Below are 912,491 nucleotides of genomic sequence, written 5' to 3' on the forward strand. Positions count from 1 at the left end.
CCTGGTTGCACGGGAGCGGAACATCCGTCCGCACCGTTACCGTGCCGTCACCACCAAGGCCGAGCACACCGCCGAACTGATGCATGAGGTTCTCGGCTCGGTGAGCGACCGTGAAGCCGTGCTGGCCAGGTTCATCGGCTCCGTATCAGTGACGGAAGCCGAGACGCTCCGGCGGCTCCTCGGCGGCGCCTGATCCGGTAGCCCCGCCTACTTTTCCGCCGCGGTGTTCTGGGCCTCATATTGCCTAGCCGCGCTGGCCCTCGTGCTGGCGTGGCCGGTGCCCATTGCCCTCTCCCGGGCCAAATGGCCGGCGCGGTCCCCCTTCACCGCCATGGTGCTGTGGCAGGCGATCGCCCTCGCCGGTGGCCTGTCCATGATCGGGTCCATGCTGACCTGGGGCCTTGAGCCCATTGGGAACAATCTCGTCTCGGCGCTGCACGGGTTATGGAACATCCTGCTGGACCGGGCACCGGCCACAACCTTGGGACTGGTGCATGTCTTCGCCCTCAGCGCCGCCCTGCTGCTGACCGTCCATCTGGTCTTCACTCTGCTGCTGACGTACTACCGCATCCGCCGCGGCCGACGCCGACACCGTGGCATGCTGACCCTGCTGAGCTCCCCCTCAGCCACCCGGCCCGCCACGGTGGTTATTAACCACCCGACGCCGGTGGCCTACTGCCTGCCCGGCGGGGCGCGTTCGGTCACCGTCCTGTCGGACGGACTGCTGGAGATGCTGTCGGATGAGGAACTCTCCGCGGTTCTCATCCACGAAAAAGCCCATTTGTCCCAGCGGCACCATCTACTGCTGTGGGCCTTTGCCGCGTGGCGGGCGGCCCTGCCCTGGCTGCCGACCTCACAATTGGCCCAGCAGTCAGTGAATGAGCTCATTGAGATGCTGGCCGACGACGAGGCCCTGCGCGCCGTGGATCCAGAGACCCTGATTCGGGCCGTGGCGATTGTGGGAACCGGCGCGCAGCCTGCCGAAGGAGGCCTTCAGGGCGCCGCCGCAAAGGCCCAGGGCGCGTCCCTGCTGGCCAGCCCCGACGAGCAGGAACAGCTGGGCACCGTGCGTCGCCTGAGCCGGCTGCTGACGCCCCTGCCACCGCTGCCGGGCTGGCAGCGGTGGGCGGTGCTGGTGGTCTCCGTGCTCCTGCTGGCCGTCCCCACCGCCCTGCTGATTGCGCCGGGGATGCTGTAGCCGCGTTAGTCCCTGTTGCCGCTGCTCCGGCCACTCTTGCCGCTCAGGCGCTCCGGCCGACTGCTCCCGGCGCTCTGGCCGCTTGAGCTAGGCGTCGATGCGGTCCCGGTCCAGCATGGCCGCACCGGCCACGATGAAGTCCTTGCGCGGGGCCACGTCGCTGCCCATCAGCAGCTCGAAGGCACGCTCGGCGTCGGCCGCCTGGTCGATGCGCACGCGGCGCAGCGTGCGGTGGCGGGGATCCATGGTGGTTTCCGCCAGCTGATCCGCGTCCATTTCACCCAGGCCCTTGTACCGCTGGATGGGTTCCTTGTAGTTCTTCCCGTCCTTCTGCAGCTTGGCCAGCAGGACGTGCAGCTCCTTCTCGCTGTACGTGTAGATCATCTCGTTGGCCTTGGAGCCGTGGTTGATGACCTCCACCCGGTGCAGCGGCGGAACGGCCGCATACACCCGTCCGGCCTCGACCAGGGGGCGCATGTAGCGGAAGAACAGCGTCAGCAGCAGCGTGCGGATGTGCGCGCCGTCGACGTCGGCGTCCGTCATGAAGATGACTTTGCCGTAGCGCGCGGCGTCGAGCTGGAAACTGCGTCCGGACCCGGCGCCCACCACCTGGATCAGGGCCGCGCACTCGGCGTTGGAGAGCATGTCCGCCACCGAGGCCTTCTGTACGTTCAGGATCTTGCCGCGGATCGGCAGCAGTGCCTGGTAGTCGGAGGAGCGGGCCAGCTTGGCGGTGCCGAGCGCGCTGTCACCCTCGACAATGAAGAGTTCGGAACGTTCGCTGTCATCGATCCGGCAGTCCGCCAGCTTGGCGGGCATGGACGATGTTTCCAGGGCGTTTTTGCGGCGCTGGGTTTCCTTGTGCTGGCGGGCGGAGATGCGGGATTTCATCTCCGAGACAACCTTTTCCAGCAGCAGCGCCGACTGGGCCTTGTCGGCGCGCGCGCTCGAGTTCAGCTTGGCGGTGATCTCCTTGTCCACCACCTTGGCCACGATCGCCCGGACAGCCGACGTGCCGAGGATTTCCTTGGTCTGGCCCTCGAACTGGGGTTCGGCAAGCCGGACGGTCAGGACTGCCGTAAGTCCGGCGAAGACATCGTCCTTTTCGATCTTGTCGCTGCCGGCCTTCAGTTTCCGGGCGTTGGCCTCGATCACCTTGCGGAAGGTCTTGAGCAGTGCCTGTTCAAATCCGGCCTGGTGCGTGCCGCCCTTGGGGGTGGAAATGATGTTGACGAAGCTGCGGATGTTCGTTTCGTAGCCAATGCCCCAGCGCAGTGCAATGTCCACCTCGCACTCGCGCTCAACTTCGGCGATCTTGCTGTGCCCGGAGTCATCAAGGACGGGAACGGATTCCTTGAACTTTCCGCTGCCCTGCAGCCGCCAGATATCCGTGACCGGAGCGTCGGCGGCCAGGAAATCGACGAATTCGGTGATGCCCCCGTCATGCTGGAAGACTTCCTCGATCGGTCCGGCCTCGCCGGGGGTGCCCGGCAGCCGCCGCTCGTCGCGCAGGGTGATCCGCAGGCCCGGAACCAGGAATGATGTCTGGCGGGCACGTGCCTGCAGCTCCGTGTAGGAGAACTTCGCATCGGGTGTGAAGATCTGCCGGTCCGCCCAGTACCGGATCCTGGTGCCGGTCACGCCACGCTTGGCCTTGCCGACAACTTCCAGCTTCGAGCTTTCCAGGAAGGGGGAGAACTTGGCGTCAGGGCTCGGCGACTTGCCGGTATCGGCAAAGTGGCCGGGTTCGCCGCGCCGGAAGTTCATCTGGTAGGTCTTGCCGGCCCGGTCCACCTGCACATCCAGGCGTGAGGACAGGGCGTTGACCACGGAGGCGCCGACGCCGTGCAGGCCGCCGGAAGCGGCGTAGGAGCCGCCGCCGAACTTGCCGCCGGCATGGAGCTTGGTGAAGACCACTTCCACGCCCGAGAGCCCCGTTTTCGGCTCGATGTCCACGGGGATGCCGCGGCCGTCGTCGTGGATTTCAACTGACCCGTCCGGATGCAGGATGATCTTGATGCTTTGGCCGTATCCGGCCAGGGCTTCGTCCACGGAGTTGTCGATGATTTCCCACAGGCAGTGCATGAGTCCACGGGAGTCCGTGGATCCGATGTACATGCCCGGACGCTTACGGACGGCTTCTAGCCCTTCCAGGACGGAAAGGTGGCGGGCGTTGTACTCAGTGTTCGGGGGCGCCACGTGTTTGAAACTCCTCAGGCCTTGGGACCGTTAGTCGGCAGCTCCGGTCGGCGGATCGCGGACCGGCTGCAGCCCGGAGACACCCGGACTACTTCCAAGGTTAATGCCCACCGGTGACACTGCCCGCCAGCGACTCAGTCCCAGTGAATTACCTCACGGCCGAACGCCCGTTTGGTACGCGTAGAGCGAAAGGGGCGCCCGGGTGCGAAGACTGGGTCCGCAAAGATGGTTATATAAAGTATCAACACCCTTAGGAGGCTTTCATGACAGCAGCAGTAGCTACTCGTGAACTGAATACGCTGGACCGCTGCGACCGCTGCGGCGCCCAGGCGTACGTACGTGCGGTACTGGAATCCTCGGGTGGGGAGCTGCTCTTCTGCGGCCACCATGCACGGGCGGTGGAGGCCAACCTCCGCCCCCTGACTTCGGAATGGCAGGACGAGACTTCCCGCCTGACGACGAAGGTTGCAGCAGTCCCCGCAGACTAGCGCCGCGTCAGCGGCCAGCCCGAACATCCCGGGCAATTCCTACGCTTGAAAAGGCTCCTCCCACAGCGGGAGGAGCCTTTTTCATGCCTGCCTCTTTTTCAGGGCCGGCTGGTTTTTATGCCTCCGTGGTTGGGGATGCACCCGGATCCAAAGCACGCATAACGCAAAACGCCCCCGACCCGCGGCAGCGGGATCGGAGGCGTCAAGCAGACTCCTGCTGCGGCTTGCGGGCCGCTCAGTGTTAGTCCAGGTAGTCGCGCAGAACCTGTGAGCGTGACGGGTGGCGCAGCTTGGACATGGTCTTGGATTCGATCTGGCGGATCCGCTCACGGGTAACCCCGTAAACCTTTCCGATCTCGTCCAAGGTCTTGGGCTGGCCGTCCGTCAGGCCGAAGCGCATGGCGACGACGCCGGCTTCGCGCTCGGAGAGCGTGTCCAGCACCGAGTGCAACTGCTCCTGCAGCAGGGTGAAGCTCACGGCGTCAGCCGGAACAACAGCCTCTGAGTCTTCGATGAGGTCACCGAACTCGGAATCGCCGTCTTCACCCAGCGGGGTGTGCAGGGAGATCGGCTCGCGGCCGTACTTCTGCACCTCCACGACCTTCTCAGGGGTCATGTCGAGTTCCAGTGCCAGCTCTTCGGGCGCAGGCTCGCGGCCCAGGTCCTGAAGCATCTGGCGCTGGACGCGGGCCAGCTTGTTGATGACCTCGACCATGTGCACCGGGATACGGATGGTGCGGGCCTGGTCGGCCATGGCGCGGGTGATGGCCTGGCGGATCCACCAGGTTGCGTAGGTGGAGAACTTGAAGCCCTTCGTGTAGTCGAACTTCTCGACTGCACGGATCAGGCCCAGGTTTCCTTCCTGGATGAGGTCCAGGAACAGCATGCCGCGGCCGGTGTAACGCTTGGCCAGCGAGACCACGAGCCGGAGGTTGGCCTCCAGCAGGTGGTTCTTGGCACGCTTGCCGTCGTGGACGATGAACTCCAGCTCGCGCTTGAGCTTGGGGTCCATGTCCGGATCGGCTGCAAGCTTCTCCTCGGCGAAGAGGCCTGCTTCGATGCGCAGGGCAAGATCAACTTCCTGCTCTGCGTTCAGCAGGGCAACCTTGCCGATCTGCTTCAGGTAATCCTTGACCGGGTCCGCGGTGGCACCGGCGGAAACGACCTGCTGGGCAGGGGCGTCGTCGTCGTCGGCATCCGAGTACACAAACCCTGAACCGGTCGGCGCTGCTTCAGGTGCGTCGGTGGCATCAAGGTCCGGCTCAGCGGGCTCGGAATCGGTCTGCTGCTCATCCTCTTCCGCAGCTGCAGGGGCCTTGGCCGACTTGGCTGTCTTGGCGGCGGTTTTGCGGCCGGCTGCAGTGGTGCCTGCCTTAGCGGCGGCAGGCTTCCGCACTGCAGGCTTGCGGACTGTCTTCACCGCGGTCTTTTCGCCGGCAGCGGGTTCCATCGGAGCCAAAGCTTCGTCTGCGGCAGTGCGCTTGCTTGCAGTGTCAGTCTCTTCGACTGCAGTTGTCTTTCTCGGCGACACAGAAAACCTTTCATACGGCGGGCTGTGGAATCGCCATTGGGGGCAACACCACTATGACCCTGTCAAGTCCGTGCTTGAATTCAAGCGATCCCTCCACTGCGGTGTCCCTAAGTGGAACACACGCGCGGCGGTTTCTGTTCCCTCTGCGTTAACCGCAAAAGGCCCAAAAGCGATACTTGATACACGAACCCGACCGGGTCTCGGTTCCCATTGTCTCACGATTTAGTGCAGCAGACAGCACTGCCGAGACCATTACCGGGCAGGAAGCAGTCGAGGGCACCGTTTCCGGGAACCTTTTCCCCGGGAGGGTGGATCCGGCGGCCTGTGCCTAGGTGCCGGCATCCACCGCATGCTTAGGAGCGGGCTCCGCCTTGATGCCGCTCCGGCGCCGCTCTCCACGCGGTTCCGGCAGTCCGTGCCCATACCGGGAACATGCCGGTGGCCAGGAGGTCCTCCAGCAGTTCAGCCAGCCGGTACCCCGGATATGCCTCCAAGCAGCGGCCCAGATAAACCTGCGCCCTGGATCCTCTTCCCCTGGCCCATTCAATCCAGGCCAGCAGGCTGAGCAGTGCCGCAGCCGCTTCGATGTCGACTTCCGCCCCGTTGTCGTCGTCTGCGGTTCCGGCTGCCCCAGTGGTTCCAGTGGTTCCGGCGGTTCCAGTGGTTCCAGCGGTTCCAGCAGCTGCAAGCAGTTCAGCGAACACGGCAAAGGCCGCATCCATACGGGACCAATCCGGCACGCCGGCATACTGGCCGATCAGCACCTCACGAAAGCACTGTTCCGGGTCTGGCACCTTCGGCCGGGAACGGCCGGAGGTCCCCCTGACGCGAACCGGGAGTGGGCTTGGGCCGCGCGGCGGGGCTGCATTCGGGCTGTGCAGCGGGGCTGCGCCCGTGCCTCGCCACGGAGCCGTGGCCGGGACCACGCCCGGCGGCAGCAGAGGCGCCCCTTCATCCCCCGAGAGAAGACCGCAGGCTTCTGCCCCGTCCAGGGCTCTTGCGCTGCCCAGAGCAGCCGCCACCAATAGGGTGTCGCGCACCGGACGGGCATGCAGGCTGGCCAGCAGGAAACCCGCCGCATCGGGATCCGTTCGCAGCAGCGGGCATCCCCTCCCCCGAGGCAACAGGTCAGACCGCTCAGGCCCGGCAGACCCATCGGATCGATCAGCTGGATCAGTCCCGTGTGACCCATCGAACCCGTCAGACCCGTCAAGAAGGAGCCCATCAGACCCGTCAGGCCCGTCAGGAAGAAGCTCGTTAGACCATTGCCCGTTGACCTCCGCTGCCGCACTGTTCAAAAACTCGTCCCAGACCGCCAGCGTGCCCGCAAACTGGGCACGCCGACACCACTTGCCCTTGAGCCGGCGGGTATAACGCGCTCGGTGCATCATCTGTTTACCGTCGCCCTCCCACACCGGCGGCAGATCCTGTGTCACCGCCTCCTCCAATGAAGAGGCGTAAGCACTGCCCCGGAAAACCATCTCCGCACTGAGGGTACTGTCCCCAATTTGGCTCAGGGGACGGCCCGGCCAAGGGCAGCAGCTGCTGTCCGAGCAGAAGTACTCCCGCCAGGCACTCTCCGAGACGAGCCAGCCGTCGCGGAGGGGCAGGCCTGCATCAGCAAGCTGCCGTCCAAGTTGGTCAACCAACTTGCGGTAGGGCGGAACGCCCGGCTTTGGCCACTTCCGGTCCGTGTACATCGCCATGAGCACTCCGTTTGCGGCCCGGTCCGAGCGCAGCAGTTCAGTGACCCGGGCAGCAAACTCCGAGTAGTCGAGCGCGGCTGCTGGCAAATCCAGCCGGAGAGTGGCGCCGAGGCGGGAGGAATCCATGGTCATGAGCACCAGTGACTCCTGTGGCACAAAGCCCAAACTGTGGGGAATGAAAGCCAGGATGTCCACTGGCCCGCTCACGGGAAACGGATCGTGGGCATGTTGGCCGTTGGGAGAGTTCGTCATGGATCGAGCTTCGGGCCCGCATGCCCACTCGCTCATCCGGCACCGGGAATCTGTGGACACTTGAGGGCTGCCCGCCCTCCGCTGAACGCCGTGGAGGACGGGTCAAATCATCTTCACGAGGGATCGGCCCGATGGCGTGAAGCCCGGTTATCTGCACGAAGGATGACCTTTACGGGGCAAGTGGCCCGCAAACGGCTTCTATCGGACAGATCAAGGGCTTTGAGAATCTATCGTGCAGATCAGGGGCCTTCCGGGAATCCTTCGTGCAGAAAAGGGGCTCAAAAGAGCGATTCCGGGGCTCATGGTCCCGTTATCTGCACGATAGAAAGTTTGAAGCCCCGTTATCTGCACGAAGGATGGGTTCGACGGCGTGAAGCCCCGTTATCTGCACGAAGGATCGGCCCGACAGCGCGAATACCCCTTCATCCGCAGAATTTCATTGGCAGAAATGTGGCACAGGCACTACCTTCTGCCCTCCAAGTGGAACCGCTAATTCGGTTCGCGGCCCGCGCCGCTCCCGGCGTCGTCACCGCCGTCATTTCCGGAGCCACGAACGGCCTGCCGGGACCGGCGCGCAGCCTGCTTCGCCTGGCGTTCACGGGCAATAGCTTCCCGCAGCGGCGGCAGCCGGACGCCGTCGTCGGCCATGCGCGCGCGAACCCTGCCCCTGGTGCGGAGGATTCCGGCAACACCCAGGGCCATGACAGCAAACTGCACCGCAAACGCAATACGGAACGAATCCAGCGCATACAGGTCTCCCCCGGAGAATCCGGTGGAGTTCAGCGCATCCAGCACCACTCCAATCAGGTACATGGAGACCAGGGAAGCGATGAAGCCGCCGATATTCACAATGCCCGTGGCGGTGCCCAAACGGTGCCCGGGGTTGTAGGTCCGGGCAAAATCAAAGCCGATCATCGACCCCGGACCGCCAACGGCCAGCACCGCCACCAGCAGAGCGAGCAGCCACAGCGGAGCCGGACCGGGATACAGCAGCACCGCCAGCCAGGCGCCGGCCATGGCAGCGGCAATCAGCAGCACCATGGTGGACCGGCGCAGCGGGTGGCGCCCCACCCAGGAGCCCAGCCACGGACCGCAGACGACGGCCACCAGGACAAACAGCGTCATCAGGGCCGAGGCCCGGGATGATTCAACCCCTTCGGCGCTGACCAGGTACGGGAAGCCCCACATCATGACAAAAACCGTGCCGGGGAACTGGATCGTGAAGTGGGTCCACATCCCCAACCTCGTTCCGGGCTGGCGCCATGCCTCGGCCAACGACGTGGCGGTTTGGCGCAGGGGAAGCAGCGGCGGCGCCTGCGAACCGGGCGGGCGGTTGCGCACCACCAGAAGGGTGAGCACAAGGACAAGCACGGACAGGGACGCCGCGGAAACAAAGGCGGTGTTCCAGCCGTATTTGTGCAGGACAAAGGCAAACGGAACGGCACTGACAATCTGCCCCAGCTGGCCCACAATTCCGGTCCACTGGGTCAGGACGGGGATCTGCCGGCCGCTGAACCAGGCCGGCAGCAGCCGCAGGACACTGATAAACGTCAGGGCATCGCCGGCACCCACCAGAGAACGGCCAAGGATGCCGCCGCCCACCGATTCAGCGGTGGCCAGTTGAAGCTGTCCGGCGATCATCAGGGCGGCACCGCCGGCAATCAGCAGCCGCGGACCGAACCGGTCCACGAGCACGCCGACGGGAATCTGCAGCCCGGCGTACACCAGCAGCTGCACCACCGTAAACACGGAAAGGATGGAGGCCGTGGCGTCAAAGCGGGCAGTCGCCTCCAGCCCGGCAACACCAAAAGTGGTGCGCTGGGTTACCGCGGCGAGATAGGCGAGGACACTGATCCCCCAGACAAGCCAGGCGCGGGAAGCCTTCACCGGCGCGCCTCCGGAGACTTACTCCCGGGGGTAGTCCCGCGGCCCTGTCCCGGACTCCCGGCCGGCCTGTCCCGTCGTGTCAGCGTTCCCACCAGTTTCTGTTTCCTCCGTTGTGCTTTCATGATCGGCCGGATGGTTCTCCGGCCACAGCGCCTCGGATTCCTCTTCCGCCTGCGGGCTGGCCAGATACGCTTCGACAGCTGCACCCAGCTCCTCGGCATTGGCAAGCTCGTCATTGTCCTTCACCAGCAATGAGCGGCGCACGTTGCTGTCCGTGTACTCGTCATAGCGCTTTTCCAGCGTCGCCACCACGCCCTTGACTTCGGCGGATGCCTCCACCTGCTCGGCGATCTGGCGTTCGACGTCGCGGCCGGCTTCGCGGAGCCGGTCCGTGGGCAGCACCAGCGAAGCTGCGGCTCCCAGATACTCCAGACCCGCCACTGCGGCGGGAGGGAATTCGGCTTCGGCCAGGTAATGGGGCACGTGCATGGCATGCCCGACGACGTCGATTCCGGCCTGGGTGAGCCGCAGTTCCAGAATATGGCCGACGGCGGCCTGGATTTGCGCGCTCGGCCGCCAGGAGCTGATCCCGGCCATGAGGTCAGGCCGGTTGCCGTGGACCGTCACGCCCACGGGGCGGGTGTGCGGCACGGGCATGGGAATCGAATGGATCCAGCTCACCTGCTGCACGTCAAACGTCTTGGCCAGATGCACGACGGCGGCGGCAAACCGTTCCCACTGCACGTCCGGTTCAAAACCGGTCAGGAACAGGAAGGGCTCTCCCAATCCGTCGTAAAGCCGGTACAGGTTGAGCAGCGGCGGCTCGTAGTCCGTTAAATGGTCTTCCACGAAGAAGATCTGGGGGCGGCGTGCCCGGTAGTCGATGAGCTGGTCGGCGTCGAAAGTCGCCACGAGGTCATGGTCAAGCGTTTCCAGCAGCTCGTCGCGGATCTGGGACACAACGTGTCCCGCCTCAGCAAAGCCGGTGAAGCCCACCAGAAGCTGCAATCCGTTCAGGCCGGCGTCGCCGGCGACTTCCGGATTCAAGTTAAACAGGGTCAGCGGATCAAGCATGTCTTCCCCTTCTGTGCTTCCATGTGCTTCGGTCTCCCGAGGTATGCGGAGTGTCCCCGCTTCGGTCTGCGGAGAAATCTCCGCCGGACGGCCGGGGCGGCGCAGGTGCGCGCTGTTTACTCAAGGGTAAACGCCGCCTGCCCCGCGTTTCATTCCCGTCCGCCGAGGGCGCACTCCCGCTTCGCAAACCTCGGCAGCGGCGGCAAGAGACTACGATCTGTACAGAGGCGCCGCTCCGCACTATGCGGGACGCGGGGGAAACGCGGCACCAGCCAACCAATTCATGCAATAGGTAAGGATGAAACTTCGTGGTCAAAACGAACGAGCCAAATCTGTCGGTGGTCTCCCGGGACGTGCAGAAAGTACCGGCCCAGGCACTGGTGGTAGGGATTGGCCAGACTTCCGGCGGCCCCGTTCTGGTTGAGAGTCCGCTGAGCCCCAAGGCGGCTTCCGCCCTCGCCGCGTCACTGCCCCTGCTCGGCGTCACCGGTGCCGCCGACGAGGTGCACCGCCTGCCCGGGCTTCCCGAACTGGAAGCCCAGATGCTGGTCCTGGCCGGAGTCGGCAAGGTCACCGCCGGTGTTCCGCTCAGCGAAGAGGCACTGCGCCGCGCCGCGGGCTCGGCCGTACGGCAGCTCGCCGGCACCGAGTCCGTGGCCCTGGCCCTGCCGGCCGCGACCGTAGCCGACGCCGCCGCCGTCGCCGAGGGCGCCCTGTTCGGCGCCTACAGCTACTCCGAGCACCGCACCGACAAGGGCACCGCGCCCAAGGAGCCCGTCAGCAGCATCATCATTGTCACTCCCGCCGCCGACGAGAAGGCGCTCAAGCCGGCACTGGAACGCGCCCGCATCCTGGGCCGCGCGGTAAATGCAACCCGGACGCTGGTCAACCAGCCCCCGAGCCACCTGTACCCGGAAACCTTCGCCGCCGCCGCCAAGGACCTGGCCAAGCCCCTCTCGTCCAAGGTCAAGGTGACCGTCATGGACGAAAAGAAGCTGGAGCGTGACGGCTTCGGCGGACTGATGGGCGTGGGCAAGGGTTCATCCCGCCCGCCGCGCATGGTCAAGGTGGAATACGCGCCGCAGCGCGCCAAGGCCAAGCTGGCCCTGGTGGGCAAGGGCATCACCTTTGATTCCGGCGGACTCTCGCTGAAGCCTGCCGCGGGCATGCAGACCATGAAGTGCGACATGGGCGGAGCCGCCGTCGTCCTGAACGCACTGCTCGCCATCGCCGATCTGGGCCTGCCCGTGAAGGTCACGGCCTGGCTGTGCCTCGCCGAGAACATGCCCTCGGGCACCGCCCAGCGCCCGGGCGACGTCATGACGACCTACGGCGGCCGGACCGTCGAGGTGCTCAACACCGACGCCGAGGGACGCCTGGTCATGGCCGACGGCCTCGTCGCCGCATCCGAGGAAGCCCCCGACGTGCTGATCGACGTCGCCACCCTCACAGGCGCCCAGATGATCGCCCTGGGCAACCGGGTATCGGCTGTCATGGGCGAGGAGGGCGTGCGCGACGCCGTCAAGGCGGCCGCGGACCGCGCCGGAGAACTCTTCTGGCCGATGCCCATTCCGGAGGAACTGCGCGCCAGCCTGGATTCGCAGGTCGCTGACATCGCCAACCACGGCGAACGGTTTGGCGGCATGATGACGGCCGCGACGTTCCTGCGCGAGTTTGTCGGCGAAGTTGACGGCGTCAAGATCCCCTGGGCCCACCTGGACATTGCCGGCCCCGCCTTCAACGAAGGCTCGCCGTACGGCTACACGCCCAAGGAGGGCACCGGCGTCGCCGTCCGCACGCTGGTGGCCTACGCGGAAGACGTCGTCTCCCGCTCCGCCTAAGCCCGGCCTATAGCACCGGCCCCGTTCAGGGGCCACCGGTAACGACCGTTGTGACTGGTGTTTCTCGTTACACTTCCCGCCGGCGGGCCTTCATCGAGTGGATGGAGTCCTGCCGGCGGGATAGTGTGAGAGACAATCACGACCGCCCAAATCACTAAAACGACGCGCCCATGTGCGTCACCGATTACGCGAGGGAGCGTCCAAGTGGCCGAAAAGGCAACTGCGCAAGAATTCGACATCCTGATCCTCGGAGGAGGAAGCGGCGGTTATGCCGCTGCCCTTCGCTCCGTGGAGCTGGGTTTCTCCGTAGGACTTATCGAAAAGGGAAAGCTCGGCGGCACCTGCCTCCACAACGGCTGCATTCCCACCAAGGCCCTGCTGCACTCGGCCGAAATCGCTGAGAACGCCAAGTCCGCTTCGAAGTACGGCATCAAGGCCACCTTCGATTCCGTGGACATGGTGGCGGTGAACTCCTACAAGGACAACATCATTGCGGGCAAGTTCCGCGGCCTCCAGGGCCTGATCAAGTCCAAGGGCATCACCGTTATCGAGGGTGAAGGCAAGCTCACCAGCGAAAAGACCATCGAGGTCAACGGCGAAACCTACACGGGCGCCAACATCATCCTGGCCACCGGCTCCTACTCCCGTTCACTGCCGGGCCTGGAAATCGGCGGCAAGGTCATCACCTCCGACCAGGCGCTGAAGATGGACACCGTTCCCAAGAGCGCCATCATCCTCGGCGGCGGCGTCATCGGCGTGGAGTTCGCCTCGGTGTGGAACTCCTTCGGCGTGGACGTCACCATCATTGAAGGCCTGCCGTCGCTGGTCCCCAATGAAGACGCAGCGATCGTCAAGCAGCTCGAACGCGCGTACAAGAAGCGCGGCATCAAGTTCAGCACGGGCATCTTCTTCGACAACGTGAAGCAGAACGACGACGGCGTCGTCGTCACGCTCGCGGACGGCAAGACCTACGAAGCGGACCTGATGCTCGTGGCCGTGGGCCGCGGCCCGGTCACCGCCAACCTGGGCTACGAAGAAGCGGGCCTGACCATGGACCGCGGCTTTGTCATCACCAACGAGCGCCTGCACACCGGCGTGGGCAACGTGTACGCCGTTGGCGACATTGTTCCCGGCCTGCAGCTGGCCCACCGCGGCTTCCAGCAGGGCATTTTTGTGGCCGAGGAGATCGCCGGGCTTAAGCCGGTCATCGTCGAAGACGTCAACATCCCCAAGGTCACCTACTGCGAGCCGGAAATCGCTTCGGTGGGCCTGACTGAAAAGGCCGCCAAGGCCAAGCTGGGCGACGAGAACGTCCAGGTCCAGGAGTACAACCTGGCCGGCAACGGCAAGACCTCCATCCTGGGCTCCTCCGGCCTGATCAAGATGGTCCGCGAAAAGGACGGCCCCATTGTGGGTGTCCACATGATCGGCGGACGCATCGGTGAGCAGATCGGTGAGGCACAGCTGATCGTGAACTGGGAAGCATACCCGGAAGACCTGGCGAGCCTGCTGCACGCACACCCGACGCAGAACGAAGCCCTCGGCGAGGCTGCCATGGCCCTCGCCGGCAAGCCCCTGCACGGCTAGACCAAGAACCACCTGCTTAGTGCACCCGGCAGCCAACCCTCCGGGTGCACTAGGCTTCACACCACCAGCACCAGCGGTACGGCTGGTCAACAGATTCTAATAAGGAGAAACGGGGACAATATGTCTGAAACCGTGAACTTACCCGCCCTTGGTGAAAGCGTCACCGAAGGCACCGTTACCCGCTGGCTCAAGGCCGTGGGCGACAGCGTCGAGGTAGACGAGCCGCTGCTGGAAGTATCCACCGACAAGGTTGATACCGAGATCCCCTCCCCCGTTGCCGGCGTCATCGAGGAAATCCTCGTGGCCGAAGACGAAACAGCTGAAGTTGGCCAGGCGCTGGTGCGCATTGGCGATGGCTCCGGCTCCGCTGATGCGGCCCCCGCCGAGGAAGCCCCCGCCGAAGAGGCACCGGCTGAGGAAGCTCCGGCCGAAGAGGCTCCGGCAGCGCAGGAAGCTCCGGCACAGGAAGCTCCCGCTGCCGAGTCGTCCGACTCTGCTGAGGGCACTGAAGTGACCCTGCCCGCCCTGGGCGAGTCCGTCACCGAAGGCACCGTTACCCGCTGGCTGAAGGCCGTGGGCGACGACGTCGAGGTTGACGAGCCCCTGCTCGAGGTATCCACCGACAAGGTTGACACCGAGATCCCCTCCCCCGTTGCCGGCAAGCTGCTGGAAATCCGCGTCAATGAGGACGACACCGCCGAGGTTGGCGCTGTTCTGGCCGTCATCGGTTCCGGTGCCGCCGCTCCCGCGAAGGCCGAGCCGAAGGAAGCCGAGCCCGTAGCGGCAGCCTCCAACGACGAGCGCGAAGCTCCGGCAGCGGAGCCGAAGAAGGAAGAAGCGCCTGCCCCCAAGCAGGAGGAGAAGAAGCCTGAGCCCAAGGCCGAGGCTCCGAAGCAGGAAGCCCCGAAGCAGGAAGCTCCCGCGGCCTCCGAGTCTGAAGGCACCTATGTCACTCCGCTGGTGCGCAAGCTTGCCAACCAGCACGGCGTGGACCTGTCCACGGTGAAGGGTTCCGGCGTCGCCGGCCGCATCCGCAAGCAGGATGTCCTTGAGGCTGCCGAAGCCAAGAAGGCTGCTGAGTCCAAGCCCGCCGCCGCACCGGCCGCTTCCCCGGCTTCCTCGTCCTCCGACAAGGCAGCTCCGGCACAGATCAGCGAAGCAAGCGCCAAGCTGCGCGGCACCACGGTGAAGGCACCGCGGATCCGCCAGACGATCGCCCGCCGCATGGTCGAGTCGCTGCAGGTCTCGGCTCAGCTGACCCAGGTCCAGGAAGTGGACATGACGCGCATCGCCAAGCTGCGCACCTCCGCCAAGGAGTCCTTCGCCGCCCAGAACGGCGCGAAGCTAACCTTCCTGCCGTTCATCGCCAAGGCCGTGACCGAAGCGCTGAAGCAGCACCCCAAGCTGAACGCTTCCTACGATTCGGACGCCCAGCAGATCACGTACCACGACGCCGAGCACCTGGCGATCGCCGTGGACACTGAAAAGGGCCTACTGGTACCGGTCATCAACGACGCCGGCGACCTGAACATCGCGGGCCTGGCCAAGCGCATCGGCGACGTCGGTTCGCGGACCAAGAACGGCAAGATCGGACCCGACGAGCTGTCCGGCGGAACCTTCACGATCACCAACATTGGTTCCGTTGGCGCACTCTTCGACACCCCGATCATCAACCAGCCGCAGGTGGGCATCCTGGGAACCGGTGCGATCGTCAAGCGTCCCGTCGTCCTGACCGACGCCGAGGGCAACGACACCATTGCCATCCGCTCCATGATGTACCTGTCCCTGTCCTACGACCACCGTCTCGTGGACGGCGCCGATGCGGGACGCTTCCTGCAGACGCTGAAGGCACGGCTTGAAGAAGGCAACTTCTCGGCGGACCTGGGCCTGTAACTTCAGGATCCGGTAGCCGTTTCGCCGCAGAGGGCGCTTTCCTTCGGGGAGGCGCCCTTTGTGCTGCCTGGACCACCCTTTTCTACCTGTTGTAGAATAGTTACCTTTTGCCCCGCCCCTCCGGCACAGAATGCTGACGGGGTGTCGGTAAGCTGGAATTATGGACTTCCTACAGAGCTTCCTTGTCTTCCTGCACATCCTTGGCGCAGCCATCATCGTTGGCATCTGGTTCGCGAGAATCAAGAACCCCACGGTGATGCCCGGCCAGTTCCACGCCGCACTGCTGCAGCTGGTCACCGGATTGCTGCTCGTTGGCCTGGCCGAAATGGATGACTACGACGTCAACCACATCAAGATCGCGGTCAAGCTGACTGTTGCCCTGGTCATTGCCGTGCTCGCCTTCATTGGCCAGCGCCGGTACAAGAAGGATCAGCCGGTCAGCGGACTGCTGGCCAACGGCGTCGGCATCCTGACGGTGCTGAACATCGCCCTCGCCACCATGTGGTAACAACCGCGTGAGAGCCGCTCCCGCGGACTGGCTCAGCGGAGCAGCCGCTCCGGCCGCTGCGGTAGATCCTGCCGCGCGACTCTGAATAGGATGGGATGAAGTGCCGGCAACTGCCGGCCTTCATCCCATCCGCTTTTTAAGGAGCCCCCCATGGCTACAGTCCGCTCAGCCCACACCGTATGGAACGGCGATCTCTTCAACGGCAAGGGCGAGGTCACCCTCGACAGCTCCGGCCTGGGAACCTACGACGTCACGTGGAAGGCCCGCGCCGAGGAAGCCAACGGCAAGACCAGCCCCGAGGAGCTCATTGCCGCGGCCCACTCCGCCTGCTTCTCCATGGCTTTCAGCAACGGCCTGGCCGAAGCCGGCAAGACCGCCGAGCGGATTGAAACGTCAGCTGACGTTACCTTCGTTCCCGGCACCGGCATCACCGAAAGCCTGCTCAAGGTGACCGCTGTTGTCCCGGGCCTCACCGCCGAGGAGTTCGAGGACATCGCCGAAGCCGCCAAGAGCGGCTGCCCGGTTTCCCAGGCCCTCGCCGGCATCAAGATCTCGCTGGAGGCGACGCTGGAATCCTAGGCACCAGTTTGCCGTAGCAAAACGGCCCCTGTCCCGTCCGGGGCAGGGGCCGAATTTGCATTTCGCTTTCCAAGGATCGGCATGGGATCCGGAGGTTGACCGAAATAGTCTCCGCTTCCGGTCCACCCGCCGAAGTTTATAGTGCCGCTCCCACCCCCAGGCCGATGAGGGCGGCCGCCACTGAGAGCACAAGCATCACAACGCCGCTGATGAACGACGCGCCAAAGCGGCCCTGCTTAATGAGCTGCACCGTCTCGTAACTTGCAGTACTGAAGGTTGTATAACCGCTCAGGAACCCGGCGCCTATGATGACGGAGAGGTCCGTCGGCTCCAGGCGCATGAATGTGAGTCCGGTGAGCAGTCCGAGCACAAGGGATCCGGAGACGTTGATGATTGTCGTTGCCCACGGGAACGTGGTCTTTAGTCGCGATCGGACAAGCCCGTCAATCACGAACCTCGCGACGGCGCCCAGCCCGCCGGCCAGCATCAGCACCAGAAAAATCAAGGGGGTCATGAAGAGGCCCCACGCCGGCTGTCATTCCGTCCACCCGGGCCACGGGTGCTGATTCTGCTCGCCACGGCAATGCCCGCCCAGGTGCTGCAGGCACCTGCAAGCACAGTTCCGAGTGCGTAGATCAGAGCTGCCCAGGGCAGAGAGTCGCGGAGGTACAGGGCAGTGTCGGTGGCCAGCGAACTATAGGTGGTGAACCCGCCGCAGAAGCCCGTCCCGAGCAGCAGCTTCAGCTTCCCGCCGGTCGGCGTGCTGCCCGTGCGGGTGATGGCCTCGTAGAGGCAGCCAAGCAGAAAGGCCCCAACCGCGTTAATGACCGGGATGGCCACGGAGATGTCACCCAAGTTCGGGATGACCAGTGCGAGGCCTTCTCGTCCGGCTACACCGGCGGCACCGCCAACGAAAACGAGCGCCATCGGTACCCAGCGCACGTGTGCTGCGTGGCTGTTGGCGCTCATACAGCGCTCCGGGGAAGGCCAGAGTTCGTACGGACCACATGGGCCGGCATCAGGACGACCGGACGCAGCCGAAACCCGGCGGGGATGCCGGCGACCCACAGCTGACCAGCCCGGCACCGCGAGAACGGAGCCGGGCGGTCATCGTGTGCCCTAATGCCGGCTGTCCCGGTTTCCGGTTTCACCGGTTCCCGCGCGTACTGGTCCGGGCAGGATTGCTGCCTTCTCCCCCGCTCCCTCCGGCGGCTTCCCTTCCGGGTTTGATGTCTGCGGCCGCGCCGGCAGGGGCGCCGGCTGCAGCGACGGGTACCCGGCCAGAGCCGGCGGCTCGTCCGTCGGCAGCTCCGACAGCATTTCCTTCAGGATGCCCACGCCGTGCTCCAGCTGGGGGTCCTCGCCGGCAGCATAAGCGTGCGGTGGGAAGGGCACTTCGATGTCCGGGTCGACGCCGTAGTTTTCCACCGTCCAGCCGATGCCGCCGGTGACCCAGAAACCGTAACGGGGCTGGTTCACTCCGGTGCCGTCCACCAGCTTGAACCGGCCGTCAATGCCCACCACGCCGCCCCAGGTCCGCATGCCCACCACGGGGCCGATGCCGCGCAGCTTGGCCACCTGGGTGATGATGTCGCCGTCGGATCCGGCAAATTCATCGGTCAGGATCACCACGGGTCCGCGCGGAGCGTGCGCCGGGTAGGTGCTGGGCTGCTCGCCGCGTGCCAGTGTCCAGGCGGTGACCTTGCGGCCAATCAGTTCCGCCACCAGCTGGGAGGTGTGGCCGCCGCGGTTGCGCCGCACATCCACAATCAGTGCGTTGCGGGACGATTCCTGGTCCAGGTCGCGGTGCAGCTGTGACCAGCCGCTGGCCACCATGTCCGGAATGTGCAGATACCCGAAACCGCCGTTGGACGCTTCCCGGACTATCCTGCGGTTCGCCGCGACCCAGTTCTGGTAGCGCAGGCGTTCCTCACTGCGCAGGGGCACGACGGCGATGCGGCGCTGGCTCGGCGCGCCGGCGCCGTCCCGCGGTGAACGGACAATGGTCAGTTCCACGGTTCGCCCGGCCGCGTTGGAAAGCAGCGGGGCTGGCCCCTGGTCCACGGACACGGGCCGGCCGTCGACGGCGGCAATGACGTCACCGGGGTGCACGTCCGCCCCGGGAGCTGCCAGCGGCGAAACAGCCTGCGGATCGGACGACTCGGAGGACAGGATCCGCACGACTTCCCATCCGCCGGCACCGGGACGCAGGTCCGCGCCCAGGAATCCCTGGGCGCCGGCACCGGGTTCTGCCGCAGGTTTGGGCATGACGTATGCGTGGGAGGTGCCCAGCTCGCCGTGCATCTCCCACAGCAGGTCCACCAGGTCATCATGCGAACCCAGGTTCTCCACCAGGGGACGGTACCGGGCGTGGATGCCCTCCCAGTCCAGTCCGCCCATGTCGGGCGCCCAGAAGAAGTCCCGCTGCAGCCGCCAGGCCTCATCAAATTCCTGGCCCCAGACCTTCACCGGTTCCAGCAGGACACGGATCCGGCTGAGGTCCACGGTGACGTGCTCGGGTGAGTCGTTGTCGGCGCGGGACGACGACGGGACGGCATGCACCTGCTGTTCGTGGACGTAGACAACCTTCCGGCCGTCGCCGCTGATCTCGTAATCATCCAGCGCCGGCACCAGGACCGAAACGTCCTTTTTCTCCAGGTCAAAGCGTTCCAGCCGGCTTGCGGGCTGGCGGTCTCCGGCCGAAGCCCGGCCGTCCCCCGTGACGCCATAGCTGTCCGAGGCGAGCCACAGCAGGGCGCCGTCCGCGGCGGTGAGCTTTTCATAGCGGCCCTGGGGCACGGGCACCGCAATGATTCGGTCGGAGATTCCCGCCTCGTCAACCACGGAGCGGGGACCGGTTGCCGCCGGTTCCGCCGCATCATCCGAGGCCACCGGCTGCTTTTCAGCCCGCGGGACGGGAAGCCCGTGGACGGAGGGACCGAAGGGGGATGGGGTGTCCGCGGCCAGGGCCACGAGGAAGGGCTTGGTCGATGACGGGAAGCTCAGGTCGAAGCGGTGGGTGTCGTAAACGGGGTCGAAACTGCGCTCGGACAGGAACGCCAGGTAACGTCCATCCACTGTGAAGGCCGGGGCATGGTCGCGGAACCGGCCGTCGGTCACATCGATGATGGCCGCTGCGGGGTCGTCGACACGAACCAGCCGGATCCGGGCGCGGGCGCCTTCTCCGGTGACGGGCTCCGCCCAGGTAAGCCACTGCGAGTCGGGTGAGAACGCAAGCTGGTCAACGGCTCCGTGGCCGGTGGTGGCAACACGCCGAAGGCTGCCCGTCTCCGGGTCCAGGAGGAAAACTTCTCCGTATTCGGTGGACACGGCCACGGCTGTTCCGTCGCTGGCTGCGGCGATCTGGGCCACGCGCGTCGGCTTGTCAAAGGGGATGCGCAGCGTCCGGGCGGACTTTTCGTCCCCGGCTGCGGGCGCTGCTTCTTCCTGTTTCCGCTGCTCCGCCTGCTCGCCGGCCGGCTCTGGAGCCTTCGCCGCTTCCGCCGGAACCGGCGCGGTAACGGCAGAAGCCGGAACCGGAGTGCCGGTAGCTGCGGAGACCGGGCGGGGCAGGTCCGGCTCGGGCTCTGCCGCTTTGGGTGCCGCAGCGGCCGCCGGCCGGGGAGCCTCCGCCACCGAGGAGGCGGGGACGGGGGCTGCGGGCAGATCCAGGTCGGCAAAGACGCTGCGGACATAAAGGGATTCCTCGCCGCCCTGGTCCGCCACATACACGGCCCGTCCGCCGGTCAGCGGCCGGCCCAGGCGGGCGCGGACGGCGGAGTCAGCCTCGATGACGCGGGACGGACCGTCGCGGTGCGTCAGCCAGTGCAGCGTGCCGTGGGTTTCCACCACTGACGCTGTTCCTTCGGTGTCCGGCAGGACCGAAGCCAGATGGGCTCCGGCGTTCAGCTGCCGCGGACGGCGGCCGGTGCCCGCCGATCCCAGCGTGATGTCCAGGGGCCGGGCCTCGCCGTCCAGGGAGGGGAGCAGCCACAGGGTACCGGCGGATTCGAAGACGATCCGCTGGCCGTCCGTCGATGCATGGCGGACGTAATACTCGCCAAAGTCCGTGTGCCGGCGCAGGTCGGTCCCCTGCGGCGTCACTGAATACAGGTTGCCGTAGCCCTCATGGTCGCTGAGGAAGACAACCCGGCCGTCGATCCACATCGGATCCGTCAGGTTCCCGTCCAGCTCCGGCACGAGACGTTCAAATTCACCGTTGCCGTCGGCGTCGATCCACAGTTTGCCGGCGGTGCCGCCGCGGTAACGCTTCCACCAGGCCGGTTCGCGGGTCATCACGGAGCCGACGACGACGGGGCGTTCGTCGCCCACTGCGGGACCCTCGGCTACCGCATCAACCGGCCCGTAAGGCAGGGCCCGGGGAGCGGTTCCGTCCAGCGGCACTTCATAGGCCCAGCGCAGCCGGAAATCCTCGTGTTCGAAAGGGCTGATGGCAATCACGTTGCCGGAGGCGCTGAAGCCCCGGACCCGGGTGCCCTGGTTGCCCCAGTACGTCAGCTGGCGGAAGTCTCCGCCCTCGGTATCCGCAGCCACCACCTCGGGGGCGCTGCCCTGCACCACGCTCCAGGCAATGGTGGAACCGTCAGGTGAAAACCGGGGATTTCGCGCCGGAAGCTGCATAGACGAGATCCGCCAGGCACGGCCGCCCGTCAGCGAGGCCACCCAGACGTCATCTTCCGCCACAAAGGTAACGAGGTCGTCGTGCAGATCGGGAAACCGAAGATAGGGAGTTGAACTCATTCCCCGATCCTATCTTTCGGGCGGCCCCGGACGCCTCAGGGCGGGCCGGGACGGCGCGTGCAGGTCCCGCCTCTGCGGCTCACGCCGGAGCCGGGAGGATGTCCTCGATGCGCCATCCAGCCGGCGTGCGCACCATGATCAGGACGATGTCCTGGTGCGACAGGGCTGCCGTATTGCGCACCGTGCCTCCCCCGGCATCGCGCTCCGCGTACGCCGAGGTGGATACGGCTGCCGGCAGGCTGACCCGTCCGGCTTCCCCCGGCAGCACCGGTCCGGCGGAGAGAATCTCCACGGACAGACCGGAGAGGAATGTTCCGGCTGCCGCCAGTTTGGCGATCTCCGCACGGTCCGTAATCATGGCGGAAGAGCCGGGAATGTTGACCCCGTCCAGAAGTTCCGCGTTGGCCGTGCTGAATGCACGGGCCCGCAGTTCTGCGAGCGCACCGGCTGCGGCCACCGGGTCCTCTCCCCTCACCAGCGCTTGGAGTTTCGGTTCCGGTGTTTCCGTCAGCGGCCCCCGCGCCCCGGCGGTTTCCGCTCCCGCATCCGGTGGCGGATTCGCTGTTTGTTCACGTCCCCGGTCATGTTCCTGCGGTCCGGGAGTTCCGGGTGCCTTTTCGTTCTCCGGCTGGCCTCCTTCACCCAATGCGCCTTCCCCCTGCTTCGGATCCCCCTCCGTTGTCCCGCCTTCTTCCGCTGCAGCATCCGGACCGGAGGATTCAGTGCCGCCTTTCCCCGGCAGCAGCTCGGGAGCCGCAACGGCCACGGCGCCCACCCCCATCGTGGCCGCCACCAGCAGTGCAGCCACGCTCAGCGGCACCCGGTTGCCGCGCCGCATCCCGCCGGAGATCCCGGGCCCGCTTCCCCCGGCTCCGCCCCGGCTTCTTCCCTCTGTAAGCGTTGACCACCGCCCCCTGTGCAGCCCGCGCACGGCCCTTCCCCGCTCGGTCCGGGCGCGGCGGCTGTCTGCTTCCGGCCCTGCACTGGGAACCGGCATGGCCAGATCCAGCGGTTCGGCAACCGCGGAGGCGAACACGAGCCGGACAAATTCCGCAGCGTCGGGACGGCGGTCCTGATCGTCGGCCAAACCTGCCTCAATAGCCTCAGCCAGAAGCGGCGGAACGGCTGGAAGCAGGGCCGACAGCCGCGGGCGGTGCGTCCGAGGCGGCAGGGGATGCCCGGTCAGTGCCAGCCATCCCAAGGCCGCCAGAGCGTGCACGTCTCCTGCCGGGCCGGCGAAAGACTGGCCGGTCGCCGCTTCCGGGCCGGTCCGGTCTGCAGCTCCGTGCCCGCCCGGCATACCCGTTGCAGAGCCGGTACCGAACAGCTGCGCGGTGCCGAGATCACCGAGCAGCGGTTTCCCCTGCGCCGAAAAGAGGATGTTGCCGGGGGTTATCTGCCCGTGGGAAACCCCCTGCCCGTGCAGGTATGCCAGCGCCGAGCCGATGCCCACCAGGACGGTAACGGCCTCGCCGGCCGTCAACGGCCCACGCGCGGCAGCGATCCGGACCAAAGAGCCACCCTCGGCATATTCGCTCAGCAGCCCGGGCCCGTGGCTCGTCTCGAGCACCGTGAACAGCTGCAGCAGGTTTTCATGTTCAAACCGGGAGAGGATGTTCAGCTCGCGCCGCGTTTCAAAAGTTCCCGCCGGACCGTCCCCGGCCGCTGCCGGCGTCTTGAGGGCAAAGTGGGCGCCGTCGTGTCCGCGCACCGCCAGCCACACCCTGCCGGCCCGGCCCGAGCCCAGCAGCCGGCCGGCCCGGTACCCGGACTCGACCTCGGGTGGACGCTCGGCGGCGGGCACCGCTCCGGCCGCTCCATAGGATTCCATGCATCTGTTCTAGACCGGATTCCGGCGTCGTGCAGAAGTTATCCACAGCCCGCTTCCAGCGGTTCAGTGAATGTGAGGTATCCCATAGTCGGAAGTTGGGTGCGGGCGGTCTAGGCTAGCCCCATGGCTTTGGAGTTCCTGCGCGTCGGTTTCGCCCCGCACTACGTAAATTACCTGGATGGCTGGGACCGGCAGCGTTCCCTCCATGCTGAGGTGCTGGCCGGAACTGCACCGGATACCGTGCTGCTCCTTGAGCACTCCCCCGTGTACACCGCGGGCAAGCGCACCGAGGACCATGAGCGCCCCTTCGACGGAACCCCGGTCATTCCGGTGGACCGCGGCGGCAAGCTCACCTGGCATGGCCCGGGCCAGTTGGTGGGCTACCCCATCCTCCGGCTCCCCGACCCCACAAAAGTTGCCGAATATGTCGAGATTCTCGAGGACGCGCTTATCAGCGTTTTGGATGACTACGGCATTAGTGGTGAACGCGTGGCCGGACGGTCCGGAGTCTGGGTCCGCAGTGGCGGCAGCGACCGCAAGATTGCCGCCATTGGCATCCGGGTCCACCACGGAGTCACCATGCACGGTTTTGCCCTGAACTGCAGCAACGACCTTGCGCCGTACAGCCAAATCATTGCGTGTGGAATCGCCGACGCCGGAACCACCACCATCTCGGCCGAAACCGGCCGCAGCGTAACACCGAACGATCTGGTGGCCCGGGTGGAAGAAGAACTCTTCCGCCGCAGGGAACACCTTGTCCGCGAACACCCAGTTCCCACGGACACCGCCACTCCGGAACCAGGCGAAGCCGCCGGCCGGTCGAAAGGAGCCCTCCTATGACTCTTGCACCCGAAGGCCGCCGCCTGCTGCGCATCGAACAGCGCAACGTGGCCGTCCCCGTGGAACGCAAGCCCGAGTGGATCAAGGCGAAGGTCTCCATCGGCCCCGAGTACGTCCAGCTCAAGAGCCAGGTGCAGAAAGAGGGCCTTCACACCGTCTGTGAAGAGGCCGGCTGCCCCAACATCTTTGAATGCTGGGAGGACAAGGAGGCCACCTTCCTCATCGGCGGCTCTGAATGCACCCGCCGCTGCGACTTCTGCCAGATTGACACCGGCAAGCCTTCCGCCGTCGACATTTTCGAACCGACCAAGGTGGCCAGGTCGGTGCAGAAGATGAACCTTCGCTACGCGACCGTCACCGGCGTCGCCCGCGATGATCTGGAGGACGAAGGGGTTTGGCTCTATGCCGAGACCATCCGCAAAATCCACGAGCTGAACCCGGGAACCGGCGTCGAAATCCTGATCCCCGATTTTTCCGGCAAGCCCGAGCACATTGAGGCCATCTGCGATGCGCGCCCCGAGGTCTTTGCGCACAACGTGGAGACCGTTCCGCGGCTGTTCAAGCGCATCCGTCCGGCCTTCCGGTACGAAAGATCGCTGGACGTCATCACGCAGGGACAGAAACTGGGGATGGTCACCAAGTCCAACCTGATCCTGGGGATGGGCGAAACCCGTGAGGAGATCTCCGGCGCACTGCGGGATCTGCGCGGCGCCGGCTGCGACCTGCTCACGATCACCCAGTACCTGCGGCCCAGCGAGCGGCATCTGCCGGTGGACCGGTGGGTCAAGCCGCAGGAATTTGTGGAGCTCAGCGAGGAGGCCACTGAACTGGGTTTCCTTGGGGTAATGAGCGGCCCCCTGGTGCGTTCCTCGTACCGGGCCGGCCGGCTTTGGGCGGGTGCCATGCGCAAAAAGGGCCTGGAGCTCCCGCCGCAGCTGGCACACATCGAGGATTCCGGCACCACCCTGCAGGAGGCATCCTCCATCCTCGCCCGCCGCTGACCACCACTGAAAGCACCATCCACCCCTGCCGGCCAACGGCCTCTGTCCACTCTGGCCGTTCCGGTGGGGGCGCCGGCGTACGCCCACCGCGAACCCGGACCGCGGAATGCCCCGGCCTTGGGCTTCGTCCGCGCCGGGCCGCACGGACCGGACGCTTGAATCACGTAGAATTGAACCACTATGGCCAACAGCACAGATTCCGACGCACCCAAGAGCGCCCGCCGCGGCCTCTTCTCCCGCAAGCCCAAAGCGGAGAAGAAGAAAAAAGGCCCGGGCCGCATGAAGCAGATTGCCGACGTCTTCAAGATGACGCGGCGCAACGACCCCAACCTGGTGTGGGTGATGCTGGGCGCGTTCCTGGGCATCATCGCCGTCGGGCTGATCATCGGTCTGCTGATCGACAACTGGATCACGATGCTCATCATCGCGGTTCCGCTGGCCCTGTTGGCCGCCGTGTTTATCCTGTCCCGCCGTGCCGAGCGGGCCGCCTTCACACAGATTGAGGGCCAGGCCGGCGCTTCCGGCGCCGCACTGAGCATCCTCCGCCGCGGCTGGATCCTGGAAGAGCAGCCGGTGGCCATCAACCCCCGCAGCCAGGAAGCCGTCTTCCGTGCCATCGGCCGCCCGGGCATCGTCCTGGTGACCGAGGGCGCCCCGGGCCGTGCCAAGGCCCTGGCCGACGGCGAACGCCGGCGAATGAACCGCATCGCCCCGAACGTTCCGGTCCACGTCATCCAGACCGGCAACGGCGACAACCTGACTCCCCTTTCCCAGGTGGCCAAGAAGGCCAAGAAGCTGCCTAAGGCCCTGACCAAGCAGGAGGTCCAGGCGGTCAACAAGCGTCTGGCCGCACTGGGCACGCGCCTGCCCATCCCCAAGGGAATCGACCCGTACAAGGCACGCCCGGACCGCAAGGCTTCCCGCGGACGCTAACCTCTGAGCCGGCGCAGTGCCGGCTGAAGCATCAAAAAAGGACCCTTCCCGAACGTTGCCGCTTCGGAAAGGGTCCTTTTTTGATTGCTGTTTCCCGGGCCCGCTGCCCCGGCCCTGAAAGAGCGGCGGCGCCCGGCCGCCGCCGTCGTCGTGCTTAGCGTTTGTGCTGGACCTTGACCAGGACGGTGCCCATGGCGCGGTCATGAAGGCCGCGCTGGTCGGTGTCGAAGACGACGGCGGGAATCACCAGGCACAGCAGCAGGCTCCGCACGAGGGCCGGGAGGAACCCGGCTGCCGTGCCGTCGAGGCGCTGTACCTGGAGGCTGAACACGCGGTGGCCAATGCTGTAACCGAGCAGGCCCACAAGCACTATCTGTTCGATCGCAAAGATCACCAGGGTGGCCGTGGACGACCACCCGAAGAAGGCGTAGGAAATCACCGAGGCGATAGCCCAGTCGATAAGAATCGCGCCCAGCCGCGGACCAACCCGGCCGATGCTGCCGGGGCCGGTCTTGGGCCGGCCGAGGCGCTTGCCGGGCCATGAGTTTTCGTCGGACGGAGGGCCTTCCAGCCACGAGCCTAAGCTTCTTCTATCAACCACGGTTTAAGACTACCCGCCGTCAATGAAGCCGCGCTCCGCCCCTAAATGCTTCCACAGAGCCGTTAAGGCTAGGGTAGAGGAGAGACTTCGGTCGCGTAACTTGCCTGAAACACCGCCGACACGGTCGAGAAATTTGCTCCCCCTACAGTTCTAAGGAGTTGACAGGGAAGCCGTTTCCGTCCATGGGCAGGTCAGGCCGGGACACCCGGAGTCATCCACCCAAATTGTGTAAAAGGAGCAAAGTACCGATGTTCAAAACTGCGGACGAAGTCCTCAAGTTCATCGCTGACGAAGATGTTAAGTTCGTCGACATCCGATTCACCGACCTCCCCGGAGTGCAGCAGCACTTCAACGTACCGGCGAAGTCCGTAGATGCCGACTTCTTCATCAACGGCCAGCTTTTCGACGGCTCTTCCATCCGCGGATTCCAGGGCATCGCAGAATCCGACATGCAGCTGATCCCGGACGTCACCACCGCGTTCCTGGATCCGTTCCGCATCGAGAAGACCCTGGCGCTGAACTTCTCCATCGTCAACCCCCGCACGGGCGAGCCGTACCACCGCGACCCGCGCGGCGTTGCCGAGCGCGCCGAAGCGTACCTGGCTTCCACCGGTATCGCCGACACCGCGTACTTTGCCCCCGAGGCCGAGTTCTTCGTGTTCGACAACGTGCAGTACGAGTCCTCCCCGCAGGGCAGCTTCTACAAGGTGGACTCCATTGAGGCACCGTGGAACAGCGGCCGCGAGGAAGAGGGCGGAAACCTCGGCAACAAGACCCCGTTCAAGGGCGGCTACTTCCCCGTGGCTCCCGTGGACAAGCAGGCGGACCTGCGCGACGCGATCTGCGTGGAGCTGGACAACGCCGGCCTCGAAGTTGAGCGCGCCCACCATGAGGTTGGCGGCGCCGGCCAGGCTGAGATCAACTACAAGTTCACCACCATGACGCACGCGGCCGATGACCTGCTGAAGTTCAAGTACATCGTCAAGAACGTCTCGGACGCCTGGGGTAAGTCGGCCACCTTCATGCCGAAGCCCGTCTTCGGCGACAACGGCTCGGGCATGCACTGCCACCAGTCGCTGTGGAACGGCGCCACTCCCCTGTTCTACGACGAGAAGGGTTACGCCGGCCTGTCCGACGTTGCCCGCTGGTACATTGGCGGCCTCCTGAAGCACGCTTCCGCCGTCATGGCCTTCACCAACCCGACGGTCAACTCCTACCGCCGCCTGGTCAAGGGCTTCGAAGCTCCGGTCAACATGGTGTACTCGCAGGGCAACCGCTCTGCCGGTATCCGTATCCCGATCACGGGCTCCAACCCCAAGGCCAAGCGCATCGAGTTCCGCGCTCCGGATGCTTCCTCGAACCCGTACCTGGCGTTCGCAGCCCAGCTGATGGCCGGCCTGGACGGGATCAAGAACCGCATCGAGCCCGCCGATCCGATCGACAAGGACCTCTACGAGCTTCCCCCGGAAGAGGCCCTCGGCATCCAGCTGGCCCCCGGCTCCCTCGAAGAGGCCCTGGACGCCCTGGAGAACGACAACGAGTTCCTCCAGGCCGGCGGCGTCTTCACCCAGGACCTGATCGACACCTGGATTGAGTACAAGCGCGAATACGAAATCAAGCCGCTGATGCTGCGCCCGAACCCGTACGAGTTCGAGCTGTACTACGGCTGCTAAGCCCTCAAAGGCAAGACAGCGGGTCCGCCCGCTGACGAGCCCCGCACCGTTCGCCGAATTCCGGCGGATGGTGCGGGGCTCTTCTCTTTTGCCCGTTGCCGAGATGCCAGAAACGGCTGTTCCCAGCGTCCAGAAGGGCACCTTCTGCCATTTCGCGGCGGGTTAGGCGACCGTGCGCCGATACTTGGCGGCCGCAAGGAAATATCCCAGCAGCAGGATCGCGAGCAGCCAGGCGAGGGCCACCCAGATTCCGCTGCCGACTGGTTGCTGTTGGAACAGCGCCCGGACTGTGTCCACGATGGATGTTACGGGTTGGTTCTGCGCGAACCAGGCCACCGGGCCCGGCATCGAATCCGTGGGCACAAACGCCGAACTGATGAACGGGAGAAAGATCAACGGGTAACTGAATGCACTGGCGCCGTCGATGGTCTTTGCCGAGAGCCCCGCGAGGACAGCGATCCAAGTCAGGGCCAGTGTAAACAGGACCAGGATTCCGATCACCGCAAGCCATGCGGTGACGGACGCGCCCGTACGGAAGCCCATGATCAGCGCCACTGCCAGAACGACGGCGACGGCGGCCAGGTTCGCCGCCAGCGATGTGAACACATGTGCCCACAGCACGCTGGACCTGGCTATCGGCATGGAGGAGAAGCGTTCGAAAATGCCGCCCTGCAGATCCATGAACAGCCGGAAGGAGGTATAGGCGACACCGGAGGCGATGGTGATCAGCAGGATGCCGGGCAGCATGTAGTCCAGATACGGCCCGCCGGATCCCGTGTTGATCGCACCGCCCAGGACATACACAAAGAGCAGCATGAGAGCCACGGGCGTGACTGCCGTGGTGATGATCGTGTCCGGGCTGCGCACGATGTGGCGCAGCGAACGCCCGGTCAGCACCCGCGTGTTACTGAAGACATGGGAGGTCATTGCAGGTCCTTTCCGCGGGGCGATGTTCGGCCGGGACCGTTGCCGCCGGCGTCGTCGTCACCCACGAGCGCAAGGAAGACGTCCTCAAGGGATGGCTGCTTCTCGATGTACTCGACCTTGGCCGCCGGCAGGAGCTGCCTCAGCTCGGAAAGCGTGCCGTTCTGGATGATGGTGCCCCGGTGGAGGACCGCAATCCGGTCGGCGAGGTGCTCAGCCTCCTCGAGGTGCTGGGTTGTGAGCAGCACGGTGGTGCCGCTTCCCGCGAGCTCGCGAATGGTTCGCCACACCTCGTTGCGTGCCTGGGGGTCAAGCCCGGTGGTTGGCTCGTCCAGGAAGATGACCGGTGGATTACCGGTGAGGCTCATCGCGATGTCGAGCCGCCGGCGCATCCCGCCCGAATAAGTGCCTGCCCTGCGGCCGCCCGCATCAGAGAGCGAAAAGCGGGCCAGCAGGCGGTCGGCCGTCCCGCCGGGGTCTTTGAGCTGCCGAAGTTTGGCCATGAGGACAAGATTCTCCCTGCCGGTCAGCACCTCGTCGATTGCGGCAAATTGTCCGGTCAGGCTGATGGATTCGCGGACCCGCCCAGGTTCGCTGCCGACGTCGAAGCCGCAGACAGCTGCGGTGCCGGCGTCCGCCCGCAGGGTAGTTGCCAGGATGCGCACCAGCGTGGTCTTGCCGGCGCCGTTGGAGCCCAGCAGCGCAAAAATGCTCCCCGCCGCCACCTCAAAATCCACGCCCCGCAGCACGTGAACGTTCTTGAACGATTTTTCGATGCCCTGGACCCGTACTGTGGGGGCCGTGGCTTGGTGACGCGTCATGTCCCGGCCTTCCGCCGTGGTTACGCTTCCTCTGCGGCTTGGTCAATGGTTTCGTTCAGGCGCGTGCGCTCCTTGTTAATCCACTGGCCGTCCGTGTAGTTCCGAAGAAAGTCCTCGGCGAACTCGACCGGATCCTCTCCCACAATGCCGCGGATCGGAGTTCCGTCAGCAGCTGCTCCCTCGAACAAATCGGCCAGATCCTCGACCATCTGCAGGAAGACATCACCCTTGGCGATCGTTCCGGCGTACGTAATGTAGCGCTCGAGGCCGTCAATCGCCGTGCGGTAGCCCTGAGGCAACTGCTCTTTGCGGGCTTTGTACTGCCGCCAGCGCTTTTTGTCTTCGCTCGAGCCGATAACCTGCTCGATCCATTTTGCGGTCATGGTGACGTTCCTTCTTCCTCCGTGTTTTCCGCCAGCCGGCGGAGCTCCCTGATCCGTCCAGCCAGGAAGTCCCAGGATCCCCAGAAATCTTCGAGGTATGCCCCGCCCGCGGCATTCAGCGAGTAAACCTTGCGGGGCGGCCCCTTTTCCGACGGGACCTTTTCCACGTCCACAAGGCCGCGCTTCTCGATCCGGACCAGCAGCGCGTACACGGTGCCCTCCACGATGTCCGAGAACCCCTGGTCGCGCAGCCGGGCGGTGATTTCGTAGCCGTACGCCGGCTGGACGGCCAGCAGTGCAAGGACGATGCCCTCGAGCGTTCCCTTGAGCATCTCGGTCATTTGCTTACCCATGAACCAACCCTGCTACTCGGTGTTACTTAGTACTAGTAGATAGTAACACTGAATAGCGGTGCGGCAAGAGCCCCTGGGAGTGGGCTGGACGGGCTTCCCTTCACGGAACCGGCGACCCGCCGGCAGGGCAGAGAGCAGCTGACAGGTCCCCTTACGGACGCTACTGTGATTCCCGCCGGCCAGCGGTGCAGCCAGGAGGTGCGTGCGTGGCTCAGTGAGAGGATCGGACCGGACTTCCATTTCGACGCCGCGATGCGGGAATTTTTCGCCGGAGCCGACGGCACGCAAACCCTGTCGGGGGCAGTCGAACACTGGCACCGCACCCGGGATTCCATTCAGAAGGCCATTGGCAGCCAGTTCGAATACAACCGGTTTACCCGGGCCTGGCACACGGCCAATCCCCGGGGATCCAGGGATGACCTGCTGGCCGCGTGGCGCCTGTACCGCAGCCGTCCGGTTGACAAACGGGACCGGGCCTAAAAAAGCTTCGTATGCTCCCGGACCAGCTCGGCATGCTCCGGAGCAATCTGCGGCCCTGCCGGCCCCAACAGCATGACCAGCGGTTCGAACCACTTCAGCACGCACAGGGAATTCAGCCGTCCGAAGGCGAAAAGATCCTCGGAGGACAGCGGTTCGCCTTTAATCAGTCGTGTCAGTGCCTCCCCCGAATCGGAGCCCTGGATGGTCAGGTCCAAATCGCCGGCGGCCGTTATGGCGTCCCACTCCCGCAGCGGTTCACCGGGGCGGTGGTTGGACGTTTCGCCGTGAAATCCTTCGCCCGCATCATGTTCCGGGGAAGCCAGCAGCTCGTCCAGCCGGTCGTACAGTTCCCCCGCCATATCCGGTTCAGCACCGCCGGCATCATGGTCCTCGACGGAGGCGAAGGCTGAAAGGACCTCCAGCCGACTGCGTCCCTCGGCGATGTCGGTGAACTTGAGGACCTCCAGACGTGGGCGGCCGGGGTGGTCCCCGGATTCAACCGTCCGCACAATCCGCGCGGCATGGCCAGGGCCGGGCGAGTGGGTGACCTCGTGGAATGATCCGAACAGCTCCACTTCCCGGCCCTGCCATGCGATCGAATAATTCCAGATCCCGCCGGTGCGTGGCACAAAATCACGGATCCGCAGCTCGCTCCCCCGCGGCCCCACCCACCGGCTCAGCAGCCGGGAGTTGATGTGGGCGCCGAAGACGCTGGCGGCAGGCGCGTCAAATTCCCGGCTCAGCGCCTGGTTCCGGCCTCCCGCTGGATCAGTCACGGTGCGCTCCTTTCCTGGAGGCTAGTAAGAGTACGGATCGGAGAAAATGAGGGCCAGGATCAGGACCGACAGCAGCGTAAAGATGACACCCAGGATCAGGCCGATGATGCCGAACACCTTGTAGACGGGAGCACGGTCGCTCTGGTTTGACAGCCCGATGGCTGAGAAGGCGCCGGCGGCAAGGGAAATCACCGAGCCAACGATCGGGATAAAGAACATGAAGAAGGAGACGATCCCCAGGATGAACCCGGTCAGGGCCAGCGGGTTGGAGCGCAGGGGCTTTTGTCCGTATCCGGGATAGCCCTGGTATCCGGGGTAGCCCGGATAAGCCGCAGGCTGCCCCGCATACCCCTGCGGGTAGCCCTGGTACCCCTGATGCTCCGGGTAGTCCTGCTGCCCGTCTGCAGCGGCCGCTACGGCGTAGCTTTGCGGCTGGGCCGGAGGCTGGAATGTCGGGTACGCCTGTTGCTGGCCTCCCGGGTAGCCCTGGTTGCCGGGATAGGACGGAAGATCTTGGGCTGCGCCGCCGGCGTCGCCAAACGCCGGAGCCTGCGGGACCGCTGCAGTTTCCGGGCCCGGCTGATTCTCTGACGGATCCCCGGCTGTCGGCGCACCGGAGCCGGAAGGCTCAGCCGGAGCCAGCGGCATGGTGTGCATGCTCCAGTTCTGGCCGTCCCACCATTTCTGTTGGTCCGGGTTCGTTGGATCCTGGTACCAGCCTGGCAATGGCGAGCTCATGTGGTGTTCTCCTGGGATGGCCGGCGGAGCCGGGGGCGTCATGGGTTGTAGTCCATACGGTAGCCGATCCGGGCCGGAATGCGCTCAGCGGCGGACACCAAGCCGCGTGCAGGTCAGGGCACGATCTGCGTGCTCACCGATGTGTCGGGCTGGGAATTGTTGAGCATGTTGATCTCAACGGCTGAGACGCCTCCGGCCACGAGGGCGCAGCCGGCAATGATTGCGGCGATCTGGGCTTTGGTGGACCGTTGGGTGCGTTGTCGTGTTTTTGCGGCATGATTGAGCATGGATACCTCCATTGGGTTGCTGATAGTGTCCGGCGCGGCGCAGTGCCGTCTGAACCGGAGGGAATGGGGAGTTCAGGACGGCGCAGGGGGCGCATCCACTCCGGGGCAGTGTCTGGCGTGCGGCTTATTTGCGCCGCTTCACCAACAGATAGCTGCCCACCATTAAGTCTAGGAGGCCCCTTTCCAGCAATTCAACGTGGGTCTCATCACCCTCCGGGCGGCTCCGCAGGCCTTAACGACGACGGCGGCCGCCCCCGAAGGGAACGGCCGCCGTCGTGGCGCCAGAGGTGCAGCGTGAGGTAATCCGGGCTAAAGCACCTTCGCCAGGAAATCCTGCAGGCGCGGCTGCGCGGGCCGGGAGAACAGTTCCTCCGGAACGCCTTCCTCGACGATGTGCCCGTCGGCCATGAAGATCACGCGGTCAGCCACTTCACGGGCGAAGCCCATCTCATGGGTCACCACCACCATGGTCATGCCGGCCTTGGCGAGGTCGCGGATAACTTGGAGCACTTCGCCCACCATTTCGGGGTCCAGTGCTGATGTGGCTTCGTCGAAGAGCATGATGTCCGGAGCCATCGCCAGCGCACGGGCAATCGCGACGCGCTGCTTCTGGCCGCCCGACAGCTGTGCGGGGCGGGCATCGGCCTTGTCCGCCAGGCCCACCTGGTCCAGGAGCCGCAGGGCGTTGGCGCGGACCTCGGCCTTGGAGCCCTTTTTCAGTTCCAGCGGAGCGAGCATGACGTTCTGCAGCACGCTCATGTGCGGGAAGAGGTTGAAGTGCTGGAAGACCATGCCGATGTTCTGGCGCACCTTGTTCAGGTCCACCTTCGGATCGGTCAGGCTGTAGCCGTTGACCTCCACCTCGCCCGCCGTGATGTCTTCGAGCTTGTTCAGGCAGCGCAGGAACGTGGACTTGCCGGAGCCGGAGGGGCCGATGACGCACACGACTTCGCCCTCGGCGACGGTGACGTCCAGGCCCTTGAGGACCTCGTTGGTGCCGTAGGACTTACGCAGTCCGCGGGTTTCGATTTTGCTCACTTGTTGAACCTCTTATCCAGGACGTCCGCCAGCTTGGTCAGCAGCGTGATGACGATGAAGTACAGGGCCGCAACGATCAGCAGCACCTCGGCGGTGCGGAAGTTCACGGCGTAGATCTGCTGTGCCTGGTAGGTGAGCTCGGCGAAGCCGATCACGGCCAGCAGCGATGTGTCCTTCAGGGTAATGACGAACTGGTTGATGAATGACGGCGTCATGATCTTCACTGCCTGCGGAATGATGACCTTCTGCATGGTCTTGCCGTAGCCCAAACCGAGGCTGCGCGATGCTTCCATCTGGCCCGGGTCCACGGACTGGATGCCGCCGCGGACAATCTCAGTCATGTAGGCGCCGGCGTTCAGCGACAGGGTCAGGACGCCTGCGGTGAGCACGTCAACCGGCTGGCCGATCAGCTGCGGCAGGCCGAAGTAGAAGAAGAACGCCTGCACCAGGACGGGGGTGCCGCGGAAGATGGCCACGTACGTGGTGGCGATGCCGCGCAGGATGACGTTGCTGCCCACCTTGAAGAAGCCGAAGAGAACACCCAGCACCAGGGCGAAGACCAGCGACAGTGCGGTGGCCAGCAGGGTCAGGCCCATGCCCTTGGCGAACGCCGGGGCGTTCTCGGTCAGCAGCGACCAGAAACTGGAATCCTTGGCTCCGGCTTCGAGATAGCGGTCCAGGATCTCGTCGTACTCGCCGCTGGCCTTCAGCTCGGCCAGGCCGGCATTGAAGGCTTCCAGGAGCTCGGGGTTGGTGCCCTTGTTGACGGCGAAGCCGTAGGAGGAACCGGCTTCCTTCTCCGTGACGGTCTTGAGCCCGTTGCCGGATGCCACGCCGTAGGCGAGCACCGGGTAGTCATCGAAGACTGCCACGGAGCCGCCGGACTTCACGTCGTCGTACATCTGCGCCGACTGGGCGAAGGCAACTACGGTGAAGCCGTACTGGTCCTTGATGGAGTCCGCGAAGGTCTGGCCCTCGGTGCCGGTCTTGACCGCCACGCGTTTGCCGGCCAGGTCCTCATAACCGGAGACGTCGTTGTTGGTCTCGGCGACAGCCATCTGGATGCCGGACTCAAAGTACGGGTCCGAGAAGTCGAAGACCTTTTGGCGTTCCTCGGTGATGGACATGCCGGCGATGACGCCGTCCACCTGGTTGGACTGCAGCGACTGCAGTGCCGCATCAAAGCCGAGGGAGCGGATGTCTACGCTGAAGCCCTCCTCCTCGGCGATGGCGTTGATCAAGTCCATGTCTATGCCCACGAGCTCGCCGTCCTGGCGGAACTCGAAGGGTGCGAAGGTGGTGTCAGTGCCGACGGCGAAGCTTTTGCCCTCGACGGCGCTGGTGGTGTCTGCCGCGAAGGCCCCGGTTGCGGGGACGCCAAGGAGCAGTGCGAGGGCCGCGGTCACCGCGACGAAGGGCGCGGCGAACCTAGCCCGGCCCCGGAGGGCCCGTTTGCCAGTGTGCAAGGTGAAAACGTCTCCTAGATGTTCCGGAACGGCACAGAAATGCCGATAATGCCTCATAGAGCCTACCGAGCACGGAGCGCAGGAACTAACCGGGAGGCTCCCGGTCCGGGATCAGGAGTCGTTGTAGCCGTAGAACCAGCCCTCGAAAACGGCGCGGGACCGGCGGGTGATCCGCAGGTAATCCTCTTCCAAAACGCCGCCCTGGCCCGGTCCGTAACCGCACCAGCGGGCCACCGCCTCCAGCTCGCGGCGTGAGGAAGGTAACACGTCAGGGTTCCGTCCGCCACGGATGACATTGGCGCACCGGATCCGGCTGGCCAGCAGCCATGCTTCCCGCAGGATGGCCGCATCAGCAGCCGGCAGCAGCCCCGCGTCAGTGATCGCATCCAGCGCCGGAAGGGTTGCGGTGGTCCGCAGCGCCGGGTGGGTGCCGGCATGCTCGAGCTGCAGCAGCTGCACCAGCCATTCGACGTCGCTGAGGGCGCCGCGGCCCAGCTTGAGCTGCCGCGAGGAATCGGCTCCGCGGGGCAGCCGCTCGTTCTCCACCCGCGCCTTGATCCGGCGGATCTCGCGGATGTCCTGTTCGCTGACTTCGGCTGAATAGCGGATCGGATCGATCAGGTCCACGAAGTCTTCCGCCAGCTCGTCGCTGCCCGCCATCGGGCGGGCTCGCAGCAGCGCCTGTGCCTCCCAGATCAGCGACCAGCGGCTGTAGTACTCGCGGTAGGAGCCCAGACTGCGGACCAGCGGACCGTTGCGCCCTTCCGGGCGCAGTCCGGCGTCCAGGACCAGCACCTTTTCGGCCAGGATCGCCGGAGTGCAGGGCTGCTGCAGCAGCGCGGAGAGCTGACCGACAATCCGTTCGGCCTGGGATTGGGCGGCACCGGGGTCGGCTCCGGGCAGGGCACGGTGGACGTACAGCACGTCGGCGTCGGAGCCGTAACCGATTTCCCGTCCCCCCTGCCGGCCCATGGCGACCACCAGCATGTCGGTGAGTTTGTCCTCACCGGACAACACGTCGGCCTCCGCCACGTGCAGCGCGCCCAGCACTGCGGCGCGGTCCGCGTCGGCGAGCGCCCGGCCCACTTCCTCCTGGGTCAGCAGCCCGGCACTGTCCGCCAGGGCGATCCGCAGCATTTCGCGGCGCCGGATCAGGCGGATCAGGCGCATGGCCTCCCGGGGATTGGGGTGGCGGGACATTTTGGACCGGATTTCCTGCCACTGGGCCTCGAAGGACATCGGCACCAGGTCCTTGTCCGTGTCCAGCCATGCCGTGGCTTCCGGGGAAACCTCCAGCAGGTCGGTAATGAACCGGCTGGAGGACAGGATTGAGCACAGCCGCTCCCCCGCGGCCGAGGAATCCCGCAGCATGCCCAGGTACCAGTGGGTTTCCCCCAGGGACTCGCTCAGCCGGCGGAAACCCAGCAACCCGGCGTCGGGGTCCACGCCGTCGGCCAGCCATCCCAGCAGCACCGGCAGCAGCTGGCGCTGCAGGGCGGCGCGGCGGCTGATTCCGGCGGTCAGGGCCTCAATGTGCCGCATGGCCCCCTGGGGATCCACATATCCCAGCGCGGCGAGCCGTGCCTGCGCTGCCGCCGGTGAGAGCTTGACTTCGTCGACGCTGAGGTTTGAGGCGGTGTTCAGCAGTGGACGGTAGAAAATGCTCTCGTGCAGCCGGCGGACCAGGCGCTTGGTGCGCTGCCAGGTGTCGGTGAGCCGCTCGGCGGTGGGGCGGCCGACGGCGAGTGCACCGCTGGCTGCCTTGGCCAGGGCACGCAGGGCCGGTTCGGTGTCCGGCATCAGGTGGGTGCGCCGCATGTGCACCAGCTGGATGCGGTGTTCCAGGACGCGGAGGTAGCGGTAGGCCGCGTCGAGGTCCACGGCGTCGGTGCGTCCGATGTAGCCGCCCTCGCTGAGGGCGGCAATGGCTGACGTCGTGGAGCGCACCCGCAGGGTTTCATCGGTCCGCCCGTGCACCAGCTGCAGCAGCTGCACGGTGAATTCCACGTCGCGCAGGCCCCCGCTGCCCAGTTTCAGCTGCCGGGCCTCCTCCGAGGCGGGAATGTTGTCGGTGACCCGGCGGCGCATGGCCTGGACCGACTCCACAAAACCCTCGCGTTCGGTGCTGGACCAGATCAGCGGAGCCACAGCTTCCTCGTAGCGCCGGCCGAGGTCCGGATCCCCGGCCGCGGCCCGCGCTTTGAGCAGTGCCTGGAACTCCCAGGTGTGGGCCCACCGGGTGTAATAGCTCAGGTGTGAGTCGAGGGTGCGGACCAGTGGACCGTCCTTGCCCTCGGGACGCAGGTTTGTGTCCACTTCCCAGAGGCCGGGTTCGGGGGCAGAGGCGTTGATGGCCCGGGAGATGCCGGCGGCAAGAGCCGTGCCGATCTTCCCGGCAAGGGCATCGTCCAGCCCGCTGGAGTCCATCACGTAGATGACGTCGACGTCGGAAATGTAGTTCAGTTCCCGTGCTCCGCACTTGCCCATGGCAATCACGGCCAGCCGCACCCGGGAGATGTCTTCGGCCGGGTAGCTCGCCGCGAGTTCCGCGCGGCTTACCGCCAGCGCGGCTTCCAGGGCGGCACCGGCCAGATCCGCGAGCTCGCGGCCGACGGCGGGAAGCACGTCGGTGGGCGATGCGGCTCCCAGGTCACGGACGGCCAGGTCGAGCAGGTGCCTGCGGTAGCGGGCACGCAGCGCCACGTAGGCTTCGGTGCCGGTGAGCCCGGCCACGGGGGCGTCGCCGGTGCCGGCCTTGACTGATTCCAGCAGCGAAGCGCGCAGGGTATCGGCGGCAACTTCCGCCGGTTCCGCGCGCAGCGGCGCCCGCAGGCTCTCGGCGGCTTCCGGATGGCGCATCAGGAACTCGGCCAGCGCCTCGGAAGCGCCGAGCAGCCGGAACAGGGCCTCGCTTTCCTCTTCGCCGCCCTCGACCAGTTCGCGCAGCTCAGGCACCCGGTCCAGCAGGCGGACCAGCGACTGCAGGGCAAGGTCCGGGTCCGCGGCCTGCAGGAACCCGGTAAACAGCGCCGTTTCGTCCAGCCCGTCAAGCTCCGGGGCCTGGAGGAAACGGCTGCTTTTTTCCAGGTCCGTGAAACCTGCGGCAATTAGCCGGCGGGTGAGACTCATCGGAGGTCCTCCATATCGCTCATCCAAACCATCCAGGCCAACGTGCCGGCACGGGCCGGCAGGGGGCTAGAGAATGCCCAGGTTTTTCCGCAGCTCGAACTGTGTGACGTGCTGGCGGTATTCGTTCCATTCGGCGCGCTTGTTCCGCAGGAAGTTCTCGAACACCTGCTCGCCGAGGATATCGGCCACCAGTTCCGACTCCTCCATGGCCCGCACGGCGTCATGCAGTGAGGCCGGCAGCGGATCCAGGCCCATGGCGCGCCGTTCGGCCGCCGAGAGGCTCTCGACGTCGTCCTCAGCCCCGGCGGGAAGCTCATAGCCCTCTTCAATGCCCTTGAGCCCGGCGCCGAGCAGCACCGCGTAGGAGAGGTAGGGGTTGGCGGCGGAGTCAATGCCCCGGTACTCGATGCGCGCGGACTGGCCCTTGCCGGGCTTGTACAGCGGAACCCGGACCAGCGCTGAGCGGTTATTGTGGCCCCAGGACACGTAGCTGGGCGCCTCGCCGCCGCCCCAGAGCCGCTTGTAGGAGTTCACGAACTGGTTGGTCACCGCGGTGAATTCCGGAGCGTGGCGGAGCACGCCGGCGATGAACTGGCGTGCCGTCTTGGACAGCTGGAATTCCGCGCCGGCCTCGAAGAACGCGTTGGTGTCACCCTCGAACAGCGAGAGGTGCGTGTGCATGCCGGAGCCGGGGTGGTCGGAGAAGGGCTTTGGCATGAACGTGGCGTAGCAGTTGGTGGTCAGTGCCACTTCCTTGACCACGGTGCGGAACGTCATGATGTTGTCCGCCGTCTGCAGCGCATCCGCGTACCGGAGGTCAATTTCGTTCTGACCGGGGCCGGCCTCGTGGTGGCTGAACTCCACCGAGATGCCCACGGCTTCAAGCATGGACACCGCGGTGCGGCGGAAGTCCTGGGCCACGCCGCCGGGGACGTGGTCGAAGTAGCCGGCCCGGTCCACCGGGACGGGCTCGCCGTCGGGGCCCAGCTCATCGGACTTCAGCAGGTAGAACTCGATCTCGGGGTGGGTGTAGCAGGTAAAGCCCATGTCAGCGGCCTTGGCCAGCTGGCGCTTGAGCACGTTGCGCGGGTCCGCGGCGGAGGGCTGGCCGTCCGGGGTGAGGACGTCGCAGAACATGCGTGATGTCTGCTCGGAGTCCCCGCGCCACGGCAGGATCTGGAAGGTGGAGGGGTCCGGCTGGGCCAGCATGTCCGATTCGAAGACACGGGCCAAGCCCTCGATCGAGGAACCGTCAAAGCCCAGGCCTTCCTCGAAGGCGCCTTCAACCTCGGCCGGAGCCAGGGCCACGGATTTCAGGGTGCCGACAACATCGGTAAACCACAACCGCACAAACCGGACGTCTCGCTCTTCGATGGTGCGCAAAACGAATTCCTGCTGGCGGTTCATCCCTACCCTCTTTCTGGACGGTGGGACTGCCCGGTTTCCCCGGTGCGGTCCCTGTGCTTCAAGCCTTCCTTCACTCTACCCATCCCGCGGCTGATTTCCGCCGCGGCTGCCCCCGCGGTCCCCGCGTTACGGCGAGCGTTACGGGAGACGCGGCACCATGCCGCCTTCCTGCGCCGATTGGGCCGCCCGGCTTAGGGGAACTGTGCCGCAGCACCCTTCGCTTTTAGTAGGCTCGGCTCATGAGTGACGCCGAGCACCCCGCCCCCTACGCCGCCGGACCTGGCTCTTCCGAAAGCACCAAACCCGCCGGTCCGCGCCGCATCCGCATCCCGCACCTGCAGCAGATGAAGGACTCCGGGCAGCATTTCGCGATGCTCACCGCCTATGACCAGTACACGGCCGGCATCTTCGACGAGGCGGGCATCGAGGTGCTGCTGGTGGGTGACTCAGCGGCCAACAACGTGATGGGGCACGCCACCACCCTGCCGATCACGCTGGACGAGATGATTGTGTTTGCCCGGTCGGTGACCGCCGGTGCCAGCAGGTCGCTGGTGGTCTGCGATCTGCCCTTCGGTTCCTACGAAGTGTCACCGGAGCAGGCCGTTCAGTCCTCCATCCGGCTGCTCAAGGAAGGGCTGGTGCACGCGGTGAAGATGGAAGGCGGCGCCTTCTACGCACCGCACGTGCGCGCCCTCACTGCAGCGGGAATCCCCGTGATGGCGCATGTGGGGTTCACCCCGCAGAGCGAGCACGCCCTGGGCGGCTACCGGGTCCAGGGCCGCGGCGATGCACGCCGCGCGGTGCTCGACGACGCCGCCGCACTGGCGGAGGCGGGTGCCTTCTGCGTCCTCATGGAAATGGTGCCGGCCGACGTCGCCGCCGAGGTGGATGCCGCCGTCGCCGTCCCCACCATCGGCATCGGAGCCGGCAACGCCACCACCGGCCAGGTGCTGGTCTGGCAGGACATGGCCGGGATGCGCGGCGGCACCATGCCAAGGTTCGTCAAACAGTTCGCCGACGTCCGGTCAGTGCTCTCCCAAGCGGCCAGGACGTACGCGGACGAGGTTCGCGGCGGCACCTTTCCCGGGCCCGAGCACAGCTTCTGAGCGCGCTCCCGCTGCCGGACAGGGTCACCGGGTAGGCTCGCCGGGTGGAAAAGAGCACCAGTGAAAAAGTCGTCTGTTATGTGGTGCAGGGTGAGCACCTCCTGGTGTTCACCCACCTGGACGTTCCCCTCGACGTCACCGGGGTCCAGGTTCCAGCGGGCACCGTCCGCCTGGGCGAAGACCCCGCCGCTGCGGCGGTACGCGAAGTGCTGGAGGAGACCGGCCTCAGGGCAGTGGTGGTGCGCCGGCTCGGAACCGCCGCCTATGACTACTCCCCCGCACGGTTCGAGACAGCCACTCGGCACTTCTTCCTCCTGAGCCCCGCCACGCCTGCTGCCACCGCGCAACGGTGGGAAGCCGGCGAGTCCGATCCGGAACACGGCAGCGGGACCAAGCGCTGGGAGTGCCGGTGGATGCCGCTGACGCAGGCTCATGTACTGTCCGCCGGCCTGGGGGCCATGGTGGGATCCCTTTACGACTAGGAACCCACGGAGCCGGTTACCAGTTGCGGTTTTCTTCGTCTTCCTTGTCCCAGGCCTCGTTGCGCTGCTGGACCTTCTGCAGCGCAAGCTCTGCTTCCTCAGGGGTGGGATACGGGCCCAGCAGCTTGGTCCAGTCAGACTGCGGGCCCTTTTCGACCTCGTGGGTGACAACGTTGAACCAGTACTCAGCCATGATGTGCGCTCCTTGAAAAGGCTTCCGGCCCCCCGGCTGGGGCGCCCCGGTGCCGCGGCATAAGCCGTCCGGCGATAAGATCGATGGTATGCCCCACACTCTTGCCACCGCACCCCTCGGCCACCTCACTCCGGGAACTGTGAGCCCCCGCCTGCCGGTTCCCGCGTCCATCGCGCGGCCGGAATATGTGGGCAAGGAAGCTCCCGTCCCGTTCACCGGTTCCGAGGTCAAGTCAGCCGAGACCATCGAGAAGATCCGCATCGCCAGCAAAATCGCAGCCCAGGCGATCGTGGAGGTGGGCAAGCACATCGTCCCCGGCGTCACCACCGACGAGCTCGACCGGGTTGGCCACGAATTCCTCCTGGACCACAAGGCCTACCCGTCAACCCTGGGATACCGGGGTTTCCCGAAGTCCCTGTGCTCCTCGGTCAATGAGGTCATCTGCCACGGCATTCCGGACACCACGGTGCTTGAAGACGGCGACATCATCAACATCGATATCACCGCTTACATCAACGGCGTGCATGGCGACACGAACTGGACGTTCCTGGTGGGCGACGTGGATGAAGAGTCCCGCCTGCTGGTGGAGCGCACCTCCGAATCCCTCCGGCGGGCCATCAAGGCGGTCATGCCGGGCCGGGAAATCAACGTTATTGGCCGCACCATCGAGTCCTACGCCAAGCGCTTCGGCTATGGCGTGGTCCGCGATTTCACGGGCCACGGAGTGGGCGAAGCGTTCCACACCGGCCTGATCATTCCCCACTACGACGCCGCGCCGGCCTACAGCCGTCTGATCGAACCGGGAATGGTGTTTACCATTGAGCCTATGCTCACACTTGGCACCATCGAGTGGGACATGTGGGATGACGATTGGACCGTCCTCACCAAGGACCGCAAACGAACCGCCCAATTTGAGCACACCCTGCTGGTCACGGATACCGGCGCTGAAGTTTTGACCCTCCCCTGAGCAGCGTTCGCGCCGCCGAGACAGACCTACATCTGGAGAACCATGGCCAAGAAACATAAGAGCAAGCACGGCGACGGCAACGCGGTCATCGGCATTGATATCGGCGGCACCGGCATCAAGGGCGGCATTGTCGACCTGACCAAGGGCAAGCTGATCGGTGAGCGGTTCCGCATTCCCACGCCGCAGCCTGCCACCCCCGAGGCCGTGGCCGGCGTGGTGGGACAGATCGTCGCCGAGCTGTCCTCGCGTCCGGAGGGGCCGGGCCCCGATGTTCCTGTCGGAGTCACTTTCCCGGCCATCATCCAGCACGGTGTGGCACGCTCCGCGGCGAACGTGGACAAGAGCTGGGTGGACACCGATGTGGACGCGCTGCTCACCAATGCGCTGAACCGCGAGGTCCAGGTCATGAATGATGCTGATGCCGCCGGGCTGGCCGAAGCACGCTACGGCGCCGGCCGCGGCATCGACGGCACCGTTCTGGTGATCACCCTGGGCACCGGAATCGGCTCCGCCCTGATCCACCAGGGCGTTCTGATTCCCAATGCGGAACTGGGACACCTGGAAATTGACGGGTACGACGCCGAAAGCCGGGCTTCCGCCTCAGCCCGCGAACGCGATGACATCAGCTGGGAAGAGTACGCCAAGCGCCTGCAGCGCTACTTCTCCCACGTGGAGTTCCTGTTCTCCCCGGACCTGTTTGTGGTTGGCGGCGGCATCTCCAAGCGCAGCGAGGATTTCCTGCCGCTGCTGGACCTGCGCACGCCGCTGGTGACCGCCAACCTCAAGAACAATGCGGGCATCGTGGGTGCTGCCCTTCAGGCGGCAATGCACTTCAAGTACATCAAGTAGAACCCGGCGAAGGCTCGGCGGCATTGACGATCCGCTGGGCAGGTTAAGCCCGGAAAGCGGCGGCAGGATTTCCCTGCCGCCGCTTTCCGCGTCACAAGAGCTTGTCAGCGGGCGCTGAGCGGCCGCTGGGATCCGGCCGGAACGGCGCCCTGACGCGCGGATTCCCCGCGGAGTTCAGCTATCGCTGCTTCGAAGTCTTCCAGCGATTCGAAAGCCTGATACACGCTCGCGAACCGCAGATAGGCCACCTGGTCCAGCTTCTGCAGCGGCTTGAGGATGGCCAGTCCCACCTCATGCGCATCAATTTCAGCCACACCGCTGGCACGGATCGATTCCTCGACCTCCTGCGCCAGCATGGCCAGGTCATCCTCGCTCACGGGCCGCCCCTGGCATGCCTTGCGCACACCATTGATGACCTTGCCGCGGCTGAAGGGCTCGCCGACACCGGAACGCTTAATGACGCTCAGGCTGGTGGTCTCCACCGTGCTGAACCTGCGCCCGCATTCGGGACACTGGCGGCGGCGTCGGATGGCGGATCCGTCGTCGGCCAGGCGGCTGTCGACGACGCGGGAATCAGCGTTGCGGCAGAACGGACAGTACATCCGGTGTCCTTTCGCTGGAGGTCAATGGCCGGCAGGCACCCACGCCTGCTGCGTCACGCACCAGGCCCGGTACAGCAAAAGCTGCACTGCGCACTCATTCTAGAGCCGCAGCACTGACATCACCAACTACCCGTCACCTTATGTAGTAGGACCAGCCACTACATATGGTGGTCCACCCTGCCGGCTGTGCACCGTCGGGCGGCATTCAGTTACGGCATGGTTCAGGATTCGAACCGAATGGACACCGCGTCTCCGTGGGCAGGGAGATCCTCCGCCCGGGACAGCGCCACAACGTGGCCGGTGACTTCCTGCAGGGCAGCACGGTCATAGTTGATGACCTGGATGGCGTGCATGAAGGTGGTGACGTTCAGTCCGGAGGAGAAGGCAGCGGTTCCCGCGGTGGGAAGGACGTGGTTTGACCCGGAGCAGTAGTCGCCGAGGCTGACCGGGCTGTAGTTTCCGACAAAGACCGCCCCGGCACTGGTGATCCGGGCAGCATCAGCCGCCGCACCGGCCGTTTGGATTTCCAGGTGCTCCGCACCGTAGGCGTTGCAGACGGCAATCCCCTGGTCCAGGTCATCCACGAGGATGGTTCCGGACTGGGCGCCGGAAAGCGCGGTTTCCACGCGGGCGCTGTGCCGGGTGGCCGGAACCTGCAGGCCCAGTTCCTCCCGGACGCGTTCGGCCAGTTCCGGGGAATCGGTGACAAGGACGGACGCGGCGTTGGGGTCATGCTCAGCCTGGCTGATGAGATCGGCGGCGATGAGGCGCGGATTTGCCCCGCCGTCGGCCAGGATGGCGATCTCGGTGGGGCCGGCTTCGGCATCGATTCCCACAACACCCTTCACCAGGCGCTTGGCCGTGGCGACGTACACGTTGCCCGGTCCGGTGACAACGTCCACCGGAGCCAGCTCGGGGTTGGAACCGGCGGCCGGAATGCCGTAGGCAAAGGCCGCGATAGCCTGGGCGCCGCCCATCGCGTACACCTCTTCGATGCCCAGCAGTTCCGCCGCGGCCAGGATGGTCGGGTGGGGCAGGCCGCTGAATTCCTTTTGCGGCGGTGATGCCACTGCCAGCGAGCGGACGCCGGCTGCCTGCGCCGGAACCACGTTCATGACCACGGAAGACGGATATACGGCCAGGCCGCCTGGAACGTACAGGCCCACGCGGCCCACCGGAAGCCAGTTCTGCGAAACGTTGGCGCCGGGGCCAATCCGCAGCTCGGTGTTCTGCGGGCGCTGGGCCTCAGCAAAGAGCCGCGCCCGGCGGATGGATTCTTCCAGGGCTTCCCGGATGGCAGGATCAAGCTGCGCCAGCGCCGCCTTCATGGCTTCCCGCGGCACCAGGGGGTGGTCCTGTTCCACGCCGTCGAACCGGGCTGCCAGCTCGCTAAGGGCGTCGAAGCCGCGGGCGCGGACATCGGCAATGATGCCGGCGACGGCGTCGGAGGCCACCTCGGTGGTGGTTTCCGCGCGCGGCATCGCGTTCTTCAGGCCGGCCGGGGTCAGATGCTGCCCGCGCAGGTCGATGGTTCGGAAAGATTCGAAGGCGAGGACTGAACTGGAGGAAGTCACGTCTTCCATTCTACCCAAGCGCCTGTTCAGCCGTTCGACGACGGTGCCAGCGTTACGCCGCGAGGCCGGGTTGGGGCGGATTCGGGGCGGTCAGGTCTGCCGGGTGGTGGCAGCGGAGTTCTACTGGGCGAAACGTTATGGGTTCTGCGGATCCCTGTAGGCATCTTTCGGGCAGATAAACGGTTCAGAGGCCCCTTGACCGGATCCATAGTGCAGATAACGGGACAACGGAGAATCCATTGTGCAGATAACGGGCCCAAAACCCGGTTTTCGGGCACTTTAGGCCCCTGATCTGCGCAATAGATCTCCCGAAAGCCCCTGATCTGCGCAATGGATCCGGGCATCCAGCCCGCCTTTTATCCGGGCGCCCTCCAGGACGTTTTCCCGGGCAACCTGCCCCGCCTATATCCAGGCGTCCTCCCGTGAGCCTTCCCAGGGATACGGGCAACCCGCCCGGCCTTTATCCCCCGTGTCTTCCCCGGCGTCTTCCCCGTGCCTTCCCCCTGCCTTCCCCCGTACCTTCCCACGCATCTTCCCCCTGCCTTCCCCCGTACCTTCCCACGCATCTTCCCCGTGTCTTCCCCTGTGTCTTCCCCCGTGTCTTCCCCCGTGCCCGGCGCCGGCCGTAGGGTCGGGGCATGACAACGGATCTGGACAGCCTGCCCCGGATCGGAGCGCCGGCAACGCGGGGGCTCAACGCTGCCGGCTATACGTCCCTGAAGGAGTTGGCGGACGCCGACCACGCCGAGCTGTCAAAGCTGCACGGCGTCGGCCCCAAGGCACTGCGCATCATCGAAGAAGCCCTCCAGGACCACGGCCTCGCCCTGCGGTAGCGCCGAGCTACGCAGCCCTGCCCCGGTAGTTACGGTTGCAGGGCTGCGTCGCACCCCGTTAGGCGTCCAGGCAGGCCGGTCCGAGGAGCACCTTCAGGTCACCGAACAACGACGGCGTGGGATTCACCCGCATGTCGACACCCAGTTTCATGACCTCCACGCTGCGGGACCCATTCAAACGAATCTGCACCTCGGACGTGCCCGGATGGGTGCGGAGCACGTCGCCGAGCTGCGTCACCACCGTTTCCGTGGCCTTGTAGGTGGCCATCGAAATCACCACGGGGCCGGAGTGGCCCTCGCTGAGGTCCGGCACCGTCAGTTCCTGCGCGTTCAGGGTCACGGCGCCGTCGTCGCGGCGCTGCAGCCGGCCGCGGACCACCACAATCAGGTCCTCGGCTAGCACGGCCGCGATCGGTCCATAGACCTGCCCGAAGAACATGACCTCCATGGATCCGGCCAGGTCCTCGATCTCACAGCGGGCATAGGCGTTGCCGCTGTTCTTGGCGATCCGGCGCTGCAGCGACGTGATCATGCCCGCAATGGTGACAATGGCGCCGTCGGGCGGGCCTTCCTCGCCCACGATGTTGGTGATGGAGGAATCCGCGTGCTGGCTCAGGATGCCCTCGAGTCCCTGCAGCGGATGATCGGAGACGTACAGGCCGAGCATGTCGCGCTCGAAGGACAGCTTGTCCTTCTTCTCCCACTCCGGCAGGTCCGGGATCTCGATGCTGATCGAGTCCTCAGGCTCCACATCCGCGATGGCGGCGAAGAGGTCGAACTGCCCCACCGCCTCGTTGCGTTTGAGGACGACGACGGAATCGATTGCCTCTTCATGGATCATGGCCAGCGGACGCCGGGCATGGCCCATCGAGTCAAAGGCGCCGGCCTTGATCAGCGATTCGATGGTGCGCTTGTTGCACACCACCGCAGGGACCTTCATCAGGAAGTCCTTGAAGTTGGTGAACGCACCCTTTTCCTCACGGGCGGAGACCATGGACTGCACCACGTTGGCACCCACGTTGCGGATGGCGCCCATGCCGAAGCGGATGTCGGTGCCGACCGGGGTGAAGTTCACGCTGGATTCGTTGACGTCCGGCGGCAGCACGGTGATGCCCATCTTGCGGCACTCGTTCAGGTACATGGCCAGCTTGTCCTTGTCATCACCCACGGAGGTGAGCAGGGCGGCCATGTATTCGGCCGGGTACACGGCCTTCAGGTACGCGGTCCAGTAGGAAACCACGCCGTAGGCGGCCGAGTGCGCTTTGTTGAAGGCGTAGTCGGAGAAGGGCAGCAGGATGTCCCAGAGCGCCTTGATGGCGGCCTCCGAGTAGCCGCGGTCAATCATGCCCTGGTGGAAACCGGCGTACTGCTTATCCAGCTCCGATTTCTTCTTCTTACCCATGGCACGGCGCAGGATGTCGGCCTGGCCAAGGCTGAAGCCTGCCACCTTCTGGGCAATGGCCATCACCTGCTCCTGATACACGATCAGGCCGTAGGTCGTGCCCAGGATCTCCGCCAGCGGTTCCTCGAGCTCAGGGTGGATCGGAGTGATCTCCTGCTGCCCGGTTTTACGCAGCGCGTAGTTGGTGTGCGAGTTCGCACCCATGGGGCCGGGCCGGTACAGGGCGATGACGGCGGAGATATCTTCGAAGTTATCCGGGCGCATGCTCTTGAGCAGCGACCGCATGGGCCCGCCGTCGAGCTGGAACACGCCAAGGGTGTCACCGCTGGCCAGCAGGTCGTAGGCGGGTTTGAGGTCCAGCGGCAGGTCCTCTAGGACCAGGTCCTCGCCGCGGTTGTTCTTGATGTTCTCCACGGCGTCGGAAACGATCGTCAGGTTCCGCAGGCCGAGGAAGTCCATCTTGATCAGCCCCAGGCCTTCGCAGGTGGGGTAGTCGAACTGCGTGATGACCTGCCCGTCCTGGTCACGGCGCATGATCGGGATGATATCGATCAGCGGATCCGAGGACATGATGACGCCGGCGGCGTGCACGCCCCACTGGCGCTTTAGGCCTTCGAGCCCGAGGGCGGTGTCAAAAACGCGCTGGGAGTCGGGGTCGGTGCGCAGCAGTTCGCGCAGTTCCTCGGCCTCGCCGTACCGCTTGGCTTCCTTGTTATGGACGTCGGCCAGGGACAGCCCCTTGCCCATGACGTCCGGCGGCATGGCCTTGGTCAGGCGCTCCCCCACGGAGAACGGGTACCCCATGACGCGGGAGGAGTCCTTCAGGGCCTGCTTGGCCTTGATGGTGCCGTAGGTGACAATCATGGCCACGCGCTCGTCGCCGTACTTCTCGGTGACGTAATGGATCACCTCGGAGCGGCGCCGATCATCGAAGTCGACGTCGAAGTCAGGCATGGAGACGCGGTCCGGGTTCAGGAACCGCTCAAAGATCAGGCCGTGCTGCAGCGGGTCCAGGTCGGTGATGCCCATGGCGTAGGCGGCCATGGAACCGGCACCGGAGCCTCGGCCCGGACCCACGCGGATTCCGTTGGCCTTGGCCCAGTTGATGAAGTCGGCCACCACGAGGAAGTAGCCCGGGAAGCCCATCTGGGCAATGATGCCCACTTCGTAATCCGCGCGCTTGCGCACGGCGTCAGTGATCCCGTTCGGGTAGCGGCGGTGCAGGCCGGCTTCGACTTCCTTGACGAACCACGATTCCTCGTTCTCCCCCTCCGGGCAGGGGAAACGCGGCATGTAGTTGGCGTTGGTGTTGAATTCGACGTCGCAGCGCTCGGCAATGAGCAGCGTGTTGTCGCAGGCCTCGGGGTAATCGCGGAAGATGGCCCGCATTTCCGCCGGGGACTTCAGGTAGAACTCGTCGGCGTCGAATTTGAAGCGCTTCGGGTCCGCCAGCGAGGACCCGGACTGCACGCAGAGCAGGGCGGCGTGCGCTGAGGCGTCTTCGGCGTGGGTGTAGTGCAGGTCATTGGTGGCCACCAGCGGCAGCTGCAGCTCCTTGGCGAGCTTGAACAGGTCCGCCTGCACGTTGCGCTCGATGTCCAGGCCGTGGTCCATGATTTCGCAAAAGAAGTTATCCGCGCCGAAGATGTCACGGAAGTCCGACGCCGCCTGGACGGCTTCGCGGTACTGGCCCAGCCGCAGCTTGGTCTGGACTTCACCGGACGGGCAACCGGTGGTGGCGATCAGGCCCTTGCCGTAGGTCTGCAGCAGGTCCCGGTCCATGCGCGGCTTGTAGAGGAAACCCTCCAGGGACGCCAGGGAGGACATCCGGAAGAGGTTGTGCATGCCCTCGGTGGTTTCGGCCCACATGGTCATGTGCGTGTAGGCGCCGGCACCGGAAACGTCGTTGCGGCCGCCGTCGCCCCACTTCACGCGGGTCTTGTCCGCGCGGGCCGTGCCCGGGGTGAGGTAGGCCTCGACGCCGATGATCGGCTTGATCCCGGCGTTGCGGGCCTTATTCCAAAAGTCGAACGCACCAAACACGAACCCGTGGTCAGTGGTCGCCACGGCATTCATGCCCAGCTCGTCAGCGTGGCTGAAGAGGTCCGTCAGGCGTGCCGCACCGTCCAGCATGGAGTACTCGGTGTGGTTGTGAAGATGGACAAACGATTTCGAAGAACTAGTTGCTGAAGCCACCGAACCATTCTAGGCCCCGGCCGCCCCCGGCTCCGGACGGGCACGCCGCGTGCGGAGACCGCTCGGCGTGCCGCGTCGGCGTGTTGCTTAAACGTCCCCGCGCTGCAGGGCGTCCAGGGCGTACTGCAGGTCCTGGGGATAGTCGCTGACAACTTCCACGTGTTCGCCGGTTTCCGGATGGGCGAAGCCCAGTTTCCGGGCGTGCAGCCACTGCCGGGTCAGGCCCAGCTCGGCGGCAAGTTTCGCCTCGGCGCCGTAGGTGAGATCTCCGGCACAGGGGTGCTTGAGGGCGGAGAAATGGACGCGGATCTGATGGGTCCGGCCGGTTTCCAGGTGCACTTCCACGAGGGAGGCCTTGCCGAAGGCTTCGAGCACCTCGTAGCGGGTCACTGACGGGCGTCCACCCTCCAGCACGGCGAAACGCCAGTCGTAGGAGGGGTGGCGGCCGATCGGCGCATCGATGGTGCCCCGCAGCGGATCCGGAAGGCCCTGGACCACCGCGTGGTACATCTTGTCCACGGTGCGGTCCTTGAAGGCCTGCTTCAGCACGTTGTAGGCGTGCTCGGTCTTCGCCACGACCATGGCCCCGGAGGTACCGACATCCAGCCGGTGCACAATGCCCTGCCGCTCCGGAGCTCCGGAGGTGGAGATGCGGTAGCCGGCTGCGGCCAGGCCGCCGACGACGGTAGGTCCCACCCAGCCGGGGGAAGGGTGCGCGGCAACGCCCACAGGCTTGTCGATGACGACGAAGTGCTCGTCGTCGGCCAGGATCTTCAGGCCTTCAACGGGTTCGACGACGACGGCCAGCGGATCGCGCTGTTCCGGAATGTCGACGGTGACCTTGTCGCCGGCGGACAGCCGGTCCGACTTGGCCAGCGGACGGCCGCCCATGCTGAAGTAGCCGTCGGTAAACCAGGTGGCGGCGGTGGAACGCGAAACGTCCAGGAGCTTGGCCATGACGGCATCGGCGCGCCCGCCGTCGGCCTCCTCCGGGATCTGCAGGACGGTATGGATCTCATTCATTGTTTGTCTTCGCCGTTCTTCGAATCTTGCGCTCCGGTTTCCCGGGCATCGTTTCCTCCGGCGCCGCCGCCGTTCGCCGCGCCGTCATTTACGCCGCCGTTCACCTCGCTGTCGCTGCCGGCACCGTGCGGCGCGTCCCGCTTCCCGTCCATGCCCGTGCCGCGCAGGGTCAGCAGGCACACCAGGATCACACCGCTGACCACGCAGGAGTCGGCAATGTTGAAGATGGCGAAGTTTGGCAGGGCGATGAAGTCCACCACGTGACCCTGCCCGAAGGAGGGAGCGCGGAACAGCCGGTCTGTCAGGTTGCCGAGGGCTCCGCCGAGGACCAGGCCCAGCGCGATGGCCCAGGACAGGGAGCGCACCTTGAGCATCAGGTACACCAGGAAGCCGCTCACGGCCACCATGATGATGGTGAATACCCAGGTGTAGTCGGTGCCGATGGAGAACGCCGCGCCCGGGTTGAGGATGTAGTGCCAGCGCAGCACGGGCGGCAGCACGTCGGTAATCTGGCCAAGGGTCATGGTGCTTTCCACCCACCACTTGGTCAGCTGGTCCAGGCCAAGCGCCAGGACGGCGCAGGCCAGCATGATCAGGGCGTAACCGGACCACGCCGGACGCACGTGTGCGCCTGCCCCCGATCGGGCAGCGGGACTGGCGGCCCCGGATTCCTCAGATGATTTGGTCATGTAGCTTTCTTCGTCCCGGTGCTGTGGTTCATGGCGCGACGCAGGAGACGCCGGCCGTCAGGAGGCCGGGCAGACCACAGGCCGGCCCACCCAAAACAACGGGCCGGCCGGCCGGGGCGTCCCGGCCAGCCGGCCCATGCTTTATTACAGTTTAGTCCACCCGCGGGTGAGCGGGTGTTGCCGCGTTACGCGTCAGCGGTCTCCGAAGCAACCGATCCGCGGGCGTCGAGGTCCCGCAGCTGGCCTTCGATGTAAGCCTTCAGGCGTGAACGGTAGTCGCGCTCGAAACCGCGCAGCTGCTCGACCTTGCGCTCCAGGACAGCCTTCTGCTGTTCCAGGTTGCTGAGGATCTTGCGGCTCTTGTCCTGTGCTTCGCTGACAAGGCCGCTGGCTTCGATCTGTGCCTCGGCAATGATCTTGTCGCGCTGCTCAACACCGGCACCGACGTAGTCGTCGTGCATCTTCTGGGCCATGGCCAGGATGCCGGCGGCCGTCTCGGTGTTGCTGACTGCCGCGGCAGGCGCAGCAGCAGCGGCGGGAGCGGCAGCGGCAGGAGCCGGCGCCTCAACCTTGGGCTCTTCAGCCTTGGCGGCGGGAGCCTTGGGCTCTTCGGCCTTGACCGGCTCGGGCTTCTTTTCGTCCTTCACCGGCTGCGTGACCTGGTCGGTCTTGGCAGCGGCGGAGACCGGGGCCGGAACGGAGCTTTCGCTGCTGTTTCCGGCAACGCAATCTGCAAGCTGCCGGCGCAGGTCTTCGTTCTCCGCGGTCAGGCGGCGAAGCTCAACAACGATCTCATCAAGGAAATCGTCAACCTCGTCCTGGTCGTAGCCCTCACGGAACTTGGTCGGCTGGAACCGCTTATTGACAACATCTTCTGGCGTCAGAGCCATCTGGTCACCTCACACTGGTTATAAGATTCGCCTGCGAGTCAAGCAGACGGTTCTACGTACAGAATAACGAACATACAAAATCTAAGGAGTCTTATTCTTTTTCACAGTATATCTTTCAGGTGCGGAAAACTAACCGGACCCGTTGCAGCCACTGTGGCTAGAGGATGAGGCCGCCAACGATTGCCCTGGCAATGGCCACAAGGATGAACAGCACTATGAAGGCGAGATCCAGCGAGATGCCGCCAAGCCGCAGTGGAGGAATGAACCTCCGCAGGAGCCGGATGGGCGGATCGGTTGCGCCGTAGATCACAGAGGCAAGCACCAGGGCGGGCCCCTTCGGGCGCCATTGGCGGGCAAATATCTGGACTGCGTCATAAACAATCCGCAGGAGCAGGGCAAAATAAAAGAGCACCAGCAGCAGATACAGCAGGGAAAAAATAATACTCACGCGTGTGGTTTCGTTTCCGGGGAAGCCTCAGCAGCCCGCAGTGACCCCGCCGCGGCGGGGATGCGGTCAGCTCTGGTTGAAGAATGCCGACTGGGACTCGCTGACCTTTTTGTCATCCCCCAGCACCTCCACGTAGGAAGGCGACAGCAGGAATACCTTGTTGGTCACGCGTTCAATGCTACCGCGCAGCCCGAACACGAGGCCAGCGGAGAAATCCACGAGGCGCTTGGCGTCGGCTTCGCCCATGTCGGTGACGTTCATTATCACGGGAATGCCGTCGCGGAAACTCTCGCCAATGATCTTGGCGTCGTTGTAAGAACGGGGGTGGACGGTGGTGATCTGGCGCAAGCCAGCCACTTCCTCTCGGGATGACGGAGCTCGTTTAATCGGCGTTACCGGCGCCCGGTATTCTTCAACAGCGGTGCGGGTAACCGGGGCCGGACCCGGGCCTGGCTCGGCATCGCGCTCGGGACGTTCCGTGCGCTCAAACTCGGGTGTGTATTCCTCGCTGCGCGCCGGGGCATCCCGCTGGCTCTTCGGCTCAGGCTCGTAGTTCTCGTCACCGTCGGCGAGCCCAAGGTAAATCATTGTCCTGCGCATTGCGCCAGCCATGGTTGCTCCTTCTAGAACTTCAGCGCCGTAGCACCCGTCCCTCGCCATATGAGGAACTTTCCTCCATTAGACGCTACCGTACCGGGGGCCGCGGCCCGAGAATATCCGAGCCGATCCGCAGGTGTGTCGCCCCGCAGGCCAACGCCGCTTCAAGGTCCCCGCTCATGCCCGCGGACACCGCGTCCGCTTCGGGGTACTTTTCCCGCAGCTGCAGGGACAGGTTGTGAAGCCGGCCAAAGGCATCCAGCGGATCCTCATCCAGCGGTGCCACGGCCATCAGCCCCGCCAGACGAAGCCCGGGAGCAGCCGCTGCGGCATCGGCCAGCGCCGGCAGCTCCGCGGGCAGCACTCCCCCGCGGGCCGGACCGCCCGGGGCGCCCTGCCCCGGCGTCCCGGCTGATGTTCCAGCCGGCGCCCCGGCTGCGCTTCCGCCAGCGGCGGCGCTTGGGTTAGCGGCTGAGGGATTTCGCAGGTCAACCTGGAGAAAGCACTCCAGATCCTTCCGCGGTTCAAGACCCGCCCCGGCCCGCCGCTGCTGCTCCCCGGCCATGGCCTTGGCCAGCGCGGTAACGAGCGAGGGCCGGTCAACGGAGTGGACGGCCTGTGCATAACGGACCACGGACTTGGCCTTGTTGCTCTGGAGCTGGCCAATGAAGTGCCATGACAGCCCCAGGGACGCAGTGTCCGCGGCTTTGCCGGCGGCCTCCTGGTCCTTGTTCTCGCCAACATCGGTGACGCCCAAGCGTGCCAGCAGTTCGACGTCGGCGGCCGGGAAGTATTTTGTGACCACTATCAGTGTGGGATCCGCCCCTGAAGGCGCCGCTGCGCGGATGCGGTCACGGACCCGCTCAAGCCGCTCCGCGAGCTCGGCGGCCCGGTCAGGGCTGGAAGTAGTCGAAGTCATGTCTGGTTCCTTGGATCGTTCGTAAGCCATGCCCACCCCAAGGGCAGGCACAAAGTGTTTCAGCTGCGCCAGACGAGGCCCGCGAACCGTCCGGAGCTGCTGGAGCGCCGATGCGAGTAGAGGTCCCCGGACTCCAGCGTGCAGCCACCGACGCGCACCACATCCACGTCCAGCGCGGCAAGCTGTGCAGCCGCGCCGGCGGGAAGGTCCAGCGCAGGGGTGCCCCGGCGGGTACGGGAGCGCACCTGGGGCATCAGGGCGGCCGCTTCCTCCAGCATGGCGCCGGGGACTTCGTAGCACTCCCCGCACACGGCCGGACCGATCCATGCCCTGATATCCGCGGCTCCGGCTGCCCGCATCCGGTCCACCGTGTTGACCAGGACGCCGCCCAGCAGCCCTTTGCGGCCGGCATGTGCCGCGGCGGTCACCACGCCGCCGCCGGGCGTTCCGCCAATCAGGACAACGGGCACACAGTCGGCCACCATAACCGCCAGGGGCGCGCTTCCGTCGGTGCTGACAAGGGAATCGGCAGTCGGTGCGGCCGCAGAGGGGTCCCCGGATCCGGTCAGCGCAACGTCCGCGGAGTGCACCTGGTTCATAAACTTCAGCGCCTTGTCAGGGACGCCCATGACCTTTTCCAGGGCCGCCCGGCGCTGCAGCACCTGCACGGGGTCATCCCCGACATGCAAAGCGAGGTTGCCCGCCTCCGTATTGGTGAATGCGACCCTCAGGCCGTCACCGGCCTGCGTCTGCCACCAAAACATCGTCGAACAACCTCGCTGCTGCCGGGCGTTCCGGGCTTCTGCCCGGACCGGGTTTCACTTCAGATAGTGCTGTTACTTCAGGAAATCAGGAACGTCCAGGTCATCGTTGCGGCCCGTGGACAGGTCCGATTCCACGACGGCCGGCAGGTCGACGTCGAAACCGGCGTCGGCCGGAACGTCACTGTGCTGGTTGGAGCGCTGCGACCATGCGGACAGGCCCGCGGAAGCGGGGGCTGCGCCTGCGTAGCCGCCCGCTGCCGGTGCGCTGACCGGCGGGGTTGCCGGCTCGGCCGGCTTGTGGGAAACCGGCTGGGAGGTGACATCCACCTGGTCGAAACCGGCGGCAATAACCGTGACGCGTGCTTCGTCACCCAGGGCGTCGTCAATGACGGCACCGAAGATGATGTTGGCTTCGGGGTGGGCCACTTCCTGGACCAGGCGTGCGGCTTCGTTGATCTCGAAAAGGCCGAGATCGGAACCGCCCTGGATCGAGAGCAGGACACCGTGGGCGCCGTCGATGGAGGCTTCCAGCAGAGGAGAAGCTATTGCCAGCTCGGCGGCCTTGACGGCCCGGTCCTCCCCTCGGGCTGAACCGATGCCCATGAGCGCCGAACCGGCACCCTGCATGACGGACTTGACGTCGGCGAAGTCAAGGTTGATCAGGCCGGGGGTGGTGATCAGGTCGGTGATGCCCTGGACACCGGAAAGCAGCACCTGGTCAGCTGAACGGAAGGCATCCAGCATGGACACGTTGCGGTCGCTGATGGACAGCAGGCGGTCGTTCGGGATCACGATGAGGGTGTCGACTTCGTCGCGCAGGGTGTCGATGCCCGACTCAGCCTGGTTGGAACGCCGGCGGCCCTCGAAGGTGAAGGGGCGGGTGACCACACCAATGGTCAGCGCACCCAGCGAACGGGCAATGCGGGCAACGACGGGAGCGCCGCCGGTGCCGGTGCCGCCACCCTCGCCTGCGGTGACGAAGACCATGTCAGCCCCGCGAAGGACTTCCTCGATCTCCTCGGCGTGGTCCTCGGCGGCCTTGCGGCCAACCTCCGGATCCGCACCGGCGCCCAGGCCGCGGGTCAGCTCACGGCCGACGTCGAGCTTCACGTCGGCGTCGCTCATCAGCAGTGCCTGTGCATCGGTGTTGATCGCGATGAACTCCACTCCACGGAGTCCCACGTCAATCATCCGGTTTACGGCGTTCACGCCACCGCCGCCGATGCCGACGACCTTGATGACGGCCAAGTAATTCTGCGGTGCTGCCACGTCCTGTGTCCCTTGTTCGAATCTGTGCAACTGATCATTGGGTGGCCGGAAATCCCGGCCGAAAAACCTTGAACCTAATGTCCAACCTTCAACCCCAGACCCTAAGGCTCTAGTTGAAGGTTATAGTTATGTCAAGTAATCCTCTACCTGTGACGCTATGGGGCGGAAACTCGTTCTGCAATTACCTCTGCCGCGTGTCGGATTTTTCTTTCCCGCAGGAGGCAAATATCACCGCGTTACGGGCGCCGTGGGGGTGCTGACGTCAAACACCTTGATCGGCGGATCGTTGGGCGGCATCTGCAGCAGCGCTTCCAGGGCGCGCGCCTTGGCCACACTGGATTCGGCGCTCCCCCAGAATACCTGCTGCCCGTTGAGCAGCTGCAGCTGAACCGAATCCACCGAGGATGCCGAGGCATGGTCCAGCTGCGTCAGCACACCCTCCGGCAGGACCGACAAAACGGAGGTGACAGTGCTGAAGACAGCGCTGTTCACCGCTTCAGTGCCTCCGTCGATGAGGGGCAGGCGGGCCTCGGCCCGGTTGGCGGCGGTTCCGATCTCCCGGCCCTCATCATCAATCAGCAGGAACGCGTCGCCGCTCTGCAGCACGGCCACCGGTACCCGCTCGGCAATGGTCACCACGATTTCCGAGGGAGGCTCGGCCACTACGTCCACGCCCGCAACTTCGGGCCTGTCCGCCAGCAGCGCCGCGACGTCGTCCTCGGAAATTGTGGTCAGCGGCTTGCCCATCAGCGGCTGCAGGGCCCGGTGCACCTCATCGGTGGTGAGCAGGGAATTACCCTGCACCGTGACCGTCTTCAGCGCCAGGGCCGGCGAGAAAAACAGGAAGGCGAAAAACGCGCCAAGGATCACCACTGCGGAAATAACCGTGGTCAGCACCCACCGCCGGCGCCGCCGGACGGGCGGCTCCGGAAAAGCCAGGACCGTGGCCGTGACCGCGTCGCTGCCGCCATCACCGCCGGTGCCCGCGCCCGAACGGGGAGCTGCACCGGTTGCGCCGTGGAAGGAGGACCGCTCGGCGCCGCGGTGCGGGCCGCCGGGCCGGCGAACGGAATCACTGCCGTGGCCGCCGGCCCGGCGGACGTTGTCCGCGCTGCGCGCTGACGGTCCGGTCCGTCCGGTATCCACTGCCGGCCTGCGGGGTTTCCTGCTACCCACGGGATTCATTCCGGGCCGCGGCAGGGGCCGCGGCGGCAGGTTCGGAGGCGGATTCGCCTGCGGCAGCATCGAAGGCATTCCCGGCGGCTTCCCCGGTGCGGGCCAGTTCCTGCACCAGCACTGCGCCGTACTGGGTCACGTCACCCGCCCCCACCGTCAGAATGATGTCCCCGGCTTCGGCGCGGCGGCAGATGTCCCGCACCGCAGCGGATGCGTCGGGGGCGTAGCCGCCGGGCCGGTTGACCCGGGAGGTGATCAGCTCGCTGGTCACCCCCGGCACGGGGTCCTCGCGGGCGGCGTAAATATCCAGCACCGTGGCGCTGTCGGCCAGTTCCAGGGCGGCGGCAAATTCATGGGCAAAGGCCAGGGTGCGGCTGAAGAGATGGGGCTGGAACAATACGTGCACACGATGCTCTCCGGCAACGGTGCGCGCTGCCTGGAGGGCGGCCACGAGTTCGGTCGGGTGGTGGGCGTAGTCGTCAAAAACCCGAACGCCGCGCACGGCGCCCTTGGCCTCGAACCGGCGGGCGGCACCGGAAAACACTGACAGCCCAGCGGCGGCCCGTGCCGGATCCACGCCCAGGCCAAGGCCCACGGTGAAGGCGGCGGCTGCATTACGGATGTTATGCGCCCCCGGCACCATCAGCCGCAGCTCCTGCTCGCATTCCAGGCCGTCTAGGCTGAAGCGCAGCAGGGAAACGGACCCGCTGGCCACCGGCCGGGTGTCAGTGATGCGGATGTCGGCATTCTCGCTGTACCCGTAAGTGCGCACCCGTGCGGCGCCGGAGCGGGCCACGACGTCGGCGGCGCCGGGATCATCGGCGCAGGCCACCAGCAGCCCGTCCGCCGGCAGCAGCCGGACAAAGCGGTCGAAGGAGGCAAAAACCGCTTCCTCGGTGCCGTAATGGTCCAGGTGGTCCGCCTCCACGTTGGTGATGACAGTGATCCGGGGAAGATAGTTCAGGAACGATCCGTCCGATTCATCAGCCTCGGCCACGAACACGTTTCCACTGCCGTGCGCCGCATTGACACCCAGGGCGGCAACGTCGCCGCCGATGGCGAAGGACGGATCCATTCCGGCTTCCCGCAGCAGGACGGTCACCATGGCCGTGGTGGTGGTTTTTCCGTGCGTTCCGGCAACGGCGACCACATCCTGGGTGCCCATGGCCGCAGCCAGGGCCACGGAACGGTGAATGACCCGCAGCCCCCGGGAGCGTGCCGCGGAGAGTTCCGGGTTGCCGGGCCGGATGGCAGTGGAAATCACCACTGTGTCCGCCTGCTCCACGTTCGCGGCCTCCTGGCCGACAAATACGGTGGCGCCGAGGGCTTCGAGGGCACGGAGACCGGGTGAATCGCGCGAGTCCGAACCGGATACTGTGACGCCCTGTCCGATCATCACGCGGGCCACGGCTGACATGCCCGCTCCCCCGAGTCCAATGAAGTGCACCCGTCCCAGGTCCGGCAGTTTCAGCGTGCTCATGCGCGTGACCTCACGTTAGCTTCGAGAATGAATTCGGCCATCTGCCGGTCCGCGTCCCTGATGCCGCGGGCCGCGGAGGCCGCCGACATCGCCTCCAAAGCGGCAGGATCCGCCAGCAAAGGTATCAGCTTGTCGGAAATCCACTGTGCTGTGAAGAGTGCGTCCGAAACGAGCAGCGCTCCCCCCGCTGCGGCGAGTCCGGCACCGTTCAGTGCCTGTTCCCCGTTGCCGTGCGGCAGCGGCACCAGAACCGCGGGCAGGCCGACGGCGCTGATCTCGCAGACCGTCCCGGCTCCGGAGCGCGCCACCAGCAGGTCAGCGGCGGCATACGCCTGCTCCATGCCGTCCACGTATTCCACCTGGTGGTAGCCCTCCGCGGCGAGCAGTGCCCCCTCGGCGGTGTGCAGCTGCTTCCCGCGTCCGGTGATGTGCAGTGTCTGGATTCCCGCTGCGGCCAAGACGGGCAGGGCCTCTTCCACGGCCCGGTTGATGGATGCCGCGCCGGAGGAACCGCCGGTCACCACCAGGGTGGGCAGATCCGGATCCAGTCCCAGGGCGGCGCGGGCGCCGGGCCGGGCCTCGTGGCGGTTCAGTCCGGAGATTTCCCGGCGCATGGGCATCCCCACCTGGCGCGCGCCCGGGAGGTTGGTGTCGGGGAACGCCGTGGCGACGACGTCGGCAAAGCGGGCGCCCACGCGGTTGGCCAGTCCCGGGCGTGCGTTGGCCTCGTGCACGATGATCGGCAGCTTCCTCCGGCGTGCAGCCAGGTAGACCGGGGTGGAAACGTAACCGCCCACGCCCACGACGACGTCGGCCTCCGCCTCGTCGAGAATGTCCCCGGCCTGGGATACGGCGCGCTTGAGGCGGCCCGGCAGACGGAACAGGTCCGGTCCCGGCTTCCGCGGCATGGGCACCCGGTCAATGACCGCGAGCTCGAAGCCTGCTGCGGGAACCAGCCGCGTTTCCATTCCGGCGGCGGTGCCCACAACCTTGATGCGGGACTCGGGCGCGGAGTCCCGCACGGCACCGGCCACCGCAAGGAGCGGGCTGATGTGCCCGGCGGTGCCGCCTCCGGCGAGGACGAGGGACAGGGGACGTTGCGTCATGGAGCTGATGGTTCACTTTCGTCAAAGATTGGTTTCGGGGACTTTGCGGGCAAAGGACAGCAGGACGCCGATGGCCGCCAAGGTGAAGGTCAGCGACGACCCGCCGTAGGAAATGAAAGGCAGCGGGACGCCGATCACGGGAAGCAGGCCCGTCACCATGGCGATGTTGACGAAGGCCTGCCCAATGATCCAGACCAGGATGGAGCCGCAGACAATGCGGATAAACGGATCGGTGTGGCGCATGGTCATGCGGATGGTGGCCACCGCCAGGACACCGAAGAGCAGCACAATCAGCAGCGTGCCCAGCAGGCCGAACTCCTCGCCGATGATGGCGAAGATGAAGTCATTGTGGGCTTCGGGAATCCAGCTCCACTTTTGGCGGCTCTGGCCGATCCCCACGCCGAACCAGCCGCCGGACGCCAGCGCGTACATGCCCGCGTTGGCCTGGTCGCAGACGCCTCCCCCGCAGTCAAGCTTCAGCCACGCGCTGATCCGGCTGGATCTGTTGCTGCTGACCAGCGACATCAGCACCGCCGCACCGGCTCCGAGACCCACCAGTGCAGTGAGGAAGCGCAGCGGGGCGCCGGCAAAGAAGAGCGCCGCGATCATGATCATGCCCATAATGATCACCGTGCCCAGGTCCTTGCCGAGCATGACCAGCCCAATCAGCAGCAGCCCGCCGGGGAACACCACGGGAACCAGGGCATGCTTCCACTGGGTGATCAGCTTCTGTTTCAGGGAGAGCACGGAGGCGAACCATACGGCCATGGCCAGCTTGGCGGCTTCGGAGGGCTGCCCGCCGAGGCCGCCAATATCGATCCAGTTCCGGTTGCCGTTGACCTCCCTGCCGATGCCGGGAATGAAGACCAGCAGGAGCAGCACGACAGCCAGTGCCAGCAGCACCCAGGCCATCTTCTTGTATGCCGCGGGACCGAGCCTGGACAGGCCCAGCATTGCCGCTACGCCAAGCCCGGCAAACATGGCCTGCTTGAGGAAGAAGTTGAAGGTGTTGCCGGCGGATTCTCCGGCCGAGGCCGCGATGGATTCCACCGACGACGCCGACAGCACCATCATCAGCCCAATGGCCGTCAGCGCCAGCGAGGCGCCCAGGATGGTGTAGTAGGCCGAACCGGTGGCTTTGCGGCGGCTGCCTTCGAGCAGGACGATGCCGCGCTCGAACACCGAGGGCTTTTTGTCCGGATCGGCCGGCTTGCGGGGAGGGCGGTTGGAGCCCCCGGAACCGCTCGTTTCCACGGGGGGTGCATCCGCCCGTGGAGGTGCGGACGGTCCGGTTCCGGCGGACGGCGCTGCCGGGCGGCTGGAGCGAAGGACAGGCTTACGGGGCTTCCCTGAGGACGTCGTGACCATCTAGGGCTCCTTAGAAGTCTGCGCCTGTCCTTCCACGTACCCGCGGACGGCCTCGATGAAAGCGTCGCCGCGGTGCGCGTAGGACGCGAACTGGTCCATGGACGCCGCTGCCGGCGCCATGAGCACGGTGTCTCCCGGCCTGGCCTGTGCGGCGGCGGCTGCGACGGCCAAAGCCATCACTTCCTCACCGCTGGCTGTGGGCCTGGAGGCGTGCCTTCCACCAGTGTGGGGCGGGACGGCCTCAATCACCGGAACCTGCGGCGCGTGTCGTGCCAGCGCATCACGAAGGGCCGAGGAATCGGCTCCGATCAGGACGACGGAGCGGAGGCGGGCGGCGTGGGCCCGGACGAGGTCATCGTATTCGACGCCCTTGGGCAGTCCGCCGGCAATCCACACCACCGGATCGAACGCCGACAGCGAGGCAGCGGCGGCGTGCGGGTTGGTGGCCTTGGAATCGTTGACCCACAGGATGTCATTGAGGCGGGCCACCGGCTGGATGCGGTGCTCTCCGGGCGCGTAGGCCCGCAGTCCGTCCCGCACGGCAACGGGTTCGACGCCGTAGGCGCGCACCAGGGCAGCGGCGGCCAGCGCGTTGGCCACCAGGTGCCGCGGGGCGTGTTCGCCCAGATCCGCCAGCGAAGCGAGTTCGGCGGCGGAGTCCTTGCGCTGTTCAATAAAGGCCCGGTCCACCAGGAGGTTCTCCACCATGCCCACCATGGAAACGGCCGGCATCCCGGTGGTGAAGCCAACGGCCCGGCAGCCTTCAATGACGTCCGCTTCTTCGACCATGTGTTCGGTCTCGGACTGCTCGGCGTTGTAGATGCAGGCAACCCGCGTATTTTCGTAGATCTTTGCCTTATCGGCCAGGTACGCGTCGTAGGACCCGTGCCAGTCCACATGGTCCTCGGCGACGTTGAGGCACACGCTGGCCAGGGGCGAGAGCGAGGAGGACCAGTGCAGTTGGAAACTGGACAGCTCAACGGCAATGACATCGTAGCCCTGCGGGTCGCGGATGGCGTCCAGGATGGGCGTGCCCACGTTGCCGGCGGCGATGGCCCGCAGGCCGGCCGCGAGGAGCATGCTTTCGGTCATCGACACGGTGGTGGTCTTGCCGTTAGTGCCGGTGATGGTGAGCCATTCGGCCGTCTTCCGGCCTTCGCGGATGCGGACCCGCCAGGCCAGTTCCACATCGCCCCAGACCGGAACTCCGGCGTCGGAGGCGGAAACCATCAGCGGATGGAACGGGCTGAAGCCGGGAGAGGTAACCACCAGCTCAGCGGGTTCGCCCTCGACCAGCGGCAGCGACTCCGCGTGGGCGGCGCCCAGCAGGACGTCGGCGGCACCCACGATGCGCAGGGTATCGGCCTTGGCCCGGTTCTCTTCGGTGTCCTTTGCGTCCACAACCACCACGCGGGCGCCGAGTTCGATCAGGGTGTCGGCGGCCGAGAATCCGGACAGGCCAATCCCCGTGACAACCACGCGCAGGCCGCGCCACGGCGCGTCCCAGGTGGTCAGTTCATCCAGCCGAGCATTTTTCCCGCTCAATTTCCCACAACCCATTCCGCGTAGAAGAGGCCAAGGGCCACGGCCACGCACAGTCCGGCAACAATCCAGAACCGGACCACCACCGTGACTTCAGCCCAGCCCTTGAGCTCGAAGTGATGCTGCAGCGGGGCCATCTTGAAGACGCGTTTGCCGCCGCTGAGCTTGAAGTACCCCACCTGGATGATCACGGACAGCGTGATGATGACAAAGAGCCCGGCGAGGATGACCAGCAGCAGCTCGGTGCGGGACAGGATGGCGAAGGCCGCAATGGCCCCGCCGATGGCCAGGGATCCGGTGTCGCCCATGAAGATCTTGGCCGGCGACGTGTTCCACCAGAGGAAGCCCACCAGTGCACCTGCCATCGCTCCGGCCAGCAGGGCCAGGTCCATGGGGTCGCGGACTTCGTAGCAGACGCTTCCGGAGCCGGGCGCGCCGCAGCTTTGGTTGGACTGCCAGATGCCAATCAGGAAGTAGGCGCCGAAAACGAGGATGGAGGCGCCGGCGGCAAGGCCGTCCAGCCCGTCGGCCAGGTTCACGCCGTTGGTGGTGCCGGTGATGATCAGGTTGGCCCACAGGATGAAGAGAATGGCGCCAATCAGGGTTCCGGCGAAGGCCAGGTCCAGGCCGGTGTCCCGGATGAAGGAAATTTCCGTGGAGGCCGGTGTCCGGCCCTGCCCGTTCGGGAAGTTCAGGGCCAGGATGGCAAACGTGACCCCAACAAGCGTCTGCAGGATGATCTTGGCCTTGGCGTTCAGTCCCAGGCTGCGCTGGCGCGAAATCTTGGTGTAGTCGTCAATGAAGCCCACCATGCCCATGCCCACCATCAGGAACAGGACCAGCAGCCCCGAGACTGACGGACCGAAGCTGCTGGGGTTGATGGCAAAACTGATCAGGTGGGTAATGAAGTAGGACGCCACCACGGATGCCACGATGACGGCGCCGCCCATGGTGGGTGTGCCGCGCTTGGTGTGGTGGGACGTCGGTCCGTCGTCGCGGACAAACTGTCCGTAACTCTTGCGGACGAGGAACCGGATGAACAGCGGCGTGCCGATGAAGGCAAAAACCAGGGCCAGGGATGAGCCAATAAGCAGGGAAACCACTACTGCACGCCTCCGGCTTCCCCGGAAAGATCCGGGCTAATGTGCTGCTGCCGGGATTCCGGCGGCATGGCGGAGGTTGAAGATGGGGCGTTCAAAGCTATCCGATCACCGAGGTAGCGCAGTGCAGCGCCGTTGGAGGATTTAAAGAGAACCAGGTCACCGGGTTCCAGCGATTCGGCCAGGATGCGTTCGGCGTCCTCTGCCGTTTCCACGAAAACGGATTCGTCTCCCCAGGAGCCCTCCATGACTGCGCCGGTGTGCATGGCGCGGGCACCGGTGCCGACGACGATGAGCTGGGAGATGTTCAGGCGGACCACGTAACGGCCAATGGCGTCGTGCTCGGTGACCGAGGTGTCGCCAAGCTCGAGCATTTCGCCGAGCACGGCCCAGGTGCGCCGGCCGCGGCCCAGTTCCGCCAGGGTGCGCAGGGCGGCCCGCATGGATTCGGGGTTCGCGTTGTAGGCGTCATTGATGATCGTGACCCCGTCCGGCCGGTCGGTGCGTTCCATCCGCCACCGGCTGGCGGCCTTCTGCCCGGACAGTCCGGCTGCTATCCGTTCGGCCGGAACTCCGGCGGCATACGCGGCCGAGGCGGCGGCCAGGAGGTTGGCGGTGTGATGGGCGCCGATCAGCCCGGATTCCACCGGGTGTTCGCTGCCGTCCGGGAACCGGAGGGTAAATACGGGCCGGCCGAGGGCATCCGTCCGGGCGTCCACGGCCCGGAGGGCCGATTTCGCTCCGTGCGCTTCTTCCGGAGATGAGGTGAAGTACAGGATCCCGACGCCGGAGCCGGCGCGCTGGGCCATGGCCGCCACGCGGATGTCGTCAGCGTTCAGGACGGCGGTGCCGCCCGGAGCGAGTGCTTCAACAAGTTCGCCCTTGGCCTTGGCAATGTTCTCCACGCCGCCAAACTCCCCGGCGTGGGCGGATCCGACACAGAGCACGACGCCGATGTCCGGCTTAACCATGGAGGCCAGGTATTCGATGTGGCCCACTCCCGTGGCGCCCATCTCCACGATGAGGTAGCGCGTGCCGAAGCCCGCGCCGAAAATGGTCAGCGGTACGCCAACCTCCCCGTTGTAGGAGCCCACGGGGGCCACGGTTTCGCCTTCGCCCCGCAGAATCCCGGCCAGCAGGTCCTTGGTGGTCGTTTTGCCGGCGGAGCCGGTGATGCCAATGACGGTCAGCGGCGCATTGGCCCGCAGCCGGCGGACAATTTCGGCGGCCACCGCGCCCATGGCCAGGACGGCGTCGGGCACCAGGACGGCCGGGTACACGGATCCGGAGGGATCCGTCACCGGGCGTTCCACGATGGCCAGGACGGCGCCGCGGGCAAAGGCCGCTTCAACGAAGAGGTGTCCGTCGGATGCTTCGCCGGGTTTGGCAATAAAGAGGGATCCCGGGGAGGACTCCCGGGAGTCGGTTGTGGCCGAGTTCACGATCGTGTCCGGCGCCTGTGCGGCGCCGCCGATCAGGGTGCCGCCCGTAATAACCGCTAAGTCTGCTGCGCTAAGTTCAATCATGACGAATTAGGACTCTACCCCGTCGCCGGACAGCACAGGGAATCCGTACCTTGTCAAAGCCTGCCTCAGTTCCACGCGGTCGTCGAGGGCCACATTCACTCCTTTAACTTCTTGGAATACTTCGTGTCCACGGCCGGCCACCAGCACCGTATCCTGCGGGCGCGCCAGTTCAACGGCGCGGTCTATCGCTGCGGCACGGGGTGCCAGCTCAAGGATTTCACACCCCAGGGATTCCTGGTCGCGGGCGGCGCGGGCTCCGGCCAGGACACCGGCGCGGATGGCTGCTTCGTCCTCGTCATGGGGGTCGTCGTCGGTGATTATCACCACGTCCGCCAGCCGGGCAGCGATGGCCCCCATCAGCGGACGCTTGGTCTGGTCACGCTCTCCGGTGGCCCCGAACACCACAATGACGCGCGGCCGCTGCGCCGCCGTGGCTCCGGCCGCTTCGGTGTCCCCGGGGGTGCCGGAAGCCTCCCGGCGGACCGACTGCAGGGTGCGGGCCAGCGCGTCAGGGTTGTGCGCAAAGTCCACGATCGCGGCGGGCGCCTGGCCTACAAGCTGCATCCGGCCCGGAACTTCCACGGTAAAGGGGTCGCTGCGGTCCAGGGCGGCCTGCAGCTGGTCCTGTTCGATTCCCGAGGCCAGCACCATGAGCAGGGCCAGCGCCGCGTTGGAGACGTTGAAGGTGCCCGGCAGGCCCGTTCCAGTGTTCAGGACGGCACCGCCGGGTCCGCGCAGCGTGAAGCGGTGCCCCAGCCCGGCGCGGACGACGTCGGTGACCCGCCAGTCAGCGTCTCCTGCGGTGTCCCGGGTGGCCAGGGTCCACACCGGGACGGGGGCTTGTGCCGCCATTTTGACCCCCCACTCGTCGTCGACGGTAATGACGGCGCGCTTGGCGCGCTGGGGCGTGAAGAGGGCTGCTTTGGCCGCAAAGTACTCGTCCATGGAGCCGTGCAGATCCAGGTGGTCCTGGGTCAGGTTGGTGAAGCCGGCGACGTCAAAAACGACGCCGTCAACCCGCCGGTAGGAAATGGCGTGGGATGAAACCTCCATGGCTGCCGCATCCAGGCCCTTTTCCCGCATCAGGGCCAGCAGGCCGTGGACCTGGGGCGACTCCGGAGTGGTCAGGGTGCTGGCGATGGGTTCCCCGCCGGCCAGGATTTCAATCGTGCCGATGAGTCCGGTTCTCATGCCGAGCGCGCCGAGCAGCGAATTGATGAAGTATGTGGTGGTGGTCTTGCCGTTGGTGCCGGTGACGCCGAACAGTGCCGGTGCGCTGCCGTCCTGCGGCCGGCTGCGGAACACCGCCGCCGCCAGTGGGCCCACCAAGCGGCGGGGGTCGTCCGTCACGTACACCGGGACCGGCAGCTGGCCCAGCCCGGCGGCGCCGTCCGGATCCGTCAGCACTGCCGCGGCACCGGCGGACGCTGCGGCTTCGGCAAACCGGGCACCGTGGTGGCGGGCGCCGGGCAGGGCGACATACAGGTCGCCCGGCAGGACCTCGCGGGAGTTGATCGTGAGGCCGGTCAGCAGCACATCGCGCTCCCCGTCCGATTCCCGGGCAGGCTTGATCCCCGGCAGCCCGTCTGCTGCCAGGGCATCCGTTGCCTCCCTGAGGGAAACCGGCTCCTGCGCGGAGGGCCGCATTCCGCTTCCCGGACGGGGCGGCTGACGCTGATCACTTATAGGCACTGCATTGCTCCAGAAAATTGACGTGTTGCTCGAAGAAGGATGAACCCGGCAGCCTCAGCGGCCGGTGTGCCCGGCCCATGGCGGGAATCAGTACTCCACGGGGTACAGCTCCGGTTCCGACGTGGACGGAGCGACGTTACGCGTGGTCAAGACCTGTTCCATGACCTTCTTAAAGGTTCTTCCCGGATCGAGGACCTGCAGTGACCCCTGGGGCCGCTGCAGCGTCACGACTGCCACGTACTGGGGATCATCCATTGGTGCAATACCAGCATAAGAGAGTGTGTAGCCGTCATAACCACCGTTGGGGGCGGGTGCCTCGGCCGTGCCGGTCTTGGAACCCACACGGTACTGCTCCAGCCTGCCGCCGGCCCCCGAACCCTCGGCCGTAACGGTTTCCAGCATGTGCTGGACTTCACTCGCTGTTTGTTCGGACACCACGCGGGTGGGCTCGGCCTTTTCGGCGGGGGTCTCGGTCCCGTCCGCAGCGACATAGCTGTCGATGATGCTGGGTGCCATGCGCACGCCGTCGTTCGCGATGGTCTGGTAAACCATCGCCGTGTGCAGCGCCGTCTGGGCCAGCCCCTGGCCAAAGAGCACGGTGTACTGCTGCCTGGTGTCCCACTCTTCGGGCTCGGCCAGGATGCCGGAGGTTTCCCCGTTGAGCCCCACGTTCAGAGGCTCCCCGATGCCAAACTTGCGCAGCCAGTCGTACCGTTCCTGCGGAGTGAGCTGCTGCCCGATCATGACTGTTCCCGTGTTCATGGACTTCGTCAGGATGCCCGCCGCCGTCATGTGCACGGTTCCGTGGTCGAAGGCGTCCTTGAAGGTTTGCCCGTCCACGGTATAGGTGGACGGAATTTCGAACTGGGTCAGCGGGTCAATGATGCCCTGTTCCAGGGCAGCCGCCATGGTGATGACCTTGGTGGTGGATCCGGGTTCGAAGGGAACTGTCACGGACAGTGGCTGCCGCGACTCGGCCGGGGTGAGACCGGGATTATTGGGGTCCACCGTGGTCGATTCGGCCATGGCAATAATGCGGCCGGTCTTGACCTCGACCACAACCACATTGCCCCAGTCGGCGTTGTATTCCTCCACCTGGCTGGCAATGGACTGCATCGCGAACCACTGCAGGTCCTGGTCGATGCTGAGCTTGACCGACTCGCCGTCAACCACCGGGGAGTCCTCGTTGGTGGCGTACGGAATACGGATGCCGTCGCCGCCGATCTCGTAGGTCTTGCTTCCGGCTTCGCCGGCCAGGATGTCATCCTGGGTCAGCTCCAGGCCTTCCTGCGGCCCGTCGGTTCCGAGGAAACCAACAATTGATCCGGCAACGGAACCGGAAGGGTACGTGCGCAGCGTGGTGCGGTCCGCATAGATCCCGGGGAACTTGACGGCCAGGACCTTGTCCTTGATTTCCGGGGTGACGGTTTTGGCCACAAAGTTGAAGGTGTTGTCACCGAGCACCGAATTCCGCAGGGTTTCCGGATCCTGTCCGAGGATGCCGGACAGCTCGTCGAAGGCCTGATCGAAGCTGATGTCCTCGAGCGTTCCCTCCGCCGTGCGGCGGGGAAACTCCTGCTCTTCGGTGTAGTCATGGGACAGCGTCTGGTCCACCACAATGTCGAAGCGCTCGACGCTGCGGGCCAGATAGTTGCCCTCCGAGTCGAGGATGCTGCCGCGCAGCGGCGGGATCGACTGGGTGGTCAGCCGCTTGGCGACGGCGGCTTCTGCCATACCTTCGGGATCAACCGCCTGGACCTGGAAAAGCCGCACGCCCAAGACGGTCAGCATCACCAGGGCCAGGATCAAACCGGTCCGGAGCCTGCCGGTAACGATGGCTACCCTGTGGTTGTCCCTGCCGGAACCCCGCTCTTTTGCCACAACGTATCCTCGTCACTGCTCGATAGAGATTAGTATCCGCTTCTCTGGACCGGAGCCGGGATGGTTCCGCCGTTCAGATTTGCTTCCTGTTCCGCCGGGGCCGTTTCCGCCCCGGCGGGTTCACCGGCTGCCGCTGCGGCGGCTTGAGCCGCCTCGGCTTCCCGTGCTTCCGCTGCCCGGACTGATTCTTCGGCGGCCGGCGCGGGAGCCGCGGCGGCCGGTGCTATCGGTTGGGTCAGCACATTGGGTGCATCAATCAGGACAAGAGGAGCGGTGCCTTCCTCGGCCGGCACGGGGTTGCCCGTTACCGAGAGGGTCTGCAGGTCGATGCTTCCGAAAGTGGAGGACGTGACCATGCCGAGGTCCGCGGCCGCCGAGGCCAGGACCTGGGGTGCCTGATGGTTTTCCAGCTGCTGGGTCAGTGCTTCGTTGCGCTGGGCCAGTTCGGTCCGCTCGTTCTGCAGCTGGACCAGCTGGTACTGGCCGCTGGACACGGAGATGTTGAGCAGGAGGACGGCGCTCAGCCCCAGGATCAAAGCGAAAAAGCAAAAGATGAAGAGCGGGGCACGGCGGCGGGTTTTCGAAGCGGGAACCACCGACAGGGGCGTGCGGCGGCGCGGCGCGGCGGGTGCCGTTGCCGGTGCGGTCCGGGGCGTCCAGTCCAGGGCCCGGGCGGTGTTGCCGTGGGTTGCGCGGCGGACGGCACCGGTGTGTGCATGCGGCCGCGTCTGTACCTGCGTCATGATCCTGCCCTGTCAGTCGGGATGCGGATACGTTCCACGGCCCGCAGCTTGGCTGAGGCGGCGCGGGGATTTTCGGCAATTTCAGCGTCGGTGGGAACTTCGGTGCCCTTGGTCAGCCGCTGCAGCTGAGCCTTGTGCTGGTCAAGCTCCACCGGGAAGCCCTTGGGCGCCGAGGAACGGGCTCCGGCGGTAAAGACACCCTTGACGATTTTGTCCTCCAGCGAGTGGTAGGACATGACCACAACCCGGCCACCGAGGTTCAGGACGGACAGCGATGCGGGGATGGCCCGCTCCAGCACGTCCAGTTCCTCGTTGACTTCAATCCGCAGCGCCTGGAAGGTCCGCTTTGCCGGGTGTCCCCCGGTGCGCGCGGCACCGGCGGGGACCACCGTGCGGATGGCGTCCACCAGCTCGCCCGTGGTGGTGAAGGGCTTGGCGGCCCGTGTGGAGACGATGGCTGAGGCGATCCGGCCCGCGAACTTCTCTTCTCCCCATTTGCGGATGATGGCCACGAGGTCCGATTCGCTGTACGTATTGACGATGTCGGCCGCCGTGCGTCCGCGGCTGGTGTCCATCCGCATGTCCAGCGGAGCGTCATAGGAGTAGGCGAACCCGCGGTCCCGCTCGTCGAGCTGGAGGGACGAGACGCCCAGGTCGAAGAGCGCGCCGTCGATGCCGTCGAAGCCCAGGTCGGTGACGACGTCGGCAATCTCGTCATACACGGCATGCACCAGATCGATGCGGTCCTTGAACGGGGAAAGCCGCTCACCGGCCAGTGCCAGCGCCTGCCGGTCACGGTCTATGCCGATCACGTGCAGCTGCGGGAACCGCGTCAGCATGGCCTCCGTGTGACCGCCCATGCCGAGGGTGGCATCCACCACGACGGCGGAACCATGCTCGGATACCGCTTTTTCAATTGCCGGAGCCAGCAGATTAATGCAGCGGTCACGCAGCACCGGAACATGCCGTTCTTCGGTTGGGCGTTCTTCGCTCATCTGCTGTCCTTCCGCGTCCTGGGACGGCGGCGTAGTTCTTATATCAGGCCCCCATCCGCGCCTCGCACTGCCTGCGCCTGGCTCCGGGGAAGTGAGTCAGGTGCCGGCCCTGCGGGGCGGCTGGAGATCTCATGCAAGAAACCGCTGCTGTCCGGTCTCTGTCTGGTGGGTGTTCGGTAATGCTGTTGTTGCCGCCGTGCTGGTTAGAAGAGGCCGGGCATGGTGTCCTCGTCGGTTTCCGAGAACGCCGTTTCCTGCTCTTCGAGGTAGGTCTGCCATGCTGCCGCGTCCCAGATCTCAGCCCTGGTCCCCGCACCGATCACGGCCAGTTCACGGCCAAGTCCGGCGTAGGCCCGCAAGGCCGGCGGAATGGTGACCCGGCCCTGCTTGTCCGGAACTTCGTCGGACGCTCCCGACAAAAAGACTCGAATGTAATCCCGTGCCTGACGCGAGGAAAGCGGGGCTTCCCGCATCTGCTCGTGGACCCGTTCGAATTCCTTTTGGCTGAACACGTAGATGCATCGTTCCTGGCCCCTTGTCAGCACCAGTCCCTCAGCCAGTTCCTCACGGAACTTGGCCGGCAGGATGAGCCGCCCCTTTTCGTCAAGGCGAGGTGAATGTGTCCCGAGGAACATCAGTCACCACCCGTCTGATTGGAAGAAGTTCCTCCTGCGCTGCCCCTACCCTCTTATAGCCTCCACTTTACTCCACTTCCCTCCACAGTCAACGCTAAAGGCGGCCGTTTTCCGGCGCGCCGCGCCTTTTCTTCCGCGTCATGGCGCGGAGGGAGGGCTGTGGAGGGTGATCAATGCAAAAAGCCTGTGCGGAGTGTCTCCGGAGCGGCTCTTTAACGACAAAAAGACCCGCCGCAGCGGGTCTTTTCCCGAATCTATGAACCGGTGGAGGAATGTGGAGCGCCAGGCTTACTGGTCGCGCTTGCGCTCATCCCACTTGTTTTCCAGATTGCTCATGAAGTTCTTCGAGGAACTCGCTTCGCGTTCTTTCCTGCGCGCCGGAGAACTCGCCTGTGCTCCGCGCCTGCCGCGGGTGGTCGCGTAGTACACGCCAGATCCCATGACCAGGAATCCAAGAACTCCCAGAATGAGGCTCACCGGCATTTCCAGGGACACCCCCCGGAGGAGCAGAGCTATGCCCGCCACCGCGACAAGGGCCCCGATCACTATCCGCCGGGTAGAGATACCGGCGCCGGACGGCGTCGCCATCGAATTCGCAAACTTGGGATCCTCGGCGTGTAATTGCTGCTCCAACTGGTCCAGCAAGCGCTGCTCGTGTTCCGAGAGTGCCATTACTGCCTCCTTGCGGTCCGAAATTCTCTGTAACCCAACCAACGATCCCGGTACCGGGGCGGTTCCCGCCGCCGAACCCCGGAGTAACTGCGGAGGGCCCCCAGGAAAACTGGGGATCCGCCAGGACCCATAACCCGGACAGAACGCGTGTTGTGCTTACGTCTTAGGATAGGTGCCATTCTGATCAGGGGAAAGCGGTGGCGGCGCTGCGGGCATACCTTTCCGCCTAGGGCTTAGTCCGCGGACTGTTCAGGCGGCGCAGGGTGTCCGGTTCCCCGGCCGGAGCGGCCCCTGCGGGACGGATCCAGCAGGCGTGCCGGCATCACGCCGAGCTCGCCGAAACGGGCATTGATCTTGTCCAGGGCGTCTTCGGCGGACCGCCAGTTATCGTCCCGGCCGTCCAGGGTCAGCTGGACCGCCGCCCCCTCCGCCGGCTCCAGCCGCTCGGTCCGCAGCCCGATCAGGCGCACGCTCATCCGGCGCGGCCCCAGCGCCGTGAGCAGCGCGCGGGTTTCCTCGTAAATGAGCTGGGCACTGTCCACCGGTTCACGCAGCGTGCGGGTGCGGGTGAGAGTGGAGAAGTCCGCGTAGCGCAGTTTCAGGGAGACCGCGCGGCACTGCATCCCCGCCGCCCGCAGCCGGGCGGCTGTCTTGTGCGCCAGGCGCAGCAGCTCCGTGTGCAGCGTCTCGTCGTCGGAAACATCCCGGGCAAACGTCTCCTCCGCTCCGATGCTCTTTTCCCGGCGCACCGGAGTAACACTGCGCGGGTCCCTCCCCCAGGCAAGCTCATACACGTGTTCACCGGTGGCGCCGAGCAGGCGCTTGAGGACGGAGACCGGGGTGCGGGCAACGTCCTCCACCGTGGAAATACCGACCCGGGCCAGGGTTTCCCGCGTTTTGGCGCCGACGCCCCAGAGCGCCGAAACGTCCAGGGTATGGAGATAGGCAACGGTTTCACTGCGCGGAATCAGCAGCAGCCCGTTCGGTTTGGACCGCGTGGAAGCAATCTTGGCCACAAACTTGGTAGCCGCAATGCCCACGCTGGCGGTAATCCCCAGCTCTGCCGCGACCCTTGCGCGGATCAGCTCGCCGATGGCGCGCGGCGGGCCGAGCAGGCGCATGGCACCGGCAATGTCCAGGAAGGCTTCGTCCACGCTGAGCGGTTCCACCAGCGGCGTGATGGATTCAAAGATGGCCATGAGCCGCCCGGACACTTCGCGGTAGTCCTCCTGGTGCGGCTCCAGGATGACCGCCTGGGGGCACTGCCGGTATGCAACGGACATGGGCATGGCGGAGTGCACGCCAAAACGCCTGGCCTCGTAGGAGGCCGACAGGACAACGCTTCTGCCGCCGAGGCCGCCCACGATGATGGGACGGCCTGCCAGCTCGGGGCGCTTGAGCAATTCCACCGAGACGTAGAAGGCGTCCATGTCCACGTGCATGATGGTGCAGTCGCGGTTTTCGCTGGGGCCGTTGGTCACTCCTTCATGGTAGACAACGGGTCCGACGTTTTCGTTTCGCCTAGACTGGGGACCAGATCCTGACCCCCACAAGATGCGGACACCCATGAAGAAGCCCCTGATCGCTCTGACTGCCGCAGCCCTGCTGCTGGCTGCCTCCGGGTGCACCCCGGACACCGAATCCAACGACGCCGCCGGCACTGAATCCTCCTCCGCGGCCGCATCCCCTTCGCCATCCGCTGCTTCCCCCTCGGCCTCCCCCACAGCTTCCGGATCGGCGTCTCCCAGCACGGCGGCCTCCCCCGGGAGTTCGGCCAGCCCCTCGGAAACAGCCGGCAGCTCCGCCGTCGCCGAAGGATTCCCCACTGACGTCATTTCGGTCATGCCGGGGTCAAACCCCCTGTCCACGAGCTTTGAGGAAACGTCCGACCTCTACACCGCGTCCCTGACGGCTTCGACAAGCGCGTCCGCCGAGGAAATCCTGGCGTACTACGCCGCGAAGTTCGAGGGCCAGGGTTTCGCTTCCTCCGGTAAGCCGGAGAAACAGGGAGCCGCAACCCTGCAGCAGTTTGTCCGGGCCGGCGGCAATGACACAGCCAACGTGACGGTGGTTCCCGGTGACGGCGGCAGGACGTTCACCGCCAGCGTTAATACCCTCCCAGAGTCAGCCAAGTAGCGCGGGATGGAATCCCTTCACACGCCCCAGGCGGCCGCCGTTGAAGAGCAGGCCCGGTACAGGAAGCTCCTGGGCAGCGAAATGGACGCGTTCCTGAATGAGCAGCAGGCCGTGCTCCAAGACGTTTCAATGGAAGCGCTCCCGCTGCTGGACGCCGTCTCATCCCTGGCCCAGGGCGGCAAGAGGCTGCGGGCGCTGCTCAGTTACTGGGGCTGGCGCGGCGCCGGCGGCCCGGAGCTGGGCCAGACGGCGGTGCGGGCAGGAGTTGCCCTGGAGCTGTTCCAGAGCGCGGCGCTGATCCATGACGACATCATCGACCGGTCCGACACGCGCCGGGGCGGACCCAGCGTCCACCGCCGCTTCAGCACGGCTCACAGCGAGGCCGCCTGGCACCTGGACGGGATCCACTTCGGTTCCTCCGCAGCCATCCTGGCCGGAGACCTGTGCCTGTCACTAAGTGAAGAAATGTTCGCCGCCGTCGGCGCCCAGGCGGCGCACGGGACCCCGGCCCGCCGCATCTTCAACCGGATGCGGACTGAGGTGATGGCCGGCCAGTACCTTGACATCCTTGAAGAGGTGGTTGGGCCGACGTACGAACCCGAACGGGCAGTGGTGCGGGCACGCAACATCCTGCGCTTCAAGTCGGCGAAGTACACCACGGAGCACCCGCTGACCCTGGGCGGAGCACTGGCCGGCGCGTCCGACGAACTGCTGGACTGGTACTCGCGGTTTGCCCTCCCCCTCGGGGAGGCTTTCCAACTGCGCGACGATGTCCTGGGAGTGTTCGGCGACCCGGCGCAGACCGGCAAGCCTGCAGGCGATGATCTGCGCGAGGGCAAACGCACCGTACTGGTTGCCTATGCGCTGGCGCTGGGCGGACCCTCAGCCCGGGAAATGATCGGAGCAGCGCTGGGCCGCGAGGATTTGGACGACGACGGCGTGGCCAAACTCCGCGGCCTGATCGAGGAATCCGGGGCTCTCACCGCCACGGAAGCGCTCATTGAGGGCCATACCCGGGCAGCATTCGATGCACTGCACCAGATGCCCGTGGATGACGTTGCCCGTGCAGCCCTGGACTCACTGGCTCATGCCGCAGTAACCCGCACCGCTTGAGCAACCGGCTTTAACGCATACAGCAGCGGCCCCCATTGGACGGAGGCCGCTGCTGTATTAACGCGAATGATTAATGCGGGTGCCGCAGTGTTTTATCCGGTGTTAAAGACGTTGTCGCGCCACCAGTGGTGCGCTACCAGCCCAGGGCCTGCGCGCGCCTCCGGATTTCCGTTTTCCGGCCCTCGCGCAGCGCGTCCACGGGACGCCCCGGCAGTGAGTCATCCGCCGTAAAGAGCCAGCGGATCATTTCCTCGTCGTTGTAGCCGGCGTCAATCAGCACTGAGATCGTGCCCTTCAGGCTGTCCAGGACAGCTCCGTCGGAGACAAAGGCGGCCGGGATGCTGCGGATTTTCCGCTCGCCGAGCCGCACGGCCACCAGTGCACGCTCTTCGAGCATGCTGTGCACCTTGGTAATGGAAACATTCAGTTGTTCAGCCACATCGGGCAGGGTCAGCCAGTCGGAAACAAGTTCCTCAAGTTCAGTCACACCCCTAGGTTCCCATGAGAACCCCGTTCGAGGCCACTTTCGACTCGTTGCAGAACCGGAATCGTTCTCCCTTATGTACTCAGGTATGGCCCAATACCCTCTGTAGTGTAAATTCGCTTAGGTCACAGAAATCACTTCTGTCACGCTCGCACCACTACTTGCTACTGGTTAAACGAGTTGCGGTAAAGGCCGCGCCGTCTACAGATGAGGAAACAACCCTTTATGACTGCTCAGTCGATTCAGGGGAGCAATTCCCCGCGTTCCAGCTCAAAGGGAATGCCCCGCAAACTGAGTGTTGCGGTCACCACCGCAGCGATCCCTGCCGTCATGATGTCAGCACTCGCTCTTGCCGAGCCTGCACAGGCTGCTCCGGTGGGGCCGAACGCGACGCTCTTCCCGCAGCTGCCGCTTCAGGCCATCAAGAACATGACCGCCGGAACCGCCAATGTTGTTGCCCCGTCACAGCTTGCCACTCTGATGCCCGTCACCATTGCCGCTGAGTCCAGCGCACCCTCCGTCCACCGCATCGAAGCGGGAGACACCGTCAGTTCCATCGCTGCGCGCTACGGCCTGTCCCTGGACGAGGTGCTCCGCGTGAACAACCTGCAGAGCAGCTCGCTCATCTTCGCCGGCGAAGAACTGCGCCTGCCCACCGCGGGTTCATCCGCTCCCGAGGCTGCTCCCTCCGCACCCTCCGGCACTTACACGGTGCAGGCCGGTGACACCCTCAGCGGCATTGCGGCGTCGCACGGAGTCAGCCTGGACAGCGTGCTGGCGGCAAACAGCCTGACCCTTACCTCGATCATCCGCCCGGGCCAGGACATCGTCTTCTCCGGCGGCGCGGTCTCCGCTGCACCGGACTCAGCGGCACCTGCCTCCGCCGCGCCCGCCGCGGCCGGCCACACTGTGGCTGCAGGCGACACCCTCACGGGCATTGCCGCCCGCCATGGTGTCAGCCTCGCCGACCTGATGTCAGCAAACGGCATGGATGACAGCTCCGTCCTGTACCCGGGCGACGTCGTTGCCCTTCCCGGTGCCGGCGTGACCACCCTCGCCACGGCGCCGGTGGAGCCGGCTCCGGCTGAATCCGCTCCGGCCGATGTGGTGCCCAATACGTTCCTGCACTACACCTATCCGGACCAGGTGGTGGCTGACGCCAACGTCAACAAGCATGCGCTGAACGCTTCACCCGTGCCCAGCCGCGCGGACATGCAGCAGATTGTTGCGCAGACGGCGGCCGAGATGGGTGTTGATCCCGCCCTGGCCATGGCCTTCTCCTTCCAGGAGTCAGGCTTCGACCAGCGGGCCGTATCTCCCGCGAACGCCATCGGCGCCATGCAGGTCATCCCCAGCTCCGGCGACTGGGCCTCGGACCTGGTCGGGCGCCAGCTGAACCTGCTGGATCCCTATGACAATGCCACTGCCGGCGTTGCCATCATCCGCTCGCTCATCCGCACCAGCGACAGCCTGGAGACCGCCGTCGCCTCCTACTACCAGGGCCAGTACTCCGTGACGACCCAGGGCATGTACGAGGACACCCGCGGCTACGTGGCATCGGTTCTGGCGCACCGCCAGTCCTTCTCCTAACGGGACGCACAGCCCATTGGCAAGGGAGGGCAGGGTCCGGATCGGGTGTCGATCCGGGCCCTGCCCTTCTGCGCACGTAGGATCGTAGAGTGCAAGAATCCGGAAATGACCCCCTAGTTGGCACCGTAGTGGACGAGCGCTACCGCGTGCTCTCCCGCATTGCCCGCGGAGGAATGTCCACCGTCTACCTGGCCACCGACCTGCGCCTGGACCGCGACGTCGCGCTAAAGGTCCTGTATCCGCACCTGGCCGCGGACCGCGGATTCCTCGACCGGTTCGAGCGGGAGGCGAAATCCGCCGCGCGCCTGTCCCACCCGCACGTCGTCGGCGTCCTGGACCAGGGCTTCGCTGACAATCTCGCGTATCTGGTGATGGAATACGTTCCGGGCAAGACGCTCCGCGAGCTGCTGGAGGCCCGCACCCGGCTGACGCCGCGGCTGGCCCTGGCCCTGCTGGATGCGGTGGTGGAAGGCCTGGCGGAAGCCCATGACGCCGGAATGATCCACCGTGATGTCAAGCCGGAAAACGTGCTGCTGGCGGACAACGGCAGCATCAAGATTGCCGACTTCGGCCTCGCACGCGCGGTGTCCACCAGCACCAACACCGGCACGCTGGTGGGAACTGTTGCCTATCTCGCCCCCGAACTGGTCACCGGCACCGGTGCCGATGAACGCAGCGACGTCTATTCGGCCGGCATTATGCTCTACGAAATGCTTACCGGCAGCCAGCCCTTCACGGGAACGGCTCCCATTCAGATCGCCTTCCAGCACGTCCATTCCACTGTTCCCGCACCGTCCGCGGCGTGCCCGGGGCTGGCGGCGGACCTTGATGAACTGGTCCGCTGGTGCACTGATCCTGATCCGGACAACCGCCCGGTCGACGGTAAGGCCCTGCTCGGCGAACTCCGCCACATCCGCACATCGCTGTCCGATGAACAACTCGATTTCCACTGCCCCGAACCGGCGGACCAGCAGCAGTCCCCCGCATCCGGGGCCACCGGGGCCACTGAGGCCATCGATCCCCACGCCACCACGGCACTCCCCCGGCCTCCGGCCGGAGCCACGGAAGTGATCTCAGCGGCCGGAGCTGCGGGCGGGGCCGGCGCATATCCCACCGAAGTGATTCGGCGCGCGGACAACGCCACATCCGTTTTTCCCGCCGGTGCGCGCGGACCCGGGAACGGGCAGTTCCAGTCGGACGCAACCGAATACGCCGGCGGTGACAGCGCTGAGGACTCCGCCGCGGAGCAGAACGGGTCCCGCGCCGAACGGCGGCAGGCCCGCCGCGAGGCCAAGGCCGCTGACCGGCAGTCCAGCCGCGACGCGCACCGCCCCGAGGTGTCGCTGCGCCGGGGACGGCCCCGGCGCCGCGGAGCCCTGCTGCTCGTGCTCGCCGTGCTGCTCGTTGCCGCTGCTCTCTTTACCGGCTGGTTCTTCGGCCGCGGGCCCGGCGCCGTTGTTGCCGTCCCCGACGTCGCCAACGTTTCACAGGAGGCGGCATCCGCAATGCTGCGCGGGGAGGGCCTGAAGTACTCCACCAGCGAGATCCACGACGAAATTGTTGCCGCCGGGCTGGCCGTGGGAACCGACCCGGACGCACCGGCGGAGATCCGCCGCTTCCAGCCGGTAACACTGCTCATCAGCAAAGGACCGGAGCTGTTCGATGTCCCCAACGTGGTGCAGCGGACTCTCGAGGCAGCAACCGGCAACATCACCGATGCCGGACTCACCGTGGGTGCCGTCACCGAGGAATACAGCGAAACCGTCGACGCCGGGAAAGTCATCAGCCAGTTTCCCGCACCTGACACGCAGCTGCGGCGGGACGCAGCGGTAAACCTCGTGGTCTCCCTGGGCCCGGCGCCCGTGGACGTGCCGGCAGTGGTCGGAAAGTCGGAGGACGAGGCGGTGGAGCTCCTCAAAAACGCCGGGCTGACGGCCCAGGTCTCCCCTGAGCAGGTCAACAGCCGGGACATTCCGGCCGGTTCCGTAGCCGTGCAAACACCGGCATCGGGGCAGGTGGAGCGCGGTTCGGAGGTAACGCTGACCATCTCGAAGGGACCGGTCATGGTGCAGGTGCCGAATGTGGTCCGCCGGTCCCCGGATGAGGCACGTGCTCAGCTGGAAGGCCTGGGCTTCCAAGTGCAGATCAGCGAACTGCTGGGCGGACTCCTGGGCATTGTCCAGTCACAGGATCCCAGCGGAGGCTCCATGGCACCCGAGGGATCCGTCATCACCCTCAGGGTTGTCTAGCCTCCCTCTCCCCGAGACATGGCAGAAGGTGCGTTTCCCAGCCTCGGGAAGCGCACCTTCTGCTATTTTTTGGGGGGCTGGGCTAGCCCTGGCGGGACAGCGCCCCGGCCACGAGGAACGCCATTTCCAGTGACTGCATGTGGTTCAGGCGCGGATCGCAGACGGATTCATAACCTTCCACAAACGCTTCCTGGTCGATCGGATCGGCACCGCCCAGGCACTCGGCGACGTCATCGCCGGTCATTTCCACGTGCAGGCCGCCCGGGAAGGTGCCGAGGGAATTGTGCACCTCGAAGAAGCCCCGGACCTCGTCCATGACGTCGTCGAAGTTGCGGGTCTTGTAGCCGTTGGGTGACGTGACCGTGTTGCCGTGCATCGGATCGGTGACCCACAGGACCTGTGCACCGGAAGCCGTAACGCGTTCCACCAGGGGAGGCAGTTTTTCCCGGATGTTCTTGGCGCCCATGCGTGTGATGAAGGTCAGGCGGCCCGGCTCGCGTTCCGGATCCAGCTTGTCGATCAGGGCAAGGGCGTCCTCGGGCTTGGTGTTGGGGCCCAGCTTCACGCCGATCGGATTGCGGACCTTGGACAGGAATTCCACGTGGGCGGAGTCCAGGTCACGGGTGCGTTCGCCAATCCACAGGAAGTGCGCCGAGGTGTCATACGGCTTTCCCGTGCGGGAATCGATGCGGGTCAGCGCACGCTCATAGTCCAGGAGCAAGGCTTCGTGGCTGGCGAAGAACTCCACGCGCTTGAGCGCCTCGAAGTCCGCGCCGCAGGCGTCCATGAACCGCACGGCCCGGTCAATCTCCCGGGCCAGCGATTCGTAGCGCGAGTGTGCGGGGTTGGCGGTGAAGCCCTTGTTCCAGTGGTGCACCAGGCGGAGGTCTGCAAAGCCTCCCTGAGTGAACGCCCGAATGAGGTTCAGCGTGGAAGCCGACGTATGGTACGCGCGGACCATCCGTGCCGGATTGTGCTCACGGGACTCCGGCGTGAAGTCGTATCCGTTGACCATGTCCCCGCGGTACGCCGGGAGCGTCACGCCCGCGCGCGTCTCGTCGTTCGATGACCGCGGCTTGGCGAACTGCCCGGCCATGCGGCCCATCTTGATGACCGGCAGCGAGGCACCGTAGGTCAGGACAACGGCCATCTGAAGGATGGTCTTCACCCGGGCACTGATCTTATCCGCCGTCGCGCCGTCAAAGGTCTCAGCGCAGTCCCCGCCCTGGAGCAGGAAGGCCTTGCCCTGGGCTGCCGCGGCCAGCCGGTCCCGGAGAATATCGACTTCTCCCGCGAAGACCAGCGGAGGAACCATCGACAGTTCCGCCACAGCAGCCGGATACCCCGGGTGGTCGTTCCATGACGGCTGCTGGAGAGCCGGCAGGGACCGCCAGTCATCGAGGCCGGGATAGTCCGCCGCGCCCGGCTTGGGGGCAGTGGAAAAATCTGACACGTTGTCTACAGGAGTGTAAGTCACGCCTTTAAGCCTACTGGCTGCGGGCCCCGGGGACCGAAGCCGGATACCGCCGGACGTAACCTGGGTCCCCGGGTGCGCAACACTGCCGCCGGGTTATCGCCCGGGATCATGCCGGACGGCAGGGCAGCCTAGGCGCTGTGGGGTTCCGTGTCCTCAGGCTCAACGCCTCCGGCTGCCGGGCGGGAAGCGGGTGAATCCTTTTTCCTGCGGCCAATAATCGTGACGGTGCCGGGCTTCCGCACCGGCTTTCGGGTTGCACGGTCCGCTGCCGGCTCCGGCGAAGTTTCCGGTTCCGACGCCGGAAGAGTTGCCGATGCGCCGTCGTCAGCGTCCTTGTCACCGGCCACGGTGCTGCCGGTCTTGTCACCGGCGGGTGTCTGGGTCCGGCCGCCGGGCTCCGCGGGCCGGGCACCCACGGCCCGGGGTATGCCGGGCGCCTGGGCTGCCCCGGCTGCATCCGAAGCGCTGCCGTGCTCGGGAAGACGCACCGCGGCGCTGCGGGCTTCGGCCTGCTTGGAGATCTTGCGGGCGGCCGCCTGCTTTTCCTTCATGGTGCTCGCGTAGACGTCCACGTACTCCTGGCCGGACAGGCGCATCAGTTCGTACATGATTTCGTCGGTCACCGAGCGCTGGATGAACCGGTCATTCTCCATGCCGGCGTACCGGGAGAAGTCCAGCGGCTCGCCAACGATGATTCCGATGCGGCGGATGTTGGGTATTTTCCGGCCAATGGGCTGGACCTTGTCAGTGCCGATCATGGCCACCGGGATGACCGGGACGCCCGTTTTCAGCACCAGCTTGGCCACGCCGGTCTTGCCGCGGTAGAGGCGTCCGTCCGGGCTGCGGGTCCCCTCGGGGTAAATTCCCAGCAGGCCCCCGTTTTCCAGGACGTCCACGCCTGCGCTCAGGGAGCTGGCCGATGCCGCACCACCGGAACGGTCCATCGGCAGCTGATTAGTGAGCCGGAAGAAGGCGGCGGTGAGCTTTCCTTTGAGGCCCTTGCCGGTGAAGTACTCGGACTTGGCCAAAAAACTCACAGGCCGCGGCACGGCCAGCGGCAGGAAGATCGAGTCGGAGAAGGACAAGTGGTTGCTCACCAGTACAGCCGGACCGGTTTCGGGCACGTTGTTCATGCCTTTGACCCAGGGCCTGAAGAGCAGATTGACCACCGGCCCGATGAAAATGGTCTTCATCACCCAATAGAACACGTAAGCCAGCTCTCCCGTCCGGACATCACAAAACAGGGACTCCGTTTTGAATCCCTGCTCCTACTCTATGCGCCCGCCCGGCCGCGTTGAATTTTCCGACGTCGCGGGTCCCGCAACTTTGGGCGCTGCAGGGGTGGAAAACGGGCTGCCGAATGCAACCATAGTGTTATGACTTCCCCACCGGGCCCAGGCGCCTTTTCCAGCGAAGGCCACGGCGCCAACGCCGCAACCGGAGTGCTCCTGAGCCATGGCTTCACCGGCTCCCCGGTGAGCCTTGCCGGATGGGCCCGGCATCTTCAGGCGCAGGGGTATGCGGTGAGCCTGCCTCTGCTTCCCGGGCACGGCACCACATGGCAGGAGCTGGCAAGGACCCCCTGGGAGCTTTGGTATGACTCCTATGACCGGGCATACCAGCAGCTGCAGGAGCGCACCGACCGGGTGGTTGCCGCCGGGCTGTCCATGGGCGGAACGCTGGCGCTCCGCCTGGCCGCCCACCGGCCGGTGGCGGGGGTGGCCGTGGTGAATCCCGGGCTCACGATCGATGACCCGCGCGCACGGTACTCGGGACTGCTGAAGTACGTCATGCGCTCGGTGCCGGCCATTGCCAACAGCATCAAGCTGGAGGGCCAGGACGAAGGGGCATACCTGCGTACCCCGGTGGGCGGCGTGCATCAGCTAATGCGGCTGTTCAGGGACACGACGGCGGTGCTTCCGCGGATCACGGCGCCAGTCATCGCCTTCCGTTCCACTGTGGATCCGGTGGTTCCGGAGTCCAGCATGGATGTCCTGCGCAGGTACCTGGGCAGTGAACTGGAGGTGGTTTCGTTGGAAAACAGCTACCATGTGGCCACTATGGACCACGACGCACCCTTGATTTTTGACCGTTCCCATCAGTTCATCCAGAGGATCAGCGCAGGTGCTGCAGCATGAAAGAACGCGAACCGGAACGCAACGAATCCACCGATGATTCAGTGTGGCAGGATTTGGTCGCACGGCTGGAGAACATGCCGGCCGATGAGACGCACGGCGGCCGGGACGTCCCCGGCGGAAAGAGCGGGGGCAGCGGCGACGGCTCCCGGCCCGCATCCGCAGATTCGGGAACGGTCCCAGACCCTTCCTCCGGTTCCCCGGTCCCCGCCGCGGACGGCAAGGGAGAGCAGAGCCATCCGGCAGGGCCCGGGGCGGGACCCCGGGAGGGTTCCGGAACGGACATTCCGCCGCGTGATCCGGCAGGGCGCTCCGCAGCGGAACGCACCCGCGCCATCTTCGACAACCAGCCGTTCCGGGCGGCCCCGCCGCGGGGTCCCCGCGACTATGACGAGCCGGAGGAGCTCGAGTCGGAGGGAGAGTTTGTGCCGCCGGAACCGCCGCCGTTCAGCACCGGGGAGCCGCTGGTGGTCCTCGCCTGGATCGGCGCCCTTGGCGGGCCTCTCCTGCTGCTGCTGTTTGCCATGTTCTGGCGCGGTGCTCCGGTGGCGGTCATCCTGGGCGTTATAGCCCTCTTTGGGGCGGCAGCCGCTTATTTGCTCTTCCGGTTGCCGCAGCACCGCGATGACGACGGCGCCGCCGTGTAGGGCAGCACCGTTCGTCCTTCCGGTGGCGGGCAGCCGCCCACACGGCGGGTCAGCGCCGGGCAGCTATCCGCGACAGGTCCGCGGCACCAATCATTCCGGCTCCCGGCCCCAGGGCGGCAAGTTCAAGGCGTGCCGCCGGCCGGAAGCCGCGGCCGGTCAGGTTCCGGGCGAAAGACCTGCGCGCAGGTTCCAGCAGCAGGTCTCCGGCGGCGCTCAAGCCGCCGCCGACAACAAACATTCCCGGATCCAGGGCGGCCGCCAGGTTGGCCAGCCCAAGTCCCAGCCACTGCCCCACTTCGTCCAGCAGCTCCACGGACGCCTGATCGCCTTCCAGCGCCATCCGGGTCACCACTGCACCGGTAATGGCGCTGATGTCGCCGTCCACGGCCCGCAGCAGTTCCTGTGCCACCGGGGAGTTGGCGGCGGCAAGCTCCCGGGCTTCCCGGCCCAGGGCGTTGCCGGACGCGTACTGCTCCCAGCAGCCGCGGTTGCCGCATTCGCAGCGCTGGCCGGAGGGCATGATGATCTGGTGGCCAAACTCCCCCGCCACGCCGAACCTTCCCCGCTCCAGCCGGCCGTCCATGATCATGGCACCGCCAATTCCCGTGCCCAGGGTCACGCACACCATGCGGCTCTGGCCGAGGCCGGCACCAAAACGCCACTCGGCCCAGGCGGCGCCGTCGGCGTCGTTGACCAGATAGACGCGGCGGCGCAGCAGCCGCTCGAGGTTCTCGCGCAGGGGCTCGTTCCGCCAGGCCAGATGGGGGCTGAACAGCACGGTGCTGCCCGCGAGGTCCATCCAACCGGCGGCGCCGATGCCCACGGACCAGACATGGTGGTTGGCGGAAAGCTCGCGCACGAGATCCACAATGACCGATTCCACTTCGCGCGGATCCTGGCCGGGGGTGGAGCGGCGGGCCTCGGCGATCACCCGGCCGTCGCCGTCGACCAGCCCGGCCGCCACCTTGGTGCCGCCAATGTCGATGCCGATGGCCAATCCGCGCCGGCGCATCCGGTTCGGCAGCCTGATGGGCCGGCGGGCGGGAAAAGGCTCCATGGCGCGGCGCTGCCAAAGGATGGGAGAGGAACGGGGAACAGGCGCTGGGTTAACGGGACGCATCAACAACCAAGTGTATTCACCGGCCGGGCCTGCCGCGAAAGCGTTATTGGTTCGAGAAGTTACCCACCGGTATTTTTATGTGATCCACGTTATAGGCTTGACGTTAATGTCTGCGCAATCGTCTGCCGGCCAGTCGGATATCAAAGGAGCTATCGTGCGTGAATACAGTGTCCCCCCTCTGGTGGAATCACCGTTGGAGACCAACATCACCGATCTACTGCTGGAGCAGGCGGCCAAGCCCTCCAACCCGGCACTGTTCTCCGTTCGGGGAGCGGACGGTGCATGGGCACCCATTACGGCCACTGAGTTCCTCAAGGATGTCCGGCTGATCGCCAAGGGCTTCACCGCCGCAGGCGTCCAGCCCGGGGACCGGGTGGGGATCATGGCCCGCACCCGGTACGAGTGGACCCTGGTCGATTTTGCCCTGTGGTTCGCCGGTGCGGTCTCCGTCCCGATTTATGAAACATCCTCGCCGTCCCAGGTTGCATGGATCCTCAGCGATTCCGGCGCCGTGGGCGTGGTTGTGGAAGCTGCCCGCCACGAGAACGTGGTCCGGCAGGCAGCGGTGGAGGAGGACCTGGGTGCCGTCGCCAATGTGTGGCAGATCGACGGCCAAGGCCTCGATGAGCTCCGCACCGCCGGCGCGTCCGTGCCCGACACGGAACTTGATGCACGCCGCGCCAGGGCCACGCTGGAGGACACCGCCACCATCATTTACACCTCGGGAACCACCGGCCGGCCCAAGGGCTGCGAGCTGACCCACGGAAATTTTGTGAACCTGTCCCGCAATGCCGCAGCCGCCCAGCCCGAGGTGTGCCGCGAGGGTGCGCAGACCATCATGTTCCTGCCGCTGGCCCACGTGTTCGCACGGTTCATTTCGGTGCTGTGTGTTACCTCCGGCGCCACCGTGGCGCACACCCCCGACGTCAAGAACCTGCTTCCGGACCTGCAGAGCTTCAAACCGGACTTCCTGCTGGTGGTCCCCCGGGTCTTCGAAAAGGTCTACAACTCCTCCATGCTGAAGGCGGAGGACGGCGGCAAGGGCAAGATCTTCCATGCCGGCGCCAAAACGGCCATTGAATGGTCCAAGGCGCAGGAAACCGGCAAGGTGCCGCTGAGCCTGAAGGTCAAGCACGCCGTTTTCGACCGTCTCCTCTACGGCAAGATCCGCACCGCCATGGGCGGGCAGGTCAAGTACGCGATTTCGGGAGGCGCCCCGCTGGGCGACCGCCTGGGCCATTTTTTCCACGGCATTGGCGTCACGGTCCTGGAAGGCTACGGCCTGACCGAGACAACGGCGCCGGTCACCGTGAACACCCCCAAGCTGACCAAGATCGGCACGGTGGGCGCGCCGCTGCCGGGCAACGCAGTGAAAATAGCCGACGACGGCGAGATCCTCGCCAAGGGCGTCAGCGTCATGAAGGGCTACTACAACCGCCCGGACCTCACCGCGGACAACTTCACGGACGGCTGGTTCCGCACCGGGGACATTGGCCAGCTGGACAATGATGGCTTCCTGAAGATCACCGGCCGCAAGAAGGAAATCATCGTTACCGCCAGCGGCAAGAACGTCATTCCGGCGGTGCTGGAGGACAGCATCCGCGCCGATGCGATTGTGTCCCAGTGCGTTGTGGTGGGCGACCAGCGGCCGTTTATCTCAGCCCTGATCACGCTGGACGAGGAAGCGCTTCCGGGGTGGCTCGAGCGGCACAAGCTGCCGGCCGGCACCACGGTGGCCGAAGCCGGGCAGACGGAGCAGCTGCAGCAGGAAATCCAGGCGCTCGTGGAATCCGCGAATAAGACCGTGTCCCAGGCCGAGGCCATCAAGGTCTTCCGCGTGGTTCCCTCGGACTTCACCGAAGCCAGCGGACACCTGACGCCGTCCCTGAAGATCAAGCGCGCACAGGTCCTGAAGGACTTCTCCGCCGTGGTGGAGGATATCTACAGCGGCCAGAAGGTCTAGCCGGCGCCACCGGGGTTCAACCGGCTGCGCAGGGGTTGAACCAGCTGCGCAGGGCACAACAAAAGGGCGGGTCCGGATCACCGGGCCCGCCCTTTCCGCTGCCGTTAGCGGTTATCCTGCGGCGCCGGCAGTCCCGGTGCGCAGCGACAACAGCGCGTTTTCCACCACTTCGGTCAGGGCCGGATGGATCCAGTACTGCCCCGATGCCATGGTTGCCGCGTCCAGCCCGAAGGACATGGCCTGGATCAGGGGCTGAATCAGCATGGACGCCTCATGCCCCATGATGTGTGCGCCTAGCAGCTTGCCGGTGTCCTTCTCGGCCAGCAGCTTCACGAATCCCGTGGTGTCTTCCATGGCCCAGCCGTACGCGGTGGACCCATATTCCTGGACAGCCACAGCGAGCTCCACGCCGCGGGCTTCGGTGTCCCGGCATGCCTCTTCCTCGGTCATGCCCACGGAGGCAATCTGCGGGCTGCTGAAGACGGCTGACGGAACAAACCGGTGGTCGCTGGCGCGGAGGTCCCCCGGGTGCACCAGGTTATGCGAAACGGTCCGCGCCTCGTGGTTGGCCACGTGCTTGAGCTGGAAGTCGCTGCTGACGTCGCCGAGGCCCCACACGCCGTCGACCGGTTTGCCGTCCTTCAGCACGCGCTGGAAGTCATCAACAGCCAGCCGGCCATCCGGACGCAGGTCGAACCCTGCCGCGTCGACGCCGAGCCGGTCCGTGTTGGGAACACGCCCGGTGGCCACCAGCACCAGATCGATGTCTAGTCCGGACTCGCCGTCGGGTCCAACAAGCTGCGCACGCACGGAACCGTCCGGGTTTTCGACCAGGGCTGTGACCCGGGTGTCCAGCCGCACGTCCCACTGCTGTGAAGCAGCCTCGGTGAAGCGCTCGGATACGGTGTCATCCATGGCACGCAGCAGCGGTCCCGAGCGGGCAGCCATGGTCACCTTGGCGCCGAACGCCGAAAAGACGAAGCCAAACTCCGCTGCGATGTACCCGCCGCCGATGATCAGGATGCGCTCCGGGAGATCCGGAATGCGCATGACGGTGTCAGAGGTGTGCACCTGCGGCAGGTCCATGCCGGGGATGTCCGGCAGCACCGGCCGGGAACCAGCGGCCACCACGATCTGGTCGGCGGTAATCCGCTGCCCGTCATCCGTTTCCAGGGCGTGCTCACTGACAAAATGGACGTGGTTTTCATAGAGCGTGACGTTGTCCAGTTCCTCGGCGCGATAACGGCGTCCGCCGGCGGAGATGGAATCGATGCGGGTGAAGATCCGGTCGCGGATATCCCGCCAGTGCACTTTCTCGAGGGTCTGGTCCACGCCCAGGCGTGCGGCGTCCTCGCCTGCTGCCGCGAGCTGGGCCGGATAGACAAACATCTTCGTGGGGATGCAGCCGACGTTCAGGCAGGTCCCCCCGAAGGTGCCGCCGTCAATAACGGCAACCTTCCTGCCGTCCCAATCGGGAGTGATCAGGGAGTTGCCGGAGCCCGAGCCAATGATGGCCAAATCAAAATGAGTCACCCTCCCAGTCTAGAGCCGAGGAAAGCCCCGGTATCCGTTGCCGGATTCCGGGGCCTTCCTCAGCCTTGATCCACCCATGGGCGGTGGACGAAACTAGCTGTCCGTGGGGTCGATCGCCACCAGCAGGTCTCCGCCCTGCACCTGCTCGACGGCGGCAATCGCCACCCGCGACACCTTGCCGGCCACGGGTGCCGTGATGGACGCTTCCATCTTCATGGCCTCAATGGTGGCAACGGTTTCACCGGCGGCCACTTCATCGCCTTCCCTGACCGTGATGGTTACCGCGCCGGCGAACGGTGCCGCGACGTGGCCCGGGTTGCCGGGGTCGGCCTGCTCGGCGACCTTCACCTGGGACTGCACGCTGCGGTCACGGACCATGACCGGGCGCATCTGCCCGTTGAGGGTGGTCATGACCTGCCGCATGCCCTTTTCATCGGGCTCCCCCACCGCTTCGAGCGTGGCGATCAGGCGCACGCCCTTTTCGAGTTCCACCACATGCTCGCCACCGCGCTGCAGACCGTACAGGTAGTCGCGGGTGTCCAGGACTGACACATCGCCATAGGTCTCACGGACCGTGGCAAACTCCTTGGCCGGACCGGGGAAGAGGAGGCGGTTCAGCGTTTCCCTCCGGGTGGCCGAGTCGCCGGCCAGGCCGGCGCGGTCCACCTCGGTGAGTTCGGCGTCGCGCACCTTTACTTTGCGGCCCTGCAGGGCCTTGGTCCGGAAAGGCTCGGGCCAGCCGCCGGGCGGGTTGCCCAGCTCACCGCTGAGGAACCCAATGACGGAATCCGGGATGTCATGGTTCTGCGGGTTTTCCTCGAAGTCCTCCGGCGATACGTTGCTGCCGACCAGCTGCAGGGCCAGGTCACCGACAACCTTGGACGACGGCGTAACCTTGACCAGCCGGCCCAGGATACGGTCCGCGGCGGTGTACATGTCCTCGATGGCTTCGAACCGCTCCCCCAGGCCCAGGGCAATGGCCTGCTGGCGCAGGTTCGACAGCTGGCCGCCGGGAATTTCGTGCTGGTAAACCCGGCCCGTGGGGCCGGCGAGGCCGGACTCGAACGGAGCGTATACGCGGCGCACTGCTTCCCAGTACGGCTCCATCGCACTGACGGCATCCAGGTCCAGGCCGGTGTCCCGCTCGGTGTGTGCCAGCGAGGCCACCAGCGATGAGGCCGACGGCTGGCTGGTGGTGCCGGCCAGCGAAGCGCTGGCCACGTCCACGGCGTCCACTCCGGCCTCGGCCGCGGCAAGCAGCGTTGCGAGCTGTCCGCCGGCGGTGTCGTGGGTGTGCAGGTGCACGGGAAGGTCAAAGCGGTCCCGCAGCGCGGCAACAAGCTTGGCGGCGGCGGCGGGGCGCAGCAGACCCGCCATGTCCTTGATCGCCAGGATGTGCGCCCCGGCGTCGACCATCTTCTGGGCCAGGTCCAGGTAGTAGTCCAGCGTGTACAGCGTCTCCTTCGGATCCATCATGTCCGCCGTGTAGCACAGGGCCACCTCGGCGACGGCGGTGCCGGTGGCGCGCACTGCCCGGATGGCCGGTTCCATCTGCTCCACGTCGTTCAGCGCGTCGAAGATGCGGAAGATGTCCACGCCGGACTCCGCCGCTTCCTGGATGAAGGCCTCGGCCACCTCGGTGGGGTACGGGGTGTAGCCCACGGTGTTGCGGCCGCGCAGGAGCATCTGGATGCAGATGTTCGGCATCGCCTTGCGCAGTGAAACGAGCCGTTCCCAGGGGTCTTCGCCCAGGAAGCGCAGCGCAACGTCGTAGGTGGCGCCGCCCCAGGCTTCGACTGAGAGCAGCTGCGGCGTCAGCGCGGCCACCGCCGGTGCTGCCAGCAGCAGGTCCCGGGTGCGGACCCGGGTGGCCAGCAGCGACTGGTGGGCGTCACGGAAGGTGGTGTCGGTGACGGCCAGCGCCTGCTGGGCGCGGAGCTCCGCGGCAAACCGTTCCGGGCCCAGCTCCTGCAGCCGCTGGCGGGATCCGGGGCGGATCTCGGGCAGCTCGGCGGGAAGCTTGTCGGCCGGGTTCACGTGGACGGTCAGCTCGCCGTGCGGCTTATTGACGGTGGTGTCGGCCAGCCAGTTCAGCAGCCGGGAACCGCGGTCCGCGGAACCGCGGGCGTTGAGCAGTTCGGGGCGCTCCTCGATGAAGGACGTTGCGACGTCGCCGGCAATAAAATCCGGGTCATCAAGGACGGCCTGCAGGAAGGAAATGTTCGAGGATACGCCGCGGATGCGGAACTCGGCCAGGGCGCGGCGGGCACGGTTGACGGCTGCGGGGTAGGTGCGGCCGCGGCAGGTCAGCTTCACCAGCATGGAGTCAAAGTGGGGGCTGATGTCGGCACCGGCATACACGGTTCCGCCGTCGAGCCGCACGCCGGCGCCGCCGGCGGAGCGGTAGCCGCTGATCTTGCCAACATCGGGGCGGAAGCCGTTGGCCGGGTCCTCGGTGGTAATCCGGCACTGCAGCGCCGCGCCGCGGACCTGCAGTTCTTCCTGGCGAAGCCCCAGGTCCTCCAGGGTCTCGCCGGCTGCGATCCGCAGCTGGGACTGGACGAGGTCCACGTCGGTGATTTCCTCGGTGACGGTGTGCTCCACCTGGATGCGCGGATTCATCTCAATGAAAACGTGCTGTCCGGCGCGTTCTCCGACGGTATCCACCAGGAACTCCACGGTGCCGGCGTTCTCGTACTTCAGCGCCTTGGCGAACTTCACCGCGTCCCGGTACAGAGCCTGCCGGATTTCTTCGTCCAGGTTCGGTGCCGGGGCAATTTCGATGACCTTCTGGTGGCGGCGCTGCAGCGAGCAGTCGCGCTCGAAGAGGTGGATCACGTTGCCTTCGCCGTCGGCCAGGATCTGGACCTCGATGTGACGGGGACGCAGCACCGCCTGCTCAAGGAAAACGGTGGAATCGCCAAAGGCCGTGTCAGCCTCACGCATGGCGGCATTCAGCGCCTCGGGCAGGTCCTTTGCATTGTCGACCCGGCGCATGCCGCGCCCGCCGCCGCCGGCAACAGCCTTGACGAAGATGGGAAACCCAATGTCCTCGGCTTCGGACAGCAGCTTTTCGGGGTCAGAACTCGGCTGGGTGGAGCGCAGGACCGGGATCCCGGCCTCCCGTGCGGCATTGAGGGCATGGACCTTATGGCCGGCCAGCTCCAGGATGTCCGCGGCGGGCCCAACAAACGTAATGCCGGCCTCGCGGGCCGCCCGGGCCAGCTGCGGGTTCTCGGACAGGAAGCCATAGCCCGGATAGATGGCGTCGCACCCGGATTCCTTGGCAACACGGATAATCTCGTCCACGTCCAGGTACGCCCGGACGGGGTGCCCTTCCTCTCCGATCAGGTAGGCCTCGTCGGCCTTCTGGCGGTGGATGGAGTTGCGGTCCTCGTAGGGGAACACCGCAACGGTTTTCACACCCAGCTCATAGGCGGCTCTGAAGGCACGGATGGCGATTTCTCCGCGGTTGGCTACCAATATCTTCGAGAACATTGCTCTCCTGCATCGTTGCGGGGCTGAGGACAGCCGGGGTACCGCCATCCTCAACGGATTCTAGTCCAGACTATTTCACGCGGCGGATCCATACCGCTCCGGACGTCACGTTCCTTATAGTTCCTCCTGCGCGCCACCCCTGCAAACTCCGTGCTGCAGGAGTTACCACCGGGCGTCACATAGAATGAAGCTGCAGCCTCACAAGGGCCCCGCTCGTGATCCCTAGACACGTTAGGTTTTGGTTCAACAAGTGCAAGTAGTGAGCATCAGCAGTCTTAAGGGCGGCGTGGGCAAGACTTCCGTGACGCTTGGACTGGCATCGGCTGCACTGGCAGCAGGAATTCCCACCCTCGTTGTGGATTTGGATCCGCATGCGGACGCCACCACGGGACTGGGCGTCACCGCTGCCGACAAACCCGGTATCGGCGAAATGCTCAAGAATTCCCGCCGCGCCCAGCTGGCCGAGAATGTGGTGGCCAGCGGCTGGGTCGCCAATGACCGCCGCGCACGAACTCCCGACCCCAAGCGCCAGCCCGTTCTCGACGTCGCCATGGGCTCTGCGTTTTCGGGCATCTATGACCGCCCGGATCTTGGGAAGCGGGACCTCAAACGGCTGTCCACCCTGCTAGGCCGCGTCAGCGGGTATGGGCTGGTCCTGATCGACTGCCCGCCGTCGCTCAACGGCTTGACCCGCATCGCCTGGACCGCCAGCAACCGTGTGCTGCTCGTCGCCGAACCTGGACTTTTTTCAGTGGCTGGGACCGAACGGACAATGCGCGCCCTGGAACTGTTCCGCAAGGAATTCGCTCCCAATCTCGCTCCGGCGGGAATCATCGCAAACCGGGTCCGTTCCGGGTCGAATGAGCACACGTTCCGGCTGGCGGAAATGAAGCAGATGTTCGGGGACCTGCTCCTGAGCCCCACCATCGCCGAGCAGGCCAACTGGCAGCAGATCCAGGGTGCCGCCCACTCGGTGCATCACTGGCCCGGTGAATCGGCCAAGCAGGCTGCGTCAACGTTTGATGCGCTGCTGAAGAACCTCGTGGAGACCGGCAGCGTCCGCAACCGGGTTATCCGCCGCGCAGGATAGCCCGCTCCCAGAGACCAAAAAACTGCAGGCAACGGGACTCCCGTTGCCTGCAGTTTTATATGTGTTGGGGTTTTTGCCGGTGATCAGCTGATTTTGCGGGCGATCCGCCGCTGGCTCAGCTCATCGCCGGGAAACGTGTGTTCTCCCACGCGTTCGCTGGGCAGCTGGGCAAGGCTTCCTTCGACTTCGCGCCAGACACGTCCGACGGCGATTCCAAAGACACCCTGTCCGCCCTGGACCAGGTCAATGACCTCATCCGCGGAAGTGCATTCGTACACGCTGGCGCCGTCGCTCATGAGGGTGATCTGGGCCAGATCTTCGACACCCCGTTCCCGCAGGTGCTCCACGGCTGTGCGGATCTGCTGCAGGGAAACCCCGGTGTCCAGCAGGCGCTTGACGACTTTGAGGACCAGGATGTCCCGGAAGCTGTAGAGCCGCTGCGTTCCGGAACCGGATGCCCCGCGGACCGCCGGTTCCACCAGGCCGGTGCGGGCCCAGTAATCCAGCTGGCGGTAGGTGATTCCCGCGGCTTTGCAGGCTGTTGGACCTCGGTAGCCGGCGTCCTCATCGAGAACGGGCAGATCCTCAGTGAACAGCAAGCCCTGGGCTCCGGGAACCTTACCCGGCGCAGCGGCGTGGATGTGCTCGCCGGCATCGCCTTTGGGACTCACTTGTGCCTCCTAGTAGCGGTTCCCTGGGGGGGGTGCGCGCGGGATCAGGATGTCAGGAACGACTTCCTTCAGTGTGCCCCGCGGAACCTCTCAGGGGAAGAACCCCGGAAAGGGTAAATCCTGAACAGGAACAGCGGAGAACCGTGCAGCGGGAACTCTATGCTTCGACGTTAGATCTGACCAGGTCCAAGGTCAAAGATGCAGGCCCTTTTTCTCCAGGCGTGTCGAATCAGCGCTCAAAATCTTCGGGTTCAACGTCAGCCAGGAACTCACGGAACTGACGCAGCTCGCGTTCGGCGTTCTCCTGGTCTTCCTCGTCTTCGTCTTCCTCGTCGGCTTCGGCGATCCGGACGCCGGCCTCGTCGAGGACTGCGTCGGCGCACAGGATGGGACAGGGCGCCCTCAGTGCCACCGCGATGGCGTCCGACGCGCGGGAACTTACCGTGACGCCATTGTCGAAAACGAGCTCGGCGTAGAAGACGGTGTCCTCGACGGACACCAGACGCACCTCGCTGACGCTGCGTCCGAGCGCAGTGACAACGGAGGCGAGCAGGTCATGCGTCATGGGCCGGGGCGGAACGATCCCCTGCTGGACAAAAGCGATGGCGCTGGCTTCGGGAGCGCCGATCCAGATGGGCAGATGACGCTCGCCGTTGATTTCCTTGAGCAGTACCAGCGGCTGATTTGACGGCAGCTCGATGCGGACACCGACCACTTCAACTTCACGCATGCTCCTCAGCCTTCCATTCGTGCGATATGCCCGTTGACCAGGGCACTGTGCAGGTTCAGGCAGAGATCACTGATCTCCCGTGCCGTCTCGGCAGCCCTTGCCTTGGACGCGACGTCCCGCCGTGATGCCAGGGGTGCCACAACGCTTTCCACCAGGCCCAGCTCCCGGTCCGCCGCGGCGCGGAACGGGCGCAGGTGGCGCGGTTCGATTCCATGGGCCTGAAGTTTGGCACACGCCTTCGCAACCCTCAGCGCATGTTCATCAAAAACGCCGTGCTCGGCACCGTTGTCGGTGGAAGCGATGAGGCCGTAACCGGCCAGGTTCCGCACCAGATCGGCGGTGGCCCCGGATTCCCGGACCAGTTCATTAAAAGTCAGGGCGCGGGCAAACGTCCGGGCGGAGAGCTCTCCGGCCAGCTGCTCGGATACCGCCCGCGGCGTCAGCGACATCCCGCCGGGCAGCGATTCGGGACGCTCCCCGCGGTCAATCGCGTCCAGGTAGTCCTTGATGATCTTCAGCGGAAGGTACTGGTCCCGCTGCAGCGCCAGCACAAACCGCAGCCGCTCGACGTCGGCGGATGTGTACTTCCGGTAGCCGGCGGCCGTCCGCTGCGGAGTGACCAGGCCCTTTTCCTCCAGGAACCGGATCTTGGAAGCGCTGATACCGGGAAAGTCGGCGCTGAGTTCACCCAGGACTTCCCCGATATTGAGCACACGGCCGCGCAGGCGCTCGTTCCCCGTTCCCAGGGTCCGCCTGACGGGCTGTGATGCTGCCATACCTAGTACCTATTCCCTCAGTGATCCCGTGGACGTCCGGCAGGAACGTCCTGCGTCTGTTTTACTATGCGCGTGCGGCTGTCGGCCGGGCAGCGTAGAAGGTCAGACGGAACTTGCCAATCTGGACTTCATTGCCCGTGCGCAGCAGCAAAGTGTCCACGCGGTCGTTGTTCACATACGTGCCGTTCAGGCTCATGGAATCAACCACGCGGAAACCCTCCGCTGTCCGGCGGAACTCCACATGCTTGCGGGAGACGGTCACGTCATCAAGGAACACGTCAGCATTTGGGTGACGGCCCGCAGTGGTCACGTCCTGATCCAAAAGGAACCGGGCTCCGCTGTTGGGTCCCGAGTGGGCGATCAGCAGAGCCGACCCTGCGGGCAGCGCCGCCACGGCAGCCCTCTCATCAGCACTGAGCTTGGGCTCCACCGACGTCGCTTCGCTCTGAGGCGGCAGACTGATCGATGTGGTGTCCTCCGCGCCCATCTCACGCCGATGCTCGGCCTGTCCGGCGTTGTAGTCCTCGCGCGCCATGGTGTTACATCCTCCCCAAAAGATGCGGCCAACCAATCGACATTCTGGCTGGCCGCACAATTCCTGCTGACAAATCTTGCCTACCGGCTGTCCTAGCCTACCTGTTGGCGGGCCTTCCCGGCACTGAGCGTACTACGGGCCTTTGCCGGCCCTGCGGTTGGCAGGAGCAAGGTGGCCCGCCCGCAGATGTCTCATGCCTCCCCGGGGTGCTGCGGAGAGCGTGGTGCCGCCAGGTCTGAGGAGACAGCGGCTCCGAACCACTGGGCAAGCACAGCGGACAGCTCATCCTGGTCATTTCCAACCCACGCCACGTGACCGTCCGGACGCAGCAGGACAGCGGCCGGGTCCTGCCCGCCGGTGTCCGTTCCGTCCACCCCGCCGAGGCCACCGCCGTCGTCCACCCCGCCATGTTCCGCCATGGCGTCGGCCACATAGTCCACCCGGTCCGTCCACCCAGCGGCCGACAGTTCTCCCGTTCGGTCCAGCAGGAGCCCGCGGCCGCTTCGCATCAGCTCGTAGAGACGCACCTCTCCCAGCGCCACATCGGGCATCCGCCGGCCAAGCAGACCGTGTCCGTCCCCGAAGTCGTAACGAATTCCGGTGGCGGTGATCTTCTCGATCAGGAAGCGGTTCACTTCGGCGAATTCCATCAGGTCCGCAACCAGCCGCCGGACGGCCTGGGGGCCCGGTTCCGGAGACGTCAGCACGGCCTGTGCCCGGGTGTTCTCCAGAACGGCGGCAGCCACCGGCCGGCGTTCTGCCTGATAACTGTCCAGCAGTCCGTCCGGCGCCCAGCCCCTGGCAGCAGCAGCAAGCTTCCACCCGAGGTTAAACGCATCCTGCAGGCCGAGGTTCAGCCCCTGCCCGCCGAACGGCGGATGGATATGCGCCGCATCGCCGGCCAGCAGCACCCGCCCGTCCCGGTAGCTCTCGGCCAACCGGGTGGCGTCGCCAAATCGGGACAACCAGCGCGGAGAGTGCGCCTCGAAGCCGGTGCCGGCGACCCTGCGCAGCTGCAGCACCAGCTCCTCCAGGGTGGGCGGAGCGGTGCGGTCTTCAGCGACTTCATCAGCCGGGACAACCACCCGGTACAGTCCGCCGCCCAACGGCACCGCACCAAAGTCCTTGTGGATTCCGCGCACCCGGGTGACCACTTCCATGACCTGTTCCTCCGGTGTCCCCAGCTCGAGCTCTCCCAGCAGCCACTCCTGCCGGCTGGGTTCACCGGGAAATCCGATGCCGAGGATTTTGCGCACGGTGCTGCGTCCTCCGTCGCAGCCCACCACGTACCGCGAGCGCAACGGGCCGCCGCTGTCCAGCTCAACCGTTACGCCGTCGTCGTCCTGGGTTAGCCCGGCCAGCCCGCTGCCCCGCCGGATCAGCACGCCCAGTTCCAGCGCGTGATCGGTGAGCAGCCTTTCGGTGACCGTCTGCGGAATGGCCAGCACATACGGGTGGGAAGTGTCCAGGCCTTCCGGCTGGTCCTTGGTAATCCCGGCAAAGAACCCGGCGAGCGGGTATTTTTTCCCCAGGGACAGGAAGGGCTCCAGCAGGCCGCGCTGGTCCATGATTTCGATGCTGCGCGCATGCAGGCCGCCGGACCGGTCTATGTTTGTTGGTTCCCGGTCCTTCTCCAGCACGAGCACGTCCAGCCCCTGCATCCGCAGTTCAGCGGCCAGCATGATGCCGGTGGGTCCCCCGCCGGCGACGATGACGTCGATCATGTTGGCTCCGATGCCGTGGCGGAATTATCCGTGAGGTTTTGAAACGGCGGCTCGTCAGCGAGCTTGAGCGCGATGCGGGCCCGCCAACCCCCGGGGTCCTGGACGTCCGCCGGATCCACGAGGTATTCCTCCAACCGGCATGTCCACCCGTCCGGATCGGACGCCGGACGGTCAAAAACCAGGCCCTGGAACTGCGCCCAGTCCACAAGGCGGCCTGTAACCGCCGCTACTCCCCCTGGATCGCCCTGGTTAAGCCAGCAGGCGTAACTGCCGGCCGGCAGCCATCCCATGGTCCCGATCAACGAGAGGAGCTTGTCCTCGACAGCCGGCAGGCCCCGTGCCAAGGAACCCATGGCGGTGACGACCGGCAGCGCAAGATAGCGGGCCTCCTTCCGGTCCTCGATCCATGGCTTCCCCGCAGTCTCCATGCTTCCTCCTTTGCCGGATCAGCCGCCGTCGTCCAGGCGCAGAATCCGGTCATCGTCTTGTCCGGGCCGGCCCCGGCCATCCGTGTTGTTGGTCAGCACCCACACTGAGCCGTCAGGGGCGGTGACGGCGTCGCGCAGCCGCCCGTACTCACCGGTCAGGGCTTCGGTGGAGGTCCGAAGATCAGCCAGCGGCACCGTGCGCAGCCGCTCCCCGCGAAGATTGGCAATGTAAACGAAGCCTCCCGCCACGGTTATGCCGCTGGGGCTCGCCTCCGCAGGCTCCCACTGCTGAACCGGATCAATAAAGCCGTCCGTGCCGGCGATGCCCTCCACTTCGGGCCAGCCGTAGTTACCGCCGGGTTCAATCACGTTGAGTTCGTCCCAGGTGTTCTGCCCAAATTCACTCGAATAGAGGGTTCCCGCCTCGTCCCAGGCGATGCCCTGCGGATTGCGGTGTCCATAGCTGTAGACAAGCGAGCCGGGAAACGGGTTGTCCTCCGGGGCGCCGCCGTCCGGGGTCATCCGCAGGATCTTTCCGGAGAGGGATTCGGTGTCCTGGGCGCTGTCGCGGTTTCCGGCGTCACCGGTGGTGGCATAGAGCATTCCGTCCGGCCCGAACGCGAGGCGTCCGCCGTTGTGGATTGGGCCTGCCTCTATCCCCGCCACAATGGTCTCGGAGGCACCCAGTCCCAGGGACCCGGCGCTGCCCGTCAGCTCCCGACGCTCGATGCGGTTCTCGCCGCCGGCGGTGGAATAGGTGTAGAGGAACCCGTCCCGCACGGTGATGCCCAGCAGGCCGCCCTCTCCCCTGTCCCCTCCCCCGTCGGCTGCTCCGTTGATGCCGCCGACGGCGCGTGCGTTTCCTTCAGCGTCCAGTTCAAGGATCCGGGCGGAGTCGCGTTCGCTGACCAGCGGTGTGCCGCCGTGGAAGGTTATCGACCACGGTGCTTCGAGACCGGTTGTCAGGGTTTGCGTGGCAACGGTTTCAGAGGCACTGGTGCCATCACCGGCGGGCGGCGGGCTAGGGCCGGTGGGTGGAGAACTGCATGCGCTCACCATGGCCAGGCCCAGGGCAGCGGCGGCACAGGCGGTTACGGCTCCGGCCGTCCGGCGTCGTTGTCGTTCCATGGCGGGTCCGCGTTTCATTCGACGGGCTTCCTGGCGTGGCGGGCTTTCCTGGGGTGAGGGGCGTTACCTAGGGTAAGGGGCCGTGCGGTCCGGGGCGAGACCCTGCCGCGCAGTTGTTCCGGCCGCTCCGTAACTCCGGCTGGCAGTAATTCCGGCCGGCAGTCCAGCCGGCGCACATATACCCCGCCCAGAACAGGTGACCGGACTCTGTCAGCTTCGGCGCAGCAAAACCCCTGTTCCCCGTTTTTCCCGCAGCGTCCGCGCATCCCGAAAGCCGCGGTGCAGCGCCTGATCCGCTATGACTCCCTCGTGGTCAGCCGCGTTTGGATGATGGCCGGGATCCGGGCCGAAGAGGATGGCGAGCCGCCCGTCCGGGCGCAGGGACCGGAACAAGACGTCCAGTTCCGGTCCCTGCGGATCCGTCCAGAACACGTTGACGTTGAGGGAGAAGGCCACGTCGAACAGGCCGGCGCTGTCCGGCAGCTGGGCCAGGGACGCTTCCAGAACCTTCAGCCGTCCGGCCGCCACGTGGGATGCGTTACGGGAACGGGTCCGCGCGGCGGCCCTCCCCGAGCGGTCCACGGCGAGCAAAAAACCGGAGTCCAGCTGCGGGCAGATCAGCTCGGCCGCCGCGCCCGGCCCGCAGCCGATCTCCAACACCCGGTCTGCGGCCGAGAGGTCCAGCAGTCCCACAGCCCATCGGACCCGGTCCGGAATACTTGATGCCGGCATCATTCAGGCCTTTCGTTTCCCGTCCTCCCGATGCACAGCAGGCTTTCAGAGCGAAGGCAGGCGGTGCAACCAAAAACCGTCCCGGGGCCACGGCCGGGTTATGCTCGGCGGCGTAGCAGTTCTGTGCCTTGAGACAAGGAGCTTGCATGATCGAGGTCCTTCCGGCCACGGCCGACCGCTTCGATGATGTCTCTGCGGTCCTTGCCCCCGCAAAACCCGGTTCCGCCGCCTGCTGGTGCCTCAGCTACCGGATCCCCGGCGGTGAGTTCAATGCGCTGGCCGGCGAGGAACGCCCCGCCCGGCTGCGCCGCTTCGCAGAGGAAGGCACGCCCCCGGGAGTCATTGCCTACGTGGACGGCGAACCCGCCGGCTGGTGTTCGGTCAGCCCGCGGGCATCCCATCACCGGCTGACACGGTCCCGCACCATCCCCACGGTGGATGCCGCACCCGTTTGGAGCATTGTTTGCTTCGTCATTCGTCCGCCGTTCCGCCGGCAGGGTCTGGCCGCCCGTCTGCTCGACGGCGCCGTCGACTATGCGCGGGCCTCCGGCGCTCCGGCGTTGGAGGCCTACCCGGTGGACCCCGGCGGTGGACGCATCAGCTCCGCGCTGGCGTACGTGGGAACCACGGGGCTCTTTGAGTCCGCCGGTTTTGAACGTGTGGCGGAGACAGCATCGAAATCCAGCGGGCTGGCCCGGTGGCTCATGCGCAGAGATCTGGCCGCCGCATGAGCCGGCTGTCCCGCCCCGGGGCGTGGTACCTCTTCGACTACGGCATGGTGATCTCCACGGAACCCACGCCTGCGGACTGGCGGGCTCTCCATCGGGTCACCGGACTGGATCTCCAGCCGCCCGGAAGTTCGTACTGGGCACGCCGCAGGGACTTCGACGCCGGAACAGTGGACCCGGAGCAGTACTGGTCCGGGGTCCTGGGTCGGGCCCCGGACCAGAAAGAGCTGCGGAAGTTGGAAGCCCTCGACGCGGCCCAGTGGTCCCACCTCAATCCAAACACCCTGGCGGTGCTGGACACGCTCAGACAAGAGGGTGCTTCCCTGGCCCTGCTGTCGAACATGCCCGCGGCGATGTCACGCCGCTACACCGCCGAGGCTGCGTGGCCCCGGTATTTTGCGCGTCTGTACTTCAGCGGGCAGCTGGGGATGATCAAACCCGATCCCCGGATCTTCGGTCATGTGGCCACAGACCTGAAAGCGCGGCCGGCGGACATTGTCTTCATTGATGACAACGCCCTGAATATAGCCACCGCGAAGGAACAGGGGTTTCAAACGGTGCTGCACACCGGCACCATTGATTTGCGGGCGGAACTGGCCCGGCTCGCCCGGTAACAAGCGGCCCTGAAGCAACGGGCGTCGCAGCCGGCAGGAAGGAGAACCCATGGACATCCTCTTTGTTCACGGGGCCCGAGGCTGGACGGATGACCAGCCGATGGCCGCCGAGCTGCGCGGCATCCCGGGAGCCGAAGTGCTGGCGCCCCATTTTTCCGATGAGGACATGTCGGCCGCAGGCTGGCGGCGTGAGCTGAACCGGCAGCTCCGGACCCTCGGCCCGCAACCGGTCGTCGTCGCCCATTCCTTCGGCGCATCCATGGTCCTCCTGCACTACGCGGATGACCCCGTGGAACCCCTGCCCCGCGGGCTGGTCCTGTTGGCGATGCCGTTCTGGGGCTCTGAAGGCTGGCAGGCGGAGTACTCCCTGCCCATGGATGCCGAACTGCCGGCGGATCTGCCGCTGTTCCTCCACCAGTGCATGGACGACGACGTCGTGCCGGCTGATCATGTGGACCGCCACGCGTCCCGGCTTTCGCAGGCCATCATCCGCCGCCATGACAGCGGCGGACACCAGTTTCAGGGGCGGATGGGCGAAGTCCTCCAAGATGTCAGGATGCTGGGACACTGAGCTCTCCGGGCGTCAACCGCTCAGCAGGAATGCCCCGCTTTCCACGGCTTCCCGGACTCTTGCCAGTGTCACCTCCGGGGTATCGGCGGAGGTGTCGATCGCATGCCGGTCCAGGGCTCCCAGATCCGCGAACTGATCCCACATCGCGGTGACGGGCCCTTCTTCGACGAGTGCCCCGGGCAATGTCCTGGCCAGCGCCCGCCGCAGGGCCTCCTCCCGGCTCGGGCGCAGCACTATCCAGTGCACCCTGGGTGTACCGGCGCCTGACCCGGCGCCTGCCCCGGCGGCAGTCCAGCGGAAGTGGGCCAGCATCCAGGGGCCGATGATGCCGTCGACAACAGTCACGAAGCCGCCCCCGGCATACGTCCTGGCGGCTCCCTGGATGACGCTCATCACCGTTTGATTCTGGGCATCCGACGCGGACAGGTACGGCGGGATGTGTCCGGCTGCTATGTAATGCCAGAAATCGTCAGTCTGCAGGTGCACAGCCTTGGGATAGGTCCGGGCGAGACGTCCGGCGGTTGTGCTCTTTCCGACCCCCGGAGGCCCGGTCAGGAGGATGACGTCCGCTGCCATGGCGTTCACAGTACCGCTTCGGTTTGAGGGACGGGGTTTCAGGGAAGCGGCAGCTCCCGGAGTTGCCGGCGCGAATTGATGCCCAGCTTGCGGAAGATGCTGCGCAGGTGGGCGTCAATCGTTCGCGGGCTGAGGAAGAGCTGTGTGGCAACTTCGCGGGATGTGGCACCGGTGGCCACCTGCCGGGCAATGTGCAGCTCGTGGGCGGTCAGGGAATCGGTCGGTTGTTCACTCCGCTTGCGGGGGTGCTCCCCGGTGGCCCGCAGCTCGCGGGCCGCTCGGTTCGCGAACCCGTCCGCACCCATGTCCAGCAGCAGCCCGTGCGCGGTACGGAGCTGTTCACGGGCGTCATGGCGGCGCCCTTCGCGGCGCAGCCACTCGCCGTAGACGAGGTGGGTGCGGGCGAGGTAGCTGGCGATCCGACACTGCCCGAGCTGGCTGATGGCTTCACGGTACTGTCCCTCCGCCTCCGGCCCGGTGCTGGTCAGGGCGCGTGAGCGCGCCGCCAGTCCAAACCCCCATGGGGTTCCGCTGGCCAGAGCCCGGGCGGTTAACTCCTCCACCGCATGGGCTGCACCCTCCGGCTGGCCGGAACGGCATGCCGCTTCAATGAGTTCGGTGTGGGCCAAGTTGTGGTATCTCAGCGCTTCGGACTCATAGGCAAGGGTCGCCGCAGTAAAGGCCGCGTCGTAGTTGCCCAGTCCGTTGTGCAGCACCGCCATGGCGTACTGGGACAGGGAATCCTCGGTGCCGTGGGCATCTCCGGGTGCCCGGTGAAGGATGGCAGCGTGGATTTCGGCGGTCTCGTCCGGACGGCCCCGCCAGGCGCAGTTAACGAGCTGTGCGTGGAGCACGGGGACTGCTTTGGAAGGCGCCGCGATCGCGGTCAGCTCGGCGCTGCGGGCGAGCTCACCCGATAGCACCAGCATGGTGGACCTGCCGAGAAGAGCGAGAGGGAGCGTGGCCAGAGCGCCGGCCTCACGGGTTTGCTTTATATGGCGGACGGTTAGGGTATGGAACAACTCGTCGTCGAAGAGCGCCATTGCGGATCTGCTGGCCAGCCACCCCCAGCGGCATCTGCCGGTGGTGTCCATGGGGTCAGCGGCTGCCCCATCGTCAGCGAACGCCTCCAACGCACGCCGCAGGCCGGGCGCACCGGCCGCGTACCCGAGTGTGAACAGGGAGACCAGCCCGTCGAGCAACAGATCCGACGGCCTCGGAGATCCGACCGGGGCCGGCGCGGCGCGGGCAGCTTCAGTCACTGCCTGCACATCGCTGCCGCTGCGGAAGCTGCCGGTGACCATCGCGGCTTCGAGGGCACGGAGGTAGGTTTCCCGTGACAGCGCCGGATCCAGCGGGGCGAGGCTCCTGGCGGCGGCCAGCAGCATCACCTGTCCTTCACCGCCGCGTGCCAGGTGGAACGTGATCTGGGCGCGCAGCAGTTGGAGACGGGCGCGCTGCAGGTCATCCAACGGCCCGGCCGCTGCAACGGTCAGCAGCTCCAATGCGGCAGCGGATCCGCCGGCCTCATGCTTGGCATGGGCGGCTTCGAGGGCACGGCCCGCGCGGGCAGCGGGATCGGGGCTCACCTTGGCCGCCTGCTCCATGAACACCGCGGCGGCGGCCAGCCCGCCGCGGGATCGTGCCCGCTCAGCCGAGCGCATCAACTCCTCGGCGGCGTCCTCGTCGGTTCCCAGCACGGACTGCCCCAGGTGCCAGGCACGCCGGTCGGGGTCGGCCTCCAGATTGGTAGCGGCTGCCAGCGCCCCGTGCACTCGGCGGCGGTCCAACGGAGCAGCGGCCCGAAGAACCGCCGAACGCACCAGTGGATGGCGGAACTGCACCCGGCCGTCAATCTCCAAAAGCCCGGCTGCTTCGGCGGGCGCTGCCGCCTCGTAGGCGATCCCCAGGTGCGCGGCCGCGCGCCAAAGCAGCGTCACATCACCGGTAGGATCGACAGCCGCGGTCAGCAGCAGCAGTTGAGTCGGCGCCGGCAGGCTGTCTGCACGGCGCCTGAACGTATCCTCGATCCGGTGGGTGGTGTCCCGCACATCGGCCAGCTCGAAACCGCCCGTCCAGGCCACTGATATGTTTCCGGCCAGTTCCAGCAGCGCAAGAGGATTCCCGCGTGCTTCAGTCAAAAGGCGGTCCCGCATGTCCTCGTCCAGCGGGGCATGTGCTGACCCTGCCAGCAGAAGCCGGGCGTCGGCTTCGTCCAGTCCGCCCAGGCACATGACGGGCAAGCCGTCGAACGGGAGAAGGTTGCGGTCGGTGGGGTCGCGCACCGCGAACACCAGCACAATGCGCTCAGCCGCTATCCGCCGCGCCACGAACGTGAGGACCTGCGCGGATGCCTCATCCAGCCATTGTGCATCGTCTACGATGCACAAAAGCGGCCCTCCCTCGGCCGCCTCCGCCAACAGGTTGAGCGCCGCCAGCCCCACGAGGAACCGGTCCGGCGCCGATCCGCCTTGCTGCCCCAGCGCCACGCCGAGGGCGGCCTGCTGCGGCTCGGGCAGGGCAGCCGCGTGGTCAAGCAATGGCGAACATAACTGGTGCAACGCCGCGTAGGCGAACTGTGTTTCAGACTCCACGCCAACAGCTGACACCACCTGAAACCCCAAGGATTGCGCCTCACGGCGCGCGTACTCGAGCAGTTCGGTCTTTCCGATACCTGCTTCCCCGCGCACCACTGTTGTTCCACTCAGCCCCGTTTGAGCTTGGAAAAGGAGGCTGTCTATCGTGGCGCGTTCAGCACGTCGACCCAGGAAATCCACAGTGGCTCCCTTCAGAGCTTCCCAGCACCCTAGTAGGCAATTGTTACCTACGCAAACGAAACCGGTCCGGCCCAAGGGCAGATACGGGACGGGGTCATGCAGTGCCCCCTGCCGACGCGAAGGATCCGGCGCGGGTGCGAGCCTGAAGTACCAGCAGGAAAATGATTCACCACAACCCGCACCGGAAGAGGTCAGCACCGTGAACCCTATTCAGGAACTCATCGTCAATTTCCAGGAACTCGCAGCCCAGGTACCCGAGATCATCCGTCCGTTCATCGTGATGCTTGCCGGGGCCATTCCATTCATCGAGGGCGAGGTCGCCTCCCTCATCGGCATAGTGGGCGGCCTGAACCCCATCGTTGCAGGCCTTGCCGCCGCCACCGGAAACTTCCTGTGCGTCCTCGTCGTCGTGCTCGTCACGTCGCGTGCACGCACGGCCGTGGTGAAGCACAACCGGGACCGGGCTGAGGCCACCCGGAACGCCGCACTGGTCCCGGCAGGCCCGGGATACCAGGGATCAGCAGCCCTGGAAGGATCCGCGTCGGATAAACCCCAGTCCAAAGGCCGTCAGCGCTTTGCGAAGTGGCTCGTCCGGTTCGGCGTCCCCGGGGCCAGCATCCTCGGCCCGCTCGCGATCCCGACCCAATTCACCTCAGCGATCCTCATCGCCAGCGGAACACCACGCGGCTGGGTGCTGCTGTGGCAGGGCGTGGCGATCGTTCTCTGGACGACCGTCGCCACGGTGTCGCTCTGGGCCGCCCTCACCTTCGTCGTAGGGGTCTAGGCCGTATGCGGGAAAAACCGGCATGGGAATAACTATCGACGGTCTTCAGGGCAGCGCCGTCGAACCGGCGGCGCTGCCCTGAAGAAGCGACAGCGGAAGAACCGACAGCGGGAGGAAAAATGCAATCCAAGCAAGCGGTGAAGCCCGGAGACGGCCATCTGCTGCCTCAATATCACTGGTGGCAGGGACTTTCACGGTCCCTGTTCCACCTGCACATCATCGGCCAGGGAGGCGAACCGGAGACCTGGTCCATCGACATCCGGCTCGGGGGTGATGTCGACGGTGAGGTGCGCGCCAGGCTGTACCGCAACGGTGTCAACAAAGCCGTTTCAATGGTCCCGGCAGCATTCGCGGTGCCGGGCGGAACCATCGAGGTTGAGGTCAGCGGCTTCGGACTGAAGCGCTGCCACTATGTCAGGCACGACGGTTCCGAGCAGCAGCTCGTGCCTGATCCGGTCTCCGCCGAGGGACGGCGGGCGCGTCTGGAGGCGAGCAACCCGGCGCTGAGCCGCACCCTTGGCTTCATATCGTTAAGCATCCTGGCGGTCGCCGCGGTACTCGGCGTTCCGCAAATCGTCGAGCAGATCATGCTGCTCCCGCCTATCGCGGACAGCATCGGCACGCTGTCCAGTCCGTTCCATCTTCCGGCGGCGGCCAACGCGGCACTTTTTGTAACAACGGTGGCCGCGAGCACCGAGCGTGCGCTCCGGCTGCGCTACAACTGGATCCTTGACGGGAGCGCGTTCGGCGGCGGCGCGCTCGACGGGAACTGACGGGCACCGGCGCATAAGCCGGCAGTTAACAGCCAAGGCGCTTAAACGACAAAAAGGCCGCTTAAACGACAAAAGGCCCGAGGGAACTCTCGTTCCGTCAGGCCCAGTTGTCGGGTTGACAGGATTTGAACCTGCGACCCCCTGACCCCCAGTCAGGTGCGCTACCAAGCTGCGCCACAACCCGCTGTTCTACCGGTTTGATTCCGGCCGAAGCAACTCGAATACTCTACCCCATGATTGGTGAATTTCCCGAATCGGGAAACCCCGGAGGCCTCAGCAGCCTCCGGGGCACCACAGCGTCTAGCGGTTCTTGCCGCGCTTTTCGCGCACGCGCATGTTGACCTCGATGGGCGTGCCCTCGAAACCGAACGTCTCACGCAGGCGGCGCGTGATGAAGCGGCGGTAGCCCGGATCCAGGAATCCGGTGGTGAAGAGCACAAACTTCGGCGGGCGGGACGAGGCCTGCGTGCCGAAGAGGATGCGGGGCTGCTTGCCGCCGCGCACCGGGTGCGGGTGCGCCGCGACGAGCTCGCCCAGGAAGGCATTGAGCTTGCCGGTGGGGATGCGCTTGTCCCAGCTCTCCAGAGCCGTGTCCAGGGCGGGTACAAGCTTGTCCTTGTGCCAGCCCGTCTTGGCCGAGATGTTCACGCTCGGAGCCCACTCCACATGGGCAAGGTCGCGCTCAATTTCGATCTGCAGGTAGCGGCGGCGTTCGTCGTCGAGCAGGTCCCACTTGTTGAAGGCCAGCACCAGGGCGCGGCCGGACTCGATGGCGAGCTGCAGGATGCGGACATCCTGCTCGCTGAGGACTTCGTCCACGGCCAGAAGCACGACGGCGACCTCGGCCTTTTCCAGGGCGGACTGGGTACGCAGCGAGGCGTAGAAGTCGGCACCCTGGGCCATGTGCTGGCGGCGGCGGATACCGGCGGTGTCCACGAAGCGCCAGGTGCGCCCGCCGAGTTCGATGAGCTCATCAACCGGGTCGCGGGTGGTGCCGGCGGTGTCGTCAACAACCACGCGCTCGGTGCCGGCCAGCTTGTTCAGCAGCGAGGACTTGCCCACGTTCGGGCGTCCAATCAGGGCGATGCGGCGCGGTCCGCCGGACTTGTCCAGTCCGCCGTAGGCAGAGTACTCGGGCAGCACCTCCATGACGGCGTCGAGCATGTCGGCGGTGCCGCGGCCGTGCAGAGCAGAGACCGGGTAAGGCTCACCGAAGCCGAGGCCCCAGAGCTGGGAAGCGTCGGCTTCGTTCTGGATGTCGTCCACCTTGTTGGCGACGACGATGACCGGCTTCTTCTTGCCGCGGAGCATCCGCACCACGGCTTCATCCGTGGCGGTGATGCCAACGGTGGCGTCAACCACGAGCATGACGGCGTCGGCGTGATCCACGGCCACCTCGGCCTGGCCTGCCACGCGGGCATGGATGCCGCGGGCGTCGTGCTCCCAGCCGCCGGTGTCAACGAGCGTGAAGTTAACGCCGTTCCAGGTGGCGGGGTAGGAAACGCGGTCACGGGTGACACCGGGGGTGTCCTCGACAACGGCTTCGCGGCGGCCGAGGATACGGTTCACCAGGGTGGACTTGCCGACGTTCGGCCGTCCCACGATGGCGACGACGGGATCCTGCAGCAGCGGCGCGTCTTCGTCGTACTCTTCGAAGCCGCCGGCCAGCAGGGCTGCGTCTTCTTCGTCAAGTTCGTAGTCGTCCAGACCGGCGCGCAGCGTATCCGCGCGCAGCTCGGTCTCGGCGTCGTCCATGTTGGCCAGGCGTTCGTTAACCTGGTCCTCTCCGGCCGGGATGTACTCTTCCTGGCCCGTCTCGTCGCCGGCGGTGCCGGAATATGAGGAGTTCGTCATTTTTGCTTTCTTTCCGTTGAGGTCTGCAGCACTGCAAGCAGGCCGTCTCCGGACAGTTCAGCCCGGTAAGTATTGTGAGGGGTTCCGCGGGTGATGACACCGCAGTTCCACCTGTCCATTGAAACACGTGCGGCACCGGCAGGGCATTTGACCCTACCGGTGCACGTCAGCGCTGTTAACCTCCGAAGAGGCCTAGTGTGTGCTGGAATACACCACGTCCAGCACGGCCTGGACGGTTTCTTCAAAGTCCAGGTCCGAGGAATCGATCGTGACCACGCCGTCGGCCGCCTGCTGGAAATTCATTACGGTGGAATCCTTGGCATCACGGGTGAGCACCTGCTCCTTGAGCGCCGCGGCACTCTGCGTGCCGCCGAGCTGGACGCCGCGGCGCCGCATCCTGGCTTCCTCGGAAGCGGTGAGCAGGATACGCACCTCGGCCCGCGGTGCGACGACGGTGGTGATGTCCCGGCCTTCAGCCACGATGCGCAGGCCGGAGTCCGCGATCATCTGCTGCTGGCGGCGGACCAGTTCGGCGCGGGCGCCCAGCGTGGTCGCCACGGCGCTCACGGAGGAGGACACCGAAGGCTCGCGGATGGCGTCCGTCACGTCGCGGCCACTGACGCGGACCCACTCGGCGTCCGGAGAAGTGCTGAGCTCAATGTCGGCGCTGCGCGTCGCGGCTTCCACGGCCACTGCGTCGCTCAGGTCAATGCCGGCTTCCATGCAGTAGAGCGTGACCGCCCGGTACATGGCGCCGGTGTCCAGGTACGCCGCACGGAGCCGGCGCGCGGCCTCCCGGCTGATGCTGGACTTGCCGGACCCCGAAGGGCCGTCAATGGCCACCACGAGGGGCTTTCCCAGCCGAAACAGGGCCGGATTACGTTCTTCAGTCACTCCACTACCTTCCACCCGCGGGCGCTTAATTCATGTACGAGGTTGTGCACGCGGCTGGGCAGGACGGAAATCTCCGCCCGTCCCACCTGCTGGCCGGAGGAATGCTCCAGCCGAAGATCTTCAAGGTTCACGCCAATCTCGCCGATCTCGGTGAGCAGCCGGGCGATCTGGCCCGGGGTGTCATCCACCAGGACCGTGAAGCTGACGAACGACTGCGGCGGCGCGCCGTGCTTGCCCGGAATCCGGGCCTGTCCCGTGTTGCCCTCGGAAATCAGCTGCGCCATGTCCAGGCGCGCGCCGTCGGCCACGGGATCCTCGAGCGTGCCGATAAGACGGTTCAGGTCCTCACGCACGCCGTAGAGGATTTCCACCAGCCGGGGAGCGTTCCCGGAAAGGATCTGCACCCACAGCTTGGGATCACTGGCGGCTATCCGCGTCACGTCCCGCAGGCCGTTGCCGGCCAGGGCCATGGCCTGCGCAGGGGTTTCCTGCAGCCGGCTGGCCACCAGCGAGGACATCACCTGCGGCAGGTGCGAGACCAAAGCCACAGACTGGTCATGATCCTCGGCGCTCATGCGCGACACCACGGCCCCCAGGTCGATGGCCAGCGCTTCAGCGGCCTTGACGGCCTGCGGCGAACTTTCGGCGCTGGCGCAGATGACCCACGGCATGGACGTGAACAGCTCACCCAGCGCGGCAACCGGACCGGATTTCTCCCGCCCGGCCATGGGATGGGTGCCCACGTAGCGGCTGAGATCGGCGCCGGATGCACGCAGGTCCGAAAGGACGGCGCCCTTGACGCTCGCAATGTCCACCACGACGGCGTCGGGCCAGTCCTTCAGCGCCTGCGCAGCCAGGGACGCGGTGACGTCAGGAGGCGCGGCAACCACCACCAGTTCGGGCGTGAAACCCTCCTCCACCGTGTCCAGCAGGCGTCCGGCACCGATGTCCCGGGCCACCGCCGCCGTCGACGGCGAGATGTCCGACAAAACAACGTCCACGCCCTGCCGGCGCAGCCCCAGCCCAATGCTGGTGCCGAGCAGGCCGGTCCCGATCACAAGAACAGGACCGGTCAGGTGCGTGGCGGAACCCTGTGCCGCGCCCACTGCTTAGAGGCCTACGGAGGCCAGGAGGTGACCGACTTCGGTGCGGCCGAGCACGCGGATGCTGCCCTGGCGCTGGTCGTTCACCCGGATCGGACCCACCTGGGTGCGGACCAGGCGCTCCACCGGGTGACCGACGGCGTCGAACAGGCGGCGGACAATGCGGTTGCGGCCCGAGTGCAGGACAACCTCCACCAGGAGGTGGCCCGGCGTGGAGTCGACCAGCTTGAAGGAGTCAACGCTGGCAAAGCCGTCCTCAAGTTCCATGCCTTCGCGCATCTGGGCGCCGACACCCTGGGCCATGGGTCCGCGGACCTGGACGAGGTAAGTCTTGGGCACCTCGTAGGATGGGTGGGTCAGGCGGTTGGCCAGCTCGCCGTCATTGGTCAGCAGCAGCAGGCCCTCAGTGTTGGTGTCCAGACGGCCAACGTGGAAAAGGCGCTCGTGCTTGTTGGTGCTCTTCAGGAAGTCGCTGATGCACGGGCGGCCTTCCGGGTCATCCATGGTGCAGACAACGCCGCTGGGCTTGTTGAAGACGTAGTACTTCAGGTTCTCGTCCAGCTGCAGGCGCATGCCGTCCACGTGGACGGTGACGTTCTGGGGATCAACGCGGACGCCAACCTCGGTGACGACTTCGCCGTCGACCTCCACGCGTCCCTCACGGATCATGTCCTCGCAGACGCGGCGCGATGCCACGCCCGCCTGGGCCATGACCTTCTGCAGGCGGATGCCCTCGGGGTCGTGGTGCTCGGAGATGGTGGGCTTGGCCGGACGGCGGGTGTTGGTGCGCTTGACGGCACCCAGGTTCTGGCCGAAGCGCTCGTTGCGGAACGCGCGGTCCCCGCTCTTGCGCTGACCGGACTGGGGTCCGCCGGTGCGGGAGGCGCCGCCGCCCTTGGTGCCGTACGGCTTGGCGGACTGGCCCGGCTTGTAGCCCTCGGGCTTGAACTGGCCGGCGCCCGGCTTGGAGGCAGCGGAGCCCTTGGACGCGCCGGAACCTTTGCCGTCAAAGGCGCGGGAAGCAGCGGAGCGGAATTTCGCGGGACGGTTCTCGGCGCTTTCGTCGCGCGGCTTGTAACCGTTGGCGCGGAACTCGCCGGCAGTCATCTCGGAATCGCGGGGTCCGCCGGAGCGGCCGCCGGAGCGCGGAGCGCCGGTGCGGGAACCGGCAGGCTTGGAGCCCTTACCGAAGGACCTGCCGCCGGCTGCTCCCCCGCTGCTGCGCGGGTTGTTGCGGCCTGATCCGGATCCGGAGCGGGGTGCCTGTGTCATGAAAAATCCTTCGGGTGTAGCGGTTAGTAAGTAGTGTCTTCAAATTCAGCCAGGTTTTCCAGCCCGGGCAGGTGCGGTGCAAGCCGCGGAAGTTCGTTGAGGTCGCCCAGTCCGAGCCGTTCCAGGAAGTACGGGGTGGTCCGGTACATCATTGAACCTGTCTCGGCTTCCACACCGGCTTCGCTGATGAGCCCGCGCTGGACCAGGGTCCGGACGACGGAGTCAACATTGACGCCCCGGATGGCTGATACCCGCGCCCTGGAGACAGGTTGCCGGTAGGCAATCACTGCCAGGGTTTCCAGGGCCGCCTGAGTCAAACGTGAACTCTGGCCGCCCAGGACGAACTTCGAGACCACGGGTGCAAACTCGGCGCGGGAGTAGATCCGCCAGCCGCCGGCCACATCCCGCAGTTCAAAACCTCTTATTGAAGTAAAACTACGTACTGTGCCACCGGGTCCTCCCCCAGTATAGCCGTCATACTCCCGCTGCAGTTCCGAGAGGATGCCCTGGACCTGCTCCGCGGGAACTTCCAGGACGGCGGCGAGCTCCGCCGCGGTGACGGGTTCATCAGCCACCATCAGCACGGCCTCGACGGCGGCACGGATATCCGGAGGGGTATCGCCGGGCAGCCCGGGCTCCCCGGCTTGCTCCGGCTTATCGAACGGGTTCTGCTGCATGTTCCTCCAGTGTGGTGGGGTTCCCGGCTACTTCCGGGGTGCCATCCTCTCCGCGGCGGACCGCCGGCAGCGGCCAGCCGCCCGGCGCGGCCGCCCAGCTGATGAGCAGCTGCCCCAGCGGATCAGGCTGGTCAAAGGCCACGGCTCCGTCACGGAACAGCTCCAGCAGCGCCAGGAAGCGGGCCACCGCAACCGGTCCGCCGGCGTCGTGCACCAGTGCGGTAAAGGTGAGTTGTCCGGCAGCCATCAGGCGGCCGGCGACGATATCCGTCTGCTCGCGCACGCTCACCTTGGGTGCGTGCAGGTGCGCCAGCCCCACCGTGGTGGGGGCCGCTTCCCGGGGCGTCAGCGCCTTGGCCGCCAGAGCCGCGAAATCCTGCGGGCCGGTGCGCCAAATGAGATCGGGGAGCATGGCCGCGAACTGAGGTTCGAGAGTGACCTGCCGGGGGAAGCGTTCGGCTTCCTCCTGCAGGCGCGTGTCGAGAATGGCCGCGATCTGCTTGAACGCCCGGTACTGGAGGAGCCGCGCAAACAGGAGGTCGCGTGCTTCCAGCAGGGCCACGTCCTCGGGATCCTCGACGTCGCCGGCCGGGAGCAGCCGGGCGGCCTTCAGATCCAGCAGGGTGGCGGCTATCACCAGGAATTCACTGGCCTCATCCAGTGCCCACGCCTGGCCGTCGGCGCCGAGGTCCCGGATATAGCCGATGAAATCGTCGGTGACGGCGGCCAGGGCAATTTCCGTGATGTCCAGTTCATGCTTGGAGATCAGCCCCAGCAGGACGTCAAACGGTCCGGTGAAGTTCTGCAGCCGGACCCGGAAGCCGCGGACGGCCGATTCCTGCCCGCCGGATTCCTGCGGGCCGGGCTCCGGCTGACCGGTTATTGAGGTGCCGGATTCCTGCTGACCGGTCTCCACGGTCTTTAGGGTGCGCCGCCGCGGGAAATCAGTTCCTTGGCCAGGCGGCGGTAGGAATCGGCGCCCGGGTGGTTGCCCGCGTAGGTGGTGATCGGCTCGGCTGCCACGGTGGCATCGGCAAATTTGATGGTGCGCTTGATGACGGTTTCGAAGACCTTGTCGCCGAAGGCCTCGACAAGGCGGGAGATGACTTCCCGGCTGTGGAGGGTCCGCGCGTCGTACATGGTGGCCAGCACGCCGTCGATCTGCAGTCCCGGGTTCAGCCGGTCCTGGACCTTCTCGATGGTCTCCACCAGCAGTGCCACAGCGCGCAGGGCAAAGAACTCGCAGATCAGCGGGATGATAACGCCGTGTGCGGCGGTCAGCGCATTGACGGTCAGCAGTCCCAGGGACGGCTGGCAGTCGATGAGGATGACGTCGTAGTCATCCGACACTTTTCGCAGCGCGCGCTCCAGGACCTGCTCGCGGGCAACCTCATTGACCAGCTGCACCTCGGCGGCGGACAGGTCAATGTTGGCGGGCAGGAGATCGATGTTTTCGATGCCCGTTTCGTGGATGGCCTCACGGATATCCACCTTGCGGTCCATCAGTACGTTGTAGACGGTGAGGTCCAGCTCGTGCGGATTGGTGCCCAGGCCGGCGGAGAGAGCTCCCTGCGGATCAAAGTCCACCAGGAGGACCTTGCGGCCGGCTTCAGCCAGCGCGGCGCCGAGGTTGATGGTGGACGTCGTTTTACCCACGCCGCCCTTCTGGTTCACCATGGCGATAATGCGCGCGGGACCGTGGGAACTGAGTACCGGAGGTTCGGGGAATTCCGTCAGCGGGCGTCCGGTCGGCCCCATCACGGAATCGGCTGCGTCCTGTGTTGCGTCCTGCAGAGTTGTTGAACTCTGATCGCTGCTCACGTAATAATCCACGCTTCCGTCTCTAGCTGTCCTGCGGGCTGTCCCTGTCAAGATTACAGCCGTGCAACACCTATACCGCGAATCGGTGCCGCGGAGCGCCGCGAGCCTTGACTCTCAGCTAGAGGTCGAACCTTTCCGCGGCGCGCATCCGGCACCACCTCGCGCAGACCGTCCCCCGATGCTCCGTGGCCAGGATCTGCCGCGGGTTTTTGCTGCGGGTTTTGTGCCGCGGGTTTTTGCTGCCACTTTGGGTTTCTGCTGCCACTGCGCAATGGCAGGGAAATCCCAAAACGGTCGGTTTAACCCAAAACGGGGGATTTTCCGCAGAGCTGCAGCCCCGCGAAACGCCGAAGGGCACCCCCGCAACGGTATGCGGGGGCGCCCTTCGGCATCAAACGGCCCTATCCCGGAACTCGAAGCAGCAGCTCCGGCTCCGGCCCATGGCGGAACCCTAGCGGGCGGCCGTGGCCGTCAGCTCGGGCTCGGAGGCAGGAGCTTCCGGCTCGGCATGGCCGTCATCCATCGTGGATTCATCGAACGGGCGTTCGCGGTTCAGCACGGCGTTGACCTGGCCCTTGTCGATTTCCTTGGTCCAGGTACCGATCAGGACGGTGGCGACGGCGTTGCCGGTGAAGTTGGTCAGCGCGCGGGCTTCGGACATGAAGCGGTCGATGCCTACGATCAGGCCAACACCCTCCACCAGGTCCGGGCGGTGCGACTGCAGTCCGCCGGCAAGCGTTGCCAGTCCGGCACCGGTGACGCCGGCGGCGCCCTTGGAGGCAATGATCATGAAGACCAGCAGCGAGATCTGCTCGCCCAGCTCCAGCGGCATGTTCATGGCGGAGGCCACAAACAGGGCCGACATCGTGAGGTAGATGGCGGTGCCGTCAAGGTTGAACGAATAACCCGTGGGTACGGTTACGCCAACCACGGGCTTGGAGACGCCCAGGTGCTCCATCTTCGCGATCAGGCGCGGCAGGGCAACCTCGGAGGATGAGGTGGAGAAGATGAGCAGGTATTCCCGGCCCAGGTAACGCATGAGCTTGAAAATGTTCACTCCCGTGCACAGCTTGAGCACCCCGCCCAGGACCACGACGATGAACAGGGCGCAGGTGATGTAGAAAGCGATCATCAGCACGGCCATGCTCTTGATGGCGTCCACGCCGGTTTCACCGACGACGGCGGCAATGGCACCGAAGGCGCCGATGGGCGCCAGCCACATGATCATGCCCAGGATGCGGAAGACCAGCTTCTGGATCTGTCCGATCAGGGTGAGGATCGGGGCTCCGGTGGAGCCCATCTTCTGCAGTGCGAAACCGACCAGCAGAGCCACGAAGAGGGTCTGCAGGATGCTCTCGCCGGTCAGCGATGCCAGCAGCGTGGTGGGAATGATGCTGAGGAGGAAGCCGGCCATTCCCTCAGCGTCCTCGGCTACCTTCGGGGCATCCGAGGCGCCGGCGGCAATGTTCAATCCTTCGCCCGGGTGGATCAGGTTTCCGACGACGAGGCCGATGGCCAGGGCGAAGGTGGACATGACGATGAAGTAGCCCAGGGCAAGGCCGCCAACCTTGCCAACGGTGGCTGCTTTGGCGATCGAGCCGATGCCAAGGACAATTGTGCAGAAGATGACCGGTGCGATCATCATCTTGATCAGACCGATGAAGGCCGTGCCGATGGGCTTGAGCCCTTTGGCGAATTCCGGCTGAACGAGGCCCAGAGTGGCACCGAGCACCACCGCGAGAATAACTGCGATGTAGAGAAAATGTGTTCTGTCCTTCTTGCGCGGGCTCTTCGGTGAGCTTGCGCCTTTGGGAATAGTGGCAGATGCCATTTGTGCTGCTCCTAGGCTGTGGTTGCTGATCTGTCCCTCTGCGGCACCGAGACTGCGGTTCTCCGCCGGTGCGGAGCCGTACGGGATTCGCCGGAAACATAAGTCATTCATATCTATCGTCATCCGCTGCTGTGACGACTGTCACGATTGTGGTCATACTGTTCTCAATTGCTTTGAGCAAAAGGAAAAACTAAGTGCGGAAATGGAGTCTGGCCAGTCGGCTGCTGATGGGGCAACTGGCTTTTCTCGTATGCCTGTCCCTCGGGCTCTCGCTGGCGCTCTATCACCAGGCCGAACGGAACACTTATGAGGACACCGCGGAGCGGATGCTGTCCGTGGCGGGAACCGTTGCTGCGGATCCCTTTGTGCTCGAATCGGCGGCAGCCGTGGATCCGAGTGCTGGACTGCAGCCGTTCGCACGGGCCGTCATGGAGGCCGCGCAGATCGATTTCCTGACCATCATGGCTCCCGACCGGACGCGGTTCACGCACCGCAGCGATGACGAGATCGGCAAGGCCTACATCGGCTCCGTGGACCAGGCGCTGGCCGGGCAGTCCTTCACTGAAACCTACGCCGGCACGCTGGGCCCCTCGGTCCGGGCCATCGTCCCCGTCTTCGGAGCGGACGGGGAGGTCACTGCGCTCGTCGCCGCCGGCATCACCGTGGACCGCGTGGCCATCGCCCGCAACGCCGACCTGCCGGCGGTGTTCCTTACAGCGCTGGGAGCACTGGCCTGTGGAACGCTGGCCTCCTACGCGCTCAGCCGCTATCTGCGGCGCACCACCCGGGACCGCCGGCCCGATGAGCTGCTGAGCATGTTCACGTTCTACGACTCCGCCCTGCATTCGCTGCGCGAAGGCCTGCTGCTGCTGAATAACGACGGCGAGCTTGTCCTGTACAACGATCAGGCGGCAGCCCTGCTGGACCTGGCTCCCGGCCACAGCGGACAACCCCGGGATGCCCGGTCCCTGGGACTGCCGGGTCCCCTGGCCGACCTGCTGCACGGGGGCAGGAGCGCCGAGGACGAGTTCCACTTCGCGCGGGACCGCATCCTGGTGGTCAACCAGTCCCCCGCCGTCGCCCCTCCGGCGCGCGACGGCGTCGCCCGGCTTCTCCCGGGCAACCGCGGCGGCAAACGGAGCGCTGTACCCAAACGCTTCGGCACCGTGACCACTCTGCGCGACCACACCGATATTGAAGCCCTGACCGGAGAACTGCAGTCCATGCGCACCCTGACCGACGCCCTTCAGGCCCAGGCCCACGAACATGCCAACCGGCTTCACACTCTTGTTTCGCTCATTGAGCTGAACCGCCACGGCGACGCGCTGGAGTTCGCCACGCGTGATTTGGAACAGTCGCAGAAACTGGCCGACGACGTCGTCGCCTCCGTGGGCGATCCCGCCCTGGCCGCGCTGCTCACCGGGAAGTCGGCGCAGGCCCGCGAGCGCGCCATCCGCCTGGATGTTGACCTGGACTCCGCCGGATCCGATGTTCCCCTGGAGGTGGACCCCGGCGAGCTCGTGACCATCGTGGGCAACCTCCTGGATAACGCCTTTGACGCCGTTCAGGGAACTCAGGACCCCACAGTTCACGCGCTGTTTGCCCGGATTGACGACGACGGCGGCCCCTGGTTCCGAATCACGGTGCAGGACAACGGTCCGGGCATTCCGGAACTCGATGCCGGGCAGGTGTTTGACCAGGGATTCAGCACCAAGGATCCAAAGGTGCTCCTGCCCTCCGGGACCGGCGCCACCGGCCGGGGCATCGGGCTGCCGCTGGTGCGCCAGGCCGTGCTGCGGCTGGGCGGATCGCTGCAGCTGGATCCAGGGGGCTCCCCCGGGTGCGGCGCGCGGTTCACGGTGCTGCTGCCGCTGCACCGTGGCAACGCGTCCGCCGCGCTGTCCGCGGCCGGGACGGAGCAGCCGTGAACGCCGAACGCAACATCACCGTCCTGGTCGTTGAGGACGATCCCCTTGTCGCTGAAGCCCATGCTGAATACGTGCGGCGCAGCAGCGGTTACGCGCTGGCCGGCGTCGTGCATTCCGGCACCGACGCGATCACCTTCCTCAACGCATCCGCCACGGGACGCAGCGGTACCCCGCCGGAGGACGGCGCCGCCGTCGACCTTGTCCTGCTGGACATGAACCTGCCGGATCTGCACGGGCTCGACGTGCTGCGGCGCATCCGGGGCGCCGGTGTCCCCGCGGATGTCATTGCCATTACGGCGGTGCGGGATCTCGCCGTCGTCCGCAGCGCCATGTCCGCTGGCATTGCGCAGTACCTGATCAAGCCGTTCACCTTTTCGGCTTTCAGCGCCAAGCTCGCCGCCTACCGTGAGTACCACCTGAACCTGGCCGGCCAGGGGATCTCCGCAACGCAGTCGGAAGTGGACCGTGCCCTGGCGGCGCTGCGCCCCAACGTGCCGGCGGTGCTGCCCAAGGGCCTGTCCCCCGACACGCTGAAGGCCGTTTCGGAGCTGCTGAAGTCCGTCTCAGCACCGATGTCCGCCAGTGAGGTTTCGGCGGCGCTGACCATGTCCCGCATTACCGTCCGGCGGTATCTGGAGCACCTGGGCGACCAGCGCGCGGTGCTGCGTACTCCCCGCTACGGAACACGCGGTCGGCCTGAGCTGGAATACAGCTGGCGGCGGTGACTGCGGGTTTGGGCACGCTGTTCGGCTGCCCCGGGCCTGAGGTTCCACCCCCGGGGCCCCGGGCAGCCATGGAATCAGGCGACCGGCTGGAACGCCGCCCGTCCCTGCATGGCCGAGGTGCCCAGATCGCTCTGCGGCAGTGCCGTGCCGTTTTCCACGGCCTCCAGCCACTCCCGCGTCGTGGCCACAGCGGCAAAATTGGACTGCAGCAGCACCATGAGCGCCTCATGCATCTGCCGGGCGCTGACCTGCCCCGCCTCGTTGGCCAGGTGGATGGCGCCGCTCGCGTCCGAGAGCACTTCCACCGTGAAGCCCAGCGGCTCGGCGGCAGCGGCCGTGGCGAGGTCGCAGTTATTGGTCATGTAGCCGGCCAGGGTGATGGTGTCGACCCCGTTCTCCCGCAGCCAGGACTCGAAATCGGTGCCGGCAAAAACGCTCGCATAGCTCTTGCCGATCCGCTTCCAGGAATCCCTGCGGCGGGCGGCAACGTCCGGGTGCAGGTCCCAGCCCTGCGAACCTTCCGCGAAGACCGGTGACCCGGCCGGCGCTTCGTGCTGTACGACGACGACGGGCAGCCCCTGTGCCTGGGCCGCGTCGATGATCGTGGTGATGTTGGCCAGGGACTCTCCGCGGTCCGGATACTGAATTTCCAGCGGTCCGCCGAAGTATTCATTCTGCACGTCAACGAGGACGAGTGCGCGCTGTGGTTGTGCCATGGTGTGGGCTCCCTTTGAGGTGGCTTAGGTGGTGTTGCTTCCAGCATGGCAGCGGAGGGGCCCGTGCAGTGAGTGGCATATATGCATACTTCCGATGAGAATAGGCCAAATGAAGATTGCCATCCACGCCTTTGACGGAATCACCCTCTTCCATCTGGCCACACCTCTGCTGGTGTTCGGCGAAGTGGCGCGTTTGGGACTGGCCAAAACCTGGGAGACCGGCGTTTTCACCGAGACGGGCGCGCCGGTGCGCAGCGCTGAAGGATATCTGGTGGACGGGGTTGCCGGCCCGGACTTTGCACAGGCAGCGGACCTTGTGGTCTTCCCGTCCTGGCTGCCTGACCTTTCTCAGCCAACCGATGATCTGCTGAGCCTGATCCGCACGTCCCACGCGCGCGGGGCAGGCCTTGCCGGACTCTGCCTGGGTGCCTATCCGGTGGCACGGAGCGGCGTGCTGGACGGACGCAGCGCCGTCACGCACTGGGAGTCAGCCAAGGACATGGCCGCCGCACAGCCCGCTGTCAGCTTCGATGACTCCGCGCTCTACATTGATCACGGAGACGTGTTGACCTCAGCGGGGACGGCCTCCGCCCTGGATGCCTGCCTGCACATTGTGCGGACGCACCTGGGTTCCGCGGCCGCGGCGGACGTGGCCCGACACATAGTTGTTGCTCCGCACCGCGAGGGCGACCAGGCCCAGTACATCGCCCGGCCGGTTTCGCATTCCGAACTGGGCGGACCGCTTGGCAGGACCATCGACTGGGCACTGGCCAACCTGGACCGGGACCTGAGCGTGGAAGTGCTGGCCGCCCACACCGTCATGAGCAAACGCAATTTCACCCGCAGGTTTCGGGAAACCACGGGACTGCCGCCGGCCCGCTGGGTGCTCGGCAGGCGGCTCGACGAAGCACGTCTGCTGCTGGAGACCACAACCTGGAGCATGGCGCGAATTGCCGAAGCCTGCGGCTTTGGCAGCCCGGTGACGTTCCGGCAGAACTTCATCGGCGCGTACTCGACCACGCCAACGTCCTACCGCATGCGCTTCACCAACAGCTGAGCGCCTAATCCATCCGGGCCTTTTCCAGCTTCCGGGCGTAGGACCGGTTGGCGCGCTGCCGGGCGCCGCACCGCTCGGAGCACCACTGCCGGCGCGCATGCGTGCGGATCAGAAACCGGTCACACGGTGCCGCGGCACAGGATGCAAGACGGCCGGCATCGGGGCCCGTCAGCAGTTCCGCGGCATCTTCGGCAATCTGCGCCATGGCGTGGGCAACAATCTGGCTCAGCGGATGGGTGTGGCCCCGCACCAGTCCCGCTTCCGGGGAATAGTGCAGCGGTGCCGCGCTGGGCACGGCGGTCAGGGCGCGGTTCAGGCCTTCCAAGGCCGCCGGGGCGGGCGCGGTGCCTCCGGCGTGGGCCCCGAGCACCTGCCGGAGGTCCCCTCTCAGGCCCTCGAGCTGCAGCTGGCAGTAGGAGAGCAGGCCGGTTCCTTCCGGAGCCAGGTCCTGGGCAATCAGCCAGGCTGTGGCATTTTCCGGACTGTCCAATTCGTCAACCCGCAGGCCCCCCGGAAGCGTTACGACGCTGTTGGCCAGTGCCAGGCTGAGGTGCCCGGCAGTGCCCGGTGCCGGAGGGAGTGGGACATTTGTCATAACCCTCACGGTATCAGTTGTGCTTTTCCGTGAGAAACCCCTAGGGTTGTTATCACGCGAAAAATACAGTTATACCGTGATAAGTGAGGCGTTTCATGAACCATTCCACCCCTGCCGGCACCGCACCGTTCGTGCTTTCGGTCCTTGACAACGCTTTCACCGGCGTCGGACACCAAGTCACCGAAACGTACGGGGAGATCATCTCCCTGGCCAAGCTGGCGGACCGCCGCGGCTTCCAGCGTTTCTGGATGTCGGAACACCATGCCATGCCCGGAGCCGCCATTCCGTCGCCGCTGCTGATGGCGGCCCGGCTCACCGGCGAAACCGAACGTATCCGGCTGGGGGCCGGTGGAATCATGCTGCCCAACCATGTGCCGCTGGTCGTCGCCGAGCAGGTGGGCATGCTGGACGCGCTGGCTCCCGGACGCATCGACCTGGGCCTGGGCCGGGCCCCGGGGACCGACGGCGCCACCGCAGCAGCATTGCGGCGCCATGCCTCCGCCAACGACGAATTCCCCGAACAGATTGCCGAGCTGGTCGGCTTCCTGGAGAACGACTTCCCGGAGGGACACCCCTATGCCGGCGTACCGGCCGTACCGGGTCCGTGGCAGGCTGACGAGAACCGGGTGCCGCGGCCCGAGACGGCGGCGGACGTCTGGATCCTCGGGTCTTCGGTGTACTCCGCGCAGGTGGCGGCGCGACTTGGCCGCCCGTACGCGTTTGCCCTGCAGTTCGGCAGCGCCGACATCCTCAACGCCATGCGGATCTACCGCGAAAATTTCCGTCCGTCGGTCTACTTGGACAAGCCCTACAGCCTGGTCAGCATTGGAGCCATTGCCGATGAGGATCCCGCAGAGACACGCCGCCAGGCCACCTCCACCGCCATGGCAATGCTGCGGATGTTCACCCGCAAGCCCTTTGCGCTGCTGCCCCCGGAGGAAGTGGCGGCCTACCGCCCCAGCCTCCAGGAACGGCAGATCCTTGAGGAATACACCGACCGGACCATCCATGGCACCCCCCAAGAGGTGGCAGCCACTTTGGAGGATCTGCAGCGCCGGACCGGCGTTGATGAAGTGATGCTCGTGACCGGCGGATACCTGCGCAGCACCCAGGCGCAAACCCTGGAACTGCTCGCGGATCATTACGGGATGTCGGCGGCCTAGCCGAATCAGGCGTCGGCAGGGGCGCGCACAACCAGGGGTATAAGGCGGACAAACACCACCATGCCGATCAGTTCAACGAGGGTCTGTGCAACGACGACGACGGGAACCAGCGCCAGCGGTGCCGGCAGGGCAAGCGCCAGGGGCAGCACCACCAGGGAGTTCCGGGTGGCGCCGCTGAAGATGACCGCGCGGGTGCCGGCCACGTCCAGCCCGGCGGCCCGTGCCGTCAGCAGCCCCACCGGAACCATGATGGTCAGGAATGCGGCGTACAGCGGAACAACAGCGGCCAGCAATGGCAGCTGCCCGCCGACGCCGCTGATCTGCGACCCGACCACCACGGCCAGCGTGAGCATCATGAGCGGCACCATCAGTCCCTGCACCACCCGCATCAGCCCGGCGGCAACGGCAAATCGCCCTGCCGCCGCCTGCGTCAGCGCCGCCAGGCCCATCGGCACCAGAATGAGGAACACCAGGGCCTCGGCAAAAGGGCCGGGTTCAATGGCGGCAACAACGCCGGGGCCGGCAAACAGCAGCAGGTATCCGGGCAGCAACAGCATTTGCAGCAGCATCAGGATCGGAGCAGCCGCGAGCAGCCGCTCGCTTGCCCCGCCGGCCAGCCCGGAAAAGACGATCACGTAGTCAATGCACGGGGTCAGCAGCACCATCACCACACCCACCAGGAGCGCCTGCTCTCCTGCCACGAAGCGTGACAGCACAAAGACCACAACCGGAACCAGCACAAAATTCAGGACCAGGACGGCCGCCATGAATCTGCCGTCCTTCAGCGCCCGGAGCAGACGGCCGAACGGAATGCCCAGGAACGTGGCGAACAGCAGCGCACCGAGGACAGGATTGATGGCGGCCTCCATCGGTGGTCCGGCCCCGGGAACCAGCCATCCGAGCACTCCCCCGGCCAGCAGCGCCGCGAGGTACAGCACAATCTGGTGGCGTTCCAGGCGGACGACGGCGGCGGTTGGGGTCACTCCCCCATCCTATGAACCCGATGCCTCCGCCCGGGCTTCGGCAGCCAGGGCAGCCGCCGCGGCTACTGTGTCACGAGCTGAAGCACCGACGCCGATAAGGGTGGCCGACGCCGGGCCGCACCAGTCCCCGTAGCCCAGGAAGAACAGACCAGGGCTGTCTGCCGAACGCGTTGCCGGGTGGGGTTCCGTTGCCGGAGCTCCCCTTTCGGGCTGCAGCGACAGGGGCTGCAAATGTGCCAGAGCGGGCCGGAACCCGGTGCACCACAGCACAATGTCGGCTGCCGCGTGCTCGCCGTTCGGCCACCGGACTCCGCCCGGGACGAAGCGGGAGAACAGAGGCCTGGCCTCCAACAGGCCGGCGTCGCGCGCCCTCCGTACCGCCGGTACCGCCGGTACCGCCACGATGTCACCGAGGGAACCAGCGGTCCCGGGGCTTGGCTCGCCGGCTGCCAGAGCGCGGACATGGCGGGTGGCAATCCGGAACAGCTCCGTCCCGTCCACGTCATCCGGCAGGTAGCGCGGGGGCTTCCGGGTCACCCAGGTGACCGATGCCCCCGGCATAAGGTCCGCCGCAATCTGGGCGCCCGAGTTGCCGCCGCCCACAACAATCACGTTCAAGCCGGCGTAGGCTCCCGGCCCCTGGTAATCAGCGGTGTGCAATTGCCGGCCTTGGAACAACTCTGCGCCGGGCAACTGCGGAAGGTACGGAGCGTTCCACGTCCCGGTCGCGTTAATAACAACCCGGCTGGTCCACTGTCCCCGGCTGGTGTCCGTAATGTAGCCGCCGTCCGCGGCCCGGCGCACGGCCATGGCCCGGACCGGCCGGTGGATGGAAAGGTCATACCGGGACTCATAGCTGCTCAGGTAGTCCCGCACATGACATGCCGTCGGGTTGCCGTTCCCCGGCCAGGCCGGCATCTGGTACCCGGGCAGGGAGCTGTACGCGGCCGGGGAAAACAGCACCAGGCTGGGCCAGTAGTGCTGCCAGGCACCGCCCGGCTCGGAATTGGCGTCGAGGATGGCGAAGGTCGGGGCAGGGCCGGACCTCCCGGCGGCCTCGTCCCGCCGCAGACGGTTCAGGTAATACCCGGCAGCGAGGCCGGCCTGTCCGCCGCCAATGACCAGGACGTCGACGTCGCCGCCCGAGTCCCCGAACGTTGCTTCCGCAGCTGTATCCGTTCCCTGCATGGTTCCTTCCCGGCGCGGGCCTAGTTCTCCCGCTCCGCGGACCGCCCGTGGACCAGGCCCGTGGGAATGCCGAGGAACGCCGGTTCGGGTGCTGAACAGCATGAGGATCCCGCAGCTTCGGCCGCGGCCGGAGCCACCACAGGTTCCGGCGCGCAGCAGGAGGACCCGCCCTGGCCGGCCGCGGAGGCCTCCGTGTCACAGCTGCCACCCAGGTCGGTGGAGCACACCCCGGTTTCGGGCAGGACCAGCTGAACGTCGTCGGCCGCTTCCTGGTCGCCGGCAAGGGCCGCGGCGATGGAGCGGACCTGTTCGTAACCGGTGGCCATCAGGAAGGTGGGCGCACGGCCGTAGGACTTCATCCCGGTGAGGTAGAAGTCCTTTTCCGGGTGGGACAGCAGCCTGGCCCCGTGCGGCTCCACGGTTCCGCAGCTGTGGAATTCCGGGTCGATGAGCGGGCCCAGGGCCCTCGGAGCCTCCACGGCGGGGTCAAGATCAAGGCGGATTTCCCGGAGCATGTCCAGATTCGGCCGGAACCCGGTGGCCGGGACCAGCAGATCCACCTCCAGCTGCCTTTCGCCGGCCGGAGTGGCCCCGAGCACGGCCAGGGTCTGCGCACTCTTGAAGCCGGTGATGGTGAAGGAGGTGTGCAGGTCGATCCGGCCTTCCTCGACCAGAGTGCGCAGCCGGCTGCCGAGGGCGCCGCGGGCGGGCAGCCCGTCGAGGTCCCCTCCGCCGTACACTCCGGCAGCCGATGAGGTGCGGATGGCCCAGCTGATGCGGATTTCCGGCTCCTGTTCCGCCAGCTCGGCCAACGCCAGCAGGGTGTTGGCCGCGGAGTGTCCGGCGCCGACCACCAGGACGTGTTTGCCGGCAAACCGGGCACGGTCGCGCTCGGTGACGTCGGGCAGCGGCGCGGTAATGAGGCCGGAGGCGCAGGCCTCGGCTTCGCCAGGCGCCGCGAGGCCGGCCTGTCCGAGCGGATTCGGGGTGCTCCACGTCCCGGAGGCGTCAATGACGGCGCGGGCGCGGTGGTCGGTAACCGTCCCTTTGCCGTCCCGGACCCGGACCAGGAACGGGACCTTGTCCCGTGCGCCGGTGCGGGTCTTGTCCAGGCCCTCGCGGCTGACGGCGAGGACTTCGCTGGAGGTGTGCAGGGCGGAGCTGATGGCCGGAACCGCGGCCAGCGGCCGGAGGTACTGCTCAACCAGCTCGGCGCCGGTGGGCAGCCCGTCGGCCTCCGGTTCCTGCCAGCCGGTGCCGGCAAGCAGGCGGCGGGCGGCGGCGTCGACGTCGTACCGCCACGGTGAGAACAACCGGGTGTGTCCCCAGGCGCTGACCGCGGCGGCCGGAGCGTCACCGGCCTCGAAGATCAGGGGCGTCAGGCCGCGTTCGAGCAGGTGCGCGGCCGCCGCCAGCCCGACGGGGCCGGCGCCGATGACGGCGACGGGAAGGGTGGACAGTCCGGTTTCAGTGTTCTCAGGCATGTGGATCTCTTTCAACAAGGGGGGCGTTACTTGGCCGGCAGCAGGTCGGCGATCAGCGCGAGAATCCGGGCCTTGATATCATCTCGGATGGGGCGGACGGCGTCCACGCCGCGGCCGGCCGGGTCATCAAGTTTCCAGTCCTCATAGCGTTTGCCGGGGAAGATCGGGCATGCGTCGCCGCATCCCATGGTGATCACGACGTCGGATTCCCTCACCGCCTCGGTGGTCAGGACCTTGGGCTGCTCGGCGGACATGTCGATGCCGTCCTCGGCCATGGCTTCGACGGCGGCGGGGTTGACGGAGCCGGCGGGAGCGGATCCGGCGGACCGCACCTCGATCCGGCCTGCGCCAAGGGTTCGCAGGTACGCGGCAGCCATCTGCGAGCGTCCGGCATTGTGGACGCAGACAAACAGGACGGATGGCTTCACTGTGGCTTCCGGGGTGGTCATCGGTTCGTCTCTTCTCTGGAGGTGGCAGTGGCGGCAGCGGTGGCGGGCCAGTATTTCCTCTGCGCCCACAGCGCGGCGTAGACCAGGGCGACGAGCACCGGCACCTCGATCAGCGGGCCGACGACGCCGGCGAGCGCCTGCCCGGAGGTCACGCCGTAGGTGCCGATCGCCACGGCAATGGCCAGTTCAAAGTTGTTGCCCGCGGCGGTGAAGGCCAGGGTGGTGGTGCGCGGATACCCCAGGTTCAGCACTCTTCCCAGCACCATCCCGGCGCCGAACACCACGATGAAGTAAACCAGCAGCGGCAGGGCGATCCGTGCCACGTCCGACGGGTTCGAGGTGATCTCGTCTCCCTGCAGGGCGAAGAGCAGGACAATGGTGAACAGCAGGCCGTACAGCGCCCAGGGGCCAAGCCTTGGCAGGAACGTTTCCTCATACCAATCCCGGCCGCGGGCCCTTTCGCCGAGGACGCGGGTCAGGAAGCCTGCCAGCAGCGGAATGCCGAGGAAAACCAGGACGCTGGCGGTGATCGACCAGAAGGAGAACTGCGCACTGGTCGTTTCCAAGCCGAGCCAGCCCGGCAGGACCTGCAGGTAGAACCACCCCAGTGCGCCGAAGGCAAGAACCTGGAACACGGAGTTGATGGCCACCAGCACGGCGGCGGCCTCGCGGTCTCCGCAGGCCAGGTCATTCCAGATCATGACCATGGCGATGCAGCGGGCCAAACCGACAATGATCAGTCCGGTCCGGTATTCAGGCAGATCCGGCAGGAAAATCCAGGCCAGGGCAAACATGAACGCCGGGGCGGCCACCCAGTTCAGCACCAGTGACGTGATCATGAGCTTCCGGTCCGCCACCACTGCGCGGGTCTCGTTGTAGCGGACCTTGGCCAGCACCGGGTACATCATCACCAGCAGGCCGACGGCGATGGGCAGCGACACGTTCGAAACCTGAACCGAATCCAGCGCCGGGCCGATGCCGGGCACCAGCCGGCCCAGCAGCAGCCCCGCGGCCATCGCAGCGATAATCCACACGGGCAGGAAGCGGTCAAGGGTGGAGAGCCGGGCGGTGACCTGTCCGGTTTGGGGTGGTGCGGTGGACGTGCTCACAGGGCTCCTTGGCGCGGGGACATCAACGGGGGGCGGCTCACATCGGGATCGACAATGATCGATGTATGCCGGTGTCGAGTATCCCCGCATATATCGACGGATGTCAATTGATGTGGATAATAGTGGAGTGAACACCGCTCAGACTGCTTTCGCCCCGGCCACCGATGCCTGCTGCGCTCCGCTGACGTCCGAAGCCCTCAGCCTCGAAGACGCCCAGCGGTTCGCCCAGCTGCTCAAGGCCGTGGCCGAACCGACGCGGCTGCGCCTGGTGTCCCTGATCGCAGCCCAGGAGAACAAGGAAGCCTGTGTCTGTGACCTGACCGAGCCTGTCGGCCTGGGCCAGCCGACGGTTTCCCACCACCTGAAAATTCTGGTGGACGCCGGCATCCTGCACCGCGAAAAGCGCGGCGTGTGGGCTTACTACTCCATCGTCCCGGGTGCGCTGGAACGGGCAGCCGCCGTCCTGTCGCCCCGGTGAACAGCATCGCTGGTCCGACGAGCGGCGGGACGCCCCTCATCCGCCCCCTGCAGGCGGTGGACTGGCCGGCGGTGAAGGCCATTTATGCGGCAGGGATCGCCACCGGCCAGGCAACCTTCGAAAGCCGGACGCCCGATTGGGAAACCTTCAATGCACGACATTTGCCCGGACTGCGGCTGGTTGCTGAATCCGACGGCGGGATCCTGGGCTGGGCCGCGGCTTCCTCCGTTTCCGCCCGCGATGTTTACCGGGGTGTAGCCGAGCACTCCGTGTACGTGGATCCGGCGGCATGGGGCCGCGGGATGGGACAAACCCTGCTTCGGGCCATCGTGTCCGCCGCCGAGGACTCGGGCATCTGGACCCTCCAATGCAGCATCTTCCCCGAGAACACCGCCAGCCTAACCCTGCACCGGGCGGCGGGCTTCCGGGTGGTCGGCATCCGTGAGCGCGTGGCACAAATGACGTACGGGCCGCAGGCCGGCGAGTGGCGGGACACCGTATTCCTGGAGCGGCGCAGCAGCACCGTCGGGACGGACTAGCTCCCTCCCCCGGGACCGCGGTGCGGCTGCCACACCGTTGCGCCAACACCCGCCGGGTGCTTGGCTGACGCCATGACATCCGCAGCAGGCACCCAGCTCGACACGCCGTTCGAGGGGCTTCTGGCCGCTCCGCCCTCCCGGCTCCCCTACCAGCACAACGTGCTGCTGCGCTCCTACCTCCTGGAGCGCCCGGAGGGAAACATCGTCATCTACAACTCCCCCGGCGTGAGCGAAGCGGCGGATTCGATCCGGACGCTCGGCGCACCGGTCCGCCTGCTGGTCAATCACAGCCACGAGGCAATGTACGGACAGCCCAACTTGGACGTGCCGGTCTGGATCCACCGCAGAGACCACGCGGAAGCCGCGGCGTCGCTTGCTCCGGCGGGAGTGTTCGACCAGCGGGAAATGATTGGCGACGATCTTGAAGTGATCCCCACCCCCGGCCATACGGCCGGGACTACGTCGTACCTGTGGAACAACGGCACCCACCGTTTTCTCTTCACCGGCGATTTCATCTGGATTGAGGACGGCGAATGGAAGGCTGTTGTCCTGGATGCCGGGCTGCGCAGTGATTATCTCGACAGCCTCGCACTGGTCCGTGGACTCGACTTCGACGTCCTGGTGCCCTGGGGCACCACGGAGGGAAGCCCGCCCTGCGCACGGGTCGCAGGGCCTGCGGAGACGCACCACCGCATCGACGCAATCATCGCCCGGGTGCAGGCCGGCGGAAGCCGCTAGTTTCAGCCTCCCGGACGCAGCAGTGGCACCAGTGCGTCAATCACGGCCGGATCCTCGATGGTCGACGGCACACTGTAAGCATCGCCGTCGGCAATCTGGCGCATGGTCTTGCGCAGGATCTTGCCTGAGCGGGTCTTGGGCAGCGCCTCCACGACCTGCACGTCCTTGAAATCCGCCACCGGTCCGATGGATTCACGCACCAGCTTCACCAGGTCCGCCCGCAGCTCCTCCACGCCCAGCTCCGACCCGGACTTGAGCACCACGTAACCGCACGGGCGCTGCCCCTTTAACGAGTCCGCCACTCCAATCACCGCGCACTCGGCCACCGCGGGATGGGTTGCCACAATCTGCTCCATGGCCCCGGTGGACAGCCGGTGCCCGGAGACGTTGATGACGTCGTCGGTGCGGCCCATGATGAACACATAACCGTCCTCATCCACGTAGCCGGAGTCCCCGGTGGTGTAGCAGCCCTCGAAAATCTCCAGATACGAGGAGCGGAACCGGTCATCGCTGCCCCAGAGCGTGGTGAGCGTGCCCGGCGGCAGCGGCAGCCGCAGCACAATGTTCCCCTCCTCGCCGGCGGCAACGTCAGCACCCCCGCCGTCGACAACCGCCAGCGAGAAACCCGGCACCGGAACGGTGGCGGAGCCGGCCTTGATGGGCAGCTGTTCCAGGCCCAGCGGATTGGCGCAGATCGCCCAGCCCGTTTCGGTCTGCCACCAGTGATCCACCACCGGAATCTCCAGCGCCCGGCCCGCCCAGGAGAAGGTTTCCGGATCCAGCCGCTCTCCGGCCACAAAGAGCGTCCGCAGCCGCGAGAGGTCATAGTCCGCCATCAGCTCGGCCTCCGGATCCGCCTTGCGGATGGCGCGCAGTGCCGTGGGCGCGGTGAAGAGGACATCCACGGCATGCTGGCCCGCCACGCGCCAGAACGCCCCGGCGTCGGGCGTGCCCACCGGCTTGCCCTCGTACAGCACGGTCGTTGCGCCGGCGAGCAGCGGCGCATACACAATGTAGGAGTGTCCCACCACCCAGCCAACGTCTGAGGCGGTCCACATCACTTGGCCGGGTCCAATGTCATAGACGTTGCGCATGGACCAGGCCAGCGCGACGGCGTGGCCGCCGTTGTCCCGGACCACTCCTTTGGGCGCTCCGGTGGTACCGGAGGTGTACAGGATGTACAGCGGATCGGTGGCAGCAACGGACACCGGACCGGCGGGTTCGGCAGCGGCCGCGAGCGTATCCCAGTCATGCCATGCGGTGCCGCCCGCGCCGTCGTATTCACTCAAGGAGTGCTCAAAACCGTCCCGGGCGGCAACCACCACGTGGTTCACCGTATGGGTGGCGGCGGCGAGCGCGTCAGCCACGTTGGGCAGATACTCCACGGCACGTTTGGGCTCCAGCCCGCCGCTGGCGGTGACGACGACGGCGGGGCGCGCGTCGTCGATCCGCGCCGCCAGCTCCTTCGGGGCGAAGCCGCCGAAAACCACTGAGTGCACGGCGCCGAGCCTGGCCGCTGCGAGCATGGCAATCACGGCCTGCGGGATCATCGGCAGGTAAATGATGACCCGGTCCCCCGCTTCCACACCCAGCCCGCGGAGCACTCCGGCGAAGGTCTCCACTTCGGCGAGCAGTTCGCTGTAGGTGTAGGTGCGCGTGGTGCCGAGCATGGCGGAGTCATAAATCAGGGCCCGCGAGTCGCCGCGCCCTGCGGCGACGTGCCGGTCCAGGGCGTTGTAGCTGGTGTTCAGCATTCCGTCGGGGAACCAGCGGTACAGCGGAGCAGCGGAGTCATCCAGCGCCTGCCGCGGCGGTGTGTCCCAGTCCACCAGCGCGGCCGCCTCGAGCCAGAAGCCTTCCGGATCCTCGACGCTGCGGGCATAAGCCTGCGCGTATCCTCCGGCGGCGCTCCCGGGAGCGTTCCCTGCCACGGCTGCAGCCGCGCCTGCTGCCGCGTCTGCCGCGGGAACGGCCGCCGCCTGCGTTGCCTTGTTTCCTGCACCCAGGCCAGAGCTCATGAATCCTCCTCGATTCGGATGTGATAGCCATCACCCTAGGCCAGCGGGAGTGCAGGCCACAACACCACTGTGTATACATGACCTCCCGCGTTGCTCAGTATTTTCCGGCAGGAGTTTCCACAAAGCGTGGCTGTGTATACACTGATGAGGCACATCACACTTGGGATGGACCGCACCACCGGCCCGCCCGCAGCGGAAAGGAGCGTCCCTTGAGGGCAAGCGACCGCGCTTACCGGGCGCTCCGCGAGGACATCGTGACCGGCCGCCTGCTGCCGGGGACGGTGCTTGCCGAGGTGGAACAGTCCCAGCGCCTCGGAATTTCCCGCACCCCGCTGCGCGAGGCCATCAGCAGGCTCACCGCCGACGGACTGGCCGCACCGCACAACGGCCGCGGCGTCGTCGTCACCTCCATCTCTCCGCAGACCGTCAGCGACCTGTTTGAGCTCCGCCAGGCGCTGGAGTGCAAGGCGGCGTCACTGGCAGCGCAGCGGGGAGACCCGGACGTCTTCACCGGCCTCCGCCGGGAGTTCGAAAACGCCGCCAGCCTGATCGTGCAGGACGAGGCAGCGGCTGATCCGTCCCGCTCCGGCTACTACACCTTGGTGGCCCGGCTGGATGAAGCCATTGATGCGGCCGCGGCCAACACCTACCTCACCCAGGCACTGGCGAACGTGCGGCTGCACCTGGCGCGGGTCCGCCGCCTGGCCAAGGACAACCCCGACCGGCTGCTGGCCACCGCCGGTGAGCACGCCACCATTGCCGGAGCCATCGCAGCCCGCGATCCGGCGCTGGCCGCCGCCGCCACCTCGGTTCACCTGCACAAGAGCCTGGAACACTTCCTGGCTGCCACCGGTCCCCCGGGCTGAGAATTCCTCCCCCCGAAACCTTGATTGCCGGGCCCTAGAACTTTCTTCTGCAACCACTGACCGTCCCGAAAGGACACAACATGAATCTCCACAAGGTGCGGGTCCACCGCAGCGACGAGAACCTGGCCCGCGAAGACCAGCTGGCCTACAAGATTGCGGAGGTCGCTGCCGACCCCGTCGCCGTGACCGACGAGGTCACGGACATGGTCATCAACCGCATCATCGACAACGCGTCGGTGGCCATCGCTTCCCTGAACCGGGCACCCATTGTCGCCGCCCGCGCCCAGGCCCTGTCCTTCTCGCCCTCAGCCCATGGCAAGGGCGCCGCCGTGTTCGGCGTCGAGAACAGGACCTCTCCGGAATGGGCCGCCTGGGCCAACGGCGTGGCGGTGCGCGAGCTGGATTACCATGACACCTTCCTCGCCGCCGAATACTCCCACCCCGGCGACAACATTCCGCCGCTGCTGGCCGTCGCACAGCACACCGGCGCCTCCGGCGCTGACCTGATCCGCGGCATTGCCACCGGCTACGAGATCCAGGTGGACCTGGTGAAGGCCATCTGCCTGCACAAGCACAAGATCGACCACGTGGCCCACCTCGGCCCGTCCGCCGCCGCCGGCATCGGCACCCTGCTGGGCCTCGACGTCAACACCATCTTCCAGGCCGTTGGCCAGGCCCTGCACACCACCACCGCCACCCGCCAGTCCCGCAAGGGCGAGATCTCCACCTGGAAGGCACACGCCCCCGCGTTCGCCGGCAAGATGGCCGTGGAAGCCGTGGACCGCGCGATGCGCGGACAGACCTCCCCCACCCCCATCTACGAGGGTGAGGACGGCGTCATCGCCTGGATGCTGGACGGCCCCGACGCCGCCTACGAAGTCCCGCTGCCCGAGGCCGGCGAAGCCAAGCGCGCCATCCTGGACACCTACACCAAGGAACACTCCGCCGAGTACCAGGCCCAGGCCTGGATCGACCTGGCCCGCAAAATCCACCGCGAACACCCGGAGGCTGCCGACGCCTCCAAGGTGGCCAGCGTGCTCATCGCCACCTCGCACCACACCCACTACGTGATTGGCTCCGGTGCCAACGATCCGCAGAAGTACGACCCGACCGCCTCGCGCGAGACGCTGGACCACTCCATCCCGTACATCTTCACCGTCGCCCTGCAGGACGGCGCCTGGCACCACGTGGATTCCTACGCCCCCGAGCGCGCCGGCCGTCCGGACACCGTGGAGCTGTGGCACAAGGTCACCACCGTGGAGGATCCGGAATGGACCCGCCGCTACCACTCGCTGGACATCAACGAGAAGGCCTTCGGCGGCCGGGTGACCATCATCCTCACCGACGGCACCGAGATCACTGACGAAATCGCCGTCGCCGACGCCCATCCGCTCGGCGCCAAGCCGTTTGCCCGCGAGCAGTACATCAACAAGTTCCGCACCCTGGCCGCCGGCCTGGTTTCCGAAGCGGAAATCGAGCGGTTTCTGGCCACCGTCCAGCGCCTGCCCGAACTGGCCGCCGGCGAGCTGGATGCCCTGAACATCACCGCAGCCGACGGCGTCATTGACCCGGCCAACGCCCCGAAGGGACTCTTCTAACATGCTGTACTCCTCCGTAACCCCCGAAGCCAAGCGGATCGCCTTCCGCGAAGGACTGGCCTCCGGCACCCTGCAGCAGTTCCCGGGTGCCTTCAACCCACTCTCGGCCCGCCTGATCGAGGAAAAAGGGTTCGACGGCGTTTACATCTCCGGCGCGGTCCTCGCCAATGACCTGGGCCTGCCGGACATCGGCCTGACCACCCTCACCGAGGTTGCCACCCGCGCCGGACAGATTGCCCGGATGACGGACCTGCCCGCCATCGTGGACGCCGACACCGGCTTCGGCGAGCCGATGAACGTGGCCCGTTCCATCCAGGAACTGGAAAACGCCGGCCTGGCCGGCTGCCACATCGAGGACCAGTTCAATCCCAAGCGCTGCGGCCACCTGGACGGCAAGAACGTCGTGGACCTGGACACCGCCACCAAGCGCATCCGCGCAGCAGCCGATGCCCGCCGGGACCCGAACTTCCTCATCATGGCCCGCACCGACATCCGCGCCGTGGACGGCCTCGAGGCCGCCCAGGACCGGGCACGCGCCCTGGTGGACGCCGGAGCGGACGCCATCTTCCCCGAGGCGATGAAGTCGCTGGAGGAGTTCGCCGCCATGCGCTCCGCCGTCGACGTGCCGATCCTGGCCAACATGACCGAGTTCGGCAAGAGCGACCTGTTTACCTATGAGGAACTGGCCTCGGTGGGCGTGAACATGGTCATCTACCCGGTCACCCTGCTGCGCAGTGCCATGGGCGCCGCTGAGCGGACCCTGGACACCATTAAGGCCAAGGGCACCCAGCAGGAAGATGTGCCGAACATGCTGACGCGTGCACGTTTGTACGATCTGGTGGATTATGAAGCCTATAACCGCTTCGACACTTCCGTCTTCAACTTTCAGGTCCCGGGCCAGCACTGAAGCAGCCGCTGAAAGCACCGCAACCCAACCACCTGACAAAGGAGTCTTTCAATGACAGATGAAAAGATCCACAAGGGACTGGCCGGTGTCCTCGTTGACACGACCAAGATCTCCAAGGTCAACCCGGAAACCAATTCGCTGCTGTACCGGGGCTACCCGGTTCAGGAGCTGGCCGCACACTGCAGCTTCGAAGAGGTTGCCTACCTGCTGTGGAACGGCGAGCTGCCCTCCACGGAGGAGCTCGCCGAGTTCACCGAGGGCGAGCGGAGCCAGCGCGCCCTCTCCCCCGAGCTGAAGGCAGTCATTGATGCCCTGCCGCTGACCTGCCATCCCATGGATGTCTGCCGCACGGCAGCATCCGTGCTTGGCGCACAGCATGGGAAAGCCGACGATTCCTCGCTGCAGGCCAACATGGAAAAGTCGGTCAGCCTGTTTGCTGCGATGCCCGCCGTCGTTGCGTACGATCAGCGCCGCCGCCGCGGCGAAGACCTGGTGGAGCCCCGCGATGACCTGGACTACTCCGCGAACTTCCTGTGGATGACGTTCGGCGAAGAGGCAGCTCCCGAGGTGGTGGAGGCATTCAACGTCTCGATGATCCTGTACGCGGAGCACTCCTTCAACGCCTCCACGTTCACCGGGCGCGTCATCACGTCCACGCTCTCTGACCTGCACTCAGCGGTCACCGGAGCCATCGGCGCCCTCAAGGGTCCGCTGCACGGCGGCGCCAACGAGGCCGTGATGCACACGTTCGAGGAGATCACCGCCAGCGCCGGCGAGGGCGACGTCGCCGAGCACGCAGCCGGATGGCTGGACGCCGCACTGGCGGACAAGAAGAAGATCATGGGCTTCGGCCACCGCGTCTACAAGAACGGCGACTCGCGGGTGCCCACCATGAAGGCTTCACTGGACAAGATGGTCAAGCACTATGACCGTCCGGACCTTGGCGAGCTGTACAACGCGCTGGAGTCGGCCATGGGCGAGCGGAAGAACATCCTGCCCAACCTGGACTATCCCGCTGGCCCGGTGTACCACCTGATGGGCTTTGACACGCCCACCTTCACCCCGCTGTTCGTGGCCGCCCGGATCACCGGCTGGACCGCGCACATCATGGAACAGCTGGAAGCCAACTCCCTGATCCGTCCCCTCAGCGCCTACGACGGCCCCGAGGAACGGCACGTGGGCTAAGCTCCGGCCGATTGAACCCAACGCCCGCCGCAGGAGGTACCGCGGCGGGCGTTGTGCTGCCGGACGGACCCCGCGGGCCGGTTGGGCGCTGCGCGGGCCCCGGAACGGCGGCAACGAAATTTCCGTGCTCGCAGAGCTCGCAGGGAATATTAAAGCCGCCTACTCCGGGGTCCGCTCTGCATCCAGGTCCAGTGGCGAGGTCCACTCTGCGTTCGGCTCCGGTACGGTCCCCTTGGCGTACGAGTCCGGTTCGGACAGCGGCTCCGCGTCCGAGTCCGGTTCGGACGGCAGCTTGGCGTCCGGGTCCGGTTCGGACGCCGGTTGCGCCGGAGCGGGAACGGCCGCAAAAATCCGGTTCGACGCGTCCTGGTGCGCCAGCCGGCGCAGCGCCAGCAGCAGCGGTTCAATCAGGACCGTTCCCAGCACGACGTACCGCAGGGCATCGGCAGGCGTGTCGAAGGGCACCCGCTCCAGTTCCCGTGACGCCACGTCCCGCATGGCAGCCGCATACATGTCCAGAAATTCGGAGGGTGGTTCAAACCCGGCGTCCTCCAGCCCGCGCAGTGCGAGCTCCAGCCGCGACCGGGCGTCGTTGTCCTCGGGATCAATCTGCCATCCCCAGGCTTCCAGAAGTGCGTCGGCCCGCGGATGGCCTCCGTCCATGTCGGGAAAGGAACCCACGGCGTGGTGCGCCGCTCCCAGCAGGTTGTGGGCCGATTCCGGCGGGTTGTCCAGCTGCTCCAGCACCTTTCCGGCGGCGGCAATTGACAGATCACCCGGTCCCAGCAGCGCCCGGATCAGCCGCAGCCGCGAGACATGCGCGGCGTCGTATTCGGCCTGCCGTGGCGCCGTCAAACGCCCGTCGTGCAGCAGGCCGGACCGCAGGTAGTACTTGATGGTGGCTACGGGGATATCCGTCTCAGCCGCCAGCTCCGAAATTCTCATCACCAACCCCCTTGTGCTGGATAGTGTAACTCTCTACCGTGGATAGCATTACTATCCAATTCGGAAGGAGCCGTTATGGCTCGCATCTTTCCGCACCGAATGACCCATGTGCACAGCGGGCCGCTCGTGGTCTTCCTGATCGGCATGCGGATCAACCGACCCTGGCGGCCGGATCTGTGGCTGCCGGCTTTCAACGCCATGCCGCGGATGCTCGCAGAGCTCTCCGAAGATCCGGACTCGGGCCTGCTGGGATACCGGCTCACCCTCGGTGCGGGAGGCCCGCTGGTGATCCAGCATTGGAAGAGCACCGAGCAGCTGTATGCCTATGCCAGCCAGACCGACGCCGCACACCGTCCGGCCTGGGCCGCCTTCAACCGGGCTGCCCGCAAATCTCCGGGCGGCGTGGGTATCTGGCATGAGACCTATGTGGTGGACCGGGCCGAGTCCATGTACGTTGGCATGCCCGCCGTGGGACTTGCCAAGGCAACAACATCCGTGCCGGTGACAGCCGAGAGCCGCGCCGCGGACCGTCTGGGTCCGGCCCGGGGCTAGCTGCACAGGCTCCCAGTCTCTGTTGCCTGCCGGTGCTGGTGCGACCCCATCCGCCCCACCAGCAACGGAGAGTGGGAACCCGCGCAAGCGTCAGGAGAAGACGATGCCGGCGACACTCTCGTTGTCATCGGCCAGGGTAACGACGGCGTTGAAACCGCGTCCGGCGAGGACCTCGGGCATCCAGAGGGCCGAGTCAGGCCACATCTGCGGGTACGGCACGCCGTCCACCGGATACCAGGCCGGAACGATTTCCGCCGACGGCGCCGGGTCGCCGACCCAGGCCCGCGACCGGAACACCACGGTGGACATGTCCCACTCCGGGCGGCCCGGGAAAACAAACTCGATAGTGCCGGCGTGCTCAAGGTCCGCTTCAGCCACGATAACTCCGGACTCCTCAAAGACTTCACGCACGGCCGCCTGCGCGGCGCTCTCCCCCGGTTCCACATGGCCGCCCAGGGTGACGATCCGTCCGGCGCCGAAGCCGGTTTGCTTCAGGCCCATCAGGACTTCGGTGCCGCACTCCGGGGTCTCCCGCATCAGGAAGCACAGGACCACGGGAACAGCCCGGGTCAGCACCGGTTCACGTGCATCCCCGGCGGACCCGCCGGTTTCGGGACTCACAGCGCGCGTGGATGCGCGGCAGCGTAGACCTCGCGCAGGGTTTCGGCGGTAACCAGCGTGTAGACCTGAGTGGTGGTCACCGAGGCGTGGCCCAGCAGCTCCTGGACCACGCGGACATCCGCCCCACCCTCGAGCAGGTGAGTGGCGAACGAGTGCCGCAGCGTATGCGGGGATACATCCCGCCCAATCTGCGCCTTTTCCGCGGCATTCTTCAGGATGGTCCACGCACTCTGGCGGCTCAGCCGTCCGCCGCGGGCGTTCAGGAACAGGGCGGGAGTTCCCTTGCCCTTCGCCGAGGCGGCCGGCCGGCCCCGCACCAGGTATTCGTCAAGAGCCCGGGCGGCGTAGGAACCCAGCGGCACCAGGCGCTCCTTGGAGCCTTTACCGAAGAGCCGCACCACGTCCGGGCCGTTGGCCGGAATGCGCTCCAGGGACAGGTCGTCAATATCCAGCCCCACGGCCTCACTGATCCGGGCTCCGGTGGAGTACAGGAACTCCAGGAGCGCGCGGTCCCGCAGGCCGGTGGGCGTCTCCGTGGATACCGCTTCCAGGATCCGCGTCACTTCGCTGACACTGATCGCTTTGGGCAGGCGCTTGCCGGGCAAGGGCGGATGGACATCAGCGGCGGGGTCAGTGGTGGTCAGGCCCTCCAGGGCCCAGAACTTGTGCAGGCCCCGCACAGCGACGACGGTCCGCGCGGCTGAACGCATGCTCAGGGCTGAGGCGCCGTCGGAGCCTTCCACGATGGACTGCGCAAAGGCGGTCACGTCGTGGCGGGAGATGCGGGCAACGTCCTCGACGCCTCGCGCCGCAAGGAAGCGGGCATACCGCAGCAGGTCGCGCCGGTAAGCATCAAGCGTGTTCACTGCCAGTCCCCGCTCCACTGCCATGTGCTGCAGGTAGCCGCCGATGGCGCGGCCGACGGCGGTGGCCCGCAGCTCGTCGGAGGCGGACGGGCCCTTGGGTGCGGGCGCTTTTTTGGGAGCCGGAGTCTTCGGCGCCGGATTCGTCTTCGGTTCCGGGTCCATCTTCAGCGCCGGATCCATCTTGGGTGCCGTGGCGGGCTTGGAAGCCACCGGGGATGTCACGGTGCCGGCGCCCTGGCCTGCGGCCTTATCCTCGGCGAGGGCTGCACGCAGCAGCTCGGCCGGGGAATCGAGCCGGAGCGTCTTGTTCAGGGACGAGAAGTCGAAGACCACCGTGTCGTTGAAGGGCGCGGCGTCGTTGAAGGCCACCGCCTTGTTGAAAGGCGCAGTGTCTTTAGAAGGCGCAGTGGACGGAAGCTGCGGCGCGGAAGGCGCCGGCCCGGCCGGAGACGCCGGAGCAGGAGAGTGTCCGCCGGCAGGTAGATCGGAGGCGGCCATAGCGGTCTTCAGTCCTAAAGAACGGGGCCCTGCGGCCAGGTGGAGTGCTGGGAGTGATGTTCGGGCCAGGGCGCGTTGCCCGGCCGCAGGTTAGCGTAACCGGACGGCCGGGCCGCTGCTGCGGCCAGGATTCCGGCCACTGCCGACGGGCTGTGGAGCCGGCCCTGCAGTGCCGCTTCAACGGCGTCGTCCAGGTCCACCCACATGGTGCGGATTTCCGCTTCCTCGTGGGTGCGCTCGTGCAGGTCGGCCTCGGGCACCTCGGAAATGCCGCGGGCAAGGTAAATGCGCAGCGCTTCACGGGAGGAGCCGGGCGAGAGGAACAGGTCGGTCAGGACATTCCACTCGCTGGCCTGGATATCGGCCTCTTCGGCCAGTTCCCGGGCGGCTCCGACCTGGAAGTCCTCGCCCTCGATGTCCAGGAGTCCCGCGGGAATCTCCCACAGGGTCATCCGCACCGGGTGCCGGTACTGGTTGATCAGCAGTACCTGGCCGGCGTCGTTCAGTGCCAGGATGGCCACCGCGCCGGGGTGGCGGATGTAGTCGCGGACCAGGGGTTCGCCGCCGTCGGTCAGCTGGAACTTCTCGCTGACCACATCCCAGACCCGCCCGGTGTATTCCACGGAGGAATCCAGCAGGCGGCGGGGACTCTGCTCGTCGGCGAACCCTCTGGTCTCGCTCATGGGTGTTAGCCCTTGCCGTTCTGGCGCGCCAGGGCAGCCTTCACCAAACCGGCGAAGAGCGGGTGCGGGCGCGTGGGGCGGGAGCTGAGCTCCGGGTGCGCCTGCGTGGAAACGTAGTACGGGTGCACGTCGGCCGGAAGTTCAACGAATTCCACCAGTCCGCCGTCAACCGTGGTGCCGGAGAAGGACAGGCCTGCCTCGGCAATCTGGTCGCGGTACTGGTTGTTGACCTCGTAGCGGTGGCGGTGGCGCTCAGCCACTGCCGTCTTGCCGTACGTCTTGGCAACTACGGAGCCCTCTTCGAGCTTTGCGTCCCACAGGCCCAGGCGCATGGTGCCGCCCATATCGCCCTCGCCGGAGACAATCTGCTTCTGCTCCGCCATGGTGGCGATGACCGGGTACTTGGTGTCCGGCTCGAACTCCGAGGAGGACGCGCCTTCCAGGCCAACAACGTTGCGGGCGTACTCGATGACCATGCACTGCAGTCCGAGGCACAGGCCCAGTGTGGGCACCATGTTTTCCCGGGCGTAGGTCAGGGCGCCGAGCTTGCCTTCAAGGCCGCGGATGCCGAAGCCGCCGGGAACGCAGATGGCGTCCGCACCGGCGAGGGCCTGGGCGGCGCCTTCCGGAGTTGCGCACTCGTCCGAGGGCACCCAGCGGATGTTGACCTTGGTCTTGTTGGCAAAGCCGCCGGCACGCAGTGCTTCGGTGACGGAGAGGTAGGCGTCGGGCAAGTCCACGTACTTGCCCACGAGGGCAACGTCAACGTGGTGCTTGGGGTTGTGGACAACCTCGAGGAGCTTGTCCCACTTGGTCCAGTTGACGTCCTTGAACTTCAGGTCCAGGTGCTGGACGATGTACGCGTCCAGGCCCTGGGAGTGAAGCGTCTTGGGGATGTCGTAGATGCTCGGGGCATCCGGGCAGCCAACGACGGCGTCCACGTCAACGTCGCACATGCGGCCGATCTTGGCGCGCATGGCGTCCGGCACCGGGCGGTCCGAACGGATGACAATGGCGTCCGGCTGGATACCGATGGACCGCAGGGCAGCCACGGAGTGCTGGGTCGGCTTAGTCTTCAGTTCCTGGGACGGGCCGATGTACGGAACCAGCGAAACGTGCAGGAAGAAGACGTTGTTGCGGCCGATGTCCTGGCGCACCTGGCGTGCGGCTTCCAGGAAGGGCTGGGACTCGATGTCGCCAACCGTGCCGCCGATTTCGGTAATGATGACGTCGGGGGTCTTCTTCGCCTCGGAGGGCAGGCGCATCCGGCGCTTGATCTCGTCCGTGATGTGCGGAATGACCTGGACGGTGTCACCGAGGTACTCGCCGCGGCGTTCCTTGGCGATGACCGTCGAGTAGACCTGGCCGGTGGTTACGTTGGCGGAGCCGTCGAGGCTCTCGTCAAGGAAACGCTCGTAGTGGCCAATGTCGAGGTCAGTCTCGGCGCCGTCGTCGGTCACGAAGACTTCGCCGTGCTGGAAGGGGTTCATTGTGCCCGGATCCACGTTGAGATAGGGATCGAGCTTCTGCATGGTCACCGCTATGCCGCGCGACCTCAACAGATGGCCGAGACTTGACGCTGTCAGTCCCTTACCGAGTGAGGACGCCACGCCACCGGTGACGAAGATGTGTTTTGTCGTAGAAGACGACTTGGGAAACCTGGAATTTGATCGCTGCACCACGGAGTTCGAGCCTATCACCTTTTGTAGAAGCACTTGGAATTTATCGGGTTATTCATGCGGCGGATGTCCTGCCGCGGCCAGGAGTTCGACGGCGTGGGCCCGGGCGGACTCGGAGTCCTCCTGGCCTGCGAGCATCCTGGCAAGTTCCTTGATCCGCTCGGCATCATCCAGAACGGTGACGTCGCTGGCGGTGACGCCGCTTCCATCATCCCCCGTCGCTGACATCTTGATGACCCTGATGTGATGATCGGCAAACGCCGCCACCTGCGGAAGGTGTGTGACCACAATGACCTGGACGTGCTGTGCCAGCATGGCCAGGCGGCGGCCGATTTCGACGGCGGCCTTGCCGCCCACACCGGAGTCGACCTCGTCGAAAATGAAGGTTGGCACCGGATCAACAGCGGCCAGGACCACCTCAATGGCCAGCATGACCCGGGACAGCTCACCGCCGGACGCGCCCTTGCCCAGCGGACGGGCCGGCGCGCCGGGATGCGGCTGGAGGAGGAACGTGATGGCGTCCGCCCCGTGCACGCTGAGCTCCTCGACGGGAGTGACCTCGATGAGGAGGTTGGCGTCGGCCATCGCCAGGGCGGACAGCTCGTCGCTGACCCGCCGGGCAAGGTCTGCCGCCGCTTCGGTGCGCAGTTTGGTCAGTTCCGCCGCGTCTGCCGTGAGAGTTGCCTGCAGTTCGGTGATCTCGGCTTCCAGCGCCTCGATGCGGGTGCTGTCGTCCCCCAGTTCCGCCAAGCGGATGCGGCTGGCGTCCGCCCACGCCAGGACTTCGTCCACGGAGGGGGCGAACTTGCGGATCAGGGCCGAGATGTCCGCCCGCCGGGATTCCACCTCAGCCAGCCGTTCCGGGCCGTCTCCCTCGAGGGATGCGCTGTAGCTGGCCAGTTCGGTGGCGATGTCCGCCAGGATGTAGCCCACTTCGGCGAGCCGCTTGGCGGAGTCGGCCAGCGCCGGATCGTGCTCTCCGGCGAGTTCCAGCTGCCGTTTGGCGCTGTCCACCAGTGAGGTGGCGTCGGAGCCGTCGGAAAAGTCACCGGCAATCAAGGCCGAGTGCGCGCCAACGGCTGCGGTGCGCAGTTCCTCGAAGTTGTTCAGCCGGGTGGCTTCGGTCTTGAGGGTTTCGTCTTCGCCCGGCAACAGCTCCAGGGCATCGATTTCCTCCAGCGACGCCGCGAGGTATTCCGCTTCCCGGAGGCGTTCCCGGGCCTGGTCGCGCAGCGTGGACAGCTCGGTCACGGCGGCCCGCCAGCGGGTATAGCCGGCTTTGTAGGAGGACAGTGCTGAGGCCAGGGGCGGCCCGGCGTACTTGTCCAGTGCCTCCCGCTGAGCCGCTGCGCTCTTGAGCCGAAGCTGATCCGACTGCCCGTGCACTGCCACCAAATGCTGGCCCACTTCGGCGAGCACTCCCACCGGAGCAGAGCGTCCACCCACGTGCGCCCGGCTTCGGCCGGCGGCGTTAACGGTGCGGGCCAGCATCAGCTCGGTGACGCCGTCATACGTTTCCAGCTCGGCGCCTGCGTCTTCGGCCCGGGACACCGCCGCGTTCTCCGGAGGCAGGCGCACCAGTGCCTCGGCCAGTGCGGCTTTGGCTCCGGTGCGAACCGCTCCGGCGTCGGTCCGGGCGCCCAGGAGCATGCCGAGTGCGGTGATGACCATGGTCTTTCCGGCGCCGGTCTCACCGGTGACCACGGTGAAACCGGGTCCCAGCTCCAGTGTGGCGTCGGTGATGACGCCGAGGTCGCGGATACGGATTTCTTCGATCATGTGGCCATGCCTCCACTGTCGGCCGTGCGGCGGGTCAGTTCCACGCTTTCCGAGTGGTCCCCGGGCGCTGAGGCGGGTCCCCGCCAGCCCTGGGTGGGCAGCTGGAACTTGCGGACCAGGCGTTCGGAGAAGGGCGTGGCGTGGGTGCGGGCCAGGCGGACGGGAGTGTCCGAGCGGGTCACTTCCACGCGGGCTCCCGGCGGCAGGTCGACATTGCGCCTTCCGTCGCACCAGAGCACTCCGGCGGCGTCGGTCCGGGTCAGGATTTCCACGGCCAGGATTGAGGTGGGCGCGACGACGAGGGGCCGGGCGAACAGGGCGTGTGCGCTGATCGGCGTGATTAGGAGGGCTTCAACTTCCGGCCAGACCACCGGACCGCCGGCGGAGAAGGAGTACGCAGTGGAGCCGGTGGGAGTGGCCAGGACAACTCCGTCGCAGCCGAAGGAGCTGATCGGCCGGGCATCGACTTCAACCACCACTTCGAGCATGCGCTGGCGGTCTGCCTTCTCGATCGCTGCTTCGTTCAGAGCCCAGGTGTGCGCGATCATCCGGTCCTCGAACCACACGACGACGTCGATGGTCATGCGCTCTTCGACCGTGTAGGCGCGTTCCACCACCCAGTGCACCGTCTGTGCCAGGTCGGCGCGTTCGCTCTCGGCCAGGAATCCCACGTGGCCCAGGTTTACGCCCAGCAGCGGGACGCTGGTGCCGCGGACCAGCTCGGCTGCGCGCAGGATGGTGCCGTCTCCCCCGAGCACCATGCCCAGATCCACATCGTCGAGGGCGACATCTTCACCCAGAATTTCGGTTGGTGCGGTCAGCACGCCGTAAACGGCCTGGATGTCCTCCAGGTCCCGCCGGCGCATGACCGGTGTCAGGCCGGAGGCGTGCAGCTGTGTGCAGGCTTCCTGGGCGGCAGTCATGGCAGCCTGCCGGCCGGTGTGGGCCAGCACAAGTATCCGTCTGCTCATGTCTGTAACATCCTGTTCCGCCCCCGGAGGAGCTGATGGGGACTCCGTCGTCAGTTGTCTGCCGTCAGTTTCTGCGGTCACTCCCCGTGGGGTTAACCTCGCCTGCAAGCTGTTCCGGTGCCGGGTCTGTTCCGGCTCCATCAAACCCGTCAAAGGCCGATTCCACCAAACGGTGCAGCTCGGCCTGTGCATCGTCCGCGGCCGCCGGCGCCTGTTGGTGCGGTTCCGGTACCCGCAGCCAGAGGAAAAACTCAACGTTGCCGTTCTGTCCCGGCAGCGGGCTGCGGGCCAGACCCGCAATGCCGAGGTTCTCCGCAGCCGCAGCGGACACAACGCGCATCACCGCCATCCGGTGCTTCTGGGGATCCGTGACAACGCCGGCTTTCTCCAGCTTCTCACGGCCAACCTCAAACTGAGGTTTGACCATCAGCAGCAGGCTGCCGCCGGGGCGCGTGGCTGCTGCGAGCGGACCGATCACCATGGTGAGCGAAATGAAGGACAGATCGGCGACGGTGAGGTCCACCGGACCGCCGATGTCCGTGGGGTCAAGGTACCGGACGTTCAGCCCTTCATGGACATCGACCCGGGGATCTTCGCGCAGCGCGTCCACCAGCTGGCCGTGTCCGACGTCGACGGCCACCACCCGCTCGGCGCCGCGCCGGAGCAGGACGTCGGTGAACCCGCCGGTGGAAGCTCCGGCGTCCAGGCAGCGCATCCCCGCAGGCTGAACCTGGGGAAACGCGTCAAGGGCACCGGCCAGCTTGTGGCCGGCGCGGCTGACGTAGTCGGGGACGCCGTCGTCGAGCACTGACAGCGGGTCTTCCCCACTGACCGTGGCCGAAGCCTTGCCCAGCGGCACGCCGGCCCGGGCCACCCGGCCCGCCGCGATCAGCTTGGCCGCATGGGTCCGGGAGCGGGCCAGCCCTCTGGTCACCAGCTCCTGGTCCAGTCTTGCCACTTTTTCAGCGCTCCTCTGACGGGTCGGTGTTCAATTCAGCCAGCAGGGCATCATGCAGCGCCGTATAGACGCCCTGATGGTTGGAGACGGGTATTCCGGCAAGTGTGCCGAGCTGCTCCAGGACGGAATTCACGGCAGGATCCGCGGTGTGAATATGCTCCTGCGGCCACGGATTTTCGGCCGGGGACGCTTGGCTGGTCTTCTCCATCATGCGGCTGTCCCCTCCTTGGTTGACGATTGACACCCAGCTTATCCGCCGGGGGTGACAGTCCAGCTGAGCACGGGCGCGGTGGCATTTTGCTCGTCCGGGCGCGCGCTCCACCATGCGGCACAGGCGGCGCGCCAGCTGTCCAGATTGCTGCTGTCGCCGGAGATCTCCAGGGTGTCCCCGGATACCCGGGCCGTGGCGCTGCCGCAGGCATACCCGCCGTCGCTGGCCTCAATGACCGGGTACGGCGCGTACAAGGCGTCCAGGTCGGCCAGCAGATAGGTGGGGCGCTCCGCTGTGCGGGCGGCCAGCGCGGTCTGCGGCGTGTCGACGCCGGTGAGGACCATCGCGGTCGCAAAGCCTGCGTTGTTGCCGCCGAGGATATCGGTGTCCAGGCGGTCGCCCACCACGAGCGGCGTTTGGGCGCCGAGATGGCGCGCAGCCGTCAGGAACAGCGGAGCTTCCGGCTTGCCAGCCACCATCGGTGTCCTGCCGGTGGCTGCCGCGACGGCGGCCACCAGCGTTCCGTTTCCGGGAGCGATCCCCCGGGCCTGGGGAATGGACATGTCGGTGTTGGTGGCAACCCACACGGCGCCGCGTGCCACCGCGAACGCTGCCTCGGCCAGGTCCTTCCAGCCGAGCCCGGGGTCAAAACCCTGGATGACGGCGTCGGGGTGGTCATCGGCGGAGTGGACCGGAACCAAACCCTGTTCACGGACCTGCTCGGTCAGCCAGACGCTTCCGGTCACGAGGACCGTGGCGCCGGCCGGCACCTGGCCGGCCAGCAGCTCGGCCCCGGCCTGAGCCGAGCCGAACACGGTTTCCGCTGTTGCCGGGGCGCCCAGCTCGCGCAGGTGCGCTGCCACCGTTTCGGAGGAGCGCGACGCGTTGTTGGTGACGTAAGCCAGCTGCACTCCCGCGCCCTCAAGGCGCTGCAGGGCCTCAACGGCTCCCGGGATGGCGTGCGGGCCGGCGTACACGACGCCGTCCAGATCGGAAAGGACGGCGTCGTACCCGGCAATCAGCGATGTGTCCGCCATGGTGCTACGCGCGTTCCTCGTCAGCGTCGCCGGTCGGCGCGTCGGCGGAGAACTCGTCGTTGTCGTTGCCGTCATCGTTTAGTTCGGCGGTGTTGTCGTCTTCTTCCTCGGTTTCGAGGACTCCGATCACGCCTTCCTGCTCATCCGAGGGCAGGACGTCGACGTCGTCGCTCAGGTCCATGTCGTTGACAACTGTGACGGTCTCGGCAGGAGCGGCGAACGGCGTCTCGGACCGCTCTTCACCCGAACGCTCGTCGCGGTCTTCGCGGCCATGGCGGGCCCGGGCCGGCTTCTCCTCGTCGTCGCCAACCAGGTCGAAGATGTCCGGCTCGGCGAACTCGCCAACCCCGAGGGCCTTCTCGGCCAGCAGGGCTCGGTTGCGCCACTGCTCGGCTTCGGCGTTCCGGTCCGCCAGCTCCAGGGCGTCAGCGTAGGCGCGGAACAGGCGCGGGCTGAAGGAGAACGCGCGGTTCTTGTCCAGCTGCGGGATTTCCAGGGCGGTCACGGCGGCGTCGTACTGCTCCATGTCCATGCGGGCACCCGAGGCAACGATGGCCATGTCGACCTGGCCGGCAATGTCCAGTTCCTTGGCTTCGTCCGAGCGGGCGATGTCCAGGGCACGGTCCGGGCGGCCGAGGCCGCGTTCGCAGTCAGCCATCATGGCCAGGTAGGCGTTGGAGCCGCTGATCCGGCGGTAAGTGCGGAACTCGCGCAGGGCTTCACCGAAGTGTTCGGAGGCGTAGGCGGTCAGGGCCACTGCTTCGCGGACTGCTGCCATGCGTCCGCCGCGGCGGCTGGCTGCCAGGGCGTGCTGGAAGGCCAGCTCCGGCTCGTCGTCAATCAGGCGGCCGGCCATGACCAGGTGCTTGGAGACCCACTCACCGCTGACTTCCTCCAGGACGCGCAGCTGGGCGCGGGTTACCTTGTCCAGCTCCTGGCCTGTGACGTCCTCATCAATTTCGGGCGAACGCTCGCGGTCCGGGCGGTTTGCGCTGCGCAGGTCGCGGGCGTTGTGCTTGCGCTCGACAACGGGTGCATCCTCGCCGCGGGCCGGGCGGTCCTTCGAGAAGGACGGCTTGCGATCCCCGAACGAAGGCTTGCGGTCTCCGCGGTCGCCGAAGGACTTGCGCTCCCCGTCCCGGGCCGGACGGTCGCCGAAGGACGGCTTGCGGTCGTCGCGTGCCGGACGGCGGTCATCGCCACCACGGGACGGACGGTCACCGAAGGACGGCTTGCGGTCACCGCGGTCACCGAAGGACTTACGCTCACCATCACGGGGAGGACGACGATCATCGCCGCCAAAGGAGGGCTTACGATCCCCGAACGAAGGCTTGCGGTCGCCACGATCACCAAAGGACTTACGCTCACCATCACGAGCCGGACGGTCACCGAAGGACGGCTTACGATCCCCGCGATCACCAAAGGACTTACGCTCACCATCACGAGCCGGACGGTCACCGAAGGACGGCTTACGATCCCCGCGATCACCAAAGGACTTACGCTCACCATCACGGGGAGGACGACGATCATCGCCACCAAACGAAGGCTTGCGGTCTCCACGATCGCCGAACGACTTACGCTCACCATCACGGGGAGGACGACGATCATCACCACCAAACGAAGGCTTACGATCCCCGCGGTCGCCAAAGGACTTACGCTCTCCGTCCCGGGCCGGACGGTCACCGAAGGACGGCTTACGGTCTCCACGATCACCGAACGACTTACGCTCACCATCACGGGGAGGACGACGATCATCGCCACCAAACGAAGGCTTACGATCCCCGCGGTCGCCAAAGGACTTACGCTCACCATCACGAGCCGGACGGTCACCGAAGGACGGCTTACGATCCCCACGGTCGCCAAAGGGCTTGCGCTCTCCGTCCCGGGCCGGACGACGGTCGTCATCGCTGCGTGCCGGACGGTCGTTAAAGGAGGGTTTCCCGTCCTTGGAGAAGGGCTTACGCTGCGAAGAAGCTCCACGATCGCCGAAGGACTTACGCTCACCATCACGAGCCGGACGGCCTCCGAAGGAGGGCTTGCGGTCCTCAAAACGCTTGGGGGCGTTTCGGTCATTTGTGGGCGGGCGGTTTGACGAGCTGCTTCCGGCTGCGTTGTTTCCTTCACTACCGCGCTGATCCCTGTTATTTTGCTCTGACATGCTGGTGAGTTCCTCTCGTCGTGAGCCGACCAACGGAATTTACTGCAGTCGCTCGTCACTATGGATATATAAAGTTGATTCAAAAGTTTGTGGGGCCCAAACCGGGCACAAGCCAATTCTAGTGCAGGCTAGTCCGATCATCGTCGCCCCATGCCTAGATGCGTATCTTGATTAGGTGAGACTGCCCACCTGGGAAGGATCCGAAGAGCTGAATCCAGCCGTCCAGAGAAGCCGCACGGCTTGGGGCGCCATCGAATGAGGAGTCGCACCACTCAGTGCCGTTCCTGTAAGCAATCTCTCCCCTCCCTCCCTTGGCGAGGAAAAACCAGGGGACTTAGGGACCTGGCGAGTGCGATGCCGGCCCGCCCGCGCCGCGCGGCTCTCCGCCGAGATGGCAGCCAGCACTGCACCCAGCCCCGGGACACGCAGTTCGGCCATCCCGCGTTCGGCTATCCCGCGGAAAAGAAAATGACGGCCATCCCGTGGGAAAGAAAGCCCTGGTTAAACAAGTAAGGCCCGCACCATCACTGGTACGGGCCTTACTCTCTGAACAACCGGTCAAAACTTCAACCGTAAATATTGTCCGGCGGTGACCTACTCTCCCACATCCTCCCGGATGCAGTACCATCGGCGCTGTGGGTCTTAGCTTCCGGGTTCGGAATGGGACCGGGCGTTTCCCCCACGCTATGACCGCCGTAACCCTTCCACCCACACCACCCCAACAAACAAACCTCAGGGTGAGGGGAAAACAATGGTCACAACAAAACACACAAAACCAATAACGACATTGAGTGTTTCAAAGCGAAGTTATAACTGTAATTATACGGCACACCAGAACCCGCAAGGGTGTGGTGGTGCCGGTTCCAGGAGTGACAAACCACACGGGTTTGTTATCCGGGAACCACATAGTGGACGCAAGCAGCACATGATCTAACACAACCCTTATTTGGCGGGAACGTTTGAAGTCGTTTCCTGCCCAGATTGTGGTGTGGTGTAAGTTATCGGCCTATTAGTACCGGTCAGCTTCACGGGTCTTTAGTCCCCGCTTCCACATCCGGCCTATCAACCCAGTGGTCTGGCTGGGGGCCTCTCACACACAAGGTGTATGGAAATCTCATCTCGAAGCGGGCTTCCCGCTTAGATGCTTTCAGCGGTTATCCCATCCGAACGTAGCTAATCAGCGGTGCACTTGGCAGTACAACTGACACACCAGAGGTTCGTCCGTCCCGGTCCTCTCGTACTAAGGACAGCCCTTCTCAAATTTCCTGCGCGCGCAGCGGATAGGGACCGAACTGTCTCACGACGTTCTAAACCCAGCTCGCGTACCGCTTTAATGGGCGAACAGCCCAACCCTTGGGACCTACTCCAGCCCCAGGATGCGACGAGCCGACATCGAGGTGCCAAACCATGCCGTCGATATGGACTCTTGGGCAAGATCAGCCTGTTATCCCCGAGGTACCTTTTATCCGTTGAGCGACGGCCATTCCACAATGTACCGCCGGATCACTAGTCCCGACTTTCGTCCCTGCTCGAGATGTCTCTCTCACAGTCAAGCTCCCTTGTGCACTTACACTCGCCACCTGATTGCCAACCAGGCTGAGGGAACCTTTGGGCGCCTCCGTTACTCTTTAGGAGGCAACCGCCCCAGTTAAACTACCCATCAGGCACTGTCCCTGACCCGGATTACGGGCCGAAGTTAGATATCCAGTATGACCAGAGTGGTATTTCAACGATGACTCCACCCGAACTGGCGTCCGGGTCTCACAGTCTCCCACCTATCCTACACAAGCCACACCGAATATCAATACCAAACTATAGTAAAGGTCTCGGGGTCTTTCCGTCCTGCTGCGCGTAACGAGCATCTTTACTCGTACTGCAATTTCGCCGAGTTTATGGTTGAGACAGCGGGGAAGTCGTTACTCCATTCGTGCAGGTCGGAACTTACCCGACAAGGAATTTCGCTACCTTAGGATGGTTATAGTTACCACCGCCGTTTACTGGGGCTTAAATTCCCAGCTTCGCCCCAAAGGGCTAACCGGTCCTCTTAACCTTCCAGCACCGGGCAGGAGTCAGTCCGTATACATCGTCTTGCGACTTCGCACGGACCTGTGTTTTTAGTAAACAGTCGCTTCCCCCTGGTCTCTGCGGCCCCGATCCCCTCCGGACAGCAAGTGTCCATCAAGGTTGGGGCCCCCCTTCTCCCGAAGTTACGGGGGCATTTTGCCGAGTTCCTTAACCATAATTCTCTCGATCGCCTTAGTATTCTCTACCTGATCACCTGTGTCGGTTTGGGGTACGGGCGGCTAAAACCTCGCGCCGATGCTTTTCTAGGCAGCATAGGATCACCGGATTCCCACCAAAGTGGGTCCCGTCAGATCTCAGGATCGTCATCAAAGACACAGCAACGGATTTACCTATCGCTGACCCTACATCCTTAGACCAGGACAACCATCGCCCGGCCCGGCTACCTTCCTGCGTCACACCTGTTAATACGCTTACCTCCCGGGATCAGGTCCCGCGCTCCACCAAAAACCGGGTCACCACAAGGGCGGCCGGTCAGGTATTGGGCGGTTAGTGTCCCCCGATCAGTATTGGCGGTTTTTCGCCGGTACGGGAATATCAACCCGTTGTCCATCGACTACGCCTGTCGGCCTCGCCTTAGGTCCCGACTTACCCAGGGCAGATTAGCTTGACCCTGGAACCCTTGATCATTCGGCGGACGGGTTTCTCACCCGTCTTTCGCTACTCATGCCTGCATTCTCACTCGTGTAGGCTCCACCGCTGGTTTACACCGCGACTTCACTGCCCACACGACGCTCCCCTACCCATCCAAACGCTTGAACGAAAATGGATAAACCATCCGCTTGGCTAATATTTGAATGCCACAACTTCGGCGGTGTACTTGAGCCCCGCTACATTGTCGGCGCGGAATCACTTGACCAGTGAGCTATTACGCACTCTTTCAAGGATGGCTGCTTCTAAGCCAACCTCCTGGTTGTCTTCGCAACTCCACATCCTTTCCCACTTAGCACACGCTTAGGGGCCTTAGTTGGTGGTCTGGGCTGTTTCCCTCTCGACTATGAAGCTTATCCCCCACAGTCTCACTGCTGCGCTCTCACTTACCGGCATTCGGAGTTTGGCTGACGTCAGTAACCTTGTAGGGCCCATTAGCCATCCAGTAGCTCTACCTCCGGTAAGAAACACGCAACGCTGCACCTAAATGCATTTCGGGGAGAACCAGCTATCACGGAGTTTGATTGGCCTTTCACCCCTACCCACAGCTCATCCCCTCCATTTTCAACTGAAGTGGGTTCGGTCCTCCACGCGCTCTTACACGCGCTTCAACCTGGCCATGGGTAGATCACTCCGCTTCGGGTCTAGATCACGCCACTGCATCGCCCTGTTCAGACTCGCTTTCGCTACGGCTTCCCCTCACGGGTTAACCTCGCGACGTAACACTAACTCGCAGGCTCATTCTTCAAAAGGCACGCTGTCACAAGCACAACACCACAAGTGGCATCGCCCTGCTCCAACGGATTGTAGGCACACGGTTTCAGGTACTGTTTCACTCCCCTCCCGGGGTACTTTTCACCTTTCCCTCACGGTACTTGTCCGCTATCGGTCATCAGGGAGTATTTAGGCTTACCAGGTGGTCCTGGCAGATTCGCACGGGATTTCTCGGGCCCCGTGCTACTTGGGATCCTCTCCAAGCGGCAGCATACATTCCGGTTACGGGGCTAACACCCTCTACGGCCCGGCTTTCAAACCGGTTCACCTATGCACCTGCACTCACTTCACCAATCCGGCAGAACTGGTACGGAAAGTCCCGCAACCCCAGTGATGCAACGCCCGCCGGCTATCACACACCACTGGTTTAGCCTCTTCCGCGTTCGCTCGCCACTACTAACGGAATCACTGTTGTTTTCTCTTCCTGTGGGTACTGAGATGTTTCACTTCCCCACGTTCCCTCCACGCACCCTATGTGTTCAGATGCGGGTCACCCGGTCACTCGCGCGCCGGGCGGGGTTTCCCCATTCGGACATCCTGGGATCAACGCTCGGTTATCAACTCCCCCAGGCTTATCGCAGATTCCTACGTCCTTCTTCGGCTCCTGATGCCAAGGCATCCACCGTGTGCCCTTAAAAACTTGACCACAAAGATCAATAAATATTATCGCTCTCGAGAAAACCATGACAACACCGGAAACACACCCATCAAGGGCACATCCCCGGATCACCAGGTTTATCTGAAATTGCACTTAATAATTTTAAGATGCTCGCGTCCACTATGTAGTTCTCAAACAACAACCCCGTCACACCCCGCCACCACCACGTATTCACCGTGGAAGTCTTAGGTCTGCGCAGGAACAATCAGAAACAACACGGTACCCGTGCCACCTCCAACCAAACGGCTGTCAGTTCATACGGTCCTGTTGTCTCAGGACCCAACAGTGTGCCAAACGGTAAAACCCGGTACTCGAGGCACCGGCAGCTCTTTCCAACCACAACCATCCCCACAAGTGGGAACGTACACGGCGTACTCATGCTGCCAGGCTCAACGCCGGGCACCTGCTCATTGATATTCCACCCTTGAGCACCCACCGAAGAACAAATGTCTTACGATATGGGCATCTCCTGCAAAGACCGCATCCAACACTGTGGAAGGACACAAAATCTTTGAGGTGCTCCTTAGAAAGGAGGTGATCCAGCCGCACCTTCCGGTACGGCTACCTTGTTACGACTTAGTCCCAATCGCCGGTCCCACCTTCGACGGCTCCCTCCCACAAGGGGTTAGGCCACCGGCTTCGGGTGTTACCAACTTTCGTGACTTGACGGGCGGTGTGTACAAGGCCCGGGAACGTATTCACCGCAGCGTTGCTGATCTGCGATTACTAGCGACTCCAACTTCATGAGGTCGAGTTGCAGACCTCAATCCGAACTGAGACCGGCTTTTTGGGATTAGCTCCACCTCACAGTATCGCAACCCTTTGTACCGGCCATTGTAGCATGCGTGAAGCCCAAGACATAAGGGGCATGATGATTTGACGTCGTCCCCACCTTCCTCCGAGTTGACCCCGGCAGTCTCCTATGAGTCCCCGCCATCACGCGCTGGCAACATAGAACGAGGGTTGCGCTCGTTGCGGGACTTAACCCAACATCTCACGACACGAGCTGACGACAACCATGCACCACCTGTAAACCGGCCACAAGTGGGGGACCTGTTTCCAGGCCTTTCCGGTTCATGTCAAGCCTTGGTAAGGTTCTTCGCGTTGCATCGAATTAATCCGCATGCTCCGCCGCTTGTGCGGGCCCCCGTCAATTCCTTTGAGTTTTAGCCTTGCGGCCGTACTCCCCAGGCGGGGCACTTAATGCGTTAGCTACGGCGCGGAAAACGTGGAATGTCCCCCACACCTAGTGCCCAACGTTTACGGCATGGACTACCAGGGTATCTAATCCTGTTCGCTCCCCATGCTTTCGCTCCTCAGCGTCAGTTACAGCCCAGAGACCTGCCTTCGCCATCGGTGTTCCTCCTGATATCTGCGCATTTCACCGCTACACCAGGAATTCCAGTCTCCCCTACTGCACTCTAGTCTGCCCGTACCCACTGCAGACCCGGGGTTGAGCCCCGGGCTTTCACAGCAGACGCGACAAACCGCCTACGAGCTCTTTACGCCCAATAATTCCGGATAACGCTTGCGCCCTACGTATTACCGCGGCTGCTGGCACGTAGTTAGCCGGCGCTTCTTCTGCAGGTACCGTCACTTTCGCTTCTTCCCTGCTGAAAGAGGTTTACAACCCGAAGGCCTTCGTCCCTCACGCGGCGTCGCTGCATCAGGCTTTCGCCCATTGTGCAATATTCCCCACTGCTGCCTCCCGTAGGAGTCTGGGCCGTGTCTCAGTCCCAGTGTGGCCGGTCACCCTCTCAGGCCGGCTACCCGTCGTCGCCTTGGTGGGCCATTACCCCAACCAACTAGCTGATAGGCCGCGAGTCCATCCAAAACCGCATCAAGCTTTCCACGGACCGCCATGCGGTGGTCCGTCGTATCCGGTATTAGACCCGGTTTCCCAGGCTTATCCCGAAGTTAAGGGCAGGTTACTCACGTGTTACTCACCCGTTCGCCACTAATCATTTTGTGCAAGCACAAAAGTCATCGTTCGACTTGCATGTGTTAAGCACGCCGCCAGCGTTCATCCTGAGCCAGGATCAAACTCTCCGTAAATGTGTTACAGACACAAGACCGGAGCCAAGGAAAATTGGCTGCACGGTCCTGCACTAAATTCGAAACCAGCTAAAAAAGCCGTCCCATACCCACGGGGTGGGCGGTAACAGCCAGTTCAACCAATTAAAATAATTGGTATCAATAAACTTGGCACACTATTGAGTTCTCAAACAACAGATGCATCCGAAATACTCGGAAAAACAATGTAATGTTTTTCTTTTCTCTTCGCTGCAGTGTTTCTTTATTCTATTTCATCCGGCCGGTTTTAGCAATTCGGGATAATTCCCGGTATTTACTTCATTTCGTCCGGCTGAACCCGCCACGAAGCTTCCGGATATTCTCCGTTGCTGTGTGTTGGGGTTTTGCCGCCGTTTCCGGGAGTCTCACTTGCAGATACACCTTGCAGTGTCTGTCAGGCGCTCACCGGGGCAACTCACTCAACTTTACACAGCCCCGGCGGTCCGCGCAAACCGCAGGAGTGTGACCTCCTGCACTTCACGCCAAATCCGTGCCGCTCGTCCCCCGCCCCTCCTAAGAGAGTGCTGTAGGAAACGAAGAAAGCCGGCCTCCAGACGCCCGGCAGCTCCGGAAATCCGGAGCCGGCGAGAGCTGGAAGCCAGCCTTCATCAGGGCCGTTAAAACTATACGGTTGCCACTTCGACCGTTGCAAGGGTCCGCTTGCCGCGGCGCAGCAGCAGGTACTTGCCATGCAGCAGTTCGCTGGCGGCAACCACGGTGTCGGCGTCGGTGACCTTGTGGTTGTTCACGTACGCGCCGCCTTCGGCCACGGTCCGGCGTGCGGCCGAGTTGCTGCCCGAGAGTCCGGATGCCACGAGCAGGTCAATGATGCCCAGGCTCCCGGCGTCGACAACCACACGCGGAAGCTCCGCGGTTGCCGCCGTCAGCGTTGCCTCGTCCAGCTCAGAGATCTCGCCCTGGCCGAACAGCGCTGCGGAGGCGGCAATGACCTTGTCCGTTGCTTCCGTCCCGTGGATCAGGGATGTCACGTCGTAGGCAAGGCGGCGTTGGGCGGCGCGCTTGTGCGGCTCCTCTGCAACGGAGCGTGCCAGTTCTTCAATTTCCGCCTTGGGGAGGAAGGTGAAGACCTTGAGCCGGTCCACGACGTCGGCGTCCGGGGTGTTCAGCCAGAACTGGTACATCGCGTACGGGCTGGTCATGGCGCCGTCCAGCCAAATGGCGTTGCCCTCGCTCTTGCCGAACTTGGTGCCGTCGGAGTTGGTGATCAGCGGGGTGCCCATGGCGTGGACATTTTTGCCCTCAACCTTGCGCACCAGTTCGGTGCCGGCCGTCAGGTTGCCCCACTGGTCCGAGCCGCCGGTTTCCAGCACGCAGTTGTAGTTGCGGAAGAGCTCGAGGTAGTCCATGCCCTGGAGCACCTGGTAGCTGAACTCGGCGTAGGAAATGCCCTCGTCGGAGTTCAGCCGGGAGGAGACAATCTCCTTCTTGATCATGGTGCCGACCCGGAAGTGCTTGCCGACGTCCCGCAGGAAGTCGAGAACACTCATGGGAGCGGTCCAGTCCAGGTTGTTGACCATCTGCGCGGCGTTCTCGCCCTCAAAGCTGAGGAAACGCTGAACCTGTCCCTGCAGGTAACCGACCCATTCCGAAACGGTTTCCTTGGTGTTCATGGTGCGCTCGGCCGTCGGGCGCGGATCCCCCACCAGTCCGGTGGAGCCGCCCACCAGAGCCAGCGGGCGGTGCCCGGCCAGTTGCAGCCGGCGCATGGTCAGCAGCTGCACCAGGTTGCCCAGGTGCAGGCTCGGCGCCGTCGGATCAAAACCGCAATAGTAGGTGATCGAATCCCCGGCGAGCAGTTTCTCCAGTTCGGCCTCGTCAGTGGAGACATGGACGAGTCCACGCCACTTCAGTTCCTGCCAAACGTTGTCGAAAGTCGGATCATTCTTCTGGGCGCTCAGGCCCGCTGGGGTTTGCGTAGTCACGTTTTCCAAAATATCAGTCTTCTTCTTCCACAATGCCAGCGGGAATCGGCCCCGCGGCAATAAGACGCAGCCGCTGGGTGGGACGGGTCATCGCCACGTACAGGTCCCCGACCTTTCCGGCCGCTGCGGTCAACAGCTCTTCCGGCTCCAGGATGACGACGCCGTCGAACTCCAGTCCCTTGGCTTCCCGCGGCGAGGTCACCACGATGTCCTGCTCGATCCCGCCGGCACCGGTGCCGAGGCGACGGCCGTACACGGCACCGACTTCGCGGCGCACGGCGTCGAGGTGGTGTTCCTCGGCGATGATGGCCAGCAGCCCGCCTTCGAGGGAATCCAGGTCCTCCGGGAGGGTCTCCATCAGGCGGGGAATTAGTCCGCCTTCGGGCACCCGGTCAATGAACGGCGCCCAGCGGCCCTCGCGGACAGCCTTCGGCGCTGACACCACAAGACCGGCGGCATTGGCCATGCGTACCGCAGCTTCGGCGATCTGTGCCGGGGTCCGGTAGTTCACGGTCAGTTCCTCAAGCGTCCAGCGGTCCCCCACGAACGGCGTCAGGGCCTGCTGCCAGGAGGTTGCTCCGGCTGCGGAGCTGGTCTGGGCAATGTCGCCCACAACGGTGAAGGACTTCAGCGGGCACCGGCGCATGAGCAAACGCCACTGCATGGCGGACAGCTCCTGCGCCTCGTCCACCACAATGTGGCCGAAGGCCCAGGTGCGGTCGACGGCGGCGCGGTCTGCCGCGGTAAGGCGGGCCTCCCCCACCATGTTGTGGTCCGCCAGGTCCTCGGCCGTCAGGATGCCGTGGGCGCCGGAATCCTCCAGGAAGCCCTCGGTGTTCTCGATGGCGCGTTCGGCGTTGGCCAAATCCCGCTTGCGCTGTTCCTCGCGCAGGGCGTGGTCGCGTCCGGCCGAGGCATCCAGCTCTCCCAGCAGCTCCGCCGCCTCGTCCAGCAGCGGAATGTCCGATTCGGTCCACGGCGCATCCGGGCTGCGGCGCAGCAGGCGCAGTTCCTCAGGGCTCAGATCAGGTGCAGCCGCCTCCAGGTGGCCCGGCTTGCTGAAGAGTTCGGAAAGAAGCTTCTCCGGCGTCATCGGCATCCAGCACAGGTTCAGGGCAACGCGCACATCACGGGAGCTCCGCACATCCTCGGCCAGGTAGGCACGGTCGGTGCTGTTGCCGGCGCCGGCCGATTCCTCGAGCTGGTCCGTCAGCTGCTCGGTGAGCTCACGCAGCAGGATCTTGACGAACGTCACCCGCGCTTCATTGTGCGGCTTGCCGGTGGCGCGGGCCTTGTCGCGTGCCCGCTGCACCATTTTCGGCGTCAGGCTGAGGATGGTGCCCTCAACGTTCAACCGCCGCGGTTCCAGGACCAGGCGCTGACGGTTGGCGACGGCGTTAGCCACCACCTGCGCCATGCCGATCCGACCCTTGATCTCGGCGACGTGGGCATTCTCTTCCTGCACCGCGTTGATGCCCGGCATCAGCTGGCCGAGGCTGGACATGACGACGCCGGTTTCACCCAGGGAGGGCAGCACCCGTTCGATGTAGCGGATGAAGGCGTTGGACGGGCCAACCAGCAGGACACCGGCGGACTTGAGCCGTTCGCGGTGCGTGTACAGCAGGTAGGCTGCGCGGTGGAGCGCGACGGCGGTTTTGCCGGTGCCCGGTCCGCCCTGCACCACCAGGGTGCCGGCCAGCGGTGCACGGATAATGCGGTCCTGTTCAGCCTGGATGGTGCCGACAATGTCGGACATCTGCCCGGTGCGCTTGGAGTTCAGGGCCGCCAGCAGCGCGCCCTCACCCTGCAGCGCAGCCTCCTCCTCAAGCATGGTGTAGTCCAGGACATCGTCTTCGATGGCCTGCACGTTCCGGCCCTTGAGGATCAGGTGGCGCCGCCGCCGGACGCCCTGGCGCTCAAACGCGGTGGCCTGGTAAAAAGTGCCCGCTTCCGGGGCACGCCAGTCGACCATCAGCCGCTGGAGGTCCTCGGTGGAGAGCCCGATGCGGCCAATGTAACGTTCCTCGCCGTCGTCGAGGTCAAGCCGGCCAAAAACCAGCCGGTCATCCACGGCATTCAGCTGTGCCAGGCGGTCCTCATACATGGTGGCAAAGGCGTCGCGCTCGGAGCGGTTCTGGTGTGAACCGGCCGAGTGGCTGCGCCGTACCTGGGCCAGCTGTTCGCGCTTTTCCTCGCGGAGTTCATCGAGTCGCTGGTACAAACCGGCGACATAGTGTCGCTCATGTTCCAGCTCGTGGTGGGCAGAAGACGTTTCAGGCATGTTCGCGTTCCCTCTCGCAAAGGCAGACCGTCAAGTTTAGCGCGCATTTGGACTTTTTCCATGCATTGAGCTAACCGGGTGAGACCGGCCCTTGCCGGGATGATCGTGGTGCGCCATAAGGGGCGCGATGACCGGGCGCCTCAGCGGCCGCCCGGTCATGACATGGAGCGTCTAGTAAGCGGTCAGGGCGTGGACGGGATAATCGTGAAGCGCGGTGCGCCCGCCGAGGTCACGCAGTTCGAGCACGACGCCGAAACCGGCAACAACTCCGCCGGCCTTCTCGATCAGGCGGGCCGTGGCGCCGAGCGTTCCGCCGGTGGCCAGCACGTCGTCGAGGATCAGGATCCGCGAACCGGCCGGAAAATCGTCCTGATGGACCTCAAGCGTGTTCTCGCTGTATTCCATGGAGTAGCTTTCCGAGTACACCTCGCGCGGCAGCTTGCCGGGCTTGCGGACGGTCAGTACGCCCTTGCCGGCGGCATACGCGGCGGCTGCGGCCAGGAGGAACCCGCGGGCCTCGATTCCGGCCACGTAATCAAAGCGGCCCTCGTACTGGGCCAGCAGGGAATCCACGACGGCGCGGAAGGCCTCTCCGTCGGCGAAAACGGGGGTCAGATCGCGGAAGACCACGCCCGGCTTGGGGTAGTCCGGCACCACTGCGCCCAGGCGGTCGATGGTGTCGGCTATGGATTCAGTGTTCTGCGCGGCGTACGCGGGCGTTTCTTTCACCCATCCACCTTACCGGCTGGCGCGCTGAACGGCCTGACCCGTTTGGACAGCTGTGGCACTTGTCTCGCCGCTCCCACCATCAAGCGTCCCTGGGACAGCGGGAGCACCCGCCCACGGGAGCGCTCCGGGCCTTGGCTGATGGCTAAGCGGAGTAATCGGCTAGGAATAAAGGGGCAACAGGAGCGGGTTGGAATGGTGCACGCCCTTTGCACAGGGCACTGAATTAACCGCACCAACAGTCAAGGATTGCAATACATATGGCTAACCTGCACAAAGTGCTTCAGAACAAGATCGGATTCGGCACGGCCCCGCTGGGAAACATGTTCCGGAACATTCCGCAGGAGGAGGCGCTGGCAACGGTGGAAGCCGCGTGGAACGAAGGCATCCGCTACTTCGACACCGCCCCCTTCTACGGAGCAGGCCTGGCGGAATCGCGCCTGGGCGAGGTCCTCTCTCAGCACAACCGCGATGAGTATGCGCTGAGCACCAAAGTGGGACGGCTGATCCTGGACGAGGAGGAGGAAAAAGGCTCCGGCCTCTTCACGCACGGACGTTCGAACAAAATCGCCACTGACTACACGGCCGACGCGACCCTGCGGTCCATTGACGAGAGCCTGAAGCGGCTGAAGACGGACCGGCTGGACTTCGTATTCATTCATGACACGTCGCGTGACTTCCTCGGTGACGAATGGGTCACGAAGTTCGACGAGGCGAGGACGGGCGCGTTCCGGGTGCTCTCCAGGCTCCAGGACGAAGGCGTGATCAACGGCTGGGGCCTGGGCGTCAACACCACCGAGCCCATTGAGCTGGCCATGGACATGGATGAAGCGGCTCCCACAATGAGCCTCTCCGCCACCCAGTACACCCTGCTGCAGCACGAACGTGCCCTGCAGCGCATGATGCCGGTGGCGCAGGAGAAAGGCGTCGGCATCGTCGTCGGCGGGCCGTTCAACTCCGGCGCCCTGCTGGGCGGCGACTACTTCGATTACGCCGAGATTCCCCCGCAGGTCAAGGAGCGGATCTCCGCCCTGACGGAGATCGGCCGGCGGCATGGTGTAAGCCTGAAGGCCGCTGCGCTGCAGTTCTCCACGGCCCACCCCGCCGTCGCTGCGGTCATCCCGGGCTCCAGCCGGCCGGAACGGATCAAGGAAGACGTTGCCGCGATGAAGGCTGAGATTCCCGGCGCCTTCTGGGACGAACTGCTGGAAAAGAAGCTCATTTCAGCACAGGCTCCGCTTCCGCGTTCCTAGCAGCTGCTTCACGGGACGGCGTTCGGGATGGCACTCATCCCGAACGCCGTTCTGCGTTTCACGGGCGCAGGGCCGTCGCTCCTGCGGCCGTCCGGTTCCTCGCGACGGCGGGGCGGTATTTGGAGACCGTGGGATCGCCGGTGAGCCAGAACCGCCAGGGATATTCGGTGCTGCCGCCGGGTCCGCTGACGCCCACCCGCGGGCCGGTGGAGACCAGGTGCTCCGCCACCGGATCGGTGGGCAGGTCCAACCGCAGCGGGGCCGAAAAGACGTCGGCACCGTCCAGGGCACGGTTGATGCCCAGGGCCTGCGCCAGCCGCGCGGGTCCGCGCGCCAGGTCAAGGTCGGTGCGCGGGTTGTTACGGCGTTCCCGGGCGGTTTCGAGCCCGTCGATAATCTCGCCCGCCCGCAGCAGCAGTCCCGTGGCCTGCCCTTCCTCGCCGCAGACCACGTTGGCGCAGTAGTGCATGCCATAGGTGAAGTACACATAGAGGTGGCCCGCGGGACCAAACATGGTGTTGTTCCGGGCGGTGCGTCCACGGAAGGCATGCGACCCGGGGTCCACGTCCCCCATGTAGGCCTCCACCTCCGTAACGCGGACACTTACCGGCTCCCCGCCGTCGTCGTGCGTCAGGATTGAACCGAGCAGGAGGCGGGCCGCATCAGTGGCCGGCACCGCAAGCCGTGTACGTGCGCTTGTCTCTTCCATGCCTTCGACCGTAGCAAGGTGCGGCGTGTGGAACGGAATTTCACCGGCGGCAGCCGGGGCCCCGTCCCGCTTTAGATCATGGAGCGGTAGAACCGCTGCAGCGCTGCGAGCCGGTGGGAGTTGGGGTGAGTGGTGCCGCCGTCGAGCTGATCGCGCACTGCATCGAGCGCGGCGTGCCAGTTGGCAAGAAGCGCTGCGGTTTGGTCCTGGCTTCCCGTAACGGGCTGGCGGATGACAATGCGGGTTTCCTCGCCGTCGTCGGCCGCCTCCAGCTGCGCCTGCCCGCCCATTCCCATCCTTCGCCCGACGGCGTCGACTGCGGCTTCCACGTCTTCCGCGGGTGCGCGGTACCAGCGTTCAAAGACCAGCTCCGCATCGGATCCCGTGCCCGAGACCTGTCCCATGCTCGGGGAAACGTCAAAGTCCCTGGCATAGGCGTCCCGCAGGGCCAGCCATTCCCCGGTGCTGTCCGGATCCGGGTCCCGGCCCGCGGCAACGCTGGCAAACGAGTTAAGAATGCCCTGCCAGCCGGCGCTGCCTTCAGCCAGGAAATCGGGACTGTCAGTGCGGGATCTAAAACACAGCAGCGCTCCCCCGTCACTTTCCAGCACCTGCCACTCCAGGACGGATTCCAGCCCCAGCTCGTCCTCCCAGGTGATCTGCAGGCTGGAACGCGGTTCAAGCTGCAGCACGGTCCCGGAGTTGCTGGCCCCCTGCATGTCCAGCGTGTATTCCTTGCCCAGCTGCCACCCGGGAGTCACCTGCCCCAGCCAGCGGGACACCTTGGCGGGATTGGTCAGGATGTCCCAAATGTGCGCCGTCGGATAGTCAAACTGGCGGTCGAACGCGACCGCGTATCCGTCAGTGAGTTTCTCGATGCGGCCTTCGGGGACCGGTGCAGAGCTGAGGCGTTCCGCCATGGGTTGTCCTCCTGTCCGGGAGCTGCCGGGATGGACTGGTCCCAGCGTAGCGTCCGGGGCAGAGGGTCCGTAAGCCTTGTCCCGCATGCGCGGGCCCGGAGTGCCGCACCCATCTTCCGGGTCCGCCGACGGACTCTAGTTGGCGGGGATCCCCGAGGGCCAGGGCAGGAGTTTCGGCAACTCCACGCCGTCGGCTGCGGCTTCTGCCCGGAGGCTGCCCAGGTTAGGCGTGCGGCCGGCAAGCCATGCTGCGATGTCGGTTGCCATACCGTTCACGGCGATGGTGCTGGACGCGGTTTCTCCCGGGGCGGAGCTGCCCAGCAGCCGGGAGGGCAGGGCGAGCGGCTGCAGCCGGAGACGGATTCCGGCAGGGACGCGTGCTGCGAGGAAGCTGAACAGGTGTTCGCAAAACTGGGGTGACCAGGTGTCCGCTTCCTCTCCCAGGCCCAGGCCCAGGTCCGTCAAGTGAATGACCAACTCCCTCCACAGGGCAAGCCCGCCGTCCCGGACAACACCGTTGCGGTAGGAGATCGGGGCGTTCCACCCGGACTCCTGAAGTCCGTGGAAAGCCTGGAGTGCGCCGTCCAGGGATTCGCTGAGTGCTTCCCGGTGGCGGTCGGCACTGCGGACGGCAGCTTCTTCGATGGCACGGTTCCTGCCGTCGGCACCGCCGTCGTACAGCTCAATCGTTTCGCCGCGGGATGCGTACTCGAGTTGGCGCGCCATGCCGTCGGCGACACCTGCCACGTGGGCCAGCACATGCCCGCGGGACCAGCCCGGAAGGCGCGAGGGGGCACGGACGTCGTCGTCCGTCAGTGACGTGATGCGCTCCTGCAGGGCGGCAGCCGCGGCATCAAGATTCGCCAGCAGCTGCGACGGAGTGGGGCGGGGCGCCGGTTTGGGCACCGAGGGGGAATCAGCGGATTCAGGGAGACCAGTCATGGACCCACCCTAGGGGCACGACTGCGAAATCCGGGGCAGCCGGGATACCGGCGGTGTCGGGGTGTCCGCCGCTGGCCGTCACAGGTCATAGCGGTGGCGGATGTGCCGCCGCGCCGGATCGGCCTGCCAGAACTCGATTTCTCTTGGTTGCAGTGCGTACAGCTGCCATTCGGGGTTGGTGCCGCCGTCGGCGCTGGGCCGTTCCGCCCAGTCCCGCGCGGAGGCTGACTCGGAGAGCAGGACCACGGTGCCGGCCAGGCGGACCTGCCGGCCCATCTCAGACCAGTAAAAGTTCATGGCCGCACGCGGATTCTCCGATAGTTCCCTGCCCTTGCGGGAGGTGCGGGCTGTGGCGAAGTGCCAGCCGTCGTCGTCGAGGTCTTTCAGGATGAGCATCCGCGAAGACAGATTCCCGGCGGCGTCCGCAGTGGCCAGCGAGAAGGCATGCGGCTGGCGGACCCCGGCGGCGAGGGCCTCGTCGAGCCAGGACCGGAACAGGTCGGAGGGATCCGCCGGAGCCGTAGCGGGATCGAAAGCGGGGAGGTTGTCGGGGAAATCGGGCAGGGCGCGCAGCATCCGCCGGAAGGAGTCGCTCATGGCCCCAGCGTAGCCGCGGGGATCGCCGTGAGGTATGAGGATCCAGCAGCTGTTGGGGCAAGTCCTAGGTGCCGGGCCGAGGCGGCCGCTGGGCACGTCAGGGCGTTCGGGGCATTTCATCGTGCAGATAAGGGGCTTTCAAAGGATCCTTCGTGCAGATAACGGGCCTTCAAAGAATCCTTCGTGCAGATAACGGGCCTTCAAAGAATCCCTCGTGCAGATAACGGGCCATCAAACAATCCTTCGCGCAGATAACGGGCCCAAAAGCCTCTTTTTGCCCCGGGAAAGCCCTTGATCTGCACTATGGATTGTTTGAAGCCCCTTGATCTGCACGAGAGATGCGAGGAAAGGCTCCCCCACGCACCGGTGGCACTGAAACGCACTAAAACTACTGAATTAATCGCCGCACGGGACCACGGAACTCACGGACCCCCACGGAGTCGCTTTTCCCCTGGACAAAACCCGTCCGAACGCAGCAGTGCCCCCGCGAAGAATCTCCGCAGGGGCACCGAGCGGCGCGCTAGTCAGGGGTTCGGGAACCGGCCGGACCTGAACCGGTTGGGCTAGTCGACTTTCAGCTAACCGGTTTCAGCTAGGCGACGTAGCTCCGGACAGTATCGAGCTGGTTTTTCAGCGCGGCCAGCTGCTGCTCCACGGCCGAGCGCGCGGTGCCGCCCTGCGCGCTGCGGCTGTCCAGCGATCCTTCGGTACTCAGCACCGTCCGGACCTCCGGGGTGAGGTGCTCCGAGATTCCGGCGTAATCCTCATCCGTCAAGTCCCACAGCTCGACGCCGCGGCCCTCCGCCAGCTGCACGGCGGAACCGGACAGCTCGTGGGCTTCACGGAACGGAACGCCCTGGCGCACCAGCCACTCGGCAATGTCGGTGGCAAGGGCAAAGCCCTGCGGCGCGAGGGCCTGCATGCGTTCGGTGTTGAACGTCAGCGTGGCGATCATGCCCGAGACCGCCGGAAGCAGGACCTCCAGGGTGTCCGCGGCATCGAAAACCGGTTCCTTGTCCTCCTGCAGGTCGCGGTTGTACGCCAGCGGCAGGCCCTTGAGCGTGGCCAGCAGGCCGGTCAGGTCACCGATCAGGCGGCCGGCCTTGCCGCGGGCCAGCTCGGCCACATCGGGGTTCTTCTTCTGCGGCATGATGGACGATCCGGTGGAGAAGGCATCATGGAGGGTCACGAAGGAGAATTCCTTGGTGGCCCAGATGATGATCTCCTCGCTGATCCGGGACAGGTCCACACCGATCATGGCCGCCACCCAGGAGAACTCGGCGTAGACGTCGCGGGATGCGGTGCCGTCAATGGAATTCCATACGGCGGAATCGAAACCGAGTTCAGCGGCGACGGCGTTGGGGTCCAGGCCCAGTGAGGAACCGGCCAGCGCGCCGGAGCCGTACGGGGACACCGCAGCCCGCTTGTCCCAGTCCATCAGGCGCTGCACATCGCGCAGCAGGGCCCAGGCGTGGGCCAGCAGGTGGTGGCTGAGCAGCACCGGCTGGGCGTGCTGCAGGTGGGTGCGGCCGGGCATGGCCACACCCAGATGCTTCTCCGACTGCTCCACCAGGGCATCAACGGTCGCCAGCACACCGGCGGCGATGATGCGGGCGTGGTCGCGCAGGTACATCCGTCCCAGGGTCGCGATCTGGTCGTTGCGGGACCGGCCGGCGCGGAGCTTGCCGCCCAGCGCCGGTCCGGCACGCTCGATCAGGCCGCGTTCCAGGGATCCGTGCACGTCCTCATCGGACTCCGCCGGCGTGTAGGCACCCGAGCGGACGTCGGCGTCGAGCTGGTCCAGGGCGGCGAGCATGCCCTCGAGCTCGGCGTCGTCGAGCAGGCCGGCGGAGTGGAGCACGCGGGCATGTGCCCGGGAGCCGGCAATATCGTAGCCGGCAAGCCGCCAGTCGAAGTGGGTGGACTTGCTCAGCGCCGCGAGGGCGTCGGCGGGACCGCCGGCAAAGCGGCCGCCCCACAATGCGCCCTGGACTGTGGAACCCGCAGCAGGGGTTCCGGCCGGATCAACCGGCGGCTTGCCGTGATTCATTTCTTACTTACCTTCTGCCAAACGCTGGTCGCGGCCGGAGGCCACCTTGGAGGACATGCCGAACAGCTCGATGAAGCCGCGCGCCATGGACTGGTCGAAGCTGTCACCGGTGTCGTAGGTGGCCAGGTTGAAGTCATACAGCGAGGAATCGGAGCGGCGTCCGGTCACCACGGCACGGCCGCTTTCCAGCGTCATGCGGATGTCGCCGGAGACGTACTTCTGGGTGTCATCGATGAAGGCGTCCAGGGACTTCTTCAGCGGGGAGAACCACTGGCCGTCGTAGACCAGTTCGGTCCAGCGCTGGCCGACGGTCTTCTTGAAGCGGGCCTGCTCGCGTTCCACCGTGACGTTTTCGAGCTCGCGGTGGGCGGCCATCAGGGCCATGGCACCGGGGGCTTCGTAGATTTCGCGGCTCTTGATGCCCACGAGGCGGTCTTCGACGATGTCGATGCGGCCAATGCCCTGGGCACCGGCGCGGCGGTTCATTTCCTCGATGGCCTGCAGCGGAGTGACGGGCTTGCCGTCAATGGCAACCGGCACGCCTTCCTTGAAGGTGATGACCACTTCGTCGGCGGGCAGGCCGGCGGCGGGATCGGAGGTGTACTCGTACACGTCCGGGGTGGGTCCGTTCCAGATGTCTTCCAGGAAGCCGGTCTCCACGGCGCGTCCCCAGACGTTGGCGTCAATGGAGAACGGGTTCTTCTTGGTGGTGACGATCGGCAGGTTCTTTTCCTCGGCAAAGGCAATGGCCTTGTCGCGGGTCAGGGCCAGGTCGCGGACCGGAGCGATGCACTTCAGGTCCGGGCCCAGTGTCTGGATGCCGACTTCGAAGCGGACCTGGTCGTTGCCCTTGCCGGTGCAGCCGTGGGACACGGTGGTGGCACCGAACTGGCGGGCGGCGGCAACCAGGTGCTTGACGATCACCGGACGCGACAGTGCCGAAACCAGCGGGTAGGAATCCATGTACAGGCCGTTGGCCTTCAGGGCCGGCATGCAGTACTCCGAGGCGAATTCGTCCCGGGCATCAGCAACGTAGGCCTCGACGGCGCCGCAGGAAAGGGCGCGCTGGCGGATGGTTTCCAGGGATTCGCCGCCCTGTCCGACGTCGACCGCAACGGCGATCACTTCGGCACCGGTTGCCTCGGCGATCCAGCCGATGGCCACCGATGTATCAAGGCCACCGGAGTAGGCCAGAACAATGCGTTCGCTCACGAAATTCGCTCCTCTTGCTTGGTGCAGCCCCTGCGGGCTGCTTGTTGATGAAGGTAGATGGAAAGTTTGGGGGCAGCTACAGGATGCGGCTGTCCGGCGCCTGGCCGTTGGCCGTGGCTTCATCCGCGATGCGCAGGAACCGGGCCGCGACGTCGGCGCCGCCGTCGGGATCGCGGGTCACCATGAGCACGGTGTCATCACCGGCGATGGTGCCCAAAATCGTTGGCATCACCGAGTGGTCGATGGCCAGGGCCAGGAAGTTTGCCGCGCCCGGAGGGGTGCGCAGCACCACGATGTTGCCGGAAGCCTCCGCGGTGACCAGCAGTTCCCCGCAGAGCCGGGCCAGCCGGGCGTCCAGGACTTCCTGGGTGACTCCGGATTTGGGTGCCCGCTCGCCGCCTTCGGAGGGCACCGCGTACACCAGCACCCCTTCCTTGCCGCGCATCCGCACCGCGCCCAGTTCCACCAGGTCCCGGGACAGGGTGGCCTGGGTGACCTGGACGCCGTCGTCCGCGAGCAGGGCGGCAAGTTCAGCCTGGGACCGGACCGAGGATCCGGTCAGGAGGGCCCGGATGCGGGCCTGGCGTGCGGTTTTTGTGGCCGGCATGCTCATGATTTACCCTCCGGAACACCGGTCAGGCCTGAACGGGCCATGAGCCACACCATCAGGGCTTTCTGCGCGTGCAGCCGGTTTTCCGCCTCGTCCCAAACCACTGACTGCGGACCGTCAATGACGTCGGCCGAGATTTCGTAGCCACGGTAGGCCGGCAGGCAGTGGAGCACGACGGCGTCATCCGCGGCGTGTGCCATCGCTGCGGTGTCCACGGCGTAGTCGCGGAAGAGCTCGGAGCGGGCGGCCTTTTCATCCTCCTGGCCCATGGAGACCCAGGTGTCGGTGGCCACGACGTCGGCTCCGGCCAGCGCCTCTGCCGGATCGGTGGTGATCATCACCGAACCGCCGGTTTCCTCGGCGCGGGCCGCGGCGGCGTCGACAATCAGCGGATCCGGCAGGTACCCCACCGGCCCGGCCACCCGGACGTGCATGCCGGCGGTGACCCCGGCCAGCAGGTAGGAGTTGGCCATGTTGTTGGCGCAGTCGCCCAGGTAAGTCAGGGTCAGGCCGGCCAGGGTGCCCTTGTGCTCACGGATGGTCATGAGGTCCGCCAGCAGCTGGCACGGGTGATAGTCATCGGAGAGCGCGTTGATCACCGGAACAGCGGAATTCGCCGCCATTTCCTCCAGGCCGGACTGAGCGTAGGTGCGCCAGACGATGGTCGAGACCATCCGTTCCAGCACCTTGGTGGTGTCAGCCACGCTCTCCTTGTGTCCAAGCTGGGACTCCCCCGCGCCGATGATCAGCGGCACGCCGCCCAGATCGGCGACGCCGGCGGCAAAGGAGACCCGGGTGCGGGTGGAGGTCTTGTCGAAGATGACCGCGACCGTCTTGCGGCCGGTGGATTCACCGGCAAACGGCTGGTACTTGTAGCGGTCCCGCTTCAGCGCGTCGGCAAGGTCCAGCACTTCGGTCTGCTCGGCCTGGGTCAGGTCGGTGTCGACCAGGAAATGGCGGGTCATGATTTTCCTTCTGTCGTGCCGGCGGACCGGGCGGTGGCCAGGATCCCCGGCAGGGCGTTCACAAATGAATCGGCCTGGGCGCGGGTGAGGATTAGCGGCGGTGCCAACCGCAGGGTGCGCGGACCGGTGGAATTGATGATGAATCCGGCGTCCAGAGCTGCGGAAACCGCGGCGGGAGCACTATCTTCAGCCAGGTCGAAGCCGATGAGCAGCCCCTCTCCCCGGACTTCGGCGACGCCGGGAACCGCGGCCAGCGCGGCGCGCAGGTGGGCCCCGGTGTCCCGGACCTGCTCCAGCAGTCCGGTGGATTCAATGACATGCAGGGTCGCCAGTGACGCGGCGGTCGCCACCGGGTTCCCGCCGAAGGTGGTGCCGTGCTGGCCCGCGGAGAGCAGCGACGACGCGGTGTCGCCGAAGGTGATCAGCGCACCCACCGGGAAGCCGCCGCCCAGGCCCTTGGCCAGGGTCATGGCGTCGGGCAGCACGCCCTCGGAGGCAAACCACGCTCCGGTGCGGCCGATGCCGGTCTGGACTTCGTCCACGATCAGCAGCGCACCGGCGGCGGCCGTGATGTCCCGTGCCGCCTGCAGGTATCCCACAGGAAGCGGACGGACTCCGGCTTCACCCTGGATGGGTTCCACGAAGACAGCGGCAACGGTGTCATCCACTGCGGCCCGCAGTGCCTCCACATCTCCGAACGGAACGTGCTCGACTCCCCCGGGCAGCGGCTCAAACGGCTGGCGGTAGGCCTTTTTGGCGGTCAGCGCCAGCGCCCCAAGGGTCCGGCCATGGAAGGCTCCGTCCAGCGCAATGATCCGGGTGCGCTGCACGGCACCCTCGGGGCTGACGGAGCCGGTGTTGCGGCGGGCCAGCTTGAACGCTGCCTCATTGGCTTCCGTGCCGGAGTTGGCGAAGAAGACCTTCGACCCCTCCGGCGCGCCGGCAAGCTGCAGCAGCTTCTCCGCCAGGGCCACCTGCGTGGGGCTGGTGAAGAAGTTGGACACATGGCCCAGGGTGGCCAGCTGGCTGCTGATTACCGAGGTCAGGAAGGGGTGTGCGTGGCCCAGAGCGTTGACGGCGATGCCGCCGAGCAGGTCCAGGTATTCCCTGCCGTCTGCGTCCCAGACGGTGCAGCCGCTGCCGCGGACCAGGACGCGCTGAGGCGTTCCGAACACTCCCATCAGGGAGGATCCGTAGCGGCGCAGCCAGTCCGAGGAGGATCCGGTCAGTTCCGCCAGGGCAGTCTCGGCTTCGATGTTCTTGCTCGTAACACTGCTCACTGCTTCTCCTCCGGAATAACCTGGGTGCCGATGCCGGCGGTGGTGAAGACCTCCAGCAGCATGGAGTGGGCCATCCGGCCGTCCACGACGGCGGCGCGGTCCACTCCGCCGTCAACCGCTGCCAGGCAGGCGCGCATCTTGGGAATCATGCCTGCTTCCAGCGACGGCAGCATCTCGCGCAGTTCCCCGGCGGTGAGCGAGGAAATCAGGGAGGACTTGTCCGCCCAGTCCGCGTACAGGCCCTCCACGTCGGTGAGCACCACCAGCCGGGATGCGCCCAGGGCGACGGCGAGGGCTGCCGCTGCGGTGTCCGCGTTGACGTTGAGCACCTGGCCGGTGGGGGCGCCGTCGTCGTCCACTTCCGGAGCCACTGTGGAGATGACCGGAATCCGGCCGGCCTCGAGGAGGTCCACGATGGCGCCGGGGTTCACGCCGGTGACTTCGCCGACCAGCCCGAGGTCGACTTCTTCGCCGTCCACCACCGCGCCGATGCGTTCGGCCCGCAGCAGCGCGCCGTCTTCCCCGGAGAGTCCGACGGCGTAGGGGCCGTGGGCGTTGATCATGCCGACCAGTTCGCGGCCCACTTGGCCGGTGAGGACCATGCGGACGGCGTCCATGGCCTCGGGCGTGGTGACGCGCAGGCCGCCCTTGAACTCGGACTTGATGCCCAGCCGGTCAAGCAGGGCACTGATCTGCGGGCCCCCGCCGTGCACCACCACGGGATGGACGCCCACGTGGTGCAGGAAGACGATGTCCTCGGCGAAGGCCTGGCGCAGTTCGTCGTTGACCATGGCGTTGCCGCCGTACTTGATGACCATGATGGAACCGGCGAACCGCTGGATCCACGGCAGCGCCTCGATGAGGGTGGCGGCCTTGTCCTGGGCGGCCAGCTGTTCCTTGGCTTCTGTGGGTGTGCTCATGATGTCCCCGGTTAGCTGCTGTACGCAGAGTTTTCGTGGACGTAGTCCGTGGTCAGGTCATTGGTCCAGATGGTGGCGCTTTCAGTGCCGGCGTTCAGGTCAATTTCCACCGTAACCCTGCGGCCGGTGAGGTCCACCAGGTCGCGGGAATCACCGATGCCGCCGTTGCGGCACACCTGCACGCCGTTGATGGTGACGTGCAGCTGGTCCGGCTCAAAGGCGGCGTCGGTGGTGCCGACGGCCGACAGCACCCGGCCCCAGTTGGGATCGTTGCCGAAGATGGCGGTCTTGAACAGGTTGGAGCGGGTGACGGCGCGGGATGCGGTTTCGGCGTCGGCCACCGTGGCGGCATTCACCGTGGTGACGGCGATGTCGTGGCTCGCGCCCTCGGCGTCGGTGATCAGCTGCTGGGCCAGCGAGTGGCAGACCTCGGTGAGGCCGGCGGTGAATTCGTCCGGCTCCGGAACGGTTTCGGACGCGCCGGAGGCCAGAAGGACCACGGTGTCGTTGGTGGACATGCAGCCGTCCGAGTCGGTGCGGTCAAAGGTGACGGCGGTGGCGGCGCGCAGGGCGGCATCCAGCTCCGCGGCGGGCAGCTGCGCATCGGTGGTCAGGACCACGAGCATCGTGGCCAGGCCGGGTGCCAGCATGCCGGCGCCTTTGGCCATCCCGCCGATGGTGTAACCGCTGCCGGTGAAGACTGCCTGCTTGGATACGGTGTCCGTGGTCATGATGGCCTCGGCCGCGGAGGCGCCGCCGTCGGCCGCCAGCGCCTGCGCCGCAGCTGCGACGCCGGGGAGGATCTTGTCCATGGGCAGCTGCTCGCCGATCAGTCCGGTGGAGCAGACCACGACGTCGGAGGCCGAGAGGCCCAGGACCTCAGCGGTTTTTTCGGCGGTGGCGTGCGTGTTCTGGAAGCCCTGCGGTCCGGTGCAGGCGTTGGCGCCGCCGGAGTTGAGGATCACGGCATCGGCGCGTCCGTCGGAGATGACCTGGCGGGACCAGTGAACGGGTGCGGCGGCAACCCGGTTGCGGGTGAAGACGGCGGCGGCGGCCTTGGACGGTCCGTCGTTGACCACCAGCGCCATGTCGCGTCCGCCGGAGAGCTTCAGGCCGGCGGTGATGCCTGCGGCGCGGAATCCGGCCGGGGCGGTGATGCCGGTGCCGGTTGACGTGTTTGCCGGTGCCGTGCTGTTTTCGGTGGTGCTCATTACGGGGCAACTCCCTGCGTTGTCAGTCCGGCGGTTTCTTCCAGGCCGAGGGCGATGTTCATGGACTGCACCGCGCCGCCGGCGGTGCCTTTGTTGAGGTTGTCGATGACGCAGGTGACGATCACGCGGTTGGCGTGCGCGTCGTACGCCAGCTGCAGTGCTGCGTAGTTGGACCCCACCACCATCTTGGTGGCCGGCCACTGGCCCTCGGGAAGGAGCCGGACAAAGTGCTCGCTGCCGTAGGCCTCTTCCCACGCGGAGCGCAGCTGTTCCGGGCTGACGCCGGGGCGGACCTTGGCGGTGGCGGTGGTGAGGATGCCGCGGGACATGGGCGCCAGGGTGGGAGTGAAGGACACTGCGACATTTTCGCCGGCTGCCGCCGAGAGGCCCTGTTCAATTTCGGGGGTGTGCCGGTGTCCGCCGCCGACTCCGTAGGGGCTCATGCCGCCCATGACCTCGGAGCCGAGCAGGTGCGGCTTGGCTGCCTTGCCCGCGCCGGAGGTGCCTGAGGCGGCCACGATGACGACGTCGTCGGGCTCCAGCAGACCCGCGGCAAAGCCGGGGGTCAGCGCCAGCAGGCAGGACGTGGGATAGCAGCCGGGAACGGCAATGCGGGTGGCGCCCTTGAGCCGGTCGCGGTGACCGGGCAGTTCGGGCAGGCCATAGGGCCAGGATCCGGCGTGCGGTGAGCCGTAGAACTTTTCCCACGCCAGCGGATCCTCGAGCCGGTGGTCCGCACCGGCGTCGATCACCAGGACGGAGGGGTCAAGCTCCGCGGCTATGGCGGCGCTCGCGCCGTGCGGCAGGGCGAGGAAGACGACGTCGTGTCCGGCCAGGTTTTCCACGGTGGTGTCCACGAGGACCCGGTCTGCGAGCGCGTGCAGATGAGGCTGCAGCTCCCCCAGGCGGGAACCGGCGTTGCTGTGCGCAGTAATGGCGCCAACAGTGACGGAAGGGTGCCCGGACAGCAGGCGCAGCACCTCGCCGCCGGCATATCCGGAGGCTCCTGAAACAGCAACTGAAATCGTCATGGCTTCACCCTACAGCAGTTTTATGCATGGACCTTCATAATTATGCATAGATGACGCGGGCCCGTTTTTGGCGGCGGCGGGGCACCGGACGGTGAAGCCCGTGCACCCGGGCGCGTGCTGCCCTACGATGGCAGCGACACCGATGCCTGCAACAGAAGAGACAGTCCATGCATAAAGCTATTGTGGTCCCCGCATCCGGCGGGCCGGAAATCCTGCGCTACGAAGACGTCAGCCTGCCCGAGCCCGGGCCCAAGGAACTGCTGGTGCGGGTGGCGGCGGCCGGGGTGAACTTCATCGACACCTATAAGCGCAGCGGGGTCTACCCCATGCAGTATCCGTTCATTCCCGGCGCTGAAGCGGCGGGAACCGTGGTGGCTGCGGGCCGTGATGTGGCAACCTTCCGTGAGGGCGCACGCGTGGCCACCGCCGAGGGCGGCGGCACGTACTCGGAGTACACCATCATGGAGGCGGACAAGGCGCTGCCCATTCCCGACGGCGTCAGCGACGAAGTGGCCGCCGCGCTGCCCATGCAGGGTTTGACGGCACATTACCTGTGCAACTCCACCTTTCCCGTGGAAGAGGGCCAAACGGTCCTGACCCATGCCGGCGCCGGCGGCGTCGGGCTGCTGCTGATCCAGCTGCTGAAGGCCAAGGGCGCCCGGGTCATTACCACCGCGTCCACCGACGCGAAGCGGGACCTGGCGCGCTCCGCCGGCGCGGACCATGCCCTGGCGTACGACGGCTTTGCCGAGGAGGTCCGCCACCTGACCGATGGAAAGGGCGTTGACGTGGTGTACGACGGCGTGGGGAAGGCGACGTTCGACGGTTCCCTGGCCAGCCTGCGCAGGCGGGGCATGCTGGTGCTCTTCGGGGGCGCCTCCGGACAGGTCCCTCCGTTCGACATTCAGCGGCTGAACTCCTCCGGCTCCCTTTACCTGACCCGGCCCACTATTGCCGATTACCTGCAGACTCCCGAGGAACGCCAGTGGCGCGCGCACGAGCTGTTCGAGATGGTGCGGGACGGAACCTTGGACGTACGCATCGGCGCCACCTACCCGCTGGCCGAGGCCACCCGTGCCCAGCAGGATCTTGAGGGACGCAAGACCACCGGAAAGGTGCTGCTAATCCCCTCATAAGCACGGCTGTCAATAGGTAAGCGGCATTCCGCATGCGTATTGGCCGCGTAGTTGCTACCTACGAACTATCTGGCCGCAACCTGTCTACTGGTCCCGATTCCCGTCGGTCCGTTAGAAGGTCTCGAAATGCCCGCCTGCCCCCGCTCAGCCCCGCGTTCGCTCCCCCATTCACTGCTGCCCCATGCCCTGCCGCCCCGCTCACTGCCGGGAGGTAGTGCAGGACCCCACCCTGCCCGCCATCGGGCGGACCCTCATCGGGTGCGGGTGGCCCTGATTACCGAGGGAACCTACCCCATCGTCACCGGAGGGGTCAGCACCTGGTGCGACCAGCTGCTGAACGGCCTGCCCGACCACACCTTTGATGTTGTGGCATTGACCGGAAGCGGGGTCGGCAAGGCGGTCTGGGATATGCCTCCGAATGTCCGCGCTGTCCGCATGATCCCGGTATGGGGACCCGTTGCGTCTCCGCTCCGTCCCGGGCCGCGGCGCCGTGCGTGGATTGACTCCACACAGGACGCCCTCGCTGAACTTTGGGATGCCGCACTGGGTCCTGATGATGCGCGTCCCGTGGAACGGACCACCGGCGCCCTGAAGCAGCTCACCGGCATCAGCGACCGGATCGGACTTGCCCACTCACTGGCGGCCCGGGGATCCGTTGCCCCAATCCTCAGCGCGTGGGCACGCCACTGCCTGGCCCCGGGTGAGGCCCCTATGTCCGTCGCTGACGCCGTCATGGCGGCCGGAATTGTGGACCGCGCCCTGGCCCTCATCGATCATCAGCTGGGCGAGGTGGATGTCATCCATGCCTCGAGCAACGGCCCCTCCTCCCTGCTGGCGCTCGCGCATTCATGGCGGAACGGCACCCCGATCCTGCTGACGGAGCACGGGGTGTACCTCCGCGAGCGCTATCTCGCCCTGCACGGCGCAAATCTCTCCTGGCCGGTGCGGCGCACCGTGACCGCCTTCCTGCGCAGACTCTGCCAGGTTGTTCATGTGCATGCCCATCTGGTTCTCCCCGTGAATCAGTTCAATGCGCGGTGGGAACGCAGGCTGGGGGCCCTTCCGGTCAGGATCCAGACCATTTCCAACGGTGTTGATCCCGCAAAGTTTCCGCCCGTCACCAGCGAACCCGCGGTTCCGACCATCAGTTTTGTGGGACGGATTGATCCGCTCAAGGATCTGGAGACTCTTCTCTCTGCCTTCGCCCTGGTTCGGGAGCGGGTGCCGGCCGCCCAGTTGCGCATCTTTGGTCCCACTCCGGTGGAGAACGAGGGATATAAGGCCATGCTGGTGGCTCTTGCCCGGACGCTTGGCATCACTGATGCAGTGTTTTGGGAGGGCCCCAGCAAGGGCAGCCGTCCTGCCATCGAGGCCGGACATGTGGTGGCCCTGTCCAGCGTTTCGGAGGGACTGCCCTTCACCGTGATTGAAGCCATGATGTGCGGCCGGGCCACGGTCAACACCGACGTCGGAGGTGTCTCGGAATGCCTCGACGAGCACCAGACAACGGGGCTCCTGGTCGCCGCCCGGGATCACGTGGCTTTTGCTGACGCCTGTGTCACGCTGTTGTGCAACGATGAGCTGCGGGCCTCCATGGGCGCCGCTGCAAGACGGCGGGCGCTGGCCGAATTCACCCTGGAGCGGTGCCTTGCCCAGTACCGGGAGGCATACGCCGCAGCCTATTCCCGTCGGCCCTTCGAGCCGGTGCCACGCCATGCCGCCCGTCTGACCGAAGCAGCATCCGCGGGTGCCGGCACCTCCGGGCTGGAGCTGTCAGCATGAGCGCCGACAGCGTCATAATGCCCGCCTCCGGAGAATCGGCACCGGTGTTCGCCAATGAACGCCTCGCAGTGGGCGCCGTCGACGCACTTGAGATCACGGCGCGGCTGGAAGCCTCCGGCATCAGCGACCGCACGGTGCGCCGGCACCACGGGGCCATCGATGTCTTCGAATACGCACAGTCGCTGGTCCAGGTGCGCGATTCTGCGCAGGCTGCCCGGATACCGGAGGGATGGCTTGGCCGGGACCCGCTGCTGGACGCGGTTCGCCGTGCAGCAGTCCTCATCCTCGGCGCGGTCCTGGGCGGCCTCACCGCAACCGTGATGGCAGCCAACACCCGTGAAGTCCTCGTTGCCGGGATCAGCGCCTGGGTGGCGGGACAGTCGATCTCCGGGATTGTCTGGGCGCACGCCGGCGCAGGCCAGCTGAACCGCGGCATCGCCCGAGGGACAGGCGCCGCCCTGCTCGTCATGCTGGGGCTGACCGGCCTGCTGGCGGTCCTGCTGCTAATGCCGCGCCACGACGTCACCATGGCCGGCCTCATCATGGCCTGGTGCTGGTACTCCTGCGCGGTGTCGATGCTGGTCATCCTGGGCCGCTCACGGTATCTGCTCACCGTCCTCGGCAGCGCCGTCGCCGCAGTGCTCCTGGCGCTGGCGCTGGCCCATCAGGCCGCGCCGGCCATTGTCCTGGCTGTGGCCATCCTCGCCATAGCAGCAGTCACCTGGGCCTTGATCAAACATCTGCGCACCGTCAGCGAACCCCGCACCCTGGACCGGAATGACTGGCGGGCCGCCCTTCCCCCTGCGGCCCAGGCCGGGTTCCTGGCTGCTGCCTTGACCCTCGCGCTGACCCGGCTGCCGGCCTGGGAAGGAACGGCCCTGGTTGTGGCGACCGTCATCGCCGCCGCCGCCACGGACCCGGCCCTGGTCCTGATGCGCCAACGGCTGGTGTGGTCCTCCAACCGGACACCCCTGCTCCGGCACGCCGCCCGGCACGCACGTGCCCTCACCGTCGTGATGTCCGCCGCCATCGTGGTCATCTCGGCATCGGTCTCCATCCTCGTTGTCATTTTTCTGGTCGAGGACAACAGGGCCGCCGTCACCGTGATTGTCGCCGCGGCCTTCAGCGCGCTGGCCACGACGGCCACCACACTGGCAGCCTTCGGACTGCCCCGGGGCGGAGTGGTTTTCGCTGGGGCGGCCTTCATGGCCGCAGCGGCCTGGGTGGCAGTCGGAAACATGGCCGGCATGCTCGTGGCCATGGTCTTCCTCATCGCCGGCATTGCAGTGCTGCTGGCGCGGGTTTCGGACCCCAGGGCCTACGCATGACCGTGAGCCGGCTCGCGCTTCCCTGGTATGTGCATCCCGCCGCAGCTCCGCAGGATTGGGCCTGGCTCGCCACCCGGCACCGGGACGTCTCCTTCGCAGTGGTAAACGTCCACAATGGTCCGGGCAGCGAAGACGATGCGTATTATCCGCAGGCCATGGCCTGGCTTGCCGGCCTCCGGACGCTAGGCTATGTCGCGGTGGACTACGGCAACCGGCCCGTTGCCGATGTGGCCCGCGAAATAGCCCTGTGGCAAAGGCTCTACCCGATCGGCGGAATCATGCTTGATGAGCTTCCCACCTCTGCACTGAGTCTTGGCCGGTGCGCCGAATACGCGGCGGTTGCCCGAGCTGCGGGCATCACGTTCCTGGCCGCCAACCCGGGAGTGTTCCCGTCTCCCGCCCATCTGGAGCTGTTCGACGTGACCGCCGTCTTCGAGGGAACCGCCCAGGATTACGCAGGTTTCGAACATCCCGGCTGGGCACGGGAGGTCCCACCGTCCCGGCTCTGGCATCTCGTGTACAACTGCGCGCCCGAAGGTACTGAGGAGGTCCGCCGCACGGCGGCCCGCCGCGGCGCCGGGCATGTTTTCGCCACTGACCGTTCCTTGCCCAATCCCTGGCTGGGACCCCCGACAGCGGTTTCGGACCGGCTCCTGGCCGGCCTTTCCCGGGACGGCACGTGAAGGCTCGCTGGCCGGGTCTTGCCGCCGGGCTTCTCGCGCTGGCGCTTGTCTCCTGCGCCCAGGGTCCTCTCCCCACGGCTCATGGTTCCGTACCTGCCGGTCCCCCGGCACCGGCGGATGAGCAGCCCGGCACGCCCTACTGGCAGCCTGATCCGGGTGCCGGCTGGCAGTGGCAGCTCAGCGGCGTCCTGGACCTGACCGTTGATGCCGAGATTTTTGACGTTGACTACGAAACAGCCACGGGAACCGAAGTCGCCACCCTGCGCCAGCGGGGACGGCGCACCATCTGCTACCTGTCCGCCGGGTCCTGGGAGGATTTCCGCAGTGACGCCGGTGATTTCCCGTCGTCCGTCCGCGGCGATGTCATGGACGGCTGGCCGGACGAACGGTGGCTCGACATCCGGCGCACTGACATTCTGCTGCCCCTCGTGGCGGAGCGCATGGACATCTGCGCCGCCAAGGGCTTTGACGCCGTGGAACCCGACAACCTTGACGGCTACCTCAACGACACGGGGTTTCCCCTTTCCGCGCAGGACCAGCTCACCTACAACCGGGCAGTGGCTGAGCTGGCGCATGCCCGCGGCATGTCCGTTGCGCTCAAGAATGATGTGGCCCAGATTCCGGAGCTGGTGAAGGACTTCGACTTCGCCGTCAACGAGGAATGCGTCCGCTACGACGAATGCGCCCTGTACAAGCCCTTTACGGACGCCGGCAAAGCCGTGCTGCACGTCGAGTACGAGGGGGAACTGGACTTTTGCGCCGACTCCAGGCGGTGGGGTTTCTCCTCGCTGCTCAAGCCCCTGGATCTGGGGGCGGCCAGGACTTCCTGCTGAACCGGAAAACAGGGTTGAATCCCGGAGCGGCCAACTGGTCCAGCCCCTCACTCCCCTCCGCGAAGCAACCGCCTGAATTAGTCTGCGCCAAGCCGGTACACCGTTACGTGGCTGCGCGACTGGTCAGTGAACGGACTGCGGTCCCAGTCCGCCCACCTGGATTCCCGCACGAACCCGGCCAACCGCGCCATCAGGTCCAGTTCAGCCGGCCACACGTAGCGGTGCGGTGTGCGGCCGATCCGCGCTGCCCCGCCGTCGGAAAGCTCCGGGCCAAATCGCACGTGGTGCGAGATGACGTGCTGCTGCACCACGTCATAGGTGTCAATGAGAAGGTACCCGGGTTCGCTGATCTCCACCGTGGCACCGTGCCCGGGTGGAAGCGAGCGCAGTTGCGGGACCCAAAGCTCGACGACGAAGCGCCCGCCGGGTGCGAGGTGGCGGGCCGCATTCTGGAAACAGCGGACTTGATCATCCTGCGTCAACAGGTTGGCGATCGTGTTGAACGCCAGGAATGCCAAAGAAAAGCCGGTTCCCGCCAGAGCCTCGGCCATGTCGCCCTGCACCACGGGAATCCGGCCCTCCTCCACCTTCTCGCGCAGCCGGGCAATCATGGCGTGGGAGAGTTCGATCCCGCTGACGGCAACGCCGGCGTCGGCGAGAGGAATGGCGATCCTCCCCGTGCCAATGGCAAACTCCACGGCCGGACCACCGGCAGCCAGCTGGGTCAGCACCTCCACTGTTGGACCTATGACTCCGGGAGAAAACATCCCCTCCCCCGGGGTGTCGTAACTTTGGGCGGCTTCCCTGTCCCACAGCTCCCGCTGATTGCTCATGGCCCACTATTACCTCATGCGGCCACGCTTGCGCAGCAGGCCCGCGGCGGGACGGCGCGGGCTTTGCGACGCGATCTAGAGCAAATGTTTCGATCGCAAATAAAACGATACGAATTTCGTCCGGTGTGGTTAGACTCATTTTCACCGGATAAGCCTCATGGATGACGCCGGCCCCGCCTCACCCGCATTTTGCGAAGGAAGCCAACCCGATAGGAGAGTTATGTCCGTAGTAGAGAAACTGACGATGGCACTTGGGGAAAAGTCGGTGGAAGTCCTGGACCTGACGACACCGCTGAGCAGGGACACCCCCATCCTCAATCTCCCGGAACCTTTCGCCAACACCGTGGGACTGAGTCTCTCCGCAGTGAGCAGCTTCGACGACGCCGGACCCGCCTGGGCTTGGAATGACCTGACCATGGGAGAGCACGCCGGCACCCATCTGGATGCTCCGGTGCACTGGATCTCCGGCCGTGACGGCAAATCGGTGGACCAGATTGAACCGGCACGCCTCATTGGACCCGCCGTCGTCATCGACAAAACCGCTGACGTTGCCGCCAACCCGGATTTCCTCCTCGAGCCTGAGCACTTTGAGCAGTGGGAGGAAGAGAACGGCCCGCTCCCGGAGAACTGCTGGGTCATCTTCCGCACGGGCTGGTCGGCGCGGGGCGGTAATCCCGCCGACTTCGTTAACGCCGACGACGCCGGGCCCCACACGCCGGGGGTCTCACCGGCGGGTGCACGCTGGATTGCGGCGAACGGGCGCATCAGCGGTTTCGGGGTGGAAACCGTGGGCATTGACGCGGGTCAGGCAGCAGGCTTCGATCCCATGTTCCCCGTCCACTCGTTCCTGCTGGGAGCGGACAAGTACGGGATTACGTCCCTCCGCCAGGTCGACAAGCTGCCGGTGACCGGGGCCACCCTGATTGTTGCGCCGCTGCCGATTGTCGGCGGCACCGGAAGCCCGGCCCGGGTCTTCGCCCTCGTGGAGGCCCGATGAGCGAAACAATGCCCGTGTCCGCCCTCGTCGGGCAGACCCTGGCCGAACTCGGCGTCGGACATGTTTTTGGAGTAGTGGGCAGCGGGAACTTCGAGGTCGTCAATGCGCTGCGCGCCGCCGGGATACCGTTCACCGCCGCCCGCCACGAAGGCGGTGCCGCAACCATGGCGGACGCCTACGCACGGATGTCCAACAAGGTTGGAGTGGTCAGCACGCACCAGGGCTGCGGGCTCACCAATGCCGTGACCGGAATTGGAGAGGCGGCCAAGAGCCGGACGCCGCTGATCGTTCTGACGGCCGACACCCAGGGCGCGGCGGTGCGCTCGAACTTCAAGATAGACCAGGATGCGCTGGCCCGCAGCGTCGGCGCCGTCGCGGAGCGGATCCACTCGGCTGAATCCGCTGTCGCTGACACCGTGCGGGCCTTCCGCACCGCCCTCAACGAACGCCGGACGGTTGTCCTGAGCCTGCCGCTGGACGTGCAGAAGACGCAGGCGCCGACCCCCGTCGAAAAAATCCAGCTGCAGGCGCCCGCCCGTCTGCGTCCGGATCCCGACGGCGTTCACCAGCTCGTCCGCCTGCTGCGGGACGCGAAGCGCCCGGTCTTTGTTGCCGGACGCGGCGGACGGGGAGCCCGGGAGGAGATTCTCGCCCTAGCCGGGCACTGTGGGGCCCTCGTGGCCACCTCCGCTGTGGCTAACGGGCTGTTCAACGGCGAAACCTTCAATCTGGGCATCTCCGGTGGCTTCTCCTCTCCGGCGACAGCCGAACTCATCTCCGGCGCCGATCTCATCATTGGCTGGGGATGCACCCTGAATATGTGGACCATGCGGCACGGCAGGCTCATCTCTGCCGAGGCCAAAGTGGTCCAAAACGACGTCGAGGACGCATCCCTCGGGGCCAACCGGCCGGTTTCCCTGGGCGTGCTCGGCGATGCGGCGCTGACAGCCGAAGACGCCCTGCAGCTGCTGCAGCAGGAGCAGCCGGCGCCCGCACAGAAGTACCGCACGCCGGAAAACGCGCAGCTCATCGAACAGACCTCCCGGTGGCGGGACGTGGAAACACCCGACCTCTCCACGTCCTCGCTGATCGATCCCCGGGTCCTGAGCCGCGAGCTCGATACCCTGCTTCCGGCCGAGCGCATCGTGTCGGTGGACTCCGGAAACTTCATGGGTTACCCGAGTCAGTATCTGGCGGTGCCGGACGAGTTCGGTTTCTGCTTCACGCAGGCCTTTCAGGCCGTCGGCCTCGGGCTTTACACGGCTATTGGAGCGGCTCTGGCGCAGCCTGACCGGCTGCCGGTCCTGGGGGCCGGCGACGGCGGATTCCTGATGGGAATCAGTGAGCTGGAGACAGCTGTCCGTCTCCGCCTGCCCCTGGTCTGCATCGTGTACAACGACGCAGCCTACGGCGCCGAAGTACACCACTTTGGCCACGGCAGCGAGAACGTTGACCTTGGCAGTGTCACCTTTCCGGAGACGGATATTGCCGCCGTTGCCCGGGGGTTCGGTGCTGAAGCGGTCACGGTGCGCACGGTGGATGACCTGGACGCCGTCAAGGCATGGATCGCAGCTTACGAGGATGGTCATCAGGACCATCCGCTGGTGATCGATGCGAAAATCGCGTCCGACGGCGGATCCTGGTGGCTCGCCGAGGCGTTCCAGGGACACTGACCTCCGTGAGGGCATGCTTTCCCGGCTAAGCAGCCGTCTACCCTTTGGACCCGGTGCGGATGAGTATTCTCGGCACCCGGCGGACGAGGCCTGTCCGCCGGGTGCCTGTCCAGCGCCGGGATCCACAGGAGTAGCCATGTCCGACAATCTGCTGCCGTCAGCCCCGCCTGTGCCGCAGGAGTATTTCCGCGTCCTGACCGCCGGGCTGAAGGCCTTCGGCGACGTCCAGGCACTCCGCGGACTTCTCTCGGACCGGCTCGATTTCACCGGGTCCATAGCCGGCCACGTCCCTGACGCCAAGGAGGGATTTCTCCAGGGGGTCATCGGCCTCATCGGAACCGTACGCGGCATCGATATCATCCGGGACGTTCATGACGATGCGGGTTCGGCCGTCCTGTACGAGGCCGAGATGCCCGGCGGGACGGTTCGCTTTGCGGAGTTCTTCACCTTTGGCGACGGCGTCATCAACACGCTGAACGTGCACTACGACGGAGCGGACTACACGGCCAAGGGCGGCCGCTGACCGCCGCTGCGCGGCCATCCTCATGCACTCACCGTTCTGAGGGTGGGCTGTTCCCCGCCAACCTGTTACTGCTGCCCGGGATTCTTGGCTTCGGAACGCACCCTTTGGATCGTCGCAGACGGTGATTCCTGGTACTTCCGCGTGTAATAGGCGGAAAATCTTCCAAGATGGGAAAACCCAGCGTCATGGGCCGCGGCCGCCACGGAGATCCTCGTGGAAGCCGGCGCCTCCAGCTGCCGCCGCGCCCGCGCCAGTCTCATGTCGCGGAGAACCTGCGCCGGGGTCTGTCCCAGATGGTGCCGGAAGGCCGCATGCAGCTGCCGCGTGCTGATGCCGACGGCGGCGGCCACGACATCCAGGGAGACAGCTCCACTAAGATTCCGTTCAAAATACCGGCACGCCAGCTCAACGTAGGGCGGGATTCCATGTTCCGGCAGCGGTGCGAAGGATGGCTCCAGGAAGGGCGCCAAGCCGGCCGCCATGGTGGCCAGCAGTACGTTTTCGATCCATCCCGGGCCCTGAGGCGCCGTGTCCCGGTCCAGCTCAGCGCACGCGTCAAGCCAGGTGTGCGTGACCATCGATGAGCGGACAAGCTGGAGCGGAACGCTGCTGGACAGGGATATGGGCCTTACCAGGAGCCGTTGCGAGAATGCAGACAGATGGCGTTCCAGAACAGCGGTGTCCACGGCCCCTATGACCGCGCCGCGGCCGGGGTCCGGGACCATCTTGGTCTGGTGGTGCGAGCTCAGGGCAAAGGGAGTGGTGGCAACCCATTTGTTGCCGCCTGACTGCACGAGCATGGGACCCCGTGGAATAACAAGCACCGCCCGCTGGCCCGAGGGAGGGCTCACGATCGTCACGCCGGTGCCGTAAGCCACGTAGACCATGCTTACGGCACCGACCCGGAGCCCGTTGACTGTTCCGTCGATGCTCCGTCCCTGGTGCGGGACCAGCAGGTGCTGCTCAGCGGTCAGGCTGTTGACCGCTTCCCGTACAACGGCTGCCGATGTGCTGCGTGCCAGCGGGTGCGCAGCCAGGGGTTCCGGCCCCGCCCCGCTGCGCACGTCAGTGCCGACTGCTCCCATCCACATGCCCTCTCTTAGGCTTTAGACCTGAGTCTAGGCCAGCCAGGGAACTTGTGTATAGATTATTCAACGGTCGAAATATTTCCTCTATAGACGGCTATCCCGCCATGCTTTCAACCGGCTGCCGCACGCCGAGGCGTTCCAGCCGCGGAAGCACTTCCTGTGCGAAATACTCCAGCTCGCCGGCGTAATCAACAAAGGCCAGGCTCATGCCGTCGAAGCCTGCCTTGGCGAAGCGTGCGATTTCCACAGCAACGTCGTCAGGGGTTCCCACGAGCGGGCAGGATCCGTGGCCTGAGGCAAAACGTGCCCTCATGGTCGTCAGCATCTCCTTGGTGAAAGATTCCGCATGCAGCCCCTGAAGGTTCATGAGGTAATCCACCGCGCCCCAGTCGGCGTTCTCCTCGGCATAGTAGTGCAGGTAGTCTTCGGCCTCCCGGCGGGTGGGACGGCACACCGCGTGGCTGAGCGTCAGCACCCCGACGTCGCGCTGGTGGTCCTCCAGCGCCTTTGCCTTGACGGACCGGACAATTCCTTCTCCGTCTTCGGGCCCGGTGACGATGGTGAAGACAAAATCGGAATTCCGGCCGGCGAAGTTCCGGCCCTGGGACGAGGATCCGGCGTTCAGGATGGGAACCCTGCCGCCCGCCGGCTTGGGCAGCGCTTCAACGTGCTTGAGGTTGAAAAATTTGCCTTCGAAATCAAAAATCTCGTCTCTTTCCCATGCTTCCCGCACGACGTCCCACCATTCCTGGGCAAATCCGTACCGGTCATCATGGGCGTCGGCCATATCCACGCCCATGGTTTCGTATTCCGGCTGGTTCCAGCCCGCCACGATGTTCAATCCTGCGCGGCCGCCGCCAATGGCATCCAGGGTCGCAATCTGCTTGGCCGTCACCAGGGGGTGGTTGAACGCCGTGTGCACCGTGGAGAAGACGGAGATCCGCTCGGTGGATGCCAGCAGTGCCGCAGCCCACGGAATAGGCTCCAGTACGGACCCGTGGAAGTTCGTTTCGCCCTTGTATCCGATCCATCGTGCAATAGGCAGCAGGAAGTCGATTCCCGCTTTATCGGCAATCTGAGCCATGCGGAGGTTCTCCTCCCAAGTGGCGCCCCAACGCTCCTCTATCTTGGTGGCGGCCAGTCCGCCTGAGCAGTTTGAGGAGAACAGGCCTAGCTTGAAGTGGTCTTTCCGGTTCATGGGGTGCATGAGATCTCTTTCTGGGTTTGTGGACGCGGCTTGGGCAGGCAACAGCGAAAATACTTAGGAGTCCCCCGGACCCTCAAAGTGCAGGGAGGGGTCTGGCTGGGCTATGTGGTGGACGGCGCCCACCATGATGATGTGGTCTCCGCCCTCGTACCGGTCCCATATCCGGCAATCGAGGCGGAGCGGCACATCCGTCAGTGCGGGAGAACCGGTGGTACCGGCCGAGAGGTCGAGTCCGGCAAATTTATCCACCCCCCGTTGAACAAACCTCGGAATGTGGTGGGCTGTTGTGGGGCCCAAAAGATGGACTGAGAAATTCTCTGTCTCCATCCAGACGGCAAAGCTTGTGGATGCTTTGTCCACGCACCAGGAAACCAACGCAGGTTCCAGGGAAACGGAGGTGAAACTGTTCACCACCAGGCCCGCCCGCTTCCCGCGCGCCGCGGTCGTCACCACACAGGTTCCCGTTTCCCAATGCCGCATAAACGAGCGGAGACCCGAAGCCTCCCTGCCTCCGGGCTGGCCCGGGGATGCGGCCGGCCGATCGGTCTTGCTCTCAACCAACATTCGTCCACCTCAGGTCAGTGTTTTTGGTTCCTTCCACTGTGGAGGCGCCGGCTGCCCAGAACTATCCGATTTCAGCGGACCTTCAGCCAATAACTGCTGTTGGGGAAGAGACGGAAAAGCAGCAGGACCCGTCCGGAATCCGGACGGGTCCTGCTGCTGGTGAAGCGGGGTTAGCGCTGGACGGCGCCAAACCGTTCGGCGGCCAGCGCGACGGCGGCGGCCCGGGACTCCGAGGCCTCATCGGCGGTCAGGGTCCGGTCCGGCGCGCGGAAGCGCAGGGCAAAGGCCAGGGACTTGTGCCCCTCCTCAATCCCCTTGCCGGCGTAGACATCAAACAGCGAGATGTCTTCGAGCAGCTCCCCGGCGCCTTCGCGCAGGGTTTCCAACACGGTCTCGGCCGGAATGCCGGCTTCCACCACCAGCGCCACGTCCTGCGTGGTGGCCGGGAACGAGGAAATCTCGCGGGCCACAATCACTTCGGGGGCGGCGTCGAACAGCGCGTCGGCGTCCAGTTCCAAAGCCACGGTGCGTGCCGGCAGGTCCCGGGCCGCGAGCAGCTTCGGATGAAGTTCACCGGCGTAGCCCACGGTCTCGCCGCTGCGCAGCGACAGCTTGGCGGTGCGGCCCGGATGGAAGGCCTGGTGCTCGCCCTGGCTCACCACCAGTTCCACGCCCAGCACATCTCCCATCAGGCGGGCGGTGTCGACGGCGTCGGCCCAATCCCAGGCGCGCGGCACAAAACCGGCGCCGGGCTGCGACTCGTGGCCGGTGAACAGCACGCCAATATGCAGCGGCTGGTCCGGAACTCCCTCGTACAGCGAGTCAAGGACGTCCTCGGACGGCTTCACCCCCAGCGGGGGAATCGACTCGGTGCCCAGCTGGTTCCCAGGCAGGAAGACCGCTCCGGCTTCGAACAGCGCCAGGTCGCGGAAGCCGCGCGAGAGATTCCGCTGGGCCACCTCGAACAGCCCCGGCAGCACCGAGGTGCGCAGGTAGCCGAATTCGGCGCTGAGCGGGTTCGCCAGCTTGAGCGCGGCAGGCGAGGTGCCGGCGTCGGGCGTTCCGAAGGTGTTGTTGTCCTCTTCCGTCACAAACGGGTAGGACAGCACCTCGGTCAGCCCGGCGGCGGCGAGCGACTGCTGCAGGCGGCGGCGCTGCTGCTGCGTCCGGGTCAGGCCGCGGCCGGGAGGAGCCGTGGGCAGGGTGGACGGAATGTGCTCGTAGCCCACCAGGCGGATGATTTCCTCGGTGAGGTCCTCGCGCGTTTCCAGGTCCGAACGCCAGCTCGGCGGGGTCACGGAGTAACCGGCAGCCGTCCGGGTCACCTCGGCACCCAGCGCGGTGAGGGTGCCGGTGATCTGGTCCTCGCTGAACTCGTAGCCGATCAGCTTCGAGGCGAAGTCCGCCGGCAGGTCGATGGCCTTGGCCTCGGGCTTGGTGCCGACGTCGGTCACTGACGCGTCGGCGGTGCCGCCGGCCAGCTCGGTCAGCAGGTCCACGGCACGCTGCGCGGCGACGTCGGCGATGTTCCAGTCCACGCCGCGCTCAAAGCGCTTGGACGCTTCGGAAGGCAGCTTGTGCCGGCGGCGGGAGCGGCCGATGCTGACTTCCTCGAAGTGCGCCGCCTCGATCAGGATGTTGCTCGTGGTGTCCGAAACTTCAGTGGCGGCGCCGCCCATCACGCCGGCAATGCCGATGGCACCGGAGTCGTCGGTGATGAGCAGGTCCTCGGGATCAAGGGTGCGGACCTTCTCGTCCAGCGTCTTCAGGGTCTCCCCCGCAGCGGCACGGCGCACCACAATGTCACCGGAGAGCTTGTCCAAGTCATAGAAGTGCAGCGGCTGGCCCAGCTCGAGCATCACGTAGTTGGAAATGTCCACGATCAGCGAGATCGAGCGCATTCCGGCCAGGCGCAGCCGCGAAGCCATCCACGGCGGCGTCGGGCGGGTGGGATCCACGCCGCGGACGGTGCGGGCCACAAAGCGGTCGCAGCCGGCCTTGCCGTAAATCGGTGCGCTGTCCTCCAGGCGCACGCCGTAACCCTTGCCGTCGACAGCGGGCACGACGACGGCGTCAGCCGGGTCGGTGAACGCCGTTCCGGTGGCGTGGGCGTACTCGCGGGCGGCACCGCGGATGGAGAACACGTAGCCGCGGTCCGGGGTGACGTTGATTTCCGCTGCCTGGTCATACAGACCGAGCAGGTCCATGGCGTCTGTTCCAACCTCGGGATCCAGACCGAGGCGGGAGAGGACCAGGATGCCGTCGTGGTCGTCGCCGATGCCCAGTTCCCGCACCGAGGCGATCATCCCGGCCGAAACATGGCCGTAGGTCTTGCGCGGGCTGATCCGGAAGTCTCCGGGCAGCACGGCGCCAGGCAGGGTGACAACAACCTTGTCCCCCACCGTGAAGTTGTGCGCGCCGCAGACGATGCCCTGGACGCCGGAGGGGTCAATGCCGTCGCCGGTAAGGGTCTGCTCGGTGCCCTCGGGCACCACGCGGACGGTGCACCAGTTGATGGTCTTGCCGTTCTTCTGCGGCTCGGGCTCCATGGAGAGCACTTCGCCCACCACAATGGGGCCGAACAGCTCGTCGGTGGGACGGTGGACGTCCTCTTCCTCCAGGCCTACCTTGACCAGTTCCGCCATGACGTCTTCGGCGGTTGCATCCGCCGGCACCTGGGCATACTCGCGCAGCCAGGAAAGTGGGATTCTCACTTAGATCTCCATCCCGAAGTGTTCGCTGAAACGTACATCGCCCTCGATCATGTCGCGCATGTCCCCCACTTCGTTGCGGAACATCAGTGCGCGCTCAATACCCATGCCGAAGGCAAAACCTGAATAAACCTCGGGATCAATGCCGGCCGCGCGGAGCACATTCGGATTGACCATGCCGCAGCCGCCCCATTCGATCCAGCGCGGGCCACCCTTGGCACCGGGGTGCCAGATGTCCAGCTCCGCGCTGGGCTCGGTGAACGGGAAGTAGTTTGGGCGCAGGCGTACCTTGGCTTCATCACCGAAGAGCACGCGGGTGAAGTGCTCCAGCGTGCCAACCAGGTCGGCCATGGTCAGGCCCTTGTCAATGGCCAGGCCCTCGAACTGGTGGAACACCGGAGTGTGGGTGGCGTCGAGCTCATCGGTGCGGAACACCTTGCCCGGGCACAGCACGTAGATCGGCAGGTCGCGCTCGAGCATGGAGCGCACCTGGACCGGCGAGGTGTGCGTGCGCATCACCAGGTGGGCCTCGGGCGGCTCGACGAAGAAGGTGTCCTGCATTTCGCGGGCCGGATGGTCCGGCTTGAAGTTCAGTGCGTCGAAGTTGAACCACTCGGATTCCACCTCGGGGCCTTCGGCGATTTCCCAGCCCATGCCCACGAAGATGTCGCTGACGCGGTCCTGCAGGGTGGACAGGGGGTGGCGGCCGCCCATGCGGCGGCGGCGCGGCGCCGCGGTGACATCCACGGCTTCCTCGACGAGGATCCGCGCGTCGCGCTCGGCTTCCAGTTCCACGGTGCGGGCGGCGAGCGCGGCATTGATGCGGCCGCGGGCCGGTCCGACAAGCTTGCCCGCGGCGGACTTCTGGTCCTTGGGAAGGGAACCGATGGTGCGGTTGGCCAGGCTCAGCGGCGATTTGTCACCGGCGACGGCGATGCGGACGTCCTTGAGGGCGTCCAGGTCAGCGGCGGCGGTGATGGCGGCGAGCGCGGCGTCGACGGCGGCGGTTATCGCCGCTTCATCCAGCGGGTTGGGCGGCTCGGGGACGGTGTCTGGGGACGGTGTCCCCGGTATGGAGTTCGACATGTACAGTTCTTTACCTATTTCCGGCCCTGTTGATGGACGTTTTGATGGGCGTTGATCGTGGAAAAACGAGGGAAAATGCCCGTAGCTTCCAGTCTAACCAACCCGGACTGTGACATGGGCATGACGACGGCGGGGATGACCGGGAATCATCCGCACGTGACGCACACCGCCCGCGTCCCTACACTGACAGCGTGAACTTCCGCCGCTCAACTGCTCCAACCGCTGCCGCTGCTCCACCCGTTGCCCCAAGGCCGTTCGTCCGGATCCGCAGCGTCCTGAACGTCATCAATCTGAGCACCCCTGCCGGGCTTGCCCTGGCCCTGGCCGGCAAATGCCGGATCTCCCGGGGGCCGGACGGGCTGCTGCTGGCCGGCGGCTGGGCCTGGCCGCTGCCCCGCGCAGCCGCCTTCACTGTCGGCAACGTGATCTTGTACCGCTCCCGGGTCGCTTCCTCCTTCCAGCCCCGCGCCGGGATATCCCCGCCCGGCGGTGTTGCCCGGAGCCGTTTGCTGCAGCACGAGTCCCGGCACAGCAGCCAGTACGCAGCACTCGGCCCGGCGTTCCTGCCGCTCTATTTCCTCGCTGCCGGAATCTCCACGCTCCGCACCGGAGATCCGGCGTCGGGCAATGTCTTTGAGCGTTTAGCGGGCCTGGACGACGGCGGCTACCGCCGCCCCGCCTAAACCCGCCCGAACCCGCCCGCGAGATGGCAGAAGGTGTCGGTTTTGACGCCCGGGAAGAGCACTTTCCACCATTTCGCGGGTGGAGGAGGGGCCAGCAGGACTGTCAGATCATTAGTACATGTGTTCTAATGGACGGCATGAGATGGGAAGCGCAGGAACCGAAGGCGGTCGGGACGCAGGATGCGCTTCTGGCCCTGCAGGGCGTGGTGCGCAGCGTGAAAACACCGGAGTTCGCCGGCATTACTTTTCATGAGGTGATCTCGAAGTCGGCCCTGAACAAAGTGGGGAAAACATCCGGCATGCCGTTCGGCTGGACCATCAATCCCTACCGCGGGTGCAGCCATGCCTGTGTCTACTGCTTCGCCCGCAAGACCCACACGTATCTGGACCTGGATGCGGGTTTGGACTTCGACAGCCAGCTCATCGTCAAGACCAACGTGGCCGAGGTCCTGACGCGCGAGCTGGCCCGCCCGTCCTGGCAGCATGAACACGTGGCGATGGGCACCAACACTGATCCCTACCAGCGTGCCGAGGGCCGGTACAAACTGATGCCGGACATCATCCGGGCCCTCGCCGGTTCCGGGACGCCGTTCTCCATCCTGACCAAGGGAACGCTGCTGGCACGGGACATCCCGCTGCTCAAAAGCGCCGGGCAGGATGCTGAGATCGGGATGGGCATTTCCCTGGCACTGCTGGACCCCGACTTGGCGCACCGGGTGGAACCGGGAACGCCCACGCCCAAGGCGCGGCTGGAACTCATCAGCCGGCTGCGGGACGCCGGCCTGCCCTGCTCGGTGATGGCCATGCCCATCCTGCCGTGGCTCACTGACGGGGATGAGTCACTGGACGCACTTTTTTCGGCCCTTGCCGCGGCGGGCGCCACCGGAGTTACTGCCGGCGCGCTGCACCTGCGCCCGGGGGCACGGGAATGGTATCTGGCCTTTATCGCCCGTGACTATCCCCACTTGTCCGGGAAGTACGCCCGGCTGTACGGCGGCGGTACCTACGCTTCCAAGGAGTACCGCCAGTGGCTGGCGGGCCGGGTGAACTTCTTCAAGAAAAAGCACGGGTTCACCTCCGGGGCGGAGTTCATGCCGCTGCGGCGGACCGGAACCGGAACGACCAACAGTGGTGTGGTGGCGCAGGCCCCGGCACAAACAGCGGCGGCAGCAGACAGCGCATCCGTCATGTCAGGCGCGGAACCCCTCTTTTAGCCGGGCCCTTCGCCGGCAGCGGCGCCGCCGGAAGTCACGGTGATTCCGGCCCGCGGAGCTAGGAGACGCCTGCGGAGCTAGGAGACGCCTGCGGTCTCGAGCATGGCTGTCACAATGGGCAGATCAGCCGGGATCCAGGCCAGGGCGGCCAGCTCGAGGGGATCGAGGGCCACCCAGCGGAGCTCGTCGTGGTCTTCGAGCGGAGCGGGAACGCCCTCGGTAACCTCCGCCAGCCATACCCGCATTGCGGCCCTGTCATTGAGCGGCCAGCCCTGGGGGCCGGGGCCGGAGATTTCCGCGCCAAGCAGCACTTCGACTCCGAGCTCCTCGCGCAGTTCCCGGTGCAGCCCCTCTTCGCAGCTTTCGCCGGCTTCCACTTTTCCGCCGGGGAACTCCCACATGCCCGCGAACTGCTCCGGCGCAGTGCGGCGGGCGGCGAGCATTTTGCTGGGTGCGGCGAGGCTGTCCACCAGGGCGGCGCCCACAACTTGTTTCAGATCAGGATTAGACACGAATCGAGTCTACGGGCCGCCCTGGCCTAAACTGGATTCACAGCGCTGTTGCGGTTATCCGCACCCCCGGCGGGGATCCCCGCCGCGGATTGCGCCCTTTCCCGTTTCAGAGCCCGTTCAGCTCACCCAGCCCGAGTCTCCGGGCCCGCCGCCGGCCCCGGCCCTACGCGCGCTTCCTCAGCATCGCCAGTTCTGTACCGCGCAGTTCTGTACCGCACAGTTCTGTACCGTGCAGCCTACGCGCGTCCCACACGGGCCTGCCTGTGCCTGGTGCGCTCCGCGGCGATCATGACCGTTGTCCCGCAACCGGGCTGCCCGCCCGGCGCTGTGACCCGATATCCGCAGTGACCCGATATACGTTCTGAAAGAGTTACATGTCTTTACCTCCCGCACTTCAGGCCAAGCGGACATCGCTTGCCATCTTCGCCCTTGCTGTTGGCGGATTTGCCATCGGCACCACGGAGTTCGCCATCATGGGCCTGCTTCAGGAGATGGTCACGGACCTGAACATTTCCGTTCCGGCCGGCGGCCATGTCATCTCGGCGTACGCGCTCGGCGTGGTGGTCGGAGCGCCGGTCTTCGCCGCCCTGGGCGCCCGCATACCCCACAAGAACATGGCCGTGGGACTCATGATGCTCTTTACCGTGGGCAATCTGTCATCGTTCTTTGCCCCGGATTACCAGTGGCTGCTGGTCACCCGGTTCCTGTCCGGCCTGCCGCACGGCGCGTTTTTCGGTGTGGCTGCCGTGATCGCAGCGTCCCTGGTGGCTCCCACCCGACGGGCCCGGGCCATCTCCATGGTGATGCTCGGCCTCAGCATCGCCAATGTTGTTGGTGTCCCCTTTGCCACTTGGCTGGGACAACAGGCAGGGTGGCGGTGGATGTTCGTCATGGTGGGGACGATCGGCCTGCTCACGGTTGCCCTCACCGCCCGGTACGTGCCGTTCAAGGCCGTCCACCCCGAGGCCAGCATCCGCCGGGAGCTTGGAGCGCTGCGCCGGATCCAGGTATGGCTGGCCCTGCTGGTGGGCACGGTGGGCTTCGGCGGGTTCTTCGCCGTCTACGCGTACATCTCCCCCACCATGACCAATCTGTCCGGCTTCGACCCCTCGGTGCTCCCCCTGATTGTCGGCCTGTACGGCTTGGGCAACGTCTTTGGAAACATCGCCGGAGGCCGGCTGGCGGACCGCAGCGTCATGGGCAGCATCTACGCCATCCTGCTGGGCACGGTGCTCATTCTGGCCGGCTACGCCTGGCTGGTGCAGTACAAGGCGGGTGCGCTGGTGCTGGTCTTCCTGGTCGGAACCATCGGCTCCATGCTGATTCCGCCGCTCCAGACAAGGCTCCTGGACGCATCCCCCGGAGCCCAGTCCCTGGCCTCGTCGCTGAACCATTCAGCACTTAACATGGCCAACGCCCTCGGCGCACTGCTGGGCGGGCTGGTCATCGCATGGGGCTGGGGCTACCGGGCTCCCGCCGTCGTCGGCGCCGTCTTGGCCCTGCTCGGGCTGGGCATTGCACTGCTGAGCGGATGGTTGGACCGGCGGGGCCCGAAGTCGACCGCGGGGCGCACACCTTCCGTTCCGGATAAATCACCGGTGCGGTAGGAACCACTGCCGGGCACCCGCAGACGGGACTGAGGAACCGTTAGGCGGGTGGCCGCCGGCCTAACGGTTTTGGGCCCGCGCCGAAGCGTAGAGGCATACGGTGGCGGCGGTGCCCACGTTCAGGCTTTCGGCGCGGCCGTAGACCGGGACCGCAACCCGGTGGTCGGCGTCGGCCAGTTCAGCGTCGCTGAGGCCCTGGGCTTCATTGCCGAAGAGCCATGCAGTGGGGTTTTCCAGCCGCGGCTGGGAGGCTTCCGCGGCGGCCGCCCGGTCTCCGGATGCACCGTCGCCAGCCGCGTCGGCGGAATCAGGCAGCGCCGGCACGAGACGGCGGACGGCGCTTTCGTCCTGGAGCTGGTCCAGGTCAACATCGCCGTAGCCGTCGGCGGCCAGGACGGTCAGGCCATGGGCCCGCAGCGCGGCCATGACGAAGTCAAAACTGAGACCCGTGATGACCGGAAGATGGAAGATTGATCCCGCGGTTGAGCGAACCGCTTTGGGATTGTGGATGTCCACACTGGCGGACGTGAGGATCACGGCGTCGGCGCCCGCGGAATCCGCAGCGCGCAGGATGGTTCCGGCGTTGCCCGGGTCGCGGACCTCGCACAGCACCGCGACCAGCTGCGCACCGGAAGCCAGCACATCATCGAGGGCGTAGTCGGTGATGCGGCATACTGCAACGATGCCCTGCGGAGAAATAGTGGTGGCCATTGCGGCAATGACTTCGTCAGTGGCCAGGCGCAGCGGCAGGTCTGCGGCCAGCTCCGCCAGCTCCGGCAGGCGCTCGAGGCACGCTTCGGTGGCGAAGACCTCCAGCACCAGGCCCGATCCTCCGGCGGAGACATCCGCCCGGTGGCTCAGCAGCGCTTCACGGACGGCCTGCGGCCCCTCGGCCACAAATCGGCCGGTCTTTAAACGCGTCGGGCGCCCGGCCAGCTTCGCCACGTCCCTTACCCGATCTGCTCGGGGATTGGACATAAGCGGAGCCGACGGGCGCCCAACAGTGTTCATGATCGGTTAATAACCGATTTCTAGCCCTGGAACTTCTGGCGGGATTCTCCGCCAGCCGGCTCCAGGCCGGCAGCCTTGGCGGCTTCGACGGAGTTGAACCAGTACTCAGCTACGGTCTGCTCGTACCAGGTGGAACCCGGAACGTGGTACTTGCCGGAGCCCAGGTTGCCCTTGATGACAAAGCCCTCGGGGGCGTCGCCCTCGGAAGCCTTGAAGCCACCCTTGGCGTCAGCGACAGCAGCAGCCGGCTTGGAGGCGGCCGGAGCAGCCTTTGCAGCGGGAGCAGCGGCAACGGCCGGAGCCGAGGTGTCGGACGGCAGGGCGTTCTTGGCGATCTGCACCAGCGTGGCGAACGCGGCGGCGTCGTTGACGGCCAGTTCGGCGAGCATGCGGCGGTCAACCTGGATCTCGGCAGCCTTCAGGCCCTGGATCAGGCGGTTGTAGGTCAGGCCGTTGGCGCGGGATGCAGCGTTGATGCGCTGGATCCACAGGCGACGGAAGTCACCCTTGCGCTTGCGGCGGTCGCCGTAGCTGTACACAAACGAGTGCAGCAGCTGCTCTTTGGCCTTGCGGACCAGGCGTGAACGCTGTCCGCGGTAACCCTTGGCGCGCTCGAGAATAACCCGACGCTTCTTGTGGGCGTTTACCGCCCGCTTCACACGTGCCACGTGCGTACTCCTTCAGATAAATCTCCCGTGCACCTGCTGATGAGGTGCCTGGCCTGCTAATCAGGCCCGGGAAAGCTTGGTGATGTGACGGTGGCCCGGACGGGCCGCCTGTCAAAGGGGGGAAAAGACTAGATGCCCAGCATCTTCTTGATGACCTTGGCGTCTGCCGGGGCAACAAGCTTGTCACTGGCGAGGCGGCGCGTCAGCGTGGACGGCTTGTGCTCGAGGTAGTGGCGGCGGTTTGCCTGCTGGCGCTTGAGCTTGCCGGTTCCGGTCAGCTTGAAGCGCTTCTTGGCGCCACTGTGGGTCTTCATCTTCGGCATGACTACCGATCTCCTTTAGGTTTCCGCAGGCTTAGAGCCCGCGGGGCTTTGGGCACATTGCAGTGCCGGGGATTTACTGGACGCCGGGACGTCCTGCGGGGAAAAGCTGAGTTTTACTCCGCAGTTCCGGGCTTGTTCTGGCTTGCTGCGCCCCGTGAAGGAGCAGCCTTGCCAGCAGGTTTGGTTGCTGCGGCCGGCTTGGGCCGGGCAGCGGGCTTCGGTGCCGGCTTCATGGCCGTGGGCTTGGGCACTGCGGCCGGCTTGGGGGCCGGTGCGGGCTTCGACTCGGCGGCGGGTGCCGGAGCGGCGGCGGGAGCCTCCGCAACGGGTGCCGGAGCCGGAGCCTTGGCGGCCTCAGCCGCACGGCGTGCATCGGCTGCTGCCTTCTCGGTTGCAGCCTGTGCCCGCTTTTCGGCCATTTCCTTGTCAGCCTTTTCCTTCTCTGCACGGGCCTTGTCGGCCTCTGCAGCGGAGGAACCAAGCCGCAGGCCGTCCGGCAGAAGATCTGCCAGGCTCTGCGTCAGGGGTGCCTTGTTCTCAGCGGAGGTATCCACGCGGGCCGGGGCCTCACCGTTCTTGACCGCTTCATTGGCTGCCTTGGCATCCGCACGCTGCGACGCGCGCCGCGCTTCCGCCTTGGCTTCAGCCTTGTTCTTCAGCGGTCCAATGACCATGACCATGTTGCGGCCGTCGATGCGGGGAGTGGATTCCACCACGCCAACCTCGGCGACGTCGGCTGCGAACTTGTTCAGCAGCTTCATGCCCATTTCCGGACGCTGCTGTTCGCGGCCGCGGAACTGGATCATGGCCTTGACCTTGTCACCGGCTGCCAGGAAGCGCATGGCATGCCCGCGCTTGGTTTCGTAGTCGTGAGTGTCAATCTTCAGACGGAAACGGATTTCCTTCAGAACGGTGTTCGTCTGGTTCTTGCGTGCCTCACGGGCCTTGACGGCGGCTTCGTACTTGTACTTGCCGAAGTCCATTAGTTTGCACACCGGAGGCTTAGCCTGCGGTGCCACCTCAACAAGATCCAGGTCGGATTCGGCTGCCAGACGCAGGGCGTCTTCGATACGGACAACCCCAACTTGCTCTCCAGCCGGTCCTACCAGCCGCACCTCAGGGACGCGGATTCGATCATTGATTCTTGGCTCGCTAATGTTGCAGCTCCTGATTTCTTCAAAACGGCTACCGCCTGCAATTGAAGAAGGCCCCCAATTGCACGCGCAATCGGAGGCCTCGAGGGGTCGGCGGGAACTGCGTGAGCAGCTACCTCCCGGCGGGACTGGCCCAGGCTACACCTGGACCCGACACCGGGGGCCGACCGTACCCGGCAACTCTGACTTCCGCACATGCCCTGGGGCACATGGTCTGAAGATTCAGGCTGACGCGGGTGGGAGGATTCTCCGCTTGCATACTGGCTGATGTGAGACACTCAACAGCCCCTCGCTGAGGGGCACTGAAAGTAACGACAACCAGTTGGTCTGTGACAAGCTTACCAGTATGAGTACCCCACAGAGCAACCCGGCGGGCGAGCACGCCCGCCATACCTTCCCAGGCACCACGGAAGAGGTGCACGCCCCTTCCCCTGAAGAGCAGGAAGTGGCGGCCCAGATGCGTGACATCGCCGAGGTCCCCGCCATCGAAGTCATTACCACCGCCGCGGTGCACCTGATGAGTGCCGCTGCCGTCAAGTGCGGCCTCGCCGAGGGCGACGACGCCGAGGAGTTGAAGGACCTGGATGAGGCCCGGAAGCTGATCACAGCGCTGGCCGGCTTTGTCACCGCTGCCGCGCCGGAGATTGGCAGCCAGCACGCCCGTCCCCTGCGGGACGGACTGCGCTCCCTGCAGCTGGCCTTCCGTGAAGCCTCGGAAATCCAGGACGCCCCGGGCAAGGGTCCGGGCGAGAAGTTCACCGGCCCCGTCAACTAGCGCCACGCACCCGGTTCCACCGCACCCCGGCCCGGAAGACCTGCCAGCCGGCAGGCCTTCCGGGCTTTTTTCTGCCCGCACGGATGCGTAACCTGTACGGGACGTTGCAGGAAAGGCGGTGAAACGGGATGGGGAGCAGAGGTTCCGAGGCTTATAAAAAGCGGCTCGAGCAGGCGGCGCGGCTGAAGGCCGCGGGAACTCCGGAAATCGCAGGCTACAAACTGCCCGAGGGCCTGGGCGGAGCCGAAGAGGACGAGCTGGAGGCGAAACGCCGGAAAATCAGCGCAGCGGACAAGGCCAACTACCTGATCCGCGATGCCATGAACCGCGGAGAATTCGACAACCTGCACTATGCCGGCAAACCGATCCCCGGCCTGGATGACCCGGACCCGGATTGGTGGATCAAACGTCTGATCAAACGGGAGAACATCTCCGGCCTTGGCCCGCCGGCACTGCTGCTGCGGGTGGAGGACGAGGATTTCGACGCGCGGCTGGACAGGCTGCCCTCCGAGTCCCAGGTGCGCGACGCCGTCGCCGACTTCAACTCGCGGGTCATCGAGGCGCGGCGGCAGCTGCTGGGCGGACCCCCTGTGGTTACGAAGCTCCGCGACGCCGACGCCGAGGTGCGCGCCTGGCGCGAACGCCGCGGCCTGCCACCGGAGCCGCCGGTGTCCGGCACCGCTCCGGCGCCGGACGCCGAACCGCCGGGTGACGCTCCCGGATCCGGCCTGCGCGGCCTGCTGCACCGTTTACGCAGGCTGTTTGCTGCCCTACCGGGCCGCCAGCCGACCGCCGCGCCGGCTGAACTTCCGGACGCTGAGCGTCACCACAACCAGCAGTGAGGCCGATGCTCCGGCAAAGATGAAACCGGCCCACGGGCCAATAAGGTCAATGGCCGCACCGGCCAGCGGGGCACCGAGTGCCGTGCCGGAGGTCAGGGCCGAACCGTACCAGCCCATCGCCTCGCCCCGCCGTTCCTCGGACACCAGGTCCGCGACGCGCTCCGAGGCGGAGGACAATACGGGAGCGCACAGCAGGCCGGCCGGAATGGAGAGCAGCGCCAGGCTGACGGTGTCGGTCGCCAGTGCCATCGGCAGCGTCAGGACGGCCATCGCCAGCAACAGCAGCATCGGAGAGATTCGCCGCTGCATCGCTCCGTACACAAGTCCGCCCACCACTGACGCCGCGCACCAGACCGCGAACACGAGCCCCACCTGCTGGGGCTTGCCCGTGTGTTCCACCAAGGCCACGATGCCGACGTCGGAGCTGGAAAGCAGCAGTCCGGCGCCTACAGCCACGGCGAAGACCACGGCCACGCTGAGCGTGAACCAGGAGAAACCGGAGCGAAGACGGGCTCCGCGGCTCAGCGCCGCCAGCGGCTGCAGCTCCGCCGATGCTTCGGACAGATGCGCGGGGGCAGCCGCCACCACCGCGGCGTTGGCGGCCTCACGTTCCTGGACCGGGGTTGCGGCGTCGCGCGGGTTCTCGGACCGGGTGGGCGGGTTGAACCAAATCAGCAGCAGTCCGGCCAGTGACGTGGTGATGCCCACCATCGTCAGTCCAACCACGGAGGACAGCTGGGTGGCCAGGACCGCACCGAGTGCGGGTCCGCCCATGAACACGACTTCAGTGGCGATGGAGTCCAGCGCGAAGGCCGTCCGCCGCTGGTCGCCAGTGGCCAGCACGCCGAGGGACTGCCGGACCACGCTGAAGACCGGCAGGGTGAAAACTCCGCCAATCAGTGCCAGGACCAGCAGCCATTCGTAGCTGGCGTGCGGGGCTATGGACCAGATCACGGCCTCGGAGATCACCGAGGGAATCAGGGCCCGGCGCAGGCCAACGTTGTCCACGCGGCGGCCGCGCCAGGGGGCGCCGAAGGCTATGCCGATGGTGACGACGGCAGCCACGGCGCCAGCCTTGGCATAGCCCATGTCCATGGTCATGACCACGTGCAGGGTCAGCAGCACCCCGGCTGCGGAATGCGGGAAGCGGGCGATCATGCCCACCAGCAGCAGCCGGCGGATCGGGACGACGCGGAGCAGCTCCCCGTAAGCGGAAAAATTCACGGCACTTCACTTTCGGCGGTCCCCCGCCCAGCAGGGTCAGCGCGTGATTTTGAGTTCCAGGGAATCCACGCGCTCAACGAATAACGGATCGGCAGCGAGCCGTTGCTGCAGCATTCCGGCGATGCCCTGCACCGCCTGCGCATCCAGTCCCGGTGCCAGGTGAAGAACCATTCTAAGCTCAGGTCCGGCGCCTCCCCCGGCCACCACCGTCCCGCGGGCCGATTGTGTCACCGTTCCCGGTCCGGGAGCCAGCTGCACCCCGGTCACTGCCGGTTCGACGTCGACGGCTGCGGACACCGCGCGGGCCACTTCTTCGTCGGCGTAGGACGGCGTCCAGGTTCGTTGCTGGGCCAGTGCCCACATGGCCGGGCGGCGTACGACAAAAGTGACGTCCGCCCCCGGGTCCACCACCAGCAGCTGCGCTTCCTCGGAGACGGCGGAGAGGGAGGCACGGGCGGCGTAGACAGCCACCGGGCGGGCCTTCGGGTGCCACTGCTGCAGGGCCGGCACCGAGGTAAAGACCGGCAGCGCCTTCCGGCCGTCCGGAGCCGTCAGGGTGACCAACGCCATGTCGGCTTCCTTGTCCGCGGTGAGTCCGTGCTCGGACTGTTCCTCGGCGCCCAGGGTGGCCACAATGGGCACAAACACGCGTGCGGTCGCCAGCGATGCCACCACCTCTGCTTCCGAGCCGGTCCCCGCTTCCAGCGCCGCCAGGGCGGCGAGGTAGCCGGCGTCGGGTCCGCCGTCGTCGGCGTCGAAATTATGCAGCGGGTTGCCCTCGCCGGACAGATCCCGGCCGGACCAGGACTGCCCCGCTGAATCAGCGGGGCCGCCGGCCCCGGCGAGGGCGGCCGCGATGTGGCCTGGGAGGTTGCGCTCAGCCATGGGCCCTAGCGCTCCGGGTGCCCGGCGATGTCGAAGGCCTGCGGCAGGGTGAAGGCTCCGGCGTAAAGTGCCTTGCCCACGATCGTGCCTTCCAGGCCGAGCGGCACGAGTTCGCGCAGGGCGGCCAGGTCATCCAGGGAGGAGATGCCGCCGGAGGCCACTACGGGCCGGTTGGTCCGGGTCAGGACCTCCCGCAGCAGTTCCAGGTTGGGGCCGCGCAGGGTTCCGTCCTTGGTGACGTCGGTGACCACGTAGCGCGGGCAGCCGGCATCTTCCAGGCGTGCCAGGACCTCCCAGAGGTCTCCGCCCTCCTTGGTCCAGCCGCGCGCTGCCAGGGTGGTGCCGCGTACGTCCAGCCCGACGGCGATGGCCTCGCCGTAGCGGGCAATGGCGCTGGCGGTCCATTCCGGATTTTCCAGGGCTGCAGTGCCCAGGTTCACCCGGCTGGCCCCCAGTTCCAGAGCCATGTCCAGGGAAGCGTCGTCGCGGATTCCGCCGGACAGCTCCACCTTGATGTCCAGCTGGTCCACCACGCGCTTGAGCAGCGGAAGGTTGGATCCGCGGCCAAAGGCTGCGTCCAGGTCCACCAGGTGAACCCAGGCGGCGCCGTCGTTCTGCCAGGCCATGGCGGCGTCGAGCGGGTCGCCGTAGCTGGTTTCGCTGCCGGCCTCACCCTGGACCAGGCGGACCGCCTGGCCGTCCGCGACGTCCACGGCGGGCAGCAGTTCAAGGATGGGCGTTTCTACAAGTGACATGGTTCTGCTTTCGGTGGTGTTCAGTCCGGAGATGGCGCACAGCGCCGGGGAAGGTGGCTAGGCGGAGGTATCGATCAGCAGGTACGCGCCGACCAGCGCCATGCCTGCCAGGATCCAGAAGCTGACCGTGATGATTTTGGACATGCCCTGGCTTCGGAAGGAGATGGCACCGCCGATCAGCAGTCCCGCCAGGCCCATGAGAAGAAGGCTCCACATGGCCCTAGCCCAGCGTCTTCAGCCAGTTTTCCAGCAGCGCCGCGCCGGCGTCACCGGACTTTTCCGGATGGAACTGGGTGGCCGTCAGCGGCCCGTTTTCCACCGCGGCCACAAACCGGCCGCCGTGTTCGGCCCAGGTGACCTGGGGAGCGCGCATGGCGGGCTGGGTGACGTCGAAGTCCCACTTCTGCACGCCATAGCTGTGCACAAAATAGAACCGTTCCTCCTCGATGCCGGCAAACAGCGCCGAGCCCTCCGGGGGCTGGACTGTGTTCCACCCCATGTGCGGCACAACCTCAGCCTGAAGCCGTTCGACAACGCCGGGCCACTCCCCCATGCCGGGGGTGCGGACCCCGTGCTCCACGCCCTCATCGAAGAGGACCTGCAGTCCCACGCAGATGCCCATTACCGGGCGCCCGCCCGCCACGCGGCGGCCGATCATCCGCAGGGCGTCCACGTCTTTGAGCCCCTGCATCACTGCGGCGAAGGCCCCCACCCCGGGCACCAGCAGACCGTCAGCGTTCAGCACGTCCTCGGACTTGGAGCTCAGGGTGACGTTGGCGCCCACGTGTTCCAGGGCACGCACGGCGGAGCGGATGTTGCCCGAGCCGTAGTCCAGGACGGTGACGTTGCGTGAACTCACAGCGCTCCCTTCGTGGAAGGGATGCCCTCAACCCGCGGATCCGGCTCGACGGCAGCGCGCAGCGCCCGGGCAAAGGCCTTGAACTGTGCCTCCACGATGTGGTGCGGGTCGCGGCCTTCGAGCACCCTCATGTGCAGGCAGATCTGGGCGTGGAGCGTGATGGCCTCGAACACGTGCCGGGTCAGGGAACCGGTGAAGTGTCCGCCGATCAGGTGGTATTCCTGGCCGGCCGGTTCACCGGAGTGCACCAGGTAGGGGCGTCCGGAGATGTCGACGACGGCGTTGGCCAGCGCCTCGTCCAGCGGAACCGTGGCCTCGCCGAACCGGCGGATGCCTGCCTTGTTTCCCAGCGCGGTCTTCAATGCTTCGCCGATGCTGATGGCGATGTCCTCCACAGTGTGGTGGACATCGATGTGGGTGTCCCCGGTGGCCTGGACGGTGAGGTCGATCAGGGAGTGCTTGGCCAGCGCCGTCAGCATGTGGTCGTAGAACGGCACCGAAGTGCTGATATTGGACTGGCCGGTGCCGTCCAGGTCCAGTTCCACAACCACTGACGATTCGCTGGTAGCCCGTTCCAGACGTGCAGTGCGGCCGGTGGTGGTCTCCACGGTCATGGTGTTCCTTTGAAAGAAGGTGGTCTCTGCTAACAGTTTAGTGGCTGCAGGGGGAGCTTTAGCGGATGCCCGCGGCCAGCAGCTCGCGCAGCCGGGTCAGGAAGGCACTGGTTTCGGGCTCCGTGCCGGCCGTGACTCTCAAATGGCCGCTGATGCCGACGTCGCGCACAAGCACTCCGGCTTCCAGAAGCCCCTCCCAGACGGCACGGGGATTCTCGAGTCCGCCGAAGAAGACAAAGTTGGCGTCCGACGGCGCAGGCGTCAGGCCCAGGGTGAGCAGTTCCGCAACGATGCGGTCCCGCTGGACCTTGATGGCTTCGACGTTGGCGAGCAATGCATCCGCGTGTTCCAGGGCAGCGTTGGCGGTGGCCTGCGTAATGGCGGACAGGTGGTACGGCAGCCGCACAAGCCGCAGGGCGTCCGTCACTTCGGGGGCTGCCGCCAGGTAGCCGACGCGGGCACCGGCCAGCGCGAAGGCCTTGCTCATGGTCCGCGAGACGATCAGGCGTTCCCGTCCGGGCAGCAGCTGCAGTGCGCTGGGGGTTCCGGCGTGGAAGAACTCGGCGTAGGCCTCGTCAACGATCACGATCGCCTGCGAGGCAGCCCCGGCTTCGTAGACCGCCTCCACCACATCCAGTCCCAGGGCCGTGCCGGTGGGGTTGTTGGGTGTGCAGAGGAAAATGATGTTCGGTGCCTGCTGCCGGACCTGTTCCGCTGCGGATTCGGCCGTGAGGGTGAAGTCGTCGCTGCGCACCCCGGTCACATAGCGGGTGCCGGTGCCGCTGGCCAGCAGCGGGTACATGGAATAGGTGGGCGGGAAGCTCATCGCCGTCCGGCCCGGGCCGCCGAAGGCCTGGAGGATTTGCTGGAGAACTTCGTTGGATCCGTTCCCTGCCCAGATATTGTCAGTTCCCAGTCCGTGGCCGAGGTAGGCGGCGAGGCGCTCACGCAGTTCGGTGAATTCGCGGTCCGGGTAGCGGTTCAAGCCGGTCACTGCGCGGTCAACCGATGCGACGATGGCCTTCCGCACCTTCTCGGGCAGGCCATGGGTGTTCTCGTTGACGTTGAGCAGGATGGGCACGTCAAGCTGCGGGGCGCCGTAAGGCGTCAGGCCGCGGAGATCATCGCGCAGGGGAAGTCGGTTCAGTCTTTCCAGCTGTTCAGTCACCAGTACAGCTTAAGACTCGATGGCGGGGCGGGAAGAATCCCCCGTGCCGCAGTGGCGCGTTGTTACGTCCCGAGTTGTGTTTCCTGGTGGCGCCGGGCCATGGGCACCGGGTGTGCTTGGAGGCTGTGCTTCAGGACTGGACCGGAATAAAAAGCTGCACACCGGCCGGAACGCGTTCGTCGTCGAGATTGTTCAGCTCGATAATGTCCGCCACGACGTCCCGGGGATCGCGCTCCGGAGCGAATTCCTCGGCGAGGCCCCAGAGGGATTCACCGGGGCTGACGCTGACCTGGAGGGTCCGGGTGACATCCGGTCCGCCGCTTGATGCCATGGCGGGAGCTGTGAAGAATCCCAGGACGGTGAGGGCGGCAGCCGCGGTGAGCATCAGCGGAACGCCGATGAACACCAGCCGGCCCCGCCGCGTCAGGCGAAGCCGGGCGCCCGGCGCTTGGCCGCCCGCGGTTGCTGCGGCGCCGCTGAACGGCGCAGGGGCTGCAGCTTCGGCAGCGGGCGTGAGGGGAGAAACTGGGCGGGACAAAGTTTGGGCTGGCATGGAGATACCTTTCCGGTTCGATGGCAGCATCGGTTTATCCGAAGCTTTATTCGAAGGAGCAAAAGCGGTGCGGTGGTGAAGTTTCGAAACTGTGTTCGAACGTTGTGATGTCATTTCTAGCACCTATCTACTAACAAAGTCGAGACTCGCTCGAACAAATGTTTGAAAAGCCTGCTCCGCTCGCCTAGCGTTGAGTCCAGAGGGAGAGGTTTCCCGGTTCACATCGGGCCTTTTGAGGAGCACGGGCTTCTCAGTGGCTCACAGGGACCACTGAATCAGCTGCCTCTGACATTTCCGCCGGCACGGCTTGCGCAGCGTTACGGCCCCAGACATCCGCCCGAACAGCTCCGGCACCGCCGGACCAGCTGACCCGAAGGGAACCCCACGTGGCCCGCAGGACTGCTTCCGAAGACAGCACCAATCAGCCAGCTGCATCCGGCACCCGTGCGCGCAAAGGCCTCACTCCGCGGCAGAAGACCGTCCTGGAGATGATCCAGCGGTCCGTGAGCACCAACGGGTACCCGCCCACCATGCGGGAAATCGGGGACACCGTGGGATTGGCAAGTTTGTCCAGCGTGACGCATCAGCTGATGCAGCTGGAAAAGCTTGGCTACATCCGCCGGGATCCCAAACGGCCCCGGGCCATGGAAATCCTGATCCCCCTGATGCTGCGCGACGGACAGGGCGCCGAGCCGGCCACGGCCCCCGGCCCGGAAGCCCCGCTGCAGGCGTCAGCGCCGGCCCCGGCCGCCAACCTGTCCGGCAGCGGAGACAATGGCCACCGCCCGGACTCCACCGCCGGCCTGGCCACCGTCACCGAGCTGTCCACCTCGGTGGATACCGCCATGGTGCCCCTGGTGGGCCGGATCGCCGCCGGCGGGCCGATACTCGCCGAGCAGGTGGTTGAAGACATCATGCCGCTGCCGCGCCAGTTGGTGGGGCACGGCGATCTGTTCATGCTCCGGGTCTCGGGCGACTCCATGGTGGATGCCGCCATCTGTGACGGTGACTGGGTTGTGGTCCGCAGGCAGCCCACGGCCGAGAACGGCGACATCGTGGCTGCCCTGCTGGATGACGAAGCGACAGTCAAGACCTTCCGCCAGCGCAACGGCCACACGTGGCTGCTGCCGCAGAACACCCGCTACGAGCCCATCGTGGGCGACCACGCCGTCATCATGGGCAAGGTTGTCTCGGTGATGCGTTCCCTCTAGCCCCACACACCTTAGGCAACACGCAAAAAGGCGCCCGGATTGTTTCCGGGCGCCTTTTTGGTGTCTTTCCGTCCTACTTCCGGGCTCCGGAAGCTTTCTCCTCCGCTTCGGACTGCTCGGCCAGGCGGCCCAGGACCGAAAGGACCACTGAACGGTCCGTCGTGGACCAGAACGGCGGCAGTGCGGCCCGCAGGAAGCCGCCGTAGCGTGCGGTGGCCATCCGGGAGTCCAGGATCGCCACCACGCCACGGTCGCCGGCTGCGCGGATCAAGCGCCCAGCCCCCTGGGCCAGCCGGACGGCGGCGTGGGTCGCGGCGACCGACATGAACCCGTTGCCCCCGGCTTTGGCCACCGCGCGGGTCCTGGCGGTCATCAGCGGATCATCGGGCCGCGGAAACGGGATCCGGTCGATCAGGACCAGCCGGCAGGCGGCGCCGGGAACGTCAACACCCTGCCACAGGGACATGGTGCCGAACAGGCAGGTGTCCGGTTCCTCGGAAAACTGCTTCACGAGCGATGACATCGAAGACTCGCCCTGGCACAGGATCGGAAAATCCACCCGGGTCCGCATGGCATCGGCCGCGTCTTCTGCTGCCCGGCGCGAGGAGAACAGCCCGAGCGCTCCCCCGTTGGAGGCGTTCAGGAGCGCCTCGATTTCGTCCAGCTGCGCCGGGGAGGTGCCACGTTCCGGTTTGGGCAGGTCCTTCGCCACGTACAGCACACCCTGCCGCGGATAGTCGAAGGGGCTGCCGACGTCGGTTCCCGTCCAGGACGGCGCGCCGGGGCCCAGCAGGCCCAGCGCGCCGGCAACCGGCCCGAATTCGGAACCGATGGCAAGGGTCGCCGACGTCAGCACCACGGTGTGACCGTCAAACAGACCCTCGCGCAGCCTGCCGGCCACGGACAGCGGTGCGACGCTGAGGGTGGCGGGTGCGGTCTCGTCCGGCGGCGAATAACCGCCCGACGGCGAGAAGGAGCTGGGCCGTGAAGCCCAGATCACCTCGCCGGCCGACGGGGCGGAGACCAGCCGCTCGCAGATTTCCAGCACGGCCATGAGCCGTGAGCGTGCGGTTTGGCGCCCGCCGTCGGCGGACTCTCCGGGCTCGGGCTTGGAATCGGACAGGGCCACCCGGCAGGCCTCGCGGACGCGGCCCACCGCCTGTTCCTGTTCTTCGTTCAGTCCGCTGGCCAGCAGCCCGGACGGTATGCCTTCCAGGGACTTGTCGAAGGCCCTCCCGGCCTGTGCCAGTTCCTCGACGCTGGCCGAGGTGTGCTTTCGTGCCGCAGTAACGGCGGCGGAAATCACCGTTCCGGAGAGCTGGCCGGTGACGGCGCCGGTGACGCGGTCCTGCAGCTCGTGGGCCTCGTCAATGACCACCACGTCATAGTCCGGCAGCACGGCCAGGCCCTCGAACGCGGCGATGGCCAGCATCGCGTGGTTGGTGATAACGACGTCGGCTACGGCAGCCTGGGCACGTGCCCGTTCGCTGAAGCACTCAGCGGCCACCGGACATTTCTGCGCCCCCAGGCACTCCATGGAGGTCACGGAGACCTGGCGCCATGCTTTGTCGCTGACTCCCGGCACGAGGTCATCGCGGTCGCCGGTGTCGGTCTCCTCAGCCCAGTCGCGCAGGCGCACCACTTCCCGCCCCATGGCTGAGGTGGGGGCCGGTGCGGGGTGGCCCACGGCCCGGTCCTCGCCCAGTGTGAACAGGGCACCGGCGGGATCCTCCTCTTCAGGAAATCCCCCGCCGGTCTTGTGCAGGCACACGTAGTTGCTGCGGCCCTTGAGCAGCGCAACATCAACCTCGCGCGGCAGCTTGGGCTTAAGCGTCTTGAGCAGTCGCGGCAGATCCCGGCCCACGATTTGGGACTGCAGGGCCAGTGTGGCGGTGGAGACCAGAGTTGGCTTGGTGCTGTCCAGTGCGTGATGGATTAACGGCACCAGGTATGCCAGTGACTTTCCGGTGCCGGTGCCCGCCTGCACCAGCAGGTGCTGGCCCTCGTCGATGGCCTGCGTGACCTGGCGGGCCATTTCATGCTGGCCCGGGCGGTTTTGGCCGCCCATGCCAGCTACGGCGGTGTCCAGCAGATCCAGGACTTCGCCGGTGGTGTCTTTACTCATGGGTGACGAAGGGCTCCAGTTCAGCTGCCAGGCCCTCACGGACCATCACGTGCAGCCGGGTTCCTGCCTCGGCGTGTTCCACGGAAAGGATTTCCGTGTCCGAGCTGTGCAGCCGGGAGACAATGTCACCGCGGTCGTACGGCACCAGCAGGTGCAGGTCAACGCCGGGCCGGGGAATGCCTTCGGAGATGGCCTGCAGCAGCTCGTCGATGCCCTGGCCGGTCCGGGCGGACACCACAACGTGGCGCCGCTCCTTCTGGCGCAGCCGTTCCAGGACAAACGGATCAGCAGCGTCTGCCTTGTTCAGGACGATGATCTCCGGGATTTCGCGGGCGTCCACATCCGTCAGGACGGTACGGACGGCAGCGATCTGGCCCTCGGGATCCGGATGCGAGGCGTCCACCACGTGCAGGATCAAATCCGCGTCGGCGACTTCCTCCAGCGTTGACCGGAAGGCCTCCACCAGCTGGGTGGGAAGCGACCGGACAAAACCGACGGTGTCCGCCAGCGTGTAGCCGATGCCGTCTTCGGTCTGGGCTTTGCGGATGGTGGGGTCCAGGGTGGCGAACAGTGCGTTCTCCACCAGGACGCCGGCGTCCGTCAACCGGTTCAGCAGCGAGGACTTGCCGGCATTGGTGTAGCCGGCAATGGCCACCGAGGGCACTTCATTGCGGTGCCGGTTGGCGCGCTTCGTTTCCCGGGCGGGCTTCATTCCCGCGATTTCACGGCGCAGCTTTGCCATCCGGGTGCGGATTTTCCGGCGGTCCAGTTCGATCTTGGTTTCACCGGGGCCGCGCGAGCCCATGCCGGCGCTGGCGCTGCCGACCTGGCCGCCGGCCTGGCGGGACATGGATTCACCCCAGCCGCGCAGGCGCGGAAGCAGGTATTCGAGCTGTGCCAGCTCCACCTGGGCCTTGCCCTCGCGGGACTTGGCGTGCTGGGCAAAGATGTCCAGGATCAGGGCGGTCCGGTCGATGACCTTGACCTTGACGATGTCTTCGAGGCCGCGGCGCTGCGACGGCGCCAGTTCGCTGTCCACAATCACCGTGTCGGCGCCGGTGGCCATCACGATGTCTTTGAGTTCCTGGGCCTTGCCCGAACCCAGGAAGGTTCCCGGGTCCGGCTTCAGGCGCCGCTGGATGATGCCGTCGAGCACCTCCGAGCCCGCCGTTTCGGCCAGGGCAGCGAGTTCCTGCAGGGAGTTCTCGGCGTCGGCCGCCGTTCCTTCGCTCCACAGGCCCGCCAGCACCACGCGCTCCAGGCGCAGCTGCCGGTATTCAACCTCGGTCACGTCTTCGAGTTCGGTCGAGAGACCGGCTACGCGCCGCAGTGCGTGCCGGTCGGCCAGGTCTTCCTGGTCGCCGTCGTGCGATGAGTGCCCGACGTCGTCCGACAGGGCCTGCGCCCTGCCCCGCGGGGCGTTGCCGCTGGGCGCTTTGGCCTCCGCGGCGCTCTCCTTGGCGAGGATCCTGTCAATGACCCCCTGGATGTCCTCCGGGCTCAGCTCCGTGTTGGGCTGGGCGGAACCGGACGTGCCAGGACGGGAATTGTTGATCGTCATATTCTCCTTATAAGCCGTGTTCTCCATGGTAAGTCAGTGCACGGACATTTGGGGGCGCGATCTTCCCGCCGTTCCATCCGGTTTCTGCCGCCTGCCACAGACCCACTATTCTGGTTTGTTATGGGTTCAGACCATTACTTCAGTTCACAGCCCTCGGGCCCCGAGGTCCGCCGGCCGCTTCGAGTCACTCTCGACGGCCAGGAGCGCGCCCTCGTCACCTCCGGCGGGATTTTCAGTCCCGACGCCATCGACAAGGGAACCGTGGTCCTGCTGGACGAGGTTCCCGCTCCGTCCCCCGCCGGCAACCTGCTCGACGTCGGCTGCGGCTGGGGTCCGGTCGCCCTGACCATGGCGCTCAAGTCCCCGGACGCCCGGGTGTATGCCGTGGATGTCAACGAGCGGAGCCTGGGCCTCACCCGTGACAATGCCGCCGCCCTGGGCCTGGATAACGTCATCACGTCCCGGCCCGAAGAGGTGGATCCCGAGCTGCGCTTTGACACCATCTGGTCCAACCCGCCCATCCGCATCGGCAAGGACGAACTGCATGCCCTGCTGCTGCTGTGGCTGCCGCGGCTGGCTCCCGAAGGAACCGCGTGGCTGGTGGTACAGAAAAACCTGGGGGCCGACTCGCTGCAGAAGTGGATGGCCGAGCAGCTGGGCGGCGGCTTCTCCGTGTCCCGCCACAGCACTTCAAAGTCCTTCCGGATCCTCAAGGTGGAGCGCAAACCCGGCGACAGCTAGCCCGCTGGAACTTTCAGCAACTTCTTTCCATGCTTGATCCAACCGCCTTCCCGGGCTGATTATTCCGCGCCGGGAAGGCGGTCTTTTTGATCCGGCCCGGACCTCCGGCCGTGTGCGGTGCTGAAGCCTAGAGCAGCGTGCCGCGCGCCACGAGGGCTGCCGGCCCGCTGAGTTCCACGTGTTCGCGGCCGTCCTCGGCGGTGAGGAAACGGACGCCGAGGACACCTCCGGGCACCGTGACCGCCCATTCGTTCGGTGCATCGCGGCCGGCCCAGAACCGGGTTGCGACGGCGGCGGCGCAGGCGCCTGTGCCGCAGGAAAGGGTCTCCCCCACCCCCCGTTCGTGCACGCGCATTGTCAGCAGGCCCACTCCGTCCACGACCAGCGGATCGGCGGGCACCACGAACTCCACGTTGGTGCCGTTTTCCGGTTCGGGCTGCACGGAGGGCGCGGTGAAGAGATTCGTGGCCGCAAGTTCGGACAGTTCCGCCAGGGCAACCACCGTGTGCGGGTTGCCCATGCTGACGGACAGGCCGGGGCGTGGAACCTCCAGCCCGTCGGCGTTGACCACGGCGTCCATGGCCTTCGCTGCGGCGTGGTCGGGGTGGATGAATTCCCACGGCCCCATGTCCACGGCGTAACCCTTGTCCGCGACGGTCACGGTCTTGATCCCGGCGCGCGTGCCGATGATCAGGGTTTCGCCTTCCTCAAGCCGGGCCAGGCCCTCGGCGAGCAGGAAGTGGACAAATACCCGGACACCGTTGCCGCACATCTCCGAAAGACTGCCGTCCGAGTTGTAGTAGTCCATGAACCACTCGGCGCCGGGTTCGCTCTGCAGCAGGGCGCGGCCCTCGGGCAGGCGTTCGGACCGCACGGCGCGGATGAGGCCGTCGGCGCCGATGCCGCGGTGCCGGTCGCACAGGGCGGCAACTTCAGCCGCGGTGACCACGCGCTCCCCGTCGGGATCGGCAATCAGCACGAAGTCATTGCCGGTGCCGTGGCCTTTCGCGAAGGCAAGGCCGGCCAGGGACGCGGGCAGCCCGGAGGCGGAGAACCCGGAATCGGACAGGGGGTCGGAGAGTGTTGTGTTCACTGTTCAAGGATAGCGGCGGCGGCGCGGGCGGTCAGTTCCGGGTCATCCCAGTCAAGCCACGTGATCCGCGGGTCCGCCCGGAACCAAGTCAGCTGCCGCCGGGCAAACTGCCGGGTGGCCACCACTGTCTGCTCCACGGCTTCCGGGACGGTGGACTCGCCGTCGAGCACCCGCAGGAACTGTGCGTAGCCCAGGGCGCGTCCGGCCGTGCGCCCCTCGCGCAGGCCGCGTCCGGCAAGCTCCTGGACTTCGGCCAGCAGGCCCTGGTCCACCATTTTTTCCACCCGCGCCGCCAGCCTCTCGTGCAGCAGGGTGCGCTCCACGCGCAGGCCGAGCTGGATGGCGGGCTGGAAGTACTCGCGGGTGGGCATGAAGGAGCTGAACGGGCGCCCGGTCAGCCGGTGGACTTCCAGTGCCCGCACCACGCGGCGTCCGTCGCCGAGCCGGTCCGCTGACACCGGATCCACCTCGCGCAGCCGCAGGCGCAGTGTCTCCAGGCCCGCCGTTTCGAGGTCACGTTCAAGCTCGGCCCGCAGGACCGGATCCGTTCCGGGGAATTCCAGGACGTCCAGGGCTGCCCGGACGTACAGTCCCGATCCGCCCACGAGGATGGGGTACCGCCCGCGCGACTGGATATCGGCGATCAGTTCGCGCGCCTGTTCCTGGAACCGGGAAACGCTGGCCTCCTCGGTGACATCCATGATGTCCAGCAGGTAGTGCGGAACGCCGCGGCGCTCCGCATCGCTGATCTTGGCCGTGCCGATGTCCATCCCGCGGTAGAACTGCATGGCGTCGGCGTTGATCACCTCGCCGCCCAGTTCCAGGGCCAGTGCCACGCCCAGATCGGATTTGCCGGAGCCGGTGGGACCGACGACGGCGACTACGGGGCGGGCTGCGGGGACGTCATGGACCGAACCGCCGCCGGGCGCGGAGCTGCCGGGAAGAACGGGAGTCACCGCGGGTCAGGCGCGCGGCGGCAGCGTCGGCATGCCCAGCGACACGCCGGGTTTTCCGCCGGCCGGGGCGGGCGCGGGGACGCCGCACGAGTCGGCCTGGGAACGGTCCCAGGCGTCGCCGGCGCGTGAGCGGCGCAAGCTGTAGTCAGCGGCCGTCGCCGGGTCCGAGACCAGGTGGAACGCGGCCGCGGAGGTCACCGGCACGGTAACCAGATCGCCGGGGCGCGGGACCGGGCAGCCATCGGGAACGGAGAAGTGCACCAGGCGCTGGTCCCTGGCGCGTCCGGACAGCCGCCCGGTTTCCTCAGATTTGCGGCCTGATCCGGCGGTGACCATTACTTCCACCGTGGTGCCCACCTGCTTGGCGTTCTCCTCGGCGGCGATGCGGTCCTGGAGTGCGGTCAGCCGTTCGAAGCGTTCCTGGACCACTTCCTTGGGCAGCTGGTCCGGCAGGTCGGCAGCCGGAGTGCCCGGACGCTTGGAGTACTGGAAGGTGAAGGCGGTGGCGAAGCGGGACTTCTCCACGACGTCGAGCGTTGCGGCGAAGTCCTCCTCGGTTTCCCCGGGGAAGCCGACAATGATGTCGGTGGAAATGGCAGCCTGCGGCATGGCCTCCCGCACGCTGTCCAGAATGCCCAGGAACTTCTTGGAGCGGTAGGAGCGGCGCATGTCCCTGAGGACCTTGTCCGAGCCGGACTGCAGCGGCATGTGCAGCTGGGGCATGACATTGGGCGTCTCCGCCATGGCGTCGATGACGTCCTGGGTGAAGGCGGCCGGGTGCGGGCTGGTGAACCGGACCCGCTCCAGGCCCTCAATGTCCCCGCACGCACGCAGCAGCTTGGCGAACGCGCCGCGGTCGCCGAATTCCACCCCGTAGGAGTTCACGTTCTGTCCCAGCAGCGTGACCTCGATGGCGCCGTCGTCCACCAGCGCCTGGATTTCGGCCAGGATGTCACCGGGCCGGCGGTCGCGCTCCTTGCCGCGCAGGGAGGGAACGATGCAGAACGTGCAGGTGTTGTTGCACCCCACCGAGATGGAAACCCAGCCCGCGTAGACGGAGTCGCGGCGGGTGGGCAGCGTGGAGGGGAACACGTCCAGGGATTCCAGGATTTCCAGCTGCGCCTCGTCGTTGTGGCGCGCCCGCTCCAGCAGCGCCGGCAGCGAGCCGATGTTGTGGGTGCCGAAGACAGCGTCCACCCAGGGAGCCTTGCGCTGGATGGTGTCGCGGTCCTTCTGGGCCAGGCAGCCGCCCACGGCAATCTGCATGCCGGGCCGCGTTTCCTTCACGTGGGCCAGCATGCCCAGGTTGCCGTACAGCTTGTTGTCAGCGTTCTCACGCACCGCGCAGGTGTTGAAGACAACGACATCGGCGGCGTCGCCGTCGGCCGGCACGTAACCCGCGTTTTCCAGCAGGCCGGAGATCCGCTCGGAATCATGGACGTTCATCTGGCAGCCAAAGGTCCGGACCTGGTAGGTGCGCGGGTGCTGCAGGTGCTCAGCGGGGGCAGGGGTGGATACAGTCAAACTCACATTAACAGGGTACCTGCCGCGGGGCGGGGCCGGTGGTCCTCCGGCGTCCGCCCCGCTCCCCTAGCGGGACGATGGCTGCAGTGCAGCAGCCGGCCGGGCGGATCTCCAGGCCTTGCGGAATCCGTCGGCGATGTCCCACAGGCTGATGATCAGCACCGCAGCCGCGGTTGCCCCTCCGATCCACGCTGCGGTGTCCGTGCCCCATCCGACGTTGGACAGGAACGACCAGTCAAAAACCCGGCCGTTGGCCAGCAGCCACAAAACCGGCACCATGAACAACAGGGCCAGCGCCGCGTTCACGGCGGCAAGGGCATAGGTCCAGCGTCCGGCCACATAGAGGACGACGGCGAACACTGCTTCCAAGGCCAGCAGCACAATGATGTACGGCAGCCAGAAATCCCACAGCTGTTCCTGCAGGACCAGCACCGGCTCGCCCTCCAGGTAGAGCAGGGAGCCCACCCGCTGCCACAGCAGGAGGCCGATAAAGAAGGCAAGAACAATTACTGAAGCGATGGTGTCGCTCAGTGAGATCCCGCTGCTTCGGTGGATCTGCGGCAGCATCTCCGGCCTCCACTGCTGCAGTCCGGGGTGTCTGCGGCGGGCGCCCGTGCGCTCCAGGATCGCGAACACGAGCGTCACCCAGAAGGTGACGTGCACCAGTGATCCGAGGGAACCGCTGATCGCGGCGGCGAAGGCGGCAACCGGGTTGGCCGGGTCGGCAGCCATTTGGACAAGGATGGTGGCCACGAACGCCAGCGGGACAACGATCAGGAGCAGGATTTTGAGCACCCGCCACCAGTCCAGGTAGAGATCGGGGCCGATCAGGTACAGCGGGCGGTCGGCGTAGCCCGCGGCCAGCCGCTGCGGATCTCCGAACTCCGTCAGCACTGCGTTTTCGGCGTCGGCGGGGGCTTGGCCGGCCTCAATCCGGGCGTCCACGGCGTCGCTGATGGAGGCGCGCAGCTCCCTGTCGATGTCTCCGCGCTGCTGCTCGGGAAGGGATTTCAGGGCGGCGGCAACGTAGCGGTCAGTGAGCGTGTTCATGAACCTGTTCCTTCGTTGAGCTGGCGGATGGAGGTATGGAGGCCGTCCCAGTCACGGAGCAGAAGGGACAGCAGTTCCGTGCCATGCCGGCTGGTGGTGTAGAACTTCCGCGGGCGCGCCTCCTCGGTGTTCCAGGAGCTGGTCAGCAGGCCCTGTTTTTCCAAACGGCGCAGGAGCGGATAAAGGGTGTTGGCTTCGACGGCGAACCCGGCCCGGTTCAGGGCCTCCAGGAGTCCGTAGCCGTAGCCCGGGTGTTTGAGGATGGACAGGCAGGCCAGCACCACGGTTCCGCGGCGCAGTTCCTGCAGATGTCCACCCAACAGCTCTTCGTCCATGCGTAACACTATGGTGTGTCTCACACACTAATGCAATAGACAAAGTCAGACAGTCCATTAACGCATCGCAGGGTGGAGGCCAGCCGGATGGTTCCGGCTGGCCCCCACCCTGCGATGGAGGTTTAGCTGTGGGCCCAGCCCGATCGAAGATCTCGGCGGCCCCTGATTTCTCTGCCCGGTGGTTTAGTACCAGTTATTGGCGTAGTGGAAATTGAGTGCACCGCAGGGGCTCCCGTAGCGGGATTCGATGTAGCCCAGGCCCCAGTTGATCTGAGTCTTGTAGCTGGTCAGATAGTCCGGGCCGGAGGATGCCATTTTCTCGGCCGGAAGGGACTGCACAATTCCGTAGGCGCCGCTGCTGGCATTCGTGGCGCTGGTCATCCAGTTGGACTCCTTCTCCCACAGCGTGTTCAGGCACGTCATTTCCGAAGCGGCCCAGCCATGGCCGGCAAGGGCGGATGCGGCGTAGGCCTTGGCTCCGGCGGGATCATCCACGGGCACCGAGGCAGCGGCAGCCTCGGCGGCGGCAGCTTCCTCAGCGGCACGCGCAGCTTCAGCCGCGTCTGCTGCAGCACGTGCCGCAGCTTCCTGCTCGGCTGCCATTCGCGCCTGCTCTTCAGCGGCTTTGGCTTTCGCGGCTTCTTCCGCGGTTCGTGCTTCTTCAGCCGATGCCGCCTCAGCGGCCCGGGCTTCTTCAGCCATCCGCTGTTCATCCACCGCGCGGCTCTCCTCGGAGGCCTTGGCCTCTGCGGCCTCGTCCGGACCGGTTGTGCTTTCCGGAGCGGCCGTCTCAGTCACGGCGGGGGCAGAGGTGTCCCCGGAGTTACCGTCGGATTGTGCGCCGGATATGGGTGATGTCAGGCTTACGAGGCCAGCGCGCAGCTGGTCGTTCTGCACTGAGGCTCCGGCAACGCCGAAGAAGGCCAGAGCTCCGGCAACAGCCACGGCCCCGACGCGGAGCTTGCGGGTACGGCGGAAGCGCCGTCGTTCCTGGGTAATTTCGCGTCGCCCGGGGGCGTTCTTGTGGGAGGAAGTCATAGGACCGAGACCCTACCGGCTCATTCTTGACCCCAGTCTCAGCTTCATAACGATCTGGTTGACAGTCGTGTCGTGCCGGGCTTTAATGCCCCGCCACTGCTAGTACCAGTTCTTATCTTCGGAGTGTTGCCACGCAGCGCAGGGGCTTCCGTAACGCGCCGCAATGTACCCCAGCCCCCACTCAATCTGCGTCCGGTAGTTGGTCCGCCAATCGGCGCCGGCCGTGGCCATCTTGTCTCCGGGAAGGGACTGCGGGATGCCATAGGCGCCGCTGTAGGGGTTGTGGGCACTGGTCCGCCAGCCCGACTCGCGCTGCCACAGATTGACCAGGCAGCGGTGCTGTTCCGGCCCCCACCCAAAGGCCGCCAACCGGCCGGCCGCATAAGCCTGCGCAGCGGCTGGATCATCAACCGGACCGGGGGCCGGCGGCGCCGGGGGCTTGGGGGCGGCCGGGGGTGAAGGCTTTGGGGCGGGTGGTGCGGGAGGGGCTGGAGGGACCACAGGTGCCGGTTTGGGCTGTGGGACTTCAGGAGCCGGTGTGGGAATAATCACCGGCGGGGGCGTCAAACTGGGGCGGTCCCCGGCATCCTGCTCCTTCTGCCGGTCCGCTTCCCTGGCGGCCTCCTCAGCCTCCCGCGCTTCCTGCTGTGCGCGGTAGTCAGCCTCAGCCTGAAGCCCCCGCAGCCTTTCCTCCTCCAACTGGACGCTGCTGCCACGGAGGAGGGCCAGCTGGGCCAAAAGGACCGCACTGTGTTCCTGCTGTTCCCGGACCGCGGCGTCAGCGGCGGCTGCAGCTGACTCGGCGTCACGGGCCAGCTGCAGCGATCTGGCCGCGGCTTCCTCCCGCACTTCCGCCGCCGCAGCCTCCCTGTCCTCAAGGCTGCGCAGCACGTTTGCTGCCGCCGAGGCTTCATTTTGAAGGTTGCCCGTGCGTCCGCTGAGACCTTGAAGCGTGGTGAGCCGGTCCATGGCACCGACTGCCGCATCGGCGTCCAGGAGCATCAGAAGGCTGGAATCCAATCCGCCGGTCTTGTAGGTCTGGGCGGCCAGCGCGCCCATCTGTTCCGACAGCTCCGCGGCGGCCTCCGCCGCTTCGGCCCGCTGAACTGCCAGGAAATCGAGGGCACGCCGGGCGGATTCCGCTTCTGCCGCAGCCCGTTCGTGTTCCGCCGACGCCGCGACCGCAGTGTTTCCCAGCCGGCCGGCGTCGGCGGACAGTTCGCCCAGGAGCACCTCGATTTCGGCGGCCTGCCCTTCCTTGGCGTGGACGCTTTGTTTGGCCTGCTCCACCTCTTCCCAGGAAGGAAACCCAGTGGCGGCGGCGGGCGCGGATGTGAGGACCGCGGCGGCAAGCACCCCGGTCAACACCGCGGATCCAAGGGCGAGACTTAACTTCTTCCCCGGCAGCAACTTTGTCAACATCGGGGTTCAGCCTACGGCACGCGCCGGAATAACCCTATGGTTCCGCCCAGGCGTCTTCGGGTTGTTGGTCGAGGCTGTCACCAATAACCTCGTTGACCACGCGGTAGCCCACCGAGGGCGAGTAGCCCTTGCGGGCCAGCATGGAAACCAGCCGCCGGACCTGCTTGTCCCGGGCGGAACGGTCCGTCAGGTCAACCGAGGGCTGCAGTTTCCGCTGCGCCAGGGCCCGCGCCGCCGCCAGTTCATCCTCGTCGGTGACCTGCTCGAGCGCCTCTTCGGCCAGTTCTCCCGCAATCCCCTTGTCGGCCAGTTCACGCCTCAGCGCGCCGCGGGCAAGGCCTTTGGACTGGGACCGGCTGGCCACCCACCTGTGGGCGAAGTCGGCGTCGTCCACTAACTGCACTTCTTCGAAGCGGTCCAGGACAGCCTGCACAACCTCGTCAGGAATGTCCTTTTCCGCCAGTTTCACCGCCAGCTGGCGCCGGCTCTTGGGTGAGTTGGTGAGCTGCCGAAGCACGATGTTCCGTGCTGTTGCATAGGGATCCGCCTCGCGGGTCCGTGCAGCGGCGGGTTTCCCGGACGATGCCTCCGGTCCGGAAAACCCGTCACTCTGCGTATCCATGGTGCCTAGGAGTCCTTCGGAACGGCCTTCAGCTTCGGCTCAGCCGGAGCTTCTTCCTTGGGACCGTCGATGCCGAGCTTCTCCCGGAGCCGGCGTTCCAGTTCATCCGTCAGCTCGGGGTTATCCCGCAGGAACTTGCGGGCATTTTCCTTGCCCTGGCCCAGCTGGTCACCGTCATAGGTGAACCAGGCACCGGACTTCTTGACGAAACCATGCTCCACGCCCATGTCAATCAGCCCGCCCTCGCGGGAGATGCCGGTGCCGTAGATGATGTCAAACTCGGCCTGCTTGAAGGGCGGGGCCATTTTGTTCTTGACGATCTTGGCGCGGGTCCGGTTGCCCACCGGAACCGTGCCTTCCTTGAGCGTTTCGATGCGGCGGACATCGATGCGGACGGAGGCGTAGAACTTCAACGCCTTGCCGCCCGTGGTGGTCTCCGGGCTTCCGAACATCACACCGATCTTCTCGCGAAGCTGGTTGATGAAGATGGCGGTGGTGTTGGTGTGGCTCAGGCGTCCGGCAATCTTCCGGAGCGCCTGGCTCATGAGCCGCGCCTGCAGGCCCACGTGGCTGTCGCCCATGTCGCCTTCAATTTCGGCGCGGGGTACCAGCGCTGCCACGGAGTCGATGACCACCACGTCAACGGATCCCGAACCAATCAGCATGTCCATGATTTCCAGCGCCTGCTCACCGGTGTCCGGCTGTGACACCAGCAGCGAGTCCGTGTCCACGCCCAGGCGTGCGGCGTAGATCGGATCCAGGGCGTGCTCGGCGTCGATGAAGGCCGCGATGCCGCCGTTCTTCTGCGCGTTGGCAACCACGTGCAGCGCCAGTGTGGTCTTACCCGAGGATTCGGGTCCATAGATCTCCACCACGCGGCCGCGGGGAAGCCCTCCTATGCCCAGTGCAAGGTCAAGGGCGATGGAACTGGTGGAGATGGTCTCCGCCGGAGCGCGAACCTCGTCTCCGAGCCGCATAATCGAGCCCTTGCCGTACTGCTTATCGATCTGGGCCAGCGCTGCTTCAAGAGCCTTTGCGCGGTCGACTGCTGCTGCCATTCTTCACCTCGGTTGTTGGAGTTTTACGTGGCCCGAAGGCCGGGTGTCCTGCTCACCTACGACCATATGCGGCGGCACTGACAAAACAGCGGAGCGGGCTGCCGTGGGGATATCCATGGGCGATTCGCGGTCGTTTCGCCCTTGTGTAGGAGCATATCCGCACCCGAACAGATATTCGAATTAGCGCTTCGGCGTGTCCGCGGTTCACATTATGCGAAGCACCTATTTTTTGGGTGCGATATCGCGTCCCAGGCGGCGCTCGGGCGGTACATCCTGAACGTCGCACACCGCCAGCCACACGGCCTTGGGCTCGGTTCCGCCGCTGAGCGCCTCGGCCGCCGTCTTGCCGCCGAGGGACCCCAGCACCAGATCGGATGCCAGGACCCGGGAATATGCCGGACCGAATTCATCGTCCATGAGCCGCCAGAAATCACTAAGTCGCATCGCTTAATCTTCTCACGGACGCACCGGCCGCAAAGGTGCCGTTTCCCCGGCGGCGGCGTCAACGCCGGGCCATGGAACGGAACGCCATAGAATGGACCCATGACCGAGCAGGCATCCTCCCCACCCCGGCCGCATGAAGCGGCAATCGAGACGCTGGAACACGAGCTGTCCGTGCTGTGGCGCCGTGCGCGGTCCAACTCGCACAAGGTGGCCCGCGAGGTGCACCCGGACATGGAACCGGCCGCTTACGGGCTCCTGCTGCTCCTGCAGCAGCAGGAGTCGATGCGCCTGACCGATATTGCCGCGAGCATCGGCATCGGCAAGCCATCAGTCAGCCGCCAGGTGGTCATGCTCGAGAACCTCGGGCTTGTCCAGAAGCACGCCGATCCCCGGGACGGCCGCGCGCAGACCATTTCCCTGACCCCGGCCGGAGCCCTGGCCCTTGCCCGCACCCAGGCCGCCCGCAAGGACCTCTTCCGCACGCTGCTCCAGGACTGGAAGGACGATGACCTGGTGCAGCTCGGTTCCCTGTTGATCAAACTGAATGCGTCCTACGCACGGGAACGCTGATTGCACCTTGACGGGCATTTGACCTCTCTTCTCCCCTGGCTGGACCATCCTTCGTGCAGATCACGCGCCATCGAAGTATCCCCGTGCAGATAGCGGGACCAAGAGCACTCAAAGCATCGTTTTGAGCCCCTGATCTGCACTCCCAAGACAAGAAAAAAGACCCCGCCGTGAGGCGGGGTCTTTTTCATCGTGCGGGGGGCCAGCCACCCTTGGAGCGGCGGCATAACCGATGTAGGTCTACGGTGTGCGGGCCAGATCCCGGGCCATATCCTCCGGAAATTCGCGGGCAAACTCGCGCGAGAATTCCGAGGGAACTGTGTCGGGTATGGCGATGCCTTCTGCACTCGCCACCCGGTCGCTGACCTCACGAAGCATCAGAGACAGGGGCACGTCCAGCGCGGTGCAGATCGAGGAAAGAAGTTCAGACGAGGCTTCCTTCTGACCCCGTTCGACCTCGCTGAGGTAGCCAAGCGAAACGCGTGCGCTGTGCGAGACCTCGCGCAGGGTACGACCCTGACGCTGACGGACATCGCGCAGTACGTCGCCAATTTCATGACGAAGAACAACCATTTTGCGCTCCTTTGGCTCCCGGCGTGCATCTTCCGCCAACCCTACATCCCGCCAGCGAATAACGCCGTTCACGGATACGGGTTGCTTAACCATCTGTATCGTCCTGCTCCTTATGTGGTCCGGCTGCGGCTTCACCGCAGCTATCTAAAGATCGTAGTTCGGAAACCTTGGCGGTTCCTGATACTAACAACTGAGCGTTGCCGGGTTTTGTTCCCGGCGCCTCCCGTGCTCTCCCGATGCCCGGTTAGGGGCGGTCCGCAAGGACCCGGGCCAGCAGTATCAGTGCTTCGTCGCAGGCCTGCCCGCGGATGGCTGCCCGGTCCCCCGAAAACGAAAATTCCCGAACCAGGGTGTGGTCCGGGGCCGCCACGGCGATAAAGACGCAGCCCACAGGCTTGCCGTCGTGGGGTTCGGGGCCGGCCGCGCCCGTGGTCGCAACCCCGATATCCGCTCCCAGCACCCGCCGCGCTCCGGCGGCCATCTGCCGTGCCACCTCGGCGTCGACCGATCCCGCAGTAGCCAGCAGACCGCCGTCGACCCCTAAGACATTTTTCTTCACAATGTTGGCGTATGCAATCACGCCGCCCAGCAACACCGCGGAAGCGCCGGGAACCGCACCAAGCCCGGCAGCCACGAGCCCGGCCGTCAGCGACTCCGCGGTTGCCAGCGTCATTCCGGCGGCGGCTGCTGCGGACACCACGGCCGGTGCATCGGCGGTGCCGGACAGACTCACCGGTTGCCCGGGTTCTGCAGGGCCCGCCGGCGCAGCTTGACCGCCTGGATGATGTAGTCCACCCCGGTCACCACCGTGATGACGAGGGCGGCGGCCATGACGACGGCCCCGATCCACCACGCCCAGGCGCCCAGCCAGGTGGTCAGCGGCAGGAGCAGAAGGAAGATGGCCAGGGTTTGGACGACGGTCTTGAGCTTGCCGCCGCGCGATGCCGCCATCACGCCGTAGCGGATCACGACGAACCGGAGCACGGTAATGCCGATTTCGCGGACCAGGATCACGATGGTCACCCACCACCACAGCTCACCCAGCGCGGAGAGCATCACCAAGGCCGAACCGATCAACAGCTTGTCCGCAATCGGATCGGCGATCTTGCCGAAGTCGGTGATGAGGCCGCGGCTGCGGGCCAGGTCGCCGTCGAGCTTGTCCGTGTAAATGGCCACCGCGAAGGTTGCCACCGCAAGCCAGCGGTACAGTCCGTCCCGCCCGTCATCGGACAGGAGCAGCCAGATAAACAGGGGAACCATCAGGATCCTGATGACCGTCAGCACGTTGGCGATGTTCAGGACGGGGACATTCCCGGAAGTAGAGTTGCTCACTGTTCCAGCCTAGCTGGATTCAGCGTCCGGTTAGATTCCAGGCGTCCTCGGAACCGTCTTCATCACCCTCGGCATCGCCGTCGTAATACTCGGTGGCCTGCTTGCGGCTCTCCAGGTCCTGCGCCACGAGGTCCACCGGGCCCTCCGGCTCAAACCCGTGGTTGACGTTGGCGTTCTCCGCCAGCGCCGCCGTCTCAGCGGCACCGGGACCGTTGGCTGCTTCTCCCCCGCTGATCGCGGCCAGCGTGGCGGCCAGATCGTCAGGCTTTACCATCACGTCGCGGGCCTTGGAGCCTTCGGACGGCCCGACGACGCCGCGGGATTCCAGCAGGTCCATCAGGCGGCCCGCCTTGGCGAAGCCGACGCGCAGCTTGCGCTGGAGCATGGACGTGGAACCGAACTGCGTGGTGACCACGAGTTCGGTGGCCTGCAGCAGCAGGTCCATGTCGTCGCCAATGTCGTCTTCGATCTGCTTTTTGGGTGCGGTGACCGTCACGTCGTCGCGGTACACGGCTCCGAGCTGGCCCTTGACGTGCTCCACCACGCGGTGGATTTCGGACTCGGTGACCCAGGCGCCCTGGACGCGGATGGGTTTGTTGGCGCCCATCGGCAGGAACAGGGCGTCACCCTGGCCGAGCAGCTTTTCGGCGCCTGGCTGGTCCAGGACCACGCGTGAGTCGGTGACCGAGGAGGTTGCGAAGGCCATGCGCGAGGGCACGTTGGCCTTGATCAGGCCGGTGACCACGTCAACGGAGGGCCGCTGGGTGGCCAGGACCAGGTGGATGCCGGCGGCGCGTGCCAGCTGGGTGATGCGCACGATGGAGTCTTCGACGTCGCGCGGGGCGACCATCATGAGGTCGGCGAGCTCGTCCACGATCACCAGCAGGTACGGGTAGGCGCGGACAACGCGCTTGGAGCCGGCCGGCGGGATGACCTTGCCGAGCTTGACGGCCTTGTTGAAGTCATCGATGTGCTTGAACCCGAAGTTGGCCAGGTCGTCGTAGCGGGTGTCCATCTCCCGGACCACCCACTGCAGCGCTTCGGCGGCCTTTTTCGGGTTGGTGATGATCGGGGTGATCAGGTGCGGGACGCCCTCATAGGCGGTCAGTTCCACGCGCTTGGGGTCCACCATGACCATCCGCACCTCGTCCGGCGTGGACCGCATCAGGATGGAGGTGATCATGGAGTTCACGAAGGAGGACTTACCCGCGCCGGTGGCGCCGGCCACCAAGAGGTGGGGCATCTTGGCCAGGTTGGCCACCACGAAGCCGCCCTCGACGTCCTTGCCCACGCCCATAACCATGGGGTGTTCAGTCTTGCGGGCGGCGTTGGAGCGCAGGACATCGCCCAGGGCAACAACTTCCTTGTCCGCGTTCGGGATTTCGATGCCGATGGCGCTCTTGCCCGGGATCGGCGAAAGGATGCGCACGTCAGAGGACGCAACAGCGTAGGAAATGTTCTTGGACAGGGCGGTGACGCGCTCCACCTTGGTGCCCGGGGACAGCTCAATCTCGTAACGCGTGACCGTGGGGCCGCGGCTGAAACCGGTGACGTGCGCTTCAACCTTGAACTGGTCCAGCGTGTTGGTCAGGGCGTCGACGACGGCGTCGTTGGCTTCGGAGCGCTCCTTGGCCGGCGGACCGGCGGGCAGGAACTCGGACGGCGGCAGCGTGTACGTGACGTCGCCGGACAGCTGCAGCTGCTCCGTGCGCTGCGGAATGGGCGTGGCCGGGGTGAGGTTCCGGACCGTGCGTGCGGGAACCGGCGGCACCGCGGGTACTGCGGGCAGTCCGGCGGGCGGTGTTGCATCCGACACCGACAGGCCGGCTTCCGGAACCATGCTGATGGCCTCGGTGGGCGGCTCGGCGCCGTCGAATCCCCCGGCCGGAAGGCCCTGGGCGCGCCGGATCTTCTGGGTGGCCAGTTCGGACCGGGTGGGCCGGCGCACGCCCGGCGGGATGGCCGGTTCGGCCGCCGCCGCGGCAACGGCCTCTTCGTCTTCATCGGCCAGGACGGCGCGTTCAAAGGCTTCGTCACCGGCGAACCCCTCGGCCGCGGGATCTTCTTCGGCGTCGGTGTTGCGGCCGAACATCCGCGACTTCTTCTTCGGCGCTTTCGGTGCTTTTGCCGGCCGCATGTCGCGCTCGTACAGGTAGCTTTGGTCGTGCGCCTCGGGGTCGTCCGGAGCGAGGTCCTGGCCCATGAGGTGCTCATAGAGGCCGCGCAGGCGCAGCGGGATGTGCCGGAACGGAGTGGCCGTAATGATCAGCAGGCCCAGGAAGATCAGGAATCCCAGCAGGATGGCCACGGGCCAGGTGGTCAGCGCTGCGGACAGCGGACCGGCCACCAGGAAGCCCACGATCCCGCCGGAGGCCCACAGCCGGTCAAATCCGTCCGACAGGGCCGGGGAACCGCCCACAATATGGGTGATGCCCGAACCGGCGAACAGCACCAACACCAGGCCAATGCTGATGCGGCTGTTGGCGTGGTGGCGTTCGGGGTAGCGGAAGAGGCGAACCGAGCCGGTGAGGAGCATGAACGGCACGACGACGGCCATCCAGCCGAAGGTGCCCGCCGCGCCCGCATGGATGATGTCGGCCACCGGTCCCCGCAGCGCCCACCACTCGACCGTGGCCACGGCCAGTGCGGTGAGAATGAGGAAAAACCCGGTTCCGTCGCGGCGGACGTCACGGTCGGGAACGACGTCGGCGCCGAGTTTCCGGACGCCGGCACCGGCAAGCCTGGCCATCCCCATCCATGCACCCTGGATCGCCCGCAGCGGCAGCGGCACCTGCTCGGCGTCGGCCTGGGCCTTGGCGGCGGCACCCGTGCGGCCGGTCGCTTTGCCCCGCGGCTGGGTTTTTCCGGAGGATTTTCCTGAGGTGCCCCCGGTGTTCCGGCTGGTGCTCCGGCCGGAAGCAGCGCCGCGTGCGGCAGGGGAAGTACGAGTGGCCATAGGCTCCACGGTACCCGATGGGGCCGGCCAAGCCGCGGATTTACGCGTCTGCCCGGCCCCGGGATACCTGTGCTGTTGTCACCGCACGGTGCTGGCGTGGGCGCAGCGGTCCGGAGTGCGGGCCTAGGCTTCCAGGACCACCGGTACGATCATCGGCCGGCGGCGCAGGCGGCGGTTGACCCAGGTGCCCACCACCCGGCGTACCACCTGCTGCAGCTGGTACGTGGTGTGGTCCTTGTTGGAGGTGACCGCTTCTTCCAGGGCCTTGCTGATCTTGGGCTTGATCTCGTCAAAAACGGCGTCGTCCTCGGCAAAGCCGCGGGCATGGATTTCCGGGCCGGAGACGATCGTTCCGGTGCTGCGGTTGACCACGGTGATGACCGAGATGAAGCCTTCCTCGCCGAGGATGACACGGTCCTTGAGGTCGGTGTCGGTGATCTCTCCGACGCTGGATCCGTCAACGTAGACGAAGCCGCATTCCACGGCGCCCACCACCCGGGCCTTGCCGTCGCGCAGGTCCACCACAGTGCCGTCGTCGGCCAGGATGATGTTCTGCGCGGGGACGCCGGTGGCCTCGGCGAGCTTGCCGTTGGCGATGAGGTGGCGGGTTTCACCGTGCACCGGCATCGCGTTTTTGGGCTGCAGGATGTTGTAGGTGTACAGCAGTTCCCCGGCCGAGGCGTGGCCCGAGACGTGGATCTTGGCGTTGCCCTTGTGGACCACGTCCGCGCCGAGCTTCATCAGCCCGTTGATCACCCGGAAGACGGCGTTTTCGTTGCCGGGAATCAGCGATGACGCCAGGATCACCGTGTCACCGCGCCCGATGCGGATCCGGTGGTCGCCGTTGGCCATGCGCGAGAGTGCGGCCATCGGCTCGCCCTGGGACCCGGTGGACATCAGCACCAGCTGGTCATCGGGCATGTCGTCCACGTTTTTCAGGTCCACGAGGATTCCGGCGGGGACATTCAGGTAGCCCAGCTTCTCGGCAATGGCCATGTTGCGCACCATCGACCGGCCCACAAAGCACACCTTGCGGTTGTGTGCCGCCGCGGCGTCGAGCACCTGCTGCACGCGGTGGATGTGGGAGGAGAAGGAAGCCACGATGATGCGCTTGCGCACCTTGCCGAACAGGGCCTCCAGCACCGGGCCGATTTCCCGCTCAGCCGTGGTGAAACCCGGGACGTCGGCGTTGGTGGAGTCAGCCATGTACAGGTCCACGCCCTCTTCGCCCAGCCGGGCGAAGGCGCGCAGGTCAGTGATGCGCCCGTCCAGGGGCAGCTGGTCCATCTTGAAGTCGCCGGTGTGGAGCACGGTGCCGCCGGCGGTCCGGATGAACACGGCCAGGGCATCCGGAATGGAGTGGTTCACGGCCACGAACTCGCACTCGAACGGACCGAACTGTTCGATCTGGCCTTCGGTCACCGTGAGTGTGAAGGGCTTGATCCGGTGTTCCTGGAGCTTGGCCTCGATCAGGGCCAGCGTGAGCTGGGAACCGATCAGCGGGATGTCGTGCTTCAGGCGCAGCAGGTACGGGACGGCACCAATGTGGTCCTCGTGGCCGTGTGTGAGCACCACGCCCACGACGTCGTCGAGCCGGTCTTCAATGTAGGAGAAGTCGGGCAGGATCAGGTCCACACCCGGCTGGGTCTCCTCCGGGAACAGGACACCGCAGTCCACGATCAGCAGCTTGCCGTTGATTTCGAACACGGCCATGTTCCGGCCGATCTCGCCGAGGCCGCCGAGGGGAACGATCCTCAGCGTGCCCTCTTCCAGGGCCGGCGGTGTGCTGATTCTCGTCACTGCGGTTTCAGTCATCGTGCGTTACGCCTTGCCTTCCGAAAAGTCCCGGGAAAAGTCCCATCCCGCCTCGGCCAGGTCCGTCAGCACGGTTTCCATTTCGACGGCGTCGGGCGCCACCAGCGGCAGCCGGACACCGGCGTTGGGGATGGTGCCCTGCAGCTTCAGGATCTGCTTGGCGGAGACGGCTCCGGGGATGTGCGTCATGACGGCCCGCACCACGGGATCGAGTTCAAAGTGGATCCGCCGGGCGGTGGCGAAGTCCCCCGCGGCTGCGGCGTCCACCAGGGCGCGGAACTGCGCCGTGGCCACGTGGGCCGAAACGCTGACGACGCCAACTGCTCCGGCTGCCATCCACGGCAGGGTCAGGCCGTCGTCGCCGGCGTAAACGTCAAGGGTGGTGTTGGCAATAACCCGGGTCACGGCGGCGAAGTCGGCTTTGGCGTCCTTCAGGGCCATGACGGCCGGAATGTTGGCCAGGCGGACCATTGTGTCGGTGGAGATGGCAATGCCGGCGCGGCCGGGGATGTCATAGATCATGATTGGCAGGTCGGTGGCGGCGGCCACGGCTTCGAAGTGCGCGACGACGCCGGCCTGCGTGGGCTTGTTGTAATACGGCGTCACGACCAGCTGCGCATCGGCACCGGCGCGCAGTGCACGGCGGGCCATTTCCACCGAATGGGAGGTGTGGTTGGTGCCGGTGCCGGCAATGACCTTGGCGCGGCCGCCGACGGTTTCAGCGACAACGCGGAACAGGTCTTCCTTTTCGCTGTCCTCCAGGGTGGAGGTTTCTCCCGTGGTTCCGGACACCACCAGCCCGTCGCAGCCGTCTTCGACGAGCTTGTTGGCGAGTTTTGCCGTGGCGTCAAAGTCCACGGCTCCGTCCTCGGTGAACGGTGTCACCATGGCGGTGACGAGGGTTCCAAACGGAAGTGCACGAATATCAGAGTCAGCCATGGATAAAACGTTACCCGCTCAGCGTGCCGTTGGGACAACAGGGCGGCTTCACCGGGTGCACGGAAAGGCGCGAAGCACCTGCGGCGTGTGCTGTGAGACGATCGGTTCATGATCGGACGGCGGCTTACGGGCATCGATGCGGCCCGGGGCATAGCCCTTCTGGGCATGATGGCAACCCACATCTTTCCCCTGTATGACGAGCAGACCGGAGACGCCACCTGGACGGGGCTGGTGTTTTCGGGGCGTTCCTCTGCCCTTTTCGCTGTGGTGGCGGGAATCGGCCTGGCGCTGCTCACCGGCGGCAGCCAGCCCCGGACCGGACGGGCACTGTCCGCGGACCGGCGCGGAATCGCCGTGCGGGCCCTGATTATCGCCCTGGTCGGTTTGACGCTGGGCGGACTGGATACGTCCATCGCCATCATCCTGTTCCACTACGGCATCCTGTTCCTGCTGGCCCTGCCCTTTGTCGGCATGGGCCTGCCCCGGCTCGCCGTCTGGGCCGGCGCCTGGCTGCTGCTCTCCCCCGTCCTGGCCTATCTGATCCGCCCGTGGCTGGCGGCCGCCGTCGAACCCTCGACCCTTGACTCGAACGTCAGCTGGGAGTCCTTCCTGGAACCGGGGACTTTGTTCGCGGATGTCCTGTTCACCGGTTTTTATCCGGCGGTGCAGTGGCTGAGCTACCTGTTGATCGGGCTGGTGATTGGACGGCTCCGGCTTGCCGAGCTGCCGGTGCAGGTGGGGCTCGTTGCCGCCGGGATTGTGGCCGCCGCCGGAGCCAAATTCCTGAGCTACTACCTGCTGGTGGACCGGGGCGGTTTTGAGGCCCTGCTGGAAACCAACTCCGGGCGCATCTGGCCCCTGGCCCGGATGATGGAGGTCAACCTTGCCGGCGTGGAGCAGACGGGCTCCTGGTGGTGGCTGGCCGTCAGCGGACCGCACTCAGGGACCCCGCTGGATCTGCTGCACACCGCCGGCACCGCGGCCGCCGTCGTCGGCGTTTGCCTGCTGCTCACGAGGGCCCAGCCAAACCTGCTGCTTCCACTCTCGGCCGCCGGAGCCATGACCCTGACCCTGTACAGCGTCCATGTGTGGGTCATGTCCGTCACGGATGCCCAGCCGGTGCCGCCGGAGCCGGTGTGGCTGTTTTGGATCTCGGCGGTGGTGGCCGCCGGCATCGGGATTGCCTTCACCCGGCTCGGCTCGCGCGGCCCGCTGGAGATGGTCACGCACGGTGCATCACAGCTGGCCCGGCACGGGTCCCTCAGCGGCAAGTAGGCGCGCAGGAGTGGTGCCGGCCCCGCGAAATGCCTGCCGGGCCGGGCCGTTTGCTGCTCGAAATCCTTAGTGCTCAAAACCGTCTGTCCGCGATCCTTCGTGCAGATAACGGGCCTTCAAAAGATCTCTCGTGCAGATAACGGGACCAAACCGGCCGGATTCGGCGTTTTGAGCCCCTGATCTGCACGAAGGAATTCCGGAAAGCCCCACATCTGCACGAAGGATCCGTCACGGCCGGCGCCGCGGCACAGGCCCCAGCCCGCGCCGGTGTTTGCCTGCGTTGTGGGATTCTGTGGCTCCGGGCCCAGGGTTCCGCGGCCGGGGCTCCGGGTTGGCTCGTGGGCTAGGGGGTGAAGAGCTTGCCCGCGCGGCGCATGGCGGAGCGGGCACGCTTGCGGTCCCCGGCGGCGTCGTACGCACAGGACAGCCGGAACCAGGCCCGCCAGGACTGGGGTTCAGCCTCAACCTCCGCCTGGTACTGGGGGAATTCGGCGTCGGCCGCTTCCCGGATAATCCGTCCGGCGGGAGTGCGCGGCAGGTTGTCCACCGGCAGGCCGCCCTCGTCGGCGAGGATGTGCGCCATCTTCTCGGTCCGTCCGCCGAACTGCAGCTCCCGGACCAGTGCCCAGGCGCCCACGATCGGCAGCACCAGATACGCCGCACCGAGGCCGAGGGTCGTGGCACTGAGCTCGCCGGCGCTCAGCAGCGTCAAGCCGCGAAGAACGACCACCACCATGTAGAACACCAGCAGCAGAGTGATCAGCAGGACGCCGATCTTGGCCTTGTTACGGAAAAGCCCGGTAAAAAAAGACAACGTGTTCCTTAGGCGTTCAGGTTGAGGTAGCCGTCGAGTCCGACGGTCAGGCCCGGATGGGCGGCGGCTTCGCGCAGGCCCAGCAGGACGCCGGGCATGAAGGATGCCCGGTCAAACGAATCGTGGCGGATGGTCAGCTGCTCGCCGGCACCGCCGAACAACACTTCCTGATGCGCCACCAGTCCGCGCAGGCGCACGGAGTGGACGCGGACGCCGTCAATGTCGGCGCCGCGGGCCCCGGGAACTTCCTTGGTGGTGGCATCCGGGGAGGGTGCAACGCCGGCTTCCGCACGGGCATCGGCAATCAGCTGGGCGGTGCGCACGGCAGTTCCCGAAGGGGCGTCGATCTTGTCCGGATGGTGCAGCTCAATGACCTCCACCGATTCGAAGTACCGGGCAGCCTTCGCGGCAAACGCCGAGGCCAGCACGGAACCGAGCGCGAAGTTCGGCGCAATCAGCACGGCGGTCCCGGGATGCTCTTCGAGCAGGGCGCCGAGGCGTTCCAGCCGCTCCGCGTCCCAGCCGGTGGTGCCGACGACGGCGTGCATCCCGTGCTCGACGGCGAACCGGACGTTGGCTTCGGTGCTGTCCGGAACGGTCAGGTCCACCACGTACTGCGCACCGGCGGAAACGAGCGTTTCCAGCGAATCCCCGCGGCCCAGGGCAGCCACCAGTTTCAGGTCCGGTGCCGCTTCCACGGCTTTAACGGCTTCGGATCCCATGCGGCCGCCGGCCCCGAGGACCGCCACGGCGAGTTGCTCAGTCATACCCCCAGATTACCGGTCACTGCGGGGCGTCGCTGACACCCACCCACTCGGACGTGCCGTCGTTGAAGCCCTGTTCCTTCCAGATGGGCACCCGTGCCTTGACGGTGTCCACCAGTTCGGAGCAGGCGGCAAAGGCGACGCCGCGGTGCGCGGCACCCACGGCCGCCACCAGGGCGGCGTCCCCGATCTCCAGCGGCCCGGTGCGGTGCCCCACCCAGATCCGCACGCCGTCGTGTGCCGCGGCAATATCCGCCGCCACCTCGGCGATGACCTGCTCAGCTGAGGGGTGTGCGCTGTAGGAAAGGCTCGCAACGCCGCGGCCGCCGTCGTGGTTGCGGACGATTCCGCTGAAACCCACCACCGCCCCGCACTCCGGCGACCATGCGGCGTCGTGCGCGTGCTCGGCGTTCAGCGGCAGATCCGAGACCGTCGCATTGACGACTTCGGAGGCCGCGGCGCCTCCGGGCGCGCTCTGCTCAATGTCCATGGTGTCCCTCCAGTTGTCCGCAGATGTGCCCGATGATTGGTTCCAGCACCGCAAGCCCGTCAGCCACGGCACCGGGTGATCCGGGAAGGTTCACGATAAAGGTGCGCCCGACCGTGCCGGCGTAGCCGCGGCTGATGGCGGCCATCGGCGTTTTGGTCCGGCCGTCGGCCCGCAGCGCCTCCATGATGCCCGGAACCTCGCGCTCCAGCAGCGGAAGTGTCTGCTCGGGGGTGTGGTCATCCGGGCTCAGGCCCGTGCCGCCACTGGTGAGGATGACCGCCGGTTCAAGCGCAAGCATGCGGCGCAGCGACTCCCCCACGCCGTCGCCGTCGGGCACCACCTCGGCCAGCACGACGTCGAAGCCCAGGGCATAGAGCCAGTCCGACGCCAGCGGACCGCACTCGTCCTCGTATTCACCGCGCGCGGCACGTGTGGAGGCGATCAGGACGCCCGCCGTGCGGCGTGGCGGCTGCTGCGGCGCTGCGGGTCCGGCCGTCACAGGGACCAGTCTCCGCTTTTTCCGCCGGACTTGGCGAGCACCCGGATGTCCGTGATGGACGCGTGCTTGTCCACTGCCTTGATCATGTCGTACAGCGTCAGTGCCGCCACGGACGCCGCAGTCAGGGCTTCCATCTCCACGCCGGTCAGGGCCTTGGTTTTTGCGGTGGCCAGGATGACGACGTCGGTCTCCCCCGGTTCAAAGTCCACGGTCACCTTGGTCAACGGCAGCGGATGGCACAGCGGAATCAGGGTGGACGTCTGCTTGGCGCCCATGATGCCGGCAACGCGGGATACCGCCAGCGCGTCACCCTTGGGCAGGCCGCCCTCGGAGACCAGCTTCACGACTTCGGCAGTGGTCCGCAGCCGGGCCGTGGCTGTGGCGATGCGGGTGGTTTCGGTCTTGGCGGAAACATCCACCATGTGGGCGGAGCCGTCTTCGCGGACGTGGGTGAGCCCGGGCTGCTGCCCGTCGGTGCCGGTCATGAAAAGACTCCTTGCGAGAATGCGGTTAGTTCAAAAGCCATACTGTCACTTCCGCGCCGGCCGGCAGCGTCTGCACTCCGGCGGGAATGTGGACCAGGGCGTTGGAGGACGCCAATGCGTGGACCAGATGCGAGCTTGGACCACCGACCAGCTCCACTCGGCCCGCCGTCCCCGGCTCGGTGGGGGCCGTGTAGCGGCCCCGCCGCACCTGGTGCTTGGCGGCAGGGCTCTGTGCTTCAGCGGTCAGCACTGCCGCCAGCTCCGGGCGCGGTGCAGGCAGGCCGGTCACGGCGCCGAGGGCCGGGCGCAGGAACACCTCGAAGGAGACCACTGAGCTCACCGGATTACCCGGAAAGCCAAGGAAGGGAATACCGTCAACGGACCCGATCGCCTGGGGGCCTCCGGGCTGCATGGCAACGGGGAGGAACTGCACGCCCTCCCCCGTCAGGGCCAGCCGGACCACCTCGTAGGCGCCCATGCTGATGCCGCCGGAGGTGAGGACCAGATCAACGGGATGGCGTGCCAGGTCCTCACGGAGCTGGGCCAGGAAACGGTCCGGGGAATCCGCCAGGATGCGGGTCCGCACCACTTCGGCGCCGGCTTCGTGCAGGCTGACGGCCAGCAGCGTGGAGTTGGCATCATGGATCTGTCCCGGCGCCAGCGCATGCCCCGGTTCCACCACCTCGTCACCGGTGCTGAGCAGCAATACCCGGAACAGAGCACGGACCTGCACGGCCGGGATGCCCAGCGCGGCCAGCAGGCCCAGCTGCAGTGCGCCCAGCCGCGTTCCGGCCGGCAGGGCCACCGATCCGGCGCGGATATCGCTGCCGGCGGCCCGAATGTAGTCTCCGGGCAGCGTGCCGGAGGGGAGGCTGACCGTGGCCCCGGGCCGGTCCCGGTCCGCGAAGAACGTATCCGGGACCGCACGTTCAATGGGTACGACGGCGTCGGCACCGGCCGGCAGCATGGCGCCGGTCATGATCGGAGCGGCGGTTCCCGGAGCCAGGGCAGGAGCCGCTATGCCGGCGGGAATCGGTTCGCTGATCGCCAGCGGAACGGTCTGCCCCGTGGCGGAGGCCAGGTCAGCCGTCCGGACGGCATACCCGTCCATCTGGGAATTATCGAAGGGCGGAAGGCTGCCGGGTGCCCGGACATCAGCGGCCAGGATCCGCCCTGCCGCCGACACGAGGTCCACAGTGTCCGTGCCTTGCGGGGCGGCGGCCAGGCGGCCTTCCAGCAGCCGAAGCACTGCGCCGCGGTGTTCTTCGACCGTCCGGGTCGCTGCCCTGCGGATCACTGCTGCCCCCGTAGCCGCCGGCGCAGCATCGCCAGCTCAGCTTCCGTCAGACCGCTTGAGAGGAGGTAGCCGGCAGCGTCCCCATGGTGTTCGTGGATCCACTCAAGCGCCCGGTTGATGGCCGCTTCGGGGGCACCGGTCACCAAAGCCACCACATCATCCGTCAGGGGAACGCCCAGATCCTTGATCATGCCGAGCATCCGGTCGGCCCATTCCCCGGACAGGTTGGCCTCGCTTTTCCGGTAGTCCGCCGTTACGGCGTCCGCTTCCACGCCGGCGGCGCTGAGGATCAGTGCCACCGCCACTCCGGTCCGATCCTTGCCCGCGGTGCAGTGCACCAGGACCGCCGAACCTTCATCGGTGCCGGCGACGGCACGGGCGGTTTCAGCAAACACCGTGCTGCCGTCCTGCAGCATTTCGGTGTAGATACCGCCCAGCGTTGGCAGCTGGGCCACAGCGGCCTCCACCGCGCGGGCTGCCGCGCCGGCGTTGCCGGACTGCCGGGCGCGCTGCATCTCTTCCTGGGCTGCTCCGGTGAAGGCACCTTCAAACAGCGGCAGGTTCAACCGGGTGAAGGAGCGTGCCGCGGGCAGCCGGTCCGGTGCCATGCGCTGCTCGGCGGGGGTCCGCAGATCTACGATCACGTCGATCCCCGACTCAGCCAGGCTTGCCAGCCCGCGGGGAGTCAGCGCGCTGATGGCATCTGACCGGTAGAGGACTCCGGGGGCGCTGCGGCCTCCCCCGGCCAGCGGCAGCCCGCCGGTGTCCCGGAAATTTACTGTGCCTTCCAGCGTGGTGATTCTCACAAACCGAGCCTAGCGCGCATTCATCTGAACCGTGTGCAGGCCGGTGGCGCCGTCGGGGACCACCGGGCGCTCGCGTTCGTCCTGCGCCGCTCCCGTCGCATCGATGGCGCGGACGGTGACCTCGTGGTCCCCGGCGCCCAGGTCCAGGACCGCGGACCACTGCACCCAGGTGTCCGCCGAGATTCCGGTGGCCAGGTCCGCGTCCTGCCAGCGGCCGCCGTCGACCCTTACCTGTACGCCGCGGATGCCGGTGTGCTGCGCCCAGGCCATTCCGGCCACGGTCACGGCTCCGGCCTCTACTGACGCGCGGTTGGAGGGTGTGTCGATGCGGGAGGAGAGTTTGATGGGACCGCGTTCAGTCCAGCCCCGTTCGGTCCAGTAGGCCGTCTCATCGCTGAACCGGGTGACCTTCAGTTCGGTGACCCATTTGGTGGCCGAAACATAGCCATACAGGCCCGGCACCACCAGCCGGACCGGAAATCCGTGCTCCAGCGGCAGCGGCTCGCCGTTCATGCCCACCGCCAGCAGCGCATCACGGGAGTCGGTCAGTGCTTCGAGCGGGGTTGATGCCGTCCAGCCGTCGCGGCTGGTGGACAGCACCATGTCGGCGCCGTCCTGGACACCGGCGGCTGCCAGCAGGTCCCGGACCGGCCAGCCCAGCCACTTGGCGTTGCCGATCAGGCTGCCGCCCACTTCATTGGAGACGCAGGCCAGCGTCACATAACTCTCCTGCAGGGGCTTGGCCAGCAGTTCGGCGAAGCTGATCTCAACCTCGCGGTCCACCATGCCCGTCACCTTGAGGCTCCACTGCTCCGAGTTGACCAGCGGAACGCTCAGCGCGGTGTCGATCCGGTAGAAATCGGCAGCCGGTGTCAGCACCGGGTCCAGGCCGCTGATGCCCAGTTCAGCTCCGGCCGGGATGGGCTGTGCAGGGGTTACCGCGGCGGGCAGGACAATGCCGTCCCGCAGTCCCACAGTGGTGATCTGCCCCGCTCGGGAGGTGCCGGCTAGGGCACCCGCCGCCACAGCGACGCCGGCGCCGCCGCCCACCCCCAGCAGCACGTCCCGCCGCCGGGCGCCCATGTCCGCCGGAGCTGCGTCGCCCCACTTGCGGATGCGGTCCACAAAGGCCCGCAGCACCGCTAAGCCCACGGCGGCCGCCACCAGCGGCGGCACCAGGGACAGCAAACTCATCTGTGACCGGGTCAGCACGGCAACCAGTCCGGCCGCCCCGAACAGGGCAACGACGACGGCGCCTGCCGGCGGCCGGCGCAGCTCCAGGATCCCGGCGGCTGCTGCAAGGACAGCGATCACGGCCGCCATGGCGACGAGGAACGCGGCCTTGTCGGCGGTGCCGAACAGGCCGATGGCCCAGTCCTTGACCGGTCCCGGCATGGCGTCGATGACCACCGATCCCACTGCGCTCACCGGCGACAGGGACGGGCTCAGCAGCGCCGCGGAAAGTTCTCCGGCGGCTACGGCCAGTCCCACCGCCACGATTCCCGCCGCGGACGCCCAGAGGGTAAGGAACCGGTTGGTGCCGTTCATGATGCTCGTTTCTGTTGGTGCTGCATGACGTGTTGCTGGTGCGCCTCAGTCAGCGCGGCACCAGCAGCCCCACCCCAAGCCGGGCAAGCGCCAGCAGCACCAGGTACAACGAAATAAGGATCAGGCAGATTCCCAGCGCAATTTCGGGCTGGTTGGAGTTCAGGCTGAGTTCGATCTGCAGGGGCAGGGTCCGGGTGCGTCCTTCGATGCTGCCGGCGAAGGTGATGGTGGCGCCGTACTCCCCCAGGGACCGGGCGAAGGCCAGCAGGGCCCCCACGATGATTCCCGGCAGGGCCAGCGGAATGGTGATGTGGCGCAGGATCGCCGTTGGGCCCGCACCGGAGGTGGCGGCGGCCATTTCCAGGTCATGGTCCACGGCGCGCAGGCTGCTCAGCGACGCCACCACGAAGAAGGGCAGGGAAACAAACACCTGGACTATCAGCACGGCTGCGGGCGAATAGCCCACCCCCAGCCCGGCCGGTTCCAGGAACCGCCCGGCCAGCCCCTGCCGTCCCCAGAAGTACAGCAGCGCAATGCCCGAAACAACCGGAGAAAGCACCAGGGGTATGAGCAGGATGCCGCGCAGCACCTGCATCCAGGGCCCGGCCAGCTTGCTGAACAGCACGGCCAGGGGCAGCCCCAGCACCACGCAGATCAGTGTTGACCCCACGGAGGTTGTCACCGACAGAAGCAGCGCCGTGCGTGCTTCCGGTGCGGTCAGCAGCGCTCCCAGGGAAGCGAAGGGGACGTTCAGCAGCAGGGCCGCCACCGGTCCGGCGCAGAACAGCAGCGCCAGCGATGCCGGGATCCACAGCCAGGCCGGGGTGGTGGCCCGTGCGCCGCGTGTCATGCCCACGGCACGCCCGGCCGCTGACCCGTGGTCCCGCCTCTGCGTTCCCCGCCGCCGGTTCCGCTCCGGCTCATGTTCCCGGTGGCCGGAAGCCCGCGTCACGGAGGATGCCGGCGGCTTCCTCCCCTGCAAGCCACTCGTAGAATCGGACAGCTGCCTCATGCTCTGCTCCCTCCGCGGTCAGGGCCGCGGGGTACTGGTTGGGTTCGGGATCGCTCACTTCAAGATACGTCACCCCTTGCTTCGCAGCCGAGAGCGCATCGGTTTGGTACACCAGCCCGGCGTCCGCCTGCCCGGTCACCACTTTGGTCAGCACCGACCGCACGCTGTCCTCGCGGCTTTCGCCGGAGAGCGCCACACCGGCGGCGTCGAGCACACGCTCCGCCGCGCGTCCGCAGGGTACCGACGGCGCACAGACCGCCGCGCGCGCCGCACCGCCGCCCAGATCAGCCAGCGACGTGATTCCGGCCGGGTTGCCCGGCGCCAGCGCCAGGACCGTGGTGTTCCCGGCCACGACCTGCTCCCGGGAGACCAGCCCCTCCGCCCGCACCGCATCGAGCGCTTCCATGTCGGCGGCGATCACGACGTCGGCCGGCGCGCCGGACAGAAGCTGGCCCGACAACTGGGCGCTGGAGCCCAGATTGGTGCGCAGGTGCCCGCCGCCGTCGTAGGCTTGACTTATGGCTGCCATCACATCCGTGAGGGACGCGGCTGCGAATACCGTAATAACGGGGCTTTCCGAAGCCGCGGAATCACCGTCGGCATCCGGGCCTGAACAGCCGGCAGCCGCAACGAGCAGCAAGATGGACACGGCGGCGGCGGACAGGGCGACAAGGCGCTGACGCCGGCGGATAAAACGCATTGATAGAGCCTAACCGCGAAAGGGCGTAGCCTCGACCCATGGGAATCCAGCTGGGAATGCCGTCCATTGGCGCGCCGCTGATCGGCGGTCCGTCCACGGCGACCGATTCAACCGCCCCTGCGGCCGGCTGCACGCCCGTCGAAACTCCCGCAGCGGAGCCGCCGGCAACGGCCGGAGCGGCTGCGGCTGCCGGGGTGCGGGCCGCCGACGGACTGCTGGACCGCTACGGGCGGCGTGCCACCGATATGCGGCTCTCGCTCACTGACAAGTGCAACCTGCGCTGCACCTACTGCATGCCGGCGGAAGGGCTGGACTGGCTGGCCAAGGACAAGGTGCTGACGGCCGCCGAGATCATCCGGCTCGTGGGAATCGGAGTGAACACCCTCGGCGTGCGCGAACTGCGGCTCACCGGCGGTGAGCCGCTGGTACGGGCGGATCTGGTGGACATCATTGCCGGCATCCGCGCCAACCACCCGGAGCTCCCCATTTCGCTGACCACCAACGCGCTGGGCCTGGATAAAAAGGCCCAAGCGTTGAAGGACGCCGGGCTGAGCCGAATCAACGTCTCGCTGGACTCCCTCCATCCGGACACCTTTGCGCAGCTGACACGGCGCCCGTTCCTTCCCCGCGTGCTGGCCGGGGTTGAGGAAGCCGCCCGGGTGGGCCTGGGGCTGATCAAGATCAACGCCGTCCTGATGCGTGGAATTAACGACGTCGAGTCTCCGGACCTGCTGGAGTGGGCGGTCAGCCACGGCTTTGAACTGCGCTTCATTGAACAGATGCCGCTGGACGCCGACCACGGCTGGACCCGGGACGGCATGATCACCGCTGCGGAAATCCGCAGCAGGCTGGAGCGGGACTTTATCCTCACCCCCGACCCACGGCAGCGCGACGGCGCCCCCGCCGAGCGCTGGGAGGTCCGGCGCCGCTCCGCTCCCGGGATCGTGGCCGGAACCGTGGGGATCATTGCCTCGGTCACCGAACCGTTCTGCACCGACTGCCGGCGCACCCGGATTACAGCGGAGGGAAAAGTGCGCAGCTGCCTCTTTTCCCACGAGGAAACCGATTTGCTGGAGCTGCTCCGCACCCCGGACGCCGGCGACGACGACGTGGCGGCACGCTGGCAGGACGCCATGTGGGGCAAGCCCAAGGCCCACGGAATGGACCATACGGGTCTGGGCGATGCCGACTATGTGCAGCCGGACCGAACCATGAGCGCGATAGGCGGCTAAATGCTGATTCGATATTTTGGCGCCGCGAAGGCTGCCTCGGGTGTGGAGGAAGAGACCTTTTCCGCTGACGGTCCCGATGGCCTTTCCGCCGGTGCGTCCCTGGACGACCTGCTGGAATTCCTGGGTGCCCGCCACTCGGAAGCCCCTGCGGGCACTCCCCCGCTGAAGAGCGTCATCTCCCGCAGCACGTTTCTGGTGAACGGGTACGCGGCGCGCGACCGGTCCCTCACGCTGGATTTCGGGGACGCAGTGGACATCCTGCCGCCCTTCGCCGGCGGCTGAATCGCCCGACCTTTAAAGATCCCGAGATGGCAGAAAGTGCGCCTCCCAAGGCTGGGAAGCGCACTTTCTGTTTCTAGCGCGTCAGTGGTGTCCCGCAGGACGGTGAGAGGGGAAGGAAGGCTAGAAGCCCAGCTCCTCCGCGGACTTGAACGGTCCCACAATCGTGATGGTGCGCGGGGCGGCAGCCAGTTCGGCGGCCAGCGCCTGCACTTCCGCGGCCGTTACGGCACCGATGCGGGCCAGGGACTCATCAATGTCGATGAACTCCCCGCTGACCAGTTCGGCGCGGCCCAGGCGGGACATGCGCGAGCTGGAGTCCTCCAGCGCCATGACCATGCCGCCGGCAATCTGGCCGCGGGCCTTCTTCAGTTCCGCTTCATCCACGCCGTCAGCCGCGAGGCGCTCCAGCTCCGAGCCCATCAGGTCGATGACCTGCCGGGTTTTGGCCGGGGAGCAGCCTGCGTACATGCCGAAGTAGCCGGCATCAGCGTAGGACGCGGAGAAGGAATACGTGGAGTACACCAGGCCGCGTTTTTCGCGGATTTCCTGGAACAGGCGCGAGGACATGCCGCCGCCCAGGATGGTGTTCAGGACGCTCATGGCGAACCGGCGGTCATCGGTGGCCGTCAATGACGGGCAGCCCATGACCACGTTGGCCTGCTCCACCGGCCGGTTGATGACCTGCACACCGGCGGTGCCGGTGATCACTGCGGGTTCGGTGTTGCGGCGCGGGGCCGGTGATGCGTCCTCGGAAAGGTCCCAGCCGGCCTTTTTCAGGGCGTCGAGCACCAGGGCGCAGACCTCGTCGTGCTCCAGGCCGCCGGCAGCGGTGACCACCAGTTCGGTGGGCCGGTAGTAGCGGTGGTAGTGCTCCAGCACGGCTTCGCGCGGAACGCTCATGATGGCTTCGGGAGTGCCGCCGATGGGCCGGCCCAGGGCGTGGTCGCCCAGGACAGCCTCGGCAAACTTCTCGTGGCACAGGTCCGCGGGATCGTCGGCATCCATGGCAATTTCTTCCAGGATGACGTCGCGTTCCTGCTCCAGCTCCTCCGGGTCCAGGACCGCGGAGGTGATCATGTCGGTGATGACGTCAATGGCCATCGGCAGATCGGTGTCCAGCACCCGTGCGTAGTAACAGGTGCTTTCCTTGGCCGTCGCGGCGTTGGACTCGCCGCCAACCTCGTCAAAGGCCAGCGCAATGTCCAGCGCCGTGCGCCGGGTGGTGCCCTTGAACAGCAGGTGCTCAAGGAAGTGGGTGGAGCCGTGCCGGCCCGCGGCTTCATCCCGCGAGCCGACACCAACCCAGAAGCCGATGGTCGCACTCCGCTGGCCGGGCATGGCTTCGGTCAGTACGCGCACTCCGCCGGGAAGGACGGAACGGCGTACGACGGCGCCTCCGGGCGTTCCCATCACGAGGGAGGGATCACCGGGAAGAATGGTCAGCGGAAGGCGGACAACCGTCCCGGATGCCGGAGCATGTCCGGCATCGGGACGGTTTCCATCAGCAATATGTGACATTTACTCTGCGGACTCGGTTTCTGCCGCTTCTTCGCCTTCGGCGTCTTCAGCAACAACCGGAGACAGGGACAGCTTGCCGCGGTCATCGATCTTGGTGATTTCCACCTGGATCTTCTGGCCGACGGAAACTACCTCGTCAACGTTGTCCACGCGCTTGCCACCGGCGAGCTTGCGCAGCTCGGAGATGTGCAGCAGTCCGTCCTTGCCCGGGGTCAGGGAAACGAAGGCACCGAACGTGGTGGTCTTCACAACCGTACCGAGGTAACGCTCGCCGATCTCGGGGACCTGCGGGTTGGCGATCGCGTTGACCGCCGCACGGGCAGCCTCGGCGGAGGTGCCGTCGGTTGCGCCGATGAGGACGGTGCCGTCATCTTCGATGGAGATGTCAGCGCCGGTGTCCTCCTGGATCTGATTGATCATCTTGCCCTTCGGGCCGATGACCTCGCCGATCTTGTCCACGGGGATCTTCACCGAGATGATGCGCGGGGCGAACTCGGAGAGCTCGTCCGGGGTATCGATCGCAGCGTCCATGACACCGAGGATGTGGAGGCGTGCTTCGCGGGCCTGCTTCAGGGCTGCTGCCAGCACCGAAGCGGGGATGCCGTCGAGCTTCGTGTCCAGCTGGATGGCCGTAACGAACTCGGAGGTACCGGCAACCTTGAAGTCCATGTCACCGAAGGCATCTTCGGCGCCGAGGATATCGGTCAGGGCGGCGTAGCGGGTCTCGCCGTCAACCTGGTCGGAGACCAGGCCCATGGCAATACCGGCAACCGGAGCGCGCAGCGGAACACCGGCGTTGAGCATGGACAGCGTCGAGGCGCAGACCGAACCCATCGAGGTGGAACCGTTGGAGCTCAGGGCTTCGGAGACCTGGCGGATGGCGTACGGGAATTCCTCACGCGTCGGCAGCACCGGCATGAGCGCGCGCTCTGCCAGGGCACCGTGACCGATTTCGCGGCGCTTGGGCGAACCCACGCGGCCGGTTTCACCGGTGGAGTACGGCGGGAAGTTGTAGTTGTGCATGTAGCGCTTGCGCGTTACCGGAGACAGCGAGTCAATCTGCTGTTCCATCTTCAGCATGTTCAGCGTGGTGACGCCCAGGATCTGGGTTTCGCCGCGCTCAAAGATGGCCGAACCGTGCACGCGGGGCAGAACCTCAACCTCGGCGGTCAGCTGGCGGATGTCCGTCAGGCCGCGGCCGTCGATGCGGATCTGGTCCTTCAGGATGCGCTGGCGCACAACCTGCTTGGTGACCGAACGGAATGCTGCGGAGATTTCCTTCTCGCGGCCTTCGAACTTCTCGGACAGCGAAGCAACAACTTCGTCCTTGAGCTCGTCGGCTGCAATGTCGCGTTCCTGCTTGTCCGCGATCGAGAAGACCTTGGCCAGCTTGTCAGCGGCTGCGGCTTCCACGGCTTCGTAGACGTCGTCCTGGTAATCCAGGAAGATCGGGAACTCGACGGTCGGCTTGGCGGCGCGTGCTGCCAGGTCGGCCTGAGCCTCGCACAGGGCCTTGATGAACGGCTTGGCCGCTTCGAGGCCTTCTGCAACAACCTCTTCGGTCGGGGCGGTGGCGCCCTCTTCCTTGATGAGGTTCCAGGCGGCGTCGGTGGCTTCGGCTTCCACCATCATGATGGCGACGTCGTCACCGGCAATGCGGCCGGCAACCACCATGGAGAACACGGCGCGCTCCAGCTCGGAGTGCTTCGGGAAGGCAACCCACTGGTCGTCGATCAGGGCAACGCGGACGCCGCCGATCGGACCGGAGAACGGCAGGCCGCTCAGCTGGGTGGACATGGAGGAAGCGTTGATCGCAACGACGTCGTACAGCACGTCGGGGTTGATCGCCAGGACGGTGACCACGATCTGGACCTCGTTGCGCAGGCCCTTGACGAAGGCGGGGCGCAGCGGGCGGTCCATCAGGCGGCAGGCCAGGATGGCTTCGGTGGACGGGCGTCCTTCGCGGCGGAAGAACGAGCCCGGGATGCGGCCAGCGGCGTACATGCGCTCTTCGACGTCGACGGTCAGCGGGAAGAAGTCAAAGCCTTCGCGCGGGGACTTGCCGGCGGACGTTGCCGACAGCAGGACGGTGTCATCGTCGATGTAGACAGTGGCGGCGCCTGCAGCCTGCTGGGCCAGACGGCCGGTTTCAAAGCGGATGACGCGCTGTCCATACTTGCCGTTGTCAATGACGGCTTCTGCGAACTGAATTTCGGGACCCTCCATAGAGAGTCACCTCCGTTTCTTCGTTGGCGGAGGCATCCAGCATCGTCCCAATAAACGCGTGTACCGCTGCAAGGCGGTTCGGTTCAACACCCGGTCTTCGATCGAGGTCCACGGGCACAAACTCCCGGAGACCACTACCGAGGACCGCGAATGCTGCGATGCTGGCTGACTCCTGTTGATGTTTTGCTGTACTGCTGGGTACTGCGGTGCTGCTGGTTACTGCAAAGGCGGGTGCGCTTCCGGTCAGAGCCGGTGTCCATGCCTGCCTGAAAAAGGGCGGCTCCCGCGAAAACGCAGGGGCCACCCTTTCCAAAGACTACTTGCGCAGGCCGAGGCGCTCGATGAGCGCACGGTAGCGGGTGATGTCCGTATCCTTGAGGTACGAAAGCATACGACGACGGCGACCAACCATGGCCATCAGGCCGCGGCGGGTGTGGTGGTCGTGCTTGTGCGTCTTCAGGTGTTCAGTCAAGTCGAGGATGCGGCGCGACAGCACTGCAACCTGAACCTCGGGCGAACCGGTGTCGCCTTCGGCCCGAGCGTATTCCTTGATGATTTCCTGCTTGACTACGGGATCAAGTGCCAATGTAACTCTCCTAGAGTTGTGCCGTGAGGCCCGAGTCAGCACTGCGCTGCCGGGGATCTTGGCGCCGCGGGAACGAATCCCCCAAACGCAAAGAAATTCAGCCGCCACGGACCGCAGCCGAATTTGAATCCAGTTTACCCGTCCGCGCCGCGATCTGTCGAAAGGACGTCCCGGGTGCGCGCCACGTCCAGGCACATCTGCTCGATCAGCGCTTCGGGGCCGGTGTAGGCCACCATGCCGCGGAGCCGTTCCACGAACTCCACGATGATGTGCTGGCCGTAGAGGTTGAAGGCGGTGACCTCCTCGTCCGGGCGGTCGATCACGTGGGCTTCGACCTGCCGGCTGACGCCGTCGAAGGTGGGATTGGAGCCCACCGAGATGGCTGCCGGCCAGCGCGTACCGGCTTCGTCAACGAGCCATCCGGCGTAAATGCCGTCAGCGGGGATCAGGCCCGTGGATTCAGGGGCCAAATTGGCGGTGGGGAATCCCAGTTCACGGCCGCGCGCGGCGCCGTGCACCACTTCGCCGCGCATGCGGTGGGTGCGGCCGAGCAGGCGTGCCGCGGTGCGCACGTCGCCGCTGCGCAGCGCTTCCCGGATCCAGGTCGAGGAACACCGCCGGCCTTCCGGTGCGGACGGCCCGTCGGGCAGTGCGCCGAAGTCCTCCACCGCCTGGACCTCGAAGCCAAGCCGGTTGCCGAGTTCGCGCATGGTCTCCAGGTCACCGGCATTGCCGCGGCCAAACCGCACGTCGTGGCCAATGACGACGGCGCACACCCGCAGTCCCTCCACAAAAACCTTTTGGACAAACTCCTCGGCGGTCATGGAGGCCAGCTGCAGGTCATAGTGCATCATGAGCAACCCGTCCAGACCGGTGGCGGCCAGCGCCTCGCGGCGGTCCAGCGGACCCATGATGAGCTCGGGCGCGGCCTCGGGACGGTGCACCTGGGCCGGATGCGGATCAAAGGAAATGGCCACCGCTGCGGCATCCTTCTCACGGGCCACCTTTACGAGGCGGTCCAGCACGTGCTGGTGCCCCAGGTGCACGCCGTCGAAATTTCCGATTGTCACTACTGTCGGACCAATGCCGGCAGGAACCTCCGCCAGGTCATTCCAGTAGTACACACAGGCTCCTTCAGAAAGGCGGTTCGGTCGCGGCGGTGCCGCGGCTGTTGGTGGGCCGGAACAACGGGGGGCTGAAACCGGACCTAACCATTATTGCCGAAAATGCCGCCGGAAAAGACTCAGCCCTGTGCGCCTGCCGCCGCGGCCCCGTCTGCACGGCCGGCGGAACCCTCGCTGAATTCACGCTTCAGCTCGCTGGTCTTGGCAATAAAGCGGTGCCACACCAGCAGGGCCGGCGGGAAGGCCAGCTCCAGGATCATCAGGATGATCATGGTGTAGTGCGGTGTTCCGCTGAACGCCCAGGAGAGCACGCGGCCGATCCCGCCGAGGAAAACCATCAGGCAGACCAGCCACAGCATGTTGGCCCATTGGAACTTCACCGCAATGGCAATGAACGCCGCACCAACGCCCACCATCATGGCCGAGAAGAAGCGGAACTGGGACTCCAGCGACGGGTTGACCTCTCCCCCGCCGGTGTCCGCAACCCCTGCCGTGCCGGTGGTCAGGTAGTAGATGCCGACGCCGGCAACCAGGATCCCCACCCCGATAACGACCGCGCGGAAAACTCCCCAGTCGTCGCTGCTCTTATACGGCTTGTTCTTAGGCTTGGCCGGCTGACGGCCGCCCTGCCCCTCACCGCTGCCGGCACCGGTGCGCTTTCCGGACTGCGGAACCTGCAGTTTCTCGGTGGGCCTGACGCTCTGGCCGGCAGCGGGAACGGCCGGCTTCCGTCCGGATGTTCCGGCGGCGGGTGCTGAGGCGGGAGAGCCGGCGGCCGGCTGGGACGGCTGTCCGGTGGGGGGCTGCGCGGGTTGCTGCGGACCCGATCCGCCGTGGCGATCGCTGGGTGTTGCTGCCGGGTTGCTCATTTTTCCCCCTGAGGAGTGGAAAACCTGCCGTGTGATGCATTCTCCTGCCATCGTCTCACGCAGCACAACGTCACGGCGCCACACGCTGCCGGCGGGTTTTCTCCGCCGCCCCGGTGGATCAGGAGCGGACTGCCCCGTTGCGGTGGCGGTACAGCCACACCAGCCCCAGAACCGGCAGCAGCAGGGGAACATAACCGTAGCCGGCCCCAAAGCCGGACCACACGGTGTCATCCGGCAGCGCTGCCGGATCCACCAGTCCAAAGATGCCCACGGCCAGCACACCAACCATTTCGATGCCCACCGCAATCACGGAAACCCGGTAGGACCTCGGGCCGGACCGGGCCAGCCCCACCGTTGCCACGATGTAAACCACGGCCGCAAAGGCGGACAGCAGGTAAGCCACCGGCGCCTCGTCAAACTTGGTGGCGATCTGGAACAGGGCGCGTGCAGTGGAGGACAGCGCAAAGACGGCGTAGACGGCTACCAGCAGCCGGCCCGGTCCGGCGTTGCGGCCCGCGGGTCCAGCTTTGTCCGGTCCGTCCGACGGGCGCGGTGCCTCTGGGCGGTTGGACGCGGAATTGTTCATTTTCATGCGAGGGGTGCTCCGTCCCAGATTTGTTCCATTCGGAACAACATGACAAATACGGTGATGCCCACGGCACCAAGGACCAGGTTGCTCCAGCGGCTGCGGTCCATCAACGACCACCAAATGGCGCCCACCGGAATCAGCAGGGCCGTGAAGAGGTAGCCCCAGAACTCCCACGCCTCCCCGGCCACTCCTTCTCCACCCATCTGGCGGATGACGCCGAAGACGGCGTAGACCAGCAGGAACAGCTCCACGGCCGCCACGGACAGGATGGTGAGGTCATTGGGGCCCTGCTTCAGTATGGCGGCCCCGAAGCACAGCACCAGCGACACCAGGCACACGATGGTGCCCACGATAAACATCGGATCTACAACCACCTACGCCTCGTTTCCGGGCGCAAAGACCAGCAGGGCCTTGGCATAGGCCGCGGGGAACTCCGCGCCTACGGGACCACGGTTTTCCAGCAGGGCCACCAGGGTCCCGCCGGGGGCGAAGGCAGCGACGGGGGCACCGCCGCCGGCTCCTTCTTCGGCTCCCGGGACAGCGGCCGACGGCGGCACGCGCCGGCCGTGGGAAAGGTCGGTTGCTTCCGCGGCGGTGAGCTCACGGACCGGGAACAGGGCCCGGGCGGCGTCGTCGAGCTCCAGGACCGCAAGGTTCCCGGCCAGCTGCTCGAGGGTGGACGCCTGTTCCACGCTGTACGGGCCCACGCAGGTGCGCCGCAGCGCCGTCAGGTGCCCGCCCACGCCCAGTGCGGAGCCCAGGTCCCGGGCCAGCGCCCGGATGTAGGTGCCGGAGGAGCATTCAACGGTCACATCGACGTCGCGCAGCTTGCCGCCGGCTTCCCGGCGGATTCCGTGGACCTCAAAGCGGGAGACGGTGACGGGGCGGGCGGGGAGGTTGACCTCTCCCCCGGCGCGCACCCGCGCATAGGACCGTTCACCATTGACCTTGATGGCGCTGACGCTGCTGGGCACCTGCTGGATATCGCCGGTCAGGTCCGCCACGGCGGCCATGATCTCTTCGTCCGTCACAGCGGCGGCGATGGTCTCCGCGGTGATTTCGCCCTCGGCGTCGTCGGTCACGGTTGACTGGCCGAGCCGGATGGTTGCTTCATAAGTCTTGGAGGTGCCCACAATGTAGGTCAGGAGCCGGGTGGCTTTGTTGATGCCAACCACCAGCACTCCCGTGGCCATCGGGTCCAGTGTTCCCGCATGCCCCACTTTTCGGGTTCCCGCTAGTTTCCGCAGACGGCCAACCACATCGTGGCTGGTCCATCCCTGCGGCTTGTCAACAATAATCAGCCCTGAACGGACCTGCCCGGAATTCACGCCTTTCAGTATATGCGGCGACGGCCTGCGGTTCCTGACGCGGACCGGCGCAGGCGTCCTCGCACGGTGCGCGCCGGCAGCGATAGCATGCGGGTATGCCTGAACTCTCGCCCCATGTCCGGAACGCCGCCGCCAACCAGATCCGCGAGATCACCCAGGCGGCGTGGGCGCAGCCGAACTCCATTGTCCTCAGCATCGGCGAGCCGGGCTTTCCCACTCCGCCGCACATCCTGGAAGCGGCGCAGGCCACCTTGGGCCGGGATGAAACGGGCTACACGCCCAACGCGGGCATCACCCCGCTGCGTGCCGCGTTTGCTGACCGCGTCAGCGTCCAGAACGGACTGGAGGTGTCCCCGGGCCGGGCGTTTGTCACCGCCGGCGCCCAGCAGGGGCTGCATCTGGCCATGAGCATGCTGCTGGACGCCGGAGACGAAATACTCATTCCCAATCCCGGCTATCCCACGTTCGCCATGACCGCGCGGCTGCTCCACGCCGAGCCCATGGAATATCCGCTGTACCCCGAACACGATTTCCAGCCGCGGATCGCGGACATTGAGGCGCTGATCACCGACCGGACCCGTGTGCTGCTGCTGAACTCACCCTCCAATCCCCTCGGCGCCGTTTTCAGCCCCGGGCTGGTGCGGGACCTGGTGGAGCTGGCCCGCCGGCGGGACCTGTGGATCATTTCGGACGAGTGCTACGAAGCGTTCACCTACGATGTCCCGCACGTGAGTCCGCTGGCGTACGACGGCGGTTCCGGCGGGGAGCGCGTCATCGTCTCGGTGACGCTGTCCAAGACGTACGGCCTCACCGGGCTTCGGATCGGAGCCCTGATCACTCCCGCCGGCCTGGAGACCCGGATGAGCACCGTCATGGAGTCGATCGTCTCCTGCGTTGCGTCGCCCTCGCAGTACGCCGCGCTGGCTGCCCTGACCGGCCCCCAGGACTACGTCAGCAACGCCGCCGCCCATTACCGGACCAACCGGGACGCGGCGTCGGCCGTGCTTGACGCCAAGGGCATTCCCTACCTCAAGGCCCAGGGGGCGTTCTACCTCTGGGCCGACATGTCCCATGCCACGGAGGGCAACGTCCGGGCCTGGACGCAGAAGTTCCTGGCCGGGCAGGGTGTGGCGGTGGCGCCCGGGACCGCTTTCGGATCCATCGGCGAAGGGTGGATCCGGGTTGCACTGTGCGGCGGCACTGAAGACCTGGTCACCGGGCTGGAGCGGCTTCCGGCACGGCCGGCGGACGCGTCTGAACCGCCGTCCGGGCCGAACAGCTAGCATGCCGCAGAGGCGGCCGGCGGTGTGCCGCGAGGAACACCGCCGCCGCACAAACCAGGTGAAACGAGTCTCGGATGAGCAAGGCAACCCGCACGCTCCCGGCCGCGGTCCTGGGGATCACCGCCGTCCTGGGATCCGGCGCCGGGCATACGCGGTCAGCGAGCCCTACACCGCCCCGGACGGATCCCCGTCCCTCACCGCTGCCGGGGAAGGATCCCAGGCTCCGGCGTCCGCACAGGAACAGGCAGCCGTGCAGGCAGCCGTGCAGGACGGAGGCGGCAACATCCCGGCCATCGCAGGTGTCCTGCTCACGGGTGCCCTGACCGCGTATCTGGTGGCACGCCGGAAGAATCAAACCTGCAGCACAGACGGCGTCGTCTAACCCGGCGCGGAGCAGTCGACCGCATTACTTGCCCGACACTTGCCCGACGCTCTCGTCGGCTACCCGGTTCAGACCCGCTTACTCACTACGTGGAAGGTTGCTGTGAGTGGTGCATGTGCGCAGCAGTACGCGATATTTACCTGCCGGCAGCCCGAGCCTAGGCTTTGACTGCTTCCTCCGGGGGCGTGGCTGGGAACCGCGGATTGTGGAAGCGAGTCTCGCATTGTTTCCACCAATGCTGAGGAGTTTCCGTGAAAAAATCATCCCGCACCTTTGCCGCACTGACCGCCGCCGCCGCCCTTGGACTGGGCGCTTCCCCGGCTTCCGCCGGAGGCTGGCACCCCGATCCGCCGGATCCGCCCGCGGTGCCGGCGCCCGGGGAGGTCACCACCGTAGCCGACGGCCTGGTGTCTCCCCTGAGTTTCGCAGTGGGGCGTGGCCCAACCTTTGACGTAGCCCAGGCAGTTGCCGGGTTGCTCACCAGAACCGAAGACGGTGAGACGGAGGTTTTGGACGCCGGCCCTGAGGGGTACGAGTCCTCAGCCGTCTCGCGCTCCAGGGGGACCACCTACTACACCTTCACCACCGGGGCCATGACCCATGACCCGGCCCTGAACACCTCGCTGCTCAAGTCGATTGACAGGGACGGAACGATCGAGACCATCACGGACATTGCTGAGTTTGAGTACAGCGAAAACCCGGACAGCGTGAACACCTACGGCTTCCAGGACCTGGATCCTGCCTGTGCCGCCCAGATCCCGCCTGAGGTCCCTGCGAGTTACACCGGCCTCCCTGACTCCAATCCCTACGCCACGCTGCCGACCGGCGATGACAGCGTCTTGGTGGCCGACGCGGGAATGAACGCCATCGTGGAGGTGGACCTCTCCGACGGCAGCGTTTCCACAGTGGCAGTCCTTCCGCCCGTCCCGGCCACGATCACCGCCGAGGCAGCCGCTGCGGTTCCGCTGCCGCCCTGCACCGTTGGTGCAACCTACAATCTGGAACCGGTCCCCACCGACATCGAATGGGGACCCGACGGGGAGCTCTATGTAACGTCGCTCCCGGGCGGCCCTCCAGAGGCTGGCCTGGCTCCGGGGTCCGTCTACCGGGTCAACACCGACGACGGCAGTTCCGAGCTGATAGCCACCGGCTTTGCCGCGGCCACCGGCCTTGCCGTGAACGACAACGGCGACATCTTCGTGGCCGAGCTGTTCGGCAACAGGATCTCGGTGGTGCCGGCGGGTTCCGATACTCCGGAGCTGTTCTACGAAGTCAACCAGCCCGCCGCCGTCGAGCTGCGCGGGGACGTCCTCTACGTCTCCGTGGACGCGCTGCCTCCCGGTGGGCCGGAGGAACCGGGTGCGGAGCAACCTCCCGTGGAGCCACCCGTTGACCCGGCACCTGCTGCCGGCCGGATCATCAGCATTGAGCTCGATTACGGGGACGACGACTGCTACGGAGGAGGCCACTGGCGCCATGGCGGCACCAGCCACGTTCACGGCGGCGTTCACGGGGACGAAGATTAGGAGCCCCGCGCCAGCCAACAAGGCCCAGAGCCCATAAGGCCCCGGAGCGCATAAGAGAGGGGACGGTTCCCGTTGGAACCCTCCCCTCTCTTGGCCTGGCTACCGCCGCGTTCTGACGAAAGGCGGAGCCGGTGGCTTATTTGCTGTCGGAACCGGCGGGAGCCTCCCCGCCGTCCTCGTCGTCTTCGTCTTCGTCGAAGTCCTCATCCTTGCGGTACGGATCGGCGTCGCCGGCGTACGTGGCGCCTTCCTTGAGGGCCTCAAGTTCCGCGTCGCGCTTCTTGGCGGCCCGGATGAGTTCCTCCAGGTGGCTGGCGTTCACGGGAATCTCGTCAGGAACGAATTCGAGCGTGGGCGTCAGGCGCACCGTGATGTTCTTGCCCACCTCGGCGCGCAGGACTCCGCGTGCGGACTCCAGGGCAGCCTTGGTGTCAGCCTGCTGGGCCTCGTCGCCGAAGACCGTGTAGTACACCGTGGCGTGCTGCAGGTCGTTGGTGACGCGGGCATCGGTGAGGGTCACAAACCCCAGCCGGGGATCCTTGATCCGCCGTTCCAGCGCCTGGGCAACTACAACCTTGATTCGGTCAGCGAGCTTCGCAGCGCGTGCTGGATCTGCCATTACCTCTCCTTAACTAAGATTCTTCGGATCGTACAACGACGGCGGCAGGAGCCGGCACATCGCGTACGTCATATGTTCTTGCGCGGCCTAACGGCGGCGCGGAAGCGAAAGGGCCAGCCGCCGTCCGGCGTTGGCCCTCCCGCTGGGGACGGGGCCGCCGGAAACCGGCAGCCCCGTCTCAGGTACTGCTAGGCGCGCGGCTTCTCCCGCATTTCGAAGGTCTCGATGATGTCGCCTTCGTTGACGTCGTTGAACGAGCCCAGACCGATACCACACTCGAAGTCCGTGCGGACCTCGGTGGCGTCGTCCTTGAACCGCTTGAGCGACTCAACGGTGAGGTTGTCACCGATGACCTTGCCGTCACGGGTAACCCGTGCCTTGGTGTTGCGCCGGATGACACCGGAGCGGACGATCGAGCCGGCGATGTTTCCGAACTTGGAGGAACGGAAGACTTCGCGGACCTCGGCGGTGCCGAGCTGGACCTCTTCGTACTCGGGCTTGAGCATGCCCTTGAGTGCAAGCTCAATGTCATCGATTGCTGCGTAGATGACGGAGTAGAAGCGCATGTCCACGCCTTCACGCTCTGCCAGGTCGGCAACGCGCTCGGCCGGCTTGACGTTGAAGCCAATGATGACGGCGTTGTCCACCGTCGCCAGGTTGACGTCGTTCTGCGTGATGGCACCAACGCCGCGGTGGATGACGCGCAGCTGCACGCCTTCGCCAACGTCGATCTTGAGCAGCGAGTCTTCCAGGGCTTCCACGGCACCGGAAACGTCACCCTTGAGGATGAGGTTAAGGGTGTCAACCTTGCCGTCAGCAACGGCCTGGTCGAAGTCCTCGAGGCTGATGCGCTTGCGGCGCTTGGCCAGGGCGGCGTTGCGGTCCGCAGCTTCACGCTTCTCAGCGATCTGGCGGGCGGTGCGCTCGTCGTCGGTCACGAAGAAGGTGTCACCGGCGCGGGGAACGTTGGACAGACCCAGCACCTGGACCGGACGGGAAGGTCCAGCCTCGGAGACGGTCTCGCCGTTCTCGTTGAACATTGCACGGACGCGGCCATGAGCCGTTCCGGCAACGATCGTGTCGCCAACCTTCAGCGTTCCTGACTGGACCAGAACGGTTGCTACTGCACCGCGGCCCTTGTCCAGGTTCGCTTCAATGGCGATACCGCGGGCGTCCTTGTTCGGGTTGGCGCGCATGTCCAGGGCAGCGTCTGCGGTGAGCAGCACGGCCTCGAGCAGGGCGTCGATGTTGAGGTTCTGGCGGGCAGAGACCTCCACGAACATGGTGTCGCCACCGTATTCCTCGGGAACCAGGCCGTATTCGGTCAGCTGACCGCGGACCTTCTCCGGGTTGGCGCCTTCCTTGTCGATCTTGTTCACTGCGACCACGATCGGCACATTGGCTGCCTGGGCGTGGTTCAGTGCTTCGATCGTCTGCGGCATGACGCCGTCATCCGCAGCGACCACCAGGACGGCGATGTCGGTCACCTTGGCACCACGTGCACGCATGGCGGTGAACGCCTCGTGGCCCGGGGTGTCAATGAAGGTGATCGGACGCGTTGCGCCCTCGTGGTCGAACTGGATCTGGTAAGCACCGATGTGCTGGGTAATGCCGCCGGCTTCACCCTCAACAACCTTGGTGTTGCGGATGGCATCCAGCAGGCGGGTCTTACCGTGGTCAACGTGACCCATGATCGTGACTACCGGAGGACGTGCCTCGAGGTCGTCGTCGCCTTCGGCCTCAAGCTCGGCATCGAAGTCGATGTCGAACGTGCTCAGCAGTTCGCGCTCTTCGTCTTCCGGCGAGACAACCTGGATCTTGTAGCCCAGTTCCGAACCCAGGACGCCGAATGTCTCTTCGTCCAGGGACTGCGTGGCCGTTGCCATTTCACCGAGGTGGAACAGTACGGTCACGAGTGCTGCCGGGTTGGCCTCAATCTTGTCGGCGAAGTCCGTGATGGACGCGCCGCGGCGCAGACGGACAACAGTGTTGCCGTCGCCGCGGGGCACCGAAACGCCACCCAGCGACGGAGCTGACATCTGCTCCAGTTCCTGCCGCTTTGCCCGCTTCGACTTGCGCTGCTTGCCGCGTCCTGCGCCGCCCTTGCCGAAAGCACCGGCAGTGCCGCCGCGTCCGCGGCCGCCCTTGCCGAAGCCGCCGCCAACGGGTGCGCCGCCGCCTGCACCGGGAGCTCCACCGGGTGCGCCGCCCGGACCCCTGCGGGGTCCGCCGCCGGCACCGCCGCGTGCCGGGGCTGCCGGACGCTCGGTGCGGTTGGGCATCATGCCCGGAGTCGGACGGGGACCGCCGGGTCCGGCGGGACGTGCCGATGCCGGACGCGGTGCGCCCGGACGGGGTGCGCCCGGACGCGGTGCGCCGGGACGGGGACCGCCGGAGCCTGCTGCCGGACGGGGACCGCCGGCGCCTGCTGCTGCGGGACGCTCAGTATTCTCGTCACGGCGGCCCGGACGGGGCATGCCCTGCGAGGGAGCAAACGGGTTGTTGCCCGGACGCGGTGCGCCCGAACCCCGCTCGTTTTCGCCGCGGCCACGGGGGCGCGGCATGCCCTGGGACGGGGCAAACGGGTTGTTACCCGGACGCGGTGCGCCCGGACGGGGTGCGCCGCTGCGGGCGCCGCCGTCAGCAGGCTTTTCAGCCTCAGGAGCCTTCGGGCCCGGACGTGCGCCGGGCTTGACGGCCGAGGACGGTGATGCAGCCGGCTTGTCAGCGGCCGGTGCCTTTTGGGCAGCGGGTGCTGCCGGAGCCGGTGTTGCCGGCTTCTCGGCGGCGGGAGCTGCGGGGGCCGGAGCCGCGGGAGCCGGAGCTGCCGCAGCGGCTGCCGGAGCCGGGGTCGGTGCCGACGGCGCCGGTGCAGCGGGTGCCGCAGCCGGGCGCGGGCCGGGGGTGCCGGCCTGTGCAGCGGGCTTGGAGTCGGCCTGCGCGGCCGGCTTGGAATCGGCCTGTGCGGCCGGCTTGGAATCGGACGCCGGGAAGGCGCCGCGAAGCTTCTTGACTACGGGTGCCTCAATCGTTGATGAGGCGGAACGGACGAATTCGCCCAGTTCCTGCAGTTTTGCAACTGCGTCCTTCGAGGTGATGCCGAGCTCTTTGGCGAGCTCGTGTACGCGGACCTTGGCCACATTTCTCCTGTCTCGGTCCGCACCGAGCCAGGTACGAACCGTCTATTTCCTGCGGGCTTCCACTGCAGTCACAGCAAAGCCCATAGCAGAGCACAACAAAGCACTCATCGCTGGGTACTCATCGGGTTTCCATCAGATTTCTGACCCGCTTTCAGGTTGGACGGTTTCGAGCCCGCTCCCGGTCGGAGCTGACTCAAGAGCCTTGAACCAAGCTTCCGCATCCGCGGTGTCCACCTGGCCCCGAAAGGCCCGGTTGAACGCGCGTCGCCGAAGCGCTGCTGCAAAGCATGCTGATCCGCGGTGCACCCAGGCCCCGCGGCCAGACATGCGGCGGTGTTCGTCGACCTGGACGGCAATCCTGCCGTCCATGTCCACACCTACCAGCCGCATCAGAACAGCCTGGTCATCCGTTTTCCTGCACCCAATGCATGTCCTCTGCGGAACATGAACTGCAGCGCCTGAGGCTGCAGGGGACAAAAGGAAAGCGGACGGCGACCCGGCCTCATACATTCTAACGCGTTTCTCTCGCTGTGCCGCATCCACCCCGGGACCTGTCTGCTTAAGCGGTCTTGGCGTCGGAAACGATATCAATCCGCCAACCGGTCAGCTTCGCTGCCAGCCGGGCGTTCTGCCCCTCCTTGCCGATCGCCAGCGACAGCTGGTAATCGGGGACGACAACGCGTGCCGAGCGGGTGTCTTCGTCGGTGATCGTCACCGAGTTAACGCGCGACGGCGACAGCGAGTTGGCGATGAACGTTGCGGGATCCTCGCTGAAGTCCACAATGTCGATCTTCTCGTCATGCAGCTCGGTCATGACAGCGCGGACGCGGGAACCCATCTCGCCGATGCAGGCGCCCTTGGCGTTGATGCCCGAGACGTTGCCCTTCACGGCGATCTTGGTCCGGTGTCCGGCTTCGCGTGCCAGCGCCACGATTTCAACGCTGCCGTCGGCAATTTCGGGTACTTCCAGTTCAAAGAGCTTCCGCACCAGGCCCGGATGGGACCGGGACAGGGTAATGGAGGGGCCCTTGAAACCGCGGCGCACATCGACAACGAAGGCGCGCAGCCGGGAACCGTGGGTGTACTTCTCGCCGGGGACCTGCTCCGTGGGAGGCAGCAGTGCCTCCACGGCACCCAGGTTCACCTGGATCATGTGCGGGTTGTTGCCCTGCTGGATCTGTCCGGAGACAATCTCGCCCTCGCGGCCCTTGAACTCACCCACAATGGCGTCGTCTTCGACGTCGCGCAGCCGCTGCAGGATGATCTGCCGGGCGGTGCTGGCGGCGATGCGGCCAAAACCGGTGGGGGTGTCGTCAAACTCGCCCACGGCCTCGCCGTCGTCGTCAACCTCGGTGGCCCAGATGGTCACGTGGCCGTTCTTGCGGTCCACCTCGGCGCGTGCTCTATCCTGCGCGCCGGCGGTCTTGTGGTACGCCACCAAAAGCGCCTGCTCAATGGTCGGAACCAGCAGATCCAGGGGGATCTCCCGTTCGCGTTCCAGCAGCCTCAGCGCACTCATATCAATATCCATCTAGGCCTCCTCAGCTGTGGTTTCTTCATCACTGCCGGCGATGCCGTCCAGCGGTACGTCTTCAATATGCGCGAATTCAACTTCAACGCGTCCCTTGCGGATGTTGCCGAAGGGGAGGGACATCTGCTCGCCCTGCTTCGGCTTCATGCCTTTTTTGACCGGCAGTTCCGGTATCAGCGTGATGCCGTCCGCTTCAACGGACACCAGGCGGCCCTTGACGTCGTCGCCGGTCATGACGTTCACGTTGACCATGCGCCCGACGTTGCGGCGCCAGTGGCGCGGCTCGGTGAGCGGGCGCGAAACACCAGGAGAGGAAACCTCCAGGCTGTAGGGACGTCCGTCGTCGTGCGGATCTGCATCCATGGCTTCGGAAAGCGCATGTGCGACGTCGGAGATGCGGTCGAGGCTGACGCCTCCGGCTTCCCCTTCGGGAAGGTCCACGATGACGTGCACGGTGCGGCTGGCACCGGCCATCTTGATCTCGATGTCCTCAAGGAAAAGCTGCTGCTGTTCAACCGTGGGAGCGAGGAAGTTCTTGAGCCGCTGCGTTTCAGCGGCAATTTCTGCGTGCATGGCCTTCTTGCGGTAATCCGATGACGTGTCTTTTTTGGGGCTGGGCCGAACCGCCATAGGTGCCTCCCACTAGATGATGTTGTACCTACTAGCGTACCGACTTTCCTGAGTCCCATCGGCATCGCAGCAGATGAGGGCCCGTTCATGGCATCATCGGATGTAGTGAAAAAGCCCCCGTCCCGCAGAACGCCCGCGGCCGGCCGCGCCGGACGGGCGATGGCCGTCCTGGGCGGCGTGAGGCGTACCACTGTGTTGCTGGTCCTGGCCGCCGTGGTATTGAGCCTGGGAATGGTCGCCGGAAACGGGTCCGGTGAGGGCCGCGCCGCCAGCTTCTCCGAAATCGCGCAGACCGATGCGCGGGCCTCAGCCCTCGAACTCTCACGGCAGGCCGGCGAACTTGCCGAGGCCGCCCGGTCCACAACGCTGACGGCGGAGCTTGCCCGCCAGGCCGAAGTCCTCAACGAGCAGGCCGCAGTCCTTACCCGGGCCGGCAGTTTCCGCCGCGGCGTTCCGCCCTTCCCAGTTGCCGCGTCCGGAGCTGTCGCGTCCAACACCGGCTCGACTCACGCCGCCGATTCCGATGCCGCAGCGGACTACGTCCGGCTGCTGACCATTTCCGCCCGGTCCAGCCTGGACGGCGCCATCCGTGCGGATGCCGGCACCGCCCGGCTGCTGGCGTCCACCGGGGCCGCCCAGCAGGTGCTGGCCCTCCGGACCGCCGAAGCCGCCGGGCTGGATGCCCCGGAGCCGTGGAAGCCCGTCACGCCGTCCAGCGGAAGCGGCAGGTGCGCTTCCGAGGGAACAGGCGGCGCCAGCCCCTTCGCCTCACCCGGCGTCGCACCCGGTACCTCGTCCGGGACCGTACCCGAGGCCGCCACCTCCGAAACCGGACCGGACGCCGCCCCGGATGCGGCGGCCGCCCTGCAGGCCGCTGTCCATGCCGAGTACGGCGCCGCGTATGCCTACGAAGTCGGTATGGCCCGCACCTCCGGCACCGCCACCCGCGCGGAACTGGACGGGCGCAGGGAAGAACATCTCGCCGCCGGAGCCGAGGCAGTGCTGCTGCTGCCCGAGGTTTGCCTGCCCGCGCTGACCCGGGCACCGGCGTACTCGCTGCCGCCGTCGTTCACTGCGGACCCGGAGTCAGCCCTGGAGGAGCTGGAGGACTCCCTGCCGGCCGTGTATGCCGATCTCGCGGCTCTGGGAAGCGGGACCGTACGTGCCTGGGCGGTGGAGCGCCTGGCGGAGTTGAGCACCGCACTCTATGCGGATGAGGGCTCCGTTCCGGCAGCACCGGGACTGGACCTGGACGCGGCGGGACTGCCGCAGGTCCCCGGCACCCCCTAGCCTGTACTCATGCACTCGTGCCAACACCCCGCCCATCAATCCCGCCCCCTCCCCGGGAAGCGCCGGGCCATGCCCTGCGGCACCCCAGCGGGAAGCCGGACCCGGTTTTGGGCGCCGGAATGACGGTACCCGTGTCCATTCCCGGTCCCCTGCACCGGCAGTACGCCCAAACCCGTGCGGGCCGGGACTGGCTCACATCCCTTCCCTCGCTTGTCGACGCCGCCCGGCAGCGCTGGGGCCTCACCCTTGACCTGCAGGGACGGGAACCATGGCACGGCAACGGGGCCATGGTCCTCCCGGTTGCCTCGCCGTACGGCCCGGCGGTCCTGAAGGTGGCGTATCCGCATGACGAGGCCCTCACCGAACCGGCAGCGCTGGGCCTGTGGTCCGGATTCGGAGCAGTAAGGCTGTACGCAAGCCATGCCGACAGCGGAACGCTGCTGCTCGAACGCCTGGATGACGCCCGGACCCTGTCCGACGCCGCCATGGACACCGCCGTGGAGGTATGGGGCGGGCTGGTGCGGAAGCTGTCACTGCCGGCGGCGGACTCCCCCGGCTGGGCCGGGATCCCGTCGCTGGCCGAACGGACGGAGCAGCTCTCGGACGAGCTGCCCGCCGCCTGGGAAGACCTGGGGCGGCCCATCGAACGGCGCCTGCTGGAAGCGGCGCTGGAGGTCTGCCAGACCCGCGGCGCGGTGGGCCGGCGCAGCAGCAACGACGTACTGGTCCACACGGACCTGCATTTTGAGAACATCCTGTACCGCCGCCCGGGGGCCGACGGGCACGGGTTCGTGGCCATCGACCCCCAGGCGATGGTGGGGGAACCTGAATTTGCCGCCGCCCCCATGCTGTGGAACCGGATCGATGAGCTGGATCAGGCCCGGCCGGAGGCAGCCCTGCGCGGGCGGCTGCTCCGGCTCTGCGCGGCCGGCGGGCTGGATCCGGAAACGGCACGGCAGTGGAGCGTGCTGCGCGAGGTGGACAACTGCTTGGACTACAACCGTGACGGGAAGCGGAAGGACGCGGAACGCTCCGCCTGGGTGGCCGCCACCCTCGCGAACTAAGCTCTGCGCGAGCTGACCCCTGTGCGAACGGACACCTGCAGCCTCAGCCGCGGATGTTCTCCACCCACACGTCGTAGCCGAGCTTGCAGATCAGCGCGCCGACCACCACGAGGAACACCACGCGGATAAACTTGCTGCCCTGCGTGACGGCCATCCGCGCCCCGATGTAGCCGCCCACCATGTTGGCCAGGCCCAGGATCAGGCCAATCCCCCACAGCAGTGCGCCGTTGGGCAGGAAGAACGCCAGGGCGCCGAGGTTGGTGGCCATGTTCACGATCTTGGCCTTGGCGCTGGCGGCCAGGAAGTTGTAGCCAAGGAACGTGACCATGGAAATGATCAGGAAGGACCCGGTCCCCGGTCCGATCAGTCCGTCATAGAATCCAATCGCCAGGCCGATGGCACCGGCGGTTCCATAGTGCCGGCGGCCCTGGTGGCGCAGCTTGGTCAGCTCGCCGACTGTTGGTTTGGTGGCTGTGAAGATCGCCACCGCAATCAGGGCCACCACGATGATCGGTTTGAACACCGAGGACGGCAGCGACAGAGCGAGCACGGCGCCGCCGAAGCTGCCCACCAGGGCAACGCCGGCCATGGGCAGGGCCGTGCGCAGGTCAGGATGGGCACGGCGGTAGTACGTGATGGCGCTGGTGGTGGTGCCGAAGATGGAACCCATCTTGTTCGTAGCCAGCGCCTGCACCGGAGTAATCCCCGGAATCAGCAGCAGTGCGGGCAACTGCAGCAGTCCCCCGCCGCCCACCACAGCATCAACCCAGCCGGCGGCCAGGCCCGCCACCACCACAAGCAGGATGGTGGCGAGCTGGATCTCCTCGAGACCGGAGACCACCGGGTGCTACTGCGCTGAAGCGCGGCGCACGTACTCCACCGCTTCAGCCACCGGAACGTTTTCGGCAACGCCGGTGGCGCGGTCCTTGATCTCAACGACGCCGTCGGCCAGGCCGCGGCCAACCACCAGGATGGTGGGCACGCCGATGAGCTCGGCGTCGCCGAACTTCACGCCCGGGGAGACCTTGGGCCGGTCATCGTAGATAACTTCCAGTCCCGCGGCTTCCAGTTCCTCGGACAGGGCAGCAGCCGCTGCGAAGATTTCCTCGCCGCGGCCGGTGGCCACCACGTGGACGTCGGCCGGAGCGACGGAGCGCGGCCAGACAATACCCTTATCGTCATGGTTGGATTCGGCCAGGGCGGCCACCGCACGGGTCACGCCCACGCCGTAGGAGCCCATGGTCACGGTGACCAGCTTGCCGTTCTTGTCCAGGACCTTCACGCCCAGCGCTTCGGCGTACTTGCGGCCGAGCTGGAAGATGTGGCCCATTTCGATGCCGCGGGCTGCTTCGAGCGGACCGGATCCGTCCGGAGCCTCGTCGCCCTCGCTGACCTCGACGGCCTCGATGACGCCGTCCCAGGTGAAGTCGCGTCCTGCTACAAGGCCGATGACGTGCTTGCCGGCCTCGTTGGCGCCGGTGATCCAGCTGGTGCCGGAAACGACGCGCGGGTCCACCAGGTACAGCAGGCCGGTGGCGGATTCGGTGCCGAGGACCGGCGCGTCCACGGACAGGCCCGGGCCGATGTAGCCCTTGACCAGGCCGGGGTGCTTCTTGATGTCCTCATCGGTGGCGGCGTCGACTTCCAGCTCGCCGCCGATCTCCACGTGCGCGGCGATGTTCGCTTCGATGCGCTTGAGGTCCACGGCACGGTCCCCGGGGACGCCGACGACGACGATCCGGCGTTCGCCGGTGGGCAGCGTCACGGCCAGCACAACGTTCTTCAGGGTGTCCGCCGCTGTCCACTCGCCGGATTCCCGGGCGAAGCGTGCGTTGACGTCGGCCACCAGGGTGTCGATGGTCGGGGTGTTGGGGGTCTCCACGACCTTCGCCGCGGGGGCGCCGGTGAAGTCGATCTCGGCCGGAGGGACGGTGGTGACGGCTTCGACGTTGGCGGCGTACCCGCCCGCTGAGCGGACGTAGGTGTCCTCGCCAACCGGCGTCGGGTGCAGGAATTCCTCGGACTTGGAGCCGCCCATGGCGCCGGAGACCGCCGACACGACAACGATTTCCAGGCCGAGGCGTTCGAAGATGCGCAGGTAGGCGCCGCGGTGCGCCTGGTAGCTGGCCTCCAAGCCGTCGTCGTCAATGTCGAAGGAGTAGGAATCCTTCATGATGAACTCGCGCCCGCGCAGCAGGCCGGCGCGCGGACGGGCTTCGTCGCGGTACTTGTTCTGGATCTGGAACAGCGAGACCGGCAGGTCCTTGTACGAGTTGTACAGGTCTTTGACCAGCAGCGCGAACATTTCCTCATGCGTGGGAGCCAGCAGGTAGTCGTTGCCCTTGCGGTCCTGCAGTCGGAAGAGGTTGTCGCCGTACTCAGTCCAGCGGTTGGTGGCTTCGTACGGTTCACGCGGCAGCAGGGCCGGGAAGTGGACTTCCTGGGCGCCGATGGCCGCCATTTCCTCACGGATGATGGTTTCCACCTTGCCGAGCACCCGCAGTCCCAGCGGCAGCCAGGAGTAAATGCCGGGAGCGGCGCGGCGGATGTAGCCGGCACGCACCAGCAGGCGGTGGCTGGCGACGTCGGCGTCGGAAGGGTCTTCGCGCAGGGTGCGCAGGAAAAGGGTGGAAAGTCGAAGGACCACGCTGGGTATCCGTTTCTGCAGCCCGTGGCTGCATTCAAGCTGGGACAGTATTCAAGCTGGGAGAAAAAGGAAAATAACGCTCCCCTCTAATCTAGCGTGTGCCGCCGCCCCTGCCGGACATGCGGTACGACGACGGCGGGGCCGGACCTGGGGTGCAGGTCCGGCCCCGGCGCGTACGCGTGAGGTGTGCTGCTACTTCTTTTCGAGCTCGCTGAGGGCGGCGTTAATGGATTTCTCGGCCTCAGCCACCGCACCTTCTGCGTCTGCGGGGTCAAACAGAGTGACGCTGAGATTCAGGGTGCCCGAGAGTCCGCTGACCTGGATGGTTGAGGCTTCGCCCCCGTCTGCCCGGGTAATGACGCTCCGGTAGGCCTGGGTGGACGGGGCATCGGTGGAAGCCTCAAGGCTCTCCACCGAGCCGTTGATGACTCTCCCGTCAGCCTCCATCTGGAACTCGGCGCAGTCCTTGACCAGCTGTGCGCTGCTCTCGGCCTGCTTTTCCAGGACGGACGCGTCCTTGTAGCTGATCAGCATCAGCGTGTCGCTGTCATTGATCCCCACGGTGCCAAGGTTTCCCTCGCCGATCTTTTCGTCGAAGAAGGAAGAGACGAGGATGTTGCACTGCTCGGGCGTCGCCGTGATACCCGAGAGGGTGGCCTCCTCCATCTGCGGACGCAGTGTGGCGTCATTTTCCACGTCACCGGTCAGGCCCTGGGCCGTCTTGACCGCGGTCAGTGCGGCTTCAAGCTCGTCCGCCGAGTACTGATCCTGCCCTACGGCCAGGGTGGGTGTGGGTGACGGCGAGTCTGCGGCAGGGGAATCCGCCGCGGCGGAGTCATCGGAGCTGCCGCAGCCCGAGAGTGCAAAGATGCCGGCTACCAAGAGTGCGCTGGCTTTCATGGACTTGTTCATTACTTCTCCAGTTCGGCGAGCACGGCGTTGATCAGTTCCTCAGCCGCGCCCTGGGCACCCGCAGCGTCAGCGGGGTCGCTCATGCTGACGGTGATGTTGGTGGTGCCCGAGAAGCCGCTGATCTGAAGGGTTGTTGTTGCCTGGCCCTCGACATTGATGGCGACACTGTAGGCCTGGGTGGTGACTGCATCGGTGGAGGAAGGGACCTCTTCGGCGCTGGCGGTCAGCACCTGTCCGCCCGTTTCCATGGTGAATTCCGCGCAGTCGACCATCTGCTGGTCGTTGTTCTTGACCTGGCTGTCCAGGAGCGATGCATCTTCGTAGCTGATGACCGTCAGCGAATCCGTTTCGCTGAGCTGCATGATGGCCACCGTGGAGCTCTCGATCTTTTCCGAGAGGTTGGCCGTCGCCAGGGCGCTGCACTCTTCGGGCGTGATTTTGATGTCCGCGAAGGCGTCTTCAACCCCGGCCAGTTCGGGGCGCACGGCCGCATCATTGGCGATCTGTCCGGTCAGCCCCTGATCTTCCTTCACGGCCGTGAGGGCCGCTTCCAGTTCGTCTGCGGTGTACTGCTTCTCGCCAGCTGCCGGAGTGGGCGTGGGTGTGGGTGTCGGTGATGCTGATTCGGCCGGGGCCGAGGCTGAAGAGTCTGGCGCAGCGTCCGCCGACGAGGCGGAATCATCCGAGCTGCCGCAGCCCGACAGCGCAAAAATACCGGCGACAAGGAGCGCGCCGGCTTTCATGGACTTGTTCATTATGTGGTTCCCCCAGTTTGGTTCCCGCGGCCGGATGGACCCGGCAGCGGAGTTGGTGCTCTCAGCGCTTCCGTTTCATTGGAAGCACACTGAGCATCCTACTGAGGTGGCCGCTCTCACATGAAATCAGAAGAGGATGGTGGCGAAGGTGCCCACCTGCTCGAATCCCACGGTTTCGTAGGTGGCGCGGGCCGGGGCGTTATAGGAATTGACGTACAGGCTGACCACGGGCGCCACCTGCCGGGCCGCCTCCACCACCGCGGACATGTAGGGCGCGCTGAGGCCCCGTCCACGGTAGGCAGGGTTCATCCACACGCCCTGGATTTGGACGGCGCCGCTGGACACGGTGCCGAGTTCGGCCTTGAAGACCACCTGGCCGGACGGGTCGAAGTCCACCAGCGACTGCTGCCGCGCGATCAGCGACTTGACCCGCTGCCGGTAATGGTGGCTGCCCCCGGCGACGGGCGAGTACCCGACCTCTTCCTCGAACATGGCAGCGCAGGCGGGCAGCAGGACGTCAAGCTCCGATGGCTGGGCGTACCGCAGCCCCGGAGCCGGCTGCACCTGGGAGACTCCGGTCATTTGCAGCAGCGGCTGGTCGGGGCGCACGTCAAAGGGCTGCGGGCTGGAATGCTGCAGCTGGGACCAGAGCGAAAGCACTGCCTCGGCTGGCCCGAAAATGGACGAGTACCGCCGGCCGGACCGGGCCAGGTAGGCGCCAAGCTCGGGGCCGGTGTCGGCGGTTACTCCAACGGGCACCACGTTCACGCCTACCCAGCAGGCTGCGGTGAGCTCATCGTCGTCGAAAACGCCGACGACCCGCCCGCCCGCCGTGGTGGGGGCGGCGGTGCGGGTCGTTTCAAGGTGGGACAGCAGGAAGATGTTCGCCACCGGGTCGGTTTCCGCCAGGGCCCAGAGGGCAGCGGTGTCTGCGTCCTCCAGGATGCGCAGCGTCCCGGAGGCGCCGCCGCGGATTTCCTGCCCGCTGCGGCCGTTAACGCCGGTCTTAGCCGACAGTAACCATGGGGCCACCCGTGCCAGCATTTTCGCCATCGGATTCCCCCATGCTCTCTGCGATCTTCATAGCCTCTTCAATGAGGGTCTCAACGATCTGGTCTTCGGGAACAGTCTTGATGACTTCTCCCTTCACAAAGATCTGGCCCTTGCCGTTGCCGGAGGCCACTCCGAGGTCAGCTTCGCGGGCTTCGCCCGGTCCGTTGACAACGCAGCCCATGACCGCGACGCGGAGCGGAACCTCCATGCCTTCCAGCCCGGCGGTCACCTGCTCTGCGAGAGTGTACACGTCCACCTGGGCGCGGCCGCAGGACGGGCAGGACACAATTTCCAGCTTGCGCGGGCGCAGGTTCAGCGACTGCAGAATCTGGTTGCCCACCTTGATTTCCTCCACCGGAGGAGCGGACAGCGACACGCGGATGGTGTCGCCGATGCCCTTCGACAGGAGTGCGCCGAAAGCGGTGGCGGACTTGATGGTTCCCTGGAACGCCGGCCCGGCTTCGGTGACACCGAGGTGCAGCGGCCAGTCGCCGCGTTCCGCGAGGAGCTCATAGGCGCGGACCATGACCACGGGGTCATTGTGCTTGACGGAAATCTTGAAGTCGTGGAAGTCGTGTTCCTCGAACAGGGACGCTTCCCAGACTGCGGATTCCACGAGGGCCTCGGGGGTTGCCTTGCCGTATTTGGCGAGCAGCCGCGGATCCAGCGAACCGGCGTTGACGCCGATGCGGATGGAGGTGCCGTGATCCTTGGCGACCTGGGCGATTTCCCGAACCTGGTCGTCAAACTTGCGGATGTTGCCCGGGTTGACGCGTACCGCGGCGCAACCGGCTTCAATGGCCGCAAACACGTACTTGGGCTGGAAGTGGATGTCGGCGATCACGGGGATCTGCGACTTTTTCGCAATGATCGGCAGTGCCGCTGCGTCGTCGGCGCTGGGGCAGGCAACCCGGACAATGTCACACCCGGAGGCCGTCAGCTCTGCGATCTGCTGCAGGGTGGCGTTGATGTCCGTGGTGGGCGTGGTTGTCATGGACTGAACGCTGATGGGCGAATCTGATCCAACCCCCACCGATCCCACTTTGATTTGGCGGGTCTTGCGCCGCGGCGCGAGAGTGGGCGGCGGTGCTGCTGGCATTCCAAGGTTGACCGAGGTCAAAACGTCCTCCATGTGCCTCATCGGCAGTTATTCGGCTAAAGCGCACTGCGGATGCGCTAATCCATTATCCACCCGCACCGATGCGTGATGTGCGGATATCGTTCAGGGCTTAGACAAGATCGGCAAAAGCGCCGATAACCGGCTTCCACTGCGTGGTTTTCATTCCCGAGATGGCGCCGACGGCGGCAAAGGGGTCCTGCATCAGCAGGTTGGAGAGATCGACGTCGTCCTGCGCAGTGAAGATCAGCAAGGCGCCGGCGCCGTCCGTGAACGGACCCGAGGCCAGCAAGCGTCCCTGCTCCGCCAAACCGGCCAGCCACTCACGGTGGGTGGGGCGGTGCTCATCACGGATGGCGGCGGAATCGGCGTCGTACACGTATTCAACTGCAAAAATGCTCATGGGCTCAAGCCTACGGGATCGCTGGCTCAGAGCAGGAAGGCGCGGGCGGCGGCAGCAACGCCAACAGCCCACAGCATGGAGGTCAGCGTCCCGATAATAAAGCGCTCGGCTGCTGCGGGTGTGTCTTTAAGCTCTGCATACCGGCCCAGGCCCTTGATGGCCACGACGTAGGCAATCGCCACCGGTTCGGAAGCCAGCACCGAGGCTGCCACCGCAAGCCGTTCGAGGACTCCAATCACCAGCCCGCCGCGCAGCACGGATCCCGGCACCGGGGCGCTGCGCGCGGTCCTTCCTGGTGTGTGGCCGGCGATTCTGTCTGCGGACCGCGGCGGAGTTTGCGCCGGGGAGCCTGCCGGCGCCGGCTGCCCGCCCAGCGGCTGGCCGGCGGAGACCCTGGTTCCGGCACTGAGCTCGGCGTCCAGGTCCTGGTCCGCGGCGGGGTCCGTGTCGGAGAACGGCGGCCCCGAGTTTTCCACCGCCCGGGCCAGCCGCAGCACCGCGGCAGTCACCGGCCAGCCCAGGAGGCCCGCAGCGGCCAGGGTCAGGACAATCCAGACAAACTCCATCAGCTTCTTCCCTCTCCCCCGCCGGATTGCCCGTCGGACTGCCCGTTTGGGCGACCGTCGGACTGCCCGTTTGGGCGCCCGTCGGACTGCCCGTTTGGGCGCCCGTCGGACTGCCCGTTTGGGCGCCCGGACTGCCCGTTGGCCAGGGCAAGGAGGACGGCTGCAGCGGGACGGGCCGCCCACTCCTCCTGCCACCCGGCGCGGGCTATGGTCTTGCCCACTGACTGTGGACTGATGCCGAGCTTACGGGCCGCGGCGCTCTGGGCGCCCCAGGTTCCGGGTTCAACGTGCTCCAGTATCCGCCACTGTTCCGCGGTCCGGTCCCGGATGAGTCGCCCAAGCAGCACCAGCACGGCTTCGGCTTCGGCCGCACCGGCGGGACCGGTCACCGCCACGGGCGGTCGGTCACCCGTTTTCTTGGCCCGCTCCACGGCGTCCCGGGCTGCGACAAACGCGGGTCCGGAAGCTTCCCGCGTGCTGGCCGGCAGTGGCGTTTCCACCTCCCCAATCCCGATGCCCACGGACCAGTGGCCGTCCCGCAGGGCCCGCAGCGCTGCCTCCACAACTGCGCCGGCGTCGGCCGAAAGTCCCTGGACCTCGTCCCCCACCGACCGTTCAAAGGGCAGCTCCATGGGGAGGCCGCCCAGCAGCGACAGCAGGTCCGGAACCCGGTCCCGGCCGCTGCGGCTGCCCTTTTGGTCAATGGTCAGGACGAACATGGGCGCACAGACCTGCGGTTGAAAATCATATTGAAACCGTATCCGGTTGTAATTGGAATCACAACCGTATTTGGCTTCAAGTTGCTGCGCTGTTCCCGCTCGCCGCTGGTTCGTTGCTGCGCTTCGCCGCTGCGCGGCTGGTGCCCCGGCTTAGTTGAACAGGCTGACCGGCTTCACGATGTCCGCGTAGATCAGCAGAGCGGTCATCCCCATGAACAGGATGGCCACGACATACGTCACCGGCAGCATCTTGGCCAGGTCAAAGTGTCCCGGGTCCGGGCGCTTGAAGAGCTTGGCAACACGCCGGCGCAGCCCCTCCCAAAGGGCGCCGGCCACGTGGCCGCCATCAAGCGGCAGCAGCGGAATCAGGTTGAAGACGAAAAGCGCCAGGTTGACGCTGGCCACCAGTCCCAGCAGGGAAGCCACGCGGCTTTCCACCGGTACGTCTTCCAGGGAGGAGATCTCGCCGGCAATCCGGCCCACGCCGACAACGCTGATGGGTCCGTTGGGATCCCGCTCTTCCGACGAGAACGCTGCCTGGGCCACGTCGACAACGCGCTGCGGCAGGTTGATGACCACGCCGGCGATGTTCTGCAGGTTCTCCCCGACGGCGGGCAGCACCTCAGAGCCGGGTTGGCGGACCAGCTCGGTGGAGGCGGCAACACCGATGAAGCCAACCTCCCGGGTCACGGGGTTGCCGGCGTCATCCACCACGGGGGCGCCGTCGTCGTCAGCTACGGGACGTTCGGTCAGCAGCGGGGTGATCACGGTGTCCCGCTCGACGCCGTCGCGCTCGTAAGTGATGGGAACGGAGCGGCCGGCCGCTTCGCGGATGCGTGCGGAGAGGTCATCCCAGGACGTGACGGGGCTGCCGTTGAAGGCGATGATTGTGTCCCCGGGCAGCAGTCCAGCCTCGTAGGCCGGAGCCGCCGGATCCGCCTCGGTGCATTCCGTCTGCCCCTGCTCGGCCTTATCCGAGGTGATCACGCACTGGTTGACCTCGGCCAGCGTGGTGGTGCTTTGCGCGGTTCCAAAGCCCATCAGCAGTACGGCAAACAGCACGACGCCGATCACCAGGTTCATGAACGGCCCGCCGAGCATCACGATGATGCGCTTCCAAATCGGCAGGTTGTAAAACACCCGGTTTTCGTCTCCGGGCTGAAGCTGCTCGGCGGCCACGGCGCGGGCATCGGTGGCCAGCTGCTGGAACATGCCGGTGCTGGAGCTGCGGACCGTTCCATCGGCGTCGTTGGTCGTATTCGGGGGGTACATCCCGACCATCGAAACGTAGCCGCCCAGGGGCAGCGCCTTGACGCCGTATTCGGTCTCACCGCGGCGGCGCGAAAAAACGGTGGGCCCGAACCCGATCATGTACTGGGTCACCCGGACCTTGAAGGCCTTGGCCGGAACCAGGTGGCCCACTTCATGCAGCGCAATGGACACGGCGATGCCCACCGCCACGAACAGGACGCCCAGGATGAAGAGGAGAACGGTCAACGAATTTCCTTTGGATCAATCGGGTCAAGCGGTTGAAGGGCCGGCACGGTCAGCGCCCGCAGCGCCTGCGTGCTGCGGCCCTGGCCCACGATTCCGCCGCCAGCACCGATTCCAGCGTCAGCGGCGCAGTGTCGGTGTGTTCGGCCAGTACGGCGGCGATCGTATCAACGATGTCTGTGAATCCGATGAGTCCGTCGTGGAACGCGTCCACGGCTTCCTCGTTGGCGGCGTTGTAGACGGCCATGCCGGTTCCGCCGGCCGCGGCGGTGCGCTTGGCCAGCGCGACGGCGGGAAAGGCCTCCTCGTCCAGCGGTTCAAAGGTCCATGAGGTCGCCTTGGACCAGTCGCAGGGTGAGGCCGCACCGGGCACCCGGTGCGGCCAGCCCATGCCCAGCGCGATCGGCAGCCGCATGTCCGGCGGGGAGGCCTGGGCAATGGTGGAGCCGTCCACGAACTGGACCATGGAGTGCACCACGGACTGCGGATGAACGACGACGTCGATCCGCTCCAGGGGCACGTCGAAGAGCAGGTGGGCTTCGATGACTTCGAGGGCCTTGTTGACCATGGACGCCGAGTTGGTGGTGACCATCCGGCCCATCTTCCAGGTGGGGTGTGCCAGTGCCTGGTCCGGTGTGACGTTGGCCAGTTCGCTGCGGGTCTTGCCGCGGAACGGGCCGCCGGAGGCAGTGACAATGAGGCGGTCCACTTCCTGCGCCGTGCCCGAGCGCAGTGCCTGCGCCAGCGCGGAGTGTTCGGAGTCCACGGGGACCAGCTGTCCGGGAGCGGCGGCGCGCTTCACGAGTTCACCGCCGACAATCAGGGATTCCTTGTTGGCCAGGGCCAGCAGGTGTCCGGCTGCCAGCGCAGCGAGCGTGGGCTCCAAGCCGATGGACCCGGTGATCCCGTTCAGGACCACTTCGGCTTCGGGCCAGGCGGCAATGGCCGTTGCGGCATCCTGGCCGGTGAAGAGTTCCGGATCGTAATCGGAAACCCCGGCGGCAGCGGCGGCCTCCTGCACCGCCCGGCGCAGGGTGGCGGTGTCCACGACGGCGGCACCGACGGCGGCTGCGCGCGTGTGGACCGCCTGCCGGGCGAGCAGGTCCAGGTTGGACCCGCCGGCGGCCAGGGCCACAATGGTGAACCGTTCCGGAGCGCCGTCGGCCACATCGATGGCCTGCGTGCCGATCGAGCCGGTGGAGCCCAGGAGCACCACGCGGCGCGGCACGCCCTCGGTGCTGCCAAAGGGCCGTGTAGCTGCTGCTGCGGACGGGGTGCCGGAAGACGCTGAAAGCTGCATGGTTCCAGTATCGCGCACCGACGCTGCCCGGGGTGTCCGGAACTGCACCGGCGCCGGCGGCGCGGGACCTCAAGCGTGCGCAGCTAAAGGCCACGGGACCTAAAGCGTAATGGGAAGCGCCGCCACGGCATCCGGGATGCTCGTGGAACCGGAGACAACCGACAGCGTCTGCCGGCTGCCGCGTCCGGTGTTGATCAGCTCGGCGAGGACGGCGGCAACATCATGCCGGGGAACGCTGCCCTGTTCCTCCGCCGGCCCCAGCTCCACCAGCCCCTCGGCCGCGTCATTGGTCAGGTGCCCCGGGCGCAGGATGGTCCAGTCCAGGTCGCGGGTCTTGAGGTCCTCTTCGGCCGCCAGTTTGGCCACGAGGTAGGCGTAGTAAACATCATCAATGCCCTCCGGCCGGGCATCGTCCCGGACGGAATCCAGCCCCGCCGCGGAAATCTGCACAAAGCGTGACACGCCCGCCTGCTCGGCCCCGTCCGCGAGCAGCACGGCGGCGCCGCGGTCCACGCTGTCCTTGCGGGCCGCACCGCTGCCCGGCCCGGCACCGGCGGCAAACACAGCCGCATCGGCTCCGGTCAGGACCTGGATCACGTCGTCGCTGGTGCTGTTTTCCAGGTCGATGACAACCGGGGCCGCTCCGTCAGCCTCGACGTCGTCCGCCTGGTCCGGATTGCGGATCAGTCCGGCGACATCGTGGCCGTGGGCGGCCAGCAGCCGGCCCAGTTCGCGGGCAATCTGTCCATGGGCTCCTGCTATGACTATGCGCATCTTACGAAGGTAGCGCAGCACCCCGGCAGCTGTCCGGAGTCAGGCAGGAAATGGAGTATTTCCTCAGCGTCCGGCGCGGCTCAGCGTCTGCTGGGCCTGCTTCAGCAGCGGACCATCAATCATTTCGCCGCGAAAGTTGAACACGCCGCCGTGGTTGGCCGCTTCGGCGATGACCTCAGTTGCGTAGGCAACTTCGTCGTCGGACGGCGCGTACGCGGCGCGCACCGCCGCCACCTGCCCGGGATGGATGCAGGCCTTGGCGGCGAAACCCGACGCCGCGGCGTCGCGTGCTTCAATCTCCAGCCCGTCCGTATCCTTGATGTTGCCGTAAATCGAGTCCACGGCCCCCTTGCCAAACGCTCCGGCCACCAGCAGCACAGTGGCTCTGGCGTGCTGCGCAACCCCGCGGTAGCTGCCGTCCGGGCTTCGGCTGGACTCGCCGCCGAGCGAAGCCACCAGGTCCTCAGCACCCCACATCAGGGCTTTCACGCACGGGACCTGCGCGATTTCCGCAGCGCGGACAACACCCAGCGCCGTTTCCACGAGCGCGACCACGGCGAAGTCCGCGAGCGCGGCGCCGATGGCCGGGGCGTCTTCGGCCTTGGCCAGCATCAGGGTCCGGTACTCAGTCTGGCGCACCGCAGCCAGGTCCTTCTCGAAGTCCCCGGTCCCCAGGGGGTTCACCCGCACGATGGTGGTGGCGGGATCCAAATCCGAAGCGGCCAGGTTTCGCCGTGCAGCCTCCTTATCGGCGGGGGCGACGGCGTCCTCCAGGTCCAGGATCACTGCGTCGGCGCGGTCGGCGGCCTTGGCAAACCGTTCGGGGCGGTCCGCCGGGCAGAACAGCAGGGCAGGTCCCATGGGGAATGTTGTCACGCGGGTATCTCCTTCACGTCCGGGGTTTGGGTCCAATCTATCTGCCGGCCCATCTGTCGGCGCAGGCGCGGCTCACGGCAGCTGCTGCTCGCCCGCTGCCCGCGTCCAGACCAGTGCGGTCCGCGTGCAGCGCCCCACCACGTCACCGTTTTGGTTCCTGCCCGTGTGCGCCAGCGTGATAATTCCCTGCCCGGGCCGGGAGGAGGACAGCCGCTTCTGGATCACCTCGGTGTCCGTATACAGGGTGTCCCCGTGGAAGAGGGGGTGCGGGAAGCTGATCTCTCCGAGGCCCAGCTGCGCCACCAGGGTGCCCTGCGTCAGCTGCCCCACGGACTGGCCCACCATGGTGGCCAGGGTGAACATGGAGTTCACCAGCCGCTGCCCAAACGGCTGCCCGGCGCTGTACGCGGCGTCCAGATGCAGGCCCTGGGTGTTCATGGTCAGGGTGGTGAACAGGACGTTGTCCGCTTCGGTCACGGTGCGTCCGGGACGGTGCCGGTAGACGGCCTCCGGCTCGAACTCCTCGAACCACAGCCCGCGCTGTTCGATGATCCGCGGCGCCATTGCCAGCTCCTCGGTCCCGGCGTCGGGCTCCTCATACGTCAAGGGAAACCTCCAGGGGTGCTCCGGTGGCCGCCACCACTTCCTCCACGCTGACGCCGGGCGCCGTTTCGCGCAGGATCAGTCCCTCGGGGCCCACCTCGATGACGGCGAGGTCGGTGACAATCAGGTCCACGCAGGCGCGCCCGGTCAGCGGGAGGGAACACTCGGCCACGATCTTCGGATTGCCGCTGCGGTCCGTGTGGTCCATCATCACGATCAGCCGCTTGGCCCCGAACACAAGGTCCATGGCTCCGCCCATGCCCTTGACCATTTTCCCGGGGATCATCCAGTTGGCCAGGTCCCCGTTGGCCGCCACTTCCATGGCTCCGAGCACGGCCACGTCCACGTGCCCGCCGCGCACCATGCCAAAGGACGCCGCGGAGTCGAAGAACGATGCGCCGGAGTTCACCGTGACGGTTTCCTTCCCGGCGTTGATCAGGTCCGGATCCAACTGGTCCTCAGTGGGATAGGGGCCGACGCCGAGCACCCCGTTTTCGGAATGCAGCACCACTTCCACGCCCTCGGGGATGTAGTTGGGAATCAGCGTGGGCATGCCGATGCCGAGGTTGACGTACTGTCCGTTTTCCAGCTCGCGGGCCACGCGGGCGGCGAGTTCATAGCGGGTCAGTGCCATGTCAGGAGTCCTTTCCGGCGGGCGTGACGGTGCGCTTTTCGATGCGTTTCTCTCCCGGGCCGGCATGCACCACCCGCTGGACAAAGATCCCGGGTACGTGCACGGACGCAGGATCAAGCTCGCCCGGTTCCACCAGCTCCTCCACCTCGGCGATGGTGATGCGTCCGGCCATGGCGCAGAGCGGGTTGAAGTTCATGGCGCTGGCATGGAACACCAGGTTGCCGTGCCGGTCCCCCTTCCAGGCGTGGACCAGCGCGAAGTCCGGCGTCAGGGACTCCTCGAGCACATACTCCGCGCCGCCGAACGTGCGCACTTCCTTGGGCTCCGAAGCCTGCAGGACCCCGCCCTCGCCGTCGTACTTCTGCGGCAGCCCGCCCTCGCTGACCTGGGTGCCAACCCCGGCGGTGGTGTAGAAGGCGGGAATGCCCGCACCGCCCGCGCGCAGCTTTTCCGCCAGGGTGCCCTGCGGGGTCAGGATGACCTCCAGCTCCCCGGCCAGGAACTGGCGGGCGAACTCCTTGTTCTCGCCCACGTAGGAGCTGACGGTTCGGCGGATGCGGTGATCCGCCAGCAGCCGGCCGAGTCCCCAGTCATCCACGCCGCAGTTGTTGCTGACGGTTTCCAGGTCCCCCGCGCCCTGGTCATGCAGGGCGTCGATCAGTGTCACCGGGATGCCGCACAGTCCAAAGCCGCCCACGGCCAGGGACGCCCCGTGCGGAATGTCGGCCACCGCAGCGGCTGCCGTGGGTATCACTTTGTCTATCATCGATCCATCCGTTCGTTCGTCTCCGTTGACCAACCTGCCGCCGCCGTCACCGGCAGCGGACACCGGCACCCGGTGCCCGGTCCGCCTATCCTAGAGCCCCAGTTCGCGGGCAATGAGCATCAGCTGGACTTCGGTGGTGCCCTCGCCCACTTCGAGGATCTTGGAGTCGCGGTAGTGGCGGGCCACCCGGAACTCGTTGATGAAGCCGTAACCGCCGAAAATCTGTGTCGCGTCGCGGGCGTTGTCCATCGCCGCCTCGCCAGCCACCAGCTTGGCCATGGCGGCCTGCGTCTTGAACGGCTTGCCGGCCAGCATCCGGGCCGCTGCGTCATAATAGGCCAGCCGGGCGGTGTGGGCCCGGGTCTGCATGCGGGCGATCTTGAAGGAAATGGCCTGGTTGGTGCCGATGGCCGCGCCGAAGGCCTGCCGCTCCTTGGCGTAGCGCAGCGCCTCCTCCACGCATCCCTGCGCGGCGCCCGTGGCCAGCGCGGCAATCGCGATGCGCCCCTCGTCCAGGATCTGCAGGAAGTTGGCAAACCCGCGGCCCTCGGCGCCGAGCAGGTTCGCCTCCGGTACCCGGACGTTGTCCAAGGTCAGCGGATGCGTGTCCGAGGCGTTCCAGCCCACCTTGTTGTAGGCCTTTTCGGCGGTGAAGCCCGCCGTGTCGGTGGGCACCAGGATGGTGGAGATCTGCTTCTTGACCTTGGTGCCGCCGCTGCCGTCCGGAATTTCGGTGCTGCCGGTGACCGCCGTGACGGTGACCAGGCGGGTGATGTCGGTGCCGGAATTGGTGATGAATTCCTTGGTCCCGTTGATGACCCACTCCCCGTTGTCCCGGTGGGCGTTGGTGCGGGTGCCGCCGGCGTCGGATCCGGCCTCGCTTTCGGTCAGGCCGAAGCCGGCGAGCGCCTCACCGGAGGCGAGCATCGGCAGCCACTGCTGCTTCTGTTCCTCGGTGCCGAACCGGTACAGCGGCATGGCCCCGAGCGAGACCCCGGCCTCCAGGGTGATCGCCACGGACTGGTCCACCCGGGCAAGCTGTTCCAGGGCCAGCGCCAGGGCGAAGTAGTCTCCGCCCATGCCGCCGTATTCCTCCGGGAAGGGCAGCCCGAACAGCCCCATCTCCCCCATCTGTGCCACCACCTTGTAGGGGAAGCTGTGCTCCTCGTCGTGCTGCGCTGAGACCGGGGCAACCACGGTGTCCGCGAAGTCACGGACCGTATCCACCAGGTCCTGGTAGTCCTCGCTGAGTTCAAAGTCCGGCATGTCCTGCTCCTTTGGGAAGGCGTTGTTCAGGTTTACTGAGTGATCGGTCCGGTGCTGCTAACTGCTGCAGTGACGGGTTCAGCGTCCGTGGTGCCCCGTTCCGTGTCGGGGGTGACCACGGCCAGCACCTGCTCGGCCTTGACCAGGTCACCGGGCCTCAGGTTCATTGACACCGTGCCGCTGACGGGAGCGGTGAGCTGGTGTTCCATCTTCATGGCCTCCACGCTCAGCAGCGGCTGGCCCGCGGTGACCCGCTCGCCGTCGGCCACTGCCACGGCGGTCACGGTACCGGGCATCGGCGAGCGCAGCACCGGGTCCGCGGCGCCGGCAGCCCGCCCGGCCGCGGCGCGTTCCGCGGCCAGCAGCTCGGCCCGGGTCCGCAGCCGCAGCTCCGCGGCATATCCTCCATCGGCAACCCACACCGTGCCGCCGGCCGCCCCGGCGGTGTCCCCCGTTGGCCCGGGCGCCACCGCCAGGGTGACCGGATGCATCACGCCGTCGAGCGTCACCAGGGCGCGGTCCCCGTCCCGCCGCAGTGATGCGCGGCGCTGCGGCCCTCCATTGATGCTGAGAAGGGTGTCGGACGCGGTTCCGCTCAGGGTGGCGACGTCGTCGTCGGCCCCCGGGGAGGCAGCGGCAAAGGTAAGGGTGAGCGGCTGCCGGGCACCCATCCGCCAGCCGTCAGCGCGCCGCCAGGGCGAGCGCTCCGCGGTCCGGGACGTGCCAGGCGCAGCCAAGGCCGCCGCCTGCACCAGCGCCGCAGCCGCCAGTTCCGGTTCCGAGGGGCTGCGGAACTGAAGCCCGGGCAGCTTGCGCTCAATCATGGTGGTGTCCAGCCGCCCGGCCCTCACGTCCGGATCGTTGATCAGCAGGCGCAGGTACTCGGTGTTGGTTCCAATGCCCAGGATCAGGGTCTGCGCCAGGGCAGCGTCCAGCCGGTCCAGTGCCGTTTCCCGGTCCGGGCCCCAGGCGATGACCTTGGCCAGCATCGGATCGTAGCTCGAGGACACCGTCAAACCCTCCAGCAGGGAAGAATCCACGCGGATCCCCTCCCCCGCTGGCTCACGCAGTGAATGGACCCGGCCGGAGGTGGGCAGGAAGTCCCGTGCCGGGTTCTCGGCATACACGCGGGCCTCCACGGCGTGACCGGTCAGCCGGACATCGGCCTGGGCCAGCTGCAGCTTTTCTCCGGCCGCGATGCGGATCTGTTCCTCCACCAGGTCCAGCCCGGTGACCATTTCCGTTACCGGATGCTCCACCTGCAGCCGGGTGTTCATTTCCATGAAGAAGAACTCGCCGGGCGAGGCGTCGGAGACGAGGAACTCCACCGTTCCGGCGCCCGTGTAGTCCACCGACCGGGCCGCTTCGCAGGCAGCTTCGCCGATCCGGGCCCGGGTGGTCCCGTCCAGCAGCATGGACGGTGCCTCCTCGATGACCTTCTGGTGGCGGCGCTGCAGGGAACACTCGCGCTCCCCCAGGTGGATCACGTTGCCGTGCGTATCGGCCAGGATCTGCACCTCAATGTGCCGGGGCACGCTGATCAGCCGTTCCAGGAACAGGGTGTCATCACCGAAAGCTGACGCGGCAACCCGGCGGGCTGTCGGCAGCACGGCCGGCAGGTCCTCTGCCCTCTCCACCGCATGCATGCCCTTTCCGCCGCCGCCGGCCGATGGCTTGATCAACAGCGGAAACCCGATATCCGCGGCCGCCGCTATCAGCTGCCCGTCGCTCAGGCCTGGCTCGGCAATGCCGGGCACCACGGGCACTCCGTGGGATGAGACGTGGTTCTTGGAGCGGATCTTGTCCCCCATCACGTCGAGGGCATTCACCCCGGGGCCAATGAAGACAATCCCGGCGGCTTCCAGCGCCCGGGCGAAATCGGCGCTTTCGCTGAGGAACCCGTAGCCGGGATGCACAGCCTGGGCTCCGGTGGCCCGGCAGGCGGCCAGGACGGCCTCCACGTTGAGGTAGCTTTCCCGCGGGGCGGCCGGACCGAGCCGGACGGCAACGTCGGCCTCGCGCACGTGCCGGGCGCCGGCGTCGTCGTCGCTGTAGACGGCCGCGGAGCGGATGCCCAGCCGGCGCAGGGTGGCAATGATCCGGCAGGCAATTTCGCCGCGGTTGGCCACGAGGACGGTGTCAAAAAGTGCGTTGGTCATGTCCGCTCACATCCGGAACAGGCCGAAGGAGGTCTCCGGCAGCGGGGCGTTGGCGCACACGTCCAGGGCCAGGCCCAGGACGGTGCGGGTGTCCGCCGGGTCAATGACGCCGTCATCCCACAGCCGGGCCGTGGAATAGTACGGGCTGCCCTGGGTCTCATACGTCTCGCGGATGGGTGCCTTGAAGGTCTCTTCGTCTTCGGCGCCCCACTGCTCACCGCGAGCTTCGAGCTGGTCCCGCTTCACCGTGGCCAGGACCGAGGAGGCCTGGGCACCGCCCATAACGGAAATTCTCGCCGCCGGCCACATCCAGAGGAACCGCGGACTGTAAGCGCGGCCGCACATGGAGTAGTTGCCGGCCCCGAAGGATCCGCCCACCACCACTGTCAGCTTCGGAACCCGGGCGGTGGCGACGGCGGTGACCATCTTGGCGCCGTTCTTGGCGATGCCGCCGGCCTCGTAGTCCCGGCCGACCATGAAGCCGGAGATGTTCTGCAGGAAAATCAGCGGGATGCCGCGCTGGTCGCACAGCTGGATGAAGTGCGCGCCCTTGAGCGCGGACTCGCTGAACAGGACGCCGTTGTTCGCCACGATCCCCACCCGGTGCCCGTGCAGCCGGGCGAAGCCGGTCACCAGGGTGGCGCCGTATTCCTTCTTGAACTCGGAGAATTCACTGCCGTCCACCAGCCGGGCGATCAGTTCGCGCACGTCATACGGTGTCTGCAGGTCAGCGGGCACGGCGCCGTAAATTTCATCCCCGGAGTACGACGGCGGCCGGCCGGGCAGCACTTCCCAGGCCGGGTCCTGCCCGGGGAAGGTCTCCACGATGCTGCGCACAATTTCCAGGGCGTGGGCGTCGTTGTCGGCCAGGTGGTCGGTGACGCCGCTGATGCGCGAATGCAGGTCCCCGCCGCCGAGTTCCTCAGCGGTGACAATTTCGCCAATGGCAGCCTTCACCAGCGGCGGGCCGCCCAGGAAGATGGTGCCCTGGTTGCGCACAATGACGGTTTCATCGCTCATGGCCGGCACGTAGGCACCGCCGGCGGTGCAGGACCCGAGCACGGCGGCGATCTGCGGAATCTTCCGCGCTGACATCTGCGCCTGGTTGAAAAAGATGCGGCCAAAATGCTCGCGGTCCGGAAACACGTCGTCCTGCCGGGGCAGGAACGCGCCGCCGGAATCCACCAGGTAGATGCAAGGCAACCGGTTTTCCAGCGCGATTTCTTGTGCCCTCAGGTGCTTCTTGACGGTCATCGGATAGTAGGTGCCGCCCTTGACGGTGGCGTCATTGGACAGCACCATCACCTGCCGGCCCTGGACCAAGCCGATCCCCGCGATCAGGCCGGCTCCGGGGCACTCGTCGTCGTACATGCCGTTGGCGGCAAGCGGCGATATCTCCAGGAAGGGGCTGCCTTCGTCCAGCAGCCGGTCCACGCGGTCGCGCGGCAGCAGCTTTCCCCGGGCGGTGTGCCGCTCCCTGGACCGTTCGGGTCCGCCCAGCGCGGCGTCGGCCAGGCGCTTGCGCAGGTCCGCCGCCAATTGCTGCTGGGCTGCGGCGTTGCTGGCAAACTCCGGGGAAGCTGGGTCCAGCCGGGTTACAAGGGTCTCCATTGACGTCTCTCTCTCAGCGGGCTGCCTCAGGTTCCGGAGGACCGGCTCTCAGTTAATAACCGCTAACTCAAAACAGGTTATTGGTTATTAACTCAGCTGTCCACCACAATGGAAGCTGCTCGTGAATTAAAAACTGCCGGAAAGGTTGGCATGGACGCAGCGAAAGAGGAAGCACCAGCAGCCCCGCTCAAAAGGCCCGCGCCGCCCGCACACGCCACCGGCCGCAGCCTGGCCAAGGCATCCCGGCGCGCCGCCATGCTCGACGCCGCCGCCGCCCTTTTCGCCGAACGCGGGTACAACGGGGTCTCCATTGAAGAGCTCGGTGCGGCTTCGGGTGTCAGCGGACCTGCCGTGTACCGGCACTTCAGCGGCAAGCCGGCCGTATTATCAGCCCTCCTGGTCGGCGTGAGCGAGGACCTCCTTGCCGGCGGTAACGCCGTGGTCGCCGAGTCGGCAACTGCTGACGCCGCCCTCCGCGGACTCGTGGAGTTCCATGTGGACTTCGCCCTGCGCCAGGCCAACGTCATCCGGGTCCAGGACCGGGACTTCAGCAGCCTCCCGCCCGATGACGAACACAAGGTCCGGACTCTGCAGCGCCAGTACGTGGAGGTGTGGGTTGACGCCCTTTCCGCCCTGCACCCGGACTGCGGGCTGCCGCTGCTGCGGCACCGGGCGCAGGCCGTCTTTGGGCTCATCAACTCCACGTCCCATACGCTGCACGGAAAAATGAAGGCCAGGGAGACGGCACGGCTGCGGTCGCTCCTCGAGACAATGGCTTGGGCCGCCCTGAATGCCTAGTAGTCTGAATCAAACCCCTCGAGCAGAAAGACCTGCTGTGATTGAGCTTCGTGCCGTAGTTCCCGCCGATCTGGATGAATTCTTTTCCCATCAGCTGGATCCAAGCGCCAACCATATGGCTGGCTTTGCCGCCAAAAACCCCTCTGACCGCGGTGTGTTTGATCACCACTGGCAGAACATCCTCAATGACCCCACCATCACGGTGCGCACCATCGTGGCCGACGGTGACGTGGTGGGCAGCATCATGGCTTACCGCGAAGGCGGGGTCCCGGAGATCAGCTACTGGGTGGACACCGCCCGCTGGGGCCGGGGCATCACCACGGCCGCCGTGGGACAGTTCCTGCAGGAATTCTCCGAGCGCCCCATCCGGGCACGGGCCGTGGCCGATAACGCCAGCTCCATTGCCATCCTGGAGAAATATGGTTTCACCGTGATCGGCGAGACGCAGGGCTTCGCCAATGCCCGCGGAGCCGTTGTGCGTGAACTCGAGCTCGAGCTGGCCTAGCAAGCACTACATCCGGCGGGCCGGACCCGCGAAATGGCAGAAGGTGCGCTTCCCAGAGCTGGGAAGCGCACCTTCTGCCATTTCGCGCCGACACTAGGTCTGCGGGGCAGGGGTTACATCAGGGTCAGCGCCATTGCCGGTTCTGCCAGGACTGCCCCAACGTCGCTGAGGAACCGGGCGCCCTGCTCGCCGTCCACCAGCCGGTGGTCGAAGGACAGGCTCAGCGTCATGACCTTTCGCAGCGCAACAGCACCCTCAAAGGCCCAGGGCTGTTCCCGGACGGCGCCCAGCGCGAGGATTGCCGCTTCACCGGGATTCAGGATGGGCGTACCGGCATCAACACCGAAAACGCCCACGTTCGAAATCGAGAAGGTCCCGCCCGCCAGGTCCGCCGGAGTGGTCTTGCCGGCCCTTGCGGTTTGCGTCAGGGTTCCCAGCGCAGCGGCCAAATCCCGAAGCCCCAGAGTGTTGGCGTCCTTGATATTGGGAACCATCAACCCCCGCGGAGTGGCCGCGGCAATGCCAAGGTTCACGTAGCGGTACTGGATGATCTCCCGTGCGGCCTCATCCCAGCGCGAATTCAGCGTCGGATGCTTCCCCAGAGCCAGGCACGCGGCCTTGGCGGCGAGCGTCAGCGGCGTGAGCTTCACGCCCTCAAACTCCGGCTTCTGCCGCAGGCGCAACAGCAATTCGGTGGAGGCGGTGACGTCCACGGTCAGGAACACCGTCACATGCGGCGCGGTAAACGCGCTGGCTACCATGGCGGCGGCCGTGTGCTTGCGCATTCCGGCGATCGGAATCCGCTCCTCGCGGACACTCTGTCCGCCTGCCGCAGGCGAAGGCACCGCCGGTGGTGGCACCGGGAACGTACCCGACGGCGGCGGCGACTGTTCCAGGGCCGAAACCTGCCCTGCCGCTTCCGCGGCTGCGGTGACGTCGGACCGGACGATCAGCCCGTCGGGGCCGGATCCCTGAACGTGCTCCAGCTGGATTCCGAGGTCCCTGGCCAGTTTCCGGACCGGCGGCGTGGACCGCGGGCGTTCCTGCGGACGGCTTCCGGCCGGGGCATCCTGCGGTCCGGCCGAAGCGGGCGGAACAGGTGGAGCGGGAGCGACCGGGGCAGGCACGGGAGCCGGAGCAACCGGCGCCGGAGCCGGTGTGGGAGCCGGTGCGGGGGCTGGAGCAGGTGCTGGAGCCGGCGGAGCAGCGGCATCCGGCGCAGGCGGCTGGTCCCCGGTGAGCCAGCGGCGCCGGGCCGGGCGCCCGGTTTTCTCCGGAACCGCCCCATAGCCCACCAGGTTGGGTGTGCGCTTAAGGGGTTCGCCGGCGGGCCGGGCGGGAGCAAGGCCTGCCGCGGTACCGCCCGTTGCCGTTTGACCCGGCGCCGGGGCAGCCGGACCCGGGCCGCCGCCCACGTCAAAGGACACGATGGGCGCGCCGACTTCCACCACGGTGCCGGCCACTTCGTGGAGCGCGGACACGATTCCCTCATACGGCGACGGCAGTTCCACCACCGCTTTGGCGGTTTCCACCTCGGCGATGACCTGGTTCAGGGTGACCTTGTCCCCCACCGCCACATGCCAGCTGACAATCTCGGACTCGGTCAGGCCCTCACCAAGGTCCGGAAGGCGGAATTCGCGGATCATAGAGCCGCTCCTTCCAGGGCGGCAGCGCCGTGCGCAACCGGTGAGCTGCTGAGGGAGTTGGGCCGGCGCAGGGCGCGGTCCACGCCGTCGAGCATCCGGTCCAGGTCCGGAAGGTGATGATGTTCGAGTTTGGAGGACGGATACGGAACGTCAAAACCGGTGACGCGCACTGGGGCGTGCTCCAGATAGTCAAAGCAGCGTTCCGTGATGGATGCTGAAATTTCGGCGCCCACACCGCCGGATTTGCCGGCTTCGTGCGTGATGACCAGGCGCCCGGTCTTGCGCACCGACGCTTCCACGGTGGCAAAGTCCACCGGCGACAGCGAGCGCAGGTCGATCACTTCAACGGACACGCCCTCATCCGACGCGGCAATCGCGGCGTCGACGGCGGTCATGACCAGCGGCCCGTACGTCACGAGGGTGACGTCGGTTCCTTCGGTGACCACGCGCGCCTGCCCCAGCGGCAGTGCGCCGTCCAGTGCCTCCTGCACCTCGCCCTTGACGTGGTAGCGCCGCTTGGGTTCGAAGTACAGGACGGGGTCATTGCTGGCGATGGCCTGCTGGATCATCGTGTACGCGTCCTGGGGGTTGGACACGCTCACCACGCGCAGCCCCGAGGTGTGCGTGAAGTACGCCTCCGGTGACTCCGAGTGGTGTTCCGGCGATCCGATGCCGCCGCCGAAGGGCACCCGGATGGTCAGCGGCATGTTGACCGCGCCGCGGGTGCGGTAGTGCATCTTGGCAACCTGGCACACAATCTGGTCAAAGGCGGGATAAATGAACCCGTCAAACTGGATCTCCACCACCGGCCGGTACCCGCGGAAGGCCAGCCCGACGGCGGTGCCCATGATTCCTGATTCGGCCAGCGGGGTATCAATCACGCGGGAGGCGCCGAAATCCTTTTTCAGCCCATCGGTGATGCGGAAGACTCCGCCGAGAGTTCCAATGTCCTCACCCATCAGGACAACCTTGGGGTCCGCGTCCATGGCGGCGCGGAGTCCGGCGTTGATGGCGCGGCCAAACGTCATGGTGCTCATGGGGTGTTTCCCTCTTCTTCGGAGCCCACGGGATCGGTTCCGTGCACATGGACCGGGTGTGGCTCGTCCTCTTCGGTGCCGTACACGGCCAGGTACCGGGAGTATTCGTCGCGCTGGTTCTCCAGCCAGGAGTTCGGCTCGGCGTACACGTGGGCAAAAACGTCCAGCGCGGCCGGCGGTTCCATGCCGATGCAGGAGGCACGCAGTTCCGCGGCAACGGCATTGGCACGGGCGGTGACGGCTTCGGCAAACTCGTCGGTGAACAGGCCCTCGGCGCGCAGCAGGGCTTCCACCCGGCTGATCGGGTCCTTGGCGCGCCACTCCTCCAGTTCGGCGGCGTCGCGGTAGCGGGTGGGATCATCCGCGGTGGTGTGCGGCCCCATGCGGTAGGTCACTGCTTCGATGAAGCTCGGGCCTCCCCCGCTGCGGGCCCGGTCCAAGGCTTCACGGGTCACCGCCATCACGGCGAGGACGTCATTGCCGTCCACCCGCACCGAGGGGATGCCGAAGCCCGGTGCGCGGTTGGCAATGGGCACCTGCGCCTGCAGGCCCACGGGCTCGGAGATGGCCCACTGGTTGTTGGAGCAGAAGAAAATGACGGGCGTGTGGAAGCTGGCGGCGAAGACCATGGCCTCATTCACGTCGCCCTGGCTGGTGGCGCCGTCGCCAAAGTAGGTGATGACGGCGTCGTCGGTTCCGTCAGCGACCACACCCATGCCGTAGCCGGCGGCGTGCAGTGCCTGGGCGCCGATGATGACCTGGGTGGGAGCCATATTAACGGTGAAGGGGTCCCAGCCGGCCGCCGCGTTGCCGCGCCAGACCCGCATCAGGGACTCGGGATCGACGCCGCGGCACCAGGCCACGCCGTTTTCCCGGTAGCTGCCGAAGACAAAGTCGCTGGGCCGCAGGGTGCGGGCGGAGCCGATCTGCGCGGCTTCCTGGCCCAGCAGCGGCGGCCACAGGCCGAGCTGTCCCTGGCGCTGCAGCGCGGTGGCCTCGGTGTCGATCCGGCGGATCACCACCATGTCCTCGTAGAGGCTGCGCAATTGGTCCGGGTCGACGTCGTCCACCCAGTGGTCGTAGGAGGATGCCACGCGGGAACCGTCGGGACGGACCAGCTGGACGTAGGGGCCGGCAGCGGTGGCGCCGGCGTCGTGAGGGGGTCGAACAGGAGTATGCAGAGACACGTCGGTACGCATCCTTCCGTGTTGGGCCCCAGGGATGGCGGGACCGAACCGATGCCCGAGCGCCGTTGCCCGGATACCTGTGACCCTACTCACACTCAGCAGGCGGCACAACCACAGCGGAGATCATTGAGCATTGTGCCCTGCAATCGAAGATCAGGCCGTGCTAATCTTTCGCACTATGCCTCTCCTGGACAGCACCGACACCCGGCTTCTGCTTGCCCTCGCGAAGGATCCGCGGCGCACCGTGGTGGCGCTGGCCGCTGTTCTGGGCATTTCGCGCAACACGGTGCAGGCCAGGCTCGCGCAGCTGGAAAAGAAGTCGGTGTTCCTGTCCTTCGAGCGCAGGATCAGCCCGGCGGCCCTGGGATATCCGCTGATGGCTTTTGTGCACGTCCACGTCCAGCAGCAGCAGCTGGCCGAGATTACCGCGCAGCTGGCACAGGTCCCCGAGGTGGTGGAGGCCCACGGGCTGACCGGCACCGCGGACATCCTGCTGCGCGTGGTCGCCGCCGACGCAGAGGACCTCTTCCGGATCAACAAGACCATCCTGGCAATCCCCGGCGTCGAACGCTGCGACACCAACCTGGCCATGGGTGAACTCATCCCCTTCCGGGTGGCGCCGCTGCTCGAGCGGGAGAATCCCGGAAACGGCCCCGCGGACCGCGCCGGAAGCTGACACACTCCCCCGCGGCCCGGACACAGTCCTTGCATCCGGAACGTTCCCCGCAACGCAGGCAGGGCCCCGCACCGAGGTGCGGGGCCCTGCCTGTCCGGCCCAAGTGAGGACCGGTGGTGCGGTGAAGCTAGTGGTCCACTGCCTTCTCGGCGCCGACGCCGGTCAGTGAACGGACTTCCATCTCCGCCTGCTTCTGCGGGGATTCGTCGTCCTTGCCGACCACGGTTCCCAGCCAGCCCAGGAAGAACGCCAGCGGGATGGAGACCAGGCCCGGGTTGTTCAGCGGGAAGATGGAGATGTCGATGCCGGACACCATGGACGTCTCGGCCCCGGAGAAGACCGGGGACAGGATGATCAGCAGGATGGCCGAACCGAGGCCGCCGTACATGCTCCAGATGGCGCCCTGGGTGTTGAAGCGGCGCCAGTACAGCGAGTACAGGATGGTGGGCAGGTTGGCGCTGGCTGCAACGGCGAAGGCCAGTGCCACCAGGAACGCCACGTTCTGGCCCTGCGCGCCGATGCCGCCGAGGATGGACACGATACCGATCACGATGACGGTGCGTCGGGCCACCTTGACCTCGCCGTCGGCGTCCACCTTGCCCTTGCGGATCACGTTCGCGTAGATGTCATGGGCGAACGATGCGGCGGCAGTGATGGTCAGTCCGGCCACCACGGCCAGGATGGTCGCGAATGCCACGGCCGCGATCAGTCCCAGCAGGACCGGCCCGCCGAGGGCGAAGGCCAGCAGCGGAGCCGCGGAGTTCACGCCGCCCGGAGCTGAGGCGATCGTTTCCGCCGGAATCAGTGCAGCGGCGCCGTAACCCAGGACCAGGGTGAAGAGGTAGAACAGGCCGATCAGCCAAATGGCCCAGACCACGGAACGGCGGGCTTCCTTGGCGGTGGGCACGGTGTAGAAGCGCATCAGCACGTGCGGCAGTGCCGCGGTGCCCAGCACCAGCGCCATGCCCAGGGACACGAAGTCCAGACGGGTGGTGCCGCTCTTGCCGTACTGCAGGCCCGGATTCAGGAGCTCGGGGTTGCCCGACGTTTCAACGGCTGCACCCAGCAGCTCCGACAGGTTGAAGTCGTGCAGGGCAAGGACCCAGACCGTCATGATGGCCGCGCCGGCGATGAGCAGGCAGGCCTTGATGATCTGCACCCAGGTGGTGCCCTTCATGCCGCCGATGAGTACGTAGATGATCATCAGGCCGCCGACGACGGTGATGACCAGTGACTGGCCAATCTTGGAATCGATGCCCATCAGCAGGGAAACCAGTCCGCCGGCACCGGCCATCTGGGCCAGCAGGTAGAAGAAACAAACGGCCAGCGTGGTAATCGCCGCGGCGATCCGCACCGGGCGCTGCTTGAGCCGGAAGGAGAGGACATCGGCCATGGTGAACTTGCCGGTGTTGCGCAGCATTTCCGCCACCAGCAGCAGTGCCACGAGCCAGGCCACCAGGAAGCCGATGGAGTAGAGGAAGCCGTCGTAGCCGTTGATGGCGATGGCACCGACGATGCCCAGGAAGGATGCCGCCGACAGGTAGTCGCCGGCGATGGCCGTTCCGTTCTGCGGTCCGGTGAAGGACCGGCCTGCGGCGTAGTAGTCAGCCGCGGTTTTGTTGTTGCGGCTGGCCCGCAGAACGACCACCAGGGTCACCGCCACGAACAGGCCGAAGATGAGCATGTTCAGCCAGCCGGTTTCCTTGACGGCGTCGGCACTGATGGTCTGGGCCGCAATGTTCAGCGTGTTCATTTGGTCTCCTCCGGACGGCTGACGCCCTTGGCCTCAAGTTTTTCGCGCAGGCCTGCCGCGATGGGATCCATCCGGCGGTTGGCGTAGCTGACATACCACATGGTGATGCCGAAGGTGCTGACAAACTGGAGTAGGCCCAGGATCAACCCGACGTTGATGTTCCCCCAGACCGGGGTGGACATGAAGTCGTGCGCATAATCCGCCAGCAGGACGTAGGCGAAGTACCACAGCAGGAAGACCACTGCCATGGGAAAGATGAAGCTCCGCTGGCGCTTGCGCAGCTCCTGCAGTTCGGGTGATTTTTGGACTTCCGTGAAGTCGACCGGCGCGGCGTGGGCGCCGGATCCTCGGGGATGATTTTTAGCCATCGCTCCTCCTTGAGTTGGGGCATGTCCGCACGGCGCTGCCTGCCGTTTGCCGGATTAGCCGGATTCGGGCACCACACACGCACAAACTGTGATCCCCATCACCTTGCTACGGGCGCCGCCTGCGGCACCAGTTTCAGCGGCCGCGCCTCGCCAAACGGTCATTCCCCTGCGGTGAACGGTTCCGGCAGCACCGATGGCGGGCGCTGAGGGGCCGGCGTCGTCCGCTGCCGCTAGGGTGGGGGAATGTTCAGCCCTGCCGTCGACATAGCCGTGGTCTGCGCCGTCGCGGTCCTCACCGTGGCCCTGGTGGCGGCCCTTGGCCACCGCCTGATCCGGTCACAGCGGGATCTGGGATCGGACCGGGAGCGGGCCGTGTACTCGGCCCTCCACACAGCCAGCCTTGCATCCCGCCACCTCCGCGCGGGTCTCACCCCCTCCGGCGCCGCCAAGGCGGGGCGCCACCTGCGCGCCCTGCTCGGCTGCGACACCCTGGTCCTGGCCGACGCCGCCGCCGTGCTCGCCTGGGAAGGTTCCCTGCCGGACACTCCCGAAGCACGCGCCCGGCTGCTCGAGGCATCCCGGACGGTGCTGGACAGCGGGCGGACCAAGGTTTTCCGTGGTGCCTCCCTGCGTTCGCTGGGGATCGACGACGGCGGCCGGCAGCTGCTGGTGTGCCCGCTGCAGGTGAACCGCCAGACGGTGGGCACGCTCGCCGTATTCACTCCCTCGGTCAGCGCCGGGCTGGTCCGTGCGGCCAATGACGTTGCCGCCTGGGTGGCCGCCCAAGTGGAACTGGCCGAGCTGGACACCTCCCGGACCATGCTGATGGAGGCCGAGGTCCGGGCCCTGCGGGCGCAGATCAGCCCGCACTTCATCTACAACTCGCTCAACGCGATTGCCTCCTACATCACCACCGATCCGGTGCGGGCACGGGAGCTGGTGGTCGAGTTCGCGGACTTCACCCGCTACACCTTCCGCCGCAGCGGCAACTTCACCACGGTGGCCGAGGAACTGCAGGCCATCGACCGGTACCTGCTGCTGGAGCGGGCGCGTTTCGGGGACCGCCTGAAGATCAGCCTGCAGATCGGCCCGGAAGTCCTGGGCACCGTGATTCCATTTCTTTCGCTGCAGCCGCTGGTGGAGAACTCGGTCCGGCACGGACTGGAGGCCACCGACGGCGAGGGCCACCTCACCATCACCGCCTCCGACGCCGGAGCGCAGGCGGTGATCACCGTCGAAGACAATGGCTCGGGCATGGACCCGGAATATCTGCGGGCCGTGCTGGCCGGCCATGCCGACGGTGACCACGTCGGCCTGCGGAACGTGGATGTCAGGCTGCGCCAGGTGTACGGCGATGACTTCGGCCTGGTCATTGACACGGCGCCGGGCGCCGGCACCCTCATCACCCTGCGCATACCCAAGTCGCAACCGGATCACCGCCTCTGAGTCTTGTAACCTGTTTCACATGTCCGCACCAGCTAAAGCGCCTTCCCGGCAGATCTCAGTGCTTGTTGTCGACGACGAGCTGCCGGCGGTTAACGAACTGGCGTTCCTGCTGGGCCGGGACTCCCGGGTAGGGGACGTGCACCGCGCCTCCAGCGGCGTGCAGGCACTGAACGCCATCGAAAACAACGCGGTGGACGCGGTGTTCCTGGACATCCACATGCCGGCACTGTCCGGCCTGGACATAGCCCGCGTCCTGTCCGGGAGGGAGCGTCCGCCCGCCGTGGTGTTCGTGACCGCCGACGAAGAACAGGCGCTGGCGGCGTTCGACCTCGCCGCCGTGGACTATCTGCTCAAGCCCGTCCGTCCGGAGCGGCTGGCCGAATCGGTCCGGCGCATCTGCGACATCGCCGCCGAAGCGGCCGGTGACGGCGACGTCGTCAGCGTGGCCCAGGGCGGGACCACCCTGCTGATCCGCCGCGACGATATCCGCTATGTGCAGGCCCAGGGCGACTACGCCCGGCTGCACACCGCCGAGTCCTCCTACCTGATCCGGGTTCCGCTTGCGGACCTGGAGGAGCAGTGGGCGGAGGCCGGTTTTGTCCGTATCCACCGCTCATACCTGGTGTCCCGCACGCACATCCGGCAGGTTCGGGTGTCCGGAGGCCACGCCAGCATCACTGTGGGCTCGGCGGAGCTGCCGGTGAGCCGGCGGCACCTGCCCGGGGTCCGGAGCACGCTCTCCGCCAGCCGGGTCCGGCCCCGCGCATGAGTGCGGAGACGGAACCTCCGCACCCTCCGCCCATCGCTCCCGTGCAGCGGCAGCGGGTCCGGGTCACCGCACCGCGTTCCTCACCGGCGTCGGCGGATTCCAACACGGTGTCACGGGAGCTGGATGAGCAGACCGAAGTCGGCGAGCTGTTCATTGGCTCCCTGATCCGTTCGCAGCTGCGCCTGGCCCTGGTGGTCGCCGGCGGATTCCTGCTGATCCTGCTGGGGGTGCCGGTGCTCCTGGCCTTCCTGCCGGTGATTGCCGACCTCACCGTCTTCACCGTCCCGGCGCCTTGGATCCTGCTCGGGGCAGGTGTGTATCCGCTCGTCATCATCTGCGGCGTCCTGTACGTGCGCAGCGCCGCCCGCAACGAACAGCGTTTCCTGGATCTGATGGACGATGCCTAGGCACCAAGGAGTTCCGGCATGAACCCGGTGACCGGTTACGCCGCCCTGGCCGCGGTCACCGCAGCAACGCTGCTCATCGGCGTCTACGGTCTGCGTATTTCCCGCACCACCGGGGACTTTTACGTGGCGTCCCGGACCGTGCGTCCGTGGTGGAATGCCTCGGCCATCGGCGGCGAATACCTGTCCGCAGCCAGCTTCCTGGGTGTTGCCGGACTGATCCTGGTGTCCGGCGTGGACGCGCTCTGGTTTCCCATCGGCTACACGGCCGGCTATCTCATGCTGCTGCTCTTTGTCGCGGCACCGCTGCGCCGGTCAGGCGCCTACACCATTCCAGACTTTGCGCAGGCCCGGCTGGGATCGCTGGCCGCCCGGCGGATCACCAGCCTGCTGGTGATCGCCGTCGGCTGGCTGTACATCGTTCCGCAGCTGCACGGGGCGGCGCTGACCATCCGCATCACCACCGGGCTCCCGGGCTGGGTGGGGTCGGTGGCCGTGGTGGTGGTGGTGTGCCTGAGCGTGGTCACGGGTGGCATGAGGTCCATTACGTTCGTGCAGGCCTTCCAGTACTGGCTGAAGCTGGTGGCCATTGCCGTGCCGGTGCTTTTTGTCCTCTTTCGGCTGTCCTCCGACGGCCTGCCGTGGACCGACGGCGGCGCCGTTTTTGCGGCCGCCCTGAATCCGGAGACCAACGCCTCGCTGTACCGGAACATCTCGCTGAGCATTGCGCTGCTGTGCGGAACCCTCGGCCTGCCGCACGTACTGGTGCGCTTCTACACAAACCCGGATGGGCCGTCGGCGCGGCGAACCACCCTGATCGTGCTGGGGCTGCTGTCGCTGTTCTACATCTTTCCGATCATCTACGGCGTCCTGGGCCGGATCTACACGCCTGAACTGGCCGCGGGAGGCGCGGATTCAACGGTGCTGCTGCTTCCCGGCCGGGTCTTTGACGGAGCGCTGGGCGACCTGCTCTCAGCCCTGGTGACGGCCGGGGCGTTCGCAGCATTCCTGTCTACGACCAGCGGGCTGGTGGTTTCCCTCGCCGGGGTGGTCAGCCAGCAGTTCTTCCGCGGCAGTGTGGGCGGGTTCCGGCTATCGGCCGTCCTGGCCGCCGTCGTGCCCCTGGGCCTGGCGCTGCTGACCAGCTCCCAGGCGCTGGCCGGCAGCGTGGGCATGGTGTTCGCGTTCACCGCGTCCACTCTGTGCCCGCTGCTGGTGCTCGGCATCTGGTGGCGCGGTCTCACCTCCCCCGGCGCGGTTTCCGGCATGCTCACGGGGGCGATGCTGTGCGGCGGCGCCATGGTGGCCGGCGGCGCGCTGGCCACCATGGGAAGAAGTGTTCCGGTATGGCTGGAACAGCCGGCCGCATGGACCGTTCCCGCGGCGTTCGCTGTCACGGTTGCCGTATCCAAGCTGCGGCCGGACCTGGCTCCGGCCGGTGCGGCTAAAATCCTGGCCCGGCTCCATACCCCGGAACGACGGCGAACCAACTAGTCGATAGAGGCCATAAGCTCGACCACGCGGTCCAGGAAGGCATCCACCTGGGTTTCTTCATATCCGTCGGCGCCCTTGGCTTCGCGGAAGACCGCCCGGCGGACAACATCCACGCTCAGCGGCTTGTCGTTTTCGAAGTAGCCCAGCAGCTCGTTGCACAGCGCGTCCACGTCCTCAACGTTGTAGCTGGGCACCTTGCGCTTGCTGGGCCTGCGGAACCGTTCTCCGGGCTTGCGGTGCAACCGTGCGCGCAGAACGGCCGAGGTGCGGCCGATCTGCAGCAGCCAAGCTTCTTCGCCCTTGTCCTGGATCAGCTGATCCCGTTCACGCTGTGCAAACACATCTTCAAGCCGGTCCAGTGCGGCGTCCACGGCTTGAGGCTCATACCCGGCCTTTGCCGGATCGAACGCCATGGACCGGACGCTGCGGCTGGTGATGGCCTTCGCGGACGGGCTTTCGGCGTTGTAGTAGCTCCGAGCCTTGGCCAGGAACTCATCAACCTGGCGCGTGTTGTAGCCGTATTCCCGACGCCCCACACGCTCGAAAGGGGCGCTGGCCTGCCGCGCTTCGTCCATGTTTTAACTGTTCCTCTGTGGTGTCGTACCGCTTGTGCCGAGACTGTTTGGAAAACCTGTAATTATCGTACGTTGCCGCTTGTTGGGCCTGCGGCAAGCCGCTGCCGGAGCATCCCCCCGCCCGGCGGGACCTGCTAGGCCCCCGCCAGCAGGACGGAAAGCGTGAACACCACCGGCGACGCAAAGACCACTGAGTCCAGCCGGTCCATGATGCCGCCGTGGCCCGGCAGCAGATTGGACATGTCCTTCACGCCCAGCTCCCGTTTGATCATGGACTCCGAGAAATCGCCGGCTGTTGCTGCGGCAACCGTGGCAACCGCAAGCACAAGGCCAAACCACCACGGCTGGTCCAGGAAGAAGAGCGCCGCCACGATGCCCACCACGGTGGCGCCGGCCGCCGAACCGGCGAACCCCTCCCAGGACTTTTTCGGGCTGATCTTGGGTGCCATGGGATGTTTCCCGAAGATGGCACCCACCAGGTATCCGAAGGTGTCATTGGCCACCACCAGCAGCAGCAGCACCGCAACGCCGATGCTTCCGTTGGGTTCACCCAGCAGCAGCAGCGCGAAGCTCAACAGGAAGGGAACCCACAGCACCACAAAAATACCGGCAAAGATGCTACGGACCGCGTCCTCGGCAGTGTCGATGGCCCGCCACAGCAGAATGGCCACCACCGTTGCCACAAGGGCAAACGCCAGCGTTTCGCTGCCGCCAAAGTACGCGGCAAAGGGCAGGGCAACGGTGCCGACAAGAACCGGCACCAGGGGAACCTTGATGCCGCGCACTTCCAGGGCACGGCTGACTTCCCACACGCCAACAGCGGCAAACACCGTGGCGATGGCCACGATGGCAAAGGGGAAGAACAGCAGTCCCGCAAGCAGGCCACCCAGCAGGATCACGCCGACGGCGGTGGCCGCGGGAAGATTCCGCCCCGCCTTTGACGGCTTGGCCGGAGCCTTGGGCTGCTTGGCTGCCTTGGGTTGCTTGGGTTGCTTGGGCTGCTTGGGCGCCTTGCCGGCACGGATCACCTTGCCTGCTCCGGGTGCCTTCGCAGCGGGAGTCTCCTGCCCTGCGTCAGGCTCCTTGACCGCGGAGGTCTCCGTTCCCACGTTGGGTTCCTTAGCGGCATTGGATCCCTCAGCAGCGTCCGAGCCTTTAGCAGCGCCGGAGTCCGAAGCATCGTCGAAGCCCTTAGCAGCGCTGTTGTCCGTGACAGCGGCAGTCTCCTGGCTGGCTGGAGTCTCCCGGCCGGCGTCGGACTCCTTCCCAGCGGGGGTCTCCCCCGAGGCCGCGGGCGCGCTGGAATCGCCGGGAGGCGTTGCGCCCTTTCGGCCGGGCACGGCTCCGTCGCTAGCATTCATGTCCGTGGCCTTCGCTGCCGGATCAGTCTCAAGGGACGCACCGCCAGCCTTGCTGGGAGGCAGGTCGTTCCTCATCAGACCTCGAGCAGCTCGGCTTCCTTGCGCTTGAGCAGATCGTCAATGGCGTCAGTGTGAGCCTTGGTCTGCGCGTCCAGGTCCTTTTCGGCCCGGGCTCCGTCGTCTTCGCCGATCTCGCCGTCCTTGACCAGCCGGTCCAGCGCATCCTTGGCCTTGCGGCGGATGTTGCGGACCGAGATCTTGGCATCCTCGCCCTTAGTCTTGACGATCTTGACGTATTCCTTGCGGCGGTCCTGCGTCAGTTCGGGCATGATGACGCGGATAACCTTGCCGTCATTCGAAGGGTTCGCACCAACCTCGGAGTCGCTCAGGGCACGCTCAATAGCCCGCAGGGCCGAAACGTCGTAGGGCGTGATCAGCAGAGTGCGTGCGTCCGGGGTTCCAAAGGAAGCCAGCTGCTGAAGCTGCGTGGGAGAGCCGTAGTAGTCCACGAGGACTTTGGAGAAGAGGGCCGGGGTGGCACGGCCGGTGCGGATGGTGGCGAAGTCCTCTTTGGCTACTTCCACCGCCTTGTCCATTTTGTCGGTGGCCTCGGCCAGGGTTTCTTCGATCATGGTGTCTCCTAACACGCAAAAAATGTCCACGCAGGCGTGGCTGGGCTCTCTTATTCATCCTAAGCCAAAAGGGTCAGGGTTCCCTGCACCGAGCTTGCGAGGTGGAGGGAACCCTCTTGGCGCAAAAGGGTCTTCGGTTCCCTGCACCGAGCTTGCGAGGTGGAGGTCTCCGGGACCTGGATCGGCGGCAACGATATTCCCTCGGCCGCGGACGGCCTCCGGAATAATAAAGCCGCCTTCCTCCAGGTCCCTGCGCACGGGGCTCCTCAGGCTGATCGCAGTCGGAGGAGTCCGCCGACCGCTGTAAGAATCACCGCTACGGAACCGAACAGCACAAGCAGCGCAGCGATCCAGGCAGCTTGGTTCTGGGAACCGGTTGCTGACGCGGCGCCGACGACGATGCCAACGCAGCACCAGCCCATCAGGTGGATGCCGAGCCCCATGGCCGCCCAGTACCCGGGCAGGCCGCGAGTCGCTGCCCAGCGCTGCCCGACCCGGTGGCCAAGAAGAAGCAGGCAGCCGCTAAAAGCGGCTAGAACCGCCGCGTACAGGAGTTGGACGGCACCGCCGGTCCCTGGGTCCGCGAAGACCCGTTCATCCGTAAACACGCCGCTGATCCGTAGAACGACAAAGAGAACGACGGCTACCGCCGCCCCCAGCCATGCTCTCCTGAGGCCCGAACCTGAAGCAATCGCCATGGGAGGTGCACCTTTTCACCAGTGGGAGGGAAATCCCCTGCCCATGGTGGCACATTGTTGCCGCAGGGACCTGGAGGAAGGCGGCTTTAAATCCCGGAGGCCGTCCACGGCCGAGGGGATTTCGTTGCCGCCGTTCCAGGTCCCGCAGGCACCGCAGCCACCGAGTCCGGCAGGCACCAGGGCGGTACGCCTAGTTCGAGACGATGGTGCCGATCTTCTCGCCGCGGATGGCGCGGGTGACGTTTCCTTCGCCTTCCATGCCGAAGACCACCATGTTCAGGTCATTGTCCTTGCACATGGTCATGGCCGTCTGGTCCATGACGCGGATGTCCTGGCGCAGGGCGTCGTCGTACGTGAGGGTTTCCAGGCGCACGGCGCTGGAGTCCTTGTTGGGGTCGGCGGTGTAGACACCGTCAACTCCGCTCTTCGCCATCAGCACCTCGTCGGCGTGGACCTCGAGGGCGCGCTGGGCAGCCACGGTGTCGGTGGAGAAGTACGGCAGGCCGGCGCCGGCGCCGAAGATGACCACGCGGCCCTTTTCCAAGTGGCGGATGGCGCGCCGGGGAATGTAGGCCTCGGCCACCTGGCCCATGGTGATGGCGCTCTGGACGCGGGTCTCAACGCCCGCCTGTTCCAGGAAGTCCTGCAGCGCAAGGCAGTTCATGACCGTGCCGAGCATGCCCATGTAGTCCGCCCGGGAGCGGTCCATGCCGCTCTGGGAAAGCTCGGCACCGCGGAAGAAGTTTCCGCCGCCCACCACAATGGCAACCTCCACCTCGCCAACGGTCGCAGCAATCTGCTTGGCCACTGCGCGCACCGTGTCCGGGTCCACTCCGAGCTTCCCGCCGCCGAAGACTTCACCGGAGAGCTTGAGCAGTACGCGTCGACGCGCCAGATCGGATTCTTTCAGGACGTGGGCCATTGTGCCTCCCGGGGCATAGTACGTGCTTGGTTTAAAGGGTATAGATCTGTTTTGGGCAGACAAAAGGGGTGGCCACCTCGGTGACCACCCCAAATGTTCATGATGACGTATCCGTCAGGTCCAGTGCCTTGTGGGCTAGGCGCCTACGCGGAAACGGGCGAAGCCGGACGGCGTGGTGCCGGCCTCTTCGAGCACCTTTGCCACGGTCTTCTTGGCGTCCTTGGCGAACGGCTGGTCCAGCAGGACGATTTCCTTGAAGAAACCGGTCAGGCGGCCTTCAACGATCTTGGTCAGCGCGGCTTCGGGCTTGCCCTCGGCACGTGCGGTCTCGTCAGCAATGCGGCGTTCGTTCTCAACCGTCTCGGCCGGAACTTCGTCCCGGGTGAGGTAGGTGGGAGCGTAAGCAGCGGTGTGCACGGCGATGTCGTGCGCAGCGGTCTTGGCTTCGTCGCTGTCACCGTCAACGGCAAACAGAACGCCAACCTGGGCCGGAAGGTCCTTGGAGGTCTTGTGCAGGTACGCGTCGACGGTCTTGCCCTCGATGCGTGCAACCCGGCGGACAACAACCTTCTCGCCCAGGATTGCGCCTTCTTCGATGACAACCTCGGACAGCGGCTTGCCGTCAACGTTGTAGGCCAGCAGCGTCTCGGCGTCGGCGGCAGCCGACTCCACAGCAGCAGCCAGGACCTTGTCAGCCAGTTCGATGAACTTGGCGGACTTGGCAACGAAGTCGGTCTCGCAGTTGAGTTCAACCATGACGCCGACGGTGCCGTCGATGACCTTGGCGGCAACCAGGCCTTCAGCCGTGGAACGGCCTTCGCGCTTGGTGGCACCCTTCAGGCCCTTGATGCGGATGAGCTCCATGGCCTTTTCGGCGTCGCCGTTGGCCTCGTCGAGAGCCTTCTTCACATCCATCATGCCGGCGCCTGTGCGCTCGCGCAGAGCCTTGATATCAGCAGCGGTGTAGTTCGCCATTTGGACTCCAGTCCTCCCGTTATAAGTTTTGGTGAGATTCCGCCAGAGCGGCTGGCCGGAATACTCCGGCCAGCCGCGCCAGCAGATACCCCGAAATCACCACAGCGTGGCTGCGGTGATTCGGGAACTTCTATTTACTTCTCTGTTGCGTCCGCGGCGGGTGCCTCGGCAGCAGCTTCGGCCGGAGCCTCGGCTGCAGCTTCAGCGTCTGCAGCCGGAGCTGCTTCTTCTGCCGGAGCGGCTTCAGCGGCGGGGGCAGCTGCGCCTTCGAGGAGTTCGCGCTCCCACTCAGCAAGCGGCTCAGCCGGTGCTTCCGTGTTGCCGGACTTGTTGTGGCGGACGATCAGGCCCTCAGCAACGGCGTCGGCGATAACGCGGGTCAGCAGGTTGACGGAGCGGATGGCGTCGTCGTTGCCCGGGATCGGGAAGTCGACGTCATCGGGATCGCAGTTGCTGTCCAGGATGGCGACAACCGGGATGTTCAGCTTCTTGGCCTCGTCAATGGCGAGGTGTTCCTTCTGGGTGTCCACGATCCAGACCACGGACGGAGCCTTGGTCAGGTTGCGGATGCCGCCGAGGTTGGTCTGCAGCTTGGTGAGCTCGCGCTTCAGCAGCAGCAGTTCCTTCTTGGTGTGGCCGGAACCGGCAACATCGTCGAAGTCGATTTCTTCGAGTTCCTTCAGACGCTGGATGCGCTTGGCAACGGTCTGGAAGTTGGTGAGCATACCGCCGAGCCAACGCTGGTTCACGTAGGGCTGGCCAACACGGGTGGCCTGCTCGGCGATGGCTTCCTGAGCCTGCTTCTTGGTACCGACGAACAGTACGGTTCCGCCGTGGGCAACGGTGGCCTTGACGAACTCGTAGGCGCGGTCGATGTAGGACAGCGACTGCTGCAGGTCGATGATGTAGATGCCGTTGCGCTCGGTGAAGATGAAACGCTTCATCTTCGGGTTCCAGCGACGGGTCTGGTGTCCAAAGTGGACGCCGCTGTCGAGCAGCTGGCGCATTGTAACGACGGGCATGTCGTCACTCCTTCCGGCAGCAGTAGGCGTGCCGAAGCACAGTGACTCTGCTGCCAATTGACGGTTTTTAGCTGTACGCCCGGGCGGGCGAAGCTCCTGGTGCCCATCAGCTGAAACTTCAGCATGCCTCCCCTGCCGGCTTACCGGACCGATGGAAAGGCACCCGCGGCAATTCCGAGGAATCGCCGGGATAATTGGGGCACGCGTAGTCAGCATCCTGTGCCGGAAGCCGCTCGGATTTCGGTGAAACCAAGGCGGTATCCTCCCTGCGGGCAGGGAACATGGCACAGCAAACTGCTTCGTCAACTATACACCAGCGCTACGGTGCTTTTGTCCTCCCCAGCCCCGCCGGCGGCATCCGCGGGCTCGGACTGTCCACAGCCCGGCTTGGGGACAGATCCGCATGGAAGAACAGGGACAGACTGCGGGCATGGACCTCCCTCTTCACCGCAGACTCCGGCGCATGAAGCCGACGACGCCGCGCCCGCCCAGGGCGCGCCGTCACCGACTGCTTCCGCTGGGCTGGGCGGGACTATTGGCAGCCATGTTCCTCGGCGTGACCGTTCCCGCCGTTGGCTGGAATGAAGGCACCGGTGCGAATGCAGCACCCGGGGCAGGGACGGCGTCCGCCGGCAGCTACGAACCGGAGTGGAGCTGGCCGCTCTCCCCCGAGCCGGTGGTGCTCCGCACCTTTGAGGCACCCCCGCAGCGGTGGCTCGCCGGACACCGGGGCGTGGACCTGGCGGCAGCACCCGGAACACCTGTGCTCAGCCCGGCTGCCGGAACCGTGTCCTTCACGGGGTGGGTGGTGAACCGTCCGGTGCTGACCGTGGATCTTGGCGATGGACTGCTGGCCAGTTTTGAACCGGTGCTTGCGGAGAAATCCACCGGGGACGCGGTGGCCGAAGGTGAGGTGCTGGGACGGCTGGCCGGACCGGAGACCGCGGTCCCCGGCCACTGCGCCGCTTCCTGTTTGCACTGGGGGGTTCGCTTGAACCGGGACTATGTGAATCCCCTGAACTACGTCACGGACCGGAGGCCGTCGGTGTTGTTGCCGCTGCGCTGAGGACGTGCCGTGGACGAGCAATCCCGCAGGCATCGTGAACGTCGCCCCAACAGAAAAGGTGGCCGGCCCCGGTCGGGACTGGCCACCTTCTCACCTTGAGCTGTTCCTAGACGAACGCAGCCACGCCGGTGATGGCACGGCCGGTGACGAGGGTATTGATCTCGTAAGTGCCCTCGTAGGAGTAGATCGCTTCGGCGTCGGCAAAGATCTTGGCCATGCCGTAGTCGGTGACGATTCCGTTGCCGCCGAGGATGCTGCGGCCCATGGCCACTGATTCGCGCATGCGGGCCGTGGTGAAGGCCTTGGCCAGGGCCGACTGTTCATCCTTGGCCTGGCCGAGGTCTTCGAGCTGGGCCAGGCGGACCATCATGCCCATGGAGGCGACGGTGTTGCCCAGGATCTGGACAAGCTGGTCCTGCACCAGCTGGAAGGAAGCCAGCGGCTTGCCGAACTGGTGGCGCTCCACTGCATACTTGCGGGCCACATCAAAGGCGGCCATCTGCTGGCCCACTGCCTGCCAGGCGACGGACAGGCGGGTGACCTTGAGGACCTTGTTGGTGTCCTTGAAGCTGTTGGCGCCCTTGAGGTGGAAGTCGTCGCTGACCACCACGTTGTCCAGGAGGATGTCAGCATTCTGCACGGTGCGCAGGGCGATCTTGTTCTCGATCTTGGTGGCGCTGTAGCCCTTGGTCTTGGTGTCCACCAGGAAGCCCTTGACCTGATTGTCGGCCACGTCGCGGGCGTAAATGACCACCCAGTCGGAGAAGGTGGCGTTGCCGATCCAACGCTTTTCGCCGTTGAGGATCCAGTTGTCGCCGTCGCGGCGGGCGGTGGTGCGGGTTCCGCCGGCCACGTCGGATCCGCCCAGCGGTTCCGTCAGGCCGAAGGCGCCGATCTTCTTCATGGAGTAGATGTCCGGCAGCCAGGCAGCTTTCTGCTCTTCGGACGCCAGTGCTTCGATGGAACCGGTGAACAGTCCGTCATGGACACCCAGGAACGTGGCGAAGGAGGTGTCGGCGCGGGTGAACTCGGCGTGGCACAGGCCGGCAAAGAGGTTGGAGTGACCCTGGCGGTAGACCGGGCTCATGACGTCCAGTTCGGCAATCTTGGGGATCATGTGGTGCGGGAACTCACCGGCGTTCCACCAGTCCGCGGCGAACGGGGTGACCTCGGTCTTCAACCATGCCCGGACCTCGTGGAGGCGGTCCCGCTCTTTGTCCGAGAGCAGGTCCTCGAATGCGTAGAAGTCGCCGTCCGCGTACGGAAGATTGTCGACGTCGATAGTTGCCATGGAGATATCCTTCGTTGCTGATCATCGATGATCCGGGACTGTGAATCCGGTCTCACCTATGTTACCCACCAGTAATATGATCCACAACACGAGCTTGGACATGCGCCGCCGTGGGAAGCACGGATTTCCCGGGCTCCCAGGCAAAAGAAAACACCCCGGTCCGAAGACCGGGGTGTTACCTATGCCGCGACTCATCACACTGTAGGGCTGGTGGGGCTTGAACCCACGACCCACGGATTATGAGTCCGCTGCTCTGACCAGCTGAGCTACAGCCCCCAGCACCCCTGAGGGGCTGGTTGCCCGCGAGGGCAATAGGAACATCCTAGTGGCAGCCGCGCCGGTCCTGCCAATTGGCGGCGGGACAGGAGGAAGCGCTAGATGCTTCCCTGCGTCACCGGGCGCCCGTAGTACAGGTCCTCGAACGTTGACAGGGTCGCATCCAGGCTGTGCCGCTCGACCATGGACCGGCTGTGGGCGCCCATTTTCTCGCGGTCATCCGGGTCCAGTTCCAGAATGGAGGTGAGCCGTTCGCAAAGCTCGTCGCTGTTGCCCGGGGTGAACAGGTAACCGTTCCGGCCCGGCTCCACCAGATGCGGCAGGGCCATGGCGTCCGCCAGGAGCACCGGAGTTGATGCGGACATGGCTTCCAGCGTCACCAGGGACTGCAGCTCGGCGGTCCCCGGCATCACAAACACATCGGCCCGCTGGTAGGCGCGCCGCAGTTCCTCATCGGACACCAGACCGCGGAACACCACGCGGTCATCCAGCCCCAGCCGCTTCACCTGCGCCTGCAGGGCAGCCTTGACCTCGCCTCCGCCGACAATTTCGGCATGAACATTCAGGTGCGCGGGGGTCTTTGCCACGGCGTCGATCATGACGTCCACGTGCTTTTCCTCGGCCAGCCGTCCGACAAACAGGACCGTCGGATGCTCGTTCCGCTCAACGGGCTCGCCCGGCTTCAGTTCGTAGACCGAGGCGTCAATGCCGTTGGAAAGGGGCAGGACGTCGTGCAGGAAGGCGTGGGCATGCATGGCCTTCGCCGCGAGCGGGGTGGGCGTGGTGACCACCGCGGCGCGGCCCATCACCTTGCCCATGTCCTTCCAGGAGTTCTTGGCAACAATGTCCTTGAACCACCGGGGGAAGGGCAGGAAGGGATCAAGGTTCGCGGGCATGAAGTGGTTCGTGGCGATAACCCGGATCCCGCGCTTTTCCGCCTCGTAGAGGGTGTACTCCCCCACCATGTAGTGGCACTGGATATGCACGACGTCGGGCTTCACCCGGTCGAAAAGCAGGCTGATTTCCTTCTTGATCTGCCACGGCAGGCAGATGCGCCAGTAGTCGTGCGTGGGCACCCCGTGGGAGCGCAGGCGGTGGACCGGCCATTCTCCGTCGAGGTCGGAGCGGCTGCCGCCGTCGACGTCGTTGGGCGCCAGCACGTGCACGTCATGGCCACGTCCATTAAGGCCCTTGGCGAGCCGGTATCCGAACTGTGCCGCACCGTTCAGGTGCGGTGGATAGGTGTCGCAAGCAATGAGGATCGTCAGCGGTTTTTCGGCCGGTGCGTCGGTCAAAGGGAGCCCCTCTTTTGGTCTTTTCCATTTTTCGCGGCTGCCTGCTTTTGCCGGTGCCTTGCCTCTGCCCGCCGCTGGATCACGTCCGGGTGATAGCGGGAGAGCGCGAACACCCCAACGATAGCAACCAATGCTGCCACTCCCATGGCAACCGCGGCCACTGCGGGCACATTGGGCTGCAGTTCATGCAGGACTCCGATGCCAATCGCAATGCCCACCATCGGATCGATCACGGTCAGCCCGGCAATCACCAGATCCGGCGGGCCGCTGGAGTACGCGCTTTGCACAAACCACGCCCCCAAGCCGCCCGCCACCGCAATGCCGACAACCGTGTACCAAGGGACGTTGAGCAGGAAACGGCCGTTCGGGTTGAGCAGGTCCGCAGCGATCACCTTGGTCAGCACGGCTACGAAACCGAAGAGGACCCCCGCACCCACAATGAATCCGATGGCCCCAATTTTGCGGCCAAACAGGGCATTGAGTGTGCCGAAGAACACCACAACAACCGCCAGGATCAGGACGATGACCAACTCCTGGGCGGGCTGGACCTCGCCGGGGTCACGGGTGACGCCGACGGCGAGGGAGACAAACAGGGCGCTGCCCAGGACGCAGGCCACGATGGAGACGATGGTGACGCGGTTCATCCTCAGCCCCTGGTCCCGGGAATTGACCACCGTCGTGATCACCAGGGCAATGGAGCCGATGGGCTGCACCACCGTCAGCGGTGCCAGGGTGAGTGCCGTGACGTTAAGGGCCATACCCACTCCCAGCAAAAAAAGTCCCAGCAGCCAGCGGGGATTGCGGAGCAGGCGGACCAGTTGGGAAGAGCGCAGTTCCAAGCCGCCGGTGTCAGCGCTGACGGCGCTTCCCTGGCGCTGGGCACCGAAGGCCAAAAACACCGCGCTGGCCAAGGCGCAGGCAATAGCTACACCAACCATCAGCCGTTCCCGGCCGCACTGCGTTCCCGGGCGTGCTTAGCCCACGAGGCCCGCAGATATCCGACCGCTGCAATGAGATGGCCGACGCAGCCCAGGAACAGCACGGCATTTCCCGTGGTGGACAGCCAGCCGTAATCGAATCCCGGCACCCGCTGCAGCAGCAGGAGCGGGGCCCCCAGCAGCAGCAGCGCCGTCCGTATTTTTCCGACGTTGCTGACCGGCAGGTTGGGGCTTCCGTGGAAGAGCACCAGGGCATTGACTATCAGGATGGCGTCGGGAATCACGATGGCCAGAACCAGCCAGGCGGGCGCGATGCCCTGCACCACAAAGGTCACCGCCACCACGATCAGGGCCAGGCGGTCCGCCACGGGATCAAGCCACTGGCCAACCCGGGACACTTGGTTCAGCCTGCGGGCCAGGTAACCGTCCACCCAGTCAGTGGAACCGACAACCACAAGGGTGATGAAGGCCGCCCCGTAGTCTTCGCCCACAATAAAGGCAACAAAAAGAGGTACCCCCAGAAAGCGAAGGACCGTGATCACGTTGGGAACGGTCCAGAAAGTGTCCATGACCGTTAGCGTGCGGCCTGGACGAGTTCCTGCACCGATCAACCTGATCACGGTCCACTCCCCCTATCAGCGATGGCGGGACCTACTTGGCGGAGAGCCTGCGGATCATGATGGCCATGGCCAGCAGTGATGCGGCCAGCACCGTCAGAGGCTGCCACCGTTCCTTGATCATGGCCATAATGTCGTCGGCCGATGATGTTGTGTTGCCCTGGTCCGGGGTTCCTGAGTTGCGCTGCCCAGCGGAGCGGCGGGCCTTGAGCTCACGGATCTGCGCCTTGACGTCCACCTTCTCGCCGAGCCCGTCCCGGACAGCTGCCATGTGCTCGCGGCGCTGGCGCGCGCGGGTACGCAGCTCTTCCGGAGTAGCCTGGGCGGGTCCGTCCTCAGCCTGCTCCTTCTTCTTCTTTTCCTTGTCTTTGTCCTTGGGTTCCTTCGGCTTCTTCTCCAGCGTGGCCGGGTCGAAGCTGCGGCCTTCCTTCAGGACGCCGAGGTCATAGCGCAGGCCGTAAATGGCCTCCTCGGGCAGCAGCGGAAGCGTCTTCTTGAACCGGTTGACACCGATCAGCGCTCCCACGCCGGCGATGATCAGGAACAGCAGCGCCACCAGCAGAGCGGCAAGCCAGTCCGGCATGATTGTGCCCAGTCCGAGGATCGCGGCAACTATCAGCGCGATCGCAAGGGCGGCGGCGAACAGCAGTGCCACGACCAGGAACGCCGCTGCCACACCGGCTTTGACGCCCTTTTGCTTCATCTCGGCGGTGGCGAGGGCGAATTCGTCATTGAGTTGCCGGGGGGTCAGGCGGGCCATCACCTTCGCCAGGCCCACCAATGACGAACTCCCTGCAGTCCTTCGTGTGCTAGCGGAGCGATTCATGCGCCCTGCCTCCGTCCCCTGATTAATCTTCGCCGTTGCCATTACCCAAAATTACCATTCTCCTCACGTTTCACATTTTGAACAGCTGTTTGCGCGCCCTAGGGAGTTCCCAGCCCCTCCCGGTCTTCGAGCGCGCGTCCGGAGAATTCAGGGAGTTTGGTCTTGACGAACCAGAAGGAAATGACCGAGAAGATCGTAAAGATCGCGTACATGATCCAGACTCCGAAGTTATCGCTCACCCATGGGAACGACAGAGTGACGATGAAGTTGAAAATCCAGTTGACCATGGCGCCCAAACCAAGGGCCAGCGAACGGATGTTGTTCGGGAACACCTCGCCCAGGGTGACCCACATGACCGGCCCCCAGGTGGCTGCGAAGAAGATCACAAACAGGTTGGCACCCACCAGGGCCACCGGGCCCCAGATACCGGGGAGCGAAACGTCGTCGCCCATGCCCTCGGCCTGTGAGAACGAGAGCGTCGCCAGCAGCAGGCCGACAAACATTCCGGCGGAACCAATCATCAGCAGCTTCCGGCGGCCGATCCGGTCCACAAAGGCAATGGCCACGATGGTCATGACCACGTTGATGATCGAGGTAATGACCGACGTCGTGAAGGAGTCGCTTTCGCTGAAGCCCACCGACTGCCAGAGCGTGGTGGAGTAGTAGAAAATTGCGTTGATACCGACCAGCTGCTGGAACGCGGCGATGGCCATACCGACCCAGAGGATGGGCTGCAGGCCGAACTTCGGCCCGCGCAGGTCCTTGAAGGTGGGCTGCTTGCTGTTGAAGCTCTCGCGGATCTGGCGGATCTTCAGGTCGGTGTCGGTGACGCCCGAGACGTCGCGCAGGACCTTGGCCGCGTCTTCGTCACGGTCCTTGCGCACCAGGTACTGCGGAGACTCCGGAATGGTCAATGCCAGGACGCCGTAGACAATCGCCGGCAGGACGCCCACCAGAAGCATCCAGCGCCAGGCGGCCAGTCCCCACCACAGCTCTCCCAGGGCGCTGCCCGCCGAATTCGCCAGGAACGCGTCGGAGAGCAGGGCCGCGAAAATGCCCAGCGTGATCGCCAGCTGCTGGACCGAGCCCAGCGCTCCGCGCCACTTGTTGGGTGCGACTTCGGCAATGTAGCCCGGGGCAATCACGGAGGCCGTACCGATGGCGAGGCCGCCGATCAGGCGCCACCACATCAGATCCCATTCGCTGAACGCGTACGCGGAACCCACGGAGTTGGCGGCGAACAGGATGGCTGCGGCAACCATGACCTTTTTGCGGCCCAACCGGTCCGCCAGCTGCCCGGCGAACCAGGCGCCCACGGCACATCCGAGCAGCGTAATGGCAACAGTGAAGCCCAGCACCCCTGGGGTGAGCGTGAATTCTTCGCCAATGGCATCCACAGCGCCATTGATAACTGCGGTGTCGAAGCCGAACAGCAGACCGCCCACCGCCGCCGCCACAGTGACGGCAATCACCTTGAATGGATGGGCCACCTTCTCTGATTCACCCGGATTAGGCCTTGGCTGGCTCGCGCCCATGGAAGGTCCCTCTAGTCTCTCGTCGCTTATTGTGAAAGTTCCGCCTCAAACCTAGTAATCCTACGCATAACCCTAGGCATGACGCGCGGCGGTGGGAACACGTAGGGGGCATTTCGCCTCGTCAGTGGGGCGGCAGGCTGGAGACGCCAACCGCTGTTTCCGGTAAAAGCGGCGACTGGGCAGCAGCAATGAAAAGGGCCAAAACGGCCAGACCGAAGAGCCACCCGGGCAGATCCGGCCACGGGGAGGGTCCATCAAATAAAAATGAGGCCCTGACCGGCATATTGCCACGTCAGAGCCTCATTATTTGCTCCTCCGACTGGACTTGAACCAGTAACCCTTCGATTAACAGTCGAATGCTCTGCCAATTGAGCTACGGAGGAAAGCGCGAGTTCTACTATACAGGGTTTTTGGAGTGCCTGTGCGCCGTTTTGGTGTGTTCCAAATCTCACCCCCGGGGAGGTCCGCCGCGCCCTGCCAGCCCTGGGCATGACACGCATGCGGAGCTCCCGCATTCCGTCTCTTGATCCCAGCGCGTCACGGGCCATCCACCGCTTTGGCGGCCTCAAACCCCCTGTCCAAACCGCGGGCCGGCCATAAACAATGAGGCCCTGACCGGCATACCCGGTCAGGGCCTCATTTTCCTGCTCCTCCGACTGGACTTGAACCAGTAACCCTTCGATTAACAGTCGAATGCTCTGCCAATTGAGCTACGGAGGAAAGCGCGTGTCCTACTCTACAGAGGTTTCCCGGGGAAGCGAAATCGGCGCCCTGGCACCAAATTTTCGCTCCCCCGCGGCACCGTCTACTGATCCCCGCGAAGAGCCCGCCGCTGCATTTCCAGCTCCATCAGGTCGCGGTTCAGCTGCTGGAACAGCGCCGGATCGGCAGTGGGATCCAAACGCTGCAGCTGCCCGAGCTTCTCGGCCTTCAGATGCGTCACCTGCAGTTCGAAGAGCCGGTTCAGGATGTCCCGGCAGTAGCGCTGCAGGGCGTCGTCGTCGCGGGCGTGCAGCGGAGTCACCGCCAGTTCACTGACAAAGTCCCGCAGCGTGTCGGGCAGCTCCTGGCGGACCTGCTCCACCCACTGGGCCGGGGCGGTGCCGGCGTGGCCGGCGGCGATAATGGCATTGTGGACGGCCAGGTACGCCGGAACGGAGAAGCGCGCAGCCTTGAACCGCTCCCATTGCCCCTCGTCCAGCATGCCCGGCTGCTGCAGCGCCACCTCCAGCGCCTGCCGCTCCATGCGGGCGGCCGGGTCCCGGGGATCGGGCCGCGAGAACGCCGGCGGCTCCAGGGTGGGTTCGGGAACCTGCTGCTGGTATCCGCCCTGCTGAACCGGCTGGGCAGCGCGCCCGCCCTGCATCTGGTTTCCCCGCTGGTCCTGCTGACCCCTGCCGTCGCGCTGGGAGCCGCGGCCGTCGTCGTGCGCCGCCATCCCCTGCGAGCCCTTGCCCTGCTGCGATTTACCCGCCGACGTACCCTCGCGCAGGCGCTTGGCGGCGCCCGCGACAGCACGGGTGACGTCGTCGACGTCGGTTCCCAGCCAGCCGGCGAGCTCGCGGGCGTAGGCCGGGCGCATGGCGGGGTCGCGGATCTCGGCCACCACCGGTGCCGCCGCGCGGAGCGCCTGCACCCGCCCCTCAACGGTGTTGAGGTCAAACTTGCGCAGGGTGGAGCGGATCGAGAATTCGAACAGGGGACGGCGGGAGCGGATCAGCTCGGCCACCGCGGTGTCGCCGTGCTTCTGCCGAATGTCGCAGGGGTCCATGCCCTCGGGGTCGACGGCGACGTAGGTCTGCGCCGTGAAGCGCTGATCAAGGTCAAACGCCCGCAGGGCGGCCTTCTGGCCTGCGGCGTCGCCGTCGAAGGTGAAGATGACCTCTCCCCCGCTGCCGTCGTCGGACAGCAGGCGGCGGGCGATCTTGATGTGATCCTCACCGAAGGCGGTGCCGCAGGTCGCGACGGCGGTGGTGATCCCGGCCAGGTGGCAGGCCATCACGTCCGTGTAGCCTTCGACGACGACGATCTGCCGGTCCTTGGCGATCGAGCGCTTGGCCAGATCGATGCCGTAGAGCACCTGGGACTTCTTGTAGAGCGCGGTCTCCGGGGTGTTCAGGTATTTGGGGCCCTGGTCATCCTCGTACAGCTTGCGCGCCCCGAAGCCGATCACGGCGCCGGTGAGGTCGCGGATGGGCCAGATCAGGCGGCCGCGGAAGCGGTCATAGAAACGGGAGGCGTCGGAGCCGGTGGAGAACATGCCGGTGCCGGCCAGCTCGTCGCGGGTGAACCCCTTGTCCGTGAGGTGCTTGAGCAGTGAGTCCCAGCCCTGCGGGGCGTAGCCGACGCCGAAGTGGGCCGCGGCGGCCGGATCGAAGCCGCGTTCCTGCAGGAAATCCCGGGCTGCCTGCGCGCCCGGGGTGTGCAACTGGGCTGCGAAGAATTCAGCGGCGATCTTATGGGCATCCAGGAGCCGCTGGCGCTTGCCCACGTCCTCGCGGCGCGGGCCGGTGCCGCCGTCCTCGTAGTGCAGTTCGTAGCCGAGCCGGGCCGCAAGCTTCTCCACGGTTTCGGAGAAGGTGCCGTGGTCCATTTTCTGGACGAAGGAGATGACGTCGCCGCTCTCGCCGCAGCCGAAGCAGTGGTAGGACCCCACCTGGGGCCGGACGTGGAAGGACGGGGAGCGCTCATCGTGGAAGGGGCACAGGCCCTTGTAGGAGCCGATGCCGGCGGACTTCAGCGTCACGTAGCCGTCAATCACGGCCTTGATGTCGGTGCGGGAGCGTACTTCGTCAATATCTTCGCGTTTAATCAGACCGGCCATACAACCAAGTCTATTCTTCCCGTCCTAAACGTCCGGTTTCGTGCGTACTGACGGACGGATCAGGAAGTTAGTTCGCCTACCAGAGCGCCGGAACCGGGCCGACCAGGCGTTCGTGCAGGGCCAGAGCCGATCCGTCAGTGAGGGACGCCACCTGGTCCACCACCACGCGCAGGCGCGCGCCGTCGTCGTTCGCCTCGCGCCAGTCGGCGGCGAACATCGGCTCCAGGTGCCGGTCCCCCGTGGCCGAGAGCTGCGCCACCAGGGCGGTGAGGATTTCGCGCTGCCGTTCATAGAGGGGCTGGCGCTGATCGGTGGTCATCACGAACGTGGTGGCCAGGCCCTTCATGACCGCGATTTCAAGCTTGGTTTCCTCGGGGATCACCATCTCGGCGTAGCGCGTGAGGGGATCGGTGCCGTAGATGCCGCGGGTGGCCTCCAGCGCGCTGTTGCAGAACCGGCCGATCAGCTGGCTGGTCATGTCCTTCAGCGCGGCCATCGCCTTGCGGCTGCCGTCGGATTCGCGGACCCACACCGGATCGGACTCAAGCCGCTTCAGTGCATCCTCAATGGCCGCGCCGTCGGTGCCGGGCAGGTACCACTGCTGCGTGTAGCCAACCACGCGGGCACGCTGGTCCGGGTTGTCCAGCCACTTGAGCTGCACGTGCCCGGCAACGATGGCGTCCTCGACGTCGTGGACCGAGTAGGAAATGTCGTCGGCGAGGTCCATGACTTGGGCCTCGAGGCAGGAGCGGCCGGCGGGGGCGCCGTCGCGCAGCCAGGTGAACACCGGCAGGTCATCCTCGTACACGCCGAACTTGGTGGTGCGGTGGCCATTGACCAGCGGCGCGTCCGCGATGGGCCAGGGGTACTTGGTGGCGGCGTCGAGTGAGGCGCGGGTCAGGTTCAGGCCGGCGGGGCCGCCGTCGGGCGCAATGATCTTGGGCTCAAGGCGGGTCAGCAGCCGCAGGGTCTGGGCGTTGCCCTCAAAACCGCCGATGGCGTGGGCGATGTCGTTCAGCGCGGTCTCGCCGTTGTGCCCGAAGGGCGGGTGTCCCAGGTCGTGCGAGAGGCAGGCGGCGTCGACGACATCGGGATCGCAGCCCAGCGCGTTGCCCAGCTCGCGCCCCACCTGGGCCACTTCCAGGGAGTGCGTCAGGCGGGTCCGGACAAAGTCATCGGTGTCCGGAGCCACGACCTGCGTCTTGGCGCCCAGCCGGCGCAGGGCCGAGGAGTGCAGCACGCGGGCCCGGTCCCGGCCGAACTGGGTGCGGTTGGTGTTCTTGGCAGGCTCGGTGACCCATCGTGCAAGGTCAACATCGGTATAGCCTGCGGTTTGGAAAGCCTGCGGAAAGGTCATGGGTGTCTAGCCACCTGAAATGTTGAGTTCGGCTGCGGAAATGACTGACTTCTGCGCGGCGTTGAGCTCCCGCGATTCCAGCCAGTTTTCCGGCAGTGCGGTCTTCTTGGGGGATCCGGCGCGCCCGCGGGGGCCTTCGGCGTCGGCACCGGGGTACGGCGCCTCGGGATCCAGCTGGTCCAGCAGTTCGCGCAGGACTTCAAGCGTGGGCACGGTGGCCAGCTGGGCCCGCAGGTCTCCGCCCACCACGTAGCCCTTGAAGTACCAGGCCATGTGCTTGCGGATGTCGCGCAGGGCCATCATTTCGCCGCCGAAGGTTTCCACCAGCAGTTCGGCGTGGCGGTACACACTGTCAGACACTTCCTTCAGGCCCGGGCGGTGCCGCAGGTCGCTGCCTTCGAAGGCGGCCTGCAGGTCCCCGAAGAGCCAGGGCCGGCCCTGGCAGCCGCGGCCGATGACGACGCCGTCGACGCCGGTTTCGCGCACCATGGCGATGGCGTCCTCGGCGGACCAGATGTCGCCGTTGCCCAGGACCGGGATGTCCGGCAGCGCTTCGCGCAGTTCGGCGATGGCGGACCAGTCGGCTTTGCCGGAGTAGAACTGGGAGGCGGTGCGGCCGTGCAGGGCGACGGCGGCGACGCCCGAGTCGCGGGCGATCCGGCCGGCGTCCAGGAAGGTCAGGTGGTCCTCGTCGATGCCCTTGCGCATCTTGATGGTCAGCGGGATGTTGCCCTTGGAGGCTTCCTTCACCGCGGTCTGCACGATGGCCTTGAACAGGTCCAGCTTCCAGGGCAGGGCCGAGCCGCCGCCCTTGCGGGTGACCTTCGGAACGGGGCAGCCGAAGTTCAGGTCAATGTGGTCGGCGCGGTCTTCCTCCACAAGGATGCGGATGGCTGCACCGACGGTCACCGGGTCCACGCCGTACAGCTGGACGGAGCGGACCTTCTCGTCGTCGTCGTGCTCGATGATGCGCAGCGATTCCGGCGAGCGCTCCACGAGGGCGCGGGAGGTGACCATTTCCGTCACGTACAGGCCGCCGCCGTATTCGCGGCACAGGCGGCGGAAGGCCTTGTTGGTAATGCCGGCCATGGGAGCCAGGATTACCGGCGTGTCCACGGTGATGGGACCCAGCTGCAGCGGGGGCAGCTCGAGCTTGAGTTCTGGGGATGAAACAGTCACACCCCCATTCTCTCAAGCCGGTGCAAATCCTGCTGCGGTTGTGGGTTCCGCGTCCACGGGCCGTTTTGGTTTGGCCTTATGAGTGTCCTTGGCCTCACCGTTGGAGCTGCTTTGAGGGCTTCCCGGGGAGCTTCCTTGGGGATAATGCCGCACGGGATGCCGCTGGCGGGGAAGGTTGCGTGGGTTTCACATCCGGACAGCCTTCTCTCGTGCAGATAGCGGCCCTTCAGGCTTCCAGATCCGATCCATCGTGCAGATAACGGGACTACGGAGAATCCTTCGTGCAGATAACGGGCTCAAAAGCCGGTTTTCGGGCAGTTTGAGCCCCTGATCTGCACTATAGATTTCCGGAAGGCCCCTGATCTGCACGAAGGATGCTGAGTATCCCCCTGATCTGCACGAAGGATGCCGGGTATCCCCCGATCTGCACGAACGATTCCGGGAAGCCCCGTTATCTGCACTAGAGATTCCAGGGAAACCCTCTGATCTGCCTGAAGGATGCCCGGAGGAACCGGCACGGCATAGCCGCAGCCTCGCCGCAAACTCCCTCCCCCGTCCCAACCCCTTCCCGTCCCGGCGGCGAAGCCGGATCGACAGCCGGCTCATGATCGCCAGCGACAGTGTTAGACTGACTGGTCAGATTAAACTGACTGGTCAGTACAAATAGCTCCTGACCGGTCCTCACCGGGATTCTCCCGGATTCCCTGAAAGGCACCTGTGCAACCGGTTATTACAGCGGAAGGCCTCAGCCTGACCGCCGCCCGGGGTCCCGTCTACGGCCCGCTGAGCTTCGACGTCGACGGCCCCCTCAATGTCCTTTACGGCCCGGCGGGAAGCGGCCGCACCAGCCTGCTCCTTACACTGGCGGGCCGGATGAAGGCTGAAAACGGCGACCTTGAGGTCCTGGGCCATGCCCTCCCCCGGAACGCCCGGGAGGTCCAGAAGCGTACGGCCATCGCCGGCTTCACGGACATCGACAGCCTCGAGCCGAGCGTCACCGTTGGGCAGGCGGTCCGGGAACGCCTCGCCTGGCTGGCTCCCTGGTTCTCCTTCCTCGGCAAGCCCACCGACCGGCAGGTCACCCGCGCCTGCGCACCGGTCTTTGGCGACGCCGAAGTTCCCGCCGCGTCCACCGTGATCTGGAACCTCGGCGAGGCTGAGCACTTCCTCCTGCGCCTGTCCCTGGCCATGCTCAGCGAACCGAACATCCTCTTTGTTGATGACATCGAACAGGTGCACAGCGCGGACGCCCGCCGTCTGGTCTGGGAGCGCCTCGCTGCAATTGCAGCCTCCGGCACCACCGTCGTCGTCGGTGCCGCTTCCCTTGAAACCGGCCTGTGGGAGGGCCTTGACCCCCAGCCATCCGCGCTGCTGCTCGCACAGGAGACCAACTGATGTTTGCTCTGTTTTCACCCGGCACCGAGCTGGCGCGGTTCCGCCGTGGCACGCTGCCGAAGATCGCCGTCGTGGTGATGCTCTTCATTCCCCTGATCTACGGTGCGCTGTACCTGTGGGCCTTCGACTCCCCGGACAAGCACGTGGACGGACTCTCCGTGGCCCTGGTCAACGAAGACGCCGGCACCACAAAGGACGGCGAACCTCTCAACGCGGGCGATGAGCTGGTGGACAAGCTACTGGACGGAGCGGACCTCGACTGGCACGCCACTGACGCCGACGATGCGGCGCAGGGTGTTGAGGACGGCACCTACTACCTCTCCCTCACCATCCCTGAGGACTTCTCTGCCAACGCCGTGTCCGTCGGCACGGACAACCCCGTCCCGGCCCGGCTGAACGCGACGTACAACGACTCCAACAACTTCCTGGCCGGTGTCCTCGGCAAGCAGGCCATGGCCCAGGTACAGGCGGCGGTCTCCTCGGAGCTCGGCGGGCAGGTGGCCTCCACCCTGCTGGTCGGCCTGAACGACGCCGGCAGCGGGCTCCGCGACGCCGCCGACGGCGCGACCAAACTGAGCACGGGCATTGACTCGGCGGTGGACGGTGCCGGTCAGCTTGTAACCGGCCTGGACAGCCTCGCCTCCGGAACCGTTACCCTCCAGGACGGAGCACTCAAGCTCTCCTCCGGCGCCGGCGAGCTGGCCTCCGGACTCTCCACACTGTCCGCAGGAACGTCTTCACTGGCGGCGGGCAGCAATGACCTGTCCACCGGAGCGGGCTCACTCGCCGCCGGAACCGCCACCCTGTCCGAGGGCGCCGGCAGCGTCGCCTCCGGTGCGGCCACACTGAACACCAACCTCGGAACGCTCTCAGAGAAACTCACTGCAGCTGTTCCCCAGGCCGAGACCCTGACCGCCGGTGCATCGCAGGTTTCCACCGGACTGGACCAGGTGGTTGCCGGTCTCCAGGCCGCCGATCCGCAGAACCCCCTCCTCGCCCAGCTCCAGCCGCTGGCCGCAGGTGCCCAGCAGGTGTCTGCGGGGAACGCCGCGCTCCAGTCGGGCATCTCCGATGCCGCAGCGGGAACCGGGCAGCTCGCAGCGGGCAGCTCCACGCTCGCCGCCGGAGCCGGTGAAGTAGCCACCGGAGCACAGTCCGCCGCAGCCGGTGCAGCCCAGCTTTCCGCCGGTGCAGCAGACCTCGCCTCCGGTGCCGCCCAAGTCGATGCCGGCGCGCACAGCGCCGAAGCCGGGGCCGGAGAACTTGCCGCCGGTGCCAACACGCTCAGCGGCGGCACGAATGACCTCGCCGCCGGCGCGGGAGAACTGCGCGACGGCGGCACCACGCTTTCCGCAGGGGCAGAAGAACTCTCCGCGGGCAGCCATACGCTGGCCGACGCCCTGACCGAAGGCAGCGCCGCGCTGCCGCAGGATTCCGGCGACCTGATCGATACCAAAGCCTCAGTCGCCGCCAATCCGGTGGAGCTGGACGCCGAGTACTCCACGGAGGCAGCCAGCTTCGGTGAAGGGTTTGCTCCCTTCTTCCTGGCCCTGGCCACCTTTGTGGGCGCACTGATCACGTGGCTGCTGCTGCGTGCCCTGCCGACACGTGCCCTGGCCGCCGGTGTTTCCGGATTCCGCGCCCTGGCCACCGGACTCGTGCCGGCACTGGCCATCGGGCTCGGCCAGGTGATCATCATGATGGCCGTCCTCGTCTGGGGTCTGGACATCCATCCCGCCTACCTCATCGGCACCGGTGCGTTCCTGTACCTGACCACTATCGCCTTCCTGGCCCTGCAGCAGATGCTGATCATCGTGCTCGGCACGGCGGCCGGCCGGGTTGCCTCACTGGTCCTGCTGATGCTCCAGCTCAGCTCCTCCGGCGGAACCTACCCCGTGGAAACCACCCCGGGCTTCTTCCAGGCACTGCATCCGTTCATGCCCGCCACGTACGTGGTCAACGGCCTCCGCGCCCTGATCACCGGAGGGGTGGACGCGAGGATGTGGATCGCCGTCGCCTTCCTGGGCATCCTGGCCCTGGCCTGCATCGTGATCAGCTCCGTGACAGCCGGCCGGCAGCGCATGTGGACGATCAAGCGGCTGCATCCGGAGCTGCACCTCTAAGATCAAAGGGAACCAACGCTCAACAAAGGACAACATTCGATGCCACGCGTATCAGGCACCAAGCGGTCAATCCTCGATGCCGCCTTGGAGCTGGCGTCCCTGAACGGGATCACCGGCACCACCATGGAGGACGTGGCCGTACGTGCCGGCGTTGCCAAGGGCAGCGTATATTACAACTTCTCCTCCAAGGACAAGTTGTTTGAACAGCTGCTGCTTGACGGCGTTGGTTCCCTTGCCGAAACGCTGCGCTCGGCCCGTGATGACAAGACCGGTGCCGCAGCGCTTAGTGCCATGGTGAACGCCATGTTGGAGGCCATTTCCGGCAACCAGCCGCTGGCCAAACTGATTGCCGCGGAGATTTTCCGGACCGACAGGTCCTGGCAGACCCCGCTGCAGCTGGTGCGCCGCGAGGCATTGGCGGAGCTGGTGGAAGTGATCCGGCAGGCGCATCCCGAGCGCAGGGATGCCGAGCTGGTGGCCGGCACCATCTTCGGCGCGGTCCTGGTGGGCGGCATTGAGTGGCTGGTCTTCAGCCCCGACCGTTCACTGGCGGAAGTTGCCGATTCGGTGATGTTCACGCTTTCCGGCCAGCTGACTGGCTAGGGCTGCCCGCCTGAGCGTGCGGACAACTATGGCGCCGGTCCCCTTCCCGGGGCCCGGCGCCGTCGTCGTTAAGCCGCCGTGGTCAAGCCGAAACGGTGCCCGGGCCAACGCTCCTATGGCCGGTTCCGCAGTGAGCGGCGGGTCGGCAGGCCGGAGGCGGCGATACCGCTGTCGGACGGTTGTCCGGCGGAACCCGCAGTGGCGGGCTCGGCGCCGGAGACAGCATCGGCTCCGGCAGTGGCGGGCTCGGCGCCGGTGGCAGGAACTGCGCTGCCGGCCGCTCCGGCCTCATTGCCAGCTTCGACGAGCCGGCTTTCCCGGGTGTCCGGAAGTCCCGGCGCACCCGGAGCCGCCTTGATCCCGACGGCTTTGACCACCAGCACGGCAATGGCCGTGGTTACCGGGATGGCGAGCACCAACCCCACGGAGCCAACCAGCGTGCGGATGACTTCCTCGGCCAGCTCCCCGCCGGTGAGGCTGTCCAGCAGGGGCCTGTCGTAGAGCGAGACCAGGATGAGCACCGGCAGGGCCGCCCCGGCGTAGGCGAAGGCAATGGTGTAGACGGTGGAGGCAATGTGGTCCCGGCCCACCCGCATCGCGCCGGAAAAGAGCCGCTTCGCGCTGGCGCCGGGAGCCAGTTCGTACATTTCCCAGACGGCGGAGGACTGGGTGATGGTGACGTCATTGAGCACACCCAGGCCGGAGATGATCAACCCGCAGAGGATGATGCCCGAGACCGATATGCTCTCGGACGAGTTGATGAGCGTGTACGCATTTTCGTCGTCGACCCCCACCAGGTGCGCGGCGTCGGTGGCCCACGCCGCCAGGCACGCGGTGATCGACAGCCCGAACAGTGTCCCCAGCAGTGCTGTGGAGGTCCGGGCCGTGAAGCCGTGGGCAAAGTACAGCACCCCGAACATGATCACGCTGGACCCCACCAGTCCGAGCAGCAGCGGCGGCTGCCCCTCCACCAGCCCGGGCAGGATGAAGCCGGCCAGCACCGCGTAGGCTCCGGCCAGCCCCACCAGTGCGCGCAGTCCGCGCCAGCGTGCGACGGCGATGACCACTCCCGCATACAGCACGGTCAGCGCCGCCATCGGCACGGACCGGACGAAGTCCACGAAGACATAGGGCGGGGCTCCCCCGCCGTCCTGCATCACGGCTTCCAGGTTCAGGTAGCGGATGCTGTCTCCGGCCTCGATGGCATCACCCTTGGCCACCTCCGGCGGAACTTCCACTTGGATGGTGGGTCCCCCAGCGTTGGGAACCGTGTAGGCAACCAGGCACTGCTGGGCCGTTCCCCCCGCTTCGACAAGCGCGGCCGAGGACGGGCAGTCCTCCTGGCTGACCCGCTGGACCTTGCCGGTGTCGAAGGTAACTCCGTCGGCAGTGGCGTAGGGATCGGCAACGGTGACACTGGAGCGGTCCCCGGAGGGCCACATCAACAGCATTGCCACCACGGCCAGCAGACCCAGTGGCACCAGGATGGCGGTCAGCAGCAGGTTGGCGCGACGTCGGGCGGCCAGGGCAACCAGAGACGGCGGCTCATCGGAGTGCGGGGAATGGCTGTGTCCCATGGGGTCCTTTGGCGGTGGCAGGGCGCTGCAGCCCGGATAATACGGATGCAGGAAACACGGTCGGCATCATTGTCCCAAGCCCGGCGCCAATGTCCCAAAAACTGTGCGGCCGGCCGGGCTGTCAGGCCTGTCAGGCCGGGAAGTCAGGGGCCGGGAAGTCAGGGGCCGGGCCTTATTTACGTCCGACCGCCGGGTTCTCCACCGATCCATCGTGCAGATAACGGGGCATCCCGGCATCTCTCGTGCAGATAACGGGGTATCCCGGCATCTCTCGTACAGATAGCGGGGTATCCCGGCATCTCTCGTGCAGATAGCGGGCTCAAAACCTCGAAATTCGGGGTTTTGGTCCCCTGATCTGCACAAAGGATTCTTTGATTGCCCGTGATCTGTGCGAGAGATCCGCCAGCAGTGCCGGCAGCAGGAGCCGGACGGATGAAACGCCCGCATAAACGCCGACGACGGCGGGCGCTGAATCCCCCAAAGGAACCCGCACCCGCCGCCGTCGCAAATCACGCAGCCGCAGCTGTCCGTCATCCACAGCCTTAAGAGCCAGGCGACCGAAGGACCTACGTGCTGACGATCTCCGTGGCCGGCCCAACTTCGCGGGCGGCACCCTTTTCCAGCAGGGCCTGGATGATCCGGGCCACCGGTTTCATGGATTCGTCCACCTCCAGCTGGATCGGATACTGATAGGTCAGCAGGGCCAGCAGCGATTCGAGCGCCGCCTCCTGTTCCGACTGTTCCAGCGAAGGATCATAGCCAAGGAACACGTCGGCCGGCTCATCCGTGCGGTTCTGCGTATAGCTCACGGCGAAGGCAGCGATCTTGCCGCCCTGTGACTTGGGCGCATCGCGCAGGACCACCGCTCCGGCGGCGCCGGTGGCGTCGTTGAGCAGCATCTGCTGCGCCCGTCCGAGCGTCATCTCCGACCGGTCCCAGCCGTGCACGGCGTTGTAGAACTCCACCACGGCCTGGGTCAGTTCCACCGAGCCGGTGGCGGCCTCGTCCAGCTGCGGTCCGGCGTCGTCCTGGAAGACCGGAAGGGTGATCCGCCCGGGCTCCACCACAACCACGCGGGACCGCTGGATCCGGGAGAAACCGGCAGCCTCGGCGAAGGCAGCACCGGAGGTTCCCGGCTCCACCTTCGCGCGCATGGCGGTAACGCCCGACGGCGCCGCTTCGGCTTCCCTCCGCAGCATCGCCAGCAGCGTGGATCCGAGGCCGGCGCGCCGGTTTTCCCGGGCCACTTCCACGTAAACCCACAGCCGGTCCGGGTGCAGCGATGTCTCGTAAACGACGCCGGCAGCTACCGGAATACCGTCGTCTTCGGCCACGATGCAGCGGCTCCACGGCTCGTTGGACGAGGGCCGCAGGACTGCCCGGAACTGGCCGGACTGCACCGTTTCCGGATCGCCCCACAGCTGGTTCAGGGCCAGGTCGTCATCTTCGCGCCATTCGCGGAACGTCAAGGCCATTACGCGCCGATCAGCCTTTCGGCGAGGTAGCCCTCAACCTTGTCCAGGCTCACCCGCTCCTGGGCCATCGAGTCACGCTCGCGCACGGTGACCGCCTGGTCTTCGAGGGTGTCGAAGTCCACGGTGATGCAGAACGGGGTGCCGATTTCGTCCTGGCGGCGGTATCGGCGGCCAATGGCGCCGGCGTCGTCGAAGTCGATGTTCCAACTGCGGCGCAGCTGTGCCGCCAGGTCCTTGGCCTTCGGGGACAGGTCCTCGTTGCGGCTCAGCGGCAGCACGGCGGCCTTGACCGGGGCCAGGCGCGGATCCAGCTTCAGGACGGTGCGCTTGTCGACGCCGCCCTTGGCGTTGGGGGCCTCGTCCTCGGTGTAGGAGTCCACCAGGAACGCCATGAAGGAACGGGTCAGGCCGGCGGCGGGCTCAATCACGTACGGGGTGAAGCGCTCGTTGGTGGCCTGGTTGAAGTAGCTCAGGTCGGTGCCGGAGTGCTTGGAGTGCGTGCCCAGGTCAAAGTCGGTGCGGTTGGCAATGCCTTCCAGCTCGCCCCACTCGGAGCCGGCGAAACCGAAGCGGTATTCGACGTCGGTGGTGCCCTTGGAGTAGTGGCTCAGCTTTTCCTTCGGGTGTTCAAACAGGCGCAGGTTCTCTGGATCGATGCCCAGCTGGGTGTACCAGTTGAACCGGTTTTCGATCCAGTACTTGTGCCATTCCTCATCGGTGCCCGGCTCGACGAAGAATTCCATTTCCATCTGCTCGAACTCGCGGGTGCGGAAGATGAAGTTACCCGGCGTGATTTCGTTGCGGAAGCTCTTGCCGATCTGGCCGATGCCGAACGGCGGCTTCTTGCGGGAGGTGGTCAGCACGTTGTTGAAGTTCACGAAGATACCCTGCGCGGTTTCCGGGCGCAGGTAGTGCATGCCCTCTTCATTGGCGACCGGACCCAGGAAGGTCTTGAGCAGGCCGGAGAATTCCTGCGGCTCGGTCCACTGGCCCTTGGTGCCGCAGTTGACGCAGGCAATGTCGGCCAGGCCGTTTTCGGGTGCGTGGCCCTTCTTTTCCTCGTAGGCCTCTTCGAGGTGGTCGGCGCGGTAACGCTTGTGGCAGCTCAGGCACTCCACCAGCGGATCGGAGAAGACCTCAACGTGGCCGGAGGCCTCCCACACCTGGCGAGGCAGGATGACGGCGGAATCCAGCCCGACGACGTCGTCGCGCCCGCGGACCATGTGCTGCCACCACTGCTTCTTGATGTTTTCCTTGAGCTCGACGCCAAGGGGGCCGTAATCCCATGCGGACCGGGAGCCGCCGTAAATCTCGCCCGACTGGAAGACGAACCCCCGGCGCTTGGCGAGGGAGATGATCGGATCCAGCTTGGATTTGGTCGAAGCCATGGAATGGTACCGCCGTTCTTTCGTGTTTACAGGGCCGCTGGGTGCGGTCCGCTCATGGTCCCGTCCGCAGTTTGCGCCGGCGGGTTGCGCGGCGAGGGACTGACGGAGGGCAAAAGCTACAACTACCAGCTTAAGGCGAGGGAGCCCAAACGCCGCTACCGGCCCGGCTGTGGTGCGCCGCTGCGGTAGTCGGGGCGTCTTAGCGGCGCCGGAACGGCTAAGCGGCGGCGGAACGGCTCAGCGGCGGCGGAGCAGCCCGGGCATGTTCCACGGCAGCGTGGCCACCACGATGGCCACCAGGGTCAGCAGGGTCCCCAGCACGGTGGCCGCTACAACCACGCTGCCCGGCGCGGGAAGAAAGATGTCCAGCAGCAGGGAACCAATAAGCTGGCCCCCGATCAGGCCCAGACTGGTCAGCAGCACGCCCAGGCTGCGCACCAGGAGCGCGCTCAGCCCGATGAAGATGCAGCCCATCGGCCCGCCCAGATACAGGTACCACTCCCCCGGAAGCGGCTGGCCAACGCCGGAGACCGCCACCTTGACCAGCCACATCAGGCCCAGCACGCTGGTGCCGATAATGAAGTTGACCAGCGTTGCGGTGATCGGGGTTCCGTAGTGCATGCCGGTGGTTCCGTTCATGGCCTGCTGGAAGCTCATCAGCATGCCCGCCGTCAGGGGCAGCAGCACCGGGAGCAGCAGGTCGGCAGCCGCGGACGTGCCCGCAAGCTTCGGGCTCACGGCCCAGGCGACGGCGGCGATCGTCAGCACGGCGCCCACCACGCGCATCACGGTGAGTGCTTTTTTCCCGGCCGGACCAATGCCCAGCCGGTCCACCACCAGGCCGGTCAGCGTTTGGCCGGCCACTGCGGCCACCGTGAAGACGGCGACCCCGAGCACGGCGACGGTCAGGGTTTGGGAGAGCACAAAGTAGCCGCCGATGGCTCCGGCCAGCACGTAGTAGCGCGGGAACCGGCGTTCGCGCAGCGCCGGCAACAGCTGGGCGGCACCGGCACGGCCGCGCGGCAGAACGGCCGAAATGAGGATCATGACCACGAGCCCCACCGAGAAGCTGACCAGCGCTGCGGCCAGCCCGTCCTCCAATTTGGCCCCGAGGGCACCGTTGACCCGGGACTGCACGGGCATCGCTGCTCCGGCAACAATGGCAAGGGGAAGACCGATCAGGGGATTGAATCGCACAGCGTTTGGCACGGACCAACCCTACGGCAGAGCTTCGCTTCTTCCGGCATTGATGGCGGACAATTTCGGGCAGAATGGAGGTATGAGTTCCACTGACCCCCAAGACCTTCCCATCCGCGATGACATGATCCGTCTGGGGCAGCTGCTGAAGCTTGCCAGCCTCGCCGAGGACGGCATCCAGGCTAAACAGCTGATCGAAGACGGCCTGGTGAAAGTCAACGACGCGATCGAAGAGCGCCGCGGCCGCCAGCTGCACCCGGGCGACGTCGTTTCCGTTAACGGTGAAGCGATCCGCATCGTTCAAGAGGGCTAGTCCCTCCGCCAAAGAGGACCAGCTCCACCGGGAGCTGGTCCTCCTTGATGTCCGCCTCAGGCCTTGAGCACCAAGTGGGTGAGAAACTCCTTCACGTGTCCGAGTTCCTGCATGTTGATTCCGTGTCCCATGTTGGAGTAGAGAATCTTTGTCAGCGCGGTGTGCTCATTGAGCCAGGCGTGCGTGAACTCGATCCGCGGCGCATCAATCACCGGATCGGCCTGGTCCCGGCCCCAGAAAAACGGCACCTGACCGGCGGTCAGTTCCTCGTCCTTGAAGAACGGGTTGCCGTCCGAAGGCACCACAAAACCGGAGAGCCCGACGACGGCGGCGAAGTCCGCGGGCCGGTGGCGCAGCAGGGTGCTCGCCACGGCCATGCCCATCGAGAAGCCCAGCAGCGACACACTGCTGTGCGCGCCCTTGATGCCGTCCAGCCAGTCCGAGACATCGCTCACAGCATCCACGACGCGCTGCACGGAAAAATCCGGTTCATTCATCAGCGGGAACCAGGTGTAGCCCGGACCCTGCGCCTGGGGTGCGCGCACCGAGGCAATGGTGAACTCGGAGGGCAGATAATCCGCCAGGCCCATCAGGTCTTCCTCGTTGGCGAGGTAGCCGTGAAAGAGCACCAGCAGCGGCGTTCCTTCACGCTCGGCTTCCGGTTTGGACCAAAGGACGGTGGGGTTCCAGGGAGCTGTTGTAGGCATGATATTCATTTTGGCACGGCCGGTTCCCGAACCTACGGTCGCGTAGCCGTCCCCCTCCTTGGCAGGATGGAGCGGTGACTTCTCCTTCGATGCCCCCGGACAGCTCTTCCCCCTCCCCGGCGTCCCCCGACGCCGTGCCCGCAGCCGACGAGCATCCGGTGCAGCCCTGGACCCGTTATGTTGCCATCGGCGATTCCTTCACCGAAGGGATCGGCGACCCCAATCCGGACAGCCCGGGCGGGCACCGCGGCTGGGCGGACCGTGTCGCTGAGGAACTGGCGCGCGACACTGACAACTTTGCCTACGCCAACCTTGCAATCCGGGGCCGGCTGCTGGACCAGATCATTGGTGAGCAGCTGCAGCCCGCGTTGGACCTGAAACCTGACCTTGTCACCATCTGCGCCGGTGGAAATGACGTCATCCGCCCCGGGGGCGATCCGGATAAGCTGGCCGAAAAAATGGACGCGGCCATCGCACGCCTGAGCGGCAGCGGCGCAACCGTGGTGCTCTTTACCGGCCCGGATCTGGGCACCACCCCCGTGCTGGGCAGCGTTCGGGGACGGGTGGCCGTGTACAACGAAAACCTGCGGACCATTGCCGCGCGCCGCGACGTCATCATCGCTGACATGTGGGCGCTGCGCGAGCTGAGAGCCCGTGACATGTGGGCGCCGGACCGGCTGCACTTTTCGCCCCTGGGCCACCACACCATCGCCGCCATGGTGCTGGACACCCTGGCCGTGCCCCACACCCTGGAACCGCTGGATCCCAAGCCGCTGCCGGCCAAGAGCTGGCGGACGGCCCGCACGGAGGACCTGACCTGGGCGCGGGAGTACTTCATGCCGTGGGTGGTGCGCCGGGTGCGGCACCGGTCCTCCGGGGACGGCATTGCCGCCAAGCGTCCCTTGGCCGGTCCCATCTTTGGCGGTTCGGGCATGCCGCCGGGTTCGGCGGACTAGGAGCGCCTGCCGCGCGGCCTGCGGCGGTTTCCGGCCTGCAGTCCGCCCCAGAAGGCAAACAGCACGGCTCCCGCCAGCACCAGCAGCGCACCCGCCCGCATTCCGCGGCTGAACAGCATCACGCCGTCGGGCAGCCCTTCCTCCGGCAGCGGGGTATAGGCAACCCAGCTGATCTCCGTGGGTCCCGGCCCCTGGGCCAGGAGCAGGACACCGGACAGGACCAGCAGGAGCGCCGCAGCCGGCATCCACATCAGCAGGAACAGGTTCCGGGCGCGGCCAGCGGCGGAACCCGTGCTCCGGCGGGCACCCGAAACCCTCTTGTCCTGGCCGTCGCCCCTCTGATCCGTCATGCCGGAAAGGCTAGCACCGCGCCCGCCCCGGCAGCGTCAGGCGGGGGACCCTTTCTCGGCCAGTCGAATGAGGGTGGCCAGATGATCGCTCCAGTCCCCGGTATGGGTCCGGGCCACCTCAGCTCCGTCGGTGAGGCTCCCCAGTCCGCTCTCAGTCACGACGACGTCGGTGTAATCCGCTTCCGCATCAGGCCCAGCCCCGGCATCCAGCGTGAAACTCACAATCGTATGGCTGTTCCAGCCGGGCATCGTCCAGCGGAAAGACAGCAGCCGCTCCCGGGCCACGGCCAGCACCGTTCCCGTGGCACGGGTTCCGGAGCCGCTGCGGCCGTCACTGTCGCCGCCGTCGCCGCCGTCGCCGCTTCCGGAGCCGCCTTCGCCGCTGCCGCCGTCGCCTCCGCCTCCGCCGTCGCTGCCGTCGCTGTCTTGCGCGCTAAACCGCTCCGTCAGCGGAGCGCCGGGACTGGCGGTAAAGTCCATCTCCGGCCACCACGCCGCCCGGTGATCCACCAACGCCTGCCACAGCTGTTCCGGCGAGCACCGCGCCTGTGCCGCAACCCGAATTTGATCGCCCATGGTTTTGTTCTTCCATGTCCGCGGCTTCTTGGCAAGGGAAACCGTGTACTGACGGCGGCCTGCACCGCGTCATGAGCAGGAGCCTGCCCCGGCCGTGCCCTACGTTGGTGAAGAGAGCAGGCACCGTCGGCACCAGATCAGCTGCCGACGCCGCCATCCAGCGAAGGAGATCCCTTGACCACCACCCTGATCCGCGCCGTCCGCCCGTGGGGCCGCGCCCTCAGCGACGTCACACTGACGGACGGCACCATCACCGCCGTTGCGCCGCATCAGCCCGCCGCCGGCGCCGGCACCGCAGGTTCGTCCGGCGCCGGCTCCCCCGCGTTGCCTGAAACGGGCGCCACCGTGGTGGAGGGCCGCGGACGCCTGCTGCTGCCCGCCTTCACCGACGCGCACGTACATCTGGACTCGACCCGGATTGGCCTGCCCTTCCGCGAACACACCGGCGGCCCCGGCGTGTGGGAAATGATGCTGAACGACCGCCGCAACTGGCGCACCGCGGAGGTGTCCCTGCAGGAGCGGGTCAACGAGACGCTGGGGCGGATGATCGCCCGGGGCACCACCCGGGTGCGCTCGTTTGCCCAGGTCGATGTGGACTGCCGGCTGGAACGCTTCGAGGCCGTGGCCGCTGCCCGGGAAACCTTCAGGGACCGGGCCGCCGTTCAGATCGTGGCGTTTCCGCAGGCCGGGCTGCTCCGGGAAAAAGGGTCGGTGGAGCTGCTGGAGGAGGCGCTGAAAGCCGGCGCCGACGTCGTCGGCGGCATTGATCCCTGCAGCCTGGACCGCGATCCGGCCCGGCACCTGGATCTCGTTTTCGGTCTTGCGGAAAAGTACCAGGTGCCCCTCGACATCCACCTGCACGAGCCCGGGGACCTCGGTGTGTTCAGCGCGGATCTGGTGCTGGAGCGAACCCGTGCCCTGGGGATGCAGGGCAGGGTCACACTGTCCCACGCCTACCAGCTGGGCAGCGTCAACGAAGCAACCACCAGCCGGCTCATGGAGGCCTTTGGCGAGCTGGATGTCTCCCTGACCTCCGTGGCTCCGGCAGTGTCAGGCCAGCTGCCGCTAACCCGACTGGCCGAAGGCGGCGTCCGTTTCGGGCTGGGCGAGGACGGCCAGCGCGATTACTGGTCCCCGTACGGAAACGCGGACATGCTGGACCGGACCTGGCAGCTGGCCTTCACTCAGGGCTTCCGGCAGGACGAACTGATCGGGCACTGCCTGGCCATCGCCACGGTGGGCGGGGCAAGCATCCTGGATCCGTCCGCCGTCCGGCTCAAGGACACCGCCCACCGCCCCGGCCTTGATGCCGGCGATCCTGCGGATCTGCTGCTTGTCGACGGCGAAACGCTCACCTCTGCGGTGATGGACCGCGGCACCGACCGCACGGTGCTCCGCGCAGGACGGGTAGTGGCGGACCAGCTGGCGCTCATTTCCTAGCTGAAGAAAAGTTTCCGCAGCGGCCGTCCGAGCTGCTCAACATCGGTCAGGAATCCGTCGTGGCCGATGGGTGCGCTGATGGTGTGCACCCGGACGCCGCCGGGAAGCGCCGCAGCCAGGACCTCGGACTGCTGCGGGAAGTAGAGCCGGTCCGAATCGACGGCGGCAATGAAGAACTCGGCCGTAACTCCGGACAGGGCTTCCTGCAGCGATCCCCGGCTGCGCGTGACGTCGTGGCTCATCAGGGCTTCGGTCAGCACCAGGTAGCTGTTTGCGTCAAAACGCTGCACCAGTTTCCGGGCCTGATGATCCAGATAGCTCTCCACCGCGTAACGGCCGCGCTCCGCCGACAGGGCCGATCCCAGCGGATCCTCCTGCTGCTGGGGTGCGTTCCCAAACCGGTATTCCAGTTCCGCCTCGGAGCGGTAGGTGATGTGCGCAATCCTCCGCGCCAGCCCCAGACCGGCGGTCGGAGCGGTTCCGTTGTAGTAGTCCCCGCCGTTGAAGTGCGGATCCAGCCGGATGGCCTCAAGCTGCGCCTGGCCAAAGGCGATCTGCTCGGCCGAACTGGCTGCGGTGCAGGCGATCACGGCGCAGCGCTGCACCCGGCCGGGTTCCGTGACCGCCCATTCCAGGGCCCGCGCTCCGCCGAGCGATCCGCCCAGCACCGTGTGCCAGGCCCGGATCCCCAGCAGATCCGCCAGCCGGGCCTCAGCGCGGACCGAGTCCCGGATCGTGACAAACGGGAAGCGCGAGCCCCAGGGCAGTCCTTCGGGATCATTCGAGGACGGTCCGGTGGAGCCATAGCAGCCGCCGAGCATGTTGATCGAGACAACGAAGAACCGGTTGGTGTCCACGGTTTTCCCGGGACCCACGAGGGCGTCCCACCATCCGTCCTCGTCGCTGCTGCCCCGGGCAACATGGGTGCTGCCAGTGAGGGCATGGGCCACCAGGACCGCGTTGGAGCCGTCCTCGTTAAGGGTCCCCCACGTTTCATAGGCGAGGGACACCTGCGGCAGGCGGCCGCCGGTTTCAAGTTCGAGGCTGCCGATTTGGGCATGCCGCAGCACCCCGTCCCAGGCGGGGGCGGGGTGCTGCGGCACCGTGGACGGCAGGCTCACGCGAATCCCTACGCTCCCTTGGCGGCGCGGAAACCGGCGTCGAGGTCGGCAATGATGTCGTCAATGTGCTCGATGCCCACGGACAGCCGGACCAGCCCCGGGCTGACCCCCGCTGCAAGCTGGGCTTCGGCGCCGAGCTGGCTGTGCGTGGTCGACGCCGGGTGGATCACCAGGGACCGGACGTCGCCCACGTTTGCCACATGGGAATGCAGTTCCAGGGCATCCACAAAGCGTTTCCCCGCCTCGATGCCGCCGGTGATGTCGAAGGAGACAATGGCGCCGGTGCCGCGGGGACCATACTTGCGGCCGCGCTCAAACCACGGACTGGATTCCAGGCCCGCGTAGGCGACGGAGATGACGTCGTCGTGCGCTTCGAGCCAGTTGGCGACGGCGACGGCGTTGGCCACATGGCGCTCCACCCGCAGGCTCAGCGTCTCCAGCCCCTGGGCAATGAGGAACGCGTTGAACGGCGACACCGCGGAGCCCAGGTCGCGGAGCAGCTGCACCCGGGCCTTGAGGATGTAGGCGAGGTTGGCGCCCAGGACGCCGTTGGCGCCGAGGTCGCGGGCGTACACCAGTCCGTTGTAGCTCTCATCCGGAGTGTTGAAGCCCGGGAACTTCTCCGGATCAGCACCGAAGTCGAAGTTGCCCGAATCGACAATGGCGCCGGCGATGGAGGTGCCGTGGCCGCCCAGGTACTTCGTGGCCGAATGCACCACGATGTCCGCTCCCCACTCAATGGGCCGGATCAGGTACGGGGTGGACAGGGTGTTGTCCACGATCAGCGGCACCCCGGCCTCATGTGCGACGGCGCTGATGCCCTCGATGTCCAGGACGTCCTGGCGCGGGTTGGAGACCACTTCACCGAAGAAGGCCTTGGTGTTTGGCTGCACGGCGCTGCGCCACTGGTCGAGGTTGTCCGGGTCCTGCACAAAGGTGGTCTCGATGCCGAACTTCTTCAGCGTGTGCTTGAAGAGGTTGTAGGTGCCGCCGTAGAGGCTGGGGCTGGCCACGATGTGGTCTCCGGCCTCCGCGACGTTGAGGATTGCGAAGGTTTCAGCCGCCTGCCCCGACGCGAGCAGCAGCGCACCGAGACCGCCTTCGAGGGAGGCGATCCGGTTTTCTACGGCTTCCTGGGTGGGATTGCCGATGCGCGTGTAAATCGGCGCCAGTTCGGCCAGCGCAAACCGGTTGGCCGCCGCCTCGGCGCTGGGGAACACGAATGACGTTGTTTGGTAGATCGGCAGGGCACGGGCGCCGGTGACGGCGTCGGGCTCCTGTCCCACATGGATCTGCCGGGTTTCGAACGACCAGTTTCCTGACATGGAGTGCTCCCTTGTAACCAGGGGCCGCACCGAGACTTCTAGCCGGAAAAGAGCCGGCAGCCACGTGTGACCCGCGCTTGCCGCACGTCCTTTTGACGTGCAGCCAGGTCTTCACCCGGGGCACCCCACCGCGGTTGGAGGGTTGCCGGCCAGCAAGCCGGGGCTATCTGCTGGCACTCATGACCTATCCCCCTATGAAAACGGATAACCCCGGAGCCCGCAACCTCTGTGACGGTTCATTTCCCTGCGTTTCATCGGTGTGGAGCGTCAGCTCCTGCGGCCTCCGCCGGAAGGAGATTGTCCAGTTCCGCGGCTCAAAATCGACCAAAAGCCGCAGTTAGGGTTACCTTGGTCGAGAGGTCGGTCACAACGTGCAATTATGGGCCGCATGCGCTTGGACCATGTATCTTATGCCTGTGAATCCGACGGTCTCTTGGCCACGACTGAGAGGATCGCCTCCGCTCTGGGAGCCGACTTCGTCAAGGGCGGCGTACATCCGCGTTTCGGCACCCGCAACATGATTCTGCCCCTGGCCAACCACCAATACGTCGAGGTGGTCGAGGCACTGAACCATCCGGCGTCGGACAAGGCTCCGTTCGGCCAGGCCGTGCGCCAGCGCTCCGAGTGCGGCGGCGGCTGGATGGGCTGGTGTGTTGCCGTGGATGACCTGTCGCCGTTCGAGGAGCGCCTGGGCCGCGAGTCGGTTCCGGGTAACCGCAAGTTCCCGGACGGCCAGGAACTGACCTGGCGCCAGATCGGCATCAACGGTCTCATCGCCGACCCCCAGGTTCCGTACATGCTGCGGTGGGACGACGGCACCGAACCGCTGCACCCCTCCGCCGCCCTGCCGGGAATGCCCGGAGCCGTGAACCTGAATTCGCTGACCATTGCCGGATCCGCGGCGCGGGTGGCCGAATGGCTGGGCACCCCCGTGGAGGAGCCGCTGGAGAACGTCGGCGTCACTTGGATTTCGCCCAAGGGAACGCCCGGCATCATGTCGGTCACGTTCAACACGGCGAACGGCCTCGTCGAGATCTAGTTCTGCCGATTCCGTCCGGGCCGGGTTTCTGCTGCCACTTTGGGTTTCTGCTGCCATTGCGCAGTGGCAGCAGAAACCCAAAACAGTCGATTGTGCCCAAAACGGAAGGTTTTCCACAGATTTCCGGCTGCTCTCCTCCGATATGAATCACTCCCTCACTCTGGGCGGATGGATCCGGAGTTCCTTTTTGCGGCCGATGCCGAGCGTGCCGGCGTAAACAGGCGTCAAATAGCCCTGCGGTGCGCATCTGGAGAACTCGTCCGGGTCCGGCCAGGCGTATACGTTCGGTCCGAATTCTGGCGCGAGTTGCCCAAGTGGGACCGGGACCACGTGCGGATTCAGGCCGCCGTCGAACAGGGCAGAAGTCCCCGGATTCTCGTTCAGCAGTCGGCCGCGGTTATCTGGGGCATCCCCGCTATCGGAGGCTCATCGGAAATATTGCTGCTGGCCTCTGATTCTTCACACGGCCGACGCCGCGGCGAGCTCCGCTGGACGACACGGCGGTTACTGGAGCCTGTCACGTCCCGAAACGGCCTACAGCTTACTTCACGTGCCCAGACGGTCCTGGATATGGCGGCCTACTTGCCGTTTGAACGCGCCGTGCCCGCCATGGACCATGTATTGCGGCCTGACCCGGTCCGGCGCCATCCGCCGTTAAACAAGGATGCCTTGCGGGAGCTGTCGCTGCTGCTGCCTGACCAAGCCAAACGTGCCAGGGCTTTGCGCGTCATCGACTTCGCGGACAGCAACTCGCATTCCCCCGGCGAGTCCTATTCCCGTGCAAAACTGCATCGGTTTGGATTCCCGCCGCCGGAGCTGCAGCACGAGGTCATCACGCCCGCAGGCCGGTTCAGGACTGATTTCTATTGGAAAAAGCACAGTCTGGTGGGCGAGTTTGACGGTGCCGTGAAGTACGGGGCAAACGGATCCATGCTGGCTCCTACGTGGGAGACGCTCACGAACGAGAAGCGAAGGGAAGACGCCATCCGGGCCACGGGGGCCGCCTTCGTCCGCTGGTCGTGGGTCAACATCACCAAATCGCCGCAGGACCCCGATGGACTGGTGCAGCGGCTGGTCCGGGCGGGTCTTCCGCGGTCACGGCGCAGCTAAGCACCCCTCCCCCGATTCTGCTGCCAATTTGGGTTTCTGCTGCCATTGCGCAGTGGCAGCAGAAACCCAAAACGGTCGATTTTGCCCAAACCGGTCGAATTCCTTAGCCCACGGCGCCCCCAGCGGCCCGAATCAGCCCGGCATTGAGCTCCCGCACCGTTCCGGCATCGATCTTCACCACCCGCCGGTCGTACGTGAGCAGCCCGTTCACCTCGTCCTCCACATCGGTCAGCTGGGTGTAGACCGTGGCCGCAAGCCCCTGTGCCACAGCGGGTTCGATCTGCCGCCGGTGCAGCTTCTCATACGCCTGCCGCAGGGCATCCCGGGTCTTGAACCGCCGGTACCCGAACTCCTTCTCGTTGAAGGTGTGGCCCGGCACGCGCAGGCTGTACCCGCCGTACTCGGAAAGCACGACGGCGCGGCCGTCCCGCAGCCAGCCCTTCCGCAGCTTGAACGGCACAAAGTAGACGTGCACGCTCTTGAGGTCTCCCCCGCCCTGGTCATGCCACCCGCTGGCGTGGTCGATGCTGCGGGTGGGATCCAGCCCGCGCAGCAGCTCCGTCGCGGCGTTTGCGTCAAACTGTCCCCATCCCTCGTTGAACGGCACCCATACCGCAATCGAGGTGCAGCTGCGCAGCAGTTCAACGGTGGCGCGCAGCTCGTCGAGGAACTCGGCCCGGCCCTGCTCATCCGTCCGCCCGAAGGCCGCGTAGTCGCCGTCGTTGCGGTGCGGCAGCCCCACGGCCGGCGCAGTCACCACAGCATGCCGGTAGGACCGGCCGCCGTTGACCAGGTCCTGCCACACCAGCATGCCGAGACGGTCGGCGTGGTAGTACCAGCGCAGCGGCTCAATCTTGATGTGCTTGCGCAGCATCGTAAAGCCCAGGTCTTTGGCGGCCTGGATGTCATAGGCCAGGGCATCGTCCGACGGCGCGGTGTACAGTCCGTCCGGCCAGTACCCCTGATCGAGCAGCCCGGCGTGGAAGTACGGGCGGCCGTTGAGCAGCAGCCGGGTATGGCCGGCACTGTCCGGCCCGACCCCGAAGGTGCGCAGCCCGGTGTAGCTGCGAATGCTGTCGACCTCCGCGCCGGCGCTGAGCAGCGTCACTGACACGTCGTAGAGGAAAGGATCCTCCGGTGTCCACAGGTGCGGATCAGGCACCGGGATGCGGGTGGGCACGCCGGGCACGACGACGGCGTCCGCCACAGTGCGGCCGGCAGCGGACACGGTGATTGCCGCCTGCAGATCCGAATCCGCGGATTCCCCTGCCAACCCGGCGTCCCCGTGCAGGCCGCCCTCGAGGTGGACTGTCACGGAGACGGATTCGAGGTCCGGCACCAGATGCAGCCGTGAAATGCTGATCCGCGGAACCGCTTCCAGCCACACCGTCTGCCAAATGCCCGATTGTGCCGTGTACCAGATGCCTCCGCGGTCCAGCGTCTGTTTTCCCCGGCTGGCGTAGCCGGTGTCGCTGATGTCGCGGACCCGGACGATGATCTCGTGCTCGGCTTCGGCGGCTGCAGATCCGGGCTCTGCGGCATCGGGGCCGGCGTCACTGGGGCCGGCGGCAGATGCGGCGGTGGAGGCGGATCCGGCCGCTGCGGAATCGGCGGCACCCGCGGCGTCCCGTGCACCGGCTGCCAGCGCCTCGGTGACGTCCAGCGCGAACGGGAGGTAGCCGCCGTCGTGCCCTCCCACCTCGATCCCGTTGACGGTGACCGTGCAGCTCTGGTCCACCGCGCCGAAGTGCAGCAGCACCCGTTCGCCTGCGAAGCCCTCGGGCAGGCGGAGGGTGCGCCGGTACCAGAGGAACTGCTGCGGCTGGAGCTGGCGGTTGACGCCGGAGAGCGGAGCCTCGGGGGAAAACGGCACCAGGATCTGTCCGTCCCAGTCGCCGGCGGTCGGCGGAGCATCCCGGCGCACGGAGGTGAACGCATACTGCCAGTAGCCGTTGAGATTCAGGTAGCTGTCGCGGACCAGCTGCGGGCGCGGATAGTCCTGCAGGACGGCTTCCGGATCCAGGTCCGTTCCCCAGAGTGTCGTCAATGTCACGGGGCGGTGCTCCTTGTGGTTTGGGCGGCGTCCATCCCGAAATCCTAGCGCGGCGTGCAGCCGCACCTGCCCCGCATCACGGCGTCAGTCGCCAATGCCGATCGCCGAACCGAACAGCGCAAACCCGACAAACCCCGCAATGTCCACAAGGGCGTGCGCGATCACCAGCGGCATGACCCGCTTGGTCTTGGTGTACGCATACCCGAAAAGCAGGCCCATCAGGAAGTTCCCGATGCCGGGCCCAATGCCCTGGTACAGGTGATAACTGGAGCGGATGAGGGCGCTGGTGATGATGATCGCCGGAGTGCTCCAGCCCAGCTGCCGCAGCCGGATAAAGAGGTACCCCACCACAATGACCTCCTCCAGCACGGCGTGCCGCAGGGCCGACAGGATGAGCACCGGAAGCGTCCACCAGTAGGTGTCCAGGGCGGCCGGCACCAGCGCGGTGGTGATGCCCAGCGCACGCCCCGCGGCATACACGCCCAGGGTGCCGACGCTGATGACCGTTGCCAGCCCGAAACCCAGCGCAAAGTCGCGCACCGGTTTGGCGAAGGTGAAGCCGAGGCGTCGGAACGCACTCTTGCCCGGTCCGGTCAGCAGGAACAGCACCAGTGCCACGGGCAGCAGCGAAAAGAAGATCCCCAGCAGCTGGTACACCAGATCGAACACCGGGTTCTCGTCCAGGACCGGGTTCAGCGTGGTTGTCTGCCCGGCGAGCGGACCCTCTGCCGCCTTTTCCAGGAGCTCGACGACGGCGTACACGCCTGATCTGCCCAGCGACAATCCCAGCACAATCAGGATTTCGAAGACCAGCATCTTCCGGGCCCGCGGATCCAGGGCTTCGGCGGGGGCAGAGGGGAAGGCGGCACGCATGCTCCCATTGTGCCGGATGCCACAGGGTATTCCGGCTGCGGCGGGCGGCTTCAGGGGCTCCGGGCCTCAGGTTATTCCGGCTTGTCGGGAGCGGGAGACGCAGGCGCGGTCGCTAGGGGGACCGGACCGTTTCATACGTCAGTTTCACCATGCCGGTTGTGTCGAAGCGTTGTTCGCGAAGAAGCCGCAGGCTGAGCCTGAGCCCGTCGGGAAACACCCGGGTTCCTTCGCCCAGCGTCACGGGGTAAACCATCAGCGACACCACATCCACCAGGTCCAGCCGGAAGGCCGCTTCGGTCACTGTGGGACCTTCAATAAGGAGGTCTCCCGTGGTTTCAGCCTTTGCCCGGGCAAAGGCTTCAGCGGTGAACTCCCGTTCCAGCCGGGTCCTTTGCGTCCAGGTGTGCTCCAGCGTCCGGGAAAAGACCACCTTGTGGGCCCGGTTCCACGTTTCGGCAAAGGCTGCCGCTGCCGGTGAGCCTTCGGCGAGGGAGGGATCGGTTTCCCAGACGGCCATGGCTTCGTACATCCGACGCCCGTACAGGTGTGTGCCCACGGTGGCCAGGTCCGCGGTGACTTGCTCCACCATGGCGTCATCCGGGGCCGCCCAGGAAAAGTCGCCCGAGGCATCAGCGATGTAGCCGTCCAGCGTGCAGGAGAGCATGTAGATGAGTTTTCCCATGGCACATCCCAACCCGCCAAACGCTCAGAAGGCAAGGGTGCCGGGGTGGGAATTCGACACATCACCGGAGTGAAGCGGTGACAGAAGGCCACGGGTTCAGAAGGCCAGGGGTTCGGGGGGAGGTTCAGGGGTTCGGGGGGTCACGGGCTCAGCGGCCGCGGATTCAGCGCACCCGCACACCGGCACGCCACACGGTACCGGTCAACGGCATGCCCGGCCGGTAGGCCAGATGCGCGGCCGAGGGGGCGTTGAGCAGCTGCAGATCCGCCCGGTGCCCGACGGCGAGCGACCCCACGGCGCGCTGTCCGTCCCGGTCAGTGCCGCGGTTCACCCGCAGGGCGAGCGCACCGCCGTACGTTGCGGCACGGACGGCTTCCTGCACGGTCAGCCTCATCTGCAGCACGGCGGTCGCGACGCAGAAGTTCATTGAACTCGTGTATGACGTCCCCGGGTTGCAGTTCGAGGCCAGCGCCACCGGCACACCGGCATCCAGCAGCCGGCGGGCATCGGCCAGCGGTGCCCGGGTGGACAGATCGCAGGCGGGCAGGCAGGTTGCCACTGTGCCAGGACCGCCGACACCGGCAGCGGCGCCCGCACCGACACCGGCGCCTTCGGCTCCGGCCCCGGTGCCCCCGCTCCACCCGGACCAGGTCCCGGCGAGCGCGTCGACGTCGCCGTCGGACAGGTAGTTCACGTGATCCACGCTGGCGGCCCCGAATTCCACGGCCAGCTGGACGCCGGCACCGTGGCCCAGCTGGTTTCCGTGCGCCCGCAGCCCGAGCCCGGCATCCCGGCATGCTGCCAGCACGCGCCGCGACTGCTCCTCGGTGAAGGCGCCCTTCTCGCAGAACACGTCAGCCCACTGCACGTACGGGCGCACGGCGGCGAGCATGTCGGTGCAGACCAGCTCGGTGTACTCGTCCGGATCGGCACCGTGGGGCACCAGATGGGCGCCGAGAAAGGTGACGGTGTCCGCGACGGTGGAGGCGATGCGCGCGTGCCGCCGCTCCTCCTCCACGCTGAGCCCGTAACCGGTCTTGGTTTCCAGGTAGGTGGTTCCGCCCGCGGCGGCCTCCGCCACCCGGGCCAGCAGCAGCCGGGTCAGGTCATAGTCCGAGGCCTCACGCGTGGCTGCGGTGGTCACGGCAATGCCGCCGGCGGCGTAGGATTCTCCAGCCATCCTTGCCTCGAATTCGGCGCTGCGGTCCCCGGCGAACACCAGGTGCGTGTGCGAATCCACCCAACCGGGCAGCCCGGCCCGTCCCCCGGCGTCCACCGCCGAGTCGGCGGCCGGAGCGTGGGCGGCGGCACCGATCCAGCTGATCCGCTCCCCCTCGAAGACCACCGCCGCGTCCTTCAGCACGGCGGCCGGGGCACCGTCGGCGTAGTCCTGCGTGGAGAGTTCGCCGATGTTGGTGATCAGGGTCGAAGCGGTGCTCTGGGGTGTAACCGTGCTCATGGGCGCGGGGTTCCTTCCAACGTAGAGGTGCGGGCGGCGTCCACGGCCGCGATGGCCGTGCCCAGCAGGGCGGCTGGATTCCCCAGCGTGGTGTGCCGTCCGCTGCGGGCGCGGATACGGCCGCCGACGACGACGGTGTGCACATCCGCGGCAGTGGCCGTGAGTGACAGCTGCCCGGGACGGGAGCCGGCGGTCCGGATGCTCGCCGGGTCCACGCACATCAGATCGCAGACCTTCCCGGCCTCCAACCCCGGCTCCGGCCGGTCTTGGGCGCGCGCCCCGGCGCCCGACACGGCCGCGTGCAGGTCGGCCGGCGTAAAACGGCCGCGTTCCCCCGAGGACAGCCGCTCCCCGTGTTCCAGGGCGCGCATCTCGAGGAAGGGATCGACGACGGCGTGCTGGTCGGTGCCCAGCGCGATCCGGGCGCCGGCGGCACGCAGCGCGGCGGCCGGACCAATTCCGTCCGCCAGGTCAGCTTCGGTGGTGGGACACATGACCACGGTGGCGCCGGCATCCCCCAGGACGGAAATGTCCTCTTCGCTGAGGTGGGTGGCGTGCACGGCGGACAGCCGCGAACTGATCAGTCCGTGCTTGTCCAGGAGCATTGTGGGGGTCAGGCCGGTGGCCTGCACACAGGCCTCGTTCTCGGCGGGCTGCTCCGAGAGGTGGATGTGCAGGGGAATCCCGTCCGGGAGGCCGGCCGCAATGGTGGGCAGGGCAGCTTCCGGCACGCCGCGCACCGAGTGCAGCGCGGCCCCCACGCTGACGAGTGCCGGATCGAACTCCGCGGTTACGGCCGTTCGCAGCGACGCGAGGCGGTGCAGCCAGCCCTGCGCATCGCGGTCCCCGAAACGCTGCTGCCGCCCGTTCAGCGGAACCCCGAATCCACCGGCCAGGTAACAGGTGTCCAGCAGGGTCAGCCGGATGCCGGCGGCGACGGCGGCGCGGGCCAGGGCTCGTTCCATGGCGTGGTCGCCGGTCTCTGACCCGCCGTACGTGCTGCCGTCCGGGCGGTGGTGGACATAGTGGAACTCCGCCACGGAGGTGAACCCGGTGACCACCATTTCGGCGAACACGGCGGTGGCCAGCTGCTCGTACAGCTCCGGGGTCAGGGCACCGGCCGCCTCGTACATCTGCTCGCGCCAGGTCCAGAAGCTGCCGGAACCGCCGGCGTGTGTGCGTCCGCGCAGGACCCGGTGGAAGGCATGGGAATGAGCGTTCGACGCCGCCGGGAAGCTGACGCCGGGCAGCCGACAGTCACCCTCCCGGGCGGGCACCCAGGTTTCGGATCCGGTGACCATCCCGGCGCTGTCGACCTCCAGCCGGACGCCCGGCACCACGGCGCCGTCCACCCAGCCCTGCTCACACCAGAAGAAGCGGACCCCTTCGGCGGCGGCCCCGGCGGATGTCCCGGTGGCCGGACCACCGGCGGTCCCCTTGGCGGCCGGACTGCTCACAGCAGGTCCTGCAGCACGTCGGCCAGGGCCTGCACGCCGAGCTCGGCGTCGCCGTCCTCCACGTACTCCTCGGGCGAATGGCTGATGCCGGAGGGGTTCCGGACAAACAGCATGCCGGTGGGCACGCGGGCCGCGAGCACCCCGGCGTCGTGTCCGGCGCCGGTGGCCAGGACCGGGGCGCCGGGGACCGTGCGGGCCACCGACTGCGCCAAGGCGCGCTGCAGGGCGGGATCGAAGTGGACCGTGCCGGAGAACGATTCCTCGGTCAGCTGCACGCTGCAGCCTTCAAACGCGGCAATCTTCTGGGCCTGGCCGTGGATTTTCTCCACCAGAGCGGCGGTCACGGCGTCGTCGGGGTGGCGGACGTCCAGCCAAAGGTCCACCCGGGATGCAATGACGTTGGTTCCGCCCGGGACCGGTTCCAGCCGGCCCACGGTGGCGCGGGCACCGGACTGGGAGGCTGCGGTCTGGCGCACGGCCACAATCAGCTGCGCTGCCGCGACCATGGGATCAGACCGGTCCGCCATCAGCGTGGTTCCGGCGTGGTTGCCCTGCCCGGTGATGGAGAACCGCCACCGGCCGTGGCCCAGGATGGAGCCGGCCACCGCAACGGCGGGTCCGCGGCCGGCGGCATCGGTGAACTCTTCGGTGTTCAGGCCCTTGCCCTGCTCCACGTGCAGTTCCACGAAGTCGCCAATGAGGCTCAGCGTGGCGTCGTCCCGGCCCATGCGGTCCGGATCCAGGCCGTTGGCGCGGGAGACATCGGCGAAGGTGTTGCCGTCAGCATCGCGCAGGGCCAGCGCCTTGCGCGGCTCGATGGCGCCGGCCAGCAGCCGGGAACCGAGGCAGGCCACGCCAAAGCGCGAGCCTTCCTCCTCCGGGAACACCGCGACGGCGAGCGCCCGGTTCCGCTGCAGGCTGCCGGTGTTTTCCCGGTCCTGCAGGATGTCCACGGCGGCGAGGGCGCTGGCCACACCCAGCGGCCCGTCGAAGGCGCCGCCCCCGGGAACGGAGTCCAAGTGGGAGCCTGTAACCAGGGCGCCCCGGCGTTCCGGAGCTGAATCGGTGCCGGACCCGGGAACGGGCGCGCCGCCGGATCCCTTGGATCCGCCGCCGGGCAGATCCCACCAGGCCCAGAGGATGCCGTTCCGGTCCGTCTCCACCGACAGCCCCCGGCGGGAAGCCTCCGCGGTGAACCACGCGCGCAGGTCTCCTTCCGCCGTTGAGTAGACTGGCCGGCTGTAGCCGCCGCGGCGTCCGTCGCGGCCGGTGTCTTCGATGGCTCTCAGCAGGGTGTTGACGCTTGTTGTGTTCACCATGTCTATGTTCCCACCAGCAGGAACGCCACCGGCGTCGTGATGATCAGGCTCAGTGCCACCCGCTCGGCCCAGATGACCACCAGCTGCCACACCTTGAGGGGAATCCTGGTGGCCAGGATGCACGGCACCAGTGCGGAGAAGAAGATGATCGCTGAGACACAGACGACGGCGATGACCAGCCGCAGGACCTCGGACTCGTGCCCGGCCACCACCGTGGCGGGCAGGAACATCTCGGCGATGCCGACGGCGGACGCCTTGGCGGCGAGCATTGGATCCGGCAGCTGGAGCACCAGGGTGAGCGGATAAAAGAGGTAGCCGAGCCAGTCGAACACGGGGGTGAAACGGGCCAGCAGCAGGCCGATCAGACCCACGGACATGATGGAGGGCAGGATGGCCATGGACATGAGCACGCCGTCGCGGATGTTGTCCAGGACGTTCCGACCCAGCCGCGGAGCGGTTTTCAGGGCGGTCAGGGCCTCATTCCAGGCCGCGGCTCCCCGGTTGCCGGTGACCTTCGCTTCCGGCTGGGGCGTTGAACCCGGAAAATAGTCATCCGGGATGCGGCTCAGCGGCGGAATCCGCACCGTGATGGCCGTGACCGCGAAGGTGACGGCAAAGGTGAGGAAAAAGTACGGCAGCCACAGGTGCATGATGTCCAGGGTTTTCGCGACGATCAGCATGAAGGTCACCGACACCGTGGAGAAACCCGTGGCGATGATTGACGCCTCGCGCGCCGTGTAGCGTCCGCTCTGGTACACCCGGTCGGTGATCAGCAGTCCCAGCGAATAGCTGCCCACAAAGGAGGCGACGGCGTCGACCGCCGAGCGTCCCGGCGTCCGCCATACGGGGCGCATGACCCGCTGCACCATGACGCCGGTGAATTCCATCAGTCCGTAGCCCACCAGCAGGGCCAGGAAGATGGCTCCTATGGGGACAATGAAGCCCACCGGAATGACCAGCTTGTCGAACAGGAACGGTCCCAGGTCCGGGTCGAAGAACCACTGCGGACCGAAACCGAAAACCAGCATGGTCCCGGTGATGAGTCCAATGATGTTCAGCAGCGCGAAGGTCCGCTTCAGCGGGGATTCCCGCCACCGACCGCTGGCGAACGGATACACGGTGCCGGCCAGGATCAGGGCCAGGGCGATGTACCGGGTCAGTTCGCCCAGCCCTCCGGTGATCCAGGTGACCAGGTGGTCCAGCGGAATGGTGTTCTTGCCCCCGAGGGTGATCGGGATGAAGAACATGAAGATGCCGATGCCGCTGTAGACAAAGAACCGCCACATACCGGTCCGCGCCGCGGGTGCGTCCGCCGGTGATGGGCTTGCTGCTGCACTGTCGGGCCTGTTGCTGGAGGCTTCCACGGGGTCCCCTTACTCTTCCATCGGAATGCGGATGCCGCGCTCGGCGGCAACTTCGGACGCGCGGTCATAACCGGCGTCGGCATGGCGGACGACGCCGGTGCCCGGATCGTTGGTCAGCAGCCGTTCCAGCTTGCGCGCCGCCAGGTCGGTGCCGTCGGCCACTGACACCTGTCCGGCGTGGATGGACCGGCCAATGCCAACGCCGCCGCCGTGGTGGATCGACACCCAGGTGGCCCCGGAGGCGGTGTTCAGCATCGCGTTGAGCAGCGGCCAGTCGGCGACGGCGTCGGAGCCGTCCGCCATGGCTTCGGTTTCCCGGTACGGCGAGGCTACGGAACCGGAGTCCAGGTGGTCACGGCCGATCACGATCGGAGCGCTGACCTTGCCCTCGGCCACCAGCTGGTTGAACAGCAGGCCCGCCTTGGCCCGGTCGCCGTACCCCAACCAACAAATCCGTGCCGGCAGCCCTTCAAACTCGACATGCTCCGCGGCGGCGTCCAGCCAGCGGTGCAGGCGGGTGTTCTCCGGAAACAGCTCCTTCATGGCGGCGTCGGTGACGGCGATGTCCGCCGGGTCACCGGAGAGCGCCACCCAGCGGAACGGGCCCATCCCCTCGCAGAACAGCGGGCGGATATAGGCAGGAACAAACCCGGGAAACTCAAAGGCCCGCTCGAACCCGCCTTGGCGCGCCTCGTCGCGGATTGAGTTGCCGTAGTCGAACACCTCGGCGCCGGCGTCCTGGAAGCCCACCATGGCCGCCACTTGGCGGGCCATCGACTCGCGGGCCTTCTTGGTGAACCCTTCGGGATCAGCGGCGGCTTCCGCTTTCCATTCCTCCACCGGGATACCCACGGGCAGGTAGCTCAGCGGATCGTGGGCCGAGGTCTGGTCGGTCACGATGTCCACGGTGATGGTCCCTGCTTCGTGCCGGCGCAGCAGTTCCTCGAACACCTCGGCGGCGTTGCCCACCAGGCCCACCGACAGCGCCCGCTTTTCCGCCTTCGCGGCCATGACCTTGGCGACGGCGGTGTCCAGGTCGGTTTCCACCTCGTGCAGGTAGCGCTTGCCGGCGCGGCGGCGCAACCGGGTCTCGTCGACGTCGACAATCAGGACCGCTCCCCCATTGAGGGTGACGGCCAGCGGCTGTGCCCCGCCCATGCCGCCGCAGCCGCCGGTGAGGGTCAGGGTTCCGGCCAGGGTGGCGTTCTCATCGGCGAACAGTTTCCGGGCGACGGCGCCGAAGGTTTCGTAGGTGCCCTGCAGGATGCCCTGCGTGCCGATGTAGATCCAGGAGCCGGCGGTCATCTGCCCGTACATCATCAGGCCTTCGGCCTCGAGCCGGCGGAACTCGGGCCAGGTGGCCCAGTCCCCCACCAGGTTGGAGTTGGCCAGCAGGACCCGCGGTGCCCACTCGTTGGTGCGGAACACGCCCACGGGCTTGCCGGACTGGACCAGCAGGGTTTCGTCATCCTCCAGGGTGGCCAGGGTGCGGGTGATCGCGTCGTAGGCCTCCCAGCTCCGTGCTGCCCGTCCGGTGCCGCCGTAGACCACCAGGTCCTCGGGGCGTTCAGCGACCTCCGGGTCCAGGTTGTTCATGAGCATGCGCAGCGGGGCTTCGGTCTGCCAGCTCTTGGCGGTCAGGGAGGTGCCGCGGGCGGCGCGGATGCTGCGGGAGGGATCAGAAGTAGTAGCCATGTTCCGACCGTAACCGCGCAGTGTTTCCCGGAAGTGAACACCGTCACACTGTCTGGTATCCCAGACGGGGACTGTCTGAGCAGTCCCGTGATCCGGGTATTCCGGCCTGCCCTCCGGGGATGACCGGACGACGCCGGGCCGGGTCTATCCGGATTTATGACGCGTTGTCTGCGCGTCCCGCCCCGGACTGAACGCCCAGCCGGCGGGAGATTTCCGCCGCGCACCTGACCAAAGCCGAAAGCCACTGGTCTGCAAAGTCGCCGATCTTCCGTCCCGCCGGTCCCGCTGCGGAACCGGCCACCAGGTCATTCGGCGCCGTCAGGGTCACACTGGCAACGGCCCGTCCGGACCGGTCCAGCACCGGAACCGAAAGCGAGGAAAAGCCGTCGGTTACTTCATTTTCCTCCCACGCATAACCGACCTCCCGCACCTGTTCCAGCAGGGTGCCCAAAGGCGGACCGGTCCGGCCTGACCTCATCGACGCCGGATCCGGATACAGCGCATGCAGCTGTGCGTCGGTCATCTGTGCCAGCATGGCCCGTCCGCTGGCTGTCCGGTGTGCCGGGAGCCGGATGCCGGCGTCGGTCACCAGCGGCAGCTGGTGGGGAGCACGTTCCTCAATCACGTAGATCACGTCGGTTCCCTGCAGCACGGCCAGGTGTGCGGTCAGCCGGGTGCGGGCCACCAGATTCCGCAGCGGAAAGCGTCCAATGCGCTGCAGGGGTGCCTGCCGGGCATACCCGGTGCCGAGCTCATGCGCCGTTGCCCCCAGGGCGTATTTGCGTTCCTCCGGCAAATGCACGGCAAAGCCGTCCGCGACGAGGGCGGCGAGCAGGTGATAGGTGGTGGAGCGCGGCAGGGCCAAATCCCGCGCAATGGCGGTGGCACTCACTGGTCCGGCCTGCTTCCCCAGGTGGCGCAGGATCGAGAGGACCTGGGCGGCGGCGGGAACCTGCACCCGGGAATAGCTTTCTGGCATGCCCAGATCCTAGGGCACTGTCTGGGATCCCAGAAACAGAATCCGGTGCCGGCATAGGCCGCGCCCGCAACTGATGCTTCGATAGGAGGTGCAGCATCAGAATCGGAGACGCATCTCCGCAAAGACGGGGAGAGATGGAAACGACAAAGAGCACCACCACATTCGTAGAGCTGGGCACCGGCCCCCTGGCCGCCGGGGAGATTGTTGCGGTGGCCCGGCATGGAGCGGCGGTGGCGCTGACCGATGAGGCACTGGCCGCCATGGAATCCTCCCGTGCAGTGATCGAGGAGCTCGCCGCCGACGAGAAGCCGCACTACGGAGTGTCCACCGGTTTCGGTGCGCTCGCCGTCAAGCAGATTGTTCCGGAACAGCGCCGGCAGCTGCAGCGCTCCCTCATCCGCAGCCACGCGGCGTCGTCGGGCGCCGAGGTGGACCGTGAGGTGATCCGCGCCCTTATGCTGAACCGGCTCGCCACCCTGGCCACCGGCCGCACCGGCGTCCGCCCCGCCATCGCCCGCGCCTATGCCGGGCTCCTCAATGCGGGGATCACGCCCGTGGTCGGCGAGTACGGATCCCTGGGCTGCTCGGGCGATTTGGCTCCCCTCTCGCACTGCGCCCTGGCCCTTATGGGCGAGGGGAACGTGCGCACGGCCGACGGCGAACTGGTCCCCGCCGCCGCGGCGCTTGCCGCCGCCGGACTGGAGCCGGTGGAGCTGCAGGAGAAGGAGGGCCTGGCCCTGATCAACGGCACGGACGGGATGCTGGGCATGCTCACGCTCGCCGTCGCCGACCTGGGCCTGCTGCTGAGCACGGCTGATCTTGCCGCTGCCATGAGCGTGGAGGGGCTGCTGGGCAGCGACGCCGTTTTTGCCGCCGATCTGCAGGCCCTGCGCCCGCAGCCCGGGCAGGGCGAATCCGCGGCGAACATCCGCTCGCTCCTGAACGGCTCAGCCCTGATCGAGGAGCAGAAAACGGGGACGTTCACCCGGGTCCAGGATGCCTACTCGCTGCGGTGCGCGCCCCAGGTTCACGGCGCCGCCCGGTCAACACTGATGCACGCGGCGAATGTTGCGGAGTGCGAGCGCGCATCGGCCATCGACAATCCGGTGGTGACTCTCGACGGCCGGCTGGAGTCCAACGGCAATTTCCACGGCGCACCAGTGGGATATGTGCTGGATTTCCTGGCCATCGCCGTCGCCGACGTCGCATCCATGAGCGAGCGGCGCACCGACCGCTTCCTGGACCGCAACCGCAGCCACGGGCTCAACGCCTTCCTGGCCTTCGATCCGGGTGTGGACTCGGGCCACATGATCGCCCAGTACACGCAGGCCGGGATTGTGTCCGAGCTCAAGCGGCTGGCTGTGCCGGCGTCGGTGGATTCGATTCCGTCCTCGGCCATGCAGGAGGACCACGTGTCGATGGGCTGGGCAGCGGGCCTCAAGCTGCGCCGGGCGATCGACGGCCTGACCCGGGTGCTGGCGATCGAACTGCTGACGTCCGCGCGTGCCCTGGACATGCGCGACGGCGGAGTGGACACCTCCCGCAGCGCCCCCGCGGTCACGGCGGTGCGGACAGTGATGCGGACGGTGGTTCCGGGACCGGGACCGGACCGGTACCTGGCACCGGAGATCGAGGCCGCACGGCTGCTGGTGGCCGACGGTTCCCTGCTGGCTGCTGCTGACGCCGCGCTGGGCAGGCCGTTACTCTAGGCCCATGACGCCTTCGGATTCAGGTTCGCCCCGGGCCCGCCGCATGACCGCCCGAATCACCGGTGAAGTGCAGGCGGTGGGGTTCCGCTACCGGACCCTGCAGCAGGCCATGCGGCTTGGCCTCACGGGGGTGGCGTCCAACAGCCCGGACGGTTCAGTGCAGGTGGTGGCTGAAGGACCGCAGCCGGCTGTCGACGCACTGCTGGAATGGCTCGGGTCCCCCGCCGCACCCGGAACCGTCCGCGGAATTGAGGAGTCCTTCTCCGACGCCACCGGTGAGTTTCCGGATTTCACCACGGGCTAGCCACGCGTTTTGCGGCGGTCGGGGTGCGAGGATTCAGGGTGTGGACACAGAGCGTGAATTTCTCAGGTACCAGGCACAGCATCCGAACCGGCGCGGGGCCAAGGCCGGAATCTTCGGCCTGGCCAACGGGCTGGCCCGGGAGGGGCTGCTGACTGACGGGGACTATCAGTGGTGGGTCAGCTCCAACGCCTGGTACGACGCCGCGTACCCCGATCCGAACACCGTTGATCCCGCGGTTTATGACCGCGGGATCAACCCGTATGCCCAGGCCTGGTTCAAGACAACGGCAGGACACCTGCTGGCCCGGATTCCCGGATACCTCGATCTCCTGACCCGCTACGGAATCCGCTGGGAGGAAGTGCGGTCAACCGACCCGGGGAAGGTCCTCTATGAAGACGATGTCCAAGTGGTGGTAAACCCCCACTAGTGAGGCTGCAGCGCCGGATTCGCCGCGTTTACGGCGCCTCGTCCACCACCGAGGTGGTGATTGCCGTCCACGAGACGACCGTTCCGGCCGGAACCCCGTCCCGCGCTGCGAGCAGGACTTCCCGCTCACCAATCACGAGACCGCTTTGCGGATCAATGATGATCTCGGTGCGGGAACCGGAGAACCGGGTGTCCATACCCAGGGAGATCCCCACCCGGCCGTCCATCATGGCTTGAGGATCAATAACGGAGACACCGGGCACCAGGGCTGCTGCTCCATACAGGGCCGCCCGAAGGTCGGCGGGAATGACCCCTGACCTCAGCGTGTCTGCAATGGCGTTGAACGCTGCCTCGTCCGTTGTTGGGCCGCTGCCATAGGTTTGCTCGTAGATCAGGTCCAGCAGTTCCCGGGGATCACGCGGGGCGCTGCCGAGCGCTTCTTCGAGCGGGATGTTTCCCAAGATGCTTGGCCCAGAACCATAGAAGTTACCTGCCGGACCGCGCAGCAGTTCACCGGCGTCCAAACCATCGCGCAGCTGCGATTCGGCCAGCTGCCGTGATTGCTCGTCAAAAAACTGGACCGGACGTTGGGGTTCCCGGTTCCACACCCATTCAGCGGATAGATCCGCGGGCACGTACACCTGGCCGTCCTGGCTCTCCAGCCAGACATACTCTCCGGTCTCGTTGCTGGTGTACGCCCCGTAAACGGCCGTGGTGTCCACCAGCAGGTACTGCCCCGGACCAACCACCGGGTCCGACGTCGCGATGGTAGCCGTCGCCGCGTCGCCGAGGACTTCCGCTGCCTCCGCGCTCGCTCCCGGATGGTCTCCTGCGCCAACGACGTCGGCCACGACGAAGGAAGCTGCGATGACCGCCGCAGCGGCCGTGGCCATGGCAGCACGCCGCCACGGCCGCCGCACCGGCAGGGTGCGGACATTGTGCTGTTTGCCGGCCGCGGCTTCGGCTTCGGCACGGTTCATGAGGCGGTCCCGGCCGCGGGCCAGGACGGCGGGCGGCACGGTGCCGACGTCGTTACGCGTTTCGCGGAGCAGCTGCAGGTCGTCCATAGGTGCTTTCCTTACCGGTGAGAAGAGTGGGGCCCAAGTCGGCGCGGAGTTTTCCCCGGGCACGGTTGATGCGGGACCGGACAGTGCCAAGGGGCACTCCGGTTGCGGCGGCGATGCCCTCATAGGACAGTCCCGCCCAGACATGCAGCAGGATGGCCTCGCGGTCAATCGGTTTTAGTGCCCGCAGCGCGCGGCCGATATGAGCGCGGTTACCGGCGGCATCGAGCTGTGTTTCCACGGCTTCCATGCCGTCAAACGTGTCCCCGGGACCGCTTCGTGCCAGGGCACGCAGCATCCGTGCTTCAGCACGGTGGTGCCGGCGCAGCAGGTTCGTGGCTATGCCGAACAGCCATGGCCTCACCGCTTCGGCAGGGCCGCGGAAGGTGCTGCGGCTTTCAAAGGCGGCCAGGAAGGTTTCCGCCATCACATCCTCGGCGGCGAAGTCACCGGCGCGGCGTGCTGCATAGCGGTAGATATCCGGACCGTGCCGGTCATACAGTTCCCCGAAGGCTGCCGGGCCGAAGCGCGACTGCTCGATTATCTCTGCGTCTGTGTTCACACCTGGTAATGCCCGTTCACCGGAAAAAGTTCACGGGTTCCCCCACATTTCTTAAAAATCTTTTCGGTGCTTCTCTTCACCGGTTGGGGTTTGGCGGCTTACTGCGTGCCGTCTCCCATCTAACGCTGTTCAGACTAGCCCGGCCTGGCCGGCCCGGCCGTTTATCCGGGCAAAGAAAAACGCCGGCAGACTATGGGTTGGTTGGGGGAACAAACCTAGTCTGCCGGCGCCGGATAGGTCACTACGCTATCCATTCATCACTCGCACCCTTATGAGGTACCTACTACGTTAATGTCCTCTGCTGGACGGAGACTGTAGGAAAGCTGGCAACTCCCTGAACGCTCCGCCCCTGGTGACCCGCGGATACCGCAGGTCAGGAGGCCAATCCGTCAGGAAGCCCGCTTGCGGCTGTCCGGCACGTGCTGCAGCCGCGGCTGCGGCATTGCGTTGCTGGAGGCCAGCACCAGCGCCGGGCGTGTGGATTTCTGTGCTGTATTGCAGATCTGAACGACCGGGCCAACAGGTCCGGCGGAGCTGTCCTTGGCCCCCGGCTGCTTCATCCCGGTCTGGCGGTCCGCGGAACCGGCGGTTCGCTTGGCCGCCGCCGACACCGATCCGCTGTTGTTGGCGGGACGGCCTTTTGCCTGTGTCGTTCTGCCCTGGGGAGCTTTTGACGAGGCCTTGGTCCGCTGCGCGGTTTTCACGCTGGCCTTACCCGGACCGGATTTCACCGGCGCGGTCTTACCCGGCCCCGGCTTGCCCGCGGTGTTCTTGTTGGGGACTGCTTTGTTGAGGGCCGACTTCGGCGCCGACTTGGCCGCGCCGGTTTTCTGTTGCGACGGGGACACCCGCTGCGCAGCGGCGGACGTCGTGCCCGTCTTAGCCGTTCCCTTGGCCACGGCCGCGGTCTTGGTGCTGGCTGCCGGAGTCCCGGTAGCTGACTGAGATTTCGTTGCCTTGGCGGGCTGCTTCTGAGCCTGCGGCTTGGCGTCGGCTGGCTTCGCCTTGGAAGCCTTGGCCGCGGGAGTGGTCACTGCTGGAGTGTCCACCGCGGGAGGAACGGCCGCGCGGACGGTGCGCGTGCTGACGGCCGACGGGCGTCCGGTGGCAGCTGCCGGCCGCAGCGCTGCCAGCAGTTCTTCGCTGGCTGATCGTGCCGTATCGACAAACACCACGGCAGCTGTGTCATCCGGCGCCGTTTCGGTCCGTTTCACCGCCGAGTTCTTCACCAGCCGGTAAACGGCGGCCATCACCACAATCAGCGCCATGCCCGTTCCGTACAGGAGCACCAGGGACAGGGCCAGAGATGTTGTTCCGCCGGAAAAGAAACCGAACCCCGTTATCGCCATCAGAAGCCAAATACTGGAAATGACGGTCAGGGCCGTTCGGACTTTTACATAGAGGGGACGCTGCTGCACGCCAACCAGCTGTGGCGGCAAAATATCTGGCACTGGGACAGACCTTTCAAGCAAAAAGGTGGATCAAAAAGAAGAGGAAGCCGACTTGGCTTTGTCCTTCAACTTTAGGCACCGGAGCCAGTAAAAAAGACCATACGCGCCCCTCTGAGCTAATTCGTTACGCAGCAAAGGTGAGATCTTGGTCACAGCGCTGCCCGGCCGGGATTTAGTGCCTGAACCGACGCTGTTTCGGGCGTCTGTCCAAGCAGCAGGGACCCGACAAGTTCGGCTATTCCGGACGATGTCTGGAAGCCGTATCCGCCCTGGCCGGCGAGCCAAAAGAACCCCGGGACAACGTCGTCGTATCCCACCACCGGCAGCCCGTCGGCCGCTTCGGTCCGAAGCCCGGTCCAGGACCGCACCACGTCCCTGATGCCCAGGGTGGTGACGGAATTGACGTGTTTGATGAGCGCGTCAATGTCAGCCTGCTGCGGCTGGGCATCCATGGGACCGCTCGGGACGGTTTCGGACGGGGAGATCAGCACGTGACTGCCTTCCGGCCGGTAGTAGAAGGATTCATCGGCGGCGGCCACCATCGGAGCGCCAGGCTCCAGCGGGTGTTCGACGACGACGATGGCGGCCGAGCGCCGGTACGGCTGCAGTCCGCGCGGCCTGGCTCCGTACAGCCCGGCGAGCTGGTCGGCCCAGGCTCCGGCTGCATTGACCACCACCCGTGACCGGATCTGTTGCGGTCCTGCCGTGGTGACCCAGCCGCCGTCGCCGTCTCCACCGGAATTGGTGGTGGCCCCGCGCACTGGATGACCGGTCAGGATCTGGCCACCCCGGTCCAGGATGCGCTGCCGGTGGTACTCCATCAGCGCGTCGGTGTTGCAGGCGACGGATGTGGTGTCCAGCCCGGCGGCTGCAAACCGGCCGGGCCGCAGCTCCGGGGCAAGGGCCTGCATCTGGGCGGCCGTGATCGGGTGCATATGGCCGCTGGCCCGGTCCCGGACGCCTTCCTCGCTGCCCACCAGCAGGAAACTGCGCGGCGTGAGGACCGGTTCCGGAAGGTGGACTTCCAACGCGCGGATCAGCGCCAGGGTCCGGATGGTCAGCTCCTGGATGACATCCGGCCCGTAGCTCGGAATCAGCTGCCGGGCTGATCGTGAGGAGGTGTGATAGCCCAAGGACTGCTCGGCCTCCACCACCAGCACGCCGGTGCGGCCGGCCAGCGCCGAACCGAGTGACAGGCCGGCGATTCCTCCGCCGACCACCAGGACGTCAACGTCCGTTTCGTTAGTCTCCACCAGGTGCCTCCTCCGCACGCACGACTGCAAATCCGCTTTGACCGGTGAACCCCGGTTACATCCCGCCCCGGCCGTCGGTCAGGATTTCCATCAGGGTCTCCGATCCCATCAAATACATGCCCGGATGATCGTCCGAGTTCGCCAGCAGGGCCGAGGCCATGCAGACCGCCCAGCCCTGCGCCCTCCCCCAGATGTGTGGATCGGCGTCGTACTGGCTGCCCAGGGAGCCGCGGAACTCAGTGCGGCCGGTCTGGTCGAAAACGAGCCACGCCGCGGCCAGGTCAGTGGCCGGATCTCCGGCGGTCAGATCGCCGAAGTCAATCACGGCCTCCAGTCCCCCGTCCGCACCGCCCACCAGGTTGGCCGGATGCAGGTCACCATGCAGCCACACGGGCGGGCCGGGCCACAGCGGAAGCTCAAGGCTGGCTTCCCACAGCTCCCGAACCCGGGCTGCGTGCGGCACCATGCCGCTGTCCAGACGGCTGCGAACGGCGTCATCCCGGCTGGCGAGCGGAACACCGCGCACCGGATTGCGGGGATACCCGGCGGGAGCCGGCTGGTGAAAGGCGTTCAGGAAGCCGGCCAGCGGTGCGGCCAGGGCTGTGTTGCGGTCCCGCGGCAGCAGGGACACCTCGCAGCCGGAAAACCAGCGGGTGACATTCCAGGGCCAGGGAAACACCTCGGAAGGTGCTCCGGCGAACAGCGGCGACGATGTCCCCACCGACAGGCCGGCGGTCAGGGCCGGCAACCAGGCCTGCTCATTGGCGGTCAGCTGGGCGGCGGCCAGGCGCCGGGGCAGCCGGACGGCATAGTCGGTGCCCAGGCGGAAGATGTAGTTGTCCCAGCCGTTGGCCACTGACCGCAGCGGCTGATCCGCCAGGGACGGATGCTGCTCGCGCAGCAGCTGCCGCACCAGGTCCGCATCCACGGATATCTCGGCAGGAGGATGATTGGCCATGCCTGAACCCTACCGTCAACACAAAACGCCGGCTCCCGGGAGACCCGGAGCCGGCGTTTATTTCTGCGTGATTCTTTGCGTCTGTCAGCCCTGCACGCCGAGGCGTTCGAGGATCAGCTCGCGCACGCGGCCGGCGTCGGCCTGTCCGCGGGTGGCCTTCATGACGCCGCCAACGATGGCGCCGACAGCCTGGACCTTGCCGCCGCGGATCTTGTCCGCGACGTCGGGCTGGGCTGCCAGTGCGGCGTCGATGGCTTCGAGCAGCGGGCCGTCATCGGACACCACGGCCAGGCCGCGCGCCTCGATGACTTCCTCGGGGGTGCCTTCGCCGGCGAGGACGCCGTCCAGGACCTGGCGGGCCAGCTTGTCATTGATCTTCCCGGCCTGGATCAGGCGGTCCAGTTCAACGATCAGCTCCGGCGTGACGCCAACCTCGGTGGGGTCCACTTCGGCTTCCTTGGCGCGGCGGGACACTTCGCCCATCCACCACTTGCGGGCCACCTGTGCGGAAGCGCCGGCGGCAATGGTGTCTTCGATGGAGTCCATGACTCCGGCGTTGATCACGTCGCGGAACTCCGCGTCCGAGTAGCCCCAGTCGGCCTGCAGGCGCTTGCGGCGCTCGGCCGGCGGCTCGGGCAGGCGGGAGCGCAGCTCTTCGATCCATTCCTTGGAGGTGACCACGGGAACGAGGTCGGGCTCCGGGAAGTAGCGGTAGTCATCGGCGTCGGACTTGGGCCGGCCCGACGTCGTCGAGCGGGTGTCCTCGTGCCAGTGACGGGTTTCCTGGACAATCGAGTTGCCGGAGTCCAGGACGGCGGCGTGGCGCTGGATCTCGTAGCGGACGGCGCGTTCGACGGCGCGCAGCGAGTTCACGTTCTTCGTTTCCGAGCGCGTGCCGAACTTTTCCTGGCCGTAGGGGCGCAGGGAAACGTTGGCGTCGCAGCGCACGTTGCCGCGTTCCATCTTGGCGTCGGACACGCCGAGGTTCTTGACGATCTCACGGACCGCGGCCACGTAGGCCTTGGCCAGCTCGGGTGCGCGGGATCCGGCGCCCTCGATCGGCTTGGTGACAATCTCGACCAGCGGAACGCCGGAGCGGTTGTAGTCCACCAGGGAGAAGTCGGCGCCCTGGATGCGTCCGGTGGCGCCGCCCATGTGGGTCAGCTTGCCGGCATCCTCTTCCATGTGGGCGCGTTCGATCTCGACGCGGAACACGGTGCCGTCTTCGAGCTCGATGTCCAGGTAGCCGTCGTACGCGATGGGATCTTCGTACTGCGAGGTCTGGAAGTTCTTGGGCGTGTCCGGGTAGAAGTACTGCTTCCGGGCAAAGGTGCACGACGGCGCGATCTTGCAGTTCAGCGCGAGGCCGATCAGGATCGAGTACTCCACGGCGGTCTTGTTGACCACCGGCAGCACGCCGGGCATGCCCAGGCAGACCGGGGTGACGTTGGTGTTCGGCTCGTCGCCGAACACGTTGGGCGCATCGGAGAACATCTTGGTGTTGGTGTTGAGCTCCACGTGGACCTCAAAGCCGAGCACCGGATCGTACTTCTCCATGGCCTCTTCGAAGGACAGGGTTTCGTCCTGGATGTGCACAGACATTACTTGACTCCTCCGAGTACGGGTGCGGAGGCCAGCAGCGGGCCGCCCCACTTCTGTTCCAGCAGGCCTTCCAGGGCTGCGCCGGCGCGGTACAGGCGGGCGTCTTCGCGGACCGGAGCCAGGAACTGGATGCCCACGGGCAGTCCGTCGGCCAGGCCGCCGGGGATCGAGATGCCCGGAACGCCGGCAAGGTTCGCCGGAATGGTTGCGACGTCGTTCAGGTACATCGCCAGCGGATCGTCGAGCTTCTCGCCGAGCTTGAACGCCGTGTTGGGCGAGGTCGGGGAGATCAGCACGTCGGCCTGGGCAAACGCGGCGTTGAAGTCGCGCTGGATCAGGGTGCGCACCTTCTGGGCCGAGCCGTAGTAGGCGTCGTAGTAACCGGCGGACAGCGCGTAGGTGCCCAGGATGATGCGGCGCTTGACCTCTTCGCCGAATCCGGCGGCGCGGGTAGCGCCCATGACGCGTTCGATGGTCATCGGACCGTCGGCCGGCAGGGCACGCAGGCCGTAGCGGACGCCGTCGTACTTGGCCAGGTTCGAGGAGGCCTCGGACGGCATGATCAGGTAGTAGGCGCCCAGGGCGTACTTGAAGTTGGGGCAGGAAACCTCAACAATTTCCGCTCCGGCGTCCTTGAGGAGTTCAAGGCTCTCCTGGAAACGGGCCAAGACGCCGGCTTCGTAGCCTTCGCCCTGCAGTTCCTTGATGACGCCAATGCGCATGCCTGCCACGTTGCCGTTGCGGGCAGCCTCCACGAGGTTGCCCACGGGATCGGGCAGCGAGGTGGAGTCGCGGGGATCATGACCGCCGATGACTTCCTGCAGCAGGGCAGCATCCAGCACGGTCCGGGACACCGGGCCGATCTGGTCCAGGGAGGAAGCCATGGCAATGGCGCCGTAGCGGGAAACCCCGCCGTAGGTGGGCTTCACGCCAACGGAACCGGTGACAGCGGCGGGCTGGCGGATGGAGCCGCCGGTGTCCGTGCCCAAAGCCAGCGGTGCTTCAAAGGCAGCAACTGCAGCAGCCGAACCGCCGCCGGAGCCGCCGGGAATGCGGTCCAGGTCCCACGGGTTGCGGGTGGGGCCGAATGCGGAGTGCTCCGTGGAGGAGCCCATGGCGAATTCGTCCAGGTTGGTCTTGCCCAGCATCGGCATGCGTGCGGCCCGGATGCGGGTGATCACCGTGGCGTCGTACGGGCTCATCCAGCCCTCAAGCATCTTGGAACCGGCCGTGGTGGGCTGGCCCTTGGTGACGATGAGGTCCTTGATGGCAATCGGCACGCCGGCGAGGGTGTGCAGCGTTTCGCCGGCGGCGCGGGCCTTGTCGACGTCGGCCGCAACCTGCAGCGCTTCGTCGGTGTTCACGTGGAGGAAGGCGTTGACGGCGCCGTCGACCTCCGAGATGCGGTCCAGGTGGGCCTGCGTAACTTCTACGGCGGATACCTCGCCGGATGCGAGCTTGTCCGCCAGGGCGGCGGCGCTCGAGGTGATCAGTTCATTCATGGAAGTCTTTACTCCTCATCCAGGATGGCAGGGACCTTGAAGCGGCCGGCGGCATTATCGGGTGCACCGGAGAGCGCTTCTTCATTGGTCAGTGTCTGCCCCACGACATCCTCGCGGAACACATTGGTCAGCGGGATCGGGTGGGAGGTGGCCGGGATGTCCTCACCGGCAACTTCGCTTACGGATTTGATCGAATCAACAATGACATCCAGTTCGCCGGCCATTTTGGCCAGTTCGTCCTCGGTCATCTCAATGTGGGCCAGATGCGCCAGGTGCGCCACAGCCTCACGATTGATCTCAGACATGAGTCTCCCATGCGTCTTTTACGGATAAAAAGGTATCCGTTCCAGTCTACGGCGTTTGGTGGCGCGGTTTTCCGTGTGCCGGGGCCGGACGGGTGCCTGGCTGCGGGGGCCGGACCGGGAGCCGGTTCCGGGCCGGGCCGGGGGCGGGGGCGGGGGCGGGGGCGGGGGCAAAATGCGCCAGGGCCCCAACGACGGTAGCTGCGGTCCGGGCCGGGGGTGGGGCGGGGGTGGGCCAAAATGCGTCAGGGCCCCAACGACGGGAGCTGCGGTCCGGGCCAAGTCCGTTGCGGGCTGCAAACCAAGGGCTGCAATCCAAGGGCCGACGGCGCCCCTTTCCCCCGAATCATGCCTGCGGCTCATCTCGGGGACAGCATCCCCACATCCATCGTGCAGATAACGGGGCTTCCCCGCATCCATCGTGCAGATAAGGGGCTCAAAAGGGCCGATTCCGACGTTTTGAGCCCCTTATCTGCACGAGAGAATTCCCCAAGGCCCGTTATCTGCACGAAAGATCCGGCCTAAGCCGAATCACCCGCAAACGCGTCACCAGGACCTGACCCGTTGTGACCCGGAGGACCGCCGTGACTAAACGTTATGGGCCCGCGGGACGGGACGGGCCCCGGGGTTGAGTGCTAGAGCTCCAGGCAGAAGACCCAGAGAATGATGTCCTCGTTCGGCACGTACCAGTCGCGCTCGGGCACACGCTTGAAGCCCATGGACTTATACAGGGCATGCGCGTTGGTCATCGGGGTCATGCTGGTCAGGCTGACGGTGTGGATTCCGTCGAGGCTGCGCGCGTGCTCGATGACGGCGGCAACCAAAGCCCGGCCGACGCCGCCGCGCTGAAGCTGGGGGTCCACGGCGAGCATGCGGAATTCCAGCTCACCCTCGATGGCGATGTCAGTGTAGGGCTGACCGGCGAAGGTGATTGCGGTCGATGCCGCCACCTTGCCGTCCAGTTCGGCAACCCAGACCAGCGCGTTGGCCGCACGGTCTTCCACGTTTTCAAGTTCCTTGACGTAGGGGTTGTCTGCTTCGATGAACCCGGCGCTCAAATACGCATCACGGGTGATCCGGCGGATGTCGTCAAAGTCTGCCTCGGTGGCCTGCCGGACGGTAATGCTCATGCGTGTTACGAATCCTTACGTGGGGTCTTGATTTCCAACGTAGATTCTAGCCCCGCCAAACCATGACCATGCACCGGTGGTGACCCCGGACACGGCACGACGCCGGGTTACCGCCGTCGTGCCGCTGCGGCGCAGGAGACGCAGAACCGGGCTTCGGGCCGAATCTCCAAGCGCTCGGCGGGGATCGGATTCCCGCAGTTCTCGCACACTCCGTAGGTTCCCCTATCCAGGCGGATGCGGGCATCCATCAATTCCACGAGGGATGATTCCGCCGCCGCCAGCAGCGCCATTTCGTTGTTCCGCTCCACGGAGACCGTGGAGCCCTCCGGGTCGTGCTCGTCATCGGCGGGGGTATCTTTCGCGGCGAGAGTCACTTCGCGGATGTCGGCCAGGACGGACTCGATTTTCTCCCGCGCCTCGGCGATGCGTTCGTCCAGGAGCTGTGCAAAGTGCGTCGTGTCCAGATCAGCCGGGGTGGCGGGCCGGGGAGCCGGGGCTCGCGTGCCTGCCGCAGCCGGGGCCTTGTGGGCAGCAGCGGTTACTTTACGGGTCATGGGATTCCTCCGGTCCATGAGTGGCAAGTTTCACCAATTATCCGCGCTCACCTGCTCAAACACCCGGTATCGGCAGGCCGCTTTCCTCAGGGCTTAATCGCGGCCGCGGCCGGAGCTTTACCGCTGGCCCCCACCGGGATCAATTAGCATGGCGGAAACCAAGACGAAGGCCGCCCGGACCTCTTTCAGCCGGCCGCACAGGGGGAACAGCATGGTCGACGCGCACTACAACGAGCCGCGCCTGGTGGCGCTCTACGACGAGGACAATTCCGGCCGTTGGGACACCGACTTCTACACCGGGCTCATGGGGACCGAACCGCTGCGCGTGGCCGACGTCGGCTGCGGCACCGGCAGTTTCGCCGTCCTGCTGGCGCAGGCCGGCCACGCCGTCACGGGCATCGATCCCGCGGAAGGGATGCTGGACGTGGCCCGGACCCGCGACGGCGGGGAGCTGGTGGCATGGCTGCCCGGCACCGCCGTGGACCTGCCCGAAGGACCTTTTGACGCTGCCGTCATGACCGGCCACGCGTTTCAATGCCTGCTGACCCAGGATGAAATCCTCGAAACGCTGCAGGCGGTGCGGTCCCGGCTGGCTCCGGGCGGCACCTTCTACTTCGAAACCCGCAATCCCGCGGCCAGGGCCTGGCTCGATTGGGACAGCGCCGCCGCCGGGCCCGAAGTGCAGGAGTCATCGGCCGGAACGCTGGAGGTTGAGTGGGAACTGATCTCCGTCCGGGAGATGCCCGACGGCGTCCTGGTCACCTTTGAGGACCGGACCCGGTTCCTGGCCGACGGCGCGGCGTTTGCCAGCCGCAGCACGCTGAAGTTCGTGCCGGCTGACCTGCTGGCTCAGCTGCTTCAGCATGCGGGCTTCACTTCCGCGGACTGGTACGGAGACTGGCAGGGCGGCCCGTTCGATCCCGCAGCCAGCCGGGAAATTATCGTCGCCGCCCGGCGGTAGACGAGTGGCTTTACCGCCAGGCGCGTCCGGGGAACCGGATAGGCCATCATGGTGCCATGACCGCGAATCCCACCGGCCCCCGTTGGCCCGTCATCACGCCCCGCCTCACCATCCGTCCCGCCGAAGCCGAAGACCTGCCGCGCATGTTTGAGTACCGGCGGAAGCCCGAGGTCGCGCAATGGATGACAGCCCAGCCCACGGACGTTGACGCCTTCGTGGAGCGGCTCCGGCAGCCGGAGCAGATGGCGGCCACCTTTGCCGTGGAACAGGCCGGAGCCCTGGTCGGTGACCTTTACCTTGCCCGCCAGGACGCGTGGGCACAGCAGGAGGTAGCGGAGTTGGCGCGCGGCACGCAGGCCGAGATCGGTTACGTCATTGCACCGGAGTTCGCCGGGCGGGGGTACGCGAGTGAAGCCGTAGCCGCACTCATGCGCGTCTGCTTCGAGGACCTGGGCCTGCGCCGGGTGGTGGCGGAGTGTTTCGCCGACAACACCGCTTCCTGGCGGGTCATGGAAAAAGCGGGGATGCGGCGTGAGGGGCGGTTCCGCCAGGGGTCCCTCCACCGTTCGGGGCGCTGGCTGGATGACCTCCGCTACGCGCTCCTGGCCGATGAATGGCGTGCTTCGCGGGCCGGCGGAAGTGCCGTGGCAGAACCGCCCCTCCACACCTAACCCAGCAGCTGTTACTCCTCGGAATCCTCGGCATCCGTGAGCTGGTCCAGGCCCAGGGAGCTAACGGCGGCCATGGCCGCCATCACGAGCCGGGGCCGGGCTACCCCGCGCCGGACGAGCCACGTTTCGAGCCATTCGTCCAGCGCCAGGGTCAGGGCCAGGACCCCGCTCACGGTGACGCCCACCGTCGCAGCCAATCCGGTCACCGCGAGGACCGGCACCCGTGCGGGTGCGTCCGCACGCACGTACGAGGGAAGGGGTGCGGTGCCCGCAGCGCCATCGCCGGATCTGGAAGCGGCCGGAGAAACAAGATCCACTCGTCCGGCGGCAGCAAGTTCCCGGCCCTTCCGGCTGCCCTTCAGCACGGCGACGCCGCTGGTAACGCCGAGGACTGCCCCGGGGACGAGGACGAAAGCGCGGCGCCAGGCCGGCGACCAGTCGGCCGGGCTTCGCAGGGTGAGCGCGCCGGATAGGGCGGCGAGCGTGAGCGACAGCGGAAGATTCTTCATGGCCTACACGCTACATGCCGCCGGCGGCTGCCCTACTCCGGCAGGACAATGCCCGCGGCCGTGACGGCGTCGAGCCTCTCGGCGTCGTTGGCCGGCTGCGGCGGACGCTGCACCCGCACGCCGGCTTCCTCGGCAATCAGGGCACCGGCGGCGTAGTCGTATTCGTTGAGGCCGCGCTCAATGTAGGCGTCCAGGGACCCGTCCGCCACCATGCACAGATCCAGTGCCGCCGAGCCAAGCCTGCGCACGTCGGCAAAGGGGGCGGCCAGGGCCGGCAGCGCGGCGTACTGTTCGTCCCGCACCCCGGAGTCATAGGAGAAGCCGGTACCCAGCAGCCGGCCGCCCTGTTCCGGGTCCGGGCCTGTCAGCTGCCGGACGTTTCCGTGCTCGGCCAACCAGGCGCCGTGGCCGCGGGCGGCGGAATACACGCGCACCAGGGCCGGTGCGTGCACGACGCCGGCCAGCCAGTCGCCGTCGTCGTTCACCGCTGCGACCGACGTGGCGTAGTAGACGATGTTGCGGATGAAGTTGGTGGTGCCGTCCAGCGGATCGATGGACCAGCGGATGCCCGAAGCGTGGACGGGCACGCTGTCCTCCAGTTCCTCGCCCGTGACGGTGTCCTGCGGCCGGCGGCGCGCCAGGACTTCCCGGACCGCCTGCTCCGCCGCGGTGTCGAATTCGGTCACCCAGTCACCGTCGGCGCTCTTGTTCACCGCATTCAGTCCCTCGAACGTGCGGCGCGCCAGCACTGCCGCACCGGCAGCTGCAGCCTCGCGGGCGACATCGAGCAGTTCCAGCGGATCCGCCCCGGACACCGCAACGGGATCGGGAAGCGGGCTCATGCCTGCTCTTCTTCCAGCCGGCCGGCCAACAGCGCGCGGAAGCCGTCCTCGTCCAGCACCGGCACCCCCAGGGATTCCGCCTTGTCCAGCTTGGTGCCGGCATTCTCGCCCGCCACCAGGTAGTTTGTTTTTTTGGAGACGGACCCCGATGCCTTGCCGCCGCGGGTAATGATGGCTTCCTTGGCCTCGTCACGGCTGAAATTCGGCAGGGTTCCCGTCACCACGATGGTCATGCCTTCGAGGGTGCGGGGCACTGACTCGTCGCGCTCATCCGCCATCCGGACCCCGGCGGCTGCCCACCGGTCCACGATTTCGCGGTGCCAGTCCTCCGCGAACCATTCGGTCAGGGCTGCGGCAATGGTGGGTCCCACGCCGTCAACATGTGCCATCTGCTCTTCGCTGGCCGCGCGGATGGCTTCCATGGAGCCAAAGGCGGTGGCGAGCGCGCGGGCCGCTGTCGGACCCACATGCCGGATGGACAACGCCACGAGCACGCGCCACAGCGGCTGGGTCTTGGCCTTCTCCAGTTCGGTGAAGAGCTTGCGCGTGGTGGCAGTGGGCTCGGAGGGCTTCTTCGCCGTGCCCTTGGAGTAGAAGTACGGAACCAGCTCGGTGCCGTCCACCACGCCCTTGACCCGTTTGGGCCGTTCAATCCGCACGTCGGCGAGGTCTTCGACGGTGAGGTCAAAAAGACCTGCTTCACTGGTCAGCGGCGGCACTTCGGGTTCTGCGGGCTGCGTCAGCGCAATCGCCGCCTCCCAGCCGAGCGCCTCGATGTCGAAGGCTCCGCGCCCGGCCAGATGGAAGACCCGCTCGCGCAGCTGCGACGGGCAGGACTTCGCGTTGGGGCAGCGAATGTCGACGTCGCCCTCCTTGGCCGGCTTCAGCTCCGTGCCGCAGGACGGGCAGTGGGTGGGCATGACGAAGTCGCGTTCGCTGCCGTCACGGAGCGCGACGACGGGGCCAACGATTTCCGGAATCACGTCCCCTGCCTTGCGCAGCACCACGGTGTCGCCGATCTTCACGCCCTTGGCCCTGACCACGTCCTGGTTGTGCAGGGTGGCCATTTCCACAGTGGACCCCGAAACCAGGACGGGCGTCATCATCCCGTAAGGGGTGACACGGCCGGTGCGGCCCACGTTCACCCGGATGTCCAGCAGCTTGGTGTTCACTTCCTCCGGCGGGTACTTATAGGCCACCGACCAGCGCGGCACCCGCGAGGTGTGCCCCAGGGCGCGCTGCAGCGCGAAGTCGTCGACCTTGACCACGATGCCGTCGATTTCGTGGGCGAGGTCGTGGCGGTGCTCGCCGTTGGTGGCGATGAATTCCAGGACCTCTTCGTAGGAGTCCAGGACCTTGTAATACGGCGACGTCGGCAGCCCCCACTGCTTAAGCAGTTCGTAGGTTTCCGACTGGCTGGCCGCGCTTAGTCCCTCCCGGGCGCCGATCCCGTGGACGTACATGCTCAGCGGACGCTGCGCGGTCACTTCGGGGTCCTTCTGCCGAAGGGACCCGGCCGCCGCGTTGCGCGGGTTGGCGAAGGGCGCCTTGCCGGCTTCCACCATGGTTTCGTTCAGGCGCGCGAACTCCTTGGAGGGAATGAACACCTCACCGCGGATCTCCATCTCGGCAGGCATGTTCTCGCCCTTGAGGACCCTGGGGATGGATTTGATCGTCAAGACGTTGTGGGTGATGTCCTCACCCGTGGTGCCGTCACCCCGGGTGGCGGCGCGGACCAGTTCGCCGTTGCGGTAGAGCAGGTTCACCGCGAGGCCGTCGATCTTAAGCTCGGTGAGCCACTTGATCTTCGCTCCGGGGGCTATGTTGGCGACGGAGGCCTCGGCCTTGCGCACCCAGGCGTCCAGTTCATCGAGGGAGAAAACATCCTCGAGACTGTACATCCGCTGCAGGTGTTCCACCGGAGCGAAGGCAGCGGATACTTCTCCGCCGACCTCCTGCGTGGGGGAATCATTGGTGACCAGCTCTGGGTGCAGGGCCTCGATTTCTTCGAGGCGGCGGTACAGCCGGTCAAATTCGGCGTCCGACACCAGCGGTGCGTCTTCGTTGTAATAGGCGAAGCGGTACTTCCGCACCTGGTCCGCGAGCGCCTCATATTCCTCGCGCAGGTCCCCTGCGGGAGGGGTTTCCGCACTGAGGGATTCAACGGCGGCTTCGGTGTCCGATAGTTCCGGGGATGTCTTGGCTGTGCTCACCTATCCAATCTTGCCCCATGACGCCTGCCTGCGGGAGCCGTGCGGCGCTGTGGAGCCGGACTTGAGCACCCCGGTGGGCTGTTCCTCCAGGAGTACGGGATCCCCGGGGCATTCCGGCAGGGCCGGGAACAACCGTTGCTGTTCCCGGCCCCCCGTCCGGAGGGGGTGGGAATGGCTGAGCCGGCGCCGACGCATGGCTGCCGGTCCTAGCCAATGTTCTGCACGGCGCCCCTGGCACGGGCCCCCGCACTGGACGCCGTCTGGTCATTGAGGTTCAGGGTCTGCTTGACGAGGGCAATGATGTTCCTGGTCTCATTGGCTGCATTCCTAAACCGGTTCTCCACTGACTGGTATTCGTCGGAGACACCATCGGCCTGAAAATCCGACATGGCGGAATTCACCGATTTCTCCCGCTCGCCGATCAGGGATTCCAGTTGCCCCACCAGGGACTGGATATCCCCCTGCACTGCGGCGGAGGTGTCAGTGTCATAGCTCAAACGATCCTGGGACATGGCATACCTTTCAAAATCAGTCGGAAAATCAGGTCAGGCAGAACGAAGGGACAGAACTCGTCACCGTGGCGCGGTCAGCTCAATATGCTGCGGTCAGCTCAATGTGCCGCCGTCAGCGCGAGGCTGCCGTCAGCGCGAGGAACCGAAACGCGCAGCATCAAAGGCGGCGGCCCCCTGCTGCTGCTGGGCGTTGTCCGCGCTTTCCTGGTCACCCAGGTGAAAGGACCGGTCCATCTCGGACTGCCCCATGAGAATGGCGGCCAGGGATACGTTCAGCTCGTTGGCCACTTCGTCGGTGCGGGCCTTGAACTCGTCAAACTTCACCCGGCCTGAGCCGTTGAACTTTCCCTCCAGCGGAGCCACCGCCTGCACCAGCGCGCGCACCAGCTGACCGAGGTCCTGGTTGGAGGCGCCCGTCTGCTGCGTCAGCGTTCCAAGTGTCTGGGAACCCATATCGAATTTCATCACTGCCCACCTTCAGCGCCTCTGCGCCATCGTCCGGTTCGGTCCGGCGGTAACCCGGGCTCCCCTGCGGGATGCCGTTGGCTCTCCCCCGCTGGCTGCCCGTTGGCCTGCCGATGGCTATATCCAACGCGGACGCCCGGGGAAACACCATGCAAGCGCCCAGCCTGTGGATAACTGCGGAAAGCTGCTGCAGCAGGTGTGCGGGGCCCCGCAACCGCACGCCGGGGAACCGCTTAACCGCCGCCTGTGAAACTGCCGCCGGCAGAATGGCCTTCCGCCGCGCGCGGGGTAAACCTTGCTATGGTGTGGCGCACCTGCTAGGCCTATTCGTACGGATGTGGCGGGCCGGCCGGGATGATCCCGGACCGGAGACCGCCGACGGCGGATGGTGAAGGGAAGTGCAGAGTGGCACGGAAGGAACCACGCGTTGAAAACGTGGATGAAAAGGACATCGAGGTCAAGGCGCCTAAATCCTGGGCGGCGGGCATCCCGGGGGTCTACAACTCGCTGAAGCCGGCCCTTCAGCACATGGGCGTAAAGCGGACGCTCGAAGCCACGTTCAAAATGAACCAGAAGGACGGCTTCGACTGCCCCAGCTGCGCCTGGCCGGATCCAAACCACCGCAGCAAATTCGAGTACTGCGAAGAAGGCGTCAAGGCAGTCACTTGGGAGGCCACCCCCGTGGTCATCTCATCGGAATTCTGGGCAGAGCACAGCATCAGCGAGCTTCGCAGCCGCACGGAATACTGGCTGGGCATGCAGGGCCGCCTCACCGAGCCCGTCTACAAGCCGGCCGGATCCGACCACTACCACCCCGTCAGCTGGGACGAGGCCTTCCGTCTTGTGGCGGACAAGCTCAACAGCCTGGAATCCCCGCACGAGGCTGCTTTCTACACCAGCGGCCGAACCTCCAACGAGGCAGCCTTCCTGTACCAGCTCATGGTGCGCGGTTTCGGCACCAACAACCTTCCGGACTGCTCCAACATGTGCCATGAGTCCTCCGGCTGGGCCATGGGCCAGACCATCGGAATCGGCAAGGCAACCGTCACTTACGATGACTTCGGCAAGGCGGACCTCATCATCCTGATGGGACAGAACCCCGGAACCAACCATCCGCGCATGCTCACCGCCCTCGAGGGCTGCAAGCGCAACGGCGGCAGCATTGTGGCCGTAAACCCGCTCCCCGAAGCCGGCCTCCGGCGGTACAAGAATCCGCAGAAGGTCCGCGGCATTGCGGGCAAGGGAACCGAGCTCGCCGATCAGTTCCTGCAGGTCCGCCTCGGCGGCGACATGGCGCTGCTGCAGGCCATCTCCAAGCGCGTCCTGGAAGCGGAGGAGCGCAACCCCGGCACGGTCCTGGACCACGATTTCCTGGAAAAGCACTGCGAAGGCCTGGAAGACCTCAAGCAGCACCTTGTCCATCTTGATGACGCCACGGTGGTGGAGGCCACCGGCCTGCCGATCGAGGAGATCAATGAACTCGCCGACCGGTATCTGAAAGCCGAGAAGGTCATCATTACCTGGGCCATGGGCATTACCCAGCAGAAAAAGGCAGTGCCCACCATCAAGGAAATGATCAACCTGCTGCTGCTGCGCGGGAACATCGGCAAGCCGGGTGCAGGCGCAGCTCCCATCCGCGGACACAGCAACGTTCAGGGCGACCGCACCATGGGCATCTGGGAACAAATGCCCCCTGCCTTCCTGGACGCGCTCGGCAAGGAATTCAACTTCGATCCCCCGCGGGACCACGGCACCGACGCCGTCGAAACCTTTTACCGCATGCAGGACGGACACATCAAGGTTTTTGTTGCCCTCGGCGGCAACCTCATTTCGGCCATCTCCGATACGCACTTCGCCGAAGCCGCAATGCAGAAAACCGAAATGACGGTCCAGATCTCCATCAAGCTCAACCGGTCACATCTCATCACCGGAGAGGAAGCGCTCATTCTGCCCACAAAGGGCCGGACGGAGCTGGACATCCAGGAGAGCGGGCCGCAGTTTGTTTCGGTGGAGGACACCGTGTGCGCTGTTCACGCATCCAGGGGAAACCTGACGCCGGTCTCTGACAACCTGCTGTCCGAACCGGCCATCGTGTCCCGGCTGGGCGCCCTGATCGTCGGGGACAGGATCGACGCCGACTGGGCAGGCTTTGAGAAGAACTACGACCTGATCCGCGATCACATCGGCCGGGTGGTGGAAGGCTGCGACAACTACAACGAGCGAATCAGGCACGAGGGCGGGTTTGTGCTGCCCAACGGTCCCCGGGATTCGCGGACGTTCCACACGCCGACGGGCAAGGCAGTGCTGACGGTTAATGATTTGGAAGCCGTGGAGCGCCCCGAGGGTACCCTCATCCTGCAGTCGCTGCGCTCCCACGATCAGTGGAACACCACCATCTACGGACACAATGACCGGTACCGGGGTATCCGCGGCGGACGCCACGTGCTCTTCATGAACGCTGAGGACATCACGGAACTGGGCCTGAGCGACGGACAGTACGTGGACATTCACGGCGTCCACCACGACAACGCGGAGCGGGTGCTGCGCAAATTCCGTGTCGTCTCCTACCCCACGCCGCGGGGCTGCGTTGCCGCCTACTATCCCGAGGCCAACGTCCTGGTGCCGATGGACCACGTCGCGGAGGGCAGCAACACTCCCGTGTCGAAAACGGTGCTGGTGCGGGTGGAGCCCAATCTCGATCCGGCAGCGGAGCAGCGCGAGGATTTCAAGACGCGGACGCCCGCCTAGCCGGCGGCGCCGGTCCCGCGCGCCCGCCCGTCCCGGTCACTGGCCGGAGCGGCGGGCGCCCGGGCCACCCGCGGTGTCACAGCGGGTGGCCGGGCAACCCTCGGCTGGCTACTGGGCCGAGTCCTTCCAGCCCGGCTGGTCCGGGCCATCAAGGCCGGTGGCCGCAAGCTGGAAAGCCGTATCCGCTGCACTGCGGACAGCCTCATCCGCTGCCTTCCGGCCACTGGTCTTGGACAGCCCGGCCGCGTACCCCACCACAAACGTGCTGATCAGCCCGGCGTTGTTTCCAACCGTCTTGGATGACTGTTCCGCGAGCTCCACGAGCATCTTGTGGTCCACTTCCAAGTCCAGAATCTGCAGTGCCTGGGTTAGGCGCCGGCTCCATTCACTCAGCGTGCGTTCTTCGGTATCAGGGTTCGAACTCATGGCATCTCCTTCGGTGCGGACTGGTGCATCAAGGATTAGCACCGGGCGCTGCATTGCACAACGTCCGCGCCACCGCGCGTCGCCGTCCTGATTTCCGGAGTTATCCCCAGACCTAGAATCCCCCGGGCAGGACAGCCCCGCCGGTGCAAGGATGTACGCAACGTGTCCAAGGGCGAGGGGACCTCAGTGGCCAGCGACTATGACAACCAGCTCATCGAATCCGTCACCGTGCGCCGGCACCGGCTGCTGGCGGCCCTTCTCTTCGGGGGAAATCCGCATGAACGCCGCTGGATGGACAGCCTCCGGTTGTTTATCCTCAGCGTCGCAGCCGCAGCGGTCATCGCCTCGGTCTGTGTCGGATACTCCTTTGTCAGCAACCTGCTCGCCGACAACCGCGCCAAACAGGAACACGCCGCGGTCCCGGCCTCCGTCAGTTCCACGCTTTTGCACCGGGCCGGTGGCTAACAGCCATGGCGCACCCCTTTACCCGAGTCACGCTGATTGGCACCCGCACGCACGTTGACCTGTTGCTGCCCTCGAATCAGCCCGTCGGACTGCTTCTGCCCCAGGTGCTGAATATCTTGGATGACCCACCCGCCCAGGCGGTCGCAGCCAAGGTGTTGGTGGCGGCGGACGGTACGGAGCTTAATGCTGAGGCGTCCCTGAACCAGGCCGGAGTCCTGGACGGAACGTCCCTGCTGCTGTGCAATGCCTCTGAAGCCCCTCCCGCAGCCGTCGTCTACGATGTCAACGACTTGGTCGTTAGCGGGGCGGGGTCGGTCACCGGCCGGTGGAATCGCCGGTGCCGGGACATCACCGCAGGGACCTATGTTGCGCTGAGCATCTGGGCCGGGGCCGAAATTCTGCTGGCCTTTCTCGCACCGGATGCGGCCTGGTGGATGCTTTTTGTGTTGTCCCTGCTCGGGCTGGCCGCAGGGACAGCGGTGAATCACGGTCCCCGCCGCTCCGCCATCGGTTCCGCGTTTCTGGGCGCCGGCTGGCTGACCGGCCTGGGCGGGGCCATCCATCTGTACGGCGGCGTTCCGGAACGTTTTCCGCCGGCTGCCGTGGCGCTGGCGGGGTTGACAGTCCTGACTCTGGCCGCGCTCGGAGCCGGTGCGGCCCAGCCGCGCGCGTGGTTCAGCGGTGCCGCCACCCTGGCCCTCGCCGCCGGGCTGTGGACGGCCGCCGGTGCCTTCAGCGGCGACTCCGTGCGGGCCGCAGCCCTCGCAGCGCCGGCAAGTGTGCTGCTGCTGGGACTGCTGCCCAAAATGGCCCTGGCCTCCTCGGGGCTGGCCACGCTGGATGATCAACGCGCGAAGGGCGGTTCCATCGCCCGCAGCAATGCGGTGGACGCCCTTGCCGCCGCCCACCGCAGCCTGACGCTCGGAACAGTCGTCGCCGCACTGTCCCTGGCACCGGGCCTGTGGCTTCTCGGCACCGACACGAACCGCCAACACTGGACGCTTCCCCTGCTGCTGGCGCTGACGCTGGCGGTTTTTCTGCGCACCCGCTCCTTTCCCCTGGTGGCACAGCGCAGTGCGCTGTACCTGGCCGCCGCCGTCGGCCTCAGCGCAGCAGTGCTGGCTGCGCTGCGGTTCCTCCCCCACCAGCCGTGGGCGGTGGGTTTGGCCGTCCTGGGAACCGCGGCCGGCGCCGCCATGGCACTAACCCTGGTGTTCCCCGACCATACGCTGGCCCGTCTCCGGCTGCTGGCCAAGCGGCTGGAATCGGTGGCCATCCTGGCTTCTGTTCCGCTGGCCGTCGGACTTTTTGGCGTATTCGCCCAACTTCTGGGGAGTTTCTAATGCACGGTGTCTTCACCCCACTCCCATCCGAGTCCTACGGCGCCCCGGCGCGCGCCTCCGGCGACGGCTTCGAATCGGATCCACAACGGATACGGCGCGTCCTGCGGACCCGGCCGGCGCAGTCACCCCTGCACCGTTTTCTGGCCGGTTCCGCTGGCCTCTTCCGCGGCGACGACTATCCGCAGCGGCTGGCCGGAGAAGCCGCCGGAACACAGCACCCGGTGACAACGGGGCGCCGCATCGCAGTGGTCGGCACACGCGGCGGGGCGGGAAAAACCACGGTCGCCGCACTGCTGGCACGTATTTACGCCGCCATGCGCAGCGACACCATCGCCGTCGTCGATCTGGCTCCTGGAGCCGGAACCCTTGGCCTGCGCCTTGGGGTTCCCCATGCGCCGCCGCTCGAGACCGCCGCCGCCCGGCTGCAGGCAGGAACTCCCGAATCCCTGCGCGGGCTCACCGCGCTCCTGTCCGTCGCCGAGCCGGGAAACCTTCTCGTGGCAGGCCGCCGGGCGCAGAAGAACCACGGAGGAGAGAGCACCAGCCATCCCGCCACCACCGTGTGGGTTCCCGCCGGGCCCCACACGCCGCCGGAGTGGACCCCGGACGGCCCACCTGATGCCGGTGGCCCCGGACAAACCCGCAGCGCACGAAACACCCCGCCGGAAGTGCCCGACGGCGCCTCCCGGATGTCCCGGGTCATCTCCCGCTACTGTCCCGTCACCATCTTCGACTGCGGTTCGGGACTAACTGATCCTGCCACGCTGTGGGCGGCCGGACACTCGCATGTGGCGGTCTTCGTCACCCCTGCCAGTGTTGCCGGGCTGGACGACGCCCTGGAGTATGCCCACGCCTGGCGGCGCAACCCCGGGCACTCTGCAACGCCCTTGTTGGTACTGGTGGTCCAACCTGCCTCCGACCGGTATTTCACGGCATCGCGGGAAGCAGACCGGCTGAGTCTTGCCGGAGTGCCGGCCCTTCATCTGGGCCGGGACCGGCACCTGGCCGCCGGGGTTGAGGTGAGTCCGCCCCTGTTATCCCGCCGCACCCGCCTGGAGGCGGTCACCGTGGCCTCGCGGGTCCTGACCGCCGCCGTCTCCAGCCCGGGGCCGCAGCTGCCCGTTGAACAGATTACTCACGGAAACCTCCGCCTATGAGCACGAGAATCCTGCACCGTCCAGCGCGCACCACTGCCCCGGCAAGAACCATGGATGCCTTTACCCTGGATGCCCCTCCTCCCCTGGAAGGCGGCAAAACCGGCATGAACATGATGTCCCTCGTTCCCCTTCTGGGCGCCGGAGTCTCGATGACAGTCATGATGCTCTTTCGGGGATCACCGCTGGCCGCCGTGGGAGCCCTGATGATGATCGTGACCATCATTGCGTCGGTGATCATGATGCTCAGCCAGCGGGGCCGGCAGGGTAAACAGCGCCGGGAACAGCGGGAAAACTATCTGGAATATTTGGAGCGTTCACGGGCCGCCCTTCGAGCCGATGAACTCAAGGCGCTTGCCGTCGCACGGGTTGCCAGTCCGCCGCCGGACGCCCTGTTCGACATCCTCCGCAACCCGCAGCGCATCTGGGAACGCCGCCGCTCCAACGAGGATTTCCTGCACGTGCGGATCGGAACCGGCCCGCGCCGCAACCGTGACATCACGATAATGAATCCCGGATCGGCGCTTGCCCAGACTGACACCTTCATGACCACCGAGCTGGAAATCCTCAAGCGCCGCTATGAGTCCAGCCCCGAGTTGCCGCTGACCGTGCCCCTGGACGGTGCCGGCAACGTTTCGGTGGTCGGATCCCGCAGCTTCGTAACCACGGTGGCACGGCTCCTGCTCACTGAAGGCACGGCTTTCCATTCCCCCGAAGACCTCCATCTGGCGCTGATCCTTCCGGAGGAGCGGCGGGATGATTGGGAATGGACCGCGTGGCTGCCACACCTGGCGGACCAGAAAAGTACGCACCCAACTGGTCCCGTGCGGCGGCTCGCTCCCACGGCCGATGCCCTGGCCGAGGTCCTCGCCGAGGACCTGGACCTCCGTTCATCCCTCGCCGCGGAATCCCGGAAGAACTTCCTGCGCGGCGGCGTTGGCGCATCCCTGCCCCGCCTGCTGGTGGTCAGCGATTCGTACGGCATGCTTCCGGCGGAGCTGCAGCTGCCGGATCAGCAGGCCTCGGCTGGGTCGCTGGGCATCACCACGCTTTTCCTCGTTGCCGACCGGCGGCAGGAACCGGGCGAAGTGGCGGTGCGCATCAGTGAGGAGCCCGGCGAGGGGTTCATCCTGGAGAACTACCGCGGCGATCCGGTGAACCCCACCGTCGAGCACGGAACCCTGGACAGCCTCCCCGTGCCGCTGGCCGAAGCCCTGGCCCGGGAACAGGCACCGCTGCGGCTTGCTCCCGATTCGCTGGAACACGACGCGTCCGGGAACGCCCAGGGCTTCCTCGAGATGCTGGGACTCTCGGCCAATCTGGACGAGGCGGACATCAGGCGGTTGTGGAAGCCCCGCGGCGAGGTGGATTTCCTCCGGGTTCCGCTGGGCCCCGATGACCGCGGCCGCCCGGCACTGCTGGATCTGAAGGAATCGGCACAGTTCGGCCACGGGCCGCACGGTCTCTGCGTTGGTGCTACCGGATCGGGCAAATCGGAGCTTCTGCGCAGCATGGTGGTGGGGCTGCTGGCCACCCACTCCCCCGAAGTCCTCGCCATGGTGCTGGTGGACTACAAGGGCGGCGCCACCTTCGCGCCGTTTACCGGGGCGCCGCAGGTAGCCGGCGTCATCACCAACCTGTCCGACGACGTCAGCCTCATCGAGCGCGTTTACGCCAGTCTCTCGGGCGAAATACAGAGGCGGCAGGAAGTGCTCAAGGCGGCCGGGAACCTCGCCAACATCACCGACTATCAGCTGCACCGGCAGGAGCTGAAAGCCAGCGGCCGGGATCTGGCGCCCCTGCCGCATCTGGTGGTGATCATCGACGAGTTCGGTGAACTGCTCACTGCCCGCCCGGATTTTATCGAACTCTTCCTGTCCATCGGCCGCATCGGACGCTCCATCGGGGTTCACCTGCTGCTGTCCAGCCAGCGGATCGAAGGCGGAAAGCTGCGCGGCCTGGATACCTACCTCAGTTACCGGATTGGACTGCGCACGCTCTCCGAAGCCGAATCCCGGACGGTCCTGGACACTGCCGATGCCTTTCATCTGCCTCCGGTCCCCGGGTTCGGCTACCTGAAGGTGGACACCACCACCTATACCCGGTTCAAGGCCGGCTACGTGTCCGGGCCGCTGGAGTCGGCACAGCAGGATGAGCAGCCGGAGTATAAAAATGATCATCCCGTTGTCCTGCCGGTGCCACGCTATGCAGCGTCCCTCGCTGGTCCCGCGGAGGCCCGCGGCCGTGCGGCCGGCGGCCACGAGGCGGGCGACGGCGACGGCGAAGGCGTGGCCCCCTCTGCGCCGTCATCGACGCCGTCGTCCAAACGCACCACGGGGCCGACGGTGCTCTCCACGCTCATGGACACCCTCTCCGCGTTCCCGCGCGCCGTGGCCCCCATCTGGCTGCCGCCGCTGCCCCGCGGCATTTCCCTTGACCAGGCGGCCGGCGGGCTCTCCGGGGACAACGGGCCTTCCGAGAACAGAGGGCTGAGGCTCGCCAGCGGCGGATCGCTGCGGATCCCCGTGGGCCTGCTGGATGACCCGGCCAAGCAGTGGCAGGGAATCTGGGAACTGGACCTGGCCGCGAACGGCGGCAATGCGGCCATCGTCGGCGGGCCGCAGACCGGCAAGAGCACCGCCCTGCGCACCATCGTGGCGTCGCTGTCGCTGACGCACAGCCCCGCCGAGGTGGGCATCTATGCCGTTGACCTGCTGGGCAGCAGCCTTCTGCCGCTGGAAGGACTGCCCCATGTGGGCGGGGTGGCGGTGCGCACCAATCGGGAGATCGTGCGCCGGACCGTGGACGAGCTGCTGGCCATGCTCGCCCACCGCGAGCAGGTGTTCGAACAACACCGGGTGGATTCGCTGGCAAGTCTGCGACGGCGGTGCCTGGCGGGGGAAATCCCTGAATTGCCCAGCGCCGACATCGTTCTGGTCCTGGACGGATATGGTCAGCTCAGCGATGAGTTCGAGGACATTGAGAAATCAGTCCACGCGCTGATCAGCCGCGGCGCCGGTTACGGGATCCACGTGATCGCGACCTGTTCGCGGATGAACGAAATCCGCATTTCCCAGCAAAGTTTCTTCGGCAACCGCATCGAGCTCAGGCTCGCCGATCCGGGAGAATCCGCCCACGGCCGCAAACCTGCTGAGGCCGTGACCACGGACAGTCCGGGCCGGGCGCTCATGGACCGGAAGCTGCAGGGGCACTTCGCGCTGCCGCGGGTGGATTCAAACCCCGACGGCGGTTCGGCCACCGAGGGACTGCGTGAACTGGTGGCTGCGGTGGCCGCGTCCACCATTGAACGGGCCATGCAGGTCAGGGTCCTTCCGGGGATGGTTTCCGCGGCCGCTGCTCCCACCCCCAGTGCTGCGGCTGCCGTTCCGCTCGGTCTCCGCGAAACTGATCTGGGCACGGAAATCCTGGATCTGGACGGGCGGGAACGGCACCTGCTGATCATGGGTGATGATGGCTCCGGCAAGACCAATGTCATGCGCTCGGTTATCCGGCGGCTCATGGAACAGCACCGGCCCGAGGACATAGTCTTTGCTGTCTTCGACCCGCGCCGGAGCCTGACCGGGGAAGTTCCGGCCGAGTCCCTGGGCGGCTACGCGACAAGCGCCGCACTGGCTGATCAGCTCGCCGCCGCCGTCGCCGGAGAACTGCAAAAACGCAGCACGGCGGCTCCGGCGGAACTGGCCGGCCTGCCGCGCATCGTGCTCGTGATTGACGACTACGATGTCCTGACCGCCGGCGGAGCGTCACCGCTGAGCCGGTTGACCCCGTTCCTTCCGTTGGCACCGGAGATTGGCCTGCACGCGGTGCTGTCCCGGCGGGTGCGCGGGGCCAGCCGCGGCATGTACGAGGCGTTTTTCACCGCGCTGCGGGATTCCGGCAGCGGAGCGTTGATTCTCTCCGGAGACCGGGCCGAAGGGACCCTTATCAACGGCATCAGGGCGCGGACGCTGCCCCCGGGGCGGGCCCAGCTGATCCAGCCGGGCAAGCCGGTCCAGGTGCTCCAGCTGTTCCACAATGATTAGCCGGCGTTCCCTGGGGCACCGCCGGAGTCTGCGGCACCGGGAAGGGTTGCCACTGCCGGCACGCTGCCCGTGAGGGAACCTTCCACATAAATGACCAGGACGGTGACATTGTCGCGCCCGCCGGAGCGCAGGGCCGCCTCAACCATTGCGGCGCAGGCGTCCTGGGGGTTGGCGACGGAGGAGAGGATCTGCTGCAGTTGCCCGTCGCTGACCTCGCCGGTCAGCCCGTCTGAACACACCAGCAGACGGTCCCCGGGCTCCACCGGAATCAGCCAGTAGTCAGCCTCGGTGTCGCTGCCTGTTCCCAGGGCGCGGGTGACAACGTGCCGGCGCGGGTGAATCAGCGCTTCATCCGGCGTAATCTGCCCCATGTCCACCAGTTCCTGGACTTCGCTGTGATCCACGGTGATCTGTTCCAGCAGCCCGTTGGTCAGGCGGTATGTCCGGGAGTCCCCCACATTGAAGACCAGCCAGCACGGCCGGCCAGCGTCATCACGGACGAGGACGGCGCCGGTCAGGGTGGTGCCTGCGCGGCCGCCGGTCGCTTCCCGGATTCCGGCATCGGCTTCACGGAGGAGCAGCTGCAGGTCGGACGCGCTGACCTCGGGAAGATGCTCGCCCACAAAAGGTGCGTCGCCCAGCGTCCGGACGCAGATGCTGCTGGCCACTTCCCCGGCTTCGTGGCCGCCCATGCCGTCCGCAACGGCGAAGACCGGATCCGCAGCGATCAACGAATCTTCGTTTTGGTCACGGCGCAGACCGCGGTCGGAGGCGTAGCCAAAGACGGCACGGACCTCCAGGTCCGGGGATGTCGTTTCGTCGGAGTTCATTCACGCCCTATCCGGAAGCTGCCCGCTGTGGTGGTCCACAGTAGTGACACATATTACGCATTTCTCCTGCTTACCCTAGCGGAATGCGCAGGCCCTCCGCCCTATCCGGAACTGGCAAGCCTCTGTGACACGCGCTGCGGCGGCCCGGCGGCGAAGGGTCAATCGAGGATCAGTCCCGGACCCGTCCCCCGCGCCAGGGTTACCGGATGGATTTCTCCAAACCCGCGGACGTTGCGCGGCTGGTGCGGGATCAGCACAAACCGGTCATTGTTCCGCAGGGCCGCCGCCGTCGAGGCATCGGTCAGGACGGTGCCCGGTTCCGCGAGCGAGGTCAGCCGCGATGCCAGGTTCACGGTGGGCCCGTAAATGTCCCCCAGCCGTGACAGCACCCTTCCCCAGACCAGGGACACACGGGCGGCGGGCAGCAAGTCATCCTCGGTGAAGGCCTTGGCCAGGGCCAGGGAAATCTCAGCTCCCGCTTCCGGAGTTTCGGCATTGAACAGCACTTCATCACCGATGGTCTTGACCAGCCTGCCACCGCCAACCGAAATGATCTCGGCGCACTTGTGCTCAAACCGCTGGACCATGTGAGCCAGGGTCTTCTCATTCATCTGGCGTGACAGGGAGGTGTAGGACACCAGGTCCGCAAAGCCGACGGCGCGGGCCAGCGGCAGCGGGTTGTCGTCGGAGGCCGAGCCATCGTGGCTTGCCAGTCCTGCCTCGGCGCGCAGCGCCAACCGCTGCACCGCAGAGTTCATCTGCCGCTTCCAGGCATACACGAGCGTCTTTTCCAACGGTTCAATCAGCCCCGGCAGGGCGGCCACCAGCGCTTTGCGGGCCTCGGCGTCGGGAATTCCCCGCTGGACCACCATTTCCTCCACCAGGGCTTCAATCTGCCACACCACCATGCGGTCCGTCATTTGCCCAATGGAGCGCATGATCGAAATAGCCGCTTCTTCGGTCAGCTGCTCGTCGCGGACCAGTTCAATCACGGTGGTCAGCGCTTCGCGGTCCTGCTCGGTGAAGAACACGGCGTCGTCGTCCAGATTGGGAAAGCCCATCGCCCGCCACAGCTTGCGGGCCGAGAGAAGCGAAACCCCCGCCTCGGCGGCGGCCTCGCGCCGCTTGAGGGTGCGCGGTCCGCCGATCAGCTGGGCCTCGAGCCTGCGCACGTCCTCGCGGTCGATGGCGGCCGAGGACTGGGCATCGCCGGTTGTCTCGGCGTCGCCGGAGGATCCGCCTGCAGCGGGCTGGGCCCGGGGAGAAACGGCGGGCATGGACAGGGTCATGGGTTCAGGATCCACTGCCGGATCGGAATCCCGGTGTTCCTCACTCATTTCCCCTCCCTTCGTAGTCGTAATCCCCATCTCCTTCCATATCTACACCATCAAACATGGCGGTCAGCGGCAGCTCCCCAATGGCAGCCAGCACAATGGCCTTGAACTTGTGGACCTCGGGAACGTGTTCGTAGTGGACCACCCGTTCATACCCAACGTCCACAGCCAGCGTCCCGGAACGCTGCATCCGGTCCGTCACGGTCTGCCACGCCTCCAGCTGGAACACCGAGGCCAGCGCCAGTTCGCGTTCCCGCCGGCGCAGCACCCCCTGCCGGTGGATCAGGCGGCGGTTCGTCACGATGTACCGGGCAAAGGCCCAGCGCAGCACCGGCGGCAGGCAGAACCGTGCCATCAGCACCACGGCGACGGCGACGACGGCGGCCTGAAGGTAGGCGTGCCAGTCGGCGACCTGCGCAGGCAGCGAGTCCCGGTCCAGATAGCCGAAGCCGAACCCGGCGGCGGCGCAGATAAGCACTGCCAGGATAACGGGCCACACCAGCTGGCGGGCGTGCGGCCTGCTGGCCACGATGATCCGTTCCCCCGGCGCCAGTTTAAGCCGGATGCTCACGCCTGCACGGCGCGCAGGTGCACCACGTCGCCGGCCACGACCGCATGCCGTTCGCCGAGTTCATCAACCAGGATCAGCGATCCGTACGGATCCAGGGCGACGGCGCGCCCTGACAGGGCTTTCCCTCCGGGCAGCTCCGCCCGAACGTCCTGGCCCAGGGTGACCATGCGTGACGTGATTTTCTCCAGCAGCGAGGTACCGTCGGCCCACACCTGGGACGCGTCGCCGTCGACGGCGCGGAACTCCCGGTACTTGGCGGCCAGTTCACGCAAATAGTCTTCCAGCAGGATGTTGCGGTCAGTGGTGGAGGCATACTCCATCAACAGCGATGTGGCCGTGGGAACGGGCAGGTCCTCATCGGTCAGTGACACGTTCATGCCGGCGCCGACGACAACGGCGGGAGGAGCGCCGCTTGAATCCATCACGAGCTGGGCCAGGACGCCGGCGAGCTTGCGCCCGTCCACCATGACGTCGTTGGGCCATTTCAGCCGCGCTTCGACGCCGGTGCGGCGGGCCACGGACTCGGACAGTGCCAGGGCAGCCAAAAGGGACAGCCAGCCGTAGGACTGGGTGGGCAGCGGCCGCCCGCCGGCATTGACCGGACGGAGCAGGACGCTGACAAACAGGGACGAGCGCGGCGGTGCCTGCCAGGTGCGGCCCAGCCGTCCCCTGCCGGCAGTCTGCATTTCAGCGGTCAGGACTGAGAGGTCCGGAACGTCCGACGGGCGCAGCCGCGCCTCATCAGCCAGGTCCGAGTTAGTGGATCCGGTTTCGGCGACAACATCCAGGCGGGACAAGGGTCCCCCGGGCGCCACGAGGGCAGCCCTCAGACGCTCCTGGTCAAGCCCTGGTCTTTCCATGCTGGAGTAACGCAAATGCATGCTTCCGATCTTACGCGGGGTGCCGGACATTACAGCCTGCGCGCACATCGGGGCCCGGCCGGGAGGCATCGGGGCCGGCGGCATCGGCGCCGGGGAGAGCCGCTGACTCCAGTTCCCGCCGGCGCCGTGTTGCTTCTTAGAGGAAGAAGTCCTGCATCAGCTGGTCCTCCGGCGCGCCAAGCGAATACGGACGGAAGTCGGTGATGCCTTCTTCGGCCAGCACCTGCTCGTCAGTGTAGAAGTTCCCGGTGGACTCCCGGCTGGGCCGGGTCAGGATGGCGTGGGCCGCATCGGCCATGATGTCGGCGCTGCGCGAAGCAGCTGCCATCTTTTCGCCGCCAAGGTTGCGGATGGCCGCGGTGTCGATCGCGGTGACGGGCCACAGCGAGTTCACCGCGACGCCGTCGTTCTTGAGTTCCTCCGCGAGACCGAGCGTGGTCAGGGACATCCCGTACTTGGCCATCGTGTAGGCAAGGTAGGAGCCGGCCCACTTTGGATCGAGGTTCAGCGGCGGGGAAAGCGTCAGGATGTGCGGGTTTTCGGAGCGGCGCAGGGCATCCAAGGAGAATTTGGAGAGCATGAACGTGCCGCGGACATTGATGTCCGCCATCAGGTCGTAGCTCTTCATCGTCACGTCGTCAGTGTTGCGCAGATCAATGGCCGAGGCATTGTTGACCACGATGTCGATGCCCCCGAAACGCTCCACGGTTTCCGCCACGGCGCGGGCGACGTCGTCGTCGTTGCGCACATCGCCAATGATCGGCAGGGCCTTGCCGCCGGCTGCCTCCAGCTGCTCGGCAGCGGTGTAGACCGTGCCCTGCAGCTTCGGGTGCGGTTCTGCGGTCTTGGCCATGATGGCAATATTTGCGCCATCGGCCGCGGCGCGCAGCGCAATGGCCAGCCCAATGCCGCGGCTGCCGCCGGACATCAGGATGGTGCGGCCGGCAAGGGAACGGGTCTGGGCATCAGGTGTGGGAGAAGTCATGGGAACAGGCTAATACATGCGCGCCGCTTATGTTACTGACCAGTAACATCGTGTCCCAGGTCCGCACGAGGTAGTCCTAGGTCCGCACGAGATACACGGCAAGCAGCACCGCGGCCGTGGTCAGCGCCAGCCGCAGCAGAAAGAACGCCTGGGGGTACCGGCGCGCGGCGCGGAGCCACAGCCCCGATTCCCCGGCGGGCCAGGACCGGGATTCGCAGCGGATCACGGTCAAAGTGAACACGACCGCCCCGGCCACCCCGCACACCGAGGTCAGGGCACCGACCAGGTTGGCGTTGCCCGCCAGACCGCCGGCCAGCAAAACGCCCACCGCCAGGCCAAGCGAGCTGCCGCGGCCGACAAAATCCAGGTACCTGGCCATCCCCGGCATGAAGGCCACCAGGAAACGCCGCGGGATCTCCCGGCGCAGCAGGCGGCCGGCGGAAGCGCGCAGCACCTTCCGGGTGCCCGCGAGCTCTCCGACGGTGCCGGCGGCGGCGACAGCTGCCATCAGCCCGGAAACCGCTTCGTCGACGGCGGGCCTGCCAGCGGCCCCCAGCGCGGGACGGTTGAGGAGACGCAGCAGGGCCTGCTGCGAAGCTGCCCGCTCCGCCGGCGATGGCCGGGACCGCAGGGCGCGCCGGGTCCGGCGAACGTACTCCGCTTCCTTCCGCCCGAGGGAGCCCGACGGCGCACTGCCGGAGTCCAGCGCCGGAGTGCCGCCGGAACCGCCCCTCGGCCGGTCACCGCCGACAAGGACCGCCCGAAATCCAAGGCCGCGGGACGGGAGCACCGCGTCCAACTCCCGCAGCCTCCGCTCGACCGCCTGCAGGTACGCATCGTGGACGGAGGGCAAGCCTGCATAGTCCCAGCAGGCCCGCGCCAGGATCCACACGCCGAAGCCGGCAGTGACCAGCGCCGCAGTCTGGACGACCACCCAAAAGTCCGTTTCAAACACGCCGCTGAGACTCCTTCGGAAAAGGACCCGCACCCGCTGCAGGCCGGAAGAATCCTTTCACGGGCCCCCTCTGTTACACGGAATTTGTTTCATCAAAAGCCCCGGGCACGGCCCGCGGCGCCGCCCGAACCGACACCGGCCGGGCCGGCTAACAGGCCCGCCACTCCATCCCCGGCATCCTCCGCGGCCAAGCACGGCAGCGCGAAATTGTAGGATCCCTACACCGGGACTCGGCACAGGGCCTCACTAGACTGGACTAATTGCCGTGCGCTTTGTGCAATTCCTACTTAACGCGCAGTGACCGCCCCATCCACTCAGCACTCCGGAGACCAGATGAGCATCGACCAGGACCTTGATCTGCAGACGACAGCGGGCAAGATCGCTGAGTACCGCCGCCGCCAGGCGCAGGCTGAAATGCCGTCCGGCCCGGCAGCCGTGGAGAAGCAGCATGCCCGAGGCAAGCACACAGCCCGCGAGCGCATCGAAATGCTCGTGGATGCCGGCTCCTTCGTCGAGCTCGACGCCCTGGCCGTCCACCGCTCCACCGCTTTCGGCATGGAAAAGAAGAAGCCCTTGGGCGATGGCCTCGTGTCCGGCTACGCCACGGTGGACGGCCGGCCCATCGCCGTGTACAGCCAGGACTTCACCGTGTACGGCGGGTCCCTGAGCCAGGTCAACGGCGAGAAGATCGTCAAGGTCCAGGAGCACGCGCTGCGCAACGGCTGCCCCGTGGTGGGCATCCTCGACGGCGGCGGCGCCCGCATCCAGGAGGGCGTGGCCTCGCTGGCAATGTTCGCGGACATCTTCCGCAACAACGTCCATGCCTCCGGCGTGGTCCCGCAGATCTCGCTGATCATGGGCCCGTCCGCCGGCGGTGCCGCGTACTCCCCCGCACTGACCGACTACGTCGTCATGGTGGACAAGACCAGCCACATGTTCATCACCGGACCGGACGTCATCAAGACCGTCACCGGCGAGGACGTGGACATGGAAACCCTCGGCGGCGCCCGGCAGCACAACACCAACACCGGCACCTCCACGTACCTGGCCTCCGACGAGGAGGACGCCATTGAGTTTGTCCGCGAGCTGCTGGACTTCCTCCCGTCCAACAACCTGGCCGAGGCTCCGCTGGCCGCCTTCTCGCAGGACATGGAACTGAACGACGGCGACCTCGCCCTTGACGAGCTGATCCCGGACTCCGCGAACCAGCCCTATGACATGCGCGCGGTGATCGAGCAGGTGCTCGACGACGGCCACTTCCTGGAAATGCAGGCCCTCTACGCACCCAACGTCATGATCGGCTACGGCCGCGTCGAGGGCCACACCGTGGGCATCGTCGCCAACCAGCCGATGCAGTTCGCCGGAACCCTGGACATTGCCGCCTCCGAAAAGGCCGCGCGTTTTGTCCGCAACTGCGACGCCTTCAACGTCCCCATCCTGACCTTTGTGGATGTCCCCGGGTTCCTGCCGGGCACCGACCAGGAATTCCAGGGCATCATCCGCCGCGGCGCCAAACTGCTGTACGCCTACGCCGAAGCCACCGTCCCCAAGCTCACCGTCATCACCCGCAAGGCGTACGGCGGAGCGTACATCGTGATGGGCTCCAAGAAGCTCGGCGCGGACCTGAACCTGGCCTGGCCCACCGCCCAGATCGGCGTCATGGGCGCCCAGGGCGCCGTGAACATCCTCTACCGCGGCCAGCTCAAGGCAGCGGCCGACGCCGGTGAAAGCGTTGAGCAGGCACGCGCGGACTACATCGCGCAGTACGAGGAGGAGCTGCTCAACCCGTACCAGGCCGCCGAACTCGGCTACGTTGACGCCGTCGTCGCACCGTCGGAAACCCGGCTGCAGCTGATCCGCGGACTGCGGGCCCTGCGCGACAAGCGCGCCTCGCTGCCCGCCAAAAAGCACGGGAACATGCCGCTGTGACGGCCTGGGACCTGCCGGACCCCTGGAGCCGCACCCCGGAGCCGGCCGCGCCGAAGCCGCCGCTGTTCTCCGTCCTGGGCGGCAATCCGTCAGCCGAGGAACTCGCGGCCCTCACCGCCGTCGTCATGGGTTTGGACGCGGCTGCGGGTGCGTCCACGGGCGCCACGCCGGAGTCGGCGCGCCGGGCCTGGAACCGGCGGCGGATGCTGAGCCTGGCGCCCAAGCCCGGCCCCGGCTCGTGGCGGCGCAGCTTCCGCTAAGCAGCCTCGGCTCCCACCGGCCCCGGCGGGACAGAAGTTACACGTGTGACTCATGAACACGTTGTGCAGGCGGCGTTGGCGTTAGGCTTCACCTGTGACCCAACAGACTCCTTCATCAGATCCCCTGTCCTTCGGCAGCGCGCAGTACCGCCAGCCGACCGCCATCGACGCCGTCGCCGATGCCTTCACCGAGACTCTGCTGCAGCTGGATCCCTCCCTCGCCACATCCCTGGGTATTCCGGGGTATGAGACCGAATACGCCGATTACTCGCCCGCGGGCCAGGAATCCGGAGCCGAAGCCATCCGCGAGACGCTGGAACGGCTCGACGGGCTGCAGCCGGCCGACGACGTCGACCGCGTTACCCTCGATGCGATGCACGAGCGCCTCGGCCTGGCACTGGAAATCCATGAGTCCGGCTGGAACCTCTCGGACCTGAACAACATTGCCTCCCCCGCGCAGGAAATCCGTTCGATCTTCGACCTCATGCCCACCGCCACGGTGGAGGACTGGCAGAACATCTGCGGCCGGCTGAATAACGTTGATGACGCAGTCTCGGGCTACATCACCTCACTGCGCGCCGGCAAGGAGCGCGGCCTGCTGCCCGCAAGCCGCCAGGTCCAGATCGTCATGGAACAGACCGCCAAGTACGCCGAGGACGGCGGCTTCTTCGACGACTACGCCGCCAAGGCCGCACTGTCCGGCGGCGAATCCCTTCCGGACAAGCTGGCCGCAGAGGTGCGCGCCGCCGCCGAATCCGCCCGTGCCGCCTACCGCAGCCTTGCCGCATTCCTGGAATCCGAGCTGCTGCCCGCTGCCCCTGAAAAGGACGCCGTCGGCAAGGACCGCTACGCCCTGATGTCCCGCCTGTTCCTGGGTTCGGCCGTGGACCTGGAGGAGACCTACCAGTGGGGCGTGGAGGAACTGGACCGCATCATCGCCGAGCAGGAGGCCGTTGCCGAACAGATCAAGCCCGGCGCCACCGTCGAGGAGGCCATGGCGATCCTGGACGAAGATCCCGAGCGGCAGCTGCACGGCACCGCTGAACTGCAGGCCTGGATGCAGGGCCTGGCCGACCGCGCCGTCGCCGACCTGGCCGGAACCCACTTCGAGATCAACGGCCCGATGCGGCAGATCGAGTGCATGATCGCTCCCACGCAGGAGGGCGGCATCTACTACACCGGCCCCAGCGACGACTTTTCCCGCCCGGGCCGCATGTGGTGGTCCGTTCCCGCCGGCGAGGACACCTTCACCACGTGGAAGGAAACCACCACCGTTTATCACGAGGGTGTTCCCGGCCACCACCTGCAGATTGCGACGGCGACGGCCGCCCGCGGGCTGCTGAACAACTGGCGCCGCAACATCTGCTGGGTCTCAGGCCACGGCGAGGGCTGGGCGCTGTACGCCGAGCGGCTGATGGACGAGCTGGGCTACCTCAGCGATCCCGGCGACAAGATGGGCATGCTCGACGCCCAGCGCATGCGCGCCGCCCGCGTGGTCTTCGACATCGGCGTCCACCTGGAGCTGGAGATCCCCGAGCGCTGGGGCTCCGGCACCTGGACGGCGGATAAGGGGTATGAGTTCCTGCGGAAGAACCTTGCCATCTCCGAGGGGCAGCTGAACTTCGAGTTCACCCGCTACCTCGGCTGGCCCGGGCAGGCTCCGGCCTACAAGCTGGGCCAGCGGCTCTGGGAGCAGATCCGGGACGAAGTCCGCAGCCGCGAGGGTGAGGACTTTGACCAGAAGGACTTCCACACCCGCGCCCTGGCCCTGGGGTCCGTAGGTCTGGACACCCTGCGGCGGGCGCTGCTGGACGCATAACCCAGCAGTCTCAAGGGACATTGATCACAGTGTTCCAGGGAATAACCCCCGGGGTGCGGCGACTGGCCGCCACATTCCGGGGGTTTTGCCTTTCTGCGGCGCGGAATGCGCTGCGGGCTCCACGTAATATTTCGCAATAGGCAATCTTCTCTGATAAGCGGCGCGGTCTAGTATTTTCAAGTGACCTCACAGACTTCCTCCCCCAAGACCTTCACCGGCCGCAGGCTGCCCCGGTGGGCTACTGCCTTCGGACCGCAGATCATTGCCGCCCTCGTGGCGGGCCTGCTGCTGGGCCTGTTGGCCAAGAGCATGGGTACTGTCGGCGACGGCGAGCCCAACTGGCTGACCACCACCCTGAACACCATCGGCACGAGCTACGTCTCGCTGCTGAAGGCCGCCGTCGTACCCCTGATCTTCACCGCCGTAGTCAGCTCCATTGCCAACCTGCGCGCCGTCTCCAACGCCGCACGGCTGGCATGGCAGACCCTGCTCTGGTTCGCGATCACGGCTCTGATCAGTGTGGTCATCGGCATCCTGCTGGGCGTCATCCTGCAGCCGGGCAACACCTCAAACGTTCCTGAGAAGGAATTTACGGGCAGCCAGGGCAGCTGGGTAGGATTCCTCACCGGTCTGGTGCCGGGCAACTTCCTCGGCCTGGGCGCCAGCTCCAAGGTTGCCGAGAGCGGTGATGTCAGCACCAGCATCAGCTTCAATGTGCTCCAGATCCTGGTCATCGCCATCGCCGTCGGCATTGCCGCCCTGAAGGTGGGCAAGCCCGCTGAACCGTTCCTGGCCCTGAATGCGTCGGCTCTGGCCGTCATCCAGAAGGTTCTGTGGTGGATCATCCGCCTCGCCCCGGTGGGCACCATCGGCCTGATCGGCACCGCCGTGGCCACCTACGGCTGGGACACCATCGGTTCGCTGGGCATGTTTGCCGTGACCATCTACATCGGCCTGTTCCTGGTCCTGTTTGTTGTCTACCCGGTCCTGATCAAGGCGCACGGCCTGTCCGTCCGCCAGTGGTTCTCCGGCGCCTGGCCCGCCATCCAGCTGGCCTTCGTCTCCCGCTCCTCGGTGGGAACCCTGCCGCTGACCCAGCGGGTCACGGAGCGCAACCTCGGCGTCTCCCGCGCCTACGCCTCCTTCGCCGTGCCGCTGGGCGCCACCACCAAGATGGACGGCTGCGCCTCGATCTACCCGGCCGTCTCCGCGATCTTCGTGGCACAGTTCTTCGGCATCGATCTGGGCTTCACCGATTACCTGCTGATCGCCCTCGTGTCGGTGCTGGGCTCGGCCGCAACCGCCGGAACCACCGGCGCCGTCGTCATGCTGACCCTGACGCTGTCCACCCTGGGCCTGCCGCTGGCCGGCGTGGGCCTGCTGCTCGCCATCGACCCGATCCTGGACATGGGCCGCACCGCGGTCAACGTGGCCGGACAGACCGTGGTCCCGGCGATCGTCGCCAAGCGCAACGGCCTGCTGGACCTGGCCATGTACAACGCCAAGCGCAACGGCGATCCGTTCGCCGACGACTCCTCCGAGGTTGAGGTGCCGGTGCTGGTTCCGGCCGGCGCTTCGGCTCGTGCCGAGGGTGCCGAGGGTGCCGCTACGGATGGAACGACTACCGCCGCTGCTGACGGAACTCCTGTCGCTGGCATCAACCGTCCGGGAGCAGACGGAGGCGCGCGCGCAACCGATGCGGCGCCGTCGTCTTCCAACAAGCGCTAATCCCGCTGCACTGCCTCTCGAAGGCCGCTCCGGATGTCCGGGGCGGCCTTTGTGCTGCCGGGGCGGCCTTCGTGCTGTCCGGGCGCTCCCGCGGGCGCACTAGGCTGGAGGGGTGACTGACCTGAACCTGATCCTCGCTTCCGCCTCCCCCGCCCGCACCAAGTTGCTGACCAACGCGGGAATCGCCCATTCCGTGCTCGTGTCCGACGTCGACGAAGACGCCGTGACCGCCCGCTACGGCCTGACCGATCCGCACGACACCGCCCTGCTGCTCGCCCGTGCCAAGGCCGAAGCGGTGGCCTCACTGCCCGAGGCTGACGGCGCCCTGGTCATCGGCTGCGACTCGGTCTTCGAGTTCGACGGCGAGGCGCACGGCAAGCCGTGGGAGCCCGAAGTTGCCCGTGAACGGATCCGCCGGATGAGCGGCCACGTGGGCGTGCTGCACACCGGCCACTGGCTGGTGGACTGCCGGGATACCGACGACGACGGGTCGGGTGCAACGCTCGGCGGCGTCAGCTCCGCGTCGGTCCACTTTGCGAAGCTGACCGACGAGGAAATCGATGCCTATGTTGCAACCGGCGAGCCGCTTCAGGTGGCCGGTTCCTTCACGATCGATTCCCTTGGCGGCGCCTTCATCGAGAAGGTCGACGGTGATCCGCATGCCGTCGTCGGGCTCTCCGTGTCGATGCTCCGCGAGCTGCTCGCCAGTGCCGGTGTGAAGATCACGGACCTCTGGGACCGGTAATTCCGCTTTCCTCTGAAGTCCCTAGGTTTATCTGATGTCCCAAGTCTGGTGGCGGGCGCCAAGCCCCTGATCTGCACAATAGATCCACCCCGGGGCCGGCTGACCCCACAAACGTCATCCTTCGTGCAGATAACGGGCCATCAGCACCGTCCGAGCAATCCTTCGGACAGATAACGGGACATCAAAACATCCTTCGGGCACATAACGGGACCAAGACCCCGAAAAACGCTTTTTTGAGCCTCTGATCTGCACGAAGGATTCCGGGAAAGCCCCTGATCTGCACAATGGATCCACCCCGGGGTCGGCAGACCCCTCAAACGTCATCCTTCGCGCAGATAACGGCCCATCAGCACCGTCCCAGCGATCGTTCGTGCAGATAACGGGCCATCAGCACCGTCCAAGCGATCCTTCGTGCACATACCTGGGCCATCACCACCGATTGAAGCCGGTACCCTGCTCAGCCGGGGTTCCTTGAGTTTGGGGTTGGACGCCAGCCGCCTAGAACCAAACCACGACGAACTTTGTCCACGACAAACTCCTTGCCCCGCCGGAAATCGTCCCGGGCAATCTTCACCTGAATCCACCCTGCTTCTGCGGTTGCCAGATCCCGCTGATGGTCGCTGGCCTGCTGCTCCGGAGTCAGGTGGTGTCCGCCGTCGTACTCCAGGCAGGTGCGAAAACGTGCGCAGGCAAGATCCGTCCACACCACCGGCAGCCCTCTCCTGTCCGTGATGGGGAAGTTCGGGACAAACTCGGGCAGCCCGGCGTGATGAAGCAGCAGCCGCAGCCAGGATTCCGGCGGCGAGTCCACCCCCACGCGCACCAGTCCGAGTGCGGCACGGGACGGTTGAAGGTTCGGCAGCCACCGTTTGGACTCCACATAGGCGGTCAACTCCGCCAGAGAAAAAATGGACTGCCGGGGCGGACCGAACGAACGGCGGTACTCGCTGACAATATGGTCCCCGGCGACAACCAGCTCGTCCAGGGTGAGCAGGCCAGCCAAGTCCAGCCAGGTCCGTGCCACTGACGTCACCTGAATTCCGGCGACCGGCATAACCTCGGAAGCGTCAAGGGCGAGCCGGTGGCCCTGGACGCCGCGCCGCCGTGGTGCTGCCTCAGTGGGTGGTCTGCTCAGATGAATGGCCGCGTCAGTTTCCAGCCGGGCGGGCAGCGGTAAGTTGTGGATCCGGGCTGCCGTCGTATGGCTGACCACCACCCCGGGGAGGAGCACCACGTACGGTCGGCAGCGGTCGATCAGCGTCGGTTCGGCTCCGTGCGGCACTCGGATCGCCCGGCTCGATACGGCAAGATCCCTGCCCCGCAGCCGGTCCCGCGTCAGTCCGGCAGCCAGTCCTTGCGGCAGGGTGAAGGGCAGGGTCAGAGGGGGCGGCAGTGGACGACGTCGGGCAGGCATGCCTCTATTAGGCACCGTTTAGGCCGGCTGCAGGGGTTATCCACAGGCGCCGGACTCCTCAAGCTCCGGACGACAGCTTCAGGAGCTGCGGGTGTTCCTCTGAGCCTGGCCGCCGACCCTCCGGGCGCCTTCGTTGTGCCGCATGACCAGCGAGGCACCGACCAGGGCCGCGGAGAATGGCACGCAGAACTGCACCAGGAGGGAATAGACGGTCGACACCGTCATGCCCACGGGTGCCACCACCCACAGCTGCGTCGTGGATGCGGAAACGCCTCCCACACCGAAATTCCCGATGATGATTGGACCCAGAACAATCAGCGCTGCCCCCGTGATTCCCAGGACGACGCCGACCCGCATGACGGTGCTCGAAAGCGAACGTTCAGACATGACACTCCTCTGGTAGCTGGCCGGACTTGTCCGCTCAGCCAACCACACTTCGTCCCCGTACGGTCCTGCGCGGGAACGGCCTGTTGCACCGACGGCGATGCCCGGTCCCGGAACCACCCGCAACCCCGGTCCAGGAACCACCGGCGATCCAGCCCCCGGACCCGCCGCACGGACCGCCCTGAACCCCACCGGTGCAGACCGTCACGAAACACGCACGAGTTGTAGGGTCCCCACAACGAAATGCTTCTTCCCACGCACAAACAGCACGCAATATGGCCGGAGACCACAAAACCGCGCTAGGCTCCGAAGAGATCAAAAGGAGCCAGTGCATTCAATGAGCCAGTTCAACCCCGCGCCCGCCGGCGACCAGCAGCACACACAGCAGAGCCGCACCATCACCAAAGTCCTGATCGCCAACCGCGGCGAAATCGCAGTTCGCGTCATCCGGGCCGCCCGCGACGAGGGCCTGACTTCGGTTGCTGTCTACGCCGATCCGGACCGCGATGCACTGCACGTCCGCCTCGCCGATGAGGCCTACTCCCTGGGCGGCAGCACGGCTGCCGAGTCCTACCTGGACATGGGCAAGATCCTCGACGCCGCCCGCAAGTCCGGCGCCGACGCCATTCACCCGGGCTACGGTTTCCTCTCCGAGAACGCCGAGTTTGCCCAGCGCGTCATCGACGCCGGCCTGACCTGGATTGGCCCGTCCCCGCACGCCATTTCCCAGCTCGGTGACAAGGTGCAGGCCCGCCATATCGCCGCGAAGGTTGGCGCACCGCTGGTTCCCGGCACCGCCGATCCGGTGAAGAATGCCCAGGAGGTCCTTGACTTCGCTGACGCACACGGCCTGCCGCTGGCCATCAAGGCTGCCTTCGGCGGCGGCGGCCGCGGCATCAAGGTTGCCCGCACCCGCGCTGAAATCCCCGAAATGTTCGAGTCCGCCGTCCGCGAGGCCACGGCAGCCTTCGGCCGCGGCGAGTGCTTCATCGAGCGCTTCCTCGATGCCCCGCGGCATGTCGAAACCCAGTGCCTGGCCGACGCGCACGGCAACGTCGTCGTCGTCTCCACCCGCGACTGCTCGCTGCAGCGCCGCAACCAGAAGCTTGTGGAGGAGGCTCCCGCTCCGTTCCTGACCGAGGAGCAGAACGAGCGCCTGTACACGGCATCCAAGGCGATCCTCCGCGAGGCCGGCTACCAGGGTGCGGGTACCTGCGAGTTCCTGGTCGGCACCGACGGGACCATCTCCTTCCTCGAGGTCAACACGCGGCTGCAGGTTGAGCATCCCGTGTCCGAGGAAGTCACAGGCCTTGACCTGGTCCGTGAGCAGTTCCGGCTGGCCCGCGGCGAAGAGCTCGGCTACGGCGATCCCGAGATCCGCGGCCACTCCTTCGAGTTCCGCATCAACGGCGAAGATCCGGGCCGCAGCTTCATGCCCGCCCCCGGAACCGTGGACACCTTCAAGCTGCCCTCCGGCCCCGGCGTCCGCGTCGATTCCGGCATCGAGGCCGGCGAGACGGTTGGCGGCAACTTCGATTCGATGCTGGCCAAGCTGATCATCACCGGCGCCACCCGCGAGCAGGCACTGCAGCGCGCCCGCCGGGCCCTGGCCGAAATGGAAATCACCGGCATGCCCACCGTGCTGCCGTTCCACGCCGCTGTGGTCGCGCATCCCGATTTCGCCCCCGCGGCCGGCCCCTTCAGCGTCCACACGCGCTGGATCGAAACTGATTTCGTCAACGAGATCCCGGCCTGGTCGGGCGAGCAAAACACACGGCACGACGACGACGCCGGCAACCGCCAGCGCGTCACCGTTGAGGTGGGAGGCAAGCGGCTCGATGTCGTGCTGCCAGCCGGCCTGGGCGGATCCGGAAATGGAAGCAACGGGTCCGGTCGCGGCGCCGGAGCCAACGGAAAGTCCCGCAAGTCATCCCGCACCCGCGGCGGAGCCAACCCGGCCGCCACCGGCGATGACCTGACGTCCCCGATGCAGGGCACCATCGTCAAGGTGGCCGTCCAGGAAGGCGCGCAGGTTTCCGAGGGCGATCTCGTCGTCGTACTCGAAGCCATGAAGATGGAGCAGCCGCTGACCGCGCACAAGTCCGGAACGGTCTCCGGGCTCAGCGCCCTCCCCGGCGCAACGGTTTCCGCCGGCGCAGTGATCGCCTCGATCCTGGACTAGGCTCAGCCGGACCCCAGAAGGTCCGCAAACGCCAAACGGCCCGATCCCCGCACTGCGGGGACCGGGCCGTTCTGCTTGTACTGGAGCCGCTTAGCTCGAGTGGTTCGCGTAGTCGACGTCCTTGGTGTCCTTGGTGACGAACAGCGCGATCAGCGTCAGCACCGCCATCGAGGACAGGTAGACGCCCACCAGCCACGGGCTTCCATCGGCCGCCTGCCACAGCGCCACGGCGATGAACGGAGCCACAGCGGCACCGAGGATGGAAGAGACGTTGTAGGCAATGGCCGAGCCGGTGTAACGCACGTTGGTCGGGAAAAGCTCCGGCAGCATGGCGCCCATCGGCCCGAAGGTCAGGCCCATCAGCGTGAAGCCGATGATCAGCAGGGCCATGACACCCACCGTTCCGCCGTCGAACAGCGGAGAGAAGGTGAAGCCGAAGACGAAGATACCGGCGGTGACAACCAGCAGCGTCTTGCGGCGGCCGAACTTCTCGGCCAGCGGACCGGAGACGAGCGTGAAGATTCCAAAGAACACCACGCCGATGATCAGCATGATCAGGAAGTCGTTGCGGGCATAACCCAGGCCTGCGGCGAAGGTTTCCGGATCGAAGGCCTTACCGGCCTTTTCGGCTGCGGCGCGGGCCGCTTCCTCGCTCTTGGCGGCGGTGCCGTAGGAGAGCGTGAACGTGGTCATCAGGTAGAACAGCACGTAGGTGGCCAGCATGATGAACGTGCCGGCAATCATCGGACGCCAGCTGTACTTAAACGCACGGCTCAGCGGCAGCTTGCTCACTTCACCGGAGTCCACAACCTTCTGGAAGGCCGGGGTCTCCACCAGCTTCAGCCGCACGTACAGGCCAATGATCACCATGACGGCGCTGGCCAGGAACGGAATGCGCCAGCCCCAGGAATCGAACTGATCGGCGTCCAGCTGGAAGCTCAGCAGCAGGAACAGGCCGTTGGCCAGGATGAACCCGATCGGCGCCCCCAGCTGCGGGAACGTTCCCCAGACGGCGCGCTTGTTGGCCGGCGCGTTCTCCGTTGCCAGCAGTGCGGCGCCGGACCATTCCCCGCCGAGCGCGAGTCCCTGGGCGAAGCGCAGTACCACCAGCATTGCCGGGGCCAGGATCGTCCAGCCGTCGACGGCGGTGGGCAGGCAGCCGATGAGGAAGGTTGCAATTCCCATGGTCAGCAGCGATGCCACGAGGGTTCCCTTGCGGCCAACCTTGTCACCGAAGTGCCCAAAGATGATCGAACCCAGCGGGCGGGCAATGAACGCCACACCAAAGACGGCGAAGGAGCTCAGCAGCGCGGTGACGCCTTCGGCGTTCGGGAAGAAGAGGCGCGGGAACACGAGGACTGCGGCGGTGGCGTAGACGTAGAAGTCATAGAACTCAATGGAGGTTCCAACCAGGCTGGCAATGATCACCCGGCCCTTGGAGTTGGCCTTGGCCGGTGCCGATGCCGGCTCCGCGGAGGGATTCGTAGTAGACATTTGGGGGTCTTTCGGAAGGTGGGAGTGACGTTCTCGACAATGTTAGGACTGCCGGTCCACCATCCGGACATGCTGTCCACCATGTGGACAGGACGGTCAATCCATTCACAGTGCAGATAACGGGACAACCCAGAATCTATCGTGCAGATCGCGGGACCAAAAGGGTCAAAATCCGGCTTTTGCGGCCTTTATCTGCCCGAAGGATCCATGGAAGGCCCAGTATCTGCCCGAAGGATTCATCAAGAGCGCTCAGGGCTAGGCGTACCCGTCCCTCGACCGGACATCCGGCCTCAACAGCGAAGCCACCGCGCCCCGGCGGCACAAAAAAGCCCGCACCCGGAACGAAACCACCGTATGAACGGCGGCTCCGCCCGGATGCGGGCCTGAGAATTGCGGGAACCTACATGTGCACGTGCAGCCGGCGGGCTGCCTCGGAAATGGAACCGGTCAGCGAGGGGTACACGGTGAAGGTGTTCGCCAGGTCGTCGACGTGCAGCTTCTGGGTCACGGCGATGGCAATCGGGAAGATGAGCTCGGATGCACGCGGTCCCACCACCACCCCGCCGATCACGGTGCCGGAGCCCTTGCGGGAAATGACCTTCACGAAGCCCTCCTTGACCTCCATCATCTTGGCGCGCGCGTTCGTGTGCAGCGAGAGTTTGATGACGTCGCCCTGGTACCGGCCGTCGGCAATGTCCTGCTCGGTTACCCCCACGGAGGCGATCTCGGGCGAGGTGAAGATGTTCGAGGCGACGTTCTTGAGCTTTAGCGGCTTCACGCCGTCGCCCATCAGGTGCGCAATGGCAATCCGGCCCTGCATGGCGGCCACGGAGGCCAGGTTGAACACTCCGGTGCAGTCGCCGGCGGCGTAGACGTTGGAGGCGGTGGTGCGGGAAACGCCGTCGACCTTGATCTGTCCGCGCTCGTCCAGGGTCACTCCGGCCTCTTCGAGCCCGATGTCGGCGGTGTTGGGGATTGCTCCCACGGCCACGAGGCAGTGGCTGCCCTCCACCACACGTCCGTCTTCGAGCCTGACCACCACTCCGTCGCCGGTGTTCTTCACGGATTCGGCGCGCGAGCGGTTGAGCACCGTCATGCCGCGGGCCTGGAAGACGTCCTCAAGGACGACGGCGGCGTCGGCGTCTTCGCCGGGCAGCACGCGGTCGCGGCTGGAGATCAGCGTGACCTTGGTGCCCAGGCCGTTGTAGGCGGAGGCGAATTCAGCGCCGGTTACACCGGAACCGATGACGATCAGGTGCTCGGGAACCTCGGTGAGGTTATAAATCTGCTTCCAGGTGAAGATGCGTTCGCCGTCGGGCATCGACGTTTCGAGCTCGCGCGGCCGGGCACCCACTGAAATCAGCAGCGCCTCGGCTTCAACGGTTTCGGTGCCCTTTTCGGTGACAACCTCAATGGTCCTGTTGTCCAGCAGCCGGCCTTCACCGATCTTGACCTTCACGCCCACCCGCTCCAGCGTGCGGCGGATGTCGTTGGACTGTTCCTTGGCCAGGGCCAGGAGGCGGTTGTTGACCATCTTCAGGTCGGCCACCGCGGGCTGCCCGTTGTCGCGGAAATCAACGCCCAGGGACGAGGCGGAAGCGAAGCGTGTCATCACGTCCGCGGTGGCGATCAGGGTCTTGGAGGGTACGACGTCGGTCAGCACGGCTGATCCGCCCAGCCCGTCGCGCTCCACGATGGTTACGTCGGCGCCGAGGGAGGCAGCCACCATCGCGGCTTCGTATCCGCCGGGGCCGCCGCCGAGGATGGCAATTTTTCGGGCAGTAAAATCAAGTTGGGTCGTCACAGTTGTCCATTCTGTCCCATCCCCGGCCGCCGCTCAAACGCCGGGACAAACGCCGGCTGGGCGCATGGACAATCGCGGAGAGCCGGGACGCTCCTGCAGAGCAGGCTAACTCGCGGTAGGTTGGATCAGTGAGCAACGATCCCTTTGAACTAGCCCAGCAGGCCGCCAAGTACATTGCCGAGAAAACCGGCGTGCCTAACCATGACATTGCCCTGGTCCTCGGAAGCGGCTGGGGCGAGGCCGCCGAACTGATCGGTGAGACCACAGCCACCCTGAACGCCAGTGACATTCCGGGCTTCTCGGCTCCGGCCGTGCAGGGGCATGTGGGCACCATCCGCTCCGTGCTGACGCCGTCGGGCAAGCGCGCGCTGGTCCTGGGCGCCCGCACCCATTACTACGAAGGCAAGGGCGTACGCGCCGTTGTCCACGGTGTGCGCACCGCGGCAGCTGCCGGGGCCAAGGTCATGGTCCTGACCAACGGCTGCGGCGGCCTGAACCCGGATTGGAAGCCCGGCACTCCGGTGCTGATCAGCGACCACCTCAACCTCACCGCAGCTTCCCCGCTGGAAGGTGCCACGTTTGTGGACCTGACGGACCTGTACTCCTCCCGTCTGCGCGAGCTGGCCCGCACCGTGGACCCGACCCTGGATGAGGGCGTGTACGCGCAGTTCACCGGCCCGCACTACGAAACCCCGGCCGAGGTCCGCTACGCCAAGACCATCGGCGCGGACCTGGTGGGCATGTCCACCGCGCTTGAGGCCATCGCGGCCCGGCACGCCGGCATGGAGGTCTTCGGCATCTCCCTGGTCACCAACCTGGCCGCCGGCATCAGCCCCGAGCCGCTCAGCCACGCCGAGGTCCTGGAATCCGGCGCCGCAGCCGGCCCGCGGATTTCCCGCCTGCTGGCTGACATCATCGGCAAGCTCTAGCCAGCTGCCGCTCCCTCTTCCCCGATCCGTAGGTACACTCCATGACGTTGAATCCCACCGAGCTTGACGAGCTCGTGACCGCCGCCCAGAGCTGGGCCGCTGAAGATCCCGACCCGGCCACAGCCGCGGAGCTGCGGGCACTGCTCACATCCGCAGCGGGTGCAGGGGCCGCGGCAGTTGCCGCCGCCGAAGAACTGGAAGACCGCTTTACGGGCACCCTGGAGTTTGGCACCGCCGGCCTGCGCGCTGCCCTGGGCGCCGGCCCGCGCCGCATGAACCGGGTGGTGGTGCGCCGCACCGCCGCCGGCATCGCCTCTTTCCTGCAGGACACGTCCGGTGACCGGTACACCCCCAGCGCCGTGATCGGCTACGACGCGCGGCACAACTCCCACGCGTTCGCACTGGAGACCGCCGCCGTGTTCAGCGCCGCTGGCATCGAAACCTTCCTGCTCCCCTGCACGCTCCCGACGCCGGTGCTCGCCTACGCGGTCCGCGCCCTGGACACCGATGCGGGAGTGATGGTCACCGCCAGCCACAACCCCGCGGCGGACAACGGCTACAAGGTCTACCTCGGCGGCCGCACGGTGAAGGGCCCGGGCAAGGGGGCGCAGATCGTCGCTCCGTACGACGCCGAGATCGCCTCCCGCATCAACTACGCCGTGCCGCTGAAGAGCATCGACACCGCGCCGGAGGGCTGGACCGACGTGTCCGAGTCCATCGTTGCCGATTACATCAACGCCGTGGACCGGCTGGTGGCCCGCGACCGTTTCCCGGAGCGGGACCTGAAAATCGTCCTGACCTCCCTGCACGGAGTCGGCGGGGAAACCATGAAGTCCGTGCTGAGGGACGCCGGCTTCCGCAAGGTCATTCCGGTGGCCGCGCAGGCGGAGCCCGATCCCGACTTCCCCACCGTCGCCTTCCCCAACCCGGAAGAGCCCGGTGCGCTGGACCTGGCGCTGGAAACCGCCGTCGAGCACGACGCCGATCTGGTCATCGCAAATGATCCCGACGCCGACCGCGTGGCCGTGGCGGCGAAGAACCCGGCCGACGGACAGTGGCGGATGCTGCGCGGAGATGAAGTCGGCGCCCTGCTGGGCGGGCACCTGACCCGCCGGATCGCCTCCGGCCATTGGAAGGTCCGGGGCGAAAAGACCCGCAGCGGCGTCGTCTTCGCCAACTCCATCGTGTCGTCACGGCTGCTGGCCCGGATTGCCGAGGCTGCCGGCTTCGCCCATGTGGAGACCCTCACCGGGTTCAAGTGGATTTCCCGTGTTCCGCACCTGACCTTCGGCTACGAGGAAGCGCTGGGCTACTGCGTGGCTCCGGGCATGGTGCGCGACAAGGACGGCATTTCGGCTGGCCTGCTCGTCGCGGAGATGGCAGCGGCGCTGAAGGCCACCGGCCGCACCCTCTTTGATGAACTCGATGATCTTGCGGTGCAGCACGGCCTGCACCTGACCGATCAGCTCTCCGTCCGGGTTTCCGACCTGGGCCTGCTGGGCTCCATGATGGCGCAGCTGCGCGTGGAGCCCCCGGTGTCCTTCGCCGGATCTGCGGTGGAGAAGGCAGTGGATCTGTCCCAGGGCAGCGCCGAGCTGCCGCCCACCGACGGTCTGCTGTACCTGACCCGGGACAACACCCGCGTGATCATCCGGCCCTCCGGCACCGAACCCAAGCTCAAGTGCTACCTCGAGGTGATTGTTCCGGTCGAGTCCGCAGCGGATCTTCCCGCCGCCCGCGAGGCCGGGCGTGCGCAACTCGATGCGGTCCTCGCCGATGTCAACGCAGCCCTGGGGTTGTAGGAACTATCCGGTCAGCTGACCGGGAAGCCCGACGGCGGCCTGCGGGAGGGTGCTGCCCTCCCGCAGGAGCCCGCTCACCTGTTCCGGCGGCAGTGGCCGGCTGAAATAGTAGCCCTGGCCGCTGCAGCAGCCCATCTTGTGCAGCTGCGCGGCCTGGGCTGCGGTTTCAATGCCTTCAAAAACGGCTTCCATGCCGGCGGCCCGGATCAGGTTGTGCACCGCGTCCACAAACCGCAGCTGGCCGTCGTCGTCGTCGATGTCCGCAATCAGCGACCGGTCCACTTTCACCGTGTCCACCGGCAGTCGCCGCAGGTAGCTGATGGAGGAATAGCCGGTGCCGAAGTCATCGATTTCCAGCCCGACTCCCAGCGCTTTGAGGGACTTCAGGGAATAGGTTTCCACCTCTCCCCCGGTAATGAACGCGCTTTCGGTGATTTCCAGGATCAAGGCCGAAGCGGGGATGCCTGTCTCCCGCAGCGCCCGGCGGACATGGTCCACCAGGTCCATGCTCTGCAGCTCGGACGCCGCCAGGTTGACGTGCAGCTGGAAGTCTCCCTCGGCCGGCAGCAGGTCCCGCCACCCTGCCAACTGCTCAAGTGCCGCCCGCAGCACCCAACGGCCAATGCCGACAATCAGCCCGGTGTCTTCGGCCAGCGGAATAAACGCATCCGGCATGATGAGCCCCCGGGCGGGATGGTTCCAGCGCACCAGTGCTTCCACCCCCTGCAGCCGTCCCGTTTCCAGCTCCACGACCGGCTGGTAGGCCAGCTGCAGTTCACCGCGCTCCACGGCGTGGCGCAGTTCCCCGGCCAGGTCCCGGCGCAGCTGCCGGCTGTACAGCATTACGGGTTCAAAAAACTTGATCCGCTGCTGGGCATCATCCTTTGCCGCATACATCGCGGTGTCGGCGCGCAGCAGGATGTCATTTCCATCCTCTCCCGGCGCGGCCAAATGGATGCCGATGCTCGCGCGCGGCCAAACATCCAGGTCATCCAGTGTGATCCGGCGCTTCAGCGCTTCCATGATTCTGGTTGCGGCGGTGCGCGACTGCTGCACCGTTGAGACGGGGAGCAGCACAGCGAATTCGTCGCCGCCCAAACGGGCAACCTCATTGTCCGTTCCCGCTGCTGCGACGAGTCGAACGGCAATTTCCATCAGGACCAGGTCTCCGGCGTGGTGGCCGAAGCTGTCGTTGATGTCCTTGAAGCCGTCCAGATCGATCATCAGCACAGCTGGCCCTGGCTCGCCGTCTTTCCGGGCGCTGACCGCGGCGTCGAGCGCCTCCCGCAGCGATGACCGGTTCCCGACGCCGGTGAGTGGATCGGTCATGGCCATGTGCTGCATTTGTTCGTGGGCTTCGCGCAGCTCCTGCGTGCGGGTTTCCACCCGTTCCTCGAAGTCGGCATAAACCTCGCTGAGCTCGCCGGCGAGCAGATTGATGCCGGTGATTACGGCGTCCACCTGGTCCCGGGCCTTCGACGTGGGAATATAGGTGCTCAGGTCTCCCGACGCCATCCGGATAATGCCTTCGACCACCTGGCTTAGCCGGTCGTCCTCAGGGCCCTCGACGGTGCGGACGGCAGGTTCAGGCAATGGGGCACTTTCTTTGTAGCCAGTCGAGTGCTTCGGCTTCGGTGGAGAAGTAGCGCGTGGGACAGGGCTGGGCGTTTCCGCCGAGCAGGAAGTTGGCGATCACCCGGTCCACAGGCGAGACACCAAGAACGGCGACGGCTTCAAGTGAACGGGCGTTGCTGAACACCGTTCGTGCGCTTCGGGTGATGGCCTCTACCCCGGTCAGGACCAGCAGCACCGGCACCTTTCCGGAGGCGGCGAGACGCTCAATCTCCTCATCGGCGGTGGCTGCCATGGACCCGGTGATAACTTCACCGGCGGGCAGAACCAGGACGACATGACCCTCCGGCGCCCGGGTTATCTCCGGTCTGCATAGGGGAACCTCAAGAAGTTCGCCGGTGACGGGCGGCCCAGAGATTTCCGGGTCCATTGAGCTGGATACGTCCGTGCAGTCCTGCTGTGTCATGCTTCCCCCAGAAGCGTCTCGACATCTCTGCGCGCTGGCTCCGCTGTATCGATCCGCACCGTTCCTTAGTAATACTGCATTAATCCCGAATTCTTGCCGGCATCATCATCGGAGGTTCTCACTAATACTCTCCATGAGGCCGCGGAGTTGCAGTGCCCGGCGCTGTGCGCCATGCCCAATGAAGACCTTTTCAGAATGGGCCGCCGCAACCAATGCTTCATCATTCCGCCCCAACTCGTGCAAAGCAAGAGCGGATACAAACTCGACTTCAGCAAGGGTGTGTTCGGGCAGCAGTTCCCGATGATCGAGGATGTTCTGCAACCTCACCGAGGCTTCATCTGCATTCCCTGTCAGCAGCAGCCAATGGGCCCTGGCCATCGAGATTTCCAGCTCCTGAAGAGGGCTCCCACCCGTCACTGAATTCGCGAGCTCTGCCCGCTCAATGCACTCAAGCGTTTCATCGTTGGCAATCCCCGCGGACAATCGGACGAGCGCGGACCCCTTATTGAAGAGTGCCCACGTGTTCACGTCGTTTCCCGGCGCGAGATTTTCGGCCGCCAGTGCGTGGTAATGCAGACCGTTTGCGGCATCATCCTGGAAGAAAGCCACGTTGCCCACCGCCCAGTACGCCTTGCCAGCTACCTCCTGGTCATCTTGCTCAGCGGCTAAACGTGCCATTTCCTGCGCGTGGCGCCAGGCCTCCTTTTCTTCACCACTTTCAGTGAGTGCGGCCACGAGACTGTGCAGCATCTCAATTTCACCGATCACATCGTCAGTACCTTCCCCCCTTAGCGCCGCAACTTCCTGAGCCAAAACCAGGGCTTCTCCCACATGCCCTAGTGCCTCAAGGGCGCGGGAATACATGGCCTTAGCCCTTGCCACCATCCGGGGGTCGCTCTGCAACGCCGGGTGCTCGGATAGAGCTTTGACACTGGCAGCAAACTCCTGCATCTGCCCCAGCTCCAGCTGACACTCCGCAAGAAGAAGTGTCATTCGCCAGTAACCGATGACATCCGCCTCGGTCAGCGCTTTTTCCGCAGCCTCGGCTGCGTGCTCCAAAGCAGCCTTATATTCGCGGCGCTCCCAGTGCTGGCGCGCCTTATATTCGCTTAATATCTGATCAACGGAGTTGTCCAAGTTCCTGGGCACCCTTACTACGCGCTTATCTAAGATGTGGTGAGATTCAGCGTACTCCAGGACCTTCCAACAGTGCCCCCTCCCGGAGAATTATGTCTGTGTAGACACAGTCAGGCACCTGACGCCATCATATGGGACAAAGATTTTCGTTTTTTCCGGTCAGGATGACCTTTCTATCAGTAGTATTTCTATTGCTCGTTGTCGACCGTAAATACTTATTTGGAGGAACAAATGAAGAAACTTGGATCAGCTCTACTTCTTGCCGCGACAATCGCCGTTGCCGGTGCTGCCGCTCCCGCTGTGGCAGCGACGCCCAGCGCGGCTCCTGCAGTCCAGAAGCCGGTAAGCGTTTGGCCGATTATTCTTTAATTTGCCGGCAGTCCCGCTTATGGCCGGCCCCTCCTCGCGGAGATGTCCGGCCATGAGCTTTTAAGCGCCCTGGGCAATCCTCTCTGTGGCAAGATAGTGGGCATGTCTACACCCATTGCGTCCTACATTGACCACACGCTCCTTAAGCCCGAGGCCAGCCGCGAGGACATCCTGAAAGTCTGCGCCGAAGCAGCCGAATACGGATTCAAGTCCGTCTGCGTGAACCCGCTCTGGGTCGGCACCGTACGCAATGCCCTCAAGGGCAGCGGCGTGCTCACCTGCTCCGTCATCGGTTTCCCGCTGGGAGCCACCACCACCGAAGTAAAGGTCGTTGAGGCCCGCGGCGCCCTGCAGGACGGCGCGGATGAAATCGACATGGTCATCGACATCGCCGCAGCCCGCCGCGGTGATCACGACGCCCTGGTCCGGGACATCGCAGCCGTGGCCGACGAGGTCCACACCGGCGGCGGCATCCTGAAGGTCATCATCGAAACATCCCTGCTCACTGACGAGCAGAAGGTCCTGGCCTGCAAGGCGGCCGTGGAAGCCGGCGCCGATTTTGTCAAAACATCCACCGGCTTCAACGGCGGCGGCGCCACTGTGGAAGACGTCGCACTGATGCGCCGGACGGTTGGTCCGGACCTGGGCGTGAAGGCTTCCGGCGGCGTCCGGTCGCGTGAAGACGCGCAGGCAATGATCGACGCCGGAGCCACGCGTATCGGGGCCAGCTCAGGTATCGCTATTGTTAAGGGTGGGAACGCCGCGTCGGACTACTGATCCGCCGGCTACTGAAAACTTTTTGAAACGGAGAACACCATGGCAGGAACACGGTCCAAGCAGCCCACGCACTCGGGTGAAGGGCACCTTGTCAGCAACCTCGTCACCTTTGTCATCTTCCTGGCGATCTTCCTGGTTGGGCTTTACTCCCTGACCTGGCTGTCCCTGGACAACGTCTGGCCGATGGTCATCTGCCTGGCGCTGGCCACCCTGGCGTACTTTGTTCCGTTCCTGATGGGACGCTCGGACACCGCCGAGGTCATGGCCGAAGGCCGCGTACCCAGCGAGTAAACGCGCTTCAGCAGGTTTTCGTCCACGCAACCATGTCAGGTTGCGTGGACGAGTGCTTTAACGAGTAGTCGCCGCAGAGAAGGCACGTACTGATTACGCTAAAACCGCAGCACCGGCCCGTTCTATATTCGACCCATGAGTACCACTATGACGCGCCGCGAATGGCGCCAGGACCGGGCACGTCAGCAGCGCATCAGCCGCATCGGATATGGAATCGTGGTGGCCACGGCGCTGATGTGCGTGGCGGTGCTCATCGTGGCCCTCACGCAGGGCGCCGGCTAATCCCAGCAGGCACCCTGCCCCCCCCCCCCCCCAATCCCTGAACGCCCCGTCTATTCCTTGAAAACCGCGTCCACAACCTGCTGCGCCCAGGCCAGGATTTCGGCGTCGACCAGGTCCCGCCCGCCAATCCGGGCGGTCTTGGGCTTGGGCACCAGCACCGCGTTCAGCGCCGGCTTGACCTGGGCGCCGGGGTACATCCGCTGCAGCCGCATGGTGCGCGATTCGGGCAGGTCCGCCGGGGCGAACTTGATGAAATTCCCCTGCAGGGCGACGTCGGTCAGACCGGCTTCGCGGGCGTTGACCCGGAACCGGGCCACCTCAATCAGGTTCTTCACGGCCTGCGGCGGCTCGCCGTAGCGGTCCACCAGCTCCGCGAGCACCTCGTCGATCGCCTCGTAGGTGACCGCGGAGGCCAGCTTGCGGTACGCCTCCAGCCGCAGCCGCTCCCCCGGCACGTAGTCATGCGGCAGGTGCGCGTTGACCGGCAGCTCGATCTTCATCTCGGCGGCCTTCTCCTCGGCCTCGCCGCGGTAATCAGCCACCGCCTCGCCGACCAGCCGGATGTACAGATCAAAGCCGACGCCGGCTATGTGTCCGGACTGCTCCCCGCCGAGCAGGTTGCCCGCGCCGCGGATTTCCAGGTCCTTCATGGCCAGCTGCATGCCGGCGCCGAGTTCGTTGTGCGTGGCCACGGCCTTGAGCCGTTCCAGCGCCACCTCGCCCAGCGGCTTCTCCGACGGATACAGGAAGTACGCGTAGGCGCGCTCCCGGCCGCGGCCCACGCGTCCGCGCAGCTGGTGCAGCTGGGAGAGGCCAAAGTGGTCCGCGCGGTCCACAATCAGGGTGTTGGCGTTGGAAATATCCAGTCCGGTTTCAATGATGGTGGTGCACACCAGCACGTCGAAGCGCTTTTCCCAGAAGTCGACAATGATCTGCTCAAGCCGGGATTCACTCATCTGCCCGTGTGCGACGGCGATGCGCGCTTCCGGGACGAGCTCCTGCAGGTGCGCGGCAGTGCGGTCGATCGAGGACACCCGGTTGTGCACGAAGAACACCTGCCCTTCACGCATCAGTTCGCGGCGGATTGCAGCCGAAGCCTGCCGGTCCGTGTATGGACCCACATAGGTCAGCACCGGATGCCGTTCCTCCGGCGGCGTCGCCAGCGTGGAGGTTTCGCGGATGCCGGTCAGGGACATTTCCAGGGTGCGGGGAATCGGCGTCGCACTCATGGCCAGGACGTCCACGTTGGTGCGCATCTTCTTCAGCGCTTCCTTGTGCTCGACGCCGAAGCGCTGCTCCTCGTCCACGATCACCAGGCCCAGGTCCTTGAACTGGACCTCCTGCGACAGCAGCCGGTGCGTGCCGATGACCACGTCCACCGATCCGCTCCTGACGCCCTCGATGGTTTCCTTGGCCTGCTTGGCGGTCTGGAAGCGGGACAGTGACTCCACCCGCACGGGGAAGCCGGAGAAACGCTCGCCGAAGGTTTCCATGTGCTGCTGGGCCAGCAGCGTGGTGGGCACCAGGATGGCCACCTGCTTGCCGTCCTGCACCGCCTTGAACGCGGCGCGCACCGCAATTTCGGTTTTGCCGTACCCCACGTCGCCGGAGACCAGCCGGTCCATGGGAACTTCCTTCTCCATGTCGGCCTTGACCTCGTTGATGGTGGTCAGCTGGTCGGGGGTTTCCACGTAGGGGAAGGCTTCCTCCAGCTCGCGCTGCCAGGGGGTGTCCTTCGCAAAGGCATGGCCCTTGGACGCCATCCGGGCCGAGTACAGCCGGATCAGCTCGCCGGCAATTTCCTTGACGGCCTTCCGGGCCCGGGACTTGGTCTTCGCCCAGTCCGAGCCGCCCATCTTGGACAGCACCGGCGTTTCCCCGCCCACGTAGCGGGTGATCTGGTCCAGCTGGTCGGTCGGCACAAAGAGCCGGTCGCCGGGGCCGCCGCGCTTGGCCGGTGCGTATTCGAGCACCAGGTATTCACGCACGGTCTTGTTTTGCCCGGCGCCGGTGGCCCGCTGGATCAGCTCCACAAACTTGCCCACACCGTGCTGCTCGTGCACCACAAAGTCACCTTCGTGCAGCTGCAGCGGGTCGACGGCGTTGCGCCGCTTCGAGGGCATCTTGCGCATGTCGCGGGTTGAGTAGGCGCTGGCCCGGCCCAGCAAGTCCGCCTCGGTCAGCAGGCCCGTCTTGAGCCCGTCAAAAACGTAGCCGCGGCCGGCGCTGGCGGTGGTGATCGAGATGATGCCCGGCACCGGTTCGGTATCCAGAGATTCGGTGAGCGACGCCGGAATGTCGTTGTCGCGGAACAGCTCGGCCAGGCGGGAGGCCGGGCCGGGACCTTCGGTGACGACGACGACGCGCCAGGCGTCGCGGACGCGGGATCCGATGAACTCCATCATTTCCGCGACGTCGCCCTGGTAGCCGCGCGGTTCGCGGGCGTTGATGGTCAGGGTGTCGATGTCCAGGACGGTCTCGTCGTCCGGGTTGAAGGAGGTGATGGACCACCAGCCCACCGAGTTCGCGAGCGCCGCGGAGCGGGTGTCGGCCAGGGACCGGAAGCTCGCCGCTTCCAGGTCCGCACTGATGCCGGCGGACAAATCCAGCGGTGCCGCACCGCCGTCGGACGCTGTGGCCCAGGCTGCGGCGAGGAACTCCTCATTGGTGGCGGCCAGGTCATGCGCGCGGGCCCGGACCTTCTCGGGTTCAACCACCACGGAGAGCGATCCGGCGGGCAGCTCGCCCATCAGCGGCACCATTTCATCCACCAGCACCGGGGCCAGGGATTCCATGCCCTCAACGGCAATGCCGCCGGCGATCTTCTCCAGCATGTCCGCGGCGGCGGGCATCTGGCTCTGCAGCTTCGCGGCGCGGCTCATGACCGAGGGGGTGATGAGGATTTCCCGGCAGGGCGGCGCATACAGTTCGGTGGGATGCGTGATGTGCGGTCCGGTCAGGGTCCGCTGGTCCGCGACGGCGAACCAGCGCATCGAATCCACCTCGTCACCGAAGAAGTCGATGCGGATCGGATGGTCCTCGGTGGGCGGGAAAACATCGAGAATGCCGCCGCGCACGGCGAACTCGCCGCGGTGCGAGACCATGTCCACCCGCGCGTAGGCGGCTTCCGAGAGCTGCTTGACGACGGCGTCGAACTGGCGCTCCTCCCCCACCTTCAGGGAAACCGGCTGCAGGTCACCGAGCCCAGCCACCAACGGCTGCACGACGGCGCGCACCGGGGCCACGATCACGGAGATCGGGTGACCCTCGGGGTGGGCGAGGCGGCGCAGCACCGACAGGCGGCGGCCCACGGTGTCCGAGCGCGGGGAAAGGCGTTCATGCGGCAGGGTTTCCCAGGAGGGGAACTCCTCGATGCCGGCCAGCGGCAGGTAGGAGCGCAGGGCAGCGGCAAGATCCTCGGCCTCGCGGCCCGTCGCGGTAATGGCCAGCACCACGGGAGGTGCGGTGGCCTCGTTGGTGGTTCCGGCGTCGTCGGCCGCAGCCGCGAGACCATCAACCATCTCCGCCAGCAATGCCGCCCGCATGCCCTGCGGTGCGCCGATCTGCAGATCCTCGCTGCGCCGCTCGGGCGTGCGTGATGCGAGGGTTCGCACCCGTGCGTAGGACGGGTCTTCGGCCAGTGCGGCGCGCAGTCCGTTCAGACTCATGGGCAGGGGCTCTCCTTGGCTGTGGCGGCGCAGCCGGGGTGCGGCTGCAACATGGATGAGGCTAAGCAACGCAAATACCCGAAGTTCACTAAGGAACCCCGGGGCTTTTCTTCCAGACTACCCGCTGTGCAGGGGCTGGAAATGCCCCGTCCGCTCCCGGCGGATGCGGCTGACCGGGGGCTGGGGTGGTCCCGGATGTGCCGGCCGGAGTGGCGCCCGATCGGAGGATTACCAACTTGGCTGCTGCTGCCGGTCTGGGATTCTGCTGCCGTTTAGGGATTCTGCTGGCGCTAGGAAGACTTCACCGCCCTGACTGGCCCGGTTTTCCTGCCATTCCGAGCAATCCCTGCCGTTCCGGGCAGTTTCTGCCGGTCCGCAGTGGCAGGAAATGCTCCAAACGGACGGTTCCGCCCAAAACGGAGGGTTCTCCACGCGGACCCCAGATTCAAGCTGGGTTGCTCGACGCGGGCTGGACTTCGGGCCGGACAGGAACACGGACAGGCCCCCATGCCTGGAGGCAGCAGAAACGCGGACGGCCAAATGCACGGGCCTCCCATGGATTTTCGCCGGACCCCCTGCCACGCTTGAAAGGCACGGGCACTCACCAAGCTGCAGACCCCACGCCACGTAAGGATCGGCCCATGGCACGCAAAATTCTTCTGCTGATTTCCGCGCTTACCCTCTCGCTGATGGCCCTGACCGGGTGCAACAACGACAACGAGTCCGGGGGCAACTCGTACTCAGCCGACAATGAAGAATCGAACCCCACCGCCAGCCCGGAGTCCTCCGGCGGGGACACGGCTGCGGCCTGCGCTTCCGCGTCTCCGGGCAGCGCGGCGCAGGAAAGCTGCGAGGCCCAGGGCGTGCCGGGAGTAACGGAAAACCCGGAGCGGTGCGGCAGCACCACTCCCAGCCCGATCGCCAGCGGCATCATCCAGGGGACCTTCGGCCCGTGGTGTGAGAACGCCATTGCCAGCAGCTATGACTCCTCGGCCGTGCCGGATGGAGCGGACACCACCATCACAATCTCCGAAACCGAGGCTGACACCACGCTGGAGATGATCGCGCGCGGCTTCGCGCCCAACACCGAGTTCAGCGCCAGCTTGCGTCAGCGGCTGTGCGGCGCGTCCCCCGCGGATGCAGGCGAAGAGTACGAAGACACCCGGAGCCAGGAGTCTGATGACCTGGACCTGGACTTCACCACCGATGAAACCGGCGGCTCCACTGCCAGCGTCACGGTGCCGTGGGTCCTGCCCGACGACGGCATCGGACGGTCGCTGCTGATCACCCTTGACGACGGCGAGACCGCGAGCCCTGACGCGGCCGACGATGACCGCGCCGTGGCCTGCGTCAGTCTGGAGCGCTAGCGGCCCCACCGGAGCTGGGGATTACCGGCTCTCCCGGAAAGAGGCAATCATCGCCTGGATTTGCCGGTGCTCATCCGATGCAACATAGGCCTTCGCTTCCTGCAGCGTCCCGAAGTCCCGGTTGGAAATAAAGAGGACCGTCCGCCGGATCGAACCGTTGCTGTCCAGCACTCCAGTGTCCACTTGGACCATCCCGTACATCAGCATGGGAGTCCTGGTGCTCTGCGGCGGCACCGCGGTTGCGGTGAGGGAGGTAACCATACGGACGTTGTCCGGCCACTCGTATTTGGCCCGTTCCGACGGGTTCTCAGACAGGTCCATGGCTATGGTGCGCGCGGCAATGGTTCCGGTTACAGAGAGCGGGTCCGGGCCTGCCCAGTCCCCGAGATAAACCACTGGCTGTTCCGGGCAGCCGTCCTGCATGCAGGACAGGTCCCAAGTCAGCAGGATGTCCAGCGAAGCCAGATCTTCTCCCTGCGGCCCGGTGACAGTCACCGTCCCGTAGCCGGGCCCCGTGGCGGGGTCCGTTTCCTCGACAGTCCAGTTGGAGGGGTGGTCAAAGGAATACTCCACGTCCTCCCGTATTCCGGAGAAGGTGGTCAGCGCCGTGGAGGGACTCGACGGCGGCGAGCTGGTTGGCGTCGAAGTGTCGGGAGCCGAGTCATCGCCCGATCCCGTGCACGAGGAGAGGACCACCGCAAACCCCAGGCCTGCGGCGAGGAAAGCTGACCGGATTGGACGCTTCATGAGGGGCCTCCTCTGGGTCGGTGATCCCCCTGTCCGTAAATGGTAGGCCGCCCCGGCGCCCGGCCGGCGCCGGTCCTCCGCCCCTTACTCAGGTAGCTGCACCGGTTCGCTCCTGCCCTGCCCGGCTCCGCAGGCGTTTCGGAGCTGGGGACCGGTGGACATTAGGATGTTTCTGGGCCGGTAGGAGCCACGCGCATCTGCGTGCGGACCGCCGGCAAGACTGCATACCTATCTGGAGGACCCATGGCGCTGAACGCCTCGACCACCCTGTCACACGACGTCCGCACGGTTACCGACACGTTCGCGAACGAGGATTTCCTGCGCTCCGTCAGTGAGCACGTGGGCGGTTCCCTGATTTCGGTGACCGTCGACGGCGACACGGCCGGCGCATTTGTCCTCACCGCCGTCCGCACCCTGCCGACCGACCGGCTGCCGGACATCGCCAAGAAGTTTGTCGGCGCCACCCTGACCGTGACGCAGAAGGAGAACTGGGCGGCACCGGCTGCCGACGGCTCCCGCGAGGCCAGCATTGAGCTCTCCGTGGGCGGCGTTCCGCTGAAGGTCACCGCCACCCAGCGCCTGGTCGCCGTCGGCGAAGACACCCGTGTGGACGTGGACGGCAAGGTCAGCTCCTCCATCCCCTTCCTGGGCGACAAGATCGCCAAGCAGGCCGAGCCGATGATTGGCAAGGCCCTGACCATCCAGGCCAGCCAGGCCGGCAAGTGGATCGAAAGCCGCAAGGCCTGATCCGTGGATAACGGCATCGTCCTGCCCACCGCCCTTGCGGTCATCCTCATCATTGGCGGGCTGTGGTCCCTGATTGTCTGGCCGCCGTACCTGATCGAGGCCTACAAGAGCCCGAAGGCCCGCGATGAAAAGGGGGCACCAACCCGGTACCTGACGGTCAACCTGATGAAGGTCACCACCTCCATGCTCTTTGGATTGGTCGCCATCATTATCGGTTTCCGGGGGCTGATGGGTTAAACCCGCCCGGCGGTGCCAGAATGCGGATATCCCGTTTTTCTGTCTGAGGAGTTCCATGGCACCGGATCAGCAGCACCAGCACGACGGCGGCGCGCCCGTGCCGCCCAAGGCGGCCGGCAGCACGATTCTGGGCCGGGCCAGTTATCCGGAAGTCCTGCGCATCGGCGAAATCCTGCGCAAGGAAACGGTCGGCGGGATCCTGCTGCTGATCGCCACGGTGGCGGCGCTGATCTGGGCCAACTCCCCGGCGTCGGACTCCTACTTCACCATCCGCGATTTCGACTTTGGCTACGAACCGTGGCATCTGAAGCTCAGTGTCGGCGAGTGGGCCGCTGACGGCCTGCTCGCCGTCTTCTTTTTCCTGGTCGGACTGGAGCTCAAGCGCGAGTTCGTGGCCGGGGACCTGCGCCAGCTCAGCAAGGCGATCGTGCCCGTGGCCGCGGCGGCGGGCGGCGTCGTCGTTCCAGCGGTGATCTATGCCGTGATCAACGCGGTCTCCGGATCCGACGGGCTGCGCGGCTGGGCGATTCCCACCGCCACCGACATCGCCTTTGCCCTGGCCGTGCTGGCCGTCATCAGCTCGCATCTGCCCTCGGCGCTGCGGATTTTCCTGCTGACCCTGGCCGTGGTGGATGACCTGCTGGCCATCACCATCATCGCGTTCTTCTACACCGATGACCTTCACCTGCTGTATCTGGGCATCATGCTGGTGCCGCTGGCCCTGTTCCTGTATCTGGCGCAGTCCAAGCGCCGGATCTTTGCCACCCATCCCGCGGCCGCCTGGCTGATCCTGCTGCCGGTCGGGGTGGTGGTGTGGGCGCTTATGCATGCCTCGGGGGTGCATGCGACCGTTGCCGGCGTGCTGCTGGGCTTCTGCATTCCGGTGCTGCGCCGCGGCCCCGACGGCAAACCCGTGCAGCCGGAACCGGGCAAGCCGGGCCTGGCCGAGATCTTCGAGCACCGGTTCCGGCCAATCTCCGCCGGCTTCGCCGTTCCGGTGTTTGCATTCTTCTCCGCCGGTGTCGCCATCGGCGGGATCAGCGGTCTGGGCTCCGCGCTGACCGATCCGGTGGCGCTCGGCATCCTAGCCGGGCTGGTGGCCGGCAAGCCGCTGGGCATTCTGGCCACCACCTGGATCCTCACCGCCGCCACCCGGGCCAGGCTTGATGCCACGGTCAAATGGATCGACCTGTTCGGCATCGGCATTCTGGCCGGCATCGGCTTCACCGTCTCGCTGCTGGTCAATGACCTCAGCTTCGATCCGGGCACCGAGCACAATGACCACGCCAAGGTGGCAATCCTGGCGGCGTCGGTGACCGCCGCGCTGCTGGCCTCCATCCTGCTGCGGATCCGCAACCGGATTTACCGCCGCATCGAGGAGGAGGAAACCCGGGATGAGGACGCCGACGGGATTCCGGATGTTTATGAGGACGACGACGGCGGGCGGTAGTTCTGCGGATACCTCAACACTTCTGGCCCCACGAATAGAACTGGTAGCCCTGCAGGTACACCGGGTCCCCAGCCAGAGATCCGTTCATGGGCTGAACCCGAACACTATAGGTGGCAAAGTACGGTGCCTCGCCGCTTTCCGGCTGTGGACGCATGATTCGGAAGGAGGCGCTGGTCCCGGTCGACAGCAGTTCGCCGCCGTAGCTGCGGTCCCCGTTGACCATCGTGACGGAATATCCTGTGGCGCCACTGGCGCCCGTCCAGCTCATCTTGAGATCTGAATACCCTGCCGCTCCGCCCACCGTCACGGGTGTGGAGCAAACCAGTGGTGCAACACTGCCCACGGGTGAAGCGCCAGTCGGTTCGCTCCAGTAGCAGTTACTGGTGTTGTAGTGCTCGTACTCGTAGGTGAAATACAGCGGATCACCCGGGACCGCGCCGGCCATGGGCATGACTCGTACGGTGTATTTCGTGTAGAACAGGGAAGGCCCGGTGCCGGGTTTACCGTTTTGATCTGCTAGCCGGTCAAAACGGAAGTCGGCAGCGGCCGCCGCCACGGTTTTAGATTGGTCGTACGTAAAGGTGCCGTTCTTTCCTTTCACTGTGACGACATAACTGGTGGCTCCGGCGGCGCCGGTCCAGGAGAAGCGGATGTCAGCGTAGTTGTTGGGGCGCATCTTTTCGTAGTCCAGCAGCGGCTTACAGGTGTAGCCATTGAGCGTCCCCGGCCTGGACTGGAGCGCAGGCTGCGCGCCAACCAGTGTGGTGTTGGCCGGCAGATCCGAACGCGTGGTGGCAGTGATGGCAACGGCAGCCGACTGGCTCCAATAGGCATACGCTGCCGTGCCGCCGATGCCCAGCACCACGGTCAGCGCAAACGCGATGACGGCGGTGCGGAAACCCGGCTGGGCACGAACCCATCCCAGTGCGCCGAGGCGCTGCCCGGGCTTGGCTCCCGATTCTTGCTTAGTCATGCGACCCTTTCGGGCAGAGTTACGCGGTGAGGTGGCACCCGTCCCTGGCGGGAAGGACAACGAGCGTGCTTCGTGCGGATGGCCTGTGGACGGTTGACTTGATCAGCAGGTAAACCATGAGATAAGGCTGCTGTTGGAACGCAGGCTGGTGGCGGGGCTGGCCTTGGACGGAGATAAAATCTGGGTGCCCACATCTACTACTCCGGGCGCGGCCACTCCTGGAGCCAGGAACCCCGTCGATATTGTCATCGAACCGGTTCTCAGCCCCATCCAGGAGTTCAATGGTTCGCCGTTCACTCGAAGTGAGGCCGGCTCAAAGAAAGTGGTCTGCGCGGGGAACGCATAGTCAACGGTGTCTCTCGACGTTGAAATCCGGAGGACGTAGACAGCATCGCCCGGCATTCCAGCCGGAGCCGTCCAGCTGACGCGGGTATAAAAGGACCGGTCGTTGCAGATCGGCGCCGCTACGGACGGGAGATCTGGACGTTCGGTCGCCACGATGAGGTTCGCGTCAATTCTCAGGCTCCAGTAGGCATAAGCAGCAGACCCTCCGAGACCGAGAACCACCGTCAGCACGAACGCGATGGTCGCTGAGCGGAAGCCGGGCTGGGCCCGGAGACGAGTGAACCACCCTCCCCCGTTAGAGACAGATTCGCTGTCGGATGCAGCCCCCAGCTGCTTCTTACTCATACCGGCCTTCCCGGACCCGAAATACAACTGCGGCCGCAAAAAGTACAAACACTGCTATCAGGAGCGTACCTGAAAGCGACCGAATGATCGGTTCCACTGTGCTCTGGAAACCAGCCGGAACAATCTCCGCCGGGGGTTGTTGCACGGCCGGGGCAGCAGCCTGCGGTGGACGTGTTTCAACCTGGCGTTCCGGCAACGCAGCCGGGAAAACAGTGTTGGACAGCGCGGCAGGACCGCCGCCGGATGTTCCGGGCAGGGTCACCAGTTCCTGGCGGGTCCCGTTCGCTGCGCTCCCGCTGAGGTCTTCCGGAGGTGTTGCCGACCCGGCCGGAGGCTGGACGGGTCCGGACAGCGCGTCACAGGCCTGGCGCGGTGCAGCGTCCTGGGATTCCAAGAGGAAAACCACATCAAAATCTGCAGAGCGGTTCATCGTGTCATTCGAAGCGTCAGTGGAAAGGTCGACGACGAGGCCCAGTTCGAGTTCCTCGCCGGCGGCCATGTCCCAGATCTCAGGGACATCGGTGCAGCTTCCCACCCCACCCATAAGGGAGCGAACCGGCAAGTTGGAGGTAAGCCCTGCGGCCAGGCCGAGCTGCCGATTCAACTCGGGATCCGACCGGACCATAATCGCAGCCGAGGACAGCCGGGCCGGCTCCCCGCTGCCGTTGCGGATCCAGATGGTGGCGCTGGTTGTTGCGCCGGGAACAAATTGCAGCGCGTCGGTGAAGATGGGTCCCGCTATGGACGGAGCGTACGTTTTCCCGTCGAGGCTGAATTCCAGATAGTCATTGGCTGCGAAGGCACCGGGTGCTCCGGCCAGGGAAACGGCTGCAGCAACGGCACCGACGGCGGTGGCGCCGATCAGTCGCCGGCACCATCCCGCCGTGGATGCGGTAAACCGGTTCATCAGACGGTGGCATGCTTTCGGATCTCGGTGCGGTGTCCGCGGGTTGAGGGGTAGCCGGTGGAGTGGTCGTGGTCGCAGCCATCGCAGTCCGTCAGGATGGGATCGCCGGATTCGAGGTACTCGAAACCACTCTCAGCAGACGAGCCGAAAGTCGGGAAGATGGAGTCATCGTCGCTACCGGCGCCGGGACCCTGTTCGGTAGGGCCTTCCGGGGATGCGTCGTCGTCCTTGCGCTTCTTAGCCAGGGCGCCGCGGACCAGCGTGATCACGCCGTAACCCATGAGTGCGACGGCACCCCACTGGGCAATGGCACCGCGGTCGGAGTTGCCCAGGCCGTTGGCGATGAAGCCAACAAACGGCACCGCGTAGAAGAGTTTGCCCTTCACCTGGATTTCGCGGACGGGCAGTTCGTCTTCAACGCTGTTGTTGTCGCCCTTGGTGGTGAAGATGGTTTCGCCGCTCTGATCCGCGCCCACGGAGGTAACGCGGTGGGTAATGACGGCGGGTGAGCCGGATTCGATCTGGTAGGTGATGATGTCGCCGACGGTCAGTTCTTCAAAGGGAACGGGCTTCACCACGAGGAAGGTGCCTGGGGCATACTTCGGGGCCATGGAGCTGGTGAGCACGCTGTAGGTCTGGGAGCCGGTAATCATGGGCACAACCACCAGGGCCAGGGCCGCCATGGCAGTCAGGCACAGCGCGAGGTAACTAAGACCGGTGCCAACGACGCTGAGGACGGTGGTGGGCTTTTCTGCTCTTCTGCGGCCGTGCGACATGTTGACTATCCTTTGCTGTGCATCGTTGTTACCGGTCATGCCGGCATTTGACTGACGGTGAGCGCGGCGGGAACGGTGGTTGTTCTGCCCAGAATCGATACCGGGGTATTTGCCTTCAGTGTTGCCTTGACGCAAATGGTTTTGCTCTGCTCTTTGGCGATGACGCCCAAGTCCGGCATTCCGGCGTATGTGGCTGTCTCACAGCTCTGGCCTGCAAGCGGCACCGTGGTCTGAATAGTCAGATATTCGGCGAAACCCTCAGTTGCCAGGCCAGCAGTAACTTTCGGTTTGACGGTCATCGCGCTGGTGGCATTCACCTTGTTGGTAACCACAAAACTGGTGAACGAGTTGCCGCCGGGCTTGATCTCCGCGAGATTGAGGGCCAGGGGCTGCGCCAGGGATTTCATTTCCACGTTGTTCACCAGGATCCTGAAATCCGCGGACTGAACGGTTCCGGCGTTGGACGGAACCACCGCATTCCATAGTGCATAACTCCCCTGGACCGTCATGAGGCCAAGCACCACGGCCACGATGATCAAACCGGCCGCTTTCAGTGCTCGAAGGCTCTTCATCGGTTTTGTCTCCAGGGGGAACAGGCTGTGCGCGGAGCATGCGCGCCGCGCACAGCCGGGGGTTAGAACAAGATGGTGCTTGGAACTACGGGGTGGTGACCGGAGCGGGAGCCTGGGTGGCGGTGGTGGCGGTCGGGACGTTCTGCTCCAGCTTGAAGCCGACGCCGCTCAGGGCCTGTGTCTGCGTCATGGAAGCGGTGGTGTTTGAGCTCATGTTGGTGAAGTCAACCACCAGGCGGGCCTTGACGGTCTGGACGCCGGCTGCGAGCTGCAGCGGGGTGGCGGTGACGCCGGAGGTTGCGGGGGTCCAGCTGGTGCCATTGTTGGTGCTGTATTCCATGGTGATGTTCGCCTCGTTGCCGAAGGCCTTGGCAACCGCATCCGTGGTCTTCAGGTTGGCGGTGATCCGGTCTCCAACCAGGGTGACCGCGAGGTCCTGCGAGTAGGTCAGCTTCTCGCCGGGAACCATCTTGTAATCTGCAACCCGGATGGCGCCGGCCGTCATGTTGCTGGCCCAGGTTCCGGTGCCAGCCGTCATCTTCAGCTCACCGGCAGCGATGGTGCCGGCGTTGGCTGCCTGGGTCGCGTTCCAGGTGGCGAGGGTTCCGCCGCCGCCGAGAAGCAGTGCTACGCCTACGCCGGTTGCCAGTGCGCCTTTAGCCATCTTGTTCATTGTGTTCCCCTTGTTCGTTTTGCTTGAAACCGTTTCGGCCTAGGAAGGTTTTCCTTGCCGCTGGGTATTACTTTGCCGCCCGGTCCTCAAGAAACAACGCGTCCTTCCCACAGGGTTCTTGCAACGTTTGGCCAAAGCTCAAGGGCCACACAAGGTAACCTCAACATCAGCGCAATCAGCCCGGAATCGACCCGAAAACACTCGGATTCGACGCTGAAAGCACCCGCAAAGCAGTCCAAAAGCACGCATAAACAGCACAAAAACCCGAAACCGGCACGATCTGAAGCCCGAGGACATGAGCACCAACACCCCGTTCCGCATCCTGACCGTCTGCACCGGCAACATCTGCCGCTCCCCCATGGCCGAGCGCCTGCTCCAGACCGGCTTCGATCAGATGGCCCCGGGAGAGTTCACGGTGGCGAGCGCCGGCACCGGCGCCCTGGTGGGCTCGGGCATCGAACCCCACGTGGCCGGGTTCATCCATGTCTTCGGCGCGGACTCCAGCAACTTTGTCTCCCGCCAGCTCAACGCCAACATCCTCGCCGGCCAGGGTCTGGTGCTCGCGCTCACCCGGGCGCACCGCAGCAAGATCGTGGAGTTGGCCCCGGGCCTGCTGCGCCGCACCTTCACGCTGCGCGAGTTGGCCCGGCTCCTTCCGTTGGTGGAGGGACAGCGCGACGTCGGCGCCTCCGAACGCTGGACAGCGGCTGTCGCCAGGGCACTGCGGCTGCGCACCGCAAACCCGGTGGGTCCGGAAGAGGACGACGTCGTGGACCCCTACCGCCGCAGCGAGGACGTGTACCAGCAGATGGTCCACCAGCTCACGCCGGCCGTGGACACTCTGCTGTCCTGGGAACGCAAGCACCGGTGACGGAGACCCAGCCCGTGTCTTTTCCTCCGCCGCCCCCGCCGCAGCCCGCCCCGGGTCCGTCCCGGCGGGTGCGGCAGCGCCGAACGCTGGCTGCACTTTTTCTCCTCTATATAGGAGTGCTCGCGCTCGTGGTGTTCTGGCCCTCCCCCGTGGACCAGGATTCCGCCGGCACACTCAAGGCTGTCCTGCGCAGGCTCCACGGCATGGGGGTTCCCGGCTGGGTCAACTACTCCTTTGTGGAGAACTTGGCCAACGTCCTGATGTTTGTGCCCTTTGGGCTGCTCGCCGCCGCCTGGCTGCCCGAACGGCGCATTTGGCTGGCCGCAGCCGGCGGCATTGTGGCCTCCTGCCTGATTGAGTCCGCGCAGGCACTCCTGCTGCCCAACCGCTTCGCCACAATTTACGACGTGACCGCTAACTCCCTCGGCGCCGCCCTGGGCTGCATCGTCGTCTACGCTTGGCACAGCCGCCGCAGAGATTACCTGTCCACTACCGCCCCGTAGCAGACAGGCTAGGTAGACCGACGAATTCACCATCCTGCCGGTATATCAGCAATCCCGAATCCGGCGCATAATCAGGCATGCCCAATCTTCCTTGGGAAGCTTTGCTGACGTTGCTCGGGATTCTCGCTGCTTCCCTCCCGCAGTTAACGTCCCATAACAGGCTCACGAAGCGGATTACTTTTTGGACGGGCCAGGTTGGGTCGTTAGAGCCCGGATATGAGCGGGACGTTGCCGAAGGCCTCCGTCGTGAAGCCACTGGACGTTTACTCGCGCTGGAGGTGTACCCGGCGTGGAAGCTCCTCGGGCCGCTTTACTTCGGCGTACTGGCTTTACTATTAGCTGTTCTCATCGGTATAGCCATAGGGGAATCTATTGAATCGCGGCTGGTTATCGGTTTTTGGGCTTTGTCAACAGCCACGGTTATGGGATTTTCAGTTTTTCGCATCTCCCAAGTCGTTCGTTCCCGGCAGCTAGTGACAGCGCAGTACCTGGGCGGGGAGGTGATTCACCCTGAGGAGCACTTTCTCGATCCGACAACATGGAAACAGAGAACCGGAATGGTGATCGGGCCGGGCGGGCTCTCCATTGTCCTCATTGATCGAGTGGCATGGATGGTTGATCCGGGCCGGCCGCCGTTAGTCGTCGAGCCCCTGACAGCTTACGGACTGGTCCTCCTCATTGTGGGCTTTTCCATGTCAGCGTCGCTTTTCACCGCGGGGAAATTGAAACCAGAGTATCCCCGCACGCTTCGCAAAGGCGCGTGATGGTAAAGCCCGAGATTTTGGGCGGAACCCACAAGTCCCGCCGAAATAGCAACAAATGCAGTTCTCAGCGCTCAGAACTGCACTTACTGCCACTTCGCGGGTAGGAAGGGGTGCCACTTCGCGGGTGAGGAAAGGGGCCGACGGCGCAGGGCAGGACTACTTGTAAACCCCCGCCGGGAATCTTGCCCCGATCTTGCGTCTTCGCGGGGGCAGTTCCTGAGCTAGCACTGGCATTGTTCTAAACATCAAGCAGCCTTACGAAACACCCAGCCCCGCCGCGACGAACAGCGGCCACCCGAGCGGAGGACCCCCCATGGCTCCGATAGCATCCGCTTTCCTCCGCCCGCATCCTTGGGCGGCAGCCGGAGTTTGTCGATGATGGCCACGGCCGCACACGGCCCGGACCTTATTGCCCGTGAACAGCTCCTGGATCTGACCGACCAGCTCGGCCCGGCGTCCTGCCGCGAGTTCATCAACAACTACATCACGCTGTGGGAGTCCCGCTACGACCGCCTGTACCGGGCGGTGACAGGAGCGGACGACGCCGCCGCCATGGACGTGGTGCTCAGCATCAAGATCTCCAGTGAAATGGCCGGCGCCAAACGCCTCGCCGAGCTGGCTCACAGCGCCCAGCAGCGTCTGGCGCGCTTCGGCGCCGCTGAGCTGGCGTCCATGCTCGCGCTGTTCGCCGCCTGCGGCCGGGAAACCATGGCCTGCCTGCTGGCGTCCCTGGATTAACAGCACCGCCGGACCAGCACCGCAAGCGCCGCCGGCACAGCCGGGTACCCTGAGATGAAGGCAGTTCGCTTATCAGGGGGAGTTCCACCAAACATGTCACGGCTTGCCACGCGCACCCTCACTATGCTTGGCCTGGACAAGGACTTCCACGACCTGACCCTGTCGCAGCGCGTGCGGATCAGCCAGGGCCCCCTGGTCATCACCGTCGGCCTGCTCTGCATCATCTACGCCACCCTGCTGCCGGAAATCATAGCCCGCCCGCAGTTCCAGGCCGGCCTCGTGCTGCTGGTGCTGATCACCCTTGCCGCCGTCGTCGTGCCCTGGGACCGGCTGTGGTACGCCGCCTACTGGATCCTGCCGGTCCTGGACTTTGCCGCCGTCGGCCTGCTGTACCACGGCGGTTTTGGCCTTGCCACGGGCATTTACCTGCTGTGCGTTTTTCCGGTCTTCTGGCTGGCCTGGTCCCGTGTATCGGCCCTCGGCGCGCAGATCCTGAGCTTCGTCTGCCCGCTGATCATCGTCTGGCTGCCGGTGTTCGCCTCTCCTGAACCCGTCACCGGACAGCGCCTTGCCGCACCCATCCTCGGCCCGCTCGTGACGCTGGCAGTCGCCATCACAGTGACTGTTATCCGGCAGGACATGGACGCCCGGCAGGCTGCCCTGGCCCACAAGGACCAGCTGTTGGAAGAGGCCCTGAGCCAGAGCACCGAACGGTCCCAGCTGCTCGACGTCGTCCTGAACGCAATCGACGTCGGCGTCCTGGTGGTCGGTCCCAACGGTTCCGCCGTGCACAAGAACGAGCGGATGCGGATGCTGGATGAGCGGATCCGGCCCGCCGGCATGAAGCACACCCAGGAAGAGGATCTGCTGTTCTTCGGCGCGGACCGCACCACCGCCCTCACCGCGGAGGAGCGTCCCATCGGCCGGGCGATGAAGGGCGAGGCTTTCCAGGACGTGTTGATCTGGGCCGGGCGGCCCGGTGACCTGATCGCACTGTCGTGCTCCGCGCGCATCCAGCGCAATGTCAATGGGTTCAACGGGGCCGTCATCGCGTTCAGCGACGTCACCGACCTGATGGATGCACTGCGCGCCCGGGATGACTTTGTTTCCAGCGTCTCACATGAGCTGCGCACTCCCCTGACCTCGATCATCGGGTACCTGGAGCTGGCGCAGGACGAGGTGGAGGACACCGGTTTGACCGGCACCATTCCGCACGCCGTGGAGGTGGCCCAGCGCAACAGCGAGCGCCTGCTGAGCCTGGTCTCGGATCTGCTGGCGGCGGCCTCGGGCAGCGTCGCCCTGGATCCCCGCCCGGTCTCCGGGGAGGACCTGATCGGCGCGGGCCTGCGCTCGGCGTTGCCTCGGGCCGCGGCCGGCGGCGTGCTGCTCACCGCCGAGTTCGCCCCGGACCTGATCGTCCACGGCGATCCGGTGCGGCTGGCGCAGGTACTGGACAACCTGCTCTCCAACGCCATCAAATACTCGCCCGACGGCGGCACGGTCACCGTGCGGTCCTGGACCGAGCCCGGCAGCGCCTACCTGCAGGTCCAGGACGCCGGCATGGGCATGAGCGAGGAGGACCAGCGGGAACTGTTCACCAAGTTCTTCCGCACCGGCGCCGTCCGCCGGGCCGGAATCCCCGGCGCGGGCCTGGGCCTGGCCATCACCAAGAACATCATTGAGGCCCACGGCGGAACCATCTCCCTGGTCAGCGCCCCGGGGAAAGGATCCACCTTTACCGTGTGCATTCCACAGCCGCCGCAGACGCCGTCGGCCACTGACGCACTGGAACCGTCCGCCGCGGATGTCGAAATCTCCGAAACTGCTTCGTCCCTGGAGTGAACGCAGCCACAATGGCTGTGTCACAGGCAACTGTGCCGCAGGAATCCAAGGAGAAGCATCATGGCCAAATATCTGTTGCTCAAGCACTACCGCGGCGCCCCGGCGGCCGTGAATGACGCGCCCATGGACCAGTGGACGCCGGAGGAAATCTCCGCGCACATGCAGTACATGCAGGACTTCGCAGACCGTCTGACCGAAACGGGCGAGTACGTTGACGGTCAGGCGCTGTCCCCCGAGGGGACCTTTGTAAGGTACGACGGCGAGGGCCGCCCGCCGGTCACCGACGGCCCGTTCGCGGAGACCAAGGATCTGGTTGCCGGGTGGATGGTGCTCGACGTCGACAGCTACGACCACGCGATCGAGCTCGCCGGGGAACTGTCCGCGGCTCCGGGGCCGGCCGGCAAGCCGATCCATGAGTGGATCGAGGTCCGGCCCTTCCTCACCCCGCCGCTGACCGTCACGGAGTGAGGCCGGCATGGCTGGCGCCGGTGCTCCCGGACTGGACGAGGTACTGCTGCGCACGCTGACCCCGCACGTGATAACCGCCGTCGTCCGCCGCGGAGCCGATTTCGCGGCGGCCGAGGACGCGGTCCAGGAAGCCCTCATCGAAGCTTTGCGCACCTGGCCGCAGCAGCAACCGCGCGATCCTAAGGCGTGGCTGGTGACCGTGGCCTGGCGCAGGTTTCTCGACGCCGTGCGCGCCGGAGACTCGCGCCGGCAGCGGGAGTTGCGGGTGCACACCGAACCCGCTCCCGGGCCCGTCGGCACGGCCGATGACACCCTGCAGCTGTATTTCCTCTGTGCCCATCCGCTTCTCAGCCCGTCCTCGGCGGTGGCGCTCACGCTGCGGGCCGTGGGCGGGCTGACCACCCGGCAGATTGCCGCCGCCTATCTGGTGGGTGAAACAACCATGGCGCAGCGGATCAGCCGCGCGAAGCGCCTGCTCACCGGACAGCGCCTCGATGCGCCCGGAGATGTGGCCACCGTGCTGCGGGTGCTGTATCTGGTGTTCAACGAGGGGTACTCCGGGGACGTGGATCTGGCCGCCGAGGCGATCCGGCTCACCCGGCAGCTGGACGCCGGCATCAACCATCCGGAAGTGCAGGGCCTGCTGGCGCTCATGCTGCTCCACCATGCCCGCCGCGCCGCCCGCACCGGGGCCGCCGGGCAGCTAATACCGCTGGCCGAGCAGGACCGCAGCCGCTGGAACACCGCCCTCATTGCCGAGGGGGTGGGCATCCTGCAGCGGGCACTGGCCCGGGACCGGCTCGGCGAGTTCCAGGCGCAGGCGGCCATCGCCGCGCTGCACGCCGATGCCCCGTCCGCCGGTGAGACGGACTGGCCGCAGATCGTGGAGTGGTATGACGAGCTGGTGCGCCTCACCGGCAGCCCGGTGGCCCGGCTGAACCGGGCCGTTGCGGTGGGCGAGGCGGACGGGCCGCGCGCCGGGCTGGCGGCGCTGGCGGCCGTGGATCCCGCACTCCCCCGGCACACCGCCGCGCTGGCTTATCTGACCGAACGCGACGGCGATGCGCCGGCTGCGGCGGTGCTCTATGCCGAGGCAGCCCGGGCCGCCGCCAATGTGCAGGAGCGGGACCACCTGACACTGCAGGCGGCCCGGCTGAATGCAGCGCTGCGTGGCTGAGGGCTCCCCCGACGCCAGCTATAGGCCCTCGTTCACTGCATGCCCCTAGCTGCGGTCCGGCTGAATCCCTCCCTCAATCCAGGGGTAGCCGGTTGCCAGCGGTGCTCCGTCGTCGTGATGGGAGAGCCATTCCACCGCGGCATCGTGGTAGCGGTCAAAGCCCTTATAGTCCACGAGCTCATGGTCAATCGACTTCAGCGCCCGGTGCATGCGCTTTGCCCATTCCGGAGCGTGCTCCACCAGTTCAGCAAGACTCACGAGGTATGTACGAACCGGGAACACAATGGCGTTGGATCGCGGCAGACGGTGCAGGGGCTGCAGTTCAATGCGCAGGTATACCTTTTCCCCTGCATTTTCAGGCGTGACGATCGTCCGGTCCGGCGCCCAGTCCGGAAGCGTTTCCACGGAGGTTTCCAGCCGTGGGTGAACGGTAAGGGACCAGTTGACCCGCCGAACAGGATGGCCGGGCTTCATCCGAAGCAGGAATTTGAGGGCCCTGTCCAGGATCCCCATTTCCTGTAGCTTAGGCACCGGGCCATGGAATTCAAAGAAGCTCATCCCCATGTTGAACTGCAGTGAGTAATCGGCCCTCTGGGTCGTCATACCGGCGCCGATCACCAGGGTGTTGTCCCTCTCTTCGAGAACGACGAATTCACCCTGAGCCTGCCGCGTCGCGTACTCCATCGGATCCGTCGGCAGGGTTGCCGGGTCCCCGAAGGTGAACGTGTCATCGATCCCGAGGAGCCTGTTCTCCCAGCGCCACGAGTTCCCGTTCTTGGTGAGGGTGAAGTGTTCGGGGAAATCCCTGCTGTAGGACTCGAAGATGAGTTCCAGCAGATCCCACTGTGCTTCCAGCATGTGCGGCAGCGCGATGTAATGAACGCCGGGCATCTCCTGCAGCATCTGGGCACGGTGCGCACATTCCGAGACGTAGTGCTCATCCACATCGAAAGCGCTTCTTAAGGCACCCTCGCCTGCCGGAACGTGGGGTTCGAGGTTCATGGAATACATGTACTCGTCGTCAGGGAACGGAAAAGGGAGACGGCGAACAGCTTCACGGGAGTTCTGAAACTGGTATTCGCCCTCCGGGGTGTAAGTTTCATTCGATTTAAATCCGGCTGATGAGGATACCGCTGTCATGGTGTAGTTCTCCTTAAGCATCGATGACGAGTTTTGTGCACGTGGCCCGTGAAACGCAGGGCATGATGAGTTTGTTGGAGCAGCGGTCCGTTTCTGAAAGCCAGTCATCCCGATGGTCGATGGTGCCTTCAAGCTCCAGGACCTCGATTTCGCACTCGCCGCACGCCCCTCCCCGGCAGAGATAGGGAAGCTTATGGCCTGCCGCTTCGGCGGCCTCCAGCAGCGACTGCTCTGGAGACACATTAACCACAGCCCCGGACTGGGCCAGGGTGACGGAGAAGGGATTACCCACCGACCCCAAGTCATCAAACCTCTCGTAGTGAATGTGTGACTCAGTCCACCCGAGGTTCCGGGCGGCTCCAATGACATCGTCGACCATCCGGTCAGGGCCGCAAACGTAGGCATGGGTACCTAATGGGCGCCCATCCAGGATCTGCGAGCTATTCAGCCGGGACCCGTCGCCGTCGCCGTAAAGCGTGACCCGCTCCCCGTAGCGTTCCTTGAGTTCGTTGCCAAGGGCAGCATGTTCGGGACCGCGGACAGCAAGGTGGAGTTCGAAGGAGGCCCCCTTAACACTGAGTTCTTCCAGCTGCGCGAAGATAGGGGTAACTCCGACGCCGCCGGCAATAAAGAGGTGGTGCCGGGCATGTTTCGATACGGGAAAAAGGTTCGCGGGGGTCGTGACCAGGAGGACATCACCTTCGCGGACATTCTGATGCATCGTGACGGAGCCGCGCTTACCGTCTTCAACGCGCCTGACTGCAATCTGATACTGGCTCGTATCATAGGGCGAGCTCATCAGCGAGTACGCGTTGCGCCGGGTCTCTCCGTCAAATTCAATCAGGACTCTGACGTGGCTACCTCCGGAGAACGGAGGAAGCCATGATCCGTCCACAGAGGAAAAGGTGAATCGGTTTATTTCCGGTGTGACCGCTTCAATACGGTCGACTTTCAGCCGCAGTGCTCCGTTCTGGGCCTCACTCATGTATCCAACTCCTCATTGTCCGGCAGTTCTCCTGGTACTTCGCCGTCGGCTTTCACGCCCTGGAACGCCGCGAGCCTTCCGGAGTAGTGGTCACGCACAATCAAATGGCGGTCGCAGCCAGGACACTGGAACACCCGGTGGGTCACGTTCTCCGAGTAATGGCTGCAGTGCGCGCACCATACCCGCCGCACAAACGAACCCGCGTGCTCACGCAGCACCTCGTCCCGGTTCACGCCGTATGAGGTGGCAACCTGCATCGATGTGCCGATGAAGCTCTCCGAGCCGGCGATATACAGCCGGGTTCCCATTTGTGCCGTGGCAAGGAACGCATCCAGCCTGCCAACGGCATCCGCGTTGCTGTGGAACACGTAAAGATCGTGCACGGTGAAATTTTGTATGTCAGCCAGGTAGTTCTGGCCGGTGAACGATTCGACTGAATAGAACACGGTCGTAGCGCTCAGCTGGTCTGGGCTCATCTCGCCAAGCAGGCGCACCAGGGGCCCTCCGCCGCTTCCCTGCGCGGCAGCGACATGGCAGCGGCCGCTGTCCATGGGTGAGAGCTTGTCGTAAATTGGTCGGCTTTTGATGCCAGTGATTAGCACGAGGTTGTTACCTTTCATCCTTCGGCGCGGCGACCACGGCTTCAGCGTTGCGCGCGGAACCTACCGGAATGGCGTCACCGGCCGGAGCGTCGCCCTTGAGATGCGGCTTTTTCCAGGTCATGTAAATCAGGCCAGACACGACCACGGCGACGGCGGAAATCAAGACAACGTAGTTGGCGAACCAACCGTCTTCCGGAGTCCGGGGCCAAGCCATGTTGATAATTCCGAGAACTCCCCACACCAGTGCGGCGACATTAACCGGAATGCCCCAGGCACCAAGCTGGAAGGCTCCGTTGGGCTTCCAGCCACGGAGGCGAGCACGGAGGGAAGCCAAAACCACCATCTGGAACCCCATGTACATCCCCATAGCGGCAAAGGAAATAATCACCGTCAGGGCGTCGCTAGAAACTTTCGACCCGACAACAATCAGGGCTGGCACCAAACCCGCAAGGAGCAGCGCATACGGAGGTACGTGGCGGCTTTCGCTGAAGACACTCAGGAGCTTGCTGCCCGGAAGCATCCCGTCACGGGCCATCGAATAGGCAAGCCGGGAGGTGGCCGCCTGAAGGCTCAGCACGCAGGAGAGGAATGAGACTAGGACCACTGCAAGGACCACCTTGAAACCGATGGGGCCGAATGCTGCAAGCAGGACATTCCCCACGGGATCTGCGTCAGCCCCTGAAATGACGGCCCCGAAGTCGGGAACAGCAAGGATAAGGGACAGGCATACAAACATGGCCGCAAAGCCACCGATGTAGATGGTCATTCTCATGGCTTTGGGGATTGTCCGGCCGGGATTGACTACTTCCTCGGCCACATCTCCGCAGGCTTCAAAACCGTAGTACTGGAAAATTCCGATCAAGCCTGCTGCTGCAAAGGCTACGAAATAACTGCTGCCTTCCCCGGCGCCAAACGCCTGGAACAAGACGCTGAGGTCATGGTGCCGGGCCGTCATCAGGAGCCAGGTTCCGACCACCAGTGCTCCGCCAAGTTCTGCTAAAAGACCGAACATGGCAACGGTGTTCAGCACCTTAGTGCCGCCCAGGTTGAGGACTGTCGCTACTGCGATTACGACGAGACCCGCCACGATGACTGAGTTGGTGGTGCCTTCCATGCCCAGGAAGGTACTCAAGAATGGGCCCGCCCCATAGGCGATGCTGGCGATGGTGGTCAGGAGAGCGATGAGATAGACCCAGCCGTTCATCCACCCCCATTTACGGCCCCAAAGCCGCCTGGACCAGGGATAAACGCCGCCCGCAACCGGGTAGGCAGCTACAACTTCACCGAAAATCACGGCAACAAAGAACTGCCCGAGCCCAACGATGACGAGGGACCAGAACATCGGCGGCCCGGCAATCCCGAGGGATGCCGCGAACAAGGAATAGATTGCCACTACCGGCGACAGGTAGGTAAACCCCAACGAGACGTTTCCCCAGAACGTCATCTCCCGCTTGAACTGGCTGTCGTACGAGTAGCCAAGGCTGGCGAGCTGCTCAGCGTCCTTATCGGCCCCGACCTCCCCCGCAGGTTCCGCGATCTGTCCGCGCATAGTGTTCCTTCCAATCATCCCCAGTCAGTGTGAGCTGGGCCACGTGAAGTAAAACTATAGTTTCAAAGGTTTAGATTGCCAATAGGTAGCTATGCACCGCGACATCTACCGTCCTGTAAAGCCCGAACCAGCGAACAAAGGATGCATAACCTTTGTTACCAATAGATTTCGTGTCCCCCGCCGGTTACGATGGGCAGGAGGCAGGTCAGGGAGGAACACTTCTCAGCAGGGTCGGCGACTCATCGATCTTTCCGGGACTGTGCCTGTGGGTTGGACCGGGCCCCCGCTGGTCCCCAAGTTGTACGGAGCCGTTTTGCCATCTACCACTGCCTTTCAAGCCCAGGTTTACAGGTCGCTGCCTGAGACTGAACGAGCCGAGGCCATCGTCGACCGGATTTCAAAAGCTATAGCTCTTGGCCTGCTGAAGGTTGGCGAACGGCTTCCTCCGGAGACAGCCCTGTCCGAGATGTTCGGCGTTGCACCATCCACCCTGCGGGAAGCGCTGGCGGACCTCAGGGACCAGGGAATCGTCACCACCCGCCGGGGACGCAGCGGCGGAACATTTATCGTCAAGCACCCCTTCACCTCAGTTGACGCCATCAACAAATGGTTCCGGAAAACCTCCATCGCCGAGATCCGCGATGCCGGGGACGAGCATGCCGCCATTGCTGCCGCGGCTGTTCGGCTGGCCTGCGAACGGGCCGAGGCTCATGAGATCAGCAGGCTCCTGGAGTTGGCCCGGACTCTCGCGATGGCAGATAAGCCGGAACTGCGCGCCCGTGCTGACAGCAGATTCCACATTGAACTGGCCGTCCTGGCTCAGTCGCCAAGACTGATGAATGCAGAAATCAGGTTACAGGCGGAAATAGTCCAACCCCTTTGGGCGTCCGTTCCGCTTCCCCGGGATGCGGAAAGAGTGGCGGCCGAACATGTCGCACTGGCCCACGCTATAGCAAATCACGAACCTGAGAACGCCCAACGGCTAATGCTGGAACATATCCGGCATGACGTCCATCATTTGGTCGATGCAAAGTTGTTCCTCGGGTACCCCACGTCGCAGCAGGAGCGCCCATGACCGCCACCAGTACCCCGGCCCTGAAAGCTGCAAACGAAATTGCTGCGTGGATGAACGCGCTGGGTCAAGATGTCAACAAACTGGCTGCAGAGACAGCAGCGCTCTGGCTGGATCACCCCACTCCCCTCAGTATCACCGCCAGAGAAACGGCCGACATCGAAGCCCTGGCCCGGGAGTTTTTGGGCGCCCATAGTTTCGCCGTAGGGGCTGGAGTGATTTTTTCCATGGAAGCCATCAAGAATAAGGACGGTGGTCTCGAGTGGTGGACCAAACGCGAACACGCCATTGAGAAACTGGAGTTTGACCTCGAGCCGGGGGGCGAGCGATTTTATGACTACCAGAACATGCCTTTTTTTGCTTCGGCCGGCCGCACCGGGGAGCCCGCGGCGTGGGGTCCGTATGTCGACTACTTGGGCCTGGACGAGTACATCCTTACCCACTCGGCCCCCATCCAGCGTCACGGCAAGTTCGCAGGAATAGCTGGCTGTGACATCAGAATCAGGGACATGGAAGATATTTTCATGCCCGCGCTCAGAACGATTCCCGGAGACGCAGCGTTGCTCAATTCGAGCGGACGCGTCGTCGTAGGAAATTCAGGCGCATACCTGGTGGGTGAGAGGATCCGATCCGCGCCGAGCGACAAGATCCTCATCCCGATTGATGTGCCTCATCTTGAATTTTCACTGCTCTGTGGCAGCTGAGCGGCAGCCTCGCGAGGATTCCCGAAGCTAGACTGCACCGGTTTGGGCTGAGGCCCGTTCTTGGGTATGTGTGGGCCGGCCGGAAAAGCTGCACCCTCCCCGCTGGCGTTATGTCTAGCCTTCCGCTGCTAGCTGTACCCGCTCCTGCACGGTGGCCGGATCGCCCCGCCACGGGGCGCCGTGTCCGGGCAGCACCCACACGGCGTCGATGCCGGAAAGGTGGTCCAGTGACTCCAGGGCCAGCTCCGGGTCGTCGGTGAACGGGGCCGGCTGCAGGCCGGAGCGTCCGGTCAGCACGTGCCGTGTGGTGAGGGCGTCACCCACAAAGACGGCGTTGGCCGCCGGGACGTGGACGGCGATGCTGCCCGGCGAGTGTCCCGGCATGCCGATAATCCGCGGTGATCCCGGCAGCGGCAGCACGTCGCCGTCGGACACCTCGGTGACCTCCCCCAGGTAGGTGGTCCGCCAGCCGCGCTTGCCCATGCTGTACGTCAGGAAGCCGAGCATCGGCCGAAGGCGGGCCGGGCCCATCGAAGTCTTGGGCTTGTCTCCGCCGCGGGCACGTTCCGCGTCGGCGCTGTGCACATAAACGGGGACGCCGTGTTCGCGCCGCAGCCGCTCCGCGAAGCCGATGTGGTCGCTGTCCCCGTGGGTGAGCACCAGCCCGCGGATGTCCGCGGTGCTGCGGCCCATGGCGTCGAGTTCGGTCAGGAGTTCCTTCCAGTGGCCGGGCAGCCCGGCGTCGATGACGGTGATGCCGTCCTCCGTGTCCACCAGATAGGCGGCCACAATGTCATTTCCGATGCGGTGCAGGTGCGGGCCGAGCTTCATGGAAGGCTCCTTCAGGGAACAAATTATGATAGGAATAGCTACGATAGTTAGCCATGAAGGCTAATGTCAATAGCCATGACGAAAGGGGACACCCGTGCCGACACCTGAACGCACGTCGCTGGCCGAGATTGTAGCTGCGGGATGCTCCATCCTGGAGAGTGAAGGGCTCCCCCGTGTGACCATGCAGGCGGTGGCGCAGCGGGTGGGGGTGCGGGCGCCGTCGTTGTACAAGCGGGTGAAGGACCGGGACACACTGGTTGAACTCATCGCCACATCCACCGTGGATGACCTGGCGGACCGGCTGGGATCCGCGGAACCCACACTCGCAGGGATCGCGCGCACGTACCGCGAATTTGCGCAGGACAATCCGGAGGGCTTCCGCCTGATCCTCTTCACCGTTGGCGATCCGGCAGCCCCGGAGCGGATCAGCGCGCCCCTGCTGCGGGTGACCGGGCAACTAGTAGGAACCGATCAGGCGCTGGACGCCGCACGGCTGGTAACCGCGTGGGCCACGGGCTTCATCAGCATGGAACTGGCCGGAGCCTTTCGGCTCGACGGCGATTTGGAGCAGGCCTTTAACTACGGGCTGGAGCGGCTCACCGCAGCGCTGACGCCGGCCAAATGACCGGCAGAGGCCTTCCTAGCGCGGCGGAGCAAGCCGGTAGCCGACGCCGCGGACCGTTTCCAGCCAGCGCGGAGACCGAGAATCGTCACCGAGCTTGCGGCGGACGTTGCCCACGTGGACTTCGACGGTGCGTTCGTCGGCCTCGCTGATGAACCCTCCGGCGTCGTACTCGTCGCCGCGCAGCCGGCGGACCAGGTCTGTCTTGGTGCGGACCCGGCGTCCGCTTTCCAGCACGGCGTGCAGCAGCTCGAATTCGGTGCGGGTCAGTTCCACCGGCGCGCCGTCCACCTCGGTGGTCCGGGTGCCGAAGTCCAGGCTCAGGCCGTTGTACAGGAAGTGGCCGGCCTCTTTGACTCCGGCTTCCGTGGGAGCGGCAGCCGCAGGAGCCGACGTCGCGGGCTGCGAAGAGGCGCCGGCGGCTTCGGGCACTGCGGACTGGGGAGCCGTTGTGGCGGTTTCCTCGCTGGCGCGGGGGCGGCGCAGCATCGCGGAGATGCGGGCCCGCAGTTCGCGCGGGCGGAAGGGTTTGGTGATGTAGTCGTCGGCCCCGGCTTCCAGGCCCATGAGGGTGTCGAGTTCCTCTGCGCGGGCGGTCAGCATCACGATGTAGGCGTCGGAGAACAGGCGCAGCTGGCGGATCACTTCAAAGCCGTCAATGTCCGGCAGGCCAAGGTCCAGCGTGACAACCGTGGGGTTGTGCGTCCGGACGGCCTCTACACCCTCAGCCCCGTTGGGACTGGTGAATACCTTGAACCCGGACTGCTGCAATACCGCGTTTAAGAGGTCGCGGATATCCTTGTCGTCCTCAATGATGACTGCAACGCGCTGTGTATCCATAAAAGTTGTGCTTTTCCGTCCTGCGAGACCTTCTGATAACCCGCTCCCCTACGCAGTGATACTACCTCCTCCCCCTATAATCTCTGCTATAGCTATGAGGATTTCGGGGGTCGCCTTTTTGTCCAGTTCCATGCACCGCGTTTTGGTGCTGTTGGGTATTCGTCACGAATTCCATGAATTATCCCTGCGCCTCCGGGTCGCACTGAGCCAGTTTCCGCTGGTCGTTTCCGTACTTCTGGCCCTTCCGCTTGTTGCCCTGGTAAATCCTGAAACCTTCCGGGAAGACTCGTTCCAGCTCGGGCTGGTGGTACTGGCCGCGGCTTCTGCCGCGTCAGTCGCGATCCCCTGGGACCGGCTGTTTATTCCCGCTTATTGGCTGATTCCGCTGCTGGACTTTGCCGCCATTTCCGCCCTTTACACGGGTGGGCGGAACTCAGTGACCGGGTTGAGCCTGTTGTGCGTCTTTCCGGTGTTCTGGCTCGCCTGGTCGGGTGCCGCGCGCTGGCTCGCCGGGCTGCTGGCCTTCGCCGGGACCTTGCTGGTGGTGTGGGGGCCGCTTCTCGCAGCCGGACGCACCACGTTGAGCGAACTGGCCAGCCCCATGCTGATTCCCCTGGTGATGGTGGGGATCTTCTGCACGGTTGTTGTGGTGGAGCGTGACACCACAGCCCAGCACAAGCGGCTTGTTTCCGCGGAGAATGAGCTCCAGGGCAATCTGCAGGCGAGCAGGGTTCATTCCCAGCTGCTCAACGGTGTGCTTGAGACGGTCGACGTCGGCGTGACCGCCCTGGACGCTACGGGGCGGACCATCCTGATGAACAACAGGCAGCGTATCAATCATGATCTGGCCGGGCTGGGCGGCGATTCGGATCCCGGCGATGACGCACTCATCTTCGGTCTGGATCAGGTCACGCAGCTGACCCATGCCCAGCGTCCCACCCAGCGGGCGATGCGCGAGGAATCCTTCTCGGATGTCATCGTTTGGGCAGGTACCGGAAAGCGCCAGCGTGCGCTGGCCGTCTGCGCCCGCGCTTTACGGGACGACGGCGTCTTCGCCGGCACGGTGCTCGCCTACAGTGACGTGACCGATGTGGTCAACGCCCTGAATGCCAAGGAAGACTTTGTCTCCAGCGTTTCGCACGAGCTGCGCACTCCCCTGACGTCTATTATCGGCTACCTCGATCTTGCTCTCGACGACGCCGAGGAACGGCATCTGGAAGGCCCGGTCCGCACCGGGCTGCTCGTGGCCCAACGCAACGCCGAGCGGCTGCTCACTCTGGTGTCCGACCTGCTGACCACGGCCTCCGGGGTGATGTCCCTCAGCAAGTCCGACGAGGATCTAGTCGAACTGGTGCGGACCGCCCTGGATTCCGCCGGCCCGAGGGCTGAAGCCGCCGGGGTGCAGCTCGGCAGTGATGTCCCCGCCACGCTGCCGGTCCGGGTGGATCCCGGGAGGATCCTGCAGGTGCTGGACAATCTGCTCTCCAACGCCGTCAAGTACTCCCCCGAGGGCGGGATCGTCACCGTGCGAGCTTGGGCAGAGGCCGACTCCGTGGTTCTGGAGGTCACGGATAACGGCATGGGGATGAGCCCTGAGGATCAGCGGGAGGTCTTCACCAAGTTTTTCCGCACGGGCCAGGTCAAGAAGGCTGCCATTCCCGGCGTGGGCCTCGGCTTGGTGATTACCAAGTCCATCGTAGAGGCCCATGACGGAACAATTAGCTTCACATCCGGACTTGGTGCCGGGACAACATTTCGAGCGATGCTTCCAAAGTTACCTGCTGCCTAACAAGTCTGGCACCGAATACGCCGTAAGAGCGTCTGGGATCCTCATCCTGCTTCTTGGCATCAGACCCGCCCACACTCGCCCATAGGTCGCGTCTCCTCGCCCCCAGTACGTCCTCTACGTCGGATGGAAAATAACCACCCCGCCCCAATTTGAACGCATGCTGTCCGGAACAAAAGACTAATCCCAATTAACATGCCTCCCACAAACACAGGATATATAGACGCTATGAGCGGCGACCTACCACCGGCATAATCACCCACTAAACACGCCAAGATGGCTAGCAGAGGTACATGCATGACATAGATCGGGAGAGTATTCCGACCCACATACCCGAAGATCGTCCGGAACCACGAAACTCGCGACAGAACGGCGACCACATTTATCCCAGCCCATACAGCAACAAATGCAGCGACTGTGCGGATACCAACGAACCTATCCAATCCCAGTAGATAAAGGCCCACGACCAGGCCATAAGAAACAACCGAGATTCCCGCGGTACGCGGGGTGGCGTCCCGACCTACACGTTGGAATATTCCGGGCATATAGCAGGCTGATATGAAAAAAACGAGATTCTGAGCCAACCTCGCAGGGACGCCGTCACCTGCAAACGCGTAGGCGCCAACAGAGATCAGACCGGTGACCACAAGAACCAGCCATACAGGGAGACGACTGAGCGCTTTAGCGCAAACAAAATATACCGCCAAAGCATAGAGATACCAAAGGCTCGATGACGGGACTAAAACAACCGCCATATAATCATGCAGCGAATGTACCGATATGCCATCAATACTTGATCCGAGACTACCATAAAGCGCAATAGCAATTGACATCCAGAGGACGTAGAGGTAGGCAGGCTGAACCACTTTTGGTACAACTACATCTCGCCACGGTCTCGCTACAGCTGACGCGGCCAACATACCAGAAACAACAAAAAAGAGGGGAATGCGAAGTGGAGTTAGAACCAAATGAAAGGCAGACCATATGCGCTCTATCGGCAGCAGGATTTCCCAGTCCAGTTGAAGATAATGCTTGTGATGCACGTGAACCATGACCACCAAGACCATACAGATCCCTTTAGCTGCATCCGCCCATGCCAGTCGACCAGAGTAAGACATATTTTTCCCAACAAAGAATAACGAGACCCACTCACCTTACATCAATACAATTGTCCTTCGTCCACCAGCGCGTGAAGGTTTTTCATGTTTATGCATGAACAACGCCAGCTCCGAACACTTATTAATGTGCGGACTTCGAGCTGGCGTTCTATGGGATCCCACCTTGCACCCCGACCATCGCTCAAAAGGGCTGATGCGGTTCTTCGCTAAAAGCTCTTCGGCACCGACCGCGGTGCATGATGGATTAGGCTGGTTGGATGGATATTAAGGAAATACTTAGGAACTCATTTGCGGCATCCCACCTCACTCCCGCCTCAGTCAGGGTGCGACTGCTCAGGCTGCTGGGATTGGATCTAGGAGCAAAGACCGCAATTGCTTCCGGTGTCACCTTCAAAGGGGGTTCGGTGACTACCGGTGAAGGCTGCTTCATTAACCATGGCGTCTATGTGGACCGTCGTGAACTTAGGTTGGGAAATAGGGTTTACATAGCCCCCCGCGTTATGTTCGCTACCCGCAACCACGAAATTGGACAAAGACACAAACGTGCAGGAGACAACCTAAACCAGCCAATCAGTGTCGGTAGCGGTACTTGGATTGGCGCTAACGCCACGATTCTTGGCGGCGTAAAAATTGCTTCCGGATGCATTATCGCGGCTGGGGCTGTCGTAACAAAAGATACGAAGGCCGATGGACTCTATGCAGGCGTCCCGGCCGTGCGAATAAAGGATTTGATATAACGAAAGAAGCCTACGAAGGGCCACTCGACCCAGTAACAATGTCCTGATGTCAACATTCTGCCAGCCGTGACCGCAATTTCGACAGATGGACCCAAATAATCGATGTTTTCAGAGCAGCATTTACGGCGAGCTAATCAAAAAATCATAGGGTATATGCCAGGCCCACATGCTTCTAAGGGTAACTTAGAGAACCCAGATGCTGCCCGATGATCGTTCTGAGCACGATCACGTCATTCGTAAGCAGTCATCTTGTCCAGAGTGGGCACGCTACTCAGCTTTAAAAGCCGTACTGGCATTTCTGCTGTCGACATGCTCAACCATGGAGTTGTCAGTAGTGCGAAGCTTCCCAATGCGTATGGCAAGGACCAAGCTCTTTAGAATATAACTGAGCGCCAAAGCAGCTGCTGCGCCTGAGATTCCAAACGCAGCCGTTCCGATAAATACACCCGCAAGAGTAATACAGGCGAAGACCAACCCGTTCACGGCAACAAACTTCTGATACCCCTGTCCTTGCAGCAAGGCACCCAACGACGGAGCCAAGCAGACGGGAGCGATCGAGACTAATGCCCATGCAAATACAGGCGCGGCCACGACAAAATCAGATCCAAAAAAGAGAACAACAATCTGTTCAGCAAACAATCCACCAAGCAATGCCACTACAATTCCAAGCAGCCCAACGACACACAGTTTTGTCCCTGCCCGTTTGACTTCCCTGGCGGAGCTTCGGGAAGCGTGAGGGACTAGGACTGCAGTAGCCGCTCCCCCAATCTGGTTTAGAGGTTTCGTCAGCCGGAAGGCGGCAGAGTAGTACCCAGTTGCTTGAACCGAAGTCAGGGCAGCTACAATCGTCGTATCAAGGTTCCTCGAGGAGGAGCTAATATTTTCAAGTACAAATGGTGAAAACTCTTTCCATAGCCCCAGACGCACCTGGGGCTTTTCCATGCCACGTAGACGCACTCTTAGGTCTAAGGCGACATGTGTGACTCCACAAATTGCGCTAACAACACATCCGAAAGCGTATGAAAGAACTGCATCATACGTTACATAATATGTGCCAACGAAGGTTGCAAGCATTGATAGGCGACGAACAAGGAGGTTGACGAATACTACACTTTTGACCCTATCTGCTACAGAAACGGTAAGGCCAGCCTCCGTAAACTGCTCCGCCGCCAAAGCGATTGGAATAAGTACCAACCATATATTCCATCCGCTCAAGATAACTGCTCCTGCAACACCAGTTGTTAGCATTACTGCAGCGGCAGAATTTCCGATAACACTCACGACCAGTCCGCCTGCGACAAGTGCATGCAACTCTTTAGCGCGGGAACGCGGGACGTGCACCGCGGCACCCCAATCCGACAACGCATAGAGGACCGCTGCGATACTGGTGATCACAGCTATGAGACCGAAGGCTTCAGCACCTGCCCACCTGACAAGAAGCAACAGTGACACTGCCTGGATGAGGGACGAAAGCCCTCGTGAAATAAGAAGGGCTGAAAACTGTTTCTTCATATGTATCTACTGCACCTTCATGAAGCGAAATGTCTGATGACGAGCGACGAATCTTGGATTTCCAATATGTAGGATCTCTCAACCCATCAAGATCTTACCCTTTCTGGAGTGTAACGGATCTAGCCAAAGGAGACGGGCTAGTCATTGAGTTCCAGTGCTACGAGGCGACTGCAGTTGAGAGCCTTTAGTATCTTCGACGGCGAAATCTCGCTTTTTTGCCCACGGAAGCAGGATAGTCGATACGACAATGGAATACACAACCAAGAACATTGTGGTCCAAAATGATGACCTACCCCAAAAAGCCATTAGACCTATAATAACAAGCGGCGGAACCGGACTAAACTTTGCGCCAAAGGTCCCTAGCGCAAAAAAAGCAAGGGTGGCAGCAGCAAACATCCACGGCACAGCACTCTCCCCAGATGCGAAGTCCGCCCAAGGGTTTCCGCCAACCCCAACATTAGTGACACCCAGTTCTTGAAAAACGGTCGAAAAGGTGGAGACTTCAAAGGGTCTCAGGGCTGCGGGCAGCATCAAAGCCGACTGACCAGCAAACGAAGTGGCTCCGACCGCCTCGGGGTCGATATAGCCGTAATATGCTGAAAGGAAAAGGCTGTTGGGCATTATCCATTCGTTCAGCCATACGAGCTTATTTTCACTCCATAACGTAGGAACGACAGTAAAAACCCACACACCGCAGATTAGGGCGCTAACGATCAAAGCCTTGATCCGACCGGAACGGTGACTGAGAAGCAAAATCGCGACAGCGGCAACCAGGGTCACGCTGAGGTAGTTCCGCCCACCCGCAAGAAGTGTTGGTAGCCACATCACGATGAAGCCGGACAGGTATCGCTTATGGCCCCCATTTGTGAGAGATCCATATAAAAGGACAACACTAAGCACTAAGGCAAAAACTACTCCAGCAGGACTGCTCGCGACCCAGAGTTGGGAACTGTACGTGTGCCTGGTTGCCTCCACTAGGGTCGAAAAATTGAACCCAACAAATATGACGTCGTGGATTCCTATAACAAGAGCTATGAGCCAGCTGATTGTAAAGACCTTGCCGGCATTCTTTGTCAGTGTATGGCCGTATAGAGCATTTTGGGTTGCTAAGCGAGCCGCTTTTTGAAATCGCTGTGAAACCCCAGTCACCACTCCCAATGCCGCAGTCAAAAGTAGTGATGATGCCTGAACAATTGCGGCATCTGAATAATCTGTATAAGTGGGGCGGGGATAATATGTAATATCCGCGAGGTACCCGAAGAACGAACCAACGGCGTATGGCAACGTCGCTAACAGACACATGTTTACAATAATCGAACGCCGTACCAAAAGAGATAGACAAATAAGGCCCACCAGGCTGCTAAGCATGGCCACCCACACGTCATCCTGCGTCAGTGCCATCAAGGCAACGCCGAGCGCCACCATTCCCCAAACAAACTCCTGGAAAAAATTGCCCTCTTTTCTTGTGTCTGTCAGAGCGCTTGAGCGCCCAGTCGCCACCGTAAGCATGTTGGTCACCCTAAGAGTCCTTGTACCCTCCCGCTGAGGATTGCCCAGTCGTCCCTAACGGTGCTGCCCCGGCTACGCAATCCACGGAGGGTAAGCCTGCCCACACTGCGAATTACTAGCTCCGCCTGACCAAGCAACCCGTAACGCAGCCGGTACACTCTCCCCGTTCCACGAGCATAATCACGCAACCTTTTTCTGTCGTGCTCTTGCTGCTTTGCACGATCAGTTATTTCAATCATTGAGACGTCCGGCTGATATCTAACTCTGAAGCCTCCCTCTATTGCTCGAAGAAGCACTTCTGTCCCTTCACCGGACTTCCATTGCGACGCTGCCCCGAGCCCCAAGTCTTCATTGTAGCTACCAATCCGGTCCATCATATGTCGAGACAAAAAGTATCCTGCCTCTATTGTGGTTGACCACACGTTTTTCTTGTTTACGTCAATAGGCTCGGTCCCAAACGCTATTCGGGTTTCCTCGCTCGGGTCTTCTGGCGAGACCCTTCCGCAGATTGCTCCCAAGTCACTGATAAAGTGGGCGGCGGCATTCTCAAAAGCGTTAAGACTATATTCAATATCGTCATCCGGAAGGGCGACAACATCCCAATCCGACACCAACGAATAAATCCCAGCGTTTCGAGCCTTTGAGAGTCCGATTGATGACGTCACCATGCGTGCACTGGGATAGGCACTGGCGATGATTAATGCCGCCGTCTCAGGCTGTTTCTGCGCCACAACCACCACCTCTACTGGAGGGAGGGTCTGCTTGGCGAGAGAGAGGAGGAGCCGTTCAAGTGAAGTAGGACTAGTGAGAGTTGGAATCACTACAGCTATTTTTGGGGCGGCCATCTATTCACATACTCGCATTCGTATTCATCTTTTACGGTTACTTGATACATCTGTAGTATTCTTCAACGCATCAATTATTCCCCTGCGACTTCCATACCTATCTGCAGTCGTACCTCTTATCAATTCTGAGTAGCTTCGGCGGGCATCTGGGTCATTGAGCAAGGCCTGTGCTTGTTGCAAAACTGCTACAGAATCAAAGCTGCGTGAGTTATGAACGAAATCGGCTAAGCCGAGGTCCGCGAAGGCACCGAAGCCCTTACGTTCATAGGCAAGGTGAATAACGAAGTGGCCCGCTCGCAATGCCATTAGGGCTCCGTGTAACCGCATGGCAATTACCACGCGGGGAGATTGGTTAGCGTCAGCAAACTCCGAACTAGTCAGTATCCGGACCGGGTTCAGATCGTTCATCGCCCCTTGGTCATCATTGCCGGAAGTGCTGCTCTGGACATATCCATCGAAAAATTTCACTAACTCGGCGAGCTCGATTACCGGTGCCGGCAATTTTCCCCTAACTTCACGGACAGACAACACGGGTGTAGGGTTTGGGGTTTTCTGCCAGTCTGGTCCGGTTACTGTCAATGCCGCCACATCAGGGACGCGGACGATGCCGACGCCATGAAGCTCCGCCAGACTTTTGTCATCACGCAACATGACGGTTTCCAACCGATGTAGTGCCTTATTTGCGATTGCCCTGGTTCCGTACCTGAGCGGACCGATGCTTTGGGGAAGGTACACAACAGACTTGCCCCGGAAAGCGGCGGCAACGAGCTGTGGGCCATGGATTAAGGCTGTCTTTATAAGTTCCAAGGGATAGCCTGCACGCAGATAACCCCCGCCTACGCCTACAACTAGGTCAAAGTTCATGATGTCCCGAAGAGTGCGGAGGTAGTCGGAATCGTATCCTCTTCGCCGAAAACCACTGTCGACAACCTTCAAACCTGTCAAATGATCGAAAGATTTTGGATGCGAAGCACACATTGTAATAGCTGCATCCTGCCCCAACGACTCACGGATAAGTTCAAGCGCCTCTTCCACCAGAAGCCCATCACCTCGGTTCTTGGCGCTATAGGCGTGGAGAATCAGTACTTTAGACATGCGTCAGCCCTTCATATACTGCAACATGGGCTGCAACGCTTCGTGCCCAAGAGAAATCGTCAGCCCATCGTTTGCCGTTTCTCAGGCAGTCCTCTCTCAGACGGGAATCCGATAACGCGAGTTCGATGGACTCGGCGAGACCATCGGCGTCCAGACCCGGCAGTAACAAGGACGGACCGGCAACATCGCGAAGAGAACCTCGGTCAGAGGACGCCACCACAGCCCCTGCAGCCAGAGCTTCGAGGACTGGAAAACCGAAACCCTCGTAAAGACTGGGAAAGATAAAAAGCGCGCAATTTTGCATCAATGCCACACGCTGCTGGTCGGTTACGAAACCCAGATAGATTACATTGTCTGAGGATTCGATAAGCTCCATCGTCTCACGGTGGTTCCATGCTGGTTTTCCAGCAATGACCAAAGGCACTCCAGTCGATCGTAGCCTCGGATCATTGAATGCCCGGATAAGATTGACCAAGTTCTTTCGCGGCTCTATGTTACCAACGTAGAGCGCATAAGCAGCTGGTAACTTTGGGAAAAGATCAAAATCAATTTCCTGTTTTTTACTAAACATTGGAACGTCGATTCCGTGAGGAATCACAGACAAGGCTTGACGGTCGATATCAAATACTGCAGATATATCATCAGCGCTTGATTCCGAAACCGTAATGATTCGATCAACTGACCGAACCGCTCTCTTGACTCGCCCCCGCCAAATTGCCTCTTGCCGTGCGTTGCGTGCGGTTGTGATCCATCGGCTCGCTACGCCGTGCAGTGTCAGCACAGAAGGCCGTGAGCACGATACTAACGGGCCCGTGTCCGCAACATAATGAAGGACTTCGCCCTTAGTCCCGCGTTTTATAGCCTGAAAGTTCTCACTCACCATGGTCATAAGAGGGTGCGAGTGGGCAGGCATTCGTCCTACTTCAATACCGGCGTCGTTCAGCCCCGCTGCAAGAGACCGAGCATACGTCGTGTTCCCGCCCACATGTTTGTCCAAAATCCTGGCCGGCATCATTACACGCAATCGAGCATCTCTTTTCTTTTTCGTGACGCGATCTCATACGCCCGATAGAGGCTAGCGCGCTGCGCTTCAGGAGTCATCATGGTCAACAGTTCATTATTGCTAGTCAAAAAATCGTTCCGCACGTCTGGGTCTCGCAGGTACGCGACGATTTTATTCGCAGCATCTTCAACGTTCGCCGCAGTTCTTACTGGGAACCCTCTGAAACTGGGGAGATCTCTCGCTAATACTGGCAACCCGGCTGCGGCGGCATCCAATACGCTCAGCGGGAAGCCCTCGTATGAAGCGCTATGAAAATACAGCGAGGCGTGAGAAAGCCTTTCAACAAGCTCAATGTCGTTCAACCAGCCCGTAACTTCCACTCCCCGGTCGTTCAGACTCTTGTGGTACTGAGTTTCGCCGTCACCTATCCAAGTAAACTTTGTGGCAATACCCTTCTCTTTGAGCGATTCATATACTGATGCGAAGAAAAGCGGATCCTTTTGACGAGCCAAGCGCCCTACCATCACGATCTCAGGAACGATCAGATCAGCCCTATTGATTGCCTTGGAATTCGTCGGAATGGATGGCACGTTTGGCAACCATACGATCTGCTCGCGAGAGATTACATTTTCAGCCAACTGGCGCTCGTGGGGAGACAAAGCGATTACCGCAGCAGTATTCTTACCCATTGCGATTTCAGCTTTCCGGTAAACCCATTTTAGAAGTCGGCCTCGATGCGGATCATCAAAAACGAAACAGTGGGGTTCGTAGACAACAGGTGTCTTTACAGTCCCGACTCGGGCATAAGCTCCGGCCCAACTCGAGTGAGCATGGATGAGGTCTGCCTCGAAATCCTCTGCTACAGCCTTAACCTGGGCTGATCTTCCAATGAATCCCTTGGCCAGTGGGATGGTGCCGGAATATTCCAGGGCGGAGTCCCCCAGGTGCTCTCCGTCTGCGAGAAGAAAGTGCTCAAGTTCCGGCGTTAGACGAACCATCGTCTCAATGGCCCTTCGGACCCCGCCTTCGTAGCACTCTGTAACATGAAGGATCCGCATTTATCTCCTGTGATTTTTCAGCTGAAAGCCTCACGGCTATAGCGAGTCTGCGACGTCCCTGAGAAAAAGCTGATTCGCTACCGATGAGTCTGAGGATTTTCCAGTCTATTCCACTCAGTAGCCGCATGACGTGATCTTCATGCATCAGCATCCTCTCGATGTCGTTATGCCGTATAGAGGATACGGACTATTCTAAGGTCCGGGAGAGGCAAGTGTCTGACCCTGTAATCGAACTGGAAGGCCTTGCGTTGGAGTTAATCGATTATCTACGGATTGCGCGTCGTAACTGGATGTGGCTAGTATCCCTCCCACTGCTTGGCCTGCTTGCGGCCGCCCTCCTGGTGTTGACCGTTACCCCGAGCTACGCTTCCACGACGCAGCTTTTTGTCGCGACGCAAAGTTCGGGTTCAGTCTCAGAACTTCAAGTGGCCAATACCTTTAGCCAGGACCGGGTCCAATCATATGTGCAGACGGTTAAGACCCCAGCGGTCCTCCAACCTGTAATAGACGATCTTGGTCTAGAAGAGTCGTCCGCTCAGCTCGCAAGCCGCATTACGACGAGTGCGGAACGAGGCACTGTCCTTATCAGGATATCTGCATCGGACTCGTCTCCCGTTCGGGCCGCTGCAATTGCTCAGGCGACCGCCCAGAATCTCATTAAAACTGTCACGGAACTGGAAACTCCTAGCGGAGAATTAACCTCTCCGGTCAAGATGACTGTTGTGACTCCTGCTGTTGCACCCTCATCACCGAGTTCTCCGGCATCGAAGCAGTATCTACTTATTGGCCTCTTGGCCGGACTAGCCGCAGCCGTGGCCGTAGCTGCCGCCCGCAGTATTTTCGACACAAAGATTCGAGGCGCAGGAGAGGTCGCCCGCGTTTCGAGCGCACCTATCCTTGGTGGAATAGCATTCGATGACGATGCAACCAAGAAACCTCTTTTGACCCAAGCAGGGCATCAATCCCCTCGTGCTGAGTCGTTTCTCCAGATCAGAACGAACATGCGCTTCGCGAATATCGATGACGCTTCCAGTACGACTCTTGTAACTTCATCAATGCCGGGCGAAGGAAAGAGTACAACCGCCACCAATCTTGCAATCGCGCTGGCTGAGGCAGGGCAACGGGTTGTACTCGTTGACGCCGACCTTCGTAGGCCAACAGTCGCCAAGTACCTTGGCCTCGAAGGCAATGCTGGCCTCACAACAGCCTTGGTGGGGTCCGCTCGGGTGGACGACCTCCTTCAACCATGGGGCCAAAATGAGCTCTATGTCCTTACGTCGGGCGAAATCCCTCCCAACCCGAGTGAACTTCTCGGCTCGGATGCGATGTCTCAACTACTAGATCAACTTTCAGCATCATTTGATGCTGTAATTCTCGATGCCCCTCCGCTTATTCCGGTAACCGATGCAGCCGTCATGGCGCAAAAAGTAGGCAGCGTTGTATTGGTTGTTGGTGCTGGCCGAATCCGCACCCAGGATTTGGCGAAGTCCCTTGGCGCCCTCGAACTAGTGAATGCGAAGGTTAAAGGCATCATTCTGAATATGCTGCCGACTAAGGGGCCGGACGCATATGCCTACAGTTACTACTCATACGAGTCTCACCCCGAGACAAACAAGCTTAAAAAGTACCGCCGAAAAAATGTTAGTGGAAGTCACCTAAAAGCTTCGGGACGTGCGGGTAATCTCTCACCGAATTCGAAGACACCCTTCGCTAGCGCACGTTGATAATTGGATGACAACCCGGAACTCATGGGGGACCAGCTGTGAACGGTGATTGGCGTAGGGATTACAGGCGCATCCTGTCCCTGACGGATGCCGCGGCCGTCCTCTGGGCAATGTCCGGCGCTCTAATCCTCCGATTTGGTACGGTTACTGGTCGCGAGTGGGTCGTTGCCGGTGGCGAACCGTACATTTTGGTCACCATCGTTCTCTCTGCTGTTTGGTGGTGCATGCTTGGGTTATGGGGGAGCAGGGAAACCACAGTCCTCGGTCACGGACCGGAAGAATACAAGCGACTGTTTAGCGCCTCGTTCTGGCTTTTCGGACTCGTAGCAGTTGTTTCGTATGTGTTTCAGTTGGACACGGCCCGAGGCTACGTGGCGCTTGCCCTGCCAGCCGGGGTTATCTCCCTACTCGTAGCCCGGATGCTGGTCCGTAGCTATTTGCGAAGCCAGCGACGAGTCGGCGCAAGCAGTTCCACGGTTATGATCATTGGCGGCGTCCATGGGGTGGCACATCTTGCCCAAGCCCTCCGCAGCCAGCCTATGGCCGGGTACCTCCCCATAGGCGCATATTTACCTGGGGCCTTGGAAAGCGCCACAGTGGGGCCGCCGTCTCTGGGTCTCCCTGTGCTCGGACACGATCCGTCTGTCGCATCGATAGTAGCGGCAGTGCGGATCGCTCAGCCAGACGCAGTAGCGCTTTCCACCGGTGTTCCCTTACCTCCGCGCGTCGTGCGGGAACTCGGTTGGGCTTTGGCTGATATGCAGGTCAAAATGATCATGGCTCCTGCGCTGACTGACGTCGCCGGCCCACGGATTCGCACGCAGCCAGTGGCAGGACTTCCTCTTATCCATGTCTCTACCCCAAACTTGGGCAGCGGACAGCGGCTGCTAAAACGGGTTTTCGACTTAGCTGGGGCGTTAACGCTTCTAACACTGCTCTCCCCCGTTCTAGTGATTGTCGCCGTCATCGTCCGCTTGGATTCTCCCGGGCCAGTTTTCTTCAAGCAGAGACGCGTCGGGGCTCGCGGCCAGTATTTTCACATGTACAAGTTTCGATCCATGGTCCTCGATGCAGAGTCGCGTCTGGAAGCGCTGCGAGCCCAGAACGAGGGCAATGAAGTCTTGTTCAAGCTGAAGGCGGATCCTAGGATCACCAGAGCGGGCCGCTTCCTCCGACGCTATAGTCTTGACGAATTGCCGCAGCTCTTCAACGTTGTCAACGGTTCCATGAGTCTTGTAGGGCCTCGCCCCCCATTGCCTTCTGAAGTGGAGCTCTACCAGAGCCATGTTCACCGCCGCCTCATGGTGCGCCCGGGGCTTACCGGCCTTTGGCAAGTCAGCGGGCGGTCTCTACTCTCTTGGGATGACACCGTTCGTCTGGATCTCTATTACGTGGAGAACTGGTCAATCGCCGGAGACATAGCAATCCTGCTCAAGACGTTCCGAGCCGTTCTGGCCCGTGATGGCGCGTTCTAGCGCTCATTCCACTCTTCCTAAGTGCACAAAGGCTGAACTATGACCGATATCGAGTACAGTGACTCGTCTCATAAAGAATCGTTGCCAAATACACGCAGTCCAAAGCAACGGAACCAGTCACAACCGAGGCGCAAAATTCTTCTCAGACTCGGTGTCGCATCGAGCGTGCTCGTCCTGGTGGTCGGCGTATGCGGATTGCTCCTAGCAAATCAGGTTTCGGCCGTACGGAGCAATCTAGAACAAGTGGTGGGGAGTGTTTCACAGCTACGCGCCCAACTTGACAGCGGAAACCAGGAAGAGGCGCTGGAAACTTTCGAATCGATGTCTAGACAGGCATCCGCAGCGAGGACGGACGCGACTGGTCCCCTTTGGAAGGTCGCTTCTATTCTTCCTTTTGTGGGTTCGAACTTACGTGCAGTTACGGAAGTGGCTGTCTCAGCCGATGATGTGGTGGCCGGAGCCGTGGGGCCGCTGCTAAAAGAGTTTGATTCCTTAGATTGGGAGTCGCTCTCACCTTCTGGCGGTCATATTGATGTCACTCAGCTGCAAGAAGCAGCCCCAAGCCTCGTAACGGCGCGAAACACAGTCAAGCTTTCCCACGAGCGTCTAGTCTCCATCGATCTTTCTACCCTGATGCCACAAGTTGCTGACCCGATTCGTTCCGCTACTGAGCAACTTAGAGAAGCAAGTGATGTCCTAGGGACCGCCGCTTCTGGCGCTCAGCTCTTGCCCTCCATGCTTGGCGCGGAGGATCCTCGGACCTACCTGGTTCTCGTGCAGAATAGTGCAGAGACCAGGGCCACTGGAGGCATTCCCGGCGCCTTGGCCGTCCTAAAAACAAATGGTGGACAAATTATTTTAGGAGAGCAAAGTAGCGCAAGTGCTCTTGGAGCTTTCAAACCCTCCATCGATGTGGACCCAGAGCAGACGGCGCTTTACACCGGTCGCCTTGGAACCCAAATGCAGAACGTTAATCTAACACCGGACTTCCCCACGGCTGCTTCTACAGCGAAGCGAATGTGGGAAGGACGTCATGAGAAACAGGTTGTAGATGGGGTAATCGCCCTTGATCCTGTGGTGCTTAGTTACCTTCTAAAAGCCACCGGACCGGTGGTTCTGACGGACCCCCAGATTCTCCACCTCATCGCGGGAACTTCCCTTCCATCATCACTGACCCATGACAACGTTGTCTCCACACTCCTCTCCGATGTCTACAGCGAAATCGAGGATCCGGCCGCACAGGATGCGTACTTCTCGGCGGTAGCAGGTCAAGTTTTCGCCGCCTTTACCGAAGGCAAGGCCGACAGCTCCGAACTGATAAAAGCTCTAACCTCAAGCGCCGAGGAGCACCGTCTCTATCTGTGGTCCAGCCGCCCGGACGAACAGTCGATTATTGCGACTACGGCCCTGGCAGGCTCCGTCGTGGGTACGGCCGCGGGAGGAGCATCCTTTGGCGTCTATCTCAACGACGGTACCGGCGCGAAAATGGACTATTATGCCTCACGCACCGCGCAACTCCTACAGACGTGTCAAGCGGACGGATACAGCAGCTACACCGTACGAATGACAGTGACCAACAATGCGCCGAGCGACGCTGCAACGATACTTCCTGCCTATGTCACCGGCCGCGGAGTGTACGGTGTGGAGCCCGGTTATATTCGGACCAATTATGTTTTTTACGGTCCAGTACAAGCATTTGCAGAGACTGCGAGTGTGAACGGACAATCTGTACCGATTGGGGCGGGTAAACATGGCCAGAGACCGGTAGGTACGGTGCCCCTAGAATTGGCACCAGGAGAAACGGCGGAGTTGGATGTGGTGTTTTCCCAAGTCGTTCAGGATTCCGTACCCAAGCTCCAAGTGACACCGGGTCTCGAATCGACTGACAAAGTTGTCCTCCCTGCGAAGATGGCCAACTGCCGTTGAGTTTGTTAACAGCAAATTACATACCACAGCCCGCTTGGAACTCCCCCAGAGACCTGTTACCGTAAAGAGCGTTTCCACTGGATAGAAGTAGTGGAAAAGCCGCATCCGGTGCTGGGGAGGGTCCCGGAAGAGCTATAGATTTCGAAGTTCCAAATGGATTCCATGGGTCTTCAGCGGGCACCTGGTGAATCCAAACCAAGACAGTCTTTTATCAATTGCATGGGGAGTCTCATATGAAAAAAACCGCATCCGCACTCGTTTTGGCCGGGTCGCTGGCCTTCTTCGGCGCCGGCGCAGCAAACGCCGTCGACAACTACCCGGCACCCACTCCCGGCGGTGTCAGCGACGCTACGGTTGCTCCCGGTGCTACCGTGGCGTTCAGCGGGTCCGGTTTCACTCCTGGCGAGGCCATTAGCGTCACAGTTGATTACTCCAATACCCCGGTTGTAGTTCCGGGTAGCGGCCTCAACGGTGTGATTGTCTTGGCGGAGGTAGTGAACAGCTTTACTACGAATGCTGACGCCAGCGGTAACTTCACCACTAATGTGGCGCTGGGCGAGGCAGGCACCTACACGCTGACAGCCACAGGCTTGGAGTCCGGAAAAGTTGTTACAGCCGCAGTATCGGTCGATCCTGCCTTCGCTGGCGACGGCAGCGGCTCCGGCAATGGGTCAGACAACGGCGGCTCTGAAGCCGACGACAACAATTTGGCAGACACGGGTGCCGACTCCGCAATGCTGCTCTGGGGAGCTGCGGGAGTCCTAGCCCTCGGCGCCGGCGTTGCATCTGTTGCAGTTGCACGCCGTAAGAATGCCTAACGGGTATTCCTTCAACTAGCTAAAAAGATTTTTCTGGCAGGAGGGATGGGGCCTTCGGGTTCCGTCCCTCCTGCCTTCTTTTCTGTCTGTATTTCCTAATCCATCGACGACCGGGGCGGCCGACACAACTGAACTCGTAATCACGTCAACCATGGCAATGACCCGGATAGGAGCATTGCGCTAACTTCGCGTGAATGTGGAAGCGCCAACCGTTTGCTATTATCATGAAGCTCGTCCACTCCTTGGGTGATGCGGTCTCGTTTTACCATCAATTCCTGGGGGAATTCTTGTTCTCAGCATCAGTCTTGGCAGTGCCTTACGGTGTATTTGCCAGCACAGGCATGATCATTTGGGCGACCATTGGTCTGGTGGGCCTGATCGGCGGCATAGTGACCGTCCGGGTGGCCCGCCGCCATAACCAGCCCGCAAAACCGGCCGCCACCAAGGCACCGCTGGACACCGCAGTGCAGCCCTCCACCCTGGCCGGCTCCACCCCGGTATCAGCCGACGACGTCACACAGGCTGCCTAACTCCAAGGCAGCCTAGACCTTAACCTTTGACGCGGGATGGTGGAACCGGATGGCCGCGACCACCTCGGCCGCTTCGTCCTCATCCTCGTCACCGGTTTCCAGATCCTCCACCAGCAGCCGCGGCTTGAACTTGGTGGGAGTAAAGCTGAACCGCGCCGCATAGCCGGAACGGGCCCGCACCTTCGCCAGGGCCTCCAGATCAGGCAGGCTCTCCGTCCAGGCGGTTACCGCCCGCCGGGCTTCCTGCTGCTTCTCCCCGAGCGGCACCGAGGCTGGGTCGGCGTCGTCCTCCGGCTCATCCAGCGCCACGGAATAGCTGATCTCCGGATCCTCGGCAGTACCACCGATCGTCAGCTCAATCTCGGAAATGGGCCAGTCCCCCAGGTCCGCGGCCAGCATGCCCTCCCACCAGGTAACCAGACGCCGGGCGGCGGGCACGGCGTCGTCGCGCTCCACGCCGCTCACCGTGAAGCAGCCGTACGAGCCGTCCACCAGCACCGACTCCCCCGGGAACAGCGCCAGCAGCTCCTCATGCGTGCGCACGAGAAAGTCCAGCACCTCCGGGTCCCGGTTCTTCCCGGTAATCCGCAGCGAGGAATAGCGCGCCTCCGATTCAGTTGACTCTGCGATGCGCAGCTCCAAATCATCGGTGCGGCCCAGCGCGTTGATCGCTTCCCTGAGACGGGACACCACAAGGGGCAGCTCCCGGCGGGTGCCGGGCAGCGTCACCGTATATGTCGTGAAGCCAACGCTCCAGGAGTCCGCGGTGATCTGCGCCTCGCGGGGCAAGGCGAACGTCAGTTCGGCGGTCAGAGCAGTTACCGCAGCTTCCGCGCTGGCCTTTTCCGCTCGTTTGGCCGGCGAAAAAACATCGAAGAGTCCCATTTAGATCAGTCCGTTCAGTGGTCCGGTCAGAAGCACCCGTGCCAGGACCAGGAGGGCGAAGCCGCCCACCGTCCAGAGCAGGGCGGGAGTAATGGTGCGGCGTTTCAGCGATTGGCTGCCCGGGGGCAGCGTCTGCGCGGCACCGCTGGCGAACCGCTGCGCTGACCCCGGGCCGTTGGCCAGTCCCACCAGGTCGGCACCGGGCCCGAAGATGAGCCGCGAGAGGCGTTCCCAGGTGTCTTCACTGCTCAAATCCAGTTCTCCGCGGGCGAAGAAGACGATGGAATTGTCCACGGTTTCGACGTCGAACCCGGGAGCCTCCGCCAGCAGCCGGCGCAGCACCTCCGGAGTGAAGACGGCTCGGGCCGCCGTCTCATGCCCTTCCGGCGCGTACAAGGTGAAGTCACGGTTCAGGTCCTCCGGCAGGGGAACCTCCTGCGACTTCGCCAGGCTCACCGGCACGCTGGAGCCGAACCAGGGATCACCGTTTTTGGCATCGAGCAGCATCCGGGGCATCCGGCGGTCCGCGGTGAGAGCGGCGTAGGTCCAGGTGGTGATCGACGGGCGGTCGTTCCGGTTCCGGGGCAGCGGCCCGGTCCGGTAGGAGAAATGGGCCACTTCAAAGGGAATGGGCTGCGCGGGTCCGTTCCGGAACCGCTTCCAGGACTGCGGGTGGTGACCCTCGCCAAAGATGGTGGCATCAATTTTGGGAAGCTTGGGGTCCGCCTTGTAGGACAGTCCGTTCCGCTGCACAAACCGCTTCAGCTTTGCTGCGGCAATCCGCGGATCCTCCACCCGGCCCTGGACGAGGAACCCGACGGCGGCGGCGAGAACTCCGGCCAGGAAGATTCCCGATCCCACGTTGAGCGCGGAGACGTCCAGGTTAAAGGAATCCACTGCCGCTGCGGCGATGCCCATGGAGCAGACCAGCCAGACGGCCAGGCAGGCGGCGGCGAACCCGGCCAGGGCCAGTCTGGACCCCGTCATGATCCCGGCGATGCCGGTGGCTTTCTGGGCGGTGATCTCCTCCGCGGGCACTGGCTCGCGGAAGACGGAGGTATCAAGGTGGCTGGTCATCCCGCAAGCGTACGGGGCTTCCGGGGAAGTGCCGGCGGCAACACGGGCAGGCGGCCGGCGGCTTCCGCTTTAGGAGGTGCGGAGTCCCGACGCCGGATTGCGGGCCCTGATCGCCGCCACCATCCGGACCGCTTCCTCCTGGTTCCAGACGCCGGTGTCCCGTTCCAGGACGGCCAGCCGGGGCGCGGGCGCAGGCAGCCGGAACTCGAACTCCAGGGCGTAACCGGGGCGCACTGAAAGTGCGGTCGCGGCGTCCAAATCTGCAAGGCCGCCCGTCCACGCCGCAACAGCCAAACGAATCCGCTCCCGCATTCCGGCCGCCGGCAACGGCACCGCGGGCCCTTCCAGCTCCATACCATCCTCATCAAGTGACCCCGGTAAATCCACGGTGTAGCTGATCTCCGGGTCGTCATGCCCGCCGCCGATCTCCAGCGAGAGTCCGGTCAGCGGCCAGCGCTCGAGCTCGGCAACCAACAGATCCTCCCACCAGGAGATCAGTGCCTGTGCCGTGGGCACAGCTTCCCCGCGGGTCACTGCCATGACGGTGAAACGTCCGCTCACTCCGTCAATCAGGAGGGACTCCCCCGGAATATGTGTTGCCAGTGCATCATGTGTCTGTACGAGGAAATGCACCCAGGACCGCTCCCGGTTTTCCCCGGCAAGCAGCAGCCGGGAGTACACGGCACCAGGTGCCTCCGCTTCCGCGATCTGCAGGTTCAGCCGGTCACCGCTGCGCAGGGCATCGATCGACGCCGCCAGCCGGCCGGCCAGGGCGGGAAACTCACTCCGGTTCCCGCGGACCTGCACCGTGTAGCTGTTGAACACGCCGTAGTCGGCGTACCGGCGGCCGGCCCAGCTCTCCACCGACACCTGTGCACCCGGCAGGGCCGCGCTTACGTTCGCCACCCACGCCTCGGCGTCGGCCGCGGCCGTGCTCTTGGCTGCTTTCTTGGTCTGGAGGAAGCTCAGGAGACCCATCAGATCAGTGCCGCAGTGCGTGGTTTTTCCATCCCGCCAGCCTACGGGCCGCGCCACCGCGGCTTTCGGAGACACGGCGGTGCGCCCTGCACTGGCAGGTTTAGCTCATGGTCAGCGGGCAAAAGCCGCTGCCACCACCACTGCCGTCATAACGGCCAGCAGGGCCAATCCGGTGAGAGTCATCCAGTCGCGGCGGCTCCGGCGGTAGCGCTTCCGGCGCCATTCCCTCGTGGGGGCAGGTGTGTCCATACGCTCGAACGTATGGTCACGTCAGCATCGGGTGGAACGGTGGCGAATACTCGTTTTGCGCCCCGGTATTACGTGTCCGGCGGCACTATTGGGGCCTGTCACGGCCCGAACCGCCTCAGCGTTAGTTGGCCGCCAGCAGTGCTTCCTCCAGTGCGACCCAAGCGAGCATCGCACACTTGACCCGGGCCGGATAGCGGGAAACGCCGGAGAACGCGGCGGCGTCGCCGAGCACCTCTTCATCCGCCTCCACCGTGCCGCGGGAGCGCATCACCTCGCGGAAGTTATCCACCAGCGCCATGATTTCGTCCCGGGGCAGCCCGGCGGCCAGATCGGTCAGGACCGAGGCCGACGCCATCGAAATCGAACACCCCTGCCCCTCCCAGCTGATGCCCTCCACGGAGGCACCGCCGTCGGCTCCCGCGGCAGAATCCCCCGCGGAAGCGGCCAGCACGGCCCGCAGCGTGATCTCATCACCACAGGTGGGGTTCAGTTGATGGCTCTCCCCCGACTTCGCTCCGGCCGGAACCTCCGCCAGCCCGGCGCCGTGCCGGGCCTTGGCATGATCCAGGATGATCTGCTGGTACAGCTGCTGCAGCTCGGCGCTCATTTACTTCACTCCAAAAAACGGACGCACGCCGGCCACCGCGTTCAGGAACGCGTCGACGTCGTCGGTGGTGTTGTACAGGTAGGTGCTGGCGCGGGTGGTGGAAACCAGGCCCAGCCGGCGGTGCAGCGGCTGCGCGCAGTGGTGACCCACGCGCACCGCGATGCCCTGGTCATCCAGGAACTGGCCGACGTCGTGCGAGTGGACGCCGTCGACGTCAAACGCCGCCAGCCCGATCCGCTCCACGCCCGCGCGGGGACCGAGCACTCGGATGCCCTCAATCGCTTCCAGGCCCGAGACCAGCCGCTGGCCGAGGGTGGCCTCCCACGCGTGGATCCGGTCCATACCGGTTTCCTGCAGGTAATCCACCGCGGTGCCCAGCGCCATGGCCTGCGAGATGCGCTGGGTTCCGGCCTCGAAACGCTGCGGCGCCGGCAGGTACTCGGCCTTTTCCATGGTCACTGTGGTGATCATCGAGCCGCCGGTCAGGAACGGCGGCATCGCGTTGAGCAGCTCGGCCTTGCCGTACAGCACGCCAATGCCGGTGGGGCCGAGCATCTTGTGGCCGGAGAACGCGGCGAAATCCACGTCCAGTGCCTTGAGGTCCACGGGCAGGTGCGGCACCGACTGGCAGGCATCGAGCACGACGAGCGCGCCCGCGTTGTGCGCGAGGCTCACCAGGGTTTCCACCGGGTTGATGGTGCCCAGCACGTTGGACGCGTGCGTGAACGCCACGATTTTGGTGCGCCCGGTGATCAGCCGCTCGGCCTCCTCCAGCCGCAGCGCGCCGTCGTCGTCCACTGGAATGAACCGCAGCGTAGCCCCGGTCCGCGCCGCCAGCTCCTGCCAGGGAATCAGGTTGGCGTGGTGCTCCGTTTCGGTGACGAGGATTTCGTCGCCCTCGCCCAGCGCGAAGCGGCGGGCCGCCTCTCCCCCGCGGCCGGCCGAGGCATTGGAGAAGGAGTAGGCCACCAGGTTGATGGCCTCGGTGGCGTTGGAGGTCCAGACAATCTCATGGGGCCGGGCGTTCACGAACCGGGCCACCTTGGCCCGGGCGTCCTCGTACACATCGGTGGCGGCCACCGCCAGGGTGTGCGCGCCGCGGTGTACGGCGGAGTTACGCTGTTCGTAGAACTCCTGCTCGGCCTCGATCACGCTGAGCGGGTTCTGCGAGGTGGCGCCGGAGTCCAGGTAGACGAGCGGATGGCCGTTGACCTGCTGGTGAAGGATCGGGAAGTCATTGCGGATGCGCAGGACCTCGGCGTTGTCCATCAGCTCCACTGCGGGCTTGAGGGTATCGGGGGTGGAAACCACAGGCACGGGAAAACTCCTTGGCTGGCCGTCGGTGTGCGCGGGTAATCTGCATTACGCCACATAAGTCTGTGCTAATCATCCCACTGTGTGGCCGCGAGCGCACCTGAGTCCGGCCTTAGTTGGCGGACGACGGCGGCGGGCTGGCACTTCCCGGGCGGGTTCCCGGCGGTAGGCGGGCTACTGGAAAAGTACTCGCGACCACTCCCCGGCGCCATGCCGCGGATGCCTGTGACTACTGGTGTTTACCTGGAACACCCCACTCACTTTTTTCCCAGTTCCCTCTTGACGTGCAAAAACACCCTTTTAGCCTGTCCGCTGCCTCCCTATGGTCAGGGCATTGGTCTCAAAGATGTCGAGGAACTCATGTCCCAGCCACCAGACAGTAACTCCAGTCCGACCCGAAAAGTCCGACGATTCCGCCGCACCGCCTTGCTTCTGGCTGCCGCGGGCATATTGGCCGTCGCAGCCGTGAGCTATGCAGGACAGGCCGGAGACACGCCCGCATCCGCGAAGTCAGACCGGGAACAGGCCGGCGTTAAGCCCGGCAGCAACAATGATGGGGGTTCAGAATCCACGCTCCCCTCCCCGCCGTCCACCTCCGTGCCGTCTGCGCCGTCTGCGCCGTCTGCGCCTCAGGCCAGCTCGCCCGCCCCATCGCAGAGTCCGGCGTCATCGCGCACCGAGCGTTGGGCCGCCGAGGCAGCGGAGCTTCCGCCACCGGCACGGGACACCGTGCTGAGCTTCATCGATACCGCGGCGTCCATGACAGTGGAAGTCCCGCCGGCGGAGGCGGACCGCGCAGCAACTCCCGACTTCTCCGCAATAGCCACAGGATCCGCGCTGGGAGAGCTGGCCGCCCAGTTTGAGGAATTCCAGGACAACAACTGGACCCTCAAGGGAACTCCCGAGCTGGAGGTGAAAGGCATCGAGAACGTGGAGGCCGGGGGCGTGGCGCTCCGGCGCGTTTCCATTTGTGTTGACTCCAGTGCCGTGGAGCTGAAGGACCAGGACGGTCAGATCCTGGTTGCCGCGGCTGCCCCGGGCACCCGCACCGCCTTGAATTTTTATGACCTCCAGGAGCAGAACGGCACGTGGCTCGTCGTTTCCCACAGCTTTCCCGATGACCCCGCCTGTTGAGTTCGCACCTTCACTTCACCTCCCGCACTGAATCCCCGCACCGGCCCACTATCGGCGAAGGAAAACCATGAATCAGCAGCACCGCAACAGGCACCGGCGCCTCCGGCTGGGCGCGGCCCTTACCGCTCTGATGGTCGCTGCGGGCATCGGAACCGCGCTGCCGGGCAACACGGCTGAACCGGCACCGGCGACCAACGGGTCCTCCGCTGCAGCGGCTGCAGCGTCCTGTTGGGAGATCAAACAGACAAACCCCTCCCTGGCGTCGGGCGTGTACTGGCTCCTGACACCGTCCATGGCGGCGCCGGAACAGTTTTATTGCGACCAGGTCACCGACGGCGGAGGCTGGGTCCTGATCGGGCGCGGGCGCGAAGGGTGGAAGGAGCTCTACGAGGGGCGGGGCACCACAGCGCAGGTGCGCGGAACGGTCACTGGAACCGCTGCTTTTGCGCCCAGGCAGCTTTCGGCCACCGTGATCGATGGCCTGCTCAACGGTCAGGCCCCGGACAAACTGGATGATGGCATCCGCCTGCGCCGGGCGTTGGACACATCCGGGAGCACCTGGCAGGAAACCCGCTACAAAACGGCTAACCAGCCCCGGTGGTCCTGGGCCATTGGCTCGGCGACCCCTGTCACCTCCGGCAGCTTCGACTCCACAACCTTCTCCGGCGGAAAAACCTCAAGCTTCGGTACAGACCAGCGCTATCAGCGGGTGGTAACCACCGAGGCCGAAGCGCAGGGCTGGACACAGGGCTTCGCCTACGGCAGCCAGGCCCGGGGTGAAAACACCGCCACGAGCTACATCTGGTCCAGCACTGCCACGGCAGGCAACCCCCGCCCCTTCACCCAGATGTACCTTCGGCCCAAGATCACCCAGGCCACTGCGGGGTTCAGCGCACTGCCCGCAGCAGGTGCTCCCGGCTTCACCCAGCAGGCCCGTCCGGAAACCGGCGCGCTGGCCACTTCCTGGGGCGTTACCGGGCTGGCCAGCGGCACCGGTGAGCTCAATACGGAGGTCCAAGCCTTCGCCCAAATCGGCAGCGTGGTGTACGTGGCCGGAAACTTTCAGTACGTCCAGCAGGACAAAGCCGGAACCGGCCGGGTGGAGCAGCCGTATCTGGCTGGTTTCGACGTCGCTTCCGGGCAGTGGATTTCCACCTTCCGACCGAAACTGAACGGGCAGGTGAAGGCCCTGGCCGTCTTGCCAAACGGCACCCTGGCCATCGGCGGAACTTTCACCACCCTCAACGGTGCAGCAACCGGCTCTGTCGCCGTCATCAACCCCGGTACCGGCGCCGCCGTCCCAGGCTGGCGCGTAGGCGTGGAAAACCGGGTGACCGGCGGGGCAGTGCAGATCCGCACGCTGGCGGTAAAAGACGGCTGGTTGTACGTGGGCGGAGCTTTCACGCATCTGACGGGTGGTACGGGCACCTCGCCGGTGTACGCCCGTTCCGCGGCACGAGTGGCCGTCGCGGACGGAAAACCGGACAGTACGTGGAACCCCGCTTTCAACGGGACAGTCGTGGACGTGGATCCCGGGGCCAACGGCAAGCAGCTCTACGCAGCCGGTTACTTCACAACGTCGAATGCCTCAAATACCAACCGCGCCGCCGCCGTGAGCACTGGTGCCGGAGCTACCGCGGCCCCATGGGACTTCGTACTCAGTTCCACAGAGCGTGGCGGATATCAGCAGGGCATCGAAGAAGTCGGCGGTCAAGTCTGGGTAGGAGGTTCCCAGCACTCCCTCTTCAGGTTCGACGCCGCAACGCTGACCCGCCAATCAACGAACATCACCCTGCAGGGCGGCGATTTCCAGGACGTCACCGATGCCAACGGGATTGTCTACGGATCCTGCCACTGCGGTCACTGGAACTACAGCGGGGCATCCACCTGGCCCAGCGTCGGAACGGACTTCGAAATCGCTGACAAGATCAATCTCATCGGCGCGTGGGATGCCGGCACCGGAAAATACATTCCCTCCTTCAACCCTGTTCTGAAAGGACGCGCCGGGTACGGGGTCTGGGCGGCTTTCGTCGACAGCCGCGGAGTCCTGTGGGCCGGAGGCGATTTGGTGTCCTCCAGTACTTCCGCTGGCGCCAGCCAATGGTCAGGCGGATACGCCCGCTTCGCCCCCGTCGATGCCGCCGCCCCGGCCACCCCTGCAGGATTCACCGTCTCCAGTTCTGCAGGAGCCGACAACATCTCATGGTCGGCTTCCGCTGGGTCCCCCGCTTCCTACCATGTCCTCCGCAACGACCGGGTGGTCGCCACCACCACCGCAACCAGCATGTCGCTGCCGGCCATGGGTGGGGCCCGGTACGCTGTCCGCGCGGCCGATGCCGCCGGAAACTACTCAGCGACGACGGCGGTGAAGGCGGGCGGCAGTGCCCCGCAGGCCCCCGATCAGCAGATCATCACCGCAGATGCTGCCTGGCGGTACCGCTTCAGCACCGAGGCGCCGCCCACGGGCTGGACGGGCGTGGGCTTCGCCGATTCGTCGTGGAGCAGCGGCGCCGCACCCCTGGGCTGGGGCAGCACGGGCCTCGGCACGCAGCTGGCGGCTGAGGGCACCAAGCCGCTTTCCAGCCATTACCGGAAAACCTTTGAGCTGGCGGATGCTTCCCGCGTGGCCTCGGTGACTCTGACAACCCGGGCGGACGACGGGGTGGTGGTCTATGTCAATGGAAAGGAAGTGGCCAGGGCCAATATGCCCACGGGCGCCATCACCCACAACTCCTATGCCACCGCCGCGCCCAGCACCGCGGCTGCCCTGGCCGCACCGGTGGTGGTCACGGTGCCTGGCTCATCTTTTGTCACCGGAACCAATGTGATCAGCGCCGAGGTGCACTCAAATTACCGCGGCACGCCTTCTTCCAGCTTCGCCCTCACGGCGTCCGTGAGCGTGAAGAAATGATGCCGGGAGGTTCGGAATCATGGTTCAGCTGAACGGGGCGGGCACCGCCGTCCGGCGTCCAGCGGAGCCCCTGACGTTCCGTGGTTGCCTTGCCCTGCTCAACCACGCACAAAAGCCCGGAGCCGGTGTACCCGCCTACACCCGGTGGGTGAACCGCCGGCTCGCTCGCTTTGCGGCGGCTGCCGCCGTCGTCCTGCGGCTGTCTCCCAATACAGTCACCGCCGCCAGCGCCGTCCTTTCCCTTTCCGGGCTGTTGATACTGCTCCTCTTTCCTCCAAGCCTTCTGTCGGGCCTGGGTGCGGCGGGACTGCTTGCTGCCGGGTATGTGCTGGATTCGGCGGACGGGCAGGTGGCCAGGGTGACTGGCCGCGGCGGCCCGTCCGGCGAATGGCTGGACCACGTGGTGGATGCCGTGCGCACTCCCGCAATCCATTTGGCGGTCCTGGCCGGTCTGGTTTCCTACACCAGCCTGCCGCCATGGGTGTTGCTGCTTCCCGGCCTGTATTGCCTGCTGTCCTGCGGCCAGTTCATGAGCCAGATCCTTGCCGAACAGTTAGTGCGCCAGCGCCGGGATTCGCCGGAGGCCCGGCGGGACGTAGGACCAACCGTGTCCGGACCGGGGCCCCTGCGGTCCTTCCTGCTGCTGCCCACGGACGCGGGGTCGCTCTGCTGGGTCTTCCTGCTGTGGGGAATGCCTCCGGTGTTCTACGCGGCCTACGGAGGCCTGTTTTTGCTCAATCTCGTCGCCAGCGCTGCCTCCATGCGGCGTAAATACCGCGCCTTGGTCTCGATCAGTAAGGAAGCTCCGCTGTGAACATTCCCGGTCTCGCCCGCCCCGCCCCCTCAACCCTGGATACCGTCAGCGTTGTCGTCGCCACTGTGGACCGGCCCGGGCTTCTGCGCCAGGCGATACGTGCCGCACTGGCGCAGGAGTACCCCGGACCGGTGGAGGTCCTCGTGGTGTTTGACCGGGTGCGGGCCCAATCCCTGACAGACATTGCTGTTCCGCCGCTGCGGTCCCTGATTACGTTGGAAAACACCAGGACGCCTGGCCTGGCCGGCGCCCGGAACACCGGGATACTGGCCGCCAGCGGCTCCTACGTGGCGTTCTGCGACGACGACGACGAGTGGCATCCGCGGAAGCTCTCCCTCCAGCTCGCCGCATGGAAGAAAGATCCTGCCGCCGCAGCTGTGGCAGCCGGGGTCAGCATCTCCGCCGAAGGCCAAATCACCACCCGAATACCCCCTCCCACGGTCACGTTTAGGCAGTTCCTGCGGTCCCGGGTGTCGGAGATCCATCCCTCGTCGCTCCTGTTCCGCCGGGAGGACCTAACCGGCAGATACGGGCTTGTCGACGAGGACCTTCCGGCCTCCTACGGGGAGGACTACGACCTGCTGCTGCGGTCCGCCCGGTTCGGGCACATCCGGTCGGTCCAGACAGCTCTGGTTTCCGTGCGCTGGGGCAGACACTCGATGTTCGCCGGGCACTGGGAAATGCTGGCCGCTGGCCTGACATACCTGCTGCAGAAATTTCCGGAGTTCGCTTCCAGCAGCTCAGGCACCGCCCGAATTGCCGGACAAGTCGCCTTCGCACACGCTGCCCTGGGGCGGCGCCGGGAAGCCTGGCGTTGGGCGCGCAGCTCACTGCGGCGCGACCCTGCACAGTTGAGGGCCTATGCGGCCATGCTGGTGGGGACGGGAGCCGTGTCAGCGGAAGCGCTGCTCGCACTCACCCAAAAGTGGGGACGGGGACTGTGAGGGGAAGGGCCGCCGTGCTCTCCCGTCAGGCGTCGGAGCCAGGCACGGAGGCCGGCCTTTCACCCGTCGCCCGGCAGCTGCCGGCTTGGCCCCTGATGGTTCTGCTGTTCGGCTTCCCCTTCTGGTGGGCAGCCGGCGCAAGCCCTTTCGCTCCCATCCTGCTTGCCGGGGTGATGGCCGCACTGATGGCGGTCCGCGGCGGCATTGTCCTGGTGCCGGGAATCCTTCCGTGGTTCGCCTTCCTGGCGTGGGTTGCCGCTGCGGCAGTTAGCCTGGATTCCGCAACCTCGCTCCTGGCCTACGGACAGCGTGCCGGCAATTTGCTGGCTGTCGGAGTGTTCATGCTCTACGTCATTAATGCTGCGTCCAATTTGCCCGCGCGGAGGATATTAGCGGGACTGCTGGCCCTGTGGGTGACCATCACGGTGCTGGGAATTGCGGCAATCCATTTCCCTGATTTCCGCCTAAATACCCCGGTGGGAATGCTCCTGCCGAATTTCCTGACCCAGAACTCGCTGGTTTACGACCTTGTCTTTCCGCCTCTGGCCGAGGTCCAGCAGCCGTGGGGGTCCCCCGAACCGTTCAACCGCCCGTCCGCGCCTTTTCCGTACGCCAACAGCTGGGGCGTCATGTTCGTTGTCCTCACCCCGGTGGTTTTCGCTGCCGTCTGCCTGGCCCGTCGTCGAGCAGCCAAGGCGGCCCTGCTTCTGGGCGCCGTTCTCTCGCTGTGGCCTGCCCTGGAGACCAGCAACCGGGGGATGTTTGTGGGGCTTCTGGCTGCTGTCGCCTATGTCCTTATCCGGTTGTTCTTTCAGGGACGGATGGGGACCGTCACCGCCGTTGCTGTTGTGCTGGTATTCGCCGCCGCGGTACTGGTTCGGTCCGGTGCCGTCCAGGAAATCCTGGATCGACAGCTCTACAGCGACAGCACGGGAGGACGGCTCAACCTGTACCGCCAAACGTGGCAGGCCACTCTCCAGCACCCGCTGCTCGGCCATGCCACCCCGCGAATGGAAGAGACGATCGGTGTATCGCTGGGGACGCAGGGATACCTGTGGATGCTCATGTTCTCCTACGGTTTGGTGGGGCTGGGGCTGTTCCTTTGGTTTTTGATCAGCGCTGTTGCCAGGACCTGGCAGGTGACTTCCATGGCCGGTCTGTGGCTTCACAGCGTGCCGGTTGCGGCTTTGGCCATCATCCCGTTCTACGGATTTGATGTCATGCAACTGACCGTGGTCCTGTTGGTGGTGGCCTTGCTGCTGCGCCAGCGCTATCTCCCGGTTCCCGGATGAGCGTTCCAGTACAGGCCGGGCTGAGTCCAGCTGGGACACACGGCACACTCGCCAGGACCGGAACGCTGTCCTTCCTGCTGGTGATGGCTGGTTCCGTGCTGGCGTTCGGCACAACGCTCATGGTCGGAAATCTGCTGGGCGCGGACGGGACGGGAACGTTCTTTCAAATCACTGCCTGTTTCGCCATTCTCACCACCGTCTGCACGCTGGGCGCGGACACCGGATTGGTCCGGTTCCTGTCAGCCAGCCGCGCCCGGGGCCGGTGGGATGACGGCCCGGCTCTGCTGAGAGCGGCTCTGATCCCCGTCATCGTGGTGTCAGTGTGCGTCGGGGTGGCGCTGTGGATCATCGCTCCGGATTTGTCGGAGCGGTGGCTTCCGGGGTCCGACGCCGCAGCCGGTATCCGCGTCGCCGCTCCGTTTGTCCTGTTCAGCACCGTTCTCGCAGTGCTCTTCGGTGCCCTGCGGGGCAGCCGGCGCGTGGTTCGGTTTGCTGTCCTGCAGAATCTGGTGCTCCCCGTGCTGCGGCTTGGAGCCTTGGGCGCGGCAGTCCTTGCCGGGGCAGCGGTGCACCTGCTGGCGGCGGCCTGGGTGCTGCCGCTGCTGATAGTGGTTGTGCTGGCGTCGCTGTCTCTGCGCCAAAGCCTGGTCCCCCAGCGGGCCTCAGCCAAGACCGAGGCGCTGAACGGAACCGGGACAGGATCCCCTGCTGGGCCGGATTCTCCCCCATCACGCCGGTCATTCTGGTCTTTTTCCAGTGCTCGAGGCGTTAGCGCCGGGATAGAGGTCCTGTTGGAATGGGTCGGAGTCCTTGCAGTTGCGATACTGCTTGGACCAGCAGCGGCCGGCGTCTTTGGTGTCATCAATCGCTGTATACGTCTGGGTACGATGCTCGACCACACTGCACGGATTGTTTCCGGTCCATCCCTCAGCGAAAGCCTCGCCGTGGGCGACACAGGCGCTGCAGGCAAGCTGTTCAACTCGATAACCCGGCTGCTAATTCTGGGGGCCTGGCCGCTGTATCTGGTGTTTATCCTCTTCGGGGAGCCCGTGCTGCGCTTCTTCGGCCCCGATTTCGAGAATGGTGCGCCGGTATTTGCGGTTAGCGCAGCAGCCATGCTGATAGTTGTTACCGCTGGTGGGGTCCAAAGTGTCCTTCTCATGTCAGGACGCAGCCGCTGGCAGTTGCTGAACAAGGCCGCAGCGCTGGTTACTGCGGTGGGACTGAATATCCTGCTGCTTCCGGTCCTTGGACTTACGGGCGCTGCCGTTGCCTGGGCGGCCGCCGCCCTGGTGGACGTGGGCCTGGCCACGTTCCAGGTTCGGAAGTTCCTGGGTATTGGAACCAGGATGCGCGAAATCTGCCTCCCGGCTTCACTTGCGCTTGCTGTCTTCGGCATCGGTGGCCTCATCGTGCGTCAGACGGCAGGATCCACCTTTACTGCCCTGCTCATCATGCTGATAGGCGGCGGTGCAGTCTATGCGGGGCTTCTGGTGCTGCTGCGGCAACCGCTGGGGCTGAGTGCCCTACTGACGAAGCCACGCGTGCCGCGCGCGCCGTAACATCATGCCCTGCCGCCGAGCTGACCCCAGCTCCGCGAAGACATGCTCCAGCCGTGCCGTTGCCGCCGCGCCGCCCGGCTGCCGGGGCGCCGTTCGGCTTCCCGCCGGATCCTGCAGCACTGCGGTTCCCGCCTCAATCAACTGCTCCAGGCTGGTAGCCATGACAGCTTCCCCCTGCCGGTGCATAACCCGGGTAAAGGCAAGCTGATGAGCGTCCACCACTTCACCGAGTTCAGGACGCCGCGGCACGGCCACGGGAATGTGCCCGGTTTCCCTGGCATCCAGAATGGATCCGGGACCGCCCTGGACGACCACGAGGTCCGCCTGCCGATACAGGTTCAGCAGATCCTGCCGGGGCATGCGGTCAATACCCTGCGCCACCCGCGGGATCCGGCTGGCGCCGTGCTGGACAATGCAGGACGGCGGCGACTCAAGGGAGTCAAGCCAGTCGTCGATCCAATCGACTAGCCGATCGAAGCGGTGGAAGTCAGTGCCGAGAGAAACGATGATTTTCGTGTTTGTCATAGTCACAGCAGTGGTCCAATGTTTATGGCTTCGGGGTAAAACTCCCGCTGCTCTTCCCACTGGATACAGAAGGCATCCGCCAGTGGATAACAGATGCGTCCGCTCAATGTCGGCATGGTGATCCGATCAAAGCACTCGATATAGACAGTGCGGATTCCCAGCAGCCGGGCCGTGATAAAAAACGGAACGCTGACACCGGCCCCGGCCGAAACCAACACATCAGGACGAAACCGCCTCAGGGTGGGCCAGGACAGGAACAGGTTCCGAACCGCGTTCCGCGCGTTGCGGGTGGTGGGGAAAAAACACCAGGTGACATCCTCTCCGGCCAGTGCTGTTTCCACCTCCGGCTGCCGAAACGTAACCCACTCCCTCGCGTGATCCTTCCACCAGGGCTGCAACGGAAGAAGTTGAGCGAGATGTCCCCCGCCCGACGACACGAACATAATCCTCATCAGGAAATTCCTCCGCCGGCTGTCCGCGCTGGTGACCTCGTGGAGGAAGAAGAGCCGTCCCTCCTGAGACGGCGGTTGCGTTCACGTCCTAGCGCAAGCCCACAACCGGCCAACAGACCAAATGCCAGGGTTCCGGTCACGATGACAGGAGTGCCGGGGGACGCTGGTTCACCCGGAACGGTGGCGCGCGAAATGACGCGTCCGGGGACCTCACCGACCAATCTGAGCGATGTCAGTTGCTCCTGGAGGGAAGATAAAGCCGCCATGTCACCCGCGGAGATTGTTGCCTCCGACGTCAATTCCTCAATCTTCTGCTCCAGCACGGCAATCTGGCCTTTGGCAACATCTTCAGCACCTTGAGTCCGGAACGACAGGTAGGCCTCTGCCAGGGCGTTGGCTCGGGCGGCAGTTTTTTTCGCGTCAGCATCCCTCACAGTCACCTTCAAGACCTGGGAGCCCGACGGCGCCGCCACCGAGGTATCACCCATCAGGTCCTCGGCTGCGGAGTCCCCCACCGATTCCGCGGCGATGGACGCAACTTCCCGTGAGGCCATCACCTCGCGCTCCGTGGCCATGTTGACCTGCTGCTGGGACGAGGAAAACGGTGATGTGGTCAGCGGCGCAACAGTCAAAGCCGCGCTTGCGGAGTAGGTGGCAGGTACCGCCGCTCCAAGGCCGGCCCCAAGGGCCCCACATACCAGGCTCGTCCCCAGGACAAGCTTCCAGCGGCGGGCAATGATGGTTATAAAGTCGCCTATCTCGACAACAGGATCCTGTTCTTTGGTGATCATTCATATCTCCCCAGCTAAACAATGGCGCATCATTGAAAATGATCCTAAAGTTAGCCACGCCAACCCACACGCGTAAATATGGAAATAGTGCGAACCACATGCTTGCCTTTTTCACCATAAACACTTGGTTCACCTTGGGTTTACTTGAGTAGGACTCTCCATATAAGGAATAGGAGGATAAAATGGAGGCAATATGATGAATTCATCCCATCGATCCCACTCCGGGTTGCGCCGTTTTCCCGCATTGATGCTTCCTGCGGTCCTGGTGCTGGGGTTGGCTGCTTGCCAGGGATCCGCCCCTCCGCCTGCGGACCCGGAGCACAGCGCTGCTCCGGTCTCCACGACGCCGGCCACCCCCGGCTCCTCATCGGCGGACGAGTCTGACAGCGATGTGCTTCCCGGGTGGGGCGCTCCTGTTTTTCGCGACGAATTCGATGGGGGATTAAGGCAGTGGACAGTGCGTGACCATGCCACCCACGGCTCCCTCAGCTACGACCGTGCCATCCTGAGCCGGCGGCAGGTCACCGTGGGCAACGGCCTGCTTACCATTACCGGCCGGAGGGCGCCGGATTCCGATGTGGAGGGAGAGCGCCACTTCGTCACCGGATACGTCGACAGCGCCGACTCCTTTTCCCAAAAATACGGCCGCTGGGAAATCCGGGCGAAACTACCGCTGCCGCCCGGAACGTCCCAGGGCATTTGGCCCGCTTTCTGGCTTCGTCCGGACGATTCACGTGCTCCCGGAGAAATCGACATCATGGAAGCCTATGGGACAGCGGACTCCGCCCCCTTCGGGATGTTCACTGCCGACAAGACTCAAGCATCACTTCACTTCGACCAGTCAGGTGACAACAAAACCACCGGGTGGACACCCTCCGTCGAAGAGCTGCACAGTGAGTTCCATGTTTGGGCGGTGGAATGGACCCCCGCAGGCATGGAATGGTCAATGGACGGGCGGCCCTACATGAGCGTGGACCGGACCGACCACCCGGGCTACGTTGGCGCCTTCGAAACCGGGGTGCCCTTCCACATGCGCCTGAACCTGCAGTACGGCTCTGAATATTGGGGTTTCCCGGACCCGGTTAATCCGGATATCACGGCAGATGAAGCAGAGTTCCTCATTGATTACGTGCGAGTTTGGCGCTACGACGAGGGATGATGGCCTCCGGAGCCGAGAGTGGGGCCGCACGCTCCTGCTCCCCGGTACTTAGAGCCGCAAGGGCCCTGCGCAGGATAGTGCTTGAGGTATGGACCGTGTACGGGAAGTAGACCACCTTAACGCCCACTGTGCTGAACTGCTGCTCCAGTAAGGCGCCCTTAGTTGTACCCTTCCAGTCATCACCCTTGAAAAAGATGTGGAACCCGACCTCCCGCCACGCTTCCAGTCGATCTGTCGACGTTTCGCTGATCACGCTGTCCACCAGTGAAATATGCCGCAGGATTTCCATGCGCTCCTGCAGGGGCACTGCGGGAAGCCTGCCCTTGGTCGCCAGGCAGATTTCATCGGATACCACTCCTGCCACGAGGACATCGCAATGTGCTCTGGCCTGGCGGAGGATGTTCAGGTGACCAACGTGAAAAAGATCGTAGGCACCCGCGGCATAGCCAATACGGACATCCATTGCCCCTCCCTTCGAATATCTCATGCTGTGGACTGGTGTTTTTGTCGGGAGGAGCTCAGTACGCCCCCACTGGCCGGCGGAGCATCTGCACCGTTCGCCAGAGAATGTGAAGGTCGCCGGTAAGCGACCAGTTTTCGACGTAGTAGAGATCCAGGCGGACGCCGTCCTTCCAATTGAGTTCGGAGCGCCCGTTGATCTGCCACATGCCCGTCAGGCCGGGCTTGATGTAGAGCCTGCGGTGCACCCGGTTGCCGTACTGCGCCACTTCGCAGGGCAGCGGCGGCCGGGGGCCAACCAGCGACATGTGGCCCAGGAACACATTCCAGAACTGCGGCAGCTCATCCAGGGAGTACCTGCGCATCCAGCGGCCAACAGAGGTGACCCGCGGATCGTTCCTGAGCTTGAACAGCAGCCCGGAGCCTTCATTGCCCTCAAGGAGTCCGGCCAGATCGGTTTCGGCGGACTCCACCATGGACCGGAACTTGTACATCACAAACGTTTCTCCCCCACGGCCCACCCGTTCCTGGGCGAAGATGGCCGGACCAGGGCTGTCTCGCCGGATCAGCACGGCGAGAGTGAGGAAGAGCGGGGCCAGCACAATCAGGGCAGCGGCAGAGAGCACCAGGTCCAATCCCCGTTTCAGGACATGCTTGAGACCGGTGTACTGCGGAAGCTCCACATGCATCAGGGGAAGTCCCTCGACCGGCCGGGAATGGATCCGCGGCCCGGCGACATTGGTCAGGCCGGTGGTGAGAATCAGCTGGGTGGCCGTTTCCTCCAGCTGCCAGCCCAGTTCCTGCACGTAGCCGCTGCCGCCCTTCATGGGCCCGGCCACGATCACCGCGTCCGCGCGCAGCCGGCGCACGGCGTCCACCACTGTGCTGCGGTCCGCTACGACGGGAATCGGTTTGCCGTTGATCCCCAACTCGGCGGGGCCGGGGCTGTTGAGCGCGGCACCGATCACCTGATATCCGGCGCCGTCCCTGCGCTGGATCTGGCTGGCCACGTAGCGCACATCCCTGGCCCTGCCCAGAATGATCACCCGTGACTGGTAGCGGCCTTTGGCGCGCTGGGCTGCGAGCCACCGGCGCAGCAGGAACCTGCAGGCGAGGAGGCCCCCGAGCCCCAGGGGGAACACCAGGGCAAAAAAGCCCCGGGAGATGTCCAGCTGGAAAACCAGGCAGAACATCGCGATCAGCCCCATCACGGTCACCGTGGCAGTAATGACCCGTTTGTATTCGTCCGCGCCGGTGCCGGCAATCCGCACGTCACGGGACCTGTGGACACTCAGCGACGTCAGCCAGGCACCCCAGATACAGCCCGACACAACGAGGTACGGGATATGCCCTCCGCCAGCCGGCATGTATTCGGCAGCTGTGCCGAAGCGGACCAGATGGGCAACAACGACGGCGGCTGTCAGGACTCCGACGTCGAACGCGAGCAGGATGCGCCGGTAGCGGTTTGCAGAGCGGCGGCTGTCATTGGAGGCGGGCCGCGCGGCCGGCCGGAAAATCTTGAAATTCGGAAACTGAATCGGTGCTTGTACCGGCATCGCAGGCCGTAGGAGATCCAAGCGGAACCCGGCATCTTTTACTTCGGTCATCAGAGCCCCCTCAAAGCTCAGAGTCTTCCGAAGGGGCCGACGACGGCTGGGGGGAAGCCTTGGTCTCAAGAGGCTTCGACGCCGTCGACCCCGCTCGGGGGACCGGCGCCAATGGCGCCGGAAGATTATTCGCGGGAACAGGCTATTGAAATATGTGGAAAATCAACTCCGGAAAACCGGAGAAAATCCACATGGCTGACAATTATTGGCCGCCTGAATTCCTCGCAAAACAATCAACACACCAAAGACTAGAAGTGGCTATTAGCGCCTGCACGAGTAATGCTTACCCGAATCCCCCGATCGATTTCCCCCTTTGCGGGAGATATACCTGCACCTACTTGGTTTGGAGAATGGCGGCGACTATTGATAGTGGAATGCGGAAGGTGGAAGTCCCCGGGATAGGGCTTATTGATGGCCCCGCAGGGAGTGGGCATGGCGAGCAGCGCAGGAGGATTCGGACTGCTAGTCCAGCGCCACCGAACTGGCTCCGGGTTCCAGCGCCAGGTATGCGGCTTCGAGGTCCGCGCGGCGGCTGATGCCCAGCTTCACGTAGATCCGATAAACGTGCCCCTCGACCGTCCGCTGAGACAGCGTGAAGTGAGCGGCCACGTCCTTGGTGCTGGCACCGGCAAGCAGCAGGTCCACAATCTCGTGCTCACGGCGGGTCAGCCGCACCAGATGCAGCGACGGGCTGAGGTAGGAGACAGTGACGCCCGCAAGTTCACCGCGGCGCCGGCGCAGCTGCTGGATGAGGGCCCGCTGCCGGCGCAGGTTGCCGTGTGCACCGTAAAAACGGATGGCGTGGCCGATGCTTTCCACGGCAATAAGGTACTTCCGGTGCCGGACCGCCTCGTCCGCCGCAGCCACCATGCGATCCGGGCTGCCGGACGCCACAGCGGCCGCATAGGCGTGAAGCGCCTGCGCCTCCCCGCCTTCGAAGGCGGCGCTTACCTCCAGCAGCCGGTGGGCCTGCCGAAGATCGCCGACCGCGAGACACAATTCGAGGATGTCCTTCTCGGCAGCCAAATACCCTTCAGTGCGGGCCTGTTCAGCCACCTCCGCCAGCCTTTCCGGCAACCTCTCCGGAATGCCGGACTCGGATTCGGAGGACGCCATGGCGGCAGCTGCATAGGCCTGCCCCACCAGCCACAAGGGCCGCGGGCCGGTGTACCCGACACTGCGCAGTTCCTTTGCATACCTTGCGGTCTGGGCATGGTCCCCGACCACCGTGGACGCGTAACCGGCCAGCCCCAGGGCGTAGGGCAGCAGCATTTCCGGATCCGAGACCCTGAGTGCTTCCACGGCCGGGTGCAGGCGCTGCAGTCCTTCCCGCAGCCTGCCCTGATGGATTTCCACCGCTCCCTCGAAGACCCCCATGGTGCCGCCATAAACAATCAGGTACTGCGCGGGAGAATCAAGCTTGGCTTCCAGAAGCCGCTCCAGTTCAGCGAAACGCCCGCCGTGAAGCAGCGCCTGCGCATGCCTCACCAGTGCCATGCCGCAGTGTGCGTGCAGCCGCCCGCCGAGATGCCCGATCAGCTGCAGAGCCTGATTCGAGTGTTCCAGGGCAGAGCTGATCTGCCCGTTGGAGACCATGATCTCCGCAAGCAGACTGTGGAACACCGCGCTCCACCGGGGATCGGAGCCGCCGGGCACCGCCATCGGATGCTCTGCCGCTGAACTGAGCCGGGCGAGTGCCGCGGAGTAGTCCCCTTCCACCATCAAAGCCATGCTGCACAGCAGTTCGGCGAACCTGGTGACGCCGGACGCCGGTTCACCGGTGCCGCCGGTGCGGGATGACAGCTCGCCCGACGCGGCACGCCAGGCATCGGCGAGCTCTTCGAGTTCCTGTCCGGGCAGGCCCGAACGAAGATGAAGGCGGGCCAGTGCCAGCACTGCCCGGTTGAGGGTTTCGTCGTCGCCCGCCGGGCTTGGCTGCCCCGATTCAAGGATTCCTTCCAGCAGCACGCGCGCATGCGCCAGATCTCCGGTGCAGACGGTGGCCGTGGCGGTTTCCACCCGTGCCGCCAGCAGGTGGGACGTGCCCCGCACCGCGGCTCCAAAACGGAGCGCCAACGTTGACCTGGCGGCGTCGTTTGCCCGTCGTGCCGCTGTGAGCAGCAACTCGTCCGGGATGGTGTCGCCGCAGTCGAGGCCCCATTCGATCCGCCGCAGCCATGCCTCTTCTTCACCGGGGACTGCGGGCTCGCTGATCTCCGCACTGTCCAGGACGGCAAGCACCCGAGAGCGGATGGCGGCGCTGCGGACCGTGGGCACCAGGGACCGGATGGCCTCGGCGTGAAGCGGCTGGGACAGGCACAGCAGCTCGCCCATTCCCGGGCCGGGCTGCAAAAGTCCGTCCGCCATCAAAGAGTGGACGGGAGCGGGTCCGCAGACACTGACCAGGACGGAGCGGGGCAGCAGGTTCGCGAGGGCCACCGTTTCCAGCACCCCGCGTTCCTCCGGTGAACGGCCGGCCAGCTGCCCTTTGACCAGGTCCACCACGGATGAGTCCAGTCCGTCAGGCTCGCCCCGCAGGAACCATGCCCCGTTGCCTTCGGCCAGTATGCCCAACCTGCGCGACTGGGCCAGCAGGGCTTTGAGGTACAGCGGGTTGCCGCCGGATGCAGTGGCGAGCAGCGCTGAGGTTGCCCGTAGAACGGGTCCGCCGAGGACACCCTCGCATACTTCATGGACAGCGCCCGCCGACAGTGCGCCAAGGTCGATACGGGCCAGCAGCCCGTCCCGGGCCAGTGACAGCAGCTCATGGATGTGCCGCGCGCGGGGACGCGTGAGCACCAGCAACCGCAGCTCTCCGGACATTGCGAGCTGGGTCAGCACATGGCAGCTGGATTCATCGAGGCACTGGGCATCGTCGATGACCAGCAGCGGCTGCGGACTGCCCTCCTCGCTGATCCGGCGGAAGTGCCGACGGATCGTGCGGAGCACCGCCAGAGGCGACTCCATGTCTTCGGCTCCGGCCGATCCAAGATAGGGCGACAGCACTCCATACGGCATGCGGGACAACACGGGGCTTCCATGGATGAAGGATGCGCTGACGATGCCGTCCAAACGCTCCAGGACGTGGTCGGCGAGCGCGGATTTACCCATACCTCCAGCGCCCACAATCACGGCTCCCCGCAGCCCCGGCTCAAGCAGCCTCGAGGTAATCTCCTGTACTTCCTTGTCCCGGCCCAGCAGCAGGGCGGATGTACTGCGCCCGCTCGACAGGAGCCCGCTCATTTGCGAGCGCCTGACTTGTCGGCGATGATCTTGGCGAGTTCACGCCTGCTGCCCACATGGAGCTTGGAATAGACCTGGTACAGGTGCCCCTCAACAGTGCGGACCGAAATGTTCAAGTCGGCGGCAATGGCTTTATTGCTGGTTCCCGCCGCGGCCATCCTGGCAATTGACCGTTCCCGGAAGGTCAGCGCGCTGAGGTACTCGTCGGCGGAATCAGAACCCTCCACTGTTCCTGTGGTCACGGTCCCCCGTCTGCTGCGGTGAATGAACCGTACAGTGGCCCGGTCCCCTGCCCCGGAGGCAACTGCAAGCGCCCGTTCGGAAGCTTCCCGTGCGAAGAGCAAATGGCCGGCTGCCTCGCCCATTTCCGCCGCCTGGATCAGCAGCTGCGCATCGTAGCTGCCCGCACCCTTGGCATAGGTCTCGCACATTCTGGCAAAGGCACCCTGCTGGAGAGCGGCCACCGTCAGGATGCGGTCCAGGTTCTCCAAATCCCCCAGCCGCACGGCATGCAGCAGGGACAGGAGCTCGTAGGAGTAGGCTCCCCTCCTGTGGTCGTGGGCTGCCAAGTCAATGAAGCGCCGGGCGGACTGCGGTGATCCCAGGGCGCCGCCGGCCAGGGCCGCGAAGTGCCGTGCGCTGCGCCGCAACGTCCAGGGGCCTCCATCCGAAGCCTTGCCGCTGAGCTGCAGGTACTGGTCAGCGCCCGTGCTGTCCTTCTGCAGCGCCAGGCAGTAGGCCGCGGCCGCTGCGGCAAGCGGAATCATGGATTCCGGCCCGCTGATCCGAAGCTGGGCCACGGCGGGGATGAGGCGCTGCAGTGCGCTTTCGGGATCCCCGGCGTAGGCGTGCAGCAGTCCTTCACCCATTTCGCTGAACATCCCCGGGAAAAGCGTGGCCTGTCCGTTTTGCTGCTGCGCCGTGAGCAGTCTCCGCGCGTCGTGCAAAGCTCCTATGGCCAGGTAAACGTGGACGATCCTCCCGAAGGATGTGCTGCGCTCACCCACCCCGATATCAGGGTCAGCCAGAAGCCGTTCCACGTCCTGGGCCAGCTCCAGGGCTTCGTCCTGGCGGTCCGTCATCCCCAGCGCTTCGCAGAGCCAGGAACCAACCAGAACGCGGTAGCCCTTGTCGCGGCCCGCGGCACCGGCCTGCAGCGGCGCAAGGTAAGCGGCGTTTTCGAGGAACCGCCCATGGTTCGAGTTGCATTCGGCCCGTGCCAAAACCAGGTCCCGGGTCAGCGCTGCGGCCTCCGTCCGGCCGATGGTCCCAGCGGCGGACAGCTCGGCCGTGCGCTGCTCTGCCTGCCGCAGCAGTTCGTCGTGTTTTTTGGCCGCACCGGCGGGAAGGGCCCCGGCGGGAAGGGCCCCCGACAGAGCACCGGTTGCGGCCATGCACAGCACCCGGTTTTCCGCGAGCAGCAATCGGACCTCCTCCAGCGGCGTCGCCTGCTTACCCCGGCTTCGGTAACTGCTGAGCGCTGCCACCGCAGCGCCGTATTCTGCCCGTGTCATCCGTGCGGCAACCAGCTGAAGGACCGCCGCCGGGCTCTGTGCACTGTCTTCCCGGGACGAAATGAAGCGGACTGCGCCTGTCGGATCGCCGCAGGCGTTCGCGTTCCGTGCCGCCGCGACAGCCGCGTCCGTGGTCAGTGCCTCTCCGCTGTCCAGGCGCCAGGCAGCCAAACGGGCCGGTTCCAGGACGGCGGCGGCCGGGTCGTCGCCGCCGCCCTCCGCCGTGCCGGCCGCCGTTGCTGCGCCCGGTGCGGCACTCGACGGAGAGGAGGAAACAACAGCGGAGCGCAGCTGCTGGAGCAGGCGGCCGCGTTCGGTGGCATCGAGGGACAGGCTGACGGCGTTGGCCAGGACCGCATCACGGATCCGCACCCGCGGCACGCTGTGCCGTTCCACGGCCAGGATTCCCTGTTCCTGCAGAACGTCCACTTCGACGGGGTCAACATCATGCAGGGCCAGCCCCAGGGGCAGGGACCCTGCCAGTGCCACGCTCCGGATCAGTGTCACCTGCCGGCCGGTCAATCCGTCCAGGCGGCCCAGCACAGCTTCGGCAACGCGTCCCGCCGGTGCAGGCTGTTGCGGTTCCAGGACCCAGACCTGCCCGCTGCGGCGCAGCCTCCCACTTTCGCGGTAGTCCTTGCAGGCCAGTGTCAGCAGGTGCGGATTGCCGCCGGCATGCCGCTGCAGATCCGCCACAGCCGCCCCCGATACGGCGCCGTCGAGTTCGGCCGACACCAATTCCGCGCTTTCCGCCAGATCCAGGGGTTCCAGATCCACCCGGGACAGGATGCCCTCCCGCCACAGGCCGGTGAACTCCGCAGGGGCACGGCTGAAATCGCGGAAGCATGCCAGCAGCCCGGCGGTCCTGCTGAGGACCATCTGGCTGAGGGCCATGGCTGAGAACTCATCGAGTTCCTCCCCGTTGTCCACGGCCAGCAGGACGGTGCGCCCCTGGGCGCGCTCCTGGATCAGCCGGGTCAGTCCGCGCAGGATCAGCACGGGGTGCGAGGAAACGTCGGACTCCAACTCGGAGAGGAGAAAGGTCAGGGCGCCAAAGGGTGTGCGCCCGGAAAAGGCGGATCCACGAACGTGGACCACATAGGTGTCTGAGCTGCACTGCCGCAGCACGTGGTGGATCAGTGCCGTTTTCCCGCTGCCGGCTTCCCCCACGAGGATGCATCCGGCTCCGCCGCCTGATGCCAGCCGCTCGTGGATTTTTCGCGTTACCGCGTGCCGGCCGACGAAGCGCGGCGGAGCGGCCTGCTCTTCCCGCAGTGCTTCGTCCGGCCGCGGACCCTGGCTAAAGACAACTGATCCCGCAGGTTCAGATGAGGCGGAGGAATGGGGAAGGCGAGACTGGTGGATGCTGCTGTTATGCACGGTGAGACCCGATTCTGCCGATGGCCGCACCTTGCATGGATTTCCTGCAGGTGGGCTCGTGGTGGATGTCTGCCGCAAGCGTAGGAGAGGAAAACAGTAGGAACACGAGTACCGATCACCAGCGGAACGGGGCCACTACTCAGGTTTATGGCGCTCCACGCACCCGGAACTACTTGAATCGGGTGTGACGCACTACTCGGCTCTAAGTAGCAGCACATCAACCAGGCGAAAACTACTTGGACGCCAGAGCCAAAGCGTTGCGTAGATCGGTTCGGCCGGAGACATGCAGTCGGGCGAACACCCGGCCCAAATGCCAGTCAACGGTTCGGGCTGACAGATGGAACCGCCTCCCCAAAGAGGCACTGGTTTCCCCGGCCGCCGCCTGCAGTGCCAGATCGCGCTCGAAGTCGCCCAGCTGCGCGAGGCCGTACTCCACGCTGTTCAACGGCGACAGGGCACGGAAGCCCTCGTATTCCAGCTGCCGCGCCTGCCGCATCAGGGCGCGGGTGGCGCTGCCATCACCCAAGACACGGGCTGCACGTGCCGCGCCATGACCCAGGATGCTGTTCTGCTGTTTCAGCGCCGCTTCAGCAGCCCGGATCAGGGCGGTGACGTCATGGGTGAGCAGACCGGCTGCCAGTTGGCCGTACAGTGCCGCCGGCGCACCGTCCGCAGCTGCCGCCGCGAGCGCAAGGTCCTGCATCGCGGAACGGTTTCCACGAAGGGCGGACGCTGAAAACCCAAGGAGCGCGTTCGGGATATCGCCAGCGGCCAGTTCCGCCGTGGCAAAGCGGTGAAACTCGGCCGCCGCCTCTGCCGGTTGGTTCATTCCTGATGCCAGGATCCGAAAGTATGCCACCTCGGACACGGAGCTGGGATCGGTGCGCCCGCAGGAATCGGGGGGCAAGGGCAGATCCAGCTCCGGATCCCTGTCCAGCCTCTGCTGGGCACAATAGGTGGCGGCTGCCGTCGCGAGGGGCAGTGCGCCGTCGGGATCATGGGATTCCAGCTGTGCCACCGCCGGCTGCAGGGATTTCAGCCCCGCATCACCGCGCCCCGCAAACGCGTGAACCAGTCCGATGGGAAGTTCGGTGCCGGTAGGTGTTGCCAGACCCGATCTGTTCCCTTGCTCCACTGTTCCAACAGCCAGCTCCAGTGCGGATCCCAGCTCACCGCACCGGATCAGGAGGAAAAAGAGGTGGTGGAACAGCAGTTCCCGGGTGCGGACATCCGCATGGATCCCGGCCGACAACCGGGCTCGGACCTGGGAGACGAGTGAGACAGCTTCGATAAACCGGCCGGCGGCAGCGCACTGCTGTCCCCAGCGGATGCCCGCCCATAGCCGGCCAATCGGCGGTGCCGCGGGATCAGCGAAATCATCTGCCAGGGTTGCCGGCAAATCGCTGAATCTGCGGGTCAGCGACAGGAGTTCAGCACGGGCCAGGGTCACTGCCAGCCGGGGCCCGGGCCGTGCGCCGGTGTCCTGGGGCAGCAACCGTTCGGCCCGGTCCAGGAGATGGACGGGATCATCCGGAGCCCCCGGGGTTCGGGCAGCGCCCAGGGCACGTTCCGTGAGCGCCCGCAGCCGCAACTCCTTCCCAGCGCTTTCATCGGCATCCGCTGCGCTGTCACCGGCTTCCGAAGCGCTGTCACCGGGATCCGCTGTCGCCAGGACCCGATAGGCCTGAGTGTGCCGCCCTTCGGCCCGCAGGGCATCGGCTTCCTCCAAAACGGCAGTCAAAGGGCGTGGAGCGGCCACGGCCCGCGCGTAGCGGAGGGCGGCGGCGGTGTCACCGGTTTCGTTGGACCAGCGGGCGGCCGCCAGCGCGGTTCCGGGATCCGGCGCCATCCCCACGGAAAGCGACCAGGCCGCCAGACCCGCTGCGGTTTCCCCAGTGAACACCCGTGGATCAACCACCCGTGTCACCTCCGACCACAGGTCCCTGCTGCGGCCGAACGGAATTCTGGCGGCGATGGTGGCGGGCTGCAGATTCCAGGCGAGGCGCACGGGCTGGCCGTGTCCTCCATTGATGATCAGAACAGAGCTTTCCTCCAGCGCGTCCACCGTATGTGCGGGAACTAGCTGCAGGACACTGGCCATGGGCAGCTGGCGGCAGAGAGACAGAATCTCGACGGCGCGCCGCTCCCCCGGAGTGAAACGGCGCATCACCGTCTCGACCCGTTCCGGCAGTTCCCCTGAGTGCACCAGCGGGCCTGCCCAGGTCCAGTAACCCCTGCGGTACACCAGCGATCCGGCGCCAATATGGTCACGGCACAGCAGGGACGCCAACAGCGGGTTTCCCTTGCTCTGCTGCCACAGCATCTGCTGGGCGCGGGTAGTCAGCGGACCTCCGGCGCAGTGGGCCAACAGTTCAGCGGTCCGCAGCAGATCCAGCGGGGCAAGGTCGATGCGCTTAAGCGAGCCGTCGGTCCATAGCCGGACGTATTCCGGATGGCACCGGATCAGGTCGCCGCAGATGAGAAGCAGCGCCACAGTACCCCGCCGGCACAACTCAGAGGTGACCAGCGCACCAAGATCGTCAATTTCCTCCGCGTTGTCAATCACCATAACGATCCGCCGCCCGTCGGCTTGGCGGATCAAGAGGGATTCCAGCGCGCGGACTACCAGGACCGGGTTGGCGAGCTGTTCCTGAGGAAGATCACTGAGCAGCCATGCCAGGGCGCCGTACGGTGTCTGCGCCGAGAGGGTGCTGCCACGCAGCTGTACGTTGAATCCCCCGTAGCAGCTCATGCTCTCCCGGGCCAACGTGGTTTTGCCGATTCCCGCCGCGCCAACAATGACGGCGCCCGGACCGTCCAGCGCGTTTATCACCGCCAGCCGGGGAGCATCACGAGCATCAGCGGCTCTGTCCGGGCCCCCCGTTCCGGGTGCGCGGAAATGGTGTGGGGGGCCCGGCCGCACGCCCTGGCCGCGGGCGGCCGCGGGCTCGAAGGACGGGACTGGTTGTTGAAGCGTGCTCATCAGGAACCTTAACAATTGACAGAGCGCGTTGCGCGGCTGGAGGTTTCACAGCCGACTCACTTTTCCCGAGACCAAACTGTCCCCGACAGGAGACAGCCCCCGGGGATCACTCTCCCAACCCTAGGCTGCAGCTCCGCCTGCAGCACGGGTACCGCCTACCCGATAGACCTGATTGCGGATACGTGGAACTACTTTATACAGCGCTTCCGGTACTGATCATTCGGGGCCATGTTGGGTCAGGAGTTCCTGTTTGAGGTCTTCACGGCGGCTGATCCCCAGTTTCTCGAAGGTCCGGTAGATATGGCCTTCCACCGTTCGAACGGAGAGGAAAAGCCGCTCTGCGATTTCAGCGTTCCGGTGGCCCTGGATCACCAATGCCGCGATATCGCGTTCCCGCCGGGTCAGCAGCGGCACCCCGGCCTTCGGCAGCTGGTCCTCCGTCTGGCCGTTCTTCTTGTTAAGGGCCCGCTGAACCCTTGAGAGGAGCGCGCGGTCCCCGCTGGCCATGGCCAGACGCAGGGCTTCTTCTCTGCACCTTCCGGCCATGCGCCGCCAGCCCGGATCCGCCTCGCCCGCACCAAAACGCAGAAGCACGTCAATGTCCTCGTCCAGGAAGGCCCTGGCAATGACAGCGGCGGTCTCCACATGCGGTCCCTCAAAGTCCCCGGTGATTTTCACCAGCCGGCTGAGCCCCTCCAGGTCGCCGAAGGCCAGCGACAGGAGCCTCAGCTCCAGCTCCACCGCGATAAATCCCCTGTCCTCGGCCTCGCTGATGAGCTCCCTGAGCTCTTTCCGCGGATCCCGCTGCAGGGCCAACACTGAACGGGCGCCAACTGTGTAGCCGCGGGACAGGATCCGATCCGCAGCCGAGCCCCGGGAACTAACGCCCAGCCCCTCAGCCAGGAACTCCTCTGCCTCTTTCCGCTGCCCCACTGAAGCGGCTACGAAGGCTGCCAGGGCAAGCGCCAGCGGCAACATCCCCTCATAGTCGTGAGTTCGCAGCCCTTCGATGGATGCGGACAGATGCGTCAATGCCCCCGTGCGGTCATCCTTCCTCAGATGCATCACGGCAATTGCCAGGTCCACCACCCCGGCCACCCTGACGAGCGCCCCGAAGACTCCGGCCGTACCGTGCTGCGCCGCCGTTTGGAGGCCTGTCCAATCCCCCAGCCACAGCAGTGCAGACAGATGGCGCTGGAGGACGAAGTGGTAGTAGGACATGAACCGGTGCCCGCCCCTGTCCAGCACAGCCATTGCGTGCCGGCTCATTTCACAGCTGGCATATGCCCTTCCGGTGGTGGTCAGGATTTGAGCGAGCAGCGTCTCCGCAACAAGGGTGGCTTCGTCATCCTCCGCCGCCCGGGCGTCCTCGAGGATACCGTTCAATTCCTGTTCCGCGGGCAGCAGCTCCCCGTCGGAAACCCTGCCCATGAGGGCAAGCAGTCGTCCTCCGCGGCGGGAGGAAATCACATCAGCCGTCAGCTCGGCGTCCAGGTTTCCCTGCGCTTCGATGCGGTCGACGCCGGCCAGCCAGTCTGCGGCAATAGTGGACAGTCCCGAAATTTCGGACTGCTCCTGCAGGTACAGCTGGACCCGGATCAGCACTGCCATCTTGAGGGTGGTGAGGTCACGGGCAGCGTCGGTGACGCCGTCAATCAGTTCCCGGGCAGATTCCCGGTCGCCGTCCTGCTGGCAGGCCCGCGCGGCCTGGACGCGGGCGGCAAGGGAGTATTTGGGCCCCTTGACCGCGCCGGCGGCGCGAAGGGCGGCAGCACTGTCAAAGGAGTTGTTGGCGCGGTACGCAGCCTCGACGAGTTCGGCGTCGCTCACTTGGACACCGCAGTCCAGCGACCAGCTCACCCAGCGCAGGAGGTTCTCCGCTCTGCCTCCGGCGGCCGCGCCGGAGGCAAGCAACCGCTGGCGGAGGCGGGCACTGCGTGCTGCGGGAACCAGCCGGCGCACCACCTCGCCGTACAGGGGATGCATGGGCTGCAGGAGGCGGGACGGTCCGGGAGAAATCTTGACCAGTTTCGCTTCGGTCAGGGCGTCGACGGCCCGGTGTAACCCGAGATCAAAGGCAGCGGCAGCCGGCAGCGGTTCGGCCAGCGAAATGATCTCCAGGGCGTCGCGCTCATCTTTGCTCAGACCGGACAGCTGCGCCCTGAGCAAATCCCCCAGCCGGCCGTCCGGCGGAAGCATTTGCTCATGCAGGAGCCAGACCCCATTGCGTTCCTCGAGGCTGCCCGCCCGCACGGTTTCCGACAACAACGCCAGAACCAGCATGGGGTTTCCCCCGGCTGCCCGGGCCAGATCAGTGCTTGCGCTGGTCAGGACCGGCCCGCCAAGCACCTGGACACACAGTTCATGGACCTGGTCATCCGTCAGCGGGTGGAGCTCATGCCGGGACAGTATGCCTTCCCACACCTGGTTGGAGATCCCGGCGGGGACATCGGTGATGCGCCGGGCCAGCAGCAGGATGCGGATTTGGGCCGAAGCCACAAGCTGAGCGAGCAGATCCGCGGTTGCCTCATCCAGCGCGTCGGCATCATCAACGATCAGCAGCGGTGCCTCGGACGGATCCGACGTCCGGCCGTCCGGATACAGCCGTCTCAGCAGCGAACGCATAACAGCGTGCGAAGAATTGGTGTCCTGTGGCTCCACATCGAAGATCAGCGGGGCCAGGGCACCGTAAGGGACCTGTGCCAGGGACGAACTGGTATGGATCCGGTGCACCGGGATGCGCCCGTTCAACTGTGCCGCAAGGATCCCTGCCAGCGCGCTCTTGCCCATCCCGGCGTCGGCCAGCACGACGGCGCCGTGTCCGCCCCTGCGCAGCACACTGGCCATCACCGCTTCGGTGACGGCCTCCCGTCCCACGAACGGCCGTGCCGCAAATGCCTGCATCACGAGTCCCCCCCTCGAATCCGGCATCGCGTCGCTTACCGCAGAACCTCGCCGAGTTCCGAGCGTCCCGAAACATGCAGCTTGTCGAAGATTTTACCCAGGTGCCAATCGATGGTGCGCGGCGACAGGTGCAGTTCGGCGCTTATTTCCTTTCGTGTCGCAGTTCCCGCGGCGCGGCGGGCAAGATCAGCTTCGAATGGACTCAGTGCTGCCATTCGCGCCTGAATGGAGTTGGCTTGACGCAGCTTGCGGAAGCTGGCGTGCTCAAGCCTGAGCGCAGTCCGTGCCTGGACCCGGCTATCGCTGCCGGTCTGTCCCTCGAGAAGATGCAGGGCTGCCGCTGCTGCCGTATGGCACATCAGGTCATTGCCGAGCTCATCCGCGAGCGCGGCAGATTCCAGCAGCAGGGATGGGTTCCCCTGCGCCAGTCCGGTACCAAGACAGTGCAGCGCGGAGGCCCAGCGCCCCTTGGCGCCGGAGGCAGCCGCGGCCAGCTCAGCAGCAGCCTCCCGGTCTCCCCTGCCGGCGGCTGCCGCCAGGCAGTGCAGGGCGATGGGGACCATGCCGGTGCGGAGGTTGTCTTTGGCTATGGAACGCAATTCGCCGCACAGCTTTTGCGTATCTCCGGCCAGCATGGCTTCCAGCCCCAGCACCTTGGACATGGACCCCACCAGTTCCTGGGGGCGGTACCTGAATTCAGCGTCGTCCGACGCCTCGCGTTGGGCGTCCTGCACGTCGCCTTGGAGGGCCAGGACGCGCGCGGACAGTGCATGCACAAGTGGCAGGACGTCAAAGGGGTCCTGTACGCGAATCTGGCTCATGGCACTGGTGAGGGCGGCAAGGGCACTGTCCGCCCTGCCGCAAAGGGCATGGATCCCTCCCAGCGCAACATCCCCAGCACTGCCGCGGAAGGCCCGGCGGTTGGCGCCGTCCTTCAGATCGGCCACCAATTCTTCGGCGAGCCTTTGTTCTCCGGCGGCTACCAGGGCCAGGAGGAACCTAATATGCGCCGAATCCATGGTGTTGGCACCCAGAGTGCCCTGAAAACCGTCCTTGAACGGTCGCACCACTGTCAGCAGTTCCTCGAAGTCTCCGGACACTGCGAGGAACTGGGCGTGCAGGGCAAGTGCCCGCATGCGGACGGCCGGGCTCAGCTTCCGGTCCGCGGCCAGAGAACCGAGCCGCCCGGGCACCTCTTTCGGGCGCCCGGCGTCGATCGCTATGGCACTGTGCATCAGCACCACCTGCGCTTCCCACTGGTGATAAGCGGCATGACCCGTGTGGTCCTGGATAGCTGCACTAATACTGTGCAGTGTTTCCGCAGCATTGCCGTGGCGGGGAAGAAGCTGCAGCAGTGCCGCTCTCTGCAGCATGAGTTCCACCCAGGCTGCCGGTTCCCGGGGATCGAGCGGGGACGGAAGACGGTCGAGCGCGCGAAGGGCATCCAGGTAGTTCCCGGACTCCCTCAACGCCTGCACCTCGGCCAGCAGCATTGCAGGGCCGCGCTTTTCCTGGGGAACTGCCCGGAGGAATTGCAGCGCCGACGCGGGATCATCGTGCGCTGTGGACAGAATGGCGGCACGCTCTGCAGTTTCCGGGTCCAGGGTGCCTTGGCTGGCCAGCGTCCACCGGGCGAAACGGATGAGCGCTGAGGGGCGGAGCATCTGCGGATCCAACAGTGCCGATACTTCTTCCCACAGTTCCCTGCTGCGCCCCGGGGGTATGGCCGCCGCGATGGCGGCGGCTGTGCCGGTGCTGGCGAGGTGAATTGACTGATCCGAGATCTCCACCACGCGTGCCTCTTCCAGCCGGTCAACGGTTTCGGCCGGAAACAGCTTCAGCACAACCGACACGGGCAAATCGCGGGCCAGGGCCAGAAGCTGAACCAATGACCTCTCGTCGGGCGGGAGCCGCTTCAACCGGGAAGTGATGACTTCAGCCGCTTGGCCGGAGAACGCCAGCGGCTTGGCGAGGACCCAGACGCCGTCGTGCCGCATCAGCGATCCGTCATCGGTCTGGTCCTGGACCAAGAGGGTAATCAACTGCGGATTCCCGCCGGAGTGGCGGTGCATCGATTGGGCGGCCAAGGTGGAGACCGGTCCGCCCAGGAGGTTTTGCATCAGTTCCCGGGTCTGTTCCATCACCAGCGGGCCAAGGTCCACGCGGACCAGCAAGCCTTCAGTCCACAAAGCCATAACATCCGGGGCGGACTCGGCAAAGCTCTCGGCGGCGGCGAGGACGCTGGCACCTGACCTGCGGACCAGCTGCGAAACCGCCATGCCGGTCCAGTGGTCGAGGCTCTCAACATTATCCAGCAGCAGTAAAACTCTTCTTCCGGCGGCACGCCCTGCCAGCAGCGAGGTCAGCTCCTGCAGCAACTGCTCGGGCCGTGATTCAACGTCCTCCGCCAGCTCGGAGATCAACCAGGCCAGCGCGCCAAAAGGTGTTTTGCCGGATTCCCGGCTTCCGCGGATCCTCACCGGGTAAAAGGCCGGATCGGCGGCGGCTACCCGGATCAGGGCGGACTTTCCGATGCCTGCCGGACCGACCACAACTGCACCTGCCGCTGTCTCCAGCCCATGTGCCAGTTCGGCCAGCGCCTCGTCCCGGCCCACCAGAAGATCCGGATCTTTTTCGGTCCTTAACAACATTCCTACAACCACGCCCCCAGGCATCCCCGCTATTACTGCTTCAATATCTCCGGCCTACGGGAATTCCTTCGGATTTTCGCCGCCGGACACCCTCAAATGGTGCTGGTTTTGCTCAATATTGTTCTCAAGATTGTTCTCAAGCATGGTTACTTTGCCGGTACTGCAGTGAGCGTACCGCCCGATGCTGGATTTCGTCCACAACATAGAAAGGTATGGACTTGCCCGTCGAAGTGGATTCCGCGTCGAGGAGGACGTGTACCGGCGGGGTTTCACGGGAGTTTGGGGCCGAAGCGACAGGAACGGAAAATTTAAAAAACCGGACACCCGGCTGTCGAATGACGCAGGGTGTCCGGTTATCGTATAAGGGACCGGCGCCGGGATGGGGGTGGCCCAGTCTCGGAGGCCTCCCGACGCCGGCCCCAGCTTTGCATGCCCGTGGGCATATCTAAATTCTAGGCCCGGGTCAGGGGTCCAACAATGGGGTTGGGCGTCTTTGCCGTGACGGGAGCCGTACCCGTCTTCCGCCGTGGACTACTCGGTTGCCCCGGGACTGCGGAGCTACGGCTCCGTCTGACCTGCGCTAAGGCAGGTGAGGGCTGCATCCGTGGACACGGAGGGCAGGCGCGGCGCTACTCCTCCATGTGTGCAGGATTGACATGCCGCGTGTGAGCGGAGTCAGGAAGCGACGGAGTGGAACTTCTGCTGCGCTGCGGTAAGGCCTTCGGTCAGCAGCAGTTCAACGGCGTCGGCGGCGTCACCGATGAGGAAGGGAAGCTCTTTGGCTTCAACCGGGGGAAAGTCCTTGAGCACGTAGTCAGCTGTCTCCATGCGGCCCGGCGGTCGTCCCACACCAACGCGGACGCGGTAATAGTCCTTGGTGCCCAAGGCACGGCTCATGTCGCGCAGTCCGTTGTGGCCGCCTTCGCCGCCGCCGGACTTGAGCTTGATGGTGTTGAACGGAATGTCGATTTCGTCGTGCACCGCCACAACATTCGACGCGGGGATGTCGAAAAACTTGCTCAGCGCCGAGACCGGTCCGCCAGAGAGGTTCATGTAGGTCAGGGGCTTCGCGAGAATGACGCGCGGCCCGCCGATGCCCAGCCGGCCTTCGAGAATCTGGGCCCGCGACTTGTGGGTCTTAAAGTTTCCGCCCACGCGGGAGGCCAGGTCATCGAGGACCATCTGGCCGATATTGTGCCGGTTACGGCTGTAGCCGGGCCCGGGGTTCCCGAGCCCGACTACAAGCCAGGTGTTGCTGTTCACTGCAGGTACTGCTCCTTAGACAAGAACCGGACGGCTCCGTTACGGGGAGCAGACCCCGGAAGTGGATTACGCTTCGGCGCCAACTTCAGCAGCTGCATCGGCAATCTGCTCGTCGGACGGAGCGCCCAGGTCCTGGACAACGGACTCGGAGATGTTGATGACCATGGTTTCGGGATCCAGCAGCAGCTCGACGCCGGCAGGCAGTTCCAGGTCGGAAGCGTAGATGTGCTCGCCGGCCGTGCGGCCTTCGATGCTGACCACGATGGTTTCGGGCAGGTTGGTGGCGTCAGCAGCAACCAGGACCGTGTTGGCTTCCTGGTTGTATACGGAGGAGCCGGCAGCCAGTTCGCCTTCAACGTGAACGTTGACTTCAACCTCAACCTTTTCGCCCTTGCGGACGGTCAGCAGGTCGATGTGCTCGATGATCTGCTTGATCGGGTCGCGCTGGATGTCGCGGGCCAGGGCCAGGTGCGACTCGCCGTCAACGTCGATTTCCAGCAGGGCGTTGGAGGTGCGGACAGCCAGCGTGGTGGCCTTGGCCGGAAGCAGGATGTGCATAACCTCGGCGCCGTGGCCGTAGATGACTGCCGGGATCATGTTGGCAACGCGTGCCTTGCGGGCAGCACCCTTGCCGAATTCGGTGCGGACGGTTCCTGCGAGCTTCTGCTCAGACATTTCAAACTCCTGATTATGGATGTTCCGTGGTTGCCGGGACGAAGGCGCCGGTATGGGAACAGCGCCGCACTGCTGGACTGTCCGAAGACCAAGTCCGTGCGGTCAGAAGTTGCCAGCCACCGTCGATAACGGAGTATTGCCCGGATCTATCCGGACCTCTCCCTCGCCTAGGCATCGCAGACCATCCTACCAGCAGCACGCTGCCCGTCCGAACCGGAGTCCGAACGGGCAGCGTGCTTTATGCAGATGTGGTGCTGTGGTGCTGCTGAGAAGATGTGGTGCTGCTGAAGACTAGGCCTTGCCGTCGAACAGGCTCGTGACGGACCCGTCTTCAAAGACTTCCTTGATGGCACGCGCAATCAGCGGAGCGATCGAGAGGACGGTCAGCTGATCGAAGCGCTTGGCGGCCGGGATCGGCAGCGTGTTGGTCACCACGACTTCGCGGGCACCTGATTCGGCCAGCGTGCGGGCAGCCGGATCGGAGAACACGGCGTGGGTGGCCGCGATGATGACATCCTTTGCGCCGGCCTCCTTGAGGACGCGCACGGCTCCGGCAATGGTTCCGCCGGTGTCGATCATGTCGTCAATCAGCACGCAGGTGCGTCCTTCGACCTGGCCCACAACCTGCTTGGACACGGCCTGGTTCGGGACGGTGAGGTCACGGCTCTTGTGCACGAACGCCAGCGGAGCGCCGCCCAGGCGCTCGGCCCACTGCTCGGCTACACGGACGCGGCCCGTGTCCGGGGACACCACGGTGACGTTGGTGACATCAACGCGGGTGCGGATGTAGTCAGCCAGCAGCGGGATCGCCATCAGGTGATCCACGGGGCCGTCAAAGAAGCCCTGGATCTGCGACGTGTGCAGGTCAACGCTCATGATGCGGTCGGCGCCGGCGGTCTTGTACAGGTCGGCAATCAAGCGGGCCGAGATGGGCTCGCGGCCGCGGCCCTTCTTGTCCTGCCGGGCATACGGATAGAACGGGGAAACCACGGTGATGCGCTTGGCGGAGGCCCGCTTCAACGCGTCAACGGTGATCAGCTGTTCCATCAGCCAGTTGTTCATGGGCGCCGGATGCGCCTGGATCACGAAGGCATCCGTGCCGCGGACGCTCTCACCGGGACGGACATAGATCTCGCCGTTGGCGAAGTCATAGGACGCCAGCGGAAGCAGGTCCGTGTCGAGACAGCGCGCGATCTCCTCGGCCAGCTCCGGGTGTGCCCGGCCAGTGGCAAGGACAAGCTTCTTTTCACCTTGGGCGGTGATCTCGCTGCTCATTAATGATCGCTTTCTCGCGTGGGGGTATCAGTTTCTGAGGAAGAGGTTTTGGAAGCAGTGGAGGCGTTGGCCGCGGCTGCCGCATCGGCCGCCGCTGTGCCGGGACGGTTGGTCAGCACCCAGCCGTCGAGGTTGCGCTGAGGCGCTACGTTGATGGCCAGGGAACCGGCCGGAACATCCTTGCGAACCACAGTTCCAGCTCCACTGTACGCGCCGTCGCCCACTGTAACGGGTGCCACATACATGTTGTCGCTGCCCATCCGGACGTGCGAACCGATGGTCGTGTGGTGCTTGTTGACGCCGTCGTAGTTCACAAAAACGGAGGCTGCGCCGATGTTGGACTGCTCGCCGATTGTGGCGTCACCCACATAGGAAAGATGCGGAACCTTGGAACCGGCGCCGATGTCCGCGTTCTTGGTTTCCACGAAGGTGCCGATCTTGCCCTTGGCACCCAGGACGGTGCCCGGGCGCAGGTAGGCAAAGGGTCCGACGTCGGCGCCTGCGCCCAGCCGGGCATCGGAACCGTGGGTGCGCACCACCTTGGCGCCCTCCCCCACGCTCACGTTGGTGAGGGTGGTGTCCGGCCCGACGACGGCGTCGCGCGCCACCGTGGTGGTGCCGTGCAGCTGCGTGCCGGGCAGGATCGTGACGTCCTCGGCGAGGGTAACCGTGGCGTCGATCCAGGTGGTGGCGGGGTCCACGACGGTGACGCCGGCGCGCATCCAGCGGACCAGGTTCCGGCGGTTGTGCTCGGCGTTGAGGGCGGCGAGCTGGACGCGGTCATTGGCGCCTTCAACCTGCCAGAAGTCACCGGTGACGACGGCGGCAACGCGGCCGCCGTTGGCCCGGGCCAGGCCCAGGACATCGGTGAGGTACATCTCGCCCTGCGAGTTGTCGGAGGTGACCTTCGCCAGCGCGCCGCGGAGCACGGCGGCGTCGAAGGCGTAGATGCCGGAGTTGATTTCGGTGACCGCGCGCTGGGCGTCGTCGGCATCCTTGTGCTCAACGATGGCCGTGACGGTGCCGTCTTCCGCGCGCAGGATCCGCCCGTAACCGGTGGGATCGTCCAGGTGCGCGGTGAGGACGGTGACGGCGTTGCCGTCCACCTGGTGGACTGCCACGAGTTCGCGGAGCGTGTCGGCTTCGAGCAGTGGAACGTCGCCGTACGTGACGACGACGGTGCCTTCCAGTGCGGCGAACGCGTCCAGTGCCTCCAGCGCAACCTGGACGGCGCGGCCGGTGCCGGGGATTTCGTCCTGGTCCACGATCAGTGCCCGCGGCGCTGCGGCGGTGACGTGCTCCGCCACCCGGTCCCGTTCGTGCCGGACGACAACAGCCAGGGCCCGGGGATTCAGGGCCTCGGCGGCGGCGAGGGCGTGCCCGATCATGGAGGTGCCGCCAACCGGGTGGAGAATCTTCGGAGTCCGGGACTTCATCCTGGTGCCGGCTCCGGCCGCCAGGACTATGACTGCTGCGGGTCCGCCGCTGAGGGCACTTTCGGTGGATTCATCCTGGGTGGTCACGAAGAAGCGCTCCTGTTGTGAGACGGCTGGCGGTCGGGCGGGCCGGCATAGGGACCGGCGCTGCTGCCGTTCCGCCCATAGGATTCGAACCTATACTCCACGGCTCCAAAGGCCGGGGTGCTGCCATTACACCAGGGCGGAAAATGTGCAGGTCCCCCCGCACACAAGAGTTTAGTTTGCCATGCCGGCGGACACCGGCGCGACTTGAGTGCTTTTCCCTGCCCGGCGGCGGTGGGGCGGAAGGCGTTGCGCGCAGCCAAGCGGCCGCCGAAGGCCCAGGCCTTAGACTGTGGTGGTGGTAAGAATTCCAGCTGGCGGAGCACGCCTGCGCATGACCGGCGTGCAGCGGCGCGCACAGCTGATAAACGTGGCCCGAAGCATGTTTGCCCTGCGGGGCCTGGACGGCGCCACCATTGAAGATATTGCAGCGACTGCCGGTGTTTCCAAGCCCGTTGTGTACGAGCACTTCGGGTCCAAGGAAGCGCTGTACACCGAGGTGGTGGACGGAGAGTTTGACCGGGTTCTCGCTGTCATCACGGAAGCCCTCAGTGCCGACGCCGGCCCCCGGATCCTGATTGAACGGGCCGCTTACGCGCTGTTGGACTACATCGAAAACCACACTGACGGGTTCCGGATCCTGGTGCGAGACGCACCGCCGTCGCAGCCCGAGGGCACGTTCGCCACTCTCCTGTCCCGGATCACCGGCGACGTGGAGCATATCCTCTCCAAGGAGTTCGGCAACCGCGGCCTCAGCGCTGAAGTGGGCGGGATGTACGCCCAAATGCTGGTGGGGATGGTCGCGATGACGGGCCAGTGGTGGCTGGATGCGCGGACCCCGGACAAGGCAACGGTGGCGGCGCATCTGGTCAATCTGTCCTGGAACGGGCTGACCGGGCTGCAGAAAGAGCCCCAGCTCCATATGGATCCCGCCCACCCGGCCGCGCCGCCGGTTGTCCTGACGCTCTCGGCAGTGCTCGTCCGTGACGGGGCCGGCCGCATTCTCCTGGTCCGCAAGCGCGGCACCAGCAAATTCATGCAGCCCGGCGGGAAACTTGAACCCGGCGAATCCTTCAGCGCCGCTGCGGCGCGGGAAATGCACGAAGAGCTCGGCCTGGCTGTTCAGGAATCGGAGCTGGAATCCCTTGGATCCTGGTACGGCCCGGCAGCCAATGAGGAAAACACCTTCATAAACGCCGGCCTGTTTGCCTATACCCTTCCGGACACCGGCGGCGTTCCTGGCAGCGCGGCGGCCGCAGCAGCTGAAATCGAAGAACTGCTGTGGGCGGATCCGGCGCAGGCTATGGCCCGTGACGACATTTCCCCGCTGCTGCGCGACCACATCCTGCCGCCGCTGCTCGCGGGAGCCTGAGTCCAGGTTTCCGCTGCGCTTTTTTCTGTCTTTTCTTGGTGCGCTACGCTGAGATTCGGAAATATGCCCCTTGTTGCACTGCGAATCACGGCCCGCCGCAGGTCATTGCGCGTCCTTGCTGTTTTCGGTCAAGGGCACGCGTGGTAGTTCTACGAATGTCTTGGAGGAACACCCAATTTCCCGAGCCGTTTCCCTAAAGGACGACATGCGCAGTCCAGCCAGCCTCACCCGACGTTCAGTGCTATCGCTGGCGGCCACCACTGGGTTCCTCACAGCAGTGATCCCGCCCGGTGCGGCCTCCGCCACCATGGCGGCCCCGCCGCTGGCGCCGGCGAGCGACATTGAATCGCGGCTGCGGGTCATTGCTCCGGGCGCCGGAATCAAGAAGGTCTACAAGGATGTTTTCCAGTCTTCGTCCTACCTGGACATGCTCCTGGTCACGGATCCCGGTGGAGCCGCCAAACTTGTCACCGCAACCGCCGGAGACAGCAATCAGTTCCAGATTTGCGACGCCGTCACAGGCAAACAGGAATTCGTGGCCACGACGCCCACAGGGGAGAAGATCACCTCGAAGCTCCTCTGGGATTCCGCGGGCGGCATTATCTACGCGGGATCCGGCGGCGAACTCATCGCCTGGTCCTTCGTCGGCCGCAAGTTAACCTCGCTCGGCCCGGTGGCTCCGGTGTCCACCCATGTTGGGGCTCTTGAGATCGACACTGAGGGCAGGATCTGGGGCGGCTCATATCCCGAAGGGATCACCTGGACTTATGATCCGAGTTCCGGGAAGTTCGCTTCGTACTCCGCTTTCGATGACCGGACGGAGTACGTCCGAGCCATCGGAATCTGGAAAGACACAGTATTTGCGGGCACCGGGTCACAGGACCCCCACATAGTGTCATTTCCGCAGGGAAGTCCGGAACGGCGGACTGTCATCCCGCTCCCTGATGCCCCCGGCACGGGCTTTGTGCACAGAATCATCGTGAGAGGCGACAAGCTCTTCATTTTCGCCGAGGATTCCGAAAACATCACCCGCTGCCACGTTTATGACCCGGTCAAGTCCCGCTGGGGAGATGACCTCGAGTCCGCGTCCTACGCGTTCTCCAAGCCCAGCGGCACCGCGGTATGGCGTGTGGCGGATTCCCTTCTGGTGCGCACTGAAACGAAGACGATGACAGACACCGTTCTGCGCCCGACGAATATTGGACTTACCCGTTCCCTCCTGGTGACTGGAGATCGAATTCTGGCCGCCGGTAATCATAAGGGCGAGCCGGTTGTCGCTGAATACTCCGTGCGTGGAAGCTCCGAGATTCGTCGGATCCGCCCGAACATCACCATGGGCTCCTTCGCCGTGCAGTCCCTCATCGGCTCCGACCATGGCCTGCTGTATTTCGGCGGCTATCAGGGAAATGGCCTCGGTTCCCTCGATCCCGCCACCGACGCACGCTGGCGCTCCGCCAGCACCGTGGGCATCTCGCAGATTGAGCACCTGATGCAGTACGACAGGAACCGCCTCTACATTGGCTCGTACGGTTCCGCGAAACTCTACTCATTTGACCGAAACCGCATAGACGAAGGAAACGCGGCATTCGACCTCATCTCCACCCTGCGCAAACCCTATATGCAGTCCCGTCCCTTCGCGTGGGCGGCAGCCGGCGGAAAAGTGCTGGCGGGCACCGTCCCGGAATACGGACTGCGCGGCGGGGCGCTTGCCGTCATTGATCCCGTAAATAATGAGCTTGAGAGAGTCCTGAACAAATTTATCCCCGAGCAGTCGATTGTCGGCCTGGCCGGCTCCGGAGATATTGCCTATGGGACCACGTCTGCCCGTGGAGGGTACGGAGTCGACGACTACACGGGGGACGCCGGCGTTTTTGCCTATGACGCCCGGGCAGACAAGACGCTGTGGGTTTCCTACATACCGGGACATCAGGACATGTACTCCCCCATCCTCCTGGACGACATTCTCTACGTCGCCACGATTAACGGTCTCCTGGCGCTGAACCCTTCCAATGGGGTGCTGCTGGAAACGATCGCGGTGCGGGAACGGGCTGCCCGTCCCGGGTACCAGAGTGCAAGAGCCCTGCGCATCCCCGGCACCGGCAAGATCGTGCACAGCTCCGGTGACATAGCGCTGCTCATCGATGTCAGGGACAGGACCCAATCCGTTCTGGGACGAACGGGGTTCGGCACTCCGCTGGCCGTCATGCCGGACGGTCGGGTCTTCATTTCGTATCAGGACAACCACATTGCGGAAATCCATACGGATCCGAACCCGACCATCCGCTCTTACTCAGACCTCGTCACCATCGATTCAGCCGGCAACTTGATGATCGCACCGTCCGATGGCGGGGGCGGATACGGAGCAGCCGTCCGCCAGGGCAGCGGCTGGCGCCCGGACACCATTCAGAGCTTCCACGTCACCGATTGGAATGGGGATGGTGTCCCTGACATCCTCGTCCAGCGGTCCAACGGCGTCCTGGAACTGTACCGAGGCAAGGTCAACGGCGGATTTGAAGAACCGATCGGTGTTGCTTCTGGCTGGGAATCGAAAACCATGACCGTCGGTCCCTGGACGAAGGGCATCTATCCCTCGGTTGTCAGCGTTAACGGAATGGGAGAGGTTCGGCGCCACCCGATCGATGCCTCCGGCACGGTTGGCGCCGGTTACAGCATCGGCACCGGCTGGAAAGACCGGAACGTCACCATGATCGACATGGGTTCCGGACGCCAAGGTTTGCTCGGCCGGTCCGGCACGAAGCTCTATTTCCAGCCGTCCACCGGTACGGGACCGTTCCAGGGGCCCGCGGCGGTGGTGGCCTCGGCCGGGTGGAGCGACACCACGGCGTTGAGCTCGGTGCAGGGGCACTTCAGGGATAACTTCGGTCTGCTCTCCGTGAAGCGCAGCGGCGAGTTGCAGTACGTCAGTGCCAACAAAACGGGTTTTGCCGGCATCATCAGCTACCCGATGGATCTCCGGGGCTCCCTGCTGGCCGGATCCCAAAGGTTCTAACTGACGGCCCGGGATTTCCTGCCGTTTTGGGAAATTGCTGCCGTTTTGGGAAATCCCTGCCGTGGCGCCACGGCAGGGAAATCCCAAAACGGTCGATTTATCCCAAAGTGGAGGGAAAGCGGAGGGAATTCAGGCCTACTCGAGCTTCTCCGAGGCCTGCAGCCACTGCAGCTCCAGGTCGTCCTGCTCCGCGGCAAGGGTCTGCAGCTTCTTGTTCAGCTCCGCCAGCTGCTCAAAGTCCGCGCCGCCGGCTTTCTCAGTGGCAGCGCTCATTTGGGCGTTGACCTTCTCGATCTGCACCTTGAGCTTGGTCATCTGCCGGTCAATCCGGGTCAGGTCCTTCTTCGCGATCCGCTTCTCGGCCTCGGTGGCCCCGGAGGTTGCACCGGAACCGGAGTCCACGGCCGTTGCCACACCGCCGCCGGAACCGGGACGCGAGGAGCCGGCTGCGGCTGCACGGGCGGCCTGGGAGGAACCGCGGGCAGCAGTTGACGCCGAGGAGTTCGCTGCCAGAGCCTGGCCGCGCAGTTCGAGGTACTGGTCCACGCCGTTCGGCAGTCCGCGCAGCTTGCCGTCGCCGAGCAGCGCCATCTGGTGATCGGTCACGCGCTCGAGCAGGTACCGGTCGTGGGAAACCACCACGAGGGTTCCGGGCCAGCCATCCAGCACATCCTCCACGGCGGCCAGCGTGTCGGTGTCCAGGTCATTGGTCGGCTCATCAAGCATCAGGACGTTCGGTTCGCCCACGAGCAGGCGCAGCAGCTGCAGGCGGCGGCGTTCACCACCGGAGAGCTCCTTCACCGGAGTCCACTGCCGCTGCGCGGAGAAGCCCAGCTGCTCCACCAGCTGGCCGGCTGACAGCTCGCGGCCGCCCACGTTGAACACGCGCTTCTCGTTCTCGATGACCTCGATGACGCGCAGGTCGGCAACTTCGTCGAGTTCCTTGACCTCCTGAGTCAGCACGGCCGTCTGAACAGTCTTGCCGCGCTTCAGCCGGCCCTTGGTGGGCTCAATTTCGCCGTTGAGCAGGCGGAGCAGGGTGGTCTTGCCGGCGCCGTTGACGCCCACCAGGCCAAGCCGCTCCCCCGGCGCCAGGCGCAGGGTGATGTTCTTGAACAGGTCGGTGTCGCCCAGGGTCAGGGACACTTCCTCCAGGTCCAGCACATCCTTGCCCAGACGGGCGGTGGCCATCTTGTTCAGCGACAGCGTGTCACGGGGCTCCGGCACGTCGGCGATCAGGTTGTTCGCCGCCTCAATCCGGAACTTGGGCTTGGCGGTGCGGGCCGGGGCACCGCGGCGCAGCCAGGCCAGCTCCTTCTTCACGAGCTGCTGGCGCTTGCCCTCCACCACGTTGGCCATGCGGTCACGCTCGGCCCGGGCCAGCACATACGCCGCATAACCGCCGTCGAACGGGTCGATGACGGCGTCATGGACTTCCCAGGTGCGCGTGCAGATTTCGTCCAGGAACCACCGGTCGTGGGTCACGACCAGCAGGCCGCCGGCGTCGGAGCGCCAGCGGTTCTTCAGGTGCTTGGCCAGCCACGCCACGCCTTCCACGTCCAGGTGGTTGGTGGGCTCATCCAGCATGACGACGTCGTCGTCCCCGGTCAGGAGCTTGGCCAGCGCCACGCGGCGCTTCTGCCCGCCGGAGAGCGAGGAGACCTGCGCGTTCCAGTCCACTTCCTGGATCAGGCCGCTCATGACGTCGCGGATCCGGGCGTTGGAGGCCCACTCGTAGTCGGCGGCGTCGCCCACGATGGCCTGGCCAACGGTGAGGTCCCCGTCCAGCACGTCGGACTGGTCCAAGTAGCCCACGGTGACGTCACGGCGGCGGGTGACGCGGCCGTCGTCGGGCGTTTGCCGCTCGGCCAACAGGCGCATCAGGGTGGACTTGCCGTCGCCGTTGCGGCCGACAACGCCAATGCGGTCCCCCTCTTCCAGGCCCAGGGAAACCCCGTCCAGGATTGTGCGGGTGCCAAAGGAAATGCTGAGGTTCTCAGCACCAAGCAGGTGTGCCAATCGGTACTACTTTCTTGTGATGTCAGGAATTTGTCGTTGTTCTGCGGTGTGGAAAAAATCAGCCGCCGACGGCGTCAGCAAGCCTTGCTCCGGGAACCGGACCCTCGACCGCCAGCGCGCGGTGTCCTTCAGCGCGCAGGGCACTTTCCAGGATCGACGCCGCGGCGGCGTCTTCGGCAAGGAAGGCCACTGTGGGACCGGAACCGGACACCATGCCGGCGAGGGCGCCGAGCCGCTCTCCGGTTTGCAGCAGTCCGCCGAGCTCCGGGGCCAGGCGAAGCGCCGCTGCCTGCAGGTCATTAGAAATAACGGCTGCGAGGTCCCGGGCATTCCCGGAACGCATAGCGGTCAGGATCTTCGCATCCACCTCTTCCGGTTCCGCGGTCTGCAGCTGCTGCTCCCCGCGGAGCTCATCAAGCGCGCCATACACGGCCGGGGTGGAGAGGCCGGCGTCGGATGCAACCAGAACCCAGTGCAGCGGAGTTTTGGAAATGGCCGGGCTGAGCCGGTCCCCCACGCCCAGCCCGACGGCGATGCCGCCGAGCAGCGAAAAGGGAACATCCGCGCCGAGGCCGGAGGCGATGCCGGCCAGCTCCTCACGGGACAGGCGGGTGTTCCACAGCGCGTCGCAGGCAACCAGCGCCGCCGCGGCGTCGGCCGATCCTCCGCCCATGCCTCCGGCCACCGGAACACGTTTGGTGATGTGCAGATGCACTCCCGTGGGACTCTCGGCGTAGGGTGCGAGCGCTGCAGCTGCGCGCGCGGCCAGGTTGTCCGGGCCCAGGGGAATTTCGCCAACGGGGACCTGCAAAGCGCCGTCACTGTCCACCGTGACGGTGACGCCCGGTCCGTCCGTGACGGTGGCCCGGATCTCCTCGAACAGTGACACGGCCAGGTAGACGCTGGCGACACCGTGGTAGCCGTCCGGGCGGAGCGGCCCCACCCGCAGGGACACATTGATCTTTCCCGGGGCGCGGACCAGCACGGAAGCCGGTGCCGCGGCCGGAACCTGTACGGGGGGAGAGTTCACTGCGCTCATACCTTCCAACTTAGAGGAAGGGCCACCCTCGCCGTTAATGCGGGGAGCTGGAACTAGAGGGATGCCGCGCCGTCAGTGCCGCCGCCGGCTGCGGGTGCGGCATCCTTGGCTTCAGCGATCCGGGCAAAGGCGTGGATGTCGATGACTTCACCCCGGGCCTTCGGATCCACCCCGGCCGCCACCAGCGCGTTTTCGGCCTGCGCGGGGCTGCCGGCCCAGCCTGACAGCGCTGCGCGCAGCGTCTTGCGGCGCTGGGCGAAGGCCGCGTCGATCACGGCGAAAACCTCTTCACGGGTGGCCGTGGTCTGCAGCGGTTCGTGACGGGTGAATCCAACCAGCCCGGAAGCGATCTTGGGGGCCGGCCAGAAGACGTTCATGCCGATCACGCCGGCTTTGCGCATGGTGGTGTACCAGGCTGCCTTGACCGAGGGCACTCCGTAGACCTTGGACCCGGGAACCGCGGCCAGGCGGTCCGCCACCTCGTCCTGGACCATGACCAGTCCGTGCTGCAGGGAGGGGAACCGTTCCAGCAGGTGCAGCACCACGGGCACTGCCACGTTGTACGGCAGGTTGGCCACCAGCGCTGTCGGCTCGACCGGCAGTTCGGTGATCCGCATCGCGTCGCCCAGAACCACATGGAGCTGGTCTGCTTTCTCCGGCCGCCAGGACTGGACGGTCGCGGGCAGGCGTTCGGCGAGTACCGGGTCGATTTCGACGGCGACAACCGAGCGGGCGGCGTCCAGCAGTCCCAGGGTGAGTGAACCCAGGCCGGGGCCCACCTCCAACACCGTTTCCTCGGGGCCAACGCCGGCGGCAGCCACGATCCGGCGGATGGTGTTGCCGTCAATGACGAAGTTCTGCCCGAGAGTCTTGGTTGGCCGCACTCCCAGCTCGTCAGCCAGGGCGCGGATATCAGTGGCACCCAGCAGCGGTTTTACCGGAGGACGGGAGGAGGAAACGGATTCAGTCACTGAGTAATACTAGCCGAGCGCACCACCACGGTTCCGGGCGGGAGCGCGTGCGCCGGCGGTTACTCCGGCGGGCAGGACCGGCTCCGTCAGTCCGGCCAGTTTCCGACCGCCGTCGATGTCCGTGCCGGGCGCGGGATCCTCTTCATCGTGTTTCCTTCCGGAATGGGCATGCACTCTGCCGCCCCCGGAAGCCGCTCGGTAGCATTTTGCGCGGAGGCACATTCCAAGTGTCCCGCGGCCCGAGATCGGCGGAAATGACAATGGGCAAAACCTTCGGAAAACGGCTGCAAACCGTGCGCATGGACCGGCGGCTGACCCAGGCGGAGCTTGGTGGTGACATGTTCCGGCCCCGGGATATTTCCCAGCTGGAAAAGGGACGCCGGGAGCCGGTGGGCGGGGCGGTCCGGCTGCTGGCGGAACGGCTGACCGCCGTGCAGGGTTTCCCGCAGCCACGCCCCGGGGAGGACAGCCGGACCTTTCTGGAGTTTTCGGCCGCGCAGGCCTGGGATGAGCGGAATTACCCGGCGGCGCGCGGATACTCCCAGCAGGCTGCGGACACGGCCTTGGCCGAGGGAGACCCGATGGGCTGGTGGGAGCTGACGTTCCTCGCGGCCGCCTGCCTGCGCAGGGTGCACCGGTATCCGGAGTGCATGGCCGAGGCGGAAATGCTGGCGCTGCATCCGCTGGCCGCCGAAGGACAGCCTTTGCGCCCGCAGGCGGAGACCCTGCTGGCCACGGCGTGCCAGGGATCGGGGCGGCTTCCGGAAGCGGTGGGCCACGCCCGGCGGGCCCTGGAACTGGGTCTGTCCGCACGGATTGGCGCCGGTCAGCTAATTGAAGTGTATGAGGCGTTGATTGCGGCTCTTTCGGAGAGCGGCCTCCAGGATGAGGCCTGGGGACATTGCCAAACCCTCCTGCTCCCCCTGCTGGAGGCCACTTCAGACCGCCAGACCAGCGGCAAGGGGTATTGGGCCGTGGGTAACGTCGCCTTCCGCCGGGGGGACCTGGCCGCCGGGGTCCGCCATCACACCAAGGCCGGTTCGTTGCTGACGCCCGATGCGGACCTGGAGGTATGGGCTGCCTTTAACCGTGCCTCGGCTGCGATGCGGCTGGCCGAAGGACTTCATGACAACGCAACCAGGGAGTGCATGGTGCATGCCGAAACCGCGCTTTCGGTGGTGGGCGGCACCGAGGATGAGGCACTGACCAATCAGCACAGCCGCGGCCGGTGGCTGCAGCTGAGCGGCAACCATGCTTCGGCCGCCCGTGTGCTCGGTGATGTGTACGGGCACCGGGACTCGCTCTCCTTGCAGGATGCCGGCGAAGTGGCCCTGCATCTGGCGATCAGCGTAGCGGCACTGGGGAGGTCCCGGGAGGCTGTGGACCTGTTGGACAAGAGCGCGGCCGCTTTCTGGGCCGCGGGAGCAGTGGACCGTGCCGGTCATGCCGGCCGGCTGGCGGCGGAGGCACGGACCGGACATGCGGTGGGCTTAACGAACCGGACCGGGGCCTGATGACAGGTCCCGGTCCGGTATCCCAGCTGCTGAGCGTGGGGGCTGGCTTAGAGCAGGCCCAGCTTGGCGGCGCATGCCGGCCAGTGGCCCCATCCGCCGTTGGCGCGCAGTTTCTCGGCGACGGCAATCTGCTGTTCGGGGGTTGCTTCCGCGGCGATCGGCGCATACTGGCCGCCTCCTGCGCCGAGCCAGCTCGAAACGCTGAACTGCAGTCCGCCGGAATACCCGTTGCCGGTGTTGATGTGCCAGTTTCCATTGGACTCGCACTGCGCCAGCGCGGCCCAGTTTCCTCCGGAGGGTGCGGCTCCGCCGGGCGCAGCCGGTGCGGGAGCGGCAGGCTTTTTCTTGGTGCCCACGGCAATCTTTTCCTCAACCGGCGGCAGGGCCACGGTTTCGCTGACCAGGGTCCGGCTGGCTTCCACGCCGTCAACCAGGACGGTGCTGAAAACGCGGACAATCTCGCCGGGGGTTCCCTTGGCGGTGACCTTTTTCTCGCCCTCCAGCAGGTTGGGGTCCGGTACTTCGGTGGATTCGTACGGCACCGGCTCCGTGACGGTCTCCGGCTCTCCGGGCTGCACGCGGGTGACCTTCAGGGCCATGCCGTCCACCAGGGCCGTGCTTGCGGGGACAGTCAGCCGGTCGGTTGCTGCGAGGGTGATTCCCGCTTCATCCAGCAGTTCGGCAACGGTTCCCGCCGTCGTTGGGCGGTCATAGGACGTGCCGTCCAGGACCATGGTGACTGTCTTGGGGGTTGAAATCGAGAGCCGGTCATCGAGCCCGGTCAGGGCGGTGTCCAAGGAAGCCGAGACGGCGGAGTTGGATGCGACGCGGAGCTCGGACACGAGATCGGCCACGGTTTGGCCGGTGGTGCTGACCGTGTGGCCTTCGCCGTCCAGCGTCAGGTCCACGGTTTTTGCCTTGAAGACCTCGATGGCGGTTCCGTCGGTGACCTCCTCGCCGAGAGCCGGGCTCACGCGGTCTGCAGCGGTGACCTGCACATCGGCCTTTTGGAGGACCTCGGCGACAGTGCCTCCAAAGGTCATCACGTCGGTGCTTTGACCGTCAACGGTCAGGGAAACGGATTTGTTGGTGCCGATAAAGGCCACCAGCCCCAGGATGAGGGCAACCATTACGACAGCCTGCCCGGTGAGTTTTACCCCACGCCTCACGAATGCATGTGCCACGAAATTCCAACCGTTAAGAGCGTCCGGGCACGGGGATAAGGGGCGCGCGGCAACCGTTCTCCCCGGATCGCACGGGGCGGAGCTCTGCACAGGCGTGGAACCTCGACCGGAACCGGGCACAGGGGCATCGCCGCTTCTCAAAGGAAATGAGCGCGCAACTGTTCACAGGACGGTGTGTGGTTCAGTATTAGTTCCGGTGCCTTCCCCGACCCCGGCTAATAGGTCCCTACCGTAACCGAACCGTGATGTGAGGGCAACCCGAGGTTTTTGAGGCTTATGTGACCCACGTTACTGGCGTGGTTTGCCTCACGGGCGGGCCACGTACTGCGGGACCAGGCCTAAACGGCGGTTCCGCCGTCCCAGGAGCCGTAAACCCGCACCGTGTTCTCCACCAGGGTGGACCCCAGTTCAGAAAGGTCAACCCCCAGCTGGGCGGCCATGAACCGGACCGTGAACGGCACCATGTAGCTGGCGTTCGGGCGGCCGCGGTACGGGTGCGGGGTCAGGAAGGGAGAGTCTGTCTCCACCAGCAGGAGCTGACGGTCAGCCACCGCCAGCGCCTCGCGGAGGTTCCCCGCGTTCTTGAAGGTGAGGGTGCCGGCGAAGGACATGTTCCAGCCGTTCTCATTACAGGTCCGGGCCAGGTCCCGGTCACCGGAGAAGCAGTGGAAGACGACGTTCTGGGGTGCCCCCTCCTCAAGCAGGACCCGCACGACGTCGTCGTGGGCATCCCGGTCGTGGATCTGCAGGGCCAGGCCCAGCCGCTTGGCAATGTCGATGTGCCGGCGGAAGGAGTACTGCTGGCGCTCGACGCCGTCGGAGCCGGTGCGGAAATAGTCCAGGCCCGTTTCGCCGATGCCGCGCACCCGGGGATGCCGTGCCAGTGTTTCGATTTCTTCCAGTGCGGCGTCGAGGGAGCCCTCCGCGGCGAGGAGGGGAGCATCATTGGGATGAATTGCCACTGCACCGAGCAGCCGCGGCTCCCCGTCCAGAACCGAGACCGTGAAGCGGGAGGATTCCAGGTCCGTTCCCACCTGCACGGCCCCGCGGACGCCAGCCGCCGCGGCGGCGTCCATGGCCGCCCGAACCCCTGCGGTGCCGGCCTCGCCGGGCGCGAAATCCAAGTGGGTGTGGTTATCGATGACCGGAACCGGAAGCGGTTCCGGCGCGGGAGGATACGGTTTCCCCGAGCCGGATGCGAAGTCCAGATAGGCGGCGGGGATTTCGCCCGGAACATAACCACTGTCATTACACATGTCCTTAACCCTAAGGGAGCTTGTAACGTGTACTGACATAGGGCCGCCGCCAAACCGGCGGATCCTTTTCAGCGTCGCTAGCGGCTCCCGTTCTCGGGTTCCCTGCGATTCCCCCGGCTTGGAAGGTATCCATGGACGCTCGAAATCCAGCAGCCACCGCACCCTATTCCGGGGGCATCCCCGCAGCGGCGGCATCCGGGGAACCGGCAGCCTGGAACCGCAGGGCCGAAACCCCGCAGGATGCCGAAGCGTTCCACCAAGCAGCCTCCGGTATCCTCGCATCCATCAATACCGTTATTGACGGCAAGGAAGAAGCAGCGTCCCTGGTGCTGACCGTCCTGCTTGCACAGGGCCATGTGCTCCTGGAAGACGTTCCCGGCGTCGGCAAGACGCTCCTGGCCAAGACGCTCGCCCGCACCATCGACTGCTCCGTGACCCGGATCCAGTTCACGCCGGACCTGCTTCCGTCCGATGTCACCGGGGTGTCGATCTACAACCAGGATTCCCACCGGTTCGAATTCCGGCAGGGACCGATCTTCGCGAACATTGTGATCGGCGACGAAATTAACCGTGCCTCCGCCAAAACGCAGTCCGCCCTGCTGGAGTGCATGGAGGAACGCCAGGTCACAGTGGACGGCGGCACCTACCGGCTGGCCGAACCGTTCATGGTGGTGGCCACCCAGAATCCCATCGAGATGGAGGGCACCTATCCCCTCCCCGAGGCACAGCGCGACCGCTTTATGGCGCGCATTTCCATGGGCTACCCGGATACGCGGTCGGAAATCGAGATGCTGGAATCCCATCAGTCAACGTCGCCGCTGGATAAGGTTGCCGCCGTCGTCGACGTCGGTGAGGTTGCCGCCATGACGGCCCGGGTGCGGGATATCTTCGTTTCCAATGCCGTGAAGGAATACACAGTGGCCATTGGCCGGGCGACCCGCGAACACGCCCACCTGAGGCTCGGCGCCAGTCCCCGGGCGCTGCTGCAGCTGCTGCGCGCGGCCAAGGCCCACGCGGCGCTGGCGGGACGGGACTTCGTTCTGCCGGATGACATATCGCACCTGACCGACGCGGTCCTGGCGCACCGGATTATCCTGGACCGCAAGGCGGCCAGCTCCGGCGAGACGCCAAGCGGCCTGCTGGCGCATCTGCTGTCCCGCGTTCCTGTACCCCGCAGCCCTGCCGGTGAGCGCATGCGGCGGTAAACTACGGCAAAACACGCCGGGACTTCCGTAAGTGACGTACGCACCACCATCTGTGGGAAGGCTTCATGGAATCAGCAACACGGCTCCTCACACCCCGCGGCTGGGGCCTGATGCTGGCTGGCCTGGCTGCGCTGCTCATGGCACAGGTCATGGGCCGCCGTGATGTCCTTGTCCTCTCGGTGTTCCTGCTCGCGCTGCCGCTGTTGTCAGCCCTGGCGCTGCGGCTGCTCAAGCCGGTGTTCGACGTCGAACGCACCTTCAGTTCGGCGACGGTGGAAACGGGGATTCCAGTGACTGTGGTGCTGTCCCTGCGCACGCCCCGTCCAGTCCGGGAGAGCGCCACCATGCGGGAAGGGCTGCCCCTGCGGTTTGGGGAAAGCCCGGTGTTCCGGTTTCCCGCGCGGTTCACCGCACCGGACGGCGCGAGCACCTATGAATATCAACTTCGCTCCACCCGCCGCGGCCTCTTTCCCATTGGCCCCGTAACGGCGGAATTCCAGGACCTTTTTGGGCTTTCCAGGCGGCGGCACACCCTGGGCGCCGCTGATTCCCTCGTCGTGTCCCCGGCGCCGCGAGCCCTGCCCCGCACCCTGCTGGGTGGTCCGCGCGGCACTGAGGGATCCGTAGCGAGCCCCCTCCGCGGCAACCCCAGCGAGGATGACGTCACCACCCGGGAATACCGTTCCGGGGATCCGATGCGGCGGGTCCACTGGGCAGCCACCGCACGGCACGGAGAACTGATGGTCCGGCAGGAAGAGCCCGTGACCTCCCCCGGCGCCACTCTGCTGATTGATGCGCGGGAGGGATCCTACGCCGGCGGCATCGCGTCCACGCTGTGGATGGAACCGGCCGGCGGCAATGGGCTGTCCACCTCGGAATCCTTCGAATGGGCGGTCACGGCCGCTGTTTCCACAGCTGCCCATCTGGTGGAGAACGGATATTCGCTGCATCTCCTGGACGCCTTTGCCCGCCCCGGCCTCGCCCGGTCCCCTTCCGCACCCGACCCACGGCAACGCGATTTCACCGGCCTCGCCGGGCTGCAGGATATCGCCGACGGGCTGGCTGCGCTGGGACTGGAATCCCGCTCCCCGGAACGGCCCCGCAGTCCCGAGGACGGCGCAGGGACCGGCAGCGGGGATTCGGGCCGGTGGCGGCCGCGCCGCCGGGACCCGGGGAACGCAGTGCGGGAGGACCGGGCACCGGCGCGGCGAACGGCGGACAGCAATCCGCCGTCGGGCATCGGCCGGGGAGCCTTTGCGGATGCGCTGCTGGACTCCCTTGCCCAGCGCCGCCGAGGACCCCTGGTGGCGGTGCTGGGACGGCTGTCCGCCGAGGACGCACACCGGCTTGCACCGGCTGCCGACTACGCATCGCGTGCCTTTGCCGTCCTGGTTGTGGACCGGCTGCCGGAAGCCGCCCCGGCGCTGGCCGTCCTTCGAGCCGGCGGCTGGGACGTCTGCGCGGCAACTCCCGAGTCCGACCTGACGCGCGTCTGGGCCTCGTTCGGAGCCCCCGCCGTCCTGCCTGTTCCTGCATCCAACGCCCGCGAGGACCGCCCATGACCGCCACACTGACCCGGCCCTCCGCCGAAGGGCAAGCCGAGGTGCCGCAGACGTCCCGGTTCAGGCCTCCGTGGGACTGGGCATCCGCGGGCGCCAGCGCCGTTGCCGTCCTGTTGTGCAGCATCAGCCTGCACGGTGTCTTTGACGGCTGGTCCTGGTTTCCTCCGCTGGTGCTCACAGTTGCGGCAGTGGTGTCAGCCATGGCGGCAGCCCGCCGGTTCCGGGCCCCCACCGCATTGGTTCCCGCCGTCGGCCTGGCAGCTCTTGCGATAGCCCTGACCTGGTTGTTTGCCGCTTCAACGGCCCTGCTGGGCCTGCTGCCCACCGGAGCAACCCTGGAGCGCAGCGGCCGGCTGGTCAACGAGGCGCAGGCCACCATCATGAACCAGGTCCCTCCGGTGCTTGCCGACCCGGGCATCGTTTTTATCGCCTGCCTGGGGACCGGACTGATTGCCCTGCTGGTTGATACGCTCGCCACCACGCTGCGGATGCCGGCGGCGAGCGGGCTCGGGTTGCTGGCCCTGCTGACGGTCCCGGCGGTGTTGAAGCCCAACAGCATTGGGGTTCTTGCCTTTATCCTGGCGAGCTCCGGCTACCTGCTGATCCTGGCCACCGGCTCCTGGCAGGACCGTCCCCGCAGCGCTTCGGCTGCCAGCCGCCCGCCCGGCCGGCAGGCAGCGATCGCCGCGGGGATCGGAGTGGCCGCACTTGTCCTGGCGCTGAGTCTGCCGGCGGCCCTCCCCGGTTTCAACCAGGGCACGTTTCCGCAGGGATCACGGCTGAACATCTGGACCGGCCAGTCGGGCCTTAATCCGGTGGTCGCGCTGGGGAACGACCTGCGCCAGCCCTCGGCGTCGGGCCGTATCCGCTACGCGACGGACTCCGGACAGGCCGTTTACCTGCGCTCCACCACGCTGGAGGATTTCTCCGGCCAACGGTGGGCGCCCGATCTGCGGCCGGAAAGCCGCCGTGCCGGCCTGCAGGACATGGTCCCCGCGGAAGCTGCCGGGCCCGCGGAAAACTCAACCACTGTCACCACCCGCGTCCGGTCCGAAACCTACAGCAGTCCGTGGCTGCTGGCTCCCTATGCTCCCCAGCAGGTGAGCGGCGCCACCGGCCGGTTCAGCTGGGACCCGAAAACCATGACCGTCATTTCCGAGGAGAACAAGGGAGTGTCAAGACTGGACTACGAGGTGCAAAGCGCTTCGCCGGACATCTCGGCTGACTCCCTGCGGGGCCTGGAACCGGTGCCGGAAGGCACTGTTGATCCGATCTTTACCGAGCTCCCGGAAGACCTGCCCGAGAGCATCCGGGAGGCCACGCGCGAAGCCACAACCAGGGCCAACGGCCCGTATGAACAGGCAATGGCCATCCAGGACTACCTGCGCGGGCAGGATTTCAGCTATTCACTGGATGCGCCGGTGGAGGGCGGGTATGACGGTAACGGCATGGACGTCCTGGACCGTTTCCTGGAGGAAAAATCCGGCTACTGCGTGCACTACGCCGCCGCAATGGCCGTGATGGCCCGGGAAGCGGGCATCCCCAGCCGGATGGCCCTTGGCTTCGCGCCGGGACGGTCCACCGGAAGCACCCTGCTGAATATGCGGGGCGAGGAATTGCGGGAGTACGAGGTGGATTCGCGTGACGCGCATGCGTGGCCGGAACTCTACTTCGAAGGCACGGGCTGGGTTCGCTTTGAGCCGACCCCGTCGCGGGGATCCGTTCCCTCCTACGCATTGCAGCCCCGTCCCACGCTTCAGGAAGGCGCCGGCCCTGATGACGATCTGAGTGTGGACCGCCCGCTGCCGGAAACTGTTCCCCAGCCCGCGCTGACTCCCCCGCCGTCCTCGAGCGCTGCTCCGGTGGCGGCTGCTGAAACAGGCGCCGGAAAAGCGGCAGCTGCGGGGCTGGCCGTCCTGACCGCTGTTGCAGCCCTGTTGAGCCCCTGGGCACTGCGCCGTCGCAGGCGGACCCTCCGCCGGCGCGGACTGGCCGGTGGCAGGCGTACCGGCGGCCCGGCTGAGTTGTTCCGCGCCAGGTCGGCCGGGCCACGATCGGGTCAGGCCTCGGGACCGGCGTCGCTGGCGTGGGATGAAGCCGCTGACACCGGCCTGGACTTTGGCCACGTGCCGGAGAAGTCCGAATCCCCCCGCGCGTATGCCCTGCGCCTTGAACGCGATGCAATGCTGGCGGACGGTCCGGCCCTGGCGCTGCAACGGCTTCGCGAAGCGTACGAGCAGGAAGTGTATGCGGCGCCGGGGGTTCTCACTTCGCCGGCAGCGGCGGCGGCTTCGGCAGGGTCCGCTTCGGCAGCGTCCGCTTCGGCCGGTGCAGCGGACCCTGCCCGGGCCGAGCGGCTGTGGGCGGATGTGAAGTCGGTCCAGGACGGATTGTCGGCATCCGCTTCATGGGCCGTCCGGATCCGGGCACGGTATTTCCCGGCATCGCTGGCGTCCCGGTTTCACCTGTAACGTGCAGTGCGGCCGACCGGCCCTGCCTCCCGCTCAGGGGACGCAGGGCCGGTGGCTCCGGCCTAAGCGGCCGAAGGGTCGGCGATGCCGATGTACTGCGTGTAGAGGTACTCCTCGATGCCCTCGGCTCCGCCTTCCCGGCCCAGGCCGGACTGCTTGACCCCGCCGAACGGTGCGGCGGCGTTGGAGACCACTCCCGCGTTCAAGCCGAGCATGCCGGTCTCCAGCCTTTCACCGATCCGCAGGCCGCGGTTCAGGTCCTCCGTGAAGACGTAGGCGACCAGGCCGTACTCGGTGTCATTGGCCAGGGCCACGGCTTCGTCCTCGGTGGCGAAGGTGACGATCGGCGCCACGGGGCCGAAGATTTCCTCCTGCAGGATCCGTGCACCGGGCGCTACGTTCTTCAGCACCGTCGGCTGGTAGAAATACCCGGGGCCATCCACGGCGGCACCTCCCACGACGGCCTCCGCGCCGCCGTCGACCGCTTCGGACACCAGTGAGTGGACCTTATCGCGGCTCTTGGCGTCAATCAGCGGACCGATCTTGGACTCGTCCTCGGTTCCGCGCGCCGTCGTCATGGCGCCCACCTTCGCGGCGAACTTTTCCGCGAACTCATCCGCGATGGACTCGTGCACGATGAACCGGTTCGCGGCCGTGCAGGCCTCGCCCATGTTCCGCAGCTTGGCGGTCATTGCTCCGGCCACCGCCTTGTCCATGTCGGCGTCTTCGAAGACAACGAAGGGGGCGTTGCCGCCAAGCTCCATCGAGGTGCGGAGCACCCGGTCCGCGGCATCGCGGATCAGGCCCTGGCCAACCGGGGTTGATCCGGTGAAGGACACCTTGCGCAGACGCTCATCCTTCAGGATCGGTCCGGTGACATCGCCGGCCGATGTGGTCGAAACAACGTTGAGGACCCCTGCCGGCAATCCGGCCTCGATCATCACAGCGGCAAACAACTGGGATGTGAGCGGAGTGAGCTTGGCGGGCTTGAGCACCATGGTGCAGCCTGCGGCCACGGCGGGGGCAATCTTGCGCGTGGCCATGGCCAGCGGGAAGTTCCACGGAGTGATCAGCAGGCACGGACCCACCGGCTTCTTGTTCACCATCAGCCGGGATTTGCCGTCCGGGGACATGCCGTAGCGGCCGGAGATCCGGACGGCTTCCTCCGAGAACCAGCGCAGGAACTCGGCACCGTAGGTGACCTCGCCCCGGGCTTCAGCCAGCGGCTTGCCCATTTCCAAGGTCATCAGCAGGGCGAAGTCCTCGGCCCGCTCGGTGACCAGTTCAAAGGCCCGGCGCAGGATTTCTCCCCGTTCCCGCGGTGCCGTCTTGGCCCAGGATTCCTGGGCGGCCGCAGCGGCATCCATCGCCAGTGCACCGTCTTCGGTGCTGGCATCTGCAATGCTCAGCAGCACCTTGCCGGTGGCCGGGTCCTCGACGTCGAACGTCTTGCCGCCGGCGGCGTCCCGCCACTCACCGTTGATCAAAAGTCCGGTGGGGACCTGTGCCAGCAGTGCGGCTTCTCGGTCAGCAGTAATACCCATGGGGATTCCTCCAAATTCGACGGTGGTTGCCCGGGCGCGTTTGCCCGTCATCTGGACTCACCGTATGCGCGTGCCGTTCCGGCTGTAAAGACAGGAGTGCACCACGCGGGGAGGGTCCGGCTGTGCACTTGGCCAACCACAGCTGCGGCTAGGCACCATGGACAAATGCGTAGCCGGTTGTCGGCGAGTCGAGGCCCGGACAACGGGTGACGCGGATCCGAGTGCCGGCATTCTCTCGCGCAGATACGGGGCCTTCCGGCATTCTCTCGTGCAGATACGGGGCCCTCCGGCATTCTCTCGTGCAGATACGGGGCCTTCCGGCATTCTCTCGTGCAGGTAACGGGCCCAAACCAGCGATTTCGGCCCTTTTGAGCCCATCATCTGCACGAAGGATCTACTCAAAGCCCCGGATCTGCACAAAGGATCGGTTCAAAGCCACATATCGGTACGATAGACGCGGCAAAGCAGCTCACCACGGCTCAAGCCGAGAACCGAACCCCCCATGCGGTCTCCGAGTTTCCGTCGGCCCCATCGGCACAGACCATCCCGCGGGAGCCCGCAGATAAACGCTCATGTTCCGGAAGAACCCTCGTGTACGCCTAAACAACCCCGCGAAAGCCGCTTGTCTGCGGCAACCGGATCGCGAGGGGTCAGCCGCGGGCAGCCAGCACTGCCGAATAGAGTTCGCGCTTGCTGATGCGGGCGTCCTCAGCCACCGTGGCAACAGCGTCCTTCAGCCGCGAGCCCTGGCTGATCAGGCCGTTGACGGCAGCTACGTGGTCCTCGGGCAGTTCGGGAGCCGCCTCACCGGCACCGGCGACGACGACGGCGATCTCCCCGCGGATCTCGGACGTCTCGGCCCATTCGAGCAGTTCCCGCAGCGGGCCCCGCAGGACCTGCTCGTGCAGCTTGGTCAATTCACGGGCGACGGCGGCGCGGCGGTCTCCGCCGAAAGCCGCGTCCAGTGCGCGAAGCATCGGCTCCAGCCGGTGCGGTGCCTCAAAGAACACCATGGTGCGCTGCTCGGCGGCCAGGTCCGCGAGCCGGGCACTGCGTTCGCCGGCCTTCCGGGGCAGGAAACCCTCAAAGCAGAACCGGTCGGTGGGGAGCCCGGACAGCGCCAGCGCGGTCAGGACCGCTGACGGCCCCGGTGCCGCGGTGACGGTCAGGCCTTCCTTCGCCGCTGCCTCCACCAGGCGGAAGCCGGGGTCGGACACGGCGGGCATGCCGGCGTCGGTCACCATCAGCAGGGTTGCGCCGCCGCGCACCATCTCCAGCAGGTCCGCGGTGCGGGTGGCCTCGTTATGTTCGTGATAGCTGATGATCCGCCCGGTGGTGCTGATCTTCAGGGCGGAGACGAGCCGGTGCAGCCGCCGGGTGTCTTCGGCCGCGATGACGTCGGCCGTTTCCAGCAGGCCGATCAACCGGTTGGTGGCATCGCCCATGTTGCCGATGGGGGTGGCGGCAAGCACGATCTGCCCCGTCTTGGCGCCACCGGCTGTGCCATGCGCCGCCGCGCCGGCCGCGGTGCCGGCGCCGGCGTCAGTTCCGCCGTCGTTCTGCGTGTTCTTGGTGGTGCCGGGCCCGGTGCTCTTCTTGCTGGAATTCACCATCTAACCCTACGCGAGTTGGGGCGGCGCAACGCCCGGCGGCGGCTATAGAGTGGAGCGCGTGAGCCTGACCGTGAGAGAGACCCCGGCCCCCGGCCCGGTGCCGCTGGTTTCCGATCCCGTCGAGGCTTACCGCTTCGGCGCGCTGAGGAACCGGCTGCTGGGCTGGGCGCCGGGCACCACCTTTTCCCTGGGACTCTGGGGCTGGCTCCTGCCGCTGATGGCCGCCGTCGTTGGCGCCGTCCTGCGGTTTGTCCGCCTGGGCGAACCACGGTCGCTGGTGTTTGACGAGACCTACTACGTCAAGGACGCCTACTCCTACCTCATCTCCGGCTATGAACGCGAGTGGCCGGAGGACGCCAACACCTCCTTCAACGCCGGCGTGCCGGACATCCTGCTTGCCAGCCCGGAATACGTGGTGCATCCGCCGGTGGGAAAGTGGATGATCGCCGCAGGCATGGGGCTGTTTGGCGCTGAAGACAGCTTTGGCTGGCGGTTCGGCGCCGCACTCACCGGAACGCTGACCGTCCTGCTCGTGGGCCTCATCGCTGTCCGGCTTTTCCGCTCACCGCTGCTGGGCGGCATCGCCGGGCTGCTCCTGGCCGTGGACGGACATCACCTGGTGCATTCCCGCACGTCGCTGCTGGACGTTTTCCTGACGTTCTGGGTGGTGGCCGCGTTTGGTGCGCTGCTGCTGGACCGGGATGACGGACGACGCCGGCTGGCCCGGAAACTCTCCTCCTCCGCAGACGGCGGGCCCCCGGCTGCTGGCATGCTGCTGTACGGCCCCTGGCTGCTGTGGCGTCCCTGGCGGCTCGCCGCGGGCGTCTGCCTGGGCCTGGCCGTGGGAACTAAGTGGTCCGCTCTGGCCTTTGTCGCTGTGTTCGGCCTGATGACGGTGCTGTGGGACGTGGGTGCGCGCCGGGTGGCGGGCATCCGGGCGTGGCCCACCGCCGGCCTGCTCAAGGACGGAGTGCCGGCGTTCTTCACGATCATCCCCGCTGCGGCCCTGACCTACCTGGCATCCTGGACGGGGTGGCTGCGGTCCTCCGACGCGTACGGACGGAACTGGGCGCAGGACAACCCGACAGAGACCTGGGGCTGGCTCCCGGACTGGCTGCGCTCCCTGGCCGAGTATCACCGCAGCGCCTACACCTTCCACAACGGGCTCAGCTCGGAACACACCTATGAGTCCAGTGCCTGGAGCTGGCTCTTCATGGGCCGCCCGACGTCGTTCTTTTACGAATCGTCAACCTTCGGCGTGGACGGCTGCACCGCCGATTCATGCAGCACCGCCGTTTCCGTGGTGGGCAACCCGCTGATTTGGTGGGCTGCCGCACTATCCCTGCTGGTTCTCCTGTTCTGCTGGATTGGCCGCCGCGATTGGCGTGCCGGGGCGGTCCTTGCCGGCATCGCCGCCGGTTACCTCCCCTGGTTCGCATATCCGGAACGCACCACGTTCTTCTTCTACGCCGTGTCCTTCGAGCCGTTCCTGATCCTCTCCCTGACCTGGGTGCTGGGGCTGGTCCTGGGCCGGAAAACCGACCCGCTCCCCCGCCGCTGGGCCGGTGCCGCCGCCGTCGCGCTCTTCCTCCTGGCCGCTGTCCTGGTCAGCGCATTCTTCCTGCCGGTCTGGACGGCCGAAACTATCCCGTATTCTGACTGGCGGCTGCGTATGTGGATGCCCAGCTGGATTTAGTCTCAATACCCATGTGCGCAGGCACAGAAAGAGAGGCCAACGGTGCGCGAATCCGCCACTGACTTACTGGTCCATCTCGCCGCGGAGTCGAACATCACCGACATCCTGGTGGGACTGCATGCGAAGACCCCCAACCATCCCCTGTTCTCATTGAAGAGCGACGGCGGCTGGAAAAATGTGACAGCGGATGACTTCCTCACCGCTGTCAGCGAACTGGCCAAGGGCCTGATCGCCAGCGGCGTGCGTCCCGGCGACAGCGTGGCCGTGATGTCCAAGACCTCCTACGAGTGGACCCTGGTGGACCTGGCCGTGTGGTTTGCCGGCGCCGTCACCGTGCCCATCTACGAAACGTCCTCCCCGTCCCAGGTGGAGTGGATCCTTGAAGACTCCGGGGCCGCCCACGTGTTTGTCGAAGACACCCGCAAGGCCGCGGTTGTCTCGGCTGCCGCGGCGTCCGGCGATCTTGACGTTCAGCTGTGGCTGATGAACGGCGACGACGCCGAGGGTGCCTTCAGCGAACTGATTTCCGCCGGTTCCGCCGTCACTGATGACGAGTTGGAAGCCGCACGCACCACGGCCGGCCTCGAGTCCGTAGCCTCCATGGTCTACACCTCCGGCACCACCGGACGGCCCAAGGGCTGCGAAATCACGCACGGCAATTTTGCCCTGTTTGGCGTCAACATCGTGGAGTTCCTGCCGGAAATGCTCAAGGAGAAGGACGTCAGCACGCTGATGTTCCTGCCCCTGGCGCATGTGCTGGCCCGTGCGGTGCAGGTTGGCTGCCTGGCCGCGGGAGTGCGCGTTGGCCACTCCGGCAGCGCGGCGGACCTGATGGGCGATCTGAAGACGTTCCAGCCCACGTTCCTGCTCGCAGTCCCGCGGATCTTCGAGAAGATCTATGCCGGTGCGCAGCAGTCCGCTGAAGCGGCCGGCAAGGGCAAGCTGTTCGCTGCCGCCGCGGAGACCGCGGTTGCCTACTCCACCGCCGTCGACGCCGCCTCCCGCGGAGGCAGGGGCCCGTCCGTGGCGCTGAAGCTGCGGCACAAGCTCTTCGACAAGATGCTGTATCCGAAGGTCCGCAATGTGTTCGGCGGCAAGCTGACCTATGCCATCAGCGGCGCGTCAGCGCTGAGCCCGCAGCTCTCTCACTTTTTCCGCGGCGCCGGTGTGATGGTGCTGGAGGGTTACGGCCTGACCGAGACCACGGCCCCGGCCACCGTAAACACGGTGCCGCTGTCCCGGGGCGGATCGGTGGGCCTGGCGCTGCCCGGCACCGCCATCCGGATTGCCGACGACGGCGAGGTGCTGATCAGCGGCGCCGGCGTCTTCAAGGGCTATCACAACAACCCCGAGGCCAACGCTGCCGCCTTCACCGGCGAGTGGTTCCACTCCGGAGACATGGGTTCGCTGGACGACGACGGGTTCCTCTCGATCACAGGCCGCAAGAAGGACATCCTGGTAACGGCCGGCGGCAAGAACATCGCGCCCGGACCGCTGGAAGAGAAGATCCGCGAACACCGGCTGGTCTCCCAGGCAATCGTGGTGGGCGAGGGACGTCCGTTTGTGACGGCGCTGCTGACCCTCGATGACGAGACCCTCGCCGCTTGGGCACGGGAGAACGGCTCCGCAGTCACCGCGAAGACGGCCGCGGATGATCCCCAGGTCCGGGCTTCCCTGCAGGAAGCAGTGGACGCGGCTAACGCGTCGGTCTCCCAGGCTGAGCAGATCCGCAAATTCACGGTGCTGCCGCAGGACTTCTCGCTGGAGTCCGGCCACCTGACGGCCACGTTGAAGCTGCGCCGCAACGCGGTGATCGCCGACTACTCCGCCGAGGTGGAGAAGCTCTACGCGAAGTAATGCCCGCACTTCGTGCTTGAGGGACAAACAAAAACTGCACGTCTCCGGCCGGAGACGTGCAGTTTTTGTCTTTGGTCAGGCGTACCGGGTTAGACCGCTTCCAGCGAGTCCAGGTACCGGCGGCGGGCCGCTTCCTGCTTGATGCGGGCGCGCTCCCTGCGGGCCTTGGTGGGCCAGGCACAAATCAGCACCACGATGCAGGTCAGCAGCACCAGGCCGGCAATGGCGATTCCGGCATCCATCCAGAACTGGGCCGGGAAGAGCCGAATCAGGGTGTCGTCCATCCGGAACGTCCAATTGCCGTTGGCAAAGAAAATCGTGTGCACCTGGGTGAAGAAACTCTCCCAGCCCAGGACAGCGGTGACGATCAGCGCGCCCACCAGCACCAGGGTCAGCACCGCACCGGAGAAGAGCGCGCGGCGGATTCCGCCGGGGCTGCGCTTGGCCAGATAAATGCAGGCGAGCAGGCTCAGGAAGGCCATCACCAGCGCGGACACAAAGGCTATGGTCAGCACGGTCTTCACGTCAGCCATGTGGCTGACTTCGCTCTCCAGATACAGCGGCTCGCCCCCGGCTGTGACCAGGTCGCCCAAATAGCGGGAACCGGAGAAGTTGAGCAGGTAGTCCACTGCGTAGGAGCCGTACGTCATGCGGTCATCGGTGGAGAAGCCGTACCCGTCCGAGGGGAACCCCGGGCGGTGATACTCCACCCAGAGGAACACCGGAGTGGCGACGGCCCGGATGGCCGCCGCGAGCAGCATGACCGGGAAGAACACCGCAATCATCACCTGCAGGATGCGCGCCAGGATGGGTTTAGCCGTCCCTGCCCGCTCGCGTTCCTCGGCCCGGCGGCGGGCTTCCTCCTCGGAAATTTCATCATCGGCAGCCGGGTTGGCGCCTTCCTTGCCGGAAAGCGCGCCCGCGGACTTGGCGTCCGCGGACTTCGTGCCGGCGGAGTGTGCGCCGGCAGCGGCCGACGGCGCAGCCTTGGCGGAAGTGTCGATCAGAGCGGTTGCGGGTGCGTCCGCGGAACCGGACCCGGCAGCGCTGGAACCGGTTGCCCCGGACCCGGCAGCACCGGAAACAGCGGCACCGGAAACAGCACCGGCGCCGGCCGCGGCAGCGGGAGGTGACGCATCCGTGGCTGATGTTCCGGTGCCCGGCGCAGCTGCGGCAGCGGTTTCAGCAGGAGTGTTGGCAGCCGAAGGAGTCTCAGCAGCTGCAGTTTTTTGTGCAGCGGCGGACTTCCCTGCCGGCGCTGCGGCCGCGGAGGCGTGAAGGCCGGCCGGCATGTCAGCGTTGATGTCCCCGGCTGCCTTCTGCTCAGCTTCCGAGAGTTCCCCGTAGCCGCTCAGGTCGGGCAGCGTGCTGGCGCGCCGCATCGGCAGGCTGCTTCGCTGGGCCAGGGAGGGATGGCCGCCCGGCACCACGTCAGTGTCGGCACCTGCCGCATTGCCAGTGGCAGCAGTATCTGTCCGAAGGGCTGCGGTTTCGGCGGGTGTTCCCGCAGCGTCAGCGAAGGCTGCATCCCAGTCGTCGTGACCGAGGCCGTCATCGCTGGCGGGGGAATCAGCTGCAGCGCCGGTGTCCGCTGCGGTGCTGCCCGATCCTTCAACCGCGGCAGATGCGGGGAGCTTTTCCTGGGCCCCGGTGCCGGTTGCATGGTCTCCGCTGACGATGGTCTCGCTGGCATCGCTGAGGGCGTCACCGGCGCCGGTTTCGGTCCGGTCCCGCCCGGTCTCGGCGGGGCCTCCGGTCGTCGGTAATTGCTGGGGGGTGTCGTCCTGGCTTGCCACTACTTCCTCTTTCACTTCCCTGGCCTGTCATTCGCGGCCTTTTTGCGGATTCCGGTGGGCTTTCGGGCTCCATCCTCCTTCGACCCTACCGGGCGAGCGCAGCGGGAATCGGCAGCCACCCCGCATCAGCCGCAGAGTTCCCGTAACTGTTATCTTCCCCCGGCACGCTTGACCGCTCATGCGGTCCGCAGGACATCCCCACTGTCGCGCCGTGACAGGTCTCCGCGGTGTCCGGCCCGGTACGCGCGGCTCCCCAGGACCAGGGTATAGGTCCAGTACGCGGCGAAGAGGGCCAGTCCAATGCCCAGCCGCAGCCAGAACGGCAGCGGCGAGGGGGTCACAAACCCCTCCACCAGCCCGGACAGGAACATCACGATCACCAGTCCCAGGGCCACGGTGAACAGCGACCGCCCCTCGGCGGCGACAGCGGCGCCCCGTGTTCGCCGGCCGGGCGCAACCCAGGCCCAGAAGATCCGCAGCCCGGCGGCCACCGCAATGAACACGGCGGTCAATTCCATGAGGCCGTGCGGCAGGATATAGGCGAAGAAGGTGTCCAGCTCGCCGTAAGCGGCCATGGTGCCGCCTGCGATCCCCACGCCCATGGCGTTCTGGTACAGGACGAACGGCCCCCAGATGCCAGTGATCCCGAAGGCAACTGACTGCAGGGCAATCCATGCGTTGTTGGTCCAGACCTGTCCGGCGAAGGACGCGGCGGGGTTCTCGGAGTAGTAGGCAACAAAGTCCTGCTCCACATACCGCTGGATTTCCGCGTCCGAGCCCATGGCAGCGGAGATGACGGCGGGCGTTGATGCGGCCCATGCTCCCACCAGCCAGGCCATGAGGATAAAGGCCGCCCCCACGGCCAGCGTAAGCCAGCGGACCCGGTAGAAGCCGGCCGGGAGCGCGTAAACGAAGAAGTTCACCAGATCCTCGAGGAAGTTCGAGCGTGCGCCCGTGAAACGGGTCCTGGCGCGGGACAGCCGCATGGACAGGGCCGCGGACAGGGCTCCCTCGGGAGCCACGGAGCGGATGGTGGACAGATGGGACGAGGTGCGCCGGTACAGGCGCAGCAGTTCATCGGCTTCCTCCCCGCTGAGCCGGCGGCGCGCGGAGAGTTCATCCAGCCGCTGCCAGTCCGGGGAGTGCACTGCACTGAAGGCATCCATATCCACGGTTACACCCTAACGCTGGGTACAGTGGAGTTCCCACCACGAATTGCCGCCGGGAGGAGCACGCGTGAGTTCCATCGTCACCGGGGAGGCCGTTGTCCTGGAGCTGCGCCCGGCGTCCTTTGCCGCACGGGCCCTCAGTTCCCTGATCGACGTCGTCACCCAGCTTGTGGTGCTTCTTGGGCTGCTGGTGCTTTTCGGACGGACGCTGGGACAAACCGTGGATCCTGCTCTCGGCGCAGCCCTCATCTTGACGACCGTTGTCCTGGTCATGGTGGCAGCGCCCGTGGCGGTGGAGACACTGACCCGGGGCAAGTCGCTGGGGCGCCTGGCCATGGGCCTGCGGATAGTGCGCGACGACGGCGGTGCAGTGCGCTTCCGCCACTGCCTGATCCGCGGCATGGCTGCGATCCTCGAGATCTATCTGTCTGCCGGCTCCGTGGCGTTCATGGTGGCGATGTTCAATGAGCGGTCCAAGCGCCTCGGCGACATCATGGCCGGAACCTATGCCCTGCGGGAACGGATCTCCGCTCCCGCATCCCCGCAGGTTGAGGTCCCGCCGATGCTCGTGGGATGGGTGCGGCTGGCCGACTTGGGCCGGCTTCCGGATGCCCTGTCCCGCCGGGTCTCACGGTTCCTGACCCAAAGTGCCCGGCTGTCGCCGCAGTCGCGCAGCGCGCTGGCCGCGGGGCTGGCCACTGAAGTCTCGGCTTTCGTGTCACCGCAGCCGCCGGCCGGGACCTTCCCCGAGGACTTCCTCCGCGCCGTCATGGCCGAGCGCCGGACCCGGGATTTTGTTTCGCTGACCCGGCAGCGCGAACGCACCGAGCTGATGGGCCAGCGCCTGCACCGGCTTCCGTTCAGCCGTTAACCGGCATCTCGCGCTACTGCTTGGGCTGGCTGACCCACTCCGCCCACGGCAGGTTCCAGTCGCCAAAGCCATCCCACACAAACATCGGTCCATAGCCGGTGTTCAGCACCTGAACGACGTCGCCCGCATCGAAGTTGTCGTAAATGTACTTGGCGCCCTCGGGGCTCATGCCGATGCAGCCGTGGGAAACGTTCGCCACGCCCAGCACCGGCTGGGCCGACGGCAGGGCCTCGTGGATAAACGCGCCGCCGTTGGAAATGCGGGAGGCGTTCTTGGCGGTCACCGGCTCGTAATAGTGCTCGTCCCCGGGCTTCAGCCCCAGCGATTCGGCCTTGAAGGGGATGGTCTGATGCTGGTCCATGATGACGTGGTAGCCAATGGTGGACGGCCAGTCCTGGGTGCCCAGCGTCACCGGGAAGGTCCGGGTCAGCACGCCGTCAATGTAGACGCGCATCATCTTGTCCGCGTTGTCGACAACGGCAAGGCGGGTGTTGTGGGTGGTGAAGCTCGCGGTTTCGTTGAAGTTGCCGATCATTCCGTTGCCGAAGTCGACGCCGAAGAGGGCCATGTCCACGGTGATGGTGCTTTGCGGCGCCCAAAACTCCTCGGCCCGGTACCGGACCTGGGTGTCGCTGATCCAGTAGAACGCCCCCACCTGACCCGACGTGGACGTGATCTTGATGGACGCTTCCACTTCAGCCTTGTTCAGCACCGGCTCGCTGAACCGCAGCTCGATCGGCTGCCCGATGCCCACCGTGGTCCCGGAGGCCGGATACATGACGGCGTTGGCCTCATTCGCCGGAGTGACCGTGGTGAACTTCCGGGTTTCGGTGCTGGTTTCGCCGTTGGCGTCGGCCAGCGTGTACGTCAGTTTGTACGGCGTGTTGAAAGCCAGCGGAGCCGTGGCGGTCCACACGGTATTCCCGGCACTGAGCTCGCCGGGAACCGGCTCGCCGCCGGCCTCGGGCACCAGCTTCGCGTCCTTTACCGTCCCGTCCTGCACCGTGATGACCGGAGCGGTGACAGGGTTCACCTCGACGGCGTCAGCCTCGGGAGTGACCACGGCAAGGGGCTCGGGGACGGCGGGTTTTGATGGCGTGGGCTTCCCGGAGTTTGACGGCGAGACTGAGGACCCCGTGCCTGAGGAGTTGGTGTCCTCAACGGCAAAGGAGCACGACGTGAGCGAAGCTCCGCCGCCCAGAAGGACGCATCCAGCCAGCACGGAGCTGATCATCCAGCTCTTTCGCCTTTTCATACCCTGTGCCATAACTGCTTACCAAAACTTCCCGGTGCTCTCGACAGATGGAGCAACCATGCCCCCCGCGACATTTTACGGCATGCCGGTGCAGGCTCCGGACCTGCGGGCACCGGGACCCAGCAGCGGTGCCCGCGCCTGTCCCGGCCCCTAGTAGCGGTAGTGCTCCGGTTTGAACGGTCCGGCGACGTCAACGCCCAGGTATTCGGCCTGGCTCTTGGTGAGTTCGGTCAGTTCGACGCCGAGGGCCGCCAGGTGCAGGCGGGCCACCTTCTCGTCCAGGACCTTGGGCAGCACGTACACCTGGTTGGCGTAGCCGCCGTCCTCCACCGGTGTGCCGTGCTTGGTGAACAGCTCGATCTGCGCGATGGTCTGGTTCGCGAAGGAGTTGGACATGACAAACGAGGGGTGCCCGGTGGCGTTGCCCAGGTTCAGCAGCCGACCCTCGGACAGCACAATGATGCTGCGCTGTTCCGCAGTTCCCTCGTCGAAGATCCATTCGTGCACCTGGGGCTTGATCTCGACCTTGCGGATTCCCGGAACCTTCGCGAGTCCGGCCATGTCGATTTCGTTGTCGAAATGCCCGACGTTGCCCACGATCGCCTGGTGCTTCATCCGGGCCATGTGCCCGGCCATGATGATGTCCTTGTTGCCCGTGGTGGTGATGAACAGGTCACCCTGTCCGAGCACTGATTCCAGCCTCGCCACCTGGTAGCCGTCCATGGCCGCCTGCAGGGCGCAAATGGGATCGATTTCGGTGACGATCACCCGGGCACCCTGGCCGCGGAGCGCTTCCGCCGCACCCTTGCCGACGTCGCCGTAGCCGCAGACCACTGCCACCTTGCCGCCGATCAGCGTGTCGGTGGCGCGGTTCAGGCCGTCGGGCAGGGAATGCCGGATGCCGTACCTGTTGTCGAACTTTGACTTCGTGACTGAATCATTGACATTGATGGCCGGGAAGAGCAGCGTCCCCTCGGCCGCGAGCTGGTACAGCCGCAGGACACCGGTGGTCGTTTCCTCGGTGACGCCGCGGATACCCTTGGCAATTTCAGTCCATTTGCCCGGGTTTTCCGCCAGGGAGCGGCGCAGCACGTCCAGGATGACGGTGTATTCGTGGGAGTACCCCGCGTCTCCCTCCTCCGGGTTCTCCGGGACGGCGCCGGCAGCCTCAAACTCGACGCCATGGTGCAGCAGCATGGTCGCGTCGCCGCCGTCGTCGAGAATCATGTTCGGGCCGCCGGAGCCTTCAGGCCAGGAAAGGATCTGCTCCGCGGTCCACCAGTACTCCTCGAGGGACTCGTTCTTCCAGGCGAACACCGGGACGCCGGCCGGCTCCGCGGGTGTTCCCTTCCCCACGACGACGGCGGCCGCGGCCTCGTCCTGCGTGGAAAAGATGTTGCAGGAGGCCCAGCGGACCTCGGCGCCAAGGGCCGTGAGGGTTTCGATCAGGACGGCCGTTTGCACGGTCATATGCAGGGATCCGGCGATGCGGGCGCCCTTGAGCGGCTGGCTGGGGCCGTATTCGCGGCGCAGGGCCATCAGGCCGGGCATCTCGTGCTCCGCCAGGCGGATCTGGTGGCGTCCGGCCTCGGCCAGGGACAGGTCTGCAACCTTGAAATCGAAACTCACGGGGCTCCTCAGTTCGAAGTGGCGGAAACGGAGTCGGAAGCGGCTGCTGAAGCCGGGGGCAGCAGAACCGGGATGCCCTCTTCCAGGACGTAGCGCACGCGCCGGCCGCCGGCGTCGGGGGCGGTGGAAACCAGCTCGCCGTTAACTTCTTCCAGGGGTGATCCCGTTACGGGGCAGCGCAGGACCGACATCAGATCGGCTGTGAGTGTGGCCATGGATTGCAGCACTTCCTTGGATACGTGGATGCCGTGCTCGGTAAACGCGGCGCAGGTCCCCAGACTATCCCTTTGGGTACCGGTTTCGCCCGGCTCAGACCTCTTCGCGGAGCACGCGAAGATGCGCGCGCCGGGTGCCGGGAATTTCAGCGGGGGGTTCAAGGGCGTGCTTGCCGGTCCGTTTGGGTGCTTCGACTGCAGGGGCCTCGGCCGCTTCCCGCACGGCATCCACCAGGGCTGACAAATCGTCCCGGCTCGGAGTCCGGGGCTGGCCCGAGAGGTTCAGCCGGACCACTTCCCAGCCCAGCGGAACGGTCAGCCGGGCCGCGTGCGCGCTGCACAAATCGTAACAATGGGGTTCGGCGTAGGTCGCCAGCGGCCCCAGCACGGCGGTGGAGTCGGCATAGACGTATGTCAGGGTGGCGACAGCCGCCTGTCGGCACGCTGATCTTGAGCACAGTCTTAAGGAATCCACGGAGGATCACTTTACCCGGCGCGGACGCCGGTGGCGGGCAGGCACGCCGGTGCGGGACGCACCTGAAAACAGTGCCCGCTCAGCAGCTTCAGAGGTTACAGTTCTTATATGTCCACCGGACCAACTCTCAGGGTGAATCTCGGTCCCGACGACGGCTCCGGCCCGGCGTCGCCCGGAAGCGGGCTGCAGCGCCCGTTTCACCGGCGCCGCCGCAACCGGCACGGGCGCGGGCTGCGCGGGGAACTCATTCCGGCCCATCTTGCGGGCTCACGGTCCCGTTCGGAGCGCTTTGACGCCTGGGTGCTGGAGTCGGCGCAGCGCTTGGAGCGGCTGTGGGGAGAGAACATCCAGACCTACCAGTTTGTGGTTCAGGACATTCCGCCGGGACTCGAGGAGCTGGCTGGATCGGGCGAACACCTTCCCTTCGGTGCCGGCACTCCCGCCGCCGGTCCGCGCCCCGCGGTGATCACCGTGTACCGGCATCCGGTGGAGGCTGCGGCCCGCGGCCTGGTGCCGGTCAGCGAACTGATTCACGACGTCGTGGTGGAACAGCTGGCAACCCTGATGGGGATGGATCCGGAAACCGTTGATCCCACGTACGGCCGCTTCCGGCCGCTGTAGAAGGGCACCGCCCGGTCCGCGAAGCGGCTAGTAACCCAGGCCCACCGGCACGCTCAACCCGCCGATGCTGCCCTTGGGCAGCGGCAGCACCGAAACCCCAGGGCCGTCGTTGGACGTGACCACCTGGGCGCCGTAAACCGCTTCCCCGGTGGTGCTGACCAGCACCGCTGCGAGGTCCGATCCCACGCGGGTGGCGGACACGTTTACCGTTGTGCCGGCCGCCACTGCCACCACCTGCTCTTCCTGCAGCGCGCCGTCGCTGCCAATCCCGGTCAGGCGAACTTCCGCGTCACCGGTCGGAGCGGAAAAACTGAGCACTGAGGTTGCGTTCGGCAGCACGGCCAGGTGTTCGCTGCCCAGCCGCTCCCCCGACGGCGCGACGGCGATGTCAACCGGCGCGTCAACCTCGCTTCCGCGGCTGGAGACAACACCGGCCAGCACCGAAACGTCAGCGGTGACCTCCACTGTGTACGTGCCCTCGGGCAGGTCGGTCAGGGGCAGCTGGCCCACACTGCCCGCGGGAACGGTAAAGACTCCGCCGCCGTCAATGGCCAGCTCGCCCTTGGTGCCGAGCACCCGAACGGACACCACAGCGTTGGTGCTGCCGGGAACGGCCACCTGGAGGGCCGGAGCTGCAAACTCGAATCCACGCTGCGCCGCCACCTTCTTGGTAGCGGCCGGATCCTGGATGCGCACACCGCTGATCACCTGTTGCGGCGAGGCCGCAGCCGTGGGCTGGAGAAGTTCCACCCCGCCGGGTGTGAGGCCGCGCAGAATGCTCTGCTGCACCAGGGCGGTGACCGGCCCGCCGGAGCTGCGCACGTGAACCGCGGCGGCCGGTTCGTTCGCGGCCAGCCCGGCCATCACGAGGGACTTGGTTTCCCCCGGGGGAACCAGCAGCCCCCGGCTGCCGCCGCCTTCAACGCGTCCCTTGGACCCGAAGATTTCCAAGTCGACGGTGGCCGCGCTTTCGGATGAATTGGTCAGCCGCAGCACAGCGGTGGCGCCCACCGTGGTGCGCACACCGGTGATCCACATGTCGTTGCCGGGGGCCTGGCAGTTTGCGGCCGCGAGCCCGGAAAGATCCCCGTCCCCGGCGGCGAAAGTAACAACTCCGTTGGCCGTGGCCTGCTGGGTGCCAGTGGGTTCGGCGCTCAGCACGCTGACATCGGAGACGTCCTGCTGACTGATAACTCCGGCGCTGCGGACACCGGCAAGGGGTGCGGCATCCGACGCCTTATCGGCGATCGTTTTGAGGACAGTGGTGCCGTCAGCCTGGAGCAGCGCGGACCCGGGCACCGGATGGCCGGCCCCGCTGAGCACCGCGGCGCTCAGCGATGTCCGGGCCGACGCCGACACGGGACTGAACTGCGGGTCCGTCCCGGCCACGTCGCCGGACAACAGCCGCAACGGTTCCGGGCACACCGCGGTCAGCGGTCCGGCGGGAACCTCGGCAGCTGCCACGTCCACAGTCCTTCCGGCAGCACCGGGCTCCACTACCTGGGATCCGGCCACCACGGCGGCGGCCGCGGCAAGCACCAGCACCCCGGCAGCAGCTGTTGCTGCCCGCTGCCGGCGCCGCTTCCGGCGGGACCTGGTTTCCGCCCGGCCCGAAGCCGGCGGCAGGTCCGTGGTGGCGTCCGTTTTTTTGCTGCCGGAATCCTTGCGGCTCATCAGCGCATTCCTTCCGTCGCGCCGGATTCTCCGGAGGCGTTCACTCTGTCATTGTGCCTGTCCGCGGCGGCGTTGGAGTCCGCGTTTGTTCCGGTTCCGGCCGGTGACCCTGATCCTGCGGCCTGCCGTGCCGCTACGGGAGCGCCAGACCTGGCAGGTTCGGCCGTGCGGGTGGAGGTGTCTTCCACTGCGGGAGCGGTTGCGGGGATTCCCGCAGCTTCTTCGCGCAGCGGCCCCTGCCTGCCCGGCAGCCGCACGGCGCCGGCGCGGCTCCGTGTCGGCACTGCCAGCAGCACGGTCAGGGCAATCACGAGCACCTGCAGGGCCCCCACCCATGGTTCCCACAGGGTGTCATAACTGATCTCCAGCTCTCCGCCTGCCGCCGGCAGCTCGAAGGCCTGTGCCCAGCCGTCCGCGGTTGCGGTCAGGGGTGCACCGTTAAGGCTTGCGCGCCATCCGGGATCCGAGCGTTCGGCCAGCACCAGCAGCCGTCCTTCTCCGCCGTCGGGGATGGTTGTCTCGACGTTGGTGCGCCCGGAAGGAACCACGGTTTCCGTTGTCCCGTCGGCCGCCACAATCCGTGCCCTGCCGGAATGTTCCTGCAGGCCTTCGGTGCCCTGCGCCTCAGCCTGCCCGGCAACCCGCCACAGCCAGCCGGAGCCTGTCTGTCCCACCGGCGTCAACCCGGGAACCGAGTCCATTTTGCCGGCCAGGAGTTCCGCCGAGGTGTCCGACTGCTGCAGGACAATGTAGGCAACGCCGAGGCGCGCGAGTTCACCGCGCGGGTCCACGCCGGTTCCGGCGGTGATGACGGCAACCGCGCGGCGCAGGTCGGACGCGGCATCGTCATCACCAGCGAGTTCCTCGCCGTTGACCGGTCCGGTGATGGCACGGGCCGCATAGATGGCGGACATGCTGTCCATAGTTGTGCCGCCGTTGCGCATCAGGGCTGCTGTGACGTCGTCGTTCGCATCCGTGCGCAGCAGCAGCGTCCGGGTGCGCTCGTCACTCCCGCCCTTATCCGCTGCGGTGGCGGGAAGCGTGAGCTCGGCCGCCGGTTCAACGAGGAAGCGTGAGCCGATAACGCCGCCGGCACCGTCGGCGGTTGCGGAGCCGGCGGCCAGCGGAATGCTCCACAGTGCAAGGCTCGCCGCGGGGCCGAGGGCCAGGAGCACGCCCAGCAGAACGGCGGCCGGACGAACGGTCCGTCCGGAGATGCCACGTCCGGAGGGAGCCGTTTCGGTGGTGCCGCTGACGGCGGAACGCCGCGTGGTGCCGCGGCGGGCCAGGAGGGCGTCACCGGTGAGCAGGGCGGCACTCAGCTGCAGGAACACGGCGGCCGAAACCAGCGGGCCCGGGAACGGGGTAACGAGCGCGTCTGCGGTGGCGCCGGTCGCGACAAAGGTCGAAAGCCAACTCAGTACCAGGGCCAGGATGCTCAGGACCCACGCAAGGCGGGCCAGGGCGGCCCGGGGGCCGCCGAACAGCGCGGCAGCGGAAAGCGCCACAACGGGAGCTCCAACCAGCAGGGCCAGCACCAGCGGCCAGGGCCCGGCGGGCAGGAACTCTGCCATGGGCAGCGGAGAGGCCAAGTCGAAGGCAGCGGGGAAACCCAGGATTTGCTGCCACAGCGCAGCCGGGTCAAAGGCCAGGGGTACCCCTGGATCGGCGGCCATGGCACGCGGGCGTCCCAGAGTGGAGAGCGCCATGGGCAGCAGTAAAACGGCGGACGGCAGCAGCGACCACCACAGGGTCCTGGCGCGCCGGCGCAGCCGCAGGGACAGCAGCAGCACCGCAGCCGCGGCCAGGACAAACAGCGTGGGCGCCGATGCCGTGAGGACAGCCAGCAGCAGGCCTGCCGCTGCGGCGGCTGCCCAGCTGGGAACCCCGCCGGTGCCCGGGAACAGGACGATTCCGGCAGGGGACGGCTGCCGTTCCCCGGATCGCGCCGCCGCAGCGGCAGGCGCTCCTGCTCCCACGGCACGCAGCGCGGCCAGGAAGAACAGGGGCAGCAGAATATGTGCTGTCAGCGCGCCGAGGCGGCCCTCCCCCAGCGCCACCTGCAGCGCCGGCGCGGCGCCCCAGAACATGGCGGCCCAAAAACGCAGTCCGCGGTGTCTGGTCAGGGCGCCCGAGGCAAACCATGCGCTGAGTCCGGCCAGCGGCATGGCCGTGAGCATCAGGGCTACAACGGCGGTGTTGGTGTTGCCCAGGCCGGCCGTCCCCAGCAGCCACAGGACGTAGTCAAACGGATCTCCGTGGCCCGGGTAGCCGGAGCCAAGCTCAATCCACCAGGATGAAGCGTTGGCCCAGATTTCCCCGAGCCGGCCGGACAGAGGCAGCAGCGCGCCGCCGGCCAGTGCCGGTGCGCCGATAAAGCGGTGCAGGGCGATCAGCGAAGCGGCCAGGAGCAGCAGCAGCGCAGCGACGGCGCCAACACCAACCCACGCACGGGAGGGGGTGGCCAGGGACGCGAAGTCGTCGTTGGAGTCTCCGCTGGGCTCGAGGGAACCGGCATCTGCGCCGGATCCGGGCAGCCGCGTGGTCCCCGCCGGGGTTAGCCCGTACCCGGAGGCGGAGGCATCAAGGGGTTCGGCTTCGAACAGGGAGCGGCGGTGTTCCCGCACCTCCCGGTGACCGGTGCGCAGGGCATGAACGGCGCTGCGCGGACGGACCCGGGTGGCGGCAGCGGCACGGCGGGAACGATACAAATCCACCGGGCGCAGCACGCCGCCGATGCTCGCGGTGAGCGAGGCCAGTGCGTACGCGGGATCCTTGGCCAGCATGCCCAGGAAGAACCGGCCAAATCCGCCCAGGACGGCGCCGGCCATGAGGAACGGCACCTGCCACAGCGGAGCATGTTTGAGCCGCAGGAAAATTTCGGCCCGGCGGGAGGCACGGGCGGAGGCAGCGGTGTTGGGCCTGCTGCCGGCATGGCGTACCTTGGCCGCCGGGACCACGACAACGCGGTGTCCGGCAAGCCGGTTGCGCCAGCACAGGTCAACGTCGTCACCGGTGCCGGGCAGCGCCGGATCAAATCCGCCCAGGGCTTCCCACACGTCCCGGCGCACGAGCATGCCGGCGGAATTCACGGCAAAAATGTCGCTGCGGGCGTCGTACTGGCCCTGGTCCAGTTCATCGGCATCAATCAGCGTTACCCGTTCGGCCCATCTGCTGATGGACACGCCGACGTCGACGAGCAGCCGCGGGTTCTCCCAATCAACCTGCTTGGTGCCGGCGATGGTCACCGAGGGCGCGCGCTCAACGGCGAGCAGCAGTTCCTGCAGCGCCTGCGGCGCGGGGGCGGAGTCATCATGGAGCAGCCACAGCCAGTCCACGGTTTCATCGGAAGGCTCGGATTCGGCCAGCCCGGCCAGGCCCGCCCGGACGGCGGCGCCGAATCCGGTCTTGGGGGGTGCGCTCACCACCGGGCTGCCCGGAGGCAGGGTTTGCCGCAACAGCGCGGCGGAGTTATCCGTGGAGCCGGCGTCTACGCCAACGCACAGGTCAGCCGGCCGGGTTTGTCCGGCCAGGGATGTCAGTGTTTCGGGAAGGTACTGTGCGCCGTTGTGGGCAACAACAACGGCACAAACGCGAACGTGCGAAGGAATTAGACTGCCTGCTTCCGAAGCCGGCGGCGTTCGCGCTCCGAGAGTCCGCCCCAGATGCCGAACCGCTCATCATTTGCGAGGGCGTACTCCAGGCACTGGGAGCGAACGTTGCAGGCGGCGCAGACTTTCTTGGCGTCGCGGGTGGAACCGCCCTTCTCCGGGAAGAAGGCCTCGGGATCCGTCTGGGCGCACAGTGCGTCCGACTGCCAGCCCAGCTCTCCGTCGTCGTAGTCTTCGCTGAACCCGGGCAGGCCGATCCACACGGGCCGGGCGTCCTTCTCCGCAGGGACCGGGAACAAAGCCACGGGCGGATCGAGGAGGAGCTCCTCGTCCTCGGTGTCCGGAGCGAGGGCTTCGTGGGCGGCCAGGAACGCGGTGGCCTGGTCCTCCAGCTCAGCGGCATCCCGGCGGTAGCGTTCCGCAGCCCCGGGGTCAGCCGGATCCACGTACCAGTCCACGGGCACGCCGCGTGAGCCGTAGCTGGCCGATGCCTGCGCGGCGATGGACCGATCGTGCGTGTATTCTGCCTGCCCCATGGAAGACCTCCCGGTGTTTTTGTCCCTGCAGCGGATCTTTGAGCCCTGCCAGGCACAATCAGCCTGCTTGGAATGCATCTTGGTGGTGGATTGCTGGAACAAATCCGATACCTAATTACACGCGTGTAATACGATGCCGTCAAGCTGTTTCGGCATCCTATAGAGTCAAGACGTCAGATCCCGGGCACGCCACGCCCGGATTTCGGCCCGCGTGACCGGCGCGTCGCAGTTGCGCCCCGGGGGTTTTATTTTCCACCGGGGACATATCCGCTGCGTCCCTGCCACCGGCGCCGGCCGCGGCGCCCCTCTACAGGAAAGAGACCCGAGATGTCCGCCAGGATTTCCGTTCCCACCATACTGTCCACTCTGCGCACCCGGCAGGCAACATCCCCCGCCCTGATTTGGTACGGGCCGGGATCGGAGCGGATTGAACTGTCCGGGAAGGTGCTGGATAACTGGGTGGCTAAAACGTCAAACCTTCTGGTGGACGAGCTCGACGCCGAGCCAGGCATTCGCCTGCGCCTTGATCTTCCGCCGCACTGGAAAACCCTGGTGTGGGCGCTGGCCGCGTGGCAGACCGGCTGCACCGTGCTGGTGGGTGATGCAGCACTGATGGGTGATGCAGCGCGGGTGGGCGATGCAGCGGAGGACAGCGCGGCGGCACCCGATGTCACAGTGACTGCCTCACAGGAGGTGCTGGACACCGCCGACGGGACCGTGGTTGCCGTGGCTCCGGGAGCCCTGGAACTCCGCTGGGCCGGAAGCCTTCCGGCTGCCGCAGTGGATTACGCTGCCGAAGTGCGCAGTTACGCGGACACCTATGTGGCCGGGGACGAGGCCGGGGATCATTACACGGCACTGCACATCACGGCGGGCCCCAGCCTCACCTACGGGCAGCTGGCGGAAGCCGCCGGCAGCGGAGCGCGGCAGACACTGCTGGTTCCTGCCGCAGCCGGCCTGCCGGCAGTGCTGACGGCGTCGCTGCGCACCTGGGCGGCCGGTGGAACGGTGGTGCTGGCGGTGCCGGAAGTGGAAATAACCCCCCGGCTGCTCGCCGCCGAAAAGATTACTGCCCAGCTGGAGGCGTAGGCTCCGCTTCAAGGCTGGACCGGTTCACCCCGGGAACGGGCGGGGTGGTTTTGACTGCCTCCCCGCTGCCGGATCGCTGGGCAGCCCCCGGCTTTCCAGCCTTTTCGTCCAGGAGTTCGTAGTCTCCCTCGTAGCCCGGCTCGTCATCCAGTTCCTTGTTGAAGACCCAGAACCGGTAGGCAAAGAACCGCAGAATGGTCGCGACGCCGATGCCGACAACCCCGGCAAATCCAAGCCACTTGGCGTCGGTGATGCCCATGGGATACTGCGCAACCCACGTGAACCCGCTGGAAATGACAATGCCCACGCCGTTGATGACGAAGAAGAGCACCACCTCACGGGTGACGTTGGCCTGGCGGCGGCGGCGGAAAGTCCAGAAGCGGTTGGCCAGCCAGGAGAAGAGTGTGGCGGCCAGGGCGCTGATGACTCGAGCCTTGGTGGCGCTGCCTTCCAGCGGCCCGTGGAAAAGAATCCACCACAATCCGTTGTCCACCACAAAGGCGAAAGCCCCAACGGTGCCGAACTTCGCGACTTCCCGCCAAAACAGCGAGGCCAGCCCTCTAATGCGCGCAGACAGTGATGAAAACATGATCCTCCGAGGCCGTTGGTGCGCCGCCGGCCGGAATGCCGAAGCTGGACACAGTACCCGCCGCGCTGGAAAGGCGGACGGTAAGGGCACAATATTACCCCCGGTTGATGGGAGTTGTCTGAGGCCCGGGCCCGGAAGTGGCTCCGGAAAACGGGTTTGCGGCCCCTTTTCGGTAACCTAATGTCGTGAGCTTACCTATAATTGGCGTCGTCGGCGGTGGCCAGCTGGCCCGGATGATGGCCCCCGCAGCAGTGGCCCTCGGTTTTGAACTTCGTGTGCTGGCCGAAGGCCCTGACGTTTCGGCCGTTCCAGCCGTTGCCTCCGCCACCGTCGGGGACTACACCGACCTTGAAACCCTTGCCGCCTTTGCCGGCGGGGTCGACGTCCTGACCTTTGACCATGAACACGTTCCGGGATCGCACCTGCGCTCCCTGACAGCGTCCGGGGTGAATGTGCAGCCGTCCCCCGAGGCGTTGATCCATGCCCAGGACAAGCTCGTCATGCGGGCCGCGGTGGACCGGCTTGGCCTTCCCAACCCGCGGTGGGCGGCAGTGTCGGGAATCACAGAATTGGTTGAGTTTGGCACGTCCGCCGGATGGCCCGTTGTCCTCAAAACCCCGCGCGGCGGTTATGACGGCAAAGGCGTCCGGATCATCAACGACGCCGGGGAAGCGGCCGGCGCGGAGGACTGGTTCACCGGAGAACCGCTGCTGGTCGAGGAGAAGGTTCCGTTCACCCGCGAGCTGTCAGCCCTGGTGGCCCGGACACCCAACGGCAGCGCCGTCCCCTGGCCCGTGGTCCACTCCATCCAGGTGAACGGCGTCTGCGACGAAGTCATTGCCCCGGCGCAGGGACTGGACCCGGAGGTGGCGGCCGCGGCGCAGGATGCGGCCCTGCGGCTGGCCGCTGAACTGGGCGTCACCGGGGTCATGGCCGTGGAGCTCTTTGAAACACCCGGGCGTGGACCGGGCTTCCTGATCAACGAGCTGGCCATGCGCCCGCACAACTCCGGGCACTGGACCATGGACGGCTCCGTCACCGGCCAGTTCGAGCAGCATCTGCGGGCCGTCCTTGACCTTCCCCTGGGCGCCACGGATGTCCTTGGCGGCGTCGTCGTCATGAAGAACTATCTGGGCGGTGCAAACACTGATCTCTTCAGCGGCTATGCTCAGGCACTGGCTGCCGAGCCGGCTGCCAAAATTCACAACTACGGTAAATCGGTCCGGCCGGGCCGGAAAATCGGGCACGTCAACGTGGTGGGCCGCAGCGCAGCGGACCTCCCGGAGGCGCGGCGGAGCGCTGAACACGCCGCTGCCATCCTCCGCGACGGCCGCGATTCCCAGAAGGAGAACTCATGAGCAGCCGCGATACGCCACTGGTAGGACTAGTCATGGGCTCAGACTCTGATTGGCCCGTCATGGACGCGGCCGCGGCGGCCCTGGCCGAATTCAACATCCCGTACGAGGCCGACGTCGTATCCGCTCACCGGATGCCCACCGAAATGATTGAGTACGGTCAGCAGGCACACCGCCGCGGACTGCGGGTGATCATTGCCGGAGCCGGCGGCGCAGCCCACCTGCCGGGCATGCTGGCTGCCGTGACACCGCTTCCGGTGATCGGTGTTCCGGTGCCGCTGAAGTACCTGGACGGCATGGACTCCCTGCTGTCGATCGTGCAGATGCCAGCCGGCGTGCCCGTGGCCACCGTGTCCATAGGCGGAGCACGCAACGCAGGACTGCTCGCCGTGCGGATGCTCGCTTCAGGCACCGACCCGCTGGCCGCCAAACTGCAGCAGCAGCTGATCGAGTTTGCGTCCGGACTGCGCCAGAGCGCGCTGGCAAAGGGCGCGAAGCTGCGCACGTCCGTCACCGTCAGCGACTAGGACCGGCCATGGACCAGAGGACCGAATACAACGACGGCGCGGGCATGCTCACCGATCCGGTGCGCAACCCCCAGTCGGCGTCCCCGGCCGCACGCAACAAACGGGCTTTCATCCTGCTGCTGCTCACACTCGTGCTGCCCGGCTCGGCGCAGGTTGTTGCCGGTAACCGGAAGCTGGGCCGCCGCGCCCTGCAGGTGACTTTCACGGTGTGGGCCCTGGTCCTGGCCGCATTGGTTCTTGCCTTCACCAACCGCATCATGCTGGTGAATATCGTCACCAACGGCTGGGCGTCCTTCATCCTCATGGTGGTCCTGGTGGCCCTGGCCGCCGGCTGGGCCCTGTTGTTCCTGAACACGCTGCGCATCATCCGGCCGCCGCTGCTGGAACGGCGCATGCGGCCCATCGTCGCCGGGCTCCTCACGGTCCTCATGATCGGCACCAGCGGCGGGCTGGCCTACGGTGCGTACATGCTCAACGTCAGCCGCAGCGCCGTCGGCAGCATCTTTTCCTCGGGCCCGTCCTTCGACCCGGTGGACGGCCGGTACAACTTCCTGCTGATGGGCGGCGACGCCGGCGAGGACCGCACGGGCCTGCGCCCGGACAGCATGTCCGTCATCAGCGTTGATGCCAAAACCGGCAAGTCCATCACCTTCAGCCTTCCCCGCAACTTCCAGAACGCCCCCTTCCCGGATGATTCCCCGCTGGCCGCCGTGTACCCGGACGGGTACAACTGCGGAGACGAGTGCATCCTGAACAGCCTGTACCAGACCGTGGTGGAGAACCATCCCGACCTGTATCCGGACTCCAGCGATCCCGGGGCCGAGGCCATGATGGATGCCGCGTCCGGCATCCTGGACCTGGAAGTCCAGGCCTACGTGATCGTGGACATGGAGGGCTTCTCCACCCTGATCGACGCCATGGGCGGCATCACGATCAATGCCGGCGGCTGGGTTCCCATCACCGCCGGCGAAATACCGGGAACCAACCGGCATTACCCGCCGGACGGCTGGATTGCCCCCGGCACCCAGAAAATGGACGGCTACACGGCGCTCTGGTACGCCCGGTCCCGTGAGTTTGTCACCGACTATCACCGGATCGCCCGGCAGCAGTGCGTCCAGCAGGCCATGGTGGCCCAGCTGGATCCGGCGACCCTCCTGACCCGGTTCCAGGCCATCGCTTCGGCCGGTGAGCAGATCGTGAAGACGGACATTCCCCAGCACCAGCTGGGCAGCTTCCTGGACCTCGCCCTGAAAGCCAAGGGTCAGCCCATGGACCGGCTGACCATCGGCCCGCCCGACTTTGGCACGGCCGCGGACAACTTTGTGACCTACCCCGATTTCACCCTGATCCACTCACGGGTGGCGGAGGTGATTTCGGGCCAGGGAGCGGAACCTGAAGCGCCGGCGGAAGCACCTGCGGAAGCGCCGGCTGCTGAACAGCCCGCTCCCGCAGAGGGCGGCGACGCCGGCACCAGCACGGACATCGGCACAGAGGCCGGCCCCGCGGAGCAGCCTGCGGAAGCTGAGCAGCCCGAAATCACCGAGGAATACCTGCAGTATCTGGCCGAAATCCAGGATGACGCCACGCTGGGCGCCCTGCTGAGCAACAACGGCGAGTGCAGCCCCGGATAACCCGGCACTCCGGCATCACCGGACCCGTCCCGACGCCTTCGAAAAGAGAGCCATGTACCTGCTGGACAACACACTGCGGCCCTACGCCTGGGGTTCCTTCACCGCCATGGCTGAACTGTTCGGCAGGGAGCCGTCGGGCCAGCCGGAGGCCGAACTGTGGATCGGCGCCCACCCGGGGGCGCCGTCGTCCCTGGTGCCGCCGGTGCCGGACGCCGAAACGCTGGACCAGTTGATCACTGCCGATCCCCAGCAGATGCTGGGCCGGGAAACCGCCGAAACGTACGGCAATGTCCTTCCGTTCCTGGCCAAGGTCCTGGCCGCGGGCACTCCGTTGTCCCTTCAGGTCCATCCCACCCGCGAGCAGGCGCGGGAAGGGTTTGCCGCGGAAGAGGCAGCGGGGCTGGACCGTGCCGCGCCAAACCGCAACTACCGCGACGACAACCACAAGCCGGAAATGATCTTTGCCCTCACGCCCTTTGAGGCGCTGTGCGGTTTCCGGCAGCCGGATGAGGCCGCGGAGCTTTTCCGGGCCGCCATCCGCGCCATCGAGGCACGCGGCGGTGAAACGCCGGAGCTGCTGTCCTGGGCCGTCAGCGAGCTGTCCAGCGGCCATGAGCCTGCGGACCGGCTGCAGAGCGTCTTCCGCACGCTGATCAGCGACGGCGAGGATGTGCGGGAAGCGGTGCGGGTGGCCGCCGGGGCGCTGGCAGGCTCCGCCCCGGAGGACCTGGAGCCGTTCGCGAAGGAACTGGGCACCGCCGCGGACCTGAACGCCTATTACCCGGAGGACCCGGGAGTTCTGCTGTCCCTGCTGCTGAACCGTGCGTCGCTGCAGCCGGGCGAGGCCGTGTACCTGCCGGCGGGCAACGTCCACGCCTACCTCAGCGGCCTTGGCATTGAGGTCATGGCGTCCTCGGACAACGTGCTGCGCGGCGGCCTGACCCCCAAGCACATCGATGTGGCTGAGCTGCTCAAGACCGTCGATTTCCGGCCCGTTGATGTGCCGCTGCTGTCCCCGGTCCATACGCAGATGGGCCAGGAGCTGTACCGTCCTCCGTTTGGTGAGTTTCAGCTGCAGCGGATCGAGCTGGAGCAGCGGGCCCAGGACACGGCGGAGGGCTACTCCCCCGCCGCGTCCATGTCCGGCTCAGACGTTTCGGTGCTGCAGAACGGGCCCACGATCGTCATTGTGGTCCGCGGAACGGTGGTGCTGGACTCCCCCAAGGGTGACCTGGTGCTCGAAACCGGCCAAAGCGCGTTCATTCCGTCCGCTGAGGCCCCGGTGATTGCCAAGCTATCCGCGCATTCGGCCCAGCACGACGACGGCGCACTCGCCTTTGCGGTGACCGTCGGTTCGGCCGACGCTGAGGGGGCCGGTTCCGCCGAGCCGCTGCCGGCGTTTTAGCGCCCCACTGTCCCTGCAGCGAGTGCTGTCCTGACGGCCCTGCAGGACCCGGCGGACTTCCTTATCGGCGGATCTTCGCCTTCGCGGCAGCAGCCACTCCGCGCAGCTTCCGCAGCCCGTTCTTGGCCAGCGGCAGCGCCGTGGTGAACACCGGGTACAGCGGGGACAGCGGCTTGTCCCAGGTGCCGGCGAGCTGGTCCTCATGCTTCGCCCAGCCCATCTTGAACTTGGACACGCCGTCGTTCAGCAGGCCGTTGAAGTCGTAGCGGATGATGCCGCGTTCCTTCATGGCCTGAATCGCATGCCACTTCAGCGCGTAGTTGGCGCGCAGGTGCTCGCCCTCCTCGGTCATCCCGCCGTACAGCTCAAAGGCGGTGTAGCCGCTGGTGGACAGCCAGAGGAAGGCAACGACGTCGTCTCCGCTGAAGGCCGCGTACACCGGCGAGTCATCGCCCAGGTTGTCGAAGATGTCCAGGTAGTACCCGTCTTCGTGGATGCCGAAGCCGGCGCGCTCCGCGGTCTGCTTGTACACCGCCAGGCACTTGGGAATCTCGTCCCGGCTCACCCGGCGGTACTCCAGCGCCTCGCGGCCGGACTTGCGGATGTACTGGCGGTGCTTTTTGGACATCTCGGCCAGCAGCTCGTCTTCGGTCCGGGACAGGTCCAGGATCAGCGTGCGGCCGATCAGGATGGTGTTGGCGGAGGGGCGGAACCCGGCACCCGGCAGGCCCGCGGCGATCACGCCGCCGGCATCCCAGTCCGGTTCAATGCTCAGGGCCACGGGCGCGTGGGTCTTCTTGACGTAGTCGCTCACGGCGCCCAGAACCTCGAGTTCACGGCCGGGCACGGACTGCGGGCCGCGGGGGATGTAGGCGAGCGCCTTGAACGGGAACGGCAGCCGGCGCAGCAGCACCTGGGCGGCGCCCACCACCTTGCCGCCGTCGTCCTCCACCAGCAGGCGGTCAACGCTCCAGTTGTGCTCGGCCTTGGTTTTGCCCCAGCCCCACAACTGCTGCGGGTGTCCGTTGAAACCGTTGACGGCTTCGTTCCAGCGGGCGGAATCGGAACAGGGTGTAACGCGCAGTGTCATGCTTTCCAGCCTACCGGGGGTTGCCGGGCCGCCGGCCCGCCTGTGGTCCCGGCCACTTGTTAGGCTCAAACCATGACTACTTCAACCTCTGGTACCCGTTCCACGGTCCCCGGCTCCCGGGGATCCGACCTGTCCAGGCAGCTGACAGTCACCCTTTGCTTCATTGTCTGCATTGTCGGCTCCATGATCGGCGTCGGCGTCTTCGGCGGCACCCCCATCGCCCAGGCCGCGGGCGGAGCCCTGAACGCGGACGCCACCTATCTGGCGCCGGCCAGCGGTGCCTTCTCCATCTGGTCCGTCATCTACACCGGACTCGGCGCCTACACCATCTTCCAGTGGCTGCCCTCCCAGCGCACGTCCGAGCGCCAGCGTTCCCTGGGCTGGCTGGTGGCCGCGTCCCTGGTCCTGAATGCCGCTTGGATCCTGAGTGTCCAGGCGGGCTGGGTGGGGATCAGCGTCCTTGTCATCGTCCTCCTGCTCGCCGTACTGGTGGCATGTTTTGTGCGCTACGCCCGGACCCCGGCGGCCAACTGGATCGAGGCCATCGCCGTCGACGGAACCCTGGGCCTGTATCTGGGCTGGGTTTCGGTGGCCACCTGCGCCAATACCGCTGCCGCGCTGACCGACGCCGGCTTCGACGGTTTCGGACTCGCCCCGGAGGTGTGGTCGGTCGCCATCCTGGCCGTTGTTGCCGCACTGGGTGTCGGACTGGCCGCCTACGGCCGCGGACGGCTGGCCCCTGCGGCGGCGCTGGCGTGGGGCCTGTCCTGGATTGCCGTGTCGCGTCTCAACGGCGAACTGCTGTCCAACGGCACCGCAATCGCCGCAGTGGCAGCCGCTGCCGTCGTCGCCCTGGCCGCCGTGGTGTACCGGGTGACCGGGCGCAACCGGCTGCGGGCCGGGTAGCAGTGCCCTCCGCAGACGAACTCCTCGGTGCCGCGTCCGCGCAGGCACTGGCCCGCGCGATCAGCACGGCGGTTCCGGGTTCCCCGCGTCCCGCGCTGCAGGCTGCCGGCAATCGTCTTGATGGCCTGTCCCTGCGGGAACGGGCCGATTTCCTGCGCGATGCGCTGTTGGCCGATCTGCCGGGCAGCTACGCGGATCTCGCACGCGCTCTGCGCGCCGCTGCGGGCTCTGAGGAGTTCACCGGATGGCTGATCTGGCCGGTGACCTCCGCCGTCGCCGTCAAAGCCGTGGAAGCGGACCAGGCGGGAGCAGAGCCAACGGCGTTCGACGACGCCCTGGCCCTGCTGGCCGAACTCACCCCGCGGCTCACCTCCGAATTCGCGGTCCGGGTGCTCCTGCGCCACGACCTGGACCGGGCCCTCTCCATCATTTCAGCATGGACGGACTCCTCCGATGAGCACGTGCGCCGGCTGGCGTCGGAAGGCACCCGCCCGTACCTGCCATGGTCAGTCCGGGTGCCGGGAATCCTGGCCCGTCCCGGCGCAACCGTTTCCCTGCTGGACACCCTGTACCGGGATGAGAGCGACTATGTGCGGCGCTCCGTGGCCAACCACCTCAATGACCTCAGCCGCGACCACCCGGAGCTCGTGGTCAACACGGCCCGCCGGTGGCTGGCAGACCCCGCTCCGCACACGCCCGCACTGATCCGCCACGCCCTGCGCACCCTGATCAAGCGCGGCAACCCGGACGCGCTGAGCCTGCTCGGTTTCGCGCCGGCCGCCGTGGAAATATCCGGACCCCGTCTGGACAGCACCGCGGTCCCCTTCGACGGCAGCGTCCGCTTCACGGCCTCGATCCGAAACACCGGAGACGAACCGGCGCGGCTGGCCGTGGACTACATCGTCCATCACTCCAAGGCCAACGGGTCCCAGACCGCAAAGACGTTCAAGCTCACCACGGCAACCCTTGACCCCGGTCAGTCCATCACGCTGACGCGCGGGCATTCCTTCCGCCCCATCACCACCCGCCGGTACTACCCCGGCCCGCACGCCATCACCCTCCAGGTCAACGGGGTGCCGTCCGAGCGGGCCGACTTTGAGCTCCTGCCGGCATCGGTGCCGGCAGCAGCGACGGAGCCGGTTCCGGCGTCCTAGCAAAAGAGCCCCGGAACCGATCAAACGGTTCCGGGGCTCTTTGCTGATTGCTGTGCTGCCTGACCAGGCGGTGCCTGTTGATCAGGTGCAGCCGCTTGACCAGGCGCAGCAGGCTACTTCAGGCGGGCGTAGGACTCCCACTTGTGCGACTGGTGCTCGCCGTCGACCACGCGGATGGTCCCGGACTTCGAGCGCATCACGATGGACTGCGTCAGCACGCGGTCCTTCTTGTAGCGCACACCGCGGACCAGGTCGCCGTCGGTGATGCCGGTGGCGGCAAAGTAGCAGTTGTCGCTGGTCACCAGATCATTAGTGGTCATGACGCGGTCCAGGTCGTGGCCGGCGTCAATCGCCTTCTGCTTTTCCTCATCGGAGGTGGGCCACAGCCGACCCTGGATGACTCCGCCGAGGGTCTTGATGGCGCAGGCGGTGATGATGCCTTCGGGAGTGCCGCCGATGCCCATCAGGGCGTCAACGTCGGTTCCTTCGCGGGCCGCCGCGATGCCGCCGGCAACGTCGCCGTCCATCAGCATCCGGGTGCGGGCACCGGCGTCGCGGATTTCCTGCACCAGCGGCTTGTGCCGGTCCCGGTCCAGGATCATGACGTTGAGCTGGTTGATTTTCTTGCCCTTGGCCTTGGCGATCAGGTGCAGGTTCTGCTTGACCGGCAGGCGCAGGTCCACCATGTCGGCGGCATCGGGTCCGGTAATCAGCTTTTCCATGTAGAACACGGCGGACGGATCGAACATGGTGCCGCGTTCGGCAACTGCCAGGACGGCCAGTGCATTGTTGATGCCCAGGGCGGTCAGGCGGGTGCCGTCGATCGGGTCCACTGCGACGTCGCAGAGTGCTCCGGTGCCGTCACCGACGTGCTCGCCGTTGTAGAGCATGGGGGCTTCGTCTTTTTCGCCTTCGCCAATGACCACGACGCCGTTGAAGTGGACGGTGGAAATCAGGGAACGCATGGCGTCAACGGCAGCGCCGTCGGCCGCGTTCTTATCGCCAAACCCAACCCAGTGGCCGCCGGCAATGGCTGCCGCCTCGGTCACCCGGACCAGTTCAAGCGCCAAGTTCCGGTCCGGCTCGTCGTCGCCTACTGCCAGGGCGGGGGAAAGTGTGGAGTACTGAGCGCCTTTGGTCACGTCTAACCTCATCTTCGAATGTTTCTTTAAACCGTTGCTCGTCACATAACAATCGGCGGGTCCTTGTTCGATCATAGTCTCCGTGGCCTGCGCCACCACCAATGAAAACCTATTCCGCTTTCGGGCGGGGCGGCCCAACTAGGACTTGAACGGCCGGATAGGGGATCATTGGAGGGTGAGTGAGCACCAGCAGGACCAAGAGACGCCCGTGACCCCCGTACTGACCGGTAAGCAGGCCAAGCGCGCCAACGCAACCGTGATCGGAATGCTGATCGCCACCGGCATCACGCTGCTGCTGGTCCTGGTTCCGGTGCTCCTGAACCCCGCCCCCAAGGCTTCCACCCGGAACGTCAACGTGCAGCAGATTGCCGTACAGGCAGCCGGCGACGCCGGTTACGCCCCGCTCGCGCCCAAGCTGCCGGAGGGCTGGAGCTCCAACTACGCCCGCTGGGAAGCCAACAACAGCAGCGGCGTCCCCCTCTGGGAAGTGGGATACATCACTCCCAACACTGAATTTATTCGTCTTTCAGAAACCAACGCCGGCAATCCGACCTGGATCGCCCAGGTGTCCGGAGATTCCATGGTTGCCGGTGAGCGCACCGCCGGCGGCAAGACCTGGGAGCTGCGCGACTCCGCAGACGGTGACGCCAGCATGGTCCTGGAGCATGACGGCCTCACCGTGGTGCTGACCGGAGAAGCGGACCTGGCCGAGTTCGATGTGCTGGCCGAGGCCGTGGTCCGGGACCTCACCGCGGCGCCGGCCAAGTAACGAAGACCGGCAACAAAATTCCGGGCCGGGTGATCCGGGGTCTAGGCTAAGAAACGTGAATGAACCAGCCGCTTCAGTAATCACCCCGGCCCAGGCCTGGCAGACGCTTAGCGAAGGCAACGCCCGCTTTGTCGCCGGCAAGTCCTCGCATCCAAATCAGGACGCCAACAGGCGCAGCTCCCTGATCCACGAACAGAACCCGTTCGCCGTGATCTTCGGGTGCTCCGACTCCCGCCTGGCCGCCGAGATCATCTTCGATCTCGGCCTCGGCGACGCCTTTGTCATCCGGACCGCCGGCCAGGTGATCGACGACGCCGTCCTCGGATCCCTGGAGTACAGCGTCGCCACCCTCGGCGTTCCGCTGATCGTGGTCCTGGGCCATGACAGCTGCGGCGCAGTGACCGCAGCCAAGCGCACGGTGGATACCGGGGAGATGCCCGGCGGTCACATCCGCAACCTGGTGGAGCGCATTACCCCTTCCGTCCTGGCGGCCCAACGCAACGGGTTCACCGAGGTCAACGACATGGTGGTGGAACACACCAAGCAGACCGCCGAGCAGCTGGTGGAAAGCTCCCAGATCATTGCGGCCGCCGTCGAGGAGGGCCGCACCGCCGTTATCGGCGTTTCCTACCGGCTGGCCGAAGGCGCAGCTGACCTGGTCTCCGGCTACGGCGCCCTGGTCCACCCCGCCGTTCAGCGCACCCGCAGCTAGCGGTTTCCCCGGCAGCGGCGCAGCCGGCTCCGGTCCCCGGCCCGGCACCCTGTGACGGCGCGGTTTCTGCCCCGGCGCTGCGGACACTAGGCTTGGGACCATGACTTCTGACACTCCTGAATACCGCATCGAACATGACACCATGGGCGAGGTCCGCGTCCCGGTGAACGCCCTGTACCGCGCACAGACCCAGCGCGCCGTCGAGAACTTCCCGATCTCCGGCAAGCCGCTGGACAGCGCGCACATCGCGGCACTGGCCCGGATCAAGAAGGCGGCTGCCACTGCCAACGCCGAGTTGGGAGTGCTCGACGCCGAGCGCGCCCGGGCCATCGAGAAGGCCGCCGACATGGTGGCCGGCGGATCCCTGGATGACCAGTTCCCGATCGATGTCTTCCAGACCGGTTCGGGCACGTCCTCGAACATGAACACCAACGAGGTCCTGGCCGAACTGGCCACCCGTGCGCTCAAGGACGCCGGCAGTGACACCACCGTTCACCCGAACGACCACGTCAACGCCTCGCAGTCCTCCAACGACGTCTTCCCGACGTCGGTGCACGTGGCGGCAACATCGGCCCTGATCAACAACCTGATCCCCGCCCTGGACCATCTGGCACTGTCGCTGGAGCGCAAGGCCGTGGAGTTCAAGGACGTCGTCAAGTCCGGCCGCACCCACCTGATGGACGCCACTCCGGTGACCATGGGCCAGGAATTCGGCGGCTACGCCGCGCAGGTCCGCTACGGCATCGAGCGCGTGCAGGCCTCCCTGCCGCGCGTGGCCGAAGTCCCCCTCGGTGGCACCGCCGTCGGCACCGGCATCAACACCCCGGCCGGCTTCCCGCAGCGCGTCATTGAGCTGCTGGCCGCAGACACCGGACTGCCGCTGACCGAAGCCCGCGACCACTTCGAGGCACAGGCCAACCGCGACGCCCTCGTCGAGGTCTCCGGCATGCTGCGCACCATTGCCGTGTCCTTCTCCAAGATCGCCAACGACCTGCGCTGGATGGGCTCGGGCCCCAACACGGGTCTGGGCGAAATCGCCATCCCCGACCTGCAGCCGGGCTCCTCGATCATGCCGGGCAAGGTCAACCCGGTCATCTCCGAAGCCGTGATGCAGGTTGCCGCGCAGGTGGTGGGCAACGACGCCGCCATCGCCTGGGCCGGCACCTTCGGCTACTTCGAGCTCAATGTCGGTATCCCCGTCATTGCGTCGAACCTGCTCGAATCCATCCGCCTGCTGGCCAACTCCTCCGTCATCATGGCGGACAAGATGATCGACGGCATCGAAGCCAACGTGGAGCGCTCCCGCTACTTGGCCGAGGCGTCCCCGTCGATCGTGACTCCGCTGAACAAGTTCATCGGTTACGAGAACGCCGCGAAGATCGCGAAGTTCGCGGTCAAGGAAGGCAAGACCATCCGCCAGGCCGTCGAGGAGCTCGGCTACGTCGAGCGCGGCGAACTGACCGCCGAGCAGCTGGACAAGGCGCTTGACGTCCTGTCCATGACGAAGCCGCCGCAGGCCTAGTCCAGCACCCTTCGGGGCGTCCGGCCATTGGCCGGGCGCCCTTTTGCGTGAATATTTGCACTCATACGCTAAAGGTGTAAATATTCACTGCGTGAGTAATAGTGCACCAATGGAAGCCTGCGGTCTCCGTGAGCGCAAACGGACCGCCACGAAGGTTGCCATCATTACGGCAGCCCGCACCCTGACGGCAGCCCGGGGCGTGAACGGTTTCACGGTCGAGGAACTGTGCGAGAAGGTGGGCATTTCACGGCGCACCTTCTTCAACTATTTCCCGGCCAAGGAGGATGCCATCCTCGGCTCCCCCGCGGATGAGATTCCCGCGGACCTGGCTGAGGCGTTTATTGCCGGCGGCGCGGTTTCCGCCCCCGGGTCCCTGTCGCCGTCGCTGCTGGCTGACTTCGTCGATTTCGCCGTCGCGCTGATGGACCGGATGGCCATCTCCCGCGGGGAGATGACAGCGCTGAAGAAGGCCGTGGCCGCTGAGCCGCGCCTGCTGCAGAAGGTGATGCACGGTTCCGGCGAGGCCGAGAAGGCCATGGCCGCGCTCCTGTCAGCCCGTGAGGGCATCCCCACCGATGATCCCAGGATCCGGGCCGCACTCGCGGTGTTCGCCTGCCTTAGCGAACGCGCCGGACCGGCTTTTTTCGAGCCCGGCAACACCCGTTCCTACCGTTCCATCCTTTCCGGCTCCGTGACCGCCATGCAGGAGTTATTCGCCGCGGCGGATCCCCTTGCGGGCGAACCCCCTTCCGCGGTTCCTTCCACCCAAACCCCTTCCACATCTCCCGCCTCTCCCAAGGACAATCCATGACAGCCACCGCCGCGCGTGCTTCCGAGCCGCTGCTGCTGACCCAGAAACGCATCTGGATCATTTTCTCCGCCCTGATCGCAGGCATGCTGCTCGCCAGCCTGGACCAGACCATCGTGTCCACCGCCATGCCCACCATCGTGGGCGAGCTGGGCGGTGTCGAGCACCAGACCTGGATCACCACCGCCTACCTGCTGGCCACCACGATCGTGATGCCGATCTACGGCAAGTTTGGCGACGTGCTGGGCCGCCGGAACCTGTTCCTGTTTGCCATTGCCTTGTTCACCGCAGCGTCCGTCGGCTGCGCCTTTGCCACCGATTTCTGGGGCTTCGTCATCTTCCGCGCCATCCAGGGCCTGGGCGGCGGCGGCCTGATGATCCTCTCGCAGGCCATCATCGCGGACATCGTGCCGGCCAACCAGCGCGGCAAGTACCTTGGCCCGCTGGGCGGCATCTTCGGCCTGTCCGCGGTTGCCGGGCCGCTGCTGGGCGGGTTCTTTGTGGACCACATGACCTGGCAGTGGGCGTTCTACATCAACATTCCGATCGGCATCATCGCGTTCGTCATCGCTTTCTTCACCCTGACCCTGCCCAGCAAGAAGGCCACCAAGCGCATCGACATCGGCGGCGTCGTACTGCTGTCCATCGCCACCACCTGCCTGATCTTCTTCACCGACTTCGGCGGCCGTGACGACCACGGCTGGACCGACCCGATGACCCTGCTCTTCGGCGCCGGCATGCTGGTGTCCGCAGTCCTCTTTGTCATGGTGGAGAACCGGGTGGCGGACCCGATCATCCCAATGAGCCTGTTCAAGAACCCCATTTTCGTCAACAGCACCGCCATTGGCTTCACCCTGGGCATGGGCATGTTTGCGGCGCTGGCCTTCGTGCCGACGTTCCTGCAGATGTCCACCGGCACTTCGGCCGCCGTGTCCGGCCTGCTGATGCTGCCGATGATGGTGGGCATGATGGGCACCTCGATTTACTCCGGCCTGGCCATTACGAAGACCGGCACCTACAAGAAGTACCCGATCATCGGCGCATCGCTGGTCATCCTCGCCATGCTGTGGATGACTTCGCTCTCCGCTGACACTCCGGTTTGGGTCATCTGCGCGCAGCTGTTCGTCTTCGGCGCCGGTCTCGGCTACATCATGCAGGTGGTGGTCCTGGTGGTGCAGAACTCCGTGCCCGTGGACCAGATTGGTACGGCCACCTCGTCCAACAACTACTTCCGCGAAGTGGGCGCAGCCCTGGGCGTGGCCATCTTTGGCGCCATGTTCACTTCCCGGCTGTCCGAGAACCTGATGGATGTCTTCACCAAGGCAGGCTTCGACCCCTCCGCAGCGGGTGAAGCCACTGCCACCATCCAGCCGTCCGTGATGGATTCGCTGCCCGAGCCCGTGCGTGACGGAATTGTCACGGCCTACGCCGATTCGCTGGCGCCGGTGTTCTGGTACCTGATTCCGTTCCTCGTCATTGCCCTGGTGCTGGCCCTGTTCCTGAAGCAGATCCCGCTCTCGGACGTGGCCGGCATGGTCGCCCGCGGTGAAGCCGTGGGCGGTCCCGACGCCGACCGGCTGGAGGCCGAGCGGTTGGCGGCCGGCAAGGGTTCCGCGGCAGCCGGCACGGCAGCCACGGGCGCCGCAACGACAGGCACTGACACCGACACCATCACAGACACCGACACAGCGGCGGCGTCCGGGGACGCAGGCAGCACGTCGACGCCGCGCGGCACCGACGGCAGCTAAGCGTCTGTCCTAACAAAGGCATCAGGCCCCGTCTTCCTTCCGGAGGACGGGGCCTGGTGCGTTCAGCGTTCGAAGTGAGGGACGCCGTCGGCTTCCAGCGCGAGCTTCAGCAGCAGCGTGTGCCGTTCGCTGAGCGGCGGAAGCCGGTCCAGGGAAAACCAGCCGACGTCGGTGGACTCGTCGTCGTTGACACGCGCCTGGCCGCCCAGGTACCGGCAGCGGAAGCCCACATTGAGGAAGCTGCACTGATCCCCGTTGGGAAACGTGATGGGACCGTGCGAACCGACATGGATCAGGTGCTCGATTTCGGCCGTGATGCCCGTCTCCTCCTCGATCTCCCGCAGGGTTCCGGCCGCAGGCTCCTCCCCCGGGTCCAGCATCCCCGTGATCAGGGTCCACCGGCCGTTGTCGGTGCGGCGCACCAGCAGCACCTGGTCATCCTCATTAAGGACAACACCGGTGATGCCCGGGAGCCACAGCAGTTCGTGGCCGATCTTTTCGCGCAGGGACAGGACAAAATCGGGGGTGGGCATGCTTCTACTGTAGGCCAGGTAGTGCCATCGCCAGGGCGGCGCCGCCGAGCATGAAGGGGCCGAAGGCGATGGCCGTTTTGCCGGTGCCGCGCCGCGACAGAATCAGCCACAGTCCCCATGATCCGCCCAGCAGGAACGCGGCAAACGTCCCGGCAAGAACATAGGGCCAGCCGGTAAAACCGAGATACAGTCCCAGCACGCCGGCCAGTTTGACGTCGCCAAATCCCAGGCCGGAAGGGTTGCCAAAGCGCAGCAGGAAGTAGGCACTCCACAGCACCACGCAGGACAGCGCCATGGCCGTGATCCGTGCGGGATCACCCGCGGCAAGGGCTGATGCGCCCAAAAGCACCGCTGAAACCGGATAGGCCGGCAGCACGATCCGGTTCGGCAGCCGGTGCGTCGCCGCGTCCACCACCGTGAGCCGCACTGCCAGCACCAGGAAGTACGCAGCGGCCGCGGACAGCACCCAGAAGGCCGGCCCGCCCAGCAGCCGGTACTCCCCCAGGATCCCCACCATGGGAACACCGTACGCCATAGCCGCCGCGGGCTCCCGCCTTCAACACCGCCTGTGGAGAACCCGCGCCGCCTGTGGGCTGCCTAGCCCACGCCGATGGCTGCTGAAACCTCCTGGATGAACTGTTCCCCTGCCTGCTCAGGAGTAATCTGCTCGAAGAGGACCCCGGAATTTACCCGCTCCAGGATCTGGAGCGTGTTGGTGGATCCGACGGGGCCGATAATCAGGGGCCGGTTGGCGTACTCGCCCATCCGTCCCACAAATTGGCTCTCGACCTGCTGCTGCTCCGTGAGGGTGGGCTGGATGGCTTCCAGCACGTCGGGGTTGGACGGTATGCCACGGTCCGTTCCGATGACTTTGGCGGCCTCGGGGTCGTTGATCAGGAAGTCGATGAGCGCCGCGGCTTCCTTGGGGTGCTCGGACTTGGAGTAGATGGAGTAGATCTGGGAGGCCTGCAGCCACACGCCGGGCTGCTTGTGAGACTCACCCGGCGGTCGGATCAGCTGCAGCGGATCCCCCGACGCGCTCTGGTAGGCGGCGTACTGGTTGCTCCAGGCGAATTCCATGGCCGACAGTCCGCGCCCCATCAGGCTCTGCTCCGGACCCGCCTGCCCATCCAGCTCAGAGGTGAGGGCGGCCTCAGGTGCTGCTCCGGATTCCCGGAGACCGGCGGTCATTTCCCACCAGTCGGCCAGGGTTTCCGGTTCTATGTTCATGCCGCCGTCCTCGGAGTAGACGGATTCCCCGTGCTGCCAGGCGTAGAGGTCCAGGGCCTCCATCGAGGTTGGATCCGCCGTTCCGTAGACGCCGTCCGGAGAGTTGGCTGAAATGGCCTCCGCGGTTTCGGCGAAGTCCTCCCAGGTCCAGGTATCCTCGTCCGGCAGCGGAACCCCTGCCTCTTCGAACACGCGCGGGTTGATCAGCAGGGCGTAGGTGTTGTTGCCGGTGGGCACGCCGTACTGGACATCACTGAAGTTACCGTTGTCCAGGGCTGATTCCGGCAGCTTGCTGAGGTCCAAGTCCCCGCTAACCTCGCTCAGGTCCAGCAGCGCACCGCGGTCGCCGTATTCGCGCGGGTAGGCACCGCCAAGCGTGATGACGTCGGGAGCATCTCCGCCGGCCACCGTAGTTGCCAGCCGGTCAAAGTAGCCGTTGAAGTCCGCAAACTCCGGCTTCACCGTGATGTTGGGATTCGCTTCCTCGAATTTGTCGATCGCCTGCTGGGTAATTTCCGCCCGGTCGGAATTACCCCACCAGGAAAAGCGCAGCTCCACCGGTCCGTCGGCGGCGTCGGAGCCTGTTTCGGATGAGCCGCATCCGGAGGCTGTCGCTGCCAGCAGGGCTGCTGCCGCTGCTGCCACCGCAAAGCGCAGCGGTTTGCGGCGGGCGGAACGGGAAGAACTGGATCTCTCAAAACGGGTCACGGCATCTCCTCATTGAAACGTCTCATTACGGGTGCACAAAGCATCACCTGCAATTGTTGGTCGTGTCAACATATTTCCGGATACGACACCGCCCAGCCGGTTCTCAGCCGGTCCTCAGCCGATCTGTCCATCCTCCAGCAGCTCGGTCACCAGAGCCGCAATGGGCGAGCGCTCGGAGCGGGTCAGCGTGATGTGTCCAAACAGCGGATGTCCCTTCAGCGTCTCCACCACGGCCGCCACGCCGTCGTGGCGCCCCACACGCAGGTTGTCGCGCTGCGCGACGTCGTGGGTGAGGACCACCCGCGAGTTCTGGCCGATCCGGGACAGCACCGTCAGCAGCACATTCTTTTCCAGGGACTGCGCCTCATCCACGATCACGAACGAATCATGCAGGGACCGGCCCCGGATGTGTGTCAGCGGCAGGACCTCCAACATGCCGCGGTCCAGGACCTCCTCCAGCACCTCCTTGGACACGAGTGCTTCAAGCGTGTCAAAGACAGCCTGGCCCCACGGGCCCATCTTTTCCGCCTCGGTTCCGGGCAGGTATCCAAGCTCCTGGCCGCCCACGGCGTAGAGCGGGCGAAAGACCACCACCTTGCGGTGCTCCCGGCGCTCCAGCACCGCCTCGAGCCCCGCGCAGAGCGCCAGCGCGGATTTTCCCGTACCCGCCCGTCCGCCCAGCGACACAATGCCGACATCGGCATCCATGAGCAGGTCGATGGCCAGCCGCTGCTCGGCGGAGCGTCCATGCAGGCCAAACACGTCGCGGTCCCCGCGCACCAGGCGCACCTGTTTGTCCGTCCCCACCCGGCCGAGCGCCGATCCGCGGCTGGAGAGCAGGACGACGCCGGTGTTCACCGGCTGCTCCGCGGCCGAGGGGATGAACACCGGGCGGTGCTCGTACAGCGCGTCGACGTCGGCTTCAGCCACATCCAGTTCGACGACGCCGGTCCAGCCGCTGTCGCGGACAAGGTCGCTGCGGTATTCGTCGGCCTTCAGCCCCACCGCCGATGCCTTGACCCGCATCGGCAGGTCCTTGGAGACAAGGGTGATGTTCCGCCCCTCGTCGGCCAGGCTCCGGGCCACGGCAAGGATCCGGCTGTCATTGTCGGTTCCGCGGATACCCGCCGGAAGGACGTCCACCGATATGTGGTTCAGTTCCACGCGCAGGGTGCCGCCGGAGTCGCCCAGCGGAATGGGTGCGCTCAGCCCGCCGTGTTCAATCCGCAGGTCATCAAGCAGACGCAGGGCGGCCCGGGCAAAGTAGCCCAGTTCCGGATCGTGCCGTTTTTTCTCGAGTTCGGTAATGACCACCAGCGGGACGATCACTTCGTGTTCGGCAAACCGCAGAATCGCTTTGGGATCCGAGAGCAGGACTGAAGTGTCCAGCACGTAGGCCTCGGGGCTGCTGTCAGAGCCCGGCGCTTCGGCGGCCGCACCGGTGTGGGCAGAGGTTCGCGGGGATGAAGGTAGGGCCACGGGAAACTCCAGTCAGGGGCGGTGCCCCGGTTAGCTGGTCGGGGAGGTCCACAGACCGGGGAAAGCGGGAAACGAGCCTTCCTGCACTGAATCTGTGCACATCCGGCCTCCGGTTCCGTCAGCGGGTCGCTGATCAATAGCACCAAGGTACGCCGGGGCGGCCCCGTGCCGCAGCATGACACGGGCGGGTTTTTTTGCGTTCACTGCGAGTTCGCCTGCGGTTCAGGCGGTTGCCTGCGGTTCAGGCGGATTGTCTGCGGTTCAGGCGATGGCTCAGGAGCCGAAGCGGCGCTGCCGGCTGGCGTAGTCCCGGAGGGCGCGCAGGAAATCCACGCGGCGGAAGTCGGGCCACAGCGCTTCGCAGAAATAGAACTCGCTGTACGCGCTTTGCCACATCAGGAAGCCGGACAGCCGCTGCTCCCCGGAGGTCCTGATCACCAGCTCCGGATCCGGTTGTCCGCGGGTGTACAGATACTCCGAGATCTGCGTGTCGCACAAATCTTCGGTGATCTCGTCTATGGTCTTGCCGTGGGCGGCAGCGTCGTTCAGGAGTTCCTTGACGGCGTCGACGATTTCCCGCCGCCCACCGTAGCCGATCGCCACATTCACGTGCAGGCCGCTGGCATCCTTGGTGGTGTCTCCGAGGTTTTTGAGCTTTTCGGCCAGGTCTGCCGGCAGGATATCCAGGGCGCCAACGGCGTTGACCCGCAGGTTCCCCTTCTCCCCCAGACGGTCCAAGGTGTTGCCGATGATGTCCAGCAGCGGATCAAGCTCGTCCGCATCGCGGTTCAGGTTATCCGTCGACAGCATGTACAGCGTGACCCGCCGCACGCCCAGTTCCTGGCACCAGCCCAGGAATTCGAGGATCTTGTCCGCGCCGGCCTGATGCCCGTCACTGGTTGGCGCGCCGGCAAGTTTTGCCCAGCGGCGGTTGCCGTCCACCATGACGCCGATGTGCCCGGGGATGCGGTCGCGGGCCAGGCTGCGGCGCAGCTTGCGCTCGTAGTAGGCATACACAACGCCCGGAAACCTCATGCGGAGCCGCACCTGCCTTGTCCTCTGTGCTGGGAGAAAACGTCTCCGCGGTGGTGGGAGGCGCACTAAAAAGTGTATTCCCAAAAAGCCGGGCGCACTTCCGGCCGGTCGGCGCGGTGCGACAAACCTTGAGCGCCCAGTTGGACGTGCGTCACTTTCCCCTGCATGGGGAAGTGATGTGGGCCTCGGGAACCCCTGGAATGAGTGACGCAACCTATAGTTACCGAGCAGTAACTTACCGACTCGTAGGTTAGGCTTTTGTCTATGACATCTTCATCGTCGTCCGCTCCGCCCGAGCGGGATCCCAGCTCCCGCAGCACTCCCGGCCCCGTGGAATCCGCCGTCGAGCAGGTAGCCGACATCCTGGATATCAAACCGAAACTGCGGGGTTGGCTGCACGCCGGTGCCACACCGTTTGCGCTGGCCGCCGGGATTGTCCTGGTTGTCCTGGCCCCCACCACCGGCACCCGGATTGCGTCGGCGATCTACGCTGCCACCGGCGTGCTGCTGTTCGGAGTATCGGCGGTCTACCACCGGGGCAACTGGTCGCCCAAGGTCAAAACCATCCTCAAACGCCTGGATCACACCAACATCATGCTGGTGATCGCCGGCTCCTACACGCCGCTGGCCTGGTCCCTGCTTCCGCCGGAAAAAGCCAAGGTCCTGCTGTGGTTCATCTGGGGCGGCGCGGTTGCCGGAGTCCTGTTCCGCCTGCTGTGGCTGCATGCGCCGCGCTGGCTTTACACGCCCGTCTACATTGCCCTGGGGCTTGCCGCACTGATCTACATTCCGGATTTTTTCGCCATCAACGCGACGGCGGCAGTACTGGTCTGCGTTGGCGGCGCCATGTATATCACCGGGGCCGTCTGTTACGCGATGAAAAAGCCGAACCCGTCCCTGGACTGGTTCGGCTTCCACGAAATTTTCCATGCCTTCACGCTGGCCGGCTTCGCATGCCATTACGTTGCCATCCTGATGGCTGTGCTTTCGGTCGGCGCGTCCTAGGGCCGTTCCCAGGACCGTCAGCCCTCCCTGAGCAGCTCGGTCAGTTCCGCCGGCGTGCTGACCGGCCGGCGGCACACCATGCCCCGGCATAAATAGGCCACCGCAGGTTCGGTGCCGGGGCCGCGGCCTTCCAGCAGCGGAACACGGGTCCGGCCGGACGCCCCGGACTGCGCGTCCCCGGTGCCGTTTGCCGCCACCTGCGATGCGACCACCAGGCCCGGCCCGCCGGCGTCGCGCGCCGCACGGAGCAGTTCCTCCACCGCGGCGGCGTCAGTGCCCGTGACAGCGAGTTCCCGCGGTCCGTCCAGCATGAACTGCAGCACCGACATGGACCAGCCTGCGGCCTGCGGCGCACGCGGTGCCACCACCGCCACGTGGGCAAGCAGCGATTCCGCCAGGGCGCGGTGGCGCAGGGACCCTGAATACGCCGCATACGTCAGTAGGACGCCGGCAAAGAGCGCGGCGCCGCTGGGTGTGGGCCCGTCCAGGGGATCAGCGGCGGCCTGCGCGCCCTGGGCGTTGGCGAGCTGGTTCGGGCGGATGGCGGTGTCCAGCAGGACATCCCCCGTCAGGAAGCGGTCTCCGGCCTGCAGCACCAGTGACTCGGCCGCGGTGTACCACTGCTCGTCGCCGGTGGCGGCATAAAGGGCAAACAATCCTTCCGCCGCGGCGGCATAGTCCTCCAGCAGGCCCTCGATGCCCTGCCCGCGCCCGCCGTGGGAGACGCGCAGCAGCGTTGGCCCAGCCCGGTGCACCCGCAGCAGATAGGCGGCGGCGTCCACGGCTGCCCGCCGCACCCGTTCCGCCGCCGTTGTCTCGCCCGCATCGGCCAGCACGACGGCGGCGCGGGCCAGCGCTGCCACGGCCAGTCCGTTCCAGCCGGCCACCACCTTGTCATCGCGTTCCGGCTGCGGACGCCGGTTCCGGGCGGCCAGCAGTGCGGGCCGGGAGCGCAGCCACAGCTCCTCCTCGTCCGGGCTCAGGCGGCGGCCAAAGTGCAGCGTGCTGCCGATGTTCCCGTCGGGGCCCGGCTTTCCGCCGTGGGCGGCCATATTTCCGGCATCCAGATCCAGCAGGCCGGCCACGGCGTCGGCAGTTTCGGACCCCAGTACCTCCGCCAGCTCCCCCTCGGTCCAGACGTAGGTGCCGCCTTCCACCCGGTGTCCGTCCATGACGGTGTCAGCGTCCAGGGATGAGGCAAAACCGCCGCCATCGACCTGCAGCCGGTTGATCATCCAGTCCGCCGTCTCATGGGTGACGCGCAGGGCGAGCCGGCGGTCTTCCGGATCCAGCGCGCTCCGGGCCCACTGGGCATACAACGCCAGCAGCTGCACGTTGTCGTAGAGCATCTTCTCGAAATGCGGGACGGCCCAGCGGCGGTCCACGGTGTATCTGGCGAAGCCGCCCTCCAGCTGGTCGTACAGGGCGCTCCGCGCCATGGCGCCCAGGGTGCGGTCAGCCAGCGATGCGGCGTCGTCTGCCGTGGATGCTCCGCCGGCCGCGTGGGCCAGCAGGAACCGCAGCACGGTGGATGGCGGAAATTTGGGGGCGCCGCCAAATCCGCCGAACTGCTGATCCTCAAGGCCGCCGAGGGCCTCAACCGCCGAGGACAGGGTCCGCGCGTGCCCGTCCGCCGCTTCGGCGCCGTCGGCAGCCGGATTCGCGGGGATGCCGACGCCGAGTGCGCGGACCGGACCCAGCAGCCGGCGGTTTCCCTGCTGCCCCGACGCCAAATGGGCGGCAAGCTGCGCAGCACTCTGTTCAACTTCCTCCGGACGGTCCCGCCATGCAGCGGAGACAGCTTCGAGGACGTCCCGGAATGAGGGCATCCCCTGGACTGGCCGCGGCGGAAAGTAGGTGCCGGCGTAGAACGTCCGGCCGTCGGGCAGGGTGAACACGCTCATCGGCCACCCGCCCTGGCCGGTCATGGCCTGGGTGGCCGCCATGTAGACGGCATCAACGTCGGGGCGTTCCTCGCGGTCGACCTTGATGGAAACGAAGTTCCCGTTCAGGTATTCGGCGGTGGCTTGATCCTCGAAGGATTCATGCGCCATGACATGGCACCAGTGGCACGCTGCGTACCCCACGGAAATGAATACCGGCACGTTTCGCCGCCGCGCCTCGTCAAAGGCCGCATCCCCAAAAGGCCACCAGTCCACCGGGTTGCCGGCATGCTGGCGCAGATAAGCCGAGGCCTCACCGCGCAGCCTGCCGGCCATATCCGTCTCCTAGCCGCGTTCGGCGGAACCGGGCCGCCGCCCGCCGTCGTTGCCGGCTGCCGGCGCCTGGTCCCCGGCCGGAGCGGTGCCGGCCGAAGCGGAGGAACCGGCCTGAATGTCCTCGGTGGCGGGAATGAAAACATCGGTTCCCACTCCGGTCATGGCCTGCTCCCGGTAACGCACGCGCCGGATGCGCTTGACCATGTCGCGGATCAGGAAAATTACCACCAGCACCAGGAAGAGGGTCGCCAGGAAACCCAGCAGGCCGGGGGTCACGTCGGCAATGCTCAAACCGGACTTCAGCTCGCCGTCTTCGGTTCCACCGGGGTTCACGAGCTGGGGCAGGCTGTACACGAAGTTCACTGAGTTTTCTCTCTCTTGGAAGCAGGCGGCTTGAGGCCGTCCCTACCCTCTATCGTATGCCAGCAAACAGGTCGGTTTCCGGCAGTTCCGTCTCCACTTTGGTCAGGATCAGCGAATAGTCTTCCCACGGCCAGACTTTCCGCTGCGTCGGAGCATCAACAGCGAAAAAGAACCCGTCAGGGTCAACCTGGGTCCGGTGGCTTTTCAGGGCGCGGTCCCGGGTCTCGAAGAAGTCTCCGCAGTGGATCTGCGTGGTGGTGGGATGGGTCGGTGCCGGCGGCTGGTGGCCCTCGGTGTCGGCCTCCTGCCACGCGGCGATGCGCTCGGCGTAGGGCGAGTCCACGCCTGCCTCCACCAGTGCATGGTGCAGCGCCTGGAACCGCTCGGGGTTGAACGCGCGGTCATAGTAGAGCTTCATCGGCTCCCATGCTTCGCCGGTCCCCGGGTACCGGTCCGGGTCGCCGGCGGCCGAGAAGGCCTCCACCGCCACCTTGTGAGCCATGATGTGGTCCGGGTGCGGGTAGCCACCGTTTTCGTCATAGCTGATGATCACGTGCGGACGGAACTCGCGCACCAGCTTCACCAGGGGCGCTGCGGCGTGCTCCAGCGGTTCCAGGGCAAAGCAGCCAAACGGCAGGTCAGGAAGCGGATCGCCCTCCGGCAGCCCCGAGTCCATAAAGCCCAGCCAGCGGTGCTGCACGCCCAGTTCGCGCCGGGCGTTGGCCATTTCGTGGCGGCGCAGTCCGGCGAGGTCCCGCTTCGCGGCGGCACTGGATTCCATGGAGGGGTTCAGCACACTGCCGCGCTCTCCTCCGGTGCAGGTCGCCACCATCACGTCCACGCCCTGCGCCGCGTAGTACGCCATCATGGCCGCACCCTTGCTGGCCTCATCGTCGGGGTGTGCGTGCACGGCCAGCAGCCGCAGCGGTGCCTGACGGCTGGAAATATCATTTGACGCGGTCGACACGAGCAACTCCTGAGGGTCGGCGGATTGTGGACGGACAAACTCGGATAAAATAAAGAAGTGAGCACTGAGGAAGGTCCTGTCAAGCAGCCAGCCCCCGAGCAGACGCCGGATAGTTTTCCGTCCGCAACAAGATTAGCCAATCGATACGGCACCCCCAAGCCGGGCCTCTCCCGCAGGAGCAAGATCATCATGGGCGGCACCGCGGTGCTGCTCGGATGCGCCGGAGCGGCTTGGATAGCCATGCCCTCCCCCAGCGGCGAAGTGACGTTCAAGGACGTGGGTTTCAGCATCACCGACGCCGGACATGCGGTGGTCGATTTTCAGGTGACCAAGGATACAGACGCGACGGTCACCTGCGCGGTCCAGGCCCTGAACGACTCCTACGCGGTGGTCGGCTGGAAACAGGTCACTGTCGGCCCGGCGGAGCAAGCCACCACCGGCCAGCGGATTACGCTGCGCACCGATTCCCTGGGCGTTACCGGCGGAGTCAACGCCTGCTGGATTGCCGACGAAAGCTGAGCCGGAACCGGGAACGCTGCTCCGGCTGGGCCGGTGCAGGTTGCCGGGCGGATTTCAAGCCGGCTGGGGTTCTTGGGTAAACCGGCTTTGAGAACTAGTATGGAGCCTACGTTATGCCCCGCCCAGGTGATCAGCACTGCAAGATCAGCACTGCAACCGGTCACCGCCCGGCGGGGTCTTTGCTTGTCAGGCCGTTTCGGCCCGCAGTGCAAATTCAGCCTGCCGGACCAGATTCTTGGTTCGGTCGTCATTAAAAGGAGAGACCCGTGTCCACCAACAGCGCACCTGCCGCTTGGCTCACTCAGGAGTCTTACGACCGCCTGAAGGCAGAACTGGATCACCTGTCCGGTCCCGGCCGCACGGAAATCGTGGCCCGCATTGAGCAGGCCCGGTCCGAGGGCGATTTGAAGGAGAACGGCGGGTACCACGCAGCCAAGGAAGAGCAGGGCAAGGCCGAGGCCCGCATCCGCCAGCTGACTCACCTGCTGCGGACCGCCCATGTGGGCGAGGCACCGGCCGACGACGGCGTGGTGGAACCGGGCATGCTCGTCGAAGCCAGGATCGCCGGCGACCCCGAGACCTTCCTGCTGGGCAGCCGTGAGATTGCCGGCGACTCGGACATCAATGTCTACAGCGAGAAGTCACCGCTTGGTGCGGCCATCCAGGGCATGAAGGCCGGCGACACCGCCACCTACAAGGCTCCGAACGGCAAGGACATTTCGGTGGAGATCATCTCCGCCACGCCTTACTCGAGCTGATTTTTCGGCAGCAGCGCCTTCGGGCACTACAGCGGGTCCTCCCAGCGGGAGGACCCGCTTTTGCGTGTGCGGCCGCCCGGCCCCCGCAGCCGCTGCCGGCTGAGCAGCACAGCTGCCAGCACTCCCCCGGCGGCGCCGAACAGGTGCGCCTGCCAGGACACGCCGATGGACACCGGCAGCACGCCCCACAGCAGGGAGCCGTAAACCAGGAACAGGACGCCGCCGAGCAGCAACTGCACGATGTCCCGGTTATAGATTCCACGGGCCATCAGGTACGCGAAGAGCCCAAAAACGACGCCGGAGATGCCCACGGTCAGTCCGCCGCCAAAGAGCCAGACTCCCAGTCCGGACGCCAGCCAGGATGATGCCAGCACCACGAGGTAGCGCCGGACTCCCTCCAGCAGGGTCAGGAAGGAGAACACCACAAGCGGCAGCGTGTTTCCCAGCAGATGGTTGACCCCGGCGTGCAGCAGCGGTCCGAAGAGAATTCCGTCCAGCCCCTCCACCCGCCGGGGAAGGATGCCAAGCTCGCGGAGCACGGCCGGGCCGGCGAACATCGCCAGGAAGTAACACACCCAGATCAGCGCAGCCAGTCCCAGGGAAACGTAGAGGGCGGTCCGGGCCCGCTTGGCAAGCATCGGCCTACCCGTGCAGCACGATCGGCTGGAAGCCCTGGGCACGGAGGTTGTTCAGGACCTGTTCACAGTGTTCATGCCCCTTGGTTTCCATATTGATGGTGATCGCCACGTCTCCCATGCTGATGGAGCCGCCCACGCGGGTGTGGTCCACGCCGGTGACGTTGGCGTCCGACTCAGCGATGATCCGGGAAATGGTGGCCAGCGAACCCGGCCGGTCATCGAGCAGGATCCGCACCACCAAGTAGCGGCCCGCGGCGGCAAGGCCGCGCTGGATCACCTTCAGCATCAGCATCGGGTCGATATTGCCGCCGGAAAGGATGACGGCGGTGTTCCCCGGGTTTTCGATCTTGCCGTCCATGAGCGCTGCCACCCCCACCGCGCCGGCCGGTTCCACCACCATTTTGGAGCGTTCCAGCAGGAAGATCAGGGCCCGCGCCAGCGAGTCTTCGCTGACGGTCACCACGTCATCCACCAGCTCCCTGATGATGGAGAAGGGCAGCTGGCCCGGGCGTCCCACGGCAATGCCATCGGCAATGGTGGAGACCTTGGTCAGCGGAACCAGCGCATCCGCAGCCAGCGACGGCGGGTATGCGGCGGCGTTTTCGGCCTGCACTCCGATGATGCGGACCTCGCGGCCGAGTTCCTTTGCGCGGGCCTTGATGGCCACGGCAACGCCGGCGAGGAGGCCGCCGCCGCCCACGCCCATGAGCACGGTGTCCAGGTTGGGGATCTGGTCCAGCAGCTCCAGCCCAATGGTTCCCTGTCCGGCGACAACGTCAACGTTGTCGAAGGGATGGACAAATACGGCTCCGGTTTCGTCGGAATAGCGCTGGGCTTCCGCCAGGGCCTCATCCACGTTATGGCCGTGCAGCACAACCTCGGCACCGTGCCCCTGCGTGGCGGCCAGCTTGGGCAGCGCCACCCCCAGGGGCATGAAGATCCGCGCCTTGATGCCCAGGCGGGCCGCGGCGACGGCGACGCCCTGGGCATGATTGCCTGCGGACGCGGCAACCACGCCACGGTCCCTCTCGGATGGGGACAGCTTGGCCATGCGGACGTAGGCCCCGCGGACCTTGAAGGAACCGGCGCGCTGCAGGTTTTCGCATTTGAGATACACGTTGGAGCCGGTCAGCCGCCCCAGTGCCCGGGACTGCTCAATGGGGGTATGTGCAATCACGCCGTCCAACAGCTTGGCGGCCGCCTCAATGTCGTCGAGCGTCACAGGCAGTTGGGACAGGTCAGTCACAGTTGTTTCTCGTCTTCTGCGTCGTCTTCCAACGCGTTATCTGCTTCGGTTTGGGGTGCCGCTCCGCTGGCGGCACCGAACACGGGATCCCGGACAAGCGCCGGGTCCCGTTCCCAGCCCCTGGACGCGATATAGCGCACCACTGTGTTCAGGATGGCCAGCAGCGGTACGGAGAACAGCGCGCCGGGGATGCCGGCAGCCAGGGTGCCTCCGGTAACGGCCAGGATCACTGCCAGCGGGTGGAGGGCGACCGCCCGGCCCATGATCAGGGGCTGCAGGATGTGCGATTCCAGCTGCTGGACGAGCAGCACGATCCCCAGCATGATCAGCGCGTTCACCCAGCCGTTCGCGACCAGCGCGAGCAGGACGGCCACGAAACCGGTGACAAAGGCCCCGACCAGCGGAACAAAGGAGCCCAGGAACACCAGGACCGCAAGCGGCAGGGCCAGTGGAACTCCGATGATGGCTGCTCCGGCGCCAATGCCGACGGCGTCAATGAATGCCACGAGCAACTGCACCCGAACGTAGTTCACCATCGAGTCCCAGCCGTGAATGCCGGCCCCGTAGCCTCCCGGGCGTGCGCGGCGCGGCAGCAGCCCGGCGGTGAAGCGCCAGATGCGGCGGCCGTCCAGCAGGAAAAAGACGAGGGCAAAGAGGGTCAGCAGGACGCCGGCGGCAAAGTGCCCGGCGCCGGTGCCCACCGAAAGCGCCCCGGAAACGATATTGGCCGAATTCTGCTGCAGGGCATTGGTGGCTTCCTGCAGGAGGGTGTCCATTTGGGTGGTGGTGATCCGCAGCGGGCCCTCGGCCAGCCAATCCTGGATCTGTCCCACTCCGGAAATCGTCTCATCCCACAGGTCCCGGAATCCCAGGGCCAGTTGCCGGCCCACCAGTGTCAGCGCGGCAACAATCACACCAAGGAACGTCACGATGGTGACGGCCACTGCTAAGCCGCCGGGCACCCTGTTGCGGCGCAGCCAGTTCGAAACCGGTGACAGGAGACCCGCCAGCAGTGCGGCGATCATGAGGGGAATGATGAGCAGGGAAAAGTTCCGCAGAAGCCACACGAGGCCGGCGGCGACCACAAGGACCACTCCCAGCCGCCAGGCCCAGGCCGCGCTGACGCGCAGCGCATACGGCACGTCGTCATTTGCCCTGCTGGAACGTACGGCCGCAGCCTGCACCGCTTTGGGCGCGGCAATGCTGCGTGCGTGAGGTCTCATGGGCTCATCTTTCCACACTCAAGGGCTGTGCTTCCCTCCTTTACGCCGGGGTTGGCGGTCCGTTGTCAGCCGGCCGGGCGGCCGGTCTGCTCCGGTCGGATTCCCCATTCCGCGGCGAAGGCGGCTGCGGGTTCCAACCAGCGCAGGCCCTCGCCCGAGTTCAGCGCATTGGCGGGAGCCGTCATGGGTTCCAGCGCAACCGCAGCGGTGCGGCCGGGAAACTTATCGGTGACGAACACGTGGACGTAACCAAACTCCGGACCACTCCACAGCATCACACCGCTGCCGTCCGGCGCATGCAGACGGTGCCGGAACTCGCCGTCTTCCGGCACCAGGCCGGTGTATGCCGCATCCAGGTCCAGCCCGCCAATCCGGCGGCCGGCCCTGAGGTCCGCGGATCCGGCGGCCGGTTCCCGGCCCACCGGGATAAGACTGTCGTCAACGGTCAGCCGGGTGTCTCCGGTGACGGTCAGCGTCAGGTCCTCCACCGGAACGGAACCGACCCGCAGGAAAGGGTGCGCGCCCAGGGCAAAGGGCGCCCGGGCCTCCCCCACATTGGTGAGGCCCTGCCGAACGCGCAGCCCGCCGTCGTCGTCGAGGCTGTAGGTGACCTCGTGGATCAGGTGGAACGGGTATCCGTGCTGGGGGAAAATCTCCGCCCGCAACGTGATGCTGCTGCCGGGAGGATTGGCGTTGCCGGAGTTATCGGTGTCTGCCGGGAGGTACCCAGTGTTGCGCAGCAGTCCATGGCTGGCGTTGCCCCGTGCCGGCTCGGTGATATCCAGCTGCTGGGTGCGGCCGTCGAGGAGCCATTTTCCGCCGGCCACGCGGTTGGGCCATGGCGCCAGCAGAATGCCGCAGGCCGACGGCGGCAGCTCGGAGTCCGGATAGGTTTCGACGAAGGGCGTGCCTCCCACGGAGTAGCTGCGCAGGGCTCCGGCCAATGCCGCAATGCGTGCCTCCGCGGGACCTGCTTGAGTATCGCGGGTGAGCTGGAATTGGGTGCCGGTGGCGGGCCGCGGTGCGGAGGTGGTGGCTGCAGCGCTCATTGATCCAGCCTACAGCGGCCTACTCCTCGAAGTGAGTGCTCACCCGGTCCGAGACCACGGCCACCACGCCGGCGGCCACATCGCGGACCTTCACGTTGCGGCTGTTGGAGACGCTGCGCAAAATCTCGATCGCGCTCTGCTGGCTGCAGTTGTTCTGCGCCATGATGATTCCGGCCGCCAAATCCACCACGGTGCGTGATTCCAGGGCTGCCTGCAGGTTGTTGGCCCGGTGCGTCTGGGTGTCCAGCCGCAACGCCAGCGCAAGCGGAGCGGCCAGATCCTCGGCGGCGGTTTCGACCGCGCGCACGGCTTCGGGTCCGAAGGCACCCGGACTGCCGGAGTATCCGGTAAGCACGGCAGCAGCCGTGTCCGGTGCCGGCAGCGGCACCGGCACGGCAGCTGCGGCGGCCACTCCACGCCCCAGGGCCGCGTCCGGGTAGCCGCCCCACCGGGTTTCAGTCTCCATGTCCCGCACGACGGCCGGGACACCACTGGCCAGGACAAGCCGGACGGGATCTTCGCCGTCCGGTCCCTGCTGCAGCTCAGCGAGGCCGGAGCTGGTGGCAACGTGCAGCGGCTGCCGGCGCGGGCGCACGATCATCAGCGAAACACCCGACACCTTCCACTGCGACAGCTGCCCGGTTAAGAGGACGGCAACGGATTCCAGGAAGTCGTCCAGGTCCGGATGCTGCAGCAGCAGCTCCTGGGCCCGGAGTGGCAGCAGGAGGGCAGAGGCTGACTTGTCCATTCCCCTCCCCTTCCTGCCGGTGCGGGTTTCTGCCGGTGCGGACCCTAGGCACGCGCGACCAACCCGCCCAGATCCTACGGTCCCGGGCAGGGGATGCACAGGGTAGGCGCCCGAAAGAGAGCGTTAAAGGCACCGTTAAAGCCAAGAGACCGGCAGGCGTCACGCCTGCCGGTCTCTTGGCGGTCCCCCGGTGCGGGGGAACCGAAAAAACCTAGTCGTCCCCGCGCAGAATGGCGAGGATACGGATGATCTCCACGTACAGCCAGACCAGCGTCACGGTCAGGCCGAAGGCAGCGGTCCAGGAGTAGCGCACCGGAGCACCGGACTTGACGCCCTGCTCAATGGAGGTGAAGTCCATGATCAGGGAAAAAGCGGCCAGGCCTACGGCGAACAGACCGATGATGATGCCCAGCGGGATGCCGGCGATTTCCATGCCTCGCACGCCCCAGGGGTCATCCACCGCGCCGAAGAGCATCAGGCCGAGATTGACCAGGGAGAACACGCCATAGCCGATCATCGCGATCATGAAGAAGCGCATGGCCTTGGGCGTCGCGCGGACCTTGCCGCTCTTGAACAGCACCAGGGTCACGGCAAACACGGAGAGCGTGCCCAGCACGGCCTGGAGCCCGATGCCCGGGAACATGTTGTCCAGGACCAGAGTCAGGCCGCCAAGGAACAGACCTTCAAGCCCTGCGTAGGCCAGGATCAGGGCCGGAGCGGGCTCCCGCTTGAACGAGTTCACCAGACCAAGGACGAAACCGCCCAGGGCACCGACGATCATCAGCGGCGCTGCTGCGCCGGGGATCAGGATCATGGGAACAGCTGCGCCAATGAGGACAACCGCCAGGCAGGCCAGCGTCTTCATGATGACGTCGTCGTATGTCATGCGCCCGGTCAGCGCCGGACCCGCCGACGGTGAGGTGTACAGCTCCTGCAACTGCTGGGGGGTCATCGACGTCTGGTCCTGGGTAGCCAGGGAACCCTGGTTGGCCCTGCCGCCTCTGACCTGGGAATTAAAATTCTTGCTGTTAAAGACAGGATTACCGCCGAGTGCCATTAAATGTCCTCCATCTGGGGGGCTGTTTACCTAGAGCCTACCAATGTCAACGGCTGAGCGGTCCGGGAGATTCCCTCCATCCGCCGCGTCCGGTAACAGTTTGGCATAGGAGCCCCACCCTTCCCGCCTTACGCTGGCGCCCCAAGTCGTTACCTGATCGCGACATGCGGCCACAGGGAATCGTCACTGCCTGAAACATTCAGTAGGTAGCATGATCCCCAATCGGTGACATGAGTCACACTTAGATCCGCTAAAGGTCCGAAGTTTTCGGTGCCCGCGGCCTTGGCGTGGAGGTTTTGAAACTTGCTACGAACATCGGCGCTGACCCGGTATTTGGGGATGCTGGCGGTGGTGGCGGCGATGTTTGCTGCGCTGCTGCTCTCCTCGCCTGCCGCTCACGCAACAACAGCAACACCCTCACCATCGGAGAGCGCATCGGACGGGCCCACGGATGGCGCGGAGTTCGCCGACCGCATCAGCGGCGTCGTGCGGAACGAAGGGGCTCCGGTTGAAGGGGTACGCATCACGGCCAGCGGCAACGGCTATGAAGGCGAAACGGAAACCGGTGCCAACGGCTCCTGGGCCATCGGCGTTCCCGAGCAGGGCGCCTACGAAGTGGAACTGGATGAAAGCACGCTGCCCGAGGGCATCGCGCTGGCGGAGGGCCAGCAGAACCCGCGCACCGTGACCTTTGCGGGGACCTCCAACATCACCACGCTGTTCCTGCTGGGCGAAGGCATTGTCCTGCAGCAGGACAGTTTCATCTCCACCCTCACCGAACGTGCAGTGGCAGGCCTGAGCTTCGGCCTGCTGCTGGCGCTCAGCGCCGTCGGGCTCTCCCTGATCTTTGGCACCACGGGGCTGACGAACTTCGCCCACGGCGAGATGGTCACTCTGGGCGCCGTGCTGGCCTTTGCTTTTGCGGCGATGGGGCTGTCCGCCTGGATTGCGCTGCCGCTTGCGGTGCTTGGCGGCGCGGCCTTTGGTTATCTCCAGGACGGCGTGCTGTGGAAACCGCTGCGCCGGCGGGGCACCGGACTGGTGCCGATGATGATCGTGAGCATTGGCCTGGCCGTCGCTGTCCGCTACACCGTCCTCTTCTTCTTCGGCGGGGCCATGCAGCAGCTGCCGGGCTCACAGAGCCCCACCCTGGAGCTGGGGCCCATCTCCATTCCGCGGAACACGCTCATCTCGCTGTTTGTCAGCCTGGCCGTCATCCTGGTGGTGGCCCTGCTGCTGCTGCGCACGCGGATCGGCAAGGCAACCCGTGCGGTGGCGGACAACCCGTCGCTGGCCGCGGCGTCCGGAATCGACGTCGACCGCGTGATCCGCCTGGTGTGGGTCATCGGCGGTGCGCTGGCGGCCATGGGCGGAATCCTGTGGGCCTATTACCGGCCCGGGGTGTCCTTCAACATGGGCCAGCAAATCCTGCTGCTGATCTTCGCCGGCGTGACGCTCGGCGGGCTTGGCACCGTCTTCGGAGCACTGATTGGCTCCGTGATTGTGGGGCTTTTCGTGGAAATATCCACAATCTGGCTGGAGGCGGACCTGAAATACGTGGGCGCCCTGGTCATCATGATTCTTGTCCTCCTCGTCCGGCCGCAGGGAATCCTCGGCCGACGCGAGCGCATAGGTTAGGGGCTTAGCACAGATGGACTTCGTCAATATATTTCTCGGCGCTCTCAACGAGATCATCAGCCCCACCACGGCCGCCTACGCCCTGGCAGCCCTCGGGCTTGCCGTGCACTTCGGCTACACCGGCCTGCTCAACTTCGGCCAGGCCGGCTTCATGGCAGTGGGTGCCTATGGATTCGCCATTCCCATCCTGTCCTTCAACGCCCCGCTGCCCCTGGCCCTGCTGATTGCCCTGGCGGGATCGGCGATCTTCGCCGTGGTCCTGGGCATTCCCACCCTGCGCCTGCGCGCTGATTACCTTGCCATCGTCACCATCGCCGCGGCCGAGATCATCCGGTACATCGTCACCACCACCGGCATGACACCCATTACGGGCTCCGCCAACGGGCTGGCAGCCTTCACCGGCAGCTTCTACGCGCTCAACCCGGTTCCGCCGGGCAGCTACAACATTGGTCCGTTCGGGCTGAACGAGCGCGACGTATGGGTCCGGATCGTTGCCTGGGGGCTGGTGATCATCGCCTGCCTGCTGGTGTGGATGCTGATCCGCAGCCCGTGGGGCCGCGTGGTCAAGGGCATCCGGGAGGACGAAAACGCCGTCCGCGCCCTGGGCAAGAACGTCTACGCCTACAAGATGCAGGCCCTGATCATCGGCGGCGCCCTGGGCTCGCTGGCAGGGATCATCTTCACCCTTCCCCGCGATGCCGTGCAGCCGGCAAACTACGGCACCGAGCTGACCTTCTACCTGTACACCGCCCTGCTTTTGGGCGGCATGTCCACGGTGCTGGGACCGGTTATCGGCGCCATGATCTTCTGGGTCATCCTGTCGGTAACGCAGGGTCTGCTCTACGGGGCGATCGAAAGCGGCTACATCACTTTCATCACCACTTCCCAGGCAGGGCAGGTTCGCTACATCCTTGTTGGTGTGGCACTGATGCTGCTGATGATCTTCAGGCCCCAGGGCATTCTCGGAAACAAGAAGGAGCTGGCGTTCGCATGAGTTCCCAGGAAAACGAACGCCGGAGCGGCAGGCGCGCGGGCGCCCACGCCGCGGACCCGGCGGCAGAGACTGCGCAGCACGACGGCGGGGCCGCGCGGGACGACGGCGCGGTTCGGCCCAGTGCCGAACAGCCCGTCGAGACCGGCAACGAATACATGACCGACACGCGGCCCATCGCCGCTGACGGCGTTGGCCCGGGCTGCCGCAAACGGGACCCGATCCTGGTGGCCCGGAACGTGACCCGCACCTACGGCGGGATCCACGCCGTCGACGTCGACCATGTGGAGGTTCCGCGGAACAAGATCACCGCCCTCATCGGCCCCAACGGAGCCGGCAAGACCACCCTGTTCAACCTCCTGACGGGCTTCGACACTCCCCAGTCCGGGGACTGGCAGTTCGAAGGCCGGGACCTGGCCGGCGTCTCCGCCTACAAGGTGGCGAGGCTGGGGATGGTGCGCACGTTCCAGCTGACCAAGGTCATGGGCAAGCTCACCGTTATCGAGAACATGAGGCTCGGTGCCGCGTCACAGCCCGGCGAGTCCCTGTGGCGTGCCTTCCTGCCGCCCCTGTGGCGCAGCCGGGAACGTGAAATCACCGAACAGGCCGACGTGCTGCTGGCAAAGTTCAAGCTCGACGCCAAGCGCGGGGACTACGCCGCGTCGCTGTCGGGCGGCCAGCGCAAGCTCCTGGAGATGGCCCGCGCCCTGATGGTCCGGCCGAAACTGGTGATGCTGGATGAACCCATGGCCGGCGTGAATCCGGCACTGACCCAGTCCCTGCTGGACCACATCAAGAACCTCAAGGCCGAAGGCATGACCGTCCTGTTCGTGGAGCATGACATGCACATGGTCCGGCACATTGCGGACTGGGTCATTGTCATGGCCGAAGGCAAAGTGGTGGCGGAGGGGCCTCCGGGCGAGGTGATGAAGGACCAGGCCGTCATCGACGCCTACCTTGGCGCCCACCACGACGTGGACCTCGGCGATTCCGAGGGTTTCGAGAAGCTCGAGGCGGAACTGGAACATGATCCGGAGTCGTCGGTGGGCACCGAGCCCGACGGCGTCATCGGGCGACGGATTGATGAACGGAAGGAACAGTCATGACCGCCGAGGCATTCGAGGGCGACTCCGTCGTCAAGGTGACCGATCTGGTGGCCGGCTACATACCCGGGGTGAACATCCTCAACGGCTGCAGCATTGAAGCCCGCCGCGGGGAACTCATTGGAATCATCGGCCCCAACGGCGCCGGGAAGTCCACCCTGCTCAAGGCCATGTTTGGGCTGGTGAAAGTGCATTCCGGGACCGTGGTGGTCCGGGGACAGGACATCACCGGGCTCAAGGCCAACAAGCTGGTCAGCCGCGGGGTCGGTTTCGTTCCACAGAACAACAATGTGTTTGCGTCCCTGACCATCGAGGAAAACCTGCAGATGGGGCTGTACCAGGCGCCCAAGCGGTTCGCGGAACGCTTCGATTTTGTGTCCGAGCTCTTCCCTGAACTGCGCAAGCGCCGGGCGCAGCGGGCCGGCTCGCTGTCCGGCGGCGAACGGCAAATGGTCGCCATGGGCCGTGCCCTAATGATGGAACCGGCAGTGCTGCTGCTGGACGAGCCGTCAGCCGGCCTCTCCCCCGTGAAGCAGGACGAGGCGTTCCTGAGGGTGCACGAGATCAACCGGGCCGGTGTCTCGGTGATCATGGTGGAGCAGAACGCCCGCCGCTGCCTGCAGATCTGCGACCGCGCCTACGTTCTGGACCAGGGCCGCGACGCCTACACCGGCACGGGACGGGACCTGATGAAGGATCCCAAGGTCATCCAGCTGTACCTGGGCACGCTCGCCGACACCGCGTAACGCGGGATCCGCAAGCAGAACTGGCCAAGAGGAAAGCCCCCGCCATCCGGCGGGGGCTTTCCTCTTGGGTGGAGCTGTGGAGCTGTGGTGCTGTCAGCGCCTAGAGCTTGCCCGATTCCGAACGGCTCGGCATCGGCTTGTTGTCGGCGTCGAACTGGTAGATACCAATGAAGGCCTCGGTCGGGTCACCGTTCTCATCGAAGGTGATCGGGCCGGAGTAACCGTCATAGTCGATGTCTCCGCCGCCGCGCAGGATCGTGACGCACCCTGCGTAGTCGAAGCACTTCTCGCCCTCGGCCGAGACACCCTGCAGTTCAGCCGCAACGGCTTTTCCGTCGGTGCTGCCGGCAGCTTCAGCGGCCAGGGCAGTCAGGGTGACGGCGTCGTAGCTTTCACCGGCGTAGGACCAGTCCTTGAGCGCCGGGTCAAGGGCGAGCAGGGACTCCTTGAAGGTGTCCGAGGCGAACGGACCCGGGATGGTTCCCTGGGCCCCCTCGAGCGTTCCCGGGTCAAGGTCCTCGCTGTAGTCGGAGGTGTTGCCGTCCACGAAGAACATCTGCGTGGGGTCAACTCCCTTGGCGGTGAGCAGCGGAACGATGCTGGTGGCCTGCTGGAAGCTGATGACGACAATGGCGTCCGGTTCAGCGGCGACAACGGAGTCCACCTGGCTGCTGAACTGCGATTCACCCTCGTTGAACATTTCTTCAGCGATGACCTGGCCGCCCGCGGATTCGACCGAACCGCGGATGTTGCTGGCCAGCCCCGTGCCGTAGGCATCGTTCAGGACGATCATTCCCACGGTCTGGGCACCGCAGTTCATGATGTAGTTGCCGAGCGTGCGTCCCTGCAGCACATCGGAGGGAGCGGTGCGCCAGTACAGGCCGTTGTCGTCCCAGGTGGTGAAGTCCGGCGAGGTGTTGGCCGGCGAGAACTGAATGACGCCAGCACCGGTGATCTGGCCGATGACGGTCTTGGAGACGCCCGAGGACGCGGCACCGATGATGGCGCTGACATTCTGGCTCAGCAGATCCGTCACCGACTGGGTGGCGATGTCGGTGGTGGTGTCACCGGAGTCGCGGTGGACAATCTCCACCGGCTGTCCCAGCACGCCGCCGGCGGCATTGATGTCCTGGACGGCGAGGTTGGTGCCGGCGATTTCCGGCGGGCCGAGGAACGCCAGCTCACCGGTGGTGGGCAGCAGTGTTCCGACCTTCAGCGGTGCGTCGGTGGTGCCGGTGGAGGCAGGCACTGCCGCCGGGTCACCCCTTTCCCCCGGATCCTTGCCCTTGCCGCCTTCGTTGGGCGGGCAGGAGACTCCTCCTGCCGCAGCAGCGGTTGACGCTGACTCCGTTCCCGTCGACTCCGAAGCGGGAGTGTCATCTCCCCCGCTGCAGCCGGAGGCAAAAAGCGCCAAACCCAGCCCTACTGCCGCGATTTTTGCCACCCGGCTGTAACCGTCTCCCAGGCCCAGGCGACTCGTGGTGCGTAGTGCAGTCATAGATTTTTCTCCCCGATCGAAAGGCGGAGGCCTTTGATGCTGTTACCAGGTGTTCCTGATTAGAAGAAAAGCTAGTTGAATAATGAGTCAAACATAAGGGCCTTGGGTTACGTCCTTGTAACACTCATCACATTCCGGCCCCGGGCCACTTGCACCGGAGGGTTGGCGCGGGTTAGAAGCTCGGTCAGCCGCGCAGCGTGGAAGGGCATTGCGGCCGCTAAACGGGGATGACGTCCCAGTCCGAGGCGCCGTCCCACCGGATGTACAGATCCTTCGGCAGGGATGCTCCACCGCCGTGGTACATGTGAAACTCCACTGCCTCGCCCTCGGCCAGGTCCATCCCGGCGGGCAGGTTCTTGGTGTTAACGCCCCACCCTTGACCCGTCAACCACCACATTCACGAGGTCGTGTCCGCTGACGTTGCGGAGCACATAGGTGTCCTTGGATGGATTCTCGAGTCTCAGGGCATTGCTCATAACCACTCCCGGCACATTGATTCGGCATGGACATCCGGCAGGGACTCCGAATTAAGGCCGCGTCCGCGGCTGACACCGAAGCCGCCCCCGCCCTGTCAATGCTACTGACGGGCAACCGCACGCCGGAACCCCGCAGCGGGGCAGCTCTGGTTTCCGGGGGCGGATTATTGAGCGAAAAGATTACCGCAGGGGCCATCCCGGCGGCTGCACCCGACGAATGGTAAGCATGATCGAGCAAAGCTATCACCAGCAGGCGGAGCATCCCCTGCGGGAGTTCTCGGGCACGTACGGCGGCTTTTACCTCCTGCCCGGGGAAGCATGGGGTGTCTCGGTGGCTGAGGACGGCACACCGCATGCGCGCTGCTGCTCCTGCAGCTGGGAGTATGACGTGGCAACGGAAGAGGAAGCCGTAAAGCTGGTCTACTCACATTTGCGGGTGGCGCATCCGGACGAACCGGGAGTGGTGCATGCTGGAAAAAAGAGTACGGTACCCCAGGTCGGACTCGAACCGACAACACGCAGATTTTAAGTCTGCTGCCTCTGCCATTGGGCTACTGGGGCGAAAGCCAAAGCTTCTGGTAAAGCCTACTGGAAGCCCCGCCGGGGCGGAAAACAAACGACGGCGGCCCCTCCACCGGGAGGAACCGCCGTCGTGCGCGTTCTGCGGGTGCGGGAAGCCTACTTGACGGCTTCCTTCTTCTTGGCCGGCGTGGCGGCCGCTACGAAGCTCGCACGCGGGTTCTTCAGGTTGCGCAGGTCGGTCAGGTCGCGGCCGTAGGTCACGTTCATGAGCCAGCCGGAGATGACGCGGAACTTGCGCTCGAACATCGGCATGGCCAGGCCGTGGTAGCCGCGGTGTGCCAGCCAGGCCGGGAAGCCCTTCATGCCAAAGCCCATGATGTTGGCGACGCCCTTGTACTGGCCCAGGCCTGCAACTGCGCCGAGGCTCTTGTGGTTGTACTCCTCAACGCTGCCCACGCCGTAGCGGGCGGCCAGGATGTTCTTGGCCAGCAGTTTGGCCTGGCGTACGGCGTGCTGTGCGTTCGGAACGCAGAAGCCGCCAACCCCGCCACCGGAGAGGTCAGGAACGGCGGATACGTCGCCGGCGGCCCAGGCGCCCTCGAGGGGGCCGTCGTCGCCGGTGATGCGCAGTTCAGCGTTGGCGCGGACACGGCCGCGGTCGTCAATCGGGAAGTCGGTGGCACGGACCATCGGGTTGGCCTGCACGCCGGCGGTCCAGATGAGGGTGTCGGTGCCGAATTCGCCGGCCGGGGACTTGTCAGCCATGTTGATCAGCTTCAGGACGCCGCCCTCCGCGGAGGCCAGCGAGGTGTTCAGCAGGACCTCGATGCCGCGCTCACGCATGCTCGAGACAACCCACTCGGCCTGGTCCGGCTTGACCTCGGGCATCACGCGGCCCATGGCTTCAATCAGGACAAAGCGGAGGTCTTCGCGCTTGAGCCGGTCGTTCATGCGGACCGCGTCGCGGGCCATGTCCTCGAGCTCGGTCAGGGTTTCGATGCCGGCAAAACCGCCGCCGACGACGACGAAGGTCAGTGCGCGCTCGCGCTCCGGGCCTTCGGGCATCAGGGATGCGGTTTCGATGCGCTCGAGCACCTGGTTGCGGGTGCCGACTGCTTCTTCAATGGACTTCATGCCAATGCCGGCCTCGGCCAGGCCCGGGATCGGGAAGGTGCGCGTGATCGAGCCGGCGGCCAGGACGACGTCCTGGTACGGCAGCTCAAACGGGGCGCTGCCGTCGGCAGGCTCGATGACAGCCGTGTGGGCTGCGTGGTTGATGGAGATGACCTTGCCGGTGATCAGCTCGGTGTTCCTCAGGTGCATGCGGTGGGACACGACGGCGTCGCGCGGCTCAATGGTGCCGGCGGCAACTTCGGGAAGGAAGGGCTGGTACGTCATGTACGGCAGCGGGTCGACAACGGTGACGATCCCGCCTTCGTCCTTAACCTTCTTCTGGAGGTCCTTCGCTACGTAGAGACCTACGTAGCCACCGCCAACCACCAGGACGCGGGGACGGTCTGAAAACTGTGTCGTAGATGCCATGCCCTTATCGTACCTGAGTTTGTGAAAACCTTCACGAGATTTCGGAGTATTTTAGCTGACCCGTTTCAGTGTCCTCGGCCGCAGAAAGCGCCTCGGAGCGGCGGCGCGCCCGCGTCACTGCGATGACACCTGCCGTGGTCACCCCCAGCAGCAGTCCGCCAAACCCCAGGACCAGGGCAGCCGGGAGCGGATCAGACTCCGAGTCCGGAGGCAGCGCCACCGGAACCGTCGGTTCGGGCAGGTCCGGAACGTCCGGCTCAACCGCAACCGGTGCGTCCGACGCAGGCGCCGTTGGTGCGTCCCGGCGATGGATCCGGATCCAGTCGGCGATGTTCCCCAGCGGATTCGCCGATACCGGGGCAACCTCTGCGGTCAGGGCGGCACCGGCGTTGAGAACGCCGTAGCCGTAGATGGTGTCCTGGCCGGGGGCGCCGGCGTCGCTGGCGGTGCTGATGATCCGGTTAATCACTTCGGCTGCGCTGAGGTCGGGGTAGGCGGAGCGGATCAGCGCTGCGGTTCCGGCAACCAGCGGTGCCGCCCCGGATGTACCGCTCCAGTCCGCGTACCGTGCAGGGCCGCCGGGCAGTCCGCCCACCAGGTTTTCCGCCGGCGCGGCAACGCCGATGCTGATTCCCTCCGAGGAGGAATCCTGGCTCGCTTCTCCGTTCCGGTCCAGCCCGGCGACGGTCAGCACGCCGGGAATAGTGGCCGGGGCACCCACCTGAACCATGCCGACAGCGCGGTTTCCGGCGGCCACGACAACCACGACGTCCTGCTGTTCAGCGTAGAGAAACGCGTCATCCCAGCTTTCCGGCCACGAGGTGGAGGTGCTGCCCAGGGACATATTGATGACCTGGGCTCCGTTGTCCACGGCCCACCGGATAGCGGTGGGAATCTGGTCCTCAATGGGGATGCCCCCGGGATTGTCCGGACCAATCCACGCGGAGACGGCCAGCAGCTCGGCTTTCGGGGCCACCCCAATGATTCCGTCGGTGTTGCCGGGAGCGGGTTTTTTCTCCGCCTTTTTACCGTCGTCGCCTTCGCTGTCCTCCGGCTTGTCCTCTTCCGGTTCGGGCGGCGGTGCGTGGCCGCGGCCGGCCAGCAATGTCGCCACCAGGGTTCCGTGTGAGGGGTTGGCGCCCAGTCCCCTGCTGCCGGCGGGATCACCGGCACCGGAAACGTCGGTGCCGCCTGTCACCGCGCCAGTCAGGTCCGGGTGGGTGGGGTCGATGCCGGTGTCGATCACCGCCACCTTCACCCCTTCGCCCTGGCTCACTTTCCAGGCGGCGTCGAAGCCGGAACCGGCAAGCCAGTACTGCTTGTCCCGCCACTCGTCGGCGGAGGCCGGGGCAGCCGGAATCAGGGTGGCCACCGCCAGCAGCGATGCCGCCAGAAGTGTCAGTGCTCCCCTCCGCCGAAGCTGGCCGGGCCACGCCGACGAAGGCATCACCGCGCCGCGCTCAGGGCTATGCCGTCAAGGATGTCGTGTTCGCTGGTGACAGCTGTGGACACGGACCCGTCAGTCAGTTCAGCCACCCGGTCCACGATGGTCTGCCAAATCAGGGCACCTGCGCCAATCACGTCCACCCGTCCCGGATGCATGTACGGCAGGGCGGCACGGGAGTCCCGGTCCATGTGCAGCAGTTCATCCGCTGCCTGGTCGATCCGTGCCACGTCAAGTTCGGTGCCGTGGATGGCTTCGGCCGAGTACTCCGGCAGGTGCAGCGCGTGTGCGGTCACTGTGGTGATGGTTCCCGCCACGCCCACCAGGCGGTGGGCTTCGGCGAGCGGAACGGTGGTCAGGACCTGGGCAATCATGTCCAGGATGTCACCGCGTGCGACGGCGATTTCCGCCTCGGTGGGCGGGTTCGACGTCAGGTGCCGCTCAGTGAACCGGACGCAGCCCATGTCGGTGCTTTTGGCAGCCAACACGCCCTCGGAGGTGCCAAGGACAAACTCGGTGCTGCCGCCGCCAAGATCCACCACGAGCGTCTTGGTGCCGTTGCTTCCGCCCAGGACACTGGTGGCTCCGGCAAAGGACAGCGCAGCTTCTTCGTCGCCAGTGATGACTTCGGGTTCAACCCCGAGCCGCGCCCGGATGCCGTCCACGAACTCGGACCGGTTTTCCGCATCGCGGCTGGCCGATGTGGCCACAAAGCGGACCTGTTCGGCACCGTGCTCGCGGATCAGCGCCGCGTACTCGTCCGCGGCCTCAAAAGTCCGCTCCAGGGCCTCCGGCGCCAGGCGGCCGGTGGCATCCACTCCCTGTCCCAGCCGGTTGACCCGCATCAGGCGCACGACGTCGGTGAGCTTGGGCACGCCGCCGTCGTACGTAACGTCTGCGATCAGCAGGCGAATGGAGTTTGTCCCACAGTCCACTGCGGCAACCCGCTTCGTGGCAGTGTGTTCCTGCGCTTCATTCTGGTCCGGCACGGAATCCCCCTGCTGTTCGGCGTTGGCGGCCTCCACGGCCTCGCGGCGGGCGGCACGCTTGGCGTCCAGTTCCTCCGCGGAGAGGCCCTGGGTCTTCGTGTGCCGGCTCAGGTCGCGGCTGGGCGCCGCGGCTGTGGTGTCCCACGCGCCATCACAATAGCAGCGATCACGGGTCCACCAGGGGGAAATCCGTTCAAGTGCCTCATCGCCGAGCGGGTTGACGCCCGGGCCGGCGGCCAGTGAATGGCCCACCAGCACATGCAGGCATTTCACGCGGGTGGGCATGCCGCCGGCGGAGACACCGTCAATCTCGGGAACGGGACCAACGCCGGTGCGCGCGCCAATGTCGTTCCGGACCTGGAGATACGCTTCGTGGGCCGCCCGGTACCGGGCGGCGAGCTCGGGGTCCTGCTCCAGCCGCTCGGTCATTTCGTTCATGACACCGGCTGCTTCAAGCCGGGACACTGCCGCCGTAATCACAGGGTGCGCCAAGTAATAGGTGGTCGGAAAGGGGATGCCGTTGCTGAGGCGCGGAGCCGTGGTGGCCACCAGCGGGTTGCCGCAGACGCAGCGCGCCCCGATTTCCACGACGTCGCGTGCCGGCCTGCCGAGCTGTCGGCTCAGAGTCTCCAGATCTTCGGAGGTGGGGGTGAGCTGCTCCTGGGTCATGCCGGAGGTTCCTTCCTGGGGGCCTAAACAAGGCCCGGGCTGAGTAATGTCTGCGCTTCTAAGATTACTGTGCGCGGAACGACGCCGGGGCCGGACCTCCGCCGGCACCCTGCCCACCCCGGGACAACGGTGGGTCTACGGTGCCGTGGCGGACCTCTTGACGGAATCCCACAGCGAGTCCACCCACTGCAGGTCCTCGGCTTCCTCCTGCGCCTGCTGCTCGGCGTTCTCCACCCCGTGTTCGCCCTTGACGAGGTAGCGGGTCTCCCCCGGCATGACCAGGAAAATGCGCTCCCGGGCCTGCTGCTTGATGTAGTTGGGGTCTTCCCACCGGTCCAGCTCGGACTCCAGGTTGCGGGATGTTTCCTTCTCAGCGGCAATCTCCGCTTCCAGTGCCGCGATGTCCGAGCGCTGGTGCAGGTACGTGTTCACTGACGGCGCGAGCAGCACCGTAATGACCAGGGTCACCATCGCCAGGACCAGGAGCCGGCCGGAGAACGCCTTCGCGGGGACCGGACGCAGGTCATCCGCAGCGTCGACGGCTGTTGCGCCGGCAACAGTTCCGAAGGTCTGGGCAGCGGCCCGGCGCCGGAACCTGCCGGCCGCGGCACTGCTGTCGCCGTCCTTGGTGTTCGCGCCCTTGGTGTTTTCAGCCTTGGTGTTCCCGGCCTTGCGTCCGGCGGGAGCCTTGGCGGCTGCCTTCGCTTTAGGCGCTGCCTTCGTTTTCGGTGCTGTGTTCGCTTTTGGTGCCGCCTTTGCCTTTGGTGCTGCGGTCACCTTCGGTGTTTGCGGTGCCGCAGTTGCTGACGGCTTGCCCCTGGCCGGAGCGCTCCGGGATCCGTCCACGGACTTTGTGACGCTGATGGTGTCCGGATCCACCGGGAGATTCTGCCGCCGCACCGGTTTTGTCCCGCCGGAGCCGGAGGCAGCCGCACCTGCGGCGGTGTCCCCCGCTGAACCGGCCTTGGGGACTTTCGGGCGTCGGGTGGGCATGGAACTCCTTGGTATGGCTCAACAAAGCAGCTAAACGAAACACTGGTTAAACAGGGCCGGCGGGCACCCCCGTTAACGAGGGTACCCACCGGCAGCATGCTTACTCTGCCGTGAAACGCGGGAACGCGCTGCGTCCTGCGTAACGAGCGGCGTCGTCGAGCTCTTCTTCGATGCGCAGCAGCTGGTTGTACTTGGCTACACGCTCGGAGCGGGCCGGTGCGCCGGTCTTGATCTGGCCGGCGTTGGTGGCAACGCAGATGTCGGCAATGGTGGTGTCCTCGGTTTCGCCGGAGCGGTGCGAGGTGATGGTGGTGTACCCGGCACGCTGGGCCATGGTGATGGCGTCCAGGGTTTCGGAGAGGGTGCCGATCTGGTTGACCTTGACCAGCAGGGAGTTGGCGGCGTTGCGCTTGATGCCGGTCTCGAGGCGGGTGGGGTTAGTGACGAACAGGTCATCGCCCACAATCTGCACCTTGTCGCCGATGGACGCGGTCAGGGTCTTCCAGCCGTCCCAGTCCTCTTCGTCCAGCGGGTCCTCGATGGACACGAGCGGGTAATCCCGGACGAGTTCCTCGTAGTACGCGGACATTTCCTCTGCCGAGCGGCTGGTCCCTTCGAAGAGGTACGAGCCGTCCTTGAAGAATTCGGAGGCTGCAACGTCCAGGGCCAGGGCGATGTCGGTGCCCGGGGTGTAGCCGGCGCGCGTGATCGCTTCGAGGATCAGGTCCAGTGCGGCGCGGTTGGACGGCAGGTTGGGGGCAAAGCCGCCTTCGTCGCCGAGGCCGGTGGACAGGCCCTTTTCCTTCAGGACGGACTTGAGGTTGTGGTAGACCTCAACGCCCCAGCGCAGGCCCTCGGAGTAAGTCTGGGCACCCAGGGGAACAATCATGAATTCCTGGATGTCGACGTCGGAGTCAGCGTGCGATCCACCGTTGAGGATGTTCATCAGCGGCACGGGCAGGATGTGTGCGTTGGGGCCGCCCAGGTAGCGGTACAGCGGCAGCGCTGAGGATTCGGCGGCGGCACGTGCCACGGCGAGGGACACGCCCAGCATGGCGTTGGCGCCCAGGTTGGACTTGTTGTCGGTGCCGTCCAGGTCAATCATCGTCTGGTCGATGGCCCGCTGGTCAGCGGCGTCGAAGCCCAGCAGTGCCGGCTGGATCTGCTCGATGACGGCTTCAACGGCCTGCAGCACGCCCTTGCCCTGGTAACGGGTCTTTTCGCCGTCGCGGCGTTCGTTGGCCTCGAAGGCACCGGTCGAGGCGCCCGAGGGGACCGCGGCGCGGCCAAACGTGTCATCATCAAGCAGAACTTCCACCTCAATGGTGGGGTTTCCGCGGGAATCCAGGATTTCGCGGGCGTGAATGGCATCAATGATTGCCATGAGAATGCTCCTGTTCGTTGGAACGCTAGGGGAATCTACAGCTGGGGCTATGAAACGGGCCACGCTGTCTGGTTCCAGCCTAGTTGAAACCGCCGCGGTAGTAAGGACCTGCACCGCCATATTGGTGGATTGGAGCGCCCAGGCGGGTGTCCGGCAGGCCTAGGAGCGGTTGGTGAACCGTCCGACGGCGGCACGGAGCGCCGCTTCGGCATCCAGTCCCTGGGCCTGCGCCCGGCGCACGACGTCGAACAGGTGATCCCCCAATTCGGCCTCGCCGTTCCAGGGCGCCGGGTGCGGGCCGTTCGGCTCCCCGGGGAGCACCGGTACCCCGGCGCGCCGGGCCCGGTCCTGCACCTTAGCGGCCAGCAGGAGGGCTGGAAGCCCGGCGGGAATGCCGTCAAAAGGAGACGTCCGCTCCGGCTTTTCCCGCTGCTTAATGCTGTCCCAGGCACGCTCAATTTCGGCCGGGTCATCGGTTGTTGTTGACCGCAGCGTGCCGTCGGGGGCAAACACATGGGGGTTGCGGCGGATCATCTTGGCTGTGAGCGACTCCACTACGTCACCGATGCCAAAATGGCCCGCTTCCTCCTGAAGGCGGGCGTGCAGCAGGACCTGGAACAGCACGTCGCCCAGCTCCCCCGCCAGTTCCTGCGCGTGTTCGGCTCCAGTGTGGCCGGCTTCCACGGCCTCCACCACCTCATAGGACTCTTCAATGAGGTATTCGAGCAGTGACTGATGGGCCAGGGCAGCGGTCCAGGGACAACGCTCCCGGAGGGTGGCGATGACCCCGGCCAGGCGGGCAAACCGCTGGCCGAGGTCATCGCCGGACGTGCCGGAAACTGGATCAGCCACGGGCCTGGTTGAAGCCCTCGGTGACGTATGCGGCCAGCGCATCGCGCTCTTCCAGCGGAAGGAAAGCAGCATCAACCGCGTTCATGGTGAGTTCGAGGATGTCGTCGAGGTCATATCCGAACGTTTCCGCCAGCAGTTCGAACTCGCCGGTGAGCGTGACTGAACTCATCAAGCGGTTGTCGGTATTCACAGTGACCTGGAATCCGGTCTGGTACAGCAGGTCGATCGGGTGCGATTCGATATCCTCGCCGAAGGACGCCACGGCGCCGGTCTGCAGGTTCGAGGACGGGCAGATCTCCAGCGGAATGCCCCGGTCCCGGACCCAGCCGGCCACCTGTCCAATGCTCACCATGCCCACTGCGGTGTCATCCGCGGCGTCGGTGACCGGGCTGTCCTCGGCGTCGAACTCCACCTCAATGTCTTCGGCGATGCGCACTCCATGGCCCAGCCGCAGGGCCCGGCCGTGCACCAGGGCATCACGGATGCTGTCCACGCCAGCGGCTTCGCCGGCGTGGACCGTCACGGGGAACTGATTCTCCGCCAGATAGGTGAAGACGTCTGCAAGCCGTGCCGGCGAAAAACCGTCCTCGGCACCGGCGATGTCGAAGCCGACGGCCCCGTTGTTGCGGTGCCGTACGGCGAGCTCAGCAATTTCCATGCCCCGGTCCGCGTGGCGCATGGCGGTAATGAGCTGACCAACCTGGATCAGGCGGCCGCTTGCTTCCGCCGCATCCACGCCTGCATCCAATCCGGCCTGAACCGCTTCCACGGCTTCGTCCAGGCTCAGTCCGCCCTGGAGGTGCTGTTCGGGCGCCCAGCGGATCTCGGCGTACACCACGCCGTCGTCCGCCAGGTCCTCCACGAACTCGCGGGCCACGCGGGCCAGGTTTTCACGGCTCTGCATCACGGCAATGGTGTGGTCAAAAGTTTCGAGGTAGCGCGGAAGGGAACCGGAGTTCGCGGATTCGCGGAACCACTCGGCGAGGGCGACCGGATCGGTGGAGGGCAGCTTGTGCCCCGCAGCCTCCGCGAGTTCGATGATGGTGGCCGGCCGCAGGCCGCCGTCGAGGTGGTCATGCAGCGAAACCTTGGGCAGGCTGCGGATGTCGAGGTGCAGGGCAGAGGCAGGAAGCAGAATAGGCTCAGTCACTCTGCCAACTGTACGTGAGCTGCGGCACTGCTGCCCGTGTGCGGCTCAGGGTGTTTCGGCGGGCTTGCCGGCACCGGCGGCTTCGGCGGCGGGCACGGGATGCTCCCCCTGGCCGGGCTCAGCGGGCTTGGGTGTCTTCAGCGGCGTGGGGCCGCGGAGTTTGGTGATAATCCGGTCCAGGACGAGCCCCAGGATCATCGCGATGGCGATGGCGACCACTACGCCCAGCAGGTGGTTGTCCTTGAACCAGGCCCCGGCCAGGGCGCCGATGGCTACGCTGTAGCCGGCCCAAACGACGGCGGACAGGGTGGTGAGGCTGACAAAGACCCGGCGGGGAAAGCCTGTGGCGCCGGCGGTGAGGTTCACGACCACGCGCCCGATCGGAATGAAGCGGGCAATCAGGATCAGGGACACGGCACGCTTATCCAGTTCCTTGCGCGCCCAGACGAATCCGCGCTGCATCCGCGGTCCCCGCATCCAGCGGTACCGTTCGGTGCCGATCTTCCGGCCCATCAGGTAGGCGAGGTTGTCACCCAGGAACGCGCCGCAGGCCGCTGCGGCAGCCACCAGCCACAGGTTGGGACCGGCCCCGGTAGCCACCAGGGCCGCCATGCCCACCACGAGGGACTCGCTGGGGACCGGCGGAAAAAAGCCGTCGATCAGGCAGAACGCAAACAAGGCCGCGTAAACCCACGGTGCATCGGCGGAGGTCAGAATGAAGTTGTTGATACTGTCCACTGCGGCGCTCAGCACGTCCAGTCGGCTCCCTTGGATTGGTCTCTGGTATCTACAACGATGCCACCAACGTTATGGTGCCCGCCAACCACACCGCCCCCGGACGTCTTCGGAACGGCGGGGGCGGCGCGGTTGGCGGGCTTTGGTGGCGGCGGGACCTACCCGATGCGGTCGATGATCAGCTTCTGCGCGGGCCGGGACCCTTCAGGGGCAATAACGACGGCGTGTTCCAGGGCCGCGCGGGCACGGTCAAACTTCTCCGGCGTATCCGTGAGCAGCGTCATCAGCGGCTGTCCGGAGCGGACCACGGCACCCGGCTTGGCATGCATGCGGACGCCGGCTCCGGCCTGCACCTGGTCTTCCTTGCGGGCGCGTCCTGCTCCCAGCCGCCATGCGGCCACTCCCACGGACAGGGCGTCCAGTTCCACCAGCACACCGTCTGCCGGGGCGTAGATGGTCTCGGATTCCCGTGCCTGCGGCAGCGAAGCGTCCGGGTCTCCGCCCTGGGCCGAGATCATGCGCCGCCAGACGTCCATGGCCCGGCCGTCCCGCAGGGCGGCCGCCGGGTCTGCGTCACGGATTCCGGCCGCGGCCAGCATTTCCTCCGCCAGCCGGACCGTCAGTTCCACGACGTCGGCCGGTCCGCCGCCGGCGAGGACCTCCACCGATTCCTCCACCTCAATGGCGTTGCCGGCGGTCAGGCCCAACGGCGTGGACATGTTGGTCAGCAGCGCGACGGTGTTGACGCCGGCGTCCTGGCCCAGGGCCACCATGGTTTCGGCCAGCTCGCGGGCGTTGGCTTCATCCTTCATGAACGCGCCGGAGCCCACCTTCACGTCCAGCACCAGCGAGCCGGTGCCTTCGGCGATTTTCTTGCTCATGATGGAGGACGCAATCAGCGGAATGGCCTCCACGGTTCCGGTGACGTCGCGCAGGGTGTACAGCTTCTTATCCGCCGGGGCCAGGCCGGTGCCGGCAGCGCAGATGACGGCGCCGACGTCGGCCAGCTGGGCCATGATTTCCTCGTTGGACAGGTTGGCCCGCCATCCCGGAATCGCCTCGAGCTTGTCCAGGGTGCCGCCGGTGTGGCCGAGACCGCGGCCGGAAAGCTGCGGAACGGCAACACCGAACACGGCGACCAGCGGCGCCAGCGGCAGGGTGATCTTGTCCCCCACACCTCCGGTGGAGTGCTTGTCGGTGGTGGGTTTCCCCAGCGGGGAGAAGTCCATGCGGACTCCCGAGTTGATCATGGCCGTGGTCCAGCGGGAGATTTCCTGCCGGCTCATGCCGTTGAGCAGGATCGCCATGTTCAGCGCGGCCATCTGCTCCTCGGCGATGGCTCCGCGGGTGTACGCGTCGATGGTCCAGTCGATCTGCTCCGGCGACAGGGTGCCCCGGTCCCGCTTGATGCCGATGATGTCCACGGCGTCGAACTGTTCACTGCGCCGTGTTTGTCCATTGCTCATGTTTACTGCCCTTCCAGGTGCTGCGGTCCAAAGGCATCGGGCAGGACTTCGTCCATGGTCCGGATGCCGCTTACGGTCATCAGCTGCATTCCGGGTGCCCGGAATTCGTACAGCAACTGCCGGCAGCGCCCGCACGGCATCAGGATTTCCCCGGCACCATCCACACATACGAAGGCTGCCAGGAGGCCGCCGCCGGTCATGTGCAGCGAGCTCACCAGCGCGCACTCGGCGCACAGCGTCAGCCCGTAGGAGGCGTTCTCGACGTTGCAGCCGGAAATGATCCGGCCGTCATCGGTCAGCGCGGCCGCCCCCACCGGATACTTCGAATACGGAACGTAGGCGTGCGACAGTGCGGCGCGGGCGTGCTCCAGGAGCACGTCCCAGTTCACTGCCGGGGTTTGTGTGGTCATGTGCGCTTATCCCTTGATATACGGCACGCCGCTGGCAGCCGGGGCGCGGGACTTGCCCACCACACCGGCAACGGCGAAGATCGTCACGACGTACGGCAGCATCGACAGGAACTGGCTCGGCACCGGAGTGCCCAGCAGGCCCAGGACGTACTGCAGGTTGGTGGCGAAGCCGAACAGCAGAGCTGCTGCCGCCGCGCCGAGGGGGTTCCAGCGGCCCAGGATGAGGGCTGCCAGGGCAATGTACCCCTGGCCGCCGGTCATGTCCTGACCGAAGCTGGAGACTGACACCAGGGTGAAGAACGAACCGCCGATGCCTGCCACCGCGCCGGCCAGCAGCACGTTGGTGAAACGGGTGCGGTTGACGTTGACGCCGAGGGTATCCGCAGCCTTCGGGTGTTCGCCGACGGCGCGGGTACGCAGTCCCCAGCGGGTGCGGAACAGGCCAAAGTAAACCGCTGCCACGGCGAAGTACATCAGGTAGCCGATCAGGGACTGGTCAAAGAGGATCGGACCAATGATCGGGATGTCCGCGAGGAAGGGGATCCTGATGTTGGGCAGCCGGGGCGCCGTGTTCAGTCGTTCGGCGTTGTTGCTGAGGACCGTGGAGAACAGGAATCCAGTGAGGCCGGAAACCAGGACGTTCAGCACCACGCCTACGATCACCTGGTTCACGATGTACTTGATGCTGAACACCGCGAGCACCAGCGAGACGAGCACACCGGCGACGGCGGCGGCGAGCAGGCCGATAAAGGCGTTGCCCGAGAGGGAACCGGCCACAGCGGCGGCGAAGGCACCGAAAAGCAGCTGGCCCTCGATGGCAATGTTGACCACGCCGGAGCGCTCGCACAACACGCCGGACAGTGAACCGAAAACCAGCGGAACGGCCAGCGTGATGCTGCCGGCCAGCAGGCCGTAGAGGGCCACGTTCGGGGTGCCGGCGCTGCCGACGGCCCAGGCGAGGAAGCCGGCAACAAAAACGACGCCGAAGATAACCGGCAGCCAGATTGGCAGCCGGCGGCCCGAGCGGACCAGGACAAAGGCCCAGGCGGCAGCCAGGATCAGCACGATGGCGCCGGCCCAGCCGAACGCCCTGGCTGGGAAGACAAGGTCCGGCAGCGTGATGGCCGCGGCCGGGTCGGTCAGGCGGAACGTGACCTCCGTGCCGGGTGAGAGGATGGCGAAGAAAACCAGCCCCAGAAGGGCCAGGATACCCAGCAGGATCGGTGTCTTCCAGCTGCGCACGAGAGTCTCCGGCGCGGGGTTCAGCGCGGGGGCTGTGGTGGTTGCGGTGCTCATGCTGCTCCTCCGGCGGCTTCGGCGCTCTTGCGGGTGGTGCGGAAGGCACCGGGCGGCGGGATCCTGAACAGGGAACGGACCAGCGGCGGCGCGGCGATGAACAGGACAATCAGGGACTGGACCACCAGGACAATGTCAATGCTGGTCCCGGTGTTGGTCTGCATGGCCACGCCTCCGGCGCGGAAGGCGCCGAAGAGCAGGCCGGCGGCGAAGGTTCCCCACGGCGTCGAGCGGCCCAGCAGGGCGACCGTGATGGCGTCGAACCCGAAGCTTGCGGCGACGTCGGCGGTCAGCACCCTTTCGGTGCCGGACACTTGGGACACACCAGCCAGCCCGGACAGGGCACCTGCAATCAGCATGACCACCACGTAACCCTTGGTGGTGCTGATGCCGGCGTTGCGGGCCGCATCGGGGTTGGCGCCGACGGCACGCAGCTCGAATCCGATGGTGGAGCGGTTCAGCAGCCACCAGACAAAAACGGTTGCTCCAATGGCCAGGACGAAGCCCCAGTGCAGGCGGAAGCTCTCCCCCAAAAGCTTGGGGAACATGGCGCTGTCGCTCAGCTGGGGGCTGATGGGATTGTTTGACCCCTCGCGCTGGAAGCCGGGGGTGGTGAGCAGGAAGGCCACGAGCTGGATGGCAACATAATTGAGCATGATGGTCACGATGACCTCATGGGCACCGGTGCGGGCTTTCAACAGCCCGGCGATACCGCCCCAAATGGCTCCGCCGAGCAGGCCGGCAACGATCACCAGCAGCAGGTGCAGGGCCATCGGCAGCTGCCAGGTGAAGCCGACCCATGCGGCCAGCGCCGCACCAATGATGATCTGGCCCTGGGCGCCGATGTTGAACAGACCGGCGCGGAACGCCAGAGCGACACCGAGGCCGGCACAGATCAGCGGAGTGGCGGTGGTCAGAGTCTGGGTCAGGGGGTACACGGCCCGGGTGAAGCTCTCGGCTTCCAGATTGACAATCGATCCCTGGAAGAGCGAGTAGTACGCTCCGGCTGCTGCGTCCCAGGCGGCGGCAAGGAAGTCGCCCGGGCGGTTGAAGAGGTAACCGGCGGCGGTTGTGGTGTCCTCGTCGGTCAGGGCGATCAGTACGCCACCGACCACCAGGGCCATCAGGACAGCCAGCACGGAGACCAGACCGTTTCCGGTGACGATGCGTTCCAACACCCCGGGTGAGGCGTCCGGGGTGGGCGTTACCGTGGTGCCGACGGCCGCGGCGGGCGGAGGCAGCTGCCCGCCGGCGGTTTCGGCGGCAGCTTCCAGGCGAAGCTCATCGGCTTCCGATGTCGCGCGGTCTGGTGTCTGCCCACCTGTGGTGGACTTTTCCGGGCTCAAAGGGCCCCTCCCTCGGTTTGGGTGTCTTCGGGCGCGGCTTCATGGGCCAGCGCCTCTTCGGCGGTCATGCCGGCCATCATCAGGCCCAGCACATTCCGCGGGGTTCCGCCGGGCACAATGCCCATCAGGCGGCCGCTGTACAGCACTGCGATGCGGTCACCGAGTTCCAGGACCTCGTCCAGTTCGGTGGACACAATCATGACCGGCGTTCCGGCGTCCCGTTCGGCAATGATCCGGCGGTGCAGGAACTCGATGGATCCGACGTCGACGCCGCGGGTGGGCTGGCTGGCGATAAACAGGGCGAGCGGACGGGACAGCTCCCGCGCCATGACCACCTTCTGCTGGTTGCCTCCGGAGAGGGTGCCGGCCAGGGCTGCCGCGGACTGGGTGCGGACATCGAACTCGGCAATTTTCGTGTCGGCGTTCGCCGCCACGACGGCGGGCTGCATCGACAGCCCCCGGGCAAAGGGCCGCTCGTTGTACTGATTCAGAACGAGGTTCTCGGCAACCGAGAACGTTCCGACCAATCCATCCACGGAGCGGTCCTCGGGAACGAAGCCGACGCCTGCGTCAATGATGCTGCTGGTCTTCATGCCCACCAGTTCCCGGCCGTCCAGCCTGATGGAACCCGTGACGTGTTCCTGCAGCCCCATGATGGCTTCGGTAAGCTCCGTCTGGCCGTTGCCCTGGACTCCGGCGACGGCCAGTATTTCACCCTTGGCTATTCCGAAGCTGAGTCCGTTGACCACGGGCTGCCCGCTGCCGGACACCACGGTCAGGTTCTTCACTTGGAAGGTTTCCTCGCCGGGAGCGGCGGGTTCCCTGCCCAGGCTCAGGCTGACGGAACGGCCCACCATCATGGCGGCCAGTTCCGTGGTGCTGGCGGAGGGTTCGGCGGAACCAACCACTTTGCCGCGGCGGATCACGGTGATCACGTCGGAAACGGCTTTGACCTCGCGCAGCTTGTGCGAGATAAAAACCACGCCCTTGCCGTCATTGGTCAACTGGCGCATGATCGCCAGCAGCTCATCGGTCTCACGCGGGGTGAGGACGGCTGTTGGCTCGTCGAGGATCAGGACCTCGGCGTCCCGGATCAGCGCCTTGATGATTTCCACGCGCTGCTGGACGCCCACCGGCAGATCGCCGACCACAGCGTCGGGATCCACGTCGAAGCCGTACTGTTCGGAAATGGCGCGGATGCGGGCGCGGGTGGTCTGCAGGTCCAGCGCCCCAGCCAGGCGGGTGGACTCATTGCCCAGGGCAACGTTCTCCGCGACGGTGAACACGGGCACCAGCATGAAGTGCTGGTGCACCATTCCAATACCCGCCGCCATGGCGTCGGAGGGGCCGTTGAAGATTACGGGCTTGTCGTCGAGGAGGATCTGCCCCTCGGTGGGTTCATAGAGTCCGTAGAGAACGTTCATGAGCGTCGATTTTCCGGCGCCGTTTTCACCCAACAGGCTGTGTACCTGTCCGGGCTCGACCACGAGGTCGATGTGGTCGTTGGCCACCAGCGAACCGAATCGCTTGGTGATGCCCTTGAGTTCGAGTTTCACAAAACCCCAACCAATCTGTTCGAAAGTGCCGTGTGGGAGGAAAAGCCGCTACGCACAGACAAACCGCCATGTCCCGCAGCGAGGCTGCGGGACATGGCGGTTGCCTGCGGGCAGTCCGGGCCTGCTACTGCTGCGGGCTGGACTTTGCGTCGACCGTGATTTCACCGGAGATGATCTTGGCCTTGAGGTCGTCGATGGCTGACTTGACCTCATCCGGGACGCTGCCCTCCTGGTCGTGGAACGGAGCCAGGTCCACTCCACCGTTCTCCAGGGTGCCAACGTACGGCTCGGAGCTGAAGTTGTCATCAGCGGTTTCGGTGACAACTTCCTCAACGGCCTCGCCCATGAGCTTCATGACGGAGGTCAGGATGTACTCCTGGCCGATGCCGGCAGTCTCGTAGCCGTCCGAGTCAACCCATACTGCCTTGACGTCCTTGCCGCCGTCATTGGCTTCCACAACGGCTTCCATGGTGCCCAGGCCCACCGGTCCGGCGACCGGCATGATGATGTCCGCGCCTTCGTTGATGAAGTTCTGGGTCAGCGTCTTACCGGCAGCACGGTTGTCGAAGCTGTCCACGAAGGAATCGCTGCCGAGGAGCTTGACGTCGGTGCCGTTCTCCTCGTTGTAGTACTTGATGCCGTCGGCAAAGCCCTCCATGAAGATCGTCACGGTGGGGATGTTCATGCCGCCGTAGGTCGCTACGGTGCCGGTCTCAGTGGACCCCGCTGCGACATATCCGGCCAGGAACGCGGCCTGGGCCGTGTCATAGATGATCGGCTTGACGTTCTCGAGCTCGATGGCGTTGTCATCGACGATGGCGAACTTGGTATCCGGGTTCGCTTCGGCGGCATCCTTGGTGGCGTCGGACAGCAGGAAGCCGACGGTTACCGTCAGGTCGCAGCCCGCGTCCACGGTGCTGTTCACGTTGTTGGTGTAGTCGGATGCGTCCTTGGACTCGACTTCACGGGTCTCGATGCCCAGCTTGTCCTTGGCCGCCATGAGGCCCTCGTACGTGGACTGGTTGAACGAGCGGTCATCCCAGCCACCGGCGTCGGAGACGATGCAGCCGGTGAAGTCGCTGTTTGCCGCAGCCTCGGAGCCGCCGTCGTTCTCCTCGGGTGCGGCGCCGCAGCCCGAAAGCAGGAGCGCCGAGACGCCGAGCATGGCGGCGGAAACGCCTGCGTTGCGCTTGAAGCTGCGCGGGAAGTTCTTCAATGTTCCTCCAGGAATGAAATGGGTGCCACGCGTGGATGCTTCGGTCGAGCGCTCAGTGGTGAGCGTTCCGGCGTCGCGTGGTGCAGCGTTCCGTCCGTCGTTGGACCGCGGCATGCCTATCCTATGGGTAACGGCGGTCACTGTGAGCCACATAACCCCTGACAAGGGACATTGTTTACATGTTGTTATTATTTGCAAGCAAATGACGCAGATTGTCTCGTCATGACGTGCTGTGACAGAGGCGCTGAGCTAGTGGCGCAGGCCCCGGACGGCACGCAGGGCAGCGGCCGCCATGACGCTCACACCACAGCTGATGGACAGTTCGTCCGGGTTGTAGTCGCCGCGGTGCAGATCGTAGGTCTCGCCGCCGGGGGTGCGCGTGCCCAGCCGCATCAGGGCGCCGGGAACAGCCTGCGTCATCCAGGCGAAGTCCTCGCCTCCCATGGACTGCGGGGCCAATACTATGGAGTCCTCCCCCAGCTCGGCGCGGGCCGCGGCTTCGATCAGGCTGGTTTCAGCGTCAGTGTTGATGACCGGCGGCACTCCCCTGGTGTGCTCCAGGGTGACGTCCACGCCGAAGGGAGCGGCAGTCTGGCGCACGACGTCGTCCAGCAGCTCGCCCGCCGCGTACCAGGCTTCGGCATCCAGGCAGCGCATGGTGCCGGACATGAATCCATGGCCGGGAATGGCGTTGGGCGCCGAGCCCGCGTGCATCTGCCCCCAAACCACCGACACGCCGCTGCGCACGTCGATCCGCCGGGAAAGCACCGCCGGGACGCTCACGGCGATCTCCGCGAGGGCAAAGACCAGGTCCTCGGTGAGGTGCGGCCGGGAGGTATGTCCACCCCTGCCGGAAAGTTCGATCCGGATGGTGTCCGACGCCGAGGTAATGGCACCGATCCGGGTTCCCACGTTGCCGGCGTCAATCCGCGGATCACAGTGCAGCGCCACGATCCGGGGCAGCCCCTCCAGCACGCCCTGCCGGATGACCCCCAGCGCACCGCCGGGCATGACCTCCTCAGCGGGCTGGAAAATGATCCGGACGCGGCCGCCGAGGTTTCCTGCGGCGTCCAGCTTGGCGAGGACCTGAGCCACCCCCACCATGACGGTGGTGTGGATGTCATGGCCGCAGGCATGGGTAATACCTGTGTTTTCGGAGGCGTAGGGAAGGTTCGTTTCCTCCAGCACAGGCAGGGCGTCAATGTCAGCGCGCAGGCCAATCCTCAGCGGCCCCTCGCCAATATCCACGTAGGCCCCGGTGCCTTCCAGCCGGACCGGCTGCAGCCCGGCGGCTCCGAGGGTTTCGACGATCCTGTCGGTGGTGCGGAATTCCTTCGTGGACAGCTCCGGGTGCCGGTGAAGGTCCCGCCGGAACGCGATCAGCTCACCCAGGAGCGGAGCGACGCTTCCGCGCATCGACGGTACCGGGGAGCTGTTCAGTGGGATAGTAGGCACAACTTCAAGGTTAGCCACTGAGGCTGCTGTTACGGGAACCGTGTGACGCAGTTAAGGGAAACAGCGGTTAAAGAACGTCAGTGTCGCCGCTGGCCTTCAAATGCTCCACGGCCTTCTTGACCTCCTGGGCATGCTCCTTGGTGGTCACCAGCAGTGCGTCCAGGGTGTCCACGATGACGACATCCTCGATGCCGATCAGCGCAATGACACGCTTGGTATCCGACACCACAATCCCGGAGGCGTTTTCGGAATAGACCCGGGCGCCTTCGCCCATGACGGTGAGGTCGCTGTTCTCCGCCGCGGGATTCAGGCGCCCAATGGCGGCAAAGTCGCCAACATCGTCCCAGTTGAAGATGCCGGGAATCATGGCAACGTCCCCGGCCGCGGCCGCCGGCTCAGCCACCGCGTAGTCAATGGCGATCTTGGGCAGCGTGGGCCAGACCCGGCGCACCACTTCCCGGCGGGCCGGAGTGTCCCAGGCATCCGCGATTTCCATCAGGCCCGTGTGCAGTTCCGGCTCATTCGCCTTCAGGTGCTTGAGCATCAGCTCCACCGGCGCGACAAACATTCCGGCGTTCCAGCTGTAGCGGCCGTTCGCCAGGTAGGTGCGGGCCACTCCTTCGGAGGGCTTCTCCACAAATTCGACGACGGCGTGCGCGCTGGGGGCACCGGCGATATCCAGTTTGTCCCCGGCCCGGATGTATCCGAAACCCGTGGCGGCGTGCGTGGGATGGATGCCGATGGTGACGATATATCCCTGGGCGGCCGTGTGGATGGCTTCACGCACCGCATCCTGGAAGACATCGACAGGCGCGATGACCTGGTCTGCGGCGAAGGAACCCATGATGATGGTCGGATCCCGCTTGTAGAGGATGGCTGCCGCCAGGCCGATGGCCGCGGCGGAGTCCTTCGGCTCGAGTTCCAGGACCAGGTTTTCACTGGTGATTTCCGGGAGCTGCTTCCGCACGGCCTGCCGGTGAAGGGCTCCGGTGACCACCATGACGCGGTCACCGCTGAGCGGGCGCAGCCGGTCATACGTGGCCCGGATGAGCGTGGAGCCGGAGCCCGTCAGGTCATGCAGGAACTTGGGAGCGGCCGCCCGGGACAGCGGCCAGAGCCGTGTTCCCACGCCGCCGGCCGGGATCACACCGTAAAAACGGTCGAAGTCCCCGGAGGAGGACTCGGCGGAAAGCTCTGGGGAAGGATTGGGTTCTACCGGTTCTGTACTCATCAGAGCCAAGATTAGCCGACAGTTCGGGGAACCCGGCTGAGGCAGGCCAGCCATCCCCTGCGGGGTGTAACGAGCGTCACATGATAGGGCCACCTAAATTGAAAGCGCCAGGCGGGGCACCTAGATTATGCTTGAGCTTATATTGCTGTCGCACCGGCGTCATCACTGCGTGGAAGACACGCCAGCGCCGCTGCGCCGCAGGGAGGAAATTCAGTGTCGAAGTTACCAGCAGGCACTCTTTACCGCGGCCGCGAAGGCCAGTGGTCCTGGGTTGCACACCGCATTACCGGCGTGGTGATTTTCTTCTTCCTTTTGGTCCACGTGTTGGATACCTCACTGGTGCGAGTATCACCGGAGGCCTACAACGTCGTGATCGGCGCATACAAGAACCCCATCATGGGCCTCGGCGAGCTCGGCCTCGTCGCCGCCATCGTGTTCCACGCCTTTAACGGCGTGCGTGTGATCCTGATCGATTTCTGGAAGAAGGGCCCCAAGTACCAGCGCCAGATGCTGTGGAGCGTTGTCGGGCTTTGGGTTATCACCATGATCGGCTTCTCCATTCGCCACCTTCCCATCGTTTTCGGGGGTCACTAAGCTATGAGCACCACAACAAACGACGCTGTCTCCGTCGAAGCTCCCCGCTCCGGCCGCATTGCCCCCAAGTACGCCCGCACGCCGGGCGGCAAGGGCAACTTCGAGATGCTGGCATGGCTGTTCATGCGCATCTCCGGGGCCATCCTGATCGTCCTGATTTTCACCCACCTCTTCGTCAACCTGATGGTGGGCGACGGCATCCACGCCGTGGACTTCGGTTTCGTCGCCGGCAAGTGGGCCAGCCCGCTGTGGCAGGTCTGGGACCTGGTCATGCTGTGGCTTGCCATGCTGCACGGCACCAACGGCGTCCGCGTCATCATCAATGACTACGCGGACAAGAACACCACCCGGATGACGCTCAAGAGCATTCTCTACATTGCTTCGCTCGTGATTATCGTGCTCGGCACCCTGGTGATCTTCACCTTTGATCCCTGCCCCGCCGGAGCTCCCGCAGAGCTTCTCGCGGATTTCTGCAAGGCGTAACCGCAGCGTCCGATCCCCTGAAGGGGCGCGGGCAACCACGAACGTTTTCCAAGTTTCAACAGAAAGAGCATCTGGTATGCAGGTCCATAAGTACGACGTCGTAATTGTCGGCGCCGGCGGCGCCGGTATGCGTGCCGCCATTGAATCCGGCCAGCGCGCACGTACGGCGGTACTGACCAAGCTGTACCCCACCCGCTCGCACACTGGTGCGGCTCAGGGCGGCATGTGCGCAGCACTGGCCAACGTCGAAGAAGACAACTGGGAATGGCACACCTTTGACACCGTCAAGGGCGGTGACTACCTGGTGGACCAGGACGCAGCGGAGGTCATGGCCAAAGAGGCCATCGACGCCGTGCTGGACCTGGAAAAGATGGGCCTGCCGTTCAACCGCACGCCCGAAGGCCGCATCGATCAGCGCCGCTTTGGCGGCCACACCCGCGACCACGGCAAGGCACCGGTCCGCCGTGCATGCTACGCAGCTGACCGCACCGGCCACATGATCCTGCAGACGCTGTACCAAAACTGCGTCAAGCACAATGTGGAGTTCTACAACGAGTACTACGTGCTCGACCTGCTGACCGTCACCGACAGCTTCGGCCAGAAGCGCGTTGCCGGCGTCGTGTCCTACGACCTCGCCAGCGGCGAGCTGCACGTCTTCCAGGCCAAGTCAGTGGTGTTCGCCTCCGGCGGCGCCGGCAAGGTCTTCAAGACCACGTCGAACGCGCACACCCTGACCGGTGACGGCATGGGCATCGCGTTCCGCCGCGGCATCCCCCTGGAAGACATGGAGTTCTTCCAGTTCCATCCGACAGGCCTCGCCGGTCTGGGCATCCTGCTTTCCGAAGCAGCCCGCGGAGAGGGCGCGATCCTGCGCAACTCCGAGGGTGAGCGCTTCATGGAGCGTTACGCCCCCACCATCAAGGACCTGGCGCCGCGTGACATCGTGGCCCGTTCCATGGCCAACGAAGTCCGTGAAGGCCGCGGCTGCGGCCCGAACAAGGACTACGTCCTCCTGGACCTCACGCACCTGGAACCGGCGCACATTGATGCCAAGCTCCCGGACATCACCGAGTTCGCCCGCACCTACCTGGGTGTGGAGCCGTACACGGAGCCGGTGCCGGTCTTCCCGACCGCGCACTACGCCATGGGCGGCATCCCGACCAACATCAAGGCCGAAGTCCTGCAGGACAATGACACGGTCATCCCCGGCCTGTACGCAGCCGGTGAGGTTGCCTGCGTTTCCGTGCACGGTTCCAACCGTCTGGGCACCAACTCGCTGCTGGACATCAATGTCTTCGGCAAGCGCGCCGGCATCTATGCCGCCGAGTACGCGCTGACCGCTGACTTCGTGGATCTGCCGGAGAACCCGGAATCCGCCACCATCGAGTTGCTGGACCTGGTCCGCAATTCCGAGGGCACCGAGCGGGTTGCGGAGATCCGCCGGGACCTGCAGAACACCATGGATGCCAACATGCAGGTGTTCCGCAGCGCGGACACCCTCAACCAGGTGCTGACCGACATTGCATCGCTCGAGGAGCGGTACAAGAAGATCAGCGTCCAGGACAAGGGCAAGCGCTTCAACCTGGACCTGCTGGAAGCCGTGGAACTGGGCTTCCTGCTGGAACTGGCCAAGGTGATGACCGTGGCAGCGCTGCACCGCGAAGAATCACGCGGCGGGCACTTCCGCGAGGACTTCCCCGAGCGCGACGACGAGAATTTCATGAAGCATTCAATGGCGTACAAGGTTGACGAAGCCGCCAACGCCGAGCACACCGCGGGCATTCGACTGGACACCAAGCCGGTCATCTTCACGCGCTACGAGCCGATGGTGAGGAAGTACTAATGACAACGGAAATTGCGGAGCCGGCCTCCAAGATTGATCTGCCGGAATCTGTGGGCGGGGAAATTCCCTCGTTCGAAATCACGCTCAAGGTCCGCCGTTATAACCCCGAAGTATCCGACGAAGGATACTGGGACGAGTGGAAGCTGACCATGTACGGCACGGACCGTGTGCTGGACGCACTGCACAAGGTCAAGTGGGAGCATGACGGTTCCGTCTCCTTCCGCCGCTCCTGCGCCCACGGCGTCTGCGGTTCCGATGCCATGCGCATCAACGGCCGCAACCGCCTGGCCTGCAAGACGCTGCTGAAGGACTTGGACACGTCCAAGCCCATCCTCGTGGAACCCATCAAGGGCCTGCCGGTGGAGAAAGACCTCATTGTGGACATGGAGCCGTTCTTCCAGTCCTTCCGCGAGGTTATGCCGTTCCTGGTCAGCAAGGGCCACGAGCCCACGAAGGAGCGCCTGCAGTCCCCCGAGGACCGTGAGCGCTTCGACGACACCACCAAGTGCATCCTCTGCGCCGCGTGCACGTCCTCCTGCCCGGTGTTCTGGACCGACGGACAGTACTTCGGTCCGGCTGCCATTGTGAATGCGCACCGCTTCATCTTCGACTCGCGTGACGACGCCGGAGACATGCGGTTGGAAATCCTGAACGACAAGGAAGGCGTGTGGCGCTGCCGCACCACCTTCAACTGCTCGGAAGCATGCCCGCGCGGCATCCAGGTGACCAAGGCCATTGCCGAGGTCAAGCAGGCCATCCTGAGCCGCTCGATCTAGCACCGCCCGGCCTCACAGGGCCCAAAAGGCGGCGTCCGCAGTCCACCAGGGCTGCGGACGCCGCCTTTCCCGTGCCACCACTCCTGTGCCGCCCCTCTTGCGGGCGGCGCCCCCGTCCCTAAGGTATGTCCATGCCCACGTTTGAATCCGTTTCCTTTCCCGGCGTCAACAACACGACGCTCGCCGGCACCATCGACGTGCCCGACGGCGAAGTCCGGGGCTGGGCGGTGTTTTGCCACGGCTTCACGCTGGGCAAGAACAGTGCTGCCGCCTCACGGATCTCCAAGGCCCTGGCCGGGCACGGCATCGGCGTCCTGCGCTATGACGCGGCCGGCCTTGGCGGATCCAGCGGCGCGTGGGAAGACGGTACGTTCAGCACCAAGGTGGCGGATATTTCCAGTGCCGTGAGTTTCCTGCGCGGACAGGGACGCGCCCCGTCCCTGCTGATCGGGCATTCCCTCGGCGGCGCCGCCGTCCTGGCAGCGGCGCCGAAAATTCCGGAGCTGGACGCCGTGGTGACAATTGCCGCCCCGTTCCGCCCGTCCCATGTACTCCACCTGTTCGAGGAGGAAATGGACACCATCCGGCAACGGGGGTCTGCTCAGGTGGATCTGGGCGGGGGAAGCCTGCAGATCCGGGAAGAGCTTCTGGATGATTTGTCCGCGCATGACTTGTCCGGGTGCATCGCCGGCCTGCACCTGCCCCTGCTGGTGATGCACTCCCCCACCGACAACACCGTGGGCATTGATAACGCCAGCGAGATTTTCTCCGTGGCAAGGCACCCGAGGAACTTCATATCGCTCGAGGGCAGTGACCACCTAATGGTGGACCGGGCCCAGACCAGCCGGGCCGCGGACATCATCGCCGCCTGGGCAGCCGTTTATCTGTCACCCTCGGACAACGGGGCTCCCGGGCAGGACTAATCCGCCGTTTCCGGTTACCCCCGAAGGACGACTTCCTCACGGGGCTTCCACAGCCCGGTGGCGTCATGTTCAAACAGGCCAATGGTGTTCACGGTGAAGCGGGCCTCGTAATGGCGCAGGGTGTGCATGGCATTGTCCATGCCCGCTTCGCTGACGTCGTGGGCCACCGTGACATGCGGATGGTAGGGAAACGGCAGGTCCCGGGCCAGCGGACCGCTCTGCATTTCCTTGTGCAGGGCCGTGCACTCGTCATAGCCTTCGTCGAGCTGCAGGTACACCACCGGCGATACGGGACGGAACGTCGCGGTGCCGCGCAGCGAGACATCAAAGGGTGCGTGGCTGGCCGCCACCCGGCGCACATGCTTGGCCGTGGCCTCCCAGTCATCAGTCTCCGTGGTGGTCACGAGCGTGATGTGCGCCGGAATAACGGCTGCCATGGGATCGCCAAAGGAGGCCCTGGCGCGGCGCAGTTCCGTGGCCATCGGCTCGGGCACCCCGATAACAATCCCCACACAGGTGCAATCGGGCGCACTGGTGCCGCCGTCGACGCCCGCGGCGGCATCTGCAAGGATCATCGGATTCCAGGAACTCATCGGTCAGACCGTGGTGGAACCCATGGGTAGGAAGCCCACTTTGCTGTACACATCGGCAAGTGTAGCCGATGCGCTTTCGCGGGCCTTGGAGGCACCCACGGCAAGAAGACGGTCAAGCTCCGCCGGGTCCTCGAGCAGGTACAGTGCGCGCTCCCGGATTGGACGGACGTGCTCGGTGACTGCCTCGGCCAGATCAACCTTAAGATGGCCGTACATTTTCCCTTCGTATTCCTTCACCAGGGTGTCAATGCTCCGTCCGGAAACCAGGGAGAAAATGGACAGCAGGTTGGAAACGCCGGGCTTTGAGCCGCGGTCAAACCGGATCTCGGCACCGTCGTCGGTGACCGCGGACTTGATGCGCTTGGCGATCACCTTGTCCGGGTCCAGCAGGTTGATCAGCCCGGCGGGAGATGCCGCGGACTTGGACATCTTCGCCGTCGGGTTCTGCAGGTCGTAGATCTTTGCGGCTTCCTTCTGCACAAACACCTCGGGAACCGTGAAGGTATCGCCGTAGCGGGAATTGAACCGCTTGGCGAGGTCCCGGCTGAGTTCCACGTGCTGGCGCTGGTCCTCGCCCACGGGGACGCCGTGGGGGTTGTACAGCAGGATGTCGGCAACTTGGAGGATCGGGTAGGTGAACAGGCCAACGGACGCCGAGTCGGCCCCGAATCGCTGCTGCTTGTCCTTGAACTGGGTCATCCGGGATGCTTCACCGAATCCCGTCATGCAGTTCAGGACCCAGGCGAGCTGGGCATGCTCGGGGACCTGTGACTGCACGAAGAGCGTGGCCTTGTCCACGTCCACACCGCCGGCGATGTACTGCGCGGCGGTAACGCGGGTGCGCTGGCGCAGGTCTGCGGGGTCCTGGGGCACAGTGATGGCGTGCAGGTCCGGGATGAAGAAGTATGCGTCGTACTCCTCCTGGAGCCGGACCCAGTTCACCAGCGCGCCGAGGTAGTTGCCCAGGTGCAGGGAATCTGCGGAGGGCTGCATTCCCGAAAGGATGCGCTGGCGCCCGGAGGCTGTGGATGTGCTCATGTGTTTATCCTCAGAACTGGTAGTCGACCACTACGGGGGCGTGGTCCGAGAAACGGCTGTCGTAGGTGGCGGCCCGGTCAACGACGGCGGACACGGCACGTTCTGCCAGTCCGGGGGTGGCCAGCTGGTAGTCAATGCGCCAGCCGCTGTCGTTATCAAAGGCCTGTCCGCGCCAGGACCACCAGGTGTACGGGCCGGGAACGTCACCGGCCAGCTTGCGGGCCACGTCGGTGTAGCCGATCTCCTCGCCGAAGAACCGGTCGAAGTAGGCACGTTCCTCCGGAAGGAAACCTGCACGCTTGACGTTGCCCTTCCAGTTTTTGATGTCCAGGGGTGTGTGTCCAACGTTCAGGTCCCCCACCACCAGCACGAAGTCGCTCTGCTGCTTCAGCGCCGGCAGGCGTTCGGTCATGACGTCCAGGAAGCGGTACTTGTCCACCTGCTTGGGGGTGTCAACCTCACCGGAATGAACGTAGGCGCTGACCACGGTCAGCAGCTTCTCGGCACCGTCAACCGGAACCTTGAAGTCGGCCTCCACCCAGCGTCCGGACAGGGCAAAGTACTCATCACCAATGTGTTCGCGGGTTGCTGCCGGGGCTGTCCGTGAGGCAATCGCCACACCGGCCCGGCCCTTTGCTTCGGCTTCGGCATGCAGGATGTGCCAGTCGTCACCAAGAAGTTCCCGGACCAGTGCGTCGGGGGCGCGGACCTCCTGCAGGCAGAGGATGTCCACATCCCGCTCAGCCAGCCAGTCGGCCATGCCGCGCTTGTAGGCGGCGCGGATACCGTTCACATTCACCGTTGCAATGCGCAGTGCTTTTGCGGGACGGGCGGATTCTTCTGCTGATGCCAAACTCACGCGAATAACCATACTCCTCAGTAGCATGCGGTTCATCTTTGACCGCGGGCCGCAGCCCGGCCGGGCAGGCGGTTGTGGGGAAAGCGGTCGGACCTCTTAGTCCACCAGGGTGCCCTCGACCGGGCCGCTGTCGTCCTTCTTGATCATGGAGCGCGCGTTGTGCGAGGTGATTTCGATCGTTTCCAGCGCCCGGCTGACCTGGTCCTCATCCTTGCCGAGGTTCTCCCGGATGACCCGGGACTGCACCTGGATGATTTTGAAGCTGTGGTCCAGTTTCTGGTCCCGGATAGTGGTGGACTCGTCAATCACCTGCACCGGGGGGTTTCCTCCCGCGGCACGGGTCAAAGTGTCCTGTGCTTCAGCCAGTTTTGCTCCGGCCTTGCGGGCGGCACCGCGCACGCTGAACACCACAAAGGTGAACAGGCACAGCCACCCCAGGGAGATGATGACAACCAGCCATCCGACGACGTCGTTCTCATTTGCCGCAAACACCACGGCCACCAGGAACACGAGCAGCATGAGGGTCATGCCGAAGGTTGCCATTTTTTGGCTTACTCCACGGCGGGCTTTGGACGAGGACTGCGGCATCTTGCCGTTCGGGAGCGACTGCATGGCTTCATTGTCTCAAACTCTCAGCCCCGTCCGCTAAACCGTCCACCCGGGGCGAAATCGAGGCGTTGCGTTCACCACGCCACGAGGCAGAACGGGTGACCGGCGGGGTCCAGGAAAACCCTGAAGGTTTCGGTGCCGCTGTCCATGCTGGTGGCGCCGCGGGCAAGCACCTGAGCCTCGGCCAGGTCAAGGTCGGCCACCTTCACGTCCAAGTGCAGCTGCTGCGGTATCTCCTGGCCGGGCCATTGCGGCGGCGTGTAGCCGGAAACCTTTTGGAAGGCGAGCGCGGGCCGGTCCGGGGCGTCGCCGATGGTGATCCAGGACCCGTCGTCGTCGTGCTCCAGCCGGATCATGCCCAGCAGGTCCTCGTAAAAGGACGCCAGCGAATCCGGGTTGGGGCAGTCAAAGACCGTGGCATGCCAGGATCCGATCATCAGCGTTCTCCTTCAGTGGATGGGGGGCTCAGGGGCGGCGGAGTTCACTGCAGCCGCAGCTTACTGCGTGGTGTAGGCCCCGTCCACGGCGTACTGTGCCCCGGTCACGAAGGCAGCCCGGTCGGAGAGCAGGAACAGGACAACCTGCGCCACCTCATCCGCGGTGCCGAGCCGTCCCGCGGGATGCATTCCCACCAGTGATGCATAGGCCTCCTCCGGGAGGGCCTCGAGCAGCGGGGTGTCGATGTAGCCCGGATGCACCGAGTTGATGCGGATGCCCTGGTTGGCGTAACCCAGGGCGGCGGCGCGCGTCATTCCGGTCACCCCGTGTTTGGCTGCCACGTAGGGAACCGCGGTAGCGGACCCGACCAGGCCAAGGATGGATGACATGTTGACGATCGACCCGCCGCCGGCCTTCTGCATTTCGGGGATTTGGTAATACATCCCGTAGAACACCGAGTTCAGGTTCACGTCGATGACCCGCCGGTAGCCCTCCAGATCGATTTCCGTCACCAGGCCCAGAGGCCCGCTGATGCCGGCGTTGTTGAAGGCCAGGTGCAGGCCGCCGAATTCGCTGACGGCGGTGCCCACGGCGCCTTTGACGTCATCGGCGCTGCCCACGTCTCCGACTGACGGCACTGCCGTTCCCCCGGCCTCCGATATGGAGTTGACCACCGCCTGCGCGGCTTCCAGGTCCAGGTCGTTGACGACGACGTTGGCGCCTTCAGCGGCCAGCGCGATCGCCGTGGCTTTGCCGATTCCCGACCCGGCGCCCGTCACGAGGGCCGTTTTTCCCGCAAACTGGTCAGCCATAATTACTCCTCCGGTTTTTCGTCCGGGCATCGCCGGGCGTCATGGGTTTGGCTTGTGTCCCATGATCCGGTCCGCCCTCCGGTTTCGGAAGATCCGGAGCCGCGTGCAGCCGCTTCGCCCGCTAACTGGCCGGCACCGGCGGCCGGTGGAAGACTGGCCGGATGCAGATTCGCATCAGTAACGGAGACATCACCGCCAGCACCGCCGACGCCATAGTGAACGCGGCCAATTCCTCGCTGCTGGGCGGCGGAGGCGTGGACGGAGCCATCCACCGCGCAGCGGGACCCCGGCTGCTCGCAGCATGCCGGGAACTGCGCGCGGGAGACTGGGCAGGCGGCCTGCCTGTTGGGGAGGCGGTGGCCACTCCCGGCTTCGACCTTCCGGCCCGGTGGGTCATCCACACCGTTGGCCCCAACGCCCGGGCCGGGGAAACCGACCCGGAGCTGTTGGCATCCTGTTTTCGCCGGTCCCTGGATGTTGCCGAAGAGCTCGGCGCCGAGACGGTGGCCTTCCCCGCCGTCAGCGCCGGGGTTTACGGCTGGAACCCGGCAACCGTGGCCGAGGTGGCCCTGCGGACGGTACTGGACTATCCGGCCCGTGCCGTGAAGTCCGTGGAGTTCGTGCTGTTTGGCGAACCCGCCGAGCATGTTTTCCGCAGGGCGTGGCAGGAACTGGCTGCTACTTCAAAAACAGGGACCGAAGACGACCCGTCGTGACCACCAGGCCCAAACCAATCATGACCACGAAGTACAGCAGGTGTCCGGCGGTTGCCCAGGTCAGCATGCCAACGCTGAGCTGCCGCATCATTTCCACTCCGTGCCAGAGCGGCATGGCCTGGATCACCCATTGGAGGCCCTGGGGGTACACGCTCAGCGGATAGAACGTTGCGGAGAACAGGAACATGGGCAGCATGACAAAGTTCACCCAGTCCAGCTGCTGAAAGGTCTTCATGTAACTGGTGATGGCCATGCCGAAGGAGGCAAACCCGAAGGCCACCACCACGGCCGCGGGAATCATGAGCAGCGCCCAGGGAGAGGTCACCAGCCCCATGGCAGCCATGACAGCCGTAAAGCCCGTTGCGTACATGGCACCGCGCAGCAGGGCGAGAAGGATTTCCCCGAGGGCGACGTCGAGCGGCCCCAGGGACGTGGCCAGCATGCCTTCATAGAGCTTGGCGTAGTTGAGCTTGAAGAAGACGTTCATGGTGGAGTCGTACACCGCTCCGTTCATTGCTGAAACGGCCAGCAGTGCCGGGGCAATGTAGTTGGCGTACCCGATTTCCTCACCGCCCGGGCCGGCAACGGTACCAATCAGGGAACCCAGGCCAATACCCATGGCCACCAGGTACAGCACCGGTTCCACGAACCCGCTGATCATGATGGACCAGTTGCTGCCCCAGGTGGCCTTCAGCCCGCGGGCGAAGACGGAGCGGATGTTTCGGGCATAGAGGGACCCCAGGAAACGGCCCTCCGGGTCCAGCTGGGCGGGCGCCAGGCGCGGCGGCGCCGTCGTGTTGTCCGTGGTCATTTTCCCAGCCTCCGGGTGAAGTTCCGGCGTGCCAGCACCCAGCCGACAAAGCCGAGGACCAGCAAATAGCCCACATGGACAGCGGTGAGTGCCGGTGGCTCGGCGTAGCCGTAGCTGAGGATCCGTCCAAGCTCGGTGGAGTGCCACAGCGGAGAAATCCAGCCGATCCAGCGGATGGCCCCGGGCAGGGATTCCAGCGGAAAGAAGGTGCCGGAGAACAGGAACAGCGGCATCACGATGAACCGCTGCACCATCGCGAACTGCCCCTTGTCTTCCACCAATGACGCACTGAAAGCCATGAGCGACAGCCCGAAGGCCACACCGCCGAGAATCGCGGTGAAAATCATCAGCCACGCTGTGGCGGGCTGTTCCACTGCGCCGAAGAGCAGCAGGAACAGGAAGTACGTGCCGGTGGTGATGAGCAGCCGGACCGAGAAACCGATCAGGTGCCCGTCCACCAGCTGGTTGCTGGAAAGCGGCGACGCGTTGGGACCGTAATAGGTGCGGTGCCATTTGAAGCCGCCCATGACCGTGTAGGTGTTTTCTTCGCTGGCCACCATGATGGCTGCGGTGGCCAACAGGGCAGGTGCCACGAAGACGAGGTAGGAGACCGTGGTCCCGTCGCCGGCGTCGAACGCCGCGTCACCGGTGTCCACCAGCGACGCCAGGCCCACGCCCATGCCGAAGAGGTACACCAGAGGGGTCCCCACCGCGGTCATGAGCACGGTCCACCCGTAGCCGCGCATCCGCCGGATCCACATTTCGGCGTAGTAGAAGGCGCCGAAGCGCCTCGCCCGGGACGCTGTTTGCTCCGGTGTCAGCGGAGAACGCAGCCCCAGCACAGCATGCTGGCCTGCACCTGCTTCCCCCACCGGCTTGCCTGAAAGCTGCCGCTCAGTCAATGAGGCTCCTGCCGGTCAGCCGAAGGAACACGTCTTCGAGGGATGAGCGGCGCACCAGCGAGGTGATGGGACGCAGTCCGCGGGAGCTGACCGCCTCCAGGGCGGCCTCGCCGTCGTCGGCATAGATCAGGACGCGGTCCGGGAGGGTTTCGATCCGGCTCCCGATTCCTTCCAGTTCGCCGGCCACCGTTGTATTGCGCTCAGAACCGAAGCGCAGTTCCAGTACCTCCCTCGTGGAATGCTCACGGATCAGGGCAGCGGGTGATCCTTCCGCCATGATCTTTCCCTTGTCCACCACCACCAGTCGGTCGCACAGCTGCTCCGCTTCGTCCATGTAGTGGGTGGTCAGGATCAGCGTGACGCCGGCTTCCTTGAGCCGGAACAGCCGGTCCCAGAGGATATGGCGCGCCTGCGGGTCCAGTCCCGTAGTGGGTTCATCCAGCAGCAGGATCTTGGGGTCGTTAATGAGCGACCGGGCGATGGTCAGCCGCCGCTTCATACCGCCGGAGAGCGAATCCACCCGGGCCCTGGCCTTGTCCGTCAGCTGGGCGAATTCCAGCAGCTCATCAGCCTTCGGTCCCAGATAGCTCTTGGGCAGGCCGAAGTACCGGCCGTAGGCCAGGAGGTTGTCGCGCACGCGCAGGTCTTCATCCAGGTTGTCCTGCTGCGGCACCACCCCCAGGTGGGCACGCACCTCGGGCCCGTACCGGTCCGGGTCCAGGCCCATGATGGTGAGGTCCCCGGAGGTGCGCGATGACACGCCGCCGATCATTTTCATGGTGGTGGATTTGCCGGCGCCGTTGGGGCCGAGGAGCCCAAAGGACTCCCCTGCCGGGACGTCGAAGCTGATGCCGTCAACGGCGTGGAAATCGCCGTAGGTCTTGCGGAGGTTCCGGGCCGAAATGACGGTGGAGGAGGCGGTCTTGGGGACAGTCGGGGCTGATGTGATCTGCGGCACTCGAACAGCCTAGTGCACCAGCCCCGACCTGAGGAACAGTTAGGCGAGGATGCCCGCTGCGCGCTCGGCTGCCTCCACAACGTTGGACAGCAGCATGGCCCGGGTCATGGGACCCACTCCGCCGGGGTTCGGCGAAATCCAGGATGCGACGTCGGCCGCTGCCTTCTCCACATCGCCGGTGAGGGTGGTCTTGCCGGTCTCGGGATCGGTGACCCGGGTGACCCCCACATCCAGGACAATCGCGCCGGGCTTGAGGTCCTCGGCCCGAATCATTTCGGGGAATCCGGCGGCAGCCACCACCACATCGGCTTCCTGCAGGTGCGTGTAGAGGTCCACGGTCCCGGTGTGCGCCAGGGTGACGGTCGCGTTGATCGGGCGCCGGGTCAGCAGCAGGCCCAGCGGCCGGCCCACGGTGACGCCGCGGCCCACCACCAGCACCTTTTTGCCGTTGAGCGATATGCCGTTGCGCACCAGCAGCTGCACGATTCCGTGCGGAGTGCAGGGCAGGGGCGCCGTCATGGGTTCGCTGACGTTCAGCACCAGGCGTCCAAGGTTCACCGGGTGCAGGCCGTCGGCGTCCTTCTCCGGAGCGATCCGCTCGAGGATGGCGTTGGTGTCGATGTGCGCCGGCAGCGGAAGCTGGACAATGTAGCCGGTGGTGGCCGGATCCGCGTTCAGCTCATCGATGACCTGTTCCAGGCCTTCCTGGCTGATGTCTTCCGGCAGGTCGCGGCGGATGGAGTTGATGCCCACCTGCGCGCAGTCCTTGTGCTTGCCGCCAACGTAGGAATGCGAGGCGGGGTCGTCGCCCACCAGGACGGTTCCCAGCCCCGGGGTGATGCCGTGTTCGTCCTTCAGGACGGCAACGCGCTGCGCCAGTTCATCCTTGATGTCCTTTGCTGCCTTGCGTCCGTCCAGGATCTGCGCAGCCACGGGAGTACCGAAGTCGGTCCTCTCCTTCTTCTCCCAGGCCAGATTCACGCCGCTTTCCTCGGAGCTTTCCGGGGTGTCGGTGTTATCCGTTGTGATGGAGCCTTCCATGTTGCTTCCCTTTTCCATGCTCGTTACCACTCTTCCTGTCCCGGGTACAGCGGGAAATTCTCAGCAAGCGCGGTGACCCGCGCCCGCAGTGCGTCGACGTCGGGGGATGGTTTCAGGGCGGCCGCAATAATTTCGGCCACCTCGGTGAACTCCGGGGCACCGAAACCGCGGGTGGCCAGGGCGGGGGTGCCGATGCGCAGCCCGGAGGTGACCATCGGCGGGCGGGGGTCGAACGGAACCGAATTGCGGTTCACGGTGATTCCCACGGAGTGCAGCAGATCCTCGGCCTGCTTGCCGTCCAGGGCCGAGTGGCGCAGGTCCACCAGGATCAGGTGCACATCGGTTCCGCCGGTCAGGACGGAAACGCCGTGCTCCGCCACATCGGGTGCGGTGAGCCGGTCGGCAATGATCCGGGCGCCTTCCAGGACCCGTTCCTGCCGTTCCCGGAACTCTTCGGATCCGGCGATCTTGAAGGCCACGGCCTTGGCGGCAATGACGTGCATCAGCGGTCCGCCCTGCTGGCCCGGGAAAACGCTGGAGTTCAGCTTCCTGCCGTACTGTTCCTTGGCCAGGATGATGCCTGAGCGGGGGCCGGCCAGAGTCTTGTGGACCGTGGACGTGACGACGTCGGAGGCGGGAACCGGGTTGGGGTGCAGTCCGGCGGCCACGAGACCGGCGAAGTGGGCCATATCGGTCCACAGGTACGCGCCAACCTCATCGGCAATGGAACGGAATGCGTCGAAGTCCAGGTGGCGGGGGTAAGCGGACCAGCCGGCCACAATAACCTGCGGGCGTTCCGCAAGCGCCTGCTCCCGGACCTTGTCCATGTCCACCCGGTGCGTCTGCTCGTCCACGCCGTAGGCGGCAACTTCGTAGAGCTTGCCGGAGAAGTTCAGCTTCATGCCGTGGGTCAGATGCCCGCCGTGGGCCAGGTTCAGGCCCATCAGCTTTTCGCCCGGGGTGATCATGGCGGCGAGCGCAGCTGCGTTGGCCGAGGCTCCCGAGTGCGGCTGGACGTTCGCGAACTCGGCTCCGAACAGGGCCTTTACCCGGTCGATGGCCAGGTTCTCGGCAACATCAACATGTTCGCAGCCGCCGTAATAGCGCCGGCCGGGATAACCCTCGGCGTATTTGTTGGTCAGGACGGATCCCTGGACCTCAAGGACCGACCTCGGGGCGAAATTCTCCGAAGCGATCATTTCCAGGGTGTTGCGCTGGCGTGCCAGCTCATCATTCAGGACGGCGGCAATTTCCGGGTCGACGTCGGATAGCTTCGCGTCGGTCACGGGTTGGGTGGACAGTCTCACGAGGATCTCCTGGGAAAGGGGTTCTATGGGTCAGGCTACCTGCCGGCACTCCCGCGCTCTGGAAACAACAAAGCATCCGGGCATGGCAGACAGACGGTGGCTTGACCTCCGGCCCAGGCGTGCGATCCGTGGTCTGTGATGCTTGGCCGCTCCCTGGTGGTGGCCCACCTAACGCCAGTTGCGACATTTTTATCGTAGCGGATCACATCGGCCGGACACCCAAATGCGTCGAAACCGGACTCATGGAATAGGCGGCGGGGGCGAGCGGGTTGAACCAGGCAGCAGACCATGATGAAGGATGGGCATCTTGATAAAGGACGGGCAAGTGGCGCAGGACCAAACGGTGGACGTTGCGGTCATTGGCGCCGGCCAAGCAGGGTTGAGCGCCGCGTATTACCTGCAGCGCCGCGGACTCGCAGCCGGAACCGGGTTCGTGGTGCTGGACGCCAACGAAGGACCCGGCGGTGCTTGGCGGCACCGCTGGGATTCGCTGACCCTGGGGTCCGCCCACGGCATTCATGACCTGCCAAATCTGGCCCTGGGCACCCCTGATCCCCGGGAGCCGGCGTCGTCAGTTGTCAGCCGCTACTACGGAAGCTACGAGGCTGAGTTTGGATTGCAGGTGCAGCGTCCGGTCCGGGTGCTGAAGGTCAGCGGGAACGACGCCGAAAACGACGACGGCGGCGGCCTGCTGCGGATCGATACGGACCGCGGGTCCTGGCGGGCGCGGGCCGTTATCAACGCGACCGGAACGTGGGACAAACCCTACTGGCCCAGCTATCCGGGCCAGGAAACCTTCCGCGGGCTCCAGCTGCACACCCATGATTTTCGCAGCGCCGGGGACTTCACCGGCCGCCGCGTGCTCGTGGTCGGCGGCGGAACATCGGCAGTCCAGTTCCTGCTGCAGCTCAACGACGCCGGCGCGCAGACAGTGTGGTCCACCCGCCGCCCGCCCGAGTTCACCCGGACACCCTTCGACACGGAATGGGGCAGGGACGTCGAGCAGCGGGTCAGCGGGCGCACCCGCGCCGGGCTTCCACCGCTCAGCGTTGTGGCGGCCACCAAGCTGCCGCTGACGCCCCAGTATGAGGCGGGGATCGACGCCGGCGTCCTTATCTCCCGCGGCCCGATTACCCGGATCACTGCGGACGGGGCCGTTTTTGCCGACGGCAGCGCCGCCGGGGCCGACGTCATTCTCTGGGCCACGGGCTTCCGTGCGGCGCTGAACCATCTGGCTCCCCTGCATCTGCGCGAGCCCGGAGGCGGTATCCGCATGAACGGTCCGCAGGTGGAGAAGCTGCCGCAGCTGTTCCTGGTGGGCTACGGCGAGTCGGCGTCGACGCTTGGCGCCACAAGGGCGGGGCGGGCGGCAGCCCTGGCAGCATTGGACCTGCTAGGTCCGGCTGCTACTCCACGTCCTCCCAGGAGAACTCCGTCCGAATCCCCTGTTCCCAGTCGCGGCGCAGCACTGCGTACGTAACCGACGCAATCCTGGTGCCGTCGTCAAGCAGCCAGTCCTCCCGGTAATGGGCTTCCTTGAGGAACCCGGACCGGAGAAACGTTTTACGCATCGCCACATTGTCCTCGCGGGTCCTGCCCGCAAACCGGTGCGCCTGAGGCTGGCTGTCGAAAACCAGCCCGGTCAAGGCCTGGAGAACCGGGACCCCTACCCCCTGTCCCCGGGCTTCCTCCACCAACCGCAGGTCAAAGGTGGGGCACTGGCTCTGCAGCCGTTCCACTATGGCCAGTCCCAGCCGGTGGTTGTCCCCGTACACCCAATAGGTGCGGACGTCGTCGGCTTCGAACCTGCCGTCCATAATGAGCTGACGCACCAGTTCCTCCGACGGAGCGGTGATCCGGTGGTACGGAAAGCTGTTGGTGGTCAGGAACTTGACCAGCTCTTCGACATCCTTATCGGAGAGCGGCATGAAAGTTACGTCCATTTCCTTAGCCTAAGGGAGTGCCGCACGGACGGGTAACCTTGAAGGGTGACCGACATTCCCGCTTCCCCGGCAGCCTCAGCCGCACCCTCCAAAGCTCCCGCCTACACCCTGACCCTGTCCTGCCCGGACCAGGCAGGAATAGTGCATGCCGTATCCGGCGGCCTTGTTGCGGCGCGGGGAAACATCACCGAATCCCAGCAGTACGGCAGCCCGGAAACGGGAACGTTCTTCATGCGGGTCGATTTCACGGCTCCCGGTTCCCACGCCGAGGTGCGGGAAACCCTGGCTCCGGTAGCGCAGGCGTTTGGCATGGAGTGGCAGCTGCACGCCGCCGGAGCGCCGGTGCGAACGCTGATCATGGCTTCGAAGTCCGGACACTGCCTGAACGACCTCCTTTTCCGGCAGCGCGCCGGGACACTGCCCATCGAGATCCCGGCCATCGTTTCAAACCACCAGGACCTCGCCGGGCTTGCCGCCTTCTACGGCGTCCCGTTCCACCACATCCCCGTTCTGCCCGGCGGCAAGGAGGCCGCTGAAGCCCAGCTGCGCGGACTGATGCAGGATCTGGATATTGAGCTGGTGGTGCTGGCCCGCTACATGCAGATCCTCAGCAACCAGCTGTGCCGGGATCTCTCCGGCCGCGCCATCAACATCCATCATTCCTTCCTGCCCTCGTTCAAGGGCGCCAAGCCATACCATCAGGCACATGCCCGCGGCGTGAAGCTCATCGGCGCCACTGCGCACTACGTGACGTCGGATCTGGACGAGGGACCCATCATTGAGCAGGAAGTCATCCGGGTGGACCACGCCCGCTCAGCGTCACAGCTGGTAGCGCTCGGCAGCGACGTCGAAGGCCGGACGCTCTCGAAGGCCGTGCAGTGGCACGCCGAGCACCGCGTCCTGCTGGACGGAAAGCGGACCATCGTTTTCAACTGAGGTGAGCACCCTTCTCCGGGGTGCGCGGTTGCCGTGCGGCGCAACCGGCGAAGGCCTCACCGCCGTGTGCGGGGTGTCCGGCTAGGCTGGCCCCATGGCTTACGTTATTTCGCTCCGGGGCCGGACCCCGGACATCGACTCTTCAGTTTTCCTCGCTCCCACAGCGTCACTTATCGGTGATGTTTTGATGGCGCCGGGATCCAGTGCCTTCTACGGCGTCTGTGTCCGCGGGGACTCCAATTCTATCCGCGTTGGTGCCGGCAGCAACCTGCAGGACAACGTGGTGCTCCATGCTGATCCCGGGTTCCCGACCACTGTGGGTGAGCGTGTCAGCATCGGCCACAATGCGGTGGTCCATGGCTGCACCATCGAAGACGACTGCCTCATCGGAATGAGCGCCACGGTCATGAACGGTGCAGTCGTGGGTACCGGCTCCCTGGTCGCGGCCGGCGCCGTGGTGCTGGAAGGGACCGTTATTCCGCCCCGGTCCCTGGTGGCCGGCGTTCCCGCTAAGGTCCGGCGCCAGCTCACCGACGAGGAATTTGCCGGAGTGCAGGCCAATGCCGCCAATTACCTCGTGACCGCCGCCGCTCACCGTGATGCGCTGGAAGTTGAGCCGGAGGCCAGCAGCCAATAGCGGGTGTGCGGGCCCGGGGTTGGGTTCGAATGTTGACGGCTGCCGCGGGCCGGGGTTTAGCTGTAGCAACCCAACTGTGCGTGTTTCTCAGAGAAGAGGACCATGAACGCCCCGCACATTCCCGTCCCGCCGTGTGCAGTCCCGGGGGCACCCAGCCCGGTTCGGAAAACCGGACGAACACTCCGCTGGGGCGTGGTCTCAACGGGCAACATTGCAGCCAAAGTCACCGAGGACATCGCGCGGCTGGAGGATGCGGTCCTGCAGTGCGTGAGCTCCCGCCATGAATCCTCTGCCGTCGAGTTTGCCGACCGGTTTGGAGTCGCGCGCGCCTGCTTCGACAACCCCCGGGCCACCGGATATGCGCAATTGGTTGAGGATCCCGAAGTGGACGTTGTCTACGTCGCGGCTCCCCAGCCGCAGCACTATGAAATATCCAGGGCGGCTCTGCTGGCCGGTAAAAACGTGCTCTGTGAAAAGTCGCTCACCACCAACGCCCGGGAAGCGGAGGACCTCATAGGAATTGCGTCCACCCGGGGGCTCTTCCTGATGGAGGGGGTATGGACACGGTTCCTGCCCTGTGTTAATCGGGTCTGGGAAATCCTCGCCAGCGGTGAACTGGGCGACGTTCAATGGGTGCAGGCGGACCTGGGGTTCCCATCCGGTCCCGGGCCTGAAGGCCGGGCTTCGGATCCAGAGACAGATCCTGAGACAGGTGCCGGAGCGCTGCTGGACCTTACGGTGTACCCGCTGACGCTGGCCGTGGGAGCCCTCGGATTCCCGGAAAGTGTGTCGGCTGTCGGCGCCATCACCGGGACGGGTGTCGACCGGCAGAATGCCCTGCTTCTAACCTATCCCTCCGGTGCCTCGGCGCAGCTGATGTCATCGCTTGTCTCCCTCGGCACCCGCACAGCCACCATTTCCGGAGCGAAGGGATGGCTGCGGACCGGGGCGCCGCTTCACAATCCGGTGGAGCTCACCGTTGCCCCCTTCCATGGCGACCAGCGGGTGGAGCGGTTTCCGCAGGTGGGCAACGGCTATACGTATGAGCTGCGCGAAACCACCCGCTGCATCCAATCAGGGCTCCCCGAGTCCCCCACCATGAGCTGGGACCATTCCCTGCAAACCATGCGGCTTTTTGATGACGCCCGCACCCAAATGGGAGTGCATTACCCGAACGACGGCGTTACCGTCCGTCCACCCGTCCGTCGTTGAATCGCCGTCGCTGAATCGCCGTCGTTGAATCGCCGTCGCTGAATCACCGTCGCCGAACCGCCTGACCGTTCTCAGGACAGCGCGGAGAAAGCGGCCCTGCACAAGCAGGACCGCTTTCGTCAACCGATACCAAGGCCGGCGGGCCGGTCTGGGCTGCCCTCAGGCGTTGCGGACGTTGTCCTGGGCGTCGGTGGCTTTGCTCTTCACATCGCCTGCAGCACCCTGGCCCTCCTGCTTGACGTTCTGGGCAGCCTCAGTAGCCGTCGCCTTGACGTTCTCCATGGCTTCCTGTGCTGGCTCCTTGAGGCCCTGCGCCATTTCCTTCGCCGTGTCGGTGACCTGGGTCGTCAGGGGCTCCGCCGCTGTCTTGATGTTGTCCGCCGCCACGCGTTCCTTCTCGCTGGCGGGAATCAGTGAAGCCGCCAAAAGCCCGGCGCCAAAGGCAATGAGCCCGGCGGCAATCGGGTTGCCCTGCGCCTTCGCGGTAAGCTTCTGCGGCGCCTCGCCCACTGCCGAACCGGCGCGCGAAACGCCGTCGGACGCTGAACCGGTGCCGGACTGAACCTTGTCCGTCATGGAATCTGCAGCTCCCATCACTCTGTCCTTGACGCCGGAGACAGCGTCCTTCATCTTGTCGGTCTGCCGCTGAACAATGTGGGATGGGGTGACCTTGTCAGCCACCGCGTCCACATTGCTTCCAAGCCGGCGGCGGGTTTCTTCAATGTCTGCCCGTATCGCATCGGGATTTTCGCTCATCGTGGGTCCTCATTCGGTTTAAGGGTTCCGGGGATTTCCTGCAGGGTCTCGGATGTCTGGGGCATTCCCTTGATCTTCCGCATTTCAGTACGTCCGCGCATCGCGAGCACGGCGGCAATAATTGCCCAGATGACGGCCACGACGAGCCCCGACCAGCCCAAGCCGATCAGGTTCCCGAGAGCCTGCCAGAGCGCGATGGAGAGAAACAGGAGGACAAAGTATCCGCCCACTGCGGCGCCGGCGAACATGCCGGCTCCTTTACTTGCACGGGTGGCTGACTGTTTCAGCTCAACCTTCGCCAGTTCCACTTCCTGACGCATCAAAGTGGACATATCCTGCGTCACCTGCCCGAGCAGATCTCCCAGGGATGTGCTCTCAGCCTTTGTGGGGGGCGGTTCAGGGATTTCTGTGCTCATCAGTGCCGACCACCGCTAAAAGGATCACTGGCGCGCGTCCCCGATGCCGGCAGCTGGTCATCCGATACCGGCGGGCGTCCTGCAGGGTGGGTGGGCTCCGTGGCGAACGGATCATCTGCCACTCCCCCCGTATTGACGGTTCCGGTCCCGGCATACGTGGGCTGGACCGGAGGCTCGGGCGGATAAATCGTTTCCGGCGTTGTCATTGTTCCGCTGCCCGCTGTGTTCCGGGGACCGGGCGTGGACTGGCTTTCGGGCAAGCCGGCGCTGAGCCCCTTGTTGAGCCTCCCGGCCAGGAATCCGGCACCTGCAGCAATGGCAAGGAACGCGACAGGCCGCTGCCGGGCAAAGGACTTGACTTCGTCGACCAGGGAGCCGGGATTCCGGTTGTCGAGCCAGGAGGCAACGGAGGATGAACGTTCGGCTGCCTGCCGGACCAAGTCCGAGGCGACACCGGGCTGATCGGAATTATCAGCCATGGAATGCAGCTCGCCCGCTACGGAGCGAAGACCCTCAGCAACCTTCTGCTGCTGGACACCAGCCTGATTGGTGAGGTCGCTCCGCGCCTGGTCAAAGAGGTCCCTGGCGTTGGCCGTCACTTCTGAGGCAACCCCGGCGGCCTCGGTCTTAGCGGTTTCCGCCACGTGCTGGGCGCTTCCTGCGGCGTCCTGTGCGAGACCGGCAGCCTGTTCCTTAGCTGCACCCGCTTTGGCGGACTTGGCATCGGATGAATTTTCCTGGGCCGGGGTTGCGGCATGACTTCCGTCTCTGGGCCACTCGTTTTCCGTCATCGTCACTCTCTCTCATGAATCGTTGCGGATGGAGAATCAGAATCCTTGCCGATGAAGATCAGCTAGACGAACATACTTGATAATAAGCACACTTAGTACCTGTTAGTAAAGCTGAAGTAAGCACACTTAGGATTTTTTTGTAACCCTTGATCCACCCAGCCGGCAACGGCCCGGCCGGACCCGCCCGGCACCCTTGTGGAGCCCCGGGAGCACGTGATTGGCTGGCGGCCAGACCGCCGCCCCCGGGCGTCGGTTTTTGCTCAATCCAATCCGCAGTTCGATCCGATCCAAGCTGTATCCGATCCAAAGCAAGAGGAGATTCCAGTGGCAGGAAATTTGTTTGCCCGGTCCGTGCACGACCTCACCGCGGCCGCGTGGTTCGGAGGTTCACTGATGGGGGCCATCGGGCTCAACGGCGCGGCGGCCGAGGCCAAAGACCCGGCGGAGCGCACCCGGCTCTCCAGCCTGGGATGGAAGAAATGGGCCCCGGTTCAATCAGCCGCGATCATCTCGCATTTCGTCGCCGGACTGGCGCTCATCGGAGACAACAAAGGCCGAGTGGCGAAGCAGGAAGGGGTGGGGTCGGCAACCATCTACAAAACCTGCGTTACCGTGGTTGGCGCACTGGTGACCCTTTATGCCGGCATCGTCGGGCGCAAAGTGGAAAAGTACTCCGAGGAGGGTGCCGTGGGAGCGACGGAACCGTACCCGGCCGCTTCCAAGGAACTGCAATCAGCGCAGCGCCAGCTGAAGCTGCTGCAGTGGTCAATCCCGCTTTTCTCCGGCGCCGTGATCGTCATGGGTGCCCAGCACGGTGAAATGCAGCGGGCCAGCAACGTCCTCCAGGGCCTGCTGCGGTCCTAGATCCGCCGGTTCCCGGCCGGTTGGACCTCCCGCCTCCCGGCCGGGGCTGCGCACCGGGCCTTCCGGTCACGGCGGGCGTCTTTTTTCGTACCGCGCCCGTCTTTTTCGGGTTTCACCACCCCGCACGCTATACATCCTTCGGCGCCCATGGTTATCTTCAGACGATGGGCGCCGAAGTGAACAGCAAAACGTACAGCCGCGAGCAGCGAACGCGTTACCGTCAGCGGCTGCTGGAGAACCTTGACCGGTTTGCCGGTTATCTTTCCACCGCCACGTTTGCCGATACGTGCAGCATCGGCCTTGAACTTGAGCTGAACCTGACGAATCAGGATTTCGCTCCCGCGCTCAGGAACGCGGCCGTCCTCGAGGAGATCGCGGATCCGGCTTTCCAAACCGAAATCGGCGCCTTCAACATTGAGATGAACCATCCGGCCCTTTCCATCAAGGGCTCGGGCCTGAGGGACCTCGAAGACTCCCTCCGATACCAGCTGAACCGTGCCGACACACGCGCTGCCGACGTGAAAACCGAGATCCTCATGGTGGGAATCCTGCCGACACTTCAGCCCGCCGTGCTTGAGGACAAGGAATGGTTGAGCGCGGGCAAGCGCTACGCCGCGTTGAACACTTCCGTCCTCCAGGCACGCGGCGAAGACGTGCACGTGGATTTGCGGGGCGCTGAACCCTTGTCCTTTTACGCCAAGAACATCGCCCCGGAGGCAGCCTGCACCTCGGTGCAGCTTCACCTTGAGGTGAGCCCGGAGGACTTTGCCCCGGCCTGGAATGCGGCCCAGATCATTGCCGCGCCACAGGTTGCCCTGGCCGCCAACTCCCCCGTCTTCCTGGAACACGTCCTGTGGCATGAAACCCGCATTGAGCTCTTCAAGCAGGCCATTGACACCCGTCCGCCCGAGATGAGGAACCAGGGTGTGCGGCCACGGGTCTGGTTCGGCGAACGGTGGATTACATCAATCTTCGATTTGTTCGAGGAAAACGTCCGCTACTTCCCCGCCCTCCTGCCGGAACTCTCACGCAGCAGCGGAGGATCCACGGCAGCCGGGGCTCCCCTGCTCCCGGAACTGCGCCTGCACAACGGGACGGTGTACCGGTGGAACCGCCCGATCTATGATCCCGGGGATCACACCCCCAACCTGCGTCTGGAGAACCGGATCCTTCCGGCCGGCCCCACAGTGCTGGACGTTGTTGCCAACGCCGCTTTCTTTTACGGACTGGTGCATCATTTGCGCACCGCCGATCGTCCCCTGTGGAGCCGGCTGGCATTCAAGAGCGCCGCGGACAACTTCCTTGCCTGCGCCCGTTCAGGGCTGGAAGCCACCGTGTACTGGCCGGGCATCGGTGAAACCCCTGTCGCCGAGCTGATCATCCGCCACCTGATTCCGCAGGCTGCCGAAGGGCTCCGTGAGCTGGGCGTGGACGACCATCTGATTGGGCGGTATCTGGATGTGGTCCGGGAAAGGGCCCGCACGGAACAAAACGGGGCCTCCTGGCAGATCGCCTATCTGCGGCGGCTTGAGGGCGAGGGGATGGAACGCAGGCCGGCCCTGGCGGAAATGACCCGCAGATACTGGGAAAACATGCACACCAATGCCCCGGTGCACGAGTGGCCGGTTGACTGAACGGCGCGCGAAAAAAATCTTGCTGTTCTGGGCGGTGAAACCGCTATGGGTTCTGGCACTCGTACATGCCGAGTGCTAATCTGAATTCATTCTTGAGCCGATGTGACTCAAGTTATCGACCCTTCAGAAGTTCCGAATATCGATTCGCCTGCCGTGCAGGTGGGCGTTAGGAGTTGATGACAGATGGCCATGAAGTTTGATCCATTCCGCGAGCTCGACCGGATGGCAGGAGCCCTGCTGGATCCGCGGCAGCGGCTGCGGTTGATGCCCATTGACCTCTACCGAGAGGGCGACCACTACATCCTGAATGCCGATCTGCCCGGCATTGATCCGGGTTCCGTCGATGTGGATGTGGACGGGCAACTGCTGACCATCCGGGCAGAACGCACCATCCAGGCCTCTGACAGCGTTACCTGGCTGACCCGGGAACGTGAATCCGGGTCATTCCTGCGCCAGCTGAACCTTGGGCAGGGGATCAACATTGAAGGCATCTCCGCCAAGTACGAGAACGGCGTCCTCAGCGTTCTGATTCCGGTCAGCGAAAGGGCGAAGCCCCGCAAGATCGAGGTGTCGTCCTCCTACAAGGATTCGAACACCATCAGCGGCCAGTCCAGTTCGGAATCGGTGACCTCGTCAGCTTCCAGCGGATCGGGTTCCTCCGGTTCGGGGTCGGGTTCCGGTTCTGACTCCTGGTCATCCGGCTCCGGGTCATCCGGGTCAGGATCCGGTCCCTCCGGATCAGGTTCCTCCGGCGATCAGGGTTCCGGCATCTAAAGACATCGGAAACGCACCGAAGCAGTAACGAACCCCGTACCAAACGACGGCGGCGCCCCACCCGTGAAGGTGAGGCGCCGCCGTCGTCGTGCGCTGAAGCGTCCGGACTTTAGCCCAGACGGGTCTTCAGGTTGGCATCCAGCTCAGCGAGGAATTCCTCGGTGGTCAGGTATGCCTGGTCCGGGCCGACCAGGGCCGCGAGGTCCTTGGTCATCTTGCCGGATTCGACCGTCTTGATGACAACGTCTTCAAGGGTCTGGGCGAAGTTGGTGACCTCGGGGGTGTTGTCCAGCTTGCCGCGGTGCATCAGGCCACGGGTCCACGCGAAGATCGAAGCGATCGGGTTCGTGGAGGTGGGCTTGCCCTGCTGGTGCTGGCGGTAGTGGCGCGTGACCGTACCGTGAGCGGCTTCGGCCTCAACGGTCTGGCCGTCCGGGGTCATCAGCACGGAGGTCATCAGACCCAGCGAGCCGAAGCCCTGTGCCACGGTGTCGGACTGGACGTCGCCGTCGTAGTTCTTGCAGGCCCAAACGTAGCCGCCCTCCCACTTCATGGCGGAGGCAACCATGTCATCGATCAGGCGGTGCTCGTAGGTGAGGCCGGCTGCTTCGAACTGGTCCTTGAACTCGGCGTCGAAGACTTCCTGGAACAGGTCCTTGAACTGGCCGTCGTAGGCCTTCAGGATCGTGTTCTTGGTGGAGAGGTACACCGGGTAGTTCCGCTGCAGGCCGTAGGCGAAGGATGCCCGGGCGAAGTCGCGGATCGAGTCGTTGAAGTTGTACATACCCATGGCCACGCCGCCGTCGTCACCGTACGTGACAACCTGGGTCTTGATTTCTTCCCCGCCGTCCTTGGGGGTGTACGTCAGCGTCAGGGTGCCGGCGCCCGGAACCTTGAAGTTGGTGGCCTTGTACTGGTCGCCGTGTGCGTGGCGGCCAATGATGATCGGCTTGTTCCAGCCCGGGACCAGGCGCGGGATGTTGGAAATGATGATCGGTTCGCGGAAGACGACGCCGCCGAGGATGTTGCGGATGGTCCCGTTCGGGGAAACCCACATCTTCTTCAGGCCGAATTCTTCAACGCGTGCCTCGTCCGGAGTGATGGTGGCGCACTTGACGCCCACGCCGTGTTCCTTGATGGCATTGGCAGCGTCGATGGTGACCTGGTCATCAGTGGCGTCACGGTTCTGGATGGAGAGGTCGTAGTACTTCAGGTCTACGTCCAGGTACGGGTTGATCAGGCGGTCCTTGATGAACTGCCAGATGATGCGGGTCATCTCGTCGCCGTCGAGTTCTACAACAGAACCCACAACCTTGATTTTCTCAGCCACACGATCTCCTTGTGTGTTGGTGGGCACCGGAGCATGACTTGTGGCATGACGGAGCCCGTCTTTTTGGTCTGTATTTGTGTCCAACTATGCCACAGCCCACTCGGGCCGCCCTAAACCCCGGGACCGCAGATTACTCTTGCGGTCCCGGATGTCGAGGGCGGACGGGCGGCGTTCCTAGTGGAAGAAGTGCCGGGCGCCAGTGAAGTACATGGTCACGCCCGCAGCATTTGCCGCTTCGATGACTTCAGCGTCGCGGATGGACCCGCCGGGCTGGACGACGGCGCGGATGCCGGCGTCAAGGAGGATCTGCAGGCCGTCAGCGAACGGGAAGAACGCATCCGATGCAGCGACGGAACCGCGGGCGCGTTCGTCTTCCGGCCCGCCGAGGGTGTTGGCCCGTTCGACGGCGAGGCGACAGGAATCCACCCGGTTGACCTGTCCCATGCCTACGCCAACGGAGGCGCCGTTATGCGCCAACAGGATCGCATTGGATTTGGCGGCGCGTACCGCGGTCCAGGCGAAGGCCAGGTCGGCCAGGGTCGCGTCGTCGGCAGCATCGCCGGACACCAGCGTCCAGTTCTCGGGGCTGTCTCCCTCGGCCTGCATTTTGTCCGTTTTTTGGATCAGCATGCCTCCGGAGACCTGCCGGAACTCGGCCACGTTGCGGCCGTAGCCTTCCGGCAGCGTCAGCAAGCGGATGTTCTTCTTAGCTGCAAGGATTTCCACTGCTTCGGGCTCGAATTCCGGAGCGATGACAACTTCGGTGAAGATGTCCTTGACGGTTGCTGCCATCCCGGCGGTCACTATCCGGTTGGCTGCGATGACGCCGCCGAAAGCGGATACCGGATCGCAGGCGTGGGCCTTGGCATGGGCATCCGCGATGGGGTCGGCCGCGTCCGGGGAAGCAACCGCGACACCGCAGGGATTTGCATGCTTGACGACGGCGACCGCCGGCTCGTCGAAGTCGAACGCTGCGCGCAGTGCGGCGTCGGCATCCACGTAGTTGTTGTAGGACATGGCCTTGCCGTGCAGCTGATCCGCTTGGGCGACGCCGGGCATGGCGCTCTTGTCCACATAGAGGGCAGCGTCCTGGTGCGGGTTTTCGCCGTAACGCAGCACTTCCGAACGTTCCAGCGCCAGACCTGTGTAGGCGGGCCAGCTGGTGCCCTCGGCGGTGCCTCCTCCGAATTGTTCGGCAGTCCAAGCTGCAACTGCTGTGTCATAGGCTGCGGTGGAGGCAAAAGCTTCGGCGGCAAGGCGACGCCGCTGGTTGAGGTCGAAACCGCCTTCCGCGGCGGCTGTCACAACCTCCGCGTACTTGTCCGGGTCCACCACGACGGCGACCGAGGGGTGGTTCTTTGCCGCGGCACGGACCATCGAGGGTCCGCCAATGTCGATCTGCTCGACAACCTCGTCCTGGCTTGCCCCGGACTTCACGGTCTGCACGAACGGGTAGAGGTTCACGACCACCAGGTCGAAAGGCTCTATTTCCATTTCTTCCAGCTGGGTCACATGGTCCTCGCGGCGGCGGTCAGCCAGGATTCCGGCGTGGATCCGCGGGTGCAGTGTCTTGACCCGGCCATCGAGGCATTCCGCGAATCCGGTGACGTCAGCAACCTCAGTGACTTCAACCCCCGCTGCAGCAATCTGCTTGGCGGTGGAACCCGTGGATACGATGCTCACTCCGGCGGCGGCGAGACCCCGCGCGAGTTCCGTCAGTCCCGTCTTGTCATAGACAGAGATCAGGGCCCGGCGGATAGGAACACGGTTCAGCGGCTGTGAGCTCACGCAATTCTCCAAAAGTGGGGGGTGTCGGTGGCTACAGTTTAGGTCACAGCGCCTTGCGGGGCAGAGTGTGAAGCGCGGCTGGATGACGTGCTGCTTTGTGTGTATGGCTTCTCTGTGTGTGGCTTCTTTGTGCGTGTGGCTTCGGGCCATTGGGTCGGGGAGTCTTTCTCTTTTGAGCTGTTAGGTCCCGCGCCGTTAATCATGTCCCGGTGCCGCTCCGTCTGGGAGCCTTGCAGCCGTTGACGGGAGGCATGGCGCAGAGGACCGGTATAAGTGACCGGAGGGGGTTGTTGTTAGCACCGAATGCCGGCCAGAGCCCCCGCCTCGATCAGGTCCAGCGGATGTCCTGGTTGCCCCGGTTACCCGTGATTCCCAGCCGGGTGCTTCCTTGGCCTGGTTGCAGGCTTGGCAGAGTCCCTGAATGTTCTCGGCAGTGGTGGTGCCGCCTGCGTGGACGGGTGTGATGTGGTCGTAGTGCCGGATCGGTGCCCCGCACCACGGTGTGCGGCAAACCTGATCGCGGGCTGCGATGAGCCGGGCCAGACCGTGGGGCACCAGCCGGGCGCGCGAGTCCATGGCCGTGAGTTGCCCACTGGTCGGGGCGATGTAGAGCCGGCGGAGCCATACTTCGATTTGCGGATCCGGACGCGTGGGTGGTGTGCCCCAGCCCGTGCCCGTGCCGGTTTGAGTGTGTCTGCCCGGGCTCCATGGTGGCGGGTTACCGGGTCTGCTACCCGGGCCTCCCCTACTGTCAGGCCTATCGAACCCGTCCAGTCCATCGGGTCCCGGTTCTGGTTTTGGTTCCGTTGGATCTGGTCCCCGGATGAGGTCTCTGGCCCACTGGGCCGGGACGATTCCGTAGCCGGTAAGCACTGCCGGTTCCGCTCCGTCGGGAACAAACGATGTGCTCTGCCCTCCGGTTGCCGGTTCCGCGGAAGCCAGGGGTCCTGGTTTTGTATCGGGTCTAACCTCGGGCGGGGTTCTATCTGCACCGCCGGGGTCGATGCCGGCTTCGGTCCAGGGGCGGCTGTGGCCCGCGCTCCTGCTGCCGCTCCCGGCACCGGCCCCGGTTGTGCAGTCCCCACCCCGGCCGGACCGTGCTTTTTCAGCGCCGGGGCCAGCCCCGGCGCTGGTGGTTGTCGTGTCGGTGGGCAGGATGCCGTGCAGCAGGGTCTGATCCGTCATGATCAGCTGCACCTCGATCCGCACATCCTCAGCCCGGGCCTGCCCGGTGGCCCGTTCCACGAGCGTGTCCGCCATGATCTGGCCCTTAGTGCGTGGATCCCCGGCCCCGCGCAGGCGGTCCGCTTCCCGGGTCAATGCTGCATACACACCCACGCCTTGGGCCACCGGCAGCAGGGCTGTCAGATAGGTCATGGTGTCCGGTGCCGGACGGCAGGACACAAAACGTTCCGACACGGCGTGGGCGGCACGGTTGACCACGGAGTGCGGATCCAGGCCATAGGACAGGGACTTGATCCTGGCGATTAGTTTCCGGTCACCGAGGCCTTCGAGCTCGGCCAGGTTCCCGGCGACCTGCCGGTCCACTTCCTGCCGATCGGCCAGGGACAGGCACGCGGTCTCGCGGACCAGCAGGGTGGCCCGCCACTCACTGATCACTCCCTGGGAGAGTGCGGCGAGGGTGTGGGGCATTTCCGTGGTCAGGATCCTTGCCAGGCCCAGCAGTTTCGCTCCGTGGTGCGGGGATTCCCGGCGGGCCAGAGCCACTTCAGCGGCGACGCCCTTGCCGAGCTGGCCGGAGGCGAGTCCCGCGGCGGCCTGCGCGCGGCGGGTGGAGGCATCAAAAGCCGCAGCGGCCCGGGCCTGGGCGGCGGCAATGGCACCCTTTAAATCCTCCAGGACCCGGATCTCCCGGATCAGCAGGACCCGCTCCAGGGCCTCCAACTCCGCAAGCGTGCCGGCACCCGGGGTGCCCGCCGCCGCCGGCTGCGGCTCCGGTTGCTGTGTTCCAAGCACCCGCCCGCTTTCGCCGCCGTCGCCCGGGGAAGACGACACCCGGCGGACGGCACCCGGGGAGGCAGCCTCGCCGTCGTCGTTTCCCGTGGAGTAGTACATAGCTTCTATTTTAGTGATCCAGGCTCTATTTCCTGCGGGTTTTACATACGGGATACTTACTCGAAAAGCCCTCTCCAGTTACTCGAAGGACCGCTTCATCAGAGGCCTTCCACCCCTGTGAAAATCAGCAGGTGCCTTTCACGCTTAAATCGCGGACCGGAAGGAATCATTAACGTCGATGGCCTCTTCAGACGTCATTTTTGCTGTCCCATGCGGTGCTTTGCTGAATCGTCCGGCCGGCGTTGTACAGTTTCCTCGGACCTGCCAAGAGTGCTGGCCATCCCTACTCTCAAGCCTCACGGAAGGCCACCCCACCCATGACAACCACTGATACCCTGCCCACCGGCGATCAGGTGGTCCAGGACCTGCCTTGGAAGTGGAAGGTTCAGGGGCGAATCTTCATCATTGGCGGCTTGGGATTCATGTTTGATGCCTGGGATGTCACGCTCAACGGCGTCCTGATTCCGCTCCTGTCCAAGCACTGGGCGCTGGAGCCGGCGCAGGCCGCGTGGATCGGTACGGCCAACCTGCTGGGCATGGCCATAGGAGCGTTTGTCTGGGGCTCCATTGCCGATGCCATCGGCCGCAAGAAGGCTTTCACCGCCACGCTCCTTGTTTTTTCCCTCTTTACGATTTTGGGGGCCTTCTCCCCCGACATTGTCTGGTTCTGCATCTTCCGGTTCATGGCCGGGTTCGGCTTGGGCGGCTGCGTGCCGGTGGATTACGCCCTGGTGGGTGAGTTCACGCCGCGTAAACAACGCGGCCGGGTGCTCACAGCGATGGACGGCTGGTGGCCGGTGGGCGCCGCGCTTTGCGGAGCGACGTCGGCACTGATCATGGCCACATTCGCTGACTGGCGGTACACCATGCTGATCATGGTGCTCCCTGCGCTGCTCGTGTTCTGGGTCCGCCGATCCGTCCCGGAATCGCCGCTGTTCCTGGTCCGCAAGGGCCGCACCGCCGAGGCGGAAACTGTCATTAACGACCTGATCAAGCGCACCGGTTCCGACGTAAAACAGTGGCGGCTTCCGGCGCCTGAGGCAGCGGCCAAGTTCTCCATGGGATCTGTTGCCACCCAGCTGTCGGATCTTTGGCGGTACAGCTGGAAAATCACGGTGGCGGCATGGTCGCTCTTCTTCACCATCCTGCTGGTCTACTACTTGGCCCTGACCTGGATGCCGAAAATCCTCGTGGATGCAGGCTTCAAGGAATACGCCGCGTTCCTCACCACCTCGGGGATGGCCGCCGTCGGACTCTTGGGAGTTATCGCTGCCGCGCTGCTGGTGGAGCGGGTCGGACGAAAGTGGATCCTGGCCGTGACTGGGCCGCTGTCCGCCGCCATCCTGGTCATCGTTGCCCTGGTCCTCGATGTCCCCGCCGCTGCCACCGCTTGGCTGCTCGGCTACGGTTTTGTTGTCCAAGTAGCCATTCCGGTGCTGTACGCCTACATATCCGAGCTGTACCCCACGGAGCTTCGCGGGAGCGGGTTCGGATGGGCGTCGACCGTTTCACGGGTCGGCGCAGGGCTGGGCCCGCTGATCTTTGTGTCGGTCATGTGGCCTTACCTCGGGCTGCCGCTGTCCTTCGCCTTGGCCGGTGTGCTGGTGATTCTGGCCGTGGTGTGGATGCTGCGTTTCGCGCCCGAGACAAAGGGTGCCGCACTGGACTAGACGATGAGACGGATCGGGCCAGGGCGGCTAGGAAACCGGAAGCCCCTCGGCGCTGATCCGGCTCAACGTCTCCAGCAGCAGCCGGCGTTCCTGGACCTTGATCCGCTCATGCAGGCTCTCTTCGGTGTCTGTGTCCAGCACATCCACGGCGGCCTGGGCCAGGATGGGGCCGGTGTCCACGCCGGCGTCGGCAATGTGCACGGTGCAGCCGGTGACCCTGACCCCATAAGCCAGCGCGTCGCGAACGCCGTGTGCGCCGGGGAAGGACGGCAGCAGGGCTGGGTGGGTGTTGATGTAGCGGCCTTCAAAGGTGTTGATGAAGTGCTCATCGACAATGCGCATGAAGCCTGACGACAGCACGATGTCAGGACGATACGACGCCACTTTTTCCGTCAATGCCAGATTCCAGTCGGAACGCCGGTCGAAATCGCGGAAATTCACGACGAACGTTTCATAGCCGGCGTCGGCGGCGCGCTGCACCCCAAAGGTGCCGGGACGGTCGGCGCCAACGGCGGCGATTTCGACGTCGAGGGTCCTCTCCGCAACGGCGTCCAAGACGGCCTGAAGGTTGGAACCGGTACCGGACACGAGAACAACAATGCGCATGCGTCAACCTTAGGCTCAGGCGTCCCCTAGGGTTAAACCATGAACAACGACGGCCGTACCCCTGATCAGATTCCTTCGCCGTTGCAGCCGGCACCGCAAAAGACGCCGGCAACAGACGAGCAGAAGCAGGACGCCCGCGGCTATCTGCGGATTTTTGTGGCCCTCGTTGTTGCCGTGTTGCTGACCTCCGGGTTGGCGCTGCCGTGGAAGCTCGTCCCCCTCGCCCTGGCCCTCGCCGCCGTCGTCGTCGGCATCATGACCCTCATCAAAGTGGTGCGCTTCGGCATCGGCCCGGCCCAGATGTTCATCACGGCCCTGGGTTTGGCGGCGTCGGTGGTGATGACGCTCGGCCTGGGTCTTGCCGTTGCCACATGGGACAGCACCGAAAAGCTGGAAAACTGCATGAGCAACGCGCTGACCATGCAGGCCGAGCAGGAGTGCCAGGCGGAGTTCACCAACGGCATCCTGCCGGGCTAAGCCCCCGCTAAGGCCAAGCGCCAGCGAAGGCTAAGCGCGCCGTCGTCCTCAACGTTCCTCGCGTTCAAGCCACGGCCCGACGGCGTAGCCAACGACGACGCCCACTGCCACTTCCGCGGCTATCCAAAGGCCCGTCCACAGCGGATCCGCGCCGACCTCGACAAAGCGGCCCACCCCCGCCGAGCCGCCGGTAATAAGGACCACTCCCGCGGCCAGGATTCCCGACACCAGCCCCACAAAGGCGCCCAGCAGAAGCGTGGACACCGGAGCCGTGAACCATCGGGCCCTGATTTTCAGGGACAGCCATTCATCGAAGTGGTTCTCGCCCTCACGCAGGAACCACCAGCCCGCAAGGATCCCCGCCACCACCGGCAGCATCAGCGCTGCAACTCCGTATTCCATGCCGCCCACCGGCAGGGCTGCCAGCACCGGCACGGCCGGCAGCGGGCCCACAGTGGTTTCGAGCGGGCTGATGATACTGCCCGTCCCGATCGCAAACCCGGCGCCCGAGGTCCAGCCCAGCGCCCAGCCGGCGAAGTTGGGCATCAGACCAAGTTCGACGACGGTCAGCACCACACCGCCGATGATGCCCGCATCCAGGTGCTGGTACACCGAAACGATGTCCGCCCAGCTCATGACCAGCGCTGCAGTGAGCAGCAGGGCTGACAGTCCCAGTGCTGCGGTGATTCCCACAGCACCGGCGCGGATGACGGCCCATACGTAGGATCCGGCCCAGCGTGAATGCTGGCTGGTGCGGGAGATCCAGTCCGTCAGGTCCACACCGATCAGCCGCACCCAGGAACCCGCCTCGCGGCGGGCACCAATAACCAGTCCCAGCCCCGCCGCGATGAGCGGCACCAGGGCGCCCGCCGTGACCGAGATGGTGACGTCGTCGTTGGCTGAAAAATAGGCCGCGGCCCAGCCGAGAAGAGCGTAGGTTCCCAGAGCACCCAGCAGTGCCTGCCACAGCTGATCCGTATAGGAAGCCTTCGCCAGGCGCCGGCCCGCCCGCCAGGACAGGAAAAACGGGATCAGGGTCAGGCCCAGCGGAAACAGGGACAGCACTCCCGTGGTTTCAGCCGCGGCCAGGGTTCCGGCAGGGAACGTCAGGTTCAGCGGCACGCCGTGAATCAGGAGCCAGCCTTGCCCTCCCAACCGTGCCAGCGATGCGAAGTCACGGTCGTTAAAGCCATCGGCAAACCACACGCCGATCAGCGGCAGGAAGATCAGCAGGGCGGAGAGGACTGCAGCTTGGCCGAGTTCGACCACTCCCTGCAGCCACAGGGGCATGGGTAGGACGCCCGGAGATTTCGGGCGGGTAAAGAGTTTCATCTCCCCTATCGTCCCATTCACCGCACGGCGGGTGGTTCAGGAGCGGCCGTGTCGGCGCCGCTTAGGCCGCGAGGTCGAGGATGCCCTTGGCCAGCGCAGCCGCAGCTCCGAAGAACGCAAAGATCACGACGGCGGCGCGCGCCTGGTCATCGCGGATGAACCGCTGCAGCTTCTCCCCGGCGTAGATGCCGCTGATGATCATCAGCGCGATGAGCGCCCAGGCCCATGGTTCGAACGGCGGCATTTGTCCGGGGTCCAGGGACAACTTGGCGGTCAGCGTAACAATGGCGATGGTGACGAAGAACGGCTGGAGGGTGGCGGCAAAGGAGCGCTGGGGCCAGCGTGCCATGAGGGCGTAGGCGCTCACGGAGGGACCGCCCACCCCGGCCACCGCGTTGGTGATTCCCGCGATAAAGCCCGCCACAGCCTTGGGCGGGTTTCCGGTCACGGTCACCGAGGTTCGCTGCATCAGCAGTGAAGCAGTCAGCGCCACCAGGACAACTGCGCCAACTACCACTGCCATCGGCGCCGAGGGCAGATAGACGGCTGCCACTGAGGCTGGAATGCTCCCGCACACCGCCGGAATGGCCAGCCACCTGTACATGCTCCAGTCAATGTCCTTCCAGACCCGGAGCATGATCAACGACGAGGAAACCAAACCGCACACGTTCACCATCAGGACGCCGCCGTGTGAGCCGAGGATGATCACCAGGAACGGGGAAATAAGCAGAGCAAAGCCAAGACCTGCAATCCGCTGAGCAATGGCGCCAATGAAAACAGCTACGAGTACAACGATGAGGAGTCCGATAGTCACCCCGAACACACTACGCTGAAGCCATGGTCTCCCCCGTCACAGTGCTCCAGACAGCGGATTGGCGCCGCCGCGTCTTCGGCCTGTACGCCCAGGTGCGGCTCACCGCACAGGAGGTGTCGCCGTCGTACGCTCATGACTTGTGGCGCGCTGAACGCGACAAGCTCTTCGCCGAACACCCCGCCTCCCCCTTGAAGCCCCATGCCCGGGAGCGCTTCCGTGGCCTGGAGATCGGCGCCTACGATCCCGGTCTGCGCTGCGACGCAATAATCGACGACGACGGCGCTGGCCAGGAAATGAATGTCCAGACCGGAACGGACGGGATGGTGCCGTTTGTCCGTCTCGGCACGGTGGACGCCGACGGCGTGGGCCGCCTCGCCGTGTGGCGGCTGACCTCCTATGGGGGCGGGATTTTCCTGCCCCTGCGCGACGGCCTCTCCGGCACGGACGGGGGCAGCTACGGCGGCGGCCGGTACCTGTTGGACACGATCAAGGGTGCGGATCTCGGTGCGGGCGCTGCCCCTGGAAGCCTGATCCTGGATTTCAATTTTCTGTACAACCCGTCGTGCGCTTATGACGAGGCCTGGGCGTGTCCGCTTCCCGGCCCGGACAACCGGACGGACACGCAGCTGCGGGCTGGCGAAATGTACGCGGAGTACTAGCCCTGGCTGTTCATGGCGGCTGAGTGCCTAAGCTGGGACTCGTGACCGTTTCCGTTTCCGCCGCGCACCCCGGCGACGCAGCTGAGCTGGCCGCGCTGGCGGCCCTGACCTTTCCCTTGGCCTGTCCCCCGGCAGTAAGCCAGGAGGACAGCGCCTCCTTTGTGGCGGCCAATCTTTCGGACGAGTGTTTTCGGGACTATCTGGCCGACCAGTCCAAACGGGTTCTCGTGGTCCGGGAACGCGGCCACATCCGCGGATATGCGCTCCTGGTTCTTGCCCCGCCCGCCGACCCTGAAGTTACTGAAGCACTGCAGCATGTTCCCGGCCCCGCGGCGGAACTGTCCAAGTGTTATGTTCACCCCTCGGCGCACGGCTCCGGACTGGCCGCTGCACTGATGCAGGCGGCGAGGGAAGCAGCCGCAGCGCAGGGGTACCGCGCCCTCTGGCTGGGAGTGAATGACCTGAACGTCCGGGCCCAGGCTTTTTACCGCAAGTCCGGCTTTACGGAGGTTGGCCGGCGCAGCTTCGACGTCGGGCCGCATACCTTCCGCGACTTCATTCTCGCTGCGCCCCTCGCCGCTGCCGGCCCCGGGGAATGACACACTAATTTCGTGCAAACGTTCCTGCCGTATGACAGCTTCAGCCGCAGTGCCGGTGTCCTGGACCAGGCGCGCCTGGGCAAACAGCGGGTGGAGACGCTGCAGGTGCTGCGCGCCCTGGTCGTCCCTGATTACGGCTGGCAGAGCCACCCGGCAATGCGGATGTGGATGGGGTATGTTCCGGCACTGACGGCCTACGGGCTCGCGATGACCCGGGAATGGACCTCCCGCGGACACGCCGACACTGTTTTTGAGCAGATCCTGGAGTTCGCTCCGGAAGCCGCGCATGACGACGTCGCTCTGCCCCCGTGGTTCGGTGACGCGGCTTTTCATGAAAGCCACCGGTCCAACCTGATCATCAAATCTCCCGACATTTATGGGCCGCTCTTTCCGGAAACCCCGGGCGGACTGCCGTACGTGTGGCCGGAGCCGGAGCATCCCGAGCTGCCCGCGGAACCCGAGGGCGATGCGCTGTGGGTTGCCCGCCCCGCCCCGGGCACATCCGACCAGCCAACGATTGTGCTGCCCATGCTGTCAGCGAAAGGAACTCCGATTTCCGGCAAGAAAGGCCGGCAACTGGTGAGGTTCCTGGAGGACATGGACGACGGCGACGACGTGGTCCTGCTCGGTGCCGACAGATCGGTGCTGCTTACCGGGAACGTGGGGCCGGTGCGGCTGACGAACGACACCGCTATCCGCACGGTGACCGTTACCGGGCAAGTTCCCCGCTCCGATTTTGATCACCCTGCACGGCTGCAGGATCCGCGGACGCTTTTCCGGGTGCCGCGGCCCGGTGCAGATGAGAGGCCTCAATAATTTGCGCGAAGGAGTATTCGGATCCATATTTCTTCCTCCGCAACCGAAACGATGGCTTGATCTCTATTATCCGAAGTTTGAGCAATTCTGCCTGGAGCTCGCGGATTTTCAGTTAAATAGGAAAAAACTCATCCCCGCAAAAATTATTTGTTACGGCATGCTCGGTAACCCCTCATTTGATGCTCTCAACCAACATGGCACGCCACGAACTACCATCATGCGAAGCTTCAATTATCTGCACAATCGGTGCATATATACCTTCTACTATTCCGTAATCAACGCCATTTGGCCCAAAATATTCTAGGTCCTCTTGAGTAATCTGAATCAATACTTGATAATAGCCATCAGGTGTCAGAATAAAATCTGAATGTACACTCCGCGCCCTCACGCTGGATCCTGCCATCCAGTCTTGATCATCGTACCCGGATTGCAGTGAAGAATAGTAGTTTTCACAAATGGAACAACTTGGCCCAGTTATCTTTTTAAGCGGCTCGGGATCTCCGGTCTCATACCCATAGTTAACCAGTGAATACCAATACTCAGCGAAAGCCTCGAGACCTTCCTTGGACTCCTGCTTCGCCAGCTCCGGCATGACCGGCAGGGGAACATTCTCGGCAGGACCCTCAGCAGTAGCCGGCTTATAGGCTGCAGCAGTCGATGGGGGCGTCGGGGTTGAGGAATCAGAAGCGGACTCGGTCGCATCGCCTGCCGCACTCGCACTGCTGGTGGGCGCTGCACTGCGGGAAGTACCCTCAGCCGCATCAGCATGGGGATCATCGTTGGAACCAGTGCACCCGCCCAGGACTAGGACGGCAGCAAGTCCGAGCACACCCATCCGAGCGGCAGATCTGATCATGGGAAAGCCTGCAGGACTCAAGCCGGTACGGAACATGTGAAGACTCCCCCAGGGAAAATGGTGCGGGACTATGAGTGACGCCAATAGTACGCAGGCTGCGCCACAGCATACGGAGTTATCCACAGCACACCGGAGAAACCCGAAAACATCCGCAGAGTGCTCATGGGCGACACCACAGCCACTGGGACTCAGTGAAGGTGAAGAAATCAAGACAGAAGGAAAACCGTTCCCTGCTGGCACTTCGTTCGGGCGGAACATATGGAGAGCCCAGAGGGCGTATCGCGCTCAAGCCAGCAATCTTGAAAGCGGGGGGTAGGCCTCAACATCCGAATCCGGCAGGATTTACGAGACAGTCATCGGCCACGTTTCGAGACTCCGATTTCCACACGCTAATAGTCTGCGCCGCGGAGGGGACAGTAGCACGGCCATCGATCGGCACCATGGGACCACCGTTAATGGAGTACTCACCGGAAAAGTAAATAACAACTCGTGCCTGATAGTCACCTGTTTCTCGGTATACATGGCTGGTGGGGGTTTCTTCGCCCCATCGCCCTTCAGGCAACGGAGCTCCCGCAAGCGGCATAGGACCATATACCACTCCGTCTCCGTAATCCCACTCATACTCAGTAGGGCGGGCAACTATTCGAATGTTTTGTTCAAGCATCTGGAAATCAAAAATCTGTTCCCCAGCCGCGACATAGAAGTTCGTGTGAGCGCCTACAAGGGTGTATGGACTGGGCTGGAACGTCAACACTGACGGGGCAATGGGCCGTGATTGAAACTCAGTGAGTATAGATTCTCTTATTTGGTCTCCGATATCGCGGGGTTTTTCCGAGTAGATGCATGATGGCCCAGGATGCAGAGGAGCCCATGCGTTGCCGTCTCCCTTTAAGCGGGTAAACCAATAAACTAATCTACCCCCAGCAGCGGCCTTGCACGCGTTTCGATTCTCATATAAGCATTGAATACTTCCGGCATCTTCATCGAAACACTTCAATTCAAACTTATACTCCATAGGGTCATCTGGGATTCCTGTTTCGACCGATGCCCATTCTCCGGAACCAGGTATGGGATAGTACGCGCCAACAGAGACATCACCATTGCCGATACCTCCTGACCCTCCGCCATCTGCGTATAGTGCAGGGGCGCTTACCGCCGGAGATAGGAGAGTAAAACATGCGACAATCATCACTACTCTCGGCCGGAGTTTCATGCTTCCCTACTTAATCGCAACAACATTGTCCGCTAACCAATGCCCGTCAACATATGATGCTTCAATCAGATGCACGGTTGTCGGAGGGAGGCCATCGTTCACTTCATAGACATGACCGTTTGGGCCCCGATACTCATAGGAATCCTGTCGAATTTGTGCAAGGACCTGAAATAGGTTCTTGCTCGTCAGTACATATTTCGAATCAGTATTCAATACTTCAAGCTCTCCGCCGCTTATCCAATCATCATTTTTATAACCGGGGCCGACGATATCGAAAACACTTTTACAAACAATACAATCTGGGCCACTGATGTCCTCAAATGGTTGCAGGTTCCCCGTTTCGAAACCGTAATTGATTGTGGCATACCAGTATTCGGCGAAAGCCTCCAAGCCCTCTTTGGATTCCTGCTTCGCCAGTTCGGGGATGACCAGCAGGGGGACGTTCTCGGCAGGACCCTCAGCAGTAGCTGGTTTGTACGCAGCAGTCGGAGTGGACGTCGGGGTTGCTGAAGCGGACTTGCTCGCATCGTCGCCAGGGCCAGCACTGCCGCTGGGAGATGCACTCTTGGAACTGCCTTCAGCAGCCTCGGCTCCAGAATCATCGTTGGCACCCGAACACCCGCCCAGAACCAGGACGGCAGCCAGCCCCAGGGCACCAAGCCGGGCAACAGAAAAGTCGGCAGGACGAAAACCGGTACGGAACATTTCGAGAACCCCCAGGACGAAATGGTGCGGGACTGTGAGTGACGCCAATAGTACGCAAGCTGGGCCACAGCATACGGAGTTATCCACAGCACACCAGAGGAACCGGAAAACTCAGTCCGCTAGGGGCGGTTCAGCGGGTGTCCCGCAGCGAAACCAGCATCCGCTTCACATCCCGGAATTCAGCCGAGTCCGCATACGCCGCAGCACCCTCGAGATAGGACTGTCCCGGCGCCGATTCGTCCGACGGGTACTCCCCTGCAAAACGGCCGCCGCTGGACTCGGTGAAAGTGAAAAAATCAAAAAGACCGCATTGTCCGCGGTCACCGGTTTCGCTGATGACGGCGTAGGTAGCCACCGGTTCACCGCGCTCCGGGGAAGACGGAGAAATGGAACGGTAGACAAACCGCTGCTCCGTGCCCTGCTGAGAGTGCAATTCAGGCATGGGTTCAGTGTCATATTCCGTGTATTGGAGCGCTTCATCCGGATCCGAGCAAATGAGGTCGGCAATGAGGCCGGTGTCCAGGCGCGCAACCATGTCTCCCTCGCCGTCGTTCACCTTCACCGAGATTCCGCCGGCGGGGTCATTGGCGAGGGCAGGCTCCTCTTCCACCTTCCAGTCCGCCCGATGCTCGAACATCAGGGACCCGTCCGGAGTGGTGTAGGAAACCCAGGCTGCAGGAGCGCTGGCTGTTTCGCCGGTGTCCGGTGGACCGGCACAGGATGACATACTGAGCACAAGCAGCGTCGCCGCCGCCAGCGTGGTGTTACGGTATCTCACATCAGCTCCCGGAGATGTCCGCGCTAGCACTCAATGCTACTCAGCTGCGGCACCCGCGCCCAGAGCATCCGGTCGATCCGGGAAGCGTCCGGCATATCCGGTCCGTAACCGCGACGACCTGCACCAACATTGTGCAGAGCCGCACGAGCCGCGCCCCAAAGCCGCGGCCATGCAGCCCGCACCAGCAACTTATTGGAGGTTCCGATTACAGATATAGCCGCAGAACACGATGTGTATTTCGGTACCCCCGAGCCCGTGCATGAGAGCGAAGACCTTCAGACAGCTTCATTGGCCGTCATCGAGCGGGTGGAACACCGGCCCGACGTCGTCAAGGTCAAGGGACGCCTGACCCTGATGGACACCGGCCTGACCCCGAACCAGGCCATGGTCGAAGACCTGCTGTTTGTCCGCAAAGTCCTGGACGACGCCGGCATCACGTACCTCCTCGTCCGCGGCAACGACCAGCGCCCGGTCATCGCCATTGACCTGGCGCACCGCGAGGAATTGCGCCGCGCCATGGTTGAGGCCTGCCGCGAGGAGCCTTTTTACTCGCGCAGCGTGGACACCAAGAAAACGCGCACTGTGCTGATTGCGGACGGCGAACTCGCGCCCGCCAACACATCCCGCATTATCCGCGTCTTCCGGCCACGCGCCGTCAGCGGCACAAACCTGGTCTTCGGCCCCTCCGCTGGGGTGCAGCTGGAACTCTGGGACCTCGCCGGTCCCGAAATCACGCTGCCGGTGGAGAATTCCCTGACCCGGCGCACCCTGCCGGCCAACGAGGTGGTCCGCGGAACCGTGGAAAGGCACGGACTGACCTGGCCCACCATCGAGAACATGTTCGCGGATCACGCCACCGACATCGACTTCGACGTCGACCTCGTCTTTTCCTGGGTGGACGGCAGCTCCGCTGAATACCAGGCTGCCCGCGCTGAGCGGATGAAGGGCGCCGTCGTCGGCGAAGGTGATGACAACGAAGCCCGCTTCCGCCACATCAACGAGCTCAAGTACGCCCTGCGTTCGGTGTATATGTTTGCTCCCTGGATCCGCCGCATCTTCATCGCCACCGATTCGGACCGTCCGGCTTGGCTGGCCGATCACCCGTCGGTGACCTTTGTCCCCGCGGAGGAGCACTTTAGGGACCCGTCGGTGCTGCCCACGCACAACTCGCAGGCCGTCGAAGCGCAGCTGCAGCACATCCCCGGACTGGCTGAGCACTTCCTGTACTCCAACGACGACATGTTCTTCGGCCGCCCGGTGGGTCCGGACCTGTTCTTCTCCCCCGGCGGCATCACCAAGTTCATCGAGGCCAGCACCCGGATCGGTCTCGGAGCCAACGATCCGGAACGCAGCGGATTCGAAAATGCCGCGCGGGTAAACCGGCGCCTGCTGTGGGAGCGCTTTGGCCGCATCACCACGCGGCACCTGGAGCACACGGCTGCGCCGCTGCGAAGGAGCGTGCTTCTGGAGATGGAGAACGAGTTCCCGAAGGAATTCGCCGCCACCGCCGCGAGCAGGTTCCGCGCCAAGGACAACATCTCGGTGACCAACTCGCTCTACCACTACTACGCGCTGCTCACAGGGCGTGCCGTGACCCAGGAAACCGCAAAGGTAAAGTACGTGGACACCACGTCCTATGCCGGCCTGAAGACCCTGGACAAGCTGCTGGCCAAACGCAACATGGACCTGTTCTGCCTCAATGACGGCAGCTTCCCCGAGGTCCCGTCGGATGAACGGGCTGAGCGCGTCACCAACTTCCTTGAGAAGTTCTTCCCCATCAAGGCTCCCTGGGAGAACTAGGCGCCGGCTGGATTCCTTTCCGGCTGCCGTGCGGCGGCCAGAAAGGAATCCAGCAGCGCACGGAACTGCCCGGGTTCGGTCCCCGGCGCCTCCGGGTGCCATTGCACCCCAAGCAACCATCCCGGCTGCCCGTCCAGCCTTTCCACGGCTTCGATGACCCCGTCGGCCGCGGCGGCGCTGATCCGCAGTCCCCTGCCCAGCTTCCGCACCGCTTGGTGGTGGCCGGACTGAACCGGCAGCGTCGGGCCGGCCCTGCGGCCGAGCGCGTCCGCCAGAAGGGTTCCGGGACTGACGACGACGGCGTGCGCCGCCATCCCGGTCCCGGCCGGAGCGGGATGCGCGGCCAGCAGCCGGTGAACCGACCCGGCGCCAAGGTCTTCGTGCAGGCTGCCGCCGAAGGCCACATTGATCAGCTGCATGCCGCGGCAAATGCCAAGCACCGGAATCCCACGGCCGGCCGCGTCTTGGATCACCGCCAGCTCGGCGGCATCGGCCTCCGGGCAGATGTTGTCCAACGTGGGCTCGCGGGAGTTGCCGCCGTACCGGCGGGGATCGATGTCGCCGCCGCCGAGCACCAGGACACCTGCATACCCGGCGGCATCGATCGGCCCGGCAGCGCTGTCCACCGGCACCGGCGTTCCGCCGGCGTCGAGGACTGCGGCCAGCGCTGACTCGGCCAGCAGCTGCAGCTTGGCTGAGAAGCCGGCGCTGTGGGAGGCCGCGGACCGCGCCCAGATGAGCGCGATCCGCGGCGAGGATCCGTCGGGCATGGGGGCCTGCCGCCGTCGTCGTTCGCGATGCGGAACTACCGGGTGACCACCACGTGCTCATCGGGCACACAGTGCGTCATGGTCAGGCCCTCGACATCGCGCGGTCCGTTGGCACCCAGATTCTTCATCCAGGCCTTTTCCGCCTCGGACAGGGTCTGGGTTGCCAGCGGGCCCAGGTCCCGGACCTCCTCCAGTCCGATGCCCAGGCCCTCGCCGACGCGCGAGCCGAGTTCGTCGTCGCACATGTAGAAGTGCCACAGCATCCGCTCCTGGACCGGACGGACCGCTTCACCAATGTTGGCCACAAAATTGGACACCAGGTCGTCCTTCTCCCACTGCTCCATCAGCTGGTAGCGCTGCCCGGCCTGGATGTAGTCATTGGTGCGCGGAATCCGTGCCCGGGTCAGTCTGCCCGTGAGGTCCGGCCCCTGCTCCTCGTGCGCCGGCTTGGGCGCCTCGGGGATGCCTCCGGTAATGGAGGGTTCATAGTTCACGTGCGGATTCTGCCCCGGCGCCAGATCGGTGAAGTAGGACATTTGACCGCCGCGCTGGTTAGTGGCCGCCGGAGCGTGCTTGGGCGAGTTCACCGGCAGCTGAAGGTAGTTCGGGCCAACCCGGTAGCGCTGGGTGTCGGAGTAGCTGAAGGTGCGGCCCACCAGCATCTTGTCGTCCGAGAAGTCCAGCCCGTCCACCAGGACACCGGTGCCGAAGGAAATCTGCTCGGCCTCGTTGTGGTGGTCAGTGATGTTCCGGTTCAGGGTCATGGTGCCGACGTACTTGGGTTCAAAGTCCTGTTCCGGCCAGGTTTTGGTGTCATCGAGCGGATCCCAGTCCAGCTCCGGATGGTCGTGGTCATCCATCATCTGCACGTAGAGATCCCACTTGGGATAGTCACCGGATTCGATGGCCTCGTACAGGTCCTTTGAGGCGTGCCCCAGGTCGTTGGCCTGGATGTTGGCGGCGTCTTCCTCGGTCATGGACTTCACGCCCTGCTGCGGCAGCCAATGATACTTCACCAGCTTGGTGTCACCCTGCTCGTTGACCCACTTGTAGGTGTTTACGCCGAAGCCCTGCATGTGGCGGTAATCCGCGGGGATGCCGCGCGGGCTGAACAGGTTCACCAGCATGTGCATGGATTCGGGAGTCTGCGACATGAAGTCGAAGATCCGGGCCGGCTCCTGCCGGAAGGTAATGGGGTCCGGTTTCAGCGAGTGGATGACGTCGGGGAACTTGATGGCGTCCCGGATGAAGAAGACGCCCAGGTTGTTGCCCACCAAATCCCAGTTGCCGTCCTCGGTGTAAAACTTCACCGCGAAGCCCCGCGGATCACGGGCGGTCTCGGACGAATCCCGGCCGCCAATCACGGTGGAGAACCGGATGGCGACATCGGTTTTCTTGCCCGGCTCGGCGAGCAGGCGTGCCCGGGTATAACGGGCAATCGGCTCGTCGCCCCACTTTCCTGAAGCCTCAAATTCACCGTAGGCAACAAAACCGCGGGCATGAACCACACGCTCGGGGATGCGTTCGCGGTCGAAGTGGCTGATTTTCTCCAGGAAGGGGTAGTTCTCCAAGGTGGCCGGACCCCGCGGTCCCACGGTGCGGCTGTTCTGGTTGTCATAGACCGGGTGGCCCTGGCGGGTGGTCAGATGCTGCTGGACGTCCTGCTGTTCGCCGTCGGCGGGGTGCTGATTCTCTGGCTCTGTCATCACGTTCTCTCCGGGTCGGTGTCTGGCTGATCGAGGTGAAGATGTCCCTCTCAACTCTTTATGAGACGTACATCACCCGTCAACCGCTGTCTGGCCCGGACTGCAGTGGCGGCCAGCGGTCCCGCTTGGCACACTGGGGCCATGACTACTGAAGAGCGCCCGCCCGTTGTGGAACTCACCGCAGAGCAGAGCTGGAAATACCTGGAGAAGACCTACCACGGCCGTTTGGCGGTCAGCGTGGCCAATCGGCCCAGCATTTATCCGCTGAACTACTACGCGCACGACGGCGTCATTCTCTTCCGCACCAGCCCCGGCACCAAGCTGGCGGAGTTGACGGTGAACGACCACGTGGCCTTCGAGGCGGACGGCGTTCACAGTGACCAGGCCTGGTCCGTGGTGGTCAAAGGCGTTACGCGCCGGCTCGAACACCAAAGCGAGATTGACGCTGCGGACGAGCTTCCGCTTCGACCGTGGGTGCGGACGCTGAAGTACCGGTACGTGGAGATCCAGCCGGAAAGCATTACCGGGCGGTTCTTCAACCTGGGACCGGAACCGGAGCGGTAAGTCCCTAGGCGGAGGCCAGCTGCTGAGCGTCGAGAATTCGGATTCCCGCTGCTTTCAACCGCCGGCTTGTCTCCGCCTCGTCCACCCGCTCCCCGACCGTCCGGTCCTCGTCCAGCGGGACCACCGAATGCACCACTGAATCCTCGTAGATGTGCACCATGTTGTACGCCTGCCCCGCGTCCTGTCCGCGCGTTCCCGGTACGGTCAGGTCCTGGGTGTAACAGGTTGCCGACGCCACGGAGACGGGGATCCCGGCGAAGGTTGCGAAGGTGGAGTAATGCAGGTGCCCGGCAATGATGGACCGGACGTCCGTTCCCTCCAGCGCTGACGCCAGGTCACGCTGCTGGCGCAGCTCCACCAGGACAGCCAGGTCCTGGACGCTCGGGACCGGGGGATGGTGCATGGCCAGGATGGTGCCTTCCGGGGCCGGGGTCCTGAGGACCCCGCTCAGCCAGTTCAGCTGGGCGCCGCTCAGCTCCCCGTGATGGTAGCCGGGGACGGTGGTGTCCAGCGTGATGATCCGCAGGCCGTTGACCTGATAGACACGGTCCACCGGCGCCATATCCGGGGCTTCGTCCAGCAGGGAGGACTTGAAGTTCTCGCGGTTGTCGTGGTTGCCCATGGCCCAGATAACCTGAGCTCCCATGCGTTCCGCGGCAGGCAGGACAATGTCGCGGAGTTTGGCGTATGCCTGCGGTTCGCCTTTGTCGGCCAGATCGCCGGTGAATACGATGGCCTCGGGCTTCTGCCCGGAGCCTTCAAGCCGGCCGAACAGGTCGCCCAGTTTTTCCTGGCTGTCCACGGCTCCGTACAGCGGGTTGTCGCCGCCTACCAGGTGTGTGTCGCTGAGATGAAGAATGAAATGACGCGGCCGGGGATGCTCGGCCGGGAGGAAATCCATGAGGACCTTCTAGTGTCGACGACAGCTGCTAGTTCCTTCTCCTCCACTAAAGCAGAGTTTTGAGGAGAGGGTTAACTAAAACCGGCGTGTTCTCCTCCGGACCCTTCAAGCGGCCGTGCGGGCCGACGCCAGGGGCACCGGCCGCAGCCGGTGGATGATGTGCTCTGGCGCGCTGCCCCTCCCGGCCGTAGGCTCAGGGATGTCAGCGATTTCACGGAAGGACCCCCCATGAGAATCAGCCACATTCCGCTGCGTCTGGTCACAGGCGCGTACATCTTGAATTCCGGCCTGGGCAAGCGAAACCTCGACAAGGAAAGCGCGGCCGGCCTGCAGCAGATGGCTTCCAATGCCTTCCCCCAGGTGATGGATCTTGACTCGGAGCGGTTCGGCAAGCTGCTCAGCGCAGCAGAAATTACGGTGGGGCTGACCCTGTTGATGCCGTTTGTCCCCAGCCGGCTCGCAGGGCTGGTCCTGGGAGCGTTCTCGGGCGGGATGCTCACCATGTACGCCAAAACCCCCGGCATGACCGAAGCTGACGGCATCCGGCCTTCGGCCCAGGGCACACCGCTGGCCAAGGACGTCTGGATGGCCGGGATTGCCGCTTCGCTGATCCTGGACCGCAAGAACAGGACCAAGATCAAGGAAGTCACCAAGGTCAAGGAAGTAAAGGTTCCGGCCCCGGTCAAGGCGGGAGTTGCCGCCGCAGCAGTCAAGACGGCCAAGAACGTCGCCGCAAAGAAGGACAAGAAGGACAGCAAAAAGTCCAAGGCGTAAATAGGGCCGGATTCGCTGCAGGAACCGCTATGGCATGATCATCAGCATGCCCCGCATCGAATCCCCGCTCCCCCGCGAGTATCCGATTCGCCGCGTGCAGGAAAGCAGGAACCAGCCCCTTCCACGGACCGGCTGGCCAGCCACTTTGCCGGCTGTCGCACAGCTTCTGGACCGCGGGCTGGAACTCGGCCGCGCCACAGTGCTGGTGGGTGAGAACGGTTCCGGAAAATCCACCCTGGTGGAATCGGTGGCGCTTGCTTTCGGCCTGTCTCCGGAAGGCGGATCGACCGGGGCCCGGCACAGCACCAGATCCACGGAATCCGAGCTGGCGGAGCATCTGCAGCTGATCCGCTCGCCGGGCAGCACGCGACGCGGATTTTTCCTGCGGGCCGAAACTATGCACGGCTTCTACACATACCTGGAACAAAACCCCCGGGCCGGCCAGCCCGATATCGATTTCCACTCGCTGTCCCACGGTGAGTCATTTTTGGAGCTGGTGGGTGACAGGTTCCGGGGGTCCGGGCTGTGGGTTCTGGACGAACCCGAATCCGCGCTTTCCTTTCAGGGCTGCCTGTCGCTCCTGGCGACGCTAAAGGAAATTATGGACGACCCCGAATCTCAGGTCCTGCTCTCTACCCACTCACCCATCCTGGCCGCCCTGCCCGGGGCCCTCGTGTTGGAAGTTGGCCCCTGGGGCCTTCGTCCGACGGCGTGGGAGGAACTGGAGCTGGTCGCGAACTGGCGGAATTTCCTCAGCGGGCCTGAGCGCTTCCTGCGCCATCTGTAGCCGTGCGCGCCGTTTCCGCTGCCGGTAGCAGTTCCACAACACGGAAGCGCTCCATCAGCACCACCGTGTCATCGTCAACCGTGAAGGACGGGTCGCCCAGGACGCCGCGGAGTTCGCTGCTGTGCCAAAACTCCTCATGGGCGGCTCTCCACTCCTCAAGGGTTTCATGGCCCTCGCCTTCGTCCCGCACATGCTGCAAATCCACCGTTCCCAAGCGGCCAAGCCGGATTTCCGTCACTTCAAGGACCGCAAGCGGACGCTCGCCGCTGTCCACGAGGATGGAACGGTCCCCCGGGCGGGGCAGCGGCTCCCCGCCGTCGTCGTCGTATTGAAGGGCGAGGCTGGTGGTGCTCGTCTTGGATCCAGCCAGAATGGCGGCGACCAGCGCGTCGCGCAGCGGACCGGGAAAGGCGAATTCGGCGTTGGGCAGGGATTCCATTCCACGGAGCCTACCGGCTGGATTGGACGGCGTGGGCCAAACTGGCGGGAGGGACCCTGGCGTGGCTAGGGTGGGCTCCACCGTGCACTGATGCGAAAGGACAACCCATGAACGAGGACCTGCCCGGGTTTGAGCTTTTTGCCCCCTTCTCGGTGGAGGTGAACGGCATCACGGTAACCGGGCGCATCTCCCGCCCGGACGGTTCCGGAGTTAAGCCGCCGCTGCTGCTGCTGCATGGGCACCCGGAAACCCACCTGATGTGGCACCGGATAGCCGATGATTTGGCCGCAGAGTTCACCGTCGTGGCCCCGGACCTGCGCGGGTACGGCGGCTCCTCCAAACCGGCTGGCGAGCCGGACCATTCCACCTACAGCAAGCGCGAAATGGCGAAGGACGCCGTATTGCTGATGGAGCACTTCGGTGCCGAACGGGGTTTCAGCGGCTTCGCGCTGTGCGCCCATGACCGCGGTGCGCGGGTGGGGCACCGGATGCTGGCCGACAATCCCGGCCTGGTCTCCCGGGCGATGTTTCTGGACATAGCTCCCACCCTGGACATGTATGCCGCCACCGACCGTGCATTTGCCGAGGCCTATTTCCACTGGTTTTTCCTGATCCAGCCGGAGCCAATGCCGGAGGCTTTGATCGAAGCCAACCCGCGGGGCTACATCGAGAACATCATGGGTACACGCTATGCCGGGCTGGCGCCGTTTCCCGCTTCGGTGCTGGACGCCTATGTCGAGGCGCTTTCCTCCCCCGGCGCCGTCCATGCCATGTGCGAGGACTACCGGGCCGCTGCCACCATCGATCTCGAACACGACCGGGCGGACCGCGGCGCCGGACTCACCCCTGACCTGCCACTGCGTGTGCTCTGGGGACGGCACGGAGTTGTGGAAGCCCAGTTTGATGCACTGGCGCTGTGGGAAAAGGCGGTGCCCGGCGTCACCGGCAGGGCCGTGGACGCCGGGCACTATCTTCCCGAAGAAGCCCCCGGCGAGGTCCTGGCGGAAATCCTCGACTTCTTTTCCGGGGGTACTACTCAGCGGGCCTGACCAGGCCCTCCGCCACCATCCAGTCAAAGGCCACCTGCTCCGGTTCCTCCCCCTGCACGTCCACCCTGAGGTTCAGCGAGCGCATGGTCTCATCATTGAGCTTTGCCGCCACCTGCTCCAGCACCGCCTCCAGCTCCGGGTATTTTTGCAGCGTCTCCGTGTAGATCACGGGCGCCGCGTTATAGGCGGGAAAGAAATTCCGGTCATCCTCCAGCACCACCAGGTCCAGGGCATCAATGCGGCCGTCGGTGGCAAAAACTTCACCCACGTTGCACTCACCCTGGTCCACCGCTCCGTAAATGGCCCCGGTGTCATAAATTCCGACATTCTGCTCCGGAACAACAGTGCCCCGGTTCAGCCCGTACAGCGCAAGCATGGGGTTGAACCCGTCCTGCCGTGAGTTGAATTCCGCGTCCACGCAGAAGGTCAGATCCTGCACCGGAAGGTTAGCCAGGTCCGAAATGCTCTGCACCCCCAGTTCCTCGGCACGTTTCCGGCTCATGGCCATGGCGTAGGTGTTGTTCAGTTCCGCCGGTGCTCCCCAGGTCAGACCGTTGGCCTGGTCTGCGTCGTAGACCGCCTGCCACTGCTCCTGCTGGTCCGGAATTCCCAGCTCGTTTCCCAAATACGTCAGCCAGGCAGTTCCGGTGTACTCCCACATCACGTCCGCCTGTCCGCTGCGCAGGAGTTCACGGGCCGGCAGGCTGCCGGGAACGTTGCTCAGGTCAGTGACCTCGAACCCGGCCGCCTTGGACGCCAGGACTGAAATCTTGCCGAGGATAAGCTGTTCGGTGAAGTTCTTGGAAGTCACCGTCACCGACGCGTCCTCGGGCAGCCCCTCGATCCGCTCGATGCTTCCGCTGGCCACCGGCGGCACATAGGATCCCGCGGGCTGGAGTCCGCAGCCGGCCAGAACCAGGACGACGACGGCGAGCGCGGCCGCCAGCGCGGCCCCACTCCGTGATCGCGGCGGGAGTGGTCGCATCAGAGTCCTTTCGGGCGGGCCAGATGCTCCACAAGCCGGCCGACCCAGTCCACCATCAGCGCCAGCAGGGCAACCATCACGGCGCCGGCCACCAGCACGCGGGGAAGGTTCAGGTTCACGCCCGTGGTGATCAGCACCCCCAGACCTCCGCCGTTGATGAAAGTGGCCAGGGCGCCGGTTCCCACCAGCAGCACCAGGGCCGTGCGGATACCGGCCAGCATCAGTGGAACTGCCAGGGGAAGCTCCACCCGCAGCAGTACCCGCGAGGCGCTCATGCCCATGCCGCGGCCGGCCTCCACCAGCCGCGGATCCACACTGTCCAGCCCCACCATGGTGTTGCGCAGCACCGGCAGCAGCGCATAGAGGACCAGTGCCACCACCGCCGTCCAAAAACCAAAGCCCAGCCAAAAAGCCAGCAGGACCACCAGGCCGATGGCCGGAGCCGCCTGGCCGATATTCACGACGGCGAGCACCGGGCCGGTCAGGAAACGCAGCGGTTTGCGGGTCAGCAGGATGCCCAGGGGAATCGCCACGAGGAGGACGATCACCGCGGAAATCAGCGTCAGGCGCAGGTGTTCCCCGATGTAAACCCACAGCGTTTCCGGGGACAGCGTGGCCAGTTCGGTCTGCGACAGCTGCGCCGCGGAGAGCCAGAACAGCAGCAGGGCCACGGCGGCAGTTATGCCGGCCAGCTGCCAGATCAGTCCGCGGACTGAGTTATCCCGGACCGGCTCGCCCGCCGTCGTATTGGTGTAGCGCCGCTCCTTTGAAGCCGCGTCCCTGGACCCGGTGTCCCTGGACGCCTTGTCCCGTGGCGCAGGGGCCGGCGCTGAAGCGCGGACTCGCCCGGCGGCTTGGCTGCTGCTCATTGCCGGCCGGCTTCCGTGGAGCCCGCCGGAGCGTCGGGCATGCGGCGCACCGAGGCTCCGCCAGCCGTCCCGCCGCGTGCCGCCGGTCCCCGGGCACGCACCGCCTGCAGGGTCAGCGGCGCGTCGATAACGCCGTCGAGCCTTCCCTGCGCGTCGGTGACCAGCGCCAGGCCCGGGGCAGAGACCAGAATGGTATTCAACGCATCGGCAAGGCTGTCGTCAGGGCCCACCAGTGGCAGGTCCGTGGCCCGATCGGCCGGCAGCGACGGCAGCTGCTCGAGTTCGGCAACCGGCAGCCAGGCCAGGGGCCGCCCCTCCCCGTCCACGACGGCCGCATAGTCCTGTCCCGCTTCCAGGGCCCGCGCCAACAGATCCCGCGGACTGTCCTCCACGGTTCCCGTCACCACCGGCAGCGCCGGGACGGCGCTCACATGGGCAAGCCCCAGCTGCTTTAGGCCGGCGTCGGAACCTATGAACTGACGGACAAAGTCATTCGCCGGAGCAGCAAGGATCCGCTCCGGGGAATCGTACTGGACCAGCCGCCCGCCTTCGGCGAACACCGCAATCCGGTCCCCCAGTTTTACTGCCTCGTTGAAATCGTGGGTCACGAAGACAATGGTCTTTTGCAGATCGGAGTGGATGCTGATCAGTTCATCCTGCAGCCGCTCCCGGGTGATCGGATCCACGGCACCGAACGGTTCGTCCATCAACAGCACCGGAGGATCGGCGGCGAGCGCCCGGGCCACCCCCACCCGCTGCTGCTGGCCACCGGAAAGCTCCTTGGGATACCGGTCCCTGTACCGGTCCGGGTCCAGGGACACCAGCTCGAGCAGTTCATCAACGCGACGCGCGGTCCGTGCCTTGTCCCACCCCAGCATCGAGGGAACGACGGCGATGTTAGCCGCCACGCTCATATGCGGGAACAGCCCTCCGGCCTGGATCACGTACCCGATGCCGCGGCGCAGTTCGTCGGCGTCGGCACCGGTGATGTCGTTGCCGCCCAGCAGGATCCGCCCGGAAGTCGGTTCGATCAGCCGGTTGATCATTTTCAGGGTGGTCGTTTTCCCGCAGCCGGACGGACCAACAAGCATGACCATGTCTCCGGCCCGTATCTCCATGGTCAGCTCATTCACAGCCGAGCGGTCCTGCCCGGGAAAGCGTTTGGTGACGTTCTCGAGCAGGATTCCTTCGGAGGATGGCGGTGACGTGGAAAGATTCGATTCAGACACGGATACCTCGCGGAATTGTGAGCCTGCCCAGTCCAACGAGCAGCAGGTCAAGGATGAGGGCCAGCAGCACTACGCCAACCACTCCGGTCACCACCGATTCCAGGGAGTTGGCCCCGCCCAGCCTGGACAGTCCGGAGAAGATGAACCCTCCCAGTCCCGGGCCGAGGGCGTAGGCGGCCACGGCGGCTATCCCCATCACCATCTGCCCGGAAACACGGATGCCGGCCAGGATCACCGGCCATGCCAGGGGAAGCTCAATCCGGTAGAAGATACGGATCCGTCCCATGCCCAAACCCCGGGCAGCTTCCACGGTGTTTGCCTGCACCTCCGACAACCCCACGATGGCGTTGCGGAGGATCGGCAGCAGGGCGAAGAAGCCCACCACAACAACTGCCGGGCGTACCCCGAACCCCAGGGGCGCGATCAGTAACCCGATCATCGCAAAGGAAGGAATGGTCAGGCCGATGGCGCTGATGCTGTCCGCTGCCGAATGCAGGACGGGGTTCCGGTAGGTCAGTGCCGCCGCCAGGACCGCCAGCACGGCGGCAGCCACGAGGCACTGGGCCACTAAGCTGAAGTGCTGCCAACTGGAAAACAGGATGTCGTTAAAACGCTGGGACACGAAGTCATTCACGCCAAACCCACTTCATCTCTCGGTGGGGAGCCTGCGGTAATTCCAGCCTAGACCGGGCCCGGACACCTGTGCAGGGGCAAGCCCCGGCAGCGGGTCCTATGGAATCAGAACCAGCCGGATGGGATTGCCCTCCTTGGCCTCCAGCTGTTTGACCGCCTGGGCTGCATCGCGCAGCGGCAGCCGGGCGCTGACGGACTTGGCGAAGTCCAGCCGGCCCAGCCGGGTCAGCTTCACCAGCTCCGGCACGTGGTGCGCCTCGGAACCGTAGTGGCCCAGGATCTGCTTGCGGGCGTAGGAGAATCCGGTGCTGTCACTGATCGTGATGGGAGTGCCGCTGAGGCCCACCAGCACCAGCCGGCCGCGCCGGCCGAGGCATTTGACCGCCTGGGCCCGGACGGCGTCGACGCCGGCGAAGTCCAGTGCCGCATCCAGCCCCTGCCCGCCGGTGGCGGCTTTCATGGCGTCGCCAAAATCCTCCGCGAGGGGGTCCAGCGCATAGTCAGCACCAAAATCCAATGCACGCTGCCGTGCCTCCGGGATCGGGTCGACGGCGATGATGGGCGCCGCTCCGATCAGGCGCAGCAGCTGAACGCCGTGCGCGCCAAGCCCGCCGATCCCCCAGACTCCCACGGCTTCGCCGGCACGAATATCAGCGGTCGAAGAAATGGCGCCCCAGGGGGTGGAAACGGCGTCAGGAACAATGCACGCCTGATCGAAGGGAATGTCATCGCCGAGCGGAACCAGCACTCCTGCCGGGACGACGACGTACTCGGCCCAGCCGCCGTCGTAGTCCACGCCCATGGTCAGCGTGGCACCCCCGTGCTCGTAGCCGGCCTGGATCACAACGCGGTCCCCTGCCGCGGCGGAGGTGACGCCTGGACCGGGCAGGTCAACGGTTCCGGCCACCTCATGCCCAAGCGTCACCTCGCTGCCCTGCAGGAACTGCGGGTGCAGCAGTCCCTGGATCAGGTGCACGTCGGAGAGGCAGACGCCGGCGGCACCCACCTTCACCCGGACAAAGCCGGGACGCGGCTCCGGGATGGGGACTTCCGTGAGGGTGAATTCCTTCGTCTCAACATTGAGACGTCCTGCAAGCATGGTGCCTGGCATGGGGACCTCTTTTCGCGATGATGGGGACGGCGGAGTACCCGCCGTCCCCATCATGCTCCTCCGTCGCTAGGCGTTCAAAATGACCTTGAGGGCATTCGTTTCCGCGGCGCGGGAGAACGTGTCATAGGCCTCGAGGATGTCCTGAAGCGGATAGCGGTGGCTGATGAACTCCTCCGCGGGGAGCTTTCCCTGCGCAATCAGCTTGAGCAGCATGGACAGGGTGTTGGTGTTGACCAGGCCCATGCTGATGTCGATGTTCTGGATCCACAGCTGATCCAGCGCCAGGCTGACCGGGGCGCCGTGCACGCCCACGTTGGCCACGTTCCCGCCGGGCCGGACAATCTGCGTGCACATCTCGAACGTCTTGGGGATACCGACAGCCTCCACCGCGACGTCCACCCCCCAGCCGTCCGTTTCTTTCATGATCTGGTCGCGCCAGTCGGAGTCGCCTGAATTCACGCCGTGTGTGGCACCGAACCGCTGCGCCTGCTGCACCCGGTTGGCGTCAAGGTCCACCGCAATGATCTTGGCGGCTCCGTACAGTCCGGCGGTGGAAATCACGGCAAGACCCACAGGCCCGGCACCGATGACCGCCACGACATCACCGGGCTTCACCTGCCCGTACTGCACGCCCATTTCGAATCCGGTGGGAAAGATGTCGCTGAGCAGGACACCGTGTTCCTGGGAGACGTCCTCGGGGAGCAGGTACATCGATGTGTCGGCGTACGGAACCCGGACGTACTCGGCCTGCGTGCCGTCGATCAGGTGTCCGAAGATCCAGCCGATGCCGGACTGCCCCTCGTCGCCGGTGCAGTGGGAGTAGACCCCGTCCTTGCAGAAACTGCAGGATCCGTCCGCTGAAACACAGGAGAGGATGACTTTGTCTCCGACCTTGAAGGAGTTCACGCTCGATCCGGTCTCCGTCACGGTGCCGACGCCCTCGTGCCCAAGGATCCGGCCCGGAGTAACGGCCGGCACATCGCCCTTGAGGATGTGAAGGTCGGTTCCGCAGATAGTGGTGGTGTCAATCTTGACGATGGCGTCCCGCGGTTCCGTGATCCGGGGGTCCGGCACGTCTTTCCAGGATTTCTGCCCGGGTCCTTCGTACACGAGTGCTTTCATGATGTCCTCGTCTGCTCCCGCCGACCAATTGCAGACTGCCTAAGCAACCTGGCCCGGGTGAATCCGGAAAACGGGCTCATTGGCTCCGTGCGGTCGGTCCTTATCCAGCCTAGGAGCGGGTGGGGCTGCCGGTAAGGGCGGGACCCTATTCCCCGTCGAGATACAGCCAGTTCCCTCCCACCCGAACAAAGCGGCTGGTTTCTTCCTGCACCCCCCGCCCTGATCCGTCCCGGTAATGGGCGCGGAACCGCACCACACCACTGTCATCCAGCGGCCCGCCGGCCGCCGTTTCCACGATGTCCAGGCGCCGCCACTGCAGGTCCGCATCCAGCTCCAGCCCTGCCGGGCGGGTGGAGGGATGCCAGGTCTCCAGCAAATACCGGCGGTTGCCGACGGCGAAGGCGGAATACCGCGAGCGCATCAGCGCTTCGGCGGTGGGTGCTGTCTGCGTTCCCGAGTGGTATTTGCCGCAGCAGCGTGCATACGTTTCACCGCTGAGGCAGGGACAGCGGTCCTCGGGGGCGGGCACGGCAAAGGAATGGTTCGGCGAAGTCATCTGTCCAGTATGTCCGGTTTCCCCGGAAGCCCGCGGTTAGCTGCCGCCAAGGACAATTTCGGTTTCCAGGTTCATCCGCACGGCTTCAATGGCGGTTCTGATCCGTTCCTCGCGGCTCGGTGAAACGTCTCCAAGCCGGGACGCCGTATCCAGGCGCACCGACAGCTCATTCAAGGCGGACAGTGCCTGCTCATACTCCCCGGCAGCTGCGGCTTCACTCACATCGAAGACCTGTGACTGAAGCTCCTCGGCGGCCCCCGGTTCCAGGGTGGGAACCTCACATCCGGTCAGGAGCGTGACGGCCAGCGCCGTTCCAAGAACGACCCGCAAGCCGCCGCCCCTGTTTCGGCCCGTTGGGGTTCTCACGGGGTGACACTTTCCTGCAGCTCCTCCAAGTGCTCTCCGAGCTGCCCGGGAACTGCGGGATATCCCTGGTCCGCGGGGAAAACTCCCAACCTGTCCGCCACGAAGATCACTGACGTCACCAGCACCGCCATTGCGACCATGGCCAGCAGGCTCCTGCCCGCCAGCGCAAACCGCGACGGACGCTGCGGCAGTGTTGTCAGTGAGGCAGCGGTTCGTTTCCGCGCCGCTCCGATCCGCGGCGGAACCCGGGGTGGGGACACCGCACGGTATATCCCGCCCGAGTCGCCGGAATGATGCACCACCGGTTCTTCCTCACGGGCCGGCTGGTCCTCATGGACCGGTTGTTCCTCATGGACCGGTTGTTCCTCAGGGATTGGCACATCCTGCAGGCTCGTCCGGTCAGGGGCCAGCTCGTCCCGGTCCGGCTCCGGCACCACCGCCGGGCCGGTGCTGCGCGGATCTTCCGCCGTCATGATCCCGGAAGCGCCGCCGTCGTCGTCCCGCTCTGTCCCGGACCGCTCAGGCGCTGGGACCGCCTCGGCAAGCTCCCTCGATGTCCAGCGGTAATCAAGCAGCGCGGCCGAAACCTCAGCTGCGGTGGGCCGCTGGTCCGGATCACGGGAGGTCATTGACTTGAGCAGAGAGCACCAGTAGTTTCCGAGCTCGTCCGGAACCTCGGGGTCACGGCTGAGGCGTGCAATTGCCGCTTCAACCGCGCTGCCGCCAAATTCAATGCGGCCGGTGACGGATTCCAGCAGCACCAGGCCAAGCGAATAGATGTCACTGGAAAAACTGACATCCTGTGAACTGGCCTGCTCGGGGCTCAAATAATTGGCGGTGCCCAGCGTCGCGTTGGCGGCGGTGATCCGGGCGCCGTCGAGCATCCTAGCGATGCCAAAGTCGGTGAGCTTTGCCCGTGGCAGGGTCCCTGCAATAACGGGAGGCAGGAGGATATTGGCGGGTTTCACATCGCGGTGGATGACTCCCCTGCCGTGGATGTACGCCAGCGCGCCGGCCAGTTCAGCCCCCAGATAAGCGGCTTCCGCCGGCGACAGCCTTTTGACCTCGCGGAGCCGCTTGCGCAGGTCCGGCCCGTCAACGAGTTCCATGACCAAGAAGGCACGGGGCTCGCCGGCTTCGCCGTCATCACGACCGGCGTCGTCCTTTCCAGCGTCAAAAAGTGTCACCAGGCCCGGATGGGAAAGGGACGCCAGTAACCGCATTTCGGTTTCCTGGCGGTCAACGTCGTCTGGAGCGACTGCGCTGGCCCGGAAGAGCTTCACGGCGATGTCGCGGCCGAGAGCTTCGTCCTGTCCTCGGTAGACGGTGGCCATGCCACCGTGGCCTATGGGTTCGTTGAGACGGTAACGCCCTGAAATGAGCCGGTTGAGGCCATCTGCTGCGAAACTTTCCATGCTGCAACCTCTTCTCGCCCTTCAAGCGTAGCTGAGGGAAATCGTGGCGTAGATGGGCCGTGATGACTTTTTTTAGCCCCCCTGACAGGCCTCGCGGAAGTGTTCCCGCTGCGCTAAACTGCCCTGCCGCGAAGCATTACGGCAGGCCAGTTGGGGGGACTTTAACCCTGAGCTGCTCGAGGCTGCCCTTCAGGACTCGGAGTGAGCTTTTTCCTCCATGGGAGCGGAGTTCCAGGGATCAACGGCAGCCGCTCCGAGGGCGGAAAAGTCCTGCGGCCGGTCCGTGACCACGCACAGGTCATGGAGAATAGCCGTCGAAGCCATCATGGCGGTGAGCGTGCCGGCACCGTGACCCATCCGTGCCGACATCAGGGCCGTTTCAGGGTCAACGGGCAGGATGTGGCACGCGTACCGGCCGGTGAGTTCCCGGAGCCAGGGAAGGTCAGGCCGGGGCAGCTCCCCCAGGCTCAGGACGGAAATGAAGATCCGCAGGCTGCTGCGCTTCCTCAGGAAGCCGATGACGGCGGGGCTTGCGTTCTCGCCGCGGATCTCCGCCAGCACGGGAGCATCCAGCAGCAGCCCCGAGCGTCCGTTCACTCCTGTCCCTCGGTTCGGGCCAGCAGGAAGTCCAGGAAGGAGGCCCGGGCCGTCACCACCTGCTCGTAGTCCTGCAGGGAGACTGCCAGCAGGTTATGCGGCGCCTGCTCGGCGAGGGGCGCTAAACCAGGTTGCGGGGGCGCTGTGGTCATGTTCATGGGCATACGGCGCCGTGCGCCGGTCCTTTCGGCGTGCTCTTGCCGGCACCGGTTGCCCGAAGGCGAGTGCTGGCCGCTTCTTCATCCGAACCACCCAACGAGCGTGGGGTTGGTATGCGGCCAAGTCGGAGCTTGGCGGCCGCAGTTCTTGAAGCTGTTGGAAGTATAACCAGCTTTGTCGGCCGGACGCGTCAGCCGGTCCATTATTGAGACACTGTTGCGGCCTTCGACAGCTGCGTCCTTCGACAACCGGGGCACAACAGCCGTTGACCCCTGCCGTTCCTATAGTTACCGTTTCTTCGAACTGGCCAGACCAGTGGGTGGCCTCCGACGGAAGTGGATGCATGAATTACGCTGATCTCTTTGACCTTGCCGGCCGACGGATGATGGTGGTGGGAGCCGGGAGCGGAATAGGCCGCGAGGCTGCCCTGGCACTGGGCGCGCACGGGGCAAAGGTGGTCTGTGCGGACCGGGATCCGGAATCGGCAGCAGCTGTTGCCGGACTCATCGGCCCCGCGGCCGAGTCCCTGGTCCTCGACGTGCTGGATACGGCCGCGGTTCAGGCTGCCGCGGAGCGCTATGCGGACCTGGACGCACTGGTTTTCACCGCCGCCACAAATGTCCGCAAACGGATCGCCGAGTACACGATGGAGGAGTTCGACCGCGTCATCAGTTTGAACCTCCGGGCGTCCTTTGCCCTGCTGCGGGCCTTCGGGCCACGCATGGCGGCCAACGGCGGCGGCAGCATTATTGGTTTTTCCTCCATCCGCGCCCTCACCGTGGAACCGGGCCAGGGCCCGTATGCCGCGACCAAAGCCGGGCTGGTCCAGCTGGCGAGGACGGCGGCCGCGGAGTTTGGTCCTTCCGGCGTCCGGGTGAATGTGATCGCCCCCGGCGTCGTCGAGACACCGCTGACCGCCCAAATCAAAGATGACCAAGCCTGGTACGACGCCTACGCGGCAAAAAGTGCGCTGGGCCGCTGGTCCCGCCCGGAGGAGCTGGCCGGTGCAGTGGTGTACCTGGCCTCGGATGCTTCCAGCTTTGTCACCGGATCCGTACTGACCGTGGACGGCGGCTGGACCGCCGTCGACGGTCGGTTTGACCCGCCCGCTTCCTAGGGCAGTCCCGCCCAGTCCGGAACGGCGGATGCCGGCCGGTTGGCCTCGTACCATGCGGCGGCGCGGAGCAGGCGGTCGTCACTGCCCACCGGGCCGGACAGCTGGACGCCAATCGGCCGTCCGTCGGCGGTGAATCCGCAGTTCACCGTGGCGGCCGGCTGGCCGGACATGTTGTAGGGGGCGGTGAACCCGATGTGCGCCATGGTGATGTCCGGATCGGGCACCGGCATCGGCTGTTCCGCCGGGAAGGCAGCCATGGGAGCAACCGGGGAGATCACGACGTCGAACCCGGCGGTGGCGTGAACGGTGCGCTGCCGGATCGTGTCCATGCTGTTGTAATGACGGATGGTCTCGCTGCCGCTGAAGGTGGCCCCGCGGGAGCACCAGCGGACAATGTAGTCCAGCAGCAGCGGCTTTTCCTCCGGTGCCAGCAGTTGATAGTCGGCGTAGGAGCGGGTGCGCCAAAAGTTGTCCAGTGCATCCAGCAGGTCCTGGTCCATAAACGGCTCCAGAACCTCAACGGCTCCGCCGGCGGACGCAAAAACATCCGCCACGTCCCGCACCGCAGCTTGGACTTCCGGTTCCACGGGCGCCCCGCACCCTGCGTCCTGATGAAGGGCTATGCGCAGGCTGCCAGCCTCCGCCGCGGTGGTGGCGGAGGCCGTGTTCCAGTCCATCGCCGGATACGGCCTGGTGGAGTGGTCCCGCACGTCATAACGGGCAATAAGGCTCATGAGCGCGGCGGCGTCCCCAATGGTCCTGGCGAGCGGGCCGGCAGCGCGTCCCGGATACGGCGTGTCCAGGGGAACCAGGCCGGCGCTGGGTTTCAGCGTCGCAAGCCCCTGCCAGGTCCCCGGCAGCCGGATGGAACCGCCGATATCGGTTCCCACATGCAGCGGCCCGTACGCTGCCGCAGCCGCGGCACCGGCTCCGGCGCTCGAGCCGCCAGTGGTCCACCGGGGATTCCACGCACTCCGGGATATCCCGTGGCGGCTGGAAACACCGGAGGACAGCATGCCCCAGTCCGGCATGGTGGTGGATCCGAGGATGACGACGCCGGCCTCCAGGAGGCGGTCGGTCACCGGAGCATTGGTTCCGCTCACCGGCGGATGGGGAAGCGCCGTGCCTGACGGTTTGGGGACCCCTGCCCGCGCGACGTTCTCCTTGATGGTGCACGGCACCCCGTCCCAGCGGCTGAGCTGTGTTCCGTCCTCCCAACGTGCGGCGCTCGCCCGTGCCTGTGTCCGGACGTCGTCGGCGTCGAACCGGTAGAAGGCGTTCAGCTCGGGTTCGCGGGCCTCCACCCGGGCAATCACCGCCTCGGCAACGTCCACCGGCGTCAGGGTTCCGGCCGCAAAGGCCCGGCCCATTTCCGCTGCCGACAGGGCATGAAGGGAATCCTGCTCCATGCCGGCACCGTCTGTGGCGCCCGGTTCGTGTGCAGTTTCCGTCATGGTGGACCTCCGTTGAGCGGGAGGGCTGCGGCCGGTGGACCGAAACCCCAGGAACGCGCGGTTAGTGCTGGGCTTGCCGTGCCGCCAATTCCCCTCGCAGGGTCATGGATGAGGCCACCAGTGTTTTGGTGTAGTCATGCACGGGATTCTCGTAAACCTGGGCTGTCGGGCCGCTTTCGACGATGAGTCCCTGGTTCATGACCACAACGTTGTCGCAGATATGGCGGACGACCCCGAGATCGTGGGACACAAAAACCAGAGTCAGCCGGTACCGGTCCACCAGGTCGGACAGCAGGTTGAGGACCTGGGCCCGGACCGAGACGTCCAGGGCGCTCACCGGCTCGTCGGCAACCAGTACCCGGGGTTCGCAGATCAGTGCGCGGGCGATCGAAATCCGCTGGCGCTGCCCGCCGGAAAACTGGTGCGGAAACCTATCCGCGGCGTCGGGATCCAGCCCCACGGCATTGAGCATTTCCTCCACCTTGTCCCGGTGCCTGCGGGTGCCCGACGGCTGGCCCGGGAGCAGGAGCGGCTCGGCGACGATGTCCCTGACCCGCATCCGGGGATCCAGCGATCCCATCGGGTCCTGGAAGACAATCTGCAGCTGTTGGCGCAGCTGCAGCAGCTGCCGCTCACGGGCGCCGGCCACTTCGTTGCCGGCCACGCGCACGCTGCCCGACGTCGGCTGGTCCAGTCCGGCAAGGATCCGCAGCAGCGTGGACTTCCCGGATCCGGACTCCCCCACCACACCAAAGCGCTGGCCGGCCGCAACGTCGAAGGACACTCCCCTCAGCGCCTGAACCTCCGTGGGCTTTCCGAACAGCGAGCTCCGGCCCCGGCGGTACGTCCGGACGAGATCCTTGACGCTGATGACGGGCTCGGCGGCTTCGGCTTCGGCTTCCGCAGCCGGCTGGCGCGCCGCGGCCGCGGCGGCGGCGGCGGCCGCGGGTTCGCGTGCCGCCGCGGACGACGCCGGCCGCCCGGGCTGGGAGGGAAGCGGCACCCCGGGCGGGGAGGCAAGCGGCGGTGCGTACTCCGCCGCGGATGCGACGGTGAAGAGCCGGCCCCGGCTGTCCGTGGCCTCCAAGTCGGAGGCGCCCAGCAAGGCCTTGGTGTACAGGTGCTGCGGGCGGGTGAAGACGTTGTCGGCTGATCCTTCCTCCACCACCCGCCCGTTGTTCATCACGAGGACGCGTTCACAGATGTTGGCAACTACTGAGAGGTCATGGGTGATGAAGAGCAGGCCGGTCTCTCTCTCACTGACCGCTTCCAGTACAAGATCCAGCACCTGGCGCTGCACCGTGACGTCCAGCGCCGTGGTGGGTTCGTCGCAGATCAGCAAAGCGGGGTCATTGGCCAACGCCATGGCCAGCATGACGCGCTGGCGCTGACCGCCGGACAGCTGATGCGGATACGCGGCGGCAGCCTCAGCCGGATCGGGCAGCCGGACCGATGCGAGCAGCTCCACCGCCCTGGTGGCAGCCTCCCGGGAGCTGCCGGCGGTGCGGTGCTTAAGCATCACCTCGGCCACCTGCTTTCCCACCTTCATCAGGGGGTTGAGCGCGGTGAGGGGTTCCTGGAACACCATGGTCATGGCGTTGCCGCGGATCCGGCGCAGCCGCGCGTCGGGCGCACCCACCAGGTTCTGGTCCGTTCCGGCCAGATGAATGGATCCGGTGGCTTCCACGCCGTCGGGCAGTAGGCCCATCAGGGCAGTTGCGGTCATCGACTTGCCGGAACCGGATTCACCAATGAGCCCCACCCGTTCGCCCCGGCCCAGGGTGAGATTGAAGTCTTCCACGAGGACACGGTCCTTCGTGGAGATCGTCAGGCCTTCGACCTGCAGCAGTGGTTCGGGCACGGGCTACCGGCCTCCGTTCAGTTTCGGATCGAAACGGTCGCGAAGTCCGTCTCCCAGCAGGTTGAAACCCAGGACGGCGACGGCGATGGCCGCTCCCGGCCAGATGGCCAGGGTGGGCTGGGTGCCGAGGAACTGCTGGGACTCCTGCAGCATCCGGCCCCAGGACGGAACCGGCGGGGGCGTGCCCAGTCCCAGGAAGGACAGTGCGGCTTCGGCCAGGACGGCAAGGGCAAAGGTCACGGAACACTGGACCACCACCATGCCGGCGATATTGGGCAGGACGTGCCGGCGGGCAATCCGCAGTCCCCGCTGGCTCGAGGCCCGCGCCGCAAGGACGTATTCCGTGCTCATCACCTGCAGGGTGCCACTGCGCGCCACCCTGGCAAAACCCGGGATGGACCCGATGCCGATGGCCACCATGGCCGTTCCGGTTCCTGCGCCGAAAACGGCGCCGAAAACAATGGCCACCAGAAGCGCCGGAAAGGCCAGCAGAATGTCAGTGCCGCGCATGGTCACTTCTTCGGTGATTCCGCCGCGCATGCCGGCCAGAATGCCCAGCGGGGTGCCGACCAGCAGCGCGATGCCCACGGAGATCAGTCCCACGAACAGGGTGATGCGCGCTCCGTACAGAATCCCCGAAAACACATCGCGGCCGTAGCGGTCCGTGCCCATGAGGTGATCGGCGCTGGAACTGAGCAGGCGGTCCTGTGGAACGGCGCGCACCGGGTCATACGGGGTCCAGAAGAAGGAAATCACTGCGGCCAGGACAACGACACCTACCAGCAGCGAGCCCACGATGAGGGTGGCGGAAAAACGGCGCTTCGTGGGGGCAGCCGCTGCCGGAAGGGGGGAACCCGTGGTCCCGGCGGGGATTGGCGCGATGTCGCTCACGGCCCTAGGCCTTCTTTCGGATGCGCGGGTCAAGGACTGTGTACAGGACGTCCACCACAAGGTTGATGATCAGGGTAATGGCAACGAGGACCATCACCACGGATTGGACCGTGAGCAGGTCACGGTTGCCCACGGCGTCCAGGAGCATGGACCCCAACCCGGGGATGACGAAGACCCGTTCGATGACGACGGCGCCGATGATGAGGGCTGCGAGCTGGACGCTGGCCACGGTGAGCACGGGAATGGCCGCGTTGCGCAGTCCATGCTTCACGAGCGCTTCGAGCTTGCCCAGCCCTTTGGCGCGGGCGGTGCGCAGGTAATCCTCGCTCATGATCTCCAGGACCGCCGAGCGGACATATCGGGACAGGACGGCTCCCTGCACCGAGGCAAGGGCCAGGACGGGAAGGCAGACCCGGCGCAGGAAGTCACCGAAGTCCTCGCCCGGCGGCGTCCAGCCATTTGCCGGGAACCAGCCCAGTCCCACCGCGAAGACGACAACCAGCATGATGCCGGCGAGGAAGCCGGGGATGGCCACCCCCACCTGGCTCAGGCCGCTGAGCAGGACGCCGCTGACCTGCCGGTGGCGCACTGCCATCAGGGTGCCGAAAGGAATCGCTATCAGCAGGGCCGCCAGCATCGCCAGTCCCACCAGGATCAGGCTGACCTGGACCCGGTCCAGGACCTGGGGGCTGATGTCCTGCCGGGTCACGTAGCTGACGCCGAAATCTCCGCGGGGCAGCCCCAGTACCCAGTCGAAATACTGCACCACCAGCGGGCGGTCCGTACCGAACTCCCGGCGGGTTGCAGCCAGCAGCTCCGGCGTTGCGTTCACGCCGAGGGCTATCTGTGCCGGATCCCCGGGCACGGCACGCATGAAGAAGAACACGGCGACGGTCGCCGCAATAAAGGTAACCGCAAACCGTGCTGCGTTGATCAGCAGCCTCAGACCCATGGTGGCGCTACTTCCAGCCGATGGACCCCAGGTCCAGGGCTTCCGTGACTGAGTTGGCGGGAATGCCGGTGACGTCAGCATTCGCAACCACGATGTTCGGGAACAGGAAGAGCACTTCGGCGGCGGCGTCGTCGGTAATGGTGCGCACCACTTCCTGCATGCCGGAAATGTAGCCCGCTTCGTCAGCGGTGTCGGCTGCGGCCGCCGTTTCGGCAATGGCTGAGTTGTCGTAGCCGAGGTAGTAGTCCGGGTTGTTGAACATGGTCAGCAGGTCACGGCTCTCCACGGCCAGGACAACGGACATGTCATAGTCATGCTTGGTGAACACCTGGTCCAGCCACACGGCGGGGAACTCGGCGGATTCGATGGTGGCGTTGATGCCCACTTCGGCCAGCTGCGACACCACAATCTCGGAGACGGCCGTGGCATAGGGGCGGGTGGGCACGGTGAAGGTGATGCTGAGATTTTCCGCACCGGCTTCGGCCAGCAGCTCCCGGGATTTCTCCGGATCGTAGGGGTACTTTCCGTTGAGGTCTTCGTAATAGGGATCGGTGGGCGGCACCGGAGCACCGATCAGGGTGCCGTAACCGCTCCATGCCGTGTCGACCACGGCCTGGTTGTCGATGGCATGCAGCACGGCCTGGCGGACGCGGACGTCGTCGAACGGGGCGCGCTTGTTGTTCATGGACAGCATGATTTCGCCGTTGGAGGTCCCGTTCAGCACCTGGTAGGCGGGATCGCTTTCAAAGGATGACAGCAGTTCCGGAGCCTGCATGTTGTGGACAACATCCACATCTCCGGAGCGGAGGGCATTGGTGGTGGCCACGGCGTCGGCAAAGTACTTCAGCGTTGCCGACTCGACCTTCGGTGCCTCTCCCCAGTAGTCGTCCCGGGCCTTCATCTCGATGGACTGACCGCGGTTCCACGCTTCAATGGTGAAAGGGCCGGTGCCGATGGCGGTGGCGGCAAGGTCCTGGACCCCGTTCTCGTCGAACATGGCGCCCACGGGAGTGCCGAGATCAAAGAGCCAGGCGTTGGACGGGCGGGAAAGGACAACCTCCACCTCCGTGTCGCCGAGGACGTTGACGGATTCCACCACGGACATCTTCGTTTTCAGGCTGGAAACCCAGGCGTCGGACAGGACCCGCTCAATGCTGAATTTGACGTCATCCGCGGTGAAGGCCTCGCCGTTCGAGAACGTGACGTCCGGGCGCAGGTTAAAGGTATAGGTGCGGCGGTCATCGCTGATGTCCCACGATTCGGCCAGCAGCGGCTGGATGCTCCCCTCCTGGTCGATCTCGACCAATCCCTCATACACGTTGGACATCAGTGCCTGGGGAATGGCCGCGCCCGCCGTGGTGGTGAAGTCCAGGTTGGTCGGCTCACCGGTGAGCGCCACGGTGATGTCCGTCTGCTCCGAGGATTCAGCGGCTTCGGTTCCGCCCGACCCTGCGGAGCATGCCGAGACGGAAAGTGCCGCGGCCAGGATGACGGCGGGTACCCGGAGGTGGGTGGGTCGCATAAGGATTCTCCTCTAAGAAAGTGCCGCGGACGCCGGTGGCGTCTAGCCAACAGCACGCACATATATATGTCTACACGTTGGACGGTCAGACCAGTGACAAAAAGGGCCCCTAACGCGTGCGCCGCTCCCCACAGGCGGGTACATTCGGTAGTTCCCCACCACCGGAGGACGGCATGAGCAAGATCAGTTTCACCCCGGCCGTGCCCGTGCTGACCTACGAGCGCGTGGTCGAGCAGATCGAAGAAGCCATCCTCTCCGGCACGCTGGAACCGGGACAGCATCTGCCCAGCGAGCGTGAGCTGGTGACCCAGTTCTCCGTCAGCCGCCCCACTGTCCAGGCGGCCCTGCGCGTGCTGCAAAGCAGGGGGCTGATCGCTTCGCGCCCCGGGGTGCGGACAGGACCCGAGGTCCTGCCGCTTTCCGGGCAGGCGCTGGAGCGGTCCTTCAGCACCCTCACGCGCGTGGCAGCCCTGTCCCTTTCCGATCTGGTGCAGTTCCGGATCATCCTGGAAAGTTCGGCCTGCCGCCTCGCCGCTTCCCTCCACACGGAGGATCAGCTGGAAGCCATGGCGTCCGCCGTCGGCCGCATGGAAGGAGCTGTACACGATGCCAACTGCTTCAATCGTGCGGATCTGGACTTTCACACCGCCGTTTGGGAAGCAAGCCGGAACATTCTCCTTCAAACCAGCGGCCAGGCCGTGTCAGCGGCGATCCTTGGCCTGATGAATGACCGGATTTCGCTGGCTCCGGATCCCCGCCGCGCCATGGAAGAGTCGGCTGCCAGCGACAGAGTCCTCCTTGAAGCCATCACCGCGGGAAACAGCGCGGCCGCCGGCACGCATGCCCGCCGGGCTATCTCGGACCATTTTGCCCACTCTTTGGATAACCGCGGTAAAAAGGCACTCAGCGCACTCATGAGCGAGGATTAGACCCGTTTTTCCTGCCCTGGGCTGCTGCCCGACTTTATGGCTGAAGCCGCTTTTCGCCCGGATCGCTTAACGCAGAAGCAGGACGGGAAAAATTCCCGTCCTGCATCTTATTCAAGCCGTTCCCGAAGGAACCCAAATCTAGATTTAGAGGGCCTGGATGTTTACGGCCTGGGGACCCTTGGGGCCCTGCTCGGTGTCGAAGCTAACCTTCTGGTTCTCTTCGAGGGAGCGGTAGCCACTCGAGTTGATAGCGGAGTAGTGAGCGAAAACGTCGGCGCTTCCGTCATCGGGCTCGATGAAGCCGAAGCCCTTTTCGGAGTTGAACCATTTCACGGTACCTGTTGCCATTTTTAATCATCCTTCTAAAGAAACCACCCCCGACCTTCGAGGAGTTTCACGCTGCGGCGCCGTATGCGGCAACCTATAGAAAAAGCGGCTGGCCCTTGATGTGGGCTTCGCCGCTTGAACACAGAATGCCCAACGCTACAACTTCGTCCAGTATACACAGGGCCCCCCGGGCGCGGCACCCCATGAACCGTACTACTCGTTAAGCTGAAGGTATGCGTTCTGCAACCGTTTCCGCCGCCTCGGGTTCATCCCGGGAGCCGGCGTCCTCCGCCTTCCCGCCCATGCCTTCTCCCATCAAAACCTACTTGGAACAAATCCACGCCGAAATCGCGGAGCTGAAGGACGGCAAGCCCTACAGCAGCATTCCGGCCATGGCCAACGTGGATCCGGACAACTTCGGCATAGCGCTGGCAACAGCCGACGGGTACGTGTACGAAATCGGCGACACCCGGGAAGAGTTCAGCATCCAGTCCATCTCCAAGCCCTTCACCTACGGCCTGGCCCTGGCGGACCGCGGAATGGAGGCGGTGGACGCGAAAGTGGACGTGGAACCTTCCGGGGATTCCTTCAACGAAATGTCCCTGGCCGAAGGCACGGGGCGCCCGGCCAACGCCATGATCAACGCCGGTGCCCTCACCGCCACCTCCCTGGTCCGCGGTTCCGGCGGGATCACCCGCTTCAACCGGATCCTCAACACGTACTCCGCCTTCGCGGGACGCCAGCTGTCCGTCAGCGAACGCATCTACCGGTCCGAACTGAAATCCGGGCACCGCAACCACGCGCTGGCCTACCTGCTGCGGTCCTTCGACATCATCGAGTCCGACCCCACCCCGGTCATCAAGGACTATTTCCGCCAGTGCTCGGTAATGGTTAACGCCCTGGACCTGTCCATGATGGCTGCCACGCTGGCCAACAGCGGGCGGAACCCGCTCTCGGGCGACCAGGTGCTGGATATCGTGTCGGTTGAACGCGTCCTCTCGGTGATGGCCACCTGCGGCATGTACGACGACGCCGGCGCCTGGCTTTCCAGCGTCGGCATGCCGGCCAAATCCGGGGTGGGCGGCGGAACCATTGCCGTACTGCCGGGACAGGTGGGGCTTGCTGTCTACTCGCCTCCGCTGGATGCGCACGGATCAAGTGTCCGCGGGGTGGCCACAAGCCAGCGGATCTCGCACGACATGCAGCTGCACTTTGTGCGGGCGGCACGGACCGGCCGCTCGGCCATCCGCAATGTCTATGACATAACGGCCGCACCGTCCGGAGTGCGGCGCACCGACGAAGCCACCGAGGTGCTGCGGGGCCACGGCCACCGGGCGCAGGTCCTGGAGCTCAACGGCGATTTGCTCTTCGCCGGCGCTGAGTCCGTGGTCCGCGCCCTGTCCAGCCTGGACGAGGACACCGAAATTGTGGTTCTTGACCTGCGCAGCGTCGATGAAGTGTCCGAGGTGGCGCTCCGGCTGTTCGCCGAGTCCGCCGAGATGCTCGCCGAAAGCGGCCGCGGGCTGGTGCTGGTGGACGGCGAGGGAACCGTCACTGACGATCTGGCCGGCCGCGGACTGGAGGTCCCCTCCTTCCCCACCCGCAATGCCGCCGTCGAATACTGCGAGAGCAGGCTCATTGATACCTACGGGACCGAGTTGGTCATGCCCGACGTCATGGAGCCCATTGATTCTCCGGCCCTGAACCAGCTGTCCCCCGAGGACGCCCAAGCGGTCCAGGACCGGATGGAGGAACGGGAGTACGACGACGGCGATGTGGTCCGGCGGGTCGGACAGCGGTTCGGCGGAGTGTTCTTCATCGTTTCGGGCACCATCGCCACATCGATGCCCGCGCCTGACGGTTCCCGGATCAAGCTCACCACCCTGGGTCCTGGCATGACGTTCGGGGAAATGGCCCTGGGTACGGACAAGCGGCAGGAGACCACGGTGAAGGCAGGCGGCCATGTCCGGCTCAAGATCCTCACCGCGGATGCCATGGATTCCCTTGAAGCGGAAAACCCGCGCCTGGCCGTGGAGCTTTGGAAGGCGCTCACCCGTGACGCTTACACCCGGGTGGAGCAGTATCTGCGTGAAAGTGCGCTGCGCGCCCGCGACTGACACACGGGGCTTCCCGTCCGGATTGTGTGAGTCCGACATTCCGGGCGGGCGCCGCCGGAGTACCGCCGACCAGGCCGGGCGGTGTGCTGGGAGTCAAGCCGCAGAGGGCCGGCACGGGTTCCCACCCTGTGTGGCTGCTGTGACGGTTGGTGCCACACCCGCCCCGGGAATGCTCAAACAGTGGGAAGCCGTGCGCAGCACGCCGCACATGGCCGCCGGTTAAACACAAAAGCAGGACGGGAAACCCGTCCTGCTTTTGTAAGGCAGATCAGTACAAGTACTGAACCAAAGTCTCTAAATTAGAGCGCCTGGATGTTCGTAGCCTGGGGACCCTTGGGGCCCTGCTCGGTATCAAAGCTAACCTTCTGGTTCTCGTCCAGGGACTTGTAACCATTGGAGTTGATAGCGGAGTAGTGAGCGAACACGTCGGCGCTGCCGTCATCGGGCTCGATGAAGCCGAAGCCCTTTTCGGAGTTGAACCATTTTACGGTACCTGTAGCCATTTTAATATTCCTTCTGGAGTGAAGCATAATCCCGACTTTCGGGGAGCTTCAGTCGCGGTGTGCCTTTTACCGCTTCTACAGAAAAAGCGGCTAGCCCGTTTGGGGTTTCGCCACTTGAAATACAAAATGCGCAACAACCAACAACTGAGTAAGACTCTACACCACTTTTGCCCAAAGGGATAACCGGTCATTCCCCGGGCCGTTTTTTCCAGTACTGGCGCGCGGCGGGAGCTGGGTTCAGAGCCGGGTTCAGAGCCGGATTCACGGGCCCCCGGGAGATGCCCCGCCCCGCTATCCGGGCATCAGCAGATGGGCGGGAATGGCACTCTTGTCCCTGATCCGACGCAGCAGCACCGGATTGATCAGCTCTCCACGGCGCAGCACGCTGACGTCGCCCGTCGGTTCCAGGATGACCAGGGCCACTTCGGAGAAGTTTCTGATGCCGGCCTGCCGCAGCTTGAAGTACAGCTCGTCTTCCTGAATGCGGGCGGCATCCAACCCGGACTGGACAACATCTTCCCCGGCCATGAGGAGGATCGGTTGACTCGACAGGTACGCGCCGCGCTTGGTCCGGCGCAGCACGGCCTCCACCTGGAACAGGGCGATCATGGTGACCAGGCCAATAATTCCGGCCAGCAGGGTGGGTGTGTTCCCCAGGACAACGCGCCCCAGCACCGAGCCGAAGGCAATCACAATTGCCTTGTCCATGGTGGACCAACTGGCTAGGGTACGCTGGCCCGCTATTCGAATGAGGACGAAGAAGGCTGCATATATGCCAATGGCCGACAGGACCACCGAGAGCGCTTCCAGCGGCGAGATTCCGAGGTTTTGCCACACGGCCATACTCCTCATGTTGAACGGATGGAACCGTGTTCCCGGTTCCGGACGTTCAGCGGCAGGGGTGATGGCCGGGGATGTTGGGTGTGTTTCGGGGAGGCACCGGCAGCCACTGTGTCCGATTAAAAGCTGTGTCCGACAGAAAAAGGCTAGCCGGGCTGCGATGCCGGCGACAGGGTCGGAAGCTAGAAGACCGACGCGCCAAGATAGGGCAGCATGAGGTCCTTCTGCTCGGGGGCAATCCGCAGGAGCCTGCCGGTACCGCCGTCGACGAAGGCAAGGGTGGTTTCCGCCTTGGCACACGTTTGTCCGGTTACCGGGTCGCGGATGACATAGGCAATGGTGAGGCTGGCGCCCTTGAGCGCGCTGATCCATACGGCGATGTCGGCCGGAATGTTCCGATAGGTCAGTGGTGACAGGTATTTCACCCGATGTTCAGCGACCAGGGCCTGCGTGCCGGCAGGCACGTTATTAAAGAGGGCAACCACCGGCTCCCGGCCCGGCCCTCCGGTGCCGCCGGGCGGCCCGAAGGCATGGATGCGGGCTTCCTCCAGGATCCGGAGTATCTCCACGTTGTTCACGTGGCCGTAGGCATCCATGTCGCCCCAGCGCATGCCAACGGAGCATTGGATGACCTGCGGTGTCTCAATCATGGTTCGATTCTGGCACAGGCCCGGATGCTCCGGTCCCGGGTGGCCGGCGTGCCACCCGGGACCTTGGGCCGGGTTTTAGGCCTTCGCCAGCTGCGTCTCTGCGGCCAGCAGCTCGAACGAGTGCAGCCGTGATTCGAGGGTCGGCGTCTGGGTGGCAACAATCAGCTCGTCGGCGTCCGCGTGCGTGGTGAACCAGTCCAGGTACTCGCGGACCTCGGCGGGTGTGCCGACGGCGGAGTAACGGCCCATCTGCTTCACCTGCTGGCCGCCCGGGGATTCCAGGATGAGGTCGGCTTCCTCGGGAGTGAACGTCCGGTCCCGGCCAAAGAGCTGGGTGACCCGGCGGCGCTGTCCATCCTCGAACATCTGCCGTGCTTCTTCCGTGGTGTCCGCGGCGATGACGTTGACTCCGGCAATCACATACGGCTCGGCCAGCTGCTCGGACGGGCGGAAGTCGCGGCGGTAGATGGCCACGGCGTCCTGCAGCGCCTGCGGAGCAAAGTGCGAAGCAAAGGAGTACGGCAGCCCCAGCGCAGCAGCGAGCTTGGCTCCGAACAGCGACGATCCCAGGATGTACAGCGGCACGTTGGTGCCCTTGCCCGGGGTGGCTTCAATGCCGGGGATCAGGGTGTTGCCGGTGAGGTAGCCCTGCAGCTCCTGGACGTCCTGCGGGAAGCTGTCGGAGGACATGGGATCGCGTCGCAGCGCGCGCATCGTCTTCTGATCACTCCCGGGCGCCCGGCCGAGGCCCAGGTCAATCCGGCCGGGGAAGAGGGTTTCCAGCGTGCCGAACTGCTCGGCAATGGTCAGCGGCGCATGGTTGGGGAGCATGACTCCCCCGGCCCCCAGGCGGATGGTGGACGTGTTGGCGGCGATGTACCCCACCAGGACACTCGTGGCTGATGAAGCGATGGTGGGCATGTTGTGATGCTCGGCGTACCAAATGCGCGTGTAGCCCAGCTTTTCGGCGTGCTGGGCCAGGGCCAGGCTGGACGCGAAGGAATCGCGCGCGGTTTCGCCCTCGTCGATGATGGCCAGATCGAGGATCGAAAGCGGGACAGTCATAAAAGTTGGAGCCTTTCGTTGCGCAGGTGTCCCAAGCCGTTTGCCCGGACACGTTAGTAAGGTGCAACCGCAAAGACCGCTGCCTTATTTCACGCCCGTCAGGTGAGAGGGCACACCGCGGACGACGACGGCGGCGGACTCTGCCGCTTATCCGCTGCGGTGCCGCGCAAGATAGCGTGACAGCCGGTCAAAAGAGGAGTTCCACCCCGCCTGGTGCCCTTCGATGTCCCGGCGGTCTGAGAAAGGGCCTTGCCGAAACGTCATGCGCGTCCCGTCGTCGTGCGCAGCCAAGTCAACGCTGATCAGGGTTTCCGCGCTTGCCGCGCTTCCGTCCGCGGCCTGCCATTCCTGCGTCATGGCCAGGTGGTTTGGCGGATCGAGCTCCTGGAGGGTGCCTCCCCACCACAGCTCGTCACCGGTGATGGTGTTGACCATGCACGCACGGTAGGTCCCGCCCACCCGCCCGTCGATGCTCACGCGGTCCGCCGGAACAATGAAGCCCTCGGGTCCCCACCAGTCGGTGGCGCGGGACAGGGTGGTCCAGGCTTCGTAAACATCCCGCTGGGAAACCGGGAAGTCCCGGACCATCAGCAGTTCATTGTCGGAGCCCTGCGGAGATACCGGATCGCCCATGGCGTTTCCTCTCGATCAGCGGAAGCCTCTTCTCCAGTGTGGCCCGCCGGGTCCGGTTCGGGGATCCCCTCCCCGGTTCTTCCTTTGACGGGAGGCAATGCCGGCCTGCCGGGGCAGAATGATGGGATGGACAACCGGGACCGGCACTTGGAAGAGACCATCCTGGCACTGCTGGCTGCCCGCGCGGAGACCTCCAGCATCTGCCCCTCCGATGCGGCCCGTGCGGTTGAACCCGACGATTGGCGGCCGCTGATGGAGCCGGCCCGGCAGGCGGCCGCCCGGCTCATGGAGCGCGGGGATGTGGAGATTACCCAGCGCGGCGAGGTGATCGACCCGGCAACTGCCAGGGGTCCGATCCGGATCCGGCTCCCCAGGAAGCTATGATGCCTCCGCGGAAGGGGTTCTGACGCCGGTCGGAGCACTCCGCAGCTTCCGTTGACCTCTGGCACGGTGAGCACTCGATTTCCCGGCCGGTGTGACCGTTGGCATACTTGGACGGGCCTTCGGGCCGGACCGCGATACGTAACCAGAGTGAACGGCTAAGAAAAACAATGACTGACCAGACGTACAAGCTGATCGCCATGGCGATCTACATGCTCGCCATGCTGGCGATTGGCTGGTGGGCCTACCGGCGCACCACCGACCTCGACGACTACATGCTGGCTGGACGGGACCTCAAGCCGGGAGTGGCCGCGCTGAGTGCCGGCGCATCCGATATGTCCGGGTGGCTGCTGATGGGCCTGCCGGGTGCCATCTACGTCTCCGGTCTGGTGGAGGGCTGGATCGCCGTTGGCCTCACTGCCGGCGCGTGGCTGAACTGGAAGTTCGTTGCCCCGCGGCTTCGTTCCTACACTCTGGTGTCGAATAACTCCATCACCGTTCCCAGCTTCCTGGAGAACCGGCTCAAGGACCGCTCCCGCGTGCTGCGCGTGGTCTCGGGCCTGATCATCCTGGTGTTCTTCACGTTCTACGTATCCTCCGGCATGGTGGCCGGTGGTGTCTTCTTCGAGAGCTCCTTCGGCTCCTCCTACCTGCTGGGCATGCTGATCGTGGCCGGCGTGACCATCGCTTACACCCTCTTCGGCGGCTTCCTCGCCGCCAGCTACACCGACGTCGTGCAGGGCCTGATGATGCTGGCCGCGTTGGTTCTCGTGCCGCTGGTGGGTCTGGGCCAAGTTGGCGGCTTGGGCGGCATGACCGATTCCCTGCGCGAAATCAACCCGGACATGCTGGATCCGATTGCCGGCGGCACCGCCGTCGGGATCATCTCCGCCCTGGCCTGGGGCCTGGGCTACTTCGGCCAGCCCCACATCATTGTCCGCTTCATGGCGCTGCGCTCCCCCGCCGATGCCAAAGCCGGACGCCGCATTGGTGTTGGCTGGATGCTCCTGACCGTGCTTGGCGCGCTCATGACGGCGCTGATCGGTGCCGCGTACTTCCAGCAGAACAACCTTTCGATCTCTGATCCCGAGGCTGTGTTCCTGGAGCTGTCGCAGATCTTCTTCCACCCGCTGGTCGCCGGGTTTGTGCTGGCAGCAGTGCTGGCCGCGATTATGAGCACCATTTCCTCGCAGCTGATCGTGACGTCCTCGGCGCTCGTGGAGGACCTGTACAAGATCGCTTTGAAGCGCGACGCTTCTCCGAAGTCCATGGTCATGCTCGGACGCCTGGGGGTGCTGGTGGTCTCGGTCGTTTCGATCCTGATTGCCCTGGACCGCAACGCCTCGATCCTGGACCTGGTGGGCTTTGCCTGGGCCGGGTTCGGTGCGGCGTTCGGCCCCACTATCCTGCTGGCGCTCTACTGGCGCCGCCTCACCACCGCCGGTGCACTGGCCGGCATGATCGCCGGCGCGCTCGTTGCGTTCCTGTGGGGCACCTTCGAGATGCCGGGCGTCCTGGGCGATGTCTACGAGATCATCCCGGGCTTCCTGATCAACCTGCTGCTGACCGTGGTGGTCAGCAGGTTCACCTACAAGCCGTCCGCTGAGATCGACGCCGAATTCGACGACGCCGTGCGAATTTCCAAGGACGGCGCCGTACCGGCAGAGCCCGCCCGCGCCTAGCTCCGCGCGCGCCTGACGGCGCATCCGCGCTGGAGGCTGCCGGCAGGACAGGCTGGACAAGCAGGCCACGACGGCGGGGAACTCCCGGATTCAGGGAGTTCCCCGCCGTCGTGCGCGTTAAGGCTCCTGCCCTCAGGACTCCGGTCACGGTCCCTCAACACCAAGTTGTGAAAGAGTGCCGTGCAGGGTCTCCGCGGAGTCCTGCAGCTTCTTGGTTTCGGTCTCATCCAGGGGCATCTCCAGCATTCCGTACACCCCGTTGATGCCGACAATCGAGGGCAGCGACAGCGCCACCCCGCTGATGCCGTACTCCCCCTGCAGCGTGGCCGAGACCGGCAGCACGGCATTTTGCGCCTGCATGACCGCCTCCACGATCCTCACCCCGGCCAAGCCGATGGCGTAGTTGGTGGCACCCTTGCCCTCGATGACCCGGTACGCCGCGTTGACGACGTCGTCAGTCACCGCATCCAGGTACTCCTGGGTGAAGACCTGCCGGCCGCTGATCTGCCAGTCCCGGATGGGGACCGGCCCGATCGAGGCGCTGGACCACACCGGAAATTCCGAGTCACCGTGCTCACCAATGATGGTGGCGTGCACGCTTGTCATCAGCACGTGCGCTTCGCGGGCCAGCAGCAGCCGCAGGCGGGAGGTGTCCAGCACCGTCCCGGAGGAGAAGATCCGGTTCCGCGGCAGCCCGGAGACCTTTTGGGCGGCCACGGTCAGCACGTCGCAGGGGTTGGTCACCACAATGTAAACGGCGTCCGGAGCCTGCTCCATGAGCTGGACCATGAGCTTTGAAATGATGTCCACGTTCACCCCGGCCAGCTCAAGCCGTGTTTGCCCCGGCTTCTGCCGCGCTCCGGCGGTAATGACGATGACGTCCGAGCCGGCGAGCGCCTCAATGTTTCCGCCGCCGGTGACCGTGTTGGCGCCGGTGAACTGCGTGCCGTGCGCCAGGTCCAGGCCCTCAGCCTCCGCCCGGACGGCGTCGATGTCGTAGATGGCAATTTCCCGCGCGGCGTCGCGGATGATGGCGGCGTAGGCAAGGGACGTTCCCACGCTCCCCGCGCCGACAATTCCCAGCTTGGTAACCGGTCTGGTGGTGATGTTGGCCATGGCTCGAGCCTCGCTCACGGTTGGAGGGATCCCCCTTCCTAGAAATGGTAGGCGTGGGCCACAGGCATGGGAACGGCACCGGCGCTGCGCCGACCGCCCGCCCCCGGAACCGCCGTAGCCACCGGTGCGAAAAAAATTGTCACCCAGGGGTTTACAGGACCCGCAGGGGCGCGCACACTCTAACCATGAACAGTCACCCCCGGGATGACAGCAGGGCATCCACTCCGGACGAAGCCTCGTGGGACAGCGCCTTATCCCACCGGCCGCAGGAGGAACGTGCCGCCGCCGCCGCCCGTTTCGAAGCCGCAGGATTGTCAGCGGCACACGTTCAATCAGTGCTGGCCGACGGCGGAGACCGCTTGTACGCGGCAGCCTCCGCCGGCGAACCGGGCTGGGCAACCCCCTTTGGGGGAACCCTCGCCGTGGCGCTGCTTGCCGCCGAAGTTGGAGCCCTGGCCGCGCAGCTCGGCCGCAGGGCATCCGGCATACGGTCCGTCGCCGCCGCCGACCTGCTGGAGGACTTCAGCGCGGTCACGGTGGCTGAAGAGCTGGGTGTGTCCCGGCAGAAAATATACGAAATCGCCCGGGGTGGCCTGCGTGGCCCGCACCTGGACACTGTTCCCTGGAGGTCCCCGTGAAATCGATCAATGAGCGCGTCTCACTGCCGGACGCGCAAACCCACTATCTGGTCCATCCGCTGGATGTTGAACCGGCCCGGCAGCCGTTCATCATTTCCTGGGTGCTCGGCATCCTGGGATCACCGCAGGTGTTTGCCGCCGCGGCAGCCCTGATGTGGGTCGTGACCAACAGTTTTGTCATTCCGTTCATCGCCGCCGGTTCGCTGCTGCTCTTCGCCAACCTTGCCTCGGCCTACTTCCGGCGGACGGCTTGGGGGTTCATCCCTGGCAAACGCAGGGACAGCGACCGCCAGCTGCGGGGGCTGAACCTCCTGGCGGCGGTCCTTGAGGCCCTGGCGCTGGCCGCATCCGTCATCCTGCTTATTCTGTGGTTTGCCAACCGTGATGTGTCCCCCGAGGTGGCGGCCTTCACCGCCGGAACCGTCTGCGCCGTGGCGGTGCTCATGGCCGCCGACGTGGTGGTGACCGCGGTCCGGACGCGCAGCGGAGCCGCCGTCCTGGCACCGCTCGTCAACCTGCTGGCCGTTGCCGCGGTGTCCTGGTGGGGCTTCCTGGTTATCGCCGGGCGGACCGGTCCGCTGAGCTGGTCCACCGCCATCGCCGGTGCCGCGGTGCTGCTGCTGGTCTGGGGCATCTGGCTGGCCTGGACCGTGTGGCAGCGCCGGCGGATTGCGCGCAGCGGCTCGGCTGCAGCCGCGGCCTAGCCGGGACTGGTCCTCCCCCGGACCGGATCCCGCCTTGGACCGATCCCGCAAGGATGGCGGAAACTGCTGTTCCGGACGCCCGGAGCAGCAGTTTCCGCCATCTCGCGTGTGGTGGCTCTTAGTCCTTGGGGGATGCCGGGGTGAACCTGCTCAGGTAGCCGGACCGGGACTGGGTGACGTGGGCAGCCATCAGCTCCTGCGCCCGCACGGCGTCGCCGGAATCGACGGCTGTCATGATGAGCCGGTGCTCGCTCCATGAATCCTTGCCGCGGTTATCAACGTCGGCCGCGTAAAGCCACTCGATCTTTCCTGCCAGCTGGCGCAGCAGCGCCGTCAGAGACCGGCTCTCCGCAAGCTCCGCCACCGCCAGATGGAACGCAACGTTGAGTTCGGGCAGTTTCTCCAGCGTCCCCTCGGCTACGGCCTGGTCTCCGGCCGCAAGGATCTCGGCGATCCGGCCCCGGAAAGTCCACCACTCGTCGTCGGGCGCTCCTGCTGACAGCTGCCGGGCGGCGCGTTCGGCAGCCCGGCGGGCGGTGGCCGTCTCGACAACCGTCCGCACGGCAAAGAGGTCATCCGCCTCCTCCAGCGGAATGTTGGACACGGTGGAACCCGCATACGGCCGGGACTCAACAAAACCCTCTGCTTCGAGCGTGCGCAGCGCTTCCCGGACCGGGACGCGCGAGCTGCCGTACTTCCGGGCCAGGGCGGCCTCGGTGATGCGCTTGCCCGGAGTCAGGACACCAAAAATGATGTCCCGCCGGATTTCGTCCTCGATCCGCTCTTTGGGAAGGGCACTGTCGCTGACTGCCGGTTCAGCGGGCAAATGCCGCTCCTGGAATCGCGCTGAGCAGCTCGGAGGTGTAGTCCTGCTGCGGGGCCAGGAAAACCTGGTCCGCGGTACCGCTTTCAATGACTTTTCCGGTCTTCATGACTACTACATTATGTGCAATTTGCCGCACCACTGCGAGGTCATGGGTGATGAACAGATAGGTCAGGCCAAGTCTGTCCTGCAGGTCCGCCAGCAGGGACAGGATTTGGTCCTGGACAAGCACATCCAGCGCGGACACCGCCTCGTCGCAGATGAGCAGTTCCGGTTCCGGTGCCAGGGCCCGGGCAATGGCCACCCGCTGGCGTTGACCGCCGGAGAGCTCGTTGGGGCGCCGCTGGGCAATTCCGCGCGGCAGGGCCACCTGGTCCAGCAGCTCGGCCACCCGGTTGCGGCGGCTGACCCGGTCGCCAATGCCGAAGATGCGCAGCGGTTCATCGATCAGCCGCTCAATGCTGTAGGTCGGGTCCAGGGATCCGTAGGGATCCTGGAACACGGGCTGCACCATGCGCCGCAGCTTCCGCCGTTCCGGTCCGCTGGCCGCCGAAATGGACTGCCCGCTCACCAGGGCCTCGCCGCTGGTGGGAGTCTCCAAACCCAGCAGGATACGGGCAACCGTTGTTTTGCCTGACCCTGATTCCCCAACGACGGCGGTGGTGGTTCCCTTCTGGACGCTGAAGGACACATCGTCCAGGGCTTTCACCATCGATCCACGCTGGCCGCGCAGCTTGAACTCCTTCACCAGGGACTGAACCTGGACCACGGGGCTTCCGCCCGGCTCCTCCGGTCCGGCCGCGGCGGAGGAGTCCTCAGGGGACAGGGCTGCCGAGATGGACGGCGCCGCCTCCACCAGGGTCTTGGTATAGGCCTCCCGGGGATCCAGCAGGATTTGCCGCGGAGTTCCTTCCTCCACGATCCGCCCATCCGCCATAACGATGATGCGGTCGGTGCGGTCCGCCGCGAGTCCGAGGTCGTGGGTAATAAACAGCAGGGTGGTCCCCCGCGCCTCCACGAGCTTTTGCAGGTGGTTCAGGATCTGCCGCTGGACGGTGACGTCCAGGGCCGACGTCGGCTCGTCGGCAATCAGCAGTTCCGGATCACCGGCCAGGCTGATCGCGATGAGCACGCGCTGGCGCATGCCGCCCGAAAATTCATGCGGGTACTGGCCGTAGCGGCGCTCGGCGTCGGGAATTCCCGCTTCGGCCATGAGCTCGACGGCGCGTGCCTTGACGCCGGCGGAACTCTTGTCGGAGACGCCGGGCAGCCCGTTGGCCACCAGGGCGTCGGCGATTTGTGCGCCCACTTTCATGGCCGGGTTCAGGTTGGACATGGGATCCTGCGGCACCAGTCCGATGCGCCGGCCGCGGATGCCGCGCATCAGCGATTCCGGGGCAGAGGCCAGGTCATCCCCTTCCAGCAGGATGGAACCGCCCGTGATCCGTCCGCCTCCGGGCAGCAGCCGCAGCACGGCCGCGATGGTGGTGGACTTGCCGGACCCGGACTGGCCCACGATGGCTACCCGCTCGCCGCGGCGCAGGTCCAAACTGATGCCGTGCAGCACCGGGGTTCCGGAGAAGCTGACCTCGAGGTCACGGATGGCCAGCAGCGTTTCCTGCTGATCCGGTGATGTCTTAGCGTCCTGCTGCATATCCCTGCGCTCCTCGTGGGTTGGCGGCGGCCTTCAACAGGCCGGTTTCGGGGTCGCTGACCACCGAGGACAGGCGTCCAAGCGCCCAGTCTCCGGCGCGTGTGACAACATGGCCGCGGCGTTCCAGCCCGTTAATGACGTCATCTCCCAGCCGGTCCTCCACCACCGCGCCGCCGGGCGTCCACGTGCGCGGATAGAAGGAACCGGGGATGGAGGTGGTGTGCAGGGCGGGCGCGTCCACAGCCTGCTGCGGCGAATAGCCGCCCACGAGCGTGCGGAGCAGATACAGCAGCTGCCACTGGTCCTGCTGGTCGCCGCCCGGGGACCCCAGGGCGGTCACAGGCTTGCCGTCCTTGAGCACCAAAGTGGGGGTCAGGGTGGTGCGCGGCCGTTTCCCGGCCGCGAGCGTTGACGGAGCGCCCTCTTCCAGCCAGGTCATTTGCAGGCGCGATCCCAGGCAGAACCCCAGTTCAGGGATGGTCGGCGAGGACTGCAGCCAGCCGCCCGACGGCGTTGCCGAGACCATGTTGCCCCACTGGTCCACGACGTCCACGTGGCAGGTGTCGCCCCGGGTTTCCCCCGTGGGCATCACCGTTGGTTCGCCCACACCGGCGAAGGCTCCCTGTCCGGCCAGGGCCGGCGCAAAGTACTCGGTGCGCAGCGGCGGAAGGAACGGTGTGTGGCCCGGAACCGCCCCGGGCCGGAATTCGTGCGATGCCTGATCGGTGATCAGTGCGCGGCGCTGTGCGGCGTATTCCTCGCTGAGCAGGTAGTCCATGGGCACGTCGGCGTCGCCGTAGTAGGCCTCGCGGTCCGCGATCGCCAGTTTCTGGGCTTCCAGGATGGTGTGGGCCCCCAGTTCGGTGGACGGGTCCAGATATTCGTCCTCGAAGCCGGCCAGGATCGCCAGCGTCTGCAGCAGTGCCGGTCCCTGTCCCCAGGGGCCGGTCTTGGCGATGGTGTGTCCCCGGAACTCGTAGGTGAGGGCCGGTTCATAGCTTGCGCTGCCGGCAGCGAAGTCCGCCAGGGTCATGATCCCGGCGTGGTCCGAGCCGGAGGAGTGCCGGTGCGGAACGGACAGGAACTCCACGGCGGCCTGCGCCACGAATCCCTCACGCCATTCACGGCGTGCCGCATCAATGCGCTCTTCACGGGTTGCTTCCGCAGATCCGGCTGCCGCCAGCCGGTCCAGCACGGCTGCGTAGGCCTCGTTGCGGATGACTTCCCCGTCCGCCGGAATCCGTCCGTCCGGCATCCACAGGGCGGCCGATGTGGGCCAGTGCTCGGTAAAGAGGTCGGCCACGGAGGTGATGGTGGTTCCCACCCGGCCCGCCACGGGATGGCCGTTGCGGGCGTAGCCGACGGCGAACGCGAGCACATCGGTCAGCTCCCAGGTGCCGTGGTCCCGCAGCAGCATCAGCCATGCGTCGACGGCGGCGGGCACGGCGGCTGCCAGGGCGCCGGCGCCGGGCACCAGTTCCAGGCCCTCCGAACGGTAGTGCTCAGGCGTTGCCGCCGCCGGCGCCACACCCTGGCCCATCAGGACCACCGGTTCAGATGGATTGTCGGCGGTCACGAAGACTCCGGTCATGTCCCCGCCCGGTCCGTTCAGGTGGGGTTCCACCACATGCAGGACAAAGGCGGCGGCCGCCGCGGCGTCGAAGGCGTTGCCGCCGCGCTCCAGGACGGCCTGCGCTGAGGCCGTCGCCAGCCAGTGCGTGGACGCGCTCATGCCGAAGGTGCCCTGCAGCGTGGGACGCGTGGTGAAGGAATCGGGTGCTGTGTAAGTCACGGTGCGGGGGTCACTTTCGGCTCGAGTTGGTGGGGTCGAGGGCATCACGCAGGGCGTCCCCGAAGAGGTTGAACGAGAGACAGATGGCAGCGATGGCCAGCCCGGGGAAGATGGCTGCGGTGGGTGAACGGAAGATGTACTGCTGGGCGTCCGAGAGCATGATCCCCAGGCTGGGGGTGGGCGGCTGGATGCCCAGCCCCAGGAAGGACAGCAGGGCTTCCCCGATCACCGCCACCGGCATGATCACCGTGGCCTGCACGATGATGGCTGAGGCGGCGTTGGGAAGCACATGGGAGAAGATGATCCTCAGCCCGGACGCGTCCATGCTCTTGGCGCCGAGCACAAAGTCGCTTTCCTTGATCCTCAGCGTTTCGCCGCGCACCACCCGGATCATTGTCGGGACCTGGGCAATGCCCAGGGCGACGGCGGCGTTGGTGAGGCTGGGACCGCTGATGGCAGCGAGCCCGACGGCGATGATGAGGAAGGGAAACGCCAGCGTCACGTCGGTCAGGCGCGAGATGATGCCGTCCAGCCACCGCCAGTAACCGGCCAGCAGCCCGAGCGGAGTGCCGATCACCACGGCCAGGGCCACGGACAGCGCTCCCACTTGGAGGGATGCCCGGATGCCGAACAGCAGCCGGGACAGGATGTCGCGGCCCAGGTCATCGGTGCCCAGGAGGAACCCGATGGTGCCGGGCTTCTGGAAGGGTGTTTCGAAGTGCACCTGGGACGGACTGTATGGCGCCAGGACCGGAGCCAGCAGCCCGGCGGCGACGACGAGCGCCAGCAGGATTCCACCGGTCAGGCCCAGGGGGTTGTGCAGCAGGGATTTCAGGACCCTTCCGCGTCCGGACCCCAGGCCCTGGTCGGCGCCCTGCGGGGTGGGGGGCAGGACAGTCTCGGTAACGGTCATCAGTTGCTTCCTCCGACTCGGATACGCGGATTGATCAGGGAGTACAGGATGTCCACCGCCAGGTTGATGACAATGTAGGCCACGGTGATGATCAGCACCACGGCCTGGATGACGGGATAGTCACGGGTGAACACCGCGTCCAGGGTGAGCTTGCCGAAGCCGGGCAAGGCGAAGATCCGCTCCGTCACCACAGCCCCGGAGATCAACCCGCCCAGCTGGAGTCCGACAATGGTCACCACCACGATCAGTGAGTTGCGCAGGCCGTACCGCATCAGGACCCGGCCGCGGCTCAGGCCTTTGGCGCGGGCGGTCCGGACATAATCGGTGCTCATGGTCTCGATCATGGAAGCCCGGGTTTGACGCATAATCACCGCCGCCAGCCCGGTCCCGAGGATCAGCGCCGGCAGGGTCAGGTAGTAGAACCCGCGCAGCGGATCTTCGGCAATGTCCACGTAACCGGATGCCGGGAACCAACCCAGGTTCACTGACAGGTAAAGGATGGCCAGGATCCCAAGCCAGAAGTTGGGAACGGACAGGCCAATAAGGGCGAAGCCGTTGGCACCCCATTCCGGCCAGCGGCCCCGGTAGCGTTCGGCGATAACTCCGAAGAGGATGCCCACGATCACGGCCACGACGATGGCGTAGGCGGACAGCCACAGGGTGACCGGCAGGGTGGTGGCGATCAGGTCCGTCACGGGTGTTCCGGTCCTGGTGGAGTTGCCGAAATCGCCGCGGAACATGTTCCCCACGAACTTCAGGTACTGGGTGATCATGGATTCGTTCAGGCCCAGCTGTTCACGGACGGCCTCCACCTGCTCGGGGGTTGCTTCCTCCCCCGCCATGGCCAGGGCCGGGTCCCCGGGCAGCTGCCGGACACCGAAAAAAATCACCAGGGACGCCAGGATCAGCGTCACCGCCGACTGCCACAGCCGGGTGCCAAGATAGCGGATCACGGCCTAGCCCTCCTCTTCCACGAATGCAGCGCCGCCAAGCCGGACCACGCCGTCGGGATAGGTGGCGATGCCGGCGACGTTGTCGGTGTAACCGGTGAGGCTGCGCACCCGGTACAGATACAGAATGGGATTGTCCACGTGGACCTGTTTCACCACCTCGCCGTAAAGGCGGGTCCGGGTCTCCATGTCATTGGTCTGGGCGGCCTCAGTGAGCAGTCTGTCCACCTCCGGGTTGGAATACCCCGAGTAATTGTTGCCGCCGCCGGTTTTGAGGAAGTTGGACATGTTGCCGTGCGGATCGATGCGGCCGGACCATCCCAGCTGCAGTGAGTCGAAGTCTCCCCGGGTCTGCACATCCAGGAGGGTGGAGTACTCCACCGGCTGGATGGTCAGCTCAAATCCACCCTCGGCCACCGCGGCCTGCAGCGCCTGTGCGTAGCGCAGCGTGTCCGGCGAGTTGGTCACCTGCAGGGTGATTGGATACGGCAGCTGGACTCCGGTTTCCTCCAGCAGCCGGCGCGCCCCTTCCGGATCAAACTCAACACAGTCCCCGCTCATGGCCGAGGCGTAGGGACTGTCCGGGGAAATGGGCGAGCATGCCGGCTCGTACCAGCTGTTGAACACAGTGTTGACCAGGGCCTCGCGGTCGATCGACATGGACAGTGCCGTCCGGACAGCCGGATCCATGGCCAGCGGCGTGTCGATGGTTCCCGGCGGCTCGCCGGTGCCGTCCACGTTGCCGATGTTCACCGTAAGCGCCTGGTACCCCAGCGAACCGATTTGCAGCACGCCCAGCCCTTTCTCCTTCACGAGGGCATCCACGTCCTGGGGAGAAATGGTGTCCGCCACCTGTACGTCCCCGGAGCGGAGGTTTGCGGCGCGGATGTTGGCGTCGGTCATGATGCGGTAGTCAATGCTGTCCAGATGAACGCTCTCTGCGTCGTAATACAGCGGATCACGCTCGACGCTGATGCTGGTCTGCGGGACGCGTTCCTTGAACTTGAAGGGTCCAACACAAACCGGGTGGTCGCCGAAGGCATCACCGGCCTGCTCCAGCGCGGCAGGCGACAGCATCATGCCGGCTCTGTCCGCCAGTGCTGCGGTCAGCGGCGCAAACGGCTTTTCGTAGCTGATCCGGAGCACGTTGTCTTCGACCGCGGCGATGTTGCTGATCGGACCGAGCTCGCCCTTACGGGTGGAGCCCTCCAGGTTCAGGTGACGGTCGAGAGTAATGCGGGCGGCTTCAGCGTTGAATGGCGTGCCGTCCGCAAAGACAGCGTCGGAGCGCAGCGGGATGCTGACGGTGAGTCCATCGGGGGAAATATCCGGCAGCGAAGTTGCCAGCTGCGGAACAAGGGTGCCTTCGGCGTCGATGTCGTAGAGCTTTTGGCACATGGTCTGCATGACATAGCGCGTATAGAGGGAAGATGACGTGGTGGGGTCAAGCCTGTCCGGTTCAGCGGACAGCGCCATCACCAGGTTTCCGCCGTCGACAACGGTCTTTCCTTCAAGCTCGACGGACGGAACGTTTTCACGTTCCGGTGCGGGCTCCAGCGCCTGGATGGGCGCGCAAGCCGTCAGGCCGAGCGCGAGAACTGCGGCCGCGGCAGCTGGCAGCGAGCGGCCGCCAGGCCTGCCCTTCGATGGGCTCGGGGAGAAAATGGGTGCCATGGCAATCCTCACATTGGAGCAGGCCGGTTGAATACAATCGAAGCTACACCTATTGATTCGTATACAGTTACCAATTCACGCTTTATTAACTGCGCCGAAATAAATACTCAGAGGAGACTGCCCGTGAAGCGATTGAATGCGGTGCCCACCGACCGCGTCCACCTGTGGCTGATGCTGGCACTGACGTTCTCCACCGGAGTTGTTGACGCCGTGGGCTATCTCGGCCTTGACCGGGTCTTCACCGGAAACATGACGGGAAACGTCGTCCTCCTGGGCATGGCCTTTGCCGGCGGGTCGGACCTGCCAATCCTGCGGCCCGCCCTGGCACTGGTCTTCTTCATGCTCGGCGCGGCACTGGCCGGACGCATGCTGCGCAAGGGACCGGAGGGCTGGTCCGGGCGGACCTCCATCGCCTTGACCGTGGTGGCCGGCGGACTGACCGCGCTGGCAATCTTCGTGGCCGTGGCCGACGTCCAGGGCAACGAAATCCTCGGCAGCATCACCACATCCACCATGGCAGCGGTCATGGGTGTTCAGGCAGCCACCGCCAAACGGCTGAAGGTAGCCGAGATAACCACCGTGGTGGTCACCTCCACCATCACCGGCCTGGCTTCCGATTCCAGGCTCGCCGGCGGCCAGAGCAAGTTCTGGCAGCGGCGTGCACTGGCCATTGGGCTGATCCTGGCCGGAGCCCTCGCCGGGGCTGCCGCGCTGAAGGTCGACCTGTGGCTGGGGCTGGCCATCTCGGCCGCGCTGTCCATCGCTGTGGCAGTGGCAGGCTACGTGCGGCACCACCGCGAGCGCGGAGCGGACGTAACCACAGGTGCCGCCGGGGCCGAGGCAGGATAGGCCCCGGTTTAGTTCACCCGACGCCGTTCCTGCCTTAAAGTTGACCCATGCCATCACAGGACGTTGCCAACTGGACGCCGGTCCACACCGACCGGCTGATCCTGCGGCGGCCGGAGGGATCCGACGAAGCCGCCGCCCTGGACCTGCATACGGACCCCCGGACCAATATTCATCACCCGGCCCCGCGCACCGTGACCCGGGCGTCCTCGGCGAGGATCTTCCATGAGATTGGGCTGCACTGGTACCGCCACGGCTTCGGTGTGTGGGCCGTTTCCACGCGCGATGACCCGCAGTCGCTCATTGGTTTCACCGGGCTGTCGCACCGGCTTGTCCAGTCCCGCCCGGCCCTGAACTTGTACTACCGCTACGTCCCGGAGGTATGGGGTCAGGGGTACGCAACGGAAGGCGCCAGGGAAGCGGTCCGGCTTGCGGAAAAGCTGCTTCCGGGACTGCCGGTCATCGCGTACACCACCGCGGACAACATTGGCTCCCAGCACACGGCGCTGGCCGCCGGGCTGACCCGCCGCGAGGACCTCGACGTGGACCGCGGCTCCTACCGGGACATTTACCTGGCCCGCGGCTGGTACACCGACCCGCTCCAGCCCTCGCCGCCGTCAGCTATTTAGGCATCAGCGCCAGCTGTTTCGCCGGCAGCCCTCAACGGGGGCACCGGACCGGCCTACGCTTTTGAGTGGACGAGCCTGCCGCTTTTGCGAGCTCCGGCGCCCGGCCAGGCCGTGTTTTCCCTTGGCGCCGCGAATCCGGCGCGACCGGAGGTATCCATGGAGAGCTTCACTCCTTCCACCGACGCGGTAGCCGGCAGCATCACGCTGTCCGCACTGCTGGCCCTCGTCCCCCTGCTCGTGTTTTTCCTGCTGCTGGCACTGGCCAAAGCCAAGGCCTATGTGGCCGGGGCATGGGCGCTGCTGTCCGCTCTGCTCATCGCGGTCCTTGGTTTCGGCATGCCGGCTGGGCTGGTGCTGCTGTCGGCCACGCAGGGCGCTGCCTTCGGCCTCTTTCCGGTTGTCTGGATCATTGTCATGGCCGTGTGGCTGTATCAGGTCACCGTGCTCAGCGGACGGTTCGAGGATCTGCGCCGGGTGTTCGACGCCGTGGGTGGCGGAGACCTGCGCGTCCAGGCCATCCTGGTGGCCTTTTGCTTCGGCGGCCTGTTGGAGGCCCTGGCCGGTTTCGGCGCACCGGTGGCCATCACGGTGACCATGCTGCTGGCGCTGGGGATTGCCCCTGTCCGGGCGGCAACCGCGGTGCTGGTGGCCAACACCGCACCGGTCGCGTTCGGCGCGCTGGCCATTCCCATCACCACCGCCGCCAACCTCACCAACTACACCGGGGAGGAAATCGCTTCCGTAGTGGGACGACAGACACCGCTGCTGGCCTTCTTCATTCCGCTGGTGCTGCTGTTCATCCTGGACGGGGCCCGGGGGCTGCGGGACTGCTGGCCGGTAGCCCTGGTCACCGGCGTCGTCTTCTCCATCACCCAGTTCCTGTGCTCAAACTATTTCTCCTACGAGCTCACGGACATCGTGGCGTCGCTCATCGCCATGGTTGTGGCGGTGGGCTTCCTGCGCCTCTGGCACCCCCGCAACGGGGAGGAAGCCGGCGCCCGAATGAAAACCGAACTCGCGGCGGCCCGGGCCTCGGGCTGGACGCCGTCGGGGTCCGGCTCCTCCAGTATCGGCACCGCGGAAAGCGACACGGCTGCGGACCGGCTCACGCCCGGCCGCGCCTGGATGGCCCTCTTTCCCTATGTGACGGTGATTGTCATCTTTGGCGTGGTGAACCTGTGGCGGTGGGGCGTGGACATCCCCGAAGCCCTGGCCCGGACCAACATCAAGATTCCCTGGCCGGTGCTTCACGATGCCCTGCTGGACAGCAGCGGACAGCGGCAGTCCTCCACCATCTACAACTTCGAATGGCTGATCAGTCCGGGCACCCTGCTGCTGATCAGCGGCCTGATTGTGGCACTGGTGTACTCGCGGTTCACTGACGGAGGACGGTATCCGCTGGCCATGGGAACCGCCGTCGCGGAAATTGGCCGCACCGCGGTCCGGATGAGCTCGGCCGCCATGACCATCCTTGCGGTGCTGGCACTGGCCTACGTCATGAACTTCTCCGGACAAACGGTTTCCATCGGCACCTGGCTTGCCGGCACCGGCGCCTTCTTCGCGTTCCTCTCCCCCGTTCTGGGTTGGATCGGCACCGCCGTCACCGGCTCGGATACCTCCGCCAACGCCCTTTTCGCCAAGCTGCAGGAAACGGCCGGCGCTCAGGCCGGCATTGATCCCAAGCTGATGGTGGCAGCAAACACCGGCGGCGGGGTGATGGGCAAGCTGATCAGCCCGCAGAACCTGGCCATCGGTGCAGCGGCCGTGAACATGAGCGGGCAGGAGTCCGTCCTGTTCCGCAAAGTCCTGGGCTGGAGCGTTGGCCTGCTGCTGATCCTGTGTGTGATCGTCTTCCTGCAGTCCACACCGGTGCTGGGCTGGATGCTTCCGTAGGAGCCGCCGCACTTTAGGGTTATGGCATGCGCCGTCTCCCCCTCCTTGCCGCAGCCGCGGCCGCGGCCGCTGCCGCCGCCGGATTCCGGCTCAGCCCCTGGCCCGCTGCCCTGATGATCCGCGGCGTGTTCTACCGCGGCGCCCGGCAAACCGCGGCACTCATGCGCCCCCATGTGCCGGCGGACGGGGTAAGTGAGCACCGCGGGCTGCGGTGCCCCGACGGCAGCGGCGGCTCCAAGCGGCTGGACCTGTTTGTCCCGGCGGACGCCAAAACGCCGGTGCCGCTGGTGGTGTGGATCCCCGGTGGAGCTTGGCTGTCCGGCAGCCGGCACGACGTCGAGCCCTACCTGCGGATCCTGGCCTCCCGCGGCTTTGCCGCTGCCGGTGTGGACTACACCGTCTCGCCGCGCGGCACCTATCCCTCGGCGGTCCGGGAAGTGGCGGCAGCCGTCGCGTTCCTCCGGGCCCGGGCCGCGGACTTTGGCGTGGACCCGCACCGTATTGTTTTCGCGGGTGACTCGGCCGGTGCCCAGCTGGCCACCCAGCTGGCCGTGCTGGCCACCAATCCGGACTACGCCCGGAGCACCCGGCTGCCCCGGCCGCTGGATTCCGCTGACCTTCGCGGCGTGATCCTGCACTGCGGAGTGTATGACCTGCAGGCACTGGCCGAACTGCGCGGGCTGCTCGGCTGGGGCTTCAAAACCGCGCTGTGGGCCTACAGCGGCAGCCGCAACTGGTCCCACACACCGGCCGGCGAGCAGATCTCGGTGCTCGGCCACCTCACCGCCGCCTTTCCGCCTGCCTTTGTCACCGGCGGCAACGGGGACAGCCTAACCGCGTCCCAGTCCGTTCCGCTGGCAGCCCGCCTGTCCGCCCTGGGCACCGGAGTCCGCACCAGGTTTTGGCCCGCAGACCACCGGCCCGCACTGCCCCACGAGTATCAATTCCATTTGAACCGGGAGGAGGCACACCAGACCCTGGCCGAAACGCTGGACTTCCTGCAGGACGTCACACAGAAAGACCTGCAGGCCGGCGGGCTGCACGCGGCTGAGGATCCGCGCTAGGCTCGTCGGTAAATCCACAACCGACACGGGGGAACCATGCGCCGGGCACTGACCGCTTTACTGCTAAGCCTGATAACACTGACGGGCGGTGCCGCGGCCGCAGCCGCTGTGACTCCCGACGAGGTGATCGTGGAGGACACATCCGGAGTGCTGGATACCGCCACCCTGATTCCCGCCGTGGAGGACATCGAGTTTCGGGAACCGACAACGGTAGCCATCTATACCTACAACGGCCCCGCAAACAATGAGGATGGCCAGGTCATCAATGCCGAAGTGCTGCGGTTTGCCCGGGACCAGCATCCGGAATGGCTGAGCGAAGACGGCCAGAAATGGGCCGACGGGATGTTCATTTTCGCCTTGGACCCGGTGGGACGCTGGACCGCCACCTATTACGGCGAGGACCGGAAGATCTCCCTGGACCAGCAGGAGGACATCCGGACCCAGACCAACGGGCTTTTTGCGGAGGCGAACTGGACCGAAGGCACCATCGCCGCCGTCGAGGAGGCCGCCAAGCTGATCAACCGGCCGTGGTATCTGTCCCCCGCGACCATCGTCGTCGCCGTCGTGGCGGTGCTCGGCTTCCTGGGTTCAGTGATCGGCTATGTGGCAGTGCGCCGGAACCGGCTGGCCAAAAACCGGAAACTGCTGACGGACGCCGACGCCAGCTATTCCAGCGTGACCCGTGACCTGGACGCCACCGAGGTCAATGCCAACACCATTCCCGCCGATTCTCCCTATGGCGCCCGGGTGCTGGAGGAATACCGGACCTTTATGACGCGGTACAACCAGGCCACCGAACTCAACAACGCTGCGCATGCGCTCTCCGACAAGGACCTGAAAAACAAGGCCGGCACCGCAGCGGTGGAAAAGTACGCTGACGCCGCCATGGAACTGGACGGCCTGGACGATGTCATTGCGGACACCAATGCCCTGCTCAACAAGGCTCCGGGCTGGGAGCGTGCCTGGGACCGTCAAGCCGCGCCCCTCCGCGAGGATTTGGACCGGCTCGACGACCAGCTGGTGGGCAAGGACGCCGCCGAGAAGGACTCCGCCACGGCCCACGCGCTGCGCGCCTTCCGGCAGCAGGCCCGGGAGCAGCTCGCTGACGCCTCCACGGCACTTTCCGAGAACCGGATCACCCCCGAGCAGGCGCTGGACCTCATCAAGGCCAGGCGCGCCGAGCTGTCAGACCGGCTCAAGGACCACGCAAAGACCGTGATCAACGCGCAAACCAAGTCCAAGGAAGAGCGTGAGCTCATGCAGGAGGAGCTGGACAAGGCTGCGCAGCCCGGGCGGCGGTACCGGGACGGCTACCGGCCTGGCATCGTGGACACCGCCTTCCCGGCGTACTTCTACTACACCGTGGGCAGCTTCAACACCGGCATCCAGCACGGCACCAGCAGCGTGGAATCGGCCCGATCCTCGGCGCAGAGCTCTTCGACCGGCTACGGCAGCTCAGGCGGCAGCTTTTCGGGAGCGGGCAGCTCGGGCAGGTTCTGAGGACCCCTGTCTGCTCCTCCGGCTACCGGGGCGGGCCTTCCCTTTCGGGGACGTTTCAACAACTTGTAGAACAAGTTATGCAACTTGTACTATAAGTGAACTCCGTCACTCAGATAAGGAACGCGATGCCCTACACCGCTGATGCCATCCGCCATGTGAAACTCTCCACGGCAACACTTCCGCTTACGACGCCCATATCGGATGCGAAGGTCTTCACCGGCCGGCAAAAGCCGATGACCGAGGTGGTTTTCCTCTTCGCGGAGATCACCACGGAGCAGGGCCACCAGGGCCTGGGCTTCAGCTACTCCAAGCGCGCCGGCGGTCCCGCCCAGTACGCCCATGCCAGGGAAGTGGCCGAGGGCATGCTCGGCGAGGATCCCAATGACATCGGGCGGATCTACACCAAGCTGCTGTGGGCGGGTGCCTCGGTGGGCCGCTCCGGCGTCGCCACGCAGGCCCTTGCCGCCCTGGATATCGCCCTGTATGACCTCAAGGCCAAGCGCGCCAACCTGCCCCTGGCCAAGCTGCTGGGATCCCACCGCGATTCGGTGCGCACCTACAACACCTCCGGCGGCTTCCTCAACGCATCCCTCGAGGAGGTCAAGGACCGCGCCAGCCAGTCCCTCGAAGAGGGCATCGGCGGCATCAAGATCAAAGTCGGCCTGCCGGACTCCGCGGAGGACCTGCGCCGCGTGGCCGGCGTCCGCGAGCACATCGGCCCCGACGTCCCGCTCATGGTGGATGCCAACCAGCAGTGGGACCGCAGCACGGCCCTGCGGATGGGCCGCCGGCTGGAGGTCTTCGACCTGACCTGGATCGAAGAGCCGCTGGACGCGTACGACGCCGAAGGCCACGCCGAGCTGGCCCGTGCACTGGACACTCCCATCGCCACCGGTGAAATGCTGGCCTCGGTTGCCGAGCATGAACGCCTGATCGCGCTGGGCTCCTGCGACATCATCCAGCCTGACGCGCCCCGGGTTGGCGGCATCACCCAGTTCCTGCGGCTGGCCACGCTGGCCGATCAGAAGGGCCTGGACCTGGCGCCGCACTTCGCCATGGAAATCCACCTGCACCTGGCCGCCGCCTATCCGCGCGAGGCCTGGGTGGAGCACTTCGACTGGCTGGACCCGCTGTTCAACGAACGCCTGGAAACCAAGAACGGGCGGATGCTGGTGCCGGACCGCCCCGGGCTCGGCGTCAGCCTCAGCGAGCAGGCCCGTGCCTGGACCACTGACAGTGTGCAGTTCGGGCTTGCCTGAGCCGCATGCGACGATAAGTGGATGAGCCCCCACCTGACCTCCGATCTCGTTGGCGCGCTGCGGGCGGACATCGTCGAAGGACGGATCTCCCCCGGCGACCGGCTTCCGAGCGAGAGCACGCTGACTGCCCGGCACGGTGTCTCACGGACCGTGGTCCGGGAGGCGGTTGCACGCCTGCAGGCGGAGGGGCTCATCCACACCCGCCGCGGCAGCGGCAGCTTTGTGCTGGTTCCGCCAACCCCGGATCCCTCCGGCACCCACCGCCCCGCGCGCACCTTGCAGGAGCGGGTGGAACTGCTGGAATTCCGCACGGCCATTGAGTGCGAAGCGGCAGCCCTGGCCGCCTCCCGGCGCACCCCTGCCCAGCTGGCCGCACTGGAGGCGGCGCTGGATAACTTTGAAGCCGCCGGCGGCAATCCCGGCGCGGCCCTGGGGTTTGACTACGCCTTCCACCATGCGGTGGCGGAGGCCTCAGGAAACACCTACCTTGCCGATGCCCTGCAGAACCTGGGTCCGGCCATGATCTCCATGCCCAGAGAGCGCCTGCAGGCGTCAACGGCGTCCGCAACAGGAATTGGCCCGGTGTCCGCTGAACACCGGGCCGTTCTTGATGCCGTCACTGCAGGGGATGCCTTGGCCGCCGCGGCCGCCATGCGCATCCATCTGGCCGGATCCCGGCGCCGGCTCGAGGCCGGCGCCGGGCAAAAAGCCTAGCCGGGCAAACCCCTAGCCGGCCTGCGCCGGCTTGACCGCAAGCACCGGCCGGTCAGCCTGCAGCAGGATGCGCTGCGCCGATGACCCCATGATGAACTTGCCCACCTGGGAACGCTGCCGCAGCCCAATCACGATGAGGGAAACATCGTGCGCGCGGGCCAGGTCAAGGATTTCCTCGGCCAGGTCGTCAGTGTGGCTGGGCTGCAGCACGGTGGCGCGGACCCCTGCGGCAGTGCTGGCTTCCGCCAGGCGCTTGAGATCGGCCGGGGATGCCACCATCTTTTCCACCAGCGCGCCCTTACGGCTGGAGTTCACGATCAGCAGCTCCTCCCCGCGCAGCTTGGCTTCCGCGATGGCTGCCTCGGCTGCTGCCTCGCCTACCGGGCTGGGGACGTATCCGACAAGGATGCTCATACTGTTTCCTTAGGTAGTTCCAGCGCCTGCGCGGCGGCCTTGCGGCGCCGGAGAGCGGACTGGATGAGGGGAAGGACCGCGACGAAAACGAAGACGACCAGCAGTGACGCCGAGATCGGCCGGCTGAAGAAGCCCATGACGTCGCCGTCGAGGACCAGGAGCGAACGCCGCAGCGAGGATTCCAGCAGCGAACCGAGGACGAAGGCCAGGACCAGGGGCCCGGGTTCGAAGCCAAACTTCTTCATCAGGTAGCCCACGGCCCCGAAGAAGACCACCAGCAGCACGTCGAACATGGAGTTGTTGATGGTGTAGGCGCCGAGCATGGTGATCAGTGCGGTCACCGGCGCCAGGATGGCGGCCCGGACGCGCAGGATGCGGATGAAGATCCCGACCAGCGGGATGGACATCATCAGGAGCAGGATGTTGCCGATGTACATGGAGTTGATGACGCCCCAGAAGAGCTCCGGATCATTTTCCACCAGCTGCGGCCCCGGGGTAACACCCTGGATGAGCAGCGCGCCGAACATCAGGGCCATGGTGGCGTTGGCCGGGATGCCCAGCGTCAGCAGCGGAATGAAGGAACTGGTGGCGGCGGCGTTGTTGGCCGTTTCCGGTCCTGCCACGCCTTCCACGGCGCCGCGGCCGAAACGTTCGGGGTTCTTGGCGCGCTTCTTTTCCACCGCGTACGCCGCCATGGACGCGATCGTGGCACCGCCGCCGGGCAGGATGCCCAGGAAGAAGCCGAGGACCGAGCCGCGGCCGATAGCACCGGAGGATTGTTTCAGGTCCTTGCGGGATGGCCACACGTTGCCCACCTTGGCCGGAACCGAAGCGGCGCGGTGGCGTTCTTCGAGGCTGTGCAGGATTTCTCCCAGCCCGAACAGGCCCATGGCCACGGGAACAAAATCGATGCCGTCGGCGAGGTTGAGGTTGCCGAAGGTGAACCGCTCGGCCCCGGTGAAGGAGTCGCGGCCCACGGTGGCCAGCAGCAGGCCGATGCCGGCAGCAATGAGTGCCTTGAGCTTGCTGCCGTTGCTGATGGTCGCCACCAGCAGGATGCCCAGGAGCGCCAGGGCCGTGTATTCCGGCGGTCCGAAGTCGAGGGCAAACCCCGCCACCAGCGGCGCCAGGAAAGTAAGGCCGATAATGGCCACCGTGCCGCCGATGAAGGAGCCGATGGCGGCGATTCCCAGGGCGGTTCCGGCACGTCCCTGTTTGGCCATCATGTAGCCGTCGAAGACCGTGACCACCGAACTGGCTTCGCCGGGCAGGCGCAGCAGGACCGAGGTGATCGTGCCGCCGTACTGCGCGCCGTAGAAGATGCCCGAGAGCATGATGATGGCGGTGACGGGTTCAATGCCGTAGGTCAGGGGCAGCAGGATGGCAATGGTCGCGGCCGGGCCGAGGCCGGGCAGCACACCGATGAGCATGCCGATAACAACGCCGATGAGGCAGTAGAGCAGGTTGGTGGGGTCCAGGACAACGGTGAAACCGTTCAGGACCGGCTGAAGGAAATCCATGTGAACTCTTGCTCGTTTCCGTTAAAACAGGTGGGGAATGGAAGTCCCCAGGCCCAGGACAAAAATGCCGTAGAACGCCGCAACAACGAGCAACGAATAGAGGACGGCCGAACGCCAGGTTTCTCCCCCCAGGAACTTCATCCAGACGAGGCTCAGCAGCAGCGATGGGATTTCGAAGCCAATGACCGGCATCAGGAAGGCCAGCCCCAGCAGGGTCAGGAAGCCGAACAAAGTCGACAGTGAGAACCGTGAGAACTTTTCGCCGTCACCGCCGTTCCGGCCAACCGCCACCTGGGCCAGCGCCAGGACGAGCACGACGAGGCTGACAATGAACGGCCACATTCCCGGTTCGGGCTGCGACGGCGCACCCAGGCCGAGGTTGAGCGAGATGACCACTCCGCCGGCACCAAGGGCCGCTGCCACAAGCGCCGACACCGTATTGGCGAGTCCACCGGCCGGCGGAGGCGCGTCGGCCTCCCAGCGGGCGGCGAGTTCATCGGGGGTCAGCGCGTCGTCGGTGAGGAGCGGATCGGCTACTGCGGATTCGCGGGCGGGGAGAGGCCCGGTTGTGTCTGGGTCTTGCTTCATGGGGCTCCTGTGGGAACTGGACTGCGTGTGTGGAACTGAAACGGCAGCCGCCGGCTGCAGGAGGGGCGCAGCCGGCGGGTGCCGGAAGTGGATCAGTTTCCGGAAAGGGAGATGTCCAGCTCTTCGGTCAGTGAGCGGTATTTTTCGCCCAGGGCCGTCCATTCAGTGACAACTTCCTCGCCCGAAATAACCTTGGGGGTCAGCAGGCTCTTCTCGTTGAAGTCCACGTACTGCTGCTCTTCAACGGCGGCTTCGATTCCTTCGACCAGCCGTGCCTTGACGTCTTCGGGCAGGCCCTTGGGTGCCGCGACAGCGCGGTACTGCGCCACGGGAACGTCATAGCCCTCTTCGACGGCGGTGGGAACATCGGGGAGGTAGGTATTGCGCTCCGAGGAGAAGACCACCACCGGAACAACCTTTCCGGCGTCGATCTGCGGCTTGGCCTCGCCCAGCTGGATGGTGGCGAGCTGGACCTGGTTGCCGAGCACCGCGGTCAGCGCGGGGTTGCCGGAGTCGAAGGGAACCTCGGTGCCGGTAATGCCGGCCTGCTTGAACAGCACGCTCTGCGCGAGCTGGGATCCGGTACCCACTCCGGCGGTGCCGTAGGTGAAGTCAACCGGGCTGTTGATGATGTCATCAAGCGTCTTGACGCCGGCGGCGGGGCTGGCCACCAGCACGTAGTCGTCCTGGGAAAGCCCCATCAGCACATCAAGGTCAGCGATGTCCACGGCTTCGTTTTCGGACACGGCCAGCGGAGTGATGGTGATCAGTGATGCATTGAGCATGACCAGGTTGTAACCGTCGGCGTTCTTGCCGCTGACTTCCTGGGTGGCCAGGGCGCCGTTGGCGCCGGGCTTGTTCACCACGGGAACTGCGACGCCGAGGTCTTTGCCCAGGCCGTCGGCAACCGAACGGGCCACCAGGTCGCTGGATCCGCCGGCCGCCTGGCCCACGGTCAGGGTGACGGGACCGGACGGGAATTCCTTGGAGGAATCTCCGGAGCCGACGTTGCCGCCGCAGGCGGTCAGGGCCAGAAGCATCGAAGCGGCGGCAGTGCCGATTACGGTGCGCGTGGACAGGCGTTTCATGGGGTCTCCCAGGTGAGGTAACGAAAGAATGTTCAGGCCGGGAAAAGAGTAAGCAGTGTGGCCTCGATCACTGAGTCTAAAAAACCACTATGATGCATGTCCAAGCCCAATACAGCATCGAGTAATACCCGGAAGGCATCATGTTCACTTTGGATCAGGCGCGCAGCTTCATAGCAGTGGCTGAGGAGCTGCACTTCGGGCGGGCTGCCCTCCGGCTCAACATGACCCAGCCCCCGCTCAGCCGGCAGATCCAAAAACTGGAACGGGAAGTCCGCGTGGACCTGCTGGAGCGGGACAAGCGCAAAGTGGTGCTGACCGCCGGCGGACGCGCCTTCCTGGAGGAGGCACGGAAACTCGTGGCGGCAGCCGACCGGGCGCCGAACACCGCCAGGCGGATGGCCGAGGGCAGTGCCGGCATCATTCGACTGGGGTTCACCGCTGCCTCCGGATACAGCCTCCTGGGGCCGATCCTGCGAGAGATCGCCGAGGCGCTGCCCGGAGTGGACGTGGAGCTGCAGGAACTCGTGACGAGTGAACAGGTCCAGGCACTCTCCCACGGCGACTTGGACCTCGGCCTCGCCCGGCCGCCCTTTGACACCGACCGCTTTCAGTCCCACCTGCTGTTTTCAGAGGATCTGAGGCTCGCCGTCCCGTCCGGACATCCCCTCGATGCCCTGCGGCGGCCGGTCACGGCTGCCGACCTCCGTGACACACCGCTGATCATGCACTCCCCCACCAAGGCCAGGTACTTCTATGATCTTGCGGTCCGCCTGATGCCGATCGAGCATCACAATGTCGTTCACACGGTCAGCCAGATTCTGACGATGGTCGCACTGGTGGCCGCCGGCCGCGGCGTCGCCATAGTTCCCGAGTCGGCCCGGACCCTCCACCTTGAGGGTGTGTCCTATCTGCAGCTGGAGGGCGTGGCGTCCGATGCGGTGCAGCTGCACGCCATTTGGAACCGGGAGTCCACCAACCCGGCGCTGGCCCGCGTGCTGGATCTGCTGGGAGTATCCGGCGCCTAGGCAGTGATCCGCCGGCAACCTGTGCACTCAATACCTTTTGGGCATCGGTTCATATAAAAGAGGGCTTGGACAGGCATCACAAGGCTTCCTAGGCTGGGGTCACTCCCGTATCTGCCACAACGGCACCTCTGCTAAGGAACGATGCACCATGGCGCAGTACACGCCCTCCGAACTAGCCACCACCCTCAAAGACGGTCTTCTCTCCTTCCCGGTGACACCGTTCGACGCCGACCTTGCGCTGGACGAGGCAAAGTACCGCGAGCATCTGGCGTGGCAGGCCAGCTTCGGCGTTGCCGGCCTGTTTGCCGCCGGCGGCACCGGGGAAGGCTTCAGCCTGACCCAGCCCGAACTGGAGCGCACCGTTGCCATCGCCGTTGAGGAAGCCGGGTCCATTGTTCCGGTACTGGCGTCCGTGGGCGGTTCCACGGCCCAGGCGGTGGCCTCGGCCCGCGCCGCTGAGGCCGCCGGAGCAGAGGGCCTGCTGCTGCTGCCGCCGTACCTGACCGAATGCGACCAGGCCGGACTGGCGGCCCACGTGGACGCCGTCACCAGCGCCGTGGGCATCGGCGTCATCGTTTACAACCGGGCCAACGCCCGCTACGCCGCACAGACCGTTGCCGGACTGGCTGAGCGCCACGGAAACTTCATTGGCTTCAAGGACGGGGTGGGCGACATCGAACACCTCACCAAGGTTTACGCGGCCAACGGTGACCGGCTCTTCTACCTCGGCGGCCTGCCCACGGCCGAGACCTTCGCACTGCCGCTGCTGCAGCTGGGCATGAGCACCTACTCCTCCGCGATGTACAACTTCGTTCCCGAATTCGCCCTCGAGTTCTACCGCGACGTCCGTAACCAGGACCGGGACGCCGTCACGGAAAAACTGAACCGCTTTGTCCTGCCCTACATTGATATCCGTGACCGGATCAAGGGCTACGGAGTGTCCATTGTTAAGGGCGGGCTGAAAGCCGTGGGCCGTGACGTTGGCTCAGTGCGCCCGCCGCTGCAGGACCTCTCGGAGCAGGACCTCGCCGACCTGGCGGACCTCATCTCCCGGGCCGGCGTCAGCCCCAACGTATCCGCTGCCGCTGCCCGCGCCTGACCAGAACTAACGACAAGGAGCATCCATGCCTGCTGACCAGATCCTCACCGGCCATTCCATCATCGCCGGGAAGACCGTAACCGGCCGCGGCGGCGCCGCCTCCGGCGTCAACCCCGCCACGGGCGGGAAGCTCGAGCCGGAATACTCCCTCCTCGACACCGAACAGCTTGCCGCCGCCACTGCGGCGGCGGAGGAAGCCTACGCATCCTTCAGCACCCTGGACCCGGAAACGCACGCCGCATTCCTGGAGCGCATTGCCGACAACATCGAAGCTGCCGGTCCCGCGCTGATTGAGCGCGCGATGGCGGAAACCGGACTCCCCGAGGCCCGGATCACCGGAGAACGCGCCCGCACCACCGGCCAGCTGCGGCTTTTCGCCGCCGTTGTCCGGCAGGGGGATTTCCGCGGCGTCCGGGTGGACCCGGCAATGCCCGAGCGCACCCCCATGCCCCGGGCCGACATCCGCCAGCGCAGGATCCCGCTGGGTCCGGTGGCTGTCTTCGGCGCGAGCAACTTCCCGCTGGCCTTCTCCACTGCGGGCGGAGACACCGCATCCGCGCTGGCCGCCGGCTGCCCGGTCATAGTCAAGGCCCACAACGCACACCCCGGCACCGGCGAGATCACCGGCCGGGCGATCTCCGACGCCGTCAGCTCCCTGGGCCTTCATCCGGGCGTCTTCTCCCTGGTCTACGGCCCCGGCGCCGTGATTGGCCAGGCGCTGGCAACCGATCCGGCCATCAAGGCCGTGGGCTTCACCGGCTCCAGGTCCGGCGGCATGGCCCTGGTCAACGCTGCGGCCAACCGCCCCGAGCCCATTCCCGTGTACGCGGAAATGAGTTCGATCAACCCCATCTTTGTCCTCGAGGGCGCGCTGGCCGACGACGCCGAGGCCCTGGGCAGTGCCTACGTCACCTCAGTGACCGGCTCCTCCGGGCAGCTGTGCACGGCTCCCGGCCTGCTCTTTGCCCCCACCGGTGAAGCGGGAGACTGCTTTGTCTCCGCCGTCGCGCAGGCAGTAAAAGCTGCCTCCGGCCAGACCATGCTGACCCAGGGCATTGCCTCGTCCTGGCAGGACGGCGTCACCGCCCTGGCCGGCCAGCCCGGCGTCGAACTGCTGGCAGCCGGCAGTGAGGGAGACACCCTCAACGCCCCGGCGCCGTCCATCTACTCCACGGATGCGGCTACCTTCCTGTCCAATGATGCGCTGCAGGCGGAGATCTTCGGTGCTGCGTCGCTGGTCATCCGCTACTCGTCAGTTGACGAACTGGCCGACGCCGTCCAGGCGCTGGAGGGCCAGCTCACGGCCACCCTGCACCTGGCCGAGCCGGACTACCCGGCCGCCCGCACCCTGCTGCCGCTCCTCGAGCGCCGCGCCGGACGCATCCTCGTGAACGGCTGGCCCACAGGGGTGGAAGTTGGCCACGCCATGGTGCACGGCGGGCCTTTCCCCGCCACGTCCGACAGCCGCACCACCTCCGTGGGCACCCTGGCCATCGACCGGTTCCTCCGCCCGGTTGCGTACCAGAACATCCCGGACGCACTCCTGCCCGCTCCCCTGCAGCAGGAAAACCCGTGGAAGCTTAACCGGCTGCTGGACGGCAGCATGGAGTCCGCCGGAGGCAACGCATGACCACACAGCCGTCCATCACCGCGGTGGAAGTGGTTCCGGTAGCCGGACATGACTCCATGCTGTTGAACCTCTCCGGTGCCCACGGCCCCTTTTTCACCCGCAACATTGTCATCGTGACAGATTCCGACGGCCGGACCGGGCTGGGAGAGGTGCCCGGCGGAGAGAGCATCCGCCGGACCATCGAAGAAGCCGGCGCCCTGATCACGGGCCGGCCGGTGGCCCGTTTCCGCAGCCTGCTCCGGGAAATCGCGGTGAGGTTCTCCGACCGCGACGCCGGCGGGCGGGGTTTACAGACCTTCGACCTGCGCACCACGGTCCACGCGGTAACCGGAATTGAATCAGCGCTGCTGGACCTGCACGGCCAGTTCCTGGGCGTCCCCGTTGCCGAGCTCCTGGGTGACGGCCAGCAGCGCAGCGCGGTGCCCATGCTGGGGTACCTCTTTTTCATCGGCAATCCGGATGCCACCGATCTTCAGTACCTGCGGGAACCGGAGGGCACCGACAACTGGGAACGGCTGCGGCGCGAGGAGGCCATGACGCCCAAGGCGGTGGTGGCACTGGCTGAGGCCGCCGCCGAGAAGTACGGCTTCGCCGACTTCAAGCTCAAGGGCGGCGTGCTCGACGGCGATGCCGAGGTGGACGCGGTCATCGCACTCAAGGAGCGTTTCCCGGCAGCCCGGATCACGCTGGATCCCAACGGCGGCTGGCCCCTCGAGGACGCCATCCGCCTGGGCCGGCGAATGGAGGGCGTTGTTGCCTACGCCGAGGATCCCTGCGGGGCCGAGGGCCGCTACTCCGGCCGGGAGGTCATGGCGGAGTTCCGCCGGGCCACCGGCCTGCGCACCGCCACCAACATGATCGCCACCGACTGGCGGGAAATGTCCCATGCGGTGCGCACCAACGCCGTCGACATTCCGCTGGCCGATCCGCACTTCTGGACCATGGCCGGCTCCGTCCGGGTGGCCCAGCTGTGCTCAGAGTTTGGCCTGACCTGGGGATCACACTCGAACAACCACTTCGACATTTCACTGGCGATGTTCACGCAGGTGGGCGCCGCGGCTCCCGGGGAGATCACCGCCCTGGACACGCATTGGATCTGGCAGGACGGCCAGGGACTGACCCAGGAACCGCTGGAAATCCGGGGCGGCGAAATCCAGGTGCCGTCCGCGCCGGGGCTGGGTGTTCAGCTGAACCGCGGCAGGCTGGCCGAAGCCCATGAGCTCTATCTCGAGCATGGACTGGGCAGCCGGGATGATGCCGCCGCCATGCAGTACCTGGTGCCGGACTGGTCTTTCGACCCGAAGCGTCCGTGCCTGGTCCGCTGACCGGTTAGCCGGATGCCTCCAGGCAGCTAGGGAACGGCCGCCGGCGGACACTCCGCCGGCGGCCGTTCCATCCCGACAATCCGAAGACCCTCGGAAATTGGAGTTTCCCCAGTGCTGGGCGTTATTGAAGGCTTTGCCGTTGTCCTGATCATCGCGGCAGTCGGCTACGCCTTTGCGGCCATCCGCCGGGACCGGGGGCCCGATCCCAAAGCAGCCCTGACCTCGGTCATTTACTACGTCACCAACCCGGCACTGATGTTCATTCTCCTGGCGGAAGCGCCGGTGGAAGAAGTGCTGCGGACCTTTGCTCCGGCCGCACTGCTCATTGCGGTGGCCTCCGGAGCGGTCTATGCGGGCTTATCCTTTCTCTTTTTCCGGCGCAGCGCCGCAGACACCGCAGTGGGTGCCATGAGCGCGTCCTATGCCAACGCCGGCAACATCGGCCTGCCCATCGCGCTGTACGCGGTGGGCAGCTCCACGCCCGTGGTCTCGGTGCTGATGGCCCAACTGCTGGTCCTGGCCCCGGCCTATCTTGCGGTCTTCAGCTTTACCCAGCGGCGGCGGGCGGCATCGGGTCCGGGGGCGCTGGCCGCCGGCAACCGGGCCCGGGTCCGCCCGCTGGCGGTGCTGGCCGCCGTCGTGCGCCCCTTTGCCAATCCCGTCACGCTGGCCACCCTGGCCGGCCTGGCTCTCGCCCTCACCGGACTCCGTCTGCCGGCAGTGCTGTGGGAACCGGTGTCACTGCTGGGCCATGCCTCGGTTCCGCTGCTCCTGCTCACGTTCGGCATGAGCCTGTACGGACAGAACCTGCTGGGGACGGCAGCGGTCCGAACCGATGTCCTGGTATCCACCGCAGTGAAGCTGCTCGCCGCTCCCCTGCTGGGTTACGCGGTGGGACGCTGGATTTTTGGTTTGGACGGCGTGGACCTGTTCGGTGTGGTGGTCATGAGCGCGCTTCCCACGGCACAGAACGTGTACCTCTTTTCCCATCAGTTCGGGATGAAATCGGTGATCGCCCGCGACGTCGTTTTCCTGACGTCGATCCTGTCCTTTCCCGTCATCCTGCTTGCCGCTGTCCTGCTCGCGTAAGGCGGGAATGCGGGGCAACCCTCCCGAGCCTTCCATGGCTCGAGCCGGACGGGTTCCGGACGGGAGCTCCACCGGCGCGCCACGCCTTGGCATCCTCCCGCCGCCCTCCGCTCCGGGCAGGTGCCTGCGCCGCGAGCGTTTCCTTTCGCGTCGCGGCGCGCTGTCCCGGCGCCAGATACTGCACGTGGCGGCCGCTGCTCAGGCGGCGGGCACTTTGATTGAGGACCGGGCGCAGCTCCCGCAGGCGCGCCTCGAAGTTCCGGCCGTTGCCCTCGGTTTCCCGAAGATAGGCATCACAGGCCCGGTGCATTTCCAGCAGGGCCGACACCTGAGAGGCCGAACCCGGCCGAAGCTCACTGAGCGTTTCACGCACCTGCTGCCGAATATCCGCCACTGTGGACCGGCACCGCGCTGCATCAAGGTCCGCAGACACGGCCCCCGGACCGTCTTCCGCCAAGGCACGTTTCAAGTGCACCTGGGTGATCAGGGCCTGCAGCGCCCGCTTCTCGCGTGCCCTCTGCAGCCACCGCACCACTAGGCCAGCCGCCAGCACACCGAAGACTGTGCCGGCCAGGCCCCCCGCCAGAAAAAGCATCATAGTAAAACCCCTTCCCCCATGAGTCCCCCATCCGTTCCCGACGCTGTCCCGCGCCGGGCGGCGGCCCACTGCCCGCCGCGAAAAGGAAGACTACGAACCTGCCGGCGGAAGCACCAGAGAAATCCGCCGGCTCGGGGAAAGTACCTGTTTCAGGCACGCGGCCCGGTCACGGGTGTGTTCCAGTGCCCCGGGACACAGCGGCGAAGAGAGTTCCGTGCCCCGGGACACCAGCGGCCATGAGATTCCTCGCAGTCCCGGCCCCGGATCCGCTCCAGGGCGGCAAACCCGGCGGAAGCCGCTCAGTTGCGGGTCCTAGCTTGGAAATATGAAGCTCTCTTCGCTTACTGCGGCGGGGCTCCTCACCGGGGTGGCCGCCGCCGGAATCGCAGCCGCCGCCGCCCTGCGGCATCACCCACTGCCATCCGCTCTGCTCATCCGAGGAGTTTTCGCCGGGGCGGGCAAGGTCCCGGTGAAGGAGGTCCTCCCCCATATCCCCCGGTTCACGGTCACCCGGCACCGCGGCCTGCCGTACCTGGGGTCCGACAACAAGCCGTCCCTGGATTTGTTCCTGCCCAACGACCCCTCCCGGAGACCCCTGCCAGTGGTGATGTGGATCCACGGCGGGGCCTGGATCTCCGGGTCCAAAGAGGATGTTGCCCCCTACTTAAAGGTCCTGGCCGGATACGGGTATGCCGTCATTGGGGTCGGCTACTCGGTTTCACCTGCGGCTGTGTACCCGGCCGCCGTGAAGGAGCTGAACTCCGCCCTGGGCTTTGTCCGTGAGAATGCGGACCGCTACGGTCTGGACCCTAACCGGATTGTCCTGGCCGGCGACTCCGCCGGCGCCCAGCTGGCAGCGCAGCTGGCCCTGGCGATAACCCAGCCGGAGTACGCCCGCGATACCGGGGTTGTCCCCGCCGCAGCTCCCGAACAGCTGTGCGGCATTGTGCTGAACTGCGGCGTTTTTGACCTTGCCTCCGTGGCCCGTCTGCCGGGCCCGATGGGCTGGGGTCTACGGAAGGCGCTGTGGTCCTACACCGGTTCCAAGGACTGGGCCGCCACTGCAGCCGCCGCCCATATGTCCATCCTGGAACATGTGGACCACCGTTTTCCGCCCACCTACATCTCCAGTGGAAACGGCGATGACCTGACCCGCACGCAGTCACTGCCCCTGGCGGACCGGCTTTCGGAACTGGGCGTACCCCTGGTCCGCCGGTTCTGGCCGCAGGACTACAAGCCGGCGCTGGGTCACGAATACCAGTTCCAGCTGCACCGCCCGGAGGCCATGGAGTCCCTGCACGAGACCGCCGCCTTCCTCGAGGAGGTGACGGGTGTGTCAGCGCTGCCGCGGAACCCGCTCGAGGAGCGTGCACCGCTTCGGGATTTCGACGCCAGCCCGGACGTCCGCCTCAGCGCCTAATCGACCCTGCCGCTGGAAGAGCCGCTTCAGGACCGGACGATGATGACGTCCAGGTTCCGCGGGCCGTGCACGCCTTCCACGCGTTCGAGCTCAATGTCGGAGGTGGCGCTCGGGCCGCTGATCCAGGTCAGCGGCCGGGTGCCGTCCAGCCGGCGCAGGGCCTCGGGCAGTATTCCGGCGACGTCGCCGGCACCCACCACGCAGATGTGGTGATCCGGCACCAGCGTGATGGCGCGGCGCCCCTGGTTGGGGCTGCCATCCAGGATGATGGTCCCGGTTTCCGCCACTGAGACGGCGCTGCCCGTGACCACCGCGTCCACGGCGTCCAGTTCCGGCACGCTCAGCGGCGACTGCGCGGAGTCGGTGCGCCGGCGCCCCGGCGCCGCGGCTTCGGCGGCAGCAAGCCATTCGCCGTCGATGCCCTCCGGAACCACGTAGCTGGCGGCACCGTTGAGCAGCTCCGCGATCCGGGGCGCAACTCCGCTGCTGTCCACCACGGTGACTCCGGCTTTATAGTCCACCAGCCGGTCCACCAACATCTCGATACGCTCCTCGGCGCTCATCCCGGACGCTTCACGGTAGGTCCGCGGAATTTCCGGAACGGCCGGACTGTCCCGCAGCGCTGAGCGGAGCCGTTCCATGATGTCTTCGCGTGCGCTGCTCATGCGCTCTCTCCTGAATCGGTGTGCTGATGTTCCTTGGCCCACCAGTCGCGGAAGGACTCCGACGGCGGTGCGGGGATGTCCCGGCTCTGCGTCCAGCCCGCGGCGATACCCGGCAGTTTGGTGATTTTCTTTTTCCGCCCCGCGGCGATGCGGCCCAGCGGCAGGCCCTTTTCCAGCAGGCCCAGGTGCTTGCCGGAGGAGAAGGCCCAGGAGGCACCCTTCATCATCAGGTCCATCTGGGTGGGCAGCTTCTTCTTGCCGCGCTTGCTGTCCACATCCTCCGCGCGCAGGTGCACGAGGATGTCCGGAATGTTGATTTTCACGGGACAGGCGTCGTAGCAGGCGCCGCACAGCGATGAGGCATACGGCAGCGAATTGTTCTCCTCGGAAACAATGCCCGTCATCAGCGGCGAAAGGATCGCGCCGATGGGTCCCGGATAGGTGGATCCGTAGGCGTGGCCGCCGGTGCGTTCATACACCGGGCAGACGTTCATGCAGGCCGAGCAGCGGATGCAATGCAGCGCGGACCGTCCCATTTCGTCGGCAAGCGCGGCGCTGCGGCCGTTGTCCAGCAGCACCAGGTGCACGTTCTGCGGCCCGTCGCCTTCAGTGACGCCGGTCCATAGCGAGGTGTACGGGTTCATCCGCTCGCCGGTGGAGGAGCGCGGCAGCAGCTGCATGAACACTTCAAGGTCCTGCCAGGTGGGGAGCAGTTTTTCCACTCCCATCACGGTGATCAGGGTTTCGGGCAGCGTCAGGCACATCCGCCCGTTGCCCTCGGATTCGACGACGGCGAGGGTGCCGGCGTCCGCAATGGCGAAGTTGGCCCCGGAGATGGCCACCTTGGCGGAGAGGAATTTGCGGCGCAGGTGCGCGCGTGCCGCCTCCGCCAGCTTCGCCGGGTTGTCGGTGAGTTCCGGGTCGACACCGGGCATTTCGCGCAGGAAGATGTCGCGGACCTGGGTGCGGTTTTTGTGGATGGCCGGCACCAGGATATGGCTGGGCTTGTCGTGGTCCAGCTGGACGATCAACTCGGCGAGGTCCGTTTCGAACGCTGCGATGCCCTGCTCTTCCAGGTATTCGTTCAGGCCGATTTCCTGGGTGGCCATGGACTTGACCTTGACCACCTCGTCCACGCCCTGCTCACGGATCAGGTCCCGGACAATCTCGTTGGCTTCCCCGGCGTCACGGGCCCAGTGGATGATGCCGCCGCGTGCGGTGAAATTCCGTTCGAACTCCTCCAGCAGCTCGGGCAGGCGCGCCATGACCGCTTCCTTGGTGGCGCTGCCGGCATTGCGCAGGTCCTCCCAGTCCGGCAGCTCCCCGACCACGCGCAGCCGCTTGTCGCGGATGGTGGAGGTGGCGTGGCCCAGGTTGGCGCGCAGTTGGGCGTTGCCGAGCTCGCGTTTGGCCGCGGAGGGGAAGGATTCAACGGCATTGAGGTTGCCCTGGCCGAAGACCGGCAGGGTGGGCATGCCCAGGTAGGTGGTGCTCATCGCGAAGCCTTTCCGCTGACCAGGACGTCTCCGGTGACGGATACCGGGTTCTCCCTGGTGCTCGCGAGGATTTCGGCAAAGTGAAGGGTGGACACACTGCTGCCCTGCCGGGACAGCCCGCCGCCGATGTGCATCAGGCAGGAGGCATCGCCGCCGGAACACAGGTCCGCGCCGGTGGCCGTAATGTTGGCCGTCTTGTCCTCCAGCATGGCAGTGGAGACGTCGGCATTCTTCATGGAGAACGTTCCGCCGAACCCACAGCACTGGTCAGCCTGCGGCAATTCCGCCACGGAGATGCCCTCCACGCTTTGGAGCAGGTTCAGCTGCCGGTCGCCAAGGCGCAGCAGGCGCATGCCGTGGCAGCTGGGGTGGTAGGTGACGTTGTGCGGGAACCAGGATCCAAGCTGGGCGGCAGCATCGGTCACACCCAGAACGTCGGTGAGCAGGGCGGACAGCTCATAGGTCTTGGCGCCCACGGCTTCGGCGCGCGCTTCCAGGCCGGCGTCGCCACAGGAGCGCGCCACCATGGGGTGCTGATGCTTCACCGAGGCGACGCAGGAACCGGAGGGTGCGACGGCGACGTCATACTCCTGTGATTCGAAGGCCTGGACGTGGTTGCGGACCACGGGCACGGCTTCAGGCAGGTAGCCGGAATTCACGTGCATCTGCCCGCAGCAGGCCTGTCCGGCGGGGAACACGACCTCGTGGCCCAACCGCTCCAGGATGGCCACCGTTGCCCGGGCGGTGCGCGGATACATCGCATCCACGATGCAGGTGGCGAATAGAGCAATTCTCATGGCTGCCTTTCAGCGGGGAAACGCCCCGTATGTGTGGTCTGACCATAGTAGAACACGTTGGGCACGTCACATCCAAGCCCTCCGGCGCTCGTGACTACCATCACAGAGATCCGTGACTTGCGCTAGACTCTCCTGTGGTCTGACCACTGTGGCCTGACCAACACACCCAGTTCTATGCGGAGGATCCCGTGGAGTCGTTCATCCCCAGCACCGATCCAGTGCTCAACAGCGTTGCCATTTCGGCACTGGTGGCACTGGTGCCGCTGCTGACCTTTTTTGTGCTGCTTGCCTACGTCCGGCTCAAGGCCCACGTGGCCGGTGGCATCGCCCTGCTGGTGGCCCTCGCCGTCGCGGTCTTCGCCTATCAGATGCCGGCCGGCCTGGCATTGCTCTCCGCCAGCCAGGGTGCGGTTTTCGGCGCCTTCCCCGTGCTGTGGATCGTCATCATGGCCATTTGGCTGTACCAGATCACCGTGCTCAGCGGGCGGTTCGAGGATCTGCGCCGGGTCTTTGACGTGATCGGCGGCGGCGACGTCCGCGTGCAGGCGATCCTCGTGGCGTTCTGCTTCGGCGGCCTGCTGGAAGCTCTCGCCGGCTTCGGCGCACCGGTGGCCATTACCGCCACCATGCTGGTGGCCCTGGGCATCAAACCGCTTAAGGCAGCGGCCGCTGTCCTGGTGGCCAACACGGCTCCGGTGGCCTTCGGTGCGATGGCGATTCCGATTACCACCGCGGCATCCCTCACCGGCCTGGACGCCGGGCACATCGGCATGGTCGTGGGCCGCCAGGCACCGCTGCTGGCCGTCTTCGTACCGCTGATCCTGGTGTTCATCCTGGACGGCCGCAAAGGTGTCCGGGACACGTGGCCCGCCGCCGCCGTGACCGGTGTGGCCTTCGCGGTTGCGCAGGTGCTGTGCTCCACCTACTTCTCCTACGAACTCACTGACATCGTGGCAGCACTGGCCGGCCTGGGTGCCGCCGTCGTCTTCCTGAAGTTCTGGCAGCCCCGCGGCCTGGAAGCCGCCCGCGAGCGCATGGGCCTGCCGGCCATGACCGCCTCCGTTACCGGCACCGGTCCGGACGGAACAGGTGCTGCAGGCCGCGGCGCTTCGGCGGCAGCGGTGAAGGATGACAACTCGCTGACCCGCTCCCGCACGCTGCTGGCACTGTTCCCGTACTTCCTGGTGATCCTCATCTTCGGCGTTGCCAAGCTGTGGAAGTGGGGCGCGGACATTCCCGCTTTCCTGGCCTCCACCGACATCAAGGTGCCGTGGCCCTGGCTGCACGACCGCCTGCTGAACGAGGCCGGCGAGCCCGTCTCCTCCACGATCTACACCTTTAACTGGCTTTCCAGCCCCGGCACCCTGCTGCTGATCACCGGCCTGATTGTCTGCGCGGTTTACGCCAAGTACGACGACGGCGGCCGGTACGCCATGACGGTGGGCAACGGCGTGGCTGATATTTTCCGGACTATCTGGAACATGCGCTGGGCCGGACTGACCATTCTTTCCGTCCTGTCCCTGGCCTACGTCATGAACTTCTCCGGTCAGACGGTCGCCATTGGCACCTGGCTGGCCGGCACCGGCGCGTTCTTCGCCTTCCTCTCCCCCGTGCTGGGCTGGGTTGGCACCGCCGTCACCGGCTCGGACACCTCGGCCAACGCGCTCTTTGCACGGCTGCAGCAGACCGCCGGCATCGAGGCCGGCATCGATCCGAACCTGCTCGTTGCCGCCAACACGTCCGGAGGTGTCGTGGGCAAGCTGATCAGCCCGCAGAACCTCGCCATTGCCGTGACCGCGGTAAAGCTTGACGGGCAGGAATCGGTGCTCCTGCGCAAGGTGGTGGGCTGGAGCGTTGGCCTGCTGCTGGTGCTGTGCACGCTCGTTTACCTGCAGTCCACCCCGATCCTGGGCTGGATGCTGCCCTAGGGATCTTTCCGTCGGCCGCCGTTTTTTCCGGAGGATATCTTCCGTAAAGACGGCGGCCATCACATGGCAGGATGATCAGGTGACTGAGCAACCGCGCCGCAGCTATGACCTGCTGCTGGAAAACATCGAAGCCGACCTGCGTTCCGGCGCCATCTCGCTGGGCGACCAGCTGCCCGGAGAACGGACGCTGGCCGAAACCTACGGCATTTCGCGTGCCTCCGTCCGCGAAGGCATCCGCATCCTCGATGCCATGGGAGTCCTGCGGTCATCCTCGGGTTCGGGACCGAAATCCGGCGCCATCATCGTTTCCGAGCCCTCGGCCGGGCTTTCCTCCGCACTGCGCCTGCACATGGCCAGCAGCCGGCTTCCGGTGGCGGACATTGTCCAAACCCGGGTGCTGCTGGAAACATGGGCGGCCGCCACCGCCGCCGGTCTCCCGCCGTCGGATGCGAAGGATGCGGCGCTGGCCAGGGCCGCAGCACTGCTGGAGGCGATGGACGCCCCGGGCATTGAGCGCGAGGCCTTCCACCTGCTGGACGCTGCGTTCCATGTTGAACTGACGTCGCTGGCCGGCAACGCGGTGATTGAAACCATGATGGCGTCCATGAGCGGAGCCATCAGCGGATACGTCAAGAACGCGGTGGACGGGATGGAGGACTGGACCGAGGTCATGCTGGAGCTGCAGGCCCAGCACCACGGCATTTACGAGGCAGTGGCGGCGGGCAGGGGCGACGACGCCGCCCGGCTGCTGCGCGAGCATATCGAATGGTTTTACGCCCGCATTCCGGCAGGCACGGCCGATGGTGCGTCCGAGGCATCCGAGGCATAAAGCCCGGCACCACTGGAGGTGATAGTAAGCAGCCTGATAAAATGCCGTTCCACCCAGAGACTGACGAACAGGAGAGTTCATTGTCAATTTCCAGCCAGGACGCCGCATCCACAAAAACCGCTGAACGGATTGCCGAACGCATCCAGGACACCGGCGTGAGCATCGGAGTGTCCGAGTCCCTGACCAGCGGACTGCTGGCCTCCTTCCTGGGTGCCGCGCCGTCGTCGTCGGACTGGTTCCTCGGCGGACTCACCGCCTACGCAACCTCGGTGAAGCGATCCGTCCTGGGCGTGACGGCCGAGGCCGTGGTGTCCGCCGAGTCCGCAGCCCAGATGGCCGACGGCACTGCCAAACTGCTGGGCGCTGACCTGGCCCTTGCCATCACCGGCTCCGGCGGACCGGAACCGCAGGACGGACAAGAGCCGGGCACCGTTTTTATCGGCATCGCCACCGCCGGGCAGGACACCCCGGAGGTTACCGAACGGTTCTTTGACGGGGAGCCTGAGGAGGTCATCCATTCCACGGTGGCGGCCGCCCTCGAGCTGCTGGACGAGCGGCTGCAAAAGCTGCTGGCGGAGCACGGCAAGGGATCCGCCACGCTGCCCGGATAAGGCTCCCCCGGCTCACACCCGCGGCGCCTCCCCGGCCCACTGTGGTCTGACCAACTTTTCCCGGCGCTTGAAGAGGCCTACATTTAGAGGCGGAGCACCGCAGCTCCCTGGAACGGTTGGATCGGAAAATGAGCCTTCACACGGAAGCCCCCGCCCCCTCGACGGGGTCCATCGCTGATCTCGGCACGGAGAACATCAGCACCCGGGAAATCGACCGGCGCAAAATGGCGCACGATGCTTCCCACTACCTGATGATTCCCGAGGCGGTGGCCACCCCGCGCACCGCCGAGGAAGTGGCCGCCCTGCTGCGCCGGAGCCGCGAGTTGGGCATCCCGGCCACCTTCCGCTCCGGGGGAACGTCCCTCTCCGGCCAGAGCCAGAGCGACAGCCTCCTGATCGACACCCGCCAGCATTTCCGCGGCATCGAGGTGCTCGACGGCGGTGCCAGGGTCCGGGTGCAGCCCGGCGCCACGGTGCGGGCCGTGAATTCCAGGCTGGCGGCCCACGGCTACAAGCTCGGCCCGGACCCGGCATCGGAAATCGCCTGCACCATCGGCGGGGTCGTGGCCAACAATTCCTCCGGCATGGCCTGCGGCACTGAATTCAACACCTACCGAACCCTCGAATCCATGGTCCTCGTCCTGGCCTCCGGCACCGTGATCGACACCGCCGCATCCGACGCCGAGGCCAAGCTGCGCACGCTGGAACCGGAACTCTTCGAGGGGCTGCTGCGGCTGCGCGGCAGGATCGTCGCCAACCCCCACTCCGTGTCCACCATTGAGCGGCTGTTCTCCATGAAGAACACCATGGGGTACGGCCTAAACTCCTTCCTGGACTACGAGAATCCGGTGGACATCCTGACCCACCTGATGATCGGCAGCGAAGGGACCCTGGGGTTTGTCGCCGAGGCCACGTTCCGCACGGTTCCGGCGCTGCCCAAAGTGGCCACCGGGCTGATGTTTTTCGACTCGCTGGACCGGGCCGCCAGCGCGCTGCCGGAGCTGGTGGCCTCGGGGCTGGCAACCATTGAACTGATGGATGCCACCTCGCTGCGCGTGGCCGCCGCCGACCCCACCGCCCCTCCCGAACTGCGCGGGCTGGAGATCGCCAACCATGCGGCCCTGCTGGTGGAGCATCAGGCCCGCACCGCTGAGGAACTGGCCGAGAAGCGTGACAGCTCACGGGGCCTGTTCGAATCCCTGCCCCTGGCCGCCCCGTTCGCCATGACCGCCGTCGCCAAGGACCGCGCCGCCATGTGGCACCTGCGCAAGGGCCTCTACACCACGGTTGCCGGCGCCCGCCCCTCCGGAACCAACGCGCTGCTGGAGGACATTGTGGTTCCGGTCCCCTCACTGGCCTCCACCTGCGGGGAACTGTCCCGGCTCTTCACCGAGCACCACTACCGGGACTCGGTGATCTTCGGCCATGCCAAGGACGGCAACGTCCACTTCATGCTCAACGAACGCTTTGATGACCCGGCGGAACTGGCGCGCTACCAGGCCTTCACCGAGGACATGGTGGACCTGGTCCTGGGCAACGGCGGCTCCCTGAAGGCCGAACACGGCACCGGCCGGATCATGGCTGCCTTTGTCCGCCGCCAGTACGGCGACGAGCTGTACGGCGTGATGTGCGAGCTGAAGGCCCTGATCGATCCGCCGAATCTGCTCAACCCGGGCGTGCTGATCAACGACGACCCGCTGTCCTACATCGCTGACCTCAAGGTGGCTCCCACCGTTGAGGTAGAGGTGGACCGCTGCGTGGAATGCGGGTACTGCGAACCGGTGTGCCCCAGCAAGGACCTGACCACCACCCCGCGGCAGCGGATTGTGCTGCGCCGGGAAATCGCCGCCGCCGAAGCCCGCGGCGATGCCGCGCTGGCCAAGGAACTGCGCAAGGACTATGACTACGACGGCGTCCAGACCTGCGCGGCCGACGGCATGTGCGTCACGGCCTGCCCGGTGCTGATTAACACCGGCGACCTCGTCCGCCGGCTGCGGAAAGAGAACGCCAACCCCGTCGCCGATCTGGGCTGGAAGAGCGCGGCCGAGCACTGGTCCACCGTGACCGTGGCCGGCGGCAAGGCGCTGAGCCTGGCCAAGGCGATGCCGGCGCTGCTGCCCAAGGCTGCCACCGCCGCCGCGCGCGCCGTGGCCGGCAGCGAAACCGTTCCGGCCTACGAAACCGTTCTTCCGGCCGGCGGCTCCAAACGGAAGCCGCTGGAGAGCCCGGCTGCGGTTGCCGTCTATTTCCCGGCCTGCATCGGCACCATGTTTGGTCCGGCCGGAAACGGCGGGGGCGTCTCCGCGGCGTTCCTCGAACTGTGCGGGCGCGCCGGGGTGGATGTGCGGATTCCCTCCGGCATTGGTGACCTGTGCTGCGGCACGCCCTGGAAGTCCAAGGGTTTTGCCAAGGGGTACTCGGTGATGACCGAGCGGGTGCTGGCCAATCTGTGGGAAGCCACGGGCGGCGGGGCGCTTCCCGTGGTCTGCGATGCTGCCTCGTGCACCGAGGGACTGGACACGATGAAACGCCTGGCCGGGGAAAGTCCGGAATATCCCGGCCTTGAGTTCGTGGATTCGGTGGAGTTCGTGCGGGACACCGTGCTGCCGCAGCTGGAGGTGACCCGCAGGCTGCCGTCGATGGCACTGCACCCCACCTGCTCCTCCACCCAGCTGGGCGCCAACGAGGCGCTGCATACCCTTGCCGATGCCGTCGCTGACGAGGTCTTTGTGCCGCCAAGCTGGGGCTGCTGCGCGTTTGCCGGCGACCGCGGGCTGCTGCACCCCGAACTGACGGAATCGGCCACCGACAAGCAGGCGGCGGAAATCAACGAGCGCGAGTTCGCCGCCTACGCGTCAGTGAACCGGACCTGCGAGATCGGCATGTCCAAAGCCACCGGCCACACCTACCGCCACGTGCTGGAGTATTTGGCCGAGGCCACGCGGTAGGAGGGTGCTGCTCCTCTCCCGCACGCATTCCCACTCTTTGATCAGTCCCGTGGCCAACGTGACCCCATCTGACACACCAGCCCCAGAGGGTGGGAACGTGTGCAGGCGAACGCTAATTCCGGCCGGAACCGGAACCTAAGCGCTACAGGAACGGGATAACTGACGAGCACCAACGAGACGGCCGAGACGTCCAAGCAGCCGCTTGTTTCGCCCGACGGCGGTCCGTCAGGAAGTCTCGGACGGCAGTGTCGGCGGAATCTCCGGGAGTTCCTGCAGTGACCACTGGTTGCCGTCCGGGTCGCTGAAGTACACAAAGGTCCCCCAATCCAGCGGCGTGATGTCACTCGTTACAACGCCATGATCCACCAGGTGCTGCCGGGCGTCAGCGGCGCTGGGCACCACCACCTGGATCCGCTGGCTCCCGGGCTCCATGTCCGTGGTGCCAGGGCCGATCACCACCGAACACGCCGAACCCGGCGGGGTCAGCTGCACAAACCGCAGCTCCGGATTAACGCGTTCATCGAAGTCCGCGTTGAATCCCACTTGGTCCACGTAGAACGCCTTTGAGGCGTCCACATCGGACACGGGTACAGGTACGAGTTCAATTTTCCAGTCCATGCGTTTGAGGGTAAATCGGCCGGCGACCCTGCGGAACTGCCCAGAGGTCAGCTCCTGTCCGCAACCTGATCCTTCTTCCCCATCGAACTGGCAGTAAGTGCTCTTCCCGGCGCTGGGAACAGCACTTACTGCCATATCGCGGAGGAGAGGGGAGCCATCTCGCGGAGGAGAGAGGGCGTCTCGCGGCGGGAAGCCGGGGACAAACCTCAGTCTGCTGAGGAATAAGCCCGGGAGGCCCCTTGTTGCCGCCTGTATGACAGAGCAGAACGTATCCCCCGTCCCTCCGACCATTGATCTCAAGGACCTGGGCACGGTACGCCGTCTTGGCTTCGGCGCCATGCGCATTGTCGGCCCCGGCGTGTGGGGCGAGCCCGAAAGCCGCGGCACCGCCGTCGACGTCGTCCGCCGCGCCGTTGAGCTCGGCGTCGACTTCATTGACACCGCCGACTCCTACGGCCCCACCATCAGCGAAGAAATCATCGCCGAGGCGCTGTACCCCTACCCGGACGGTGTCCGCATTGCCACCAAGGCCGGCTTTGTGCGCACCGGACCCGATGTCTGGGTGCCGCTGGGCCGCCCGGAGTACCTGCGCCAGCAGGTCGAGCTGAGCCTGCGCCGCCTGAAGGTGGATTCCCTGGACCTGTTCCAGCTGCACCGCATCGATGCCACCGTTCCCGCCGAAGAGCAGTTCGCCGTGATGCGCGACCTGCAGCAGGAGGGCAAGGTCAAGGCCCTGGGCCTGTCCCAGGTCTCGGTCGATGAGTTGAAGGCAGCCGGCAAGTACTTCACGGTCTCCACCGTGCAGAACCGCTACAACCTCACCGACCGTTCCTCCGAGGACGTACTGCAGTACGCCGAGGACAACGGCATCGGCTTCATCCCGTGGGCGCCGATTTCCGCAGGCGAGCTGGCCCAGCCCGGTGGCCCCGTGGCCGAGGCCGCCCAGCGCCTGAACGCCACCGATTCCCAGGTGGCCCTGGCCTGGCTGCTGCGCCGCTCCCCCGTCATGATGCCGATCCCGGGCACCGGTTCCATCAAGCACCTCGAGGAAAACCTCGCGGCGGCTGACCTGGTGCTCGACGACGCCACCTACGCAGAGCTCGACGCCGCCAGCAAGACCGCCGGCAAGTAGGCGGCGCGCCACCTGCAGCACAACCGCCGGGTCCTGCCCGGCAGGCACCACCATTTCCCCACCGAAGGAGCACACCCCCATGGCTAATATCCTCATGGTCGTTTCAGCAGCAGATTCCCTCACGATGAAGGACGGCAGCGAGCACCCCACCGGCTACTGGGCCGAGGAACTCGTGGAATCGCACCGCGTCCTGCGCGAAGCCGGCCACACCGTGCGCATCGCCACCCCCAACGGCGTCAAGCCCACCGTGGACCAGGTCAGCCTGGATCCGGCGTCCGCCGGCAGCCCGGAAAAGGCCGCGGCCTTCACCCAGTACATTTCCTTCATCGACGCCGAGCTGTCCTCGCCGCTGGTACTCGCTGACGCGGATCCCGCAGAGTACGACGCCGTCGTCATGCCGGGCGGGCACGGCCCCATGGCGGACCTGGCCTTCGACAAGGACCTGGGCCGGATTCTGATTGCAGCCGACAACGACGGAAAGATCATCGCTCCGTTCTGTCACGGCCCGGCAGGTTTGCTGAGTGCCGAGACCGGGAACGGCGACTTCGTTTTTGCCGGCCGCAAAATGACCGTGTTCACGGATGAGGAAGAGCTCAACGGCGGCACCGGGGAAAACACCCCCTGGTTTGTCGAGGACGTGCTGCGCAACAAGGGCGCCGAAGTGGAAACCGGTCCCGCCTGGTCCAGCTTTGTGGTCCGGGACCGGAACCTGATTTCCGGCCAGAACCCGCAGTCCAGCGAGGACGTGGCCAAGGCCGTGCTCGCGGCGCTGGCTGAGTAGGACTGCACTGTGACTGTCCTGATTGCCGGCTGCGGCGATTTGGGCACGGAAGCCGGCCTGCGGTTCGCCGCGGCCGGCTTTTCCGTGCTCGGATGGCGCCGGTCCCCGGAGAAAATCCCCGCCCCGATTACCGGCGCGGCCGCCGACCTGACCGCTGCGGAACTGCCGCCCGTCCCTGCCGATACCGACGTCGTCGTCATTGCCGTGGCCGCGGGCAGCCGCAGCGTTGACGCCTACCGGGCTGCGTACGTCGACGGCACCGCCAATGTCCTGGATGCGCTGGAGCGCGACGGCGTGCATCCGCGCCGGATCCTGTTTGTCTCCTCCACCGCTGTGTACGGCGATGCCGGCGGGAACTGGGTGGATGAGCAGACGCCGGCCGCGCCGGCCTCGGACACCGGTGCCGTCATCCTTGAAGCCGAGCAGCTGCTGCACGCACGCCGGCCGGATGCCGTGGTGCTGCGGCTCTCCGGCATTTACGGGCCGGGGCGCACCCGCCTGATCGATTCCGTGAACGCCGGCGCCGCCGTCGTGCCCGCCTCCCCGCAGCTGACTAACCGGATCCACCGCGACGACGCCGCCGCCGCCATCGTGCACCTCACCACGGCGATTACTGATCCCGCACCGCTGTATGTGGGCGTGGACAACGAGCCGGTGGATCTGGCCGAGGTGCTGCGGTTCCTGGCCGCTGAGCTGGGCCGGGAGCTGCCGGAGCCTTCGGACAAGGAATCCAGCCGGGGCGGAGACCGCAGACTCTCCAATGCCCGGCTGCGCGGCACCGGCTTTTCGTTTGCCTATCCCACCTTCCGGGAAGGCTACCCGGCGGTGCTGGCCGGGCAGGGAGTCCGCCACCCCTAGCCGGTGGCAGTGCTGCCCAGCAGGTCCACGAGCTTGGCCGGGTAATCCGTGATGATGGCGTCCACGCCGAGATCGAGCATCCGCGACATCTCGGCACGCTCGTTGACCGTGTACACCCACAGCCCCAGCCCTGCGGCCCGCACAGCGTCAGCACCGGAGGCGTCCAGGGAGTGGTGGTCCGCCACCACTCCCTGGACGCCGCGGGCGGCGCCTTCGGACAGCAGCGCCGGATCCGGAACCGATTCGACCAGCTGCCACACGGGAATGCCCGGCGCCGCACGGGCAAAAGCGCGCACGGTCGCCGGGTCAAAGGAGCTGACCGCAACGGGGTGGTGCCGGAGCAGCCGCGTCCAGTCGGGTCCCCTCAGCGCTTCGGCGATGGCTTCCTCCACACCGGGTGAGTCCTGCGGCGCCTTGATTTCCAGGTTGATGCCCAGGCCAAAGTCCACGGCGGCGGGCAGCTCGGACAGGAACAGAATCCTTTCCCCGGCAAACTGCCCGCCGAACCAGGCCCCGGCATCGAGCCGGCGCAGTTCTGCTGCGGTAAAGGAGGTAATCGGAGCTTCGGCACGGTCCGGAAAAACCTCTGCCACGTTGGTCGTTCGGGCGCCGGTGCCGTCATGAAAGAGGAACAATTCACCGTCCGCGGTGAGGCGGACGTCAGTCTCGATCATGTCGGCGCCGGCGGCCCGGGCCTGCGCCAAGGCTACGGCAGTGTTTTCCGGGGCCAGCCCGCTGTTGCCGCGGTGTCCCACGACCATGGTGCGGTTTTCGTCCGGGGATGCCATAACCTTGCTGCCCTTCGTTCGCTGATCCGGTGCTACTGCACGGAGTTGTTGTAATTATCCACTTCGCGCTTGAGCTCGGTGACGGCCTCGGTAAGTTCAGTCTGAGTGTCTCCGCCCAGCAGCGCGCCTTCCAGCGCGTCCTCAGCGGCCTTGCGGGCCTGCGGCATGGATCCGGCGGAGCAGCCCTGGGTTGCCGGAGTCAGCTTTGTCGCGGCCAGCTGCTGGACAGCCACGTCAAACTGCGGGTACTGCTCGCGCCAGGCCACGTCCTTCGGCTCGTCAAGGGCACCGCGGGAGATCGGGAAATACCCGGTGCCGGTGTGCCAGGTCGCTTGAGTGTCCGGCTGAGCCAGGAACTGCATGAACTGCCAGGACGCTTCCATCTCTTCGTCCGAGTGACCCTCATCGGAAATCCACAATGATGCACCGCCAATGATGGGGCCGGAGTCGTTGTCCTCAATCCGCGGATAGAAGCCGACGCCCAGCTCGAAGCCCTGCTCATCAGCGGCCTGCTGCATGCCCCGCAGCGCCCCGGTGGATTCCAGCGTCATCCCGATCGTTCCGGTCTTGAACGCGTTCTGCGCATCGGCGGTGGCCCGGCCGGTGTTGCCGGCAACTCCGGTGGCGACCAGGTCCTTCCACCAGTCGACGAAGGTGACGGCGTCGTCGTCATCGAACGAATACTCAGCTGCACGCTCACCGGCGCGGCCATTCTCGGGTCCGCAGTAGAGCCCGCCGTTGGCGGCGATTTCCTGTTCCAGGAACCAGCCGTAAATGGCCGCGTTGAAGCCGAACTCCGCCGGCCCGCCGTTGACCTTGGATAAGGTTTCAGCCGCTGCCCCTACTTCCTCCAGGGTCAGGGGCGGGGCCTCGGCATCCAGGCCGGCGGCGTCAAAGAGGGTCTTGTTGTAGTAGAGCACCGGCATGGAGGTATTGAAGGGCATGGACCACAGTTCGTCGTCGATGGAGTAGTAGCCGGCGATATTGGGCTGCAGGTCCGAGACGTCATACTCGTCCCGGTCAATGAAGGCCTGGGTTGGCACCACGGCGCCGGAGTCGATCATGAACTGGGTGCCGATGTCGTAGATCTGCACCATGGTGGGTGTGCTGTCGGACTGGACCGCTGCCTTGTACTTGGTGATGGTGGTGTCGTAGTCGCCCTGGTAGACGCCCTTGACTTCGATTTCGCCCTCGTTAGCCGCATTGAACTCCGTAATGAGTGCGTCGAGGGTCTCGCCGTTGGTGCCGTCCATGGAATGCCAGAAGTTGACCTCGGTGGCGCCGTCGGCCTTCTCGAGCACATCGGCGGCCGGAGCACCGGTGACCCCGGCGCCTCCCCCGCCGCCGCACGCGGACAGCGCCAGTGCCAGGGCAGCCGCGCCGGCTGCCAGCGGCAGGAATCGGGCCTGTGGTGTGAATCGCATGAAAATGGTCCCCTTTGTGGATTGCCCGAAGCTGGTCGCCCCGGATACTGCTGGAGTGGTGGATGAGAGGGTGGTGGCTGCAGCCGCAGGGTTACTTGATGGAACCTGCGGTGAGGCCGCGGACAATAAAGCGCTGGCCGAAAACCACCAGCAGGAGTGTGGGAATGATGGCCAGGACGGTGCCTGCCAGGACCAGCCCGGCGTTGAAGTTGTCCGCCGAGCGCAGCTGGGTGATGCCGATCTGGATGGTTTGCATCTCAGGTGTCTGGGTGACCAGCAGCGGCCAAAAGTACATGTTCCAGGCCGAGAGGAAGGACCAGATGCCCAGTGCTGCCAGCGTGGGCTTGGACAGCGGCACCAGCACCGAAAAGAGGAACCTGAAGTGTCCGGCGCCGTCGATCCGCGCCGCTTCCCACAGCTCCATCGGGAAGGACATAAAGGCCTGCCGGAGCAGGAAGATCCCAAAACCGTGGGCCAGGAACGGCAGCACCAGGGCCGGAATGGTGTTGATCAGTCCCGTGGAGCTCATGGTCAGGTAGTTCGGAATGATGATGGCCTCGGAGGGCACCATCATGCTGCACAGGAACAGCGCAAACCAGAACGCCCGCCAGCGCACCTTCAGGAACACCAGCGCATAGGCTGCCAGCAGCGACGTGAGCAGCTGTCCCAGCGTGATCAGCCCCGCCATCACCACGGAGTTTCCGTACTGCCGGACCAGCGGAATGCTGTCCAGGGCGCCGGTGAAGTTCTCCAGCCGGAAACCGTCGAGCGGCCACAGGGACGCCGGATAGGAGTTGATGTCCCCGGGGCCCATGAATGATCCGACAAAACCGAAATAGACCGGGAAGAGGACGACGGCGGCACCGGCGGAAAGGCCAAGATACGTCAGGACACGGCCGAGGGTCAGCGGCCGGCGCTGCCGCCGGGGTGCTGCCGGAGGTTTCCGCCCGACCGGCGCTTTGGTGCCTGCTGCTCGGATGTCTGCTGTTCGGGTGCCTGCTGCCCGGGTAACGGGTGCGGGAGCTGGTGTGGGAGCTGTTGTGCGGCTCATCGGTAGAACACCTTTCGCTCCAGGAGGCCGAATTGGACCGCGGACACCGCTACCACGATGATCAGCAGCACAACGGCCTGGGCGGACGCATAGCCGAAGTTGGAGTTGTTGTTGGCGAAGGCCTGTTGATAGATCGAGTAGACCAGGGTGGTGGTGCTGTCCTGTGGGCCGCCCTTCGTGAGGATGTGGATCTGGCCGAAGCTTTGCAGTGCGTGGATGGTGCCGGTGACCAGCAGGAAAAACAGCTGCGGCGTCAGCAGCGGCATGATGATCGAGCGCTGCATGCGCCAGCCGTGAGCTCCATCCAGTCGGGCTGCCTCGACGACGTCTTCGGACACTGCCCCAAGGCCTGCGGAGAGAACCAGGAGGTTGTAACCCAGCTGCATCCAGATTGTCGCGATGGACACCGAGAGCAGGGCGATGCCGGGATCAGTCAGCCAGCCCACCCGGTCCAGCCCGAAGAAGGCCAGCATGCCGTTCAGCACGCCCGTGGCCTGGTTGAACATCACTCCGAAGATCACGGATGCCGTGGCCACCGAATAGGCAAAGGGCAGCGCAAACGCCGTCCGAAAAAACCGTACGGCCTTGATTTTTTGGTGCAGCAGAAGGGCCAGGGCAAGTGCGATCAGAATCGACGGTGCCACGGTCAGCACCGTGAATCCCAGCGTTACCCACATGACCGATTGAAAACCGGAGTCCGTGAACAACCGCAAATAATGGTCCAGTCCGACAAATCCGGAGGGCCGGCCGAAAAGGTCGCTGCCCTGGAAGGACAGGAACACCGAGCGTCCCAGCGGATAGAAAAGGAATGCTGCAAATATCAGCAGCGCCGGCAGCAAATACCACCAGGCCTTGATGCCGGCCCGATCAGCGGGGCTTTTTTCGCTCCTGGCCGCCGGATTGGCGGCGACGCTCATGCTCCGGTCCCGGGGAGTGGCGCCCCGGCCTGGTTTGCAGCACTAAGACAGTGGACGGGGCCATCCTGCCACTGCAAACCGGTGAAGAAAATGCTCATTGCGTTCTTTTCCGTCCATAGTTCCGAGGCGCACTATTGCATTGTTTTGTGCGCCGCTCGCCACGGTATCCACGGGGTTGAAACGAAAAGAAAACGGAAGGTGAACATTCGGGACGCCTGCCCCGAGATAGCAGAAGGTGCACTTCCCGGAGCTGGGAAGTGCACCTTCTGCTAGTTCGGCGGTGGGTTAGGAAAGGGAAACGGGCGGGCCCAGGACCAGGAGCACATAGAAGACGACGGCGACGGCCGCCAGCAGCACGATCACGGAGACTGCCGGACGGCGAAGCACCACTGCTTGGGCCTTCTCGGGGAAGCTGCCGGGCGTTTCGCCGCCCGGAGCAAGCCGCCACCCGCCGTCGAGCTTTCCCCCGCGGTCCATCGTGCGCTCGAAGGGAATGGTGGCATACGGGACCACCGCCGTCACGAGGCCCAGAAAGATCGTGGCCGGTGACCACTTCTGGTTAATGCCGACAAATACCGTGCTCACGGCGTAGGAGAGGAACACAAAGCCGTGCAGGCCGCCGGCAATCGGCGTGAATGCCTCGTTGTCCAAAACGTACTTGGCGAACATGCCGGCCAGGAGCAGGGTCCAGGTGACGGCCTCGGCGAAGGCCAGGGTGCGGAACAAGGTGCGGGGTGTCATCGAGCTCTCTCGGTCGGGAGGTTTCTGCTGTGATGCCGCCGGGCGGTTGCTTACCAACGGGTTGTCAGTATCGTATCGCGGCGTGTGCCGCCCGGCCCCACAGAAACCTGCCGGTGCGAGCAAGATCAACCCTTTGATGGACCCGGCGGCACCCCTTGGCGGCCTTAGCTGCTGCTGCCGGCCAGCACCTCCCCACGGTCCGCCGCGGCGTCACGGCGGCGGTGGCGCAGATGCTGCAGTCCGCTGATAATCAGCGCGCCAGCCAGCACGGCGTACAGCGTAATGGTGATGGGACTGCCCACCAGAATGCCCAAATCCCCCTCGGAAACGGCCAGTGCGCGGCGCAGTTCCGTCTCCGCCATCGGGCCCAGGATCACGGCAATCAGCACCGGTGCCAGCGGAATGCTGTAGCGGCGCATGAGGAAGCCCAGCAGGCCAACTGCAATCAGCAGCCACAGGTCGATGAGCGATGAGCTCACCGCGTACACGCCCAGCATGGAAAAAACGGTGATGCCGGCATAGAGGTAATGCCGGGGAATGGTCAGCAGCTTCGCCCACACTGTAGCGAACGGCAGGTTGATGATCAGCAGAATGACCAGGCCGATGAACAGCGAGGCCAGCAGGGCCCAGACCAGGTCACCGCTTCGCTCAAAGAGCAGCGGCCCGGGCTGCATCCCGTACTGCTGGAAGGCTGCGAGCATAATGGCGGCGGTGGCCGATGTGGGCAGCCCGAGCGCCAGCAGCGCGCCCATGGCGGTTCCCGCCGTCGCGTTGGCTGCCGCTTCCGGCGCAGCCAGGCCCTTGATCGAGCCGGTGGTGCCGAACTCCGGATCCTTGCGGCGTTTGGCCAGCTGTTTTTCGGTGCCGTAGGCCAGGAAGGTGGGAACCTCGGCCCCGCCGGCTGGGATCAGCCCGAAAGGAGCGCCAAAGGCAGTTCCGCGCAGCCATGAGGGCAGGGCCTTGCGGAAATCCTTGAAGTTGATGCGGGCGTTTCCGCCGGCCTTGATGCGGGTTGCCACCGGATCCCGGTGGATGCGCGAGGCCACGTGGAACACCTCGCCCAGTGCAAGCAGGCCAACGGTAATGACAATGATGGAAATGCCGTCAAAAAGCTGGGGCAGCCCCAGCGTGAAGCGGGCGGTTCCGCTGGGTCCGTCGATTCCCACAAGGGCCAGGGCCAGGCCGATGCCCAGGGCGCCGACACCGCGGATGACGGATTCGGAGACCACTGCGGAGATGGCCAGGAAGGCGAAGACTGCCAGGGCGAAATACTCCGCCGGACCGAATACGGTGGCCAGGCGCACCAGCGTGGGGGCGAAGAACACCACCAGCGTGGTGGCTATCAGGCCGCCAATGAACGCACCGATGGCCGCGGTGGCCAGGGCCTTGGCGGCCTGCCCGTTTTTGGCCATGCGATGGCCTTCAAAGGTTGAGGCAATTGCCGAGGAGTTGCCCGGGGTGTTCAGGAGGATCCCCGCGGTGGAGTCTCCAAAAAGTCCGCCGAAGTAGATGCCGGCGAACATGATGAAGGCCGCCGTGGGTTCCAGGGAAAAGGTGACCGGGAGCAGCAGGGCCACGGCCATTGCCGAGCCGAGTCCGGGAAGGACGCCGACGGCGGTGCCCAGGACGGCGCCGATCAGCACCCAGAGCAGGTTGACGGGGGTCAGCGCGGCGGCGAACCCTTCCATAAGCAGTGCGAGCTGATCCATCAGAGCATTCCTCCCAGGAAGCCGGAGGGCAGGTTCAGGCCCAGTCCGGCGTTAAAGGCGAGCTGTACGGCGGAGGCAAACAGCAGCGAGACACCGACGTCGAAGAGCGGACGCTTGCTGCCCATCGCGTAGCAGATCACCCAGAACAGGAACGCCGCACTGAGGATCCAGCCCACGATGTTGAGCATGACGGTGAAGGCCACCACGCCACCGACAACCATGCCCACGGTCCGCCAATCGGAGTAGGTCTTGTAGGTGGGATGGTCCCCCGTGTCGTCGTGCAGGGTTTCAAACTCACGTTCGCCGGAGAGGTCATCGAGCATGGCACCGGAGAAGTTCCCGCGTCCGGGATGGATGCGGGTGTCCGGAATGTTGGGGCGCCGGATCACCTGGATGGCCAGGGCCGTGGCCACCCCATAGAGGGCGATGCAGACCAGGACCGGGAAGAACTGCGGCCCCGGAGAAGCGGTGCCCTGCACGTTCATGGTGGCGGTGCCGATGGTCAGGAAGATCGCCACGGCGTAAAGCACGGCGACGACGATCAGTTCACTTCGGCCTTCCAGCGCCGGGCGGCGCGGCGCCGGTGACTGCCGGGCGGGTGCCGGCTTGTCCTGGGCGAGACTCATAATCCGAGCTCCTTTACGATTCCTTGTGCCGTGGTGACTTCTCCGTCGATGAAGTCCTCGAATTCCTCGCCGGTGGCAAAGCTGTCCGTCCAGCTGTTGCGCTCGAGGGTGTCCCGCCATTCATCCGACTCCCGCATCTCGGTGATGATCGCAACGAATTCCGCTTTCGCTTCATCCGTGATGCCGGGGGCGGCCACTACGCCGCGCCAGTTGGACATGGACACGTCCACGCCCTGCTCCCTGAAGGTGGGGACATCCACGCCGTCGAGCCGCTCCTCGGAGGAGATCGCCAGGGCGCGGAGGGTTCCGGCTTCAATCTGGTCCGCCACCTCGTTGTACCCGGACATGCCGGCGGCCGTGGTGTGGGACAGCAGTGACGTCAGGGCTTCGCCGCCGCCGGAATAGGCAACATAGTTCACCGTGCTCGGGTCCATGCCGATCTTCTGGGCGAGCAGGCCGCTGAGCAGATGGTCGATGGAACCGAGCGAACCGCCGCCGATGGAGTTGGCCCCGGGGTTCGCCTGCCATGCGGCCAGGAAGTCATCGAGCGTCTGGAATTCCGAGTCCGCCGGAACCACCAGCGCCGCATAGTCATCAGCGAGGCGGGCGATGGGAACGACGTCGGCCATGGACTCCGGGTTGTCGGCCAGTTCGATGGCGCCGATCATGACCCCGCCGGTGACCAGCAGCGCATCCTCGCGGCCGGGGGTCTGGACAAACTGGCTCAGTCCGATGGTGCCTCCGGCTCCGGGAACGTTCACCACCTGCGGATTATTGACGATGCCGTTGCTGCGCAGCGCCTGCTGGGATTCGCGCGCGAATCCGTCCCAGCCTCCGCCGGGGGCTGCCGGAGCAATAAGTGTGAGTTTGCTGCGTGCGGTGGCCGTGCCTCCGGACGCAGCTGCATTAACGAACGCCAGGATCGTGACCACGGCGACGACCAGGGCGAAAACCCCCGTGCGGATGGACTTTTTCATCTCTTCCCGTTCCATTACTTCGTTGTCGGACGGACGATCCTCGGTATGTGCGGATTGTTGTACACAATCACATACATACAGCCGGGTGACCTAAGTCACCACCCTAAAGGACTGTGAAGCAAGTAACAATTGTGACTGAAGGACCTGTAACTTGACGTGAGTCACGGTTCCCCTAGAATCGTTTCCATTCACCGAGGCTTTGTATACATGGGTATGCAACCAACATCAGGAGCAGCACATGGCAGTAGCAGGCACTACCGGGTCCGTCAGTGCGGACGTCATTGTGGTGGGGGGCGGCAACGCGGGATTCACCGCGGCCCACGCTGCTGCCGAACGCGGACGTTCAGTGATCCTGCTGGAAAAGGGATCTGAAGAGCTCTCCGGCGGCAACAGCTTCTACACCGCCGGCGCCACCCGCATTACGCACGGGGGCCTGGCGGACCTGGCCGGCCTGATCGAGCATGATGACCGCCATGCCTCCACCGTGGTTCCGCCCTACTCCGCGCAGGAGTACGCAGCGGACCTGGCGAAGGTCACCGAAGGCCGGAACGATCCGGAGCTGACCGAGGTACTGATCTCCGAAAGCCAGTCCACGCTCCGGTGGCTGAACAGCCTGGGCCTGAAATACCGCTTGATGTACGAGCGCCAGGCCTACGAACGCCCGGACGGCAGCTACCTGTTCTGGGGCGGGCTGCATGTGGGCAACGTGGGCGGCGGGGAAGGCATGATGGCGGACCACACCCGCGTGGCCCGGGAACTCGGCGTCGAGATCCGCTACGCCAGCCCGGCCACCCGCCTGGTGCTCGACGGCGGCCGGGTCACCGGCGTCGTTGTTGCCGGTCCGGAGGGCGAGTATGTGCTGAACGCCGAATCCGTGATCCTCACCGCGGGCGGCTTTGAATCCGACCCTGCCCTGCGCCGCGAATTCCTCGGTGAGGGCTGGGAAAACGCCAAAGTGCGCGGCACCCCCTGCAACACCGGCGATATGCTGCTGGCCGCACTCGACATTGGCGCCGCCCGGGGCGGTGACTGGAACACCTGCCACAGCGTGCAGTGGGACGCGTTCACCGAAAACAACGAAAGCAACCGCGAACTGACCAACCGCCTGACCCGGCAGAGCTATCCGCTGGGCATCATCGTCAACCGCGACGGCGAGCGCTTCCTGGATGAAGGCGCCGACTTCCGCAACTACACCTACGCCAAGTACGGCAAGGAAATCCTGAAGCAGCCCGGCTCGGTGGCCTGGCAGCTTTTTGATGCCACGCTGCGGCCCATGCTCCGGGCGGAGGAGTACGACATGCCCGGTGTTTCCGTGGAAACCGCCGACACGATTGCCGAACTTGCAGCCAAAATCGGCATCAACCCGGAAGCGCTGGAGAAGACCGTGAGCGGCTTCAACTCCTCCATAGACCGCAGCATCGCCTTTGATCCGAACGTGCTGGACGGCCGGGCTGCGCAGACCGAGCCGGTCAAGAGCAACTGGGCGGTGCCGCTGGAAACCGGACCGTTCTACGCATACGGCGTCACCTGCGGCATCACCTTCACCTTCGGCGGCGTCAAGGGTGACACCTCAGGCCGGGTGCTGGATGCCGAGGGCAACCACATCCCGGGCTTGTTCGCCGCCGGTGAGATGCTTGGCGGATTGTTCAGCACCAACTACCCCGGCGGTTCCGGCCTTGCTGCCGGCTGCGTGTTCGGACGACGGGCCGGTTCCCTGGCCTGATGATCCTCCGGGGACCTGCGGTGCAGGTCCCCGGGCAGGGCTCCCGTAAAGTTGGCTCCGTCGGTTTCGGTTTTACGCATGCCCTTTCCCCTCCGCACTTCCTAGGACGCCCCATGGCCCAAGCAGCAGCACGCATTGACGGTGAGGCCATCTTCGCGACCCTGCGCAGCGAGATCCTCTCCGGCGTCCATCAGCCGGGCACCCCCATGCGGGAGATCTCCCTGGCGGAGCGCTTCGGTGTATCGCGCACCCCGGTCCGGGAAGCCCTCTCGCGCCTGCAGCAGGAGCGGCTGCTGGAACGGGTGGCCCGCGGGCTGCAGGTCCCCCAGGTGGAACCGGCACAGGTGATCCAGATCTATGACATGCGCATCCTGCTGGAGGAGGAGGCCGCCGGCCAGGCCGCCCGTGCCCGCCAGTTCACCGATCTGATGCGCCTTGAAGCGCTGTTGGAACGGGACCGGCAGCTTCAGGCTCCCGATGACCGCACCAGGATCACCACCAACCTGGAGTTCCATGCAGCCGTGTGGAAGTGCGCGCACAACCCCATCCTGACGGACCTGCTGGAACGCCTGTCCACCCATTTGGTGCATGCTCCGCGCTCCACCCTTTCCGTGGACCAGCGCTGGGATGCCGCCCTCGATGAGCATGCCGCCCTGATCAGCGCCATCGACAGCCACGACGTGGACGGTGCCCGCGCCATTGCCCGCGCCCATATGGAAACAGCCCGCAGCATCCGTCTGCAGCTTCTGCGCGAGCGCGCCCTCGAGCAGCCGCTGCCTCCCTACAGCCGGTAGCCGCCGGTCCCGCCCCAAGGCGGGAAACAGGTGGCGCGGACGCGCGGCAGCCCAGGGCGGAAACTACTTCCGGTAGGTCAGCGGCTCGGTGATCCACTCCAGGTCCGTCCACCGGTCCAGCCGCTGCAGGATGGTGAAGCTGGAACGGCAGAACTCCCCCACCGCATGCTGCGGATCGGGATAGGACAAGGCGTCCTCCAGGCTGAACAGGAACTCACTCTCCGCGGCCAGGAAATATGCCTTCTCGGGCGACAGCAGCGTTCCGTAGCTGCCGATGCTGGCCACGAACGGATACGGCAGCGCATAGAAGGAGGGCTGGGGGTTTTTGTTGTCGCCGGGCCAGAACCCGAACTCGCAGAATTTTTCGTCAAAGCTGTTTTTGCCGATCTGGTCCGACCCCGAATACGGTGCCGGCTGCCCGCTGAAAACATTGCCGGAAAGGTCCATGGTGCCAAACCAAAACGCCGGCATGTCCACCTTTCCGCGCATGGGAGCGAGGAATCCGCCCAGGGAACGGTAAGCGAACTGCAGGTTGGCCAGGAACAGTTCAACGGCATCCCGGTCATACGAGTGATGCTTGGTGTCCACATCAAACGGCGTGGGGTCGTAAAACTCCTGCGGGGCGGTGGTGATGGGCGTGGGCGTGCCGATGTAGTCGAGCGCCGTGATGAGTTGCCGGTGGAAGTCCGCGACAGCCAGCCCGTCGCCGAGAGGGATCCGGGTCCGGGTTCCCCGGCTGTTCTGCACATCGACATGATGCTGCGCCAGATTGAAGTAGATCTCGAAGTTGCAGTCCTCCGCCGGGATGATGCCGGTTCCAATGCCCTGAAGGCTCAGGTCCAGCCGCACATGCGCCCATTCGGGGCGTCTATAGCTGCGCGCCAGCTTCACCTTCCCCGCCATCTGCAGGAACATGTGCAGGGTGTCGGCAGTGTCCTGCCATTCCGGATAGTTCAGGAATCTCTTTTCCATGGCGCTCACCTCTCGAAAGGCGGTGCTGCTCGGTCCCGTGCGGCAGAATACCGCAGCAGAGGTCCTTCCAGTCTGTGGTGCCCTCCGCGCCCGGTCAACGCGGGAACCCGCGCTGGTTACACTGAAACTCCAACCTCCGAAAGCCGCCGCATGCAGACCTCTCCCCCTTCCCGCACCGCTGTCCTGGCCGACGTCGACACCGGCATGGACGATGCGCTGGCGCTGGTGTTCCTGGCCCGGGATCCCCGGATCAGCCTTTTGGCCGTGACCTGCGTGGCCGGCAACACCGATGTGGACCAAGTGGTGAGCAATACCCTGAATGTGCTTTATGCCGCCGGGTCCGGCGACGTTCCCGTCGCCCGCGGCGCCGAGCGGCCGCTGATCAATGACCCGCGGAACGCCCATGCCTTCCACGGCGCCAACGGGCTGGGCGGTCTGGAGCTGCCGCAAAGCCCGCATGCCCCCAGCGCCGTGGCCGCCGTCGAACTCATGCACCGCACCATCGACGTGGCCGCCGTTCCGGTCACGCTGCTGGCGCTGGGTCCGCTGACCAACGTTGCCCTCTTCCTCCGGGCATATCCGCAGACGGCGCGAAAGCTGGAGCGGATCGTGTTCATGGGAGGTTCAGCCGGAATAGGCAACGCCACGTCGCATGCCGAATTCAACGCATGGCACGATCCCGAGGCCCTGGCCATCGTCATCCACAGCGGCATTCCCACCGTCATGTACGGGCTCGACGTTTTCCTCCAGGCCACCCTGACGCCCGGACAGTACCTGCCGCTGGCGGAGGCCGACGACGACGGCGCCCGGCTGGTTGGCGCCATCCTCGCTGCGGGCGGGCGGCGCGGGCAGGCCGAACCCCAGCCGGTGACCATCGGCGACGCCGGCGCCGCCTGCCTCGTGGCCGTTCCGGAGACGGTGCAGCTGCAGCAGTATCCGGTGCGCGTGGAACTGACCGGCCACAGCCGGGGGCAGACCCTGGTGGACCGCCGGCTGGAACCGGGCGAAAGCGAGCACCACGGCGACGCCGGTCCGGTGCCGCTCATCGACGTCGCCCTGGGTCTGGACCAGCCGCTGATGGCGCAGACGTTCCTCCACACCGTCCGAAGTGGCCGATAACACTGCCGTTTCCTCTTGTTCAGGCGGGCTGTCCGACCCTAGGCTGAAAACGGCTCCGTTTTGTTCTGCAGCCGAACAAACCGCGCCTCGCACCGTCGCCCCACCGCGACACCCCAGACACTCCACCCCCACCACAAGGAGCGCCCCTTTTGAGCAACCCCGCCAGGGCCCAGGGCACCCAGGCCTCGTACCGTCCGGGATTCAAGTACATCCTGATGCTTGGCGCGCTGGCGGCCCTTCCGGCCGTCACCACCGACATGTACCTGCCGTCGCTGCCCACCGTGGCCTCCGATCTGCAGACCAGCCAGGCGGCGGCCCAGTTCACTATGTCCGGAACCCTGATCGGCGCCGCCGTCGGGCAGCTCGTCATCGGGCCGTTTTCGGACCGCTTCGGGCGGCGGCTCCCGCTGCTGATCGGCATCAGCCTGCATGTGATTGTCTCCCTGCTGTGCGCCGTCGCTCCCGGCATCGGCACCCTGATTGGGCTGCGGGTCCTGCAGGGGTTCTTTAACGCCGCCGCCGGCGTGGTCGCCATCGCCGTCATCCGTGACCGCTTTGTGGGCTCCGACGCCGCGCGGCTGCTGTCCCGGCTAATGCTGATCATTGGCCTTGCCCCGCTGTTGGCCCCAACCATTGGCCAGGCCGTGGCGGGCATTTGGCAGTGGCGTGCGGTGTTCGTGGCACTGGCCCTGATCGGGGTGATCCTGGTGCTGATTGTCTGGCGGTTCATGCCGGAGACCCTGCCGGCCGAACGGCGCCGCACCAGCAGCGGACCGGGGGCGTTCCGCGGTTACCGGGTGCTGCTGCGGGACCGGCATTTCCTCGCACTGGCCTTCATTCCCGGCCTCGGCATGGCCGTCATCATGAGCTACGTGGTGGGTTCCCCGTTCGTGTTCCAGGACGAGTACGGCCTGACGGCGGGGCAGTACGCCCTCGTGTTTGCGGTCAACGGCGCCGGCATGGTCCTTTCCGCACAGGCTAATGCCGCACTCGTGCAGCACGCATCGCCGATGAGCATCCTGCGCATTGCCGTTCCAATTCTGCTGGGACTGTCCCTGCTGCTGCCGGTCCTCATCATCACCAACCTCGGCGGCGTGTTCGGCCTGGCCGCAGGGTTGTGGCTGGTGCTGGGCATGCACGGGCTGATCGCGGCGAACGCCACCGTCATGGCCCTGGGCAACTACGGCCACATGGCCGGATCCGCCGCTGCGATGATCGGCGCGCTGCAGGTGGGCGTGGCCGGCGTCGTCAGCCCCCTGGTGGGAGTGTTCGGCGGAAAAGCGCTGGCCATGTCCGCTGTGATTATCGGCTGCTGCGTGCTGATGACGCTGATCCTCGCCACTGCGACCCCGGCGTACCGCCGCGGGGGCATGGCCAAGCTGGAGGCTTCCGGCAGCGCCGGAGCGGTGCCGGAACCCGACGCCGCAGCGGATACCTCACCGGAAACGACCACCGGCCAGGCCTAAACTCAGCGGAGCACTCTGCACGGCACGGAGCCATTTGAAATATGTTCCTCGTCACAACGATTAGGATTCGTTCATGTACTTCGATCTGCCCGCCGACCAGCTCGCGGCCTACACCAGTTCCCAAATCCGCCCCGCCGACTTCGAGTCGTTCTGGGAGGAGACCCTCGCCGAGGCGCGGTCCCACCCGCTGAACCTCACCGTCACCGCCGAACCCACCGTTTTGGCCACCGTGGACGTCTACGATGTCCAGTTCAACGGCTGGAATGGCGAGCCGGTCCGCGCCTGGCTGCGTTTGCCGCACGGGACGTCCGAACCCCTGCCCTGCGTCGTGGAATTTGTCGGATACGGCGGCGGCCGGGGCGAACCGCAGGACAATCTGCTGCTGGCCAGTTCCGGCTTCGCGCACCTGCAGATGGACACCCGCGGGCAGGGCGCCGGCTGGAGCCGGGGCGCTACGGCGGACGGCGCCGGCAGCGGCGGCCCGCAGGTTCCCGGCCTGATGACCCGGGGCATCCTGGATCCGCACACCTACTACTACCGCCGGCTGTTCACCGACGCAGTCCGGGCGGTCCAGGCAGCACGCGAACTGGACTGGGTGGACCCGGACCGGGTCGCGCTCACGGGCATCAGCCAGGGCGGCGGCGTCGCGCTGGCCACCGCGGCACTGTGCCCTGATGTGCGCGCCGTCGTCGCACGGGTTCCCTTCCTCTGCGATTTTCCCCGTGCCCTGCAGATTACGGATGCCTATCCGTACCGGGAAATTGGTGCTTTTCTGTCCATCCACCGCACCGAAGCCGCACGGGCCCAGCAGACGCTGCAGTACTTCGACGGCGTCAATTTCGCTCAGCAGGCCACGGTTCCGGCGATGATCACCGTGGGACTGATGGATGCCACCACTCCCCCGTCCACGGTGTACGCCGCTTACAACGCCTACGCCGGGCCGAAGCAGATCACCGCCTGGCCGTTCAATGGTCACGAGGGCGGCGGACCCGAGGACGACGTCGCCGCGATTAGGTTCCTGCGGGACATGACGGCGCCGGATCCGTCAGCTGCGGCTGGGGAACCCGAAGTCGGGCAAACCGCAGCGGCCATGTAACGCTCCCTCTCCCCCGCGAAGCCTTCCCCCGGAGAGGTCCTTCCGGGCAGATCCCGCCCGCACAACGGCAGAAAGTGCTCCTCTGAATGCTGAGAGGAGCACTTTCTGCCATTTCGGCGTGGGCGGACCTAGCCGATGGCAAAGGAAAAGGCGACGACGGCGGCAAGGAACCCCGCGTGACCGGCCACCGCGGCTTTCCCCGGCTCCTTTTTCGGTTTTGTGGACGGTTTCTTCACCGTCTTAGTGCCGGCATTCCCGCTCCAGCGGTCCGGTGCGTCCTCACCTGCCGCGGCGTGCTCCGCTGCCGCGTCATCCGCAGCCAACCGCTCGGCGGAACGCGGCCGGGCAGTCAGCTCCGGCCAGCGAATGATGACGCCGGCCGCGGCGGCGGCCAGAGCCACGGCGGCCACCACCCACAGCGCCACAGTCCCTGGGCTCCAAGGCACCACCAGGCGGAACAGTCCCGCCACGGCCGCCGTTTCCAGCAAGCCAACCAGCAGGGACATCCCGCTGCGCCGGGACCAACGGCCTTCCCGTTTCCACGCTGAGACGGCCAGGGAAAAGCAGGAGTACACCAGTAACCCGGAGAGGATCCAGGGGATGACCGAGAGAAGCATCAGAGGCCTTCCTTCAGCAGGGTCAGCGCCGCTTCTTCTTGGCCGGCGGCCACATTGGAAAAGATGAGCACTGCCTTGCCCACGCCGCGGTCCAGCGCCGCCATGGAGGCGAAACCGCCGGTTTGCCCGTTGTGCCACGTGACAACCCGTTCCGGTGATTCCTTCGAAACCTGGGTGAACCAGGACAGGCCCACCCGTTCGCCGTCGTCCCCGGTTTCCCAGACAGGATCGAGAGCTTCGGCGCCGGGCGCGGTGCCGGCCAGCATTGCCTGCGCGTAGCGGGACATATCCGCGGCCGTGGAGCGGATTCCGCCGGCCGGGGCGCTGCCGTGCATGGTCCAGGCCGCCTGGCCCAGCCCGCCTGCGGAGCGGCCCTCCGGGGCATCGGGCCGCAGGTTGTCGGCCGTGATTGGTGCGTACGTGTCCTGCATGTCCAGCGGCTCCAGGATGCGCTGCTGCAGCAGCTCCTGGTAGTCCATCCCGGCTGCCTTCGCCAGCAGCTGGCCGAGGAAGGCATAACCCAGGTTGGAATAGCTCACGTCGCCGCGGCCGCCCACCGGCGCAGAGCGGGCCTGCTCAATCACCTCGTCGGGTGAAGCGGAGTAGGGGTCGCGGTGCAGGATGCCCGCCATGAGCCCGGAGAAGATCGAGCCAGGGTCCGTGGCCAGGCGGGGTAGCCCGGATCGGTGGCTGGCCAGCTCGGCCAAAGTAACGGTGCCGATCTTCGCGTCCGGATCATTCAGGTCAGGGCCCAGGATATCGGCGACAGTGGTCTCCAGCGTCACTTCCCCGCGCTCGACGGCGTCCGCCAGCAGGGCCGCGGTGAACGTCTTGGACACGGAGCCAATCTCAAACTCGGTGTTTTCATCGGCACCGAAACCGGCATACCGAACCGTGCCGTCGTGGATGTAAACCACGCTGACCTGGTCCGCCGGAGTCTTTAGGAGCGGCCGGACGGCGTCGGCCAATGCTGTGTCTCCGGAAATCTGTGAGGACAGCCGGGGCGACCATGGCGCCGCCAGAAGCCCGCAGGCCACGACGGCGGACGCCGCCAGAATTCCGGTAACGATTCGTGCTCGTGCGGGCATGTCAATTACCTCCGGTTGCAGCGGTCAGGATGGCCAGCAGCGGGATGACCCGGGCCGGCGGAATCCGGTAACGGGAGCGGGCGTGCGGAGAGAGCCAGCCCGCGGCGGTCAGTTGGTGGACGTGGTGGTAAATCTGGCCGGAGGTTCCGGAGCCCAGTTCCTCCACCAGTCCGGTGACGGTCTCGGTTCCGCCGAGCACCGCGCGCAGGATCGTCAGCCGAACCGGATGGCCCAGTGATGCCAGCGAGTCGGCGAACTGAGTCCAGTCGACGTCGAGCAGGTGCTCTGTTTCCAGGCCGTACTGGTACTCGTAGCGGGCGCCGGCCGCGGTTTCCGCGGTGCCGGCAAAGAGGACAGCTCCCGGACCGGGATAGCGGCTGCGCACGCCGTTGAGGACCCAGAACACGTCGCCGTTGTCTGGTGCCGGCGCCGGTTCGCGATCCGCGCTCACCTGTTCCAGGGCGGCAACGCGCTCCTCGAGCGCCTGCAACCGGTCCTCGTGTTCTGACGTCATACCCGATAATTACGTAATTACGGACTAATTACAAGGATTTCGTAATTTGCCCACGCCGAAATGGCGGAAAGTGCTCTTCCCAGGGCTGGGAAGAGCACTTTCCGCCATTTCGCGGGTGGGTTTAGCGGGCGGTGGCCGCGGCCCGGCGGTAGCGCTCCAGAACATCCGGAGCCGGTGCAGCCTCCACAACGGAGGTGCCGGCCGCGGTCCACTGCGGCCATTCACCGGACAGGACGGCCGCGGCCTGCCGGGCGGCGCCGTCGGCCACGTACTCCCCCGGCTCCGGAACCGTCACGGGCATGCCAAACACAGCCGAAACCGCCTGCTGAATTGCTTCGGACCGCGCGCCTCCGCCCACCAGGATGATGCGGCGGGCCTCGATGCCCTGATCGGCCAGCGCCGCGAACCCGTCCGCCAGTGAGCAGGCGATGCCTTCGACGGCGGCGCGGGCCAAGTTGGCCGGCGTGAAGTTCGCCAGCGTCATCCCGTGCAGGGATCCGGTGGCATCGGGAAGGTTGGGGGTCCGTTCCCCCTCAAAGTACGGGACCATGCTCAGGCCGCCGGCGCCCGCCGCAGCACCAAGCGCCAGGCTCGTCAGCGCGGGCAGGTCGACTGACAGCAGCGCCGCCGTCGCATCCATGACTCGGGAGGCATTCAGGGTGGCGGTGAGCGGAAGGTAGTTGCCGGTGGCATCGGCAAAGCCGGCCACCAGGCCGCTGGCGTCGGCGGTCGGATCCGCAGCAACAGCGAAAACGGTACCGGAGGTGCCCACGGAAACGACGACGTCGCCCACTCCCGCGCCCACGCCCAGGGCAGCGCCGGCGTTGTCTCCGGTGCCCGGTGCGATCACGGCACCCTCAGAGGTGTGCTGGTCCGTTTCGAGCGGGCCGAGGACCCGGGGAAGCAGCGGCACGTGGCCCAGGGTCTGTTCCAGCACTGCCGGCAGGTATTCGCCGGTGCGCGGGGACCAGTAGCCGGTGCCGGAGGCATCGGAGCGGTCCGTGCGCAGCGCCTCGAGTCCGGCGCGGCCGCTGCCCGGCCCGTACCCGGCAAGGCGCCAGCTCAACCAGTCGTGCGGCAGGCAAACCGCGGCCGTGCGGGACGCATTGGCGGGTTCATTCTCGGCCAGCCACCGCAGTTTTGCCGCAGTAATCGAGGCCACGGGGACCGTGCCGGTTTCCTCCGCCCAGTACCGCGCGCCGTCGGGTCCGGCCTCGGACACCATTTTGTCGGCAGCCGGCGCGGAACGGGTGTCATTCCACAGCAGCGCCGGACGGATCACGGCGCCGTCCTCATCCAGGCAGACCATGCCGTGCTGCTGGCCGGAGACCGCAACGGCCTGGACATCAGCCAGACCGCCCGCCGCCTGCAGCGCCTGCTGCAGGGCTGACCACCAGTTTTCCGGATCAATTTCGGTGCCCGCGGCATGCCGGGCGCTGCCCGAACGGACCAGGGCGCCCGTGGAGGCATCCCGGATGACCACCTTGCAGGATTGGGTGGAGCTGTCCACGCCGGCGACCAGTGCCATGGCGGTACCTTTCGTCGTTGATGAATTATCGGTTTCAGCGAGTCGATGTGTTCGTGCGATGCTACCCGGACGCCCAACCGCCGGGCCCGTGCGGACACGGACCCGGCGGCAGGAGTCGGCGGTAAGAGAACCTTGCAGGAGTTAGCGGGCACCCATCAGGTGTTCCACGGCCAGCTGGTTCAGCCGGACGAAGCCGAAGTCGCGCTCTCCGGCCTTGTCGGCGTCGTAATCCTCGAAGGAAGCGGTGTCGGCGAGGAAATCGGCGGTGCTTTCGCCGGCATCGAGGGTTGTCTGTCCCAGTTCAAAGACGCCGGAGACGGCGAGGGCTTCCTGAACTTCGGGGTCGGCGCGGAAGGCCAGGGCGCGTTCCTTGAGCAGCAGGTACATGGACATGTTGGCCGCCGCGGAGGCCCACACGCCGTCATACCCGTCAGTGCGGGACGGCTTGTAGTCGAAGTGGCGCGGGCCGTCATACGTCGGGCCGCCGTTGGGGAAGCCGTTTTCGAGCAGGTCGACAGTGAAGAACGCACTGGTGAGGTCGCCGTGGCCGAAGACCAGGTCCTGGTCGTACTTGATGGACTTCTGGCCGTTGAGGTCAATGTGGAACAGCTTGCCGGACCACAGCGCCTGCGCGATGCCGTGGGTGAAGTTCAGCCCCGCCATCTGCTCGTGGCCGGTTTCGGGGTTCAGCCCAACAATGTCGCCGTGCTCCAGCTCGTTGATGAAGGCCAGGGCGTGCCCGATGGTGGGCAGGAAGATGTCGCCGCGGGGTTCGTTCGGCTTGGGCTCGAGCGCGAGGCGCAGGTCATAGCCCTTTTCCTTGATGTAGCCGGCGGCGGTGTCAATGCCTTCCTTCATGCGGTCAAAGGCTGCGGCGAAGTCCTTGGATCCGTCATATTCGGAGCCCTCGCGGCCACCCCACATGACAAAGGTTTCCGCTCCCAGCTCGGCTGCCAGATCCAGGTTGGCCAGGACCTTGCGCAGCGCGTACCGGCGGACGGAACGGTCATTGGAGGTGAAGCCGCCGTCCTTGAACACCGGATGGCTGAACAGGTTGGTGGTCACCATGGGCACCTTCAGCCCGGTTTCCGCCAGGGCCGTGGTGAAGTTCTTCAGGATCTGCGCCCGGTCCGAGGCGCTGGCGTCGAACGGAATGAGGTCGTTGTCGTGGAACGTGACGCCGTAGGCGCCCAGCTCGGCCAGCTTGTGCAGGCCCTCGACCGGGTCCAGCTCGGAGCGGGTCGGAACGCCGAACGGATCATTTCCGGTCCAGCCCACCGTCCAGAGTCCAAAGGTAAAGCGGTCCGATGGTGATGGCGTCATTGTCACAGTTCACTCCAAGATCCGGTATTAGTTGGATTCAACAACATATGACTCTAAACCGCAGGTGTCAATGGTTTTCACAAAACCTGAGGTGGACTTCCGCCGTCCAATGCCACGTTTTGAATCTTCCACAACAAAACGCGGTTTGGCGCCCGGACCCGGGTTACGCTGGAAAACCGCCGGCTGGCCGGGCATCGTTCCGCGGCGGGCTCCACTCCGTCATCCAACTTCAGCAGAAACGGCAGCAACATGAGTGCTGGTACATCCCCGGGCACGGACATCCGCGGACAGAACCTGTCCCGGGTTCTGACCCTCCTCCACAGGCGTGGCCCGCTCTCCCGCGCCGATTTGACCCGCATCTGCGGCTACAACCGCTCCACCGTGAGCGCGCTTGTCGCCGAGCTGGCCGAGCTGGGCCTGGCGTACGAAACTGATCCGCCCGCCCTCAAACGCGTCGGCAGGCCCTCTCCCCTGGTGCACGCGAACGAGAAAGTTGCGGCGATCGCCATAAACCCCGACGTCGATGCCGTCACCGTGGGCTTGGTGGGGCTGGGCGGCAAGGTGCACCGGCGGGTACGGTACGACGCCGGTTCCCCGCCCACGGTTGTGGATACCGTGAACATCAGCAGGGCTGTGGTGGATGGCATGCAGTCGGAGCTGGCCGGGATGACCCGGATTGCCGGAGTGGGCGCCGCGGTTCCCGGACTCGTTAACAGTCATGACGGCTCTGTGCTGTTGGCACCGCATCTGCTGTGGTCCGGCGAGCCGCTGGCTGACGCGCTGTCCGCCGGGCTCGGATTGCCGGCCCGGGCGGCGAACGACGCCAACCTGGGTTCGCTTGCGGAGAGCCTTTTCGGAGCTGCGGTGGGAGCATCCGATGTCATTTACCTCAATGGCAGCGCGAGCGGAATCGGCGGCGGCGCCATGGTGGGCGGAGTGCCGCTGCGCGGTGCCGCCGGGTACGCCGGTGAGCTGGGGCACACCGTGGTCACTCCGGGTGGGCTCCCCTGCCACTGCGGCCGGCGCGGGTGCCTGGAAACCGAGGTCAGCCTGGGGAGGCTGCTGTCCATCCTGAAGCTGGAGCATGCGGACCAGGACCAGCTCGAGGCGGCCATGGCCGGGGACGGCTCCCCCGAGCTCATCGCCGAAACGCACCGGCAGCTGGATTTACTGGCCCTTGCGCTGACCAACTTTGTGAACATTTTTAATCCGAGCATCATCGTGCTGGGGGGCTTCCTGGGCGTGCTGCACTCGTTTGCCGCCGGGCGGCTTGAAGCTGCCGTGGCGGCCGGCGGGATCGGCGGGCTCGGCAGTCAGGTCACCATCTCACGGGCCGCCCTGGGCGCCGATCTGCTGCTGGTCGGCGCCGCGGAGCTCGTCTTCGCCGGACTGCTGGCGGACCCCGCCTCCGTGGGCGCCCTGCCCCAAACCGCGCTGCGCTGACGGGCGCGCACGGCTCGGCCTCGGCTCAGGCCCGGCGCCCCGTCCGGGCGAGCACCCGGCGGAGGAGGCCGGCGTCGTCGGGCACCGGAACCGGCGGGGCGAACAGACCGGGACCGTAGGCCTGCTCGCCAAACCCGTCCATCGCGGCATCCACCGCCTCCAAATCCTCCGTCGACAACCCGGCGTCGAGCCCCTGGGACGTGGCAAGATCCCAGCGGTGCACAATCAGGTCTCCACCGTAGAATCCGGCAAGGGTTTCACCGATCGTGCTCGGGCCAAAGTAACCGGGGAATTCCCGGTCCGCGACGGCGGGATCGGCCAGCAGCTCCGCTACGTGACGTTCATGCTCCAGCCACCGCTTTCCCGGATCACCGCTGTCCACCTCCGGACCGGACAGTCCGTGCCGCTCCAGGAAGTCCCGTTCGGTGGCGACCACATGCTCCACCAGGTCGCGGGCGGTCCAGCCATCGCACGGCGTCTGCGCGTCCCAGTCCGTGGTCCGTACGGTGATCGCGGTGAACGGCTCGGCGTTCTTGCGCCAGAGGTCCAGGGATGCTGTCATGATCGTTCCTTAGGTTGTGGTGGGTCTCTTGGTTGCGGGTTGGTCTTCGGTGCAGCTGCTTTCACGCTAGGCCGGTCCGAAGAGTGTTGTCTTGAACAAATCCGACAGCAGAAACGGAAGCGGCAGGTGTTCGACGAGACCGGATTCAGCGAAATCGGCAGGGGCCACCTCAGCGACCCCGCCGACCGCTCCTTCACGCTCCACCGCTACAGTCCCTCGCCGGCCGCGGACCCGTGGCTGCGCGTCTTTTGGATTCCCGTCTGGAACGTACCGGCCGGTGAAGTCCGCGAACAGCGCATTTTGACCTATCCCACCTGTCTGCTCAGCATCACAGCGGCGTACGCGCGGCTGGTGGGGCCGACGACGGCGGCGGCCCGGGTGCCGCTGTCCGGCAGCGGGTGGGCGTTCGGCGTTATGCTCCGGCCCGGAACCGGACGGATCCTGCTCGGCGGGTCCCTGCCCGGCGGATCCCCGCCGGGTGCCGGGGCCAGCGATGACGTCAGCACGCTGACCAACCGCCACGCCGATCTGTCGGAGTTGCCCTTTCTTTCCGGTCTGGTCCCCGGGATCCGGGACCTGATGTCCGCCGGTCCTTCCCATCCCGCAGCCCATGCCCGGGCCCGGCGGATGGTCGAGGACCGCTTCTTGGAGCTTCCCCCGCCCACCGGGGACGCCGCGCTGGTCAACGAAGTGACGGCCCGGGTGGAAGCGGATCCGGAGATCACCACCGTGGCGTCCCTCTGCGCGGTCTTTGATCTGCAGGAGCGCACCCTGCAGCGGTTGTGCACCCGGTATCTGGGCGTGACCCCGCAGTGGCTGATCCGCCGGCGCAGGCTGCAGGACGCGGGCGAACAGCTCCGGCACGGCTCCGTCCCGCTGGGGGATCTGGCGTTTCGGCTTGGCTACGCGGACCAGTCCCACTTCTCCCGTGATTTCCGCCGGGCCACGGGATGGACGCCGGGAGAGTTTACGGCGCTGGTGCACCGCGGCGAGCCGGCAGGTCAGGATTCCGGGCCGTCAGCAGGCGGTCGGGACGGAACGGTGCCAGCACCGGATGCCGGCGCCCGGCAAGGATTTCCGCGGCCAGCAGTTCCCCGGCGATCAGGCCCAGGGTCGCCCCGGAATGGGTGAACGCCATGTAGCAGCCGGGCAGGCCGGAGATTTCACCCAGGACGGGAAGCCCGTCACCGGGCACCGGCTTGAGCCCGATCCGCCAGCTCTGCGGCATCAGCCGGGGATGTCCGGCCAGGAGCGATGATGCTTCATCCACCAGGTCCTGCGCCACCTGCGGATCCACACTCCAGCCGCCGTCCCCGTCAGGCGTGATCTGGTCCAGGTACCAGGTGTGGTCCATCGCCAGCCGCGATCCCGGATGCGGGCGGAGGGAAACCCGCGGAGTGTTCAGCACTGCCTTCAGTCCGTGGGCCTTCGGTTCCGTCACCACCAGCATCGCCAGGTCCGAGCGGTCCCCGAGCTGATAGCCCAGCCGGTCCAGGATGGCAGGTGTGCCGGCGCCGCCGGCCACCAGGACAACGTCGGCCGGATACGTTTCTCCAGCCGCGCTCCGAAGCCCGACGGCGGTCCCGCCGTCGACGACGACGCCGGTGTTGCCGGCGCCGGTGATCAGCGTTCCGCCGCGGAACGCAAACTCGTGCAGCAGATGCCGGATCAGGTGCGGCAGGCTCACCCACCCCTCGCCGGGGTTGAACAGCACCACGGGCGGCAGCGCCGCAGGGTCCAGGCCCGGCACCAGGGCGGGGACCTCGGCCGCGGGAACCAGCCGCGCGTCGTACGCCTGGTTCCGCTGGTGCTCATACCGTTCCGCCGGTGGCGCCGCGGCCCCGTCCGCGCTCCAATACACCCCGCCGTCGAACCGCAGCCAGTCAATCCCAGGGTTCTCCGACAGCAAAGTCCGGTAGCGGTCCATGCCGGCCAGCCGCAGCCGGTGGTAGGCCGGCGGGTAGTCACCCCCGGAGTTCAGCCAGGACAGCGAGCGTCCCGAGGCCCCGCTGGCCGGGTGTCCTTCAGTCACCAGCGTGACGCGGGCGCCGCCGCGCAGCAGTTCCACCGCCGTCGAGACCCCCAGGATCCCGGCGCCGAGCACCGCGACGGCCGGAGCAGACCCAGCCCCGCCGCCACCGGGCTTCACCACGCGCTCAGATCTCCCCCAGGGCCATTTGCGCCGCCAGGTACTCGGCCTGCCGGATGGCCAGCGCCACGATGGTCAGCGTGGGATTGGCCGCGGCTCCGGTGGTGAACGCCGATCCGTCGGAAATGAACAGGTTCGGCACATCGTGGGTTTGGCCAAACCCGTTGCACACCCCGTCCTCGGGCCGGCTGCTCATCCGCGCGGTCCCCAGGTTATGGGTGGAGGGATAGGGCGGCGTCCGCACCGCCGACGTCGACCCCACCGCCTCGTACAGGGCCTGGCCCTGCCCGTATCCGTGTTCGCGCATGGCGACGTCATTGGGGTGATCATCAAAGTGCACGTTTGGCACCGGCAGGCCCAGCGGATCCGTGACGGTGGTGTTCAGCGTGACCCGGTTGGTTTCCTGCGGCATGTCCTCGCCCACAATCCACATCCCGGCCGTGCGCCGGTATCCGTCCAGGATCGCCGCGAAGCCGGGACCCCACGCGCCCGGATCCACGAAGGAGGCCAGGAACGCCGGGCCCAGCGAAATGGTCTCCATGTAGTAGCCGCCGGCAAAACCGCGGTCGGTGTCGTGGCGGGATTCATCGGCAATCAGCCCGGCCATGGTTTCCCCGCGGTACATATTCACCGGCTGCTCGAACTGTGCGTAGACGGAGCCGGTGGTGTGCCGCATGTAGTTCCGGCCCACCTGGCCCGAGGAGTTCGCCAACCCGTCCGGGAACAGCGGTGAGGCGGAGAGCAGCAGCAACCGCGGCGTTTCAATCGCGTTGCCGGCCACCGCCACCACCCGGGCCTTTTGATGGTGCAGCTGCCCCTCGGCGTCGGCATACACCACCCCGTCCACCTTGCCCTCCGGGGTGTGGGTGATCTGCACGGCCTGACTCTCCGGCCGCAGGTCCAGCCGCCCGGTCTTCAGCGATTTGGGGATCTCCGAGACCAGGGTGGACCACTTGGCGCCGGACTTGTCGCCCTGGAAATTGAAGCCGTCCTGCACGGAGGCCGGACGCCCGTCGTAGGGCTCCGCGTTGGTGGCATAGGGGCCGGTGGCGAAGTGCCGGTAGCCGAGTTTCTCCGCGCCGTTGGCGAACACCTTGTAGTTGTTGTTCGCCGGCAGCGGCGGACGGCCGTGGACGTGGGTGGAACCCATTTTGCGTTCCGCGACGTCGTAGTACGGCTCCAGGTCCTCCAGGGTCAGCGGCCAGTCCAGCAGGTTGGCGCCGTCGATCCGCCCGTACACGGTGCGGGAGACAAACTCGTGCGGCTTGAACCGCGGTGTGGCTCCGGACCAGTGGGTGGTGGTTCCACCCACGGCCTTGACGATCCATGCCGGCAGGTTCGGAAAGTCACGGGCAATCCGCCAGCTGCCGGAGGTGGTGCGCGGATCCAGCCACGCCATTTGGTTGAACGCTTCCCACTCGTTGTTGACGTAGTCGGAGTTGGTCAGGAACGGTCCCGCTTCGAGCAGCACCACCTTCACCCCCTTCTCCACCAGTTCATGGGCCAGGGTTCCGCCGCCGGCGCCCGAGCCAATGATGACGACGACGGAATCGTCGTCGAGGTCAAAGTGCGCCGATGCGGCCAGCGGGTCCGCTGATCCGGTGGGCTGGAAACTGGAAATCTGTTCGCTCATGCCGTTCCTCCTCCGTGCTGCCGGGGTGCCTGTGCCGCGGTGCCGGATTCCGGGGCCGGTCCGGCCGCGCGGGCTGCGGCCGAACCCGCCGCTTCATCCCGGTCCGGTGCGCTGTCCGCGTTGCCTGCGGTGGCTTCGTTCCCGCCCGCGCCCCGGGACCCGGACCGCTGCCCGGGCTGGGCCACCGGATACGGCAGCGGGCCGGTGTCCGGAACGTAGCCCTCCGGCGCTTCAACCCGCGGGGTCGGCAGCCAGTTCAGGTCATCGAAGCCGCGGTTGACGTAACCGCCCTTGTCGAAGGACGGGCCTTCATAACCGAGCACCTCCCAGACCTGCGGATCGTCGTAAAGGTTCAGGACGGTGGTGCGGCGGATAAAACCGAAGAACTCCAGGTCCGAGACCCGGCGCAGCACCGCGAGGGCACGTTCATCGGACAGCTCCAGGAAGGGTTCCTCGGACTGGGCGCCCAGGGCGATCAGTCCCTGGGTCAGGACCACGCGGAACCACGTGGAGGCGTCGGCTTCGGCGACAATGCGGTCGGTCATCCGTTCGTAGGCGGCAGCGGGAAAGTCCGGGTGTGGGAAGGCCGTGCGGATGATGCGCTGCAGGATGGCCCGCGCTTCGGGTGTCAGGTTCGTTTGGTTCAGGGCGGGGTACTTGGCGGGATACGTCACGACGTCCTTCTTCCTGCCGGCGGGATGAGGATGCCCCGGCCGGTCAGCTTGCCGGCGTCGAGGTCGTGCATGGCCTGGACGGCGTCGTCGAGGTCGTACGTGGTGGTGTGCAGGGTGATGTCGCCGGCGGCGGTCAGGGTCATCAGCTCCACCAGGTCCTGGTAGGTGCCCACCAGGTTCCCCACCACTGAAATTTCGCGGGAGATCAGCTCGATGGTGGGGATCCGGATTTCTCCGCCGTAACCAATGGAGTAGTAGCTGCCCCGGTTCCGGAGCATCTCGATGCCCTGTGCTTCGGTGCCGTGTTCGCCCACAAAGTCGAAGACGACGTGCGCTCCCCCGTCCGTGGCCTCCAGCACCGCTGCGGTGTCCGGGCTTCGCAGCACGGTGTCCGCGCCGAGGGAGCGGGCCAGTTCCAACGCGGCCTCGGAGGTGTCGATCACGGTGATGTGCGCGGCGGTGAGGGCCTTGAGTGACTGCACGCCGATGTGCCCGAGCCCGCCGGCGCCGATCACCACGGCCTGGGTGCCGGGAAACAGCAGCGGGGCGGCCTTGCGGACCGCGTGGTAGGCGGTGAGTCCGGCGTCGGCCAGGGCGGCGATGTCCGCCGGCTGCAGTGACGGGTCCAGCTTCACGACGGCGCGGGCATTGGTCTTGAGCTGCTCGGCCATCCCTCCGTCCACATTCAAACCCGGGAACACCGCGTTTTCGCAGTGCGAATCGTCCCCGGCACGGCACGGCGGGCACAGTCCGCAGGTCACCAGGGGGTGCAGGATCACCGTGTCCCCGGGCGCCACGTTGACGACGGCGGAGCCCACCTCGCGCACCCAGCCGGCGTTTTCGTGGCCCAGGATGTAGGGCAGCCGGGGATGCTGGATGGCATCCCACTGGCCCTCGATCACATGCAGGTCGGTCCGGCACAGCCCGGCGGCTCCGACATCCACGATCACATCCCAGGGACCGGTAATTTCCGGCTCGGGAACTTCATCAATATGCGGATCCTCGCCATAGCGGTGCACCCGGACAGCCTTCACGCCGCACTTCCTTCTCCATCGAATTCGGCCAGCAGTTGGACCCCAGTCTTATCCGGGGCGCGGGCGCGGGTCAACGGGTGGCCGGGTTCCGGGGTGGGGCGGCAGGCGCCGAAGCGGTCAGGACACAACGAATCCCAGCTGCTTGTCCACGACGTTGGCCAGCGGCCGCCCGGCCTTGAACGCCGCCAGATTGTCCGCGAACTGGCGGGCCAGCGCCGGCAGCTGGTTCTGCGAATCCCCGGACAGGTGCGGGGTCACCAGCACGTTCTCCAGCTCCCACAATCCGCTCGATTCCGGCAGCGGTTCGGTTTCAAACACATCCAGCGCCGCTCCGGCCAGGGCGCCGCCTCGCAGCGCGTCCTCCAGCGCCGCCTCGTCCGCCAGGGCGCCCCGGCCCACGTTGATGAGCACCGCCGTCGGCTTCATGGCGGTGAGGACCTCCCGGCTGAGCATTCCGCGTGTGTCCGGTGTCAGCGGCGCCGCCAGGACCACATAGTCATAGGCACCCGCCACGGCGGCGAAATCGGCGCTGGCATGGATGGTGCCGAAGTCTGCGTCCCCGCCGCGGGCGGTGCGGCCCGTTCCGTCCACCCGCAGGCCGACGGCGGCCAGGAGCCGGGCGGTGCACCGGCCAATGCTGCCGGTTCCGGCCACCAGCACCGAGGCTCCCGCCAGGTCACCGGTGGCGTAGTGCCGCCACTGCCGCTGCCGCTGCTGGGCGGAGGCAAGCCCGAAGTTCTTGGCGAAATGGAACATGGATCCCAGCACGTGTTCGGCCATGGGACGGTCAAAAACACCGCGGGCGTTGGTCAGCACCACCTCCGAAGACACCAGCTCGGGAAACATCAGTTTGTCCACTCCGGCCGCGGGCACATGTATCCAGCGCAGGGAATCAGCGGCCGGCCAGGCCCGCCGCACGCCGTCGGCGAAGTAATCCCAGAGATAAAGGATGTCCGCGCCGGCCAGCGCCTCGGGGAGGCCGGCGTCGTCGGTCACCCGGACCTCGGCCTCGCGCTGCAGCTCTTCCATACCAACGAGGGGCCGGTTTCCGGCGAGGACGGTGATGACGGGGTGCGCATTCATGCCCCCAGCCTAGCGACGAACCACAAAGGGAACCGGTGGGCGCGTGACGCCGGCCGGTTCCCTTTGTTTTGGTGCTTACGGTGCTGCCGAACCCCGCTGGAACTTCATGGCGGGGCTCTGCTGATGAACCCCTGGCCGCTTATTCGAAGTTGAGCACGTAGTCCACTTCGGAGCCGCTGCCCGTTCCCTTGACCAGTTCCAGTTCCAGGGTGTGTTCCTTGCCGTCGTCCGGAACGGGGATAACGAGTTCTTCCGGATCATTTCCCACGGCGACGGTGTATTCCTTGCCGTCCACGGTCACCACCAGGCTGCCGGGCTTGTCCCATTCGGAGAAGCTGCCCATGGCCTCGAGCACCAGCTTCACGTCATCGTTGCCCTTGGGCACCTTGACGGTGATCTCTTCCGTGGGGCCGGGGTAGTCATCCAGGGAGAGGTAGCCGAATTCTTCCCCGGGGTAGTCGTTGATCATCGGCGGTTCCACCACGCCCTCGAGGGTGAACGACGTCGAGTACTGCACGTCGTTGCCGCTTTCGGCGAACTTGTCAGCCCATTCGTCACCGGCGTAAATCACCACTTTGTATTCACCGGCGGGGGTTTCCTCCCGCAGGTAGGAATCCGGCGAGGTGATGGTTTCCTTGCCGTCGGGCGAGTAGACCGTCAGGCTGCTGTAGTCGTCGGTGCTGTCCAGGATCATTTCCTCGTCCAGCTCCAGCTTCATGACGGCGTAACCGGCTGAGTTGAATTTCAGTTCGGTTTCCTCGCCCACCACCATGGTTCCGGCGGTGTCCTCGCTGCGGGCCAGATCCAGCATGGCCAGTGCCTGCTCGCGGGTGATGGAATCGATCCACTGCAGCGTCCAGTCCGTGGTCGTCTCCATGAGGCTGACCTTCCAGTCGCCGTCTTCCTTCACGGTGGACATTCCCAGCGGCGGGAGGGCGCGCATCACTGCTTCGCCGTCGACGCCGCCCTCGAGCATGACGTAGCCGGACTTCCCGCGGCACATTTCGTCCGAGCCGTCGAGTTCGATGCAGTCGGAGGTTACCCGCAGCTTGTCCCCTTCCACTTCCGCTTCCAGGGTTTCCACGGTGGCCCGCCCGCGGTCGCCGTCCGTTTCCGCATCCTTGAACTTATTGGTGGTCACCTGCAGGTCGACGTCGGATCCGCCGTCCATGGCGTCGTTCAGCGCACCGCCGTAGTAGTGGACGGCGTTGCCCTCGTAGCTGACGAGGTAATTGCCCACATCGGTGAATTTCCCGCTTTCCACAATGCCGGGCACGGCTCCGATCAGGGCCTGCACGGCTTCCGCCGGTGAGCCGCTGCCGTCGGTGCCCTCGGGCAGGCTGCCGCGCTCGCCGCCCGTGGACTGGGTGATGAGCTCAAGGCCGGTGTAGAGCGGGCTGAGGTACCAGCGTCCGTTGTCCTTGACGGCGGCCATCAGCAGGGGGTCGCCGTCAATTCCCAGCTCGGAAAACTCAGTGGTCTCGTCGATCTTCTCCATCTCGTCCGCCGCTTCCAGGGCGGAGCGGACGGCACCCGTGGTCTGCTCAGGGTCCACCTGGACCCGGACGCTGCCGGAGTTGAACGCCAGCACTGCCAGCTGGTCATCAACCTCGGTGATCTCCGGCTCCACGTTCTCGAATGTGACGGTGATGCCGTCGAAGTTAATGTCGTCGTTCACGTCCTCGGCGTCTTCGCCCACCTTGTTGGCGGCCTCGAGGATGCCGAACTCCTCGACCTTTTCGGTGAGGCCTTCGCGCAGGCGGTTGAGCGAGTCACGCTCCGCGGGAGCGACCATCGTGACCAGGCCAATCCCGTCCTTGGCTTCCACTGACTCGATCAGTTTCTCGGCCACCTGTTCGGGAGATCCGGCGCCGCCGCGGATGATGTTCTGGATGAAGAAGTAGGCGCCGAGGCCCGCCACTGCCAGGACGACGGCGAGGAAGACCAGGACGATCGTCTTGCGGCTGGCCTTCTTCCGCGGCTCCTTCATGCCGTCCGCCGGATCCGCCGGCGGCGCCGGGGGTGCCGGGGGTGCGCCGGAGCCGTCTGCTGCGGATGCACCTGCGTCTGGCACAGCCGCGCCGGAGCCACCCGCGCCTGGCACAACCGCAGCGGGCGTGCCGGAACTATCCGCACCGGCGGAGGGGGCGGAAGCCTCATGGAACTGGGGATTCGGGGAATGGTCCTGCTGGCCGGTCCCGGTACCGGGTTCAGGCGGTTCTTCCGTGGATGCGGACTGCTGTTCGCTGCCTTCATCAACCGGACGCCGGCAGTTTCCGCAGAAACGCCATTCCGGCTGCAGCGCAGCGCCGCAGGACATGCAGTATTTCATTTATTTTCCCCCCAGGGTTGGCACGGGGAGTTATGCAATGCAATATCCCCCCGGAAATAACAACGCAGTGTTCGGAGCCTAACATGTCACCATTGATGGCTCCCAATGAAGAAAAGCAGCCAAGGGACGGCATCCGTCCCCTGGCTGCTTCTACTCAAAATGCGGCAGCGGTTATGCCCCGCCCTCTGGAATCTTGTTCTCCGGAATCCCGCCTCCGCACATTTTGTCCCCGGAACATTTTCTCCCCCGGCAATATTGCTACGAGCAGTCGACGCGGTGGGCAGCTCCTACCCGCACTGGGCGCAGAACCGGCGTACCGGATTCACGTCAGGGTTCATCGGTTACCACCATGGTCCCGGGTAAACTCCGTTGTCGTTTGCTTCCAGGGAGTATGTTCCCTTGGTCTCGTCGGTCACCAGTGTCCAGTCGGCGCTGACGGCCTGAGCCGGACGCACTTTCCAGTTTGCCGCCAGCTTTTCACCCGTCATAGCATCCAGGACGGGCTGCTCGTCAGTGTTTTCGATGTACAGCTTGGAACCGAAGAGGTACAGCGACTGCAGGTTCAGCGCCTGGCCCTGTTCGCTGGTCACCTCCAGCGTGGATGCCCACGTTGTGGTGTCATACACGCGCAGTGCCGGCAGCGTGGCATCCGATGTGCCGTACTCGACAACCGCCAAGGGTCCGGCCGAATCAAACTTCACGCTCTGCGCGCCGGTGAGCTGGTTACGCAGGATTCCGGTGGCTGGATCCACCACGGCAACAAAGTCCTCATTGCCGTTCACCACCACGGTGAGGCCGCCGGCGTCGAGCGTTGCCGAACAGCTCGGGTAGGTGACGGTGCCGTAGTTGTTTTCCCACAGCTTGGCGCCGGTAGTGGTGCTCCAGGCCGAAATCAGGCAGCCGTCGTTGCGGTCGGACAGAATCGCCGTCGTTCCATGGTGCGCGGTGAACACTCCGCTGCCCTCGCCTACCTGCTCGAGCGCTGCGTTGAAGAACCGCGCCGTCGGCTCGCTGTAGTCCTCGCTCTCCAGGGCCATCGAGCCGTCGCTGCTGCCGTGCAGGGTCAGTTCGCGGAAGTTGTCGTGCTCAATCCCGGTCACCGGCGCTTCAGCGAGGGGCGCCGTCTTCTTGTCGTCGTAGGTGCGCAGCACCGTGGCGTACTGCTCCGGGTCCAGTCCGGAGGCCGGCGTTCGGATTTCCACCAGGGCCGCGAGCTTCGGGGCATCCCCGGTGCCGATGACGTCAAGGGTGCTGCCGGATACTTCCTGGCCGGAGGGCGCCGCAGGCATTGGATAGGTGCGGGCGATGGACTCTCCCGGGACGTGGGCTGAAACGCCGTTGGACGTCCGGTAGATCACCATGCCGTTGCGGACTTCCGACGTTGACGGTTCAAAGCCGGACAGCGGAATGCTGGCCGCTGCCTTCGCGGATGCCGGGGAACCGGCCGACGGCGATGCGCTGGCGGAGCCGCTGCGGGCGGCACTGGGGGTCGCGCCTGAGCTGGCGGAGGCACCCGCGGAGGCGGAAGGCGAGGGTGAAGCGGACGACGACGGCGCGGCTCCGGTTGCCTCGGTCTGGTCCTTCCAGGGTCCCCAGACATATATGCCGGCCGCCAGCGCTGCCACCACGATGACGGCGCCGGCGATGGTCAGCGGCGTACGCCGGCTCTTGGACGGGGCCGTCAGTGCTTCCTGCGCCCCGGGCTGGCCGGAGGGCTGCGGATTGGGCCGGGTATCAGCCCCGGGCTGCTGGTCCTCCGGGCTGGGTGACGGCTGGTCCCGGGGCGCCGGGGGCGGAGGCGGCGCCGCAGCGGATGGCGCTGCCGCGGATGGCATTGCCGCGGGCATCCCGCAGTTGGCGCAAAAGCTGACTCCGGCTTCCTGCGGTTCCCCGCAAACTGAACACAACATGGCGTCCTTTCAATGAGACACAAGGGCTTTCCTGAGCTGCGGTACGCCGCGTCGCCGGCGGTTAGGCCGGATGTTCTTCCAGCCACCGCACAAGGTCTTCCGTCAAAACCCGGTAGCCGTCCGCGGTGGGATGCAGTATTTCCTGGGATGCGGAAACCGAGGCCACCGCACCCAGAAGTGGCCCAATGCGGGCCGTGTTCACCAGGGGATCCGCGCTGCAGGCTCCCCGGCCGGCAAAGGAATCCTCCAGTGCACCGGCGTACCTCACGTCCGGCAGGCCCGCTGCCTGCACGGATTCCTCCAGCACTGCGTTCAGGGCGTCGGTGACACGCAGCCCGAAGTCCAGTTCCCCGGACGACAGCCGCCCGCATTCAGCAGCACCGGCGTCGAACATTCGCGGATACGGCAGTACGAGCACCGGCGCACGGGCCGCGGTCCCCACCCTGCGGTAGGTCTCCGTGAGCTCCGGGCCCAGCGAAAGCAGCTTCTGCTCCGTGCTTTTCGCCAGGCCGATGTCCTCACCGCAGGGCTCTGTTGCAGCCACGCAGGCCTGCAGCAGGTCCGCGAAGCCCAGATCGTTGCCGCCAATAGACAGAAGGACAAGGTCAGGACGCACTCCGGCCATTTGCTCCAACTGCGCCGGAACTCCGCCGGGACCGTGCCCTTCCACCTGCTGCGCGGTTTCCAGCGCGGAAATGCGCGCACGCGAGCAGGCAAAGTTGTGGACAATAGGCCCGGTTTGCGGACCCGTCTCCCCCGCCGATGCCAGCGCCTCGGAGCTGCGGTGGCAAAGGCTTTCGGCGACGCCGTCAATCGGTTTGTAGGAACCGGCGCCTTCACCGGCAGCAAAGGAATCGCCGAGCAGCACCACCTGTGCCGGTTTCCCTGGTTTCCCGATAAGCGCCGCCAGCCTTGCCGCAGCAGCAGGAGCCCGTTCGGGTGCCGGCTCCCGCGTAGTTACCTCCCCGGGTGCCGCCGGAACGGGTGCGGAACCGGACGGCTCCTGCGTAACCGGCGGGGTACGGCTGGCGGCCGGAGTGCTCTCTTCAACGGCAGGGGCAGGCGAGCATCCCGCCAGAAGAATCCCTGCCGCCAGCATCCCGACCGCCAGCCTTTTCATTAGCTGCGCAGGCGGAGCGCCTGGTCCACTGCGGGGTCCCCGAGTTGTCCCAGCCAGGTCAGCAAAGCCGGGTACGTGGACGGGTTGGCCGCCACAGCGGGACGGGTCTCCGGATGATTGGCGGCCAGTTCCTGCAACCGCGCCAGCGGGGTCTGAGGATTAGCCGCTTCCTTCATCAGGTCCGATCCGCCGTCAGCGGCGGGCTGCGCCGCTGTGGAACCGGCCGTGGAACCGGCGCCGGGGCTGGGCTTCTGAGCGGCAGCCGGGGTTTCGGCTTTCTTGGATTCGGCTTTGACCGGCTGAACCGGCTGTTCCTTCATCTGGACCGGCCGTCCGGACTGGGCCTGCGGAGCTTGCTGTGTTTGACCCTGACCGGCCGCCTGGGCCGGTGTCTGCTGAACCCGTGTCTGCGCGGTGGGCTGTGCAGCGGGAGCACCGGCAAAAGTGAAGCCCGATGTCCCGGAGCCGTTGCCGCCGGGAAGGGACGTGAAATGTTCACGGGAAGCACGCGGCAGCCACAGCACCGAGAGGATGGCAGCCGGGACCACGAAGGTCAGCAGCAGGATGACAGCACCGAGGTAGCCCTCATGCTGAACGGCCCAGACGATCATGAGCACCAGGCCAAGGACAAACAGCAGTCCGGCGTATCCGGTGGGGATGATGTAGGCGGAGCGGGGGTCCTTGCCCATGAGGCGCATGGTCACCACGGCTCCGGCTGTCAGCAGCAGTCCGAAGAACAGGGCGAGGACCTGCGGCACGTAACCGTCCGAGTAGTCGCTCGTGGCCTTCGTGATCAGGCCGATGGCAGCCGTGAGGGTGAGGACGCCGCTGAGCCCCGCGGCCAGGAGCAGCCACGGCTGCAGCCCGCTGCGGGCATCCGCCGGTGCCACTGCCGAAGCTTCGGTGAGACGGGCGACGGAGGGCGCGGAGACTGCGGCGCCAAAGGCCATCCAGAAGACAACGGAGAACCCGGGTGAGATGGAATTCAGGCTCAGGTTCAGCAGCGTCTGGTCCTCAAAGAGGGCAATCAGTGACAGGAACGCGGAACCGAAAGCCAGGATGACGCCGGCACGGCGCCAGCGGTCGGAGCGTTTGTTGAGCTGCAGTGCAATGAAAACCAGAACGGCCGCACTGGCCAGCGCCGTGAGGGTGGCGGCGAGTCCCCAGCCGGTGATGTCCGGGAATCCGGTATCGCCCATGGCCACCCAGTAACGGATGATCTGGACGAGGGCCACCACGGTTGCCAGCCCGGCGATGCCGAGGCTGACGTAAATCCAGCGCTGGTTGCGGGGCTGATCCACGTCTCCGGGCGCAATTTCTCCGCACCGCGGCTGCGCTGCCAAAACAGCTCCGGCGAGGCCAAAGGCCAGAGCCGGGCCGAGGGTCCCAAAGGTGCTCGGTTCAAAGGTCTTGGACGTGATCAGGTGCAGGGCAACATACACCAGCACCAAAATGAAGTACGGAATGTTGGCCAGAAGCTTCAGGTCCTGGATCTTGCGGTAACCGACGCTCGGTCCAAAGACACCCGCGCGCCAGATGTAGCTGATACCCAGTGACAGCAGGCTGACCAGGGTAATCAGGATGACGTCGATGCGGGTGCCTGCCCGGGATTCCTCATAGGATCCGTAGCTGAAGGCGGAAGCGTCGTCGACAATCCACACCATGAACAGGGAAAGGATCAGCGCCAGGGCGGCGATGCCGTCCCGGATATAATCGCTCACCGGAATGCCGGCGAACGCCCCGTTGGACTTCTTGGGGGCAGCGGCCGGAGCCGCGCCTGTCTCCGGAACACTACCGGCCGGGCTGTGTCCCTGGCCGTGCCCGTCCTGATGGGCGGCCCCGACGCCAGCGTATTCAGGCTGCCGCTGGGCTTCCGCCTGCACCGGGGCCCCGGCGGTCCCGGCTGCGGAGGCCGCCGTCGTGGTGTCGCCGGATGCTGCCTTTGTACCGCAGCTCACGCAAAAGCGCGCTTCCGGTGTTAGTTGCTGCCCACATTGGACGCAGAATTTCATAACACTTCCCTCTTGTAATGGTTGTAAGTGGCAGGCCACGCCCATTCCGACGCCGGCTTCCGCCGGACGCCACAGCGAAAGCTTTCATGATGCCGTGGCCTCCGGTCTGGTCCAAGGCTTCTGGGAGGCGTAGCAAAGCGCCGCGTGCGTGCGGAGGCATCACGATGAAAAGGCCCGGTGCCCATCGCTGTCAGTGTCAGCAGCACTCCGGTAAGGATGGCCACATTGCAGCCGGATTTCTGAAACCCTTCGGCGGGGCCGGCCCCGGGGGTAGCGCCCTCGGGTGCAATTCCGATCCCGCGGATGACGGGCACCGTGTGGCAGGCATTGTCGTTCGGATCAGGCTCGCGGCATGGACCGCACAACGTCCAGTCCGGCTGGAGCTTGGCGCCGCAGGACATGCAAAAGTTCAGCAAAAGTTTTTTCCCCCGAAAAAACGGGGAATGCGAGTGCAGCTATCCCCCGATAAAACAACACTCTTACAGCGAGGAGCCTAGCACGCGGGGAGCCTTTTAATGCGCTGCTAATCACCGCTAAACGCGCTCCACACGGGGTTATTTAAAGGCGTCAGCCACTCCTGGAATTGTTTGCCGATAAACGTCCAGGAGTTTTTGCGCCACGGAAACGGAATCCACCAGTGGGTGAGCCGCCAGCGCCCGCCAGGCCAGCACGGGATCCCGGTGCACGGATGCGGCGATGGTCAGCTGCTCCACCGCTTTGACCTGCTGCAGCAGCCCCAGCATTTCGCCCCTGACCGGGGCAACCTTTTGGGCGCTGACGCCGCCGGCCCTCACGTCGCAGGCCACCTCAATCACTGCTTCATCCGGCAGCTCCGGGACAGTGCCGCGGTTGGCCACGTTGAGGATCATGGTTCCGGCGGTTCCATCCGTCAGGCCGCCCATCAGCTCCAGGGCCACGCCCTGGTATCCCCCGCCATCGAGATCGCTCTCCTGCCGGTTGTTGCGTTCGTCCTCGGGGCGGCTTTCGGCCATGTAGCTGGCCTCGCGTTCATGCTTTGTCCGGTTCCACAGCTCCAGAGCGCTGTCCGGATGCCGGTGCGCCTGGTCGTAGAACCCGGACTGCTGGCGCTGGAGGAATTCGCCGCGGGTCTCGGCCGCGGTGCGGATGCGTTCGGTCGCCTCGCGCTGGAAGTAGTAGTAGTACAGGTATTCGTTGGGCACCGCACCCAGGGCACGCACCCAGTCAAAGCCCATCAGCCGGGCTTCTTCCATCTGTCCCAGCGCGGCGTCGTCGGCGAGCAGTCCCGGCAGCCTGTCTTCACCGGCCACGGAAATCCGGCGCAGCCAGCCCAAATGGTTCAGCCCAACATAGTCAAAGTCCACCGCGCCCGGTGTGGATCCCACGGCGTGCACCGCACGGCGCATCAACCCGATGGGGGTGTCGCAGATGCCGATCACCCGGTCCCCGAGCACCGCGCGCATGGCTTCAGTGACCATGCCGGCCGGGTTGGTGAAGTTGATGACCCAGGCCTCCGGGGCCACCGCTGCCACCCGTTCGGCCAGACGCCGGGCCGCCGGAAGTGTCCGCAGCGCATACGCCAGTCCGCCGGGCCCCACCGTTTCCTGGCCGAGGACGCCCAAATCCAGGGCAACGCGCTCATCGGCGATGCGCCCCTCCGCTCCACCCACGCGCATGGCGGAGAAGACAAAAGCGGCTCCCCGCAGCGCGGCGTCGAGCTCCGTGGCTACGGTGACCCGCGGCGGGCGGGATGTGGCGGCGGCCAGCTGGGCGAGCACCGACTGCATCACGGCCAGCCGCTCCGGTGCGCTGTCATACAGACACAGTTCGGTGACGCGGGCGGCGGCGTCCTCAGCGGCGAGCGCCTCGAAAATCTGGGGAACACGGAAGCCTCCGCCGCCGATCAGGGTGAGTTTCATACGGTTATTACGTCGCTTCCTGCTTGCCGGAACAGCTCCAGCGTTGGCGGATCAGAGTGGATCGATGTGATCAGGGTGGTGAAGGCTCCCGCCGAGGCCACCGGACGGATGCCGGTGCCCGGGAACTTGGTTTCATCGGCGGCGAGCACAATGTGCGGAGCGGCCGCCAAAAGGGCCTGCTTGACCGGCACTTCGGTTCCGGTGGTGTCCATGACACTGCCGTCCGGCTGGACGCCGCTGGTGCCCAGGAAGCAGATGGTGGCCCGCAGGCTGCGCAGCGCATCCTCCGTCAGGCTCCCCGCCAGCGAGTGGCAGGACCGGCGGAGCATTCCCCCGAGCAGGATCAGTTCGGTGGCCGGGTCATCGCGCAGTTCGTCCAGGACCGCCACGCTGGCGGTGATCACTGTGACGGCACGCCCGCGAAGCGCCCTGGCGATCAGGGCGGCGGTGGTGCCGATGTCCAGGACCACGACGTCGCCGTCGCGCACCAGTTCCGCGGCCCGGACCGCGATCCGCTGCTCGGATGAGGACCCGGGGGCCGGGGCTGCGGCGGGGCGGGATGCGGCTGGCGGTGCCGCGCCGGGCCCGGACTTCTCCGGATGGACCATGTGGTCCGGCTGCCCGTGCTGGTTCATCCCGGCACCCCCGCCCCGGACGCGCCGGAGCAGGCCCCGCCCGTTGAGCGCGTTGAGGTCCCTGCGGATGGTGGATTCGCTGACGTCAACCAGGCGCGCCAGGTCCGAGACGGAGGCGCTGCCGGTTTCCTGCACCCTGCGCAAGATTGCGGAATGCCTGCTGTCAGTGAGCATGAGCCTGACCCTAGCAGTCAAAATCAGCCAGCTTCAAGCATTTCGTTTCTTGTTCTGCTCAATGCTGCGTGCTAGCGTCCAAGGGCAAGCGGCAATCCACACCGATCACGCCTGCCCCACTATCCACGGATACCTGTGCAGCGACGCGCAACAGGGGAAGAAGAACCAGGTGACAAACACGCAGAACCCCGATACCCGGCTGGACCTGTTCCTCACGGGCCCACTGTTTTTCGACATTGTCTTTACCGGCCTGCCCGCATCCCCCCAGCCGGGCACCGAAGTATGGGCCGAGGGCATGGGCTCCCTGCCCGGCGGCATCGCCAATCTGGCCGTTGCCGCATCCCGGCTGGGCCTGAAGACCGGTCTCGCCGCCGGTTTCGGCGATGATGCCTACGGAGCCTGGGCCTGGTCCCTGCTGGAACAGCAGGAGAAGATCGACCTGCAGCGTTCGCGCACCTTCCGCGGCTGGCACTCCGCCGTCACGGTGTCCCTGGCCCGGCAGGGAGACCGCAGCATGATCACCCACGGCCATCCCATTCCCGTCACCCAGCGCGAGCTGATCGGCACCCCGCCCCCGGCCCGGGCGGCCCTGGCCGAACTGGTGCGCCCGGACGGCGAGGAACCCTGGTGGAAGGATTACGGCGCGGGGGAAACCCTGGTGTTCGCCGGCGTGGGCTGGGACCCCAGCGAGCTGTGGGATCCGGCGGTGCTGGCCGACCTGCCGCTGTGCCATGCGTTCCTGCCGAACCACGTGGAAGCCATGGCCTACACCCGCACCGACACCCCCGAAACGGCGCTCAGCCGGCTGTCGGACCAGGTTCCGCTCGCCGTCGTCACCAAGGGTGCCGACGGCGCCATTGCCACCGATGCCTCCACCGGCGAAACCGCTTCCGTTCCCGGCCTGCGCGTCAACGCCCTGGACCCCACCGGCGCCGGTGACGTCTTTGCGGCCGGGATGGTGACCGGCACCCTGGAGCAGTGGCCGCTGGAGCAGCGGCTGCTTTTCGCGTCCCTGTGTTCAGCCCTGTCCGTGCAGCACTTCGGCGGATCGCTCGCCGCGCCGGGTTGGGGCGACATCATGGACTGGTGGGAACCCGCCAAGGCCCGGTCCGCAGGCAACCAGGAATCCGCTGACATCGCCCGGCGCTACGGCTTCCTCGATGACCTCGTATCGGACAAGGCGCACAACGCCGTCCGCCGGGCCGAGGCCACCTTCGGCCTGCTCACCGAAGTGGAGGCCTTCTCATGAACCCCCGCCCTCCCGCGAGATGGCAAAAAGTGCGCTTCCCAGCGCTGGGAAGCGCAGTTGCTGCCATCTCGCGGGAGGGGAAGCACCCCCAGATCCAGCCCGCCGCACAGACCCAGCCCACCGCACAGTTGAAGGAAAAAGCCATGCCCAGTTCCCGCCGTCGTCGTTCCAGCGTGGTGCTGACCGCCGCGCTGTCCGCCCTTGCCCTTTCACTTGCGGCTTGCACCCCCGGCTCGGGCTCCAACAACGAAAGCCCCGCCGCGGATCCGGACCGTGCCGTGGAAACCGATGTCGCCGCCATGGGTGAGCAGACCCTGACCGTCTGGGACCAGGAGGTGCGCGGCGGGCAGAACGAGCAGATGACCCAGCTCAACGACGCGTTCATGGCCAAGTACCCCAACATCACCATTGACCGGAATTCGCAGTCCTTCGATGACCTGGCGACCACCCTGCGCCTGGCCCTCAGCGGCGAGGACGCTCCGGACGTGGTGGAAGCGAACAACGGACGCAACGCCATGGGCGACTTTGTTGCCGCCGGCCAGCTGCTGCCGCTGGATCCCTGGGCCGAGGAATACGGCTGGGCGGACCGCTACCCGGACAGCGTGCTGCAGTACTCGCAGTACAGCGAGGACGGGAAGACCTTTGGCAGCGGCAACCTGTACGGGCTCCCGCAGGTCGGCGAGGTGGTGGGCGTGTTCTACAGCAAGCCCAAGCTGGCCGAACTGGGGCTGGAGGTCCCCGAAGACTGGAGCGGTTTCGAAGCGGCGATGAAAACCGCCAAGGAAGCCGGTGAAACCCCCCTGCTGCTGGGCAACATCGAAAAGTGGCCGGCCCTGCACGTCTTCGGCCCGGTCCAGGGCTCGCTCGTGTCCACGGAGGACGTGGAGAAACTGGGCTTCGGCAACGCCGGTGCCTCCTGGACCACGCCGGAAAATGAGGAGGCCGCCCAGAAGCTGGCCGACTGGCAGTCCAACGGGTACTTCAACGACGGCGTGAACGGCACCGATTACGACGCCGCCTGGCAGTCACTCGCCGCCGGCGACGGCGTATTCCTCATGGGAGGATCATGGCTGGCCGCGGACCTGCAGGACGCCATGGGCGACGACGTCGGATTCTTCGTCCCCGCCGATGCCGCCGGTGAAGCGCCCAAGACCACCGGCGGCACCGGGCTGCCGTTCACCGTCACCAGCGAATCCGAGAATCCGGACCTCGCCGCGGCGTACATCGACTTCATCACCAGCGACGAAGCCATGGCCATCCTGGCCGAAACCGGCAACCTCCCCGTTGTCGACACCCAGAAGTACGCACCCGAATCCGGCGTGCTGCAGGACGTGTATTCCGAGTTTGGCACCGTCAGCGCCGACGGCGCACTGCTCCCCTACCTCGACTACGCCACCCCCACGATGGCCGACACCATGGGCGAGGCGCTGCAGGGAGTCCTCGACGGCCGGACCTCCCCGCAGGAATTCACCGAAGCGCTGGAAGCTGACTATGCCGAGTTCACTAACGCAGGCTAATACGACGACGGCGTCGGGTCGGGGCAGGCGCCCCGGCCGGGCCGGGCGGTCCGGATCTGCCGGCTCTGCCGGCCGCACCAGCGGCGCGAATGGACGGGCGGGTCACTGGTGGATCCCGTACCTGTACATCCTTCCGGCGTTCCTGGTCTACGCCGCCTTTATGCTCTACCCGCTGGGCCGCGCCGTGCACCTGTCCCTCTTTGACTGGGACGGGCTTTCGCTGGCCACCTTCGTGGGGTTCGGCAATTACACCGACATCCTCTCCGATACGCGGCTGCGCGCGGCCTTCGGGCACGCCCTGGTGTTTGTGTTCTTCTATGCCATCCTGCCCGTGTGCCTGGGCCTGGTCCTCGCCGCAGTGCTGACCCGCGCCAAGGTCCACGGCCTGTCGCTGTTCCGGACCATCGTGTTCCTGCCGCAGGTTATTGCCATGGTGGTGGTGGCCGTGGCATGGCGGCAGATTTACGCCCCCGACGGCGCACTCAACACCCTGCTCCGGAGCATCGGCCTGGAGGCGCTGACCCGCCCCTGGCTCGGGGACTACACCTTCTCGCTTCCCGCCGTCGGGCTCATTGGCACCTGGGTTTCCACCGGACTGGTGACCGTGCTGCTGCTGGCCGGCATGGCCCGCATCCCGCAGGATCAGTTCGAATCCGCGCGGCTGGACGGCGCCGGCGGAGTGCGGGAATTCTTTGCCATCATCGTGCCGTCAGTGCGCGCCGAGATCACCGTGGCACTCACGCTGACCATCGTGGCCTCACTGAAAACCTTCGACCTGATATACGTCACCACCAGCGGCGGGCCCGGAAGTTCCACCACCGTGCCCAGCTACGAGGTGTACCGGCGGGCCTTTGAACTGGGCCAGGTGGGTTCCGCGGCCGCGGTGGGCGTGACGCTGACAGTACTGATTTTCGCCATCACCGCCATGGTGAACCGGATCGGAGAACGAACCTCATGAAGGTCAGCGCCACCGAACGGTTCCTGAACTACGCCGTCCTGATTGTCTTTTCCGTGCTGGTGCTCGCCCCGATGCTGAACATCCTCGTCCAGGCCTTCGGCCCGCGCGACGCCGCCGCCGGCCGGGAGGGCGCCTTCCATCCGGGCAACTTCCTGGCGGCCTGGCAGGAGGGCCGGTTTGGACAGTACATGGGCACCTCCGTGCTGGTGGCCGTCATTGTGGTGTCCCTGACCGTGATTCTCTCAGTGCTCGCCGGATATGCCTTTGGCACCATGACGTTCCGCGGCAGCACCATTCTTTTTTATCTGTTCCTGCTGGGCATCATGGTCCCCGGCGAAACCATTGTGGTGCCGCTGTTTTTCGACCTGCGCGCCCTCGGCCTGACGGACACCATCTGGGCCGTGGCCATGCCGCAGGTGGCGCAGTCCCTGGCGTTTGGCACCTATTGGATGCGCAGCTATTTCCGCGGAGTGAGCCCGGCCATCGTGGATGCCGCCCGGATGGACGGCGCCAGCCCCCGGAGGATCCTCTGGTCCATCCTGGTGCCGATGGGCCGCCCGGCGATTACCACCATGGTGGTGCTGGTGTTCATGTGGACCTGGAACGAATTCCTGATCCCGCTGGTCATGTCCCCCACCGGAGCGTTCCGCACCGCTCCCCTGGGTCTGGCCTTTTTCCAGGGCCAGTACACCCAGGGCACCGCGCTGCTGGCCGCCGGTGCGGTGCTCGTCGCCCTGCCGGTGGTGGTCCTCTACTTCATCCTGCAGCGCCACTTCATCAAGGGCATGCTGGAGGGCGCGGTGAAGGAGTAGGACCGGCTAGTCCTGCTGCCGGCCGCCGGAGGGGGCGTCGCGTGCGGACATCACCTGGCGCAGGTGGGCGGCCAGCAGTTCGCCGGAATGCACAATGTGCGCGCTCATGGCAGCGCGGGCCGCTTCGGGGTCCCTGACGCTGAGCGCGTCGATAATGGCACCGTGATCATGCTGTGTTGCCGCCGGCCAGCCTTCAATGCTGGGATAAAAATGCCGCGGCACGTACCGGGTGCACAGCCGCAGGACCCACAGCAGCTTCGGAGCTTCCACCACATGGTTGAGCGCATAGTGGAAGTTGTGGTTCTTTTCTTCGAGAAGTGCAAGATCGCCCCGTACGGCCGCCGCCTGCATTTCGAAGTGCAGGGCCGAAAGGTTCCGGAATTCCTCGTCCGTAATAACCGAGGCCGCCCGAAAAGCCAGCTCTCCCGCCACAGAGGCGTGCACCGAAAAGACGTCTTCAATATCGGCGGCGCTGAGCGGATGAACGCTAAAGCCCTTTCCCCGGGTGAGGTCCACAAAACCCTCAACCCGCAGTGACAGCAGGGCCTCCCGGATCGGTGTCACCGACACACCGAGATGTTCGGCCAGTTCATCGATCACCAGCGGTTCATCCGGCACTAAATGCCCGGCGATAATCAATTCCCGTACATAGCCCGCGGCGAATTCGCTGAGGTTTCCGCGGCGCAGCTCGCTGTCATTCTTTATGTCATAGTCGGGAAGCGGCACCTTGTTACTATACGACGGCGGTGCGGGACGGCTGCACCACCTGCACAATGGCAGCGCGCATATCGGCAACGGAGGCGCCGTTGGCTGTTTCCCCAATGATCCGCAGCACTGCGGCGGCGGCTCCGGTTCCCATCAGACCACCGGCTTTCTCCAGCAGGTCCTCCCGGCTGACCCGGTGCGCCGGCGAACCGCGGAAACCGTCCGTTGATGCCTCAAGGATGCTGCCGTCCCGCAGCCTGATGGACATTTCAGCGGTCCAGGCTTCCGGAAAGGCCTCCTCCACTGCCGGGGAGGTGACGCAGGTGATCCGGCGCATCAGCGGAAGCAGCGTTCGGGCCAGTTCCGGCGCCTGATCGAACTGCTCCACCGTGGCGGTTCCGCTGCTGAGCGCCAGGGCCGCGCCGAAGCGCATATTAAACTGGGCGTCCACCGGCGTCTCCACCTTCAGCTTTGCCTCCGGAGGGTTGCTGATCAGCCGGGCGCCGGCCGAGATGACCGCCAGCGTCACGGAGTCGATGGTCTCTTCCGAGAGTTCCGGATGCTCGCGTTTTGCCTCCAGCAGCAGGTCCAGGTTTCCGTGCATGTACCGGCAGCAGGGGTACAGCTTGATGCTCGTCAGCCAGGCATAGCGCCCGGCCACCAGGTCCGCGCCGCGGCCGGGAATGAATCCGGCGCCGTACTGGGTCAGGAATCCGTCGCGCCCCTCGATCGAGCGTTCCGGGGCGGTGAACCCGGCGGCGGCCAGCCGGGCGGCCCTGATTCCGACGGCGGCGGCGTGCCCGGCATTCAGCCGTTTGGTCCAGGACCCGTCGGAGAGGAATTCGAGGCTGCCCGCGGCCATGTCGGCAGCGAGCGAGATGGCGTGCGTGGCGCGGGTTTCCTCAAAGCCGAGCAGCCGTGCTGCGGCGGCAGCGGAGCCGAGCGCCCCGGCAACAGCCGTGGGATGGAAACCCCGGGCGTAGCTTTCGGCGGCGCCGAGGATTACTCCGGCGTCGCACATCACGTCGTAGCCAACCGCGGCTGCGGTGAGCAGCTCCTCCAGGGTTGCTCCCTGTTCCTCCGCCAGGGCGATGGCCGCGGAAAAGACCACCACTCCCGGATGCAGTGATGCCTCCTCAAAGGTGTCGTCCAGCTCCAGCCCGTGGGCGGTGATGCCGTTGAGCAGCGCGGCGTCCTCGGCCCCGGTGCGCAGGCTTGTGCCGAACACCGCAGCTGCACCGTCCGGTGACAGGGAGGACTCGTAGGCCTTCACGGCAGCGAGCGCGGATTCGCGGCTGGCGCCTCCGGCGGTGACCGCCAGATAGTCGAACAGCAGGGACCGCATCCACGCCGAGTACTCGTCCCCCAGATGATGGTTGGCTATGGCGTGGCGGGCATATTGGCGGGCCAGGGGTGTCATGATGCTCTCCGTTCCGCCCGAAGCGCGGTGGCCTCGAGCTTGACGCGCTCTGTGTCGGCGCCCAGGGCGGGCACCGAGCCTTCGGCGGCGCGGTACCCGGCGGCGGTCACCGGCGGCAGCAGCCCGCGGGCGGTCCCGTGCGGGGTTTCGACGTCGATCCAGCGCGCCCGCTCGGCCAGCTGGGGATGGTTCCCGAAGCCGGCCATGTCCCGCAGCTTCGCGTTGGCAATGCCGCACTCATCCAGCAGGGTGACGACGTCGCCGCTGGTTTTGCGCGCCAGTGCGGCACCCACAAGCGCATCCAGTTCGTTGCGGTGCTTCACCCGTTGGTCGTTGCGGTGGAAACGCTGGTCGGCGGCCAGCCCGGAGTCTCCCAGGACCGTGGCGCACAGCCGCTGCCACTCGGCGTCGTTCTGGATGCCGAGGAACACCGTTCCGTCGGTGGTCCCGAACGGGCCGTAGGGGGCGATGGTTGGGTGCGCCGCACCGCTTCTGGCTGGCTGCGTGCCCGAGTACGCCGCGTACAGGAAGGGCTGCTGCATCCATTCCCCCAGGGCCTCCAGCATCGTCACTTCCAGGCGGTCTCCGCGTCCGGTTTTGCCGCGCTGGATAAGAGCGGTGAGCACCCCGGCGTAGACGTACATTCCGGTGGCGATGTCCGCGATGGAAATGCCCACCTTGGAGGGTTGATCCGGGGTGCCGGTCACGGACAGCAGCCCGGCTTCACATTGAATGAGCAGGTCGTAGGCCTTTTTGGTGGTCAGGGAACCGCCGCGTCCGTAGCCGGACACATCCACGTAAATCAGGCCCGGGTTGTCAGCGGCCAGAAGATCGTAGCCAAACCCGGCTCGCTCCAGCGCCCCGGGCGCGAGGTTTTGCACAAGTACGTCCGCCTGCAGCACCAGCTCGTGCAGGACGGCGGCGTCCTCGGCGGATTTCAAATCCAGGACCACCGATTCCTTGCCCCGGTTGAGCCAGACAAAAAAGCTGGAATCGCCCAGCACGGTGGAATCATAACCGCGGGCAAAGTCTCCCGTTCCGCGCTCAATCTTGATGACGCGCGCCCCGAGATCGGCGAGCTGGCGGGTGCCGAAGGGCGCCGCGACGGCCTGTTCAATGCTCACCACGGTGATGCCCTCCAGCGGCAGGCCAGTCATCCGGCCGCCTCCGGCAGGGAGGAAACCCCGGGCAGCGAGGACTCGTCCGGCACCGGCGCCGCCCGGTCCGGGAGGAAACCCCTGCGGTACACCAAAAAAGTGCGCCGGAACCGGATGACAATGGTGCCGTCCTGATTAAATCCCTCGGTGGCCACCTCCACCACGCCGACACCGGGCCGGGATTTGGAGGGCCGGGCGGCAAGCACCTTGGACCGGGAATAGATGGTGTCCCCCACCAGCACCGGATGCGGCAGCCGGACCTCATCCCAGCCCAGATTGGCAAACACGTTCATCGACAGGTCAATCGTTGACTGGCCCGTGACCAGCGCGAGGGTGAAGCAGGAGTTGACCAGCGGCGCCCCGAACTCGGTGTCCTGCGCAAGGCTGGAGTCCACATGCACCTTGGCCACGTTCTGCGTCATCAGGGTCAGTGACTGGTTGTCGTAGTCCGTGACCGTCTTGCCGAACGGATGGTTGTAGATGTCCCCCGGGGTGAAATCCTCAAAGAGCCGTCCGGTCCATCCCTGCACCGCAGCGCTCATGCCTGTGCTCCTCAAAGCTTGACGATGACGGTCTTTGTTGCGGTGTACGCGTCCAGGGATTCGTAACCCTTCTCCCGCCCATAGCCCGATTTTTTGAACCCGCCGAAGGGGTACTCCACCCCGCCGCCGGCGCCGAAGGCGTTCACATACACCTGCCCGGCCAGCACGGAACCGGCGAGCCGGTGCGCGCGTGACACGTCGCTGGTCCATACCGCGGCCATGAGCGCGTAGTCGGTGCCGTTGGCCAGGGCCACGGCTTCCTCCTCGGTCTGAAAGGGAGTGGACACCAGCACCGGCCCGAAGACCTCCTCACGGGCAATCCGGGAGGCCGGATCAACATCGGAGATCAGGGTCGGCAGGAAGAATGCGCCATCGCCGAGTCCGTCCGGGGCCAGTCCGCCGGTGACGATCTTGCCCTGGGCCTCATCCACGAAGCCGCGCACACGCTGCTGCTGCTTGAGGGAAATCAGCGGGCCGAGATCCCGGTCCTCCATGCCGGGGCCGATGGTGGTGGCGGCAAAGGCTGCCTCAAGCCGGCCGATCAGTTCCTGTGCGATGGAAGAGTGCACCACCAGGCGTGATCCGGCCGAGCAGGTCTGGCCGGCGTTTTGCAGGATGCCCTTGGTCACGAAGGTGGTCACGGTGTCCAGATCGGCGTCGGGGAAGACGATGTGCGGAGATTTTCCGCCCAGCTCGAGCACGGCCGGGACTACGTTCTGCGCCGCAGAGGCAGCGATGCTGGTTCCCACGGTGGTGGATCCCACAAAGCCGATGTGGTCGATGCCGGGATGCGCCGCCAGTGCGGCGCCGGCCTCGTTGCCGATACCGGGAACCACGTTCAGCACTCCGGCGGGTATGCCCACTTCGACGGCGAGTTCGGCCACGCGCACCGCGGTCCGCGGAGTCTCATCGGCCGGCTTCACCACCGAGGTGTTGCCGGTGGCAAGTGCCGGAGCGACGGCCCGCCCGAACAGCTGCATGGGATAGTTCCAGGCGATGATGCTTCCGGCCACGCCCAGCGGCTCGCGCCGCGTGTAGACGTGGAAGCCCGGATCCACCGGCAGAGCCAGGCCGTAGTAGGAATCGATGGCACGGCCGTAGAACTGAAAATACCGGGCCAGGACGACGGCGTCGTTGCGGGCCTGGCTCAGGGGCTTGCCGGTGTCTTCGCTTTCCAGCACCGCCAGGGCTTCCTTGTTCTCCAGGATGGCGCGGGCCAGGGCTTCCAGAAGGTTGGCGCGCTCTTCCGGTTTGATGGCCGCCCATCCAGGCTGGGCGGCCCGGGCGGCCTGGACGGCCTGGTCCACCAGCGCCGCATCGGCCCGCACCACGGTGCCCAGGACAGCGGAGGTGGACGGGTTGATGTTTTCGTACGAGGCTGGGCCGTCAATGTGCTTACCACCGATGTAGGCCTGGATGTCAGACATGCTTTTCTCCTGATGTGCTTGGCTTCGCGCCGGGCGCCTTCGGCGCTGCAGCCTGCGCTGCTGCGGCTTTGCCGGCGTCGCGGACTGCGGTTCCTATGTCGTCTCCGGCACGGAGCGGCCGGCCGGAGAAGATGCCTTCGTGGGCAAGCACCGGACGGCGGTCACCCGCCAACTCCGGATATTTGGCCTCGACCTTCTCGCGTTCCTCCACGCGTTTGCGCCAGTGCGAGATGGCATCGGGATGGCCGCCTCCCACCGCGTTCCAGCTTCGGGGCATGGCCTCACGGCTGATCCCGGCGCTGGCGGCGTTGCCGACCTGCACTGCGGTAAAGAGCTTGCGGCTCGAGGCTCCGCAGGCCGGGCAGTCAGGGTTGGGCGCGCCCATCGAAGGGACACCGGCCTCAAACCGGTGTCCCTCCGCGCAGCGGTAGTCGTTGAGGATCACGCGTAGTACCCGTTCGGTGCCCAGCGCAGCAGTTTGGACTGATCTTCGTCGTGTCCGAAGATCGGTTCGGCGCCGGTCCGTTCCACGATTCCGCGCAGTTTTTCCACGGATTCGAGCCAGGCCAGGTTGTTCCACACAATGGCGGCTCCGACGGCGGGCGGGCCCCAGGAGTCCCGGAGGTACACGGCGTCCGAGGTGAAGATCTTGGGTCCGTCCTCCGGCAGGTCGACCATGAGCGACATCGTGCCCCAGGTGTGGCCGGGGGTTTGGATGACGGATACGCCGGGAACAATCTCTTCGTCGCCCGCGATGCCGCCGATATCCAGTCCGCTGAAGTCGGACACGATGTGCGCGCCCTGGCTGTAGCCCTGGATGGAGGCCACGCCGTCGAGCTCCGCCTGGCTGGTCAGGATCCGCGTCTTGCCGTTGTCGAACATCTTGGCGTTGGCCGCGTGGTCGAAGTGCAGATGCGAAAGGACCAGGATGTCGATGTCCTCCGGGGTCAGTTCAAGCTGGGTCAGCGATGCGTCCAGATAGCCCTTCTCCCCTTCCGGGTCATCAAGCACCGGGAAAAAATTGTCGAACCCGGTCGGTTCCCAGCGGCTGGCCCAGTCGCGCGGGACACCGGTGTCCCACAGAATGCGGCCTTCCGGATGTTCGATGAGCACTGCGTGGGTGGGTACGTGGCCCCAGGCCCGGGGCTCCTCGCGGTTTTGCACAGTCTTAATGACCCGGCCCGGTTTAAGGAGCAGCCAGGTGAGGTCCGCCTCCATGGTCCCGGTCTCCAAGACGTGGACTTTCATTTCCTTCGTCATGAGCAATCTCCATTGATCGGTTTGGCCCGCACGCCGCGGCCCGGCCCGCCGCCGAGCCGTACCCGGCTGCCCGGAGCCACCGGCACGGAGGTGACGCGCATCACGGTAGGCAAATATATTCGGAGTGTCAATGCCTTGTCAGAGTAGTTATTGGTGCATACAGTGGGCGCAATTCTGGATATATTCAGGATCAATTGACCCCTGGGCTGAGCAGCCGCTAAACCCGCGCCTGCCCGGGCCCGAAAGGATGATGCATGGATGCCCCGGAGCACGTGGACAGCCCGCCGGCAGAGGCCCGGCTGCGGGCACGGACCGAAGCCGTGTGCGCGGATTTTCCGGACGCTTACTGGCGTGAGACTGACCGGGCGCGGCGCTACCCGCAGGAGTTTGTCGATGCAATGAATGCCGCGGGGCTGCTTGCGGTCATGATTCCGAAGGAGTTTGGCGGCGGCGGGTACGGCATTGGGCCCGCGAGCGCGGTGATGGAGGCGATCAACAGATCAGGCGGGCACTCCGCGGCATGCCATGCACAGATGTACACCATGGGCCCGATCCTCCGGCACGGATCCGACGAGCAGAAGGAACAGTACCTGCCCGCCATCGCCCGCGGCGAGCTGCGGCTGCAGGCCTTTTCGGTCACCGAGGACGCCGGCTCGGACACCATGCGGATCACGACAAGCGCCACCAAACAGGGCGGGCACTATGTGATTAACGGACACAAGACGTGGACCAGCCGGATAGCGGAATCTGATCTTGCACTGGTGCTGGCCCGGACCGGGCCGACGCCGCCGGGCAGCACCGAAGGGCTCTCGCTTTTCCTGCTGGACCTGCGCGAGATCCGCCGGGACCAGCCGGAGGCGCTGGTTGTCAGCCCGGTTCGAACCATGTTTAACTACGCCACCAACCAGGTCACCTACAAGCAGGTCAAAGTGCCGGCCAGCGCGCTGATCGGCGAGGAAGGCAACGGTTTCCGGTACGTTCTGGACGGGTGGAACGCCGAACGCATCCTGCTGGCGTCCGAGGCCATTGGAGACGGTTACTGGTTTGTCCACCGCGCCAGCGCCTATGCCGCCGAACGCGTCGTTTTTGACCGGCCGATCGGCAAGAACCAGGGCGTGCAGTTTCCCCTTGCCGACGCCTACATGCATGTGCGCGCCGCTGCCCTCATGCGCGACCGCGCCTCCGCTCTCTTTGACGCCGGCCGGCCCTGCGGAGCGGAGGCAAACATGGCCAAGCTGCTGGCCTCGGAGGCTTCCTGGGAGGCGGCTAACATTGCCCTCGACACCCACGGCGGGTTCGGCTTTGTTGACGAGTACGACGTCGAACGCAAGTTCCGGGAGACCCGCATGTTTTCGGTGGCACCGGTGAACAACAACCTGATTCGAAGTTTTGTGGCCACCAAGCTTCTCGGCCTGCCAAAGTCCTACTGAACTGAATCCCACCCACAAGGAGTAATCAATGAAGATTATCGGAGCAGTCCTTGAAGAAACCGGGCTCCCCCGCCCCTATGCCGAGTCCATGCCGCTGAAGGTGGTGGAGGTGGACCTGGATGACCCGGGGCCCGATGAAGTGTTGATCCGCATTCGTGCGGCCGGCCTGTGTCATTCGGATTTGTCCACCGTGGACGGCAACCGGACCCGGCCCACGCCCATGCTGCTCGGGCATGAGGCCAGCGGCGTCGTCGAAAAGGTGGGTGAAAACGTCACCGACCTGGAAATTGGCCAGCAGGTAACAACTGTTTTCCTGCCCCTCTGCGGCGAGTGCGAGAACTGCCGCACGGATGGAAAGCTACCCTGCACCCCCGGCAGCATTGCCAATAATGCGGGCTATCTGGTGGGCGAGCAGTTCCGGCTGCACCGGGACGGCAAGGACGTGTTCCACCATGTGGGGGTCTCCGGCTTCGCCAGCCATGCGGTGCTGAACCGGCAGTCGGTGGTCCCCGTGGGCGACGACGTTCCGCCGGAGATCGCGGCCGTGCTCGGCTGCGCGGTGCTCACCGGCGGCGGAGCGGTGATCAATGCCGGCCAGCCCAAGGACGGGCAGGCGGTCATGGTGGTTGGCCTCGGCGGGGTCGGCATGGCGGCGCTGCTGACGGCCATCTCCCTGGGCAAGGGCAAGGTCATCGGCGTGGACGCGAACCCGGAGAAACTCATCCGGGCCAAGGAACTGGGTGCCGACGAGGCCTACACTCCCCAGGAGATTGCCGAAAAGGGCATCAAGGCACCGGTGGTGATTGAAGCCGCCGGCCATCCGAAGGCCTTTGAAACAGCGGTTTCAGCCACGTCGGTTGGCGGCACCACCGTCACCGTGGGCCTGCCGTCACCTGATGCGCGGTCCAGCATCGCCCCGCTGGGGCTGACCGCCGAGGCCAGGACCATCATCGGGTCCTATCTCGGCTCCGCGGTGCCGGCGCGCGACATCCCGATTTATGCGCAGATGTGGCGCGACGGAAAGCTGCCCGTGGATGAACTCATTTCCGGGCGGATAAAGCTCAGCGAAATCAATGAATCCCTGGACCTCCTGGCGGACGGCAAGGCCATCCGCCAGGTCATTGTGTTCGAGGAATAAGCAGCCGGCACGGCGGGAGCCCCGGAAGAGATGTATTTCCGGGGCTCCTCATTGTCCGAACGCCCGTGCAGCCCGGTAATCCGCTTTTGCTATTCGCAGCCGACGCCGTCTCCGTCACGGTCGAATTTCGGCTGCCATCCGGGCTGGCCCGCGTATATGGGGGCAGCGCCCGCGGCACGGACAGCGTCGCAGTTCTGGTAATAGACGTCGGCCGGGGCGGGCTCAGGCGCAACGGGCGCAGGCGCGGGTGCTGCCGGGACCGGCGCAGGGGGAATGTACGCCTGCGCGGCCTGCTCATCGGCAAGGCGCTGCGCTTCCACGGCGGCTGCTGCGGCCGCGGCATTCTCATCGGCAATTCGCTGCGCTTCGACAGCCTGGGCCACAGCCAACTCATCTGCGGCCTTCTGGTCTGCAGCCCCCTGACGATTCGCCAGAACCGTTTTCGAGCTGTCCTCGTCCATCCACACCAGGGCGCCGTCATCATCCTCGGTGCAGACGAAAGCGATGGAGACCCCAGACGAGGTGGGCGTCGGCGTACTCGTGGCAGAGGCCGAAGCAGAGGCAGTCTTTGGCACCACCGGCGACGGCGTGGGGGTGGGGGTGGGGCCCGCAGCGGTCCTCACGGTTTCCGTTGTGCCGGCCCCGACGCAGGACTTGCCCGCAACCACTGTGGAAGTTGGCGATGGAGTCGGGGTGGGCGTGGCACTCCTGGTTGCCGACGGCGTCGGGGAGGACTTTGCGGCTGGCTGCGCGTCCTCCGCCCCGCACCCGGTAACAGCCAGGACCGCCACTGTCAGGCCGGCGACCGCCAACCCTTGAGACCGTTGGCGCCGTTCCGACGTCCCGCCGCTGGCTGAAATTGGGCCGGAAAAAGTACGTCGAAAAAGCATGGGTCCCCCAGGAAAATACCCTCATGAAATAGATGCGAATGCATCAGCCATAGAGTAACAGAGGATTCTCTGACAAAAACGTGCACCATTAATGGAACGCTAATTCATCCAGGATTGGGGCCGGAAAGAGTTCCGAAGAAATCCTTTTACAACCGCACCGTCCGGAAACCCACCAATTGGAACCGGCCAATCCTCAGCGAAAAAACCGGCCACTCCACCTTGGGCATGCTGACCGGATCAGCTGGGGCGCTTCGCTCCCTGGCCTGCCGTCTGGCCTCAGCCCGCCTGCGCCGTATTTCGGCTTCCGCCAACCGTTCTTTGTGCACCACGCGGGCCAGTTCTATTGTCATCGCCATCAGCTTCTCCTCCACCGTGAAACTCCACGCTAGGCAAGAAGGAAGGCCGGAAGCAGCGGCGATGCGGACAGTTTCAGTCCGCAGCCGGAACACCGCCTAGAGCTGAGCCGCCACCGCGCCCAGAATCTGTGTCAGATCGGCTTTGCTTTGTCCGTAGTCCAGCAAAGTTGTGGCGACCACCGGGGTGCTGGTGGCCACCACACGGGTGGTCCCGGCGTCCACCGGTTCAAAACTGAGCACAATATCCTGGCCGAAGGACTTCCACGTGGTTCCGGCCGAGAACTCGGCCCGTTCCTGCCATAAACCGGTCAGCGTCATCCGGTCCAGTCCTGCCGCGGCGCGCTCCACGGCCGGCGGAAGCGCGGCCGCGGGGGCCTGCACCAGCAGCTCCCCGCGGGCACGTGCCCGCTTTGCCGTGACTGTGAGACTAAGTGTTTTGGTGTTCCCCCTGATTGCCATGTCTCCGAGAGTAGCCGGAAGTGCCCGTTGGCAGGCCCGGAACAGGCCGCAGCCCTGTCCCGGTATTCACGCTCCCGGGTACCGTCAAAGAACGCTCTTTCCGGAGGTTCTTTATGGACTGGCTGGCCGTTTCCCTTTTTGCCGTCGCGTCACTGATCCTCGGGGCAGCCGCAGGCTGGAGTGTCCGGGCCGGCATTGACCGCCGGGATGAAAACGCAGCCCTGAACGCGCTCATCACGGACCTGCACCTGAAGCGCCCGCTGGCCGCGATCGAACCGCGGCTCATCGACGGAGCCGGCGACGAGGAACGCTGCCGCGCCACGGTGCTGGATGCCAGGGACAGAATCATCGAAACGCTGTCCCACCTGCGCAGCGGCTCCGCCAACACCGAGGTGCTGATGCGAATGTCCGCCGCGTGCACCCGCTACCTGCGGGAATCCTCACGGGCGCCGGAACGCTATCAGTTCGCCCTCATGGAGCTGCGCGGGACCATGGTCGACGGCGTGAAACTGCTCAGCGACGCCCGCCGGCGGGTTCGTTACCGTTCACCCGGCGAGCGCCCGGTGGCGAAACCCGGCCGCCCCAAGCCCGGCCGCCCGGGGTTGGGAAGGGCACCGTCACGGCCGAGCCGCTGACGTTTATGACGCCGTGCTCGACACATTTCCGAAGTAAAACGTCATGCCCCGGCGCATAGGGAAACGCTGCGTCATTGTCTTGCCGGACCGCCATCCCCCGCGCTTCCATGGTGCTGTCCGCTTTTCACCAACGGACACCCAAACCATCCAGAGCGGCTGAGAGACCTGGCTCGTTGACGCCGCAGCAACCACCCTTTTGAGGGCCGGTGCTCATGCCAGGACCGATGGACTCATTTCCCCGTTGGGCCATGGCTGCAGCTCACTGTGCAGCGGCGGCTCCGGCGTGCTCGAATACCGTGTTCCTCGGTGCGACCCGAGAGGATCCCATGCTCGACTCCGCCCGATTCCCCCGCACCTTTGCGAACCGCGCATCCCTTGCCTCCCGCGCCTCAGTCCGGATATCAACGCTGCTGGTGGTGGGTGCGCTGGCTTTGGCCGGCTGCGGATCGGGGGCCAACACGCAGAACGCCGGCGGCACCTCCCCGGCTGCGTCCGGTGAAGCGGTCGACGGCGGCACACTGGTGTACGCGGAGGTCACCCCGATCAACAACTGGCAGACCCAGGCCGCGCGTTTTTACGAGAAGTCCAATGTGCTCAACTCGGTGCTGGACCGGCTGACCTACTTCGACCCGGACAAGGGCGAGCTGGTTCCGTGGATCGCCTCGGCCTTCTCAGCCAACGCCGACAGCACCGAATTCACCTTCACCATCCGCCCCGGCGTCACGTTCAGCGACGGCGCCCCGCTCGACGCCGCCGCGGTGAAAGCAAACCTGGACAGCTTCGGCCTGGGTGTTCCCGCCGCCCAGATCCAGCCGAACGTGGACTTCGCCGGCTACCAAAGCAGCGAAGTGATCGGCTCGGATCAGGTGCTGGTCACGCTGGGCGCCCCGAACTCCAACTTCCTGCGCGCCACCTCCTCCGTCACCGCCGGACTCGTGTCACCGGCCACGCTGCAGAAGGATGCGGCCGGGCAGTCGGCCATCTCGTCCATTGCGGGCTCCGGACCTTTCGTCTACGAATCGGAAAAGCCCGATGAGGAAGTCGTGCTCGCCAAGCGGGACGGCTACGCGTGGGCGCCGGACGGAGCGGAGAACCCGGGCGAGGCGCACCTGGACAAGGTGGTCATCAAGTACCTGCCCGAGGTTGCCCACCGTGCCGGCGCCGTACAGTCCGGACAGGTGGACCTGGTGCGCGGCCTGCAGCCGGTGGACGAGGCGGCGCTGGCTTCCAGCGGAAACCAGGTTCTGGCGGCCGACGGCGTGGACCTCACCGCAAACATGGCTGCTGTGCGGACCGGCAGCGGAAAACTGGCCGATCCGGCCGTGCGGCAGGCCCTGCAGGTCGGCATCGACCGGCAGACCATCAAAGACACGGTGCTGTCCGACAGCTACACCCTGGCCGGGTCCGTCCTGAACCACCAGGCTCCGGGATTCGTGGACCTCAGCGCGGACCTGGCCTACAACCCGGAGAAGGCACGGCAGCTGCTGGACGACGCCGGCTGGAAGGAAGGCAGCGACGGCATCCGGGAGAAGGACGGCGAGAAACTCGAGGTCACCGTCACCAGCTCCAACAACTCAGTGGTGATCAAACCGGCCTTCGAACTGGTCGAGCAGCAGTGGCGGGAGATCGGCGTGCAGCTGAACAACCGCGCCGGAGACAACACCTTCCTCACCACAGCGATGCCCGACCCAAAGGTGGAGTTCTTCGGCACCCGCCAGTTCATCTACGGCGGACTGGGACCCATCTTCGAACCGGCCAACAACACCATGACGCACACCTCGGACCCGGAACTGAATGCCCTGTTCGCCGCCGAGCGCGCCGCCGCCCCGGGACCGGAACGGGACAAGGTCCTGGCCGCGGAACAGCAGGCACTCGTGGTGGACAAGGCCTTGTCCCTGGTGCTCTGGGACGAGGTCCAGGTGTACGGCGCGCACCGCAACACCCACATCGACTTCACCTCCGGCACGGCGCCTATCTTCCAGGGCGCCTGGAAAGCGGACGGCTAACCATGGCCCGCTATCTCCTGAACCGCTTCGGGCAGGCCCTGCTGGTGGTCTGGCTCGCCTACACCCTGATTTTCCTGGCGGTGCAGCTGCTGCCCAGCGATCCGGTCACCATCTTCCTGACCTCCGACTCCGCAGTGGACCAGGCTGCGATCGACACCATGAAAGCCCAGTACGGCTATGACCAGCCGCTGCTGATCCAATATTTGTCGCAGCTGGGTGCCCTGCTGCAGGGCGACGTCGGCTACTCCCTGACCTCGGGCGAAGCGGTGACCGAGCGCATCGGCGGAGCCATCGGTTCCACCCTGGCGCTTGCCGCTTCGGCGCTGGCAGCCGCCGTCGTCATCGCCCTGGCCGTAGTGGCAGCGGCCACTCTGGCGCCGTCGCCGGTGCTGCGCCGCGCGCTGGCCAATCTGCCGCCGCTGTTCTCCGCCGTGCCGGTGTTCTGGCTCGGGCTCGTGCTGCTGGAGCTGCTGTCCATCCGGCTGGGGGTGCTGTCGCTGTTCCCCGACGGGTCCTTCCTCTCTCTTGCCGTGCCGGTGCTGGTGCTGGCCGTGCATGTTTCCGCGCCCATGGCGCAGGTGCTGCTCAAAAGCGTGGAGCAGGTGTACCGGCAGCCGTTCATCGATGTGCTCCGCGCCAAGGGTGCGTCCCCGGCATGGATCTTCTGCCGGCATGCGCTGCAGAACGCTGCCGGGCCTGCCCTGTCCATCCTGGGCATCACCGTGGGCACACTGTTCGCCGGGTCGGTGATCACCGAGACAGTGTTTGCCCGCGCCGGCCTGGGCTCGGTGGTCCTGCAGGCGGTCACCACCCAGGACGTGCCCCTGGTCCAAGGCCTGGTGCTGCTGACAGCCACGGTGTTTGTGGCCGTCAACCTGCTCGTGGATCTGCTGTACCCGCTGCTGGATCCGCGCATCCTAAAAGGCGCCCGGCAGGGCTCAGCCCCCGCCCTCGCCTCCTGACACCGCTTCCCGACTCTGTTACAGCGCAAGGACTCCCCATGACATCCCTCCTTCCTCCCGCACCCATCGCCGGTGCTGCGTTGGCGTCCGGACCGGCGGATTTACCGGCTGCTCCGGCACGACGACGGCGGCCGCCGGGTGTCCGCCCCGCCCTGGCCCTGACTCTGCTGCCGGTGCTGCTGATCGCAGCCTGGGCGCTTTTTCCCGGCCTCTTCACCGGACAGGATCCGATCAGCGGGATTCCGCAGGAGAAATTCCAGGCCCCCACCGCCGAGCACTGGTTCGGCACCGATCACCTGGGCCGGGATGTGTTTGCCCGCGTGGTGCACGGCACGTCGCAGACGTTCCTGACCGCCGGACTGGCCGTGCTGATCGGGCTCGTGGCCGGAACCCTCATCGGGGTTCTGGCCGCCACCGGCGGACGCGCCGCCGATGCGGTCACCATGCGCCTGGTGGATGTCCTGCTCGCGGTCCCCGGTTTCCTGATCGCGCTGATCATCGTCACCGCGTCCGCACCGGGTCCGGTGTCCCTGGGCCTCGGAGTGGGCATCGCCGCCATCGCGTCCTTTGCCCGGGTGGTCCGGGCCGAAGTGCTGCGGGTGCGGAACCTGGAATTTGTGGAGGCGGCCTTCCTCACCGGCGGCACCTACTGGACCGTCCTGCGCCGGCACCTGCTGCCCAACGCCGCCGGACCGGTGCTGTCCCTCGTCGCCGTGGATCTTGGCGCCGCCATCCTCGTGGTCTCCTCGCTGGGCTTCCTGGGCTTCGGCGCTCCCCCGCCCGAGCCTGAATGGGGACTGCTGATCGCCGAGGGCCGCCAGTACCTGGGCACCGCATGGTGGATGACCACCCTGCCCGGCCTCGTCATTGTCACCACTGTGGTCCTGCTGGCCGCCGTCGGCCGCCAGCTGCTCAAGAGCTTCCGGTTCTGAGAAAGGAACCCGCATGAACTCCCCAGACACCCCGTCACCCGCTGCCCCACTTACTGAGTCCCCCGTCGATTTCCCTGCTGGCACTCCCGAAGACTCTTCCGAACGCGCCCTGCTCTCGGTGCGCGGGCTGACTGTCGAGTACGGCCGCGCCTCCGCCCGCACCGGCAACGCTGCCGCCCCGGCGGCCGCCGGCGTCAACCTGGCGGTGAACCGCGGCGAAGTGGTGGCGATAGTGGGTGAATCCGGATCCGGAAAATCCACCCTGGCCAAGGCGATCATCGGGCTGCTGCCGGAGACCGGGCATATCACCGCCGGGAGCATTACCTTCGACGGGCAGGACCTGACCGGCCTGTCCGACGCCGGTTTCCGACGGCTGCGGGGCCGCCGCATCGGCCTGGTTCCCCAGGATCCCGGAGCATCCCTGGACCCGGTGAAAACCATCGGCTCGCAGGTTGCCGAAATCTTCCGTCTGCACCCTGACGCGGGACCGCAGGGAAAACGCCTCACCCGGGCCGAGCTGCGCGGCGAGGTGGTCCGGCTGCTGGAGCTGGTCGGCATCGACCGTCCGGAAGAACGTGTGCGCCAGTATCCGCACGAGCTCTCCGGCGGGCTCAAGCAGCGGGTCCTCATCGCCATCGCCTTTGCCCTGCAGCCGGACCTGCTGATTGCCGACGAACCCACTTCGGCCCTGGATGTGACGGTACAGAGCCGGGTGCTGGACGTTTTCGGGCGGCTGGCCTCCACCTACGGAACCGCAGTCCTGTTTGTCACGCATGACCTGGCCGTGGCCACCGACTACGCCTCGCGCGTGGTCGTGATGAACAACGGCCGGATCCGCGAGGACCGGCCGGTCCTGGACATTCTCACGCGCCCCGAGGACCCGTACACCGCGCAGCTGCTCGCCGGCGCCTCTCCCGGCCGCCGGGCCGACCAGGAGCAGGCCCGGCCGTCGTCGTCGCCGCCGTCGTCCGCAGTTCCCGCCCTGGAAGTCGCGGACCTGGCCAAGGTCTTTTCCCGCACCGGCACCGAACGCCGGGCCGTGGACGGAGTGTCCTTCGCGGTCCGGGCCGGGACCACCTTCGCGCTCGTCGGGGAATCGGGCTCCGGCAAATCCACCACCGCCCGGTTGATCCTGCGGCTGCTGGATCCCACCGGCGGCACCATCCGGGTTGCCGGCGAGGATGTCACCGCCATCGCTGGAAAAGGACGGCGGGACCTCTGGCGCAGCCTGCAGCTGGTCTATCAGAATCCGGACACGGCGCTGGATCCGCGGCTGAGCGTCGAGGACATCATCGGTGAACCGTTGCGCAATTACCGGATTGGTTCCAAGAATGAGCAAAAGGCGCGGGTGGCCGAGCTGCTGGAACAGGTGAATTTGCCCTCCCGCCTGGGACGGAGCCGGCCGATGGAGCTGTCCGGCGGCCAGCGGCAGCGGGTGGCCATTGCCCGCGCGCTGGCACCGGGCGCCCGGACGCTGGTCCTCGACGAGGCCCTGAGCGCCCTGGATGTCCTGACCCAGGCGCAGGTCCTGGAACTGCTGAAGTCTCTGCAGGCGGAGCTCGGCCTGTCCTACCTGTTCATTTCGCATGACCTGCACGTGGTGGAACAGGTCTCGGACGACGTCGGCGTTATGCACCGCGGGCACCTCGTCGAAACCGGGCCCACCGCCGCCATCTTCGCGAATCCCGCCAGCGAGTACACCCGGCGGCTCCTTGCCGCGAACCCCGGGCACCGGCTCCGGGACCTCGCCGCGTCCCGGGAGCTGGCCATTTCCCAGGCCTGAGCAGCTTCCATGTTTCCCACCCTCCCCTTCCGAAAGGAACCCCATGACCCGCACCAGCAGCATCACCCTGAACCATCGAACCGCCACCGGCGAGGCCCGGTACGCTGCCCTCGCCGCCCGGTTCCGTCCGGTTTTTGAGCGCATCGCCACCGGAGCGCTGGACCGCGAACAATCCCGAACCCTGCCGTTTGAACAGGTGCGCTGGCTCCAGGACTCCGGCTTCACCGCGCTCCGCGTCCCGGCCGGGCACGGCGGAGACCCGGTCAGCGCCGAACACCTGTTCCGGCTGCTGATGGAGCTGGCGGCGGCGGACTCGAACGTGGCGCATCTGCTGCGTTCCCACTTCGCGTTCGGCGAGACCGCAGCCCTGCAGCCGGCCGCCTTCCGGGAGCTATGGTTTCCACGGATCCTCGCCGGGCAGATCTTCGGCAACGCCGCCACCGAGCGCTCCGGCAACGCGTTGGGCACCACCTCCACCACCCTGCGGCAGGAAGCCGGCCGGTGGCTGTTGCGCGGGGAAAAGTACTACACGACTGGCAGCATCTTCGCGGACTGGGTGGTGGTCATGGCCAGCACCGCCGGTGTGGAGGGACGGCAGTACGCCGTCGTGCCGGCCGACGCTCCAGGGGTGAGCATCGTCGATGACTGGGACGGCTTCGGCCAGCCGCTCACCGGCACCGGAACCGCCGTGTTTGATGACGTGCCGGTGGAGACTGGGAACATTCTGCAGCGCCAGGTCACCAGCACCCTGGAACCCGCGTTTTTCCAACTGTTCCTGCTGGCCGTCCTTGCGGGAATCGGCCGGGCGGCCCTGCACGACGCCACGGATCTGGTGCACTCACGCACCCGCACCTTCAACACCGGCTCCGGACAGCTGTTCCGCGACGATCCCATCATCCAGGAACACGTCGGCCAGCTCGCCGCGAAGGTGTACACCGCTGAAGCCGTGGTCACCGCAGCCGCGCGTGACCTCGATGCCGCGGCCGATCCTTCCCTGGAGCTGTCATCCGAGCAGGCGTTCCTGCGCGCCGAACTGGCGGTGCAGCAGGCCCACGTTGCGGTTCCCGGCCTGGTGCTGGATGCCGCGAGCGCCCTTTTTGATGTCACCGGCGCCTCCGCCGTCAGCCGCAGCAGGGGCCTGGACCGGCACTGGCGCAACGCCCGCACCGTCGCCACGCACAACCCCAGTGCCTTCAAGGCCCGGTCCGTCGGTGACTATCTGGTCAACGGCACCATCCCCACCGGCCTGCACAGCATCGGCGACGTCCCGCCGTCGTCCGCTGCCCCGTCCACCACCCCTGGAGCGATTTCCTGATGTCAACGTTCACCCCCCGCCCCCGGCTGCTGCTCAGCGCCTTCGCCATGAACACCACCAGCCACATCCTCGGCGGCCTGTGGCGCCACCCCGACGCCCAGCAGCACCGCTTCAACGAGCTTGGACTGTGGACGGATCTGGCGGCCCAGCTGGAAGCGGCGAAGTTCGACGCACTGTTCCTCGCCGACGTCGTCGGGCTCTACGGCCATCACGACGGCGGGTGGGCCTCGCATGTGGAACGCGGACTGCAGGTGCCGGCGAATGATCCGCTGGTGCTGCAGTCGGCGCTGGCTGCCCGGACCGAGCATCTGGGGCTGGCGCTGACCAGCTCGGTGGTGCAGGCGCATCCGTTCCAGTTTGCCCGCCAGCTGTCCACGCTGGATCATCTCAGCGGCGGCCGGGTGGCGTGGAACATCGTGACCAGCGTGCTGGAGAACGCACACCGCAACTTTGGCGGCGACGGACTGGCCGAGCATGACAGCCGCTACGACTGGGCGGACGAGTACCTCGAGGTTTGCTACAAACTCTGGGAGGGCTCGTGGGACGATGGCGCGCTGGTCCAGGACAAGGCCGCCGGGATCCACGCCGATCCGGCGCAGGTGCATAAGATCCTGCACCGCGGCCCGCGCTACTGCGTGGACGGACCGCACCTGTCCGCGCCCTCGCAGCAGAGCACGCCGGTGCTGTTCCAGGCCGGCAGCTCCGGGCGCGGGCAGCAGTTTGCCGCCGCCAACGCCGAAGCGGTGTTCATCTTCGCCCCGCACACCGCCTACGCGAAGAAGACCACCGACTCCGTCCGGGCGCTGGCCCGCGGTCTGGGCCGGCGCAATGAGGACATCAAGTTCTTCGCCGGACTGTCCTTCGTGGTCGGTTCCACCGAGGCCGAGGTGAAGGCCAAACAGGCCGACTTTGACGAGTACCTGGATTTGGACGCGATCGTTGCGCACATCGGCGGCGGCATCGGCGTCGACCTTGGCGGCCTGCCGCTGGACACCACGCTCGGCGACCTGCGGACCGACGGCGCCCGCGGCGTGCTGGAGGCATTGTTCGCGTCGGTGCCCGGCGGGAATCCGACCATCGCCGATGTTGCCCGTTACCGTGCCTACAACCAGCAGATCGCCGGCACTCCGGAGCAGATCGTGGACCAGCTGGAGACCTGGCAGGACGCCGGAGTGGACGGCATCAACATCATCAACCAGATCCTGCCCGGCTCCTATACGGACTTCATCGACGGGGTGCTGCCGGAGCTGCGGCGCCGCGGCCTCGCCCAGACGGAGTACCGTCCCGGCACCCTGCGGGAGAAAATGTTCGACGGCGATGCGCGGCTGCCGTCCCGGCATCCGGGCACGAAGTACCGCGGGGCGTTTTCCTCGGTGGAGGTTTAGGGGGGGGTGTTCGGGCGGTAGGGGAGGGTTGCGGACGGGCGGGCGGGCGGATGTCTGCGTGGCACCGCGGCCGCGGGCACGGATGGTCCGAGCACACGTTCCCACCCTATGGGGCTGCTGTTGCACCTGAGGTCCCATCAGCCCCACCAGATAACAAAGGGTGGGAACGTGTGTCGGCGCGTTGCACATGGTTGCCTCACGACGAGTTATTACCCCGGGAGCCCGCTCAGGCGGCAAGGCAGCGTTCGGCGGAATTAATGAGCGAGAGAGTGTATCCCGGTTCGAAGGATGCCGATAAGGGTGCTGCCGCCTTAGTCCCTTTTCTCCTCGAATGATCATTGATGCACTTGTCTGCGCTCATGCTGGGAAAGTCGGGTTCACTAGCTGAGGAGTGATCATGTCAGAGAATCAGCCAGCCAATATGCCTCCATATGATCCACGTGATGCACGCGCTCAGGCAAAGGCAGCCAAGGCCTATGAGAAGGCGCGGCGCCCCTGGTACAAGAAGAAGCGGTTCATCCTGCCCCTGGCGCTCATCGTCCTGATTATCATCATCAGCATCGCCACTTCCGGCGGCGGTGGAGGGAACGACACAACGGGAACAACCAATACGGATCCCACCTCAGAGCCAACGGTTACCGAAAGCCAGCCGCCTGCGTTCCCGGGTGCGCAGGAAAGTGACGTCGTTGGCCAGGCCGGCGAGACCCTGACGCTGGGTGACATCGCCGTCACATCAACACCGCTAATTGCAGGTGACGCGGCCTTCGGCGGATCGGTTCTGTGCACTACCGCAACTGTCCAGAACAACTCCAGCGAAACTATCGACTTCAGCACGTTCGATTGGAAGTTGCAGGCGCCCTCAGGGACGATCAACAACACGACAATCACCGGAAGCCAGAACCTGCTTTCGACGGGGCAAGTAGCACCAGGCGGAACAGCTACGGGCGACATCTGCTTTGACAATGAGCCTGCCGAAGCCGGGCAATCTGTAGTTCTCTATGAACCCATCTTTGACTTCTTCTCAGATCGCGGGGCTTGGATCAACACACAGTAAGCCCACGCTTTAGACCCGCCGCACGTGCTCCGGCGTCAGCTCGGCGAGACTGGTGACGCCGAGCAGCTGCATCACCGTCGTCATCTCGGTGCGCAGCAGCTCCAGAGTCCGCTCGGCGCCCTGCCGCCCGCCGGCCATCAGCCCGTACAGGTAGGCCCGGCCAATCAGGGTGAAGTCGGCGCCGGCGGCAATAGCGGCCACAATGTCCCCGCCGGACATGATGCCCGAGTCCAGGATGATCTCCGCCTCGGGCCCGACGGCGGCGCGGATGGCGGGCAGGATCCGCAGCGGCACGGGCGCCCGGTCCAGCTGCCGGCCGCCGTGGTTGGACACCACAATCGCGTCCGCCCCGCGGGCGAAAACCTCGACGGCGTCGGCCGGGTTCTGGATGCCCTTGACGATCAGCTTGCCCGGCCAGGCCGCGCGCAGCCAGTCCAGGTCCGCCATGTTCAGCGACGGTTCAAACATGGAGTTCACCGTCTCGGCCAAGGACACCCGCTCCCCCTCGAAGTTGGCGAACCCCAGTGGTTTGGTGGTGAGGAAGTTGAACCACCATTCCGGCCGGTAGGAGGCGTCCAGGATGGTCTTCGGCGTCAGGGTGGGCGGCATGGTCATGCCGTTGCGGGTGTCCCGCAGCCGCGCCCCGGCCACCGGGGTGTCCACCGTGACAATCAGGGCGCCGTAGCCGGCGGCGGCCGCACGGCTGACCAGTTCCTGGGACCGCTCGCGGTCCTTCCAGAGGTAGAGCTGGAACCATTTGGCGGCGTCGGGCACCGTCTCGGTGAGTTCCTCGATGGAGGCCGTGCCCATGGTGGAGAGAGAAAAAGGTATGCCGAACGCGGCCGCGGCCTGCGCTCCCCCAACCTCGCCCTCGGAGTGCATCAGCCGGGTCAGTCCGGTGGGGCCGATGCCCACCGGCATGGCTGATTCGGTGCCGGCGATCTTGGTGCTCAGGTCCACGCTCGTGACGTCGCGCAGCACGTTCGGCACGAACTCAACTTCGTCAAACGCCGCCCGGTTCCGGCGCAGCGTCTGCTCGCCGAAGGATCCGCCGTCCACATAGTCGAAGGCCGCCGTCGGAATCCGCCGCTTGGCAATGTCCCGCAGCTCCCACACATTGGTGGCCTTTGCCAGCCGTGCGCGACGGCGGTCCAGGTCGAAGGCCTTGAACTGAACAAGGTCGCGGAGTTCGGAGTACTGGGGAATTCGGCGTTTCATGGCTGCTTTCTGGCTCGGTGTGACGCCAGTCTAGGTCGGCCGGGTTGCCGTGCAGGAGAGGGAAACCGTTCGTTACGCGGCGGCGATCTCATCCAGATGCAGGATGACGTGCTGTTTGAATGCCACTGCCGTTTCCGCGTTGAAGGCAATACAGGTCCTGCCCACCAAAGCAGCTACCTCATCTTTGACTGCCGGAGTCTCGGGCTGCCGGCCGGGTTGGATTACCCCGGCTTCGTTCACCAATATGTAGCCCCATTCGAAGAGCGAGTCACAACCCAACGAACAGATCAACATAGCGTTGGTACCGAAACTCCTGCGCTCTTGATCGCTGCAGCGACTGCGCGGTTTGATGTGGCCTGCAATGAGCAGGCGTGATGGATACAATTTTCCGCAAGTCGAGCATTCTGCCGCCGTTCGATCGTTTAGCAACTGCTGACGAAGGTCTCTCTGTTCAACCCGAAGTTTAGTCAAGGCTTCAGAATCGGTGTCTTGCCCATCCCAGTAATGATCCGGGCGGCCCATGAACCCTTCATCCATGGCCGGCACAGCGATACCCAATTCTTCCAAGAGGCGCAGTCCTTCCTCCTCCGTCAAACTTGAGAGAAACCGCTGGTCAGGTCTCGCGCTGGCGTGAAACGGAGCGTCCTTCCTGCCATATTCGATCAGCTCCGCTACACGCTCGTAGTGCAGCTTCAGCCCTGTCGCGAGGGGACGGACGCGAACGAGCCAGCCTTGGTTTTCTTCGCCTGGCCGGGCAGGGTAGCCAGCGGGCCGTAGCCAGTCCTGCGACTCCTCAGTGACAACGCTGACCGCACGCAGGAACCTGCTCTTGTGATGGAAAACGATGTCGCCGGGCCGTAACTGCTTGATGAAGGCCCGAGAATTATCGAGCTTGCGGCCGTTCGGTCTTGGGCAGGTCCACAGAGTGCCTGCGGCGATCGCCTCGTCGTAGTTGCTGTTTTGCGTCGCCCACCAGTAATTCATGGGCACACTCTGCCACCTCCTCAGGACGGCTAACAGCCGACGCGCGGCGGTCTGCAAGAGGATGTCACAGAATCTCGCGTTGGTGGACCTGCATCATCGGGTTTGAAACGTGGATGAACGATCTATGCCCTCCATCCACCTTTTGGTCCCAGTCCTAGACCTCGGTGTTCACCTTCCAAGAGGAATGGATGGCGCCGTGAATGTAGTTGACCTCGCCGGCGTCACCAACGACGTCGACGGCGAAGCCCGCCTCCCGCAGCTCGTCCGCCAGGGGTGCGGCCGCCGTCGTGCCGTCCGCGTAGACCACCATGGCCGCGGGTGCGGAGAAGCTTTCCTCCCCCTCGATCCATTCGACCGTCTTGTCCGTGATGCGGGTGATCTTGACGTTGCGGTGGATCTTCACGCCGTGCTCGGTGGCGTCCTTGACCGCGGTCCAGCGCCGGGGCATGGCCAGCGGCAGGCCCAGCTGCTGCTTTTCGTGCAGCAGGGTCACGTTGCGGCCCCGCTCGGCGAGGAACTCGGCGAGCTCCAGGCCCACCAGCGAGCCGCCGATCACCACCACGTTCTTGCCCATCGGCAGCCAGAATTTGGTGAACTGGCGGACAAACTCCGGACTCTTGGTCACGCCGGAGAGGCGGCCCAGCTTGCCCAGGGTGCTCAGCACCGCACCGGCCTCCTCGGCGGTGGCCGTGCCCAGCATCATGGCGCGCAGGGTATCGCCGGTCTGCACGTTCGGCAGGTCACCGCCCGGAAAATCGGGCTTCGGCCGTGCGGCGCCGGTGGCGACGATGACCTGGTCCGGATGCAGGGCGCGGATGGATTCCACGGTGGCCGGCGTGTTCAGCTTGACCGCGATGTTCAGGCGCCGGATCTCGGACTTGAACCATTTCAGCAGGCGTTCGTTGTCAGGGGTGGTCATGGTGGAGAACCACATGGTGCCGCCGAGGCGGTCGGACTTGTCCATGACGGTAACCCGGTGTCCGCGCTCGGTCAGGACCCGGGCGCTTTCCAGGCCGGCCGGACCGGCACCGACAACCACCACATGCTTGGTCGCGGAGGCGGGCTTCAGCGGCAGCAGCGCCTCGTTGCCCAGCGCGGGGTTGACCGCGCAGAACGGGGTGTCGTCGAAGAAGTTCTCGGCGACGCACAGGTAGCAGTTGATGCAGGGGCGGACCTGGTCGAACTTGCCGTCGCGCAGCTTGTTCGGCAGTTCCGGATCGGCCAGCAGCTGGCGGCCCATGGCAGCGAAGTCAATCTGTCCGGCGGCCAGGGCCTTCTCGGAAACCTCAGGCAGCATCCGGCCAACGGCGATGACGGGAACGGACACGTTCTTTTTGACCTTGGCGGCGTTCTCCAGATAGGCACCCACCTTGCTGGGGAGGGGGCCGTCGGTGAAGTTGTCGAACGGGTTCCGGCCCCAACCGGTGACGTGGATGGCGTCAGCGCCGGCCTGGACAAACATCTTGGAGGCGCCGATGGCTTCCTCAAGCGTCAGCCCGCCTTCCTGCCCGTATTCCTCTCCGGAAACCCGGACCAGGATGGCCAGCTGGTTGCCGACCCGTTCCTTGACGGCCTTGATGACTTCGCAGGCCAGGCGGGCGCGGTTGGCCAGCGATCCGCCGTATTCGTCGGTGCGCTTGTTGTCGCGCTGGTTCAGGAACACCCCGAGAATGTAGCCGTGTGCGGCATGGATTTCGATCGCGTCGCAGCCCGCCTTGGCGATGCGCTCGGCGGCATCCGCCCAGGTCTCGACCAGCCAGGAGACGTCCTCGGCCGTCATGTCGCGGTAGGTGGTCTTCTTGCCGGCCGTGGCGGCGCCCATCTTACCCAGCTCTTCGCGGGTGCTGTCCGCCAGGGCTGACATGTCATATGTGTAGTCCGGCTGGTTGGGGGCGAGCACGGGACGGTCGTTGGCCACGTCCACGCGGGCAACCTTGCCGTGGTGGGTGGACTGGATGCACAGCTTGCTGCCGGCCGCATGCACGGCGTCAGCCAGCGCTTTTAGTCCCGGAATGTACTTGTCATCCGACAGCCCCGGTTCCTTCATGGATGCCGCACCGTGAGGGAAGGCAATGGCGCAGGCACCGGTGATGATGAGGCCGGCGCCGCCTTCGGCGCGGGCGACATAGTGGTCAATCTCGGTCTGTTCGATCTCGCCGTGCTCGGAGACGTTCATGTCCATGGCGGGCAGCACAATGCGGTTGTGCGTCTCCATCGGGCCGATGCGGCCGGGTGACATCAGGCGAGGGAAGGTCTTGGTATTCACACTCTAACTTTACCTAAATGTTTACGATGTAAACACACGAGCAGGGGTGGCCGGGTGCACCGATTGGGAGCGCGGATGGCGGTGCACGACGGCGGCGGGCGGCCGGCAAGTGCATGACGGCGGCGGCGGCGGGCGACGGCGGCGGACGGCCGGGATAAGCAGAGCCGCCTCGGCGGAACGGCGTTTGGACGGCATTTCGAAATGGCGGTGGTAAAAGCCGCTTAAAAGCAGCGGAGCCAGCGGAATTAATCCGCTGGCTCCGCTCCGCAATCTCACGCTGACCCCCCACAGGCAGCGGATGTTGCAGACTTATTTGTCTTTCAGTCGTGACTCACACATGTGTGAGTCACGACTGAAAACATAGCATCGTGAGCATGGTGGGTCAAAGTTTTGTTGAGCTAAAGGACAAATCTCTAGTCCTCGTCCAGGATTTTCGCAATGGCTTTCAGCGCCTCGGGGTCCACGGGGCCTAGGGCTCGGGCAGCAAAATTGCGCACCTCGGCGCGGCGGAGGCTGCGGAGCAGCTCCAGCTCGGCTTCCACCCGTTCGGGCAGTTTCCCGCCGTCCTGCAGCAGATATTCCGGATTCACGTCAAAGACTGCTGCTATGGCTCGCAGGGCTTCGTCCGGAACCACTTGTTCCTTGCCGGACTTCAGCAGCGACCATCTGGTGCGGGAGAGGTAGTAGCCCGCTTTTTGGGCGCCGTCCCTTATCGCCGGATAGTCGAATGGCTTGCCTGATTCGGACATGATGACGTCCAACAGGAGATTGATCTTCCTGGCAAGCGTTTCGGCTCGTCGGAGGCCCGCGGCGCGCTCCGGGGAAAGATCAAAATCGTTCACGTATTTCAGCTCCAAGTCATAGCTGCGAGGAAACAGCAGAAGGTTGCCAGTCCCAGTGATGCGCCGGACAGTGCCTCCCGCCAGGTATGTTCGCCAAGGGTCACCCGGCTGAATATCATCAACGGCGATAATATCAACAGCCAGCTCCAGCCCGCCCCATATGTCGATATGACCCACAGTGCGGCAAAAGTAATGACCGATACATGCGCTGAGACGTTGAGCCAACGGCGGAAGAAGGCAAGGCTCACGTTGCCCAAGAGCATCGCGGCCACAGTGAGCGGCACCGGCGACGGAACGGGAAGCAGGAAACAGGCCGCCGTCCCGGCGAAGGTCAGCACCGCCAGAATCTGGATCCGCAGCCGGTCAGGGAGTCCCCTCCGCTGAAAAGGGCGCTTGGTTGCCTTATAGATGGTCCCCGGGATGCCAACTATGCAGGCGAGGAGGACGGCGACGCCGAGCACCCCCAGCCCGGCCTCGATCCCGGCCAGGAGCACCAGGACCGCCAGGACCAGCGCCGGCGGCAAAACCCTCGAGACGCTAGCCGCCAGTGCGGGCCGTGCGCCGGGCCGGTGAACCGTTGAGCTCAATTCTTTTGCCTATCTCGTCAATGATGGTGGTTTCCTCAGACGTCAGCAGCTCCGGGTTCAGCACCCGGATGTCGCCGATGAAAATGAACCAGCGGTAGAGCTGGGTTTGGGGGTTGCGGGTGTCCAGGGAAATGTTGGCGGCATCCATTGACCGCTGCCCCTCATGCGTCTGCACCAGGCGTCGGACAATGGGTTGCAGCGCGGCGAGGTCCTGTGTGCACTGTGTCCGCGAGCGAATGGTCTCTCGAATCCGCTCATAGGAGGGAATGATGAATCCGACGGCGAATCCGATGATCATCAGCGCGAGAAGAACGTGGTATCCAATCACCAGGGCCCCGGCATATCCGTCTCCCCCACCCAGCAGCTCGGTACCAATCTGGACCATTTTTAGTCCCGCTGCCAGCACGCCGGCCAAACAGCCGGCGCTGAGGATGTCGAACCCGCGACGGAAGGACGGGGATTCCCCGCATCTGTTCCGGCGCAGCGTTTCCACACCGGTGTATCCGGTAACCGCTCCGAACCAGGCAAAGAAACTTGCCTGATAGAGGGCAATGGTTGGTGCGTCCCCGAAGGTCTCGGTGAAGCTGGCGGCAGATCCTGACGTATCGGAAACCACCAGCAGCACTGCCTGCGCCAGCCCCAGGACCACCCCGATGATGATCAGCACCCGCACCTGGCGGCTGGACCGGCCTGTGACCTGCAGCAGCAGGCGGCTCAACTCCGTCATGCCCACACCCATCAGCAGGTGGACCATCAGGTTCAGTACGTTCCAGCCGCCCAGCTGCCGGTCAACGGCCAAGTACACCGGGTCGATATTCAAAGTGGCGCCCAGGGCTATCAGTGCCACAGCCGGGAGGATTGACGGTTTCCAGCCAAAGAACAGGCCCAGCACCCGGATGGCCACCATGCCCCAGAGGATGCAGACCGGCAGCACCTGCAGGAGGGTCATGTGAAGGTCCGTTCGAAGCCGCTCGTACTTTGACGCTCCCCCGGCAGAAGGGCGAGGGACAGCAGGTAGGCAACGTGCTCGGCGGCACGTTCCGTCTCATTCCAGTCCATGGACCGCGCCAGCATCCGTTTGATGCCTTTGCGGCTGCCAATGTGCTGGAAGACCGATGGGACGGCCGTCTCAACCCCGCCGCAGCCCTGATGGCGCAGGAGAATATGCCCAAACTCGTGGCACGCCGCGTGCGTGCGGTGCAGCCGGTTATCCCCGGAGGGCAGCAGAATGATGGACTTCGTGTCCTTTTCGATCCAAAGGCCGGTAATGGCGGGAATGACGCCGTGGTCAATGTCCCGAAGTTCAATCGGTTTTCCGTGGGCCTTTGTGACAACAGCCAGCAGCTCATCAAAGGTCACGTGCTCACCAAGGTTAAGGCCGGATACGGCTGCTTCCGAGGCCGCCCGTTCCTTGCCCGCGGACTTCCTAAAACGCACTGCCATCAATTCCCCATCGTGTGTTTTTCACATTTTTGTCGTGCTTATGTGAAGAGACTGCACCGACTTTATCCCAAAAGCGCTGGAGCATTCGCAGCCGGCACAGGGGAATGAGCGTTGAGGGCAATGAGCACAGGGGAGGAACATCAGGGCAGGAGCAGCGCGGCGGTGAATGCCAGGCAACCTGCCGCGTGGCCGGCCAGAACCTGCGTGGGTGTGTGGTCCCCGAGCTTCACCCGGGACCATCCGGTGGCGGATGCCAGCAGCAGGGCAAGAGCGGATCCCACCATCGGAACGGGCGCCAGCAGGGCCAGGCCCACGTAGGCCGCAACAGCGGAATGCACCGAGAGTTTCCACACCAGGTTTGCCGCCAGGCACAGGACCAGCCCGATAAACACTCCCCCAATTTCACCGAAGAGCGCCGCCGGTGCGCCCAGGAGGATGAGCAGCAGTGCGCCGACGCCGATGGACGCGGCTGATGCGATCAGGATTGGAGCGCGCTGCTCACGCTTCCCCACATGATGGTCCGTTACCGCGCCGCGCCGCTTGAGCCACAGGATGCCGGCAAAGGGCAGCCCCACGGTGAAACTGGCAGCGACTATTCCCTGCAGCCAGGTGACACCGGGGCTCAGCACCGGCTGCAGCAGCAGGAGGATCCCCACGAGGACCGCCGGGGCGGTGGCTTCGGTGACTATCCGCGCTGCCCGGGCGGAGGCAAGAGACACGGTTGACGTCGGGATTTGGTTGGTTTCCGGCATCAAACGATTCTACTGGCCGACGACGGCGCGACGGCTCAGCGCCGGCGCCGGGCGGCATGGTTCGCGGCTTGGACCAGCAACGCCGTGGTGAACTGGCCGGCGCTGAGCTCGCGCTCCTGCCTCTCCTGCAGCGGTGATGCCTGGATCTTCCGCAGAAGGGCCGCAGACGCGCAGGTCAGGTGCGGGGCCTCGCCGTCGACCGCTTCGCCCGTCAGCGCCGCCACGTCATTCCAGGACAAGGGACCAGCCGCCACTGCTGCGGCGACTTCTTCCAGCCCAGGGACAACGCTTTGACTCCCCATACGGGTTTGAACCAGCCATTGATCACCGAATGGCCTAATAGTCAGACGCCGCCCGGCGATCTTCTGCAGGAGCGCCCCCACCCCGGACTTAATTCCGGTAACCGCGGCATAACCCGAGGGCCGGGATATGGTCGCCCCGCCGGGACATCCTCCGCACATGGTCTGCCTATTCTGGGAATCCGATAAAACCGATATCTGCCGTTGCGATCAGGCCGTCACGGCATGACGTCGCCGCTGTTCGGGCCCAGCGTTTGGCCCGTGTAGAGGTTGCCTCCGGGCGAGGACGCCAGCAGCAGCGCCGTGGGCGCCACTTCCTCCGCGGTGCCGAAACGCCCCACAGGCAATTCAGCCTGTTTGGCGGTTTTCCAGTCCTCGGAGAGACCGTCAATTAGCGGGGTGAAGATCGGGCCCGGGGCGATGGCATTGACCAGGATTGCGTGTGGTGCCAGTTCCAAGGCCAGGGCTTTGGTGAGGCCAATAACCCCTGCCTTTGCTGAGACGTAGTGTGCCAGCCCCGTGCCACCCTTGATGCCCAGCTGCGAGGAAATGTTGATGATGCGCCCACCACCACGTTTAACCATGTGCGGCGCGGCCCACCGTGCGGCGAGGAACACTCCGCGCAAGTCCACGTCGAGAGTCTTGTCGAAGGTTTCGGGGCTCAGCTCCAGGAACGGAGTCTCGTCCAGGATTCCCGCCGAGCTGACCAGGATATCCAGCCCACCCAATTCCTCCGCAGCGGCGTCGATGGCCGCTTTAACGTCGTCGCTGTCGGTGACGTCCAGACGCCTGGCAAGGGCTTTTACCCCGAGGGCCGTGCATTCGGTGGCCACTCGGTCCGCTTGTTCCGGGTCCAGGTCCAGCAGGGCCAGATCCGCCCCCTCGGAGGCGAAGAGCCGGGCTATGGCGGCACCGATGCCGCTGCCGGCTCCGGTGATAACGGCGGTCTTGCCGCGAAGAGAACTCATGTTGGTGTCCTTACCTAGGGAATCAGACTCCGGCCGCGGAGTGGGGAGCTCCGCGGCCGGAGGGTTTTGTGCCAGCTGGAGCCAGCTGAGTCAGCTGGGCCAGCGGACGGTGAGGCCGCCGTCGACAATCAGCTGCTGGCCGGTGACGTAGGCGGAATCATCGCTGGTCAGGAATCGAATGACCCGGGCGGCTTCATCGACGTTGCCCACTCGGCCCCAGGGAATGATGCTCCCGGCTGCTTCCAGCCCGTCCTTTCCCAGCGAGTTGACTCCATCCAGGGACTGCGGGCTTTCAATCAGCCCTGGGATGACCGCATTCACCCGGATTTTGCGCGGCGCCAGTTCGACGGCGAGTGAGCGGCACATGCCGAGAAGGCCTGCTTTCGCCGCGGCATAGTGGCTGTGGTCCTCCCAGCCGTAGACACCGCCGGCAATGGATGAGGTGGCAACCATGGCGCCGCCGCTCTGCATCCGTGCGGCACAGGAGCGGAAAGTCCGCATGACCCCCGAAAGATCAACGGCCATCATGTCTTCCCACGCGTCATCGGTCATATCCGCCAGGGAGGCCCGGCGCAGGATACCGGCGGCTGCCACGGAGATGTCCAGCCGGCCGAAGCTGTCGACGGCGGCGGAAGCCAGGGCTTCGGTGTCGGCATAGCTGCGGACGTCCACCGGGACGGTGACGCATTTGGCCCCGGCGGCCTCCACCAGCGCAACGGTCTCACCAACGTCGTGCGGGTCATTCTCCAAATAGCCCACCACTGTGTTGGCGCCGGCGCGGGCATAGGCCACGGCCAGGGCCTGGCCGATCCCGCTGGCCCCGCCGGAGATGACGGCTACCTTCCCGTTGAGTCCGTCGTCGCGGTTCATGCTGCTGCCTCCTTGGTAACGGTTTCCTGGTGGACCTTGCGGGTCCCGATCATGCAGAGGGCGGATATGACCAGGCCGCCGGTGCCGGTAATAAGGGCAGCCGTCTGCATGCCCATTCCCATGAAGAGGAAGAGGCTGAGCAGACCGGAGCCGGCAATGCCGCCCAGCGGTGCCATCACGTGGGCCACGTTGGTGCCCATGCCCCGGACGTGTGCGGGGTAGGACTCGCCCATGTAGTAGAGCAATGCGGCGTAGGGGCCGGTGAGGAAAAACAGGGTCATGGCGTACATCACGATGATGAAGGCATCGTTGCTGGGGCCCAGCAGCATGACCAGGCTGGCGGCGCCGCCGCCGAACCACCCAATGATGACGGTCTTCTGCCGGCCGATGCGGTCACCGAGCCAGCCGTGGAACACGTAGCCCGCGAAGCCGACGGCGTTAGCCATGACCAGGATCAGCAGGGCGTTTTCGAAGGACACCCCCTTGGCTTCCACCAGCACGGTGGTGCCCAGGACGGAGAAGACCTGGATGGCGGCCCAGTTGAACAGCCAGGCGAGGGAGAGAAGGGTAGTGTGGCGGCGCAGTTCAGGAGTGAAAACGTCCTTGAATCCGGTCTTGTGCTGGCTGCCCTCTTCGAGGTCGTGTGCGGCAGCAAGTTTCCGCGCACCCTCGATGTCCCCGGCGGCCTGGCGGCGGCGGACTTCCTTGATGGCGGCAAAGGTGGGTGATTCAGGCAGCCGGGAGGCCATGATGGCCACCAGCAACGCCATCACAGCGGCAACCACGAAGCTCCAGCGCCAGCCGATGACCGGCAGCAGGGCTGCGGAGATACCGGCGGAAAGCAGCGCACCTACCGGCCAACCACCCTGCACGATGGAGTACATCAGGCCGCGGTTCTTGACCTTCTTGTAAATCTCGTTGAGGTAGACGGCATTCACCACTTCCTCGGACATGGAGAATCCGGAGAAGGAGCGGATGATGATCAGGCTGACGACGCCGGCCGCAAGCCCGGTGAAGCCGGCGGCTGCGGCGCCGCCGAGCATCAGCACAATCAGGGCGTTCTTGCGTCCCAGTCGGTCAATGATGGTCCCCACCAGCAGGGCCACGATGAAGATCCCGACGTGGGCAACAGTATTCACCGCGGTGGACTGGGCGGCACTCCAGCCAAAGTCCTCGGCGATGACCGGCAGCAGGGTGCCAAAAAGGGTGAAGTCATAGACGGAAACCACCCAGGCGATGAAGCAGACCAGGGAAACTTTCCGGACAACTTGAGGCGTGATTTCCACGTCCCAGGGGGCAACATCTGTGGGCGGGCGGCGCTTGGGTGCGGCTGAGGTGCTCATGTGGGGGTCCTGTCCTGTACCAGAGGGATCTTCTTGTGGGGGTTTAGGAGCGGGGGTTGCGGGCGGCGAAGTCGCGGGCAATGGTCTCCATGTTGACGAACTCCACACCGTCGTGGCCGGCAATGTGGTCAAACAGGCGCTCGAGCATCAGCAGGTTCTGCGGGCGGCCGGAAACGTCCGGGTGGATGGTGAGGGGGAAGACGGCGTCGTCCATTTCCCGGTAGACCCAGTCGAACTGGTCCTTCCACATCTGCTCGATGTCGCGGGGGGACACGAAGCCGTGGCTGTTGGCGCTGCCCTTGATGAACATCATGGGAGGCAGGTCGTCCAGGTACCAGTTGGCGGGGATTTCGATCAGATCGGTCTCCTCGCCGCGGACCAGCGGCTTCATCCACTCCCGGGCGGAGGCGGCGTCGTAGTTGATCTTGGTCCAGGAGTCGCCCACCCGGACGTAGTACGGGCTGAAGTCGTTGTGCATGAGTGAGTGGTCGTAGAGGAAGCCCCGTTCGAGCAGGATCTCGTTGGTGACGTTGGAGAATTCCCACCACGGAGCCACGTAGCCCACGGGCTTCTTGCCGGTGCGTGTGGTGAAGAGGTCAATGCAGTAATCAAGAACCTCGGTCTCCTGCTCGCGGCTCATGGCAATGGGGTTCTCGTGGCTGTAGCCGTGCACACCCACCTCATGGCCCGCGGCGACGGTGGCCTCGAACTGCTCGGGGAAGGTCTCGATGGAGTGGCCCGGCCAGAACCAGGTCACCGGCATTTCCCGGTCCTGGGCAAGCTTAAGCAGGCGCGGAACGCCAACCTCGCCGGCAAAGATCCCGCGTGAGATGTCACCGGGTGAGTCCTCACCGCCGTAGGAGCCAAGCCAGCCGCCTACTGCGTCGACGTCGATTCCAACTGAAACCTGAATTTTCTTAGCCATGTTGCTGTTCCTTCTGGAGAGTGTTGCGTGGATAGAGCGGGATTTGTTCGAAAGTATCTAGCTGTAAGCCGTGAAACGCTCGGCGAACGTTTCCGTGGCGGGGTCCAGCGCCAGCAGCAGTGCTGCCAGAATCCGCGACTGGAACGGATTCAGATCACGCGAGCCCACAGCGCCTGCGCGGATCAGGTCTTTGCCGCCGCCGTTGCCGTAGGTGGGAACCACCGGGCCCCACGGGGCGCGGCTGCTCAGGATCACAGGTACTCCGTCCGCACTGAGGTCTGCCACCGCGTCGGCAAAACCAGGCCCGGCATTGCCGATCCCTGTACCGGCAAGCACCACAGCCTTGGCACCGTCCGCCGCGGCGTGGCGCAGCAGCGCCGGGGTGGCGCCGGGATAAGCGGTGATTATTTCCACCCCGATGCCGCCAAAGACGTGGCCGGGGAACGGCAGGGGCGGCCGACGCTGCGGGCGGGCAGTGACAACAACTTCGTCACCCAGCAGGTGCGCCACCTGCACACCGCCGGCGAAGGGGCTGTCCGCGGTCGTTTGCGCCTTCCGTGCTCCGCGGGCTGTGAGGACCGTCCCGGAAAAGGAGATCAGCACGCCGGTGTCCCGGAGCTGTTCTGTGGCGGCAGCCGCCACGGCATCTGCAATGTTGCCCGGACCGTCCGGAGCGTGACTGTCGGCCGCCCGCTGGGCGCCGGTGAAAACCACCGGTTTCGAGCTGGAGTGCAAGAGGTCCAGCAGGAAGGCTGTCTCCTCCATGGTGTCGGTGCCGTGCGTGACCACCACGCCGTCGACGTCGTCTTCCGCCAGCGCGCCATGGACCTGTTCGGCGATGGCGCGCAGGTCCTGCAAATCCAGCCGGTAGCTGCCCGTCGTCAAAATATCCCTGGACGTGAACGTGTGCTCATTGCCGAGCGATGCCGTCAGCGATTCCGTCGTGTCCGAGGCCACGGAACCGGACTCGCCCTGTCCGCGTGAGGCGATGGTGCCGCCTGTTCCCAGTATCCGAATGTGCGCCACTGCTGGTTCCGTTCAAAAGTTCTGCGTACGGGTCCGGGTGACCAATCGTTTGCTGCAAACGTATGCAGCAAACGTTTGTGTACGTGTTGGAAGCGATACTATGGGGGAACTGATGTGAAGCGCAACACATTCACACACTGTTAATATTCGGCGACACAATGACACGAGACGGAAACATGCCCAGCGCTGCACCCATCACCCTCAAGCTCCTTGCCCAGGAGCTTGGCCTGAATATCTCCACCGTGTCCCGGGTGCTCAATGATCCGGCAGGGCTGCAGTCCAAATGGGCCGCGCCTCAGACCACGGAGCGGATTCTGACCTTGGCCCGGAAACGGGGTTACACGCGAAATCCGCATGCGGCGTCGCTGCGGACTTCCCGTTCCGACACCGTGGGCGTCGTTGTGCCGCGCCTGCAGGACTTTGTCCTGGCCACCATCTATGAGGGCATTGACGAGGCGGCGGGCGAGAACGGGCTCTTCACCGTTGTGGCTAACTCCCTGGACGATCCGGCAAAACAGCGCGCAAAGGCTGAGATGCTGTTGGGCCGGCGGATGGATGGCCTCATCTTCGGTGACGGCAAGCTCGAGGATCCGTATTTGGATGAACTGGCGGGCCGGAAAGTTCCGTTGGTTCTGGTGAGCCGGTCATCCGGGGACCACGTCAGCGTGACCTGTGACGATTACGCCGGGGGGCGGCTCATGGCCGAGCATTTCCTGGCATCCGGGCGACGGTCATTTGCCCTGATCGCCGGATCTTCGGCCACCTCCACCTCAAGGGACCGCTCCGCCGGCTTTCTCGACGTCCTGACCAGTGCCGGTTTCGACGTACCCCCGGAGTGGATTATCCACAACGGCTTTGATGCTGCCGCCGGGCAGGAAGCCGCCACACGGATCCTGGCTTCGGGCCGGGTGCCGGAGGCCGTTTTTGCCGTGAATGACTTCGCCGCCATCGGTGCCATCGGCGTGTTCCGGGAACAAGGACTGCAGGTGCCGGGCGACGTTGCAGTGGGAGGGTTTAATGACACTCCTCTGGCAGGCGGCGTTAACCTCACCACCATCCGCTCCCCCATGCACGAAATGGGCCGCCAGGGGTTGCAGGCGCTGCACCAGCTGATCGGCGGAGGATCTGCCGAAAGCGTCAGGTTGGCCCCCGAGCTGGTGGTTCGGGCCAGCAGCTAACCCTCGGGACACAGCCTGCTCAGGGCGCGCTGTGCTTTCAGGCTGTGGCCCCGGCCCCAGCCCCGGCCCCGGAAAGCACATGGTGCCGCCCCAGCGGCAGCATCAGCGGCTTGCCGGAGGACGGGTCTGTGATCACCCGGTTCTCCATGCCGAAGACGGTCCGCACGGTCTCCTCGGTCAGCACATCCTCGGGCCGGCCCGCGGCGTGCAGCTTTCCGCCGGCCACGGCCACCAGGTGGTCGGCGTAACGGGCGGCCAGGTTCAGGTCATGCAGCACCATCACAATGGTCGTGCCCCGGGACCGGTTCAGGTCGGTCAGCAGGTCCAGCACCTCAATTTGGTGGCTGACGTCCAGGAACGTGGTTGGCTCGTCCAGCAGCAGCAGGTCGGTCTGCTGCGCCAGCGCCATGGCAATCCAGACGCGCTGCCGCTGCCCGCCGGAGAGCTCATCCACGGCCCGGTCCGCCAGCACGGCGGTCTCGGTGGCATCCAGCGCGGCGGCCACGGCGTCGTCGTCGTCCCTGCTCCAGCGCGCAAAGATGCCCTGGTGAGGATGCCGGCCGCGGCCCACCAGGTCCGCAACCGTGATGCCCTCGGGCGCGATGGGCGACTGCGGCAGCAGCCCCAGCGTGCGGGCCAGCTGCTTGGCGGGAATCGAGTGCACCGCCTTGCCATCCAGCAGCACGTGTCCGGCGCGCGGGGCGAGCAGCCGGGACATCGAGCGCAGCAGCGTGGACTTGCCGCAGGCATTGGCACCGATAATTGCGGTGACCCTGCCCGGCGGAACCACCAGGTCCAGGGAGTCGATGACCGTGCGGTCGCCGTAACCCAGCGTGAGGTTTTCGACGTTCAGGGAATGGGTTGTGGTCACAGCGATGCTCCTGCGCGGTTGACGCGGACAATGAGGTAAACGAGGAACGGGGCGCCGAGCACCCCGGTGATGATGCCCACCGGCATCCGCGTGCCGAAGGCATACTGGCCGCAGAAGTCGGCCACGAGCACCAGCAGCGCCCCGACAAGTCCGGCGGGAATCAGCAGCGACGGGCCCGGGCCCACCAGCCGGGCGGCGATCGGCCCGGAGAGGAACGCGACAAAGGCGAGGGGTCCGGCGGCCGCGGTGGCAAAGGAGATGAGCCCGACGGCGGTCACGATCACCACAATCCGGGTGAGGTTCACCCGCACGCCCAGGGCGGACGCGGCGTCATCGCCCAGCCGGGTCACGGCCAGGTTCTTGGACTGGGCCAGCAGCACCGGCGTCAGCACGATCATGGCGGCGAGCACCGGCAACACCTGGTTCCAGGACGCGCCGTTGAGGCTGCCGGTCAGCCAGCGCATAGCCTCCTGCAGTTCCCATTCCGGCGCCTGGTTCAGCACGTAAGCGGTGACCGAGTCCAGCATCGCGGCAATTCCGATGCCCACCAGGATCAGCCGGGTGTCCGCCACTCCCCTTTTATAGGACAGCGCGTAAACGGCCAGCGCCACGATGAGTCCGGAAACAATGGCGAAGGTGGACACCGCAGCGCCGCCGAGCCCGAGCCCAACAATGGCAAAGGCAGCACCGGCTCCGGCACCGGAGCTGATGCCGATGATGTCCGGACTGGCCAGCGGATTGCGCAGCATGGTCTGGAACGCGACGCCGGCCAGGCCAAAGCATGCGCCGGTGAGCACGGCCAGCACCGCGCGCGGCAGCCGCAGCCGCCCGACGGCGAAGGAGGCGCCGGGCACATCCTCGCCGAGGATCACGTGCAGCACGTCGGCCGGCGCGTAGAAGGTGCGTCCGGCCATCAGGCTCAGCGCGAAGACGGCCAGGATGCCGACGGCGAGCAGGGTCACCACGAGCCGGTAGCGGCGGGTGGCGCCGGAGCGGACGCGGGCGACGGCGGCGCGGGTGGTTTCGGGGCCGGCTGCGGTTCCCGGCGCGGTGCCGGTGGGCGTGGCCGGGGCGGTGGCAGCGCCGGCGGGGCTTGCGGGGTTCACAGGGCACGCACCTTTTGCCGGCGGACGATGTAGATGAAGACGGGGGCGCCAATCAGCGCGGTGAGGATGCCGACGTCGATCTCCGCGGGCCGGGCGATGACGCGGCCGAGCACATCCGCCGCGGTCACCAGGGCGGCACCGGCGACGGCGGAAAACGGCAGCAGCCAGCGGTGGTCCACCCCGGCCAGCAGCCGGCAGGCGTGCGGCACCACGAGGCCGACAAAGGCGATGGGTCCGGTGACCGCGGTGGAGGCACCGCAGAGGATGACGGCGCCCAGTGATGCGGCGCCGCGGGCCAGCGCAACCCGCTCCCCCAGCCCGGCGGCGAGGTCATCTCCGAGCGCGAGCGAGTTCAAGCCGCGCGCCGAAAGCAGGCAGATGGCGAAGCCGACCAGCAGGAAGGGCAGGATCTGGGTGATGCTCTCATACGAACCGCCGCCCACCCCGCCGATCTGCCAGGAACGCACGCCCTGCGCCATGTCGTTGCGCGGCAGCACAATGGCGCTGACAAAGGAGGCCAGGGCGGCCGACGTCGCGGCGCCGGCCAGCGCGAGTTTCAGCGGGGTGGCGGGGCCGCGGCCGATCGACCCGACGGTGTAGACAAAGACGGCGGTGACGGCGGCGCCGGCGATGGCCAGCCAAACGTAGCTGGAGGCGGCGGCGAGGCCGAAGAACGCCATGCCCGCGACGATGGCCAGCGAGGCGCCCATGTTGATGCCCAGGATGCCCGGATCGGCCAGCGGATTGCGGGTCACGCCCTGCATCACGGCACCGGACAGGCCAAGGGCCGCGCCGGCGACGACGGCGAGCAGGGTGCGCGGAATCCGCTTGGCGACGGCGGCTTCGTCAAAGCCGTCGGAAGAGCCGCCCAGGGCGGCAAGAATGTCGTTCCAGCCGACGTCGCGCGCTCCCACGGTGATGCTGGCGAGCATCAGGGCGGCGAGCACGGCGACGGCAATCAGAAGCCACAGTGCACGCAGGCGCCCCGGGCGCCGCCGCACCTTGCCGGCCGGTGAAGGCGTGGCTGGTACGGCGGTTCCCGGGGCCTGCGGGGATGCTTCCCCGGCGGGTGCCGGGGCAGCAGAGGGGTGTTGCTGTGTCACTTCGCTTTGGTGGCTGCGTCGGAGAGCAGGGTGAGGTAGTCATCCAAGATCCACGAGATGGCCAGCGGCGTCGGGTTCGCGGCGGTGCCCAGCGGGTTGTCCGAGGGCAGGCTGACAATGGCGCCGTTGGCGACGGCGGGCATCTGCGAGAGCAGCGGATCCGATTCCAGGGCGCTGACCAGTTCCTCGCCGCCGTAGGTGACAATGATGTCCACGTCGCTGAACGCATCGGCCTGTTCGGCACTCTGGGTCAGGGAGAACTTGTCGGTGGCATCGGAGGCGGTCTTGACGCTGCCGGCCACCTCCATGCCCAGGTCCTCGAAGAACATGGTGCGGGTGTCGTGAGTGGTGTAGAAGCTGACTTCGCTGAGGTCGGTCGGGTCAACGTGGGTCAGGAACATGGCGTTCTTGCCCTCGAGCGCCGGGAACTTGGCGGCGGCGTCGGACATTTCAGTTTCCAGACCGGCGATCAGGTCCTTGGCTTCCTGCTCCATGCCGAGGCCTTCGGCATTCATCTCGATCATTTCGCGCCAGGACGTGCCCCAGGCGGTTTCCGGGTAGGCAACCACGGGAGCGATTTCGCTGAGCGTGTCGTAGTCCTCCTGGGTCAGGCCCGAGTAGGCGGCCAGGATGACGTCGGGGTTGGTGTCGGCCACGGCTTCAAAGTCGATGCCGTCGTTCTCGTCGAAGAGCACCGGGGTTTCGCCGCCGAGTTCCTCCAGTTTTTCCTCGACCCACGGGAGGATGCCGTCGCCGTCGTCGTCGCCGAAGTTGGCCGCAGCCATGCCCACCGGGACGATGCCCAGGGCCAGGGGCACCTCGTGGTTGGCCCAGTTGACCGTGGCCACGCGCTCGGGCTTGGTGTCGATGGTGGTGGTGCCCAGGGCGTGCTCGATGGTGATCGGCTCAAACGCGGAGCCGGTGGTGTCGTCGCTGCTTGCGGCCGGGGTGGAGCAGGCCGCCAGTCCAGTGGTGAGCAGTGCTGCCGCGCATACGGCAGTGATACGGGAAAGGCGCAAGGTGGTGTTCCTTCGTCATCAGTGGGGGCGCAACCCGGCTGGTAACCGTAGCGAGCCGGGGGCCACACTGGTTTTAGGGTTGCCTAACAAATCAAGAGTAAGGCATGCCTAACCATACTTGTGACAGTTGTTACGCCTGTGACGCCGATGAAGGACCAAAAAGATCAGTGGAGCCCGGGATGAACCCCGGGCTCCACTGATCTGTTGGCCGTATGACGCTACTGCACGCTCACCCTTACTGCACCGTCACCTGCCCCACGAGGCGGGTGTCCGAGACGGAGCTCCCCACAAAGATGGACAGCGGGCCGGTGGGAGTGACGAAAGCGTCCGCTTCGTCGTCCCAGTACTGCAGCGACCGCGGGTCCAAGGCGATATTCACCGTTCCCACCCCTCCGGGCCGAAGGGTGATGCTGCCGTATCCGGCCAGTTGCCGGGTGGGCGTCGGAACGTCGCCGGGCAGGCTGCCCACGTACACCTGCACGGTTTCCTCCCCGGTGCGCGTCCCGAGGTTTGCTATCTGCACGGACACGTTTCCGGTCGGATCAGCGTCATCCACCGTGTCAGGCAAGGACAGGTTGCTGTACCCGAACTGGGTGTAGGACAACCCGTGCCCAAACGGGAACAGCGGAACCGCACCCCGGGTCACGTAGTTTTTGTACCCGACAAATACTCCGTCGGTGTAGTCCGCCGTGGGGCTCAGCACGTCGAAAATGTCGAACGGGTTGGGTGGCCCAATAGTGGTGGCCTGCTCGTCGCTGACCGGGAAGGTAACCGGCAGCTTCCCGGACGGATTCACATCCCCATACAGCACGGAAGCGACGGCCCGCCCCTGCGCCTGCCCGGCGTACCAGGCCTCCAGGACCGAGGGCACGCTGTCGATCCACGGCATGGTCACCGGCCCGCTGGTGGCCAGCACAACGACGGTGTTGGGGTTTGCGGCCGCCACGGCGCTGATCAGCGCGTCCTGGTTCTGCGGCAGCGTCAGCGAACCGCGGTCCGCTCCCTCACCGGTGTAGTCCCGGGCGACGACGACGGCGACGTCGGCGGCCGCTGCCGCCTGCGCAGCTGCCGTGATGCTTGGTGCCACCACGCCCGCCGGCGGGGTCCAGCCGAGCCGGGCAATGGCGCCGGGCTGGTCATTAAGCCCGCCATTGAACTGGTTCGGCGCGTCGGTGGTGTATTCCACCCGCACCGGAACCGGCGTCCCGGCAGTCAGGTCCACCGTTACCTCGTCCGTCAACAGGGTGTCCGCAGGTTCGTTGATGAGCTCCGTTCCGTTGACGTAGAGCCGCGCGGTGCCCAGATGCGTCAGTGACAGGGTGTAAGTTCCCGTCGACGGCGGCACGATGGTCCCCGCCCACACCGCGGACATGGGTGCCGTGGCGAGTTGGCCGCCGATGCCCGGCACCTGGGACGTGTTGATGACGTCCGCGGAAATGCCGGTGCGCAGGTTCACCTGCCGCTCGGAGCGGGTCAGCGTTGTTGCACCCGTGAAGTTGTTGACACCCAACCGGTATTCGGCGTTCAGGGCCGTGAGCACGTCACTCGGCACCGGGAACGGCCCGGGAACCGTGTCGGCCAGGGACACCGGGTCCGTTCCCGGGGACTGGGTGACGGTGGCGCCCGCGGCCCGGGCGGTGATGCCGTCCAGGATAGTGGTCAGCTGTGCCGGGTTCTGGACCGCACCCGAGCCGCCGCCGTCGATGTACCAGTCGGCATCGGAGCCGATGACAGCCACCGAAGAAGTGTCAGCGTTGACCAGCGGAAGCGTGTCACCGCTGTTCTTCAGCAGGACAATGGCCTCTTCGGCCACCTCCTCGGCGATGGCGTCATGGGCTGCCAGCATGTTGTCCGGAATGGCGACGTCCGTGGGCTGCGGGTTCACAAAGGAGTTCACCGGCGGGTTGTCGATGATGCCGTTCTCGAACATGGCGTAGGCCACGCGCCGGGCGGCGTCGGTGATCCGCAGTTCGGAGACCTCGCCGGCCTCGACGGCTGCGGTCAGGGCCGGCCCCGAGAACTCGGTCCCGGGACCGGCAACGTCCAGCCCGTTCGCGTAGTCGGAGAAGGCATGGGCAGCATTAAAGTCCGAGCTGACGTAGCCCTGGAACCCCAGCCTGCCCTTGAGGATCTGGTTCAGCAGCAGGTCATTGCCGCACGAGTACTCGGCGTTCACCTGGTTGAACGCGCACATGACGGACCCGGCGTTTCCGTTCACCACAACGTTTTCCCAGTTACGGCTGTAGTTCTCCAGCAGCGGCCGCTCTTCAATGACCACATTGACGTCACCCCGGCGGGATTCAAAGTTGTTCAGGTTGTAGTGCTTGGGCAGGGCAATGATGTCGGGACCCTGTTCGCCGATCACCTGGGACGCCGCGGTGTCTCCGCTCAGCAGAGGATCTTCGCCCAGGTCCTCCCACATACGTCCGTTGTAGGGGGTATTGATCAGGTCCATGGTCGGTCCGGCAATGGAGTTGAATCCGACGGCGCGGGCTTCCTCCCCGGACACCGCACCGTAGGCGCGGGCCAGCGTGCGGTCGAAGGTGGAAGCCAGGCCCACTCCCACAGGCAACGCGGTGGACGGACCGGTGTCCAGCGCCAGACCGCAGCAACCGTCCTTGCCCCGGATTGGCGGCAGTCCGAATTCCGGAACCCCAACCCCGCCCGACTGCACCAGATATCCCACCTTCTGGGTTAGGTTCATCGCGGCAGTGACCCAGTGTGCCCGGGTCATGGCATCCTCATCGCTGCCCAGCCACGGGTTGCCCGCCGGAACCGGCGGATTACAGCCACCCTCGCTCCCGTTGTACCTGTCCAGGCGTTCCATGAAGGCGGCCATCGCATTACGTTCCACCGGAAGGAACGGCCGGTAGGTCCCGTCGGGCCAGCCGGTGGAGATCCCCGCCTCCTTCATCCAGGCAATGTCCCTGGCGAACTGCAGATCCACCGGCACGTCAGTGAACGGCGCAGTAGTGGGGGCCGGGAAATCCCGTGCCGCCTCGATGCTGCAGTAGGTCCCGCTGAAGCGGTTCATAAAAGCGGCCATCGTGTCCCTGAGAACCGGGGCCAGCGGACGGAAAGTCCCGTCCGGGTACCCGTTGGCGATGTCCGTGGAGGCCAGCCAGGTGATTTCCTTGTAAAACTGCGTTTCCGGAGTGATGTCGGTAAACGGAGATGTGGCCGGCGCCTCAAAATAGGGCTGCCCGGCCAGCCGGTAAATGAAAGCGGCCATGGCGTCACGGGCAACAGGCGCCAGTGGGCGGTAGGTGCCGTCCGGAAATCCGGTGGTGATGCCGTTTGCGGCAATAAACAGGATTTCCGCTTCAAAGGGATCTCCGGCAATATCGGAAAAAGGCGGGGGCTGGACCGTATAGGCGGGATTCGCCTGCAGGGGTGCGGCGTCGTCGGCGCCCACCGCCGCGGGAAGGAAACCGGTAACGGCAAACAGCCCCAGGAAGGCCACTAAACCGTACCGGCGCGCAGTGCGCCGTTTGGGTGTGAACATGCAAGCTCCTCAGTTTCGCGGCGGTGCGAATCCCTTCACGCATCACCACAGGTGCAAGGGTTGGAGCGCGCCGGCATCATTGCGGGTACCGGGAACAAAGGCAGCGAAATACGCCGGAAACCGTCGGCATCCAGCACAAGCTTCAGCAGGGATTGTCCGGTGTGGCCGGGTGCGAGCACTTGTGGAGCAGAGCCTACGGATAGGCACCATGCCCTTCAATAGCGCCAAATACGTGAATGGAACCGGGTATTGGTGCTAACAATTCCGCCGTGCGACTATCCGCAAGGGTGACAGTGCTTTCCGGGCAGCCGGCATCCAACATTGGGAGAGCCTGTCTGCCGTTTGTGGAGAATTCCCCTGCGTCAGCTCAAAGACTCCACACAGGCAGCGCCCCACGCACTTCCGCCGGCGGAATCCGGGCTTGCGTCAGGAACCGTTAGCTAAGGGTTGCGGCCGCAGCGCGGTAGCGGCGCAGGATGTCAGGCGCCGGATCGGACTCCACGGTGCTGGTGCCGGCCTGCTTCCACTCGGGCCAGCTTCCGGTGAGGACCCCGGCGGCCTGCCGGGCGGCGCCGTTGGCCACATATTCGTCCGGTTCCGGAACGGTCACCGGCAGCCCGAACACGGCCGAGACGGCGTGCTGCAGGGCCGCGGAGCGGGCGGCACCGCCCACCAGGATGACCCGGCGGACGTCGGTTCCCACAGCGGTGAGGGCAGCCAGCCCGTCCGCCAGCGAGCAGGCAATGGCTTCCACGGCCGCGCGGGCGAGGTTTGCCGGGGTGTAGTTCTGCAGGGTGATCCCGTGCAGGGACCCCGTGGCGTCAGGCAGGTTCGGAGTGCGTTCGCCCTCGAAGTAGGGCACCATGGTCAGGCCGCCGGCACCGTCACCGGCCCCCAGCGCCAGCTCGGTCAGCCCGGGAAGGTCCACGTTCAGCAGTGCGGCTGTGGCGTCCAGCACCCGGGATCCGTTCAGGGTGCAGACCAGCGGCAGGTAGTGGCCGGTGGCATCGGCGAAGCCTGCCACCAGCCCGGAGGGGTCCGCGGCCGGCGTCGCGGACACCGCAAACACGGTTCCGGAAGTGCCCACGGAGACGACGACGTCGCCCACATCCGCGCCGACGCCCAGCGCCGCGCCGGCGTTGTCTCCGCTGCCGGCGGCGATCAGCTGTCCGGCAGGTGTGCGCAGTGCCGTTTCCAGCGGGCCCAGTACGCGGGGCAGCACCGGAAGGTGGCCCAGGGTCTGTTCCAGCACTGCCGGCAGGTACTCGCCGGTGGACGGAGACCAGTACCCGGTGCCCGAGGCGTCGGAGCGGTCGGTGCACAGGGCCGCCAGTCCGGCGGCTCCGGAGCCGGGTCCGTAACCGGCCAGCCGCCAGCTCAGCCAGTCGTGCGGCAGGCAGACGGCGGCGGTGCGGGCCGCGTTTTCGGGCTCATGTTCGGCCAGCCAGCGCAGTTTGGTGGCGGTAATGGACGCCACGGGAACGGTGCCCGTGGACCGGGCCCAATACTCGGCGCCGTCAGTGCCGTCTGCTCCGGCGTCGGCGATCATGTCCCGCGCTGCGTCGGCGGAACGGGTGTCGTTCCAGAGCAGGGCCGGGCGCACCACGGCGCCGTCAGCGTCCAGGCAGACCATTCCGTGCTGCTGGCCGGAGACGGAGATGGCGTCCACGTCCGCCAGTCCGCCGGCCTCCGCCGCGGCTGCCTGCAGCGCTGTCCACCAGGTTTCCGGATCCACTTCTGTCCCGGGGGCGTGGCGTGCGGTGCCGCGGCGCAGCACGGCGCCGGTGACGGCGTCACGGATGACGATCTTGCAGGACTGTGTGGAGCTGTCCACTCCGGCGACCAGGGGCATGGCGGGACCTTTCAGGGAAGGCAGGATGGGGGAAGGCTAGCGGGAAGGCAGAGGGGCGAAGGCTAGCGGGAAGGCGAGGGGAAGGCAGAGGGCGAAGATACGAAGGGCGTAGACGCGGAACTGCCAAACAAGCGGCGGGGCTGGTTACGGCTGTGGGGGCCGGCAGCGCACCAGGGACAGGGTGCCGCTGATCTCCAGCTCGCCGGCAGAAAACGGCAGCAGCACGGTGTCGCCGGCCGCCAGCGGCCAGGCCCCGTCCGCTGTGGACAGGGTTCCGCTGCCGTCCAGCACCACGAGGACGCTGAACCCGGGCTCCAGGACGGCAGCGCCGTCGACGTCGGTGCGCTCGGCGCGGAAGTAGCTGCGGGAGCCGTCCGCCAGGGTGGCTTCGCCGGTGCCGCCGCGCACCACCAGCGCGTCCACGCCGGAGGCGCTCAGTGCACCGGTGTCCGTGGCCTGCAGCGCCGTATCGAAGCCCAGCCCGAGGTGCCCCTGAGTGGTTCCCTCAATGGCGAAGTCTTTCCACTCCAGCAGGATGGAGAGGTCTTCCGGTTCCTGCACCTCCACCAGGAAAATCCCGCTGCCGATGGCGTGCGGGCAGCCCGGGGGAACGTACACGCTGTCACCGGGGTTGACCTCCACCAGGTGCATGGCGGCCAGCATGGCCTCCACGTCCTGTCCGTCCACCCAGCGGCGCAGTTCCTCGGAGCTGATGTCCCGGGTGAACCCCAGGTGCACCGAACCGCCCTCCAGGATGTACCAGGCTTCGGCCTTGCCGTGCCGGCGGCCCAGGTGTTCTGCGGCGAAGGCCTGTTCCGGATGCAGGTGCACCGGCAGGCGCTGGCCGGCGTCGAGGAGTTTGACCAGCAGCATGGTGTCAGCGCCGTAGCGGGCCACATGTTCCGGCCCCAGCCATGCTCCGGGATCTGCGCTGATCTCCTCGCGGAGCAGCCGGCCCGCTGCCAGCTCGCTGAGTCCCAGTGCGGATTCTCCGAAGAGGGTGGTGGTGGATCCTACCCAATCCTCGGGAACCCGTTCCCCGGCGGCGGCCGTGCCGCGGAAGGCGCGGATTTTCCCGCCGCCGCGGTAAAACCGGTCCGCAGGCTGGTTGCTGGGAAGAAAGATCGGGGCAGTCACTGGATTCCTCCGGTTGGCTCGTTCGCTGGTGCAATGTTGGTGGTGGTGCCGCGGCGGCTGAGTGCGGTGGGCAGCACAACGGTTTCAGGGTCAAAGTCCTCGCCCCGGATGCGGCGGAAAAGCAGTTCTGCTCCCAGAGCGCCCAGGGCGTAGTTGTCATAGCTGACTACCGTCAACGGCCGGGGCATGAGATCGGAAAGGTGGAAGTCGTCAAAGCAGACCAGGGGTTCGGTGCGGCCGTGTGCCCAGAGGGCGCGCAGGGCTCCCACCCCTGAGCGGTTGTTGCCGCAGAAGAAGGCAGTGGGTGCATGGTCCGCAGCCAGAATGGCGTCCATCCGCCGCGCGGCCTTTTCCGGCGTGGCCACGTTGTGGACCACCAGGGACTCGTCGAAGGGCAGCCCGCGATCCGCATAGGCCTGCCGGACGCCGTCGAGCCGTTCGCTCATCGTGGGCATCTTCAGGGTGTCGATCAGGATCCCGATCCGGGTGTGTCCCTCGTCCAGGAGCAGCCCGGTGCCGGCCCGGGCACCGGCGAAGTTGTCCAGCACCACTGCGTCAGCGGCCAGGCCTTCCGGCCGGCGGTCCAGGAACACCATGGGCGTGCCCAGGTCCATTTCCTTCTGCAGCCCGGCATGGTCGCCGGAGGTGGGCACGATCAACAGTCCGTCCACCCGGCGGCGGCACAGGTCCTGGACGGCTTCGAGCTCCTCTTCGGCGTTTTCTCCCGAGTAGGAGGTGATCAGTTGGAAGCCGTTGGCCCGGGCAACATCCGCCACCGCGCCGGCAATGGTGGCATAGAACTCGTTGCGCAGGTCCTTGGTAAGCAGGCCAATCGTCGCGGTGCTGGAGCCGGAGCGCAGCACTGCGGCTGCGAAGTTGGGCCGGTAGCCCAGGTCCTCGGCGGCCTGCTGTACCCGGCTCGCCATGTCCGCATCCACGGTCTGTACGCCATTGACCACCCGGGACACGGTTTTCAGGCTCACGCCGGCGCGCTCGGCCACGTCCGTCATGGTGGGGCGGCGGGCCGGGTTCTGCTGGCTCTCGGCGACCATCGGTACCTCCCCTTTGACGTGACGCGGCGTGCATGGATGTGTGGTTTAGACAACGTTGTCCCAACTGTATAGCATGGCGGGACAACGTTGTCTGAATGGCGTGCGTCACTCCACCGGCCCCTGTTTTCCGCGAAGAAGCGGCCGCAGGGGCACAGAGGTCAGCCGCCAGCCGGAGCGTCAGAAGAGACTACAAAGGAGTATCTACATGAAGGCACTCAAGAGCGCCGCACTGCTCGGAGCCTTGGCACTGAGCGCCATCTCCCTTTCCGCCTGCACAGAGGACATGAGCGCCTCCGCCGGCGGCGAGCAGCGCACTGAGGTCAAGGCCGTGGGGCTGATGGTCCAGGACCTGGGCAACCCGTTCTTTAACTCGATGAAGAACGGTGTGGAGGCCGCAGCCAAGGACCTGGGCGCCACCTTCTCCGCGCAGGACGGCCGCCAGGACCTCGCCGCGCAGAATGACCAGATTGATGCCTTCATCCAGCAGGGCATCGACGTGCTGCTGATCAACGCCGTGGACTCCGAGGGTGTTGGCCCCGCCGTCCAGCGCGCCCGCGACGCCGGCATCACCGTGGTGGCCGTGGACGTGGGAGCCAAGAACGCCGAAGCCACCGTCACCACGGACAACGTGCAGGCAGGCCGCCTGGCGTGCGAAAGCCTGATCGAGCAAATCGGCGGCAAGGGTGAAATCCTGATTGTGGACGGCACCCCCACCACCTCCATCCAGGACCGCGTCACCGGCTGCGAAGAGGCCCTCGCCGCAGCTCCGGACGTCAAGGTTTCAGGCCAGCAGAACGGTGACAACGGCCGCGAAAAGGCCCTGACACTGACCACCGACATGCTCACGGCATCCCCGAACATCTCGGGCATCTTCGGCGTGAACGACCCCACCGCACTGGGCGCCAACCTGGCCGCACAGCAGGCCGGCAAGTCCAACCTGATCATCACCGGCGTTGACGGCTCCCCCGAAGCTGTTGCCGAAATGGGCAAGGCCTCCTCCATGTTCAAGGGCACCGCCGCACAGGATCCCAACCTGCTCGGCTCCACCGCACTGGAAATGGCAGTGAAGCTGCGCGCCGGCGAAACCCTGGAAAATGACACCGTGCTGGTGCCGAGCTCCCTCGTGGACGCCTCGAACCTCGCCTCGTACAAGGGCTGGCAGTAACTCCGACGACGGCGGCCGGCACCGGCCGCCGTCGTCGTTCTTCCCACCGCACCACACAAAGGCTGCATTCCAATGACTAATCCTTTACTGCGCATGAGCGGAGTCAGCAAGAAATTCGGCGGCGCCGTGGCCCTCGAAGATGTCCACCTGGAGCTGCACGCGGGCGAAGTTCACGCGCTGATGGGGGAAAACGGGGCCGGCAAGTCCACCCTCATGAAGATCCTCTCCGGCGTCTACACTCCGGACAGCGGAACCATTGAACTCAACGGCGCGCCGATCTCCATCTCCAACCCGCGTGACGCCCTGGCCAAGGGCATCGCCATCATCCACCAGGAACTGAACACCGTTCCGGACATGACCGTGGCCGAGAACCTCTCGCTGGGCAGCGAACCTAACCGCGGCGGCATCCTCAACCGCAGGGAACTGCGCCGCTCCGCCCAGGAAAAACTGGACCGCATCGGCGCCAACGTCCCGGTGGACCTGCCCATCGGCCGCCTCTCCGTCGGCATGCAGCAGATGGTGGAAATTGCCCGCGCAGTCGCGGAAAACGCCAAGATTCTGGTCCTGGACGAACCCACCGCCTCCCTCTCCCAGGGCGAGGCGGACCGGCTCTTTGAACTGGTCGAGGACATGCGCGGACGCGGCATGGCCCTGGCCTACATCAGTCACCGCATGGAAGAGGTCTGGAAACTCTCGGACCGGATCACCGTGCTGCGTGACGGCCGCTGGGTCTCCACCACCAGCCGCAGCGAAGCCACCCCGGCGGACATCGTGAACCGGATGGTGGGCCGCGACGTCGACAATCTCTACGTCCACCACAACCGCGAGCCCGGCAACACCGTTTTGTCCGTCCGCGGACTGACCAACGGCAAGGGCATCGGCCCCGTGGACCTGGACCTCCGGGCCGGCGAAGTGGTGGGACTCGTGGGCCTGGTGGGAGCCGGCCGCACCGAGCTGGCCCGCATGATCTTCGGCGCCGACGCCAAAACCGGCGGCACCATCAGCATGGACGGGACCGAGGTGTCCATCAGCAGCCCCGGCGACGCGATTGCCCAGAAGATTGGACTGCTGCCCGAGAGCCGCAAGGAGCAGGCCCTGTTCCTGGACATGTCCATCCGCGACAACGCCGCCATGAGCACCTTTGGGCGCTTCAGCTCCGCCGGAGTCATCAAGCGGCGCAGCATCCGCGACGCTGTCAAGGGTGAAGTGGCATCCCTGCGCGTGCGCAGCACCTCCATCGACCAGCTGGTGGGCGGCCTCTCCGGCGGCAATCAGCAGAAGGTGGTGCTCTCCCGCTGGCTGATGCTCGAACCCAAGGTGCTCATCCTCGATGAGCCCACCCGCGGCGTCGACATCGGCGCCAAGCAGGAGATCTACCGCATCATCAACGACCTGGTGTCCCGGGGCGTGGCGGTGCTGGTGATTTCCTCCGATCTGCCCGAAGCCCTGGGAATCAGCGACCGCGTTTTTGCCGTCCGCGACGGCCAGCTGGTCAAGGAATTCAGCCGCGCAGAAGCAACCGAACACTCCGTCATGATGTACGCCACCGGCGTTGCCACCGAAGGATCCGCCGAATCCCAGCTCCTGGGGGAAAAGTAATATGTCCACACTTACAAAAAACCCGTCCTCCTCCACACCCACAGCCAAGAAGGGACCGGACCTGCCCTGGCTCTGGGACCGCTACGGCATCCTGGCCGTGCTGGTCATCCTTGTGGTGATGATGAGCGTGTTCGCGCCGAACTTCCTCAGCGTCGACAACGGCCTGAACGTGGCCCGCGCGGTCTCCATCAACGCCATCCTGGCGGCCGGCATGACCCTGGTGATCCTCACCGGCGGCATTGACCTCTCCGTAGGCTCCGTGGTGGCCCTGACCGGTGTCAGCTCCATCCTCCTTTGGACGGCCGGCGCCCCCGCCATTGTGGCGGTCCTTGGCGGCATCCTCGTGGGTGCTGCCACCGGCCTGATCAACGGCAGCTTGATTGCCTACCTTGGTTTGCCGGCGTTCATCATCACGCTCGGCGCCCTGACCTACATCCGCGGGTTCTCCTACTCGCTCACGGATGCGCAGCCGCTGATCGCCAGCGATCTGGGCTTCCGCGCCCTGGGCAACGGCGGCATCGCCGGAATCCCGACGCCGGTGGTTCTGATGCTCGCGGTCTACGCCGTGCTCTGGTTTGTCCTGGAACGCACCACCTTTGGCCGGCACATCTACGCGATCGGCGGCAACAAGGAAGCGGCCCGCCTCGCCGGCATCAAGGTCAAGTGGACCCTGGTCCGCGTTTACCTGATCATGGGCGCCTGCGCCGGCCTGGCCGGAGTCATCTTCGCCGCCCGCGTCGAATCCGGCCAGCCCAAGGCCGGCGAAGGTTACGAGCTGGACGCCATTGCCGCCGTCGTCCTCGGCGGCACCGCGCTGGCCGGCGGACGCGGCCGGATTGTGGGCACCCTTATTGGTGCGCTCATCATCGGCGTGCTCAGCAACGGCCTGGTGCTGATGAACGTTCCGTTCTTCTACCAGCTGGTGGTCAAGGGCGTGGTGATTGTCCTCGCCGTGGGCATCGACGGGCTGAAGAACTTCAAGCGCGCCTAGTTCCTTTCGAGCACTTCACGGGCCTGTCCCCTGTTCCGGCTGAGCCGGCAGGGGGCGGGCCCGTGTGTTTTCCTTCTTGTCCTTTGTTCGCGTCACACCTGTTGGATGGAGTCACGGATGATGACAGGCATTTCAACCAGATGCTCCTCCTGTTTGGCGCCGCCCAGGAGAAGTTGGACAGCCAGCGCACCCATTTCCTCATGAGGAAGCCCGATCGTCGTCAGCCCCGGCCGAAGGTATGACGCGATCTCGTCGTTGTCGAAAGACACGAGAGAGACATCCTCCGGCACACGGAGGCCTCGTTCCGCCAACGCCTGGTAGGCACCAAACGCCAGCGGATCATTCAGGCAGACGAGCGCACGCAGGTGGGGCGTCTCGTCCAGAAGGGCATTCACCGCGGCGTAGCCGTTGTGCGGCTCCCACTCCCACATCGATTCCTCGCGTTCAAAGGACAATCCCCGGTCCTTCATTTCCGCGCGGATCCCGGCCAGGCGGCGCGCAACGGTTGTCGACCGAAAAACGTCCTTCTCCTGCACCGCGTTGTGTCCGAGGAGAACGATGCCGTCCCGGTGGCCGGCATCCGCCAAGAGGGCAACGGCTGCGCGTCCCCCGCGTTCCTCATCCGGCAAAACCGAGGTTGCGTAATGCTCATTTATCGCGTTCAGCAGGACGACGGGCGTGTTTCCCGGCAGGTCCGGAATGAACAGATCACGGGCCCGGGTAGTGGCGAAGACAATGCCGTCCACCTGCCGATCCAGCAGGGCCTCAATGGCGTCCGTTTCACGTGAATGGTCCCCGCTGGTCTCGGTCAACAGGATGACGTGGCCCGCCTGCTCGGCGGCGGCCAAGGCTCCCTTTATAAGTCCGCTGGCAAACCGGGTGGTGGCCACCGTGTCCGAGACAAAACCGATGGTCTGCGTCTTATCCACCCGCAGGCTCCGGGCCGCCACATTGGGCCGGTAACCGAGCTCCGCGGCCGCGCGGTTAACCCGGTCGTGCGCGTCTTTGGACAACCTGGTATCCGGGCGCCCGTTGAGAATCATGGACGCAGCGGAAGTCGACAACCCTGCCCGACGTGCGACGTCGGCAAGGGTCACACGCCTGGTAGTTGTCATGGTTCCTCCCCACCTGATGCTAACGCTCTATAACGACTTGGCAAATTCACTTGCGGTATTTCCAACTAGGCCACAGGCTAAGTGCTGAATGGATTTAGCACTGTACAGAATTCCCGAAGAAAATCACCGACAAAGGAGTCATCATGAGTTCATCACTGCGGCGCCCGGGGCGCCGTCCAATTGCCGCAGTTGCCTTTATGGCCGCCGCCGGCATCGCCCTTGCCGGATGCGCCCCGGGAAGCAGCGCCCCCTCAGGCGAGTCCTCCGACGCCAACGTCGAAGTGAATACCGAGCTCACCTCAGAGGACGTGACAATCACCATCGCTGATGAAACTGGCTTCCCCGTGACGGAGGTGCTGGCGGAGGAATTCACCAAGCAGCATCCCAACGTGAAATTCGAGATCACGCGCGACACGTTCCAAAACCTCACGGCAAACGCACCCAAACTGCTGGCCGGCGACAACCCGCCCGATCTGATCCGGCTGCCCACCATCGGCGACACCGCCCGGGACGGGCTGCTTGCCAACCTCGACCCGTACGCCGAGGCCTACGGGTGGGACGCCTGGCCCGAATCGCAGCTGTCGCCGCTGCGCATGAACGACGAAGGAACGCGCGGTTCCGGCCCGCTGTACCAAGTGGGCCTCGGCTACAGCGTCACCGGCATCTACATGAACACCGCCATTGCCGAGGAACTGGGCATCGACGCGCCGCCGGCCACCATGGCCGAATTCGCGGAAGACCTTGCCGCGGCGAAAGCCGCGGGAGAAATCCCCATCATGGCCGGCGACAAGGACGGCGTCGTCAACTTTGCCATCCAGGCAGCCATGAACCAGTACGCAGACAAGGACGAATTCCTGTCCTGGATGTTCAACGAACCCGGCAGCTCCTACGCCACCGAAGGCAACATCCAAGGCGCCGAGCTGATCCGCACCTGGGCCGATGAGGGCTACTTCCCCTCCGACATCAACGCCGTTGACTACTTCACCTTTGTCAGCCGCTTCTCCAATGGCGAAGGGCTGTTCACGTTCAACGGCAACTGGGAAGCCGCAAACTACCAGAAGGCCCTGGGCGAAAACGTCGAATTCTTCCTTGTTCCGCCCATCGAAGAGGGCGGCGACCATGTTGCCATGGGTGCAGCCAACTCCTTCTCGGTGGCGGCCGGCTCAGATGACCTCGACACCACCACCTACTTCCTGGACTGGATCCACACGGACCCGGCCGCACGCCAGATCATCACCGATGTCACAGGAGCCTCCCCGGGCGGTGACCCGGCACTGGAGCAGCCCACCGTCGAAGAAGGTTCGTTGATCGCCAGCGCACTGGAAATGGCAGCCCAGATTGGTGAAGAAAACGGTCAGGTGGACTTCATGTCCAACACCACTGCCGGCATCTACGCGGGATCGATCATCCCCGAGTCCCAGCTGCTCGTCACCAGCAAAATCACCGGCGAAGAGTTCGTGACCCGGGTGCAGGAGTTCTACGAGAGCGAAGTGGGTAACTAATGAAGGAGGCCACCACCGGCCCTGTCCGCCGAACGGGGCAGAGCGAGCCAGTAGCCACCGGTTCGGCGCCGACAGGGCCGGCGGTGGCCGTCCCGAAACGGGGCAAGCGGAAGACCCCCGCCCGGGCCGGGTACTGGGCCTGGCTGATGCTGCTCCCGGCCCTCGCCGTCTATATCGGCTTTGTCATTGTCCCCATGCTCATGGGGCTGCAGTACTCCTTTTATGACTGGAACGGAGTGGGTGTCTCAACATTCGTGGGAGCAGCCAACTACGTCGAGGTCCTGACCAATCCCGTGCTGCTGGGGTCCATCCTGAATGCCATCACCCTGATCATCTTCTTCACGCTCATTCCGATCAGTGTGGGGCTGATGCTCGCCAGCCTGATCCGGTCCATGCGTCAGGGGCCCGCCTCCTCCATAGCCCAGACCATCCTCTTCCTGCCGCAAATCGTTCCCCTTGCGGCGGCAGGCATTGCCTGGTCCTGGATGTACGCGCAGACCGGCACGGTCAACCAGTTCCTCAGCGCCATCGGTCTCGGCGGCATCACGCGGTCCTGGCTGGCGGATTACAACACGGCACTGCCCGCCGTCGGCCTGATCGGTTCCTGGGTCCTGACCGGCCTGTGCACGGTGCTCCTGCTCACCGGCATCGGCAAGATCGACGGTTCACTCTATGAAGCAATCCGCCTCGACGGCGCCGGCTGGTGGCGGGAGTTTTTCACCGTGACACTGCCCGGGCTGCGCCAGGAAATAGCGGTCCTGGCCACGCTTACCATCATCGCCGCGCTGAGCAGCTTCGACATCATCTACACCTCAACACAGGGCGGCCCGGGCCGGACCACCCTCGTCCCCGGCATCTCGATCTTCCGGATTGGCTTCACCCAAAGCGACGTGGGTCTGGCCTCCGCCTTCGGCATGGTGCTGATGGTCCTTGTCCTGCTTGTGGTGCTTCCCATCCAGCGACTTTCAAAGGTAAACGACTGATGCGCACCAGCCGCAGTGAACTGCTTCTTGGCCGCCTGCTGCTGGCGGTGGCCCTTATCCTCACGCTGCTGCCCCTGATCAGCATGCTCTCAGCAGCGCTGCAGCCGGCGGACCGCAACCCCACCGGCATCGTCTGGCCTTCGGACCCGCAGTGGGGAAATTTCGTCACAGCGTTCGAGGTGGGCAACGTCTGGCGGCTCATGCAGTCCAGTGCCTTCATCGTGCTGGGAGTGGTGCCGGCGTCGCTGCTCATAGCCACGCTGGCAGGATATGCGCTCGGAGCGCTGGCCCCCAAGGGCGGACGCGCGGTCCTGATCTTCTTCGTTGCAGGGCTGACAATTCCCTTCGAAGCACTGATCATCCCGCTCTATTACCAGTCACAGGCCATGGGCACGCTCAACACACCCTGGGCGGTAATCCTTCCCCTGCTGGGACTTTTTATGCCCTTCAGCGTCTTCTGGATGCGCGCGCACTTCATCAACGTTCCGCGCGAACTCTCCGAGGCCGCCCGGGTGGACGGAGCATCGGTCCTGCAGGAATTCCGGCAAATCCAGCTTCCGCTCGCCGTCCCTGCGCTGTCGGCGCTGGCCATCCTGCTCTTCCTGTGGACCTGGAACCAGTTCCTGCTCCCTGTGGTGCTCATTGCCGACCCGCTGGACCGAACCGTGGCCGGCGCGCTGACCTTCTTCCAGGGCCAGTACTCCCTGAGCATTCCCCTGCTGAACGCGGGCGCACTGCTCATCATCACTCCCGCCATCGTGGTGTTCCTCATCTTCCAGCGCCAGTTTGTCCGCGCCCTGCTCCAGGGCGCCGTCAAGGGCTGACCCGGTACGGCTTTTCGCTTCGACTAAGGATTTCCACCATGAGCTTCACCCGCACCGACCATTGGGTCTGGGATTTCTGGCACGCCGACGACGGCGTCGAGCACCATCTCTTCTACCTGCACGCGCCGAAGTCGCTGGAAGATCCCGAGCTCCGCCACCGAAACGCGCGGATCGGCCGCGCGAGCTCCACCGATCTGCACACATGGACCGATCACGGCCTGGTGCTCGAGCCGGGCGTGGCAACGGCTTTTGACGCCAGCGCCACTTGGACCGGCAGCGTGGTCCGGGCCGACGACGGATCCTGGCGTATGTTCTACACCGGCACACGCTTCCTCTCCGAAAACGCCGTCACCAATGTGGAGACGGTGGGCCGCGCGGTCTCAGAGGATTTGGCGTCATGGACCAAACACCCGGACTTCCTCCCGGCCGACCCCCGGTGGTATGAAACCCTCGCTGACGGGACCTGGCATGAGGAAGCGTGGCGGGACCCGTGGATCCACCGCGACGCCAACGGCCTCTGGCACATGCTCCTTACGGCCCGGTCCCGGGAGGGCACCGGACGGGACCGTGGCGTCATTGGGCACGCTACGTCTGAGGACCTCCAGCAATGGACAGTTCAGCCCCCGCTCAGCAAACCCGGAGCCGGTTTTGCCCACCTGGAGGTCATCCAGCTGGTAACCATTGAGGGCCGGCATGTCCTGCTGTTCTCCTGCGACACGGCTCACCTTGCCGGTGAGCGCGGGGCGGACGGAACGCGCGGCGGCATTTGGGCGCTGCCGCTGGCCACGGATTCACTCGACCAGGTCCTCGACATTGCAGCCGCTACTCAGCTGACAACGGACGAGTTCTATGCCGGCCGCGCGGTCCAGACCCGGACCGGAGAATGGGTGCTCCTGGCGTTTGAGAATGTCGACGGCGGCGGGACGTTCATCGGCGGCATTTCGGATCCGCACCCTCTGCGGTGGATGTCAGACGGCACCCTTTCACTCGCCGGGGCCGAGGTCAGCGCATGAACGGCGAACTGACCGGCATTCACGGCACTGCCGAGGAACGCTTCCGGCCGGTCCGGGAAGCATTCGCGGCAGCCTTCGAGGGCCGCCCCCGGATGGGCGCGTCCCTGGCCGTGCACCATCAGGGGCGCCTGGTGGTCGATCTGTGGGGCGGACTGGCGGACGCCCGCAGCTCCGAACCCTGGGTCCGCGGCACATCCACTGTCATCTTTTCCTGCACCAAGGGAATCATGTCCATCCTCGTGGCCCGTCTGGTCGAAGCCGGACGGCTGGACTACGACATGCTCCTCACGGACATCTGGCCGGAGTTCGGCGCCCACGGCAAAGGCGCTGTAACTGTCGGAGACGCCCTGGCCCACCGCGCCGGAGTATCGGCGCCCCGGCAATCAGTTGATCTTAAGCAGGCTCTGGACTGGCCAGCGATGACACGACTGCTCGCCGCGCAGGAACCCCTGTGGGAGCCCGGATTCGGATACGGTTACCACGCGCTCACGCACGGCTGGCTCTCGGGTGAAATCATCCGCCGCGTGACGGGCAGCAGCCCGGGTGAATACCTCGCCGAGTCCCTCGCCGATCCGCTGGGGGCAGAGCTGCGTCTCGGCGTCCCGGAGAAACTTCAGGCAGGCATCGCCCATTTGGAGGCGGGAGAGAGCCTTCATGAGTCCGTCCGGCTGCAGAAAGCCGCGCGGAGTCCCGGTGTGGCGGACTGGCCGAGCGCTGCGATGACTCTTGGCGGCGCGTTTCCCGAGGAACTTGTGGGCGCGGAGGTCGGGTTTAACCGCACCGATGTCCGTGCCGCTGAATGGCCAGGCGCGGGCGCAGTGGCCACTGCCCGCGGACTGTCTGCGGCGTGGTCCTCGGTGGTTCACGATTCAGCCACCACCCACCGGCTCGATCCCGAAGTCCTCAAGCGGGCAACTATGGTGCGCAGCGAGGGAGAACCGGTATTCCCCGCCCCCGCACCGTGGCCGCGGTGGGGGGCCGGGTTCCAGCTTGATTCAGGTGCGCGGCGCTATGTCACCGCTGACGGAATGGGGCACGACGGCGCCGGCGGGCAGGTGGCGTTTGCCGAGCCGGCGCTGGGGCTGAGCTTTGCTTTCCTGACCAACTGGATGGAGGCCGGTGATGATCCCCGGGGCACAGAAATAGTCAATGTCCTCAGGGATGTCCTGGCAAAGTAGCCTCCGGGCCGGCGTCGGCATTCTGAAATCACGGGATAAAGGAATCTACGGTAGATTTCCGCAAGGAGAATGCGCACCGGAATTGCACGAGATTGAGGCCTTGACTAGATGTCCACGTCTGATTACATGAAAACGCCCAAAAACACGTATGCGCCTCACATCCGGCCGAGACCCGACCGCCAGCCCAGACGTCCCCAATCTGGAAAGCTGCGCCTTCTCTTTGAAGCCGTCCTAATCCTCATCATCGTTATCCTCCTTGCCGAAGGCGGTAATGACTCAGGTTCCGCTGCGGCTCCGGATGAGGATGCGGTGACCGCCTCAGCAAAGCCCACCGGTCCGGCTGCGGCGCCCGTTTTTCCCGGTGAGATGCGCGGCGATGTTGTGGGACAGCCCGGCGATTCCCTCACCATCGACGGGCTAAGTGTCACCGCCTCGGAACTCTTTGACGGAAAGACGACGACGTATGACGATTCGCCGTCCCTGTGCACGTCCACCACACTGAAAAACAACTCCGGTGCCGTGATTACGTTCGACACCTTTGACTGAAATCTTCAGACACCCGGCGGGGTAATCAATTACACCGTCCACTACGGCAGCGATAATCAGCTGAGCGGGGGCGGAAAAATAGCGCCGGGCGGCTCGACCAGCGGCGACGTGTGTTTCTCCAATGATGAAGCCGGTCCGGGGCAGTATGTCCTGCTCTACACGCCCCCTCTCACCTCCGACTATCAGCCACCTTCCGGCCGTACCGCCTGGCTCCATTTCCGGTAGAGCGGTTTTCCCAGCCTCCGCAGCGAAAAGCGGGGATCACGGGTGCGCCCCGCTCAGGCTGTGGCAGCCGCGCGGGTTCCAGGCACAAGCTGCAGGGCAAACAAGGTATCCAGGACCAGCTGTATCGGTTCGGTGCCGGCCATGCTGCGGCGCACCACCGCATAGATGGAACGGACCGGAGCCGGGCGGACCACCGGGATCCGGCGGACGTTGGCCGGCAGCTGCTGGGCGCTCAGCGCCGGCAGCACGGTGATGCCGATGCCGGCGCTGACGAAGGCAATGGCGGTGGCGTAGTCGTGGGCTTCGATCTGGAAGGTGGGGGTGAAACCCGCGGCCGCGCAGGTGTCCAGCAGGTTCAGCCGGCACAGCCCGTGGGCGAAGTCATTGTCCACCCACTGTTCCCCGCCCAGTTCCGCCAGCTCGATCTCCGGCCGGCCGGCAACGGGATGATGATCGGGCAGCACCGCAACGTAGGGATCGTCCACCAAGTGGTGGGCGTCGAAGCCGCTGCCCGGAGTGATGACCCCCTTGCGTCCGACCACCAGCTGGATATCCGGGCGGTCCTCCGGGTCGGGAGCGACGTCGTCGCGCAGCTGAAGTTCCAGCCGGACGCCGGGCATGTCCGTGGTTAACCGCCGGGCCACTGCGGGCATCCAGGCGGCGCCGACGGAAGCGAAGTAAGCCATGGACAACCGCCCGTTCCGTCCGGTCCGCAGATCGGACAGCACCGCCTCCGCCTCACTGAGCCGGGCCAGGATCTCTTCCGCCTGCGCCGCCACCGCCAGCCCCGCCGCCGTCGGGCGCAGACCGCGGCCGGCGCGCTCGAGGAGGGTGAGGCCGGTTTCGCGCTGCAGGGCCGTGAGGTGCTGGCTGACCGCCGAGGGTGTGTACCCGAGGTTGGCCGCGGCGGCGGCCACGGAGCCGCTGGCCACCACGGAGGAGAAGATTCGCAGCCGGTGCATATCCAACATGCCGCTGACTCTACAGCTGGACTGAAGTGTGGATCAAGAATCGGAACTGGTGCTAAAGCCCGGAGCGGGGAAGACTACAGGCATGACATCTACAGCCTCCCGCAGCATTTCCGTTTCCAGCGGCACCACTCCGCGCCTGTGGGCCGCGATGGCGGTGACCGTGGTGCTGTGGGCGTCGGCCTTTGTGGGCATCCGGTCCGCCGGCGCGGACTACTCCCCCGGCGCCCTGACGCTGGGCCGGATCGCGGTGGGGGCGGTGGCGCTGATGGCCATTGCCGCGGTGGCGGGACGACGACGCCGGGTGGCTGCAGCGGCTTCCACCGGCGGGGCGGACGGCGCCTCGGCGCGCGGACGGCTCCGGGGCCGGATCCTGGCCCTCGTGATTGTCTGGGGGCTCGCCTGGTTCGGGGTGTACAACCTGGTGCTGAATGCGGCCGAACGGCATCTGGATGCGGGCACCGCGGCGCTGCTGGTGAACCTGGCGCCCATGATCGTGGCTGTGCTCGCCGGACTGCTGCTGGGCGAGGGCTTTCCGCGGCGGCTGATCATTGGCATGCTGGTGGCCTTCGCCGGCGTCGCCGTCATCGCGGCCGCCACCTCCACCGGGACCGTCGATCCGGCGGGCGTGGGGCTCGGCCTTGCCGCAGCCGTGCTCTACGGCGGTGCTGCGACATTGCAAAAGCGGCTGCTGCAGTACGTGGACGCGGCCACCATGACGTGGATCGGGTGCCTGGCCGCGGCCGTGGCCTGCCTTCCGTTCCTCCCCGAACTGGTCCGGGAGCTGTCCGCCGCGCCGCTGTCCTCCACGCTGGCCGTGGTGTACCTCGGGGTCTTCCCCACGGCGATCGCGTTCACTACCTGGGGCTACGTCCTGGCGCGGTTCAGCGCCGGCCGCACGGCCGCCACCACCTATGCGGTGCCGGCCGTGGTGGTGCTGCTGTCCTGGCTGCTGCTCCGTGAGGTGCCGCCGGTTGCGGCGCTGTTCGGCGGGGCGCTGGCCCTGGCGGGTGTCGCGGTGGCGACGCTGCCGCGGCGGCGGCCCGCCGCCGTCGTGCGTTAGTCCTTACTCGATCCCGTCCCGGATGATCGGGCAGGCCCTTCAGCACGCGGCCTGTCCTTTGCTTAGAGCTCTATCCAGCCTTGGGTCAGGGCCAGCACAGCTGAAACAGCTCCTGCCACTGTCATGAGGAAGAGAACCAGCTCCCCTCCACGGAAGACTCGCTGCCCTTGTTCCCGGCGGGCGATCACAAACAGGACGGTGCCGGGGGCGTAGAAGATCATCGACAGCAGCACCAGTGGCAGGCCGGCGGCGTAGACCAGGAACACCGCGTAAATGGTGGCGATGACGGCAATGGCCAGGTCGACCCGCCGGACGCGGCGCGGGGCTCCTTCATACGTTTCCCCGCTCCAGCCGAGCTTGAGGGCGTAGAGGGCCGCGAACAGCAGGGAAAACAGCGTCAGCACAGCGGTCATGTCCAGTGCAAAGTCGAAGGCGTCCTCGGAGAAGTACGTGATGACCATGACCAGCTGGCTGAGCAGGGTGCTCAGCAGCAGGGCGTTGACCGGGACATCGTCGTCGCTGACCCGGGACAGGAACCGCGGCATGTCCTTCTCCGTGGCGGCCACGTACAGGACCTCCGCTGCCATGAGGCTCCAGGCCAGGTAGGCCCCCATCACCGAAATGACCAGGCCGGCGCTGACGAACACCAGTCCCCAGCTCCCCACTCCCGATTCCAGGACGCCCGCCATGGATGGTTGGCGCAGTTCGGCGAGCTGTTCCATCGGCAGGACCCCGTAGGAAACGATCGTGACCGAGGCAAAGATGGCAAAGACGCTCAGAAAGCCAAGGATGGTGGCCCTGCCAACGTCCTCCCGCCGTCGGGCATGGCGTGAATATACGCTGGCACCTTCAACCCCGAGAAAAACGAAGACGGTCACCAGCATCGTGTTGCTGACCTGTTCGAACAGCGGCCCCGTGTAGGCCGCCCCCGTGAGGTTTCCCGCGAAGACGGCGGGGTCGAACAGGAAGACGGCAAACAGCACGAAGACCAGGATGGGCACAACCTTGGCGATCGTGACTATCCGGTTGATGGCCGTGGCTTCTTTGATGCCGCGTCTGATCAGGAAGAAGAATCCCCACAGCCCGGCCGAGGACAGCACGACGGCGGGAAGGGTGTCCCCTGCGCCCAGCTGCGGAAACAGGGCTCCCAGCGTGGACATCGTGAGCACCCAGTAGGTGACGTTTCCAACGCAGGCACTGGCCCAGTAGCCCGCTGCGGAGAAGAACCCCACGTAGTTTCCGAAGCCGGCCTTGGCGTAGGAGAAGATCCCCGCATCCAGCGCCGGCTTGCGCAGGGACAGCCGCTGGAAGACGAAGGCCAGCATCAGCATGCCCGAACCCGCAATCAGCCAGGCGACCAGCGCACCCCACACCCCGGTTTCCTCGGCGAAGCGCTGGGGCAGGGAAAACACTCCTGCCCCGACCATGGAGCCGATCACGACGGTGGTGAGGGTCAGCAGTGAGAGCTTGGCCGTTGGAGCCTTCTCCCCGGAAACAGGAGCAGACATGGTTCTTTTCCAATCGGGTGTGGCGGCCGCTGAGGCAACACGGGTTAGACAACAGTGGAGGGGCGGACCGCTTCCTGTCTGGGATCTTCCGTCGGAAGCCTGACTATTATCCTCCGAATGTCAGCGGGATCCGAATCGGCAGCCAGCACCTCGAGGCGGTAGCCGGGCGTTCGAATCAGGGAAAGGCCCCGCTAGGACCAGTGCACCGGCACGGCCAGCCGGAGCTGTTCGGGCTGGGCCAGGGCGGGCACGTCGAGGCCGCGCTCCTGCAGCGCCCGGAACTCCAGCAGCTGCAGCAGCAGCCCCACGGACTGCCGGCCGATCGCCAGGCCGTCCACGTCCACGGAGGGCACGCCGGAGGCGCCCAGGGCCGCCGCGGTCCGGCGGTCTCCGCTGACCACCAAATCCTGCGGCACCCGGACGCCGCGCAGCTGCAGGGCGTACATCAGTCCCAGCGCCACCGGTGAGGCGTATACCAGGACGGCGGTGGCGCCGGTGGCCAGCACGGCGTCGGCCTGCCGGATCCCGCTTTCGGCCAGCGGCGGCACCGGGCCCACCACGGTCAGCTCGGCCCTGCCCTGGAGCGCCTGCCGGATCGCGGCGGTGCGCATCTCGTGCGGCCAGGACCCTTCCGGGCCGCCCAGATACGCGATCTTCCGGTGTCCGCGGGCGGCCAGCTCCTGCGCCAGCTGGGCAAAGGCCGCGGCGGTGTCGGCGGTCACCGAGGGCACTCCGGGAAGCTCGCGTTCAATCAGCACCGTCGGCGCCAGCGTGGTGGCGTGCTCCACGATGTCCCGGTTGGCCTGCGAGGCGTTGAGCACCAGGCCGTCCACCTGCTCGGCCAGCCGTTCCAGCGCCCGGCGGTCCGCGTCCGTCGCCATGCCGTTCACGGCCATGGTCAGGTGGTTGCCGGATTCCTCGGCCGCGGCCTGCGCGCCCTCGATGATCGGGGCGAAGAACGTGTTCTGGATGCTCGGCAGCACCAGGGTCAGCAGGCCGGTCCGGCCGCGGGCCAGGGCACGCGCGGTCCGGCTCGGCTCAAAGCCCAGCGCCTCGGCGGCCCGGCGGACCCGGGTAATGGTCTCCTTGGCCACGAGTTCCGGCCGGCCCAGGGCTCGTGACGCCGTCGCCTTCGACACCCCCGCCGCGGTGGCAACGTCGTCAAGTGTGGCCATGTCAGCCCTTCCTTTTTGTTTGACGCTACCGTACGGGCAGCGCGGGGCCGGGACCGGCGGGTTGGGCCGGTAACAAACCTGAAATACGGATTCGCTAGGGTAGTCTGCAATCGGTTCCACAACCGGTTACATTCATTGTTGCCTGCTTTTTACCTGCCGTCACTTCTGATTCGGGGACACCGCCCTATGCTGCGCAGACCCAAGCTCCTCATCGCGCCGGGAGCACTTGTGCTGGTGCTGGGATTCGCCATCCCGGCCCTGCTGATGCTCTTCAGTCCGCCGGGCACCGGACCCCTGGAGGTCCTGTCCCGCCTCGGACAAATGCTCACCGACCCGTACGACCTCAAGATCATCGGCCGGACCCTGGTGTACGGCCTGACCGTGACCGTGCTGTGCGTGGTCCTGGGCTTTCCGATCGCTTTCCTGCTGGCCCGCTCCACGTCCCGGTTTGCCGGTATGTGGCTGGCGCTGGCCATTTTCCCGCTGCTGCTGAGCAACGTGGTGCGCACCTTCGGCTGGCTGGTGATGCTGGGCTCCAACGGCGCCATCGGCAAGCTCCTGGTGGCCCTGGGCCTGACGGACCGCGGTCCGCAGTTGCTCTACACACCGCTGGCCGTGGTCCTGGGCATGCTGCAGCTGTTCCTGCCGCTGGCCATCATCACCTGCTATTCGGCCATCGCGCAGGTGGATAAAAACCTCGACGACGCCGCCCGAGGCCTGGGTGCCTCCCGCACCCGGACCCTGTGGAGCGTGGTGGTTCCGCTGTCCCTGCCCGGCATTGTCGTGGCCGCCACCCTGGTCTTCGCCGGTGCTGCCACCGCCTACACCACCCCGTACCTGCTGGGCGGAACCGGCCAGCGGGTGCTCTCCACCCAGCTGTTCACCTACTCCAGCGTCACCGTGGACTGGGCCGCGGCGTCGGCCACTGCCCTGCTGATGACGGTGCTGGTGTTCCTGGTTTCCGGGCTGTCCTCCTTCCTTGGATCACGAAAGGGGAAGGTGGAATGAAAACCCGTCCCGTCCTGCTCTCGCTGGCCGTCCTGGGCTACGCGGTGATGATTGTGCCCATCCTGTTTGTGGTGCTGACGTCCTTCACCGCCGGCAGCACCCTGTCCTTTCCGCCCTCCGGGTTCTCCCTGAAGTGGTTCGACAAGGCGCTCTCCTACACCCCGTTCATGGAGTCGCTGACGTCCTCGCTGCTGCTGGCCGTGGTGTCCACCGCGCTGGCCCTGGCGCTGGGTGTCCCGGCGGCACTGGCCATTGCGCGCAGCCGGCTGGCGCACACACCGGCCCTGCAGACCTTCTTCGCCTCCCCGCTGATTGTGCCGGAACTGGTCATCGGCCTGGCCCTGTACCAGCAGCTGGTGATCACCCTGCGCGCGGACGCCTTCTGGACCCTGCTGCTGGGGCACGTGATCATCCTGATTCCGTACACCGTGCGGGTCACCGGCTCCACCCTGGCGCTGAGCGACCTGAGCATCGAGGACGCCGCCCGCGGCCTCGGCGCCTCTCCCCTGCACACCTTCCGCACCGTCACGCTGCCGCTGATGCGCCCGGGCCTGATTTCCGCGGCACTGCTGAGCTTCATCACGTCCTTCAACAACGTGCCGCTGTCCCTGCTGCTGCAAAGCCGGGATTTCAGCACCTTCCCGATCACCATGCTCGACTACGTCCAGCAGTCCTACGACCCCATGATCGCCGCCATGTCCACGCTGATCATGGCCGGCACCGTCATCATTGCCATCATCGCTGAGCGGACCGTGGGCTTCGCCAGAATCTTCGGAGGTATCAACTCGTGAGCACGCCCGCAGCAGAGTTCATCAACATCAGCCAGAACTACGGCGCCGCCCTGGCCGTGGACTCCATCAACCTGCAGATCGAGGAGGGCAAGCTCACCACCCTGCTCGGGCCCAGCGGCTGCGGCAAGACCACCAGCCTGCGGATGCTCGCCGGCTACCTGCAGCCCACCGGCGGCCGGATTCTGATCGGCGGCTCCGACGCCACCGCGCTGCCGCCGGAGAAACGCAACCTGGGCATGGTCTTCCAGTCCTACGCGCTGTTTCCGCACCTGACCATCGCGGACAACGTGGGCTACGGCCTGAAGCTGCGCAAGGTTCCCGCTGCCGAGCGCAAGGCCCGCATTGCCGAATGCTTGGACATGGTGGGCCTGGGACACCTGGCCGGGCGCAAGCCCAAGGCCCTCTCCGGCGGGCAGCAGCAGCGCGTGGCGCTGGCCCGCGCCATTGCCATCCGGCCGCGCCTGCTGCTGCTGGACGAGCCGCTGTCCAACCTCGATGCCCGGCTGCGCGTGCAGATGCGGGCCGAAATCCGGCGGATCCAGGCCGAAACCGGACTCACCGTGGTTCTGGTGACCCATGACCAGGATGAAGCGCTGGAAATGTCGGACTCGATGGTCCTGATGCGTGCCGGCAGAATCGAGCAGACCGGCGCTCCGGAGGACGTCTTCACCCGCCCCGCCAGCCGTTTTGTCGCGGACTTCCTGGGCTACGAGAACTTCCTGGAGCTGCCCGGCCGCGGCCTGGTCACCGTCCGTCCCGAGCACATGCGCCTGGTGGCGGCGGACTCCGCGCCCGACGGCGGCGGGCTGGCCCTGGATGCGGTGGTCACCTCCGTGGCCTACCGCGGCACCGACGAAATTGTGACCGCCCTGGCCGGCGGCCACAGCCTGCAGGTCTCGGTGCACCGCAATTCGCAGAATGCCGCCTTGCCGGCCCTGCGTCCGGGCGACGCGGTCCGTGTGGCCGCCGCCGCCGGGGACATCATCCACCTGCCCGCAGACCCGGTGCCCGCCGCAGCAGCCTAAGCCACCCGTCGTCGTCGTCCCCTTCGATTTTTACCCGCACCACCGTCTCATCCGCTGCCCTGAACCTACGCCGCACATCCGTGCCGCGTACCACCGAAAGGAACCGAACCACCATGACCTCCCCCCGCACCCGCGCCGCCAAGCTTTCCGCCGCTGCCTCGGTAGCCGTCACCGCTGCCCTGGTCCTTTCCGGCTGCGGCGCTGACGCCGGCAGCGCCGATGATTCCCAGACCCTGGTCCTGAGCACCTTCGCCTTTGGCGTGGAGGACTTGGAGGAGGCCATCGTGAAGCCGTTCGAAGAGAAGACCGGCATCTCCGTGGAGATCGAAACCGGATCCAACGCGGACCGCCTTTCCAGCCTGGAACTGGCCGGCGGGGACAGCGGCGTGGACGTCATGCTGATGTCCGATTTCTACGCCGCCATGGGCGAAGAGAAGCAGCTGTTCCAGGCCGTGGACGCCGACGCAGTGCCGCACCTGGCGGAGATCGCGGACTTCGCGACGTCGGAGGACTTCTCCGGCCCGTCCTACAGCTACCAGCTCAACGGCGTGATGTACCGCAGCGATGACCTCTCCGCGGAGCAGGCCGCCAGCTGGGACCTGTACGCGGACAGCAGCTACGCCGGGCGGCTGGCCTTCCCGGACATCTCCACCACCGGCGGGCAGCTTTCCGTGGCTGCCGTGGCGGACAGCTACGGCTCGGACGCCTATGACATTGACGCGGCGCTGTCCACGATTGGCGGCTGGAACCCGAACATCCTGAAGTTTGTCTCCTCCTCCACCGAAATCACCAACCTGCTGGTCCAGGGCGAAATTGTTGCCGCTCCCACGCTGAACGGGTTCGCCACGGACCTGATCGCCTCCGGCGAGCCGATCGCCTGGACCGCCACGGACACGGGCAAGTTCATGGCCACCAACCGGGTGATGATCCCCGCCGGCGCCGAGCATCTGGACGCCGCGCACCAGTTCATCGACTACCTGCTCTCCGTGGAGGCGCAGACCGCCTCGGCCGAGCTGGTGGGTGACCTGCCGGTAAACCCCGGCGCCGCCGTGCCGGAGAGCCTGACCAACGTGGTGGGCGAGATTGCCGAAGACCCCATTGCCGCCGGGTTCTCCACCCTGGACTTCCCCACCATCGTGGCGAACTACGACTCCTGGGTTGACCGGTTTGCCCGTGAGGCCTCCTCCAAGTAATCCCCGGCGCGTCCGCTGCGGCGCCGCCCTTGAAAGACAGGAACCATGAATACACCCGCCCAGCCTGCGCCGTCCGCCCTGCAGGAGTTTGCCGCCCGGCTGCCCAAAACGGATCTGCACTGCCACCTGATCGGTACCGTCCGCGCGTCGACCTTCGCCGACCTTGCCGCCAAGGCCGGACTGGACCTGCCCGCGGACCCGGAGACCATCTTCGCGAACATCTCCTCGGTGATGCGGGACTTCACCCCGTACCGCAACGCGCGGATCCCGATCGTGGAGGACTACAGCCTGGACCCGGCCGGCGAGCGGTATTCGCTGTTCCAAGTTTCGGACTGGGTGATGCAGTCGCTGACCGAACCGGCGGACCTCACCCGCATCACCTATGAAGCGTTCGAGGACGCGCACCGTGCCAGCAATACCCGGCACCTGGAACTGTTCATTGACGACGTGCCGCCGCGGATGCCGGAGCTGGGCTACGCCGGCGCGGTGGCCGCCTATGTGGAGGGCATCCAGGCCGCGGAGCGGGACTTCGGCATGAGCGGGCGGCTGGTGGTCGGCATCGACCGCAGCAAGGACGGGGCCTACGCGGTGGCCCGGGTGCAGCAGATCCTGGACGCGCCCAGCCCGTACGTGGTGGGCATTGGCCTGGACAACCTGGAAACGGCGGGACCGCCCGAGCGCTTCGCCGAGGCCTACCAGCTGGCCGGCGCGCACGGACTCAAGCGCACCGCGCATTCCTCCGAGCACGCGCCGGTGGCCGTTAACACGGTCACCTGCCTGGATGTGCTGGGCTGCGACCGCATTGACCACGGCTACTTTGTAATGGAGGACGACGCCGTCATTGCCCGGCTGCGGGAGGACCAGACCCCGTTCACGGGCATTTTCACCACCTCCCGCCGGTCCTGGCGGCCGTGGCGGCGAGCTTCCATCAAGGCCATGATCGACGCCGGCCTGAACGTCATCCTGGCCTCCGATGATCCGGGCATGTTTCCCACCACGCTGGCCAACGAGTACCGGATTGCCGTGGACGAGCTGGGCCTGGACCGGGCCTGGCTGCGCCGCTCGGCGCTGGCCGGCGTTGATGCGTGCTGGCTGACGGACGCCGAAAAGGCTGCGCTGAAGGCGTCCATGACGGCGGAGATTGACGCGCTGGAGCAGGAACTGTTCGGCTAATTTCCAACGCCCGACGCCGGTGTCCGCTCTGCGGGCACCGGCGTTTTCTTTGGGGTGCTTAGTCGGCGTGCTTTACTCGATCGGGTCGCGGATGATTGGGCAGGTCATGCAGTGCCCGCCGCCGCGGCCCCGGCCGAGCTCGGCGCCCACAATCGGAATGACCTCGACGCCGGCGTTGCGCAGCGCCGCATTGGTTTGGGTGTTGCGGTCATACGTGAGCACCACGCCGGGCTCGAGCGCGACGGCGTTGTTCGCGCTGTCCCACTGCTGGCGTTCGGAGGCGTAGTAGTCCCCCGCGGTCTCGACCAGGCGCAGCTGCCGGTGGCCCATGGATTCGGCGACGACGTCGACAAAGCGGCGGTCCCGCTCGTCGCGCACTTCCAGGCCCGGAGCCTTGTCGGAGGGGTGGATGGTGAAGGCGTGGATGCCGTTCACAATGGCCGGGTGGATGGTGGCCAAGTCCCGGTCCGCGAAGGTGAACACGGTGTCCAGATGCATCGCGGCGCGCAGCTTGGGCATGCCGGCGACGACGATCCGTTCCGCCGCCTCTTCCTTGAAGAGGGCCTGCGCGAGCTGGGTGATGGCTTGACGGGAGGTCCGCTCCCCCATGCCCAGCAGTACGGTGCCGTTGCCCACGGGCATCACGTCGCCGCCCTCCAAGGTGGCCTGACTCCAGTCCTTTTCCGCGTCGCCCCACCAAATCTTCGAGCCGGTGTAGTCCGGATGGAACCGGTAGATGGCCTGCATCAGCAGGGTTTCGTCGTGCCGGGCGGGCCAGTAGAGCGGGTTCAGGGTCAGTCCCCCGTTGATCCAGCAGGTGGTGTCACGGGTGTAGAGGGTGTTGGGCAGCGGCGGCAGCAGGTATTCCGGCCGGCCGGTGGATTCGCGAACCAGGCCGACGTAGCCGGAGAGGTAGTCATCGGGAAGGTCCGACGTCGTGAGTCCCCCGATGAGGATCCGCGCCAATTCCGCGCCGGTCAGTGAATCCAGGAAGGCCCGGGTGCCGGGCACCAGTCCGAGGCCGACCCGGTTGGCGATGATTTTGCGGTCCAACAGCCAGGTCCGTGCCTCCGGGATGTCCATGGTCTGCCCGAGCAGATCATGGAGTTCGACGACGTCGACGCCGCGGCTGGTCATCTTGGCGACGAAGTCGGCGTGGTCACGCTGGGCGTTCTCCACCCACATCACGTCGTCGAAGAGCAGGTCTTCGCGGTTGGTAGGGGTGAGCCGTTCGTGGGCCAGACCGGGAGCGCAGACGAGGACCTTGCGCAGTTTTCCGACCTCCGAGTACACCCCGTAGTCGGCGGCGCTTGGTGCGGAGGTGGCGGGAAACATGTGGTTCTCCTTGGTATTCAGGTGACTTTCTGCAGGCTCAACAGATGTGGAGGGCGGACTTCCTGTCCATCCCTCCACAGATTAGGAATTAGTGTCCGCGCTCAGCCTGCTGGGCCAGCTTGCGGCGGCGGAGTGCCTCATTTACGGCCGGGTCATCCAGCGCGCCCAGCCATTTCAGCAGTTCGGGTCCGGCGGCAGGATTGGCGGCGACGGCGGGGCGGGCCTTCGGCTCATCGGTGGCCAGTTCCTGCAGCCGCAGGCCGGGGGTTCCCGGGTCTTCTGCTTCGGCCAGGATCGCGACTTCGGCCGGATCCACATCCCGCGGCCTGGCTGCCGATGCTCCGGCGTCGACGATGTCTGCCGCCGGAATGTTCATCAGCGGTGTCGTCCGCTTACTTGAAGGGGCATTCTCGTCAGCGGGATGTTCCTGCATTTCGTTCTGCATCGGATCTCCTTAGTCAGTAGCCTTACTTCCATCCTTGCAGAAGGTGGCGCGGGCTCCGAATCCGGCAGTTCAGCAAGGTTAAGAAGCGCGCCGAAAGAGGACTCCGCGGTGCGGCGGCAAGACGTATGACGACGGCGCGGGGCGGCCGGCGGCGTCGAGCATCCCTGCGGGAACGCGCACACGGCGGCGGCGCCTGCCATCACCGTTGAGGTTCACTGCCGCGAAACCGCCGTCGAATTCCCGCCACCATGTGTGTCTGCTCCCCTGCGGCTCACCGAGCGGACTGCCCAATTGCCAGTCAAGCTCGGGTGCGTGCTGGATGCGGCTGTAGTCGTCGTGAGCGGTGGCGGAGTAGGCTCCGGCGCCGGCACCGAAGATCCAGAACGCGGACAGTCCGTACCGGAAGTTGGGATGGCTGTCGTCGCCGTCGGTGGGGACGCGGAGAATGGATAATCCGGGGCCGGCCGCCTGCGGCAGCTGGGCCTCGGCGGTGACCGGGTCGAAGAGGTTCACCGGGCTGTAGCCGAGCCAGACCTCCTCGAAGCCGCCGCCGTAGGCCGCGTGGGATGCCCAGCGGCCGGCTTCCCTGCGGGATTCGGCGATATTCGGGACCAGGATTTTCCCGACGCCGTTCAATGCCGTGCCGGCGGCAGCCACCAGATTTCCGAGGGCTGCGCGGAACACGGCCATGTCCGCGGCACCGCGGATCGGCAGGTCCAGCCCGTAGTAGTCGTCAAAAACATCGTTGTCCGCCATCACGCCGTCGAACGGCGAGTCCGCGAACTCGGCCACCACGTTGTCCACCCACCGGCGCTGGTAGTCCGGGTTCCAGACCTGCAGCTGCCAGTGTCCCGGGTACCGTTCCCACTCGATGCGGGTGCCGTCCAGGCGTGTGGCGAACCAACCGGCGTCGTCGTTCCCGGAGCCTCCGGAACTCCCGGAACTCTGGGAACGCCCGGAACCCGCCTCAGCCTCCGCGAACGATACGCCCGAGCTGAAGACCGGACCCGGCTCGTAGCTGCGCGCAGAGGAAAGGCACTTGTAGGCCAGGACGGTCATGTCCGGGCGAAGCCGTTTGAGTTCCCGGGCGGCCCCGGTCTCCCAGGGCTGCAGGATTGCGGCCCGGTAGTGCCCGGCGGCAAAAGCAATCTGCTCTGTTGTCAACGGATCGCCGTACCGGATCCAGGCGCCGACTCCGGTCATGAAACCACCGGTGCGAGGAAGTCCAGTTCCGCGGTGTCCAGCTGGCGCACGTGCGTGATGTTGCCAACGGCACGGTAGATCCCGTTGTAGGAAGACATGATCTCGTGCATCTGGAAGAACTCCTCCACCCGGGTCCGGGCGTTGTCCGAGTGGTCAACATAGAGCTCCATGTTGCCGATGACGGCCCGAATCTTCTCAGCCATCGTGTTCACATCCCCTGCCGGTACCAGTTCACCGCAGGACCCGACCATCCGCCCGTCGTTGGTGGCCAGTTCATCACTGATCAGCTGACGCATGCCGCCGACGTCGGTCCCCACCGTGGGGATGCCTGCCGCCATGGCTTCCAGCACCACAATCGGCTGGCCCTCGTTGTAGCTGGGCAGCACCAGCAGGTCGAACTGGTCCAGCCGGTCGCGGACATTGACGGTGCCGTGGATGGTGACGTGGTCGTGCAGATCCAGTGCCTCGATCTTGGCCAGGCAAGCCTCGTAATACTCCGGAACGTGTTCGGTGGGACCCAAGACGTCCAGATGCAGGTTCGGGAAACCGTCCCGGCGCAGCAAATCCATGCTGGATAGCAGGTCCAGCAGGCCCTTGATCGGCACCACCCGGGCAATGTAGACGAGGTTCCACGTGTGGTTGTCTCCGTTGCGGACCAGCTGTTCCCGGGCGGCGAGCCGCGCCCGGTACTTCTCCTCGAACTCCTCGATCACCATGGCGTTGGGCACCACCACCGCCTTGTCGATGTCCGTTCCCAGGTGCGCCGCTTCGGTGATCGCCGTTGGGTAGAGATAGGTAATCAGTGAGGCGCTGGGGTAGCAGAAGTGTCCCATTTCGGTCCACCATGCCATCCAGGCCCGCTGCTCGTGCGTGACGTCGAAGGTGCGGTAGTCCTCGGAGGTGATGGAAAGCGCCATGTTGCGGTCCAGCAGCGTGTTTACCGTGTCCCGGACGTAGAGGTTGTGCTCGGTAAGGAGGAACGAGGTGCCGTGGTCGCGTGCTGCGGCGGAACCCAGGAGCGAGGCGTAGCCGGTGGTGTGTGCGTGGTAAACACTGGCGCGGGGCATGGTTTCGCCGAGGATGGCGAAGGCCAGCGAAAGGAAGTTCCGCAGCGTCCAGAACGAATTCGCGAGCGAAAGGTTCAGCTGCGGCATCCGGACGGCGAGCGCTTCCATGAATTCCCGCGTGCCGAGCAGTGCCCAGAGCGGATAGGTGCGGGTGCGTTCGTTGAACCCTTCGTCAATGAGGTCCCACAGCGGTTCGACCTCGCGGTCTTCGGACAGTGCGTAGAGCGCGTCGAACAGCCGGTGCGCCAGGGCGGAGCGCTGGCTGGCATCCATGCCGAGGTCCTTGGCGGATACCTTCATGAAGTCGTGCCGGTGCTCCTGCATGCTCAAATACACCGGGCGGACCCAAAGGACATTCTCGGGCATGCCGTAGAGGTCTTCGGAGGGCGCGTTGGAGTCCCAGGTGATGTGGATGATCCCGTAGGTCAGGTCCGGGTTGTGGGTGACGATGTCGTGCACCACGGCGGAGACGCCGCCCTTGAGGTAGGGGTAGGTGGATTCCATGACAATGGCGACGTCGACGTCGTCGTATTGGGCCTGCGCTGCGGCTTGGGCGGGGAGCACACCGGCGGTTCCCTGGGCCGTCGTCTGCCCGAGCGGGGCGCGGCGGAAGAGTTTCTGCTTGATTCCGTACATGGCTGTGCCTTTCAAGACGAGCGTGCGGCGGGTTACCAGGAGGTGGCGTGGCGCCAGAAGAGGGTGTATTCGGGCTGGGACCAGTGGCGTTTGTAGAGCACCCAGGACACGGCGACCAGCAGCACGTCCGCAGCGACCAGTGCCGCGTATGCCAGTCCGGTCCCGTCAGCGCTGCCTGCGGCATCCAGCAGCAGGAAGACTCCGGCGCAGAGCGCCAGATGGATGCCGCCGAACAGCTGCGGGAGTCCATTGATGCCGATGTAGTCGAGTTCGTAGCTGAGCAGTGTGAGGAGCATGAAGGCCCAGGACGCCACGCCCACGCTGACGGCCAGCAGCACGTTCGCCGGCTGCATGCCTTCCAAGACCAGGGTGACGACGAGCGTGAGCATCATGCCGACGGCGCCGGTGCTGAGGATGGCGCGGTCCACCGTACGGCTGAGCCGTTGGGAGCGGGCTGTCATCACGGTCAGGGGCTCGTCGGAGATTGCCCGGTGAAGAGAGGCCACGGCTCTGTCCACCCGCGGGGCGAGGTTGACGAAGTAGTAGTTGTAGGCGATCACGGCGGGAAGCATCGCCACGAAGATGATCACCACCGGGAAGTCGCCGCCGGTTGCCAGGAACAGCAGGAACTTGTCCGCCCAGAGGACTGCGCCCATGAGAAGGCCACGGACGAGGTCGGCGCTGAAACCGCGGAGGGCAGGCCGGTTCCGGAAACCAAGGGCCGCCAGGCCGCGTCCCATGGCTGCGATTTGGGTGAGCGCTCCGGCCAGGGGTGGCAGCCACCAGAGGGTCGGCGCCACGCTGAGTGCTGCGGCGTAGGCCAACCAGGCCAGCGCCCAGAGACCGCGGCGGCTTCCCACGTTGGCCAGTATGAGGGACTGGACAAAGAGCAGGTGCAGGGCGGCGAGCGCGGCGTAGGTTGCCATGGCGGTCAGAGACCAGCCGGTGGCGAGCCAGAGCGGGATGGCAAACAGCGCCACCAGCGGCAGGGCGTAGATGAACATCGCGGGCCAACCGGAGCAGAACCGGCGGGCAATAGCCGCCGGGTTCCGTTCCGCCATGAGGTCGCCGATCAGCCGGTATGCGGGTAGGCAGGCTGCCTGCGCCAGCCAGGGGACGGTGATGGAGGAGGCCAGCACCACGTAAGTGAGCTGGACCCCGCCAACTTGCACGGCCGCCATCTGCGGGCTGATCAGCGGAAAGACCAGGTTGAGCAGGATGACGGGCGAGAGGTAGAGGAGCAGTCCGGCTCCGGGACGGGCCGCGTCGTCGGCCCGTTTGCCGGAAGCGGTGGCGCCGTCCGTGCCGGGCCGCACGGGGCGGAGCTGCCGCAGCAGCACCGCCATGACCAGGAGCACTCCGGCCCCCAGAAGGGCGTACGACCAGCCGGTGGGAAGGATGTTGTCCGCAAACGGGACAGCGGCGGTGAGGAGGAGTGCGGCGATAATTGCCATAGTCCGGTGGCGGACATAGGCGTCGTGTAAGAGGGCCTGCAGGGATGGCATGAATTCTCCAGAACCACCGTTGATCGGCAGAGCCGGGCGGTGGGATTGCATGAGACGCGGATGTGGTTAAGGCTGCGTTTCGAGGACTGGGATCCCTTGAGCAGCCGCAGCGCCCGGAGCAGATTCCGGCTGGTGCCCCGTATCGGGATATCCCTTGCATTGGAGAGAATTTGCTTCACCGCCGGACTCCGCGGTGAGCACTTCCATCACCGTATGACCGGCGGCCGCTTCGGCTGCGAGTGGAAGGTACGTGACTATTCGTCCGTTTTACTTGGTCTGTGTGGTGCTTTACTCCAGCGTGAAAGCGGACGCTACTCGTTACTTTTTGTCCCCTCTTACTATATATTCCGGCGGCTTGGCTCCCGCTGATTGTCAGCCTGATTCGTTCAAAGACGGTGGGGCCGAATGATCGGACACGCCATACGGTGCCGCGTTCGAGTCCCAATAATTCGGAATGGCCCTGGCAGGGCATTGCTCAGCGCCGCGTTGATCCGAATGTCGCGGTCGCAGGTGAGCATCACCTAGGCTCCAGCGCGACGGCTTTGTTCCTGCCCGTCCGCGTACCTCCATCCCCAGAATCGTGTCGGGGGATGGCTAGGGAAGGCATGATGTTCAATCTCAATACGCTCGACATTATCAAGCTTCGGCGTCAGGCGAACCAGAATTTTCAGCCAGCTCTTCTAGTCGTGTGACGAGCTATGTGAGCATAGTCGCGACACTCTTGGCCCTATTCAGCCCCTTTGCCCCGGTCATCACCAATTACCAAGGTCCACTGAACACGAGCTAGTCAGAATTCGCGTCTAGATAACTCTTGAGGTGCTCCCTCAGGGCGCCGTCGCAGACGTACACATATGTGCCCAAGATTCCCCGGGTGAGAAGCACGGAGTAGATATTTCTTACGTACTCGAGGATGTCCGAATCCGTATAGGTAATACCAAGTTTAGTATTGTTTTCGCGCCCCTTCACGTCGAAGTAATTGGTGCGGTCAAAAAATATGCTCCCGCTCTCGGGGTTGTAGCGAATGTCCTTTCCAATGATGACGCCCGCATAGTTGAGGTCATAACCCTGAACTGTATGAATTGACCCCACCTCCTTTTCAGAACCGATGCGGTTGATCCAGTCTCTCTGTGTCGAGTTCCATCGAAGGCGTTCACCGTCAATCTCAATATCGAACGCTTCTTTATCTGTCTTGCTGCGCCAGGGCCAGGCATAGCCTGCTATCAGACGGGACAGGCCGCTCTCTTTTTCTCTATCAAGAATCTCGCGCTTCATGTCGCTGAGATCGGAGAAGAATCGCAGGTCGTATCCGTCAAAGCGTTCCGGGGTCTGGGGCGGGCAATCGCTCAGGATGGCCCGAATGTATGCGACGTAATCCTGCTCTGCAGAGATTCGCATTTGCGACGACAGCCGGTATAAGCGCCCGTTGACCGCGGCCTCTTCTAAGAGAGATGCCGTCATGCCTGCGGGGAGATCCGCAGGTCGTACAGTTTGTCCTGCATCGAGCATGAGGATACTGGTCTTGCTCTGATGCCGAATCCAGTCCAGCTGGGTGTATTGCGGATCATCGCGGCCAAACAGTTTTTCGTTGATTTCGGCGAACTTCTTATTGAGCGGCCCGGAGGCCTGATTTGCCCGTTGATTCAGGCGGTGGGCCTCGTCGACGATGAGGAGATCGAATGGCTCCTTGCTCGCGCCGACGTCGAACGGCGTGAGAACAAGATTCTTGTGGAGTCCAGGCGTACGCGTGAACACCTTGGAGATGGAGTCACGAAGAGACTGCTGAGGGACCACAACCCCGACTCTGAGCGAAGCTAGCAACTCTGCGTGGCCCGCAGTGAAGAAATCGCTGAAGATCGACTCATGGTCAAGCGGATTTTTCGGGTCATGGCCAGCTATGTCCATGAGCAACTTCAAGAGGTAGATCGCTACGACCGTTTTCCCAGTTCCGGGAAGTCCTTGGACTACGACGGTGTTAGACCGGTTGTTTTCGAGATCCTCGAAGAGACCTTCCAGGATATCTTCAACCGCCAGTGCCTGATCATGATTCAGCGCTTTGAAAGGGGAGAGCTTAAACAGATCACTGTTGATTATTTCCGGAAGGGTGCGTTGGAAGAGGTGTTCCTGGGTCCGCAACTTTTCGAACACTTCGTCGAAGGTCTTTTTGTAAGAGCCGCGGTCGTAGTAGTCGGCATCAGTAATGCCGGCATTGTGGTTAAGGACTGCAAGCCGGCCTTCGCCGGAGAACATGCGGATAAGGAAGGATTCGAGGTCCAGGCATGCGGACTTGTTGAATGTTGAGTCCAAAACAACGCGGGCCCACCTCAGACGCCTCTTTTCCTCGGATCCGAGGTGCTGACGCATGCGTCCTTCGACGTTGAGCGATTCCCCTACATACACTTCGGTGTCGTTGTTCATCACGTACACAACTGGCCAGTTCCGATGAAGGGGGTCTGCTTCCCCCCACGCCCGCACTCTATCGGACTCGAAAGGGAACCGTTCAAGCCTAAAGCCGGTCATACTTCTCACTTCTGCCACGGGCTTTGGCGACCGGGTACTTTCCCCGGGTTATGGCGAGCTTCTCCATCACGATAGTGTCCGGATCAAGGCCCAGTCGGTCGGCGAGCAGCAAACAGTAGGTCAGCACGTCCGCCAACTCCTCTTTTGCCGACACCACATCGGCGTCGCCCCACTGAAAACACTCAAGAAGCTCGGCGGCCTCGATGCTGATACTTTTGGTCAGATTTTCTGCGGTATGGAATTGCCCCCATTCCCGCTCGCTGACAAACTCCCGCAGAGCGTTGATCACCGTCTTTTCGTGTTGCATTCCACGAATTTATCAGCACCGCCTCCCCGCAGCGTTATTACCTGCCGAGTTGTCCCAAACGCCCGTCTCATTGACAGGGTGCCACCTCGCAGCGAACGGGCGTGGTCGACCCTAATCCGTGGGCAACACCGGCGCCATCTGCCAGGGCTGCGGCCACGACTGGGCAATCTAGTCTCCAGCAGCTACTTCGCCACCGCACTGGCCTCCATATATACGTCCGCAGGCATCGACCGCTGCAGTTTCCAGGTGATCGCAATCGGCCTTGACCCGGTGTGGTTCATGTAGTCCAGCTGGCCCAGACAGACGTACGGCATCGTCAGACCTGACTCGTCGTTTTCGCGCGCCCGCGTGAACAGCAGGATCTGCGTACCGGCAGCCTTGTGGTCGAGGTAGCGCTGACCCACCGGACTGCTCGGGGAGGTGCTGTTTTGTGACTCCCAATGGAACACATCCGAGCTCATCGCATAGTCCTTGTACATGATGCTGGCGGCCCGGTCCTTGGCATCCTTTTCCAGCGTCACGAAGAACGCGTCGGTTCGGGTGTCCTCACACCAGGCCACGCCTTCGCGGTGCCGGGCCTTCCGCCCGTCTAGCGCCAGGTATCCAAGGGCGGCCAATACCTCTTCCCGTCGGTAGGTCGCATGCGAGTACAGGGGAACGTGTGCCAGTCCGCGGCCCAAACCTTTCGGGGAATAACGCGTTCGCTCGACACCGAGGGCGACCAGTTGGCGGATCTCGGCGCAGACAACCGGGAAGCTGCGCAGGAAATCGAAGCCGGCATCGTATGAGGTGAACTTCCTGCCCTCAGGCCACAGAGCAAAAAACAGCATCCGGGCCAGTGTCTGCTCGCGGGAACCCAGATCCTCGTAGCGTGGAGCATCAGCAGACACCAGCAGTGTGTAGGCCTCGGCGCGTTCGGGGTCGTCGACGCAAAGCAGTGTGGTCATGCGGCGGAGCAGCAGTGTCTCCTCCGCGATCGACCGCTGTTCATCCCCGTCCAGCAGAGGCGCCGGACCGGAGCCAGCTTCAGCCAATCCCGCAGCACGAATCAAAGAGGTCCAGGATTCCCCGGTTTTCCGGTAGACGTCTTCCAGGTCGCTGCCGGACTTTTGCAGGAAGTTGGCCAGGTTGGTTTCTTGATGGAGGCGGATGTCGGCGATCAACTGTGGCCGGTTGCTCCGCAGCTGATCACGAAGGCTGTCCGTGATGATCTGCTGGGACACCCGGTCCAGCACGATCTGGGAACCCGACGGCAGGAAGGGGAACCCCTTGTCAACCGCTTCCTTCAATCCTTTCCGCCGAAGGCCGGTGAGCGCGTGCAGCTTGTTGTCGAAGCGGAACTCGCGCCGCTGCTGGCCAATGAAGTCCAGGACTGTGAGCACGGCTTTGTCTTTGGCCCGGCGGAGCCCTCTACCCAGTTGCTGCAGGAAGATGGTGGAACTCTGGGTTGGCCGGAGCAACAGGATGGTGTCGACTTCTGGCAGATCAAGGCCCTCGTTGAAGACGTCCACGGCGAAGATACAGTTCAGCTCCCCCTTCCGCAGCCGGCTCAGTGCCGCTTTGCGTTCCTCTTCCGGGGTCTCACCCGACACCGCTGTGGAGGGGATGCCTGCCCTATTGAAAACGTCGCCCATGTATTTTGCATGTTCCACGGAAACGCAGAATCCCAGCGCCCTCATATCCTCAACGCTGGTGACGGTGCGTCGGGTTTCAGCGATGATCTTTGCTGCCCGTGCATCGTTGCCGGTGTACACATTGCTCAGCTGTGCGGTGTCATAATTGCCGCGCTTCCATTCCAGCTGGGTGAGGTCGACGTCGTCGGCCACCCCAAAGTAATGAAACGGAACCAGCAGGTTGGCTTCCAGCGCATCCCACAGCCTCAGTTCGCTGGCCACCCGGCCCTCGAAGAACTGATCAGCAACATTGACCCCGTCACCCCGTTCCGGGGTGGCTGTGAGCCCAAGCAGCTCTTTCGGCTCAAACCACTCCATGATCCGGCGGTAAGTCGCCGACTCGGCGTGGTGGAACTCATCGATGACGACGACGTCGAAGTGGTCGGGTGCGAGCGACTCCAGACCCTTCGCGGCAAGAGATTGCACACTGGCAAACACATGCTTCCATTCTGACGGTTTGTGCTTACCGACAAAGAGCTCACCAAAGTTGCCGTCCTGCATGACGTTGCGGTACGTGGACTGTGACTGGGTCAAAATTTCCTGCCGGTGCGCAACGAACAACAATTTCAGATTGCGTCCGGCCGCGTCGCAAAGCCGTTTGTAATCCAGGGCAGCGATGACCGTCTTTCCGGTGCCAGTGGCGGCGACCAGCAGATTTCGGTCGTGGCCGTGGACCTCTCGGGCCGCCTCCAGTTCCTCGAGCATGCCCTGCTGATACGGGTGCGGCTTAACTTCCAGCCCGGTGGAACCCTTCGGAATTGAGGTCTTCTTACCGCCATTGGTGGCGAGGGCAGCGTCGAGTTTGTCGCCGTCGCGTTCCGGGTCGTAAGGCTGGAACTCCGGCTGCTCCCAGTAGCTGTCAAAGGTCACTTCGAACTTCTGCAGCAGCTCCGGGGTTCCCACTGCGGACAGCTTAACGTTCCACTCCAGACCTTCGAGTAGGGCCGGGAGGCTGAGGTTTGAGCTGCCGACGTACGCAGTATCGAAACCCGTATTCCGGCGAAACAGCCAGGCTTTGGCATGGAGGCGGGTGGCCTGTGTTTCGTAGTTGATGCGCACTTCTGCGCCGTAGGTACGAACCAGCTCATCAATGGCACGCCGCTCCGTGGCGCCCATGTAGGTGGTGGTGAGCACGCGCAGGGGAACCCCGCGCTCCCTGAGCGTTTCCAGGGACTTCCCCAGCAACCGCAGACCGCTCCACCGGATAAAAGCACATAGCATGTCAACCCGATCTGCGGACGCCAGCTCGGCGTTGAGCTCGGAAGCAAGACTGGGGTCATCCTTGCCGTTCGTCAGCAATGCGGGGCGGCTGAAGGACGTGGACGGCCGGAATACCTGACGGGCCGCCAGCCCTTCCGGCGGGAACAGCGAGGTCAGCTGCTGGGGGCCGGCCTGGATTAATGCCGCGCCCTGAAGATCGCTCAGGATGCTGTTGGCCAACGCCACGCGGTCCGCTGGCGCGGCTGCGGCAAGGGCACGCCGTGCCTGATTGGCAATGTGGCTGGCGAGAACATCGGGTGAGAGATCATCCGTGATTGTTTCAAAGGCCGCGTGCAGTTCAGGCTGCGTCTCAATCCGCTCCGCTAGTTCCTTCGTGTACAACAGCTCGTAGAGACCTTCAGCCAGAGATTCCGGCTCTCCCCCATTGATGTTCTGCAAAGCCCAGCAATCCTTATCGTGTACGCCCTGTAGGTCAGAGACCGTTCCGCGTCGAGCATATATGGCTCAGCCCCCGACTGTGGGTTGACTGTTCGGTTCATCTCGCAGGCTAAGTCGGGACCTTGCTAGCCCCAGTCGCTTGGCACCGCCGACACCGCGAGCAACGCGGCCAGCGGAACCTCCACCACCTCGCCGTTCAGCACCCGGGGATAAGGCTGACCGGTGAGCGCGGAGAGGGTGAGCCTGATCAGGGTGCCGTGCGCCACGGCGATGATTCGCTGGCCGGAGTACTGCTCGGCCACAGCGCGCAGCGCGGCGAGTCCACGCTGCGCCACGGCGTCCTCCGGTTCGCCGACGCCGATGCCGAGTGCAGCTGTAAGCTGCGGTTCGGTCAGGCCATTGAGGTGCAGGCCTTCGGCGGATCCGTAGTCCCTTTCGACCAGCCCGGGAACGGTACCGGCAGGCTGCAATTCAGTGGAGTCAGCGATGATTTGTGCTGTCTGCACAGCACGCATCAGCGGCGACGAGACGACGACATCCCACTGACTAGCAGCCAACAGCCGCCCTGCCTCACGTGCCTGGGCGCGGCCCACACCATTCAGCGGATTATCGGTGCGGCCCTGCAGCCGCCGCTCCTGGTTCCAGTCCGTTTCGCCGTGCCGCACCAGGACCAACCGCTGAGTTTGCCTCCGGGCCGCGCTCACGCCGGCACCAGTGTGCGGGGAGCTGCTTCCGCCTGCTGACCCGCAGCTTCGGAAGCGAACACGTGGGCCCTCAGCACCTCCGGCAAGACCCGGTCCCCCGGCTTGGGCACCCAGCCGGTGACATGCGCCCGCAACGTCCGGCCCTGCCAGTCCGCGGAGACGTCAAACCCGTGCGGCCCGTAGAGCGCGGAGGTCACCACGCCGGTCCTCGACGAGTCGGAATCGCCGCCGTCACAAGGATGCAGCACCAGGTCCAGCGGCGACACCGCGGCGGTTACCGCAAGCGCGCTGTGCCCCAGACCGCCCACGCCCAAGCACGGCCCGGCTTCGAGCCGTACGCCGGGGATGCTGATGCCCTCCGCGATCTGAAGCCGTCCCTCCGCCCAGGTCCCGTCCAGCAGCACGGCATCGTTGACGAAAGACGCCACAAACGCCGAAGCTGGCTTCCGCACCAGCTCCTCAGGCGTGCCGATCTGCTCAATCCGCCCCGCCCGCAGCACCGCCACCCGGTCCGCCAGGGCCAGGGCTTCCGCCCGGTCGTGCGTGACGTGCACCGAGGTCAGTCCCTGCTCACTGGTCAGCGCCTTCAAGTCCAGCCGGAGCCGGGCCCGCAGCGGTTCGTCCAGGGAAGACAACGCTTCGTCCAGGAGCAGGGCCTGCGGAGCGCCAACAATCGCCCGCGCCAAGGCCACGCGCTGCCGCTGCCCGCCGGAAAGTGCAGCCGGCGCCCGCTCCCCCAGTCCGTCCAGCCCGACCAACCCCAGCACACTGCGCACCCGGGCCGCCGCATCTTTTCGGGGCACGCCCGCCAGGCGCAGCGGATACCCCACATTCCGGGCCACGGACCAGTGCGGCCAGATCGCGTGGTCCTGGAAAACCATGCCCAGGTTCCGTTTCTCCGGCGGAACCCAGGCGCTCGGGCCCGCCACCGGCGTGCCCCCGAGGCGCAGGGTGCCGCCCTCCGGCCGTACAAACCCGGCGATGCTGCGCAGCAGCGTGGTCTTGCCGGAACCCGACGGACCCAGCAAAGCCAGGAATTCGCCGTCGTGCACGTCCAGGTCCACGTCCGCGAGGCCAACATGGCCGTTGGCATAGACGTGGCGCAGATTTTGGAGACTGATCGAAGACATTTACTTTCCCTTCCGGAAGCGGGTGCGCGCTGTGCGGCGGGCACCCAGGGCGGCGGTCGCGGAGAGCCCCGCGACGCCGACGATCGTGACCAGCAGCGCCAAAGCGGACGCCGAGTTATAGTCCCCGGCCTGCTGGAGGTTGAAGATGACCACGCCGAGTGTTTGGGAGCCGGGCGCCACCAGGAGGATGGAAATGGTCAGTTCGCGCACGGCGGTCAGCGCCACGACGACGGCGCCGCTCACCGCCGCGGGAACGCTCAGCCGCAGCGCCACGTCGCCCAGAGCACGCAGCGGGCCGGCCCCGGAGATCCGCGCGGCCTCGTCCAGGGACAACGGCACGGATTCCAGCGGGGCCCGCACGGACTGGACCACCAGGGCCAGGAACGCCATGACATAGGCGCCGAGGATCACCCAGGGCGTGTTGAAGATGCCCAGCGCCGGGGCAATCAACAGCCAGGCGACGGCCAGGACCAGGCCCGGCAGTGCCTGCGGCAGCATGGCGGTGACGTCCAGCGCGGCGTTGGAACGGTGCTTGGTGCGGGTCAGGAGCGCACCAGCACCGAGTCCCAGCACGCCGCATGCCAGCGCGGCACCGAGTGCGAGCAACACCGAGTTCGCGATGCCGGTGAGCGCTCCGCCGCTGGTGACAGCGCGGGTGATGTTGGCCAGGGTCAGGTTCTCCCAGGTCAACGGCACCCCGGGCGCGGGCAGCAGCGCCTGCTCGGTCAGCGCCAGCAACGGCAGGACGCAGACGACGACGGCGGTGCACCACAGCAGCGCCGCCACCACCCAGCGGGCGGATCCCAGCTGCAGCGGCAATGCGGCTGCTCCGGAGCCGCCCAGTTCGCTGCCCCGGGGCAGCCGGCGCTGCAACAGCACGGCGGCCAGGCCCAGCACCAGAAGTACGACGCCGATTGCAGCCACGGCGGGCAGCGGATTGGTCACGGTGCCGGAGGCGAGGTAGCGGTACACCAGGGTGGTGAGCGTGGTGTACCGCTCGGGCAGGCCGATCAGCGCGGGAATGCCGAAGTCGGAGAGGTTAGCCACCAGGGTGAGCACAAACGCGGCCACCACGGCTGGGCGCACCAGCGGCAGGGTCACCTGGCAAAACGTGCGCAGCCCGCCGGCACCGCTGATCCGGGCGGCTTCCTCCAGGCTGCCCGGAACCCGGCGCAGCGCGGCACTGATCACCAGGTAGGCCAGCGGATAGGAGTGCACAGCCAGCAGGAACACCACACCGCCGCCGCCGTAAATATCCAGTATTGGGCGCGTGGATCCGGTCAGTGACATCAAGGCCTTGTTCACTGTGCCGGTCGGCGCGAGCAGCGCCATCCAGGACATCGCCCCAATGAAGGGCGGAATCAGGAACGGCAGCAGGAAAATCCAGCGCAGCACCGTCCGGCCCGGCAGATCGGTCCGGTCCAGCACGACGGCGAGCAGCGCACCGAATGCGGTGGCCAGCGCGGCGGATCCGGCGGCGGAGGAAACGGAGTTCCACGCCGCCGCCAGCACGTCGGGGTCCGTGAGCACCTCGACGTTGGCCGGCTGGGCCCCGCGGAACACAATGACGCCAAGCGGCAGGAGCACCAGCACCGCCAGCACCGCCCAGACCGCCAGCCGGAGCCAGTGCAGTCCGTCGCCCCGCGGCCCGCCGGCGGTGGAGTTCCGGCCGGCGGGGCTCCGACCGGCAGGGCTCTGAGCGGCGGTCATGATCTGCCCCGCCGGCATGGCCACCGAGTTACTTGAGGAGGTCATTGAACTTCGCGACGGCGCTTGCCTGCTTCTCGGCAATCACCGCGAGGTCCGGGTTCAGCAGCTCCACGTCGGCGAGGGCCGGCGCACCGTCCGGGACACCGGCGTCGTCGCGCACCGGGAGGTAGGACTGCCCCACGGCCAGCTCCTGGCCTTCCTTCGATACGAGGAACTCCACGAACTGATTGGCGGCGTCAGGGTTCTTCGCATCGGTGAAAACGCCGGCCGGTTGGGAAACGTACGGCACGCCGTCGCTCGGGTAAGACAAGGCGATCGGTGAGCCCTTCGCTGCCAGTTCGCGGGCCACATAGTCCACCACAATCCCGATGCTCGAGGTGCCGGCGGCCACGGCCTGCCCCACCGGGCCGTTGCTTTCCAGCACTGTGGGTTCGTTCTTGACCAGGTCCTTCAACCAGTTCTCCCCCAGTGCCGGAGTCTCGAGCCAGACCGTGGTGTTGAAGGCAGCGGCACCGGAGACGTCCGGGTTCGGCATGGCGATGATGCCCTTGTATTCTTCGTCGGTCAGTTCGGCCCAAGACTCGGGGGCGTTGTCCACCAGCGTGGTGTTGTAGGCGATGACGGTGGGAATGATGCGGGTGCCAACGTAGTAGCCCTCGGCGTCGACAACATCCGGGTTCAGTTCAGCGGTGTTGTCGATGTCCAGGACCTGCAGGTCACCCTCGGCGGCGTACGCCTCGAACGTGGGGACGTCGGCGGCGAGGATCACGTCCGCCTGGATACCGCCGGTCTCCTTCTCCGTGGCGATCCGGGTCTTCAGCTCGCCGGTGCCGGCGCGAAAGACCTCAACGCTGACCTCCGGATTGACCTCGTTGTAGGCGGCAACCAGTTCATCGATCTTGGCCTGCGGTTCGGAGGTGTACACCGTGAGCGTGCCGGTGGCACCGGCAGCTGCGCCCGCTGCGGCTGCCGGGGAGTTTTCGGCGCCGTCGGCGCTGCCGCCGCAGCCCGTCAGGAGAGCAAGCGTTGCCACGGAAGCAAGAGAGACGACGGCGAGGGCGGGGTACTTAGAGCTGCGCAGCAAGGGGTTCTCCTTGGAACACCGGCAGCAACGGCTGCTGCCGGGAAGGGTGGCCCGGTGCCCGTGCGGGCTCCGGGAGGGGATGGGTGAAACCGTTAGTGGCGGTGGTGGCCGCGGCTGGGATGACCCCGGGGTGCGGGGAGGAATTGGCGTGCGCTGTGGCATCGGTGCTCACCGCCGCTTTGAGGTGTGCGGTGGGCCTGCTGAACACCACGGCTTGGGCCCGCTGGAGCGGCACCGGCACGGCACTGAAACTGCCTTCGCCCAGCCTGATGACGGAGAGCCAGCTGCTGTCCAGGCCCTGGACGGTCTCCGGCGGAGCAAAAAGATCCTGGCCGTAGGACACCGCCGGGCCGGCCCATACCGGCACACCTCCAAGCCGGCCTGACAGCGCATGGTGGTAGTGCCCGCACAGGACAGCACGGACGTCCGTGCCGGCAAGCACGCCGGCAAGCTCCGCCGGACGGGCCAGGCCGCGGCCAGCCAGCTGAGGCAGCAGCGAATCGACTGGAGGATGGTGCAGGGCAAGCACAGTGCCGTCGGGGGCAGGATCAGCCAGAACAGTATCCAGCCAGTGCAGCTGTTCTCCGGTGAGCCGGCCAGCGGGCTGTCCGGGATCATCCGAATCCAGCGTGATAAGGCGCAGTCCGCCCACGAAATGCACGTCATTCCCGGGGCCCGGCCCCTGGGCTGTGCGCGAACCGGTGAACACTTCTCCCGTCCACGCCCGGGTGCCGGGACCGTCATGGTTACCGGGCAGCACGATCACCGGGCAGCCCAGCTCCCGCCCTGCCCGGGCGAACATGCCGGCGGCGTCGGCATAGATATCCCGGCCGCAATCCGCGACGTCGCCGGTAACGACGACGGCGTCGGGCCGGTAGCGGCCCGCAGTACGCAGCGCTTCGGCGGTGCGCTCCCACGTATCCAAGGCGCCGAACAGTAGCTCACCCGGATGTTTCAGATGAGTGTCGGTGAGGTGGATCAGGGTATATCCGAGCCCGGTCATGCCGTGGGGAGTCCGGTCCCGCGCAACAGGATGCGGGCGTGGTCCAGCAAGTCCTGGCCCAGACCGTGCCGCAGCAGGTACGCGGCGGCGCCCGTCTCACCCTCGAAGGATTCTGCAGCCAAGTCCTGCAGCGCGCCGTTCAGAACCTCGGGCGGGCTGGCCAGATGCAGCCGGACAGCGGTAGCCATTTCCGCAGAATCGCTGATCAGGCCGCTGAGCCGGGCCAACACAGCCCGCCGGAAGGAATCGGGAAGGGCTGATTCGGTGCAGGAGTAGTCCTCCACAATGGCACTACGCGAGGCCCCGACGGCGTCAAGCACCAGCGCGATGACCAGCCCGGTGCGATCTTTCCCGGCAGCACAGTGCACCAGGACCCCGCCGTTGAGGTTCCTGATCACCTCACCGACGGCGCTGGTCATTGCCTGGGCGCAGTTCTGCAGCAAATGCCGGTAGACGGTTTCAATCGGTTCGGAGACGGGGATGCTTCCGCAGTAGAGCGGAACGTTCACCACCCGTATGCCGGCGGGAACAATGTCGGGAGCGGAGGCGACCTCCCCCGGCTCGCGCAGGTCCAAAATTGTGGCGATCCGTGCTGCGGCCAGCTCAGCGAGGCCTGCAGCGTTGAGGTCATTAAGGGCTCCGGACCGGAAGAGAAGTCCCCTGCGCAGTCCCGGAGTGCCGGTTACTGCTGCCGCGTCACGGAAATTGAACAGTCCGGCAACTGAGGGTGGAAGGCCTGCAGATGCCTGCGGACCGGGGTGCAGTTCAGTATTCATGGAACCTCTGGGTCATGCTCGGTTGGGACTCTCCGAGTTCACCCAGCGGAAGTTAATCGACGGTGAACGAGGAGTAGCGGCCAGGCCAACCCTGTCCGAACACCGGAGGCAATCCAGTAGACAGCCCATTTATCCTGGGGCATTAGGTGAGTCGCCCTCACGGTAATTGCCTCAAATACACTGAGTGACCGCTCCGAGCGATTAGAGCTGAAGACAATGCCCTTTTTTGCAGGCGACTAACTGTGGCCGGGAGTTCCAATGAACGGGCGGGCAGCGGCAACGGTCGAAGCATCGCCGAATCAAAAGCAAGCCGAACATGAATCAGCGCAGATCCTTGAATGTCGTTGACGAACTCCCCGTGTTCACGGCCGTTAGACGGCGATTAGTCACAGTCTTCCAGCTCCTGCCCGCTAGGCTGGCGCTGAAGTACTTCTTTGCCCAGCGTGGGCTTACATCGCAACCGCCGGGACGACGGCATGACCAACAGGGGGAACAACAATGTCTGAACCAACACAGCCGAACAACCCCGGGGGCAACCCCGGGCCGTGGAACACCGGTCAGCCGGGACAGCCGGGACAACCGGGTCAGCCGGGACCGGGCCAGAACGGCTACGGCTACCCGGCGCCGGCGGGTCCGCCTCAGCCCGGCTACAGCAACTATCCCGGACCGGGCGGCCAACCGCAGGGCTACGCATACCCGGGCAGCCCGTACGGCCAAATGCCTCAGGCCGAAAACCCCGCCCGCCCCAAGCAGGTGAACATGGGTTTCTGGCTGCTCATTGGCAGTGCCGTCCTGGGACTGCTGACGCTCCCCTTCGCCATTTCCTTCATGAATTCCCCGGAATTCATCGACAACCTGCAGGGCGTTGCCCGGGAAGCGAATGTGGAGCTTGACTCCGCTTTCATTTCAACCGCCATCGCCGGCAGCACGTTCTCCACGGTGCTGTCCGGCATCTTCGCGCTTGCCGTCTCCGTGGGGCTGGCCTTTCTGGTCCGTGCCGGGTTCAACTGGGCGCGAATCCTCGTCACGATCTTCGCGGCTTTCTCCCTCTTCGGGATTTTCGACCTCTTCTTTACGGGGCCGATAGCCGGCGTCCTGACGCTCGCGCAGATTCTGGTGACCGTTGGCGCCGTCGTCCTGCTGTTCATGAAGCCCTCGAATGAGTACTTCGCCCGGAAGAAGGCCTTCCGGCAGGCGCAGAAGTTCGGCGGCTAACAGGCGTAAGCCTCCGCTGACCCCCGGACCGGAGGTGGTGCGCCCAGCGCACCGGACACCTCCGCGACGGGGGTCTTTTGCTGCCCCAAACTGTTCCGCTCCTCCGGCTACCGGGCCGGCCAGTTCCTATGTCTCGGGGCCGGCGGCACCCGGGCCGTCGCCGCCGCCGTCGACACCTCGAAACCCCGTGGACTCGCGCCGGATAATCCGGAAGCCGGCCTTCACGGTCCGCGGCCCGGAGGGCGCACCCTTTTCCGAGATCCGCTCCACCAGCAGGCTGACGGCGGTTTCGGCAATCTCGTCCCGGCCGGGGTCCACGCTGGTCAGCGACGGCAGCGAGAAGCGGGCCTCGTCAATGTTGTCGAAGCCGATGACGGCCACGTCGCCGGGCACGCTCAGCCCCTCCTCCGCGAGCCGGCGCAGCGCGCCCAGGGCAAGGGTGTCGTTGAGCGCAAACACGGCATCAAACTGCACACCCCGGCGGCACAGGTCGCGGATGGCCGCGGCACCGGTTTCCCGGCCCCAGCTGCCGCCGCGCACCACCAGCTCCGGATCGGTGTCTATTCCGGCCGCCGCCAGCGCCGCGTGGTAGCCGCGCTCGCGCAGGCTGGCCGAGCTCGCGCCGTCGTCGTCAGGGCTCCGGGAGGCTCCCACCAGGGCAATCCGGGTCCGCCCGATTTCCAGCAGGTGCTCGACGGCGGCCCGCGCGGAGGAGGTGTTGTGCATGGTCACGTGGTCGGTGGGGCCACCGAAAATCCGCTCGCCCAGCAGCACCAGGGGCTCGTCCATGGTCAGGACATCAACGTCCTCCTGGCCAAGCTCCGCGGGGCTGAACAGCATGCCGTCCACAAACCGCAGCGAGCCGCCGGAGAGCGCCGCGAGCTCGAGTTTCCGCTCCCCGTTGGTCTGTTCAATCAGGACCCGCAGCCCCCTGGTGGCAGCGGCGCGGATCACCGAATCCGCAAGCTCGGCAAAGTAGTTTTCCCGCAGCGAGGGAACCGCCAGCCCAATAACTCCGGTCTTGCCCGAGCGCAGCCCGCGTGCGGACAGGTTGGGCCGATACCCCAGCTCGTCGATGACCCGGCGCACCCGGGACCGGGTTTCCGGTCCGACCTTGGGATTGTCATTCACCACGTTGGACACCGTTTTGATGGATACGCCGGCTGCCCGCGCCACATCGTGGATTGTCGGACTCATGCTCACGACGTGACCCCCTCCTGCCCCGCAGCATCTCCGTCCGGGCAATGAACAAAGCTTAGCCGCCTCAAAATGCTTCTCCGGCCATGGTTGCCGTCCCGGCTTTTGGGCGCAAACCACTTGCGTAAAACAACATCTTTCGCTTTTTCCCCAAAAACTCTTGACGCCCGAGCCAACGTGCGCATAACGTTCCGGTACAACGTTGTACCTACGTTTTATCCACACCATCCCAATGCCGGCCAAATGCTCTCCGGCCGGCCCACTTCTGACATTTCGACGACATTCTGACAACGGAGTCCTTATGCCCAACGCCCGCCTCACCCTTGACCCACATTTCACTGTGGGACCGGTCAGCCGCCGAGTCTTCGGCTCCTTCGTGGAACACCTCGGCCGCAGCGTTTATGACGGCATTTACGAACCCGGGCACCGCACCGCCAACGAGGACGGCTTCCGCCAGGACGTCATCGACCTGGTCCGCGAACTGGGAGTGTCCACCATCCGCTATCCGGGCGGAAACTTCGTCTCCGGCTACCGCTGGGAGGACGGCGTGGGACCGCGCCAGTCCCGGCCGCGCCGGCTGGACCTGGCCTGGCACTCCACCGAAACCAACGAAGTGGGCCTGGACGAGTTTGCCCGCTGGATCAAAGAGGTCGACGGCGAACTAATGTACGCGGTGAACCTGGGCACCCGCGGCGTGCAGGAAGCGCTGGACGTGCTCGAGTACGCCAACATCCCCTCGGGCACCACCCTCTCGGACCAGCGCATCGCCAACGGCAGCGCGGAGCCGCATGCGATCCGCATCTGGTGCCTGGGCAACGAAATGGACGGCCCCTGGCAGCTTGGCCACGGCACCGCCGAAGAGTACGCGCGGCTGGCGGGGAAAACCGCGCGGGCCATGCGCCAGGTGGATCCGAACCTGGAGCTCGTGGTCTGCGGCAGCTCAGGCGCCGGCATGCCGACCTTCGGCGAATGGGAGCGCACCGTGCTGGAGGAGACGTACGACGACGTCGACTTCATCTCCTGCCACGCCTACTACGAGCCGCACGACGGCGACGTGGCCAGCTTCCTGGCCTCGGCGGTCAGCATGGACCGCTTCATCGATTCGGTGGTGGCGAGCGCCGACCATGTGAAGGCCGTCCGCCGCAGCGACAAGACCATGTACCTCTCCTTTGACGAATGGAACGTCTGGTACCAAAGCGTTTACAACGACGTCGAGAAGATCACCGATGCCTCCGAGTGGCCACAGGCCCCGCGCCTGCTGGAGAACGCGTACTCGGCGATGGACGCCGTCGTCGTCGGCGGTCTCCTGATCAGCCTGCTGCGCCACGCGGACCGGGTAACCGCTGCGAGCCTGGCCCAGCTGGTGAACGTCATTGCGCCGATCACCACCGAACCGCAGGGACCGGCGTGGCGGCAGACCACCTTCTACCCGTTCGCGATCACCTCCCGGCTGGCCCGCGGCACCGTCCTGGATCCGAAGATCGACTCCCCCACCATGGTCACTGACGCCTACGGCGAGGTTCCGATGGTGGACGCCGTCGCCACGCACGACGACGACGCCGGCACCGCCTCAGTGTTCCTGGTCAACCGCAGCCTCACCGAAACCGTCACCATCAGCATCGATGCCGGCCCGCTCGGCGTCGACAGCGTCCACAGCGCGCAGACCCTGCACGATGAGGACTTCTCCGCCGGCAACACCCTCCAGGACCAGGACCGGGTGGTTCCCGAACCCAACAAAAGCGCGCGCATGGAGAACGGAACGGTCACCGTGACCCTTCCGCCCGTCTCCTGGACCGCACTGGAGCTGCACTAATCCACTCTGTTTCACCATCACTCATACAAAGGAGTACGCAGTGCGAAACACAAAGATCCAAGCAAAGACCCTACTCGCCGCAGGCATGACAACGGCGCTGGCCATGGCCATGGTGTCCTGCGGCAGTAACGACGACGACGGCGGGGGCAGCGGCGCGGGAGCGAGCAAGACGAACTGCGCCAATGACATCGTGGTCGAGGACGCCCCGGTGGTCACCTACTGGGGCTGGTTCGAGGACACCGCGCAGACGGTGGACAAGTTCAATGAGACCCACGACGACGTGCAGATCTGCTGGACCAACGCCGGGCAGGGCGCCGATGCCTACACCAAGCTGTCCACTTCCCTGCAGTCCAAGTCCGGCGCCCCGGACATCGCCCAGATTGAATACGACTGGCTGAACAGCTTCCTGATCCAGGGCGGCCTGGTGGACATGACCGAACACGGGATCGAGGAGTACAAGGACAACTTCACCGCCGGCGCCTGGCGCGATGTCTCCAGCGGCGACAGCGTCTACGCGGTTCCGGTCGACCTCGGGCCCGTGGGCATGTGGTACCGGCAGGACATCTTCGACAAGCACGGCATTCCGGTGCCCACCACCTGGGACGAGTACGCCGCTGCGGCCAAGCAGCTCAGCGACGCCACCGGTGGAAAGACCCTGATCGGCAACTTTGCGCCGAACGGCCAGGGCCAGCACTACGCGTTCCTGGACCAGGCCGGCGCCAAGCCCTTCGACTTCGACAACAGCAATCCCAGCGACATCAGCATCAACCACAATGATGAGGCCAGCAAGAAGGTCTTTGACTACTGGATAGATCTGGTGGACCAGGACCTGGTGGGCACCGACCAGGCCTGGACGCCGGAATTCAGCACCGCACTGGGGACCGGCAAGTACGCCACGGCCATCTACCCCGTCTGGTACAACGTCCACATCCCCGCACTGGAAGGCGCCGACGCGGAAGCGGTGTGGCGGGCGGCTCCGATCCCGCAGTGGGATGCCTCCAGCCCCAAGCAGGTGAACTGGGGCGGGAGCACCCTGGCCGTGACGGTCCAGGCCGACGACGCCGCCCTCGCCACCAAGGTGGCCGCGGAACTCTACGAGTCCCAGGAAACCAAGGAACTCGGCGTCGAGGTGGGCGGACTCTTCCTTGCCTACCCCGAAATGATCGAGTCCGAGTACTTCCAGAACCGCCCCTACGAGTTCTACGGCGGGCAGCAGCTGAACAAGGAAATCTTCGGCACCGCGGCGCTTGAGTATGAAGGCGTGACGTTCTCCCCGTTCACGCAGTTCTACTACGACGAATCCCAGCGGCTGCTCTCCGAAGCGATCGAGGGCAACATGACGGCGGCGGAAGCGGCCGACGAACTGCAGGCATCACTGGAAACCTACGCCACCGAGCAGGGTTTCACTCTGAAATAAGTTACTCCGTGCGGGCGGGGCAGACCCTGCCCGCACGGAGGCCACTCCCAATGCGTCCCAAGGAAGAGACACATGTCAGCCACCTCAGAGCAAGAAACGCCGGCCCGGCCCCCGGCCGTGCTGAAACGCGGAACCAGCCTGGAGCGCAAAACCGCGCGGTTCGGATGGGTGTTTCTCGCCCCGTTCGCGGTTGTGTTTCTGGTGTTCCTCGTCCTGCCCCTCTGCTACGCCTTCTGGATGAGCCTGCACACGAACACCCTCGCGGGCGGTGAACAGTTCGCCGGCCTGGCAAACTACGCCAAGGCCTTCACCGACCAGCGTTTCCTCTCCGGCCTGACCCGCGTGGCCGGGTTTGCCCTCGTCTTTGTTCCGCTCCAAATCGGACTGGCGCTGGTCTTCGCGCTGATCCTCGACGACATCCGCAGCCGCCTCTCCCGGTTCACCCGGCTGCTCATCTTCGCGCCGTACGCCATCCCCGGCGTGATCGGCGCCCTGATGTGGGGGTTCCTCTACAGCCCGTCCTTCGGACCGCTGGTGGGGTTCTTCGATTTCCTGAACGTGCAGGCGCCCGATCTGCTGAGCCGGAATTCCATCTTTTGGTCGCTGACCAACATTGTGACCTGGCAGTGGACCGGCTATTACATGATCATCATCTACGCGTCCCTGCAGTCGATCGACCCCTCTGTGTATGAGGCCGCCCGCATCGACGGAGCCTCCAAACTGCAGACGGCCCTGCAGATCAAGGTCCCCATTGTCACGTCCTCGCTGGTGCTCACCATGGTGTTTGCCCTGATCGGAACACTGCAGTTCTTCACCGAACCCCAGGTGCTTGCACCGCTGGCCGGCAACGCGATCGACGCCGCCTACACCCCCAACCTCTACGCCTACAATCTGGCGTTCTCCTACCAGCAGTTCAACTACGCGTCGGCCATTTCCTTCGCGCTGGGGCTGATGGTCTTCCTCGCCTCCATCATTTTCCTGATCGCCACCCGCAAGAAGAGCGGACTCAACTGATGACAACTTCACCGGCACCCCTCCTCGACGATGCCGTCACCGCCACCGGTCCGCGCCGGAAACGCGGCGAAAACAAGCCCCGGCGGGAACGCGCCGTCGGCATGCACATCCTCCTCGCCGTCGCATCCCTGTATTTCCTGCTGCCGCTGTGGTGGCTTCTGGTCGCGGGCAGCAAGAGCACCCAGGGGCTGTTTACCGGCAGCGGAGGTCCGCTCTGGTTCGACTCCAACTTTGCCCTGTTCGACAACCTCCAGCAGCTGGCCACCTACAACAACGGCATCTATCTGCGCTGGCTGGGCAACTCGTTCCTGTACGCGACGGCTGGCGGTGTGGGCGCCACGGTTTTGGCCGTGCTGGCCGGCTACGCGTTTGCCAAGTACCGCTTCCGGGGACGGACCGTCAGCTTCATGATCCTGCTGGCCTCGGTGATGGTGCCGGCGACGGCGCTGGTCATCCCCACGTATGTGCTGTTCAACAACCTGGGCCTGACCAACACCGTGTGGGCGGTGATCCTTCCGTCGCTGCTGAGCCCCTTCGGCGTGTACCTGATGCGGGTTTACGTGCAGGATGCCATTCCGGATGAGCTGCTCGACGCCGCACGGGTGGATGGTTCCGGCGAAATCCGGACATTCTTCACCATCGCGCTGCCGTTGATGCGGCCGGCGGTTGTCACCGTGCTGCTGCTCTCCGTGGTGGGCGGCTGGAACAACTACTTCCTGCCGCTGGCCATGATTTCGGACCAGACGCTGCTGCCCGTCACGGTGGGCCTGAACGCCTGGCAGGTGCAGTCGAACTCTGCCACCGCCAACGGCCTGATCTGGAACCTGGTCACGAGCGGGTCGCTGGTGTCCGTCATTCCGCTGATCATCGCGTTCCTGATGCTGCAGAAGTACTGGCAGGGCGGGCTGTCGCTGGGCAGCCTCAAGTAGCCGCCGGCCGGGCCTGGCGTCCCGTCACAGCTAGGCGGTGATCAGGATGATCAGGCTCAGAACCCCCGTCAGCAGAACTGCACCGCTTGTCCAGAGGATCGCGTGCACGTCCGCAGGAAAGCGTTCGGCCGCGATTCCGGTGACACGCGAGGAGTATCGGCGGCGCTGAGTGAGGTAAATGCCGACGGCGAGGGAGCCGGTCAGCACGATCAAAAGGAGAATCCACGGGCCGTAGTACGGCAGCCAGCGCAGAAAGAGGAGTCCGGCAGCGAAGAGCGCCAGGGCTGTCCTGCCCCAGGCCAGCGTGGTGCGTTCGGGTTGAAGCCCGGGGTCCTGGTGAGCAGGAACAGGTGGTCTGGGCATTAGTTCAGGAAAATCAGAATAGCCACAACCGCCGCCGTCACTGCCCCGGCCAACCCGAGGAATGGAACGATCAGGGGTAGAGGCAGCGGCCTTCCGTGACGCATGCTGGATTCGACGGAAATCCAGCGGACTGCCGCCCCGGCGCTGATCAGCATTCCGGTAGCCACCAGGGTGATGGCCAGGACCTTGCGCAGGGGTTCGGGGAAGGCCTCGACCGCAAATGCCTCCAGCGCCAGTCCGCCTGCGAGGAAGCCCAGCGAGGTGCGAATCCACGCGAGGAAGGTTCGTTCGTTGGCCAGCGTGAACCTGGGGTCGGGTTCCGTGCCACCGGGAAGTACCTTGCGGGTCAGCCATCCGCGTTCATGGTCCTGCTCGGTCATTGTTCTCCTGGATCGGTTTTACATGACCGTCCCGAGCTTAGCTTTGCGAGTCCTCCGTCTCGATGCTGATCATCCAGCTGGTGCCGAACTTATCCGTCAGCATGACACTTACGGCAGTCTCGGTGCACAGCACCAGCCCTTACACCCCACCCCCTCGGAACAGCTTTAGGGGAGCCCTTTTAACCGGACAGAAACCAACATCGACTAATGCGTATTAGCTTGGGGTATTGACAATGCTAATGCGTATTACCAAGATGGCTAGAACATCAGCAGTTCCAGTTCTAGGAGATCCAGCCATCAAGCATCAGCGCATCACTCAGCGGCGAATCGCGGAGCTCGCGGGAGTCAGCCAGGCAACGGTTTCGTTGGTCCTTAACGGAAAAGCGGACGACGCCGCGAGCCGGATTCCCGAGGAAACCCGCCGCCGCGTCCTGGAGGTCATCCGGGAAACAACCTATGTGGCGGACCCCGCTGCCCGCCGCCTTGCCGGAGGAAGCAACAAGATCCTCGGCGTCTTCACCTACGAACCGGCGTTCCCCTCCCAAAGCCAGGACTTCTACACCCCTCTGCTGACCGGCATCGAAGCCCAGGCGGAGAGCATCGGCTGCGATCTGCTCATGTTCACCAGCGCCCCGGTCACCGACGGACGCCGCCGGATCTTCCACGAGAACAACCGACTGCGCCTGGCGGACGGTTGCCTTCTCCTTGGCCTGGAAATGGACGACAACGAATTGTCCCGGCTCGCCGCCAGCGACTTCCCCTTCGTAGCCATCGGCCGCCGCGAAACCCCCGGCGTTCCCTATGTCGGCGCCGACTACGCCGCCGGCACTGCGGACCTCGTCGCCCAGGCCTTGGAGCAGGGCCATGACCGGTTCTTCCTGCTGGCCCGGAAGTCCAGCGGTGAATCCGTGACCGACCGCCGGCGTGGTTTCCACGATGCCCTAAGCAACAAGCCCGTCAGCTCCGAAACGCGCATCACCACCGGCGCCGACCTCCAGGCCGACTGGGCCGCCATCAAGGCCTTCAACCCGACCGTTCTGTTCATCGAGTATCCGGCCCACGCCACCGCACTGTATGCGCTGGCCCTGGCCGAGGGCCTACGGGTGCCAGAGGACCTGTCCATGGTGGTGCTCGGCGAATGCTCGGCCCCCAGCGACCCGGACATCGACTTCACCCGGCTCAGCCCCCCACGCACCGCGCTGGGGTCCACCGCGGTCACCCTGCTGGCCCGCATCATCGCCAGCGACGAAGAACTGCCGGACAGCGAGCTACGCACACTGCTCGACTGCCCCACCATTCCCGGATCCACCCTCACCAAGGCAAGGCGGAAACCCTAGATGACAGATCTGACATGCGACATTTTGGTTGTCGGCGGCGGACTCGGCGGTGTGGCCGCGGCCCTCGCTGCCCTCCGCACCGGCAAAACCGTGGTCCTCACCGAAGAATACGATTGGATCGGCGGGCAGCTGACCAGCCAGGCCGTGCCACTGGATGAACACACCTGGGTGGAACAGTTCGGCGTCACCGCTTCCTACCGGCAGCTGCGTGTCGGCATCCGCGACTATTACCGCTCCTGGTATCCGCTCACCGAGCAGGCCCGGGCCCAGACCCATCTCAATCCCGGTGCCGGGCTGGTCAGCCGGCTTTGTGCCGAACCCCGCGTGGGCGTGGCGGTGCTCGAGGCCATGCTGGCTCCGTTCCGTGCCAGCGGCCGGCTCACCGTTTTGCAGCCCGTCCGCCCGGTTTCCGCCGTCGTCGACGGTGACGTGGTGCGGAAGGTGACCCTGCGGCACCGGGACAGCGGGCTGGAATACTCAGTGTCCGCCGCCTACGTCTTGGACGCTACAGAGCTGGGTGATCTGCTCCCCCTCACCGGCACCGAATACGTCACGGGTTTCGAGGCCCAGGCCGAAACCGGAGAGCCAAGTGCCCCGGAGGAGGCCCAGCCCGATAACCAGCAAGCCGTATCCTGGTGCTTCGTCATCGACCACGTCGCCGGGGACCACGTCATCGACAAGCCCGCCGGCTACGACTACTGGCGAGAGGTGCAGCCGCCGTTCTGGGGTGCAAAGCTGCTGTCGTTGACCGCACCGGACCCGCGGACCCTGGAGACCGTCACCCGGACTTTCACCCCCACCATCGACGACGACCCGCTGGCCCAACTGGCCGATCAGCGCGCCTACGCCGGTGACCGGGAACTCTGGACCTTCCGGCGCATCGTTTCGCGCAAAATGTTCGCCCCCGGCACCTACGAAAGCGACCTCGTGCTGGTGAACTGGCCGATGATCGACTACCTCGAGGGCACCGTCGTCGACAACCCCGACGCGCAGGAACACCTCGCCCGCGCCCGGGAACTGAGCTACTGCGTCTTCTACTGGCTGCAGACCGAGGCGCCCCGGCCTGACGGCGGCATAGGCTGGCCCGGCCTGCGGCTGCGCGGGGACATCACCGGCACCGACGATGGACTGGCGATGGCACCCTACATCCGTGAAAGCCGCCGTATCCGGGCCGAATACACCGTGGTGGAACAGGACCTGTCCATCGCGGTGAAAGGCAACAACCAGCCCACCCGCTACGACGATTCCGTGGGAGTGGGGATGTACCGGATAGACCTGCACCCCTCCACTGCGGGGGACAACTACATAGACGTGGCCTCCACTCCGTTCGAGATTCCGCTCGGCGCCCTGTTACCGGTGCGCATGACCAACCTGCTGCCAGCCGGCAAGAACATCGGCACCACGCATATCACCAACGGCGCCTTCCGGCTCCACCCGGTGGAGTGGAACATTGGCGAATCTGCCGGGGCCCTCGCCGCGTTCTGCCTGGACCAGCAGGTTGCGCCGCGGACCGTTCGGGACAAGTCCCAGCTGCTCCAGGACTTCCAGGCAACACTCACCCGCGACGGCGTTGAGCTGCACTGGCCCGACGTCACCGGCTACTAATTCCGCTGCCCTGTTGTTAGAGACCGACCTGTTTCATTTATTGCCCTGCTTATATCACTGCCCTATTGAGGAGATAGAAATGAAATCAGCAAAGACGCTGAGCGCAGCTGTCCTGCTTACTGCGGCCACACTCGCCCTGACCTCCTGTTCGGGCCAGGCTGCAACACCGGAAGGGGACGCCAAGACGGAGAACATCGACCTTCGGATGACGGTGTGGTCCTCCAATGAAGCCCACCTTGAACTCTTCAACTCGATCGCTGACGATTACATGGCGGACCATCCGGAAATCTCCTCGATCACCTTCGATCCCCTACCCTTCGAGGACTACACCACCACCCTCACCACCCAGATTGCCGGCGGGCAGGCCCCGGACATCGCCTGGGTGCTGGAGAACTCCGCCCCCGATTTCGTTTCCAGCGGTGCCCTGGCGCCGCTGACCGAGACGCTGCAGGCGACCGAGGGCTTCGAGTACGACGATCTCGTGCCCAGTGCCACCGAACTCTGGCAGGAGGACGACACCCTCTACGGTTACCCCTTCTCCACCTCGCCGTTCGGCGTCTTTGTGAACGAAGATTTGCTCGCCCAAGCCGGGCAACCGTCGTCGGCTGCGCTGGTCGATGACGGACGCTGGAACTGGGAAGATGTTTCCGATGTGGGAGCCGCTGTCAATGCGTCCACCGGAAAGGCCGGCTTTATCGTCCGCGACTTCGACTACCAGCTATGGGATTCCCTTTCCACCGTGTGGAACGGCTGGGACGCCCGGCCGTGGAGCGAGGACGGGAAAACCTGCGAATTCAATTCCCCGGAGATGGTTGACGCCTTCACCTTCCTGCATGAGGCCGCCTTCGAAAAGAACTCCATGCCGGGCCCTGGCACCACTGCTGACTTCTTTGCCGGCGATGCTGCCTTTACTGTCACCCAGATTTCCCGGGCCAGCCTGCTGAAGGACTCAACGATGAACTGGGATCTGCTGCCGCTGCCCGAGGGCCCTGCCGGTGAATACGCTGTGGTGGGCCAGGGTGGCATCGGCGTCCTGACCCAGGGCAAGAACGTCGCCGCCTCCACCGATTTCCTGGCCTTCTTCGCTAATCCGGAAAACTCGGCGGCCCTGTCCGCCTACTTCCCGCCGCCGCGGCAGTCGCTCCTGACCACCGATACCTTTGCCGCTGCCAATCCCATGCTGACCCCCGAGCAGATTGAAACTGTGGTCATTGACGGAATTGCCACCGGAACCGTGCGGCCCAGCCATGAGGGCCAAGCCGAAATTGCCCAGCAGGTCCGCTCCGGGCTGGATGCCCTCTGGGTTCCCGAGGCGGACATCGCCGGTGTCCTTGATTCCGTCTGCGGGTCTCTCGATCCGCTGCTGGCCGGCTAGGGCCTGCCGTGGCACTTGTTGATACAGGCGTGACGCCAGGCCGGGACGCAGCACGTTCCGGCCTGGCGCCCGGCCAACGGCGGCCCCCGAGTTACCGGCGCCGCGATCAGCTCACCGGCTACCTCTTTGTGGCACCCCAGGTACTGGGCATCGTGGCCTTCGTCCTGCTGCCGCTGGCGCTGATCTTCTACTACAGCGTGCATGAGTGGAACGTCTTGGCGAACACCTTCACTTTCGTGGGCACCGAGAACGTTGAGCGGCTGTTCGCCGATCCGCAGATGGGCGGCGTCCTCAAATCCACCGGCATCTTCTCGGTCGGACTGGTTCTAATGAATCTCTCGCTCGGTCTCCTGCTTGCTGTCATGCTCAACCGCAAGATGCGCGGCATCACGGTGTTCCGTACCCTGTTTTTCTCCCCCGTGGTGGTGAGCCTGGTGGCATGGACCATTGTCTGGGGCTTCCTGCTGCAGTCCGACGGCGGCATCAACGGCCTGCTCCAGCTAGCCGGCATCGAGGGGCCGAACTGGCTCCGTGAGGGACCGACGGCGATGCTCAGCGTGATCGTGGTGCAGGTCTTCAAGAACGTGGGCCTGAACATGATCCTGTTCCTGGCCGCACTGCAGGGCGTGCCGCACGAACTGTACGAAGCAGCCAGGATGGATGGTGCCCGCCCCGCACGGATCTTCCGGAGCATCACGCTGCCGATGATCTCCCCCACGGTGCTGCTGACATCGATCATCACTATTGTCGGCTCGCTGCAGGTCTTCGCCCAGATTGCCGTACTGACTCAGGGAGGCCCCGGGATTTCGACCACCGTGCTGGTGTACTACCTCTACCAGCAGGCGTTCCAATTCGGGCGCTTCGGCTACGGCGCCCTGCTCGCCGTCGTGCTCTTCATCATCGTCCTCATCCTCACGGTCGTGCAGTGGGTCCTGAGGCGAAAGTGGGTTTTCCATGAAAACTGATATCCCGTCCACAACCTCCACCCGCGAGCGCCCGGCCACGGCTGAGGTGTCTGCCGACCGTGCCCTGAGCGAGGAGTCGCGGCGCCGACGCCGCAGGAGCAACTGGCGCTATGCCGCGTTCTACGCGGCGATGACCGTCATGGCGGTGCCGTTCGTCTTCCCCACCTGGTGGATGATCACGTCATCGTTCAAGCCGATTCAGGAAATCTTTTCCTTCCCGCCCCGACTGTTTCCTGCCGAGCCGACGATCCAGCCCTACCTCGATGTCTTTGAACTGCAGCCCTTTGGACAGCAGTACTTCAACTCCGTCTATATCGCCGTCGTCGTCACGCTCGGAACCATGTTGGTCTCTTCCTTGGCGGGATACGCGTTTGCGCGGATCAAATTCCCCGGCGCCAACGCCTTGTTCCTGGTAGTGCTGGTTGGCTTGCTCATACCGGCGGAGGTGACCATTGTGCCGCTGTTCCAGATATTTAACTCGCTGGGACTGATCAACACGCACTGGCCCATCATCCTGGTTACCACCTTCGGTGCCCCCAGCGTCCTGGCGACTTTCATAATGCGGCAGTTTTTCATTGCCCTGCCTGTGGAACTTGAGGAGGCCGCGCGGATCGACGGCCTCGGCCGGTTCGGGATTTGGTGGCGGATTGCCATGCCGCTGGCCAAGCCGGCGTTGGCTGCCGTGGCCATCTTTACGTTCCTGCACGTCTGGAACCTGTATCTGGAACCCACGGTCTATCTGCTCTCGCCGGACCTGTTCACCCTCCCCCAGGCACTGACACGTTTTGTGGACGCCTACGGTGGACCAATGTGGAACGTCCAGCTGGCGGCGGCGACCATGACCGCGGTTCCGGTGCTTCTGGTTTTCATCGTGGCTCAGCGTCAGTTCGTGGAGGGCCTCGCTCACACCGGACTGAAGGGGTAGGGCTTGCTGGCCGCCGGCGCAACCTCCGGTTACCGCGCAGGCCGTCGTGTCAGGGGTCTTTTACTAGACTCACCGCCTCATCACCTGGACGGTGGCACAAACCACTGCCACCGTTCAGGTCCTCCCACCTGAAGGTTCAGGGAATCAGCCCTGCGAATCCTCCGTCTCGATGCTGATCATCCAGCTGGTGCCGAACTTGTCGGTCAACATGCCGAACATATCGCCCCAGGGCGCTTTCTCCAGCGGCAGCGTCATTTGTCCGCCGTCGAGCAGCTTGTCCCAGTACCCACGCAGCTGCTCCCCGTCGTTGCCGCTCAGCGAAATGGAGTAGCTGCTGCCTTCGTCCAGATTCATACTGCTCGGAGTATCTGAAGCCATCAGGACCATCCCGTTATCGGTGGTCAGGGACGAGTGCATGATCTTGTTCGCCTCGGCCGGGTCATCGGCCATATTCATCTCCGCGAACGTGCTGCTTTCCAGGGTTCCGCCGAAGACGCTCTGATAAAACGCCATGGCATCCCGGGCGTTGTCCCGGAAGCTGAGGTACGGATTCAGGGTGGTGGACATAATGCTCTCCTTCGAACTCCGTGGGGTGAGTTTTCGGTACGCCGCCAGAGTAGGCTCTGCACCGGCGCGGAGGAAGGGTTAGCCCGCGCCTTGTGCCGACCGAGTGCGGATCTTGGGCGGACAGGTATCAGGTGAGGAACACTCCTCCGCAGTGCCTCGACTACCAAGTAGTTTTCCTACAACGGAGTGCCGTGCGTCACGTCTCAGATAAATCTCCCTACACTCGCGGGATGGATTTCCTTTTAAGTTTGCTCACCGCCGTCGGCGGGGCGTTCCTCGGCACCATGGCAGCTTTCCTATCGGAACGGTGGCTGCGTACAAGCGATGCAAAGCGCGTTGAGGCAGCAGCACTTAACAACCTGATCACGGATTTACACTTGCGCCGATCTCTCACGCCAATCACCCCGAAGAAGAGTTATCTGGAGCCCAACGACGACAGGAAATTCACCGGCGAGGCGATCATGCAGATTCGCACAAGTATTAGGGACGCACGATTGGCATTAAGGCCGAAGTCTTCAGAGAGCTTTCAAGCATTGGTTCGCATGTCCTCGGCTTGCAACGCCTATCTGGAGAACGTCCAGAACCGGCCGGAGGATTATCAGTTTGAATTGCATGAACTTCGCCTCGTGTTCTCAACGACGATCAAGACTCTCAGCCAAAACGGGGACGTTGTGATGCGGGAACCCGGGGCCGCGGCATTTGACCTATCTCCGATGGCCGGCTGATCCTGTCCCTCTTACAATCTCGTTCGCAGACCAGACCGCGAAACCCGGTCGCAATGACACAACCACTTCCACCCCCCCTAAGCTCCCGCCGCAGCCAGCATCGCGTCGATGCTCTCCCGCGAAAGCGCATGCTGAAGGGCCAGCACCCCCGCCCCGACAATCCCGGCGTCGAGCCCCGACACCGACTGCACCACCTGCAGGTGCTGCGTGGCCAGCGGCATGGTCCGCGAGTAAATCACCTCCCGCACCCCGGCAATAAAATGCTCCCCGGTCAGGGCCATGGACCCGCCAATCACGATCACTGCCGGATTCATCATGCTCAGGCAGGCCGAGAGAACCTCGCCCACATCCCGGCCCGCCTGCCGGACCAGCTGCAGCGCTTCCTGGTCTCCCTGCCGCACCAGCGCCACCACGTCCAGGCTGTCCGCGATCGAATGACCCGAGGCCCGCAGCTTCAGGGCCACCGCCGGACCTGCGGCCACGGCCTCCAGACAGCCGGAATTCCCGCACCGGCACAGCAGCTCAGCACCGCGCGGAACGCGGATGTGCCCGATGTCCCCGGCCACGCCGTCGGCGCCGCGCAGCAGCGTCCCGTTGCAGATGATCCCGGCCCCGATGCCGGTGGCCACCTTCACGAAGATCAGGTTCTCGACGCCGGGCCAGGCCGCCGCTCGCTCCCCCACCGACATGACATTCACATCGTTGTCCACCAGCACCGGCACACCGAAGCGCGCGTGCAGGTAGCCGGGCACGTCAAAGCCGTGCCAGCCGGGCATGATCGGCGGGTTGATCGGCCGGCCCGTGCTGTGTTCCACCGGTCCGGGCACCCCAACGCCGATCGCCAGCAGGTCACCCGTCCCATGCCCGGCGTGCTCCAGCAGCCCGGAAGCCAGTTCCGCAACGATATCCAGCACCGTCTCCGGACCTTCGCTCACCAGCAGGTTCCGGGAGGCGTCCGCCAAACGGGTTCCGGCCAGATCGGTCAGCCCCACCCGCAGGTGCGAGGCGCCGATATCCACGCCGAGCACCGTTTTGACGTCCGCCCGCAGGCCGAACCGCGACGACGGCCGCCCGCCGGTGGACGCGGCGTCGTCCACCGGGCCCACCAGCCCCAGCTCCATCAGCGCATCCACCCGCAGGGCGATGGTGGACCGGGCGGCGTCCAGCAGATCGGCCAGTTCGGTGCGGGTGCGCGGCTGCCCGTCGCGCAGCAGCTGGAACAATTCGCTGGCTCCCGAGACCGTGGACATGGCTGCCTAAATCATTCGCCCGCTCACAGCGCACCTTTGCGCCGGGTGGTTCCCCGGACCGCGAACCGCTGCTGCAGCAGCACCGCCACCACAATGATGGCGCCCTTGGCCACCTGCTGCACGGAAGTGTCCAGATTGTTCTGCGTGAACACGTTGGTGAGGATACTGAACAGCAGCACGCCCAGCACGGTGCCCACGATGGTGCCGCGCCCGCCAATCAGCAGGGTTCCGCCGACAACGACGGCGGCAATGGAGTCGAGCTCGAACAGCCCGCCGTGCGTGGACGTGCCGGCGGTGGTGCGGCCCAACATCATGACACCGGCGATCCCGACCGTGGTTCCGGAGAGCACATACAGCCAGACAATGTGCCGCTTGACCTTGATGCCCGCCAGCCGGGCAGCCTCCAGGTTCCCGCCGATCGCCACCGTGCGCCGTCCAAACGTGGTCCGGTTGAGCAGGAACCAGCCGGCCGCCGCCACCAGCAGGAAAATCCAGATCAGCAGCGGTACGCCCAGCACGTTGGAGCGCATGACGGCGAGGAAGTCCCGTTCGATGACAATCTGCGTGCTCCTTCCGGAGATCAGTTCCGCGGCGCCGCGGGCGGCCACCAGCATGGCCAGGGTGGCGATGAACGCCACCACGTTGCCGTAGGCGATGATCACCCCGTTGATCAGCCCCGCGAAGATCCCGACGGCGAGCGCCACCGCCACCATTAGCAGCCAGCTGCTCTCGGCGGCAGTGCGCTGGACGGCGGCCAGGGACGCAACCACGGTGGTCAGGCCCATGACCGAACCGACCGAGAGGTCAATGCCGCCGGCAGTGATCACAAAGGTCATGCCCACACAGATCACCCCGATGATCGAGGCGTAGCGCAGGATGGTCAGTGCATTGTCCACGCTGAGGAACCGCTCCCCGCTGGTCACCGCGCCCACCACGCACAGCAGCAGCAGGGCAATCACCAGGCCGAGGTTGCGTCCGGCGGACCCTCCAAAGACTCTCCGCAGCGGGTTGGTCCGGGCGGGCCCGACGGCGTCGGCACCGTCCGCGGCCGGCTCCAGCGCCGTCGTGTTCTGCTCGCTCACTGTGCACTTCCTTTCAGGACCAGATCAAGCACGCCGTGCTCGTCAATGTCGCTTGCGTTCCTGACGGCCAGGACCCGGCCGGCATCCAGCACCAGCACCCGGTCCGCCAGCCCGATGACTTCCTCGATTTCGCTCGAGACCACCACAATGGCGACACCGTCGGCGGCCAGCCCGCGGATCAGGGCATAGATCTCCGTTTTGGCGCCAACGTCGACGCCGCGGGTGGGTTCATCCAGCAGCAGTACCCGGGTGCCGTGAATAAGCCAGCGGGCCAGCAGCACCTTCTGCTGATTGCCTCCGGACAGCGTGCGGGCCGGCCGGTCCGGGTCCTTCGGTTCCACTTGCAGTGCGGTCATCTGCTGGCGGGCGGCGGCTTTCTCCGCCCGCTCGTTCAACAGGCCGCGGCGGGCAAACCGGGCAAAGGTGGACAGCGTGGCGTTCATAAAAATCGGTTTTTCCAGCAGCAGGCCCTGGCTTTTGCGCTCCTCCGGAGACAGACCGACTCCGGCCGCAACTGCGGCGCTGACGGACCCGGGCCGCAGCGTCTTGTCGCTCACGCTCACTGTTCCGGCTGTGGCTTTTCGCGCCCCGTACACCGTCTCCAGGATTTCCGACCGCCCGGAACCCACCAGCCCGGCAAGTCCCAGGACCTCGCCGGCATGCACTGTGAAGCTCACGTCGGCAAAGGATCCGGCCAGGCCCAGCCCCTGCACCTGAAGCATCGCCGGCGCTGCTGACGGTTCCGCGGCCCGCGGCGGGAACACATTGGCAACATCCCGTCCCGTCATCAGCCGAACCAACTCACTGCGGGTTGCGGCCGCCACCGGCAGCGACGAGGCAGTGCTGTACCCGTCCTTAATCACCGAGATCCGGTTGCCGATCTGCCGGATTTCCTCCAGCCGGTGGGAGATGTAAACCACCGCAATCCCCTCAGCGGTCAGCCCCCGGATCACCCGGAACAGGTTCGCCACTTCGCCGGAGTCGAGAATGGCGCTGGGCTCGTCCATGATGATGAGCCGGGCGTCGCGGGACAGCGCCCGGGCCAGGCTGACCACCTGTTTGCCGGCGGCGGACAAGCCGCCCACTTCCGCCGACGGCTGGAGGTTGGAGTGGCCCAGCCGGGCCATGAGCTCGCGGGTCCGGCGCCGGGCATCCCGGACCCGCAGCACTCCCCCGCGGGAATCCTCATGACCGAGAAAGATGTTCTCGGCAACATTCAGTCCGTCCACCACGTCCAGCTCCTGGTACATGGTGGCGATGCCCAGCTCCAGCGCAGCCGTGGGACTGGACAGCTGGACGGGCTGCCCGTTCCAGAAAATGTCGCCGCCGTCGGGCCGGTGCACTCCGGACAGAGCCTTGATCAGGGTGGATTTTCCCGCCCCGTTCTGGCCCAGAACACAATGCACTTCCCCGGGCAGCACTTCAAGGTTCACGTCCTTGAGCGCCCGCACCCCGGCGAAACTCTTGCTCAGGTTTCGGACTTCAAGCAGCGGTTTCGCGCGGTTGGCTCCGGCGCTGGAGGCTTCCATGCGACGGAGCATACACACTTACGTCGATCATCAGTAGGATGCTGGCGATTCTTCGCCGGACTTCTGTTACTGTGGCGGCCATCACAAAGAGGTGCAGGGCATGGATGGGGCCGCCTACTGCTTCTCTTCGCAGCGAAGCATTTATTTTCGGAGGAGAAATCCATGCAGACAGCACACGCAACCGGCCGGAAGCAGCTCCTGACCACCGCGGCATTCATCGCCGTTGGCGGACTGGTCCTCACCGCCTGCTCGCCCGGCGAGGAGGAATCCAACAGCGAACCCACCAACAACTCCGTGGAAGGCAACCAGGCCGAGGGCGACTCCGTCACCATCGGCTTCTCCGGTCCTGCCGCTGACCACGGCTGGCTCGGTGCCATCAACTCCGCGGCGCTGGCGGAAGCCGAGAAGTACCCCGATATCGAGCTGCGGGTGGCTGAAGGCACCAATGACGCCAACCTGCAGATCAGCCAAGTGGAGCAGTTCATCAACGACCGGGTGGACGCCATTGTGCTGCTGCCAACCGACGGCGCGGCACTGACCGACGTCGCAACCCGGGCGATGGAGGCGGGCATTCCCGTGATCAACGTGGACCGGGAATTCTCCAGCCCGTTTGCCGCGCGCACCACGGTTTTGGGCGACAACTACGGCATGGGCGTCAGCGCCGGCACGTACGTCTGCGAGCAGGTGGGCGATCAGCCCGACGCCGTCGTCGCCGAAGTGGCCGGCATTGATTCGCTGCCGCTGACGCAGGACCGCAGCCAGGGATTCAAGGACGCGCTGGAGTCCTGCGGGCTGGAGGTCAGCAACCGGGTGGCCGCTGACTTCACGGTTCAGGGCGGGGAGGCCGCGGCTTCCCAGCTGCTCTCGGCTGCGCCGGAAATTGATGCCCTGTGGAATCATGACGACGACCAGGGCATCGGGGTGCTGGCAGCCATCGATGCCGCGGGCCGGGACGAGTTCATCATGGTGGGCGGTGCCGGCTCGGCAAACGCCATGCGGGAGATTGAGGCCGGTGACGGTGTCCTAAAGGCCACCATCATCTATCCGCACACCCAGGCCGCGGACGGAATCCGGCTGGCCCGGCTGTTGGTGCAGGACAAGGCGATGAGTGACCTGGTGGAAATCGAGGTGCCCAATAGGGTGGTCCTGAACGCCCCGGTGGTGACCTCGGAGAACGTGGACCAGTACCTGCCCACCGCGTTCGAGTCCTGACCTCCAGCATGAGGTCGGCGGCGCCGTCGGACTCTAAGCTCCGGCGGCGCCGCCGGCGGCACGCGCGGCACCGTTAGCGGCTGACGCGGAACGGACCAGGATCACCGTCTCAACAATGAGCGCCAGAAAGGCTGCTCCGGTACCCCAACCACCGCCCGCCACGAACTGCACCACCACGGCAGCCAGCACGCCGGCAGCCGCAGCTGGCCACATTTTTTTCACCACCGGAAGGGCAGCGCGGTGCCCGGCAACCCAGGCCTCGTCGGAGGCCTTCGTGTGCCGGGTACGGATCCCGGCGGAACCGTTTCTGCCAATCAGCCCGTCAGCTGCCTGCCGCGTGACGGCAATGCAGAGGCCCGGCAGGAAAACCAGCACGAACAGCAGCGGAATCAGTCCGCCGAACTCCTCAGACATAGCCCACCGCCCCTCCGCTGCTCAAGAGCATTCGGACCGGAACGGCAGTTTTCCCCAGAGTCATGCCCCGAAACTACCGGAATTCGAACCTAGCGCGCGCTGCGCCGCCGGCTGAACCCGAATGCCACAGCGGCCAGGAGCACCAGACCCTTGATGATCTGCTGCCACGCCGCGTCCACGGAGAGGATGGACAGGCCCTGGTTCAGTACGCCCATCACCAGGCCGCCGATCACCGCGCCGATCACGGTCCCGACGCCGCCCTGCACGGAAGCTCCGCCGATAAACACTGCGGCAATCGCATCGAGCTCGAACCCGCCACCGGCCGAGGCCACCGCTCCCCCGGCGCGGGCGGTGCTGACCACGCCTGCCAGCCCGGCAAGGAAGCCCATGTTCACGAAGATAAAGAAGTTCACCCACTGGGTCTTCACCCCGGACATCATGGCCGCGTTCAGGTTCCCGCCCATGGCGTAGATATGCCGGCCGAAGACGGTCCGGGTCAGCAGGAACGAGTACGCCAGCACCAGCACGGCCAGCACGATCAGGATGATGGGAGTGCCCCGGTTGTACGCCAGCAGGTAGCACAGGTACATGATGGCAACCACGGCAATGCCGATCTTGAACCAGAAGGACACGCTGCGTTCGCGCGGCAGGCCCAGCCGCTGCAGGTCGGCGCGGGCCTTGAGCTGCTGCACGATCACCGCCACCGAGGCAATGGCCCCGATGCCCAAGGTGATGAGGTCCGGGGTGCCGGTGGAGGGCAGGGTGCCGGAGCCGATCGCGTTGAACGGGCGGGGCAGGCCGCTGACTGTGCCGCCGGTGAGCAACACCAGGGCCACGCCGCGGAAGATGAGCATCCCGGCCAGCGTCACAATAAAGGCGGGTATCCCCACAAACGCCACCCAGAAGCCTTGCCATGCACCGATCACGGCGCCGACGGCGAGCGAGAGGACAACGGCACCCCACCAGGGCAGTCCCCAGTTGTTCATGGACAGCGCGGCCACGGCACCGACCACTGCCACCACCGATCCCACGGACAGGTCGATGTGCCCGGCAATGATCACCATGACCATGCCGATGGCCAGGATCAGCACGTAGGCGTTCTGCTGGATCAGGTTGGAGACGTTGCCGGGATACAGCAGCCGTCCGCCGGTGAGGACTTGGAAAAGCAGGATGATGACGACGAGCGCGGCGAGGATGCCGTACTGCCGCAGGTCCACACGGAGTCGCTTTTTCGACGTCGCCGTCGGGCGCGGCGGGAGCGGTGCCTTCGCCTGTTCTGGAGTGGTGGTGGTCATGGTGCTTGTACTCCTTGGGTTCGGGCTGCGGTCATGTGGCGCATCAGTTCTTCCTGTGTGGCATCGGCGCGCTGCACCTCGGCATTGAGCCGGCCTTCGGCAATGGTGTAGATGCGGTCGGCGAGCCCGATCAGTTCGGGCAGTTCACTGGAAATGACAATGACGGCTTTGCCCTGCGCCGCCATTTCGTTGATGATTCCGTAAATTTCAAACTTGGCGCCGACGTCGATCCCGCGCGTCGGCTCGTCGAGGATCAGCACCTCGGGACCGGAATAGATCCACTTGCTGAGCACGACTTTCTGCTGGTTCCCGCCGGAGAGGTTTCCGACGAGCGAGGACACGTTGGGTGTCTTGATGTTCATCTGCTGCCGGTAGTCATCGGCGACACCGTATTCCCGGTTGCGGTCGATGATGCCCAGCCGGGCGAGTTTCCCCAGGGCCGCGGCCGAGACGTTTACCACCACACTGCCGATCAGGTTCAGTCCGTAGCGCTTGCGGTCTTCACTGACGTAGGCAATGCCGTTGCGGATCGCCTCGCCCACGGTGCGGGTGCGGATTTCCTTCCCGTCCTTGTAGACCGTGCCGGAGATGCCGCTGCCGTAGGAACGGCCGAAAATGCTCATCGCCAGTTCGGTGCGGCCGGCACCCATCAGCCCCGCGAAACCGACAATTTCACCGGCACGGACGGAGAAGGACGCGTTGTCCACGACCACGCGGTCCACGTCGATCGGGTGGTGCACCGTCCAGTTCTCGACCCGGAATTTCTCCGCGCCGATGTTCGGTTCGCGCGGCGGAAACTGAGAATCCAACGGCCGGCCGACCATGGCCCGGATGATGCGGGTTTCAATGTCGTTGGTGTCGGTGACCGGGAAGGTTTCGATGGTGCGGCCGTCGCGGATCACGGTAACCGTGTCGGCGATGGCACGGATTTCGTTGAGCTTGTGGGAAATGATGATCGAGGTGATGCCCTGGTCGCGGAGCTGCGCGATCAGCCCCAGCAGGTGCGCCGAGTCGCCGTCGTTCAGGGCGGCCGTCGGCTCGTCCAGGATGAGGATCTTCACTTCCTTGGAGAGCGCCTTGGCAATTTCCACCAGCTGCTGCTTGCCCACGCCCAGCTCAAGGACCTTCGTGGCCGGGCTTTCATCCAGCCCCACCCGCTCCAGCAGTGCTGCAGCCTCCAAGTTGGTCCGGTTCCAGTCGATCACGCCGCCGCGGGCAACTTCGTTGCCCAGGAAGATGTTCTCGGCGATGGACAGGTACGGACTCAGCGCCAGCTCCTGGTGGATGATCACGATCCCGTCCCGCTCGCTGTCGTTGATCGACCCGTAGCTGACTTTTTTGCCGTCCAGCGTGATGGTGCCCTCGAAGCTGCCGTGCGGGTACACGCCGCTGAGGACCTTCATCAGGGTGGATTTGCCGGCGCCGTTTTCGCCGCAGATGGCGTGCACGCCCCCGCGCTCAACATCCACCGAAACGCCGTCGAGCGCTTTGATGCCGTTGAACTCCTTCACAATGCCGTTCATGGAGAGGATGACGTCATTCATGCCGTTCTCGTTTCGGTACAGGGACAAAGCGGGGCGCGGACCTGCCGCGCCCCGCTTATGTCGTAAGGAAGGTCGCGAGCTTAGAGTCCGACGTCGCCGGCGCTGACGAAGCCCGAGTCCACCAGCGTTGTCTGCACGTCATCCTTGGTGACCACGACCGGGTCCAGGATGTAGGTGGGAACCACCTTGACCCCGTTGTCGTACGTTTCGGTGTCGTTGACCTCAGGATCTTCCCCGGCCACGAGCGCATCAATCATGGTTTCCACCTGTGCGCCGAGTTCGCGGGTGTCCTTCCAGACGGTCATCGACTGGCGGTCGGCGAGCAGCGCCTTCACGGCGGCGACGTCGGCGTCCTGGCCGGTGATGAGCGGCCAGTCGGTGCCGGGCGTGTAGCCGGCACCGTCCAGCGAGGCTTCAATACCCAGCGCCAGGCTGTCATTGGGCGAAAGCACGACGTCGACCTTGTCACCGCCGGTGTAGAAGGACTGGAGCCGGTTGTCCATCTCTGCCTGCGCGTCGACGGACTGCCAGCCGAGGATGCCGATGGAGGTCCACTCGTCATTGCTGGCCGGGGACTTGCCGGAGGGAACCACCAGCTGGCCCTTCTCCACGTAGGGAAGCAGCACGTCCCAGGCGCCGCCGAAGAAGAAGGACGCGTTGTTGTCGTCCGGGCTGCCGGCGAAGGGTTCAAGGTTGAACGGGCCCTTGCCCTCTGCCAGTCCGAGCTGCTCTTCGAGGAACTCGCCCTGCAGCTGGCCAACCTTGTAATTGTCGAACGTGGCGTAGTAGTCCACCGCGTCGGTGCCGTTGATCAGGCGGTCGTAAGCAATAACGGTGACGTCCTGCTCCTTGGCGCTCTCCAGGGTGGGGCCGAGGGTTTTGCCGTCAATGGCCGCAACCACGAGGATCTTCGCCCCGCCGGCAACCTGGTTCTGGATCTGGCTGATCTGCTGGTCCGTCTTGTCATCGGCGTACTGCAGGTCCACGCTGCAGCCCTTGGCCTTGAGTTTTTCCTCCAGGCCCTCGCCGTCGTTGATCCACCGCTCCAGGCTGCGGGTAGGCATTGAAATTCCGACGTTGCACTCGGCGGCATCGCCTTCGCCGCCTGAATCGGATGAACCGGCCGGGGCGCAGGCCGACATCCCGGCCGCGAGTCCGAGGGTAAGAAAGAGGGTCGAAACGTGCTTGATTCGGGTCATCATTGAGCCTTCGAAAAGGATCCGCCTGCTGCTGGGTCTTGGGCCGACCGTCGCGGAGTTGCAGGCGGGGCCACGCTGTAGTGCTTAGGCTGGATCGGACGGGTACAACGCTGTAGCGCCACCGTGACGGAGCGACCGTCGCGGATTTGCAGGCGGGGACAACAATCCCACTGTGGAGCCCGGTAGGCAAGCAAAGTTATCTAATCGCAACGCCCGCCCGGCTCGGGTGGCGCATTCTCCGAGGTTGCGGACTGTTTCACCCGGCGGTTTGGGCGGTCCCCGGACCTGCTGACCGCCGGTAGCCGCTGGGCGTGAAACCCAGGACCTCACGGAAAGCGGCAGCCAGGTGGGCGTGGTCGGCGTAGCCCAGCTCGGCGGCGATGTCCGCAATGACGGCTCCGGGTTCGGTCCGCAGCCGCTCTGCCGCTTCCTGCAGCCGGTAGCGGCGGATCATGGCCAGCGGCGGCAGCCCAACGTGGCGCCGGGCCAGGCGCTGCAGGGTGCGGGCCGAGACGCCCAGCCGCTCCGCCGCTTCGTCAACACGGGTCAGCGACGGGTCGGTCCGGATCAGGTCTTCCAGGCTGTTGGCGAGTTGGGCCTCAGCTGCCGGCACGGGAACTCGGACCTCCAGCCAGCGGACGACGACGGCGGCAGCACGGGCGTGACGGGTATCGCCGCTGTTTCGCTCGCCGTCGTCTCCGGCGCCGCCGTCGTCATCAGCCTTGCCCTCGTTCATCTCTCCGCCGCCTGCTGGGCTCATCGCCGCCACAACCGCGGCGTGCAGGTCCGGAGCCGGGAAGTCGATTTCGAGATCCCGCAGCGCGCCCGGATCGGAGGTGAAGGCCGGCACTGCGGCGGGGCGCAGCAGTACGCCGAAAGCCCACCCGTGACCGCTTAGATCGCGGTGTGAGCGCCGGGTCGCCGGACCGGAAAGGGTGACACCCTCCGGCTGCACAACGAAGTTCAGGGCCGGGAACGGCAGGATCTCCTGGCGCGAGACAACGCCGGGGGCAAGGTTCCATTCCGGAATCCAGAACCAGCGGACCCGGTCTTCCAGCTCCAGCGGCGGAGGCATGCGGCGGAAGGCGGGCAGTCGGGCCGGATAGAGCATGCCGCGCCATAACCCGTCCACGGTTCCTCTCCTTTCCTGTTGCTGTTCCTGTTGCGAACTGAAAGCTGTGTTGGATTAGCGGCTGTCGCGAATCTTCAAGCTGCGGCCGGCACATGCTGCCTAGCCTGACACTATGACTACTTCAGAGAACACTTCCAGCACTGACCAGAACACCGTGGGAGCCACCGGGGCGCACACCACCAACGGTCTTCCGCACGGTTCCACCACTCTTACCCCGTTCTTGGTGGTTCCGGGAGCCCGGGAGGCCCTTGATTTTTACCGGGATGTTTTTGGTGCCCGGGTGGTCGATGTTACCGAGATGGGCGGCGTCGTCGTGCACGCTGACTTGGACTTCGGCACCGGCCGGATGCAGCTGGGCGAACCGAGCCCGGACTACGGATTGGTGCCGCCGCCCGCAGGCGACGGGGACTGCTATTCGATGGGCCTGTATTGCCCCAACGTGAACGACGTTGTGGCGCGCGCCGAAGCGGCCGGCGCCGTGATCCGTGAACCGCTGACCACCTTTGTCAGCGGTGACCGGTATGCCAGCATCCGCGATCCGTTCGGTGTGCGCTGGTCCGTGCTCACCCGGGTGGAGGACCTGTCCGAGGAGGAAAGCGCGCGACGGGTGGCCGAGTGGGCAGCAGCGCAGGGCTCCTGACACCGTAAACGCCCTCTTCCGTAAAACGTTTCCCTGACTTCTGAGCTTCAACCACAACAATGAGAACCCGAATTTACCCATAACTGTGGTGAATATGGCCCTGCCATGATGGACTAAGACGCGGCAAATAATATCGGGAGATCCCAAATCCAGTAACGCAGAGGGATGCTAAGCGGCCTGTTCGGGTTCAAAGGAGACGCCATGGGTAAGCTTGACGGCAAAACAGCAATTGTCACCGGATCTTCCAGGGGAATCGGAGCTGAAGTTGCCCTCCTGCTCGCAGCGGAGGGCGCTGATGTCGTTATTAATTACCGCCAAAAGGCGCCCAGGGCGAATAAAGTGGTCAAGAACATTGTGGACGCCGGAGGCAAAGCGGTTGCTGTCGGTGCGGATCTGACCCAGGACGCAGGAATTCAAGCGCTGATCAACGCTGCGCAGGATTCCTTTGTTGGCCTCGACATTCTGGTACTCAATGCGTCTGGCGGGATGGAAACGGACCTGGGCCAAGGCTATGCACTGCGTCTGAACCGCGACGCCCAAGTTAATATGCTCATGGCCGCCGCGGAGATCATGCCATCGGGGTCCCGAGTAGTATTTGTGACAAGCCATCAGGCGCATTTTATAGATTCCGTAGAAACAACGGCTGACTATGAGGCCGTGGCCAGGAGCAAGCGGGCCGGTGAAGTTGCTTTACGCAAACACATTCCCGAGCTCGATGCCAGGGGAATCACCTTGGTAGTTGTCTCCGGAGACATGATCGAGGGCACGGCGACAACTATGCTCTTGGAGCGAGCCAATCCTGGCGCCGTTGAGGTGCGCCGGGCGGAGGTGGGCCGCCTCTATTCGGTGGGAGAATTCGCGGCTGAAGTCGCGGAAATGGCGACCGCCCCAGTGCCCACCGGCCATATTGAGTATGTAGGCGGCGCCCGCACCTTCCAGGATGACGCCACAGCATAAGGGCCTAGGCAACAAAGTCCTTGAAAGCTGCCTTTCGGACATAATCTCGGGACCGAATGAGAAGTTTCTCAAATGAGGGGTCGTCCGGGCCGGAGAAGAGCGCAGAGTGTCCGGGGATCACCATTCGCTTGACCCCATAATCCAACATGGCCTGATACTGCTCCGCATTGACAAGCCTTCGGCTCCACCCGCGGGCCAGATCGTGTGAAACTTCTGGCCCGGTGGAGAGGCGCTTTCCATTGTCTGACAGGAGGAGACGGGAGGGGGCTTGAAACTTAAAGCGTGAATAAACTTCTTCTTCCAGGCGGTCCGCCAGCGGGGAAAGTGCCGGGCAATGCTCGGCACGCTCAACCGTGTAGAAGATTATTCCTCCAAGTCGCCGGACGCCATCACCGAAACGGTGAACAAGAGAAGCCGTTCCCGAGACGGAAAAGACTCCCCGCTCCTGTACGACGCTGATGTCCAGCCAACCATTTGAATCCTCGGACAGCACATCCGTAATAAGCCGGTCCGTCATTTCTTGGGAAAGACGGGCGTAAAAAACGCAGGCCAAGGGAGCTTCAGCCTCGGAAAAGTAGGTTTCCTCCACCTGGGTGCTCCGGGTGATAAGTTCCACCATTTCCCTAAAGGACAGGCAGCCTGCGTGAACGGCCGCGGTGAGACTCCCAAAAGATTGTCCAGCTAGCAAGTCGGGTTGGCGCCTCGTCAGCTGTTCCCACGTTGCGGCCAACACCAGATGCTCAATCATGTACACCGTTTGGTAGATGTTCCAGTCATAAATCTCAGCTTCGCGATGCCGTTCGAGAAGATCCGGGCCCAGCACGGCTTCCGCCTGCTCCACAAGGTTCTGCCCGTACGGCACGGACTCAAGCAGCTCATAAACGTTAGGCTGCTTATTCGGCACAAGGCCGGAAAAGAGCAGAGCGAGCATGTTCTCTCCTGAAAATGGTGATGTATGAGGCCAATTAACCGAGAACAAGAGCCGCGTTGCTACCCCCGAATCCCGATGAGGAGGACAAGGCAAGGCCGCCTTCGAGAGCCTGCGGTTGTCCCCTCACGAGACACGCAGACGTGGGGATAGGGTCCTCGCAGTTGAGGATTGGCGGTGTTTCTCCAACCCGCAGACTTTCCACGACCACGGCCACCTCTATACCGCCGGCTGCGGCGAGTGTGTGGCCGATATTCGACTTAATGGCCTGGACCGGCACGGAGCTCACCCGATCCATGCCGAGCACGGCAGTGAGGGCTTCCAGCTCAAGCGGGTCGTTCTGGGGTGTCCCGGTGCCGTGAGCGCTGTAGAGACAAATATCCTCTGGGGTTGCGCCGGCCGACGTCATGGCCAGTTGAAGGGCTGAGCGGAGGCCCGCTGCGTCCTGATCCGGATTTGTCAGATGCCCGCGGTTTGTTGACATGCCATAGCCATAAATGCGGGCTACGGGGCCGGCAGTCCGCAGCGCCGCGCGTTCTGGTGACTCGATGATGAAAGCGCAGGCTCCTTCAGCCGGGACAAAGCCACCCCGCCCTGAGTCGAATGGCCGGGAGCACTCCCGTGCGTGCTCAAACTTGTCCGAAGCAGCCGCACCGAGAATGGAGACCTGCGCGAGGCTGAAGGAGTCGATGGTTGCATCAGAGCCGCCACAGATGACAAGGTCCACCACCCCCGCCTCGACCATCATGGACCCGGTGATTATGGCGGTGGTGCTTGACGCGCATTCCGTGTTCACCGTCAAAGTGAGCCCCGTCGCCCCAATGAGTTGCGCAATCATGGCCGGCGTAGCTGAAGGAGATGCATAAACGGCGCTGAAGGGAGATCCGCGCTTGAGGCCTTCGCGCCCCTTCCCCTCAAAGGCACGCATCGCCTTTTGGTACATACCGGGTGTCCCTGAGGAGGAACCCCAAATCACTCCGACCCTCTCCGGAGGGAGGCCGAACAGGGACTCCGTAGAGATGGCGCCCAGATCCCCTGTCCGCTGGCTCAGGAGGTCCGTTACCACACTCATTCCAAGCAGGGTTGAACGATCCGCATGCCGTCTTGTTCGGCTGGGAAGGTGTGAGATGGCCAGCAGAGAGTCATCAACCCGACCAACAGCTTGTCTGGTTTCGTCCTCTGGATCAATTCTGTATTCGAGGCCTGATGCTCCACTGAGAAGCTTCGCAAAGAATGACTCGAGATCGCCACCCAAAGGTCCGAGAACAGCCACCCCTGTGATGGCGCTTCGGGGATTAGCTGTCATGATTCCTACGACGATCGCTAATAGTACTGACCAGCCACTGGACGCTCATGGCACGGCGCCGGTCCGGGTCGCTCATCGCTTCCTTGAATTCCTCTTCCACACTGACGCCAAACTTCTCTTCAGTAAAAACTGTCAGCTCCAGCACCGAAAGTGAATCCATATCGAGATCCTCCAAGAGATGTGATTCAAGATGTACCTCGTCAACTGCAGTATCCGTAGCCTCAGCGAGGAAGGGTAAAAGCTCCTGGGTCGTATCATCAGATTTCATCGGTGAATTCCTTTCGCAAATCACTCTTGGGCGCAATAACGTGTTCAAATATGTGGTCGCGGAATTTGTCGGTCATCCCAGCCTGGCCGAAGACGCGGCCGGCTGCCTGGCGCTGCAGTTGCGCCAAAGCACCGCCGGCGTCGTCACTGAAATCAGCAAGTTCCATAGCAAGCGGAAGCGTGCGTTCAAGGACATCTTCGACGGCTTCCCTGTGCCCCTCTTCAATGCCGATTCGAAGGGCATGCATTCCATAGCTGATGTGACGGGATTCGTCGCGTGTCAATGCCGCGAAGGAACTGCGCACACCGGGAAGGACACCCACACGGCCGAGGAGGCTTACTACGAGGCGTTGTCCGCTTAAAGCCAGCACACCCTCATTCACCATGTGAAAGAGTGCCACTCCGCGAATCCAGGATTCGTAGTCACCTGGATTGTTGGTGATGTTGCCCATGATTTCACCCTCAATAAGGGACAACTCACGATGAGCGGGCTCGGCCATATCCCAGGCTGTCCGCAGCATCGCTTCAGGGCTCTCGTCGACGCCGAGCAACTCTCTCCCGAGACGAAACATGAGCTGCGTGTGTTTGGCTTCGTCGGATGCCTGCGTGGTTATGAAAAGCAGATCTTCCTCGTCGGGGCTGCCTAGCATGACGGGGGCGAGAAGGTCAGTGCCGGTGTACTCGCCGATAATAAATGTGTAAATTAAACGCTCAATTTCCACGCGAAGACGGGCAGGTAATCGGTGGTGGAAATCATAAACGTCCTGCTCAAGATCAATGGCCGACAGCTGCCATTGCTGGCGGTCCCAGCGCTCGAAAAGCTCCTGCGGACCCGGCCGTTCTCCGGCCACTCGGTCGGCGTGCGCGAGAAGGGAAGCTGTATCAACACGGCCGAGTTCCATCACCTCGGCTTCATCCACTCGAAGCGTGCTCCATCGGTCAACCACGAGTCCCCCAACTTAGGTGTGTGGCACGCATGACTCGCGCGCCTGCTAAAAGACGCTACCGGGCAACTCTTGCAAGAGAACTACTCACTTTGGCGATCTCGCTCCTTCTTAAGGAGGAGAAAGCACAGGCGCAATACGACATAGGATTTCGCGTATTGAACCGATAATTGCAGCCCTCCACGTTACCGACCGAAGCAGGAGATTTGCCAAGATGTTTGAGCGGCCACCCGTAGTTTCGCCGCGCACCGGCAGAATCTCCCCAGATGCTTCCGAGTCTTTTGGTCGCTCGCTTCGTGAAGTCCTGGCAGGAAACGATGAGCTTCCTGAAGCGCTGCTCATTGATATCGGGCAATACATCGACGGGGTTTCGGGAGCTTTCTTTGATCAAACATCTCAACGCCAGCGGGTTTCACCGCGCCTCTCGCTGAACCTTGAGCCGGCACAATTCCTCAGGGCGGGCCTTGCCGGCACATCGCTTCCGCGGCAATTACCCATTTACCTCGTGCGCGCACCCGATTCCGTGCGGACCAGGGCTTTCGCGGTCCACGAGACCACCGAATTATCTGAAATCGAGGACAACCTGCTTGGCTTCCTCCTCCCTGGCGAGGTTTTCCTAACACCCCAGCTGATCCTCAAAGGAGATGTTGTCAACAAATGGCTTGCATTTAGGGCGCCTGGGCGGCCGGCGTCGGCATGCGGGGGACGAGCAGTTCCACCGGCCCCGAGCCACGTGGAAAACCGTGGAGCCGAAGAACCTGATGCTGACGGGCTGGCTATCGTGGAGATGGATCTGATGTCTCAGGCAGGCTCGTCCCTTGAAGAACATATTGCCGCTTTCCAAGGCCGGCGCAACGTCCACGATTCCAGGGCAACCGCGGCAGATGTGGGTTCGGTGCCCACAGGGCTGCAGGAAACGTGCCAGTCAATACTGCATGCTTTGGAGGGGCATTCCGGTTTGCCGCGTCTGGACCGACTGGAGTATTTTTTCGCCGGAAGCGGCACACTGGCCGCTCCAGATACGGAAGCTGCTGATTCGCAGGGGGTGCGAGGCTTCCTTACTCCGCCTACCCTGACCTATATGGGTTCCTCGCTGGAGCCCGTCATCTTCTCGCATGCCTGTGCCAGCGTCATTTTTGCCCTGCACCGTGCCCGGGCGAGGATCCGGACCGGGGCCGTGGACGCAGTGCTGCTGGCCGGTGGTCTGCAGCTTTCGCCTGAAACGGTCCAGTCGATGTCCTCTTTAGGGACGCTCAGTAACTGTCAGGCCCGGCCTTTTGACGATCAGCGGGACGGAACCCACATCAGCGCCGGTTACGGCGCGCTCCTGGTCATGCATCCGAATATGGCACGCAGACTGGGTCATACAGTAAGCGGAGTCATACGGTCCCTGCACATCGATGTCGAAGATTTCGGAGCAGCAACTGATTCGGACCAGGTTGCACGGCACCTCTCCTCCACCCTCAATACCGGGTTATGCGCTCCTGATGCAGTCGTTGCCCATGCCACGGGAACCCTACAAGGAGATGATTCCGAAGCGCGTGCCCTCGCCACACTATTAGATCCGGGTACGCCGGTTGTGGCCTCGAAGGGGGCTACCGGCCACCTGCTGCATGCTGCAGGTTTCACAGGGATTGGACATGCGCTCGCTCTCCTCGGACAGTCGACTATCTGCGGGACCATCGGACTAACAAATCCGCTGCAACAGCCTTTGTGGATGCCCGTGGAGGGAGAGAAGGAGTCACTTTCAGGACCTATCCGTCGAGTGCTGGTCACCAGTGTTGGCTTTGGTGGAAATCTGGGTAGCTTGGTTTTGGAGTCCCTTATCCCAGTCGAGCTTCGTTGAGCTTGCGGGCATCCAAGGTGCGTTGGGGCCTACGCCTGACCGCTGCAGATCATCCCATGTTGTCCAGGGTGAAGACTGGTGCCGTCACTGTCCCTTCGGGCCTTCGGGCTTCCAGGGACGCGTCTCCCCCGCAGCGTCCATCACCCGTCCTTCAATCGGCGGTTCAGGTGAACCGGATGAATCAGGGGACCCGGCTTTTCCATCATGCTTCATCTCTTTGACCTCGGACTTGAGGATCCGCATCGATTGTCCCAGACCGCGGGCAATTCCTGGAAGTCTGGCGGCTCCAAAGAGGACTACAGCCAGAACAACCAGGACGAGCACGGCCCACGGATTGTCAAATAACCTGCCCATCATGGCAGTTCCTTTCTCACAGCAAATACCGGCCATGCCTTGAGGGTTTTAACAATTCCTCCATAATCCGGAACGGGCGGCTTATTGCCGTAAGTGTTGACGCCCTCATCGCGTGCAACCACGCGTCAACGAGACTCCGGTCCGGACGCTTCCTCGTTGTAGTTACTGAACAGGGCCCAAACAAGCGAGATTAGCCCGATTACGGCGAAGACTAACCCCACCTTGGCTGGATCGATAATCCCCCACGAGACTCCCGGCATGGTCAACCAAACTATGCCGCCGGCCACAATAGAGACAACGCTCCAGAAAATGTCCTTTTTCTTTTTGTCGCTTTTCATGTCTTGCTCCTTGCGTTCGAAGGGGTGTAGCTGTAGCACATTGCCAATCTAGGCCCTTCAAATCCTCTGCAACATCCTTCGTTAGTTGTGCCGTCTCCTCTGTTTGTAGGAGGCTTCATCGCCCGCATTGGCGAAGAAATTGGTGATGTCGGCAGCCACAAGCTCAGCGGGCAGCTGCCATTGGGGTGCGGATTGCCTCCGGGGAAGGTCTCCGCGGACTGGATGATTGCCTCCGTGTCCGCAGACCCACCAGCCGTCGAAACCTTCCACGCGCCAATTCTGAGGGTCGGTTTTCGCGATCGCTGCCGAGTCCGCCGGTCCAAGTGGACTGGCATAGGACAAGCCGCGGGGGTCAACAAAAGCACGGATTGTCCAAGTCTCAGAGCCGCTGTCGTCGCGGTCTTCCCAGTCCTTGTGGTCCCCAAACCGGAGCACCTTCGCCTCACAGAGCGCCTGCCATTCGGCGTACCGCTCGAGTGGAGGCCCTGACGTGTACTTTGAAGCAACCCTGCTCAGCGCTGCAACATGCGTGGCAGGCAGTGTGCCGCCCCTGAAGGCAAAGGCTTCAACAATGCGTGCGACGCGGCTCTGCACGGCCACAGCTTCGTCTCGGTCGAGTGCTGCCATTTCTTCGAGCTGTTCAGACAGCCGGTTGACGCGTGAAGCGGCTCCTGCTGTCTCACTTTGAGATAGTTCGCATGCCTCCTCAACGATCTGCTGCGCGCCAGCAACATCCGTCGAGCGGAGAAAGGCTTCCATGGTTGCCCTGGGGATTTCTGTGGCAGTCCATTTGCCTTCGGTTGGCCATGATGGGCGCCGTATTTCCCTGGAACGTGAACCTGCACTGATGCATGGTTCAAGACCAGAACGCGAGTATTTGAGCGCCGCGTCGTCATATCGATACTGCCCGCCCCGATCAAGGGTCAAGGCGTTAATGACGTCTATCGCTCCCAGGCCCAGACCATAGACCTCGACTCGCTCTCCGGGCCCGATGTCCTGGAGGCAAGCCGGTCTCCCGCCCCGGCTGACCGGATAGCCATTAAATCCCGTGCCCGTGACGTCGAGGACACCTCCGACAGACCGCCTGGCATTCTCTGTCTCCACTATCCAGCGATCAGCCGGCCGCGAGATTCTCGCTACTCGTTCGGAAAGGAGTTCAACCGACACTGTTTGATTCAAGTCCTGGAGTATTTGGTCCCGAATGGAGCGAAGACGCCGCCCCATTGTTCCCCGTGAGACTTCGTTGAATCCGCCAGCACTTCCGCGTCCAGTTTTGGTGCCTGGCCCGAAACCGCTTCCCTCCCCTAAGACGCCGGTCGCTAACGACACGAACTGTCCGTTGGTTCCTGGAAAGACAGCGTCCTCCCACAGTGCATTACAGCGAAAGCCGGTCGGAGCTCTTTCATCCCATACAGCACCTACGGAAGGGTGCCGTGGGTCGAGGATCAGTATTCTCAGATGCCCCAGCTGCTGAGAAGCGCGCTCCGGACTGGTCTGCAACTGCTGGGAAAGGGCTGCCAGGATCGAGATTGCCCGCGGCCCACCACCGATGATCGCCAGCGTAGAATCTGAACCTTTGGTCACCACGTTCCCAATGCCACGGGGCTCCGCTCATGCGGCGCGACTGGGACGCTCAGCACCAGGGGCATCGTGCCGACGCTGCTTGCTATATAAGGTGCAATTCGGTCAATATCCTCGGGGCCGCGAATTTGGATAATTTTGAGCGGCTGGTCCCGGTTCCCGCTCCACCAGGAGGGTGCGCCGGAAGCATAGTCTTCCGGAGCGAGGTCGAACGATGCCGCTTGCTGCGCGAGCCACCCATGTCCTCCATCATCAAAAACCACATAGACAACGCCAGACTGGCTCAATATCCACGGCTCATGGAGGCAGCGAACGAAGGCACCGTCTCCAGCAAATGCGAAAACCGTGTTAAAGGCTCGGGTGCGCGCCAGAGCCGCGGCAGCGGGAACACTGGCCCCGAGCGTCGTCTGCTCCGACAAAGCCAGTACGGTGGTGTCGTCCGGAAGCGAGAGAATGGGCCAGAGGTAGGCCCAGATATCGGTTGCACCGTTTTCGAAGGTCACCGCAGAGCCAGGCGTGATCAGTTCCCCTATTCGACCAATAATCCCGGCTACACGCTCCGATGCATGAATTTCCTCTGCCCAGCTGAGGGTCATTTTCCGGGCCTGCACCCAATCGTCTTTCCACGACGGACAGTGCAGTATCTCAACGTCCGGTTTCCAATCGCCGACCTCGACCTTGCGTCGAACTACTGTCCGCCCCGGCCAGACTTCGGTGCTTCGTTCTAAGGCGACTTGAAGAATAGGGAGACTTTCAGGAACAAACTCAAGGGCAGTCTCCTCCAACTCGGTCCCCAGTGCGATCATGATGTCTGCCTTGGAGTACAGGGACCGAACCGACGAATGGGAATACAACCCCGCGACGCCGAGGAAATGCTCGTGGTTCTCGTCTATTAGCCCGCGGCCACTGGCAGTTACCAGGACTGGTGCATCCCAGAGCTCGATGAGCTCGCGAACACGCTCCCGGTGTTGGCGGCAACCCCCTCCCAGAACCACCACGGGTCGGGAAAAGTGCTGATGGAGGGTATCAACCGCATTGTCCCGAGGCCGAGGTGAGCCACAGCTGCCCAGGGCGTCCGCGCTCATGACCGCCTTTTCGTCTTCTTCAGGAATGAGTATTGCGACGGGGCCGGGAGGTGCCTCCACTGCAACGGCCACGGCCTCCTGAACAATGCCGGGATGCCATTCCAGAACGCTTTTACAGGCCGGCTCCAGCAAAGCACGCTGATTGAGCCACTGGAAGGAGAGTTCGGGAACCGCCGCTGCGCTGTGTGACTGGGCCAAGAGGATAATTGGCGCTCCCTGGCTTCGAGCCTCCACAAGGGCGGGGATGCAGGCTGCCGTTCCAGGTCCTCTGCCAACAACTGCAACTCCAGGGCCTTCCCCTGACATTGCCTGGCCGGCAGCTGCGTAAACAGCGGTGCGTTGCTCACGAGTTACCACTACTTCCAAACCACCATTTTGCAGGGCAGTTGCTGCTTCCATCGAGTCATCAGGGAGGCCGTAAACCCTTGTCACCGAGAGGCGTGAAAGGTCGGCCGCCACTTCCTGCCAAGGGCCGCCGCCCGTGCGGTGTTCTGCGTTCAAGAGAGCACCTCATGTCTCATCAGGCGGCTTTGAGCACTCTGCTGTTCCCCGGGATCAGTTAAGTACTGTGCATATTCGGCACAGACCCGGGAAAGGAGCAGGGGCTGGGGGTCGGCTGTTCCGCGGGTATACACGGTGGAGGACAACGCACCCTTGCCGCCCATCGGCAAACGGGGTTCATCAACATCAACGAGCGTACGGTCCACGGAGACGGTCATGCGGCTCCGGAACCAGCTTCTCAGCGTCTTCGTCGTTCCATACAGCGAAGCCCCCATCCACCGCAAACGATAGTGGTCTGAGGTGAGGAGCTCCCTCACCTCCTCCTCTCGCCGATATACGACTATGTGGAAGATGGGCGCGAAGATTTCGGCAATCTCCGGTCGCTCGTTAATGCTCCATCGGCAGACCGTGGGAGTGACTGAAGCCTTAATCAGGTCTACCTGGCCTCCGTGCTGGACTCTCGATGAGTTCTCCCACAAATGGGCCACAACACTCTGCATAACATCCCGTTCCAGAGGGGGCACGCATCCTTCGGAGACTGCTGTCCGCTGGCGGATCGCTTCAGCGAGCCCGAGCGAGAAATCTCGCTCCATGTCCTCATGGACGAACACCACGTCCGGCCCGAAGCAGTCCTGGCCGCCGTTGAGCATACGCATCCGCACGACGTCGCGCACTGCCCGTCCCACATCTGCGTCTTTACCGACAACAAAAGGGTTAGTGCCCTGGCCATAAAATGCGAGCACCTGCCCCGGCTCCAGCCCCTGAACCACCTTGGCTGCATTCGAATGCCGGCCGGTAAAGACAACCAGCCCTGCCTGTCCCTGACGCAGTTCAGCGAATTTCTCTTGGGAGCACTCTTCCAGATCGATGTCCAAGCGATGGACATCCGACAAAAGCTCGTGGACCATGCGGGTCGCTTCAGTGGCCCGGCTGGAGGGCCGGAGTACGATACTTCCGCACCACAACGCGGGAATCATCGCATAAAGCACATAAGAGTAAAGAACCACGTTCGAAGGCATGTAGGCCCATGCACGTTCGACACGTGCCGGCCCTTCAAGGGCTACTTCGAAGCGTGCGGTGTCGAGTCCCTGGATGGCCCCGTCGACTTCAAGCTCTGCGGATTCGGCTGACTGATATGTCGAGAGGAGAGCGATGATCCTCAGGCGCTCGGTCCGCAGGAAACGGCTTGTTCTCTCCAATGACATCTCGATCGCACTCGGCGGACGACTCGATTGTTCGAGGGCGCGGGCTATCCTGGATCGGTCCACCTTTCCGGACCCGAGGCGCGGATACCGGTCAAGGCAGATTACGGTGTCCGGCAGGTCAGTCAGCGTCTCCGTTGAGCGTATGCTCCGCCACCAATGCGTTTTCCCCAGCCGCTCCGCGTCTTCTATGACTGCCGCGATTCGTGTGCCCCGCCCAGTCTCGTAAGGAATGACCATGGCCGGGGTACCGGCCTGCCGTAGTGAATCTTCGAGCCTGGCGGGGTAGACCACCAAGCCTCGTCGATGAACAGCGTTTCCGCGGCCGGCAACGTACAGTCGCCCCTCATGGATCTTCGCAACATCACCGGAGTTCCAATCAATGCCCGCTTTTTCGTGGCGAACGCGCAAAAGCCCGTATTCGCCGGGAGCAACAGGAAATCCTTGAGGGCTGGTCACTGTAAGGTCGAACCCCTCCAACACCACAAGCCCGTTTTCTGGGTCCATCGGGTTTGCCAGTGCAATGTTCCCCGCTTCGGTCGAGCCGTAGCCATCGACCAGGGGACATCCCAGAACGCTGCGGATGAGTTCCAAGCTGGAACGGTCCGTCGGTGATCCCCCGACCCCGGTTTGGCGCCAACGGTCAACTATGTCTCGACCGATTTTTCCGTCGATGACGAGATCGGTGATCTTAAGATAGAGATCCGGAGCCGATTCGACGACCGTCACTCCAAACCGCCCGCCTAAGCGGACGCTTTCCGATATCCGTAATACGGATCCGATGACAACGCTGGATCCGACAAGGATCGCTTGGATGAGTACCGAGAGACCATATTGGTGGCTTAAGGGAACGAGGGGAAGAACGACGTCGTCCCGTCGATATTGCAGGACCTCTTGGCTCACGCGAAGGTTCTCCAAGAATGCCCGGGGATTTCGCGACACCGCCTTCGGCGCCCCTGTGGAACCCGAGCTCATCATGATGAGTCCATCGGGTAGATCCAGCCAACTTTGCGAGAACAGCGCGATTAGAGGCGAGGTTCCCTTGCCGGAATCTTGCGGAGTCCCGCCTTCGTGGAGCCCGTGGGCACCTGGTTCAAGATGCACAAGGTCCCGGAAAGTAACTGAAGCGTTCCCGTTTCTCTTCGTTCGTTCGGTCAAGGTCAGGACGGTATGGATCGATGAGGAGGGGCGCACATTTTCACGACTGGCGTCTATTAGAAGTATGCGTGCACCCAGGTGAGCGAGAGCGAAGAAGCTCGCAACGGCTTCAACCGTCTCGTTCATTTCGAGCGCAACCACGTCTCCGGCTGAAACGCCCAGCTGCCGGAGGGACTTGCTCGCCTCACGGGCGGTGAGAGCGAGGTTCGGGTAGGAGCACTGCACCCGGCGGCTGTAGATGCTGGGGCACGAAGGCTTAGGTTCCACGAGACTCTCTTACGTTTTCAGGTCATCCGGAGTAAGAAGATTGGTAGGGAGCGTGGATCACGGCGGGCGGCGATGGCCGCCCGCCGTGATCCAGCCACAATCAGCAGCCGTTGCTGATCGTCGAACCGAGGTCAAGTGCCTCGCTTTCAGCGTTCTCGAATTTCTGAAGTTCCAAGATGTTCATGTCTCCTCCTTTCGGGATTTCGGTGGCCGAAGGCCGATGGGACGCGCCGATCGGCGCGCCTTCCGCAGCATCAAGCTGCGAAATCTTCAGTCGGAGTGACACGCTCCGAAAAGAATTGAGAGGCCGCGCCAGGAAGGCCGGGGCGTGCCGTCGAGCTTTGACTCGACGGCTGACCAGCCTGCGGTGCCGGTCAGCAGGTCGCCGCTCACCCGGTTTCCGCCGCGCCCTGCCAGGGCCAAGCCATAGGGTGTCCGCACCAGGTGATTCCGCATTCGTTCCCTCTGGCAGCGAATCTCAGCGGCGTAGGATGTGCCGGTGAGCTCGCCGAGCCAGACAAGCCCGGCGATGAGACCCGCCCTTCCCTCGCCGGCCCCACCGTCGAGGACCAGCGGATAAGCGGCTGCGGCAGCTAAGGGGCGCCACTGTTCAGCGGGAAGTCCGAGATCAGCCATTGCCACGGCAAGACCGACGCTCCCCGTTCCGAGATAGGGAAGAAGGCGTTTGCCTATTCGCAGCTGGGCGCCATTTTCCTGCTGGACAACTGCAGAACGATCCTCCGTAATCAGGGCGTGTGCTGTATCTCGGAAACCGCCAGCGTCTCCAATTCTTCGCTCCAGGTTCATGAGTGTCCGAGCAGTGCCAGCACCTCCGCTTTCAAGTCCAGGTGTGCGGTTCTGGGAGGAACCCGGCCAGACCGCGACGATCCTCCGCCCCAGTTCCTCCGCCGCTTCTGTCCTGCCCAGCACCAGGGCCGAGGCCAGGATCCCTGCCAGTCCCGTACTCAGTGAGACGTCCGTGCATCCGGCGGCAGACTCAAGCGCGCGGTCAAAGACGGTTTCAGCAAGCGTCTTTCTTCCTAACAGATGGGCACAAACGGCGATCCCGCTCCAACCGAACCAGAGCCCCGGTTCATCCGAAGCCGCATTCTCGGCTGACTGCTCCCACCGGTCGACAGCCAGGCCCCACGAACCGCAGCCATGAGCGTCCAAGAGGTGCCCGCCCCGCCCTACAGCTAGCCCGAGCGATGCCAGTATTCCGCGATGGCTTAAGGCGTCGAGGGGGATAGCCCGCGAGCTGTCCTCCAGGCGGCGAGCACTCCAGTCTCTGCCGTCATGGATGTCCTGAGCGGTGTGCAGCTGCAGCCGGGGTAAAGCCTTCTCCGCGGCGGTACATGCGGCCTCCGCCTGATCCCCGTACATCGACCTGGTCTCAGCGATGAGCTGCTCGGCACAGGTATGGTCAAGGTGCACCGTCCCGCCCCACCCCGGATTGAGCATCCAGTGGGACATAACGTCCAGGGCGGCCATGTCAGTCTCACTCGCGATACCCTCACGAGTGAGGAACCCGGGGCAGCCGTTTGGTGGCCGCCCGGTGGTCGAGGCGGGACTCGACTGCTCAAAGTCTATGAGGCTGATTTGAAGGTCGGGAGACACGAGGACATTCCCCGGATGGAGGTCGTTGTGTGCAATACCGCGGGCGTGGAGGAGCGCGAGGAGGTCCCTGAGCCCACGGTCAATTTTCGAACAAAGGCGAAGATAGGAATCAAACGCTTCAGGCGAGCTTCTCCCCTGAAGCGCGGGATGATGCCTGGCGACCCAAGAGCGGAGCGGGACACCGTCAAGCCTGCTGGTGACGAGGAACCGGTGGGCGCCAATGTCTTTGAGTTCGAACTTCTCCGGGATCCCCTGAACCCCCCGGAGCATCTCCAAAGTTTTGGCCTCGCAAGCTAGCCGCTCTGCGGCTGGTACTTGGCCGGGACGCTCATCGATCGCTTGCCTGGCTTCCTTGATAATCACCTCGCGGTCTCCCCTGAGCCCCACGTAAACCCCGCCGGCTGACGTGATTTGAACAGCACCTGTCACCGTGACATCCATGTCGAACATCGGCGGCCGCGGCCGTTGTTCAACTAAGCCCAGTTCAGCCATAGGAAGAGAAGCGGTGGAAGCCGGAATTGACCGAACGTCCTCACGACTCCCCTGGGAGTCCTCCACTAAGAGAATCCGTCGGCCTTCCGGAGTCCATTCCGTCCGGCGTTTGAAAGCACCCCATCGAACAAACACGCTGGAGTTTTCCGACCACTGGAAATCCGAGAGAACGTGGGGGCCGTTGGACCTAGGGAGCCTTTCGTGAAGGATTTGTGCCAGCTCCTCGAAGGAATCCCGGTGGGGATACAAGACAGCGAACTTACCGCTTGCAGATCGTGGCGCCCATTTAGAGTTGAAGGCAGCCAGGAGTGCGCTCGAGCAAAGGTGCTTGAAGCTGACTTCATGTTCTCGACATATGTCCGTCACTGTTCTGAGGACGGCGTGTGAGCTGCTGACTCCACTCGAGACGTGGATCTTCCAGCCATCTGCCAGGCTCTGGAAGTCATCTGTCAGGTGGGTGCGCCACACTCCGTTCGTCGCTGATGCGTGAGCGCCGCCAGGTTGCCAGTCTGCAAATGTCTCCACCCATTCGGGCGCCCATGCTGAGGGTGGTAGGGATTCAACCCGGTCGGCCAGAGTGAAGAGGGAAAGTACGCTCATCGAGCAAGGACTCCCTCTGACGCCAACTTTTCGAGCAGCCGTTCCGACCGTTCTCGGAGTTCACCGGAAATCATAGGTACATAAGTGAAAGCCGACTCGGGATGGACCTCAACCGTCAACTGGTCGTACTCAGCACGGGTCTGCCCCCAGATGAGACAGTCTTCGAAGTTACCGTCGACGTAATAGTGGTCCCGAAGCCGGCCCTCAAGGGTGAAGCCACCCGAAGAAAGAGTGGATATGGCGAGCGGGTTTACGACGAGCGTCAAAGCGAAGATTTTATTTGCATCGAGTGTCATGAAGAGATGGTCAATCAACCGGGAAGCCGCAAGCGCACCCCGCCCGGTCTCCCAAAGAGATTCCTCCCCTACGAGGACTGCTACTTCGTAGTTGCGTGGATTCCCCTTTGACGCGAATGTCCCCAGGCCAAAGGGTTGGTCATTCTCGTCAGCGAACACCAAGAGACGACCCTGCTCGTTCATACTTAGGAGATCACTCGATCTAACGTTCTCACGCAGATCGTTGGTTAATCCCGCGGCTACGCTCCCAGGCCCAAACCATGAGCTGAGCAATAAGGCCTCTGCATCGCCCTGAATTCGGCGCAGCGTCACCTGTGGCTTCATCGAATCGTCCCCCGATCGTTCGAACTGTTCGGGATGACGCTATTCGATATAATCGGGACCCAACATCGTTCCTTGAGATGAAGTGTGCCTACTTCGAATGGCGGAGTTGACACTCAAGCCATATGACGGTTGCGCCTGCCTCCGCCTCTCTGTATTTCTGCCCACGCCCCGCAGATATAACGTTCGCCCCTGACAGATTCGCATTGTTATACCGGGTAGGCCGATGATGGCCATAACCCAGGGGCCCGCCCTCCTCGCTGCATCGACCGGGGATTGGAGCGGGCCTGATTACCCTAAAAGGGCAGGAACTTCAATGCCTAACTCCTACTTCCTTTGGACACCCTGCGCCCGCTAACCGGAAGGTAGTACGATAAGCCACCAGATAGGGGTGGCCCCTTTACCAGTTGCCGGCGTTTGGAGTTTCAACTGCATTCACGTATACAAAACACGGGGGCCGTGTCCGGGACCAGACTCACTGGTAAGGTTCGATAATGCTCGCCAAATACTCACGGTCAAGTGTTGTTATTGTCCTCGTATACGTGAGCGTCATAGTTATTTCCACGCCTGGCCCCGGCGATAATTTGTGGTCGTGGACATCAGACTCCATCTATCCAAATTTGCTCATTTCCCTGCCAGGGCTTACCGGGCTGCTTGTGAAACGCACAAAGCCGAAATGTTCCTTAGCCCTCATCTGCGTCTCAGCCGTTCTCAGCCTGGCTGTTGGCAGCGTTGTCCCAGCCATGATGTTCCTATTCGATTCATCCTATTCTTTTGCTGAACGTTTGGCCCTGAGCCATCGCCGTTCATTGCTTATTGGGGCATCCGTTATCACCGCCCTGGCATGCACCTGCGCTTTTATCAGCGGAAACATCCCGTTCGCCACCACAATGTTGTTTATTATCGGCGTTTCCGTTTGGCTGCCGCTGTTCTGGGGGTTGGACATCGTAAGTGCGCACCAGCTCGCCCATGCGGAACGGGAACGCGCATTGTCATCCATGCAGAGCCTTGCAGATCGCGCAGAGCTGGCATTAGCCGAGGAGAGGGTATGCATGGCAGCAGAGTTGCATGACACGGTCTCATCGCGGCTGGCCGCCATTGCCCTCCAAGCCCAGGCTGCACGGACCCTCCTGAAGGGTGAGCGGGAAACCGAGATCATCAAACAAATTCACTCTGAGGCCATTCAGGCGCTTGGGGATATGAAGGTCCAAATTGCACTCCTGAGCGGGGCTTCTCCCCTCACTGTTAATGAGGCTGATTTCAACGAGTTATCGCAGCTTGTTGATCGGTCCAAGGCCCTGGGGCAATCCGTTGAGTTGGACGGGCCCGAACTTGAGGGACTCAGCCAGCCTTCCTCCCAGGTCCTGTACAAGATCGTCCACGAAGCACTTCTCAACGCCGCAAAGCACGCCCCTGGCGAGAAGGTGGAAGTTCGATGGACCGTCAATGACTCGTCCGTGCAGTTAGACGTGATAAACAGACTTCCCGACAAATTGCGGGATCTTTCCGGACCTGCTCCCCTGTGCGAGCCTTCGCCCGGCATTCCCGGCACTGGGCTGGGCCTGTCCTCTCTAGAGCGCCGGGTACTGGCCTTTGGAGGTGCATGGTTTGCCGGCCCCAGCGGCCAACGCTGGTGCATTGAGGCAAAGATCCCTCATCCACTCCCCTGGAGCTCGCACACCTCTGCGACACCTCACATCAAACTCAACCGAGAGAGACCAGTATGACTACCCGAGTCCTCATCGCCGATGACCACACCAGCATAAGATCAGGATTGCGCATGATCCTCGAAGCCGCGGGGTTCGCCGTCGTCGGAGAAGCCTCGGATGGAAACACTGCCGTTTCGATGGCGCGGCGCCTTGCACCTGATGTTGTCCTCATGGATATCCGCATGCCGGGCTGCAATGGGATTGAGGCTACACGGGAGATCGTTGCTCAGGGGTCCTCGAACGTCCTCATCCTCACCGCCTTTGATTTCGATGAAGATGTTCTCGGCGCAATCCGTGCCGGTGCCAAAGGCTACGCACTCAAGACCCTCGAGACCGAAGATCTGGTGCGCGCAGTCGGATCCGTGGCCCAGGGGAACAGTATCCTGGACCCCGACGTTGCCGGCACAGTAATGCGCACCATCGCCGAGAGTTCCCCCTCACCGGGGTTCGAAGCGGACTCCTGGCCACCCCCGGGACTTACGCCTCGCGAGGTGGCCGTCATGGAGTGCATTGGTGAAGGGCTTACGAATAGGCTGATTGCCCGAAAGCTCGGGGTTGCAGAAACTACCGCCAAATCCCATGTTTCAAGTGCCCTCGGGAAGCTGCAACTCACCTCGCGGGTGGAGGCTGCCATTTATGTGCTGTCGCGAAAGCACTAATATAAATCTGACTGGTGATCCACATCCATCCGGAGATTATGGCCCAGTAATAACCCGTTTGTTTCCCTGATATCACGCGAAGAACCGACATAACGTGAATTCAGCAGGAGACAGGGATTTCTCTGATGGCACGGTGTCCAGTTGAGGCTTTGTCCCGAAAAAGATCTGTGCATGATTCAGGCAAGCTCTGTGATTTTATGCTGTCAGGTGATAGAAAAGGTTCGTATCAGTCCCGTCGCCGGAATTACCTATGCGATCTGCATTATTTGTCCGGTGTTCCCAGCTGTTCGACTGGTGATTAGCGGAGGCCGCTGGAGCGCCGAGAAAGCTGATTATCGATCCACAACCAAGCAACGTCTAAGAGGTGGGAAATGGTGGACAACACTCAGGAGCGGGCTTGCAGTCCGGGAGGGTGGCAGCGTGCCTAAAAAACCGGTCTCCCAACCGCCGCCCGCAGACCTGCGGGACCTAATGGTTTACCTGCGTGAACATCTGCCGGTCCTCGCCCTCGCCGTGGTCATCTCCCTGGTCGGTGCTGCGCTCAGTCTTGGGCAGCCGCTGGTCGTGAACCAAGCCATCACGGGCGTAAGCGCTGGGGAAACCAACTACACCGCAGTGCTGGTTCTCATCGGGCTGGTGGTGGGTTCCGGCCTCCTCGGAGCTTTTCAACTGTACCTACTTGAACGTACTGCTGAGGGCGTGGTGCTTAGCGCGAGACGTCGGCTGCTGCACAAATTGCTGTGGATGCCTATCGAGGAGTACGACGCGCGCAGGGTGGGCGATCTGGTTTCACGGGTCGGATCAGACACCACCATGGTGCGCGCGGCTCTTACGGGCGGCCTCGTTGACGCCCTCGGTGGGCTGTTGGTCTTTGCCGGTTCTCTGATTGCGATGGCTTTCTTGGATCTGGTGCTGTTGGGCATCACCTTAGGGGTGGTGGGAATCGCTGTGGTCACCGTCGTCATTGCCAGTGCGCGGATCCAGGCCTTGACTCAGGCTTCCCAGGAAGCTGTTGGCCGGGTTGCCTCGGGTGTGGAACGTGCCCTGTCAGGAGTCCGGACCATCAGAGCTGCAGGAGCCACCGAACGTGAAGAACACAGCCTGGGCCAAGAAGCGCAGGCCGCTTACAGCTATGGAGTTCAGACTGCAAAGGTAGGGGCTGTGTTGTGGCCAATCAGCCAACTGGCCATCCAGGTTTCCTTCCTGGCCGTGCTGGGTGTTGGTGGATTCCGGGTTGCAGCAGGGACGATGTCTGTGGCTGATCTGGTGACCTTCATACTGTTCTTGTTCATGATGCTCATGCCACTAGCCAATGTGTTTGGTGCAGTCATCACGGTCCGAAGCGCTTTAGGGGCGCTTGCCCGGATTCAGGAGATCCTCAACCTTCCAGTGGAAAGCACCGACCACGACGCAGCTGTCCAGACGACTACGCGCAGCTTGAACGCACCTGTCAGTGGTCCACATCGAAATACCCCCGTGCCGCTGATCGAGTTCGATGGCGTCACCTTCTCCTATCGTGATTCTGCGCCTGTCCTGCGGGACGTTACTTTTTCCGTTGCTGCCGGCACAACCACAGCAATCGTCGGCCCCTCGGGGGCAGGGAAGTCGACGCTGCTGGCCCTTGTCGAACGCTTCTACGAACCGGACAGCGGCACTATCCGTCTGGAGGGAGCGGATCTGCAGACCATTCCCAAAGCTGTTCTCCGGAGCCAGATAGGTTATGTCGAGCAGGACGCGCCAGTGCTGGCCGGCACCGTCAGGGACAATCTCGTCTTGGCCAGTCCCGGCATGGTTGACCGCCGGTGTCGGGAAGTCTTAGCGTCAGTGAACTTGCTTCAGCGAATAGATGAGCATCCAGACGGACTCGACGCTGCTGTCGGCGACGGTGGAGCGGGCCTATCCGGTGGCGAGCGCCAACGTTTGGCGATAGCACGAGCTCTGGCGTCCCACACTGAATTGCTGTTACTTGACGAGCCAACTGCCAGCCTGGACGGGCGCAATGAACGGGCCCTGCATGACGCCATTTGGTCTGCCGCCGCCAGCCGCACAGTAATAGTTGTGGCACATCGGCTGGCTACTGTCGCTCATGCCGATCAAATTGTCGTCCTCGAAGCCGGACACGTTGTATCGGTCGGCACTCATGCAGAACTTCTGGACAGGAGCCCGCTGTACCGAGAGCTCGCCCAGGACCAACTTTTGAAATAGGTCAAGCGTGGATTAGCCCTATGGTGCCAGCAGGGTTACTGCTGGCACCACCGCCCTACTCCCCCGACGGCTGGCCGCGCACTGCGGACCACTTATCATTCAGGGTGACGTCGGCCAGCGGACGCCACTGGTTGGTCTCCAGCAGCGACGCGACAGTGTCGCGGTTGATGTCCAGCTCCTTGCCGCCTTCCTCCGCCACGGTGGGGAAGCACACCCACAGCACGCCGCCGGACTCCACGGCAGCGGCGGCACCGGTCAGATCATGGGCGAGATCGGCTGAGGATCCCACGACCAGAATGACGACGTCGGCCGGCATGAGCGCGCCCGCTTCGGCAAGGAACGCGTGTTCGGGAAGGAATGCCGCAACCTCCGGCCGACCCTGCGCGCCATAGACGGTAACGCGTTCCGCTACGGAAACGCCGAACGGCTGGGCGGAGGAATCAGAAGACATGGGTGGAGCTCCATTTCACGGGCGTGAGGCGGTTTGGGCAGTAATTTCCGGCAGGCACGCCGACCGGCCGGTTAGTTCCATTCTTTCAGGTTCACGCATCGACGCAGGTCACCGGGGGTTCCCGCCGCGCCGAAACATCTGCGGCAGTGGCCGGACAGCTACCGGACGGCCGCCGCAGTTTCCCGCCAAGTCCTCGTGACAGCAACCCCGCCCGCAACAGCCACCAGCGCAAAGGCCGCCAGGACCTGCAGATCCGAGCTGACTCCGTCAAAGAGTGCCACCGTCAGACTCACGGCCAAAACCAGAACACCCGTGGCCGCCGCAAGTGTTCCCCGGGTGCGCACGGCGAGCGCGATCAGGGCCAGCCCATAGCAAGGGCTGAAGATGAGCTCGAAACCGGTCAAGGGCACGGAGAGAACGGCCAGCCCGGTCAGCGCGGCCAGGGCTCCGCGTTGCCTGCGGATTCCGGCGCGGTTCTCGGACGCCGCGGTGAGCAGGTATGCCGCCAGGATGAGGACCACGGGCACAGCACCCCACAGCAGGGAAAACGGGAAAGACAGATTAAGGAACGGATCCGGCATTCCCGCGGCACGGAGCAGGGCCAGCAAGGCTCCCCCGGAAACCGCCGCCAGCAGGGCCGCATCAGCAGTCCGGTCAGCCCGGTGGTCTGCTTTGTGGTCGACGGCGGCGCTCGGTGCGGGCATGAAGGTGTCCTGTCCGGTTGGCTGGCGGTGCTCAGGGTTATGCCCGGCACCCTACACGCACCCGCCTCCGGTAGGCACAATGGGCACACGCAGCGAAGCCCTTTTCCTCGTCATCCGCCGTCCGGAGGCCCCATGAACACGTCATCCCAGCGCAGTGTCATCATCACCGGCGGATCCGGAGGCATCGGGCGGGCCGCCGCTCTTCGCCTCGCCCGCGACGGCGCCAACATCCTCGTTCACTACAGCGGAAACAGTGATGCAGCGCGCGAAACAGCCGACGCCGTCGTCAAATCCGGCGGCACCGCCGTCGTTTTCGGCGCTGACGTGGCGGCTGAGGGAAAGATGCAGCAGATGTTTGTCGAAGCCGACGCTGCGTTTGGCGGCGTTGACGTACTGGTTCACACCGCAGGCATCATGCCCCTGGGCCCCATCGCCGAAATGGACTTGAAGACCTTTGACCGGATCCAGCGGACCAACGTCCGGGGCACCTTCATTGTTAATCAGCTGGCTGCCCGCCATCTGCGTGCCGGCGGCGCCATCATCAATTTCTCCACGTCGGTCACCCGTTTGCAGCTGCCGGGATACGGGGCGTATGCAGCATCCAAGGGCGCGGTGGAAGCAATGACGCTGATCCTGGCCCGTGAACTGGCGCGGACGGGACATCACGGTCAACGCCATCTCACCGGGACCGACTGCCACTCCCCTCTTTTTCAACGGCAAATCCCAGGACCAGATCGATGCCATTGCCGGGCTCAATCCAATGGAACGGCTCGGCACGCCGGAGGACATTGCCGAGGTGGTCGCTTTTCTCGCCGGGCCCGGGCGGTGGATTAACGGTCAGGTGCTCTACGCCAACGGCGGTGCGGCGTAAACATCTGCCCAGCTGCCCGCCCCGGACATCGATGCTCCGGTCCCGTGCTGCTCCGGACTGTGAGGCCCAGCCGGGTACCATCGAAGGGGCGATTTTCCCCGTCCGGGATGCGTCTGCTCCCTACACTCAGCTCCAAGGAACCCGATGCCGTTGAACAAGAAGTCACTCACTGCTGACGGATTCACCGGGTTCCGGCCCATTGAAACACTGGAGACCATCCGGATCCCGCAGCACCAAGGAATCTTCGCCGTACTGCGGCCGCAGGGGTTTGAACCGCGTTTCCTCGCGGCAAGCACAGCCGGGACCTTCAAGAAGAAGAATCCTTCGCTGCCCCGGACCGAGCTTTCCGAGCGGTGGGTTCCGGATGCCGACGTCCTGTTCTTCGGCAAGGCCAGCCCCGGCAGCAAGGGCAACCGCGGGCTGCGGCGCCAGATCTCCGAGTTTCTGGACTTTGGCAACGGACGGCCGCCGGGCCACTGGGAAGGCCGGTTGATCTGGCAGCTTGCGGACGCCGAGTCCCTGCTCGTGGCGTGGAAGGAATTGCCGGCCGACGAACTCAATGCGGCCCTGGCAGCTTACCAGACGGAGTTCATCCAGCTGCATGGCAGGTTGCCGTTCGCCAACCTCGTCCAGGCCCGCACCTAGGGGTACTGGCCCGCCCCGCTCTTTACTGCTGCGGGTCCGCGGCTGCGCGCCGCTCGGGCGCAGCAACCACGGCCAGAGCCACGCAGCCCAGCGCCGGAATAATGAGCGGGAAGAACTGCCGCGCCACCAGCACGGTGAACGCCACCGAAGCCAGGATAAAGAGGGCCCCCACCGGATCCGAGGACAGCTCAGCCGCCGTCGGACGGACGATCCCTCGCCAGCCCGCCTCGGGCGTCCAGCGTCCGGCAATGCTCACAACCAGGAGTGCGACGACGGCCAGCACCGCCCAGCTGGCCCCAGCCACGACGACTCCCCCGGGCAGGGCTCCGCTGGAAGCCAGGGAAATGTTCAGCGCCAGCAGCAATGCGGCAGCGGTGGCGGCCACTCCGACCAGCAGCCCGCCGGGCAGTGCCTTGAGCAGCTCCCGCCAGAACCGCCCCATGGGGGCAACGTCCCCCTTGAGACTGCGGCGCAGGTGCCGGATGCCGGCGGCCAGCGCGCTCGGAAGGGTGATGACGAACAGCGAACCCGCTGTCACCAGCAGTCCCGTGGTCAGAACCGCACCCAGCAGAGTGAACGTGTTGGCGGCACCGGGCCAACGCAGCGGCGCCGTCTCCTGCTGCACGGGACCGCTGCCGTTGCGCGCGGCCCGGCGGACCATTCCGCGCTGACGCCGGTTCATCGACTGCTTCCCGTTCCGTCGAAAATCCGGTTTCGGGCCAGGACCGCGACGCCGCGCGGGGCCAGCCGGCCGTTGCGCCCGCCACCCGTTCCGCCGTCGTCCTCTTCGCCGTCCTCCCCGCCGCCGTCGTGCTCTTCGCCGTCCCTGGCAGCGGCCAGCCGCTGTCCCTCCAGACCGGCGAGGTCCACGGCGTCGGCCGTGCGGTTCACCAGGAACCAGAACTCTGCGTCGCCGTTCTGCCGGATGGCCAGCTCCACCTTTCCGCGCAGCGCTTCCGGCAGCTCCGACCCAACGCCGGCGGCGGCCAGCAGCTGCGCCAGCACCGGTTCCAGTCCGGTGGCGCCGAGCCGGGTCGAGACATAGGCGGCCGAGCCCGCGCCTGCCCGCCGGCGCGTGATCGCGGCCCGGCCGGCCTGGTTTCCGGTCTTATAACTGGCCAGCACCTCAGTGGCTTCATCGGTCACGTCAATCCGGTCCGTCCACAGCGTGCCGGTGAGTCCGTTGTCCAGCCCGGCCGTCTCGCCGTCGTCCAGCGGGCCGAATTCCTGGATCCGGATGCCCAGCAGATCGCGCAGCGGGCCGGGATAGCCGCCGAGCCACGCATGGTCATGCTCGTTCACGATTCCCGAGAAGTACGTGGTCACCAGGTTCCCGCCGGCATTCACATATTCGGTCAGCCGTGCCGCGCCGCCGGCGGTCAGCAGGTACAGGCCGGGGGTGATGACGACGTCGTAATTCGCCAGATTCGTTTCAAGGGGCACGACGTCGGCCCGCACGCCGAGGGCCAGGAACGCCGAATACCAGTCCAGCGCCTCCTGGTGGTAGTTGAACCGGGAGGTGGGGTGGGAGTCCTGCTCGCTGGCCACCCAGCTGGTCCAGTCAAAAACAATGGCGGCCCGGGCCGGGCGCCGGACGGATCCGGTGATCGGGGCGAGCTGTTCCAGGGTGCGCCCCAGCGCTGTGACCGAGCGGAACATGTCGCTGTCCTCCCCGGCATGCGGAACCATGGCGGAGTGGAACTTTTCCGCGCCGCGGGACGACTGCCGCCACTGGAAGAAGCAGACGGCGTCGGCGCCATGAGCCACATGGGTGAGGGAGTCACGGGCCAGTTCGCCCGGTTTTTTCGCGAAGTTGATCGGCTGCCAGTTGACCGCGCTCGTGGAGTGCTCCATCAGGAACCACGGCTTTCCGCCGGCGATGTTGCCGGTGCGGTTGGCGGAGAAGGACAGCTCGTCCATCGCCTGCGGGCCGGGGCGGACATAGTGGTCATTGGCAACGAAGTCGACGTCGGCGGCCCAGTCCGCGTAGTCCATGCCCGGAATGCCCGTGGAGACCATGAAATTGGTGGTGACGGGGACATCGGTGGCCCGGCGCAGGATCTCCGATTCCGCGCGCAGGTAGTCCTTGAGCACATCCGAGGAGAAGCGCTTGAAGTCCAGCTGCTGCGTGGGGTTCGGATGCGTGGCGGCCAGCCGCGGCGGCAGGATCTGCTCCCAGTCGCCGTACTGCTGGGACCAGAAGGCGGTGCCCCAGGCGTCATTGAGGGCCCCGATGGTCCCGTAACGGTCCTGCAGCCAGCGGCGGAAGGCCCCGGCGGCGTCGTCCGAGAAGTCGTACACGTTGTGGCAGCCCAGCTCATTGTTCACGTGCCAGGCAGCCAGCGCCGGATGCGAACCGTACCGCTCCGCCATGGCCGAGACCAGCGCCAGGGCGTGCTCGCGGAACACCGGCGAGGTGGGCCGCCAGTGCTGGCGGCCCCCGGGCCACACGGTCCGGCCTTCCCTGTCCACGGGGAGGATTTCCGGATGTGCGGCGGTCAGCCACGGCGGCGGGGAAGCCGTGGCCGTGGCCAGATCAACGGCGATGCCGTTGGCGTGCAGCAGGTCCATGATGTCATCGAGCCAGCTGAAGTCCCAGGAGTCCGCCGCCGGCTGGATCCGGGCCCAGGAAAAGATGGCCAGGGACACGATGTTCACACCGGCTTCGCGCATCAGCCGGACATCCTCGTCCCAGACTTCCCGCGGCCACTGCTCGGGGTTGTAGTCGGCTCCGAAACCGAGCTGCCGCGGCTGCCCGCCGTCGGGCCAGCGGATCCAGCGGTGATGGGTGGTTTCGGTCATGCCGGGCCTTTCAGGGATCCGCGGAACAGCAGCGGCGGAAATCGGTTTCCGTCCACGCTATGGCCTGACCACTGAAGCGTCAAGACGGTGACGCCGGCCACATGGGGTGCGTCGGCTGTGTTGACGGTCACGTTTTGCCGCGCTACTTTCGAGGCAGTCGGAAATCGCTTTCCACCCCATCGATTAGCGGAAATCCGGCGGTACGCAGCGCGTCCGTCCGGTGCCCAGACCCAGCAGGAAGCAGGATTTGCATGAAGAAGTTCTCCCCGCGCAGACGTCCCCTCGCCGCCGCCGTCACCCTGGCCGTGGCCCTGGCCGCGGGCCTGACGGCCTGCGGCGGAAGCGACGGCGCCAGCACTGAGTATTCCGAGGAGAATCCTGCCGGACTGGCCTTTTCCTGGTGGGGTTCGGATCCGCGCCACCAAGCAAACCAGGCCATCATCGACAGCTTCGAGGCATCCAATCCGGCCATCACCGTGGAGGGCCAGTTCGGGGACTGGAACGGATACTGGGACCGGTTGGCGACGACGACGGCGGGCGGCGACGCAGCGGACATCATCACCATGGACGAGCAGTACCTGCAGGAGTACGCCGGACGCGGGGCCCTCGCCGATCTCAGCACCCTGAAGGGGCTGGACCTGTCCAAGTTCGACGAATCCACACTGAACTCCGGCAAATACGAGGACGGCCTGTACGGGCTGAGCACCGGCCGCAACGTCTACGTGGTCATGGCCAACAAGGACCTCTTTGACCAGGCCGGAGTGCCGCTGCCCGATGATTCCACCTGGACCTGGGATGACTACTACCGCATTTCCAAAGAGGTCAGCAGCAAGCTCGACGGCGTCTCCGGCACCGACTACGGAGCTCTGGACGTGGACCTGAACATCTGGCTCCGCCAGCAGGGCGAGTCCCTGTACAACCAGGACGGCGAGGGCATCGGCTATGACAACGCCAATGCCGTCTCCTGGTTTGAGCACCTGCTCAAGGTGCGCGACGACGGCGGCGGAAGCACCGCCGCGCAGGCGGTGGAGGATCAGGCCGGCACCCTGGAATCGGCCAGCTTCCCGAACAACCGCGCCGCCATGGACTGGTACTGGTCCAACCAGCTCGGTGCCCTGGAGGAGGCCTCCGGCAGCGACATCACGATGCTCCGCGCGCCGTCGTCCACCGGCAAGGCCGAGGACAGCGGCATGTTCTTCAAGGCCTCCATGTACTGGTCCGTCTCTGCCGCCTCCGATTACCAGGATGCGGCCGGGGAGTTCGTGAATTACCTGGCCAACAACGCGGAGGCGGCCGAGAAGCTGCTGCTGGACCGTGGCGTGCCGGTGAACCCGGACATGCGCGCCGCCATTGAACCGGTGATCAGCGAGTCCGACAGCGAGGTCATGTCCTTCCTGGAGGAAGTGGAGCCGGATCTGGAGACCTCTCCCCGGCCGGCACCGGTTGGCGCATCGGGGGTCCAGCTGCTGGTGAACCGTTACGCCTCAGAGGTGCTCTTCGGAAACCTGACCCCGGAGGAGGCCGCGGAGCAGATGACCGGGGAGATCGAGTCCCTGATCGGCTAAGGACCTAACGGAATCCCTGAGAATCACGCAGCGGGAGCCCTGGACGGTATGTCCCGGGCTCCCGCCGCGCGAGGCCTTCCTCAGGAGAGACCTTGCCTGCTTCTGCGTACGGCGGCGTTGTAGGCGGGAACCAGAATCGCCATCCGGATCCCCAAGATGGGCAGCGTGATAATCTGCGCCAGCGCACCGAGCCAGTGGTGCGCCATACCGAATTCGGGATAGCGGTCGTTAAACACCGCACCGCCGGCATCCGGATACATTCTGGACAGCCCGAACGGCATGAGGATGAAAAGGAGCGCCGTCATGGCCAGGAACATGAGGAAATCCGGGGCCTCCTCCCACCGGGCCTTCGGTGCCAGGACGAGAACTCCTATTGGCGGGAGCAGACACACCGCGATCACCAGCCAGGCCGGGATCCACACCGCCGGCCATGGAAGGATTACGTCCCATTTGATGTCGCTGGTGGGTCCGAACTGGCCGCCGGCCAGGAGCCCCGAAATGAACATCACCAGGATGATGGCCAGCATCGCGTAGGCCGCGGTCATAAAAATGCCCCGCCCGATCACGTACTGGCGTGACATTCCCGGGCGTGCATCGAAAGGGTTCACGGTGTCCATCAGGCAAAGGCTACACACCGGCCCCAAGGCGTCCGGTTCGGCAGCCGTAAGTGGCGCACTGTCCGGCAACTGCGCAACTGGACGTGTGCGCGGCCACAGGGTTGACTGGTGCCATGCCTCTTACCGGTGAATATGCCCCCAGTTCCAGCAAGCGCGCCCGCGAACAGGCCGAGCTGATCGAAAGTTCCGGCGGCACCGAGGGCACCACCCTCGGCGGACGCCCAGTCGTCCTGCTGACCACTGTCGGCGCCAAGTCCGGAAAACTCCGCAAGACCCCGCTGATGCGGGTGGAGCACAACGGTGACTACGCCGTCGTCGCATCCCTCGGCGGTGCGCCCAAGCACCCCGTCTGGTACTTCAACATCCTGGCCAATCCGCACGTCGAGCTGCAGGACGGGCCGCAGAAGTGGGACATGCGTGCCCGCGAAATCACCGGCGAAGAGAAGGCCGCCTGGTGGGAGCGTGCCGTGGCGGCGTATCCCCCGTACGCCGATTACCAGGCCAACACCGACCGGGAGATCCCGGTGTTTGTCCTGGAGCGGATGGACTAGCCCTTCATCAACGAAACCGCGTTCTAACGCAAACGACGACGGCGGCGCCCCCGGGCTCCGCCGTCGTCAATGTTTTGAGGCAGGAAGCTCACGGAACCAGGACGACGTTGCCGCACACCCGGCCGGACTCCAGCCGCCGCATGGCCTCGGCGACGTCGGCCAGCCGATACCGGCCGTCAACGCGCGGCACCACCTCACCTGCCTCGATCATGGCCGAAATGCGCTCGAGGTCCTTACCGTTCTCCCGGCACATCAGCCCGGTCAGCCGGCGGTTGCCGAATAGTGACAGGAACGCACCGCCACCCTGCCGTTCAAAGATGCTTCCGGTCAGCCTGTTGCCTCCCTCCCCGCCGGCAAGCACGGCCGTGCCGCCGGGCGCCAGAGCGCGGCGCAGTCGGGCCGGAGACGGGTTGCCGCCGACGTCGATAATCGCGTCGAACCGCGGTCCGGCAGCGGCGAAGTCCTCCCGCGTGTAGTCAATGGTCACCGCCGCCCCCAGCGAACGGACGAACTCCGCCTTGCCGGCACTGCACGCTCCGGTGACCTCGGCCCCGGCCGCCCTGGCCATCTGCACTGCGAAACTGCCGACGCCGCCGGCGGCTCCCAGCACCAGGACCTTCATCCCCGGGGCTACCTTGGCGGCGTCCAGGGCCTGCAGCGCAGTCAGCCCTGACAGCGGAACCACTGCCGCCTGTTCGAAGTCCAGACCGGCGGGCTTGAGGGCCAGCTTCTCCTCGGGTGCAGCAGAAAAACCGGCAAAGGTGCCCCGGCCGATTCCATACACCTCATCCCCAACACGGAAACGGGTGACGTTGGCTCCGACGGCGGCCACGGTGCCGGCGAGGTTGTGACCCATCACCGGCTGACGGGGCCGGCGCAGCCCGACCGCGGCGCGGAGCAGATACGGTTTGCCCGTCATCATGTGCCAGGCGGCGCGGGCCAGCCCGGCGGCGTGTACCTGCACGAGCACTTCTGCATCCCCCAACTGAGGAAGTGGATGCTCGGCCAGGCGCAGGACCTCCGGGCCGCCGTAACCGGTTTGAAGCACTGCAGGCGTTGAAGCCGGCAGACCGGCAGATGACGAAGCGGGCGGCGAAACGGCCGATGACGGACTCGCTGGCGACGCCGTTGGGGCTGCCACAAAAGCTGCTGGAGTGACAGGCGGAGTTGGCAGAGCGAACGGTGGAGCGTTGTCGGAAGTGCGTGACGTGCGGGACATGGCGGGTCGGTCCTTTCGCGGAAGTTCCTACTGGAACACATCAGCCTTACTTTGTAAGTGGGACGGTACCTTACAACGTAAGGCAGCGGTAGAGTTGCCCGCAATGACTTCCGCCAACGCTTCCGCGTACCCCCGCCAGCCACTGACCCGCGAGCGGGTGCTCCAGGCTGCCGCCCGCATTGCCGACGACGGCGGGCTCGGCTCCCTGACCATGCGCGCCCTGGCCTCGGATCTTTCGGTGCAGCCGATGTCGATCTACCATCACGTGGCCAACAAGGAAGAGATTCTGGACGGGCTCGTCGACCTGGTCTTTTCCGAGGTGGAGATTCCCTCCGAAGCCGCTGAGGGATGGCGTGCAGCCATGGAGACCCGCGCCCACGGCATGCGGGCCGCGCTGTCCCGCCACCCGTGGGCGGTGGGCCTGATGGAAACGCGCACGACGCCGGGCGCCGCCAACCTGCGCCACCACGACGCGACACTTGGCGTACTGCGCCGGGCGGGCTTTTCGCTGGACGCGGCCGGTCATGCCTATGCCCTGCTGGACAGCTACATCTACGGTTTCGCGCTGCAGGAGGCCGGGCTGCCGGTTGGCGTGCCCGACGCGGATCCACAGATTGTGCAGGCCATGGCCCGCTCCATCCCGGCCGGCGAGCTGCCCTACCTGGCGGAGATGGCGACGGACCGCGCCACACAGCCGGACTACAGGTTTGGCGCCGAATTCGGGGTGGGACTTCGCATCATCCTCGACGGCCTGACCGGCCTGCTAACGCAATAAACCCTCGGATTATTGAACCGAGTTTAAATGTGACGGCATGGGTGTCATGATGCGGCCGTCATTGGGAGGAGCAAGTTCACTTCCGTGGTTTCCGCTTGACCCCGGGCAGGGCTGCTACCCTCAGCGGAAATGAGAAAAGTATTTGAGGTCCAGACTCCCACCAGCTTCCCCTTGAGCAGAAGGTGCCGGAACCTGGGGCTTACTCTGGCGGTTTTCGCTGTCCCTGCCCTGGCCGTGGCGGTTGCCCTGATCCTCTGGGCCGTCGTGTTGCTCCTGGATGAAAACAGCGTCATCGGGCTTCCCCAAGCCGTGACAGAACGGTGGAACCCGGTTGCCTTGGGTGCTCTGGCCGCCTTGGCTGCATCCACGATTCCACTTGCCATGGTGTATTCGGCGTGGGCTGCAGCGGGCCGGCGGGATCTGCACCTCGCGGCCGGCAGCACGGGAGCCGACCCGAACAGGCCCAGCGACCGGCAAATGAGGTGGTTTCTCAAGGACGCACATCCCTGGGAAGCAGCAGCCACGGCGGTCCTGTGCTGGGCGTCCCTGAGCACGCTGGCCGGCGGTGTTGCGGCAGCCGCCATCTACTTCAGCCGGGATCCGGAGGACCTGTCCCTGGGCCATTTTATGCTCGGGCTGGCGGTGGTTTCCGCGGTACTGGTCTTTGTCTTCCTCCGCATTCTCCGCCGGCTGATGGCGCTGGCCACGGAGAGCGCGGCGGTCCGCGACCAGCGCTGGCCGCTGCCGGAGGGTTCAGACCTGCGACAGTCTCTCGCCAGGTCGGGCAGCAATGGCGGCCTGGGTGTCGACTTCGCCTAGGTGAAACGCCGAATTCCCGGGGGCCTGCCGAAAGGGTGGATGGTGATCATGGGGCAAAGCTACACGTTCGGCCCGGGGCCTCCGCTAGGCGCGTTGTTTCTCCAATCTGCGGGCTATGGACGCCGGCGCGGGCACAGAGTTGACTGGTTCCTATGCCTCTTACCGGTGAATATGCCCCCAGTTCCAGCAAGTTCTCCCGCGCCCAGGTGGCACTGATCGAAAAATCCGGCGGCAGGATGGGCACCAGCCTCCGCGGCCGGCCGGTCGTCCTGCTGACCACGGTCGGTGCGAAGTCGGGCAAGCTGCGCAAGACGCCGCTGATGCGGGTCGAGCATGACGGCGACTACGCCGTCGTCGCCTCCCTGGGCGGTGCACCGAAGAACCCGGTCTGGTACTACAACGTCAAGGCCAACCCGCATGTGGAGCTGCAGGACGGCCCGCAGAAATGGGACATGCGTGCCCGCGAGGTCACCGGCGAGGAAAGGGCGCTCTGGTGGGACCGGGCAATGCAGGCCTACCCGCCGTACGCGGACTACCAGAAGCGGACGGAGCGGCAGATCCCGGTGTTTGTGCTGGAACGGATGGACTAGCCCTTAACAAACGCAAACGACGACAGCGGGCGCCCTGGGGCTCCGCCGTCGTCGTTGTTCTGCTGCCGTTTTGGAATTTCCCTGCCATTGTGGGTTTCTGCTGCCGTTGCGCAGTGGCAGCAGAAACCCAAAACGGTCGAATTAACCCAAAGCGGAGGAGGAATCGGCAACAGTCAGGTCCTCGTCGCGGGATTGGCGGCTGGAACCACCGTCTGATTCGGGAGTCCCTTCAACAGGAGCCAGACTCCTTCCCAGCCCGATTGGTTCTGCAGACAATGGAGGAATTTCCACACGAGCACACCGCAGCCGCGCAACATCCGGCCAGATTGTTGAACAATCCGACGTGATCGCGCACACTATAGGGACACCAACTCCCATCAGAGGTACGGAGGCCAGCATGCCGGTCATTGATCTGAACAGCGACGTCGGAGAATCCTTCGGCAACTGGAAGATGGGCGACGACGCCGCCATCTTCGAATCAGTTTCCAGCGCCAACGTGGCCTGCGGTTTCCACGCCGGGGACCCGTCCACCATCGCCCAAACCTGCCGCGACGCCGTCGCCGCCGGAGTCACCATCGGCGCACACGTGGCGTACCGGGACCTGGCTGGTTTTGGCCGCCGGTTCCTGGACTGCTCCTACACCGAACTGCACGACGACGTCCTCTATCAGCTGGGCGCACTGCAGGCCATGGCCCGGGCCGCGGGCGCCGAGATCAAATACGTGAAGCCGCACGGCGCCCTGTACAACACGATCGTTCATCACGAGGTTCACGCGCAGGCTGTCATCGACGCCATCCGCGCCTTCGATAAGGACCTGCCCGTCCTGCTGCTGCCCGGCGCCGTCGCGCTGGACAAAGCCGCCGACGCCGGCCTGCGCGGTGTTGCCGAAGCCTTCGCTGACCGCAACTACAACCCCGACGGCACCCTGGTTTCACGGCGCGAGCCCAACGCCGTCCTGCACGACGCCGACCAGGTCACCGCCAACATGGTCCGCCTCGCCACCGAGGGAACCATCACCGCCGTGGACGGCACCGAAATTGCCATGAACGCTGCCTCGATCTGCGTCCACGGTGACACCCCCGGCGCCGTCGCCATGGCCCGCGCCGTGCGCAGCGGGCTGGAAAACGCCGGCGTCACCATCCAGAGCTTCGTATGAGTTCATCCCAGGTCACCGGCATCCGGCCCGCCGGCACCCGGGCACTGCTGGTGGAACTCGAGACATTGGCCGACGTCACCGCCCTGCATGCCCAGCTCAAGGCGCATCCGCTGCCGGGACAGATCGATGTCCTCGCAGCGGCCGGCACCGTTCTGGTCCGTTTCATCGGCCGGCGGGAAACCGTCGACGCCGTGGCCCGGATTCAGGCCCTGGACCTCGCCCACGCTGAAGCACCGGAAGCACGCACGGTCACCATCGACACCGTGTATGACGGCGCCGACCTCGCCGAGGTGGCCCGCCTCACCGGCCTCTCGGAGGAGGCGGTCATTAAGGCGCATACCGGCAGTTCCTGGCTGGGCGGCTTTGGCGGGTTCGCTCCCGGTTTCACCTACCTGACCGGCGGGGATCCCGTCCTCAACGTGCCGCGCCGGGACAGCCCCCGCACCGCTGTGCCGGCCGGCTCCGTGGCGCTGGCGGGCGAGTATTCAGCGGTGTACCCGCGGGAATCCCCCGGGGGCTGGCAGCTGATCGGCCGCACCAACGCCGTCATGTGGGACCTCAAGCGCGAAGATCCTGCGCTGATCCGCCCCGGTGACACCGTCATCTTCCATCCCGTCCGCGAGCTGGTCACGACGACGGCGGCTGAAGCGGCTTCACCGTCCGCCGAGGCCAGCTCCCCCACCTCGCTTGAGGTCAAAACCCCGGGCCTGCAGTCCCTGATCCAGGACTTGGGACGCCCCGGCTATGCGGACCTGGGCGTTTCCGCGGCCGGCGCCGCCGATACCCGCTCCGCCCGGCAGGCCAACCGGCTGGTCGGCAACCCCGCTGAGGCGGCGGTGATCGAGAACCTCTTCGGCGGCCTCGAGCTGACCGCGCAGGGGGACACGGTTCTGGCGCTGGCGGGAGCCGAGGTGCCCGCCGCCGTCGTATCCCCCGATGGCGGGCGCGACCGCCCGGCGCCCCTGAACGCTCCGTTCGCGCTGCTCGACGGCGAGAGCCTCACCCTGGGTTCGCCCTTCCGCGGGGTCCGCGCCTACGTGGCCGTCCGCGGCGGTTTTGCCGTTGAACCTGTTCTCGGCAGCCGCAGCACTGATTCGATGAGCCGTATTGGACCGGCCCCGCTGGAAGCCGGAACCCGGCTGCCGGTGGGCAGCATCAGCAGCACCGCTCCGGTCGGCTCCCCCGAGCCCGGTACTCTGGGCGACGGCGGCCGGCCGGGAACACTGGGCGACGGCGCCGACCCCACCCTGCTGCGCATCACCGCCGGCCCGCGGCAGGACTGGTTTGGCCCCGACGCCGTCACGACCCTGACCGGCCACACCTGGCGCACCACCAATGAATCCAACCGGATCGGCGTCCGGCTGGCCACCGATGACCAGGACCCGGAAGCCCATCCGCTGGAACGCGTCCGCGACGGCGAACTGCCCAGCGAAGGCGTGGTTGCGGGCTCGCTGCAGGTTCCGCCGTCGGGCCTTCCGGTCCTGTTCCTCGCCGACCATCCGGTGACCGGCGGTTACCCGGTGATTGCCGCCGTCGTGCCCGAGGACCTGCCGGTGGCCGCGCAGCTGCCGCCGGGCCACCCGGTCCGCTTCGTTTTTGTGAACCCCGATACCCTGGCGCCGCTTTCCCCCGCGGCGACCGCTGCACTGTTTCCGGAAGGAACCCCATGAAGAAGGTCCTGATCGCCAACCGCGGCGAAATAGCCGTGCGGGTGGCCCGTGCCTGCGCCGACGCCGGGATTGGCTCGGTGGCCGTGTACTCCGACCCGGACGCCGATGCCCTGCACGTGCGGCTGGCCGATGAAGCGCTGCCCCTGCACGGCTCCGCCTCCGCGGACACGTATTTGAACATCCCCAAGCTGATCGAGGCAGCCCAGAAGGCCGGCGCCGACGGCGTGCACCCCGGCTACGGGTTCCTGTCCGAAAACGCCGACTTCGCGCAGGCAGTGCTCGACGCCGGACTGACCTGGATCGGACCCACCCCGCAGGCCATCCGCGACCTGGGCAACAAAGTCACCGCCCGCGACATTGCCGTCCGCGCCGGAGCCCCGCTGGTGCCCGGAACCGAAGGCCCGGCCGAAAGCGCGGAACAGGTCCGTGCCTTCGCCGAAGAACACGGCCTGCCCGTGGCCATCAAGGCGGCCTTCGGCGGCGGCGGACGCGGCATGAAAATCGCCCGCCGGCTCGAGGACGTGGAGGACGCGTTCGAATCCGCCGTCCGTGAGGCCGTGTCCGCGTTCGGCCGCGGCGAATGCTTCGCCGAGCGGTTCCTGGACCGGCCCCGGCATGTGGAGGCGCAGGTGCTGGCGGACACGCACGGCAACGTCGTCGTCGTCGGCACCCGCGACTGCTCCCTGCAGCGCCGGAACCAGAAGCTGGTGGAGGAGGCCCCGGCACCGTTCCTGACCGATGAGCAGCGCGCCACCATTCATGCCTCAGCCAAGGCCATTTGCCGCGAGGCCGGATACACCGGCGCCGGCACGGTGGAATACCTGGTCTCCCCCGACGGGCTGATCAGCTTCCTGGAGGTCAACACCCGCCTGCAGGTGGAGCATCCGGTCACCGAGGAAACCACCGGCGTTGACCTGGTCCGCGAGCAGTTCCGCATCGCCGACGGGCTTCCGCTGTCCATTACCGAGGATCCGGTGCCGCACGGGCACGCGTTTGAGTTCCGGCTCAATGCCGAGGATCCGGCGCGCGGCTTCCTGCCCGGTCCCGGCCCGGTGGAGGCCTTCGAACCGCCCACCGGACCCGGCATCCGGATGGATTCGGGCGTCCGCTCCGGCTCCGTGGTGCCCGCCGAGTACGACTCGCTCATGGCCAAGCTGATTGTCTGGGGCGAGGACCGCCCGCAGGCACTGCGCCGGGCCCGGGCAGCCCTGGATGAGCTGGTGATCCGCGGGCTGCCGACGGTGCTGCCGTTCCACCGGGCCGTGGTCCGCTCCGAGGCATTCACCCGCGGCGATGAGCTGGGCGTGTACACCACCTGGATTGAGTCCGAGTTCGCCGAGCCGCTGGCCGCATCCCCCGAAATTGCTGCGTCGCTGCCGGGGGCCGAGCGCGAGACCATCACGATCGACGTCGACGGCCGCGCCGTTGCCCTGGGCGTGCCGGCTGCTCTGCTCAACGCGCTGCGGGCCGGCGGCGGAGCAGGTGCCGCGGCAACTGCGGCTGCCGCCGGGGGCGGGGACGATGGCTCGCTGGCCTCGCCGATGGCCGGGAACCTGGTGAAATGGCTGGCCGACGACGGCGCCGGGCTGGCTGAGGGCGATCCCGTCGCCGTGCTGGAGGCCATGAAAATGGAAACCACGGTCCGCGCCGACCGCGCCGGCACCTTCACCCGTGCCGATCTGGAATCAGGGTCCCCGGTTGCCCGTGGGGACTCCCTGGGCCGGATCGGCTCCTAACCGTCCGGAGTACCGGCCGTTCCCCCCTCCGGCCGGTGCTCCGGATCTCTCAACCTGCCCGGTCCGTTCCGTTCCGCCCGCTAGATTAGGGAGATGCTTGTGAACCTGGGGGATATCACCACCGAACGCTCCGACCACGCCAACACCACTGTGTGGGTGGCCGATGTGCTGCGCCGCAGGATTGCCGCCGGTGAGCTGCCGCCGGGCACCAAGCTCTCGGAGCAGCAGCTGGCCGCGTCCATGCAGGTTTCCCGCAACACCCTGCGGGAGGCGTTCACCATGCTCAGCATCGAATCCGTCGTCACCCGCTTTCCCAACCGCGGCGTGTTTGTGGCGGCGCCGGACGCGGACGCGGTTCGGGAAATCTACCGCGTCCGCCGGATGCTGGAGCCGGCCGCCCTGCTGTGGGGACCGGCTCTGGATCTGGAGCGCCTTGACGCCGTGGTGGCCGGGGCCCGGGAGGCCAAGGCCCGCGGGGATGTGCCGGAAATGGCCGCCGCCAATCAGGCGTTCCACGAAGCGCTGATGGCCATGTCAGGCAGCCGGCAGCTGCAGCAGATGATGGAGCGGGTGCTGGCCGAAATGCGGCTGGTTTTCCATGCCATGAGCGGCGAACCTGATTTCCATACCCGATATGTGGAGGAAAACGCCGGCCTGGTGGAGCTGCTCCGTGCCGGCCGCCGGCCCGAGGCCGCCGAGGCCCTCCGCGGTTACCTCGACGCCGCGGAGGCTGAGCTCCTGGCACACCTGGGCGCGTAGGGGCCGGGCGCTTCAGACCAGATAGGCGCTGTCCCGGGCGTCGGTGATCAGCATGTGCCCGGGCGCGTGCCCGATGGCGAGCGACGGCCGGGACTCCATCACCGCGGCCTGCGGCGTGACGCCGCAGGCCCAAAACACCGGCACGTGGCCCTCCGGGATATCCACGGGATCACCAAAGTCGGGCCGGGAGAGGTCGCTGATCCCCAGTTCCGCCGGGTTGCCGACATGCACGGGCGCCCCGTGCACGGCTGGATAGCGCGCGGTGATGCGGACGGCGTCGGCCACCTGGGACGCCGGCACCGGACGCATCGACACCACCAGCGGTCCGCTGATCTCTCCGGCGGGCTCACAGCGGATTGAGGTGCTGTACATGGGCACGTTGGTGCCCTGGTCAATGTGCGCAACCCGGACGCCGCCCTCCTGCAGGGCAGCTTCAAAGGTGAAACTGCAGCCCACAATGAACGTCACCAGGTCATCGCGCCAGTACTCGGTGATGTCCGTCGGGTTGGCCACCAGCTCGCCGTCGACGTAGACCGTGTAGCGCGGCAGATCGGTGCGGATGTCACCGCCGGCCAGCAGCGGCCCGGAGGTTTCACCGGCGTCGAGAACCCCAAGGATCGGGCAGGACTTGGGATTGCGCTGGGCGAAGAGCAGGACGTCGAAGGCCTGTTCCCTGGGCACAATGATCAGGTTCGCCTGGGCGTAGCCGGCGGACCAGCCCGCCGTGGGTGTTACGAGACCGGCACGAAAAAGCGCGCGGGCTTCGGCCGGGGATACGGCGGCGGTGTCGAGTGCCTCCGCCGGGGAAGTGTGGAGTTCGCCGTTCATGGTGTTTGGGTCCTTTCCTAGAAAAAGTCAGCAGCCGGTTACAGGCCGGCTACTGCCACAGGGCGGCCAGGCCGGACAGGGACTTCCAGCCCAGGAACAGGGTCAGCAGCCAGGCCAGCACGCCAATGCCCAGCAGCCACTTCGGGTAGGCGTACCCCTGCAGCAGGTCCCGGCGGCGCCAGGCGGCGTACAGCAGGATGCCGAAGCCGAGCGGCAGGATGAGGCCGTTGAAGGCGCCGGCAAACACCAGCAGGGTCTGCGGGGCCTGCCCGAGCAGCAGGTAGGCAGCAGCGCAGAAGGCGATGAAAAGCACGGTGATCAGGCTGCGTTTGCGGTCACTGGTCGCCGTCGTGGTGATGAAGGAGACCGAGGTGTAGGCGGCTCCGATAACCGAGGTCAGGGCGGCGGCCCAAAACACGATGCCGAACATGCGCAGGCCAATTTCACCCGCGGCGGCAAAGAATGCGTCGGCCGCCATGTTGTCCCCGCTCAGTGCCACGCCGCTGGACACCACGCCCAGGATGGCCAGGAACAGCAGCACGCGCATGACGCCGGTAACGATGATGCCCAACAGCGAGACTTTGGTGATGTCCTTGACGTGGCCGGGGCCGGTGCTGCCGGAGTCGAGCAGCCGGTGTGCTCCGGCATAGGTGATGTAGCCGCCCACTGTTCCGCCAATGAGGGTGGTGATGGTCAGGAAATCCACCTTGGCCGGCAGAACGGTGTTTTTCAGGGCCTCGCCCACCGGCGGTGCCGCCACGATGGCCACGTAAAGCATCAGCAGGATCATGACGGCGCCGAGCAGCACCACAATCCGGTCCAGGGCCAGTCCGGCCTTCTTGGACAGGAACACGAGGATCGCCACTGCTGCGGAAATGATGCCGCCGATTTTTGGATCCAGGCCAAACATGGCATTCATGCCGAGCCCGGTGCCGGCAATGTTGCCAATGTTGAAGACCAGCCCGCCAACGAACACCAGCCCGGCCAGCACCCAGCCCGCTCCGGGAAGAACCTTGTTGCCCAGCACCTGGGCCCGCAGCCCGGAGATGCCGATGATCCGCCAGACGTTCAGCTGCACGGCGATGTCCACCAGGATCGAGACCAGGATCGCGAAGGCGAACGCCGCGCCGAGCTGGACGGTGAAGACGGTGGTCTGGGTAATGAACCCCGGGCCGATGGCGCTGGTGGCCATCAGGAACATCGCACCCAGCAGTGCGGTGCGCTTGGCGGTGGGTCCGGCCTTCATCTGCTGGGATTTGGCCGCTTTCGGAGGGGCTGTCATGGGGTTCCGATCGCTTGAAGAATGTGGTCACGGCCACAGGGACTTCCAGCAGTCTAAAGGTTGTTCAACAATCTTTTCGGCATTGTGTTGAACAATCCGCGGAATTTTACTTGTTGGTAACAGCAGTCCGGCGTCCTCCTAGGACCACAGGTCGGCCAGACCGGCGAGGGAATTCCAGCCCAGGTACAGCGTCAGAAGCCAGGCCAGCACTCCGACGACCAGCAGCCATTTGGGATAGTTGTAGCCGGCCAGCAGGTCCCGGCGCCGCCACGCCGCCCACAACAGGACGGCGAATCCCAGCGGCAGGATCAACCCGTTGAAGGCGCCGGCGAAAACGAGCAGGGTCTGCGGCGTCTGGCCCACCAGCAGGTATGCGGCGGTGCAGACGGCGATGAACGCGACCGTCAGTAAATTACGGGTGCGGGCGCGGGTGGTCAGGTTCGTAATGAAGGAAACCGAGGTGTAGGAAGCACCAATAACCGAGGTCAGCGCGGCGGCCCAGAAGATGATCCCGAACAGTCGAATGCCCACTTCACCGGCAGCGATGCCAAACGCCTCAGCGGCCAGGTTTCCGCTGGTCAGTACCGCGCCGCCGGCCACGACCCCCAGGATTGCCAGGAACAGCAGGACCCGCATGATCCCGGTGACGATGACGCCCAGCAGGGAGGCCCGGGTGATGGAGCCGAGATTTTCGACGCCGGAGTTCCCGGCGTCCACCATGCGGTGCGCACCGGCATAGGTGATGTAGCCGCCAACGGTGCCGCCGATCAGGGTGGTGATGGCCAGAAAATCCACCTGATCCGGCAGCACCGTGTTTTTCAGGGCGCTGCCAACGGGCGGATTTGCCACGATGGCGACGTATAGCATGAGCAGGATCATCAGGGCTCCGAGGAACACCACCACCCGGTCCAGGGCCAGCCCCGCACGCTTGGACAGGAAAATGAGGATGGCCAGGGCTGCGGAGATGGCGCTGCCGATCTTCGGGTCCAGTCCGAGCATGGCGTTCAGCCCCAGCCCGGTGCCGGCCACGTTGCCGACGTTGAAGACCAGCCCGCCGACAAACACCAGTACCGCCAGTACCCAGCCGATGCCGGGAAGCACCTTGTTACCCAGTACCTGGGCCCGCAATCCGGAGATGCCGATGATGCGCCAGACGTTCAGCTGCACCGCCATGTCCACCAGGATGGACACCAGGATGGCGAAGGCAAACGCCGCGCCCAGGTTTACGGTGAAAACGGCGGTCTGGGTGATGAAGCCAGGACCGATGGCGCTGGTGGCCATCAGGAACATGGCACCAAGAATGGCGGAGCGCCTGGCATCGGGTTTCCGCTTGGGCCTCCCGTTCCGCCGCCTGCCCGGCTGGGGATCGCCGGAAGGAGATTCGGGCCGGACCGGTTCAGCTTCCCCGGGGGATGTTCCGTCGCGCATGTGTTCCTCCGATGCGTGGGAGGTTCTCCAGTGACGCCGCCAGTGTATGACCCGGCCGTGCCCGCGTGAAGAAGGTGACCGGTGCTGTTGGAGAATCACCTCATGTCCCGACCATCACCAGGGCCAGCGCATCGTCCTCCCGGCCGGCGGTCACGAGCGCGGTGAAGTACATGCTGAAGCTCTCCTGCGCCAAATAGCTGTTGAGCCCGTGGCCGGCGACCGGTTTAAAAGTCCTGCCGGCGGCGGTGACCTCATCCGAGCTGAAAATCCTGGCACCCCAGGATTTCTCCACCGGGCTGATCCGGGCGGCGCCGGGGTCGAGCGTTAGCACGGCAACGATTTTGCTGACCGCTGTCCCCACCTCCGCGAGGCGGTCCTCGGACGCCAGCGTGACGTAGACATCCCCCGCACCGTCGGTGGCCAAATCCACGTTGAGGTCCCGGGCTGAACCCGGCTGCACTCCGGCGGAAGCAAGCAGCACCGCCGAGGTGACGCGGTACTGGGTCTGTTCCAGGGCCAGGGCGGCCATGGTGGTCCCGTAGGAATGAGCCACCACGTGGACATCCGGAGGCGGCGCCTCACCAACGGTCCGGGCCACATACAGGCCGTCCAGTGCCGCGGCCAGGGCCGGAGCCCCTTTTTCCGCGCTGGCCATGCCGCCCACGGTGGCTTCGGTGGGCGTTTCGTACCCCAGGTAGGCCACCACCGCCGTCGATTCACCGTGGGCGCCGGACCGCCGCTGTTCCCGGCCGAGGGACTGCGCGCTGCCCACGAGTGAAGGTGCGCTCTTTGCCGAGGTGTTCATGCCCGGCACCAGGAAGGAAACGTTGGCGGCAGTGTCCAGCCCTTCCCCGACGCTGATGGCGGCCAGAGGCACATTGGCACCCGGGTCGAAGGACATCAACTGCCGGGGTTCCGGCCCCGGGGAGTCCAGCGCCGCGAGCAGCGCGGTCATCGCCCGCCGGCGCTCGGACTGGCGGAACCGTTCGAGCTGTCCTGCGGCGTCGGTTGCCGCCGCGGTGCCTGCAGCAGCACCCGCCACCCGGTCCAGGTCCCGGTGGACTGCGGCCAGCACCCTGCGGTTGGCGGAGTCCCGGACCGTATAAGGGGCTCCCTCCAGGTTTCCGACCAGTGCGGGAAGTGCCGCTGCCAGGGCCGCCTGCTGGGGTCCGTTCAGCTTCGCCCAGAAGTTGGCTTCCTCATGCGGGCTCATGCCGGCCATAAACAGCTGGGCATCCGGCCTCCGGCCCAGCTCGTGCAGGAGCTCCGGGCCCAGCAGGGACAGCTGCGCGTACAGTGCCCTTATGTCTTCGGGCGCGGCGTCCCGGGCCGCCGCTTTGAAAAAAGCCTCGTCCAGGTCCCGTCGCAGGGCCGACGACAGATCCAGGCGGCTGGACGGGAACGTGGCCACCACGTCCGGAGCGGAGCGGGAAATCCGGGTCAAGGCGCCCAGACAGTCGCGCTGCGCCTGTTCGAAGTGCTCCACCAGTGCCCGTGCTTTGGCCCGGAGCGGTTCCGCGACGGCTGCCCGCAGTGCGTCTCCAACCTGCAGGGGCGCATCTTGCCTCCGCAGCTCCTGCAGTGCACCGTCCAAGTGCAGGCACGCCGCTTCGATCTCGGCTTCCAGGGACCGCCGCTGGGCCTCAATGCTGATCAGGTCGCTGCCGAACCGGTCAAGGGCGGCACGGAACACGCTGTTGCTCGCCACGTACTCCCGGGTCTGGGCCAGCGGAGCGTCGAAGGCCCGCAGAACCAGATCCTGTTCGGGCGCGCAGTACATGCCGCCCAGTCCCCGCCACTTGGCGCTGGCCGAAGTGACCGCATCTTCAAGGGACTGTGCACCAGCAAGAATTTCCCGCGCCAGGAACTGGATCGGTTCGCCGCCGGGCAGGATTCTCAGCCCCGTCAAATCGATCTGGAGGGGCCGGGTCATTCCACTGGCCTCATGCTGAGGGCTCCGCCGTAGCGTGGCGGGCGGTGGTTTGTGGGCACCGACGCCGCAAGGCGCTGGACGTTGCGGACCATCTGTTCGTCACCGTGGAGGTACTCGGCGACGGCGCCGGCAACTCCCTCAACCGCGTTGTTGCACCGGGTCATGATGGCCGTGATGTCCCGGCCCAGCACGTCGCGGCAGATGACCCCGGCCGCCTCCGCGATCTCGGTGCAGGCACCCAGTGTCTCCGGCATCCTGCGCTCCTGTGCGGCCAGAAGCGTCCGGGTATTTTCCAGCTCGTCGAGATCCCGCCGGGTGTCGCGCAGCAGGGCCTGCACCGGCGCCACCTGAATATCCATCTCCATGTGTTCCTCCTTGATTTCGAGGAACGTTACGGGGGCCCGGGGAGAGTGCGGAGCAACGGAGGACCACCTGTGGAAGGCTTCGGGATCCCATCAGCGCCGGTTCCGCAGGTGGAGGAAATGCGGCGTCGTCAGCTGTCAGCGGCGTCCGGAACGTTCCGCCCGTAGGTCGGCTCGGCGAATCCGCCAACGGGTCCGGGAACCATAATCCGGCGCTTTCGAGGCGCGAACCGCGTCCGGGCAGTTCCCACCGCCTGCCGCACTCCCACCCGCACGGCCGGACCGTGCCCTGGCAGCAGCAGTGAAGCATCCAGTTTCCCTAGCTGGGCCAGCGAGCGCCGGGCGCCGCCGTCGTCGGTATGGAACATGGGATCAAGCATCTGGGGACCATGCCGGCGGCTGATGGCGTGGCCGGTCACCAGCGCGTCGCCCGTGGCCACGGCATGGGCGGCCGGCAGGTAAAACGCGGTGTGGCCGGGCGTATGACCCGGGGTGGGAACCGCGACGGGCGAACCGGGCAGGGCAGCCAGTTCGACGTCGTTATTCCAGCTGGCTGCGGACAGCACGGCCACCCGTCCCGCCCCGCCGGCTGACAGCGCGTGCCAGGCCCAGTACAGGACGGACGGCTGCCAGCTCCGGCTCAGGATGTGCGCCACGGACACCTGTTCCCGCTCCTCCCCCAGCAGATAGCGGTGTTCCTCCGGGCTGCACAGGACCGGGGTCTGGTAGGCCGCGGCAAAGTGGCCTGCCGTTCCGGCATGGTCAACGTGTGCGTGGGTTATCAGGACCGCCGCTGCCTTGGCCGGATCCAGCCCCGCGTCCCGGATCGATTCCAGGACCAGCGGCAGATCCCCGGGGTAGCCGCCGTCGATCAGGGTGAAAGCGTCCCCACTGCGCAGGATGATCCAGTTCGACGCCGGCCCTTCCGTGAAAAAGACATCCGGGGCCGGTTCCGTCAGCGTGTATGTCCGAGCGGACTTCGCGGGCTTCCGTGCAGCTTTCATGCCCCACCTCCTCTACAGAGGTATAGCTCCAAGCCAGTCCGGCCGCAATGGACCCGCCTAGTCGCCGGAGGACTCGTAGAAGTCCCAGGCAGTGATTGTTTCGGGCACGGGCAGCGCATGCCCGGTGCGCGGGATGACCGCCTGCAGCGAGCTGAGCTTCGCGCCCGGACGGCCGCGGTGCGCCAGGACCATCGAGCCGAGCATGAACATGTCGGCAACCGGTGCCTGGACCGCCACCGCCTGGACCACAAACGGCCCTCCCAGGGCGTCGAAGACTGCGGTGACCAGGTCTCCGTGCTCAACGCCGCTGAGCAGGACCTCAAGAAATTCACGGTCCGGGTTCTGGCCGGTGAGGGTGCTGACGAAGGCCGCGTCCTCATCCTGCAGGAGGGCCAGGGATTGGATGTCGCGTTCGGGCTTTCCGTTGTTTTCGATGCTGCGGTGGCCGAGCATCCGAACCCCGAGCACCGGGGACTTGAAGGCTGTTCCGGCCACCCGGAACACCCCATAGTGGTCGCTCTTGAAGGTTGCGGCGGCCAGATCCGCCGGCCCCAGCTGCGCCAGGATCTCCGCCATTCCCTTGACGTCCCGGCGTTTGGGCAGCACCGGCGGAGTGACCGCCAGGGACAGCGGCTCATAGGCTGTGGGCTGCAGCAGTGCCGCGGCGGCTGCAGCCGAGGCCGCAGCGGGATCCGCGTCCAGCAGCTGCCAGAAGGCCGCTTCCCCGATAATGTCCACGCTCTGGCCTTTGGCCCGCAGGTCCTGCGCCTTCTGGACCGAGCGGCTGACGACGGCGCCTGGCCGCAGCATGTCAGCGTTCCAGTCCCCCACCACCAGCAGGGTGGTGGCGCGGGTGGGAGCGTGGTTGTTCAGTGCACCGCCGTGTTCCAGCACCAGCTGCTGCAGGACCGGGCGTTCCACGGAGAAGTCGCCGGTGAAGGAGACCATGTGTCCGCTCATCTTCACGGAGACCGGGGCCACCGGTTCGCTCAGGTCCAGGGTGGGCCGCGGGGCAAACCGGGCCCACGGTGTGGCCGGTCCCGCTGCAGCAGCCCCTGTGACCGCTGCCCCCGCCGGCACCAGCCCCGCCGGCACCGCAGCCGACGATCCCCCGCACAGCTTCAGGACGGCGTCGATGTCCGCCAGCCCTTCCCGTTCGGCAATGGCGATGGTGATGTTGGCGCAGGCCTCGGCGTCGGCCAGGCCGTCGTGGTGCTGGAAGGCCCCAAAGCCCAGGGCAGCGTGAACGGTGGGCAGTTTGTGGTTCTCCAGCACCAGCAGTTTTTGAGCCAGCTTTACCGAGCAGCCGTAGGTGAAGGACCGCACCGCAATGCCTGCGGTCTCACTGGTCTTGGCGAACACGCCAACATCGAAGATTGCATTGTGGGCGAGGAGCACGTCGTCATCGATGAAGGCCGCGATCTCCGGATGAACCTGCGCCCACGTGGGTGCTCCCGCGACCATCGCCTCGGTGATGCCGTGGACCTCCACGTTGCGGGGCCAGAAGCCTCCGCCGTCGGTGGGCCGCAGGAGCCAGCTTCCCCGCTCCACAATCCGGCCGCTCCGGACCTTCACCATCCCCAGTGCACAGGCCGATGCCCGCGATCCGTTGGCTGTTTCAAAGTCGATCGCGGTGAAGTTCAATGTCATGTTGTGTGTATTCCTAGGGATGTGACCGAACGCAGCTCGGCGTTGCTAAACCGCGAGTGGCGGCCCTCCACTCTACCGGGACGGGAATGCAGGCCCCGCGGCTGCAGTTGTGCCGGCATGAGCCTTTCCGACAGCACTCCCGAAGCCCTGCCGCCCGTCCGCCAGCTGCGCCTGGTCATAGCCGCTGAGGATTATGAGGCGGCACTGGCCTTTTACCGGGACACCCTGGGCATGCCCGAACAGGAAGCGTACTCGGGCGGCGACGGGGCCGAAGTCACCATTCTGGACGCTGGCCGGGCCACCCTGGAGATTTCCAATCCGGCGCAGGTCCGCATGATTGACCGGGTCGAGGCGGACGGGCAGCCAAGCCTGAAGCTGCGGGTGGCCCTTGAGGTGGGCGACGCCCGGCTGGCCACCCGCGCAGCGGTCGACGGCGGCGCGGAGCTGGTGGCCAATCCCCGGGAAACTCCGTGGCGCTCGCTAAACTCCCGACTCAACGGTCCTGAAGGAGTGCAGCTGACCCTGTTCGAGGAACTGGACGAATGATGGGGAGCGCTGCCGGACGCCGCGCTGCGCCCGAAGGCACCAGTCCCCCGGCCCGCCCGTTTTGTAAGCTTGAGAAGTGCCCGTCCCCTCCGCCGCTTCGATGACCTCAGGAGCCGGCCGCTTCGCCCCGAGCCCAACGGGAGACCTACACGTCGGCAACCTCCGCACGGCCATTCTGGCGTGGCTTTTTGCGCGCTCCACGGGCAGGCGCTTCCTGCTGCGGGTTGAGGATCTGGACCCGGAGCGCTCCCGGCCGGAGACGGGGCAGCTGCTTGACCTCACCGCCGTCGGGCTCACCTGGGACGCGGCGCCCGTGCGGCAGTCCGAGCGCACCAGCCTTTATCTGGAGGCCATTGGCCGGCTGGCCGCCGATGGCCTGGTGTACGAGTGTTTCTGCACGCGCAGCGAAATCGCCGATGCGCCCCGCGCTCCGCACGCCCCGCCCGGTGCGTATCCCGGCACCTGCCGCAACCTGAGCGAAGACGATCGTGCCCGACGGCGGAAGCTGCGTCCCGCTGCGCTGCGGCTGCGCAGCGGGGTTGCGGAGTTCACGGTGACCGACCTGCTGCACGGCGCTTACACAGGACCCGTGGATGACCTGGTGCTGCTGCGCAATGACGGCGTGCCGCCCTATAACCTGGCGGTGGTTGTTGATGATGCCGCGCAGGGCATCGATCAAGTGGTGCGGGGCGGTGACCTGCTGGCCTCGGCTCCGCGGCAGGCATATTTGGCGTCACTCCTTGACCTGCCGCCGGTGGAATACGTGCATGTTCCCCTGGTCCTGAATCCGCGGGGACAGCGGCTGGCCAAGCGCGACGGCGCCATCACCCTCGCAGCCCTCGCCGGCGCCGGGATGGAAACGGCGGGCGTGCGGGACCTGATCCTGGACTCCCTCGGGTTGCCGGCCGGGCCGCTCGACGACGCGCTGACGGCCTTTTCCGTGGCGCAGCTGCCCCGGGAGCCATGGGTCTTTGAGGCGCCGTTTCCCGCTAAGCCCGGCCCAGGTGTATTCCCAGCGCCAGGATGAACGCCGCCAGCCCGATGATCCCCACGATCGCCGCGTCGCGGCGGTGGTGCAGCCAGAGCCAGGACGGGCGCTTGGTGAAGAAGGCATAGAGTCCGGTCAACAGCAGGATCAGCCCGGCCATACCCACATACCCGGGCAGCCCGGACGCAACGCCCTGGGCAATGACCAACAGCAGCATGATGAGACCGAAAATGAAGCTGCCCCAACGAAAGGCGGGCTCACCGCGCGGGTGTGAGCGGGAAACGGAACTGGTCATCGTGATCCCAACCGGAGCCGGCGGCCGCGCGGGCCAGGGCTCCTGGACTAAGCGCAAAGCGTGCTCCCTCCATTCTCCGGGCCGCCGCCAGGAGAAGGGAATACCGCACCCCGGCCGCGCCGCTTGAACGGGCCAAGCAGCACCTCGAAAAAACTTCACCGGGCACCCTTGACCCCACCGGGCCAGGCGCGTACTTTCGTAATCAACCGCAAGGTTGAACAACCAGCACCTTGATTACGACGAAGAGCTGACCGACCGCATGAAATCCACCGGCGACGACCCCCTTCTGGACAAGGCCTTCCTGGCCCTGGCCGATCCGGCCCGCCGCCAGATCATTGCCCGGCTGTCCCGGGGTCCTGCAACGGTCAACGAATTGGCGGAACCCTTCGAGATGTCCAAGCAGGCCGTTTCGAAGCACATTCAGGTCCTCGAGCAGGCGCAGCTTGTCACGAGAAGCCGTGACGCCCAGCGGCGTCCGGTTCACCTGAACCCCGCACGGTTGGAGGCGCTCACCGCATGGATCGGCCAGTACCGGCTGGTCCGCGAGGAGCAGTTCCGCGGCCTTGATGCCGTGCTTCGCAGCCAGGCCGCCCCCGGCGGCCGCCAGGCAAAGGATCCATCATGACCAACACTCTGGAGCTCAACGTCCCCGACGGACTTCCCTTCATCAATTTTTCCCGCGAGCTGGACTATCCGGTTCCCCAGGTCTTCCGCGCTTACCAGGACCCGGATCTCATTGTTCAGTGGCTCGGTCCGCGGGGCATGAAGATGGAAATCGAACATTATGATTTCCGCACCGGCGGTTCCTACTGCTACATCCACACCGGCCCGGACGGTGTGCCGTACACGTTCAGCGGTATCTTCCACACGGTCCGGGAGAACGAATTCGCCGTCCAGACCTTCGAGTTCTCCGGTTATCCCGACGTCGTGAGCATTGAGTTCATGACGATGGAGGCGCTCGACGACGGCCGCACCCGGATCAGCGCGCATTCCGTCTACCCCTCCATGGAGGCCCGCGACGGCATGGCCGCGTCCGGCATGGAAGGCGGTGTGGCCGAGGGCTTCGACCGGCTCGACGAGCTGCTCGCCCAGCTGCAGGAAGGCGCGCTGCAGGGAGAAGGTGCGCCATGAGCAATCCGTTGACCGTCAATGCGCCCGAGGGCATACCCTTCGTGGAGTATGAGCGCGAATTCGATTTCCCGGTGCACGAGGTCTTCCGGGCGCACGTTGATCCGGAGCTCTACTCCCAATGGATCGGTCCACGGGGGCTGAGTACCCGCATCGATGTGTTCGAGCCGCGTCCGGGCGGCGCCTACCGCTTTGTGCAGGCAGGGGACGACGGCGCGGAGTACGCCTTCCGCGGCGTTTTCCACTCGGTCCGCGAGGACGAATTCATGCTGCAGACGTTCGAGTACGAGGGCTACCCGGACGCCGTGACGCTCGAATACGCTACGTTCAGCGAATTGCCCGGCGGCAGGAGCAAACTGGCCGGCCGTTCAGTGTTTCCCACACTGGAAGCCCGGGACGGTTTCGCTGCCGAAGGCATGGAAACCGGGATGTCCGAGGGCTATGACCAGCTCGACGAGGTCCTGGACCGGAGCCGGGCCGAGACCTAACCGCGAAGGAAGAAGGGTAGGAGCACTCATGGACTGGACCTTGGAGGTGGTGGTCCTGCCGGTCAGCGATCTGGACCGGGCCGTCGCCTTTTACCGCGACCAAGTGGGGTTCACTTTGGATCACCGCACGGTCAACGGAGACATGGATTTCGCTCAGCTGACACCGCCGGGATCGGGTTGTTCCATCGTGATCGGGAATCTGCCGTCCCAGCAGCAGATGGAGCCCGGGTCGATGAGCGGTTTGCAGCTGGTGGTGTCCGACGCGCGGGCGGCCCGGGATGAACTGGTCGGCCGCGGCGTGGACGCCAGCGAGTTGACTGTCATTGATCCGCGCGACGGCGGAACGTTTTTCGGTTTCTCGGATCCGGACGGCAACAGCTGGGCCGTGCAGGAAATGAAGGTCCGGGCAGAACAACCGCTGATTCCGCGCAGTGGCTCAGCGCCCTGAGGGACGGACTGACTGGCGGGGCGGACGGACGGGGTGGGCGACGGGGCTGTCCTAGTCCCCCAGCGTCCGGCTCGTTAGGGAATCCATCGTGCAGATAACGGGTCTTCCCGGCATCTCTCGTGCAGATCAAGGGCTTAAACACGCCAAAACAGCCGTTTTGATCCCGTCATCTGCACAAAGGAATTATCGAAGGCCCCTTATCTGCACGAGAGATCGGGGACGGACCGTCCTGACCCCCTTATCTGCACGAGAGATCGGGGACGGACCGTCCTGACCCCCTTATCTGCACGAGAGATCGGGGACGGACCGCTGTGGCCCCGTTATCTGCACAATAGATCGGGGACGGACCTCTTTGACCCCGTTATCTGCACGAGAGATCGCAGCCGAACCGGCACAACACCCGGCCCTCTGCCTATAGCGTGCGCACGACCCGCGCCGGCGAGCCGACCACCACCGAGTTCGCCGGCACATCCTTTGTGACCACGGCTGCCGCCGCGATCACTGCGTTCTCGCCGACCGTTACGCCGGGCAGCACAGTGGCATTGGATCCGATCCACACGTTCCGGCCGATGACGATGGGCGCCGGATGCATGTCGGTGCGGCGGCCGGGATCAAGGTCATGGTTGAGCGTGGCCAGGACGGTGTTGTGGCCAATGAGGCAGTCATCCCCAATGACCACGCCGCCCTGGTCCTGGAACTTGCATCCGGCGTTGATGAACACCCGCTTGCCGATGGTGGTGTTCTTTCCGAAGTCCGAGGAAAACGGTGGAAAGACGGTCACGGTTTCGTCGATGTCCCTGCCGGTTAGGGCGGCCAGGAGTTCCCGGACCCGCGCCGGTTCCTGGTAGCCGCTGTTCAGCTCGCCGGTGATCCGCAGTGCCTCCTGGCTAACCTGGTGCATGGCCGCGTGCAGCGGGGAGCCCCCGGTGATGGTCTCGCCGGCGTTCAGCGCCGCGAGCAGGTCCTCGAGATCCATGGGTGTCCTTCCGATCAGAGCTGTCCTTCGGACCTTAGCCCGGCAGCACCTGTCCCCGCAGCTTTTAGGCCAGCACCTGCCGCCGGCACCTACCCCTGCAGCGCGCCGGCAAACCACCCGGTGATCGTGGTCGGATGCGTAATGGCGGTCCCGACGACGACGGCGAACGCCCCCGCGTCCAGGCAAGCCCGGGCCTGCGCCGGGGTGTGGATCCGTCCTTCGGCGATCAGCGGCCGGCCCAGGTCGAGGGCCGCAATCTCCGCGATGAGTTCCAGGTCCGGACCATCGGTCTTCGGCCGCTCGCCCGTGTATCCGGCCAGCGTCGTGCCAATCACGTCAGCTCCGGCGTCGGCCGCCGCCTTGGCGTCGGCGGCGGACCCGCAGTCTGCCATCACCAGTGCCCCGGTCTGTTCATGCAGGGCCGCGATGGTTTCGGCGAGGTTGCGGCCGTCCGGCCGGGGCCGGCGGGTGCCGTCAATGGCAACAATGTCGGAACCGGCCGCGGCGCAGGCCAGCGCGTGGTCAAGCGTGGGAGTGATGAAAACGCCGTCGGTGCCGTCTTTCCACAGCCCGATCATCGGCACATCCACCGCATCGCGTGTCTGTTCCAGGTCCTGGATCCCCTGGATCCGGACGGCGGCAGCACCGCCGATGACGGCGGCCTGCGCCATCTGCGCCATCGTGCGCGGATCGCGCATTGGCTCTCCGGGATAGGCCTGGCAGGAAACGATCAGCCGGGAGGCCAGAACGGAAAGGTCAAACATGGTGGTGCTCCTGTGATGCGTTGAGTTCAGCGGAAAGACGGTCAAAGGCGAATTTGGCGGCTCCCACGATGGCGGCGCTGGAGCCGAGGTCGGCCGGAACCACGGGGAGGTCCGCCAGCGGGTCCATCAGCTCGGCACGCAGCGCGGCCCGGAACGGTGTCCACCACAGGTCACCGGCTCCGGCCACGCCGCCGCCGACCACCACAACGGACGGATCCAACATGTTCGCGAGTCCGCCCACGGCCTGTCCGGCGGCTGTTGCTCCCGTGGTCAGGGCACGAAGGGCCAGCGGGTCACCGGCGCCCGCCATCTCGGCCACTTCCCGTCCCGTCACGCTCCCGGCGATGGCGTCACCGCCGGCAGGCTCACCGCCGGCAGGCTCCCCGCCGACGGTCTCCCCGCCGACGGTCTCCCCGCCGGCAGTTTCCCCGTCCACGAGTCGCCGGTACAGCGCGGCGATGGACGGCCCGGAGGCGATGGCCTCCACGTGCCCGGCCCGCCCGCAGCTGCACGGCAGCGGACGGCCGCCGTCGTCGTACGCGAAGGGTGAGGCCAGATGCCCCACGTGCCCGGCCACCGCCCGTGCCCCCAGATGCGGTCCGCCATCGAGAATCAGGGAACCGCCGACGCCGGTTCCCACGGCCACGAGCAAGCTGGAGTCCGCGCCGGCGGAGGCACCCCTCCAGTGCTCGCCCAAGTTATGCGCATGCACGTCGTTGACCGCGTAGGCGGGCAGCCCGGACTGCTCAGCGACATGCGCCGCCAGCGGAGTGCCCGCCCAGCCGGTGAGGGAATCGGTGGCCGAAACCACCGATCCGTCCCGGGCGTCAATGACGCCGGCCGAACCAATGCCCACCGCCACCGGATCCAGCCCAGCAGCGCGGGCCTGGGCCAGCAGGGCGGTGACCAGCCCGACGGCGGTGGCCAGGATGGCTGCCGCTCCGGCGGCCGCGGGGGTGGGCCGGGACTCGACGGCGTGCACTGTGCCGGTGGCGTCCACAATGCCGGCGGCCGTTTTGGTGCCGCCCAGGTCCACCCCGATGACGCACTGTGAAGCGGAGGGCATGACTAGATCAGGCCGTTGCGCTCAAGGATGGTGCGGATGGCTGCTGTTTCCGCGTCATCCAGGCTCAGCATCGGCGCGGACATGACGTTGGTGTCGATGACACCCATCAGCATCAGTGCCGTCTTGAACGCGCCCAGACCGGCTGCGCCGCCGGAAACCCGGCCGGGTGCCGGGGTGTAGACAATGTTGAAAACGTCAGCGAGGCGGTCCTGTTCCGCTGCCGCAGTGGCGAAATCGCCGGCCGCGGCGGCGTCGAACAGCCGGCGGTAACCGGCCGGATCCACGTTGCCCAAGCCGGGCACCACGCCGTCGGCGCCGCCGAGCAGGGCACCGTCCACCACCACTTCGTGGCCGGTGAAGATGGAGAAGTTGTCGATGCCGCGCGCGGCCAGGACGAGCTGGCGGAAGGACACGTCGTCACCGGAGGAATCCTTGACGCCGGCAATGACCTGGTCCTGGCCCAGCTGGATCAGCAGGTTCAGCGGCAGCTTGAAGTGGGTGCGGACCGGCACGTCGTAGGCGAAGAGCGGCACGTCCAGGGCGGCGTGGATGCTGCGGAAGTGGGTGTCGGTTTCCTGCACGTTGGGGATGGCGTAGAACGGGGACGTCACCACCAGGGCGTCGGCGCCCAGGCCCACCATTTTCCGGCCCTCCTCGATGACGCGGTTGGTGGTCTGCTCGCACGCCCCGACGATCAGCGGGACCTGGCCGGCGTTGACGCCGGCAATGGTGGTGACCACCAGTTCACGCTCGTCATTGGTCATGTACGGCACTTCGGCGGAGGAGCCCAGGACAAACAGACCGTGCACGCCGCCCTCCAGCAGGTGCTTGGTCACCCGGGCCAGGGAATGGGTGTCGATGCTGCCGTCTGCGGAACGCGGAGTGACAACGGGGGGAATGACGCCGGTGAACTGGCGGATGGGCTGAGAGGCCACAGATATCTCCAAGGTGCTGGTAATGGGTTGGTGCAGTGGAACGAGCCGGTGTTACCGGGGGGAAACAGGTGAAAAATCAGGGGTGCAGCAGGCTGGGCGCGGCGCCCAGCAGCTTGCGGGTGTAGTCGTCCTTCGGGTTGGCGAAGATGTCTTCGGCCGGTCCCTCTTCGACAATCCGGCCGTAGTACATGACGCAGATACGGTCGGAAACATAGCGGACGGTCTGGATGTCATGGGAAATGAAGACCATGCCCAGGTTCAGTTCGCGCTTCAGGTCAGCCAGCAGGTTCAGCACCTGGGCCCGGACGGACACGTCCAGGGCCGAGGTGGGCTCATCCGCCACGATCACCGCGGGATCCAGGGCCAGGGCCCGGGCAATGGCTACACGCTGACGCTGTCCGCCGGAAACCTGGTGAGGGGTGACCTCAGCGGCGGTGTAGGGCAGCCCCACCAGCGCCAGCAGGTCCTTGACCTTGGCTGCCCGGGACCGGGCGTCTCCGATCCCGTGGACCTGCAGCGGATCGGTGAGGATGTCCTGGATGGTCATCCGCGGGTTCAGCGCGGTGGACGGATCTTGGAAGACGACGGCGACATCTTGGCCGAAGCGCTTCCGTTCCGCGGCGCGCCGGATGCTGATCGGCTTGCCGTGGAACAGGACCTCCCCGGCGGTGGGCTGCTGCAGCCCCACCAGGACCGAGGCCAGGGTGGACTTGCCGCAGCCGGACTCCCCCACCACGCCCACCGTTTCGCCGCGGCGGACGGTGAAGTCCACGCCGTCCACGGCCTTGACGATGTTGGGGCGGAAGATGGATCCGGTGCGGGTGCGGTGGTAGACCTTGAGGCCGCGCAGTTCCAGGACCGGTGTGGTGCGGGCGGGCGCCGCTGCGTTCAAGGAATGAGTGCTCATGGATTCGGTGCTCATGCTTGTCCTTCGGCACTGGTGCCGGCGGCGGCCAAGGTGGCGCCGTCGTCGTTGTGGCTGTCTGTCAGGTGGCTGGCCCAGTAGTGCTCGCCCTCGCCCACACGGACAAAGGACAGGATCTGGTCCGGATCGGCGTCCGGACGCAGGGAGCGTTCGGCAAACCGGTCTCCGGCCGCGAATTCGCGCGGCGAGGGAACGGTGCCCTGGATCTGGTGCAGCCGGTCGGCGTCGGACTCGATGGACAGCACGGCGCCGAGCAGGCCGCGGGTGTACTCGTGGTGCGGGTTGCGCATCAGTTCGGATGCTCCGGCGGATTCCACCACCTGGCCGGCATACATCACGGTGATGCGGTGCGCCAGGGAGGCTACCAGGGCCAGGTCATGGCTGACGAAGACCATGGCAAAGCCGAGTTCCTCGCGCAGTTCGTTGAGCAGGTCCACCACCTGTTTCTGGACGGTGACGTCCAGGGCTGTGGTGGGCTCGTCAGCGACGATGATCTTCGGCGAGCGGGACAGGGCCATCGCCACGAGCACGCGCTGGCGCTGTCCGCCGGAGAGCTCGTGCGGATAGCTCTTGAGGGTCCGCTCGGGGTCCAGCTTCACCAGTTCCAGCAGTTCGCGCGGGGACTTGCGGCCGTTGCGGCGGGTGAGCTGCAACAGCTGGTCCTTGATCAGCATGGACGGGTTGAGCGAGCTCAGCGCGTCCTGGTACACCATGGCAATCTGCTCCCCGCGCAGTCCGCGGTAGCGCTGGTCGCGTTCGCGCTTGTCGTTGGTCAGCAGTTCCTTGCCGTTGAATGTGATGGATCCGCTGAGCACCGCGGTGGGCGGCAGCAGTCCCATGATGGCCAGGGACGTGATGGATTTGCCGCAGCCGGATTCCCCCACCAGGCCCATGGTTTCGCCCTCGCGGACGGTGAAGCTGACCCGGTCCACAATGGCGGTGTCGCCGTAGCGGCCCGGGAAGCGGATGGACAGGTCGCGGACTTCGAGGATGACGGGGGCCTCCTCGCCGACGGCGGGCAGCCTGTCGGTCCGGCGGTTCTCCACGGCGGCGAGCAGCTCCAGCTCCTCGGCCAGGGCGGCCAGGGATCCGGGCTGGTTGATGAGGGTGCCGGCGGCGGTGTCCTCCACCACGGTTCCTTCGGTCGCTGCGGGCGGAGCGGCGACGGCGGCATCTGCCGGTGCGGGAACGGCGGCTGCGGCAGCCGCTTCCTTCACCACGGTGTCCTTAACCATGGCGTCCTTCACCGGTGCGGCCCGGCGCGGACGCGGATTGACCATGGCATCGGTGAGTCCTTCGGCCAGGATGTTCAGCGCCAGGACGGTGAGCAGGATGGCAATGCCGCCAAACGTCGTCGGCCACCAGGCCCCGCTGAAGACCACGTTGCGGCCGTCGGCCATCACGTTGCCCCAGGAGGCGGACGGCGGCTGGACACCGGCGCCGAGGAAGGACAGGGACGCCTCCAGGATGATGGCGTCAGCCACCATTACCGTGGCGAAAACGAGCACGGGGGCCGCGGTGTTGCGGACCACGTGTTTGGTCAGGATGAACAGCCGGCCGGCGCCGATCACGCGTTCGGCGCGGACATAGTCCTCGCCGTACTGGGCGAGGACGTTGGCGCGGACCACCCGGGCCAGCTGCGGCGTGTAGACAATGGCAATAGCGAAGATGATCACCGGAACGGTGGACCCGAAGAGGGCAACCGAATAGTCCTTGAGGGCAAACAGCAGGGCGGCGGCCAGCGCGATGCCGGGGAACGCCATCATGATGTCCAGGACGCGCATGATGCCTTCATTGACCGACTTGCGGGATGTTGCGGCCAGGGCTCCGAGGACGGCGCCGAGGACCACGGCCACCAGTACCGAGCCGAGGCCGATCGCCGCGGAGACGCGGGCGCCGTACAGCAGCCGGGAGAACACGTCGTAGCTGTTCCCGTCGGTGCCCATCAGGTGCTCGCCGCCGGGCGGAAGCACCGGGGCGCTGGATTCGTTCTCGCCGAACGGGGCGAGCATGGGTCCGGTGACGGCGATGAACGCCACCAGGACCAGGAACGCCAGGGCGAGCTTGGAACTGAGTTTCAGGGAAGTGAAGCGGGCGCCGGATGTGGCGAGCCGTTCAGCGAGTCCGTTGCGCATGGTTATACCGTCCGGATCCGGGGATTGATGAGTACGTAGAGGACATCCACCAGGATGTTGACGACGACGAACGCCACCGCGATGGTCAGCACGGCACCCTGGACGAGGTTGGTGTCCGAGGTGTTGAGCCCGACGATGATCAGGTCTCCCATGCCGTTGAGGTTGAAGATTTTCTCGATCACCACGGCGCCGCCCAGCAGATAGCCGATCCGCAGGCCCAGGACGGTAACCGGGGTTACCAGGGCGTTGCGCAGCACGTTCCGGGCCACGACGGTCCGGTACGGAACGCCGTTGCCGATGGCCGTGCGGACGTAATCGCGGTCCAGCTCCTCAACCATGGATGTTCGCACCACCCGGATGAGGGAAGCGGAGACCGGCAGGCCCAGGGCCAGTGCGGGCAGGGCCATGGAATACATCCAGCCGACAAAGCCGTACTGATCGGCCCAGTCCAGGCCTCCGGTGGGGAAGATCGAACCCGCCGGCAGGGCGAACCACTGGATGAGCAGGATGGCCAGCCAGAACGACGGCGTCGCGATGGCGGCAATCGAGAACACGCGGATGGCCTGGTCCGGCCAGCGGTCCCGGTACAGGGCGCTGGTTACGCCCAGCACCAGGGCCAGGAACACGGCCAGCAGGATGCCGAGCAGGGTCAGCTGCAGGGTGACCGGGAATGCCGCGGCAATCTTGGAGGCCACGGATTCCTCCGGCGGGTTGGTGAAGCCGAAGTCCAGCCGCACCACTCCGCCCAGGTAGCGCAGGAACTGCACCAGCAGGGAGTCGTTCAGGCCGCGGTCCTCACGGAAGGCGTCTTTGGCCTCTTCGCTGGCGTTCTCGCCCAGGACGGCGGTGGCGCGGTCCGCCGGGATCACCGACAGGACGATAAAGACCATGATGGTGACGCCCAGCAGCATGAACGGCAGAGCTGCCAGCCTGCGGCCCAGCAGGCGCAAAAGTGTTGCCATGTTTTATTTCTCCAAGTGGTGCGGGGGCCGCCCTGCCGGAGGAGGGCGTCTGGGGGGATGTCCCTCATCCGGCAGGACAGGTCTTACTTCCGGCCGACGCCTACGAAGGAGAGGCCGGTGGTCGGAAGCGGCGCAAAGCCGTCGAGCGTGCTGCTGTCCCACGCGGTGGGAAGCTGGCGGTGGAAGAGCGGGTACAGGGGCACCTCTTCGGCAACAATGTCGACGACGGCGGCGTGCAGCTTTTTCGCTTCTGCCGGCTCCTTCTGGACCGCTTCGTCCAGCTTTGCCTGGACCTCCGCGTACTCCGGGGTGCCGGCCCAGGCCATGCGGTTCTTCGCCCAGGTGTCGCCGCGGTAGAACCAGCTCAGCAGCAGGTCGCCGTCGTTGCCGAAGACCGAGGGATCGCCCGGCGCAATGAGCACA

815 protein-coding genes, 6 tRNA genes, 3 rRNA genes, 8 pseudogenes and 4 riboswitches (2 of these 836 only partly in view) are annotated in these 912,491 nt (G+C 65.4%); of the genes and pseudogenes, 287 read left to right on the top strand and 545 right to left on the bottom strand.

Annotation, left to right across the window (positions count from 1 at the left end):
• Window positions 1-193, top strand: the 3' portion of a protein-coding gene (locus tag AAE021_RS08525) for a BlaI/MecI/CopY family transcriptional regulator (RefSeq protein ID WP_342025178.1). Its footprint begins 185 nt before the window's first position; the window shows 193 of its 378 coding nt (coding positions 186-378); the start codon falls outside the window, past its left edge; it ends in the stop codon at window positions 191-193.
• Between the two features lie 30 nt (window positions 194-223).
• Entirely contained in the window at window positions 224-1,198 is a 975-nt protein-coding gene (locus tag AAE021_RS08530) for a M56 family metallopeptidase (protein WP_342025179.1), read from the top strand.
• Between the two features lie 87 nt (window positions 1,199-1,285).
• Here the strand turns inward: AAE021_RS08530 and AAE021_RS08535 are convergent, their stop codons facing one another.
• On the bottom strand, window positions 1,286-3,397 hold the full coding sequence (locus AAE021_RS08535; RefSeq protein ID WP_342025180.1) for a DNA topoisomerase IV subunit B: 2,112 nt from the start codon (window positions 3,395-3,397) through the stop codon (window positions 1,286-1,288).
• A 263-nt stretch (window positions 3,398-3,660) separates the two neighbouring features.
• Between AAE021_RS08535 and AAE021_RS08540 the strand changes: the two genes are divergently transcribed.
• The gene (locus tag AAE021_RS08540; protein ID WP_342025181.1) at window positions 3,661-3,885 is read left to right on the top strand and encodes a DUF7455 domain-containing protein; all 225 of its coding nucleotides are present in this window, start codon (window positions 3,661-3,663) and stop codon (window positions 3,883-3,885) included.
• A 241-nt stretch (window positions 3,886-4,126) separates the two neighbouring features.
• Here AAE021_RS08540 and AAE021_RS08545 read toward each other — a convergent pair whose 3' ends face one another.
• From AAE021_RS08545 to AAE021_RS08560, 5 genes and pseudogenes are all read right to left on the bottom strand, one after another.
• A complete protein-coding gene (locus tag AAE021_RS08545) occupies window positions 4,127-5,335 on the bottom strand; it encodes an RNA polymerase sigma factor (protein WP_342025182.1) in 1,209 nt (402 codons plus the stop codon).
• A 434-nt stretch (window positions 5,336-5,769) separates the two neighbouring features.
• Entirely contained in the window at window positions 5,770-6,156 is a 387-nt protein-coding gene (locus AAE021_RS08550) for a DUF4192 family protein (protein WP_342025183.1), read from the bottom strand.
• Between the two features lie 297 nt (window positions 6,157-6,453).
• Window positions 6,454-7,410, bottom strand: a pseudogene (locus tag AAE021_RS18080) (DUF4192 domain-containing protein); the annotation flags it as partial.
• A 453-nt stretch (window positions 7,411-7,863) separates the two neighbouring features.
• Window positions 7,864-9,261 carry an MFS transporter gene (locus AAE021_RS08555; protein WP_342025184.1) on the bottom strand — a complete coding sequence of 466 codons (1,398 nt, stop codon included), beginning with the start codon at window positions 9,259-9,261 and terminating at the stop codon, window positions 7,864-7,866.
• An 18-nt stretch (window positions 9,262-9,279) separates the two neighbouring features.
• A complete protein-coding gene (locus AAE021_RS08560; protein WP_342025185.1) occupies window positions 9,280-10,335 on the bottom strand; it encodes a PAC2 family protein in 1,056 nt (351 codons plus the stop codon).
• Between the two features lie 308 nt (window positions 10,336-10,643).
• Here AAE021_RS08560 and AAE021_RS08565 point away from each other — a divergent pair, with 308 nt between their 5' ends.
• The 5 genes from AAE021_RS08565 (at window position 10,644) to AAE021_RS08585 (ending at window position 16,743) form a co-directional block, all read left to right on the top strand.
• Complete coding sequence (locus AAE021_RS08565; RefSeq protein WP_342025186.1) at window positions 10,644-12,176, top strand: leucyl aminopeptidase; 1,533 nt, start codon at window positions 10,644-10,646, stop codon at window positions 12,174-12,176.
• A 204-nt stretch (window positions 12,177-12,380) separates the two neighbouring features.
• On the top strand, window positions 12,381-13,763 hold the full coding sequence (lpdA, locus tag AAE021_RS08570; RefSeq protein WP_342025187.1) for a dihydrolipoyl dehydrogenase: 1,383 nt from the start codon (window positions 12,381-12,383) through the stop codon (window positions 13,761-13,763).
• Between the two features lie 120 nt (window positions 13,764-13,883).
• Window positions 13,884-15,656: a 2-oxoglutarate dehydrogenase, E2 component, dihydrolipoamide succinyltransferase gene (sucB, locus tag AAE021_RS08575; protein WP_342025188.1), complete on the top strand. Its 1,773-nt coding sequence runs from the start codon at window positions 13,884-13,886 to the stop codon at window positions 15,654-15,656.
• Window positions 15,657-15,816: 160 nt separating this feature from the next.
• On the top strand, window positions 15,817-16,164 hold the full coding sequence (locus AAE021_RS08580; protein ID WP_342025189.1) for a hypothetical protein: 348 nt from the start codon (window positions 15,817-15,819) through the stop codon (window positions 16,162-16,164).
• 150 nt (window positions 16,165-16,314) lie between these two features.
• Window positions 16,315-16,743 carry an OsmC family protein gene (locus tag AAE021_RS08585; protein WP_152218678.1) on the top strand — a complete coding sequence of 143 codons (429 nt, stop codon included), beginning with the start codon at window positions 16,315-16,317 and terminating at the stop codon, window positions 16,741-16,743.
• Window positions 16,744-16,879: 136 nt separating this feature from the next.
• Here the strand turns inward: AAE021_RS08585 and crcB are convergent, their stop codons facing one another.
• The 4 genes from crcB to AAE021_RS08605 all read right to left on the bottom strand — a co-directional run bounded on the left by crcB (window position 16,880) and on the right by AAE021_RS08605 (window position 23,335).
• Entirely contained in the window at window positions 16,880-17,257 is a 378-nt protein-coding gene (gene crcB, locus AAE021_RS08590) for a fluoride efflux transporter CrcB (protein WP_342025190.1), read from the bottom strand.
• On the bottom strand, window positions 17,254-17,712 hold the full coding sequence (locus tag AAE021_RS08595) for a CrcB family protein (protein WP_342025191.1): 459 nt from the start codon (window positions 17,710-17,712) through the stop codon (window positions 17,254-17,256). The genes crcB and AAE021_RS08595 overlap by 4 nt, the downstream gene beginning before the upstream one ends.
• 150 nt (window positions 17,713-17,862) lie before the next feature.
• Window positions 17,863-21,504: a S41 family peptidase gene (locus tag AAE021_RS08600; protein WP_342025192.1), complete on the bottom strand. Its 3,642-nt coding sequence runs from the start codon at window positions 21,502-21,504 to the stop codon at window positions 17,863-17,865.
• Between the two features lie 79 nt (window positions 21,505-21,583).
• A complete protein-coding gene (locus tag AAE021_RS08605; protein ID WP_342025193.1) occupies window positions 21,584-23,335 on the bottom strand; it encodes a serine/threonine protein kinase in 1,752 nt (583 codons plus the stop codon).
• A 123-nt stretch (window positions 23,336-23,458) separates the two neighbouring features.
• Between AAE021_RS08605 and lipB the strand changes: the two genes are divergently transcribed.
• The 3 genes from lipB (at window position 23,459) to AAE021_RS08620 (ending at window position 26,109) form a co-directional block, all read left to right on the top strand.
• Window positions 23,459-24,175 carry a lipoyl(octanoyl) transferase LipB gene (gene lipB, locus AAE021_RS08610; RefSeq protein ID WP_342025194.1) on the top strand — a complete coding sequence of 239 codons (717 nt, stop codon included), beginning with the start codon at window positions 23,459-23,461 and terminating at the stop codon, window positions 24,173-24,175.
• A complete protein-coding gene (gene lipA, locus AAE021_RS08615) occupies window positions 24,172-25,176 on the top strand; it encodes a lipoyl synthase (RefSeq protein ID WP_342025195.1) in 1,005 nt (334 codons plus the stop codon). The genes lipB and lipA overlap by 4 nt, the downstream gene beginning before the upstream one ends.
• Window positions 25,177-25,356: 180 nt before the next feature.
• Window positions 25,357-26,109 carry a DUF4191 domain-containing protein gene (locus AAE021_RS08620; RefSeq protein WP_342025196.1) on the top strand — a complete coding sequence of 251 codons (753 nt, stop codon included), beginning with the start codon at window positions 25,357-25,359 and terminating at the stop codon, window positions 26,107-26,109.
• Between the two features lie 154 nt (window positions 26,110-26,263).
• On the opposite strand, the gene AAE021_RS08625 is transcribed toward AAE021_RS08620, so the two are convergent.
• Window positions 26,264-26,710, bottom strand: coding sequence for an RDD family protein (locus AAE021_RS08625; RefSeq protein ID WP_342025197.1), 447 nt, complete (start codon window positions 26,708-26,710; stop codon window positions 26,264-26,266).
• 248 nt (window positions 26,711-26,958) lie between these two features.
• On the opposite strand from AAE021_RS08625, the gene glnA (AAE021_RS08630) reads away from it, so the two are divergent.
• On the top strand, window positions 26,959-28,383 hold the full coding sequence (gene glnA / locus AAE021_RS08630; protein WP_342025198.1) for a type I glutamate--ammonia ligase: 1,425 nt from the start codon (window positions 26,959-26,961) through the stop codon (window positions 28,381-28,383).
• Window positions 28,384-28,545: 162 nt separating this feature from the next.
• Here the strand turns inward: glnA (AAE021_RS08630) and AAE021_RS08635 are convergent, their stop codons facing one another.
• Genes AAE021_RS08635 through AAE021_RS08650 form a run of 4 tightly spaced genes read right to left on the bottom strand, consistent with a single transcriptional unit; the run spans window position 28,546 to window position 30,864 of the window.
• Window positions 28,546-29,310 (bottom strand): ABC transporter permease, encoded by a 765-nt coding sequence (locus AAE021_RS08635; RefSeq protein WP_342025199.1) that lies wholly within the window; start codon window positions 29,308-29,310, stop codon window positions 28,546-28,548.
• Window positions 29,307-30,128 (bottom strand): ABC transporter ATP-binding protein, encoded by an 822-nt coding sequence (locus AAE021_RS08640; RefSeq protein ID WP_342025200.1) that lies wholly within the window; start codon window positions 30,126-30,128, stop codon window positions 29,307-29,309. Before AAE021_RS08640 ends, AAE021_RS08635 begins: the two co-directional genes overlap by 4 nt.
• Window positions 30,129-30,148: 20 nt before the next feature.
• The gene (locus AAE021_RS08645) at window positions 30,149-30,511 is read right to left on the bottom strand and encodes a DUF1048 domain-containing protein (RefSeq protein ID WP_342025201.1); all 363 of its coding nucleotides are present in this window, start codon (window positions 30,509-30,511) and stop codon (window positions 30,149-30,151) included.
• Window positions 30,508-30,864 carry a PadR family transcriptional regulator gene (locus AAE021_RS08650; protein WP_342025202.1) on the bottom strand — a complete coding sequence of 119 codons (357 nt, stop codon included), beginning with the start codon at window positions 30,862-30,864 and terminating at the stop codon, window positions 30,508-30,510. The genes AAE021_RS08645 and AAE021_RS08650 overlap by 4 nt, the downstream gene beginning before the upstream one ends.
• A 198-nt stretch (window positions 30,865-31,062) precedes the next feature.
• Between AAE021_RS08650 and AAE021_RS08655 the strand changes: the two genes are divergently transcribed.
• Window positions 31,063-31,344 carry a hypothetical protein gene (locus AAE021_RS08655; protein ID WP_342025203.1) on the top strand — a complete coding sequence of 94 codons (282 nt, stop codon included), beginning with the start codon at window positions 31,063-31,065 and terminating at the stop codon, window positions 31,342-31,344.
• Here AAE021_RS08655 and AAE021_RS08660 read toward each other — a convergent pair.
• From AAE021_RS08660 to glnA (AAE021_RS08690), 7 genes are all read right to left on the bottom strand, one after another.
• The gene (locus AAE021_RS08660) at window positions 31,341-32,120 is read right to left on the bottom strand and encodes a hypothetical protein (RefSeq protein WP_342025204.1); all 780 of its coding nucleotides are present in this window, start codon (window positions 32,118-32,120) and stop codon (window positions 31,341-31,343) included. The genes AAE021_RS08655 and AAE021_RS08660 overlap by 4 nt on opposite strands.
• A 21-nt stretch (window positions 32,121-32,141) precedes the next feature.
• Complete coding sequence (locus AAE021_RS08665; RefSeq protein ID WP_342025206.1) at window positions 32,142-32,858, bottom strand: DUF2510 domain-containing protein; 717 nt, start codon at window positions 32,856-32,858, stop codon at window positions 32,142-32,144.
• Between the two features lie 113 nt (window positions 32,859-32,971).
• The gene (locus tag AAE021_RS08670) at window positions 32,972-33,145 is read right to left on the bottom strand and encodes a hypothetical protein (RefSeq protein WP_342025207.1); all 174 of its coding nucleotides are present in this window, start codon (window positions 33,143-33,145) and stop codon (window positions 32,972-32,974) included.
• 309 nt (window positions 33,146-33,454) lie between these two features.
• On the bottom strand, window positions 33,455-34,183 hold the full coding sequence (locus AAE021_RS08675; protein ID WP_342025208.1) for an amino acid ABC transporter ATP-binding protein: 729 nt from the start codon (window positions 34,181-34,183) through the stop codon (window positions 33,455-33,457).
• Window positions 34,180-35,649 (bottom strand): amino acid ABC transporter substrate-binding protein/permease, encoded by a 1,470-nt coding sequence (locus tag AAE021_RS08680; RefSeq protein ID WP_342025209.1) that lies wholly within the window; start codon window positions 35,647-35,649, stop codon window positions 34,180-34,182. Before AAE021_RS08680 ends, AAE021_RS08675 begins: the two co-directional genes overlap by 4 nt.
• Window positions 35,650-35,760: 111 nt before the next feature.
• Entirely contained in the window at window positions 35,761-38,778 is a 3,018-nt protein-coding gene (locus AAE021_RS08685) for a bifunctional [glutamine synthetase] adenylyltransferase/[glutamine synthetase]-adenylyl-L-tyrosine phosphorylase (protein ID WP_342025210.1), read from the bottom strand.
• Window positions 38,779-38,844: 66 nt separating this feature from the next.
• Complete coding sequence (gene glnA / locus AAE021_RS08690) at window positions 38,845-40,185, bottom strand: type I glutamate--ammonia ligase (protein ID WP_342025211.1); 1,341 nt, start codon at window positions 40,183-40,185, stop codon at window positions 38,845-38,847.
• Between the two features lie 239 nt (window positions 40,186-40,424).
• Here glnA (AAE021_RS08690) and panB point away from each other — a divergent pair, with 239 nt between their 5' ends.
• Together panB and AAE021_RS08700 are read left to right on the top strand one after the other, a co-directional pair.
• A complete protein-coding gene (gene panB / locus AAE021_RS08695) occupies window positions 40,425-41,291 on the top strand; it encodes a 3-methyl-2-oxobutanoate hydroxymethyltransferase (protein ID WP_342025212.1) in 867 nt (288 codons plus the stop codon).
• 44 nt (window positions 41,292-41,335) lie between these two features.
• A complete protein-coding gene (locus tag AAE021_RS08700; RefSeq protein WP_342025213.1) occupies window positions 41,336-41,773 on the top strand; it encodes an NUDIX domain-containing protein in 438 nt (145 codons plus the stop codon).
• Between the two features lie 16 nt (window positions 41,774-41,789).
• Here AAE021_RS08700 and AAE021_RS08705 read toward each other — a convergent pair whose 3' ends face one another.
• Window positions 41,790-41,966: an SPOR domain-containing protein gene (locus AAE021_RS08705; RefSeq protein WP_152218702.1), complete on the bottom strand. Its 177-nt coding sequence runs from the start codon at window positions 41,964-41,966 to the stop codon at window positions 41,790-41,792.
• Window positions 41,967-42,054: 88 nt separating this feature from the next.
• On the opposite strand from AAE021_RS08705, the gene map reads away from it, so the two are divergent.
• Window positions 42,055-42,933 (top strand): type I methionyl aminopeptidase, encoded by an 879-nt coding sequence (map, locus tag AAE021_RS08710; RefSeq protein ID WP_342025214.1) that lies wholly within the window; start codon window positions 42,055-42,057, stop codon window positions 42,931-42,933.
• A 42-nt stretch (window positions 42,934-42,975) separates the two neighbouring features.
• Window positions 42,976-43,782, top strand: a complete 807-nt coding sequence (gene ppgK, locus AAE021_RS08715; protein WP_342025215.1) for a polyphosphate--glucose phosphotransferase — start codon at window positions 42,976-42,978, stop codon at window positions 43,780-43,782.
• Window positions 43,783-43,886: 104 nt separating this feature from the next.
• Here the strand turns inward: ppgK and nrdR are convergent, their stop codons facing one another.
• Both nrdR and hisD read right to left on the bottom strand, forming a co-directional pair.
• Complete coding sequence (gene nrdR / locus AAE021_RS08720; protein ID WP_342025216.1) at window positions 43,887-44,384, bottom strand: transcriptional regulator NrdR; 498 nt, start codon at window positions 44,382-44,384, stop codon at window positions 43,887-43,889.
• Window positions 44,385-44,605: 221 nt separating this feature from the next.
• Window positions 44,606-45,967 carry a histidinol dehydrogenase gene (gene hisD, locus AAE021_RS08725; RefSeq protein WP_425362463.1) on the bottom strand — a complete coding sequence of 454 codons (1,362 nt, stop codon included), beginning with the start codon at window positions 45,965-45,967 and terminating at the stop codon, window positions 44,606-44,608.
• 629 nt (window positions 45,968-46,596) lie between these two features.
• On the opposite strand from hisD, the gene AAE021_RS08730 reads away from it, so the two are divergent.
• Complete coding sequence (locus AAE021_RS08730) at window positions 46,597-46,791, top strand: helix-hairpin-helix domain-containing protein (protein ID WP_342025218.1); 195 nt, start codon at window positions 46,597-46,599, stop codon at window positions 46,789-46,791.
• 58 nt (window positions 46,792-46,849) lie between these two features.
• Here AAE021_RS08730 and dnaE read toward each other — a convergent pair whose 3' ends face one another.
• From dnaE to dinB, 23 genes are all read right to left on the bottom strand, one after another.
• A complete protein-coding gene (gene dnaE, locus AAE021_RS08735; protein WP_342025352.1) occupies window positions 46,850-50,326 on the bottom strand; it encodes a DNA polymerase III subunit alpha in 3,477 nt (1,158 codons plus the stop codon).
• A gap of 150 nt (window positions 50,327-50,476) precedes the next feature.
• Window positions 50,477-51,412: an RluA family pseudouridine synthase gene (locus AAE021_RS08740; protein WP_425362464.1), complete on the bottom strand. Its 936-nt coding sequence runs from the start codon at window positions 51,410-51,412 to the stop codon at window positions 50,477-50,479.
• On the bottom strand, window positions 51,409-52,101 hold the full coding sequence (gene lspA, locus AAE021_RS08745) for a signal peptidase II (protein WP_342025219.1): 693 nt from the start codon (window positions 52,099-52,101) through the stop codon (window positions 51,409-51,411). The genes AAE021_RS08740 and lspA overlap by 4 nt, the downstream gene beginning before the upstream one ends.
• 185 nt (window positions 52,102-52,286) lie before the next feature.
• Window positions 52,287-52,991, bottom strand: coding sequence for a DivIVA domain-containing protein (locus AAE021_RS08750; RefSeq protein ID WP_342025220.1), 705 nt, complete (start codon window positions 52,989-52,991; stop codon window positions 52,287-52,289).
• A 157-nt stretch (window positions 52,992-53,148) separates the two neighbouring features.
• Entirely contained in the window at window positions 53,149-53,439 is a 291-nt protein-coding gene (locus AAE021_RS08755) for a YggT family protein (protein ID WP_152218710.1), read from the bottom strand.
• Window positions 53,440-53,505: 66 nt separating this feature from the next.
• Entirely contained in the window at window positions 53,506-54,051 is a 546-nt protein-coding gene (locus tag AAE021_RS08760) for a cell division protein SepF (RefSeq protein WP_342025221.1), read from the bottom strand.
• Window positions 54,052-54,124: 73 nt separating this feature from the next.
• Entirely contained in the window at window positions 54,125-54,955 is an 831-nt protein-coding gene (locus AAE021_RS08765) for a YggS family pyridoxal phosphate enzyme (RefSeq protein WP_342025222.1), read from the bottom strand.
• Window positions 54,956-55,014: 59 nt separating this feature from the next.
• The gene (locus AAE021_RS08770) at window positions 55,015-55,719 is read right to left on the bottom strand and encodes a polyphenol oxidase family protein (RefSeq protein WP_342025223.1); all 705 of its coding nucleotides are present in this window, start codon (window positions 55,717-55,719) and stop codon (window positions 55,015-55,017) included.
• Between the two features lie 72 nt (window positions 55,720-55,791).
• A complete protein-coding gene (ftsZ, locus tag AAE021_RS08775) occupies window positions 55,792-56,988 on the bottom strand; it encodes a cell division protein FtsZ (protein WP_342025224.1) in 1,197 nt (398 codons plus the stop codon).
• Window positions 56,989-57,216: 228 nt separating this feature from the next.
• Complete coding sequence (locus AAE021_RS08780) at window positions 57,217-58,164, bottom strand: cell division protein FtsQ/DivIB (protein ID WP_342025225.1); 948 nt, start codon at window positions 58,162-58,164, stop codon at window positions 57,217-57,219.
• Window positions 58,157-59,644 (bottom strand): UDP-N-acetylmuramate--L-alanine ligase, encoded by a 1,488-nt coding sequence (murC, locus tag AAE021_RS08785; protein WP_342025226.1) that lies wholly within the window; start codon window positions 59,642-59,644, stop codon window positions 58,157-58,159. Before murC ends, AAE021_RS08780 begins: the two co-directional genes overlap by 8 nt.
• Window positions 59,641-60,750, bottom strand: a complete 1,110-nt coding sequence (gene murG / locus AAE021_RS08790; protein WP_342025227.1) for an undecaprenyldiphospho-muramoylpentapeptide beta-N-acetylglucosaminyltransferase — start codon at window positions 60,748-60,750, stop codon at window positions 59,641-59,643. Before murG ends, murC begins: the two co-directional genes overlap by 4 nt.
• A 21-nt stretch (window positions 60,751-60,771) precedes the next feature.
• The gene (gene ftsW / locus AAE021_RS08795; protein WP_342025228.1) at window positions 60,772-62,004 is read right to left on the bottom strand and encodes a putative lipid II flippase FtsW; all 1,233 of its coding nucleotides are present in this window, start codon (window positions 62,002-62,004) and stop codon (window positions 60,772-60,774) included.
• 114 nt (window positions 62,005-62,118) lie between these two features.
• A complete protein-coding gene (gene murD / locus AAE021_RS08800; RefSeq protein ID WP_342025229.1) occupies window positions 62,119-63,678 on the bottom strand; it encodes a UDP-N-acetylmuramoyl-L-alanine--D-glutamate ligase in 1,560 nt (519 codons plus the stop codon).
• The gene (mraY, locus tag AAE021_RS08805; RefSeq protein ID WP_342025230.1) at window positions 63,660-64,763 is read right to left on the bottom strand and encodes a phospho-N-acetylmuramoyl-pentapeptide-transferase; all 1,104 of its coding nucleotides are present in this window, start codon (window positions 64,761-64,763) and stop codon (window positions 63,660-63,662) included. Before mraY ends, murD begins: the two co-directional genes overlap by 19 nt.
• Window positions 64,763-66,286: a UDP-N-acetylmuramoyl-tripeptide--D-alanyl-D-alanine ligase gene (locus tag AAE021_RS08810; protein WP_342025231.1), complete on the bottom strand. Its 1,524-nt coding sequence runs from the start codon at window positions 66,284-66,286 to the stop codon at window positions 64,763-64,765. The genes mraY and AAE021_RS08810 overlap by 1 nt, the downstream gene beginning before the upstream one ends.
• A 6-nt stretch (window positions 66,287-66,292) precedes the next feature.
• Window positions 66,293-67,933 (bottom strand): UDP-N-acetylmuramoyl-L-alanyl-D-glutamate--2,6-diaminopimelate ligase, encoded by a 1,641-nt coding sequence (locus tag AAE021_RS08815; protein ID WP_342025232.1) that lies wholly within the window; start codon window positions 67,931-67,933, stop codon window positions 66,293-66,295.
• Window positions 67,934-68,065: 132 nt separating this feature from the next.
• The gene (locus AAE021_RS08820) at window positions 68,066-69,859 is read right to left on the bottom strand and encodes a penicillin-binding protein 2 (protein WP_342025233.1); all 1,794 of its coding nucleotides are present in this window, start codon (window positions 69,857-69,859) and stop codon (window positions 68,066-68,068) included.
• Window positions 69,860-69,888: 29 nt separating this feature from the next.
• The gene (locus tag AAE021_RS08825; protein WP_342025234.1) at window positions 69,889-70,602 is read right to left on the bottom strand and encodes a hypothetical protein; all 714 of its coding nucleotides are present in this window, start codon (window positions 70,600-70,602) and stop codon (window positions 69,889-69,891) included.
• On the bottom strand, window positions 70,599-71,597 hold the full coding sequence (gene rsmH / locus AAE021_RS08830) for a 16S rRNA (cytosine(1402)-N(4))-methyltransferase RsmH (protein ID WP_342025235.1): 999 nt from the start codon (window positions 71,595-71,597) through the stop codon (window positions 70,599-70,601). The genes AAE021_RS08825 and rsmH overlap by 4 nt, the downstream gene beginning before the upstream one ends.
• Window positions 71,598-71,800: 203 nt before the next feature.
• Window positions 71,801-72,232, bottom strand: coding sequence for a division/cell wall cluster transcriptional repressor MraZ (gene mraZ, locus AAE021_RS08835; RefSeq protein ID WP_342025236.1), 432 nt, complete (start codon window positions 72,230-72,232; stop codon window positions 71,801-71,803).
• A gap of 288 nt (window positions 72,233-72,520) precedes the next feature.
• Window positions 72,521-72,904, bottom strand: coding sequence for a DUF3040 domain-containing protein (locus AAE021_RS08840; protein ID WP_342025237.1), 384 nt, complete (start codon window positions 72,902-72,904; stop codon window positions 72,521-72,523).
• A gap of 233 nt (window positions 72,905-73,137) precedes the next feature.
• Window positions 73,138-74,385, bottom strand: a complete 1,248-nt coding sequence (gene dinB / locus AAE021_RS08845; protein WP_342025238.1) for a DNA polymerase IV — start codon at window positions 74,383-74,385, stop codon at window positions 73,138-73,140.
• Window positions 74,386-74,470: 85 nt separating this feature from the next.
• Between dinB and AAE021_RS08850 the strand changes: the two genes are divergently transcribed.
• Window positions 74,471-75,040 carry a hypothetical protein gene (locus tag AAE021_RS08850; protein WP_342025239.1) on the top strand — a complete coding sequence of 190 codons (570 nt, stop codon included), beginning with the start codon at window positions 74,471-74,473 and terminating at the stop codon, window positions 75,038-75,040.
• Between the two features lie 6 nt (window positions 75,041-75,046).
• Entirely contained in the window at window positions 75,047-76,153 is a 1,107-nt protein-coding gene (locus tag AAE021_RS08855; protein ID WP_425362465.1) for a polyprenyl synthetase family protein, read from the top strand.
• 133 nt (window positions 76,154-76,286) lie between these two features.
• Here AAE021_RS08855 and AAE021_RS08860 read toward each other — a convergent pair whose 3' ends face one another.
• A complete protein-coding gene (locus AAE021_RS08860; RefSeq protein ID WP_152218733.1) occupies window positions 76,287-76,640 on the bottom strand; it encodes an Rv2175c family DNA-binding protein in 354 nt (117 codons plus the stop codon).
• Window positions 76,641-76,916: 276 nt separating this feature from the next.
• Between AAE021_RS08860 and AAE021_RS08865 the strand changes: the two genes are divergently transcribed.
• Complete coding sequence (locus AAE021_RS08865; protein ID WP_342025240.1) at window positions 76,917-78,227, top strand: lytic transglycosylase; 1,311 nt, start codon at window positions 76,917-76,919, stop codon at window positions 78,225-78,227.
• Window positions 78,228-78,316: 89 nt separating this feature from the next.
• Window positions 78,317-80,476, top strand: a complete 2,160-nt coding sequence (locus AAE021_RS08870) for a Stk1 family PASTA domain-containing Ser/Thr kinase (protein ID WP_342025241.1) — start codon at window positions 78,317-78,319, stop codon at window positions 80,474-80,476.
• Between the two features lie 82 nt (window positions 80,477-80,558).
• On the opposite strand, the gene AAE021_RS08875 is transcribed toward AAE021_RS08870, so the two are convergent.
• Together AAE021_RS08875 and AAE021_RS08880 are read right to left on the bottom strand one after the other, a co-directional pair.
• Window positions 80,559-81,953 carry a class II 3-deoxy-7-phosphoheptulonate synthase gene (locus AAE021_RS08875; protein ID WP_342025242.1) on the bottom strand — a complete coding sequence of 465 codons (1,395 nt, stop codon included), beginning with the start codon at window positions 81,951-81,953 and terminating at the stop codon, window positions 80,559-80,561.
• Window positions 81,954-82,486: 533 nt separating this feature from the next.
• Window positions 82,487-83,161 (bottom strand): annotated as a pseudogene (locus AAE021_RS08880) (lysophospholipid acyltransferase family protein); the annotation flags it as partial.
• Between the two features lie 168 nt (window positions 83,162-83,329).
• Here AAE021_RS08880 and AAE021_RS08885 point away from each other — a divergent pair.
• On the top strand, window positions 83,330-84,091 hold the full coding sequence (locus AAE021_RS08885; protein WP_342025243.1) for an alpha/beta hydrolase: 762 nt from the start codon (window positions 83,330-83,332) through the stop codon (window positions 84,089-84,091).
• Window positions 84,088-84,735, top strand: coding sequence for a hypothetical protein (locus AAE021_RS08890; RefSeq protein ID WP_342025244.1), 648 nt, complete (start codon window positions 84,088-84,090; stop codon window positions 84,733-84,735). Before AAE021_RS08885 ends, AAE021_RS08890 begins: the two co-directional genes overlap by 4 nt.
• 49 nt (window positions 84,736-84,784) lie before the next feature.
• Here AAE021_RS08890 and AAE021_RS08895 read toward each other — a convergent pair whose 3' ends face one another.
• The gene (locus AAE021_RS08895; protein WP_342025245.1) at window positions 84,785-85,792 is read right to left on the bottom strand and encodes an ROK family glucokinase; all 1,008 of its coding nucleotides are present in this window, start codon (window positions 85,790-85,792) and stop codon (window positions 84,785-84,787) included.
• Between the two features lie 217 nt (window positions 85,793-86,009).
• On the opposite strand from AAE021_RS08895, the gene AAE021_RS08900 reads away from it, so the two are divergent.
• Window positions 86,010-87,818 carry an AMP-dependent synthetase/ligase gene (locus AAE021_RS08900; protein ID WP_342025246.1) on the top strand — a complete coding sequence of 603 codons (1,809 nt, stop codon included), beginning with the start codon at window positions 86,010-86,012 and terminating at the stop codon, window positions 87,816-87,818.
• Between the two features lie 111 nt (window positions 87,819-87,929).
• Here AAE021_RS08900 and AAE021_RS08905 read toward each other — a convergent pair whose 3' ends face one another.
• Together AAE021_RS08905 and AAE021_RS08910 are read right to left on the bottom strand one after the other, a co-directional pair.
• Complete coding sequence (locus tag AAE021_RS08905) at window positions 87,930-89,351, bottom strand: mycothione reductase (RefSeq protein ID WP_342025247.1); 1,422 nt, start codon at window positions 89,349-89,351, stop codon at window positions 87,930-87,932.
• 93 nt (window positions 89,352-89,444) lie between these two features.
• Window positions 89,445-92,849: a pyruvate carboxylase gene (locus tag AAE021_RS08910; RefSeq protein WP_342025248.1), complete on the bottom strand. Its 3,405-nt coding sequence runs from the start codon at window positions 92,847-92,849 to the stop codon at window positions 89,445-89,447.
• Window positions 92,850-93,099: 250 nt separating this feature from the next.
• Between AAE021_RS08910 and AAE021_RS08915 the strand changes: the two genes are divergently transcribed.
• Window positions 93,100-93,939, top strand: coding sequence for a ParA family protein (locus tag AAE021_RS08915; protein WP_342025249.1), 840 nt, complete (start codon window positions 93,100-93,102; stop codon window positions 93,937-93,939).
• Between the two features lie 83 nt (window positions 93,940-94,022).
• Here the strand turns inward: AAE021_RS08915 and AAE021_RS08920 are convergent, their stop codons facing one another.
• The 8 genes from AAE021_RS08920 to AAE021_RS08955 form a co-directional block, all read right to left on the bottom strand.
• Entirely contained in the window at window positions 94,023-94,610 is a 588-nt protein-coding gene (locus tag AAE021_RS08920) for a MerR family transcriptional regulator (protein ID WP_342025250.1), read from the bottom strand.
• Between the two features lie 229 nt (window positions 94,611-94,839).
• Window positions 94,840-95,340 carry a bifunctional nuclease family protein gene (locus AAE021_RS08925; RefSeq protein WP_342025251.1) on the bottom strand — a complete coding sequence of 167 codons (501 nt, stop codon included), beginning with the start codon at window positions 95,338-95,340 and terminating at the stop codon, window positions 94,840-94,842.
• A 5-nt stretch (window positions 95,341-95,345) separates the two neighbouring features.
• Window positions 95,346-96,116, bottom strand: a complete 771-nt coding sequence (locus AAE021_RS08930) for a MerR family transcriptional regulator (RefSeq protein WP_342025252.1) — start codon at window positions 96,114-96,116, stop codon at window positions 95,346-95,348.
• 64 nt (window positions 96,117-96,180) lie between these two features.
• Complete coding sequence (locus AAE021_RS08935; RefSeq protein WP_342025253.1) at window positions 96,181-96,651, bottom strand: FHA domain-containing protein; 471 nt, start codon at window positions 96,649-96,651, stop codon at window positions 96,181-96,183.
• A 191-nt stretch (window positions 96,652-96,842) separates the two neighbouring features.
• Window positions 96,843-98,375: an FAD-dependent monooxygenase gene (locus AAE021_RS08940; protein ID WP_342025254.1), complete on the bottom strand. Its 1,533-nt coding sequence runs from the start codon at window positions 98,373-98,375 to the stop codon at window positions 96,843-96,845.
• Window positions 98,372-98,803 (bottom strand): hypothetical protein, encoded by a 432-nt coding sequence (locus AAE021_RS08945; RefSeq protein WP_342025255.1) that lies wholly within the window; start codon window positions 98,801-98,803, stop codon window positions 98,372-98,374. Before AAE021_RS08945 ends, AAE021_RS08940 begins: the two co-directional genes overlap by 4 nt.
• 18 nt (window positions 98,804-98,821) lie before the next feature.
• Window positions 98,822-99,949 carry a PQQ-dependent sugar dehydrogenase gene (locus tag AAE021_RS08950; RefSeq protein ID WP_342025256.1) on the bottom strand — a complete coding sequence of 376 codons (1,128 nt, stop codon included), beginning with the start codon at window positions 99,947-99,949 and terminating at the stop codon, window positions 98,822-98,824.
• 192 nt (window positions 99,950-100,141) lie between these two features.
• On the bottom strand, window positions 100,142-100,663 hold the full coding sequence (locus AAE021_RS08955; RefSeq protein ID WP_342025257.1) for a class I SAM-dependent methyltransferase: 522 nt from the start codon (window positions 100,661-100,663) through the stop codon (window positions 100,142-100,144).
• A gap of 146 nt (window positions 100,664-100,809) precedes the next feature.
• Here AAE021_RS08955 and AAE021_RS08960 point away from each other — a divergent pair, with 146 nt between their 5' ends.
• From AAE021_RS08960 to AAE021_RS08970, 3 genes are read left to right on the top strand one after another with little or no spacing between them, the layout of a single operon-like run.
• A complete protein-coding gene (locus AAE021_RS08960) occupies window positions 100,810-101,394 on the top strand; it encodes a GNAT family N-acetyltransferase (protein ID WP_342025258.1) in 585 nt (194 codons plus the stop codon).
• Entirely contained in the window at window positions 101,391-102,005 is a 615-nt protein-coding gene (locus AAE021_RS08965; protein WP_342025259.1) for an HAD family phosphatase, read from the top strand. Before AAE021_RS08960 ends, AAE021_RS08965 begins: the two co-directional genes overlap by 4 nt.
• Window positions 102,006-102,054: 49 nt before the next feature.
• Window positions 102,055-102,576, top strand: coding sequence for an alpha/beta fold hydrolase (locus AAE021_RS08970; protein ID WP_342025260.1), 522 nt, complete (start codon window positions 102,055-102,057; stop codon window positions 102,574-102,576).
• Between the two features lie 12 nt (window positions 102,577-102,588).
• Here AAE021_RS08970 and AAE021_RS08975 read toward each other — a convergent pair whose 3' ends face one another.
• A complete protein-coding gene (locus AAE021_RS08975; protein ID WP_342025261.1) occupies window positions 102,589-103,152 on the bottom strand; it encodes an AAA family ATPase in 564 nt (187 codons plus the stop codon).
• A 38-nt stretch (window positions 103,153-103,190) separates the two neighbouring features.
• Window positions 103,191-106,127: an ATP-binding protein gene (locus AAE021_RS08980; RefSeq protein ID WP_342025262.1), complete on the bottom strand. Its 2,937-nt coding sequence runs from the start codon at window positions 106,125-106,127 to the stop codon at window positions 103,191-103,193.
• 1 nt (window position 106,128) lies between these two features.
• Between AAE021_RS08980 and AAE021_RS08985 the strand changes: the two genes are divergently transcribed.
• Together AAE021_RS08985 and AAE021_RS08990 are read left to right on the top strand one after the other, a co-directional pair.
• On the top strand, window positions 106,129-106,713 hold the full coding sequence (locus AAE021_RS08985) for a small multidrug efflux protein (protein ID WP_342025263.1): 585 nt from the start codon (window positions 106,129-106,131) through the stop codon (window positions 106,711-106,713).
• A 119-nt stretch (window positions 106,714-106,832) separates the two neighbouring features.
• On the top strand, window positions 106,833-107,486 hold the full coding sequence (locus AAE021_RS08990; protein WP_342025264.1) for a hypothetical protein: 654 nt from the start codon (window positions 106,833-106,835) through the stop codon (window positions 107,484-107,486).
• Between the two features lie 110 nt (window positions 107,487-107,596).
• On the opposite strand, the gene AAE021_RS08995 is transcribed toward AAE021_RS08990, so the two are convergent.
• The 9 genes from AAE021_RS08995 to AAE021_RS09035 all read right to left on the bottom strand — a co-directional run bounded on the left by AAE021_RS08995 (window position 107,597) and on the right by AAE021_RS09035 (window position 116,938).
• Window positions 107,597-107,670 (bottom strand) — tRNA-Pro (locus AAE021_RS08995).
• Between the two features lie 116 nt (window positions 107,671-107,786).
• A complete protein-coding gene (gene der / locus AAE021_RS09000) occupies window positions 107,787-109,340 on the bottom strand; it encodes a ribosome biogenesis GTPase Der (protein ID WP_342025265.1) in 1,554 nt (517 codons plus the stop codon).
• Between the two features lie 192 nt (window positions 109,341-109,532).
• Window positions 109,533-110,234 carry a (d)CMP kinase gene (cmk, locus tag AAE021_RS09005; RefSeq protein WP_342025266.1) on the bottom strand — a complete coding sequence of 234 codons (702 nt, stop codon included), beginning with the start codon at window positions 110,232-110,234 and terminating at the stop codon, window positions 109,533-109,535.
• Entirely contained in the window at window positions 110,231-111,340 is a 1,110-nt protein-coding gene (locus AAE021_RS09010; protein WP_342025267.1) for a prephenate dehydrogenase, read from the bottom strand. The genes cmk and AAE021_RS09010 overlap by 4 nt, the downstream gene beginning before the upstream one ends.
• 3 nt (window positions 111,341-111,343) lie before the next feature.
• Complete coding sequence (locus AAE021_RS09015; RefSeq protein WP_342022019.1) at window positions 111,344-112,609, bottom strand: pseudouridine synthase; 1,266 nt, start codon at window positions 112,607-112,609, stop codon at window positions 111,344-111,346.
• Between the two features lie 23 nt (window positions 112,610-112,632).
• Entirely contained in the window at window positions 112,633-113,286 is a 654-nt protein-coding gene (gene scpB, locus AAE021_RS09020) for an SMC-Scp complex subunit ScpB (protein ID WP_342022020.1), read from the bottom strand.
• Window positions 113,264-114,169: a ScpA family protein gene (locus tag AAE021_RS09025; protein WP_342025355.1), complete on the bottom strand. Its 906-nt coding sequence runs from the start codon at window positions 114,167-114,169 to the stop codon at window positions 113,264-113,266. The genes scpB and AAE021_RS09025 overlap by 23 nt, the downstream gene beginning before the upstream one ends.
• 38 nt (window positions 114,170-114,207) lie before the next feature.
• Window positions 114,208-115,107, bottom strand: coding sequence for an AAA family ATPase (locus AAE021_RS09030; protein ID WP_341392527.1), 900 nt, complete (start codon window positions 115,105-115,107; stop codon window positions 114,208-114,210).
• Window positions 115,108-115,558: 451 nt separating this feature from the next.
• A complete protein-coding gene (locus AAE021_RS09035) occupies window positions 115,559-116,938 on the bottom strand; it encodes a cation:dicarboxylate symporter family transporter (protein ID WP_342022021.1) in 1,380 nt (459 codons plus the stop codon).
• A gap of 194 nt (window positions 116,939-117,132) precedes the next feature.
• On the opposite strand from AAE021_RS09035, the gene AAE021_RS09040 reads away from it, so the two are divergent.
• Entirely contained in the window at window positions 117,133-118,866 is a 1,734-nt protein-coding gene (locus AAE021_RS09040) for a sensor histidine kinase (protein ID WP_342022022.1), read from the top strand.
• A complete protein-coding gene (locus AAE021_RS09045; RefSeq protein WP_342022023.1) occupies window positions 118,863-119,591 on the top strand; it encodes a response regulator in 729 nt (242 codons plus the stop codon). The genes AAE021_RS09040 and AAE021_RS09045 overlap by 4 nt, the downstream gene beginning before the upstream one ends.
• A gap of 74 nt (window positions 119,592-119,665) precedes the next feature.
• Here AAE021_RS09045 and AAE021_RS09050 read toward each other — a convergent pair whose 3' ends face one another.
• The gene (locus AAE021_RS09050) at window positions 119,666-120,307 is read right to left on the bottom strand and encodes a cysteine hydrolase family protein (RefSeq protein ID WP_342022024.1); all 642 of its coding nucleotides are present in this window, start codon (window positions 120,305-120,307) and stop codon (window positions 119,666-119,668) included.
• Window positions 120,308-120,416: 109 nt separating this feature from the next.
• Here AAE021_RS09050 and AAE021_RS09055 point away from each other — a divergent pair, with 109 nt between their 5' ends.
• The gene (locus tag AAE021_RS09055) at window positions 120,417-121,364 is read left to right on the top strand and encodes a GlxA family transcriptional regulator (RefSeq protein ID WP_342022025.1); all 948 of its coding nucleotides are present in this window, start codon (window positions 120,417-120,419) and stop codon (window positions 121,362-121,364) included.
• Window positions 121,365-121,368: 4 nt separating this feature from the next.
• Here the strand turns inward: AAE021_RS09055 and AAE021_RS09060 are convergent, their stop codons facing one another.
• Window positions 121,369-121,959, bottom strand: coding sequence for a CGNR zinc finger domain-containing protein (locus AAE021_RS09060; protein WP_342022026.1), 591 nt, complete (start codon window positions 121,957-121,959; stop codon window positions 121,369-121,371).
• A 95-nt stretch (window positions 121,960-122,054) separates the two neighbouring features.
• On the opposite strand from AAE021_RS09060, the gene AAE021_RS09065 reads away from it, so the two are divergent.
• On the top strand, window positions 122,055-123,122 hold the full coding sequence (locus tag AAE021_RS09065) for an LLM class flavin-dependent oxidoreductase (protein ID WP_342022027.1): 1,068 nt from the start codon (window positions 122,055-122,057) through the stop codon (window positions 123,120-123,122).
• A gap of 5 nt (window positions 123,123-123,127) precedes the next feature.
• Here the strand turns inward: AAE021_RS09065 and AAE021_RS09070 are convergent, their stop codons facing one another.
• From AAE021_RS09070 to arsB, 5 genes are read right to left on the bottom strand one after another with little or no spacing between them, the layout of a single operon-like run.
• Window positions 123,128-124,105 (bottom strand): bile acid:sodium symporter, encoded by a 978-nt coding sequence (locus AAE021_RS09070; RefSeq protein WP_342022028.1) that lies wholly within the window; start codon window positions 124,103-124,105, stop codon window positions 123,128-123,130.
• A gap of 9 nt (window positions 124,106-124,114) precedes the next feature.
• A complete protein-coding gene (locus AAE021_RS09075) occupies window positions 124,115-125,293 on the bottom strand; it encodes an ArsO family NAD(P)H-dependent flavin-containing monooxygenase (protein WP_342022029.1) in 1,179 nt (392 codons plus the stop codon).
• A gap of 20 nt (window positions 125,294-125,313) precedes the next feature.
• The gene (locus AAE021_RS09080) at window positions 125,314-126,777 is read right to left on the bottom strand and encodes an FAD-dependent oxidoreductase (RefSeq protein WP_342022030.1); all 1,464 of its coding nucleotides are present in this window, start codon (window positions 126,775-126,777) and stop codon (window positions 125,314-125,316) included.
• A 26-nt stretch (window positions 126,778-126,803) separates the two neighbouring features.
• On the bottom strand, window positions 126,804-127,226 hold the full coding sequence (locus AAE021_RS09085; RefSeq protein WP_342022031.1) for an arsenate reductase ArsC: 423 nt from the start codon (window positions 127,224-127,226) through the stop codon (window positions 126,804-126,806).
• Window positions 127,223-128,335, bottom strand: a complete 1,113-nt coding sequence (gene arsB / locus AAE021_RS09090; RefSeq protein ID WP_342022032.1) for an ACR3 family arsenite efflux transporter — start codon at window positions 128,333-128,335, stop codon at window positions 127,223-127,225. The genes AAE021_RS09085 and arsB overlap by 4 nt, the downstream gene beginning before the upstream one ends.
• Window positions 128,336-128,435: 100 nt before the next feature.
• Between arsB and AAE021_RS09095 the strand changes: the two genes are divergently transcribed.
• The 3 genes from AAE021_RS09095 to AAE021_RS09105 all read left to right on the top strand — a co-directional run bounded on the left by AAE021_RS09095 (window position 128,436) and on the right by AAE021_RS09105 (window position 130,090).
• Complete coding sequence (locus tag AAE021_RS09095) at window positions 128,436-128,813, top strand: metalloregulator ArsR/SmtB family transcription factor (RefSeq protein ID WP_342022033.1); 378 nt, start codon at window positions 128,436-128,438, stop codon at window positions 128,811-128,813.
• Window positions 128,810-129,352: an N-acetyltransferase family protein gene (locus AAE021_RS09100; protein WP_342022034.1), complete on the top strand. Its 543-nt coding sequence runs from the start codon at window positions 128,810-128,812 to the stop codon at window positions 129,350-129,352. The genes AAE021_RS09095 and AAE021_RS09100 overlap by 4 nt, the downstream gene beginning before the upstream one ends.
• A gap of 72 nt (window positions 129,353-129,424) precedes the next feature.
• Window positions 129,425-130,090 carry an MBL fold metallo-hydrolase gene (locus AAE021_RS09105; RefSeq protein ID WP_342022035.1) on the top strand — a complete coding sequence of 222 codons (666 nt, stop codon included), beginning with the start codon at window positions 129,425-129,427 and terminating at the stop codon, window positions 130,088-130,090.
• Between the two features lie 2 nt (window positions 130,091-130,092).
• Here AAE021_RS09105 and AAE021_RS09110 read toward each other — a convergent pair whose 3' ends face one another.
• The gene (locus AAE021_RS09110) at window positions 130,093-132,108 is read right to left on the bottom strand and encodes an acetate--CoA ligase (protein WP_342022036.1); all 2,016 of its coding nucleotides are present in this window, start codon (window positions 132,106-132,108) and stop codon (window positions 130,093-130,095) included.
• 209 nt (window positions 132,109-132,317) lie between these two features.
• Here AAE021_RS09110 and AAE021_RS09115 point away from each other — a divergent pair, with 209 nt between their 5' ends.
• The 4 genes from AAE021_RS09115 (at window position 132,318) to AAE021_RS09130 (ending at window position 136,664) form a co-directional block, all read left to right on the top strand.
• Window positions 132,318-132,974, top strand: a complete 657-nt coding sequence (locus AAE021_RS09115) for a GntR family transcriptional regulator (RefSeq protein ID WP_342022037.1) — start codon at window positions 132,318-132,320, stop codon at window positions 132,972-132,974.
• 80 nt (window positions 132,975-133,054) lie between these two features.
• Window positions 133,055-134,572, top strand: coding sequence for an MmgE/PrpD family protein (locus AAE021_RS09120; RefSeq protein WP_342022038.1), 1,518 nt, complete (start codon window positions 133,055-133,057; stop codon window positions 134,570-134,572).
• A 1-nt stretch (window position 134,573) separates the two neighbouring features.
• Window positions 134,574-135,479, top strand: coding sequence for a methylisocitrate lyase (gene prpB / locus AAE021_RS09125; RefSeq protein ID WP_342022039.1), 906 nt, complete (start codon window positions 134,574-134,576; stop codon window positions 135,477-135,479).
• 51 nt (window positions 135,480-135,530) lie between these two features.
• Window positions 135,531-136,664, top strand: coding sequence for a bifunctional 2-methylcitrate synthase/citrate synthase (locus AAE021_RS09130; RefSeq protein WP_342022040.1), 1,134 nt, complete (start codon window positions 135,531-135,533; stop codon window positions 136,662-136,664).
• A 159-nt stretch (window positions 136,665-136,823) separates the two neighbouring features.
• Here AAE021_RS09130 and AAE021_RS09135 read toward each other — a convergent pair whose 3' ends face one another.
• A complete protein-coding gene (locus tag AAE021_RS09135; RefSeq protein WP_342022041.1) occupies window positions 136,824-137,609 on the bottom strand; it encodes a MerR family transcriptional regulator in 786 nt (261 codons plus the stop codon).
• A 75-nt stretch (window positions 137,610-137,684) separates the two neighbouring features.
• On the opposite strand from AAE021_RS09135, the gene AAE021_RS09140 reads away from it, so the two are divergent.
• Window positions 137,685-138,161 carry a DUF4188 domain-containing protein gene (locus AAE021_RS09140; RefSeq protein ID WP_342022042.1) on the top strand — a complete coding sequence of 159 codons (477 nt, stop codon included), beginning with the start codon at window positions 137,685-137,687 and terminating at the stop codon, window positions 138,159-138,161.
• A 90-nt stretch (window positions 138,162-138,251) separates the two neighbouring features.
• Here AAE021_RS09140 and AAE021_RS09145 read toward each other — a convergent pair whose 3' ends face one another.
• From AAE021_RS09145 to AAE021_RS09190, 10 genes are all read right to left on the bottom strand, one after another.
• On the bottom strand, window positions 138,252-138,782 hold the full coding sequence (locus AAE021_RS09145) for an 8-oxo-dGTP diphosphatase (RefSeq protein ID WP_342022043.1): 531 nt from the start codon (window positions 138,780-138,782) through the stop codon (window positions 138,252-138,254).
• Window positions 138,779-139,810, bottom strand: a complete 1,032-nt coding sequence (xerD, locus tag AAE021_RS09150; RefSeq protein ID WP_425362473.1) for a site-specific tyrosine recombinase XerD — start codon at window positions 139,808-139,810, stop codon at window positions 138,779-138,781. Before xerD ends, AAE021_RS09145 begins: the two co-directional genes overlap by 4 nt.
• Before the next feature lie 350 nt (window positions 139,811-140,160).
• Window positions 140,161-140,829 carry an NUDIX hydrolase gene (locus AAE021_RS09155; protein WP_342022044.1) on the bottom strand — a complete coding sequence of 223 codons (669 nt, stop codon included), beginning with the start codon at window positions 140,827-140,829 and terminating at the stop codon, window positions 140,161-140,163.
• Window positions 140,830-140,834: 5 nt separating this feature from the next.
• The gene (locus AAE021_RS09160) at window positions 140,835-142,529 is read right to left on the bottom strand and encodes a CTP synthase (RefSeq protein ID WP_342025357.1); all 1,695 of its coding nucleotides are present in this window, start codon (window positions 142,527-142,529) and stop codon (window positions 140,835-140,837) included.
• Between the two features lie 30 nt (window positions 142,530-142,559).
• Window positions 142,560-144,287, bottom strand: a complete 1,728-nt coding sequence (recN, locus tag AAE021_RS09165; protein ID WP_342022045.1) for a DNA repair protein RecN — start codon at window positions 144,285-144,287, stop codon at window positions 142,560-142,562.
• Complete coding sequence (locus AAE021_RS09170; protein ID WP_342022046.1) at window positions 144,284-145,258, bottom strand: NAD kinase; 975 nt, start codon at window positions 145,256-145,258, stop codon at window positions 144,284-144,286. The genes recN and AAE021_RS09170 overlap by 4 nt, the downstream gene beginning before the upstream one ends.
• 64 nt (window positions 145,259-145,322) lie before the next feature.
• Window positions 145,323-146,216 carry a TlyA family RNA methyltransferase gene (locus AAE021_RS09175; RefSeq protein WP_342022047.1) on the bottom strand — a complete coding sequence of 298 codons (894 nt, stop codon included), beginning with the start codon at window positions 146,214-146,216 and terminating at the stop codon, window positions 145,323-145,325.
• A 4-nt stretch (window positions 146,217-146,220) separates the two neighbouring features.
• Window positions 146,221-146,427 carry a hypothetical protein gene (locus tag AAE021_RS09180; protein WP_342022048.1) on the bottom strand — a complete coding sequence of 69 codons (207 nt, stop codon included), beginning with the start codon at window positions 146,425-146,427 and terminating at the stop codon, window positions 146,221-146,223.
• Window positions 146,428-146,465: 38 nt separating this feature from the next.
• Entirely contained in the window at window positions 146,466-147,464 is a 999-nt protein-coding gene (locus AAE021_RS09185) for an HAD-IIA family hydrolase (protein WP_342022049.1), read from the bottom strand.
• Window positions 147,465-147,468: 4 nt separating this feature from the next.
• The gene (locus AAE021_RS09190) at window positions 147,469-148,320 is read right to left on the bottom strand and encodes a hypothetical protein (protein ID WP_342022050.1); all 852 of its coding nucleotides are present in this window, start codon (window positions 148,318-148,320) and stop codon (window positions 147,469-147,471) included.
• A gap of 6 nt (window positions 148,321-148,326) precedes the next feature.
• Here AAE021_RS09190 and AAE021_RS09195 point away from each other — a divergent pair, with 6 nt between their 5' ends.
• On the top strand, window positions 148,327-149,556 hold the full coding sequence (locus tag AAE021_RS09195) for a hypothetical protein (RefSeq protein WP_342022051.1): 1,230 nt from the start codon (window positions 148,327-148,329) through the stop codon (window positions 149,554-149,556).
• Window positions 149,557-150,203: 647 nt separating this feature from the next.
• Here the strand turns inward: AAE021_RS09195 and rrf are convergent.
• The 6 genes from rrf to AAE021_RS09225 form a co-directional block, all read right to left on the bottom strand.
• Window positions 150,204-150,320 (bottom strand): 5S ribosomal RNA (gene rrf, locus AAE021_RS09200).
• Between the two features lie 290 nt (window positions 150,321-150,610).
• Window positions 150,611-153,775: ribosomal RNA gene (locus AAE021_RS09205) — 23S ribosomal RNA — on the bottom strand.
• A 539-nt stretch (window positions 153,776-154,314) separates the two neighbouring features.
• Window positions 154,315-155,842 (bottom strand): 16S ribosomal RNA (locus AAE021_RS09210).
• Together the 16S, 23S and 5S rRNA genes form the textbook arrangement of a ribosomal RNA operon.
• A 641-nt stretch (window positions 155,843-156,483) precedes the next feature.
• The gene (gene tyrS, locus AAE021_RS09215; protein ID WP_342022052.1) at window positions 156,484-157,803 is read right to left on the bottom strand and encodes a tyrosine--tRNA ligase; all 1,320 of its coding nucleotides are present in this window, start codon (window positions 157,801-157,803) and stop codon (window positions 156,484-156,486) included.
• Between the two features lie 13 nt (window positions 157,804-157,816).
• Window positions 157,817-160,084, bottom strand: a complete 2,268-nt coding sequence (locus AAE021_RS09220) for a HelD family protein (RefSeq protein WP_342022053.1) — start codon at window positions 160,082-160,084, stop codon at window positions 157,817-157,819.
• A 171-nt stretch (window positions 160,085-160,255) separates the two neighbouring features.
• Window positions 160,256-160,813 (bottom strand): adenine phosphoribosyltransferase, encoded by a 558-nt coding sequence (locus tag AAE021_RS09225; protein WP_342022054.1) that lies wholly within the window; start codon window positions 160,811-160,813, stop codon window positions 160,256-160,258.
• A gap of 257 nt (window positions 160,814-161,070) precedes the next feature.
• Here AAE021_RS09225 and AAE021_RS09230 point away from each other — a divergent pair, with 257 nt between their 5' ends.
• Window positions 161,071-162,063 (top strand): aldo/keto reductase, encoded by a 993-nt coding sequence (locus AAE021_RS09230; protein ID WP_342022055.1) that lies wholly within the window; start codon window positions 161,071-161,073, stop codon window positions 162,061-162,063.
• A gap of 58 nt (window positions 162,064-162,121) precedes the next feature.
• Here the strand turns inward: AAE021_RS09230 and AAE021_RS09235 are convergent, their stop codons facing one another.
• The 12 genes from AAE021_RS09235 to argC all read right to left on the bottom strand — a co-directional run bounded on the left by AAE021_RS09235 (window position 162,122) and on the right by argC (window position 174,510).
• Window positions 162,122-162,772 (bottom strand): DNA-3-methyladenine glycosylase, encoded by a 651-nt coding sequence (locus tag AAE021_RS09235; protein ID WP_342022056.1) that lies wholly within the window; start codon window positions 162,770-162,772, stop codon window positions 162,122-162,124.
• Between the two features lie 71 nt (window positions 162,773-162,843).
• Window positions 162,844-163,692, bottom strand: coding sequence for an SRPBCC domain-containing protein (locus AAE021_RS09240; RefSeq protein WP_342022057.1), 849 nt, complete (start codon window positions 163,690-163,692; stop codon window positions 162,844-162,846).
• Between the two features lie 135 nt (window positions 163,693-163,827).
• Window positions 163,828-164,634 (bottom strand): maleylpyruvate isomerase family mycothiol-dependent enzyme, encoded by an 807-nt coding sequence (locus tag AAE021_RS09245; protein WP_342022058.1) that lies wholly within the window; start codon window positions 164,632-164,634, stop codon window positions 163,828-163,830.
• A gap of 78 nt (window positions 164,635-164,712) precedes the next feature.
• Complete coding sequence (locus AAE021_RS09250) at window positions 164,713-165,231, bottom strand: pyridoxine/pyridoxamine 5'-phosphate oxidase (protein WP_342022059.1); 519 nt, start codon at window positions 165,229-165,231, stop codon at window positions 164,713-164,715.
• 592 nt (window positions 165,232-165,823) lie between these two features.
• Complete coding sequence (argH, locus tag AAE021_RS09255; protein WP_342022060.1) at window positions 165,824-167,281, bottom strand: argininosuccinate lyase; 1,458 nt, start codon at window positions 167,279-167,281, stop codon at window positions 165,824-165,826.
• A gap of 3 nt (window positions 167,282-167,284) precedes the next feature.
• The gene (locus AAE021_RS09260; protein ID WP_342022061.1) at window positions 167,285-168,493 is read right to left on the bottom strand and encodes an argininosuccinate synthase; all 1,209 of its coding nucleotides are present in this window, start codon (window positions 168,491-168,493) and stop codon (window positions 167,285-167,287) included.
• Window positions 168,494-168,569: 76 nt separating this feature from the next.
• Window positions 168,570-169,106, bottom strand: coding sequence for an arginine repressor (locus AAE021_RS09265; RefSeq protein ID WP_342022062.1), 537 nt, complete (start codon window positions 169,104-169,106; stop codon window positions 168,570-168,572).
• Window positions 169,103-170,068, bottom strand: a complete 966-nt coding sequence (gene argF, locus AAE021_RS09270) for an ornithine carbamoyltransferase (protein ID WP_342022063.1) — start codon at window positions 170,066-170,068, stop codon at window positions 169,103-169,105. The genes AAE021_RS09265 and argF overlap by 4 nt, the downstream gene beginning before the upstream one ends.
• Window positions 170,065-171,348, bottom strand: coding sequence for an acetylornithine transaminase (locus AAE021_RS09275; protein ID WP_425362378.1), 1,284 nt, complete (start codon window positions 171,346-171,348; stop codon window positions 170,065-170,067). Before AAE021_RS09275 ends, argF begins: the two co-directional genes overlap by 4 nt.
• A complete protein-coding gene (argB, locus tag AAE021_RS09280) occupies window positions 171,345-172,268 on the bottom strand; it encodes an acetylglutamate kinase (RefSeq protein WP_342022064.1) in 924 nt (307 codons plus the stop codon). The genes AAE021_RS09275 and argB overlap by 4 nt, the downstream gene beginning before the upstream one ends.
• An 11-nt stretch (window positions 172,269-172,279) precedes the next feature.
• Entirely contained in the window at window positions 172,280-173,479 is a 1,200-nt protein-coding gene (argJ, locus tag AAE021_RS09285) for a bifunctional glutamate N-acetyltransferase/amino-acid acetyltransferase ArgJ (protein WP_342022065.1), read from the bottom strand.
• The gene (gene argC / locus AAE021_RS09290; protein WP_342022066.1) at window positions 173,479-174,510 is read right to left on the bottom strand and encodes an N-acetyl-gamma-glutamyl-phosphate reductase; all 1,032 of its coding nucleotides are present in this window, start codon (window positions 174,508-174,510) and stop codon (window positions 173,479-173,481) included. Before argC ends, argJ begins: the two co-directional genes overlap by 1 nt.
• Window positions 174,511-174,677: 167 nt before the next feature.
• Between argC and AAE021_RS09295 the strand changes: the two genes are divergently transcribed.
• From AAE021_RS09295 to AAE021_RS09315, 5 genes are all read left to right on the top strand, one after another.
• Window positions 174,678-175,646: a quinone oxidoreductase gene (locus AAE021_RS09295; RefSeq protein ID WP_342022067.1), complete on the top strand. Its 969-nt coding sequence runs from the start codon at window positions 174,678-174,680 to the stop codon at window positions 175,644-175,646.
• A gap of 264 nt (window positions 175,647-175,910) precedes the next feature.
• Complete coding sequence (gene pelF / locus AAE021_RS09300) at window positions 175,911-177,428, top strand: GT4 family glycosyltransferase PelF (protein ID WP_342022068.1); 1,518 nt, start codon at window positions 175,911-175,913, stop codon at window positions 177,426-177,428.
• Window positions 177,425-178,756, top strand: coding sequence for a hypothetical protein (locus tag AAE021_RS09305; protein ID WP_342022069.1), 1,332 nt, complete (start codon window positions 177,425-177,427; stop codon window positions 178,754-178,756). The genes pelF (AAE021_RS09300) and AAE021_RS09305 overlap by 4 nt, the downstream gene beginning before the upstream one ends.
• Window positions 178,753-179,439 (top strand): spherulation-specific family 4 protein, encoded by a 687-nt coding sequence (locus tag AAE021_RS09310; protein WP_342022070.1) that lies wholly within the window; start codon window positions 178,753-178,755, stop codon window positions 179,437-179,439. The genes AAE021_RS09305 and AAE021_RS09310 overlap by 4 nt, the downstream gene beginning before the upstream one ends.
• Entirely contained in the window at window positions 179,436-180,272 is an 837-nt protein-coding gene (locus AAE021_RS09315) for an endo alpha-1,4 polygalactosaminidase (protein ID WP_342022071.1), read from the top strand. The genes AAE021_RS09310 and AAE021_RS09315 overlap by 4 nt, the downstream gene beginning before the upstream one ends.
• A 77-nt stretch (window positions 180,273-180,349) precedes the next feature.
• Here AAE021_RS09315 and AAE021_RS09320 read toward each other — a convergent pair whose 3' ends face one another.
• The gene (locus AAE021_RS09320) at window positions 180,350-181,105 is read right to left on the bottom strand and encodes a class I SAM-dependent methyltransferase (protein ID WP_342022072.1); all 756 of its coding nucleotides are present in this window, start codon (window positions 181,103-181,105) and stop codon (window positions 180,350-180,352) included.
• A gap of 220 nt (window positions 181,106-181,325) precedes the next feature.
• Here AAE021_RS09320 and AAE021_RS09325 point away from each other — a divergent pair, with 220 nt between their 5' ends.
• From AAE021_RS09325 to AAE021_RS09335, 3 genes are all read left to right on the top strand, one after another.
• Window positions 181,326-182,102 (top strand): cyclase family protein, encoded by a 777-nt coding sequence (locus AAE021_RS09325; RefSeq protein ID WP_342022073.1) that lies wholly within the window; start codon window positions 181,326-181,328, stop codon window positions 182,100-182,102.
• Complete coding sequence (locus tag AAE021_RS09330) at window positions 182,099-183,775, top strand: thiamine pyrophosphate-binding protein (RefSeq protein WP_342022074.1); 1,677 nt, start codon at window positions 182,099-182,101, stop codon at window positions 183,773-183,775. Before AAE021_RS09325 ends, AAE021_RS09330 begins: the two co-directional genes overlap by 4 nt.
• Before the next feature lie 136 nt (window positions 183,776-183,911).
• A complete protein-coding gene (locus tag AAE021_RS09335) occupies window positions 183,912-184,298 on the top strand; it encodes a hypothetical protein (RefSeq protein WP_342022075.1) in 387 nt (128 codons plus the stop codon).
• 65 nt (window positions 184,299-184,363) lie between these two features.
• Here the strand turns inward: AAE021_RS09335 and AAE021_RS09340 are convergent, their stop codons facing one another.
• The 5 genes from AAE021_RS09340 to pheS all read right to left on the bottom strand — a co-directional run bounded on the left by AAE021_RS09340 (window position 184,364) and on the right by pheS (window position 190,954).
• A complete protein-coding gene (locus tag AAE021_RS09340; RefSeq protein WP_342022076.1) occupies window positions 184,364-185,383 on the bottom strand; it encodes a helix-turn-helix transcriptional regulator in 1,020 nt (339 codons plus the stop codon).
• Window positions 185,384-185,480: 97 nt separating this feature from the next.
• On the bottom strand, window positions 185,481-186,593 hold the full coding sequence (locus AAE021_RS09345) for an LLM class flavin-dependent oxidoreductase (protein ID WP_342022077.1): 1,113 nt from the start codon (window positions 186,591-186,593) through the stop codon (window positions 185,481-185,483).
• A 54-nt stretch (window positions 186,594-186,647) separates the two neighbouring features.
• Window positions 186,648-187,157, bottom strand: coding sequence for a flavin reductase family protein (locus AAE021_RS09350; protein WP_342022078.1), 510 nt, complete (start codon window positions 187,155-187,157; stop codon window positions 186,648-186,650).
• Window positions 187,158-187,327: 170 nt separating this feature from the next.
• Entirely contained in the window at window positions 187,328-189,871 is a 2,544-nt protein-coding gene (gene pheT / locus AAE021_RS09355) for a phenylalanine--tRNA ligase subunit beta (protein ID WP_342022079.1), read from the bottom strand.
• The gene (gene pheS, locus AAE021_RS09360) at window positions 189,872-190,954 is read right to left on the bottom strand and encodes a phenylalanine--tRNA ligase subunit alpha (RefSeq protein WP_152221521.1); all 1,083 of its coding nucleotides are present in this window, start codon (window positions 190,952-190,954) and stop codon (window positions 189,872-189,874) included.
• Between the two features lie 191 nt (window positions 190,955-191,145).
• Here pheS and AAE021_RS09365 point away from each other — a divergent pair, with 191 nt between their 5' ends.
• Window positions 191,146-191,637 carry a hypothetical protein gene (locus AAE021_RS09365; protein ID WP_342022080.1) on the top strand — a complete coding sequence of 164 codons (492 nt, stop codon included), beginning with the start codon at window positions 191,146-191,148 and terminating at the stop codon, window positions 191,635-191,637.
• A gap of 137 nt (window positions 191,638-191,774) precedes the next feature.
• Entirely contained in the window at window positions 191,775-192,851 is a 1,077-nt protein-coding gene (locus AAE021_RS09370; RefSeq protein ID WP_342022081.1) for an Rv2578c family radical SAM protein, read from the top strand.
• A 77-nt stretch (window positions 192,852-192,928) separates the two neighbouring features.
• On the opposite strand, the gene AAE021_RS09375 is transcribed toward AAE021_RS09370, so the two are convergent.
• Window positions 192,929-193,294, bottom strand: a complete 366-nt coding sequence (locus tag AAE021_RS09375) for a (deoxy)nucleoside triphosphate pyrophosphohydrolase (protein WP_342025359.1) — start codon at window positions 193,292-193,294, stop codon at window positions 192,929-192,931.
• A gap of 443 nt (window positions 193,295-193,737) precedes the next feature.
• On the opposite strand from AAE021_RS09375, the gene AAE021_RS09380 reads away from it, so the two are divergent.
• Window positions 193,738-194,970 carry an MFS transporter gene (locus AAE021_RS09380; RefSeq protein WP_342022082.1) on the top strand — a complete coding sequence of 411 codons (1,233 nt, stop codon included), beginning with the start codon at window positions 193,738-193,740 and terminating at the stop codon, window positions 194,968-194,970.
• Between the two features lie 60 nt (window positions 194,971-195,030).
• Here AAE021_RS09380 and AAE021_RS09385 read toward each other — a convergent pair whose 3' ends face one another.
• The 4 genes from AAE021_RS09385 to infC form a co-directional block, all read right to left on the bottom strand.
• Complete coding sequence (locus AAE021_RS09385) at window positions 195,031-195,981, bottom strand: TrmH family RNA methyltransferase (protein WP_425362379.1); 951 nt, start codon at window positions 195,979-195,981, stop codon at window positions 195,031-195,033.
• A gap of 20 nt (window positions 195,982-196,001) precedes the next feature.
• Window positions 196,002-196,649 carry a 50S ribosomal protein L20 gene (gene rplT, locus AAE021_RS09390; RefSeq protein ID WP_341395867.1) on the bottom strand — a complete coding sequence of 216 codons (648 nt, stop codon included), beginning with the start codon at window positions 196,647-196,649 and terminating at the stop codon, window positions 196,002-196,004.
• A 128-nt stretch (window positions 196,650-196,777) separates the two neighbouring features.
• Window positions 196,778-196,972 carry a 50S ribosomal protein L35 gene (gene rpmI, locus AAE021_RS09395; protein ID WP_104055427.1) on the bottom strand — a complete coding sequence of 65 codons (195 nt, stop codon included), beginning with the start codon at window positions 196,970-196,972 and terminating at the stop codon, window positions 196,778-196,780.
• Between the two features lie 113 nt (window positions 196,973-197,085).
• On the bottom strand, window positions 197,086-198,087 hold the full coding sequence (infC, locus tag AAE021_RS09400; RefSeq protein ID WP_425362380.1) for a translation initiation factor IF-3: 1,002 nt from the start codon (window positions 198,085-198,087) through the stop codon (window positions 197,086-197,088).
• A gap of 385 nt (window positions 198,088-198,472) precedes the next feature.
• Between infC and AAE021_RS09405 the strand changes: the two genes are divergently transcribed.
• Entirely contained in the window at window positions 198,473-198,901 is a 429-nt protein-coding gene (locus AAE021_RS09405; RefSeq protein ID WP_342022084.1) for a DUF1844 domain-containing protein, read from the top strand.
• A gap of 128 nt (window positions 198,902-199,029) precedes the next feature.
• Complete coding sequence (locus AAE021_RS09410; RefSeq protein WP_342022085.1) at window positions 199,030-199,743, top strand: DUF1992 domain-containing protein; 714 nt, start codon at window positions 199,030-199,032, stop codon at window positions 199,741-199,743.
• Here AAE021_RS09410 and AAE021_RS09415 read toward each other — a convergent pair.
• From AAE021_RS09415 to AAE021_RS09450, 8 genes are all read right to left on the bottom strand, one after another.
• The gene (locus AAE021_RS09415) at window positions 199,672-200,967 is read right to left on the bottom strand and encodes an MFS transporter (RefSeq protein ID WP_342022086.1); all 1,296 of its coding nucleotides are present in this window, start codon (window positions 200,965-200,967) and stop codon (window positions 199,672-199,674) included. The genes AAE021_RS09410 and AAE021_RS09415 overlap by 72 nt on opposite strands.
• Window positions 200,968-201,003: 36 nt before the next feature.
• On the bottom strand, window positions 201,004-201,852 hold the full coding sequence (locus AAE021_RS09420; RefSeq protein ID WP_342022087.1) for an SseB family protein: 849 nt from the start codon (window positions 201,850-201,852) through the stop codon (window positions 201,004-201,006).
• A 5-nt stretch (window positions 201,853-201,857) separates the two neighbouring features.
• Entirely contained in the window at window positions 201,858-202,607 is a 750-nt protein-coding gene (priA, locus tag AAE021_RS09425) for a bifunctional 1-(5-phosphoribosyl)-5-((5-phosphoribosylamino)methylideneamino)imidazole-4-carboxamide isomerase/phosphoribosylanthranilate isomerase PriA (RefSeq protein WP_342022088.1), read from the bottom strand.
• 57 nt (window positions 202,608-202,664) lie between these two features.
• Complete coding sequence (locus tag AAE021_RS09430; protein WP_342022089.1) at window positions 202,665-202,823, bottom strand: hypothetical protein; 159 nt, start codon at window positions 202,821-202,823, stop codon at window positions 202,665-202,667.
• 4 nt (window positions 202,824-202,827) lie between these two features.
• Entirely contained in the window at window positions 202,828-203,466 is a 639-nt protein-coding gene (gene hisH / locus AAE021_RS09435) for an imidazole glycerol phosphate synthase subunit HisH (RefSeq protein ID WP_342022090.1), read from the bottom strand.
• Entirely contained in the window at window positions 203,463-204,080 is a 618-nt protein-coding gene (hisB, locus tag AAE021_RS09440) for an imidazoleglycerol-phosphate dehydratase HisB (protein WP_342022091.1), read from the bottom strand. Before hisB ends, hisH begins: the two co-directional genes overlap by 4 nt.
• Before the next feature lie 58 nt (window positions 204,081-204,138).
• Window positions 204,139-205,248, bottom strand: coding sequence for a histidinol-phosphate transaminase (locus AAE021_RS09445; protein WP_342022092.1), 1,110 nt, complete (start codon window positions 205,246-205,248; stop codon window positions 204,139-204,141).
• A gap of 130 nt (window positions 205,249-205,378) precedes the next feature.
• The gene (locus AAE021_RS09450) at window positions 205,379-205,801 is read right to left on the bottom strand and encodes a LysM peptidoglycan-binding domain-containing protein (protein ID WP_342022093.1); all 423 of its coding nucleotides are present in this window, start codon (window positions 205,799-205,801) and stop codon (window positions 205,379-205,381) included.
• A gap of 386 nt (window positions 205,802-206,187) precedes the next feature.
• Between AAE021_RS09450 and lexA the strand changes: the two genes are divergently transcribed.
• Window positions 206,188-207,012 (top strand): transcriptional repressor LexA, encoded by an 825-nt coding sequence (gene lexA, locus AAE021_RS09455; RefSeq protein ID WP_342022094.1) that lies wholly within the window; start codon window positions 206,188-206,190, stop codon window positions 207,010-207,012.
• Between the two features lie 73 nt (window positions 207,013-207,085).
• Here lexA and AAE021_RS09460 read toward each other — a convergent pair whose 3' ends face one another.
• Entirely contained in the window at window positions 207,086-209,137 is a 2,052-nt protein-coding gene (locus AAE021_RS09460) for an ATP-dependent DNA helicase (RefSeq protein WP_342022095.1), read from the bottom strand.
• On the bottom strand, window positions 209,130-210,698 hold the full coding sequence (gene hflX / locus AAE021_RS09465) for a GTPase HflX (protein ID WP_342022096.1): 1,569 nt from the start codon (window positions 210,696-210,698) through the stop codon (window positions 209,130-209,132). Before hflX ends, AAE021_RS09460 begins: the two co-directional genes overlap by 8 nt.
• A 120-nt stretch (window positions 210,699-210,818) precedes the next feature.
• Between hflX and AAE021_RS09470 the strand changes: the two genes are divergently transcribed.
• Window positions 210,819-211,439, top strand: a complete 621-nt coding sequence (locus tag AAE021_RS09470) for a class I SAM-dependent methyltransferase (RefSeq protein WP_342022097.1) — start codon at window positions 210,819-210,821, stop codon at window positions 211,437-211,439.
• Window positions 211,440-211,566: 127 nt separating this feature from the next.
• Here AAE021_RS09470 and dapF read toward each other — a convergent pair whose 3' ends face one another.
• From dapF to AAE021_RS09520, 10 genes are all read right to left on the bottom strand, one after another.
• Window positions 211,567-212,508: a diaminopimelate epimerase gene (dapF, locus tag AAE021_RS09475; protein WP_342025361.1), complete on the bottom strand. Its 942-nt coding sequence runs from the start codon at window positions 212,506-212,508 to the stop codon at window positions 211,567-211,569.
• A 20-nt stretch (window positions 212,509-212,528) separates the two neighbouring features.
• Window positions 212,529-213,374, bottom strand: coding sequence for a tRNA (adenosine(37)-N6)-dimethylallyltransferase MiaA (gene miaA, locus AAE021_RS09480; protein WP_342025362.1), 846 nt, complete (start codon window positions 213,372-213,374; stop codon window positions 212,529-212,531).
• Window positions 213,375-213,494: 120 nt separating this feature from the next.
• Entirely contained in the window at window positions 213,495-214,934 is a 1,440-nt protein-coding gene (miaB, locus tag AAE021_RS09485) for a tRNA (N6-isopentenyl adenosine(37)-C2)-methylthiotransferase MiaB (RefSeq protein ID WP_342025363.1), read from the bottom strand.
• A gap of 144 nt (window positions 214,935-215,078) precedes the next feature.
• Window positions 215,079-216,062, bottom strand: coding sequence for a permease prefix domain 1-containing protein (locus AAE021_RS09490; RefSeq protein WP_342022098.1), 984 nt, complete (start codon window positions 216,060-216,062; stop codon window positions 215,079-215,081).
• Window positions 216,059-216,397 carry a PadR family transcriptional regulator gene (locus AAE021_RS09495; RefSeq protein WP_342022099.1) on the bottom strand — a complete coding sequence of 113 codons (339 nt, stop codon included), beginning with the start codon at window positions 216,395-216,397 and terminating at the stop codon, window positions 216,059-216,061. Before AAE021_RS09495 ends, AAE021_RS09490 begins: the two co-directional genes overlap by 4 nt.
• 183 nt (window positions 216,398-216,580) lie before the next feature.
• A complete protein-coding gene (locus AAE021_RS09500) occupies window positions 216,581-217,435 on the bottom strand; it encodes a hypothetical protein (protein ID WP_342022100.1) in 855 nt (284 codons plus the stop codon).
• Window positions 217,436-217,534: 99 nt separating this feature from the next.
• Window positions 217,535-218,857 carry a lytic transglycosylase domain-containing protein gene (locus tag AAE021_RS09505; protein WP_342022101.1) on the bottom strand — a complete coding sequence of 441 codons (1,323 nt, stop codon included), beginning with the start codon at window positions 218,855-218,857 and terminating at the stop codon, window positions 217,535-217,537.
• A 34-nt stretch (window positions 218,858-218,891) separates the two neighbouring features.
• A complete protein-coding gene (locus AAE021_RS09510) occupies window positions 218,892-219,479 on the bottom strand; it encodes a regulatory protein RecX (protein WP_342022102.1) in 588 nt (195 codons plus the stop codon).
• Between the two features lie 5 nt (window positions 219,480-219,484).
• Entirely contained in the window at window positions 219,485-220,537 is a 1,053-nt protein-coding gene (recA, locus tag AAE021_RS09515; RefSeq protein WP_342022103.1) for a recombinase RecA, read from the bottom strand.
• Window positions 220,538-220,759: 222 nt separating this feature from the next.
• Complete coding sequence (locus AAE021_RS09520) at window positions 220,760-220,981, bottom strand: DUF3046 domain-containing protein (protein WP_342022104.1); 222 nt, start codon at window positions 220,979-220,981, stop codon at window positions 220,760-220,762.
• A gap of 99 nt (window positions 220,982-221,080) precedes the next feature.
• On the opposite strand from AAE021_RS09520, the gene AAE021_RS09525 reads away from it, so the two are divergent.
• Window positions 221,081-221,551, top strand: coding sequence for a MarR family winged helix-turn-helix transcriptional regulator (locus tag AAE021_RS09525; protein WP_342022105.1), 471 nt, complete (start codon window positions 221,081-221,083; stop codon window positions 221,549-221,551).
• A gap of 237 nt (window positions 221,552-221,788) precedes the next feature.
• Here the strand turns inward: AAE021_RS09525 and AAE021_RS09530 are convergent, their stop codons facing one another.
• From AAE021_RS09530 to dapA, 6 genes are all read right to left on the bottom strand, one after another.
• A complete protein-coding gene (locus AAE021_RS09530) occupies window positions 221,789-222,214 on the bottom strand; it encodes a helix-turn-helix transcriptional regulator (RefSeq protein WP_342022106.1) in 426 nt (141 codons plus the stop codon).
• A 151-nt stretch (window positions 222,215-222,365) separates the two neighbouring features.
• Complete coding sequence (locus AAE021_RS09535; RefSeq protein ID WP_425362381.1) at window positions 222,366-222,854, bottom strand: CinA family protein; 489 nt, start codon at window positions 222,852-222,854, stop codon at window positions 222,366-222,368.
• The gene (gene pgsA, locus AAE021_RS09540) at window positions 222,851-223,453 is read right to left on the bottom strand and encodes a CDP-diacylglycerol--glycerol-3-phosphate 3-phosphatidyltransferase (protein WP_342022107.1); all 603 of its coding nucleotides are present in this window, start codon (window positions 223,451-223,453) and stop codon (window positions 222,851-222,853) included. The genes AAE021_RS09535 and pgsA overlap by 4 nt, the downstream gene beginning before the upstream one ends.
• Before the next feature lie 19 nt (window positions 223,454-223,472).
• Window positions 223,473-226,409: a DNA translocase FtsK gene (locus AAE021_RS09545; RefSeq protein ID WP_342022108.1), complete on the bottom strand. Its 2,937-nt coding sequence runs from the start codon at window positions 226,407-226,409 to the stop codon at window positions 223,473-223,475.
• Between the two features lie 123 nt (window positions 226,410-226,532).
• Window positions 226,533-228,224, bottom strand: coding sequence for a ribonuclease J (locus AAE021_RS09550; RefSeq protein WP_342022109.1), 1,692 nt, complete (start codon window positions 228,222-228,224; stop codon window positions 226,533-226,535).
• A 6-nt stretch (window positions 228,225-228,230) separates the two neighbouring features.
• Window positions 228,231-229,163, bottom strand: a complete 933-nt coding sequence (dapA, locus tag AAE021_RS09555; RefSeq protein WP_342022110.1) for a 4-hydroxy-tetrahydrodipicolinate synthase — start codon at window positions 229,161-229,163, stop codon at window positions 228,231-228,233.
• A gap of 108 nt (window positions 229,164-229,271) precedes the next feature.
• Here dapA and AAE021_RS09560 point away from each other — a divergent pair, with 108 nt between their 5' ends.
• Window positions 229,272-230,438 carry a heparan-alpha-glucosaminide N-acetyltransferase domain-containing protein gene (locus AAE021_RS09560; RefSeq protein WP_342022111.1) on the top strand — a complete coding sequence of 389 codons (1,167 nt, stop codon included), beginning with the start codon at window positions 229,272-229,274 and terminating at the stop codon, window positions 230,436-230,438.
• A 343-nt stretch (window positions 230,439-230,781) separates the two neighbouring features.
• On the opposite strand, the gene AAE021_RS09565 is transcribed toward AAE021_RS09560, so the two are convergent.
• The 10 genes from AAE021_RS09565 to modA form a co-directional block, all read right to left on the bottom strand.
• Complete coding sequence (locus AAE021_RS09565) at window positions 230,782-231,252, bottom strand: hypothetical protein (RefSeq protein ID WP_342022112.1); 471 nt, start codon at window positions 231,250-231,252, stop codon at window positions 230,782-230,784.
• Between the two features lie 8 nt (window positions 231,253-231,260).
• On the bottom strand, window positions 231,261-232,019 hold the full coding sequence (gene dapB, locus AAE021_RS09570; RefSeq protein ID WP_342022113.1) for a 4-hydroxy-tetrahydrodipicolinate reductase: 759 nt from the start codon (window positions 232,017-232,019) through the stop codon (window positions 231,261-231,263).
• 16 nt (window positions 232,020-232,035) lie between these two features.
• Complete coding sequence (locus AAE021_RS09575) at window positions 232,036-232,506, bottom strand: molybdenum cofactor biosynthesis protein MoaE (protein WP_342022114.1); 471 nt, start codon at window positions 232,504-232,506, stop codon at window positions 232,036-232,038.
• Window positions 232,496-233,005 (bottom strand): MogA/MoaB family molybdenum cofactor biosynthesis protein, encoded by a 510-nt coding sequence (locus AAE021_RS09580; protein WP_342022115.1) that lies wholly within the window; start codon window positions 233,003-233,005, stop codon window positions 232,496-232,498. Before AAE021_RS09580 ends, AAE021_RS09575 begins: the two co-directional genes overlap by 11 nt.
• A complete protein-coding gene (moaC, locus tag AAE021_RS09585; protein WP_342022116.1) occupies window positions 233,002-233,490 on the bottom strand; it encodes a cyclic pyranopterin monophosphate synthase MoaC in 489 nt (162 codons plus the stop codon). Before moaC ends, AAE021_RS09580 begins: the two co-directional genes overlap by 4 nt.
• Window positions 233,491-233,515: 25 nt before the next feature.
• Entirely contained in the window at window positions 233,516-234,787 is a 1,272-nt protein-coding gene (gene glp, locus AAE021_RS09590) for a gephyrin-like molybdotransferase Glp (protein ID WP_342022117.1), read from the bottom strand.
• Complete coding sequence (locus tag AAE021_RS09595; RefSeq protein ID WP_342022118.1) at window positions 234,784-235,593, bottom strand: tyrosine-protein phosphatase; 810 nt, start codon at window positions 235,591-235,593, stop codon at window positions 234,784-234,786. The genes glp and AAE021_RS09595 overlap by 4 nt, the downstream gene beginning before the upstream one ends.
• Window positions 235,594-235,602: 9 nt before the next feature.
• Window positions 235,603-237,141, bottom strand: a complete 1,539-nt coding sequence (locus tag AAE021_RS09600) for a molybdopterin-dependent oxidoreductase (RefSeq protein WP_342022119.1) — start codon at window positions 237,139-237,141, stop codon at window positions 235,603-235,605.
• A 49-nt stretch (window positions 237,142-237,190) separates the two neighbouring features.
• The gene (locus AAE021_RS09605) at window positions 237,191-237,991 is read right to left on the bottom strand and encodes a molybdate ABC transporter permease subunit (RefSeq protein ID WP_342022120.1); all 801 of its coding nucleotides are present in this window, start codon (window positions 237,989-237,991) and stop codon (window positions 237,191-237,193) included.
• 70 nt (window positions 237,992-238,061) lie between these two features.
• Window positions 238,062-238,853 carry a molybdate ABC transporter substrate-binding protein gene (modA, locus tag AAE021_RS09610; protein ID WP_342022121.1) on the bottom strand — a complete coding sequence of 264 codons (792 nt, stop codon included), beginning with the start codon at window positions 238,851-238,853 and terminating at the stop codon, window positions 238,062-238,064.
• 38 nt (window positions 238,854-238,891) lie between these two features.
• On the opposite strand from modA, the gene moaA reads away from it, so the two are divergent.
• Both moaA and AAE021_RS09620 read left to right on the top strand, forming a co-directional pair.
• The gene (moaA, locus tag AAE021_RS09615) at window positions 238,892-240,085 is read left to right on the top strand and encodes a GTP 3',8-cyclase MoaA (RefSeq protein WP_425362382.1); all 1,194 of its coding nucleotides are present in this window, start codon (window positions 238,892-238,894) and stop codon (window positions 240,083-240,085) included.
• Complete coding sequence (locus AAE021_RS09620) at window positions 240,086-240,367, top strand: MoaD/ThiS family protein (protein ID WP_342022123.1); 282 nt, start codon at window positions 240,086-240,088, stop codon at window positions 240,365-240,367.
• 120 nt (window positions 240,368-240,487) lie between these two features.
• On the opposite strand, the gene AAE021_RS09625 is transcribed toward AAE021_RS09620, so the two are convergent.
• The 8 genes from AAE021_RS09625 to truB all read right to left on the bottom strand — a co-directional run bounded on the left by AAE021_RS09625 (window position 240,488) and on the right by truB (window position 248,607).
• On the bottom strand, window positions 240,488-241,885 hold the full coding sequence (locus tag AAE021_RS09625) for a M16 family metallopeptidase (RefSeq protein ID WP_425362383.1): 1,398 nt from the start codon (window positions 241,883-241,885) through the stop codon (window positions 240,488-240,490).
• Window positions 241,886-244,111: a polyribonucleotide nucleotidyltransferase gene (locus AAE021_RS09630; RefSeq protein WP_342022125.1), complete on the bottom strand. Its 2,226-nt coding sequence runs from the start codon at window positions 244,109-244,111 to the stop codon at window positions 241,886-241,888. It abuts the gene before it with no gap.
• A gap of 316 nt (window positions 244,112-244,427) precedes the next feature.
• Window positions 244,428-244,697, bottom strand: coding sequence for a 30S ribosomal protein S15 (gene rpsO, locus AAE021_RS09635; protein WP_104055387.1), 270 nt, complete (start codon window positions 244,695-244,697; stop codon window positions 244,428-244,430).
• A gap of 134 nt (window positions 244,698-244,831) precedes the next feature.
• Window positions 244,832-245,821, bottom strand: coding sequence for a bifunctional riboflavin kinase/FAD synthetase (locus tag AAE021_RS09640; RefSeq protein WP_342022126.1), 990 nt, complete (start codon window positions 245,819-245,821; stop codon window positions 244,832-244,834).
• Between the two features lie 119 nt (window positions 245,822-245,940).
• Window positions 245,941-246,690, bottom strand: a complete 750-nt coding sequence (locus AAE021_RS09645; RefSeq protein WP_342022127.1) for a DUF4345 domain-containing protein — start codon at window positions 246,688-246,690, stop codon at window positions 245,941-245,943.
• Between the two features lie 118 nt (window positions 246,691-246,808).
• Window positions 246,809-247,276, bottom strand: coding sequence for a hypothetical protein (locus AAE021_RS09650; RefSeq protein ID WP_425362474.1), 468 nt, complete (start codon window positions 247,274-247,276; stop codon window positions 246,809-246,811).
• A 2-nt stretch (window positions 247,277-247,278) separates the two neighbouring features.
• Window positions 247,279-247,653: a hypothetical protein gene (locus AAE021_RS09655; protein WP_342022129.1), complete on the bottom strand. Its 375-nt coding sequence runs from the start codon at window positions 247,651-247,653 to the stop codon at window positions 247,279-247,281.
• On the bottom strand, window positions 247,654-248,607 hold the full coding sequence (truB, locus tag AAE021_RS09660; RefSeq protein ID WP_342022130.1) for a tRNA pseudouridine(55) synthase TruB: 954 nt from the start codon (window positions 248,605-248,607) through the stop codon (window positions 247,654-247,656).
• Between the two features lie 95 nt (window positions 248,608-248,702).
• Between truB and AAE021_RS09665 the strand changes: the two genes are divergently transcribed.
• The 3 genes from AAE021_RS09665 (at window position 248,703) to AAE021_RS09675 (ending at window position 251,798) form a co-directional block, all read left to right on the top strand.
• Window positions 248,703-249,890: a pyridoxal phosphate-dependent aminotransferase gene (locus AAE021_RS09665; protein ID WP_342022131.1), complete on the top strand. Its 1,188-nt coding sequence runs from the start codon at window positions 248,703-248,705 to the stop codon at window positions 249,888-249,890.
• Between the two features lies 1 nt (window position 249,891).
• On the top strand, window positions 249,892-250,272 hold the full coding sequence (locus AAE021_RS09670; protein WP_342022132.1) for a hypothetical protein: 381 nt from the start codon (window positions 249,892-249,894) through the stop codon (window positions 250,270-250,272).
• 251 nt (window positions 250,273-250,523) lie between these two features.
• Window positions 250,524-251,798, top strand: coding sequence for a ScyD/ScyE family protein (locus tag AAE021_RS09675; protein ID WP_342022133.1), 1,275 nt, complete (start codon window positions 250,524-250,526; stop codon window positions 251,796-251,798).
• Between the two features lie 136 nt (window positions 251,799-251,934).
• On the opposite strand, the gene rbfA is transcribed toward AAE021_RS09675, so the two are convergent.
• The 5 genes from rbfA to rimP all read right to left on the bottom strand — a co-directional run bounded on the left by rbfA (window position 251,935) and on the right by rimP (window position 257,718).
• Entirely contained in the window at window positions 251,935-252,417 is a 483-nt protein-coding gene (gene rbfA, locus AAE021_RS09680; protein WP_342022134.1) for a 30S ribosome-binding factor RbfA, read from the bottom strand.
• A 188-nt stretch (window positions 252,418-252,605) separates the two neighbouring features.
• A complete protein-coding gene (infB, locus tag AAE021_RS09685; RefSeq protein ID WP_342022135.1) occupies window positions 252,606-255,557 on the bottom strand; it encodes a translation initiation factor IF-2 in 2,952 nt (983 codons plus the stop codon).
• A 132-nt stretch (window positions 255,558-255,689) separates the two neighbouring features.
• A complete protein-coding gene (locus AAE021_RS09690; RefSeq protein WP_342025367.1) occupies window positions 255,690-256,067 on the bottom strand; it encodes a YlxR family protein in 378 nt (125 codons plus the stop codon).
• 49 nt (window positions 256,068-256,116) lie between these two features.
• Complete coding sequence (nusA, locus tag AAE021_RS09695) at window positions 256,117-257,088, bottom strand: transcription termination factor NusA (protein WP_342022136.1); 972 nt, start codon at window positions 257,086-257,088, stop codon at window positions 256,117-256,119.
• Window positions 257,089-257,718, bottom strand: a complete 630-nt coding sequence (gene rimP / locus AAE021_RS09700) for a ribosome maturation factor RimP (protein WP_342022137.1) — start codon at window positions 257,716-257,718, stop codon at window positions 257,089-257,091.
• Between the two features lie 87 nt (window positions 257,719-257,805).
• On the opposite strand from rimP, the gene AAE021_RS09705 reads away from it, so the two are divergent.
• Together AAE021_RS09705 and AAE021_RS09710 are read left to right on the top strand one after the other, a co-directional pair.
• The gene (locus AAE021_RS09705; protein WP_342022138.1) at window positions 257,806-259,008 is read left to right on the top strand and encodes a DUF4439 domain-containing protein; all 1,203 of its coding nucleotides are present in this window, start codon (window positions 257,806-257,808) and stop codon (window positions 259,006-259,008) included.
• A 119-nt stretch (window positions 259,009-259,127) separates the two neighbouring features.
• Complete coding sequence (locus AAE021_RS09710; protein WP_342022139.1) at window positions 259,128-260,072, top strand: aminoglycoside phosphotransferase family protein; 945 nt, start codon at window positions 259,128-259,130, stop codon at window positions 260,070-260,072.
• A 43-nt stretch (window positions 260,073-260,115) separates the two neighbouring features.
• Here the strand turns inward: AAE021_RS09710 and AAE021_RS09715 are convergent, their stop codons facing one another.
• From AAE021_RS09715 to AAE021_RS09805, 19 genes are all read right to left on the bottom strand, one after another.
• Window positions 260,116-260,913, bottom strand: a complete 798-nt coding sequence (locus tag AAE021_RS09715; RefSeq protein WP_342022140.1) for a sulfite exporter TauE/SafE family protein — start codon at window positions 260,911-260,913, stop codon at window positions 260,116-260,118.
• A 6-nt stretch (window positions 260,914-260,919) separates the two neighbouring features.
• Window positions 260,920-262,719, bottom strand: a complete 1,800-nt coding sequence (locus tag AAE021_RS09720) for a proline--tRNA ligase (protein ID WP_342022141.1) — start codon at window positions 262,717-262,719, stop codon at window positions 260,920-260,922.
• 192 nt (window positions 262,720-262,911) lie between these two features.
• The gene (locus tag AAE021_RS09725) at window positions 262,912-263,631 is read right to left on the bottom strand and encodes a hypothetical protein (protein ID WP_342022142.1); all 720 of its coding nucleotides are present in this window, start codon (window positions 263,629-263,631) and stop codon (window positions 262,912-262,914) included.
• Window positions 263,631-264,386: a hypothetical protein gene (locus AAE021_RS09730; protein ID WP_342022143.1), complete on the bottom strand. Its 756-nt coding sequence runs from the start codon at window positions 264,384-264,386 to the stop codon at window positions 263,631-263,633. The genes AAE021_RS09725 and AAE021_RS09730 overlap by 1 nt, the downstream gene beginning before the upstream one ends.
• A 126-nt stretch (window positions 264,387-264,512) precedes the next feature.
• The gene (locus AAE021_RS09735) at window positions 264,513-265,439 is read right to left on the bottom strand and encodes a GNAT family N-acetyltransferase (RefSeq protein ID WP_342022145.1); all 927 of its coding nucleotides are present in this window, start codon (window positions 265,437-265,439) and stop codon (window positions 264,513-264,515) included.
• Window positions 265,393-266,559 (bottom strand): flavodoxin-dependent (E)-4-hydroxy-3-methylbut-2-enyl-diphosphate synthase, encoded by a 1,167-nt coding sequence (ispG, locus tag AAE021_RS09740; protein WP_342025368.1) that lies wholly within the window; start codon window positions 266,557-266,559, stop codon window positions 265,393-265,395. Before ispG ends, AAE021_RS09735 begins: the two co-directional genes overlap by 47 nt.
• 109 nt (window positions 266,560-266,668) lie before the next feature.
• Entirely contained in the window at window positions 266,669-266,959 is a 291-nt protein-coding gene (locus AAE021_RS09745; protein ID WP_342022146.1) for a YciI family protein, read from the bottom strand.
• A 26-nt stretch (window positions 266,960-266,985) separates the two neighbouring features.
• On the bottom strand, window positions 266,986-267,525 hold the full coding sequence (locus AAE021_RS09750; protein ID WP_342022147.1) for a hypothetical protein: 540 nt from the start codon (window positions 267,523-267,525) through the stop codon (window positions 266,986-266,988).
• Complete coding sequence (locus AAE021_RS09755) at window positions 267,525-268,244, bottom strand: MarR family transcriptional regulator (protein ID WP_342022148.1); 720 nt, start codon at window positions 268,242-268,244, stop codon at window positions 267,525-267,527. Before AAE021_RS09755 ends, AAE021_RS09750 begins: the two co-directional genes overlap by 1 nt.
• A 150-nt stretch (window positions 268,245-268,394) precedes the next feature.
• Window positions 268,395-269,741, bottom strand: coding sequence for a site-2 protease family protein (locus AAE021_RS09760; protein WP_342022149.1), 1,347 nt, complete (start codon window positions 269,739-269,741; stop codon window positions 268,395-268,397).
• 49 nt (window positions 269,742-269,790) lie between these two features.
• Window positions 269,791-271,038, bottom strand: a complete 1,248-nt coding sequence (dxr, locus tag AAE021_RS09765; RefSeq protein ID WP_342022150.1) for a 1-deoxy-D-xylulose-5-phosphate reductoisomerase — start codon at window positions 271,036-271,038, stop codon at window positions 269,791-269,793.
• 99 nt (window positions 271,039-271,137) lie between these two features.
• Complete coding sequence (locus AAE021_RS09770) at window positions 271,138-271,812, bottom strand: NAD(P)-binding oxidoreductase (RefSeq protein ID WP_342022151.1); 675 nt, start codon at window positions 271,810-271,812, stop codon at window positions 271,138-271,140.
• A gap of 63 nt (window positions 271,813-271,875) precedes the next feature.
• Window positions 271,876-272,673, bottom strand: coding sequence for a CoA ester lyase (locus AAE021_RS09775; RefSeq protein WP_342025369.1), 798 nt, complete (start codon window positions 272,671-272,673; stop codon window positions 271,876-271,878).
• Window positions 272,674-272,760: 87 nt separating this feature from the next.
• The gene (locus AAE021_RS09780) at window positions 272,761-273,252 is read right to left on the bottom strand and encodes a MaoC family dehydratase (RefSeq protein WP_342025370.1); all 492 of its coding nucleotides are present in this window, start codon (window positions 273,250-273,252) and stop codon (window positions 272,761-272,763) included.
• A 31-nt stretch (window positions 273,253-273,283) separates the two neighbouring features.
• Window positions 273,284-273,925, bottom strand: a complete 642-nt coding sequence (locus tag AAE021_RS09785) for a CoA transferase subunit B (RefSeq protein WP_342022152.1) — start codon at window positions 273,923-273,925, stop codon at window positions 273,284-273,286.
• A gap of 1 nt (window position 273,926) precedes the next feature.
• Window positions 273,927-274,691 carry a CoA transferase subunit A gene (locus tag AAE021_RS09790; protein WP_342022153.1) on the bottom strand — a complete coding sequence of 255 codons (765 nt, stop codon included), beginning with the start codon at window positions 274,689-274,691 and terminating at the stop codon, window positions 273,927-273,929.
• Between the two features lie 90 nt (window positions 274,692-274,781).
• Window positions 274,782-275,957 (bottom strand): acyl-CoA dehydrogenase family protein, encoded by a 1,176-nt coding sequence (locus tag AAE021_RS09795; RefSeq protein ID WP_342022154.1) that lies wholly within the window; start codon window positions 275,955-275,957, stop codon window positions 274,782-274,784.
• Between the two features lie 32 nt (window positions 275,958-275,989).
• A complete protein-coding gene (locus AAE021_RS09800; protein WP_342022155.1) occupies window positions 275,990-278,116 on the bottom strand; it encodes a biotin carboxylase N-terminal domain-containing protein in 2,127 nt (708 codons plus the stop codon).
• 6 nt (window positions 278,117-278,122) lie between these two features.
• A complete protein-coding gene (locus tag AAE021_RS09805; protein WP_342022156.1) occupies window positions 278,123-279,727 on the bottom strand; it encodes a carboxyl transferase domain-containing protein in 1,605 nt (534 codons plus the stop codon).
• Between the two features lie 150 nt (window positions 279,728-279,877).
• Here AAE021_RS09805 and AAE021_RS09810 point away from each other — a divergent pair, with 150 nt between their 5' ends.
• Both AAE021_RS09810 and AAE021_RS09815 read left to right on the top strand, forming a co-directional pair.
• Window positions 279,878-280,525 carry a TetR/AcrR family transcriptional regulator gene (locus tag AAE021_RS09810; RefSeq protein ID WP_342022157.1) on the top strand — a complete coding sequence of 216 codons (648 nt, stop codon included), beginning with the start codon at window positions 279,878-279,880 and terminating at the stop codon, window positions 280,523-280,525.
• A gap of 37 nt (window positions 280,526-280,562) precedes the next feature.
• A complete protein-coding gene (locus AAE021_RS09815) occupies window positions 280,563-281,030 on the top strand; it encodes a GNAT family N-acetyltransferase (protein ID WP_342022158.1) in 468 nt (155 codons plus the stop codon).
• A 113-nt stretch (window positions 281,031-281,143) separates the two neighbouring features.
• Here the strand turns inward: AAE021_RS09815 and AAE021_RS09820 are convergent, their stop codons facing one another.
• From AAE021_RS09820 to pdhA, 3 genes are read right to left on the bottom strand one after another with little or no spacing between them, the layout of a single operon-like run.
• Window positions 281,144-282,676: a dihydrolipoamide acetyltransferase family protein gene (locus AAE021_RS09820; protein ID WP_342022159.1), complete on the bottom strand. Its 1,533-nt coding sequence runs from the start codon at window positions 282,674-282,676 to the stop codon at window positions 281,144-281,146.
• A complete protein-coding gene (locus AAE021_RS09825) occupies window positions 282,673-283,713 on the bottom strand; it encodes an alpha-ketoacid dehydrogenase subunit beta (protein ID WP_342022160.1) in 1,041 nt (346 codons plus the stop codon). Before AAE021_RS09825 ends, AAE021_RS09820 begins: the two co-directional genes overlap by 4 nt.
• Window positions 283,710-284,912 (bottom strand): pyruvate dehydrogenase (acetyl-transferring) E1 component subunit alpha, encoded by a 1,203-nt coding sequence (gene pdhA / locus AAE021_RS09830; protein WP_425362384.1) that lies wholly within the window; start codon window positions 284,910-284,912, stop codon window positions 283,710-283,712. The genes AAE021_RS09825 and pdhA overlap by 4 nt, the downstream gene beginning before the upstream one ends.
• Window positions 284,913-285,078: 166 nt before the next feature.
• Between pdhA and AAE021_RS09835 the strand changes: the two genes are divergently transcribed.
• Entirely contained in the window at window positions 285,079-285,576 is a 498-nt protein-coding gene (locus tag AAE021_RS09835; RefSeq protein WP_342022161.1) for an Lrp/AsnC family transcriptional regulator, read from the top strand.
• Window positions 285,577-285,703: 127 nt separating this feature from the next.
• Here the strand turns inward: AAE021_RS09835 and AAE021_RS09840 are convergent, their stop codons facing one another.
• Together AAE021_RS09840 and AAE021_RS09845 are read right to left on the bottom strand one after the other, a co-directional pair.
• Entirely contained in the window at window positions 285,704-287,329 is a 1,626-nt protein-coding gene (locus AAE021_RS09840) for a cation acetate symporter (RefSeq protein WP_342022162.1), read from the bottom strand.
• The gene (locus AAE021_RS09845) at window positions 287,326-287,697 is read right to left on the bottom strand and encodes a DUF485 domain-containing protein (protein ID WP_342022163.1); all 372 of its coding nucleotides are present in this window, start codon (window positions 287,695-287,697) and stop codon (window positions 287,326-287,328) included. The genes AAE021_RS09840 and AAE021_RS09845 overlap by 4 nt, the downstream gene beginning before the upstream one ends.
• Before the next feature lie 243 nt (window positions 287,698-287,940).
• On the opposite strand from AAE021_RS09845, the gene AAE021_RS09850 reads away from it, so the two are divergent.
• From AAE021_RS09850 to AAE021_RS09865, 4 genes are read left to right on the top strand one after another with little or no spacing between them, the layout of a single operon-like run.
• Complete coding sequence (locus tag AAE021_RS09850) at window positions 287,941-289,143, top strand: sensor histidine kinase (RefSeq protein WP_342022164.1); 1,203 nt, start codon at window positions 287,941-287,943, stop codon at window positions 289,141-289,143.
• Between the two features lie 19 nt (window positions 289,144-289,162).
• Window positions 289,163-289,912 carry a LytTR family DNA-binding domain-containing protein gene (locus AAE021_RS09855; RefSeq protein WP_342022165.1) on the top strand — a complete coding sequence of 250 codons (750 nt, stop codon included), beginning with the start codon at window positions 289,163-289,165 and terminating at the stop codon, window positions 289,910-289,912.
• Entirely contained in the window at window positions 289,909-290,319 is a 411-nt protein-coding gene (locus tag AAE021_RS09860) for a hypothetical protein (RefSeq protein WP_342022167.1), read from the top strand. Before AAE021_RS09855 ends, AAE021_RS09860 begins: the two co-directional genes overlap by 4 nt.
• Before the next feature lie 18 nt (window positions 290,320-290,337).
• Window positions 290,338-291,810, top strand: coding sequence for a cation acetate symporter (locus tag AAE021_RS09865; protein ID WP_342022168.1), 1,473 nt, complete (start codon window positions 290,338-290,340; stop codon window positions 291,808-291,810).
• On the opposite strand, the gene AAE021_RS09870 is transcribed toward AAE021_RS09865, so the two are convergent.
• From AAE021_RS09870 to rpsB, 7 genes are all read right to left on the bottom strand, one after another.
• Window positions 291,807-292,385, bottom strand: a complete 579-nt coding sequence (locus AAE021_RS09870; RefSeq protein WP_342022169.1) for a DivIVA domain-containing protein — start codon at window positions 292,383-292,385, stop codon at window positions 291,807-291,809. The two genes, AAE021_RS09865 and AAE021_RS09870, sit on opposite strands and share 4 nt — an antisense overlap.
• A gap of 134 nt (window positions 292,386-292,519) precedes the next feature.
• Entirely contained in the window at window positions 292,520-293,413 is an 894-nt protein-coding gene (locus AAE021_RS09875) for a phosphatidate cytidylyltransferase (protein WP_425362475.1), read from the bottom strand.
• Between the two features lie 407 nt (window positions 293,414-293,820).
• On the bottom strand, window positions 293,821-294,378 hold the full coding sequence (gene frr / locus AAE021_RS09880; RefSeq protein WP_342022170.1) for a ribosome recycling factor: 558 nt from the start codon (window positions 294,376-294,378) through the stop codon (window positions 293,821-293,823).
• Between the two features lie 266 nt (window positions 294,379-294,644).
• Window positions 294,645-295,076, bottom strand: a complete 432-nt coding sequence (locus AAE021_RS09885; protein ID WP_342022171.1) for a hypothetical protein — start codon at window positions 295,074-295,076, stop codon at window positions 294,645-294,647.
• 190 nt (window positions 295,077-295,266) lie between these two features.
• On the bottom strand, window positions 295,267-295,998 hold the full coding sequence (gene pyrH, locus AAE021_RS09890; RefSeq protein ID WP_342022172.1) for a UMP kinase: 732 nt from the start codon (window positions 295,996-295,998) through the stop codon (window positions 295,267-295,269).
• A 135-nt stretch (window positions 295,999-296,133) separates the two neighbouring features.
• Window positions 296,134-296,973 carry a translation elongation factor Ts gene (gene tsf, locus AAE021_RS09895; RefSeq protein ID WP_342022173.1) on the bottom strand — a complete coding sequence of 280 codons (840 nt, stop codon included), beginning with the start codon at window positions 296,971-296,973 and terminating at the stop codon, window positions 296,134-296,136.
• A gap of 134 nt (window positions 296,974-297,107) precedes the next feature.
• Window positions 297,108-297,995, bottom strand: a complete 888-nt coding sequence (gene rpsB / locus AAE021_RS09900) for a 30S ribosomal protein S2 (protein WP_342022174.1) — start codon at window positions 297,993-297,995, stop codon at window positions 297,108-297,110.
• A gap of 463 nt (window positions 297,996-298,458) precedes the next feature.
• Here rpsB and AAE021_RS09905 point away from each other — a divergent pair, with 463 nt between their 5' ends.
• Complete coding sequence (locus AAE021_RS09905) at window positions 298,459-299,061, top strand: M23 family metallopeptidase (RefSeq protein ID WP_342022175.1); 603 nt, start codon at window positions 298,459-298,461, stop codon at window positions 299,059-299,061.
• 106 nt (window positions 299,062-299,167) lie between these two features.
• On the opposite strand, the gene AAE021_RS09910 is transcribed toward AAE021_RS09905, so the two are convergent.
• The 12 genes from AAE021_RS09910 to dusB all read right to left on the bottom strand — a co-directional run bounded on the left by AAE021_RS09910 (window position 299,168) and on the right by dusB (window position 311,199).
• Window positions 299,168-300,352 (bottom strand): acyl-CoA dehydrogenase family protein, encoded by a 1,185-nt coding sequence (locus AAE021_RS09910; RefSeq protein ID WP_342022176.1) that lies wholly within the window; start codon window positions 300,350-300,352, stop codon window positions 299,168-299,170.
• Between the two features lie 202 nt (window positions 300,353-300,554).
• Window positions 300,555-300,628 (bottom strand) — tRNA-Ile (locus AAE021_RS09915).
• Window positions 300,629-300,726: 98 nt separating this feature from the next.
• Complete coding sequence (locus AAE021_RS09920; protein ID WP_342022177.1) at window positions 300,727-301,923, bottom strand: glycosyltransferase; 1,197 nt, start codon at window positions 301,921-301,923, stop codon at window positions 300,727-300,729.
• Window positions 301,920-302,861 carry a DMT family transporter gene (locus AAE021_RS09925; RefSeq protein ID WP_342022178.1) on the bottom strand — a complete coding sequence of 314 codons (942 nt, stop codon included), beginning with the start codon at window positions 302,859-302,861 and terminating at the stop codon, window positions 301,920-301,922. The genes AAE021_RS09920 and AAE021_RS09925 overlap by 4 nt, the downstream gene beginning before the upstream one ends.
• Window positions 302,861-303,430, bottom strand: a complete 570-nt coding sequence (locus AAE021_RS09930) for a CDP-alcohol phosphatidyltransferase family protein (RefSeq protein WP_342022179.1) — start codon at window positions 303,428-303,430, stop codon at window positions 302,861-302,863. The genes AAE021_RS09925 and AAE021_RS09930 overlap by 1 nt, the downstream gene beginning before the upstream one ends.
• 82 nt (window positions 303,431-303,512) lie before the next feature.
• Window positions 303,513-304,304: a phage holin family protein gene (locus AAE021_RS09935; RefSeq protein ID WP_342022180.1), complete on the bottom strand. Its 792-nt coding sequence runs from the start codon at window positions 304,302-304,304 to the stop codon at window positions 303,513-303,515.
• A gap of 98 nt (window positions 304,305-304,402) precedes the next feature.
• The gene (locus tag AAE021_RS09940; protein ID WP_342022181.1) at window positions 304,403-305,794 is read right to left on the bottom strand and encodes a sugar porter family MFS transporter; all 1,392 of its coding nucleotides are present in this window, start codon (window positions 305,792-305,794) and stop codon (window positions 304,403-304,405) included.
• Window positions 305,795-306,149: 355 nt separating this feature from the next.
• A tRNA-Asn gene (locus AAE021_RS09945) sits at window positions 306,150-306,222 on the bottom strand.
• 264 nt (window positions 306,223-306,486) lie between these two features.
• Window positions 306,487-306,559: transfer RNA gene (locus AAE021_RS09950), tRNA-Asn, on the bottom strand.
• 85 nt (window positions 306,560-306,644) lie between these two features.
• Window positions 306,645-308,663, bottom strand: coding sequence for a DNA primase (gene dnaG / locus AAE021_RS09955; protein WP_342022182.1), 2,019 nt, complete (start codon window positions 308,661-308,663; stop codon window positions 306,645-306,647).
• A 76-nt stretch (window positions 308,664-308,739) separates the two neighbouring features.
• A complete protein-coding gene (locus AAE021_RS09960) occupies window positions 308,740-310,020 on the bottom strand; it encodes a deoxyguanosinetriphosphate triphosphohydrolase (RefSeq protein WP_342022183.1) in 1,281 nt (426 codons plus the stop codon).
• A 6-nt stretch (window positions 310,021-310,026) separates the two neighbouring features.
• The gene (dusB, locus tag AAE021_RS09965; protein WP_342022184.1) at window positions 310,027-311,199 is read right to left on the bottom strand and encodes a tRNA dihydrouridine synthase DusB; all 1,173 of its coding nucleotides are present in this window, start codon (window positions 311,197-311,199) and stop codon (window positions 310,027-310,029) included.
• A 717-nt stretch (window positions 311,200-311,916) separates the two neighbouring features.
• On the opposite strand from dusB, the gene AAE021_RS09970 reads away from it, so the two are divergent.
• Genes AAE021_RS09970 through AAE021_RS09980 form a run of 3 tightly spaced genes read left to right on the top strand, consistent with a single transcriptional unit; the run spans window position 311,917 to window position 315,320 of the window.
• Complete coding sequence (locus tag AAE021_RS09970; protein ID WP_342022185.1) at window positions 311,917-312,594, top strand: ATP-binding cassette domain-containing protein; 678 nt, start codon at window positions 311,917-311,919, stop codon at window positions 312,592-312,594.
• A complete protein-coding gene (locus AAE021_RS09975; protein ID WP_342022186.1) occupies window positions 312,594-314,717 on the top strand; it encodes a YhgE/Pip domain-containing protein in 2,124 nt (707 codons plus the stop codon). The genes AAE021_RS09970 and AAE021_RS09975 overlap by 1 nt, the downstream gene beginning before the upstream one ends.
• A gap of 39 nt (window positions 314,718-314,756) precedes the next feature.
• Window positions 314,757-315,320, top strand: a complete 564-nt coding sequence (locus AAE021_RS09980; RefSeq protein WP_342022187.1) for a TetR/AcrR family transcriptional regulator — start codon at window positions 314,757-314,759, stop codon at window positions 315,318-315,320.
• Window positions 315,321-315,433: 113 nt separating this feature from the next.
• Here AAE021_RS09980 and AAE021_RS09985 read toward each other — a convergent pair whose 3' ends face one another.
• The 4 genes from AAE021_RS09985 to AAE021_RS10000 all read right to left on the bottom strand — a co-directional run bounded on the left by AAE021_RS09985 (window position 315,434) and on the right by AAE021_RS10000 (window position 320,969).
• On the bottom strand, window positions 315,434-316,897 hold the full coding sequence (locus AAE021_RS09985; RefSeq protein ID WP_342022188.1) for a YibE/F family protein: 1,464 nt from the start codon (window positions 316,895-316,897) through the stop codon (window positions 315,434-315,436).
• Window positions 316,898-317,463: 566 nt separating this feature from the next.
• Window positions 317,464-318,372, bottom strand: a complete 909-nt coding sequence (locus AAE021_RS09990; RefSeq protein WP_342022189.1) for a GNAT family N-acetyltransferase — start codon at window positions 318,370-318,372, stop codon at window positions 317,464-317,466.
• On the bottom strand, window positions 318,372-319,760 hold the full coding sequence (locus AAE021_RS09995) for a glycine--tRNA ligase (protein WP_342022190.1): 1,389 nt from the start codon (window positions 319,758-319,760) through the stop codon (window positions 318,372-318,374). Before AAE021_RS09995 ends, AAE021_RS09990 begins: the two co-directional genes overlap by 1 nt.
• Before the next feature lie 237 nt (window positions 319,761-319,997).
• Window positions 319,998-320,969: a DMT family transporter gene (locus AAE021_RS10000; protein WP_425362385.1), complete on the bottom strand. Its 972-nt coding sequence runs from the start codon at window positions 320,967-320,969 to the stop codon at window positions 319,998-320,000.
• Window positions 320,970-321,039: 70 nt separating this feature from the next.
• Between AAE021_RS10000 and AAE021_RS10005 the strand changes: the two genes are divergently transcribed.
• Entirely contained in the window at window positions 321,040-321,270 is a 231-nt protein-coding gene (locus AAE021_RS10005; protein WP_342022191.1) for an RNA-binding S4 domain-containing protein, read from the top strand.
• Window positions 321,271-321,326: 56 nt separating this feature from the next.
• Here AAE021_RS10005 and AAE021_RS10010 read toward each other — a convergent pair whose 3' ends face one another.
• Window positions 321,327-321,977, bottom strand: a complete 651-nt coding sequence (locus AAE021_RS10010) for an alpha/beta hydrolase (RefSeq protein WP_342022192.1) — start codon at window positions 321,975-321,977, stop codon at window positions 321,327-321,329.
• An 89-nt stretch (window positions 321,978-322,066) separates the two neighbouring features.
• Here AAE021_RS10010 and AAE021_RS10015 point away from each other — a divergent pair, with 89 nt between their 5' ends.
• Window positions 322,067-322,933 (top strand): SGNH/GDSL hydrolase family protein, encoded by an 867-nt coding sequence (locus AAE021_RS10015; protein ID WP_342025375.1) that lies wholly within the window; start codon window positions 322,067-322,069, stop codon window positions 322,931-322,933.
• Here AAE021_RS10015 and AAE021_RS10020 read toward each other — a convergent pair.
• Both AAE021_RS10020 and AAE021_RS10025 read right to left on the bottom strand, forming a co-directional pair.
• Complete coding sequence (locus tag AAE021_RS10020; RefSeq protein WP_342022193.1) at window positions 322,930-323,283, bottom strand: hypothetical protein; 354 nt, start codon at window positions 323,281-323,283, stop codon at window positions 322,930-322,932. The two genes, AAE021_RS10015 and AAE021_RS10020, sit on opposite strands and share 4 nt — an antisense overlap.
• 36 nt (window positions 323,284-323,319) lie before the next feature.
• The gene (locus AAE021_RS10025; RefSeq protein ID WP_342022194.1) at window positions 323,320-323,859 is read right to left on the bottom strand and encodes a hypothetical protein; all 540 of its coding nucleotides are present in this window, start codon (window positions 323,857-323,859) and stop codon (window positions 323,320-323,322) included.
• A gap of 174 nt (window positions 323,860-324,033) precedes the next feature.
• On the opposite strand from AAE021_RS10025, the gene AAE021_RS10030 reads away from it, so the two are divergent.
• Window positions 324,034-325,299, top strand: coding sequence for an amidohydrolase family protein (locus AAE021_RS10030; protein WP_342022195.1), 1,266 nt, complete (start codon window positions 324,034-324,036; stop codon window positions 325,297-325,299).
• Here AAE021_RS10030 and metX read toward each other — a convergent pair.
• Window positions 325,296-326,420: a homoserine O-acetyltransferase MetX gene (gene metX / locus AAE021_RS10035; RefSeq protein WP_425362386.1), complete on the bottom strand. Its 1,125-nt coding sequence runs from the start codon at window positions 326,418-326,420 to the stop codon at window positions 325,296-325,298. The two genes, AAE021_RS10030 and metX, sit on opposite strands and share 4 nt — an antisense overlap.
• 8 nt (window positions 326,421-326,428) lie before the next feature.
• Window positions 326,429-327,745, bottom strand: coding sequence for a bifunctional o-acetylhomoserine/o-acetylserine sulfhydrylase (locus AAE021_RS10040; protein WP_342022196.1), 1,317 nt, complete (start codon window positions 327,743-327,745; stop codon window positions 326,429-326,431).
• Window positions 327,746-327,813: 68 nt separating this feature from the next.
• Window positions 327,814-327,930, bottom strand: a riboswitch (SAM riboswitch).
• A gap of 203 nt (window positions 327,931-328,133) precedes the next feature.
• Here AAE021_RS10040 and AAE021_RS10045 point away from each other — a divergent pair.
• Entirely contained in the window at window positions 328,134-328,784 is a 651-nt protein-coding gene (locus AAE021_RS10045; protein WP_342025377.1) for a VOC family protein, read from the top strand.
• A gap of 168 nt (window positions 328,785-328,952) precedes the next feature.
• Window positions 328,953-329,894: a type IV toxin-antitoxin system AbiEi family antitoxin domain-containing protein gene (locus AAE021_RS10050; RefSeq protein ID WP_342022197.1), complete on the top strand. Its 942-nt coding sequence runs from the start codon at window positions 328,953-328,955 to the stop codon at window positions 329,892-329,894.
• Between the two features lie 103 nt (window positions 329,895-329,997).
• Here the strand turns inward: AAE021_RS10050 and AAE021_RS10055 are convergent, their stop codons facing one another.
• The 9 genes from AAE021_RS10055 to AAE021_RS10095 form a co-directional block, all read right to left on the bottom strand.
• Window positions 329,998-331,947 carry a glycoside hydrolase family 2 protein gene (locus tag AAE021_RS10055; RefSeq protein WP_342022198.1) on the bottom strand — a complete coding sequence of 650 codons (1,950 nt, stop codon included), beginning with the start codon at window positions 331,945-331,947 and terminating at the stop codon, window positions 329,998-330,000.
• Window positions 331,948-332,031: 84 nt separating this feature from the next.
• A complete protein-coding gene (locus AAE021_RS10060) occupies window positions 332,032-332,820 on the bottom strand; it encodes a type II CAAX endopeptidase family protein (protein ID WP_342022199.1) in 789 nt (262 codons plus the stop codon).
• A 112-nt stretch (window positions 332,821-332,932) separates the two neighbouring features.
• Complete coding sequence (locus AAE021_RS10065; protein ID WP_342022200.1) at window positions 332,933-333,502, bottom strand: dihydrofolate reductase family protein; 570 nt, start codon at window positions 333,500-333,502, stop codon at window positions 332,933-332,935.
• Between the two features lie 163 nt (window positions 333,503-333,665).
• Window positions 333,666-334,961, bottom strand: coding sequence for an amidohydrolase family protein (locus tag AAE021_RS10070; RefSeq protein WP_342022201.1), 1,296 nt, complete (start codon window positions 334,959-334,961; stop codon window positions 333,666-333,668).
• A complete protein-coding gene (locus AAE021_RS10075; RefSeq protein WP_425362476.1) occupies window positions 334,958-336,313 on the bottom strand; it encodes a formimidoylglutamate deiminase in 1,356 nt (451 codons plus the stop codon). Before AAE021_RS10075 ends, AAE021_RS10070 begins: the two co-directional genes overlap by 4 nt.
• Before the next feature lie 101 nt (window positions 336,314-336,414).
• A complete protein-coding gene (locus AAE021_RS10080) occupies window positions 336,415-337,737 on the bottom strand; it encodes an allantoate amidohydrolase (RefSeq protein ID WP_342022203.1) in 1,323 nt (440 codons plus the stop codon).
• 2 nt (window positions 337,738-337,739) lie between these two features.
• On the bottom strand, window positions 337,740-339,023 hold the full coding sequence (locus tag AAE021_RS10085; protein ID WP_342025378.1) for a YjiH family protein: 1,284 nt from the start codon (window positions 339,021-339,023) through the stop codon (window positions 337,740-337,742).
• Between the two features lie 87 nt (window positions 339,024-339,110).
• Entirely contained in the window at window positions 339,111-340,796 is a 1,686-nt protein-coding gene (locus AAE021_RS10090) for a urocanate hydratase (RefSeq protein WP_342022204.1), read from the bottom strand.
• A 154-nt stretch (window positions 340,797-340,950) separates the two neighbouring features.
• The gene (locus AAE021_RS10095) at window positions 340,951-341,775 is read right to left on the bottom strand and encodes an IclR family transcriptional regulator (RefSeq protein ID WP_342022205.1); all 825 of its coding nucleotides are present in this window, start codon (window positions 341,773-341,775) and stop codon (window positions 340,951-340,953) included.
• A 134-nt stretch (window positions 341,776-341,909) separates the two neighbouring features.
• Here AAE021_RS10095 and hutH point away from each other — a divergent pair, with 134 nt between their 5' ends.
• From hutH to AAE021_RS10110, 3 genes are read left to right on the top strand one after another with little or no spacing between them, the layout of a single operon-like run.
• Window positions 341,910-343,484, top strand: coding sequence for a histidine ammonia-lyase (hutH, locus tag AAE021_RS10100; protein WP_342022206.1), 1,575 nt, complete (start codon window positions 341,910-341,912; stop codon window positions 343,482-343,484).
• 4 nt (window positions 343,485-343,488) lie between these two features.
• Complete coding sequence (locus AAE021_RS10105; protein ID WP_342022207.1) at window positions 343,489-343,788, top strand: acylphosphatase; 300 nt, start codon at window positions 343,489-343,491, stop codon at window positions 343,786-343,788.
• A 40-nt stretch (window positions 343,789-343,828) separates the two neighbouring features.
• Entirely contained in the window at window positions 343,829-344,215 is a 387-nt protein-coding gene (locus AAE021_RS10110) for a hypothetical protein (protein ID WP_342022208.1), read from the top strand.
• Between the two features lie 28 nt (window positions 344,216-344,243).
• Here the strand turns inward: AAE021_RS10110 and AAE021_RS10115 are convergent, their stop codons facing one another.
• The 10 genes from AAE021_RS10115 to AAE021_RS10160 form a co-directional block, all read right to left on the bottom strand.
• A complete protein-coding gene (locus tag AAE021_RS10115; protein ID WP_342022209.1) occupies window positions 344,244-345,281 on the bottom strand; it encodes a CU044_5270 family protein in 1,038 nt (345 codons plus the stop codon).
• Window positions 345,247-345,840, bottom strand: a complete 594-nt coding sequence (locus tag AAE021_RS10120; RefSeq protein WP_342022210.1) for an RNA polymerase sigma factor — start codon at window positions 345,838-345,840, stop codon at window positions 345,247-345,249. Before AAE021_RS10120 ends, AAE021_RS10115 begins: the two co-directional genes overlap by 35 nt.
• Window positions 345,841-346,229: 389 nt before the next feature.
• Window positions 346,230-347,291, bottom strand: a complete 1,062-nt coding sequence (locus AAE021_RS10125; protein ID WP_342022211.1) for a hypothetical protein — start codon at window positions 347,289-347,291, stop codon at window positions 346,230-346,232.
• 149 nt (window positions 347,292-347,440) lie between these two features.
• Window positions 347,441-348,544, bottom strand: coding sequence for an FAD-dependent oxidoreductase (locus AAE021_RS10130; protein WP_342022212.1), 1,104 nt, complete (start codon window positions 348,542-348,544; stop codon window positions 347,441-347,443).
• 55 nt (window positions 348,545-348,599) lie between these two features.
• Window positions 348,600-349,502 carry an aminoglycoside phosphotransferase family protein gene (locus AAE021_RS10135; RefSeq protein ID WP_342022213.1) on the bottom strand — a complete coding sequence of 301 codons (903 nt, stop codon included), beginning with the start codon at window positions 349,500-349,502 and terminating at the stop codon, window positions 348,600-348,602.
• Between the two features lie 84 nt (window positions 349,503-349,586).
• Window positions 349,587-351,104 carry an Asp-tRNA(Asn)/Glu-tRNA(Gln) amidotransferase subunit GatB gene (gatB, locus tag AAE021_RS10140; protein WP_342022214.1) on the bottom strand — a complete coding sequence of 506 codons (1,518 nt, stop codon included), beginning with the start codon at window positions 351,102-351,104 and terminating at the stop codon, window positions 349,587-349,589.
• Entirely contained in the window at window positions 351,104-352,606 is a 1,503-nt protein-coding gene (gene gatA / locus AAE021_RS10145) for an Asp-tRNA(Asn)/Glu-tRNA(Gln) amidotransferase subunit GatA (protein WP_342022215.1), read from the bottom strand. Before gatA ends, gatB begins: the two co-directional genes overlap by 1 nt.
• An 8-nt stretch (window positions 352,607-352,614) precedes the next feature.
• Entirely contained in the window at window positions 352,615-352,911 is a 297-nt protein-coding gene (gene gatC / locus AAE021_RS10150) for an Asp-tRNA(Asn)/Glu-tRNA(Gln) amidotransferase subunit GatC (RefSeq protein WP_152221910.1), read from the bottom strand.
• A 632-nt stretch (window positions 352,912-353,543) separates the two neighbouring features.
• Complete coding sequence (locus tag AAE021_RS10155) at window positions 353,544-354,038, bottom strand: GNAT family N-acetyltransferase (protein WP_342022216.1); 495 nt, start codon at window positions 354,036-354,038, stop codon at window positions 353,544-353,546.
• 107 nt (window positions 354,039-354,145) lie between these two features.
• Complete coding sequence (locus AAE021_RS10160) at window positions 354,146-354,592, bottom strand: TraR/DksA family transcriptional regulator (RefSeq protein ID WP_342022217.1); 447 nt, start codon at window positions 354,590-354,592, stop codon at window positions 354,146-354,148.
• 211 nt (window positions 354,593-354,803) lie between these two features.
• On the opposite strand from AAE021_RS10160, the gene AAE021_RS10165 reads away from it, so the two are divergent.
• Both AAE021_RS10165 and AAE021_RS10170 read left to right on the top strand, forming a co-directional pair.
• Window positions 354,804-355,553 (top strand): class I SAM-dependent methyltransferase, encoded by a 750-nt coding sequence (locus tag AAE021_RS10165; RefSeq protein ID WP_342022218.1) that lies wholly within the window; start codon window positions 354,804-354,806, stop codon window positions 355,551-355,553.
• A 56-nt stretch (window positions 355,554-355,609) separates the two neighbouring features.
• Window positions 355,610-356,224, top strand: coding sequence for a GNAT family protein (locus AAE021_RS10170; RefSeq protein ID WP_342022219.1), 615 nt, complete (start codon window positions 355,610-355,612; stop codon window positions 356,222-356,224).
• Between the two features lie 11 nt (window positions 356,225-356,235).
• On the opposite strand, the gene AAE021_RS10175 is transcribed toward AAE021_RS10170, so the two are convergent.
• The 5 genes from AAE021_RS10175 to AAE021_RS10195 all read right to left on the bottom strand — a co-directional run bounded on the left by AAE021_RS10175 (window position 356,236) and on the right by AAE021_RS10195 (window position 360,765).
• Window positions 356,236-356,733, bottom strand: coding sequence for a hypothetical protein (locus AAE021_RS10175; protein WP_342022220.1), 498 nt, complete (start codon window positions 356,731-356,733; stop codon window positions 356,236-356,238).
• A gap of 32 nt (window positions 356,734-356,765) precedes the next feature.
• Complete coding sequence (locus AAE021_RS10180) at window positions 356,766-357,575, bottom strand: inositol monophosphatase family protein (RefSeq protein ID WP_342022221.1); 810 nt, start codon at window positions 357,573-357,575, stop codon at window positions 356,766-356,768.
• The gene (gene ligA, locus AAE021_RS10185) at window positions 357,572-359,788 is read right to left on the bottom strand and encodes an NAD-dependent DNA ligase LigA (protein WP_342022222.1); all 2,217 of its coding nucleotides are present in this window, start codon (window positions 359,786-359,788) and stop codon (window positions 357,572-357,574) included. The genes AAE021_RS10180 and ligA overlap by 4 nt, the downstream gene beginning before the upstream one ends.
• Before the next feature lie 206 nt (window positions 359,789-359,994).
• Window positions 359,995-360,300, bottom strand: a complete 306-nt coding sequence (locus tag AAE021_RS10190) for a pore-forming ESAT-6 family protein (protein WP_342022223.1) — start codon at window positions 360,298-360,300, stop codon at window positions 359,995-359,997.
• A gap of 129 nt (window positions 360,301-360,429) precedes the next feature.
• The gene (locus AAE021_RS10195) at window positions 360,430-360,765 is read right to left on the bottom strand and encodes a hypothetical protein (RefSeq protein ID WP_342022224.1); all 336 of its coding nucleotides are present in this window, start codon (window positions 360,763-360,765) and stop codon (window positions 360,430-360,432) included.
• A 405-nt stretch (window positions 360,766-361,170) separates the two neighbouring features.
• Here AAE021_RS10195 and AAE021_RS10200 point away from each other — a divergent pair, with 405 nt between their 5' ends.
• Window positions 361,171-363,513, top strand: a complete 2,343-nt coding sequence (locus tag AAE021_RS10200; protein ID WP_342022225.1) for an FdhF/YdeP family oxidoreductase — start codon at window positions 361,171-361,173, stop codon at window positions 363,511-363,513.
• Between the two features lie 108 nt (window positions 363,514-363,621).
• On the opposite strand, the gene AAE021_RS10205 is transcribed toward AAE021_RS10200, so the two are convergent.
• On the bottom strand, window positions 363,622-363,939 hold the full coding sequence (locus tag AAE021_RS10205; protein WP_342022226.1) for a DUF6457 domain-containing protein: 318 nt from the start codon (window positions 363,937-363,939) through the stop codon (window positions 363,622-363,624).
• A 162-nt stretch (window positions 363,940-364,101) separates the two neighbouring features.
• On the opposite strand from AAE021_RS10205, the gene AAE021_RS10210 reads away from it, so the two are divergent.
• Genes AAE021_RS10210 through eccCa form a run of 4 tightly spaced genes read left to right on the top strand, consistent with a single transcriptional unit; the run spans window position 364,102 to window position 370,944 of the window.
• Window positions 364,102-364,404, top strand: a complete 303-nt coding sequence (locus AAE021_RS10210; RefSeq protein WP_342022227.1) for a hypothetical protein — start codon at window positions 364,102-364,104, stop codon at window positions 364,402-364,404.
• Between the two features lie 5 nt (window positions 364,405-364,409).
• The gene (eccD, locus tag AAE021_RS10215; protein WP_342022228.1) at window positions 364,410-365,747 is read left to right on the top strand and encodes a type VII secretion integral membrane protein EccD; all 1,338 of its coding nucleotides are present in this window, start codon (window positions 364,410-364,412) and stop codon (window positions 365,745-365,747) included.
• Window positions 365,747-366,904 (top strand): hypothetical protein, encoded by a 1,158-nt coding sequence (locus AAE021_RS10220; protein WP_342022229.1) that lies wholly within the window; start codon window positions 365,747-365,749, stop codon window positions 366,902-366,904. Before eccD ends, AAE021_RS10220 begins: the two co-directional genes overlap by 1 nt.
• The gene (gene eccCa, locus AAE021_RS10225; protein WP_342022230.1) at window positions 366,901-370,944 is read left to right on the top strand and encodes a type VII secretion protein EccCa; all 4,044 of its coding nucleotides are present in this window, start codon (window positions 366,901-366,903) and stop codon (window positions 370,942-370,944) included. Before AAE021_RS10220 ends, eccCa begins: the two co-directional genes overlap by 4 nt.
• On the opposite strand, the gene AAE021_RS10230 is transcribed toward eccCa, so the two are convergent.
• From AAE021_RS10230 to AAE021_RS10255, 6 genes are all read right to left on the bottom strand, one after another.
• Window positions 370,941-371,774 (bottom strand): PP2C family protein-serine/threonine phosphatase, encoded by an 834-nt coding sequence (locus AAE021_RS10230; RefSeq protein WP_342022231.1) that lies wholly within the window; start codon window positions 371,772-371,774, stop codon window positions 370,941-370,943. The two genes, eccCa and AAE021_RS10230, sit on opposite strands and share 4 nt — an antisense overlap.
• Window positions 371,775-371,932: 158 nt before the next feature.
• Complete coding sequence (locus AAE021_RS10235; protein ID WP_342022232.1) at window positions 371,933-373,111, bottom strand: adenylate/guanylate cyclase domain-containing protein; 1,179 nt, start codon at window positions 373,109-373,111, stop codon at window positions 371,933-371,935.
• Window positions 373,104-373,679 carry a PH domain-containing protein gene (locus tag AAE021_RS10240; RefSeq protein WP_342022233.1) on the bottom strand — a complete coding sequence of 192 codons (576 nt, stop codon included), beginning with the start codon at window positions 373,677-373,679 and terminating at the stop codon, window positions 373,104-373,106. Before AAE021_RS10240 ends, AAE021_RS10235 begins: the two co-directional genes overlap by 8 nt.
• Window positions 373,676-374,560: a biotin--[acetyl-CoA-carboxylase] ligase gene (locus AAE021_RS10245; RefSeq protein ID WP_342022234.1), complete on the bottom strand. Its 885-nt coding sequence runs from the start codon at window positions 374,558-374,560 to the stop codon at window positions 373,676-373,678. The genes AAE021_RS10240 and AAE021_RS10245 overlap by 4 nt, the downstream gene beginning before the upstream one ends.
• Before the next feature lie 136 nt (window positions 374,561-374,696).
• Window positions 374,697-375,545 carry an NAD(P)-dependent oxidoreductase gene (locus AAE021_RS10250; RefSeq protein WP_342022235.1) on the bottom strand — a complete coding sequence of 283 codons (849 nt, stop codon included), beginning with the start codon at window positions 375,543-375,545 and terminating at the stop codon, window positions 374,697-374,699.
• A gap of 76 nt (window positions 375,546-375,621) precedes the next feature.
• Window positions 375,622-376,500 (bottom strand): hypothetical protein, encoded by an 879-nt coding sequence (locus AAE021_RS10255; protein WP_342022236.1) that lies wholly within the window; start codon window positions 376,498-376,500, stop codon window positions 375,622-375,624.
• A 333-nt stretch (window positions 376,501-376,833) separates the two neighbouring features.
• Between AAE021_RS10255 and AAE021_RS10260 the strand changes: the two genes are divergently transcribed.
• The 5 genes from AAE021_RS10260 (at window position 376,834) to AAE021_RS10280 (ending at window position 382,981) form a co-directional block, all read left to right on the top strand.
• Entirely contained in the window at window positions 376,834-378,429 is a 1,596-nt protein-coding gene (locus AAE021_RS10260) for an acyl-CoA carboxylase subunit beta (protein ID WP_342022237.1), read from the top strand.
• A complete protein-coding gene (locus tag AAE021_RS10265; protein WP_342022238.1) occupies window positions 378,426-378,689 on the top strand; it encodes an acyl-CoA carboxylase subunit epsilon in 264 nt (87 codons plus the stop codon). Before AAE021_RS10260 ends, AAE021_RS10265 begins: the two co-directional genes overlap by 4 nt.
• Before the next feature lie 94 nt (window positions 378,690-378,783).
• Window positions 378,784-380,508, top strand: a complete 1,725-nt coding sequence (locus AAE021_RS10270; RefSeq protein WP_425362387.1) for a DUF885 domain-containing protein — start codon at window positions 378,784-378,786, stop codon at window positions 380,506-380,508.
• Between the two features lie 180 nt (window positions 380,509-380,688).
• Window positions 380,689-382,236 carry a dicarboxylate/amino acid:cation symporter gene (locus tag AAE021_RS10275; protein WP_342022239.1) on the top strand — a complete coding sequence of 516 codons (1,548 nt, stop codon included), beginning with the start codon at window positions 380,689-380,691 and terminating at the stop codon, window positions 382,234-382,236.
• Between the two features lie 112 nt (window positions 382,237-382,348).
• Window positions 382,349-382,981, top strand: coding sequence for a Maf family protein (locus AAE021_RS10280; protein WP_342022240.1), 633 nt, complete (start codon window positions 382,349-382,351; stop codon window positions 382,979-382,981).
• A 457-nt stretch (window positions 382,982-383,438) separates the two neighbouring features.
• On the opposite strand, the gene AAE021_RS10285 is transcribed toward AAE021_RS10280, so the two are convergent.
• Both AAE021_RS10285 and AAE021_RS10290 read right to left on the bottom strand, forming a co-directional pair.
• Entirely contained in the window at window positions 383,439-384,395 is a 957-nt protein-coding gene (locus AAE021_RS10285; RefSeq protein WP_342022241.1) for a hypothetical protein, read from the bottom strand.
• Window positions 384,396-384,473: 78 nt separating this feature from the next.
• The gene (locus AAE021_RS10290; protein WP_342022242.1) at window positions 384,474-384,782 is read right to left on the bottom strand and encodes a hypothetical protein; all 309 of its coding nucleotides are present in this window, start codon (window positions 384,780-384,782) and stop codon (window positions 384,474-384,476) included.
• Window positions 384,783-385,116: 334 nt separating this feature from the next.
• Between AAE021_RS10290 and AAE021_RS10295 the strand changes: the two genes are divergently transcribed.
• Window positions 385,117-386,961 (top strand): acetyl/propionyl/methylcrotonyl-CoA carboxylase subunit alpha, encoded by a 1,845-nt coding sequence (locus tag AAE021_RS10295; protein WP_342022243.1) that lies wholly within the window; start codon window positions 385,117-385,119, stop codon window positions 386,959-386,961.
• A 90-nt stretch (window positions 386,962-387,051) separates the two neighbouring features.
• Here AAE021_RS10295 and AAE021_RS10300 read toward each other — a convergent pair whose 3' ends face one another.
• A complete protein-coding gene (locus tag AAE021_RS10300; RefSeq protein ID WP_342022244.1) occupies window positions 387,052-388,455 on the bottom strand; it encodes an MFS transporter in 1,404 nt (467 codons plus the stop codon).
• Window positions 388,456-388,855: 400 nt separating this feature from the next.
• On the bottom strand, window positions 388,856-390,259 hold the full coding sequence (locus tag AAE021_RS10305; protein ID WP_342022245.1) for an NAD(P)H-quinone dehydrogenase: 1,404 nt from the start codon (window positions 390,257-390,259) through the stop codon (window positions 388,856-388,858).
• A 128-nt stretch (window positions 390,260-390,387) separates the two neighbouring features.
• Between AAE021_RS10305 and AAE021_RS10310 the strand changes: the two genes are divergently transcribed.
• Together AAE021_RS10310 and AAE021_RS10315 are read left to right on the top strand one after the other, a co-directional pair.
• Window positions 390,388-391,188: a purine-nucleoside phosphorylase gene (locus AAE021_RS10310; RefSeq protein WP_342022246.1), complete on the top strand. Its 801-nt coding sequence runs from the start codon at window positions 390,388-390,390 to the stop codon at window positions 391,186-391,188.
• A 41-nt stretch (window positions 391,189-391,229) separates the two neighbouring features.
• Window positions 391,230-392,990, top strand: a complete 1,761-nt coding sequence (locus AAE021_RS10315; protein ID WP_342022247.1) for a phospho-sugar mutase — start codon at window positions 391,230-391,232, stop codon at window positions 392,988-392,990.
• 3 nt (window positions 392,991-392,993) lie between these two features.
• Here the strand turns inward: AAE021_RS10315 and AAE021_RS10320 are convergent, their stop codons facing one another.
• The 3 genes from AAE021_RS10320 to AAE021_RS10330 all read right to left on the bottom strand — a co-directional run bounded on the left by AAE021_RS10320 (window position 392,994) and on the right by AAE021_RS10330 (window position 396,165).
• Window positions 392,994-394,583 (bottom strand): putative bifunctional diguanylate cyclase/phosphodiesterase, encoded by a 1,590-nt coding sequence (locus AAE021_RS10320; RefSeq protein ID WP_342022248.1) that lies wholly within the window; start codon window positions 394,581-394,583, stop codon window positions 392,994-392,996.
• Window positions 394,576-394,857, bottom strand: coding sequence for an STAS/SEC14 domain-containing protein (locus AAE021_RS10325; protein ID WP_342022249.1), 282 nt, complete (start codon window positions 394,855-394,857; stop codon window positions 394,576-394,578). The genes AAE021_RS10320 and AAE021_RS10325 overlap by 8 nt, the downstream gene beginning before the upstream one ends.
• 276 nt (window positions 394,858-395,133) lie before the next feature.
• Complete coding sequence (locus tag AAE021_RS10330) at window positions 395,134-396,165, bottom strand: hypothetical protein (protein ID WP_342022250.1); 1,032 nt, start codon at window positions 396,163-396,165, stop codon at window positions 395,134-395,136.
• A gap of 471 nt (window positions 396,166-396,636) precedes the next feature.
• Between AAE021_RS10330 and deoC the strand changes: the two genes are divergently transcribed.
• The 3 genes from deoC (at window position 396,637) to AAE021_RS10345 (ending at window position 397,884) form a co-directional block, all read left to right on the top strand.
• A complete protein-coding gene (gene deoC / locus AAE021_RS10335; RefSeq protein WP_342022251.1) occupies window positions 396,637-397,311 on the top strand; it encodes a deoxyribose-phosphate aldolase in 675 nt (224 codons plus the stop codon).
• Window positions 397,312-397,350: 39 nt separating this feature from the next.
• On the top strand, window positions 397,351-397,602 hold the full coding sequence (locus AAE021_RS10340; RefSeq protein ID WP_342022252.1) for a hypothetical protein: 252 nt from the start codon (window positions 397,351-397,353) through the stop codon (window positions 397,600-397,602).
• Between the two features lie 135 nt (window positions 397,603-397,737).
• Window positions 397,738-397,884: a hypothetical protein gene (locus tag AAE021_RS10345; RefSeq protein ID WP_170290209.1), complete on the top strand. Its 147-nt coding sequence runs from the start codon at window positions 397,738-397,740 to the stop codon at window positions 397,882-397,884.
• A gap of 50 nt (window positions 397,885-397,934) precedes the next feature.
• Here the strand turns inward: AAE021_RS10345 and mfd are convergent, their stop codons facing one another.
• Window positions 397,935-401,552: a transcription-repair coupling factor gene (gene mfd, locus AAE021_RS10350; protein ID WP_342022253.1), complete on the bottom strand. Its 3,618-nt coding sequence runs from the start codon at window positions 401,550-401,552 to the stop codon at window positions 397,935-397,937.
• A 641-nt stretch (window positions 401,553-402,193) separates the two neighbouring features.
• Between mfd and AAE021_RS10355 the strand changes: the two genes are divergently transcribed.
• Window positions 402,194-402,919 carry a hypothetical protein gene (locus AAE021_RS10355; RefSeq protein ID WP_342022254.1) on the top strand — a complete coding sequence of 242 codons (726 nt, stop codon included), beginning with the start codon at window positions 402,194-402,196 and terminating at the stop codon, window positions 402,917-402,919.
• Window positions 402,920-402,940: 21 nt separating this feature from the next.
• Here the strand turns inward: AAE021_RS10355 and AAE021_RS10360 are convergent, their stop codons facing one another.
• Window positions 402,941-403,666 carry a hypothetical protein gene (locus tag AAE021_RS10360; protein ID WP_342022255.1) on the bottom strand — a complete coding sequence of 242 codons (726 nt, stop codon included), beginning with the start codon at window positions 403,664-403,666 and terminating at the stop codon, window positions 402,941-402,943.
• A gap of 243 nt (window positions 403,667-403,909) precedes the next feature.
• On the opposite strand from AAE021_RS10360, the gene AAE021_RS10365 reads away from it, so the two are divergent.
• From AAE021_RS10365 to nhaA, 3 genes are read left to right on the top strand one after another with little or no spacing between them, the layout of a single operon-like run.
• On the top strand, window positions 403,910-404,413 hold the full coding sequence (locus AAE021_RS10365) for a DUF2505 domain-containing protein (protein ID WP_342022256.1): 504 nt from the start codon (window positions 403,910-403,912) through the stop codon (window positions 404,411-404,413).
• 3 nt (window positions 404,414-404,416) lie between these two features.
• Window positions 404,417-404,650, top strand: coding sequence for an SCO4848 family membrane protein (locus AAE021_RS10370; RefSeq protein ID WP_342022257.1), 234 nt, complete (start codon window positions 404,417-404,419; stop codon window positions 404,648-404,650).
• 55 nt (window positions 404,651-404,705) lie between these two features.
• Window positions 404,706-406,100 carry a Na+/H+ antiporter NhaA gene (nhaA, locus tag AAE021_RS10375; protein ID WP_342022258.1) on the top strand — a complete coding sequence of 465 codons (1,395 nt, stop codon included), beginning with the start codon at window positions 404,706-404,708 and terminating at the stop codon, window positions 406,098-406,100.
• 13 nt (window positions 406,101-406,113) lie between these two features.
• Here the strand turns inward: nhaA and AAE021_RS10380 are convergent, their stop codons facing one another.
• The 6 genes from AAE021_RS10380 to AAE021_RS10405 form a co-directional block, all read right to left on the bottom strand.
• Window positions 406,114-407,073: a hypothetical protein gene (locus AAE021_RS10380; protein WP_342022259.1), complete on the bottom strand. Its 960-nt coding sequence runs from the start codon at window positions 407,071-407,073 to the stop codon at window positions 406,114-406,116.
• Between the two features lie 102 nt (window positions 407,074-407,175).
• Window positions 407,176-407,763 (bottom strand): hypothetical protein, encoded by a 588-nt coding sequence (locus AAE021_RS10385; RefSeq protein WP_342022260.1) that lies wholly within the window; start codon window positions 407,761-407,763, stop codon window positions 407,176-407,178.
• The gene (locus AAE021_RS10390; RefSeq protein ID WP_342022261.1) at window positions 407,756-408,670 is read right to left on the bottom strand and encodes a hypothetical protein; all 915 of its coding nucleotides are present in this window, start codon (window positions 408,668-408,670) and stop codon (window positions 407,756-407,758) included. The genes AAE021_RS10385 and AAE021_RS10390 overlap by 8 nt, the downstream gene beginning before the upstream one ends.
• Window positions 408,670-409,446 carry a signal peptidase I gene (locus AAE021_RS10395; RefSeq protein ID WP_342022262.1) on the bottom strand — a complete coding sequence of 259 codons (777 nt, stop codon included), beginning with the start codon at window positions 409,444-409,446 and terminating at the stop codon, window positions 408,670-408,672. Before AAE021_RS10395 ends, AAE021_RS10390 begins: the two co-directional genes overlap by 1 nt.
• Window positions 409,447-409,481: 35 nt before the next feature.
• On the bottom strand, window positions 409,482-409,985 hold the full coding sequence (locus AAE021_RS10400) for a hypothetical protein (RefSeq protein WP_342022263.1): 504 nt from the start codon (window positions 409,983-409,985) through the stop codon (window positions 409,482-409,484).
• Window positions 409,986-410,103: 118 nt separating this feature from the next.
• Window positions 410,104-410,682, bottom strand: a complete 579-nt coding sequence (locus AAE021_RS10405; protein ID WP_342022264.1) for an alternate-type signal peptide domain-containing protein — start codon at window positions 410,680-410,682, stop codon at window positions 410,104-410,106.
• Window positions 410,683-410,986: 304 nt separating this feature from the next.
• Here AAE021_RS10405 and AAE021_RS10410 point away from each other — a divergent pair, with 304 nt between their 5' ends.
• The 7 genes from AAE021_RS10410 (at window position 410,987) to AAE021_RS10440 (ending at window position 417,054) form a co-directional block, all read left to right on the top strand.
• Complete coding sequence (locus tag AAE021_RS10410) at window positions 410,987-411,562, top strand: low molecular weight phosphatase family protein (protein WP_342022265.1); 576 nt, start codon at window positions 410,987-410,989, stop codon at window positions 411,560-411,562.
• Between the two features lie 14 nt (window positions 411,563-411,576).
• Window positions 411,577-412,065: a VanZ family protein gene (locus AAE021_RS10415; RefSeq protein ID WP_342022266.1), complete on the top strand. Its 489-nt coding sequence runs from the start codon at window positions 411,577-411,579 to the stop codon at window positions 412,063-412,065.
• A gap of 77 nt (window positions 412,066-412,142) precedes the next feature.
• Window positions 412,143-412,829, top strand: a complete 687-nt coding sequence (locus AAE021_RS10420; RefSeq protein ID WP_342022267.1) for a hypothetical protein — start codon at window positions 412,143-412,145, stop codon at window positions 412,827-412,829.
• Between the two features lie 378 nt (window positions 412,830-413,207).
• On the top strand, window positions 413,208-413,567 hold the full coding sequence (locus AAE021_RS10425; protein WP_342022268.1) for a hypothetical protein: 360 nt from the start codon (window positions 413,208-413,210) through the stop codon (window positions 413,565-413,567).
• Window positions 413,568-413,660: 93 nt separating this feature from the next.
• Window positions 413,661-415,409 (top strand): HAMP domain-containing sensor histidine kinase, encoded by a 1,749-nt coding sequence (locus tag AAE021_RS10430; protein ID WP_342022269.1) that lies wholly within the window; start codon window positions 413,661-413,663, stop codon window positions 415,407-415,409.
• Between the two features lie 60 nt (window positions 415,410-415,469).
• Window positions 415,470-415,877 carry a YciI family protein gene (locus AAE021_RS10435; protein ID WP_342022270.1) on the top strand — a complete coding sequence of 136 codons (408 nt, stop codon included), beginning with the start codon at window positions 415,470-415,472 and terminating at the stop codon, window positions 415,875-415,877.
• Window positions 415,878-415,884: 7 nt separating this feature from the next.
• Window positions 415,885-417,054 (top strand): RNA polymerase sigma factor, encoded by a 1,170-nt coding sequence (locus AAE021_RS10440; RefSeq protein ID WP_342022271.1) that lies wholly within the window; start codon window positions 415,885-415,887, stop codon window positions 417,052-417,054.
• 45 nt (window positions 417,055-417,099) lie between these two features.
• Here AAE021_RS10440 and AAE021_RS10445 read toward each other — a convergent pair whose 3' ends face one another.
• From AAE021_RS10445 to AAE021_RS10460, 4 genes are read right to left on the bottom strand one after another with little or no spacing between them, the layout of a single operon-like run.
• On the bottom strand, window positions 417,100-418,194 hold the full coding sequence (locus AAE021_RS10445) for a DUF3445 domain-containing protein (protein ID WP_342022272.1): 1,095 nt from the start codon (window positions 418,192-418,194) through the stop codon (window positions 417,100-417,102).
• A 13-nt stretch (window positions 418,195-418,207) separates the two neighbouring features.
• A complete protein-coding gene (locus tag AAE021_RS10450; protein WP_342022273.1) occupies window positions 418,208-419,179 on the bottom strand; it encodes a PDR/VanB family oxidoreductase in 972 nt (323 codons plus the stop codon).
• Complete coding sequence (locus AAE021_RS10455; RefSeq protein ID WP_425362388.1) at window positions 419,176-419,799, bottom strand: dimethylamine monooxygenase subunit DmmA family protein; 624 nt, start codon at window positions 419,797-419,799, stop codon at window positions 419,176-419,178. The genes AAE021_RS10450 and AAE021_RS10455 overlap by 4 nt, the downstream gene beginning before the upstream one ends.
• Window positions 419,789-421,330 carry an APC family permease gene (locus AAE021_RS10460; RefSeq protein WP_342022275.1) on the bottom strand — a complete coding sequence of 514 codons (1,542 nt, stop codon included), beginning with the start codon at window positions 421,328-421,330 and terminating at the stop codon, window positions 419,789-419,791. Before AAE021_RS10460 ends, AAE021_RS10455 begins: the two co-directional genes overlap by 11 nt.
• A 313-nt stretch (window positions 421,331-421,643) precedes the next feature.
• Here AAE021_RS10460 and AAE021_RS10465 point away from each other — a divergent pair, with 313 nt between their 5' ends.
• Window positions 421,644-422,405 carry a FadR/GntR family transcriptional regulator gene (locus tag AAE021_RS10465; protein WP_342022276.1) on the top strand — a complete coding sequence of 254 codons (762 nt, stop codon included), beginning with the start codon at window positions 421,644-421,646 and terminating at the stop codon, window positions 422,403-422,405.
• Window positions 422,402-423,106, top strand: a complete 705-nt coding sequence (locus tag AAE021_RS10470; RefSeq protein WP_342022277.1) for a cache domain-containing protein — start codon at window positions 422,402-422,404, stop codon at window positions 423,104-423,106. Before AAE021_RS10465 ends, AAE021_RS10470 begins: the two co-directional genes overlap by 4 nt.
• Window positions 423,107-423,220: 114 nt before the next feature.
• Here the strand turns inward: AAE021_RS10470 and AAE021_RS10475 are convergent, their stop codons facing one another.
• On the bottom strand, window positions 423,221-423,937 hold the full coding sequence (locus AAE021_RS10475) for an MBL fold metallo-hydrolase (RefSeq protein ID WP_342022278.1): 717 nt from the start codon (window positions 423,935-423,937) through the stop codon (window positions 423,221-423,223).
• A 94-nt stretch (window positions 423,938-424,031) separates the two neighbouring features.
• On the opposite strand from AAE021_RS10475, the gene AAE021_RS10480 reads away from it, so the two are divergent.
• Complete coding sequence (locus AAE021_RS10480; protein ID WP_342022279.1) at window positions 424,032-424,562, top strand: TetR/AcrR family transcriptional regulator; 531 nt, start codon at window positions 424,032-424,034, stop codon at window positions 424,560-424,562.
• A 15-nt stretch (window positions 424,563-424,577) separates the two neighbouring features.
• Here AAE021_RS10480 and AAE021_RS10485 read toward each other — a convergent pair whose 3' ends face one another.
• Window positions 424,578-425,399 carry a response regulator transcription factor gene (locus AAE021_RS10485; protein WP_342022280.1) on the bottom strand — a complete coding sequence of 274 codons (822 nt, stop codon included), beginning with the start codon at window positions 425,397-425,399 and terminating at the stop codon, window positions 424,578-424,580.
• A gap of 94 nt (window positions 425,400-425,493) precedes the next feature.
• On the opposite strand from AAE021_RS10485, the gene AAE021_RS10490 reads away from it, so the two are divergent.
• Entirely contained in the window at window positions 425,494-427,188 is a 1,695-nt protein-coding gene (locus AAE021_RS10490) for a HAMP domain-containing sensor histidine kinase (protein WP_342022281.1), read from the top strand.
• 59 nt (window positions 427,189-427,247) lie between these two features.
• Here the strand turns inward: AAE021_RS10490 and AAE021_RS18085 are convergent, their stop codons facing one another.
• Entirely contained in the window at window positions 427,248-428,303 is a 1,056-nt protein-coding gene (locus AAE021_RS18085; RefSeq protein ID WP_425362389.1) for an acyltransferase family protein, read from the bottom strand.
• A gap of 257 nt (window positions 428,304-428,560) precedes the next feature.
• On the opposite strand from AAE021_RS18085, the gene AAE021_RS10495 reads away from it, so the two are divergent.
• Window positions 428,561-429,040 (top strand): acyltransferase, encoded by a 480-nt coding sequence (locus AAE021_RS10495; protein ID WP_342022282.1) that lies wholly within the window; start codon window positions 428,561-428,563, stop codon window positions 429,038-429,040.
• A gap of 267 nt (window positions 429,041-429,307) precedes the next feature.
• On the opposite strand, the gene AAE021_RS10500 is transcribed toward AAE021_RS10495, so the two are convergent.
• The 6 genes from AAE021_RS10500 to AAE021_RS10525 form a co-directional block, all read right to left on the bottom strand.
• Window positions 429,308-430,552, bottom strand: a complete 1,245-nt coding sequence (locus tag AAE021_RS10500) for a lipopolysaccharide biosynthesis protein (protein ID WP_342022283.1) — start codon at window positions 430,550-430,552, stop codon at window positions 429,308-429,310.
• A 141-nt stretch (window positions 430,553-430,693) separates the two neighbouring features.
• Complete coding sequence (locus AAE021_RS10505) at window positions 430,694-432,070, bottom strand: hypothetical protein (RefSeq protein ID WP_425362390.1); 1,377 nt, start codon at window positions 432,068-432,070, stop codon at window positions 430,694-430,696.
• The gene (locus AAE021_RS10510; protein ID WP_342022284.1) at window positions 432,067-432,906 is read right to left on the bottom strand and encodes a glycosyltransferase family 2 protein; all 840 of its coding nucleotides are present in this window, start codon (window positions 432,904-432,906) and stop codon (window positions 432,067-432,069) included. The genes AAE021_RS10505 and AAE021_RS10510 overlap by 4 nt, the downstream gene beginning before the upstream one ends.
• Before the next feature lie 24 nt (window positions 432,907-432,930).
• Window positions 432,931-434,001: a polysaccharide pyruvyl transferase family protein gene (locus AAE021_RS10515; RefSeq protein WP_342022285.1), complete on the bottom strand. Its 1,071-nt coding sequence runs from the start codon at window positions 433,999-434,001 to the stop codon at window positions 432,931-432,933.
• Window positions 433,994-435,016 carry a glycosyltransferase family 1 protein gene (locus AAE021_RS10520; protein WP_342022286.1) on the bottom strand — a complete coding sequence of 341 codons (1,023 nt, stop codon included), beginning with the start codon at window positions 435,014-435,016 and terminating at the stop codon, window positions 433,994-433,996. Before AAE021_RS10520 ends, AAE021_RS10515 begins: the two co-directional genes overlap by 8 nt.
• Window positions 435,016-436,062, bottom strand: a complete 1,047-nt coding sequence (locus AAE021_RS10525; RefSeq protein WP_342022287.1) for a glycosyltransferase — start codon at window positions 436,060-436,062, stop codon at window positions 435,016-435,018. Before AAE021_RS10525 ends, AAE021_RS10520 begins: the two co-directional genes overlap by 1 nt.
• Before the next feature lie 212 nt (window positions 436,063-436,274).
• Between AAE021_RS10525 and AAE021_RS10530 the strand changes: the two genes are divergently transcribed.
• The 5 genes from AAE021_RS10530 to AAE021_RS10550 all read left to right on the top strand — a co-directional run bounded on the left by AAE021_RS10530 (window position 436,275) and on the right by AAE021_RS10550 (window position 442,535).
• Window positions 436,275-437,786, top strand: a complete 1,512-nt coding sequence (locus AAE021_RS10530) for a polysaccharide biosynthesis tyrosine autokinase (protein WP_342022288.1) — start codon at window positions 436,275-436,277, stop codon at window positions 437,784-437,786.
• A 110-nt stretch (window positions 437,787-437,896) separates the two neighbouring features.
• Window positions 437,897-439,261, top strand: a complete 1,365-nt coding sequence (locus AAE021_RS10535; protein ID WP_342025381.1) for a sugar transferase — start codon at window positions 437,897-437,899, stop codon at window positions 439,259-439,261.
• 39 nt (window positions 439,262-439,300) lie between these two features.
• Window positions 439,301-441,187, top strand: coding sequence for a DUF4012 domain-containing protein (locus AAE021_RS10540; RefSeq protein ID WP_342022289.1), 1,887 nt, complete (start codon window positions 439,301-439,303; stop codon window positions 441,185-441,187).
• 233 nt (window positions 441,188-441,420) lie between these two features.
• Complete coding sequence (locus tag AAE021_RS10545) at window positions 441,421-442,005, top strand: peptidase (protein ID WP_342022290.1); 585 nt, start codon at window positions 441,421-441,423, stop codon at window positions 442,003-442,005.
• A 341-nt stretch (window positions 442,006-442,346) separates the two neighbouring features.
• Window positions 442,347-442,535, top strand: coding sequence for a hypothetical protein (locus AAE021_RS10550; RefSeq protein ID WP_342022291.1), 189 nt, complete (start codon window positions 442,347-442,349; stop codon window positions 442,533-442,535).
• A 12-nt stretch (window positions 442,536-442,547) separates the two neighbouring features.
• On the opposite strand, the gene AAE021_RS10555 is transcribed toward AAE021_RS10550, so the two are convergent.
• The 7 genes from AAE021_RS10555 to AAE021_RS10585 all read right to left on the bottom strand — a co-directional run bounded on the left by AAE021_RS10555 (window position 442,548) and on the right by AAE021_RS10585 (window position 448,406).
• Window positions 442,548-443,420: a hypothetical protein gene (locus tag AAE021_RS10555; RefSeq protein WP_342022292.1), complete on the bottom strand. Its 873-nt coding sequence runs from the start codon at window positions 443,418-443,420 to the stop codon at window positions 442,548-442,550.
• The gene (locus tag AAE021_RS10560) at window positions 443,421-444,497 is read right to left on the bottom strand and encodes a hypothetical protein (RefSeq protein WP_342022293.1); all 1,077 of its coding nucleotides are present in this window, start codon (window positions 444,495-444,497) and stop codon (window positions 443,421-443,423) included.
• 69 nt (window positions 444,498-444,566) lie between these two features.
• The gene (locus tag AAE021_RS10565; RefSeq protein ID WP_342022294.1) at window positions 444,567-445,550 is read right to left on the bottom strand and encodes a hypothetical protein; all 984 of its coding nucleotides are present in this window, start codon (window positions 445,548-445,550) and stop codon (window positions 444,567-444,569) included.
• 36 nt (window positions 445,551-445,586) lie between these two features.
• Window positions 445,587-445,724, bottom strand: a complete 138-nt coding sequence (locus AAE021_RS10570) for a hypothetical protein (protein ID WP_342022295.1) — start codon at window positions 445,722-445,724, stop codon at window positions 445,587-445,589.
• A 121-nt stretch (window positions 445,725-445,845) separates the two neighbouring features.
• Complete coding sequence (gene sufU, locus AAE021_RS10575; RefSeq protein ID WP_342022296.1) at window positions 445,846-446,331, bottom strand: Fe-S cluster assembly sulfur transfer protein SufU; 486 nt, start codon at window positions 446,329-446,331, stop codon at window positions 445,846-445,848.
• Window positions 446,332-447,648: a cysteine desulfurase gene (locus AAE021_RS10580; RefSeq protein WP_342022297.1), complete on the bottom strand. Its 1,317-nt coding sequence runs from the start codon at window positions 447,646-447,648 to the stop codon at window positions 446,332-446,334.
• Between the two features lie 626 nt (window positions 447,649-448,274).
• Complete coding sequence (locus tag AAE021_RS10585) at window positions 448,275-448,406, bottom strand: hypothetical protein (protein WP_342022298.1); 132 nt, start codon at window positions 448,404-448,406, stop codon at window positions 448,275-448,277.
• Between AAE021_RS10585 and AAE021_RS10590 the strand changes: the two genes are divergently transcribed.
• From AAE021_RS10590 to AAE021_RS10615, 6 genes are all read left to right on the top strand, one after another.
• Complete coding sequence (locus AAE021_RS10590) at window positions 448,405-448,779, top strand: hypothetical protein (protein WP_342022299.1); 375 nt, start codon at window positions 448,405-448,407, stop codon at window positions 448,777-448,779. The genes AAE021_RS10585 and AAE021_RS10590 overlap by 2 nt on opposite strands.
• Before the next feature lie 67 nt (window positions 448,780-448,846).
• Complete coding sequence (locus tag AAE021_RS10595; RefSeq protein ID WP_342022300.1) at window positions 448,847-451,690, top strand: fibrinogen-like YCDxxxxGGGW domain-containing protein; 2,844 nt, start codon at window positions 448,847-448,849, stop codon at window positions 451,688-451,690.
• A 19-nt stretch (window positions 451,691-451,709) separates the two neighbouring features.
• Window positions 451,710-452,504, top strand: a complete 795-nt coding sequence (locus AAE021_RS10600) for a CDP-alcohol phosphatidyltransferase family protein (protein WP_342022301.1) — start codon at window positions 451,710-451,712, stop codon at window positions 452,502-452,504.
• The gene (locus AAE021_RS10605) at window positions 452,501-453,448 is read left to right on the top strand and encodes a glycosyltransferase family 2 protein (RefSeq protein ID WP_342022302.1); all 948 of its coding nucleotides are present in this window, start codon (window positions 452,501-452,503) and stop codon (window positions 453,446-453,448) included. The genes AAE021_RS10600 and AAE021_RS10605 overlap by 4 nt, the downstream gene beginning before the upstream one ends.
• Before the next feature lie 14 nt (window positions 453,449-453,462).
• Window positions 453,463-454,740, top strand: coding sequence for an O-antigen ligase domain-containing protein (locus tag AAE021_RS10610; RefSeq protein WP_342022303.1), 1,278 nt, complete (start codon window positions 453,463-453,465; stop codon window positions 454,738-454,740).
• On the top strand, window positions 454,737-456,302 hold the full coding sequence (locus tag AAE021_RS10615; protein ID WP_342022305.1) for a lipopolysaccharide biosynthesis protein: 1,566 nt from the start codon (window positions 454,737-454,739) through the stop codon (window positions 456,300-456,302). The genes AAE021_RS10610 and AAE021_RS10615 overlap by 4 nt, the downstream gene beginning before the upstream one ends.
• Here AAE021_RS10615 and AAE021_RS10620 read toward each other — a convergent pair.
• From AAE021_RS10620 to AAE021_RS10630, 3 genes are read right to left on the bottom strand one after another with little or no spacing between them, the layout of a single operon-like run.
• Window positions 456,267-456,827: a glycosyltransferase gene (locus tag AAE021_RS10620; protein WP_342022306.1), complete on the bottom strand. Its 561-nt coding sequence runs from the start codon at window positions 456,825-456,827 to the stop codon at window positions 456,267-456,269. The two genes, AAE021_RS10615 and AAE021_RS10620, sit on opposite strands and share 36 nt — an antisense overlap.
• 2 nt (window positions 456,828-456,829) lie before the next feature.
• Window positions 456,830-457,279: a PssD/Cps14F family polysaccharide biosynthesis glycosyltransferase gene (pssD, locus tag AAE021_RS10625; RefSeq protein WP_342022307.1), complete on the bottom strand. Its 450-nt coding sequence runs from the start codon at window positions 457,277-457,279 to the stop codon at window positions 456,830-456,832.
• Window positions 457,279-458,070: a Wzz/FepE/Etk N-terminal domain-containing protein gene (locus tag AAE021_RS10630; RefSeq protein WP_342022308.1), complete on the bottom strand. Its 792-nt coding sequence runs from the start codon at window positions 458,068-458,070 to the stop codon at window positions 457,279-457,281. The genes pssD and AAE021_RS10630 overlap by 1 nt, the downstream gene beginning before the upstream one ends.
• 457 nt (window positions 458,071-458,527) lie before the next feature.
• On the opposite strand from AAE021_RS10630, the gene AAE021_RS10635 reads away from it, so the two are divergent.
• Window positions 458,528-459,229 (top strand): glycoside hydrolase family 16 protein, encoded by a 702-nt coding sequence (locus tag AAE021_RS10635; protein ID WP_342022309.1) that lies wholly within the window; start codon window positions 458,528-458,530, stop codon window positions 459,227-459,229.
• Here the strand turns inward: AAE021_RS10635 and AAE021_RS10640 are convergent.
• The 12 genes from AAE021_RS10640 to AAE021_RS10695 form a co-directional block, all read right to left on the bottom strand.
• Window positions 459,189-459,692, bottom strand: coding sequence for an adenylyltransferase/cytidyltransferase family protein (locus tag AAE021_RS10640; RefSeq protein WP_342022310.1), 504 nt, complete (start codon window positions 459,690-459,692; stop codon window positions 459,189-459,191). The two genes, AAE021_RS10635 and AAE021_RS10640, sit on opposite strands and share 41 nt — an antisense overlap.
• A 55-nt stretch (window positions 459,693-459,747) precedes the next feature.
• On the bottom strand, window positions 459,748-461,244 hold the full coding sequence (locus AAE021_RS10645; protein ID WP_342022311.1) for a sugar transferase: 1,497 nt from the start codon (window positions 461,242-461,244) through the stop codon (window positions 459,748-459,750).
• Between the two features lie 513 nt (window positions 461,245-461,757).
• On the bottom strand, window positions 461,758-464,538 hold the full coding sequence (locus AAE021_RS10650; RefSeq protein ID WP_342022312.1) for a helix-turn-helix transcriptional regulator: 2,781 nt from the start codon (window positions 464,536-464,538) through the stop codon (window positions 461,758-461,760).
• Window positions 464,535-467,432 carry a helix-turn-helix transcriptional regulator gene (locus AAE021_RS10655; RefSeq protein WP_342022313.1) on the bottom strand — a complete coding sequence of 966 codons (2,898 nt, stop codon included), beginning with the start codon at window positions 467,430-467,432 and terminating at the stop codon, window positions 464,535-464,537. Before AAE021_RS10655 ends, AAE021_RS10650 begins: the two co-directional genes overlap by 4 nt.
• A 232-nt stretch (window positions 467,433-467,664) precedes the next feature.
• Window positions 467,665-470,265, bottom strand: coding sequence for a hypothetical protein (locus AAE021_RS10660; RefSeq protein ID WP_342022314.1), 2,601 nt, complete (start codon window positions 470,263-470,265; stop codon window positions 467,665-467,667).
• 366 nt (window positions 470,266-470,631) lie between these two features.
• Window positions 470,632-473,319: a LuxR family transcriptional regulator gene (locus AAE021_RS10665; RefSeq protein ID WP_342025382.1), complete on the bottom strand. Its 2,688-nt coding sequence runs from the start codon at window positions 473,317-473,319 to the stop codon at window positions 470,632-470,634.
• 35 nt (window positions 473,320-473,354) lie between these two features.
• A complete protein-coding gene (locus AAE021_RS10670) occupies window positions 473,355-475,970 on the bottom strand; it encodes an AAA family ATPase (RefSeq protein ID WP_342022315.1) in 2,616 nt (871 codons plus the stop codon).
• A 675-nt stretch (window positions 475,971-476,645) separates the two neighbouring features.
• The gene (gene pth / locus AAE021_RS10675) at window positions 476,646-477,233 is read right to left on the bottom strand and encodes an aminoacyl-tRNA hydrolase (protein ID WP_342022316.1); all 588 of its coding nucleotides are present in this window, start codon (window positions 477,231-477,233) and stop codon (window positions 476,646-476,648) included.
• Between the two features lie 66 nt (window positions 477,234-477,299).
• Window positions 477,300-477,908: a 50S ribosomal protein L25/general stress protein Ctc gene (locus AAE021_RS10680; protein ID WP_342022317.1), complete on the bottom strand. Its 609-nt coding sequence runs from the start codon at window positions 477,906-477,908 to the stop codon at window positions 477,300-477,302.
• Between the two features lie 291 nt (window positions 477,909-478,199).
• A complete protein-coding gene (locus tag AAE021_RS10685; RefSeq protein ID WP_152222066.1) occupies window positions 478,200-479,183 on the bottom strand; it encodes a ribose-phosphate diphosphokinase in 984 nt (327 codons plus the stop codon).
• Window positions 479,183-480,619 (bottom strand): bifunctional UDP-N-acetylglucosamine diphosphorylase/glucosamine-1-phosphate N-acetyltransferase GlmU, encoded by a 1,437-nt coding sequence (gene glmU, locus AAE021_RS10690; RefSeq protein WP_342025383.1) that lies wholly within the window; start codon window positions 480,617-480,619, stop codon window positions 479,183-479,185. Before glmU ends, AAE021_RS10685 begins: the two co-directional genes overlap by 1 nt.
• A 156-nt stretch (window positions 480,620-480,775) precedes the next feature.
• Window positions 480,776-480,847: transfer RNA gene (locus AAE021_RS10695), tRNA-Gln, on the bottom strand.
• 154 nt (window positions 480,848-481,001) lie between these two features.
• On the opposite strand from AAE021_RS10695, the gene AAE021_RS18090 reads away from it, so the two are divergent.
• Window positions 481,002-482,075: a TetR family transcriptional regulator gene (locus AAE021_RS18090; protein ID WP_425362391.1), complete on the top strand. Its 1,074-nt coding sequence runs from the start codon at window positions 481,002-481,004 to the stop codon at window positions 482,073-482,075.
• Between the two features lie 205 nt (window positions 482,076-482,280).
• The gene (locus AAE021_RS10710) at window positions 482,281-485,085 is read left to right on the top strand and encodes a VCBS repeat-containing protein (protein ID WP_342022318.1); all 2,805 of its coding nucleotides are present in this window, start codon (window positions 482,281-482,283) and stop codon (window positions 485,083-485,085) included.
• Between the two features lie 135 nt (window positions 485,086-485,220).
• Here AAE021_RS10710 and AAE021_RS10715 read toward each other — a convergent pair whose 3' ends face one another.
• The 3 genes from AAE021_RS10715 to rsmA are packed head-to-tail and all read right to left on the bottom strand — an operon-like array spanning window position 485,221 to window position 489,114.
• On the bottom strand, window positions 485,221-487,104 hold the full coding sequence (locus tag AAE021_RS10715) for an ABC-F family ATP-binding cassette domain-containing protein (protein WP_342022319.1): 1,884 nt from the start codon (window positions 487,102-487,104) through the stop codon (window positions 485,221-485,223).
• Between the two features lie 58 nt (window positions 487,105-487,162).
• A complete protein-coding gene (locus AAE021_RS10720) occupies window positions 487,163-488,143 on the bottom strand; it encodes a 4-(cytidine 5'-diphospho)-2-C-methyl-D-erythritol kinase (RefSeq protein ID WP_342022320.1) in 981 nt (326 codons plus the stop codon).
• A gap of 53 nt (window positions 488,144-488,196) precedes the next feature.
• The gene (rsmA, locus tag AAE021_RS10725) at window positions 488,197-489,114 is read right to left on the bottom strand and encodes a 16S rRNA (adenine(1518)-N(6)/adenine(1519)-N(6))-dimethyltransferase RsmA (protein ID WP_342022321.1); all 918 of its coding nucleotides are present in this window, start codon (window positions 489,112-489,114) and stop codon (window positions 488,197-488,199) included.
• A gap of 260 nt (window positions 489,115-489,374) precedes the next feature.
• Here rsmA and AAE021_RS10730 point away from each other — a divergent pair, with 260 nt between their 5' ends.
• On the top strand, window positions 489,375-490,628 hold the full coding sequence (locus tag AAE021_RS10730; RefSeq protein WP_342022322.1) for a helix-turn-helix transcriptional regulator: 1,254 nt from the start codon (window positions 489,375-489,377) through the stop codon (window positions 490,626-490,628).
• A 47-nt stretch (window positions 490,629-490,675) separates the two neighbouring features.
• On the opposite strand, the gene AAE021_RS10735 is transcribed toward AAE021_RS10730, so the two are convergent.
• Both AAE021_RS10735 and AAE021_RS10740 read right to left on the bottom strand, forming a co-directional pair.
• Window positions 490,676-491,758 carry a transglycosylase family protein gene (locus tag AAE021_RS10735; RefSeq protein WP_342022324.1) on the bottom strand — a complete coding sequence of 361 codons (1,083 nt, stop codon included), beginning with the start codon at window positions 491,756-491,758 and terminating at the stop codon, window positions 490,676-490,678.
• A gap of 392 nt (window positions 491,759-492,150) precedes the next feature.
• Window positions 492,151-493,068, bottom strand: a complete 918-nt coding sequence (locus AAE021_RS10740) for a TatD family hydrolase (protein ID WP_342022325.1) — start codon at window positions 493,066-493,068, stop codon at window positions 492,151-492,153.
• A gap of 131 nt (window positions 493,069-493,199) precedes the next feature.
• On the opposite strand from AAE021_RS10740, the gene AAE021_RS10745 reads away from it, so the two are divergent.
• From AAE021_RS10745 to AAE021_RS10755, 3 genes are all read left to right on the top strand, one after another.
• Window positions 493,200-494,273: an AAA family ATPase gene (locus AAE021_RS10745; protein ID WP_342022326.1), complete on the top strand. Its 1,074-nt coding sequence runs from the start codon at window positions 493,200-493,202 to the stop codon at window positions 494,271-494,273.
• Window positions 494,274-494,338: 65 nt separating this feature from the next.
• Window positions 494,339-495,835 (top strand): DUF58 domain-containing protein, encoded by a 1,497-nt coding sequence (locus tag AAE021_RS10750; RefSeq protein ID WP_342022327.1) that lies wholly within the window; start codon window positions 494,339-494,341, stop codon window positions 495,833-495,835.
• Complete coding sequence (locus tag AAE021_RS10755; protein ID WP_342022328.1) at window positions 495,832-498,306, top strand: DUF3488 and transglutaminase-like domain-containing protein; 2,475 nt, start codon at window positions 495,832-495,834, stop codon at window positions 498,304-498,306. The genes AAE021_RS10750 and AAE021_RS10755 overlap by 4 nt, the downstream gene beginning before the upstream one ends.
• Window positions 498,307-498,368: 62 nt before the next feature.
• On the opposite strand, the gene AAE021_RS10760 is transcribed toward AAE021_RS10755, so the two are convergent.
• Window positions 498,369-499,850, bottom strand: coding sequence for an NAD-dependent succinate-semialdehyde dehydrogenase (locus tag AAE021_RS10760; RefSeq protein WP_342022330.1), 1,482 nt, complete (start codon window positions 499,848-499,850; stop codon window positions 498,369-498,371).
• 650 nt (window positions 499,851-500,500) lie between these two features.
• Window positions 500,501-501,295: a 16S rRNA (cytidine(1402)-2'-O)-methyltransferase gene (gene rsmI / locus AAE021_RS10765; RefSeq protein WP_342025384.1), complete on the bottom strand. Its 795-nt coding sequence runs from the start codon at window positions 501,293-501,295 to the stop codon at window positions 500,501-500,503.
• A 226-nt stretch (window positions 501,296-501,521) separates the two neighbouring features.
• Here rsmI and AAE021_RS10770 point away from each other — a divergent pair, with 226 nt between their 5' ends.
• Both AAE021_RS10770 and AAE021_RS10775 read left to right on the top strand, forming a co-directional pair.
• A complete protein-coding gene (locus AAE021_RS10770) occupies window positions 501,522-503,159 on the top strand; it encodes a dolichyl-phosphate-mannose--protein mannosyltransferase (RefSeq protein WP_342022331.1) in 1,638 nt (545 codons plus the stop codon).
• Window positions 503,160-503,201: 42 nt separating this feature from the next.
• Window positions 503,202-505,016, top strand: coding sequence for an AMP-dependent synthetase/ligase (locus AAE021_RS10775; RefSeq protein WP_342022332.1), 1,815 nt, complete (start codon window positions 503,202-503,204; stop codon window positions 505,014-505,016).
• Between the two features lie 89 nt (window positions 505,017-505,105).
• Here AAE021_RS10775 and AAE021_RS10780 read toward each other — a convergent pair whose 3' ends face one another.
• Window positions 505,106-506,812, bottom strand: a complete 1,707-nt coding sequence (locus AAE021_RS10780; protein WP_342022333.1) for a TIGR01906 family membrane protein — start codon at window positions 506,810-506,812, stop codon at window positions 505,106-505,108.
• A 176-nt stretch (window positions 506,813-506,988) separates the two neighbouring features.
• On the bottom strand, window positions 506,989-507,984 hold the full coding sequence (locus tag AAE021_RS10785) for a stage II sporulation protein M (protein ID WP_342022334.1): 996 nt from the start codon (window positions 507,982-507,984) through the stop codon (window positions 506,989-506,991).
• Window positions 507,985-508,048: 64 nt separating this feature from the next.
• Between AAE021_RS10785 and AAE021_RS10790 the strand changes: the two genes are divergently transcribed.
• Window positions 508,049-508,852, top strand: coding sequence for an RDD family protein (locus AAE021_RS10790; RefSeq protein WP_342022335.1), 804 nt, complete (start codon window positions 508,049-508,051; stop codon window positions 508,850-508,852).
• A 13-nt stretch (window positions 508,853-508,865) separates the two neighbouring features.
• Here the strand turns inward: AAE021_RS10790 and AAE021_RS10795 are convergent, their stop codons facing one another.
• From AAE021_RS10795 to AAE021_RS10810, 4 genes are all read right to left on the bottom strand, one after another.
• Window positions 508,866-510,086: a L,D-transpeptidase gene (locus tag AAE021_RS10795; protein WP_342022336.1), complete on the bottom strand. Its 1,221-nt coding sequence runs from the start codon at window positions 510,084-510,086 to the stop codon at window positions 508,866-508,868.
• Window positions 510,087-510,257: 171 nt separating this feature from the next.
• Window positions 510,258-511,736: an adenosylhomocysteinase gene (gene ahcY / locus AAE021_RS10800; RefSeq protein WP_342022337.1), complete on the bottom strand. Its 1,479-nt coding sequence runs from the start codon at window positions 511,734-511,736 to the stop codon at window positions 510,258-510,260.
• 8 nt (window positions 511,737-511,744) lie between these two features.
• Window positions 511,745-511,951 (bottom strand): hypothetical protein, encoded by a 207-nt coding sequence (locus AAE021_RS10805; protein WP_342022338.1) that lies wholly within the window; start codon window positions 511,949-511,951, stop codon window positions 511,745-511,747.
• Between the two features lie 94 nt (window positions 511,952-512,045).
• A complete protein-coding gene (locus AAE021_RS10810; RefSeq protein ID WP_342022339.1) occupies window positions 512,046-512,426 on the bottom strand; it encodes a DUF3499 domain-containing protein in 381 nt (126 codons plus the stop codon).
• A gap of 108 nt (window positions 512,427-512,534) precedes the next feature.
• Here AAE021_RS10810 and AAE021_RS10815 point away from each other — a divergent pair, with 108 nt between their 5' ends.
• Window positions 512,535-513,047 carry a metallopeptidase family protein gene (locus AAE021_RS10815; protein ID WP_342022340.1) on the top strand — a complete coding sequence of 171 codons (513 nt, stop codon included), beginning with the start codon at window positions 512,535-512,537 and terminating at the stop codon, window positions 513,045-513,047.
• A 27-nt stretch (window positions 513,048-513,074) separates the two neighbouring features.
• On the opposite strand, the gene AAE021_RS10820 is transcribed toward AAE021_RS10815, so the two are convergent.
• Genes AAE021_RS10820 through AAE021_RS10830 form a run of 3 tightly spaced genes read right to left on the bottom strand, consistent with a single transcriptional unit; the run spans window position 513,075 to window position 518,868 of the window.
• The gene (locus tag AAE021_RS10820; RefSeq protein ID WP_342022341.1) at window positions 513,075-514,721 is read right to left on the bottom strand and encodes a DUF5719 family protein; all 1,647 of its coding nucleotides are present in this window, start codon (window positions 514,719-514,721) and stop codon (window positions 513,075-513,077) included.
• Window positions 514,721-518,386 (bottom strand): glycosyltransferase, encoded by a 3,666-nt coding sequence (locus AAE021_RS10825; protein WP_425362477.1) that lies wholly within the window; start codon window positions 518,384-518,386, stop codon window positions 514,721-514,723. Before AAE021_RS10825 ends, AAE021_RS10820 begins: the two co-directional genes overlap by 1 nt.
• Window positions 518,332-518,868, bottom strand: coding sequence for a WhiB family transcriptional regulator (locus AAE021_RS10830; RefSeq protein WP_342022342.1), 537 nt, complete (start codon window positions 518,866-518,868; stop codon window positions 518,332-518,334). The genes AAE021_RS10825 and AAE021_RS10830 overlap by 55 nt, the downstream gene beginning before the upstream one ends.
• Before the next feature lie 327 nt (window positions 518,869-519,195).
• On the opposite strand from AAE021_RS10830, the gene AAE021_RS10835 reads away from it, so the two are divergent.
• On the top strand, window positions 519,196-519,957 hold the full coding sequence (locus AAE021_RS10835; RefSeq protein WP_342022343.1) for a TIGR03089 family protein: 762 nt from the start codon (window positions 519,196-519,198) through the stop codon (window positions 519,955-519,957).
• Here the strand turns inward: AAE021_RS10835 and AAE021_RS10840 are convergent.
• The gene (locus AAE021_RS10840) at window positions 519,935-520,546 is read right to left on the bottom strand and encodes a GtrA family protein (RefSeq protein WP_342022344.1); all 612 of its coding nucleotides are present in this window, start codon (window positions 520,544-520,546) and stop codon (window positions 519,935-519,937) included. The two genes, AAE021_RS10835 and AAE021_RS10840, sit on opposite strands and share 23 nt — an antisense overlap.
• Before the next feature lie 185 nt (window positions 520,547-520,731).
• On the opposite strand from AAE021_RS10840, the gene AAE021_RS10845 reads away from it, so the two are divergent.
• The 4 genes from AAE021_RS10845 to manA are packed head-to-tail and all read left to right on the top strand — an operon-like array spanning window position 520,732 to window position 525,464.
• Window positions 520,732-521,904 carry a 5-(carboxyamino)imidazole ribonucleotide synthase gene (locus AAE021_RS10845; RefSeq protein WP_342022345.1) on the top strand — a complete coding sequence of 391 codons (1,173 nt, stop codon included), beginning with the start codon at window positions 520,732-520,734 and terminating at the stop codon, window positions 521,902-521,904.
• Window positions 521,901-522,428: a 5-(carboxyamino)imidazole ribonucleotide mutase gene (gene purE, locus AAE021_RS10850; protein WP_342022346.1), complete on the top strand. Its 528-nt coding sequence runs from the start codon at window positions 521,901-521,903 to the stop codon at window positions 522,426-522,428. Before AAE021_RS10845 ends, purE begins: the two co-directional genes overlap by 4 nt.
• Before the next feature lie 8 nt (window positions 522,429-522,436).
• On the top strand, window positions 522,437-524,059 hold the full coding sequence (locus AAE021_RS10855) for an LCP family protein (RefSeq protein ID WP_342022347.1): 1,623 nt from the start codon (window positions 522,437-522,439) through the stop codon (window positions 524,057-524,059).
• 52 nt (window positions 524,060-524,111) lie between these two features.
• On the top strand, window positions 524,112-525,464 hold the full coding sequence (manA, locus tag AAE021_RS10860; RefSeq protein WP_342022348.1) for a mannose-6-phosphate isomerase, class I: 1,353 nt from the start codon (window positions 524,112-524,114) through the stop codon (window positions 525,462-525,464).
• 61 nt (window positions 525,465-525,525) lie between these two features.
• Here manA and AAE021_RS10865 read toward each other — a convergent pair whose 3' ends face one another.
• The gene (locus tag AAE021_RS10865; RefSeq protein ID WP_342022349.1) at window positions 525,526-526,554 is read right to left on the bottom strand and encodes a lipid II:glycine glycyltransferase FemX; all 1,029 of its coding nucleotides are present in this window, start codon (window positions 526,552-526,554) and stop codon (window positions 525,526-525,528) included.
• A gap of 72 nt (window positions 526,555-526,626) precedes the next feature.
• Here AAE021_RS10865 and AAE021_RS10870 point away from each other — a divergent pair, with 72 nt between their 5' ends.
• Together AAE021_RS10870 and AAE021_RS10875 are read left to right on the top strand one after the other, a co-directional pair.
• Complete coding sequence (locus AAE021_RS10870; RefSeq protein WP_342022350.1) at window positions 526,627-527,460, top strand: tryptophan-rich sensory protein; 834 nt, start codon at window positions 526,627-526,629, stop codon at window positions 527,458-527,460.
• Window positions 527,461-527,462: 2 nt separating this feature from the next.
• Window positions 527,463-528,614 (top strand): DNA alkylation repair protein, encoded by a 1,152-nt coding sequence (locus tag AAE021_RS10875; protein WP_342022351.1) that lies wholly within the window; start codon window positions 527,463-527,465, stop codon window positions 528,612-528,614.
• 113 nt (window positions 528,615-528,727) lie between these two features.
• On the opposite strand, the gene glpX is transcribed toward AAE021_RS10875, so the two are convergent.
• Entirely contained in the window at window positions 528,728-529,768 is a 1,041-nt protein-coding gene (gene glpX, locus AAE021_RS10880) for a class II fructose-bisphosphatase (protein ID WP_342022352.1), read from the bottom strand.
• A gap of 163 nt (window positions 529,769-529,931) precedes the next feature.
• Here glpX and AAE021_RS10885 point away from each other — a divergent pair, with 163 nt between their 5' ends.
• From AAE021_RS10885 to AAE021_RS10905, 5 genes are all read left to right on the top strand, one after another.
• Window positions 529,932-530,525: a DUF4245 domain-containing protein gene (locus AAE021_RS10885; protein ID WP_342022353.1), complete on the top strand. Its 594-nt coding sequence runs from the start codon at window positions 529,932-529,934 to the stop codon at window positions 530,523-530,525.
• 55 nt (window positions 530,526-530,580) lie between these two features.
• Window positions 530,581-531,237 (top strand): carbonic anhydrase, encoded by a 657-nt coding sequence (locus AAE021_RS10890; protein ID WP_342022354.1) that lies wholly within the window; start codon window positions 530,581-530,583, stop codon window positions 531,235-531,237.
• 100 nt (window positions 531,238-531,337) lie between these two features.
• Complete coding sequence (locus AAE021_RS10895; protein ID WP_342022355.1) at window positions 531,338-532,759, top strand: class II fumarate hydratase; 1,422 nt, start codon at window positions 531,338-531,340, stop codon at window positions 532,757-532,759.
• Window positions 532,760-532,868: 109 nt separating this feature from the next.
• Entirely contained in the window at window positions 532,869-533,570 is a 702-nt protein-coding gene (locus AAE021_RS10900) for a TetR/AcrR family transcriptional regulator (protein ID WP_342022356.1), read from the top strand.
• The gene (locus AAE021_RS10905) at window positions 533,567-535,315 is read left to right on the top strand and encodes an MDR family MFS transporter (protein ID WP_342022357.1); all 1,749 of its coding nucleotides are present in this window, start codon (window positions 533,567-533,569) and stop codon (window positions 535,313-535,315) included. Before AAE021_RS10900 ends, AAE021_RS10905 begins: the two co-directional genes overlap by 4 nt.
• A gap of 62 nt (window positions 535,316-535,377) precedes the next feature.
• Here the strand turns inward: AAE021_RS10905 and AAE021_RS10910 are convergent, their stop codons facing one another.
• The 5 genes from AAE021_RS10910 to AAE021_RS10930 all read right to left on the bottom strand — a co-directional run bounded on the left by AAE021_RS10910 (window position 535,378) and on the right by AAE021_RS10930 (window position 540,300).
• A complete protein-coding gene (locus AAE021_RS10910) occupies window positions 535,378-535,848 on the bottom strand; it encodes an NUDIX domain-containing protein (protein ID WP_342022358.1) in 471 nt (156 codons plus the stop codon).
• Window positions 535,849-535,852: 4 nt separating this feature from the next.
• On the bottom strand, window positions 535,853-536,365 hold the full coding sequence (locus AAE021_RS10915) for an A24 family peptidase (protein WP_342025386.1): 513 nt from the start codon (window positions 536,363-536,365) through the stop codon (window positions 535,853-535,855).
• Window positions 536,366-536,445: 80 nt separating this feature from the next.
• A complete protein-coding gene (locus tag AAE021_RS10920) occupies window positions 536,446-537,786 on the bottom strand; it encodes a sugar ABC transporter substrate-binding protein (RefSeq protein ID WP_342022359.1) in 1,341 nt (446 codons plus the stop codon).
• A gap of 114 nt (window positions 537,787-537,900) precedes the next feature.
• On the bottom strand, window positions 537,901-539,178 hold the full coding sequence (locus AAE021_RS10925) for a PhoH family protein (protein WP_425362478.1): 1,278 nt from the start codon (window positions 539,176-539,178) through the stop codon (window positions 537,901-537,903).
• Between the two features lie 360 nt (window positions 539,179-539,538).
• Entirely contained in the window at window positions 539,539-540,300 is a 762-nt protein-coding gene (locus tag AAE021_RS10930; RefSeq protein WP_342022361.1) for an isoprenyl transferase, read from the bottom strand.
• Window positions 540,301-540,564: 264 nt separating this feature from the next.
• Here AAE021_RS10930 and trhA point away from each other — a divergent pair, with 264 nt between their 5' ends.
• Window positions 540,565-541,305, top strand: coding sequence for a PAQR family membrane homeostasis protein TrhA (gene trhA / locus AAE021_RS10935; RefSeq protein WP_342022362.1), 741 nt, complete (start codon window positions 540,565-540,567; stop codon window positions 541,303-541,305).
• 17 nt (window positions 541,306-541,322) lie between these two features.
• Here trhA and AAE021_RS10940 read toward each other — a convergent pair whose 3' ends face one another.
• The 3 genes from AAE021_RS10940 to mca are packed head-to-tail and all read right to left on the bottom strand — an operon-like array spanning window position 541,323 to window position 544,854.
• Window positions 541,323-543,524: a thioredoxin domain-containing protein gene (locus AAE021_RS10940; protein ID WP_342022363.1), complete on the bottom strand. Its 2,202-nt coding sequence runs from the start codon at window positions 543,522-543,524 to the stop codon at window positions 541,323-541,325.
• Window positions 543,525-543,533: 9 nt separating this feature from the next.
• On the bottom strand, window positions 543,534-543,887 hold the full coding sequence (locus AAE021_RS10945; protein ID WP_342022365.1) for a hypothetical protein: 354 nt from the start codon (window positions 543,885-543,887) through the stop codon (window positions 543,534-543,536).
• A gap of 49 nt (window positions 543,888-543,936) precedes the next feature.
• Window positions 543,937-544,854, bottom strand: a complete 918-nt coding sequence (gene mca / locus AAE021_RS10950) for a mycothiol conjugate amidase Mca (RefSeq protein WP_342022367.1) — start codon at window positions 544,852-544,854, stop codon at window positions 543,937-543,939.
• A 189-nt stretch (window positions 544,855-545,043) separates the two neighbouring features.
• Between mca and AAE021_RS10955 the strand changes: the two genes are divergently transcribed.
• The gene (locus AAE021_RS10955) at window positions 545,044-545,373 is read left to right on the top strand and encodes a DUF4307 domain-containing protein (RefSeq protein ID WP_342022368.1); all 330 of its coding nucleotides are present in this window, start codon (window positions 545,044-545,046) and stop codon (window positions 545,371-545,373) included.
• Between the two features lie 266 nt (window positions 545,374-545,639).
• Window positions 545,640-546,131: a transcription elongation factor GreA gene (gene greA, locus AAE021_RS10960; protein WP_342022370.1), complete on the top strand. Its 492-nt coding sequence runs from the start codon at window positions 545,640-545,642 to the stop codon at window positions 546,129-546,131.
• Window positions 546,132-546,157: 26 nt separating this feature from the next.
• Here the strand turns inward: greA and AAE021_RS10965 are convergent, their stop codons facing one another.
• From AAE021_RS10965 to AAE021_RS10990, 6 genes are all read right to left on the bottom strand, one after another.
• Window positions 546,158-546,769 (bottom strand): rhomboid family intramembrane serine protease, encoded by a 612-nt coding sequence (locus AAE021_RS10965; RefSeq protein WP_342022372.1) that lies wholly within the window; start codon window positions 546,767-546,769, stop codon window positions 546,158-546,160.
• A gap of 4 nt (window positions 546,770-546,773) precedes the next feature.
• Entirely contained in the window at window positions 546,774-548,015 is a 1,242-nt protein-coding gene (gene ilvA / locus AAE021_RS10970; RefSeq protein ID WP_342022373.1) for a threonine ammonia-lyase, read from the bottom strand.
• Complete coding sequence (locus tag AAE021_RS10975) at window positions 548,012-549,238, bottom strand: AI-2E family transporter (protein WP_342022374.1); 1,227 nt, start codon at window positions 549,236-549,238, stop codon at window positions 548,012-548,014. The genes ilvA and AAE021_RS10975 overlap by 4 nt, the downstream gene beginning before the upstream one ends.
• A 65-nt stretch (window positions 549,239-549,303) precedes the next feature.
• On the bottom strand, window positions 549,304-550,287 hold the full coding sequence (locus tag AAE021_RS10980; protein WP_342022375.1) for an aldose 1-epimerase family protein: 984 nt from the start codon (window positions 550,285-550,287) through the stop codon (window positions 549,304-549,306).
• A gap of 19 nt (window positions 550,288-550,306) precedes the next feature.
• Window positions 550,307-551,035 (bottom strand): ANTAR domain-containing protein, encoded by a 729-nt coding sequence (locus AAE021_RS10985; protein WP_342022376.1) that lies wholly within the window; start codon window positions 551,033-551,035, stop codon window positions 550,307-550,309.
• Window positions 551,036-551,246: 211 nt separating this feature from the next.
• A complete protein-coding gene (locus AAE021_RS10990) occupies window positions 551,247-552,092 on the bottom strand; it encodes a Bax inhibitor-1/YccA family protein (RefSeq protein WP_342022377.1) in 846 nt (281 codons plus the stop codon).
• A 339-nt stretch (window positions 552,093-552,431) separates the two neighbouring features.
• Between AAE021_RS10990 and AAE021_RS10995 the strand changes: the two genes are divergently transcribed.
• The 4 genes from AAE021_RS10995 to AAE021_RS11010 all read left to right on the top strand — a co-directional run bounded on the left by AAE021_RS10995 (window position 552,432) and on the right by AAE021_RS11010 (window position 556,570).
• Window positions 552,432-553,730: a branched-chain amino acid ABC transporter permease gene (locus AAE021_RS10995; protein ID WP_342025387.1), complete on the top strand. Its 1,299-nt coding sequence runs from the start codon at window positions 552,432-552,434 to the stop codon at window positions 553,728-553,730.
• A 13-nt stretch (window positions 553,731-553,743) separates the two neighbouring features.
• Entirely contained in the window at window positions 553,744-554,724 is a 981-nt protein-coding gene (locus AAE021_RS11000) for a branched-chain amino acid ABC transporter permease (protein WP_342022378.1), read from the top strand.
• A gap of 155 nt (window positions 554,725-554,879) precedes the next feature.
• Window positions 554,880-555,827 (top strand): ABC transporter ATP-binding protein, encoded by a 948-nt coding sequence (locus tag AAE021_RS11005; protein WP_342025388.1) that lies wholly within the window; start codon window positions 554,880-554,882, stop codon window positions 555,825-555,827.
• The gene (locus AAE021_RS11010) at window positions 555,824-556,570 is read left to right on the top strand and encodes an ABC transporter ATP-binding protein (RefSeq protein WP_341394012.1); all 747 of its coding nucleotides are present in this window, start codon (window positions 555,824-555,826) and stop codon (window positions 556,568-556,570) included. The genes AAE021_RS11005 and AAE021_RS11010 overlap by 4 nt, the downstream gene beginning before the upstream one ends.
• Window positions 556,571-556,670: 100 nt before the next feature.
• Here AAE021_RS11010 and AAE021_RS11015 read toward each other — a convergent pair whose 3' ends face one another.
• The 20 genes and pseudogenes from AAE021_RS11015 to AAE021_RS11105 form a co-directional block, all read right to left on the bottom strand.
• Window positions 556,671-558,068, bottom strand: a complete 1,398-nt coding sequence (locus tag AAE021_RS11015) for an ABC transporter substrate-binding protein (protein ID WP_342022379.1) — start codon at window positions 558,066-558,068, stop codon at window positions 556,671-556,673.
• Between the two features lie 217 nt (window positions 558,069-558,285).
• Window positions 558,286-558,456 carry a hypothetical protein gene (locus AAE021_RS11020; protein WP_342022380.1) on the bottom strand — a complete coding sequence of 57 codons (171 nt, stop codon included), beginning with the start codon at window positions 558,454-558,456 and terminating at the stop codon, window positions 558,286-558,288.
• Between the two features lie 576 nt (window positions 558,457-559,032).
• Window positions 559,033-559,105: transfer RNA gene (locus AAE021_RS11025), tRNA-Leu, on the bottom strand.
• Window positions 559,106-559,222: 117 nt separating this feature from the next.
• Entirely contained in the window at window positions 559,223-560,608 is a 1,386-nt protein-coding gene (locus AAE021_RS11030) for an NAD(P)/FAD-dependent oxidoreductase (protein ID WP_342022381.1), read from the bottom strand.
• 31 nt (window positions 560,609-560,639) lie between these two features.
• Complete coding sequence (locus AAE021_RS11035) at window positions 560,640-562,055, bottom strand: S8 family serine peptidase (RefSeq protein ID WP_342022382.1); 1,416 nt, start codon at window positions 562,053-562,055, stop codon at window positions 560,640-560,642.
• Window positions 562,055-562,897, bottom strand: a complete 843-nt coding sequence (locus AAE021_RS18095) for an exopolyphosphatase (protein WP_425362479.1) — start codon at window positions 562,895-562,897, stop codon at window positions 562,055-562,057. The genes AAE021_RS11035 and AAE021_RS18095 overlap by 1 nt, the downstream gene beginning before the upstream one ends.
• Before the next feature lie 225 nt (window positions 562,898-563,122).
• Window positions 563,123-563,710 (bottom strand): annotated as a pseudogene (locus AAE021_RS18100) (DUF501 domain-containing protein); the annotation flags it as partial.
• Between the two features lie 135 nt (window positions 563,711-563,845).
• Window positions 563,846-564,703, bottom strand: coding sequence for an FtsB family cell division protein (locus AAE021_RS11045; RefSeq protein WP_342022384.1), 858 nt, complete (start codon window positions 564,701-564,703; stop codon window positions 563,846-563,848).
• 100 nt (window positions 564,704-564,803) lie between these two features.
• Entirely contained in the window at window positions 564,804-566,087 is a 1,284-nt protein-coding gene (gene eno / locus AAE021_RS11050) for a phosphopyruvate hydratase (RefSeq protein WP_342022385.1), read from the bottom strand.
• Between the two features lie 159 nt (window positions 566,088-566,246).
• On the bottom strand, window positions 566,247-566,939 hold the full coding sequence (locus tag AAE021_RS11055; RefSeq protein ID WP_342022386.1) for a MazG nucleotide pyrophosphohydrolase domain-containing protein: 693 nt from the start codon (window positions 566,937-566,939) through the stop codon (window positions 566,247-566,249).
• Window positions 566,932-568,089: an adenosine deaminase gene (locus AAE021_RS11060; protein WP_342022387.1), complete on the bottom strand. Its 1,158-nt coding sequence runs from the start codon at window positions 568,087-568,089 to the stop codon at window positions 566,932-566,934. The genes AAE021_RS11055 and AAE021_RS11060 overlap by 8 nt, the downstream gene beginning before the upstream one ends.
• A gap of 45 nt (window positions 568,090-568,134) precedes the next feature.
• The gene (locus AAE021_RS11065) at window positions 568,135-568,827 is read right to left on the bottom strand and encodes a DedA family protein (protein WP_342025389.1); all 693 of its coding nucleotides are present in this window, start codon (window positions 568,825-568,827) and stop codon (window positions 568,135-568,137) included.
• Window positions 568,828-568,982: 155 nt separating this feature from the next.
• Complete coding sequence (locus tag AAE021_RS11070; protein WP_342022388.1) at window positions 568,983-570,290, bottom strand: thymidine phosphorylase; 1,308 nt, start codon at window positions 570,288-570,290, stop codon at window positions 568,983-568,985.
• A 2-nt stretch (window positions 570,291-570,292) separates the two neighbouring features.
• Window positions 570,293-570,700, bottom strand: coding sequence for a cytidine deaminase (locus AAE021_RS11075; protein WP_342022389.1), 408 nt, complete (start codon window positions 570,698-570,700; stop codon window positions 570,293-570,295).
• Window positions 570,701-570,706: 6 nt separating this feature from the next.
• Complete coding sequence (locus AAE021_RS11080) at window positions 570,707-571,996, bottom strand: ABC transporter permease (RefSeq protein WP_342022390.1); 1,290 nt, start codon at window positions 571,994-571,996, stop codon at window positions 570,707-570,709.
• On the bottom strand, window positions 571,993-573,342 hold the full coding sequence (locus AAE021_RS11085; protein WP_425362392.1) for an ABC transporter permease: 1,350 nt from the start codon (window positions 573,340-573,342) through the stop codon (window positions 571,993-571,995). Before AAE021_RS11085 ends, AAE021_RS11080 begins: the two co-directional genes overlap by 4 nt.
• Window positions 573,339-574,898: an ABC transporter ATP-binding protein gene (locus tag AAE021_RS11090; RefSeq protein ID WP_342022391.1), complete on the bottom strand. Its 1,560-nt coding sequence runs from the start codon at window positions 574,896-574,898 to the stop codon at window positions 573,339-573,341. Before AAE021_RS11090 ends, AAE021_RS11085 begins: the two co-directional genes overlap by 4 nt.
• 124 nt (window positions 574,899-575,022) lie before the next feature.
• Window positions 575,023-576,114, bottom strand: coding sequence for a BMP family lipoprotein (locus tag AAE021_RS11095; RefSeq protein WP_425362480.1), 1,092 nt, complete (start codon window positions 576,112-576,114; stop codon window positions 575,023-575,025).
• A gap of 249 nt (window positions 576,115-576,363) precedes the next feature.
• Window positions 576,364-577,530, bottom strand: a complete 1,167-nt coding sequence (locus tag AAE021_RS11100; RefSeq protein WP_342025392.1) for an amidohydrolase — start codon at window positions 577,528-577,530, stop codon at window positions 576,364-576,366.
• A 106-nt stretch (window positions 577,531-577,636) separates the two neighbouring features.
• Complete coding sequence (locus AAE021_RS11105) at window positions 577,637-578,800, bottom strand: mannose-1-phosphate guanylyltransferase (protein WP_342022392.1); 1,164 nt, start codon at window positions 578,798-578,800, stop codon at window positions 577,637-577,639.
• 213 nt (window positions 578,801-579,013) lie between these two features.
• On the opposite strand from AAE021_RS11105, the gene sdhC reads away from it, so the two are divergent.
• The 5 genes from sdhC to AAE021_RS11130 all read left to right on the top strand — a co-directional run bounded on the left by sdhC (window position 579,014) and on the right by AAE021_RS11130 (window position 583,419).
• Window positions 579,014-579,394, top strand: coding sequence for a succinate dehydrogenase, cytochrome b556 subunit (sdhC, locus tag AAE021_RS11110; protein WP_229964636.1), 381 nt, complete (start codon window positions 579,014-579,016; stop codon window positions 579,392-579,394).
• 3 nt (window positions 579,395-579,397) lie between these two features.
• Complete coding sequence (locus AAE021_RS11115) at window positions 579,398-579,877, top strand: succinate dehydrogenase hydrophobic membrane anchor subunit (protein ID WP_342022394.1); 480 nt, start codon at window positions 579,398-579,400, stop codon at window positions 579,875-579,877.
• Between the two features lie 76 nt (window positions 579,878-579,953).
• Window positions 579,954-581,720 carry a succinate dehydrogenase flavoprotein subunit gene (gene sdhA / locus AAE021_RS11120; protein WP_342022395.1) on the top strand — a complete coding sequence of 589 codons (1,767 nt, stop codon included), beginning with the start codon at window positions 579,954-579,956 and terminating at the stop codon, window positions 581,718-581,720.
• Window positions 581,720-582,496 carry a succinate dehydrogenase iron-sulfur subunit gene (locus AAE021_RS11125; protein ID WP_342022396.1) on the top strand — a complete coding sequence of 259 codons (777 nt, stop codon included), beginning with the start codon at window positions 581,720-581,722 and terminating at the stop codon, window positions 582,494-582,496. The genes sdhA and AAE021_RS11125 overlap by 1 nt, the downstream gene beginning before the upstream one ends.
• Before the next feature lie 131 nt (window positions 582,497-582,627).
• Window positions 582,628-583,419 carry an alpha/beta hydrolase family protein gene (locus AAE021_RS11130; protein ID WP_342022397.1) on the top strand — a complete coding sequence of 264 codons (792 nt, stop codon included), beginning with the start codon at window positions 582,628-582,630 and terminating at the stop codon, window positions 583,417-583,419.
• 14 nt (window positions 583,420-583,433) lie between these two features.
• Here the strand turns inward: AAE021_RS11130 and AAE021_RS11135 are convergent, their stop codons facing one another.
• The 6 genes from AAE021_RS11135 to AAE021_RS11160 all read right to left on the bottom strand — a co-directional run bounded on the left by AAE021_RS11135 (window position 583,434) and on the right by AAE021_RS11160 (window position 587,768).
• Window positions 583,434-584,012: a 2'-5' RNA ligase family protein gene (locus AAE021_RS11135; protein ID WP_342022398.1), complete on the bottom strand. Its 579-nt coding sequence runs from the start codon at window positions 584,010-584,012 to the stop codon at window positions 583,434-583,436.
• Between the two features lie 3 nt (window positions 584,013-584,015).
• A complete protein-coding gene (gene trpS, locus AAE021_RS11140) occupies window positions 584,016-585,050 on the bottom strand; it encodes a tryptophan--tRNA ligase (RefSeq protein ID WP_342022399.1) in 1,035 nt (344 codons plus the stop codon).
• Between the two features lie 10 nt (window positions 585,051-585,060).
• Window positions 585,061-585,909, bottom strand: a complete 849-nt coding sequence (locus AAE021_RS11145; RefSeq protein ID WP_342022400.1) for an exodeoxyribonuclease III — start codon at window positions 585,907-585,909, stop codon at window positions 585,061-585,063.
• Window positions 585,910-586,005: 96 nt separating this feature from the next.
• Window positions 586,006-586,521: a hypothetical protein gene (locus AAE021_RS11150; protein ID WP_342022401.1), complete on the bottom strand. Its 516-nt coding sequence runs from the start codon at window positions 586,519-586,521 to the stop codon at window positions 586,006-586,008.
• A gap of 71 nt (window positions 586,522-586,592) precedes the next feature.
• Window positions 586,593-586,955, bottom strand: coding sequence for a VOC family protein (locus AAE021_RS11155; protein ID WP_342022402.1), 363 nt, complete (start codon window positions 586,953-586,955; stop codon window positions 586,593-586,595).
• Window positions 586,956-587,015: 60 nt separating this feature from the next.
• A complete protein-coding gene (locus AAE021_RS11160; protein ID WP_342022403.1) occupies window positions 587,016-587,768 on the bottom strand; it encodes a glucose 1-dehydrogenase in 753 nt (250 codons plus the stop codon).
• 161 nt (window positions 587,769-587,929) lie between these two features.
• Here AAE021_RS11160 and AAE021_RS11165 point away from each other — a divergent pair, with 161 nt between their 5' ends.
• Window positions 587,930-588,484 (top strand): O-acetyl-ADP-ribose deacetylase, encoded by a 555-nt coding sequence (locus AAE021_RS11165; protein WP_342022404.1) that lies wholly within the window; start codon window positions 587,930-587,932, stop codon window positions 588,482-588,484.
• On the opposite strand, the gene AAE021_RS11170 is transcribed toward AAE021_RS11165, so the two are convergent.
• From AAE021_RS11170 to glyA, 5 genes are all read right to left on the bottom strand, one after another.
• Window positions 588,447-589,295 carry an ABC transporter permease gene (locus AAE021_RS11170; RefSeq protein ID WP_342022405.1) on the bottom strand — a complete coding sequence of 283 codons (849 nt, stop codon included), beginning with the start codon at window positions 589,293-589,295 and terminating at the stop codon, window positions 588,447-588,449. The two genes, AAE021_RS11165 and AAE021_RS11170, sit on opposite strands and share 38 nt — an antisense overlap.
• Window positions 589,292-590,197 (bottom strand): ABC transporter permease, encoded by a 906-nt coding sequence (locus AAE021_RS11175; protein WP_342022406.1) that lies wholly within the window; start codon window positions 590,195-590,197, stop codon window positions 589,292-589,294. The genes AAE021_RS11170 and AAE021_RS11175 overlap by 4 nt, the downstream gene beginning before the upstream one ends.
• Window positions 590,190-591,155, bottom strand: a complete 966-nt coding sequence (locus AAE021_RS11180; protein WP_152222232.1) for an ABC transporter ATP-binding protein — start codon at window positions 591,153-591,155, stop codon at window positions 590,190-590,192. The genes AAE021_RS11175 and AAE021_RS11180 overlap by 8 nt, the downstream gene beginning before the upstream one ends.
• A 39-nt stretch (window positions 591,156-591,194) precedes the next feature.
• Window positions 591,195-592,088: a bifunctional methylenetetrahydrofolate dehydrogenase/methenyltetrahydrofolate cyclohydrolase gene (locus tag AAE021_RS11185; protein WP_342025393.1), complete on the bottom strand. Its 894-nt coding sequence runs from the start codon at window positions 592,086-592,088 to the stop codon at window positions 591,195-591,197.
• Window positions 592,089-592,219: 131 nt separating this feature from the next.
• On the bottom strand, window positions 592,220-593,503 hold the full coding sequence (gene glyA, locus AAE021_RS11190; protein WP_425362393.1) for a serine hydroxymethyltransferase: 1,284 nt from the start codon (window positions 593,501-593,503) through the stop codon (window positions 592,220-592,222).
• Between the two features lie 104 nt (window positions 593,504-593,607).
• A riboswitch (ZMP/ZTP riboswitch) is annotated at window positions 593,608-593,695 on the bottom strand.
• Between the two features lie 106 nt (window positions 593,696-593,801).
• Here glyA and AAE021_RS11195 point away from each other — a divergent pair.
• Complete coding sequence (locus AAE021_RS11195) at window positions 593,802-594,983, top strand: NAD(P)-binding domain-containing protein (RefSeq protein ID WP_425362394.1); 1,182 nt, start codon at window positions 593,802-593,804, stop codon at window positions 594,981-594,983.
• On the opposite strand, the gene AAE021_RS11200 is transcribed toward AAE021_RS11195, so the two are convergent.
• On the bottom strand, window positions 594,910-595,446 hold the full coding sequence (locus tag AAE021_RS11200) for a GNAT family protein (protein ID WP_342022409.1): 537 nt from the start codon (window positions 595,444-595,446) through the stop codon (window positions 594,910-594,912). The genes AAE021_RS11195 and AAE021_RS11200 overlap by 74 nt on opposite strands.
• Window positions 595,447-595,491: 45 nt before the next feature.
• On the opposite strand from AAE021_RS11200, the gene purU reads away from it, so the two are divergent.
• The 3 genes from purU (at window position 595,492) to AAE021_RS11215 (ending at window position 598,231) form a co-directional block, all read left to right on the top strand.
• A complete protein-coding gene (gene purU, locus AAE021_RS11205; protein WP_342022410.1) occupies window positions 595,492-596,382 on the top strand; it encodes a formyltetrahydrofolate deformylase in 891 nt (296 codons plus the stop codon).
• Between the two features lie 94 nt (window positions 596,383-596,476).
• Entirely contained in the window at window positions 596,477-597,019 is a 543-nt protein-coding gene (locus AAE021_RS11210) for a gamma carbonic anhydrase family protein (protein WP_342022411.1), read from the top strand.
• Between the two features lie 102 nt (window positions 597,020-597,121).
• On the top strand, window positions 597,122-598,231 hold the full coding sequence (locus AAE021_RS11215; protein ID WP_342022412.1) for a Gfo/Idh/MocA family oxidoreductase: 1,110 nt from the start codon (window positions 597,122-597,124) through the stop codon (window positions 598,229-598,231).
• 159 nt (window positions 598,232-598,390) lie between these two features.
• On the opposite strand, the gene AAE021_RS11220 is transcribed toward AAE021_RS11215, so the two are convergent.
• The 3 genes from AAE021_RS11220 to AAE021_RS11230 are packed head-to-tail and all read right to left on the bottom strand — an operon-like array spanning window position 598,391 to window position 600,194.
• Window positions 598,391-598,987 (bottom strand): DUF3618 domain-containing protein, encoded by a 597-nt coding sequence (locus tag AAE021_RS11220; RefSeq protein ID WP_342022413.1) that lies wholly within the window; start codon window positions 598,985-598,987, stop codon window positions 598,391-598,393.
• Window positions 598,984-599,403: a phage holin family protein gene (locus tag AAE021_RS11225; protein ID WP_342022414.1), complete on the bottom strand. Its 420-nt coding sequence runs from the start codon at window positions 599,401-599,403 to the stop codon at window positions 598,984-598,986. Before AAE021_RS11225 ends, AAE021_RS11220 begins: the two co-directional genes overlap by 4 nt.
• The gene (locus AAE021_RS11230; RefSeq protein WP_342022415.1) at window positions 599,403-600,194 is read right to left on the bottom strand and encodes a hypothetical protein; all 792 of its coding nucleotides are present in this window, start codon (window positions 600,192-600,194) and stop codon (window positions 599,403-599,405) included. Before AAE021_RS11230 ends, AAE021_RS11225 begins: the two co-directional genes overlap by 1 nt.
• Window positions 600,195-600,518: 324 nt before the next feature.
• On the opposite strand from AAE021_RS11230, the gene AAE021_RS11235 reads away from it, so the two are divergent.
• The 3 genes and pseudogenes from AAE021_RS11235 to AAE021_RS11245 form a co-directional block, all read left to right on the top strand.
• The gene (locus AAE021_RS11235; RefSeq protein WP_342022416.1) at window positions 600,519-601,058 is read left to right on the top strand and encodes a hypothetical protein; all 540 of its coding nucleotides are present in this window, start codon (window positions 600,519-600,521) and stop codon (window positions 601,056-601,058) included.
• 164 nt (window positions 601,059-601,222) lie between these two features.
• Window positions 601,223-602,692: a glutamate--cysteine ligase gene (locus AAE021_RS11240; protein ID WP_342022417.1), complete on the top strand. Its 1,470-nt coding sequence runs from the start codon at window positions 601,223-601,225 to the stop codon at window positions 602,690-602,692.
• Between the two features lie 183 nt (window positions 602,693-602,875).
• Window positions 602,876-603,268 (top strand): annotated as a pseudogene (locus tag AAE021_RS11245) (Hsp20/alpha crystallin family protein); the annotation flags it as partial.
• A gap of 307 nt (window positions 603,269-603,575) precedes the next feature.
• Here the strand turns inward: AAE021_RS11245 and AAE021_RS11250 are convergent.
• From AAE021_RS11250 to AAE021_RS11260, 3 genes are all read right to left on the bottom strand, one after another.
• Entirely contained in the window at window positions 603,576-604,742 is a 1,167-nt protein-coding gene (locus AAE021_RS11250; RefSeq protein ID WP_342025396.1) for an NADP-dependent isocitrate dehydrogenase, read from the bottom strand.
• Window positions 604,743-604,970: 228 nt separating this feature from the next.
• Window positions 604,971-606,584, bottom strand: coding sequence for a bifunctional phosphoribosylaminoimidazolecarboxamide formyltransferase/IMP cyclohydrolase (purH, locus tag AAE021_RS11255; protein ID WP_342022418.1), 1,614 nt, complete (start codon window positions 606,582-606,584; stop codon window positions 604,971-604,973).
• Window positions 606,585-606,779: 195 nt separating this feature from the next.
• On the bottom strand, window positions 606,780-608,660 hold the full coding sequence (locus AAE021_RS11260; protein ID WP_342022419.1) for an HNH endonuclease: 1,881 nt from the start codon (window positions 608,658-608,660) through the stop codon (window positions 606,780-606,782).
• Between the two features lie 317 nt (window positions 608,661-608,977).
• Here AAE021_RS11260 and AAE021_RS11265 point away from each other — a divergent pair, with 317 nt between their 5' ends.
• On the top strand, window positions 608,978-610,330 hold the full coding sequence (locus AAE021_RS11265; protein WP_342022420.1) for an MFS transporter: 1,353 nt from the start codon (window positions 608,978-608,980) through the stop codon (window positions 610,328-610,330).
• Between the two features lie 27 nt (window positions 610,331-610,357).
• Here AAE021_RS11265 and purN read toward each other — a convergent pair whose 3' ends face one another.
• A complete protein-coding gene (gene purN, locus AAE021_RS11270) occupies window positions 610,358-610,936 on the bottom strand; it encodes a phosphoribosylglycinamide formyltransferase (protein WP_342022421.1) in 579 nt (192 codons plus the stop codon).
• A 39-nt stretch (window positions 610,937-610,975) separates the two neighbouring features.
• Here purN and AAE021_RS11275 point away from each other — a divergent pair, with 39 nt between their 5' ends.
• Entirely contained in the window at window positions 610,976-611,413 is a 438-nt protein-coding gene (locus AAE021_RS11275; protein WP_342022422.1) for a hypothetical protein, read from the top strand.
• 48 nt (window positions 611,414-611,461) lie between these two features.
• Here the strand turns inward: AAE021_RS11275 and AAE021_RS11280 are convergent, their stop codons facing one another.
• Together AAE021_RS11280 and AAE021_RS11285 are read right to left on the bottom strand one after the other, a co-directional pair.
• Window positions 611,462-612,745, bottom strand: coding sequence for a DUF6350 family protein (locus AAE021_RS11280; protein WP_342022423.1), 1,284 nt, complete (start codon window positions 612,743-612,745; stop codon window positions 611,462-611,464).
• A gap of 61 nt (window positions 612,746-612,806) precedes the next feature.
• A complete protein-coding gene (locus AAE021_RS11285) occupies window positions 612,807-613,559 on the bottom strand; it encodes a sulfite exporter TauE/SafE family protein (protein WP_342022424.1) in 753 nt (250 codons plus the stop codon).
• Window positions 613,560-613,582: 23 nt separating this feature from the next.
• Between AAE021_RS11285 and AAE021_RS11290 the strand changes: the two genes are divergently transcribed.
• Genes AAE021_RS11290 through AAE021_RS11300 form a run of 3 tightly spaced genes read left to right on the top strand, consistent with a single transcriptional unit; the run spans window position 613,583 to window position 615,633 of the window.
• Complete coding sequence (locus AAE021_RS11290) at window positions 613,583-614,218, top strand: DUF1684 domain-containing protein (RefSeq protein WP_342022425.1); 636 nt, start codon at window positions 613,583-613,585, stop codon at window positions 614,216-614,218.
• 41 nt (window positions 614,219-614,259) lie between these two features.
• The gene (locus tag AAE021_RS11295) at window positions 614,260-614,817 is read left to right on the top strand and encodes a GNAT family N-acetyltransferase (RefSeq protein ID WP_342022426.1); all 558 of its coding nucleotides are present in this window, start codon (window positions 614,260-614,262) and stop codon (window positions 614,815-614,817) included.
• A gap of 12 nt (window positions 614,818-614,829) precedes the next feature.
• Window positions 614,830-615,633: an MSMEG_6728 family protein gene (locus tag AAE021_RS11300; protein ID WP_342022427.1), complete on the top strand. Its 804-nt coding sequence runs from the start codon at window positions 614,830-614,832 to the stop codon at window positions 615,631-615,633.
• Window positions 615,634-615,805: 172 nt separating this feature from the next.
• Here the strand turns inward: AAE021_RS11300 and AAE021_RS11305 are convergent, their stop codons facing one another.
• The 3 genes from AAE021_RS11305 to AAE021_RS11315 form a co-directional block, all read right to left on the bottom strand.
• Window positions 615,806-616,525: a DUF6318 family protein gene (locus AAE021_RS11305; RefSeq protein ID WP_342022428.1), complete on the bottom strand. Its 720-nt coding sequence runs from the start codon at window positions 616,523-616,525 to the stop codon at window positions 615,806-615,808.
• 1,183 nt (window positions 616,526-617,708) lie between these two features.
• Window positions 617,709-618,407 (bottom strand): DUF6318 family protein, encoded by a 699-nt coding sequence (locus tag AAE021_RS11310; protein ID WP_342022429.1) that lies wholly within the window; start codon window positions 618,405-618,407, stop codon window positions 617,709-617,711.
• Between the two features lie 130 nt (window positions 618,408-618,537).
• Window positions 618,538-619,185 (bottom strand): hypothetical protein, encoded by a 648-nt coding sequence (locus AAE021_RS11315; RefSeq protein ID WP_342022430.1) that lies wholly within the window; start codon window positions 619,183-619,185, stop codon window positions 618,538-618,540.
• 231 nt (window positions 619,186-619,416) lie between these two features.
• On the opposite strand from AAE021_RS11315, the gene AAE021_RS11320 reads away from it, so the two are divergent.
• Window positions 619,417-620,985 carry a stealth family protein gene (locus AAE021_RS11320; RefSeq protein ID WP_425362395.1) on the top strand — a complete coding sequence of 523 codons (1,569 nt, stop codon included), beginning with the start codon at window positions 619,417-619,419 and terminating at the stop codon, window positions 620,983-620,985.
• Here AAE021_RS11320 and AAE021_RS11325 read toward each other — a convergent pair.
• Together AAE021_RS11325 and AAE021_RS11330 are read right to left on the bottom strand one after the other, a co-directional pair.
• Entirely contained in the window at window positions 620,982-621,755 is a 774-nt protein-coding gene (locus AAE021_RS11325) for a gamma-glutamyl-gamma-aminobutyrate hydrolase family protein (RefSeq protein ID WP_342022432.1), read from the bottom strand. The genes AAE021_RS11320 and AAE021_RS11325 overlap by 4 nt on opposite strands.
• A 35-nt stretch (window positions 621,756-621,790) precedes the next feature.
• Window positions 621,791-623,461, bottom strand: coding sequence for a catalase (locus AAE021_RS11330; RefSeq protein WP_342022433.1), 1,671 nt, complete (start codon window positions 623,459-623,461; stop codon window positions 621,791-621,793).
• 141 nt (window positions 623,462-623,602) lie between these two features.
• Here AAE021_RS11330 and AAE021_RS11335 point away from each other — a divergent pair, with 141 nt between their 5' ends.
• Window positions 623,603-624,025, top strand: a complete 423-nt coding sequence (locus AAE021_RS11335) for a pyridoxamine 5'-phosphate oxidase family protein (protein WP_342022434.1) — start codon at window positions 623,603-623,605, stop codon at window positions 624,023-624,025.
• Window positions 624,026-624,029: 4 nt separating this feature from the next.
• Here the strand turns inward: AAE021_RS11335 and AAE021_RS11340 are convergent, their stop codons facing one another.
• The gene (locus AAE021_RS11340; RefSeq protein WP_342022435.1) at window positions 624,030-624,926 is read right to left on the bottom strand and encodes a phosphodiesterase; all 897 of its coding nucleotides are present in this window, start codon (window positions 624,924-624,926) and stop codon (window positions 624,030-624,032) included.
• Window positions 624,927-625,154: 228 nt separating this feature from the next.
• Between AAE021_RS11340 and AAE021_RS11345 the strand changes: the two genes are divergently transcribed.
• Together AAE021_RS11345 and AAE021_RS11350 are read left to right on the top strand one after the other, a co-directional pair.
• On the top strand, window positions 625,155-625,700 hold the full coding sequence (locus AAE021_RS11345; RefSeq protein WP_342022436.1) for a hypothetical protein: 546 nt from the start codon (window positions 625,155-625,157) through the stop codon (window positions 625,698-625,700).
• 34 nt (window positions 625,701-625,734) lie between these two features.
• Complete coding sequence (locus AAE021_RS11350) at window positions 625,735-626,487, top strand: ATP-binding cassette domain-containing protein (protein ID WP_342022437.1); 753 nt, start codon at window positions 625,735-625,737, stop codon at window positions 626,485-626,487.
• On the opposite strand, the gene AAE021_RS11355 is transcribed toward AAE021_RS11350, so the two are convergent.
• On the bottom strand, window positions 626,453-626,926 hold the full coding sequence (locus AAE021_RS11355; protein WP_342022439.1) for an ASCH domain-containing protein: 474 nt from the start codon (window positions 626,924-626,926) through the stop codon (window positions 626,453-626,455). The genes AAE021_RS11350 and AAE021_RS11355 overlap by 35 nt on opposite strands.
• Before the next feature lie 107 nt (window positions 626,927-627,033).
• Between AAE021_RS11355 and AAE021_RS11360 the strand changes: the two genes are divergently transcribed.
• Window positions 627,034-627,975: an alpha/beta hydrolase gene (locus tag AAE021_RS11360; RefSeq protein WP_342022440.1), complete on the top strand. Its 942-nt coding sequence runs from the start codon at window positions 627,034-627,036 to the stop codon at window positions 627,973-627,975.
• Here the strand turns inward: AAE021_RS11360 and AAE021_RS11365 are convergent.
• The 11 genes from AAE021_RS11365 to AAE021_RS11415 form a co-directional block, all read right to left on the bottom strand.
• Window positions 627,959-628,960, bottom strand: coding sequence for a glycine betaine ABC transporter substrate-binding protein (locus tag AAE021_RS11365; protein ID WP_342022441.1), 1,002 nt, complete (start codon window positions 628,958-628,960; stop codon window positions 627,959-627,961). The genes AAE021_RS11360 and AAE021_RS11365 overlap by 17 nt on opposite strands.
• Window positions 628,960-629,829, bottom strand: coding sequence for an ABC transporter permease (locus tag AAE021_RS11370; protein WP_342022442.1), 870 nt, complete (start codon window positions 629,827-629,829; stop codon window positions 628,960-628,962). Before AAE021_RS11370 ends, AAE021_RS11365 begins: the two co-directional genes overlap by 1 nt.
• A complete protein-coding gene (locus AAE021_RS11375; protein ID WP_342022443.1) occupies window positions 629,826-631,058 on the bottom strand; it encodes an ABC transporter ATP-binding protein in 1,233 nt (410 codons plus the stop codon). The genes AAE021_RS11370 and AAE021_RS11375 overlap by 4 nt, the downstream gene beginning before the upstream one ends.
• Window positions 631,051-631,692, bottom strand: a complete 642-nt coding sequence (locus AAE021_RS11380) for an ABC transporter permease (RefSeq protein ID WP_342022444.1) — start codon at window positions 631,690-631,692, stop codon at window positions 631,051-631,053. Before AAE021_RS11380 ends, AAE021_RS11375 begins: the two co-directional genes overlap by 8 nt.
• A 96-nt stretch (window positions 631,693-631,788) precedes the next feature.
• Entirely contained in the window at window positions 631,789-632,802 is a 1,014-nt protein-coding gene (locus AAE021_RS11385) for a zinc-binding dehydrogenase (RefSeq protein WP_342022445.1), read from the bottom strand.
• A 66-nt stretch (window positions 632,803-632,868) separates the two neighbouring features.
• Window positions 632,869-633,924: a zinc-dependent alcohol dehydrogenase family protein gene (locus AAE021_RS11390; protein ID WP_342022446.1), complete on the bottom strand. Its 1,056-nt coding sequence runs from the start codon at window positions 633,922-633,924 to the stop codon at window positions 632,869-632,871.
• 145 nt (window positions 633,925-634,069) lie between these two features.
• Entirely contained in the window at window positions 634,070-634,480 is a 411-nt protein-coding gene (locus AAE021_RS11395) for a YchJ family protein (protein WP_342022447.1), read from the bottom strand.
• A 36-nt stretch (window positions 634,481-634,516) separates the two neighbouring features.
• Entirely contained in the window at window positions 634,517-634,846 is a 330-nt protein-coding gene (locus AAE021_RS11400) for a hypothetical protein (RefSeq protein WP_342022448.1), read from the bottom strand.
• Window positions 634,843-636,261, bottom strand: coding sequence for a serine/threonine-protein kinase (locus AAE021_RS11405; RefSeq protein WP_342022449.1), 1,419 nt, complete (start codon window positions 636,259-636,261; stop codon window positions 634,843-634,845). The genes AAE021_RS11400 and AAE021_RS11405 overlap by 4 nt, the downstream gene beginning before the upstream one ends.
• Before the next feature lie 189 nt (window positions 636,262-636,450).
• Window positions 636,451-636,858 (bottom strand): plasmid stabilization protein, encoded by a 408-nt coding sequence (locus AAE021_RS11410; protein ID WP_342022450.1) that lies wholly within the window; start codon window positions 636,856-636,858, stop codon window positions 636,451-636,453.
• Entirely contained in the window at window positions 636,855-637,010 is a 156-nt protein-coding gene (locus tag AAE021_RS11415) for a hypothetical protein (protein ID WP_342022451.1), read from the bottom strand. Before AAE021_RS11415 ends, AAE021_RS11410 begins: the two co-directional genes overlap by 4 nt.
• Before the next feature lie 36 nt (window positions 637,011-637,046).
• Window positions 637,047-637,170, bottom strand: a riboswitch (SAM riboswitch).
• A 190-nt stretch (window positions 637,171-637,360) separates the two neighbouring features.
• Between AAE021_RS11415 and AAE021_RS11420 the strand changes: the two genes are divergently transcribed.
• On the top strand, window positions 637,361-638,134 hold the full coding sequence (locus AAE021_RS11420) for an SDR family oxidoreductase (RefSeq protein ID WP_342022452.1): 774 nt from the start codon (window positions 637,361-637,363) through the stop codon (window positions 638,132-638,134).
• On the opposite strand, the gene AAE021_RS11425 is transcribed toward AAE021_RS11420, so the two are convergent.
• The 5 genes from AAE021_RS11425 to AAE021_RS11445 all read right to left on the bottom strand — a co-directional run bounded on the left by AAE021_RS11425 (window position 638,131) and on the right by AAE021_RS11445 (window position 644,814).
• The gene (locus AAE021_RS11425; protein WP_342022453.1) at window positions 638,131-639,588 is read right to left on the bottom strand and encodes an amidase; all 1,458 of its coding nucleotides are present in this window, start codon (window positions 639,586-639,588) and stop codon (window positions 638,131-638,133) included. The two genes, AAE021_RS11420 and AAE021_RS11425, sit on opposite strands and share 4 nt — an antisense overlap.
• A gap of 61 nt (window positions 639,589-639,649) precedes the next feature.
• Window positions 639,650-641,449, bottom strand: coding sequence for an ABC transporter ATP-binding protein (locus tag AAE021_RS11430; protein WP_342022454.1), 1,800 nt, complete (start codon window positions 641,447-641,449; stop codon window positions 639,650-639,652).
• A gap of 3 nt (window positions 641,450-641,452) precedes the next feature.
• Window positions 641,453-642,331: an ABC transporter permease gene (locus AAE021_RS11435; protein ID WP_342025398.1), complete on the bottom strand. Its 879-nt coding sequence runs from the start codon at window positions 642,329-642,331 to the stop codon at window positions 641,453-641,455.
• A gap of 13 nt (window positions 642,332-642,344) precedes the next feature.
• Window positions 642,345-643,292: an ABC transporter permease gene (locus AAE021_RS11440; protein WP_342022455.1), complete on the bottom strand. Its 948-nt coding sequence runs from the start codon at window positions 643,290-643,292 to the stop codon at window positions 642,345-642,347.
• A gap of 7 nt (window positions 643,293-643,299) precedes the next feature.
• Window positions 643,300-644,814, bottom strand: coding sequence for an ABC transporter substrate-binding protein (locus AAE021_RS11445; RefSeq protein ID WP_342022456.1), 1,515 nt, complete (start codon window positions 644,812-644,814; stop codon window positions 643,300-643,302).
• A 173-nt stretch (window positions 644,815-644,987) separates the two neighbouring features.
• Between AAE021_RS11445 and AAE021_RS11450 the strand changes: the two genes are divergently transcribed.
• A complete protein-coding gene (locus tag AAE021_RS11450) occupies window positions 644,988-645,743 on the top strand; it encodes a FadR/GntR family transcriptional regulator (RefSeq protein WP_342022457.1) in 756 nt (251 codons plus the stop codon).
• Between the two features lie 144 nt (window positions 645,744-645,887).
• On the opposite strand, the gene AAE021_RS11455 is transcribed toward AAE021_RS11450, so the two are convergent.
• Window positions 645,888-646,091, bottom strand: coding sequence for a cold-shock protein (locus AAE021_RS11455; protein ID WP_104055094.1), 204 nt, complete (start codon window positions 646,089-646,091; stop codon window positions 645,888-645,890).
• Window positions 646,092-646,303: 212 nt separating this feature from the next.
• On the opposite strand from AAE021_RS11455, the gene glsA reads away from it, so the two are divergent.
• Window positions 646,304-648,187 carry a glutaminase A gene (gene glsA, locus AAE021_RS11460; RefSeq protein ID WP_342022458.1) on the top strand — a complete coding sequence of 628 codons (1,884 nt, stop codon included), beginning with the start codon at window positions 646,304-646,306 and terminating at the stop codon, window positions 648,185-648,187.
• Window positions 648,188-648,486: 299 nt separating this feature from the next.
• Here the strand turns inward: glsA and AAE021_RS11465 are convergent, their stop codons facing one another.
• From AAE021_RS11465 to AAE021_RS11485, 5 genes are all read right to left on the bottom strand, one after another.
• Complete coding sequence (locus AAE021_RS11465; protein ID WP_104055090.1) at window positions 648,487-648,690, bottom strand: cold-shock protein; 204 nt, start codon at window positions 648,688-648,690, stop codon at window positions 648,487-648,489.
• 291 nt (window positions 648,691-648,981) lie between these two features.
• The gene (locus AAE021_RS11470; RefSeq protein ID WP_342022459.1) at window positions 648,982-649,533 is read right to left on the bottom strand and encodes a DUF421 domain-containing protein; all 552 of its coding nucleotides are present in this window, start codon (window positions 649,531-649,533) and stop codon (window positions 648,982-648,984) included.
• A gap of 179 nt (window positions 649,534-649,712) precedes the next feature.
• The gene (locus AAE021_RS11475; protein WP_342022460.1) at window positions 649,713-650,180 is read right to left on the bottom strand and encodes a thioesterase family protein; all 468 of its coding nucleotides are present in this window, start codon (window positions 650,178-650,180) and stop codon (window positions 649,713-649,715) included.
• Window positions 650,181-650,255: 75 nt separating this feature from the next.
• Window positions 650,256-651,245 carry an LLM class flavin-dependent oxidoreductase gene (locus AAE021_RS11480; RefSeq protein WP_342022461.1) on the bottom strand — a complete coding sequence of 330 codons (990 nt, stop codon included), beginning with the start codon at window positions 651,243-651,245 and terminating at the stop codon, window positions 650,256-650,258.
• Between the two features lie 147 nt (window positions 651,246-651,392).
• A complete protein-coding gene (locus tag AAE021_RS11485) occupies window positions 651,393-651,878 on the bottom strand; it encodes an SRPBCC domain-containing protein (protein ID WP_342022462.1) in 486 nt (161 codons plus the stop codon).
• A 126-nt stretch (window positions 651,879-652,004) separates the two neighbouring features.
• Here AAE021_RS11485 and AAE021_RS11490 point away from each other — a divergent pair, with 126 nt between their 5' ends.
• Both AAE021_RS11490 and putP read left to right on the top strand, forming a co-directional pair.
• Window positions 652,005-652,262, top strand: a complete 258-nt coding sequence (locus tag AAE021_RS11490; protein ID WP_342022463.1) for a DUF3253 domain-containing protein — start codon at window positions 652,005-652,007, stop codon at window positions 652,260-652,262.
• Window positions 652,263-652,429: 167 nt separating this feature from the next.
• The gene (gene putP / locus AAE021_RS11495) at window positions 652,430-653,941 is read left to right on the top strand and encodes a sodium/proline symporter PutP (protein WP_342022464.1); all 1,512 of its coding nucleotides are present in this window, start codon (window positions 652,430-652,432) and stop codon (window positions 653,939-653,941) included.
• A gap of 144 nt (window positions 653,942-654,085) precedes the next feature.
• Here the strand turns inward: putP and AAE021_RS11500 are convergent, their stop codons facing one another.
• Window positions 654,086-655,057 (bottom strand): L-lactate dehydrogenase, encoded by a 972-nt coding sequence (locus tag AAE021_RS11500; RefSeq protein WP_342025399.1) that lies wholly within the window; start codon window positions 655,055-655,057, stop codon window positions 654,086-654,088.
• A gap of 185 nt (window positions 655,058-655,242) precedes the next feature.
• On the opposite strand from AAE021_RS11500, the gene AAE021_RS11505 reads away from it, so the two are divergent.
• Both AAE021_RS11505 and AAE021_RS11510 read left to right on the top strand, forming a co-directional pair.
• The gene (locus AAE021_RS11505) at window positions 655,243-655,695 is read left to right on the top strand and encodes a hypothetical protein (RefSeq protein ID WP_342022465.1); all 453 of its coding nucleotides are present in this window, start codon (window positions 655,243-655,245) and stop codon (window positions 655,693-655,695) included.
• The gene (locus tag AAE021_RS11510) at window positions 655,692-656,399 is read left to right on the top strand and encodes a hypothetical protein (RefSeq protein ID WP_342022466.1); all 708 of its coding nucleotides are present in this window, start codon (window positions 655,692-655,694) and stop codon (window positions 656,397-656,399) included. Before AAE021_RS11505 ends, AAE021_RS11510 begins: the two co-directional genes overlap by 4 nt.
• A gap of 118 nt (window positions 656,400-656,517) precedes the next feature.
• Here the strand turns inward: AAE021_RS11510 and AAE021_RS11515 are convergent, their stop codons facing one another.
• From AAE021_RS11515 to AAE021_RS11540, 6 genes are all read right to left on the bottom strand, one after another.
• A complete protein-coding gene (locus tag AAE021_RS11515; protein ID WP_342022467.1) occupies window positions 656,518-657,225 on the bottom strand; it encodes a GntR family transcriptional regulator in 708 nt (235 codons plus the stop codon).
• Window positions 657,215-658,876, bottom strand: coding sequence for an ABC transporter ATP-binding protein (locus tag AAE021_RS11520; protein ID WP_342022468.1), 1,662 nt, complete (start codon window positions 658,874-658,876; stop codon window positions 657,215-657,217). Before AAE021_RS11520 ends, AAE021_RS11515 begins: the two co-directional genes overlap by 11 nt.
• A complete protein-coding gene (locus tag AAE021_RS11525) occupies window positions 658,860-660,608 on the bottom strand; it encodes a gamma-glutamyltransferase family protein (RefSeq protein ID WP_425362481.1) in 1,749 nt (582 codons plus the stop codon). The genes AAE021_RS11520 and AAE021_RS11525 overlap by 17 nt, the downstream gene beginning before the upstream one ends.
• 70 nt (window positions 660,609-660,678) lie before the next feature.
• Entirely contained in the window at window positions 660,679-661,581 is a 903-nt protein-coding gene (locus AAE021_RS11530; RefSeq protein ID WP_342022470.1) for an ABC transporter permease, read from the bottom strand.
• Window positions 661,581-662,534, bottom strand: coding sequence for an ABC transporter permease (locus tag AAE021_RS11535; protein ID WP_342022471.1), 954 nt, complete (start codon window positions 662,532-662,534; stop codon window positions 661,581-661,583). Before AAE021_RS11535 ends, AAE021_RS11530 begins: the two co-directional genes overlap by 1 nt.
• Window positions 662,535-662,537: 3 nt before the next feature.
• Window positions 662,538-664,205, bottom strand: a complete 1,668-nt coding sequence (locus tag AAE021_RS11540) for an ABC transporter substrate-binding protein (RefSeq protein WP_342022472.1) — start codon at window positions 664,203-664,205, stop codon at window positions 662,538-662,540.
• A 123-nt stretch (window positions 664,206-664,328) separates the two neighbouring features.
• Here AAE021_RS11540 and AAE021_RS11545 point away from each other — a divergent pair, with 123 nt between their 5' ends.
• From AAE021_RS11545 to AAE021_RS11575, 7 genes are all read left to right on the top strand, one after another.
• The gene (locus AAE021_RS11545) at window positions 664,329-665,054 is read left to right on the top strand and encodes a YoaK family protein (RefSeq protein ID WP_342022473.1); all 726 of its coding nucleotides are present in this window, start codon (window positions 664,329-664,331) and stop codon (window positions 665,052-665,054) included.
• Between the two features lie 47 nt (window positions 665,055-665,101).
• A complete protein-coding gene (locus tag AAE021_RS11550) occupies window positions 665,102-665,680 on the top strand; it encodes a GNAT family protein (protein WP_342022474.1) in 579 nt (192 codons plus the stop codon).
• Window positions 665,681-665,836: 156 nt separating this feature from the next.
• Window positions 665,837-667,573: an L-lactate permease gene (locus AAE021_RS11555; protein ID WP_342022475.1), complete on the top strand. Its 1,737-nt coding sequence runs from the start codon at window positions 665,837-665,839 to the stop codon at window positions 667,571-667,573.
• A gap of 26 nt (window positions 667,574-667,599) precedes the next feature.
• Window positions 667,600-668,637 (top strand): alpha/beta hydrolase, encoded by a 1,038-nt coding sequence (locus tag AAE021_RS11560; protein WP_342022476.1) that lies wholly within the window; start codon window positions 667,600-667,602, stop codon window positions 668,635-668,637.
• A gap of 36 nt (window positions 668,638-668,673) precedes the next feature.
• Window positions 668,674-670,137 carry a DUF5129 domain-containing protein gene (locus AAE021_RS11565; protein WP_342022477.1) on the top strand — a complete coding sequence of 488 codons (1,464 nt, stop codon included), beginning with the start codon at window positions 668,674-668,676 and terminating at the stop codon, window positions 670,135-670,137.
• 125 nt (window positions 670,138-670,262) lie between these two features.
• On the top strand, window positions 670,263-671,396 hold the full coding sequence (locus tag AAE021_RS11570) for an L-talarate/galactarate dehydratase (RefSeq protein ID WP_342022478.1): 1,134 nt from the start codon (window positions 670,263-670,265) through the stop codon (window positions 671,394-671,396).
• Window positions 671,397-671,417: 21 nt separating this feature from the next.
• Entirely contained in the window at window positions 671,418-672,110 is a 693-nt protein-coding gene (locus tag AAE021_RS11575) for a FadR/GntR family transcriptional regulator (protein WP_342022479.1), read from the top strand.
• Window positions 672,111-672,122: 12 nt separating this feature from the next.
• Here AAE021_RS11575 and AAE021_RS11580 read toward each other — a convergent pair whose 3' ends face one another.
• The 4 genes from AAE021_RS11580 to AAE021_RS11595 all read right to left on the bottom strand — a co-directional run bounded on the left by AAE021_RS11580 (window position 672,123) and on the right by AAE021_RS11595 (window position 675,720).
• Window positions 672,123-672,524: a universal stress protein gene (locus tag AAE021_RS11580; RefSeq protein WP_342022480.1), complete on the bottom strand. Its 402-nt coding sequence runs from the start codon at window positions 672,522-672,524 to the stop codon at window positions 672,123-672,125.
• Window positions 672,521-674,044, bottom strand: a complete 1,524-nt coding sequence (locus AAE021_RS11585; protein ID WP_342022481.1) for a tripartite tricarboxylate transporter permease — start codon at window positions 674,042-674,044, stop codon at window positions 672,521-672,523. Before AAE021_RS11585 ends, AAE021_RS11580 begins: the two co-directional genes overlap by 4 nt.
• 21 nt (window positions 674,045-674,065) lie before the next feature.
• A complete protein-coding gene (locus AAE021_RS11590) occupies window positions 674,066-674,632 on the bottom strand; it encodes a tripartite tricarboxylate transporter TctB family protein (RefSeq protein ID WP_342022482.1) in 567 nt (188 codons plus the stop codon).
• 92 nt (window positions 674,633-674,724) lie between these two features.
• Window positions 674,725-675,720 carry a tripartite tricarboxylate transporter substrate binding protein gene (locus tag AAE021_RS11595; protein ID WP_342022483.1) on the bottom strand — a complete coding sequence of 332 codons (996 nt, stop codon included), beginning with the start codon at window positions 675,718-675,720 and terminating at the stop codon, window positions 674,725-674,727.
• Window positions 675,721-675,860: 140 nt separating this feature from the next.
• On the opposite strand from AAE021_RS11595, the gene AAE021_RS11600 reads away from it, so the two are divergent.
• The 5 genes from AAE021_RS11600 to AAE021_RS11620 all read left to right on the top strand — a co-directional run bounded on the left by AAE021_RS11600 (window position 675,861) and on the right by AAE021_RS11620 (window position 681,888).
• The gene (locus AAE021_RS11600) at window positions 675,861-676,745 is read left to right on the top strand and encodes a LysR family transcriptional regulator (protein ID WP_342022484.1); all 885 of its coding nucleotides are present in this window, start codon (window positions 675,861-675,863) and stop codon (window positions 676,743-676,745) included.
• 148 nt (window positions 676,746-676,893) lie between these two features.
• Window positions 676,894-677,844, top strand: coding sequence for a 5-dehydro-4-deoxyglucarate dehydratase (gene kdgD, locus AAE021_RS11605; protein WP_342022485.1), 951 nt, complete (start codon window positions 676,894-676,896; stop codon window positions 677,842-677,844).
• Between the two features lie 25 nt (window positions 677,845-677,869).
• The gene (locus AAE021_RS11610; RefSeq protein ID WP_342022486.1) at window positions 677,870-679,474 is read left to right on the top strand and encodes an aldehyde dehydrogenase (NADP(+)); all 1,605 of its coding nucleotides are present in this window, start codon (window positions 677,870-677,872) and stop codon (window positions 679,472-679,474) included.
• Complete coding sequence (locus AAE021_RS11615; RefSeq protein ID WP_342022487.1) at window positions 679,471-680,799, top strand: enolase C-terminal domain-like protein; 1,329 nt, start codon at window positions 679,471-679,473, stop codon at window positions 680,797-680,799. Before AAE021_RS11610 ends, AAE021_RS11615 begins: the two co-directional genes overlap by 4 nt.
• Before the next feature lie 111 nt (window positions 680,800-680,910).
• Window positions 680,911-681,888 carry an AEC family transporter gene (locus AAE021_RS11620; RefSeq protein ID WP_342022488.1) on the top strand — a complete coding sequence of 326 codons (978 nt, stop codon included), beginning with the start codon at window positions 680,911-680,913 and terminating at the stop codon, window positions 681,886-681,888.
• On the opposite strand, the gene AAE021_RS11625 is transcribed toward AAE021_RS11620, so the two are convergent.
• A complete protein-coding gene (locus tag AAE021_RS11625; RefSeq protein WP_342022489.1) occupies window positions 681,857-682,486 on the bottom strand; it encodes a hypothetical protein in 630 nt (209 codons plus the stop codon). The genes AAE021_RS11620 and AAE021_RS11625 overlap by 32 nt on opposite strands.
• Before the next feature lie 325 nt (window positions 682,487-682,811).
• Here AAE021_RS11625 and AAE021_RS11630 point away from each other — a divergent pair, with 325 nt between their 5' ends.
• Window positions 682,812-683,906, top strand: coding sequence for an alpha/beta hydrolase (locus AAE021_RS11630; protein ID WP_342022490.1), 1,095 nt, complete (start codon window positions 682,812-682,814; stop codon window positions 683,904-683,906).
• A 26-nt stretch (window positions 683,907-683,932) separates the two neighbouring features.
• Here the strand turns inward: AAE021_RS11630 and AAE021_RS11635 are convergent, their stop codons facing one another.
• The 3 genes from AAE021_RS11635 to AAE021_RS11645 are packed head-to-tail and all read right to left on the bottom strand — an operon-like array spanning window position 683,933 to window position 686,864.
• Window positions 683,933-684,571 carry a LutC/YkgG family protein gene (locus AAE021_RS11635; protein ID WP_342022491.1) on the bottom strand — a complete coding sequence of 213 codons (639 nt, stop codon included), beginning with the start codon at window positions 684,569-684,571 and terminating at the stop codon, window positions 683,933-683,935.
• Window positions 684,568-686,067, bottom strand: coding sequence for a LutB/LldF family L-lactate oxidation iron-sulfur protein (locus AAE021_RS11640; RefSeq protein ID WP_342022492.1), 1,500 nt, complete (start codon window positions 686,065-686,067; stop codon window positions 684,568-684,570). The genes AAE021_RS11635 and AAE021_RS11640 overlap by 4 nt, the downstream gene beginning before the upstream one ends.
• Window positions 686,064-686,864 carry a (Fe-S)-binding protein gene (locus tag AAE021_RS11645; RefSeq protein WP_342022493.1) on the bottom strand — a complete coding sequence of 267 codons (801 nt, stop codon included), beginning with the start codon at window positions 686,862-686,864 and terminating at the stop codon, window positions 686,064-686,066. The genes AAE021_RS11640 and AAE021_RS11645 overlap by 4 nt, the downstream gene beginning before the upstream one ends.
• Before the next feature lie 188 nt (window positions 686,865-687,052).
• Between AAE021_RS11645 and AAE021_RS11650 the strand changes: the two genes are divergently transcribed.
• The 4 genes from AAE021_RS11650 (at window position 687,053) to AAE021_RS11665 (ending at window position 693,180) form a co-directional block, all read left to right on the top strand.
• Window positions 687,053-688,792, top strand: a complete 1,740-nt coding sequence (locus tag AAE021_RS11650; protein ID WP_342022494.1) for an L-lactate permease — start codon at window positions 687,053-687,055, stop codon at window positions 688,790-688,792.
• A 79-nt stretch (window positions 688,793-688,871) separates the two neighbouring features.
• Complete coding sequence (locus tag AAE021_RS11655; RefSeq protein WP_342022495.1) at window positions 688,872-689,621, top strand: FadR/GntR family transcriptional regulator; 750 nt, start codon at window positions 688,872-688,874, stop codon at window positions 689,619-689,621.
• A gap of 80 nt (window positions 689,622-689,701) precedes the next feature.
• Window positions 689,702-690,232 (top strand): CinA family protein, encoded by a 531-nt coding sequence (locus AAE021_RS11660; protein WP_342022496.1) that lies wholly within the window; start codon window positions 689,702-689,704, stop codon window positions 690,230-690,232.
• 128 nt (window positions 690,233-690,360) lie between these two features.
• Complete coding sequence (locus AAE021_RS11665) at window positions 690,361-693,180, top strand: FAD-binding and (Fe-S)-binding domain-containing protein (RefSeq protein ID WP_342022497.1); 2,820 nt, start codon at window positions 690,361-690,363, stop codon at window positions 693,178-693,180.
• A 225-nt stretch (window positions 693,181-693,405) separates the two neighbouring features.
• On the opposite strand, the gene AAE021_RS11670 is transcribed toward AAE021_RS11665, so the two are convergent.
• On the bottom strand, window positions 693,406-693,798 hold the full coding sequence (locus AAE021_RS11670; RefSeq protein ID WP_342022498.1) for a VOC family protein: 393 nt from the start codon (window positions 693,796-693,798) through the stop codon (window positions 693,406-693,408).
• A gap of 253 nt (window positions 693,799-694,051) precedes the next feature.
• Between AAE021_RS11670 and AAE021_RS11675 the strand changes: the two genes are divergently transcribed.
• The 3 genes from AAE021_RS11675 to AAE021_RS11685 all read left to right on the top strand — a co-directional run bounded on the left by AAE021_RS11675 (window position 694,052) and on the right by AAE021_RS11685 (window position 696,569).
• The gene (locus AAE021_RS11675) at window positions 694,052-694,930 is read left to right on the top strand and encodes an aldo/keto reductase (protein WP_342022499.1); all 879 of its coding nucleotides are present in this window, start codon (window positions 694,052-694,054) and stop codon (window positions 694,928-694,930) included.
• 79 nt (window positions 694,931-695,009) lie between these two features.
• Window positions 695,010-695,711, top strand: a complete 702-nt coding sequence (locus AAE021_RS11680; RefSeq protein WP_342022500.1) for a type 1 glutamine amidotransferase domain-containing protein — start codon at window positions 695,010-695,012, stop codon at window positions 695,709-695,711.
• A gap of 9 nt (window positions 695,712-695,720) precedes the next feature.
• Window positions 695,721-696,569 carry an SDR family oxidoreductase gene (locus AAE021_RS11685; protein ID WP_342022501.1) on the top strand — a complete coding sequence of 283 codons (849 nt, stop codon included), beginning with the start codon at window positions 695,721-695,723 and terminating at the stop codon, window positions 696,567-696,569.
• Here the strand turns inward: AAE021_RS11685 and AAE021_RS11690 are convergent.
• From AAE021_RS11690 to AAE021_RS11725, 8 genes are all read right to left on the bottom strand, one after another.
• Complete coding sequence (locus AAE021_RS11690; RefSeq protein ID WP_342022502.1) at window positions 696,566-697,357, bottom strand: glycerophosphodiester phosphodiesterase; 792 nt, start codon at window positions 697,355-697,357, stop codon at window positions 696,566-696,568. The two genes, AAE021_RS11685 and AAE021_RS11690, sit on opposite strands and share 4 nt — an antisense overlap.
• Before the next feature lie 32 nt (window positions 697,358-697,389).
• Window positions 697,390-698,781, bottom strand: coding sequence for an ABC transporter substrate-binding protein (locus AAE021_RS11695; protein WP_342022503.1), 1,392 nt, complete (start codon window positions 698,779-698,781; stop codon window positions 697,390-697,392).
• Between the two features lie 91 nt (window positions 698,782-698,872).
• Entirely contained in the window at window positions 698,873-699,832 is a 960-nt protein-coding gene (locus AAE021_RS11700; RefSeq protein ID WP_342022504.1) for a carbohydrate ABC transporter permease, read from the bottom strand.
• Entirely contained in the window at window positions 699,829-700,749 is a 921-nt protein-coding gene (locus tag AAE021_RS11705; RefSeq protein WP_342022505.1) for a sugar ABC transporter permease, read from the bottom strand. The genes AAE021_RS11700 and AAE021_RS11705 overlap by 4 nt, the downstream gene beginning before the upstream one ends.
• Window positions 700,750-701,034: 285 nt before the next feature.
• Entirely contained in the window at window positions 701,035-701,490 is a 456-nt protein-coding gene (locus AAE021_RS11710) for a DUF3817 domain-containing protein (protein WP_342022506.1), read from the bottom strand.
• Between the two features lie 164 nt (window positions 701,491-701,654).
• On the bottom strand, window positions 701,655-703,199 hold the full coding sequence (locus tag AAE021_RS11715; protein WP_342022507.1) for a tripartite tricarboxylate transporter permease: 1,545 nt from the start codon (window positions 703,197-703,199) through the stop codon (window positions 701,655-701,657).
• Window positions 703,199-703,825, bottom strand: coding sequence for a tripartite tricarboxylate transporter TctB family protein (locus AAE021_RS11720; RefSeq protein ID WP_342022508.1), 627 nt, complete (start codon window positions 703,823-703,825; stop codon window positions 703,199-703,201). Before AAE021_RS11720 ends, AAE021_RS11715 begins: the two co-directional genes overlap by 1 nt.
• Window positions 703,822-704,802 (bottom strand): tripartite tricarboxylate transporter substrate binding protein, encoded by a 981-nt coding sequence (locus tag AAE021_RS11725; protein ID WP_342022509.1) that lies wholly within the window; start codon window positions 704,800-704,802, stop codon window positions 703,822-703,824. Before AAE021_RS11725 ends, AAE021_RS11720 begins: the two co-directional genes overlap by 4 nt.
• A gap of 238 nt (window positions 704,803-705,040) precedes the next feature.
• Here AAE021_RS11725 and tcuA point away from each other — a divergent pair, with 238 nt between their 5' ends.
• On the top strand, window positions 705,041-706,525 hold the full coding sequence (gene tcuA / locus AAE021_RS11730) for an FAD-dependent tricarballylate dehydrogenase TcuA (protein ID WP_342022510.1): 1,485 nt from the start codon (window positions 705,041-705,043) through the stop codon (window positions 706,523-706,525).
• A gap of 113 nt (window positions 706,526-706,638) precedes the next feature.
• Window positions 706,639-707,319, top strand: coding sequence for a GntR family transcriptional regulator (locus AAE021_RS11735; RefSeq protein WP_342022511.1), 681 nt, complete (start codon window positions 706,639-706,641; stop codon window positions 707,317-707,319).
• A gap of 63 nt (window positions 707,320-707,382) precedes the next feature.
• On the opposite strand, the gene AAE021_RS11740 is transcribed toward AAE021_RS11735, so the two are convergent.
• Window positions 707,383-708,291, bottom strand: a complete 909-nt coding sequence (locus AAE021_RS11740) for a DUF5996 family protein (RefSeq protein WP_342022512.1) — start codon at window positions 708,289-708,291, stop codon at window positions 707,383-707,385.
• Between the two features lie 150 nt (window positions 708,292-708,441).
• Here AAE021_RS11740 and AAE021_RS11745 point away from each other — a divergent pair, with 150 nt between their 5' ends.
• The 3 genes from AAE021_RS11745 to AAE021_RS11755 all read left to right on the top strand — a co-directional run bounded on the left by AAE021_RS11745 (window position 708,442) and on the right by AAE021_RS11755 (window position 711,972).
• Window positions 708,442-709,410, top strand: coding sequence for a nucleoside hydrolase (locus AAE021_RS11745; protein ID WP_342022513.1), 969 nt, complete (start codon window positions 708,442-708,444; stop codon window positions 709,408-709,410).
• A gap of 149 nt (window positions 709,411-709,559) precedes the next feature.
• Window positions 709,560-710,876 carry a multidrug effflux MFS transporter gene (locus AAE021_RS11750; RefSeq protein ID WP_342022514.1) on the top strand — a complete coding sequence of 439 codons (1,317 nt, stop codon included), beginning with the start codon at window positions 709,560-709,562 and terminating at the stop codon, window positions 710,874-710,876.
• A 73-nt stretch (window positions 710,877-710,949) separates the two neighbouring features.
• Window positions 710,950-711,972 (top strand): acetylxylan esterase, encoded by a 1,023-nt coding sequence (locus tag AAE021_RS11755; protein ID WP_342022515.1) that lies wholly within the window; start codon window positions 710,950-710,952, stop codon window positions 711,970-711,972.
• A 128-nt stretch (window positions 711,973-712,100) separates the two neighbouring features.
• Here the strand turns inward: AAE021_RS11755 and AAE021_RS11760 are convergent, their stop codons facing one another.
• From AAE021_RS11760 to xylA, 5 genes are all read right to left on the bottom strand, one after another.
• Window positions 712,101-712,589: a hypothetical protein gene (locus AAE021_RS11760; RefSeq protein WP_342022516.1), complete on the bottom strand. Its 489-nt coding sequence runs from the start codon at window positions 712,587-712,589 to the stop codon at window positions 712,101-712,103.
• Window positions 712,589-713,677, bottom strand: coding sequence for a serine hydrolase domain-containing protein (locus AAE021_RS11765; protein ID WP_342022517.1), 1,089 nt, complete (start codon window positions 713,675-713,677; stop codon window positions 712,589-712,591). The genes AAE021_RS11760 and AAE021_RS11765 overlap by 1 nt, the downstream gene beginning before the upstream one ends.
• Window position 713,678: 1 nt before the next feature.
• The gene (locus tag AAE021_RS11770) at window positions 713,679-714,191 is read right to left on the bottom strand and encodes an ArsR family transcriptional regulator (RefSeq protein ID WP_342022518.1); all 513 of its coding nucleotides are present in this window, start codon (window positions 714,189-714,191) and stop codon (window positions 713,679-713,681) included.
• Between the two features lie 121 nt (window positions 714,192-714,312).
• Window positions 714,313-715,719 (bottom strand): FGGY family carbohydrate kinase, encoded by a 1,407-nt coding sequence (locus AAE021_RS11775; RefSeq protein WP_342022519.1) that lies wholly within the window; start codon window positions 715,717-715,719, stop codon window positions 714,313-714,315.
• A gap of 141 nt (window positions 715,720-715,860) precedes the next feature.
• Window positions 715,861-717,042, bottom strand: a complete 1,182-nt coding sequence (gene xylA, locus AAE021_RS11780; protein WP_425362396.1) for a xylose isomerase — start codon at window positions 717,040-717,042, stop codon at window positions 715,861-715,863.
• Between the two features lie 249 nt (window positions 717,043-717,291).
• Between xylA and AAE021_RS11785 the strand changes: the two genes are divergently transcribed.
• Window positions 717,292-718,485, top strand: coding sequence for an ROK family transcriptional regulator (locus AAE021_RS11785; RefSeq protein ID WP_342022521.1), 1,194 nt, complete (start codon window positions 717,292-717,294; stop codon window positions 718,483-718,485).
• Window positions 718,486-718,510: 25 nt separating this feature from the next.
• Here AAE021_RS11785 and AAE021_RS11790 read toward each other — a convergent pair whose 3' ends face one another.
• Window positions 718,511-719,047: a TIGR03086 family metal-binding protein gene (locus tag AAE021_RS11790; RefSeq protein ID WP_342022522.1), complete on the bottom strand. Its 537-nt coding sequence runs from the start codon at window positions 719,045-719,047 to the stop codon at window positions 718,511-718,513.
• Window positions 719,048-719,173: 126 nt separating this feature from the next.
• Between AAE021_RS11790 and AAE021_RS11795 the strand changes: the two are divergent.
• Window positions 719,174-719,962, top strand: a pseudogene (locus AAE021_RS11795) (helix-turn-helix domain-containing protein); the annotation flags it as partial.
• A 52-nt stretch (window positions 719,963-720,014) separates the two neighbouring features.
• On the opposite strand, the gene AAE021_RS11800 reads toward AAE021_RS11795, so the two are convergent.
• From AAE021_RS11800 to AAE021_RS11850, 12 genes and pseudogenes are all read right to left on the bottom strand, one after another.
• Window positions 720,015-721,199 carry an FAD-binding oxidoreductase gene (locus AAE021_RS11800; protein WP_342022523.1) on the bottom strand — a complete coding sequence of 395 codons (1,185 nt, stop codon included), beginning with the start codon at window positions 721,197-721,199 and terminating at the stop codon, window positions 720,015-720,017.
• Between the two features lie 4 nt (window positions 721,200-721,203).
• Window positions 721,204-722,829: a GMC family oxidoreductase gene (locus AAE021_RS11805; RefSeq protein ID WP_342022524.1), complete on the bottom strand. Its 1,626-nt coding sequence runs from the start codon at window positions 722,827-722,829 to the stop codon at window positions 721,204-721,206.
• Window positions 722,826-723,503 (bottom strand): hypothetical protein, encoded by a 678-nt coding sequence (locus AAE021_RS11810; protein WP_342022525.1) that lies wholly within the window; start codon window positions 723,501-723,503, stop codon window positions 722,826-722,828. The genes AAE021_RS11805 and AAE021_RS11810 overlap by 4 nt, the downstream gene beginning before the upstream one ends.
• Window positions 723,500-724,537, bottom strand: coding sequence for an NAD(P)-dependent alcohol dehydrogenase (locus AAE021_RS11815; protein WP_342022526.1), 1,038 nt, complete (start codon window positions 724,535-724,537; stop codon window positions 723,500-723,502). The genes AAE021_RS11810 and AAE021_RS11815 overlap by 4 nt, the downstream gene beginning before the upstream one ends.
• A gap of 117 nt (window positions 724,538-724,654) precedes the next feature.
• Window positions 724,655-725,620 carry a D-2-hydroxyacid dehydrogenase gene (locus AAE021_RS11820; protein ID WP_342022527.1) on the bottom strand — a complete coding sequence of 322 codons (966 nt, stop codon included), beginning with the start codon at window positions 725,618-725,620 and terminating at the stop codon, window positions 724,655-724,657.
• A gap of 139 nt (window positions 725,621-725,759) precedes the next feature.
• Window positions 725,760-727,952, bottom strand: coding sequence for a hypothetical protein (locus tag AAE021_RS11825; protein ID WP_342022528.1), 2,193 nt, complete (start codon window positions 727,950-727,952; stop codon window positions 725,760-725,762).
• A 341-nt stretch (window positions 727,953-728,293) separates the two neighbouring features.
• Window positions 728,294-729,787 carry a hypothetical protein gene (locus tag AAE021_RS11830; RefSeq protein WP_342022529.1) on the bottom strand — a complete coding sequence of 498 codons (1,494 nt, stop codon included), beginning with the start codon at window positions 729,785-729,787 and terminating at the stop codon, window positions 728,294-728,296.
• A gap of 136 nt (window positions 729,788-729,923) precedes the next feature.
• The gene (locus AAE021_RS11835; protein ID WP_342022530.1) at window positions 729,924-730,961 is read right to left on the bottom strand and encodes an SGNH/GDSL hydrolase family protein; all 1,038 of its coding nucleotides are present in this window, start codon (window positions 730,959-730,961) and stop codon (window positions 729,924-729,926) included.
• Window positions 730,962-730,981: 20 nt separating this feature from the next.
• Window positions 730,982-732,940 (bottom strand): hypothetical protein, encoded by a 1,959-nt coding sequence (locus AAE021_RS11840; protein ID WP_342022532.1) that lies wholly within the window; start codon window positions 732,938-732,940, stop codon window positions 730,982-730,984.
• Between the two features lie 12 nt (window positions 732,941-732,952).
• Window positions 732,953-733,039: pseudogene (locus tag AAE021_RS18105) on the bottom strand (hypothetical protein); the annotation flags it as partial.
• A gap of 509 nt (window positions 733,040-733,548) precedes the next feature.
• Window positions 733,549-734,892: a 6-phospho-beta-glucosidase gene (locus AAE021_RS11845; RefSeq protein ID WP_342022533.1), complete on the bottom strand. Its 1,344-nt coding sequence runs from the start codon at window positions 734,890-734,892 to the stop codon at window positions 733,549-733,551.
• The gene (locus AAE021_RS11850) at window positions 734,889-735,701 is read right to left on the bottom strand and encodes a DeoR/GlpR family DNA-binding transcription regulator (RefSeq protein WP_342022534.1); all 813 of its coding nucleotides are present in this window, start codon (window positions 735,699-735,701) and stop codon (window positions 734,889-734,891) included. The genes AAE021_RS11845 and AAE021_RS11850 overlap by 4 nt, the downstream gene beginning before the upstream one ends.
• 169 nt (window positions 735,702-735,870) lie before the next feature.
• Between AAE021_RS11850 and AAE021_RS11855 the strand changes: the two genes are divergently transcribed.
• The 4 genes from AAE021_RS11855 to AAE021_RS11870 all read left to right on the top strand — a co-directional run bounded on the left by AAE021_RS11855 (window position 735,871) and on the right by AAE021_RS11870 (window position 740,237).
• Window positions 735,871-736,950, top strand: a complete 1,080-nt coding sequence (locus AAE021_RS11855; RefSeq protein WP_342022535.1) for a PfkB family carbohydrate kinase — start codon at window positions 735,871-735,873, stop codon at window positions 736,948-736,950.
• 143 nt (window positions 736,951-737,093) lie between these two features.
• On the top strand, window positions 737,094-738,467 hold the full coding sequence (locus AAE021_RS11860; protein ID WP_342022536.1) for an ABC transporter substrate-binding protein: 1,374 nt from the start codon (window positions 737,094-737,096) through the stop codon (window positions 738,465-738,467).
• Window positions 738,442-739,425, top strand: a complete 984-nt coding sequence (locus AAE021_RS11865; protein WP_425362397.1) for a carbohydrate ABC transporter permease — start codon at window positions 738,442-738,444, stop codon at window positions 739,423-739,425. Before AAE021_RS11860 ends, AAE021_RS11865 begins: the two co-directional genes overlap by 26 nt.
• The gene (locus AAE021_RS11870) at window positions 739,422-740,237 is read left to right on the top strand and encodes a carbohydrate ABC transporter permease (protein ID WP_342022537.1); all 816 of its coding nucleotides are present in this window, start codon (window positions 739,422-739,424) and stop codon (window positions 740,235-740,237) included. Before AAE021_RS11865 ends, AAE021_RS11870 begins: the two co-directional genes overlap by 4 nt.
• Before the next feature lie 6 nt (window positions 740,238-740,243).
• Here the strand turns inward: AAE021_RS11870 and AAE021_RS11875 are convergent, their stop codons facing one another.
• Genes AAE021_RS11875 through AAE021_RS11905 form a run of 7 tightly spaced genes read right to left on the bottom strand, consistent with a single transcriptional unit; the run spans window position 740,244 to window position 746,748 of the window.
• A complete protein-coding gene (locus tag AAE021_RS11875; protein WP_342022538.1) occupies window positions 740,244-740,963 on the bottom strand; it encodes a GntR family transcriptional regulator in 720 nt (239 codons plus the stop codon).
• A gap of 7 nt (window positions 740,964-740,970) precedes the next feature.
• Complete coding sequence (locus AAE021_RS11880) at window positions 740,971-742,362, bottom strand: MmgE/PrpD family protein (RefSeq protein ID WP_342022539.1); 1,392 nt, start codon at window positions 742,360-742,362, stop codon at window positions 740,971-740,973.
• The gene (locus AAE021_RS11885) at window positions 742,359-743,519 is read right to left on the bottom strand and encodes a CaiB/BaiF CoA-transferase family protein (RefSeq protein WP_342022540.1); all 1,161 of its coding nucleotides are present in this window, start codon (window positions 743,517-743,519) and stop codon (window positions 742,359-742,361) included. Before AAE021_RS11885 ends, AAE021_RS11880 begins: the two co-directional genes overlap by 4 nt.
• Window positions 743,516-744,061, bottom strand: coding sequence for a MaoC family dehydratase (locus AAE021_RS11890; RefSeq protein WP_342022541.1), 546 nt, complete (start codon window positions 744,059-744,061; stop codon window positions 743,516-743,518). Before AAE021_RS11890 ends, AAE021_RS11885 begins: the two co-directional genes overlap by 4 nt.
• A gap of 11 nt (window positions 744,062-744,072) precedes the next feature.
• Window positions 744,073-745,488 (bottom strand): aldehyde dehydrogenase family protein, encoded by a 1,416-nt coding sequence (locus tag AAE021_RS11895; protein ID WP_342022542.1) that lies wholly within the window; start codon window positions 745,486-745,488, stop codon window positions 744,073-744,075.
• Entirely contained in the window at window positions 745,481-745,933 is a 453-nt protein-coding gene (locus tag AAE021_RS11900) for a zinc ribbon domain-containing protein (protein WP_342022543.1), read from the bottom strand. The genes AAE021_RS11895 and AAE021_RS11900 overlap by 8 nt, the downstream gene beginning before the upstream one ends.
• Window positions 745,930-746,748 carry an N-acyl homoserine lactonase family protein gene (locus tag AAE021_RS11905; protein WP_342022544.1) on the bottom strand — a complete coding sequence of 273 codons (819 nt, stop codon included), beginning with the start codon at window positions 746,746-746,748 and terminating at the stop codon, window positions 745,930-745,932. Before AAE021_RS11905 ends, AAE021_RS11900 begins: the two co-directional genes overlap by 4 nt.
• Before the next feature lie 254 nt (window positions 746,749-747,002).
• Between AAE021_RS11905 and AAE021_RS11910 the strand changes: the two genes are divergently transcribed.
• Together AAE021_RS11910 and AAE021_RS11915 are read left to right on the top strand one after the other, a co-directional pair.
• Window positions 747,003-748,178, top strand: a complete 1,176-nt coding sequence (locus AAE021_RS11910) for an acyl-CoA dehydrogenase family protein (RefSeq protein WP_342022545.1) — start codon at window positions 747,003-747,005, stop codon at window positions 748,176-748,178.
• Between the two features lie 28 nt (window positions 748,179-748,206).
• Window positions 748,207-749,316 carry an alcohol dehydrogenase catalytic domain-containing protein gene (locus AAE021_RS11915; RefSeq protein WP_342022546.1) on the top strand — a complete coding sequence of 370 codons (1,110 nt, stop codon included), beginning with the start codon at window positions 748,207-748,209 and terminating at the stop codon, window positions 749,314-749,316.
• Between the two features lie 89 nt (window positions 749,317-749,405).
• On the opposite strand, the gene AAE021_RS11920 is transcribed toward AAE021_RS11915, so the two are convergent.
• Complete coding sequence (locus AAE021_RS11920; RefSeq protein WP_342022547.1) at window positions 749,406-749,777, bottom strand: excalibur calcium-binding domain-containing protein; 372 nt, start codon at window positions 749,775-749,777, stop codon at window positions 749,406-749,408.
• 43 nt (window positions 749,778-749,820) lie between these two features.
• Here AAE021_RS11920 and AAE021_RS11925 point away from each other — a divergent pair, with 43 nt between their 5' ends.
• Window positions 749,821-750,135, top strand: coding sequence for a hypothetical protein (locus AAE021_RS11925; RefSeq protein WP_342022548.1), 315 nt, complete (start codon window positions 749,821-749,823; stop codon window positions 750,133-750,135).
• 523 nt (window positions 750,136-750,658) lie between these two features.
• On the opposite strand, the gene AAE021_RS11930 is transcribed toward AAE021_RS11925, so the two are convergent.
• Window positions 750,659-751,021 (bottom strand): hypothetical protein, encoded by a 363-nt coding sequence (locus AAE021_RS11930; protein ID WP_342022549.1) that lies wholly within the window; start codon window positions 751,019-751,021, stop codon window positions 750,659-750,661.
• A gap of 113 nt (window positions 751,022-751,134) precedes the next feature.
• Here AAE021_RS11930 and AAE021_RS11935 point away from each other — a divergent pair, with 113 nt between their 5' ends.
• The 8 genes from AAE021_RS11935 to AAE021_RS11970 all read left to right on the top strand — a co-directional run bounded on the left by AAE021_RS11935 (window position 751,135) and on the right by AAE021_RS11970 (window position 761,093).
• Window positions 751,135-751,656: a hypothetical protein gene (locus AAE021_RS11935; RefSeq protein WP_342022550.1), complete on the top strand. Its 522-nt coding sequence runs from the start codon at window positions 751,135-751,137 to the stop codon at window positions 751,654-751,656.
• Window positions 751,657-751,796: 140 nt separating this feature from the next.
• Window positions 751,797-751,887, top strand: a riboswitch (SAM riboswitch).
• 95 nt (window positions 751,888-751,982) lie between these two features.
• Window positions 751,983-753,662: an ABC transporter substrate-binding protein gene (locus AAE021_RS11940; RefSeq protein ID WP_342022551.1), complete on the top strand. Its 1,680-nt coding sequence runs from the start codon at window positions 751,983-751,985 to the stop codon at window positions 753,660-753,662.
• A 2-nt stretch (window positions 753,663-753,664) separates the two neighbouring features.
• Window positions 753,665-754,624 carry an ABC transporter permease gene (locus tag AAE021_RS11945; protein ID WP_342022552.1) on the top strand — a complete coding sequence of 320 codons (960 nt, stop codon included), beginning with the start codon at window positions 753,665-753,667 and terminating at the stop codon, window positions 754,622-754,624.
• A 38-nt stretch (window positions 754,625-754,662) separates the two neighbouring features.
• Window positions 754,663-755,556, top strand: a complete 894-nt coding sequence (locus tag AAE021_RS11950; protein ID WP_342022553.1) for an ABC transporter permease — start codon at window positions 754,663-754,665, stop codon at window positions 755,554-755,556.
• A gap of 13 nt (window positions 755,557-755,569) precedes the next feature.
• A complete protein-coding gene (locus AAE021_RS11955; RefSeq protein WP_342022554.1) occupies window positions 755,570-757,339 on the top strand; it encodes an ABC transporter ATP-binding protein in 1,770 nt (589 codons plus the stop codon).
• A gap of 43 nt (window positions 757,340-757,382) precedes the next feature.
• A complete protein-coding gene (locus AAE021_RS11960; protein ID WP_342022555.1) occupies window positions 757,383-758,654 on the top strand; it encodes an acyl-CoA dehydrogenase family protein in 1,272 nt (423 codons plus the stop codon).
• Window positions 758,654-760,039: an LLM class flavin-dependent oxidoreductase gene (locus tag AAE021_RS11965; RefSeq protein ID WP_342022556.1), complete on the top strand. Its 1,386-nt coding sequence runs from the start codon at window positions 758,654-758,656 to the stop codon at window positions 760,037-760,039. Before AAE021_RS11960 ends, AAE021_RS11965 begins: the two co-directional genes overlap by 1 nt.
• A gap of 397 nt (window positions 760,040-760,436) precedes the next feature.
• Entirely contained in the window at window positions 760,437-761,093 is a 657-nt protein-coding gene (locus AAE021_RS11970) for a DUF4352 domain-containing protein (RefSeq protein WP_342022557.1), read from the top strand.
• A gap of 9 nt (window positions 761,094-761,102) precedes the next feature.
• On the opposite strand, the gene AAE021_RS11975 is transcribed toward AAE021_RS11970, so the two are convergent.
• From AAE021_RS11975 to AAE021_RS12040, 14 genes are all read right to left on the bottom strand, one after another.
• Window positions 761,103-762,311, bottom strand: a complete 1,209-nt coding sequence (locus AAE021_RS11975; RefSeq protein ID WP_342022558.1) for an alpha-hydroxy acid oxidase — start codon at window positions 762,309-762,311, stop codon at window positions 761,103-761,105.
• A gap of 72 nt (window positions 762,312-762,383) precedes the next feature.
• A complete protein-coding gene (locus AAE021_RS11980; RefSeq protein ID WP_342022559.1) occupies window positions 762,384-763,295 on the bottom strand; it encodes a hypothetical protein in 912 nt (303 codons plus the stop codon).
• Between the two features lie 154 nt (window positions 763,296-763,449).
• A complete protein-coding gene (locus AAE021_RS11985) occupies window positions 763,450-765,561 on the bottom strand; it encodes an FAD-dependent oxidoreductase (RefSeq protein WP_342022560.1) in 2,112 nt (703 codons plus the stop codon).
• A gap of 413 nt (window positions 765,562-765,974) precedes the next feature.
• On the bottom strand, window positions 765,975-766,403 hold the full coding sequence (locus AAE021_RS11990; protein ID WP_342022562.1) for a hypothetical protein: 429 nt from the start codon (window positions 766,401-766,403) through the stop codon (window positions 765,975-765,977).
• Window positions 766,404-766,408: 5 nt separating this feature from the next.
• Window positions 766,409-766,927 carry a hypothetical protein gene (locus AAE021_RS11995; protein WP_342022563.1) on the bottom strand — a complete coding sequence of 173 codons (519 nt, stop codon included), beginning with the start codon at window positions 766,925-766,927 and terminating at the stop codon, window positions 766,409-766,411.
• Window positions 766,928-766,940: 13 nt separating this feature from the next.
• Window positions 766,941-767,939, bottom strand: a complete 999-nt coding sequence (locus AAE021_RS12000) for a hypothetical protein (RefSeq protein WP_342022565.1) — start codon at window positions 767,937-767,939, stop codon at window positions 766,941-766,943.
• Window positions 767,936-768,433, bottom strand: coding sequence for a hypothetical protein (locus AAE021_RS12005; protein WP_342022566.1), 498 nt, complete (start codon window positions 768,431-768,433; stop codon window positions 767,936-767,938). The genes AAE021_RS12000 and AAE021_RS12005 overlap by 4 nt, the downstream gene beginning before the upstream one ends.
• Window positions 768,434-768,573: 140 nt before the next feature.
• On the bottom strand, window positions 768,574-769,185 hold the full coding sequence (locus AAE021_RS12010) for a phosphatidic acid phosphatase (RefSeq protein WP_342022567.1): 612 nt from the start codon (window positions 769,183-769,185) through the stop codon (window positions 768,574-768,576).
• A gap of 35 nt (window positions 769,186-769,220) precedes the next feature.
• Window positions 769,221-769,439 carry a hypothetical protein gene (locus AAE021_RS12015; protein WP_342022568.1) on the bottom strand — a complete coding sequence of 73 codons (219 nt, stop codon included), beginning with the start codon at window positions 769,437-769,439 and terminating at the stop codon, window positions 769,221-769,223.
• Between the two features lie 263 nt (window positions 769,440-769,702).
• The gene (locus tag AAE021_RS12020) at window positions 769,703-770,452 is read right to left on the bottom strand and encodes an SDR family NAD(P)-dependent oxidoreductase (protein ID WP_342022569.1); all 750 of its coding nucleotides are present in this window, start codon (window positions 770,450-770,452) and stop codon (window positions 769,703-769,705) included.
• A 90-nt stretch (window positions 770,453-770,542) separates the two neighbouring features.
• Window positions 770,543-771,322 carry an SDR family NAD(P)-dependent oxidoreductase gene (locus AAE021_RS12025; RefSeq protein ID WP_342022570.1) on the bottom strand — a complete coding sequence of 260 codons (780 nt, stop codon included), beginning with the start codon at window positions 771,320-771,322 and terminating at the stop codon, window positions 770,543-770,545.
• Window positions 771,319-772,665 (bottom strand): MFS transporter, encoded by a 1,347-nt coding sequence (locus tag AAE021_RS12030; RefSeq protein WP_342022571.1) that lies wholly within the window; start codon window positions 772,663-772,665, stop codon window positions 771,319-771,321. The genes AAE021_RS12025 and AAE021_RS12030 overlap by 4 nt, the downstream gene beginning before the upstream one ends.
• Before the next feature lie 43 nt (window positions 772,666-772,708).
• Window positions 772,709-773,590 (bottom strand): polysaccharide deacetylase, encoded by an 882-nt coding sequence (locus AAE021_RS12035; protein WP_342022572.1) that lies wholly within the window; start codon window positions 773,588-773,590, stop codon window positions 772,709-772,711.
• A gap of 57 nt (window positions 773,591-773,647) precedes the next feature.
• Window positions 773,648-774,616, bottom strand: coding sequence for an asparaginase (locus AAE021_RS12040; protein WP_342022574.1), 969 nt, complete (start codon window positions 774,614-774,616; stop codon window positions 773,648-773,650).
• 176 nt (window positions 774,617-774,792) lie between these two features.
• Here AAE021_RS12040 and AAE021_RS12045 point away from each other — a divergent pair, with 176 nt between their 5' ends.
• Entirely contained in the window at window positions 774,793-775,794 is a 1,002-nt protein-coding gene (locus tag AAE021_RS12045) for a LacI family DNA-binding transcriptional regulator (RefSeq protein ID WP_342022575.1), read from the top strand.
• Between the two features lie 37 nt (window positions 775,795-775,831).
• Here AAE021_RS12045 and AAE021_RS12050 read toward each other — a convergent pair whose 3' ends face one another.
• The 8 genes from AAE021_RS12050 to AAE021_RS12085 all read right to left on the bottom strand — a co-directional run bounded on the left by AAE021_RS12050 (window position 775,832) and on the right by AAE021_RS12085 (window position 787,439).
• On the bottom strand, window positions 775,832-776,665 hold the full coding sequence (locus tag AAE021_RS12050) for an ABC transporter ATP-binding protein (RefSeq protein WP_342022576.1): 834 nt from the start codon (window positions 776,663-776,665) through the stop codon (window positions 775,832-775,834).
• Window positions 776,662-777,771: an iron ABC transporter permease gene (locus AAE021_RS12055; RefSeq protein WP_342022577.1), complete on the bottom strand. Its 1,110-nt coding sequence runs from the start codon at window positions 777,769-777,771 to the stop codon at window positions 776,662-776,664. The genes AAE021_RS12050 and AAE021_RS12055 overlap by 4 nt, the downstream gene beginning before the upstream one ends.
• Window positions 777,768-778,874, bottom strand: a complete 1,107-nt coding sequence (locus AAE021_RS12060) for an iron chelate uptake ABC transporter family permease subunit (RefSeq protein ID WP_425362398.1) — start codon at window positions 778,872-778,874, stop codon at window positions 777,768-777,770. The genes AAE021_RS12055 and AAE021_RS12060 overlap by 4 nt, the downstream gene beginning before the upstream one ends.
• Complete coding sequence (locus AAE021_RS12065) at window positions 778,871-779,893, bottom strand: iron-siderophore ABC transporter substrate-binding protein (RefSeq protein ID WP_342022578.1); 1,023 nt, start codon at window positions 779,891-779,893, stop codon at window positions 778,871-778,873. The genes AAE021_RS12060 and AAE021_RS12065 overlap by 4 nt, the downstream gene beginning before the upstream one ends.
• Window positions 779,894-780,128: 235 nt before the next feature.
• Window positions 780,129-783,398 (bottom strand): glycoside hydrolase family 3 C-terminal domain-containing protein, encoded by a 3,270-nt coding sequence (locus tag AAE021_RS12070; RefSeq protein WP_342022579.1) that lies wholly within the window; start codon window positions 783,396-783,398, stop codon window positions 780,129-780,131.
• 436 nt (window positions 783,399-783,834) lie between these two features.
• Complete coding sequence (locus tag AAE021_RS12075) at window positions 783,835-785,250, bottom strand: FGGY family carbohydrate kinase (RefSeq protein WP_342022580.1); 1,416 nt, start codon at window positions 785,248-785,250, stop codon at window positions 783,835-783,837.
• A 144-nt stretch (window positions 785,251-785,394) separates the two neighbouring features.
• The gene (locus tag AAE021_RS12080; protein ID WP_342022581.1) at window positions 785,395-786,387 is read right to left on the bottom strand and encodes a class I mannose-6-phosphate isomerase; all 993 of its coding nucleotides are present in this window, start codon (window positions 786,385-786,387) and stop codon (window positions 785,395-785,397) included.
• Window positions 786,384-787,439 (bottom strand): LacI family DNA-binding transcriptional regulator, encoded by a 1,056-nt coding sequence (locus AAE021_RS12085; RefSeq protein ID WP_342022582.1) that lies wholly within the window; start codon window positions 787,437-787,439, stop codon window positions 786,384-786,386. Before AAE021_RS12085 ends, AAE021_RS12080 begins: the two co-directional genes overlap by 4 nt.
• A gap of 205 nt (window positions 787,440-787,644) precedes the next feature.
• Here AAE021_RS12085 and AAE021_RS12090 point away from each other — a divergent pair, with 205 nt between their 5' ends.
• The 3 genes from AAE021_RS12090 to AAE021_RS12100 all read left to right on the top strand — a co-directional run bounded on the left by AAE021_RS12090 (window position 787,645) and on the right by AAE021_RS12100 (window position 791,194).
• Entirely contained in the window at window positions 787,645-788,604 is a 960-nt protein-coding gene (locus tag AAE021_RS12090) for an ABC transporter substrate-binding protein (protein WP_342022583.1), read from the top strand.
• 72 nt (window positions 788,605-788,676) lie between these two features.
• The gene (locus AAE021_RS12095) at window positions 788,677-790,203 is read left to right on the top strand and encodes a sugar ABC transporter ATP-binding protein (RefSeq protein ID WP_342022584.1); all 1,527 of its coding nucleotides are present in this window, start codon (window positions 788,677-788,679) and stop codon (window positions 790,201-790,203) included.
• 1 nt (window position 790,204) lies between these two features.
• Window positions 790,205-791,194, top strand: coding sequence for an ABC transporter permease (locus AAE021_RS12100; protein ID WP_342022585.1), 990 nt, complete (start codon window positions 790,205-790,207; stop codon window positions 791,192-791,194).
• Between the two features lie 92 nt (window positions 791,195-791,286).
• On the opposite strand, the gene AAE021_RS12105 is transcribed toward AAE021_RS12100, so the two are convergent.
• Window positions 791,287-792,309, bottom strand: a complete 1,023-nt coding sequence (locus tag AAE021_RS12105) for a LacI family DNA-binding transcriptional regulator (RefSeq protein ID WP_342022586.1) — start codon at window positions 792,307-792,309, stop codon at window positions 791,287-791,289.
• A 143-nt stretch (window positions 792,310-792,452) separates the two neighbouring features.
• Here AAE021_RS12105 and AAE021_RS12110 point away from each other — a divergent pair, with 143 nt between their 5' ends.
• From AAE021_RS12110 to AAE021_RS12135, 6 genes are all read left to right on the top strand, one after another.
• Entirely contained in the window at window positions 792,453-793,811 is a 1,359-nt protein-coding gene (locus tag AAE021_RS12110; RefSeq protein WP_342022587.1) for an ABC transporter substrate-binding protein, read from the top strand.
• A gap of 83 nt (window positions 793,812-793,894) precedes the next feature.
• A complete protein-coding gene (locus tag AAE021_RS12115; RefSeq protein ID WP_342022588.1) occupies window positions 793,895-794,794 on the top strand; it encodes a sugar ABC transporter permease in 900 nt (299 codons plus the stop codon).
• On the top strand, window positions 794,794-795,618 hold the full coding sequence (locus AAE021_RS12120) for a carbohydrate ABC transporter permease (RefSeq protein ID WP_342022589.1): 825 nt from the start codon (window positions 794,794-794,796) through the stop codon (window positions 795,616-795,618). Before AAE021_RS12115 ends, AAE021_RS12120 begins: the two co-directional genes overlap by 1 nt.
• Window positions 795,619-795,656: 38 nt before the next feature.
• On the top strand, window positions 795,657-796,631 hold the full coding sequence (locus tag AAE021_RS12125; protein ID WP_342022590.1) for a glycosyl hydrolase family 32: 975 nt from the start codon (window positions 795,657-795,659) through the stop codon (window positions 796,629-796,631).
• Window positions 796,628-797,809 (top strand): serine hydrolase domain-containing protein, encoded by a 1,182-nt coding sequence (locus AAE021_RS12130; RefSeq protein WP_342022591.1) that lies wholly within the window; start codon window positions 796,628-796,630, stop codon window positions 797,807-797,809. Before AAE021_RS12125 ends, AAE021_RS12130 begins: the two co-directional genes overlap by 4 nt.
• A 126-nt stretch (window positions 797,810-797,935) precedes the next feature.
• Window positions 797,936-798,355: a hypothetical protein gene (locus tag AAE021_RS12135; protein ID WP_342022592.1), complete on the top strand. Its 420-nt coding sequence runs from the start codon at window positions 797,936-797,938 to the stop codon at window positions 798,353-798,355.
• Between the two features lie 278 nt (window positions 798,356-798,633).
• Here the strand turns inward: AAE021_RS12135 and AAE021_RS12140 are convergent, their stop codons facing one another.
• Window positions 798,634-799,551 carry a LysR family transcriptional regulator gene (locus tag AAE021_RS12140; RefSeq protein WP_342022593.1) on the bottom strand — a complete coding sequence of 306 codons (918 nt, stop codon included), beginning with the start codon at window positions 799,549-799,551 and terminating at the stop codon, window positions 798,634-798,636.
• Window positions 799,552-799,633: 82 nt separating this feature from the next.
• On the opposite strand from AAE021_RS12140, the gene AAE021_RS12145 reads away from it, so the two are divergent.
• Entirely contained in the window at window positions 799,634-800,611 is a 978-nt protein-coding gene (locus tag AAE021_RS12145; protein ID WP_342022594.1) for a DMT family transporter, read from the top strand.
• A 62-nt stretch (window positions 800,612-800,673) separates the two neighbouring features.
• Here AAE021_RS12145 and AAE021_RS12150 read toward each other — a convergent pair whose 3' ends face one another.
• The gene (locus tag AAE021_RS12150; protein WP_342022595.1) at window positions 800,674-802,119 is read right to left on the bottom strand and encodes a basic amino acid/polyamine antiporter; all 1,446 of its coding nucleotides are present in this window, start codon (window positions 802,117-802,119) and stop codon (window positions 800,674-800,676) included.
• Between the two features lie 191 nt (window positions 802,120-802,310).
• Window positions 802,311-803,294, bottom strand: a complete 984-nt coding sequence (locus AAE021_RS12155; RefSeq protein ID WP_342022596.1) for a LacI family DNA-binding transcriptional regulator — start codon at window positions 803,292-803,294, stop codon at window positions 802,311-802,313.
• A gap of 186 nt (window positions 803,295-803,480) precedes the next feature.
• On the opposite strand from AAE021_RS12155, the gene AAE021_RS12160 reads away from it, so the two are divergent.
• From AAE021_RS12160 to AAE021_RS12180, 5 genes are all read left to right on the top strand, one after another.
• Window positions 803,481-804,302, top strand: coding sequence for an ABC transporter permease (locus tag AAE021_RS12160; RefSeq protein WP_342022597.1), 822 nt, complete (start codon window positions 803,481-803,483; stop codon window positions 804,300-804,302).
• Entirely contained in the window at window positions 804,299-805,093 is a 795-nt protein-coding gene (locus tag AAE021_RS12165; RefSeq protein ID WP_342022598.1) for an ABC transporter permease, read from the top strand. The genes AAE021_RS12160 and AAE021_RS12165 overlap by 4 nt, the downstream gene beginning before the upstream one ends.
• The gene (locus AAE021_RS12170) at window positions 805,090-806,118 is read left to right on the top strand and encodes an ABC transporter ATP-binding protein (protein ID WP_342022600.1); all 1,029 of its coding nucleotides are present in this window, start codon (window positions 805,090-805,092) and stop codon (window positions 806,116-806,118) included. Before AAE021_RS12165 ends, AAE021_RS12170 begins: the two co-directional genes overlap by 4 nt.
• A 113-nt stretch (window positions 806,119-806,231) precedes the next feature.
• Entirely contained in the window at window positions 806,232-807,311 is a 1,080-nt protein-coding gene (locus AAE021_RS12175; protein WP_342022601.1) for an extracellular solute-binding protein, read from the top strand.
• A 45-nt stretch (window positions 807,312-807,356) separates the two neighbouring features.
• The gene (locus tag AAE021_RS12180) at window positions 807,357-808,484 is read left to right on the top strand and encodes a hypothetical protein (protein WP_342022602.1); all 1,128 of its coding nucleotides are present in this window, start codon (window positions 807,357-807,359) and stop codon (window positions 808,482-808,484) included.
• Window positions 808,485-808,556: 72 nt separating this feature from the next.
• Here the strand turns inward: AAE021_RS12180 and AAE021_RS12185 are convergent, their stop codons facing one another.
• The 14 genes from AAE021_RS12185 to AAE021_RS12250 form a co-directional block, all read right to left on the bottom strand.
• The gene (locus tag AAE021_RS12185; RefSeq protein ID WP_342022603.1) at window positions 808,557-809,819 is read right to left on the bottom strand and encodes an arginine deiminase; all 1,263 of its coding nucleotides are present in this window, start codon (window positions 809,817-809,819) and stop codon (window positions 808,557-808,559) included.
• 88 nt (window positions 809,820-809,907) lie between these two features.
• A complete protein-coding gene (locus tag AAE021_RS12190) occupies window positions 809,908-810,264 on the bottom strand; it encodes a hypothetical protein (RefSeq protein ID WP_342022604.1) in 357 nt (118 codons plus the stop codon).
• Between the two features lie 78 nt (window positions 810,265-810,342).
• Window positions 810,343-811,467, bottom strand: coding sequence for a putative glycoside hydrolase (locus tag AAE021_RS12195; protein WP_342022605.1), 1,125 nt, complete (start codon window positions 811,465-811,467; stop codon window positions 810,343-810,345).
• Window positions 811,464-813,170 carry a GT4 family glycosyltransferase PelF gene (gene pelF / locus AAE021_RS12200; protein WP_342022606.1) on the bottom strand — a complete coding sequence of 569 codons (1,707 nt, stop codon included), beginning with the start codon at window positions 813,168-813,170 and terminating at the stop codon, window positions 811,464-811,466. The genes AAE021_RS12195 and pelF (AAE021_RS12200) overlap by 4 nt, the downstream gene beginning before the upstream one ends.
• A 32-nt stretch (window positions 813,171-813,202) precedes the next feature.
• A complete protein-coding gene (locus AAE021_RS12205) occupies window positions 813,203-814,675 on the bottom strand; it encodes a hypothetical protein (protein ID WP_342022607.1) in 1,473 nt (490 codons plus the stop codon).
• Window positions 814,676-815,458: 783 nt separating this feature from the next.
• Window positions 815,459-817,090, bottom strand: a complete 1,632-nt coding sequence (locus tag AAE021_RS12210; RefSeq protein ID WP_342025402.1) for a DNA/RNA helicase domain-containing protein — start codon at window positions 817,088-817,090, stop codon at window positions 815,459-815,461.
• An 88-nt stretch (window positions 817,091-817,178) separates the two neighbouring features.
• A complete protein-coding gene (locus AAE021_RS12215) occupies window positions 817,179-817,499 on the bottom strand; it encodes a nucleotide pyrophosphohydrolase (protein WP_342022608.1) in 321 nt (106 codons plus the stop codon).
• Between the two features lie 182 nt (window positions 817,500-817,681).
• A complete protein-coding gene (locus AAE021_RS12220) occupies window positions 817,682-820,798 on the bottom strand; it encodes a DUF3427 domain-containing protein (protein WP_342025403.1) in 3,117 nt (1,038 codons plus the stop codon).
• 158 nt (window positions 820,799-820,956) lie between these two features.
• On the bottom strand, window positions 820,957-821,535 hold the full coding sequence (locus AAE021_RS12225; protein WP_342022609.1) for a histidine phosphatase family protein: 579 nt from the start codon (window positions 821,533-821,535) through the stop codon (window positions 820,957-820,959).
• A complete protein-coding gene (locus tag AAE021_RS12230; RefSeq protein WP_342022610.1) occupies window positions 821,532-822,665 on the bottom strand; it encodes an ABC transporter ATP-binding protein in 1,134 nt (377 codons plus the stop codon). Before AAE021_RS12230 ends, AAE021_RS12225 begins: the two co-directional genes overlap by 4 nt.
• Entirely contained in the window at window positions 822,666-824,420 is a 1,755-nt protein-coding gene (locus AAE021_RS12235; protein WP_342022611.1) for an iron ABC transporter permease, read from the bottom strand.
• On the bottom strand, window positions 824,404-825,459 hold the full coding sequence (locus AAE021_RS12240; protein ID WP_342022612.1) for an ABC transporter substrate-binding protein: 1,056 nt from the start codon (window positions 825,457-825,459) through the stop codon (window positions 824,404-824,406). The genes AAE021_RS12235 and AAE021_RS12240 overlap by 17 nt, the downstream gene beginning before the upstream one ends.
• Window positions 825,443-826,462, bottom strand: coding sequence for a metallophosphoesterase (locus AAE021_RS12245; protein WP_342022613.1), 1,020 nt, complete (start codon window positions 826,460-826,462; stop codon window positions 825,443-825,445). The genes AAE021_RS12240 and AAE021_RS12245 overlap by 17 nt, the downstream gene beginning before the upstream one ends.
• The gene (locus AAE021_RS12250) at window positions 826,459-827,238 is read right to left on the bottom strand and encodes a tyrosine-protein phosphatase (protein WP_342022614.1); all 780 of its coding nucleotides are present in this window, start codon (window positions 827,236-827,238) and stop codon (window positions 826,459-826,461) included. The genes AAE021_RS12245 and AAE021_RS12250 overlap by 4 nt, the downstream gene beginning before the upstream one ends.
• Window positions 827,239-827,736: 498 nt before the next feature.
• On the opposite strand from AAE021_RS12250, the gene AAE021_RS12255 reads away from it, so the two are divergent.
• A complete protein-coding gene (locus tag AAE021_RS12255; RefSeq protein WP_342022615.1) occupies window positions 827,737-828,453 on the top strand; it encodes a hypothetical protein in 717 nt (238 codons plus the stop codon).
• A gap of 126 nt (window positions 828,454-828,579) precedes the next feature.
• Here AAE021_RS12255 and AAE021_RS12260 read toward each other — a convergent pair whose 3' ends face one another.
• A complete protein-coding gene (locus AAE021_RS12260; protein WP_342022616.1) occupies window positions 828,580-829,650 on the bottom strand; it encodes a LacI family DNA-binding transcriptional regulator in 1,071 nt (356 codons plus the stop codon).
• A 301-nt stretch (window positions 829,651-829,951) separates the two neighbouring features.
• Here AAE021_RS12260 and AAE021_RS12265 point away from each other — a divergent pair, with 301 nt between their 5' ends.
• The 4 genes from AAE021_RS12265 to AAE021_RS12280 all read left to right on the top strand — a co-directional run bounded on the left by AAE021_RS12265 (window position 829,952) and on the right by AAE021_RS12280 (window position 834,823).
• Entirely contained in the window at window positions 829,952-831,463 is a 1,512-nt protein-coding gene (locus tag AAE021_RS12265) for an alpha-N-arabinofuranosidase (protein ID WP_342022617.1), read from the top strand.
• Window positions 831,464-831,503: 40 nt separating this feature from the next.
• Entirely contained in the window at window positions 831,504-832,880 is a 1,377-nt protein-coding gene (locus AAE021_RS12270; protein ID WP_342022618.1) for an ABC transporter substrate-binding protein, read from the top strand.
• A gap of 72 nt (window positions 832,881-832,952) precedes the next feature.
• Window positions 832,953-833,894, top strand: a complete 942-nt coding sequence (locus AAE021_RS12275; RefSeq protein ID WP_342022619.1) for a sugar ABC transporter permease — start codon at window positions 832,953-832,955, stop codon at window positions 833,892-833,894.
• Window positions 833,894-834,823 carry a carbohydrate ABC transporter permease gene (locus AAE021_RS12280; protein ID WP_342022620.1) on the top strand — a complete coding sequence of 310 codons (930 nt, stop codon included), beginning with the start codon at window positions 833,894-833,896 and terminating at the stop codon, window positions 834,821-834,823. Before AAE021_RS12275 ends, AAE021_RS12280 begins: the two co-directional genes overlap by 1 nt.
• A 30-nt stretch (window positions 834,824-834,853) precedes the next feature.
• Here AAE021_RS12280 and AAE021_RS12285 read toward each other — a convergent pair whose 3' ends face one another.
• Window positions 834,854-835,186 (bottom strand): DUF202 domain-containing protein, encoded by a 333-nt coding sequence (locus AAE021_RS12285; protein ID WP_342022621.1) that lies wholly within the window; start codon window positions 835,184-835,186, stop codon window positions 834,854-834,856.
• Window positions 835,186-835,566 carry a YidH family protein gene (locus AAE021_RS12290; RefSeq protein ID WP_342022622.1) on the bottom strand — a complete coding sequence of 127 codons (381 nt, stop codon included), beginning with the start codon at window positions 835,564-835,566 and terminating at the stop codon, window positions 835,186-835,188. The genes AAE021_RS12285 and AAE021_RS12290 overlap by 1 nt, the downstream gene beginning before the upstream one ends.
• A gap of 239 nt (window positions 835,567-835,805) precedes the next feature.
• On the opposite strand from AAE021_RS12290, the gene AAE021_RS12295 reads away from it, so the two are divergent.
• The 5 genes from AAE021_RS12295 (at window position 835,806) to AAE021_RS12315 (ending at window position 841,773) form a co-directional block, all read left to right on the top strand.
• Window positions 835,806-836,903 carry a LacI family DNA-binding transcriptional regulator gene (locus AAE021_RS12295; protein WP_342022623.1) on the top strand — a complete coding sequence of 366 codons (1,098 nt, stop codon included), beginning with the start codon at window positions 835,806-835,808 and terminating at the stop codon, window positions 836,901-836,903.
• A complete protein-coding gene (locus AAE021_RS12300; RefSeq protein ID WP_342022624.1) occupies window positions 836,904-838,508 on the top strand; it encodes an FAD-dependent oxidoreductase in 1,605 nt (534 codons plus the stop codon).
• A 79-nt stretch (window positions 838,509-838,587) separates the two neighbouring features.
• Window positions 838,588-839,883, top strand: coding sequence for a sugar ABC transporter substrate-binding protein (locus AAE021_RS12305; protein ID WP_342022625.1), 1,296 nt, complete (start codon window positions 838,588-838,590; stop codon window positions 839,881-839,883).
• Window positions 839,884-839,891: 8 nt separating this feature from the next.
• Window positions 839,892-840,848: a sugar ABC transporter permease gene (locus AAE021_RS12310; protein ID WP_342022626.1), complete on the top strand. Its 957-nt coding sequence runs from the start codon at window positions 839,892-839,894 to the stop codon at window positions 840,846-840,848.
• On the top strand, window positions 840,838-841,773 hold the full coding sequence (locus AAE021_RS12315) for a carbohydrate ABC transporter permease (RefSeq protein ID WP_342022627.1): 936 nt from the start codon (window positions 840,838-840,840) through the stop codon (window positions 841,771-841,773). The genes AAE021_RS12310 and AAE021_RS12315 overlap by 11 nt, the downstream gene beginning before the upstream one ends.
• A 144-nt stretch (window positions 841,774-841,917) precedes the next feature.
• On the opposite strand, the gene AAE021_RS12320 is transcribed toward AAE021_RS12315, so the two are convergent.
• Window positions 841,918-842,340 carry a VOC family protein gene (locus tag AAE021_RS12320; protein WP_342022628.1) on the bottom strand — a complete coding sequence of 141 codons (423 nt, stop codon included), beginning with the start codon at window positions 842,338-842,340 and terminating at the stop codon, window positions 841,918-841,920.
• Between the two features lie 230 nt (window positions 842,341-842,570).
• On the opposite strand from AAE021_RS12320, the gene AAE021_RS12325 reads away from it, so the two are divergent.
• Window positions 842,571-843,065 carry a hypothetical protein gene (locus tag AAE021_RS12325; protein WP_342022629.1) on the top strand — a complete coding sequence of 165 codons (495 nt, stop codon included), beginning with the start codon at window positions 842,571-842,573 and terminating at the stop codon, window positions 843,063-843,065.
• A 77-nt stretch (window positions 843,066-843,142) separates the two neighbouring features.
• Here the strand turns inward: AAE021_RS12325 and AAE021_RS12330 are convergent, their stop codons facing one another.
• The 3 genes from AAE021_RS12330 to AAE021_RS12340 are packed head-to-tail and all read right to left on the bottom strand — an operon-like array spanning window position 843,143 to window position 846,926.
• Window positions 843,143-844,315, bottom strand: coding sequence for an ROK family transcriptional regulator (locus AAE021_RS12330; protein ID WP_342022630.1), 1,173 nt, complete (start codon window positions 844,313-844,315; stop codon window positions 843,143-843,145).
• A 23-nt stretch (window positions 844,316-844,338) separates the two neighbouring features.
• Window positions 844,339-845,397: an ABC transporter permease gene (locus tag AAE021_RS12335; RefSeq protein ID WP_342022631.1), complete on the bottom strand. Its 1,059-nt coding sequence runs from the start codon at window positions 845,395-845,397 to the stop codon at window positions 844,339-844,341.
• Complete coding sequence (locus AAE021_RS12340; RefSeq protein WP_342022632.1) at window positions 845,394-846,926, bottom strand: sugar ABC transporter ATP-binding protein; 1,533 nt, start codon at window positions 846,924-846,926, stop codon at window positions 845,394-845,396. The genes AAE021_RS12335 and AAE021_RS12340 overlap by 4 nt, the downstream gene beginning before the upstream one ends.
• A gap of 162 nt (window positions 846,927-847,088) precedes the next feature.
• On the opposite strand from AAE021_RS12340, the gene AAE021_RS12345 reads away from it, so the two are divergent.
• Complete coding sequence (locus AAE021_RS12345) at window positions 847,089-848,138, top strand: substrate-binding domain-containing protein (protein ID WP_342022633.1); 1,050 nt, start codon at window positions 847,089-847,091, stop codon at window positions 848,136-848,138.
• Window positions 848,139-848,171: 33 nt separating this feature from the next.
• On the opposite strand, the gene AAE021_RS12350 is transcribed toward AAE021_RS12345, so the two are convergent.
• The 5 genes from AAE021_RS12350 to AAE021_RS12370 all read right to left on the bottom strand — a co-directional run bounded on the left by AAE021_RS12350 (window position 848,172) and on the right by AAE021_RS12370 (window position 853,722).
• Window positions 848,172-848,552, bottom strand: coding sequence for an SdpI family protein (locus tag AAE021_RS12350; protein WP_342022634.1), 381 nt, complete (start codon window positions 848,550-848,552; stop codon window positions 848,172-848,174).
• A gap of 89 nt (window positions 848,553-848,641) precedes the next feature.
• Window positions 848,642-849,847 (bottom strand): multiple monosaccharide ABC transporter permease, encoded by a 1,206-nt coding sequence (gene mmsB / locus AAE021_RS12355; protein WP_342022635.1) that lies wholly within the window; start codon window positions 849,845-849,847, stop codon window positions 848,642-848,644.
• Window positions 849,844-851,391, bottom strand: a complete 1,548-nt coding sequence (gene mmsA / locus AAE021_RS12360) for a multiple monosaccharide ABC transporter ATP-binding protein (RefSeq protein ID WP_342022636.1) — start codon at window positions 851,389-851,391, stop codon at window positions 849,844-849,846. Before mmsA ends, mmsB begins: the two co-directional genes overlap by 4 nt.
• 80 nt (window positions 851,392-851,471) lie before the next feature.
• Window positions 851,472-852,593 carry a multiple monosaccharide ABC transporter substrate-binding protein gene (gene chvE, locus AAE021_RS12365; RefSeq protein WP_425362399.1) on the bottom strand — a complete coding sequence of 374 codons (1,122 nt, stop codon included), beginning with the start codon at window positions 852,591-852,593 and terminating at the stop codon, window positions 851,472-851,474.
• Between the two features lie 253 nt (window positions 852,594-852,846).
• The gene (locus tag AAE021_RS12370) at window positions 852,847-853,722 is read right to left on the bottom strand and encodes a helix-turn-helix domain-containing protein (RefSeq protein WP_342022638.1); all 876 of its coding nucleotides are present in this window, start codon (window positions 853,720-853,722) and stop codon (window positions 852,847-852,849) included.
• Window positions 853,723-853,834: 112 nt separating this feature from the next.
• Here AAE021_RS12370 and AAE021_RS12375 point away from each other — a divergent pair, with 112 nt between their 5' ends.
• Both AAE021_RS12375 and AAE021_RS12380 read left to right on the top strand, forming a co-directional pair.
• A complete protein-coding gene (locus AAE021_RS12375; protein WP_342022639.1) occupies window positions 853,835-854,362 on the top strand; it encodes a VOC family protein in 528 nt (175 codons plus the stop codon).
• Window positions 854,363-854,563: 201 nt separating this feature from the next.
• Window positions 854,564-855,319: an SDR family oxidoreductase gene (locus tag AAE021_RS12380; protein ID WP_342022640.1), complete on the top strand. Its 756-nt coding sequence runs from the start codon at window positions 854,564-854,566 to the stop codon at window positions 855,317-855,319.
• 4 nt (window positions 855,320-855,323) lie between these two features.
• Here AAE021_RS12380 and AAE021_RS12385 read toward each other — a convergent pair whose 3' ends face one another.
• Genes AAE021_RS12385 through AAE021_RS12400 form a run of 4 tightly spaced genes read right to left on the bottom strand, consistent with a single transcriptional unit; the run spans window position 855,324 to window position 858,740 of the window.
• Window positions 855,324-856,250, bottom strand: coding sequence for a hypothetical protein (locus AAE021_RS12385; protein ID WP_342022641.1), 927 nt, complete (start codon window positions 856,248-856,250; stop codon window positions 855,324-855,326).
• Between the two features lie 34 nt (window positions 856,251-856,284).
• Window positions 856,285-857,553: a beta-ketoacyl-[acyl-carrier-protein] synthase family protein gene (locus AAE021_RS12390; RefSeq protein ID WP_342022642.1), complete on the bottom strand. Its 1,269-nt coding sequence runs from the start codon at window positions 857,551-857,553 to the stop codon at window positions 856,285-856,287.
• Entirely contained in the window at window positions 857,543-857,821 is a 279-nt protein-coding gene (locus AAE021_RS12395) for an acyl carrier protein (protein ID WP_342022643.1), read from the bottom strand. The genes AAE021_RS12390 and AAE021_RS12395 overlap by 11 nt, the downstream gene beginning before the upstream one ends.
• A complete protein-coding gene (locus tag AAE021_RS12400) occupies window positions 857,811-858,740 on the bottom strand; it encodes a ribonucleotide-diphosphate reductase subunit beta (protein ID WP_342022644.1) in 930 nt (309 codons plus the stop codon). The genes AAE021_RS12395 and AAE021_RS12400 overlap by 11 nt, the downstream gene beginning before the upstream one ends.
• Before the next feature lie 238 nt (window positions 858,741-858,978).
• On the opposite strand from AAE021_RS12400, the gene AAE021_RS12405 reads away from it, so the two are divergent.
• On the top strand, window positions 858,979-860,610 hold the full coding sequence (locus tag AAE021_RS12405; protein ID WP_342022645.1) for a beta-ketoacyl synthase N-terminal-like domain-containing protein: 1,632 nt from the start codon (window positions 858,979-858,981) through the stop codon (window positions 860,608-860,610).
• A gap of 84 nt (window positions 860,611-860,694) precedes the next feature.
• Here AAE021_RS12405 and tatA read toward each other — a convergent pair whose 3' ends face one another.
• The 9 genes and pseudogenes from tatA to AAE021_RS12445 form a co-directional block, all read right to left on the bottom strand.
• On the bottom strand, window positions 860,695-860,967 hold the full coding sequence (tatA, locus tag AAE021_RS12410) for a Sec-independent protein translocase subunit TatA (RefSeq protein WP_342022646.1): 273 nt from the start codon (window positions 860,965-860,967) through the stop codon (window positions 860,695-860,697).
• A gap of 122 nt (window positions 860,968-861,089) precedes the next feature.
• On the bottom strand, window positions 861,090-861,302 hold the full coding sequence (locus AAE021_RS12415) for a transglycosylase (protein WP_342022647.1): 213 nt from the start codon (window positions 861,300-861,302) through the stop codon (window positions 861,090-861,092).
• An 81-nt stretch (window positions 861,303-861,383) separates the two neighbouring features.
• Entirely contained in the window at window positions 861,384-862,061 is a 678-nt protein-coding gene (locus AAE021_RS12420; RefSeq protein ID WP_342022648.1) for a hypothetical protein, read from the bottom strand.
• A 384-nt stretch (window positions 862,062-862,445) separates the two neighbouring features.
• Window positions 862,446-862,889, bottom strand: a pseudogene (locus AAE021_RS18110) (FAD/NAD(P)-binding protein); the annotation flags it as partial.
• The gene (locus AAE021_RS12425) at window positions 862,883-864,469 is read right to left on the bottom strand and encodes a thiamine pyrophosphate-binding protein (protein ID WP_342022649.1); all 1,587 of its coding nucleotides are present in this window, start codon (window positions 864,467-864,469) and stop codon (window positions 862,883-862,885) included. The gene AAE021_RS12425 and the pseudogene AAE021_RS18110, both read right to left, overlap by 7 nt.
• Window positions 864,466-867,096 (bottom strand): aldehyde dehydrogenase family protein, encoded by a 2,631-nt coding sequence (locus AAE021_RS12430; protein ID WP_342022650.1) that lies wholly within the window; start codon window positions 867,094-867,096, stop codon window positions 864,466-864,468. The genes AAE021_RS12425 and AAE021_RS12430 overlap by 4 nt, the downstream gene beginning before the upstream one ends.
• 100 nt (window positions 867,097-867,196) lie before the next feature.
• A complete protein-coding gene (locus tag AAE021_RS12435; protein WP_342022651.1) occupies window positions 867,197-867,382 on the bottom strand; it encodes a class III lanthipeptide in 186 nt (61 codons plus the stop codon).
• Window positions 867,367-869,205: a phosphotransferase gene (locus AAE021_RS12440; protein WP_342022652.1), complete on the bottom strand. Its 1,839-nt coding sequence runs from the start codon at window positions 869,203-869,205 to the stop codon at window positions 867,367-867,369. The genes AAE021_RS12435 and AAE021_RS12440 overlap by 16 nt, the downstream gene beginning before the upstream one ends.
• 596 nt (window positions 869,206-869,801) lie before the next feature.
• Complete coding sequence (locus AAE021_RS12445) at window positions 869,802-870,284, bottom strand: GNAT family protein (RefSeq protein ID WP_342022653.1); 483 nt, start codon at window positions 870,282-870,284, stop codon at window positions 869,802-869,804.
• Between the two features lie 632 nt (window positions 870,285-870,916).
• On the opposite strand from AAE021_RS12445, the gene AAE021_RS12450 reads away from it, so the two are divergent.
• The 3 genes from AAE021_RS12450 to AAE021_RS12460 all read left to right on the top strand — a co-directional run bounded on the left by AAE021_RS12450 (window position 870,917) and on the right by AAE021_RS12460 (window position 874,995).
• Window positions 870,917-872,149, top strand: a complete 1,233-nt coding sequence (locus AAE021_RS12450) for a sensor histidine kinase (RefSeq protein WP_342022654.1) — start codon at window positions 870,917-870,919, stop codon at window positions 872,147-872,149.
• Complete coding sequence (locus tag AAE021_RS12455) at window positions 872,146-872,790, top strand: response regulator transcription factor (protein ID WP_342022655.1); 645 nt, start codon at window positions 872,146-872,148, stop codon at window positions 872,788-872,790. The genes AAE021_RS12450 and AAE021_RS12455 overlap by 4 nt, the downstream gene beginning before the upstream one ends.
• A gap of 171 nt (window positions 872,791-872,961) precedes the next feature.
• Window positions 872,962-874,995 (top strand): ABC transporter ATP-binding protein, encoded by a 2,034-nt coding sequence (locus tag AAE021_RS12460; RefSeq protein WP_342022656.1) that lies wholly within the window; start codon window positions 872,962-872,964, stop codon window positions 874,993-874,995.
• Between the two features lie 55 nt (window positions 874,996-875,050).
• On the opposite strand, the gene AAE021_RS12465 is transcribed toward AAE021_RS12460, so the two are convergent.
• Both AAE021_RS12465 and AAE021_RS12470 read right to left on the bottom strand, forming a co-directional pair.
• Complete coding sequence (locus tag AAE021_RS12465) at window positions 875,051-875,446, bottom strand: hypothetical protein (RefSeq protein WP_342022657.1); 396 nt, start codon at window positions 875,444-875,446, stop codon at window positions 875,051-875,053.
• Window positions 875,447-875,604: 158 nt separating this feature from the next.
• Window positions 875,605-876,150, bottom strand: coding sequence for a hypothetical protein (locus AAE021_RS12470; RefSeq protein WP_342022658.1), 546 nt, complete (start codon window positions 876,148-876,150; stop codon window positions 875,605-875,607).
• Between the two features lie 132 nt (window positions 876,151-876,282).
• On the opposite strand from AAE021_RS12470, the pseudogene AAE021_RS18115 reads away from it, so the two are divergent.
• From AAE021_RS18115 to AAE021_RS12485, 3 genes and pseudogenes are all read left to right on the top strand, one after another.
• Window positions 876,283-876,750, top strand: a pseudogene (locus tag AAE021_RS18115) (SDR family NAD(P)-dependent oxidoreductase); the annotation flags it as partial.
• 40 nt (window positions 876,751-876,790) lie between these two features.
• The gene (locus AAE021_RS12480) at window positions 876,791-877,021 is read left to right on the top strand and encodes an SDR family oxidoreductase (RefSeq protein ID WP_342022660.1); all 231 of its coding nucleotides are present in this window, start codon (window positions 876,791-876,793) and stop codon (window positions 877,019-877,021) included.
• A gap of 144 nt (window positions 877,022-877,165) precedes the next feature.
• Window positions 877,166-877,666 (top strand): hypothetical protein, encoded by a 501-nt coding sequence (locus AAE021_RS12485; protein ID WP_342022661.1) that lies wholly within the window; start codon window positions 877,166-877,168, stop codon window positions 877,664-877,666.
• A gap of 22 nt (window positions 877,667-877,688) precedes the next feature.
• Here the strand turns inward: AAE021_RS12485 and AAE021_RS12490 are convergent, their stop codons facing one another.
• Entirely contained in the window at window positions 877,689-878,348 is a 660-nt protein-coding gene (locus AAE021_RS12490) for a hypothetical protein (protein WP_342022662.1), read from the bottom strand.
• Entirely contained in the window at window positions 878,345-880,468 is a 2,124-nt protein-coding gene (locus AAE021_RS12495; RefSeq protein WP_342022663.1) for a beta-galactosidase, read from the bottom strand. The genes AAE021_RS12490 and AAE021_RS12495 overlap by 4 nt, the downstream gene beginning before the upstream one ends.
• Window positions 880,469-880,719: 251 nt before the next feature.
• Here AAE021_RS12495 and AAE021_RS12500 point away from each other — a divergent pair, with 251 nt between their 5' ends.
• Complete coding sequence (locus tag AAE021_RS12500) at window positions 880,720-882,033, top strand: ABC transporter substrate-binding protein (RefSeq protein WP_342022664.1); 1,314 nt, start codon at window positions 880,720-880,722, stop codon at window positions 882,031-882,033.
• An 80-nt stretch (window positions 882,034-882,113) separates the two neighbouring features.
• On the opposite strand, the gene AAE021_RS12505 is transcribed toward AAE021_RS12500, so the two are convergent.
• Window positions 882,114-882,650, bottom strand: a complete 537-nt coding sequence (locus tag AAE021_RS12505; RefSeq protein ID WP_342022665.1) for a hypothetical protein — start codon at window positions 882,648-882,650, stop codon at window positions 882,114-882,116.
• Between the two features lie 113 nt (window positions 882,651-882,763).
• Here AAE021_RS12505 and AAE021_RS12510 point away from each other — a divergent pair, with 113 nt between their 5' ends.
• A complete protein-coding gene (locus AAE021_RS12510) occupies window positions 882,764-883,201 on the top strand; it encodes a nitroreductase family deazaflavin-dependent oxidoreductase (RefSeq protein WP_342022666.1) in 438 nt (145 codons plus the stop codon).
• 88 nt (window positions 883,202-883,289) lie between these two features.
• Here the strand turns inward: AAE021_RS12510 and AAE021_RS12515 are convergent, their stop codons facing one another.
• Entirely contained in the window at window positions 883,290-884,249 is a 960-nt protein-coding gene (locus AAE021_RS12515) for an NAD(P)-dependent alcohol dehydrogenase (RefSeq protein WP_342022667.1), read from the bottom strand.
• A 274-nt stretch (window positions 884,250-884,523) separates the two neighbouring features.
• Here AAE021_RS12515 and AAE021_RS12520 point away from each other — a divergent pair, with 274 nt between their 5' ends.
• The 7 genes from AAE021_RS12520 to AAE021_RS12550 all read left to right on the top strand — a co-directional run bounded on the left by AAE021_RS12520 (window position 884,524) and on the right by AAE021_RS12550 (window position 891,925).
• Window positions 884,524-885,195, top strand: coding sequence for a TetR/AcrR family transcriptional regulator (locus AAE021_RS12520; protein ID WP_342022668.1), 672 nt, complete (start codon window positions 884,524-884,526; stop codon window positions 885,193-885,195).
• A 129-nt stretch (window positions 885,196-885,324) separates the two neighbouring features.
• On the top strand, window positions 885,325-886,014 hold the full coding sequence (locus tag AAE021_RS12525; protein WP_342022669.1) for a hypothetical protein: 690 nt from the start codon (window positions 885,325-885,327) through the stop codon (window positions 886,012-886,014).
• 152 nt (window positions 886,015-886,166) lie between these two features.
• Window positions 886,167-886,604, top strand: a complete 438-nt coding sequence (locus AAE021_RS12530; RefSeq protein WP_342022670.1) for a nitroreductase family deazaflavin-dependent oxidoreductase — start codon at window positions 886,167-886,169, stop codon at window positions 886,602-886,604.
• Between the two features lie 397 nt (window positions 886,605-887,001).
• On the top strand, window positions 887,002-887,760 hold the full coding sequence (locus tag AAE021_RS12535; protein WP_342022671.1) for a 5-oxoprolinase subunit PxpA: 759 nt from the start codon (window positions 887,002-887,004) through the stop codon (window positions 887,758-887,760).
• Complete coding sequence (locus AAE021_RS12540) at window positions 887,757-889,430, top strand: carboxyltransferase domain-containing protein (RefSeq protein WP_342022672.1); 1,674 nt, start codon at window positions 887,757-887,759, stop codon at window positions 889,428-889,430. Before AAE021_RS12535 ends, AAE021_RS12540 begins: the two co-directional genes overlap by 4 nt.
• Window positions 889,427-891,166, top strand: a complete 1,740-nt coding sequence (locus AAE021_RS12545; protein WP_342022674.1) for an acetyl/propionyl/methylcrotonyl-CoA carboxylase subunit alpha — start codon at window positions 889,427-889,429, stop codon at window positions 891,164-891,166. Before AAE021_RS12540 ends, AAE021_RS12545 begins: the two co-directional genes overlap by 4 nt.
• A gap of 93 nt (window positions 891,167-891,259) precedes the next feature.
• Window positions 891,260-891,925 carry a GntR family transcriptional regulator gene (locus tag AAE021_RS12550; RefSeq protein ID WP_342022676.1) on the top strand — a complete coding sequence of 222 codons (666 nt, stop codon included), beginning with the start codon at window positions 891,260-891,262 and terminating at the stop codon, window positions 891,923-891,925.
• 12 nt (window positions 891,926-891,937) lie between these two features.
• Here the strand turns inward: AAE021_RS12550 and AAE021_RS12555 are convergent, their stop codons facing one another.
• From AAE021_RS12555 to AAE021_RS12585, 7 genes are all read right to left on the bottom strand, one after another.
• Window positions 891,938-892,753, bottom strand: coding sequence for a putative hydro-lyase (locus AAE021_RS12555; protein ID WP_342022677.1), 816 nt, complete (start codon window positions 892,751-892,753; stop codon window positions 891,938-891,940).
• 49 nt (window positions 892,754-892,802) lie between these two features.
• On the bottom strand, window positions 892,803-894,035 hold the full coding sequence (locus tag AAE021_RS12560; RefSeq protein ID WP_342022678.1) for an NRAMP family divalent metal transporter: 1,233 nt from the start codon (window positions 894,033-894,035) through the stop codon (window positions 892,803-892,805).
• Window positions 894,036-894,173: 138 nt separating this feature from the next.
• Window positions 894,174-895,463: an NRAMP family divalent metal transporter gene (locus AAE021_RS12565; RefSeq protein ID WP_342022679.1), complete on the bottom strand. Its 1,290-nt coding sequence runs from the start codon at window positions 895,461-895,463 to the stop codon at window positions 894,174-894,176.
• A gap of 100 nt (window positions 895,464-895,563) precedes the next feature.
• The gene (locus tag AAE021_RS12570; RefSeq protein WP_342022680.1) at window positions 895,564-897,396 is read right to left on the bottom strand and encodes an alpha/beta hydrolase; all 1,833 of its coding nucleotides are present in this window, start codon (window positions 897,394-897,396) and stop codon (window positions 895,564-895,566) included.
• Window positions 897,393-897,761, bottom strand: coding sequence for a DUF6507 family protein (locus tag AAE021_RS12575; RefSeq protein WP_342022681.1), 369 nt, complete (start codon window positions 897,759-897,761; stop codon window positions 897,393-897,395). Before AAE021_RS12575 ends, AAE021_RS12570 begins: the two co-directional genes overlap by 4 nt.
• 128 nt (window positions 897,762-897,889) lie before the next feature.
• The gene (locus AAE021_RS12580) at window positions 897,890-898,762 is read right to left on the bottom strand and encodes an MBL fold metallo-hydrolase (RefSeq protein WP_342022682.1); all 873 of its coding nucleotides are present in this window, start codon (window positions 898,760-898,762) and stop codon (window positions 897,890-897,892) included.
• Window positions 898,763-898,819: 57 nt separating this feature from the next.
• On the bottom strand, window positions 898,820-900,412 hold the full coding sequence (locus AAE021_RS12585; protein ID WP_342022683.1) for an exonuclease domain-containing protein: 1,593 nt from the start codon (window positions 900,410-900,412) through the stop codon (window positions 898,820-898,822).
• A gap of 117 nt (window positions 900,413-900,529) precedes the next feature.
• Between AAE021_RS12585 and AAE021_RS12590 the strand changes: the two genes are divergently transcribed.
• Both AAE021_RS12590 and gluQRS read left to right on the top strand, forming a co-directional pair.
• The gene (locus AAE021_RS12590) at window positions 900,530-900,958 is read left to right on the top strand and encodes a VOC family protein (protein WP_342022684.1); all 429 of its coding nucleotides are present in this window, start codon (window positions 900,530-900,532) and stop codon (window positions 900,956-900,958) included.
• Between the two features lie 100 nt (window positions 900,959-901,058).
• The gene (gene gluQRS / locus AAE021_RS12595; protein ID WP_342025404.1) at window positions 901,059-901,985 is read left to right on the top strand and encodes a tRNA glutamyl-Q(34) synthetase GluQRS; all 927 of its coding nucleotides are present in this window, start codon (window positions 901,059-901,061) and stop codon (window positions 901,983-901,985) included.
• Here gluQRS and AAE021_RS12600 read toward each other — a convergent pair.
• Window positions 901,948-902,241 (bottom strand): hypothetical protein, encoded by a 294-nt coding sequence (locus tag AAE021_RS12600; RefSeq protein ID WP_342022685.1) that lies wholly within the window; start codon window positions 902,239-902,241, stop codon window positions 901,948-901,950. The genes gluQRS and AAE021_RS12600 overlap by 38 nt on opposite strands.
• 259 nt (window positions 902,242-902,500) lie before the next feature.
• Here AAE021_RS12600 and AAE021_RS12605 point away from each other — a divergent pair, with 259 nt between their 5' ends.
• The 4 genes from AAE021_RS12605 to AAE021_RS12620 are packed head-to-tail and all read left to right on the top strand — an operon-like array spanning window position 902,501 to window position 904,305.
• Window positions 902,501-902,866, top strand: a complete 366-nt coding sequence (locus AAE021_RS12605; RefSeq protein WP_342025405.1) for a metalloregulator ArsR/SmtB family transcription factor — start codon at window positions 902,501-902,503, stop codon at window positions 902,864-902,866.
• A complete protein-coding gene (locus AAE021_RS12610) occupies window positions 902,863-903,372 on the top strand; it encodes an SRPBCC family protein (protein WP_342022686.1) in 510 nt (169 codons plus the stop codon). Before AAE021_RS12605 ends, AAE021_RS12610 begins: the two co-directional genes overlap by 4 nt.
• A complete protein-coding gene (locus AAE021_RS12615) occupies window positions 903,369-903,857 on the top strand; it encodes an SRPBCC family protein (RefSeq protein ID WP_342022687.1) in 489 nt (162 codons plus the stop codon). The genes AAE021_RS12610 and AAE021_RS12615 overlap by 4 nt, the downstream gene beginning before the upstream one ends.
• A 28-nt stretch (window positions 903,858-903,885) precedes the next feature.
• Window positions 903,886-904,305 (top strand): VOC family protein, encoded by a 420-nt coding sequence (locus AAE021_RS12620; protein WP_342022689.1) that lies wholly within the window; start codon window positions 903,886-903,888, stop codon window positions 904,303-904,305.
• 412 nt (window positions 904,306-904,717) lie between these two features.
• Here AAE021_RS12620 and AAE021_RS12625 read toward each other — a convergent pair whose 3' ends face one another.
• The 8 genes from AAE021_RS12625 to AAE021_RS12660 all read right to left on the bottom strand — a co-directional run.
• Window positions 904,718-905,281, bottom strand: a complete 564-nt coding sequence (locus AAE021_RS12625; RefSeq protein WP_342022691.1) for a DapH/DapD/GlmU-related protein — start codon at window positions 905,279-905,281, stop codon at window positions 904,718-904,720.
• Between the two features lie 89 nt (window positions 905,282-905,370).
• Entirely contained in the window at window positions 905,371-906,045 is a 675-nt protein-coding gene (locus tag AAE021_RS12630; protein ID WP_342022692.1) for an N-acetylmannosamine-6-phosphate 2-epimerase, read from the bottom strand.
• Entirely contained in the window at window positions 906,038-907,111 is a 1,074-nt protein-coding gene (locus AAE021_RS12635) for an ROK family protein (protein WP_342022693.1), read from the bottom strand. The genes AAE021_RS12630 and AAE021_RS12635 overlap by 8 nt, the downstream gene beginning before the upstream one ends.
• A 2-nt stretch (window positions 907,112-907,113) precedes the next feature.
• On the bottom strand, window positions 907,114-908,046 hold the full coding sequence (locus tag AAE021_RS12640) for a dihydrodipicolinate synthase family protein (RefSeq protein WP_342022694.1): 933 nt from the start codon (window positions 908,044-908,046) through the stop codon (window positions 907,114-907,116).
• A 76-nt stretch (window positions 908,047-908,122) separates the two neighbouring features.
• Window positions 908,123-908,968, bottom strand: coding sequence for an ATP-binding cassette domain-containing protein (locus tag AAE021_RS12645; RefSeq protein ID WP_342022695.1), 846 nt, complete (start codon window positions 908,966-908,968; stop codon window positions 908,123-908,125).
• Window positions 908,965-911,106, bottom strand: coding sequence for a dipeptide/oligopeptide/nickel ABC transporter permease/ATP-binding protein (locus AAE021_RS12650; RefSeq protein WP_342022696.1), 2,142 nt, complete (start codon window positions 911,104-911,106; stop codon window positions 908,965-908,967). The genes AAE021_RS12645 and AAE021_RS12650 overlap by 4 nt, the downstream gene beginning before the upstream one ends.
• Window positions 911,107-911,108: 2 nt before the next feature.
• A complete protein-coding gene (locus tag AAE021_RS12655; protein WP_342022697.1) occupies window positions 911,109-912,068 on the bottom strand; it encodes an ABC transporter permease in 960 nt (319 codons plus the stop codon).
• A gap of 83 nt (window positions 912,069-912,151) precedes the next feature.
• On the bottom strand, window positions 912,152-912,491 hold the end of the coding sequence (locus tag AAE021_RS12660; RefSeq protein WP_342022698.1) for an ABC transporter substrate-binding protein. The gene runs 1,265 nt beyond the window's last position; only the last 340 of its 1,605 coding nucleotides appear in the window; its start codon lies off the right edge, out of view; it ends in the stop codon at window positions 912,152-912,154.

This window comes from Arthrobacter citreus, assembly GCF_038405225.1.
Taxonomy (GTDB): Bacteria; Actinomycetota; Actinomycetes; order Actinomycetales; family Micrococcaceae; genus Arthrobacter_B; species Arthrobacter_B citreus_A.

What these genes read in the sequence shown, in the direction of transcription:
- AAE021_RS09605 (WP_342022120.1), bottom strand. Translation starts at nt 237,991, where the DNA reads ATGACACGCGGCGCACGGGCCACCACCCCGGCCTGGCTGTGGATCCCG.
- AAE021_RS10520 (WP_342022286.1), bottom strand. Translation starts at nt 435,016, where the DNA reads ATGATGCCGGCCAGGATTTTGGACAAACATGTGGGCGGGAACACGACG.
- AAE021_RS09375 (WP_342025359.1), bottom strand. Translation starts at nt 193,294, where the DNA reads ATGCTCGCCGCCCGCCGCACTGCGCCGGAGCAGTTCGCGGGCATGTGG.
- AAE021_RS11695 (WP_342022503.1), bottom strand. Translation starts at nt 698,781, where the DNA reads ATGCGATTCACACCACAGGCCCGATTCCTGCCGCTGGCAGCCGGCGCG.
- AAE021_RS11770 (WP_342022518.1), bottom strand. Translation starts at nt 714,191, where the DNA reads ATGACGTCAGAACACGAGGACCGGTTGCAGGCGCTCGAGGAGCGCGTT.
- AAE021_RS11105 (WP_342022392.1), bottom strand. Translation starts at nt 578,800, where the DNA reads ATGAGTACAGAACCGGTAGAACCCAATCCTTCCCCAGAGCTTTCCGCC.
- AAE021_RS10670 (WP_342022315.1), bottom strand. Translation starts at nt 475,970, where the DNA reads ATGTTGTTAAGGACCGAAAAAGATCCGGATCTTCTGGTGGGCCGGGAC.
- AAE021_RS10735 (WP_342022324.1), bottom strand. Translation starts at nt 491,758, where the DNA reads ATGGTTGCCCTCATCCTGGGGCTGGTGGCCTTTATCGGCACCAACAAA.
- AAE021_RS09980 (WP_342022187.1), top strand. Translation starts at nt 314,757, where the DNA reads ATGCCACGCGTATCAGGCACCAAGCGGTCAATCCTCGATGCCGCCTTG.
- AAE021_RS10560 (WP_342022293.1), bottom strand. Translation starts at nt 444,497, where the DNA reads ATGACCAGCCACCTTGATACCTCCGTCTTCCGCGAGCCAGTGCCCGCG.
- AAE021_RS10345 (WP_170290209.1), top strand. Translation starts at nt 397,738, where the DNA reads ATGAGTACCACTATGACGCGCCGCGAATGGCGCCAGGACCGGGCACGT.
- glnA (WP_342025211.1), bottom strand. Translation starts at nt 40,185, where the DNA reads ATGAACCGCCAGCAGGAATTCGTTTTGCGCACCATCGAAGAGCGAGAC.
- AAE021_RS09840 (WP_342022162.1), bottom strand. Translation starts at nt 287,329, where the DNA reads ATGAACACGCTGAACATTGCGGCCCAGACCATCAGTGCCGACGCCGTC.
- AAE021_RS12590 (WP_342022684.1), top strand. Translation starts at nt 900,530, where the DNA reads ATGAGCCTTTCCGACAGCACTCCCGAAGCCCTGCCGCCCGTCCGCCAG.
- AAE021_RS10510 (WP_342022284.1), bottom strand. Translation starts at nt 432,906, where the DNA reads ATGGCCGCCCCAAAAATAGCTGTAGTGATTCCAACTCTCACTAGTCCT.
- AAE021_RS09170 (WP_342022046.1), bottom strand. Translation starts at nt 145,258, where the DNA reads ATGAGCAGACGGATACTTGTGCTGGCCCACACCGGCCGGCAGGCTGCC.
- AAE021_RS11625 (WP_342022489.1), bottom strand. Translation starts at nt 682,486, where the DNA reads ATGATGCTTTTTCTGGCGGGGGGCCTGGCCGGCACAGTCTTCGGTGTG.
- AAE021_RS11135 (WP_342022398.1), bottom strand. Translation starts at nt 584,012, where the DNA reads ATGAGTTCCTGGAATCCGATGATCCTTGCAGATGCCGCCGCGGGCGTC.
- hisD (WP_425362463.1), bottom strand. Translation starts at nt 45,967, where the DNA reads ATGGAAGACGTGACTTCCTCCAGTTCAGTCCTCGCCTTCGAATCTTTC.
- AAE021_RS09135 (WP_342022041.1), bottom strand. Translation starts at nt 137,609, where the DNA reads ATGAGAATTTCGGAGCTGGCGGCTGAGACGGATATCCCCGTAGCCACC.
- AAE021_RS11725 (WP_342022509.1), bottom strand. Translation starts at nt 704,802, where the DNA reads ATGAAAAAGTCCATCCGCACGGGGGTTTTCGCCCTGGTCGTCGCCGTG.
- AAE021_RS09180 (WP_342022048.1), bottom strand. Translation starts at nt 146,427, where the DNA reads ATGATGGAGAAGACCAGCCAAGCGTCCCCGGCCGAAAATCCGTGGCCG.
- AAE021_RS08965 (WP_342025259.1), top strand. Translation starts at nt 101,391, where the DNA reads ATGAGCCGGCTGTCCCGCCCCGGGGCGTGGTACCTCTTCGACTACGGC.
- AAE021_RS11865 (WP_425362397.1), top strand. Translation starts at nt 738,442, where the DNA reads ATGCCGAGTTCACTAACGCAGGCTAATACGACGACGGCGTCGGGTCGG.
- AAE021_RS12215 (WP_342022608.1), bottom strand. Translation starts at nt 817,499, where the DNA reads ATGCAACACGAAAAGACGGTGATCAACGCTCTGCGGGAGTTTGTCAGC.
- lspA (WP_342025219.1), bottom strand. Translation starts at nt 52,101, where the DNA reads ATGACCAAATCATCTGAGGAATCCGGGGCCGCCAGTCCCGCTGCCCGA.
- AAE021_RS10170 (WP_342022219.1), top strand. Translation starts at nt 355,610, where the DNA reads ATGACCGCGAATCCCACCGGCCCCCGTTGGCCCGTCATCACGCCCCGC.
- AAE021_RS08545 (WP_342025182.1), bottom strand. Translation starts at nt 5,335, where the DNA reads ATGGAACCCGCTGCCGGCGAAAAGACCGCGGTGAAGACAGTCCGCAAG.
- tsf (WP_342022173.1), bottom strand. Translation starts at nt 296,973, where the DNA reads ATGGCGAACTACACCGCTGCTGATATCAAGGCTCTGCGCGAGCGCACA.
- AAE021_RS12110 (WP_342022587.1), top strand. Translation starts at nt 792,453, where the DNA reads ATGAGTTCATCACTGCGGCGCCCGGGGCGCCGTCCAATTGCCGCAGTT.
- AAE021_RS11080 (WP_342022390.1), bottom strand. Translation starts at nt 571,996, where the DNA reads ATGAGCACCGCAACCACCACAGCCCCCGCGCTGAACCCCGCGCCGGAG.
- AAE021_RS09460 (WP_342022095.1), bottom strand. Translation starts at nt 209,137, where the DNA reads ATGAGTAAAGACACCACCGGCGAAGTCCTGGATCTGCTGGACACCGCC.
- AAE021_RS12465 (WP_342022657.1), bottom strand. Translation starts at nt 875,446, where the DNA reads ATGTCTTCTGATTCCTCCGCCCAGCCGTTCGGCGTTTCCGTAGCGGAA.
- sufU (WP_342022296.1), bottom strand. Translation starts at nt 446,331, where the DNA reads ATGAGCGCCGAGCTGCAGCAGCTGTACCAGCAGATCATCCTGGATCAT.
- AAE021_RS09410 (WP_342022085.1), top strand. Translation starts at nt 199,030, where the DNA reads ATGGGGAGCAGAGGTTCCGAGGCTTATAAAAAGCGGCTCGAGCAGGCG.
- AAE021_RS09960 (WP_342022183.1), bottom strand. Translation starts at nt 310,020, where the DNA reads ATGACCTTTCCGCAGGCTTTCCAAACCGCAGGCTATACCGATGTTGAC.
- AAE021_RS11420 (WP_342022452.1), top strand. Translation starts at nt 637,361, where the DNA reads ATGAATTACGCTGATCTCTTTGACCTTGCCGGCCGACGGATGATGGTG.
- rimP (WP_342022137.1), bottom strand. Translation starts at nt 257,718, where the DNA reads ATGGCGGTTCGGCCCAGCCCCAAAAAAGACACGTCATCGGATTACCGC.
- AAE021_RS08750 (WP_342025220.1), bottom strand. Translation starts at nt 52,991, where the DNA reads ATGGCTCTGACGCCAGAAGATGTTGTCAATAAGCGGTTCCAGCCGACC.
- AAE021_RS09075 (WP_342022029.1), bottom strand. Translation starts at nt 125,293, where the DNA reads ATGCAGGGAACGGATACAGCTGCGGAAGCAACGTTCGGGGACTCGGGC.
- AAE021_RS12545 (WP_342022674.1), top strand. Translation starts at nt 889,427, where the DNA reads ATGAAGAAGGTCCTGATCGCCAACCGCGGCGAAATAGCCGTGCGGGTG.
- AAE021_RS10985 (WP_342022376.1), bottom strand. Translation starts at nt 551,035, where the DNA reads ATGGACAAGTCAGCCTCTGCCCTCCTGCTGCCACTCCGGGCCCAGGAG.
- AAE021_RS11835 (WP_342022530.1), bottom strand. Translation starts at nt 730,961, where the DNA reads ATGCTGGCGGCAGGGATTCTTCTGGCGGGATGCTCGCCTGCCCCTGCC.
- AAE021_RS11715 (WP_342022507.1), bottom strand. Translation starts at nt 703,199, where the DNA reads ATGGATCAGCTCGCACTGCTTATGGAAGGGTTCGCCGCCGCGCTGACC.
- AAE021_RS12020 (WP_342022569.1), bottom strand. Translation starts at nt 770,452, where the DNA reads ATGAGTTCTCTTCGCGGCAAGACCGCCGTTATCACCGGAGCCGGCAGC.
- AAE021_RS09155 (WP_342022044.1), bottom strand. Translation starts at nt 140,829, where the DNA reads ATGAGCGAGACCAGAGGGTTCGCCGACGAGCAGAGTCCCCGCCGCCTG.
- AAE021_RS08850 (WP_342025239.1), top strand. Translation starts at nt 74,471, where the DNA reads ATGAAGAAGCCCCTGATCGCTCTGACTGCCGCAGCCCTGCTGCTGGCT.
- AAE021_RS09055 (WP_342022025.1), top strand. Translation starts at nt 120,417, where the DNA reads ATGAAGATTGCCATCCACGCCTTTGACGGAATCACCCTCTTCCATCTG.
- AAE021_RS10570 (WP_342022295.1), bottom strand. Translation starts at nt 445,724, where the DNA reads ATGGACACACCTGCCCCCACGAGGGAATGGCGCCGGAAGCGCTACCGC.
- AAE021_RS10095 (WP_342022205.1), bottom strand. Translation starts at nt 341,775, where the DNA reads ATGCCAGAAAGCTATTCCCGGGTGCAGGTTCCCGCCGCCGCCCAGGTC.
- AAE021_RS10290 (WP_342022242.1), bottom strand. Translation starts at nt 384,782, where the DNA reads ATGTCTGAACGTTCGCTTTCGAGCACCGTCATGCGGGTCGGCGTCGTC.
- AAE021_RS11520 (WP_342022468.1), bottom strand. Translation starts at nt 658,876, where the DNA reads ATGCAGCAGGACGCTAAGACATCACCGGATCAGCAGGAAACGCTGCTG.
- gluQRS (WP_342025404.1), top strand. Translation starts at nt 901,059, where the DNA reads ATGACCTCAGGAGCCGGCCGCTTCGCCCCGAGCCCAACGGGAGACCTA.
- AAE021_RS11310 (WP_342022429.1), bottom strand. Translation starts at nt 618,407, where the DNA reads ATGTTCCGTACCGGTTTTCGTCCTGCCGACTTTTCTGTTGCCCGGCTT.
- AAE021_RS09925 (WP_342022178.1), bottom strand. Translation starts at nt 302,861, where the DNA reads ATGGTTGGTGTAGCTATTGCCTGCGCCTTGGCCAGCGCGGTGTTTTTG.
- AAE021_RS09470 (WP_342022097.1), top strand. Translation starts at nt 210,819, where the DNA reads ATGGGTTCAGACCATTACTTCAGTTCACAGCCCTCGGGCCCCGAGGTC.
- AAE021_RS10665 (WP_342025382.1), bottom strand. Translation starts at nt 473,319, where the DNA reads ATGCAGGCATTTGCGGCACGGCCGTTCGTGGGACGGGAGGCCGTCACC.
- frr (WP_342022170.1), bottom strand. Translation starts at nt 294,378, where the DNA reads ATGATCGAAGAAACCCTGGCCGAGGCCACCGACAAAATGGACAAGGCG.
- AAE021_RS10355 (WP_342022254.1), top strand. Translation starts at nt 402,194, where the DNA reads ATGGCACGCAAAATTCTTCTGCTGATTTCCGCGCTTACCCTCTCGCTG.
- AAE021_RS12010 (WP_342022567.1), bottom strand. Translation starts at nt 769,185, where the DNA reads ATGCCGGAAACCAACCAAATCCCGACGTCAACCGTGTCTCTTGCCTCC.
- AAE021_RS09240 (WP_342022057.1), bottom strand. Translation starts at nt 163,692, where the DNA reads ATGGCGGAACGCCTCAGCTCTGCACCGGTCCCCGAAGGCCGCATCGAG.
- AAE021_RS11265 (WP_342022420.1), top strand. Translation starts at nt 608,978, where the DNA reads ATGACAACCACTGATACCCTGCCCACCGGCGATCAGGTGGTCCAGGAC.
- AAE021_RS12600 (WP_342022685.1), bottom strand. Translation starts at nt 902,241, where the DNA reads ATGACCAGTTCCGTTTCCCGCTCACACCCGCGCGGTGAGCCCGCCTTT.
- glnA (WP_342025198.1), top strand. Translation starts at nt 26,959, where the DNA reads ATGTTCAAAACTGCGGACGAAGTCCTCAAGTTCATCGCTGACGAAGAT.
- AAE021_RS10745 (WP_342022326.1), top strand. Translation starts at nt 493,200, where the DNA reads ATGGACGCTCGAAATCCAGCAGCCACCGCACCCTATTCCGGGGGCATC.
- AAE021_RS10720 (WP_342022320.1), bottom strand. Translation starts at nt 488,143, where the DNA reads ATGAGCGCAGTGAACTCTCCCCCCGTACAGGTTCCGGCCGCGGCACCG.
- AAE021_RS10390 (WP_342022261.1), bottom strand. Translation starts at nt 408,670, where the DNA reads ATGAACCGGTTTACCGCATCCACGGCGGGATGGTGCCGGCGACTGATC.
- AAE021_RS10865 (WP_342022349.1), bottom strand. Translation starts at nt 526,554, where the DNA reads ATGACACTGCGCGTTACACCCTGTTCCGATTCCGCCCGCTGGAACGAA.
- AAE021_RS09450 (WP_342022093.1), bottom strand. Translation starts at nt 205,801, where the DNA reads ATGCCAGCCCAAACTTTGTCCCGCCCAGTTTCTCCCCTCACGCCCGCT.
- AAE021_RS12470 (WP_342022658.1), bottom strand. Translation starts at nt 876,150, where the DNA reads ATGCCCGCACCGAGCGCCGCCGTCGACCACAAAGCAGACCACCGGGCT.
- AAE021_RS12245 (WP_342022613.1), bottom strand. Translation starts at nt 826,462, where the DNA reads ATGACCGGGCTCGGATATACCCTGATCCACCTCACCGACACTCATCTG.
- AAE021_RS08650 (WP_342025202.1), bottom strand. Translation starts at nt 30,864, where the DNA reads ATGGGTAAGCAAATGACCGAGATGCTCAAGGGAACGCTCGAGGGCATC.
- AAE021_RS12230 (WP_342022610.1), bottom strand. Translation starts at nt 822,665, where the DNA reads ATGTCTTCGATCAGTCTCCAAAATCTGCGCCACGTCTATGCCAACGGC.
- AAE021_RS10495 (WP_342022282.1), top strand. Translation starts at nt 428,561, where the DNA reads ATGGATATTAAGGAAATACTTAGGAACTCATTTGCGGCATCCCACCTC.
- AAE021_RS11005 (WP_342025388.1), top strand. Translation starts at nt 554,880, where the DNA reads ATGACCGACACGCGGCCCATCGCCGCTGACGGCGTTGGCCCGGGCTGC.
- AAE021_RS08635 (WP_342025199.1), bottom strand. Translation starts at nt 29,310, where the DNA reads ATGACCTCCCATGTCTTCAGTAACACGCGGGTGCTGACCGGGCGTTCG.
- AAE021_RS09745 (WP_342022146.1), bottom strand. Translation starts at nt 266,959, where the DNA reads ATGAGCATTTTTGCAGTTGAATACGTGTACGACGCCGATTCCGCCGCC.
- AAE021_RS08770 (WP_342025223.1), bottom strand. Translation starts at nt 55,719, where the DNA reads ATGTTTTGGTGGCAGACGCAGGCCGGTGACGGCCTGAGGGTCGCATTC.
- AAE021_RS08765 (WP_342025222.1), bottom strand. Translation starts at nt 54,955, where the DNA reads ATGACTTCGACTACTTCCAGCCCTGACCGGGCCGCCGAGCTCGCGGAG.
- AAE021_RS10245 (WP_342022234.1), bottom strand. Translation starts at nt 374,560, where the DNA reads ATGCATTTGCGTTACTCCAGCATGGAAAGACCAGGGCTTGACCAGGAG.
- AAE021_RS11735 (WP_342022511.1), top strand. Translation starts at nt 706,639, where the DNA reads ATGGCCCAAGCAGCAGCACGCATTGACGGTGAGGCCATCTTCGCGACC.
- AAE021_RS08930 (WP_342025252.1), bottom strand. Translation starts at nt 96,116, where the DNA reads ATGGCAGCATCACAGCCCGTCAGGCGGACCCTGGGAACGGGGAACGAG.
- rbfA (WP_342022134.1), bottom strand. Translation starts at nt 252,417, where the DNA reads ATGGCAGATCCAGCACGCGCTGCGAAGCTCGCTGACCGAATCAAGGTT.
- AAE021_RS08890 (WP_342025244.1), top strand. Translation starts at nt 84,088, where the DNA reads ATGAAAGAACGCGAACCGGAACGCAACGAATCCACCGATGATTCAGTG.
- AAE021_RS11045 (WP_342022384.1), bottom strand. Translation starts at nt 564,703, where the DNA reads ATGCCCACCCGACGCCCGAAAGTCCCCAAGGCCGGTTCAGCGGGGGAC.
- AAE021_RS10080 (WP_342022203.1), bottom strand. Translation starts at nt 337,737, where the DNA reads ATGGTGAACACAACAAGCGTCAACACCCTGCTGAGAGCCATCGAAGAC.
- AAE021_RS12505 (WP_342022665.1), bottom strand. Translation starts at nt 882,650, where the DNA reads ATGGACACCGTGAACCCTTTCGATGCACGCCCGGGAATGTCACGCCAG.
- AAE021_RS11150 (WP_342022401.1), bottom strand. Translation starts at nt 586,521, where the DNA reads ATGCAGTCGCTCCCGAACGGCAAGATGCCGCAGTCCTCGTCCAAAGCC.
- AAE021_RS12345 (WP_342022633.1), top strand. Translation starts at nt 847,089, where the DNA reads ATGCAGACAGCACACGCAACCGGCCGGAAGCAGCTCCTGACCACCGCG.
- manA (WP_342022348.1), top strand. Translation starts at nt 524,112, where the DNA reads ATGTACCTGCTGGACAACACACTGCGGCCCTACGCCTGGGGTTCCTTC.
- AAE021_RS08760 (WP_342025221.1), bottom strand. Translation starts at nt 54,051, where the DNA reads ATGGCTGGCGCAATGCGCAGGACAATGATTTACCTTGGGCTCGCCGAC.
- murG (WP_342025227.1), bottom strand. Translation starts at nt 60,750, where the DNA reads ATGACGCAACGTCCCCTGTCCCTCGTCCTCGCCGGAGGCGGCACCGCC.
- AAE021_RS10835 (WP_342022343.1), top strand. Translation starts at nt 519,196, where the DNA reads ATGTCCGCCAGGATTTCCGTTCCCACCATACTGTCCACTCTGCGCACC.
- AAE021_RS09755 (WP_342022148.1), bottom strand. Translation starts at nt 268,244, where the DNA reads ATGTTCGTCCTGACCATTGACCAAAAGGGCAGCCGCAGCGGCCGGGAC.
- AAE021_RS18095 (WP_425362479.1), bottom strand. Translation starts at nt 562,897, where the DNA reads ATGCGGGTCAACCGGCTGGGACAGGGAGTGGATGCCACCGGCCGCCTG.
- AAE021_RS10585 (WP_342022298.1), bottom strand. Translation starts at nt 448,406, where the DNA reads ATGGACGCCGCGGTATCGATGAAGCTCAGCACGGTGTCCCGTGCCGGT.
- AAE021_RS12290 (WP_342022622.1), bottom strand. Translation starts at nt 835,566, where the DNA reads ATGACCGAGCAGGACCATGAACGCGGATGGCTGACCCGCAAGGTACTT.
- AAE021_RS12510 (WP_342022666.1), top strand. Translation starts at nt 882,764, where the DNA reads ATGCCTCTTACCGGTGAATATGCCCCCAGTTCCAGCAAGCGCGCCCGC.
- AAE021_RS08685 (WP_342025210.1), bottom strand. Translation starts at nt 38,778, where the DNA reads ATGAGTCTCACCCGCCGGCTAATTGCCGCAGGTTTCACGGACCTGGAA.
- AAE021_RS10295 (WP_342022243.1), top strand. Translation starts at nt 385,117, where the DNA reads ATGAGCCAGTTCAACCCCGCGCCCGCCGGCGACCAGCAGCACACACAG.
- AAE021_RS10680 (WP_342022317.1), bottom strand. Translation starts at nt 477,908, where the DNA reads ATGTCTGAGCAGAAGCTCGCAGGAACCGTCCGCACCGAATTCGGCAAG.
- AAE021_RS10455 (WP_425362388.1), bottom strand. Translation starts at nt 419,799, where the DNA reads ATGAAAGGTAACAACCTCGTGCTAATCACTGGCATCAAAAGCCGACCA.
- AAE021_RS12530 (WP_342022670.1), top strand. Translation starts at nt 886,167, where the DNA reads ATGCCTCTTACCGGTGAATATGCCCCCAGTTCCAGCAAGTTCTCCCGC.
- AAE021_RS12295 (WP_342022623.1), top strand. Translation starts at nt 835,806, where the DNA reads ATGCGTATTACCAAGATGGCTAGAACATCAGCAGTTCCAGTTCTAGGA.
- AAE021_RS12250 (WP_342022614.1), bottom strand. Translation starts at nt 827,238, where the DNA reads ATGAATACTGAACTGCACCCCGGTCCGCAGGCATCTGCAGGCCTTCCA.
- AAE021_RS11635 (WP_342022491.1), bottom strand. Translation starts at nt 684,571, where the DNA reads ATGAGCAGCGCACGCGAAGACATCATGGAACGGCTCCGCTCAGCGCTG.
- AAE021_RS11280 (WP_342022423.1), bottom strand. Translation starts at nt 612,745, where the DNA reads ATGAAACTCTTTACCCGCCCGAAATCTCCGGGCGTCCTACCCATGCCC.
- AAE021_RS10440 (WP_342022271.1), top strand. Translation starts at nt 415,885, where the DNA reads ATGGCTGGCGCCGGTGCTCCCGGACTGGACGAGGTACTGCTGCGCACG.
- nusA (WP_342022136.1), bottom strand. Translation starts at nt 257,088, where the DNA reads ATGGATATTGATATGAGTGCGCTGAGGCTGCTGGAACGCGAACGGGAG.
- AAE021_RS12450 (WP_342022654.1), top strand. Translation starts at nt 870,917, where the DNA reads ATGCTCGCCAAATACTCACGGTCAAGTGTTGTTATTGTCCTCGTATAC.
- AAE021_RS11950 (WP_342022553.1), top strand. Translation starts at nt 754,663, where the DNA reads ATGACATCCCTCCTTCCTCCCGCACCCATCGCCGGTGCTGCGTTGGCG.
- AAE021_RS12620 (WP_342022689.1), top strand. Translation starts at nt 903,886, where the DNA reads ATGGACTGGACCTTGGAGGTGGTGGTCCTGCCGGTCAGCGATCTGGAC.
- AAE021_RS09795 (WP_342022154.1), bottom strand. Translation starts at nt 275,957, where the DNA reads ATGCCGGACTTTGAACTCAGCGAGGACTACCAGGACCTGGTGGATACG.
- trpS (WP_342022399.1), bottom strand. Translation starts at nt 585,050, where the DNA reads ATGAGCACATCCACAGCCTCCGGGCGCCAGCGCATCCTTTCGGGAATG.
- AAE021_RS12185 (WP_342022603.1), bottom strand. Translation starts at nt 809,819, where the DNA reads ATGTTTCCCGCCACCTCCGCACCAAGCGCCGCCGACTACGGGGTGTAC.
- ppgK (WP_342025215.1), top strand. Translation starts at nt 42,976, where the DNA reads ATGGCCAAGAAACATAAGAGCAAGCACGGCGACGGCAACGCGGTCATC.
- AAE021_RS12125 (WP_342022590.1), top strand. Translation starts at nt 795,657, where the DNA reads ATGAGCTTCACCCGCACCGACCATTGGGTCTGGGATTTCTGGCACGCC.
- AAE021_RS11640 (WP_342022492.1), bottom strand. Translation starts at nt 686,067, where the DNA reads ATGAGCACCACCTACCTGGGCATGCCCACCCTGCCGGTCTTCGGCCAG.
- AAE021_RS09190 (WP_342022050.1), bottom strand. Translation starts at nt 148,320, where the DNA reads ATGGCCGGCCGCCTGATTGACGACGAGCCGGAGCTGGCCTTCCAGCAC.
- AAE021_RS12605 (WP_342025405.1), top strand. Translation starts at nt 902,501, where the DNA reads ATGAAATCCACCGGCGACGACCCCCTTCTGGACAAGGCCTTCCTGGCC.
- AAE021_RS09310 (WP_342022070.1), top strand. Translation starts at nt 178,753, where the DNA reads ATGACCGTGAGCCGGCTCGCGCTTCCCTGGTATGTGCATCCCGCCGCA.
- AAE021_RS08990 (WP_342025264.1), top strand. Translation starts at nt 106,833, where the DNA reads ATGCAATCCAAGCAAGCGGTGAAGCCCGGAGACGGCCATCTGCTGCCT.
- gatB (WP_342022214.1), bottom strand. Translation starts at nt 351,104, where the DNA reads ATGTCTGTGCACATCCAGGACGAAACCCTGTCCTTCGAAGAGGCCATG.
- AAE021_RS10410 (WP_342022265.1), top strand. Translation starts at nt 410,987, where the DNA reads ATGAGCACCAACACCCCGTTCCGCATCCTGACCGTCTGCACCGGCAAC.
- AAE021_RS10755 (WP_342022328.1), top strand. Translation starts at nt 495,832, where the DNA reads ATGACCGCCACACTGACCCGGCCCTCCGCCGAAGGGCAAGCCGAGGTG.
- AAE021_RS11030 (WP_342022381.1), bottom strand. Translation starts at nt 560,608, where the DNA reads ATGGCATCTACGACACAGTTTTCAGACCGTCCCCGCGTCCTGGTGGTT.
- kdgD (WP_342022485.1), top strand. Translation starts at nt 676,894, where the DNA reads ATGGCGCAGTACACGCCCTCCGAACTAGCCACCACCCTCAAAGACGGT.
- AAE021_RS10815 (WP_342022340.1), top strand. Translation starts at nt 512,535, where the DNA reads ATGTCCACCGGACCAACTCTCAGGGTGAATCTCGGTCCCGACGACGGC.
- AAE021_RS12350 (WP_342022634.1), bottom strand. Translation starts at nt 848,552, where the DNA reads ATGTCTGAGGAGTTCGGCGGACTGATTCCGCTGCTGTTCGTGCTGGTT.
- AAE021_RS10990 (WP_342022377.1), bottom strand. Translation starts at nt 552,092, where the DNA reads ATGGCACTCGGCGGTAATCCTGTCTTTAACAGCAAGAATTTTAATTCC.
- xylA (WP_425362396.1), bottom strand. Translation starts at nt 717,042, where the DNA reads ATGACGCCATCACCATCGGACCGCTTTACCTTTGGACTCTGGACGGTG.
- AAE021_RS09550 (WP_342022109.1), bottom strand. Translation starts at nt 228,224, where the DNA reads ATGACTGAAACCGCAGTGACGAGAATCAGCACACCGCCGGCCCTGGAA.
- AAE021_RS11710 (WP_342022506.1), bottom strand. Translation starts at nt 701,490, where the DNA reads ATGACACCCCGCACCTTGTTCCGCACCCTGGCCTTCGCCGAGGCCGTC.
- AAE021_RS09120 (WP_342022038.1), top strand. Translation starts at nt 133,055, where the DNA reads ATGAATCTCCACAAGGTGCGGGTCCACCGCAGCGACGAGAACCTGGCC.
- AAE021_RS12000 (WP_342022565.1), bottom strand. Translation starts at nt 767,939, where the DNA reads ATGACCCTCCTGCAGGTGCTGCCGGTCTGCATCCTCTGGGGCATGGTG.
- AAE021_RS09910 (WP_342022176.1), bottom strand. Translation starts at nt 300,352, where the DNA reads ATGGCAACTATCGACGTCGACAATCTTCCGTACGCGGACGGCGACTTC.
- AAE021_RS09670 (WP_342022132.1), top strand. Translation starts at nt 249,892, where the DNA reads ATGCCGCAGAGGCGGCCGGCGGTGTGCCGCGAGGAACACCGCCGCCGC.
- AAE021_RS08810 (WP_342025231.1), bottom strand. Translation starts at nt 66,286, where the DNA reads ATGATTGAACTTAGCGCAGCAGACTTAGCGGTTATTACGGGCGGCACC.
- AAE021_RS09265 (WP_342022062.1), bottom strand. Translation starts at nt 169,106, where the DNA reads ATGAGCATGCCGGCCACAAAAACCGCACGCCAGGCCCGCATCCGGGCC.
- AAE021_RS11820 (WP_342022527.1), bottom strand. Translation starts at nt 725,620, where the DNA reads ATGAATGCGCACCCCGTCATCACCGTCCTCGCCGGAAACCGGCCCCTC.
- recA (WP_342022103.1), bottom strand. Translation starts at nt 220,537, where the DNA reads ATGGCAGCAGCAGTCGACCGCGCAAAGGCTCTTGAAGCAGCGCTGGCC.
- AAE021_RS10010 (WP_342022192.1), bottom strand. Translation starts at nt 321,977, where the DNA reads ATGCCTACAACAGCTCCCTGGAACCCCACCGTCCTTTGGTCCAAACCG.
- AAE021_RS11335 (WP_342022434.1), top strand. Translation starts at nt 623,603, where the DNA reads ATGACTACTGAAGAGCGCCCGCCCGTTGTGGAACTCACCGCAGAGCAG.
- dxr (WP_342022150.1), bottom strand. Translation starts at nt 271,038, where the DNA reads ATGCAGCTTTCAGCGTCTTCCGGCACCCCGTCCGCAGCAGCAGCTACA.
- AAE021_RS10405 (WP_342022264.1), bottom strand. Translation starts at nt 410,682, where the DNA reads ATGGCTAAAGGCGCACTGGCAACCGGCGTAGGCGTAGCACTGCTTCTC.
- AAE021_RS12280 (WP_342022620.1), top strand. Translation starts at nt 833,894, where the DNA reads ATGACAACTTCACCGGCACCCCTCCTCGACGATGCCGTCACCGCCACC.
- AAE021_RS12615 (WP_342022687.1), top strand. Translation starts at nt 903,369, where the DNA reads ATGAGCAATCCGTTGACCGTCAATGCGCCCGAGGGCATACCCTTCGTG.
- AAE021_RS09845 (WP_342022163.1), bottom strand. Translation starts at nt 287,697, where the DNA reads ATGGCTAAAAATCATCCCCGAGGATCCGGCGCCCACGCCGCGCCGGTC.
- purE (WP_342022346.1), top strand. Translation starts at nt 521,901, where the DNA reads ATGAGCAGCCGCGATACGCCACTGGTAGGACTAGTCATGGGCTCAGAC.
- moaA (WP_425362382.1), top strand. Translation starts at nt 238,892, where the DNA reads ATGGGAATCCAGCTGGGAATGCCGTCCATTGGCGCGCCGCTGATCGGC.
- AAE021_RS11470 (WP_342022459.1), bottom strand. Translation starts at nt 649,533, where the DNA reads ATGGCCGTGTGGCAAAACCTCGGAATCTCGCCGCTGGAAGCGCTCTCG.
- AAE021_RS11115 (WP_342022394.1), top strand. Translation starts at nt 579,398, where the DNA reads ATGAGCACCACAACAAACGACGCTGTCTCCGTCGAAGCTCCCCGCTCC.
- AAE021_RS10470 (WP_342022277.1), top strand. Translation starts at nt 422,402, where the DNA reads ATGACCGCCACCAGTACCCCGGCCCTGAAAGCTGCAAACGAAATTGCT.
- AAE021_RS12405 (WP_342022645.1), top strand. Translation starts at nt 858,979, where the DNA reads ATGTTTGAGCGGCCACCCGTAGTTTCGCCGCGCACCGGCAGAATCTCC.
- murC (WP_342025226.1), bottom strand. Translation starts at nt 59,644, where the DNA reads ATGAGCACGCTGAAACTGCCGGACCTGGGACGGGTGCACTTCATTGGA.
- AAE021_RS10965 (WP_342022372.1), bottom strand. Translation starts at nt 546,769, where the DNA reads ATGCTTGCCAAGCGGGCCCGGACCGCCCTCTACGTTTCCCTGGGACTG.
- AAE021_RS08840 (WP_342025237.1), bottom strand. Translation starts at nt 72,904, where the DNA reads ATGGCACTCTCGGAACACGAGCAGCGCTTGCTGGACCAGTTGGAGCAG.
- AAE021_RS08945 (WP_342025255.1), bottom strand. Translation starts at nt 98,803, where the DNA reads ATGGAGACTGCGGGGAAGCCATGGATCGAGGACCGGAAGGAGGCCCGC.
- AAE021_RS09865 (WP_342022168.1), top strand. Translation starts at nt 290,338, where the DNA reads ATGAACCCGGTGACCGGTTACGCCGCCCTGGCCGCGGTCACCGCAGCA.
- AAE021_RS12325 (WP_342022629.1), top strand. Translation starts at nt 842,571, where the DNA reads ATGGATTTCCTTTTAAGTTTGCTCACCGCCGTCGGCGGGGCGTTCCTC.
- AAE021_RS11125 (WP_342022396.1), top strand. Translation starts at nt 581,720, where the DNA reads ATGACAACGGAAATTGCGGAGCCGGCCTCCAAGATTGATCTGCCGGAA.
- AAE021_RS12140 (WP_342022593.1), bottom strand. Translation starts at nt 799,551, where the DNA reads ATGTTGGATATGCACCGGCTGCGAATCTTCTCCTCCGTGGTGGCCAGC.
- AAE021_RS09080 (WP_342022030.1), bottom strand. Translation starts at nt 126,777, where the DNA reads ATGCCTGAGAACACTGAAACCGGACTGTCCACCCTTCCCGTCGCCGTC.
- gatA (WP_342022215.1), bottom strand. Translation starts at nt 352,606, where the DNA reads ATGAATGAACTGATCACCTCGAGCGCCGCCGCCCTGGCGGACAAGCTC.
- AAE021_RS09870 (WP_342022169.1), bottom strand. Translation starts at nt 292,385, where the DNA reads ATGGACGAAGCGCGGCAGGCCAGCGCCCCTTTCGAGCGTGTGGGGCGT.
- AAE021_RS09500 (WP_342022100.1), bottom strand. Translation starts at nt 217,435, where the DNA reads ATGACTTCCTCCCACAAGAACGCCCCCGGGCGACGCGAAATTACCCAG.
- AAE021_RS10315 (WP_342022247.1), top strand. Translation starts at nt 391,230, where the DNA reads ATGACGTTGAATCCCACCGAGCTTGACGAGCTCGTGACCGCCGCCCAG.
- AAE021_RS09645 (WP_342022127.1), bottom strand. Translation starts at nt 246,690, where the DNA reads ATGAGCAACCCGGCAGCAACACCCAGCGATCGCCACGGCGGATCGGGT.
- AAE021_RS09305 (WP_342022069.1), top strand. Translation starts at nt 177,425, where the DNA reads ATGAGCGCCGACAGCGTCATAATGCCCGCCTCCGGAGAATCGGCACCG.
- xerD (WP_425362473.1), bottom strand. Translation starts at nt 139,810, where the DNA reads ATGGACCCGGAACCGAAGACGAATCCGGCGCCGAAGACTCCGGCTCCC.
- AAE021_RS09835 (WP_342022161.1), top strand. Translation starts at nt 285,079, where the DNA reads ATGCCTCTCCTGGACAGCACCGACACCCGGCTTCTGCTTGCCCTCGCG.
- AAE021_RS11485 (WP_342022462.1), bottom strand. Translation starts at nt 651,878, where the DNA reads ATGGGCGATCCGGTATCTCCGCAGGGCTCCGACAATGAACTGCTGATG.
- AAE021_RS10135 (WP_342022213.1), bottom strand. Translation starts at nt 349,502, where the DNA reads ATGGCCAATCATCCTCCTGCCGAGATATCCGTGGATGCGGACCTGGTG.
- AAE021_RS11505 (WP_342022465.1), top strand. Translation starts at nt 655,243, where the DNA reads ATGAACAGTCACCCCCGGGATGACAGCAGGGCATCCACTCCGGACGAA.
- AAE021_RS12175 (WP_342022601.1), top strand. Translation starts at nt 806,232, where the DNA reads ATGACCTCCCCCCGCACCCGCGCCGCCAAGCTTTCCGCCGCTGCCTCG.
- AAE021_RS11610 (WP_342022486.1), top strand. Translation starts at nt 677,870, where the DNA reads ATGCCTGCTGACCAGATCCTCACCGGCCATTCCATCATCGCCGGGAAG.
- AAE021_RS12560 (WP_342022678.1), bottom strand. Translation starts at nt 894,035, where the DNA reads ATGACAGCCCCTCCGAAAGCGGCCAAATCCCAGCAGATGAAGGCCGGA.
- AAE021_RS11630 (WP_342022490.1), top strand. Translation starts at nt 682,812, where the DNA reads ATGAAGCTCTCTTCGCTTACTGCGGCGGGGCTCCTCACCGGGGTGGCC.
- AAE021_RS08970 (WP_342025260.1), top strand. Translation starts at nt 102,055, where the DNA reads ATGGACATCCTCTTTGTTCACGGGGCCCGAGGCTGGACGGATGACCAG.
- AAE021_RS09600 (WP_342022119.1), bottom strand. Translation starts at nt 237,141, where the DNA reads ATGAACGGCACCAACCGGTTCCTTACCCTCTGGGCGTCCGCGGCGGGA.
- AAE021_RS09430 (WP_342022089.1), bottom strand. Translation starts at nt 202,823, where the DNA reads ATGTGGAGCCTTCTTCTCATGGGCCTGGCGGGACTGCTGATCGGCGGT.
- AAE021_RS08815 (WP_342025232.1), bottom strand. Translation starts at nt 67,933, where the DNA reads ATGCGGCCCTCCGCGCAGGAGCCGGTTTCCCTCAGGGAGGCAACGGAT.
- AAE021_RS10155 (WP_342022216.1), bottom strand. Translation starts at nt 354,038, where the DNA reads ATGAGCATTACCGTCCGGCAGGCCACCGAGGCAGACTTTGACGACATC.
- argC (WP_342022066.1), bottom strand. Translation starts at nt 174,510, where the DNA reads ATGACGATTTCAGTTGCTGTTTCAGGAGCCTCCGGATATGCCGGCGGC.
- AAE021_RS10230 (WP_342022231.1), bottom strand. Translation starts at nt 371,774, where the DNA reads ATGAACTCCGACGAAACGACATCCCCGGACCTGGAGGTCCGTGCCGTC.
- AAE021_RS11305 (WP_342022428.1), bottom strand. Translation starts at nt 616,525, where the DNA reads ATGTTCCGTACCGGCTTGAGTCCTGCAGGCTTTCCCATGATCAGATCT.
- AAE021_RS10895 (WP_342022355.1), top strand. Translation starts at nt 531,338, where the DNA reads ATGACTTCTGACACTCCTGAATACCGCATCGAACATGACACCATGGGC.
- AAE021_RS08605 (WP_342025193.1), bottom strand. Translation starts at nt 23,335, where the DNA reads ATGGAATCCTATGGAGCGGCCGGAGCGGTGCCCGCCGCCGAGCGTCCA.
- AAE021_RS11920 (WP_342022547.1), bottom strand. Translation starts at nt 749,777, where the DNA reads ATGGACGAGGACAGCTCGAAAACGGTTCTGGCGAATCGTCAGGGGGCT.
- AAE021_RS10910 (WP_342022358.1), bottom strand. Translation starts at nt 535,848, where the DNA reads ATGCCCACCCCCGATTTTGTCCTGTCCCTGCGCGAAAAGATCGGCCAC.
- AAE021_RS10975 (WP_342022374.1), bottom strand. Translation starts at nt 549,238, where the DNA reads ATGAGACCTCACGCACGCAGCATTGCCGCGCCCAAAGCGGTGCAGGCT.
- AAE021_RS10640 (WP_342022310.1), bottom strand. Translation starts at nt 459,692, where the DNA reads ATGGATGTCCGTATTGGCTATGCCGCGGGTGCCTACGATCTTTTTCAC.
- AAE021_RS11385 (WP_342022445.1), bottom strand. Translation starts at nt 632,802, where the DNA reads ATGCCAGGCACCATGCTTGCAGGACGTCTCAATGTTGAGACGAAGGAA.
- AAE021_RS11365 (WP_342022441.1), bottom strand. Translation starts at nt 628,960, where the DNA reads ATGCGACCACTCCCGCCGCGATCACGGAGTGGGGCCGCGCTGGCGGCC.
- AAE021_RS11240 (WP_342022417.1), top strand. Translation starts at nt 601,223, where the DNA reads ATGGGCGCCGAAGTGAACAGCAAAACGTACAGCCGCGAGCAGCGAACG.
- AAE021_RS12090 (WP_342022583.1), top strand. Translation starts at nt 787,645, where the DNA reads ATGAAGGCACTCAAGAGCGCCGCACTGCTCGGAGCCTTGGCACTGAGC.
- AAE021_RS10555 (WP_342022292.1), bottom strand. Translation starts at nt 443,420, where the DNA reads ATGGGACTCTTCGATGTTTTTTCGCCGGCCAAACGAGCGGAAAAGGCC.
- AAE021_RS10045 (WP_342025377.1), top strand. Translation starts at nt 328,134, where the DNA reads ATGCGCTTGGACCATGTATCTTATGCCTGTGAATCCGACGGTCTCTTG.
- AAE021_RS09935 (WP_342022180.1), bottom strand. Translation starts at nt 304,304, where the DNA reads ATGAATCGCTCCGCTAGCACACGAAGGACTGCAGGGAGTTCGTCATTG.
- AAE021_RS09085 (WP_342022031.1), bottom strand. Translation starts at nt 127,226, where the DNA reads ATGACCACCCCGGAAGCCACAGTGAAGCCATCCGTCCTGTTTGTCTGC.
- crcB (WP_342025190.1), bottom strand. Translation starts at nt 17,257, where the DNA reads ATGACCCCCTTGATTTTTCTGGTGCTGATGCTGGCCGGCGGGCTGGGC.
- AAE021_RS09850 (WP_342022164.1), top strand. Translation starts at nt 287,941, where the DNA reads ATGTTCAGCCCTGCCGTCGACATAGCCGTGGTCTGCGCCGTCGCGGTC.
- AAE021_RS10260 (WP_342022237.1), top strand. Translation starts at nt 376,834, where the DNA reads ATGAGCATCGACCAGGACCTTGATCTGCAGACGACAGCGGGCAAGATC.
- AAE021_RS10430 (WP_342022269.1), top strand. Translation starts at nt 413,661, where the DNA reads ATGTCACGGCTTGCCACGCGCACCCTCACTATGCTTGGCCTGGACAAG.
- AAE021_RS11530 (WP_342022470.1), bottom strand. Translation starts at nt 661,581, where the DNA reads ATGACCGTTACCGAGACTGTCCTGCCCCCCACCCCGCAGGGCGCCGAC.
- pheS (WP_152221521.1), bottom strand. Translation starts at nt 190,954, where the DNA reads ATGTCGAACTCCATACCGGGGACACCGTCCCCAGACACCGTCCCCGAG.
- AAE021_RS08855 (WP_425362465.1), top strand. Translation starts at nt 75,047, where the DNA reads ATGGAATCCCTTCACACGCCCCAGGCGGCCGCCGTTGAAGAGCAGGCC.
- AAE021_RS09495 (WP_342022099.1), bottom strand. Translation starts at nt 216,397, where the DNA reads ATGGACGAAGAGCTGTTGGGTGGACATCTGCAGGAACTGCGCCGCGGA.
- AAE021_RS12550 (WP_342022676.1), top strand. Translation starts at nt 891,260, where the DNA reads ATGCTTGTGAACCTGGGGGATATCACCACCGAACGCTCCGACCACGCC.
- AAE021_RS09805 (WP_342022156.1), bottom strand. Translation starts at nt 279,727, where the DNA reads ATGGAGACCCTTGTAACCCGGCTGGACCCAGCTTCCCCGGAGTTTGCC.
- AAE021_RS12235 (WP_342022611.1), bottom strand. Translation starts at nt 824,420, where the DNA reads ATGACCTCCTCAAGTAACTCGGTGGCCATGCCGGCGGGGCAGATCATG.
- AAE021_RS12375 (WP_342022639.1), top strand. Translation starts at nt 853,835, where the DNA reads ATGACTACTTCAGAGAACACTTCCAGCACTGACCAGAACACCGTGGGA.
- AAE021_RS18085 (WP_425362389.1), bottom strand. Translation starts at nt 428,303, where the DNA reads ATGTCTTACTCTGGTCGACTGGCATGGGCGGATGCAGCTAAAGGGATC.
- AAE021_RS10105 (WP_342022207.1), top strand. Translation starts at nt 343,489, where the DNA reads ATGACGCCTTCGGATTCAGGTTCGCCCCGGGCCCGCCGCATGACCGCC.
- AAE021_RS11035 (WP_342022382.1), bottom strand. Translation starts at nt 562,055, where the DNA reads ATGCCTTCGTCGGCGTGGCCCGGCCAGCTTCGGCGGAGGGGAGCACTG.
- AAE021_RS08960 (WP_342025258.1), top strand. Translation starts at nt 100,810, where the DNA reads ATGATCGAGGTCCTTCCGGCCACGGCCGACCGCTTCGATGATGTCTCT.
- AAE021_RS12575 (WP_342022681.1), bottom strand. Translation starts at nt 897,761, where the DNA reads ATGGAGATGGATATTCAGGTGGCGCCGGTGCAGGCCCTGCTGCGCGAC.
- AAE021_RS10905 (WP_342022357.1), top strand. Translation starts at nt 533,567, where the DNA reads ATGACAGCCACCGCCGCGCGTGCTTCCGAGCCGCTGCTGCTGACCCAG.
- AAE021_RS09185 (WP_342022049.1), bottom strand. Translation starts at nt 147,464, where the DNA reads ATGGCGGACACATCGCTGATTGCCGGGTACGACGCCGTCCTTTCCGAT.
- AAE021_RS10475 (WP_342022278.1), bottom strand. Translation starts at nt 423,937, where the DNA reads ATGAAGCTCGGCCCGCACCTGCACCGCATCGGAAATGACATTGTGGCC.
- AAE021_RS12390 (WP_342022642.1), bottom strand. Translation starts at nt 857,553, where the DNA reads ATGACAGCTAATCCCCGAAGCGCCATCACAGGGGTGGCTGTTCTCGGA.
- AAE021_RS09770 (WP_342022151.1), bottom strand. Translation starts at nt 271,812, where the DNA reads ATGCGCATAGTCATAGCAGGAGCCCATGGACAGATTGCCCGCGAACTG.
- trhA (WP_342022362.1), top strand. Translation starts at nt 540,565, where the DNA reads ATGACATCTTCATCGTCGTCCGCTCCGCCCGAGCGGGATCCCAGCTCC.
- AAE021_RS09035 (WP_342022021.1), bottom strand. Translation starts at nt 116,938, where the DNA reads ATGGCATCTGCCACTATTCCCAAAGGCGCAAGCTCACCGAAGAGCCCG.
- AAE021_RS12535 (WP_342022671.1), top strand. Translation starts at nt 887,002, where the DNA reads ATGCCGGTCATTGATCTGAACAGCGACGTCGGAGAATCCTTCGGCAAC.
- AAE021_RS12585 (WP_342022683.1), bottom strand. Translation starts at nt 900,412, where the DNA reads ATGACATTGAACTTCACCGCGATCGACTTTGAAACAGCCAACGGATCG.
- AAE021_RS12075 (WP_342022580.1), bottom strand. Translation starts at nt 785,250, where the DNA reads ATGCCCCTGGTCGCCGGAGTGGACAGCTCCACACAGTCCTGCAAGATC.
- AAE021_RS11250 (WP_342025396.1), bottom strand. Translation starts at nt 604,742, where the DNA reads ATGACCCGCATCATCTGGCAGTTCATCAAGGACCGCCTGATCAACCCG.
- AAE021_RS10840 (WP_342022344.1), bottom strand. Translation starts at nt 520,546, where the DNA reads ATGTTTTCATCACTGTCTGCGCGCATTAGAGGGCTGGCCTCGCTGTTT.
- AAE021_RS11155 (WP_342022402.1), bottom strand. Translation starts at nt 586,955, where the DNA reads ATGATCGGATCCTGGCATGCCACGGTCTTTGACTGCCCCAACCCGGAT.
- AAE021_RS11690 (WP_342022502.1), bottom strand. Translation starts at nt 697,357, where the DNA reads ATGGCATCCCCGGACGAAAACCGCACCATGGTCGTGGGACACCGCGGC.
- scpB (WP_342022020.1), bottom strand. Translation starts at nt 113,286, where the DNA reads ATGCAGCAGAACCCGTTCGATAAGCCGGAGCAAGCCGGGGAGCCCGGG.
- AAE021_RS10550 (WP_342022291.1), top strand. Translation starts at nt 442,347, where the DNA reads ATGATCATTTGGGCGACCATTGGTCTGGTGGGCCTGATCGGCGGCATA.
- AAE021_RS11980 (WP_342022559.1), bottom strand. Translation starts at nt 763,295, where the DNA reads ATGAATTACTGGTGGGCGACGCAAAACAGCAACTACGACGAGGCGATC.
- AAE021_RS10730 (WP_342022322.1), top strand. Translation starts at nt 489,375, where the DNA reads ATGGGCAAAACCTTCGGAAAACGGCTGCAAACCGTGCGCATGGACCGG.
- AAE021_RS12630 (WP_342022692.1), bottom strand. Translation starts at nt 906,045, where the DNA reads ATGTTTGACCTTTCCGTTCTGGCCTCCCGGCTGATCGTTTCCTGCCAG.
- AAE021_RS11010 (WP_341394012.1), top strand. Translation starts at nt 555,824, where the DNA reads ATGACCGCCGAGGCATTCGAGGGCGACTCCGTCGTCAAGGTGACCGAT.
- AAE021_RS12460 (WP_342022656.1), top strand. Translation starts at nt 872,962, where the DNA reads ATGATTCAGGCAAGCTCTGTGATTTTATGCTGTCAGGTGATAGAAAAG.
- AAE021_RS12300 (WP_342022624.1), top strand. Translation starts at nt 836,904, where the DNA reads ATGACAGATCTGACATGCGACATTTTGGTTGTCGGCGGCGGACTCGGC.
- AAE021_RS11790 (WP_342022522.1), bottom strand. Translation starts at nt 719,047, where the DNA reads ATGACAGCATCCCTGGACCTCTGGCGCAAGAACGCCGAGCCGTTCACC.
- AAE021_RS11740 (WP_342022512.1), bottom strand. Translation starts at nt 708,291, where the DNA reads ATGGAAAAGAGATTCCTGAACTATCCGGAATGGCAGGACACTGCCGAC.
- AAE021_RS08705 (WP_152218702.1), bottom strand. Translation starts at nt 41,966, where the DNA reads ATGGCTGAGTACTGGTTCAACGTTGTCACCCACGAGGTCGAAAAGGGC.
- AAE021_RS10015 (WP_342025375.1), top strand. Translation starts at nt 322,067, where the DNA reads ATGCCCCCGGACAGCTCTTCCCCCTCCCCGGCGTCCCCCGACGCCGTG.
- prpB (WP_342022039.1), top strand. Translation starts at nt 134,574, where the DNA reads ATGCTGTACTCCTCCGTAACCCCCGAAGCCAAGCGGATCGCCTTCCGC.
- AAE021_RS10020 (WP_342022193.1), bottom strand. Translation starts at nt 323,283, where the DNA reads ATGACGGATCAGAGGGGCGACGGCCAGGACAAGAGGGTTTCGGGTGCC.
- AAE021_RS08670 (WP_342025207.1), bottom strand. Translation starts at nt 33,145, where the DNA reads ATGCTCAATCATGCCGCAAAAACACGACAACGCACCCAACGGTCCACC.
- AAE021_RS12285 (WP_342022621.1), bottom strand. Translation starts at nt 835,186, where the DNA reads ATGCCCAGACCACCTGTTCCTGCTCACCAGGACCCCGGGCTTCAACCC.
- AAE021_RS11465 (WP_104055090.1), bottom strand. Translation starts at nt 648,690, where the DNA reads ATGGCTACAGGTACCGTAAAATGGTTCAACTCCGAAAAGGGCTTCGGC.
- AAE021_RS10450 (WP_342022273.1), bottom strand. Translation starts at nt 419,179, where the DNA reads ATGAGTGAGGCCCAGAACGGAGCACTGCGGCTGAAAGTCGACCGTATT.
- AAE021_RS11260 (WP_342022419.1), bottom strand. Translation starts at nt 608,660, where the DNA reads ATGTACTACTCCACGGGAAACGACGACGGCGAGGCTGCCTCCCCGGGT.
- AAE021_RS09330 (WP_342022074.1), top strand. Translation starts at nt 182,099, where the DNA reads ATGAGCGAAACAATGCCCGTGTCCGCCCTCGTCGGGCAGACCCTGGCC.
- AAE021_RS11940 (WP_342022551.1), top strand. Translation starts at nt 751,983, where the DNA reads ATGCTCGACTCCGCCCGATTCCCCCGCACCTTTGCGAACCGCGCATCC.
- AAE021_RS10235 (WP_342022232.1), bottom strand. Translation starts at nt 373,111, where the DNA reads ATGAGTGAGGAACACCGGGATTCCGATCCGGCAGTGGATCCTGAACCC.
- AAE021_RS11330 (WP_342022433.1), bottom strand. Translation starts at nt 623,461, where the DNA reads ATGACAGAGCCAGAGAATCAGCACCCCGCCGACGGCGAACAGCAGGAC.
- argB (WP_342022064.1), bottom strand. Translation starts at nt 172,268, where the DNA reads ATGAGCACACCCACAGAAGCCAAGGAACAGCTGGCCGCCCAGGACAAG.
- AAE021_RS10870 (WP_342022350.1), top strand. Translation starts at nt 526,627, where the DNA reads ATGACTACTTCAACCTCTGGTACCCGTTCCACGGTCCCCGGCTCCCGG.
- AAE021_RS11220 (WP_342022413.1), bottom strand. Translation starts at nt 598,987, where the DNA reads ATGAGCGAAAATCCCGATGCGATACGGGCAGACATTGAAGAAACCCGC.
- AAE021_RS09560 (WP_342022111.1), top strand. Translation starts at nt 229,272, where the DNA reads ATGATCGGACGGCGGCTTACGGGCATCGATGCGGCCCGGGGCATAGCC.
- AAE021_RS12070 (WP_342022579.1), bottom strand. Translation starts at nt 783,398, where the DNA reads ATGTTCACACCCAAACGGCGCACTGCGCGCCGGTACGGTTTAGTGGCC.
- AAE021_RS10285 (WP_342022241.1), bottom strand. Translation starts at nt 384,395, where the DNA reads ATGCCTGCCCGACGTCGTCCACTGCCGCCCCCTCTGACCCTGCCCTTC.
- AAE021_RS12320 (WP_342022628.1), bottom strand. Translation starts at nt 842,340, where the DNA reads ATGTCCACCACCCTGAATCCGTACCTCAGCTTCCGGGACAACGCCCGG.
- AAE021_RS11575 (WP_342022479.1), top strand. Translation starts at nt 671,418, where the DNA reads ATGAGCCCCCACCTGACCTCCGATCTCGTTGGCGCGCTGCGGGCGGAC.
- AAE021_RS12440 (WP_342022652.1), bottom strand. Translation starts at nt 869,205, where the DNA reads ATGGCTGAACTGGGCTTAGTTGAACAACGGCCGCGGCCGCCGATGTTC.
- AAE021_RS09065 (WP_342022027.1), top strand. Translation starts at nt 122,055, where the DNA reads ATGAACCATTCCACCCCTGCCGGCACCGCACCGTTCGTGCTTTCGGTC.
- AAE021_RS11600 (WP_342022484.1), top strand. Translation starts at nt 675,861, where the DNA reads ATGTTCACTTTGGATCAGGCGCGCAGCTTCATAGCAGTGGCTGAGGAG.
- AAE021_RS12305 (WP_342022625.1), top strand. Translation starts at nt 838,588, where the DNA reads ATGAAATCAGCAAAGACGCTGAGCGCAGCTGTCCTGCTTACTGCGGCC.
- AAE021_RS11195 (WP_425362394.1), top strand. Translation starts at nt 593,802, where the DNA reads ATGGGCATCTTGATAAAGGACGGGCAAGTGGCGCAGGACCAAACGGTG.
- AAE021_RS11755 (WP_342022515.1), top strand. Translation starts at nt 710,950, where the DNA reads ATGTACTTCGATCTGCCCGCCGACCAGCTCGCGGCCTACACCAGTTCC.
- AAE021_RS10365 (WP_342022256.1), top strand. Translation starts at nt 403,910, where the DNA reads ATGGCGCTGAACGCCTCGACCACCCTGTCACACGACGTCCGCACGGTT.
- AAE021_RS12555 (WP_342022677.1), bottom strand. Translation starts at nt 892,753, where the DNA reads ATGAACGGCGAACTCCACACTTCCCCGGCGGAGGCACTCGACACCGCC.
- AAE021_RS09520 (WP_342022104.1), bottom strand. Translation starts at nt 220,981, where the DNA reads ATGCGACTTAGTGATTTCTGGCGGCTCATGGACGATGAATTCGGTCCG.
- AAE021_RS09650 (WP_425362474.1), bottom strand. Translation starts at nt 247,276, where the DNA reads ATGAACAATTCCGCGTCCAACCGCCCAGAGGCACCGCGCCCGTCGGAC.
- AAE021_RS09405 (WP_342022084.1), top strand. Translation starts at nt 198,473, where the DNA reads ATGAGTACCCCACAGAGCAACCCGGCGGGCGAGCACGCCCGCCATACC.
- AAE021_RS12635 (WP_342022693.1), bottom strand. Translation starts at nt 907,111, where the DNA reads ATGCCCTCCGCTTCACAGTGCGTCATCGGGGTGGACCTGGGCGGCACC.
- AAE021_RS12165 (WP_342022598.1), top strand. Translation starts at nt 804,299, where the DNA reads ATGAAAACCCGTCCCGTCCTGCTCTCGCTGGCCGTCCTGGGCTACGCG.
- AAE021_RS12135 (WP_342022592.1), top strand. Translation starts at nt 797,936, where the DNA reads ATGAAAACGCCCAAAAACACGTATGCGCCTCACATCCGGCCGAGACCC.
- AAE021_RS11585 (WP_342022481.1), bottom strand. Translation starts at nt 674,044, where the DNA reads ATGGATTTCCTTCAGCCGGTCCTGAACGGTTTCACCGTTGTCCTGGAC.
- AAE021_RS09220 (WP_342022053.1), bottom strand. Translation starts at nt 160,084, where the DNA reads ATGCCTGAAACGTCTTCTGCCCACCACGAGCTGGAACATGAGCGACAC.
- AAE021_RS12160 (WP_342022597.1), top strand. Translation starts at nt 803,481, where the DNA reads ATGCTGCGCAGACCCAAGCTCCTCATCGCGCCGGGAGCACTTGTGCTG.
- AAE021_RS11955 (WP_342022554.1), top strand. Translation starts at nt 755,570, where the DNA reads ATGAACTCCCCAGACACCCCGTCACCCGCTGCCCCACTTACTGAGTCC.
- AAE021_RS12100 (WP_342022585.1), top strand. Translation starts at nt 790,205, where the DNA reads ATGTCCACACTTACAAAAAACCCGTCCTCCTCCACACCCACAGCCAAG.
- AAE021_RS11680 (WP_342022500.1), top strand. Translation starts at nt 695,010, where the DNA reads ATGGCTAATATCCTCATGGTCGTTTCAGCAGCAGATTCCCTCACGATG.
- AAE021_RS10525 (WP_342022287.1), bottom strand. Translation starts at nt 436,062, where the DNA reads ATGCGGATCCTTCATGTTACAGAGTGCTACGAAGGCGGGGTCCGAAGG.
- AAE021_RS08895 (WP_342025245.1), bottom strand. Translation starts at nt 85,792, where the DNA reads ATGGAGCCTTTTCCCGCCCGCCGGCCCATCAGGCTGCCGAACCGGATG.
- AAE021_RS11455 (WP_104055094.1), bottom strand. Translation starts at nt 646,091, where the DNA reads ATGGCAACAGGTACCGTGAAATGGTTCAACTCCGAAAAGGGCTTCGGC.
- AAE021_RS12445 (WP_342022653.1), bottom strand. Translation starts at nt 870,284, where the DNA reads ATGAACGAGCAGGGTCGTCTCTTGGTGTTCGCTGACGAGAATGACCAA.
- rsmI (WP_342025384.1), bottom strand. Translation starts at nt 501,295, where the DNA reads ATGGGCGATGCCACCAACCGGTTGATCGGCCTGCTGGAAACGGCCGAC.
- AAE021_RS12315 (WP_342022627.1), top strand. Translation starts at nt 840,838, where the DNA reads ATGAAAACTGATATCCCGTCCACAACCTCCACCCGCGAGCGCCCGGCC.
- eccCa (WP_342022230.1), top strand. Translation starts at nt 366,901, where the DNA reads ATGAGCACGAGAATCCTGCACCGTCCAGCGCGCACCACTGCCCCGGCA.
- AAE021_RS10380 (WP_342022259.1), bottom strand. Translation starts at nt 407,073, where the DNA reads ATGACTAAGCAAGAATCGGGAGCCAAGCCCGGGCAGCGCCTCGGCGCA.
- AAE021_RS11215 (WP_342022412.1), top strand. Translation starts at nt 597,122, where the DNA reads ATGAACGCCCCGCACATTCCCGTCCCGCCGTGTGCAGTCCCGGGGGCA.
- AAE021_RS08825 (WP_342025234.1), bottom strand. Translation starts at nt 70,602, where the DNA reads ATGACGCAGGTACAGACGCGGCCGCATGCACACACCGGTGCCGTCCGC.
- sdhA (WP_342022395.1), top strand. Translation starts at nt 579,954, where the DNA reads ATGCAGGTCCATAAGTACGACGTCGTAATTGTCGGCGCCGGCGGCGCC.
- AAE021_RS10650 (WP_342022312.1), bottom strand. Translation starts at nt 464,538, where the DNA reads ATGAGCGGGCTCCTGTCGAGCGGGCGCAGTACATCCGCCCTGCTGCTG.
- AAE021_RS09785 (WP_342022152.1), bottom strand. Translation starts at nt 273,925, where the DNA reads ATGGCACTGACCCGCTATGAACTCGCCGCCCGCGTGGCCCGCGAGCTG.
- AAE021_RS11570 (WP_342022478.1), top strand. Translation starts at nt 670,263, where the DNA reads ATGCCCTACACCGCTGATGCCATCCGCCATGTGAAACTCTCCACGGCA.
- AAE021_RS12025 (WP_342022570.1), bottom strand. Translation starts at nt 771,322, where the DNA reads ATGAACCGCGACGACGGACTCAACGGGAAGGTAGCCGTCATCTCCGGC.
- tatA (WP_342022646.1), bottom strand. Translation starts at nt 860,967, where the DNA reads ATGATGGGCAGGTTATTTGACAATCCGTGGGCCGTGCTCGTCCTGGTT.
- AAE021_RS10620 (WP_342022306.1), bottom strand. Translation starts at nt 456,827, where the DNA reads ATGACAAACACGAAAATCATCGTTTCTCTCGGCACTGACTTCCACCGC.
- AAE021_RS08955 (WP_342025257.1), bottom strand. Translation starts at nt 100,663, where the DNA reads ATGCCGGCATCAAGTATTCCGGACCGGGTCCGATGGGCTGTGGGACTG.
- pssD (WP_342022307.1), bottom strand. Translation starts at nt 457,279, where the DNA reads ATGAGGATTATGTTCGTGTCGTCGGGCGGGGGACATCTCGCTCAACTT.
- AAE021_RS10750 (WP_342022327.1), top strand. Translation starts at nt 494,339, where the DNA reads ATGGAATCAGCAACACGGCTCCTCACACCCCGCGGCTGGGGCCTGATG.
- mraZ (WP_342025236.1), bottom strand. Translation starts at nt 72,232, where the DNA reads ATGTTCCTCGGGACACATTCACCTCGCCTTGACGAAAAGGGGCGGCTC.
- AAE021_RS12610 (WP_342022686.1), top strand. Translation starts at nt 902,863, where the DNA reads ATGACCAACACTCTGGAGCTCAACGTCCCCGACGGACTTCCCTTCATC.
- AAE021_RS11350 (WP_342022437.1), top strand. Translation starts at nt 625,735, where the DNA reads ATGATCATCAGCATGCCCCGCATCGAATCCCCGCTCCCCCGCGAGTAT.
- AAE021_RS08665 (WP_342025206.1), bottom strand. Translation starts at nt 32,858, where the DNA reads ATGAGCTCGCCATTGCCAGGCTGGTACCAGGATCCAACGAACCCGGAC.
- AAE021_RS12570 (WP_342022680.1), bottom strand. Translation starts at nt 897,396, where the DNA reads ATGACCCGGCCCCTCCAGATCGATTTGACGGGGCTGAGAATCCTGCCC.
- AAE021_RS09245 (WP_342022058.1), bottom strand. Translation starts at nt 164,634, where the DNA reads ATGACTGGTCTCCCTGAATCCGCTGATTCCCCCTCGGTGCCCAAACCG.
- AAE021_RS12395 (WP_342022643.1), bottom strand. Translation starts at nt 857,821, where the DNA reads ATGAAATCTGATGATACGACCCAGGAGCTTTTACCCTTCCTCGCTGAG.
- AAE021_RS09525 (WP_342022105.1), top strand. Translation starts at nt 221,081, where the DNA reads ATGACCGAGCAGGCATCCTCCCCACCCCGGCCGCATGAAGCGGCAATC.
- AAE021_RS11945 (WP_342022552.1), top strand. Translation starts at nt 753,665, where the DNA reads ATGGCCCGCTATCTCCTGAACCGCTTCGGGCAGGCCCTGCTGGTGGTC.
- AAE021_RS09340 (WP_342022076.1), bottom strand. Translation starts at nt 185,383, where the DNA reads ATGGGAGCAGTCGGCACTGACGTGCGCAGCGGGGCGGGGCCGGAACCC.
- AAE021_RS09345 (WP_342022077.1), bottom strand. Translation starts at nt 186,593, where the DNA reads ATGCACCCCATGAACCGGAAAGACCACTTCAAGCTAGGCCTGTTCTCC.
- AAE021_RS11200 (WP_342022409.1), bottom strand. Translation starts at nt 595,446, where the DNA reads ATGGACGTAACTTTCATGCCGCTCTCCGATAAGGATGTCGAAGAGCTG.
- AAE021_RS11850 (WP_342022534.1), bottom strand. Translation starts at nt 735,701, where the DNA reads ATGCTCACTGACAGCAGGCATTCCGCAATCTTGCGCAGGGTGCAGGAA.
- AAE021_RS11130 (WP_342022397.1), top strand. Translation starts at nt 582,628, where the DNA reads ATGCCCACGTTTGAATCCGTTTCCTTTCCCGGCGTCAACAACACGACG.
- AAE021_RS12420 (WP_342022648.1), bottom strand. Translation starts at nt 862,061, where the DNA reads ATGGAAGCCTTTCTCCGCTCGACGGATGTTGCTGGCGCGCAGCAGATC.
- AAE021_RS08940 (WP_342025254.1), bottom strand. Translation starts at nt 98,375, where the DNA reads ATGATCGACGTCATCGTCGCCGGCGGGGGACCCACCGGCATCATGCTG.
- AAE021_RS12105 (WP_342022586.1), bottom strand. Translation starts at nt 792,309, where the DNA reads ATGACAACTACCAGGCGTGTGACCCTTGCCGACGTCGCACGTCGGGCA.
- AAE021_RS09230 (WP_342022055.1), top strand. Translation starts at nt 161,071, where the DNA reads ATGGCTAACCTGCACAAAGTGCTTCAGAACAAGATCGGATTCGGCACG.
- AAE021_RS11745 (WP_342022513.1), top strand. Translation starts at nt 708,442, where the DNA reads ATGCAGACCTCTCCCCCTTCCCGCACCGCTGTCCTGGCCGACGTCGAC.
- AAE021_RS08595 (WP_342025191.1), bottom strand. Translation starts at nt 17,712, where the DNA reads ATGAGCGCCAACAGCCACGCAGCACACGTGCGCTGGGTACCGATGGCG.
- AAE021_RS11965 (WP_342022556.1), top strand. Translation starts at nt 758,654, where the DNA reads ATGTCAACGTTCACCCCCCGCCCCCGGCTGCTGCTCAGCGCCTTCGCC.
- AAE021_RS08885 (WP_342025243.1), top strand. Translation starts at nt 83,330, where the DNA reads ATGACTTCCCCACCGGGCCCAGGCGCCTTTTCCAGCGAAGGCCACGGC.
- rpsB (WP_342022174.1), bottom strand. Translation starts at nt 297,995, where the DNA reads ATGCCCGTCGTTACAATGCGCCAGCTGCTCGACAGCGGCGTCCACTTT.
- AAE021_RS11230 (WP_342022415.1), bottom strand. Translation starts at nt 600,194, where the DNA reads ATGACGGAAAACGAGTGGCCCAGAGACGGAAGTCATGCCGCAACCCCG.
- AAE021_RS09050 (WP_342022024.1), bottom strand. Translation starts at nt 120,307, where the DNA reads ATGGCACAACCACAGCGCGCACTCGTCCTCGTTGACGTGCAGAATGAA.
- AAE021_RS09505 (WP_342022101.1), bottom strand. Translation starts at nt 218,857, where the DNA reads ATGTTGACAAAGTTGCTGCCGGGGAAGAAGTTAAGTCTCGCCCTTGGA.
- deoC (WP_342022251.1), top strand. Translation starts at nt 396,637, where the DNA reads ATGTCTACACCCATTGCGTCCTACATTGACCACACGCTCCTTAAGCCC.
- AAE021_RS11925 (WP_342022548.1), top strand. Translation starts at nt 749,821, where the DNA reads ATGGAGACCCCAGACGAGGTGGGCGTCGGCGTACTCGTGGCAGAGGCC.
- AAE021_RS11275 (WP_342022422.1), top strand. Translation starts at nt 610,976, where the DNA reads ATGAACAACGACGGCCGTACCCCTGATCAGATTCCTTCGCCGTTGCAG.
- AAE021_RS10325 (WP_342022249.1), bottom strand. Translation starts at nt 394,857, where the DNA reads ATGGCAGCCACCGCCGATGAGGAGATTGAGCGTCTCGCCGCCTCCGGA.
- AAE021_RS10980 (WP_342022375.1), bottom strand. Translation starts at nt 550,287, where the DNA reads ATGAGCGCTGCAGCCACCACCTCCGCACCGCGGCCCGCCACCGGCACC.
- AAE021_RS12095 (WP_342022584.1), top strand. Translation starts at nt 788,677, where the DNA reads ATGACTAATCCTTTACTGCGCATGAGCGGAGTCAGCAAGAAATTCGGC.
- AAE021_RS09975 (WP_342022186.1), top strand. Translation starts at nt 312,594, where the DNA reads ATGTTTGCTCTGTTTTCACCCGGCACCGAGCTGGCGCGGTTCCGCCGT.
- mfd (WP_342022253.1), bottom strand. Translation starts at nt 401,552, where the DNA reads ATGAGTCTGAACGGACTGCGCGCCGCACTGGCCGAAGACCCGTCCTAC.
- AAE021_RS08740 (WP_425362464.1), bottom strand. Translation starts at nt 51,412, where the DNA reads ATGAATGAGATCCATACCGTCCTGCAGATCCCGGAGGAGGCCGACGGC.
- mmsA (WP_342022636.1), bottom strand. Translation starts at nt 851,391, where the DNA reads ATGAATGACGTCATCCTCTCCATGAACGGCATTGTGAAGGAGTTCAAC.
- AAE021_RS12190 (WP_342022604.1), bottom strand. Translation starts at nt 810,264, where the DNA reads ATGCAGAACGAAATGCAGGAACATCCCGCTGACGAGAATGCCCCTTCA.
- AAE021_RS09380 (WP_342022082.1), top strand. Translation starts at nt 193,738, where the DNA reads ATGTCTTTACCTCCCGCACTTCAGGCCAAGCGGACATCGCTTGCCATC.
- AAE021_RS12195 (WP_342022605.1), bottom strand. Translation starts at nt 811,467, where the DNA reads ATGACCGGAGTCGGCGCCTGGATCCGGTACGGCGATCCGTTGACAACA.
- AAE021_RS10795 (WP_342022336.1), bottom strand. Translation starts at nt 510,086, where the DNA reads ATGATCAGCTCCGTGCTGGCTGGATGCGTCCTTCTGGGCGGCGGAGCT.
- AAE021_RS08540 (WP_342025181.1), top strand. Translation starts at nt 3,661, where the DNA reads ATGACAGCAGCAGTAGCTACTCGTGAACTGAATACGCTGGACCGCTGC.
- AAE021_RS12520 (WP_342022668.1), top strand. Translation starts at nt 884,524, where the DNA reads ATGACTTCCGCCAACGCTTCCGCGTACCCCCGCCAGCCACTGACCCGC.
- AAE021_RS10190 (WP_342022223.1), bottom strand. Translation starts at nt 360,300, where the DNA reads ATGTCCCAGGATCGTTTGAGCTATGACACTGACACCTCCGCCGCAGTG.
- AAE021_RS12260 (WP_342022616.1), bottom strand. Translation starts at nt 829,650, where the DNA reads ATGAGTCCGACAATCCACGATGTGGCGCGGGCAGCCGGCGTATCCATC.
- AAE021_RS09545 (WP_342022108.1), bottom strand. Translation starts at nt 226,409, where the DNA reads ATGGCCACTCGTACTTCCCCTGCCGCACGCGGCGCTGCTTCCGGCCGG.
- AAE021_RS11405 (WP_342022449.1), bottom strand. Translation starts at nt 636,261, where the DNA reads ATGGAAAGTTTCGCAGCAGATGGCCTCAACCGGCTCATTTCAGGGCGT.
- eno (WP_342022385.1), bottom strand. Translation starts at nt 566,087, where the DNA reads ATGGCAATCATTGATGCCATTCACGCCCGCGAAATCCTGGATTCCCGC.
- map (WP_342025214.1), top strand. Translation starts at nt 42,055, where the DNA reads ATGCCCCACACTCTTGCCACCGCACCCCTCGGCCACCTCACTCCGGGA.
- AAE021_RS10385 (WP_342022260.1), bottom strand. Translation starts at nt 407,763, where the DNA reads ATGAGTAAGAAGCAGCTGGGGGCTGCATCCGACAGCGAATCTGTCTCT.
- AAE021_RS12650 (WP_342022696.1), bottom strand. Translation starts at nt 911,106, where the DNA reads ATGCGCAACGGACTCGCTGAACGGCTCGCCACATCCGGCGCCCGCTTC.
- AAE021_RS11550 (WP_342022474.1), top strand. Translation starts at nt 665,102, where the DNA reads ATGCCATCACAGGACGTTGCCAACTGGACGCCGGTCCACACCGACCGG.
- AAE021_RS12180 (WP_342022602.1), top strand. Translation starts at nt 807,357, where the DNA reads ATGAATACACCCGCCCAGCCTGCGCCGTCCGCCCTGCAGGAGTTTGCC.
- AAE021_RS11830 (WP_342022529.1), bottom strand. Translation starts at nt 729,787, where the DNA reads ATGCCATCCGCGGCAGCGCCATCCGCTGCGGCGCCGCCTCCGCCCCCG.
- AAE021_RS09575 (WP_342022114.1), bottom strand. Translation starts at nt 232,506, where the DNA reads ATGGACATTGAGCAGAGCGCGCCCGGAGGCGCCGCGGCCTCCGAAGTC.
- AAE021_RS10115 (WP_342022209.1), bottom strand. Translation starts at nt 345,281, where the DNA reads ATGGACGACCTGCAGCTGCTCCGCGAAACGCGTAACGACGTCGGCACC.
- AAE021_RS12415 (WP_342022647.1), bottom strand. Translation starts at nt 861,302, where the DNA reads ATGAAAAGCGACAAAAAGAAAAAGGACATTTTCTGGAGCGTTGTCTCT.
- AAE021_RS08580 (WP_342025189.1), top strand. Translation starts at nt 15,817, where the DNA reads ATGGACTTCCTACAGAGCTTCCTTGTCTTCCTGCACATCCTTGGCGCA.
- AAE021_RS10435 (WP_342022270.1), top strand. Translation starts at nt 415,470, where the DNA reads ATGGCCAAATATCTGTTGCTCAAGCACTACCGCGGCGCCCCGGCGGCC.
- AAE021_RS11555 (WP_342022475.1), top strand. Translation starts at nt 665,837, where the DNA reads ATGGAGAGCTTCACTCCTTCCACCGACGCGGTAGCCGGCAGCATCACG.
- AAE021_RS11075 (WP_342022389.1), bottom strand. Translation starts at nt 570,700, where the DNA reads ATGACCACACAAACCCCGGCAGTGAACTGGGACGTGCTCCTGGAGCAC.
- AAE021_RS12035 (WP_342022572.1), bottom strand. Translation starts at nt 773,590, where the DNA reads ATGGCTAAGAAAATTCAGGTTTCAGTTGGAATCGACGTCGACGCAGTA.
- AAE021_RS10915 (WP_342025386.1), bottom strand. Translation starts at nt 536,365, where the DNA reads ATGGTGGGGATCCTGGGGGAGTACCGGCTGCTGGGCGGGCCGGCCTTC.
- AAE021_RS09800 (WP_342022155.1), bottom strand. Translation starts at nt 278,116, where the DNA reads ATGACCAACGCACTTTTTGACACCGTCCTCGTGGCCAACCGCGGCGAA.
- AAE021_RS11930 (WP_342022549.1), bottom strand. Translation starts at nt 751,021, where the DNA reads ATGGCAATCAGGGGGAACACCAAAACACTTAGTCTCACAGTCACGGCA.
- AAE021_RS09775 (WP_342025369.1), bottom strand. Translation starts at nt 272,673, where the DNA reads ATGGGACCTGCCCTGCTGTTCTGCCCGGCGGACCGCCCCGAACGGTTT.
- AAE021_RS12155 (WP_342022596.1), bottom strand. Translation starts at nt 803,294, where the DNA reads ATGGCCACACTTGACGACGTTGCCACCGCGGCGGGGGTGTCGAAGGCG.
- hutH (WP_342022206.1), top strand. Translation starts at nt 341,910, where the DNA reads ATGGAAACGACAAAGAGCACCACCACATTCGTAGAGCTGGGCACCGGC.
- AAE021_RS10025 (WP_342022194.1), bottom strand. Translation starts at nt 323,859, where the DNA reads ATGGGCGATCAAATTCGGGTTGCGGCACAGGCGCGGTGCTCGCCGGAA.
- putP (WP_342022464.1), top strand. Translation starts at nt 652,430, where the DNA reads ATGACTGACCAGACGTACAAGCTGATCGCCATGGCGATCTACATGCTC.
- AAE021_RS11675 (WP_342022499.1), top strand. Translation starts at nt 694,052, where the DNA reads ATGACAGAGCAGAACGTATCCCCCGTCCCTCCGACCATTGATCTCAAG.
- AAE021_RS10535 (WP_342025381.1), top strand. Translation starts at nt 437,897, where the DNA reads ATGTCCGGCGCTCTAATCCTCCGATTTGGTACGGTTACTGGTCGCGAG.
- nhaA (WP_342022258.1), top strand. Translation starts at nt 404,706, where the DNA reads ATGGCACCGGATCAGCAGCACCAGCACGACGGCGGCGCGCCCGTGCCG.
- AAE021_RS12340 (WP_342022632.1), bottom strand. Translation starts at nt 846,926, where the DNA reads ATGGAAGCCTCCAGCGCCGGAGCCAACCGCGCGAAACCGCTGCTTGAA.
- pelF (WP_342022606.1), bottom strand. Translation starts at nt 813,170, where the DNA reads ATGTACGGAATCAAGCAGAAACTCTTCCGCCGCGCCCCGCTCGGGCAG.
- pdhA (WP_425362384.1), bottom strand. Translation starts at nt 284,912, where the DNA reads ATGCGTACCGACGTGTCTCTGCATACTCCTGTTCGACCCCCTCACGAC.
- dapB (WP_342022113.1), bottom strand. Translation starts at nt 232,019, where the DNA reads ATGACTGAGCAACTCGCCGTGGCGGTCCTCGGGGCCGGCGGCCGCATG.
- panB (WP_342025212.1), top strand. Translation starts at nt 40,425, where the DNA reads ATGAGTGACGCCGAGCACCCCGCCCCCTACGCCGCCGGACCTGGCTCT.
- pyrH (WP_342022172.1), bottom strand. Translation starts at nt 295,998, where the DNA reads ATGGCCCACGTCCTGAAAGAATCCGATCTGGCGCGTCGACGCGTACTG.
- AAE021_RS11845 (WP_342022533.1), bottom strand. Translation starts at nt 734,892, where the DNA reads ATGAAACTCACCCTGATCGGCGGCGGAGGCTTCCGTGTTCCCCAGATT.
- AAE021_RS11475 (WP_342022460.1), bottom strand. Translation starts at nt 650,180, where the DNA reads ATGATTGAGACACCGCAGGTCATCCAATGCTCCGTTGGCATGCGCTGG.
- murD (WP_342025229.1), bottom strand. Translation starts at nt 63,678, where the DNA reads ATGGGTTGTGGGAAATTGAGCGGGAAAAATGCTCGGCTGGATGAACTG.
- AAE021_RS10090 (WP_342022204.1), bottom strand. Translation starts at nt 340,796, where the DNA reads ATGGCTACTACTTCTGATCCCTCCCGCAGCATCCGCGCCGCCCGCGGC.
- miaB (WP_342025363.1), bottom strand. Translation starts at nt 214,934, where the DNA reads ATGAACGTCCATGATTCCGAGCGGATCTCCGGCCTGCTGGAAAACGCG.
- AAE021_RS08865 (WP_342025240.1), top strand. Translation starts at nt 76,917, where the DNA reads ATGCCCCGCAAACTGAGTGTTGCGGTCACCACCGCAGCGATCCCTGCC.
- AAE021_RS11355 (WP_342022439.1), bottom strand. Translation starts at nt 626,926, where the DNA reads ATGGAATCCCTGCCCAACGCCGAATTCGCCTTTCCCGGTCCGCTGCGC.
- AAE021_RS09735 (WP_342022145.1), bottom strand. Translation starts at nt 265,439, where the DNA reads ATGGCGAAAATGCTGGCACGGGTGGCCCCATGGTTACTGTCGGCTAAG.
- dnaG (WP_342022182.1), bottom strand. Translation starts at nt 308,663, where the DNA reads ATGGCCGGTCTGATTAAACGCGAAGATATTGACGAAGTACGCTCCCGC.
- AAE021_RS09510 (WP_342022102.1), bottom strand. Translation starts at nt 219,479, where the DNA reads ATGGATACGCAGAGTGACGGGTTTTCCGGACCGGAGGCATCGTCCGGG.
- AAE021_RS11360 (WP_342022440.1), top strand. Translation starts at nt 627,034, where the DNA reads ATGAACGAGGACCTGCCCGGGTTTGAGCTTTTTGCCCCCTTCTCGGTG.
- AAE021_RS11825 (WP_342022528.1), bottom strand. Translation starts at nt 727,952, where the DNA reads ATGAAATACTGCATGTCCTGCGGCGCTGCGCTGCAGCCGGAATGGCGT.
- AAE021_RS10805 (WP_342022338.1), bottom strand. Translation starts at nt 511,951, where the DNA reads ATGGCCACACTCACAGCCGATCTGATGTCGGTCCTGCGCTGCCCCGTA.
- AAE021_RS08585 (WP_152218678.1), top strand. Translation starts at nt 16,315, where the DNA reads ATGGCTACAGTCCGCTCAGCCCACACCGTATGGAACGGCGATCTCTTC.
- AAE021_RS10900 (WP_342022356.1), top strand. Translation starts at nt 532,869, where the DNA reads ATGGAAGCCTGCGGTCTCCGTGAGCGCAAACGGACCGCCACGAAGGTT.
- hflX (WP_342022096.1), bottom strand. Translation starts at nt 210,698, where the DNA reads ATGACGATCAACAATTCCCGTCCTGGCACGTCCGGTTCCGCCCAGCCC.
- AAE021_RS11890 (WP_342022541.1), bottom strand. Translation starts at nt 744,061, where the DNA reads ATGAGCGCTGCGGTGCAGGGATGGACCGGACGGCTCTTTGAGGATTTC.
- AAE021_RS11015 (WP_342022379.1), bottom strand. Translation starts at nt 558,068, where the DNA reads ATGACTGCACTACGCACCACGAGTCGCCTGGGCCTGGGAGACGGTTAC.
- sucB (WP_342025188.1), top strand. Translation starts at nt 13,884, where the DNA reads ATGTCTGAAACCGTGAACTTACCCGCCCTTGGTGAAAGCGTCACCGAA.
- modA (WP_342022121.1), bottom strand. Translation starts at nt 238,853, where the DNA reads ATGCGTTTTATCCGCCGGCGTCAGCGCCTTGTCGCCCTGTCCGCCGCC.
- AAE021_RS09320 (WP_342022072.1), bottom strand. Translation starts at nt 181,105, where the DNA reads ATGAGCAATCAGCGGGAGCTGTGGGACAGGGAAGCCGCCCAAAGTTAC.
- AAE021_RS11000 (WP_342022378.1), top strand. Translation starts at nt 553,744, where the DNA reads ATGGACTTCGTCAATATATTTCTCGGCGCTCTCAACGAGATCATCAGC.
- AAE021_RS10930 (WP_342022361.1), bottom strand. Translation starts at nt 540,300, where the DNA reads ATGAGGTTTCCGGGCGTTGTGTATGCCTACTACGAGCGCAAGCTGCGC.
- AAE021_RS11720 (WP_342022508.1), bottom strand. Translation starts at nt 703,825, where the DNA reads ATGAGTCTCGCCCAGGACAAGCCGGCACCCGCCCGGCAGTCACCGGCG.
- AAE021_RS09250 (WP_342022059.1), bottom strand. Translation starts at nt 165,231, where the DNA reads ATGAGCGACTCCTTCCGGCGGATGCTGCGCGCCCTGCCCGATTTCCCC.
- AAE021_RS09810 (WP_342022157.1), top strand. Translation starts at nt 279,878, where the DNA reads ATGGACGCAGCGAAAGAGGAAGCACCAGCAGCCCCGCTCAAAAGGCCC.
- AAE021_RS11565 (WP_342022477.1), top strand. Translation starts at nt 668,674, where the DNA reads ATGCGCCGGGCACTGACCGCTTTACTGCTAAGCCTGATAACACTGACG.
- AAE021_RS10740 (WP_342022325.1), bottom strand. Translation starts at nt 493,068, where the DNA reads ATGTGTAATGACAGTGGTTATGTTCCGGGCGAAATCCCCGCCGCCTAT.
- glpX (WP_342022352.1), bottom strand. Translation starts at nt 529,768, where the DNA reads ATGAGGTTAGACGTGACCAAAGGCGCTCAGTACTCCACACTTTCCCCC.
- AAE021_RS10830 (WP_342022342.1), bottom strand. Translation starts at nt 518,868, where the DNA reads ATGGGGCAGGCAGAATACACGCACGATCGGTCCATCGCCGCGCAGGCA.
- AAE021_RS12005 (WP_342022566.1), bottom strand. Translation starts at nt 768,433, where the DNA reads ATGGCAGTGCGTTTTAGGAAGTCCGCGGGCAAGGAACGGGCGGCCTCG.
- AAE021_RS09995 (WP_342022190.1), bottom strand. Translation starts at nt 319,760, where the DNA reads ATGGCTTCGACCAAATCCAAGCTGGATCCGATCATCTCCCTCGCCAAG.
- AAE021_RS11960 (WP_342022555.1), top strand. Translation starts at nt 757,383, where the DNA reads ATGACCCGCACCAGCAGCATCACCCTGAACCATCGAACCGCCACCGGC.
- AAE021_RS11165 (WP_342022404.1), top strand. Translation starts at nt 587,930, where the DNA reads ATGCAGATTCGCATCAGTAACGGAGACATCACCGCCAGCACCGCCGAC.
- AAE021_RS10205 (WP_342022226.1), bottom strand. Translation starts at nt 363,939, where the DNA reads ATGAGTTCGAACCCTGATACCGAAGAACGCACGCTGAGTGAATGGAGC.
- AAE021_RS09620 (WP_342022123.1), top strand. Translation starts at nt 240,086, where the DNA reads ATGCTGATTCGATATTTTGGCGCCGCGAAGGCTGCCTCGGGTGTGGAG.
- AAE021_RS08600 (WP_342025192.1), bottom strand. Translation starts at nt 21,504, where the DNA reads ATGAGTTCAACTCCCTATCTTCGGTTTCCCGATCTGCACGACGACCTC.
- AAE021_RS10490 (WP_342022281.1), top strand. Translation starts at nt 425,494, where the DNA reads ATGAGGATTTCGGGGGTCGCCTTTTTGTCCAGTTCCATGCACCGCGTT.
- AAE021_RS11425 (WP_342022453.1), bottom strand. Translation starts at nt 639,588, where the DNA reads ATGACGGAAACTGCACACGAACCGGGCGCCACAGACGGTGCCGGCATG.
- AAE021_RS09490 (WP_342022098.1), bottom strand. Translation starts at nt 216,062, where the DNA reads ATGAACACGCTCACTGACCGCTACGTTGCCGCCGCCCTGAAATCCCTT.
- AAE021_RS10955 (WP_342022368.1), top strand. Translation starts at nt 545,044, where the DNA reads ATGGGCGGCACCGCGGTGCTGCTCGGATGCGCCGGAGCGGCTTGGATA.
- AAE021_RS12385 (WP_342022641.1), bottom strand. Translation starts at nt 856,250, where the DNA reads ATGCTCGCTCTGCTCTTTTCCGGCCTTGTGCCGAATAAGCAGCCTAAC.
- AAE021_RS09105 (WP_342022035.1), top strand. Translation starts at nt 129,425, where the DNA reads ATGACATCCGCAGCAGGCACCCAGCTCGACACGCCGTTCGAGGGGCTT.
- AAE021_RS12210 (WP_342025402.1), bottom strand. Translation starts at nt 817,090, where the DNA reads ATGAACAACGACACCGAAGTGTATGTAGGGGAATCGCTCAACGTCGAA.
- AAE021_RS11705 (WP_342022505.1), bottom strand. Translation starts at nt 700,749, where the DNA reads ATGAGCGTCGCCGCCAATCCGGCGGCCAGGAGCGAAAAAAGCCCCGCT.
- AAE021_RS11490 (WP_342022463.1), top strand. Translation starts at nt 652,005, where the DNA reads ATGGACAACCGGGACCGGCACTTGGAAGAGACCATCCTGGCACTGCTG.
- AAE021_RS12645 (WP_342022695.1), bottom strand. Translation starts at nt 908,968, where the DNA reads ATGAGCACCGAATCCATGAGCACTCATTCCTTGAACGCAGCGGCGCCC.
- AAE021_RS10050 (WP_342022197.1), top strand. Translation starts at nt 328,953, where the DNA reads ATGGATCCGGAGTTCCTTTTTGCGGCCGATGCCGAGCGTGCCGGCGTA.
- AAE021_RS11480 (WP_342022461.1), bottom strand. Translation starts at nt 651,245, where the DNA reads ATGACTGTCCCGCTTTCGATCCTCGATCTGGCCATCATCGACGAGGGC.
- AAE021_RS11870 (WP_342022537.1), top strand. Translation starts at nt 739,422, where the DNA reads ATGAAGGTCAGCGCCACCGAACGGTTCCTGAACTACGCCGTCCTGATT.
- AAE021_RS12150 (WP_342022595.1), bottom strand. Translation starts at nt 802,119, where the DNA reads ATGTCTGCTCCTGTTTCCGGGGAGAAGGCTCCAACGGCCAAGCTCTCA.
- AAE021_RS09860 (WP_342022167.1), top strand. Translation starts at nt 289,909, where the DNA reads ATGAGTGCGGAGACGGAACCTCCGCACCCTCCGCCCATCGCTCCCGTG.
- AAE021_RS11210 (WP_342022411.1), top strand. Translation starts at nt 596,477, where the DNA reads ATGGCTTACGTTATTTCGCTCCGGGGCCGGACCCCGGACATCGACTCT.
- chvE (WP_425362399.1), bottom strand. Translation starts at nt 852,593, where the DNA reads ATGATGACCCGAATCAAGCACGTTTCGACCCTCTTTCTTACCCTCGGA.
- AAE021_RS11665 (WP_342022497.1), top strand. Translation starts at nt 690,361, where the DNA reads ATGAGCCTTCACACGGAAGCCCCCGCCCCCTCGACGGGGTCCATCGCT.
- AAE021_RS11500 (WP_342025399.1), bottom strand. Translation starts at nt 655,057, where the DNA reads ATGGCCAACATCACCACCAGACCGGTTACCAAGCTGGGAATTGTCGGC.
- AAE021_RS10220 (WP_342022229.1), top strand. Translation starts at nt 365,747, where the DNA reads ATGCACGGTGTCTTCACCCCACTCCCATCCGAGTCCTACGGCGCCCCG.
- purN (WP_342022421.1), bottom strand. Translation starts at nt 610,936, where the DNA reads ATGCGCATTGTTGTTCTCGTGTCCGGTACCGGTTCCAACCTTCAGGCC.
- AAE021_RS10425 (WP_342022268.1), top strand. Translation starts at nt 413,208, where the DNA reads ATGGCCACGGCCGCACACGGCCCGGACCTTATTGCCCGTGAACAGCTC.
- AAE021_RS11445 (WP_342022456.1), bottom strand. Translation starts at nt 644,814, where the DNA reads ATGCGACCCACCCACCTCCGGGTACCCGCCGTCATCCTGGCCGCGGCA.
- AAE021_RS09625 (WP_425362383.1), bottom strand. Translation starts at nt 241,885, where the DNA reads ATGTCACATATTGCTGATGGAAACCGTCCCGATGCCGGACATGCTCCG.
- AAE021_RS11905 (WP_342022544.1), bottom strand. Translation starts at nt 746,748, where the DNA reads ATGACGAAGGAAATGAAAGTCCACGTCTTGGAGACCGGGACCATGGAG.
- AAE021_RS10590 (WP_342022299.1), top strand. Translation starts at nt 448,405, where the DNA reads ATGACAGTGGAAGTCCCGCCGGCGGAGGCGGACCGCGCAGCAACTCCC.
- AAE021_RS09110 (WP_342022036.1), bottom strand. Translation starts at nt 132,108, where the DNA reads ATGAGCTCTGGCCTGGGTGCAGGAAACAAGGCAACGCAGGCGGCGGCC.
- AAE021_RS12485 (WP_342022661.1), top strand. Translation starts at nt 877,166, where the DNA reads ATGCCGTTGAACAAGAAGTCACTCACTGCTGACGGATTCACCGGGTTC.
- AAE021_RS10940 (WP_342022363.1), bottom strand. Translation starts at nt 543,524, where the DNA reads ATGGCCGGCAGGCTGCGCGGTGAGGCCTCGGCTTATCTGCGCCAGCAT.
- glsA (WP_342022458.1), top strand. Translation starts at nt 646,304, where the DNA reads ATGCGTTCTGCAACCGTTTCCGCCGCCTCGGGTTCATCCCGGGAGCCG.
- AAE021_RS10340 (WP_342022252.1), top strand. Translation starts at nt 397,351, where the DNA reads ATGGCAGGAACACGGTCCAAGCAGCCCACGCACTCGGGTGAAGGGCAC.
- AAE021_RS09855 (WP_342022165.1), top strand. Translation starts at nt 289,163, where the DNA reads ATGTCCGCACCAGCTAAAGCGCCTTCCCGGCAGATCTCAGTGCTTGTT.
- AAE021_RS12655 (WP_342022697.1), bottom strand. Translation starts at nt 912,068, where the DNA reads ATGGCAACACTTTTGCGCCTGCTGGGCCGCAGGCTGGCAGCTCTGCCG.
- AAE021_RS09665 (WP_342022131.1), top strand. Translation starts at nt 248,703, where the DNA reads ATGCCTGAACTCTCGCCCCATGTCCGGAACGCCGCCGCCAACCAGATC.
- AAE021_RS11345 (WP_342022436.1), top strand. Translation starts at nt 625,155, where the DNA reads ATGAGAATCAGCCACATTCCGCTGCGTCTGGTCACAGGCGCGTACATC.
- AAE021_RS10005 (WP_342022191.1), top strand. Translation starts at nt 321,040, where the DNA reads ATGAGTTCCACTGACCCCCAAGACCTTCCCATCCGCGATGACATGATC.
- AAE021_RS09385 (WP_425362379.1), bottom strand. Translation starts at nt 195,981, where the DNA reads ATGAACACTGTTGGGCGCCCGTCGGCTCCGCTTATGTCCAATCCCCGA.
- AAE021_RS09820 (WP_342022159.1), bottom strand. Translation starts at nt 282,676, where the DNA reads ATGATCCGCGAATTCCGCCTTCCGGACCTTGGTGAGGGCCTGACCGAG.
- AAE021_RS09705 (WP_342022138.1), top strand. Translation starts at nt 257,806, where the DNA reads ATGGCATCATCGGATGTAGTGAAAAAGCCCCCGTCCCGCAGAACGCCC.
- AAE021_RS09370 (WP_342022081.1), top strand. Translation starts at nt 191,775, where the DNA reads ATGAGATGGGAAGCGCAGGAACCGAAGGCGGTCGGGACGCAGGATGCG.
- AAE021_RS08975 (WP_342025261.1), bottom strand. Translation starts at nt 103,152, where the DNA reads ATGGCAGCGGACGTCATCCTCCTGACCGGGCCTCCGGGGGTCGGAAAG.
- AAE021_RS12255 (WP_342022615.1), top strand. Translation starts at nt 827,737, where the DNA reads ATGTCTGAACCAACACAGCCGAACAACCCCGGGGGCAACCCCGGGCCG.
- AAE021_RS12525 (WP_342022669.1), top strand. Translation starts at nt 885,325, where the DNA reads ATGAGAAAAGTATTTGAGGTCCAGACTCCCACCAGCTTCCCCTTGAGC.
- AAE021_RS12045 (WP_342022575.1), top strand. Translation starts at nt 774,793, where the DNA reads ATGCCCAGCGCTGCACCCATCACCCTCAAGCTCCTTGCCCAGGAGCTT.
- priA (WP_342022088.1), bottom strand. Translation starts at nt 202,607, where the DNA reads ATGTCACTTGTAGAAACGCCCATCCTTGAACTGCTGCCCGCCGTGGAC.
- AAE021_RS11290 (WP_342022425.1), top strand. Translation starts at nt 613,583, where the DNA reads ATGGTCTCCCCCGTCACAGTGCTCCAGACAGCGGATTGGCGCCGCCGC.
- argJ (WP_342022065.1), bottom strand. Translation starts at nt 173,479, where the DNA reads ATGAGCACCACCGAAAACAGCACGGCACCGGCAAACACGTCAACCGGC.
- AAE021_RS11440 (WP_342022455.1), bottom strand. Translation starts at nt 643,292, where the DNA reads ATGGGTCTGAGGCTGCTGATCAACGCAGCACGGTTTGCGGTTACCTTT.
- lipB (WP_342025194.1), top strand. Translation starts at nt 23,459, where the DNA reads ATGGCTTTGGAGTTCCTGCGCGTCGGTTTCGCCCCGCACTACGTAAAT.
- AAE021_RS11340 (WP_342022435.1), bottom strand. Translation starts at nt 624,926, where the DNA reads ATGGATTTCCTCCCGGCCGAGCATCCCCGGCCGCGTCATTTCATTCTT.
- AAE021_RS12275 (WP_342022619.1), top strand. Translation starts at nt 832,953, where the DNA reads ATGTCAGCCACCTCAGAGCAAGAAACGCCGGCCCGGCCCCCGGCCGTG.
- AAE021_RS09990 (WP_342022189.1), bottom strand. Translation starts at nt 318,372, where the DNA reads ATGGCCTTGACGTTCCGCGAATGGCGCGAAGATGACGACCTGGCCCTG.
- AAE021_RS09095 (WP_342022033.1), top strand. Translation starts at nt 128,436, where the DNA reads ATGTCAATTGATGTGGATAATAGTGGAGTGAACACCGCTCAGACTGCT.
- AAE021_RS09295 (WP_342022067.1), top strand. Translation starts at nt 174,678, where the DNA reads ATGCATAAAGCTATTGTGGTCCCCGCATCCGGCGGGCCGGAAATCCTG.
- AAE021_RS11880 (WP_342022539.1), bottom strand. Translation starts at nt 742,362, where the DNA reads ATGACACCCCTGGCCCGCCAATATGCCCGCCACGCCATAGCCAACCAT.
- AAE021_RS09710 (WP_342022139.1), top strand. Translation starts at nt 259,128, where the DNA reads ATGACGGTACCCGTGTCCATTCCCGGTCCCCTGCACCGGCAGTACGCC.
- AAE021_RS10545 (WP_342022290.1), top strand. Translation starts at nt 441,421, where the DNA reads ATGAAAAAAACCGCATCCGCACTCGTTTTGGCCGGGTCGCTGGCCTTC.
- AAE021_RS08925 (WP_342025251.1), bottom strand. Translation starts at nt 95,340, where the DNA reads ATGCGTGAAGTTGAAGTGGTCGGTGTCCGCATCGAGCTGCCGTCAAAT.
- AAE021_RS10195 (WP_342022224.1), bottom strand. Translation starts at nt 360,765, where the DNA reads ATGAAATTCGATATGGGTTCCCAGACACTTGGAACGCTGACGCAGCAG.
- AAE021_RS10645 (WP_342022311.1), bottom strand. Translation starts at nt 461,244, where the DNA reads ATGCCGGTACAAGCACCGATTCAGTTTCCGAATTTCAAGATTTTCCGG.
- AAE021_RS11760 (WP_342022516.1), bottom strand. Translation starts at nt 712,589, where the DNA reads ATGCTTCTCTCGGTCATCCCCTGGATCCTCTCCGGGTTACTGGTGTAC.
- AAE021_RS12130 (WP_342022591.1), top strand. Translation starts at nt 796,628, where the DNA reads ATGAACGGCGAACTGACCGGCATTCACGGCACTGCCGAGGAACGCTTC.
- AAE021_RS11915 (WP_342022546.1), top strand. Translation starts at nt 748,207, where the DNA reads ATGAAGATTATCGGAGCAGTCCTTGAAGAAACCGGGCTCCCCCGCCCC.
- AAE021_RS12205 (WP_342022607.1), bottom strand. Translation starts at nt 814,675, where the DNA reads ATGCCATCCCTGCAGGCCCTCTTACACGACGCCTATGTCCGCCACCGG.
- AAE021_RS10630 (WP_342022308.1), bottom strand. Translation starts at nt 458,070, where the DNA reads ATGATCACCAAAGAACAGGATCCTGTTGTCGAGATAGGCGACTTTATA.
- AAE021_RS11975 (WP_342022558.1), bottom strand. Translation starts at nt 762,311, where the DNA reads ATGAAACGCCGAATTCCCCAGTACTCCGAACTCCGCGACCTTGTTCAG.
- AAE021_RS12380 (WP_342022640.1), top strand. Translation starts at nt 854,564, where the DNA reads ATGGGTAAGCTTGACGGCAAAACAGCAATTGTCACCGGATCTTCCAGG.
- AAE021_RS08620 (WP_342025196.1), top strand. Translation starts at nt 25,357, where the DNA reads ATGGCCAACAGCACAGATTCCGACGCACCCAAGAGCGCCCGCCGCGGC.
- AAE021_RS11560 (WP_342022476.1), top strand. Translation starts at nt 667,600, where the DNA reads ATGCGCCGTCTCCCCCTCCTTGCCGCAGCCGCGGCCGCGGCCGCTGCC.
- AAE021_RS09985 (WP_342022188.1), bottom strand. Translation starts at nt 316,897, where the DNA reads ATGGGACACAGCCATTCCCCGCACTCCGATGAGCCGCCGTCTCTGGTT.
- AAE021_RS09420 (WP_342022087.1), bottom strand. Translation starts at nt 201,852, where the DNA reads ATGGCTGAGCGCAACCTCCCAGGCCACATCGCGGCCGCCCTCGCCGGG.
- AAE021_RS10360 (WP_342022255.1), bottom strand. Translation starts at nt 403,666, where the DNA reads ATGAAGCGTCCAATCCGGTCAGCTTTCCTCGCCGCAGGCCTGGGGTTT.
- AAE021_RS08730 (WP_342025218.1), top strand. Translation starts at nt 46,597, where the DNA reads ATGACAACGGATCTGGACAGCCTGCCCCGGATCGGAGCGCCGGCAACG.
- AAE021_RS08645 (WP_342025201.1), bottom strand. Translation starts at nt 30,511, where the DNA reads ATGACCGCAAAATGGATCGAGCAGGTTATCGGCTCGAGCGAAGACAAA.
- AAE021_RS12030 (WP_342022571.1), bottom strand. Translation starts at nt 772,665, where the DNA reads ATGAGCACCTCAGCCGCACCCAAGCGCCGCCCGCCCACAGATGTTGCC.
- AAE021_RS10065 (WP_342022200.1), bottom strand. Translation starts at nt 333,502, where the DNA reads ATGGGAAAACTCATCTACATGCTCTCCTGCACGCTGGACGGCTACATC.
- AAE021_RS10445 (WP_342022272.1), bottom strand. Translation starts at nt 418,194, where the DNA reads ATGACAGCGGTATCCTCATCAGCCGGATTTAAATCGAATGAAACTTAC.
- AAE021_RS09750 (WP_342022147.1), bottom strand. Translation starts at nt 267,525, where the DNA reads ATGGAGTTTGTCTGGATTGTCCTGACCCTGGCCGCTGCGGGCCTCCTG.
- hisB (WP_342022091.1), bottom strand. Translation starts at nt 204,080, where the DNA reads ATGACCGTGGAGACCACCACCGGCCGCACTGCACGTCTGGAACGGGCT.
- AAE021_RS10160 (WP_342022217.1), bottom strand. Translation starts at nt 354,592, where the DNA reads ATGACCCGTAAAGTAACCGCTGCTGCCCACAAGGCCCCGGCTGCGGCA.
- AAE021_RS12500 (WP_342022664.1), top strand. Translation starts at nt 880,720, where the DNA reads ATGAAGAAGTTCTCCCCGCGCAGACGTCCCCTCGCCGCCGCCGTCACC.
- AAE021_RS10615 (WP_342022305.1), top strand. Translation starts at nt 454,737, where the DNA reads ATGAGCGTTCCAGTACAGGCCGGGCTGAGTCCAGCTGGGACACACGGC.
- AAE021_RS11170 (WP_342022405.1), bottom strand. Translation starts at nt 589,295, where the DNA reads ATGACCACGGACAACACGACGGCGCCGCCGCGCCTGGCGCCCGCCCAG.
- AAE021_RS11540 (WP_342022472.1), bottom strand. Translation starts at nt 664,205, where the DNA reads ATGGCACCCATTTTCTCCCCGAGCCCATCGAAGGGCAGGCCTGGCGGC.
- AAE021_RS10165 (WP_342022218.1), top strand. Translation starts at nt 354,804, where the DNA reads ATGGTCGACGCGCACTACAACGAGCCGCGCCTGGTGGCGCTCTACGAC.
- moaC (WP_342022116.1), bottom strand. Translation starts at nt 233,490, where the DNA reads ATGACCGGCACCGACGGGCAGCAGCCCGGGCTCACCCACGTCCGCGAA.
- AAE021_RS12265 (WP_342022617.1), top strand. Translation starts at nt 829,952, where the DNA reads ATGCCCAACGCCCGCCTCACCCTTGACCCACATTTCACTGTGGGACCG.
- AAE021_RS11525 (WP_425362481.1), bottom strand. Translation starts at nt 660,608, where the DNA reads ATGAGCGCGTCCACGCACTGGCTGGCGACGGCCTCAGCGCAGGCCGTC.
- argH (WP_342022060.1), bottom strand. Translation starts at nt 167,281, where the DNA reads ATGAATCACGGCAAGCCGCCGGTTGATCCGGCCGGAACCCCTGCTGCG.
- AAE021_RS11670 (WP_342022498.1), bottom strand. Translation starts at nt 693,798, where the DNA reads ATGGACTGGAAAATTGAACTCGTACCTGTACCCGTGTCCGATGTGGAC.
- AAE021_RS09825 (WP_342022160.1), bottom strand. Translation starts at nt 283,713, where the DNA reads ATGAGCACCATGACGTTTGGCCGCGCCATCAACGCCGGACTCCGCGCC.
- AAE021_RS11645 (WP_342022493.1), bottom strand. Translation starts at nt 686,864, where the DNA reads ATGAGAATTGCTCTATTCGCCACCTGCATCGTGGATGCGATGTATCCG.
- AAE021_RS09630 (WP_342022125.1), bottom strand. Translation starts at nt 244,111, where the DNA reads ATGGAGGGTCCCGAAATTCAGTTCGCAGAAGCCGTCATTGACAACGGC.
- AAE021_RS12455 (WP_342022655.1), top strand. Translation starts at nt 872,146, where the DNA reads ATGACTACCCGAGTCCTCATCGCCGATGACCACACCAGCATAAGATCA.
- eccD (WP_342022228.1), top strand. Translation starts at nt 364,410, where the DNA reads ATGGCGCACCCCTTTACCCGAGTCACGCTGATTGGCACCCGCACGCAC.
- AAE021_RS11225 (WP_342022414.1), bottom strand. Translation starts at nt 599,403, where the DNA reads ATGAGCACAGAAATCCCTGAACCGCCCCCCACAAAGGCTGAGAGCACA.
- gatC (WP_152221910.1), bottom strand. Translation starts at nt 352,911, where the DNA reads ATGTCTGAGATCAATCGTGAGGCTGTGGCGCACCTGGCGCATCTGGCC.
- mmsB (WP_342022635.1), bottom strand. Translation starts at nt 849,847, where the DNA reads ATGACCACCACCACTCCAGAACAGGCGAAGGCACCGCTCCCGCCGCGC.
- AAE021_RS12490 (WP_342022662.1), bottom strand. Translation starts at nt 878,348, where the DNA reads ATGAACCGGCGTCAGCGCGGAATGGTCCGCCGGGCCGCGCGCAACGGC.
- AAE021_RS10485 (WP_342022280.1), bottom strand. Translation starts at nt 425,399, where the DNA reads ATGGATACACAGCGCGTTGCAGTCATCATTGAGGACGACAAGGATATC.
- lipA (WP_342025195.1), top strand. Translation starts at nt 24,172, where the DNA reads ATGACTCTTGCACCCGAAGGCCGCCGCCTGCTGCGCATCGAACAGCGC.
- AAE021_RS09335 (WP_342022075.1), top strand. Translation starts at nt 183,912, where the DNA reads ATGTCCGACAATCTGCTGCCGTCAGCCCCGCCTGTGCCGCAGGAGTAT.
- AAE021_RS10420 (WP_342022267.1), top strand. Translation starts at nt 412,143, where the DNA reads ATGCCCAATCTTCCTTGGGAAGCTTTGCTGACGTTGCTCGGGATTCTC.
- AAE021_RS11700 (WP_342022504.1), bottom strand. Translation starts at nt 699,832, where the DNA reads ATGAGCCGCACAACAGCTCCCACACCAGCTCCCGCACCCGTTACCCGG.
- AAE021_RS10180 (WP_342022221.1), bottom strand. Translation starts at nt 357,575, where the DNA reads ATGAGCCCGCTTCCCGATCCCGTTGCGGTGTCCGGGGCGGATCCGCTG.
- AAE021_RS09130 (WP_342022040.1), top strand. Translation starts at nt 135,531, where the DNA reads ATGACAGATGAAAAGATCCACAAGGGACTGGCCGGTGTCCTCGTTGAC.
- AAE021_RS10760 (WP_342022330.1), bottom strand. Translation starts at nt 499,850, where the DNA reads ATGGGTATTACTGCTGACCGAGAAGCCGCACTGCTGGCACAGGTCCCC.
- recN (WP_342022045.1), bottom strand. Translation starts at nt 144,287, where the DNA reads ATGATCGAAGAAATCCGTATCCGCGACCTCGGCGTCATCACCGACGCC.
- AAE021_RS12625 (WP_342022691.1), bottom strand. Translation starts at nt 905,281, where the DNA reads ATGGATCTCGAGGACCTGCTCGCGGCGCTGAACGCCGGCGAGACCATC.
- AAE021_RS09725 (WP_342022142.1), bottom strand. Translation starts at nt 263,631, where the DNA reads ATGAACAAGTCCATGAAAGCCAGCGCACTCTTGGTAGCCGGCATCTTT.
- AAE021_RS09885 (WP_342022171.1), bottom strand. Translation starts at nt 295,076, where the DNA reads ATGGCGATTGCTTCAGGTTCGGGCCTCAGGAGAGCATGGCTGGGGGCG.
- AAE021_RS11370 (WP_342022442.1), bottom strand. Translation starts at nt 629,829, where the DNA reads ATGAGCAGCAGCCAAGCCGCCGGGCGAGTCCGCGCTTCAGCGCCGGCC.
- AAE021_RS10070 (WP_342022201.1), bottom strand. Translation starts at nt 334,961, where the DNA reads ATGAGCACGGTTACACCCCAGAGCACCGCTTCGACCCTGATCACCAAC.
- AAE021_RS11775 (WP_342022519.1), bottom strand. Translation starts at nt 715,719, where the DNA reads ATGGCACTGGTCGCCGGCGTGGACAGCTCCACCCAATCCTGCAAGGTG.
- AAE021_RS11885 (WP_342022540.1), bottom strand. Translation starts at nt 743,519, where the DNA reads ATGACTGGCCTGCCGCTGGAGGGCATCACCGTGGTGAGCATTGAACAG.
- AAE021_RS12495 (WP_342022663.1), bottom strand. Translation starts at nt 880,468, where the DNA reads ATGACCGAAACCACCCATCACCGCTGGATCCGCTGGCCCGACGGCGGG.
- AAE021_RS11580 (WP_342022480.1), bottom strand. Translation starts at nt 672,524, where the DNA reads ATGAGCATCCTTGTCGGATACGTCCCCAGCCCGGTAGGCGAGGCAGCA.
- rpmI (WP_104055427.1), bottom strand. Translation starts at nt 196,972, where the DNA reads ATGCCGAAGATGAAGACCCACAGTGGCGCCAAGAAGCGCTTCAAGCTG.
- AAE021_RS10085 (WP_342025378.1), bottom strand. Translation starts at nt 339,023, where the DNA reads ATGTGGCGGTTCTTTGTCTACAGCGGCATCGGCATCTTCATGTTCTTC.
- rsmH (WP_342025235.1), bottom strand. Translation starts at nt 71,597, where the DNA reads ATGAGCGAAGAACGCCCAACCGAAGAACGGCATGTTCCGGTGCTGCGT.
- nrdR (WP_342025216.1), bottom strand. Translation starts at nt 44,384, where the DNA reads ATGTACTGTCCGTTCTGCCGCAACGCTGATTCCCGCGTCGTCGACAGC.
- dapA (WP_342022110.1), bottom strand. Translation starts at nt 229,163, where the DNA reads ATGGCTGACTCTGATATTCGTGCACTTCCGTTTGGAACCCTCGTCACC.
- AAE021_RS11860 (WP_342022536.1), top strand. Translation starts at nt 737,094, where the DNA reads ATGCCCAGTTCCCGCCGTCGTCGTTCCAGCGTGGTGCTGACCGCCGCG.
- AAE021_RS09325 (WP_342022073.1), top strand. Translation starts at nt 181,326, where the DNA reads ATGTCCGTAGTAGAGAAACTGACGATGGCACTTGGGGAAAAGTCGGTG.
- AAE021_RS09930 (WP_342022179.1), bottom strand. Translation starts at nt 303,430, where the DNA reads ATGGACACTTTCTGGACCGTTCCCAACGTGATCACGGTCCTTCGCTTT.
- AAE021_RS10300 (WP_342022244.1), bottom strand. Translation starts at nt 388,455, where the DNA reads ATGTCTACTACGAATCCCTCCGCGGAGCCGGCATCGGCACCGGCCAAG.
- AAE021_RS10855 (WP_342022347.1), top strand. Translation starts at nt 522,437, where the DNA reads ATGGACCAGAGGACCGAATACAACGACGGCGCGGGCATGCTCACCGAT.
- AAE021_RS10460 (WP_342022275.1), bottom strand. Translation starts at nt 421,330, where the DNA reads ATGCGCGGACAGATCGCGGAACCTGCGGGGGAGGTCGGGGCCGATAAG.
- AAE021_RS10500 (WP_342022283.1), bottom strand. Translation starts at nt 430,552, where the DNA reads ATGAAGAAACAGTTTTCAGCCCTTCTTATTTCACGAGGGCTTTCGTCC.
- AAE021_RS11100 (WP_342025392.1), bottom strand. Translation starts at nt 577,530, where the DNA reads ATGCGCGGAAGCGTCGCTCCGCTCCTGGGTGAGCTGATCGCGTTCCGG.
- AAE021_RS11910 (WP_342022545.1), top strand. Translation starts at nt 747,003, where the DNA reads ATGGATGCCCCGGAGCACGTGGACAGCCCGCCGGCAGAGGCCCGGCTG.
- tcuA (WP_342022510.1), top strand. Translation starts at nt 705,041, where the DNA reads ATGGCAGTAGCAGGCACTACCGGGTCCGTCAGTGCGGACGTCATTGTG.
- AAE021_RS11970 (WP_342022557.1), top strand. Translation starts at nt 760,437, where the DNA reads ATGTCAGAGAATCAGCCAGCCAATATGCCTCCATATGATCCACGTGAT.
- AAE021_RS09690 (WP_342025367.1), bottom strand. Translation starts at nt 256,067, where the DNA reads ATGTATGAGGCCGGGTCGCCGTCCGCTTTCCTTTTGTCCCCTGCAGCC.
- AAE021_RS08935 (WP_342025253.1), bottom strand. Translation starts at nt 96,651, where the DNA reads ATGGCGCGCGAGGACTACAACGCCGGACAGGCCGAGCATCGGCGTGAG.
- AAE021_RS12540 (WP_342022672.1), top strand. Translation starts at nt 887,757, where the DNA reads ATGAGTTCATCCCAGGTCACCGGCATCCGGCCCGCCGGCACCCGGGCA.
- AAE021_RS08950 (WP_342025256.1), bottom strand. Translation starts at nt 99,949, where the DNA reads ATGAAACGCGGACCCGCCATGGAACGACAACGACGCCGGACGGCCGGA.
- AAE021_RS11595 (WP_342022483.1), bottom strand. Translation starts at nt 675,720, where the DNA reads ATGAAACGCCTGTCCACGCGCACCGTAATCGGCACTGCCGCCGCTTCG.
- AAE021_RS12565 (WP_342022679.1), bottom strand. Translation starts at nt 895,463, where the DNA reads ATGCGCGACGGAACATCCCCCGGGGAAGCTGAACCGGTCCGGCCCGAA.
- AAE021_RS10040 (WP_342022196.1), bottom strand. Translation starts at nt 327,745, where the DNA reads ATGTCAGGAAACTGGTCGTTCGAAACCCGGCAGATCCATGTGGGACAG.
- AAE021_RS11785 (WP_342022521.1), top strand. Translation starts at nt 717,292, where the DNA reads ATGAGTGCTGGTACATCCCCGGGCACGGACATCCGCGGACAGAACCTG.
- AAE021_RS11935 (WP_342022550.1), top strand. Translation starts at nt 751,135, where the DNA reads ATGGACTGGCTGGCCGTTTCCCTTTTTGCCGTCGCGTCACTGATCCTC.
- glmU (WP_342025383.1), bottom strand. Translation starts at nt 480,619, where the DNA reads ATGAAGTCCCGGACTCCGAAGATTCTCCACCCGGTTGGCGGCACCTCC.
- dnaE (WP_342025352.1), bottom strand. Translation starts at nt 50,326, where the DNA reads ATGCTGGACGGTGCGGCACGCCTGACGGACCTCTTCAGCCACGCTGAC.
- AAE021_RS11450 (WP_342022457.1), top strand. Translation starts at nt 644,988, where the DNA reads ATGAGCAAGATCAGTTTCACCCCGGCCGTGCCCGTGCTGACCTACGAG.
- AAE021_RS12330 (WP_342022630.1), bottom strand. Translation starts at nt 844,315, where the DNA reads ATGTCCACGGTCTCGGGAGCCAGCGAATTGTTCCAGCTGCTGCGCGAC.
- AAE021_RS08560 (WP_342025185.1), bottom strand. Translation starts at nt 10,335, where the DNA reads ATGCTTGATCCGCTGACCCTGTTTAACTTGAATCCGGAAGTCGCCGGC.
- AAE021_RS10995 (WP_342025387.1), top strand. Translation starts at nt 552,432, where the DNA reads ATGCTGGCGGTGGTGGCGGCGATGTTTGCTGCGCTGCTGCTCTCCTCG.
- AAE021_RS11615 (WP_342022487.1), top strand. Translation starts at nt 679,471, where the DNA reads ATGACCACACAGCCGTCCATCACCGCGGTGGAAGTGGTTCCGGTAGCC.
- AAE021_RS10515 (WP_342022285.1), bottom strand. Translation starts at nt 434,001, where the DNA reads ATGTCTAAAGTACTGATTCTCCACGCCTATAGCGCCAAGAACCGAGGT.
- der (WP_342025265.1), bottom strand. Translation starts at nt 109,340, where the DNA reads ATGACGAACTCCTCATATTCCGGCACCGCCGGCGACGAGACGGGCCAG.
- AAE021_RS10540 (WP_342022289.1), top strand. Translation starts at nt 439,301, where the DNA reads ATGACCGATATCGAGTACAGTGACTCGTCTCATAAAGAATCGTTGCCA.
- AAE021_RS12145 (WP_342022594.1), top strand. Translation starts at nt 799,634, where the DNA reads ATGACATCTACAGCCTCCCGCAGCATTTCCGTTTCCAGCGGCACCACT.
- argF (WP_342022063.1), bottom strand. Translation starts at nt 170,068, where the DNA reads ATGACCCGCCATTTCCTGGTCGACACCGACCTGACCCAGGCCGAGCAG.
- AAE021_RS11160 (WP_342022403.1), bottom strand. Translation starts at nt 587,768, where the DNA reads ATGGCTGACCAGTTTGCGGGAAAAACGGCCCTCGTGACGGGCGCCGGG.
- AAE021_RS09790 (WP_342022153.1), bottom strand. Translation starts at nt 274,691, where the DNA reads ATGATAGACAAAGTGATACCCACGGCAGCCGCTGCGGTGGCCGACATT.
- AAE021_RS10060 (WP_342022199.1), bottom strand. Translation starts at nt 332,820, where the DNA reads ATGCGTGCCGCCTTCCCCTCTGCCCCCGCCGAAGCCCTGGATCCGCGG.
- AAE021_RS11395 (WP_342022447.1), bottom strand. Translation starts at nt 634,480, where the DNA reads ATGACTTCGCCGAACCATTCCTTTGCCGTGCCCGCCCCCGAGGACCGC.
- AAE021_RS09060 (WP_342022026.1), bottom strand. Translation starts at nt 121,959, where the DNA reads ATGACAAATGTCCCACTCCCTCCGGCACCGGGCACTGCCGGGCACCTC.
- AAE021_RS10175 (WP_342022220.1), bottom strand. Translation starts at nt 356,733, where the DNA reads ATGAAGAATCTTCCGCTGTCGCTCACGCTCGCCGCCCTATCCGGCGCG.
- AAE021_RS11390 (WP_342022446.1), bottom strand. Translation starts at nt 633,924, where the DNA reads ATGAAAGCACTCGTGTACGAAGGACCCGGGCAGAAATCCTGGAAAGAC.
- AAE021_RS12085 (WP_342022582.1), bottom strand. Translation starts at nt 787,439, where the DNA reads ATGGTCGCCGAGAGCCAGCAGAACCCGGCCCGCCGCCCCACCATGACG.
- AAE021_RS10820 (WP_342022341.1), bottom strand. Translation starts at nt 514,721, where the DNA reads ATGAGCCGCAAGGATTCCGGCAGCAAAAAAACGGACGCCACCACGGAC.
- AAE021_RS11325 (WP_342022432.1), bottom strand. Translation starts at nt 621,755, where the DNA reads ATGCCCGACGGATCCTCGCCGCGGATCGCGCTCATCTGGGCGCGGTCC.
- AAE021_RS11415 (WP_342022451.1), bottom strand. Translation starts at nt 637,010, where the DNA reads ATGACCACAGCGCCCCCGCAACCTGGTTTAGCGCCCCTCGCCGAGCAG.
- AAE021_RS09235 (WP_342022056.1), bottom strand. Translation starts at nt 162,772, where the DNA reads ATGGAAGAGACAAGCGCACGTACACGGCTTGCGGTGCCGGCCACTGAT.
- AAE021_RS11765 (WP_342022517.1), bottom strand. Translation starts at nt 713,677, where the DNA reads ATGCCCGCACGAGCACGAATCGTTACCGGAATTCTGGCGGCGTCCGCC.
- AAE021_RS10685 (WP_152222066.1), bottom strand. Translation starts at nt 479,183, where the DNA reads ATGAGCAGCGAGATCACCGCCCAAGGTGAAAAGAAGCTTGTCCTTGCC.
- AAE021_RS10595 (WP_342022300.1), top strand. Translation starts at nt 448,847, where the DNA reads ATGAATCAGCAGCACCGCAACAGGCACCGGCGCCTCCGGCTGGGCGCG.
- AAE021_RS11590 (WP_342022482.1), bottom strand. Translation starts at nt 674,632, where the DNA reads ATGAAGCAAGACCCAGACACAACCGGGCCTCTCCCCGCCCGCGAATCC.
- AAE021_RS12580 (WP_342022682.1), bottom strand. Translation starts at nt 898,762, where the DNA reads ATGAAAGCTGCACGGAAGCCCGCGAAGTCCGCTCGGACATACACGCTG.
- AAE021_RS09140 (WP_342022042.1), top strand. Translation starts at nt 137,685, where the DNA reads ATGGCTCGCATCTTTCCGCACCGAATGACCCATGTGCACAGCGGGCCG.
- AAE021_RS09530 (WP_342022106.1), bottom strand. Translation starts at nt 222,214, where the DNA reads ATGGTTAAGCAACCCGTATCCGTGAACGGCGTTATTCGCTGGCGGGAT.
- AAE021_RS09780 (WP_342025370.1), bottom strand. Translation starts at nt 273,252, where the DNA reads ATGGCGCCGCGGATCATCGAACAGCGCGGGCTGTGGTTCGAGGAGTTC.
- AAE021_RS08910 (WP_342025248.1), bottom strand. Translation starts at nt 92,849, where the DNA reads ATGTTCTCGAAGATATTGGTAGCCAACCGCGGAGAAATCGCCATCCGT.
- AAE021_RS09730 (WP_342022143.1), bottom strand. Translation starts at nt 264,386, where the DNA reads ATGAACAAGTCCATGAAAGCCGGCGCGCTCCTTGTCGCCGGTATTTTT.
- AAE021_RS10710 (WP_342022318.1), top strand. Translation starts at nt 482,281, where the DNA reads ATGCGCAGTCCAGCCAGCCTCACCCGACGTTCAGTGCTATCGCTGGCG.
- AAE021_RS09905 (WP_342022175.1), top strand. Translation starts at nt 298,459, where the DNA reads ATGAAGCCGACGACGCCGCGCCCGCCCAGGGCGCGCCGTCACCGACTG.
- AAE021_RS12120 (WP_342022589.1), top strand. Translation starts at nt 794,794, where the DNA reads ATGCGCACCAGCCGCAGTGAACTGCTTCTTGGCCGCCTGCTGCTGGCG.
- AAE021_RS11070 (WP_342022388.1), bottom strand. Translation starts at nt 570,290, where the DNA reads ATGAGCAATGGACAAACACGGCGCAGTGAACAGTTCGACGCCGTGGAC.
- AAE021_RS08640 (WP_342025200.1), bottom strand. Translation starts at nt 30,128, where the DNA reads ATGACGCGTCACCAAGCCACGGCCCCCACAGTACGGGTCCAGGGCATC.
- AAE021_RS09015 (WP_342022019.1), bottom strand. Translation starts at nt 112,609, where the DNA reads ATGACACAGGCACCCCGCTCCGGATCCGGATCAGGCCGCAACAACCCG.
- AAE021_RS10600 (WP_342022301.1), top strand. Translation starts at nt 451,710, where the DNA reads ATGGTTCAGCTGAACGGGGCGGGCACCGCCGTCCGGCGTCCAGCGGAG.
- AAE021_RS11895 (WP_342022542.1), bottom strand. Translation starts at nt 745,488, where the DNA reads ATGTCTGACATCCAGGCCTACATCGGTGGTAAGCACATTGACGGCCCA.
- AAE021_RS11805 (WP_342022524.1), bottom strand. Translation starts at nt 722,829, where the DNA reads ATGAGCGAACAGATTTCCAGTTTCCAGCCCACCGGATCAGCGGACCCG.
- AAE021_RS10395 (WP_342022262.1), bottom strand. Translation starts at nt 409,446, where the DNA reads ATGTCGCACGGCCGCAGAAGAGCAGAAAAGCCCACCACCGTCCTCAGC.
- AAE021_RS09350 (WP_342022078.1), bottom strand. Translation starts at nt 187,157, where the DNA reads ATGTTGGTTGAGAGCAAGACCGATCGGCCGGCCGCATCCCCGGGCCAG.
- AAE021_RS10250 (WP_342022235.1), bottom strand. Translation starts at nt 375,545, where the DNA reads ATGACTTCTCCCACACCTGATGCCCAGACCCGTTCCCTTGCCGGCCGC.